Annotated in this window: 722 protein-coding genes, 17 tRNA genes, 3 rRNA genes, 1 other RNA gene, 20 pseudogenes and 1 riboswitch (1 of these 764 only partly in view); of the genes and pseudogenes, 358 read left to right on the forward strand and 405 right to left on the reverse strand. The window is 40.9% G+C overall.

Translation table 11 applies throughout. From position 1 onward, the window contains the following. Window positions 1–134: 134 nt before the first annotated feature. From GD631_RS14590 to GD631_RS14630, 9 genes are all read left to right on the forward strand, one after another. Entirely contained in the window at window positions 135–467 is a 333-nt protein-coding gene (locus GD631_RS14590) for a hypothetical protein (protein WP_223225922.1), read from the forward strand. 74 nt (window positions 468–541) lie between these two features. Continuing rightward, window positions 542–907, forward strand: coding sequence for a hypothetical protein (locus GD631_RS14595; protein WP_143260071.1), 366 nt, complete (start codon window positions 542–544; stop codon window positions 905–907). A 21-nt stretch (window positions 908–928) separates the two neighbouring features. Continuing rightward, a complete protein-coding gene (locus tag GD631_RS14600; RefSeq protein WP_143260072.1) occupies window positions 929–1,501 on the forward strand; it encodes a DUF3575 domain-containing protein in 573 nt (190 codons plus the stop codon). 8 nt (window positions 1,502–1,509) lie between these two features. Continuing rightward, the gene (locus GD631_RS14605) at window positions 1,510–3,021 is read left to right on the forward strand and encodes a DUF3868 domain-containing protein (protein WP_143260073.1); all 1,512 of its coding nucleotides are present in this window, start codon (window positions 1,510–1,512) and stop codon (window positions 3,019–3,021) included. 57 nt (window positions 3,022–3,078) lie between these two features. After that, window positions 3,079–4,791: an Mfa1 family fimbria major subunit gene (locus GD631_RS14610; RefSeq protein WP_143260074.1), complete on the forward strand. Its 1,713-nt coding sequence runs from the start codon at window positions 3,079–3,081 to the stop codon at window positions 4,789–4,791. 278 nt (window positions 4,792–5,069) lie between these two features. Then, entirely contained in the window at window positions 5,070–6,068 is a 999-nt protein-coding gene (locus tag GD631_RS14615; RefSeq protein WP_143260075.1) for a FimB/Mfa2 family fimbrial subunit, read from the forward strand. Between the two features lie 2 nt (window positions 6,069–6,070). Beyond that, on the forward strand, window positions 6,071–7,183 hold the full coding sequence (locus tag GD631_RS14620) for a fimbrial protein (RefSeq protein ID WP_143260076.1): 1,113 nt from the start codon (window positions 6,071–6,073) through the stop codon (window positions 7,181–7,183). A gap of 41 nt (window positions 7,184–7,224) precedes the next feature. Beyond that, complete coding sequence (locus GD631_RS14625; RefSeq protein ID WP_143260077.1) at window positions 7,225–8,832, forward strand: fimbrillin family protein; 1,608 nt, start codon at window positions 7,225–7,227, stop codon at window positions 8,830–8,832. A 44-nt stretch (window positions 8,833–8,876) separates the two neighbouring features. Further along, on the forward strand, window positions 8,877–12,101 hold the full coding sequence (locus tag GD631_RS14630) for a fimbrial protein (protein ID WP_143260078.1): 3,225 nt from the start codon (window positions 8,877–8,879) through the stop codon (window positions 12,099–12,101). A gap of 93 nt (window positions 12,102–12,194) precedes the next feature. Here the strand turns inward: GD631_RS14630 and GD631_RS14635 are convergent, their stop codons facing one another. Both GD631_RS14635 and GD631_RS14640 read right to left on the reverse strand, forming a co-directional pair. Then, the gene (locus GD631_RS14635) at window positions 12,195–13,154 is read right to left on the reverse strand and encodes a hypothetical protein (protein ID WP_143260079.1); all 960 of its coding nucleotides are present in this window, start codon (window positions 13,152–13,154) and stop codon (window positions 12,195–12,197) included. 236 nt (window positions 13,155–13,390) lie between these two features. Further along, window positions 13,391–14,350: a hypothetical protein gene (locus GD631_RS14640; protein WP_143260080.1), complete on the reverse strand. Its 960-nt coding sequence runs from the start codon at window positions 14,348–14,350 to the stop codon at window positions 13,391–13,393. Window positions 14,351–14,550: 200 nt separating this feature from the next. On the opposite strand from GD631_RS14640, the gene GD631_RS14645 reads away from it, so the two are divergent. Together GD631_RS14645 and GD631_RS14650 are read left to right on the forward strand one after the other, a co-directional pair. Beyond that, window positions 14,551–15,480 (forward strand): UDP-glucuronic acid decarboxylase family protein, encoded by a 930-nt coding sequence (locus GD631_RS14645; protein WP_143260081.1) that lies wholly within the window; start codon window positions 14,551–14,553, stop codon window positions 15,478–15,480. Window positions 15,481–15,498: 18 nt separating this feature from the next. Beyond that, window positions 15,499–16,632 carry a hybrid sensor histidine kinase/response regulator gene (locus GD631_RS14650; RefSeq protein ID WP_143260082.1) on the forward strand — a complete coding sequence of 378 codons (1,134 nt, stop codon included), beginning with the start codon at window positions 15,499–15,501 and terminating at the stop codon, window positions 16,630–16,632. 96 nt (window positions 16,633–16,728) lie between these two features. Here the strand turns inward: GD631_RS14650 and GD631_RS14655 are convergent, their stop codons facing one another. The 6 genes from GD631_RS14655 to GD631_RS14680 are packed head-to-tail and all read right to left on the reverse strand — an operon-like array spanning window position 16,729 to window position 25,669. Then, window positions 16,729–19,608: a PD-(D/E)XK nuclease family protein gene (locus GD631_RS14655; RefSeq protein WP_143260083.1), complete on the reverse strand. Its 2,880-nt coding sequence runs from the start codon at window positions 19,606–19,608 to the stop codon at window positions 16,729–16,731. Window positions 19,609–19,638: 30 nt separating this feature from the next. Continuing rightward, the gene (locus tag GD631_RS14660) at window positions 19,639–20,652 is read right to left on the reverse strand and encodes an energy transducer TonB (protein WP_143260084.1); all 1,014 of its coding nucleotides are present in this window, start codon (window positions 20,650–20,652) and stop codon (window positions 19,639–19,641) included. Further along, window positions 20,645–21,262: a radical SAM protein gene (locus GD631_RS14665; protein ID WP_143260085.1), complete on the reverse strand. Its 618-nt coding sequence runs from the start codon at window positions 21,260–21,262 to the stop codon at window positions 20,645–20,647. The genes GD631_RS14660 and GD631_RS14665 overlap by 8 nt, the downstream gene beginning before the upstream one ends. Further along, window positions 21,259–24,429, reverse strand: a complete 3,171-nt coding sequence (locus GD631_RS14670; RefSeq protein ID WP_143260086.1) for a UvrD-helicase domain-containing protein — start codon at window positions 24,427–24,429, stop codon at window positions 21,259–21,261. The genes GD631_RS14665 and GD631_RS14670 overlap by 4 nt, the downstream gene beginning before the upstream one ends. A gap of 8 nt (window positions 24,430–24,437) precedes the next feature. Then, the gene (locus GD631_RS14675; RefSeq protein ID WP_143260087.1) at window positions 24,438–25,064 is read right to left on the reverse strand and encodes a NanQ anomerase/TabA/YiaL family protein; all 627 of its coding nucleotides are present in this window, start codon (window positions 25,062–25,064) and stop codon (window positions 24,438–24,440) included. Beyond that, window positions 25,061–25,669, reverse strand: a complete 609-nt coding sequence (locus tag GD631_RS14680; protein ID WP_143260088.1) for an RNA polymerase sigma-70 factor — start codon at window positions 25,667–25,669, stop codon at window positions 25,061–25,063. Before GD631_RS14680 ends, GD631_RS14675 begins: the two co-directional genes overlap by 4 nt. Before the next feature lie 161 nt (window positions 25,670–25,830). On the opposite strand from GD631_RS14680, the gene GD631_RS14685 reads away from it, so the two are divergent. After that, window positions 25,831–26,823 carry a FecR family protein gene (locus GD631_RS14685; protein WP_143260089.1) on the forward strand — a complete coding sequence of 331 codons (993 nt, stop codon included), beginning with the start codon at window positions 25,831–25,833 and terminating at the stop codon, window positions 26,821–26,823. A 640-nt stretch (window positions 26,824–27,463) separates the two neighbouring features. Here GD631_RS14685 and GD631_RS14690 read toward each other — a convergent pair. The 5 genes from GD631_RS14690 to GD631_RS14710 are packed head-to-tail and all read right to left on the reverse strand — an operon-like array spanning window position 27,464 to window position 35,683. Beyond that, window positions 27,464–28,414 (reverse strand): DUF4999 domain-containing protein, encoded by a 951-nt coding sequence (locus GD631_RS14690; protein WP_143260090.1) that lies wholly within the window; start codon window positions 28,412–28,414, stop codon window positions 27,464–27,466. Window positions 28,415–28,437: 23 nt separating this feature from the next. Beyond that, entirely contained in the window at window positions 28,438–29,637 is a 1,200-nt protein-coding gene (locus GD631_RS14695; protein ID WP_143260091.1) for a DUF1735 and LamG domain-containing protein, read from the reverse strand. An 8-nt stretch (window positions 29,638–29,645) separates the two neighbouring features. Further along, window positions 29,646–30,785: a glycoside hydrolase family 18 gene (locus tag GD631_RS14700; RefSeq protein ID WP_143260092.1), complete on the reverse strand. Its 1,140-nt coding sequence runs from the start codon at window positions 30,783–30,785 to the stop codon at window positions 29,646–29,648. A 27-nt stretch (window positions 30,786–30,812) separates the two neighbouring features. Beyond that, window positions 30,813–32,363: a SusD/RagB family nutrient-binding outer membrane lipoprotein gene (locus tag GD631_RS14705; RefSeq protein ID WP_143260093.1), complete on the reverse strand. Its 1,551-nt coding sequence runs from the start codon at window positions 32,361–32,363 to the stop codon at window positions 30,813–30,815. Window positions 32,364–32,380: 17 nt separating this feature from the next. Further along, a complete protein-coding gene (locus GD631_RS14710) occupies window positions 32,381–35,683 on the reverse strand; it encodes a TonB-dependent receptor (protein WP_185911479.1) in 3,303 nt (1,100 codons plus the stop codon). A 378-nt stretch (window positions 35,684–36,061) separates the two neighbouring features. Between GD631_RS14710 and GD631_RS14715 the strand changes: the two genes are divergently transcribed. From GD631_RS14715 to GD631_RS14820, 22 genes are all read left to right on the forward strand, one after another. Then, window positions 36,062–37,297, forward strand: a complete 1,236-nt coding sequence (locus GD631_RS14715; RefSeq protein WP_143260095.1) for a site-specific integrase — start codon at window positions 36,062–36,064, stop codon at window positions 37,295–37,297. Window positions 37,298–37,922: 625 nt separating this feature from the next. Continuing rightward, on the forward strand, window positions 37,923–40,736 hold the full coding sequence (locus tag GD631_RS14720; protein WP_185911480.1) for a SusC/RagA family TonB-linked outer membrane protein: 2,814 nt from the start codon (window positions 37,923–37,925) through the stop codon (window positions 40,734–40,736). Window positions 40,737–40,747: 11 nt separating this feature from the next. Then, entirely contained in the window at window positions 40,748–42,322 is a 1,575-nt protein-coding gene (locus GD631_RS14725; RefSeq protein WP_223225923.1) for a SusD/RagB family nutrient-binding outer membrane lipoprotein, read from the forward strand. Window positions 42,323–42,347: 25 nt separating this feature from the next. Next, entirely contained in the window at window positions 42,348–43,484 is a 1,137-nt protein-coding gene (locus tag GD631_RS14730) for a glycoside hydrolase family 18 (protein WP_143260097.1), read from the forward strand. Between the two features lie 31 nt (window positions 43,485–43,515). Further along, complete coding sequence (locus tag GD631_RS14735) at window positions 43,516–44,649, forward strand: DUF1735 and LamG domain-containing protein (RefSeq protein ID WP_143260098.1); 1,134 nt, start codon at window positions 43,516–43,518, stop codon at window positions 44,647–44,649. A 153-nt stretch (window positions 44,650–44,802) separates the two neighbouring features. Continuing rightward, window positions 44,803–46,986, forward strand: coding sequence for a DUF4838 domain-containing protein (locus GD631_RS14740; protein ID WP_143260099.1), 2,184 nt, complete (start codon window positions 44,803–44,805; stop codon window positions 46,984–46,986). Window positions 46,987–47,084: 98 nt separating this feature from the next. After that, window positions 47,085–48,413: an MFS transporter gene (locus tag GD631_RS14745; RefSeq protein WP_143260100.1), complete on the forward strand. Its 1,329-nt coding sequence runs from the start codon at window positions 47,085–47,087 to the stop codon at window positions 48,411–48,413. A gap of 16 nt (window positions 48,414–48,429) precedes the next feature. Continuing rightward, entirely contained in the window at window positions 48,430–49,398 is a 969-nt protein-coding gene (locus GD631_RS14750) for a 1,4-beta-mannosyl-N-acetylglucosamine phosphorylase (RefSeq protein ID WP_143260101.1), read from the forward strand. A 7-nt stretch (window positions 49,399–49,405) separates the two neighbouring features. Then, entirely contained in the window at window positions 49,406–51,679 is a 2,274-nt protein-coding gene (locus GD631_RS14755; RefSeq protein ID WP_143260102.1) for a GH92 family glycosyl hydrolase, read from the forward strand. Window positions 51,680–51,981: 302 nt separating this feature from the next. Further along, window positions 51,982–52,872: a sugar phosphate isomerase/epimerase family protein gene (locus GD631_RS14760; protein ID WP_143260103.1), complete on the forward strand. Its 891-nt coding sequence runs from the start codon at window positions 51,982–51,984 to the stop codon at window positions 52,870–52,872. A 339-nt stretch (window positions 52,873–53,211) separates the two neighbouring features. Then, a complete protein-coding gene (locus GD631_RS14765; RefSeq protein ID WP_223225924.1) occupies window positions 53,212–54,498 on the forward strand; it encodes a DUF4992 family lipoprotein in 1,287 nt (428 codons plus the stop codon). Window positions 54,499–55,175: 677 nt separating this feature from the next. After that, window positions 55,176–56,633 carry a DUF4992 family lipoprotein gene (locus GD631_RS14770; protein WP_143260104.1) on the forward strand — a complete coding sequence of 486 codons (1,458 nt, stop codon included), beginning with the start codon at window positions 55,176–55,178 and terminating at the stop codon, window positions 56,631–56,633. 21 nt (window positions 56,634–56,654) lie between these two features. Then, window positions 56,655–59,957: a SusC/RagA family TonB-linked outer membrane protein gene (locus GD631_RS14775; protein WP_143260105.1), complete on the forward strand. Its 3,303-nt coding sequence runs from the start codon at window positions 56,655–56,657 to the stop codon at window positions 59,955–59,957. A 15-nt stretch (window positions 59,958–59,972) separates the two neighbouring features. Next, complete coding sequence (locus GD631_RS14780; protein ID WP_143260106.1) at window positions 59,973–62,174, forward strand: RagB/SusD family nutrient uptake outer membrane protein; 2,202 nt, start codon at window positions 59,973–59,975, stop codon at window positions 62,172–62,174. 402 nt (window positions 62,175–62,576) lie between these two features. After that, window positions 62,577–64,316 carry a thrombospondin type 3 repeat-containing protein gene (locus GD631_RS14785; RefSeq protein ID WP_143260107.1) on the forward strand — a complete coding sequence of 580 codons (1,740 nt, stop codon included), beginning with the start codon at window positions 62,577–62,579 and terminating at the stop codon, window positions 64,314–64,316. A 2-nt stretch (window positions 64,317–64,318) separates the two neighbouring features. Then, window positions 64,319–64,987, forward strand: a complete 669-nt coding sequence (locus GD631_RS14790; RefSeq protein ID WP_143260108.1) for a DUF3826 domain-containing protein — start codon at window positions 64,319–64,321, stop codon at window positions 64,985–64,987. A 205-nt stretch (window positions 64,988–65,192) separates the two neighbouring features. Continuing rightward, window positions 65,193–66,116, forward strand: a complete 924-nt coding sequence (locus GD631_RS14795) for a glycoside hydrolase family 43 protein (RefSeq protein WP_185911481.1) — start codon at window positions 65,193–65,195, stop codon at window positions 66,114–66,116. Between the two features lie 31 nt (window positions 66,117–66,147). Further along, window positions 66,148–69,468 (forward strand): MGH1-like glycoside hydrolase domain-containing protein, encoded by a 3,321-nt coding sequence (locus GD631_RS14800; RefSeq protein ID WP_143260109.1) that lies wholly within the window; start codon window positions 66,148–66,150, stop codon window positions 69,466–69,468. A 33-nt stretch (window positions 69,469–69,501) separates the two neighbouring features. After that, a complete protein-coding gene (locus GD631_RS14805) occupies window positions 69,502–72,306 on the forward strand; it encodes a glycoside hydrolase family 78 protein (RefSeq protein ID WP_185911482.1) in 2,805 nt (934 codons plus the stop codon). A 97-nt stretch (window positions 72,307–72,403) separates the two neighbouring features. Then, a complete protein-coding gene (locus GD631_RS14810) occupies window positions 72,404–73,744 on the forward strand; it encodes a glycoside hydrolase family 28 protein (protein WP_143260110.1) in 1,341 nt (446 codons plus the stop codon). 6 nt (window positions 73,745–73,750) lie between these two features. After that, a complete protein-coding gene (locus GD631_RS14815) occupies window positions 73,751–75,715 on the forward strand; it encodes a 6-O-methylesterase (RefSeq protein WP_143260111.1) in 1,965 nt (654 codons plus the stop codon). A 202-nt stretch (window positions 75,716–75,917) separates the two neighbouring features. Beyond that, window positions 75,918–76,724, forward strand: a complete 807-nt coding sequence (locus tag GD631_RS14820) for a patatin-like phospholipase family protein (RefSeq protein WP_143260112.1) — start codon at window positions 75,918–75,920, stop codon at window positions 76,722–76,724. Here the strand turns inward: GD631_RS14820 and GD631_RS14825 are convergent. Together GD631_RS14825 and GD631_RS14830 are read right to left on the reverse strand one after the other, a co-directional pair. Continuing rightward, a complete protein-coding gene (locus tag GD631_RS14825; protein ID WP_143260113.1) occupies window positions 76,684–77,787 on the reverse strand; it encodes a type II toxin-antitoxin system HipA family toxin in 1,104 nt (367 codons plus the stop codon). The two genes, GD631_RS14820 and GD631_RS14825, sit on opposite strands and share 41 nt — an antisense overlap. Next, on the reverse strand, window positions 77,771–78,097 hold the full coding sequence (locus GD631_RS14830; RefSeq protein ID WP_120143600.1) for a helix-turn-helix domain-containing protein: 327 nt from the start codon (window positions 78,095–78,097) through the stop codon (window positions 77,771–77,773). The genes GD631_RS14825 and GD631_RS14830 overlap by 17 nt, the downstream gene beginning before the upstream one ends. 26 nt (window positions 78,098–78,123) lie before the next feature. On the opposite strand from GD631_RS14830, the gene GD631_RS14835 reads away from it, so the two are divergent. Continuing rightward, a complete protein-coding gene (locus GD631_RS14835) occupies window positions 78,124–79,425 on the forward strand; it encodes a DUF7829 domain-containing protein (RefSeq protein WP_143260114.1) in 1,302 nt (433 codons plus the stop codon). 6 nt (window positions 79,426–79,431) lie between these two features. Here GD631_RS14835 and GD631_RS14840 read toward each other — a convergent pair whose 3' ends face one another. The 5 genes from GD631_RS14840 to GD631_RS14860 form a co-directional block, all read right to left on the reverse strand. After that, the gene (locus GD631_RS14840; protein WP_143260115.1) at window positions 79,432–80,331 is read right to left on the reverse strand and encodes an SDR family NAD(P)-dependent oxidoreductase; all 900 of its coding nucleotides are present in this window, start codon (window positions 80,329–80,331) and stop codon (window positions 79,432–79,434) included. Window positions 80,332–80,444: 113 nt separating this feature from the next. Next, window positions 80,445–84,305 carry a family 78 glycoside hydrolase catalytic domain gene (locus GD631_RS14845; RefSeq protein ID WP_143260116.1) on the reverse strand — a complete coding sequence of 1,287 codons (3,861 nt, stop codon included), beginning with the start codon at window positions 84,303–84,305 and terminating at the stop codon, window positions 80,445–80,447. Between the two features lie 126 nt (window positions 84,306–84,431). Next, complete coding sequence (locus GD631_RS14850; RefSeq protein WP_143260117.1) at window positions 84,432–85,898, reverse strand: glycoside hydrolase family 140 protein; 1,467 nt, start codon at window positions 85,896–85,898, stop codon at window positions 84,432–84,434. Between the two features lie 20 nt (window positions 85,899–85,918). Beyond that, window positions 85,919–87,121: a glycoside hydrolase family 88/105 protein gene (locus GD631_RS14855; protein ID WP_143260118.1), complete on the reverse strand. Its 1,203-nt coding sequence runs from the start codon at window positions 87,119–87,121 to the stop codon at window positions 85,919–85,921. Between the two features lie 13 nt (window positions 87,122–87,134). After that, complete coding sequence (locus tag GD631_RS14860; RefSeq protein ID WP_143260119.1) at window positions 87,135–89,603, reverse strand: glycoside hydrolase family 95 protein; 2,469 nt, start codon at window positions 89,601–89,603, stop codon at window positions 87,135–87,137. A gap of 175 nt (window positions 89,604–89,778) precedes the next feature. Between GD631_RS14860 and GD631_RS14865 the strand changes: the two genes are divergently transcribed. The 14 genes and pseudogenes from GD631_RS14865 to GD631_RS22450 all read left to right on the forward strand — a co-directional run bounded on the left by GD631_RS14865 (window position 89,779) and on the right by GD631_RS22450 (window position 101,515). Beyond that, window positions 89,779–90,570 carry a head GIN domain-containing protein gene (locus GD631_RS14865; RefSeq protein ID WP_143260120.1) on the forward strand — a complete coding sequence of 264 codons (792 nt, stop codon included), beginning with the start codon at window positions 89,779–89,781 and terminating at the stop codon, window positions 90,568–90,570. Between the two features lie 214 nt (window positions 90,571–90,784). Then, entirely contained in the window at window positions 90,785–91,516 is a 732-nt protein-coding gene (locus GD631_RS14870; RefSeq protein ID WP_143260121.1) for a nitroreductase family protein, read from the forward strand. A gap of 484 nt (window positions 91,517–92,000) precedes the next feature. Continuing rightward, the gene (locus GD631_RS14875) at window positions 92,001–93,764 is read left to right on the forward strand and encodes a helix-turn-helix domain-containing protein (RefSeq protein ID WP_143260122.1); all 1,764 of its coding nucleotides are present in this window, start codon (window positions 92,001–92,003) and stop codon (window positions 93,762–93,764) included. A 298-nt stretch (window positions 93,765–94,062) separates the two neighbouring features. Then, a complete protein-coding gene (locus GD631_RS14880) occupies window positions 94,063–95,079 on the forward strand; it encodes a sensor histidine kinase (RefSeq protein WP_143260123.1) in 1,017 nt (338 codons plus the stop codon). 11 nt (window positions 95,080–95,090) lie between these two features. Next, on the forward strand, window positions 95,091–95,843 hold the full coding sequence (locus GD631_RS14885) for a LytR/AlgR family response regulator transcription factor (RefSeq protein ID WP_143260124.1): 753 nt from the start codon (window positions 95,091–95,093) through the stop codon (window positions 95,841–95,843). A 152-nt stretch (window positions 95,844–95,995) separates the two neighbouring features. After that, on the forward strand, window positions 95,996–97,099 hold the full coding sequence (locus GD631_RS14890) for an efflux RND transporter periplasmic adaptor subunit (RefSeq protein WP_143260125.1): 1,104 nt from the start codon (window positions 95,996–95,998) through the stop codon (window positions 97,097–97,099). Next, window positions 97,099–100,218 carry an efflux RND transporter permease subunit gene (locus GD631_RS14895; protein ID WP_143260170.1) on the forward strand — a complete coding sequence of 1,040 codons (3,120 nt, stop codon included), beginning with the start codon at window positions 97,099–97,101 and terminating at the stop codon, window positions 100,216–100,218. Before GD631_RS14890 ends, GD631_RS14895 begins: the two co-directional genes overlap by 1 nt. Window positions 100,219–100,241: 23 nt before the next feature. Beyond that, window positions 100,242–100,508 carry a hypothetical protein gene (locus GD631_RS22045; RefSeq protein WP_153260296.1) on the forward strand — a complete coding sequence of 89 codons (267 nt, stop codon included), beginning with the start codon at window positions 100,242–100,244 and terminating at the stop codon, window positions 100,506–100,508. Then, a pseudogene (locus GD631_RS22200) lies at window positions 100,453–100,593 on the forward strand (TolC family protein); the annotation flags it as partial. The gene GD631_RS22045 and the pseudogene GD631_RS22200, both read left to right, overlap by 56 nt. Before the next feature lie 76 nt (window positions 100,594–100,669). Beyond that, window positions 100,670–100,798, forward strand: a pseudogene (locus tag GD631_RS22050) (AraC family transcriptional regulator); the annotation flags it as partial. 1 nt (window position 100,799) lies between these two features. Beyond that, window positions 100,800–100,988 (forward strand): annotated as a pseudogene (locus GD631_RS14905) (aldo/keto reductase); the annotation flags it as partial. 17 nt (window positions 100,989–101,005) lie between these two features. After that, window positions 101,006–101,170, forward strand: coding sequence for a hypothetical protein (locus GD631_RS14910; protein ID WP_153260295.1), 165 nt, complete (start codon window positions 101,006–101,008; stop codon window positions 101,168–101,170). Between the two features lie 87 nt (window positions 101,171–101,257). Next, a pseudogene (locus tag GD631_RS14915) lies at window positions 101,258–101,439 on the forward strand (sigma-54-dependent Fis family transcriptional regulator); the annotation flags it as partial. Next, window positions 101,414–101,515, forward strand: coding sequence for a helix-turn-helix domain-containing protein (locus tag GD631_RS22450; protein ID WP_370511922.1), 102 nt, complete (start codon window positions 101,414–101,416; stop codon window positions 101,513–101,515). The pseudogene GD631_RS14915 and the gene GD631_RS22450, both read left to right, overlap by 26 nt. A 550-nt stretch (window positions 101,516–102,065) precedes the next feature. Here GD631_RS22450 and GD631_RS14920 read toward each other — a convergent pair. Both GD631_RS14920 and GD631_RS14925 read right to left on the reverse strand, forming a co-directional pair. Further along, entirely contained in the window at window positions 102,066–103,223 is a 1,158-nt protein-coding gene (locus GD631_RS14920) for a PDDEXK-like family protein (RefSeq protein ID WP_143260126.1), read from the reverse strand. Between the two features lie 250 nt (window positions 103,224–103,473). After that, the gene (locus tag GD631_RS14925; protein ID WP_143260127.1) at window positions 103,474–103,962 is read right to left on the reverse strand and encodes a hypothetical protein; all 489 of its coding nucleotides are present in this window, start codon (window positions 103,960–103,962) and stop codon (window positions 103,474–103,476) included. Between the two features lie 936 nt (window positions 103,963–104,898). Here GD631_RS14925 and GD631_RS14930 point away from each other — a divergent pair. The 35 genes and pseudogenes from GD631_RS14930 to GD631_RS15100 all read left to right on the forward strand — a co-directional run bounded on the left by GD631_RS14930 (window position 104,899) and on the right by GD631_RS15100 (window position 154,460). Continuing rightward, complete coding sequence (locus GD631_RS14930; protein ID WP_143260128.1) at window positions 104,899–107,868, forward strand: SusC/RagA family TonB-linked outer membrane protein; 2,970 nt, start codon at window positions 104,899–104,901, stop codon at window positions 107,866–107,868. Between the two features lie 20 nt (window positions 107,869–107,888). Continuing rightward, window positions 107,889–109,472, forward strand: coding sequence for a RagB/SusD family nutrient uptake outer membrane protein (locus GD631_RS14935; protein WP_223225925.1), 1,584 nt, complete (start codon window positions 107,889–107,891; stop codon window positions 109,470–109,472). A 37-nt stretch (window positions 109,473–109,509) separates the two neighbouring features. Next, window positions 109,510–110,403, forward strand: coding sequence for a Calx-beta domain-containing protein (locus GD631_RS14940; RefSeq protein ID WP_143260130.1), 894 nt, complete (start codon window positions 109,510–109,512; stop codon window positions 110,401–110,403). Between the two features lie 36 nt (window positions 110,404–110,439). Next, window positions 110,440–110,928 (forward strand): TlpA family protein disulfide reductase, encoded by a 489-nt coding sequence (locus GD631_RS14945; protein WP_143260131.1) that lies wholly within the window; start codon window positions 110,440–110,442, stop codon window positions 110,926–110,928. A gap of 32 nt (window positions 110,929–110,960) precedes the next feature. Further along, a complete protein-coding gene (locus GD631_RS14950; RefSeq protein WP_143260132.1) occupies window positions 110,961–112,565 on the forward strand; it encodes a DUF6029 family protein in 1,605 nt (534 codons plus the stop codon). Between the two features lie 35 nt (window positions 112,566–112,600). Further along, window positions 112,601–113,698, forward strand: a complete 1,098-nt coding sequence (locus GD631_RS14955; protein ID WP_143260133.1) for an Ig-like domain-containing protein — start codon at window positions 112,601–112,603, stop codon at window positions 113,696–113,698. 5 nt (window positions 113,699–113,703) lie between these two features. Next, window positions 113,704–114,822, forward strand: coding sequence for an Omp28-related outer membrane protein (locus GD631_RS14960; RefSeq protein ID WP_143260134.1), 1,119 nt, complete (start codon window positions 113,704–113,706; stop codon window positions 114,820–114,822). A 9-nt stretch (window positions 114,823–114,831) separates the two neighbouring features. After that, window positions 114,832–115,896, forward strand: coding sequence for an Omp28-related outer membrane protein (locus tag GD631_RS14965; protein WP_143260135.1), 1,065 nt, complete (start codon window positions 114,832–114,834; stop codon window positions 115,894–115,896). 21 nt (window positions 115,897–115,917) lie between these two features. Further along, entirely contained in the window at window positions 115,918–118,134 is a 2,217-nt protein-coding gene (locus GD631_RS14970) for a hypothetical protein (RefSeq protein WP_143260136.1), read from the forward strand. Window positions 118,135–118,212: 78 nt separating this feature from the next. Further along, window positions 118,213–120,750, forward strand: a complete 2,538-nt coding sequence (locus GD631_RS14975; protein WP_143260137.1) for a PL29 family lyase N-terminal domain-containing protein — start codon at window positions 118,213–118,215, stop codon at window positions 120,748–120,750. A gap of 35 nt (window positions 120,751–120,785) precedes the next feature. Beyond that, a complete protein-coding gene (locus GD631_RS14980) occupies window positions 120,786–122,630 on the forward strand; it encodes a S41 family peptidase (RefSeq protein ID WP_143260138.1) in 1,845 nt (614 codons plus the stop codon). Between the two features lie 121 nt (window positions 122,631–122,751). Beyond that, window positions 122,752–123,288: a hypothetical protein gene (locus GD631_RS14985; protein WP_223225926.1), complete on the forward strand. Its 537-nt coding sequence runs from the start codon at window positions 122,752–122,754 to the stop codon at window positions 123,286–123,288. A 107-nt stretch (window positions 123,289–123,395) separates the two neighbouring features. Next, complete coding sequence (locus GD631_RS14990) at window positions 123,396–123,935, forward strand: hypothetical protein (RefSeq protein ID WP_143260139.1); 540 nt, start codon at window positions 123,396–123,398, stop codon at window positions 123,933–123,935. 158 nt (window positions 123,936–124,093) lie between these two features. Beyond that, window positions 124,094–126,043: a protein-disulfide reductase DsbD family protein gene (locus GD631_RS14995; protein ID WP_143260140.1), complete on the forward strand. Its 1,950-nt coding sequence runs from the start codon at window positions 124,094–124,096 to the stop codon at window positions 126,041–126,043. Between the two features lie 312 nt (window positions 126,044–126,355). After that, a complete protein-coding gene (locus GD631_RS15000) occupies window positions 126,356–126,874 on the forward strand; it encodes an HU family DNA-binding protein (protein ID WP_143260141.1) in 519 nt (172 codons plus the stop codon). Between the two features lie 85 nt (window positions 126,875–126,959). Beyond that, window positions 126,960–127,310 (forward strand): hypothetical protein, encoded by a 351-nt coding sequence (locus GD631_RS15005; protein ID WP_143260142.1) that lies wholly within the window; start codon window positions 126,960–126,962, stop codon window positions 127,308–127,310. Between the two features lie 28 nt (window positions 127,311–127,338). Beyond that, window positions 127,339–127,586, forward strand: a pseudogene (locus tag GD631_RS15010) (N-acetylmuramoyl-L-alanine amidase); the annotation flags it as partial. A gap of 167 nt (window positions 127,587–127,753) precedes the next feature. Next, window positions 127,754–128,257, forward strand: a pseudogene (locus GD631_RS15015) (AAA family ATPase); the annotation flags it as partial. 373 nt (window positions 128,258–128,630) lie between these two features. Then, the gene (locus GD631_RS15020) at window positions 128,631–129,380 is read left to right on the forward strand and encodes a DUF5131 family protein (RefSeq protein WP_143260143.1); all 750 of its coding nucleotides are present in this window, start codon (window positions 128,631–128,633) and stop codon (window positions 129,378–129,380) included. A 128-nt stretch (window positions 129,381–129,508) separates the two neighbouring features. Continuing rightward, on the forward strand, window positions 129,509–131,605 hold the full coding sequence (locus tag GD631_RS15025; protein WP_143260144.1) for an aceric acid hydrolase: 2,097 nt from the start codon (window positions 129,509–129,511) through the stop codon (window positions 131,603–131,605). A gap of 35 nt (window positions 131,606–131,640) precedes the next feature. Next, the gene (locus tag GD631_RS15030; RefSeq protein WP_143260145.1) at window positions 131,641–133,500 is read left to right on the forward strand and encodes a right-handed parallel beta-helix repeat-containing protein; all 1,860 of its coding nucleotides are present in this window, start codon (window positions 131,641–131,643) and stop codon (window positions 133,498–133,500) included. A 41-nt stretch (window positions 133,501–133,541) separates the two neighbouring features. After that, on the forward strand, window positions 133,542–135,746 hold the full coding sequence (locus GD631_RS15035) for an alpha-L-rhamnosidase-related protein (RefSeq protein ID WP_185911484.1): 2,205 nt from the start codon (window positions 133,542–133,544) through the stop codon (window positions 135,744–135,746). Window positions 135,747–135,929: 183 nt separating this feature from the next. Beyond that, window positions 135,930–136,550: an RNA polymerase sigma factor gene (locus GD631_RS15040; protein WP_143260146.1), complete on the forward strand. Its 621-nt coding sequence runs from the start codon at window positions 135,930–135,932 to the stop codon at window positions 136,548–136,550. A 5-nt stretch (window positions 136,551–136,555) separates the two neighbouring features. Next, a complete protein-coding gene (locus GD631_RS15045; RefSeq protein ID WP_143260147.1) occupies window positions 136,556–137,548 on the forward strand; it encodes a FecR family protein in 993 nt (330 codons plus the stop codon). 27 nt (window positions 137,549–137,575) lie between these two features. Next, window positions 137,576–138,331, forward strand: a complete 756-nt coding sequence (locus tag GD631_RS15050; RefSeq protein ID WP_143260148.1) for a creatininase family protein — start codon at window positions 137,576–137,578, stop codon at window positions 138,329–138,331. Between the two features lie 377 nt (window positions 138,332–138,708). Further along, on the forward strand, window positions 138,709–141,957 hold the full coding sequence (locus GD631_RS15055; RefSeq protein WP_143260149.1) for a TonB-dependent receptor: 3,249 nt from the start codon (window positions 138,709–138,711) through the stop codon (window positions 141,955–141,957). Between the two features lie 20 nt (window positions 141,958–141,977). After that, window positions 141,978–143,726 (forward strand): RagB/SusD family nutrient uptake outer membrane protein, encoded by a 1,749-nt coding sequence (locus tag GD631_RS15060; RefSeq protein WP_143260150.1) that lies wholly within the window; start codon window positions 141,978–141,980, stop codon window positions 143,724–143,726. Window positions 143,727–143,742: 16 nt separating this feature from the next. Beyond that, complete coding sequence (locus tag GD631_RS15065) at window positions 143,743–145,425, forward strand: hypothetical protein (protein ID WP_143260151.1); 1,683 nt, start codon at window positions 143,743–143,745, stop codon at window positions 145,423–145,425. Between the two features lie 13 nt (window positions 145,426–145,438). Beyond that, on the forward strand, window positions 145,439–147,151 hold the full coding sequence (locus GD631_RS15070; protein WP_143260152.1) for a glycoside hydrolase family protein: 1,713 nt from the start codon (window positions 145,439–145,441) through the stop codon (window positions 147,149–147,151). A gap of 11 nt (window positions 147,152–147,162) precedes the next feature. Continuing rightward, a complete protein-coding gene (locus tag GD631_RS15075; protein ID WP_143260153.1) occupies window positions 147,163–149,004 on the forward strand; it encodes a PKD domain-containing protein in 1,842 nt (613 codons plus the stop codon). A 30-nt stretch (window positions 149,005–149,034) separates the two neighbouring features. Next, on the forward strand, window positions 149,035–150,582 hold the full coding sequence (locus GD631_RS15080; protein WP_143260154.1) for a hypothetical protein: 1,548 nt from the start codon (window positions 149,035–149,037) through the stop codon (window positions 150,580–150,582). A gap of 30 nt (window positions 150,583–150,612) precedes the next feature. After that, the gene (locus GD631_RS15085; RefSeq protein WP_143260155.1) at window positions 150,613–151,530 is read left to right on the forward strand and encodes a dihydrodipicolinate synthase family protein; all 918 of its coding nucleotides are present in this window, start codon (window positions 150,613–150,615) and stop codon (window positions 151,528–151,530) included. A 12-nt stretch (window positions 151,531–151,542) separates the two neighbouring features. Then, entirely contained in the window at window positions 151,543–152,745 is a 1,203-nt protein-coding gene (locus GD631_RS15090) for an AGE family epimerase/isomerase (RefSeq protein ID WP_143260156.1), read from the forward strand. Next, window positions 152,742–153,188, forward strand: a complete 447-nt coding sequence (locus GD631_RS15095) for a NanQ anomerase/TabA/YiaL family protein (protein ID WP_004296059.1) — start codon at window positions 152,742–152,744, stop codon at window positions 153,186–153,188. The genes GD631_RS15090 and GD631_RS15095 overlap by 4 nt, the downstream gene beginning before the upstream one ends. A gap of 36 nt (window positions 153,189–153,224) precedes the next feature. Beyond that, entirely contained in the window at window positions 153,225–154,460 is a 1,236-nt protein-coding gene (locus tag GD631_RS15100; protein WP_143260157.1) for an MFS transporter, read from the forward strand. Between the two features lie 433 nt (window positions 154,461–154,893). Here the strand turns inward: GD631_RS15100 and GD631_RS15105 are convergent, their stop codons facing one another. Together GD631_RS15105 and GD631_RS15110 are read right to left on the reverse strand one after the other, a co-directional pair. Next, window positions 154,894–155,424: a GNAT family N-acetyltransferase gene (locus GD631_RS15105; RefSeq protein WP_143260158.1), complete on the reverse strand. Its 531-nt coding sequence runs from the start codon at window positions 155,422–155,424 to the stop codon at window positions 154,894–154,896. Between the two features lie 114 nt (window positions 155,425–155,538). Beyond that, on the reverse strand, window positions 155,539–157,971 hold the full coding sequence (locus GD631_RS15110; RefSeq protein WP_143260159.1) for a sensor histidine kinase: 2,433 nt from the start codon (window positions 157,969–157,971) through the stop codon (window positions 155,539–155,541). A 219-nt stretch (window positions 157,972–158,190) separates the two neighbouring features. On the opposite strand from GD631_RS15110, the gene GD631_RS15115 reads away from it, so the two are divergent. After that, window positions 158,191–160,890: an alpha-d-galacturonidase gene (locus tag GD631_RS15115; RefSeq protein WP_185911485.1), complete on the forward strand. Its 2,700-nt coding sequence runs from the start codon at window positions 158,191–158,193 to the stop codon at window positions 160,888–160,890. A 98-nt stretch (window positions 160,891–160,988) separates the two neighbouring features. After that, window positions 160,989–165,188, forward strand: coding sequence for a beta-d-glucuronidase/beta-L-arabinofuranosidase (locus tag GD631_RS15120; RefSeq protein WP_143260160.1), 4,200 nt, complete (start codon window positions 160,989–160,991; stop codon window positions 165,186–165,188). Between the two features lie 53 nt (window positions 165,189–165,241). On the opposite strand, the pseudogene GD631_RS15125 reads toward GD631_RS15120, so the two are convergent. Continuing rightward, window positions 165,242–165,944 (reverse strand): annotated as a pseudogene (locus GD631_RS15125) (TlpA family protein disulfide reductase); the annotation flags it as partial. Between the two features lie 217 nt (window positions 165,945–166,161). On the opposite strand from GD631_RS15125, the gene GD631_RS15130 reads away from it, so the two are divergent. The 7 genes from GD631_RS15130 to GD631_RS15165 all read left to right on the forward strand — a co-directional run bounded on the left by GD631_RS15130 (window position 166,162) and on the right by GD631_RS15165 (window position 180,578). After that, window positions 166,162–169,443: a glycoside hydrolase family 2 TIM barrel-domain containing protein gene (locus tag GD631_RS15130; RefSeq protein ID WP_455423525.1), complete on the forward strand. Its 3,282-nt coding sequence runs from the start codon at window positions 166,162–166,164 to the stop codon at window positions 169,441–169,443. A 36-nt stretch (window positions 169,444–169,479) separates the two neighbouring features. Continuing rightward, window positions 169,480–172,329 carry a glycoside hydrolase family 2 TIM barrel-domain containing protein gene (locus GD631_RS15135; protein WP_143260162.1) on the forward strand — a complete coding sequence of 950 codons (2,850 nt, stop codon included), beginning with the start codon at window positions 169,480–169,482 and terminating at the stop codon, window positions 172,327–172,329. Window positions 172,330–172,474: 145 nt separating this feature from the next. Beyond that, on the forward strand, window positions 172,475–173,161 hold the full coding sequence (locus GD631_RS15140; protein WP_120079976.1) for a response regulator transcription factor: 687 nt from the start codon (window positions 172,475–172,477) through the stop codon (window positions 173,159–173,161). Then, window positions 173,158–174,525 carry a sensor histidine kinase gene (locus tag GD631_RS15145; protein ID WP_143260163.1) on the forward strand — a complete coding sequence of 456 codons (1,368 nt, stop codon included), beginning with the start codon at window positions 173,158–173,160 and terminating at the stop codon, window positions 174,523–174,525. Before GD631_RS15140 ends, GD631_RS15145 begins: the two co-directional genes overlap by 4 nt. Before the next feature lie 119 nt (window positions 174,526–174,644). After that, window positions 174,645–177,296, forward strand: coding sequence for a magnesium-translocating P-type ATPase (gene mgtA, locus GD631_RS15150; RefSeq protein WP_143260164.1), 2,652 nt, complete (start codon window positions 174,645–174,647; stop codon window positions 177,294–177,296). Window positions 177,297–177,454: 158 nt separating this feature from the next. After that, window positions 177,455–178,978: a TlpA family protein disulfide reductase gene (locus GD631_RS15155; RefSeq protein WP_143260165.1), complete on the forward strand. Its 1,524-nt coding sequence runs from the start codon at window positions 177,455–177,457 to the stop codon at window positions 178,976–178,978. A gap of 379 nt (window positions 178,979–179,357) precedes the next feature. Continuing rightward, window positions 179,358–180,578, forward strand: a complete 1,221-nt coding sequence (locus tag GD631_RS15165) for an IS256 family transposase (protein ID WP_425321964.1) — start codon at window positions 179,358–179,360, stop codon at window positions 180,576–180,578. Window positions 180,579–180,615: 37 nt separating this feature from the next. Here the strand turns inward: GD631_RS15165 and GD631_RS15170 are convergent. From GD631_RS15170 to GD631_RS15195, 6 genes and pseudogenes are all read right to left on the reverse strand, one after another. Next, window positions 180,616–181,068, reverse strand: a pseudogene (locus GD631_RS15170) (RloB family protein); the annotation flags it as partial. A 3-nt stretch (window positions 181,069–181,071) separates the two neighbouring features. Further along, window positions 181,072–182,292 (reverse strand): AAA family ATPase, encoded by a 1,221-nt coding sequence (locus GD631_RS15175; protein ID WP_143260279.1) that lies wholly within the window; start codon window positions 182,290–182,292, stop codon window positions 181,072–181,074. Between the two features lie 194 nt (window positions 182,293–182,486). Further along, window positions 182,487–182,915 carry a hypothetical protein gene (locus GD631_RS15180; RefSeq protein ID WP_143260280.1) on the reverse strand — a complete coding sequence of 143 codons (429 nt, stop codon included), beginning with the start codon at window positions 182,913–182,915 and terminating at the stop codon, window positions 182,487–182,489. A gap of 216 nt (window positions 182,916–183,131) precedes the next feature. After that, entirely contained in the window at window positions 183,132–184,322 is a 1,191-nt protein-coding gene (locus tag GD631_RS15185; RefSeq protein ID WP_143260281.1) for a hypothetical protein, read from the reverse strand. Window positions 184,323–184,433: 111 nt separating this feature from the next. Next, window positions 184,434–185,714: a hypothetical protein gene (locus GD631_RS15190; RefSeq protein WP_223225934.1), complete on the reverse strand. Its 1,281-nt coding sequence runs from the start codon at window positions 185,712–185,714 to the stop codon at window positions 184,434–184,436. 707 nt (window positions 185,715–186,421) lie between these two features. After that, a complete protein-coding gene (locus tag GD631_RS15195) occupies window positions 186,422–186,892 on the reverse strand; it encodes an HU family DNA-binding protein (protein ID WP_143260282.1) in 471 nt (156 codons plus the stop codon). 463 nt (window positions 186,893–187,355) lie between these two features. Here GD631_RS15195 and GD631_RS15200 point away from each other — a divergent pair, with 463 nt between their 5' ends. From GD631_RS15200 to GD631_RS15240, 9 genes are all read left to right on the forward strand, one after another. Next, window positions 187,356–190,655: a glycosyl hydrolase gene (locus tag GD631_RS15200; RefSeq protein ID WP_143260283.1), complete on the forward strand. Its 3,300-nt coding sequence runs from the start codon at window positions 187,356–187,358 to the stop codon at window positions 190,653–190,655. 116 nt (window positions 190,656–190,771) lie between these two features. Further along, window positions 190,772–192,205 (forward strand): sialate O-acetylesterase, encoded by a 1,434-nt coding sequence (locus GD631_RS15205; RefSeq protein ID WP_074559017.1) that lies wholly within the window; start codon window positions 190,772–190,774, stop codon window positions 192,203–192,205. A gap of 33 nt (window positions 192,206–192,238) precedes the next feature. After that, window positions 192,239–194,521, forward strand: coding sequence for a DUF5703 domain-containing protein (locus tag GD631_RS15210; RefSeq protein WP_143260284.1), 2,283 nt, complete (start codon window positions 192,239–192,241; stop codon window positions 194,519–194,521). Between the two features lie 186 nt (window positions 194,522–194,707). Next, a complete protein-coding gene (locus tag GD631_RS15215; protein ID WP_143260285.1) occupies window positions 194,708–197,362 on the forward strand; it encodes a glycoside hydrolase family 2 protein in 2,655 nt (884 codons plus the stop codon). A gap of 74 nt (window positions 197,363–197,436) precedes the next feature. Continuing rightward, complete coding sequence (locus tag GD631_RS15220; RefSeq protein ID WP_143260286.1) at window positions 197,437–201,867, forward strand: hybrid sensor histidine kinase/response regulator transcription factor; 4,431 nt, start codon at window positions 197,437–197,439, stop codon at window positions 201,865–201,867. A gap of 58 nt (window positions 201,868–201,925) precedes the next feature. Then, window positions 201,926–203,608: a polysaccharide lyase gene (locus GD631_RS15225; protein ID WP_074559021.1), complete on the forward strand. Its 1,683-nt coding sequence runs from the start codon at window positions 201,926–201,928 to the stop codon at window positions 203,606–203,608. A 30-nt stretch (window positions 203,609–203,638) separates the two neighbouring features. Next, entirely contained in the window at window positions 203,639–206,749 is a 3,111-nt protein-coding gene (locus GD631_RS15230; protein ID WP_143260332.1) for a DUF6298 domain-containing protein, read from the forward strand. A gap of 176 nt (window positions 206,750–206,925) precedes the next feature. Beyond that, window positions 206,926–207,477 carry an RNA polymerase sigma factor gene (locus tag GD631_RS15235; RefSeq protein WP_074559022.1) on the forward strand — a complete coding sequence of 184 codons (552 nt, stop codon included), beginning with the start codon at window positions 206,926–206,928 and terminating at the stop codon, window positions 207,475–207,477. A gap of 82 nt (window positions 207,478–207,559) precedes the next feature. Next, the gene (locus tag GD631_RS15240) at window positions 207,560–207,811 is read left to right on the forward strand and encodes a hypothetical protein (RefSeq protein WP_143260287.1); all 252 of its coding nucleotides are present in this window, start codon (window positions 207,560–207,562) and stop codon (window positions 207,809–207,811) included. A 104-nt stretch (window positions 207,812–207,915) separates the two neighbouring features. On the opposite strand, the gene GD631_RS15245 is transcribed toward GD631_RS15240, so the two are convergent. Next, on the reverse strand, window positions 207,916–209,178 hold the full coding sequence (locus GD631_RS15245) for an MFS transporter (protein WP_074559024.1): 1,263 nt from the start codon (window positions 209,176–209,178) through the stop codon (window positions 207,916–207,918). Between the two features lie 77 nt (window positions 209,179–209,255). Here GD631_RS15245 and GD631_RS15250 point away from each other — a divergent pair, with 77 nt between their 5' ends. Genes GD631_RS15250 through GD631_RS15260 form a run of 3 tightly spaced genes read left to right on the forward strand, consistent with a single transcriptional unit; the run spans window position 209,256 to window position 211,250 of the window. Next, entirely contained in the window at window positions 209,256–210,023 is a 768-nt protein-coding gene (locus GD631_RS15250) for a threonine/serine exporter family protein (RefSeq protein WP_004296023.1), read from the forward strand. A 1-nt stretch (window position 210,024) separates the two neighbouring features. Continuing rightward, window positions 210,025–210,510, forward strand: a complete 486-nt coding sequence (locus tag GD631_RS15255; RefSeq protein ID WP_143260288.1) for a threonine/serine exporter family protein — start codon at window positions 210,025–210,027, stop codon at window positions 210,508–210,510. 11 nt (window positions 210,511–210,521) lie between these two features. Continuing rightward, complete coding sequence (locus tag GD631_RS15260; RefSeq protein ID WP_074559025.1) at window positions 210,522–211,250, forward strand: DUF6064 family protein; 729 nt, start codon at window positions 210,522–210,524, stop codon at window positions 211,248–211,250. 147 nt (window positions 211,251–211,397) lie between these two features. Here GD631_RS15260 and kdsR read toward each other — a convergent pair whose 3' ends face one another. Then, a complete protein-coding gene (gene kdsR / locus GD631_RS15265; protein WP_143260289.1) occupies window positions 211,398–212,207 on the reverse strand; it encodes a 3-ketodihydrosphingosine reductase in 810 nt (269 codons plus the stop codon). A 34-nt stretch (window positions 212,208–212,241) separates the two neighbouring features. Further along, window positions 212,242–212,865 carry an HAD family hydrolase gene (locus GD631_RS15270; RefSeq protein ID WP_008022280.1) on the reverse strand — a complete coding sequence of 208 codons (624 nt, stop codon included), beginning with the start codon at window positions 212,863–212,865 and terminating at the stop codon, window positions 212,242–212,244. 743 nt (window positions 212,866–213,608) lie between these two features. Between GD631_RS15270 and GD631_RS15275 the strand changes: the two genes are divergently transcribed. The 12 genes from GD631_RS15275 to GD631_RS15330 all read left to right on the forward strand — a co-directional run bounded on the left by GD631_RS15275 (window position 213,609) and on the right by GD631_RS15330 (window position 227,686). Beyond that, a complete protein-coding gene (locus GD631_RS15275; protein WP_143260290.1) occupies window positions 213,609–214,157 on the forward strand; it encodes an RNA polymerase sigma-70 factor in 549 nt (182 codons plus the stop codon). Window positions 214,158–214,255: 98 nt separating this feature from the next. Next, window positions 214,256–215,230, forward strand: coding sequence for a FecR family protein (locus GD631_RS15280; RefSeq protein WP_143260291.1), 975 nt, complete (start codon window positions 214,256–214,258; stop codon window positions 215,228–215,230). Between the two features lie 124 nt (window positions 215,231–215,354). After that, the gene (locus GD631_RS15285) at window positions 215,355–217,979 is read left to right on the forward strand and encodes a carboxypeptidase regulatory-like domain-containing protein (RefSeq protein ID WP_143260292.1); all 2,625 of its coding nucleotides are present in this window, start codon (window positions 215,355–215,357) and stop codon (window positions 217,977–217,979) included. Window positions 217,980–218,127: 148 nt separating this feature from the next. Continuing rightward, window positions 218,128–219,228: an MBL fold metallo-hydrolase gene (locus GD631_RS15290; RefSeq protein WP_143260293.1), complete on the forward strand. Its 1,101-nt coding sequence runs from the start codon at window positions 218,128–218,130 to the stop codon at window positions 219,226–219,228. Window positions 219,229–219,348: 120 nt separating this feature from the next. Continuing rightward, window positions 219,349–220,083: a hypothetical protein gene (locus tag GD631_RS15295; protein WP_143260294.1), complete on the forward strand. Its 735-nt coding sequence runs from the start codon at window positions 219,349–219,351 to the stop codon at window positions 220,081–220,083. Further along, entirely contained in the window at window positions 220,083–220,508 is a 426-nt protein-coding gene (locus GD631_RS15300) for a hypothetical protein (protein ID WP_143260295.1), read from the forward strand. The genes GD631_RS15295 and GD631_RS15300 overlap by 1 nt, the downstream gene beginning before the upstream one ends. A gap of 183 nt (window positions 220,509–220,691) precedes the next feature. Further along, window positions 220,692–221,843 (forward strand): aldo/keto reductase, encoded by a 1,152-nt coding sequence (locus GD631_RS15305; protein ID WP_143260296.1) that lies wholly within the window; start codon window positions 220,692–220,694, stop codon window positions 221,841–221,843. Between the two features lie 35 nt (window positions 221,844–221,878). After that, window positions 221,879–223,387, forward strand: coding sequence for a 4Fe-4S binding protein (locus tag GD631_RS15310; RefSeq protein ID WP_143260297.1), 1,509 nt, complete (start codon window positions 221,879–221,881; stop codon window positions 223,385–223,387). Window positions 223,388–223,406: 19 nt separating this feature from the next. After that, entirely contained in the window at window positions 223,407–224,810 is a 1,404-nt protein-coding gene (locus GD631_RS15315; RefSeq protein WP_143260298.1) for an aldo/keto reductase, read from the forward strand. A gap of 8 nt (window positions 224,811–224,818) precedes the next feature. Continuing rightward, window positions 224,819–225,238, forward strand: coding sequence for a DUF1893 domain-containing protein (locus GD631_RS15320; RefSeq protein ID WP_143260299.1), 420 nt, complete (start codon window positions 224,819–224,821; stop codon window positions 225,236–225,238). A gap of 31 nt (window positions 225,239–225,269) precedes the next feature. Beyond that, a complete protein-coding gene (locus tag GD631_RS15325) occupies window positions 225,270–227,159 on the forward strand; it encodes a TonB-dependent receptor (protein ID WP_185911488.1) in 1,890 nt (629 codons plus the stop codon). Between the two features lie 14 nt (window positions 227,160–227,173). Further along, complete coding sequence (locus GD631_RS15330; protein WP_143260300.1) at window positions 227,174–227,686, forward strand: ECF transporter S component; 513 nt, start codon at window positions 227,174–227,176, stop codon at window positions 227,684–227,686. Window positions 227,687–227,815: 129 nt separating this feature from the next. Here the strand turns inward: GD631_RS15330 and GD631_RS15335 are convergent, their stop codons facing one another. The 5 genes from GD631_RS15335 to GD631_RS15355 form a co-directional block, all read right to left on the reverse strand. After that, window positions 227,816–231,802, reverse strand: a complete 3,987-nt coding sequence (locus GD631_RS15335) for a hybrid sensor histidine kinase/response regulator transcription factor (RefSeq protein WP_143260301.1) — start codon at window positions 231,800–231,802, stop codon at window positions 227,816–227,818. A 228-nt stretch (window positions 231,803–232,030) separates the two neighbouring features. After that, entirely contained in the window at window positions 232,031–233,215 is a 1,185-nt protein-coding gene (locus GD631_RS15340) for an ABC transporter permease (protein ID WP_143260302.1), read from the reverse strand. Further along, the gene (locus GD631_RS15345) at window positions 233,199–234,383 is read right to left on the reverse strand and encodes an ABC transporter permease (RefSeq protein WP_143260303.1); all 1,185 of its coding nucleotides are present in this window, start codon (window positions 234,381–234,383) and stop codon (window positions 233,199–233,201) included. The genes GD631_RS15340 and GD631_RS15345 overlap by 17 nt, the downstream gene beginning before the upstream one ends. 22 nt (window positions 234,384–234,405) lie before the next feature. Continuing rightward, the gene (locus GD631_RS15350) at window positions 234,406–235,392 is read right to left on the reverse strand and encodes an HlyD family secretion protein (RefSeq protein WP_143260304.1); all 987 of its coding nucleotides are present in this window, start codon (window positions 235,390–235,392) and stop codon (window positions 234,406–234,408) included. A gap of 6 nt (window positions 235,393–235,398) precedes the next feature. Then, window positions 235,399–236,811, reverse strand: a complete 1,413-nt coding sequence (locus GD631_RS15355; protein ID WP_143260305.1) for a TolC family protein — start codon at window positions 236,809–236,811, stop codon at window positions 235,399–235,401. Between the two features lie 338 nt (window positions 236,812–237,149). On the opposite strand from GD631_RS15355, the gene GD631_RS15360 reads away from it, so the two are divergent. From GD631_RS15360 to GD631_RS15380, 5 genes are all read left to right on the forward strand, one after another. Then, window positions 237,150–237,222 (forward strand) — tRNA-Gly (locus GD631_RS15360). Window positions 237,223–237,348: 126 nt separating this feature from the next. Continuing rightward, window positions 237,349–237,777, forward strand: a complete 429-nt coding sequence (locus GD631_RS15365; protein WP_143260306.1) for a DUF2867 domain-containing protein — start codon at window positions 237,349–237,351, stop codon at window positions 237,775–237,777. Window positions 237,778–237,946: 169 nt separating this feature from the next. Further along, window positions 237,947–239,440, forward strand: a complete 1,494-nt coding sequence (gene proS / locus GD631_RS15370; protein WP_143260307.1) for a proline--tRNA ligase — start codon at window positions 237,947–237,949, stop codon at window positions 239,438–239,440. A 214-nt stretch (window positions 239,441–239,654) separates the two neighbouring features. After that, the gene (locus GD631_RS15375; RefSeq protein ID WP_143260308.1) at window positions 239,655–240,332 is read left to right on the forward strand and encodes a response regulator transcription factor; all 678 of its coding nucleotides are present in this window, start codon (window positions 239,655–239,657) and stop codon (window positions 240,330–240,332) included. Between the two features lie 21 nt (window positions 240,333–240,353). Further along, entirely contained in the window at window positions 240,354–241,628 is a 1,275-nt protein-coding gene (locus tag GD631_RS15380; RefSeq protein ID WP_143260309.1) for a sensor histidine kinase, read from the forward strand. A gap of 128 nt (window positions 241,629–241,756) precedes the next feature. On the opposite strand, the gene GD631_RS15385 is transcribed toward GD631_RS15380, so the two are convergent. From GD631_RS15385 to GD631_RS15395, 3 genes are read right to left on the reverse strand one after another with little or no spacing between them, the layout of a single operon-like run. Beyond that, window positions 241,757–242,713 carry an ABC transporter permease gene (locus GD631_RS15385; protein WP_007752792.1) on the reverse strand — a complete coding sequence of 319 codons (957 nt, stop codon included), beginning with the start codon at window positions 242,711–242,713 and terminating at the stop codon, window positions 241,757–241,759. Continuing rightward, window positions 242,706–243,449, reverse strand: a complete 744-nt coding sequence (locus tag GD631_RS15390) for an ABC transporter ATP-binding protein (protein ID WP_143260310.1) — start codon at window positions 243,447–243,449, stop codon at window positions 242,706–242,708. Before GD631_RS15390 ends, GD631_RS15385 begins: the two co-directional genes overlap by 8 nt. Window positions 243,450–243,452: 3 nt before the next feature. Next, window positions 243,453–244,604, reverse strand: a complete 1,152-nt coding sequence (locus GD631_RS15395; RefSeq protein ID WP_143260311.1) for a COG1470 family protein — start codon at window positions 244,602–244,604, stop codon at window positions 243,453–243,455. Window positions 244,605–244,925: 321 nt separating this feature from the next. Here GD631_RS15395 and GD631_RS15400 point away from each other — a divergent pair, with 321 nt between their 5' ends. After that, the gene (locus GD631_RS15400) at window positions 244,926–245,363 is read left to right on the forward strand and encodes a PepSY-like domain-containing protein (RefSeq protein WP_143260312.1); all 438 of its coding nucleotides are present in this window, start codon (window positions 244,926–244,928) and stop codon (window positions 245,361–245,363) included. A gap of 162 nt (window positions 245,364–245,525) precedes the next feature. Here the strand turns inward: GD631_RS15400 and GD631_RS15405 are convergent, their stop codons facing one another. Continuing rightward, entirely contained in the window at window positions 245,526–249,980 is a 4,455-nt protein-coding gene (locus GD631_RS15405; RefSeq protein ID WP_143260313.1) for a translocation/assembly module TamB domain-containing protein, read from the reverse strand. 200 nt (window positions 249,981–250,180) lie between these two features. On the opposite strand from GD631_RS15405, the gene tsaD reads away from it, so the two are divergent. The 19 genes from tsaD (at window position 250,181) to GD631_RS15500 (ending at window position 267,714) form a co-directional block, all read left to right on the forward strand. Then, a complete protein-coding gene (tsaD, locus tag GD631_RS15410) occupies window positions 250,181–251,200 on the forward strand; it encodes a tRNA (adenosine(37)-N6)-threonylcarbamoyltransferase complex transferase subunit TsaD (protein WP_143260314.1) in 1,020 nt (339 codons plus the stop codon). A gap of 39 nt (window positions 251,201–251,239) precedes the next feature. Then, window positions 251,240–252,472 (forward strand): competence/damage-inducible protein A, encoded by a 1,233-nt coding sequence (locus tag GD631_RS15415; RefSeq protein WP_143260315.1) that lies wholly within the window; start codon window positions 251,240–251,242, stop codon window positions 252,470–252,472. A gap of 122 nt (window positions 252,473–252,594) precedes the next feature. Next, on the forward strand, window positions 252,595–252,855 hold the full coding sequence (gene rpmB / locus GD631_RS15420) for a 50S ribosomal protein L28 (protein WP_004314359.1): 261 nt from the start codon (window positions 252,595–252,597) through the stop codon (window positions 252,853–252,855). Between the two features lie 21 nt (window positions 252,856–252,876). Further along, on the forward strand, window positions 252,877–253,065 hold the full coding sequence (rpmG, locus tag GD631_RS15425) for a 50S ribosomal protein L33 (protein ID WP_002560155.1): 189 nt from the start codon (window positions 252,877–252,879) through the stop codon (window positions 253,063–253,065). Window positions 253,066–253,082: 17 nt separating this feature from the next. Further along, on the forward strand, window positions 253,083–253,241 hold the full coding sequence (locus GD631_RS15430; RefSeq protein ID WP_004295982.1) for a DUF4295 domain-containing protein: 159 nt from the start codon (window positions 253,083–253,085) through the stop codon (window positions 253,239–253,241). 138 nt (window positions 253,242–253,379) lie between these two features. Then, window positions 253,380–254,339: a signal recognition particle-docking protein FtsY gene (gene ftsY / locus GD631_RS15435; protein WP_143260316.1), complete on the forward strand. Its 960-nt coding sequence runs from the start codon at window positions 253,380–253,382 to the stop codon at window positions 254,337–254,339. Then, a complete protein-coding gene (gene rimO, locus GD631_RS15440) occupies window positions 254,336–255,646 on the forward strand; it encodes a 30S ribosomal protein S12 methylthiotransferase RimO (RefSeq protein WP_143260317.1) in 1,311 nt (436 codons plus the stop codon). Before ftsY ends, rimO begins: the two co-directional genes overlap by 4 nt. Beyond that, window positions 255,639–255,911 carry an HU family DNA-binding protein gene (locus tag GD631_RS15445; protein ID WP_049703368.1) on the forward strand — a complete coding sequence of 91 codons (273 nt, stop codon included), beginning with the start codon at window positions 255,639–255,641 and terminating at the stop codon, window positions 255,909–255,911. The genes rimO and GD631_RS15445 overlap by 8 nt, the downstream gene beginning before the upstream one ends. Window positions 255,912–255,924: 13 nt before the next feature. Continuing rightward, window positions 255,925–257,274 (forward strand): HU family DNA-binding protein, encoded by a 1,350-nt coding sequence (locus GD631_RS15450; RefSeq protein ID WP_143260318.1) that lies wholly within the window; start codon window positions 255,925–255,927, stop codon window positions 257,272–257,274. A gap of 235 nt (window positions 257,275–257,509) precedes the next feature. Next, window positions 257,510–258,505, forward strand: a complete 996-nt coding sequence (locus GD631_RS15455) for an AAA family ATPase (protein WP_004314364.1) — start codon at window positions 257,510–257,512, stop codon at window positions 258,503–258,505. Between the two features lie 83 nt (window positions 258,506–258,588). Beyond that, window positions 258,589–259,458, forward strand: a complete 870-nt coding sequence (locus tag GD631_RS15460) for a DUF58 domain-containing protein (RefSeq protein ID WP_143260319.1) — start codon at window positions 258,589–258,591, stop codon at window positions 259,456–259,458. After that, window positions 259,458–260,546, forward strand: coding sequence for a BatD family protein (locus GD631_RS15465; protein ID WP_143260320.1), 1,089 nt, complete (start codon window positions 259,458–259,460; stop codon window positions 260,544–260,546). The genes GD631_RS15460 and GD631_RS15465 overlap by 1 nt, the downstream gene beginning before the upstream one ends. Window positions 260,547–260,595: 49 nt before the next feature. After that, complete coding sequence (locus GD631_RS15470; protein WP_143260321.1) at window positions 260,596–261,579, forward strand: vWA domain-containing protein; 984 nt, start codon at window positions 260,596–260,598, stop codon at window positions 261,577–261,579. 45 nt (window positions 261,580–261,624) lie between these two features. Next, window positions 261,625–262,653: a VWA domain-containing protein gene (locus GD631_RS15475; RefSeq protein ID WP_143260322.1), complete on the forward strand. Its 1,029-nt coding sequence runs from the start codon at window positions 261,625–261,627 to the stop codon at window positions 262,651–262,653. A gap of 8 nt (window positions 262,654–262,661) precedes the next feature. Further along, window positions 262,662–263,381 carry a tetratricopeptide repeat protein gene (locus GD631_RS15480; protein ID WP_185911643.1) on the forward strand — a complete coding sequence of 240 codons (720 nt, stop codon included), beginning with the start codon at window positions 262,662–262,664 and terminating at the stop codon, window positions 263,379–263,381. Between the two features lie 31 nt (window positions 263,382–263,412). Beyond that, on the forward strand, window positions 263,413–265,245 hold the full coding sequence (locus GD631_RS15485; RefSeq protein WP_143260324.1) for a BatD family protein: 1,833 nt from the start codon (window positions 263,413–263,415) through the stop codon (window positions 265,243–265,245). Window positions 265,246–265,263: 18 nt separating this feature from the next. Then, window positions 265,264–266,097 carry a tetratricopeptide repeat protein gene (locus tag GD631_RS15490; protein WP_143260325.1) on the forward strand — a complete coding sequence of 278 codons (834 nt, stop codon included), beginning with the start codon at window positions 265,264–265,266 and terminating at the stop codon, window positions 266,095–266,097. A gap of 127 nt (window positions 266,098–266,224) precedes the next feature. Continuing rightward, window positions 266,225–266,515, forward strand: coding sequence for a hypothetical protein (locus GD631_RS15495; protein ID WP_004295969.1), 291 nt, complete (start codon window positions 266,225–266,227; stop codon window positions 266,513–266,515). A gap of 77 nt (window positions 266,516–266,592) precedes the next feature. Beyond that, on the forward strand, window positions 266,593–267,714 hold the full coding sequence (locus GD631_RS15500) for a universal stress protein (protein WP_143260326.1): 1,122 nt from the start codon (window positions 266,593–266,595) through the stop codon (window positions 267,712–267,714). Window positions 267,715–267,962: 248 nt separating this feature from the next. Here GD631_RS15500 and GD631_RS15505 read toward each other — a convergent pair whose 3' ends face one another. After that, a complete protein-coding gene (locus GD631_RS15505; RefSeq protein WP_185911489.1) occupies window positions 267,963–269,177 on the reverse strand; it encodes a tetratricopeptide repeat protein in 1,215 nt (404 codons plus the stop codon). A gap of 32 nt (window positions 269,178–269,209) precedes the next feature. Continuing rightward, complete coding sequence (gene gyrA / locus GD631_RS15510; RefSeq protein WP_143260327.1) at window positions 269,210–271,786, reverse strand: DNA gyrase subunit A; 2,577 nt, start codon at window positions 271,784–271,786, stop codon at window positions 269,210–269,212. 354 nt (window positions 271,787–272,140) lie between these two features. On the opposite strand from gyrA, the gene GD631_RS15515 reads away from it, so the two are divergent. From GD631_RS15515 to GD631_RS15540, 6 genes are all read left to right on the forward strand, one after another. Next, the gene (locus tag GD631_RS15515) at window positions 272,141–274,669 is read left to right on the forward strand and encodes an ATP-dependent Clp protease ATP-binding subunit (RefSeq protein WP_143260328.1); all 2,529 of its coding nucleotides are present in this window, start codon (window positions 272,141–272,143) and stop codon (window positions 274,667–274,669) included. Window positions 274,670–274,802: 133 nt separating this feature from the next. After that, the gene (htpG, locus tag GD631_RS15520; RefSeq protein WP_008640245.1) at window positions 274,803–276,848 is read left to right on the forward strand and encodes a molecular chaperone HtpG; all 2,046 of its coding nucleotides are present in this window, start codon (window positions 274,803–274,805) and stop codon (window positions 276,846–276,848) included. 171 nt (window positions 276,849–277,019) lie between these two features. Continuing rightward, window positions 277,020–279,320 (forward strand): patatin-like phospholipase family protein, encoded by a 2,301-nt coding sequence (locus GD631_RS15525; RefSeq protein WP_143260329.1) that lies wholly within the window; start codon window positions 277,020–277,022, stop codon window positions 279,318–279,320. Window positions 279,321–279,399: 79 nt separating this feature from the next. Beyond that, window positions 279,400–279,473 (forward strand) — tRNA-Arg (locus GD631_RS15530). Window positions 279,474–279,493: 20 nt separating this feature from the next. Then, window positions 279,494–279,567, forward strand: a tRNA-Arg gene (locus GD631_RS15535). A gap of 22 nt (window positions 279,568–279,589) precedes the next feature. After that, window positions 279,590–279,663: transfer RNA gene (locus tag GD631_RS15540), tRNA-Arg, on the forward strand. 129 nt (window positions 279,664–279,792) lie between these two features. Here the strand turns inward: GD631_RS15540 and GD631_RS15545 are convergent. Then, window positions 279,793–279,966, reverse strand: a pseudogene (locus GD631_RS15545) (transposase); the annotation flags it as partial. Between the two features lie 84 nt (window positions 279,967–280,050). Here GD631_RS15545 and GD631_RS15550 point away from each other — a divergent pair. Together GD631_RS15550 and GD631_RS15555 are read left to right on the forward strand one after the other, a co-directional pair. Then, window positions 280,051–280,398 (forward strand): ISAon1 family transposase N-terminal region protein, encoded by a 348-nt coding sequence (locus tag GD631_RS15550; protein WP_143260734.1) that lies wholly within the window; start codon window positions 280,051–280,053, stop codon window positions 280,396–280,398. Beyond that, entirely contained in the window at window positions 280,394–281,377 is a 984-nt protein-coding gene (locus GD631_RS15555) for an ISAon1 family transposase (RefSeq protein WP_425321961.1), read from the forward strand. The genes GD631_RS15550 and GD631_RS15555 overlap by 5 nt, the downstream gene beginning before the upstream one ends. 46 nt (window positions 281,378–281,423) lie before the next feature. Here GD631_RS15555 and GD631_RS15560 read toward each other — a convergent pair whose 3' ends face one another. From GD631_RS15560 to ligA, 4 genes are all read right to left on the reverse strand, one after another. Continuing rightward, on the reverse strand, window positions 281,424–282,224 hold the full coding sequence (locus GD631_RS15560; protein WP_425321965.1) for an ISAon1 family transposase: 801 nt from the start codon (window positions 282,222–282,224) through the stop codon (window positions 281,424–281,426). Beyond that, a complete protein-coding gene (locus GD631_RS15565; RefSeq protein WP_143260734.1) occupies window positions 282,220–282,567 on the reverse strand; it encodes an ISAon1 family transposase N-terminal region protein in 348 nt (115 codons plus the stop codon). Before GD631_RS15565 ends, GD631_RS15560 begins: the two co-directional genes overlap by 5 nt. 361 nt (window positions 282,568–282,928) lie before the next feature. Next, entirely contained in the window at window positions 282,929–283,822 is an 894-nt protein-coding gene (gene dapA / locus GD631_RS15570; RefSeq protein ID WP_004312921.1) for a 4-hydroxy-tetrahydrodipicolinate synthase, read from the reverse strand. Window positions 283,823–283,881: 59 nt separating this feature from the next. Further along, complete coding sequence (gene ligA / locus GD631_RS15575; RefSeq protein ID WP_143258502.1) at window positions 283,882–285,882, reverse strand: NAD-dependent DNA ligase LigA; 2,001 nt, start codon at window positions 285,880–285,882, stop codon at window positions 283,882–283,884. Between the two features lie 75 nt (window positions 285,883–285,957). Between ligA and trmD the strand changes: the two genes are divergently transcribed. Next, window positions 285,958–286,635, forward strand: coding sequence for a tRNA (guanosine(37)-N1)-methyltransferase TrmD (trmD, locus tag GD631_RS15580; protein ID WP_143258503.1), 678 nt, complete (start codon window positions 285,958–285,960; stop codon window positions 286,633–286,635). A 216-nt stretch (window positions 286,636–286,851) separates the two neighbouring features. Here the strand turns inward: trmD and GD631_RS15585 are convergent, their stop codons facing one another. From GD631_RS15585 to GD631_RS15605, 5 genes are all read right to left on the reverse strand, one after another. After that, a complete protein-coding gene (locus tag GD631_RS15585) occupies window positions 286,852–287,763 on the reverse strand; it encodes a dihydroorotate dehydrogenase (RefSeq protein WP_143258504.1) in 912 nt (303 codons plus the stop codon). Continuing rightward, window positions 287,751–288,527 carry a dihydroorotate dehydrogenase electron transfer subunit gene (locus GD631_RS15590; RefSeq protein ID WP_143258505.1) on the reverse strand — a complete coding sequence of 259 codons (777 nt, stop codon included), beginning with the start codon at window positions 288,525–288,527 and terminating at the stop codon, window positions 287,751–287,753. The genes GD631_RS15585 and GD631_RS15590 overlap by 13 nt, the downstream gene beginning before the upstream one ends. Before the next feature lie 76 nt (window positions 288,528–288,603). After that, window positions 288,604–289,074, reverse strand: a complete 471-nt coding sequence (locus GD631_RS15595; protein WP_143258506.1) for a helix-turn-helix domain-containing protein — start codon at window positions 289,072–289,074, stop codon at window positions 288,604–288,606. A gap of 1,210 nt (window positions 289,075–290,284) precedes the next feature. Beyond that, window positions 290,285–291,304 (reverse strand): DNA polymerase III subunit delta, encoded by a 1,020-nt coding sequence (gene holA / locus GD631_RS15600; RefSeq protein ID WP_143258507.1) that lies wholly within the window; start codon window positions 291,302–291,304, stop codon window positions 290,285–290,287. Window positions 291,305–291,328: 24 nt separating this feature from the next. Further along, window positions 291,329–292,105 carry an AMP nucleosidase gene (locus GD631_RS15605; protein WP_004312914.1) on the reverse strand — a complete coding sequence of 259 codons (777 nt, stop codon included), beginning with the start codon at window positions 292,103–292,105 and terminating at the stop codon, window positions 291,329–291,331. Between the two features lie 63 nt (window positions 292,106–292,168). On the opposite strand from GD631_RS15605, the gene GD631_RS15610 reads away from it, so the two are divergent. Beyond that, the gene (locus GD631_RS15610; RefSeq protein ID WP_143258508.1) at window positions 292,169–292,618 is read left to right on the forward strand and encodes a type I restriction enzyme HsdR N-terminal domain-containing protein; all 450 of its coding nucleotides are present in this window, start codon (window positions 292,169–292,171) and stop codon (window positions 292,616–292,618) included. A 165-nt stretch (window positions 292,619–292,783) separates the two neighbouring features. Here GD631_RS15610 and GD631_RS15615 read toward each other — a convergent pair whose 3' ends face one another. The 8 genes from GD631_RS15615 to GD631_RS15650 form a co-directional block, all read right to left on the reverse strand. Then, window positions 292,784–295,939, reverse strand: a complete 3,156-nt coding sequence (locus GD631_RS15615) for an efflux RND transporter permease subunit (protein WP_143258509.1) — start codon at window positions 295,937–295,939, stop codon at window positions 292,784–292,786. Window positions 295,940–296,080: 141 nt separating this feature from the next. Then, window positions 296,081–297,214, reverse strand: coding sequence for an efflux RND transporter periplasmic adaptor subunit (locus tag GD631_RS15620; protein ID WP_185911490.1), 1,134 nt, complete (start codon window positions 297,212–297,214; stop codon window positions 296,081–296,083). Window positions 297,215–297,246: 32 nt separating this feature from the next. Then, complete coding sequence (locus GD631_RS15625) at window positions 297,247–298,644, reverse strand: efflux transporter outer membrane subunit (protein WP_143258510.1); 1,398 nt, start codon at window positions 298,642–298,644, stop codon at window positions 297,247–297,249. A gap of 168 nt (window positions 298,645–298,812) precedes the next feature. Next, the gene (locus tag GD631_RS15630; RefSeq protein WP_143258511.1) at window positions 298,813–299,643 is read right to left on the reverse strand and encodes a zinc ribbon domain-containing protein; all 831 of its coding nucleotides are present in this window, start codon (window positions 299,641–299,643) and stop codon (window positions 298,813–298,815) included. A gap of 5 nt (window positions 299,644–299,648) precedes the next feature. Beyond that, window positions 299,649–300,743: a Nif3-like dinuclear metal center hexameric protein gene (locus tag GD631_RS15635; RefSeq protein ID WP_143258512.1), complete on the reverse strand. Its 1,095-nt coding sequence runs from the start codon at window positions 300,741–300,743 to the stop codon at window positions 299,649–299,651. A 409-nt stretch (window positions 300,744–301,152) separates the two neighbouring features. Then, window positions 301,153–301,431, reverse strand: coding sequence for a hypothetical protein (locus GD631_RS15640; protein WP_143258513.1), 279 nt, complete (start codon window positions 301,429–301,431; stop codon window positions 301,153–301,155). Continuing rightward, window positions 301,428–302,222 carry an ABC transporter permease gene (locus GD631_RS15645; protein ID WP_143258514.1) on the reverse strand — a complete coding sequence of 265 codons (795 nt, stop codon included), beginning with the start codon at window positions 302,220–302,222 and terminating at the stop codon, window positions 301,428–301,430. The genes GD631_RS15640 and GD631_RS15645 overlap by 4 nt, the downstream gene beginning before the upstream one ends. Window positions 302,223–302,273: 51 nt before the next feature. Further along, on the reverse strand, window positions 302,274–302,894 hold the full coding sequence (locus GD631_RS15650; RefSeq protein WP_143258515.1) for an ABC transporter ATP-binding protein: 621 nt from the start codon (window positions 302,892–302,894) through the stop codon (window positions 302,274–302,276). Between the two features lie 155 nt (window positions 302,895–303,049). Between GD631_RS15650 and GD631_RS15655 the strand changes: the two genes are divergently transcribed. The 7 genes from GD631_RS15655 (at window position 303,050) to GD631_RS15690 (ending at window position 308,807) form a co-directional block, all read left to right on the forward strand. Next, the gene (locus tag GD631_RS15655) at window positions 303,050–303,961 is read left to right on the forward strand and encodes a helix-turn-helix transcriptional regulator (RefSeq protein WP_143258516.1); all 912 of its coding nucleotides are present in this window, start codon (window positions 303,050–303,052) and stop codon (window positions 303,959–303,961) included. 22 nt (window positions 303,962–303,983) lie between these two features. Next, window positions 303,984–304,223 (forward strand): hypothetical protein, encoded by a 240-nt coding sequence (locus GD631_RS15660; RefSeq protein WP_143258517.1) that lies wholly within the window; start codon window positions 303,984–303,986, stop codon window positions 304,221–304,223. Between the two features lie 574 nt (window positions 304,224–304,797). Beyond that, the gene (locus GD631_RS15670) at window positions 304,798–305,244 is read left to right on the forward strand and encodes a zinc-ribbon domain-containing protein (RefSeq protein WP_244983338.1); all 447 of its coding nucleotides are present in this window, start codon (window positions 304,798–304,800) and stop codon (window positions 305,242–305,244) included. A gap of 100 nt (window positions 305,245–305,344) precedes the next feature. Continuing rightward, window positions 305,345–305,890, forward strand: coding sequence for a GIY-YIG nuclease family protein (locus GD631_RS15675; RefSeq protein ID WP_143258519.1), 546 nt, complete (start codon window positions 305,345–305,347; stop codon window positions 305,888–305,890). Between the two features lie 257 nt (window positions 305,891–306,147). After that, window positions 306,148–306,690: a ferredoxin domain-containing protein gene (locus GD631_RS15680; protein WP_143258520.1), complete on the forward strand. Its 543-nt coding sequence runs from the start codon at window positions 306,148–306,150 to the stop codon at window positions 306,688–306,690. 87 nt (window positions 306,691–306,777) lie between these two features. Further along, the gene (locus tag GD631_RS15685) at window positions 306,778–307,893 is read left to right on the forward strand and encodes an agmatine deiminase family protein (RefSeq protein ID WP_143258521.1); all 1,116 of its coding nucleotides are present in this window, start codon (window positions 306,778–306,780) and stop codon (window positions 307,891–307,893) included. 29 nt (window positions 307,894–307,922) lie between these two features. After that, window positions 307,923–308,807 carry a carbon-nitrogen hydrolase gene (locus tag GD631_RS15690; RefSeq protein ID WP_143258522.1) on the forward strand — a complete coding sequence of 295 codons (885 nt, stop codon included), beginning with the start codon at window positions 307,923–307,925 and terminating at the stop codon, window positions 308,805–308,807. 173 nt (window positions 308,808–308,980) lie between these two features. Here the strand turns inward: GD631_RS15690 and GD631_RS15695 are convergent, their stop codons facing one another. The 3 genes from GD631_RS15695 to GD631_RS15705 all read right to left on the reverse strand — a co-directional run bounded on the left by GD631_RS15695 (window position 308,981) and on the right by GD631_RS15705 (window position 312,265). After that, window positions 308,981–309,370: a GtrA family protein gene (locus GD631_RS15695; protein ID WP_143258523.1), complete on the reverse strand. Its 390-nt coding sequence runs from the start codon at window positions 309,368–309,370 to the stop codon at window positions 308,981–308,983. Next, window positions 309,367–311,130 carry an aspartate--tRNA ligase gene (gene aspS, locus GD631_RS15700; protein WP_143258524.1) on the reverse strand — a complete coding sequence of 588 codons (1,764 nt, stop codon included), beginning with the start codon at window positions 311,128–311,130 and terminating at the stop codon, window positions 309,367–309,369. The genes GD631_RS15695 and aspS overlap by 4 nt, the downstream gene beginning before the upstream one ends. A gap of 109 nt (window positions 311,131–311,239) precedes the next feature. Continuing rightward, window positions 311,240–312,265, reverse strand: coding sequence for a diacylglycerol/lipid kinase family protein (locus GD631_RS15705; protein ID WP_185911491.1), 1,026 nt, complete (start codon window positions 312,263–312,265; stop codon window positions 311,240–311,242). Window positions 312,266–312,485: 220 nt separating this feature from the next. Here GD631_RS15705 and spt point away from each other — a divergent pair, with 220 nt between their 5' ends. Then, window positions 312,486–313,670 (forward strand): serine palmitoyltransferase, encoded by a 1,185-nt coding sequence (gene spt / locus GD631_RS15710; RefSeq protein WP_143258526.1) that lies wholly within the window; start codon window positions 312,486–312,488, stop codon window positions 313,668–313,670. A 258-nt stretch (window positions 313,671–313,928) separates the two neighbouring features. Here spt and GD631_RS15715 read toward each other — a convergent pair whose 3' ends face one another. Continuing rightward, window positions 313,929–314,123 carry a hypothetical protein gene (locus GD631_RS15715; protein WP_143258527.1) on the reverse strand — a complete coding sequence of 65 codons (195 nt, stop codon included), beginning with the start codon at window positions 314,121–314,123 and terminating at the stop codon, window positions 313,929–313,931. A gap of 502 nt (window positions 314,124–314,625) precedes the next feature. Between GD631_RS15715 and GD631_RS15720 the strand changes: the two genes are divergently transcribed. The 4 genes from GD631_RS15720 to GD631_RS15735 all read left to right on the forward strand — a co-directional run bounded on the left by GD631_RS15720 (window position 314,626) and on the right by GD631_RS15735 (window position 317,012). Further along, window positions 314,626–315,378: a class I SAM-dependent methyltransferase gene (locus GD631_RS15720; RefSeq protein ID WP_143258528.1), complete on the forward strand. Its 753-nt coding sequence runs from the start codon at window positions 314,626–314,628 to the stop codon at window positions 315,376–315,378. Between the two features lie 114 nt (window positions 315,379–315,492). Then, window positions 315,493–315,567 (forward strand) — tRNA-Pro (locus GD631_RS15725). A gap of 37 nt (window positions 315,568–315,604) precedes the next feature. Then, window positions 315,605–315,678: transfer RNA gene (locus GD631_RS15730), tRNA-Pro, on the forward strand. A gap of 122 nt (window positions 315,679–315,800) precedes the next feature. Next, window positions 315,801–317,012 (forward strand): tyrosine-type recombinase/integrase, encoded by a 1,212-nt coding sequence (locus GD631_RS15735; RefSeq protein ID WP_143258529.1) that lies wholly within the window; start codon window positions 315,801–315,803, stop codon window positions 317,010–317,012. 48 nt (window positions 317,013–317,060) lie between these two features. Here GD631_RS15735 and GD631_RS15740 read toward each other — a convergent pair whose 3' ends face one another. The 22 genes from GD631_RS15740 to GD631_RS15840 form a co-directional block, all read right to left on the reverse strand. Next, the gene (locus GD631_RS15740; protein ID WP_143258530.1) at window positions 317,061–317,564 is read right to left on the reverse strand and encodes a histidine kinase; all 504 of its coding nucleotides are present in this window, start codon (window positions 317,562–317,564) and stop codon (window positions 317,061–317,063) included. Beyond that, on the reverse strand, window positions 317,561–318,055 hold the full coding sequence (locus GD631_RS15745; RefSeq protein ID WP_143258531.1) for an N-acetylmuramoyl-L-alanine amidase: 495 nt from the start codon (window positions 318,053–318,055) through the stop codon (window positions 317,561–317,563). Before GD631_RS15745 ends, GD631_RS15740 begins: the two co-directional genes overlap by 4 nt. Then, window positions 318,052–318,432 (reverse strand): hypothetical protein, encoded by a 381-nt coding sequence (locus tag GD631_RS15750; RefSeq protein WP_143258532.1) that lies wholly within the window; start codon window positions 318,430–318,432, stop codon window positions 318,052–318,054. The genes GD631_RS15745 and GD631_RS15750 overlap by 4 nt, the downstream gene beginning before the upstream one ends. A gap of 9 nt (window positions 318,433–318,441) precedes the next feature. Next, the gene (locus GD631_RS15755) at window positions 318,442–321,087 is read right to left on the reverse strand and encodes a hypothetical protein (RefSeq protein WP_185911492.1); all 2,646 of its coding nucleotides are present in this window, start codon (window positions 321,085–321,087) and stop codon (window positions 318,442–318,444) included. A 10-nt stretch (window positions 321,088–321,097) separates the two neighbouring features. Continuing rightward, entirely contained in the window at window positions 321,098–324,244 is a 3,147-nt protein-coding gene (locus tag GD631_RS15760; RefSeq protein ID WP_143258533.1) for an Ig-like domain-containing protein, read from the reverse strand. A gap of 1 nt (window position 324,245) precedes the next feature. Then, window positions 324,246–324,887 carry a hypothetical protein gene (locus GD631_RS15765; RefSeq protein WP_143258534.1) on the reverse strand — a complete coding sequence of 214 codons (642 nt, stop codon included), beginning with the start codon at window positions 324,885–324,887 and terminating at the stop codon, window positions 324,246–324,248. A 6-nt stretch (window positions 324,888–324,893) separates the two neighbouring features. Beyond that, window positions 324,894–325,166 carry a hypothetical protein gene (locus GD631_RS15770; protein WP_008647594.1) on the reverse strand — a complete coding sequence of 91 codons (273 nt, stop codon included), beginning with the start codon at window positions 325,164–325,166 and terminating at the stop codon, window positions 324,894–324,896. Window positions 325,167–325,357: 191 nt separating this feature from the next. Further along, window positions 325,358–329,461 carry a phage tail tape measure protein gene (locus GD631_RS15775; RefSeq protein ID WP_143258535.1) on the reverse strand — a complete coding sequence of 1,368 codons (4,104 nt, stop codon included), beginning with the start codon at window positions 329,459–329,461 and terminating at the stop codon, window positions 325,358–325,360. A 100-nt stretch (window positions 329,462–329,561) separates the two neighbouring features. Then, complete coding sequence (locus GD631_RS15780; protein ID WP_143258536.1) at window positions 329,562–331,427, reverse strand: hypothetical protein; 1,866 nt, start codon at window positions 331,425–331,427, stop codon at window positions 329,562–329,564. Beyond that, a complete protein-coding gene (locus GD631_RS15785; protein WP_143258537.1) occupies window positions 331,420–331,869 on the reverse strand; it encodes a hypothetical protein in 450 nt (149 codons plus the stop codon). The genes GD631_RS15780 and GD631_RS15785 overlap by 8 nt, the downstream gene beginning before the upstream one ends. After that, a complete protein-coding gene (locus GD631_RS15790) occupies window positions 331,866–332,861 on the reverse strand; it encodes a hypothetical protein (protein WP_143258538.1) in 996 nt (331 codons plus the stop codon). Before GD631_RS15790 ends, GD631_RS15785 begins: the two co-directional genes overlap by 4 nt. Beyond that, window positions 332,858–333,778 (reverse strand): DUF6712 family protein, encoded by a 921-nt coding sequence (locus tag GD631_RS15795; RefSeq protein ID WP_143258539.1) that lies wholly within the window; start codon window positions 333,776–333,778, stop codon window positions 332,858–332,860. Before GD631_RS15795 ends, GD631_RS15790 begins: the two co-directional genes overlap by 4 nt. A gap of 10 nt (window positions 333,779–333,788) precedes the next feature. After that, window positions 333,789–334,097: a hypothetical protein gene (locus tag GD631_RS22205; RefSeq protein ID WP_244983339.1), complete on the reverse strand. Its 309-nt coding sequence runs from the start codon at window positions 334,095–334,097 to the stop codon at window positions 333,789–333,791. Window positions 334,098–334,124: 27 nt separating this feature from the next. Beyond that, the gene (locus tag GD631_RS22210) at window positions 334,125–334,634 is read right to left on the reverse strand and encodes a hypothetical protein (protein ID WP_244983340.1); all 510 of its coding nucleotides are present in this window, start codon (window positions 334,632–334,634) and stop codon (window positions 334,125–334,127) included. A gap of 2 nt (window positions 334,635–334,636) precedes the next feature. Next, complete coding sequence (locus tag GD631_RS15805) at window positions 334,637–335,995, reverse strand: hypothetical protein (protein ID WP_008647602.1); 1,359 nt, start codon at window positions 335,993–335,995, stop codon at window positions 334,637–334,639. Next, window positions 335,988–336,431 carry a hypothetical protein gene (locus GD631_RS15810; protein WP_143258540.1) on the reverse strand — a complete coding sequence of 148 codons (444 nt, stop codon included), beginning with the start codon at window positions 336,429–336,431 and terminating at the stop codon, window positions 335,988–335,990. The genes GD631_RS15805 and GD631_RS15810 overlap by 8 nt, the downstream gene beginning before the upstream one ends. Before the next feature lie 107 nt (window positions 336,432–336,538). Beyond that, window positions 336,539–336,886, reverse strand: a complete 348-nt coding sequence (locus tag GD631_RS15815; protein ID WP_143258541.1) for a hypothetical protein — start codon at window positions 336,884–336,886, stop codon at window positions 336,539–336,541. 30 nt (window positions 336,887–336,916) lie between these two features. After that, window positions 336,917–337,138, reverse strand: coding sequence for a hypothetical protein (locus GD631_RS15820; protein ID WP_008647604.1), 222 nt, complete (start codon window positions 337,136–337,138; stop codon window positions 336,917–336,919). Then, window positions 337,125–337,334, reverse strand: coding sequence for a hypothetical protein (locus GD631_RS15825; RefSeq protein ID WP_008647605.1), 210 nt, complete (start codon window positions 337,332–337,334; stop codon window positions 337,125–337,127). The genes GD631_RS15820 and GD631_RS15825 overlap by 14 nt, the downstream gene beginning before the upstream one ends. Beyond that, entirely contained in the window at window positions 337,331–337,540 is a 210-nt protein-coding gene (locus tag GD631_RS15830) for a hypothetical protein (RefSeq protein ID WP_015531146.1), read from the reverse strand. Before GD631_RS15830 ends, GD631_RS15825 begins: the two co-directional genes overlap by 4 nt. Beyond that, the gene (locus GD631_RS15835; RefSeq protein WP_143258542.1) at window positions 337,537–337,743 is read right to left on the reverse strand and encodes a hypothetical protein; all 207 of its coding nucleotides are present in this window, start codon (window positions 337,741–337,743) and stop codon (window positions 337,537–337,539) included. Before GD631_RS15835 ends, GD631_RS15830 begins: the two co-directional genes overlap by 4 nt. A 272-nt stretch (window positions 337,744–338,015) precedes the next feature. After that, window positions 338,016–338,429: a hypothetical protein gene (locus tag GD631_RS15840; RefSeq protein ID WP_143258543.1), complete on the reverse strand. Its 414-nt coding sequence runs from the start codon at window positions 338,427–338,429 to the stop codon at window positions 338,016–338,018. A gap of 301 nt (window positions 338,430–338,730) precedes the next feature. Here GD631_RS15840 and GD631_RS15845 point away from each other — a divergent pair, with 301 nt between their 5' ends. Beyond that, window positions 338,731–338,973, forward strand: coding sequence for a hypothetical protein (locus GD631_RS15845; protein WP_143258544.1), 243 nt, complete (start codon window positions 338,731–338,733; stop codon window positions 338,971–338,973). A 90-nt stretch (window positions 338,974–339,063) separates the two neighbouring features. On the opposite strand, the gene GD631_RS15850 is transcribed toward GD631_RS15845, so the two are convergent. The 26 genes from GD631_RS15850 to GD631_RS15975 all read right to left on the reverse strand — a co-directional run bounded on the left by GD631_RS15850 (window position 339,064) and on the right by GD631_RS15975 (window position 357,913). Beyond that, window positions 339,064–339,459 (reverse strand): hypothetical protein, encoded by a 396-nt coding sequence (locus tag GD631_RS15850; protein ID WP_032852477.1) that lies wholly within the window; start codon window positions 339,457–339,459, stop codon window positions 339,064–339,066. A 386-nt stretch (window positions 339,460–339,845) separates the two neighbouring features. After that, window positions 339,846–340,700, reverse strand: a complete 855-nt coding sequence (locus tag GD631_RS15855) for a DNA adenine methylase (protein WP_143258545.1) — start codon at window positions 340,698–340,700, stop codon at window positions 339,846–339,848. A gap of 52 nt (window positions 340,701–340,752) precedes the next feature. Next, the gene (locus tag GD631_RS15860) at window positions 340,753–341,673 is read right to left on the reverse strand and encodes a hypothetical protein (protein ID WP_143258546.1); all 921 of its coding nucleotides are present in this window, start codon (window positions 341,671–341,673) and stop codon (window positions 340,753–340,755) included. An 8-nt stretch (window positions 341,674–341,681) separates the two neighbouring features. After that, a complete protein-coding gene (locus GD631_RS15865; protein WP_143258547.1) occupies window positions 341,682–342,791 on the reverse strand; it encodes a ParB N-terminal domain-containing protein in 1,110 nt (369 codons plus the stop codon). Between the two features lie 585 nt (window positions 342,792–343,376). Continuing rightward, entirely contained in the window at window positions 343,377–345,131 is a 1,755-nt protein-coding gene (locus GD631_RS15870) for a hypothetical protein (RefSeq protein ID WP_143258548.1), read from the reverse strand. A 23-nt stretch (window positions 345,132–345,154) separates the two neighbouring features. Continuing rightward, window positions 345,155–345,703 carry a hypothetical protein gene (locus GD631_RS15875; RefSeq protein WP_244983341.1) on the reverse strand — a complete coding sequence of 183 codons (549 nt, stop codon included), beginning with the start codon at window positions 345,701–345,703 and terminating at the stop codon, window positions 345,155–345,157. Beyond that, entirely contained in the window at window positions 345,696–346,058 is a 363-nt protein-coding gene (locus tag GD631_RS15880; RefSeq protein ID WP_117611144.1) for a hypothetical protein, read from the reverse strand. Before GD631_RS15880 ends, GD631_RS15875 begins: the two co-directional genes overlap by 8 nt. Beyond that, a complete protein-coding gene (locus tag GD631_RS15885) occupies window positions 346,030–346,590 on the reverse strand; it encodes a phospholipase D-like domain-containing protein (protein ID WP_143258549.1) in 561 nt (186 codons plus the stop codon). The genes GD631_RS15880 and GD631_RS15885 overlap by 29 nt, the downstream gene beginning before the upstream one ends. After that, complete coding sequence (locus GD631_RS22215; RefSeq protein ID WP_244983342.1) at window positions 346,587–347,270, reverse strand: hypothetical protein; 684 nt, start codon at window positions 347,268–347,270, stop codon at window positions 346,587–346,589. Before GD631_RS22215 ends, GD631_RS15885 begins: the two co-directional genes overlap by 4 nt. Further along, window positions 347,267–348,133 (reverse strand): hypothetical protein, encoded by an 867-nt coding sequence (locus GD631_RS15895; protein ID WP_032846503.1) that lies wholly within the window; start codon window positions 348,131–348,133, stop codon window positions 347,267–347,269. The genes GD631_RS22215 and GD631_RS15895 overlap by 4 nt, the downstream gene beginning before the upstream one ends. Window positions 348,134–348,251: 118 nt before the next feature. Beyond that, entirely contained in the window at window positions 348,252–348,842 is a 591-nt protein-coding gene (locus GD631_RS15900) for a hypothetical protein (protein WP_143258550.1), read from the reverse strand. A gap of 21 nt (window positions 348,843–348,863) precedes the next feature. Further along, window positions 348,864–350,336, reverse strand: coding sequence for a hypothetical protein (locus GD631_RS15905; RefSeq protein ID WP_032846507.1), 1,473 nt, complete (start codon window positions 350,334–350,336; stop codon window positions 348,864–348,866). Window positions 350,337–350,338: 2 nt separating this feature from the next. Continuing rightward, complete coding sequence (locus GD631_RS15910) at window positions 350,339–351,253, reverse strand: S49 family peptidase (RefSeq protein ID WP_032846509.1); 915 nt, start codon at window positions 351,251–351,253, stop codon at window positions 350,339–350,341. 52 nt (window positions 351,254–351,305) lie between these two features. Then, a complete protein-coding gene (locus GD631_RS15915; protein WP_032846511.1) occupies window positions 351,306–351,722 on the reverse strand; it encodes a hypothetical protein in 417 nt (138 codons plus the stop codon). Between the two features lie 104 nt (window positions 351,723–351,826). Continuing rightward, the gene (locus GD631_RS15920) at window positions 351,827–352,321 is read right to left on the reverse strand and encodes a hypothetical protein (protein WP_032854354.1); all 495 of its coding nucleotides are present in this window, start codon (window positions 352,319–352,321) and stop codon (window positions 351,827–351,829) included. Between the two features lie 313 nt (window positions 352,322–352,634). Next, the gene (locus tag GD631_RS15925) at window positions 352,635–353,873 is read right to left on the reverse strand and encodes a VapE domain-containing protein (protein WP_008647642.1); all 1,239 of its coding nucleotides are present in this window, start codon (window positions 353,871–353,873) and stop codon (window positions 352,635–352,637) included. Beyond that, window positions 353,866–354,576, reverse strand: coding sequence for a hypothetical protein (locus tag GD631_RS15930; RefSeq protein ID WP_117611139.1), 711 nt, complete (start codon window positions 354,574–354,576; stop codon window positions 353,866–353,868). The genes GD631_RS15925 and GD631_RS15930 overlap by 8 nt, the downstream gene beginning before the upstream one ends. Then, on the reverse strand, window positions 354,560–355,018 hold the full coding sequence (locus GD631_RS15935; RefSeq protein WP_143258551.1) for a hypothetical protein: 459 nt from the start codon (window positions 355,016–355,018) through the stop codon (window positions 354,560–354,562). Before GD631_RS15935 ends, GD631_RS15930 begins: the two co-directional genes overlap by 17 nt. A 166-nt stretch (window positions 355,019–355,184) precedes the next feature. After that, entirely contained in the window at window positions 355,185–355,685 is a 501-nt protein-coding gene (locus GD631_RS15940) for a DNA N-6-adenine-methyltransferase (protein ID WP_143258552.1), read from the reverse strand. A 22-nt stretch (window positions 355,686–355,707) separates the two neighbouring features. Continuing rightward, window positions 355,708–355,929, reverse strand: coding sequence for a hypothetical protein (locus GD631_RS15945; protein WP_118299344.1), 222 nt, complete (start codon window positions 355,927–355,929; stop codon window positions 355,708–355,710). A 19-nt stretch (window positions 355,930–355,948) separates the two neighbouring features. Next, entirely contained in the window at window positions 355,949–356,191 is a 243-nt protein-coding gene (locus tag GD631_RS15950; RefSeq protein WP_143258553.1) for a hypothetical protein, read from the reverse strand. Window positions 356,192–356,205: 14 nt separating this feature from the next. Then, window positions 356,206–356,409, reverse strand: coding sequence for a hypothetical protein (locus GD631_RS15955; protein ID WP_118299342.1), 204 nt, complete (start codon window positions 356,407–356,409; stop codon window positions 356,206–356,208). Continuing rightward, window positions 356,381–356,743 (reverse strand): hypothetical protein, encoded by a 363-nt coding sequence (locus tag GD631_RS15960; RefSeq protein ID WP_143258554.1) that lies wholly within the window; start codon window positions 356,741–356,743, stop codon window positions 356,381–356,383. Before GD631_RS15960 ends, GD631_RS15955 begins: the two co-directional genes overlap by 29 nt. 1 nt (window position 356,744) lies before the next feature. Continuing rightward, window positions 356,745–357,077: a hypothetical protein gene (locus tag GD631_RS15965; RefSeq protein ID WP_143258555.1), complete on the reverse strand. Its 333-nt coding sequence runs from the start codon at window positions 357,075–357,077 to the stop codon at window positions 356,745–356,747. Window positions 357,078–357,140: 63 nt separating this feature from the next. After that, on the reverse strand, window positions 357,141–357,701 hold the full coding sequence (locus GD631_RS15970; RefSeq protein ID WP_143258556.1) for a response regulator transcription factor: 561 nt from the start codon (window positions 357,699–357,701) through the stop codon (window positions 357,141–357,143). Then, window positions 357,698–357,913: a hypothetical protein gene (locus GD631_RS15975; protein ID WP_143258557.1), complete on the reverse strand. Its 216-nt coding sequence runs from the start codon at window positions 357,911–357,913 to the stop codon at window positions 357,698–357,700. The genes GD631_RS15970 and GD631_RS15975 overlap by 4 nt, the downstream gene beginning before the upstream one ends. 137 nt (window positions 357,914–358,050) lie before the next feature. Between GD631_RS15975 and GD631_RS15980 the strand changes: the two genes are divergently transcribed. The 4 genes from GD631_RS15980 to GD631_RS15995 all read left to right on the forward strand — a co-directional run bounded on the left by GD631_RS15980 (window position 358,051) and on the right by GD631_RS15995 (window position 359,974). Further along, complete coding sequence (locus GD631_RS15980; RefSeq protein ID WP_244983343.1) at window positions 358,051–358,389, forward strand: helix-turn-helix transcriptional regulator; 339 nt, start codon at window positions 358,051–358,053, stop codon at window positions 358,387–358,389. An 18-nt stretch (window positions 358,390–358,407) separates the two neighbouring features. Continuing rightward, window positions 358,408–358,761 carry a hypothetical protein gene (locus GD631_RS15985; RefSeq protein ID WP_143258559.1) on the forward strand — a complete coding sequence of 118 codons (354 nt, stop codon included), beginning with the start codon at window positions 358,408–358,410 and terminating at the stop codon, window positions 358,759–358,761. A gap of 221 nt (window positions 358,762–358,982) precedes the next feature. After that, a complete protein-coding gene (locus GD631_RS15990; RefSeq protein WP_143258560.1) occupies window positions 358,983–359,345 on the forward strand; it encodes a membrane lipoprotein lipid attachment site-containing protein in 363 nt (120 codons plus the stop codon). 260 nt (window positions 359,346–359,605) lie between these two features. After that, window positions 359,606–359,974, forward strand: coding sequence for a hypothetical protein (locus GD631_RS15995; RefSeq protein WP_008022415.1), 369 nt, complete (start codon window positions 359,606–359,608; stop codon window positions 359,972–359,974). Window positions 359,975–360,037: 63 nt separating this feature from the next. Here the strand turns inward: GD631_RS15995 and GD631_RS16000 are convergent, their stop codons facing one another. After that, window positions 360,038–360,748, reverse strand: coding sequence for a tRNA1(Val) (adenine(37)-N6)-methyltransferase (locus GD631_RS16000; RefSeq protein WP_143258561.1), 711 nt, complete (start codon window positions 360,746–360,748; stop codon window positions 360,038–360,040). 215 nt (window positions 360,749–360,963) lie between these two features. Here GD631_RS16000 and lon point away from each other — a divergent pair, with 215 nt between their 5' ends. Genes lon through GD631_RS16015 form a run of 3 tightly spaced genes read left to right on the forward strand, consistent with a single transcriptional unit; the run spans window position 360,964 to window position 365,657 of the window. Next, entirely contained in the window at window positions 360,964–363,429 is a 2,466-nt protein-coding gene (lon, locus tag GD631_RS16005) for an endopeptidase La (RefSeq protein ID WP_143258562.1), read from the forward strand. After that, on the forward strand, window positions 363,426–364,556 hold the full coding sequence (gene tgt / locus GD631_RS16010; protein WP_143258563.1) for a tRNA guanosine(34) transglycosylase Tgt: 1,131 nt from the start codon (window positions 363,426–363,428) through the stop codon (window positions 364,554–364,556). Before lon ends, tgt begins: the two co-directional genes overlap by 4 nt. 3 nt (window positions 364,557–364,559) lie before the next feature. Further along, the gene (locus GD631_RS16015) at window positions 364,560–365,657 is read left to right on the forward strand and encodes an LptF/LptG family permease (RefSeq protein ID WP_049702750.1); all 1,098 of its coding nucleotides are present in this window, start codon (window positions 364,560–364,562) and stop codon (window positions 365,655–365,657) included. An 82-nt stretch (window positions 365,658–365,739) separates the two neighbouring features. On the opposite strand, the gene GD631_RS16020 is transcribed toward GD631_RS16015, so the two are convergent. Both GD631_RS16020 and GD631_RS16025 read right to left on the reverse strand, forming a co-directional pair. After that, a complete protein-coding gene (locus GD631_RS16020; protein WP_143258564.1) occupies window positions 365,740–366,342 on the reverse strand; it encodes a sugar O-acetyltransferase in 603 nt (200 codons plus the stop codon). Between the two features lie 418 nt (window positions 366,343–366,760). Continuing rightward, the gene (locus tag GD631_RS16025; RefSeq protein WP_143258565.1) at window positions 366,761–367,264 is read right to left on the reverse strand and encodes a thioredoxin family protein; all 504 of its coding nucleotides are present in this window, start codon (window positions 367,262–367,264) and stop codon (window positions 366,761–366,763) included. 266 nt (window positions 367,265–367,530) lie between these two features. Here GD631_RS16025 and serB point away from each other — a divergent pair, with 266 nt between their 5' ends. Next, window positions 367,531–368,760, forward strand: a complete 1,230-nt coding sequence (gene serB / locus GD631_RS16030) for a phosphoserine phosphatase SerB (RefSeq protein WP_143258566.1) — start codon at window positions 367,531–367,533, stop codon at window positions 368,758–368,760. Window positions 368,761–368,806: 46 nt separating this feature from the next. Then, window positions 368,807–370,069 (forward strand): DEAD/DEAH box helicase, encoded by a 1,263-nt coding sequence (locus GD631_RS16035; protein ID WP_143258567.1) that lies wholly within the window; start codon window positions 368,807–368,809, stop codon window positions 370,067–370,069. 82 nt (window positions 370,070–370,151) lie between these two features. On the opposite strand, the gene GD631_RS16040 is transcribed toward GD631_RS16035, so the two are convergent. The 3 genes from GD631_RS16040 to rfbC are packed head-to-tail and all read right to left on the reverse strand — an operon-like array spanning window position 370,152 to window position 372,873. Beyond that, window positions 370,152–370,949 carry a DUF4738 domain-containing protein gene (locus GD631_RS16040; protein WP_143258568.1) on the reverse strand — a complete coding sequence of 266 codons (798 nt, stop codon included), beginning with the start codon at window positions 370,947–370,949 and terminating at the stop codon, window positions 370,152–370,154. Between the two features lie 35 nt (window positions 370,950–370,984). Next, complete coding sequence (locus GD631_RS16045; RefSeq protein ID WP_143258569.1) at window positions 370,985–372,298, reverse strand: UDP-glucose dehydrogenase family protein; 1,314 nt, start codon at window positions 372,296–372,298, stop codon at window positions 370,985–370,987. Between the two features lie 26 nt (window positions 372,299–372,324). Further along, on the reverse strand, window positions 372,325–372,873 hold the full coding sequence (gene rfbC / locus GD631_RS16050; RefSeq protein WP_143258570.1) for a dTDP-4-dehydrorhamnose 3,5-epimerase: 549 nt from the start codon (window positions 372,871–372,873) through the stop codon (window positions 372,325–372,327). Window positions 372,874–372,963: 90 nt separating this feature from the next. Between rfbC and GD631_RS16055 the strand changes: the two genes are divergently transcribed. Together GD631_RS16055 and GD631_RS16060 are read left to right on the forward strand one after the other, a co-directional pair. Continuing rightward, complete coding sequence (locus tag GD631_RS16055; protein WP_143258571.1) at window positions 372,964–374,058, forward strand: HU domain-containing protein; 1,095 nt, start codon at window positions 372,964–372,966, stop codon at window positions 374,056–374,058. An 18-nt stretch (window positions 374,059–374,076) separates the two neighbouring features. Further along, a complete protein-coding gene (locus GD631_RS16060) occupies window positions 374,077–374,604 on the forward strand; it encodes an FHA domain-containing protein (RefSeq protein WP_118219892.1) in 528 nt (175 codons plus the stop codon). 262 nt (window positions 374,605–374,866) lie between these two features. Here the strand turns inward: GD631_RS16060 and GD631_RS16065 are convergent, their stop codons facing one another. The 3 genes from GD631_RS16065 to GD631_RS16075 form a co-directional block, all read right to left on the reverse strand. Continuing rightward, entirely contained in the window at window positions 374,867–375,094 is a 228-nt protein-coding gene (locus GD631_RS16065) for a DUF3791 domain-containing protein (protein ID WP_143258572.1), read from the reverse strand. Between the two features lie 242 nt (window positions 375,095–375,336). Then, window positions 375,337–376,776, reverse strand: coding sequence for a tagaturonate reductase (locus GD631_RS16070; RefSeq protein ID WP_143258573.1), 1,440 nt, complete (start codon window positions 376,774–376,776; stop codon window positions 375,337–375,339). A gap of 26 nt (window positions 376,777–376,802) precedes the next feature. Beyond that, window positions 376,803–377,870, reverse strand: coding sequence for a LacI family DNA-binding transcriptional regulator (locus GD631_RS16075; RefSeq protein ID WP_143258574.1), 1,068 nt, complete (start codon window positions 377,868–377,870; stop codon window positions 376,803–376,805). 198 nt (window positions 377,871–378,068) lie between these two features. Between GD631_RS16075 and uxaC the strand changes: the two genes are divergently transcribed. Beyond that, entirely contained in the window at window positions 378,069–379,475 is a 1,407-nt protein-coding gene (gene uxaC / locus GD631_RS16080; RefSeq protein WP_143258575.1) for a glucuronate isomerase, read from the forward strand. A gap of 65 nt (window positions 379,476–379,540) precedes the next feature. Here uxaC and GD631_RS16085 read toward each other — a convergent pair whose 3' ends face one another. The 5 genes from GD631_RS16085 to GD631_RS16105 all read right to left on the reverse strand — a co-directional run bounded on the left by GD631_RS16085 (window position 379,541) and on the right by GD631_RS16105 (window position 382,665). Then, on the reverse strand, window positions 379,541–380,050 hold the full coding sequence (locus GD631_RS16085; RefSeq protein WP_143258576.1) for an HXXEE domain-containing protein: 510 nt from the start codon (window positions 380,048–380,050) through the stop codon (window positions 379,541–379,543). Window positions 380,051–380,123: 73 nt separating this feature from the next. Beyond that, window positions 380,124–380,196, reverse strand: a tRNA-Lys gene (locus tag GD631_RS16090). Between the two features lie 32 nt (window positions 380,197–380,228). Beyond that, window positions 380,229–380,301, reverse strand: a tRNA-Lys gene (locus GD631_RS16095). A gap of 89 nt (window positions 380,302–380,390) precedes the next feature. Continuing rightward, window positions 380,391–381,194, reverse strand: a complete 804-nt coding sequence (locus GD631_RS16100) for an MBL fold metallo-hydrolase (protein ID WP_117685434.1) — start codon at window positions 381,192–381,194, stop codon at window positions 380,391–380,393. 82 nt (window positions 381,195–381,276) lie between these two features. Next, window positions 381,277–382,665, reverse strand: coding sequence for a peptide MFS transporter (locus GD631_RS16105; RefSeq protein ID WP_143258577.1), 1,389 nt, complete (start codon window positions 382,663–382,665; stop codon window positions 381,277–381,279). 96 nt (window positions 382,666–382,761) lie between these two features. On the opposite strand from GD631_RS16105, the gene GD631_RS16110 reads away from it, so the two are divergent. Further along, window positions 382,762–383,184 (forward strand): BT0820 family HAD-type phosphatase, encoded by a 423-nt coding sequence (locus tag GD631_RS16110; protein ID WP_143258578.1) that lies wholly within the window; start codon window positions 382,762–382,764, stop codon window positions 383,182–383,184. 125 nt (window positions 383,185–383,309) lie between these two features. Here the strand turns inward: GD631_RS16110 and GD631_RS16115 are convergent, their stop codons facing one another. Further along, on the reverse strand, window positions 383,310–383,558 hold the full coding sequence (locus GD631_RS16115) for a DUF6965 family protein (protein WP_143258759.1): 249 nt from the start codon (window positions 383,556–383,558) through the stop codon (window positions 383,310–383,312). Window positions 383,559–383,719: 161 nt separating this feature from the next. Here GD631_RS16115 and GD631_RS16120 point away from each other — a divergent pair, with 161 nt between their 5' ends. The 3 genes from GD631_RS16120 to GD631_RS16130 all read left to right on the forward strand — a co-directional run bounded on the left by GD631_RS16120 (window position 383,720) and on the right by GD631_RS16130 (window position 385,362). After that, on the forward strand, window positions 383,720–384,169 hold the full coding sequence (locus GD631_RS16120; RefSeq protein WP_143258579.1) for a DoxX family protein: 450 nt from the start codon (window positions 383,720–383,722) through the stop codon (window positions 384,167–384,169). A 97-nt stretch (window positions 384,170–384,266) separates the two neighbouring features. Next, window positions 384,267–384,818, forward strand: coding sequence for a DUF3332 domain-containing protein (locus GD631_RS16125; protein WP_004316429.1), 552 nt, complete (start codon window positions 384,267–384,269; stop codon window positions 384,816–384,818). A gap of 91 nt (window positions 384,819–384,909) precedes the next feature. Next, complete coding sequence (locus tag GD631_RS16130) at window positions 384,910–385,362, forward strand: nuclear transport factor 2 family protein (protein WP_143258580.1); 453 nt, start codon at window positions 384,910–384,912, stop codon at window positions 385,360–385,362. Here the strand turns inward: GD631_RS16130 and tamL are convergent. Beyond that, complete coding sequence (gene tamL / locus GD631_RS16135) at window positions 385,316–387,625, reverse strand: translocation and assembly module lipoprotein TamL (RefSeq protein ID WP_143258581.1); 2,310 nt, start codon at window positions 387,623–387,625, stop codon at window positions 385,316–385,318. The two genes, GD631_RS16130 and tamL, sit on opposite strands and share 47 nt — an antisense overlap. Before the next feature lie 142 nt (window positions 387,626–387,767). Between tamL and GD631_RS16140 the strand changes: the two genes are divergently transcribed. Next, window positions 387,768–388,532 (forward strand): TrmH family RNA methyltransferase, encoded by a 765-nt coding sequence (locus tag GD631_RS16140; protein ID WP_143258582.1) that lies wholly within the window; start codon window positions 387,768–387,770, stop codon window positions 388,530–388,532. On the opposite strand, the gene GD631_RS16145 is transcribed toward GD631_RS16140, so the two are convergent. The 5 genes from GD631_RS16145 to ileS form a co-directional block, all read right to left on the reverse strand. Continuing rightward, window positions 388,483–388,869 carry a hypothetical protein gene (locus tag GD631_RS16145; RefSeq protein WP_143258583.1) on the reverse strand — a complete coding sequence of 129 codons (387 nt, stop codon included), beginning with the start codon at window positions 388,867–388,869 and terminating at the stop codon, window positions 388,483–388,485. The genes GD631_RS16140 and GD631_RS16145 overlap by 50 nt on opposite strands. Before the next feature lie 5 nt (window positions 388,870–388,874). Further along, window positions 388,875–389,951: a DUF4296 domain-containing protein gene (locus GD631_RS16150; RefSeq protein ID WP_143258584.1), complete on the reverse strand. Its 1,077-nt coding sequence runs from the start codon at window positions 389,949–389,951 to the stop codon at window positions 388,875–388,877. Continuing rightward, window positions 389,941–390,597: a lipoprotein signal peptidase gene (locus GD631_RS16155; RefSeq protein ID WP_143258585.1), complete on the reverse strand. Its 657-nt coding sequence runs from the start codon at window positions 390,595–390,597 to the stop codon at window positions 389,941–389,943. The genes GD631_RS16150 and GD631_RS16155 overlap by 11 nt, the downstream gene beginning before the upstream one ends. Before the next feature lie 97 nt (window positions 390,598–390,694). Continuing rightward, window positions 390,695–391,075, reverse strand: coding sequence for a TraR/DksA family transcriptional regulator (locus GD631_RS16160; protein ID WP_004295883.1), 381 nt, complete (start codon window positions 391,073–391,075; stop codon window positions 390,695–390,697). A 34-nt stretch (window positions 391,076–391,109) separates the two neighbouring features. Continuing rightward, a complete protein-coding gene (ileS, locus tag GD631_RS16165; RefSeq protein ID WP_143258586.1) occupies window positions 391,110–394,598 on the reverse strand; it encodes an isoleucine--tRNA ligase in 3,489 nt (1,162 codons plus the stop codon). Window positions 394,599–394,807: 209 nt separating this feature from the next. Here ileS and GD631_RS16170 point away from each other — a divergent pair, with 209 nt between their 5' ends. Beyond that, window positions 394,808–395,857 carry a DUF2776 domain-containing protein gene (locus tag GD631_RS16170; RefSeq protein WP_143258587.1) on the forward strand — a complete coding sequence of 350 codons (1,050 nt, stop codon included), beginning with the start codon at window positions 394,808–394,810 and terminating at the stop codon, window positions 395,855–395,857. A 97-nt stretch (window positions 395,858–395,954) separates the two neighbouring features. On the opposite strand, the gene GD631_RS16175 is transcribed toward GD631_RS16170, so the two are convergent. After that, on the reverse strand, window positions 395,955–397,493 hold the full coding sequence (locus GD631_RS16175) for a carbon-nitrogen hydrolase family protein (protein WP_004295880.1): 1,539 nt from the start codon (window positions 397,491–397,493) through the stop codon (window positions 395,955–395,957). Between the two features lie 401 nt (window positions 397,494–397,894). Here GD631_RS16175 and GD631_RS16180 point away from each other — a divergent pair, with 401 nt between their 5' ends. Continuing rightward, window positions 397,895–398,371, forward strand: a complete 477-nt coding sequence (locus GD631_RS16180; protein ID WP_143258588.1) for a hypothetical protein — start codon at window positions 397,895–397,897, stop codon at window positions 398,369–398,371. A gap of 501 nt (window positions 398,372–398,872) precedes the next feature. Here GD631_RS16180 and xylE read toward each other — a convergent pair. The 4 genes from xylE to GD631_RS16200 all read right to left on the reverse strand — a co-directional run bounded on the left by xylE (window position 398,873) and on the right by GD631_RS16200 (window position 404,184). Further along, entirely contained in the window at window positions 398,873–400,327 is a 1,455-nt protein-coding gene (gene xylE, locus GD631_RS16185) for a D-xylose transporter XylE (protein ID WP_143258589.1), read from the reverse strand. A gap of 138 nt (window positions 400,328–400,465) precedes the next feature. Continuing rightward, window positions 400,466–401,782 carry a xylose isomerase gene (gene xylA, locus GD631_RS16190; protein ID WP_004295876.1) on the reverse strand — a complete coding sequence of 439 codons (1,317 nt, stop codon included), beginning with the start codon at window positions 401,780–401,782 and terminating at the stop codon, window positions 400,466–400,468. A gap of 41 nt (window positions 401,783–401,823) precedes the next feature. After that, window positions 401,824–403,347, reverse strand: a complete 1,524-nt coding sequence (locus GD631_RS16195; RefSeq protein WP_008640143.1) for a xylulokinase — start codon at window positions 403,345–403,347, stop codon at window positions 401,824–401,826. Between the two features lie 105 nt (window positions 403,348–403,452). Then, entirely contained in the window at window positions 403,453–404,184 is a 732-nt protein-coding gene (locus tag GD631_RS16200) for an NUDIX hydrolase (protein ID WP_143258590.1), read from the reverse strand. 340 nt (window positions 404,185–404,524) lie between these two features. Between GD631_RS16200 and thiD the strand changes: the two genes are divergently transcribed. The 4 genes from thiD to sucD all read left to right on the forward strand — a co-directional run bounded on the left by thiD (window position 404,525) and on the right by sucD (window position 408,541). Beyond that, on the forward strand, window positions 404,525–405,361 hold the full coding sequence (gene thiD / locus GD631_RS16205) for a bifunctional hydroxymethylpyrimidine kinase/phosphomethylpyrimidine kinase (protein ID WP_143258591.1): 837 nt from the start codon (window positions 404,525–404,527) through the stop codon (window positions 405,359–405,361). A gap of 50 nt (window positions 405,362–405,411) precedes the next feature. Further along, a complete protein-coding gene (fabD, locus tag GD631_RS16210; RefSeq protein WP_143258592.1) occupies window positions 405,412–406,299 on the forward strand; it encodes an ACP S-malonyltransferase in 888 nt (295 codons plus the stop codon). 200 nt (window positions 406,300–406,499) lie between these two features. After that, a complete protein-coding gene (sucC, locus tag GD631_RS16215; protein WP_143258593.1) occupies window positions 406,500–407,630 on the forward strand; it encodes an ADP-forming succinate--CoA ligase subunit beta in 1,131 nt (376 codons plus the stop codon). A gap of 32 nt (window positions 407,631–407,662) precedes the next feature. Continuing rightward, window positions 407,663–408,541 carry a succinate--CoA ligase subunit alpha gene (sucD, locus tag GD631_RS16220; protein ID WP_143258594.1) on the forward strand — a complete coding sequence of 293 codons (879 nt, stop codon included), beginning with the start codon at window positions 407,663–407,665 and terminating at the stop codon, window positions 408,539–408,541. Window positions 408,542–408,543: 2 nt separating this feature from the next. Here the strand turns inward: sucD and GD631_RS16225 are convergent. The 8 genes and pseudogenes from GD631_RS16225 to GD631_RS16260 form a co-directional block, all read right to left on the reverse strand. Continuing rightward, a pseudogene (locus GD631_RS16225) lies at window positions 408,544–408,681 on the reverse strand (DUF4396 domain-containing protein); the annotation flags it as partial. Between the two features lie 118 nt (window positions 408,682–408,799). Beyond that, complete coding sequence (locus GD631_RS16230) at window positions 408,800–409,045, reverse strand: RNA-binding regulator (RefSeq protein WP_143258595.1); 246 nt, start codon at window positions 409,043–409,045, stop codon at window positions 408,800–408,802. 253 nt (window positions 409,046–409,298) lie between these two features. After that, on the reverse strand, window positions 409,299–410,042 hold the full coding sequence (locus tag GD631_RS16235) for a LytR/AlgR family response regulator transcription factor (protein ID WP_143258596.1): 744 nt from the start codon (window positions 410,040–410,042) through the stop codon (window positions 409,299–409,301). Then, window positions 410,039–411,100 (reverse strand): sensor histidine kinase, encoded by a 1,062-nt coding sequence (locus GD631_RS16240; RefSeq protein ID WP_143258597.1) that lies wholly within the window; start codon window positions 411,098–411,100, stop codon window positions 410,039–410,041. The genes GD631_RS16235 and GD631_RS16240 overlap by 4 nt, the downstream gene beginning before the upstream one ends. After that, the gene (locus tag GD631_RS16245) at window positions 411,097–412,134 is read right to left on the reverse strand and encodes a sensor histidine kinase (RefSeq protein WP_143258598.1); all 1,038 of its coding nucleotides are present in this window, start codon (window positions 412,132–412,134) and stop codon (window positions 411,097–411,099) included. The genes GD631_RS16240 and GD631_RS16245 overlap by 4 nt, the downstream gene beginning before the upstream one ends. Before the next feature lie 23 nt (window positions 412,135–412,157). Then, a complete protein-coding gene (locus GD631_RS16250; RefSeq protein WP_143258599.1) occupies window positions 412,158–413,054 on the reverse strand; it encodes a DUF6268 family outer membrane beta-barrel protein in 897 nt (298 codons plus the stop codon). A gap of 225 nt (window positions 413,055–413,279) precedes the next feature. After that, a complete protein-coding gene (locus tag GD631_RS16255) occupies window positions 413,280–414,782 on the reverse strand; it encodes a glutamine synthetase family protein (RefSeq protein ID WP_143258600.1) in 1,503 nt (500 codons plus the stop codon). 67 nt (window positions 414,783–414,849) lie between these two features. Then, entirely contained in the window at window positions 414,850–415,656 is an 807-nt protein-coding gene (locus GD631_RS16260) for a DUF4846 domain-containing protein (protein ID WP_143258601.1), read from the reverse strand. A gap of 124 nt (window positions 415,657–415,780) precedes the next feature. On the opposite strand from GD631_RS16260, the gene GD631_RS16265 reads away from it, so the two are divergent. From GD631_RS16265 to GD631_RS16295, 7 genes are all read left to right on the forward strand, one after another. After that, entirely contained in the window at window positions 415,781–416,494 is a 714-nt protein-coding gene (locus GD631_RS16265) for a DUF169 domain-containing protein (protein ID WP_143258602.1), read from the forward strand. Between the two features lie 313 nt (window positions 416,495–416,807). Next, window positions 416,808–417,317: an ECF transporter S component gene (locus GD631_RS16270; RefSeq protein ID WP_143258603.1), complete on the forward strand. Its 510-nt coding sequence runs from the start codon at window positions 416,808–416,810 to the stop codon at window positions 417,315–417,317. Window positions 417,318–417,330: 13 nt separating this feature from the next. Next, window positions 417,331–418,266 carry a DUF362 domain-containing protein gene (locus GD631_RS16275; RefSeq protein WP_143258604.1) on the forward strand — a complete coding sequence of 312 codons (936 nt, stop codon included), beginning with the start codon at window positions 417,331–417,333 and terminating at the stop codon, window positions 418,264–418,266. Window positions 418,267–418,273: 7 nt separating this feature from the next. Continuing rightward, window positions 418,274–419,821: a 4Fe-4S binding protein gene (locus GD631_RS16280; RefSeq protein WP_143258605.1), complete on the forward strand. Its 1,548-nt coding sequence runs from the start codon at window positions 418,274–418,276 to the stop codon at window positions 419,819–419,821. A 240-nt stretch (window positions 419,822–420,061) separates the two neighbouring features. Continuing rightward, the gene (locus tag GD631_RS16285) at window positions 420,062–420,868 is read left to right on the forward strand and encodes a patatin-like phospholipase family protein (protein WP_143258606.1); all 807 of its coding nucleotides are present in this window, start codon (window positions 420,062–420,064) and stop codon (window positions 420,866–420,868) included. 53 nt (window positions 420,869–420,921) lie between these two features. Beyond that, window positions 420,922–422,619, forward strand: a complete 1,698-nt coding sequence (locus tag GD631_RS16290) for an alpha-amylase family glycosyl hydrolase (protein WP_143258760.1) — start codon at window positions 420,922–420,924, stop codon at window positions 422,617–422,619. 143 nt (window positions 422,620–422,762) lie between these two features. Next, window positions 422,763–423,251, forward strand: coding sequence for a PepSY-like domain-containing protein (locus GD631_RS16295; RefSeq protein ID WP_143258607.1), 489 nt, complete (start codon window positions 422,763–422,765; stop codon window positions 423,249–423,251). 90 nt (window positions 423,252–423,341) lie between these two features. Here the strand turns inward: GD631_RS16295 and GD631_RS16300 are convergent, their stop codons facing one another. The 6 genes from GD631_RS16300 to GD631_RS16325 form a co-directional block, all read right to left on the reverse strand. Continuing rightward, on the reverse strand, window positions 423,342–425,354 hold the full coding sequence (locus GD631_RS16300; RefSeq protein WP_143258608.1) for an alpha amylase C-terminal domain-containing protein: 2,013 nt from the start codon (window positions 425,352–425,354) through the stop codon (window positions 423,342–423,344). Window positions 425,355–425,372: 18 nt separating this feature from the next. Next, window positions 425,373–425,819, reverse strand: coding sequence for a NanQ anomerase/TabA/YiaL family protein (locus GD631_RS16305; protein ID WP_143258609.1), 447 nt, complete (start codon window positions 425,817–425,819; stop codon window positions 425,373–425,375). Window positions 425,820–425,856: 37 nt separating this feature from the next. Beyond that, on the reverse strand, window positions 425,857–426,531 hold the full coding sequence (locus GD631_RS16310) for a DUF2461 domain-containing protein (protein WP_185911493.1): 675 nt from the start codon (window positions 426,529–426,531) through the stop codon (window positions 425,857–425,859). Window positions 426,532–426,808: 277 nt separating this feature from the next. Then, on the reverse strand, window positions 426,809–427,405 hold the full coding sequence (locus GD631_RS16315) for an aminotransferase class IV family protein (protein WP_143258610.1): 597 nt from the start codon (window positions 427,403–427,405) through the stop codon (window positions 426,809–426,811). Next, window positions 427,389–428,396 (reverse strand): aminodeoxychorismate synthase component I, encoded by a 1,008-nt coding sequence (locus tag GD631_RS16320; protein WP_143258611.1) that lies wholly within the window; start codon window positions 428,394–428,396, stop codon window positions 427,389–427,391. Before GD631_RS16320 ends, GD631_RS16315 begins: the two co-directional genes overlap by 17 nt. Before the next feature lie 127 nt (window positions 428,397–428,523). After that, on the reverse strand, window positions 428,524–429,258 hold the full coding sequence (locus GD631_RS16325) for a tetratricopeptide repeat protein (protein WP_143258612.1): 735 nt from the start codon (window positions 429,256–429,258) through the stop codon (window positions 428,524–428,526). 287 nt (window positions 429,259–429,545) lie between these two features. Here GD631_RS16325 and GD631_RS16330 point away from each other — a divergent pair. Then, window positions 429,546–429,619 (forward strand) — tRNA-Arg (locus tag GD631_RS16330). A gap of 100 nt (window positions 429,620–429,719) precedes the next feature. On the opposite strand, the gene GD631_RS16335 is transcribed toward GD631_RS16330, so the two are convergent. Genes GD631_RS16335 through GD631_RS16345 form a run of 3 tightly spaced genes read right to left on the reverse strand, consistent with a single transcriptional unit; the run spans window position 429,720 to window position 436,266 of the window. Further along, window positions 429,720–431,174, reverse strand: a complete 1,455-nt coding sequence (locus GD631_RS16335) for an AbgT family transporter (protein ID WP_143258762.1) — start codon at window positions 431,172–431,174, stop codon at window positions 429,720–429,722. Between the two features lie 12 nt (window positions 431,175–431,186). Next, window positions 431,187–431,915, reverse strand: a complete 729-nt coding sequence (locus GD631_RS16340; RefSeq protein WP_004317459.1) for a DUF5932 domain-containing protein — start codon at window positions 431,913–431,915, stop codon at window positions 431,187–431,189. Window positions 431,916–431,949: 34 nt separating this feature from the next. Further along, entirely contained in the window at window positions 431,950–436,266 is a 4,317-nt protein-coding gene (locus tag GD631_RS16345) for a DUF5113 domain-containing protein (RefSeq protein WP_185911494.1), read from the reverse strand. A gap of 153 nt (window positions 436,267–436,419) precedes the next feature. On the opposite strand from GD631_RS16345, the gene GD631_RS16350 reads away from it, so the two are divergent. Further along, the gene (locus GD631_RS16350) at window positions 436,420–437,358 is read left to right on the forward strand and encodes a ribose-phosphate pyrophosphokinase (protein ID WP_185911495.1); all 939 of its coding nucleotides are present in this window, start codon (window positions 436,420–436,422) and stop codon (window positions 437,356–437,358) included. Window positions 437,359–437,499: 141 nt separating this feature from the next. On the opposite strand, the gene GD631_RS16355 is transcribed toward GD631_RS16350, so the two are convergent. The 5 genes from GD631_RS16355 to GD631_RS16375 form a co-directional block, all read right to left on the reverse strand. Then, a complete protein-coding gene (locus GD631_RS16355; protein WP_143258613.1) occupies window positions 437,500–438,669 on the reverse strand; it encodes an MORN repeat-containing protein in 1,170 nt (389 codons plus the stop codon). Between the two features lie 85 nt (window positions 438,670–438,754). Continuing rightward, window positions 438,755–440,038, reverse strand: a complete 1,284-nt coding sequence (locus GD631_RS16360) for a M16 family metallopeptidase (protein WP_143258614.1) — start codon at window positions 440,036–440,038, stop codon at window positions 438,755–438,757. 4 nt (window positions 440,039–440,042) lie between these two features. Continuing rightward, a complete protein-coding gene (gene kdsB, locus GD631_RS16365; RefSeq protein WP_004314934.1) occupies window positions 440,043–440,795 on the reverse strand; it encodes a 3-deoxy-manno-octulosonate cytidylyltransferase in 753 nt (250 codons plus the stop codon). After that, complete coding sequence (locus GD631_RS16370; protein ID WP_143258615.1) at window positions 440,796–441,182, reverse strand: 2-amino-4-hydroxy-6-hydroxymethyldihydropteridine diphosphokinase; 387 nt, start codon at window positions 441,180–441,182, stop codon at window positions 440,796–440,798. A 34-nt stretch (window positions 441,183–441,216) separates the two neighbouring features. Further along, the gene (locus GD631_RS16375) at window positions 441,217–443,544 is read right to left on the reverse strand and encodes a transglycosylase domain-containing protein (protein WP_143258616.1); all 2,328 of its coding nucleotides are present in this window, start codon (window positions 443,542–443,544) and stop codon (window positions 441,217–441,219) included. A 227-nt stretch (window positions 443,545–443,771) separates the two neighbouring features. On the opposite strand from GD631_RS16375, the gene GD631_RS16380 reads away from it, so the two are divergent. Beyond that, window positions 443,772–445,523 carry an AAA family ATPase gene (locus GD631_RS16380; protein ID WP_143258617.1) on the forward strand — a complete coding sequence of 584 codons (1,752 nt, stop codon included), beginning with the start codon at window positions 443,772–443,774 and terminating at the stop codon, window positions 445,521–445,523. 88 nt (window positions 445,524–445,611) lie between these two features. Here the strand turns inward: GD631_RS16380 and GD631_RS16385 are convergent, their stop codons facing one another. From GD631_RS16385 to GD631_RS16465, 18 genes and pseudogenes are all read right to left on the reverse strand, one after another. Further along, window positions 445,612–445,704, reverse strand: a complete 93-nt coding sequence (locus GD631_RS16385) for a smalltalk protein (protein WP_151433315.1) — start codon at window positions 445,702–445,704, stop codon at window positions 445,612–445,614. 68 nt (window positions 445,705–445,772) lie between these two features. Further along, a complete protein-coding gene (locus tag GD631_RS16390; protein WP_008022512.1) occupies window positions 445,773–446,303 on the reverse strand; it encodes an HU family DNA-binding protein in 531 nt (176 codons plus the stop codon). 203 nt (window positions 446,304–446,506) lie between these two features. Continuing rightward, window positions 446,507–446,665: pseudogene (locus tag GD631_RS22455) on the reverse strand (AAA family ATPase); the annotation flags it as partial. A gap of 323 nt (window positions 446,666–446,988) precedes the next feature. Further along, on the reverse strand, window positions 446,989–449,427 hold the full coding sequence (locus tag GD631_RS16395) for a GumC family protein (RefSeq protein WP_143258618.1): 2,439 nt from the start codon (window positions 449,425–449,427) through the stop codon (window positions 446,989–446,991). Between the two features lie 9 nt (window positions 449,428–449,436). Further along, a complete protein-coding gene (locus tag GD631_RS16400) occupies window positions 449,437–450,261 on the reverse strand; it encodes a polysaccharide biosynthesis/export family protein (protein ID WP_185911496.1) in 825 nt (274 codons plus the stop codon). A 34-nt stretch (window positions 450,262–450,295) separates the two neighbouring features. Further along, window positions 450,296–451,702 (reverse strand): undecaprenyl-phosphate glucose phosphotransferase, encoded by a 1,407-nt coding sequence (locus tag GD631_RS16405; RefSeq protein ID WP_143258619.1) that lies wholly within the window; start codon window positions 451,700–451,702, stop codon window positions 450,296–450,298. A gap of 19 nt (window positions 451,703–451,721) precedes the next feature. After that, on the reverse strand, window positions 451,722–452,462 hold the full coding sequence (locus tag GD631_RS16410; protein WP_143258620.1) for a WecB/TagA/CpsF family glycosyltransferase: 741 nt from the start codon (window positions 452,460–452,462) through the stop codon (window positions 451,722–451,724). A 107-nt stretch (window positions 452,463–452,569) separates the two neighbouring features. Next, window positions 452,570–453,664 carry a glycosyltransferase family 4 protein gene (locus GD631_RS16415; protein ID WP_143258621.1) on the reverse strand — a complete coding sequence of 365 codons (1,095 nt, stop codon included), beginning with the start codon at window positions 453,662–453,664 and terminating at the stop codon, window positions 452,570–452,572. A 165-nt stretch (window positions 453,665–453,829) separates the two neighbouring features. After that, window positions 453,830–454,981 carry a glycosyltransferase gene (locus GD631_RS16420; protein WP_143258622.1) on the reverse strand — a complete coding sequence of 384 codons (1,152 nt, stop codon included), beginning with the start codon at window positions 454,979–454,981 and terminating at the stop codon, window positions 453,830–453,832. A 93-nt stretch (window positions 454,982–455,074) separates the two neighbouring features. After that, on the reverse strand, window positions 455,075–456,343 hold the full coding sequence (locus GD631_RS16425; RefSeq protein ID WP_143258623.1) for a nucleotide sugar dehydrogenase: 1,269 nt from the start codon (window positions 456,341–456,343) through the stop codon (window positions 455,075–455,077). Window positions 456,344–456,403: 60 nt separating this feature from the next. Further along, entirely contained in the window at window positions 456,404–457,357 is a 954-nt protein-coding gene (locus GD631_RS16430; protein ID WP_143258624.1) for a glycosyltransferase, read from the reverse strand. Between the two features lie 55 nt (window positions 457,358–457,412). Next, window positions 457,413–458,405: a glycosyltransferase family 2 protein gene (locus GD631_RS16435; protein ID WP_143258625.1), complete on the reverse strand. Its 993-nt coding sequence runs from the start codon at window positions 458,403–458,405 to the stop codon at window positions 457,413–457,415. Then, entirely contained in the window at window positions 458,398–459,327 is a 930-nt protein-coding gene (locus tag GD631_RS16440) for a glycosyltransferase (RefSeq protein ID WP_143258626.1), read from the reverse strand. Before GD631_RS16440 ends, GD631_RS16435 begins: the two co-directional genes overlap by 8 nt. Before the next feature lie 8 nt (window positions 459,328–459,335). Then, window positions 459,336–460,463 carry a polysaccharide pyruvyl transferase family protein gene (locus tag GD631_RS16445; RefSeq protein WP_143258627.1) on the reverse strand — a complete coding sequence of 376 codons (1,128 nt, stop codon included), beginning with the start codon at window positions 460,461–460,463 and terminating at the stop codon, window positions 459,336–459,338. After that, the gene (locus tag GD631_RS16450; protein WP_143258628.1) at window positions 460,426–461,589 is read right to left on the reverse strand and encodes an O-antigen ligase family protein; all 1,164 of its coding nucleotides are present in this window, start codon (window positions 461,587–461,589) and stop codon (window positions 460,426–460,428) included. The genes GD631_RS16445 and GD631_RS16450 overlap by 38 nt, the downstream gene beginning before the upstream one ends. Before the next feature lie 152 nt (window positions 461,590–461,741). Continuing rightward, window positions 461,742–463,274: an MATE family efflux transporter gene (locus GD631_RS16455; RefSeq protein ID WP_143258629.1), complete on the reverse strand. Its 1,533-nt coding sequence runs from the start codon at window positions 463,272–463,274 to the stop codon at window positions 461,742–461,744. Window positions 463,275–463,484: 210 nt separating this feature from the next. Then, window positions 463,485–464,057 carry a UpxY family transcription antiterminator gene (locus GD631_RS16460; protein ID WP_143258630.1) on the reverse strand — a complete coding sequence of 191 codons (573 nt, stop codon included), beginning with the start codon at window positions 464,055–464,057 and terminating at the stop codon, window positions 463,485–463,487. A gap of 353 nt (window positions 464,058–464,410) precedes the next feature. Continuing rightward, window positions 464,411–465,364, reverse strand: a complete 954-nt coding sequence (locus GD631_RS16465; protein ID WP_143258631.1) for a tyrosine-type DNA invertase cluster 3b — start codon at window positions 465,362–465,364, stop codon at window positions 464,411–464,413. Between the two features lie 132 nt (window positions 465,365–465,496). On the opposite strand from GD631_RS16465, the gene GD631_RS16470 reads away from it, so the two are divergent. From GD631_RS16470 to glyA, 8 genes are all read left to right on the forward strand, one after another. Then, window positions 465,497–465,907, forward strand: a complete 411-nt coding sequence (locus GD631_RS16470) for a DUF4119 family protein (RefSeq protein WP_143258632.1) — start codon at window positions 465,497–465,499, stop codon at window positions 465,905–465,907. A gap of 229 nt (window positions 465,908–466,136) precedes the next feature. After that, a complete protein-coding gene (locus GD631_RS16475) occupies window positions 466,137–466,481 on the forward strand; it encodes an SH3 beta-barrel fold-containing protein (RefSeq protein WP_143258633.1) in 345 nt (114 codons plus the stop codon). A gap of 23 nt (window positions 466,482–466,504) precedes the next feature. Continuing rightward, entirely contained in the window at window positions 466,505–467,284 is a 780-nt protein-coding gene (locus GD631_RS16480; RefSeq protein ID WP_143258634.1) for a DUF4373 domain-containing protein, read from the forward strand. Window positions 467,285–467,396: 112 nt separating this feature from the next. Continuing rightward, window positions 467,397–468,338 carry an aspartate carbamoyltransferase gene (gene pyrB / locus GD631_RS16485; protein ID WP_143258635.1) on the forward strand — a complete coding sequence of 314 codons (942 nt, stop codon included), beginning with the start codon at window positions 467,397–467,399 and terminating at the stop codon, window positions 468,336–468,338. Continuing rightward, on the forward strand, window positions 468,335–468,796 hold the full coding sequence (gene pyrI, locus GD631_RS16490) for an aspartate carbamoyltransferase regulatory subunit (protein ID WP_143258636.1): 462 nt from the start codon (window positions 468,335–468,337) through the stop codon (window positions 468,794–468,796). Before pyrB ends, pyrI begins: the two co-directional genes overlap by 4 nt. 44 nt (window positions 468,797–468,840) lie before the next feature. Then, window positions 468,841–469,410, forward strand: a complete 570-nt coding sequence (locus tag GD631_RS16495) for a flavin reductase family protein (RefSeq protein WP_143258637.1) — start codon at window positions 468,841–468,843, stop codon at window positions 469,408–469,410. Between the two features lie 16 nt (window positions 469,411–469,426). Further along, the gene (locus tag GD631_RS16500) at window positions 469,427–470,167 is read left to right on the forward strand and encodes a porin family protein (protein ID WP_143258638.1); all 741 of its coding nucleotides are present in this window, start codon (window positions 469,427–469,429) and stop codon (window positions 470,165–470,167) included. Window positions 470,168–470,300: 133 nt separating this feature from the next. Next, window positions 470,301–471,581 carry a serine hydroxymethyltransferase gene (gene glyA / locus GD631_RS16505; protein ID WP_143258639.1) on the forward strand — a complete coding sequence of 427 codons (1,281 nt, stop codon included), beginning with the start codon at window positions 470,301–470,303 and terminating at the stop codon, window positions 471,579–471,581. A gap of 290 nt (window positions 471,582–471,871) precedes the next feature. Here the strand turns inward: glyA and GD631_RS16510 are convergent, their stop codons facing one another. Continuing rightward, window positions 471,872–473,539, reverse strand: a complete 1,668-nt coding sequence (locus GD631_RS16510; protein ID WP_143258640.1) for a formate--tetrahydrofolate ligase — start codon at window positions 473,537–473,539, stop codon at window positions 471,872–471,874. A 170-nt stretch (window positions 473,540–473,709) separates the two neighbouring features. Here GD631_RS16510 and aspT point away from each other — a divergent pair, with 170 nt between their 5' ends. From aspT to GD631_RS16525, 3 genes are all read left to right on the forward strand, one after another. Next, window positions 473,710–475,404: an aspartate-alanine antiporter gene (gene aspT, locus GD631_RS16515; RefSeq protein WP_143258641.1), complete on the forward strand. Its 1,695-nt coding sequence runs from the start codon at window positions 473,710–473,712 to the stop codon at window positions 475,402–475,404. 22 nt (window positions 475,405–475,426) lie between these two features. Next, window positions 475,427–477,064, forward strand: a complete 1,638-nt coding sequence (aspD, locus tag GD631_RS16520) for an aspartate 4-decarboxylase (protein WP_143258642.1) — start codon at window positions 475,427–475,429, stop codon at window positions 477,062–477,064. 174 nt (window positions 477,065–477,238) lie between these two features. Then, the gene (locus tag GD631_RS16525; protein WP_143258643.1) at window positions 477,239–477,781 is read left to right on the forward strand and encodes an occludin; all 543 of its coding nucleotides are present in this window, start codon (window positions 477,239–477,241) and stop codon (window positions 477,779–477,781) included. A 105-nt stretch (window positions 477,782–477,886) separates the two neighbouring features. On the opposite strand, the gene GD631_RS16530 is transcribed toward GD631_RS16525, so the two are convergent. Continuing rightward, window positions 477,887–478,903 carry an SDR family oxidoreductase gene (locus GD631_RS16530; RefSeq protein ID WP_143258644.1) on the reverse strand — a complete coding sequence of 339 codons (1,017 nt, stop codon included), beginning with the start codon at window positions 478,901–478,903 and terminating at the stop codon, window positions 477,887–477,889. Window positions 478,904–479,108: 205 nt separating this feature from the next. On the opposite strand from GD631_RS16530, the gene GD631_RS16535 reads away from it, so the two are divergent. The 3 genes from GD631_RS16535 (at window position 479,109) to GD631_RS16545 (ending at window position 482,636) form a co-directional block, all read left to right on the forward strand. Continuing rightward, entirely contained in the window at window positions 479,109–480,011 is a 903-nt protein-coding gene (locus tag GD631_RS16535; RefSeq protein ID WP_143258645.1) for a helix-turn-helix domain-containing protein, read from the forward strand. Between the two features lie 29 nt (window positions 480,012–480,040). Further along, window positions 480,041–480,940, forward strand: coding sequence for a helix-turn-helix domain-containing protein (locus GD631_RS16540; RefSeq protein ID WP_143258646.1), 900 nt, complete (start codon window positions 480,041–480,043; stop codon window positions 480,938–480,940). Window positions 480,941–481,361: 421 nt separating this feature from the next. Beyond that, window positions 481,362–482,636 carry a clostripain-related cysteine peptidase gene (locus GD631_RS16545; protein ID WP_143258647.1) on the forward strand — a complete coding sequence of 425 codons (1,275 nt, stop codon included), beginning with the start codon at window positions 481,362–481,364 and terminating at the stop codon, window positions 482,634–482,636. A 284-nt stretch (window positions 482,637–482,920) separates the two neighbouring features. Here GD631_RS16545 and GD631_RS16550 read toward each other — a convergent pair whose 3' ends face one another. Next, window positions 482,921–484,090: an RtcB family protein gene (locus GD631_RS16550; RefSeq protein ID WP_143258648.1), complete on the reverse strand. Its 1,170-nt coding sequence runs from the start codon at window positions 484,088–484,090 to the stop codon at window positions 482,921–482,923. 207 nt (window positions 484,091–484,297) lie between these two features. Here GD631_RS16550 and GD631_RS16555 point away from each other — a divergent pair. The 3 genes and pseudogenes from GD631_RS16555 to GD631_RS16565 all read left to right on the forward strand — a co-directional run. Beyond that, window positions 484,298–484,795: pseudogene (locus tag GD631_RS16555) on the forward strand (SDR family oxidoreductase); the annotation flags it as partial. Between the two features lie 445 nt (window positions 484,796–485,240). Continuing rightward, the gene (locus tag GD631_RS16560; RefSeq protein ID WP_004315294.1) at window positions 485,241–485,516 is read left to right on the forward strand and encodes a LysO family transporter; all 276 of its coding nucleotides are present in this window, start codon (window positions 485,241–485,243) and stop codon (window positions 485,514–485,516) included. Window positions 485,517–485,582: 66 nt separating this feature from the next. Further along, window positions 485,583–486,203, forward strand: a complete 621-nt coding sequence (locus GD631_RS16565) for a LysO family transporter (RefSeq protein WP_143258649.1) — start codon at window positions 485,583–485,585, stop codon at window positions 486,201–486,203. 45 nt (window positions 486,204–486,248) lie between these two features. Here GD631_RS16565 and GD631_RS16570 read toward each other — a convergent pair whose 3' ends face one another. From GD631_RS16570 to atpD, 10 genes are all read right to left on the reverse strand, one after another. Further along, window positions 486,249–488,834, reverse strand: a complete 2,586-nt coding sequence (locus tag GD631_RS16570) for a helix-turn-helix domain-containing protein (RefSeq protein WP_143258650.1) — start codon at window positions 488,832–488,834, stop codon at window positions 486,249–486,251. A 668-nt stretch (window positions 488,835–489,502) separates the two neighbouring features. Then, window positions 489,503–490,399, reverse strand: coding sequence for a F0F1 ATP synthase subunit gamma (locus tag GD631_RS16575; RefSeq protein ID WP_143258651.1), 897 nt, complete (start codon window positions 490,397–490,399; stop codon window positions 489,503–489,505). A gap of 59 nt (window positions 490,400–490,458) precedes the next feature. After that, window positions 490,459–492,042 (reverse strand): F0F1 ATP synthase subunit alpha, encoded by a 1,584-nt coding sequence (gene atpA, locus GD631_RS16580; protein ID WP_143258652.1) that lies wholly within the window; start codon window positions 492,040–492,042, stop codon window positions 490,459–490,461. Further along, window positions 492,042–492,602, reverse strand: a complete 561-nt coding sequence (locus GD631_RS16585; protein WP_143258653.1) for a F0F1 ATP synthase subunit delta — start codon at window positions 492,600–492,602, stop codon at window positions 492,042–492,044. The genes atpA and GD631_RS16585 overlap by 1 nt, the downstream gene beginning before the upstream one ends. A 5-nt stretch (window positions 492,603–492,607) precedes the next feature. Next, window positions 492,608–493,111, reverse strand: coding sequence for a F0F1 ATP synthase subunit B (atpF, locus tag GD631_RS16590; protein WP_143258654.1), 504 nt, complete (start codon window positions 493,109–493,111; stop codon window positions 492,608–492,610). 120 nt (window positions 493,112–493,231) lie between these two features. Further along, the gene (gene atpE, locus GD631_RS16595; RefSeq protein WP_004295758.1) at window positions 493,232–493,489 is read right to left on the reverse strand and encodes an ATP synthase F0 subunit C; all 258 of its coding nucleotides are present in this window, start codon (window positions 493,487–493,489) and stop codon (window positions 493,232–493,234) included. Window positions 493,490–493,599: 110 nt separating this feature from the next. Then, window positions 493,600–494,739: a F0F1 ATP synthase subunit A gene (gene atpB / locus GD631_RS16600; RefSeq protein ID WP_143258655.1), complete on the reverse strand. Its 1,140-nt coding sequence runs from the start codon at window positions 494,737–494,739 to the stop codon at window positions 493,600–493,602. Next, on the reverse strand, window positions 494,723–495,157 hold the full coding sequence (locus GD631_RS16605) for a hypothetical protein (protein WP_143258656.1): 435 nt from the start codon (window positions 495,155–495,157) through the stop codon (window positions 494,723–494,725). The genes atpB and GD631_RS16605 overlap by 17 nt, the downstream gene beginning before the upstream one ends. Window positions 495,158–495,237: 80 nt before the next feature. Next, on the reverse strand, window positions 495,238–495,483 hold the full coding sequence (gene atpC / locus GD631_RS16610) for an ATP synthase F1 subunit epsilon (RefSeq protein ID WP_004315304.1): 246 nt from the start codon (window positions 495,481–495,483) through the stop codon (window positions 495,238–495,240). A gap of 12 nt (window positions 495,484–495,495) precedes the next feature. Beyond that, on the reverse strand, window positions 495,496–497,013 hold the full coding sequence (gene atpD / locus GD631_RS16615; RefSeq protein ID WP_004315305.1) for a F0F1 ATP synthase subunit beta: 1,518 nt from the start codon (window positions 497,011–497,013) through the stop codon (window positions 495,496–495,498). A gap of 602 nt (window positions 497,014–497,615) precedes the next feature. On the opposite strand from atpD, the gene purT reads away from it, so the two are divergent. Both purT and GD631_RS16625 read left to right on the forward strand, forming a co-directional pair. Further along, the gene (gene purT, locus GD631_RS16620; protein WP_143258765.1) at window positions 497,616–498,782 is read left to right on the forward strand and encodes a formate-dependent phosphoribosylglycinamide formyltransferase; all 1,167 of its coding nucleotides are present in this window, start codon (window positions 497,616–497,618) and stop codon (window positions 498,780–498,782) included. A 21-nt stretch (window positions 498,783–498,803) separates the two neighbouring features. Further along, entirely contained in the window at window positions 498,804–499,280 is a 477-nt protein-coding gene (locus tag GD631_RS16625; protein ID WP_143258657.1) for a GNAT family N-acetyltransferase, read from the forward strand. Window positions 499,281–499,341: 61 nt separating this feature from the next. On the opposite strand, the pseudogene GD631_RS22460 reads toward GD631_RS16625, so the two are convergent. Continuing rightward, window positions 499,342–499,436 (reverse strand): annotated as a pseudogene (locus tag GD631_RS22460) (N-acetylmuramoyl-L-alanine amidase); the annotation flags it as partial. A 77-nt stretch (window positions 499,437–499,513) separates the two neighbouring features. Here GD631_RS22460 and GD631_RS16630 point away from each other — a divergent pair. After that, window positions 499,514–499,657: a hypothetical protein gene (locus GD631_RS16630; protein WP_153260290.1), complete on the forward strand. Its 144-nt coding sequence runs from the start codon at window positions 499,514–499,516 to the stop codon at window positions 499,655–499,657. Between the two features lie 55 nt (window positions 499,658–499,712). Here the strand turns inward: GD631_RS16630 and GD631_RS16635 are convergent, their stop codons facing one another. The 5 genes from GD631_RS16635 to GD631_RS16655 form a co-directional block, all read right to left on the reverse strand. Next, window positions 499,713–500,867: an acyltransferase family protein gene (locus GD631_RS16635; protein WP_143258658.1), complete on the reverse strand. Its 1,155-nt coding sequence runs from the start codon at window positions 500,865–500,867 to the stop codon at window positions 499,713–499,715. Between the two features lie 93 nt (window positions 500,868–500,960). Further along, on the reverse strand, window positions 500,961–501,524 hold the full coding sequence (locus GD631_RS16640) for a Crp/Fnr family transcriptional regulator (protein ID WP_143258659.1): 564 nt from the start codon (window positions 501,522–501,524) through the stop codon (window positions 500,961–500,963). Window positions 501,525–501,566: 42 nt separating this feature from the next. Further along, window positions 501,567–502,961 (reverse strand): acyloxyacyl hydrolase, encoded by a 1,395-nt coding sequence (locus GD631_RS16645; protein WP_143258660.1) that lies wholly within the window; start codon window positions 502,959–502,961, stop codon window positions 501,567–501,569. A 35-nt stretch (window positions 502,962–502,996) separates the two neighbouring features. Then, window positions 502,997–503,620: a chloramphenicol acetyltransferase gene (locus GD631_RS16650; protein ID WP_143258661.1), complete on the reverse strand. Its 624-nt coding sequence runs from the start codon at window positions 503,618–503,620 to the stop codon at window positions 502,997–502,999. A 167-nt stretch (window positions 503,621–503,787) separates the two neighbouring features. Further along, a complete protein-coding gene (locus GD631_RS16655; RefSeq protein ID WP_015531024.1) occupies window positions 503,788–505,305 on the reverse strand; it encodes a DUF4301 family protein in 1,518 nt (505 codons plus the stop codon). A 106-nt stretch (window positions 505,306–505,411) separates the two neighbouring features. Here GD631_RS16655 and GD631_RS16660 point away from each other — a divergent pair, with 106 nt between their 5' ends. Next, complete coding sequence (locus GD631_RS16660) at window positions 505,412–507,628, forward strand: RelA/SpoT family protein (protein ID WP_143258662.1); 2,217 nt, start codon at window positions 505,412–505,414, stop codon at window positions 507,626–507,628. 159 nt (window positions 507,629–507,787) lie between these two features. Here the strand turns inward: GD631_RS16660 and GD631_RS16665 are convergent, their stop codons facing one another. From GD631_RS16665 to GD631_RS16675, 3 genes are all read right to left on the reverse strand, one after another. Beyond that, on the reverse strand, window positions 507,788–508,945 hold the full coding sequence (locus GD631_RS16665) for an MFS transporter (protein WP_143258663.1): 1,158 nt from the start codon (window positions 508,943–508,945) through the stop codon (window positions 507,788–507,790). 8 nt (window positions 508,946–508,953) lie between these two features. Continuing rightward, complete coding sequence (panB, locus tag GD631_RS16670; protein ID WP_004316964.1) at window positions 508,954–509,775, reverse strand: 3-methyl-2-oxobutanoate hydroxymethyltransferase; 822 nt, start codon at window positions 509,773–509,775, stop codon at window positions 508,954–508,956. Window positions 509,776–509,941: 166 nt separating this feature from the next. After that, window positions 509,942–510,589 (reverse strand): HAD family hydrolase, encoded by a 648-nt coding sequence (locus GD631_RS16675; protein WP_143258664.1) that lies wholly within the window; start codon window positions 510,587–510,589, stop codon window positions 509,942–509,944. Window positions 510,590–510,739: 150 nt separating this feature from the next. Between GD631_RS16675 and GD631_RS16680 the strand changes: the two genes are divergently transcribed. Further along, window positions 510,740–512,101: an MATE family efflux transporter gene (locus tag GD631_RS16680; protein ID WP_143258665.1), complete on the forward strand. Its 1,362-nt coding sequence runs from the start codon at window positions 510,740–510,742 to the stop codon at window positions 512,099–512,101. Between the two features lie 30 nt (window positions 512,102–512,131). On the opposite strand, the gene GD631_RS16685 is transcribed toward GD631_RS16680, so the two are convergent. Then, entirely contained in the window at window positions 512,132–514,450 is a 2,319-nt protein-coding gene (locus GD631_RS16685; protein ID WP_143258666.1) for an ABC transporter permease, read from the reverse strand. Window positions 514,451–514,464: 14 nt separating this feature from the next. After that, complete coding sequence (locus GD631_RS16690) at window positions 514,465–515,139, reverse strand: ABC transporter ATP-binding protein (protein WP_004316968.1); 675 nt, start codon at window positions 515,137–515,139, stop codon at window positions 514,465–514,467. Between the two features lie 302 nt (window positions 515,140–515,441). Here GD631_RS16690 and GD631_RS16695 point away from each other — a divergent pair, with 302 nt between their 5' ends. The 6 genes from GD631_RS16695 (at window position 515,442) to hcp (ending at window position 522,246) form a co-directional block, all read left to right on the forward strand. Next, window positions 515,442–516,245 (forward strand): metallophosphoesterase, encoded by an 804-nt coding sequence (locus GD631_RS16695; protein WP_143258667.1) that lies wholly within the window; start codon window positions 515,442–515,444, stop codon window positions 516,243–516,245. Next, window positions 516,226–517,029 (forward strand): hypothetical protein, encoded by an 804-nt coding sequence (locus GD631_RS16700; protein WP_143258668.1) that lies wholly within the window; start codon window positions 516,226–516,228, stop codon window positions 517,027–517,029. Before GD631_RS16695 ends, GD631_RS16700 begins: the two co-directional genes overlap by 20 nt. Window positions 517,030–517,134: 105 nt before the next feature. Next, on the forward strand, window positions 517,135–518,475 hold the full coding sequence (locus GD631_RS16705) for a sigma-54-dependent transcriptional regulator (RefSeq protein WP_143258669.1): 1,341 nt from the start codon (window positions 517,135–517,137) through the stop codon (window positions 518,473–518,475). After that, window positions 518,472–519,785, forward strand: a complete 1,314-nt coding sequence (locus GD631_RS16710; RefSeq protein ID WP_143258670.1) for a sensor histidine kinase — start codon at window positions 518,472–518,474, stop codon at window positions 519,783–519,785. Before GD631_RS16705 ends, GD631_RS16710 begins: the two co-directional genes overlap by 4 nt. A 10-nt stretch (window positions 519,786–519,795) precedes the next feature. Further along, window positions 519,796–520,464: a Crp/Fnr family transcriptional regulator gene (locus tag GD631_RS16715; RefSeq protein ID WP_143258671.1), complete on the forward strand. Its 669-nt coding sequence runs from the start codon at window positions 519,796–519,798 to the stop codon at window positions 520,462–520,464. Between the two features lie 150 nt (window positions 520,465–520,614). After that, the gene (hcp, locus tag GD631_RS16720; RefSeq protein WP_185911497.1) at window positions 520,615–522,246 is read left to right on the forward strand and encodes a hydroxylamine reductase; all 1,632 of its coding nucleotides are present in this window, start codon (window positions 520,615–520,617) and stop codon (window positions 522,244–522,246) included. A 217-nt stretch (window positions 522,247–522,463) separates the two neighbouring features. Here hcp and GD631_RS16725 read toward each other — a convergent pair whose 3' ends face one another. Beyond that, window positions 522,464–523,648: a uracil-xanthine permease family protein gene (locus GD631_RS16725; protein ID WP_143258672.1), complete on the reverse strand. Its 1,185-nt coding sequence runs from the start codon at window positions 523,646–523,648 to the stop codon at window positions 522,464–522,466. Window positions 523,649–523,814: 166 nt separating this feature from the next. Between GD631_RS16725 and GD631_RS16730 the strand changes: the two genes are divergently transcribed. From GD631_RS16730 to GD631_RS16745, 4 genes are all read left to right on the forward strand, one after another. Further along, entirely contained in the window at window positions 523,815–525,281 is a 1,467-nt protein-coding gene (locus tag GD631_RS16730; RefSeq protein ID WP_143258673.1) for a potassium/proton antiporter, read from the forward strand. A gap of 282 nt (window positions 525,282–525,563) precedes the next feature. Further along, window positions 525,564–527,228 (forward strand): long-chain fatty acid--CoA ligase, encoded by a 1,665-nt coding sequence (locus GD631_RS16735; RefSeq protein WP_143258674.1) that lies wholly within the window; start codon window positions 525,564–525,566, stop codon window positions 527,226–527,228. Between the two features lie 141 nt (window positions 527,229–527,369). After that, window positions 527,370–528,044, forward strand: coding sequence for a response regulator transcription factor (locus tag GD631_RS16740; protein WP_143258675.1), 675 nt, complete (start codon window positions 527,370–527,372; stop codon window positions 528,042–528,044). A 20-nt stretch (window positions 528,045–528,064) separates the two neighbouring features. Further along, the gene (locus GD631_RS16745; protein WP_143258676.1) at window positions 528,065–529,396 is read left to right on the forward strand and encodes a sensor histidine kinase; all 1,332 of its coding nucleotides are present in this window, start codon (window positions 528,065–528,067) and stop codon (window positions 529,394–529,396) included. 87 nt (window positions 529,397–529,483) lie between these two features. On the opposite strand, the gene GD631_RS16750 is transcribed toward GD631_RS16745, so the two are convergent. Genes GD631_RS16750 through GD631_RS16760 form a run of 3 tightly spaced genes read right to left on the reverse strand, consistent with a single transcriptional unit; the run spans window position 529,484 to window position 535,006 of the window. Then, complete coding sequence (locus tag GD631_RS16750) at window positions 529,484–532,609, reverse strand: efflux RND transporter permease subunit (RefSeq protein WP_143258677.1); 3,126 nt, start codon at window positions 532,607–532,609, stop codon at window positions 529,484–529,486. 14 nt (window positions 532,610–532,623) lie between these two features. After that, window positions 532,624–533,718 (reverse strand): efflux RND transporter periplasmic adaptor subunit, encoded by a 1,095-nt coding sequence (locus GD631_RS16755; RefSeq protein ID WP_143258678.1) that lies wholly within the window; start codon window positions 533,716–533,718, stop codon window positions 532,624–532,626. Window positions 533,719–533,740: 22 nt separating this feature from the next. Beyond that, entirely contained in the window at window positions 533,741–535,006 is a 1,266-nt protein-coding gene (locus GD631_RS16760; protein WP_143258679.1) for a TolC family protein, read from the reverse strand. A 236-nt stretch (window positions 535,007–535,242) separates the two neighbouring features. Between GD631_RS16760 and GD631_RS16765 the strand changes: the two genes are divergently transcribed. After that, a complete protein-coding gene (locus GD631_RS16765) occupies window positions 535,243–535,605 on the forward strand; it encodes a thioredoxin family protein (RefSeq protein ID WP_143258680.1) in 363 nt (120 codons plus the stop codon). Window positions 535,606–535,687: 82 nt separating this feature from the next. On the opposite strand, the gene nagA (GD631_RS16770) is transcribed toward GD631_RS16765, so the two are convergent. The 9 genes from nagA (GD631_RS16770) to nspC all read right to left on the reverse strand — a co-directional run bounded on the left by nagA (GD631_RS16770) (window position 535,688) and on the right by nspC (window position 540,166). Beyond that, a complete protein-coding gene (nagA, locus tag GD631_RS16770) occupies window positions 535,688–536,860 on the reverse strand; it encodes an N-acetylglucosamine-6-phosphate deacetylase (protein ID WP_143258681.1) in 1,173 nt (390 codons plus the stop codon). A gap of 21 nt (window positions 536,861–536,881) precedes the next feature. Next, on the reverse strand, window positions 536,882–538,048 hold the full coding sequence (gene nagA, locus GD631_RS16775) for an N-acetylglucosamine-6-phosphate deacetylase (protein ID WP_143258682.1): 1,167 nt from the start codon (window positions 538,046–538,048) through the stop codon (window positions 536,882–536,884). Between the two features lie 245 nt (window positions 538,049–538,293). Next, a tRNA-Gly gene (locus GD631_RS16780) sits at window positions 538,294–538,369 on the reverse strand. A 34-nt stretch (window positions 538,370–538,403) separates the two neighbouring features. Beyond that, window positions 538,404–538,488 (reverse strand) — tRNA-Leu (locus tag GD631_RS16785). 32 nt (window positions 538,489–538,520) lie between these two features. Further along, window positions 538,521–538,593 (reverse strand) — tRNA-Gly (locus GD631_RS16790). 19 nt (window positions 538,594–538,612) lie between these two features. After that, window positions 538,613–538,696, reverse strand: a tRNA-Leu gene (locus tag GD631_RS16795). A gap of 23 nt (window positions 538,697–538,719) precedes the next feature. Next, window positions 538,720–538,801, reverse strand: a tRNA-Leu gene (locus GD631_RS16800). 34 nt (window positions 538,802–538,835) lie between these two features. Beyond that, window positions 538,836–538,908 (reverse strand) — tRNA-Gly (locus GD631_RS16805). A gap of 118 nt (window positions 538,909–539,026) precedes the next feature. Beyond that, complete coding sequence (gene nspC, locus GD631_RS16810) at window positions 539,027–540,166, reverse strand: carboxynorspermidine decarboxylase (protein WP_143258683.1); 1,140 nt, start codon at window positions 540,164–540,166, stop codon at window positions 539,027–539,029. 175 nt (window positions 540,167–540,341) lie between these two features. Between nspC and GD631_RS16815 the strand changes: the two genes are divergently transcribed. Continuing rightward, entirely contained in the window at window positions 540,342–540,899 is a 558-nt protein-coding gene (locus tag GD631_RS16815) for an NAD(P)H-dependent oxidoreductase (protein ID WP_143258684.1), read from the forward strand. A gap of 50 nt (window positions 540,900–540,949) precedes the next feature. Here GD631_RS16815 and GD631_RS16820 read toward each other — a convergent pair whose 3' ends face one another. From GD631_RS16820 to GD631_RS16910, 19 genes are all read right to left on the reverse strand, one after another. Continuing rightward, complete coding sequence (locus tag GD631_RS16820; protein ID WP_143258685.1) at window positions 540,950–544,186, reverse strand: efflux RND transporter permease subunit; 3,237 nt, start codon at window positions 544,184–544,186, stop codon at window positions 540,950–540,952. Window positions 544,187–544,216: 30 nt separating this feature from the next. Continuing rightward, window positions 544,217–545,677 (reverse strand): TolC family protein, encoded by a 1,461-nt coding sequence (locus GD631_RS16825; protein ID WP_143258767.1) that lies wholly within the window; start codon window positions 545,675–545,677, stop codon window positions 544,217–544,219. An 81-nt stretch (window positions 545,678–545,758) separates the two neighbouring features. Further along, entirely contained in the window at window positions 545,759–548,842 is a 3,084-nt protein-coding gene (locus tag GD631_RS16830) for an efflux RND transporter permease subunit (RefSeq protein WP_143258686.1), read from the reverse strand. 22 nt (window positions 548,843–548,864) lie between these two features. After that, window positions 548,865–549,956, reverse strand: coding sequence for an efflux RND transporter periplasmic adaptor subunit (locus tag GD631_RS16835; RefSeq protein ID WP_143258768.1), 1,092 nt, complete (start codon window positions 549,954–549,956; stop codon window positions 548,865–548,867). 8 nt (window positions 549,957–549,964) lie between these two features. Next, window positions 549,965–551,578 carry an O-antigen ligase family protein gene (locus GD631_RS16840; RefSeq protein WP_370511907.1) on the reverse strand — a complete coding sequence of 538 codons (1,614 nt, stop codon included), beginning with the start codon at window positions 551,576–551,578 and terminating at the stop codon, window positions 549,965–549,967. 45 nt (window positions 551,579–551,623) lie between these two features. Further along, entirely contained in the window at window positions 551,624–552,499 is an 876-nt protein-coding gene (lepB, locus tag GD631_RS16845; RefSeq protein ID WP_143258688.1) for a signal peptidase I, read from the reverse strand. Further along, window positions 552,492–554,378 (reverse strand): glutaminase domain-containing protein, encoded by a 1,887-nt coding sequence (locus GD631_RS16850; protein WP_143258689.1) that lies wholly within the window; start codon window positions 554,376–554,378, stop codon window positions 552,492–552,494. Before GD631_RS16850 ends, lepB begins: the two co-directional genes overlap by 8 nt. Next, complete coding sequence (locus tag GD631_RS16855) at window positions 554,369–556,378, reverse strand: transglutaminase domain-containing protein (protein WP_143258769.1); 2,010 nt, start codon at window positions 556,376–556,378, stop codon at window positions 554,369–554,371. The genes GD631_RS16850 and GD631_RS16855 overlap by 10 nt, the downstream gene beginning before the upstream one ends. Before the next feature lie 6 nt (window positions 556,379–556,384). Then, complete coding sequence (locus GD631_RS16860; RefSeq protein ID WP_223225858.1) at window positions 556,385–557,251, reverse strand: DUF1573 domain-containing protein; 867 nt, start codon at window positions 557,249–557,251, stop codon at window positions 556,385–556,387. A gap of 110 nt (window positions 557,252–557,361) precedes the next feature. Next, entirely contained in the window at window positions 557,362–558,507 is a 1,146-nt protein-coding gene (locus GD631_RS16865) for a DUF4221 family protein (protein WP_143258691.1), read from the reverse strand. Window positions 558,508–558,512: 5 nt separating this feature from the next. Next, window positions 558,513–558,761, reverse strand: coding sequence for an NVEALA domain-containing protein (locus GD631_RS16870; RefSeq protein WP_143258692.1), 249 nt, complete (start codon window positions 558,759–558,761; stop codon window positions 558,513–558,515). Window positions 558,762–558,899: 138 nt separating this feature from the next. Then, window positions 558,900–559,979, reverse strand: a complete 1,080-nt coding sequence (locus GD631_RS16875) for a BF3164 family lipoprotein (RefSeq protein ID WP_143258693.1) — start codon at window positions 559,977–559,979, stop codon at window positions 558,900–558,902. A 104-nt stretch (window positions 559,980–560,083) separates the two neighbouring features. Beyond that, window positions 560,084–560,314: an NVEALA domain-containing protein gene (locus GD631_RS16880; RefSeq protein ID WP_143258694.1), complete on the reverse strand. Its 231-nt coding sequence runs from the start codon at window positions 560,312–560,314 to the stop codon at window positions 560,084–560,086. Between the two features lie 254 nt (window positions 560,315–560,568). Beyond that, window positions 560,569–561,642, reverse strand: coding sequence for a BF3164 family lipoprotein (locus GD631_RS16885; protein WP_143258695.1), 1,074 nt, complete (start codon window positions 561,640–561,642; stop codon window positions 560,569–560,571). Window positions 561,643–561,664: 22 nt separating this feature from the next. Next, entirely contained in the window at window positions 561,665–562,756 is a 1,092-nt protein-coding gene (locus GD631_RS16890) for a BF3164 family lipoprotein (RefSeq protein ID WP_143258696.1), read from the reverse strand. Window positions 562,757–562,829: 73 nt separating this feature from the next. Next, the gene (locus tag GD631_RS16895) at window positions 562,830–563,909 is read right to left on the reverse strand and encodes a BF3164 family lipoprotein (RefSeq protein WP_143258770.1); all 1,080 of its coding nucleotides are present in this window, start codon (window positions 563,907–563,909) and stop codon (window positions 562,830–562,832) included. Further along, entirely contained in the window at window positions 563,878–564,108 is a 231-nt protein-coding gene (locus tag GD631_RS16900; protein ID WP_143258697.1) for an NVEALA domain-containing protein, read from the reverse strand. The genes GD631_RS16895 and GD631_RS16900 overlap by 32 nt, the downstream gene beginning before the upstream one ends. A gap of 151 nt (window positions 564,109–564,259) precedes the next feature. After that, window positions 564,260–565,309 (reverse strand): winged helix-turn-helix domain-containing protein, encoded by a 1,050-nt coding sequence (locus GD631_RS16905; RefSeq protein ID WP_143258698.1) that lies wholly within the window; start codon window positions 565,307–565,309, stop codon window positions 564,260–564,262. A gap of 748 nt (window positions 565,310–566,057) precedes the next feature. Then, complete coding sequence (locus GD631_RS16910; RefSeq protein ID WP_143258699.1) at window positions 566,058–567,017, reverse strand: Rpn family recombination-promoting nuclease/putative transposase; 960 nt, start codon at window positions 567,015–567,017, stop codon at window positions 566,058–566,060. 171 nt (window positions 567,018–567,188) lie between these two features. On the opposite strand from GD631_RS16910, the gene GD631_RS16915 reads away from it, so the two are divergent. Both GD631_RS16915 and GD631_RS16920 read left to right on the forward strand, forming a co-directional pair. Continuing rightward, entirely contained in the window at window positions 567,189–567,992 is an 804-nt protein-coding gene (locus GD631_RS16915) for a DUF6242 domain-containing protein (protein ID WP_143258700.1), read from the forward strand. A gap of 306 nt (window positions 567,993–568,298) precedes the next feature. After that, complete coding sequence (locus tag GD631_RS16920; protein ID WP_143258701.1) at window positions 568,299–569,912, forward strand: P-loop ATPase, Sll1717 family; 1,614 nt, start codon at window positions 568,299–568,301, stop codon at window positions 569,910–569,912. Between the two features lie 389 nt (window positions 569,913–570,301). On the opposite strand, the gene GD631_RS16925 is transcribed toward GD631_RS16920, so the two are convergent. Next, window positions 570,302–570,994, reverse strand: a complete 693-nt coding sequence (locus GD631_RS16925; RefSeq protein WP_143258702.1) for a YMGG-like glycine zipper-containing protein — start codon at window positions 570,992–570,994, stop codon at window positions 570,302–570,304. Window positions 570,995–571,019: 25 nt separating this feature from the next. Beyond that, complete coding sequence (locus GD631_RS16930) at window positions 571,020–573,332, reverse strand: ATP-dependent helicase (RefSeq protein ID WP_143258703.1); 2,313 nt, start codon at window positions 573,330–573,332, stop codon at window positions 571,020–571,022. Window positions 573,333–573,478: 146 nt separating this feature from the next. Here GD631_RS16930 and GD631_RS16935 point away from each other — a divergent pair, with 146 nt between their 5' ends. The 10 genes from GD631_RS16935 to GD631_RS16980 all read left to right on the forward strand — a co-directional run bounded on the left by GD631_RS16935 (window position 573,479) and on the right by GD631_RS16980 (window position 584,303). Then, entirely contained in the window at window positions 573,479–575,218 is a 1,740-nt protein-coding gene (locus GD631_RS16935) for an RHS repeat protein (RefSeq protein WP_143258704.1), read from the forward strand. Between the two features lie 75 nt (window positions 575,219–575,293). Next, window positions 575,294–575,911 (forward strand): superoxide dismutase, encoded by a 618-nt coding sequence (locus GD631_RS16940; protein WP_008022648.1) that lies wholly within the window; start codon window positions 575,294–575,296, stop codon window positions 575,909–575,911. 150 nt (window positions 575,912–576,061) lie between these two features. Beyond that, window positions 576,062–578,044: a sensor histidine kinase gene (locus GD631_RS16945; RefSeq protein ID WP_143258705.1), complete on the forward strand. Its 1,983-nt coding sequence runs from the start codon at window positions 576,062–576,064 to the stop codon at window positions 578,042–578,044. Between the two features lie 55 nt (window positions 578,045–578,099). Further along, window positions 578,100–578,193: riboswitch (TPP riboswitch) on the forward strand. A 60-nt stretch (window positions 578,194–578,253) separates the two neighbouring features. Continuing rightward, window positions 578,254–578,454, forward strand: coding sequence for a sulfur carrier protein ThiS (gene thiS / locus GD631_RS16950; protein ID WP_143258706.1), 201 nt, complete (start codon window positions 578,254–578,256; stop codon window positions 578,452–578,454). A gap of 4 nt (window positions 578,455–578,458) precedes the next feature. Then, window positions 578,459–579,079: a thiamine phosphate synthase gene (locus tag GD631_RS16955; protein WP_143258707.1), complete on the forward strand. Its 621-nt coding sequence runs from the start codon at window positions 578,459–578,461 to the stop codon at window positions 579,077–579,079. Between the two features lie 181 nt (window positions 579,080–579,260). Beyond that, window positions 579,261–580,034, forward strand: a complete 774-nt coding sequence (locus GD631_RS16960) for a thiazole synthase (RefSeq protein ID WP_143258708.1) — start codon at window positions 579,261–579,263, stop codon at window positions 580,032–580,034. Window positions 580,035–580,046: 12 nt separating this feature from the next. Further along, a complete protein-coding gene (gene thiC / locus GD631_RS16965; RefSeq protein ID WP_143258709.1) occupies window positions 580,047–581,744 on the forward strand; it encodes a phosphomethylpyrimidine synthase ThiC in 1,698 nt (565 codons plus the stop codon). A gap of 66 nt (window positions 581,745–581,810) precedes the next feature. Further along, a complete protein-coding gene (gene thiH, locus GD631_RS16970; protein ID WP_143258710.1) occupies window positions 581,811–582,935 on the forward strand; it encodes a 2-iminoacetate synthase ThiH in 1,125 nt (374 codons plus the stop codon). 4 nt (window positions 582,936–582,939) lie between these two features. Further along, the gene (locus GD631_RS16975) at window positions 582,940–583,632 is read left to right on the forward strand and encodes a HesA/MoeB/ThiF family protein (RefSeq protein WP_143258711.1); all 693 of its coding nucleotides are present in this window, start codon (window positions 582,940–582,942) and stop codon (window positions 583,630–583,632) included. Between the two features lie 62 nt (window positions 583,633–583,694). Continuing rightward, window positions 583,695–584,303, forward strand: a complete 609-nt coding sequence (locus tag GD631_RS16980; RefSeq protein ID WP_004313169.1) for a thiamine phosphate synthase — start codon at window positions 583,695–583,697, stop codon at window positions 584,301–584,303. A gap of 137 nt (window positions 584,304–584,440) precedes the next feature. Here GD631_RS16980 and GD631_RS16985 read toward each other — a convergent pair whose 3' ends face one another. Then, the gene (locus GD631_RS16985; RefSeq protein ID WP_143258712.1) at window positions 584,441–585,010 is read right to left on the reverse strand and encodes a porin family protein; all 570 of its coding nucleotides are present in this window, start codon (window positions 585,008–585,010) and stop codon (window positions 584,441–584,443) included. A gap of 196 nt (window positions 585,011–585,206) precedes the next feature. Next, window positions 585,207–585,740: an outer membrane beta-barrel protein gene (locus GD631_RS16990; protein ID WP_143258713.1), complete on the reverse strand. Its 534-nt coding sequence runs from the start codon at window positions 585,738–585,740 to the stop codon at window positions 585,207–585,209. 404 nt (window positions 585,741–586,144) lie between these two features. Between GD631_RS16990 and GD631_RS16995 the strand changes: the two genes are divergently transcribed. Beyond that, on the forward strand, window positions 586,145–586,708 hold the full coding sequence (locus GD631_RS16995) for a YdeI/OmpD-associated family protein (RefSeq protein WP_143258714.1): 564 nt from the start codon (window positions 586,145–586,147) through the stop codon (window positions 586,706–586,708). Between the two features lie 108 nt (window positions 586,709–586,816). Here the strand turns inward: GD631_RS16995 and ppdK are convergent, their stop codons facing one another. Next, window positions 586,817–589,537: a pyruvate, phosphate dikinase gene (gene ppdK / locus GD631_RS17000; protein WP_143258715.1), complete on the reverse strand. Its 2,721-nt coding sequence runs from the start codon at window positions 589,535–589,537 to the stop codon at window positions 586,817–586,819. A gap of 253 nt (window positions 589,538–589,790) precedes the next feature. Between ppdK and rlmD the strand changes: the two genes are divergently transcribed. Beyond that, a complete protein-coding gene (rlmD, locus tag GD631_RS17005) occupies window positions 589,791–591,155 on the forward strand; it encodes a 23S rRNA (uracil(1939)-C(5))-methyltransferase RlmD (RefSeq protein ID WP_143258771.1) in 1,365 nt (454 codons plus the stop codon). 36 nt (window positions 591,156–591,191) lie between these two features. After that, entirely contained in the window at window positions 591,192–592,112 is a 921-nt protein-coding gene (locus tag GD631_RS17010) for an RluA family pseudouridine synthase (RefSeq protein WP_143258716.1), read from the forward strand. 70 nt (window positions 592,113–592,182) lie between these two features. Here the strand turns inward: GD631_RS17010 and GD631_RS17015 are convergent, their stop codons facing one another. Next, a complete protein-coding gene (locus GD631_RS17015; protein ID WP_143258717.1) occupies window positions 592,183–592,596 on the reverse strand; it encodes a hypothetical protein in 414 nt (137 codons plus the stop codon). Between the two features lie 111 nt (window positions 592,597–592,707). On the opposite strand from GD631_RS17015, the gene GD631_RS17020 reads away from it, so the two are divergent. The 4 genes and pseudogenes from GD631_RS17020 (at window position 592,708) to GD631_RS17030 (ending at window position 596,652) form a co-directional block, all read left to right on the forward strand. Then, a complete protein-coding gene (locus GD631_RS17020; protein WP_143258718.1) occupies window positions 592,708–594,348 on the forward strand; it encodes a B12-binding domain-containing radical SAM protein in 1,641 nt (546 codons plus the stop codon). 33 nt (window positions 594,349–594,381) lie between these two features. Beyond that, window positions 594,382–594,456 (forward strand): annotated as a pseudogene (locus GD631_RS22220) (DUF4858 domain-containing protein); the annotation flags it as partial. 100 nt (window positions 594,457–594,556) lie between these two features. Further along, entirely contained in the window at window positions 594,557–595,411 is an 855-nt protein-coding gene (gene map / locus GD631_RS17025; protein ID WP_143258719.1) for a type I methionyl aminopeptidase, read from the forward strand. Beyond that, the gene (locus GD631_RS17030; RefSeq protein WP_143258720.1) at window positions 595,411–596,652 is read left to right on the forward strand and encodes a DNA recombination protein RmuC; all 1,242 of its coding nucleotides are present in this window, start codon (window positions 595,411–595,413) and stop codon (window positions 596,650–596,652) included. The genes map and GD631_RS17030 overlap by 1 nt, the downstream gene beginning before the upstream one ends. Before the next feature lie 154 nt (window positions 596,653–596,806). Here GD631_RS17030 and GD631_RS17035 read toward each other — a convergent pair whose 3' ends face one another. The 6 genes from GD631_RS17035 to GD631_RS17060 all read right to left on the reverse strand — a co-directional run bounded on the left by GD631_RS17035 (window position 596,807) and on the right by GD631_RS17060 (window position 602,973). Next, window positions 596,807–597,985, reverse strand: a complete 1,179-nt coding sequence (locus tag GD631_RS17035; RefSeq protein ID WP_143258721.1) for a cation:proton antiporter — start codon at window positions 597,983–597,985, stop codon at window positions 596,807–596,809. A 139-nt stretch (window positions 597,986–598,124) separates the two neighbouring features. Beyond that, complete coding sequence (gene lepA / locus GD631_RS17040; RefSeq protein WP_004312779.1) at window positions 598,125–599,906, reverse strand: translation elongation factor 4; 1,782 nt, start codon at window positions 599,904–599,906, stop codon at window positions 598,125–598,127. Window positions 599,907–600,034: 128 nt separating this feature from the next. After that, complete coding sequence (locus tag GD631_RS17045; RefSeq protein WP_004295603.1) at window positions 600,035–600,235, reverse strand: winged helix-turn-helix domain-containing protein; 201 nt, start codon at window positions 600,233–600,235, stop codon at window positions 600,035–600,037. A gap of 154 nt (window positions 600,236–600,389) precedes the next feature. After that, window positions 600,390–600,848 carry a C-GCAxxG-C-C family protein gene (locus GD631_RS17050; protein ID WP_143258722.1) on the reverse strand — a complete coding sequence of 153 codons (459 nt, stop codon included), beginning with the start codon at window positions 600,846–600,848 and terminating at the stop codon, window positions 600,390–600,392. 80 nt (window positions 600,849–600,928) lie between these two features. Beyond that, a complete protein-coding gene (locus tag GD631_RS17055) occupies window positions 600,929–601,690 on the reverse strand; it encodes an exodeoxyribonuclease III (RefSeq protein ID WP_143258772.1) in 762 nt (253 codons plus the stop codon). A gap of 29 nt (window positions 601,691–601,719) precedes the next feature. Next, on the reverse strand, window positions 601,720–602,973 hold the full coding sequence (locus GD631_RS17060) for an Nramp family divalent metal transporter (protein ID WP_143258723.1): 1,254 nt from the start codon (window positions 602,971–602,973) through the stop codon (window positions 601,720–601,722). Here GD631_RS17060 and GD631_RS22465 point away from each other — a divergent pair. Continuing rightward, window positions 602,955–603,026, forward strand: a pseudogene (locus GD631_RS22465) (hypothetical protein); the annotation flags it as partial. The gene GD631_RS17060 and the pseudogene GD631_RS22465 sit on opposite strands and share 19 nt — an antisense overlap. Window positions 603,027–603,232: 206 nt before the next feature. Here GD631_RS22465 and GD631_RS17065 read toward each other — a convergent pair. The 4 genes from GD631_RS17065 to dnaB all read right to left on the reverse strand — a co-directional run bounded on the left by GD631_RS17065 (window position 603,233) and on the right by dnaB (window position 608,393). Continuing rightward, window positions 603,233–603,478, reverse strand: a complete 246-nt coding sequence (locus GD631_RS17065; RefSeq protein ID WP_008022698.1) for a TIGR03905 family TSCPD domain-containing protein — start codon at window positions 603,476–603,478, stop codon at window positions 603,233–603,235. Between the two features lie 9 nt (window positions 603,479–603,487). Then, window positions 603,488–604,225, reverse strand: a complete 738-nt coding sequence (locus GD631_RS17070; protein ID WP_143258724.1) for a YebC/PmpR family DNA-binding transcriptional regulator — start codon at window positions 604,223–604,225, stop codon at window positions 603,488–603,490. A gap of 33 nt (window positions 604,226–604,258) precedes the next feature. Then, a complete protein-coding gene (gene pheT / locus GD631_RS17075) occupies window positions 604,259–606,721 on the reverse strand; it encodes a phenylalanine--tRNA ligase subunit beta (protein WP_143258725.1) in 2,463 nt (820 codons plus the stop codon). A gap of 112 nt (window positions 606,722–606,833) precedes the next feature. Then, complete coding sequence (gene dnaB, locus GD631_RS17080; RefSeq protein WP_143258726.1) at window positions 606,834–608,393, reverse strand: replicative DNA helicase; 1,560 nt, start codon at window positions 608,391–608,393, stop codon at window positions 606,834–606,836. A gap of 221 nt (window positions 608,394–608,614) precedes the next feature. Here dnaB and ispE point away from each other — a divergent pair, with 221 nt between their 5' ends. Continuing rightward, window positions 608,615–609,439, forward strand: a complete 825-nt coding sequence (gene ispE / locus GD631_RS17085; RefSeq protein ID WP_143258727.1) for a 4-(cytidine 5'-diphospho)-2-C-methyl-D-erythritol kinase — start codon at window positions 608,615–608,617, stop codon at window positions 609,437–609,439. Window positions 609,440–609,696: 257 nt separating this feature from the next. On the opposite strand, the gene galE is transcribed toward ispE, so the two are convergent. The 15 genes from galE to GD631_RS17160 all read right to left on the reverse strand — a co-directional run bounded on the left by galE (window position 609,697) and on the right by GD631_RS17160 (window position 626,659). After that, window positions 609,697–610,731, reverse strand: a complete 1,035-nt coding sequence (gene galE / locus GD631_RS17090; RefSeq protein ID WP_074705183.1) for a UDP-glucose 4-epimerase GalE — start codon at window positions 610,729–610,731, stop codon at window positions 609,697–609,699. Between the two features lie 222 nt (window positions 610,732–610,953). Continuing rightward, window positions 610,954–611,526, reverse strand: a complete 573-nt coding sequence (gene rsxA / locus GD631_RS17095) for an electron transport complex subunit RsxA (RefSeq protein WP_004303570.1) — start codon at window positions 611,524–611,526, stop codon at window positions 610,954–610,956. 22 nt (window positions 611,527–611,548) lie between these two features. Further along, window positions 611,549–612,133, reverse strand: a complete 585-nt coding sequence (rsxE, locus tag GD631_RS17100; RefSeq protein WP_004295586.1) for an electron transport complex subunit RsxE — start codon at window positions 612,131–612,133, stop codon at window positions 611,549–611,551. 15 nt (window positions 612,134–612,148) lie between these two features. Continuing rightward, a complete protein-coding gene (locus tag GD631_RS17105; RefSeq protein ID WP_120069932.1) occupies window positions 612,149–612,880 on the reverse strand; it encodes an RnfABCDGE type electron transport complex subunit G in 732 nt (243 codons plus the stop codon). Further along, window positions 612,877–613,869: an RnfABCDGE type electron transport complex subunit D gene (locus GD631_RS17110; protein WP_143258728.1), complete on the reverse strand. Its 993-nt coding sequence runs from the start codon at window positions 613,867–613,869 to the stop codon at window positions 612,877–612,879. Before GD631_RS17110 ends, GD631_RS17105 begins: the two co-directional genes overlap by 4 nt. Window positions 613,870–613,874: 5 nt before the next feature. Beyond that, window positions 613,875–615,212 carry an electron transport complex subunit RsxC gene (gene rsxC / locus GD631_RS17115; protein ID WP_138274645.1) on the reverse strand — a complete coding sequence of 446 codons (1,338 nt, stop codon included), beginning with the start codon at window positions 615,210–615,212 and terminating at the stop codon, window positions 613,875–613,877. Between the two features lie 24 nt (window positions 615,213–615,236). Continuing rightward, entirely contained in the window at window positions 615,237–616,118 is an 882-nt protein-coding gene (locus GD631_RS17120) for a Fe-S cluster domain-containing protein (protein ID WP_074909207.1), read from the reverse strand. A gap of 7 nt (window positions 616,119–616,125) precedes the next feature. Then, window positions 616,126–616,551 (reverse strand): SoxR reducing system RseC family protein, encoded by a 426-nt coding sequence (locus GD631_RS17125; protein WP_074909211.1) that lies wholly within the window; start codon window positions 616,549–616,551, stop codon window positions 616,126–616,128. Between the two features lie 211 nt (window positions 616,552–616,762). Beyond that, window positions 616,763–620,020 (reverse strand): DUF4906 domain-containing protein, encoded by a 3,258-nt coding sequence (locus GD631_RS17130; RefSeq protein ID WP_143258729.1) that lies wholly within the window; start codon window positions 620,018–620,020, stop codon window positions 616,763–616,765. Between the two features lie 45 nt (window positions 620,021–620,065). Beyond that, complete coding sequence (locus GD631_RS17135; protein ID WP_143258730.1) at window positions 620,066–621,166, reverse strand: hypothetical protein; 1,101 nt, start codon at window positions 621,164–621,166, stop codon at window positions 620,066–620,068. Further along, window positions 621,159–622,142 carry a FimB/Mfa2 family fimbrial subunit gene (locus GD631_RS17140; RefSeq protein ID WP_223225859.1) on the reverse strand — a complete coding sequence of 328 codons (984 nt, stop codon included), beginning with the start codon at window positions 622,140–622,142 and terminating at the stop codon, window positions 621,159–621,161. Before GD631_RS17140 ends, GD631_RS17135 begins: the two co-directional genes overlap by 8 nt. Before the next feature lie 44 nt (window positions 622,143–622,186). Beyond that, entirely contained in the window at window positions 622,187–623,899 is a 1,713-nt protein-coding gene (locus GD631_RS17145; RefSeq protein ID WP_143258732.1) for an Mfa1 family fimbria major subunit, read from the reverse strand. Window positions 623,900–623,926: 27 nt separating this feature from the next. Further along, window positions 623,927–625,357, reverse strand: coding sequence for a DUF3868 domain-containing protein (locus GD631_RS17150; RefSeq protein ID WP_143258733.1), 1,431 nt, complete (start codon window positions 625,355–625,357; stop codon window positions 623,927–623,929). 14 nt (window positions 625,358–625,371) lie between these two features. After that, on the reverse strand, window positions 625,372–625,905 hold the full coding sequence (locus GD631_RS17155; protein ID WP_425321966.1) for a DUF3575 domain-containing protein: 534 nt from the start codon (window positions 625,903–625,905) through the stop codon (window positions 625,372–625,374). A gap of 613 nt (window positions 625,906–626,518) precedes the next feature. Beyond that, window positions 626,519–626,659 carry a hypothetical protein gene (locus GD631_RS17160; protein WP_185911498.1) on the reverse strand — a complete coding sequence of 47 codons (141 nt, stop codon included), beginning with the start codon at window positions 626,657–626,659 and terminating at the stop codon, window positions 626,519–626,521. Window positions 626,660–626,824: 165 nt separating this feature from the next. On the opposite strand from GD631_RS17160, the gene GD631_RS17165 reads away from it, so the two are divergent. Beyond that, a complete protein-coding gene (locus GD631_RS17165) occupies window positions 626,825–627,448 on the forward strand; it encodes a BT4734/BF3469 family protein (RefSeq protein WP_143258735.1) in 624 nt (207 codons plus the stop codon). A 19-nt stretch (window positions 627,449–627,467) separates the two neighbouring features. Continuing rightward, window positions 627,468–629,330, forward strand: coding sequence for a DUF3987 domain-containing protein (locus GD631_RS17170; RefSeq protein WP_143258736.1), 1,863 nt, complete (start codon window positions 627,468–627,470; stop codon window positions 629,328–629,330). Window positions 629,331–629,457: 127 nt separating this feature from the next. On the opposite strand, the gene GD631_RS17175 is transcribed toward GD631_RS17170, so the two are convergent. Further along, the gene (locus tag GD631_RS17175; protein WP_143258737.1) at window positions 629,458–629,676 is read right to left on the reverse strand and encodes a DUF4248 domain-containing protein; all 219 of its coding nucleotides are present in this window, start codon (window positions 629,674–629,676) and stop codon (window positions 629,458–629,460) included. Between the two features lie 221 nt (window positions 629,677–629,897). Here GD631_RS17175 and GD631_RS17180 point away from each other — a divergent pair, with 221 nt between their 5' ends. The 3 genes from GD631_RS17180 to GD631_RS17190 all read left to right on the forward strand — a co-directional run bounded on the left by GD631_RS17180 (window position 629,898) and on the right by GD631_RS17190 (window position 631,085). Beyond that, a complete protein-coding gene (locus GD631_RS17180) occupies window positions 629,898–630,386 on the forward strand; it encodes an HU family DNA-binding protein (protein WP_143258738.1) in 489 nt (162 codons plus the stop codon). A gap of 173 nt (window positions 630,387–630,559) precedes the next feature. Next, window positions 630,560–630,667 carry a smalltalk protein gene (locus GD631_RS17185; protein WP_152288002.1) on the forward strand — a complete coding sequence of 36 codons (108 nt, stop codon included), beginning with the start codon at window positions 630,560–630,562 and terminating at the stop codon, window positions 630,665–630,667. A gap of 4 nt (window positions 630,668–630,671) precedes the next feature. Further along, a complete protein-coding gene (locus tag GD631_RS17190) occupies window positions 630,672–631,085 on the forward strand; it encodes an N-acetylmuramoyl-L-alanine amidase (protein ID WP_143258739.1) in 414 nt (137 codons plus the stop codon). A gap of 364 nt (window positions 631,086–631,449) precedes the next feature. Here the strand turns inward: GD631_RS17190 and GD631_RS17195 are convergent, their stop codons facing one another. The 24 genes from GD631_RS17195 to GD631_RS17310 all read right to left on the reverse strand — a co-directional run bounded on the left by GD631_RS17195 (window position 631,450) and on the right by GD631_RS17310 (window position 657,433). Then, on the reverse strand, window positions 631,450–632,007 hold the full coding sequence (locus GD631_RS17195) for a glycosyltransferase family 4 protein (protein WP_143258740.1): 558 nt from the start codon (window positions 632,005–632,007) through the stop codon (window positions 631,450–631,452). Then, window positions 632,004–632,546: a glycosyltransferase gene (locus GD631_RS17200; RefSeq protein WP_143258741.1), complete on the reverse strand. Its 543-nt coding sequence runs from the start codon at window positions 632,544–632,546 to the stop codon at window positions 632,004–632,006. Before GD631_RS17200 ends, GD631_RS17195 begins: the two co-directional genes overlap by 4 nt. A gap of 21 nt (window positions 632,547–632,567) precedes the next feature. After that, window positions 632,568–633,638 carry a glycosyltransferase family 4 protein gene (locus GD631_RS17205; RefSeq protein WP_223225862.1) on the reverse strand — a complete coding sequence of 357 codons (1,071 nt, stop codon included), beginning with the start codon at window positions 633,636–633,638 and terminating at the stop codon, window positions 632,568–632,570. A 24-nt stretch (window positions 633,639–633,662) separates the two neighbouring features. Further along, on the reverse strand, window positions 633,663–634,451 hold the full coding sequence (locus GD631_RS17210; protein WP_120069955.1) for a glycosyltransferase family 2 protein: 789 nt from the start codon (window positions 634,449–634,451) through the stop codon (window positions 633,663–633,665). An 18-nt stretch (window positions 634,452–634,469) separates the two neighbouring features. Further along, entirely contained in the window at window positions 634,470–635,438 is a 969-nt protein-coding gene (locus GD631_RS17215; protein ID WP_143258743.1) for an NAD-dependent epimerase/dehydratase family protein, read from the reverse strand. 7 nt (window positions 635,439–635,445) lie between these two features. After that, on the reverse strand, window positions 635,446–635,802 hold the full coding sequence (locus tag GD631_RS17220; protein WP_120069962.1) for an SMR family transporter: 357 nt from the start codon (window positions 635,800–635,802) through the stop codon (window positions 635,446–635,448). 97 nt (window positions 635,803–635,899) lie between these two features. Further along, a complete protein-coding gene (locus GD631_RS17225) occupies window positions 635,900–636,502 on the reverse strand; it encodes an HAD family hydrolase (protein ID WP_143258744.1) in 603 nt (200 codons plus the stop codon). 5 nt (window positions 636,503–636,507) lie between these two features. Continuing rightward, window positions 636,508–637,383 carry a decaprenyl-phosphate phosphoribosyltransferase gene (locus GD631_RS17230; protein ID WP_143258745.1) on the reverse strand — a complete coding sequence of 292 codons (876 nt, stop codon included), beginning with the start codon at window positions 637,381–637,383 and terminating at the stop codon, window positions 636,508–636,510. A gap of 26 nt (window positions 637,384–637,409) precedes the next feature. Then, entirely contained in the window at window positions 637,410–639,077 is a 1,668-nt protein-coding gene (locus tag GD631_RS17235) for a hypothetical protein (RefSeq protein WP_143258746.1), read from the reverse strand. After that, a complete protein-coding gene (locus GD631_RS17240; RefSeq protein ID WP_223225863.1) occupies window positions 639,064–640,281 on the reverse strand; it encodes an O-antigen ligase family protein in 1,218 nt (405 codons plus the stop codon). Before GD631_RS17240 ends, GD631_RS17235 begins: the two co-directional genes overlap by 14 nt. Window positions 640,282–640,403: 122 nt before the next feature. Continuing rightward, complete coding sequence (locus GD631_RS17245; protein ID WP_143258748.1) at window positions 640,404–640,961, reverse strand: acyltransferase; 558 nt, start codon at window positions 640,959–640,961, stop codon at window positions 640,404–640,406. A 122-nt stretch (window positions 640,962–641,083) separates the two neighbouring features. Continuing rightward, a complete protein-coding gene (locus GD631_RS17250; RefSeq protein ID WP_143258749.1) occupies window positions 641,084–641,431 on the reverse strand; it encodes a DapH/DapD/GlmU-related protein in 348 nt (115 codons plus the stop codon). Between the two features lie 356 nt (window positions 641,432–641,787). Then, window positions 641,788–642,507: an acyltransferase gene (locus tag GD631_RS17255; RefSeq protein ID WP_143258750.1), complete on the reverse strand. Its 720-nt coding sequence runs from the start codon at window positions 642,505–642,507 to the stop codon at window positions 641,788–641,790. Window positions 642,508–642,733: 226 nt separating this feature from the next. After that, on the reverse strand, window positions 642,734–643,603 hold the full coding sequence (locus GD631_RS17260; RefSeq protein WP_143258751.1) for a DUF5672 family protein: 870 nt from the start codon (window positions 643,601–643,603) through the stop codon (window positions 642,734–642,736). Further along, complete coding sequence (locus GD631_RS17265; RefSeq protein ID WP_143258752.1) at window positions 643,600–645,330, reverse strand: thiamine pyrophosphate-binding protein; 1,731 nt, start codon at window positions 645,328–645,330, stop codon at window positions 643,600–643,602. Before GD631_RS17265 ends, GD631_RS17260 begins: the two co-directional genes overlap by 4 nt. Window positions 645,331–645,368: 38 nt before the next feature. Next, the gene (locus GD631_RS17270) at window positions 645,369–646,445 is read right to left on the reverse strand and encodes an acyltransferase family protein (protein WP_143258753.1); all 1,077 of its coding nucleotides are present in this window, start codon (window positions 646,443–646,445) and stop codon (window positions 645,369–645,371) included. Between the two features lie 21 nt (window positions 646,446–646,466). Continuing rightward, on the reverse strand, window positions 646,467–647,348 hold the full coding sequence (locus GD631_RS17275; RefSeq protein ID WP_143258773.1) for an SDR family NAD(P)-dependent oxidoreductase: 882 nt from the start codon (window positions 647,346–647,348) through the stop codon (window positions 646,467–646,469). A 10-nt stretch (window positions 647,349–647,358) separates the two neighbouring features. Further along, window positions 647,359–648,468, reverse strand: coding sequence for a polysaccharide pyruvyl transferase family protein (locus GD631_RS17280; protein WP_143258754.1), 1,110 nt, complete (start codon window positions 648,466–648,468; stop codon window positions 647,359–647,361). Between the two features lie 3 nt (window positions 648,469–648,471). After that, window positions 648,472–650,007 (reverse strand): lipopolysaccharide biosynthesis protein, encoded by a 1,536-nt coding sequence (locus tag GD631_RS17285; RefSeq protein ID WP_143258755.1) that lies wholly within the window; start codon window positions 650,005–650,007, stop codon window positions 648,472–648,474. A 67-nt stretch (window positions 650,008–650,074) separates the two neighbouring features. Then, complete coding sequence (locus GD631_RS17290) at window positions 650,075–651,487, reverse strand: undecaprenyl-phosphate glucose phosphotransferase (protein ID WP_143258756.1); 1,413 nt, start codon at window positions 651,485–651,487, stop codon at window positions 650,075–650,077. Window positions 651,488–651,506: 19 nt separating this feature from the next. Continuing rightward, window positions 651,507–652,640 carry a chain-length determining protein gene (locus tag GD631_RS17295; protein ID WP_143258782.1) on the reverse strand — a complete coding sequence of 378 codons (1,134 nt, stop codon included), beginning with the start codon at window positions 652,638–652,640 and terminating at the stop codon, window positions 651,507–651,509. A 15-nt stretch (window positions 652,641–652,655) separates the two neighbouring features. Then, entirely contained in the window at window positions 652,656–655,067 is a 2,412-nt protein-coding gene (locus GD631_RS17300) for a polysaccharide biosynthesis/export family protein (RefSeq protein WP_185911499.1), read from the reverse strand. Window positions 655,068–655,101: 34 nt separating this feature from the next. Then, window positions 655,102–655,668, reverse strand: coding sequence for a UpxY family transcription antiterminator (locus GD631_RS17305; protein ID WP_143259734.1), 567 nt, complete (start codon window positions 655,666–655,668; stop codon window positions 655,102–655,104). A 256-nt stretch (window positions 655,669–655,924) separates the two neighbouring features. Continuing rightward, window positions 655,925–657,433, reverse strand: coding sequence for a DUF3078 domain-containing protein (locus GD631_RS17310; protein ID WP_143259736.1), 1,509 nt, complete (start codon window positions 657,431–657,433; stop codon window positions 655,925–655,927). A gap of 189 nt (window positions 657,434–657,622) precedes the next feature. Here GD631_RS17310 and GD631_RS17315 point away from each other — a divergent pair, with 189 nt between their 5' ends. The 9 genes from GD631_RS17315 (at window position 657,623) to GD631_RS17355 (ending at window position 673,003) form a co-directional block, all read left to right on the forward strand. Next, complete coding sequence (locus GD631_RS17315) at window positions 657,623–659,248, forward strand: CTP synthase (RefSeq protein ID WP_143259738.1); 1,626 nt, start codon at window positions 657,623–657,625, stop codon at window positions 659,246–659,248. A gap of 57 nt (window positions 659,249–659,305) precedes the next feature. Then, entirely contained in the window at window positions 659,306–661,159 is a 1,854-nt protein-coding gene (gene yidC, locus GD631_RS17320) for a membrane protein insertase YidC (protein WP_143259740.1), read from the forward strand. 85 nt (window positions 661,160–661,244) lie between these two features. Further along, window positions 661,245–662,576, forward strand: a complete 1,332-nt coding sequence (gene bexA / locus GD631_RS17325; protein ID WP_143259742.1) for a multidrug efflux MATE transporter BexA — start codon at window positions 661,245–661,247, stop codon at window positions 662,574–662,576. A gap of 88 nt (window positions 662,577–662,664) precedes the next feature. Then, entirely contained in the window at window positions 662,665–663,603 is a 939-nt protein-coding gene (locus GD631_RS17330) for a fimbrillin family protein (RefSeq protein ID WP_143259744.1), read from the forward strand. A 13-nt stretch (window positions 663,604–663,616) separates the two neighbouring features. Continuing rightward, on the forward strand, window positions 663,617–667,108 hold the full coding sequence (locus GD631_RS17335) for a leucine-rich repeat protein (RefSeq protein ID WP_143259746.1): 3,492 nt from the start codon (window positions 663,617–663,619) through the stop codon (window positions 667,106–667,108). After that, on the forward strand, window positions 667,105–668,040 hold the full coding sequence (locus GD631_RS17340; protein WP_143259748.1) for a fimbrillin family protein: 936 nt from the start codon (window positions 667,105–667,107) through the stop codon (window positions 668,038–668,040). Before GD631_RS17335 ends, GD631_RS17340 begins: the two co-directional genes overlap by 4 nt. Before the next feature lie 354 nt (window positions 668,041–668,394). Further along, complete coding sequence (locus GD631_RS17345) at window positions 668,395–670,302, forward strand: WG repeat-containing protein (protein WP_143259750.1); 1,908 nt, start codon at window positions 668,395–668,397, stop codon at window positions 670,300–670,302. Beyond that, on the forward strand, window positions 670,299–671,312 hold the full coding sequence (locus tag GD631_RS17350; RefSeq protein ID WP_143259752.1) for a hypothetical protein: 1,014 nt from the start codon (window positions 670,299–670,301) through the stop codon (window positions 671,310–671,312). Before GD631_RS17345 ends, GD631_RS17350 begins: the two co-directional genes overlap by 4 nt. Window positions 671,313–671,365: 53 nt before the next feature. After that, complete coding sequence (locus GD631_RS17355; RefSeq protein WP_143259754.1) at window positions 671,366–673,003, forward strand: leucine-rich repeat protein; 1,638 nt, start codon at window positions 671,366–671,368, stop codon at window positions 673,001–673,003. Window positions 673,004–673,106: 103 nt separating this feature from the next. Here GD631_RS17355 and GD631_RS17360 read toward each other — a convergent pair whose 3' ends face one another. Both GD631_RS17360 and GD631_RS17365 read right to left on the reverse strand, forming a co-directional pair. Next, the gene (locus GD631_RS17360; protein ID WP_143259756.1) at window positions 673,107–674,258 is read right to left on the reverse strand and encodes a serine/threonine protein kinase; all 1,152 of its coding nucleotides are present in this window, start codon (window positions 674,256–674,258) and stop codon (window positions 673,107–673,109) included. Then, window positions 674,251–674,829 carry a hypothetical protein gene (locus tag GD631_RS17365; protein WP_143259758.1) on the reverse strand — a complete coding sequence of 193 codons (579 nt, stop codon included), beginning with the start codon at window positions 674,827–674,829 and terminating at the stop codon, window positions 674,251–674,253. The genes GD631_RS17360 and GD631_RS17365 overlap by 8 nt, the downstream gene beginning before the upstream one ends. A 110-nt stretch (window positions 674,830–674,939) precedes the next feature. Between GD631_RS17365 and dpp5 the strand changes: the two genes are divergently transcribed. Then, window positions 674,940–677,036: a dipeptidyl-peptidase Dpp5 gene (gene dpp5, locus GD631_RS17370; RefSeq protein ID WP_143259760.1), complete on the forward strand. Its 2,097-nt coding sequence runs from the start codon at window positions 674,940–674,942 to the stop codon at window positions 677,034–677,036. A gap of 107 nt (window positions 677,037–677,143) precedes the next feature. On the opposite strand, the gene GD631_RS17375 is transcribed toward dpp5, so the two are convergent. The 4 genes from GD631_RS17375 to GD631_RS17390 form a co-directional block, all read right to left on the reverse strand. After that, a complete protein-coding gene (locus GD631_RS17375; protein ID WP_087321259.1) occupies window positions 677,144–677,650 on the reverse strand; it encodes a flavin reductase family protein in 507 nt (168 codons plus the stop codon). Between the two features lie 18 nt (window positions 677,651–677,668). Continuing rightward, window positions 677,669–678,667, reverse strand: coding sequence for an MBL fold metallo-hydrolase (locus GD631_RS17380; RefSeq protein WP_143259762.1), 999 nt, complete (start codon window positions 678,665–678,667; stop codon window positions 677,669–677,671). A 155-nt stretch (window positions 678,668–678,822) separates the two neighbouring features. After that, complete coding sequence (locus GD631_RS17385) at window positions 678,823–679,920, reverse strand: PspC domain-containing protein (RefSeq protein ID WP_143259764.1); 1,098 nt, start codon at window positions 679,918–679,920, stop codon at window positions 678,823–678,825. 21 nt (window positions 679,921–679,941) lie between these two features. Further along, window positions 679,942–680,268, reverse strand: coding sequence for a PadR family transcriptional regulator (locus GD631_RS17390; RefSeq protein WP_004299980.1), 327 nt, complete (start codon window positions 680,266–680,268; stop codon window positions 679,942–679,944). Window positions 680,269–680,433: 165 nt separating this feature from the next. On the opposite strand from GD631_RS17390, the gene GD631_RS17395 reads away from it, so the two are divergent. Continuing rightward, window positions 680,434–680,931, forward strand: a complete 498-nt coding sequence (locus tag GD631_RS17395; RefSeq protein ID WP_004312714.1) for a GNAT family N-acetyltransferase — start codon at window positions 680,434–680,436, stop codon at window positions 680,929–680,931. A 72-nt stretch (window positions 680,932–681,003) separates the two neighbouring features. On the opposite strand, the gene GD631_RS17400 is transcribed toward GD631_RS17395, so the two are convergent. The 3 genes from GD631_RS17400 to uvrA form a co-directional block, all read right to left on the reverse strand. Then, a complete protein-coding gene (locus GD631_RS17400) occupies window positions 681,004–682,563 on the reverse strand; it encodes a peptide MFS transporter (RefSeq protein WP_143259766.1) in 1,560 nt (519 codons plus the stop codon). A 97-nt stretch (window positions 682,564–682,660) separates the two neighbouring features. Next, complete coding sequence (ybaK, locus tag GD631_RS17405; protein ID WP_143259767.1) at window positions 682,661–683,140, reverse strand: Cys-tRNA(Pro) deacylase; 480 nt, start codon at window positions 683,138–683,140, stop codon at window positions 682,661–682,663. 189 nt (window positions 683,141–683,329) lie between these two features. After that, a complete protein-coding gene (gene uvrA, locus GD631_RS17410; protein WP_143259769.1) occupies window positions 683,330–686,155 on the reverse strand; it encodes an excinuclease ABC subunit UvrA in 2,826 nt (941 codons plus the stop codon). Between the two features lie 158 nt (window positions 686,156–686,313). Here uvrA and GD631_RS17415 point away from each other — a divergent pair, with 158 nt between their 5' ends. Further along, window positions 686,314–688,080 carry a LysM peptidoglycan-binding domain-containing protein gene (locus tag GD631_RS17415; protein WP_143259771.1) on the forward strand — a complete coding sequence of 589 codons (1,767 nt, stop codon included), beginning with the start codon at window positions 686,314–686,316 and terminating at the stop codon, window positions 688,078–688,080. Between the two features lie 7 nt (window positions 688,081–688,087). Continuing rightward, complete coding sequence (locus GD631_RS17420; RefSeq protein ID WP_143259773.1) at window positions 688,088–688,810, forward strand: porin family protein; 723 nt, start codon at window positions 688,088–688,090, stop codon at window positions 688,808–688,810. A gap of 174 nt (window positions 688,811–688,984) precedes the next feature. Here the strand turns inward: GD631_RS17420 and GD631_RS17425 are convergent, their stop codons facing one another. The 5 genes from GD631_RS17425 to GD631_RS17445 form a co-directional block, all read right to left on the reverse strand. After that, a complete protein-coding gene (locus GD631_RS17425) occupies window positions 688,985–689,428 on the reverse strand; it encodes a DUF4293 domain-containing protein (protein WP_143259775.1) in 444 nt (147 codons plus the stop codon). Between the two features lie 106 nt (window positions 689,429–689,534). Next, on the reverse strand, window positions 689,535–689,870 hold the full coding sequence (locus tag GD631_RS17430) for a DNA-directed RNA polymerase subunit omega (protein ID WP_004299989.1): 336 nt from the start codon (window positions 689,868–689,870) through the stop codon (window positions 689,535–689,537). A gap of 14 nt (window positions 689,871–689,884) precedes the next feature. Beyond that, a complete protein-coding gene (locus GD631_RS17435; protein WP_004312707.1) occupies window positions 689,885–690,688 on the reverse strand; it encodes an outer membrane protein assembly factor BamD in 804 nt (267 codons plus the stop codon). A gap of 400 nt (window positions 690,689–691,088) precedes the next feature. After that, complete coding sequence (locus GD631_RS17440) at window positions 691,089–691,514, reverse strand: ACT domain-containing protein (protein WP_008022809.1); 426 nt, start codon at window positions 691,512–691,514, stop codon at window positions 691,089–691,091. 68 nt (window positions 691,515–691,582) lie between these two features. Next, complete coding sequence (locus GD631_RS17445; RefSeq protein ID WP_143259777.1) at window positions 691,583–692,881, reverse strand: phenylacetate--CoA ligase family protein; 1,299 nt, start codon at window positions 692,879–692,881, stop codon at window positions 691,583–691,585. A 135-nt stretch (window positions 692,882–693,016) separates the two neighbouring features. Here GD631_RS17445 and uvrB point away from each other — a divergent pair, with 135 nt between their 5' ends. Next, window positions 693,017–695,047: an excinuclease ABC subunit UvrB gene (gene uvrB / locus GD631_RS17450; protein WP_143259779.1), complete on the forward strand. Its 2,031-nt coding sequence runs from the start codon at window positions 693,017–693,019 to the stop codon at window positions 695,045–695,047. Window positions 695,048–695,389: 342 nt separating this feature from the next. Here uvrB and GD631_RS17455 read toward each other — a convergent pair whose 3' ends face one another. Further along, complete coding sequence (locus GD631_RS17455) at window positions 695,390–696,091, reverse strand: SGNH/GDSL hydrolase family protein (RefSeq protein ID WP_185911500.1); 702 nt, start codon at window positions 696,089–696,091, stop codon at window positions 695,390–695,392. A 347-nt stretch (window positions 696,092–696,438) separates the two neighbouring features. Here GD631_RS17455 and GD631_RS17460 point away from each other — a divergent pair, with 347 nt between their 5' ends. From GD631_RS17460 to GD631_RS17470, 3 genes are all read left to right on the forward strand, one after another. Beyond that, a complete protein-coding gene (locus GD631_RS17460; RefSeq protein ID WP_143259781.1) occupies window positions 696,439–697,245 on the forward strand; it encodes a KilA-N domain-containing protein in 807 nt (268 codons plus the stop codon). Between the two features lie 3 nt (window positions 697,246–697,248). Continuing rightward, window positions 697,249–697,725: an alanyl-tRNA editing protein gene (locus GD631_RS17465; protein ID WP_143259783.1), complete on the forward strand. Its 477-nt coding sequence runs from the start codon at window positions 697,249–697,251 to the stop codon at window positions 697,723–697,725. Window positions 697,726–697,997: 272 nt separating this feature from the next. Further along, window positions 697,998–698,426 carry an Hsp20/alpha crystallin family protein gene (locus tag GD631_RS17470; RefSeq protein ID WP_004300008.1) on the forward strand — a complete coding sequence of 143 codons (429 nt, stop codon included), beginning with the start codon at window positions 697,998–698,000 and terminating at the stop codon, window positions 698,424–698,426. A 121-nt stretch (window positions 698,427–698,547) separates the two neighbouring features. Here GD631_RS17470 and GD631_RS17475 read toward each other — a convergent pair whose 3' ends face one another. From GD631_RS17475 to GD631_RS17495, 5 genes are all read right to left on the reverse strand, one after another. Beyond that, complete coding sequence (locus tag GD631_RS17475; RefSeq protein ID WP_143259784.1) at window positions 698,548–699,663, reverse strand: ABC transporter permease; 1,116 nt, start codon at window positions 699,661–699,663, stop codon at window positions 698,548–698,550. Window positions 699,664–699,739: 76 nt separating this feature from the next. Further along, entirely contained in the window at window positions 699,740–700,843 is a 1,104-nt protein-coding gene (locus GD631_RS17480; RefSeq protein WP_143259786.1) for an ABC transporter permease, read from the reverse strand. 2 nt (window positions 700,844–700,845) lie between these two features. Continuing rightward, entirely contained in the window at window positions 700,846–702,315 is a 1,470-nt protein-coding gene (locus GD631_RS17485) for an ATP-binding cassette domain-containing protein (protein WP_143259788.1), read from the reverse strand. A 17-nt stretch (window positions 702,316–702,332) separates the two neighbouring features. After that, window positions 702,333–703,244 (reverse strand): HlyD family secretion protein, encoded by a 912-nt coding sequence (locus GD631_RS17490; protein ID WP_143259790.1) that lies wholly within the window; start codon window positions 703,242–703,244, stop codon window positions 702,333–702,335. 16 nt (window positions 703,245–703,260) lie between these two features. Then, window positions 703,261–704,520, reverse strand: a complete 1,260-nt coding sequence (locus GD631_RS17495) for a TolC family protein (RefSeq protein ID WP_143259792.1) — start codon at window positions 704,518–704,520, stop codon at window positions 703,261–703,263. A 160-nt stretch (window positions 704,521–704,680) separates the two neighbouring features. Here GD631_RS17495 and GD631_RS17500 point away from each other — a divergent pair, with 160 nt between their 5' ends. Then, window positions 704,681–705,577 (forward strand): AraC family transcriptional regulator, encoded by an 897-nt coding sequence (locus tag GD631_RS17500; RefSeq protein WP_143259794.1) that lies wholly within the window; start codon window positions 704,681–704,683, stop codon window positions 705,575–705,577. Window positions 705,578–705,580: 3 nt separating this feature from the next. Here the strand turns inward: GD631_RS17500 and GD631_RS17505 are convergent, their stop codons facing one another. From GD631_RS17505 to glmS, 5 genes are all read right to left on the reverse strand, one after another. Further along, window positions 705,581–706,627: a mannose-1-phosphate guanylyltransferase gene (locus GD631_RS17505; RefSeq protein WP_143259796.1), complete on the reverse strand. Its 1,047-nt coding sequence runs from the start codon at window positions 706,625–706,627 to the stop codon at window positions 705,581–705,583. Window positions 706,628–706,831: 204 nt separating this feature from the next. Next, window positions 706,832–710,059, reverse strand: coding sequence for a carbamoyl-phosphate synthase (glutamine-hydrolyzing) large subunit (gene carB, locus GD631_RS17510; protein WP_143259798.1), 3,228 nt, complete (start codon window positions 710,057–710,059; stop codon window positions 706,832–706,834). A 74-nt stretch (window positions 710,060–710,133) separates the two neighbouring features. Beyond that, window positions 710,134–711,282: a glutamine-hydrolyzing carbamoyl-phosphate synthase small subunit gene (carA, locus tag GD631_RS17515; RefSeq protein ID WP_143259800.1), complete on the reverse strand. Its 1,149-nt coding sequence runs from the start codon at window positions 711,280–711,282 to the stop codon at window positions 710,134–710,136. Window positions 711,283–711,309: 27 nt separating this feature from the next. After that, a complete protein-coding gene (locus tag GD631_RS17520; protein WP_143259802.1) occupies window positions 711,310–713,193 on the reverse strand; it encodes an amidophosphoribosyltransferase in 1,884 nt (627 codons plus the stop codon). A gap of 19 nt (window positions 713,194–713,212) precedes the next feature. Continuing rightward, on the reverse strand, window positions 713,213–715,057 hold the full coding sequence (glmS, locus tag GD631_RS17525; protein ID WP_143259804.1) for a glutamine--fructose-6-phosphate transaminase (isomerizing): 1,845 nt from the start codon (window positions 715,055–715,057) through the stop codon (window positions 713,213–713,215). A gap of 362 nt (window positions 715,058–715,419) precedes the next feature. On the opposite strand from glmS, the gene gltB reads away from it, so the two are divergent. From gltB to GD631_RS17545, 4 genes are all read left to right on the forward strand, one after another. After that, a complete protein-coding gene (gene gltB / locus GD631_RS17530) occupies window positions 715,420–720,015 on the forward strand; it encodes a glutamate synthase large subunit (protein WP_143259805.1) in 4,596 nt (1,531 codons plus the stop codon). 69 nt (window positions 720,016–720,084) lie between these two features. Continuing rightward, window positions 720,085–721,425: a glutamate synthase subunit beta gene (locus tag GD631_RS17535; protein ID WP_143259807.1), complete on the forward strand. Its 1,341-nt coding sequence runs from the start codon at window positions 720,085–720,087 to the stop codon at window positions 721,423–721,425. 214 nt (window positions 721,426–721,639) lie between these two features. Further along, a complete protein-coding gene (gene asnB / locus GD631_RS17540; RefSeq protein ID WP_143259809.1) occupies window positions 721,640–723,307 on the forward strand; it encodes an asparagine synthase B in 1,668 nt (555 codons plus the stop codon). A gap of 172 nt (window positions 723,308–723,479) precedes the next feature. Beyond that, a complete protein-coding gene (locus GD631_RS17545; protein ID WP_185911501.1) occupies window positions 723,480–724,247 on the forward strand; it encodes a glycerophosphodiester phosphodiesterase family protein in 768 nt (255 codons plus the stop codon). 245 nt (window positions 724,248–724,492) lie between these two features. Here the strand turns inward: GD631_RS17545 and GD631_RS17550 are convergent, their stop codons facing one another. Next, window positions 724,493–724,789, reverse strand: coding sequence for a thioredoxin family protein (locus GD631_RS17550; protein WP_143259811.1), 297 nt, complete (start codon window positions 724,787–724,789; stop codon window positions 724,493–724,495). 414 nt (window positions 724,790–725,203) lie between these two features. On the opposite strand from GD631_RS17550, the gene dapF reads away from it, so the two are divergent. The 6 genes from dapF to GD631_RS17580 all read left to right on the forward strand — a co-directional run bounded on the left by dapF (window position 725,204) and on the right by GD631_RS17580 (window position 732,647). Beyond that, window positions 725,204–726,013 carry a diaminopimelate epimerase gene (gene dapF, locus GD631_RS17555; RefSeq protein WP_143259813.1) on the forward strand — a complete coding sequence of 270 codons (810 nt, stop codon included), beginning with the start codon at window positions 725,204–725,206 and terminating at the stop codon, window positions 726,011–726,013. A gap of 35 nt (window positions 726,014–726,048) precedes the next feature. After that, the gene (locus GD631_RS17560; RefSeq protein ID WP_143259815.1) at window positions 726,049–727,281 is read left to right on the forward strand and encodes an LL-diaminopimelate aminotransferase; all 1,233 of its coding nucleotides are present in this window, start codon (window positions 726,049–726,051) and stop codon (window positions 727,279–727,281) included. Window positions 727,282–727,466: 185 nt separating this feature from the next. After that, a complete protein-coding gene (locus GD631_RS17565; protein ID WP_143259817.1) occupies window positions 727,467–728,228 on the forward strand; it encodes a hypothetical protein in 762 nt (253 codons plus the stop codon). Between the two features lie 149 nt (window positions 728,229–728,377). After that, a complete protein-coding gene (locus tag GD631_RS17570) occupies window positions 728,378–728,734 on the forward strand; it encodes a P-II family nitrogen regulator (protein WP_004303701.1) in 357 nt (118 codons plus the stop codon). A 107-nt stretch (window positions 728,735–728,841) separates the two neighbouring features. Further along, window positions 728,842–730,281 carry an ammonium transporter gene (locus GD631_RS17575; RefSeq protein WP_143259819.1) on the forward strand — a complete coding sequence of 480 codons (1,440 nt, stop codon included), beginning with the start codon at window positions 728,842–728,844 and terminating at the stop codon, window positions 730,279–730,281. 176 nt (window positions 730,282–730,457) lie between these two features. After that, window positions 730,458–732,647 (forward strand): glutamine synthetase III family protein, encoded by a 2,190-nt coding sequence (locus GD631_RS17580; RefSeq protein WP_009040499.1) that lies wholly within the window; start codon window positions 730,458–730,460, stop codon window positions 732,645–732,647. Window positions 732,648–732,817: 170 nt separating this feature from the next. On the opposite strand, the gene GD631_RS17585 is transcribed toward GD631_RS17580, so the two are convergent. Continuing rightward, the gene (locus GD631_RS17585; protein ID WP_143259820.1) at window positions 732,818–733,393 is read right to left on the reverse strand and encodes an HdeD family acid-resistance protein; all 576 of its coding nucleotides are present in this window, start codon (window positions 733,391–733,393) and stop codon (window positions 732,818–732,820) included. Between the two features lie 198 nt (window positions 733,394–733,591). On the opposite strand from GD631_RS17585, the pseudogene GD631_RS17590 reads away from it, so the two are divergent. Continuing rightward, window positions 733,592–733,811 (forward strand): annotated as a pseudogene (locus GD631_RS17590) (Ppx/GppA phosphatase family protein); the annotation flags it as partial. A gap of 171 nt (window positions 733,812–733,982) precedes the next feature. After that, on the forward strand, window positions 733,983–734,630 hold the full coding sequence (locus tag GD631_RS17595) for a GNAT family N-acetyltransferase (protein ID WP_143259822.1): 648 nt from the start codon (window positions 733,983–733,985) through the stop codon (window positions 734,628–734,630). Window positions 734,631–734,632: 2 nt separating this feature from the next. Here the strand turns inward: GD631_RS17595 and bglX are convergent, their stop codons facing one another. From bglX to GD631_RS17645, 10 genes are all read right to left on the reverse strand, one after another. Then, a complete protein-coding gene (gene bglX / locus GD631_RS17600) occupies window positions 734,633–736,906 on the reverse strand; it encodes a beta-glucosidase BglX (protein ID WP_143259824.1) in 2,274 nt (757 codons plus the stop codon). 44 nt (window positions 736,907–736,950) lie between these two features. After that, complete coding sequence (locus GD631_RS17605; RefSeq protein WP_143259826.1) at window positions 736,951–738,477, reverse strand: cellulase family glycosylhydrolase; 1,527 nt, start codon at window positions 738,475–738,477, stop codon at window positions 736,951–736,953. Continuing rightward, complete coding sequence (locus GD631_RS17610; RefSeq protein WP_143259828.1) at window positions 738,474–740,321, reverse strand: sialate O-acetylesterase; 1,848 nt, start codon at window positions 740,319–740,321, stop codon at window positions 738,474–738,476. Before GD631_RS17610 ends, GD631_RS17605 begins: the two co-directional genes overlap by 4 nt. Window positions 740,322–740,329: 8 nt before the next feature. Then, window positions 740,330–742,153: a cellulase family glycosylhydrolase gene (locus tag GD631_RS17615; RefSeq protein ID WP_143259830.1), complete on the reverse strand. Its 1,824-nt coding sequence runs from the start codon at window positions 742,151–742,153 to the stop codon at window positions 740,330–740,332. A gap of 12 nt (window positions 742,154–742,165) precedes the next feature. Next, window positions 742,166–743,788 carry a SusD/RagB family nutrient-binding outer membrane lipoprotein gene (locus GD631_RS17620; RefSeq protein WP_143259832.1) on the reverse strand — a complete coding sequence of 541 codons (1,623 nt, stop codon included), beginning with the start codon at window positions 743,786–743,788 and terminating at the stop codon, window positions 742,166–742,168. Window positions 743,789–743,799: 11 nt separating this feature from the next. Beyond that, complete coding sequence (locus tag GD631_RS17625) at window positions 743,800–747,012, reverse strand: SusC/RagA family TonB-linked outer membrane protein (protein WP_143259834.1); 3,213 nt, start codon at window positions 747,010–747,012, stop codon at window positions 743,800–743,802. 32 nt (window positions 747,013–747,044) lie between these two features. Further along, window positions 747,045–748,862 carry a glycoside hydrolase family 2 protein gene (locus GD631_RS17630; protein WP_143259836.1) on the reverse strand — a complete coding sequence of 606 codons (1,818 nt, stop codon included), beginning with the start codon at window positions 748,860–748,862 and terminating at the stop codon, window positions 747,045–747,047. Between the two features lie 179 nt (window positions 748,863–749,041). Further along, complete coding sequence (locus GD631_RS17635) at window positions 749,042–753,001, reverse strand: hybrid sensor histidine kinase/response regulator transcription factor (protein ID WP_143259838.1); 3,960 nt, start codon at window positions 752,999–753,001, stop codon at window positions 749,042–749,044. Between the two features lie 749 nt (window positions 753,002–753,750). Then, window positions 753,751–756,090 (reverse strand): LruC domain-containing protein, encoded by a 2,340-nt coding sequence (locus GD631_RS17640; protein WP_143259840.1) that lies wholly within the window; start codon window positions 756,088–756,090, stop codon window positions 753,751–753,753. 296 nt (window positions 756,091–756,386) lie between these two features. Continuing rightward, window positions 756,387–758,246, reverse strand: a complete 1,860-nt coding sequence (locus GD631_RS17645) for an SLC13 family permease (RefSeq protein ID WP_143259842.1) — start codon at window positions 758,244–758,246, stop codon at window positions 756,387–756,389. A 338-nt stretch (window positions 758,247–758,584) separates the two neighbouring features. Here GD631_RS17645 and GD631_RS17650 point away from each other — a divergent pair, with 338 nt between their 5' ends. Beyond that, entirely contained in the window at window positions 758,585–760,210 is a 1,626-nt protein-coding gene (locus GD631_RS17650; protein ID WP_143259844.1) for a PAS domain-containing sensor histidine kinase, read from the forward strand. Window positions 760,211–760,400: 190 nt separating this feature from the next. On the opposite strand, the gene GD631_RS17655 is transcribed toward GD631_RS17650, so the two are convergent. Continuing rightward, window positions 760,401–761,546 (reverse strand): iron-containing alcohol dehydrogenase, encoded by a 1,146-nt coding sequence (locus GD631_RS17655; protein WP_143259846.1) that lies wholly within the window; start codon window positions 761,544–761,546, stop codon window positions 760,401–760,403. A gap of 79 nt (window positions 761,547–761,625) precedes the next feature. Beyond that, on the reverse strand, window positions 761,626–761,766 hold the full coding sequence (locus tag GD631_RS17660) for a hypothetical protein (RefSeq protein WP_004300101.1): 141 nt from the start codon (window positions 761,764–761,766) through the stop codon (window positions 761,626–761,628). 359 nt (window positions 761,767–762,125) lie between these two features. Between GD631_RS17660 and trpB the strand changes: the two genes are divergently transcribed. The 13 genes from trpB (at window position 762,126) to GD631_RS17725 (ending at window position 775,942) form a co-directional block, all read left to right on the forward strand. Beyond that, complete coding sequence (gene trpB, locus GD631_RS17665) at window positions 762,126–763,313, forward strand: tryptophan synthase subunit beta (protein ID WP_143259850.1); 1,188 nt, start codon at window positions 762,126–762,128, stop codon at window positions 763,311–763,313. Between the two features lie 48 nt (window positions 763,314–763,361). After that, a complete protein-coding gene (locus GD631_RS17670; RefSeq protein WP_143259852.1) occupies window positions 763,362–764,768 on the forward strand; it encodes an anthranilate synthase component I family protein in 1,407 nt (468 codons plus the stop codon). A 145-nt stretch (window positions 764,769–764,913) separates the two neighbouring features. Next, window positions 764,914–765,480 (forward strand): anthranilate synthase component II, encoded by a 567-nt coding sequence (locus GD631_RS17675; RefSeq protein ID WP_143259854.1) that lies wholly within the window; start codon window positions 764,914–764,916, stop codon window positions 765,478–765,480. 4 nt (window positions 765,481–765,484) lie between these two features. Next, entirely contained in the window at window positions 765,485–766,480 is a 996-nt protein-coding gene (trpD, locus tag GD631_RS17680) for an anthranilate phosphoribosyltransferase (RefSeq protein WP_143259856.1), read from the forward strand. 32 nt (window positions 766,481–766,512) lie between these two features. Further along, entirely contained in the window at window positions 766,513–767,295 is a 783-nt protein-coding gene (gene trpC, locus GD631_RS17685) for an indole-3-glycerol phosphate synthase TrpC (RefSeq protein WP_143259858.1), read from the forward strand. Between the two features lie 26 nt (window positions 767,296–767,321). After that, entirely contained in the window at window positions 767,322–767,951 is a 630-nt protein-coding gene (locus tag GD631_RS17690; RefSeq protein WP_143259860.1) for a phosphoribosylanthranilate isomerase, read from the forward strand. Window positions 767,952–767,963: 12 nt separating this feature from the next. Then, window positions 767,964–768,734: a tryptophan synthase subunit alpha gene (gene trpA / locus GD631_RS17695; RefSeq protein ID WP_143259861.1), complete on the forward strand. Its 771-nt coding sequence runs from the start codon at window positions 767,964–767,966 to the stop codon at window positions 768,732–768,734. Between the two features lie 208 nt (window positions 768,735–768,942). Then, window positions 768,943–769,983 (forward strand): asparaginase, encoded by a 1,041-nt coding sequence (locus tag GD631_RS17700; protein WP_143259863.1) that lies wholly within the window; start codon window positions 768,943–768,945, stop codon window positions 769,981–769,983. Between the two features lie 241 nt (window positions 769,984–770,224). Continuing rightward, window positions 770,225–772,609 carry an LruC domain-containing protein gene (locus tag GD631_RS17705; RefSeq protein WP_143259865.1) on the forward strand — a complete coding sequence of 795 codons (2,385 nt, stop codon included), beginning with the start codon at window positions 770,225–770,227 and terminating at the stop codon, window positions 772,607–772,609. A 234-nt stretch (window positions 772,610–772,843) separates the two neighbouring features. After that, window positions 772,844–773,209, forward strand: coding sequence for a response regulator (locus GD631_RS17710; protein ID WP_004300114.1), 366 nt, complete (start codon window positions 772,844–772,846; stop codon window positions 773,207–773,209). Between the two features lie 17 nt (window positions 773,210–773,226). Next, window positions 773,227–774,384, forward strand: a complete 1,158-nt coding sequence (locus GD631_RS17715) for a sugar transferase (protein ID WP_143259867.1) — start codon at window positions 773,227–773,229, stop codon at window positions 774,382–774,384. An 11-nt stretch (window positions 774,385–774,395) separates the two neighbouring features. After that, entirely contained in the window at window positions 774,396–775,343 is a 948-nt protein-coding gene (locus GD631_RS17720) for a glycosyltransferase family 2 protein (protein ID WP_143259869.1), read from the forward strand. Then, window positions 775,295–775,942, forward strand: a complete 648-nt coding sequence (locus tag GD631_RS17725) for an acyltransferase (RefSeq protein WP_143259871.1) — start codon at window positions 775,295–775,297, stop codon at window positions 775,940–775,942. Before GD631_RS17720 ends, GD631_RS17725 begins: the two co-directional genes overlap by 49 nt. Window positions 775,943–776,562: 620 nt before the next feature. Here the strand turns inward: GD631_RS17725 and GD631_RS17730 are convergent. Then, window positions 776,563–777,174 carry a helix-turn-helix transcriptional regulator gene (locus tag GD631_RS17730; RefSeq protein WP_143259873.1) on the reverse strand — a complete coding sequence of 204 codons (612 nt, stop codon included), beginning with the start codon at window positions 777,172–777,174 and terminating at the stop codon, window positions 776,563–776,565. Then, entirely contained in the window at window positions 777,164–777,868 is a 705-nt protein-coding gene (locus tag GD631_RS17735) for a hemerythrin domain-containing protein (protein WP_032841758.1), read from the reverse strand. The genes GD631_RS17730 and GD631_RS17735 overlap by 11 nt, the downstream gene beginning before the upstream one ends. 210 nt (window positions 777,869–778,078) lie before the next feature. On the opposite strand from GD631_RS17735, the gene GD631_RS17740 reads away from it, so the two are divergent. The 10 genes from GD631_RS17740 to GD631_RS17785 all read left to right on the forward strand — a co-directional run bounded on the left by GD631_RS17740 (window position 778,079) and on the right by GD631_RS17785 (window position 790,019). Beyond that, a complete protein-coding gene (locus GD631_RS17740) occupies window positions 778,079–779,254 on the forward strand; it encodes a phosphoribosylaminoimidazolecarboxamide formyltransferase (protein WP_008640643.1) in 1,176 nt (391 codons plus the stop codon). A 135-nt stretch (window positions 779,255–779,389) separates the two neighbouring features. Next, complete coding sequence (gene fldA / locus GD631_RS17745) at window positions 779,390–779,896, forward strand: flavodoxin FldA (RefSeq protein ID WP_143259875.1); 507 nt, start codon at window positions 779,390–779,392, stop codon at window positions 779,894–779,896. 33 nt (window positions 779,897–779,929) lie between these two features. Further along, a complete protein-coding gene (locus GD631_RS17750; protein ID WP_008640645.1) occupies window positions 779,930–780,292 on the forward strand; it encodes a DUF2023 family protein in 363 nt (120 codons plus the stop codon). 391 nt (window positions 780,293–780,683) lie between these two features. Then, the gene (locus GD631_RS17755) at window positions 780,684–782,024 is read left to right on the forward strand and encodes a putative porin (protein ID WP_015530947.1); all 1,341 of its coding nucleotides are present in this window, start codon (window positions 780,684–780,686) and stop codon (window positions 782,022–782,024) included. A 26-nt stretch (window positions 782,025–782,050) separates the two neighbouring features. Further along, window positions 782,051–783,205 (forward strand): imelysin family protein, encoded by a 1,155-nt coding sequence (locus GD631_RS17760; protein ID WP_143259877.1) that lies wholly within the window; start codon window positions 782,051–782,053, stop codon window positions 783,203–783,205. 110 nt (window positions 783,206–783,315) lie between these two features. Beyond that, window positions 783,316–784,746, forward strand: a complete 1,431-nt coding sequence (locus tag GD631_RS17765; protein WP_143259879.1) for a di-heme oxidoredictase family protein — start codon at window positions 783,316–783,318, stop codon at window positions 784,744–784,746. Between the two features lie 27 nt (window positions 784,747–784,773). Next, window positions 784,774–785,988: a porin gene (locus tag GD631_RS17770; RefSeq protein WP_117684299.1), complete on the forward strand. Its 1,215-nt coding sequence runs from the start codon at window positions 784,774–784,776 to the stop codon at window positions 785,986–785,988. Window positions 785,989–786,011: 23 nt separating this feature from the next. Continuing rightward, entirely contained in the window at window positions 786,012–786,725 is a 714-nt protein-coding gene (locus tag GD631_RS17775) for a hypothetical protein (protein ID WP_143259881.1), read from the forward strand. Between the two features lie 20 nt (window positions 786,726–786,745). Then, entirely contained in the window at window positions 786,746–787,900 is a 1,155-nt protein-coding gene (locus GD631_RS17780; protein ID WP_143259883.1) for a Rid family hydrolase, read from the forward strand. A gap of 19 nt (window positions 787,901–787,919) precedes the next feature. Then, window positions 787,920–790,019: a cytochrome c biogenesis protein CcsA gene (locus GD631_RS17785; protein WP_008640653.1), complete on the forward strand. Its 2,100-nt coding sequence runs from the start codon at window positions 787,920–787,922 to the stop codon at window positions 790,017–790,019. Window positions 790,020–790,190: 171 nt separating this feature from the next. On the opposite strand, the gene GD631_RS17790 is transcribed toward GD631_RS17785, so the two are convergent. Next, window positions 790,191–792,512, reverse strand: coding sequence for a family 20 glycosylhydrolase (locus GD631_RS17790; RefSeq protein WP_143259884.1), 2,322 nt, complete (start codon window positions 792,510–792,512; stop codon window positions 790,191–790,193). Window positions 792,513–792,701: 189 nt separating this feature from the next. On the opposite strand from GD631_RS17790, the gene GD631_RS17795 reads away from it, so the two are divergent. Further along, the gene (locus GD631_RS17795) at window positions 792,702–793,616 is read left to right on the forward strand and encodes a cation diffusion facilitator family transporter (protein WP_143259885.1); all 915 of its coding nucleotides are present in this window, start codon (window positions 792,702–792,704) and stop codon (window positions 793,614–793,616) included. Window positions 793,617–793,908: 292 nt separating this feature from the next. Here the strand turns inward: GD631_RS17795 and GD631_RS17800 are convergent, their stop codons facing one another. From GD631_RS17800 to GD631_RS17835, 9 genes and pseudogenes are all read right to left on the reverse strand, one after another. Beyond that, window positions 793,909–796,248 carry a TonB-dependent receptor gene (locus GD631_RS17800; RefSeq protein WP_143259886.1) on the reverse strand — a complete coding sequence of 780 codons (2,340 nt, stop codon included), beginning with the start codon at window positions 796,246–796,248 and terminating at the stop codon, window positions 793,909–793,911. 110 nt (window positions 796,249–796,358) lie between these two features. Continuing rightward, window positions 796,359–796,700 (reverse strand): DUF8478 family putative metalloprotein, encoded by a 342-nt coding sequence (locus GD631_RS17805; RefSeq protein ID WP_143259887.1) that lies wholly within the window; start codon window positions 796,698–796,700, stop codon window positions 796,359–796,361. Window positions 796,701–796,825: 125 nt separating this feature from the next. Continuing rightward, window positions 796,826–799,147: a TonB-dependent receptor gene (locus GD631_RS17810; protein ID WP_143259888.1), complete on the reverse strand. Its 2,322-nt coding sequence runs from the start codon at window positions 799,145–799,147 to the stop codon at window positions 796,826–796,828. An 84-nt stretch (window positions 799,148–799,231) separates the two neighbouring features. Beyond that, window positions 799,232–799,612 carry a DUF8478 family putative metalloprotein gene (locus GD631_RS17815; protein WP_143259889.1) on the reverse strand — a complete coding sequence of 127 codons (381 nt, stop codon included), beginning with the start codon at window positions 799,610–799,612 and terminating at the stop codon, window positions 799,232–799,234. Between the two features lie 46 nt (window positions 799,613–799,658). After that, window positions 799,659–801,257 (reverse strand): aspartate:alanine exchanger family transporter, encoded by a 1,599-nt coding sequence (locus tag GD631_RS17820; RefSeq protein WP_143259890.1) that lies wholly within the window; start codon window positions 801,255–801,257, stop codon window positions 799,659–799,661. A 48-nt stretch (window positions 801,258–801,305) separates the two neighbouring features. Further along, entirely contained in the window at window positions 801,306–801,449 is a 144-nt protein-coding gene (locus GD631_RS22055) for a hypothetical protein (RefSeq protein ID WP_153260294.1), read from the reverse strand. Next, a pseudogene (locus GD631_RS17825) lies at window positions 801,442–801,588 on the reverse strand (cation diffusion facilitator family transporter); the annotation flags it as partial. The gene GD631_RS22055 and the pseudogene GD631_RS17825, both read right to left, overlap by 8 nt. Before the next feature lie 275 nt (window positions 801,589–801,863). Further along, window positions 801,864–802,532: a bifunctional 4-hydroxy-2-oxoglutarate aldolase/2-dehydro-3-deoxy-phosphogluconate aldolase gene (locus GD631_RS17830; RefSeq protein ID WP_004300153.1), complete on the reverse strand. Its 669-nt coding sequence runs from the start codon at window positions 802,530–802,532 to the stop codon at window positions 801,864–801,866. 54 nt (window positions 802,533–802,586) lie between these two features. Further along, window positions 802,587–803,612 (reverse strand): sugar kinase, encoded by a 1,026-nt coding sequence (locus GD631_RS17835; protein WP_022275219.1) that lies wholly within the window; start codon window positions 803,610–803,612, stop codon window positions 802,587–802,589. 253 nt (window positions 803,613–803,865) lie between these two features. On the opposite strand from GD631_RS17835, the gene GD631_RS17840 reads away from it, so the two are divergent. Together GD631_RS17840 and GD631_RS17845 are read left to right on the forward strand one after the other, a co-directional pair. Further along, a complete protein-coding gene (locus tag GD631_RS17840) occupies window positions 803,866–804,930 on the forward strand; it encodes a LacI family DNA-binding transcriptional regulator (protein ID WP_143259891.1) in 1,065 nt (354 codons plus the stop codon). A 30-nt stretch (window positions 804,931–804,960) separates the two neighbouring features. After that, window positions 804,961–806,451: a UxaA family hydrolase gene (locus tag GD631_RS17845; RefSeq protein ID WP_143259892.1), complete on the forward strand. Its 1,491-nt coding sequence runs from the start codon at window positions 804,961–804,963 to the stop codon at window positions 806,449–806,451. Between the two features lie 117 nt (window positions 806,452–806,568). On the opposite strand, the gene GD631_RS17850 is transcribed toward GD631_RS17845, so the two are convergent. From GD631_RS17850 to GD631_RS17865, 4 genes are read right to left on the reverse strand one after another with little or no spacing between them, the layout of a single operon-like run. After that, window positions 806,569–808,173, reverse strand: coding sequence for an MFS transporter (locus tag GD631_RS17850; protein WP_185911502.1), 1,605 nt, complete (start codon window positions 808,171–808,173; stop codon window positions 806,569–806,571). Next, window positions 808,170–809,240, reverse strand: coding sequence for an HlyD family secretion protein (locus tag GD631_RS17855; protein WP_143259893.1), 1,071 nt, complete (start codon window positions 809,238–809,240; stop codon window positions 808,170–808,172). Before GD631_RS17855 ends, GD631_RS17850 begins: the two co-directional genes overlap by 4 nt. 32 nt (window positions 809,241–809,272) lie before the next feature. Beyond that, a complete protein-coding gene (locus GD631_RS17860) occupies window positions 809,273–810,592 on the reverse strand; it encodes a TolC family protein (RefSeq protein ID WP_143259894.1) in 1,320 nt (439 codons plus the stop codon). Continuing rightward, window positions 810,573–811,013 (reverse strand): MarR family winged helix-turn-helix transcriptional regulator, encoded by a 441-nt coding sequence (locus GD631_RS17865; protein ID WP_143259895.1) that lies wholly within the window; start codon window positions 811,011–811,013, stop codon window positions 810,573–810,575. The genes GD631_RS17860 and GD631_RS17865 overlap by 20 nt, the downstream gene beginning before the upstream one ends. 253 nt (window positions 811,014–811,266) lie before the next feature. Between GD631_RS17865 and GD631_RS17870 the strand changes: the two genes are divergently transcribed. Genes GD631_RS17870 through creD form a run of 3 tightly spaced genes read left to right on the forward strand, consistent with a single transcriptional unit; the run spans window position 811,267 to window position 813,542 of the window. Then, window positions 811,267–811,866, forward strand: coding sequence for a hypothetical protein (locus tag GD631_RS17870; RefSeq protein ID WP_165860858.1), 600 nt, complete (start codon window positions 811,267–811,269; stop codon window positions 811,864–811,866). Then, a complete protein-coding gene (locus GD631_RS17875) occupies window positions 811,867–812,163 on the forward strand; it encodes a winged helix-turn-helix domain-containing protein (RefSeq protein WP_128857749.1) in 297 nt (98 codons plus the stop codon). It begins immediately after the preceding gene. A 26-nt stretch (window positions 812,164–812,189) separates the two neighbouring features. Continuing rightward, window positions 812,190–813,542, forward strand: a complete 1,353-nt coding sequence (gene creD / locus GD631_RS17880; RefSeq protein WP_143259896.1) for a cell envelope integrity protein CreD — start codon at window positions 812,190–812,192, stop codon at window positions 813,540–813,542. A gap of 415 nt (window positions 813,543–813,957) precedes the next feature. On the opposite strand, the gene GD631_RS17885 is transcribed toward creD, so the two are convergent. From GD631_RS17885 to GD631_RS17900, 4 genes are all read right to left on the reverse strand, one after another. Beyond that, window positions 813,958–814,479 carry a DinB family protein gene (locus tag GD631_RS17885; RefSeq protein WP_128858502.1) on the reverse strand — a complete coding sequence of 174 codons (522 nt, stop codon included), beginning with the start codon at window positions 814,477–814,479 and terminating at the stop codon, window positions 813,958–813,960. Window positions 814,480–814,540: 61 nt separating this feature from the next. Continuing rightward, window positions 814,541–815,221, reverse strand: a complete 681-nt coding sequence (locus GD631_RS17890; protein ID WP_143259897.1) for an RNA polymerase sigma factor — start codon at window positions 815,219–815,221, stop codon at window positions 814,541–814,543. A gap of 9 nt (window positions 815,222–815,230) precedes the next feature. Beyond that, window positions 815,231–815,674: a GNAT family N-acetyltransferase gene (locus GD631_RS17895; RefSeq protein ID WP_143259898.1), complete on the reverse strand. Its 444-nt coding sequence runs from the start codon at window positions 815,672–815,674 to the stop codon at window positions 815,231–815,233. Window positions 815,675–815,703: 29 nt separating this feature from the next. Next, window positions 815,704–816,054, reverse strand: coding sequence for a winged helix-turn-helix transcriptional regulator (locus tag GD631_RS17900; protein WP_143259899.1), 351 nt, complete (start codon window positions 816,052–816,054; stop codon window positions 815,704–815,706). Between the two features lie 166 nt (window positions 816,055–816,220). On the opposite strand from GD631_RS17900, the gene GD631_RS17905 reads away from it, so the two are divergent. The 3 genes and pseudogenes from GD631_RS17905 (at window position 816,221) to GD631_RS17915 (ending at window position 820,391) form a co-directional block, all read left to right on the forward strand. Continuing rightward, window positions 816,221–816,748, forward strand: coding sequence for a DJ-1/PfpI family protein (locus GD631_RS17905; RefSeq protein ID WP_143259900.1), 528 nt, complete (start codon window positions 816,221–816,223; stop codon window positions 816,746–816,748). Window positions 816,749–816,888: 140 nt separating this feature from the next. After that, window positions 816,889–817,098, forward strand: a pseudogene (locus tag GD631_RS17910) (sensor histidine kinase); the annotation flags it as partial. 140 nt (window positions 817,099–817,238) lie between these two features. After that, window positions 817,239–820,391 (forward strand): ATP-binding protein, encoded by a 3,153-nt coding sequence (locus GD631_RS17915; protein WP_143259901.1) that lies wholly within the window; start codon window positions 817,239–817,241, stop codon window positions 820,389–820,391. Window positions 820,392–820,399: 8 nt separating this feature from the next. Here the strand turns inward: GD631_RS17915 and GD631_RS17920 are convergent, their stop codons facing one another. From GD631_RS17920 to GD631_RS17940, 5 genes are read right to left on the reverse strand one after another with little or no spacing between them, the layout of a single operon-like run. Continuing rightward, window positions 820,400–821,200 carry a LytR/AlgR family response regulator transcription factor gene (locus tag GD631_RS17920; RefSeq protein ID WP_143259902.1) on the reverse strand — a complete coding sequence of 267 codons (801 nt, stop codon included), beginning with the start codon at window positions 821,198–821,200 and terminating at the stop codon, window positions 820,400–820,402. After that, on the reverse strand, window positions 821,197–822,225 hold the full coding sequence (locus GD631_RS17925; protein WP_185911647.1) for a sensor histidine kinase: 1,029 nt from the start codon (window positions 822,223–822,225) through the stop codon (window positions 821,197–821,199). Before GD631_RS17925 ends, GD631_RS17920 begins: the two co-directional genes overlap by 4 nt. Window positions 822,226–822,261: 36 nt before the next feature. Next, window positions 822,262–823,566: a TolC family protein gene (locus GD631_RS17930; RefSeq protein WP_128858171.1), complete on the reverse strand. Its 1,305-nt coding sequence runs from the start codon at window positions 823,564–823,566 to the stop codon at window positions 822,262–822,264. 2 nt (window positions 823,567–823,568) lie between these two features. Beyond that, window positions 823,569–826,601 (reverse strand): efflux RND transporter permease subunit, encoded by a 3,033-nt coding sequence (locus tag GD631_RS17935; protein ID WP_143259904.1) that lies wholly within the window; start codon window positions 826,599–826,601, stop codon window positions 823,569–823,571. Between the two features lie 10 nt (window positions 826,602–826,611). Continuing rightward, the gene (locus GD631_RS17940; RefSeq protein ID WP_143259905.1) at window positions 826,612–827,682 is read right to left on the reverse strand and encodes an efflux RND transporter periplasmic adaptor subunit; all 1,071 of its coding nucleotides are present in this window, start codon (window positions 827,680–827,682) and stop codon (window positions 826,612–826,614) included. A gap of 196 nt (window positions 827,683–827,878) precedes the next feature. On the opposite strand from GD631_RS17940, the gene GD631_RS17945 reads away from it, so the two are divergent. The 20 genes and pseudogenes from GD631_RS17945 to GD631_RS18040 all read left to right on the forward strand — a co-directional run bounded on the left by GD631_RS17945 (window position 827,879) and on the right by GD631_RS18040 (window position 852,166). Next, complete coding sequence (locus GD631_RS17945; protein ID WP_128858173.1) at window positions 827,879–829,180, forward strand: Na+/H+ antiporter NhaC family protein; 1,302 nt, start codon at window positions 827,879–827,881, stop codon at window positions 829,178–829,180. Window positions 829,181–829,286: 106 nt separating this feature from the next. Beyond that, on the forward strand, window positions 829,287–829,841 hold the full coding sequence (locus GD631_RS17950; RefSeq protein WP_004300172.1) for a 30S ribosomal protein S16: 555 nt from the start codon (window positions 829,287–829,289) through the stop codon (window positions 829,839–829,841). Between the two features lie 178 nt (window positions 829,842–830,019). Then, complete coding sequence (locus tag GD631_RS17955) at window positions 830,020–831,015, forward strand: GntR family transcriptional regulator (RefSeq protein ID WP_143259906.1); 996 nt, start codon at window positions 830,020–830,022, stop codon at window positions 831,013–831,015. A 67-nt stretch (window positions 831,016–831,082) separates the two neighbouring features. Continuing rightward, on the forward strand, window positions 831,083–832,858 hold the full coding sequence (fucI, locus tag GD631_RS17960; RefSeq protein ID WP_143259907.1) for an L-fucose isomerase: 1,776 nt from the start codon (window positions 831,083–831,085) through the stop codon (window positions 832,856–832,858). 131 nt (window positions 832,859–832,989) lie between these two features. Further along, window positions 832,990–833,628, forward strand: coding sequence for a class II aldolase/adducin family protein (locus GD631_RS17965; protein ID WP_143259908.1), 639 nt, complete (start codon window positions 832,990–832,992; stop codon window positions 833,626–833,628). A 15-nt stretch (window positions 833,629–833,643) separates the two neighbouring features. After that, window positions 833,644–835,074: a rhamnulokinase gene (locus tag GD631_RS17970; RefSeq protein WP_143259909.1), complete on the forward strand. Its 1,431-nt coding sequence runs from the start codon at window positions 833,644–833,646 to the stop codon at window positions 835,072–835,074. Between the two features lie 6 nt (window positions 835,075–835,080). Further along, the gene (locus tag GD631_RS17975; RefSeq protein WP_143259910.1) at window positions 835,081–835,473 is read left to right on the forward strand and encodes an L-rhamnose mutarotase; all 393 of its coding nucleotides are present in this window, start codon (window positions 835,081–835,083) and stop codon (window positions 835,471–835,473) included. Between the two features lie 19 nt (window positions 835,474–835,492). After that, window positions 835,493–836,803 (forward strand): L-fucose:H+ symporter permease, encoded by a 1,311-nt coding sequence (fucP, locus tag GD631_RS17980; RefSeq protein WP_143259911.1) that lies wholly within the window; start codon window positions 835,493–835,495, stop codon window positions 836,801–836,803. 191 nt (window positions 836,804–836,994) lie between these two features. Then, on the forward strand, window positions 836,995–837,549 hold the full coding sequence (locus tag GD631_RS17985) for an RNA polymerase sigma-70 factor (protein ID WP_143259912.1): 555 nt from the start codon (window positions 836,995–836,997) through the stop codon (window positions 837,547–837,549). A 53-nt stretch (window positions 837,550–837,602) separates the two neighbouring features. Continuing rightward, complete coding sequence (locus tag GD631_RS17990) at window positions 837,603–838,589, forward strand: FecR family protein (RefSeq protein ID WP_143259913.1); 987 nt, start codon at window positions 837,603–837,605, stop codon at window positions 838,587–838,589. A 277-nt stretch (window positions 838,590–838,866) separates the two neighbouring features. Continuing rightward, window positions 838,867–841,743: a SusC/RagA family TonB-linked outer membrane protein gene (locus tag GD631_RS17995; RefSeq protein WP_143259914.1), complete on the forward strand. Its 2,877-nt coding sequence runs from the start codon at window positions 838,867–838,869 to the stop codon at window positions 841,741–841,743. A gap of 4 nt (window positions 841,744–841,747) precedes the next feature. Further along, window positions 841,748–843,352 (forward strand): RagB/SusD family nutrient uptake outer membrane protein, encoded by a 1,605-nt coding sequence (locus GD631_RS18000; protein WP_143259915.1) that lies wholly within the window; start codon window positions 841,748–841,750, stop codon window positions 843,350–843,352. A 27-nt stretch (window positions 843,353–843,379) separates the two neighbouring features. After that, a complete protein-coding gene (locus GD631_RS18005; protein ID WP_143259916.1) occupies window positions 843,380–844,336 on the forward strand; it encodes a glycoside hydrolase family 18 in 957 nt (318 codons plus the stop codon). 39 nt (window positions 844,337–844,375) lie between these two features. Continuing rightward, window positions 844,376–846,007: a BT_3987 domain-containing protein gene (locus GD631_RS18010; RefSeq protein ID WP_223225897.1), complete on the forward strand. Its 1,632-nt coding sequence runs from the start codon at window positions 844,376–844,378 to the stop codon at window positions 846,005–846,007. Window positions 846,008–846,034: 27 nt separating this feature from the next. Continuing rightward, on the forward strand, window positions 846,035–847,303 hold the full coding sequence (locus GD631_RS18015) for a DUF1735 and LamG domain-containing protein (protein WP_143259918.1): 1,269 nt from the start codon (window positions 846,035–846,037) through the stop codon (window positions 847,301–847,303). Between the two features lie 253 nt (window positions 847,304–847,556). Further along, window positions 847,557–847,770: pseudogene (locus GD631_RS18020) on the forward strand (AAA family ATPase); the annotation flags it as partial. A gap of 103 nt (window positions 847,771–847,873) precedes the next feature. Beyond that, entirely contained in the window at window positions 847,874–848,758 is an 885-nt protein-coding gene (locus tag GD631_RS18025) for an Rpn family recombination-promoting nuclease/putative transposase (protein ID WP_143259919.1), read from the forward strand. A gap of 881 nt (window positions 848,759–849,639) precedes the next feature. Continuing rightward, window positions 849,640–850,515 (forward strand): annotated as a pseudogene (locus GD631_RS18030) (helix-turn-helix transcriptional regulator); the annotation flags it as partial. A gap of 174 nt (window positions 850,516–850,689) precedes the next feature. After that, window positions 850,690–851,349, forward strand: a complete 660-nt coding sequence (locus GD631_RS18035; RefSeq protein ID WP_143259920.1) for a DUF4840 domain-containing protein — start codon at window positions 850,690–850,692, stop codon at window positions 851,347–851,349. A gap of 124 nt (window positions 851,350–851,473) precedes the next feature. Then, the gene (locus GD631_RS18040; RefSeq protein ID WP_185911648.1) at window positions 851,474–852,166 is read left to right on the forward strand and encodes a DNA alkylation repair protein; all 693 of its coding nucleotides are present in this window, start codon (window positions 851,474–851,476) and stop codon (window positions 852,164–852,166) included. 227 nt (window positions 852,167–852,393) lie between these two features. Here GD631_RS18040 and GD631_RS18045 read toward each other — a convergent pair whose 3' ends face one another. Genes GD631_RS18045 through GD631_RS18060 form a run of 4 tightly spaced genes read right to left on the reverse strand, consistent with a single transcriptional unit; the run spans window position 852,394 to window position 856,749 of the window. Beyond that, window positions 852,394–853,725: an ABC transporter substrate-binding protein gene (locus GD631_RS18045; protein WP_143259922.1), complete on the reverse strand. Its 1,332-nt coding sequence runs from the start codon at window positions 853,723–853,725 to the stop codon at window positions 852,394–852,396. 32 nt (window positions 853,726–853,757) lie between these two features. Beyond that, window positions 853,758–854,552, reverse strand: a complete 795-nt coding sequence (locus tag GD631_RS18050; protein WP_143259923.1) for an ABC transporter permease — start codon at window positions 854,550–854,552, stop codon at window positions 853,758–853,760. Next, window positions 854,546–855,346, reverse strand: coding sequence for an ABC transporter permease (locus GD631_RS18055; protein ID WP_185911503.1), 801 nt, complete (start codon window positions 855,344–855,346; stop codon window positions 854,546–854,548). The genes GD631_RS18050 and GD631_RS18055 overlap by 7 nt, the downstream gene beginning before the upstream one ends. 11 nt (window positions 855,347–855,357) lie before the next feature. Then, window positions 855,358–856,749 (reverse strand): polyamine ABC transporter ATP-binding protein, encoded by a 1,392-nt coding sequence (locus GD631_RS18060; RefSeq protein WP_143259924.1) that lies wholly within the window; start codon window positions 856,747–856,749, stop codon window positions 855,358–855,360. A 138-nt stretch (window positions 856,750–856,887) separates the two neighbouring features. Here GD631_RS18060 and GD631_RS18065 point away from each other — a divergent pair, with 138 nt between their 5' ends. Continuing rightward, on the forward strand, window positions 856,888–857,991 hold the full coding sequence (locus GD631_RS18065; protein ID WP_143259925.1) for a TlpA disulfide reductase family protein: 1,104 nt from the start codon (window positions 856,888–856,890) through the stop codon (window positions 857,989–857,991). A gap of 137 nt (window positions 857,992–858,128) precedes the next feature. Here the strand turns inward: GD631_RS18065 and GD631_RS18070 are convergent, their stop codons facing one another. The 22 genes from GD631_RS18070 to GD631_RS18175 all read right to left on the reverse strand — a co-directional run bounded on the left by GD631_RS18070 (window position 858,129) and on the right by GD631_RS18175 (window position 886,716). Beyond that, entirely contained in the window at window positions 858,129–860,693 is a 2,565-nt protein-coding gene (locus GD631_RS18070; protein WP_143259926.1) for a glycosyltransferase family 1 protein, read from the reverse strand. A 36-nt stretch (window positions 860,694–860,729) separates the two neighbouring features. Beyond that, window positions 860,730–862,391 (reverse strand): glycogen/starch synthase, encoded by a 1,662-nt coding sequence (locus tag GD631_RS18075; protein ID WP_143259927.1) that lies wholly within the window; start codon window positions 862,389–862,391, stop codon window positions 860,730–860,732. Between the two features lie 202 nt (window positions 862,392–862,593). Then, on the reverse strand, window positions 862,594–863,058 hold the full coding sequence (locus tag GD631_RS18080) for a V-type ATP synthase subunit K (RefSeq protein WP_004316776.1): 465 nt from the start codon (window positions 863,056–863,058) through the stop codon (window positions 862,594–862,596). A 74-nt stretch (window positions 863,059–863,132) separates the two neighbouring features. Beyond that, window positions 863,133–864,950, reverse strand: a complete 1,818-nt coding sequence (locus GD631_RS18085; RefSeq protein WP_143259928.1) for a V-type ATP synthase subunit I — start codon at window positions 864,948–864,950, stop codon at window positions 863,133–863,135. Continuing rightward, window positions 864,947–865,552, reverse strand: a complete 606-nt coding sequence (locus tag GD631_RS18090) for a V-type ATP synthase subunit D (RefSeq protein ID WP_004297640.1) — start codon at window positions 865,550–865,552, stop codon at window positions 864,947–864,949. The genes GD631_RS18085 and GD631_RS18090 overlap by 4 nt, the downstream gene beginning before the upstream one ends. Window positions 865,553–865,660: 108 nt before the next feature. Further along, entirely contained in the window at window positions 865,661–866,989 is a 1,329-nt protein-coding gene (locus GD631_RS18095; protein WP_004297639.1) for a V-type ATP synthase subunit B, read from the reverse strand. Window positions 866,990–867,020: 31 nt separating this feature from the next. Beyond that, window positions 867,021–868,781: a V-type ATP synthase subunit A gene (locus GD631_RS18100; RefSeq protein WP_143259929.1), complete on the reverse strand. Its 1,761-nt coding sequence runs from the start codon at window positions 868,779–868,781 to the stop codon at window positions 867,021–867,023. A 17-nt stretch (window positions 868,782–868,798) separates the two neighbouring features. Continuing rightward, complete coding sequence (locus GD631_RS18105; protein ID WP_143259930.1) at window positions 868,799–869,641, reverse strand: DUF2764 domain-containing protein; 843 nt, start codon at window positions 869,639–869,641, stop codon at window positions 868,799–868,801. Between the two features lie 11 nt (window positions 869,642–869,652). Continuing rightward, a complete protein-coding gene (locus GD631_RS18110; protein WP_004316780.1) occupies window positions 869,653–870,243 on the reverse strand; it encodes a V-type ATP synthase subunit E family protein in 591 nt (196 codons plus the stop codon). 381 nt (window positions 870,244–870,624) lie between these two features. Next, window positions 870,625–870,735: ribosomal RNA gene (rrf, locus tag GD631_RS18115) — 5S ribosomal RNA — on the reverse strand. A gap of 93 nt (window positions 870,736–870,828) precedes the next feature. After that, window positions 870,829–873,708, reverse strand: a 23S ribosomal RNA gene (locus GD631_RS18120). A gap of 161 nt (window positions 873,709–873,869) precedes the next feature. Further along, window positions 873,870–873,943: transfer RNA gene (locus GD631_RS18125), tRNA-Ala, on the reverse strand. Window positions 873,944–874,013: 70 nt separating this feature from the next. Continuing rightward, a tRNA-Ile gene (locus GD631_RS18130) sits at window positions 874,014–874,090 on the reverse strand. A gap of 207 nt (window positions 874,091–874,297) precedes the next feature. Beyond that, a 16S ribosomal RNA gene (locus tag GD631_RS18135) occupies window positions 874,298–875,826 on the reverse strand. The 16S, 23S and 5S rRNA genes sit together here with 2 tRNA genes alongside, the layout of an rRNA operon. A 1,852-nt stretch (window positions 875,827–877,678) precedes the next feature. Beyond that, complete coding sequence (locus GD631_RS18140; RefSeq protein ID WP_394367637.1) at window positions 877,679–878,899, reverse strand: IS256 family transposase; 1,221 nt, start codon at window positions 878,897–878,899, stop codon at window positions 877,679–877,681. Between the two features lie 318 nt (window positions 878,900–879,217). Further along, window positions 879,218–880,432, reverse strand: coding sequence for a clostripain-related cysteine peptidase (locus GD631_RS18145; protein WP_143260578.1), 1,215 nt, complete (start codon window positions 880,430–880,432; stop codon window positions 879,218–879,220). A 91-nt stretch (window positions 880,433–880,523) separates the two neighbouring features. Next, window positions 880,524–880,925: a hypothetical protein gene (locus tag GD631_RS18150; RefSeq protein WP_143260579.1), complete on the reverse strand. Its 402-nt coding sequence runs from the start codon at window positions 880,923–880,925 to the stop codon at window positions 880,524–880,526. Between the two features lie 77 nt (window positions 880,926–881,002). Then, window positions 881,003–881,626 (reverse strand): murein L,D-transpeptidase catalytic domain-containing protein, encoded by a 624-nt coding sequence (locus GD631_RS18155; protein ID WP_143260580.1) that lies wholly within the window; start codon window positions 881,624–881,626, stop codon window positions 881,003–881,005. Window positions 881,627–881,760: 134 nt separating this feature from the next. Further along, window positions 881,761–882,621 (reverse strand): sigma-70 family RNA polymerase sigma factor, encoded by an 861-nt coding sequence (locus GD631_RS18160; protein ID WP_002561589.1) that lies wholly within the window; start codon window positions 882,619–882,621, stop codon window positions 881,761–881,763. 183 nt (window positions 882,622–882,804) lie between these two features. Next, the gene (locus GD631_RS18165; protein WP_004317638.1) at window positions 882,805–884,340 is read right to left on the reverse strand and encodes a trypsin-like peptidase domain-containing protein; all 1,536 of its coding nucleotides are present in this window, start codon (window positions 884,338–884,340) and stop codon (window positions 882,805–882,807) included. A gap of 219 nt (window positions 884,341–884,559) precedes the next feature. Further along, window positions 884,560–885,711, reverse strand: a complete 1,152-nt coding sequence (locus tag GD631_RS18170; RefSeq protein ID WP_143260581.1) for a dipeptide epimerase — start codon at window positions 885,709–885,711, stop codon at window positions 884,560–884,562. Window positions 885,712–885,735: 24 nt separating this feature from the next. After that, window positions 885,736–886,716 (reverse strand): C40 family peptidase, encoded by a 981-nt coding sequence (locus GD631_RS18175; protein WP_143260582.1) that lies wholly within the window; start codon window positions 886,714–886,716, stop codon window positions 885,736–885,738. A 98-nt stretch (window positions 886,717–886,814) separates the two neighbouring features. Between GD631_RS18175 and rnpB the strand changes: the two genes are divergently transcribed. Together rnpB and GD631_RS18185 are read left to right on the forward strand one after the other, a co-directional pair. Continuing rightward, an RNA gene (gene rnpB, locus GD631_RS18180) (RNase P RNA component class A) lies at window positions 886,815–887,178 on the forward strand. A gap of 112 nt (window positions 887,179–887,290) precedes the next feature. Further along, window positions 887,291–888,610, forward strand: coding sequence for a YihY/virulence factor BrkB family protein (locus GD631_RS18185; RefSeq protein ID WP_143260583.1), 1,320 nt, complete (start codon window positions 887,291–887,293; stop codon window positions 888,608–888,610). A 226-nt stretch (window positions 888,611–888,836) separates the two neighbouring features. On the opposite strand, the gene GD631_RS18190 is transcribed toward GD631_RS18185, so the two are convergent. The 6 genes from GD631_RS18190 to pstC all read right to left on the reverse strand — a co-directional run bounded on the left by GD631_RS18190 (window position 888,837) and on the right by pstC (window position 894,065). Next, window positions 888,837–889,382, reverse strand: a complete 546-nt coding sequence (locus GD631_RS18190; protein ID WP_143260630.1) for a nitroreductase family protein — start codon at window positions 889,380–889,382, stop codon at window positions 888,837–888,839. 32 nt (window positions 889,383–889,414) lie between these two features. Continuing rightward, window positions 889,415–890,017, reverse strand: coding sequence for a riboflavin synthase (locus GD631_RS18195; RefSeq protein WP_004303876.1), 603 nt, complete (start codon window positions 890,015–890,017; stop codon window positions 889,415–889,417). Between the two features lie 383 nt (window positions 890,018–890,400). Continuing rightward, entirely contained in the window at window positions 890,401–891,090 is a 690-nt protein-coding gene (gene phoU, locus GD631_RS18200) for a phosphate signaling complex protein PhoU (protein ID WP_143260584.1), read from the reverse strand. 134 nt (window positions 891,091–891,224) lie between these two features. Further along, on the reverse strand, window positions 891,225–891,983 hold the full coding sequence (gene pstB / locus GD631_RS18205; protein ID WP_143260585.1) for a phosphate ABC transporter ATP-binding protein PstB: 759 nt from the start codon (window positions 891,981–891,983) through the stop codon (window positions 891,225–891,227). Window positions 891,984–891,991: 8 nt separating this feature from the next. Further along, a complete protein-coding gene (gene pstA / locus GD631_RS18210; RefSeq protein WP_143260586.1) occupies window positions 891,992–892,867 on the reverse strand; it encodes a phosphate ABC transporter permease PstA in 876 nt (291 codons plus the stop codon). 1 nt (window position 892,868) lies between these two features. Further along, window positions 892,869–894,065 (reverse strand): phosphate ABC transporter permease subunit PstC, encoded by a 1,197-nt coding sequence (pstC, locus tag GD631_RS18215; protein ID WP_143260587.1) that lies wholly within the window; start codon window positions 894,063–894,065, stop codon window positions 892,869–892,871. Between the two features lie 179 nt (window positions 894,066–894,244). On the opposite strand from pstC, the gene GD631_RS18220 reads away from it, so the two are divergent. From GD631_RS18220 to GD631_RS18235, 4 genes are all read left to right on the forward strand, one after another. Then, window positions 894,245–895,057: a phosphate ABC transporter substrate-binding protein gene (locus GD631_RS18220; RefSeq protein ID WP_143260588.1), complete on the forward strand. Its 813-nt coding sequence runs from the start codon at window positions 894,245–894,247 to the stop codon at window positions 895,055–895,057. Window positions 895,058–895,105: 48 nt separating this feature from the next. After that, a complete protein-coding gene (locus tag GD631_RS18225) occupies window positions 895,106–896,845 on the forward strand; it encodes a glutamine--tRNA ligase/YqeY domain fusion protein (RefSeq protein WP_143260589.1) in 1,740 nt (579 codons plus the stop codon). Between the two features lie 101 nt (window positions 896,846–896,946). Beyond that, the gene (locus GD631_RS18230; protein WP_143260590.1) at window positions 896,947–898,398 is read left to right on the forward strand and encodes a tetratricopeptide repeat protein; all 1,452 of its coding nucleotides are present in this window, start codon (window positions 896,947–896,949) and stop codon (window positions 898,396–898,398) included. Between the two features lie 31 nt (window positions 898,399–898,429). After that, complete coding sequence (locus GD631_RS18235) at window positions 898,430–899,074, forward strand: DedA family protein (protein ID WP_143260591.1); 645 nt, start codon at window positions 898,430–898,432, stop codon at window positions 899,072–899,074. Window positions 899,075–899,207: 133 nt separating this feature from the next. Here the strand turns inward: GD631_RS18235 and GD631_RS18240 are convergent, their stop codons facing one another. Together GD631_RS18240 and tpx are read right to left on the reverse strand one after the other, a co-directional pair. Then, on the reverse strand, window positions 899,208–900,092 hold the full coding sequence (locus GD631_RS18240) for a DUF3078 domain-containing protein (RefSeq protein ID WP_004317613.1): 885 nt from the start codon (window positions 900,090–900,092) through the stop codon (window positions 899,208–899,210). A gap of 183 nt (window positions 900,093–900,275) precedes the next feature. After that, the gene (gene tpx / locus GD631_RS18245; RefSeq protein ID WP_143260592.1) at window positions 900,276–900,776 is read right to left on the reverse strand and encodes a thiol peroxidase; all 501 of its coding nucleotides are present in this window, start codon (window positions 900,774–900,776) and stop codon (window positions 900,276–900,278) included. A 137-nt stretch (window positions 900,777–900,913) separates the two neighbouring features. Between tpx and GD631_RS18250 the strand changes: the two genes are divergently transcribed. The 4 genes from GD631_RS18250 (at window position 900,914) to GD631_RS18265 (ending at window position 903,717) form a co-directional block, all read left to right on the forward strand. Beyond that, a complete protein-coding gene (locus tag GD631_RS18250) occupies window positions 900,914–901,477 on the forward strand; it encodes an HdeD family acid-resistance protein (RefSeq protein ID WP_004317609.1) in 564 nt (187 codons plus the stop codon). 83 nt (window positions 901,478–901,560) lie between these two features. Then, the gene (locus GD631_RS18255; protein ID WP_004296648.1) at window positions 901,561–902,040 is read left to right on the forward strand and encodes a DUF4494 domain-containing protein; all 480 of its coding nucleotides are present in this window, start codon (window positions 901,561–901,563) and stop codon (window positions 902,038–902,040) included. A gap of 6 nt (window positions 902,041–902,046) precedes the next feature. Beyond that, on the forward strand, window positions 902,047–902,715 hold the full coding sequence (locus tag GD631_RS18260) for a YggS family pyridoxal phosphate-dependent enzyme (protein WP_143260593.1): 669 nt from the start codon (window positions 902,047–902,049) through the stop codon (window positions 902,713–902,715). Between the two features lie 24 nt (window positions 902,716–902,739). Then, window positions 902,740–903,717: a dihydroorotate dehydrogenase-like protein gene (locus tag GD631_RS18265; RefSeq protein WP_143260594.1), complete on the forward strand. Its 978-nt coding sequence runs from the start codon at window positions 902,740–902,742 to the stop codon at window positions 903,715–903,717. Between the two features lie 113 nt (window positions 903,718–903,830). On the opposite strand, the gene GD631_RS18270 is transcribed toward GD631_RS18265, so the two are convergent. Beyond that, window positions 903,831–905,156, reverse strand: coding sequence for a PhoH family protein (locus GD631_RS18270; protein WP_143260595.1), 1,326 nt, complete (start codon window positions 905,154–905,156; stop codon window positions 903,831–903,833). 132 nt (window positions 905,157–905,288) lie between these two features. Between GD631_RS18270 and GD631_RS18275 the strand changes: the two genes are divergently transcribed. Then, the gene (locus GD631_RS18275) at window positions 905,289–906,767 is read left to right on the forward strand and encodes a bifunctional folylpolyglutamate synthase/dihydrofolate synthase (RefSeq protein ID WP_143260597.1); all 1,479 of its coding nucleotides are present in this window, start codon (window positions 905,289–905,291) and stop codon (window positions 906,765–906,767) included. Here the strand turns inward: GD631_RS18275 and GD631_RS18280 are convergent. The 5 genes from GD631_RS18280 to GD631_RS18300 all read right to left on the reverse strand — a co-directional run bounded on the left by GD631_RS18280 (window position 906,735) and on the right by GD631_RS18300 (window position 908,985). Next, window positions 906,735–907,109: a RidA family protein gene (locus tag GD631_RS18280; RefSeq protein ID WP_143260599.1), complete on the reverse strand. Its 375-nt coding sequence runs from the start codon at window positions 907,107–907,109 to the stop codon at window positions 906,735–906,737. The genes GD631_RS18275 and GD631_RS18280 overlap by 33 nt on opposite strands. Window positions 907,110–907,184: 75 nt before the next feature. Beyond that, window positions 907,185–907,478, reverse strand: a complete 294-nt coding sequence (locus GD631_RS18285) for a RyR domain-containing protein (RefSeq protein ID WP_185911505.1) — start codon at window positions 907,476–907,478, stop codon at window positions 907,185–907,187. A gap of 11 nt (window positions 907,479–907,489) precedes the next feature. After that, on the reverse strand, window positions 907,490–907,720 hold the full coding sequence (locus tag GD631_RS18290) for a hypothetical protein (protein WP_223225954.1): 231 nt from the start codon (window positions 907,718–907,720) through the stop codon (window positions 907,490–907,492). A gap of 261 nt (window positions 907,721–907,981) precedes the next feature. Further along, window positions 907,982–908,488: a DUF805 domain-containing protein gene (locus GD631_RS18295; RefSeq protein WP_143260603.1), complete on the reverse strand. Its 507-nt coding sequence runs from the start codon at window positions 908,486–908,488 to the stop codon at window positions 907,982–907,984. Between the two features lie 137 nt (window positions 908,489–908,625). Beyond that, window positions 908,626–908,985, reverse strand: coding sequence for a hypothetical protein (locus GD631_RS18300; protein WP_143260605.1), 360 nt, complete (start codon window positions 908,983–908,985; stop codon window positions 908,626–908,628). Window positions 908,986–909,138: 153 nt separating this feature from the next. On the opposite strand from GD631_RS18300, the gene GD631_RS18305 reads away from it, so the two are divergent. The 4 genes from GD631_RS18305 (at window position 909,139) to GD631_RS18320 (ending at window position 912,832) form a co-directional block, all read left to right on the forward strand. Then, window positions 909,139–911,463 carry a DUF3987 domain-containing protein gene (locus GD631_RS18305; protein ID WP_143260608.1) on the forward strand — a complete coding sequence of 775 codons (2,325 nt, stop codon included), beginning with the start codon at window positions 909,139–909,141 and terminating at the stop codon, window positions 911,461–911,463. A gap of 250 nt (window positions 911,464–911,713) precedes the next feature. Continuing rightward, entirely contained in the window at window positions 911,714–912,199 is a 486-nt protein-coding gene (locus GD631_RS18310) for an HU family DNA-binding protein (RefSeq protein ID WP_143260611.1), read from the forward strand. Window positions 912,200–912,273: 74 nt separating this feature from the next. Further along, complete coding sequence (locus tag GD631_RS18315) at window positions 912,274–912,372, forward strand: smalltalk protein (protein WP_004303901.1); 99 nt, start codon at window positions 912,274–912,276, stop codon at window positions 912,370–912,372. A gap of 16 nt (window positions 912,373–912,388) precedes the next feature. After that, a complete protein-coding gene (locus GD631_RS18320; protein ID WP_143260612.1) occupies window positions 912,389–912,832 on the forward strand; it encodes an N-acetylmuramoyl-L-alanine amidase in 444 nt (147 codons plus the stop codon). A gap of 85 nt (window positions 912,833–912,917) precedes the next feature. Here GD631_RS18320 and GD631_RS18325 read toward each other — a convergent pair whose 3' ends face one another. The 8 genes from GD631_RS18325 to GD631_RS18360 all read right to left on the reverse strand — a co-directional run bounded on the left by GD631_RS18325 (window position 912,918) and on the right by GD631_RS18360 (window position 921,191). Next, entirely contained in the window at window positions 912,918–913,151 is a 234-nt protein-coding gene (locus GD631_RS18325; protein ID WP_004296628.1) for a DUF4248 domain-containing protein, read from the reverse strand. A 415-nt stretch (window positions 913,152–913,566) separates the two neighbouring features. Then, window positions 913,567–914,298, reverse strand: a complete 732-nt coding sequence (locus GD631_RS18330; RefSeq protein ID WP_143260614.1) for a WecB/TagA/CpsF family glycosyltransferase — start codon at window positions 914,296–914,298, stop codon at window positions 913,567–913,569. A gap of 32 nt (window positions 914,299–914,330) precedes the next feature. Further along, window positions 914,331–915,440: a glycosyltransferase family 4 protein gene (locus GD631_RS18335; RefSeq protein ID WP_143260616.1), complete on the reverse strand. Its 1,110-nt coding sequence runs from the start codon at window positions 915,438–915,440 to the stop codon at window positions 914,331–914,333. Continuing rightward, window positions 915,430–916,533, reverse strand: coding sequence for a glycosyltransferase family 4 protein (locus GD631_RS18340; protein WP_143260618.1), 1,104 nt, complete (start codon window positions 916,531–916,533; stop codon window positions 915,430–915,432). Before GD631_RS18340 ends, GD631_RS18335 begins: the two co-directional genes overlap by 11 nt. Before the next feature lie 4 nt (window positions 916,534–916,537). Beyond that, the gene (locus GD631_RS18345) at window positions 916,538–917,770 is read right to left on the reverse strand and encodes an O-antigen ligase family protein (RefSeq protein ID WP_143260619.1); all 1,233 of its coding nucleotides are present in this window, start codon (window positions 917,768–917,770) and stop codon (window positions 916,538–916,540) included. Window positions 917,771–917,773: 3 nt separating this feature from the next. After that, on the reverse strand, window positions 917,774–918,658 hold the full coding sequence (locus GD631_RS18350) for a hypothetical protein (RefSeq protein WP_143260621.1): 885 nt from the start codon (window positions 918,656–918,658) through the stop codon (window positions 917,774–917,776). 77 nt (window positions 918,659–918,735) lie between these two features. Beyond that, entirely contained in the window at window positions 918,736–920,082 is a 1,347-nt protein-coding gene (locus GD631_RS18355; RefSeq protein ID WP_143260623.1) for a lipopolysaccharide biosynthesis protein, read from the reverse strand. 104 nt (window positions 920,083–920,186) lie between these two features. Continuing rightward, window positions 920,187–921,191, reverse strand: coding sequence for a glycosyltransferase family 10 domain-containing protein (locus GD631_RS18360; protein ID WP_143260626.1), 1,005 nt, complete (start codon window positions 921,189–921,191; stop codon window positions 920,187–920,189). A 334-nt stretch (window positions 921,192–921,525) separates the two neighbouring features. On the opposite strand from GD631_RS18360, the gene GD631_RS18365 reads away from it, so the two are divergent. Continuing rightward, a protein-coding gene (locus tag GD631_RS18365; protein WP_004293706.1) for a site-specific integrase crosses the window boundary here: on the forward strand, window positions 921,526–922,746 show its 5' portion. 12 nt of this gene lie beyond the right edge of the window; 1,221 of the gene's 1,233 nt are visible here — the first part of the coding sequence; its start codon is at window positions 921,526–921,528; its stop codon lies off the right edge, out of view.

Genomic DNA, 922,746 nt, shown 5'->3' on the forward strand with positions numbered 1-922,746 from the left:
AATATGAGATTTGGACAAAAATATTGTCCTGAGAGAAAAGCAAAAAGAGAAGTAAGAGATATACGAAAAGTAGAAGAAAGTACATTAGAGAATTGATGAGAGAAATAACAAGACTTACAACCAGTTTTTTATATTTGATTTTTTTATTATCTGCGGTGGGGTGTGTGCAGGAGTTGAATGTGATTAGCATTCTCATCCAATTAACACCGGAGGTGACAACTTGTGCGGATATATATGCCAGGTTGTTGACTAAACCGTTGAGCAATTCTTTGCTTTGCCTTCTGTCTTATAGTGATACTCAAGAATCTATCCCCATGAATTATATTATGTATGAGTCCGGCATTCAGAACAACACCTGTCTGAACATTCAAGGGACTTACAAAAGTCAAGACTCTTATTACAAGATACCGATAGTCACTTCCATTGGTCTGGTGATAACACCGGTAACAGTTGGGAGCTCTGACTAGCTGATGTGGTATGAAGGAAGACAAAGAGAAACAGGTGGTAAGATGATATGTATATAACATTAAAAACAGGAAATTTGGAAAAAGAAGTTCATATTAGACAAAGGAAAGCTGTTCCTGCTGCGGGAAGTACGCTTCAGCTCATGCCTACTGGAAATTCAAATTCAGAGGTGTATGAAATCAACTATTTCTGCCTTACGGGCGAAGTGGATGAAAGTGCTAAAAATTGGATTCGCCTGTATTCTTCCGTAATGCCGGAAGAACATACAGGAGAAGAACGCATTATCGTTGAAGACGGTAAGATATACATTAAGGTATTGCCCAATATAGAGGCGGATTCCAGAAACGGAATCGTACATCTCACAACAATGGTATCTTCCGCTAGAACGGGTATCAGTAATGTGCAACGCATAAAAATAGATGTTACTCAATTAGGGCAATAAACAACAGTAAATGTGATATAAATGAAGAAAGTTGCTATACTCATATTATTCATGCTCGGATGTGCTATTTCCGAGGGGCATGCCCAGAAGGTTGCGCTGAAAAGCAATCTGTTGTATGATGCTACTACTACCATGAATTTGGGGCTGGAGATCGGACTGGCGCGTAAATGGACGCTGGATATTCCGATCAATTATAATCCGTGGAAACTTTCCGACGGCAAACGTCTCCGTCATTGGGGAATACAACCCGAGGTCCGTTACTGGTTTTGCGAGAGTTTTCGGCGTATGTTTGCCGGAATACACGGACATTATGCCGATTTCAATGTAGGAGGGTGGCCCGACTGGTCTTTTATCAGTAACAATATGCAGCATACGCGTTATCAGGGATATCTTTATGGCGGTGGCTTTTCCGTAGGATATTCGTGGATTCTGAAAAAGCGCTGGAGCATAGAAACGTCTGTTGGAGTGGGATATGCGCACATTGTATATGATAAGTATCCTTGCGCTACCTGTGGTACGAGATTGAAGGAAAGCAGCAAAAACTATTTCGGGCCTACTAAGGCAAGTGTGTCACTTATTTATGTAATTAAATAATGAGGAATATGATAATAAGAAAAATAGGTTTCCTTGTGTGTATGTTGGTGGTTTGCAGCCTGAATATAAACACAGCTATGGCTCAGTCTCGCTCTTACGAAGGTGGCATTACTGTGAATCCTGTGCGGTTGGAACAGAAAGGTGAATTTATTCATGTCGATATAGATTTTGTTTTGAATAATGTGAAAGTGAAATCTGCCCGGGGAATGGATTTTATTCCGCGGCTGGTGACTCTCGGACGCACTCAGAATCTTCCGAAAGTTTCTATTAAAGGTCGTGACGAGTATCTGGCGTATGAGCGTGAGCTTGCGTTGATGAGCGCCAAAGAGAAGAGAAACTACGAGAAGCCATATATAGTGGAAAAAGCTGGAAAACTAAGAAATGATACGATTCGGTATCAATATCTGGTTCCGTTCGAATCATGGATGAAGGATGCGCGTCTGGACGTGCAGCGTGACGAATGTGGTTGCGGCGAAACGACATTGATGAACATAGAGGAATTTGGCAAAGTGACGTTGGAACGTGTATGGACGCCTTACGTAGTAGCTCCTCAGTTTGCTTATCTGCAACCGAAAGCGGAAGAAATCAAGCAACGTGATATTCAAGCGGAATGTTTTCTGGATTTCGAGGTGAATAAAGTCAATATTCGTCCTGAATACATGAATAATCCTCAGGAACTGGCTAAAATCCGCAAGATGATCGATGAACTGAAGTCCGATCCGAATGTGAAAGTGAACCGTCTGGATATTATCGGTTATGCTTCTCCAGAAGGAACATTGGCAGCGAACAAGCGTCTGTCTGAAGGGCGGGCCATGGCGCTTCGGGATTATCTGGCATACAGATACGATTTTCCGAGAAACCAATACTACATTGTCTTTGGAGGTGAAAACTGGGACGGACTGGAGAAGGCGCTTGAAACAATCGAATTGGAATATAAAGACGAAGTGCTGGATATTATCAGGAACATACCTATTGAAAAAGGAAGAGAAACAAAACTGATGCAACTTCACGGCGGAACGCCTTACCGGTACTTGTTGAAGTATATTTTCCCAAGTCTGCGTGTGGCTATCTGCAAAGTGAATTACGAAGTGAGGGATTTCAGTGTGGAGGAAGCGAAAGAGATTATCAAGACGCGCCCGCAGAATCTGAGCTTGAATGAAATGTTCCTGGTAGCTAATACCTATCCGACAGGCTCACAAGAATTTATTGATGTGTTCGAAACGGCTGTCCGGATGTATCCGCAGAGTGAAATTGCAAATATAAATGCTGCTACTGCCGCTTTATCACGCAATGACTTGGTTTCGGCCGAACGTTATCTGGGTATGGTGAATTCGAATAAGAAATTGCCGGAATATAATAATGCTATGGGAATATTAATGTTAATGAAGGGAGATTATGAATTATCGAAGAAGTATTTGAAGGTTGCAGAGCAGTCAGGTCTGGATGCAGCTAGGGGCAATCTGGAAGAATTAGTCAGGAAGAAGGCTAATGCTGCCGAAATGAGAAAGAATAGTAAGTAAAACTTACTGATTAAGTGGGAAATTATATATGTATTAATTCTAATAATTTTTTGTATTATGCTAAAGATTAAATCAATTTTAGTTTCGTTGCTGGCTGTTGCGGCATTGGCAAGTTGTTCAAATGAGAATTTGGGGGAAAATCCCGGAGTTGATGGGGGGATAGGTTATGATGTAGCCTACGTATCAATTAGTATGACTAATCCAAAAGTACCGGGTTCACGTGCTTCTGGCGAACAACCGGCTTTGCCGGCGGAAAGCGCGATTAAAGAGCTTTATGTGATTACGTTCAATGCGAGTAAAGTGGTGACTAAGGATGCAGATGCAACTAAGTATGCCACGATATTAGGAGCCGGTTCTTTCGGGACAAATAGTGGAGTTACGACTCCGAATACTCCGATAAAGGTGGGTACGGATACTAAGTATCTGCTTGTTATTGCCAATCCGGGTTACCAATTAAAGAGTCGTTTGGATGCTATTGCAGTAGGTGCAACATATGCTACCATCAATACAATGATTACAGTTCCTACACAGAGTGGTAAGCCTAACAATGCTTATCTGGTAGAGGAGGTTGTGCACTCCAATGGTTGTGCAATGATTAATGTCGGATTCTTCGATGATTCCGATTCAAATCCAGACAATCATGCATGGAAAGAAGAATGTCTGCTCGATGTATCGGACAAGATTATTTTGGCCAGCAACTATAAAACGGAAGCGCAAGCTCTGAATGCGGCGAAAAGTAATCCGGCTACTCTTGAAATAGAACGCCTTGCCGCAAAATTGGAGGTTATGATTGGCAGTTCATTAGAAGTCGGGCCTTTTGCAGATGTAACAAATGCCAGTCTTGGACAGTTTGATTTTGGAAATTGGACTATAGACTACTACAACTCTCTGTTGTTTCCTTTTGCAAAGAAGACTACCACAGCATCGTCTCATACTACCGGATTCTATAAAAGTAACTTCTATACAGTCGACCCTAACTTTACGACTGCGGGTGGAACCGAATATCTTACAGGTATTGTCAAGAATACACTTGATGCTAACCGCGAACCTCTGGTAGAATGGGTTGCTGAAAGTGTGACTGCGGGTGATAATTACAAATACTGCATTGAGAATACGATGGCCGAAGGATATCAGAAGTTCGGTGCAGCTACGCGTCTGGTGCTTAAAGGCAAGTATGCCCCTTGGAAGGATGATAGTGATTTTTCTTTAGGAGATGACTGGTATCGTCTTCCTAACGGAACTAGCTCTGTAAACTTCAAGAATTTTGCCCTGTTACTAGCTGCTTATATAGAGGCTAAAACTAAAGAAACAAACACGCAACCTATGACTGCTCAGGAGAAACTCTTGGTTTCGGCATGCGAACTGTTTTATAACCAGATAAAATCTGAGCTTACCACCTCTGATCCGGGTAGTTTCGCTCTTCTTACGCAGACTATTATTGACGACAACAATATTCAGAATGGTGGTGAACTATGCAAAGAAGAAGGTTGCATCTATTGGTATCCAAAGAGTCTCAACTATTACTACTATGAGATTCGTCATGACAATACAGCTGACTCTTACATGGAGTACGGAAAATACGGTGTAGTGCGTAATAACTATTACACGCTTACGCTGACAAAGGTGAATGGTAACGGTACACCGTGGTATCCAGGTGGTGGTCCCGAAGATCCGGATGATAATGAAGATATCGATAAGTTGGGTGCTTATCTCCACTTTGAGATTAAAGTTGCTCCGTGGATATACTGGACTACAAATTTCGAAATCTAAATAAACTCTTTGCTTTCAAAGAAAACAGGGCAGTGCAGACTGCCTGCCCTGTACTTTTTTTTAATAGATATTCCGTGCGGAACAGACCGCCGAAAAAAGTAAAAAACAAGCCGGTGACAGGCTTCCCAAAAACAGCACTGAAATATACCGGCGCATTCGAGATGCAATGAAATACAAAGCGCGCCCCAAAAAGAGGAAATAACCGGAGGTCACTAAATGGAGATCTCTGACAATATAAAATGGCAAACCGATAGGGTTGCCCCCTAAAAGAAAAAGATATGTTCGGAAAAACTAAATCGCTGTTCCTTATCGTTGCTTCGATGCTATGTATGGCTTCGTGCGACAGTATACGCGAAGACCTGCCACGGTGCGAACTTTGGTTGGAATTTGTATTCGACTATAATATGGAATATGCGGATGCATTTAATCCGCAGGTTAAATCGGTGGATGTACTTGTGTTCGATAGCGATGATAAATTGCTTTTCACCAAAAGTGCCGAGGTTGCTGCGCTGGTTGGTGGAAACCGGATGTCGTTGACCGACGAGCTCGATTTCGGAAGTTATAAAGTACTGACCGTCGGAAGTCTGTCTGACAGATTCCGGCTTTCGGACCATGCAGGTAATAAACTGGCACCGGGAACAACCACCCTTCAACAGGTCATTGTATCCCTGAAGCGGGAGACGGATGTTGTTAATTTCGAGTTTCAGCATCTTTACTTCGGAGAGGTTGTGGAAGTGGACCACCTGCCATCCAGTACCGACCATAAAATTTATCCGGTGAACCTGATACGTGACACCAATCGGTTTAATCTCGCGTTAATGGGATTTGAGGAAAAAGCAGTGGATGGTACGCAATATACATTTGAAATTCAGGCGCCGGAAAATGCAGTTTATTCCTGGAAAAACGAACCCGCAGGACAAGGGCCGGTTACTTATGTACCTTATTATACAGGTCCGGGTGAAATATCCGACGTGGTTATGTCCGCACGCTTGAACACGATGCGTTTGCTCAACAGAAGCGGATGGAATTATAAATTTATTATAAGGAATGCGGATACCGAAGCCGAGGTCTGGAGCTACAATCTGATGACACTCCTGAGCATTGCCCGGCCGGTTTCCCGTTACGATGGAACGGAACTCCCCTTTCAGGAATATCTTGACAGGCAGAGTGAATGGAACCTGATATTTACAGTTGTTGAAAAACCCGGAGGAGGATTCCTTCAAATTGGTATTGTCGTGGGGACCTGGATTTATTGGCTCCACGGGATGGAAGTTTAAGAATGAGAAAAAAGCTATTACATATCATTTGTCTGGCATCCACCATCCTTTTGTTCTCATGTAGTAGAGAAGCTGATGTGGCTTATGAGTTGCCTGCCCATACTACCCGGGCGCAACTTAGCATCGACTTGGTGAACAATGGGGATGTGGAACAACAGGAGAAGATAAACTCCATGCGGTTTATCGTATTCGGCAGCACGCCCAGTGGCGTGAGGCTGGATGTGAATGAACACATCCTGTTGAGTACTCCGGAGACAGCTACTGATATAGATGCGCAACTTCTCAAAGTGACTTCCAGTAATGATATCCTGGTCGTAGTTATTGCCAACGAACCGCAGAGTCTCACAAGCAAACTTGACGGTATAGCCAATCTTTTGACGTTGCAAGAGATGATTTACGATATCTCCAGCATACTGAACAGTGACGGGCAGATCATTTCGACGACCGGAATGCCAATGACAGGAGTGATCCGGGATATATCCATAGCACCTGATGAAACCAAAACAGTGCAAATGGTGATCGAACGTGCCGTAGCCCGGGTAGATGTCTTTATCGAAGCCATAGACGGCGGAGCGGTGACCGGATATACTGCCGGAAGCACCAGTGTCACCTTGCACAATTTCTCCCACGATAGCTATTTCGTGATGGGAAACGTGGACAACGGCACGCGTGATAACGCCGACTCTTCAAAAAACTACGGAAAAGTGAAGGAAGATGTGTCGGAAAGCAATTTGTTAACGCATAGCTGGACGGCTACGACTACAGAAACCTGGGCATATTCATCGGCTTCCGGAGCTGAAAACCGGAAGTTGCTTTGCTCGTTCTACACAGCCGAACGCCTATTCAAGTCGGATTATTCCGACCGACTGTCTATCAGTATGGCTAATGTCCCGAAAGGACCTTCGGACGTCACTGGAATAACCGAGAAAGTAATTGAAAGCGTAACGAAGGTTGACGGCACAGGCAGTCCGACGGCGCAACCTTTTACGGAGATCCGTCGGAACAACGTGTATCAGGTAACGGCGCGCGTAGGAAAAATAGGTATTCAGATACTGACGATAAGCGTGGAAGATTGGGGTGAAAGACAAGACATTGATCTGGATATGGGTTTGTAATATCTTTCGTTGATTGTTTTTAATTTCGGAAAAGAAGTAAGATGATAAAGACTATTAATAATATTAGGATGATTATGGCAATGGCTGTCCTTTCGGCTGTCCTCTTTTCGTGTGTCAGAGAAGAGATGACGTGTGATAAGGAATTAATTGTTGTGCAACGTATCGGAGAAGGCGGCTATGTCTACACTCGTGGTGCGGCAATCTCTTCGAATACCGATCTGAAAGAAGAGACTTTCGGTCTTTACGGCTCACTGACTCCCAATGCTTCCGTTCCCCAACCATACTTCAATGCAAGTGCTACGGTTAACGCTGACCTGACAGCCACCATCTCGCCGTTGCAATATTGGCCCGGATTGCTGAATGCGAGCATGAAATTCTTCTCCTGGTATCCGTACAGCGATGCGAATGCACCTACTGCGAGTTTCACTGATCCTGAAGAAATGGTACTGAATTATACAGCGAACGTATCCGCCGCCAATCATGTTGATGTATTAGCGGCTATATCGGACCCTGTATGGGTTGAAGGTGTGAATATACACTTCTACCACACATTAACCAAGGTTACCTTTACATTCAAGAAAGTAGCTCCTGTACCGGATGAGGTGACTATCGAGAAAATAGAATTCCAGAATGTAGGAAAAAACGGTAACCTTGCGATGACTGAAATTCCGACCACCACGACGAAAAACGGCAAACCGAAGTTTGTCTGGAGCGATGTTGCCACCGGGAAGGTCGTTTCTACTCTCACCGACAACAAAACGGTGACCGAAGATGCCATCTTGATGGGGGATACATTCCTTATGCTACCGACCGACGCTTTCTCCGCAACCGCCAAAATCGTTGTTACCACCAACTTTGGCGACCGGGAATTCCTGTTCAGTGATATTATCGCCAGGAACCCGCACTCTTGGGAGTCGGGCGAGTACATCAACTACAATTTTACGATATCCAACGAAACCTATCAGCTTTCAGCCACCCCGCTTGAATGGACGGAAAGCCCGGTGAACGTGATTTTCGATAAACAGTATTATCTTAAATTATCGCAGACCAAGGTCCAGACGGCTGGTGATGGTGTCACTGTCAATATAGAAGCGAAAACGAATTATGATGCCAATCCGGATACGGGTTATCTGCCGGGTGCGTCATTAAACAAAAGTACTATGGATACGTGGCCAACGGTTAATATGACTCAGACATCCCTTTCGGGAGGTGTGTATACGTATAATATCCAGGTTGTGATGCCCGAATTTAATTCTGGAACCGTAACTAAACGGGAAACAGGCTTTTATATCAATGCCGGTAATCTGCGACACCATGTACTGTTGAGTCAGTGGGGAGAAGACGGAGAGTGGTTGACCTCGAATGTAGAATTGGATAGCAGTGATAATGGAACTGGAAATATGCGACGTCGCAAGCTTGTCTTTACTTCGGGCAATCCGGGAACGTGGGAGTGGAAGATAACCCAGATACAGGACCCGGATAGAATTCTGCTTAACAGTGAGACAATGCTCGAAACAAGTGGCGTGAGCGGTGACGCGGTTTACTTCTACTTCAAAGCCGATGCCGTTTCCGGTGATACGGCTATACTCACACTTACCAATACGAATGGTGATAATCTGCCAATAACGGTGACATTGATCGCACCATAATGGAGAATATGTAATATCAAAGTTTAAGGAAAGGAAATAGAAATATGCAATATGGGATTTCAATCATAAGAAAGTGCTATCTTTTGTCTGTTCTGTTGGTGACGGTAGGGCTTACCGGATGCGTACAGGAAGAATTAGGGTCGACACCTTCTCCGGCAGGAAACGGTATCCGGTTTACATTAACAGTTCCCGATGTAAATCTCCCGTCCGTATCTTCGCGTACGATGACCGGAACGGGAACAGCAAAGAAAGAAGACGAAATAGAAACGGTGGATATTCTTGTTTTTGATGCGTCAAAAACACCAGCGGTATTTCTGGAATGGGCCAGCGCTACAGGAGTCACGCAGGACTTAGCTGACAATTCCACTGTGAGTTTCTCTGCCAAACTTCCTTTCACCACCGCATCTACCTGTATTGTGGTGGTGGCAAATAAGGAACTTGACGGAATTGTGTCGGGTTTCACGAAAGGAGTGACTACCAAGGTTCAAGCAATAGAAGCGATGCTCCACACCCAGACCGGCAAATGGCTGGCAGACGGCTCGACGACTGGTGGGTATACGTGGATTCCGATGTACGGGGAGAAGGTAATAAGCAAAATTACTCCTTCGATGGGTCCGATAACCGGCATAAATATGAAACGTATGCTGGCGCGTATTGATATCCATAATAATAGTGTCACTTCGAATTTCACGGTCGAAGAAGTTTACTTGGCCAATTACAATACCACCGGATACATTGCTCCGCCGTGGAATACGAACGGACAGGTTGCTGAACCGGCTCCGGATATTCCGATTCTCCCTGCGGGAAGCGGTAAAATGACGGAGGAAGGGGACGCAATACTTTATTCCGTAAATGGTAATACACCCTACGATGGGGAGATTTATACCTTTGAATCCCCGGCGGCAGAGGATGCCGGTGGTGCGGGACAAGACGGAGAAGCGAGCCGTAAGGATGCTACTTGCCTGATTGTGAAAGGAAAGATCGGTACGGGTGAATCGACATTTTACCGGGTGGATTTTACCAAAATCGGAAATATAGGAGAGCAGGTGGAATATTTGCCTTTGAAACGAAACCATAAATACATCATTACCATTACCCAGGCGTTGGGAACCGGTTATGCAAGTTTTAGAGAGGCGTTGGCATCCTATACAGTCATGTCCAACCTGAAATTCCGGTTGATACACTATGACCGTGATAAGGTCAAAGATGTAGTCTACAATGGGCAATATATGCTCGGAGTGGGTGAATCGGAGGTCGCTGTAACTCAATACCAGAATAATAGTTATGCCATAGATGTTTTTACTGACAATCCCGGCGGTTGGAAGGCCACTGTTACTGCAGGGAGCGACTGGCTCAAATTTGAAGGTGGAGCCGATGCGGCATCGGGCGTTGCGAACGATGATACCCAACTCAAATTGAAGATTCCTTATTTTAATAATGAAACTATAGGTTTTGAGCGTAAGGCTACTGTTACGTTGACGGCAGGGCGCTTGACTCACAATATTGAAGTGACGCAGTATACGATAGATCCGGGAATTATCAAATTTGTCGATGCATACGGAAATGTGTTGGAGAAAGGTCTTTTTTTCCCGATTAGAAATCCCGATGGTGACGAACTTCCTATCGAACCACAGACGGTGTATGTCATGTTTTCCGTGGATAAGATAGAAGGTAAGCTTTATGGCACTGATGGTATCGATATCGTCCAATATAATGCCGGCGGTTTAATTCCGCAATTAAACAGGACGAACGCGATACCGTTCAGTGAAAGGGTGCAGGCATTTACCATACAGCCTAATCCGCGAAGAGTGGGCGATGGTTCTACTGAAGAGACAGGCTGGTGGTGGCGTTGGGACTTCATATTGTTCGACCTGTACGATAAGGAGGGATACCTCACTCAAATACAACTCCCCATCAATCAGGGGGAGCTGGAGTTTTCACTCCGATATATTCCCACTACGGTCAATAGTCGTACTTATAAAGTCAATCTGGGTGCGGAACAATATTTGCAATTGTTTGTCAATAACAATTGGGAAATTATGAATATTGAGGAATTGAATATAACGAATGATGATGGTACCGGACTGATTCGGACCGATCCGGATAATGATGTGATTTTAGGCAGAAAGAATGCGGACGAAAAGATGTATGTTGAGTCTATCGTAGGCTTTAATGATGGGAAGGGAGATGATGTGGTTGGTCACGGATACGATTTCAGACTGAAACTTCACCCCGGCAAGTGGAAAGAGGGAAAAAGCGGAACGATAAGAATCACGTTCAGAAATGTAATGCATACCGTAGAGGATGAAGAATTCCCGTTTTATCGTACGATTGACCTTCAGATGGTGTCCGAAACCAAATCTTACACAACTGCCGGAGAACCTCTTTTCCATCTTTATCCGCTTCGGTTTGATAACAGGATATATTATCAGGGAGTAGGCGATGCCAAGCAAAGTGTGGGACGGTTGGAAAATGTAGCCGATGCGGAGGAGGTCTGTAGGAATATAGGCGATGGTTGGCGGCTGCCTACTGCCAGTGAACTGTTGATGTCATTTGCCTATGAAAAAGCTTTGGGTGGCAATGCGGAGAATTATAATTATCATGACAGTCAGAATATATATGGATGGTATCAAAACTGGACCGGCAACTACTGGTCTTCATCATACTATGAGGCTAAAGGCTCTGGTACACGTTTTTGGATGGAAATGTCGGCAGGTTATTTGGATTCCGCGCCTGTTAGCAATAATAATTATTTCCGTTGCGTGAAGAATAATGTAAATAGCGGAAAGAAGTACCCTTATCTAACGGTAGAATCCTCGGGGGTTACTGTTGTCTCTCGCGATGCCAGTGGAGGAACGGATCCTTCGGTGTTATTTGCTTCCGGTGAAACTCCGGATTCAAGTGACGCGATGAATAAGGTTGCTCCTAAGTTTCAAATTGAAAATACCAGTAGTAATGGTAAAACTTGGTCGGAAGCAAAAGCGGCATGCGAAAGCAAAGGGAGTGGCTGGCGTCTGCCTACCCAGCGTGAGATGTTTTTGGTACTCAGTATGGGAGGAACCGTTACCAGCATCAAAAACCAAGGTTTCGGTGGTTCAACTACTTGGACAGGGAAGGGATTCGAGAAGATTAGTGCTGTGCACTGGACATTGACTTTACGCGAGGGCAACTATTGGCTGGCCGGACATAATAATGGTGAATTCGGCGCATGGACTACGGATGAATCCACAGATTGGGCTTGGTATCGTTGTGTGCGCACAATAGAATAAAAGCTAAAAGAGCTGTATCAGAATGTTGTTTGTCATCATTCTGATACAGCTTGTCTTTTCCCCCTTTTTTTATATCCTAAAATCTACAATTGTTTACAACGTATTGATAACTTCCAACTGCTTTTGCAAGAAAGCAATACGCTGTGCTTCTCCACTTTCTGATATCAGAATAGAGTGGCGCTTCAACGATTGAATCCAATTGCGTTGCATCTGGCAGATATACGAGCTTTGCGAATCCATCGAATTGATAGAATATACCCGCAGTAGGCTGACTTGGTAATCATGTTTCTCGATATAACTGTAAGTGGCTTCGAAACTGATATTGGACAGATAGAAAGATACCTTCTTGTTTTCGCTGAACTCTCCCTTTATGGACAGATGCTCTACCACGCCAAGTAACTGAAGAAGCTCTTTCTTCAAATGAATGACATCGTTCTTGCTTATCAGATTCAGACTGGCAAAGTACTTGATCTCTTTCACTAAAGAATAAAAGATATTTGTGTCCCAGATGAAAAACGTTTTTGGACACTGTCTTATACTTTCACTCAGTTTCTTATGTACATTGATGATCCGTTCGTCCACAGACATCTCCTCCAAAGAATGTGGCGTCTTTATATCTCCATTCTGATACATCCATCGGCAAAGGCGGAATTTAGACAAATTCTCATAGAAAGAATACAGTGTAAAGGGAAGTGAATTGGATGCAGTATACACCTCCGTCGTATTATCAGTTTTCACAAAGTCGAAAATTTTCAGATAACGATTGATTATTTCGTAGTAACTTTCCAGCGCACTGGAAGCATGAAGTAAGTTCAGATCGAAAGTTACTTTGTTGGATACATGGCTGCCGACAATCTGGTCGATAGAAATACCTAATTTCTGAGAAAGCAACGCTACTTCGTCTATTGTAAAAGACACCTCACCCCTCAATCTGCGATAGACAGCTTCCTTTCCCATGCATAAAATATCAGCCAAAGTATTGGCCAGATTCATATCTTGAGGAATTCGTTCCCTCATTGTAGATATTAATTCGTTTAGAATACCATTTTTCATTGTTTGTTCCTTTAATTTTAATGTTAATAATCTCAGTGATACATTCTATGCAAAATTACGTCTTGTGTTTGAAAGATTTGTGTGGTAAAACAGAGATGAATGTGCGGGTCTTTTTCTGATTGGGAATCAAGTGGGGATGATGGGAACAGGGAATGAAAAAAAGTAGATAAGATTCTTACCTACTTTCATTTATTGGAACTGAATTTTTTTTGAAGTTCTAATCTGCGAAAATAAAATTAAAGAGCGTCAATAATTTCTCGCTGTTGCTTAAAGAATTGAATACGCTGCATTTCGCCGCTTTCGGATATCAAAGTGGAGAACTTTTTCAGAGATTGAATCCATTCTTTCAAGGTACAGAAAATTTCGTTGTCCATCGTGGTAATGGAGTTGATGGAATAAATACGTATGAGGCTCAGTTGCAGATTATTGGTGTCTACATAGCTATATGTTGCCTCGAAGTTGATATTCGACACATAGATGCGTACACGATTGCCATCGGCTGTCTTGCCATTGATAGCCAGTTCTTCCAGTTCGTCCGCCAATAAGAATAATTCTTTTTTGATTTCTTCTTTCGTTTCGTCGGAGATGAGATGGATGCTGGCAAAGTATTGGATATCGTTGATGAGATGCTGGAAAATCATATTATCCCATATATAGTCTATGGAGTGAATATGTCGTGTCATGGCTACATAGTCTTTTTGGATATTGATCAGTTTCGTTGGAATTTCCAACTCTTCGAAACTCTTGCAATCAATATATTTATTCTGGTACATCCATTTGAATAAACGGAATTTTGCCAGAAGCTCATGCTTCAGATAGAGGGTCTGGGGAATAATATTGGCGGAAGTTCCCATTACAGAATTCGGGTCGTCCGGCATCATATTGATTAGCGAGACATATTTTTCAAGGATATTGTAGTAACTCTCGAACGGGTTGTCATAATCTACAATGTTTATATTGAACATGGCGTTCGATTTGAAGCTCAGTCCTATAACCTTGTCTAGTGATATACCCAGTTTTCTTGAAATAAGAGCCGACTCTTGCAAGGTGAAAGGTACTTCACCGCGCAATCTTCTATATACTGCCTCTTTTCCTATGTATAGTGTGTCCATTAACATATCTGCCAGTTGCCCTTTGAGCGGAAGCTTTTCCTTCATTGCTTCTATAAGGTTTGCATTTGGGTTATTTGTCATCATAATAGTTCTAATAAATAATACTTTTCTATTATAAACATTTGTCAGTGGCAAGTTGTTGCGGAAATTGAAACTATTTAAATCTTCTTTTTTTTAAAATATCCTCTCTGAAAATTGTTTATTTTAAGCAAATCGGTTACATTTGTGACCATAAACAAAACGAAGAGACAGCGTCTCTTTAGTAAACAATAGAAATAATTAGAATGAAAAGAATATTGGTAAGTGGCGGAGCCGGTTTTATAGGCTCTCATCTTTGTACACGGCTTATAAACGAAGGTCACGACGTGATATGCCTGGATAATTTTTTTACGGGTTCGAAAGATAACATCATTCATTTGATGGATAATCATCATTTTGAGGTGGTAAGGCATGATGTCACTTATCCTTATTCGGCGGAAGTAGATGAAATTTATAATTTAGCATGTCCAGCATCTCCCATTCATTATCAACATGACCCGATTCAAACAGCCAAAACATCTGTGATGGGAGCTATTAATATGCTGGGATTGGCAATGAGACTGGATGCCAAAATTCTGCAAGCTTCTACGAGCGAGGTATATGGAGATCCAATTGTTCATCCGCAATCGGAAAGCTACTGGGGAAATGTGAATCCGGTGGGGTACCGGTCTTGTTATGATGAGGGAAAGCGTTGTGCAGAAACATTATTTATGGATTATCACCGTCAGAACAATGTGCGTGTGAAGATTATCCGTATTTTTAATACGTATGGTCCGCGAATGTTGCCGAATGACGGACGGGTTGTTTCTAATTTTATTCTTCAAGCGTTGAATAATGAAGATATAACTATATATGGTGATGGGAAGCAGACACGCAGCTTCCAGTATATTGATGATTTGATTGAAGGAATGATAAGAATGATGAATACGGAGGACGAGTTTACAGGTCCTATGAATCTGGGGAATCCGAATGAATTTCCGGTATTGGAATTGGCGGAAAGGATCATTAGCCTGACCGGTTCATCTTCGAAGATTGTATTTAAGTCTTTACCGGATGATGATCCTAAACAACGCCAACCGGATATTACATTGGCTAAAGAGAAATTGGGTTGGCAGCCTACTGTTGAACTTGAAGAGGGGCTGAAGCATATGATTGAATATTTTAAAAATGTCTGAAGCATAAAAAAGAAAATTATGAATATGGAAATTAATCCTTCTGAATATAAAGTCCTTATTGTGGACGATGTGATTTCAAATGTCCTTTTACTAAAGGTACTTTTGACCAACGAGAAATTCAATATTGTGACTGCCGGTAATGGAACACAGGCGTTGGAACAAGTGAAGAAGGAAAATCCGGATCTTGTATTATTGGATGTAATGATGCCGGATATCAGTGGCTTTGAGGTAGCTCAACAAATGAAAGCGGACCCCGAAATGGCTGAAATTCCCATTATCTTCCTGACTGCTCTAAACAGTACGGCGGATATCGTAAAAGGATTTCAGGTGGGTGGTAATGATTTTATTTCAAAGCCATTTAATAAAGAAGAATTGATTATTCGTGTGACGCACCAGATTTCGTTGGTTGCAGCGAAAAGAATCATTGTTGCACAAACGGAAGAGTTGCGTAAGACTATCATGGGACGTGACAAACTTTATTCTGTGATTGCACATGACTTACGTTCACCAATGGGATCTATCAAGATGGTGCTGAATATGCTGATTCTGAATTTACCGAGTGATACAATTGGTGATGAGATGTATGAATTGCTGACGATGGCTAATCAGACAACAGAAGATGTATTCTCATTGCTTGATAATCTGCTGAAATGGACGAAGAGCCAGATTGGTAAGCTGAAGGTGGTTTATCAGGATATTAATATGGTGGAAGTCGTAGAGGGCGTAAGCGAAATCTTTACGATGGTGGCCAGTCTGAAAAATATTAAGATTGTACAAGATGTACCTGTCGAAAATGTGGCTGTTCGTGCTGATATTGATATGATCAAGACGGTGATCCGTAATTTAATCAGCAATGCGATCAAGTTTAGCAATGAAGGCTCGGACGTAGTGGTGTCACTGGCTGAGGAAGATGGTATGGCAATCGTAAGTGTGAAAGACACTGGATGCGGTATTGATGACGAAAATCAGAAGAAGTTGTTGCATACCGATACTCATTTCAGTACCTTCGGTACAAACAATGAGGAAGGTTCGGGACTCGGATTATTATTGTGTCAGGACTTTGTTGTCAAGAATGGTGGTAAGCTGTGGTTTACTTCAAAGAAAGGAGACGGATCTACATTTAGTTTTTCAATTCCATTATTGGAGAAGTAGGCGTCACTACAATTACATAGACTTAACAAATAAAACAGGGCACGATTTACATATTCATGTAAATCGTGCCCTGTTTTATTTGTTTCTACTTTCGCTCTATCGCTTACAGATAGCTTTAAAATCGCAATACGAACACTTTTTTGTGTCCTTTGTCTGCGTGAAAGGTTCCTTTTCATTAAATATCTCTTCTAATAATGCTTGCAGGCGTTCACGGAATTCATCTTCAAAGAAGGCGAAATTGTTTACTGGTATTTTCGGTTTGCGGGGTTCTCCCATTTCAATAACAGGCGAGTAACTTTCCGATGCTGCCCGATGAATGTAGAGCAGAGCAGGAGCTACCATTAATGATTGCTTCCGGCTCATGATAGCGGCATACAGGAAAGTCTGGAAGATATAGTTCGGGCGTGTTTCTGATGGCGTGAACAGTTGCTCGATGTTGGCTGGAATCTTAGGGCTTCCTCCTGTTTTGTAGTCAACGATCCGTAGGGTACTTTCTTTAGCATCCATACGGTCGATTGTCCCACCCAGACGGAGAGTGAACGGACCCTGTCCCGTTTGTATGGTTATCTCTTCTGAAACCTTCTTTTCCATGGCGACCATCTCAAAAGGAGTATATTGAAGGTCGTTGCGTAGTAATTGTTTCAGATAAGAAACAATTACTTTGGAGTTGATAAGTTGTATGCCGTTATATTCAGGCTTTTCTTCGGGAGCGACCCTGAATAATTCTTCTTTGAAGGCTTGATCAACGTAGTTTTGCAGCTTTATTTCATTACGTAATAAGCGTTCGATATCTTCTTTCTGTATCATTTTCCCATTGGCAGTTAAATCGGTGTATGCCAATTGGGCAGAGAGATGGAAAATGGTTCCAAACAAAGCTGAATCAATTTCTGCACTGACTTCATCTGGTGTCTTTAATCTCGCTACGTAACGGTAATAAAATCTCAATCGGCAATCAAGATACGCATTGAGGGCGGAAGGGGAGAGAATTACCGATGATGGATTAGTACTATCGTAAGCTTGGTAAATTCGTCTTAGCACTTCAGGCGTTTTCTCTATCTGTATCTCTTGGGTGCTTTGCGGGGATTGTCCGGCTTCCAGATATTCACGAGTGATATCATGCGGACCTTCCACGAGTAATTGTAGCATGAAGCGGGATTCTTCTCCACGGTTGAGACCGTCCGAGGAAGTATTGTAGAGCAGAGTGATATTTTCTGCCCGTTGTATCAGGCGATAGAAGTAGTAGGCATACACTGCATTCTTATGTTCGATAGTGGTCATGCCAAAAGCTTTCCGGAGGTTGTAAGGAATAAAAGAAGATTCTCCTCCGGATTTGGGGAGTTGTCCTTCGTTAAGAGATAATATGATGAGATTCCGGAAGTCCAGATTACGTGTTTCCAATACTCCCATGACTTGCATTCCGATAGCGGGCTCTCCATGGAAAGGAATATTGGAAGCTGTCAGCACTTTGGTTATCAGACGTTTCAGAGTGTCGGTACGTATACTTAGTTCTCCACTTTCAATTAAGCTGTAGAGGCGGTTGATTTTTGTATGGCTTTGGAAGAGGGATTCTCTATAAAGTTGATTGAAAATATCATTGTATTCCCCTTCTTTACGATAAATGGTTGAAATGTCCTTGATTAATTCAATCAGATAATCGCATAGCTCTTTAATGCCATTACGGGGAGTGAAGAGGGTGGTCAGGAAATCATCTTGCTTCAGTTCCGATGGAAGTGGATAGAAGCGGTTTGTTTTAGTTAGTTCGCGTTCCAGTGGACCGGCATGGGATGAGATTTGCTGAGTATAAGGATGTTTCAATATGGCTGATACTGCCTCGTAAGTGAATCGACCGGTATCGGAGCGATAACCATTGGTTTGTAGCTCCATAGCGGCATTAATAAAACTATAAACAGGAGTTTGAGCCAATGGGAATCCCATGGTGATATTGACATTCTTCACTTCCTGTGGAATGGAATGAAGTACGGGAAGCAGCAGGGCTTCATTGCAAAGTACTACGGCATTTTCTTTTTCCTTTTCTTCGGCAATTTGTGAATGATCGTCCGTAATCATTTTGATCCATTCGGGGAGGAAACGGGCTTGTGCATTTTCGGTGGAGGCGGAAATATAGCGTATTTTTTTCGGTTCTTTGAAGGTATCGAAAAAGCTTTCCGGGAGTTCGTTCGGAAATTCCCCCAGATTACGTTTCAGAAATTCTCCGGCTTCATGTTTTCTGATTTGTTGGGTGTAGAAAATATCGTAGTCCCAATAAAAGAGTGCTTTGCCTGCATCTTTCAGCTTTCTGAAAAATTCGTTTTCTACTTTGTTCAGTACATTGAAACCGACAAATATGTATTTATCGTATTTGAGTTGCTCGGTATCAAGTTGCTCAATCACATTCCGGTAGAGCATGCCTTCGTATGCAATACCTAGCTCTGTCAGGTTTTCCCGGTAACGATGGTAGATCGTGCCTAGCTTGTTCCAAAGGAAAATAAATTTCTCTTTGAGTTCGGTTCGTCTTTCAATAGAGAAATTCTGAAAAAACTGTTGAATGGCTTCTTCCTGTTCTTTATCAAGGAATTCATAGTCGTCCATCAGGTTCTTCAGATCTTGCAGATTACTGAATAGTTTATCGGCATCAACCATATTCTTATCCACATCATCAAAATCACTAATCAACAACTCTCCCCAGAAGTAGAAATCATCCAATGTTTCCTGACTCTGTGTTTCCTCTTTGAATACTTTATAAAGCTCACAAACTAATCGAATAGGGTCACCGCTTTTTTGTACTGATAGTTTCTGAAACAGGTCGCTGATACTCATGGCAGCTGGTGACCAGATCGGTTGATCGGATTCTCCTGCCAAATATTCATTGAAAAACAAGTTAGCACGTTTATTGGGGAAAATGAGTGCTGTACGTGACAGGTCATTTCCTATTTTGGCATATAAATCGTGAGCGACTAATTGGAGAAATGATTGCATATTGATTATTTTTTTTCTAAGTTCATATATTTATTGTAGTCGGAACATAACGGGAACGGTGAAATAAACGGCTACTTTAGTACCATCTTCCAGCTCTCCCGGTTTCCATTTGGGCATTTGATTGATGACACGCAATGCTTCTTTATCCAGGTAAGGATCTACGCTGCGTACAACTCTGGGTTTGATTATGTTGCCTTCCTTGTCAACGATGAATTGAATTATAACGCGTCCCGTACCCATATCTCCTTGTGCTATTGTAGGATATTGGATTTTTTTTGCAAGAAACTGCATGAGGGCTTGTTGGCCTTCAGGAAATTGAGGCATAACAGGTACTTCCTCGTAAACATCAGGATAGTTTATACGAATGTCAGTGATTCTCAGTTCCGGACCATACATTACATTGAATGAGAGCATCAGATTGTATTTTACTTGTACTGTTTCATTTGCCAATGTGCCGGGTTTCCAACGAGGAATGAGAGACATGACTCTTAATATTTCAGCTTCAACTTTGGGATGAATCTTGTGAGTAATCTTTGGATTGATAACTTGGCCGTCATAATCTATTGTGAATTGTACATAAGTGTATGTATTATTAGCAATGCTATCTATTTCTGAATAATGAAGATTCTCTTTTAGAAATTCTATGAATTTTTCCATTCCTCCGGGAAATTCCGGTAGTTTCTCAAGACCATAATAGGGAGCTTCTCCTTTCGTGTTTTTTTCTTGTATCAGGCTGTCAGCAGTAATGGTCCAATTTTTAGGGCATTGCAGTGTTTCCGCGTTCAATGAAGTAGAAGGTATTATTGTAAGTATACCAGTTGATAGTCCAAACAGAGTGATAACCTTACCTATACGGCGTTTTCGCTCAAGCTGCTGCTCCAAATAACGAACTTCCGCTTCGCATTTGGGACAAGTGCCCAAACAGTCTCCCTGATACTGACATTCAGAGGTGATGAATTCAATATCATTCGCTTCGGCTATCTGCCGACGAATCTCTTTTAAAATTTTACAGGTTTGTTTTCCTCTTGCCATGGCATTAATCATTAGGGGTTTTATAGGTGAATCGGTCGAATTGAGTGATTCCCATTTCTTTCAAAAGTTCTATGCTTTGGTCAATATCCTTCTCCGCATTATAGGAAGGGATGAGTGGTGTCCGAATAACGATTTGCTTGGCTCTGTCTTGCCCGATTAAATATCGTAAATTACCTAAGACGTTTTCATTATTCTTTCCGGTATATCGCTGATAGATGTCATTATTCATATCTTTGATGTCGACTATGTAATTGTCTATAATAGAAATCAGTTCTTCTACATTCTGTTGCGGAACATTGAGAGAGGTTTCGACAGTGATTCTCCATTCCGGGCCACAGAGTTGGCGGAATTGCCTGATAAATTCGCTTTGTAATAAAGGTTCTCCACCTCCAAATGTGACTCCGCCACAACTCGCCAAAAAGTAAAGTTCATCTTTGCGTACTTCCTCGTAGAGCTGGTTACAATCATAACTCTCCCAAACACCATCGGGCTGCAAAGATGTCGGATTGAGACAGTATTTGCAACGCAACGGGCAACCGTGAAAAGCAACTAATGTTGTAACTCCTTCACCGTCAATAGTTAGTCGATGGCGGGCGATGCCAATGAGGGGAACTGCTTTCATACTTTTTCTATTTTTTCTTCATCCACATACCACAAGTAACCGGTGATATTCTTATATCCCATCTTGGTAAGTAGTTGCATGTAGCCTTTTACCTGTTTATTATATTTAGGGTTTTCCTTACCAAATTTGAAATCAACCACAACAACCTGGTTGTCTTTCATCATTACGCGGTCCGGGCGACGGGTTTGCAGCACTCCTTTTTCTTTATAAATAATGGCACACTCATTAAACAATGTCCACTTTCCGGAATACCAATCTTGAATTTCAGGAGAAGAAAAAGCTTTCGTAGCAACTTCACGGGCCACTTTTTCTTTTTCGTCATTTCTGATAACTCCTTCAAAAATGAGCCGTTCGATAGCCGGATCTATATCTTCTGCTGTTTCGATAACAGAAAACAGGGTGTGTAACATACGCCCGCGGTTGATAAAGCGGTCGTCCGAATCTTCTTCCTCAATTCCCTGGATGAAGTCCGCTGAACGGTTGGACTGACGAAACTCAATATCATGGCGCATGGATTCCATCCGGATAGGGAGCTTTTCCGGTTTCTGGGTCAGCTTATTGGTAGATGTTTTTCTTCTTTCTTCTTCCGACGGACATAATTGACCTTGTTCGTAACAGTCTTCTTCCCAATCAATACCTTCTTCTTTTGCCACCATCGGGAGAGCGTTTGCCAATAGTTCGGACATGGTACCTTTTTGACTTTTTCTGCTCCAAATAATGAGGTTTTTCCCTGCACGGGTAAAGGCTACATATAATAGATTGAGGTTATCTACCCAAAGCTGGAGACGCTCTTGCAGGTAGTCGTTTCCATAAATAGATTCTGCCATTTGGGTGGAATAGTTGATCGGGAGAATATCCAATGTATTGAACGGTGCTGTTTGTGGCGTACACCATACGAGTTGGTTATTGGTCTCATTCTCCAGTTTCCAGTCGCAGAAAGGAAGGAGCACGGTATGGAATTCCAATCCTTTGGATTTGTGTATGGAGAAAATCCGGATACCTTCTACTTCTCCACTTGGAATTGTTTTACTGCATAATGTTTCGTCCCAATACCGGATAAATCCGTCAAGTTCGGAAGAGTTACTTTGCAGATAATCAGTCACAGCATCGAAGAATGCGAATAAGTAGGCATCCTGGTCTTTGATAAGATTCATCTCGAATATACTGAAAAGCTCTTCTAATAGCTCATAGAGAGGCATTAACCTTAATTCTTTTATCTTTTCAAGAAAAGCGGCGGGAAGATAATTCTCAGCGGGGAGGAGTAGGAGAGTATTCCAATCCAACCCTTTTTGTAAAACCTCATTTTGGTAGGCTATGACCAGCTGGGCACGTGCTATTTTATTGTTTTCGTCGGAAAGAAATCGCAGGGCATCCAGCATCATGCAAATGGCAAGAGAGGCGTCAAGGCGAAAGGCTTCGTCTGATACCACTTTATAGTGTAATTCCTTATCGAAGTAATCGGCGATACGGGGAATATTTTTATTTTTTCGTACTAAGATGGCAATGTCATTAAGCTGTATTCCCGAGGCGAGGAGGTTTTCCACTTCTGTTCCCAGACTAATAAGTGTCTGCTCGGTATAGTCATGTTCTTCGTCGGGTTCGAGAAAAGAGACTTTGACGTATCCTTTTTCTGTATTTCGGGGAGATTCCTGCATAACGTCGGCATAGGCTTTCTGCAAATCCTCACAATCTTTGCCTAATTGTTGTTTATACACTCCGTTCAGATAGTTGACAGCAGCCGTGAAGAGTTGGTTGTTAAACCGGATGACATTCGTTTCGCTTCTCCGGTTGGTAGCCAATGTCTTGACGCGGATCGGAAAATGTTCGATATGGTCATTCAGGCTGTTGAGAATTCCCCAGTCACCATTCCGCCAGCGATAAATGGACTGTTTGACGTCTCCTACAATCAAACTGTCTGCTCCTTGAGACAGCCCTTCAAGTAAGAGCAGTTTGAAGTTGCCCCATTGCATTCGGCTGGTATCCTGGAACTCGTCTATCATGACATTATGGATATTCGTCCCTATCTTTTCGAATACGAAAGAGGAGTCACCGTCTTTCACCAGTTGGTGAAGCAGGGCGTTCGTGTCTGACAATAGGAAACGATTGTTGTCGTGGTTCAACTGACGTACTTCTTCGTCGATATTGGCGAGAAGTTGCACTTTATTGAGATGTTGCAGGGATAACCGGCAACTATTCAGTAACAAATTATTTTTGGAACGCAACTTTTCAGCATCTTCCAGGATTTGTATAAGGCTGGAATTGGCTAGATTGATGATATCCGCATAACGGGGAGAAGTCTTGGTTGCCCAGTTCTTGGCATCTTCCAAGCATTTCTCTACTGTGGCATTACGGATATCATTGCTTAAAACGCCATTATTAAGTTTACGGAAATAACTACCGATTCCTCGTGAACCATTTTTCAGATCATCGGCAGTTAGTGCATGACCGTCCAGCTCTCCTTCAAATTGGTCATAGAATCCTTTCATTTGCTCCAGTATTTCCGTTTCCAGAGCTTTCAGTTGTTTGCGGTATTCTTTGATGGTGTCCGGATTACGTAGTCGTTGCCGGAGTCCTTCTCCTTTCTCAATATAACCTTCATCGAAAATATTGCGTCCGAAACTTTTTACTTCATCCGATACGTTCCACCGTTTATCATCGGCAATTCGTTCGTTGATATAGTCTAATAACCATGCGAGGACAGGGGAAGTGGGACCTAGTTTCTCGATCATGCTATCTACTGCGTCACTAAGAACTTCGGTGTTGTTTAACTCGATATTCAGGTTCGGGCTAAGTTCCAGTTCTCGTGCGAGGTTACGCATGACAGATTGGAAAAATGAGTCGATAGTCTCTACCCTGAACCGACTGTAATCATGCAGCATATAGCTAAGGGCAACGCCTGCCGCTTCCCGTATCTCCTGCTCTGTTTTTCCTGTTTCTTCTTTGATACGGTTGAGATAGGCTTCCGAATCTTTATCGCCTATCTGTATGCCGTAAAGCTGACTAAGAATACGTTCCTTCATTTCTGCAGTTGCCTTATTGGTAAAGGTTACAGCGAGAATTTGCCGGTAGGCACGGGGATTGAGAATTAACAGTTTGATGTATTCCACAGCTAGGGTAAATGTTTTACCAGAACCTGCGGAGGCTTTATAGACTAGAAGTTCACTCATGTTTTTGTTTAAGGGATATATTCGATTTTAGCAACGATTACTCGTATCTCTTCCGGTTCTTTCCCGGCTTTTACTAATGCCTGATGGAAGTTTTTGGGGAAGAACATGAAGAATGTGTCCGGGGTGGAATCTACATATTTTATTTTCTTGGCTTTGTAGAAAGTAACATCCGGTTTATATTCGGTGATAGGTTCCGCATATTCGGCTGAAGTAATTCCGAAACGTTCGGTGCCTTTTACTACATATTGCAGATCGATGCCGTGGCGGTGTGCTTCAATTTTGCGTTTACTGACATCTTGTGTTGTTGCGTCCTGTACATTGATGTAGCAATGCTCACCATCTACTTCGTATCGTCCGGCAGGCATATTTACGAGGTCGTGGGTAGCCAGCCATTGGAAAGTCTTGTCCCACACTTTTTTGTTCTTGTGATATTGTGAGGCAAATTCCTGATAATCGGTTGTCTTATGAGGCATTGCTTTCAGTCCGTTCGCCCATTCTTGCTTCTGTGTCCATTGACGGGCTTGTTTAAGAGTCCAGTTGTCAGCGGATTCTTGTGAACATACATTTTCTGTGAAGAAGAAAAGAAAAAGTTCGATAAACAGGCTTGAACTACTAAATACAAAGTTTGATTTCATGATTGTTCAAAAAAATTAGGTCCGAAAATAAGTATGAATAAAGGTAGATAGTCTTTTAAAGCTACTCGTAATAGTTTTAAAGCTTGTCCAATCCTGTAATTAATCGTTTGTGGAGATACATTCAGTTTCTCAGCAATTTCTTTATGCGTCAGATGGTGATTACGGTTCATTTCGTAGGCTTCGAGATATTCTTTCGGAAGTTTTTTTAATGCTTCTTCATATAGCCGGAAAAGCTCATCACTCAAATAGAAGTCCGGGTTATTGAGTTCACTATCATATTTATCAACGATTTCCTGATGTACTTTTCGTTTAATCTCAAAATGGGAAAGGCGGTTGAGGGCTTTGTTCTTGACAATCGTAAAAAGGAGTGTTTTGAGTGTCAAATCTTCCATCAGAGTACAACGGTTTTCCCACAGCCACATCATTGTTTCCTGCACAATCTCTTCTATTTCTTCCTGCTCACCTACGTACTGAGAACAAAAAGCACATAGCCTACGGAAATAATGTCTGTAGACGACGTCAAAAACTTTTTCTTCTCCTGCTTTTAGGGCAGTAATGACGGACTTATTATTATTAATATCCAAATATATCGGAGATTGTGGCATTCTCTTTTAATTTATGTAAGACAAAAATAATGAAAGAAGTAGATAAATGAAATAAAAATGCGAGAAAAAATATTTTTTTCTTTTTCGTTTAGTATATTTGTAATCACAACTGTATTACTACAAAGGTATTATAGTTTTTTATTGTAAAAGGTTAAATGAGCATGGATGAAACTATCTTGTTGAATTATCTGCGGGGTGAATGTAATGATGAAGAGGCTGCCCGGGTGGAAACTTGGTGCGAGGAAGAACCGGGAAACCGGAAAGCTTTGGAGCAACTTTATTATACTCTTTTTCTAGGTGAGCGTGTAGTGGTGATGAATACTGTAGATACAGAGGCGTCATTAGATAAATTTAAGTCGGCTATCAGAGAAAAGGAGAAAAAGATTAAACGGAAAAATATCTCAATCCGTTGGAGACGTTATGCTATTGTGGCTGCTGCTTTTCTTACCGGGCTTGTTTTTGCCGGTGGAATTGCTTGGGGATTACTTTCCAATAAACTTTCAGATTATGAGATGATAACTGCTGCCGGACAGAGGGCACAAACTGTATTGCCGGATGGTAGTAGGGTATGGCTGAATGCATCTTCTAAATTAGTTTATCATAATTCTTTCTGGAGTTCGGATCGCCAAATCGATTTGTCGGGTGAAGCTTATTTTGAGGTTTCCCATGATAAGCATGCTCCATTTATAGTAAACAGTAAACAAATCAAGACTTGTGTGCTTGGTACGAAATTTAATGTGCGTGCACGTGAAGAAGAGAATAGGGTAGTGACTACCTTGCTTCAAGGTCTGGTGCGGGTGGATTCTCCACGGACGGAAGATAATGGCTATTTGCTGAAACCGGGACAGACATTGAATGTGAATACGGATACTTATCAGGCAGAGTTGATTGAATATAACCAACCTACGGATGTACTCCTGTGGATGAAAGGTAAGTTGGAATTCAAACAACATTCTTTATTGGAAATAACCAATATTATGGAGAAATTGTATGATATTAAATTTATCTATAAGGATGATGCTTTGAAATCAGAACGGTTCACTGGTGAATTCTCTACTGATAGCACTGCTGATGAAATATTGAATGTTTTAATGCATACAAATCATTTTTCTTATAAGAAAGACGGACGGATTGTTCGGATGATGAAGAAATAAGAGATAAACATAAGTCTTTTTACAGGGGGATTCTTAATGAGTTAAGAATCCCCCTGTCCTTTATGGCTTTCTTAGAACATTAGAAAAACAAGTGTTTGATCGAAAATTTTATTTTGGTGCAGTTTTGAACAAACTTCACCGTGATGAGCCCATTTAAATAGAATTAGTTAAAAACCGCATTCAGCCTTCAGTCTACCTAAAAAGTTCCTTTTCATTGGTGCTTTTGGTTGAACGCGAACCTGAAAACAAAAAGGAGATGTAAATAGTCTCTTTTTTAGAGTCTCTATTTACCTTCAATAGAGCCGCTGTTTGAGTGAAACATAGCCTTCGTTTCATGCGAATAGAGACTCTGATTTACTAACCCGGCATGTCAACGACTTTAACCCGACATATCAATGTCGCTCCTAAGAGGCTGAAACCGGATGATAACGTAAAGATTCAGTAGGAGAAATTTAATTCAAAACCATACAGTCATAAGAAAGATGTACAAAGATGAACTAACAGATAGAGATCTGGAGTATTCTTTGGGGAGATAGATTGATGGTCTGGAAGTATGTTTGTGAAATATGTTTCTAAAATAGAGGGTAATCCAATGGATTACCCTCTATTTTATCATTTCTATGTTACCTATTCATTATGTTTATTCACTTTTGGGTTCGTAAACATTAAATTCTGTAACATCCGTACGACCGTTTGTAGAGATAGTGATAATCTGATATTTTAGATATCGCGTAGTAATAGGAGAGATGAACGTGATATTTTGTGTACCACCAGATATTGCTAATGAACTCAATGATTTCCATGTGATACCATTTTCAGATTGCAATATTTCCACTTCTCTAGGGGCATATGCACTTGCCCAATGGTTCGTTTTGATACCTGTTAAAACTTTAGATTCACCTAAATCAACAGTAAACCAAAATCCTTTATTATTAAGAGCAACGTCAGTTCCAGTTTTGCCATCAATTAAGTTATTAGATGCGCCCTCTACTCCTTCTTCCATATTAATAATCCATCCCGTACGATTACTAATAAGTTGACTATTACTAGGAGTGCCACTTTTAAGATTACAGTAGGCAGCTTTATTAATAATGACAGGCAATGTACTTAAACTACTACTAATAACAGTGTTTTTTTCATTGGTTGTAACATCACTGATTGATACACTGAAAGAAAAACTTGTTTTTTCCATGATACTGGCGAATATTGCCGGATCAACTGTTGCAGTGATCTCTTCAGAAGTCATCTGACCTTTTTTGAGAGTAACCTGTGAGGAACTTAAGATGATCTGACTTGCATCAAGTCCTTCTGTTTCGCTTTTGGTACTTAGTGCGATAGTCATATCTGTGGAGACAGCTTTCTGTGTTTTTACAGTAAAGACCATTTTAATCTCATCTCCTCCGATTCCATTCGCATCATGAGTCAGATTAAACTTTTTTACGTTACCTGATAAGTAGTCATTTCTCTGTAAAGACACATACGTAGCATCCCACTCGTTAAAAACTTCATCATCATCATTACAGGACGAAATGAAAGGAATAAACAAGCCGAGTAGAGCTGCTATTGATAGTGATTGAAATATATTTCTCATATGTACATACGATTAAATTATTACTATTTCCATTCGGTAGCTTTATCTGTAGATAAAATACCGTCAATCCAGGTAGGAGTAGCAGAAGTAGTCAAAGTATGCCCTTTGCCGGTTGCATCTTCGAATACATTACCTTGTCCTTCGTTGAATCGCCAATAAGCTTCCAATCCCACAGATTTTGGGCTAACCTGAGTCATGTTATTCTGAATTTGAGAAGCGGAACGAACTACTGACCAAATACGTGCTTCACTCATTAGAATTTTACAATTTCCCCATCTACTATAAGGATCATCACCTAAACAGAACCAATTTACATCTGAGAAGGTTGTGGCTCCTGTTGGGATACTCAATACGCCCGAATCAACTCCGTTTATGTAAAGCCGATAATTAGAACCATCACAAACTAATGCCAGATGTTGCCATTCATTTGGTTTGAAAGAATTACTTGGATTCAAATAAAGTCGGTTACGCCCTACAATCTGTACTAATGAATGTGCTTTATAATTTTCATTATCACTTTGAGGGTCTTCAAAACGTAAAAGAATAAAGTTTGTATCATCTCCTCCGTTTTTAAATACTGCACGGTCACGGTCTGCTGTATTAGCTACCTGGAAACGAACCTCTATCGTATATTGTGAATATGTTTCGGGGGATTCCGTATATTTATTAGCTTTTAAACTGGGAGCACCAACGAACATTGGAGCTGAAAATTCAATAATACTCTCTGCTAAAATAACAAAGGTTCCGGTATTCTCCATTGGTGAAATATTCCCATCCTGTAATACTAGTTTAACAGGTAATGCGTATGATTCTCCTGATTTCATCATCTCTTGGCTGAAAGCTTTTAGGACAATAGAGAGAGCATCGGTAGCATATTGCCCGGCTTTCACTGTAATAGTTTCCGGTAATGTATAATAGCCTTCCGGCAACATTATATATCCAGTTCCATTAATATGGTTATAAGCATCCAATACTGATTGGTCTGTGACCAATTTGTAATGATTGTCTGTAGAAGAAAGATTACTAAGGTGAACATTTAAGCTAGTAAAACTCTCTCCAGTAGCCTGTACGGTCACTTTTTGACTTGTGCCTGAGAGTGCTTCTTCAATATAAGCGTGTGTATCTAAGGTATCGTATTTCGCATCTCCACAACTTACGATACTTCCTAATCCTGCTATAACAGCGGAGAAGCATAAAGTTTTTATATAATTCATACGTTTCATAGTTTACATTAATTTTTAAGTAATGAATGTGATGAGGGATTCATTATTTGAATAGCACGGCGTATATTTTTATATTCTGGTGAGGTTCCATACTCTGCTTCCATATGATAGGTTCCTGCACCACCTTTACGAAAACCATTACTTGGTTGCCAACGTGCCATACCTTCGAGAGATTTCATTTTATTACCATAACGATCGGTGTAATCATATCCACCATTCATAGCAGCATCAGTAGCTTCGAAATTTTCAGTCATGATGGTCATCTTTGTGATTTGCTCTTCTGACATGACACTTCCATAAGTCTGCACAAGCCCTGCACCCGCTACGCCACCTGTGATAAGACGTTTGTCGAGTTTAGAATCACTACCGGGACTACTGTCATTGTAAGCTTGAATGATAAAATAGTCGAAATACAGTCCAACTTCGGGCCTGCCTTTTATGCTTTGTGGTTCACCATCAATAACTAATAATTTGCCTGTTCCTGATTTTGGACCGAAATATTTGCCTAGTTCATCAACGAATGCAAACATTCTATCGTCTTCGTCTACAATATTGCCGGGGTTGCCGAAATTAGGCTCATAATCGATATCAAAGCCGTCGTAACCATATTTGTTTACTGTATCGGCAATGGCACTTGCATATTTGCGAATGGATGCTTCTATTGCTTCCTTATTTGATTCATCGGAAGGCCATCCCCAAAAATCATTCACAGCTTCTTTTTCGGATGAAAATCCCATATTTTCCCAATTATCACGAATATTCTGTGGAGTAATTTGATCGCCTACACTTCTGATAATAAAACACATAGTAAAACGAGTACCTTTAACTTTTTGGCAAAATTGCAGATCTTTTTTTTGAGCTTCTGTAATGTTTGACCAATTTCCCCAAATAGAAACAATATCTACACTATCCGGAATGCCAGCTAAGGAACTTTTCATATAGCTACCTTCACCACTCCAACCACCAAACCAACCAAAGGCTACCTGATGATCTGTTTGCTTATAAGCACGCAAAGCTGCATAATATTCATCCGATACAATCGATTCGGGAAAAGTTTTTGCTTCCGACTCCGTCCAATCACTACAACCGATCAATGAAGTTGTAGCTAATGATATGAGTACAATGTATAATAAATAAATTTTCTTCATAAAAGTTCTTTTTATGCATTATATAAATTAGTTCTTCTTAGCCCACTTTAATTCAGTAGCTTCATTATCAGCACCGCCAAGTTCTAGCACTCCCAGGGTATAATTAGCTTTATTATTTTGTGCTTCTGTATAAGGGAAGCTTAAACGACGCATACCACGTTGGCTGCTTACATCACAATCAGATAGATTATCGATGCAAGGATAAAGTTCCGGATAACCTGTACGACGGTATTCAGCCCATGCTTCCAATCCCAGTGGATAATTGGCAATCCATTTTTGAGTGATAATACGTTGGAAATTTTTTCCATTTACGTTATCAGCCTCGCTGTCATCCCACATTACACTCACAGTATTGGTAATTGTTGCAGTAGCATTTTGTACAGCGTCACTTTCATGTGATACGACGGGCGCTTCATCTATCTTCAGGTATTCAGTAGCCGAAGCTTGATATTGTTCCATAGATAGATTAATGCCATCTTCATAGTAGGCTTTTGCTGTTTTTGACCCCATATTCCAACCGCGTAATTTTCCTTCTGCACGTAAAAAAGCTGTTTCTGCAGCGCAGAAAACCATTAATTTGGACGTTGCTGTATATGCGGGAGTAGAAAACCCAGCTGCATCTGCCTTTTTAAAATCAGCATCTCCGGTACGCATACCTACATATTGATCTGTCTTTCCGGCAAGGGTAGACTTGTTAAAGAACTTCGACATACGTGGATCATCATATGCATTCATATAATCTACAATATTTGCATTCACACGTAAATCACCCCAACTTACAGCTGCCAGTTGATATGGATTACTCTGTGTTCCACAAGAAAGCATGGCATTATCCGAATTACTTTCAATCAATCCTGCTTTATGTGTTACTGCAGCTTCAGCCGCTTCTTGAGCAATGCCAGGCCATGCTCCACTAATTCGCATTGCAACACGTAAACGCATTGAGTTTGCCAGTTTTGCCCAACCGGAATAATTTCCATCGAAAACGGGGTCATTGGCTCCCAATGGTGCGTTACCGTTTGTTTCTACATAATAATTGTATAAAACATCAGCTGCATTGGCCAAATCACTTAATATATTAGTATAAACTTGTTCTTGAGTATCATAAGATACATAGAAATTCCCTTTCTTTACTTGGCTGTAAGGCATCGGTCCATAGCAATCTGCAACACGAAGCATTGTTATGGCGCGTATCATACAGGCAAAGGCATAATAATGTCCGGTAGAATTAGTTGCTTCTTGTATCTGGAAAAAGTTTCCGTATATTTTTTCAAACGGAGTGTTCCAGGGCGTAGCGTTCCATGCATCACTCTGATTGAATGTGCTGAAGTTTGTACCACTCCATGTGTTAGAACAGCATAAATAGCCACCTAATTGTCCCACCATCTGGTCTTGCATTTGAGAGTCATTTTGCTGAATATTCACAATTGTTTCAATCATAGACTTCATCAGAGTAGCAGGGTCAGCATCATGAATTTGGTATTGATTCGTATTATACTCCTCAAATTTATCGGTACAACTTCCTGCCAGTAACAACAGAGCGGCACCGACTGTGATATTTCTTAAATATTTTCTCATAACATTAGCTTTTTCTTTTAGAATTGAACTTTCACATTAAAACCGAAGTTACGCAAGCTAGGTTGCATAAAGTAGTCTACATTCATATAATAGTTACTGGAGGTAGAGGCAGATAATTCCGGGTCAAACGGAGCTTTACAGTAAATCATCCATAAGTTACGTCCTACAATACCTAAAGTAATATTCGCCACATTTTTAAACCATCTTTTAGGAAGTGTATAGTTTAAGCTCAATTCCTGCAAACGTACATTGGTTGCGCTATATAGATAATAACGACCGTAACCACCTTCGCCCGTACCGATAGCCTGATAATACTTTTGGGCATTAACCTTACCATTATTAATAGGTATACCACCATTGTCACGAGCTGTTGCAGATGTTTCGGATACTCCATAATAATCTAAAATACCTTGAGTGGCCGAATAAGCTAATCCACCTACACGGGCTGACAATACAATTCCCAAGTCGATTCCTTTGTAAGTGAAGTGGTTGGTCCATCCGAGGTTGAAATCAGCATCCAGGTTGCCGACTTTTACCGGAGTGTTTGATGAGGTAATACCTAAATTACCATTCTGATCAACTTTAATGTTACCGTTATTATCTTTTGTCAGCTGATTGTATACATAGATATCAGTCATGGAACCACCTTCTGTCAGGATGACACGAGGAGCTACATTCTCTTTTCCTAACCAACCTACATTCATTTCATCCATTTGGATAGCTTCTCCGGTCACGGGATTCACGCTGCCACTTGCCAGTCGTTTTACCTTATTACGGTTTAAAGTGAAGGTAGCATTAGAAGACCATCCGAATCCTGCCCATTTATCGCTGAACCCTAAAGCTAATTCAAGACCTTGGTTTTGCACGTCACCGGCTTGCACAATCGCTTGTTTGTAACCAGAAGAAGAGGGAATGTCCACTTTAAATGTCTGGTTCAGTGTGTTGGATCGATAATATGTGGCGTCCAAACTGAAACGATTTTTCCAAAACTTCAAATTCAAACCGATTTCCCAAGATTTTGTTTTTTCAGGTTTCATGTTGTCCATCGGATAAACAGTCGGATTAGCCCAGTTATGTGTCTGGCTATTGTATTCGTAACCCGGATTGGTCAGGAAACGATCGAAAGAGGAGGCGACCACTGTGTATGAACCACGTATTTTGGCAAAAGTAATCACCTCTGGCAATTTAACCATTTCTGATAATAAAGCCGATAAACCGACTGACGGATAAAAGAAAGATTGCTGTTTAGAAAATGCAAGCTTTGAATCCCAGTCATTACGTCCGGTTACAGTTAAATACAGTTGATTTTTCCAACTTAATTCTGCACTGGCAAAAATACTTTGAATTTCATCTTCATATCCGGTAGGGTCCGGTTTATAGTTGGCAGAGAAATTAATATTGTTGATTTGGAAGAAGTTGGGGATAACTAAGTCACCTGCGATGTACAACTGATCCATTGAAGTATGATATATGGAAGCACCAATATTGGCTGTTAAATGAAAATCACCGAATGTTTTATCTATATTAGCCAAGAAGTCGGCGTATAGAGAACGTTCTTGACGCATGGCATCTTCAAAACCACCGCTAACACCACAGAATGTAGTTAATGTAGAAGCTGATTTCTCATTTTTATTCCGATAGTCGGAGTTGTCCAGATTTACACGACCGACAACATTGAGCCAATCTGTAGCTTCCCATTTCAAAGAAGCATTCATCATATAACGTTTCTTGTTGGATGTGCGATTAATGCGGTTTTGTATCCAATACGGATTTTGTAATGATAAACTTGCATCACCATAAGGCCAATATTGTTCCATATAACCGTAGTTGGTGTTATAACGTTCATACAAACGAATTTCGTCAAAGTTGTCTCCACGAGGGAATAAATACAATGATGGGAGAGGGTTATAATATTGTCCTTGAGAAACCATGTTCTTGTTGTTCTGAACAATATACTGTGCACCGATATCCAAAGTGAGTTTATCATTCAGGAAATGGGTGGTATTGCGTGCTGTAAAATTGTAACGGTTGTAGGAGTTATTCGGAAGAATTCCACCGGAATTAGTAGTAGAAGCAGAGAGGTAAGTCTGGTTCTTGGTATTTCCTGTAGATAATGCAACCGAATTGATAACATTGGATCCTGTTTCGAAGAAATCAGACGGATTATATCGACGGTTTGTCAATTCTCCCCAGCTGAATAATCCAGAACTTGTACCATAACGATTTTGCATATCCGGCATAATATATGCTTTAGAAAAAGTAGTACTGTTGGATACCGTTATGGTAGTTTTCTCCATCTGACCTTTTTTAGTGGTAATCAAAACGACACCATTTGCAGCTGCAGAACCATACAATGCAGCTGCAGAAGGACCAGTCATCATACTGATACTAGCGATATCATCCGGATTTAAGTCAGCAACGGCATCTGATCCTCCCATATCGCCAAATAATCCTTCACCACCACTTTTTCCAGTATTAAAAATAGGTACACCATCAATTACATACAATGCATTATTATCTTTCGTCAGGGATTTCATACCACGCATAACAACACGTGTTGCACCACCGGCACCAGTTGCGCCACTATTAATTTGAACACCTGCTACCTTTCCTGACAGTGAATTCATAAAGTTGGCATCCTTTACAGCTGTCAACTCATCACCTTTTACTTCTTGCACATTATAGCTTAATGCTTTAGTTGCTCGCTTGATACCTAATGCAGTAACAACTACTTCGTCCAATACTTGCGTATCTTCTCCTAAGGTAACTTTCAAGGATTGTGCGTTGGCAAGTGTGATTGCTTGGGAGGCATAACCGATATAAGATACTTCAAGTACATCACCTTTAGCTGCTTGTATTTTGAAATTTCCATCCATATCAGTGATAGTACCATTTGAAGTACCTTTTACCAAAATACTAACTCCAATCAACGGTTCTCCTTTTGAGTCAGTAACAGTACCACTTACAGTAATTGGTGTTTTTTTCTGCTGGTCTTCTTTATTATTCTTTGCAGAAAGTACAATATGATTATCCACTATTGAAAAACTGACATTAACTCCTCTGAATAACTGATTCATTACATTATTCAAAGACTCTTTTGTTACCTTGATAGATACGACACGATTTATGTCAACATCATTTGTATTATAGACTACTGACATTGAAGTTTGTTTCTCAATTTCTTTCAAAGCAGTGTTTAAGGGTACTTTCGATAGATTAAGAGTGATCGTTCGTTCTTGCCCATAAGCTGAAGCAAAACACGAAACTAACAAAAGGAAGAATAACAAGTGTGAGAACTTGTGTTTTATAATTTCTTTCATCTTATTCTTTTTAATTAGAAATAGTTTTTAGAGAGTTCATAATTAGAAACGATAAATGTGATTACCGTTTTCACACAAAGGTTTCATGTATCTCTGTTTCTCATAATTAATAAATTTAAAGGTTACACTTAAAATAAATCCCATAAGCGCTTATTCAATAGTAATACATTCTATGTTGTAACCTTACTAAACGAAGATAAGATTTTTTTTCAAAAAAAATAGAATAGGAAGATTTCTAATTGAAAAATAAATACTCAAATATTTGATAAATAGAATCTTATGTACCTTTTAAAATCAAGTTGATTTATTACATTTGCATACATTTTGCATGCAATATATGTATGTTTTACCTATTGTATAGATATAAATATTCATTTTATGTTCAAATATTCAAAAGATGGAATTTCGGTTTTAACCATATTAGATACCAGAAGAGCAAAAAAGAGTGGACAGTTTCCTGTTAAAGTTCAAGTGGTATATAGAAGAAAGCAAAAATATTACTCAACTGGGAAGGAAGTGTCAAAAGAAGATTGGGCAAGGTTATTAAAAGTAAAAAGCCGGTTATTGGCAGAAATTCGATCAGATATAGAAAGTAGTTTTTCAACTATTAAGCAACAAGTTAACGAACTGATACAAAGAGGAGAATTTAGTATTGAAACATTAAGCGTCAGGTTAGGAAGGCAGATGAATGATATGACTTTGCGTAGTGCTTTTCGATTAAAGATGAAAGAACTAGAAGCTAATGAACAAGCAAATACCTACCTAAACTATCAAAGTGCTTTGAAAAGTTTGGAAGATTTCGGAGGTTCTACTATACCTTTGGAAAACATTACAATTGATTGGCTTAAACGTTGTGAAAGATTTTGGATATCAGAGGGTAAAAGTTATTCAAGCATAAGCATTTATTTCCGGGCCTTAAAGTGTGTCTTAAATCGTGCTGTACATGATGGTATCATAAAAGAATCATCATTTCCTTTTGGAAAGAATAAATATGAAATTCCGGAAGGGTGTGGACGTAAATTAGCACTTACTCTTTCTGAAATAAAAAAAGTAATGTCTTATCAATGTGAAACAAAAGACATAGAAGAATTTAGGGATCTTTGGGTGTTTTCTTATTTATGTAATGGCATTAATTTTATGGATTTATTATTTCTTCAGTATTCAAATATTATAGATGGAGAAATATGCTTTGTACGCTCTAAGACATCTCGGGCTACCAAACATAACAAAGAGATACATGCAATTATTACTCCTGAAATGTGGAATATTATTCAAAAATGGGGTAATCCAAGATTAAGCTCGCAAACGTATATTTTTAAATATGCTAGAGGAACCGAAGATGCCTTTGAAAAAATTAGATTGGTACGACGTATTATAACCAAATGTAACAGGAGACTTAAAAAGATAGCTCAAGACATTGGAATTTTTCAATTGACGACTTATACCGCAAGGCATTCTTTTGCTACAGTATTAAAACGTGGAGGTGCTAAAACCTCATATATTTCTGAAAGCTTGGGACACTCTAATTTATCTGTAACCGAGCACTATTTAGCATACTTTGAAAAAGAGGAGAGAATAAAGAATGCTCAACTATTGACTAACTTTAATTTCTAGATAAATACATTTGCATGCAAATTGTATGTACAATGAAAAATGAACCAATAATTGATATAGAATAAAAGTGAGTATAATATTAAAAAACGCATATTTAGATTATCTATAATTTAGAATATGTATCCGCTATCAAGAGTGGTTTGGAAAAACGCAGAGATTTCCACTTTAGCCAAACGTAATTTAAATAAAAAAGTTTGATATTATTGCAATTCTTTCTTTTTATCACCTGTATAGTGATAGAATAATGTCTAATATCAATAATATTAATCAAATAGAAAGATTCCGTTCTTTGTGTTATCGACACTAATCAGAAGAAAACAACTACTAAAAAACAAGTTATTATTATTCTTTAAATGATTTATTAGGTCCCATTTAAAGAATCAAAATGTTCCACACCGAGAAACGAAGTGATTCTCGGTGTGGAACATTCCTGAACAAACGTCTTTTATCGGATATTCATACCACATACATGAATAAAAACAATTTAATTACTGCATATTCATACGCAATCTTGCAAACTTTTTCTCTTATTCATTGAATTTGCTCAGTTATATTTAGCCTGACATATTAAGAATAGAACATCTAATCTATTTATCTAACAAGAATAGAATTTAGGGGAAAGTATATGAAAATGATTTTCTCCCAAGCAATCACACTTGCCAACGCACAATCCTTGAAAGTTACCTTAGGAGAAGATACGCAAGTATTGGACGAAGTAGTTGTTACTGCATTAGGTATCAAGCGGTCAGAGAAAGCATTGACGTATAATGTACAACAGGTGAAAGGGGATGAACTTACAACTGTAAAGAGTACTAACTTTATGGGAGCACTGGCTGGTAAAGCAGCAGGGGTACAGATTAATTCTAGTGCGTCAGGTCCAGGCGGTGGTGTAAAGGTTGTAATGCGAGGTGCCAAATCTATTACGCAAAATAATAACGCTCTCTATGTGATTGATGGTATTCCAATGTATAATCGTGCTTCTTCCGGAGGTGATGGAGCTATGGCTACACAACCGAGCAGTGAATCAATAGCTGACATTAATCCGGATGATATTGAGAGCATGTCGTTGTTGACAGGACCTTCTGCAGCTGCATTGTATGGATATGAAGGGGCTAATGGAGTAGTATTAATTACTACTAAGAAGGGACGTGCTGATAAGACAACCGTGACTTATAGCAATAATACCACATTCAGTGATCCTATGATGATGCCTAAGTTTCAAAACACTTATGGTAATATGACAGGGGAAATGATGAGCTGGGGATTAGAAACTGATAAGAGATACGATCCTGCAAATTTCTTTAATACAGGAAGTAATGTATCCAATGCTCTTTCTCTCTCTACAGGTAATGATAAGAGTCAAAGCTATATCTCTGTAGCCACAACTAATGCAACAGGCATTATGCCCAATAATGACTATGATAGATATAATTTCTCATTCCGTAATACTACCAACTTCTTGAATAATAAGTTTATTTTGGATACAAGTGCTAACTATATTATTCAAAACGATAAGAATATGGTATCGCAAGGGCAGTATTTTAACCCGCTTACTTCTTTGTACTTGTTCCCACGTGGCGAAGATTTTTCTGATGTAGCTGTATACGAACGTTATGATGATTTGTCGGGTGTAAATACTCAGTATTGGCCATATGGTGATTTAGGCGGTGTTTCGTCTCAAAATCCTTATTGGATTATGAATCGTATGAATCGTGAGAACGATAGAAGACGTTATAAATTGGCTGCTAGTCTACAATATAACATCATTGAAGGGCTAAATGTACAAGGACGTGTGAGCATCGATAATACCGAAAGTAAATACACCGAAAAATTCTACGCAGGTACGGTCGGTAATTTTGCCGGTCCAAAAGGGCGATATAAAGAAGAAAACCGTCTAGACAGACAAGTGTATGCTGATGTATTGGTAAACTTCAATAAAACGTTCAATGAATTTAATGTAACGGCCAATTTGGGCGCTTCTATTAAGGATCTTCGTATGGAGTTGACTTCTTTGCATGGAGACTTGAACAATGTAACTAATCATTTTACCATCGAAAACCTTACACGCAGTGGCTATTATAAAGTAAATGCTGATGGTTTAAAGCGTCAGACACAATCAGTTTTTGCCAATGCGGAAATAGGCTGGAGAAGTTTTCTCTACTTAAGTCTCACCGGACGTGCTGACTGGGATTCTTCTCTGGCTCTTTCAGAAAGAGGAAATAAACCGTTTTTCTATCCTTCTATTGGTCTTTCAAGCATTTTGAGTGAAGTTATTGATTTGCCTGAATGGTTCTCATTCTTAAAAGCACGTTTTTCTTTCACTTCGGTGGGTAATGCCTATGATCCATATTTGACAAAGGTACGTTATGTTTATGATGATCAGCTTGACCAATATAAAGCAGAATCTTTGTATCCAAACTCTGATTTGAAACCGGAAATTACTAAATCTTATGAGGCGGGATTGAATATGCGTTTCTTCAAGAATACATTGAATTTTGATATTACTTATTACAACTCTGATACACGTAACCAAACATTCGCTGCGCCTCTTCCGGCAAGTTCTGGGTATACGGCTGTTAACATCCAAGCAGGTAGTGTACAGAACCAAGGTATAGAGATGGCCTTAGGATACAAAAATGAGTGGCGTGATTTCGGTTGGTCCAGTAATTTTACTTTTACTTATAATAAGAATAAAATTAAAAGATTGGCTGATGGTGTTACAAACAGAATTACGGGTGAACCGATTGAAATGCCTTATGTAGACAAAGCAAGATTGGGAGGCTCCACTTCACCGGTAGTACGCCTGACAGAAGGTGGCTCTATGGGAGACTTATATATCAACCGCGACTTTAAACGCGATAATAATGGTTATATCTATTTGGATGCCAAGACTGGTTTGCCAAGTATGGTGGAAACCGAATATAAGAAAATAGGTTCATTGCTTCCCAAGGTTAATTTAGGATGGAGAAACTCATTTACTTATAAAGGTTTACGTCTGAATGTATTGTTAAGCGGGCGTTTTGGTGGTTTGGTTGTATCTAATACACAAGCTTTCCTTGATCGTTGTGGTGTTTCCGAATATAGCGCACAACTTCGTCAGGCTGGAGGAGTAACTATCAATAACAGAAATGTATCCGCTAAGGATTATCTCGGCATAGTAGCGGCTGGTACTGGTGAAGGTGACCACTATGTATATGAAGCAACCAATATTCGTTTGCAGGAGGTTAGTCTTGAATATACACTCCCTAAAAAGTGGTTGTATAACATTGCTGATGTAACATTAGGTTTAATAGGAAATAATCTGGCCATGATATATTGCAAGGCACCGTTCGATCCTGAATTGGTTGCGTCATCTACCAGCACTTTCTATACTGGTGTGGATTATTTCATGCAACCTAGCTTGAGAAACATGGGATTTAGTATAAAAGTACAATTCTAATAAAGCAACGAATGATGAAAAGATTCAATATAATTAAGACTGTAAGTGTGGCAGCTTTCACTACTACTCTGCTATTCGCTTCATGTACGGGAAACTTTGACGAATTAAACACACATCCAACAGACGTGTATCCCGAAGATATGACTCCGACGGAACGGGTCGGTACGTTGTTTGTGGCTATGACTCGCTTATTGAATGCCTGTCAGGAAAATAACAGTCAACACACTGAACAAATGGTAGGGCAGTATGGCGGGTATTTTGCAACAACTGCCCCTTGGAATGGTACTAATTTTGGAACATTCAATCCTAGTGCTGACTGGGTAGATGTTCCTTATAAAGATATGTTTACGGAGTTTTATCCGAATTTCCAGACAATAAAAGAATCTACAGGAGGTACTGGATATATTTATGCGTGGGCGTCTATTCTGCGGGTCGGTGTTATGCTTCGTGTAGCTGATATTTATGGTCCTATCCCTTACTCTGAAATGGGAAAGGGAGAATTCCAAGTGGCATATGACGATGTGAAAACACTCTATCATAATATGTTTGATGATTTGACACGTAGTATCAACGTACTTTTGGCATTTGTTCAGGAAAATGAAGGAAAAGAAGTACCTGTTGCCGAATATGATATCATATATAATGGTGATTTTAGTAAATGGATCAAATACGCTAACTCTTTAAAACTTCGTATGGCTGTACGTATCGCTTCTAATACTGAAGATACAGAATATGCCAAACAAATGATGGCAGAAGCGATTGATGGTGGAGTAATAGAATCTAATAATGATAATGCCTTTTTTCCATCTATGCCATATAACCCATTTTGGATTGCTTCAGATTGGGGTGACTTAGCTATCAATGCAACACTTTCTGCATACATGAATGGATATAATGATCCACGTATCAGCAAATATATGAATACTTCGACTTCGTATAGGGAGTATCGTGGTGTGCGTATGGGAATTAAAGATACAAGTAAAAGCGTTGAAGGTAGTGCTGCAAGGTACTCTAAACCAGTTGTAACAGATGCTTCTCCTATGCCAGTTTTTTATGCGGCAGAGACTTATTTCTTAAAAGCTGAAGCGGCTTTACAAGGATGGATTGCAGGTGGAACAGCGGCAGCTAAGAGTTACTATGAACAAGGTATTCAAGTTTCAATGAATCAATATGGTGTAGAGATTGGTGACTATCTTTCAAGTACAGTTGCTCCTCAAGGGTATACAGATCGATGGAACTCTCAAAATAATATTTCATTTACTGATGTTCCTACTGTTGCATGGGAAAACGGAAGTAATAAACTTCAGAAGATTATTACTCAAAAATGGATTGCCAACTATCCATTGGGAATTGAGGCGTGGTGTGATTATCGCCGTACTGGTTATCCTGAATTGTTTACGGCGCGAGATAATCTAAGCTCTGTTGGCTATATCGGTGATATTGATAGTAAACGTATGGTACGTCGTTTACCATATCCTACAACGGAAAAATCTAGTAACTCAGCCAATGTAGAAGCAGCTATTGCAACTATGTTAGGTGGCCCGGACACCGGAGCTACAGATTTGTGGTGGGCGAAAAAGAATTAATTTTTAACCTGATAAAATATAGAATATGAATATAAAGCATATAAAAAATGCATTCGGATTTGCATTTGCCGCTATATTCTTCGTTGGATGTACGGATGTGGAATCTATTAATGATGTCGATTTGAATCAAACAATTAAAACTGATGAATATTATGCTGCTTTGCGCAAGTGGAAAGAAACACCGGGACTTCCACAAGTGTTCGTTTGGTTCGACAATTGGACAGGAACTTCTCCTACCGGTGAAAATAGCTTGAGAGGTCTGCCTGATTCTGTAACCATTGCTTCCAACTGGGGTGGGCATCCGAAATTTGAATTAACTTCGGAGCGAAAGGCTGATATGGAATATGTACAAAAAGTGAAAGGTACAAAGGTTGTTGTTACTTTATTTTCTCAAAATGTAGGCGACGACCTGCCGGATAAAGAAATTTATCACGAAGCTGGAACCAGTAGTGATCCGGAAAAGGTGAGACCTGCAATTAAAGCCTATGCAGAGGATATTTATAAAGCTTGTCTTGAATGTGGATATGATGGTTATGACTGGGATTATGAACCTGGTGGTGGAATGGGAGCTGGTCCACTTTGGTCAAATAAAGTACAGAGAACTATTTTCGTCGAGGAACTTTCCTATTGGTTTGGACATGGTGCTATGGATCCTAACCGCGATCGTGGAGACCGTCCTATGCCAGAGAAACGCCTTCTTTTCTTGATTGACGGTGAAGTTGGAGTTCGAACAGGTATGGATAAAGAATGGCTTTCATACTATGTAGACTATTTTGTATTGCAAGCTTATGGTGGAATGGCAGATTATAGAATGACAGGCGTATTGCGTGATATGGATGATTGGATACAACAGGGAGTTATTACTCCGGATGAAATTGTCCGCAGAACCATAGCTACCGAGAATTTTGAATCGTATGCTAATAGTGGAGGAGGATTCCTAGGGATGTCAAACTACGTATATAAAAATACTTATACTGTTAATGGAAAACCTTATGAAATAGACCAGTTAATTGGTGGATGTGGCCTTTATCGTGTAGGTTTTGACTATGCACAAGGTAAGGGCGATTATGATGGTTCACCGGAATATTATTTCTTGCGTCAGGGAATTACAAACATATATAGAAATTTCTATAATCGCATGAATGCTGTTAACGAAGAATAATGATTAAACGAACTTTATAAGAATGAAAATTATGAAATATATCTATTTATCAAGTCTTATGATTGTATTGTCAGCATTCTTTTTTATAGGATGTGAGAATGCAGAATATAAGGCACAGTTAAACAGCCTTTACATAACAGATGCGGCTGGTACAAACAATGCTACTACTGTTACTATGGATGACGGTGCAGACATTAATGTTGTTGTGCGTTTAGCTCAAAAAGTTATGGAAGATGTGGAAGTGGAAATCCAGTTCTCTCCTGAATTACTGGCTGAATACAATGCAACTAGCGGTACGGAATATGAAGTCTTGCCAGCCGATATGCTCCCCAATAATACTACAGTGACGATTCCGGCAGGTGAAATTAGTGCCAATTATCGACTTCATGTGGATGATTTTGTGACTAATGGTATTACTTATGCCATTCCTCTCACATTAGGAAATGTTGTAAAAGGTAATATTGTAAAATCAAAAGCTCAAAGTAAATTTATTTATGTATTAGCTAAGCCTTTGAATGTTTCTGTTCCTGTATTACGTGGTAGTGCCGGAAATGTAACAACACTTCCTGAAACGGATTGGGGAATTACAGTAGATGCATGGACATTGGAAGCATGGGTACGTATGGATGGTTATGGTATAAATAATCAGGCTATTTTCACTTCCGGAAGTAATGATCATGAAATCTATATCCGTTTTGGAGATGCCAATAGGCCTTACAATTATCTACAGATAAAGTCTTTGGGAGGGCAAAAACAAACAGCCAGTGATTTGGAGGCAAACACTTGGTATCATTGGGCTTTCGTTTATAATGGAACAACACTTACCATTTATAGAAATGGAAAACAAGACACCTTCTTTGATCCTCCTGCGCCGAAAGGTGGAAGTGTACGTTTTGATTTTATGAAAATAGTGGATAGTGGTAGCTATTTCCGTAATAATTGTGCTATGAGTCAGGTTCGTCTGTGGAAAGTAGCTCGTACAGAATCGGAGATCGCAAACAATATGTATTTCGAAGTCAATCCTAAAAATCCGAATTTGATAGCCCTTTGGCCAATGGATGAAGGAGATGGCACTTCCTTTAGAGATGCTACAGGAAACGGACACAATGCAACATCTAATGGTGCTCTCCAAAAGTGGGAACATAATATCAGATTTGATAAATAAAATGTTCTAAACTAATAATTTATTGAGAGAGGAGGATGTGTCTAATGGCATATCCTCTTTCTTATATGTTAAAGTATCCATAATTTATTAGAACTTTATTCTCCTGAATTGTACTTCTAGTAAATACTCATATAAACTTAAATTCTAACAAACATGAAACATTGGTTATTATCTGTTTTGCTGGTGGTATGTGGTACTGTTTCAGCACAAATAACACTCGTAAAAGATGGCAAAAGTAGTGCTCGCATCATTGTGCAGGACAAGATGCCAAATAGTAAGACGTCAGCGCAATTCTTACAACGTTTTCTTACTGAAATTTCGGGAGTTGTACTTCCTATTGAAAATGATAAAACACCTCGAAAAGGAGATATTATCATTGGTGGTCAATCTCCGGCGGAAGTAACAGAGGATGGATTCTCTATTTCTACTCAAGATGGTATTCTAAAAATATCAGGTAAAGAAAACGGTGTTGTATATGGGGTTGTTACTTTATTGGAGCAATATTGGGGTATCGATTATTGGGGAGAGAATGAATATTCTCTTACCCCTTCAAAAACGGTGAACTTACCCTTCATTAATAAAGTTGAGAATCCGGGCTTTCGTTACCGTCAGACACAATGTTATGCTATTCATACAGACTCTATTTATAAGTGGTGGAATCGTTTAGAGGAACCGAATGAAGTGTTTGCTGCCGGTTATTGGGTGCATACTTTTGATAAGCTTCTGCCTTCATCCATTTATGGGAAAGAACATCCGGAATATTATTCTTACTTCAAAGGAAAACGCCACCCGGGAAAGGCCAGTCAGTGGTGTTTGAGTAATCCGGAGGTTTTTGAGATTGTTGCTCAACGTGTTGATTCTATTTTCAAAGCAAATCCAGATAAACATATCATGTCTGTAAGTCAGAATGATGGTAATTATACAAATTGTACGTGTGATGCTTGTAAGGCAATTGATGATTATGAAGGAGCATTATCAGGAAGCATAATCACTTTTCTGAATAAATTGGCGGCCCGTTTCCCGGATAAAGAATTTTCCACATTGGCTTATCTATATACTATGAATCCTCCGAAGCATGTGAAACCTTTGCCGAATGTGAATATTATGTTGTGTGATATTGACTGTGACCGTGAAGTAACTTTGACGGAGAATGCTTCGGGAAAAGAGTTTGTGAAAGCCATGGAAGGATGGTCTAAGATTACCAATAATATTTTCGTGTGGGATTACGGTATTAACTTTGATAATTATCTGGCTCCATTTCCTAATTTCCATATTTTACAGGACAATATCCGTCTTTTCAAAAAGAATCATGCCACCATGCATTTCTCTCAAATAGCAGGGAGTAGGGGAGGAGATTTTGCAGAACTTCGCGCTTATTTAGTGTCAAAATTAATGTGGAATCCCGAAGTTAATGTAGACTCATTGATGCAACATTTTCTGCATGGATATTATGGTGAAGCAGCGCCATATCTTTATCAGTACATAAAGATAATGGAAGGCGCATTAATTGGTAGTGGACAGCGGTTGTGGATATATGATTCACCCGTATCACATAAGTATGGCATGCTAAAGCCTGCTTTGATGCGTCGTTATAATCATTTATTTGATTTGGCTGAAAAGGCTGTTGCGGCAGAACCAGATTTTTTAAAACGAGTTCAACGGGCACGTCTGCCAATTCAATATTCAGAACTGGAAATAGCACGAACAGAGACGGAAAAAGACTTGGTGGATATCAATAAAAAGTTAGACCTTTTTGAGGAACGCGTGAAAGAGTTTCAAGTTCCTACATTGAATGAGCGTTCCAATTCACCGGTAGACTATTGTAAATTGTATAAGGAACGTTACATGCCGCAGAAAGAAAAAAGTTTGGCTTTGGGTGCAAAAGTTACTTATCTGATTCCTCCTACCGGAAAATATGCAGCATTAGGAAAAAACGCATTGATTGACGGTTTGTTTGGTGGAGCAACCTTTGTTGACAGCTGGATTGGTTGGGAAGGAACCGATGGCGCATTTGTTATAGATTTGGGCGAAACAAGAGACATACAAAGTGTGGAAACAGATTTTCTTCATCAAATAGGAGCTTGGATTCTTTTTCCTCTAAAGGTGGTTTATTCATACGCCGAAGACGGTGAGCATTATACACATTGGAAAACGATTGATTTACCAGAAGAACGTACAGGTGAGGTAAAGTTCCGTGGAGTCAAGGCTGATTCAGCCGAACCGATAAAAACTCGTTATGTGAAAGTAGAAGTCACTGGAACGAAAGAATGTCCGACTTGGCATTATGGTGTAGGGCATCCTTCGTGGTTCTTTATAGACGAAGTGATAATAAAATAAAAAAAGTAGGGGGGAGACGTTAGTAGTTTCCCCCTTTTAGTTGTATTATATATAGATGGGTCAGAAAAATGAATTTTTTCATCTATATACTATGATTTATGCAACAGAATAAAACTGCTTCTCAACGAAAAACTATTAACCCGGCTTGCTGGGTACCTACCGCTTATTTTGCAATGGGGCTTCCCTTTATTGCTATTAATTTGGTTTCTGTTTTCATGTTTAAGGATCTTGGAATTTCGGATACGCAAATTGCATTCTGGACTTCTCTGATTATGATGCCTTGGACACTGAAATTTTTGTGGAGTCCTTTTCTTGAAATGTATCGAACTAAAAAATTCTTCGTATTGATCACAGAATTATTGAGTGGTGTATTGTTTGGAGTAGTAGCCTTTTCTTTGTTTTTCGATTACTTTTTCGCCATAAGTATCTCTACGATGGCAGTGATTGCCTTTAGTGGAGCAACGCATGATATTGCTTGTGATGGTGTATATATGGCTGAATTGAACAAAGAAGATCAGGCAAAATATATCGGAGTGCAGGGTGCCTTTTATAATGTAGCTAAATTGGTTGCTAATGGAGGATTAGTTGCTATGGCAGGAGCATTGGCAGAGTACTTCGGAGCAATAGAAGGCGCTTCAATAGATGCTAACAAAGGTGCGTATTCATCTGCATGGATGATTATTTTCGGCGTAATTGCAGCAATAATGGTACTGATCGGTATTTATCATATAAAAATGCTACCTTCTACACAGGTCCCGTTAACAACGAAGAAAACTGCATCAGAAGTTGGGCACGAATTGGTAGCAGTAATTGCTAATTTCTTTACTAAAAAGCATATTCTCTACTATATCTGTTTTATTATTTTATATCGTTTGGCAGAAGGCTTTATAATGAAAATAGCTCCGCTGTTTTTACGTGCGTCAAAGGATGTAGGCGGCTTAGGATTGTCGTTAACAGAGATTGGCACACTAAATGGTATCTTTGGTTCCGCTGCTTTTGTTTTAGGCTCATTGTTGGCTGGCATTTATGTCTCTAAGTTTGGATTGAAAAAGACACTTTTCACTCTCTGTTGTATTTTTAATCTTCCATTTGTGGCTTATACTTTTTTGGCAGTTACACAGCCTACTAATGTATATCTAATCGGAACTTGTATAACAATGGAATATTTTGGTTATGGCTTTGGTTTTGTCGGACTGACCTTGTTCATGATGCAACAGATTGCTCCAGGCAAACATCAAATGTCACATTACGCATTTGCTTCAGGAATCATGAATCTGGGAGTGATGCTTCCGGGAATGGTTAGTGGTTATCTTAGTGACTTATTAGGATATCGTAATTTCTTTATCTATGTGTTAATCGCAACTATTCCAGCTTTTCTGATTACTTATTTCATACCTTTCACGTATGATGACTCAAAAAATAAATAATATAAAATCAACGATTATGAATAAAATTCAAATTCCTTGGGAAGATCGTCCTGTCGGATGTACGGACGTTATGTGGCGTTACTCACAAAATCCAGTTATCGGACGCTATCATATTCCTTCATCTAATAGTATTTTCAATAGTGCTGTTGTTCCTTTTGAGGATGGTTTTGCAGGCGTATTCCGTTGTGATAACAAAGCTGTACAAATGAATATTTTTACAGGTTTTAGTAAGGACGGAATTCATTGGGATATCAATCATGAACCTATTCAGTTTAAGGCAGGCAACACGGAAATGATTGAGTCGGAATATAAATACGACCCTCGTGTTACATGGATTGAAGACCGTTATTGGGTGACTTGGTGTAATGGTTATCATGGCCCTACAATTGGTATTGCCTATACTTTTGACTTTAAGGAGTTTTTCCAGTGCGAGAATGCTTTCTTGCCTTTCAATCGTAATGGTGTACTTTTTCCGCAGAAGATCGATGGCAAGTATGCGATGTTGAGTCGTCCCAGTGATAATGGACATACTCCGTTTGGCGATATATACATCAGCTATAGCCCGGATATGAAATATTGGGGTGAACACCGTTGTGTAATGAAAGTGACTCCTTTCCCGGAAAGTGCTTGGCAGTGTACAAAGATTGGTGCAGGTTCAGTTCCTTTCCTTACTGATGAAGGCTGGTTACTGTTCTATCATGGTGTAATTACTACTTGTAATGGTTTCCGTTACGCTATGGGATCTGCCATATTAGATAAAGATCATCCGGAAAAAGTCCTCTATCGTACACGTGAATATCTGATTGGTCCGGCTGCTCCTTACGAACTTCAAGGTGACGTTCCTAATGTAGTATTCCCCTGTGCTGCTTTGCAAGATGGTGAACGTGTTGCTGTTTATTATGGTGCGGCAGATACTGTGGTAGGTATGGCCTTCGGATATATAAAAGAGATTATCGATTTTACGAAACGAACGAGTATCATTTAATAAAGATATGAAACGTATTATATTAACTTACACACTTGCTTTTTCCCTTCTTTCCGCTTATGCGGGGGAAGGGGGAAGCCCTCCCCTTAAAAATACGGATAAAAGTCTTTTGATAGATTATGTGGATCCTTTTATCGGAACTACAAATTTCGGAACGACCAATCCGGGAGCGATTTGCCCCAATGGTATGATGTCTGTGGTTCCTTTCAATGTGATGGGATCTTCCGAAAACACCTATGATAAAGATGCCCGATGGTGGTCTACGCCTTATGAATATACAAACTGTTTCTTTACTGGATATGCTCATGTGAATTTGAGTGGAGTCGGTTGTCCGGAATTAGGTTCTTTATTGTTGATGCCTACTACCGGAGAACTGAATGTGGATTATAAAGAATATGGTAGTAAATATAAGGATGAACAGGCCTCACCGGGCTATTATTCTAATTATCTGACTAAATATAATGTAAAAACAGAAGTCTCGGCTACTCCGCGTAGCGGTATTGCCCGTTTTACTTTTCCGAAAGGAAAAAGTCATATCTTGCTGAATCTGGGTGAGGGGTTAACGAATGAGAGTGGCGCTATGCTTCGTCGTGTAAGCGATTGTGAAGTGGAAGGAGTCAAACTACTTGGTACATTTTGTTATAATCCTCAAGCTGTATTCCCCATTTACTTTGTGTTGCGGGTTAAGAAGAATCCTTCTGCAACAGGGTATTGGAAGAAACAACGTCCGATGATGGGTGTTGAGGCTGAATGGGATAAGGATCAGGGAAAGTATAAACTTTATACTCGTTACGGAAAAGAAATAGCAGGAGATGACATTGGTACTTATTTCTCCTTCGATACAGAAGAAGGTGAACAGGTAGAAGTACAAATGGGAGTTTCTTTTGTAAGCATAGAAAATGCCCGCTTGAATCTGGATCGTGAACAGGCTGGAAAGGATTTTGAGAAGATCCATGCGGAAGCACGTTCCAAATGGAATGATGACTTGTCACGCATAACTGTGGAAGGTGGTACAGATGCCCAAAAGACTGTGTTTTATACAGCGCTTTATCATTTGCTGATTCATCCTAATATTTTGCAGGATGTGAACGGAGAATATCCGGCAATGGAAAGTGATAAGATCCTGACAACCAAAGGTGATCGCTATACCGTATTTTCTCTTTGGGATACCTACCGCAATGTTCATCAATTGCTGACCTTGGTTTATCCGGAACGTCAGATGGAAATGGTGCGCACAATGCTTGATATGTATCGTGAACATGGATGGTTGCCTAAGTGGGAATTATATGGCAGAGAAACATTGACAATGGAAGGTGATCCGAGTATTCCGGTAATTGTAGATACCTGGATGAAAGGTTTGCGTGACTTTGATGTTGATTTGGCTTATGAGGCAATGTACAAATCTGCTACGTTACCGGGGGCGGAAAACTTGATGCGTCCTGATAATGATGATTATATGTCTAAAGGATATGTACCCCTTCGTGAACAGTATGACAATTCCGTCTCTCATGCATTGGAATATTATATTGCCGATTTTGCATTGTCTCGTTTTGCAGCTGCTTTAGGTAAAAAGAAAGATGCAGAGATGTTCTATAAACGTTCTTTAGGATACAAACATTATTATAGTAAAGAATTTGGTACTTTCCGTCCGATTCTCCCCGATGGAACGTTTTATAGCCCGTTTAATCCGAGACAGGGAGAGAACTTTGAACCGAATCCCGGTTTTCATGAAGGTAATTCCTGGAATTATACGTTCTATGTACCACATGATGTATATGGCTTGGCGAAATTAATGGGTGGAAAGAAACCTTTTATCGATAAGCTACAAATGGTTTTTGACGAAGGACTTTACGACCCGGCAAATGAACCGGATATTGCTTATGCTCATTTATTCTCATACTTTAAAGGTGAAGAATGGCGTACACAGAAAGAGACGCAGCGTTTATTAGATAAGTACTTTACAACAAAACCTGATGGTATTCCAGGAAATGATGATACGGGAACGATGTCTTCCTGGGCTATTTTCAATATGATTGGCTTTTATCCGGATTGTCCCGGATTACCCGAATATACATTGACGACTCCGGTCTTTAATAAGGTAACGATCCGGTTAGATCCGAAATGGTATAAAGAGAACGAACTGGTGATTGAAACCAATCGTACTCAACCAGGAGCTTTATATATTGATAAGGTACTATTGAATGGCAAGAAGTTCAATAAATATCATATCACACATGATGAACTTGTTCACGGCAAATATTTAAAGTTTGATTTGAAATAACACACAGTGTTTCATAGGTATCGTTTTTGGGTTGACAGGGCTGTCGGACTTCTTATAGTTCGGCAGCCCATTTTTTTTACATTTATTTCTGTTATTACTTCATCGGAAATAGTGACGGTATATGCTTGGGATAGTGACGGTATCGGACCATGATAGCGTCACTATTTGTCTTGGATACCGTCACTATCTTACTTTTATTAAATTATATTCTGTTGTATTTTTAGTTATTCTCTCTTTTATAGGTGATTACAAAAATCTATTCCGTACGTCTACTATGTAAATCGTATGCAATAAAATAAAAAATGAGAAGAAATTTATTCAAACATATCCTTTGGATATTGATACTTGCAGAGTGTTTTCCTCTATTGGCAATTGCCGGATCGCAGCAAAAGGAACAACGTTATAAAATAGCCGTATGTGACTGGATGATTCTGAAGCGTCAGAAAATCGGTTCATTTCAATTGGTACATGAATTGAATGGTGACGGTGTAGAATTGGATATGGGTGGTCTTGGCAAGAGGGAAATGTTTGATAATAAATTGCGCGAACCTCATTTCCAGCAGTTATTTCGTGAAACAGCTCAAAAATATCAATTAGAAGTTTCTTCTATTGCCATGTCCGGTTTCTATGGACAGTCTTTTCTGGAGCGGGCTAACTATAAAGATTTAGTTCAAGATTGCCTTCATGCCATGAAAGTGATGAATGCCAAAGTAGCCTTTCTTCCTTTAGGAGGAGTCAAAGCCGGATGGGAAAAGATTCCGGCACTACGAACAGAAGTTGTAAAACGCTTGAAGGAGGTAGGAGATATGGCTGCTTCTGAGGGAGTGGTGATTGGTATTGAAACTCAACTGGACGCAAAAGGAGATGTGAAACTACTGAAAGAAATTAATTCTCCCGGAATCAAGATCTATTTTAAATTTCAAAATGCATTGGAGAATGGAAGGGATTTGTGCAAGGAGCTGAAGATTCTGGGGAAAAAGAGGATTTGCCAGATTCACTGTACGGATACCGATGGAGTGACTTTACCTTATAATAAACGATTGGATATGAATAAGGTGAAAAAGACACTGGATAAGATGGGATGGAGTGGATGGCTGGTGGTAGAACGTTCGCGTGACAAGGATGACGTGCGGAATGTGAAAAAGAATTATGGTACGAATATTAAGTATTTGAAAGAGGTATTTCAACAGTAATGTGATACTGTCTTTTTTATGGTAATAAAAGTCTGAACTTATAATGAGTTCAGACTTTTTTTTATTCTAACTCCCCCAAAATATCGCTTCTGGAACATTTGTTTCGACTCTTGTAACCATCTTATTGTCATTTTAATTCATTATTTCCGTTTTGGTATTAATCAGCTGAAATTAGTAGATTACAGTAATGTTATATGTGCGTCCTTTATATGAATCGGATAAAAATGGAATTAAAATAATGATAGGAGGACAATTATGACATAGTTAATATGGAAGAGACATTTGTGAGTGAACTTAGAAAGTATAATATATTATTTTGTTTAAATTAAAATTTAATCTATGAAGAGTAAACATTTATTTTTACGGGTAAAAAGAAATAGTCTGGCGTTTGGGGCGGCTATACTTCTTTTTAGCTCTTGTGTCGATGGATACAAAGATGACCGAACCTTCTCGCCGGGAGTTCAGGGAGTAACTTTGGAATCACCCTCAACTGAAGGTTGGACTTTTACAAGAAATGTAGATATTACGTCTCTGGAAGTTACATGGCCGGTAGTGTTTGGAGCCGGAGGATATCAGGTGACGTTCTATAATGTTGACGATCCTGATAATCCGGTTGTCATTGGCCCGGAAAATGAGATTGTGGACAAATGTAAGATTACCCGTGATATTACTCCGGATACGAGGTATAAGGTAGTAGTTAAAACGTTGGGGAATGAGAAGTATAATAATAGTGATGCCGTTGCCGCTACGGAGATGCCTTATAATACTTTGGTACCGCTGCGTGAAATAATCCCGTCCGGTACGAATCTGACGACTTATTTTACTGACAATCCTATTGCACCTCTTGAAGAAGGTGAAGAAGAGGTTGCTTACGAGTTGGTAGCAGGCGGTAACTATGAAATGGACGGTAACATTGATTTGGGCACGACAACGCTGACTATCCGCGGTGACAAAGTGAACCACGCCAAAATAACCATGAAAGGAAACGCTTCATTTATAAATCACGGAGCAGGACTTAAGGTTAAGTTCATTGATTTTGATTTTGATGAAAGTACTTATACCGCTTCTAACAGTAGAGGTCTGGTTATGTTCAACGCAGCAGAAGCAGGTGTAGTCCAACAACCTTATGTTTTCCAGTCTTGTAATTTAACCAATATGCCAGTACCGTTATATTATTGTAATAATGGTTATGGTTTGGCTGCTTTAACTGTGGATGATTACCTGGTGAGCATCAATGCTGCAAGTACTATCTTTATAGCATTTAACGGTCAGGGTTGGATTAAGGATTTGTATTTAACAAACAGTACCATCTATTATACGGTTCCCGGCAGTGCTTATTTAGTTCAAATGAGAGGACGTGTTCCTTCAAACTTCAGTGGTTCCGGCTGGAGTGCATCACTTCGGAAAATGAATAATTGTACTTTCTACAATGTTGGAAAGACTAACAATCGTTTCTTTAATAACGTAATAAATAGTAATAATGCTGTATTTTCCCTGGAGATGCAGAATACTATTTTTGCTGACTGCGTTGTAGGTTCGGCAACAGGAACCGAAGGTGTTTTCAGACGTATATGTAATGCCGGAAATTACGGAAATGTGCGAATTCTATACAAACTTCACACGTAAGGATATCAGCCTTGACGGTAATACGCTCGGTATCGATCCTCTGTTCCAACCTAGATATTATTTCTTCGGGTTGCGTCAAAGTGCACAGCAAACTAATTTACTCTAACAGACCTTCCGTTTTACACAAATTGAGGGGCTGAAAGCGGAATTGGATGATTTTAGGGTGAGCTTTCAGCCGGAATCCCTATGAATAAGGGTTTATAGAGAAAACTGAATGCTGAAAGCGGGGAAGTACTTTAAAAATTGGAAGCTAGCAGAGTCGTATATAGATACTATTTTACTGCTGTATTTATGTACTTCTTTAATTCAAAGTATGTATTTGAACCGCCTTACTCTTCTACATCTTCTTGATGAATGTAGTGCTTCTTGCTGTTCGGTCTCCTACATATATTCTAGTTTTGTTATACTTTAATATATAATTACAATACAGCTATAAAAGCAATTCATTGCATTCTGACAATTGATACAAACTCCCGACTAATTAAATTTCTTTCTTCCTATGTGATTACATATTTTCTACTCATTCGTCCTGTTTATATATGAATAAAGAGAAGTATGAGTTACATATTTTAAGTCAATTTAAGTGATTACATATTTTGTAGTTGTACGTCTTTATTTGAAAGTTTTATAAATAGAAGATATTATGTATTATTTTTGTTTAAATTAAAATTTAATCTATGAAGAGTAAGCAGTTATTCTTACGAGAAACAGGGGCGACATTGTTAGTCGCAATGACTTTAGTTTCTTTTAGTGCTTGTATCGATGGATACAAAGATGATTGGACGTTTTCTTCTGATGTAAGGGGAGTTACTTTGGAATCTCCCAAATCTGAGGAAATAGCTTTTAAACCAAGTCCTGATGGAGGAACGTTGAAAGTAGAATGGCCTGTTGTTCACGGAGCAGGTGGTTATCAGTTTTCTCTATATATTGTGGATGATCCGGATCATCCTAAAGCTGTAGGTGAAGAAAATGAGATAGTTGACGGGTGTTCTGTTGAACGTAAGTTAATTGATGATACCAATTATAAGGTTGTCATTAAAACAATGGGTAATAGCGAATACAATAATAAAGATGCGGCTTCATCTACGGAGGCTACTTTTACGACTTTAATTCCTACTTACGCTACTATTCCGGAAGGAGATATTGCAGAGTGGTTTGCCAATAATCCGATACCCAATGATAAAACGGATGAAGAATTAGCGTATGTATTGAAAGCAAATGGAAAATATACCTTATCAGCACCTATTGATTTCGGAAAACAGAAGGTAACTTTCCGTGGTGATAAATTGGGACATGCAAATATAACGTATGGAATTAATGGCCGAATTTGTACTACAGCAGGTTTAAAAATGAAGTTTATAAATTTTGATTGTAGTGCAGTGGATGGTGCTTCATCGACAGCTTCATTATTATTATTTAGTGATACTCCAGACGAAAGTATAAAAGGAGAAGGCGATTATTATATTATAAATGATCCTGTGGTTATACAGTCATGTGAAATTAAAGGAATCCAAAGACATCTTATTTATGATAATAAGAAGAAATATTGTCCAGCCACATTGCTGATAAATGATTGTCTTGTGAAGTTGGAAACGACACAGGAACAGGCAGTTATTTTTTTCAATCAGGGTTTTGCAAATGATATGACTGTACAGAACTCTACATTTTGGCATAATGGTACTAAAAATAACAATTATTTCCTTCAATATAATAATAGCGGTCGTCCTACTCGGGCAGGTTTCGTAAAGGGATCCGTCAATTATCTAAATAGCACATTCTATCATGTATGTTACAATAAACAATGGGGGAGCTATAATGGCTTTGCTGGTCAAACATGTGTCAACTGGAATATGAAGCAAAACATTTTCCTTGAATCAGGCAAAGGAGAAGTTGCCCGTCGTTTCCTTGGTGGACGTACAGGACAGGTGACAGCAAGTTTCGGACAAAATACATATTGGTATAATGGTGAAGTCCCTGCAGAGGAACTTAAATATGATATTAGTGGTACTCACTTTGAAACCGATCCTCAATTGAAGGATCCTGCTAATGGGGATTTCACTGTATTGGGTACAGAACAGCTTACAGCACGTACGGGTGATCCACGTTGGTTGCCAGAATTACCGGAGGAAGAATAAAAGTTAGAAAAAATAAAATATATGGAGAAAAAATATTTAACTCTCAGTCTTTGTCTGAGCTTTTTGATGATGTTATGTGTAATATCACCAATTCAGGCGCAGCAATCCAGAATAGTGAAAGGTACTGTTGTGGATGAGGTTGGTGAACCGATAATTGGAGCTTCTGTAAAAGTAGAAGGTACTAGTACAGGAACGATTACAGATCTGGATGGAAAATTTTCTGTTTCTGTCCCAAACAAAGGAAAATTGACTGTTTCCTTTATTGGATATATTACTCAAACAATATCAGACTTAAAAAATACACGTATTGTATTGAAGGAAGATGCAATGAAATTGGATGAAGTAGTAGTGGTAGGTTATGGTACCCAGAAAATGAGGAATGTTACAGGTGCTATATCTACAATTGAACCTAGTGAAGTGGCGGATCTTTCTGTAAGTAATTTGGGAAGCGCTTTAGTCGGTATGGTGAATGGTTTGAGTGTCACTGGTGGTAATGCCCGTCCCGGGGAAGGAACATCTTTAAGTATTCGTCAGGCAAAAACGGCAGTGGCTTATTCTCCCCAAGGAGGTTCTTCAAGTCCGCTGTATGTCATTGATGGCTTTATTACAACAGAGGATGCTTTCAATAACCTGGATGCTAGTGTAGTAGATCAAATCACAGTTTTGAAGGATGCAGCAGCAGCAGTTTATGGTGCACGTTCAGCACAAGGTGTTGTTTTGGTAACAACAAAGCGTGGTCATGTGGGTGCACCGAAAATTTCGTATAGTGGTCAGTTTGGATATACAGATGAAATTGCACGTCCTAAGATGTTGAGTGCCTATGATTATGGTGTTATTTGGAACGGAGTACGTGCTGCCGGAACTACATCGGAAAATTCAATGGACCTTCGTACAGATTTATTTCAGGCTGATGAACTGGAGGCGATGAAAGGCTTGAATTATGATTTGTTGGAGCGTGAATGGAGTGCAGCTTTTACTCAAAAGCACAGTATTAACATGAGCGGTGGCTCGGAAAGAGCTACCTATTTTGCAGGTATCTCTTATTACACTCAAGATGGTAATATGGGGCGTTTGGATTATAATCGTTGGAATTATCGTGCCGGAGTTGATGCGAAAATCAGTAAATGGTTGAAGGCTTCATTACAAGTATCAGGTGATAACGGTAAAACCAATACGGCTCTTAATAAGATAGGCGGCTCTTCGGCTGAAGCGGATTATAACTCATTATTAACCCATCCGCGCTATATTCCTGATTATATTGGTGAGATACCTTTGGCTACTTATGGTGTTTCTAATAATGAAATTCATACTTTGCAAAAGTACCATTTTAATGAGTTGCAGAATCTGGACAATTATAGTGAATCAATGAATTCTAATATGACGGTCAATGGTTCACTAGAATATGATTTTGGCTGGAATAAATGGCTAAAAGGCTTGAAAGTAAAGGCATCTTATTCTAAGAATATTAGTACTTCTAAAAATAATCAGTTAGGTACAAACCTAACAGTGTATAAGATGATAGATCGTGGTGGTAGCGGTGGACACCTTTATACAGGTGATGATATTGATACGTCTTTTAGTAACTTTGAGGCATTACCTACTTCAAATGGTAATTCAATCCGGCGTACAATGAACCGTTATGATAGCTATCAGTTGAACTTTAATGTATCGTATGCTCGTACGTTTGGTTTACATGACGTGAGTGGTTTATTCTCAATTGAAAAATCAGAGAACGAAATGGAAGACCTGGAAGGCGTAGTGCTTGATCCATTGCCAATCACTGATGGACAGTCGAAAACTGCTACTGGTGATCAATCAACCAGTTTCGGGCGCTCTGTTGGTGGAACATTGTCTTATATTGGTCGTATTAACTATTCGTATGCCGACAGGTATCTGTTAGAATTATTGGTACGCTCTGATGCTTCTACAAAATTTGCCCCTGAAAATTATTGGGGAGTATTTCCATCTGTTTCTGCAGGTTGGGTGATATCAGAAGAAAGCTGGTTTAAGGATAAAGTGAAATGGATTGATTTCTTAAAAGTTCGCGGTTCTTTTGGTATGTTGGGACGTGATAATATTAAGAGTTGGGGTTGGTTACAACTTTATAATATGGATGCTAATAAAGGTGCTGTATTTGGAACTAATGTAGGTAATAATATCGGTTCTGCCGCTCAGAGTGCCACTTCACCAAATCGTGATGCTCATTGGGATTCAAGTTATAAGTACAATTTCGGTGTTGATACACGTTTCCTTAACAGTCGTTTATCTGTAAATGTGGATGCTTATTACGAACAGAATCGAGATATGTTTATGACTCGTAAAGGGACTGCAGAATTTCCTTCTACTGTAGGTTCACAACCGACAGCAGAGAACTTTGGTTCACTCGATGCTTATGGAGTGGAGTTATCATTAGGATGGAGAGATAAAATAGGAAAAGACTTTAAATATCGTATCGGTGTGAATGCTGGTTACAGCGATAATAGAATGAAAAAGATGTATTGGCCGGAATTGATAAAGATATATGAACAACACCCTAATCAACGTACTGACTTGGGAGAATGGGGGTTGGAATGTATTGGTATGTTCCGTGATAAACAGCAGATTGAAGAATATTTCGATAAATATCAGATCACGAACTATATGGGATTGAAAAAAGACGATGTGCAACCAGGTATGTTGATTTATAAAGATATTCGTGGACAACAAAATGCGGATGGTACATATCAGGGGCCGGATGGAGTAGTTGATAAAGATGTCGACTTGGTCAAAATATCCAATCGCAGTAACCCTTGGGGCTTTACGGTTAACCTTGGCGGTGAGTGGAAGGGATTATCATTCAGTATGCAATTTAATGCGAGCTGGGGAGGATATAGCTTTTTACCGAAGTCTGCGCGTAGTATCGTGAACCCGATTAAGTCAGGAGGTAGTTACACAGATATGGAATATACGAATCTTCCATCATTCTGGGCAAATAATATGTATGTTTATAATGATGTTCTTGATGCCAACGGGAATGTAATTGCTCCGGCAAATCGGGATGCTATTTATCCGAACCTGCGTTATAGTATTAATAATGAGACTTCTACATTCTGGAAAATCAGTGGTACGCGTATAACTCTTCGCAATATAACAGTGGCTTATTCATTACCGAAAGCATGGGTGCAGAAAATCGGAGTAGAAAATTGTCGTTTCAATCTGACTGGACAGAATATGCTTAGTCTTTATAACCCATTCCCAGATCATTTTATGGATCCAATGGATGGAACATATGGAAATTATCCCAATTTGCGTAAAATTACTTTAGGTGTGAATGTGTCATTCTAAAAAAGAAAACGAAAGATGAAAAAGAGATATCGATTAAGTTCAATAGCCATAATGGCATTTGCTGTAGCTTCTTTCTCAGGATGCAGCGATGAGTTTCTACAGGAAAAGAAGAACTATGGAAACTTTGGTGAAGAAATTTATGATAGTTATATAGGTGCTCAGTCTCGTGTGAATACTTTGTATAATTATTTATTACCTTCATCTACAGGAAGTATTGGATGGAATAGTGTAAGTGCTGGAACAGCTGACATCAATGCGAAAAGCACGGAAGAATATGGCGGATTTTCCGATTATGTAAATCCAAATGTAGTTTTGGACAATACAAACGTGCCGGATTATATTTTTCAGGAATTTGGAAGTAATAATTCTAAAAGTCCTTATGGGCATATACGCGAGTGTAATATGGTGATAAAGGGTATTACTGATAGTAGCCTTGAGAAATCTGAAAAAGAGGAATTGTTGGGACAGGCTTTATTCTTCCGGGCATGGGCATATTTTCGTCTTGTGCGGGTATATGGTGGTGTGCCGTTGATTGATGAACCGCAAAATCCAATTATAGGTGACGATGGTGGAGTTAGTCTGGCAGTACCCCGGTCGACTACTAAGGCGGCAATTGATTTTATTTGTGAGGATTTGAGACTCGCATCTGAATATTTGCCAGCCCGTTGGTCAAAGCCGGCAGAGGATTTTGGGCGTATAACGTCCGGAGCAGCTTTAGCTTTGCAGGGAAGAGCACGTCTGCTCTATGCCAGTCCATTATTTAATCGAGCTGATGATGCAGATCGGTGGAACCAGGCTTATATATCCAATAAAGCGGCGATTGATAAATTGAAAGAAGGAGATTGGGGGTTGGAAAATCTTGGTACACCAGGTGTTAATGGCGCAGGATGGGCAAGTGTCTTTTCTACTTATGCCTCAAATGAAGCTGTTTTTGTAACTTTGTATAATAATGTAAAAACAGGTGTTGGCACAAATTATAATAAGAACAATGGCTGGGAGAACTCAATTCGTCCTATCAATACAGGTGGAGGCGGTGGTAAAGGTACGACTGCTCAAATGATAGACCTGTTTCCAATGGCGGACGGAAAAAGACCGGATGAACAAGGGAAATATCAATATGACGATCAATTGTTTTTCTTGAATCGTGATCCGCGATTTTATCGTACTTTTGCATTTCCTGGAGTGGAATGGAAATTTGACGGAACACCGGGAAATCAAGCAGAACATCCTGAACAGTATCCTTATGCTGGAAATAATTATGTGTTATGGAGTTATTCTTGGTACGAAAAGGCAGAAGATCAAGGGAAAGATAATCAATCTGGGTATGGTGCTGATGGATTAGGAGATAATAATAAAAGTATCTATATTCGTAAACGTTCTGATGATGCGGCTATTAATACTCCACTGTATATTTATGATGCGGCTAATTCCAGCAAGGCATTTCAGTATTCGGGTGCTCCTTATATGGAAATTCGTTATGCAGAGGTGTTGTTAAATTTTGCAGAGGCAGCATGTGGTGCTGGTCATTTGCAGGAAGCTTTGGATGCATTGAAACTGATACGTCAACGAGTAGGTTACACAGGTGACTGTGGTTTGGATGCTAATTTAGTTAGTAACCGTGCAAAACTGTTTGCAGCAATTTTATATGAACGTCAAATAGAACTTGCTTATGAAGGTAAGCGTTTTGACGATATGCGTCGTTGGTTGCTTTGGGATGGTGGAGCAGGACAAGAAGAGTTGAAATCCTCTTGGAAAGTAACAGGGTTTGATGGTAATACATGTACATACCTTGGCGTAAAACCTTTGAATGGACAACGTCGTACTGGAGCAGAAATATGTGTTGCAGATAAAGTTGGACAGGCCGAAGAAAAAGATGGAAAGGACCCGATTCTTGCTCAGAATATCAAACGTCCTACCGCTATCAATCTTATGCGTGATGGCGTACTTGCAAAAGAAGTAGGAGAGGATCAAGATCCTTCTGAAGTTCCTAATACGGCTATTGATAACTTGGCCGACTTTTATCGTGAATATTTACATCGGAAAACCACTCGAGTAGATGGTGATTTGGAATATACCATTTCTTTCCAACCTCATTATTATTTCATTGGTTTTAAAACCAATATGCAAGCTAATAATGTAACATTGGAACAGACTATTGGTTGGGCGGATTCACGTAATGGAGGTGCTAATGGAACTTATGATCCATTAATGGAATAAAACGAATCAGTCTGTTACAGATAGATAGGTTCAAATATAATAAGAGGGTGTCTACATACATTTAGACACCCTCTTATTTTTTTCTACAGAGTTTCAAACATTGAAAACTATTTATCCATACACAAAACTTTATTTCGAAAGAAGATGTACAGTAACGCATCGAAATTCTCAATCAAGAAGATGGGCCTTTCCCATTGGATACAACCCTGCACACACCGGAATTAGAAGAATGGAGACAGAAATATGTACAGATATAGAGATACGGAACAACAGTAGAAATCTGCCAACTTCTTTTTTGTATTTTATCGCTCATGTTTTTTTGTTATTACTGATTACAAATCTTTTCTTCTTTCGTCTTATTATTGTATTTTTGAATTAACAACTTCACAAAACCAAATAAAAATGAAGAAGAAACAGGTACTTTTAGCAGTTTTTGCTGCAACAATGTTGACTCCGACCGTTGCATGGGCGCAATACCCACAAATATCTGGCGAAGCCAAAGAAAACTATACAAAAATGATGACCGAAGAGCGGAAACGCTCTGATGAAGCATGGGCGAAGGCACTTCCAATAGTACAGAAAGAAGCGAAGGAAGGACGTCCATATATTCCTTGGGCTGGTCGTCCGTACGATTTGCCGCAGGCTGATATTCCTTCATTCCCAGGTGCTGAAGGTGGTGGTATGTACAGTTTTGGTGGTCGTGGAGGTAAAGTGATAACTGTCACAAATCTGAATGATCGTGGACCGGGTTCTTTCCGTGAAGCATGTGAAACTGGTGGTGCACGTATTATCGTATTTAATGTTGCTGGTATCATCCGTCTGGAATCTCCGATTATCGTCCGTGCTCCTTACGTAACTATTGCCGGACAAACAGCTCCAGGAGACGGTGTTTGTATTGCTGGAGAATCATTTTGGGTAGATACACATGATGTGGTGGTACGTCATATGCGTTTCCGTCGTGGAGAAACGAAAGTATGGCATCGTGATGACTCTTTTGGAGGTAACCCTGTTGGTAATATAATGATCGACCACTGCTCCTGTACATGGGGATTGGATGAAAACATTTCTTTCTATCGCCACATGTACGACCCGAGTGAAGGACAATATGAAAGCAAAGACTTGAAACTTCCTACTGTAAACGTAACTATTCAAAACACGATCTCGGCAAAAGCGTTGGATACATACAATCATGCATTTGGTAGTACGTTAGGTGGTGAGAACTGTGCGTTTGCCCGTAACCTTTGGGCTAGTAACTCCGGACGTAATCCTTCTATCGGTTGGAATGGCATATTCAATTTCGTTAATAATGTAGTATTCAATTGGGTGCACCGTTCTTCTGATGGTGGTGATTATACCGCTATGTTCAATATGATTAACAACTACTACAAACCGGGACCTGCTACTCCTAAGGATTCCAATGTAGGACATCGTATCTTGAAACCGGAAGCAGGACGTAGTAAGCTGGATCATAAAGAATATGGGCGAGTATATGCCGACGGAAATATAATGGAAGGCTATCCTGAAATAACTAAAGACAACTGGAATGGCGGTATTCAGATTGAAGACCAGCCGAATACTGACGGATATACTGAATACATGCGTAGCTATAAGCCATTCGAGATGCCGTATATCAATATCATGGGAGCCAATGATGCTTATGACTATGTATTGAAACATGTAGGTGCGAATATTCCTTGTCGTGATATTGTTGACGAACGTGTGATTGAAGAAGTTAGAACAGGTATTCCTTATTATGAAAAGAAACTTCCTAAAGATGCATACGGCGATCTTACCGGTTTGTCTCCTAAATCAATGGGTGAGGACGGGCAATTTAAATATCGTCGTTTACCGAAAGATTCTTATAAGCAGGGTATTATTACTGATATTCGCCAGATGGGTGGTTATCCTGAATATAAAGGTACTCCTTATGTAGATACAGACGGTGATGGTATGCCGGATGAATGGGAAATTGCTAATGGCTTGAATCCGAATGACCCGAGTGATGCCAATAAGGACTGTACTGGTGACGGATATACGAATATTGAAAAATACATCAACGGTATCAGCACAAAGCATAAAGTAGATTGGAGAGATATGAAGAACAACTACGATACATTGGCTGAAAAAGGAAAATTAATGTAATTATGAAAAAGATACTGATACTATCATTGCTTTTTATATCCGGTTGGATGTCTGTACAGGCAGTCGACTTAAATAAAGAGAATCGTGATCCTGAATATGTAAAGTCTATTGTCAGCCGATCACAAAAGATCGTCGATAAACTCGGACTTACAGATGCGAAAATAGCCGAAGACGTCCGCAATGTCATAGCCAATCGTTACTTCGAATTAAATGATATTTATGAGGTACGCGATGCGAAAGTCAAGAAAGTAAAAGAATCCGGGTTGACTGGTGAGGCTAAAAATGAAGCTTTGAAAGCTGCGGAAAATGAAAAAGATGCAGCACTATATCGTTCACATTTCGCTTTTCCTGCCGATTTATCTCTCTTTCTTGATGAAAAGCAAATAGAAGCTGTTAAGGATGGCATGACTTATGGAGTGGTAAAAGTGACTTATGACTCACATTTGGACATGATTCCTACTTTGAAAGAAGAAGAAAAAGCTCAAATCTATGCTTGGTTGATAGAGGCTCGTGAATTTGCGTTGGATGCAGAAAATTCGAATAAGAAACACGCAGCTTTCGGAAAATACAAAGGACGTATCAATAACTATCTGGCTAAACGTGGATATGACTTGAAGAAAGAACGTGAAGAATGGTACAAACGTGTAAAAGCCCGTGGAGGTTCTTTATAATTAAAAAATAAGATACTATAAAAAGAAGTGAAATTCTTTCCCATTGTAAATGGTTAGTTTGTTTGATGGTGGAAAGGGTGGCTCGGAGAGTCGCCCTTTTATCGTATATAAATTTTGAATCTAATGATTCTTCTAGTATATTTGAGTACAAATGGCGCTTTCCATCGTCTCCTTTGTATAAAAGATACAAATATAGAATATACAAATGAAAAAGTTAAGAAATACATTAGCCGCAATAAGTCTTCTGTTTCTGGCTTCTTGTGGGGGGAACAAAGACTACTATGTGTTCACTTCGTTTCATGAACCGGCTGATGAGGGTTTGAGATACTTATATAGTGAGGATGGAATGCATTGGGACAGTATTCCGGGAGTTTGGCTAAAACCGGAATTGGGACAGCATCAGCTTATGCGGGACCCCTCGATGGTACGTACTCCGGATGGAACCTACCATTTGGTTTGGACTACAAGTTGGAAAGGTGATTTAGGATTTGGTTACGCGCATTCCAAAGATTTGATCCATTGGTCGGAACAACAGATGATTCCTGTAATGGCAGACGAACCGACTACTGTAAATGTATGGGCTCCGGAAATTTTCTATGACGACGAGAACGATCAGTTTATGGTAGTATGGGCTTCCTGTGTCCCCGGACGTTTTGAAAAGGGGATAGAAGAAGAGAACAATAATCATCGTTTATACTATATCACGACAAAAGATTTTAAAACCGTTTCGAAAGCAAAACTTTTATACGATCCGGGATTCAGTTCCATTGATGCCGTTATCGTGAAACGGGCGAAGAATGACTATGTAATGGTACTCAAGGATAACACCCGTCCGGAACGTAATCTGAAAATCGCTTTTTCCGATTCTATGACCGGTCCTTATTCGCCCGCATCCCAGCCTTTCACTGAATCCTTTGTAGAAGGACCGTCTGTAGAGAAAGTGGGAGATGATTATCTAATCTACTTTGATGTATATAAGAGGAAAATATATGGCGCTATGCGTACGAAGGATTTCCGGAACTTTACAGATGTAACAGAAGAGGTAAGCATCCCTGTAGGGCATAAGCATGGAACCATATTTACGGCTCCGGAATCAGTCGTAAAAGCATTGCTGGAAGAAAAGAAATAAATCCGGAAACAATTTAAATCAGAAATAAATCATGAACAACTCTGCTAAAATTCTTTTTGTACTGGTTGCCGGTTGGTTGACTACTACAGCCTTTGCACAAGATAGAATTCATTATACAGGAAAAGAATTATCGAACCCGGCTTGTCACGACGGACAACTGTCTCCGGTAGTCGGAGTACATAACATTCAGTTGGTGCGTGCCAATCGTGAACATCCCGATGCTTCGAACGGTAATGGATGGACGTATAATCACCAGCCGATGCTGGCTTATTGGAATGGACAGTTTTTCTATCAGTACTTGGCAGATCCTTCTGACGAACACGTACCGCCTTCACAGACTTTTCTGATGACATCGAAGGATGGATATCGCTGGACAAATCCGGAAATTGTGTTTCCTCCTTATCAAGTTCCTGATGGATATACCAAAGAGTCTCGTCCGGGTGTGCAAGCCAAAGATCTGATTGCCATTATGCACCAGCGTGTCGGATTCTATGTTTCTAAATCCGGCAAGCTGATTACAATGGGAAATTACGGAGTTGCTTTGGATAAAAAAGATGATCCCAATGATGGAAACGGTATTGGCCGGGTGGTTCGTGAAATAAAGAAAGACGGTTCTTACGGACCGATCTATTTCATTTATTATAATCATGGATTTAATGAAAAGAATACTGATTATCCGTATTTTAAGAAAAGCAAGGATCGTGAGTTTGTGAAGGCTTGTCAGGAAATTCTCGACAATCCGTTGTATATGATGCAGTGGGTGGAAGAAGCCGACCGTGAAGATCCTATCCTCCCGCTGAAGAAAGGATACAAAGCATTCAATTGTTATACATTGTCGGACGGACGTATTGCCAGCCTTTGGAAACATGCGCTTACCTCTATCAGTGAGGATGGCGGACATACTTGGGCAGAACCTGTGCTTCGTGCAAAAGGTTTCGTCAATAGTAACGCGAAAATTTGGGGACAGCGTTTAAGTGATGGTACATACGCTACCGTATATAATCCGTCGGAATTCCGTTGGCCGTTGGCTATATCTTTGAGTAAAGATGGATTGGAATATACAACATTGAATCTGGTGCATGGTGAAATCACTCCCATGCGTTATGGAGGAAATTATAAATCATACGGTCCTCAATATCCACGTGGCATTCAGGAAGGCAATGGGGTACCTGCTGATGGTGATTTGTGGGTTTCTTACAGTGTGAACAAGGAAGATATGTGGATTTCCCGTATTCCTGTCCCGGTGGAAATAAATGCTTCAGCACATGCGGATGATGATTTCTCTAAAAATAAATCAATTGCGGAACTGACTGACTGGAATATTTATTCTCCGGTTTGGGCTCCTGTTTCTTTGGAAGGTCAATGGTTGAAGTTGCAGGATAAAGATCCGTTTGATTATGCCAAAGTAGAACGTAAAATTCCGGCTTCTAAAGAATTGAAGGTATCATTTGATTTGAAAGCCGGCCAAAATGATAAAGGTACACTCCAGATTGAATTTTTGGATGAGAATGGAATCGCCTGTTCTCGTATGGAACTTACTGATGATGGTATTTTCCGAATGAAAGGCGGCTCCCGGTTTGCAAATATGATGAAATATGAAGCAGGAAAGGTTTATCATGTAGAAGCAGTCCTTTCTACTGTTGATCGTAATATTCAAGTATATGTAGATGGCAAGAGAGTAGGGCTGCGTATGTTCTATGCGCCCGTGGCTGCTGTCGAACGAATCGTATTCCGTACTGGCGTACCTCGTACATTCCCGACTGTAGATACTCCTGCCGACCAGACTTATGATCTGCCGAATGCAGGTGCGCAAGATCCATTAGTTGAATATGGCATTGCCAATGTGAAAACTTCTTCTACAGATAAGGATTCGTCTTCTGTGTTTTTAAAGTATGCTGACTTCAGTCATTATGCAGACTATTTCAATAGTATGGAAGACGAAAATATTATTCAGGCAATTCCCAATGCAAAAGCTTCGGAATGGATGGAGGAAAATATTCCTTTGTTCGAGTGTCCGCAACATAACTTTGAAGAAATGTATTATTATCGTTGGTGGTCAATCCGTAAGCATATCAAAGAGACTCCTGTTGGATATGGCATGACCGAGTTTCTCGTTCAGCGTTCTTATTCTGATAAATATAATTTGATTGCTTGTGCAATTGGACATCACATTTATGAAAGCCGTTGGTTGCGTGATCCGAAATATTTAGATCAGATTATTCATACATGGTATCGTGGTAATGATGGCGGTCCGATGAAGAAAATGGATAAGTTCAGCTCATGGAATGCGGATGCTCTACTGGCTCGTTACATGGTAGATGGTGATAAGGACTATCTGTTGGATATGAAGAAAGATCTGGAAACCGAATATCAGCGTTGGGAACGTACGAACCGTTTGAAGAACGGATTGTATTGGCAGGGTGACGTACAGGATGGTATGGAAGAATCAATCAGTGGGGGACGGAAGAAGAAATATGCCCGGCCGACAATTAATAGTTATATGTATGGCAATGCCAAAGCACTTTCATACATGGGAATTCTTTCCGGTGATGAGGGGATGGCTATGAAATATGGCATGAGAGCAGATACTTTAAAAAATCTGGTAGAAAATGAATTGTGGAATACACGTCATCAGTTTTTTGAAACGATGCGTACGGACTCTTCTGCGAATGTGCGTGAAGCAATCGGATATATTCCCTGGTATTTCAACCTGCCGGATACTACCCAAAAGTATGAAATTGCCTGGAAAGAAATTATGGATGAAAAAGGCTTCTCTGCTCCTTATGGACTGACAACCGCAGAACGTCGTCATCCGGAATTCCGTACACGTGGAGTAGGCAAATGTGAGTGGGATGGTGCTATCTGGCCGTTTGCTTCCGCACAGACATTGACAGCAATGGCTAACTTTATGAATAATTATCCGCAGACTGTATTGTCTGACAGTGTATATTTCCATCAGATGGAATTATATGTGGAATCACAGTACCATCGTGGTCGCCCCTATATTGGTGAATATTTGGATGAGGTGACCGGCTATTGGCTGAAAGGAGATCAGGAACGTAGCCGTTATTATAACCATTCCACTTTCAACGACTTGATAATTACAGGGCTGATCGGACTTCGTCCGCGTTTGGATAATACTATTGAAGTGAATCCCTTAATACCTGCCGACAAGTGGGATTGGTTCTGCTTGGATAATGTATTATATCATGGTCATAATCTGACGATTCTTTGGGATAAGAATGGTGATCGTTATCATTGCGGAAAAGGATTACGCATTTTTGTAGATGGTAAGGAAGTAGGGCAGGCGGATACATTGACAAGAATCGTTTGTGAGGATGTTCTTGAATGATCATTTATTAAACAAATAAAGATATATGAAAAGATGAATTTTAGAAATTATTTTCTTTTAATATTGCTTTGTCTACCTTGTATTGTACAAGCGAAAAATATAACAATCACTCGTCTCACCTGTGAAATGCAGGAAGGGTTTGTTGTGGTTGAAGGTGCACCCCGTTTGGGATGGGTGATGGAGTCACCGGAAAATGGGACACGACAATCTGCCTATGAGATTGATATTCGGGAAGCTTTTACAGGGCGTTTAATTTGGAATAGCGGTAAAGTCAATTCTTCACAGAGTCAGTTGATTGCAACGGAAGGAGTGAATATAGCTTCTGATACTCCTTTCAATTATAGTTGGCGTGTTCGTGTTTGGGATGAAACGGATACACCTTCTGAATGGAGTCGTGAAGCAAAGTTCCGCGCTGTTTCCTCAAAGTATTCCGAAGGAAAATGGATTGGAGCTATTACCCGACAAAATGCTCATTTACCGGAAGGGCGTAAGTTCCACGGTGGAGAGTTGAAGAAACCGGAAGTGAAAGCGGCTTGGGAAGCAGTGGACACTTTGGCAAAGAAAAGTATTTGTTTGAGAAGAACATTCCGAGTAGGAGATGAGACAGAAGGGGGTACAAACCGTAAACCGGGCAAGAAAATTGTGGAGGCTACGGCATACGTTTGTGGCCTGGGATTCTATGAGTTTTCTTTGAATGGTAAAAAAATAGGTAACAGTGAGTTTGCTCCATTGTGGAGTGATTATGATAAAACTGTTTACTATAATACATACGATGTAACGGAACAATTGCGACGTGGTGAGAATGCCGTAGGAATCTTATTAGGAAATGGATTCTATAATGTGCAGGGGGGACGTTATCGCAAATTACAGATCAGCTTTGGGCCTCCCACACTTTTATTTGAGCTGGTCATTAACTACGAAGATGGAACATGTACAACGGTTTATTCTGATAATGACTGGAAATATGATTTTAGTCCGGTAACCTTCAATTGCATATATGGAGGGGAAGATTATGATGCGCGTCGTGAACAGCAAGGATGGAATCAGATTGGCTTTGATGACAGTCACTGGCGTCCGGTAGTCATACAGGAGGCTCCTAAAGGAGTACTTCGTCCACAGATGGCGGCTCCGGTGAAAATCATGGAACGGTATGATATTCAAAAAGTAACCAAACTAAATGCGGAACAAGTTGCATCAGCTTCTGTATCAACTAAGAGAACAGTCGACCCTTCTGCTTTTGTGTTGGATATGGGACAGAATCTGGCTGGCTTTCCGGAAATAACAATACGTGGTAGACGGGGGCAGAAAGTAACTTTGATTGTAGCTGAAGCATTGACAGAGGAAGGTGCTTGCAATCAGCGTCAGACAGGGCGTCAACACTATTACGAATACACTCTGAAAGGGGAAGGAGATGAAACCTGGCACCCTCGTTTCTCTTATTACGGTTTTAGATATGTTCAGGTAGAGGGTGCTGTCTTAAAAGGGCAGAAGAATCCGCATAAATTGCCTGTATTAAAGAATATTCAATCCTGTTTCGTATATAATTCGGCCAGGAAAGTTTCCACTTTCGAATCATCCAATCAGATATTTAATGCTGCCCATCGATTGATTGAGAAAGCGGTTCGCAGCAATATGCAGTCTGTGTTTACAGATTGTCCGCATCGTGAGAAACTTGGATGGCTGGAACAGGTACATCTGAATGGTCCGGGTTTGTTGTATAACTATGATTTGACAGCTTATGCTCCGCAGATTATGCAGAATATGGCAGATGCACAACATGCCAACGGAGCTATGCCGACAACTGCTCCGGAATATGTGATTTTTGAAGGTCCGGGGATGGATGCTTTTGCCGAATCTCCGGAGTGGGGTGGTTCTCTGGTTATTTTCCCTTTTATGTACTATGAGACTTATGGAGACGATTCATTGATTAAGAAGTATTATCCGAATATGCGTCGTTATGTGGATTATCTCAAGACTCGTGCAGATAAAGGTATTCTTTCTTTCGGATTGGGAGACTGGTATGATTACGGAGATTTTCGTGCGGGATTCTCACGGAATACACCGGTTCCATTGGTGGCTACTGCGCATTATTATATGACAGTCATGTATTTGGTACAAGCTGCGAAAATGCTAGGTAATGACTTTGACATTCGTTATTATACTTCGCTGGCACAGGATATAATGGCCGCATTTAATAAATGTTTTCTTCATAAGGATACGGCACAATATGGTACAGGAAGCCAATGCAGTAATGCACTTCCGCTATTCCTCCAAATGACGCAAGATGCAGAACTGAATGAGAAAGTATTTATGAATCTGATAAAAGATGTAGAAGCACATGGCAACCGTTTGACTACCGGTGATGTGGGAAACCGTTATCTGATTCAGACATTGGCGCGTAATGGAGAACATGAACTTATTTATAAGATGTTCAATCATGAAGAAGCTCCCGGATATGGTTTCCAGTTGAAATTCGGCGCTACAACTTTGACCGAGCAGTGGGACCCCCGTCAAGGTTCTTCCTGGAATCACTTTATGATGGGACAGATTGATGAATGGTTTTTTAATTCACTGGTCGGTATTCGTCCATCTACTACTCCCAAACAAGGTTATCAGAAGTTCATCATTGCTCCCCAACCTGTGGGAGATTTGAAATATGTCAAAGCGTCGTATGAAACTTTATACGGTACCATTACTGTGGACTGGACTTGTGAGAATGGGATTTTCACTTTAAACGTGTCTGTTCCAGTGAATACTACCGCTGTCGTTTACCTCCCGGGAGAAAAAGAACCGAAAGAGATACAGAGCGGAACATATCAATTGGTTTGTGCAAAATGAAAGAACCTTTTTGTATATATTTGTAGAATTAAAAAACAATGTATTAGCATGATTTTTTAGAAGGTAACAATGAAATTATACTTTAATAATATCGATTATGAATTTACGAACAACTCTTATCGTCTTTCTTTGCTTCTGTGCAACAACAGTTCTTCGTGCCGAGCGTGTAGATATGCTGAAGGCCGGTGCAAAAGCAAATGGTAAGGCTCTTAATACAAAGCTAATCAATTCAACGATTGACCGTCTGAACCGTGGTGGCGGAGGTACTCTTTTCTTTCCTGCCGGGACTTACCTGACGGGGAGTATCCATCTGAAAAGTAATATTACACTGGAGTTGGAAGCCGGAGCTACCTTGCTCTTTTCCGATAACTTTGATGACTATCTTCCTTTTGTCGAGGTTCGCCATGAAGGAGTGATGATGAAAAGTTTTCAGCCTTTGATCTATGCGGTAGATGCCGAGAATATTACGATCAAAGGAGAAGGAACTTTGGACGGACAAGGAAAGAAATGGTGGATGGAGTTCTTTCGTGTCATGATTGATTTGAAAGACAATGGCATGCGTGATGTGAATAAATATCAGCCGATGTGGGATGCAGCAAACGATACGACGGCGATTTATGCTGAAACGAACAAGGATTATGTAAGTACATTGCAACGTCGCTTTTTCCGTCCTCCGTTTATTCAGCCCGTTCGTTGTAAGAAAGTAAAGATTGAAGGAGTGAAAATCATAAATTCTCCCTTCTGGACGGTCAATCCGGAGTTTTGCGACAATGTAACCATAAAGGGGATCACCATAGATAATGCGCCCTCACCAAATACGGACGGAGTGAATCCGGAATCCTGCCGCAACGTACATATCAGCGACTGCCATATATCAGTAGGAGACGATTGCATCACAATCAAGTCGGGAAGAGATGCGCAGGCCCGTCGTTTGGGAGTACCTTGCGAGAATATCACTATCACCAACTGCACCATGCTTTCCGGTCATGGAGGCGTTGTTATCGGCAGCGAGATGAGTGGGAGTGTGCGTAAAGTTACTATTTCCAATTGCGTGTTTGACGGAACAGATCGTGGAATCCGTATTAAGTCGACCCGTGGAAGGGGAGGAGTCGTTGAAGATATTCGTGTCAGCAACGTCGTAATGAGCAACATTAAACAGGAAGCTGTTGTATTGAATTTGAAATACAGTAAAATGCCTGCCGAACCTAAGAGTGAACGCACTCCGATATTCCGTAACGTACATATCAGCGGAATGACTGTGACAAACGTAAAGACCCCGATCAAAATAGTGGGCTTGGAAGAAGCGTCGATATCTGACATCGTTTTGCGTGATATTCATATTCAAGGAGGGAAACAGAAATGTATCTTCGAAAATTGTGAACGTATCACGATGGATGACGTAATCATCAATGGTGAAAAAACAACTAGCATAAATTAAAAATAAATGAAACGAATCCTTTTTACTATGCTTCTTGCCGCATCTCTTTCGGCCGAAGCCCAGACGCAAACATACGAGACGGAATTTGCCCGTCCCTTGAATGAAGTACTGACGGATATACAGAACCGTTTCGGAGTCCGTTTGAAATATGACATTGATACGGTGGGAAAAGTGCTGCCTTATGCCGATTTCCGTATTCGTCCTTATTCCGTGGAAGAATCCTTGACGAATGTATTGGCACCTTTCGATTATAAATTTGTTAAGCAGAAAGGAAATATGTATAAGCTGAAAGCATACGAGTATCCACGTCGTACAGATGCAGACGGAGAGAAGATGCTGGCTTATCTGAATACACTTTATACAGACCGACAGTCTTTTCAACTTCGTGCCGATTCTCTGAAAAAAGAGGTACGTCAGCGTTTAGGTATCGATACTTTGTTGGCTCAATGTGTCAAAACCAAACCTATTCTTTCAAAGATACGTAAGTTTGATGGCTATACCGTGCAGAATTTCGCGCTTGAAACACTTCCCGGATTATACATTTGCGGTTCTATCTATACGCCCCAATCGAAAGGAAAACATGCGTTGATAATCTGCCCTAACGGACATTTTGGTGGCGGACGTTATCGGGAAGACCAACAACAACGTATGGGAACTTTGGCACGTATGGGAGCTGTTTGTGTAGACTATGATTTGTTCGGATGGGGAGAGTCGGCTTTGCAAGTAGGCAGTGCGGCACACCGTAGTAGTGCGGCACACACTATTCAGGCAATGAACGGCTTACTGATTCTTGACTACATGCTTGCTTCCCGTAAGGACATTGATACCAGCCGTATCGGTACGAATGGTGGTTCGGGTGGAGGTACCCATACTGTATTGTTGAGCGTATTGGATGATCGTTTCACCGCTTCAGCTCCGGTGGTGAGCCTGGCTTCTCACTTCGACGGTGGCTGTCCCTGTGAAAGCGGAATGCCTATTCAATTATCTGCAGGAGGAACCTGTAATGCGGAATTAGCCGCTACTTTTGCTCCTCGTCCGCAACTGATTGTATCGGATGGTGGCGACTGGACGGCCAGTGTTCCTACTCTTGAATTTCCTTATCTGCAACGAATCTATGGATTCTACCAGGCAAAAGATAAAGTAACGAATGTACATCTTCCCAAAGAGAAACATGACTTTGGTCCGAATAAGCGGAATGCTGTTTATGACTTCTTCGCAGAAGTATTCAAATTGGATAAAAAGATGTTGGATGAAAGCAAGGTCACCATTGAACCGGAATCCGTTATGTATAGTTTTGGCGAAAAAGGAGCTTTGCTTCCCGAAGGAGCCATCCGTTCATTTGACAAGGTAGCTGCTTATTTTGACAAGAAGGCTTTTGCTAATTTAAAATCAGATGCTTCTCTCGAAAAGAAAGCCATCGACTGGGTAGCTTCATTAAAGTTGGACGATGATAAAAAGGCAGGTTTTGCAGTAACTGCCATTTATAATCATCTTCGTAAAGTGCGTGACTGGCACAATGAACACCCTTATACAACAATCCCCGAAGGTATCAATCCTCTGACAGGCAAACCGCTTTCTAAACTCGACCGTGAAATGATTGCAGATTCCGCTATACCGAAAGAAGTGCATGAAAGGTTAATGAAAGATTTGCGCAGAGTATTGACGGAAGAACAGATTGAACAAATCCTGAATAAATACACGGTAGGTAAAGTTGCTTTTACCTTGAAAGGTTATCAGGCCATTGTGCCCAATATGACGGAAGAGGAAACGGCTTTCGTCTTGGAACAGTTGAAACTAGCTCGCGAACAGGCTATTGACTACAAGAATATGAAGCAGATATCTGCTATCTTCGAAATTTATAAAACCAAATGCGAACAGTATTTCAATGAGCATGGTCGAAACTGGCGTCAGATGTTCAAAGATTATGTGAATAAGCGAAACGCAGAAAAGAAAGCTCAAGAAAAGAAATAAAATGAGGGTAAACCCTTAACCTTCTACATAACCGGAAAATCTCCGGGATAATAAAAGAATATAATAGAGCTATGCTTTGCAACTGACAAAGCATAGCTTTATCATATCTAAAGCATAGCTTTAGCTCTCAAAAAACACTACTATAACTTATTTCTTCACGATTACTAAACATCTTTTTCGCAGGAAATGTGTTATTTTGTAGATGGCTAACAGAAATATATATGATATGGATAAGCAAAAAGTAGCATTAGTCCTTTCTATGGGGGGAGCACGTGGAATAGCACATATAGGAGTAATTGAAGAATTACTTCGTCACAACTTTGAGATTACTTCCATTGCAGGAAGTTCTATGGGAGCAATGGTAGGAGCAATGTATGCTTCAGGAAAAATGGAAGAATGTAAAGAATGGCTGTTTAGTTGGGACAAACGCAAGATGTGGGAATTGGCGGATCTTACCTTAAGCCGGGATGGATTAGTGAAAGGTGACCGTTTTATTAAAGAACTGAAACAAATTATTCCGGATATGAATATCGAAGACCTGCCTGTCCCTTATGTAGCGATGGCTACGGATATTGTCCGCGATCAGGAAGTCAGGTTTGACAGAGGGAGCTTACATGAAGCTATTCGTGCGTCTATTTCTATCCCTATGCTTTTCCGTCCATTAAGAAAAGACGGTATGGTATTGATTGATGGAGGTATTCTGAATCCTCTTCCATTGAGTCATGTGCAACGCACTGAAGGAGACATTCTGATAGCTGTCGATGTGAATGCACCCATTGAAACCGGAAAGAAAAAGAAAATATCTCCTTATAATCTGTTGACAGAATCTTCGAGAATGATGATGCAACAAATCACTCGTTACCAGATAGAACGTTGTCAGCCGGATATCTTAATTCAAATTTCCGGCGATACGTATGATATGTTGGAGTTCCATCACGCAGTTTCGATTGTGAAGACAGGAGCGGAAGTTACTCGAAACGTGTTGAAAGAATCTCTTGGCAATGATTAATCATGTGGTTGATGATCTCCATTCCTTTTCTTCGGGGTATACGGATACTTTCACCAACCGCCAACATATCTTCAATATCCGGATTTCCTTTGTTATTTGCTGAAGTAGCATGTTCACCGTGATACCCCTCTTTACAGAGAGTTAAATCATAAGCAGGTGCTAATGACCATTTTCCTTCGCGACAAATAAAACTGAAATTTTTGACATGGTCGTCTTTGTTATCTGTTAGTACATTAAATACCATGCGTTGGAACATTTCATCAACTTGTTGTGAATCTTGTGTCAAATATCCTGTTAAGTGTAGCAATACTTTGTAATCTAGTTTTGGATTTGATATTGATTCATTGAGTAACGCACCAGCAGTAGCAATGTGTAGTCGTTTTCCATTCTCTATATCAAAACGCTTGCTGGCAAAATATTTGCCATCTAATAACTTGTAGTCAGGAACATTTATTCCACATTTACGGGCTACTTCATTATATTTATATTCCATTCTCCCCATATCTTTCGGATCATATGTATGGCGGAATTTCACTAACCATGCACCTTCACAGTCATGCCACAAGCATTTAGGACGGCAGCCACCGGAATTACCACTATTGAAATATAAAATATCTTCGCCTTCTTCAGATTTTTCTGAAAGTACTTCCAGAGCCATATGTTGTAAGTTGTCCAAGTCAGGTAGAGATTTTTCTTCTCCAATATAAGATTCCGGCACGTAACTAAGTGCTCCCATTCCCGAAATTCCCACTATACTTAATCGCTGAATAGGTGTAAGCAAAGCATCATTTATACCTTGTTTTTTGAGTAAACGATTCAACAAATAACGACCATATCCATCAGGGAGACTATCCTCAAATATTCCAAAATTTCCCCAGAAAGGTTCTGGTTTGGCGATGAATAAACTAGATTCTAATGGTAAGTCTAATGGAGAGATAGAAAAGCCTGATATCAGCCATTTCTTATCATACTGGAAAGCGCAGCATCGGTTATCGTGTGTCATGGTAAGTTCTCCTATCTTTTGATCACGATAAAGTACTGATAACTTATTTACTAATTTCATTTCTTCCTCGTTTCCTGTTTTTATTTTTATTGATAACGTCCAATTCTTCCATTGTACTGTAAAGTGGTTCTGCAAGAAGTGCCTTTACGTCTTTGGAATATCCTAATGCTTTTGCTAATGCCACATAAGAGCTCAATGAAATAGAAAACTTCTGTTCAAACTTAGCTATAGTGGGAGAAGGAACGCCACTTAACTTGGATAAAGCATCTCTTGAAAGTCCTTTCTCCAATCGCCTCTTTTGTAAATTGCAGGCAAGTAACTGCAGAATATCTTCGGGCGTATCTATATCAAAGTTGTATAATAAAGACATATCATTGTATCTGATAAGTAACAAATATGATTATAATAGATATTATTATATCTGTTACAAAGATAGTGTTTCACCTTGATTTATTCAATAAAAATAGCAGAAAAAGTAGCCCAAATAGCTTTTTAGTTCTGTTCTTACAACACGGATATCAGATAACTCGTAAGGATAGAGAAACTATAAGAGACAAGTGTGAATATGTAGTATATAAAAAATTAGCCACTCTTTCAAGGCTATCTTTTACTTTATATGAACAAGGACGTCCTGATTTGATAGCGGAATTATTTAATTCTGTTGATTCTTTTATAAAGTCAATTTATACTATTGAGTCTTTGTTATCTTCGGTATATTTTGAATATAAAACCAATGTATGGCTTTGTATTGCTAATAACGCAATTACTAATTATAGAGATTATTGGATATTTTGTGAGGCTGCATTGAAAAAATGCGGAAAATGGGAGGAGTTACTATATCCACAGTTGGAAGTGCCTGATATTCGTATAAAAGGAAAAACAGTTAGTCTTTTAGAACAGGCTGATTCTATTTTTAAGAAATCGGAACTATCAGACACTTTTAGTTCTTTGGGTTATGCTATAAGAAAACAGCGTCCGGCATGGGGATGCAACGATATAGAAGGTAGAACAGCTGAAGAAAAGGTTTTGTCATTATGGAATACTCTTCCACATGATACTTTTTTGATGGCACTACTTTGTCTCAATTCTGGAGATTCACATATTATCCTTGAGCAATTAAAAGAATATGCAAGGACTGATGTTCTGGATATTTTATACAGCTCGGAGATACATCCCAAATTGCAAATAGGATTAGAAGCCGGAACAGTGGGTAATTTGGATTTTCTTTTTTCATTATGGGAATTAGGATATAGATATCATACCCACCAGGAGTGGCAGGTGCACGGAAATATAACAAGTACTAAACAAATGAAACTTTATTGTTTAGACAAGTTCTATGATATGAGTTTAGATATTGATTTGAAGGAGATAATGAATAGTATTGCTCTTAGAGCAATTTGTATGGTAGAAGCCATTAAAACCAATGATTTGTTCTGCACTGGTAATCCTAATTGGAAATCATATATAAATGGAGTACGTGGTGCAACTTTACAACATCCATTAAATCAATATTGGGGATATATTGATATGGCTTTCGATGCTTATCATTTTACAGATGGGCGGAGTATGAGGAGTTATCTTTCTCAAAAAGAACCCGGGATAAAATTAGAAAAGGGCTCTGAAAATATAGAAATAAATTCAGCTATTTACAAAGCTTTATCTGTTTTGTATCCAGAAGTATATAACATGAATTCGTAATGATATTTATGTTGCGTCCGAAGATATATAAATCATCTTTTTCGTCATTCCCCCATCAATAGTGATGTTTTCTCCATTGATGAAATTATTGTTTCCTTCGCAAAGAAATAAACACATGCGGGCAATATCTTCCGGTTTACCTACCCGGCGTGAAGGATGCTGTGAGTGGTCTTTCGGTTGGAGTTGATCATAATCATGAGTCTGTATCCATCCCGGAGCAATCGAGTTTACTGTGATATTCCATTCAGATAAAGACAAAGCCAATGCATGAGTCAAAGAATAGATACCACCTTTCGACGCTGCATAACCTTCACTTCCCGGTTCACTCATCAGATAACGTGTAGAGCAGATATTTATAATTCGGCCGTATGGGTTAGGAGAGGGCTGATTTTTACGATGGATGGCAAGCAGTCGGGAAGTGATGAATACAGGACGCAGGTTAATAGAAAGAATTTTGTCGAAATCCTCTACACTTGTTTCTGTGATAGAAGAAAATTTGCTGATACCGACGTTGTTGACAATAATATCAATATCGTTCCATTCGGCAAGAATGGTTTGCATACAACTTTCAAGCGCGTTTTTATCACTTACGTCGACTTTATGGAATATAGCCCCAGTTGCCTTCGCAGTCTCCTGTCCCGATGTTTCGTTTATATCACAAAAGGCAACTTGATTTCCAGCCAGGCAAAAAGCTTCTACTATTGCTTTGCCTATTCCTTCCGCTCCGCCTGTTATAAATACTCTTCTTTTTGAGTCCTTCAGTTTTGAAACCGTTGAAGTGTGAGACTTCGATTCAGCCGGACGTACTGTTGTTGGTTTCTTCTTACCATATTTTTGTGCTTGTTTCCAAGCAGCTTTTCGGGCTTCGTATTGTTCCTGTTGTCTTTCTATATAATTATCTGCCATCGTTATTTTTTATTTATTGGCAAATGTAAAGTATAAAATGGATAAATACAAGAATCGACCGCTCTTTTGCGGACAAAGGAGCGGTCGATTTCATTCAGATGATCGTTCAAAATTTAAAACTTCGTTGGATCTATCTCTGCATATTTAATTCGTTGACGGCGCCAAGTGTAAATGGCATGCAGCTTCCCGTCTTTCCCCTGAATAATGCTAGGGTAAGAGTACTGGCTGATCGGACTATCTTCTAATGTAAGAACAGGCTGCCAATTGATACCATCTTTTGAAACGGCCACACAGAGCGGAGTACGCGGACCTTTCGGAGTTCCGGGCAATGTAGAGAAATTATTGTAAATAAGGATATGTCTGCCGTCTTTCATAGTCACGGCATCCGTACCGGAATTATTATTCGGGACATCCAGCAGCGTAACTTTACTCCATGTATCGCCATTATCACTACTCCATGCGGTTGCTACCTGTGCATTACGTGTACGGCAGAGTATCTGTAATCTTCCGTCTTTATGCTTCAGAATACTGGGTTGTATTGCATAAACAGGTTTGGCTCCTTCTCCTTTGATCGCTTCTCCGCCTTCCTGATCATCTACATTCACACCTCCCTTTTTACGATTTTGGGTGGGGACAGATAACTCGGCATCCAGTGGTCCGACCATCTTCCAGGTCTTGCCTTTATCATCGGAAATCTCGAAATGGACACGCCATCCGTTACTTCCTTCCGTACTGGAAGGACAGATGATACGTCCATTGATATATTCCGGTTTATTCTTAATAGGTCCCAGAAAACCTTTCGGAAGCGCTTCGCGTTTGCTCCAAGTCTTTCCTCCGTCACGTGAACGGACAAGCCATCCTGTCCAGTCGCTTACTTTCAAACCTATTTTATAAAACAGAATCAGGTCACCTCCGGGAATCTGGAAAAGAACCGGGTTCCAGCAAGCTTTTCTGCGGGCAATAAGTGTTCCTTTTGCATCTTTCACCGGGGTACAGGTAGAATCGATTCCGGCCAATACTGCTTGTGAGTCTTTGAGTGAAAACACTCCGTCGGCAGCAAGTTTGGGGGCGGTCCATTCTTTTGAGCCTTTAGGCTTACGACATACCCAAATGCAACAATCTGGATTGCGTTCTTTGGTCCCTCCGAAGAAAGAAGCTACGAGGTCGCCATTTTTCAGTTCTACTATCGTAGCTCCATGACATTCGGGGAAAGAAGCGTTCTCGTACAGGAACTCATCAGTCAGAATAGCCGTATTCTGTGTGGGAATATCTACACTGAAATGATATTTTCCCGATCCGATTTTTTCTTTCCGTCCATCCGGAAGATGTACTTCCCCTGTCGTATTGGCGGGAAGTTCGATATCCCATTCCAAATGTGTGGGAGTCTTTGTCCATCGGCTGGTTATTTTTCCGTAGATACTCATGTACGATGCATCCACGTTACTCAACTCCTGAATTTCAAAAGCCGGTTGGAAGACGATATGTTTGTAACCGGACTTCCAGCGGTCGGCACGGATACCTGCCAGGTTATTGAAACACCACGGCAATAAATCACCTAAAAGCATCACGTGATTACCGCTATTCATTTCAGGATTTGCCGTATCACCGTTCCATAACTCCCAAATAGTGGTAGCACCTTTTTCAACCATATATCCCCAGGAAGGATATGTCTTATTGGTAGCCAATAAATAAGCTACATCAGCATGGCCGCGACGGCTCAATTCACGCAATAGCCATTGTACACCGATTACTCCGGTACTTATATGTCCCTTGTTGGTTGTAATAATGGAAGTTACGGCATTTTTAGCCACTTCATTGATGCAGTTCTTAGGCACCAGGCCAAAAGCAAGTGGCAAGATATTGGCAGTAACTGTGTTGTTACCATAGAAAATACTATCCGGATATAAGGTATGTCCCGGTACGGGAGAAGTGCCTTCCTTTACGTGAAGAAAACGGGCATTGAATGCATCTTTCATGCGATGTTCCAAATCTTCCCATTCTTCTGCATCAGCTTTCAGTCCTTGCAGGCTTGCAAAGCGGTGCATTAGTTGTAATACCTTTAGATAATAAGCGGTTGCGATCAAAGCTCCGTCAGTCTTGCGGGAAGGGTCCTTGCTATGAATTAACTCCAGTGATTCAGGTGGAACGCACCAGTCACCATATTTATCTTTGGTGATGATAAAATCTTCTGTCATGTAGTATTCACGGATATGTGATACCCACTTCTTGATAGCCGGATAATTCTCTTCGATCGGACGTTTATCTCCAAAGTTCGTGAAAAGCATGTCGCAGGCCATTGGTAAAGCGGCAGGCCAGGTCACATTGTCCGAGTAGTAGTTCCAGTATGCCGGGGCTACATCAGGAATACAGCCATCTTCCCGTTGTGCTTCGCGGATGTCACGCGCCCATTTGGTATACATGGCATAATTATTGAAAAGCATACTTTCTCCCCAACAACCCATGGTACGGTCACCCAACCATGGTTGGCGTTCATTCCGTTGCGGACAGTCAATCGGCATTCCTTTGTAGTTGCTTCGGATTCCCCAAAATGCGTTACGGACAATCTTATTCAGAGTTTCGTCGGAACAGTTGAAAGTACCGGTATGCTCCATTTCATCTTCTACTACTTCGGCAACGAAATCTTCTGCCTTCGCATTCGGATAACCGCTGACTTCTACATAACGGAACCCATGATAAATAAAACGAGGTGCCCAGGTAGCGTCTTTGGTTTCGCGTCCGCTGACAACGTATACATCTGTAGAACGGGCATCCCTGAAGTTTTTCGTATAAAGTTCGCCATTGTCTTGCAGACTTTCTGCAAAACGGAGACGGATACTGTCACCAGTCTGTCCTTTTATCCGGAAACGTACCCAGCCCGCCATATTCTGACCGATATCCAGGATGTATTTGTTACCGAGCTTTTTAATAGAAACGGGTTTCATGGTTTCTGTAACTTTCATGCCCGGCATCATTTGTGCACGCAATGTTCCCGAAGGAATACTGACACGTTGGGCAGGTATCCAGTTTTTGTCATCATATCCGAATTGAGTCCAGTCTCCTAACTCTTTACGGGCATCGTATTCTTCGCCATCATATTCATTATTGCTACGGATAGGGCCTTCAGTAGTCAATTTCCATGAAGTGTTTGTAGCAATTGTTTCTTTGCTGCCGTCTGCATATTCAACAATCAGATTCAACCGAAGTTTAGGATAACCGAAAGTCGGTATCTTATATGGTTTATAGTTCTGACGCATCGTATAGAAGCGACCATTTCCGAGAGTTACTCCAATAGCATTTTCTGTCTGAAGCAGTGAAGTAACATCGTATGTGTTGTACAGAATTGTTTTCCGGTAGTCGGTAGGAGCAGGTGCCAGTACTTGATTGCCGATGCGTTGCCCGTTGATAAACAACTCGTACAACCCCATTCCGGCGACATGTACTGTGGCACGTTTCACACCTTTCTTTACTGCAAACTCTTTACGAAGATAACGGGCTGCCAAACGGCTCCATTGTGTTTCGCTGTCTCCGGGAGCGGCCCTGTCCAAGCCGATCCATTGTCCTTGCCAGTCTGCTTCATTAAATAGTCCGGTGGTCCAAAAAGCCGGAGCACTCCAATTCGTTGCACCTTTGTTGGTGTCTATTTTCACTTTCCAATAGTAGGGGGCATTGAGCTTTAATGTTTTCCCCTGATAAGTGATCCATTGGGAAGCGTCAGATTCAATCTTTCCTGAATCCCAGATATCTCCTTTTCCTTGTTCCAATAGCTCTGGGGAAGATGCAACAAGAATGTGATACGCAGTTTGTATCACATTCTGTTCATCCGATTCGATGCGCCAACTCAATCGGGGGTGGCGCACGTCGATACCTGCCGGATTTTTCAACAGCTCCGTTCGCAGGTCAGTTATACCTATGGCTGCGTATAGTGAACCTGCAAAGAGCAGAAGAAAGAAAAATGATACTATTCTTTTATTCATAAGTATGTTTTCATCATTCGTATATATAATAAATTTAAGCACGGATTGCATGGATTAACGTTGTTGTACCTATCTGTCATTCAGAAAACTGTGAAATCCGTGTAATCCGTGCTTAATCATATAAGTTTATTTATTCCATTTTTGTTGTGCATTTGGTAATTCTGTCCAGTCTTTCTCCACATAGTTCTTACTGCTGTCCACTACAATCAGGATATGATCGTTTCCACTGCAATAACCACTGTCGTGCTGGAATTTGTGCACTCCGTTATCAAATTCTCCGATGTATTCCAGTTTACCATCTTTTGTGGTGTACCACCAGGCATTCTTTTTTGCGCCGCTAATCTTGCTGAAATCAACTTCCATCGGACGTCCGGTATAGTTGTATACCATCAGATAATCATTTCCACGTGTAGCGATAGCACGGTCATAACGTTCTCCATTTTGTCCTGCGATGATAGACTGATCGGGTATGCGTTCGAAGAACGGGAAAGTCAACATCAGGTTTTTCAGATACTTCATCTGATTGTAGCCCGGATCATTCAAAGCATCATACCAAGGCTTCTTTGCACCGTAAGCACCACCCACACCCGGTTTGATAAATTGCATGATTGAGTTATGACCGTAAGTATGTCCGAAAGCCCCGGCAAATACGGACCAGTAAGCATAACGACGTACGTCATAATCCTTCCACAACAGTTCGTTTTCATCGTGCAGTCCATGAGGTATTTCTTCATAGATCGGTTCACCGTCAATCACAGGCTTCATGGGTTTCATGGCCAGGCTGCGTTCTACAAAACGCCAGTTATCTTCTTCCGTATTTTCTTCGATAGGATAGTCACCATCTCCGAAACGTTGTCCGTAACGACGATGTCCGCTTTGGAACATGTTGAAATCCAACCAGGGAGCGTTATTGAACCAAGTCGCGGAAGTTGTTCTTCCACGTGGATGGAATGTCATCAGGTGATTTTTGTCGATAGCTTTGATAGAGGTTGCCAAAGCTTCCCATTCAGCAGTTTTTACGTCACCACGGATATCTCCACCGATAAACCAGATAATATTCGGTTCATCCTTATAACGCTCTGCCAAAAACTTGCCGTATGCTTTTGCCTGTTCTACAGTCATCTCGCCCCGGTTCACCGGGCTTCCCCAAATGCAGACCATGCCGATATATTGTCCCTTCTTTGCTGCTGTACGGATGATGTAATCCATGTGATCCCAATAACCGTATACGCCTTTCTGATTAATGTTTTTGAAGTTATATCCGTCGATCATCGAATATTGTCCGTAGATATTCATAGACGGAACATTATTCAACGTTTGAACCTGAATCACGTTATATCCGCGACGTTTGCATTGTTCCAGATAATATTCGGCTTCATCCCGGTTCAAGCGTTCGGGCAATAGCCAACCGGTTTCTCCTAACCAAAAGAAAGGAGCGCCGTTTTCGTGTTTCAGGTAACGTCCCTCTTCAGAAACTACGAGTTTGCCGTTGTCCCAGGGGATATACGTCTTTTGTGTTTTCTTCTGTGCTGCAGCCGGAGTTGCCATTGTCAATAGCAGCAACAAAAGAGGAAGAATCTTGAATTTTCTCATTGTATTTTATCGTTTTTAGTTTATTTCTTTGTCATTTTCTCGTATTCAATAGCAGCCAAGATGAATGAACCTACCGATTTCGGATCATTTTCTATGATCGGTTCGCTGATATAATATTCAAATGAGCCGTCACGATATCTTTTTGAATCTCCGCCCAATCCTGCAACAGCACAGCAATTGGTAATTGTATAGCTGCCATCCTCTTCCAAACGGGTAAATGTCTTTACCATTCCATCAAAGGCTTTTTGTGTCGGTTCAATATATTCGTTACCAATATATCCTTTATTGATAGCTTTGGCAAGCGTATAGATAAACAGGGCAGTGGCAGATGATTCCAAATAATTACCTTCACGTGCTCCCTGATCGGTTACCTGATACCAGGTTCCGGATGGAGGATCTTGATATTTCACAATCGCTTTTGCCAATCCCTGCAGAATCTGTATAATGCTGTCTCGTCCGGCAGTTTCCTGTGGCAGAAAGTCCAGTACATCTACAATAGCTGCTCCATACCATCCGATGCTGCGACTCCAAAAATTAGGAGAGCAACCCGTTTCAGGATTTGACCATTTCTGTTCGCGACTTTCATCCCATCCGTGATAATAAAGCCCTGTTGCAGGATCATAAGTCTTGCTATTTATCAAAAGAATCTGTTTTGTTGCTTCGTCAAATAAAGCGGGTTCATTAAAAGTAGCCCCATATTGAACCAGATAAGGAGAAGCCATAAAGATTCCGTCCAGCCACATTTGATGAGGATATCTTAGTTTATGCCAAAATCCCCCCTCACTGGTACGGGGTTGCTCTGCCATTTGCTTGCGTAAAGTATCCATGGCTATTTTGTAGCGTTCATCTCCGGTCTGTGCGTAAAGATCGAAAAGAATCTTCCCGCCGTTGACATTATCAATATTGAATGAAAGATATTTCATGGTTTTGATATGTCCGTCAGTATCGATCAGACTATCTGCATAAATCTTGGCATACTCATAATATGCGCTGTCCCCGGTATGTTTCCATTCTTCCAACATGGATTTCACTACTAGTCCGTGGGTATATCCCCAACGCGGTTTTTTAGCTTTTTCAATCATCCAGGGTTCGGGGAAACGTTTCATTTCGGAGCGTGCCATGCGTTCACTCCATTTTTCCGTTTCTGTTTTTTGAGGTGCTGCGCAAGCTAGGAAACAAGCAGTTCCACAGGCGACAATCAGTTTTAATAAGTTTTTGTTCATATCGGTCGAGTTATTATTTTCCAATCAATACATATTCTTTTCCAGCTTTGGTAGGCAGATCATAGAGGTAAGTCTCTGCAATTTCCACTTTGTTCAAATTTGCCTTTTCGTTAATCAATGGCTCCGGAATGGTGGGGACTGCATAAAGAGGATTCGGATTTTCGCCTTTGGCACGCTTCAAAGCCTTACCTGTCAATGGATTGAGTGAACGTAAACGACAATTTCCTCCCTTATGAGATTTGATAACCAGCCGGCTGACTTTCCCGTTTTTCCAACTCAAATCAAGTTCGAAACCTCCACGGGCAATAATTCCTTTGATAGAACCTTCTTTCCAAACGGTAGGCAGTGCGGGAAGTAAATAAATAAAACCATCGTAACTTTGCATCAACATCTCTGCAATGCCCGCGGCACAACCAAAGTTTCCATCAATTTGAAATGGTGGGTGCGCATCAAACAGGTTAGGGTAGGTACCTCCTTTTTTCTTTTCATTGCGTACGAGAGTCAGCTGGTCAGTTATCAGCTTGTAAGCGTGGTTGCCATCAAGCAGGCGTGCCCAAAGACAGACTTTCCATCCCATGCTCCATCCGGTCGACGGGTCGCCACGATGAATTAGAGAAGTACGTGCTGCGTCGAATAGTTCAGGAGTACGGTAAGGGGAAATCTGATTGCTGGGGAAGAGTCCGTACAAATGAGAAATGTGGCGGTGCACGTCCTTCGGATCATCCCAGTCGAACATCCACTCTTGTAATTGCCCCCAATGTCCTACCTGCATGGGAGCCATTTCTTTGAGACGTTGCGTCAGATGAGAGGCAAACTCCTGATCTGTATCCAGTATTTGAGAAGCAGATATAATTGCTGTCCAAAGATCGAAAATCAATTGGTTGTCCATGGTGCATCCGGCAGCTGTGGTGGCTTTTCCATTACTTCCCGAATGTACATTTTCCGGTGAATTACTGGGGCAGACCACCAGCCAGTTGTGTACGGGCTCTTTCACCATAATTTCATCAAAGAAACGTCCGGACTCTTTCAGTATCGGATAGACGGAACGCAGAAATTCCACATCCCCGGTGTATAGATAACGCTCCCAAAGATGCCGGCAAAGCCATGCGCCACCACTGGGCCACATACCCGAAGGAGCTTTGTCAACTGCTCCTGTGATACGCCATATATCCGTATTATGATGTAACACCCATCCGTTGGCTCCATACATAATCTTAGCAGTCTCTTTACCTGTGTCACTCACTTCTTTTATCAGACGGAATAACGGTTCATTCAGTTCACTTAGATTCGTTACTTCCGAAGGCCAGTAATTCATTTCCAAATTGATGTTACAAGTATATTTGCTATCCCAGGAAGGGAATAATTTGTCATTCCAAATTCCTTGTAAATTGGCGGGTTGTCCTCCCGGTTGGGAAGAACAGATCAACAGATAACGTCCGAATTGAAAATAGGTGGCAACCAGGTGTGCGTCATTGGTGTTTCTGAAATTCTCCACACGTTTATCGGTAGTTACATTCGCATATTGATCCTCTCCCAAATCAAGAGAAACACGTGTCAGGTATTGTCGGTAGAAGTTAACATGATTCTTCTTCGATTCAATGAACGGATGAACCATTGCTTTTTCCAAATAGTTCTTTGCCCGCTCTGTCTGATTACCTGTGATGTCTTGATAATTGTTGAAATTAGTTGCAATGGATACATAGATAATCGCTTCGTCGGCTTTCTCTACAGAAAGTATTCCATCGGTACAAGCTATTTTCCCACCTTTATTTTTAGCAGTCAATCTGCCTTGAAATTCTACTTTCCCTTTCAATCCTTCATGCAAGGAAGAGACTCCCGAGAGTGTCACACAATTTTCCTCCTCAGAAGCGATCATAACATCCTGGTGAGGGGAAGTAAGCTGTGCATTGAAAGTAATTTGTCCGGGACGATTGGCGGTCAGTCGTACCATTACTACCTGATCGGTAAATGAAGTGATCGTTTCGCGTTGATACTGCACTCCGTCTACTTCATAACGTACGATTGCACGTGCGGAATCCAGACTTAATTCCCGATAATAGTTGGAATAACGTGTATGGCCGGGAAAAGCAATTCGCAGGTCACCAAAACTCTGATATGGCATTCCTGAATTAGTCTTTGCCATAATCTTTTCTGTGGCCAGTGTCTGTGCTTCAAGGTATTTTCCGGCAAAGACCAGCTCACGCACTTTCGGAATATATTCCAGTGCATCCGGATTGGCGTTATTATTGGGACGTCCCGCCCAAATGCTTTCTTCGTTCAGTTGTATTTGTTCTGTGCCTGGTGTTCCATATACCATGGCCCCCAAACGACCATTCCCAAGGGGTAATGCTTCGGTCCATACCTGTGCGGGACAGTCATACCATAGCTTGTATTCGGGTACAGAAGACTTCTGTTCCTGTGCCTGAATACAACCAACAGACATCGTGACGAACAGATATCCGATTAATCTCTTTTTATTCATTTCCTTCCAATTGCTTTTATACTTTTATAAAAAGACGATTGAAAGGGAATTTTGTACCCACTATGCGCGTAGTAAGAAGCAGGAATAATCAGAAGTTATTTATTCAATCTTTAGTTGCCATATTTTGAAATATACTTCCTATATTTGTCATTAGAATATTTAATAAAAAGAAATTATGAAAAGTTTTAATGTTACATCCATGTTTGTGATGCTGATGTTCTTGTGTATTACAGGCATACAGGCGCAGAGCGTTACTCCCAGTAAGAAGTATATCACGAAAGATTTGAATAACGTAGGTAATTTCAGTTCAATCAGGGTTTTAGGTAGTCCCGACGTTGAATATCGTCAGAGCAGTGGTTCTAAAACAACAGTTTCTATATATGGTTCAGATAATCTGGTCGACCTGTTGGAAGTGTCTGCTGTAAACGGAGTGTTACAGGTGAATATAAAGAAAGGCGTTAAGATTCTTAGCGGAGAACGCCGTTTGAAAGTGATTGCATCATCTCCTTCATTGAAGGAAGTAGATATTAAAGGTTCGGCAGATGTATATCTGAAAGGTACGATTAAAGGTTCGGATTTAAATCTGAATATAACAGGTTCCGGCGATATTGAAGCCGAGAATTTGCAATATACAAACCTTTCTACTTTTGTAAAGGGTAGTGGGGATATTGATGTGAAGAATGTGAAAGCCACTACTGTAAGGACGATAATTAGCGGTTCCGGTGATGTGAATTTGAAAGGCTCGGCTCAATGGGCTACGCTGACAGTAAATGGGTCCGGTGATATCAGTGCCGACAAGCTGACGGCTACTAATGTCGTTGCTACTGTTTCAGGCTCCGGCGATATCTCTTGTTATGCTTCTAAACAGTTGGATGCAAAAGTTAGTGGTAGTGGAGATATTGAGTACAAAGGAAGTCCCTCTGTTGTAAATAAACAAGGCAAGAAAGACTCAATATCCGGAAAGTAAGAAATTGATTCCCATCATAGAAAGCGGGCAAATATGCAATATATTCATATTTGCCCGCTTTTGTCATAAACAGGTGTGAGGTATGAGAGAATATATTATGTTAAAATACTGTAGATTGAAATACAATTAACAGGCAAATCTGTTCTAATCAATATGGAACAAGACCTATTGTCATTGCACAAATAAAATATTATTCAATTAAATCAAGCAATATATGAATTTAGACGAAGTTTTAAATTATCGTCGCTCCGTACGAGTGTATGATAAAGAAAAGCAAATAGACGCAGAGAAAGTGAAACATTGTTTGGAGTTGGCAACACTGGCTCCCAATAGTTCTGACATGCAGCTGTGGGAATTTTATCATATCACGCAGCCCGAATTATTGGCAAAGGTTTCAAGAACCTGTCTCGATCAGAAAGCTACCTCTACCGCCTCGCAGATCGTGGTTTTCGTTACGCGTCGTGACTTGTATTGGAAACGTGCAAAATTCGTTCTTGATTTTGAAAGAGGAAATATCCAGCGGAATAGCCCCAAAGAACGACAGGAGAAACGTATCAAGGACAGAGAACTCTATTATGGAATATTAATGCCATTTGTCTATGCCCGTTTCTTGGGACTTTTAGGACTATTCAGATTGCTTTTAGCTAATATTATCAGTATTTTCCGTCCTATGATGCTTGAAGTTTCCGAGAGTGATGTACGTGTAGTCGTTCATAAATCCTGTGCGCTTGCTGCACAGACATTTATGATTGCTATGGCGAATGAAGGTTACGATACCTGTCCATTGGAAGGGTTGGATAGCCGGCGGCTTAAAAGACTGCTAAAATTACCCCATGGTGCTGAAATAAATATGGTCGTCTCGTGTGGAATACGGAACGGGAACAAAGGAATTTGGGGTGAACGATGCAGAGTACCTTTTAAAGAGGTATATCATAAGCTTTCTTGATGCTATTCTCCCGTTGAAGAAAAAAAACATCAAAATGGAAGAAAAGCAGGCGACTGAAGCCTCTATTATGAATCCAAAAGATACCGTCTTATGATGAGGTATTCCTGTAAATCATGATCTGACTGTATTTATCTGAAGTCTATTATTTTCAAATTATATACGCGGTTTTATAATTCTACTTAATTTCATTATTTTAATGATTCAGTGGAACTATATTATCGTATGATTGTATTATTGGTGATAAAATATTTTACAAATACCGTATTCTTCCAAATGAAATGATAACTTTATAAATCTCCCCTTAATATTTCGGTAACAAACGATATCGTTACCACTTTTGATAGAAAACACCCATTGTTTTTGTTAGAATCCACCTCATGTGTGGACATTGAAAAGTTTATACTTGTGCCGGATTTAGACACGTTAAAAGGTCATCAAACGTGTTTTGCTGAAAATGTAAGTATTAATCAAATCCTATATAAGTATGAATGATTGTTACCTGAGTTTATTATTAAACTTTCGCGCTTTACTTTCTATAGATAGTGGAGCCAATTTAGTAAACAGTAAACAAGCTATTGGCGTAATTTTGCCTGATTTATCATTGCTTGGTTATGCAGTTCCTGTAGAGAGTTTCGGCATTGGGCTATTTATTATTTTGTTTGTGTATCTTGCGGTAGAGTATAATGTTCAGTTGTTGTCACATGAAAAACTTAAGATAGCCATGAACATGCTCCATACTACGCATACCCCATTGATACTGTTACGAAATCAATTGGAAGAACTTAAAACCGGTAATCTTCCCGAAGCGCTTTCCCAACAAGTAGAAGAGGCATTGGGGTATACCGAATGCATCATATATTGCAATCAGAATATTGTAACCCTCAATAAGGTAAACAAAAAAATACTTCCTAAGACATCAACGGCAAATTTGGAACTCTCTTCTTATATTACTTCTATTGTCAATCAATGTCGACCTTATGCTGATTCGCGCCGGATACAACTGACTGTCAGTGAATGTTCGGATTGCGTCAGTTGCAGGATCAATGAGAACATAATGACGGCAGCGCTTCAACATCTTATAAGCAAACTAATTTTGGTTTCCGATTTAGGCTGTTGCATATCAATCAATATAACACATACAATAGATTCCTGGCAGTTGCAGATTACTAATTGTGAGATAGCAGACAAAAGAGTAGGGAAAATGTTTCCTTTTATTCCGGTCATATTTCCCATATATGGGTATAGTGATTTGTGGACTGTAAGAAAAATCATTCGCCTGCATGGTGGAAAAATAAACGGATATAGACATGGCAAATCATTTGCTTTCCAAATTGTCATTCCAACAGATTGTCATTGCCGGAATCAGGAATGTTCGGCTATCAAACATTCTTCAACAAATACGAAGAATAAGGCTAAAAAATCTTCTGAAAGTGATAAAGATGGTATCCCGAATACTAAAACAAAAGATACATCCCATATCTTATTGGTAATGGCGGACGGGGCATTCAGGAATTATTTAAGGAAAGCCTTATCGCGGTATTTTCAGATTTCAGTTTTGAAAGATCCTGATTTGCTGAAGGATACAGTAGTCCGCCAAAATCCTGATGCTATCATTATTGACGATAATGTAAACGGAACAAATGGAGATGCACTCTGTTTCCGGATCAAAACAGATAAAATGATAGGGTATATACCGGTTGTCCTTTTGATAAGGGCCTTTGATAATGAAAGTTATCTGTCTCATTTAGGAAGTGGGGCGGATCGTTTGGAATTACGAACAGAAAGCATTTGCAGGCTAAGGGCGAACATACGTATGCTTGTAGAAAACCGCATGGTCTTGCGTGAACGGGTCAAATTGTTTTTGTCGGATGCTGTTTTTCCGATGGTCCCTACCAAAGAAGAAATGGAAACAGAAAATACGGATCAGATATTTATGGATAAAGTCAATAAAATTCTGGAAAAGAACATTTCTACTGATAAATATACAATAGATAAATTAAGTATTGATATAGGAATGAGCCGTACTGCTTTTTATAGCAGGATACGAGAGATTACCGGGAATCCTCCGGAAAATTATATCTATTCGTTCAAAATGGACAAGGCGCTTAAACTGCTGGCCTCCCAGCAGTACAACGTTTCGGAAATAGCAGGAATGCTGGGATATTGTGATGCTAAATATTTTGGAAAGAAGTTCAAAGACTTCTATCATGTATGTCCTACGGATTACATTAAAAGTATTATAGGGTAAAAGAATATATAGTACATATTTTCAGTTTAAAGATATAAACTAAAATATGTACTATTGTATTACTTAAGCAATATATCCAACATACCTTTCAGTGGAGCCAAAATGTCCGACTTGTCTGCGACCAGTCCACACAAGCAGGAGGAACTGCATCAGCGGATGAACGCTCGATACGGAAGCTGGGGATAGTAATAAACTATGTGACATTTTATTTCCTGTTAGGTCTTGCCTTTTTCGTTTTAACACCTAAAAAAGATTTGCTAATGAATAAATGTAGTATTTTTGTGGAAAATATCAAACTATGAATGTATTGGATTCTTATATACCACGAAAACTGCCGATTGTCGCTTTAATCTGCACGTTGTTCGTCACATACCCTAACGTGGTGTGGATTCCGTGGAATCTGGCACGGTTGAATGTTGGCGAAGAACCCGGCTTTTGGGCGTTCTTCGCTTTCCGCATGATTTATTTCTACGGCTTGTTCTATTTCCAGTTAAGATATAATGTGTGCAGGATAGGCAATATGTCGTTCACGGCACGTTTCGGGCGGAACTTTCTTTATACACTAGTTGGATGTGCCGCATTCGTCGGGTTGTCATACGGCTTGCCGTTGCTGGGCGTTCAGACCGGATATGTGGGCAACATACTTTTGTTCCAATTTTTTGTGGTGTGTCTGCTTTGCACTTTTATCGGGTACATTTCGGTACTGTATGACAGCCAGAGAGAAAAAGAGCAGGAGATAGAGCGACTCCGTATCGAGAATCTGCAAAGCCGCTGCGATGCCCTTGCCAACCAGATCAATCCGCATTTCTTTTTCAATTCGCTCAACGGAATATCTTCGTTAATCAGAAGAGAAAATGATGATAATACATTGCTTTATGTAACGAGGTTATCAGACATTTTCCGTTATATTCTGCAAAGCGACAAAAAAGGGATTGTGTCATTAGGTGAAGAACTGACATTCATCCGCTCTTTCATGCACGTGATGGAAGTGAGGTTTGAAGGCAAACTGACCTGTTCGATCGAAGTATCCGAAAAAGACCACGGACTGATGCTGCCTGTACTCTCGCTGCTGCCTCTTTTGGAAAACGTGACCGTACATAATCAGATAGACAGCGACCACCGGATGAATATCACCATCCGGATGAACGGTGACGAACTGGAAATATCCAATCCGGTATATCCCAAACTCGCCCCGCCCGACACGAACGGTATCGGTTTGCAGAACCTGCGTAACCGTTTCGGAATGATGATGAAGAGAGAAATCCGAGTGGAAACCGACGGTGACACATTTAATGTATATCTCCCGTTAAGGTAATAAAAGAAACCATGAGAGTATTGATAGTAGAAGATGAAACGGCGGCTTACAAGAATATGGTAAACGCCTTGCAGACAATAGATCCTACGATTGAGATTGCCGGTAATACGGAGAGCGTGAGCCGGACGGTGGAATGGCTGCAAAACAATCCGCAACCGGATTTGATATTCATGGACATACAATTGTCCGACGGTTCGGCTTTCATGCTTTTCGACCGCATGAAGATCGAGACACCGATTGTCTTTACCACGGCATACGACCAGTATGCCATAGATGCTTTTCGGGTAAACAGTATCGATTACCTGCTGAAACCCATCAAACCCGACGAACTGCAAAGAGCGTTGGACAAGTTTCGCCGCTGGATGCCCGCCGATATGGGCAGCTATCTTTCCCGTCTGATGGTGTTGGCTCCCAAGCCGGTGTACAAAGATAAAATATTGATTCCCCTACGGGATAAACTTTTGCCGGTAGCATTGGACGATGTGGCCTGTTTCTACACGACCAACAAGCAGACGCTTGTCTGCCTGAAAAACGGTGTGCAGTATGCGTATGTCAAGACGCTGGAACAAATCATGACGATGCTCGACCCCTCCCGTTTTACCCGGGCGAACAAGCAGTATATCATCGCACGGGACAGCGTGAAGGAGATCACTGTATGGTTTGACAGCCGCCTATTGGTAAAACTGAATGTAGAAACTCCCGAACCCATCTATATCAGCAAGAATCGGGCGCCAGAGTTCAAAGCATGGGTTGTACAAGAGTAATAAGTTTCCTTATCCTAATTATGACAGCTTCTCTCGGGGAGCTGTTTTTCGTTTTCATACAGCACTTTTCCGCGTTAATGCCGCTTTCTATATAATGTATATCACACCGCTATAACTTTGCATTCAAATAATTGATTACAAAGTTTATAGCAATGAAGAATCATAACTATTTCAGATTTGTCGGAGCGGTCGTACTCCTCTTGATTCTCTCCTCATGCGAGGAGGGGAAAGAGGGAAATACGGCTCCCAAGTATTACCCGACGGAGGTTCTCGCTCTCGTCAGCAGGACGGGACAAGTGCAGTATCCGGCAATCCTCAAAGGTCGCCAGAGTGTGGAGATTCGCCCGCAATGCAGCGGACTTATCACACGGATTTGCATAGAAGAAGGGGCTTGTGTAAAGAAAGGACAAGTCTTGTTCGTCATTGACCAGACTCCCTATCTTGCTGCCTTGAAAACCGCTTCCGCCAATGTGTCGCAAGCCGAGGCACGGCTGGCGACCGCACGGCTGACGCTCGACAGCAAGGAAGCGTTGTTCAAAAAAAATATCATTTCCGAGTATGAATGGCAGACAGCCCGCAATGACCTGAAAGCAGCCAAGGCAACACTTGAACAGATGCAGGCACAGTGCGAAAACGCCCGGATAGAATTATCCTACACCGAGGTGAAAAGTCCGGTGGACGGCGTGGCAGGCATGATTCCCTACCGGGTGGGCGCATTGGTGGACAGGAACATCACCGAGCCGTTGGTGTGCGTATCGGACACGGAAGAGATGTTCGCCTATTTTTCCGTTTCGGAGAGCGATGAATTGGCGAGGAGCGCAAGGCTTGGGACGCAGGAAATCGCTTTCCGTTCTGTCAATAGAGCGACCCCCGTGGCGAACGGAGTCATCGATGCCGTCAGCGGTACGGTGGACGCTCGGACGGGAACCATCAATGTTCGGGCAAGAATCTCCAACCGCGATAAAATATTGTATGACGGCAGCACAGGTACGGTGCTCGTTTCATCGGAAAAAACAGACTGCATCGTCATTCCTCAGACAGCCGCTTACGAGATTCAAAACCGCACATTCGTCTATAAGGTCGTGGACGGGCGTGCCGTCTCTGCGTCCGTCGAAGTGGAGGACATCGGCAACGGCAGGGAATACATCGTCCTGTCCGGTCTGAAAGCCGGCGACAAAATCGTGACTGAAGGCGCGGGACTGTTGCGCGAAGGAACGGAAATAACTGAAAGTATAACCGCCAAAAACGCTTTATGATGAACTTGCAGGCCTTTATCAACCGTCCGATATTGTCCGGCGTATTGTCGGTGTTCGTCGTACTCCTTGGCGTCATCGGATTAGTGCAACTACCCGTCGAGCAATTTCCGGAAATAGCACCGCCCACGGTCAGGGTGAGCGCTACCTACACGGGCGCCAATGCCGAGACCTTGCAGAAAGCCGTCGTCGCCCCGTTGGAAGAAGCCATCAACGGCGTGGAGAACATCAACTACATGACCTCCTCAGCCACCAACAACGGCACGGCCACCATCAACGTCTATTTCCGTCAGGATACAGACCCCGACATGGCGGCGGTGAACGTGCAGAACCGTATCGCCTCGGCACAGGGCGTACTGCCTGCGGAGGTAATCCGTTCCGGCATCACCGTGCGCAAAAGCCAGAACAGCACGGCTAAGATTGTGGCATTGTACAGCCCGGACAACAGCTTTGACCAGAAATTCTTGTACAACTACTTCAAGATAAACATTGAACCGCGACTGGCGCGTATTCCCGGTGTGGGCGACATTACGGTGTTCGGCTCCGACTACTCGCTACGCATCTGGATGGATGCGGAAAAGATGACTTCTTACGGTCTTGTCCCTGCCGACATCACCGCCGTATTGGACGAGCAGAATGTGGAGGCTCCCACCGGGACATTAGGAGCGGATATGGACAACACCTTCCAATATGTACTGAAATACCGGGGACGCTATGAAGACGAGGAGGATTTCGGTAATCTCGTTATCAAGTCGTTGTCCGACGGAAGTGTCCTGCGTCTGAAAGACGTGGCGGAAGTGGAACTCGGTGCATTGAACTATGCCACGAAGAACGAGTTGATCGGACATCCGGGCACGAATTGCATGATAGCGCAGGCACCCGGCTCGAACGCTAATGAAATCGTCGAGGCGATAGACGAAGTGATACGGGATGCCGCCGCCGAACTGCCCAAAGGAATGGAACTGGTCGATCTGATGAGCATCAAGAGTTTTTTGGACGCTTCCGTACACAACGTGATAGAAACCTTAATGGAAGCCATCCTGCTGGTTATTTTCATCGTGTGGCTCTTCCTGCGCAACTTGCGTTCCACGGTGATTCCCGCCGTGGCTATCGTTGTATCATTGATTGGAACATTTGCTTTCCTCTATTTTGCAGGAATGTCCGTCAATATGCTGACGCTATTCGCATTGGTACTCGTTATCGGTACGGTGGTGGACGATGCGATTGTCGTGGTCGAGGCCGTGCAGTCCCGCTTCGACAGTGGTTGCCGTTCTCCACGTCAGGCAACGGTGGAAGCCATGCAGGGCATCAGTCGCCCGTTGGTTACCACTTCATTGGTGTTCATGGCCGTATTTATCCCGGTCTGCTTCATTGGCGGTGCGACGGGCAAGTTCTACACGCAATTCGGTCTGACAATGGCGGTTGCCGTCTTGATTTCCACATTCAACGCACTCACATTCAGTCCGGCACTATGCGTACTGCTGATGAAACCGACCTCCGTCATGAAAAAAACGTCTCGTTTCGTAGCCGCTTACGATGCAGCTTTTCAGGGAATGACGCGCAAATACAAAAGCTCCGTGGTGTTCCTGCTCCGCCGCAAATGGTTTTCCGCCACGCTGCTGGCTGCCACCTGCGGCTTCTTCTATCTGCTGAATGTGACAAAGACGGGACTTGTGCCCGATGAGGATACGGGAACGATTGTGGTCGATGTGCAGGCAGCTCCCGGAACAAGCCTTGCCCAGACGGAACGCATCCTCAAGAACATCGAAGACCGGATAAAGGATACCCCGCAATTCCAAATTTATTCCAAGTCAATAGGGATGGGAATGCTTGCCGGGCAGGGACCTTCCAATGGCACATTCATCATCCGCTTGAAGCCGTGGGACCAGCGGACAGGTCGTCATGACGACAACCGTTCCGTTATCGACAACCTGTATCGCCGTCTGGCTGACATCACCGATGCACGTATCATGATCTTCGCCCAGCCCATCATTGCCGGCTATGGTGTGACCAACGGTTTCGAGGTGCATGTGCAAGACAGACGCGGAAGTTCGGTAGAAGAACTGCAACGTCACGCACAGGCATTTATTGCGGCACTGAACGAACGACCAGAAATCGCACGGGCGCAGACCTCTTTCGACAGCCGCTATCCGCAATATCGGGTGGAGGTGGATGCTGCCGTGTGCAAGCGGGCGGGCGTGTCGCCTTCGGAGGTGCTCAACGCTCTGTCCGGCTATATCGGAGGCGTCTATTCCTCGAACATCAACCGCTTTTCTAAACTCTACCGGGTGATGATGCAGGCATCGCCGGAGTATCGGGCGGATGTCCGTTCGCTCGACGGGCTGTTCGTGCGCACCGCATCGGGCGAGATGTCGCCCATCAGCCGCTATGTCACCCTGACCCGTGTCTACGGTTCGGAATCCTTGTCGCGTTTCAACCTCTTTCCGTCCATCGCGGTCAATGGCGCACCCGCTGCCGGATACAGCTCCGGGCAGGCTCTGAATGCCATCCGTGAAGTCGCCGCGCAGACGCTTCCGGCGGGATACGGCTACGAGTTCGGGGCGATGTCACGCGAAGAGGCTTCGGCGGGCAACACATCGGTTTGGGTATTCGGCATCTGCATCGTATTCATATACCTGATTTTGTGCGCCCTCTATGAGAGCCTGCTCATACCGCTTGTCGTCATTCTCGCCATTCCTTTTGGACTGTTCGGCAGCTTCCTTTTCGCCAAACTGTTCGGCATCGAGAACAACATTTATATGCAGACCGGTATCATTATGCTCATCGGTCTGCTTGCCAAAACCGCCATACTCCAGACGGAATACGCTTCGGAATGCCGCAGCAGAGGCATGAGCATCACGGCATCGGCTGTCGCCGCAGCGGTTGCCCGGCTTCGTCCCATTCTGATGACCTCGCTGACCATGATATTCGGACTGCTTCCGATGATATTCTCCACCGGAGTAGGCTGCAACGGTTCGCGCTCGCTGGCAGTGGGTACGATAGGCGGTATGCTGGTGGGTACGGTGTCTTTGCTGCTCTTCGTGCCGCTTCTGTTCATCGTGTTCCGACACGTGGAGGAAAAAATGATACCGGGAAATAAAGTTCAAAAACACATACAATAATCATTATTAAAATTCTTACGAAGATGAAAAAGTTGATATTTATTTTGGCAGCCATATTCGGGCTGAGCCTTACTGTCAGTGCTTGCAGTACCCATGATAGCAGAATAGAGGAACCTGAAACGGAACGACCGGATGAACCGTCCGATTCAGATACGGATTCCGGAATTGTGGGGAAGACTCTTATCGTGTATTATAGCTTTACCAACAATTCCCACGTTATTGCCACAGAACTCCAAAAATTCTTCTACAACCTATCTGGAGGTGCTGACGGCACAACAAGCATTACTTGATGCCCAACAGAAACTGACACAATACCGCTTCGACAATATACAAGGCTTTGTCAACTTGTATTATGCGTTGGGAGGTGGAAAATAATTTTTCAATAAATGAGCCTATCAACAAAACGCGAGTACATGTAAATCCTTATCTTTGCAAAAAAATAGAGATTGATATGGAACGACTGAATGTATTTGACTGCTCGAACGTCCTGATAGCGAGTTTTTTCACTGATGACCGGAGCTGCGCTCACGAAAATCGGGAGCATACGCTTATCTATCATGCGGCGGGACAACCGGATGTGGTTGCAGAAAGCCTCGTGGATCGTGCCGATTCCCGGAACGACGAAACTGTCGCATTTGGATGAGAACCTACGCACGCTCGATTTTACCGTTTCACCCGAAGAGTGGCGCAAACTCGAAACGGCTGTCGCCGCCATTCCCGTCGTGGGCGATCGCTACAATGCCGAACAGCAGCGGCAGGTGGGACGCTAATGCAATGATATATGCATATGAAAAAGATATTCATTCTTCTGATGCAGCTTGTTCCTACGATGACTTTTGCGGGATGCAGTGACGTGAATGATACGATTGCCATCTTCTACGCGAAAGCCGATGATCCGAGCATGGGTATTTTGACGATGCGTATTATCCCTATTAGGACATTAACCACTTAAGAATGAAGAAATAATAATGATAATACCCTTATTTATCGGTGGTTTGGGCACATTGGACGAAGCCGTATGTCCGTGTTCTCGCGTGACGGCTCGGCGTTCTTAAACGAAGTGGGCAATCTCGCTATGGAACCCCAGCAGATATTACTCTACGCCATACAGGAGCGGAGATTACCACCCCGCCTCTGCGTGACTGTCAGGAGGACATCATGCCTTTGGCTGAGTTCTTCCGTGAAATAGCCAACAATGAACTGGAGTACAGTGTGGCAGGCGAACGGAAACCGAAAGGTCACTGCCGAACTGCTCGGAACAGGACGTACGACGCTGTATAGCAAATTGGAAGAGTAAGCAACCGCGAAGGAAAGACAGAGAACTGAACATGCAATAATCTCTTATTATATGAAACATAAAAAAGTACGGTTCTCTATAAGTAACAAACAGTACTTTTCTTTATGACTCTATATGTCCGTTTTCAATTAGTATTTTTCACCAAAAGTATCTTCGGTTAAATCATTAATAAGCATATCTTTCTCACGGTCGGTTTCTTTCCATTTCTGACGATCTTTCTCATGCTTGTCGCAAAGATCTTGGAAATTCTTCCTTCGTCATAATATCTTAATCTTTTTCATATATTCGTATCACAAAGGTACACATTCTATCGGGTAATTTTCCTAAAATATTTATAATGAAGGGATAAAGAAATCATTCTAAAATTATCTAAAATATCTGTTTCCCAGTGGTCGAATGTCTGGCGCGATATAGACGAGCTACCGCTCATTTCCGTGTCCATCCATTTCTCACTAAGTTCTCTTAATGAGATTTGACAGGCACGGTAAATGGTTTCTATGACCCAAATATATTTTTGTATGAGTGACATAAATTGTAGTATCTCGGATTGTTACATAGGCAAACCTTTATCTTCTATCTCTTCTATGATTTGTCTGATTTTGGAGATAATCCAATTTGAGACCTCTCCTGTGCGTATTGGTAAGTAGCTACTGGTGGAATGCCAATCAGTGTATAGAATCCATTCCCATCCATAAGGCCAGTACGTATTACTACATTCTGAAAAACATGATAATTGCCGTATTGGTAATTCTTTAGCCCCCAGCAGTGAACTTTGTGAAATACCGATATAAAGGTTCTTCCAATCCGAATCTCTTCCGTCATCTCTTGTAATGACTATGTAATGGGACCACTGGGGCATTCTGAATTTTAGAGCCGGACTTTCGTCTCCTTCTGTAATGGGCTTAAATTCCATCCCCATTTTAACTGCGAATTCGCTTAACGGTTTAAAAATGAATTCTGTTCTTAATTTGCTACTTATTTCAGCTCTGTTATCCATCAAAGCAACTACTGCTTCCATATTATTGATGGCTAAATCTACGATTTTATCACTACTATCTTTATTCATATCTTGTCCTGTGATTTGTTTAATAAGTGTAATATATTGGGAAATTGTCTCTCGTACCAGAGGTTTGTCGTATGCTAACATCACACACTTTGATAACCAATTTAGGATATGTCCTTTGTACGAGATACAGTGATAGTCAATCTCATTGTCTCCTAATGAATCTTTGCTTGCCTCATGACCATCAAGCGTAAGATAAATCAACTTAAAGCCTTTCGGAAAATGTTGTTTACCATAGTTATTGTATCGCAGTAATTGATGGTATTGATCAATAGCATATATTTTATTCTCAATGATAATAGCATATTCACCATCTTCCAAGATTATATCGATCCGTCCACCAGTAGTTTCTGTCCGTTTACCAATATATCGTTCGACCATATTGGTATTGCAATTAGATATATAATCTCGTTTTAAGCCAATGGCTGCAAGAAATTCTTTAAGCATAGCATCTTTTAGGCCATGATTCCCGTCAGGATTCAACAATTCTGCAAGAAATGCGGAATGCAATCTAACTTCGTTAGACCGTAATCCAAGAGTGTTGAAAACGTTAAAACAATCGCCTTTTCGCTGTTTGTGCTTCATTCGCTCTTGCTCAATAAGGCAAATCTTGCTTATTTCCATTAAAAGATCATTCAATTCCATATTTTTAATATTTTGTTAATACAAAAATACGAAAAGACAGCCTCATTTATTGTATCATAATTTTGATTTAATTGATATTTATATAACTTGATTATTGAAAAGTTCTTTCCAAACTACATCGTTAAGGACCTTAGCCATAAACTCATTTGATACTTTTTTATTGCCATACTACTTTTGTTTTGATTATTAATGAAGTATGACACAAAAATAAAAGCAGGATGTCTTATTTTATATGGTACCTATGAAAGAGTCACATATTTTTCTCCTCCTTCATCATCTTCCTCCATCTCTGAAACGCTCTCATCAAACTTTCTTCTTCCACTAACTCTACCATATTATAATGTTCGACAAAAGTTTCCATTGATCTTTTGAACATGATGCCGTGGCAGTATTTATTTTCCAGTAGAAATTCATAAAGTTCGGCCCTCATTTCTACTTCCATTACTTTTTCAATGATAAGTGCGCTGTCATGACCTATATAATTATATACATTTGGATTTTTTCCGTTTCTGGGATGGGGGAGGGTGAAGGTGATATTTCCGGTTTCGTGCCATGAGGTGTTGGAAGGGTGGGGAATGGAGAGCCGGTGGAGAAAGTGGTAGATGGGGTGGGCGTCAAGAAGATGGATGGCGGAAAGTGAGGAAGAAGAGCGGTCTGACGGTACGTCGAGGTGATTTTTATAGCGCATGTACATGTAAGCCGCTAGATAGGGCTTGATCTGAAAAGTAACTGTAACCATTGTTTTTAGATTTGATTTGTAAAATATTTATTAGTGGAGTACCGTGTTTGATATTGGTATCCGTTTTCTCTTGTTGGAAATTTTACTTAAAAAGAAAGGATGAGAGGACGCTTTTGTAATGCTTTGCTTTTCAGATGGTTATACAAGTGGTTTTTGGTTTAAAACCAACGGGTCGTTCCTTTTAAAGGAACGACCCGTTGCACACCGAGAAACACCTCGTTGGTTTTAATGCAACGAGGTGCTCCTTAAAATCAAGAGATAAAGCTAGAGTAAATCTCTCAAAATCTTGAAATCATGAAATAACCTGTTTGTTTTTGATGTAAACAAATAGTACTATTGTATATTTGCTTGTTTTTATCTGTATGAAGAAATATACAGAGTGTCATATATGAAGAAATTTTAGATGAAAGCTATTTAACATAGTTTAAATGAGCCTCTTTTATATTTCTGATTTTATTTTATGTTTGAGGGAGATTTAAAATATAATTATAAGGTAACTGAAAAGTAGAATAGGAAGTTAATCCAAGTAGAATGGCTATTAGTAGTTCTTTAAAACGAAAAAGCACTAAGTTCTATCAGAACTTAGTGCTTTTTTATATTCTATTCTTATTAAAATAAATATATAGTTCTTAAAATACAAATTATATCTCTTTTTCGGATTGTATTTATTAACAGTTCCTGTTTGGTATTATATAATGGAACAAAAGTATATATTCTTTTTGCAAAAAACAACGAAAAGACATATTTTTTTTATGAAATAGTCATCTAATTTGATTGAAAAAGTAAAATCAAGCAACATTTCTTTTCTGAATTACATATTTGATGTAAAAACACTACAAAAACAATGGATTATAATTAAGTTCTGATAGAACTTATCAAAGTGTAAAAAGTGAGTTTAAATGTTTTAGGGCTATTTAATAATTTAAAAAGAGATTTATGAAGAAAAAATTAGCGCTGCTATTTGGATACCTTTTTATAGGTATCGGGCTGATAACAGCTCAAACGCAGAAAGTCACGGGGACAGTTATTTCCGATGATGACAAACAACCTGTTGTAGGGGCTTCGATTGTTGTAAAAGGCACTAACTTAGGTACAATAACAAATGTGGATGGGCGTTTTACATTATTAAATGTGCCAAATTCAGCAAAAGTATTGCAAATCTCTTATATCGGTATGAAAACGGAGTCGGTTCCTGTTCAACCGACTGTTAGAGTCATCTTAAAATCTGATGCACAATTGATGGATGAAGTTGTTGTGGTAGGTTACGGATCAGCAAAGAAACTGGGGTCAGTAGTCGGTTCGGTAACAACGGTAAATAATAGCAAGATAGCCAACAGACCGGTAGCTAATGCCGGAGATGCATTGCAAGGACAAGTTGCCGGTTTACAAGTATTTACTCCCAGTGGGGAACCAAGTGGAAGTGTCGTAATGCGATTGCGTGGAGTCAGCTCGATCAATTCAAATACAGAACCTCTCTTTATTCTCGATGGTTCACCTATATCATCCGGAGCATTTACAGCATTAAACCCGAATGACATTGAAAGCATGACCGTATTGAAAGATGCTTCCTCAACAGCTATATATGGTTCCCGTGCTGCTAATGGTGTGGTGATAATGACTAGCAAGAAAGGAAAAATGGGACAGAAAGCCCGTGTTAGTATCAATGCGCAATATGGCTGGTCGAGAATGACTGGGGATAACATAGAGATGATGAATACCGATCAATGGCTTAACCTGCAGGAAATGCTGGACCCGGGAAAAGCATACGACACAACATTTCAAAAACGGAAGAAGTTCTATATAGATAATGGTATATCTACAGATTGGGCAGATGTCTTCTTCGGAGATGCAGCTCCTACCCAACAATACGATGTAAATGTGGTCGGTGGTTCCGAAGGTATCAACTACTATATTTCATTTGGACACTATGATACAGAGGGAATTATGGATGATTCCTCCCTGCGCCGTGAGACTTTGCGTAGTAATGTGGAAGTTAAGGTGACCGACTGGCTGAAAGCCGGGATTAATGTGAATCTTTCCTATCAGAAATATAATACGACCACTTTTGGTACAGAAGCCAATAGCGTTTATAATAAAGCATACGCCGCCCGTATTTATCGTCCCGACCAGACACTGAACGAGATATTGACCGATGAAGAAGGTAATTTCACTGGTTATGGTAAACAACTGGATTATTTTGATGATATGGGCTACTATAGTCCGTATTACCTGTCAGAACTTCAGCCTAATGACCGGAGTACAGTACGCATCAACGGTAATACCTTTTTTAATATAAACCCGATAAAAGGACTGAATATCCGTACTTCACAGGCAGTGGATGCTTTTGATTATCGCAACTCTCATAAAGCATATCCGGAAGGACCGTTTGAAGGTACAGGAGTGGCCTCCGAATCTTTTGAACGTTATTATTCGTTTACTTTCACCAATACGGCAGAATATAAATTCAGCTTGGCCGACAAGCACTATTTTACAGTTCTGGCAGGACAGGAATCCATCATTACAAAGAATGAAAATTTCTCGGCTACTTCTAAGAAAATGGTAGATTCACGTATGATGCTGATGGCAGCAGGAGCGGAATCTGAAGTGCCGATACATTCAATGTATGATAAAGTTTTCAATTCTTATTTTGGCACAATCAGCTACAGCCTTGCTGATCGTTATTATATTGATCTGGCAGCACGACGTGACGGCTCTTCTTTATTTGCTAAGAATAACCAATGGGCAAATTTCTATTCGTTGGGAGCCATGTGGGATATAAGAAAAGAAAATTTCCTGCAAAATGTTTCATGGTTGAACAATTTGCAGTTGAAAGTAAGCTATGGAACAACGGGTAATTCCGGCATCAGTGCCTATAATGCGTTGGCATTGGTCGGTTCCGGTTTGCTGTATAACGGGCAACCGGGTATTGCTCCATCTACCGTCGGTAATGATAATCTGACATGGGAAAGTATGAAAACACTGAATGTAGGAATTAGCACGAGGGTGTTTGACCGTTTTTCTATAGATCTGGAATTTTATAATCGACAGACAGAAGATATGCTGATGGGCTATCCGCTGTCATACACTACCGGACATGGTAGCAGTGTGGAAAATGTGGCAAGTATGCGTAACCGTGGTTTGGATATCACATTGGGGGTAGATATTCTGAAAACCAGAGATTTCTCATGGAGTGTTTCCGGAAATTTGAATTATAATAAAAATGAAATAACCAAACTGTTTAACGGATTGGATGAATATACCTTGCCTGATACCGGTTTGAAAATGAAAGTCGGAAAACCTTGGGGAGAATATTACTATGTAAAATGGGCAGGAGTTGATCCGCGTGACGGATATAATATGTGGTATGATAAGAATGGAAACCTGACGAAAAGTTACTCTGAAGAAGATGCCGTTTTTGTCGGCAAGCAACGTTATGCGCCTTGGTCAGGCGGTTTTGGTACTCAATTCGGTTGGAAAGGGATTTCCGTCAGTGCAGACTTTTCTTTTATGCTTGGGCAATATATGTTGAATAATGAACGCTTCTTTACTGAGAATCCGACTTTTGCAGGTAAGGACAATCAGACCACCGAAATGCTCACTATATGGCAAAAACCGGGAGACGTGACTAATATCTCTACTCTTGATTCTCCAATGCAGTTTGATACGCACTTGTTGGAAAATGCTTCATTCATGCGTATGAAAAATCTGACTGTCGGATATACTTTCCCTGCCAAGCTGATTCAGAAAACCGGAGTAATCAGCAATGCCAGAATCTACTTTGTGGGACGTAACTTGCTCACAGTGACTAAATACAAAGGATATGATCCGGAAGTGGACAGTAATATCCAGTTGGGTAACTATCCCAATACCAAGCAATATTCTTTCGGTGTCGAACTAACTTTCTAAAAACATAAAGAATGGTGAATATGAAGAAAATATCTATGATAGCATTGACTGTACTGACATTTGGAATGACTTCCTGTGATATGGATAAAATGCCATACGATGCTATTCCGACAGAGGAAGCATTGACAACCATAGTCGGTTTTGAAGAAGCGCGTGCCGGTATCTATTCCGTATATCTGGGACTGACTGGTGGTAGCTATGTGCTAATACCGGAAATTCAGGCGGATGCCTTTAACGCAGTGGCGGATTTCTCTAATAAATATGGTGATTTGCACCGCTGGACTTTCGAAAGTACCAACTCGGCTATAGAAACGATCTGGGCAAATTGTTATGCTGCTATCGGACGTGCCAATTTCTTTATCGACGGAGTAGGTAAGATAGATGAGAATCCGGAGATTGAATTGACGGAAGTCCAGAAGCAGCAGATAAATGTATATGAGGGAGAAGCCTATTTTACAAGAGCATATTGTTACTTTTATCTGGCAACATTATTTTGCCGTGATTATAATTCAGCTACCGCAAGCAGTACTCCAGGACTGCCGCTTCAGGTGAAATATGAACCCAAACTTTCTGCCACCCAGTACCCGGGACGTTCTTCACTGGAAGATACCTATAAACAGATTGTGAATGATTTGGAAGAAGCAGCAGTACGTATAGAGACAGCTAAAAACGGTATTGCTGATTATGACAGATATATCAATGGAGCATACGTAACTGTCAAAACCGCTCCCAAGAACTGCGGGAATTATATTACGGTAGACGTAGTGACAGCTTTGAAAGCACGTGTTGCCCTGCAAATGGACGATTATGAAAATGCAGCAAAATATGCAAATGATCTGATTAAGGCGAATAATTACCCGTTATCAACTACGGTAACAGACTTTGAAAGTATCTGGAAAAGCGACAAGGGAACGGAAACTATCTGGCAGATTGCTATGACTAGTGCTGATGACGCTGGGGTACCTTTGGGAACTCTTTTTATCGGTTATCCTACTACCAAGAAGGATTATATTCCTACACAAACGTTGATCAATCTGTACAATGAAAAAGATGTCCGACTGGCTACTTATTTCGGAAAATATCACTTGACCGTATCGTCCGGTAATGCGGCGGATATATATTTCTTTAATAAATATCCGGGAAATGAATATTTCAATGCATTAGGAAACGAAACACGCTATTTGAATCAGCCGAAACCATTTCGCATTGCTGAAATGTATCTGATTGCTACTGAAGCTAATGCCCGGATCGGGACCGCAGCTGCTGTGAAAAAAGGCAATGATGCCTTGAATGCGCTAAAACAAGCGCGAATCGAAGGACTGGCTGATGCGACCTATGATCAGGAGGCTTTGCTTAATGAAGTCATGAACGAACGGGAGCGGGAACTTGTGGGTGAAGGTTACCGACTGATGGACCTGAAACGTTGGGGAAAAGGTGTGAGACGTGGAAAGCCGCAAAGTAAAGGGTTAGTACTTTTCCCGGGACAAGCAAGCACTGACGGATTGGATAAGCCGGCTGACGACCAGCGGATGCTCTGGCCTATTCCTAAAACTGAAATGGATGCCAATCCTCAATTGGCAGGTCAGCAGAATCCGGGATATTAATAAATGAATAAAGTAAATCATCAAATACTTGAGTAAAATGAACTATCTGAAAATATATACCCTTCTTCTGTGTGCTGTTCTCATAACTGCCTGTTCAGACGATGAGGAGCAGTTAAATTCCGGGGCGGCTACGGTAAACCTACAAGAGGCAGCGATGACGGTGAAAGAGTCTGCCGGGTTGTGCACTGTACCTGTCGTAGTGACGGGTGAACATACTGGAACGATCCGCGTGTCATTCGAGTTAAAGGATCATAATGCAAAAGAAGATGAAAACTACATCGTCACAACCAAAACACTACTTATTCCTGCCGGACAGGAGATTGTTAATTTCGAGTTTAAGACCGTAGATGACAAATTAGTCAATGATGACCGTTCTTTTGATATTGAAATAGCCAGTGTGGAAGGAGCGTCTATTGGTGAAAAGAAGCGGTTGACCGTGACTATCAAAGATAATGATTCCAGTTTTTATGAAACACTTTCAGGAACTTGGATATTTACCGGAACAGCGTCTGCCACCAATGTTTCCAATGTATCAGTGGGCTTCTCCGTAAAAGTAAATACGGCGGAAGAAGGTACGGAGGCTTACGAACACTATCTGGTTTGTTCGAATAAAAACGGATTTGATCCGGATAATGATATTGAGTGGGAATTTAACTGGCGGTTACAGTATGAATATGATGCAGCTACGCGGAAAACATATTTGTCTGTTGTGTCGGATGAGGATGTTGCTTCCTATGGTTCGTATACCATCCGTTTCAGGAGGCTGGCTTTGGATGGAAGTACTTCCAATGTTTACCGGGGGGAATATGATGTCGATACAAAAACAGTCATCTTCGAAAATGCCAACCTGATAGGGGATATGTACAAAGACGGTTTGATACAGATACAGAAATTCAGGCTTTTCGACTGTAAAATGGAACACATAAGATAAAAAACTAAATTACTAACATCACTAATAAAAGAATTTATGAGAGCATTAATTGTTTGTATTACTCTGTTGTTTGCTTTTCTAACTTGTGCTATGGCACAAATACCTTCAGTCAAGGTTGAAGATTCCAAAGGAACGCAGGTGAACACCGCTTCCCTGGTTAATCACAAGACACCTATGATTATTTCTTTTTGGGCAACTACCTGTAAACCTTGTATTCGTGAATTGGATGCTATTAATGAACTGTTGCCCGACTGGCTGGAAGAGGCCAAGTTTCGTGTGGTAGCTGTTTCAACAGACGACAGCCGTTCTACAGCTAAAGCGCGTGCGCTGGCAGAGGGACATGGATGGGACGATTTTATCATGTTGTATGATAAGAACCAGGAATTTATGCGGGCTATGAATGTAAGCTTGACTCCGCAGGTATATGTGGTAAATGCGGAGGGAAAAATTGTCTATTCACATACCGGCTATGCTCCGGGAAGTGAATTGGAGCTACTGAAAGCGATTAAAAAACTACAGAAATAAATCTGTTATTATTCATAGATAAATGCAACGACATGACTAGAATAAGATTTCGGATGTTCGCTTTATTAGCGTTAGCATCGACCTTGGCCAATGCACAGGAAAATAACAAGAAAGGTTATTTGACAGGAAGTTTTGAAACAAATACGATTTATTACAAAGATGATAGTAAAACAGATGCAGAATCTCCGGAAGACCATTTCGGTTCGAACAATTATCTGAAACTGGATTATTATCAGGGCAAGTTTGCCGTAGGTGTACAGCTGGAAGCCTATGAGCCTGTACTGGTGGGATACCCGTCAGAACTGGAAAAGGCAAAACTGACCAACTATTACGTTTCTTGGGCCGACAAGGACTTTTCCGTAACAGCGGGTACATTTTATGAACAGTTCGGTAGCGGACTGCTGTTCCGTAGCTGGGAGGACCGTATGCTTGGATTGAATAATGCGGTGATGGGAGCACGCTTTACTTATAATTACAAGAATATTATAGGTTTGAAAGCCATTTGGGGTACTCCACGTTTTGGTATGGATTTTTCTGATACACAAGTACGTGGCGTAGATGTAAGTTTCTCCTTATCTGAAATGCTTCGTTGGCAAAAGACTTCCTTGAGTATTGAAGGAGGGGCATTGAACCGGTATGAGAAGATCAGCATCGATCTGGAAGAGGAAGGAGGGAAACCTTATTCGAATGGTTTCTCGGGACGGGTAAATTTTGAACGTTCCGGATTTATAATGAAAGGTGAATATGTAGATGGTGGCAATAAATATTACGGATTCATTCACGACGACAAGGCTTTTGTGAAGAAACGTGCCAATGCGCAGTTGTTGGAACTGGGATATAGTGGCAGCGGACTAGGTGTGAATCTGACCGGGCGCCGTCTGGAATGGATGAACAGCGAGATTATTGTCGGCAATGGTTCTACATCGAATCTGTTGAATTACGTTCCGGCCATGAGTACGCAATACACCTATATGCTGACCAATTTACATCCTCATACCCCGCAAGTGGGAGATGTGACGAATACAATCAGCGGTGAGATGGGGGGACAACTGGATGTCTTTTATCATTTCAAAAGAGGAACGGCTATTGGAGGTAAGCGTGGTCTGAAATTGCATGCTAACTTTTCTACCTATTATGCTTTAGAAAAAGAAGGTACAGCCCAGATTGGTAACTTGTCCTTCCGTGATTTTAGTTTTGATGTAGAAAAGCAGTGGACAAAGTCATTCAAAATGAATCTGCTTTATTCCATGCAAGAATATAGTCCTTCTTATGGAGCGAAAAAAGCGACCTGTCTGTCGAATATTTTTGTAGCGGATTTACAGTATAAGTTCACCCCTTCTTTTTCAACCCGCATGGAGTTGCAATACCTGACTACCCAAGAAAATGAGAAAGACTGGATGGCTGCTTTGCTGGAAATAAACTTTGCTCCTGCATGGAGTATTTATGGAAGTGATATGTATAATCACGGCAAGGAAAAAATCCATTATTACAATGTGGGGGCCAGTTATGCAAAATCACGTACGCGTATAGCTTTAAGTTATGGTCGTAACAGGGAAGGATATGTATGTTCCGGTGGAGTCTGCCGGACGATACCTAAATACACAGGGGCTAACCTGACTATTACCACTTCGTTCTGAGGCCAGTGAATCATTTATTAACTAGAATATAGAATATGAGAAAATTTGCAATGTTTTTTATGCCGGGTCTGATGTGCCTGTGCGGATGTTTTGTGTCATGTAGTGGTAATTCCGACGAAAATGGTGAGGAACCGGATAACGGCGAAGTGACAGGACCTATTACTTTGACTGTGGATAAAGCCAAGATTGAAGCGAACGGAACTGATATGGCAACTTTCACGGTAACCGATGCGAATGGGAAAGTGCTGACGACTCCTGAATATATGAAGAATGTATATTTTGAGGACCTTAATACCGGTGATTATCTGGAGAGACGAACTAATACGTTCTCGGCAGTAGAGAACGGAGCCCATCGGTTTAAAGCATATTATCTGGACTGGGAATCGGAAGAAGTTGCCGTAACCGTACAGAACCGGAAAAATTATGAACTTTTTTACCGTAAAGTGGCTGTTTTCAAAATGACCGGAACCTGGTGTACTTATTGTCCCGCTATGACTTCAGCATTGAAGAAAGTTGAAGACGTGATGCCGAACCGTATGGTGAAGATGGCTTTTCATTCTTCCAGCAGTTCTGCCACCGACCCGTTCCATTTGTCACAGACAAGTGCTATTATGAGCCGTTTCGGAGCATCCGGTTTTCCTACTAATATCTATGACTTGAAGGTGATGTCGATAGACAGAAATGTGAGCGTTATCAAACAAACCTTGAAAGACCAGATCAGAAAATACCCGGCCACTTGCGGTATCAAACTGAATACGTCCTACAACTCTTCTATTGGTGAGATTACGATAAATGCTGCATTGAAGTCGAGTAAGGGAGGAGAATATGATCTGGTTTATGCGTTGGTTACTGACGGTCTGACGGCATCAGGAGGTAACGAGAATTCTTATGATTATACAGTAAGAGTTATTTCCAACAACTACATGGCAATGTCAACTGACGGAAGATTTACTGTAAAAGCCAATGAAGAACACACTGGCGGTACTTTTACAGTTTCTAAAGCAATGAACCTAAGCCCTGAAACATCACGTATAGTGGTTTATGCATTACGTAAAGTGGATGATGCATATATGGTGGATAATATAACCGAATGTTCTATCGACGGAAGCGTAGATTATATTTATAATGACTAAGGCTTATGAAGAAATTATACTCGACAATTCTACCAATTGTAATGATCCTTTGTTTAGCAATGCTGTCATCCTGTTCCGGCAGTTCGGACGAAATAGAGAATGGAGGGACGGATGACGGCATTTTGCGTATCACAGCCGATAAAACTGCGATACAGGCAGACGGAGTGGAGAAAGTGACCTTTACAGTCAGACTAGGCACAAAAGATGTAAGTGATGAAAGCACGATGAACCTGATTCTGGTAAAGGAATCAGGGGAAGAAAACCTGGATTATGGCGTCCGTGCTTTCAGCACTTCGGTGCCGGGTACATATGTTTTTAAAGCCCGTTATTATGAGGGAAAGTCAATGGTCAGTGAAAATGAAGTGACTGTCCGGGCCAGTTCCATATCAGGAGGAGTCAGTTATTATCATAAGTTGCTGGGAATGCAGTTTACCTCCATCGGTTGTCAGGCTTGTCCGGCACTTAGCACTACATTGAAGGCCATTCAGACGGAACAACCGGGACGATTGGCTATTGCTTCTTTCCATATGGATTTCGGAGGAATGACAGACCCTATGACTACAGCGGCTACCAATAACTACCGGACCAATATTCTTGGCAATTTTTCAGGATTACCCCGTTTGTTTTACAATCTGCGTAAAGGAACAAAAGAAATGATCAGCATAAAAAGCCAGATTGAGGAGGAGCTTCAAAATGAACTGAACAACTATCCTGCTTCTTGTGGGGTTGCCATTGAATCTGTGTATAATGCTTCTGACCGTAAGGTGACAGTTACTGCCAAGTTAACCTCCAATGTAACGAACACTTACCGTTGTCTGATCTATCTGGTGGAAGACGGAATTAAATATTTCCAAACGAACGGCGGGAATGATTATACTCATAATAATGTAGTTCGCGCAGTGCTTTCCACATCATTAAACGGAGATCGTTTCAATGGTGAGGTCAATGCGGGAGTGGAATCTACCATGCAACGTTCTTATCAGTTGGAATCTGGGTGGAATGTAGACCATATGCGTGTCATTGTATCGATGCTTACAACATTGGACGGGGGAAAGACTTATACGTGTAATAACGTAAATGAATGTCAACTTGGAGAGTCGGCTGATTATTTGTATAACGAATAAACACAACTTATGTATATAAATATTTATAAAATAACATTGTTGGTCTGCATTTGCGGTATAGGGCTTTTCTGGATTTCCTGTTCGGGAAATTCCGATGAATCGGAACAGACGGAAGTGATTTTGAGCGTCAGTAAAAACACGTTGATTGCTGATGGGAAGGATGCTATAACCTTTACGGTAATGCAGGCAGGGGTTGATGTGACTGCTGATGCAACCATCCGCTCCATAATGGACAGCCAAACCCTGGATGGAAATACATTTTCTACTTCTAAAGCAGGAACATATGCTTTTGAGGCATCATATGGCAAGTATGTATCCAAACTGATAACGGTGGTTGCGAAAAGTACCTCGGTTGCACCGTCCCGATTTGTCAGGCGTATTTGTGCGATGGAGTTTACCGGCACGTGGTGTGCCATGTGTCCGGCAGGAATGACTCGTTTGAATTACCTGATTAGTTCGGATTATGAAGGGATTGTTTATCTGATGTCCTTTCATGTAAATGGAACGAGTGCTGATCCGATGGCAATCGAACAGTCCTCGATTCTTTCTAAAAAGTTTGCTATTTCCGGCTATCCTTCATGTGTTGTCGATATGCGTAAGGAAATGGGATTGTCTGAAAACTATACAGTCATGCGGACGATATTTAATGAGTCCTTGGAGAAATATGTTTCCCATTGTGGTGTAGCTATCAGTTCTCTTTATAATGAAGCCGGTTCCGAAGCTAAAGTTACGGTGAGAGTGACCTCAGAGAAAACGTCTGACTATCGCCTGATAGTATATGCTGTGGAAAATGGTTTGAAATATGAGCAGAATGACGGTGGTAACTATCGGGACTATACGCACAATCATGTAGTGAGGAAATTGCTTTCAGTTTCGGTTGACGGTGACAAGCTGGGGCAGATTCCGGAAGATAAAGAGGTCACGCAAGAGTACGCAGTGACGTTGGATAATACATGGAAAGCAGAAAACCTTTCTTTCTATGCATTAGTAACGGATGAAAACGGCTATGTGAATAACCTGGCTGTTTGCGAAGCTATAAACGGCAATGCCGATTATGAATATGTAAATGATTAATCACATTTATCCCTTTTAATTATGAAGAAGAAATTTGTTAGTTTATTACTTTTACTAGGGCTGTTTTTAGTTATAAGCCCTATGATGATCTCATGTTCGGATAAGGACGACAAGGAAATTAATCCCGATATTCCTGTAGAACCGGAACCTCCGCTTCCTCCTGTACCGACTCCTATCAGATGGGTAGAAAACGAAGTGGATGGTGGCGAACGTGGAGTGGGCATTAAGGTGACCGGCAGAACTACCAACAATTTTGTGTTTGAGTGTACTCCGGGGGATAAGGTGCAATCTTACCGTTTGGATGTCTATCCTTTATGCCGTATGTATAACTACTTATTTGAAAGTGGCGGTGTAGGTGCAAATGAAGAAGAGATTGAAGATTTGATTATGGAAGCTCTTTATAATTCGGAAGGTGCCGGTGCTTATACTTTTAGCAGGAGTACATTAGGAGACAGTTATCCGAATGCCGAATTTGACTGGGCAAATTCCAAATATTCCCAATCGGAGATTGTGCCGGGAGCAGAATATCTGATTATAACGGTGGGCTGTAATGATGAGGGCGGACAAAATCCGGCAGATATGAAAATCTGTTATCTTAAGACTCCTTCCGAAGATGTAGTAGGTCATCCTCGTGTGGATATTGATGTCAAGCCCAGCTATCAGGCAGCTGCTATACAATACCTTCCGAATGAAGACTGTAAATATTTCTATCAATTCTGTGGAGATGCCGAACCTATTGATGCGTTTATTAACGCTTATGGGAAGAATATGTATATTGATTTTATGAGACATTGGACGCAGACGGCAGGAGATGCACAAGTGCCTGAAGAAGAAATGTATTATGTCGTAGACTTTGGTTATACAGCTGATGCAACAAGAAATATTACGGCTACAACTATCGGGCTGGATGCAAACAAGAATAAAGGAGATTATGTGCGTAAGGATTTCCATTTATTAGAGGTTCCTGTCGATTCGGACACGGCAAGATGTGCTCTTACAATCGATAAAACGGGTGCTTCTATTGTTAATATGAATGTGACTTTGGAAAAGAACTGTTACGCTATGTTCTATCGTGTTTTCAGTGAGTCAGACTATGCTCCTTATGAAAATGCGGATGATGCCACGATGACCGCACTGGCACGAGCACTAGATCAGGAAGGATGGGGAATTAAGAATATGAATTTCGCTCAGGAAGGCTCTTATACAACTACAGAATATCAGTATGATATTGCTCCGAATGCTTCTTATGTTATTGCTTATATTGGTCGTAATAAATATGGAGAGTTGTCAAAGGTGAAAACAACACGTTTTTCAACAAAACCACGGGTGACGGATAATCCGGGAGCCTCCAAGGCTACAATAGATATTACGATTTCCGATCCGGGAAGAACTAGTCTGAAATTGAATTATAAATATAATCAGGAAGCGGCAGTATTTTATCATCAGTATATCATGACACCAGATTTATTGGAGGAGGGTAATAAAGCTGAATTGATTAACTATTTATTATCTACAGAATCAAATGTATGGCCTGCAAATGCGAACGGAGGGGTTGAAGATTATACGTTTACCGCTCTGGATCCTGCTACGGAATATATATTTGCTTATATGGCAGAAGACTGGAACGGTGTGTTGACGGATGTGAAAATAGTGAAGGCTACAACCGAAGCTATTATAGCGGGTCCTAATCCGACCATGGAGCTACATGCTTATATGAGTGAGTTGGATAACTTTACTGTTCAGTTCTCAATGGTGAAAGATGTAGCCAAAATTTTTCACATGATAGAGGAAGATAATTACTCGGCAAGTGGCGATTACAGCTATGAAGAGTGTATGAAAGTATGGAAAGAGAGATGTTTAGAGTATGGTTTGACAACAGTTAATTCTACAATCCAATCATATGGTAAGACAAAGGAAGCCAAACGTCTGGTTGCTTTATGTATACCTATTGGTGCTGACGCTGACAACAATGAAGTGATTGGTGACCTCTATACTATATTCTGGGATAAAGACAAGGGTATTATTACCGATCCTTCTGTTATATTCCCGGATGCTCCGAAATCAATGAAGGGAATGAGGGGAGTAGCTAAATCTCAAGTAGTGAAGAAAGATAGCCGGATACCTGCCAACCTGATTAATAATGAACAGGTGAAAAAGAATATTCCGGAAGCAATGAGAAGTGAAAGTACTATTTATCTTGATTTGAAAAGATTAGGAAAACATCCTCACGCCAAATAAATATCGGCAGAACTATTTATCCGCACGATAGTGTGTAATCTATCGTGCGGTTTTCTCTAATCATTAAATTTTTTAGATATGAGAAGAAATCAATTTTTATGTAGCATGGAAAAATGTACGTTTTTCCTGGTGGCAGTATGTGTTGTAATGTTTTCGTCATGTTATAATGACGATGATTTAAAGAACTCGATTTCCGGTCTGGAAGATCGTATGGCTAAATTGGAAGCTTCATTGCAAAGTATACAAAGTGATATTTCTACATTGAAGACACTCACTGATGCTCTGTCTCAAAAGAAATCAATTGCTTCTGTATTGGAGAACGAAGATGGTAGTTATACTATCAAGTTTTCAGACCAGACGGAGGTAACCATACATAATGGTGAAAATGGGGAGGATGCTCCGCAAATAACCGTAATCAAAGATGAGGAAGATGGTATTTATTATTGGGGAATGACCGGTACGGACGGCAAGAAGACATTCTTGAAAGATGGAGAAGGGAATAAGATGCCTGTGACGGCTGTCGCTCCTAAGGTTCGCATTAATACGAATACGAAAGAGTGGGAAATTTCTACTGATAATGGAAAAACTTGGGAACCGACCGGTGTTTATGCTTCCGGAGAGGGGACGGGGGACACTTCTCTTTTCAGCGGAGTAAGCCAGGATGATGATTACGCTTATTTTACTTTGAAAGATGGTACGATATTGAAGGTCGTAAAATCCAAAGAACTGAAATGCGAGATACTATCGGGAAAACAATATTTTGCGAATGGGGAGGAGAAACAGCTTCCGGTTGAAATGAGTGGTATTTCGAAATATACAGTTACAAAGCCTGACGGCTGGAAAGTTTCACTGACAGGAAAGGGACTGACTATTATTGCTCCTGTTGCTGAAAATCAGTATGCAGAGGCAGGTGGTAAGGTCGCCATAGTGGCGGTTGCTTCCAATGGACAAAGTCTTATTTCAGAGATTCCGGTAATATTAGGGGAAGCTCCTGTAGCTATATCCGTTGGAGGTCAGTCTGTTTCTACTACGTTGAAAAGTGGGATAGAAATGTATTATTTGGGAGTGATGGAAATAAATGAATACAGCACAGAAATGGTAGCTGAATTAGTGAATGGATATTCTGCCCGTATGTACATGAAAACTGCTGCTCTTGATAAAGTGCCACTGTCTGAGTTGTTGGGTAAGGACACCGAAGCTGGAAAGACATATATGATCTGGGCGGTACCTTCATCTGAGACTGGTGAAAAATATCAGTCGGATGATGTAATTGCTACTGCAATTAAGACTGCTGCGACTGTAGAATTGAAAGCTTCAGATATTACATTTGAAGGTGCAACGGTTTCTGCAACCAAAAAAGGTTGTGACAGTTATTATACAGGGATTGCGGATAAGGCTAATTATTCGCCGGAAAGAGTGATTGAGGATTTGGCTTATGGTGGTGGAACCAGACAATATTCGGATTATAACGGACCGCTGGAGGGGAAGACGCTGGATTTCCTTCCTACAATTATACCAGGAACAACGTATGTGCTTTGGGCTATTCCTTATAATGAAGAAGGAGAGTATCAGACAGAAGAACTGGTGACGGTTGAAATTCCTGTTCCTGCGCTGACATATGACGGAACTGCAACGGTAAATGTGGGTAATGTAGTTGCTACGGTTACAAGTGTAAGTGCGCCTATTACCCCCGGAACTGATTGTTACAAGTATTATTATTTTTATATGAAGGAACAGGCTTTGGCTAACTATGCTACCGACAGGGAGGTGATCTCCTATCTTATTAAAAACGGTAAATCTTCCAAAGAAGCTGTAATTTTTGAAAGGGCTTCTCTGGAACCGGGAACGAAAGGTGTTATTGTTGCAGTAGCTTTGGATAAAAAAGGACAGCTCGGTTCTCTAGTTAAAGTACAGGCTGATTCTAAAGATATATCCTATAATGCTTCTATTTCGGTAGATGTGTCGATCGATCCGGGAGCTTTATTTACAACGTTAACGTTGACTCCGACCGGAACTCCGGTAAAATACCGTTATGTTCATATGAAATTGAATGATTTCAGAAGTTATCCATATTGGGGAGATGAGGAAGCAGTAAAACAGGCTTTGATAATGAATAACGAGGTAACAGAGATTACTGTTGCTGATTTGAAAGAGAATCGACTGGTTATTGATGACATAGAGTTTAATGCAGATTATCTATTATTCATGATAGCTGTTGATGCAGACGGGAATCCTTCTGCAACAATGACAAAGAAGGAATATACCAGTGCGAAACCGACTTATGTCCGAATAGGAAGGGATGCGGATTTGTGGAAAGCCAGTGAACCGGAGGTAACGATTGACAAGATAGAAAAAGATAAGTTCTATACAGTTTGGTACACCGTGAAGCCTAAAGCTGACTGCAAGCAATTTTATGTATTTGCCGGACCAGAGGACTACCTGACAGGTATGTTTGATGAACAAATCAAGTATGTGATGAAAAATGGAGTCAAACAAACAACCACTTATTCAGGAAATATTTATGGAACGTTGCCAACTAATATCAATGTAACTTGGGTAGATGCGGAAGGACGAATTTATGAGCTTTCTAAAACTGTAGTAAACGTTCCTGAATAATAATCTTTTAATTTTCTAATTTAATAAAATGATAGATGAAAAATTTATTTAATAATTTTTATAGTGTAGTATTACTTGCTTTGTGTCTGGTTGCTTTCAGTAACTGTTCGGATAGTGATGACGGCGGAGAAGTCGGTGGTACGGATAATGGGATTACTGCGATTGCCAGTGAAACGGAAATGAATGTGTCTCTTTATGGGGAGACTGTCGAGATCTCATTTACTGCGGCAGGGAAATGGTCTCCTTCTTTACAATATTCTACGGGAGCGGATTGGGCTTCCATAACTAATACCAGTGGTAATTCTGCAGCTGGTAAAGGCGGACTAAAAGTAAAGGTTGATAAAAACGAATCCGGAAAAGAGCGGGCATTGACTGTGGCTGTGCAAGTGGAGGGATATAAGGCTCCTGTTACAGTATGTACTATCACACAAGGAGCTGGTTCCGGAACGGCAGTGGACTTGGCTCTCAATGAGTATATGGATAAATATTTGAAGGAACATTATTTGTTCAATGAGGAATATAATACGTTAGATATAGATTATGCATCAGTGTCTTATGAAAATTTTCTGCCAACTTATCTTTTATCGATGAGAACCAATGAGGAAGATGGCGGAACTTATCGTGCATTTTCAGTCAATGCAGGTAAGCGTTATATCTATTCTTATATTATGGAAACAGGTTCCAGTAGAACACGTGCAAACACTCGTGCAACAAGCGTTGTGGGATCGGGACTTGGCACGTTTTTCTCTTCTTATATGCCGGATAAGACAACTATTGGACTATCCATTGGTTATGTATATTTAGAATCTCCTGCCGCCAAAGCCGGATTGAGACGTGGCGACGTGATTGTTTCTGTTGATGGGGTTACTTTGAATAGGAATAATTATCAGCAATACATGAGCACTTTGTTTTATGCCGGTGGAGGTGAAACGTTTAGGATCGGCTATAGGCGTAAAGTCTTTGATGAAAAACAGGGTGGTTATGATTTAGTGGATGGAACTGCGACATTAACTACTGGTAGTTATAATAATAGTCCTATCTTGAATTCAATGTTTATCAAAGATAAAAAAGAGAATAAATTCAACATCGGTTATTTAGTTTATCTAGGTTTTGATTTGAATTTTGCGGAAGACTTGAAATATGTAATTCAACAATTCAAGGCAGAAGGTATCACAGATTTGATTTTGGATTTACGTTTTAACAATGGAGGCTCTGTTGAATTAGCTCGTTATTTAGCCGCTTCTATCGCTGGTACATCACATCGTTCGGATGTATTTATGAAAATGCAACGTAATTCCGGTGCAGATGAGTATATCCGTTTTGGAGATGGTGATGATCTAAATCTTAAATCTGTAAGAATCATCTGTTCAGAAGAAACGGCTTCCGCCAGTGAATTGATAATTAATGGACTAAGAGGAATAGATTTTCCTGTGAAATTATTTGGTAGCCGCACAGAAGGAAAGAACGTGGGAATGGAAGTGCAAGAATATAAATATGGAAATAAATATTATGAATTTGCTCCGATTACTTTCCGTTCTTTCAATGCAAAAGACTGGGGAGATTATGCTGACGGTATTGACCCGGATGTCATGTTGAATAATCAAAACTCAAGCTATGAAGATGATATTGATAATGTATTCCCTTATGCTTTCGGAGATTGGGACAATTTTGATTTCAATTATCCATTATATTGGGCGCTATGCGATGTTCAAGGGGTGGATCCGACTACAGGAGAACCTGTTAAACGTAGTGGAAGAGCTGGTTTGACACGTTCTTCAAAAGATGAAATCATCAGAGTACCATCTGTACCTTTGAAACGCCCTGCGGGAACTTTTGGCTCGCTCATTTACAACAAGCCGGAAGTAGAAAACTTATATTAGTAAGACTAAATCTCTTGTGAAATAAATTTTCTCTTAAGTTAAAGGGGATGCTTCTCGATAAGGTGTTAGTGAGAGCATCCCCATTTTGCTTTATAAATGAATAGAAACAAAATGGAATATTATGATGAATAAATCGTTATATAAATTAATCATATTCATTGGAATGTTAGGATTAATAAGCAGTTGTTCGGATGATGATTCTGAAAGTAAATTAGAATATGAAGTGGTGGATAATGTGGTAACTAGCTGGGATGCACTTTCTGAACATTGTGAAAACACAATTCCTTTCACTGAAATGTTATGCATTGGAGAGAGTGATGAATGTCCTTTGTCTAATACATATATATCAATAGTAAATTATGCTTCTGAATATACAGTAGTGATACCTAGAGGTACATTATCTGAAAATGAATATGGATTTTTGATTTATAAATCCGTACCATCTAATAATTATATGAAAGAGGTACTCAATGCTGATTATTACGCAAATGTTATAGTAATGTACGGTGGTGAGGGAATATATGATTTTGCTGTGAGAATTTATAATCCAACATTAAATAAATATTACATAACCAGACCATATCAATTGAAGGTGTGGAGAGAAGGAATAGAAGGAGAGTATAAGTGGTATCGAACTATCTCGTTGGTAAATAAATAATTAACTTTAAAGAATGGTTACACTTCTTATTCTTGAGGCTGATAAAGAGAAATGGAATATTGTTATTTCTTTAATAGAAGGATGAATTAACCCAAAGAATTAATAGTATGAATACAAATATTTTATATAAGTTAATAATATTCTTAGGAATATTTTGGTTGAGTAGTTGTTCGGATGATGATTCTGAAAGTAAATCAGAATATGAAGTGGTGGATAATGTGATAACTAGTTGGGATATTATACTTTCAAACCATTACGAAAAAACAGTACCTTTAAGTGAATTATTATGTATCGGGGAGAGTGATAAATGTCCTTTGTCTAATACATACATATCAATAGTAAATTATGATCCTGAATATCCGATAGTCATACCGAGAGGTGTCTATCAATGGAATGAATATGGACGTTGGATAGATAGACCTGTACCTGCGAGTGAATCTACAAAGGAAATATTTAATTCTGATTGGTATGCGACTGTTGTAGTACTATATGGTGGTGAAGGAACATATAATTTTGCTGTAAGAATTTACAATCCTACTTTAAACAAATATTTTGTAACCAAGCCATATCAATTGAAAGTATGGAGAGAAGGGGCAATGGAGGGAGAGTATAAGTGGTTTCGTTCTATTACGCAGGTAAATAATTAATTAATTAACTAAAAATAATAATACTATGAATGATAAAAACATGATGATTTTTTTATTCTATTGTTTATTGACTTCTTTTTGTTTTTCATGCAGTAGTAATCTGGAGGAGTTAGAACTTATTTTTAAGAAATCAAGATTATAATTTAGAACTTAGAAAAATGAGAGTTATTTTATTTTTATTATTGGGTTGGTACACAATCGGGAATATACAAGCACAAATCAAAGAGCCTGTAAAGTTCAAAAATGAGTTGAAAATGACATCTGAAACGGAAGCGGAAATCGTGTTTACTGCTTCGATAGAGAAAGGATGGCATGTGTATTCGACCGGGCTAGGGGATGATGGGCCTATTTCCGCTACTTTCAACATCAATGCGAGTAGTCATGTAGAAACAATGGGTAAATTGCAACCTGTTGGAAAAGAAATCAGCATCTATGATAAGATGTTCGAGATGAATGTGCGCTATTTTGAAGATACGGTACAGTTTATCCAAAAAGTGAAATTTACAGGAAATGATTACTTTATGGATGGGTTTCTGGAGTTTGGAGCTTGTAACGATGAGAGCTGTTTACCTCCGACTCAAATTCCTTTTAAATATGGAAAAAAAGCAGAAGCAGATTTAATAGTTGCAAAAGGGAAAGAAGAGGCTTCGGTTAATGTGGTAGAGAAGCAATCGGAAAGTGATCTTTGGAAACCGGTAATCAATGAATTGCAGGTGTTAGGTGAGGAACATTCTCAAGAGGATAAATCTTGGTTGTATGTCTTTGTCACTGGATTTCTTGGCGGATTATTGGCTTTGTTCACTCCCTGCGTATGGCCGATTATTCCTATGACTGTGAGTTTTTTCCTGAAAAGAAACAAGGATAAGAAGAAAGGGATTCGGGATGCATGGACTTATGGTGCTTCAATTGTGGTGATTTATGTAACACTGGGATTAGCAATTACTTTAATATTCGGTGCCAGTGCATTGAACGCTTTATCAACAAACGCCGTATTCAATATTCTTTTCTTCCTGATGTTGGTTGTTTTTGCAGCTTCTTTCTTTGGGGCATTTGAACTTACTTTACCTTCTAAATGGAGCAACGCAGTGGACAGCAAAGCGGAAGCGACGAGTGGCCTATTAAGTATTTTTTTGATGGCGTTTACGTTATCTCTAGTGTCTTTCTCTTGTACAGGGCCGATTATCGGCTTTCTGCTTGTACAGGTTTCTACGACAGGTAGCGTGATTGCTCCTGCTATTGGAATGTTAGGCTTTGCCATCGCTTTGGCTTTACCATTCACACTGTTTGCTCTTTTTCCTTCGTGGCTGAAATCAATGCCTAAGTCAGGAGGGTGGATGAATGTAATTAAAGTGACATTGGGCTTTCTGGAACTGGCTTTTGCTTTGAAATTTTTGTCGGTTGCGGACTTGGCTTACGGCTGGGGAATTCTGGACCGGGAAACTTTTCTTGCATTATGGATTGTGATTTTCGGACTAATGGGAATGTATCTGCTGGGGAAAATTAAGTTTCCGCATGACGGCGATGAAAACAAAGTGGGTGTTACTCGTTTCTTTCTTGCGCTTGTCTCTTTGGCATTTGCCGTATATATGATTCCCGGACTTTGGGGTGCACCTTTGAAAGCTGTCAGTGCATTTGCTCCACCTGTGACGACGCAGGATTTTAATTTATATTCGAACGAGGTCCATCCCAAATTCAAGGATTATGATATCGGCATGGAATATGCACGGCAACAAGGAATGCCTGTGATAGTCGATTTTACCGGATATGGTTGTGTGAATTGTCGTAAGATGGAGGCGGCTGTGTGGACAGATAGTAAAGTGGGCGGTATCATCAATGATAAATATGTGCTTATCTCTTTGTATGTAGATGATAAGACTCCATTGAATGAGCCGCTCAAAGTAACGGAAAATGAAACAGAACGTACCTTACGCACGGTAGGGGATAAATGGAGCTATCTGCAACGTGTGAAGTTTGGAGCAAATGCACAGCCTTTTTATGTATTGCTGGATAATGAAGGTTATCCGTTGAATAAGTCGTATGCATATAATGAAGATATTACTTCTTATATTGAGTTTTTACAGAAAGGATTGGAACATTACGTAAAATGAATTTAGTCATTGATTCTCTTTTTAACCTGGACTCGTGATCGATAGGATTAGAAAAGGAATTTGTTTTTAGGTAGTGGGGCCGGCATACAAAGCGTGACTTTGTTTGCCGGTCTTTTTTATGCTCCCTTGTCCCTCTGCTTGTCGCTTTTTTCCAGGTATTGGGTTGATTATTTGCTATAAATATTGTTTGTAGGCTCTGTAGTGCCGATAATCGCTTGTCGTTTCATGTCCGTTGAATATGTCGCATTTTTGCATTGTTAACGTTAGCGAAGTAATTATTAAACAGTATTCATTTAAAAAAAGAAAAGTATTATGGCAATTAGATTTAAAAGAATTCAACGTCTGTGTGACCCGACAAACAAAGAGGCAGGAAAGAAAGTGTATCCGGTGATTTCTTATCAATATGATACGAGTGCTACACTGGATGAGTTTGCAAAAGAAATCTCTTCTACTTCCGGTGTAAGTGAGGGTGAAACAATTAGTGTATTGAAAGATTTTCGTACACTTCTACGTAAGACATTACTTTCGGGCCGTTCAGTGAACATTAAGGGATTGGGTTACTTTTTCCTTTCAGCTCAAAGCAAAGGAACGGAAAAGGCAGAAGACTTTACTGTATCCGACATCAGTGGTCTGCGGGTTTGTTTTCGTGCGAATTCGGATATTCGTCTCTTTACAGGAACTTCGACACGTTCGGATGGATTGAAGTTTAAGGATTTGGATCATATCAATGATTCGAGTATCATTGATGGTGGCTCAGGTGAAGGAGGTGAAGCACCGGATCCTGACGGAGGTGCGGGAGGCAATGGTGAAGCACCCGATCCGGCAGCTTGATAAACGGGAAGTCGGGAATTAGCGACTTTGTATGGAATGGGGCTTCGGCCTCATTCTTTCTTTATAACTACATAAATAGATCAATATGCAAATAACTACAATCCTTGCTTTCATTACTGCTATGGGTGGTTTGGAAGCGGTGAAATGGATGGTGAGATATATCTCTTGCCGAAAAACGGATGCACGGAAAGAGGAGGCAGACGTAAGCAGTCTGGAAGAAGAAAATCGTCGTAAAAAGGTGGATTGGCTGGAAGATCGCCTGACACAGCGGGACGAGAAAATAGACGGGCTTTATATCGAGCTTCGCAAGGAGCAGGAAGAGAAGATCGACTGGATACATAAATGTCATGAGGTGGAGTTGGCACAGAAAGAGTCAGAGGTGAAAAAGTGTGAGATCAGAGGGTGTGTGAAGCGCATTCCTCCTTCGGAATATTAATAAGGTTAGTTGATAAAAATAAAATATCATGAGAAAGATAGATTCTATTATAGTGCATTGCTCGGCAACAAAAGCCGGACAGGACTTTACCGCCGCAGATATTGACCGTTGGCACCGGGAACGTGGGTTCAATGGTATTGGTTATCATTATGTTATCTTCAGGTATTGGGACACCGGGATACTTCGCCGGATTTGAATGGAGACGGGGTGATCGAACCTTATGAATACGTGAAAACGTGTCCTTGTTTTGATGTGAGGGAGTTTATGGGAAAGGGATGATGGTGAGAACGGTGGTTGATAGGAAAAATACTAATCAGAAACAGCTTCTCCAAAAGGTAAATTCACAATCGGTAAATTCGTTGGGTATAAGTTTTAAAATGAAGTCTCATGAGACAGATTTTGAAAAACACACTAGCAGAATAGGAGGTAAATATTTATATGGAATTATTTTGTTTAGTGACTTGAATCAGTTGAATGACATCAGCATGAAGCCTCAATATGCAACGATTTGTGGTATTACACGGCAGGAACTGGAAGATACTTTTATTCCAGAATTGAACCAGCTGGCGGAAATGAATGAACTGACTTATGAAGAAACAGTGAATAAAATGACAGCTTTGTATGACGGTTATCATTTTTGTGAGTTTGCTGAAGGAGTCTTTAATCCGTTCAGCGTGCTTAATGTTTTCGATGGGTATAAGTTTAGTAATTATTGGTTCCAAACCGTTACTCCTACTTTTTTGGTTGAATTACTTAAAGAGAGTGAGTATGATTTGCGTACATTAATTGATGGGATAGAGGCTAGCGCTTCTTCTTTTATGGAGTATCGAGTGGATGCCAATAATCCTATTCCACTGATTTATCAGAGTGGTTATCTGACTATAAAAGACTATGATAAGGAGTTTCAATTATATCGCCTGGCTTTTCCTAATGATGAAGTCCGTTATAAATCTGGGTTATATTTCCAAGGGTCATTCAAATGTTTTTTTGAATATTTGCATAGGAATATATAGAATAATACTATCTTTGTAGAGGTATATCGGGTTTAATGGAGTGATTGTTCAATAATATTCATATCTTAGACATGAATACAATTTGCCATATTCGTGATTATACGGACCTTTGCAGAGAGAATACTTTCTTGCCCTCGTCAAGATGGGCAGATTAAGATAAAGATCCCTCGTGGATCGGCTGCCTGTGAAGGTCGCTCTATTGTTTGTTTTGTTTGTGTTTTGGTGCACCTTTTTTCTGATAAAGAATAAGGTGCACTCTTTTTATAGTAATGTAACAGATTAAATATATATTTGAAGAAAAAAGAAGATGGGTGAAAAAGCTTCAATGTGGAATCTTTGGCACGGCTGTCACAAATTAAGTGAGGGCTGCCGACATTGTTATGTATACCGGACAGATGGTAAATATGGAAAAGACAGTTCGGTGGTGATAAAGACGGAAAAGTTTGATTTACCTTTGCAACAGAAAAAGAATGGTACATATAAGATACCTTCGGGGAATTTGGTATATACCTGTTTTACTTCCGATTTCCTTATTGAAGATGCTGATGAATGGCGTGCCGAAGCATGGGAAATGATGCGGATACGGCAGGATCTTCGTTTCCTCTTTATCACTAAGCGGATAGACAGGTTGCAACAGTGTCTGCCTCCGGATTGGGGCGATGGGTATGAGAACGTAACAATTTGCTGCACGATGGAGAATCAGGATAGAGTGGATTATCGTTTACCTATTTATAAAGAAATTCCTATTAAACATAAAATCATTATCTGCGAGCCGCTTCTTAGTCGGATTGATTTCAGAGGTGAATTAGGGGATTGGGTGGAACAGGTGGTTGCCGGAGGAGAGTCGGGAAAGGAAGCCCGGATATGTGATTACGAGTGGGTATTGGATATCCGGCAGCAATGTATCGATGCGAATGTCGGTTTTTGGTTTAAGCAGACTGGGAGTTATTTGCTGAAAGAGGGACATGAATACAAGATTGCCCGGCAGTTCCAACATTCGCAAGCGAGGAAGGCTGGGTTGAATTATACGCCTGATAAACAAGAAATAAAAGGTTAGTTCAGGTATTTTTTACTGAAAGCGGGGATTGTTTAACAATCTTCGCTTTTTTGTTTTATTGAGTACAAAATGCGGATAATCACGTCTTTTCTTAAAGATGTTGTGTAAACTTTAAATTATCCATATTAATGAAACAGATAAAGCTGTTATTTCTTTTAGCATCTGCATCCGTTACGGGCGTATTTGCGCAAAGCAACGGATTGACGGATATGAGCCAGAGTCGCTATGCAAAAATGACAAATACCGGAATCGACGCCGTACATTGGACGAACGGATTTTGGGGAGATCGTTTTAATGTGTTTAGCCGGACTTCCCTGCAAAGTATGTGGAACACTTGGAACACACCGGAAATATCCCATGGGTTCCGTAATTTTGAGATTGCTGCCGGTGTGTGCAAGGGTGAACATTGGGGACCTCCGTTTCACGACGGAGATATGTATAAATGGATGGAAGGAGTGGCTTCTGTCTATGCAGTCAACAAAGATCCGGAACTGGATAAATTAATGGACAACTTTATTACTTGTGTCGTAAAAGCCCAGCGTACAGACGGTTATATACATACTCCGGTAATTATTGAAGAACTAAACAAGGGCATTGATTCCCATACATTGGCTGACCCGAACAAGCAAACGGTCATAGGAACGAAAGTAGGTGACGAGAATGAAAAAGGAGCTTTTGCCAATCGGCTGAACTTTGAGACATATAACTTGGGACACCTGATGATGGCAGGTATTGTGCATCGTCGTGCCACCGGAAAGACCACTCTTTTTGATGCTGCTGTGAAAGCGACGGATTTCCTCTGCCATTTTTATGAAACGGCTTCTGCCGAATTGGCCCGCAATGCCATTTGCCCTTCACATTATATGGGAGTGGTCGAAATGTATCGTGCCACGGGAAATCCCCGTTATCTGGAACTTTCAAAGAACCTGATTGATATTCGCGGTATGGTGGAAAACGGAACGGATGATAATCAGGATCGTATTCCTTTCCGCGACCAGTATCGTGCAATGGGGCATGCCGTACGTGCAAATTATCTGTATGCAGGAGTAGCGGATGTATATGCCGAGACAGGCGAACAACAATTGATGAAAAATCTGACTAGTATCTGGAATGATATTGTCACCCGGAAGATGTACGTGACCGGAGCTTGCGGTGCTCTTTATGATGGAACATCACCGGACGGAACTTGCTATGAGCCGGATAGTATTCAGAAGGTACATCAGAGCTACGGACGTCCTTATCAGTTGCCGAATAATACAGCGCACAATGAAACATGTGCCAATATCGGAAATATGCTTTTCAACTGGCGTATGCTGGAAGTGACAGGAGATGCGAAGTATGCCGAACTGGTAGAAACCTGCCTTTATAATAGTGTATTGAGCGGTATCAGTCTGGACGGAAAGAAGTATTTCTATACCAATCCGCTTCGTATCAGTGCCGATCTTCCTTATACACTTCGTTGGCCGAAAGAACGGACGGAATATATCAGTTGTTTCTGCTGCCCGCCGAATACATTGCGTACATTGTGTCAGGCACAGAATTACGCCTACACATTGAGTCCGGAAGGCATTTACTGTAACTTGTATGGTGCAAATACGCTGACTACGATTTGGAAAGACAAAGGAGAACTGGCGTTAACACAAGAGACGGATTATCCTTGGGAGGGAAATGTACGTGTAACGTTGGATAAAGTTCCTCGTAAGGCGGGTACTTTCTCGCTCTTCTTACGTATTCCTGAATGGTGCGAAAAGGCTACGCTCACGGTGAATGGACAGCCGCTGCAAGCCAATGCAAAGGCAAATTCGTATGCGGAAGTAAATCGTACATGGAAGAAGGGGGATGTAGTGGAACTGGTGATGGATATGCCTGTCCGTTTGCTCGAAGCTCATCCGTTGGCAGAGGAGATTCGTAATCAGGTGGTCGTGAAGCGCGGCCCATTGGTTTACTGTTTAGAAAGTATGGATATTGCGAACGGGGAAAAGATTGATAATGTATTGATTCCCGCTGATATAAAACTAACTCCGAAGAAAATTACAATTGAAGGCAGTCCGATTGTTGCACTTGAAGGAGTGGCACGTCTGGCATCTGCAACTTCGTGGGAAGGAGTACTTTACCGACCGGTTGCTCAGGCTGAAAAGACAGTAAATATCCGTCTGATTCCTTATTATGCTTGGGGAAACAGAGGAAAAGGAGAAATGACTGTATGGATGCCTCTTGCCAGATAGGCCGGATTGTTTAGTATACAGAAATGAAAAAAGTCATGAAAAAGTTATTTGTAACGGCTATATGTATCTTGTGCAGTCACTGGCTATTGGCCGGTGAGATATGGATTTCTCCCAAGGGCAGTGACTTCAACGACGGAACTCGTCAATCTCCTAAAGCCACGCTGACTTCTGCCTTACGACAGGCACGAGAATGGCGCAGGACAAAGGATAACCGTATTCAAGGTGGAATCACGATCTATATGGAAGGTGGAACGTATGCCCTCTATGAACCGGTTTTTATCCGTCCGGAAGATAGCGGAACCAAGGAATCGCCCACAATCATTTGTTCGGTAGGCGATGAAAAGGTGATATTGAGTGGGGGAATCAGCATAAATGGTTGGAAGAAGCAAGGGAAAGTTTGGGTAGCAGATGTCCCGGCATTTAATGGACGTCCATTGGATTTCCGTCAGTTGTGGGTGAATGGGAAAAAGGCTGTTCGTGCCCGTGATATGGAAGATTTCGAAAAGATGAATCGCATTTGCAGTGTGGATGAGAAGAATGAAATTCTTTATGTACCTGCAGTTTCCATTCGCAGACTTATTGATAATAAAGGGAATTTGAAAGCTAAATATGCCGAGATGGTATTACATCAGATGTGGTGTGTTGCCAATCTTCGGATTCGTTCAGTCGAAGTGCAGGGAGATAGCGCGGCAATACGTTTTCATCAACCGGAAAGCCGGATTCAGTTTGAGCATCCCTGGCCGCGTCCGATGGTGACGACGGACGGACATAATTCTGCTTTCTATCTGACAAATGCCCGTGAATTGCAGGATGTACCCGGAGAATGGTATCATGATATGGATGCCCGTAAAGTATATTATTATCCACGGGAAGGAGAGAAGATGCAGGAGGCGGAAGTGATAGTGCCTGCTGTTGAGACATTAGTACAGGTGGAAGGAACTTTGGATCGTCCGGTGTGTCATATTCGTTTTGAGAAAATTACTTTTTCCTATACTACGTGGATGCGCCCATCAGAAAAAGGACATGTACCTCTTCAGGCAGGTATGTATCTGACAGATGGTTACCGGATTGATCCGAAAATGCAACGGAACTACTTGAATCATCCGTTGGATAACCAAGGATGGTTGGGACGTCCTGCAGCTGCAGTTCGTGTGGTTGCTGCAAGACAGATTGATTTCGAGCGTTGCCGGTTCGAGCATTTAGGTTCAACCGGATTGGATTATGAAGAAGCGGTGCAAGGCGGTGTTGTTCGTGGCTGTATCTTCCGCGATATTGCCGGAAATGGTCTGTTGGTCGGCAGTTTTTCTCCGGCTGCTCATGAAACGCATTTGCCATACGATCCTGCTGATCGTCGGGAGGTATGCACACAGCAACAAATCAATAATTGCTATTTCACGGAAATAGGCAATGAAGATTGGGGATGCCTTGCCATTGCTGCGGGATATGTGGGGGACGTCAATATCGAGCATAATGAAATCTGTGAAGTTCCTTATAGTGGCATCAGTCTTGGTTGGGGATGGACGCAAACTGTGAATTGTATGCGTAATAACAGAGTACATGCCAATCTGATTCATCATTATGCGAAACACATGTATGACGTGGCAGGTATTTACACACTCGGTTCACAGCCGAAAAGTTATGTAACGGAGAATTGCGTGCATAGTATTTATAAGCCGGGGTATGTACACGACCCTAACCACTGGTTCTATCTTTATACGGATGAAGGTTCTTCTTTTATTACTGTATGTGATAATTGGACAGAAGGAGAGAAGTATCTGCAAAATGCCAATGGTCCGGGAAATGTATGGGAGAACAATGGTCCGAAGGTGGATAGTGTTATTCGTGAACGTGCGGGACTGGAAGCAGGATATAAGGATTTACTAAATATTCAGTAGGTATTGACAAGTCATTTAGTTTGTTAGTAATAGAAAGAAAAATGAAAAAGAAATATATGATATTGCTTAGTGCCTTGTCTTTGGCAAGCAGCACATTTGCCCAAACTTGGATATGGTATCCGGGAGATTACGAAATCTGGCTGGGAAATCAGATGAATAACCGTCGTACGGAACGAGGTGCATTTTTTCCTCCTTTTTGGAAAACGGACAGTCATTATGTTGTCGTAGAATTCAGCAAGCAACTGAATCTTTCCGAGCCGGAAGAAATCTTTATTGCTGCCGAAGGAAAGTACAACGTCAAACTGGATGGAAAGCTCCAGTTCGGTATGCCGGAAACCATGTTGCTTCCGGCAGGAAAACATAGCCTGAACATTAAAGTCTGGAATCAGGCTACTCCTCCCACTATTTATGTGAAGGGAAAAACGGTGAATTCAGATTCTTCCTGGCGTGTGACTTACGAAGATAAAGAATGGATTGACGAGAGCGGAAAAGCCAGTGACACATCTGCCACTATCTATATGGATGCCGGATGCTGGAACTTTGACGGAGCTACCCAACGTCCTTCCCGATTCAGTCTGACGCGTAAACCGCAGCAACCCGTTACGAAGACAGAACAGTCTGAAGGAGGTTTCCTTTATGATTTTGGAAAAGAAACATTCGGATTCATCACATTGAAGAATCTTTCCGGAAAAGGAAAAATAGAAATTTATTATGGTGAAAGCCCGGAAGAAGCAAAAGATAAAGCATATTGTGAAACATTGGACAAACTTTTGCTCGAACCGGGACAAGTGACCGACCTTGCTATCCGCAGTACTTCTCCCTTGAGTAATTCTGAAAACGAATATACATTGGAGAACAGTAAAGCCTTCCGCTATGTTTATGTAACTCATGAGCCGGGAGTACAGATTGGAGAAGTCTCCATGCAATATGAATATCTTCCTGAAGAATACCGCGGAAGTTTCCGTTGTAATGATGAGGAATTGAATCGTATTTGGGAAGTTGGCGCATACACCATGCATCTCACTACCCGCGAATTCTTCATTGACGGTATCAAACGTGACCGTTGGGTATGGAGTGGCGATGCCATCCAAAGTTATTTGATGAACTACTATCTTTTCTTTGATAACGAATCCGTCAAACGTACAATCTGGTTGCTTCGTGGCAAGGACCCTGTGACCAGCCACAGTAATACAATCATGGACTATACTTTCTACTGGTTCCTTAGCGTATATGACTATTATATGTATAGTGGTGACCGCCATTTTGTCAACCAACTGTATCCGCGTATGCAAACAATGATGGATTACGTGTTGGGACGTACCAATAAGAATGGCATGGTAGAAGGTATGACCGGCGACTGGGTATTTGTGGACTGGGCAGACGGCTATCTGGATAAGAAAGGCGAACTCTCTTTTGAACAAATCTTATTTTGCAGAAGTCTGGAAACGATGGCTTTGTGTGCGGAACTGGTCGGAGATGCCAATGGCAAACAGAAATACGAGAAGCTGGCTGCTGCGTTGAAGGCAAAGTTAGAACCTGCCTTCTGGAATAATCAGAAACAGGCATTTGTACATAACTGCGTCAACGGTCAGCAAAGTGATGCAGTCACCCGTTATGCGAATATGTTTTCTGTCTTCTTTCAATATTTGAATGAAGATAAGCAACAAGCCATTAAACAGTCTGTTCTGCTGAATGACAGTATTCTGAAAATAACAACTCCCTATATGCGTTTTTACGAACTGGAAGCCCTTTGTGCTCTTGGCGAACAGGATGCTGTAATGAAAGAAATGAAAGCCTATTGGGGAGGAATGTTGAAGGAAGGTGCTACCTCCTTCTGGGAGAAATATAACCCGGAAGAAACCGGAACGCAACATCTTGCCATGTATGGCCGTCCTTATGGAAAGAGTTTGTGCCATGCTTGGGGAGCGAGTCCTATCTACCTGTTGGGCAAATATTATTTGGGGGTGAAACCTGTAAAAGAAGGATATAAAGAGTTTGCTATTGCTCCTGTGTTGGGAGGATTGAAATGGATGGAAGGCACTGTTCCTACTCCGAATGGCACTATCCATGTCTATATGAACAGCAAAACGATGAAAGTGAAAGCAACAGAGGGGAAAGGCTATCTAACCATCAAAAGCCGTCGTCCACCTAAAGCAAATATCGGAACACCGGAAAAAGTGTCGGTAGGAGTATGGCGCCTCTGGATCGATTCACCCGAAGAAAGAATTGTTACCTATCATTTATAATACATTGTTAATTAGTTAGTGGAGTTAGTCCTTGATTAACGGTTCCTCTTTTTAATGGGGGATTGTTAATCGGGGACTTTTTTCGTAAATTCCTCTAGGTTTTCTAGGGAATTTGCTACATTTGCTCTTCATAAAGAGAAAAACATTTAGTTCTTTTGGAAACAAGTAAACAAAATCCGAAGAATGAAAAACAAAATTGACCAATATACTGATACGGATGATGATAAACTCTTTGCCTTGATTGAACAAGGTGATGAAGGAGCTTTCACTCAAGCCTATGAAAGGTATCACAAACTATTATATGTATTAGCCTATCGTTATTTAATGAGTTCTGATATGGCAGAAGATGTAGTACAACATGTTTTTAGCCGTTTGTGGGAATTTCGTTCAGAACTACGTGTGGGAATCAGCCTAAAGAACTATCTCTTTACGATGACGAAAAATCACGTCTTGAACTTGATTCGCAATGAAAACAGCGCGATTGCAAAGAACTATGAGATGGCACAAGCCGCTTTGCCTTACGAAGATAATCTGATAGAAAAATTGGAGAAAAGAGAGTTGATGTCCAGCTTTTATAAAGCTGTGGATATGCTTCCTGTGCAAAAACGGGATATTTGCTTGATGAAAGTACAGGAGGAACTGACAAATCAGGAGATTGCGGAACGGATGAATTTATCCGTAAATACTATCAAGACGCATTATTCGGAAGCGTTGAAACTTCTCCGTATCCATCTAAGTAAGATGTTAATAATTGTTGCATTTACCACACTAATGACCTTTTTGAGTGTCCATTTAATAAAGTGATAAAAATGAATAGACCTACTGATAAACAAATAGAAGAAGTTCTGGCAGGAATTGCCAGCCCGGAAGATGCAAAATATGTGGCAGAGTGGTTTGCCACGGAAGAAGGTAGCGACTATCTCGAAGCCGCTATGACACGGGATTCCGGACTGATAAAAAATGAGTTTGCAGACTTGTATGTAGACCATGATATTCCTTCAAAGAAAATATTAGAACAGATACGTAAGAACATTCGTATTAAGAAGTTGAAGCGTATCTGTTTCCGAGTTGCAGCCGTATTGATACCTGTTGTCTTAATTGTCGGACTTTATATGCAACTGAACTCAAAAGTCGACCTGTTCGGTACTTCCGAATATGAGGAAGTGGTGGTAGATAAAGGAGAACGCATACAAATCATGTTTCAGGACGGAACAAAAGTATATATCAATTCTGATTCGAAACTAAGATACCCGAAGAAGTTTGCTTTGAACACCCGCGAAGTTTTTCTTGAAGGAGAAGCCTATTTCGTAGTAGCCAAAAATAAGAACCGTCCTTTTATAGTCAATTTAAGCGGACCGGCAATTCATGTATTGGGAACTTCTTTCAATGTACAGGATTACCCGGAGAATAAGGATATAGTAGTATGTCTGGATGAAGGAAATATTAATCTGACCCTTCCTACGGAAAAGAAATACCCGGTGAAACCTGGCGAAAGATTAGTGTACAACAAAGATAACCAGCAGTGCACTATTTCCAAAATGAACGATATGCGACGCCTGTCGATGTGGAAACAGAATGTGATAGTATTTAAAGATACCCCGCTGTCGGAAGTCATTAAAATATTGAACCGCTGGTATAATGTAGAGTTTAAAGTCGAAGATGAAAACGTTTTGAAGTATGTCTATACATTGACTTCGGACAATACATTATTAGAGAAAGTATTAATGGATTTAGAGAAAATCGCTCCGGTGAAGTTTGAGTATAATGAAGATAAAAAAGAAGTGATAGTAAAAATGAAATAATATAATCATTAGAAATAAATAGGGCATATGAATAAAGAAGTGGATTTATCCGTATCTTGTTATGGAAAAGTAAAAGACAGGAAATATGATATTGTGATATTGCCGTGGGGAGCTACCGAACCTCATAATCTGCATTTGCCATATATGACAGATTGTATTCTTTCCCATGATGTAGCAGTTGATGCTGCATTGATGGCTAAACAGAAATATGGCGTAAACTGCATGGTTATGCCGCCTATCGGCATGGGTTCACAAAATCCGGGACAACGGGAACTTCCCTTCTGTATCCATACGCGTTATGAAACACAGAAAGCAATACTGACTGATATTGTTTCTTCCCTTTATGCTCAAGGTATCCGAAAATTGATTATTATCAACGGGCATGGCGGCAATACTTTTAAAAGTATGATTCGTGATTTGTCGGTAGACTATCCTGACTTCCTGATAGCATCGAGTGAATGGTACACCGTGCTAAAGGTAAAGGACTATTTTGAAAATCCGGGTGACCATGCAGATGAAGTCGAGACATCCGTAATGATGCACTATCACCCCGAACTGGTCAATCTTGAAGAAGCAGGGAATGGAGAATATAAAACTTTTGCCGTACAATCTTTGAATGAAAAAGTAGCATGGATTCCCAGGAACTGGGGGAAAGTATCTAAAGATACCGGTGTTGGCGATCCACGTGGAGCTTCCGTAGAAAAAGGAAAGAAGTTTGCGGAAGCAGTCGCAGAGAAATATGCAAAGCTCTTTGACGAATTGGTGAATCAGGAACTTTACTAAATTACAAAAAATATAGTGACGCTATCCTTGCGTGATAGTGACGGTATCCGGTAAGTATGGCGTCACTATGTGGACAGGATAGTGACGGTATCCCAAAAGACTGTTTCTAGCGAATTGCCAAAAACACGAATCTATCTCTTGTTATAAGTCCTTCTGAAAATAAAATCCGGAAGGACTTTTCTTTTTATATCCCATTTTCCTACAAATAAAAACTAAAACATATCTCGCTGAAAACTAATATATTATCACACGAAACTTTATTGGAAATAAAAAAACTTCAGAAAAAAACGTTTTTTCCCTCACCCGCTTCTTAATCTCGTGTGTCCACTAAATACAAAGAGATTAAGAACCTATTTATAACTTTAAACAAACTAAGTATGAAGAACAGAGTATTGCTTGTATTGTTATTCAGCTTTGCTGTAAGTCTTGCGGCGTCGGCTCAGAAAATAACAATGAATCTTCAACAAGTCAAGTTGGAGAAAGTCTTTTCGCTCATTACTAAACAGACAGGACTTACGGTAGCATATAGCCGTACGATTGTCAATCCCGAACGGATTGTTTCTGTCCAGGCAAAAGACAAAGACCTTTCTAAAGTATTGGATGATTTATTCGCGGGTACAAATGTAGCTTATGAAATTGGAGAGAAGAAAATATATTTGAAAGCAAAAGAAGCTCCCGTTGCATCACAAGGGAACCAAAAAACAAAGAAAATAACGGGAACGGTGACGGATATCAAAGGCGAACCGATAATTGGTGCTAGTGTATTGGTGAAAGGAGCGGGAACAGGTACTGTGACAGATGTAGATGGTAACTTTACATTGGATGCTCCGGCAGACGCTCTTCTGGCTGTCAGTTATATCGGTTATAAAACACAGGAAGTAAAGGTGGGGAATAAGAACTCATATTCTATCCAATTGCAGGACGATACCGAAGTACTGGATGAAGTCGTAGTAGTTGGTTACGGCGTGCAGAAGAAATCAAGTTTGACAGGTGCCGTTGCTTCCATCTCTTCTCAGGAAATCAGCAAACAGGTATCATCTAATGTTGCTTCAAGTTTACAGGGGCGTACACCGGGGGTAGACATCGTGCAGCAAGCTGGTGTTGCTGGGGCAGATGTAAACATCGTGATTCGCGGTGCCGCTTCTTTTGGCGCTACCGAACCTCTGTATGTTATCGACGGAGCATTCAGTAATGCTGGATTAAGCTCATTGAATCCCAATGATATTGAATCTATCGAAGTACTGAAAGATGGTGCGGCAGCCGCTATCTACGGTTCACGTGCCGCTAATGGTGTCGTTTTGATTACTACCAAGAAAGGAAAGTCTGGTAAGCCTGTCATTCAGATAGACGGTTCGTTCGCTTTTCAGAAGACGACTAATATTCCGGAGTTTCTCAATGCGTCGGAATGGAGAGAATTTGCCAATATGGTGGCAGATAACAGTGGCTTGCCTCATGCACCGGAGAATGACAATCCCACCAATCCGAACCTGAATACCGACTGGTCAAAAGAATGGATACAGTTTGCCCCGGTATGGAACTTAAATGCCAGTATCGCAGGTGGTGGGGACAACTCTACTTTCAGCACAAGCCTTGGTTATCTTGACCAAACCGGTATGACGATTTATTCAGATTATAAACGCTATAACTTCCGCCTGAATACCTCCTATAAAAAAGGACGTTTCTCATTTTCCGAAACCCTCGGACTGACGCATAAGGATAAAACTCCTACAACAGCTTTCAACATAGCTTTACCAACGTTACCTATTTATGATGAACAAGGGCGGTTTACCTCCGGTGGTCCTGATTATTACATCAACCCCGAAGATGGCAAGGCGCAGAATAAGATAGCCCCGTTACATTATACAGACCAGTTTAATAAAGTGACAGATTTAATCGGCTCTTTGAATGCCCAACTGGATATTTGGGGCGGCTTAAAATACAAATTATCGTTAAGTGGAAATTATAGCAATAAGCATAATTACACCCATACCCCCGAGTACTATACAAAGTGGAACTCGGATGGAACTCCCGATAAAGATTACGGCAACACACGTAACAGTGTATCGGAAACAAGAGGTGAAGAGTTCACTTATACGATTGATAACTTGCTGACTTACAACAAGACATTTAACCGTCACTCAATAGACGCTTTATTAGGAACAAGCTGGATGAGAGAATACTATCGCTACATGACCAACTCTACCATTAACGATTTAGGAGGAACGGACATTACCGGATTCCAAAATGAGGATGGCAAAATTTCGGCAGGCGACAGTAATGCAGCATTGCTCTCTTTCTTCGCCCGTGTGAACTACGATTATGATAATAAATATCTGCTATCCTTAAGTATCCGCCGGGATGAATCTTCCAAATTCCATAAAGACAATAGAGTAGGTTACTTCCCTTCTGTCTCCGTCGGATGGAATGTGCACCAGGAAAAATGGTTCCAAAATCCTGTAATGAGCAAATTGAAGTTCAGAGCTAGCTACGGTGAGTTGGGTGCCAACTTCCTCAACCCTTATAATTTTGACGCGATAGCTTATGGACCTATTCCCTACACAGTAGGCGGTGAACGTTATGTGACAGGACGCGCAGCCTATCTGAAATCGAAAGATTTGAAATGGGAAACTGCCAAAACCACAGATATTGGTATCGAACTGGGTTTCTTTAATAACGATTTGACCTTATCACTAGACTATTTCGTGAAAAAGAACGTAGATTTGTTGGCACAGATTGACTTGAACTTGTCTTCCGGACAGATCTTTGAAATCAACAGCTCACGTGAAAAACCATACGTCAATACAGCCTCCGTAAAAAACACAGGATGGGAGTTTATGATGAATTACAGGAAACAATTGACGAAAGACTTCCATATAGATGCGACATTCAATATCGCAACGTTGAAGAATAAAGTATTATCACTGGGGGAAAACGTACAGCCGATTACTTCCGGCGCAATGTCCAGCTACTTTAACGATGCCCCCTCCATTACCATGCCGGGAGAAGCAATCGGTTCATTCTATGGTTATAAAATTGACGGTTTTGATGCGGAAGGAAATTTCATTTTCGCGGATACGGACAAGAATGGAGTAGTCAATGCAAATGATAAAGTCATTCTGGGCAACCCTATCCCTGATTTTACATACGGTTTGAACATCAACATGGAATACAAGGACTTTGATTTGACTGTCTTTTTCCAGGGAGTGCAGGGAAATGATATATTCAACCAGAAAAAGTACACCTATTATTTTGATTATTCCAACAACGTGGTCAAAGAGGCTATGAATGGATGGACGAAAACAAATAGAAATACAGGAATCCCTATTATGAAAACCCAAAACACAAGTGGCGGAAACTCCCTGCCGAGTGAATTTTATATTGAAGATGGTTCTTATTTACGTCTGAAAAACCTTCAGTTAGGCTATTCACTGCCTAAAAAGTGGTTGGAAGCAATCCGGTTTAATAAACTGCGTGTTTATGCAGGCGTACAAAATCTGTTTACGTTGACCAAATACTCCGGTTATGACCCGGAAGTTAGTTCAAATGTATTGTTCTCACGTGGCATTGACGTCAGTTCATATCCTAATGCCCGGACATTCACTTTTGGTTTTAACGCTTCATTCTGATAACTAAAAATATGATTAATATGAAAAACTATAAGAAAATATATGCCGCATTTATCTTGGTAGGCGGTTTGATATTACACGGATGCAACGGCATCTTTGATGATCTGGCTATTAATCCGAATCAACCGAGTATGGGAGCTTATTTCACCAGTCCGTCCGCTGTAAATGACGCAGTGATGACCATGTACGGATATATGTCTACGCAACGCTGCCTGGGAGCTTCCGGCTCTAAGACAACGATAATCCGCTCCGACGAGGCATCGTCCAATTCGGATTATGGAAAGCCGGGTATGTTTGGTGCCGACTTGAATGCCAGTTATTACACTATAGAGCAACCTTATACATTGATGTACACCACTGCTTCTCAAGCATCCTACATTATTGAAACCGCCCCGTCTGTTGATTTCAGCGGTAATGAGGAACTGCGGAACGCATACATGGGGGAAGCCTATTTTTGGAGGGCATTTGCGCATTATTACCTATTGATTAATTTCCGGAATATATCTCCCATCAGACAGATGCCACGCAATGGCGATGACTATGTCCGTCCCTTGGAAAAACCTGCTGCCGTATGGAATTTTATTCAAGAAGACCTAGCACACGCGAAAGAACTGTTGCCCGTGAAGGGATATTGGGACAGCAAGAATGCCGGTCGTGTGACAAAAGCTTCCGCAGCCGCCTTATTGGGAAAAGCTTACCTCTACCGTAGTGGAATCGAGCAATATTATGGTGAAGACAAGACCACATTTTACAGTGAAGCTGCCAAAGAATTTGCCGATATTATAGACGGAAAGTACGGAACTTATGACCTGACTAAAAATTATGCCGATAATTTTGATGTCGCTCATGAAAATAACGAAGAATCAATCCTTGAATTTCAATTCTTGGGCGATGTCGATAATGCAGGATTCAATCCGGGGCTTGCCACTTCCGGTTTGGCGTTCGATTCGCGTGGATTGATGTTGCCGGGAGCGGGAGTAGGCTATGAAGGCGTAGTACATAACTGGCTTTATAACGCGTTTGTGAATTCGATAGACAAGGACGGCTATACGGATATCCGGATGTTCTCCACAATGATATTCAATGATTTGGACGCGAGCATTCATTTGAGAAATGACGCAGGCGGCAATCCGATACGTTTGAAAGGTCCCGGCGGCTATAAATGGGAAGAACTTTATCCGGCAAAGAATGGAAAAGAGGGATTCGCCACCGTATCCAATCCTTTGGCACATCCATTCAAAGCAGGTATCAGGAAAGGGATTGATTGTTCCATGCCTACACAAACGGAAGCGGACGGAACTCCCAAACTGGTCGGTGTAGGTGCAGGCGTCAAGGAGTATGTGTATAATCAACCCCGTGCCCATGGAGTGAACTGGCGGTATATTCGTTATGCCGATGTGTTGATGATGTATGCGGAAGCCGTTGTCAGTGGTGGTACGCAAGCATCGGACATGACTCCCTTGCAGGCAGTAAACAAAGTACGCGGACGTGCCAACATGAGCGAACTCCCTTCCGTAACCATGGCTGATATTCAAAATGAAAGAATCCTGGAATTTGCCTTGGAAGGGCATCGTTTCTATGATTTGCTCCGTTGGGGCAAGCTAGCCAGCCGTTTTACGGAGTTGCAGGAATCCGACCCTAACTTCAAGAAGTTCATATCGGCAGATGACTTTAAAGGATTCGTCACCAATAAGCACGAATGGTTGCCGATTCCTATCAATGAAGTGAATTCTAACCCATATATCACAGAAAATAATCCGGGATATTAACTAAGAAAGAATTAATATGATAAAAATGAAAAATATTGCGGTACTACTGTTCTGTTTGGTAGTACCGGGCATAACTATTGCCCAAACAGAAGTGCTTTACAATGGCATACACCTGCCTGAACAATGGCCGCCCCGCTATGCGGAGCCACAAAAAGCACAAGATATGCCGATACCCTATCTTAAACAAAAGCCGGGAGTAATCCCGGTAAATGTAGGGCGGCAACTGTTTGTTGATTCCTTTCTGATTGCAGAAACCAATTTGGACAGAGTGATTCATACTCCCCGGTTTTACGAAGGAAATCCGGTACTCGAACCTGACAAGGAATGGGAAAAGACAACCGAAGGCGGACTCTACGCAGCACCTTTCAGTGACGGGATATGGTATGATGAAAAAGACCGGAAGTTCAAAATGTGGTACTTGGCAGGTGCAGGTGTCCTTCATAAAGGAGATAATCAGACCTTTTATACCGGATACGCAGAATCGGAAGACGGCAAGCACTGGACAAAACCTGTACTGGATATTTGGAACCAAACCAATATTGTAGATACCTGCAATCGTGACGCAGCTACTATTTGGCTGGACAAACAGGAGAAAGACCCGTCCAAACGCTACAAGATGTTCAATGTCGAACGCCGCCCCACCGACCGCAGATGGCAATTTATCTTGAAATACTCGTCAGACGGGATTCATTGGGGAGAGGGAGTAGCCCAGTCCGGTGATTTATACGACCGTTCATCGGCATTCTACAATCCGTTCCGTGATGTTTGGGCATTGAGTATGCGTTATGGGACAAAAGTCTCTTCCCGCTCACGCAGCTATTTGGAAAATAAAGACCCCGAAGTGGCAGTAAGTTTCGCGCATCGTATCCGAAAAGGAGTGCCCGACAAGAATATGGTCTACTGGTTTACCCCGAGCGATAAAGAGCCGCGTCATCCGGAATTTCCGGAAGTAGAACCGGGTATTTACAATTTTGATGCCATTGCTTATGAAAGCCTTATGTTAGGACTGTACAGTGTATGGCAGGGACCGGAAAATGGAGTTTGTGCCAAACTGGGTATTCAGAAAAAGAATGAAATTTTTCTAGGGTATAGCCGTGACGGCTTCCATTTCTACCGTCCTTCTTTCAAGCCTTTCATGGCAGTAAATGAGACGGAAGGAGCGTGGAACTGGGGCAATATGCAGTCTATCAACGGAGTGCCTTTAATAGTAGGGGATTCACTTTATTTCTATTCCAGTGGACGTCTAAAAAACAAGATTATGTGGGATAGCCACACATCTACCGGACTGGCTACTTTGCGCAGAGATGGTTTTGTCTCCATGCATGGAGATAAGGACGGGTATCTGTTGACGGAAAAGATCCGTTTTGACGGTAAGCATCTTTTTATCAATGCAGATGTAAAAGGTAGCCTGACTGTAGAAATTCTGGATGAAAATGGAAAGCCATTGGAAGGGTTTACCCGGAAAGACTGTGTGCCGGTGAAAAAAACGGATAAGACAAAATTGTTGGTTACATGGAAGAAACATCAGGATATAGCATCACTCATCGGAAAGGCTGTTCAACTGAAGTTCTATCTGAATAACGCTGATATATATGCATTTTGGATTTCTCCGTGGCAAACGGGTGAAAGCCGTGGATATACAAGCGGCGGCGGACCGGGACTGTCACCTGGCGGCATAGATGTTCCTGCAAACCCATAAAAGATAAATGAGTATGAAACGTTTATTCTATACATTACTATTCTGCCTGCCTTGCGTGTTGATAGCTTGCGGTGGCAGTGATGATACTCTGGGTGGAGATGACAATCCCCCGGTAGTGGTTCCGCCTGACGAAGAGACGGTAGATTCACGGCTACTATATAATGGGATTCGTTTGCCCGAACAGTGGCCGCCGGTACGTTCGTCTTCGTCTGAACTGGAAAAAGGAATGTCACCCTTTTATCTGTCGAACAAACCTTCTGTTATCAATATTTCGGTAGGACGCCAGTTGTTTGTAGACAATTTCCTGATAGAATCCACCAATCTGAAACGTACTTTCTATTATCCTGAATATTATTCGGGCAATCCGATATTGACACCGGAACAGGATTGGGAGAAAACCGGAACAAAAGGTGCGGCATTTGCCGCTCCTTTCAGCGATGGAGTATGGTACGACGAAAAGGAAGGAAAATACAAAATGTGGTATATGGCAGGCGGCGGTTCTTATGCAACCAATGGAGCGGGTGTAACTTGTTATGCGGAATCAACAGACGGCATTCGCTGGACAAAACCGACTCTTTCCATTGTAGCCGGAACAAATATCGTTGACTATAACTCAGAACGTGACGCGTCTGTTATTTGGATGGATAAACAGGAAAGTAATGCTTCGAAAAGATACAAGATGTTTCTGGTTGCCCGTGAATCCGGGAAATGGAGATACCATTACAAAACTTCCCCAGACGGCAAAGTCTGGCGTGCCGCAGCTCAATCGGAACCTATTGCCGACCGTTCTACGGTATATAAAAATCCATTCAGAAACGTTTGGGTTTATAGTATGCGGCATAACGTCCGGGTGAACGCGAATAAGCTGGTACGTGCGAGGGATTATAATGAAAATGCCGACCCGGAAGCCGGAACAAAGAAAGCGGAAGCATTATTGAGTGCATTCTGGTTCGGCCCATGGGCTAATGAGCAACGCCATACAGACTATCCGAATATAGCACCTGCGATATATAATCAGGATGCCACGCCTTATGAAAGCATTATGCTGGGATTCTTCTCCGTTTGGCAAGGGCCGGAAAACGATGTTTGTGCTTCGGACAACGTAATCAAGAGAAATCAAGTCATGGTAGGATATAGCCGCGACGGTTACAGTTGGTTCCGTGAGGATATGAATCCTTTCCATGCCGTAAATACAACTACCTCGGACGCGTGGAATCAAGGTAACCTGCAATCCGTAGCCGGAGCACCGTTAATTGTCGGCGATAAACTCTATTTCTATCTGAGCGGTCGTCGTTTGAGAGGTACGCAGGAGATTACCACTACCGGACTGGCTATGCTTCGTCGCGACGGGTTTGCTTCCATGAAAGGAACGGGCGAACTGCAAACGCCCTTATTGAAATTTGACGGTTCGTACTTCTTTGTCAATGCCAATGTCACAGGAGAAATGAAAGTGGAGCTTTTAGATTCCGATAATAAAGTAATCGAAGGATTCTCAAAAGATGAATGTAAAGTCTTGAAAGGGGATAATGTAAAAGCGAAGATAGAATGGGCTAGAAATGCTTCATTAGCCTCTCTGAAAGACAAACAACTGAAAGTAAAATTCTATATTGATAACGGTGAAATATTTGCTTTTTGGATTTCTCCTTCTGCGAATGGGGAGAGTATGGGATATACCGCTGGCGGAGGTCCCGGGCTGAATATTTCCGGAATAGATAAAACCAATTAAAAAATCATAGTATGAAAAATTTAGCCTATATTTTATTCTCTTTGTTACTGCTTTGTGTAACATCATGTAAAGAAGAAGATACTATTTATAAAACAGCCGCGAAAGCTGCTTTTTCGGTGGGTAATGAATATGAAGTGGGAGAAACAGTGACCTTTACGGATGCTACGATCCCGGATGAAGGTACTGTAATTGTAACCTATCTATGGGAGTTTGGAGATGAAGGTAAATCAACCTCTACAGAGCAGAGTCCGACATTTATTTTTAAAAAGGATGGGCTTTTCCAAGTTAAACTTACTGTTACCGATAATAATGGTTTGAGAGCTACCAGTCAGAAAGAAATAAAAGTAATTAATCCGACAACACCTGATTTTACGTTAGACAAAACTGAATATCAGATGGGGGATGTGGTAACTTTTATAGATGCTACAGTTACCAAACCTGGGGTAAATATTACTAGTTATTTGTGGGAATTTGGCGACAAAGACAAATCCACCTCTACGAAGCAAAATCCGACTTTTGCCTATAATGAAGCAGGGGCATATCCTGTGAAACTTACTGTTACGGATAGCTACGGATTAAAAGCAAGTGTAACAAAAAATGTGGCTGTATTCGATCCGAGCAAAGCGATTGCCGTACAATGGTTGGCAGTTATGGATGGTTCTGTAACCGGCGGTTCATCTCCCGCACTCTCTTTTGATGGAACGGCTGTATACATGCTGACTGGTGGAGACGCTACAAATGCCGGCCGTCTGAATGCTTACAATATTTCGGATGGTTCTTCGAAATGGATTCTTGATGTTGATAAAGCGATGCAAGACCATCACGACAATGGTAGTGTTGCTGCTGGTGCCAAAGATATTTACGGTAGTCCATCTGTAGGGCGTAATGGTGATATCTATTTTATAGTCAGGGATTTGAAGGATGCCGGTGCGGATCGCCGCTTATTTGTTTTTGCTGTGAAAGAAAGTGGAATCGTGAACTGGGCATATGCCGGCAAAGACGCTAATGTGTATGCCATTACGCCTGCGATTGATGCAAACAGCAATATATATGTTGCGCATAGAAGTAAAAAACTCTGGAAATTGACATCTACGGGAGACTGGTCTGAATATACTTCTAACAATCTTTTGGGGGCAACCGGTGGTTTATCTGTGTCTAAAGACGGAGTAGTCTATGGATTCGGAAACGGCTCAACAGGACTCTTTGCTTATAATACGGTGACAGATACCAATCAATGGATTTATGCGACAGATTTTGGTGGTGCAGGCGATGCTTTCACTGGTGCCTTGAGAAGTGCGACAGTTACTGTCGGTGCTGATGGTACTCTCTACTCTGTGAAAGATTTAGCGTCAGGAGGAGGGGCAGTCTTCGCTTTGACTCCTGAAAGTGTAGAAAAATGGGTGTATCCAGTGGCAGGTGCCATATCTGATGGGGGTGTTGTATTGGGTGCGGATGGTACAATTTACGCTAATGGTGGAAAGGCTTTGTCCACTCAGCCTTCAGCAGGTGTCGTCGCGTTGAATGCCGATGGTAGTTTGAAGTGGCATTATGGAACCACAGAAAATGCGCAGACTGCTCCGCTTGTGGACGACCGTGGTTATATACATTTCATAACAGCCGATGCCACTTACTATGTATTAAAACCAGATGGAACACTCTTCTCATCATTAAAAATAGGAGATAGCACTATCTCTTCTCCTGTGATGGATGATAAGGGCAATCTGTATGTAGCAGTAAAGAAAGGGGGAATTTGGCAAATGGTATGTGCTACCTCTAAAGCTACATCTTATGCAAAAGATTCCGCATGGCCGATGAGAGGACAAAATCCGCAACGAACTGGTTTACAGAAGTAGTTTTAGTATAATCAAATTGATCATAAAAATATGAAACGGATTTACTCTGCCATCGTCTTCTTCTTTTTCGTTTATTGTTTATTTGCCCAGAATGGACGCATATTGATTGCAAATCATTCTTGTGACAATGCCGGAAATGTGGAACGCGTATTTCATTTGCCCGTCTATTATTCAGGCAATCCTGTTTTGAAAGCTGATAAAAAATGGGAATTGAATATAAATGGCGACCCTTATGCCGCTCCTTTCAGTGGTGGTGTATGGTATGATGAAGAAGAGTATAAATTCAAGATGTGGTATTCTGCCGGTGGCGGGAAGTTATTAGGACTCGTCACTTGCTATGCAGAGTCGTCCGACGGGAAAGTCTGGATAAAACCGGAGTTAGACGTTGTTCCGGGTACTAATATTGTAGATACATTAGAACATGATTGCGTTTCCGTATTGCTTGATAAATTTGAGAAAGACCGGACGAAGCGTTATAAAATGTTTGTTGTAGAATTTAATAATCGCTTCACGGTCAGTATGAAACTCAAATATTCTTCTGACGGAATCCATTGGAGTGCGCCGAAGGCTCTTTCGGGAGAATTGTATGACCGTTGTGCGGCTTATTACGACCCGTTTCGCAAAAAATATGTCCTGTCATTGAAAACCATAAACGGAGTGTATAGGCGTTCACGCAATTATTTGGAACATGAAGACCCGGAAATGCTGGTTAGCCTGGCACATAGGATATATGACAACAAGAGCGATAAGTTTATCCGATATTGGTTTAATGCTGATGAGGATGACCCGCGTCATCCTCAATTTCCCGGACTGCGTCCGCAGATATACAATCATGAAGCAATGCCGTATGAAGGCTGTATGCTAGGCTACTTCACCGTTTGGCAGGGACCGGAGAACAATGTTTGCGACAGCCTGAATATTCAAAAAAGAAATGAAGTCCTGATAGGTTGGAGCAAAGACGGTTTTCATTGGAACCGGGAAAACAAGAAACCATTTCTACCTGTCAGTGAGGACTTTCATGCATGGAATGCAGGTAATGTACAGTCTACTGGGGGGAACCCTCTGATAGTCGGAGACTCTCTTTACTTTTATGTCAGCGGACGCTATAACAGCAAGCCGAAACATGATTCCAACTTTGCCACAGGGCTTGCGATGCTTCGTCGTGACGGCTTTGTCTCTATGCGGGCAGGAAAAAAGGAAGGATATGTAGAAATTAAAACCCAGATTCCGGCAAACGGGAACTATTTGTTTGTAAATGCTGATGTGAAAGGGACTTTGGCAGTAGAAGTGCTGAATGATAACGGGCAACCCATAGAAGGATTCACAAAAAGAGACTGCATATTAATGAAGAAGTCGGATAAAACGAAACAGATGATTTCATGGAAAAAACATCTGGACGTAACATCACTGATTGGGAAAACAGTCAGGTTCAAGTTTTATCTGAATCAGGCGGATATCTATGCATTTTGGATTTCGGCATGGCAAACGGGCGAAAGCGGTGGATATACAGGCGGTGGAGGACCGGGACTATCCGGTAAAGGTATAGATACCCTTATGGATAAATTGAAAAATAACTAAATATATTAAACTTAAAAAAGAAACAGTATTATGGAAAAGATTATAGGATTAATCAATGCTCCTTTTACTCCGTTTTATGAAAATGGAGAAGTAAATTATGAACCAATCGAAGCCTATGCGAAGCTACTTGTAAAAAATGGCTTGAAAGGTGTTTTCATCAACGGTTCTTCAGGGGAAGGGTATATGTTGACTGATGAAGAACGGATGAAGTTGGCGGAACGTTGGATGGAAGTTGCACCAGATGGTTTCAAAGTAATTGTTCACGTGGGAAGTTGCTGCGTAAAGTCGAGCCGGATGCTGGCGGAGCATGCGCAGAAAATCGGAGCTTGGGGAATTGGCGCAATGGCTCCGCCTTTCCCGAAAATCGGACGAATAGAAGAACTGGTAAAGTATTGTGAGGAGATTGCTGCCGGAGCACCGGAACTGCCTTTCTATTATTATCACATTCCTGCATTCAATGGTGCATTCTTACCAATGCTTGCTTTCCTGAAAGCTGTTGAGAACCGTATCCCCAATTTTGCGGGAATCAAATACACCTTCGAAAGCCTGTATGAATACAATCAATGCCGTTTGTATAAAGATGGCAAGTTCGATATGCTTCACGGACAGGATGAAACCATTCTTCCATGTTTGGCAATGGGAGGAGCACAAGGCGGAATCGGCGGAACAACCAATTATAATGGTATAAATTTGGTCGGTATCATTGATGCCTGGAAAGCCGGTAACTTGGAAAAAGCCCGTGAATTGCAAAACTTCTCTCAGGAAGTGATTAACGTAATCTGCCATTTCCGTGGAAATATTGTTGGCGGCAAACGTATCATGAAGCTTATCGGACTTGATTTGGGCGGTAACCGTACTCCTTTCCAGAACATGATCGATGACGAAGAAAAGCAGATGAAAGCGGAACTGGAAGAAATCCGGTTCTTTGAACGTTGCAATAAATTCTGACAGGAGGGAAATATGAAGAATATAACTGACTATATACAGAAATGGGCTAATACCTACAAGGATGATATGCTGAATAATATCATGCCCTTTTGGATAAGGTATGGACTGGATACAGTGAACGGTGGTATATATACTTGTGTAGACCGCGACGGCATATTAATGGATAGCACAAAATCCATTTGGTTTCAAGGACGTTTTGCATTTACCTGTTCCTATGCCTACAATCATATAGAAAAGAATCCGGCATGGCTGCAAGCCGCAAAAAGCACACTAGATTTTATAGAGAAGTATTGCTTTGATTCGGAGGGTCGTATGTACTTTGAAGTGACAGCAGACGGACGCCCTTTACGCAAGCGTCGTTACATTTTCTCCGAGTCATTTGCAGCCATAGCGATGTCCGAATATTCGATAGCGTCGGGGGATAAGATGTATGCGGTGAAGGCACTCGAACTATTCAAACGTATGCAGCATTTTCTGCAAATTCCCGGACTGCTTGCTCCCAAATATATGGATACGCTCCCCATGAAAGGACATTCCATCACCATGATATTGATAAATGTAGCTTCCCGAATCAGGGAAGCTATTCAAGACGAATGTCTGACACGGCAGATTGACGAATCTATTGCCTGTTTGGAAAAAGATTTCCTGCATCCGGAGTTCAAGGCATTATTGGAAACCGTAGGACCGAACGGAGAATTTATAGACTCCAATATGGGACGTACCATCAATCCGGGGCATTGTATCGAAACAGCTTGGTTTTTACTGGAAGAATCCAAGTTCCGGGGAGGGGATAAAAATATAAAAGAATTGGGGCTGAAGATTCTGGACTGGTCATGGGAGTGGGGCTGGGATAAAGAATTTGGCGGTATTATCAATTTCAAAGATTGCAGGAATCTTCCTTCGCAGGACTATGCGCAGGATATGAAATTCTGGTGGCCGCAAACAGAAGCAATTATCGCTACCCTGTATGCCTATCTGATGACGAAAGAAGAGAAATACCTGAAGATGCATCAACAAATCAGCGAGTGGACATATACACATTTCCCGGACAAAAAATACGGAGAGTGGTATGGCTATCTGCATCGGGATGGAACGGTTGCCCAGCCGGCAAAAGGAAATTTGTTTAAAGGACCTTTTCATATCCCTCGTATGATGACAAAAGGATATATGCTTTGTGAGGAAATAATGTCTGAAATAAAAAAAGAAAAAAGATGATTGTATCCAATTTACAAAATAGCCAACGGGTGGAGAAACTTCACCCGTTGTTCAAGCAGCTTTTCGATTATGTGAAGTCGCACGATCTGTTGCACGAGGAACTGGGAACTATTAGACTGGATGGTGATAATCTGATTGTCAATAATATCTATCCCGAATGTATTCCTGAAGGAAAACGTTTATTAGAACTGCATCACGATTATATTGATGTGCACATATTGCTTGAAGGCAAAGAAACCATTGGCTGGAAAGCCTTGGAAGAATTAAAAGTGGAAAGGCAAGCTTATGATAAAAAGAGTGATTGTGCCCTATATGGTGACGTTCCTACTACTTTCATCAATCTCTTGCCCGGACAATTCGTCATTGTATATCCGGAGGACCCCCATGCTCCGGCTATCGGTAAAGGCTGGATACGCAAACTGATAGCTAAAGTAAAAGTCTAAGTAAACAGTCTCAAAAATCTTTTAAATACAACTACCATGAAAAATAAAAAAATTTATCCATGGGTAGTGGTTGCGTTGCTTTGGGTAGTAGCGTTGCTCAACTACATGGATAGACAAATGCTTTCTACAATGCAGGAAGCAATGAAAATAGATATTGTAGAGTTGACGAAAGCAGAAGCTTTCGGTGCATTAATGGCAGTCTTTCTTTGGATTTACGGCTTTATGAGCCCGGTTGCCGGAATTATTGCAGACAGGCTTAGTCGTAAATGGTTAATCGTCGGAAGCTTGTTTGTTTGGTCGGCCGTAACATTCCTGATGGGATATGCCACGACGTTTGAGCAATTATATGGTTTGCGTGCAGTGATGGGGATTAGTGAAGCATTGTATATTCCTTCCGCTCTATCCTTGATAGCGGATTGGCATCAGGACAAATCACGCTCATTAGCAATTGGAGTTCACATGACCGGACTGTATGTCGGTCAGGCAATCGGTGGATTTGGAGCTACGGCAGCCGCTGCATTTTCCTGGCAGAGTACTTTTCACTGGTTTGGCATTGTTGGTATTGCTTATTCTGTGGTTCTTATCTTTTTCCTGCATGAGAATCCTGTCCGAATGAAAATAGAAAAGGTTGTTGCTAATGGCATTAGCAAGGGGAATTCAATAGGAAAAGGGCTATTACTGTTATTTTCAAATATTTCTTTTTGGGTGATATTATTTTATTTTGCGGCTCCGAGTTTACCGGGGTGGGCTACAAAAAACTGGTTGCCAACGCTATTTGCGGAGAATCTGGATATTCCGATGTCACAGGCAGGACCAATATCTACGATTACCATTGCTCTATCTTCATTTGTCGGAGTAATATTGGGAGGATTCTTGTCGGATAGATGGGTGCTGAAGAATATCCGCGGACGTGTCTATACAGGGGCAATCGGATTGGGGATGACCATCCCCGCACTGTTATTGCTAGGTTTCGGACATGGTTTCATTAGCGTAATAGGTGCAGGATTGTTATTCGGCATCGGTTTTGGTATTTTCGATGCCAACAATATGCCTATTCTATGCCAGTTCGTTTCTGCTAAATATAGAGGGACGGCATATGGTATTATGAATATGACAGGAGTTTTTGCAGGAGCTGCAGTAACTCAATTATTGGGAAAATGGACGGATGGTGGAAGTCTGGGCGAAGGATTTGCTATGCTCAGTATCGTTGTTGCGCTTGCATTAGGGCTACAATTATACTTTTTAAGACCTAAAACGGATAATATGGAGTAATACTATGATGATTATAGTTTGGGCTGAAGAAGAAAAGAATATTAGTGTAAAGCTCATTTATTATCTCAAATGTATAGATATATTCGTGAATATTGTATTCGTACTATTCTTACTCTTAAACTGTTTTCTTTTTATTATACAGGATGCTAATAAACTCATTTTGCATTTTTAATAAATAATGAAACAGTTTATTATAAACGGGTCTTACATTTATAATAAACAATATTCGGGATAATTCACTAAGTAGGTACGAATATATTAAACAAAACGAGGTGAAATCTGCATAGATTTCACCTCGTTTCTATTCTTTTAGAAACATATTTATGTTTCTAAAAAATCTCTTTATGTCTTTATTTTTGTATATATCATATCTGTTGTCAGCTAATTGGTTATTACAAATATACGAAATTAAAAGAGGAAAGTCAATAGCTTTTTAAAATTTGATGTGATACAATACATGTCTGCACAACGGATGCTCACTGGGGACAAGCGGATGATCGAATTCCTTCATCCGTTCCATTCCTATTTTCTGCATTACACGTTCTGACCGTTGGTTGAGAAGGGAAGTAAAAGAAAAGAGTTCTTTTATATCCGTTGTATTGCGCGTATACTCCAAGCATGCATTTGCAGCTTCAGGAGCATAACCCTGTCCCCAATATTCGTATGCTAACCGCCAGCCTATTTCTATGCCTGGAGCAAAGTCTACATCAAATGTAATCTGATGTAGTCCGGTATAGCCCATAAAAGCATGATCTTCTTTTCGTTCTACGGCATACAAACCAAAGCCACAGGTTTGGAATTCATTTTGAATACGCTGATAAAAGGCAAATGATTCTTCCAATGACAATGAATTAAGAAAAAACTCCATCACATTCGGATCGGCATTCATACGGGCAAAAAACGGGATGTCTTCTTCTTTCCAGTCTCGGAGAATCAGACGGGGTGTTTCTATATACTTTTGCATAACTATGATGATAATAGAATGCAAAGATACAATTCTTTTTCCTTATTGGAAGTTATTCGTTATTATAAGTATTAACCATCATTTATCGAATCCTCCCTTTCATATATAGTCAGTCTAATCAGCAGCGTGGTACGGATGTGTAAACCAGAAGCAGGAGCCTACTCCTTCGGTCGAATCCACGCCAATTTCTCCTCCCATTTGGGAAACAATGCTTTTGCAGATAGAAAGTCCGAGTCCTGTACCCTGAACAAAAGTATTCAGCTTCACAAAACGTTCAAATACGCTCTTTTGCTTTTCTTCCGGTATTCCCATTCCGGTGTCGCGCACATAGAATTTTATTTTCTGATGAGATACTTGTTCATATCCCAGGGTGATACTACCTTGTCGGGTGAACTTTAATGCGTTATTTATAAAGTTACTGATCACTTGAGTGAATCTGTTTTTATCCGTATAGATATAACATTCAGGGAATGGTTCCTCCAAAATCAGTTCAACACCTTTACCTACTTTCATGCCCATTGATTTGATAATTTCAGAACAAGTCTCATTAACATCTACATTGGTGTATACAAAATTGAATGTTCCCGCTTCGATTTTCGAAAGATCGAGAATGTCCGAGATCAGTTGCAAAAGAAGTTCATTATTCTCTTGCACAATCTTAATGTATTCCTGCCGTTCGCTTCTGCTATCCGTTTCTGCCAGAAGACTGGAAAAGCCGACAATAGCATTGAGAGGAGTACGGATCTCATGACTCATGTTAGCCAGGAAAGCCGACTTCAGACGATCCAGTTCTTCCGCTTTATCACGGGCAATAATCAATTTCTGTTCAGTCTCTTTCAATGGCGTGATGTCATAATTGATACACAACATCTCAATAATGCCGTCTTGCGGACGATAATCTCTGACCATAACATTAATGCTGGTCCATGTATATTTACCATTCTCCCTGCATACACGAACTTCTTTACGCAAACTGGTTGCTTTTCCCTCTTTCACTTCGCGTACAAAGTTTTTCAGAACAGCTTGATCTTCAGGAACCACATGTGCATATACTCCGATAACCTGTGGCATGGGAATACCTTCTTTCTCTCCCAAATTTCTGTACCATGTATCTTGGGCATACCCGTCTCTTGTCAATACATTGAAATGAGCAAATCCTACCTTGGCGTAATCACCGATTAGAAGAAACAGATTCTCAAACTCCTGTATCTTGGTATATGCATTGGCTGTTTCCGTCGTATCTATATTGATAAATAAATGGTTGATAAACTGATTTTGAGAATCATAGAGAGAGGTCACTTTTGTAGTAAGATTGATAATCCCTTTCTTATGAGTGTCTATATACCGGTTTATTTTTGAGAAATCATAATTGATGGAAAAATCTACATTTTCCTTTGCTTTCAACTTTTCTTTTATCTCTAAAGGAATATTCGGATTGTCGAACATGTTGATTCCCAAAGCTTTGCTTTTATCTGATAAACCGAATATTTCAAGTTCTTTATCATTAATGTCTACCAAATAACCATCTTCGTCATAAAGTTCGACACCTGCCGGAAGATTCTTGTAGATGTTTCTCATGATCTTTTCACTGTTGTCCAAAGCAAGACGATCTTCTTTGGCCTGTAACTCGGATTTTCGTAATTCAATGCAAATACTGATGATGTTAGCCAAAGAAGAAAACCACTGAAGATCGACATTACTCCAACTACGGCATACGCTGACCATGTCAACACCCATATATCCCCACACTTCATCTTTCGCTATGAGGGGAACAGCCATCAGTGATTTAATATTCTGGGCTTCTAAAAGATTACGGTATTCCTGCGCCTCTGAAGGCATTTCATCCAATGTATTCAAGATGATAGATTTTCTGTCCGCGATCTGGCGGTTCCACCAGAAAGAGTCATCCCAAAGTATATTTTGTAGATTATCCCGTTCTTCGGACACTCCTTCAGCCGTTGCTTCATACATACAATTCTGTACCTGTTTCTTTCTATCTATTTCGACGATATAAGTACGGTCTCCTTTGAATTGTTTGAGTATGTCTCCTAATATCCGGTTAATGACTTGTGGTATATCATCGCATTGTAAGAAAGCAAGCAATGAATAAGAAATGCTGTTTTGTTGATAGAGCAGACTGTTTACCTGAAGAAAATTAATGTTATCATTTGAACGCTCAATAGGCCTATCTATACATTGAAGGTAACCGATCATATTTTTATATCCCTCTTTATCGGGTTTCTGAATCTTAATTCTAGAATACACCCAGATTTCCCCGTCTTTTGCCCGGACTGGGAACATTTGTTCGTATGTCTCCAGATTAGAGAGAGACATGTATTCATTTTTAAGACGCGATCGGTGGTCTTCACGTATTCTTTGGTGGAATTCGGTGAAACTGATGCGGTTACTTTCAAGGCCGAGTAAGTCAACAATAAAGTCAGAGCAGATATATTCTTTATTCTTCAAATCTGACTCCCACCATCCCATTTTGGCCATTTGTGCTATCTGAACGTATTTTTCATAGTCATAATTTGTTTGTTCTTTCATATTGTTTGCTCTTGTTTTCTGTTTTATATTATAAGACGCTAGCCGACAAAGATAAGCATAACTTTTAAATAATGAGGCGTTTGCATATCACAGCAGGATGAAAGTGGAAATTTGGTGCTGAAAAGTGGAAAAAGAGACGAATGAGTACAAACAGGGGATTATTTCGTCTTTCTCTTAGTGAAGAAGTGAATTATATAATCTATAATATATATCAGAAGAATGAAAAATACCAGATTATTCATGTTTGCGGCATGCACACTTTTTTTAGCAGCGTGTGGCAGGCAAACCGTGAAGATTATGACTCCGCCGGATGCGTCAAATCGTGTTCTGTTTGGTGCGGAGCAGTTACAGACTACCTTGGATAAAGCCGGTTATCAGGTAATAATGCAACAGGGAGACACTACATTCTCCGATACTGAAATCAAAACGATTCTGTTGACGGAAGTAAATGACACGACACTCAAGAAAGAAGGTTTTCATATTTCGACGACGGGCAATCTGACCAGAGTGTCCGGCAAGGATGGAAGTGGTGTCATTTACGGATGCCGTGAACTGATCGACCGTGTGAATGATTCGGATGGTAAATTGAACTTCCCGGAGGAACTGAAAGACGGTCCTGAAATGGTATTGCGTGGTGCATGTGTAGGATTACAGAAGATGACCTACCTGCCGGGACATGGTGTGTACGAATATCCGTATACGCCGGAAAGTTTCCCTTGGTTTTATGATAAAGAACAGTGGATTAAATACTTGGATATGCTGGTTGCCAACCGCATGAATTCACTGTACCTTTGGAATGGCCATCCGTTTGCGTCATTGGTGAAACTGGAAGATTATCCGTTTGCACTGGAAGTAGATGAAGAAACATTCAAAATGAATGAAGAAATGTTCTCTTTCCTCACAGAAGAAGCAGACAAGCGCGGTATCTTTGTAATACAGATGTTTTATAATATCATTCTTTCCAAACCGTTTGCAGAACATTACGGTTTGAAAACTCAGGACCGTAACCGTCCTATAACTCCTCTGATTGCCGATTATACACGTAAGAGTATTGCCGCTTTCATTGAGAAGTATCCCAATGTAGGATTACTTGTTTGTCTGGGTGAAGCGATGTGTACAGTGGAGGACGATGTGGAATGGTTTACAAAAACAATTATTCCCGGAGTGAAAGACGGATTACAGGCATTGGGACGTACGGATGAACCGCCTCTTTTGTTGCGTGCGCACGACACGGACTGCAAACTGGTGATGGACGCTGCCTTGCCGCTCTATAAGAATCTTTATACGATGCATAAGTATAATGGTGAATCGTTGACTACATACGAACCTCGTGGTCCCTGGTCGAAAATTCATACGGATTTGAGTTCGTTGGGTTCCATTCATATCAGTAACGTACATATCCTGGCAAATTTGGAACCGTTCCGCTGGGGTTCTCCGGATTTCGTTCAGAAGGCGGTAACTGCCATGCACAATGTACACGGTGCCAATGCGTTGCACCTTTATCCGCAGGCTTCATATTGGGACTGGCCTTATACGGCTGACAAATTACCGAACAATGAACGTGAATTCCAGTTGGATCGTGATTGGATCTGGTATCAGACCTGGGGACGCTATGCGTGGAACTGCCATCGCGACCGTACAGATGAGATGGGCTACTGGAACCATCAGTTAGGCAAATTCTATGGAACCTCTGACGAAAATGCAAGCAATATCCGTGTAGCATACGAAGAAAGCGGAGAGATTGCTCCGAAGTTGTTACGTCGTTTCGGTATCACAGAAGGAAATCGCCAAACGTTATTACTGGGTATGTTTATGAGCCAGCTTGTCAATCCATACAAATATACGATCTATCCGGGATTCTATGAAAGCTGCGGACCGGAAGGGGAGAAGCTGATAGAGTATGTAGAGAAAGAATGGAAAAAGCAACCTCATGTAGGTGAAATGCCTTTGGATATTGTTGCTCAAGCAATAGAACATGGAGATAAAGCGGTAGCGGCTATTGATAAAGCAGCAGGTTCCGTCTCTTCAAATAAGGATGAATTTGCACGTTTGCAGAATGATATGCATTGCTATCGTGAGTTTGCGTATGCGTTCAACCTGAAAGTGAAAGCTGCCAAACTGGTATTGGATTATCAATGGGGAAAAGAGATTAAGAATCTTGAAGAAGCTATTCCTTTGATGGAACAAAGCCTGGAACACTATCGCAAATTGGTGGAACTGACGGACGAACATTACTTGTACGCCAACAGTATGCAGACTGCCCAACGTCGTATTCCTATCGGTGGAGATGATGGAAAAAATAAGACTTGGAAAGAATTGCTGGTACACTATGAAAAGGAATTGGAGAATTTCAAAGCCAACCTCGCTTTGTTGAAAGAAAAACAGAATGGAAATGCAGTGACTGAAACTGTCGAGATTACTGCTTGGACTCCTGCAAACGTGAAACTGATCTCTAATTATCCGACAGTGAAAGTGGATGAGGGGACTTCTTTATTTGTGGATGTTCCAAGCAAGATAGAAGCAGTAGCTCCGGAATTGAAAGGAATGAAGGCATTCCGCTTTAATGGAAATGAGCAGAGAGAGAAAGGCACAAGCATCACTTTCGAAACGGATGCCCCGGTGAAACTGTTAGTCGCTTATTTCAAAGACGACCAGAAAAAATATGCAAAAGCTCCGAAACTGGAAATCGATGCGTCAGCCAATGATTACGGTCAGGCGGAACCTGTGTTGACGAATGCTGTCCGTATCAATGGAATGCCTTTGGCAAATGTGCATGCATATAGTTTTCCGGCTGGAAAGCATACGTTGATGTTACCCAAAGGTTATCTGCAAGTGCTGGGATTCACGGCTGCGGAAACGAAAGTTCGTAATGCCGGGCTTGCCGGGGATGAAGAGACAATGGATTGGTTGTTTTACTAATCTCATTATAAATCCGGTGTGTAACTGTTTGTTTCATTTCTTAAGACAGACAGTGATACACCGGATCATTAATTTAATGATTATAGACGAAAAGTATCATGAAGAAGTTATTGTTGGCAGTTTTTAGTATAACCACCACTTTCTCTCTATATGCGCAACGGGAAGTTCCGCAGCAACGAATGGAGCAGATTTACGAGGAAGTAAAGACACCATACAAATACGGGCTTGCAGTTGCCCCGGCAGACAATTATCATAAGATTGATTGTCCTACCGTTTTTCGCCAAGGGAACAAGTGGCTGATGACTTATGTGGTTTACAACGGTAAAGGTGGAACCGATGGTCGTGGTTACGAAACGTGGATAGCAGAAAGTGACAATCTACTCGAATGGCGCACTTTGGGACGGGTTCTTTCTTATCGGGACGGAAAATGGGACTGCAATCAGCGTGGCGGATTTCCTGCATTACCGGATATGGAATGGGGTGGAAGCTATGAGCTTCAGACTTATAAAGGTCGCCATTGGATGACTTATATCGGTGGTGAAGGAACGGGCTACGAAGCTGTAAAAGCCCCGCTTTATGTCGGACTGGCATGGACGAAAGAAGATATTTCTACGGCACATGAATGGGAATCTCTGGACAAACCGATTTTGAGCATCCATGATAAAGATGCCCAATGGTGGGAAAAACTGACTCAATATAAGAGTACTGTTTATTGGGATAAAGATAAAACATTGGGAGCTCCGTTTGTGATGTATTACAACGCGGGCGGCCGTCATCCGGAAACGGATTTAAAAGGCGAACGTGTCGGCATTGCGCTTTCCAAAGATATGAAGACATGGAAACGCTACTCCGGAAATCCGGTCTTTGCGCATGAAGCTGATGGAACCATTACAGGAGATGCGCATATCCAAAAGATGGGAGATGTATATGTGATGTTCTATTTCTCTGCTTTTGAACCTTCGCGTAAATATAAAGCATTCAATACATTTGCTGCCAGTTATGATTTGGTGAACTGGACCGATTGGAAAGGAGCCGACTTGATTATCCCTTCCAAGAACTACGATGAACTGTTTGCTCATAAGAGCTATGTGGTAAAACATGATGGAGTGGTTTATCATTTCTATTGTGCGGTAAACAATGCAGAGCAACGTGGCATTGCCATAGCTACCAGTAAGCCGATGGGACGTTCGGCTGTCCGTTTCCCGACTCCGGAGAGTAAGAATCGCCGGCAGATCACGACATTAAATGAGGGTTGGAAAACCTGGATTACAGAGGCAACTCATTTGAAAGGTCATTTTATGATGCCTGCAAAAACGGTGAATATTCCTCATAATTGGGACGATTATTATGGATACCGCCAGTTGACACATGGAAACATGCATGGAACGGCTATGTATGTGAAAGATTTCACAGCGGATGTAAAATCCGGGAAACGGTATTTCCTTCGTTTTGATGGAGTGGGTACATACGCCACCATTACAGTGAATGGAAAGGACTTCGGTCGTCATCCCATAGGGCGCACTACGTTGACTTTGGATGTCACAGATGAATTAAAACAGGGAGTAAATCGCCTGGAAGTGAAAGCAGAGCATCCTGAAATGATTGCCGATATGCCTTGGGTATGTGGAGGATGTTCGTCGGAATGGGGATTCAGTGAGGGGTCCCAGCCGTTAGGTATCTTCCGTCCTGTGGTATTGGAAGTAACAGATGAGATTCGCATAGAACCTTTTGGTGTACATATTTGGAATGATGAAAAGGCCGCTAACGTATTTGTTGAAACAGAGGTTAAGAATTATAGTAAAACAACAGAAACGGTAGAGTTGGTCAATAAACTAAGCAATGCTGATGGAAAACAAGTTTTCCGTTTGGTTGAGAAAGTTACTTTAGCTCCGGGAGAAATGAAAGTTATCCGCCAACAGGCTCCTGTTGAGAATCCTGTCTTGTGGAATACGGAAAATCCATATCTCTATAAATTAGCCAGCATGATTAAGCGTGATACGAAGACGACAGATGAAATTTCGACACCCTTCGGTATTCGTACCATTAGCTGGCCGGTAAAACGAAACGATGGAGACGGACGTTTTTACCTGAATGGAAAGCCGGTGTTTATCAATGGAGTATGCGAGTATGAACATCAGTTCGGACAAAGTCATGCGTTCAGCAATGAACAGGTCGCTGCAAGGGTAAAACAGATACGCGCAGCCGGTTTCAATGCATTCCGGGATGCCCATCAGCCCCATCATCTCGATTATCAGAGGTATTGGGATGAAGAGGGAATCTTGTTTTGGACACAGTTTTCTGCCCACGTGTGGTATGACACTCCGGAGTTTCGTGAGAACTTTAAAAAATTGCTTCGTCAATGGGTGAAAGAACGTCGTAATTCTCCGTCAGTGGTGATGTGGGGATTGCAGAATGAAAGCACTTTGCCTCGTGAGTTCGCACAGGAGTGCAGTGATCTTATCCGGGAGATGGACCCGACTGCCAAGACAATGCGTGTCATAACAACCTGTAATGGCGGTGAAGGTACAGACTGGAATGTGATTCAAAATTGGAGTGGTACGTATGGAGGAGATGTGACAAAATATGGTCGTGAGCTCTCTCAAGCGAACCAATTATTGAATGGGGAATATGGAGCGTGGAGAAGTATCGACCTGCATACGGAACCGGGAGATTTCCAGGTGAACGGAGTGTGGAGTGAAGACCGTATGTGTCAGCTGATGGAAACTAAAATCCGTTTGGCAGAACAGGCTAAAGATAGTGTTTGCGGACAATTCCAGTGGATATACAGCAGTCATGATAATCCCGGACGTCGCCAGCCGGATGAAGCGTATCGCAAGATAGATAAAGTAGGTCCGTTCAATTATAAAGGATTGGTTACTCCGTGGGAAGAACCGTTGGACGTATATTATATGTATCGTGCCAACTATGTTCCGGCTGCGAAAGACCCGATGGTTTACCTGGTATCACATACATGGACCGACCGTTTTGAAAAAGGACGTCGCCGTGCCACCATCGAGGCTTACAGCAATTGTGATTCTGTATTGCTATACAACGATCTGACAAATGAAAAGACAACCTTCCTCGGACGTAAAAAGAACAACGGAACAGGCACTCATTTTATGTGGGAAAACCGGGATATTCGTTATAACATACTTCGTGCTGTAGGGTATTACAAAGGTAAGCCGGTGGCAGAAGACCTGATAGTATTCAATGGTTTGGAACAAGCCCCTAACTTCGAACTTCTTTATCAGGATGATAAAAAGATATTGAAAGGAGAGGCAGGATATAATTATCTGTATCGTCTCAACTGTGGAGGGGATGATTATACAGATAGTTTCGGACAGTTGTGGTTGCAGGACAATACGAATTATTCCCGCTCATGGGCGGAGAATTTTAAGGATCTGAATCCTTATCTTGCCAGTCAACGTACCACCAATGATCCGATTCGTGGCACCCGTGACTGGACGGTATTCCAACATTTCCGCTTCGGACGTCATCAGTTGGAATATCGTTTCCCTGTGGCAGACGGAACATATCGTATTGAACTGTATTTCACAGAACCTTGGCATGGTACGGGCGGAAGCGCTTCTACCGACTGTGAAGGGCTGCGTATATTCGATGTTGCTGTGAATGATTCTGTTGTATTAGACGACTTGGACATTTGGGCTGAAAGCGGTCATGACGGAGTTTGTAAGAAGATAGTATATGCCACAGTGAAGGGTGGAATGTTGAAAATTCATTTTCCGGAAGTGAAAGCAGGACAAGCCTTGATTTCGGGCATTGCTATTGCCAGCACAGATCAGAAACTGAAACCGACGATATTCCCTGCGTCCGGCTGGAGTTGGGAAAAGGCGGATAAAGAAGTGATGGAAAAGACTCCGAAAGAGTTGCTTCCGGAAGACAAGAATGCCCGTATCAGTATATCATACGAAGCGGAAACAGCTGTGCTGAGAGGCAAATTCCAAAAGAAAGAACATCGCAAACAGATGGGAGTGTTTTTTGGTAAAGGAAAAGGCAACAGCATTGAATGGAATGTTTCTACCGGATTGGCACAAGTGTACGCGCTTCGTTTTAAATATATGAACACTACCGGAAAACCAATACCTGTTTTGATGAAATTCATTGATTCAAAGGGAGTAATATTGAAAGAGGATGTATTGAACTTCCCGGAGACACCGGATAAATGGAAGATGATGAGCACCACTACCGGAACCTTTATCAATGCCGGACATTATAAAGTATTACTTTCTGCAGAAAATATGGACGGAATTGCTTTTGACGCGTTGGATATTCAATAAATAAAAACGGGACATTGAAGAGTTATACATACTTCCAAGTGTCCCGTTTTTATTTATTTAAAAAGTTTTATCCCATTTATTTGCCAGTCGTTTTTGGCTGTTCCTTCTGTGAAATTGAATAATTTTGTATTGAGAGGTAATGGCTTGAAAGTTAGGGAAAATTCGGCTTCTCCACTTTCAGGCAGAAAGAAATGCTCACCAGGGGTAATGCCGTCAGCTTTTTGTAATGTATATGATACACCTTGCTCGTCTACTAATTTGGCATTTGCACTTACTTGTATCCAGTAGTGGGGTATATGATATGCATAGAAGTGAACGATAGTGGCTGTATCAGTCAATTCAATCTGCTTCACTTCAAGAATATCAGTATTGGTCGATTCAAAACTTGGATAATTAACAACTTTTCTATTCGTGTTTTGGGTAATACTCATCTCGCGTTTGGGCACATCCAAATATCTACGCATCTTTATACAGCTCTTGAATCTCTTTCATTTCGGGCAAAGCCATGATACAGGGACCACAACCGCTACTCCAGAAATCAAGTAACATATATTTCCCTTTGAAATCAGCCAAATGATGAATTTTTCCATCTAAATCAAAAAGATCGGCATCTGCCATATCATCTCCTTCCTTCACCGTTTTAGGAGGAAAGAGATTAACCCTGATTTCTTGTCCTTCAATGGAAGCTTTCTGCTCTTCGTTTAGTCTGTCATACAAAGCCAGTATTTCTCCCTTATTGGTAAACCTTGAATTGTATACTCGTGTTGTGCTTGTGAAACAAGGCTACTTAATAAACAAGGCTACTAAATAGTAGTTTTTTCATCATAATAATATTAGAAGTAATTATATGCCACAAGGTAAAGCTTTTCTTCATAGAGTGTTATTCCTTCTATTGTTCTTTAATATTTATGTAAAAGAAAGGGGTACAAAATGCCCCTTCGTCCGTCTACTTAATATGAAGAAAAAAGAACGAATGAGAATATATACTTTACTGCTTGGCGTATTGTTTGTAAGTCCTATACAGGCACAAACAATGCATGATTGGGAGAATCATCATGTCCTTCAGATCAACCGTGAACCGGCAAGAGCCGCTTTTACCCCTTTCTCTGTACAGAAAGGAGACTGCTCAATCTCTTTAGACGGAACCTGGAAATTTCGTTGGACTCCCGTTCCCAATGAAAGAGTATTGAATTTTTATCAGATCAATTTTGATGATAAAGATTGGACGGATTTTCCTGTTCCCGCCAACTGGGAAGTGAACGGATATGGCACGCCTATCTATGTTTCAGCAGGTTATCCGTTCAAAATAGATCCCCCACGAGTGATGGGAGAACCGAAAACTGACTATACCACGTATAAAGAACGAAACCCGGTAGGGCAATATCGTCGTACCTTTGTTTTGCCAGCCGGATGGGAAGCAAACGGACAGACTTTTCTACGCTTTGAAGGTGTGATGAGTGCGTTTTATGTTTGGGTCAACGGTGAGCGGGTAGGGTATAGCCAAGGCAGTATGGAACCGAGTGAATTTAATGTCACGAAGTATCTGAAATCCGGAGAAAATCAGATTTCACTGGAAGTCTACCGGTATAGTGACGGTTCTTATCTGGAAGATCAGGACTTCTGGCGTTTTGGTGGTATTCATCGTAGTATTCATCTGATACATACACCGGATATTCATGTCCGTGATTATGCAGTACGCACTCTTCCTGCATCTGCTAGTGATTATAAAGACTTTATTTTGCAGATTGATCCACAATTCAGTGTATATAGAGGGATGACCGGAAAAGGGTATATCTTACAGGGAATACTGAAGAATGCTTCAGGCAAAGAAGTTGCCACATTGAAAGGCGATGTGGAAGATATTCTTGATTTGGAACATAAAGCAAGCCGGATGAATGAATGGTATCCGCAGCGTGGTCCGCGTAAAATGGGACGTTTGTCAGCCATTATAAAATCGCCGGAAAGATGGACGGCAGAAACACCCTATCTTTATAAATTACACTTAACTCTCCAAAATGAAGAAGGAAAAGTCGTAGAACAGATAGAACAGGCCGTAGGCTTCCGCTCTGTAGAAATCAAAAAAGGACAACTGTTAGTGAATGGTAATCCGGTTCGTTTTCGTGGAGTGAACCGCCACGAGCATGATCCACGGACGGCACGTGTCATGAGTGAAGAACGAATGCTTCAGGATATTCTTTTAATGAAGCAGGCAAATATAAATGCGGTACGCACCAGCCATTACCCCAATGTCAGCCGTTGGTACGAGCTATGTGACAGCTTGGGATTGTACGTGATGGACGAAGCGGATATAGAAGAACACGGATTACGTGGAACACTCGCAAGTACCCCCGACTGGCATGCGGCATTTATGGACCGTGCGGTCCGTATGGCGGAACGTGATAAGAATTATCCATGTATTGTAATGTGGAGTATGGGAAACGAAAGCGGTTATGGACCGAACTTCGCTGCTATTTCGGCATGGCTGCATGATTTCGATCCCACTCGCCCTGTACACTATGAGGGGGCGCAGGGAGTGGACGCAAATCCTGACCCGAAGACGGTCGATGTTATCAGCCGCTTTTATACCCGGGTGAAACAGGAATACTTAAATCCCGGCATTGCAGAGGGAGAAGACAAGGAACGTGCTGAAAATGCACGCTGGGAACGGTTGCTGGAGATTGCGGAGCGTACCAATGACGACCGGCCGGTAATGACGAGTGAATATGCGCATTCCATGGGGAATGCATTAGGAAATTTCAAGGAATATTGGGATGAAATATATAGCAATCCCCGTATGCTGGGTGGCTTTATATGGGATTGGGTAGATCAGGGAATCTACAAGACATTACCCGATGGCCGTACCATGGTGGCTTACGGCGGTGACTTTGGCGATAAGCCGAATTTAAAAGCTTTCTGCTTTAATGGATTACTGATGAGTGACCGTGAAACTACGCCTAAATATTGGGAGGTAAAAAAAGTATATGCACCGGTTGAGCTGAAAATGGAAAAAGGAAAGCTGAAAGTGACGAACCGGAATCATCACATCGACTTGTCTTCCTATCGTTGTCTATGGACTGTATCCATAGATGGAAAACAGAAGGAACAGGGAGAAATTACATTGCCGGAAATAGCTCCAGGAGAAAGTAAAACAATCGATTTGCCTACTTTCCGTTCATTGAAAAGTAGCAGTTCTTTGAGTGACAAGACAAAGAAAGACCGGATAAAAACTCTTTCCGATTGCCAACTGAAAGTAAGCATTGTTTTGAAATCGGATGCTCTTTGGGCAAAGGCAGGACATGAAGTGACCTGGGAACAATTCTGCTTGCAGAAGGGAGATTTAGCCTCTGCTGATCTGATTAATAAAGGAGCGCTTCAGGTGAAAGAGGATGATAAATCTTTATCGATTAGTGGGCGCGGTTTTTCTGTTCAGTGGGAAAAGAAAGTGAACGGAAGTATGACTTCCCTTATATATAAGGACAAAGAAATATTGGCTCACTCCGATGATTTTCCGGTTCAGCCCGTCACTCAGGTTTTCCGTGCTCCGACAGATAATGACAAGAGCTTCGGAAACTGGTTGGCTAAAGACTGGAAATTGCATGGAATGGATCATCCGCAGATAAATTTGGAATCTTTCCACCATGAAGAACGTGCAGACGGGGCGGTCATTGTCCGGATTCAAACAAGTAATTTATATAAAGAAGGAAAAGTGGTGACGACTTCTGTCTATACGGTCTTTTCAGATGGAACGATTGATCTGAAAACTACTTTCTTGCCACAAGGAGTTCTTCCTGAAATTCCCCGTTTAGGAATCGCATTCTGCCTGGCGCCTGCTTATAATACATTTACCTGGTATGGCAGAGGACCGCAGGATAACTATCCTGACCGCAAAACATCTGCTATGATGGGGCTTTGGAAAGGAAGCGTTGCAGAACAATACGTACATTATCCACGTCCGCAGGACAGTGGAAACAAAGAGGAAGTGCATTATCTTACCCTGACCGACAAACAGAATAAAGGTATTCGTGTTGACGCAGTAGAAAACGCATTTTCTGCATCTGCCCTGCATTACACTGTACAGGACATCTATGAAGAAACTCACGATTGTAATTTAAAACCACGTGCGGAAGTCATTCTTAATATGGATGCTGCTGTACTTGGATTAGGAAACAGTAGTTGCGGACCGGGTGTATTGAAGAAATATGCCATAGAGAAAAAAGAACAGACTCTGCATCTCCGCATCAGTAGTAAACAATGATAGCAATAAATAACTAACACAATTATAAAAGTAACAATGAAAAAAGTAACCACTTTATTATCGACCTTAGCGTTGGCAACTACCCTAGCTGCTCAAAACCTTCCACAAACGGAAAGGCAATACCTCTCCGGTCACGGATGCGACGATATGGTTGAATGGGACTTCTTTTGTACCGACGGACGCAATTCCGGCAAATGGATGAAAATCGGTGTACCTTCCTGTTGGGAATTGCAAGGCTTCGGCACTTATCAGTATGGGATCACTTTCTATGGAAAGCCATTTCCTGAAGGCGTTGCCGATGAAAAAGGTATGTATAAGTACGAATTTGAAGTTCCGGAAAAGTTTCGCGGCAAACAGGTCAATCTTGTATTCGAAGCTTCAATGACAGATACGGAAGTAAAAGTGAACGGACGCAAAGTTGGTTCCAAACATCAGGGAGCCTTCTATCGTTTTTCATACAACGTCACGGATTTCCTGAAATATGGCAAGAAAAATTTACTGGAAGTCACTGTTGCCAAAGAAAGTGAAAATGCCAGTGTGAACCTTGCCGAACGTCGTGCTGATTATTGGAATTTTGGCGGTATCTTCCGTCCGGTATTCCTGGAGGTGAAACCAGCCGTAAACCTGCGGCACATTGCCATTGACGCAAAGATGGATGGAACTTTCCGTGCCAACTGCTACACAAATATCTCTAATGACGGAATGAGCATCCGTACACAGATTTTAGATAAAAAAGGGAAAAAGATAACGGAAACCACCGTACCCGTAAAAGCAGGAGGCGACTGGACTTCCCTGCAACTGAATGTATCTAACCCCGCATTATGGACAGCGGAAACTCCGAATCTTTATAAAGCGCAATTCTCTCTATTGGATAAGACCGGTAAGGTTTTGCATAGTGAAACAGAAAATTTTGGTTTCCGTACGATTGAAGTACGCGAAAGCGACGGACTTTATATAAACGGAGTACGTATCAATGTACGTGGTGTCAATCGCCATAGTTTCCGTCCTGAAAGTGGACGTACGTTGAGTAAAAAGAAGAATATCGAAGACGTTCTTTTGATGAAAAGCATGAATATGAATTCTGTCCGTTTGAGCCACTATCCGGCTGACCCGGAATTTTTGGAAGCCTGTGATTCTCTTGGACTTTATGTGATGGATGAATTGGGAGGCTGGCATGGCAAGTATGATACTCCCACCGGAGTACGTCTGATTGAAGGTATGATAGAACGTGACGTGAATCACCCGTCTATTATTTGGTGGAGTAATGGTAATGAAAAAGGATGGAATACCGAACTGGATGGAGAGTTTCATAAATACGATCCGCAGAAACGTCCGGTTATTCACCCACAAGGTAATTTCTCCGGTTTTGAAACAATGCATTACCGCTCTTATGGAGAAAGCCAGAACTACATGCGCTTACCGGAAATCTTTATGCCTACAGAATTCTTACATGGTTTGTACGATGGCGGCCATGGTGCCGGATTATATGATTATTGGGAAATGATGCGCAAGCATCCCCGTTGTATCGGTGGCTTCCTTTGGGTATTGGCAGACGAAGGTGTGAAGCGTGTAGATATGGACGGATTCATTGATAACCAAGGAAATTTTGGAGCAGACGGTATTGTAGGACCACATCATGAAAAGGAGGGTAGCTACTACACTATCAAGCAGTTATGGAGTCCGGTACAGATAATGAATACTTCTATCGACAAGCAATTTGATGGCAAATTCTCTGTAGAAAACCGTTATGATTATCTGAATCTGAATACTTGCCGTTTCCTTTGGAAGCAAGTAAAATTCCCGCTGGCAACAGATGCTTCCAATGCTGCTGCTCAAGTGTTGAAAGAGGGTGAAGTGCAAGGCAGTGACGTAGTTGCTCACTCGGCAGGCATTTTGGATATAAAAACAAATATTCTCCCCAATGCAGACGCCCTTTTCCTGACAGCAATCGATCTATACGGTCATGAACTTTGGCGCTGGACTTTCCCGGTCAACAAACTGAATCAGCAGACTGAACAGCTTTCTCCCTTGTCCAGTCGTCCTACTTATACAGAGACAGAAAATGATCTTACTGTGAAAGCGAATAAGCGTACATTCATTTTCTCAAAGAAAGACGGACAACTGAAAGGGGTATCTGTAGATAACCGTAAGATTAACTTCGCCAATGGTCCCCGTTTCATTGGAGCCCGTCGTGCAGACCGCTCATTGGATCAGTTCTATAACCATGATGATGAGAAAGCAAAAGAAAAAGACCGTACATACAGTGAATTCCCTGATGCTGCCGTATTTACGAAACTGGATGTGAAAGAAGACGGAGGTGATCTGGTTGTTACCGCCAATTATAAACTGGGCAATCTGGATAAAGCCCAATGGACAATTAACCCGAGTGGGGAATTGGCTTTGGATTATACCTACAATTTCTCCGGTGTCGTAGACTTGATGGGTATTCGTTTCGACTATCCTGAAGATCAGGTAATCAGCAAACGCTGGCTGGGTGCCGGACCTTATCGTGTATGGCAAAACCGTATTCACGGTACACAATACGATGTATGGGAGAACGACTATAACGATCCTATTCCAGGCGAGACTTTCACATATCCCGAATTCAAAGGATACTTTGGTGATGTTTCCTGGATGAATATCCAAACGAAAGAAGGTACTATCAGTCTGACAAACGAAACTCCCGACGCGTATATCGGAGTATATCAGCCTCGTGATGGCCGCGACCGTTTGCTTTATACCCTTCCCGAAAGCGGAATCTCTGTCCTGAACGTAATTCCTCCGGTACGTAATAAAGTAAACTCCACCGATTTGTGTGGTCCCTCTTCACAACCGAAATGGGTAAATGGTCCACAAACCGGACGAGTCATTTTCCGATTTATGTAAATGAATCATATAAAGGTATCCACATTGCGTTGGATACCTTTTTTATTTAGCCTTCTCACCGATTTTTCAAGGAAAAAGGCTATAAGTGGGGAATAATCATTATTTTTGTTTCGTTTTATACATTCAGATTAATGAATTCTTTCCTATGTACACAATACTAATTATAGAAGATGAACCCCGGGTTGCAAGTTTGCTGATGAACGGACTGGAGGAAAATGGCTATCAGACAATGGTGGCTTATGACGGATTGATGGGGTTACGGCTTTTTCAAACGCATACATTCGATCTGGTTATATCTGACATCGTTCTGCCTAAGATGGACGGATTTGAACTGGCGAAAGAAATTCGCAAAACCAATCCCAATATTCCTATATTGATGTTGACGGCATTAGGATCGACGAACGATAAACTGGACGGCTTCGACGCCGGTGCAGACGATTACATGGTGAAACCTTTTGATTTCAGAGAGTTAAATGCTAGAATCAAAGTGCTGTTGAAACGTGTGGCAGGTAATGCACAGGAATTACCACAGGAACTTGTTTATGCAGATTTACGTATTGATCTTCAACGGAAAGACGTAGAACGGAATGGTATATCCATTAAACTTTCTCCTAAAGAATACAACCTGTTGTTATATATGGTAGAAAATGCTGAAAGAGTATTGAGCAGGGTTGAAATAGCGGAGAAAGTATGGAATACCCATTTTGATACAGGAACGAATTTTATAGATGTATATATCAACTATCTCCGCAAAAAGATAGACCGGGATTTTGAACCGAAACTTATTCATACCAAAGCCGGAATGGGTTTCATACTGACTGATAAATTATGAAGATCAGGACAACGTTGACTCTACAATATGCAGGGCTTACAGCTGCGGTATTTTTCGTGTTTGTAATGGCTGTCTACTATGTAAGTGAACATTCGCGTAGCAATGCTTTCTTTCGTAATCTTCAAAGTGAAGCTATAACCAAAGCACATTTATTCCTTAAAAATCAAGTAGATGCTCAAACCATGCAGTCTATTTACCTGAACAATCAGAAGTTTATTAATGAAGTAGAGGTTGCTGTCTATACAACAGATTTTAAAATATTATATCACGATGCTCTGCAAAATGATATTATCAAGGAAACACCGGAGATGATAAAGCGTATTTTGCAGCGGAAAAACATCAATTTCTACGTGGATGAATATCAGGCAATAGGACTGATATATCCGTTTGAAGGCAAAGACTATGTTGTTACTGCCGCGGCCTACGACGGTTATGGATACGCCAACCGGGATGCCTTAAGAAATATGCTTGTTCTATTATTTATCGGAGGATTGAGTGTATTGGTGGTTGTAGGTTATATCCTGTCGCGAAGCACTTTAAAACCGATACGTAACATAGTGAAAGAAGCGGAGAAAATCACAGCATCACATATTGATAAAAGATTACCCGTAAAAAACAAACAAGATGAACTGGGAGAATTGAGTACAACATTCAATGCTTTGCTGGAACGTCTGGAAAAGTCTTTCAACTCGCAAAAGATGTTTGTCAGTAATGTATCTCATGAATTGCGTACCCCCATGGCAGCCCTTATAGCCGAACTGGATTTAGCTTTATTGAAAGAACGAACCTCTGAGCAATATCAGACAGCTATCGGCAATGCACTGCAAGATTCCCATCGGATTGTTAATCTGATTGACGGATTATTGAACCTGGCAAAAGCCGACTATCAGTCGGAACAAATAACAATGGAAGAAGTCCGTCTGGACGAACTGTTGCTGGATGCCAGAAAACTAGTCTTAAAAGCCCATCCGGATTATCACATCGAATTAGTATTCGAGCAGGAAGCCGAAGAGGATAATGTACTGACAGTTATCGGAAACAGCTATTTGCTGACTACTGCCTTTGTAAATTTGGTGGAGAATAACTGCAAGTATTCTTCGAACCGGACTTCATCAGTCCTGATAGCCTATTGGGAGCAATGGGCCGTCATTCGCTTGTCTGATAACGGGGTAGGCATGTCTGATACGGATAAGGAACACCTGTTCAAACTGTTTTATCGTGGAGAAAACAAAAATATAGCTTCCGGGAATGGTATAGGCATGACCTTGACACAGAAGATTATTCACCTTCACAAAGGTGATCTCACCGTATCTTCCCATAAGAATGAAGGCACTACCTTTGTGGTGAGACTCCCGCATATCTAAGAAATTCTAATCGTTTTCTAATACCACTCTAATCATTCTCTAACAGCTTCTTCGTGAAGTCCTCCTTACTTTTGCATCGAATTAACAAATGCAGTTAGTAACTTAAAAAATTAGAGATTATGGTATGGAAGAAAAAACTGCGTTCATCACAGTACACATTCAATTCAGAAAAAGTATTTTTGGTTGCCACACAACCTGGTAAGTTAATCTATTCATACTTGCAGACAACAAAGCTGGGATTAACGCTGGGAGAAGTGCAGGAACGACAGTCCGTTTATGGAAGAAACGAAGTGGTACATGAACAGAAAAAGAATCCGTTTATACTATTTATCAAAACCTTTATCAATCCTTTCATTGGTGTTCTGACCGGACTTGCCATTATATCCTTGTTTCTGGATGTACTGATGGCTGAACCCGGAGAACAAGAATGGACGGGAGTCATCATCATCTCATCCATGGTACTGTTCAGTGCTATCCTGCGTTTTTGGCAGGAATGGAGAGCAAGTGAAGCTACGGATTCTTTAATGAAAATGGTAAAAAACACTTGTCTTGCCAAACGTGCCGGTGAACAGGAAGAAGAAATCGATATAACGGAACTCGTTCCGGGAGATATAGTGTATTTGGCAGCCGGAGACATGGTTCCCGCTGATATTCGGATCATCGACTCAAAAGACTTGTTCATCAGCCAGGCTTCATTGACAGGTGAATCCGAACCGATAGAAAAGTTTCCGGAGATACAGGGGCAACAGTATCGAAAAGGAAGCGTTACCGAGTTGGACAATATTTGTTATATGGGTTCCAATGTGATTAGTGGAGCAGCAAAAGGGATTGTCTTTGAAACAGGGAACAAAACATATTTGGGTACAATCGCAAGGAGTCTGGTGGGGCATCGTGCTACTACAGCTTTTGATAAAGGCATAAGTAAGGTTAGCTTTTTATTGATTCGCTTCATGCTGGTTATGGTTCCATTTGTATTTTTCGTGAATGGCTTTACGAAAGGGGATTGGTTTGAGGCCTTCATATTCGCCATATCCGTTGCGGTTGGTCTTACCCCGGAAATGTTACCGATGATTGTGACTGCCAACCTTTCCAAAGGAGCGATAGCCATGTCCAAAAAGAAAACAATCGTAAAGAATCTCAATGCCATTCAGAATTTTGGAGCGATGGACATACTCTGCACTGACAAAACCGGTACATTGACCTGCGATAAAATTGTATTGGAGAAATATATCAATGCGGATGGCAGTGATGATAACAGTAAACGTATTCTTCGTCATGCGTACTTTAACAGTTATTTCCAAACCGGTTTAAGGAACCTGATGGATAAAGCGATTCTTTCTCATGTAAGAGATTTGAGTCTGGAACATTTAAAGAATGACTACACCAAAGTGGATGAAATACCTTTCGACTTTACACGCAGAAGAATGTCTGTTGTAATAGAAGACAGGCAGGGGAAACGGCAAATCATCACTAAAGGAGCAGTAGAAGAGGTTCTCGATGTCTGTTCCTATGCCGAGTTCAACGGGCAGATTCATCCTTTGACTGATGCTTTGAAAATCAAGGCAAAGATGATTAGTGAAGAAATGAATCAGCAGGGGATGAGAGTGTTGGCAGTCTCCCAAAAAAGTTTTATCGAGAAAGATTGTAATTTCGCCATCGAAGATGAAAAAGAAATGGTACTGATCGGGTATCTTGCTTTTCTTGATCCTCCGAAACCTTCTGCTGCCGAAGCCATTGAACAGTTATATGCGCATGGAGTAGCAGTGAAAATTCTATCGGGAGATAATGATATCGTAGTGAAAGCTATTGCCCGGCAGGTAGGTATTGATACCAGTCATTTTCTTACCGGGATAGAAATAGAGAATATGGACGAAACAGCATTGAAAGAAGCGGTAAAACATACCACTTTATTTTCAAAACTGACACCGCTGCAGAAGACACAAATCATCTCTCTGTTGCAGGAACAAGGAAATACGGTAGGTTTTTTGGGAGATGGAATCAATGATGCAGGTGCATTGCGTCAGTCGGACATTGGTATATCAGTCGACTCTGCTGTGGATATAGCAAAAGAAAGCGCAGATATTATCTTGTTGGAAAAAGATTTGATGGTATTGGAAGATGGGGTACTCGAAGGAAGAAAGACATTCGGCAATATCAATAAGTACATAAAGATGACTGCCAGTTCCAATTTTGGTAATATGTTCAGTGTGATGTTTGCCAGTGCATTCCTGCCGTTTCTGCCCATGATGCCGATACATCTATTGATCCAGAACTTATTGTATGACATATCGCAGACCACCATTCCTTTTGACCGTATGGACCCGGAGTTCCTGAAGAAACCCCGTAAATGGGATGCGTCCGATCTAAGTCGTTTTATGATTTATGTAGGTCCCATCAGTTCTATCTTTGATATTATAACATATCTGGTCATGTGGTACGTATTTAGCTGCAACAGCCCCGAACATCAGACACTGTTTCAAACCGGATGGTTTGTGGAAGGTTTGTTATCACAGACATTGATTGTCCACATGATACGTACCCGCAAGATACCGTTCATACAAAGCCGTGCCACATGGCCTGTGATGGGACTGACCTTCTTAATCATGGCAATAGGTATTCTTATTCCTTTCACCGCTTTCGGGCGTTCCATCGGATTGACAGCTCTTCCTTTGAGCTATTTCCCCTGGCTGATTGGAATTTTGCTCTCTTATTGCATTTTGACGCAGTTCGTGAAGAACTGGTATATCAAGAAGTTTGTGCGTTGGTTATAGCTTTGCTTGTTTATCTCACAAATTAAATGTATATATTGTGAAATATTTAAAATTGAGATAGATAATCTGTCAGGAGTTTTTGCCCCTAAAATTAATTTCATATATTTAGGAGCAAGAACTCTTATTTAGATTTTCGAACTTTCTAATATTCAGGCACGATGAAACACTGTTATTTCTTTCTGATAATAACCTCTTTGTTATTAGCCGGATGCGGGCAAAAAGACCGGGCAAAATCTCAATTCGAATCATCTGTACAGACAGAAGAAAGTTATTCGTTAGCAAAAGAATATATTAAAGAAGCTGTTATCACAGGAAAAGTGTTGAACCGGGATTTTTATCCTCAAGAAAAGGAATTAACTCTCATCATTCCATTTTTTGGGAAAATGGAAAATCAATATCGTACCCCCATACAAGAAGATGGCTCATTTTCATTCCGCTTTCCGGTTTATGCGAAATTAAGAGAAGTTTCCATTCGCAATTATGCGGAACATTTGTATATCCACCCGGGAGATAGCATACATGTGGAAATAGACTTCAAAGATCTTTTTCATCCCAAAGTGACAGGCGATGCAGAAAAACTGAATCAAGAAATACTGACATTCACAGAAAGCGCTTACTATTACATAAAGAATTATAGTATAAACCCGAATTTGAATATTAAGGATTTTGAGGCTGAATTAAAGAAGGAATATGACTTTCGTTTGGAACGGAGAAACGAGTATCTGACGAAGTATAAGCCAATGAAAGATGTTACGTTATTTACTGAAGAGTTACTGAAACAGGATTATTATTACGCTTTGTTATCCTATGGTAACCAATGCCAGTTTAAAACAAGAAAAGAAATGGATCGGTATCATAAACTTCTGCCTGCAATCAATAAACTTTATAATAAAGGGATTCTTTCGGCACGTTTATATGATATTGCCGATGAGGTAGAACGTTATATAGCTTATGGGATAACATACAAAGATAAAAAAAATCCATCTGTAGAAGAGATTATGTCGGCAGTAGGAGAGAATGAACTGAACCAGTATATATATACCAAAATGGCAGTTGGCTCTTTGAATGCAAATGATACACTTGCTTTAACAACGAGGCACACGCAGTTTGATTCGATTGTAAAAATGCCGCATTTGCGTGCACAAGTGATGCAGATATATAATCAGACTAAATCTTACTTGGAAAATCCGCAACCAGTTTCCAATAATTTATTATATGGTGAGTTTCACGAAAACTCAAAGCTAAAAACATCTATGCCTTACATGGAACCCATCTATAATATACTTGAGAAGAATCACGGAAAAGTAATCTATTTCGATTTTTGGGCTAGGTGGTGTCCACCATGCCTAGCAGAAATGGAACCTTTAAAACAATTGCGGAGTAAGTATTCCACCAAAGACCTGGTCATATATTCCATATGTGTAAGTGAACCCAAGGAAGAATGGGAAGAATGTCTGAATGAGTATTCATTGAAAAACCGGGGAATTGAATGTATTTATGCATCTGATTATTTTGGAAAAGATAACTTACAGAAAATTCGCAAACAATGGAAAATAGATAGAATGCCCTATTATTTGTTGATTAATAGAAAAGGGCAAATTGTAGATTTTGGAACTACGGCACGCCCCAGCAATCCACAATTTGTATCTCGAATTGAAGAGGCTGTAAAAGACAGCAAATAATGTTGTGCGAGAAATAAGGCAAACAAGAAAAGGTTAAGCAACCCACACAAAAAATATCAAATGTTTCCGATTTATATTATAGGAACTTATTCAACTCTTTTACCAACAAATGAACAGTAGTAGAAGATTCTTGTTGTGCCGGATTATTCCCATTAAATTGTCTCATGATAGTTTTAGCGTGATTAATGGCTTGCTCTTGTTTAGAAAACAAAGTATTAAACATTTTAGAACTTACACCCGATTTCTTTGTATAAGCAAATCCGAGCAAAGCGCTCAACATTTTTTCGGCACTATAAAATATTTTGTGTAAATGGAAATACGGGATTCAAGTTTGAGTCTCGTATTTTTTATTTTATACATTTGCAAAATGAAGAAGATTATGAAAGAAAAGAATCAAGTAGTGCCTGATGAGGTATTAAGCAAGGAGTTCCTTAGCCAGTTCAAAACAGAAGCCGATGTGAGCAAGTTTCTTAAACAGTTGCATGCCCAAGTACTGGAGAAAATGCTTGAGGGTGAAATGGATGTCCATTTGGGCTATGAGAAGAATTCTGTGGCAGGAAATAACACCGGCAATTCCCGAAATGGCAGTTATCCGAAGAAAATCCAAACCGAACATGGAGAGTCTGTCATCTCTATTCCGCGTGACCGTAACGGCCAGTTTGAACCGATAGCAGTTCCAAAACATGAGAGCCGTGGACTTTCAATAGAAAAGCTTGTTATCTCCCTATATGCCAAAGGAATGAGCGTTTCTGATATAGAAGAAGAGATGCGTGAGATTTATGAAATAGAACTCTCAACATCAGCCATTTCCATCATTACAAATAAGGTAAATCAGGCTGCTCAGGAATGGCAGAACCGTCCTTTGGATCCGGTTTATCTGATAGCCTGGATGGACGGTATCGTCTTCAAGGTACGTGATAACGGCAAGATCATAAACAAGACCGTTTATCTTTGTGTCGGGCTGAAACAGAACGGCCTGAAAGAAGTCCTCGGCATGTGGGTCGGCAAATCGGAAAGTTCTTCTTTCTGGATGGGCGTCCTGACTGATTTAAAAGCACGTGGAGTGCAGAATATACTGATTACCTGTACCGACAATTTGAATGGATTTACGGACACCATTCGAACCGTATTCCCTCAATCATCCACTCAGATCTGTGTGGTACATCAGATCAGAAACTCGTGTAAATATGTCGTGTATAAGGACAAAAAAGAGTTTACGGCAGATATGAAGAATATCTATAATGCACCCAACAAAGAGGTGGCTGCAGCAGAGCTTGATAATCTGGAAAAGAAGTGGGGAGGAAAGTATCCTTATGCCATACTTTCATGGAGAAACAACTGGGATGATCTGACGGTTTTCTTCCAGTTTCCATTGGAAATCAGAAAAATAATCTATACCACAAATCTTATTGAAAATCTCAACGGAAAAATCAGAAAGTACACGAAATCAAAGCTTTCATTCCCTTCGGATGATGCCGTGAAGAAAACTGTATATCTGTCACTGATGGAGATTGAGAAGAAATGGACGCAGCCAATTCATAACTGGGGATTGATTATGAACCAATTTATGCTTATTTTTGAAAACAGAATACAGATATAAGAGGAAACTTACAACTGAATCCCGGTTTCCATTTACACAAAATTGTGGACAGTGTCATTTTTTCATATCTGGAACGATGCAACGCCCCTTGGTATAGATTAAAATGCAGTAAAAACCAAAATTCAAAAGCTTGGTTACTATAAGCCACTTCAAAACCATTTTGTTGCGCCAATAAGATTGCAGAGTTAAAATCATTTTCAGGAAAATCATCTTTATCAAAGACCACCCAATTCTGATTATATGTTCGTCCCTTTAGCTTTTCCTGCTCTTTTATATGGATAGCCTTGTGTACTAATGCCAATGTTCCCATACCTTGACCAAGTGCCTTCACATTGGCAGAAGTCAAACGAAAAGCATTGAAATAATCAGGTTCGGTATTAACTCCTTCGCAAATAATCAGAAATGTTTGTTTCACCTCACGTACACTACTGATACGGGTTATCTTTCTTTCGATACGCGGATTTATATTTTTCCTTTTTGTAGCCGTCATGGTTTAATTTTCTTGGGTATTAAACAAGCGGGTTAAATCTCCAACAATTGGAATTGCTCCATACTTTCCTGATAAATAATCTTTTTCAAACGAAGCATCATTACGTACTTTATACTCTGCCAATGAATAAAGTTCGGTTGCACCATAGCGGTCTTTTTGTGTAAACCAAACCTGATCCCGCCGGAATATATTAGCACTCAACAAATTTGTATCGTGAGTAGTGAAAATTAATTGAGCATTTTGGGGATTTGTTTCTTTTGAATTAAACAAGGCAATAATTCTACATGTAAGAAGAGGATGCATTTTAGAGTCAAATTCATCTATTATAAGACGCTTTCCATTATCCAAAGCATCAATGATAGGGTATGCCAGAGAAAAATACTTTATTGTACCTTCCGATTCATTTTTCCTGAATGGGAAAGTAATAGTTTTGACTTCATGACCTTCCTCGTCATATTGCGTATGTGTACTCACAATAGCATTATCAATTTTTTCAATATTTTCAATACCTAAATCAGCATAACGGGAAAACTCTACAATTCTCTGTTTCATTTTGATATCATCCAGTTGGATAGTTGCTGTATTCCATATTTTTTCATCGTTAGAACCTGAAATAATAGTGGTATCATTCAACCATTTCATTATCTCTACTGCTGTCGGATCATTGAATTGTGCCGCAACAGAAAGCAATAATGCATTTGCCCTTACCATTCGTTTACCTGCAAGTTCTTTACCAACGACAAACTTAGTATGAATATCAAAATTATCTTTTTCCCGATAGAATAATTCAATTTCCTTAGCTCTCTTTTTATTGGCTTTTTGATAAAGCCATTCCGAATGTACCAATGAATTATCAGCTTCAAATCCATAACGATATTGGTTATCTTCATCACAGAATATTGCTTCAAAATAACTTGGTTCGTTCGCAGTAAGTGAGTTTAACCGGAAACTTTCTATATTAACACGTTCGCCTGCTTGAATATCCTTTGATGAATTTATCACATACCACTTAAAGAACTCCAATGCCTTTATAAAATTGGATTTGCCTGATGCATTAGCACCATAGACTACCGCGCTCTTCATTAATGATAATCCGGCAGTCCCTACATTAAAGATTATATCTTCGGCCGGAACCTGTATTTCTTTCAAAGCTGATGCTACTAATGACAATGTAGATTGTTCTTTGAAAGATAGAAAATTTCCTATTGTAAATTGAATAATCATATTTTAATTGTTTTATTCGAGATTTTATCACAAAAATACTATTTATTTTATGATATAAGGATATGCATTAGGCGAATTATATTATTTTATGTCTAATAACATACATTCCCGCTTTTATCTTTAAAAATATGCCATCCAATCACCGCGACAGTAGGAAGTACAATTCCTATGAAGTAGAAAAGTCTCTTCTTTTTCTAATTATAGACTTTCTTGAAACTACCTTTTGCAAATCCTTCACCGACTAAAGAATCAGGTGTGACTATTTCTAACAATAAATCAGATTGATCTGTTCTGATACGAATCAGATTTCCATCTCTTTCATAACTTGAAGCAAAGTCAAATCCAAAGATATTATCTTTGATTACAACCGTCGAACTTCCTTTGAAGGTAAAAGACTTATAAAGTCCGTCATTAGAAACATAAGTTCCTTCAAGAACCTGTTCTTTTGGTTCTATCAAAATAGCGTTTTCTTTAGAAGGTTTAAAATCTTTGCACGACACAAACCCTACCAATAAAATTAATAATAAAGATTTAGTTTTCATGATTGTTTTTATTTGAGTATAATTTCCGACAGAGAATTCTCCATTCTTCTTCTTGAAAAATTCTTTCTTTACGTTTTTCATCAGTTTCCCCTAGGAAAAAAATGACAAAAGAAGTGTAAAATGGAGTTATAAGAATTGATAGAAAGAACCAACCTATTACACTTCTACCTCTTGTTTCTGCCATTTGTGCAGGTATAATACAAAATAAGAGATAAAGCACAAACAATAACATAATAAATCCCATATACATAGTATTATTTTCTTTATAAATAAAAATTACTTGAGTTTAGACCTGATTTAAATAGCATCTAAAGCTATTAGTCCGCCTATTAATACAATGTTGCTACCGATAATACCAAGAATCTTCCATGTCTTTTTAGCTTTTTGAGGATCCTTTCCTTGAAGCATCTTTTTTACGTCCTTAGTTACAGTAACAGGCTTGATGGTATATTTTCCATCATAATTGGTGTATTCAATTGCTTGAAAACCATTTTTGATAATATTACTTTGACACCACTCCTGTATTTCATTTGGAACGGCTTCATAATACTTAAATTTTCCTTTTCTCTTTTCCACTCCATATATACCTTTTTCTAATAATTTAGTTTTAACACTTATTTTCTTGCTATAAAATACAGAATTTTGATATTTACTATAATTTATCCCATTTATTGTACAATAATGATGCTGGGAGGATTTCCAATAAAGACTACTCAATCCCTTATTAATATCATCACCAGCTATACTAACTACATTTGTATTTAAAGAATCTACATGAATCAACACATTTACAATAGTATCAATTTTTTCTTTTTTCGGTTTTTCTAATACATCCCAATATTCCGAATTTTTTAAAAGCTTATTTGTATAATAATCATGAACTTTTTCTTCCACAATAGCATCTCTATTTAATGTTGACAATATATTTTCAACTTCTTTCTGTCGTTTAAGTTCTGCTTGTTTTTGACGTTCTTCTTGAATTTCCTTTTCTTTTATTATCGCATATTCCTTACTAAACCTTTTTTCGAAATAATTTATTACATCTTGTTTGTATTCTGAATTGAAAATATAAAAATCATATCTAGCATTTATCATTGCTGGATTATTAGATTCAACAACTAATTCCATGGTTATTTTGCCTTCTACAAATTCATGTTCTTTATTTACATTAGGATTAATCTGATATACTTTACACTTATCACTATTACAAAAATTATACAATATAACATCTGCAAATTTCTTATCTTTAGTAATATGACACTCTAAAAAGCAAATACCTTTATTATTAAATATGACAATATCTATGTCCTTCAAATAGGAAATATACAGATATGCATCATAACCGAAGCTTTTTGTAAACTCTCCATTACCTATTCTTTCTAAAAATTTTGCCTTTACTTCTGCCTTGTTTTTTCCCAAAAATTCTTGTGAATAGATTGTTTCAATCGATGCAATAAAAACGAAAAGTATCAATAATAGTTTCTTCATAACATACATAAAATTATGCATAATAGGGTTCAAATATAATTATAAGCAATACAAAGATGTGAGTCCACTTTAAAAAGTCATGAACGTTTCTTCATTAATTAAAAAGGAGCGTTAATTGTACAATTTATTCAATAATCCTCTTTTTAAATATTGCTTCAAATCTTTCTTTTGATTTTTGTCTAAATCTAAAATTCTACAGATTATTAGTTCTTCGTCTATAAGAATATAATGAATAAAATAGAATCCATTTTGTGTAATATTCTTAGAACACCAATTATGTATTGCGTCTAATTTTGGTAGGTTCTCATGTACATAATAATTTAAATTATCATTTTTTACCTTTACTCCAATTATATCTGTTTCAAATATGAATTTATGGGAAAACCCACAATCTTCTATAAATATATCATTGCCAATCTTGCAACAATTAAAATTATTTAGATAATACTTATTTCTACACTTATCTTTAAGTGAAAGTTTAATAGGATTCATATTTCTCTCTTTATAATCACCGAATGGTTTATTTATATCGTAACCATAGCAGGAAAATTCATAACGGCATTTATCTTTAAATATGTTTACATTCTTATTGCTATCTATGTGTAATTCAAAATTATAATTTAAAAAAGCATTTTTCTTCTTCTCTTTATTCTCTCTAATTAATTGTTCTATTGACGTATTTATTATTATATCCTTTGTTTTTTGTTTGTGATATTTTATCATATCATTTTTTATATTAGAGATTCTTTTCTCAATATCTACTTCATCTAAGATTGATTTAATTTCTTCAATTTCTCTTTTTTCATATTCTGGTTTTTGCTTTTCTTTTAAAGTCTTTTCCTTTTTTTCTTGTTCAGTTTTATTCCTTATAGGAAATATTCTTATAATTTTGTTTGGTACTTGTGGTATATATCCCTCTTTGTCTGTTCTCATATTATTAAAAGCCACACTAAAAGATAAGTCATTATTATAAGTTTCTTCATAATTATAACCTTGATTATTAAGGTATATATCCAACTTATTCTTAGATTTAACTAAGCATTTTCCTTTATAGATCAAGGCTTCTTTCTTACTTACAACTTCAATAGCATCACCAATATAAACATACTGTTGATTATATTCATCATAACCTTTTAAAGATATAAATAAACTAAATCCAGCAGGATCTTCACTGAAAGGAGATAAATCATTGATACCTATAACAAAATAATTTTTATGTTCATGTTTGGCAATCCTTAGAATATTATCAACTTCTAAAACCATATTATTGGTATATTGGTTGATAACACCATATTTATCATACGTATAACTAAGATCTTTTTCCTGCGCATTAACACTATTCAAGACTATAGTCATGAATAAAATAAAAAATGCTAAAAACATTTTTCCCATAATAGTATTGTCTGATAAATGCCCGCAGATCCCGAACCAGACGGTTCAATAATAAAAAAGACAATAGACTATAATAAAAAAAGCGCGGGAATCTGTACCTGTTACTCGTCCCGCTCTTTAAGGCCTTCGCATTGCCCAGTCAGTTGAACGAGCAACGCAGAAGCCCACGCCGATATGTATAATAAATCACATATACTTTTCTCAAAGCATATCCAAAGTATAGACACATCCCGTAGACACCTACTGTTGCTTTGTTCTTTGACTGACCATTTAAAAGTTGCGAAGTTTTAAAGAGCCAAAGACAAAACGTCAAGTAAACGTCTTTCTTTAATATAATCCATTTCCCACACCACCCTTAACCTCACGAATTGAGGTATCGGCGTGAGAAACGCAACAAATATATGCAAAAAAATGTAATTAGAATTATTTCTAAACTATATTTTTTCTTTTTCCAAGAAAAACAGTAAAAAAAGGTAGGGAAGAAGTAAAAGGGAATGTAAAGCATATCTCCGGTTGGATTTGTCGAAAAGTATTATCTAATCATCAATATAAATGTTGAATTCACCGTTGGGCAACCGTGAATTCATCATTGCCCAACGGTGAATTTGCCATCAGGCAACGACAATTTTGCTCATTATCGTCCAAAATGTCAAAAAAATAAGGAAAGCTTATCAAGCTTTCCTTATTCAAAAAGACTAAAGTAAAAATTAAGCAGCAGGGTCCGGAGCTTCCCCTCCTGAATCTCCTCCCGATGCCCCACCATTATTACCACTTTCGGTAATTGTAGTTCCATCTCCGAACAATTCAATACTTGCTCCACCAAGCATTGCCTTAAACTTACTTCCCGGAGTAAATACGATTTTTCTACGAATGATGGTATGTACATTCACATCATCCTCCTTATCCTGACTCTCTGCATTGATTGCTGGACGAAATGAACCAAATTCATCCAATTTAACCGAAAAGCCCTCTTCTAAAAAAGAGACCATAGTGTCTTGCAATCCTTTTAGCACCACATCTACCATAGAACGGTGAATACCGGTTCGCTGATTGACTTCATCACACAACTTCTTATAATTAAGACTTCCCGCAAGTACGTTAGCGGCTACATACTTTTCGACTTTGTTCTCTTTGTCGAAACACAATACAATTTTTTTCTTCTTATACCTAAGACTCATTTTAAAATTAATATTATATATAAATACTAAAAAAAGAAGCCACACATCTGACTTCCGTGCAAAGATAATATCTTATATTTGATTTAAAAACAGAAACAGTGCATTTATTTTAAAAGCTTGTTTTTCAATTATTTATATAAATATATATCAATAATTAGTAATAAATAAATTATTATATTATTATAAATAAAATCTTCTAATAAATTGCATCTTAGTTATTTTACGTTTTAAATATAACAATAAAAATATTATATATTAAAAAATGCTACTATGTTGAGTTAATTTACGGTATTTCAAAAACTATCTATCAACGCTTTGATTCTTTCTATATTGCATCTTCGTCAAATACTTGGTGTGCAATAGGGAAGTGTTTGGATTGTTTTCAATGAGTCACGAAATTATATTAATAGTGAGTACAAAACAGACCTTTTTTCGTCTTCTTTATTGTAAAATATAAATTGGAATGAAAAATCGACTGAAACAACAAATATTTGCACTTTCTTTATTGGCATGGACAGCCGTATACCCTGCCGATGCACAGCAAACACGCTCACTTCGCGATCAATTCTTAAACCCTTCTGACGAAGCAAAACCCTGGACCTTTTGGTATTGGATGTATGGTGCCGTGTCTAAAGAAGGGATTACAGCCGACTTGGAGGCAATGAAACATGCCGGATTAGGAGGTACTTATCTGATGCCGATTAAAGGTGTTCATGAAGGTGCCCAATACGATGGCAAAGCGCAGCAGCTAACTCCCGAATGGTGGGAGATGGTGCGTTTCAGCATGGAAGAAGCAGATCGTTTGGGGCTGAAATTGGGGATGCACATTTGTGATGGTTTTGCATTGGCGGGAGGTCCCTGGATTGCTCCCGAAGAATCCATGCAAAAAGTGGTTTGGAGTGATACGATTGTAAACGGAGGAAAGTTGATGGCTATTCGCTTGCCACAACCGGAAGCCTATGAAAATTATTATGAAGATATTGCATTATTCGCTTTGCCGGTAGAAGACGCAGCGGACGAAATGCAGGCAAAAATTACCTGTGTCAATCTAGCCACGACAGGAAACGTAAAAGCTGCTCAAACAGTGAATATGGATGCGGCAGGAGTGATCCGTTCTTCATATCCCTGCTATATCCAATATGAATACGGAGAACCTTTCACTTGCCGGAACATCGAAATCGTTTTAAATGGTAATAATTATCAGGCACACCGCTTGAAAGTAATGGTCAGTGACGACGGAGTGAATTATCGTTTGGTTAAGCAATTGGTCCCTGCCCGTCAGGGATGGCAGAATACGGATGAGAATTCAACTCATAGCATTCCTCCGACTACTGCCCGTTTCTTCCGTTTCTACTGGACTCCTGAAGGAAGCGAACCGGGAAGTGAAGATATGGATGCTGCCAAATGGAAGCCCAATCTGAAAATAAAAGAATTACGCCTGCACCGGGAAGCCCGTCTGAACCAATGGGAAGGAAAAGCCGGACTGGTATGGCGTGTCGCTCAAGCGACTAAAGAAGAGGAAGTTGGGAAACAGGATTGCTATTCACTTTCACAAGTCATCAATCTGACAGAGCAATATACCGGTCATTCGAATGGAAAAACATTGACCGCCACTCTCCCCAAAGGAAAATGGAAATTACTCCGCATGGGACATACGGCTACCGGACATACCAATGCGACAGCGGGAGGCGGAAAAGGATTGGAATGTGATAAGTTTAACCCGAAAACGGTACGGAAGCAATTCGATAACTGGTTTGCGCAGGCATTTGCAAAGACCAATCCCGAAGTAGCCCGTCGCGTACTGAAATATATGCATGTCGACAGTTGGGAATGTGGCAGCCAAAACTGGAATAAGCGTTTCGCTATTGAATTTCAGAAACGTCGTGGTTACGATTTGATGCCTTATCTACCTCTATTGGCAGGTATTCCGATGGAAAGTGTCGAACAAAGTGAAAAGATTCTGCGAGACGTACGTACTACCATATCAGAACTCGTCGTAGATGTGTTTTATCAGGTATTGGCGGACTGTGCGAGAGAATATGATTGCCAGTTTTCGGCAGAATGTGTGGCTCCGACGATGGTAAGCGATGGTCTACTACATTATCAAAAAGTAGATCTTCCGATGGGTGAATTTTGGTTGAACAGTCCTACACATGACAAGCCGAATGATATGCTCGACGCTATTAGCGGAGCACATATCTACGGAAAGAATATAATTCAGGCTGAAGGATTCACCGAAGTGCGTGGCACGTGGGATGAATACCCCGGAATGTTGAAAGCCTTGTTGGATCGTAATTACGCATTAGGAATCAACCGCCTTTTCTACCATGTATATGTACATAATCCCTGGCTGGACCGCAAGCCCGGCATGACATTGGATGGTATCGGACTATTTTTCCAACGGGATCAGACCTGGTGGAATAAAGGGGCAAAAGCCTTTTCCGAATATGCTACCCGTTGCCAGTCGTTGTTGCAATATGGGCATCCGGTAACAGACATCGCAGTCTTTACAGGTGAAGAAGTGCCGAGGCGTTCGATATTACCGGAACGATTGGTTCCCTCTCTGCCGGGAATCTTCGGTGCAGAACGAGTGGAAAGTGAACGCATCCGTCTGGCCAATGAGGGACAGCCTTTACGTGTACGCCCGGTAGGTGTTACTCATTCAGCTAACATGGCTGATCCGGAGAAATGGGTGAATCCGCTTCGTGGATATACATACGATAGTTTTAATAAAGATGCATTACTTCGTTTGGCGAAAGCAGAAAACGGACGAATAACGTTGCCGGGTGGAGCAAGTTATAAAGTGCTGGTACTGCCTCTTTCGCGTCCAATGAATCCCGAACCTGTATTGTCATCGGAAGTACAGAAGAAAATCAATGAACTAAAAGAAGCTGGCATTTTGGTACCTTCTTTACCTTATACAGAAGAAGATTTTTCCGTGTATGGCTTGGAACGTGACATGATCGTGCCGGAAGATATTGCCTGGACGCATCGTCGTGGCGAACTTGGCGAACTCTATTTCGTAGCCAACCAAAAGGACGAAACACGCACGTTTACTGCAAGTATGCGTATTAACGGTAAGAAACCGGAATGTTGGAATCCGGTGACGGGTGAGATGAATATTCATCCTTCTTATCGTATCAACGGAAACCGGACGGAAGTTACTCTCACATTGGCTCCTAATGAGTCCGTATTCATCGTATATCCTGCGGAGGGAGTACATGAAGGCTATGGAGCGAACTCTTCCAAACTGCAAAAGGAGAAAAAAGATACAGCCAAAGAGCCTTTAAACATAGCTTTGGAAGCAAAAGAATATACTATAACCTTTGCAGCTAACAAGAAAACGCTTACACGAAAAGAACTCTTCGACTGGAGCCAAGAATCGGATGAACAGATACGTTACTATTCGGGGACAGCGACCTATAAAACCACTTTCCGCTGGAAAAATAAACCGAATAAAGACCAACAGATTTATCTGAATCTGGGAACAGTTTATAATTTGGCAACTGTTCGTGTGAATGGTGTAGATTGTGGCACAATCTGGACAGCTCCTTATCGTGCAGATATTACAGGTGTCCTGAAAAAAGGAACTAATGAGCTTGAAATAGAGGTTACAAATACTTGGGCGAATGCACTGACAGGAGCTGATGAAGGAAAAGCGCCGTTTGATGGCATTTGGACTAATGCAAAATATCGCAGGGCAGAGAAAACGTTGCTTCCGGCAGGATTGCTCGGACCTTTGAGTTTTTCTACCACAGAATAAAATAGATTTTTAAGGCACGGATTACGCGGATTACACGGTTTATGAGAATCGTATTACATAAAGTAACAGCGCAATCCATGTAATCCGTGCCCAATTCATTATAATATAGCTAAAGTATGAAAAGTTCAATTATTAAAACAGGTACAATGTTGGCAGGTTTTCTGCTTGCTGCCTGCCTGTCAACACACGCAGAAGTAAAGCTACCGGCTATTTTTTCTGATGGCATGGTGATGCAGCAACAGACCAATGCAAACCTTTGGGGGACGGCGACTCCTCATAAAAAAGTAACAGTGACCACTAGTTGGAATGGAAAACAATATGCAGCAACAGCAGATAAAAATGGGGCATGGAAACTGACAGTAGCCACTCCCGAAGCTGGAGGCCCTTATACTGTGACCTTTGATGATGGAACCCAAAAGACACTGAATAATATTCTGATAGGCGAACTTTGGCTTTGTTCCGGACAAAGTAATATGGAAATGCCGATGAAAGGCTTCAAAAACCAACCGGTAGAAAATGCCAATATGGACATTCTTCACAGCAAGAATCCGCAAATCCGTCTGTTTACGGTGAAACGTACTTCTACATTCACTCCGCAGAATGACGTTATCGGTTCGTGGAAAGAAGCAACCCCGGCCAGCGTCCGTGATTTCAGCGCAACAGCCTATTATTTCGGGAGACTGGTAAATGAAATATTAGATGTTCCGGTTGGGTTGGTTGTAGCAGCCTGGGGTGGTTCCGCCTGTGAAGCATGGATGACGGCAGACTGGCTGAAAGCCTTCCCGGAAGCGAAGATTCCTCAAACGGAAGCCGACATAAAATCTAAAAACCGCACTCCGACCGTGCTTTATAACGGTATGTTACATCCGTTAATCGGTATGACCATGAAAGGAGTGATTTGGTATCAGGGCGAAGATAACTGGAATCGTGCCCATACGTATGCTGATATGTTTACCCGATTGATTAACGGTTGGCGTGCCGAATGGAAACAGGGTGATTTTCCCTTTTATTATTGCCAGATAGCTCCGTATGATTACGGGATTATTACCGAAAAAGGAAAGGATGTGATAAATTCGGCATATCTCCGGGAGGCACAGGCAAAAGTAGAACATCGTGTAGCTAACAGCGGTATGGCTGTATTACTGGATGCAGGAATGGAAAAAGGTATTCATCCCGCAAAGAAACAGGTTGCAGGTGAACGTCTGGCACTTCTGGCTTTAACTAAAACGTATGGAGTGGAAGGTGTAAATGGCGAAAGTCCTTATTATAAAAGCATTGAAATAAAGAACGACACCATAGTTGTCAGCTTCGAACGTGCCAATATGTGGATCAGCGGCAAGAACTGTTTCGAATCGAAAAACTTTCAGGTAGCCGGCGAAGATAAAGTTTTTTATCCGGCTAAAGCATGGATAGAACGTAGTAAGATGCTGGTGAAAAGCGATAAAGTGTCGCACCCGGTAGCTGTTCGATATTGTTTTGAAAACTATGTGGAAGGAGATGTATATTGCGACGGATTACCTTTAGGATCTTTTCGTTCGGATGATTGGTAATCGTAAATAGACAAGGTAAAAGATGAAAAATATATGAAGAGATTTTATCTGATTATAACCATACTGTTTGTTGGCGTGTCGGCTCTTTGGAGTCAGCATGCCAATGTCATTTGGAATACTCCCAGTCGTAATTCTTCTGAATCTATGCCCTGTGGTGGTGGAGATATTGGGATGAATATATGGGTAGAAGACGGTGATGTTATGTTCTATGTGAGCCGTAGCGGTACATTCGACGAAAACAACTGCCAGTTAAAACAAGGGCGTGTACGTCTCCGTCTGTCACCCAATCCTTTCAAAGACGCTAAAGATTTTCGTCAGGAGTTGAAGCTGAAAGACGGATATGTAGAAATCGCGGCAGGAAACACACAGATACAATTTTGGGTAGATGTTTTTCATCCAGTTATACATGTAGAGGTAACAAATGCACAACCGTTGCAGACTGAAGTCTTTTATGAAAATTGGCGCTATCAGGAACGACCTGTCAGAAAAGGAGAGGGGCAACAGTGTTCCTACAAATGGGCTCCCCCGAAAGGCTCTGTGACAGAGGCCGACTGTGTTTCCGTGAACACAAATCAACTTCTGTTCTATCATCGCAATCCCGAACAGACCGTTTTTGATGTAGTTGTGGCTCAACAAGGGATGAACGAAGTTAAATCTCAAATGATGAATCCTTTGAAAAACTTGACTTTCGGAGGAACTCTTTTTGGTGAAAACTTAGAATTTGCAGGTACTGCGGATGATGTATATGCCGGAACAGACTATCGTGCCTGGAAATTCCGTTCTTTCAAAGCAGCCAGGAAAGAACATTTCTGCATTGTGTTGCATACAGACCAGACAGAAACAATAGAAGAATGGGAGCAGGGAGTACAAACAGCTTTGCATAGAATAGCCCCCAAAGGTAAAGTTTCATCGAAGACTATCATACAGGATAAAAAACAGACCCGTTCGTGGTGGAATTCCTTTTGGCAACGTAGTTTTATCGAAGCAGAAGGAGAAGCAAAAGAAATAACTGTAAACTACACCCTTTTCCGCTATATGCTGGGATGTAATGCTTATGGCAGCGTACCGACTAAATTCAATGGCGGACTATTCACCTTTGATCCTTGCCATGTCGATGAAAAACAATCTTTTACTCCCGACTACCGGAAATGGGGAGGTGGCACGATGACTGCACAGAATCAACGTTTAGTATACTGGCCAATGCTGAAAAGCGGAGATTTTGATATGATGCCTTCCCAGTTTGATTTTTATAACCGCATGTTGAAGAATGCAGAACTCCGGAGCCGTGTATATTGGCAACATGATGGAGCTTGCTTTAGCGAGCAGACCGAAAATTTCGGTTTGCCGAACCCCGCAGAATATGGTTTCAAACGACCGGACTGGTTCGACAAAGGATTGGAATATAATGCCTGGCTGGAATATGAATGGGATACGGTTCTTGAATTCTGCCAAATGATATTGGAAACAAAGAACTATGCAAATGCTGATATTACCCCTTATTTACCTCTGATCGAGAGTTCGCTGACATTCTTCGACGAACATTATCGGCAACTGGCCTCCTGCCGGGGACGGAAAGCGTTGGATGGCAACGGACATCTGATTCTTTTCCCGGGCTCTGCCTGTGAAACATATAAGATGACCAATAACGCAAGCAGCACCATCGCCGCACTGAAAGTTGTATTAGAAACCTATGGAAAGAAAGAGGAGATGCTAAAAACAATACCTCCGATTCCATTGCGATACATAGAAGTAGGAGATTCATCGCTTTTAAAACAAATAATCGCCCCCGCTGTAAGTTGGGAGCGAATCAATAATGTAGAAACGCCACAACTATACCCTGTATTTCCGTGGAGGATTTACGGAGTAGGCAAAGAGAAGCTGGATATAGCACGTAATACCTACTTTTATGACCCGGATGCAATCAAGTTCCGTTCGCATACCGGATGGAAACAAGATAATATATGGGCTGCTTGTTTAGGCCTGACCGAAGAAGCAAAGAAATTATCTTTAGCCAAATTATCAAATGGACCGTATCGTTTCCCCGCATTTTGGGGACCGGGATATGACTGGACACCCGATCACAACTGGGGAGGTAGCGGCATGATAGGACTTCAGGAAATGCTATTGCAAACAAATGGAGAACAAATACTCCTTTTCCCAGCATGGCCGAAAGAATGGAACGTACATTTCAAACTTCATGCTCCGGGCGAAACAACAGTAGAAGCCACTCTCAAAAACGGAAAAGTGACGGACTTGAAAGTTTTACCGGAAAGTAGAAAAAAGGATATTATCATAATGATTGAAAATGAGAAATGATAGTTCACCACAGAGGACACAGAGTTCTTCTCTCTCTTTCCGCAAGTAAAGAAGAGCGACAAATACGATTATAAATATGTGAGACCCTGTGTTACTCTATAGTGAATAAAAAAGATTAAACCTCTGTATCCTCTGTGGTGGAAAATAAATTATCATTTAACGAATGAAATATATAAATAAAGAATTATGAATAAAAGACCATTTATCATCTTATCAGCTTTTCTGTTGCTATTCTTCTTGACAGAAAAAGGGCAGGCTACAGAAACTTACCGTCCCGAGACATCGGTTGCCGGATTCATCCAGCTTCCCGGTAGCGGGCGACAAGTCTATAATTTCAATCCGGGATGGCGCTTTTTCCGAGGTGATGTCCGGGGAGCAGAAGCGGTAAACTTTGATGACCGTTCCTGGAACGTCGTTTCCACTCCTCATACCGTAGAGTTGATGCCGGCCGAAGGCAGCGGATGCCGTAATTATCAGGGACCGGCTTGGTATCGTAAACACTTTGTCCTCCCCGCCGAAACAAAAGGGCAACGGGTGGTGCTTCATTTTGAAGCAGCTATGGGCAAACAGATTCTATATCTGAATGGTAAACGCATCCAGGAACATCTGGGAGGTTATCTACCTTTTACTTTAGACTTGACTGCCAATGGCGTACAAGCCGGAGACTCCTGTCTGCTCGCTGTTTTCACAGACAACAGTGATGACAAATCCTATCCTCCCGGAAAACGTCAATACACATTGGACTTTGCTTATCATGGTGGCATTTATCGTGATGTATGGATGATTGCCAAATCTCCGGTAGCTATTACTGATGCTATTGATTCACAAACCGTTGGCGGTGGAGGTGTATTCGTTCATTTTGATAAGATCAGTGAAAAGAGTGCGCAGGTATATGTAAACACCGAAGTTCAGAATGACGACACCCGTTCCGAGTCAGTCACTGTAGAAACGACATTGACAGATGCGGATGGAAAAGTAATCAAACGCAGTTCAGGAAAACTTTCTTTAAAGCCGGGAGAGAAAAAATCCATCCGTCAACAGATGGAAGTAAAGAATCCTACTCTTTGGTCACCGGATACACCTTATTTATATAGTGTACAATCACGTATTAAAAAAGGAAATAAATCCATTGACGGAGGCATTACCCGTGTCGGTATTCGTCTGGCAGAATTCCGTGGTAAAGACGGATTCTGGCTGAATGGCAAACCTTTCGGGCAACTGGTAGGAGCCAATCGCCATCAGGACTTTGCTTATGTAGGCAATGCTTTGCCGAACTCACAGCAATGGCGTGATGCCAAACGTCTGCGTGATGCCGGATGCACCATTATTAGGGTAGCCCACTATCCGCAAGATCCTGCCTTTATGGATGCCTGCGACGAGCTCGGTCTGTTCGTGATTGTCGCTACTCCGGGATGGCAGTACTGGAACAAAGACCCTAAGTTCGGGGAGTTGGTTCATCAGAATACCCGCGAAATGATTCGTCGTGACCGTAATCACCCTTCCGTATTGATGTGGGAACCCATCTTGAATGAAACCCGCTATCCGCTTGATTTTGCCTTGAAGGCTCTTGAGATTACCAAAGAAGAATATCCCTATCCGGGACGTCCGGTAGCAGCTGCCGATGTCCATTCTGCCGGAGTGAAAGAGCATTATGACGTTGTTTATGGCTGGCCGGGTGATGATGAAAAAGAAGACAAGCCGGAGCAATGTATCTTTACCCGTGAATTCGGGGAGAATGTAGATGACTGGTATGCTCACAACAATAATAACCGTGCCAGCCGCAGTTGGGGAGAACGTCCGTTACTGGTACAGGCTATGTCTTTGGCAAAGAGTTATGACGAGATGTACCGCACGACCGGTTTGTTTATCGGTGGCGCCCAATGGCATCCGTTCGACCATCAGCGTGGCTACCATCCGGATCCTTATTGGGGCGGTATTTATGATGCTTTCCGTCAGAAGAAATATGCGTATGAAGTATTTCGCAGCCAGTCGCCTGCCAATCTCCAACACCCATTGGCAGAATGTGGCCCAATGATATCCATTGCTCATGAAATGTCGCAGTTCTCCGATAAAGACGTAGTTGTATTCACAAACTGTGATTCGGTCCGTCTTTCTATTTATGATGGAACGAAAACCTGGACGAAACCGGTAGTTCATGCCAAAGGGCATATGCCGAATGCCCCCGTTGTATTTGAGAATGTCTGGGACTTTTGGGAAGCACGCAGATATAGCTATACACAAAAGAACTGGCAAAAAGTGAACATGGTTGCCGAAGGGATCATCGATGGAAAAGTGGTATGCACTCAAAAGAAAATGCCTTCCCGACGTTCCACCAAACTACGCCTTTATGTAGATACTCAAAAAGTGAACCTGGTAGCTGACGGTTCTGACTTTATCGTCGTAGTTGCTGAAGTAACCGATGATAGTGGAAATGTGCGCCGTCTGGCAAAAGAGAATATCGTTTTCACAGTAGAAGGTGAAGGAGAAATCATCGGAGATGCTACTATTGGCGCCAATCCCCGTGCGGTGGAGTTCGGCTCTGCTCCGGTGTTAATTCGTTCTACCCGGAAAGCCGGAAAAATAAAGGTGAAAGCCCGCGTACAGTTTGAGGGCACTCAAGCTCCGACAGCTACTGATATTGAACTGGAAAGCGTTCCTGCAGAACTCCCTTTCTGCTATGATGAACAAGCTTACGAAACACAAAGGACAACACCGTCCACTCTCAATACGAACCCTGGCAAAGAACCATCTGAAGGAAAAGTACAACTGACAGAGGAAGAACGCCAACGGGTGTTAGATGAAGTAGAACGCCAACAGACTGAATTTGGAACTGAAAAATAGTATGATAAAAGTAATTGCACTATTCAAAAAAAAAGACTATCTTTGAATACGTTTAATTCCAATTATAGCCATCAATGAGAAAACGGAATATTCTAATACTAATCCTATCCATGATAGGCATGTGTGCTTTTGCCTATCCAAATATGATTGTAGAACACTACACCGCTGAACGTGGTTTGCCCAATAATATCGTAAACTGCACATTAAAAGGACAAGACGGATTTATCTGGTTCGGAACCTGGTATGGATTATGTAGTTTTGACGGAAGTAAATTCCGTTCCTACGATAACCATGACGGTTTTTATTCCACAGATATTCCGCCGCGTAAGATTCAGCGTATCGTAGAAGATAAGAATGGTTTTCTGTGGATTAAGACTATCGACCGTAAACTCTATCTGTTCGACAAACGGCATGAGAGCTTTCATGCCGTCTATGATGATGTGAAAGAATATTCCGAGAACATTCAGATTATCAAGATTCAGACGACCGAAGACGGCGACGTGCTGTTGCTGACAAAAGATAAAAGTCTTTTGCGTGCGTACACCGATAAGGAAGGTAAAATAACGATGAAACAATTGCATGATTCGCATCCTAACGTGAACGTGTACGACATGCGTCTGAAACACAACATATTCTGCGAAACATCAGAGTTTATCAATTGGATCGGTATGGATTATCAAATTCTGTCCCTACGGAAAGGGGAAGCACTGAAAGACAAACCTGCTGACTTTATACAGAAAAAGGTATCTGCCAATCCGGATCAGTTTACTTGTGCCTCCTATAACTCCAAATTTTTATGGTTGGGAGATAAAAATGGTCGCATTTATAGTATTGATCCGCAAAACGGAGTTGTCAACCGTTACGAGATACCGGAAATCAAACAGCCGGTTTCTAATTTGTTGGTAACGGAATCCGGTCTGATGTACATTACCACCAATGAAGGAGCATACGAGTACAATATCGGCTACAAGCAGTTGACCAAGCTCCCCTTTACCATCCCCGAAAAGGACAATGGAATTATATTCTATGATAAATATGATAAGGTATGGTTTCAAGAGGGTAATCAGGCATTGACCTATTATGATCCCCTGAACAGGAGCCATCACCGCTTTACATTCCCCAATCAGAACGCAATCGGCAATTTTGAAATGCAGGATGCCGGCGAACAGGGCATGTTCTTTATGACTCCGGGAGGGGAAATTCTTCTATTCGACAGGGAGAAACTGGAAATGACCCGTATCAACCAATTGAAGCCTTTCTCCGACGATCTTCCCAATCAGCTTTTCTTCCATCTTCTGCTGGATAAAGATGGCATCCTTTGGCTGGCATCTACGAGCAGCGGAGTATACAGGCTTAATTTCCCCAAGAAGCAATTCCAACTGTTGACAGACGTTTCTCCATCTCCGGTAGTGCCCGAGAGAACGACTTCTTGGAATCAGGGAATACGTGCTCTCTTTCAGGCACAAAATGGGGATATTTGGGTAGGAACCCGCTGGCAAGCCCTGTATCGCCTGGATCGTAATGGACAAGTGAAACAAATCTTCTCGGATAAGAATTACTTGTTGGGAGCCGTATATCATATTATGGAAGACAAAGACGGTAATCTTTGGTTTTCCACCAAAGGAAACGGGCTTGTCAAAGCCGAACCGGACATGAATTCACCGCACGGGTTGCGTTTTACCCGTTATATCAATGACCCCAAAAATCCGAATTCTATCAGTAACAACGATGTGTACTTTACCTATCAAGACAGCCAGGGGCGCATTTGGGTAGGATTACTGGGAGGAGGTCTGAATCTAATTTCCGAAGAAAAAGGAGCAATTACCTTTATACATAAATACAATGGCTTGAAACAATATCCTGCATACGGTCTTTATATGGAGGTGCGTACCATGACGGAAGATGAAGACGGACGTATTTGGGTAGGAACAATGGATGGCTTGATGTCTTTCGACGGACATTTCACTGCCCCCGAACAGATCCAGTTTGAAACGTACCGCCAGGTCAGCGAAAATTCAAATGTAGCGGATAATGATATTTATGTACTCTACAAAGATACTGATTCGCAAATCTGGGTAAGTGTGTTCGGAGGCGGTTTGAATAGATTAGTCCGCTATGATAAAGAAAAACGTGAACCGATCTTCAAATCCTATGGCATACGCGAAGGAATGAATAACGATGTAGTCAAATCCATCGTAGAAGATAAAAACGGTAACTTATGGTTTACAACGGAAATTGGCTTGTCTTGTTTCAATAAAGCTACCGAACAATTTCGTAACTACGACAAATACGACGGTTTTCTGAACGTGGAATTGGAAGAAGGTAGCGCCCTTCGTACCTTGAATGGAGACTTGTGGATTGGTACCCGGCAGGGAATCCTGGCATTCTCTCCCGACAAACTGGAAACATTGCATACAAACTACGATACACGTATTGTTGACTTTAAAGTTTCCAACCATGATTTGCGTAGTTTTCGCGAATGTCCGATCCTGAAAGAATCCATTACATATGCCAAAGCAATCCAGCTGAACTACAATCAATCCATGTTCACGATTGAATTTGCCGCATTAAATTTCTACAATCAGAACCGGGTATCTTACCGGTATATACTTGAAGGATATGAAAAAGAATGGCACTATAATGGGAAAAACCGTATCGCCTCTTATACCAACGTACCTCCCGGAGACTATACATTCCGTGTAGAAACCGTAGATGAAGCCAATCCGGAGCTGGTTTCCAACTGCACATTGGCCATCACTATCCTTCCGCCATGGTGGTTAAGCTGGTGGGCAACTCTTATATATGTAATTTTAGGTTTGGCAGCTCTCTATTTCAGTCTGCGCCTGGCCTTCTTCATGCTCAAAATGAAGAATGATATTTATATCGAACAGAAGGTATCAGAAATGAAAATTAAGTTCTTTACCAATATTTCCCATGAATTGAGGACTCCTTTGACATTGATAAAAGGTCCGATACAAGAACTGAGAGAACGCGAAAAGCTCTCCCCGAAAGGATTACAATATGTGGAACTGATGGAAAAGAACACCAATCAGATGTTGCAATTAGTAAATCAGATACTTGATTTCCGGAAGATTCAGAACGGCAAGATGCGTTTGCATGTGTCATTAATTGATTTTAATGAGATGATAGCTTCTTTCCAAAAAGAATTCCGGGTACTTTCCGAAGAAAACGAAATCAGTTTTACTTTCCAGTTGCCGGATGAACCAATTATGGTATGGGCGGACAAGGAAAAAATGAGCATTGTTATCCGCAATATCATATCCAACGCATTCAAATTCACTCATTCCGGAGGAAGTATTTATATAACTACCGGATTGACAGACGACGGTAAACGTTGTTATGTACGGGTAGAAGATAATGGAGTAGGTATTCCACAAAATAAACTGACTGAGATTTTCGAACGCTTCTCGCAAGGAGAGAACGCGAAAAACTCCTATTATCAGGGCACTGGTATCGGATTGGCACTTTCAAAAGAGATCGTCAATCTGCATCACGGACAGATTCGTGCCGAAAGTCCCGAAGGACAAGGGGCGGTGTTTATAGTGGAACTCCTGATGGATAAGGAACATTACCGCCCGTCGGAAGTAGACTTTTATGTGGGAGATACGGAGACAGTTCCTGTTTCTGTGGAACAAAATCCTGTTGCAAATGCCACATCCGAAGACAGTACGGAAGAAGAACCAGAAATCGACGCTTCATTACCGACCCTTCTGTTGGTGGAAGATAATAAAGACCTTTGCCAGTTGATAAAGCTTCAGTTGGAAGACAAGTTCAATATCCATATTGCCAATAACGGAGTAGAAGGTTTGAAGAAAGTACATCTGTATCATCCGGATATTGTAGTAACTGATCAGATGATGCCTGAAATGGATGGACTTGAAATGTTGCAATCTATTCGCAAAGATTTCCAAATCAGTCATATCCCTGTCATTATTCTAACTGCGAAGAATGATGAAGGTGCCAAGACCAAAGCTATCACTTTAGGAGCGAACGCCTACATCACCAAACCTTTCAGTAAGGAATATCTGTTGGCACGTATCGACCAGTTACTTGCCGAACGGAAACTGTTCCGTGAACGAATCCGTCAGCAAATGGAAAACCAGACAACGACCGAAGAAGACAGCTACGAACAATTTTTAGTAAAGAAAGACGTACAGTTCCTCGAAAAGATACATCAGGTCATTGAAGAAAATATGGATGATAGTGACTTTAATATTGACACCATAGCATCCGGTATCGGATTGAGCCGTTCGGCATTCTTCAAGAAACTGAAGAGTCTTACCGGCCTGGCACCCGTCGACCTGGTAAAGGAGATCCGTTTGAATAAATCTATCGAGCTGATTAAAAATACGGATTTAAGTGTTTCCGAAATTGCTTTTGCTGTCGGATTCAAAGATTCGGGTTACTATAGCAAGTGTTTCCGGAAGAAATATAATCAGTCCCCTCGCGAATATATGAATGAATGGCGGAAAGGAGAGAGATAACCGATTACAAAATGCTTTCTTAATCGTCCTTTTAGAAACCTAATTAAGATTCGAAAGAATGAACAACATTAAGAAAGTATTATCAGCGTGGATGCTGGTTGCCTGTGTACTACCTGTGGCAGCCCAGTATCCTGTGATTCCGGACTCGGTAAAAGCAAGAGGAGCAAAACAAGAAGCGGAGTTTGAACGGAAATCAGATGCGGCATGGGAAAAAGCTTTGCCGACAGTGTTAGAAGAAGCAAAGAAAGGTCGTCCCTATAAGCCTTGGGCCTCCAAACCCGAAGATTTGATAAAAAGTAATATCCCGGCTTTCCCCGGAGCGGAAGGCGGAGGCATGTATACTCCCGGTGGTCGTGGAGGTAAAGTGATTGTAGTCACTTCGCTGGAAGATTCCGGTCCCGGAACATTACGTGAAGCCTGCGAAACAGGAGGTGCACGCATTATTGTATTCAATGTAGCGGGAGTGATTCGTTTGAAAAGCCCGATTAGTGTACGCGCCCCTTATGTAACGATTGCCGGACAAACGGCTCCCGGAGATGGTATCTGCGTCACCGGACAATCTTTCCTGATCGATACACACGATGTCGTGATTCGCCACATGCGCTTCCGTCGCGGTGCGCAGGACGTAGCTTTCCGTGATGATGCAGTAGGAGGGAATGCGGTTGGAAATATCATGATAGACCATTGCTCCGCCAGTTGGGGATTGGATGAAAATATGTCTATCTACCGTCATGTATACAACAGAGGGGCAGACGGACACGGATTGAAACTGCCGACGGTAAACATTACCATCCAGAATTCTATTTTCTCTGAAGCATTAGATACCTACAATCATGCTTTCGGTGCAACTATCGGTGGTCATAACAGTATGTTCTGCCGTAACCTCTTTGCTTCCAACATCAGCCGGAATAGTTCGGTAGGTATGGACGGCGACTTTAACTTCGTCAATAATGTTGTTTTCAACTGGTGGAACCGTTCCGTAGACGGAGGCGATCACAACAGTTTCTACAATATGATAAACAACTACTTCAAACCCGGTCCGATCACTCCGATAGGTAAACCGATCTCTTATCGTATTCTCAAACCGGAAGCGGGACGTGACAAAAACAGACCGCTTTCATTCGGAAAAGCATACGTAAACGGAAATATTATCCACGGCAATGCCAAAGTTACAAAAGATAACTGGGATGGAGGCGTACAACTTAAAGAAGAGGTAGACGCCACAAAGTTTTTGCCGCTAATTAAATCGGACGAGGCTTTCAAAATGCCACCGGTAACTGTAATGGATACCAAAAAAGCTTATAACTTTGTATTAGATAATGTAGGAGCTAATTTCCCGAAACGTGACGCAGTGGATGCACGTGTCATTAAAACCGTACAAACAGGAAAAGCCATTTATGCGAAAGATGCACCGGAGTTTGTCTCTCCTTACGTGAAGAGACGGTTACCGGCTGATTCTTATAAGCAAGGTATTATCACAGATATTCGTCAGGTAGGCGGACTGCCCGAATATAAAGGTGAAGCGGTAGTAGACTCGGACGGCGACGGTATGCCGGATGCTTGGGAAATTGCCAACGGATTGAATCCAAACGACCCGGCTGACGCAAACATGGACTGCAACGGTGACGGATATACCAATATTGAAAAATACATCAATGGTATAGACACCAGGAAGAAAGTGGACTGGACAGACTTGAAGAACAATTACGATACATTGTCTAAACGGAAAAGTCTGTTATAACCGGATGAAAAGATGATAAAGTTTATTGTGATGAATATACAACTAAGAACGATCCTTTTAGGATTATTGAGCGTTGGGTTTGTGCAAAGTTATGCGCAAACCTTTGCTTTACAAGTTAAGAATGATCAGATCACTTACCTGAATGATGATCGGGGAAACCGGATTCTCGACTTCTCTACATGCGGATATAAATCCTCCGAACAGGATATTCCTTCTGTCCGCAATGTGGTATTTGTACCCTGGAAAGCCGGAGATAATACTGCGCGTATTCAACGTGCCATTGATTATGTAGCTTCTCTGACTCCTGACGCTTCCGGTTTTCGGGGAGCCGTATTACTCGATCAGGGAGAGTTTTCCCTGTCCGGCAGTATCCGTATCTCCGCATCCGGAATTGTGTTGCGGGGAACGGATAAAGAAAAAACAATACTGCTGAAAAAGGGCGTAGACAGAGGTGCGCTTATCTATATGGAAGGAAGGAACGATCTGAATGTACAAGATACATTGAAGGTACTTTCCCACTATGTTCCGGTAAACGCGAGAACATTGGAAGTCGCTTTGGGTATTTCTCTGAAAAAAGGAGATCGTGTCATGGTTACCCGTCCTTCCGGCAAAGAATGGATTGCCTCTTTAGGTTGTGATATTTTTGGAGGAGGTATCAGCGCTTTGGGATGGAAAGAAGGTGACATGGATCTGACTTGGGACAGAACAGTCTGCGAAGTAAACGGCAACCAGGTAACATTGGATGCTCCGCTGACCGTAGCTTTGGATGCCAGCTATGGAACTTCTTCCCTGTTGACTTATCAATGGAACGGACGTATTTACAATTGTGGCGTAGAAAATATGACATTGATTTCTGAATACGACAAGCGTTATCCTAAAGACGAGGATCATTGCTGGACAGGTATCTCCATTGAAGATGCGGAAAACTGTTGGGTGAGACTGGTTAACTTCAAGCATTTTGCAGGAAGCGCTGTAATTGTTCAGCGTACAGGTTCCAAAATTACCGTTGAAGACTGTATATCGAAAGAACCCGTTTCAGAAATCGGAGGGATGCGTCGTTGCACTTTCCATACGCTGGGACAACAAACTTTATTTCAGCGCTGCTATTCGGAACAGGGTATTCATGACTTTGCTGCCGGATATTGCGCAGCCGGTCCCAATGCTTTTGTGCAATGTGATTCGTATGAATCTTTGGGATTCAGTGGCTCTATTGATGCCTGGGCGTGCGGACTATTGTTTGACATAGTAAATATCGACGGTCATAATCTGACTTTCAAGAATTTGGGACAAGATAAAAACGGAGCCGGTTGGAATACGGCAAACAGCTTGTTTTGGCAATGTACCGCAGCGGAAATCGAATGTTATGCCCCGGCAAAAGATGCGATGAACCGTGCATACGGTTGTTGGGCACAATTCTCCGGTGATGGTGAATGGGCACAATCCAACAATCATGTACAACCTCGCAGTATTTTTTATGCTCAATTGGAAGAACGGTTGAACAAAGAATGTGCGGAACGTGCACGTATTCTGCCCAGAAATACAAGTGCAACCAGTAGTCCTACAGTGGAAGTAGCTATGGAACTCGCTAAAGAGGCATATATACCACGGTTAACGTTGGAACATTGGATAGGTGATAACAAGTTTGCTCCTTCAGTGGCATCAACCGGAGTAAAATCAATCGATGACATTAAAGAGAAAAAGAGCGCTGCACATGCAAATTCTTCTTCTAAATTATTAACTCAACCGGAAGTAACAGTAACCAATGGACGTATTCAGATGGACGGTGCTCTATTGGTTGGAGGCAGTCATACCACCCCTTGGTGGAACGGAAAGCTCAAAACCAATTATCTAAAAAAGGCAAGTCCGGCCATTACCCGCTTTGTGCCGGGACGCGAAGGATTGGGATTAACCGACCGCATTGATTCTGTAGTCGATTTTATGAAACAGAAAAACATTCTTGTTTTCGATCAGAATTACGGCCTTTGGTATGACCGTCGCCGGGATGACCACGAACGGATTCGCCGTCGGGATGGCGATGTATGGGGACCTTTCTATGAACAGCCATTCGGTCGTAGCGGTCAGGGGACAGCATGGGAAGGATTGAGCAAATATGATTTAAAACGCCCTAATGCATGGTACTGGAGTCGCTTAAAAGAATTTGCGGAAAAAGGAAATAAGGACGGATTGTTATTATTCCATGAAAACTATTTCCAGCACAATATACTGGAAGCCGGTGCACATTGGGTGGATTCTCCATGGAGAAGCAGCAATAACATCAATCAGACCGGATTTCCTGAACCTGCTCCATTTGCCGGAGACAAACGAATTTTTGTAGCAGATATGTTCTATGATATCAGTCATCCTGTTCGCCGTGAACTGCACAGACAATATATCCGTCAGTGCCTGAATAACTTCGCGGACAATTCGAATGTTATTCAGTTGACAAGTGCCGAATTTACAGGTCCGTTGCACTTCGTACAATTTTGGTTAGACATGATAGCCGAATGGGAAACTGAAACCGGAAAGAAAGCGAAAGTAGCATTAAGTACAACGAAAGATGTACAAGATGCAATCCTTGCAGATCCCAAACGCGCTGCCGTAGTAGATATTATTGATATCCGGTATTGGCATTATAAGACGGATGGAATCTTTGCGCCGGAAGGTGGAAAAAATATGGCGCCACGTCAACACATGCGTAAGATGAAAGTAGGAAAGGTGACTTTCACAGAAGCATATAAAGCTGTCAATGAGTATCGTCAGAAATTTCCTCAAAAGGCAGTGACATTCTATGCACAGAATTATCCGGCTATGGGATGGGCTGTATTCATGGCAGGAGGTTCATGTCCTGTAATTCCGTGCACAGATAAAGCATTTTTGAAAGATGCAGCAGCAATGGAAGTGGAAGAAACAAATACGGATGAGTATAAGAAAATGGTAAAATCTGATATTGGAAGTATCATTTATTCCAAGTCCGGAACAGAAATTCCTGTTCAATTATCGTCCGGAAAGTATGCATTAAAGTACATTCATCCAGCTTCCGGAAAGATTGAAACAATAAATAAATCATTGAAAATAAACGATTTATACAATCTAAAGGTACCAGATAAGAAAGAAGGTATTTATTGGTTTCACAAGCTATAAAACAGAAAATCCCGTTGAAGACTATTCAACGGGATTTTTGCTTTTTATAGGTAATTTCTCGTAAAAGAGTGTTATAAAACATGATACTTGTTTTTTCAATCCACAAACCAGATTTTACCTAATGTTACGGTCGATACTGCTTAGTTTTGCAACATCAAATCAATCGAATTAATGCTATGATGGAACAGACTAATAATTCAACCGACACTTTACTCGCTTCTTTTCAAGCGGGAAACATGGCAGCTTTTTCACAGCTGTATAACTTGCACATCAACGTCCTTTTTAATTACGGATTGAAGTTGACCATTGATAAAGAGTTACTGAAAGATTGCATTCACGACATCTTCGTGAAACTCTATACAAAGAGAGATGAATTAGGAACAATCGATAATTTGAGATCTTATTTATTCATCTCCTTAAAGAATAAGTTGTGTGATGAACTTCGCAGACGTATGTATATGTCTGATACGGTAGTAGAAGAAGTCAGCTTATCCACTCCTACAGATGTAGAAGATGATTATATGGCAAAAGAGCAACGCAATAATGAATTTTCATTGGTTAAACGTCTGCTGGATCAATTATCTCCCCGTCAGCGTGAAGCGCTTACATTATATTATATAGAAGAAAAGAAATACGAGGATATCTGCGAGATTATGAATATGAATTATCAGTCTGTACGCAACCTGATGCATCGCGGATTGACAAAGTTGCGTAGTCTGGCGAGTTAATTTTAGTAAAAAGGTAAATTGGTTGAGTACATAGACAAGATAACGCCGTCCTACTTATGTAAACGCTTAAAAAGGATGCGATATGTGCTCAAAGGTAATGGATTTTTTGACGGATGATGATTTTATCAACTATGTGCTAGGTGTAACTCCGCAATCAGCTTCCCAATGGGAAACTTATTTCAGAGAGCACCCGGAAGAGATGGCAGATGCAGAAGAAGCTAAAGCGATATTATTGGCTCCGGCAAATGTAGACTGTGACTTCTCAATAGTTGAAAATAACGAATTGAAAGATAGGATCATTAGTAGTATAAAAGATTTTTCGAGTATTTTGTAGATAGGTTAGTTAAGATAAAGTAGTTAGGTTAGTTAAGGCATTAAAAGATTGACGCAGTCTTTCACAGGAGGTTTAGCTTTAAACACTGTGAAAGACTGCGTTTTTTATTTGTCCGGTTCAGGTTTCGCTGCGGACTCCCGAATATCGAAAGCGCTACTGAAACTGACTATTAATACGATACATCCACCCAATATGCCGATAAGCATATAAGCGATACGGATATCGAACGCCTGCGAAATGGCACCGATAAGTAGGGGAGCAATCAACGAACCTATAAAACTGATACTTGACAGAATGGTGAGTGCAATACTGACCGGTGTTTTTGATTTGGCTCCCACGAAGCTGTACAAAGTAGGCACAATGCAGGAAATACCCAAGCCAACCAGCATGAAACCCAAAGAATTGATGATTACTTTCATGGCCATAGCTTCGAAAACTCCTCCTAACAGGGCAGAAACAAAGAAGCCGATACAGATAAAGCTGCCCGCCAGTTGCAGGACTTTCTTCTTTCCCCAAAGTTGATAAGCGTAGTTAGTCAGGAAACGGCCCGTTGCCATCATAATCATAAATACAAGAAAACCGATTTGCAATGATTTAGGTACGTGAACCACTGATTCGAAATAAACGGCACTCCAGTCGAACATCGCGCTTTCTACAATCAACGCAAACAGTCCGACAAGTCCTAACTGCAAAAGCAACATTTCCGGTTTTTGAAATAACAGGCGAAAGCCATTGGGAGCTTTGGCTGTATTTCTTTCCTTCGTCTTTGTATCAGAAACTTCCGCTTCCTGCGGTGCGCTCTCCTGCAAATATTTTCGCCCGGAAAGTGCAATTATAAGGATGATTATAAATATCAGTGTATAATGCCAGATGGGGGAGACTCCTGCCAAAATCATCACGAAGCCGATAAGTGCTCCTGCGCATGCCCCCAGACTCCATCCTCCATGAAAAGTGGCCATAATGGTTTTACCATACAAACGTTCCACCTCAATACCTTGTGTATTGAATGATATATCGCACAAATTCCAGAACACTCCGAAGCAAAAGAGCAGAAAGCCTAAAAGATAGACCTCATGAGCCAGTCCGACACAAAGCAAGGATGAAGCGTATCCCAAGATGCTGACCTGTACCATGCTCCGGCTTCCTAACTTCGAAACAAGATAGCCAGCCAAGGGGATCGCGACAAATTTTCCGACAGGGATCATAAATAAAATCAATCCCCAGTAGAAAGCATAATTTGCAGCAAAAACGTCTTTAAAATCAGGGATTCGGCTAGCCCAACTTGCCATACAAAGTCCTTGGGCAAAGAAAAAAGTCAATATGGCAAAACGTATTCTCTCTTTTGGATGCGTAAATTGGTTATTCATGCATTTTTTATTTTTAATCACGGCAAAGGTATCTATTTTTTTTGTACTTTTGCGCCCGATTTAAAAATATCATATTCATGAAGACAGGCGAATCTTTATTATCCATAGGTAAATTTATTGCAGAATATTCAGCCCATTTAATGGGGGCCGGAGTACACACCTCGCGGGTAGTACGCAACACAAAGCGTATTGGAGAGGCTTTCGGACTAGATGTCAAATTAAGCGTATTTCATAGAAACATCATTCTGACTATTATAGATAAAGAAACAAACGAAGCTTGTAACGAGGTTATAGACATTCCTGCACACCCGATCAGTTTTGAACATAATTCAGAGTTAAGCGCATTGAGCTGGGAAGCAGTAGACAATCATTTGTCATTGGAAGAATTGAAAGACAAATACAAGAAGATTATTTCTGCTCCGCGGATACATCCGCTTTTCGTTTTACTACTGGTAGGATTTGCCAATGCGTCTTTCTGTAAATTGTTCGGCGGTGATTTAATTTCGATGGGAATTGTGTTCTCGGCTACCATTACAGGATTCTACCTGAAACAACAAATGCAAGCGAAAAAGATCAATCATTATGTTGTATTTATTGTTTCGGCTTTTGTTGCTTCCCTGTGTGCTTCCACCGCGCTGATTTTCGACACAACGTCGGAGATCGCAATGGCGACCAGCGTGCTTTATCTTGTGCCTGGGGTTCCCTTGATTAATGGCGTGATTGATGTAGTAGAAGGGTACGTTTTAACAGGATTTGCCCGTCTGACAGAGGCTTCTTTGTTGATTGTCAGCATCGCTATCGGACTTTCCTTCACATTATTAATGGTAAAAAACAGTTTAATTTGATATGATAGCACTTGACATTCTTACTGATGGATTTTTTGCAGCAGTAGCTGGTATAGGATTTGGTGCGATTTCCGATCCTCCTTTACGTGCATTCAAGATGATTGCCATACTGGCAGCATTGGGACACGCCTGTCGTTTTTGTTTAATGAACTATTTAGGCATGGATATTGCCACCGGTTCGTTGTTTGCCGGATTAGTCATCGGCTTCGGCAGTTTGTGGTTAGGGAAAAAAGTATATTGTCCGATGACGGTATTGTACATTCCGGCGTTACTTCCTATGATTCCGGGAAAATTTGCATACAACATGGTATTTTCACTTATCATGTGTCTGCAAAATGTGAATGATCCGGATAAACTGGATAAGTTTATGTCGATGTTCTTCTCTAATACTCTGATAGCAAGTACAGTGATTTTTATGTTGGCGGTAGGAGCTACGTTCCCGATGTTCCTGTTCCCACATAGAACCTTTTCATTAACAAGACACTAAAACGAACTTTTATGGAGATTTTTTGGAGAACAATTGCATATTATAATTCAGCTACCTGGCTTTTCCAGATAGTTATCATTCTGATTGGTATTGCATTGACCGGATTGCTTATCGGCAAACCACGTCCGTGGGTGAAAATGGCGATGAAGTTCTATATGATAGGTCTGTATACGTGGATTTCTCTAGTCTACTATTATATCTATTGTGAAGAACGTAGCTATAATGGCGTAATGGCTATGTTTTGGGGCGTTATGGCTATCATTTGGATTTGGGATGCGATTACGGGATATACTACCTTTGAACGTACTCACAAATATGATCTGCTGTCTTATGTCCTGTTGGCAATGCCTTTTATATATCCTTTGGTTTCATTGGCACGCGGTCTTTCATTCCCGGAAATGACTTCTCCGGTCATGCCTTGTTCGGTAGTTGTGTTTACTATCGGATTGTTATTGCTGTTTGCGCAAAAGGTCAATATGTTTTTGGTATTGTTCCTTTGCCACTGGTCACTGATCGGATTATCCAAAACTTATTTCTTTCAGATTCCGGAAGATTTCTTATTGGCAAGTGCCACAATCCCCGGCCTGTATCTTTTCTTCAGGGAGTATTTCCTGAATAATCTGCATGCCGACACCAAGCCGAAAGCAAAATATATCAATTGGCTATTGATAAGCGTTTGTGTCGGACTGGCCGTGTTGCTGACTACTACCATGTTTTTGGAATTAGTTCCGAAGAACTGATCCGGACACATAAAGATATTCAAACCGAAAAGAGGCCGTTCAAAAAAGCCTTGATCTTATAAAATCGTCCTTATTACGATAGACTGTAGTAAGGACGATTTTTCTTTTAGGAACTTGTGGAACAATTTCTTTTTTATATCGTATCGTTTACTTAATTGCGTAGAATATCCGTAAGGCATACTGCATCACTGCATCAGGCAACCATTTTTTACTCTTCGCAAACAATACCTGTATCCAGGGACCTACTTTCGTCCGAAAAGGAGGGTTGGTACGTTCCACTATCTTACAGATGGTAGCCCCCAACTTCCGCGGATGGCATCCATTACGTTCTTCTTTTTCTATAATCTCCAATGATTTCAGAAAACTCTCTCCGTAATCGGCATCCAGTCTTGTCTGTTCGGAGATATTCCGGTTATCAGTAAATCCGGTGTTGAAGTCTCCCGGTTCTACTACACAAACCTTTATATGGAACGGATGAACCTCTAAAGCCAATGCTTCGCTATATCCCTCGACTGCAAATTTCGAAGCAGAATAAAATCCCTGATAGGGGATTCCCATTACACCACCGATAGAACTGATATTGATAATCTTGCCCTTTCGCGCCTTTCGCATAGATGGCAAAACAGCTTTACACATATTCACTACGCCGAAGAAGTTTGTATTCATTTGTATATTCACTTCTTCTTCAGTGGCAAGTTCCAATGCGCCGCCAATACCTATTCCGGCATTATTAATCAATACGTCAATCCGTCCCTGCTCCGATAGAATCCGCTCTACGGCCTGACATACGGAAAGGGAATTGGTAACATCGACAACAAGCATTTTTACATGATTCATGTCTTCAGCAGGTTTCCGGCTTGTTCCATAAACGATGTGCCCTTGTTCCGATAACATTTGAGCGGTAATCTTGCCGAATCCGGAAGATGCTCCGGTGATAAGTATGACTTGTGGTTGCATATTTCTTATTTGCGGTATGATACTAACTGCTCAATTATCGTTTCTCCAAGATAGCAGTCATTTCTTCCCGCCAATCCGCACCATTCTTCGGTTGGAACGTTTCAAATCCAAGTTCCTTGCCTATATGGATATTCGAAGCACCGTCATCTACAAATAAAGTTTCGGAAGGGATGATATTACAATCATTCACCATAAATTCGAAAATTTCGGGTGCAGGTTTTGTATGACCGACCTGATAAGACAAATATAATTTGTCACAATAATCATTCAACGGCTTTTTCTTCGATGAGAAATCGGGGCTGCATGCCCACGACATAACAAAAGGATTGGTATTACTTAAAATATACACATGATATGACTTTCTCAATTCCAATATATAGTCGAGTTTATTTAGATTCACTTCGTTGAAAAAGCCCAGCCATGCCTGTTTGGTTTCCTCCATCGTCAATGGACGGCCACATAAATCCCCCAGTTGTTTCCGAAACTCATCCGCGCTTAGCTTTCCTTCTTCCAGTTCTTGAAAAATTCCAGTCTGGTGATATTTATCCAGCCGGGTATCAGCATCTGCCAGTCCCAGTTTGATAAATGCCTGAACCGCTTTGTCACGATCAATATCTACAATCACTCCTCCAAAATCAAATACAATGTTTTTAATCATGATATATAATTTTCTTGTTTGCTACAAAGATACGGCTTATCTTCTTAATTAATAGCCCGCAACGGCTTGATATTTGTCAAAAAAACATAGTGACGCTATCCGTGTCAAATAGCGTCACTATAACACCCGGATAGTGTCGCTATAAGGGCAGGATGGCGTCACTATACTTTTTGTATGCTTATGGAGGAATAAATTCCGATTATTATCTATCTTTTCACCTTTCCTTGAAGCGACTTGTTTGTTGATGTCTTGAGATGGTAAATGATTGCATTGTTTCATCACAATGTACGTTAGTACTATTATTCCCATATATTATGGGAAAGTATTCTCTCATATTAAGAAAATAAATTCCCATAATATGGGAGACTATTTTCCCACAATATATGGAACAAATGGAACAATACAGGTGAAAGAACAAAAGAAAGGAACTACCCCAAACGACTATACAGGAAACATGTTCTTTTGTTCTTCTGTCTAAGATGGATAAACCATACAGAAATAAGCTAAAATTGAAGAAACAATAGCACTACAGAATAAATAAATTCTCCTAGTTACTAATAGGAGCCATTTATCGGTTTAGGCAACATATAGTACATACCAGTTTGTGGTCAATGTCTTCTGTACTTTACCGGCCATTAAATAAAATAAATCCTTCTAATATCATTAATATTTCCAAAAAGAGCATTCATATAAGATAAATTATTGTTTCTTTTGTCCTAATGAAATGAAAGTTGGGAAATAGTATGAATAATAACATTGATATAAAAACGCTGGAGGCCTTTCAGGATGGGAATCACAAGGCCTTTGAGACTATTTTTATAGCATACTACAACAAAACCAAAACATTCATTGACGGATATATAAAATCGGAACCCGATGCGGAAGAGCTGACAGAGGATTTATTTGTCAATCTTTGGATCAATCGTCATTCCATTGATACGTCTAAATCATTCAATTCTTATTTGCACACCATTGCAAGAAATGCAGCCATCAACTTCCTGAAACATAAATATGTGAGCGATGCCTATCTGAACAACCTGGATACAGAATATAGCTCTACTTCCGAAGAAGACCTTATTGCCAAGGAACTGGAAATGCTAATTGACAAACTTGTTGGGGGAATGCCCGAACAACGGAGAATGATTTATACATTGAGCCGTAACGAAGGATTATCCAATGCCGAGATTGCCGAACGCCTGAATACTACCAAAAGAAATGTTGAAAGCCAGTTAAGCCTTGCTTTGAAAGAAATACGGAAGGCAATTTCCTGTTTTTTGGTATCATTATTATAGGAGCATTTTTGTCTTTATCCTGCTTTTTTCAAAAAAAGATTCATTTTCTTATTGAGCTTTTTGCCACCAAACTGTATATATAGTAAAGTGCAGCAAAAATGAAGAAGAGTAATATCAGTAAAATCATCAAAATGTTCCTCTCCGCCCGCTTTCCGTCTGAAACGGAAGAGAAAGTGCAGAAATGGATCATCAAAGATAAAAATCAGCAGGCGAAAATTAAAGCTTCATTGGATTATTGGAATGAATTGGACGTAGAAGCCGATTCGAATACTTATGCTTCATTGGAACGGGTAAATTTAAGAACGGGATATAATAAGGAACATCTGACCAACATAGCTTCTTATCAGAAGTTCGCTCGTATTGCTGCTGTTATTGTTCCTTTGTTTTTATTTGCAGGAGGAATGTTCTACTATCTTTCTCTCCAAAACGAAATGATAGAAGTATCCGTTGCCTACGGAGAACAGAAACGCCTGATATTGCCGGACAGTTCGGAAGTATGGTTGAACGCGGGAAGTACCATTTTATACCCGGAAACTTTTGCCAAAGATAAACGCTTGGTCATGCTTGACGGTGAAGCTTATTTCTCTGTCAAAAAAGATACTGCATGTCCTTTTATAGTAGAAGCCTCCCAACTTTCGGTGAAAGTTCTTGGAACCAGATTCAACGTGAAAGCCTATCCTAATGATGAGAAAATAACAACTACCCTGACTAGCGGCAAGGTGGAAGTGAGTGTTCAAGCGCAACCTCCCCATATACTAAAGCCTAATGAACAACTTACATACGACAAAAAATCATCAGACATCCATATATCAGTGATAAATACGAATGATACCAACTGCTGGATGGTAGGGAAACTGGTCTTTACCAATGCCAGTGCCGGAGAAATATTCCGAACCTTGGAAAGGCACTATAACACCACGATTGATAATACAGCAAATATCCCTACATCGAAACGATATACAGTCAAGTTTCTGAAAGATGAAAGCCTGGATGAAATTCTGAATATATTGAAAGATATAATCGGATTTGATTATCAGCAGTATGAAAAGAAAATAGTAGTAACCCAACCATAAAAAGAAACAGCCTATGAATAAAAAGAACCGGGAAGCTGCTTGAGACCCTCTTCCCAGTTCTGAAATGTCTACCCTCATTCAACAAGTGACGTAAAATGAAGTATCAACATACAAATATAGAATAATGAATCGAATAAATACGAAGAAACGGGCAGCTAAGCTCGCCATTTTTTTATTTTTTACTTTTCTCTCTCTTACAACTGTTGCACAGAATAAAGAAAAAAAGATTACCATACAAAATAAAAATATCTCATTAAAAGAGGCTTTTGCACAAATAGAGACACAAACCGGATATAGCATCGCTTATGAACAATCGAAGCTGGATATCGAAAAGAAGCAATCTTTATCTCTCAAAAATGTAGCTGTCGACAAAGCTATGATCCAACTATTGAAAGGAACGGGATATGCATATAAAATAAAAGGATATCATATTATTATCTCTTTGCAGGATAACAAGCAAAGGCCCGCCAACAATGATACACAAAAGCTGACTCAAACCATAAGAGGAATCGTTGTTGATTCCAAAACCAATACACCGATAGAATATGCCTCCGTATGTATAACAGAAGATCCCTCACGGGGAGGTTCGACTGACGAACGGGGAAATTTCCGAATTAATAATGTCCCGGTAGGACGTTATAATATTCAGGCAACTTTCATGGGGTATCGCTCAAGTATCATCACCGAAGTATCTGTCACTTCATCCAAAGAAGTATTTGTAGAGATTCCCATGGATGAAAATGTGCAGGATTTGGCTGAAGTGCTTGTCAAACCGGAAATAAAAAAAGACCGGACTGTCAACCCGATGACCATCACAGGAGGACGTATGATTAGTATCGAAGAAGCGTCACGATTTGCCAATGGCTTTGACGATCCTGCACGGTTGAGTTCTGCATTTGCAGGAGTAGCGGGAGATGTTGGTACCAATGCGGTTGCCATTCGGGGAAACGCTCCACAATTTACCCAATGGAGACTGGAGGGAATTGAAATACCTAATCCTACCCATTTTGCCGATTTATCAGGCTTGGGGGGAGGATTCCTGTCTGGTTTGAGTACGCAAGTCATCGGCAACTCCGATTTCTACAACGGAGCTTTCCCCGCGGAATACAGCAATGCCTTATCAGGAGTTTTTGATATGCATCTGCGAAATGGTAATAATCAGAAGTACGAACACGCTTTTCAGGTTGGACTTATGGGGATAGATTTGGCTTCGGAAGGTCCTATCAATAAAAAGCGGGGAAGTTCCTACCTGGTTAATTACCGTTTTTCCACTACTTCACTGGCATCGGGCAATGACATTAACCTGAAATATCAGGATTTAGCCTTTAAACTGAATTTCCCCACACGTAAAGCCGGAACCTTCTCGATCTGGGGATTAGGATTGATCGACAGGAACAAGGCAGAGGCTTTGGATCGTTCCGAATGGGAAACAATGGGAGACCGATCGTCGGGATCTAACAAATTGGATAAACTGGCAGGCGGGTTAACTCATAAATATGTAATTAATGAAAATACCTATATCCGTTCTTCTCTATCTGCAACCTATTCTAAAGATCATTCACTAGTCGACTTACAGACTGACGATGGAACCATTGTCCAAGTGGGAGATATTCAAAACAGCAGATGGAATTTTGTGTTCAATTCTTATCTGAACAAGAAATTCAGTTCGAGGCACACCAATAGAACAGGGATTACCATTACGGAACTTAAATATGATCTTGATTATAAGGTCAGTCCTTCTTTTGGATTAAACCAACCCATGGAGCAGCTTTCGAGAGGTAGTGGAAAAAGTACAGTTCTTTCGGCGTATAGCAGTTCGGTAATCAATTTGAGCAATAACCTGACAACCAGTTTGGGAGTTACCGGACAATACTTTACTTTAAACAAGAACTGGTCGATAGAGCCGAGAGTCGCGCTCAAATGGGAAATAAATCCTGCACACTCTTTAGCAGTAGCTTACGGTTTGCATAGCCATAGGGAAAGGCTCGATTATTACTTTGTTGAACAGGTAATCAATGGTAAAAAGGAGTCAAACCGATACTTGGATTTTTCTAAAGCACATCATTTCGGATTTACTTATGACTGGAATATCAATCAGAGTCTGCATCTGAAAATAGAACCCTATTATCAACACCTGTTCCATATACCGGTGGAAAAGAATTCTTCTTTTTCGATTATTAATTACGAAGAATTCTATTTAGACCGGATCCTGACAAGCACCGGAACAGCGAAAAACTATGGAATAGATATAACATTGGAGCAGTACATGAAAAATGGTTTCTACTATATGATTACAGGTTCATTATTCAAGTCGAAGTATAGGGGAGGAGACCGTATCTGGCGAAATACAAGACTGGACAAAAGTTATTTAGTGAACTTGCTCGCCGGAAAAGAATGGATGGTCGGCAGGCTCAAACAAAATGTATTAAGTATAAACGGACGCCTGTTTTTTCAAGGAGGAGGACGCTATACTCCTGTGGATGAAGAAAAAAGCCAGGAAGAACGCGACATCGTTTTTGACGAAAGCAAGGCATATACCAAACGATTCAATCCTTCCATCAACGGTGATGTCTCTATCAGCTTCCGAATCAATAAGAAAAGAGTGTCTCATGAGTTCTCTCTAAAGATACTGAATGTAGGTATGCGCACCGGAATGCATTTCTATGAATACAATGAAAGAACAAGTGTAGTAGAAGAAAAAGACGGATCGGGATTGATCCCGAACATCAGCTACAAAATTTATTTCTAAAGAACTGAATAAGAAAAAGGTTTGTTCACACAATAGACTGACACCCAACAGACAACTGCTTTCAGTAATTATGGTATAACAATCTGTAATCTATATACTAACGAGCTCCCTGAATACCTGTATATTTGCTGCGTGGAATAATTTAGTTATTAACTATATGCGTATTATATTCAAGAAATTCAAAACACGTATGATTGTAGGATGTATATTAGCTGTAATAGCGTTGCTGGCTGTGTCAGTCATTGTTTTTATCAATCAACCCAGCTTCGGCAGAACTCCTCGCGGGGAACGGCTGGAGAGAGTCATGAAATCTCCTAATTATAGAAACGGAGAATTTAAAAACCTGCGCGAGACCCTATTGATGACTTCCGATAAGGGACGTTTTAGGGGAATCTGGGAGTTCATTTTCAAAAAGATAGATGGTCTGCGTCCCGAACAGGCCGTCAAAACAATAAAGACGGATTTACGAAAGATTGACCGTAATGAAGAAATATTGGTATGGTTCGGACATTCATCTTACCTGATTCAAACGGGGGGAAAGCGAATATTGGTTGATCCGGTATTCTGTATCGCTTCTCCCGTATCTTTTGTCAACAAGCCCTTCAAAGGTACGGAACTTTATACACCGGATGATATGCCGGAGATTGATTATCTGGTGATTAGTCACGATCATTGGGATCATTTGGATTACAACACGGTCAAAAAACTACAAGACCGGATTGGAGCAGTAATTTGCCCGTTGGGTGTCGGTGAACATTTTGAATACTGGGGATTCGATAAAGAGCGTATAGTAGAACTTGACTGGAATGAAGATGCACGTCTTGCTCCCGGTTTTATGATACATTGTTTGCCAGCCCGTCATTTCTCCGGCCGCGGACTTACTGCCAACCAATCACTTTGGGCTTCTTTCCTGTTGGAAGCTCCTTCACAAAAGATATACATTGGCGGAGACGGAGGATATGATACGCATTATGCGGAAATAGGCAACCGTTTCCCCGATATCGACCTTGCAATCCTTGAAAACGGGCAATATAACGAAGAGTGGAGCTTAATTCATCTCATGCCCCAATATATGGCACAGACAGCCAGAGACTTAAAAGCGAAGAAAGTCCTGACCGTACATCATTCTAAATATGCGTTAGCCAAACATCGCTGGGACGAGCCTTTGAAGAATGCAGAAGAGATGAAGAATAAGGACTCTTTGAATGTATTGATGCCTGTGATTGGTGAAATAGTAACCTTACAATGAAAGGAAGTTAAATATAGACTCATTAAGCATTATTCACACTGTAAGCAGTTTATTTCCAGAGGGAAATGATAACTTTGTGAAGAAATATTTCTCAACACAAATTTACTAAATCCTTTTCTTATGAAACAAATCTATTCTTTATTGGTAGTGTTAATGGTTTTGAGTCTACAGAGTTGCCAAAACAATTTGAGTCTTCCATCACCAGCCAGCCGGAATTATCAGCAAGATGTTGCGGTTTTAAATGATTTTGTGGATATTAGCAAGACTACCCATGAGTATTATGTCAATCCAAACAAAAAAAGTACTGCACTTTCTTATTTAACTAATACGGATGCGGAAGAATTTAACGCTGTAAATCCTGTTAATCTGAACAGTTTCAAGCAGAGCATTAGTCAGATAAACAGTTTGTCCGGACAATTGGCATCTTCTCATGGAGTAGATTACATTGTTATGATTACTGAAAGTGAAATTTATATCAGTCAGACAAAAAGTAACTCACCTGTCCACTTAAAGAAAAAATTATCCGATGACCGTATAAGCCGTTCTATAATAGCAACATGCAATATAACGGATTATAAGGAACAATTATATGTTAATTCGATCGATTGCATAGAAACAACAATAGAATTATATCCCCAATCTTATAAAAATGCCGCATGGGCATTTCTTGTCACTTGCAGAGTTGGACATGATGGTAATAAAGAATTGGCCAGCGTATTATTTTGTGGTGTAGGTTTTCATATCAATCCCAGTTTTGAGTGGTCTGCCGATCAAGGAAACGCTGTAGACTGGAATTTTGAAGTGATAAACACGAATGGAGATGCTCATATCGCAAACCTTAATTTCCTACATTAATGAAGAAATCCATTTTTATTGTTTTTGCAACTCTGATTCTTGCATCCGGTTGCGTTGAGAAAACTGGGTATTATTCTGATGGAGAAGAAGATACTATATCCTTAATATGTGATAATCCATGGGCAAGTGAGAAAATAGTCGATGATGAAGGCAACACACACTATACCGTATATAAATTGGAGAAAAACGGCACGTATATAAGAACGTTTAAAAGTATTGACACCGATGGAAAAGTGAATGAGAACAGTATCACCGGACGATGGAGTTTCTATGATCCGAGTTCCAAAACGATATACTTCGGCGATGACCATTATTGGGATATAGAGGAACTTACTACAAAAAAGTTTGCAGTTTATGACCGATGGGGAGAATATGGTCAGATACATATGTCAAGAGAATATCTGGAACTTACTCCTTTAAAATAGTTCTACAATAAGATAATCATCATAAAGCTGTCTGCCAATATGAAATAATTGTATTGACAGGCAGCTTTATGATAAAAGATCACGAACCTGTAATTTTGGTATAACATTCAGTAATATATATACTTGATAACCGAATCTATCTGATTAAATTTGCAGCGATAAAAAGTACAAAAATCAATTCTGATGGAATATCGTATATTAGGACGGACGGGACTTTCGGTTAGTGCTATTGCATTGGGTTGCGAAGGGCTCATGAATAAAAGTGAGGAGCAAGTATGCAAAGAAATTGCATTTGCGATCAGTAAAGGAATTAACTTTATAGATATTTACTCTTCTAATCCGGATTTGCGTAGCAATATCGGAACAGCTTTAACAGGGTATCGTGAACAGTTTATCATTCAGGGACATTTATGTTCTACGTGGGAGGATGGACAATATCTGCGTACCCGTGACATAGACAAGACAACTGCCGCATTTGACGAACAACTTCTCCGGCTGAAAACGGATTATCTGGATATCGGTATGATTCATTATGTAGATAGCGAGAGTGATTTTTATGAAGTGTTCAACGGTCCGGTTTTGCAACAGGCTTTTCGATGGAAAGAGGAGGGAAGAATACGCCATATCGGGTTGAGCAGTCATAATCCTACCGTTGCAAGACTGGCTGTGGAAAGCGGAAAGATTGACGTATTGATGTTTTCCATCAACCCTTGTTATGATTTGCAGCCTGCAAGTGAAAACGTGGATGACCTTTGGGCGGATGAGAACTATGCGCATTCCCTACACAACATAGCCCCGGAAAGGGAGAGGCTTTATGAACTTTGCGAACAGAGGGGAGTAGGAATCGATGTAATGAAAGTATATGGCGGAGGTGATTTGTTGAGCGAAGCCAATTCTCCTTTTGAAAAGGCTTTCACGCCCGTACAATGTATAGAATATGCGTTGACACGTCCTGGAGTGGCGGCGGTCATGATAGGTTGCAAAACTTGTGAAGAGATGCTGGCTGCTATAGACTGGTGTAATGCAACAAAAGAAGAAAAAGATTACGCCAGTGTGATGACAGGCATGGAAAAGTTTACATGGAAAGGTCACTGTATGTATTGCGGACACTGTGCCCCCTGCTCAGTAGGCATAGATATAGCAAGCATTAATAAATACTATAATCTGACCGTTGCTCAACAAGGGTTTGTGCCGGAGACTGTTCGTGAACATTATAAAGTACTCTCTCACCATGCATCAGAGTGTATCCGCTGCGGTAAATGTGAGAAGAATTGCCCTTTTGACGTTGACATTATCGGACATATGCAAAAGGCGACGGAACGTTTCGGATATTGAGATATAACTACTATAAATTGAAAATTAAAAAGTTTATGCTACGTACTATTAGACTTTCAGCCGCTATTGTGTGCTTTACGCTTATTACCCTGCTTTTTCTCGACTTCACGGGTACATTGCACACATGGTTCGGATGGTTGGCGAAAATTCAATTTCTGCCGGCTTTATTAGCCTTGAATATAGGTGTCGTATTGTTTTTAGTTGTGCTTACATTCCTGTTCGGGCGTATCTATTGCTCCGTTATCTGTCCGCTGGGAGTGTTTCAGGACATCGTTTCGTGGATATCCGGTAAGCAAAAGAAAAATCGATTCCGCTATTCACCGGCAATGAAGTGGTTGAGGTATGGCGTTTTAGGAGTGTTCATTATAATGATGGTTGCAGGGCTGAATTCTTTGGCCATCTTGCTGGCTCCGTATAGTGCTTATGGACGGATAGCTTCCAGCCTTTTCGCGCCGGTTTGGCAATGGGGAAACAACCTGTTGGCATACTTTGCCGAACGAATGGATAGTTATGCTTTTTATGAGGTAGATGTATGGATGAAGAGCCTTCCAACGCTGATTATTGCCGTTGTTACTCTCATTGTCCTTTTCATTCTGGCGTGGCGTAATGGACGGACGTATTGCAATACCATCTGTCCGGTGGGTACTGTATTGGGATTTATATCCAAATATGCGATATTCAAACCGGTGATTGATACTTCCAAATGCAATAGTTGCGGTTTATGTGCCCGTAATTGCAAAGCATCGTGTATCAATTCAAAAGCTCATGAAATTGATTATAGTCGTTGTGTGACTTGTATGGATTGCATCGGAAAGTGTAAGCATGGAGCCATCAAATACTCTCGACGGATACCAAAAAACGAAACAGCTACAAGCGAAGATATGAAAGCAAAGCCTGTCACTACCGAACAGATTGATAATGCCCGCCGTAGTTTCCTTTCAGCATCAGCTATCTTAGCGACAACTTCTGTCCTGAAAGCGCAGGAAAAGAAAGTGGACGGCGGGTTAGCCACTATTGAGGATAAGAAGATCCCGAACAGAGAAAATCCGATTTATCCTCCTGGTGCATTAAGCGCACGTAATTTCACTCAACATTGCACGTCCTGCCAATTATGTGTATCTGTTTGCCCCAACCAGGTGTTGCGTCCTTCAGACAATCTGATGACGTTGATGCAACCAGAAATGTCGTATGAACGCGGGTATTGCCGTCCCGAATGTACCAAGTGTTCGGAGGTTTGTCCGGCTGGTGCCATTCATTTGACCAGTCTTGCCGAGAAATCGGCTATTCAGATCGGACATGCCGTATGGATTAAAGAGAACTGTGTGCCTTTGACGGATGGAATGGAGTGTGGCAACTGTGCCCGCCATTGCCCGACAGGTGCCATACAAATGGTGGCTTCCGATCCTGACAAAGCGGATTCTCTGAAGATTCCGGTAGTGAATGTAGAAAAATGCATTGGTTGTGGAGCGTGTGAAAACCTTTGTCCATCCCGTCCTTTTAGCGCCATTTATGTGAGCGGACATCAGATGCACAGAATTATTTGATCTAAATCAGTATAAGATTATGGAAGAAAAAAATAAAAAAGATATAAATAGAAGAGATTTTATTAAGATTGTAGGTATCAGTGCAGCCACATCGACAGGTCTGCTATACGGATGCTCTTCAAAGGGGACTACTTCTTCAAGTAGCGCGACAGGAGAAGGAGAGGTGCCCACCGATAAAATGACTTACCGCACATCTCCAACCACCGGTGACCGTGTTTCGCTTTTGGGATATGGTTGTATGCGTTGGCCGCTCAAACCTGCTCCCGACGGTAATGGTGAGGTTATCGACCAGGATGCCGTCAATGGATTGATAGATTATGCAATCGCTCATGGAGTAAACTATTTCGATACATCTCCGGCGTATGTACAAGGATTTTCCGAAAAGGCAACAGGTATTGCATTGAGTCGCCATCCCCGTGATAAATATTACATCGCTACCAAATTGTCTAATTTCTCTCCTGATACGTGGTCTCGCGAAGCCTCGCTCAAGATGTACCACAAATCGTTTACGGAGCTACAAGTCGACTACATTGATTATATGTTGCTCCACGGCATCGGCATGGGAGGAATGGAAGCCCTTAAAGGACGATACCTGGATAACGGAATACTTGATTTTCTGGTTAAAGAGCGTGAAGCCGGACGTATCCGGAATCTCGGATTTTCTTACCATGGTGATATTGAGGTATATGATTATCTGCTCTCACGACACGATGAATTTAAATGGGATTTTGTACAAATACAACTCAATTATGTAGACTGGAAACATGCCAAAGAGACCAATACTCGAAATACGGATGCGGAATATCTCTATGGCGAACTGACCAAACGGGGGATTCCTGCCATCATTATGGAACCACTTTTGGGAGGACGTTTATCCAAGCTGAATGATAATCTGGTGGCACGGCTCAAACAACGTCGTCCGGAAAACAGTGTCGCTTCCTGGGCTTTCCGTTTTGCCGGTTCATTCCCGGATATTTTGACTGTATTAAGTGGTATGACTTACATGGAGCATCTGCAGGATAATCTTCGCACTTATTCTCCTTTGGAACCGTTGACAGAGGAGGAAAAAGAATTCCTCGAAGAAACGGCACAATTAATGCTGAAGTATCCTACTATCCCTTGCAACGACTGCAAATATTGTATGCCATGTCCGTATGGGCTGGATATACCTGCTGTATTATTACATTACAACCGTTGTGTCAATGAAGGTAATGTCGCCAGAAGCGGACAGGATGAAAATTATGCGAAAGCCCGACGCGCTTTTCTTGTCGGATATGACCGTAGCGTGCCCAAACTTCGACAGGCAAGTCATTGCATCGGTTGTAATCAGTGTGTGGCTCATTGCCCTCAAAACATTGATATTCCGAAAGAACTGCACCGGATAGACCTGTTTGTAGAACAATTGAAACAAGGTACTTTATAAAAGAAACGATGGAAGAATTAATCAATCTATTACATACGGGAGGATATTCCTGTACCATTGCCAACGAAGGAAAAATCCGCACTTTCACTCAACGCGGCGTAGCCGATCTCTATGATTTGCTAACACAGGAACCGGAATTCCTTAAAGGAGCTTTGATTGCCGATAAAGTGGTTGGTAAGGGAGCTGCCGCCTTGATGATTCTGGGTGGTATAAAGGAATTATATACGGATATTATCAGTACTAAGGCTTTGGAGCTATTCCAGAAATCAAATGTGAAAGTTGATTTTGCGCAGGAAGTTGCTTTTATCCGGAACCGCGATCGTACGGGAGTATGTCCTGTAGAAACAATGTGTAGCGAAGTGGAATCAGCAGAAGAAATATTACCGCTGATCCGCGATTTCCTGGAAAAAATCAGAAGTAGGAAGTAAAAAAAGAGATAACTGAAACACGAAATAAAGTATGAGAAGAAATACAGCCTGTTTATTCCTGTTCGGTAGTTTGCTTTCCCTCTCGGGAATGGCACAAACTAAGAGAGACAGTACACAGGTCGGAAGAAATTATGTGATTGATGAAGTTGTAGTCACCGGGACACGTAATGAGACAGATGTACGTCATCTTCCGATGACGATTTCCGTAGTCAGTAGACAACAGATTGAGAAAAGATATGAACCTTCTCTGTTGCCGTTATTGACGGAGCAGGTGCCGGGATTATTCACTACCAGTCGTGGCGTCATGGGGTACGGTGTATCCGGCGGAGCTGCGGGAGGCATGAGTCTGCGAGGTATCGGTGGTAGTCCGACAGCGGGATTATTGGTATTGATTGATGGTCATCCACAGTATATGGGGTTGATGGGACATCCGATAGCGGATGCTTACCAATCTATGATGGCGGAGAAAGTAGAAGTGTTACGAGGCCCTGCATCCGTGCTTTATGGTTCGAATGCAATGGGTGGAGTGATTAATATTGTCACCCGCAAGCAACAGGAAGAAGGCGTAAAGACAAATATGCAAGTGGGATACGGCTCATACAACACATTACAGACTGAATTTTCCAACCGTGTCAAAAAGGGACGTTTCAGTAGTGTCGTAACCGGCTCCTATAATCGTACGGACGGACATCGCCCCGATATGAAGTTCGAGCAATATGGTGGATATGCAAAATTAGGCTATGATATCAGCTCTTTCTGGAAGTTATGGGGAGATGTAAACGTGACTCACTTTAATGCTTCTAATCCGGGGACTATTCAAGTACCATTAATCGACAACGATTCACGCATCACTCGTGGAATGACTTCGTTTGCTTTAGAGAATCATTATGAGAAGACTTCGGGGGCTTTGAGCTTTTTCTATAACTGGGGACGGCATAAAATCAATGATGGTTACCAGATAGGAAAAGAACCGCAAAAGTCACACTTCAACTCCAAAGATAAGATGCTGGGGGTATCGTGGTATCAAAGTGCCACTCTCTTTACCGGCAACCGTTTGACCATAGGAATGGATTATCAGCACTTTGGAGGTGAATCGTGGAACAAGGTTATAGCTACAGGTGAACATACTCCGGGAGTAGACAAACAAATGGATGAATTTGCCGGATACGTTGATTTCCGTCAGGATATCAGCAGTTGGTTCTCACTGGACGCAGGTATTCGTGTAGACCATCATTCGCATGTAGGTACTGAATGGATTCCACAAGGTGGATTGGCCTTTCATTTACCGAAGAATGGGGAACTTAAAGCAATGGTTAGCAAAGGATACCGTAATCCGACAATTCGTGAAATGTATATGTTTCCTCCTGCCAATCCGGAACTAAAACCGGAGAAACTGATAAGTTACGAACTTTCATACTCACAACGTCTGTTGGAAGGCGCGTTATCCTACGGAGTCAACCTTTATTATATCAATGGGGATAATATGATTATGTCAAACGGTTTGGTTCCTCCATTGAATATTAATTCCGGCGAAATAGAAAACTGGGGTATGGAAACCAACATTGGTTATCGCATAAATTCACATTGGAATGTCAATGCCAATTATAGCTGGCTTCACATGGAAAATCCTGTTCTTGCTGCTCCCGAACATAAATTGTATGCAGGTCTCGATTATACTTTCGGACGTTGGAGTGTATCAACGGGTATACAATATGTGAAGGGACTTTATACTTCTGTAATATTAAACAACGAACAACAAGATAGTTTTGTCTTATGGAACCTTCGGGGAAATTATCGTCTCTGTCGTTTCGCTAATCTTTTTGTGAAAGGAGAAAATCTGCTGGCGCAACGCTATGAAATAAATGCAGGTTATCCCATGCCTAAAGCCACGTTTATGGGTGGTATTAATTTGAACTTTTAAATAATAAAACGAATATGGAATCGACTACTGTAAAACTCTATTCGCTGAACTACAGCGATGTGAAAACTTATTTGGCAGCCTTGTTATTCATCATTGGCAACATTCTTTTTCCCCAATTTTTTCATCTCATACCTCAAGGAGGAATAACCTGGTTGCCTATTTATTTCTTCACGCTGATCGGAGCTGCCAAGTATGGTTGGAAGGTGGGGCTGTTGACCGCTGTTCTTTCACCTATTATCAACTCCTTGCTCTTTGGTATGCCAATGCCGGTCGTATTGCCTGCAATTTTATTAAAATCGGTATTACTCGCCATTGCCGCCGGTTGGGCTACACAACACTTCGGACGTGTTTCCATACCGGTATTGGTTGGCGTGGTACTTACTTATCAAGTTGTAGGAACATTGGGAGAGTGGATATATATAGGTAATTTCTACAATGCCATTCAGGATTTCCGTATTGGAATTCCCGGAATGTGTCTGCAAGTATTCGGAGGTTATTTATTCATTCGATATTTGATTCGCAAATAACATCCTGGTTAATAATCACTTTTCCAAGAAGAAAATATAATCCTTAAAGAAAAAAGTTCTCCTCTGTTATAGATATTATAATGGAGGAGAACTTTTTAAAATAGAACTTATCTATTCGCTTTTTATTGATCAATCTTCTTCGTCAGCTTCCAGATCAACAGTGGGATTTCCTCCTTCTTTTGCATATCTGCTCGGACTCATTTTATAGTATTTTTTGAATACTTCCCGGAAATATTTAGTATCAGAAAATCCAACCATGTCTGAAATTTCATTGATAGCATATCCGCCCTCTTTCAACAACTGTGTAGCACGTTTCAAACGCATCACCCGGATAAATTCAGTCGGAGACTGTCCTGTCAACGCTTTCAACTTACAATAAAAACTGGTACGGCTCATGCCGCTTGATTCGCAAAGTATATCAACAGAAAATTCCGGATTATTTATATTCTCGTCCACAATTTTCTTTGCATTTGATATAAACTTCCAATCAAGACTGCTGGTACCGTTTGCAGACGGAACCATTGATTTCACTTCTATATCCAGATTAGCATATCTCATACGCAACAGCTCCCGATTTGCCAATAAATTGGCGATATTCGCCCGTAATATTTTCACGCTGAAAGGTTTGATGAGATATTCGTCCGCGCCAATCGACAGTCCATCCAGAATATTGTTTTCCTCCCCTAAAGCTGTGAGCAACAACACAGGAATATGTGAAATCTCAATATCACTTTTGATAGCAACACACAATTCATCTCCCCGCATTTCCGGCATCATGATATCAGAAAGAACCAGTTCCGGCCAAAATTCTTTGATAATAATCAATGCTTCCTTTCCATTAGCGCAAGCTTGTACATTATATATAGAAGATAATGAGCTGACCAGATAAGAGCGTAACTCATCATTGTCTTCTACAACAAGAATCCGTCGCAAATTCGGATCATCTATCGTAACGGTTGTCTTTGCCGGAACATTCGGAGCGGGCAGTACAGGAGCCAACGCTTCAAACTTAGAGGGTGCTTCATCACTGATACTTTCAGAGTTCTTATTCTTTTTCGGAAAAACAATTTTGATTGTCGTACCTTGATGCTCAACACTCTCTACACTAATTTTACCTCCATGAAGGCTGACCAGTTTTCCTACCAACATCAATCCGATACCACTACCCGTCACTTTAGAGTTAATGGCATTGCTGGCACGGAAATGAAGTTTAAACAACTTACTTTGTTCACTGGCAGGAATACCTATACCGGTATCCTTGATTATCACTTTCCATGAATCGTTCGTATCGGATACGGAAATGCTGACCTTTCCATTTTCCGGAGTATATTTTAGCGAGTTCGATATTATATTCTTCAAAATAGAATCCATCTTCTCCTTATCAAACGATACATTCATATAGCTGAAAGTACTCTCATATGTATATTCAATACGCCTAATGGCCGCATAAGAAGAGAATGAATCATATATTTCATTCATATAGGTATTCAATTCATATTCGGAAACACTCATTTTAGAGGAATATACATCTGTTCGCTCAAAATTAATCAGATTGCTGACCAGTCGTAAAAGAACTTCCACATTCCTTAATGCAATGTTCGTACGGGTTATTCCATTGTCGGTAAGCGTCTCTTCTTCCAATAATTCCTCCAAAGGTGCTTTTATTAAAGTTAATGGAGTACGTATATCATGGGCCGTATTGATGAAGAACTGCGTTTTTTCATCAGATATATTCTTTTGCTTTCTTAGATTTATCACACGCAGAATGAAATAAAATCCCCCGATTACCAACAGGATATAACACAGGATAGCCCACCAACTCGACCAATAAGGTTGTGTGATGATAATTTTCATAGTACGTTCCTGAAAAACAATGTCATGTTCTTCTCCAGATACTGCACGCACATGAAGGGTATATTTACCCGGAGGCAAATTGGTGAAACGAATCAAATTATTTGCTCCCGGTTGGGTCCATTTCTCATAAAACCCTTCTAATTTCCATGAATATAATGCACTTCCGGGAGAATCATAATTGATTGTAGAAACTTCAAATGAAAACGTATTTTCATCATATGCCAGCTCTAATACATCTGTCCTATCAATACTCTTCTGTAAAGGGGAATCCTTGACACCCGGATAAACAGGTTGATAAGACAGATGAAAGTCGCTAAATACCAACCTGGAGAACTTATAATCCGGGAATTTCACATTCATCGGAAGTTCAATTGCTCCATCCGTACTACCGAATACAAAGTTTTTATTTTTACGCACCGTTCCTGCTGCTGCGTTAAAGTATGCAGGCAACAAGCCTTCTCCTCTGGTCCAATTACGAAATATCTTTTCTTTAGTATAAAAACAGGTTATTCCGTTCTCCGTACTCATCATTATACGTCCATCCACTTCCGGCAATATTGTAAATATTCTGTTTGAAACTAAAGCAGAATTATCAGAAAAATAATGTTCGAAAGTCATATTTTGAGGATTATAGATAAATACTCCCATACCATTTGTCCCGATATATAACAGCCCATTATCTGCCTGATAAAGCGTATTAATATAAGTAATGCCTATCTCCATTTCAATATACTGATATTCACCAGTATTTCGATTCAATAAATACACCCCAATAGCAGTTCCGATCCACATATTATCTTTGTCTTTTTCAACAATTGATGTAATGGAATTCAATCCCGGATATAAACGTGCATTGTTAGTCTCCAGATCAAAACATTTTAGATTATAATAGCCTCCCGACCAGATATACCCTCTCGAATCTTTAACTATATCACGAATATATTTATCCGGACGCATATTGACATGAGAAAGAAGGTAAGGAGAAAAATATTCAACTGATAGAGTTTTTTTGTTTATTTTATAAATACCGGAAGTATATCCTCCTGCCCATATAACACCAGGAGACACTTCACATAGAGTAATAAAAATATGATTCTTGTCCTTTAGTTGATGATTAAAAGAGCTTAGAAATGAATGCCACTGACCTGTTTTTGAATTATAAAGACTAATACCATTACTAGTTCCAAACCACAGATCACCTTCATGATCTTCGATAACCGCTTGTACCTGATCATTGATTAATGATTGTGCATTACCCATAGCATGTTTCATCCAATGATAATTTTCATAGCGATTATCAATCACCGTAATTCCTGTAGGATAGTTGGCAAGCCATATCCGCTTTTCTTCATCTACAAAAACATCATTGATATTATTTCCATTCATTTCATTATAACTCTGATAATTGGCAATAATGTAATCTTCCAGTTCACAGGTATTTACATTAATTTTATACACTCCCATTCCTTCCGTCGCAATCAATAACTCTGTTTCATTCAATGGGCTGATACGAGCTATGTTTACATCACTAAGATCAGCGTCCGGACGTATAATTTCCTGTGTATTCATATCGTACACAAAAACTCCTCTTTCAAATGAACCAATGAACAATCTTTTTGATTGCCGGTGGAAATACAGTTCGCTCACCTGTGCATGAAAATAGTCCAGTGTTTCAACAGGCATAGCCTCTAAAACACCATTTTCCAGTTTGACATATCGTACGCCCGTCTCCGTTGCTATAAAGAAATGGTGCTCATCTACTTGTTCTATTGCCGTAATGCTACTGTGTAACACATTGGGAAATTGAACTACATGAGCGTCTTTCATATTATACAGTAATACAGTGTCTTTACGACATAACCAGATATTATTATTGCGGTCCAGATAACCACAACTTATTGCTTCAGAGGTATCCGGTAATTTATATACCATTTTGAAATCGTCTCTGTCGGTTTCATATTGAAAGATTCGTCCTTGTTTGCCAACCACCCATATACCGATATGTGGTTCTGTATATAACCATCCCAAGCGTATGGGAGCATCCAAAGTAGTGCCTTCTTTATTTAATTTATAGTGTTTTATATCTTTACCGTTGTAACGGTCCATGCCTTCATTCGTAAGAAACCACATATAGCCTTGGGCATCTTTCTGAATATTGAATATCCGGCGGTTACTCAAACCATCTTCTATTCCTATGTATTTGTATGTCTGTGCTGTAACCCAAATCGGAAAAAAGAGGAGGATGTATATAATGTATCTCATATAAACAGTTGTTTTTAAACTACTTCTAACAATCATATAAATATAACAGTTAACGAAACTAGACAAAAGCAATGAAAAATGCAAAGAAATAGAAGAGATTCTCCGATAAAACATTCATTTAGAAACATTTTTATTTCCAAAATTGATTATTTACATCGAGAAGTTGATTTATTTGAAAGTATTCTTTGATCATGTGTCATAATTAGCACATGTTTTGTTTTTGTTAATTTAATGAATCGGATCAGAATCCAGTTTCTTCTTGTAAACCCATATACTTATTATAAAATAAATAAGTACTTGTATCCAAAGGGTTATATATTCCGGTCTGATATCCGCCATACTGGCTCCCATAGAATTCAATTTCACAAAGGCAAGTGTGCCCGGTGCAGCCGGAAGAATGTAATGTGCAACTTTCCAATACCAAGGCATTAGTTCCATCGGATAGGAAACTCCGGAAAGAAAGATTAATCCTACAGAGAAGAAGGCGATCATGAGTAGGGGAGCTTCTGAATCCGTAAAATACCTGGAAGCTGCCAATCCTAGAAAAGAGGTCGCCATCAGATATGGAATCAATAATAGTACAATGTATAATCCGTTTCCAATATTAGGAATGCTGAAAAAGTGGGGGAGCAGACCTAATAGAAAGAAAGCAAAAATAGCATAAAGAGCACAGTATACGGATGTTTTTCCCGCCACTATACGAATGGCAACTCCCCAGCCATATCCAAAAGGAGAGTAAACGCGGATTCCTCTGCTACTGTGCTCTTCTCCAGTCAGCATACCAATAACCATCAATAAAGTTTGGAAGATTATAATCATCATAACTGCGGGAATAAGATAAGAACCATAGCCTTCCGTGTAATTGTAAAGTGCAGTTCCTTCTACATTGATCGGTTTTGCCATAGCTACGGCAAGCAACCCTTGTGGTGGAAGAAATACCGCTTCATCCAGCCTGTATTTGTCATTAATAGCTAGCATGACACGTGATGAAGCCCCCTGCAAAGCTTCGAAATACAAGAAAGCATCAGTAGTCGCATAAAGGGAAAATACGGCTTCATCTCCCCGGAACACTCGCTTCTCAAAATCATGAGGCAAATAGAGAATTCCCTGTACTTTGCCTTCTTTCATCCATTCTTTTGCTTCGTGATAGTCCATCGCCTGGCTATAAATCTCTGCTTGGGGAGTAGCATCCAGCCAACGGATAAAATCACGACTCAATTCGCTATGCGAATTATCGACTACGGCAACAGGAACATCGGTTACAATATTCGGTGCATACATGTAATTGTAGAGTAATCCGTAGACAAAGATTCCTCCCATCAACACAAGCAGAACAGCATAACTGGTACTGATAGCTAGAAATTCACGACGAATGATGAATGATAACTGTTGTAACTTACTTAATGTTTTCATACTTATGACTTTCTATAGCTCGTTTTAAATGGGGAAGCAACAATAGGGCCAGCAACGGAAAGATACAAAGTATCACAGCCGATGGCCAAAGATGAATAAAACCACCGCCTCCATAAAGCATGGTTTGCATCATCTCCGTAAAATGGCGGACGGGAAACAAGTAGGAAGCATCCCTCACCAAAGGATACATATTGGGAACCGGAAAGGTCACCCCGGACAAGGTAGCTCCCAAAGAACCTACCATAGAGACTACGCTTATCACCAGTGAAATTGCCGGAAACAGCGAAAATAAAAACAGCCCTAAAGCCTGTGTCGCAATGATGAAAAGCACAGTCATAATATTCATTAACCACCAACTCCCCTGGAAAGGAATATGCAAGATACCGAACATAACATAATTAGCTAACCACCCTATCAGAATATATATAATGGTATAAGGCAATAACTTGCCCAAAACAGCAGTTACTATATTGCCTTTAGCAGTCGTCAACCAAGCATTTGCTGTACGGAATTTAATTTCAATGCCGACCGTATAAACAGTAATCAACAAGATCAAGACTTGAAACAAAACAAAGAAAAAGGGCTGACTCAAATATACCGAATAATCCAAACTTGGATTATATATCGGATGGTTATTAGCCTGCACTGGCAATAAAAAGGTGGTAATCTGATTCTGTTCTACTCCGAGAGCCACGGCTTGCATCACCACAGGGGAAAGAGCCACCGGAGCTAATGATGTTTCGAATGCCGCCATCAACTCACCGCCTACCGACAATAATGCATAGTGATAATAGTAGGAGAGTGTTGCATCCTTTCCGGTGATAGCATCTTGCTCAAATTGGGGAGGTATGGAAAGATAACCATAAATCTCTTTCTTTTGTACAGATTCACGGGCAGCCGCTTCATTTGCAAAATGCTTTGTCACTTTAAAAGTCGGTACAGCCGAGATATTCCTGGCAATAGCCCGGGAAGTAGCAGTGTTATCCTGATCGACAATACCGATAGGAATATTTTCCATCTGTCCGTTGCCAAAAATAGTAGCCATAAAGAAAAGGGTGAACAACGGCAAGACAATGCAGACGCCAAAATAAAGGCGCCGTGAAGTCATTCGCTGCCACTCTCTTAACAATACGGAACGAAAAGGGGAATATGTTTGCGATTCATCCATTCTCTGGTTTATTTGATGTCAATTAGTCTAAAGTCAATAACACGGACATACCGGGACGCAAGCCATCTACTTTTTGGGTCGGACGCGCATGAATCTCAAATGTACGTAGGTCATAACTTCCGGTCTGCTTGGTTGATTTCCAGGTAGCAAAACTACCTAACGGACTTATATAATAGATTTTGAACTCTATATTTTCTTTACCGATGGCAGGTACATCTGCTACGAATGTTCCGTCCATTTTAAACTGTGGCATCAGATCTTCCCGTACGTTAAGAACGACATGTATATCATCCATAACCACCAAGTTCATAATGGGAGTTCCCGGCGCAACCAATTCTCCGCGTTTAGGAAAGATCGTTGCTATTTGTCCGCTTTCCGGAGCTGTCAATCGGGAGTCGACCAGCAAGGCCGAAACTTCTTCCACCGTGCTTCGCGCAGCATCCACCATACTGGCAGCTGATGCTTTATCTTCTTTCTGTGCACCATCTACAGCCATCTGATACTGTTCATATGCGGCGCGTTCGGCTGCTACAGCCGCTTTATACATCGCTTCCACTTCATCCTTCCTTTGAGAAGTGACAACACTGTCCTTATATAAAGTGAGAATACGGTTATAAGTTGTTTGAGCGAGGGTAAGATCACTCTTCGTTTTATTCCATAACTGCAATGCGGTAGCCACAATCTGACGACGGGTTCCGGCATCTATTTTCTTGTTCTGCTGTACTGCTACTTGTTCCAATGCATTCACTTGTTGATACTTGGCATGTACTTCAGGGCTATTAATAACGACAAGAGTATCGCCCTGGTGTACCCAATCACCCTCCTGAACGAAAAAAGTATCGATACGACCGGGAAGTTTTCCACTGATACGGATTTCTGTTGCTTCAGCCTGCCCTTGCAGGACCAGCGACTGTTTATGCATTAATATAACTCCCAGGCCGGTGAAAATACCGACAGCCAGAAGAATGATGACAAAAGCCCATGATAGGGTTTTACTAGTTGGTTTCATTGTTTGTTACGGTTTAGGTTGATAGTTTGCAAATTGTTCTGGTGTGCCACAAAGCGAGAGCAGATTCATAAGTGCCACATCATATTCATAATACGCTGCCAAGCGAGCTACTTTTACACTGGCAAGCATGGTTTCAGCATCAATAACTTCAGTAGAAGTTGCCATTCCTTCTGTGAAAGATTTCTTTCGGATACGAACCAGTTCTTCGCTTAAAGCAATTGTGGCATTTAAAGCTTTTACATTATCCTGTGCCTTTTCCAATTGCGTATAAAGCTTATCTACACCAACAGCCAAATCATCACGAGCCTTCATCTGCCCTAAAGCCAGTGTTTGTTCCGTCAATTTCGATTGCCGTACTTTCTTCTCACGATCCAGTCCGTCAAAGAGATTCCATGTAAAGCCAATACCTACCATGGTACGTGGCAACAAATTACTCTGAATACCGTGCGAATACAAGGTCTGTTTTCCGAAAAGGGCTATATTCGGCAGATATCCGCTTTGAGCAATCCGTACTTCCTGTTTGGCAATATGTTGTTGTAACTGTAATTGGTTGAGTGTATAGTTACCGCTGTTTACAGAAAGATCAAAAAGCATTTTAGGCGGTAGTGAATCATTCATAAAAAGTGGAGAGGTAGGAATGATATTGCTATCTGTATCCTTTTTATTCAGCAAAACTTTTAAAGCACTTTGCACTACTGTTTCTTCTTTCCGCGCAGCTTCCAATGCACGTTTGGCTTCGTCCATATTTACTTGGGCAAAAAGCCTGCCTGCTTTGTCAATCATTCCTGCCGCTTCTAATTTCAAGGCATTTTCATAATGTTTCTTCAATCCATTATAAGTTTCTTCACGAACAGTCACTATTTGTTGTGCCAGCCGAAGCCCATAATAACTTTCAACCAACAGGGTTTGCTGGTTAGCCGATACCTGTGCCCGGCTTTCTCGTGCTAAATCGACCATCGTTCTTCCGATATTGGTAGCACGAAAACGCTTACCACCAGAAAAGAGTACCCACTCGGCTGATAAATCAACAGTTGTCAAATTTCTTGGAGTCAAAGGAAATATAAGGGTATTTGCCCCAATTTGATCTAGTATAGACGAAATGATCTGGTCATCCGGAATAATGGAATGTACAAAGTCTTTAGCTGGATCAGTAAACTGCGACAAAGGCTGTTTGACTTCGATCTTCTCCGACATGTGTACAAACGCACCTGTAGACTGAAGACTGGGATACCAGAAAGCATTCAACTTATCACGTTCAGCCTTCGCAATCTCAATACTCTTATCTGCTATTTTCAGACTTTGATTTCCTTGATTCAACAGATGCAGTGATTCTTCGAAACTTAATGCTGTCTGTGCATTTATCTGACCGATGGAAAAACACAAAGTCAATAGTATACAAAGTCGCTTATTTTTTTTCATACTGGTTAGGTTATATCTGAATTTGAGATATTCTAACAGATGAAAAGAGAGGTTTGTTCATTAGAAAAAATATATCAATACAACAAAAGAGGGTTTCAATACTCTTTTATAAGATATTCTATTTTTAAATGAAAAGCTCCGTTCCTTTAGAAGGAAGCTACCCAACAGTTCATAAAGCATCTATTTGTTTCTAAATCTTATTTATTTTGCTAGAGACTAAAACTATCACTTTTTTCTTGCATTAAAATTTCTACGATTTTATTTGAGATATAAAAATTATGTTTACCTTTGCATCACCATTTCACAAGATACTTTGAATCGAGCAATGTAGTAAATATGCGGTAATAGCTCAGTTGGTAGAGCGGCGGCTTCCCAAGCCGCAGGTCGCGAGTTCGAGCCTCGTTTACCGCTCTTTTGAAAATCAGGTGGTTATCATAAATAAACTGCCTGTTTTTTTATTTCCCCCTTTTTCTATGGTTTTATCTCGAAGTAAACCTAACTAAACATTTATAGAATAAACCTAATCAAATAACCAATATGGCTAAGAAAATAGAGAAATATCTCCCCGTAGATTACAGTGACAGTTTTTCCATAGAAGTTACAGAAAACTATCTGTCTCCTAAAGATATTATTTTAAAAGTCTTTGCTCATAACCCCGCTTGGCTCCAAATGTTGTATGCAATAAGGGCCTGTTTAGTTAAACCCTTCGGTATAGAAACTAAAGCTATTGAAAGTGAAGAACTTATTATAGAGGAAGACAAGCAAGAAGCCATTCTAAAAAAAGACGATAAACATTTACTGTTTTATGTTGATATTTTCATTACACCATTGGAAACAGGAAAACAAATAATTGAGGTTACCACACTAGTAAAATACCATAATCGGGTAGGAAAAGCTTATTTCTTTTGTATAAAACCTTTTCATCGGGTCATAGTGCCTTTAGTTCTCAAAAAGGCACTATACTGAACAAGCATGGTCGCGGATGCAATTATATAACGAATATGAAAAATGAGATATGTACTAAGAAGCACATGACTTTAGAAAATTAATGCATGAAGAATAGGGCAGTTCATGCATTTTTCGTATTTTTGCAACCTGTTTTAACACTCAAGAAAACTTTAAATAGAAAAATATAATGGCAAAAGAACTGAAAGACCTTACCAAACGTAGTGAAAACTACTCACAGTGGTATAACGATTTGGTGGTAAAAGCTGATTTGGCAGAACAATCTGCCGTGCGCGGATGTATGGTGATTAAGCCTTACGGATACGCTATCTGGGAGAAAATGCAACGTCAATTGGACGACATGTTCAAAGAAACAGGACACGTAAATGCATATTTCCCGCTATTAATCCCGAAATCATTCTTAAGCCGCGAAGCAGAACACGTAGAAGGGTTTGCGAAAGAGTGTGCCGTAGTAACACATTACCGCTTGAAGAATGCAGAAGACGGTTCAGGAGTTGTAGTAGATCCTGCAGCTAAATTGGAAGAGGAATTAATTATCCGTCCGACATCAGAAACAATCATCTGGAATACTTATAAGAACTGGATTCAGTCATACCGTGACCTGCCTATTCTCTGCAACCAATGGGCTAACGTTTTCCGTTGGGAAATGCGTACCCGTCTTTTCCTGCGTACTGCCGAATTCCTGTGGCAAGAGGGCCATACCGCTCATGCTACCCGCGAAGAAGCAGAGGAAGAAGCAATCAGAATGTTGAATGTATATGGTGAATTTGCAGAAAAATATATGGCCGTTCCTGTTGTAAAGGGAGTGAAATCAGCCAATGAACGTTTTGCAGGCGCACTTGACACTTACACAATAGAAGCCATGATGCAGGACGGAAAAGCATTGCAAAGTGGTACTTCCCACTTCTTGGGACAAAACTTTGCAAAGGCATTTGATGTTCAGTTCGTTAATAAAGAAAATAAGATGGAGTACGTTTGGGCTACTTCATGGGGTGTTTCTACTCGTTTGATGGGTGCATTGATTATGACTCACTCGGATGACAACGGCTTGGTATTACCTCCACATTTGGCTCCGATTCAGGTAGTGATCGTTCCTATCTATAAGAATGACGAACAACTGAAACAAATCAATGCTAAAGTAGAAGGCATTGTAGCTAAGTTGAAAGCATTGGGTATCTCTGTGAAATATGATAATGCAGATAACAAACGTCCGGGCTTCAAATTCGCTGATTATGAATTGAAAGGTGTACCTGTTCGTTTGGTTATGGGTGGTCGTGATCTTGAAAATAACACTATGGAAGTGATGCGCCGTGATACACTGGAAAAAGAAACGATTACTTGTGAAGGCATTGAAACGTATGTTCAGAACTTGCTTGAAGAAATGCAGGCTAATATCTACAAGAAAGCATTGGACTACCGCAACTCCAAGATTACAACAGTAGACACCTACGACGAATTTAAAGAAAAAATCGAAAAAGGTGGATTTATTCTGGCTCATTGGGATGGAACTACTGAAACAGAAGAAAAGATTAAGGAAGAAACCAAAGCAACCATTCGTTGTATTCCGTTCGAGTCATTTGTTCCGGGAGATAAAGAACCGGGTAAATGTATGGTAACAGGTAAACCATCTGCTTGCCGCGTGATATTTGCACGTTCTTATTAAATAGAATCCGCGCGTAATTATAAAAAGGATGGGAACGATTCAATCGCTTTCATCCTTTTCTTTTTTCCTTCCATATTATATAATTTGTTGCCTGTCCTAATAGTTCATTGGACATTCAATAGTTATTTTCAAACTCTTTTTTCAATCCATTTCAGTTTTATTTCAGAAATATCCCTTTTCTTTGTAGTATGCAAAAAAGAAAGGAGACAAAATTATGAAGATATTGATTGTAGAAGACGAACCCTCTTTGAGAGAACTGATTCAATGTTCACTTGAAAAAGAACGTTACGTTGTGGAAACAGCCGGTGACTTTAATTCTGCTATACGCAAAATTGAAGATTACGACTATGATTGTATCTTATTGGACATCATGCTACCAGACGGAAGCGGACTCGATCTTCTTGAACGACTGAAAGCTCTCCATAAGCGAGAGAACGTAATTATTATTTCCGCAAAGGACTCCTTGGAAGACAAAGTTTTAGGTTTAGAACTGGGGGCAGACGATTATTTACCGAAGCCATTTCATTTGGTTGAACTAAACGCACGAATTAAAAGCGTGATTCGTCGCCATCAGCATGACGGAGAGATTGATATCCGCCAAGGCAATGTACGGATAGAGCCGGATAAATATCGTGTATTTGTCAACGATCAAGAAGTGGAGCTAAATAGAAAAGAGTATGACATCCTGTTATATTTTATCAATCGTCCCGGAAGATTAATCAATAAAAACACTTTGGCCGAGTCAGTATGGGGAGACCATATCGATCAGGTCGATAATTTTGACTTCATATATGCGCAGATTAAAAATCTTCGCAAAAAGCTCAAGGATTCGGGTGCAAATATTGAAATCAAAGCAGTCTATGGATTTGGGTATAAAATGGTAGTAGAATAAAAAAGAAAGAGATTATTGTCCATGAAATTAATATATTACATCATTCTTCGTATTACACTTGCTTTGACCCTGATATTAACAGTCTGGGCTATCTTTTTTTATGTTACGATGATCGATGAAGTCAACGATGAAATGGATGACGCTCTGGAAGATTATTCGGAAACCATTATTGTCCGGGCATTAGCAGGAGAGGAGTTGCCTTCTAAAACCAATGGCTCCAACAATCAATATTACATGATGGAAGTAAGCAAAGAGTATGCGGAAAGCCGGGAGGATATTCAGTATAAAGACTCTATGGTATATATTGAAGAAAAAGGGGAAACCGAACCGGCACGTATTCTTACTACTATCTTTAAAGACGATGAAGGGCGATACCACGAACTGACAGTATCGACACCCAGCATTGAAAAAGATGATTTGAGAGATGCCATCCAAGTATGGATTATATTTTTGTATGTAGCTCTGTTATTCTGCATTATTGTCATTTCCGTATGGGTGTTCTATCGGAATATGCGACCACTCTATGTACTTCTTCATTGGCTGGATGGTTATCAAACAGGAAAAAAAAATAAGCCGTTGAGTAACGAAACCCAGATCACGGAGTTCCGAAAATTAAATGAGGCTGCAATTCGTTATGTAGAACGTACGGAGCAGATGTTCGAACAACAAAAACAATTTATCGGAAATGCTTCACATGAAATACAAACTCCACTTGCTATCTGCCGCAACCGATTGGAAATGTTGATGGAAGATGATTCGTTATCAGAAAAACAACTGGAAGAGCTGATGAAAACCCATCAGACTTTAGAATACATCACTAAATTAAATAAATCTCTACTATTGCTTACCAAAATTGACAATGGCCAGTTTACGGATACCAAGCAATTGGAACTAAATGGACTTCTCAAACAGTATCTGCAAGATTACGAAGAAGTTTACGATTATCGTAACATAGAAGCGACTATCGATGAACAAGACATTTTCAATGTGACAATGAACGAATCTTTGGCTGTTGCTTTACTCACGAATCTCCTAAAAAATGCATTTGTACATAACATAGACGGGGGACATATCCGAATCACTGTCACCAAAAACAGCATTACTTTCCGAAATTCGGGAGTAGAAAATCCGTTGGAAAGGGAACATATCTTCGAACGTTTCTATCAAGGAACTAAAAAGGAAGGATCTACAGGTTTGGGGTTAGCAATAGCCGATTCTATCTGTCGTCTGCAACACTTGAATATAAGATATTACTTCGAACAGAAAGAGCACTGCTTCGAAATCTCCAGACAATAATTTTTATTCAGAAAACACAAAGGACACGGAATAAAAGTGAATAACCTATCGGTAATCATCATCCGAGCCACCAGGTATATTCATTTAACTTATTTCTCCGTGTCCTCTGCGTCTTTTATGGTGAGTAATTATCGGGATCGTATTTCTCTCCTCATAAACATGATATAAGAGATAGCAAAGCAGATGACTGTTGCTGCAATCAGTCCCGTCAGTTGCGGCCATACGACTAAAAGACTTTGTCCCAACGGAAGCGGACTAGGAATAGCTCCCTGCACCTGTTCCATAGTCAATGGTCCCAAACTTCTAACAGAAGGCATCAATAATGTAGTAGTAGCTTCATTAAACAATTCACTCGGAGCCAAACGCATCAACCCTAAAATAAACTTCTGATAACTGATAATCTGATAAGGCGACGCCATCTGTGACGGACTCAAACCTTTTGCCACCAAATTAACAATCATGGTATAAAATACGCTAAAGAACAACCAAACAGCCACCGATGCCAATGCAGAAGTCGCCGCCTGACGAAAACGGAGTGAAAACAAAATAGCTAAATTCAGCCAAAATGCTACATAAAAGATACTGGTTATGATGAAGAAAACAATTCTCCAAAACTCTTCTGCTGTAGGAGGAATGCCAATGGCAATCAATCCACAGCCCATTACCAAAAAGCCCAATACAAACAGCATAATGCCTATTACAATTAGAGCTGCCACAAACTTCGCGTTGATAATGCAATCGCGATGAATAGGCTGGGATAGCATACGGCTCAATGTTCCTTTATTTTGTTCGGAGTTGACAGCATCAAATCCCAAAGCGATTCCCAATAAAGGTCCTAAGAAGTTAATAAACAGAACAAAAGAGGGAAGAGTCCCATCTGAAACTGTAAACAACTTCAGGAAAAGAAACGAACCGTCCGGGTCATTAGGCTTGATAGCTTCACCAATATTTGTGAGTGCCGTATATAACGACCCCATGCAGGTAAGCGCTATAATACCTATTAATATAATGAAACGCCAACTTTTGACATGGTCGGAAATTTCCTTGTTGACGATAACCCAAAAAGGATGATTGACTTTATTCATGTCTTTCTCCTCCTTCCTCAAAATAATGGTTATAAATATCAGACAATTCCTGTTTCTTATCTTTCAGTTCTGCCATATCGATCAACGCAAGTAATTGGCCATTACTAAACAAACCAACCCGGTCGCACACTTTCTGTACTTGATCCAAGTGATGGGAAGAGAAAAGTACAGTCAACCCCTCTTCTTTACTCAACCAGCGAATCAGTTCGATAAACTCCTGAACACCGGCCGGGTCAATTCCTGAAGTCGGTTCATCGAGGATAATAATCTCCGGATTTTTAATAAGCACGTCAGCCAATCCCAACCGCTGTCTCATACCACGAGAATATTTTCCGGTCTTTTTGGTTAACTGGTCTTCAAGGCCTACCCGCTTCATCAGTTCCATAGCTTTGGTTTTCGCCTCCTTATCAGGAATACCATTTAATCGCGCTGTATAAATCAAGTTCTCCGGTCCTGTCATATCATCATAAAATCCTACATCTTCAGGCAAATAACCTATCCTCCTTTTTACTTCAATAGGATGTGTGGTGGAATTTATTCCACAGATTTCAACAGTTCCCGAAGTAGGCTCCGTCAATCCTAGCATCATTAAAATAGTAGTTGATTTTCCGGCACCATTTGGTCCCAACAATCCGAAGATTTCCCCTTTTCGGATATTCAGGCGAATATGATCTACAGCAGTGAAATTACCATATTGTTTGGTCAAATCGGTAAGTACGATCACTTGTTCGCCCATAATTTACCTCCTTCCATATTTACGGAACAGATAGTAAACCACACCGATAGTAGCAATGATGATAAGTACACCTACCCATCCCCATATCATCGGAGTTTTTACCGCAATTCTGAACTGCGCGTCGGCATTTACTTCAGGAGTTTTAGCCATGATAGTAGTCACATAGTCCCCGGGCAGCGCTTTTTTAGAAGCTTTCAAAGTAGCCATTACTGTTGATGTCTCTCCAGCTTTTAATGCGTCAACCTTTGAAGGTTCAAAAGTAACTTCCCAGTCTGCAGGTTTATTGGCAGACAACTGAATATCTTTCAGTAATGAGGAACCAGTGTTTCTTACTTCCAACTCTATTTTCTTCACATCACCAGCTGTGACATCTGTGCTCAATAACCCGCGAGGAGTAGTCAGTTCCATTTGATAAGAACCGGTGACAACTACTTCCAGTTCCAATTCGGCAGAAGTTGAACCTGTAGCGGCACGTACCGGAATCTTATAGCTGCCGGCTTCGACATTGGCAGGAGGGGTAATATCTATACTTACATTCTGTGTACTGTTTGCTTCTACTTGTGCAGAAGTGGCTTGTTTGTAGTTCGGCTTAAAAACTACATTCCACCCTCTGGGGGCATTGGCCATCAAAGCATATAGCTGCTGATCGGCGGTCTGATTCTTTAAAGTAGCACTGAAAGTGAAGGTTGATTTCGAATTTCCCTGCATATTGGGCTGGTCAGTAGTAAATTCAGTTTGGTATGTTCCTTTTTGAGCAACCACCACATCCAAAGGAAGTTTAGCGTTTCCGGCATATACCACAAAATGATAGTTGCCTTTGTTCACCTTTAATGGGACTTCGACTTTTAAATTAAAAGTCTTTTTCTCTTTGGGAAGTACCGACAGCTGGCTAAGGCTCCAGCCACCGGATTTCATTTCGTGTTTCCAACTTGCTGATAATCCGCTGACAGAAAGATTAGCATTCGTCAACTGGTCTGTGTTGTTGATAAGATCAATACTATAATCAATTGACGCTCCGGGTGATACGGAAATTTTTGTGTAAGGTGTGTACAAAATCACGCTTTTAGGTATTGAATCATTAGCGTGTGTGTAACTCATGGGAATAACCCCCAATAGAATAGCTAACAATAAAAAATAATTTGTTCTCATAGTCATAAAAAAGTTCTTATGGTTATTTTATATGAATATTGTCAAATTCGTGTGTGCAAAAATAAACGATGTGTATATTAGTAGTTTTAAAAGAATCATAAAGAATCTAATTTCAGGAAGAAATTATAGTGACGCTATCCTTATAGGATGGTGACGGTATCCTTTATATATAGTGACGCTATGTTAACCGGATAGCGTCACTATATTTTTATGAGATTTTTTTTTCGATAATTCTCAAAATTCCCAAATCTTTTCAGATTCTCCTTTCATCTTTGCAATGTGAAATTAATAATAGTAGTAAAAACCAATATTTAAAAAACAACGATTATGAAAAAGTTAGTATTCTTATTAGTATGTCTTTTTACTTTGCAAACAGTAGCTCGTGCAGATGACGACAAACCTATTCAGGTAACTCAAATGCCACAACAGGCACAACAGTTTATCAAACAGCATTTTGCCGACAGCAAAGTGGCATTAGCCAAAATGGAAAGTGATTTCTTCTATAAAAGTTATGAAGTGATTTTCACTAATGGTGATAAAGTAGAATTTGATAACAAAGGTAACTGGAAAGAAGTGAATTGCAAATATAGTGCGGTACCTGCAGCTATTATCCCTGCAACAATTCAAAAATATGTAACGACCAATTACCCCGATGCTAAAATCCTGAAAATAGAGAGGGATAAAAAAGATTATGAAGTAAAACTGTCCAACCGTACGGAATTGAAGTTCGACTTGAAATTCAATTTGATTGATATTGACTTCTAAACCTTTTAAAATAGAACAAGATAGAAATGACTGGGATTTCGGATATACGGAAGTGGATATCATTCATAACGGAATATCAAAGATTCACATGATCCCGATCACATAATTCTCATTATAATAAACGATGACATATCCGCTTGGAATCATGTCATCGTTTATTGTTTATTGCTGTTGCGAATGATTTCTCTTTACTGCCGATTTAGCTGTTTTATCAGTGATACTGTCCGTCTGTTGCGGTTTCACCTTTTCTGCTTCTTCCCGTTTGCGCTTATTACGCAACCGCCATTTATTCCAAAAATATAGATCACTCCATTTATTGAAGTCCTTCTTATACATGATACCTACTCCTTGTGTAGTCAAATTCGTTTTAGTATAATAGCGGTCATTCGTCTCATTATAAGCCTTCAGGCGGATATCTCCCGAACGGGTAATCAACCATTCTGCTTCAAAGTCTCCTACAAAGTTAGTATTAGCCATCGGATTGTCCCGATAACCGAAGTTTCCGTTTATCAATAAACGGTTATTTAATAATTGTCCCGACAGAATACCTTCCACTTCCATATCCGTCCAACCTTTATCACCCGTACTCAAATTCGTACCTATATTCCAGTTATTCGTTTCAAAGACTTGTGAAAGTGCATTGTTCAACTGGCCGGAGAGGGTAGATGAGAGCACCGAAGACATCACATTAGAATTTTGATTATTATTCCGTGCATCTTCCGTATAAAACTTACCAATACCCAACAGGTAAAGGATCTGCATATTCATCTGCTCTTCTGTACTGATATAGTTACGTACCAATGTTTGTATTTCATCCCTTTCATTTGGAAGCTCTATACCCAGCTTGATAGTCGGACGTACCAGCATACCACTTAAATTCATGATACAATTTACACGTACATTGGGTTGTTGGATAATAGCCGAAGCATCTGGTATCAAGTCATTCAAAGAAGCCGAATTCACTGTATATGAAGCTTGTATATCCATGTTAGCATCCAGAGGTGCACCATTGAACGTTATTGTACTTCCATCCTTGATTATAAAGTCCTTACGGATTACTTCCTGTAAGCTAAATTTATATACTCCCTGATTAATCCGATAATTCCCAAACATCTTCACATCACCTTTATTATAAAATTCCGTTCGAATATTTCCCGTACCTTTTCCGCTGATATAGTCTCCGGCAATAGGGTCCATGATAATTCGCATAGTAGCATCGGGAGTTGCATCCACCAGAATATTCAAACGGATATCCGTTTTCTGTTCTTCTTCTGCCTGGCGTTTTTGCTGTATTTGTTCGTAATATGAGATTATCTGAATAGAATCCTGAATAGTACGACGGGGCGTTTTATCTACAAACTTAATAAACTGATTACTGGTAGCCGATGCTACACTACCATTAATATAAGTAAAGGTAGTATTTCGGTTTGTTGTCATAGCCACGTTTACATCCAGTCCTTGTGTGGCATTTCCGGCAAGTAATACGTTTCCGGTACCGTATACCGTACCATAGAAAGGCATATCTGTCGATTCCTTCGTATTCATCACAAGCATATTATTTGCCTGTATCTCAAAACGATAGTTTAAGTTTTTAAAATGCAGGAAATGCAAATATCCATTCATTCTCCCCGTATGTCCTTCCATGTCGGATATATGTATATTATTAAATGTCAATCCGGTAGGAGCCAGATGAATCGTATCTTTTACAGCAAAATGTGTGTTCAAGATATCAAACTTCATGGAAGCGTCTGTCATAACCGCACCATCCAAATTCAATCCTTTGAATTTTCCATAGAAATGTACTTTTCCTGTCCCCCGTCCTTTAATATCATTGGCAATAGACTTCATATAATGTTCGAGGAATTTTAAGTTCAATTCATTTGCTTCAATATTTAAATCAAGTCCGCTTTCGGGTTTCAATGGATAAATAATACCTGTGACGCGTGACGGAGAAGGGGATATGTCCTGAATGGATGCATCCAACCGGATACCTCTATTTTCGTTATCCCACTCACCATAAATATCCAAATCACCCAAGCGACCCTGATTAAGTGAAAAGTTCTTTATATATAAACGGGTATTCATAATAGGCTTCTTTAGCACTCCGCTTGCATAAGCTGTTCCCGTTGCATCACCTTCAAAATTCACATCATCGGATATGCTTGCAATATCAAATACATATCCCATATTTATATCTTTTAAATCAACCTTTACAGTATCTTTAGGATTCTCGGAGAGCCGGCCGTTAATACGTACATATCTATCCTGATGGCTAAAGTAGAAGTTATTCACATCCACCCTGCCTGAATCGACCACCACTTGTGAAGCATGTATCTTCCAAAGAGTATCATTTAAAATAACATCAGTAGGTTTTACATCTACCATCGCTTTCAACAATGGTTTTTCTCCGCTTGTACGTAGAAATTTGGCAACGGCAGCCAATTGCCCGCTATATGTCACTGCAGCATTATTCCCCCAATTCAATGTCGTACTGACATTATCATCTTTAGCCTGTGCATCCAAGGATAGATTGACTGCCCCTTTCTTTTTCAAAGAAGTCAAACGAACCCGTGCACGAATATGATCAGCAGGATTCTCGCACAGGATCATGCCCGACTCAATAAAGTTATTTTTATATTGCAGACGGGGAAAATATCCTTCTACACGCAAGCGTTGTAAGGCATCATTGAAATATCCCTTCAATGTGGAATGAGTATACACTGTCAACGGTATATCAAAAATTGTAGATAAAATGTCCGTATTATATATATGTACATCAAACTGAAAATTGTTATGTGTTTCAATCGGCTTCTTGGGAGGTAATATCAAAGATGGCACATACTTCCGCATAATATTCAGAATACTGGCAGGTAATGTGTGGTACTGGAATTTACCTTCTATACTTGCTTTCAAGAATTCAGAAGTCAATCTTAGTTGGTTCTCACCGTTCTGTTTGGTAGCCCGAATATTCATATTCTGCATAAAATATGCTTTATCCGGAGCTGTAAACTCCAAACTATCCACATTGATTTCTCCAATCATCTCATCCACTGATCCACCCGTGAAATTAGCTTTCAGCTTTAAAGAGAACTCCGCATCTGGGTATTTGGTCGTAAGATTCAAATCATGTGGGCGCACTTTATTGACTACTGCAAGAAAATTGAAAGTAGGCACTTTGGATGCAACATTTACATCTCCATTCAGATAAATCGATCCATTGGGGTCATCCAACGCTACTTTACCATTAAATCCACCTTGTTTGTATTCTCCATCCAATGTGATATTCTCATATCTATATCTGCTATAATCTACCGAAGCGATCAATCCTTTCAATTCCACGGCAGGCAACTGCTCGGCAATATGCCGGCCATGTACGTCCAAATTGAAAGTGATTTCTCCCAGCTCCTCATTATCCAATAACTTACCTAGCTGGAAATCTTCAGTTTTGATAGCACCGGAATATGCAAACAGTCCTTTAGCCTTGTCAGAACTCAATTTCAAGTCAGTTTTTACATATCCAAGACTCGTTTGTAATTGCCCATAAGTAACTAGGTCCGTGAAGTATCCTGAAATCTCTCCCTGAAAACTTACGTTTCCCAAACGTTCGAGAAGCGGAGGAACTCCATTATAATTGTAACTCAAATTACGCACTAAGAAGCCGACTCCACGAGTATTGGCCGAAAGCTCGGAAAGTGTTCCATATACATACGCATCTTGTGGACGCGACAAATCCTGAAGTGACACATCCCCTCGCAGGCGAAACTGACGGTCGTCGGCCGTAATTTCCAAATGCGAACAAGTCAACTGATCCACAGTTCCCTTCACCTCCATATCCAATGCCACCGGTTCCTTGAAATGCGATAGGATAGGGACAAAAGGAGAAATATCTTTTAGAGTAACTTGCGACGGCAAAGTACGGAAAGAGAAATGCACTTGTTCTGTAAAACGGTCAAAAGCTTTCAAACTATCATACTCTAAATGAATGGTATCCAACCTAAGAGATGTTTCGGGTAACTCTATAGTAAAATTATCAATGTTTGTCTGCTTATTATTGGCAACCAGTTTCAAACTCATTTTTTTCAAGGAAAAGCCGGAAGCTTTTTCATCAAGGCTCAATCGCTTGATTCCTAAATTCAAAGAGTCCTTACTTAAGGCCTTCAGCGATATATTGGCTATGATATTTTGAAGCTGAATATGTTTGGCGTTAAACTTTCCCGGTGTTTCCTGTTCCGATAACACATGATAGGACATCCTTCCACGACGAATCAGGATGGAGTTAATTCGTAAATCAAGTGAATTTTCTTTCTTTACCGTATCTTTGGAAGCAAAAGCATCCAAAACAAATTTAAAATTAGGAGGAGATTCCGGAGTCTCTTTCCGGAGATTGATATTAAATCCAAAGAGCTGAACACTGCTAACGGATATCTTTCCTTTAAAGAAAGGCATAATATCAAACTTGGCGGATAAACGGGTGACTTTGAGCATTTCCTGACCATTTTGATCGTCAAGCAATACATCATCAATAATAATACGGTTCAATAGACCGATATTAATTCTACCAATCACTACCTTTGTGTTTAAAACTTCGGAAAGTTCTTTAGCCACAAATACACTCATTGTTTGCTGAATGCTTGGTATATTCAGCAAAACAATAGTTCCGATATATACTCCCAGTACAATACCAACTACCCAGCGTACAGTCTTTTTCAGCGTTCTGATATGCGATAACTTTTATTTTGCGAACAAAAATATAAAATAGTTCGTTACGAATCGTAGTTTTATGATTACTTTTGCACCGTTTAATAGTTTAAATACTTATGAGTGCAATAATTTTAGGAATTGAATCCTCCTGTGACGATACGTCGGCAGCCGTAATCAAGGATGGTTATTTGCTGTCAAATGTGGTATCAAGTCAAGCCGTACATGAAGCATACGGCGGAGTAGTACCCGAATTGGCTTCACGGGCACACCAACAAAACATCGTACCGGTAGTACATGAAGCATTAAAACGTGCCGGTGTCACCAAAGAAGAGTTGAGTGCAGTAGCTTTCACTCGTGGTCCAGGATTGATGGGGTCTTTGCTTGTCGGAGTCTCCTTTGCAAAAGGGTTCGCTCGTTCTTTGAATATTCCAATGATTGACGTCAATCACTTGACCGGACATGTTTTAGCTCATTTTATTAAAGTGGAAGGAGAAGAAGAAAAAAAGCCTGCTTTCCCATTTCTTTGTTTGCTGGTATCTGGAGGAAATTCACAAATCATATTGGTAAAAGCCTATAATGATATGGAGATCCTCGGACAAACTATTGACGATGCGGCAGGTGAAGCAATTGATAAATGTTCTAAAGTGATGGGACTTGGCTATCCGGGTGGACCAATCATTGACAAGTTGGCACGCCAGGGAAATCCGAAAGCTTTTACATTCAGCAAACCGCATATTCCCGGTTTAGACTACAGTTTTAGCGGATTGAAAACTTCCTTTTTATATTCATTACGCAACTGGCTAAAAGATGATCCAGATTTTATAGAGCACCATAAAGTAGACCTTGCAGCATCATTGGAAGCTACTGTAGTGGACATTCTGATGGATAAATTACGGAAAGCTGCCAAAGAATATAAAATTAATGAAATAGCAGTAGCCGGAGGAGTTTCAGCAAATAACGGATTACGCAATGCTTTCCGAGAACACGCCGAGAAATATGGTTGGAATATTTTCATCCCTAAATTCAGTTATACTACCGATAATGCAGCAATGATTGCCATTACCGGATATTTCAAATACCTGGATAAGGACTTTTGTTCTATTGATCTTCCGGCTTATTCCCGTGTAACATTATAATAAGTATACCTTATATATAATAGGATAAAATTAAGAAGTATGTTTGCCGAAATAATAACCATTGGCGATGAACTGCTGATAGGGCAGGTTGTCGATACTAATTCTGCTTGGATGGGGCAGGAATTAAATAAAATAGGCATTGAAGTTCTTCGTATTGTTTCAATCCGTGACCGGGAAGAAGAAATCATGGAAGCGATTGATAATGCGATGAAAAGGGTGAATATTGTTTTAGTAACCGGAGGACTCGGCCCTACCAAAGACGATATTACCAAACAGACTTTATGCAAATACTTCCATACAGAACTGGTTTTCAACGAAGAAGTATTCGAAAACGTTAAACGGGTACTGGCAGGAAAAATACCAATGAATGCACTCAATAAAAGCCAGGCAATGGTTCCGAAAAATTGTACGGTAATAAATAATCCTGTGGGAAGTGCTTCTGTCAGTTGGTTCGAGAGGGATGGCAAGATACTTGTTTCCATGCCGGGCGTTCCACAAGAAATGATTGCTGTAATGACAGAAAGCGTGTTACCTAAGCTGCACGATAGATTTCAAACGGATGTTATTATGCATCAAACATTTCTTGTACAGCACTATCCGGAATCTGTATTAGCCGAAAAGTTAGAATCGTGGGAGAACGCTTTACCAGAATGCATTAAATTGGCATATCTACCCAAACTTGGCATTATCCGTCTTAGACTGACAGGACGAGGACAAAACAGAGAAGAAGTAAAAGTTCTTCTTGAACGTGAAAAGTTAAAATTAGAGGAAATACTTGGCGAAGATATTTTCAGTGAAGAAGATACACCATTGGAGGTTATAGTCGGTGAGCTTTTAAAAAAGAAGAAATTGACCGTTTCCACCGCAGAAAGTTGTACCGGGGGCAGTATTGCCGCACGGTTGACTTCCATCGCCGGCAGTTCTGAATATTTTAATGGAAGTGTAGTGGCCTACTCTAATGAAGTGAAAATGGGGCTTTTGCACGTTTCCTCCGAAACATTAAAACGGTATGGAGCTGTCAGTGAGGAAACTGTGATTGAAATGGTAAAAGGTGCGATGAAAGCATTAAAAACAGACTGTGCTATTGCTACTTCAGGGATAGCAGGCCCCGGAGGTGGTACTCCGGAGAAACCGGTGGGAACTGTTTGGATAGCTGCTGGTTATAAAAACGAAATTCATACTTACAAACAGGAAACAAACCGCGGAAGAAGCATGAATATTGAAAGAGCTGGCAATAATGCCCTATTAATGCTCCGTGATTTACTCAAATAAAGAAAAATAGGTGCCTAGAAGTGAATTATTTTAAGAAATTCTTGTTTTATACGGATAAAAGTGCTTACTTTGCGTCCTGTTTGAAATAAGTATAGATATAAAACTATAAAAATAAGATAGAAATGTCGAAGATTTGTCAAATTACCGGAAAGAAAGCCATGATTGGCAACAATGTTTCACACTCAAAGAGAAGAACTAAAAGAACCTTTGATTTGAACTTGTTTAACAAAAAGTTCTATTATGTAGAACAGGATTGTTGGATCAGCCTTAGCCTTTGCGCTAACGGGTTGCGTATTATCAACAAAAAAGGACTGGATGCTGCGCTGACTGAAGCAGTGGCTAAAGGTTATTGTGATTGGAAAAGCATTAAAGTAATCGGCTAAACGTAGAGGAGAAAACTTACAATGGCAAAGAAAGCAAAAGGTAACAGAGTACAAGTGATTCTGGAATGTACAGAACACAAAGACAGTGGAATGCCGGGAACATCTCGTTATATCACAACTAAGAACAGAAAGAATACTACAGAAAGACTTGAGTTGAAAAAATACAACCCAATTCTGAAGAGAGTAACAGTACACAAGGAAATTAAATAATAAAAGTAGTATAACCCATGGCAAAGAAAACAGTAGCAAGTTTGCACGAAGGTTCTAAAGAAGGTCGTGCTTATACCAAGGTTATCAAAATGGTAAAATCTCCGAAAACTGGAGCATACGTTTTTGATGAACAAATGGTTCCGAACGAAAAAGTACAAGACTTTTTCAAAAAATAATCGAAATAGCATATACGCTATAACTGCAAAATCCTCTCATTGGCAAACAATGAGGGGATTTTTTATTGCTTCTTTTTTTACTTTTCCAATCCTTTGTTATATCTTTGTAGCAAATGTATTATACAAACAAGTGTCAATATGGGATTTTTTAGTTTTTTTTCAAAAGAGAAGAAGGAAACTTTAGATAAAGGATTATCTAAAACCAAAGAGAGCGTATTTAGTAAAATTGCTCGTGCTGTGGCTGGTAAGTCAAAAGTAGACGATGAAGTGTTGGATAATCTGGAAGAAGTACTGATCACATCTGACGTAGGTGTAGAAACAACTTTAAATATTATCAAACGCATCGAGAAACGCGCTGCGGCCGATAAGTATGTGAATACTCAAGAACTGAATCTTATATTACGTGACGAAATAGCCGCTTTGCTTACCGAAAATAACTCGAATGATGTAGCTGATTTTGATGTACCCATTACAAGGAAACCTTATGTCATCATGGTTGTGGGAGTGAATGGAGTAGGGAAAACTACAACTATTGGTAAGCTGGCTTATCAATTCAAAAAAGCAGGTAAATCGGTTTATTTGGGAGCTGCCGACACTTTCCGTGCTGCAGCTGTAGAACAATTAATGATTTGGGGAGAACGGGTAGGAGTTCCTGTTGTCAAACAGAAAATGGGAGCGGATCCTGCATCTGTGGCTTATGACACTCTTAGTTCTGCCGTTGCCAATAACGCAGATGTGGTTATAATCGATACAGCTGGCCGTTTGCATAATAAGGTGGGCTTGATGAACGAGTTGACCAAAATCAAGAATGTGATGAAGAAGGTTGTACCCGATGCACCAGATGAAGTTTTATTGGTATTGGACGGTTCCACCGGACAAAATGCATTCGAACAGGCCAAACAATTCACTCTGGCAACCGAAGTTACTGCTATGGCTATCACTAAACTTGACGGAACCGCTAAAGGTGGTGTTGTGATTGGCATTTCCGATCAATTCAAGATTCCTGTTAAATATATCGGGTTAGGTGAAGGCATGGAAGACCTGCAAGTATTCCGTAAAAATGAATTCGTTGATTCCTTGTTTGGAGAGAACGCATGAAAAGAAAGAGAATAGATATTATCACTTTAGGATGCTCTAAAAATTTGGTTGACTCCGAGCAGTTAATGCGCCAACTGGAAGAAGTCGGATATAGCGTAACCCATGATACTGAAAATCCACAAGGAGAAATTGCAGTAATTAACACGTGCGGCTTTATTGGTGATGCCAAAGAGGAGTCCATAAATATGATTCTGGAATTTGCTGAAAGAAAAGAAGAAGGGGATTTAAAGAAACTTTTCGTGATGGGTTGTCTTTCCGAACGTTATCTTAAGGAATTGGCTGTTGAAATACCGCAAGTAGATAAATTTTATGGCAAGTTCAACTGGAAGGAGCTTTTGCAAGATTTAGGAAAGGTCTATCATGATGAGTTATATATCGAACGGACATTGACAACTCCCCAGCATTATGCTTACCTGAAAATTTCAGAAGGGTGTGACCGCAAATGTTCTTATTGTGCCATTCCCATTATTACAGGACACCATGTCTCCAAACCAATGGAAGAAATTTTGGATGAAGTACGATACCTGGTATCGCAAGGCGTGAAAGAATTTCAGGTGATCGCACAGGAATTGACTTATTATGGGATCGATCGGTATAAGAAGCAAATGCTTCCGGAACTGATTGAACGTATTTCCGATATTCCTGGCGTGGAATGGATTCGGTTGCATTATGCCTATCCGGCACATTTCCCAACGGATTTATTCCGGGTTATACGTGAACGCGATAATGTATGTAAATATATGGATATTGCTCTTCAGCATATCAGTGACAATATGTTGAAATTAATGCGCCGGCAAGTGAGCAAAGAGGATACTTACCGACTGATTGAACAGTTTCGTAAAGAAGTGCCGGGCATTCACCTGCGAACAACTTTAATGGTAGGACATCCGGGAGAAACCGAGGAAGACTTCGAAGAGCTTAAAGAGTTTGTGCGCAAAGTACGTTTTGATCGGATGGGAGCTTTTGCATATTCCGAAGAAGAAGGAACTTATGCTGCAGAAACATACGAAGATTCTATTCCACAAGAGGTCAAACAAGCCAGACTTGATGAATTGATGAACATCCAGCAAGGTATCTCGGCAGAATTAAGTACGGAAAAAATCGGCAAACAGATGAAAATTATCATCGACCGTCTGGAAGGAGATTATTATATTGGACGAACAGAATTTGATTCACCGGAAGTAGATCCAGAAGTGCTGGTCAATCGTTCAGAGAGAGAACTTAAGATCGGACAGTTTTATCAGGTAGAAGTGACGAATGCAGACGATTTTGATTTATATGCAAAGATTATAAATGACTATGAATAATAAGGAATTTACATCCGAACTAGCGGAAAGATTGGGATACACAATCAAGGATACTTCCGAATTGATGGGTTCTTTGTTGTCCAGCATGACACAAGAATTGGAAGAAGGTAATGTGATTGCAGTTCAAGGATTCGGCTCGTTTGAAGTAAAAAAGAAAGCGGAACGAATTTCAATTAACCCGGCAAGCAAACAACGCATGTTGGTTCCACCCAAATTAGTGCTATCTTATAGACCTAGCAATACATTGAAAGATAAGTTTAAATAAATAATTTCCCGTTATGAATGAAAGACTAACAATTCAAGACCTTACTGACTTATTGGCAGCCAAACATAGCATGACCAAGAAAGACGCCGAAGCGTTTGTTAAAGAGTTTTTTCTCTTGATAGAACAAGCTTTGGAGAACGAGAAGACTGTAAAAATCAAAGGATTGGGAACTTTCAAACTTATTGATGTAGATAGCCGGGAAAGTGTCAATGTCAACACAGGAGAACGTTTCCAGATAAAGGGACATACGAAAGTCTCATTTTCTCCGGATGCAAATCTAAGAGATACAATAAATAAGCCTTTCGCACACTTTGAAACTGTTGTATTGAATGAAAATACAATCTTGGAAGATACTCCAATAGAAAATGCAGAGGAAGAAGAAGCTGGAGAGGAAGCGTCAGTACAAACTGCCTTGAATGAGGTTGGTGAGAATACAGCTCCCCCTATAACAAAGGAATATGAAGGCACTGATGATGAGCTTTCAGAAGAAGAGTTGATTCAGGAAGAGCAAATAACTGTTCAACCATCTATTGAACAATCAGAGCCTAAAGAGACCATCACAAAAACTGATATCGAAAAAAAAGTCGAACAGCAGGAAGATGAAGAAGTCCCGGAGGAGGAAGTAGCAATTGTAGAACAACGACCAGCAGCACCTATAATAGAAAAAAAAGAGGAGATCACTGCCGAGAAAATTATAGAACAAGAGCTTATGAAAGCAAATCTGCAACCTGTGGCTCCTACAATACCTCCTGCTAAAAAAGAAACGATTAAACCGATCAAATCAGAACAAGTATCTCAGCAGACTTCTAAAAAAACAGCTCCAGTGAAGGAAAAATCTCCTGTACCTTATTTAATAGCTGTTATTGTAATCGTTTTGTTATTATGTGGAGGTGTTATCCTATTCATTTATTACCCGGATTTATTTTCCTCTTCATCTGACAAGAACGCCCTGGATATGCCACCTGTGACAACTCAACCCGTTCAACCGGAAGCACAACTTTCCGATACAATTGAACGGAAGGATACCATAAAGGAAATAACTCCTGATATACCTAAAGTTGTTACGACCACACAACCTGTTGCTCAAAAAGAAGAAACTGTTCCTGCCAAAGCAGAACCCCAGACAGCTCCACAGCAACCTGCTACATCTGTTTATTTAGATTCAGCATCTTATAAAATCACAGGAACCAAAACGAAATATACAATCAAAGAAGGAGAAACTTTGACTAGGGTATCCTTGCGTTTTTATGGTACAAAAGCAATGTGGCCATACATTGTAAAGCACAACCCAAAGGTTATTAAGAACCCCAATAACGTACCATATGGCACAACAATTGAAATACCGGAACTTATAAAAGAATAAATAGCAATATATTCACCCGATCATGCAAATCTTGTATTGATCGGGTGAAATGTTATGGATGTACAAAAGCGTATGAAAGTACCTTAATCTAAAGATTTCGCATTGTTTTTTAATAAAAATTAGTTGCAATCGTTAATTATATGGCGTACTTTTGAGGGCAAAATAGGAAGCCTTATGACACAGGCAAGGCTTACATAAAATAAAAGGGATTTAAATAATAAAATATTAAGTATTTATGGCTGAATCAATTGATATCCGCGAGCTAAATGAGCGGATTGAAAGACAAAGTGCTTTCGTTACCAATCTTACGACAGGGATGGACCAAATCATTGTTGGTCAGAAACATTTGGTTGAATCACTGCTTATCGGATTACTTTCCGATGGTCACGTTCTTTTGGAAGGTGTGCCTGGTTTGGCGAAAACCTTGGCTATTAAAACACTCGCTTCTTTGATTGATGCGAAGTATAGCCGTATCCAGTTTACGCCAGACTTATTGCCTGCCGACGTTATCGGTACAATGGTTTACAGTCAGAAAGATGAATCTTTTAAAGTGCAGCGAGGACCAATTTTCGCAAACTTTGTATTAGCTGATGAAATCAACCGTGCTCCTGCTAAAGTACAGAGTGCTTTGCTGGAAGCAATGCAGGAACGTCAGGTTACTATTGGTAAAGAAACATTCATATTACCGGAACCTTTCCTTGTACTGGCTACTCAGAACCCTATCGAACAAGAAGGAACTTACCCGCTTCCTGAGGCACAAGTTGACCGTTTCATGCTGAAAGTTGTCATTGATTATCCGAAGCTGGAAGAAGAAAAACTGATTATTCGCCAAAATATCAATGGTGAGAAGTTTAATGTGAAGCCTATTCTCAAAGCGGATGAAATTATTGAAGCACGTAAGGTTGTTCGTCAGGTGTATCTGGATGAGAAGATTGAACGTTATATTGTAGATATTGTATTTGCAACCCGTTTCCCTGAAAAGTATGATCTCAAGGAACTGAAAGATATGATCGGATTCGGAGGTTCACCTCGTGCATCTATCAATCTGGCCTTGGCTGCTCGCACATATGCATTTATCAAACGTCGCGGTTACGTAATTCCAGAAGATGTACGTGCTGTAGCACATGATGTTCTCCGTCATCGTATTGGATTGACATACGAAGCTGAAGCTAATAATATGACTTCGGACGAAATCATCAGTAAGATTTTGAATAAGGTTGAAGTGCCCTAATTTGTAGTTATAATACAGTCAATAAGTAGTCATTAATATCTATACATGGCTACTTAACTACTTACTACTTAACTACTGTATAAATGGAAACAAGTGAAATACTAAAAAAAGTTCGCCAAATTGAAATAAAGACACGAGGATTGTCTAACAATATCTTTGCAGGCCAATATCATTCGGCTTTCAAGGGTAGGGGTATGTCATTTTCGGAAGTCCGTGAATATCAATTCGGCGATGATATACGTGACATAGACTGGAATGTGACTGCGCGCTTCAATAAACCTTATGTGAAAGTATTTGAAGAAGAACGCGAACTGACAGTTATGTTAATGGTCGATGTTTCCGGAAGTTTGGAATTTGGTACGATCAAGCAGTTGAAGAAGGATATGGTGACGGAAATCGCTGCCACGCTTGCTTTCTCTGCTATCCAGAACAATGATAAAATAGGTGTGATTTTCTTTTCAGACCAGATAGAAAAGTTTATTCCTCCCAAGAAAGGCCGTAAACATATCTTATATATTATTCGCGAATTGATTGATTTTCAGCCGGAAAGCCGTCGTACAAATATTCGTCTTGCCTTAGAATATTTGACAAACGTGATGAAAAGACGTTGTACTGCATTTATCTTATCAGACTTTATTGATCAGGAAAGCTTTAAGAATGCACTGACCATTGCTAATAGAAAACATGATGTAGTAGCATTACAAGTATATGACAGGAGGGTTAGTGATCTCCCCCCAGTAGGACTGATGCGAATCAAAGATGCAGAAACTGGACATGAACAATGGATCGATACCTCTTCCAAAGCTGTACGCCGGGCACATCGTGACTGGTGGATACAAAAGCAGACTGAACTTAACGATACTTTTACTAAAAGTAACGTGGATGCTGTATCTGTCAGAACCGATCAGGATTACGTAAAGGCATTGTTGAACTTATTTGCCAAACGAAATTAATGGAATCAAAGATGAATAAAAATATTATTCTGATAGCATTATTAGGTCTATTGTCTGTCGGTAAAGCAGTAGCACAGTCTGTCACGGTAGAAGCAAAAATTGATTCATTGCAGATACTGATTGGCGAACAGGCAAAAGTGCAATTGCAAGTAGCTATGGATGCCAAACAACGTGCTATTTTTCCTGCTTACGCCGATACACTGGTAAAAGGTGTGGAAATTATAGAAACAGTCAAACCGGATACTCAATTCCTGAATGATCGTCAACGAATGTTGATTACTCAGGAATATATTATTACTTCTTTTGACTCTGCTCTATATTATCTACCACCAATGCCGGTTACCGTAGATGGTAAAGTATATAAATCCAAAGCTCTAGCATTGAAAGTATATTCGATGCCGGTTGACACATTACATCCAGACCAGTTCTTTGGGCAGAAACCTGTGATGAAAGCTCCTTTTGCATGGGAAGACTGGTATGGATTAATTGCCTGTTCATTCTTGGCTTTACCTTTGCTTGGTTTACTGATCTATCTCATTATTCGTATACGTGATAATAAACCTATTATCCGTAAAATAAAAGTTGAACCTAAATTACCTCCACATCAGGCTGCAATGAAAGAGATAGAACGTATCAAAGCTGAGAAAATTTGGCAGAAAGGACAGCCGAAGGAGTACTACACCGAACTAACTGATACGCTTCGTACCTATATTAAGGATCGTTTCGGATTTAACGCATTGGAAATGACTTCTTCTGAGATAATCGACCAGCTATTGGAGTTGAATGATAAAGAGGCTATATCAGACTTGAAACTTTTATTCCAAACCGCTGATTTAGTGAAGTTTGCCAAGCATGATCCTCAGATGAATGAAAACGATGCTAATTTGATTAATGCCATCGATTTTATCAATGAGACAAAACAACCGGAAGAGGAAAACCAGAAACCGCAACCAACGGAAATCACTATTATTGAGAAACGTTCTTTACGTGTTAAAGCTATGCTGATTTGCGGAATTGCACTATTATCAGCAGCACTGGTTGGTACCTTTATATATATAGGTCTGCAGTTATACAATCTTTTTGTATAAAGAATGTATAGCTTAATACTAAATAGTAAACTGTTAAATCATAAATAAAATGGTTTTTGCCAATATTGAATATCTGTTTTTGCTATTATTGCTTATACCGTATATTGTATGGTATATCCTGAAGCAAAAGAAAAGTGAAGCAACTCTTCAAATTTCAGATGCCCGGGTATATGCACATACGCCTAAGAGTTATAAGAACTATTTGTTGCATGTTCCATTTCTACTGCGCTGCCTTGCTTTAGTGTTGGTAATCTTGGTTCTTGCACGCCCGCAAACTACTAATAAGTGGCAGAACAGTGAGATAGAAGGAATTGATATTATGCTGGCTATCGACGTTTCTACCAGTATGTTGGCAGAAGATTTAAAGCCAAATAGACTTGAAGCCGCCAAAGATGTAGCTGCAGAATTTATCAACGGACGTCCTAATGATAATATCGGTATTACATTATTTGCAGGAGAAACCTTCACTCAATGTCCGCTGACTGTAGATCATGCCGTATTGTTGGATATGATACATAACATCAAATGCGGCCTTATCACTGACGGTACTGCGGTTGGTATGGGCATTGCTAATGCTGTGACTCGCTTAAAAGATAGCAAAGCGAAATCCAAAGTTATCATCTTATTGACGGATGGTACTAATAATAAGGGAGATATTTCGCCAATGACAGCGGCTGAAATAGCTAAAAGTTTTGGTATTCGTGTATATACTATCGGGGTAGGTACTAATGGAATGGCTCCTTATCCTTATCCAGTCGGGAATACTGTACAATATGTAAGTATGCCGGTAGAAATTGATGAAAAGACATTGACAGAGATTGCCGGAACAACGGATGGTAACTATTTCCGAGCTACGAGCAACTCGAAACTAAAAGAAGTATATGAAGAAATTGATAAACTGGAAAAGACTAAACTGAATGTAAAAGAGTATAGTAAACGAGATGAAGAGTATCAATGGTTTGCACTAGCTGCTTTCCTCTGTGTCTTGCTTGAAGTACTATTACGCAATTCGGTACTCAAAAAAATTCCATAAGAATGTTTGTCAATCGTTATTTGCCAATCATAAAATAGTAAGAAGATGTTTCGATTTGGAGAACCTACATATTTATATTTATTGCTGCTATTACCTTTTTTAGCAGCTTTCTACTTGTATTCCAATTACAAGAGGAGAAAGAATATCCGACGCTTCGGGGACCCGACTTTGTTGGCTCAATTAATGCCTGATGTATCCAAATATCGTCCGGATGTAAAATTCTGGATTATTTTTGTTGCTATTGGCTTGTTTTCTGTATTACTGGCACGCCCCCAATTCGGTTCTAAGCTGGAAACGGTTAAGCGTAAAGGAGTAGAGGTAATTATAGCCTTGGATATTTCAAACTCTATGTTAGCTCAGGATGTACAGCCTAGCCGTCTGGAAAAAGCAAAAAGACTAATATCCAGATTAGTGGATGAACTTGATAATGATAAAGTAGGTATGATTGTATTTGCAGGTGACGCTTTTACTCAGCTGCCAATTACAAGTGACTATATTTCCGCTAAGATGTTTTTAGAGTCCATTAATCCTTCGTTAATTTCTAAACAGGGTACAGCTATCGGGGAAGCAATCAATTTAGCAGCTCGTAGTTTCACTCCGCAAGAAGGGGTAGGACGTGCTATTATTGTTATTACTGACGGTGAAAATCATGAGGGTGGTGCAGTAGAAGCTGCCAAAGCTGCTGCAGAAAAAGGTATTCAAGTTAGTGTATTGGGAGTAGGTATGCCTGACGGTGCTCCCATTCCGGTAGAAGGTACAAATGATTATCGCCGCGACCGGGAAGGTAATGTAATCGTTACCCGTTTGAATGAAGCTATGTGCCAGGAAATTGCTAAGGAAGGAAAAGGTATATATGTACGAGTAGACAACTCTAATTCAGCCCAAAAAGCGATTAATCAAGAAGTGAACAAAATGGCGAAGTCTGATGTAGAGTCGAAAGTATATACAGAGTTTAACGAACAATTCCAGGCTATTGCATGGGTTATTCTACTATTGTTATTGGCAGAAATCTTAATTTTGGATCGCAAAAATCCTTTATTTAAGAACATTCACCTGTTTTCTAATAAGAAATAGTTATGCGTATGTTAAAAAATAAATATATTCTATTCGCTGTATTTCTGCTAGCAGCAGCCGGTGTCTCGGCTCAGAAAGCAGAACGCGACTATATCCGTAAGGGAAACCGCCTGTTTAATGATAGTGTATTTGTTGATGCAGAGGTAAACTACCGGAAGGCTTTGGAAGCAAATCCCAAGTCTACAGTATCTATGTATAATTTGGGAAATACCCTTTCGCAACAACAAAAGTTTCAGGATGCTATGGAACAATACGTATCAGCCAGCAAAATAGAAAAGGATAAAATGAAGCTCGCCCATATCTACCACAATATGGGAGTACTTTTCCAAGCTGGTAAAGATTATGCAAAGGCTGTGGATGCCTATAAAATGTCGCTGCGTAATAATCCTGCCGATCATGAAACCCGGTACAATTTGGCTCTTGCACAGAAAATGTTGAAAGATCAACAAAATCAGCAGAATCAAGACCAAAATCAGGATCAGAATAAAGATCAACAAAAGCAAGATCAAAAACAAGACCAGAATAAAGACAATCAGAATCAGAAACAAGATGAAAAGAAAGATCAGCAGCAACCACCAAAGTCAGAAAAGAAACAAGATAATCAGATGTCAAAGGAGAATGCTGAACAATTGCTGAATTCTGTAATGCAGGATGAAAAAGATGTGCAGGACAAAGTGAAAAAGCAACAAAAAGTTATGCAAGGTGGTCGCTTAGAAAAAGATTGGTAATATAAAGTTGATGATATAAATTTCATAAGCAATGAAAAAACTGATTATTATATTGATGGCATTGATAGCATATAGCACTCAGGTGCTTGCTGATAAAGTGTCTTTTACTGCTTCTGCTCCTGACGCAGTGGTAGTAGGCGACCAATTCAGGCTGTCGTATACTGTAACTACACAAAAAGTGAAAGATTTCCGGGCACCATCGATCAAAGGCTTTGATGTGTTGATGGGGCCAAGCCGTTCACAACAAAGTAATACTCAAATAGTGAATGGTAATGTTACATCTACTAGTAGTATTACATTCACATATATATTAATGGCAAATAATGCCGGAGAATACACAATACCCGGAGCTTCAATTGTAGCTGATGGCGATCAAATGGTATCCAATTCAGTAAGAATTAAAGTATTGCCACAAGATCAAGGTAGCAATAACGGGCAAAGCAATAGTAGCGGTAGCTCTTCTATACATTCCTCGTCAGGTACAGGTGTCTCTAACCAAGACTTGTTTATTACAGCAAGTGCCAGTAAAACGAATGTGTATGAACAAGAAGCATTTGTCCTGACCTATAAAATATACACCAGAGAATCCAATTTACAACTGAATAATGCAAAGTTACCCGATTTTAAAGGTTTCCATTCTCAAGAAATCGAAATGACTACAAACGCGAGATGGACTCCGGAACATTATCAAGGACGTAATTACTATACAACAGTTTATCGTCAGTTCGTTCTCTTCCCTCAACAATCAGGAAAACTATATATTGATCCTGCTCAATTCCAGATGACAGTCGGTAAACCTGTACAATCTGATGATCCTTTTGACGCCTTCTTCAACGGAGGAAGTAATGTCGTTGAAATAAAAAAATCCATTTCCACTCCTAAAATAGCAATAAATGTCAATCCGCTTCCTGCTGGTAAACCGACAGATTTCTCCGGTGGAGTGGGAGAGTTCAATATTTCTTCATCCATCAACAACAAGGAACTGAAAACCAATGATGCTATTACTATTAAATTAGTAATATCCGGTACAGGTAACCTGAAGTTAATTTCTAATCCGGAAATCAAATTCCCCAATGACTTTGAAGTATACGATCCCAAAGTAGACAATCAAGTCAGATTAACCCGGGAAGGACTTACAGGTAATAAGGTGATTGAATATTTAGCAATTCCTAGACATGCTGGAACATATAAGATTCCAGGAGTATCCTTCAGTTATTTTGATATTCGCTCCAAATCTTATAAAACACTGAAAACAGAAGACTATGTAGTAAACGTTGAAAAGGGTACTGGTAATGCAGATCAAGTAATTGCTAACTTCACTAATAAAGAGGATTTGAAAGTATTAGGTGAAGACATCCGTTATATTAAACAAAACGAAGTTACTCTCCAACCTAAAGGAAGTTTCTTCTATGGTTCAATGGCATATTGGCTATTCTATATCATTCCGGCTTTTGCCTTTATTATTTTCTTTATTATTTATCGTAAGCAAGCTGCTGAAAATGCGAACGTAGCTAAAATGCGTACGAAGAAAGCCAATAAAGTGGCAACAAAACGTATGAAGTTAGCTGGAAAATTACTTTCAGAAAACAAGAAAGATGCTTTCTATGATGAAGTTTTAAAGGCACTGTGGGGATATATAAGTGACAAACTGAATATTCCGGTATCTCGTTTATCTAAAGATAATATTGAAGAGAAGCTAAGAAATCATGGAGTAAATGAAGAACTGATCAAAGAATTCCTGAATGCATTGAATGATTGTGAATTTGCTCGGTTTGCTCCAGGTGATGAAAATCAAGCTATGGATAAAGTTTATTCTTCTTCAATAGAAGTAATAAGCAAAATGGAGAATTCAATAAAACATTAACCCAGAAGAGATTGTGTCATGAAAAAGATATTATTTTTTATATTATTATCAATGTCACTTACTTGTTTTGCACAAGATACGTTAAACATCGATTCTAAACAAACGAATAGAGTTGATTCTATCCACGCTTCACATACCACATTCTCCAGTAGCACACTGGAAGATGCCACAAAAGCTGAAGGCGATTCCGCATATATAAAAGAAGATTATGCAGCAGCTATTCAGATATATGAAGCATTACTAAAAAATGGAGAGGCTGCTGACATTTATTACAATCTGGGAAATAGTTATTATAAAATAGGAGAGATAGCGAAAGCTGTTTTAAATTATGAGCGTGCCCTGTTATTGCAACCAGGAAATGGCGATATACGTGCTAATCTTGAAGTGGCACGCACAAAGACAATAGACAAAGTTGAGCCTGTTCCTGAAGTGTTCTTTGTTTCATGGATCAAGTCTCTGACAAATAGCATGAGTGTAGATGCATGGGCCACATGGGGTATTGTTTCCTTTATTCTATTGATTATAGCTCTTTACTTTTTTATATTCTCAAAACAGATTGGGTTAAAAAAAGTAGGCTTCATATCAGGAATTGTTTTTCTGGTTGTCACCATCTGCTCTAATCTTTTCGCTTCACAACAAAAAGAACATTTAGTCAATCGAAATGAAGCTATAGTAATGAACCCAAGTGTAACAGTTCGAAGTACTCCAAGCGAGAGTGGTACCAGCTTGTTTATCCTCCATGAAGGGAGGAAGGTAAGCGTCAAAGACAACTCTATGAAAGAATGGAAAGAAATTCGGCTGGAAGATGGAAAAGTTGGATGGGTACCAGCTTCTGCTATTGAGGTAATATAAAGGTCATTAATAGATTTTATAAATTCAAGAAAAAAAGATAAGCAAATAATTTGTTTTATCTTTTTTTTTGCTTAAGTTTATAGCGTGATAAAAAATCACATAATATTAACCATTAAATTTATGAGACATGAGAACAATAACGTTTAATGAACTTCGTAAAATTAAAGATTCATTGCCTAGCGGTAGCATGCATAGAATAGCAGACGAACTTGGTTTACACGTAGATACAGTACGAAACTTCTTCGGAGGACACAATTTCAAAGAGGGAAAAAGTGTCGGAATACATCTTGAGCCCGGTCCAGATGGTGGGCTTGTAATGTTGGATGATACGACCGTTCTTGATCGGGCTTTAAAAATCCTAGATGAATTGAATATGAGTATGCAAAAAGAACAGGCTACCGAATCTGTGCAAGTTTAAAATATAACAAACTGAATCCCAATTGAATCAAACAATTGGGATTTCTTATTTGTTTTCACTTTATAAAATGTACATTTATGGAAGACAAATTAGTAACCCTAGCCATTCTGACATACACCAAAGCACAGATCTTAAAGAATGTCTTGGAAAATGAAGGTATAGAAACATACATTCATAACGTAAATCAAATACAACCGGTTGTTTCTTCGGGGGTACGTTTACGCATAAAGGAAAACGATCTGCCACGTGCTTTGAAAATAACAGAAAGTTCTACATGGCTGTCTGAAAGTATAGTGGGAGAGAAGGAGCCTAAAACAGAAAATAAGTCAAATAAGATTTTAATTCCCGTCGACTTCTCTAATTATTCGATGAAAGCGTGTGAATTTGCATTTAACCTAGCAAAAACGGAAAATGCGGAAGTCATTTTGTTGCACGTCTATTTTACGCCTATGTATGCTTCATCATTACCATATGGAGATGTTTTCAATTACCAGATTGGAGATGAAGAATCCGTAAAAACGATTATTCAAAAAGTTCATTCTGACCTCAATGCTTTATCAGAGAAGATAAAAGAACAAGTCACATCGGGGAATTTTCCCAACATTAAATATAGCTGTATCTTACGTGAAGGTATTCCAGAAGAAGAAATCTTAAGATATGCTAAGGAACAGCATCCCACGGTTATTATCATGGGCACTCGGGGAAAGAATCAGAAAGATATTGATTTGATTGGCAGTGTAACGGCTGAAGTTATTGATAGAAGCCGCACAGCTATACTGGCCATTCCCGAAAACACACCATTTAAACAGTTTAGTGAAGTAAAACGGATCGCCTTTATTACCAATTTTGATCAAAGAGATTTAATTGCTTTCGAAGCATTCTTTAATACTTGGAAATCATTCCATTTTTCTGTATCTTTAATACATCTTACTGATTCCAAAGATACTTGGAATGAAATAAAACTAGCCGGCATAAAAGAATATTTTCATAAGCAATATCCTGGGCTTGAAATTCATTATGATGTAGTAATGAACGATAATTTGTTAAAAGGACTTGATCAGTATATCAAAGATAATCAAATAGATATAATTACTTTGACTTCTTACAAAAGGAATATATTTGCTCGATTATTTAATCCAAGTATTGCTAGAAAAATGATTTTTCATTCTGATACACCATTACTTGTTATTAACAGCTGATCAAATCAAGCAAAAAATGGGCATTTACGATTAGGGAATAATTAATATTATGTTTAATATTAAAAAGGAGCAATGTTATTATATTGCTCCTTTTTAATTTTTATCAATTGAAGAAAGTTACCATAAATGTGTGTGTTGATTATCTCTCCCCCCCAACAATATGAATTATGCGAAAAAAAAGAAGGTTACTATTTCTAGCAACCTTCCCATATTTTTCAGACTTATAATTTTCCTGAAAACGATATTAATTACTTCATCAGTTTATCGATTTCTTCAAATTCAGGTCCCATATTTAAGTTATAATAAACTCTATAAAGCCCCTGCAACCATAAATCTTGTTGATCAGGTTTCAAAGCTCTAGCCTTTTCATAGAATGGTTTAGCTTCTTCGTAGAATTTCTTAACCACAGCCTGCGCTTCAGCATATTTAGGATCATTGATATCTGTTGTTGCTTTATCGGCATAATCCTGCGCTTTCATCAAATATACCAAACCTACATTAGAGTATGCTTCTGCATATTCCGGATCAGCCGCAATAGCTTTCTTGTAGTATTCGATTGCATTATCATATTCTTTCATATTATGATAAAGATATGCTTTTACATACAAATACAACTTATTGTTTGGATCATTAGATAACATTCTATCAGCAAACTCCATAGCTTTTGAAGCTTGGTTAGAGCTATTATAATAATCAACCAAATTAGCGAAGAAATAATCATTTCCAGGGAACTTAAGGATCCCCTCTTCCAATGCCTTAATCCATGCAGCAGTATCACCTTTAGCCTTATAAGCATCAGCCATCAACTGCATTGCAAATTTGCCACCATCCTTATCAGATAAAGCTGAAGGAGCATATTTAATAATCGCATCTTTATCGCCTACTCTATCAGCAGCTAATGTTGCGTAATATGCAATTTGCGGAAGAAGCGTATCGTTTTTAGCCAATTCTTTATCAGCTAGCATCGGATAAGAAGCTGATTCAACATATGTTGCAAAGAATTTCAAGGCTTCTTTATTCTTATCCAAGTTAAAATACTGAATACCACCATTGATCAAATTAGGACGTTCAGCCAACATACTTGAAGCATTTGCTTTCCGGTATTTGTTTTTAACTTTCCCCTTTTCATTAGGTATTTCCGCTAATTCATCACACTTAGTATAGTACTCATACATTTTCAGAATGCTATTATACACTTTCAATGTATCATACGGTTTTTTCAAAAAAGCATTTTTCATTTGCTCTTCGTTGATACGTTTCTGAATAAATCCAGCAACGTCCCATGTGTCAGCAAGATCCTTCGTTTCAGGATTCTTCATAGCTTCTTTAATAAGCTGCTCAGCCTGCTTAAAATTAGGTTTTACGTCATTAGCCATACTCTTTGCTTCTTTCACATTCTTCATCTGTGCAAATGAGAAGCTAACAGCCATCAATAAAACCATCGAAAATAATACTCTTTTCATGATTGTTGTTTGATTAATTATTAATATTATGTCTATTCCTCGATTTCGTTGTTGCTTTCGTTTTCATTTACGTCTGCTGCATCAGCAATATCAGGAGCATCAGCATTCGGATCACTCACGATTGTTCCTTCTGCTTCTTCTGCCGGAATTTCATCTTCAAGACTTTCTGTCATAACCTTACATACCGAACCAATCTGATCGTTACGTTTTTCTAGATTTATCAGACGAACGCCTTGAGTAGCACGGCCCATAATACGAACATCAGCTACTTTCAAGCGAATGGTGATACCAGACTTATTGATAATCATCAAGTCATTTTCATCGGTTACCGACTTGATTGTTACCAACTTACCTGTTTTTTCGGTAATATTCATGGTCTTCACACCCTTACCGCCACGGTTCGTCTTACGATAGTCTTCTATTTCAGAACGTTTGCCATATCCTTGTTCAGAAACTACCATCACAGATTCTGTCTCCAAATCTTTGATACAAATCATTCCTACTACTTCATCCTGACCGTCATTATCCAATGTAATACCGCGTACACCTGTTGCTGTACGTCCCATCACACGAACTGCGGCTTCATGGAAACGAATTGCACGTCCATTACGGTTGGCAATGATGATTTCATTGTTTCCATTCGTCATACGAACTTCAATAACGCTGTCATCTTCACGGATAGTTATGGCATTTACACCATTCTGACGAGGACGAGAATACTGTTCAAGTAATGTCTTCTTTATTACACCTTTCTTAGTACAGAACAATACATAATGGCTATTAATAAACTCAGAATCCTCCAAACTCTTCACACGTAAGTATGCAGTTACATTATCGTCTGAATCAATATTCAACAAGTTCTGAATAGCACGTCCCTTAGAATTCTTCGTTCCCTCAGGTATTTCATATACTTTCAGCCAATAGCACTTACCTTTTTGGGTAAAGAACATCATGGTATTGTGCATGGTAGCAGGATAGATATGTTCTACAAAGTCTTCATCACGGGTTTCCGTACCTTTCGAGCCTACTCCCCCACGATTTTGTGCACGGAATTCAGTCAACGGAGTACGTTTGATATAACCCATATGAGAAATTGTAATAATCATCTGATCATCTGCATAGAAGTCTTCTGGATTAAACTCTTCTGAAGAATAAACGATTTCAGAACGACGTTCATCTCCATATTTCGTTTTAACTTCCAACAATTCATTTTTCATTACCTGACGACATACTTCATCATCCGCCAAAATACTTTCCAAATAAGAGATCTGCTTCATTATTTCTTCGTATTCCGCATGAAGCTGATCCTGCATCAGACCTGTCAATTGACGCAAACGCATTTCTACAATTGCGCGAGCCTGAATTTCTGTCAGGTTGAATCGTTCAATCAAGCCTGTTATAGCGTCATTAGGAGTTTTTGCTGCACGAATGATACGAATTACTTCGTCGATATTATCCGAAGCAATTATCAAACCTTCAAGAATGTGCGCACGCTCTTTCGCTTTACGAAGATCGAACTGAGTACGACGAATAACAACTTCGTGCCTATGTTCGATGAAATATTTAATTAAATCTCTCAGATTCAACGTTTTTGGACGTCCATGAACCAAAGCAACATTGTTTACGCCAAAAGATGTCTGCAAAGCTGTCATTTTATAGAGTTTGTTCAACACTACACTTGCATTTGCATCACGTTTTATGTCAATAACAATACGCATACCGTCACGGTCAGACTCATCATTGGCATTTGAGATACCTTCTATTTTCTTATCATTTACAAGATCAGCTATATACTTAATCAACTCGGCCTTATTTACATTATAAGGAATCTCGGTTATTACGATCTTATCATGTGTCTGTCCGCTTTCGATTTCGGCTTTCGCACGCATAATTACACGTCCTCGCCCAGTCAAATATGCCTCGCGTACACCACTCACACCATATATAAACCCGCCAGTAGGGAAATCTGGTGCTTTGACAAATTCCATCAGTTCCTCTACCGTTATTTCCGGATTATCAATATATGCCTCACATGCTTCAATTACTTCCGAAAGATTATGAGGAGGCATATTGGTAGCCATACCTACAGCGATACCGGATGCTCCGTTCACCAGAAGATTCGGGATACGTGTTGGCATAACTTTAGGTTCTACCAGCGTATTATCAAAGTTAGGCTCAAAATCGACGGTTTCCTTATACAGGTCATCCATCATTGCTTCACCCAACTTATTAAGACGAGCTTCTGTATAACGCATAGCTGCAGGGCTATCACCGTCTACAGAACCAAAATTTCCCTGTCCATCTACCAAAGGATAACGCATTGCCCATTCCTGAGCCATACGCACCATTGCAAAATAAACAGAAAAATCTCCATGAGGATGGTACTTACCAAGTACCTCACCCACGATTCTGGCTGATTTCTTATAAGGTTTGTCTGAAGTATTGCCCAATTCCATCATTCCGTATAAAATTCTACGGTGAACAGGCTTAAATCCATCTCTAACATCCGGAAGGGCACGTGAAACGATGACCGACATGGAGTAGTCAATGTACGATGACTTCATTTCCTCCTCGATGTTAATCTTTATAATTCTGTCTTGTTCAAGCATTTAAAATGATTATTAATTATACATTCTACGGTTTGTAAAAAACCACGCTAAAGTACTACTTTTCCCCGATATACGAAAGTTTTTAGAAAGAAAGTTTTATCATGACCGGGACGACAATCCACTAAACTTTAAAATTCAAAAATAAAAAGATAAAAACGATAAATATAATATGGAAAGATAGATAACATCGGCAAAAAAGAGCTTGATATTTGTTATACCTTATATATATAATGCAAATACACCGTTTTTATGGCACGCCATTTGTAGATATAAGAAATAAAGCAAATATTGCAATACAAACTTGATTAATGCGTATATTTGCCAGTGAATAACCCTTAGAAGAAAAGGAAAAGTATGAATAATCAATTCTCACAAAGAGTTTCCGACATTATCGTCTATAGTAAGGAAGAAGCGAATCGGTTGAGAAGTAGGTATATAGGCCCTGAGCACCTGCTTCTGGGAATCCTCCGTGACGGTGAAGGAAAAGCTATCGAGATATTGTCTAAACTCAACACCAATCTAGCTGCTATAAAGCAACAGATTGAAGCTCAGCTGAAGGCAGAAGCTGATGATATGTTATTGCCCGATGCAGAGATACCGTTATCTAATGATGCGGCAAAGATATTAAAAATGTGTATTTTAGAAGCTCGTGGAATGAAAAGTAACATTGCTGATACAGAACATGTATTATTGGCTATTTTAAGAGAAAAAAACAATATGGCAGCTTCCGTACTTGAAGCAAACGATATAAATTATGTGAAAGTACTGGAGCAAGCTACATTGCAACCAGATATAAACTCTGGCATGGGTTTTACGGAAGACGATGATGATGACGAAGAAATGTCTTCTCCTCGTTCCGGCAGAGGTGGTTCGGACGAACGCCAACAGGCACAAACCGCTTCTAAGAAGCCGTCTAATGACACGCCGGTACTTGACAATTTCGGTACTGACATGACAAAAGCGGCAGAAGAAGGACGCTTGGATCCCGTTGTCGGCAGAGAGAGAGAAATCGAACGTTTAGCGCAGATCTTAAGCCGCCGCAAAAAGAATAATCCGATTTTGATTGGTGAGCCTGGTGTAGGAAAATCAGCGATTGTTGAAGGTCTTGCATTAAGAATCATTCAGAAAAAGGTTTCGCGGATTCTGTTTGATAAACGAGTTGTTGCTCTTGATATGACCGCTGTTGTAGCAGGAACCAAATATCGCGGACAATTTGAAGAACGTATTCGTTCCATTCTCAATGAATTACAAAAAAATCCGAATGTAATATTATTCATTGATGAAATCCACACGATTGTAGGCGCAGGCTCTGCGGCAGGCTCTATGGATGCTGCCAATATGCTAAAACCAGCATTGGCAAGAGGAGAAATACAATGTATTGGTGCTACCACTCTTGATGAATACCGTAAGAACATTGAGAAAGACGGTGCTTTGGAACGTCGTTTCCAAAAAGTAATAGTAGAACCGACTACTGCTGCGGAAACTTTGCAGATTTTGCGTAATATCAAAGATAAATATGAAGATCACCACAATGTTTATTATACGGATGAAGCATTGGAAGCATGTGTCAAGCTGACAGACCGCTATATCACAGATCGTAATTTCCCTGATAAAGCTATTGACGCTTTAGATGAAGCCGGTTCACGCGTGCATCTTACCAATGTCAATGTGCCTAAAGAGATAGAAGAACAAGAAAAACTGATCGAAGAGGCCAAAAGCAAAAAAAACGAAGCTGTGAAATCGCAGAATTTCGAACTTGCCGCTAGCTTCCGTGATAAGGAGAAAGAGCTTTCTATCCAATTGGATGAAATGAAAAAAGAATGGGAAGCCAACCTGAAAGAAAACAGGCAAACTGTTGACGCAGAAGAAATTGCCAATGTTATCTCAATGATGTCAGGCATTCCGGTACAACGGATGGCACAGGCTGAAGGTATCAAGCTCGCAGGTATGAAAGAAGATTTGCAAGCTAAAGTCATCGCACAAGATACAGCGATAGAAAAGCTGGTTAAAGCTATTCTGCGAAGCCGTGTAGGCCTAAAAGACCCTAATAAGCCAATTGGCACATTTATGTTCTTAGGCCCGACAGGAGTTGGTAAAACTCACTTAGCAAAAGAGTTAGCCAAATATATGTTTGGTTCTGCTGATGCACTGATTCGTATAGATATGAGTGAATATATGGAGAAGTTCACTGTTTCACGCTTGGTCGGAGCACCTCCGGGATATGTAGGATATGAAGAAGGTGGTCAGTTGACAGAAAAAGTACGCCGTAAACCATATTCAATTGTATTGCTTGATGAGATAGAAAAAGCACATCCGGATGTATTCAATATCTTGCTTCAGGTAATGGATGAGGGGCGTTTGACTGACAGTTATGGCAGAATGGTAGATTTCAAAAATACCGTTATTATCATGACTTCCAATATAGGAACCCGTCAGCTGAAAGACTTTGGACGCGGTGTTGGTTTTGCGACACAAAACCGCCTGGATGATAAAGAATTCTCGCGAAGTGTAATACAGAAAGCTCTAAATAAATCATTCGCGCCCGAATTCATCAATCGTGTAGATGAAATAATCACGTTTGATCAACTTTCTCTGGAAGCGATAACAAAGATTATAGACATAGAGCTGAAAGGATTGTATGATAGAATAGAATCTATTGGTTACAAGCTTGTTATTGAAGATAAAGCGAAAGAATTTATCGCAGGTAAGGGATATGACGTACAATATGGCGCCCGTCCTTTGAAGCGAGCAATTCAAACTTATCTGGAGGATGGTTTATCCGAACTCATCATTTCCTCCTCTTTAAAGGAGGGAGATACTATTCAGGTATCTCTTAATGAAGAAAAAGGTGAATTGGAGATGAAAGTTGTCACTCCGGAATAAGATTATTTCCTGAATAAGAAAATAAAATAATATGCCATAATGTCAGACCTTCGGGTCTGGCATTTTTTTTGTCTCTATCTGAACAAACATCAATTAAAATTAATCAATAGATAAACTAAAAAATATACGTATTATGCAAAAAGGTAATATTGGGGTTACAACAGAGAACATTTTCCCTATCATTAAAAAGTTCTTGTACAGTGACCATGAAATTTTTCTGCGCGAATTAGTATCCAATGCAGTAGACGCCACTCAGAAGCTGAATACGCTTGCTTCTATTGGCGAATTTAAGGGTGAACTGGGTGATTTAACCGTTCACGTTGAATTGGGCAAAGATACCATTACTATTTCCGACCGTGGTATCGGTTTAACTGCAGAGGAAATTGAAAAGTACATCAATCAAATAGCCTTTTCAGGAGCTAACGACTTCTTGGAGAAATATAAGAATGACGCAAATGCCATTATCGGACATTTCGGACTTGGCTTCTACTCTGCTTTTATGGTTGCAAAGAAAGTAGAAATTATTACTAAATCATACAGAGACGGTGCACAAGCCGTCAAATGGACCTGCGATGGTAGCCCTGAATTCACTATTGAAGAAATAGAAAAAGCTGATCGTGGATCAGACATCATCTTATACATTGATGATGACTGCAAAGAATTCCTCGAAGAAGCACGTATTTCCGAACTTCTGAAAAAATATTGCAGCTTCCTTCCTGTTCCTATTGCATTTGGGAAAAAGAAAGAGTGGAAAGACGGCAAGCAGGTAGAAACAGCCGAAGATAATATAATCAATGATACCACTCCTTTATGGACACGTAAACCTAGCGAACTTTCGGATGAAGATTACAAATCATTCTATAGCAAGCTATATCCGATGTCTGATGAACCACTATTCTGGATTCACCTGAATGTTGATTATCCATTCCATTTGACCGGTATCCTCTATTTCCCGAAGGTAAAAAGCAATATTGAATTAAATAAGAATAAGATTCAGTTATATTGCAACCAGGTATATGTTACAGATTCGGTTGAAGGTATTGTGCCGGACTTCCTGACTTTGTTACATGGCGTAATTGATTCTCCGGATATTCCGTTGAACGTTTCCCGTTCGTATTTGCAAAGCGACTCGAACGTTAAGAAGATTTCAACATATATCACAAAGAAAGTATCCGACCGTTTGCAGTCTATATTCAAAAATGATCGTAAGCAGTTTGAGGAAAAGTGGAACGATTTAAAAATATTTATCAATTATGGAATGCTAACGCAAGAGGATTTCTATGATAAAGCACAAAAATTTGCCCTTTTCACCGATACAAATGACAAGCATTATACATTTGAAGAGTATCAAACCCTTATTAAAGATAATCAGACAGATAAAGATGGAAACCTAATCTATCTGTATGCAAATAACAAAGATGAGCAATATAGTTATATTGAAGCTGCCACCAACAAAGGATACAATGTTCTGCTCATGGATGGCCAGTTGGATGTAGCTATGGTGAGCATGCTAGAACAAAAACTTGAAAAATCTCGTTTCACTCGTGTAGACAGTGATGTTGTTGACAATCTTATTGTAAAAGAAGATAAGAAAGGTGAAACGTTGGAAGCCAATAAACAGGATGCAATCACAACAGCCTTCAAGAGTCAATTGCCTAAAATGGATAAAGTTGAATTCAATGTCATGACACAGGCATTAGGAGAAAATTCAGCTCCAGTCATGATTACTCAAAGCGAATATATGCGTCGTATGAAAGAAATGGCGAATATTCAGGCTGGAATGAGTTTCTATGGCGAAATGCCTGATATGTTTAATCTCATTCTGAATTCAGACCATAAGTTGATAAAACAGGTATTGAATGAAGAAGAAAGCGCTTGCCAAGCAGAAGTAGCTCCGATACTTTCTGAAATGGATAATGTCAACAAACAACGTAATGAGTTGAAGGACAAACAAAAAGATAAGAAAGAAGAAGAAATCCCCACATCAGAAAAAGATGAATTAAACAATCTGGATAAGAAATGGGATGATCTGAAAAGCAAGAAAGAAGCTATCTTTATCGGCTACGCAAGCAATAATAAAGTTATCCGCCAGCTGATCGATTTGGCTTTATTGCAAAACAATATGCTAAGAGGTGAAGCTTTGAATAACTTCGTAAAACGTAGCATAGAATTGATTTAATATCGCCCCTTTAAACATTACACATACTTCAAGAAAGAGCATTCAACGTTAAATACACGTTGTAATGCTCTTTTTCAATTTAAAACGCTCGGTAAAATATCGATTAATTGAAAAGTATTGTATATATTTGAACACTTAATAGACAAAAAATTCAATTGTTTGATTTGGGTTATGAGAAAGATTTTTTTAGTGTTAATTACTTTATGGCTGATTATTCCGGCTATCCATGCCCAAAAAGTAGGACTTGTATTAAGCGGTGGTGGCGCCAAAGGGATGACGCACATCGGTATCATTCGCGCTTTAGAAGAAAACAACATTCCTATTGATTACATTGCAGGCACTTCCATGGGAGCCATTATCGGTTCTTTATATGCCATGGGATACTCTCCTGACGACATGGTAGAACTTCTCAAGTCGGAAGACTTTAAACGATGGTATTCCGGAGAAGTGGAAGAAAAATATGTATATCACTTCAAAAAGAATCTTCCCACTCCCGAATTTTTCAATATTCGTTTTTCATTCAAAGACTCACTGAAAAGTTTGAAACCTCAATTCCTGCCTACCAGTGTTGTCAATCCGATTCAGATGAATCTCGTTTTTGTAGACCTGTACGCACGTGCCACAGCTGCTTGTAAGGGAGATTTTGATAAACTTTTTGTGCCTTTCCGTTGCATTGCGTCCGATGTATATAACAAAAAACAATTAGTCATGAAGGAAGGAGATTTAGGAGATGCTGTAAGAGCTTCCATGAGTTTCCCATTCATGTTTAAACCTATTGAAATAGACAATGTATTAGCCTATGACGGAGGTATTTATAATAATTTTCCTACAGATGTCATGAGAGATGATTTTCATCCGGATGTCATCATAGGAAGCGTCGTGTCAACCAATCCCACTAAACCCAAAGAAAATGACCTCATGAGTCAAATTGAGAATATGGTGATGCAGAAAACCGACTATTCCATTCCGGATTCTATGGGGATTTTAATGACGTTTAAATATGACAATGTCAATCTAATGGATTTTCAACGCATTGACGAATTACATGATATAGGATATAATCGAACCATCAGTATGATGGATTCAATCAAAAGTCGTATCCATCGGCGTGTAAATCTGGACAATATACGTTTAAGAAGAATGGTATACCGGAGTAATTACCCGGAACTACGCTTTAAAAATATCATCATTGACGGAGCTAATCCACAACAACAAGTATATATTAAAAGAGAATTTCATAAATCAGATAACAAAGAATTCACTTATGAGGATTTAAAACAAGGTTATTTCCGATTGTTATCTGATAAAATGATTTCCGAAATTATACCACATGCAATTTATAATCCGGAAGACGACACCTACGATCTACATTTAAAGGTGAAATTAGAAAATAATTTTGCTGTGGGGTTGGGAGGAAATATATCCACTTCCAACTCCAATCAGATCTATCTGGGGCTTAGCTATCAGGATTTAAACTACTATGCCAAAGAGTTTATCCTCGACGGGCAACTCGGAAAAGTATATAATAACGTGCAGTTTATGGCAAAGATTGACTTCGCCACTGCTATTCCTACCTCATACCGCTTTATAGGCTCAATCAGTACTTTCGACTATTTCAAGAAAGACAAACTTTTCTCGCGAAATAATAAACCCGCCTTTAATCAGAAAGACGAACGTTTCTTAAAATTGCAGGTCGGATTACCTTTCCTTTCGAGTAAACGAGCAGAGTTTGGGGTCGGAATAGCCAAAATAGAAGATAAATATTTTCAAAAAAGTGTGATTGACTTTGGAAATGACAAATTTGACAAAAGTCGCTATGATTTATTCGGTGGATCAATCAGCTTTAATGGAAGTACCCTAAATTCTAAACAATACCCCACACGTGGATACAGAGAAGCTCTTGTTGCCCAGATATTCGTTGGAAAAGAACGATTCTACCCTGGCGAAGGTAGTACCACCACCAACAATAATAAAGACCATCACTCATGGCTGCAATTATCATACATGAAAGAAAAATATCATAATATGAGTGAACATTGGGTTTTAGGGTGGTATTTGAAGGCATTATATGCCTCTAAAAACTTTTCCGAGAACTATACGGCCACAATGATGCAGGCTGGAGAGTTTTCTCCCACACTACACAGTAAATTGACCTACAACGAAGCCTTTCGTGCCAATCAATTTGTAGGAGCTGGTATTCGGCCTATTTACCGTTTAAACCAAATGTTCCATCTTCGGGGAGAATTTTATGGTTTTATGCCCATTTATCCAATCGAAAGAAACTCGTTGAATAAAGCATATTATGGAAAAGCTTTCTCCAAGTTTGAATATTTAGGAGAAATTTCTGTTGTATGTCAATTACCTTTTGGAGACATCTCTGCATATGTAAATCATTATAGCTCACCGAAAAGGGAGTGGAATGTCGGACTGAGTATAGGTTGGCAATTATTCAATTATCGGTTCATAGAATAATTTTCTACAAAAAAAGTCGTTGAAAAGCTTGCTAGTTCGGGAAAAGTCCGTATCTTTGCACCCGTTAAAACAAAATAATGGCCGCGTAGCTCAACTGAATAGAGTAGCTGACTACGGATCAGCCGGTTACAGGTTTGAATCCTGTCGCGGTCACTTTTTTGAATTAACAGAATGGCCGCGTAGCTCAACTGAATAGAGTAGCTGACTACGGATCAGCCGGTTACAGGTTTGAATCCTGTCGCGGTCACTTTTTCTTGAATTAACAAAATGGTCGCGTAGCTCAACTGAATAGAGTAGCTGACTACGGATCAGCCGGTTACAGGTTTGAATCCTGTCGCGATCACTAAATCCTCTGCATTTTATGTGGAGGATTTTACTTTTCATCCCATTTCATCGAAGAAATCAACCATTATGGGGTCAATGTAAAAAACAGGTTGAAGTGTTAAAAAACTACCCGAGTGTGAGATTCTTTTTAGGCGCATAGCTTGGAGAGTCTGAACAGAAAGAATGGGATATCAGTAACGCCTCGGAATTGACTTCTGAATGCCTTGACTTTTGCGTTGAAAGATTCAGCGCCGGCATTGGTGGAACGGTTGACAAAGTAATTCAGGATTGTGTCATAGTGGTTGCGGAATGTTTCTGTAACAGTGCGGAATTGGCCTCCGGCCATTTTCTGGGTCAATGTAAAAAACAGGTTGTTAAAATGTGATAGTCTTGCTAACTTTGCGGTATGAAACAATGGCAGATATTAAAAACAATCTTTCCGGAGATTATCACGGCCAACTTTGAGTTTGTCAACTACGAGGAAACGTACGAACGGCTGGATTACTGGCTTGACGAGCGTGGTTATATGTCTCGCGAAGATTACAAGAAGGGTACTGTCCGCGAATATGGCTTTACCGAAGAACGTGTGATACAGGATTTTCCGATTCGCGGGAAGGCGGTATACTTGCATGTGCGACGGCGTAAGTGGCGCGACATGGAAGACGGGAGTATCTTTACCTATGACTACGATCTGACGGAAGAAGGCAGCCGCCTGACCCCTGAGTTCGTTGCTTTTTTAAAAGAGGAGGATTGAATCCACCCCTGAGAGCATACGCTCAATCGGTGCTCATTACGGTGTAAATGGCTCCAACCTATCGCGGCAGTATAAGGAGATTTTCAGTGGCTACAGGCAGTGGAAGCAGCTGTGTCACGCCGATGGGTACGTGCTATATCCGCAGAACATCGGTCCGAACCTGGCCATCGACGAGTCTTCGCTCAGCTGCGGCGAGCTCTATACCTTTGTCACCAACCGTGACGCTCACGGCGGGAAGGGCGCGCTTGTTGCGGCGATACGTGGTACCAGGGCTGAAACGGTCATTGCAGTTCTTGAGAAGATATCTTCTGCCAGACGAAAGACGGTAAGAGAGATAACGCTCGACCTTTCGTCATCCATGATGCTCATAGCCCGTCGGTCATTCCCCAAAGCCATCGTGACCAACGACCGTTTTCATGTCCATAAACTCTACTACGATGCCATAGACGAGCTGCGGATATCTCTGCGGTGGATGGCAAGGGATATTGAAAACGAAGAGATTGCACGCTGTCGCAGGGAGGGCATTCCGTATGTTCCTTACCGTTATGCCAACGGCGACACCCGGAAACAGCTCCTTGCACGTGCCAAATACATTCTGACAAAACATGCCTCCAAATGGACGAAGTCCCAGCAATGGAGAGCCGACATCATTTTTGAATTTTATCCCGAGCTGAAACACGCGTATGATCTTGCCATGGACCTCACCCGCATATTCAACCAAAAAGTTGATAAGGACACTGCCCGGCTGAATCTTGCCCGATGGTACGACAAAGTGGAGAAAATGGCCGGAGGCCAATTCCGCACTGTTACAGAAACATTCCGCAACCACTATGACACAATCCTGAATTACTTTGTCAACCGTTCCACCAATGCCGGCGCTGAATCTTTCAACGCAAAAGTCAAGGCATTCAGAAGTCAATTCCGAGGCGTTACTGATATCCCATTCTTTCTGTTCAGACTCTCCAAGCTATGCGCCTAAAAAGAATCTCACACTCGGGTAGTTTTTTAACACTTCAACCTGTTTTTTACATTGACCCCATTTTCTCCACTTTGTCGTACCATCGGGCAAGATTCAGCCGGGCAGTGTCCTTATCAACTTTTTGGTTGAATATGCGGGTGAGGTCCATGGCAAGATCATACGCGTGTTTCAGCTCGGGATAAAATTCAAAAATGATGTCGGCTCTCCATTGCTGGGACTTCGTCCATTTGGAGGCATGTTTTGTCAGAATGTATTTGGCACGTGCAAGGAGCTGTTTCCGGGTGTCGCCGTTGGCATAACGGTAAGGAACATACGGAATGCCCTCCCTGCGACAGCGTGCAATCTCTTCGTTTTCAATATCCCTTGCCATCCACCGCAGAGATATCCGCAGCTCGTCTATGGCATCGTAGTAGAGTTTATGGACATGAAAACGGTCGTTGGTCACGATGGCTTTGGGGAATGACCGACGGGCTATGAGCATCATGGATGACGAAAGGTCGAGCGTTATCTCTCTTACCGTCTTTCGTCTGGCAGAAGATATCTTCTCAAGAACTGCAATGACCGTTTCAGCCCTGGTACCACGTATCGCCGCAACAAGCGCGCCCTTCCCGCCGTGAGCGTCACGGTTGGTGACAAAGGTATAGAGCTCGCCGCAGCTGAGCGAAGACTCGTCGATGGCCAGGTTCGGACCGATGTTCTGCGGATATAGCACGTACCCATCGGCGTGACACAGCTGCTTCCACTGCCTGTAGCCACTGAAAATCTCCTTATACTGCCGCGATAGGTTGGAGCCATTTACACCGTAATGAGCACCGATTGAGCGTATGCTCTCAGGGGTGGATTCAATCCTCCTCTTTTAAAAAAGCAACGAACTCAGGGGTCAGGCGGCTGCCTTCTTCCGTCAGATCGTAGTCATAGGTAAAGATACTCCCGTCTTCCATGTCGCGCCACTTACGCCGTCGCACATGCAAGTATACCGCCTTCCCGCGAATCGGAAAATCCTGTATCACACGTTCTTCGGTAAAGCCATATTCGCGGACAGTACCCTTCTTGTAATCTTCGCGAGACATATAACCACGCTCGTCAAGCCAGTAATCCAGCCGTTCGTACGTTTCCTCGTAGTTGACAAACTCAAAGTTGGCCGTGATAATCTCCGGAAAGATTGTTTTTAATATCTGCCATTGTTTCATACCGCAAAGTTAGCAAGACTATCACATTTTAACAACCTGTTTTTTACATTGACCCCCATTATGGCTCAGCCTGAAAACATGCCATTAGTTGATGCCCTAAGTTTATTCGGGCCAATCCCGCCCCCTTAATAACAATTGAAAAAGCATAGCTTTAGCCTATCTAAAGCTATGCTTTTCTATGTCTAAAGCGCCGCTTTACAGAGCAAAAACACATGGTTAGAGCATTCAGAAGAAAGGTGAAGGGGAATAAAAAATCATAGGCTGATTTAAAATAAATATCCCAATGATTGAGTTCAATCATTGGGATATTTATTTTAAACACTTCGATTTTATTATGAACTAGCCAAGAGCCCATCTTTTTTCAGCATTTAATATTCAATTCATTCAAAACCTTGCGTATTGCCTCAAATGTAGTAATACGAGTAGGAACCAGTGGCAAACGAAGCTTATTCTCAATCATCCCCATAGCATTTAACATTGATTTTACGCCTGCCGGATTTCCATCGACAAATAACAGATTAAATAATTCCGTAAATCGATGGTGAATGGTCAACGCATTGGCAAAATCTCCTTGAAGCGCCAAACGTGTCATGCGACTAAATTCACGAGGAAAAGCATTACCAATTACCGAAATCACACCAACAGCTCCCAATGTTATGAGAGGAAAGGTAATACCATCATCTCCAGAGATTACATTAAAGTTTTCCGGTTTATTTTTAATAATATCATCCATTTGCGTGATATTGCCGGATGCTTCTTTAATAGCAACTACGTTATTGAAATCACGGGCAATCCGCAACGTAGTTTCAGCAGTCATATTTACACCCGTACGTCCCGGAACATTATATAATACAATGGGGAGCTCCGTAGCTTCCGCAATCGCTTTATAATGCTGATAAATACCTTCCTGAGAAGGTTTATTATAATACGGCACCACAGACAATATAGCATCAACCCCTGTAAAATCATCGTTTTTCAATGTTTCTACAATAGCGCGAGTATTATTACCACCTACACCTAACAGAATAGGAATTCTTCCGTTGACGCGGTCAATTACCATCTTTTTTATAGTTTTCTTTTCTTCCTCGGTCAGAGTCGGTGTTTCAGCTGTAGTTCCCAGCACACACAAGAAATCCGCATTATTCTGCAATAGATAGTCCACCATACGCATCAACGCGTCATAGTCAACGCTCTCATCCTCTTTGAAAGGAGTAATCAGTGCTACCCCCATTCCTTTCAATTTAGTCTGTATCATGAGTTTTAATTATAATCTCTAATTTATTTAGCCGCAAAAGTACGAATATTTTTCTTATCTTACGATATAAGTTTCAGAAATTCGTCTTCACTTAATATGGTTATTCCCAGTTTTTTTGCTTTTTCGAGCTTCGCAGGTCCCATATTATCCCCGGCCAGTATAAAACTTGTTTTTGCGGAAATACTCCCAACATTTTTCCCTCCGTTTTTCTCGATAAGCTCCTTATATTCGTCACGTGAGTGATGGATAAACACACCGCTAATAACAATAGACTGTCCTGCCAACTTATCAGTGTATCCACTCAAATCTTCCTCTGTGCGGTAAAGTTGCAGTCCAGCCTCCTTTAGTCTATTAACTAACTCACGATTAGACGCATTAGCAAAATAAGCAAGTATACTTTGAGCTATTTTTTCTCCGATTTCATCGATACTGACCAATTTCTCAAGATCTGCCTGCTGTAAATCATCGATATTCTCAAACGACTTCGCAATCTTTTTGGCCACAGTCTCACCAACAAAGCGGATTCCCAAAGCAAAGATTACACGCTCGAAAGGAACTGTTTTACTTTGCGCAATTCCCGTTACGATATTCTCTGCCGATTTTTCACCCATACGATCCAAACCTTTTATATCGTCAGCTGTAAGTTTATATAAGTCGGCCGTATTTTCAATTAACCCCAATCGATAGAACAGATCCACCGTTTCCGGCCCTAATCCATCAATATTCATAGCCTTTCGGCTAATAAAATGCTCTATTTTGCCTTTGATTTGAGGAGGACACGCTGTTTCATTCGGGCAATAATGAGCGGCTTCTCCTTCATATCTGACTAATTTACTGCCACATTCAGGACAATTAACAATAAACCGGACCTTCTCACCAAGCATAAAACTACGCGCATCTTTATCCACCCCTGTAATCTTAGGAATAATTTCACCGCCTTTTTCCACATAAACCATGTCTCCAATATGCAAATCAAGTCCCTCAATAATATCCGCATTATGCAAGGACGCACGTTTTACAACTGTTCCTGAAAGCTGCACAGGATCCAAATTAGCTACCGGCGTGACAGCTCCGGTTCTTCCTACCTGATAAGTCACCTTATTCAAACGGGTCAACGCACGTTCTGCCTGGAATTTATAAGCAATAGCCCATCGAGGAGACTTAGCCGTAAAGCCCAGATTCTTCTGCTGCCTCAAACTGTTCACCTTTAGAACGATCCCATCTGTGGCAACCGGTAGATTTTTACGCTCTACATCCCAATAATTGATAAATTCAAAAACCTCCTCTAACGTCTGACACTTACGCGTCAAATCAGAGATTTTAAAGCCCCATTTTGCCGCTTCCTGAAGATTTTCATAATGTCCGTCACAAGGCAGGTTATCACCCAGCAAATAATATAAATAGGCATCCAGTTTGCGGGAAGCCACAATAGAAGAATTCTGCAATTTCAGTGTGCCGGAAGCCGCATTTCTCGGATTGGCAAAAAGCGGCTCTTCACGTGCTTCTTTCTCTCGATTCAGCCCTTCAAACACTTCCCATGGCATAAGAATTTCTCCACGTATCTCAAAAGAGGCTGGATAATTATCACCATGCAATACAAGCGGAATAGAACGGATCGTTTTCACATTATCCGTCACATCATCCCCCTTTTCTCCATCACCACGGGTGACGGCACGAACCAACTTTCCATCTTCATAAGTCAGTGAAATAGAAGTACCGTCATATTTCATTTCACAACAAATCTCGAAATCCTCATTCAATGCCTTACGGACACGGTCGTAGAAGTCCGTCACTTCCGCTTCCGAGTATGTATTTGCCAGTGACAACATAGGATATTTATGAGCCACTTGCGTGAAATTCTTGTTTAAATCACTACCTACACGCATCGTAGGCGAATTTTCATCTTTATATTCTGGATGTGCCTGTTCCAAATCCTGAAGTTCACGCATCTTGTCGTCAAACTCTTTGTCCGAGATTTCAGGAGCATTCAACACATAATAATTATAATTATGCCGATGAAGTTCGGCACGCAATTCCTCTATTTTTTCCTTTATATCCATATTTCTTCGATTGTTTAAGGCAAAAATACATGTTTATCTTTGAATATTTGTACTTTTGCGAAAAATTAAAAGATTATGCGTATTGATATTATAACAGTTTTACCCGAAATGATTGAAGGTTTCTTCAATTGTTCTATCATGAAACGAGCTCAAGACAAAGGACTTGCAGAAATACATATTCACAATCTGCGTGATTATACCGAAGATAAATATCGCCGTGTCGATGATTATCCCTTTGGAGGGTTTGCCGGAATGGTTATGAAAATAGAGCCCATCGAACGTTGCATCAATACCTTAAAGGCAGAACGCAACTACGATGAGGTCATTTTCACGACCCCTGACGGAGAACAATTCAAACAGCCAATGGCAAACAGCCTCTCGTTGGCACAGAATCTCATTATTCTTTGCGGACATTTCAAAGGTATTGATTACCGCATCCGCGAACACCTGATTACTAAAGAAATCAGCATTGGAGATTACGTATTAACAGGAGGAGAACTGGCAGCAGCGGTAATAGCGGACGCTATCGTACGTATCATCCCTGGAGTCATTTCTGATGAACAGTCCGCACTTTCCGATTCTTTCCAGGACAATTTGCTGGCAGCACCCGTATATACGCGACCAGCGGATTATAAAGGATGGAAAGTTCCCGAGATTCTATTATCCGGTCATGAAGCAAAAATCAAAGAATGGGAACTACAACAATCCCTAGAACGTACCAGAAAACTTCGTCCCGACTTATTGGGAGAGTAAAATAGAGTGTAAATAAAAACGACGGTGAAGATTATGTAAATCCTCACCGTCGTTTTTATTTTGCCTTCAGTTTAAAAATCTTGCTTATTGCTAATATCTTCAAACACTAATTTATTTTTCATCTGCTATTTTCAACCCATTTATTCTTCCTTTATTCAAAAGGCAAATAGCATTTTTCTTGCAGATACAGTGCGAATGGTTATTGTATGTTTTCAATTATACCTCAAGCGCACCTATAATTTCCTTTACTGACTTACACCCGTGTCTTTCCAGGTAATTATTTATACCATCTTCCACCTTAATCGTGACAGCAGGATCTATAAAATTTGCCGTACCAATCTGGATAGCTGTCGCACCTGCAAGCATGAATTCGACAGCATCCCTCCAGTCCATAATACCTCCCAAACCAATGACAGGAATATTTACCGTTTTAGCAACTTGCCACACCATACGTAATGCGATAGGTTTTACGGCAGCTCCCGACATTCCTCCTGTTATCGTTGATAAAATAGGGCGTTTACGTTCCGCATCAATTGCCATACCCAGCAATGTATTGATTAATGACACGCTATCTGCACCACTTTCTTCTGCTGCGCGAGCTATTTCGGTGATATCCGTAACGTTTGGAGAGAGTTTTACGATAAGTGTCTTTTTGTAAGCAGAACGCACTGCTTTCACTACTTCTGATGCTCCCTTTGCTGACACACCAAAAGCCATACCTCCTTGCTTCACATTGGGACAAGAGATGTTTAGTTCTATAGCAGGAATTTTGTCAAGTTCATTAATGATTTCAGCTGTTTTTACATAATCTTCGATAGCAGACCCCGAAACGTTTACAATCATATTCGTTTGAATGTCTTTTATACGGGGATATATATGCTCTACAAAGTAGTCAACACCCTTATTTTGCAGTCCTACAGCGTTTAACATCCCCGAAGGAGTCTCTGCCATACGTGGATAAGGATTCCCTTCACGTTTGTGAAGAGTCGTCCCTTTTACAATAATACCACCTATTCGCGCTATATCAATAAAATCAGAGAACTCTTCACCATATCCAAATGTACCGGATGCTGTCATTACCGGGTTCTTCATTTGTAATTCACCAATATTTACACTCAAATCTGCCATAGTAATTTATTTATATTAAAAACAGGACCTTCCTTACATACACACAAGTGACCTTCTGTCGTATTTTCCACACAGCACAAGCATGCTCCGATACCACAAGCCATTGTATTTTCCAAAGAAACTTCACATTCTATTTGATTACTTTTGGCATATTTTGCCACAGCCACCATCATTGGTTTAGGACCACAAGTGTAAATCTGCTCAAATCGTACCTTATTTAATATAGAATGTTGAGTTACGTATCCCTTTTCGCCATGGCTACCATCTTCCGTAGTAGTATATACCTCTCCATATTTGACAAACTCTTCCAGCTGCAACAAATCTTTGTCGCTACGGGCACCTAACAGGAACGTAGGTTTGTGGCCTTTTTTAGCCAATTGCTCACCTAAATACAACATGGGAGCTGTTCCGACACCTCCACCAACTAATAAGAGCTTATCAGAAGCCTCCTGAGGCATTGTGTATGCATTTCCCAGCGGAAGCACCACGTTAATTGTATCACCGGAATTAGCCTCTGCCAGACATCTTGTTCCATCACCAACCAGCTGGATCAGAAACCAGACCTCATTTCGCTGTTTATCTACAAAATTAATAGAAATAGGACGACGCAAGAATGTAGTAGGCGAACCGTCCACCCGGATTTCCGCAAACTGCCCAGGTAACATTTCGGGCAGTAATGACTGAGACGTCAATTTTAGCAATACATAGTTTGCATTCAATCTGATATTCTCGGTCACTGTCAGATCTAAAATAAATTTCTTCATGTATGGATATAAAAGTATAAATTCGTATTCCGGGTACAAAGATACAGGAAATTGCTCAAACCACCGATTTTACTCTTTATTTTTCAGGCCTAAACGTCTCATAGGTATTATCATCGAAAAATATTCTTATTTCTGTGATTTTCCTAGCAGGCTTTTCTATATACCTAATCTCTTGTTTTACAATCTCTTTAGGGGCATTTTCAGCGTTTCTTAATGGCATTTCCTTGCGATTTTCCGGAATAGCCGGCTCTTTGGACGAATTTATGAGATTCTCATCGAATAAAGAAGGCAGATAATCGCTATTAGAAGAAGAAAAAGAAGTCTCTTCATGAGATACCATCATTTCGCCTTTTCCATAAAGCAACCATTCAAGATTTACATAGTCATACTTTTGATGAACCTTCATTACGACCTCTAAACTGGGCTTATTCCGATCATTTAAAATATGAGAGAGAGTAGATTGTTGTACTCCGATTGTTTCAGCAAAAACTCTAGGAGGAACTTTTTCTCTTTCCATTATCATTCTGATTCTGTCTTTTATTTCCATACTACCTTCTTTTTATTACAATTGTATGTGCTATGCAGCTAATTCACAAAAATACGTGTCACATCATTGATAATACAAAGGTAAATATTTATATTCACAAAAGCAAATTACAAATATAAAAATATAGATATTACAAAAGTATATCATGTAATACAAATCGAATATCACGTTTGTAACTCAAATAAAAAGAGTAAATATAGACATATATCTTTAATTGAGCAATTATACATAAAACACAGATATATAGAGATATAAGCATTATAGTTATAAATCAGACGCCATTATTCACAAATATACATGCCACTTAAAAAAGGCTTTTATAGTACAAATTGATACAACAACATATATAACACTGATTTACAATTAAATAAGTACTTAATCCTTATTTGTTAATAGCTATATAACTACATTTATATATGGAATATTAGTCTTGTAATCGTTTGAATATACTTTTGTAAACATTCAATACCTATCACACTTGTATATTATTCACATTAATACTTTATACATCAGTAACAGACATAATACACAAAAGTAAATATTGATAGTTGCAAAAGCAATAAAAGAAAGGAATCAACTTCATGCTTTACCAATGTATATTGCTATTTTTATCTAATCATCCTTTACAATTTTCTCTAAAAAGCAAATCCTTGCGATATTTCTGTACCAATCTCCAGTTATTTATTTTTTTTCGATTCTAGAAGGCCTATTTTTCATATAAATAAATGATATACAATAATTTAACCTCAATAAAGTGAATTTGCATTTCTATTAAACTAGAAAAAAATCATTCTGTAACAATCAAATGTAACCTGAACTATCAAAATGACATTAATGGCCAGCTTTAGAAAAAGAGAAAATCTCCATTCTCACTATAAAACGGTAGCATCAAAATCCAAAATGCTTTTTTGATAAAACTCAAGGATCAGTAAACTTTTCTCATTAGAAAACTCAAGCTTCAGTTTTAATGAAAATGCTTTTTTTGAAGATAGGATAATATAAAATAAAAAAAACTGTTTGTATGATTAGCCAAACAGTAACTCTATAAAACGATGAAAGAACTAAATCTATTTGTAAAATAATCACAGAAAATAGTGGGAGTCCTTTTGAAGAAAAGTATAATTATGGGAATGTAAAAAAGACATATACTCCCCATTTCTATCTATGGTAAAAGTATATGTCTGATATTATATGTAATTCTTAATTCGATTTAATGCAAAATTTTAAACACCAGCTCGCGAAGAATATCCCCATCTGTCATAGAACTGTTTTGAACTCCTTTAGATTTTGCATCAGCATATCGTATTTCTCCAACAATTTGCATCGTCTTTACTCCACTATATTTTCGCATTGCTACCATATAATCCCGAGCCTGCCACGGAGTTCTTAATCCTAGCATATTTGCAATTCCCTGCTCTGATTTATCCGGTGCATAATAAGCCAACATCAAGTTGGAGTAAAAGCCAAATAATAGAGAAAGCGTCATTTGGATCGGATTCGTTTTCGGATTTTCCTCAAAATATTTTATTATTTTGTTCGCTTTCAATATATCCTTTTCCACTAAAGCACTGCGCAATTCGAAGTTATTATAATCTTTGCTTATGCCGATATTCTTTTCTATTTGTTCAGGAGTAACACGTTTCTGTCCGGCAGGTAAAGTGATAATCAACTTTTCAAGTTCTCCGGTCAGACGACTTAAATCCGAGCCTACAAAATCAGCAAGCATAGAAGTAGCCTTTGGCTCCATATCAACCCCTTTTCGTTTCATATATGAAGCGATAAAACCGGGTAGTTGCGCATCTTTGATTTTTTTAGACTCAAACAATACACCTGTTTTTTCCACCTCGGCAGCTAACTTCTTTCTACGATCTAACGTTCCATGCTTATGGCATATCACTAAGATAGTGGAAAGCAAAGGTTTTTGAAGATAATATGACAACTCCTCCATATTGCGCACGGCTTGCGCTTCCTTAACTACTACTACTTGATGTTCCGACATCATGGGATAACGCTTTGCGGCATTTATAATCGTTGCCACATCCACGTCAGCACCATACACAACAGTCAGGTTGAATTCTTTTTCCGTTTCGCTCAACACATTATCCGTTATGTAATCTGCAATCAAGTCGATATAATACGACTCTTCTCCCATCAGGTAATAGACAGGGCGATACTGCTTTGCTTTCAATTCCTTGAGGATGTCATCACAGGTCAATTCTTGTTTTGCCATATATATTTTTTCAGAAAGACCGGATTACCAGTCGAATTTCAAGTGTTTAACAGTTTTCTTTTCATCAATAATCATACGCAGAGAAGCAATGCCAATTTCAACATGCTCTTCTACATAATTTCTGGTAACCAAATTATCGCTTTTATCCGTTTTCACTCCGTCTGGAGTCATTGGCTGATCGGATACCAATAATAATGCACCGGTAGGAATATGATTGGCAAAGCCACAACTAAACAGAGTTGCAGTTTCCATATCGACTGCCATAGCCCGTGTCTTTGTCAGATATTCTTTGAACGCATCATCATGTTCCCAAATACGACGGTTGGTGGTATATACAGTACCGGTCCAATAGTCGCGGCCTTTGTCACGGATGGAAGAAGAAACGGCACGCTGCAACATAAATGCAGGCAACGCAGGAACTTCAGGAGGAAAATAATCATTGGAAGTTCCCTCCCCACGGATAGCCGCAATAGGAAGAATCAAGTCACCAAGCTGATTTTTCTTGTCGATACCACCACATTTTCCGAGGAATAAACATGCTTTGGGACGAATAGCACCCAGCAAGTCCATGATGATAGCTGCGTTGGGACTTCCCATACCGAAGTTAATCATTGTGATGCCTTCGGCAGAAGCAGAAATCATATTTGCGTCCCTTCCTAAAATAGGAACATTAAATTGATTTGCGAAAATCTCGACGTACTTGTTGAAGTTAGTCAACAGAATATACTCTCCAAAATCCTCCAGGTTACGTTTTGTGTAACGCGGCAGCCAATTAGCTACGATTTCTTCTTTTGTTTTCATAATTATCTATTAAATTTGTGCTCCCAATAATGGGAACCATTATTTAACTTACAAAAATAATAAATGTTATCGTTAAACCTACCAGTATTCGACACTAAAATAAACGTACGAAACGGAAAAAATGTAATTTTCGATGTTATTCGTAAACGATATGTCGCCCTTACCCCTGAAGAATGGGTACGGCAACACTTTGTTCACTTTCTTATTGCACACAAAGGATATCCGACTGCGCTTCTTGCCAATGAAGTAATGGTTAAGTTGAACGGTACTACCAAACGATGTGATACAGTACTTTACCGGAGGGATTTATCAGCCCGGATGATTGTAGAATATAAAGCACCACATATTGAAATAACACAGGCCGTTTTCGACCAGATCACCCGGTATAATATGGTACTGAAAGTAGATTATCTGATTGTCAGCAATGGAATGCAACATTATTGCTGCCGTATGGATTATGAACATCAGAGTTATACGTTCCTACAGGATATTCCTGATTACCATTCTTTATAAAATAATCCGCTGCATTCGCCTTAAAAAAACAGACTTGCCAACAAGAATAAAATAGCGTCACTATCCCCTCAAGATAGTGACGCTATTTGCCTACTATGGTGACGCCATCCCGAACAGATAGCGTCACTATACCAACTACCCTTTCAGACAGTCTCAAACAGCTTTTTACTTCTGCGCTGCAGCATCTTTCCCCCCACCATCATCAGCTTTCTTTTTACTGAACCGCTCTTGCAATTTCTGCATCAATTCGTAAAAATTAGGAATATAAACGGTAGCCAATAAAGTATTCATAGCCATACCAAACACAACAGCGGCCCCCAATGCTATACGACTTTGCGCACCTGCACCGGTGGCGAACAACAATGGCATCACACCTAATACAAAAGCAAAAGATGTCATCAGGATCGGACGCAAGCGGACATGTCCCGCTTCAAAAGCAGCTTCTCGAATCGAATTACCTTCGGCACGGAAATCACGGGCAAATTCCACAATCAAAATTCCATTCTTTGCCGAAAGCGCAACAAGCAAAATGATACCGATTTGTGTATAAATACTGACCGGAGTTCCCATAATCAGACAGCCAATCATGGCCCCCAACAATGCTACCGGCAATCCGATAACAGCTGCCACCGGACTGGTCCAACTTTCATACTGCGCAGCAAGTACCAGGAAAGCAACAATTAAAGCCATCACCAGTACAATGGTAGTCGTATTTCCTGCCTGTGTTTCCTGATAAGCCACAGAAGTCCATTCATACCCAAACTCATCTTCCAGCTGTTCCTTAAATAATGCTTCCATTTCCTGTATGGCCTGCCCGGTACTACTTCCCGGAGCAACATTACAAGTCAGAGAAGCAGTCGAATACATATTATAACGGTTTATTTGATCCTGTCCTAACTGTTCCTCCACTTTGGTGAAAGAAGAAAAAGGTACCATCTCTCCTGCCGCATTCGGCACACTTAGTTTCAAGACATCATCAATCACACGCTGTGCCTGATCCCGTGCCTCAATCTTCACCTGATAGATACGACCGAATTCAACAAAATCATTTACATAAGCCGCTCCCATATAATAGCCCAATGTAGAGAAAACATCATTCAAGGCAATCCCCATAAACTGCACTTTATCACGGTCGATATTCAAGAAATACTGCGGAACATTTGCCTGGTACTGACTGGACACAGATGCTAAAGCCGGTTTAGAATGATAAGAAGCAAGCAACGCATTGATAGCCTGCTGCATTTCCGTTGGTCCCAGATTACGCCGGTCTTCCAACTGAAGTTGCAAGCCGCCGGAAGCACCCAGTCCCGGAATAGCCGGAGGAACCATCGCAAATACTTCCGCAGCCTGAATAGTCATATACGCTTCACCATTCAAACGGTTGACTACGGCAGCAGCCGTATGCTCCTTCCCTTTCCTTTCATCCCAGTTTTTCAGTACCACAAAATAAGTTGCCGAGTTACTCTGCTCGCCGCCACCCATTATCGAGAAACCGGAAATACCAATATAATTTTTCACTTCCGGATAAGAATCTAGAATTGCATTTACCTTTTCTCCCACTGCCTGCGTACGCTCAAGACTAGCTGCAGGTGGAAGCTGAACAACAGCAATAAAATACCCGTCATCCTCGTCCGGGATGAAAGTAGACGGCCAATGCATAAAGAGCAATACAGCAATAACAGTCAAGGCACCGTAGGAAACGAGAGCCATTCCGGGACGTTGAAGCAACCATTTGACAATCTTGTCATACACTCCTTGCGTCTTGTCATAAGCCTTATTGAAACCCTTGTATATAAAGAAGTTAGAAGGTTTACTCTTTTCAAGAAACAACGCACAGAGCGCAGGGGTCAATGTCAACGAATTAAAACCACTCAACACGGTAGAAGCAGCAATAGTCAATGCAAACTGCTTATACAACTGTCCCGAAATTCCACTAATCATCATCGTCGGAATAAACACAGCCAGCAGTACAAGCACTACCCCGACAATCGGACCTGTAATCTCTCCCATCGCTTTCGTCACTGCTTCGCGAGGTGAGTATTGCCCGGTTTCCAGTAACCTCGAAGCATTCTCCACCACCACTATCGCATCATCTACCACAATGGCAACTGCCAGAATCAGCCCAAACAACGTCAGTGTGTTGATAGAGAAACCAAATGCCGCCATCACGGCAAATGTACCAATCAACGATACCGGGATGGTAATACAAGGAATAATCACAGCCCTCCAATTCTGCAGGAACAGGAAAATAACGAGAATCACCAGCAAAGTCGTTTCAAAGAATGTGACCATCACTTCATCAATAGAAGCATGAATCACGTCGGTCGTATCCAAAGTGACATTATACGAAACTCCTTTCGGGAAACTTGCCGCCAATTCCTCCATTTTAGCCTTCACTCCTTTGGAGACATCCAGCGAATTGGAACCCGGTTGCTGGTAAATAGCAATAGCTGCCGTAGGTTTTCCATTCAATCGCGACACTACGCTATATGACGCAGAACCCAAATCGATGCGTGCAATATCCTTCAGGCGAAGCATCGCTCCGTTTTGTTCGCGACGAATAATAATATTGCCGAACTGTTCCGGAGATTTCAATCGCCCCTGGACATTCAATGTATACTGAAAAGCATTATTATTATCCTGCCCGATAGGTTGACCGATATATCCGGCAGATACTTCCACATTCTGCGACTGGATAGATTGATAAACCTGTTGCGGTGAAATATTCCGTATACGCATAGCCTCCGGATCGAGCCAGATGCGCATCGAATAGTCCCCCGCTCCCATAACATTCACAGCACCCACTCCAGGGACACGTGTCAGTTGGTCTACTAAATTCAGTTTGGCATAATTAGTCAGATACAGACTGTTATATACAGAATCCTGCGAAGTCATTGTCAGGAACATCACAATATTTGAAGACTGTTTCTGCACAGTGACTCCTTGCACTACTACCGGTTCCGGCAGTGATGATTGCGCGATACTTACCCTGTTTTGTACCTGCACAGTTGCCATATCGATGTCCGTACCGACAGCGAATGTAATGGTCAGAGAATATGCTCCCGAAGAAGAAGAATTGGAAGACATATAAAGCATACCGTCTACGCCATTCACCTGCTGTTCGATAGGAATACCCACTGTTTGAGCAACAGTTTCAGCATTTGCTCCGGGATAAACGGCAGAGACCTGCACCGTTGGCGGCGTGATCTCCGGAAATTGCGCCACAGGCAATATATTGAGTGTAATCAGACCGGCTACTACAATAAGCAGGGCAAGAACAGTAGCAAATATCGGTCGGTTGATAAAAAACTTAGAAAACATAATATATAGGTTTAAAAGCAGCCTCTCCACAACCTTCTCCCAAAGAGAGGGAACAAGAAAGTTACTTTTGTTAATTAATCGGTTTTAAGTACATCACCTTTATTGATTTCATTTGTTAGTCAATCAGTTACCAAAGAGACTCTACTTCTCTCTTTTGGGGAGAGAATCAGGGAGAGGCTTTATCTTCATTCCGTCTCTGACTTTCATCAAAGCCTCTGTGACATACTGTTCTTGTGGAGAAAGTCCCCCCACTACCTGCCGTAAAGTGCCGTCGACCAACTGCCCTATTTCAATATGCCGGTAATGAACTATATTCGAATCATTTACAACATATAAATATTTGCCTAACTGATCGGTCCCGATAGAACCATCTTTCACCAGCACTGCATTTTTAGCTTCTCCATAAGGTAAAGTAATGCTTACATACAACCCACTCTTCAATATCCCTTTCGGATTATTAAAATTGGCACGAACCGTCAGCGTACCTGTATTCAAATCTACATTGGGTGAAAGATAGTCGAGGGCAGCCGGATAAGTTTCAGTTCCCTCCTTTCCCAGTTGAACCATTATTTTCTGCGGAAGATTGACCGGTAATTGCTGGTTATCCATAGCCATCGTCAACCACTGATTATCAGCTACATTGAAGTAAGCATACATCTGATTATCCTTATAAATAGTGGCCAATGTGACCGGCTGCAACGAGCCGCCTACATAACTTCCTACGTCCACCGTCGCTTTACTGATAGTGCCATCAAACGGCGCACGAACATAGCAATATCCCAAGTTTGTACGGGCAGTGCTCAAAGCTGCTTCCGCATTACTGACAGCCGCAACCCCTTCCGCCACAGACGATTCCGCCTGAAGCACCTGTATCTGACTGACAGCATCACTCTTTACAGCCTCTTTCATACGGCTATAATTATTACGGGCATATTCCAGTTGCGCCTGGGCGGTTTTCAGTTCTGCTTCTGCCTGCTCCACCTTATCTTTATACAAGGTAGGTTCAATGACAAACAACAGTTGCCCCTGTTTCACCCGTCCTCCGGGGACATATGAGGTAGACTGCAAAGTTCCGTTCACTCGAGCCACAAGATTCACCGTTTTTTCAGTTGTCAGATAACCCGGGTAATCTTTCGTCAAAGTAATATCCTCCACTATGGGTTTGGTCACGCTAATTTCCGGAGTTGGCATACCTCCCATCGCTCCTGTACTTTTCTTCTCCTTGCAACCCGTCAATATAGGCAGTGCAAGAAAGATATACATCAGTTTTTTCATATCTGTTAGGTTATATATTTATTGATTGATTTTTATTCTCTCCAACCGCCTCCCAAAGCCTTGTAAAGGGCTATCAGTTGCAAAAGTGAACTCCCTTGTGCCTGCACCAGCTGATTCTCATAAGATAACAGAGAACGTTGCGCATCGAGTACGTTTTGGAAAGGCGAGAGCCCCTGCTTGTACAGTTCCAGTGAAAGTTTCAATGTCTCAATTCCTTGATTACGCACTTCCCGCAGGGCGACAATCTGTTTGATTGAATTCCGGTAAGCATTCATAGCGTTGTCAGTCTCCTGTACGGCAGTCAAAACCGTCTGGTTAAACTGATTGATCGCTTCATCCAGTTGCGTTTTTGCCAGTCGGGTTGCATTCACCAATTGTCCTCCGCTGAAAATAGTCCAGTTCAATGACGGAGCGATTTCATAAGTCATACTTTTACTTTTGGTGAGATCCTTCAAATCACGGGCGGCATATCCAAATGATCCTTTCAAGAAAACTTTCGGCAACCAATCCGCTTTCGAGGCTCCGAGCAATGCTGCCTGTGCATTCACGCTCAATTCCGCACCTCGTACATCAGGCCGTCTCAATAACAAATCAACAGGCAGCCCCACTCCAATCGGTTCCATGTAATCGGGCAGCGTTCCGCCGGATTCGAGAACCGGGCGAATATCCTGCGGATACATTCCCAACAAAACGGCCAATGTCGTTATATACTGATTGATACCCGCTTCCAGTTGAGGAATGGAGGCTTTCGTGCTATACAACACAGATTTAGCCTGTGCCACATCGAGCTTGGCAACAAGCCCGGTATTATAACGTACTTCCGTGATTTTCAAGACTTCTTCCTGCGAAGCACTATTTTTCTTCACTACTTCAAGCTCTTGTTGCAATTCCCTTAGATTGATATAGGCTGAGGCTACCTCCGCAGCCAACGAAACCATAACGCCCGTGTACTCTTCCTTACTGGCGGCAAAATTCTCTTTCTGTGCTTTTACCCGCTTACGGATACTGCCGAAGATATCCAGCTCCCAACTCATACTTAGCGAAGCATCATAATAATGATCCGTTGTTTGAGGCAGCGAACTGGTATTTCCACTTGTTTCCTGACGAGTCCACCCAGCATTCAGTCCGATGGAAGGAAAGAAATTACTGCGTTCTATCCAAAGATTGGCACGGGCGGCGGCTATACGGTTAATTGCCATCGCAACGGAATAATTACGATCTACTGCCAGAGCTATCAAAGAGTCCAGTTTGGCGTCTTGGAATGACTTCCACCAATGGTCATCCACCGGAAGTATCTGTTGAAACACTTCCCCGCTCTCTTCCCAATCGTTAGGGAGCGGAGCTTTCAAATAACGGTTTGCAGTCTGTCCAACCGCAGTTACAGTCGAAAGAAACATAAGGAGCGATGTGCCCCACATTCGTATACTCATATCAGTTCAGGTTTTTATGAAATGAAAAGATAACAACTAAAGGGTAAGTTTGTTTACCGGATTCGATTCCCCATATGGGCACTTGCTAAAACAAAAAAGCCCCGCATTGCTGCAGGGCTTACTTTATATATCAAAATAGTAACTTTACTTACTACTTAACCGCTTTCTTTATTCAGCAGTTTTTCTTCTGATAGCTCTTTTGGTAGTAGTTGCCGGAGCTTCTTCCACCTTGTGCTCGATTTGTACACCAGCCAATTCCGGGTCAATCATAATACGTCCACAATATTCGCAAACGATTACTTTCTTACGAGAACGGATATCCAGCTGTCTCTGGGGTGGAATCTTGTTAAAGCAACCACCACATGCGTCACGTTGTACATACACAATACCCAATCCATTACGAGAGTTCTTGCGGATACGTTTGAAAGACTGCAACAGACGTGGTTCAATCTTAGTTTCCAAGTCTTTAGCTTTGTCTCTCAATTTCTCTTCTTCCTGTTTGGTCTCAGAGATAATTTCATCCAGTTCGCTCTTTTTCTGCTCCAGGTCTTTCAGCCTTTCGTTTAGAATCTGATCGTTCTTTGTCACTTCAGCTTCTTTTTCTTCTTTATCAGCAGAATATTCTTTGATTCTCTTTTCGCAAAGTTCGATTTCCAGTGTCTGGAATTCGATTTCCTTCGTCAAGAAGTCATATTCACGGTTGTTGCGAACATTGTCTTGTTGTGACTTATATTTTTCTACTGAAGCCTTTGCTGTTTCGATTTCTACTCTCTTGCCGGCAATAGCAGATTTCAGTTCATCCACTTCAGCTTTGATCTTGTCGATACGGGTACTCAAACCAGCAATTTCATCTTCAAGGTCTTGCACTTCCAACGGAAGTTCACCTCTCAATGTCTTGATTTCATCAATCTTAGACAACATTGTTTGCAGTTGGAACAGTGTCTTCAGTTTCTGTTCTACCGTCAACTCATTCGGATCTTTTTTTGCTTCTCTAGCCATTTTACTTATAAATATTTTATGGGATTCGTATTTATTTTACTCAATTGGAGTGCAAAATTAGGAAATAAATCCCGGATTATGGAATAAAAAATTTCTTTTGTATATTGTTCGCTTTCGTAATGACCAATCTCTGCCATCAGAATATCTTCTTCATGGCCGAAATAATCATGATATTTAATTTCGCCGGTAATAAAAACATCTGCTCCCGACCGGATCGCCTGTGGAAGCAAAAATGCACCTGCACCACCACACAATGCTACTTTCTGTATCTCTCTTCCCATCAGCTTGTTATGACGCAGACACCCCACTTCGAATGTCTTCTTGATGCGTCTCAAAAATTCGAGCTCTGTCTCCGATTCATCCAATTCACCGACAATTCCCGCCCCCGCCTGCGACCAATCGTTCACCAACGGATAAATGTCGAATGCCGGTTCCTCATAAGGATGGGCAGCCAATAAAGCTTTGATGGTTTCCGCCTTTTTAAAGGAAGGAAGAATCGTTTCAATCCTCACCTCCTCTTCGTGGTGCAGTTCTCCGATTGTTCCACAGAAAGGATGCGTTCCCTCTTTTGCACGGAAAGTTCCCTCTCCTTTCAGATTGTAACTACATGAATCATAGTCACCTATATTTCCGCATCCGGCGGCAAACAATGCTTCACGTACCGCGTCTGCTTGTGCGTAAGGGACAAAAGTCACCAACTTGACCAAGTTATTCTCTTTCGGCTCAAGCACTTTCAAATTCTTCAATCCGATTTTTTCGGCTATCTTATAATTGACCCCACCTTGTGCATTATCCAGATTCGTATGTGCTGAATAGATTACAATATCATTCTTTATTGCTTTCAATATACAGCGTTCCACATAATCCTTGCCCGTAATGGATTTATATCCTTTAAAAATCAGCGGATGATGAGATATGACGAGATTGTATCCCAACGCAATCGCTTCATCCAACACAGCTTCAGTAACGTCAAGACACAACAAAGCCCCTGTTGCTTCCGCTTCTGTCAATCCGATTTGCAGGCCGGCATTATCAAAGCCGTCTTGCAATGGCAGAGGCGCGAATCGTTCAAGGGCGCTTACTATTTGCTTAATTTTCATTATTTGGTAGAAAATTTGGCTGCAAATATAATAAATAAAAAAGGAATAATCATACTAAACGGTCGTTTTTTAGAGAATTTATCGTTATCCATTTTTTGAGACCACCGTAAAAGATATAAAACACCACATATGAAAAGTTTAAGTTTCAGAAAAGACTTGGTAGGTGGTAAAGAGCCGTATTTTCTTCATGCGCCAGAAATTACAGGAAGAACTGAAAGACTTCCGCTAAACTCTAACTATATCCACATCGGTTTCAGATTAAACAATTGATTTCATTTTTCAGTTTTATCAATAGGTAATAGGCAAAGAGAGTGTATATTCTTTTTGCCTTTTGGCTGTTTTCATCGGGCAAATATGGATAATGTGCTCACAACCAGAGCTAAAAGCAAAGATAACCCGTTATTTGTGTCTAGCTTTTGCTTTTCATCTGCACTTTGTTTTTCAGCGCATACCGTTCATCTACTACCCTGTCGGTAGGAAAGAAAGTGAAAATAAGCCGCCACTCTCCTTCTTTATAGATAAATTTACGTCCGCTGGCTCCACGAAGAATTGCTTCGTGCTTTTCCCGCAGGAACGATTCGATATGTTCCGGCATTTCAGTGCCGGATGCCGAAAACTCCACTATTATAAAAAAATGTGGAATAGATATTTCAGCTACTTTACGGAATATCTGCTCGGCAACTGTCATTTTCGGGGTTCTTTGGTTACCTCTAATAATTTCCCGTATGCGTCAAAAGATCGGCGTGAAGCCAATGAAATAGTTATCATCAGCGACAGCATAGATGCCGTAAAAGTAATCACCATAATCATCATCTGATACTTGATGGCAACGTTCGGACTGCTTCCTCCCAGGATTTGTCCGATCATTGTGCCTGGAAAAGCTACCAATCCCATCACGGAAATGTTCGCAATCAGCGGACTGAAGGATTTAATAATGGCCTGTCGGATAAATGGAGCCTGCGCTTCCTGCCTTGTTGCTCCGTTTCCCAATAAATAACGGTACAACTGTTGCTCACGTTTCAATCCGCTATAATAAGTATTCAAAGCTATCACATTGCTCGAAAGCATATTACCCATCAGGATACCGAATATCGGAATAAAGTATTGGGCGCTAAATATATTGTCCAATTGAAGAACAATACCGATAAAGTACAAGCCTACCAATACAACACTACAAAGAAATCCTACCGTAATAGGGATTAATAAGATACGACGTTTCAACTGGGTACGCACCAGTGCTGTCTGTCCGGCTACGAATATCATAATTATCACCCAAAGGAAGTTGATCCAGGGATTGTTCCATAAAAAGAGATATTTCAGATACATGCCGATAAAGAACAGTTGGATAATCATCCGTACTGTACCAATCAGGGCAGGTTTCAGTAGTCCCGTTTTAAACTTCCAAAGATAAAAGAACGGAATGGCAAGCAGAAGCAAGCCTATAAAAAGATTATAATATGATATATCAATCGTTCCCACAGTGTATTCTTAACAATTCTATCCGATTCGTGTTAGAGTTCTCTCCAATCGTTACAATTCTATTAAATAATGACAACCCGAAGCAAAGTCCTTATCATGCGATACGGTCAGCACTGCTGTTCCCCTTTCTGCCTGTCGCCGGAAGAAAGACAAGACTCTACCGGTCGAATCGGCATCCAAAGCAGAGGTCGGTTCGTCTATAATAATCAAAGGTTTATTGAGCATAGCCGCTACAGCGAGCATGATGCGTTGACGCTGGCCGCCCGACACTTCATTCACTCTCTTGGTATATAATTCATGTTCCAGTCCCAATTCATCAAAACAAGCAAAAAGCCTTTCTTCCGAAAAAGGGGCAGAACGGTTCACTTTCAGTCCGAACGGGAGAGCTACCATCTCTTTCACCCATTCAAAAGGCAATGCCAATTCCTGGGGAATCCATGCAATCTGCCGCCTGACTGTATCAATAGTCGATTTATCCAGTACCATTCCTCCTATCCTGATTATCCCTTCTTTCAACGGAACAAAACCCATTATCGCATTCAACAAAGAAGTTTTTCCACAGCCGGATTGCCCTACAATGCAAGCGGTTTCTCCCCTTTCCAATTTCATATTAAAACCGGAAACAAGAACCTCTGTCCCAAAAGCAATACAAATGTTCTCAATATGTAGCATTTAATCGTACCTTTTGAAAATTTCACCAAAAGTATAAAAAAACAAGGGCATACGTATCAAAATCCCTTTGTTTTCTTAGAAATTTTCTTAGAACGACATGTTTTGTCGTCACGTGACATTATCTTTGCTCTTGATAATTAAAATTAATACCAAATATGGGCAAGAAACGGGAAGGAATGCAACGATTGCTGGTCATTATCAATAAATTAAAAGGACCGCAACAGTATGTGCCGCGTAAAGAATTGGAGAACTACGTGACACATCGCATGGAAGAACGAGATGGAACACCTGTAGACATAAGAACTTTGCAGCGAGACTTCAAAGATATAGAAGATCTATTTGGTATCCGCATCTGTTTTGATAAGAAACAAAACGGTTATTATATCAATGAGGAAGACGATTTGAAAAAGGAGCAGTACGAACGGCTTCTGCTAAACTTCGACCTATTGAATGCTTTGGACAAAACTTCCAACCTACACACCTATGTTCTTGCCGAACATCATCGACCAAACGACAGTGAATGTCTTCCGGCATTGATAAAAGCCATTAAATTCTTTCACCCGGTAGAATTCAGTTATATTTATGTACGTGAAGGAGACAAAGTACGCAAAAAGAAAGTCTTACCTTATTATCTGAAAGAAGACCAGCAAAGATGGTATCTCCTCGCCTATGACAACAACATATTAAAAACTTTCAATATAGACTGTATCCGCAATCTCAAAATCCTTTATGAGGAAACCTTCAAAAGGAATATGAATATTGATGCAAACAACTTATTTAAAGACAGCTACGGCATCTGGAATCAGACAGATATTCCAGTAGAAAATATTGAACTAAGCTATAGTGCATTAGATGGCAGTTTCTTGAAATCGATTCCTTTGCATCATTCACAAGAAATCATTACGGACAATGAGATGGAATTTCGAATCAGATTACGCCTTCGTATTACTAATGATTTTGTAATGGCATTGCTCTCACGTAGTAGTTCACTTACAGTAATTGAGCCGTTACATCTTCGGGAACGGATACGGAAAATTTATGAGGAAGCAATAAAAAGACATTTATAATATAACGTTTAACATTAAAACTATGAATCTATTTAAAGCATTATTTGGTAGCAGTTTTTTTCAGCAAGAAATGAAACGTAATCAACAATATCGCGACAACTACGCCTGTTGCGATGATATTGACGTAAATATTGATCTTGCAGAAGAAATTGAAAACGAAACACAGAATGAAAAACTGGTTTTGTCTGACTATATACCTGAATCTTATTTATATGACAATGAGCATGGAGAAATGGATGATGAGATAGATTTGATAGAGTAAGAGATTGATTGTTAACGAAGACTATACTTAAACCTAAAAAAAACAATACCCTAGAGTGTTATATTGCAAAATATATCTATATTTGCACTGTCATCATGAGCAATTATATGACATTACATTTTATTAGATGAAAGTGTTTTGCTTTTATCCTTATTCGGGAAATCTGGTAAATTTCAAAAGGAACAGGGATAACAATAACACTCATCACTTGTATTTTCGTATGTGTTACCTATGCGCATATCTATACAAGTGTGGGGTATTGTTTATTTGTTCCTTAGGTTTACCAGAACCTCCCGATAGATAAACAGACGACTCCACACTTTCTTTTTTATGTATAACCTCATTTTAGGGAGTCGAAATGATATTATAAATAGGATGTTTATGGAAAAAATTTCGGCAATTCCCAAACCTGAAATTGGAGTTAGAATTCTTCTTTCTCGAAAAATTGGTGTAAAAAAACATGATGAAGACTTTTTAATTCTAACAGTGCTATTCTGTTTATTCATGTTATGTTGGATATTTGCGTTTTTAAATTTTATAGGAATAGATGTCTAATAATATAAACTTTGATTATATGGAAAACAATAATGAAATAAAAAAGATTGATTCTTCAATGGTTGAATGCCCCTTTTGTAGGAATGCAATAGAAGCTCCTTCTAAACCGGATGTTATATTCAAATGTCCCAAATGCGATAAAGAATTGATTACATATAATATAACCCAAAGTAATAAGACACTAAATACCAAAGATAACATGTCACTTATTTATTGTAGAGAGTGTGGTAAACAAATTTCAAGTCATGCCCAAAGCTGTCCTTTTTGTGGATATCCTCAAAATGAACAAAGCTTAAATAGTAAAGGAATCAGTTTAGGCTATTTATTTATAAGTTTTATAATTCCACTAATTGGAATAATCTTATGCTGTATTTCATGGAATAATGATGACAGAAAAGCAAAATCTGCCTTAATAGGTACATTAGTGGGAGTACTATTTACTGCTGTGATTTACTCTATTCTTTAAGAATGTATGCTCTATTCTAAAGTAAATTCAGCAACATAAATAAGACTCTCAAACTAATGAAAGGAATAAAAAAATCAAATTTGAGATAACACGAAAGCATATGGAGAATAATAAATTTAAAGAGATTGAAAATACACTTTTAGATAAAGCAAAATTTAGAGATCCTGTAAAAAGCATAGAAGATGCACCACCTTGTTTTGGCATCTATTGTATTAGAATCAAAAATGTAGATCAACTTATCGAACCGTGTAGAATAGCACTTAAAGATAGGCAGCATGATATTATATATATTGGTATCGCCAATAATTTACAAAAACGTTTGAAGCAAGAACTTATAGCAAAAGGTCATGGTACATTCTTCAGAAGTATTGGAGCTATTTTAGGGTTTACACCACCTAAGGGATCTTTAAAGGATAAAAGAAACAAATATAATTATAAGTTTAAGAAGGCAGATGAAAACAAGATTATTCAATTTAATAGCGACAATTTACTAGTTAATTATATCATCACAAAAGAAAGAGATGAAGCCTGTGAAGAGTATTTAATAAAAAAATACCGTCCTATTATCAATATTGATAAAAATCCGGAAGTCCTGTCTATTGTTCGTGAAAAAAGAGAACTTTGTAGAGAAATCGCTAACAGATAATAAAATCAACTAAGAATAATTTTCAACTTAGTATTGAGAATATTAAGCGCATTAATAAGCTCAATCTGTTATATATCAGGTAACTGAATAAAACATTTACAATAGACATTTACACATAAGCTATCCCCTTCATCTACCTCATAGTATAATGGAGTGATTAGATAAACAGAATTACAGCCTCTATTTCTTTCATCATTTCGCTCCGTTTTACCAATTTTCATTTATCTTTGCCTCACTAATTAATTCAAGAAAAGGTTATGATACTGAATGAAAGAGATACCCGTCATGAGCATGTATTACAAGTAGCCCGCCAGATGATGACGGCTGCGCGTACTGCTCCGAAAGGAAAAGGAATCGATATTATCGAAGTGGCCCTAATCACGGATGAAGAGATTAAACAACTATCGGACACTATGATAGCTATGGTAGAAGAACACGGAATGAAATTTTTCCTTCGTGATGCCGACAACATCTTAAGTGCCGAATGTGTTGTATTGATAGGAACACGCGAGCAGACACAAGGCTTAAACTGCGGTCATTGCGGCTTCACCACCTGCGCCGGACGTACCGAAGGAGTTCCCTGCGCATTGAACAGCATAGACGTAGGTATCGCCATAGGTTCCGCCTGCGCTACTGCCGCCGATTTGCGTGTAGACACACGTGTGATGTTCTCCGCCGGGCTGGCAGCACAACGTCTGAACTGGCTGAAAGACTGCAAGATGGTAATGGCCATTCCTGTAAGTGCATCTTCTAAGAATCCGTTCTTTGACCGGAAGCCAAAGCAGGAAACGAATTCATAATAATACGTAATGATGCGTAACAGGCACACTGACGACTGACGCAGACAATAAACTGATTTTATAAATAACTAAATAGATAATAGTCTAATGGGAATCATGGTTGGACTTCCCAGCCCAAGTGGCTCGGAGAAAGATTTGCAGTTGAATTTCGGCAAAAACATGACCGTGCAGGTAGAAATGAGAGCACCTCATTTGCCCGCCGAATGGCATATGCAGAGTGGTATACAGTTGACATGGCCACACGCCGGTACAGACTGGGCATACATGCTGGCAGAAGTGCAAGAGTGTTTTATAAACATAGCCAGAGAAATAGCGAAGCGAGAGTTACTACTGATTGTCACTCCCGAACCGGAAGAAGTGAAAAAACAGATAGCCGCTACCGTCAACATGAGTAATGTCCGCTTTCTGGAATGTGCCACCAATGACACATGGGCACGCGACCACGGAGCTATCACCATGATAGACACCGGCACCCCTTCCCTGCTCGACTTTACATTCAACGGCTGGGGACTGAAATTTGCTTCCGAACTGGATAATCAAATCACCAAACAAGCGGTAGAAGCCGGAGCCTTGAAAGGCCAGTATGTAGACCACCTCGACTTCGTTCTCGAAGGAGGCTCCATCGAAAGCGACGGAATGGGCACACTGCTCACTACCTCCGAATGTCTGCTTTCTCCCCAGCGGAACGGGCGACTGAACCAGGTAGAGATAGAAGAATACCTGAAATCAACCTTCCACCTGCAAAAGGTTCTTTGGTTAGACCACGGCTATCTTGCCGGTGACGACACCGACAGCCACATCGACACCCTGGCACGTTTCTGTTCTACCGACACCATTGCTTACGTGAAATGCGACGACAAAGAAGACGAACACTACGAAGCATTACTTGCAATGGAGGAACAACTGAAAACATTCCGCACCTTAGCAGGAGAACCCTATCGCCTGTTAGCCTTACCGATGGCGGACAAGATCGAAGAAGACGGCGAACGCCTGCCCGCTACTTACGCCAACTTCCTGATTATGAACGAAGTTATTCTCTACCCGACATACCATCAGCCAGCGAATGACCAAAAAGCAAGAGAAGTGTTACAACAAGCATTTCCAGAACATCAGATAATCGGAATAGACTGCCGTGCCCTGATTAAGCAACACGGTTCTCTGCATTGTGTCACCATGCAATACCCATTGGGAGTTATAAAATAACAAATGAATTAATCAAGTAATTATTCATCATGAAAAAGATAAAAGTCGGAATCATCCAACAATCCAATACCGCAGATATTCGGGTCAACCTGATGAACCTCGCAAAGAGTATCGAGGCTTGCGCTGTTCACGGTGCGCAACTGATTGTGCTTCAAGAGCTACACAATTCACTTTATTTCTGCCAGACAGAAAACACCAACCTGTTTGATCTGGCTGAACCTATTCCCGGACCATCCACAGGCTTTTATTCCGAGTTGGCAGCCGCCAATAAAGTAGTCCTTGTCACCTCTCTTTTTGAGAAACGTGCCCCCGGACTATATCATAACACCGCTGTTGTGTTCGACCGCGACGGAAGCATTGCGGGAAAATACCGGAAAATGCATATTCCCGATGATCCGGCTTACTACGAGAAATTCTATTTCACTCCCGGAGACATCGGTTTTGAACCTATTCAAACCTCTTTAGGAAAGCTGGGCGTACTGGTATGCTGGGATCAATGGTATCCGGAAGCTGCCCGCCTGATGGCACTGAAAGGTGCGGAACTTTTAATTTATCCTACCGCCATCGGCTGGGAAAGCAGTGACACGGACGACGAAAAAGCCCGCCAACTCAACGCCTGGATTATTTCGCAGCGTGCCCACGCCGTTGCCAATGGTCTTCCTGTCATCTCCGTCAACCGTGTAGGACACGAGCCCGATCCTTCCGGACAGACAAACGGCATCCTATTTTGGGGAAACAGTTTCGTAGCAGGACCGCAAGGAGAATTCCTGGCACAAGCCGGAAACGATCATCCGGAAAACATTGTAGTGGAAATAGATATGGAACGCTCGGAAAACGTCCGCCGTTGGTGGCCTTTCCTCCGTGATCGCCGGATTGACGAATACGAAGGACTTACCAAACGCTTCCTCGACTAAAGTTCACTACTGAAAGTTATTGCAGAAGTTCTCTATATAAAGTTTATTACCTAAAGAAAATAAGAAAGGATATTCAGTAAATATCCCTACAATAAGAAAATAAGAAGGGCACAGAGTTAAAATCTAAATTAAAAACTCCGTGCCCTTCCTATATATTATATTTAATAACTATTTCATTGAAAAGTTATTTTCTTGTTGGCTAGGAAATTAGCTCCTCCATAAATAAACAATCCCAAGAATTGAGCCAGATATTCATTCACGTCCAGTCCTTCTACCAATAAGATAAGAAATAAAAACTGTGCGGTGTAAGCCACGGCAAAAGCAGAACAAAAGAGCAGTATCTGTTTCCAGATACTATTCTTTTTATTTTCTACGGGGAATATCCAGTATTTGCACCAGATAAAGTTATGGGTTTGAGCTATCAGATACGCTGTTATATTAGCCACCATATAGTCGCCGTCAAATGACATTTCTTTCATCATTAACCATACAACCAACGCCATAATCAAAGCGTTCATTGTACCGATGACTATAAAACGGAATATGCGTACAGATTCTTTCACTCGCCCTCTTTCAGATCAACGATCAAATTCAGTTCATCAAGCTGGCTCTGGTCGATTGCAGACGGTGCGTCCAACATTACATCACGTCCGGAATTATTTTTCGGGAACGCAATGCAGTCGCGTATAGAATCCAATCCTGCAAACAAAGACACCCAGCGGTCGAGACCGTATGCCAAACCACCGTGAGGAGGTGCACCATACTTAAAGGCATTCATCAGGAAGCCAAACTGTGCCTCTGCCTTCTCCGGAGTGAATCCAAGAATCTCGAACATCTTCGCCTGTAATTTCGCATCGTGGATACGGATAGATCCACCGCCAACTTCCACACCGTTGATTACCATATCATAAGCATCTGCACGTACAGCTGCCGGGTCAGTGTCCAACATCGGAATGTCTTCCTCTTTCGGATGAGTAAACGGATGATGCATAGCCATCAGACGGCCTTCCTCTTCGCTCCATTCGAACATCGGGAAGTCAATCACCCAAAGGCAAACAAACTTATTCTTATCACGCAATCCCAATTGAGTACCCATTTCCAGACGAAGCTCGCAAAGTTGTTTACGTGTTTTCATTGCATCGTCGCCAGACAGAATCAAAATCAAATCACCCGGTTTAGCGCCGAATGCCTCTTTCATTTGCTGGAGCACTTCCTGTGTATAGAATTTATCTACACTCGATTTCACCGTTCCGTCTGCTTCCACGCGGGCATAAACCATTCCTTTCGCGCCAATTTGCGGTCTCTTTACGAATTCGGTCAATGCATCCAGTTGCTTACGGGTATAAGTCGCAGCACCTTCGGCGCAGATACCACCCACATAAGCCGCATTATCGAATACAGAGAATCCGTGACCTTTCATGATATCCATCAGTTCCACGAATTTCATGCCGAAACGCAAATCCGGTTTGTCGCTACCATAATATTTCATGGCGTCTGCCCAAGACATACGTTGGAATGGTTCATTTAATTCCACGCCACGAAGAGTCTTAAACAAATGTTTAGCCATTCCTTCAAAAGTAGTGATAATATCTTCTTGCTCAACGAAGCTCATTTCACAGTCGATCTGCGTAAATTCCGGCTGACGGTCGGCACGCAAGTCTTCGTCGCGGAAACATTTCGCAATCTGGAAGTAACGGTCGAAACCGGAAACCATCAACAACTGCTTCAAAGTCTGTGGAGATTGCGGAAGTGCGTAGAACTGTCCCGGATTCATGCGTGACGGCACCACGAAGTCGCGTGCGCCTTCAGGAGTAGAACCGATCAAAACGGGCGTTTCCACTTCGATGAAACCCAGACTATCCAGATATTTGCGAACTTCAATTGTCATCTTATGACGCAGTTCCAGGTTGGAACGTACAGAGTTACGGCGTAAGTCCAAGTAACGGTATTTCATGCGGATATCATCACCCCCATCCGTGTTATCTTCGATAGTGAACGGAGGAGTCATGGCAGTATTTAGTACGTCCAGTTCGGAAACAATGATTTCAATATCTCCGGTAGGAATGTTTGCATTCTTGCTGAAACGTTCATTAACCGTTCCTGTCACTTGAATGACGAACTCACGTCCCAATTTATTAGCACGTTCACAGAGTTCAGCATTAATTTCTTCATTAAAAACCAATTGGGTAATTCCGTAACGGTCGCGAAGGTCAATGAAAGTCATCCCTCCCATTTTACGGCTGCGCTGTACCCATCCGGACAGCGTGACTTGTTTGTTTACATCAGAGATTCTAAGTTCTCCACATGTGTGCGTTCTAAACATATATTTTTTTATTTAAACGATTATCACTCGCGTTTTTATTTTGATCGAACCAAAACTGCGCAAAAGTACGCAATAATTTGTAATTCGCTGTCAGTAATCCGTTATTTTATCAGACTTTCTTTGTCAGTTTTTTCAATATTTTCTTGTTTCTATCCGTTATATTGTCGACGATGGCTTCATTCATCAATTTGATACCATTCATATATTCCTGCGCTCTTTGGAGCACATTGGCCGCGTCTTTTTCCGATGCTCGCGGCACTACCACGCGCAATCCCCTTTGAATCAGTTGAATATTTACATTGGCATCCGTTTCCATGGGGTCACCATCAAAATGCACGACGCCCGGAGTAGTCCGGCGGATGCACAACTGCTTGCAGCGGAAAGTCTTGATACGGCTATTCTGATCGATTGTTTTATTGAATAATTGAAAGGCTAATGAAGGAACATCCAAAACGGTGAACGGCTCAAGAATGGTCACATCCAGCAAACCATCCGTCAGGGTAGCTTGTGGTGCGATATAAGCGTTGTTTCCGTATTGCGACGCGTTTCCGCAGGCAATCAGGAAGGCTTTATACTTGGAGACTCCATTTTCCGTTTCCAGTTCGTACGTTTCCGGCTCATATTTAAGACTTTCCTGCAAGGTTTTCTCCAGATAAGTCAATACCCCCCGTTTACCGGCATGTGCAAACTTCAGACTGACAAACGCGTCGAATCCCACTCCGCAAGTGCAGAAAAAATCCGTACCGTTGATCTTACCATAATCTATCACGTCCATGCAACCTTCGTTCAGCACTTCCAATGCTCTCTTCGGTTCCATCGGTATATGCAGATGTCTCGCCAGTCCATTGCCCGATCCGCAGGGAATAATTCCCAATGCGGTATCAGTATGCACCAACGAACGAGCTATTTCATTGATCGTTCCGTCCCCACCGATAGCCACTACTATATCTGTTTTCTCTTCGGCAGCTTTAGCAGCTATTTCTACGGCATGACCGGCTCTTTCCGTATACACTACTTCCCAAGAGTATCTCGCCTTGTCTATTTTTTCGTCCAGCAAGTTAAGAATCAATTCTTTACTTTGTGTTCCCGAAATAGGATTGACGACGAATTTTATTTTTTTCATTCTTTCGTTCATGCTATTCTTGTCGATTGTAGACGACAAAAGTAATATAAATATCTTAAATTTTAAATCTATTAGAGGTTTCTAATCACATGTGAGCAACTTTTTTCTCTTAAAAAGAACAGATAAAAGCAAATTTTGTTATCTTTGCCCCCTGTTTTTAAACACTTGTTAAGATAAAAAGATGTAAGATCGTCAGCGAACGATCTGAGTATGAGTATAAAAATTATAATTCATGGGATTATTACAAGAGAAGTTAGCTAAGTACGACCTGCCACAAAAGTTTATGGCACAGGGCGTTTACCCATATTTCCGTGAGATAGAAGGAAAGCAGGGTACAGAGGTAGAAATGGGCGGACACGAAGTGTTGATGTTCGGTTCCAATGCATACACTGGCCTTACGGGAGATGAAAGAGTAATTGAAGCAGGTATCAACGCCATGCATAAATATGGTTCCGGTTGCGCAGGCTCGCGCTTCTTGAATGGTACGCTTGACTTGCACGTTCAGTTGGAAAAAGAACTGGCTGCCTTTGTAGGCAAAGATGAAGCGCTCTGCTTCTCAACCGGTTTTACTGTGAATTCCGGAGTTATTCCTGCTTTGACAGACCGCAATGACTATATCATTTGCGATGACCGCGACCACGCATCTATCGTAGACGGCCGTCGTCTCTCCTTCTCTCAACAATTAAAATATAAGCATAACGATATGGTGGATCTGGAAAAGCAACTTCAAAAGTGCAACCCGGATTCAGTGAAACTAATCATAGTGGACGGTGTGTTCTCTATGGAAGGCGATTTGGCAAACTTGCCCGAAATCGTACGCTTGAAACATAAATACAACGCTACTATCATGGTAGACGAGGCTCACGGCCTGGGCGTATTCGGAAAACAAGGACGTGGTGTCTGCGACCATTTCGGTCTGACTCACGAAGTTGATTTGATTATGGGTACTTTCAGCAAATCACTGGCTTCCATCGGCGGATTTATCGCTGCTGATTCTTCTATCATCAACTGGCTACGTCACAACGCACGTACTTATATTTTCAGCGCATCCAACACTCCGGCTGCCACTGCATCTGCTCTCGAAGCTCTCCACATCATCCAGAATGAACCGGAAAGACTTGAAGCATTGTGGGAAGCTACCAACTATGCATTGAAACGTTTCCGTGAAGCTGGCTTTGAAATCGGCGCAACAGAATCACCTATCATCCCTCTTTACGTACGTGACACGGAAAAGACTTTCATGGTTACTAAAATAGCTTTTGATGAGGGTGTATTCATCAATCCGGTTATTCCGCCGGCATGTGCGCCACAAGATACTTTGGTGCGTGTGGCATTGATGGCAACTCATACGAAAGACCAGATTGACCGTGCCGTAGAAAAGCTAACCAAGGCATTTAAAGCACTGGATATTTTATAATCTACAAAGAATAGCTCACTCTTATCGGGTGAATAAAATAAAGCCTGACACAAATCAATGTGCCGGGCTTTTATTTTATCTCCCTCTAACAGGAAATCGAACTATAAACGGAGGAGCCTCTGCTTACTTCCACCTCTTTCCCCCGATGCATCCTCTTCTTTACTAAAGAGCAGCTTCGCAAATTCTTTGGCAGAACAAACCACCGAAAGTCTCCCGAATCCTTTAACACGATGATTAATCTGGGTAGCAGAGGATGATTTATCCTCTGCTACCCAGACTATTTGTATCCGGATTTAACTCCTTAACAGCCTCTTTGACCGCTTTATGAGTCGGCTTGCGATATACCTCCGCCTGTTGAACAGGGACAATTTCATTCACCATTCTTTCATATCCTTTTTTCTCTAACAAGTGTACTTCTTTTTCACCTGTTTCTTTTTGTTTTCTTGTTTTCATAAGGCTTTTCATTTTAAAATTCTTATTTATAAAACAGAAAACACCGAAGGAAAGTTCATACCCACAGATGATATATGTACAGGGAAACCACGCCCAAATATACCACTATAACTTGTTCATTCCTGCACTGTTTTGAATCCATTGCCACTAATGATTTCATTCGTTACTTTTAGGTAATTGCTTCCCTATTAATATCTATTTCATAGCCTAATGAATTTTCGTTTGACAGTTGTCGAACGAACGCTTAACTTAAGTTGAACTATCGCTTGACAGTTGTCAAACGAAAACTCATTAGGCAATCAAAAAAATAATATAGGCAAGAAGAAAAAATAAAAGTAGCATAGTAGCGAGATATAATTAACTATAGCATAGTTTATTCATTCTCGCACGGAGATGAAACAAACTTTTAAGTCGGTTGCCCTGATTTATGTATACCCTTTCTATAATATATAAATTAAATCATATATTTGTGTTTTCATTCAACTTGTCCTTTTAATAAATTATGAAAGAAAACAAATATAATAACAGCCATTTTTTCAGTCAGTATTCTCAAATGTCCCGTTCGGTAGAAGGCCTGAAAGGAGCCGGAGAATGGCATATATTGCAGAAAATGCTCCCCGATTTTGCAGGGAAAAGAGTTTTGGACTTAGGCTGCGGATTCGGTTGGCATTGCGCCTATGCGATAGAACACGGAGCGACACACGTTACCAGAATTGATATTTCGGAGAAAATGCTCGAAGAAGCCCGGAAAAGAAATCCTTCTTCACTCATTGAATATCAATGCATGGCTATCGAAGACTTTGATTTCCAGCCGGATTCTTATGACATTGTCATCAGTTCGCTAACCTTCCATTATCTCGAGTCTTTTACAGATATATGCAAAAAAATCAATAACTGCCTGACTCCGGAAGGCGCCTTCGTCTTCTCCGTAGAACATCCGGTATTTACAGCCTATGGCAATCAGGAATGGCATTACGACCAGGACGGGAAGCCTATCCATTGGCCGGTAGATCGTTATTTTACGGAAGGCAGGCGCACGGCAGTCTTCTTGGGCGAAGAGGTTGTCAAATACCACAAGACGCTGACTACGTATATAAACGGACTCCTTCAAACCGGATTTGAGATATGCGAACTTATAGAGCCACAACCGGACGAAAGATTGCTGGATACCATCCCGGGAATGAAAGATGAATTACGGCGTCCAATGATGCTTCTGATCTCTGCCAAGAAAAAAAGTGAAGACGCAAAGCTATGAGATTCAAGGCATTGAAAAATAATAGATAAAAAACATTCGTTTAGCTATTGTTAATTAAAAAATACTCCCTATCTTTGCACCGCTTTTGAAAAGAACAACCCTTCAAAAAAGTAGCGGGGTGTAGCGCAGTCCGGTTAGCGCACCTGCTTTGGGAGCAGGGGGTCGTGGGTTCGAATCCCGCTACCCCGACTACAAAGAAAGAGGGAGTTCGATAAATAAAGCATTTCGGGATGTAGCGCAGTCCGGTAGCGCACCTGCTTTGGGAGCAGGGGGTCCCAGGTTCGAATCCTGGTATCCCGACAAAATTAAAAGAATATCAATAAGTTACAAACATAAATGTATTCTTTTTAACTCGATCTTCAAAGTGTCTATAATTGTCTTTTAGTTGGTAAATCGTCAATATACAATTAAAAGTTATTATTATGGCAAAACAAAAGTCTATTGTTATCTTACCACACCTAAAAGATTGTGGTGGCGATTTGAGTAAAACATGGTTCGTAGAGTATTCATGTCGCAATCCTCAAACAGAAGAAATGAAACGTTTCCGGGTCTATAATGGTTTTGCAAAATTAAAGACCAAAGAAGAACGTTACGCATTCGCAGAAAAAATCATAAATGAGATTAAGGAGAAGTTCACTAAGGGGGAAATTCCATTCTTAGGAAAAGAAGTCAGCTATAACGATGAACTATTATATCAGAACATAGCTAAACGATGGGGTAATGAAAGAAAAGGTTCTATCGGAATACGTACATATCTCTCTGATTTCTTAGCAATAAAAAAAGTAGAAGTAATTCCTCACTCTTTTCAGACTTATAAATCCAAACTCCGCATATTTTGTGAATGGGTGGAGCAAATTGGTTTGGATAAACAAAACATTTGTTTTTTCGAACAGAATTCAATATGCGAATTTCTATGCTATATTGTAGAAAAGCATGATGTAAGCCAGAGAACAGTGAAAAAGTACACTCAAATATTACATGGTTTCTTTGATTATTTACTAAAGGTAAAAAGGATTATAGATACTAATCCGGTACATGACATACCTAACATGGGGAGCATTAAAGATGAAGCAGCCAAACCAATTCCTGACCGGGAGCGTCAGTTACTATCAAAGCACATAAAGGAACATGATCCTCAATTATGGTTAGTGTGTCAAATGGAATATTATTGTGCCATCCGTCCAAATGAGTGCAGACAACTACAAATTGGAGACATAGACTTTGACAATCACATTATAACAGTCCCCAAAGATATCAGTAAGAATCGACAGACCGAATCGGTAAACATTCCACGCCAATTATATGACTATATATATAATATCTTGAACCTCGATACACATCCCAAGGATTTTTATATATTCTCTCATAATGGTGTACCTGGCAAAACAATGTTGGGAAAGAATAATTTTAGATTTAGGTTTGATAAAATTCGTGATCGACTCAATATTTCAAATCAATACAAATTATACAGTTTCAAACATACAGGAGGGGTAAAACTTGTAAATGAAGGTATTGATACTTGGGAACTACAACGGCACTTTCGTCATAAATCTATTGATACTACAGAACGATACATTAGAAGAAACTTCGCTGTAAAAAGCGATAAAATAAGAAATGATTTTCCCGATATCTAACGTACAACCTACAACCTAAAAGAGGCAACGAACGCTGCCTCTTTTAGATTATTTGTTTCGGCTATACACTCCTACTACTACAATTATCAGAGCTATAACGATATATACTTTATCTTTATGTAGTTCCCACCATGATAACTCTACAACAGTTTCTTTCTGATTCAACATAGCATCTACTTTATAACTCAATGAATCCAATCTATTAGAGAACTGTTGCAAAGTAATAGATAATGTTTCATCAACTTCTGTTCGTTCCTGATCCTGTTTATATGCAGTAGTAGTACTTTCTTTGACCGGATGTTGTTTCCCTGTTGAATCAGGAGCAGACAAGTAAACTGTTTTATTCTCAATCTTCAAATCACTCAATTTATCAGTAGTAACCTTCGTCTGCTTACTTACATCAACTCGTAGCGATTCAATTAAGTTTCGCAAAAACAAAAAATCCCCTGAATAGTCTATCTGCTTTTGAGTTTCCATATTGCGAGAAGCCTTGCAGGACGTGAACCATATTGTTGACGTCAGCAATATGGTTATATAAATCAGAGCTTTCATGGCCGGATCACTGTATTACGCAAAAAGTTGGAGAACTCGAAACGTACATCAAAACAGGGGCACGCCTTGATATATTCCGCTGGTTCCACTTCCCCGCTACCGTCCAGATCGGGCGAAGTATCACGGTGTCCGAGAACCTCGATAATAGGATACTCTTTACAGAGCTTCGCGACTAATTCACGTAATGCTGCCTTTTGAGCTGAAGTACGAGTATCAGCAGGTTTTCCGGACGCATCCAGTCCGCCAATATAACACACACCAACAGAATGTTTATTATACGAAGATTCCGAAAAACCTTTGGTGTTACAATGTGCGCCGTCAATGGAAAGCGGTCGTCCATTTTCTACCATTCCGTCCAAGTCAATGACGAAGTTATAACCAATCTGATTGAATCCCCGAACCCGGTGCATCCGATCAAGGTCTTTAGCTCGTAAATCCTGTCCGACTTTTGTAGCCGAACAATGAATAATAATAGCATCAATAGTTTTCATTTCTTTTCCTCCTTATCTTTAATTATTGTAACTCTACGCGGTGGAATACGACGGCTGCATTCACTATCAGGACGGTCACAACGGTTATGCTCTGCATCCTTCAATTGCAGCTCTAACTCATGACATTTATGTATCCAAGTTAATTTGTCATTCTGCTCATTACGTAATTCAACATAGAGAGCATCTATTTTTGTATCACGTTGAGCAATACGATCCTCCAGCCAATCCACCTGTTTACGTTCATTTTCATCTTCCATAGAGTCAGCAGAAGCATCCTCCTTTCGAGCATTTGTTTTACGATTTACCCAAAAGGTTACAAGCCATGTGATTGTTGAAGTACCACCTATTGCTCCCAGTATTGCTATCCAGTTTTCCATAATGTTTATTCACCAAGATTTTATTTCAAATAAAAAGTTTCCATCTACTATTTGAGAACAATCAGAAGTAACTATATATATTCCTGCAGAGTTTCCCATATTCCATCGCCATAACGTAGCCTTAATACCAACTGCCTGTTGTATCTCGCTGGCTTCATCTTCTATGTCAATTCCAGTAAGCATAACATAACAATTTGTCGGATTTACTCCCTCAAGAACCCATTTACTAGGAAGAGTAATAGAGTATCTCCCTGTGCCCATTTTATAAAAAGCAGGTGCAGCCCCATCATACGAAGAACACTTCAGTGAACCATTAGAGTTATAATAACGCCCAATACATATAATACTTGGTAAAATCCCCCATCTTCCTTGTCGCTTACTCATTAGATTAGTTTCATTAAACTTTATTCCATATAAAGGATTACATAGTATTGCTTCAATTTTACCATTTTTATTATTTTGAAATGAAAATAGATTTTCAGAAGAAGTACCAAGAGTTAAACCATTAGCATAATATTTAGAGACATAATTAGAATAAACTGTTCTAGCTGTAAAATTCACAAGTTGGAGCAATACATTAGTATCTTTTAGCCAAGGCGTTATATAAATTTCATAGCTAATAAAAAGTTGGTGATATCCATCTTCCAAAGGAACCATTACAGTGTCATCTTTAAAATCAATATATGTTCCATTTTGGGATGAACCTATCTCTAATAAATAACTGGTACTTATTAATTCGGTTTTAGCACTATCTCTATATGAATTGAGCCCTACCTTAATTCTACCAAATGAATAAACAGGATACCCAGACGTGGTATTAACAACAATATTCTGGAAAATCTGAACCTTACCCATATATAGCAAAGATACATTTCCCTGTGTTTCAAACAAGTCAGAAAGTAACACTTCTACAGTTTCTTCTGTATACCTATTATTGGAAGCAGAAATATATTGTTTGTAATTAGGGATAGTTGAAGTTAAGTTTATTGTTGGGGCTTTTACATTAAATAGGCTGTCCATCTGCATATATTCATTTCCATCAAAAACTCCTGCAATAGTTCCATCTGCCTTAAACATTTTTATATCTGAAGTTTCAGGAGCAATTTCAATACGTTTGCCATTTTCAGCACCCGTTATCACTTTCCCCCTAAAAATAGCTTCTCCTGTCTCTGCATCAATTCCAAAAGTTATTTTTCCATTTTTGATTCCGAATAATCCAGTTTTATAGCCCCCATTCATATTCACAACTCCACGACCTAAAGCTATACCTGTTAGCATTGGTTGATCTGATGTCCCAGTATTGGTACCTGCGAACATTTTAGGTGAAATGATATGTTCACTACCGATCTGTGTTTTATTATTGTCCCAATCTTCTATCCAGGGAAGAAGATTGGCATCTTGTCCGGGCTTTCCATCTGTCCCTTTTGCTCTTATAGGGCCGCCCCACTCTCCAGAATCTACGCTTTCTGCCACCTTTTGAGAAATCCAAGCAACGGATGAGGTTGAATTTGTATGCCATCCATTCTTAGTTCCATCACCTGTAGGGCGTTCAGGTTCCTTTTCACTATCATGATACGTTATATAAACACTATTCCCATCACTTCCTTTATCTCCATCGACTACCATTAATACCCACTCTGTACCACTATAAATATATACTATACCAGTATTAGTATCACGATAAGCCCAATTTTCTTCCGGATTAGCAGGTGGACTAACTAGTTCTCCTTTCCAGTTAATACTTAAACCATCATTACCAGGCTTACCTTTCAGATTTTCCTTAGATTCATCATCAAGGTTATTCCATCTTAAGGTTACACCTGAGCCAAGAGTTACTTTGTTTGTGGCAGGACTATACACAATGTTTCCCTTTCCAAGATTGACTGAACCATCAGGAGACAACTCATAAATAACAGCACCTTTATCATCCACCGCTTTTACCATACCGTTGACACTGTAGAACCCTTTCAATCCATTGCCACCCGGAATATTACCTCCCATACGGACCTTTACCTTACCATCCCAGTTCTTAGAATCAAGATCAAACATCACGTCAATGGCTGGTTGTCCTGTTTCGTCGGCATGCATATAAATTGCAGACTGGCGTGCTTTATTCTGTGAATTACCGAACTGTACCAGTTCATCACCTGCAGCGGGAACATTAAGAACATTACCGGATTCATCTTTATCAAATTCTGATAAAGACACGTGCAAGTTTTTTGTCTCTACATCAACCGATGATACTTCGACATGATAAAGTTTTGTCTTATCACCTACGAATGTCTGACAGCGTATGAAGTCATGTGCAACAATACTCACATCTTCATCTTCCAACTCGATAAGGTATTCTGTACCATCATCAGAGATTCGGACTGATTTTACTTTCCCGTGTCCCTGTGTGATGGCTTGCGCACCAATTATCGCTCTAACTTTGCTTATCAACATTTCAAAGACAAGCATAGTCTCACGAACTACGATTGTATCAATCTCAAATTTCCATTTACCTTTGACGTATTCCCATATCTTCCAACCGTGCCCGGCAAATCCGGACACGAAATCTTCTGCGTACTCTTTAACACCATTCGCCAGTTTCCGCCCAGTCTCATATACAGAACAGAGGAAGCCATAAAACTTACCGTTACTTAATATTGCCATATCCTTGTTTTTAAGAGATCTTTTCTATCTTTATTGCATTAAAGCCTATACGTTTACTTTTTTCAGCCCACATCATAATTGCTAGTTTCCCATCATCAACCACAATATTATCAAATTCCATCCAGGTCTTATTATTCGTAAGAGAAAGAGAAGGAAGAGTTTGCTCAACCTTATTGATTTTAATGTGACCAGTAGAGGTATGGTCAGACTGTGTTGTTGATGACAGAATACTTACCTTGTACGTCCCATTAGGGACTTTCCAACCAATTATAGGATATATAATACCATTATACTTATTGGAGTATTGATACGATAAAGGGATAGAAAACATAGATGAAAGGTCTGGATTGAAAGAGCTCGCTCCAAGCCACTTATCCAATGTAGCCACATCATAATACGATATCTTTTCACTGTCGTACATGCGACACCATCCAGATAATTCGTTTCCGGTAACTGCACTATAGATAGGTTCTCCACCAGCCGGAAAACCGTTAGTATTATTTGCATTTGCAATTGTTATGTATACATTGGCTGTCTCATCAAATAGAAATGCTTGTTTGTATTCTGCCCAAGCATATTCCGAAATAATAGCAACATCTTTTGATGATTCCGAACTGCTAATATTAACAGCTTGTATGGTAGTTATACTGCTATTATATATAGATGTTGCTGATATATTCGCTGTACCATTTCCAACAATGTGTAACATACCGAAACTGTCAATAGTAGCAACACTCTTATCATCACTATCCCATGTTATGCCAGTTTGAGTTGTGTTGGCAGGTGTATAGGAGACTGATAGTTGACAGGAGTCCCCTACTTTTAAGTTATTGGTAAGTCCCATTATATTAAGCCCTGTCAATGCTATTTCGGTTGATTGTTCCTCATAAGTAATCACACTACTACGCACAACACTTTCAGATTCTGCATTTTTCATTTTCAAATAAATAGTCTTTTCACCATAACCGGAAGACAATGTATATTGTATATTACCACCGGAATAGGAAACCAAAGACGCCCCACTTAAATCGCTACTTTCTCCAATCTTATAATGCGTGGGAGCACCTGTATAAGATGGAGTTATGGTTACATTCTGTGATATAGTTGTACTACTACCACTATTTATTGAGATTGAGTTCAAAGTTACTGCATCGGGACTAACATTCAGTCGGTCAAGATATGATTGTCTTAGTACTTCTTTCAGTTGTGCAACAATGTACAATGCGTCATTCTCCCATACTTTCTGACGGGTAGATTCATATTTAGAGGTAAATTCCTCCGCTAGTTCTAATAGTTTCGCATCTGCATTTACATTCAACATTAACTTCCCATCTTTTACGACATAAGAAAGCCCTGTTATCTTGTCATTAGCAACAACACCGCCGACCTGTGTTATTCCATCCAGTAACAGGGTGAAATCCGGATAGTAGAAATACTGACCTTTAGGCAAATAGATACTTAAGTGTAAAGTACTTCCGTTTAATGATTTCCGTACGATGGCGTTTTTCCTAATATTATCATATTCGTAGTATTCGTCAATCGTTGTGAACCAGATGTCATCACTGCCATCCTTCCCATAATTATCATTGAACCAAACAAGTAAATTTACCCAATCCAAAGTAGCAGTATGACAACAGAAATGGAACCATTTACGTTGTTCTTTCGCTTTTGCATATTCAGCTATGAAATCAGTCTTTACTACATCTTGCTCCGTAGTACTTCCACTCCCGGAAGGAAAGAAGCGTGAGCCGACAGCCTTGAACAATTTAGTCGCAGAGAACGGCAGGATATCAACTGCTGGTGAATTCTCTGCCACACTCATAAGAATGTGAGGACTTTGGATAGCGGCAGTTACAAAAACATTGTTTCCATCCGGACGGGCGAGAACCTTTATTCCACGCCCAACACGTTCGACAGCTCTTTCGCAATCAGCTTTCAAACCGGCTATTACATTATTCACATCTTTATCGTTACCAAATTTTTCTGTACCAATATTATGATAATATATACTACAACCATATTTCAGCATCATTTTCACATCCCGCCACTGTAAGTAAGGAGTCATAAAGCGATAAGTGTTTGTTGCGGACAGATCAACGGGATTGGTTGTATCCATCATGATACTTCCATTCGCCGAACAGTATGGCCAGACAGCTACACCATGAGTGAACCGGCGTTCATTGCCGCAGCCGTCCGTATATCCTAATGTCTTTTCTAAGGTTGTATCTATTATTGATTCAGGAATATCGCCTGCATCAAGATGATTTGCGTGATAGAATTTATTACTGATCGGACGACCGTTTACTCCCGCCCATACACGGCAAAAGGAAGAAGCATTTGCATCATCAGTCGTAAGACTGATAAGCATTTTTTTGTCATATTTGAGGGTTGGAAATTCTATATCTATGGAATCTACTGCTACTGGGTCAGATAAAGTAATATCCAGTTCTATCTTTTCCGAATAAGGTTTAATATAACGCACGTTCAAATAAGCGTTAAGATTCAGGGGCGTTGTTTCCTTACATTTTACTATAACTTTTGTAGCGTAATTATCGTCAACGTATACTTTGGTTATTTCATACATAGAAACAAATATCTCACTCTTTAAAGCCTCTCCTGTACTGGCGATGAACGAATCTATCGCAAAATAGAGATTACAACCTAAAGGATCATCGGATATTGTATACTCTTTTGTTGTTCCCAAGGAAGTAGGCAACTCTAATAGAACCGAGAATTGCGAGTAGATGGGATTGTCTATAACTCCTGCACTACCAGACATCTGAAATGATCCTACCTGAATTTCTGACTCGGAGAATACAAATCCCTGTGAACTCGATAAGATTTTATCATCGACTTCTTTTTTTGAATAGACTTGTCCTGGAATTCCAGATAATTTCTGCTGTTCAGTAGTTGTATAATCGTTTGTGGATAATCCTTTGCCATCTACTTTCAAGACCTTTTTATTTAACTCCTCTGTTATGACTTTATTTTGCACCGGATTGGTAGAAGTGGTACTAAGTGAGGAATCAACGGTTATAGTTGTACTGCTTCCAGTATTAACACCCTCTACAAGTTCATTAACCTTATCCTTTATGCTATTCAAGTCTTGTGCTTTTAGCACCTCGCCCGATTTAAATTCTTTTGTTAACTTATCCATATCACGCTAATTTATTTACATCTAATAAACCCGTATCTAATACCAGTTCTAAAGTCACAGGAGGAGTCACTCCGCCAGAGATTGACGACACAGAGATAAACACCCATTTACCTAATACTTTGTGAAATACAGGCATGAGCATATTATCATAATCTGTCAGAGAACTAAGTACGGGTGGAACGGCTTCCCAATTTTCCTCTTTTACAAATAAAGAACCTGGTGCAGCAGTGTCAACATCAATATTTACGTTTGTTAGTTCTCCTAATGTGTTGGCTTCCCCGCTTATATTCAATTCCTCGACTAGTGAATCTTCATCTTCTTCTATTAGAGATATTGAACTATCTTCAACTAATTCCGTCTTGCGGACAACCAAACCATTGTTAGCCTGTATTAGCTCCTCTGCGACTAACCCTTTCAAGAACGTTATGATTCCTGCAGCCCGATCATTCTCCGTTTTGCTTAGTTTCTTTTCCAGCTCCTGCGCTATCAAATCGAACAATTCATCGACTGTCGTGAACTTACCTTCCAACTCCTGAAAGTTTATTCCAATCTTTGAAAAATTTCTTTGCAATTTGAGCCGTACATCACGTCCGGTATCATTCGCTCCGTTCCACGGGACTATATTTTCATAATTATTATCCATCACGCACTATGTAAGTTCTAATTCATTTCCATCAAATTCTAACAATAGAATTTGCCAGCACATTCCATATTCAAGAGTATCTGTATCTATAAAATTCAGCATATAGTCAGCAAAGCGATTTGTTTCTAAAGTGCTTTGTTTACGAAGTCGGGCATGCTCAACCTTGACTATGCCCTGACTTTTATTACGTTCATAACTATAACTCATAAAAGCAAATGAGAAAACTTCTCCCCGTTCGCTTTTCTCTTTCATTCGACGAATTGCTTCATATATTTCCATACTACAAAAGTACCTTCCAGATAAGCCTTAAAAAAGGACAATAAAAAACCCCAAGTCCTCACGGATTTTGGGGCTAGTTTCATTTAGTTTTAACTTTAAACTTGTGACAGGAAAGCGTCTCCCGACGCAAATACTCCTCTATAACAAACACATTGCAAATATACTCTCCTTTCTTGCCTTAAAAAAGGACACTAACCACGACTCACATTCCTTTCCATTCTCTCTAATTTTTTAATCCCATCACGAACAGCTCGCGAATCAACAATTAAATCTTTCTCAAGAATAGATTGAAGCAAATCATTATTCGTATTCAAAAGAACGAATAGTTTACGCAACGTCTCTTCATCCATGATATGACCACTAACTGTATATCGGGAGGAAGAAGATACTGAATCATCAGAATAACCACCACTATATTTACCACTTTTAGTACGTACCTGCTCTAAAATTTGTGTAGTGTTCAACATTCGGATTGTTCCATTCTTTTGCGCAACATTAAAAACATCAAGAAATTGGCGTACATGAGGATTCTCTACTCCCTCATGATTGGTCACGAATTCATTTTTATGAACGGGAATAACTCCGGCAACATCATCCGGATTTCCTGTTTTAGTATATCCTTCAACATATTCATCAGAATAACCACCGGACTTCAAGCCCTTCGCTTCATCCCGTTGCTGTTTGGCTACAGCTATCTGTGCCGCACCACTAGCTACAGCTGCCGCAGCTGCAATGGCACCAAGAGCCGGACCAACAATAGGAATACCGGCCATTGCCTTATATGCTTCCATTGCAGCAACAGCAGTACTTGCAGTAATTTGTAAAACCGATACGGCAAATTGTTTGTCTGCATACTTCCTCTTTACCTGATTTAGTGCCTCTTCTTTCTCTTCTTCTAACTTAGTTGTATCCTTTCCCGCTTTTTTGGCGGCTTTTATTTCCTTGTCATATTTATGAGTTACTTTGTTCATTTCTGCATCTTGGAATCCCTGAACAGCAGAAGAAGCACTGCTCATTATACTACTTACAGCATTGAAATACTGTTCATTTCCTTCTATCTTTTTCTGAATATATTCATTATTGATTTTATTTTTTGCAATTTCGTATTCTTCCTCTGAAAGCAGCCCTTTTTTATGTTCCTCCTCAAGAGCTTTCAGTTTTAAATCTCTAATATCCTCGGCAGCGTCCAACTCATATTTTTGTATAACAGTAGCCCTATCCTTCGCTCCTTTTTCTTGAATTTTCCTCTTAGATTCTTCATATACAGACGTAAGAAGAGTAACATCCAACCCATTCTTTCGAGCTAGTTCTAATTGAGATTTATAAAAGGATTCCAGTGCTGCCAGTTGTTGGTCAGTGGAAGCCAAACCGTTCATCTTATTGAACTGGTTACTGAAATTCTGAATCTGACTAGCGCTATCCCGTACGATCTTGGCGCGCTTATCGCTAATTTGTTGTTCAAGGTTGAGAATATTATCCCCGGCCTCCTTTAAGGCTTTGGCTTTGACCTCTCCATTTTGGAACTCAAGTTCAGCAACATCGTTTTTATAATCTTTTGCAATTTCGAGTCTGGAATATAAAGAGGTAATCTCAATAGCTAAAAGGCGATTTTTATAATCTTTTTCTGTCAGCTCACCACTATCATTGAGGTTAGACTGTTCAAGCAGAAGATTTTTCTCTCCGACATTAACAGTATTCAGCCTCCTGTCCCGATATTCTTTAATTAAGTTGAGACGAGTTTCTTCTGACTTTTTTAGAGTATTGTAAATTGCGCTTTGTGCCTCACTTTCCAATTTACCCAATTCAGCCAGATGTTTCTTATCTTTTTCACTTGACTGATACTTTTTGATGATTGCCAACCTTTCAACCTGAAATTCCAGTTCTTTTTGAAGAGCATCCAACTGATATTCATTCTCCGTTCTGGCTAACGCATCAGAACTCTTTTGTAGCAATAATAATTCTTCTTTGTATGCGTTTTCTGCATTTTGCAAACGAGTAGTCCAAGGCTTCTTGTCTTCGTCATCCGGTGGAGGTGGAACTCCTTCTGTATTCTTTTCTACCTCTATTTTTATCAATTTCTTACGAGATTCTTCCATGTGCGCATTTAGTAGAGCCACCTCGTTATCAATAGCTCTCACTTGATTAACACCTTTATTTATATATCTATCCAAAACATTGTCAGCCCATGAATCTGTCATTAAACCTAGAGACTGCTTAAATCCATTCAACATATTAGCAGCACCAGCCTCAATATCCTCTAAAAAAACATTATCTGGACCATTCTTTAATATATCATTTTTTTGGTCATTCAATTCAGATACTTTCTGCTGAGTTTGTTTTATCTCCTCTAATATAAGTAAACTATCAATATAGGCATTTACAGCAGTAGTGGCTTGCTCTGTATTTATTTTCTCTAAAGTAAGACTACCCAAATATTCAGGAGATAGTTCATTTAATCTTTTTATAACAGCCTCTCTCTCCTCTTTGCTTCTTTTCTCGTCCCTAGCTATATTTAAGAAATCCTTGACTGATACAGCTTCTTGATTCACTATCGAAACAGATCGTCTACGAATATCTTGAAGATTCTTTTCCAAACGCTCACTCTCACTTAACTGTTTATTTGTATCAATAAGTAAACCTATAAGAGATGCACCTATCGTTAGGAGTAGTCCCCATGGATGTGCTTTTGCAACACTATATAAAGTTTTTAGCCCCATGACAATTTTACCAGTCCAAAGTACTTTAGCTTTATCTGCAATAACCGAAGCATTGACAGCAATTGTATATCCTGCAATGGTAGATGTTGCAAGTATAATTGCATTTTTATATTTACTAAATATGGATACTATTTTAACTAATCCTTTGACTGTAAGACTACCAGTACTCACCATATATTTCATAACAGGGAGCAACCGTTCTCCAAGTTCGATCCGAATTTCCTTAAAACGCTTCTTAGCTTTATCCAGCTCTGCCTGAACCGTCGTATTTTGTACATTATACTCATTCGTAATACTGGTACCATCAATGAAAGCCTGATTAGCAGTCTCCTGTTCTTTACGGACCTTCTCAACATTGCTAGCTAATGCGCTGATAACTCCGGCCGCTTCAGCACCACTCAACTTCATTTCCTTTAAAACAGGTGCCATTTTATCCATGCCACCTAATTTCCCCAAACTAGCAAGGAACTGAAGAACAGCTTCATTAGCATCCGTCTCCATCAGCGTTGTGAATTGCTTAACATCCATTCGAGCTATTTTCGCGTACTTTGCAGGCTCCTGATATAATTTTAAGATCAATCCTTGTAAAGCAGTACTGGCCATTTCGCTACGAAGCATATTTTGATCGAGTGCCGAAGCAAAGCCCATGACATCAGTAATTGAAAGTTTTGCCTGTTTTGCCACTCCCCCCATGCGCGCACTGAATTCCACCAAATAAGGTTCAGCAGCACTAGAATTTTGTGCGACTTCGTTCACCGCACTACCGATAGCTAACATATTTTCTTTCATTGAACGTTCGCTATCTCCAAACATATCTGCCAGCTTACCAATATTCTTGATAGCATCCTGCCCCAAATCTTCTCCAAGTGCAACATCAATCATATTGGCAGCTTCTACAAACTCCAGAACATCATTTTTCGCTGTAATACCAAGCCGCCCGGCATCTCCTGCAAGTTCATTTAAACGTTCACGTGCTGTACGAGTATCTATCTTCTTAAACTCCTCATTTAAACCAGCGACCTGTTCACTCGTCATGCCAGTATATTTACGTACCTGGCTTTCCGCTTCCTGCATCTGTGCAAACTCATCCACACATTTACGGGCGGTCAAGGTTATTCCGGTCAACGAGGCTATAAAACTTGCACCGATGGCTCCATATTTATTAAATCCATCAGTCAATTTTGATAAAGAGAACTTAGTAGATTCCGCTGTACCTTTTAGCTCTTTCATTCTTTGGTTAACTGCGTCCAGTTGTGCTTTATACTGAGTGTATAGTGGACTATCACCCGGCAAATTCCGTAGAATGGCATTCAGTTCTTTTTGCCTGTTTTGGAGTTCCTTCACACTCAAACTTCCGATACCTATCTTTTCAAAGAGTTTATCATACTCGGTCTGTAGTGCTTTAACGACTTCCTTTTGTGCTTTATACTCTGCACTATTCTCTCCAAATTTCTTTTTCAGAGAATTCAAAGTTTTATTGGCTGAACGCATTTGCTCTTCCAGCTCAATCATTTTTTGCCTCGCACTATCCTGTTGAATAACAATTTCCAGTTGTACTCTGTCTATCTTTAAACTCATAGTTTCCCAACTAATTAATTAATACACAAAAGTACCCTCCAAAGAAGCCTTAAAAAAGGACACCAAAAAGGCTCGCACTTGTATTTGCGAGCCTTATATTCTAGCCATCCAACCATCGTCCACTGTCCAGCCATGTACCGCCATCTCTCCATTTCCCATCTGTCAGAATCCACCGTTTTTCTGCTTCTACATCACTAATCCGGATCGGATAGAATGTGCCTTGCCATGCTCCAGACCTTCCATCAGCATTGATAACATCCTCTATCTCTTTACAGACATAACGTTTGTTCCGGATTTCAAATATATTCCGCGTATCATAAACGTTAACATCATAACTCTTTATCTTGATGCCGTGCTTATAATCAATATCGTACATACGTGAATAGAGCATTTTATCTAAATATGCTAAGCGCAAATTACCTGTATATGGGGTGTCCTCACAGTTAAAAGAATGAGGGTAATCAATCGTGAAAACTTTAGGGTTAAAATCCTTATCATCTTTGCGCTTTACATAAAGAGTCATCGGTGACATTCCTTTGTAGTATGATACATAAATCTTTTGTTGATTCTTATCTTTTTCCGTAGGGATGTTTTCTCCGCTTTGTATTAACTCATAAATGCCATTACTTTCATCACTGGTACCAATCTTGCTTCCGAATATTTTTGGAACTGTTACAAGTGATCGTTCAGAGTCGGGCATAAATACCGGCTCCATACCACTCTCATAAGTGATCCGTTCTATACCATAGTTCGTCATATCGGAAGGCATAATGTTTAATTTGATTTCATTTTCACTCTGCTCCCGAAGAACATCACCAAACATATTTACTTCATCTGTGTGCCATCCCCTATTCGAATCATCAGGTACCGTAATGTAGTACCGGCAACTATCATGCGTATAAAACAGATAGTTTTTAACAGCCTGGTATCCGGATGAGCTAATACTTTCTACAAATTGAGTGAATTCCAGTACTGTATCAAAATCCTTTCGGGTCGCAGAAGAAAGAATATTTTTATCTATATGCTGTGGCTTGTAATATTCACTGTCAGTCGGTTCTATCAACACATTACTTTGAGAAGGGTCTTTGTCGTTCTCCCCCTCTTCTGTTTCGTATTCATCTACAACTTGCTGAACATGGCAAACCTGTGCATTTTTAAAATATTCTGCCCTGAACAGTATAGAAACTTCCTTCTTTCTATTATTGACAAGAAAACACAGATTAAAAAAACTCTCAAATTCCGTGATGAGTTCATTTATAGTCCATCCGGGAAACATTTTTGCATATTGGTTGGGGTGCCCATTTTGTGGCAAATAGAGCAAATTCCACTCCGAATCTTCCAGCTGATTAGTCAAAACTGTATATCCAAGTGCTTTCATTAACTTTCTAATATAAGCGCAAAGATACGGTTGCAGATAAATATCCACTCCTGTTTCTCTCAAATAGTTGGGAGATATAGTTGGCTTTGAAGTAGTAACAACAGTTACAGCTACCCTCCATCCATTAATCACACCCTTGTCTGTCATTACAGGAGGTATGCAATAATCCACGTCCGGATATATGCGTTTTACCAAGTTATTGATAATGCCTGTTGGAATTTCATCTTCTCCCATATCCAATGATGATACAAGCAAATCGTTTCCAATGAAAGAATTCAATTCGGAGTTTCCCGAAGCTATTTGTATGGATACTGTTGAATCTGTCCATCCCGTTATGATTTCCGTACCATTGCAATACACTCGGTTATCAGCGACCAATACAGCTTGTCTCTTGGTCTTTAGTTCGGCAATAGAGTTCGATCTGTTCAGATGTTCATATAAGTCTGCATTAATTGAGTTACTAAGCTGAAGAGTAATATCATACGTATACTCCCCATTCTTTGTAAAGAATGGATTCTCACGTTTTACAGAAGTGCTAAAGTCGGCAGGAAGTACCACCGAAGTCCCATCAATATATAATTCAGTCATAGTCTGCTATCGTTAATCCCAAACTCAATCCATTGAATCCTCCAAACATAGAATATTCCCATTCTGTCCGCATTTTACTTCCTACAGAAAGATAATTGCAGTATTCATCCTGCCGAATTATTTCTTTCAATACACACATAATTCGCTGCAACTTGGCATAATGGAGCAATTCTTCCTCGTCAGTCTTACTACCGGAAGCAATCTTTTCACAAATAAAGAAGATTACCTGATTATCCTCCTGCCAGTTATCTTTGTTTTTAGAATCTCCTTCCGCATCCGGATAATTAGCACACAGAAACACGCCTGTTTTATCTTTGAGTTTCTTGACCATGTGTTCCTCTTTAACTGCTAGGAAACAACAATCAATCCTATCTTCGCTCTTCTGATTAACTTTAACCTGAAGCTCCACCATTAGTTCTCTGAACCGGATGATATCTATCATAATGCAATTAAGTTATTCTGTTCAACATCTGCCATTTTAAAGGTAAACTCTATAGCTTTCAGGAGACTACGGTTAAAACTACGTTCATAATTCTGTTTTGTCACAATAATAGGGAACCAACTATCTTCATACCAGATATCTACTTCTTGGGCATTCAACAGATTATGCCATAACTTATAATCACTCTGCAGGAAAATAACCCCACTACTAACTGTATATTCATCCTTTGGTTTTACTCCGAATTTACGATCTACACCAAACATCTTCGCCGTATCACTCTCATCATTGCCTTTCATAGTCATACCGCCTACGGTAGTCATTGTTTCCGGCATATCATATACGTTTTTATACCGGAAACGTTGAACCTCTTCATATCTCGTCTGATCTACCAAAAACTTAAAAACATCACTTCCTTTCACCAATTCATAACTACGGATCATTTCATTTATTTCAGGGAGAATATTTCCTATCCTTTCCATGCCGGCATACAACGTTACAGGCATTTTTTCTCCTTTATGCACATACAACTGTCCCGTGTAAACTGCTCCGGACAAAGTACGAACATTCAATATTACTTTATCACCATCCGTAAACACACTACTTACATACTCCATTGCACCATTGCGTGTCACTTTTTCCCGGACCTCACTTAACCACCCCGGAGCCGATGCTTCTTTTTTTGTTTGTAAACGACTAAACATCACATAACTTTGTGAGTCCTGTGCTCCATTGATGAAGAAAGTAAAGGTACCTGCAGCATTTGTTTGCCAACTTGATTCTCCTGCACACCATACCCCCCATAAGGCCAATTCGCAGAATTTACCAAGTCGCCGCACTCTTACCTGATAATTAGCGTCCGGAACATATTCCTCTTCCAATACCGTTTTTCCTCCATATTTTACGGAGAAAGCAATGGAGGAATCCGTATCTATGATATAATCCAGCATTGTGGCACAGAACTCTTCCGGCCTGGGTCTTTGAATTACATTCATAATCGCATATATTTGTTCTGTTTATCATTCTCCGGCAACAGGTTGTAGGTGACCGTCCCACCATCTCTTGCTTTCTTCATCTCATCAATCCAAACCATAGCATCATCATTCATCCATTCGGATAATAACTTGATATCCTCAATAGATGCAGGATCGCTCTCCATTGCACCACTTGCAGACACATATCCCCTGATTACTCCTGCTGGAATAATTTTCAGTTGCATACGTTTTAGGGCAATACTCATTCCCAATAACGCAACAGCTTTACAAGCTGCAAAATGCGCTTCATTATTTTCTTCCATAGTCAAAAGCGTATCCCATCCGTTTCCATACGCCTTCTTCACATGAAGTAATTGTGCCTCCTTGATGAATGGCAACAATAACATAAAAGTACGCTCGCTCTTGTCAATAGGAAAATAGGTGTCAAAATCCGCTCCACTGCGTATCAGTAATAGCTGAGACATTTTATAAGCCCTGCTCTCTTTCCATTCCTTAATTTCGGAAGTATTGAGATAACGTATCAAAGCGTCTACTGCTTTATAATAATCTTCCATATGCCGGGCATCATCCCTATCTAATTGCCATTCCCAAGGGAGCTTTTCACTGTTATCTGTAGCAATTTTGAATTTACGCCCATCATCTTCATGACTTAGATCATTTTTTTGGTACATACGTAATGTAGCCAATAAAGCGATAGGCCGTTGTACTTTCTTTATAAGGTCTTGATCTGCATCCTCTTTTGTCTCTTTATACCAGCCTTCCACTTTTTTGTACAGTTCAACACCAATCAATGCGGAAATTTCCTCTGTTGCCAACTCAATATCAGTTATGATTTTATTGAAATCATTATTTGCATAATAATTCCCAGTGAGTTCCCGTAGTTCCCTACTACCATTATCATCCTTATTGAATATCATACTATATCATTTATTTGTTACGCTTTAATAAAGCATCTGCTTTGTATTTATCATCCAGCAACTTCATCATTACCCGGAGTAATAATGTATCATCCGCTTTTTCTATATTTCCAAAAATTCCGGATTCTGCTACGGAAAACAGAATTCCACTCATTCCCAGACTTTGCTCCTTGGGCGTGTTCGCGTCCTGTGTTTCTTTCGTGAAGATGGATTCGAATGAAATCTCTATTCCATCAATAATAAATGTGCCTGTAAGCAAATAGTGACAGAAGAAAGCAAACCATGCATATACTCCCCACTGAACCTGCTTCGGCATCATCCTAATCCTGTTTGAGTAGAAATTTATTCATTCTTGCTTAAATTCTTCCCTGTATTTACCGTCAAAATCAGACTTTCCTATTTTTGCTCCCGGACAACGATAAAGAATACCACATAAGGCTTGCAATAAAGAAGGGTCCTGTGTATCATTGTATCCATTCATCATCATAACCGCATTACGGAATTCCCCAAATGTCAAATCACTGCCATGAGAAAGCGGACCTTTATATTGTTTCCATTCAGGTAACAGATTCTTTGTGCTTGAAAAGACAAGTTCAACCTCTTTCCCTTCCTTATCCTCACTCCACATCCATCCCAGCGTCAACGCTAATTCATCAATCAAAACATAATAATCAATGCTGCTCTTTCTCCGGATGCCACGATTGGAAAGAACAAAACGGCACCACTCTCGTTTCACGTCCATTAAAGTAATTTTAGGGCGTTCAATCAATTTCTGACGCAAGCGAAGCAAGTATAACCACTCTGCAGGAAGAACTTCCTCCCAACAATCCGGAAAATCTATCTGTTTGTTATTCATAATTACACCTGATTTGTTGCCCGTTTATCTGACGTTACATTATCCTCTTTATTGATAACCTTGCGATACATACCAACAAAAAGACCTTTCTTATGTGGAAAGTTTATTCGGATTGCATCATTCAGAGCCTCCAACGCTATTTCCTCCGGGATTTGCGTATCAGCTCCATAGAAGATCTTTAATGCATATAGCATTTGGCTGCCACTGTCACCTTTGCCGTCGATGATGATGTTGGATAACGCAGGATTCAATCCAAAGCCGCTTGTAGTAGAGCTATCAGCTATCCTTGATATTTCCGCCTGTGCTGCGATGTATTTATCTACGTTCATTTCGATTGGCTCGATTTTCCATGATTGCAGGTTTCCGTCCTGATCCACAAAGTCCACACAAGTGAAGAATTTACCTGCATTCTTTTTACCGGCCATGACATCTGCAATCCTCTTGGTAAGTTCATCTCGCAAACGGTCTATTTCTTCGTATATCTGTGCTTCTCTCCATTCTTCGTGCATGGCACGTATCATTTCTTCTTTCTGCCTCCAATACTCTTCCGGCTCATGAACAATGTATGCAGATGCAATCATATTCTCATTTAGATATTGGATTATTTCCGGAAGGGTATTAGCATCCAATAGCCAGGGAATCGAACCATGAAAACTGGAAATTGCATACATATTGCGCCCGAAACTACGCATACTATGATATTTCACAGCGGTTTCCGTAGCTGAAGGATTCCATTTATCGAAGATGCTATACAACATCATCCTCTTACTGGTATAACTGTCAAAGTCCCCAATAAGAAACTGTTTCACATCTTCCAATCTCCGGCTGTCATTCTCCGGCCATACCATCCGGCAATCTGTACTGTGAAGGGCTTCCAAACGGGTTATCCACGGTTTACCGATCCGGATTGATTTGGCTGCATAGTATTTCACAAATACTCCTTTCATGTGATTGTACTCTACAAAAGCATTACGAATATAACTCCGATAATCCCATGTATCAAGCCATTCCTGTATCTCATTATCTATCAACCACTCTTGCACACGTTCATTGTTGACTACATTCACCCGATAAAGCATCGGACCTTGACCATACATCAAACCTGTTTTGCGATCCAAAATGCCCGGTCCCAGATTATTCTTTTCAAGAATGTCACGTACTGTCTTCGGAAGATTATTATCAATTCCCCAGGGAACAACGCGAACTCCGGCTATTGTCACCGGATCACCATCCCAGTTGGAGGAAGAACCATTAAAAAAACTACTTAGTTCATTGTTACCTAAACTCATATTGATGGCATAGGTACCTACTCCAGCATCAACAAACCGGAAGCCTCCAATTTTCTCCTTTATTTCAGCCATTATAATTCAATTTTCTATTTTCCAATATCCCTTTTAAGCGGGCGATTTCCGCATCACTCAAGCCATACATAACTCTCGAAATCAATCGGTTCAGCCCTCCATACATATTTTTTGCATACCATCTCGTATTTTTCTTCACCGGATTCCGGTTTGCTTTCATTCCCCAAACCGTCCGGTTTGTATCAACTTGATGCCGATTCTTCTTATTTCCCGCAATTTCAAAAGCACGACCATAAGAAAAGAAACTAACCTTTAATCCCGGATTCTCTCCGTCATGGAAAGTTTTATAATCTATGCTATCATGCAAAGCATCCGTCTGCATGAGCTCTCTTGTCTCTATAGCTTCAGTAAGTATATCACAAAGCCATTCTCCGTGCTGTGACAGTTCCTCCTCAATAAAAAGGGTCTTTAATTCCTTGCTTTCGTCACTTTCCATTATTACACTAACTATATTGCAAAATTACATACGAGAAAGACCTTAAAAAAGGACACAAAAAAGCCCCGACTGCACTCACAATCGGGGCTTTTTTATTATTTCAAACCTTAGATTTGTTCAAATCCTTTCTGGGGATGAAATCTAACCGTTTCTACGAGTCCTAATTTTCCATATTCGTTCGGATCATTACCATAGTTTACAATAATCGTTATAAAATCGTCATTGGTAACCATTCCTTCATAAGCTCGTTTTGTCTTTAAGTAGAAAGCAAGAGAACTGCATAACTTTACAAGTCCTTTCGTACTAAAGGAATGCCATAACAAGAAATTCACCTCTATTCTCATTTGCTCCAAAGCAACGGTAATGATGCCATCTTTTTCCCATTTCTGAAAAGCAATGATCTTATCAATTCCTGCTTTTTTCTGTTTTTCAAACTTTTGCTTTTTTGTAGTCATAATGTTCTGTATATGAGACAAAAGTACAAATCATTTAGCAGGAATCAAATTTCTTTCTATATATACTTCCTCATTTAAATCTCCATTTTTCAGAGATTTACCATCTTTGCTACTATATTTCAGTTTTTTATCTCCGTATTTAATCACATCAGGTGTCATGCCTGTCTCTGATTTAATTTCATCAATGACTAAAAATAATTCGCGTAGGTCTTTTAAACCTGAAAGGAAATAATGTATCTCACTGTCTTTCATCTGAATCTCTTTTCTCGTTTACAACTATTCTTTGGTCATTCAAAGCTAAATCCAATTGATTACGAAGTTCTATTAGTTCTTCCCTAGCACAAGTGCATATATATTTAGAATATAAAGCAATAGTATATTCTTCCATGCACTTTATACCACCTGAATAACTACAGCTTTTTATAATTTTAAATATCGGATTACTCATAGTTTAACTCCTTTCTCTCCATTAGATTGGAGTGCATTTTGCAAACAAGCTATTAATTCAACAACTTCTTCAGCTGTCAATTCACACAATTCATAGTTACCTAGATAACTGATATTATAGTTATATTCTCCTGATTCAGTATCAGTATGTTTACGTTCACTTGTCACAAAGATGTTTTTATTAGTTATAGATTTATCCCGTTTCATAATGTACCTCCTTTCATCATTGAAGCATTGATACGTATATTCACACGGCTATTACCCACGATGAAATTCATTTCACCGTTTTCATCTTTACTCGTCCAGACTTTATCGTGTCCGGAAGTAATTAAATCACTAATTTCGTTGAAAAATTCTTTGACTTTCTTTGCCTCTACACATTTGGTGAGGACTTTCTTTTCTTTTTTCATAATTGATGAACTGTTTTAGCGTTTTAGGCAATTTTCTTAAAACAAGAACGGTTGCCATTTCCCGAGTTCGCTAAAACAGTTCATCAATTAACTCCAGAGAGCAAAAGAAGATTGGGAAAGGCAACCGCCTATATCATAAGTAAGGGCATAAAAAAAGCCCGCAATATTGTGAGCATTATCCGTTGCTCAATCCGGTATCATTAAGTGATAAACTGTTTTAGCACTGCAAAGATGAGGATAAAATTTGAAAATGCAAAAGAAAAGTGGCATTTTTAAATGTAATCAATATTTAGTTTATTCAATTCTTCTAGGAAGAAGCATATTGAAGCTTTATTGACTACAAATTGCCTTCTATTATCAAATAACAGAAATTTATCAGAACTACCCTCTAACGATGTTATTAGTAATGGCGTATGTCTTAATACATCTATATTCACATTTTTGCAGTCCATTTGCATGGAGTTTATCAATACTATCCTATCTTTGTGTTTTTCTATGGCTTCGTGGCAAATTACATATTCACCACCTTCCATATTGTTTATAACTCTATATCCATTTAAATATTCTTGAATCATATAAATATTACCTTCATCATGAGAACGACCAATAACCAATCCTCCTCGACGGGCATCAACAACTTTTCCTTCTTTACAAAGTTGTTCAAATTCTTTTTTCGAAATAAACATCGTAAATTCGACGAATTAAATACTGCACTAAAAAATGAAGAAAATGAAATCCCGTCTTTAATACATGGTGGATATACACACTCATCACCTGTGCAAAAAAAATAGAGCCTGCATTTCACAGCGGGCATGCTGCTACTCTACAAGCTCTATTAATCGCGATTATAAAAATATTCTAAATATAATGTAACCCGTATGCCCCCGTTTCACATCATATAATCATGCAGTTATACTGTACAAATATGCGGATAATATCTGAAAGTGCAAAAGAAAAATATTATTTTTGTGGAAAACATCAAGCTATATGTTCGAAATAGAGTTAGCTACTTATCACAAGAATTTAGAACGCCTTCGCGAAGAAAATCCTTTGGGTGGTTATGTCGTAATCAAAGAAAATGAGATTTTAGACGTATGGATAAACGATCTTGATGCTCTCAAAGAGGGCGTTAAAGCGTTTGGACGCATTCAATTTATGATTAAAGACATCAATGAGAAGCCTATAAACATTAGCGCATTTGGTAGTGCCAGTAGTAAAATGAATCTATGAAAAGCTAATATCTTTAATTTATGATAATATGATAAGTCCGGCTATTTACTAATAAAAAAATAAAGCGGAGAAAAACTCCGCTTTAACTTATCATTTCTTATGCTTTTTATCATACTCCTCTTTCGTAATGAGCCCTTCTTTCAATTGTTCATCAGAAGTGACCTTTTTCGATAATAACCAATGGTATGTATTTTGATTACTAGCTGTTACAACATAAGCTTGTTCAAACTCCCATCCGCGCTTTCCCATATAGTTCATAGCATCTACCATAGAGTTAAACTCTAATTTTTCACCCTCATCATCAACTAAATATTGCTTGGCATCACCAGACCAATATTTAGTTTTTTGCCCGAAATCGACAGTTACAATAACTTTAGTACTCATAAACTTACCCATACCGAGTAATTCACAAAACACTTTGTATGACTCTTGAGCCATTACATTGACGCTGACAAACATCAGCATTAGAAAAATAATCTTCTTCATTTTTTTTAATATTTAGTTAAAAATGTGTGTCTGTATACAAGAACATCTCCTTATATTGTGCATTAACTAGAACCATCTACAACCTAATACAGATTGCACGATCTGCAGAGATGAATCTTTTGTTTGTGCCTAGTGTACAAATATCAGCATAATATTTAACAGCACCAAAATATAACAACAAAATGTATATTTTAAAGAATAAAAAAGGGCTTCCACGGGTTGGAAGCCCTTTTACTTGTCAAAGTTTTGTCTCATGCCAATGAAGTAAAAGTACATCTATTCCCCAATATTAAATCTGAAAATAAAATAGGAAAAGACATAATATAATACTAAGGTAGGAATGGATCTAACTATACAATTATTATATAAAAGCTGTACAATCCAACCTATTCTTCTAACAATAATGAATGTTCTGGTATAATTACATTATTAGAAAATATCATATATTCCTTTCCTTTTCCTACAGTTGATGCACTATAATTTAAACTAAACTGCACCATCCGATAGTCTTTATATAATTCTGCTATAAAAGGTACACAATCATAAGTAACTATCCATTTTTGAGTATCAATTAGTGCAATTTCATCTCGAATATTACAATGATCATTGTCACAATAATAATTCATATAAAGTCCTTTACCCTTCACATAGTAAGGAGGATCAAAATAAAATAATGTATTAGGAGGAAGTATTCGTTTTTGTTCTTTTACTAGTTGCACAGCATCTAGATTGAATAAAACAATTTGATTAGTATATTGAGCTATTTTTTGTATTCTTTCTATTAAATTCCTTTTATTGTATCTTGCATCTATACCATAATTACCAGTTTGATTAACTCCACCAATAATCCCTCCCTTAATAATTCCTGAACGATTTGTGCGATTTAGATAAAATGTAGAAAAACCCAAAGTGAGTAAATCAACATTCTCTTTTGAATTTTGAATTTCCTTTTGAATCTTCCAGTTATCAACTGTTATAGGTGTCTCATCTATTAATTGACATAATTCTTTTGTATTATAAAGCACAGAATGCCAAAATGCATATAAGGATCGATCCTTATCATTTATAACAATCCTATTCACCAAACCTTCAAAAAGTAGGTGTAAAGCAACAGATCCTCCACCAACATAAGGTTCTACATAAGTCCCTCCCACCAAATTATTGCATCTAAATAGTTCTGCAAAAAAATCAGCAGTTTTTCCTTTACCTCCTGGATATCTTAATGGGGAATTAAACTTCATATTATATTTTTAGATTGACACAAAGATAGGTATTTTTGTATATCTAACAATATTAATTTCTATATTTAGTTATCATTGAATCAACCCAAGTTTTCACTTTTATCAACAACTCCTCCGGTAAATTCTCCGGCAAATAATCCATGAAACGACATCTATCAAATAAGATTCCAGCAATTCTTGCTGTTTCCTCCCACCTTTCCGTACACGACTCAGCTATAAAAAATAACCTTACAGGATCATGATAAGGACAACAAGTAGTATAAGATCCAAAAAAAGCAGATGGTTGTAACTGCCCCAATGCTCCATTCCAAGATGTACCAGTTTTACATTGTCCTAATCCAATAAGTTTACTTCCCCTATTATCCCTAAAAGGCTTCCAAACAACAATATCCAATTTTCCATCATTTTGTCTCCCTGTGCTTCCTATAGGTTCTTTAAAGCCACCACCTTCATTTAATAAGCTTAATAAATATAGTATCTTATCCTTAAAAGTACCAGCCTCACGTGCAGATGTCCCAAAAACAATTGAATTAGAGTTTTCTCCAAAATACGATTTAGCAACATAGCTAGAGAGTTCCTCAAATAACAATGTCCCATCTACCTCACCAGCCATTCTTTCAGTTCCCATATTAATACGCGTTGCCAATAAAAGATATAAATATACATAATCAAAAACTGAATCTAACCTATCCAATCTAATTTGATTGCGTTCTGTAGTAAAAGGATATCGATTATTACTTCTTCTAATGCGTTCTTCTATCTCTTGTAATGTATCTTCAAGTCTCCTCAAAATAGCATCATCTTCAGATTCAATACCTTCGTTCCTATATTCATCAGATTCAATAGACAACGCACTTCTTGCTGAACTTATAGAATAAAATTGTTCATCACTGAACAAGCACTTTATTTCTAGAAAATCAGCTAGTTCTGAAATGTTAGCAGAAATACCAGGAACTGATCCTAATTTATACATAATAAAATCTATTCAGTAATTCTATTTTTAGCAGTTTTGCCTTTTTTAGCTATATTAATATTCTCCAAATTTTGATACAATGTATCCGCTGTATTAGCAATAGTTCCTGACATTTTCAGAACCTCATCCTCACCTTGATAATAAGAAATCTTAGACAATGCTTTCTGCAACGCAACTTTTGCTTCTACTAAGGCCTTATATAAAACATCAGAACCATTTAGGCTCAAATCATAAGCAATATATAAATCTCCAGTAGAGCGAAGTGCCTCTATAGCCTCCCGATTTTGCAAAACATTATTTAAATTTTTTAGATCAGGGTTCTGACTAGCAATTATAGGTTTTATATCTTGTGTCTCACTGCCAAACAACCATAGCATAACTTCTTCTAAATTCTTTAACTTTTCTGTAGGAACCGGAGAAGTTTGAGCATCATTTAATTTTATACCTAAATAATCCTGATATCCTTCGTATCCTATTGCTGTATATAAATGAGAAAAATACACCCTATTGTGATACACATCATCTATTCTAAATGCAGTATCTTTATCCGCCTGTTCTAAAACCATCAATCCTTGATACAACTTAAAAACAGTCTTATTAGCATCACCTATTTGTTCTGCAATATCATCTAATGAAATACCATAATCATTATGAACAGAAGCTATATATTGAGCTTTTGCATATGATCCCCACTTAGCAGCTCCATTTACATGTTTAAATCCGATATATCTCCAAGCTTCTTGCCTATCCTTTAAGACGATTACTGGAAGATCATTAGAAAGTTGTCCAACCAATTCTGGGGTTATTTTATTTTTATACTTATTCATTCCCGAATTTTCAATAATATCGGGATCAAGTATAGATTTGACTGCAGCCAACCTTCTATTTCCTTCTACAACAACAAATTTTCCGTTTTCAAATACAGCATACATGGCCTCATTCTCAAAAAAACCATGTGCAAGAATCGACATAACTATCTCATTTACGGCCATCTCAGACCAAAGAATATTTATTATATCTTTTTCAGTACTATTTTTCCCTATAGGAAACTCAACCAAACGTGGATTATTCCTATCAAAATTTAAATCTACTGCTTTAAAACGTTCTATATTAGCCATATATTAAATTATATCTTTGCTAAACAACCTATGATGTGATTAGAATGTTCACAAAGATAGAAATAATTATTCAAATTAATTGAAACAATAAGTAATTATATGTTTTTATAGGGTATTATCTACTATCTATTAATTTCCAAATAATCAACTAAAAAAATATTATATATTCAATAAATTAATTCTTCATAACTATATATTAAGGGCGCATATAGCCATAAAAAAGAAAGATATTTATCAATCAGATTCTTTTATATTCAAACATACGGCTATTTTCTCTTCGATTTAGGGCGTTTTTTTTATATCTGGGAAGCACAAACTTATTATAAAACCCTGATTTTCAAAAATAAAACTATTTGCGGTTTCTAAAAACCGCAAATGAAACGGAGTTCTGCCCGACACGCGCCGATCCCTTTTTGCGGTCGCACCCCCCTTTTGGGGTGGGAAATATGACAAAATCCTTACAATCCCACACTATCAAATTTTCCCTAAGAAAATGCTACCTATCTGCCTGCCTCAGGCAGGTGTACATGAAAAAGCCCCGCTATCTTCACAGACTGCGAGGCTAACCACTCGAATAAAAACAAACTATACCCTAGATGCAACAGATATATTGCGCCCAGTCTTCCATATCCGTATCCATTCCTTACGTAACATAAGATATTTAAGTGCATCCGTAAGATTGGTTGACTCTTTAGGTAACCGGTTGGTAGGTAACTTATCTCCAGTCTTTAGTTTGACTATCTCTGAACTACCATCAGAACGGCTTACAGTCTTTGTTCCGGTTATTTCCATCTCACTCTTGAGGTTGGAACAATTATACTGGTCAAATTGAATGGTAAACAATCCCCGTTCTAAATTGCCACTTAACAAATCCATGAAGAAACGATATTCCAAATTACTACCAATATTGCCCTGCCCTATACTCATTAACTGTACCTGCCATCCTGTCCTTGTGCCATCAGCATAGTATTCTATATTCTTTTTTATTTGAGTAGCCATGTCCGCCTTGACTTTATGATAATTATTCATCGAACGATCATAATAGAGTTTCAATATCTTCCGTCTATGTGGTTTAAAATATTCCAAGAAATTATCAGCCAGTTCTCTGGCTGTATTAGGTGGCAACGTATAGAGTTCTTTCAATACTTTGTATTTCTTTTTGTCCTGTTGCCCAAATACCATAGATAGCATATTACCGGAGTCCATTCCGGCTTCAATGGGCCTATTCATGTCTAAATGCCTAAGTACTGTGCAATCCTCCTTCCATCCCAACGGCTTCTGCTCTATAATCTCATTAATGAATCCATCAGCATAAAAATGCCGGATAGCCAAATTACAGTAAAACATTTGCCCGGCTTCCAATTTGGGGATAATCGAAAGGATATTGCACAGAATTCCTTCAAGCCCCTCGGAGAATTCATCACTAAACCAATCCAGCCCTAAAACGTCTGCGTTGACATAAGAGGACGAAATGAAAAAAAACGATGTACGTGAACGTGTCTTGATCCATCGTTCTTCCCACCGCTTCATATTGCGTCCTGCGAGTTCCAGTGCCCGTTGCAGTTTATTAAGACTTGAAGCTAATGATTTATCAAAGCGATATTTCTTCAGCACTTCATTATATTCCTGCAAGGTAGCTACATACGTCTTTTTCGTCTCGTTATAGACAAATCCCGCCTGGAGCATTAACAGGATTTTATCTTTATCGTTCTGTTTAGCTAGTTTCAGAATCCAGTCATATTCGCCAATATGGTTAGGATTAGGCATATCGGTAGTAAGGGTACGACTACGGTACCAAACATTCATTCCATACTTCACCCTGAAACCCCGTACAGCTTTCAACAGATTCGTAAATTTCTCCTCCGGGAAATACTTGACTTCATCACCGAACACTCCAACATACGAACGTCCTGCACCGATAGACGGTCTGTCTAAAGAGATGAATGTGAAATTAAATCCGGTATAGAAAACCATAGTGTTACGCCAGTCCGTACATACATTGTACATTCTTTCCTGCCATTCTTTAGGCGGCTCCTGATTAATCACATAGTGAGTGCCGATTTCCCACCCTAATAGAGAGAGTCCATCTATAAGCGAAGGAATGACATTCTTATGCAAATCTGAATATGTATCAGCTACCCATGCGAACGGTGCGCCCTGACAATCCTGTGCAACTTCTTGCACTCGTTCTGATAATACTTGCACTGTTTTAGCACTGGCACGCCCGGCAATCCAATAAAGCGCCCATGGCATCATTATTGATATGAGCTGGGCCATCCAATTTGCGTATCGCTGTTCTACATCATCAGTCGATGTCTTTAGTTTTTGTTTCCTGGTCATCGAGCATTTCAATTATATCCACATCAATCACTTGCGCATCCCTCCCGCTCCGGAATATCAGGAATAGAATCAATCTGTTCAGCAAGCAATTGCCTGTTAACCTGTGGAATTCCTACAGCCTGCGTATCAAGCATATAAATTTTTATATGCTTTTCGTTGACTTCCTTCCGTTTCTGCGGATCAGGTTTATCCAATTGTTTGATCTTAGCTGCCTGTATCATCAAGTTTCCATACACTTCCATGTCCTTAGAAGAATGTGCATTTATTAATACAACCTGTGCCGCTTTCTGCAGATTATCATACATCATATTTCGGTGAGCGTTATTTTCTACCGAATCATTCGCAAAAAACAGGTTTATAGCCTCATTATACATTTCCCTGGCCCTAGCTCTTTTTACCTGAAAAGGATCATGCATAAGGAAAGATATTGCATTATCCTTACCATATTTCCGCTGTATGCCAATCAGGGCGTACAGCGCATTATAATAATCCATCTCATCATCCGTTAGTTCCATTGTACAACCGGATGCCAAGTAATCCTGTAACCTGTCAAAATAAGAAGTTTCAAACATTCTCTATATCTCCGAAAAAAACTTGGTTAATCGCATTCTTAAAACCGACTTCACGACGCAGTTTATCAAGCCGCTGTGCCTGAGTTACATTATCACCAACTTCAGCACTGGCCGTCATTGATAATCCTTCCTTTGCCTGTTGTATCAACTGTCCACGTTCATAATGGTATTTCAGTGGAGAACCTACCAAATTGAAGTACCACTCAAAATCATTCAAAGGAATATTGTAAAACATGGCTAATTGCTTAGGAGTATATCCTATAGCTGCCAGCTTTTCATATTCATCAAAGTTAATCCTGTCATACCATACCGGATTTTCTCTCCACTTAACCAATTCGTCCGCAACGAAACTCATAGACTTCCTTACTTTTTAAAAATACATATTGTTCTTCCATCGCATTCTCGCCATAGTTTCCACTCCCTTCTACAACAAAAAAGCCTTTAGGCGTATCCAAACAAGTTATCTTCTTATGGCTCCACGCAAAAGACAATTCAATAACCCCATCTTGATGGAGTGCCATCAACCTTTCAAAAATCTTAGGCATACGAAACTTTATTGTCTCGGAAATATGCAAATGAATACTCCCAATGGCCCCTTTCTCCTTCCATCGGAGCAATGCATTAATTATGCGTTCATTGGTTGAATAAGTTGCTATATACAGGTGTTCCAAATATCCAGTATGCTTGAGTAAGTAAACTATAAAAGTAAATGCCGTAAAACTTTTCCGTGTTTCTATGAAAAAGACTTCATTTTCTTTTGGAAGTCGGCCGCATAACTCTTTGAGATTATTCAATTTATATGTTTGAAGCATTTCAAACCGCTTCGAATACATTCGTGACTCACGCAGTTCTTCACGTAGCTCGTTTAAATCAAAATAATAACTCATTCAAGTAATCGGTTCACCTCTTCCAATTCAGCTTTGTAACCTGCCAGTCTTTCCCGTCGTTCGATATCCAAATGCGGCTTATCTCCTTTATTCAATTCGCTAGTTACCCGCCAAATATTGTTTTCTATCTGTTTTTGGCGTTTTACAAGTTCTTTTATCGGTAGTCCCAATAGTTCTTTTCTCCTTTTAAACTCATTAAAAATCGGATGCTTCCCTAATAAAGACTTATTCTGCTGATAATAATTCAGTTCATCCCATATCATCCGGTTTTCAATATAACTGTCTATTAATTGTCTGCTAACAGAAGTACATTGATTCAGATCAGTGCAATCGCGGAGTTGAGAATGTAATTCAACGTATGCATGATATCGTGAAAATTTTCGGGAAGCAAGTGCCTCCAACTCCACCGGACATGATTTCTCGTTTAAAAACGAAAATTCTTCCCGAAAAGACTTGGGTTTACGGCTGAATGTTATCTCTGTTTCTTTCCAGTTTGTCGTAAAATCCTGATTAATATTGTATTTCTTGCAAAGAAATGCAACCATCATTCTCTTATTGCCGGAAGGGTTGGAACGAACCAGACGCAACGTTAATGGAGATACGCCCGACTGTTCCATCAAGCGTATTCCTTCTTGAGCATTTGCTCCATTCTTCAGCCAAGCGATTACAATCTCTTTCACTCTTCAAATTCGGATTTATCCGGGAACATTTCAAGTAAATATTTCATTAGAAAGTCAGAATATCCACTTTCTGCGTTATTCAGGAATATTTTCTTTGATACCAGTTCCTGAAATTTCTTGTGATCCGGTTGCTTGGATACGATAGACAATGCAATGTTATCGCTTTGCCAGTTCAATTCGATAGAAGAAATAGGATCGAACTCTGGAAAGAGAGTATTAAAATAAACAGATGAGATCAAATAACCACCTGTATTCAATTCCGGGAACCTTTCAAACATATCTACAAGACTCTGTTTTTCGTAAACAACAGGAGTATGTGTTCCAAAATCTAATTTGGGAAAATCTGCCAGCAATGCAACTGTACGCTCCATATTATCCCTATAAATGCCTTTATATAGTTCTGGACGCAAGATTCCTTTATTTTTAGGTACCTCAATATGAGCCAGCATTACCGGAGCTACAAGGTAGATATCATCATTGGACCAAATAAATTTATCAGTAACTTCATCGGCAGCAATAGCCAATTTTAATTTTTCAAGTACATCAATCTGAGGATTATCTGACACACATTCATGTTCTATGACTGTAACAACATCACTCATCCATTCCTCCCGGTCGCCAATGATGACAACATTAACACCAAAACGCAGGAATTTATCAAAAGAGCGCAATGCCATTTTCAACTCATTCCCTTGTGCTTTGTTCTTAACATAAGGAATTACCACCGTTGTATGATCCAGTATGGCTAAATTCTCTTGAGATGCCAGTCCCCCGCTTGGAGCCTGATCTTGTTCCACACTAGAAGCCTGATTATTTACTGAATCAGCTTCCACTTTTTTTCCTTCTTCCTTTTTAGTTCTCATATTCTTATTTTTTGATACACAAAAGTACCATTATCCCAATACAGGCAAAAGGACACAAAAAGAGGTGCTATATCCAATATGGATATGCACCTCTTCTCAACACAACAAACAAACTTATTTATAGACCTCCTTTAGATGAGCCTGACGCACTACCAGCCAATCCTAAAATAGCATTGATTTCCTCACTGTCTGTAGCCGGAATAAGGCTCTTGGCAATATGTCCAATTGTAGCCCCACGCAGTGAACTTGCCAAGTTGATCGTATTTTTATCACCTTCTTTGTTATCCTGTGAATCTGCTTTTGTGAGTTTCAATGGAGTACAGGGAGTACCTGCTATCTTTGCATCATCACCTGAGCAGCCAAAAACAATAGCTCCTAAATCTTCATTGATATTGTTGTTTACAAATTCATCGTGTTCAACCTCTGTTCCCGGATGCTCATAATCTACATGATGAATGAAGCCACGCGCATCGTCTTCTCCTTCGCTTGTGTGATAAATGTTAATAGTAGAGTCGGTTGCATAGACTGCAATCGGCTTTTTCCCATCTGCCAAAGCGAATTCCTTAACACATACTCCTTTTTCATCACGGTTGTATGTCTTTACATCATTCCAGCGGAAATAGACAATATACGCCTTTTTACCTTTCGGGCGTCCTGCATTCGATGTCTTCTTAGGAACCGATACAAACTGATATACTGATTCTGCCATAATTTTACCTCCTTTTATTTTTTAAAGCCCACCAGCTTCGGAGACAGACGCTCCTGACTCTGTGGGTGGAATATATGCGAAAATAGCTTCAGCAATCCAAAATCCAGTTGCTTCCCACCATTCAGCAAAAATCTTCACCTTATAGTTTTCTCCTTGCATCCAAATTTTTGTAGCTTGTGGGTCCTTACTACGCAAATGTTTGAAGTTCTCTTTTGGAGTAATAAAGAAAACTCCGGTACCACGCATACCTTCAAGTGGAGCAAATGTGAATTTAGAGAAATCGACTTTCACTTTTTCTCCATCTTCATTCTTCAACCAAGGATATTTCTTGCGATATGCTTTTCCATAGCGCGTTACAATGTCCGGATCGGCATGAATAAACATCTGTTTCTTTTTGTATAACGGTTTAACCTCTTCAACCGCCTTGTCGATCTGATCTACCAGCTGTTCATCCGACAGCTTCTCGCCATTGAGCAACCAGGTAATAGCTTTATTATTCGCTTCTTTCAATGCTACAAGTTGAGTGACATACCCATCCATAACTTCATTGGCTTCTGTTGCATCATCACCGTCTTTCACAGCTTTAGACTCTACAAACTTACCTGTAGCCAAAGCAACCTCACGCTCTTCGTCCAACTTAGGGAACACAAGTTGATTTAAGATATACTTTACAACCGGCATATCTTCCGGCTTCAAGTTCTCATCATAAAGATATCCGATGATATCCTCCATCACATCAGATGGAACGATAGCAACGTTAATTTTACATTTGAAATTCTTAATGGTAAGCGGAGTAAATTTAGTTTTTCCTTTGGGCGTCCAATGGGGAGTAAACTGCTGTAATACCGAATCAATTGCTGCCTGTTGTGCACGAACCTCCACTTTATCGGTAGCGATGGTGGACATATACTGCGTAGATTCGGTCTTTCCCATCAAACTTTGCAGGATTTCAAGACGTTCACTATTTACATACTTACCAAATTCTTTTTGCAGTTCGGTAGTTTCAATAGTTGTATTGCCTGAATAAGAAGCACCGGGTCTTCCATAATAAATAGCATCAACATATTTATTATGCGACAGATTCATGTCCGGTTTAAAAGTCTTTCCCATATTATCCGCATTTGTTCCTGTTACAACCTTTCCTGCATCAGCAGTTTCTTCCTTTTCCAACTTAGCGATTATGGCATCGGCTTCCTCTTTCTCTTTTTCCAGTTTGGCAATACGTTCACGAGCCTCTTTCAACTCTTTCGCATTTTTCCCTTTCTCAACCTCCATTTCAGACAGAAGTTCTTCTGTTACCACACTCTCTGCAGTTTTCCCCTCCTTTTCGAAATCGGCAAGATCCTTTTTGAACTCCTCGACGAATTTTTTTCCATATTTATCTTCCAGTTTAGTCTCCTGCTCTTTACTCATTGAGGATTTTCCGTCCTTGTCTTTAGCTAAAGCTGAGATTCCCAAATATCCAAATACGGCAGCAACTACTTTTTCAAACATAATTATGCACTTTTTGAATTAATATATTCGTTTACATACGCATCTCTGCGCAATTCTCTCACTCTTCTCAATGCAAACTCTCTAGTACCAACCGAATCAATCAAGCCATTTTTTTTGGCGTCGTTCGCATAGAACATGCGCCCGGCAATGATCCCTTCCGTTTCGAGGTTAAGTTTACTACCTCTTCTACTTTTAACTGCTTCTTGGAATCCTCTTGCGAGCGGATCAAGTTCTTCTGTTTTGATTGCATCATATTTTCCCTCCTTCGCCGCTTCAAACGGCGCATTTTTATAAGATGATAAATTACTATAGATTGTATGAACCTTTATTCCATCTTTCTCATAATATTTGGCATAATCCGGAAAACTCATCATTACACCAATAGAGCCAAATTCCGAAGAGATTGTGTTAGAAGCAATAATTTCATCGCAATAACAAGCTACATAGTAGGCAGCAGATGCGCACAAATCACAATATGCAACCACACACTTCTTTTTCTTCTGTGCATATTGGATTGCATCAATGAGTGGGGCGATAGCATCAACGCTACCGCCACCGGAATCTATGTCAAGCAAAATACCAGAAATTTTCGGGGAATCTGCAGCCTGATTTACCATCTCTGCTACTTCAGTAGTTCCATAACTACAGTATGAACCGTATTTCAACATAGAACCTTGAAGCCCTATGACTGCCACACTATCTTGTGGTGCATCTGAAAAATCGTGTCCGGATTTCATTTCTGTTTCGGACATCGCACATACAACTATGGGAGACTTATCTGATAGTTTGGTTATATCTTCACTCTCAACCCCTCTTTCTAAAAGAAGATTAATCAGGATTTGGTTGGCTTCCACATCCCGAAGTGAGATAAACCATTTACCTCTCAAAACAGCACTATATAAAGAAGAAAATGCCATGTATTTTTATACTTTATTTGTTTGATACAAAATTACAATGACTTACCGCCTATTAAAAGGACTTTAGGAACTTTGAGAACTCGGCACTAGAACGTTTTATTGATAGAGTGATGGCTGCTGGGGAACCGCTTCTCTCAATAGAGAGCTGTACCGGGTTTTTATCTGTTCCAACCACTTTCCTCTCACCATTAGAGTAATCAATACGAAGTAGCCCATATCCACCACATTGTTCCCTAATAAATGATTCATTCGCCTCACTTGAATCTGTACAAGTAGCGCTCAATTCTTGTTGTACCAATTCTCCCGGAGCAGACCTAGTTTCTTTTAGCTCACATTTGGATATATTAAAATCGATCCAATTGCCGGAAACGGAGATGGAACTAACGCCCAAACAATCATCAATATCCGCATCGTCTATTGAAAGATAGAACATTGCGCTAATTTGTGCTCTTTTATCATCTAAACTCATAGCTTATATATCTAATAATGAATAAATTGCTTAAAAGTATAAGTATAAAAAAGATAAAAAATATCTTTTTACTTATAGATTAATCGTAAAAAAAACACAATCACTTAGAAAAGAGACAGTTGTATTTCCTTATTTACCTCTTTTATCATCTTTTTCCGATTTCGATAGTCATACTTCTTTATCGCATCATAGTTTATTGCGTTATTTTTAATGTTATATGCCATCAAAAACGCTTTTATAATCTTATCCTGCTTGAATCCCTTCTCATATCCCGCAACAAAATATTCGCGAATACGAAGACGGAAAGATGCTTCAATGTAATCCTGCAACATCCTTTGTTTCCATTCAGGAATATACAGAAAGTTTTCATTTAAAATGAAATGATTCCATTCCTGTGTTGGCAAATATAATGTAATTGGATTCTCTTTCAAAGGAAGACGTGGCGGGCGGTCTTTTATTGTCACCATTGCTTGAATCATTTTTCCGAGATCATTAGTGGTTGCTACCATTACCCCACCTTCTTTTCTACACCCAAACTCATGATATAAGTAATCATGTAAATAGGGTGCTAGTTCTATTGTTACACTTGGTTTTTCCATATTACTTGTTTTTTTAAATAATTTCCCATACTAGCTTACAACCTACAACTAACAATCAAAGCATTGTATATAAGCACATTACATCTAGTCTACCGGTTGTAACCACTTATATGGTTGTAAGTGGTTGTAAGTAGGTTGTAAGTGAATAACAAACTATGCACTTACAACCTTTTCATATCTGATTATCAACATATTAAAACACATATATTATAAAGGTTGTAAGGTTGTAACCACATTTTCAATTATTTTTCTCTTAAATAGTTTTTTATATATTAGACCTTATGATCTAATATACATATATACAAATATCTGATTAATAGAGTTGTACTACCTTATATCCATAACGTGTACCCATTCCCGGCAATTTCTTACCTATACGTTCATAGCCTAACTGGCGCAATGCCTGCCCGATAGTAATATCGTCAATGCGGGTCATTGAGCTAGTTATCTTTCGTGCAGCTTTCAGTTCCCGAACGATGTCCATCGGCATGCGGAACAAAGACTCTTCATCTTCTTCCGGCTTCCGGTACCATTCCTTCACCAATTTATATGCGGTGGATTCAATCACATACTTTGCGTTATATTCTTGGAAATCATCATAATCTTTTCGATTAAAGGTATAATCAAAAGTTCCATTATACAAGGTCATAGCTTCCGCCCAAAGCTGATCCACGTCCACGGCTTCTCTGTAATCCCCGATCTCGTCAATCTCAATAGCGGCTATTCTACGGAGAAGACCGGAATCTGAATTAAACAGAAACCCTCCCATCTCCTGTGTCTTATTACTTGTGAAAGCACAGGAAGCAATACGTTGCATCTTTGTGGTGAAACTTTCTCCTGGCAACTTGATATCCACCATGAGCCGGCTCATATTATTTTTAAAACTGTTCTCTGTTGACTTTGTTATTCCAACAAACTCATCAAAGTTGATAATAAAGCGGGAAACAAAACACTCTGTCATTCTGAATATACGTTCGTCTTTATCCGAAACAACGTAATACTCTTCCAAACATCGTGGTACCAAAAATTCAATCAGTGTCGTCTTGCCTATTCCGCCTTGAGCATTAACAAATCCAATTGCTACATCATTCTGCCTCTTACCATATACTTGTGCAACTACAGCTACCAACCACTTTTTTATTAGGTATTTCATCCGGTTTTGATAAAATTCCGTATCATCTTTATCTTTAAAGTCGTGTGCCCGGAGAAAGCTGCAATACAAATCTATTTGGCTGACACCGTTCCATTTGTTTTGTAAACCATCAAAATACTCTGTAACCGGATTATATGCTGTCATCTGATTAGGAGAAGTCAATATAGCCTTTAATAACGACTTGCTACAGGCCAAACCATCATCAATCATATGCATATAGATATCATTTTCTGTGATTGATGTAGTGTATTCACGTTCCTTACTCTCAATATACGATTTTGAGTGGTCGAATATATTAATCTTAATTTCATAGTTCATATCCAACCACTCCTTTACCGCTTGTACTTTTCCAGCAGCTTTGGCAGCCGAAGAAGTTTTTGCCAATTCTCTCTTAGCCATTATTTCCCCATCTCAATCGGCGGTTTTCTCCTGGAAGCTCCACCACGTTAAACATTTCGTCCATTCTCGTCCGGATGAAATTACCATATCTTTGCGCAGTAATCTTGCCCTTTACATCTCTTGCAGCTTCAAGTGTGTCAAGTGTAAAGTTAGAAGTAGCATAAGTCCTACCGCCATATTCATACCTGATAGCAAACAAGTCTATAACGGGCTTGACTACATTACCATAGTCCTTCATCTCTAAATTTTCACGTCCCAATTCATCAATAAACAACGGCCTTTCTCTTAATCCAGTGATTCCACCTTCCGATTGAAGTAATTCTATCAGTTGTTTCGCATGAATAGTTTCGGTTATCTTGCGAGTGAGATAATCCTGTACTGATAAATAAGAATACATCAATAAAGACTTACCACATCCAACTTTTCCCATCAAATATATTCCTTTATGCACATTCCATCTACAATTCCTCACATCTCCAGTCAGATAATAATATAACTGACGAATAGTGTCCTTATTGTATTGATCCACAATGAACGCTGATTTAATACCTCTTTGCATCATGATGGCTTCTGCTTTGGCTTTCAATAGCTTCCAAAACTCGATATCGGAAATATGGGAATAATGAAAAGCCCATAGTTCTTGGTCAAGTTCCTGCTGCCTTTGTTTACAGGTATTTATGAAGTCATTAAAAGTCGCTGTCATGAGTGATCTCTTTAGGTGGGTTAGTATAACTGTTATCAGTCACTTTAAAAAACTTTGGATAACTACCAGCCATAGCGAAGTTCAAATATCTAATTGCCGTATCCGGACTTCCTTCACTTATATCATCAAGATAATCCAAAACTTTCTGTTCTTCCCTGCTTTTATATGTCTTACCAAACGTCTCCAAACGGTATTCCTTCCAATATTGCCAAGTCTGCTGGAACTCCTCTTCTTCAAAAGGTAATTTGATATCAACAGGTTCTATCGGATTCTGCATTAGTTCATCAAACTTCATAGCCTGTTCTTTCAGCCTATCCCATTCTTTAATAAACTTCACTATTTTTTGTTGTGCGATAACAGGAATACCGCCATCAATATAAGTATTAAACTCATTAGTGGCACATTCGAACTGTTTCCATAATATATTCCAAACTTTCTGCATATCTTCAGCTATTTAAGTTATTCTAAAAAAGACCGGGAATTTCACCCGGTCCAATGAACAAACCCAGATGGGGCTGGTACCCAACAGCTCTCCTTAAAGCTGGCATATTAAATTAGTTATTCATCAGTAGCTCCTAGAGGGGCCTTTTTAATTTGTTTTACTCTAATTAATAATTTGATAATGAGATGTACTTACCAGGTAAATTACAGTTTTGAAGAAGTTTATCACATTCTTTACCGTAAGCAATCAAGACGGAACCGCATCCTGGACGATCCCCCCTTGTACCATCTAGACGAAGAAAGTAAATACGATCGCAAAGAAATTTGATAGAGGCTGCTCGATTGAAGACGTCTTCAAAGAACATCTTATTATCACATCGAGCATAAAGAAGAGCAATCCCATTATCATGATCGGCCAATCGATGAACAAAATACTTAATAATAGGATTGGTGTAAGGAGGGTTAAGGAATACCCGCCCTTCCCAATCTTTCGACAATCCATCAATATCTTTTGTGAAACATCTGTTAGCAGTATGCCAATCAGTTTTAGGCGCACATGGATCTAAATCAAATTTTCCACCTAAAGATTCGATTATATATTCCGGGGTATACCATTCGGTTGTAGCAGATTTGCCACCCTTTTCCGCTGTTTGAAAATTGACATTCATTTCTTTCTTTGTTTTACTCTAATTAAAATGCACCTCCATCACAGGAGTTAAGAATAGTTTCTACTATTCTATCACTTTTCATTCTTCCATTTTCGCCCACTCCATCATTATCATCCTTATCAAGTTTCAAGATGTTTAAATTTCCATCAGCAAAGAGAGTTAGATTCTTAGGTTTCTTTCGGATTAACTTCTTCAGCTCCTTAATCCACTCCTCTTCTTTCTTCGTTAGTTTGATTATTTTCATAATGTTCCTTTCTATTTTGTTATTTTGAATAATTTTTTCTGTCTCTACATATTCCAAGATTCTCAAACCCTAGAGGACAACCATCGCAATAAACATTGTCCCCTTTTTGATAACAGGGACGATTATGGAGAATTTCTTCTTTTAGTTTGGAAATAATATCATCATCCTGAGCTATTACTTCTTGCAAACTCTCAACGACCTTTTCATGGACTTCCTTTTTTATTAAGGAATTATATTCGTCCTCTGATAATATAAACATCATACTGTAGTTCCTTTCTATTCCGTTATCGTTTTATCTCCTATCTCAAATAAATTGTTTTGTAAGTCATAACCAAAACTTTTAATTCCACCTTCCCGCCTAATACTTCGTTTACCATCCTCTGGCAGAATGACAATCTTTACTTCATCATTAATTTGGTATCCATCTTTCCTTAGGCGATACCGAAGATTGTTAAGCTTTCTCCGTTTTTTCTTTTCCATCAAAATCTATTTTTTGTTCTCCTTCCCATTTTAATAAGATATAGTAGAAATCAGCCTGCAGAACATCAGGAACTTTATTCATATACATTCGCTTCACCATATTGACAAATGCCCCAGGTTCATATCCTGTATCAAGAAAACTTATAAATTCATTCACTCGATTAAGTTTCATGATGCGCATACCTTTAATTGTAGCTGTTCCAATATATTGCCCTTTCAATTCAATTCGATATGTCCTATTGATTTGATATTTGGAAGTGGCGAGGCGAAAAGTAGTGAAGCATTTACACTTTAACTTTCCATTCCAACCATCCGAGAACCTAATAACTTCCATATTATTCCCCTTTCCCCTGATAAATAGTCTCTGTTGGCATAGCTTGCTCAACATATTGAAATAAGAGCCGTGGAATATCCTCAATAATCCTAGTTAAGCTATTCTCCTCAATTAATTTGATAGCCACTGTACTCATGCACTCATCTATTGATGAAACATTTTTCACTTCCACATAAGATAGATTGTTTAGCGCATCAACAAATGTAAGATACCTCATTACATCAAAAGCGGCTACACAATTTAATACATCATTAAAGGTTGGTTTCGGAATCCAAAATACATCTTCATCATTCTGATTCTGAAGTGTCACAAACGGCTTGTTTTTTGCGTCCATAATAATAAGTTTATTAGTTAGTAAATCGTCGTTCGAATCCGGGAATCGAACCCGGAAATGCTTTTATTGTAAGTTGTTAGCATGCCAGTAGGAGATCATCTCTCCCACGTTCCTGGCTCCGATTTTAGCTTTAATATTTTCACGATGCCGATTAACAGTCAGAATAGAAATAGATAGTTCAGAAGCTATATCTTCTGCTGTCAGATGGTCAACTATTAATCGAAAAACTTCCATCTCTCTTTCGGATAATTTAGTAGAGAGCTTAGGTTTACAAATAACTCCCTCAAAAATACATTCCCCTCTTAACGGACATTTCACCTCTTCGAATTGAAGTCTACCTAAATAATCAATATCATATTTATTTTGATCGTATTCTCCGAAATTACAACGAACAAACCGATGTGCTACCTTATATTCATAAAATGATTTGTTTCTACTGCTTTTTGAATATAACTCCATTAAGGCCGCATGAGCATCAGGATATCTATCGCGAATAATTGTAAGTAGCCAAGCCACTATTTCATTATCAGTTTCCTCAAAAAGACGGGCGGCTTTCCCTTCCTCTTTCAACATAACATCCCCCTCGGGAGTGTTATAAAATTCAATATTAGTAAATTGTTTCATGCCTTATCGTTAATAGATTCGTTTAAAAGACGCTTGAGTAAACTTACTTCAAGAGGTCTAAATGAATTTCCTGACATTTTATTGTAGAAAGATGGTAGAGACACACCACTCTGACGAAGAAATTCATCTCGTAACTCTATTTTCTTCTCTCTCGATAAGAGATCATAATGGCTTTTAAATACCATTTTTGGTTGTTTTTCTCCTTTTCTCATTATTATTATAATTTTTATTCTCATTTTTATAGCGCAAATCTACCACTTATTTGCGATTACCGCAAATAAACAATGAGATATTCGCAATTTTAATTGCGAATATCTCAAATTACCAGTTAGGATTTTAGTTTAACTTTATGAATATGAATGTAATAGAGAATATTAAGCAATTAAGGGCCGAAAAGGGTATTCCGCAAAAGAATTTGGCGGATGCATTAAACGTTGACATTTCTGTCATTAGCAATATTGAAAATGGGAAACGTGAATTAAAGGTTAGTGAACTTGAGATTATCGCAAATTGCCTTGAAGTAAGAGTTATTGATTTATTCACATATCCACAAAAATATGTTATTAGTAACAAGAATTGCGAGGAGCCTATTGAAGCCGTATTGCAAATAAAATTGGGAAAAGATAAAAAAGATCAAGTACTACGTCTCGTTTTTGGAGATAATAATCTTGAGATATTAAGTAAATAACATACATAATAATAAAATATGAAAGAAATGCAAGCATTAAACAACCTCCTAACAAAAACTTTTCTTGATATTTCTAATGAGATTAGAAATATTGGTTATAATGTGGAATATACAAATAACTCTCAAAAAGAATATGATAGCTATTGTATTACTCGTGAGAATGAGATTTATTACATATTAAAAATGGGCATTACTTCACCTGGCACAATCAAAGTCCAATTAGAAGGGAATGAGCTAATTTTACAAAAAAATACAATAAAAATAGTAAAGAATGATACTCCCCAAAATATAATAGAAGAAATAAGAAAAGGGTTCGAGCCTATTATTTCAAAAATTGAGTCTATGCACACAGAAGCAGAAAATATACAATAATAGACAATTATCAACCAATTGACAATTATAGACTAAAATTATCGGTATAAGAAGGATATAGAGCGTATGGAGTGACTTTCCCGCTACCCCGACGAAAAAGAAAACGCTGATAATTAAGTTGCAAACTTGGCTATCAGCGTTTTCTTTTTATTCAAAAACTCCAAAAGCCATCGAAGAAACAACTAAACAAGCTAAAACAAAACAACTTATAAATTATTATTATGAAAAACATTTTATTTACACTTTTTGCTATTCTGATCTTAACTAGCTGTAGCAAAGATGATGATAACTGGATCGAGCTTAACGAAAACAATATCGTGGGTAATTGGTCGACAGGCATTAAAGGCTCGCATAAGTTTTTAAATTTCGGAAACGATGACAAAGGCTCTTTTGGAATTTATAGCAATGCAGATCCCATTTCTTTCCAAACGTTCAAATACAAAGTCGAAGATAGTAAGATTTACATCTATGATGTATTCCCAAAAGGTAAGTCACCATATTATTTGGACTGTAAAATATCAAATAATAAACTCAAAATTGAAAATGGTGAGGAATCTGGTACTTACGAAAAATTAGAATACTAACTACTTCCAAACTTAAAAATGCTTAGAATTAATAGTATAACACAAAAAATAATATTTATGAAAACAGCTTTTTTATTGGGCAGCATAGGATCAGGACTAATTCTATTATGCCACCTTTATTCGTTTGTCCAAATGATCATAATGAATCGCCCCGATTATTTGTATCCGACATATTACATCCAATCCATTATCATCTTCATAGCATGGACTTTGATTTTCATTTGCTTTATGATCGCTTACCAAAAACAAAACAATAAATCATGGAAGGATTAATACAATTCACAGGCATAGTGATCATTGCATTTGGAATACTGCAAATCATCCTTTTCTTTAAAGTTTGGGGAATGACTAATAACGTCAAACGTATTTGGAAGAAAATAGATAATAAAGACTTTCTTTCCGATGCTTGTGTTTCTTATATAAAAGGCAACTTGGAAGAAACAGAAAGATTGGCAAATGAAGCTTTTCTACAGGAAGTAGCTTTGCTTTCTAAATCATCTGAATCTTATGAAGATTGGATCGATAATTATATAAAAATAAAAGAAAAATATACCCGTATCTTCAAGAAAATAGATAAGCCAGCTCCTGACTTTAATAAATACGAAGAACCGAAGATGTATCTACTTTAAACAACAGAGAAAAAATAAGGCTGACATAACGAGTATCAGCCTTATTTTTTACATATATCCATATCACATATTCAAATAATACTCCCGCGTCAACGCTATATATTCCTCGCTATACTGATGACGTGCCAATTCCGTCAACAATTCTTCTACCACACACTCCTGAACGGAAAAAGAAAAGGTAATCAGCGTACGTTTTGAGACACCGCCGGGTTTAGTAATCACATGAAGTTGACGAACCGCATACAACTTCTTCGCAAACGCAATCTCCTTTACCCGATCGGCCACATCTGACGGAATGACCACCGTAAAAAGTCCGTCGTCCGCTAACAACTCACTAACTCCTTCCAACAAATCGCCATAAGTCAATGAATCATTGTGACGGGCCGTAGCCCTCTGCCGATCCGGACACTCCAGAGAATCGACAAAATAAGGAGGATTTGAAACAATCACGTCAAATTTATCCGAAGACCGGTATTTCTTAAAGTCAGCCTGCACCACCTCTACCCGCTCCCGCCAAGGAGAACGAACCACATTTTCCCTGGCCTGTCCGGCAGCCGCCTCGTCTATCTCCAATGCCACAATCTTTGCGTCCGGCAAACTGCGTTGAGCCAACATTAAAGCCACCAACCCCGTCCCCGTACCAATATCCAATATCCGGCGCGCACCCTCAACTGAAGCCCAAGCTCCCAAAAGCACCCCATCCGTACCGACTTTCATAGCACATTGATCGTGCCACACTGTAAATTGCTTAAATTGAAAATAAGGATTCGACATTTTATCCGTTTGTCTTAAAGCTGTTTTATTCTACTATTTTATTGCAAATCGCCAAAAATAAATAATAATTATGGAATACTCCCTCTACAAACCGATATTTTGGCATTGTTTTTGTGTTTTTATTCTGCGCAGTGCTTTATTATTAGAGAGAATCAATTAACTTTGCAAACGATTTATGCATATCAGTATGACATAAACTAAATTAAAACGAAAAGATGAAAGAAAGATATTTATTGGAAGATGGAAGCGAAAACGGCTTCTCGCTAATCACTGACTATGATGGGAACGATGAACAGGCATTTGATGTAAATGTGAAATCTGGTGAAATTCTTCCGGTACTCCCCCTACGCAACATGGTATTGTTTCCTGGAGTATTCCTACCAATCACAGTGGGCCGTAAGTCTTCTCTGAAACTCATACGCGACGCTGACAAGAAACATAAAGATATTGCCGTAGTATGCCAGAGATCGGCACATACAGAAGATCCGAAACTGGACGATTTACACAATATCGGTACCGTAGGACGAATTGTGAGGATATTGGAAATGCCCGATCAGACAACAACTGTCATCCTTCAGGGAATGAAACGTCTGAACCTGATAAGCATTATCGAAACCCATCCGTACCTGAAAGGTGAAATAGAGCTTCTGGAAGAAGACATTCCAAGCAAAGACGATAAAGAGTTTCAAGCCTTGGTAGAAACCTGCAAGGACTTGACTATGAGATATATCAAATCGTCAGACGTGATGCATCAGGATTCGTCATTTGCTATTAAGAATATCAATAGTCCGACGTTCCTGATCAATTTCATCTGCTCGAACCTGCCGTTCAAGAAAGACGAGAAGATGGACTTGTTGAGCATCCACTCATTGCGTGAACGCACATACCATTTACTGGAAATCCTGAACCGCGAAGTGCAGTTGGCAGAAATCAAGGCATCCATCCAAATGCGTGCCCGCGAAGATATCGACCAGCAGCAACGCGAATATTTCCTGCAACAGCAAATCAAGACTATCCAGGATGAACTGGGTGGCGGCGGCCAGGAGCAGGAAATGGAAGAAATGCGCCAAAAGGCAGAAAAAATGCGTTGGAACGCAGAAGTCAGGGAAACATTCATGAAAGAACTGGCTAAACTGGAACGCACCCATCCGCAATCTCCAGATTACAGCGTACAGCTTAATTATCTGCAAACCATGCTCAATCTTCCATGGGGTACGTATACAACTGATAATCTGAACCTTAAAAACGCAGAAAAGACGTTGAACAAAGACCATTACGGACTGGAGAAAGTGAAAGAACGCATTTTGGAACATTTGGCTGTATTAAAGCTGAAAGGTGATATGAAATCACCGATTATTTGCTTATATGGCCCTCCGGGAGTAGGTAAAACATCTCTCGGAAAATCCATTGCGTCTGCGCTCAAACGGAAATATGTACGTATGTCCTTGGGCGGCGTGCATGATGAAGCTGAAATCCGCGGCCATCGGAAAACTTATATCGGTGCCATGCCCGGACGAATCATCAAAAGCTTGATTAAAGCCGGTGCATCCAACCCTGTCTTCATCTTGGATGAAATAGACAAGGTCAGTGCCGACCGTCAGGGAGATCCCTCTTCCGCATTGCTGGAAGTGCTTGACCCGGAACAGAATACTTCTTTCCACGATAACTTTCTGGATGTAGATTACGACCTCTCAAAGGTATTGTTTATCGCAACAGCCAACAACCTGAATACAATCCCCGGCCCATTGCTCGACCGTATGGAATTAATTGAGGTTAGCGGATATATCACGGAAGAGAAAGTAGAGATAGCCCGCAAGCATCTGGTTCCCAAAGAGCTGGAAGCCAACGGACTTAAAAAGACAGATATCAAGCTTCCCAAAGATACGCTGGAAGCTATCATCGAGTCATATACCCGTGAGAGCGGCGTTCGTGAACTGGAAAAGAAAATTGGTAAAATCCTTCGTAAATCAGCCCGTCAATATGCCACGGACGGTCATTTCACCAAAACAGAAATCAAACCGTCGGATTTGTATGACTTCCTGGGAGCACCGGAATATACACGTGACAAGTATCAGGGAAATGATTACGCAGGCGTAGTCACCGGATTGGCATGGACAGCCGTCGGAGGCGAAATCTTATTTGTAGAAACGAGCTTGAGCCGTGGCAAGGGCGGACGTCTCACACTGACCGGTAACCTGGGAGATGTGATGAAAGAGTCTGCCATGCTGGCACTTGAATATATCAAGGCACACGCTTCTATCCTGAATCTGGACGAGGATATCTTCGACAACTGGAATATCCATATCCACGTTCCGGAAGGCGCAATTCCGAAAGACGGCCCGTCGGCAGGTATCACGATGGCTACCTCCCTAGCTTCTGCCCTAACTCAAAGAAAAGTGAAAGCCAACATTGCCATGACAGGCGAAATTACCCTTCGTGGCAAAGTGCTTCCCGTGGGTGGCATCAAAGAGAAGATATTGGCAGCCAAGCGCGCCGGAATCAAGGAAATCATCATGAGTGCCGAGAACAAAAAAAACATAGATGAGATTCAGGAGATTTATCTGAAAGGACTGACTTTCCACTATGTGAACGATATAAAAGAAGTATTTGCCATCGCGCTGACCAATGAGAAAGTGGCGGATGCTATTGATTTATCTGTTAAGAAACCCAGCCAGGAATGACATTTGAGTTACAATATACAGATACTAAAAGTAATGCCCGTGCAGGTCTGATTACCACAGACCACGGGCAGATACAAACACCAATTTTTATGCCGGTGGGCACACTGGGCACGGTTAAGGGAGTACATCTGACCGAATTGAAAGAGGATATTCAGGCACAGATTATTCTGGGCAATACCTATCACCTCTATTTGCGTCCGGGGCTGGACGTAATCGAGAAAGCAGGCGGACTGCACCGTTTTAATGGTTTCGACCGCCCGATGCTGACTGACAGCGGTGGTTTCCAAGTATTCTCTTTAGCCGGAATCAGAAAACTGCGTGAAGAAGGAGCCGAATTTCGTTCGCATATCGACGGAAGCAAGCACGTCTTCACTCCGGAAAAGGTGATGGACATAGAACGCACCATCGGCGCGGACATTATGATGGCTTTTGACGAATGTCCTCCCGGTGACTCGAATTATGAGTATGCCAAAAAGTCATTAGGTTTGACACACAGATGGCTCGACCGTTGTATACAACGTTTTAACGAGACGGAACCTAAATATGGTTACAACCAGGCTCTCTTCCCTATCGTGCAAGGTTGTGTCTATCCCGACCTGCGCAAGCAATCAGCAGAGTTTATCGCGTCCAAAGGCGCCGACGGAAACGCTATTGGCGGTTTGGCAGTAGGCGAACCGGTAGACAAGATGTATGAAATGATCGAGATTGTCAATGAAATACTTCCCAAAGACAAACCCCGCTACCTGATGGGCGTCGGAACTCCTGTCAATATTCTTGAAGGAATAGAGCGTGGCGTGGATATGTTCGACTGCGTTATGCCTACACGAAACGGACGAAATGGCATGTTGTTCACCAAGGATGGCATTATCAATATGCGAAACAAGAAATGGGAAACCGACTTCTCTCCCATCGAAGCCGACGGTGCTTCAAGCGTAGATACGTTGTACAGCAAGGCTTATTTGCGCCATCTTTTCCATGCGCAAGAGCTACTGGCCATGCAAATTGCCTCGATACACAACCTGGCATTCTATCTGTGGCTGGCAGGAGAAGCAAGAAAGCATATTATCGCCGGAGATTTCTCGACCTGGAAACCGATGATGGTCAAAAGAGTATCAACTAGATTATAAGAAATGAAAAGCAATCGATTTATAAAACGGCTGGACTGGTATATCATCAAGAAGTTCTTGGGGACATACGTATTTGCTATTGCATTGATCATTTCTATTGCAGTGGTATTCGACTTCAACGAAAAGATGGATAAATTGATGGAGCATGAAGCTCCCTGGGATAAGATCATCTTTGAATACTACATGAACTTTATCCCCTATTTCTCCAATCTGTTCAGTCCGCTGTTCGTATTCATTGCTGTTATTTTCTTTACCTCCAAGCTGGCAGAGAACTCTGAAATCATCGCTATGTTCTCCACCGGTATGAGCTTTAAGAGGATGATGCGTCCTTATATGATTTCGGCCGCTATCATTGCACTGACCACCTTCACGCTAAGTTCGTACGTGATTCCTAAAGGAAGCGTGACGCGTCTGAACTTTGAAGACCGGTATATCAAACCCAAGAAACAAAACTCGGTAAGCAATGTACAGCTAGAGGTAGATAGCGGGGTTATTGCCTATATCGACAACTATAACAACGCCATGAAAACCGGTAACCGTTTTTCATTGGATAAATTCGTCGACAAGAAGATGGTTTCGCATCTGACCGCACGGCGCATCACTTACGATACCACCACCGTTCATAAATGGACGATTCACGATTATATGATACGCGAGCTGGACGGTTTGAAAGAGAAAATCACCAAGGGTGACCGGATCGACTCTATCATCAACATGGAGCCTTCTGACTTTCTTATCATGAAAAATCAGCAGGAAATGTTGACCAGTCCCCAGTTGAGTGACTATATCGCGAAACAGAAGCGAAGAGGATTTGCCAATATCAAGGAGTTTGAGATTGAATATCACAAACGAATTGCCATGTCGTTCGCCTCTTTCATCCTTACCATTATCGGTGTATCGCTTTCATCCCGGAAAACAAAAGGCGGTATGGGGCTCCATCTGGGTATCGGACTAGGGTTAAGTTTCTCTTATATCCTGTTCCAGACGATTACTTCCACCTTTGCCGTGAACGGCAATGTGCCTCCTGCCATTGCTGTCTGGATTCCTAATATCCTGTATGCGGGCATCGCGTTCTTCTTGTACCAGAAGGCACCTAAATAAAAGGTAGGCAATCCTTCCTCAGTCTTCACGGATTCGTGCCTTTACTTTATCATCTAGTGCATTCAGTTTCTTCTTATGAACGTTATTTCACGAATCCAACCTTGTCCGCTTCGGTTATTTGCTTGATGATACGACAGGGATTGCCTGCAGCAAGGGTACGGGGAGGAATATCATGTGTGACGATGCTTCCACAACCGATGACGGCTCCTTCGCCTATAGTTACACCTGCCATGATTTTTACATTGCCGGCTATCCACGCCTTGTCACCAATGGTGATGCGACCGCCTATGAGTGCTCCCAGAGCACGCTCCTCGGGATCAAGGCTGTGGTTGGCACTGTACATACCTACATTAGGACCTATGAGAACATGGTTGCCGATGGTGATACGTGAGCAATCAAGTAACACAGCACCGAAGTTGATGTAAACGTCATCGCCGATGTAAATGTTCTTACCAAACTCGCAAATAAAGTTTGGCTCAATATACACATTTTCTCCAATGCTACCAAATAGCTCTTTCAACAGTTGCTTACGCTCTTCGGGTTGTTCATCGGTTGTTTGATTGAACTTCTTGAAGATGTTTTTTGCCTCTACACGGCGTTTGAACAAATCTTCATCGAAGTCATCGTAAATCATGTCAAGTTGCATCTTTTCCCATGCAGAGAGGGTGGAGTCATTAGATTTCATACCTTTTCGTATATAACGCCAGTTCGACGAATTATAATTATTTGATTATTTGGAGAGTAACAATAAAAGTAGCATATTTATAGTGTCTAATTATAAACATATATAAAACCTTTATCACTATATTTACAGAATGCAAAGTTAATGAAATATCTTGTTTGGCAAATTATCTCTGTAGTTTTTTTAATTCCTTGCTCACGGCTCTTTCATTTAAGAAATAGTATTTTAAGATACAAGATCTTAGTGTTTTGAATACACCGGATAAGCAAAGAGTATAAAAGAGAAGTTCCGCCTATTCCTGCTAATGCAAGTGTAGGCGGAACTTTTTTGTTGTATCCATTTCCTCTTTTGTCTATTCTCCATTGTTTTCACCTGACGGTGATCCGGAAAATCCCTCTTTCTCCTTACATTCTTAAAATCGTTAACCGATTTCTTTTACATAAGCAGAAAGATCTGCAGCAGAGATGTTTTTGGCTATAATTACACCATTTCCATCTAATAAATAGTTAGTGAATCCCCGATTTAAACGGTACTTCTTAAATAATCCGGAATCCTCGCCTTCTGTTTCCACGAAACAAGTGGGCGTAACTATTTGATCCTTACGAACGGTTTCCTTAAATATTGACTGATATTCGTCAAATGAAACAGAAACCATTTCCACATTATGAGAAGAACGAAGCGCATTGCTTAAACTTACGTTTTGCATCCGGGACTGCGCGTCATAACTTGCCCAAAAACTTAGCAACACATATTTACCTTTCAAATTTCTCAATTTAAAGGCGGGTTGCTCATTTGACGTAGATTCGATTTTAAAATCAGGGGCTACGTCGCCCTCACTCAAACCTCCGGTAGGTTTGTCTTTCTCTACGAAAGCGGTCAAGGAACAAATCAGTAATACAACAAAAATCCATTTTACATGCTTCATGTAATTCGGTTTTAGTTAATACTATCCGGGACTGTCCTTAAACAGTGGTTTCTTCCCGAAACGTTGTCTTTTCAGGCATCAGGCGAAGAGGAATCCGCTGATTATCAGAGCCTTTGTTTTTGAAACCGGGTGCAAAGGTAAGTAAATATTAAATTAACTTCCAAGCAAATAAGCAAAAATATCACTTTTCGGCTATAACTTTTTATGTTATTTAGCATAAAAACGAACTTTTTTCTCTACTTTTGCAGAGTTAAAGTCTATTTTTTATGCAACCATCAAATACTGAATTGATTCTGATTCGAGTTACCGGCGAAGATCGCCCGGGACTGACTGCTTCTGTGACTGAAATCCTTGCCAAATATGATGCTACGGTTCTTGATATCGGCCAGGCAGATATTCATAATACATTATCGTTGGGGATTCTGTTCAAGAGTGAAGAAAGACACTCCGGATTCATCATGAAGGAACTCCTGTTCAAAGCTTCTTCACTGGGAGTGACCATCCGGTTTGAACCTATCACTACCGAACAATATGACAACTGGGTAAGCATGCAAGGGAAAAACCGCTATATCCTGACGGTATTGGGACGCAAACTCTCCGCCCGCCAGATTTCTGCCGCTACAAGCATATTAGCCGAACAGGGCATGAATATCGATGCTATCAAGCGTCTGACAGGTCGTATCCCGTTGGACGAATGTCAGGCTGATACACGCACCCGGGCTTGCATCGAATTTTCAGTAAGAGGTACTCCGAAAGACCGCATTGCCATGCAGGAGAAGTTGATGAAGCTGGCCAGCGAACTGGAAATGGACTTTTCTTTCCAACAGGATAATATGTACCGCCGTATGCGCCGCCTGATTTGTTTTGATATGGACTCTACCTTGATCGAGACAGAGGTAATTGACGAATTGGCCATCCGTGCCGGTGTAGGCGACGAAGTGAAAGCCATCACGGAAAGCGCCATGCGTGGAGAAATAGACTTTACAGAGAGCTTTACCCGTCGTGTAGCCCTATTGAAGGGGTTGGACGAATCGGTAATGCAGGAAATAGCCGAGAGCTTGCCTATCACAGAGGGCGTAGAGCGACTAATGTATGTATTGAAGAAGTACGGTTACAAGATTGCCATCCTATCGGGAGGATTCACTTATTTCGGGCAGTACCTGCAAAAGAAATACGGTATAGATTATGTCTATGCCAACGAACTGGAAATCATCGACGGCAAACTGACCGGACGTTACCTCGGGGATGTAGTAGACGGAAAACGGAAAGCCGAATTGCTCCGCCTCATTGCACAAGTGGAAAAGGTGGATATTGCACAGACCATCGCCGTAGGAGACGGAGCCAACGACCTCCCCATGTTGGGGGTTGCCGGACTGGGGATCGCCTTCCACGCCAAGCCCAAAGTGGTGGCCAATGCCAAACAATCAATCAACACTATCGGACTGGATGGAGTGCTCTACTTCCTCGGATTCAAAGATTCTTACTTGAATATGTAATTAGACAAAAAAATAGATTATCTTTGCTGACAAATTAAATAAAAGAATGAAGTTTTCCGAACTACAATTAAATGCAAATGTGCTTGAGGCGCTTGATGCCATGCGATTTGACGAATGTACGCCTATACAAGAACAAGCAATTCCAATCATACTTGAGGGTAAAGATTTGATCGCAGTAGCACAGACGGGGACAGGTAAAACGGCAGCGTTCCTGCTTCCTGTATTGAACAAATTATCTGAAGGTAAACATCCGGAGGATGCGATTAATTGTGTCATCATGTCTCCTACCCGGGAACTGGCTCAACAGATTGACCAGCAAATGGAAGGGTTTTCCTATTTCATGCCGGTATCGAGCGTTGCCGTATATGGTGGAAATGACGGAATATTGTTCGAACAACAGAAAAAGGGACTCACATTGGGAGCTGATGTTGTCATTGCTACCCCTGGACGTCTGATCGCCCATTTAAGCCTTGGATATGTAGATCTTTCCAAGGTTTCTTATTTTATTCTGGATGAAGCAGACCGGATGCTTGACATGGGATTTTACGAAGATATCATGCAAATAGCCAAATATCTGCCGAAGGAGCGACAGACTATCATGTTTTCAGCAACAATGCCGGCAAAGATACAGCAATTGGCAAATACAATCTTAAACAATCCGTCGGAAATAAAGCTCGCTGTTTCCAAACCTGCGGAAAAGATTATTCAGGCGGCATACGTCTGCTATGAGAATCAAAAATTGGGCATCATACGCAGCCTTTTTATGGATGAGGTTCCGGAACGTGTGATTGTCTTTGCTTCTTCCAAAATCAAGGTTAAAGAAGTTGCCAAGGCGTTGAAATCAATGAAGCTGAACGTAGGTGAAATGCATTCGGACTTGGAACAGGCGCAACGGGAAACGGTTATGCACGAGTTTAAAGCGGGACGAATCAATATATTGGTAGCTACGGACATCGTTGCACGTGGTATCGACATCGATGATATTCGCCTGGTTATCAACTTCGACGTACCTCACGACAGCGAGGACTATGTGCACCGCATCGGACGTACGGCACGTGCCAACAATGACGGAGTGGCACTTACGTTTATCAACGAAAAGGAACAGAGTAACTTCAAAAGTATTGAGAATTTCCTGGAGAAAGAGATTTATAAGATTCCTATCCCTGAAGGATTGGGAGAGGCTCCGGAATACAAACCGCGTTCGTTCAACAAAAACAGGAACGGGAATTTCTCTAAAAGAAAAGATTTCCGGGGAAAAAGAAACAACGGAGGGAGGAAAAGCAGCTACCCTGCGCCCAGAGAAAAATAAAATCTGTAATTCTTTGTTTGGATAGAATCTGTATTTCTTATTGGGAGAAGCCTGATTTCTATTTAGATAGAATATAGAGTCCTTATTTGGATGAAGTAATCTCCAAATCGCCTTTAAAGCTCACTTCCATATTTACAATGCTATATATGGAAGTTTCCGGAATGGCTAATATAGCTTGATAATGAAAACCATTCCGGTTTACTTTCACAAACTTTGTATCTGACAGGATCGATTGCGCCAGGAAATCCGCAGGAAGCACTTTCTCAAACATCTGTTTGGTTATATCACTGGCAAACAGGCTCTTTTTACCTTCGTACACACAGATGTGCATCACATTATCATAGTACACATTATCCATACTAATCCCGTCTTCGGAATAAGTCGTCTTGATGACTTTCATTTTAGATGGGTTAATATATACGTATGCACGATAGCGAGTGCCGTTGTAGGTCACTACACTATCGCGTTTGGTTACTTCTGTATAAGTCGGAACCACAAGTTCCTGACGGACGAAATAGACAGAATCATTGAGGTCTTCAGATTTATGCAGCTTTATTACATTATCCGTAATGGAATGGAACCAGAATATATGCTCCCCTTGCTTATCAATCTTATAATAAGTGGTATCATTTCCATAAGTGTAAAGAGTGTTCCGCATTATTTTAAATGCAATGGGAGTACTTTGTGCATCTGCATAGTAGATGGTATCTCCTTCCACGCGCATCAACGGGCTCTCCGTTTCATCGTCCAGCCAAATTCCCTGCAGTAGCTCTTTTGCGCTAAGATCCTCTTTCTCCTGTTGAAGAGAATGGGGACCTTTATTGCCGCTACATGCCGCGAAAAGAATTGCCATTAACGATACAGCCACATTTTTCATCATCTATCTTAGTTTTGTATAAAGATACTCCTATTTTTTCATTTACCAATACAATGGTAAACAAATCCGAGCTCTTCCATCTCTTTTTTATCATATATATTACGCCCGTCCAACACTATTTGCTGGGACATCGTCTTCTTGATAACGGCCCATGAAGGCAGACGGAATTCTTTCCATTCGGTAACCAGCATCAATACATCAGCATCCAGCACCGCATCGTACATGTCACAAGCATAATAGATTGTCTCTCCAATTCTACGCTTGCACTCTTGCACGGCAGCCGGATCGTATGCACGCACCTTGCAACCTGCCTTCAACAATTTATCGATCAGGACTAATGCCGGAGCCTCACGCATATCATCCGTTTCCGGTTTAAATGCCAGTCCCCACAAAGCCACAGTCTTACCTTGCAAATCACCATTAAACTGTTTCTTTAGCTTTTCAAACAGGACACTTTTCTGTTGTTCGTTCACTTCTTCCACAGCGCTAAGCACCCGCATATTATAACCGTTCTGTTCCGCAGTCTTAATCAATGCTTTCACGTCTTTAGGGAAACAGGAACCACCATATCCGATGCCCGGATACAGGAACTTACGTCCGATACGGGTGTCCGAACCTATTCCGCTACGTACCATATTCACATCTGCGCCAACGACTTCGCACAAGTTTGCGATATCATTCATAAAGCTGATACGGGTTGCCAACATCGAGTTCGCCGCATATTTAGTCATTTCCGCAGATGGAATATCCATGAAAATCACACGGAAATTATTTAATAAGAATGGTTTATATAGTTTGGACATCAATTTCTCCGCACGTGCCGACTCCACTCCCACTACCACACGGTCCGGGCTCATAAAGTCACTGATCGCATTTCCTTCTTTCAGGAATTCCGGATTAGAAGCCACGTCAAAATCAACCTTCACGCCTCTCTTATCCAATTCTTCCTGAATAACCGCGCGAACCTTACTGGCAGTACCCACCGGAACGGTGCTTTTGGTAACTACCAATTTATATTGTTTCATATTGCGACCAATGGTACGGGCCACCTCCAACACATATTTCAAATCAGCGCTACCGTCTTCATCCGGAGGAGTGCCAACCGCACTGAATATAACCTCTACGTCATCCAGACAACTCTCTAATGAGGTTGTAAACTTCAATCGCTTTGCTTTCATATTACGGAGCACCATCTCTTCCAATCCACTCTCATAAATCGGAATATTCCCCTTTTGCAAAGATTCGATTTTCTCTTTATTCGTGTCTACGCACGTTACATTCACGCCGATTTCGGCAAAACATGTACCTGACACCAGCCCCACATACCCTGTTCCCACGATTGCAATTTTCATACTAAATCTATTGTTTGTTTAGAAATTCATTCAAAATAAGCGGCATCTTTAAAGGCAGTTCCCTCTCTGTCTTTCGCCGATAATACCATTTGCGACTCTGCCAACGGCCAGTCTATCCCCAATGTTTCATCATTATATAAAATAGAAGCTTCTGCCTGCGGAGCATACTTGTTATCTACCTTATATGTAAATACAGCTTCTTCGCTCAAAACAGCAAAACCATGAGCAAAACCACGGGGAATGAAAAATTGTCTCTTGTTTTCCTCACTAAGCAATACGCAGATATGCTTTCCAAACGTAGGCGATGATTTGCGCAAATCAACGGCAACGTCCAGCACTTTTCCTTTAAGAACACGAACCAATTTCGCCTGACTGTATTCTCCTTTCTGATAGTGCAATCCACGTAACACACCAAAAGATGATTTCGACTCGTTGTCCTGTATAAAATCTACGGGACCAATATTGGCATCAAACTCTTCTTTCTTATAGGCTTCCATAAAATAGCCCCGTTCATCGGAGAAAACTTTAGGCTCTATCAGCCATACTCCGTCTATTTCCGTCTGTATATAGTTCATTATTGATAGTGATAAATAAAACGATGCAAAAGTAGTGAATTTTTCGAAGTTTTCTGGGATATATTCAATTTATCTCGTAATTTTGCAGACATGATTGAATTGGCACAACATATAGAGACTTTATTACTGGAAAACGACTGCGTCATTGTTCCGGGGTTTGGCGGTTTTGTAGCGCATTACTCGCCTGCAACCCACGTAAAGGAAGAAAATATATTTTTACCTCCTACCCGCACAATCGGCTTTAATCCTCAATTAAAACTGAATGACGGTGTATTAGTGCAATCTTATATGTCAGCGTATGACACGAGTTTTGCTGACGCCAGCCGCATAGTAGAAAAGGAAGTAAACGAATTCATCGGTCTCCTTCATGAAGAAGGAAAAGCCCATTTGGATAATATAGGCGAGATTCATTATAACATTTATGGTAACTATGAGTTTGTTCCTTATGACTATAAGATAACGACTCCTTCATTATACGGTCTCGACTCTTTTGAAATGCATGAACTTTCCGTTCTGCAACAGAAAGCAAAAGTATGGGTACCGGCTCATCCGGAGAAGGAAAAGAAGACTTTTGAAATCAGTATCAACCGTGCATATCTTCGCAATGCTGCAGCAATGATTGCTGCCATCGTTTTGTTCTTTGCCTTTTCAACTCCGGTAGAGAATACCGATGTTCAAAAGAACAATTATGCACAATTATTGCCCAGTGAGCTTTTTGAGCAAATAGAAAAGCAATCGGTTGCAGTAACTCCTGTGTATGTTAAGAGTGATGCAATGCAACAGGCTAAGAAGCTTTCCGCTACTGCTTCAACTTCTTCTTCAACGAAGACTTCATCTGCTAAAAAGCATACAGCGAATAAGGCCAAGACTTCCAAACCAATCGCAGTTAGAGAAGTAAAAGTGGCCAAACAGGAAATGGCAGCTACTGCTCCTGCGGTTAAATCTCAAGAAAGCGCCAATCATCCTTTCCATATCATAGTGGCAGGAGGAATCAGCCTGAAAGATGCAGAAGCCATAGCAGCCCAATTAAAATCAAAAGGGTTTGCTAATGCAAAAGCGCTGAACATGGATGGAAAAGTACGTGTCAGCATCAGTTCATTCGACAACCGTAATGAAGCGACCAAGCAATTACTTGAGCTAAGAAAAAACGAAACTTATAAGAATGCCTGGTTACTGGCTAAATAAAAATCCCTTTTTAAAAGCATGAAACGAGTTCTTTGTCCTAAATGTGAGAATTACCTTTTTTTTGATGAAACCAAGTATAGCGAAGGCCAATCACTGGTATTCGAATGTGAGCATTGCGGCAAGCAATTCAGCATCCGGCTTGGAAAAAGCAAAGTAAAGGCTCTTAGAAAGGAAGAAAACCTGGAAGAAGAAGCTGAATCCCATAAAGAAGAATTCGGATATATCACTGTTATCGAAAATGTATTCGGTTATAAACAGATATTGCCCTTACAAGAGGGTGACAATGTCATAGGCCGCCGTTGTGTGGGAACTTCTATCAATACGCCCATTGAAAGTGGTGATATGAGTATGGATCGACGTCATTGCATCATCAATATCAAACGTAATAAGCAAGGAAAACTTGTTTATACATTACGAGATGCTCCTAGCCTGACAGGTACTTTCCTCATGAATGAAATCCTAGGGGATAAAGATCGTGTACGCATTGAGGACGGCGCTATTGTGACTATCGGAGCTACTACATTTATTTTACATGCAGCTGAATGATTTATAGCTTATTTTGATATTCTCGCATAAATTCATCAGCGATATAGAGATTGCCGTAGAGATAAAGCCCTGTCTCCTTGTCATGCAAGTCAGCACAAGTCTTGCTTTCATAAAACGTCACTTAGCCAATTCTGTTCCATCATAGGTAAGGTATTTATCCGTTACTCTTGGTTTAACAAACAAATCTGGTTGTTCGGTTGGTATTGAGCTAGATGCTGTAATGCTACAACTCGTTCCGTTCCTCCATGATATACAGTGATCTTCATTGTTTTGCCTCCCAAGTTGTCAGACATTCTATCATATTATCAGTCACATGCTCACGACTTTCAGTATGTAATACATCATAGCAAGGTAAAATGTAATTCTCAATCATGCCTACACGCTTCATGCGGGCAAATATTTCTTGATATGATTTACCTAACCGACGTGCCGTGCTTTCAATGCAAGACGCCACAAATGCTAATGTCACTTCTGTATGTGAATAATTCAATCAAATTCTCCATATTAATCCTGTATAAAGCCCAATTGAGCCAATTATAAAGTTAATGAATATATCCGGAAACAGATAAAGTTTAATATTCTTTTTATTGTTTTCGATTCATTTGCTTCTTAATCTTTAATAATTAACCACTTTCCGCCTCTTAATTATCTAACAGTTAAGGGCATTTTGATAGTTGTTTCCTCTATCAAAATGCCCTCTACTTATTAACCTTATGGTTATAATCTTATATCTTACAGAATACCTTTAACGGTCTCAAGCATTCCTTTTTCCTGGATAGAATCCAAGTTTGCTTTTACGGCTTCTGCCAATCCCGGGATCTTATTCAAATCTTCTCCCCAGATAAAGTCAGCAGCCAGAACACCTTCGGTTACTTTCTTTGTACAACCGGTTGCCCAAAGCTCTTTCAGCAGGTTCATGATTTCAGGAGCATCATTCGGAACAATTTCAGCACCATCAGCACGTACACCACCTTTATAGTAAGTAATGATAGCGGCCAAACCAAGTACCAGACCTTTAGGAAGTTCGCCCTTACGTTCGAGATAAGTCTTCAATCCCGGCAAATCACGAGTTTCATATTTTGGGAAAGAATTCAGCATGATGCTTGTCACTGCGTGATCTACGAATGGATTGTTGAAACGTTCCAATACATCATTGGCAAATTTTTCCAACTCATCTTTCGGTAAATTCAATGTTTCCATCAATTCATCGAACATTACTTTGTGAATGTATTTACCGATTACTTCGTGTTGACAGGCATCACGTACGATATTCACTCCGGACAGATAAGCCACCGGAGAAAGAACAGTGTGCGGCCCATTCAACAGAGTGACCTTACGTTCATGGTAAGGAGCTTCCGAAGGAACAAACAACACATTCAAACCTGCCTTGTCGGCCGGGAACTCTTTAGCAACTTCCTGCGGAGCTTCAATCACCCACAGATGGAAAATTTCAGCCTGAACAACCAAGTTATCATCGTATTGCAGTTTTTCTTTGATAGCAGCAATATCTTTGCGCGGGAATCCCGGAACGATACGGTCTACCAATGTCGCATATACGCCACAAGCTTCTTCAAACCAAGTTTTGAACTCATTACCCAGGTTCCATAATTCAATATACTGATAAATGGTTTCTTTCAACTTATGTCCATTCAGGAAAATAAGCTCGCAAGGGAAAATAATCAAGCCTTTTGTCTTATCACCATTGAATGTTTTGAAACGATGATACAACAATTGAGTCAGCTTACCCGGATAAGATGAAGCAGGAGCATCTTCAAGTTTGCAGGACGGATCAAAAGCAATACCAGCCTCTGTAGTGTTTGAAATAACAAAACGCATTTCAGGTTGCTCTGCCAATTTCATAAACTCGTCATTTTGAGAATATGGGTTCAGTGCGCGACTGATTACATCAATCATTGTCAAGCTGTTAACTACCTCTCCTTTATCCAACCCTTGAAGATTAACATGATAAAGGTCGTCTTGAGCATTCAGCATATCGACCATACCTTTATCAATGGGTTGAACCACTACCACACTGCTATTAAAGTCAGTTTTCTGGTTCATGTTGTAAATAATCCAATCAACAAATGCACGCAAGAAGTTACCTTCGCCAAATTGGATAATACGCTCCGGACGTTGTGTCTTAGGAGCAGTTTCTTTGTTTAATGCTTTCATGTTAGTTGTAATTTATAAAGTTGATATTATACAAATTCAAAATAAAAATCAATATTCTCTTTAATCAGGATGTCGATAGGCATATATTTTACAGGTTCAACAGACTTCTTAAACACGACATGGTCGCACAAAGCCTTCACCGCGCAATATCCTTGCAATCCCGGACGTTGCCCGATTAAATAATGCACATCACCTGATTTTAGCAGCTCTACATTTGCTTTCAAAAGGTCATATCCTATCAGCCCTTTCATGCTACGTCCCGCATGACGGAGATACTCTCCCAACTGATACACCCTGGAATTAAATACAACTCCCAGCACAGCCTTCGGATGCACCCGGAAAAACTCATCTAATGTCTGTTGATTGCTTTCCTGATCGGATTTATTGAGTACTACCTCATGGATTAGCAAGTTATTATATTCCTCAGCTATGTAACTCATAAAACCATTCAAACGACGTTGCATCTGTATTTCAGCCGGATTATCTTTATTATTACTTAAGAACAAGACTAGCTCCTGGCCTTCTCCCGCTGAATAGTTGCGCATCAATATTTTTGCTGCGATATATCCACTCTTATAGGAATCCTGCCCAATATACGTCAAGGCTCTCGCTTCTTCCATATTGAAATCAACAAAAGCATAAGCTATCTTATTTTCCTGCAGATAAGCTGTCAGCGCCAGCGTCTCTTCCCGGAAATTCGGAGAAATCAATACTGCGTCTACATTCTTTTCTTTTATAGAAAGGCAGGCTTCCCGATAACTTTTCTCATCTCCATGATGATAGCACAGATAATCTATACTCACATTAAAAGGACGCAACTCTTGCCGGGCACGCTCAATCCCCCCGACTACCGAATGCCAATAGTCGTGCTCTATATAATAAGGTATCAGGCAGAGGAAAGAATATTTCTTTTTAGCAGCCAAACCGATAGCAAATACATTGGGCTGATAATGAATCTCATCCAATACCTTTTGTACTTTAGCTTTGCTTTTGGGAGACACGTCGCCACGATTGTGCAACACCCTGTCCACCGTTCCGGCGGAAACACCGGCCATACGGGCTATGTCTTTAATGGTATAGTTCTGGTCCTCCATAGTGCTAAAACTTAAATATTATAAATAATCGCTGCAAATATACGAATTATTTTGTTACTCCAAGTAAATTTTCTATTTTTGTGTTCGATAACGGTTAATAAAACTAAAACGAGATTTACGCCTATTAGCTTTAAAATCAATACTATATAGGTATAAATACAGAAAGTAATAATTTTATATACTTAAAACACAGTAATAATGAAGAACTTCATGGACGAAAACTTCTTGCTGCAGACAGAAACCGCGCAAAAGTTGTATCACGAGCATGCGGCTAAAATGCCGATCATCGACTATCACTGTCATCTTATCCCCCAAATGGTAGCTGACGACTACAAGTTTAAATCACTGACTGAAATCTGGTTGGGCGGTGACCACTACAAATGGCGCGCAATGCGTACAAATGGCGTAGACGAACGTTTCTGCACAGGAAAAGATACCACCGACTGGGAAAAATTCGAAAAATGGGCGGAAACAGTTCCTTATACTTTCCGTAATCCACTGTATCACTGGACTCACCTCGAATTGAAAACAGCATTTGGTATCAATAAAATATTGAATCCGCAAACTGCACGCGAAATTTACGATGAATGTAACGAAAAGCTGTCTCAACCTGAATATTCAGCTCGTGGAATGATGCGTCGTTATCACGTAGAGACTGTTTGCACTACGGATGATCCTATCGATTCACTGGAATATCACATCAAAACACGTGAAAGCGGATTTGAAATCAAGATGTTGCCAACTTGGCGTCCTGATAAGGCTATGGCGGTAGAAGTCCCTGCTGATTTCCGTAGTTATGTAGAAAAGCTGGCAGAAGTTAGCGGCATCACTATCTCCAATTTTGATGATATGATCGCTGCTTTGCGCAAACGTCACGACTTCTTCGCAGAACAAGGTTGCCGTTTGTCTGACCATGGTATTGAAGAATTCTACGCAGAAGATTACACTGATGCTGAAATCAAGGCTATATTTAATAAGGTATATGGCGGTACAGAATTGACCAAAGAAGAAATTCTGAAATTCAAATCGGCCATGCTTGTTATCTTCGGTGAAATGGACTGGGAAAAAGGATGGACTCAACAGTTCCACTACGGTGCTATCCGTAATAACAACACTAAGATGTTCAAATTACTGGGCGCTGATACCGGTTTCGACTCTATCGGTGAATTTACCACAGCCAAAGCAATGGCTAAATTCCTTGACCGCCTGAACACCAATGGCAAATTGACCAAAACAATCCTTTATAACCTGAACCCATGCGCAAATGAAGTGATTGCAACTATGTTGGGCAACTTCCAGGATGGTTCTATCCCGGGAAAAATTCAGTTTGGTTCGGGATGGTGGTTCCTCGATCAAAAGGATGGTATGGAAAAACAAATGAACGCCTTGTCTGTGCTTGGTCTCCTAAGCCGCTTTGTAGGTATGTTGACAGACTCTCGTTCCTTCCTATCCTACCCGCGTCATGAATATTTCCGCCGTACATTATGTAACTTGGTAGGACGCGACGTAGAGAACGGAGAAATCCCTGCATCTGAAATGGAACGCGTAAACCAAATGATTGAAGATATCAGCTACAATAATGCTAAGAACTTCTTCAAGTTCTAACAGATAGTAGTTACACTATAAAAAAATACCGCTACCAAAGTCGAATATTTGAGTAGCGGTATTTTTTATGTTCTATTATTACCATTCATCCAATTCCACAACTTAGGGCTTATCTTATGCATTGACAGTAGATTCACAACACAAACCACAACGCTGACAAATCCCCAAAGCAATGTTTCATTCAGCGTATAACAGTCTTTAACCTGAATAAAGGCCCAAATACAATACGGTAAACATAATACCGACGTAACAATAACAGGTATGTACTTCCTTATCACCAAAAACTGAATGATATGCACTATCAGATGCAAACCGAAGGCAATCAAACAACAATACCAAGCCGTCAAATCATTCATGCAGATTGACATAACCGTACAAGCTGATATAATTATAAACTCTTCCAATACCGTCAAGACAAAAACCGGCGCATTACTCAAAGAATCTACTTTATCTTTCATAAAAGGGAAGCGCACGTACAACATAGCCTTGTTCTTATCCAACCATGTCGGAAGCATTATTATCTCTTCAAATTCATGAATCATGAATACTATGGGCAATAAATATAGGTATTCCATCGTTTTTATTCCTTATTATCATTCAAGTATTGATATACAAAAAAAGAGGCAACCTTTAGTTACCTCTTTTTAGTACACCCTCAGGGACTCGAACCCTGGACCCATTGATTAAGAGTCAATTGCTCTACCAGCTGAGCTAAGAGTGCAACATGTTATTTTCATTGCAACCGTGAATTTGTACACCCTCAGGGATTCGAACCCTGGACCCACTGATTAAGAGTCAGTTGCTCTACCAACTGAGCTAAGAGTGCTTAATTCCTCGTTTGCGGTTGCAAAAGTAGGTCTTTTATTTTATTTGACCAAACAATCATGCAGCTTTTTTACTATCTTTTTTTCGTCTTTATTCGAACACATAAAGCTCGGAAGGCGTATTTCGCTTTAAAGCAAGTAGTTGCACATCTTTACCTACAAGAATACCTTTGTTCTTTAATTTCCATTCCACCGTTTTATAAGCTAGCTCCGGATGATTATTGTCTTTACTTAAATGACACAACCAGATATATCGCAAATGTTCAGTGATATTTTCCGCTAAAAACTCCGCAGTATCAGAGTTACTCATATGTCCGGTCTTACTTGCAATCCGCTCTTTCAAATATTGAGGATAAGGCCCCATTTTGAGCATTTCCTCATCATAGTTAGCTTCAAGTATCAGATAATGGGCCTTACTGATATAATGGGCAGCTGTAGGAGTAATTTCTCCAAGGTCCGTTAAGAAAGAAAAGACTTTGCCGTCGATTTCAATGCAATACCCCACATTGTCCGTTCCATCATGCGGCACTTCAAAAGATTCGATATGGAAATCCTCCAAAGTCATCGGCTCTTGCTTTTCCAGATAACGAACTGACGAGCTGAGTTTCTCCGTCATACAATAGCTACGATTTATTCCAGCATGAATACGTGCGGTTGTATAAACAGGAATATTCATTTTTTCTCCCAGATTACCCACAGCTTTGATATGGTCAGCATGATCGTGCGTTATAAATACCGCACGAATACTATCCATCAAGATATTATAATCTTTCAGTGTTTTTTTGATAGTACGTATACCGATTCCGGCATCTATCAGTATTCCATAGGTTTCAGTGCCCAGATAATAACAGTTCCCACTACTGCCACTCGCCAGGCTTATAAATTTTACTTTCATGTTTTATCCTCTTTATTAAAATGCAAAATGCCGTCAACTTTTACAGCAAAGTGACGGCAAATATACATAAAAAAGAATAGAATTACCGAGAAGATTCCTTCTTTTTGTCGATGGATTCGGTGATTTTCGCAAATAATAGTAGCGCTACAGCGGCAATCAGGCCAATAGCAGCAAAGTAATACCATATATAATGGGCATTTGCGCTAGCTGCCTCCCACGCTGCCCGTGTCTCGAACAAAGCAGGATCCGGACAATATTTGGTGAGCAGAATTCCCGCCAGACCAAAACCAAAGATGGAAGAAAGAAAGGAATGTAAATGACTGAACCCTAAATACATTCCTTCTTCGCCTTTAGGAGCCTGCAAAGAGAAATATTCCAGATAACGTGGCGAAATAAAACATTCGGCAAGTGCCTGTACCACTATACCTGTAATCATCATCAGGGTAATATTGCTCATGCCTGTAATAAGATCATTGCCCAGCAAGTTTCCACATGCCATCAGCAACGCCGAAAAAGGAATCAAAAACATTCCCACATTCATCGAAGTAATCGCACTGCGCTTTGCCATCAAACGTGTGATAAAGCTAACGCAACAAACCACCACAAAAGGATTCACATTAGCAATCCAGCCCGGTTTCGCCGTCTCGCCGGCCAACCGGATCACATATTTAGGCATAGTGGCGTAAAGTTGCTGTTGCACCATCCAGAACCCTGTAACAATCAGAATAAGAATCAATAAACGCCAGTTGGTGATGATGCGCATAAATCCTTGCCCAATCTCACGGAGACTTTTTCCTTCACCAGCCGTGTGCGTTGATTTATAAAGGAGAATAACAGCAAGCAAAGCAATAATTGTCATCGCACCGGAGAAATAATTAATATAGATATACGCTTGTTCACCAATAACATTACGCAAAGGATCGATAATTGTTTTACCGGTAAAAGCACCTACATTTACCATCATATAAAAGATGGAATAACCACGCGCACGCGTTGCCTCTGTTGTTTCTTTAGCTACAGACGCAGAAATGATGGACTTAATGAAAGAACCTCCCACCATAAGCACAAACAAGACAGGCACAATGATCCACCGGGTATAGCTATCGGGCAAACCATTAAATTGAGTAGTGACGCCATAACTAACCAAGCCGGCAGCTTCCAGCAAAGTGGGCAATACTCCCAATCCTAAATATCCGACGGATAATAAGGAAAATGCTATAATCATTGACTTCCGGAAACCGATCTTATCAGCATAAGCACCGGAAAAAATAGGAAGCAGATACAACCCGCCGGAAAAAAGCCCGGAAATCATACTTGCTTCAAAATCATTAAAACCTAAAATGGAAGATAGATAAATAGTGAGAACGATGAAAACGGCATAATATGCCATACGCTCAAACAGTTCGACTGTGTTGCTGACCCAAAATGCTCTCGTAAAGCCTTTAGCAGCACGCTGAGGGGAATTGTTCATGTATTTATTAATTTATTAAAATGTTAATTTGAGACAAAGATACGTTTTTTTGGCTTACTGTCTGTATCTTTGTTCAAAATTAGGTAATTAAAAACTATGATTATAGCTGTTGATTTTGACGGAACGATTGTAGAACATCGTTATCCACGCATTGGTGAAGAAATTCCATTCGCTGTTGACACATTGAAGTTATTGCAACAAGAAAAGCATCGTTTAATACTATGGAGTGTGCGTGAAGGGGCACTTTTGGACGAAGCTGTCGAATGGTGTAAAGCCAGAGGTTTAGAATTTTATGCCGTTAATAAGGATTATCCTGAAGAACAAAAAGACCATCAGGGATTTTCACGAAAGTTGAAAGCCGATATGTTCATTGACGATCGGAACTTAGGCGGTTTGCCGGATTGGGGAGTTATTTATGCAATGATTAAAGAGAAAAAGACGTTTGCGGATATTTATGGCCAAAACGGAGAAGAGGAAAAAACATCATCAAAAAAGAAGAAAAGATGGCTGCCTTTCTAATAAATAGAAAAATAGCAAGCTGACAGATATACAAAAAAATAGATGATGCACTCTTATCCGACATGATTAAGAGTGCATTTCTATATGATGAAATAACTTATCTCCCAACATGGAATGGCCATTTACTACGATTCTCTGTTTTCCCACTTTTCCCTGAACTCCCATAGTTGCTCAATAGTAGGATAAAAAGTCGGATTTTCCCAGTTTCTGGAAATCATAGCAATCAACGATTCCAAATACGATTTACCATCAATAATTGTAGTACATTGATTGACCTGATATCTTTCAGTTGGATAATTCTTTGTTTCGATCATCTTTTTTGCCCAGTTCAGTAACTCCTGGACAGCTTCATTGTCATAAGTATGTTGCGCCATATTTTTAGAATTTTCCACAAAGATACAAAGTTTATTTATTCATAAACAAGGAATAACCGAAGAACTGGCAGAGATTCTACAAGTTGTGCTATCAGCAAAGAACAATTTCAAGATTTTTTATGTTTATATAAATAGAGATAAACTTAAAAATAGAACGACTTATGATTTATGATTTCTTATTCCCCACAAAATCGAATACAACAAAAGTGTCTTTGTTGCTATTGGCTGTCCGGATCATCTTCGGCATATTATTAATGAACCATGGTATCCAAAAATGGAGTAATTTCCAAGAGCTTTCTACGGCATTTCCTGATCCGCTTGGAATAGGAAGTCCCCTGTCTCTCGGATTAGCTATTTTTGGTGAACTTGTATGTTCAATGGCATTTATTGTAGGCTTCTTGTATCGCTTGGCAATGATCCCGATGATTTTCACGATGATAGTAGCTTTCTTTGTTGTTCACGCAAATGACGTATTTGCTGTTAAAGAGCTAGCTTTCATTTATTTAGTGGTATTCATATTGATGTATATTGCTGGTCCGGGTAAATTTTCAATAGACCATATCATAGGAAACGAATTGTCAAGACGAAAATCAAGAACATACAAAAATTAGAAATAATCCCCCTGATTAATTAAAAAATATTATATTTGCATACTTGTATGAGAGAAATTATCAATATTTTTTATTAATCAAAAAAAAATGTTTTAACATGAAAAGAGGGAAACTGACTTTAGTCGCAGTAGTGCTTAGCGGTAGCTTATTATTCAGTTCTTGTGTAGGATCATTCAGTTTATTCAACCGCCTGTCTTCCTGGAATCAATCAGTTGGAAACAAGTTTGTAAACGAACTCGTATTCCTTGCTTTCAACATTGTTCCGGTTTATGGTGTAGCTTACCTGGCTGATGCTTTAGTTATCAATTCTATCGAATTTTGGAGTGGTTCCAATCCGATGGCTAATGTAGGTGACGTAAAGAAAGTAAAAGGAGAGAACGGCAACTACATGGTGAAAACTCTTGAGAATGGATATTCTATTACTAAAGAAGGCGAAACTGCTTCAATGGATTTGATTTACAACAAAGAAGCTAACACATGGAACGTCGTTGCAAACGGTGAAAGCGCTGAATTAGTAAAAATGAACAATGACGGCACTGCTGATTTGTTCTTACCGAATGGCGAAAAGATGAATGTAACGTTGGATGCTCAAGGCATGCTGGCAGCACGCCAGGCTACAATGAGTAATCTTATGTTTGCCGCCCGCTAAAAATAAAAACAAATACGAAGGAGATGAAACTACTTATTGAAGTTTCATCTCCTTTTTCAATCTCATCTTCTATCCAGCATCTTTTTATACTATGAATAAACTATATACACTTATCTATTCTGCTCTCATATTCACTTGTCTATCCTGTCAACAACAAACTCCCCAAACTCAAATAGAACAAACAGCCATAGATTTCTGCGAAGCCTTCTACAATTTCAATTATCCGGTCGCCAAAGCATGGAGTACCCCTTCTTCCCTGTCCTATCTTAGCTTTTTAGCGTCCAATGTGCGGCAAACTCATCTGGATCAGCTCAAGACACGAGGTGCTGCGAAAGTTTCTGTTATTTTAAGCAAGATAGATGCTAATTCAGAGGAAGCGACGGTTGTTTGCCAAATAAAAAATGCATTCGTCATCAATCCTGTTGAAGGGAAAATGGAATATATGAACTCTCTGCAAGATACCCTCCAATTAGTAAGAGAAAATAATAAATGGCTGATTAGAAAGGATATCCCACAGCAAAATGAAAGGCAAAGTCACGACTAAATTTAGGATGAATAATCGGGAAATGTTCTTTCTTCGTTTCATAGGCGGGATTGACTGCTTTCATACCTCCATCAAAACGAAGGATGAAGAAATCTAAATCCAGGCGAAGCCCTAGTCCATAGGCCACGGCTATTTGCTTATAAAACTTGTCAAACTTGAAAACTCCTCCTGGTTGGTTGGCATAATTCCGGATAGTCCAGATATTACCTGCATCAATAAATGCCGCTCCCTGAAATTTCCAGAATAATTTGCTTCGGTATTCAATGCTGGCATCCAGCTTAATATCTCCCGATTGATCGAGCAAATTTCCATTTCCGGCAAAAGAACCCGGTCCCAAATCGCGAACTGCCCATCCGCGAACACTATTGGCTCCACCGGAGAAGTATTGTTTCTCAAACGGAATCGTTTTTGCATTTCCATAAGGCACAGCTATTCCCACACCGGCATGAAACGCAAAAGAGTTACGATGGTCGATTCTGATATTTTTAGCAAAATCAAACTCTCCTTTCAGATATTGAGCATAAGGAATTCCCAAAATAGCGTATTCACCATTACTATTCTTCCGAATATTGGTAGCTTTAGACAGGGCATACATTATATTTCCCGCCGACTCGAAATTAAAACGGATGGAGTATGAATTAGAAGCAATCGTATTGTTAATAATAGACCCTCCCACGCTATTATAATTATAGCTATATCCCATATTTACAATTAATCGATTCTGATAATTATACTGGAAAATATGGTTCTGTCCTTTATTAATATAGTCTTCTTTAAACCTGTCAGAGATACGAGGCAAATATAGAAAAGCAATATTAATCAAATCAATACGGTGTTGTATCTTTTGACGTTGTGTCCACTTGTAGCTCCAGTTGGCAGAAGCCATCGTACGCAGGAATTCCGGGCGCAACTGATAATTATACTGCAAACCAAACTCTGTTGTCGCCCTGATTTTCCGTTTAAAATCAGAGGAAATGAAAGGGAACAGAAAATTAGGGAAGTTGATACTCGTTTCCACCCCGTACTCTGTATAGTTATTATTCGAATAACCTGCCTGAAGTCCGGAAATAACTTCATACGCTCCGCGGAATTTTATCATAAAAGTTTCCGATCCGCGAAAAAGATTCCTGTTCTGGAAAGAGACGGAAGCTGCCGCTCCCAAGTCACCGGCAGAATTAGTTCCCTCTACCTCGAAAGCTACTGATTTATGTTTGCTCTTGGTCAGCATCACATAACAATCGAGCATCGTTGAATCTCCTATTTGAGTCTCAATAAAACGAATATTTGTATATTTCAATGCCGATAAACGTCCAAAACTGGAATAGGTCTGCTGCACATCGCGCTCATTATACAGGTCGCCGGAAGCAAACCGAAGGTTATCCATAAGAACTTTAGGACGCAAATAGAGTTTATCCTTATAGTAAATCGGATATCCCTTATAATGAACCGAATCATTGATGTCCACACTGCTCATTGCCGAGGACTGTAAAACATCATAATCCGTAATAAAATTAATCTTATTGATCCAATATTGCCGATGTTCTCTTGCCGAATCACTTGCGTGAGCTTTATACATCTGCAAATGTTGAGTCAGATCTACATTATAAGTATTACGAACGGTATCGGCAGTATATCCGATATAGTCCTTATTAAATTTATAGTAACCATTCCGAAGTAACTTATTCGTGATACGTTGCCTGTCCGCGTCCAATACATTCACATCAAAATACATTCCTTCCTTCAGCAAACTTCTGGCAGAATCCTGTTTGAGAAGCGCAGCTATTTTAGGATCATAAATATCATATTTGATAGATTGGACAACGTATGGCTTGCCTGCCGTTACATCATAATAGACTTTGATCTTTTTCTTTTTTACTTTAGTCGAACGTTTCACTGTTGCTGCCATATATCCCATATTATGCACAGCCTTAGTGATCTCTTCTTCAGAGCGTTGCGCTTCGTCCTCGCTATATATTACGGGAGCATCCCCTATTCTTCTCAAGAACTTATTCCCCCATTTGGTCGAATCACGCCCCGACAAATTGTACACATAAAGTTGGGTCTTTATCAGACTGAACCACTTGGCATTAGGATTTTGGCGAACATACATACGCAAGGAAGAAGGCCGTATATTTTTTTGGTCCGTACGAATTTTAACTTCATCCAGCAGGTAAGATCCATCCGGCACAAACTTAGTGGTAGTACACGAAGCAAGTGACAAGACAGCAGCAGAAGCAAGCAAATAAAGAAAATTTCTCCTCATACGGTTTTACATCGATAGCATGAAAAATGCGCTTACAAAGATAAATTATATTTTCTGACGGGGAAAATAATTTAAGAAAAAGAGAGGAAAGTAAGGATAGATTGGAAATATCTTTATAGCTTTGCAAAAGAATATCAAATCTATGGCATCATTAAGTAAAAACAAAATAAAGTATATCCACTCGCTGGAACTGAAAAAAATACGTAAAGAAGAGCGGGTATTTCTGGCTGAAGGGCCTAAATTGGTAGGTGATTTACTCGGACATTTCCCCTGTCGTTTTTTAGCTGCCACTCCCTCCTGGCTTCAGGAACATCCGGGTATTGACACAAGTGAACTGGCAGAAGTTTCACAGGAAGATCTTTCACGGGCCAGTTTATTGAAAACTCCCCAACAGGTACTTGCCATTTTCGAACAACCACAATACGCACTGGATACGGAAGCAGTCCGCCAATCGCTTTGCCTTGCATTGGATGATGTGCAAGATCCCGGAAATCTGGGTACTATTATCCGTTTGGCCGACTGGTTTGGCATCGAACATATCATCTGCTCGCAGAATACGGTAGATGTATATAACCCTAAGACCATACAGGCCACTATGGGCGGAATTGCCCGGGTGAAAGTACATTATACTTCTCTTCCCGATTTTATCCGGTCGCTCGGAGATACTCCTGTGTTCGGTACGTTCCTGGATGGGGAAAATATATATGAACAACCATTGTCGGCCAATGGCTTGATAGTAATGGGAAATGAAGGGAATGGCATAGGGAAAGAGGTAGCCACATTAATCAACCGAAAATTATATATCCCCAATTACCCGGCAGGCCAAGAGACATCCGAGTCTCTGAATGTAGCCATTGCTACCGCAGTAATCTGTGCCGAGTTCCGTCGACAGGCTGCATGGAAGTAAAATCAAAAGGATAAAACAAATAAGGAAATAAAGCTTCCCCCTTCTTTTCTGCTTCCTGCAGATACTCATTAAAACATTGGGAAGATTGATTCGAAACACTGGGAAGATTGATTTGAAACACTGGGATGTTTTTTAAAATCATCCCAGTGTTTTTTATTTCCTTCATCTGACTTTCAGAAAGCAGCACAATCACTCCCGGCATCCATTCAACCGATTCAATCTCTCCGGTCAATGGGAATACACCTCGGGCAACTCCTTTGTCGGTGATCTCTACCACCTGCTGCTTCATATATCCGACAGCAGGTATCAGCAAATAATGAGAAGCAAAGCGTTTCATTACAATTAGTTGTTTGAGCGTCTTTGCTGTTGCTGCCTGCGTTGATTCATCTGGCGTTCCTTTCTTTGCTCAATCCGTTCCTTTTGGATATGCTGTTCCACCTGAATCTGCTCCGGCTTCTTCTCACGATGAGTTCCCGTACGACGACGGTTCATCTCTTCCGGTGTCAGACGCTGCATGTCATCTTTATTCTTGTCTATGACTTTATGTAAAGAGTCAACATTTTCTTTAGTAGCTATCTTCTTCAAAGAATCCGCTTTCAATGCTTTTATCTTATTCAAAGAATCACGTACGGCAAATGCGAGCGTATCCGTACAATGATAACGAGTCATCACGAAGCGGTCAGCCAATACTGCTCCGCCTTTTTCCTGGCTATCCATCGGATAATAAATGAAACCTTTTATTTCTTTCATCGAACCTAATGTATCTGCAAACAAACGAATTTGTTGCACACCCGATTCAGTCACCGTTTTCCAATGATTGATCGTATCTTTTTCATAAATCACCTGCATGGCCATAGTGACACCTCTTAAAGAGTCGGCAAGCATCGGTTCCAGGAAACGATACCGCACCTCCCATACCAATGTATCCCGGTCTTTGTAGTTAGAGTCGGTCGGCAAAGTAAATACATATTGATTATCCATCATTTCACCGGTCAAACGTATCATACGCTGCCACGGCCAGACATCGATACTATCACCCTGCTTGGTCATTTTCGGTTTCTTATCACGCTTGGCTATCAGGTCACCAACAAGTTCCTGTTCGTCTTTCAAGCGTTTTTTCACCTTATCATAAATTTTCGATAAAATTTCTGTGTTACGGGTATACCAAACCATGGATGAGTCAAATGCAGCTTGTGTAGTCCCATATTTCTTGAAAACGGCGTCGATATATAATGCTTTCTTATAGTTCTCACTATAAGGCAAATTATCTCCCATAGACTTTGCCACATGATAATCATACAGCAAATTCTCCATCTTCGATTCCGAGATTACATCACTGGGTCTTTTCACTTTACACCCGGCTACCGCAAAAACGAACATGCAGATGAGACACAGATGAAACCGAAATTTATTTTTCATGATCCGTAGTTTCCTTTTTATCTTTATCCAGCGAATGATAAGACTCATTCAAATATTTACTATAAAAGAGTAATAAGGCAATGATACCGCAACTGATAGCGGCATCTGCAAAATTAAAGATCGGACTAAAGAATATAAAATGCTCTCCACCCACAAACGGCATCCATGTAGGCCAGTTTGTATCTATAATCGGAAAGTAAAACATATCCACCACTTTTCCGTAAAACCAGGTAGAATATCCACCACCTTCGGGCATGAAACTGGCAATCTGCGAATGAGTGCTTTCATTGAAAATAACTCCATAGAACACGCTATCTATGATATTCCCCAAAGCACCGGTCAGAATAAGAGCCACACAGACGATATAACCTGTTTTAAACCCTTTCTTTATGATTTTATAGAGATACCACCCTATCAATGCTACCGCAACAATGCGGAATGTTGTCAGGAATAACTTGCCGAAGATTTCCATGCCGAAAGCCATCCCGTTGTTTTCGGTGAAATAGATATAAAACCAATCTGTCACACGTATGCTTTCATGCCAGTACATGTGAGTTTTAATCCAGACCTTGATGATCTGGTCAATAATCAATACGGAAAAGATAACGAGAAGGGCAATTCTCCCCTTCGTGAATAGTTTCTTCATGTGTTTATTATAAGTTAAACATAACGAGCTACAAGTGCCGTGCGTAAACTTTGCGCAGCTACTTGTAGCTCGTTACCTGTAGCCTACTTGCTATCTGTTATTTTTTACCACTGTTCTTTGCTTCAATGCTTAATGTAGCATGAGGAACAGCACGCAGGCGCTCTGCCGGAATCAACTTTCCGGTTTCACGGCAAATGCCGTACGTTTTATTCTCAATACGTACCAAAGCTGCTTGTAATCCTTGAATAAACTTCAGCTGACGTTGTGCCAGTCGGGTTGTCTCTTCCTTGGAGAGCGTATTAGCTCCTTCTTCCAATACTTTATACGTAGGAGATGTATCATCGGTATCATTACCGTCCAGTCCCATCAAACTTTTCTTCAACTGTTCATAGTCACGTTGTGCCAATTCCAGTTTCTCCATAATAATGGCACGGAATTCCTCGAGTTCCGCATCCGAATATCTAGTCTTTTCTGCCATAACTTTACAATTTTAAAGGTTAATCAATATAGTATTAGTCTTTTATCACATTCACAAACAATGAGAAGTCGTCAAACTCCAGCATTGTTCCGTCTTTCACTTCATCTACAAGTTCAAGAGATGTGCCTAAAACCTGGTTACAAATATAAGTATTATATTCATTTACCGCATCATCTGTTTGCGTATTTTTCGAGATTGTTATTTTTATTTTGTCTGTAATCTCAAAGCCGCTTGACTTACGTATATTCTGAATACGGTTCACCAATTCACGGGCAATGCCCTCGCGACGCAATTCTTCGGTAATGGTAACTTCAAGCGCTACTGTCAGTTTGCCTTCATTGGCAACCAACCATCCCGGAATATCTTCACTAAAGATCTCGACATCTGATACCTCAATAACAGCTTCCGCACCATCCAAGTTTAATGTATACTTTCCGTTTTTCTCCAATTCACCGATAGCTTCCTGTGACATTTCCGCAACAGCTGCAGCTACTGCTTTCATTTGCTTGCCAAATTTCGGGCCTAACTTTTTAAAGTCACATTTCACTTTTTTCACCAATACACCGGCTGCACCATCAACGAATCTGACTTCTTTTACATTCACTTCATTCATAATCAGGTTCTTCACAGCTTCGATATGAGCTTTCTGCTCTTCATCTACCACCGGAACCATGATACACTGCAGCGGTTGGCGTACCTTGATATTCACCTTGCGGCGCAATGCTAACACCATAGATGTAACATCCTGTGCCATTTGCATGCGGGCTTCCAATTCCTTGTCTATCATTTCTTCCTGATATTTCGGGAATTCGGCAAGATGGACAGAAACTACATTGTCACGTCCTGTTGCTGTAATCAAGTCTGTATACAACCGGTCTGCATAGAACGGAGATATAGGAGCCATCAGTTTGGCCACTGTTTCGAGACAAGTGTACAATGTCTGATAAGCAGACAATTTATCCTGTGTAAATTCACCACCCCAGAAACGTTTACGATTCAGGCGAACATACCAGTTGGACAAATTATCATTCACAAAATCAGAGATCAAACGTCCTGCCTTTGTCGGTTCATATTCATTATAGCATGTATCTACCTCCTTTATTAATGTATTCAATACAGACAAGATCCAACGGTCGATCTCCGGACGTTCTGCCATCGGTACATCGGCTTCTTTATATTCAAATCCGTCTACATTCGCATAAAGCGCAAAGAATGAATACGTATTATATAAAGTGCCGAAGAACTTACGACGCACTTCTTCCACTCCCTCAACGTCAAATTTCAGGTTATCCCACGGAGAAGAATTGGTAATCATGTACCAACGCAATGGGTCAGAGCCATACTTTTCAATCGTAGTAAACGGATCGACAGCGTTATTCAAACGCTTAGACATCTTGTTACCGTTCTTATCGAGTACCAAACCGTTAGAAATAACAGCTTTGTAGGACACGCTGTCAAATACCATGGTAGCGATAGCATGCAAGGTAAAGAACCAGCCACGAGTCTGGTCTACTCCTTCGGCGATAAAGTCAGCCGGATATACCTGACGGTTATCCAACAGTTCTTTATTTTCGAACGGATAATGGATCTGCGCGTATGGCATAGCACCCGAATCGAACCATACATCAATCAAGTCTGATTCACGCTTCATCGGTTTGCCATCTTTCGATACCAATATGACATCGTCTACATAAGGACGGTGAAGATCAATCTTATCATAATTTTCTTCCGAATATTGCCCCGGAACGAAACCTTTATCCTTGTATGGATTAGATTTCATAAATCCGGCAGCTACCGATTTCTCGATTTCATTATAAAGTTCTTCTACAGATTCGATGCATATCTCATCCGTATTATCTTCTGTACGCCAGATAGGTAATGGAGTACCCCAATAACGAGAACGGCTAAGGTTCCAGTCATTCAGATTTTCCAGCCACTTGCCGAAACGGCCGGTTCCGGTAGATTCCGGTTTCCAGTTGATGGTTTTATTCAATTCCATCATTCGCTCCTTGCAAGCGGTAGAACGGATAAACCAGCTATCCAATGGATAATAAAGCACCGGTTTGTCTGTACGCCAACAGTGCGGATAGTTGTGGACATGCTTTTCTATCTTGAAAGCCTGATTATTGGCTTTCATCATCATAGCAAGAGCGATATCCAACGATTCGGCTGCTTGCGCAGCTTTCTCATCAAACTTACCGTCTACCATAAATTGAGGATCATAGGCGTTTTTCACCCATGCACCCTGATATTCTTTGTATTTATCTACATCAACACATTCTTTCACAAAGGTTTCGTCCAGTTCATCCAACAGATAGAATTTACCGGTCAGATCCACCATCGGACGAGTTTCGCCTTTCTTATTAATCATGAACAATGCCGGGATTCCTGCAGCACGTGCCACATTCGCATCATCCGCACCAAATGTAGGTGCAATGTGAACGATACCTGTACCGTCTTCTGTCGTTACATAATCACCCGGTATTACACGGAAAGCCTTATCACTAGGCTTCCAGTTGCCATTTTCGGATACCTCAACCGGTTTCACCCAAGGAATCAACTGCTCATATTCCATACCGACAAGATCAGTGCCTTTGTATTCGGCAATCACTTTAAACGGTACAAGTTTATCTCCGGCTTTGTAGTCCTCCAATTTCAAATCAGCAGCTTTTGCATTGAAGTGTACATTCAATAAAGCTTTTGCCAGAACAACCGTGATAGGTTCTCCGGTATAAGCGTTGTAAGACTGTACAGCCACATAGTCAATTTTGGGTCCCACACAAAGAGCCGTATTTGAGGGCAATGTCCATGGAGTAGTTGTCCAAGCGATAAAATAAGGAGTTCCCCATTCCGTCATTTCCGGTTTAGGATTCTTCATTTTAAATTGGGCAACGGCCGTTGTATCTTTTACATCCCGATAACAGCCCGGTTGATTCAACTCATGTGAGCTCAATCCTGTTCCGGCAGCCGGTGAATACGGTTGGATAGTATATCCTTTATACAACAATCCTTTTTTATGCAGTTGTTTCAATAGCCACCATAATGTTTCAATATAGCGATTATCATACGTGATATAAGGATGCTTCATATCCACCCAATATCCCATCCGATGAGTCAGGTCTTCCCATTCCTTGGTATATTTCATCACGTCTTTCCGACAAGCCGCATTGTAGTCGGCAACAGAGATTTTCTTACCAATATCTTCTTTTGTGATACCTAATGCCTTTTCTACACTTAGTTCCACAGGCAGTCCGTGCGTATCCCATCCGGCTTTACGCTTCACCTGATAACCTTTCATCGTTTTGTAGCGACAGAAAATGTCCTTAATGGTACGAGCCATTACATGGTGAATACCCGGCATACCATTAGCCGAGGGAGGTCCTTCGAAAAACACGAACGAAGGACAGCCATCACGTTCTGTCATACTCTTGGCGAAAACCTGGTTCTCGTCCCATTTCTTCAGCACATCTTTGTTCACCTGCGAAAGGTCAAACTGCGAATATTCAGTAAATCTCTTACCCATAGCTGTCTACGATTTTACTATTTACAATTTACAATTTGAGGGGTATCCCCATTTTTAAGGGTGCAAATTTACAAAAACATTTGTTTAGTTGAGCAAAAAGCTAAGACTTTTAATCGGATTCGTGTGAAGTTAACGATTATAAACCGCCTACAGCCTAAACAAAACAGGTATCTCCTTGTTTTAGTGGGAAACCTAAAAGCACTTAACTTATGAATTACGGTATTAGCATTTTATTCAGGGCAATCCCTTTGGCGATGGCTGTTTTTTGCTTCGGATACGGAGCGTTCATTTATAATTATGGAGATGACGGGAGTCGTGTTGTAGCCGGTCCTGTTGTGTTTTCACTTGGTATGATATGCATTGCGCTGTTTTGTACGGCTGCCACTATCATCCGGCAAATCATACATACTTATAATAAATCGGCCAAATACGTTTTGCCGGTTATAGGCTATTTGGCAGCCATCATTACAATCATTGGAGGTATCTGCATTTTCAGTAATGCCACTTCTACCTCTGCATTTGTTGCTGGACACGTTATCACCGGCGTTGGATTTATAACCACTTGTGTAGCTACCGCCGCCACCTCTTCTACCCGATTCTCTTTAATTCCGGGAAATTCAAAAGCGACAAGTAATGAGGTTCCAGAAGGAGCTTTTTCCCTTAATCAGAGACGGGCATTGGTCATTGTTGCCATCACCGTTTCTCTCATCGCATGGATATGGGCATTTGTATTATTAGGGAACAGTCATTCTCATCCGGCTTATTTTGTCGCGGGGCACGTAATGGTCGGTCTGGCATGTATTTGTACCAGTTTGATTGCGTTGGTAGCTACCATAGCACGTCAGATACGTAATGATTATTCAGAAAAAGAACGGGATAAATGGCCAAAACTAGTTTTATTAATGGGATCTATCTCTTTTGTATGGGGATTATTCGTGATTTTGGCAGATTCCGGAAGCGCAAACGGTACCACCGGATATATTATGCTCGGGTTGGGGCTGGTATGTTACAGCATTTCCAGCAAAGTAATCTTGCTGGCCAAAATATGGAGACAAGAATTCAAATTAGCCAACCGTATTCCTATGATTCCGGTATTAACGGCATTGGCTTGTCTGTTCCTGGCGGCTTTTGTATTCGAGATTGCTACTATACATGCTGATTATTTCATTCCGGCACGTGTTTTGGTAGGTCTAGGAGCTATTTGCTTTACGCTGTTTTCTATCGTTAGTATATTGGAGAGTGGCACGTCTTCCAAATAAAAAAGTATTCTATAAAAAGGGCGTCACTATATGCCCCGGATAGTGACGCTATCCAAGGCATATAGTGACGCTATCCGGACAGCATAGCGTCACTCTTTTATTTCTTGTATCTCACCTCATACAGGTCATTCCTGCGGTCTTTCAGGTTGCGTACACTACCATAAGTATGCAGCTCGTTCAGCAAATCCAGGTCAACATCCGATACCAAAATCATTTCGGTGTTAGGAGTTGCCTCTGCCCTCTTTCCGTCCGTTGGAAAAGCAAAGTCGCATGGGGTAAACACACCCGATTGAGCATATTGAATATCCATATTGTGCACACGGGGAAGATTTCCGACACTTCCGGCAATGACTACAAAACATTCATTCTCGATAGCACGTGCCTGCGCACAGACACGAACACGAGAGTAGGCATTCTGTGTATCTGTCAGGAAAGGAACAAATAATATCTGCATTCCCTGATCTGCCATCAGGCGGGAAAGTTCGGGGAACTCGACATCATAGCAGATCAAAACTCCAATCTTTGCACAATCCGTATCAAAAGTGTTCAGAAGTTTGCCACCATTAAGTCCCCAGCTTTTTATTTCATCGGGGGTAACGTGCAATTTCTCGTACATTTCATAGGTTCCATCCCGTCGACAAAGGAAACCTACATTATAAAGCAATCCGTCCTCTTTTACGTATGGCATACTTCCGGTTATAATGTTGATATTATAGCTAATAGCCAGATTCATAAACCGTTCCCGAATTTCATCCGTATACTTTGCCAATCCGCGAATAGCTTGTGATTCTCCTTTATCATTATACTTCGACATCAAAGGAGCATTGAAATATTCCGGGAAAAGAACAAAATCACTTTTATAATCGGATACTGCGTCCACAAAGAATTCTACTTGTTCGAACAGGTCATCCAATGTTTTATAACTACGCATCTGCCATTGCACTAGTCCTACACGAACCGTAGTTTTGGGACTGATATATTCCTGTGTAGGTGGCTGGTAATAGATATTATCCCATTGCAGCAAACAGGCATAATGTTTTGATTCCTCATCATTTGGCAGATAATTGGTCATTACCTTACGAACGTGGAAGTCATTCGACAATTGGAAAGTAAGTACCGGATCGTAAATCTCGCGTTGACGCACCCGTTCGATATATTCTTTCGGACGCATTTTGTCAGCATATTTATGATAATTCGGGATACGTCCGCCAAACATGATTGCTTTCAGATTCAATGTTTCGCAAAGCTCCTTACGATATTCATACATACGACGTGCGAGACGCAAACCACGATAGCCCGGGTGAATGAATACTTCAATGCCATACAGGATATTTCCTTTGGGATTATGTGTATTGAATGTTTCCTTACCCGTAACCTGTGCATACGTATGGTCGTTCTTTACTTTATCATAATCAACAATAATAGAAAGAGCACAACCAACTATTTTATCGTCAACGACTGTGACGATCTGACCTTCCGGAAAGATCTTAATCAACTTCTGAATCTGCTCACGAGTCCAAAACACATCGCTACCGTCAGAATAAACACGGGTAAACGATTGGGATAACTGTACATAATCTTCTATTTGCAGATTACGTATCTGCACTTTATTAATTTTTATCGGATGCTGTTCCATAACAATACGTGTTTTTATATAAAAACTATGCAAAGGTACTGTTTATCTTTATACATTATCATTGCAAAATAAAAAATGCATTATACTTAATTTTAATACATGCTTCAGAAATGGCTACAGTGCTTTACCATCACATAATTTTCATACAGACTCTTGCGCCATTTAATTTGCGACTTCCGAAAATTATCGTACATTTGCAGCGACTAACATTTTATACCCACAGAAGCAGTGAACCTGCTTCAACTCCAGTAGCAGGCATTTTTATGCCTGTTGCTGCCGTAGATACGCGGTTTCGTACCCCCGTGGGGAACGTTAATGCGTCCCCAGCTTCTGTGGAGTGTTAGTCAACGGGAAAGGCGGAACCGTTTTTTTATTCCCGCCTATCTTAAAACCGTTGTATCATGCATGAAGAACAAAACAATGCACCTGTAAAAACCGTTCGAAGCAATCGGCAGGAAGCTAATTTTCCTAATCTGGAAGAAAAAGAAAACCTAAAACAGTTTTATTTAACCCAATCACGACGACTATGCCCTACTGTATCAGTCGATCGTTCGGAATTACAACGTTTGGGAGCGTTACACCACAAAATCAAACATTTTATTAAAGCGTTGACCAACCTCGACCGTTCATGGGAAAATAGGATGCCGGAGATGCAAAAGGCTTGCCTGCATTTCTTTACTTTACAAAATTCACCTCGGACAGAGTGCCAAAAGATTTTTGAAGAATGGGCACAATGGTCGAACTTCCTGATATCAGCCTCTTGCTATCGTGGTTTTGTCAGTCAGATGTTGCAGGATTATCAACGTCAATTACGTGACTTGGAAAAGCTCTTGGGCGGCAAACCTTCCGAAACTTTGGAGAATGTATCAGACCGTTAAGTCATACAGATAGATATTGCATCGAACTGACGTTAAAAGTAGTTCGTTTTTGCACAGTTTTGAATCCATTACCACTAATGATTTCATTCGTTACTTTTAGGTAATTGCTTCCCTATTAATATCTATTTCATAGCCTAATGAATTTTCGTTTGACAGTTGTCGAACGAACGCTTAACTTAAGTTGAACTATCGCTTGACAGTTGTCAAACGAAAACTCATTAGGCAATCAAAAAAATAATATAGGCAAGAAGAAAAAATAAAAGTAGCATAGTAGCGAGATATAATTAATATAGCATAGTTTATTCATTCTCGCACCGTTACGAATCTATTCTTAGGAGATAGAGTCCCCCTAAACCACATCCCCTGAATTTACAACTGTTCCCCAAAGCTTCAAATAAAAACAATTATGACACCATACCATTGGTACGATGTCATAATCTTAATAGAACCATGCCAAGAGACCAAAGTCATAATGACATGATGAATTTACACTAACCTAATTTATTTATTTTTCTTCCAAAGCTTGCTCATATCTTCCAATGTCTTGCCTTTCGTTTCAGGTACCCAACGCCAAACAAAGATAGCAGCAGCCACGCAGATAATACCATATAAACTATATGCAAACATCGGACTGAAGTCGTACAGTGCAGGGAAAGTAGAAGATACAATGTAATTGAATATCCATTGGAATGCTACAGCGATTGCCACCGCTTTACCACGGATCGTGTTCGGGAATATTTCCGAGATCAACACCCAGCAAATCGGCCCCCAAGACATCATAAAGAATGCTGCATACACAATTACTGAAAGTACCGGAAGAATACCCTTTATTGCCATGCTATCACACATTGCTACCGCAAATGCACCTACAGCCATACCAATAGAACCGATTATCAATAGTGGCTTACGTCCGAAGCGGTCTACAGTGAAGATTGCAACTAATGTAAAGACAATGTTTACAATACCCATAATAACTGTTTGCATCATGCCACCTCCTTCTGCACCTGCATTTTCGAAAATACGAGGAGCATAATAAAGTACCGCATTAATACCGATAGCCTGTTGGAATACAGAAAGCAAAATACCGATCACAATTACTGCCACTCCATAAGTAAAGATTTTCTCTGTCTTTTCATGAGCAGTAGCTTTAATATCATTAAGAATTTCCTGCGCTTTTGTCTTACCATTGATCTTTTCAAGGATCGAATAAGCCTTTTCATCCTGCTGTATCAATACAAGATAACGAGGAGTCTTCGGAACAAAGAACAACAACAGGCCAAAGAAAGCGGCAGGGAAAGCTTCCGAACCGAACATGTAACGCCATCCTTCATAAACAGTCCACATATCAGATTCAGCACTAACAGACAGTATACCGGCCGCATCTTTCAGAATAATAGGATTTTGATGTCCGCCCATAATCAAGAAATTCACAAAGTATACTACCAACATACCGAAGATGATAGCAAACTGGTTACATGATACAAGCGTTCCACGAATATTGGAAGGGGCTATTTCAGCAATATACATCGGACAGACTGCAGAAGCCAGTCCAACACCGATACCGCCCAAAACACGATACAAATTAAAAGCAATCAGCAAATCCATATTCGGCTTTCCATATTCGAAAAATAGGACTTCAGGATAATAGGAACCTAATGCTGAAAGGAAAAAGAGTACGGCAGCAAGCCTTAGAGAATTACGACGTCCCAAACGGGAAGCAAATATACCGGAGATCGCACCACCCAGTACACAGCCAATCAATGCACTGGAAGAAGTGATTCCATGCATTACTTTATTGTATTGAAAATCAGAGGCCGAAAGGAAAAAAGCCTCCAAACCTTTCTCTGCACCGGAAATAACTGCTGTATCGTATCCGAAAAGCAGTCCTCCCAGAATGGCGACAGAGGTTATCGAATATAGGTAGAGTTTACTACCTTCGTTCGTTGTATTAATCATGGTTATAAGTAGATAAAGTAGTGTTGTAGTAGTTGGATATATATCACCACAGACTTCACGGATTGACATAGATAAAATTCAAAATAAAAGAGAAGAAAATCAATCTGTGAGAATCCGTGTAATCTGTGGTGGATTTAATTAGCAATACATATTCAGAATTGCTTCATAAAGCTCTTGTTTACCGCTAGTCTGCTTCGGTTCACCGTTTGCTTTAGCATAAGCAACTACATCTTCCAAAGTCAACTTGCCATCTTCAAACTCCTTACCTTTACCGCCATCAAATGAAGCGTAACGGTCAGCCAGCATTTTCTTATACGGAGATTCGTTCAGCAGAGCAGCTGCACTTTCCAATGCACGAGCCATAGCATCCATACCTGCGATGTGAGCGATGAAGATATCTTCCAGGTCAGTAGAGTTACGACGAGTCTTAGCGTCGAAGTTTGTTCCACCGTTACCCAAGCCACCGTTGCGGATAATTTGCATCATAGCTTGTGTCAGTTCGTAGTTATCAATCGGGAATTGGTCTGTATCCCAACCATTCTGATAATCACCACGGTTAGCGTCGATAGAACCCAACATGCCGTTGTCTACTGCTACTGCCAATTCGTGTTCGAAAGTGTGACCAGCCAAAGTTGCGTGGTTTACTTCAATGTTCACTTTGAAATCTTTATCCAATCCATGAGCTTTCAAGAAGCCTATTACAGTTTCTGTATCGACATCATACTGGTGTTTAGTCGGTTCCATCGGTTTCGGTTCGATCAGGAAAGTGCCTTTGAAACCACGGGCACGAGCATAATCACGAGCGATGGTCAGCATTTTTGCCAAGTGTTCTTTTTCACGTTTCTGATCTGTATTCAGAAGAGACATATAACCTTCACGTCCACCCCAGAATACATAGTTTTGACCACCTAATTCGATAGTTGCGTCGATTGCATTCTTGATCTGAACAGCAGCGCGAGCTACTACATCAAAATCAGGGTTAGTAGCTGCACCGTTCATGTAACGTGCATGACCAAATACGTTGGCAGTACCCCACAACAGCTTAATGCCAGTTTCAGCTTGTTTCTGTTTTGCATAAGCTACGATTGCTTTCAGGTTAGCTTCGTATTCTTCGATGCTTGCACCTTCAGAAACCAAGTCCACATCGTGGAAACAGTAGTATTCGATACCCATTTTCTGCATGAATTCAAAACCTGCGTCCATTTTATCTTTTGCAGCTTGTATAGCGTCAGCATTACTATTCCAAGGGAATTGTTTTGTTCCGCCACCAAATTGGTCACCGCCTTCAGCACACAAAGTATGCCACCATGCCATAGCAAATCTCAACCAATCTTTCATTTTCTTACCGTTGATAACCTTTTCAGCATCGTAGTAACGGAATGCCATCGGATTCTTACTATCTTTACCTTCGAACTTAATCTTTTCAATTCCCGGGAAAAATTCTTTTGTTGCCATAATTCTTTTATTTTTTAAATGGTTATTATTTAAATTGTTAATTATTTATCTGAAGAAAGAACCGGAGCCGGTATATTACCGGTCATCGACTTTTCAAGACGGTATTTCCATTTTGCATACGCGTCAGCATATTCCTGTCGTTTTGCCACATTAGGCTCAATCACATCCAGTTTGTCAAGCGTAGCAAATGCCTCATTATTATCCTTGTAGATACCTGCGCCAATGCCCGCACCTTTCGCGGCACCTACGGAACCATCCGTATCGTAAAGCTCGATAGTAGCTCCTGTGACTCCCGCCAAAGTATCACGGAAGATAGAACTCAAAAACATATTAGCGTGTCCGGCATGGATCATCTTCACAGGAATTCCCATTTGCTCCATGATATCAATGCCATATTTAAAAGAGAATACAATACCTTCTTGAGCGGCACGAATAATATGATGTTTGCCATGCGTATTAAAGTCCAGTCCACGAATACTGCAACCGATTTCTTTATTGTTCAGCATACGTTCGGCACCGTTACCAAACGGCAGGATACTGATTCCTGCACTGCCGATAGGAGCTTTGGAAGCTAATACATTCATTTCATTATAAGATATTCCTTCGGGAGCAATGTTGCGTTTTACCCATGAATTGAGAATACCTGTTCCATTGATGCAAAGCAATACTCCCAAACGTGTCTGATCTATGGTATGATTGACATGCGCAAAGGTATTGACACGTGACTGCGGATCATAGTTCACTTCACCGTTCACGCCATAAACCACTCCCGATGTTCCTGCCGTAGAAGCAATCTCTCCCGGATTAAACACATTCAAAGAAAGGGCATTGTTAGGCTGGTCGCCTGCACGATAGGTAATCGGTGTCCCTTCTTTCAGTCCAAGCTCTTTGGCAGCTATTGCATTTACACGTCCCTGTTCAGCAAAAGTCGGCTTAATATCTGCAATCAAAGAAGAATCAAACCCGTAATAATCCATTAAGAAATCAGCCACCCGATTGTTCTTGAAATCCCAGAACATACCTTCCGAAAGTCCGGAAACAGTAGTGCAGATTTCTCCACTCAACTTCATGGCAATATAATCGCCCGGCAGCATTATCTTATCAATCTGCTCATAGATGGCCGGTTCGTTTTCTTTAATCCACGCCAACTTGGAAGCGGTAAAATTTCCCGGTGAGTTCAACAAATGAGAAAGACATCTCTCCTCCCCGATTGTCTCAAACGCTTTCTGACCGTATGGCACCGCACGAGAGTCACACCAGATGATAGCAGGACGCAATACATGCTGATTCTTATCAACACAAACCAATCCGTGCATCTGATAAGAGATACCGATGGCTTTAATTTCAGCGGCACTAACTCCGGATTCGGTCATAATAGCCTGCGTGGACAACTTTAAGTTTTCCCACCAACTTTCAGGATCTTGTTCCGCCCATCCGGGATTCACTGCAATAATATTCGCTTCTGTTTTCGGAAAAAATGCCGATGACACACATTTACCAGTTTCAGCATTTACCAAACTCGCTTTTACAGACGAGCTACCGATGTCATAACCTAATAGAAACATAATTTTATTTACGATTAAACGATTTACTATTTACGATTTAACGCTCAATGCCCGACAATTAATACTATAACATTCAACGCCTAATACTTAATACTTGAATAAAGTCTACCTTCTCACCTTATTATATATCTTCTTATCAAATTTATAATAACGGGCAGCACGGTGAGCCACTCCTTGTTGCTTTTCTTCCAAAGGAACTACATATTCCATCATTGCTATTTTCTTATGGAAGTTGCGCACATCCACGGCTTTGTCATATACTAATTCAAAAAGGGTCCTCAATTGTGCGGCTGTAAATTTACGCGGAAGCAGTTCGAACAATATGGAAGGATTAAATTCTACAAACTGCCGAATGTAAGTCATTGCCTCCTTTATAATCAGATTATGGTCAAAAGCCAATGTTTTCACGTCTTTCAAAGCGATCCAGCAAGCCTGGTGATCGTCCAGATTCTTATCCAATGTACGGTCTATCTTTACCATTGACATATAGGCAATAGTAACAATGCGCTCCACTTTTGACTGCATGGCTCTTTCCAACCAACGTACATCTTTCGGATTACTCGTTCTGTTTTTAGAACCAAATGCTTTAAACTGCATCAGATTCACATTTTTAAGTCCTGTCAATTCATACAAAACTCGTTGTGCAGCTTCATCCAAGGCTTCGTCCATATAGATAAGACTTCCGGGAAGTTTCATATCATGATATACTTCTCCATTATCCTCACCTGCACGTTTTACAAGCAACACTTTCAGTTGTTCTCCGTCAAAACCAATCACTACACAGTCTACTGATATATGATTGTTTGCTAAAGGTGTATTTTTCTGTAAATTTTGCATATCCATTTCTTTAAAACGATGCAAATATAGATGCTAAACCCCATCAAAACAAAATAAGAAATATGCTATAAAACATTGTTTTTCATATAAATACATATCATATATTCTACAATATGAATAGTTAGTGTTATCTTACGAATTACAATATGTATTTTAGTGTTTCCACGGACGAGTAATTGTATAAAGTACAAAAACTAGATTGACGCTTTATTATCAGTACTTTTCATATCTTTTCCAACAGACATCAGCAAAGATACTTATTGTATTTTAAACGATATGTCATTTTGTACCTTATCGTTTTTTATTCTATCTTTGTCGGGTAAATATTAAAAAAACTAAAATGGAACGTCATCCAGTCATTTTATCTATTGCCGGCTCCGATTGTTCGGGAGGCGCAGGTATTCAGGCAGACATAAAAACAATCTCGGCTTTAGGAGGATATGCAGCATCGGCCATTACTGCCATCACCGTACAAAATACACTGGGAGTACGTGCCGTACAGTCCATTTCTCCAGATATTGTTCGCGGACAAATAGAAGCAGTGATGGACGATCTGCAACCGGTTGCCATCAAAATAGGAATGATAAATGATATTCAAATTGTTCGTGTAATTTCCGACTGTTTACAAAAATATTCGCCTGCATACATCGTTTACGATCCGGTAATGGTATCTACCAGCGGAAGGAAACTTATGACAGATGAAGCGATAGAAGAAATCAAAAAAGAACTTTTACCGCTCGTCACATTAATCACTCCCAATATTGACGAAGCAAAAGTACTTACAGGTAAAAATATTCACAACATTCAGGATATGCAGGCTGCTGCCAAAATGCTGACGGATGATTATCAGACTAATATCTTACTAAAAGGCGGACATCTGGAAGGAGACAATATGTGCGACCTTTTGCATACGTCCGAATTTATCTACCATATATATGAAGAGAAAAAAATAGAAAGCCATAATCTGCATGGAACGGGATGTACCCTCTCTTCCGCCATTGCCACCTATCTTGCCAAAGGCTATCCCATGCGAGAATCTATCCAGCATGCGAAAGCATATATCACTCAAGCCATTATCGCAGGAAAAGAATTGAATATCGGGCATGGCAACGGCCCTTTATGGCATTTTCCGGACTCCGTTGCACAAATGTGTACATTTTGTGCGGTTGTATCATAAAAATACGTAACTTTGCACCCGCAATTAAAAATCAATTAAATAATAAAAATATGAAAGCATTTGTATTTCCCGGTCAAGGCGCCCAATTTGTAGGAATGGGTAAAGACCTGTATGAAAACTCAGCTTTAGCAAAAGAATTGTTTGAAAAAGCAAATGATATCCTCGGATATCGCATTACAGATATCATGTTCGATGGCACAGACGAAGATCTTCGTCAGACAAAGGTTACTCAACCTGCCGTATTCCTTCACTCTGTTATTTCTGCTCTTTGCATGGGCGACGACTTCAAGCCGGAAATGACTGCCGGTCACTCACTTGGTGAATTCTCTGCATTGGTAGCTGCCGGCGCATTGAGTTTTGAAGATGGATTGAAACTCGTGTATGCACGTGCAATGGCTATGCAGAAAGCTTGTGAAGCTACTCCTTCCACCATGGCCGCCATTATCGCATTGCCGGATGAGAAAGTAGAAGAAATCTGTGCAGCAGTAAATGCAGAAGGCGAAGTTTGCGTACCGGCCAACTACAACTGTCCGGGACAAATCGTTATCTCTGGTTCTGTACCGGGTATCGAAAAGGCTTGCGAACTGATGAAAGCTGCCGGAGCAAAACGTGCTCTTCCGCTGAAAGTGGGTGGTGCTTTCCATTCTCCATTGATGGATCCTGCTAAAGTAGAATTGGAAGCTGCTATCAAAGCTACCGAAGTACATACTCCTAAATGTCCGGTATATCAGAATGTGGATGCACTTCCTCACACTGACCCTGCAGAAATCAAAAAGAACCTGGTTGCTCAATTGACTGCTTCCGTACGTTGGACACAATCAGTAAAGAATATGGTTGCTGACGGTGCTACTGATTTTACAGAATGTGGCCCGGGCGCTGTACTTCAAGGATTGATTAAAAAGATTGACGGTACTGTCAATGCTCACGGTATTGCATAAATATCCGTAAGACAGACTTCATCTTCATATAAAAAAGCGTGTTGGCAACTATTGCCAACACGCTTTTTTATATATGAGAACCATTGGTAGAAAACCAATGAACATGTTGTAAAACACCCTGGTACTTTTCTTTTCCGGCAAACTTTCCGAATCTTTCTTTTGTTTTTATTATAGGAATCATTTACCCCAATTTATGAGCCATGAAAATACATGAATATCAAGCGAAAGAGATTTTCTCCAAGTACGGAATACCTGTCGAGAGGCACACTTTATGCCGTACTGCCGCAGGCGTTCTAGCTGCATACCGGAGGATGGGAACAGACAGAGTCGTTATAAAGGCACAAGTATTAACCGGAGGCCGAGGAAAAGCCGGAGGAGTGAAACTGGTAAACAATACGGAAGATGCGTACCAGGAAGCTAAGAATATTCTCGGAATGAGTATTAAAGGGCTTCCGGTCAATCAAGTCCTAGTCAGCGAGGCAGTCGATATTGCTGCAGAATATTACGTCAGCTATACCATCGACCGGAATACACGTTCTGTCATTCTGATGATGAGTGCATCCGGCGGTATGGATATTGAAGAGGTAGCCTGTCAGACACCGGAGAAAATCATCCGATATTCAATTAATCCATTCATTGGCCTTCCCGACTACCTGGCAAGGCGTTTCGCTTTCGCTCTCTTCCCCCAAATGGAACAGGCAGGTAAAATGGCCGTCATCCTTCAGGAACTTTATAAAATCTTTGTGGAGAATGACGCGTCGCTAGTGGAAGTAAATCCGCTGGCACTTACAAAGAAAGGTACGTTAATAGCTATTGACGCAAAGATTGCTTTTGATGACAATGCGCTCTATCGTCATCCGGAGATTCATGCTTTGTTTGATCCGGCGGAAGAAGAAAAAGTGGAAGCAGACGCCAAAGATAAAGGATTCAGTTATGTCCACATGGACGGCAATATCGGTTGTATGGTAAATGGCGCCGGACTTGCCATGGCTACTATGGACATGATTAAACTTTACGGCGGTCAGCCTGCTAATTTTCTCGACATCGGTGGCAGCTCCAATCCTGTCAAGGTCATTGAAGCAATGAAACTCTTATTGCAGGATGAGAAAGTAAAAGTGGTCCTGATTAATATTTTCGGAGGGATCACTCGTTGCGATGATGTGGCAATGGGACTTCTCCAGGCATTCGAACAAATAAACAGCAATGTCCCTGTCATCGTCCGGCTTACAGGCACCAATGAACATATCGGACGGGAACTGTTACGGAATTACAGCCGTTTCCAAATAGCCACAACGATGAAAGAGGCTGCTCTTATGGCTCTAAAAGCATAATACGTACCAAATCACTAAAAAATAAAGCAATTATGAGCATACTAATAGATAAATCCACCCGTTTGATTGTACAGGGAATCACCGGCAGAGACGGGCTTTTCCATGCCAAGAAGATGAAAGAATACGGAACTAATGTGGTCGGGGGTACTTCTCCGGGCAAAGGAGGAACAGATGTGGACGGAATCCCCGTATTCAATACCATGTATGATGCTGTCGAACAGACAAAAGCTAATACCTCCATCATTTTCGTTCCGGCACGTTTTGCGGCAGATGCTATCATGGAGGCAGCAGACGCAGGCATCCGGATCATAGTCTGCATTGCAGAAGGAATCCCCACACTGGACGTGATTAAGGCGCATCGGTTTGCCGAACAAAAAGGTGCCATGTTGATCGGGCCTAACTGTCCGGGACTTATCTCTCCGGGAAAAAGCATGGTTGGCATCTTACCGGGACAAGTCTTTTTAGAAGGGAAAGTAGGTGTCATCAGCCGTAGCGGAACACTTACTTACGAGATTGTATATCACTTAACAGCTAATGGAATGGGGCAATCCACTGCTATCGGCATCGGAGGCGATCCTGTTGTAGGACTTCACTTCCGCCAACTGTTGGAAATGTTTCAGAATGATCCGGAAACAGAAGCAATCGTCCTGATTGGAGAGATTGGAGGAAATGCGGAAGAGCAAGCGGCCGAATATATCCGCAATAATGTAACCAAACCTGTGGTTGCATTTATTGCCGGACAATCAGCTCCTCCGGGAAAACAAATGGGGCATGCAGGTGCTATCATTTCGGGAAGCTCCGGTTCGGCAAAAGAGAAAATTGAATCTTTGGAAGCAGCTGGTATCCAGGTAGCACAAGAGCCTTCGGATATACCCAAACTATTGAAAAAACAAACTCCAAAAGAGAAATAAAAAATAGAAGCAGTTATAAGAAGAGCATTCATCGGATAAGCGCAGAAGAAACCGAAAAGCATAGCCAACTGCATCATAAACCAGAATATCCATGTATCTTTGGGCAATGACTCATTGATGAATAGCACAAAATAAACAATTAAATTGGAACTTAATAATATGGTGGATGACGAGGAAGATAATAATGAGGATTAAAAGGAAGAAGGGCGCGCTAGTTACCTAGTGCGCCCTTCTCTATTACTGTCTATTTATTCAGTATTAGTTCTTTGGCAATGCTTCTTTCACTACCATTGAACGACCTACATATTCTGCACCGTTCAATTGTTTGATAGCGTTGTTAGCTTCTGTATCATCCGGCATTTCGATAAACGCAAAACCTTTTGATCTTCTAGTTTCACGATCTGTGATTAACTTTACTGAAGCAACTGTTCCATACTCTTCCATTACATGTCTCAAATCCGATTCCTTAACATTATAGCTAAGATTTCCAATGTACAAATTCATAAAATACAAATATAAAAAATTAATAATTCAATAAGAAAGTTTTAGGAAGATCTTAATTAGAGATGGATATGCTCAAATAAATGAGAAGATTCATGTAAAAAAATCAAATCGTAATAAACCTCTTTATTGTTGTTGGTACAAAGGAAAGCATTATTTGGAGATATTGCACTATATTCCCTCCTTTTTCTTTTCTCAAAACATCTTTTTTATGAAAATAGGTCAATACTTAACGTTCGTATCCTTTTATATCGGGCTATTTCATACCAATCACCGGATTAGTCTTCTGCAGATTCTTTGTTACAAACTCCTCGAAAAACAATTTCTTATAGCTACCACTACCTATCGCTATCTCATAAGTTCTGATAAAAACATCATTGGTATCAAAAGAGTCAATCTGTGAGGTATTGACAATATAGGATTTATTTACCCGGAGGAATTGCCTGCCGGGCAGTTGCTCATGAATATTTTTCAAATTCATTTTAGTAACTACCCTCTGATCTTCTAATTGGAGAATTGAATAATCTTTTAGCCCTTCAATAAATAGAATGTCGTTAAAGTTTATTTTAAAATATCGTCGTTCCGACCTGATGAAGATGTACTCTTCCTGTATTTCTTCCACTTTCTCGGGCGTCTCCAACAACAACAGTTTATGGTAGGCAACAGCTTTATTGACCGCTTTCAGAAAACGATTCATCTCTATCGGTTTCACCAAATAATCGATGGCACTCACTTCATAACTATCAAGTGCATATTCTGCATAGGCTGTCGTAAAAATAATCAATGTATTCCTGGGGATACTTTGCGCAAATTCCATTCCCGTAATTCCCGGCATTTGGATATCGAGGAAAACCAAATCAACTGTATGTTCATTCATAAAGGCGGATGCCACGATAGCATTATTAAAACTACCCGTCAGTACTAATTGAGGTATTTGTTCCACCAATAATTTCATTCCTTTACGAGCCACCGGCTCATCATCAACAATAATACAATTCATAAATTTAGATGTAAGTTGACACTATAAGTTGTTTCTTTATCTTCTATCTGTAACGTATACTGTGATTCATAAAGTAAATCCAGTCTACGCCTCACGTTGGCTAATCCTATTCCCCCTTCCCGCTTTACAGGAATACGAGGCTTAGAATTCTCACAACGAAACATTAACTGCTTATTATGCACGGAAAAGTATAGGTGAACATAAGATAAATGATCGCTGTCCGAATTATGTTTCACCGCATTCTCTACAAAGGGGATAAACAATAACGGAGGAATACAGATATTCTCCATATTTCCCTCCTGAAAAATCGTATATTCAAAATGATCCCTTCTCACCTTCTCCAGTTCAAGAAAGCTGGTGAGAAATTGTATATCTGCACTAAGAAAGACTTCCCGTCTTGTACTGTCATTCAATTGGTAGCGAAGTAAGTCATCCAGTTTACCCAATATTTGTGAAGCCTCATCCGGAGCATCTTTTAGCAATATATTGGCATTATTCAGCATATTAAAAAGAAAATGCGGATTGATCTGTTTCTTTAATTGTTGAAGCTCCGTCTGCATAGTCGCTTTCTCCAATTCCAGAATTTTTCTATCGGAGACAACCCAGCGGCGGAAAAGTTCAAAACTAGTACAGCCACCTGCGCTCAATAGTAGCACTAATATTCCATAAGAAATACTCCCAAAAGAAACGGAATGATTATCCTGCACACAGAACTCATGAATGCCATATCGTTGATATAACGGAGACAGAAAAATAAATCCCAATAGCACACTCACTAAGTTAACTCCGAGAAACGAAATCCAATAATACAATAACTGACGCTTAGCCCTATACAAGAAACGAGGCACCAACCAATAAATATTCAGATAGATAGGAAATGCAAAAACCAATACACTAACCGGACATGCATATAGGAAACCTTCTCTATTAAAATCTCCATATATATTCTGAAATCCCAAGAAAAATATAATAAATAGCAATAATAGATTACTGATAAACCTAAAACGGTCATTTACCATACTCTTCGCCCAATCGTATACATTCCAAGTATCTTTCATAATTTCAACATTAAATCAATGGCACACAACGCCTCATCGGTATAGCAATTTTTCAATTGATAACTTCCCGGATATAACAAATCCAATCGCCGTTGTAGCTTGTCAAAGACAGGTACTACCTGCTGAATTCCATTTCTTTGCAGATGATAGTATGTACAAGTGAACCGGAGCTGATTCTCTTCCATTTGAAAATCAACCCTGATATTTTCTCCCCTTTCATTTTTCCCACAAGTAGTTATCTGAATCACATATTCTATAACAGGCATAAACAATAAAGGAGGTATTTGTATATAACGTACTTCATTTAGGATTCTGATTTCAAAATTAAGCTCCGGATTACATATTTTCTCCAACTTCATATAATCTGTCATAAAGCAAATGTCATCTCCCAATAATACCTTTTGCCGTTCACTTTCATAAAGTTGGTATCTTAGTAACCGGCTTAATTTAAAGATGAGCAACGACGCCTTTTCTCCATCTTCTTTCAACAAGGTCCGCACCTTATTCAACATTCTCGAAAAGAATTCCGGTTGGAGTTGATCTTTCAAACGATTCAGTTCAGTCTGTATATTCATATTCTCCAATTCGTTTAACCGTTGTTGATAGGCCACCCAATGATGCAGAAAAATAGTAAAAGAAAAAGCAAAGAAATAGAGTATAAGTGCCAATGCATTTAGAAATAGGAAGAAAGGAAGATCATCATTTAGTTTTTGTAATTGTTCGGGCATAACATAATATTGCCCTAAAAGACAAATACCAGTCACCATGGCCGCCAGCATAAATCCAACAAGGCTACTTAAATAAATGATATACTTTTTATATCTACGCTGAAACAGATAACCGGGAATCAACCAGCAAGTGTGCAGATTAATAATTCCCCAAAGTATGATAGAAAGTAAAAGGCTAACCCCTGTAGAAAGATTAAGTCCTAAACTGTTGCTTTCGACAAAAGTTCCTCTGAACACCAAAAAGGAGACTACAAGAAAAATCCCTATTTGTTTCAGTAATGTATATAGTGGTATCTTAACTGACATCGGGCGATAAAGTTACCATTTTTTTAGAATTTATACTTCATTCCCATCGAAACATACATTGCCGGTTTAAAATACGGATCGGAATCTTTGGACATATCCTCGAAAAAAGCCTTTAACGTGCGGGTAGTGTAATAAGCGATTCTGCTGCACGAAACACCGGCAGTAGCAGTGACTGAAAAAGAGTCCCCCACATTTAATTCCGGTTGTAAACCAACAATAATGAATTGCTGGGAAAACATGGTATCTTTCCCTTCCCTTTCCAACAAAGCCAATGACCCGTTCATTTCTGCCACGATCCTTAGATTCAGGAATTTATTCATTCTCATCCCTGCCGAAACCTCCATTGCATTCAACATAGATACTTTAATTTGATAACGTCCTTCAGTGCTCCAATCAAAATAAATAGCGGGAAATACCATCGGATAGCCAAATGTGTTGTTAACTGCCAAGCCGGCTCCAAGAGATAAATTAGGCTTGAACTGCCGGATAAAAATAGCTCCTCCCTGCCCCAAAACATTCTTCAACTTTACATCCGAAGCGGTATAGACTCCTGCACCGACTGTCGTCAACAAGAACCATTTTTTGCTGATAGGACGAATATTAGTTATGCTCAACTGCATATTTATGATTTGATCTATGTCTATATATGAGTGAAGATTCTTATTATTCATTGCCGTATAGCTTCCTCCTGCCGAAATCATCCAGATTGTGGGTTGATTTCTTTCATTCATTTTCTGCGATATAGGAATATTGACGTTTCCTTCCACAAACCGCAAGTCTCCCCTCCCATCTGTTTCCTGACCATCTTCATTCTTATAACACGAAGAAGAGATATAACCCGTTTTGATAGTTACTTGCGCACACGTATCTTCCGACAACAATAAAATCAAAACAACTGTACTCAATAAAATATACTTCATTATTTATCTACCTTTAGATTTGAACGTTACAAAAATAGAGCTTTACCTATCTTCGTTGAGGAATTGTAGACCAAACCTCATATTCAGTATACAAAATGAAGAAATACAGCGTCATTTATCGATAAATAATTCTGTGAGTTATATTAAAAATGATACGTCAGAAAACAAAAAGACTACCTTCTTTGAAACAGAAGGTAGCCTTTTATTTACATATCAGTTTGCAGATTATCCACAATGGAAATACTTATGTACGAGATCTAACATCTCCATCGGCTTTCCTTCCAAATCCGCACGCAACGTTTTATCTTCGTAACTGCGAAGTCTGCGGATGATACCATCAATCATTGCCGGACTAAAGACATTATATTGTTCAAAGATTGCCCGTTGTTGTTGCAGGCAATCAGCAGAAGCCTCACAGCTATCCGGCAGTTGTGCCAGTGAATTCAGTTTATCTTCATTCTCTTTCTGATGGATATTCACATTCACATACGTCTTTTGAGCGATATCCAACGCATTCTCAATTTCAAACCCATGACGGCAGGCAACAGCCAAACCAGCCAACAGTTGATACAAATCTGCCGAACCATCCGGAGAACGCATTTCTACAGTCTGCTTCTGGCTGGTGTCAAAATGGCTTTCGGTTTCCAACGGATTGGCCAATGTACACATATCTGTTTTTGCGGCCCATCCTAATGGTACACGTACTAATACGGAACGGTTACGATCTCCCCAGCAAACATTGGTAGGTGCCTCCTGATGAGGAACAAGACGGAAATAAGAAGTAGGATTGGTATTTCCAAAGGCAGTGATTGAAGGAGCAAGCACCATCATTCCGGCAATTGCTTTACGCGCTGTTTCCGACAAAACGCCGTCTTTCAACATTTGGTTCTTTCCGTCTTTCATGATACGCATGTGTACGTGCAAGCCCGATCCTGCCTTACCGGCTGTTATTTTAGGAGCAAAGGTCACATTATATCCATATCTGTATCCCAGATTACGAATCACCCATTTGGCAATCATCAACTGATCTGCCGCCTGCGATACAGGAACCGGCAGGAACTCAATCTCATTCTGCTCATAAATATAGCCATCCAGCGTAAAATTACCCACTTCGGAGTGTCCATACTTTATTTGCCCGCCTGTCTGTGCGATATAAGACATACATTGAGTACGGAACTCATTGAATTTAGCGTATGGACCCGATTCGTGATAACCACGTTGGTCGGTTGCTTGAAACATACCTGTATCCGGGGCTATTACATAATATTCCAATTCGCCCATTGCCTGAAATTCCATTCCGGTAACTTCTGTAAAAGTTTTGCTTGCTTTGTAAAGGGTGTGTTCTGGTGCACTTTCGAGGGGTTCGCCGTCTTTATTGAAGAAAGAGCAAAGCATAGACAGCGTCGGAATCTCGGCAAACGGATCAACGAATGCAGTACAGAAACGGGGAATCACATAAAGGTCACTACTGCCCGCTTCTATGAAAGAAAAAAGACTGGAACCGTCTACCCGTTCTCCACAAGTAAGAATAGCTTCCAGATAGGCTTGATTGTTGATAACAAAGTTCAGGGTTTTCAGACGACCGTCTCCCGCCGGATACATGAAATTGACCATGCGGATATCTTTTTGCTGGATAAATGAGATAATGTCGGCTTTTGTAAACTCTGAAGTTGGCTTTTGAAGGAATGCTACCAACTGGTTAGCATTCATTGACAAATCTTGATTCATAATCGGTTGTTTTTCGTTGTTGTATGATTAAAACGGTTTGTTAAATGCCAAAGATAACGAAAAGATTCTACTCCTTAAAGCGTTTTAAATCTTTCCGGCTAAAAATCCATTCCGGAGTATATAGTTTCCCCGCATCCGTTTCCGCCAATTCATACCAGGGGGAAAGGCTGCGACTGACAGGATTTACAAGAATATGAATCTGCTGTGCAGGCATATAGCTCTGAGCCAACAGGAACACTTTCTTTTTGGTAGCCGGATGAACAGCAACATCTACAACAATGACTGCATGTCCGGGTGAGCCTCCTTTAATAAATACATCACCGGGTTGCAAAGAAGTATAAGACACAGCCTGAAGCTCGCGGGATAAAGAAGCCGTTCCGGCATACATAAAGACCATATCGAGATAGTTACGGAAAGTTTTATAGGAATAATCCACTCCTTTGCCCGCAGCATACCATTGCACTTGATTGCCGCTGACTTTTATCCGATTTCCTTCCGCCCATTTCTTATACCCGGCAGGGAAACCATTGGTGAAGTTGAATTTTATTTCTCCATATCGTTTATGTTTCCACAGATATTCCGCCCACAAACGCATTACCGCATCGGCACACTGTTGCAAATCACGGTTGCCTATCTCCATATCGATTACAGCGTAAGCTGCGGACTGATTCGATTTTTCTTTTCCATTATAAAGCATCACTTTACTACCTTTCGGCATCAAAGGCAAATTACGTAAATAACCTGTAAACGAATGATCGGCACAAGCCTCGCTGATATATCCCGTCGGAGGAGCAATTCTTGTAGCAACCGTTTCTTGTCCCCACAATTGCAGGGATGTACAAAGTAACCCTATATATATTAGTAAATACTTCATAACGCTTCTCTTTATATTCTGTTCCGGACAAATATAAGTAATTATTGTTTAAAAAGAGGATGAATGTCTATTTTTATTTTAACTTTGTACAAAGACCTACATACATAACTAAAATTGATAAGCTATGGACATCCAAACATTTATTCAGAACTTCAAGGAGGCATTCGGAGAGAATGCCGAATTACCTCTTGTATTTTGGTATTCGGATATACTGGAAGGAACAGCAGAGAAAATTAACGGTTGCTTCTTTAAGGGTATGAAGACTGTCAGAGAAGGTGGCACTATCAGCTTGAATGCAGAAAATATCGGTTGCGGTGGCGGCAAATTCTACACAGGTTTTACAGAAATGCCTGAACGCGTACCGACTTTTGTCTCACTAAAAGAACGATATAAACAGACTCCGGAAATGGTCATTGAGTTTATCCGGCAACTCGGGGTTCCGAGGGCAGAAAAGAAATACCTTCATTTTGCCCGTATAGACAAAATAGCAAGTCTGGAACAAATGGAAGGCGTCATGTTTATCGCCAATCCTGATATGCTTTCCGGACTGACTACATGGGCTTACTATGATAACAATGCCGAAGATGGTGTCGTCTCTTTATTCGGTTCCGGTTGCAGTTCCATAGTGACACAAGCCACTCTTGAAAACCGCAAAGGAGGCAAGCGGACATTTATCGGTTTCTTCGACCCGTCGGTGCGTCCATACTTTGAAGCGGATAAGTTGAGTTATACGATACCTATGTCCAGATTCAGGGAAATGTGTGGGACTATGCGCCAAAGTTGCCTGTTTGATACGCATGCATGGGGAAAGATTCGGGAAAGAATGGGCACCGAATAAGGCAAAAGTACAAACCAAATAGTTTCAAAATATGTTTCAAGCGGTAAAACAAACAGTTTCTAAGTTAGAAACAAAGTGTTTCAAATAGGCTTGAAACTTTTCTGTCCCATTTTTAATATCATAAAGTAAATGCTTAAATTAGTTCGTATTATAAGTTGTTATTCAAAACGCAACGAAGCCTCCTTTTTCTATTAACTAATTTTAGACAGTTACTTAAGCAAATAGTTCTTTGTCCGGATTAAACCTTTTCTGCGGAAAGAAGTCTAATTTTTTAATATTATCGTTCTATTAAACATTAAAGTTATCAACGAAAATGGAAACATCTGCTAAACTCTATTCACTGAATTACAGCAATGTAAGAACTTACCTCTTTGCCCTGCTATTTGTGGCAGGAAACATTGCACTTCCACAAATCTGTCATCTTGTACCATACGGTGGTCCTACTTTATTGCCGATCTATTTTTTCACGTTGATCGCAGCTTATAAATATGGCTTTCGTGTGGGATTACTGACAGCAATTCTTTCTCCTGTCATCAATCACCTGTTATTTGCAATGCCTTCGGGAGCTGCACTCCCCATTATATTGATAAAATCCGCTTTACTTGCCGGTGCTTCCGCCTTGGCTGCACGAACACTGAAATTCATTTCTTTATGGGCTATTCTCGGTGTCGTTCTCTCCTATCAGATTATAGGAACTGCTTTTGAATGGGCATTCATCGGAAATTTCCATGCAGCAGTGCAAGATTTCCGCATTGGTATTCCCGGTATGTTAATTCAATGGTTTGGCGGCTACGCCCTACTGAAAGCGATTGCAAAACTCTAAAGTAAAAACAAAAATGGACAGAAGGGACTTTTTAAAAACAGTAGCCATAACCGGTGCCGCATTGAGTATTCAGCATTCGGAGGCAATGGAGATATTAACCCAGACTATTAATAATACGAACGGAGGCAATCCGGACTTGGTAGCCGTTATGGGTGGAGAACCGGAAGCTATGTTCCGCCGTGCTATCAGCGAACTGGGCGGTATGAAGCAATTCGTCAAACCGGGACAGAAGGTGGTCGTAAAACCTAATATCGGTTGGGATAAAGTGCCGGAACTGGCAGGAAACACCAACCCGCAACTGATTGCTGAAATCGTGAAACAATGCTTTGCTGCCGGAGCTAAAGAAGTGACCGTATTCGATCATACTTGTGACGATTGGCAGAAGTGCTACAAAAACAGCGGCATCGAAGCGGCGGCAAAAGCTGCCGGAGCAAAAGTAATGCCTGCTCATTTGGAGTCTTATTACAAGCCGGTAAACTTACCCAACGGTCAGAAGATGAAGAAAGCAAAGATACATGAAGCCATCCTGAATTGCGATGTATGGATCAATGTTCCCATCCTGAAAAACCACGGGGGCGCCAATCTGACTATCTCGATGAAAAATCACATGGGAATTGTTTGGGACCGTGGATTTTTCCACCAGAATGACTTGCAACAATGTATTGCCGATATCTGCACACTGCAAAAGAAAGCTGTACTGAACGTAGTAGACGCCTATCGTATCATGAAAACCAATGGTCCGCGAGGACGTTCTGCCTCGGACGTCGTGTTAGCGAAAGGACTGTTCATTTCACCGGATATTGTAGCAGTGGACACGGCTGCCGCCAAATTTTTCAATCAAATACGTGAGATGCCACTAGATACTGTGGGACACCTCGCTAAAGGAGAAGCACTGAAAATAGGAACCATGAACATTGACAAGCTGAATGTCAAGCGAATTAAGATGTAAAATAACAATGTTAAGAAAGCTACGTATTGGAATATCAGCACTATTATTTGTGCTGATTTCTTTCTTTTTTCTCGATTTCGCAGAAATATTACCGAACAGTTTTCATCGGCTGGCACATTTGCAATTTGTTCCAGCCATCCTTTCACTAAGTATAGGTATCTTATTATTTCTCATTGCGTTAACGCTCTTGTTTGGACGCGTTTATTGTTCCACAATTTGCCCTATGGGTATTTTGCAGGATGTCATTGCACGCATTTCAAAAGCAACAGGGAAAAAGAAAAAAAGATATAGTTACAGTCCCGCAAAAAACAAATTGCGTTGGGGCATACTCGGACTGACAGTAATCGGGTTTCTATGCGGATTTACATTTGTTGTAGGCCTGCTCGATCCATACAGCGCGTATGGACGTGTGGTAGTGCATATATTCAAACCTATCTACATGTTGGGGAATAATCTGTTGGAATCCGTCTTTTCCAAGTTCGACAATTATACGTTTTATCAGGTAGATACCTCTGTTTTAAGCATTTCTTCTCTTTTCATTGCTGTTATCACTCTTGCAGTTATTTTTGTAATGGCATGGAAACACGGACGGACATGGTGCAATACGGTTTGTCCCGTAGGAACAGTATTGGGATTATTGAGCCGCTTTTCATTATTTAAGGTCCGCATTGATACTGCGAAATGTAATGGATGCGGGCTTTGTGCTACCAAATGCAAAGCCTCCTGCATCAATAGTAAGGAACATGCCATTGATTATAGCCGTTGTGTAGATTGTTTCGACTGTCTGGAAGCATGCAAGCAAAAGGCATTGGTCTACAACCCTTCTTTAAAGAAACAACAAACAAACGTAGAAGCCCCTACGCCATCATCACCGGACACGGATTCATCCAAACGCCGCTTTTTGGTTGCCGGTCTTGTTACTGCCGGGGCTACTCCCAAACTCCTGTCCCAAGCCAAAGAATCCGTTGCAAGATTAGAAGGCAAGAAGGCATACAAAAAAGAGAATCCAATCACTCCTCCGGGCTCTATCAGTCGGGAACACTTTCAACAGCAATGTACATCCTGTCATCTTTGTGTCAGCAAATGCCCCTCTCATGTTCTGCAACCTGCTTTTATGGAGTATGGTTTGGCAGGCATAATGCAGCCGACCGTTAGTTTTGAGAAAGGATTTTGTAATTTTGACTGTACTGTTTGCGGAGACGTTTGTCCCAATGGAGCAATTCTTCCCATAAGTGTAGAGCAAAAACATCTTACACAAATGGGATATGTTGTTTTTATCGAGGAAAATTGCATCGTTTATACTGATGGAACCAGTTGCGGAGCGTGCTCCGAGCACTGTCCTACACAGGCTGTGGCAATGGTACCATATAAAGACGGATTAACGATCCCTCATGTAAACAAAGAAATATGCGTAGGTTGTGGAGGATGTGAATATGTTTGTCCTGCCCGTCCATTCCGCGCTATCTATATTGAAGGAAATCCAGTGCAAAAAGAAGCAAAACCTTTTAAAGAAAGCGAAGAACATAAAGTGGAGATAGACGATTTCGGATTCTAATCAGTACACAGTACTGGTGTAAAAGATTCCATCCGTATATTTGCGCTCTATTGTGGTATATTTAAATGCGGATAACAAAACTTTATACTTACGCAATTAAAGTTCCATGTTATCCGCATTTATTGTGTTCTATGGATAACAAAAAACTGCTTATGACGTTCTCTTAAAAAAACTATTCATTATATTCCTCCTACTTTCAATAAATTCACTAAATTCGTGGCGAACTAAAGAAAGCAACTCATGGAGGTATTCACAAATAACAGGAATAGCCGGAAATATCAGATTGGCTATGCACTAAGCGGAGGATTTATTAAAGGATTTGCCCATTTGGGAGTTATGCAAGCTCTTTTAGAGCATGATATTAAACCGGAAATCATCTCCGGAGTAAGCGCAGGAGCACTTGCCGGTGTCTTTTATGCAGATGGCAACGAACCCCACAAAGTACTTGATTATTTCTCCGGACATAAATTCCAGGATTTAACCAAACTGGTAATTCCTAAAAAAGGATTATTTGACCTTTGTGAATTTATAGACTTTCTCCGAACCAACGTTAAAGCAAAAAACTTGGAAGATTTACAACTTCCTCTGATTATCACAGCAACCGACCTCGATCATGGACGCATGGTTCACTTTCACCGGGGTAGCATAGCTGAACGGGTTGCTGCTTCTTGTTGTATGCCTGTTATGTTCGCACCAGTCAATATAGATGGCACTAACTATGTTGATGGAGGATTGATGATGAATCTTCCCGTATCTACCCTGCGTAGAGTGTGCAATAAGGTGGTGGCTGTCAACGTAAGCCCCATCATGGCACAGGACTACAAAATGAATATTGTAAGCATTGCTATGCGTTCATTCCATTTTATGTTCCGCGCCAATACTTTTCCAGAAAGAGAAAAGTGTGATTTATTAATCGAGCCATACAATCTATACGGATATAGCAATACCGAACTGGAGAAAGCAGAAGAAATCTTCGGACAGGGATATAATACAGCAAATGAAGTACTTAATCAACTGTTGGAAGAAAAAGGGAAAATATGGAAATAACCTCCTATCCATCGGAAAAAAGAATGAATACGAATATTAATAATCTACTCTATATGAATGACGAAAATAAAATAATTATCTATCAAGTGTTCACCCGCCTGTTTGGAAATAACAACAACCACTGCGTCTACAATGGAGACATTGCCACCAACGGCTGTGGGAAAATGGCTGATTTCACGCTCAAGGCACTTGGTGAAATCAAAAAGCTAGGTACTACGCATATATGGTATACAGGCATCATCGAACATGCCACTCAAACGGATTATCGCCGTTATAACATCAGTCCGGATCATCCTGCCATTGTGAAAGGAAAAGCTGGCTCTCCCTATGCCATCAAGGATTATTATGATGTAGATCCTGACTTGGCCAACGACGTACAAGGACGTATGAAAGAATTTGAGAACCTGGTACACCGTACACATCGCGCAGGTCTGAAAGTGATTATAGATTTTGTACCTAATCACGTAGCACGCCAATACCATTCGGACGCACAGCCCGACGGTACGACGGAATTGGGGGCTAACGATGACCCCAGTCAATCTTTCAGTCCATACAATAATTTCTATTATATTCCGCAAGCGGAACTTCGTGCCCAGTTCGATATGAAAAACGGCGCAGCAGAGCCTTACCGGGAATTTCCGGCTAAAGCTACCGGTAACAATCGTTTTGACGCTACGCCCAATATCACCGACTGGTATGAAACGGTGAAATTAAATTATGGAGTGGATTATCAGAATGGCGGTACCTGCCACTTCTCCCCGACTCCGGACACTTGGATAAAGATGCTGGACATTCTTCTTTTCTGGGCATCAAAGAACATTGACGGTTTCCGTTGTGACATGGCAGAAATGGTTCCCGTTGAATTTTGGGAATGGGTTATTCCTCAAGTAAAAGAGGTTTATCCTGAAATACTTTTCATCGCAGAAGTCTATAATCCCAGTGAATATCGTAATTATCTGTTCCGTGGCAAGTTTGACTATCTATATGATAAGGTAGGACTGTATGATACGCTGCGGAACGTAGCCTGCGGATATGAATCTGCCGCCGCAATCACTCATTGCTGGCAAAGCCTGAATGGAATAGAGAAAAAAATGCTCAACTTCCTGGAGAACCACGATGAGCAACGTATCGCGTCTGATTTCTTTGCCGGTAACCCGCGTAAAGGGATTCCCGCACTAATCGTTTCTGCTTGCATGAACACCAATCCTATGATGATCTATTTCGGTCAGGAGTTCGGAGAGCTGGGCATGGATAGCGAAGGATTCAGCGGAAGAGACGGACGGACTACTATATTTGATTATTGGAGTGTAGATACTATACGTCGTTGGCGAAACGGAGGTAAATTTGACGGGAAAATGCTTACTGAAGAGCATAAGCACCTCTACTCTATCTATCAAAAAGTACTGACGCTTTGCAACGAAGAGCAGGCAATCAAAAAGGGGGTATTCTTTGACTTAATGTATGCCAATATAAACGGATGGCGTTTCAATGAGCAGAAGCAATATACTTTTATGCGGAAATATAAAAACGAGATTCTGTTTTTCGTTATCAATTTCGACAGTCAACTGGTAGATGTTGCCATCAACGTGCCTTCACATGCCTTCGACTTTTTACAGATTCCTCAAATGGAATCTTATCAGGCTATCGATTTGATGACTGGCGCTAAAGAAGAAATCTGCTTATTACCTTATAAACCGACAGATGTTTCGGTCGGAGGTTATAACGGAAAAATTTTAAAAATTACTTTTTAAGTAAAAAGACTAAGAACCGCATACCCCTTACCCTTCGGGCACTTCATCTAGAAATGCCCGGAGGATTATTTTATGTATGTTGCCCAAACAAATATTCTCAAAGGCTGTTTAGTTAGATAACTAATCCTCTAAACTCAAAGCTTATGAAGAAATTTATGATTTGTGCAATCACGCTGTTTTTGCTATTATCTACATCTGTCTTTGGAGATACCCCTCCCGGCAATGTACAGGCAACCTTCAAAAAAATGTATCCCAAAGCAAATAGCATCGCCTGGTCACAAGATGACGGGTATTATTGTGCCAATTTTGTAATGAACGGATTTACTAAAAATGTGTGGTTTAACGTCCGAGGACAATGGGTGATGACGCAGACTGATCTTGTTAGCCTTGATCGTCTGTCACCGGCAGTCTATAATGCTTTTGTATCCGGGGCATATGCAAATTGGGTGGTAGATAATGTGACAATGGTAGAGTTTCCCAAATGGCAGGCTATTATTGTAATTAAAGTAGGACAAGATAACGTTGACATTAAATATCAGTTATTCTATACTCCACAAGGAGTATTACTGAAAACACGCAACGTGAGTGATATGTATGATATTCTCGGACCAAGTACCTTTTTGGTAAACTAGAATTAAATCATTTAATGCGCAATATAAATAAGAAAGCCCCCGCAGATATACAATGATATTTGCGGGGACTTTCTTATTTTAAAAATAAAATTATTTCTTCTTTCTAAGCACTACAGCGGTACGGGCAGGAATGTAGAGTTTCAGCCACTCTTTCTTCTCCTTACTGTACAGCGGGTCGGCAATAGTGAAATGCACTACAGAATCATCTGCCAAACCGTTTCCTCCAAATGCAACGTCATCCGTATTCAATATTACTTCATAGGCTCCCGGAGTTACCAGGAATCCATAATCGGTAAATGACTGTTTCGGATTAAAGTTAAAGACAAATATAAGGTCTTTACGTCCGTATGCCAATACCTGATCGCCATCATTATGCCATATTTCCTGAACAGGTGTTGCCTGGAAGTCTTTCACGCTCTTGAGAACTTTCAGCATATCCTTATCAAAATCACCCATATAATGATAGGTCAGATTCTTGTTGTCTACCAAATTCCATTGGCGACGGGCATATTTACATGACCATCCGTTACCTTCACGTGGGAAGTCAATCCATTCGGGATGCCCGAATTCATTTCCCATAAAGTTCAGATACCCCCCGTTGATGGTTGAAGAGGTCAATAAACGAATCATCTTGTGCAAAGCGATACCACGATTGACAACATAATTTTCATCTCCCTTTTGCATATGCCAGTACATATCAGCATCAATCAAACGGAAGATAATTGTCTTGTCTCCCACTAATGCCTGGTCATGGCTTTCTGCATACGAAATGGTCTTTTCATCCTGACGACGGTTGGTTACTTCCCAGAACATGCTGGAAGGTTTCCAGTCTTCATCAATCTTTTCTTTGATTGTCTTGATCCAATAGTCCGGAATGTTCATCGCCATACGATAATCGAAACCGTAACCGCCATCTTCTACTTTTGCAGCCAGCCCCGGCATACCGGAAACTTCTTCCGCAATGGTTATCGCTTTCGGATTTACCTGATGAATCACTTCATTAGCCAATGTCAGATAACAAATCGCATTATCATCCTGATAACCGTTGAAATAATCTCCGTAGTTACAGAAGGCTTCACCCAAACCGTGACTATAATATAGCATAGAAGTTACTCCGTCAAAACGGAAACCGTCAAATTTATATTCTTCCAGCCAGTACTTGCAGTTAGACAACAGGAAGTGAATCACTTCGTTCTTGCCATAATCGAAGCATAGAGAATCCCAAGCCGGATGTTCGCGACGAACGCCCGGATAGAAATACTGATTCGGATCACCGGCAAAGTTTCCTAATCCTTCTACTTCATTCTTCACTGCATGCGAATGAACGATGTCCATAATCACAGCAATTCCCATCTCATGAGCGGCATCGATTAATGCTTTCAATTCATCGGGAGTACCAAAACGGGAAGAAGCAGCAAAAAAGCTGGATACATGATAGCCGAAACTTCCATAATAAGGATGTTCCTGAATGGCCATTATCTGGATACAGTTATACCCTTCTTCAGCAACACGGGGAAGTATTTTCTCGCGGAATTCATTATAAGTACCCACTTTTTCCTCCTGCTGCGCCATTCCAATATGACATTCATAAATCAACAGTGGATTCGTGTCGGGCTTGAATGTTTTCTTTTTAAATTTATAGGGTTTCTCCGGGGCCCAGACTTGCGCACTGAATATCTTGGTCTGTTCATCCTGCACCACACGTGTAGCCCATGCAGGAATACGCTCGCCTTGCCCACCTTCCCAGTATACATTCAGCTTGTAGAGATCGCCATGACGGATAGCATCCGCCGGCAGGTTAATTTCCCAATTGCCATTCTTTTGTTTTTTCAGCTTGTAGGCTGCTTTTTCCTCCCAGTTATTAAATGTACCCACCATATAAATATGAGTAGCATTGGGTGCCCATTCACGGAAAGTCCACCCCTTATCGGTGCGATGCAATCCAAAATAAAGATACCCCGATGCAAAATCTGAAAGGGTTTGTTTTCCTTTATTCGTCAATTCAGCTTCCTTGTCTAATACACGCTGATGACGCCCGGTAATAGCACCGGCAAAAGGTTCCAGCCAAGGATCGTTTTTTATGAGATTAAGTGTCTTTTCCATATCAGAATTGAATTAGGATTATGCTTTTACTTTTACGATTACTTTTTTCACACCATCCGGAGTGATGCCGGGAGCATGACCGTCTTGCGGGAAGAAGATAGCAAACATTCCCGGTTTTACGGTAACGTATGTCTCTGCCAATCCTTCAAAGAAAGTAATGTCCTTTTCTGCGTTATAAGGCGCATCTGCCGGAACACAATCTTTAGCAGCAGTATACCCCATAATTTCTGTTCCCGACAACGGGATTTGAATATCAATAAATTCGTTATGAGTTTCCAGTTTGGCTTCCTCTTTTGTTTTAGGTTTGGTTTGTGCGATATTCACAAACAGATCTTTCCCCTTCAGTTCTGTCTTACCAATTTCCATGGCTTGGAGGTCATGAGACTTCAAGAAGTCAATGGCTTGTGCAAACAAAGAATTTAAAGACGCATATTTCTCCAGATTTTCTAAAGTATCTACTACCATATGAGTTAAATTTTAAAGTTTATATTCTAGGCATTATTTATTCAAAATCATCAATCGTATAATTCATAAAATCGGCAAACCGTTTGAACTGGCGGAACGCTTTGTCTATCTGTTCCAACATATCCGGCTGGGTAAAGAAGTCATCAGGAACATTATAAGAACAAACATACTCTTTACATTTCAAATAATCGACGTATTTGAAGTCTTTTGGGAAGCCTTTCGGAGCTGTTTTCAGAAAATCCTCCCCTATTACCGGGAAGTATTTCTTAAATTCCGGATCTTCTACGATCGCAACAAATTCTTCGATATTGTCATAAATAGATTGTCTCACTGCTTTCAGGATATTGGAAGGCAGACACAAGCTTCCTCCGGCAAGCATCGAACCATCCGGCTGCAAGTGTACATAATATCCACAATGGTCAGATTTCTTTCCTTTGGCATTGATATAACCGCCGAAATGTATTTTATAAGGTGTTTTATCCGCAGAGAAGCGGGTATCCCGGTAAATACGATAAGTACAGTCTTTGGGTTGAATTCCCCGGATAGTCTCATCAAACAGGGAAATGCGGGCAATCACTGTTGCCAAAAAGTTGTCGAACTCAGCACGGGCTGTTTCATATTCTGCCTTGTGCTCATTAAACCACTCACGATTATTATTCGCGGAAAGATCTTTTAAAAACTGAAAGATAACGGGTATGTTCATCTTTATCATTTTCTATTATTACTCTACAAACGTACAAATTTTATTTCATATAAACTACAAAAGGGGGTAAAAGGACATAAAAAAAGCATCGGCCTGGTAAAACCGATGCTTTAACACATTTATCAAAAAAACAGACTCTTCTGTCTCTGACGTACTTTAGCTTTCACAAGTGGAGTACAATCTCTTTAATTAATCTTATATCTAATACTATGAAAAACACATAAATATAACAGTACAAAAGTGACATTTGTTCAGCAATACTCTGTATATTTCAGTTAATTATCGTTTATAGAATGAAATGTTCCTCATTTACAGGCAATACAATACGCTCCCAGTCAATCATGGCGTTGAATAACATGATATGTGAATAGTCATTTAAATGTACTTGCGCAATGTCTTTCTCAACAATCAATTGCTTATTCAGAAGTTCCGCCCGCTTCGTTCCCCGGAGTAACGGATGAGCCGGAGTAAACCATGTACGACCGTCATAGAGGGCGATATTGGCTATAGAAGTATCTGTCAGATAGCCGTCTTTCACGATTAAAATATCATCTGCCATTCCTCTTTGGGCATATAAAGCGTTCAATTCTCCGCGATGTGTGCTTTTGTAAGTGTAATTAATGGTATCGGATTCTATCAGATGCAAAGAGGACACTTGCCGCATCTGATAAGGAGCATACGTGACTTCTTCTACTTCTTTTCCATACACAATCCGGCATTTATGAATCCCGTTTAAAACCGGTGGCGATATATACTCACTCAAATCAAGCGGAACACTATCTTTCCAAAAGACCGCACGGGTTCTATTGAAACGCTCTGTGTGATAATCAAGATTATAAATCTGTCCATCCTCTATCCGGATAGTCTCAATAAATGGGTACATATACTTTTTGTTTCATTTCGTTATACTCACTTTCCGCATCGCTCTGACAGGTTATTCCACCTCCACTTTTAAAATACATTTTTTCTCCTTCCTGTTCTACAAAACGTATCATAACGGCACTATCCAAATTAATTCCATCCGAATAGCCCATAATTCCTGTATAAAATCCTCTGTCGTAGGTTTCAGCTTTCCGAATAATCTGCATCGTTTTTTTCTTGGGGGCACCGGTAATGGAACCGGCTGGCAAAAGTCGGAAAATAAGTTCTCCCAAATGTTCCGAATAGTTTTCCGGCAATACACCTTGAATTTCAGAGCTTGTCTGAAGAATCGCTCCCTGATTAGTCTGCAATGTATCGATATACCGATACCGGGAAACAGACACTTGATTGGCAATCATGCTTAAATCATTACGAATCAAATCTACGATAGTAGCGTGTTCTGCCGCCTCCTTAGGATCGTTCATCAATAATTGGGCAGCAGAAGGAATGGAAGCGTCAATAGTCCCTTTCATCGGGTATGAGCTGATTTTTCCTTGATGAATTCTCACAAATATTTCTGGAGAAAAAACAGTAAAAGAGTCTTTAACCCATAGCTTATAAATCGCTTTAGAGTGATAATAAATATCTTTCAGAGTGAGATTGGTATCTACCGGAGTGCGACAAGTCAAATTTGTGAGAAAACTATTTCCAGCCAGGATATTCTGTCGGACAATATTAAACGAGCGTTGATAAGAATAGAAAGATTCTGCAGAAGGCTGCCAATGGATAGAGTTCGCTAGTTTAGCTGAAAAAGAGGGTGTATACTTTTCAGTTGACGTAGCTTGATTGGTAAATCCATTCAAATTATACAAAAGTTCAGTAGAATCAACAGCAGCAACCTCTTCTATATAAGATGCATCCTGCAGATAATTGATAATAAAAATAAAAGGACGATGGTGTTGTCCAAACTGATTCATCCGTTTGATGGCCTGTTCCTTATTATATAAGTGCATAAAATACTTCAGCGTTTAGGAATGGCAAATGTACACAAAAAGTATAGATTAGAAAAAGATAGTAATAAAAAAGGGTTACCCGACGTATCATACCGGCAACCCTTTGTCATTTATAAGATTGGTCAAATTACTTCATAACAGCTTTCACTTGAGGAAGCATCTTTTTCACATTTTCATTTTCCGGAGAGATCTTAGCAGCCTCTTCCAAATAGTCTAATGCTTCTTTAAATCTTCCATCCGCTTTTTCTTTTTCTACAGCATATTTGTCTGCGTCTGAATTTGCCAAAGGAGCAGCTTTCTTCAGAATATTAGCTCCGTCATTATAACACAAAACTCCTAAACTATACAATGCATTTGTTTTATACTGCTTGTGATCCAATGGAATTACTTTCTTGAAACAATCTTCTGCTTCTTCAGCTTTTCCTGCTTTCTGCGCTGCAAGTCCTGCTTTTAGATAATGAAGACCATAATTCTTCACCATTGTCTTATTATTAGGATCAACTTTCAATCCCTCTTCCAAAGTAGCTACATATTCAGCAGTTTTCTTTTGTGCATCTAAAGCCAAAGCTTTACGAGCATACGCATTTCCTATATTGAATTTCTTTTGAATTGCTATATCAAAAAAAGTCACAGCTTCCGGATATTTTTTCACAGCATCAGCAGCTATACCACAATAATAAGCGGTAGCAGAGTCTTGATTATTCGTCTGTTTCAAATATTCACTGAATTTCGCATACGCTACTGGATAATCTTTAGCATTAAATGCATCATTTCCTTCTTTTTTCAATTGCTCAGGGTCGGTTTGTGCAAAAACATTAGCCACTACAATACAAAATGCAAATAAAAAAATCAATTTCTTCATAACTTTATGTGTTTTTTAGTTGTTTATCGTTCAAAAGTAAAAGTTATAATAGAAAAACACAACCGTATTTTATTTTTTTGAGCTTTTTGAAACCTATATAACGTTCGTTATTCTTCGTAAAAATGACGTTTTTCTATTTCTTCATCCCAAACCATATAAATAAACAAAACTTTTCTCTTTTATAAATTACTGATTCATAGCCACAAAGAAATATATGAATAAAAAAAGTGCCGGAAAGTTTTTGAGTTTTCATAAAAAGCACTACCTTTGCATCCGAAAATAAGGCTGGTTCCGTAGCTCAGCTGGATAGAGCAACGCCCTTCTAAGGCGTGGGTCAAGCGTTCGAATCGCTTCGGAATCACTTAGAAAAATCGCAAACAGCTATTAAAATAGCGTTTGCGATTTTTTCATTTAATAGATTCGTCCACATGTTGTCTACTTGATATTTTTTCACGTACTGGTCACAATCCTATCGGTATTTTCAACAAATACCAAGCTATAAACAGCAATGTCCAGGAAACCAGAATACCTAATGAATATCTCCAGGTATATTTAAGCAATGAGCCATACGTAATCTGCTTATCATACTGCCGCATATAAGTCAGTACCAAAGGCATATAGAATAAAAAAGGAGTAATGGCATTCGTCGAACTATCTCCGATACGGAAAGCGCATTGTGCTACATCCGGAGCAATTCCCATCTGCGCAAACATCGGAATAAAGATAAAAGACATAAAAGCCCATTTGGAGGTAGCAGATACCATAATCAGGTTTATCAATGCTGTAAACAGAATAAAAAGGACGAGAGCAGACAAAGGAGCCGGCTCAAACGAAGAGAGCAGATCAGCTCCCATGATGGCTAAACATTTATCCAGATGGGAATATTCAAAACAAGCAAACATCTGTGCAGCAAAGAAAGCAATAACGAAATACACTCCAAGAAGTTTCATTGGCTGCGTAAGTCCTTCAATCACATCATTGTCAGTGCGATACCGTCCGGAACTGAATCCATAAGCCATCCCCGTAATACCTGCTCCCAAAGAAAGCAAGAATAAAATACCGGCAATAAAAGGCGAATGCATCAAACCTCCGTTCACCCCTCGCAAAATTCCATAAGAAGAAAAAGTAAGCCACAAGATAAGAGCGACATAAACAGCTGCTACAACAATGGAAATCATAATGGCACGCCGCTCTTTGCGAGACAGAGGATGATATGCCACCACTTTCACACTGCCTTCATACTTTCCTAACGTGGGAAGAAGCCATTTTTGAGTAATCCAATACACAATAGCCGTAATGACTACCGTTGAAGCACTCATAAAGAAGTAATTACAAAGAGGTTCCGTGTTCCCCTGATAACCCGTTTGTGCCAATGCCGCCTCTTGTGTAGTATGCGCCAATAACGGGTCCATCGTACTCAATACAATATTAGCACTATACCCGCACGCAACAGAGACATAAGCCGTAATAATTCCTGCAATCGGATGAAGCCCCACCCACTGAAACAGCATAGCAGCAATAGGCAATAAAATAATATATCCACCATCCCCAATAGCATTCGACAACAAACCGAGCACAATCACCCACAAGATGATTTTCCTCTTTTCCTGCCGGTTCCCTACTCCCATGCGGATACACGCATCAATAAAACCAGAATGTTGTGCCACTCCCAGTCCGAACATAGCGATTATCACCATCCCCAACGGAGCAAAGCCCGTGAAATTCTTAATAGCGTTCCGCAACCACCAACGAATTCCTTCCGGACTCAACAGGCTTTGTACACGGATGTCCTCACCTGTCTGCGGCAATGTCACTTTCAGCCCATAGATATCACATATCCATGAAAGAAAGACCACTGCCATTGTCAGCAGAAGGAACATCGTAGCGGGATGAGGCATACGCCATTTATTCTTCATCATTTTCCGAGTTTACTCTTCGTCAGGCTCCAGATTATCCAAATCGATAATACGCAATTCCAGTGCACGTACTGCCAATCTGGTAGCATTTACTCCCACCCGTTCTCCATTCGGGAAAAGGCGTCCGATAAGATCATTCTGTCGTTTCTCCAATGATTTTACGCCGAAAGGCATCCCTTTCAGATTGGCAATCATCTCCTTCGTATATCCTAATGCCAAATGGCGGAGAAAGCGTTCGTCATATTCATCAATATCATAACTGATGACTGCTTCCTGACGCTTGGCATCATTGGCTACAGATTTCTTGAAACGATCTACAATCTTTTCCAAAATCGGATAGTTAAATACCAGCTTCTTTCCGTCCATCACAGCCTGCACATCTGTTTTCGTCAGTAGTTCTCCTGTTTTGAGGATAATTCCGTCGGCACCGGCATTCAATACATCCACCCACAACTTTTCATTCAGAATCTCACCCGTGAAGATCAGTACCCGAACTCCTTTGTAGCGTTTGAATATATTCCGGCAAATATCAACACCAATGGTCGTAGAACCTCCCAGTCCTAAGTCCAACAATACCAAATCGGGGAGCTGCGCCTCCATCAACGGCCAAAACTCACTTTCCGTCATTGCCGTACCGATCACTTCCGCATTCGGTATTTCATGACGGAATATTTCTTCTGTCCCTTTCAACTCCAGTTTTACATCCTCTACGATAATAACTTTAAACTTCTGTTCTTCCATGTTTCTTATCTAATAACTTTTATGTGTTCTCCTTTTATCGGTGCGGAATGGTGAAATAAACCGTAAATCCGCCACCTTCAGCCGGTTCGGCATTGATACGACATCCTCTGCGTCCCGCAAATTCGTCATGGTCGCGGATAATCTGCTTGCATACCAGATATTCCGTTCCTCTCAACTCCCCTTTCTCACCGGAAGTCATACGTGCCAGATTCGGATAAAATAATTGATTCAATTCTTCCACACTCTTTTCACGTCTCGTATCCGTAAAAAGGAAACGGATATATTCATTATCCTTACGTGCTTGCAGACATATCACCCCATCTTCACGCACAGTCAATGCTTCATCAATCAGATTTTCCAATAGAAAACGCAACTGATTCACATCTCCTATCACCTTCGCTTCCATCGGTTCTATCTCCAGTTTTATCCTCTCCGAACGGTTCTTCATTGATTTCTTGAAGTATTTTCCGGCAGTGTCCAAAAGTTCCTGCACCGGAATCACAGTACGCCGGAAAGTGACTTCCTCCAATTGACGGGAAGCACACGAACTTAAAATCGTAAAGATTCCCTTATAATATTCAATCAATTCCGTCATAGTCTCCACCGCTTCACGCTCCTCCATTTCCGAAAGCTTCTGCGTATTTAACCGTCCTACAATCTGTTTGATTTTATTCGGATAATAAATCGTCTCATGTTTGATCGTCGACAAACAGTTGTCAAGTACCATATTCTGTACATGCAACATACTGTCTTCCCAAGAAGCTCTGCGTGTTTCTTCATGCGCCGACTCAATATCCCGATATTTAGTAGCCAGTTTCACCACTGCGTTAAATACAACAATAGCCACATAACGTGCTACCAGTTCAAAAAGCAGCCGGTCCGTTTCTTGCTCCGTTCCCTCTCTACGCTCCAGATAAAGCACACCGACACATTGATGTTCACCTCCTACTTCCACCATCAGCGGAATTGCCTGAAGATGCTGTTCAGAAAGATATTCTCCGGAACTAAAACACTGTTCTACCATCTCCGGCATTTCCTGTCCGGGACGAGAAGCGTATTCCAGCCGATGTGTCGTTTCGTTATAAACGGCAATCCCCATCCGGTCAATTGTCAGTAGTTCATTCACCGAACCGAATGCTTCATCCACAATACGTTGCGGGATTTCTTTAAGCATACTTTCCTCCCGTTGGAGTGCCTCTACATTTTCTTGTTCCTGTGGTCTGACCAAAGATGCCGCAAATACCTTTTGATTAATCTCAAGTACCTGTTCGAGATTCAAACGATTCTGCAAACGTTTTCTCATATACAGGAAATAGTATCCGACCAAAGAAACAATCAGTAGAACAAAACATAAAATAATTCCTACTGTCTTATTCGTGTTCGACCGTTCCAACTGCCGGCAATACGCTTCAAGAGTCTGATCTTCTCCCTGCAACTTATACAAATCCGTAAATGCCGAATTATTATAACTGTATGCATCCAACTGTTTCAAAGCCAAAAAAGCAACTGACGCCTCATTCCTGATATCCAGAATCACATGATAATCCGAGTCAAACAATTCGTTCCACCAGCTGATTTCGGCAGGCATTCCTTCACCCACCAATTTCATATACCGATGCGGACGATCCGGACGTGCATATTTTTCATAATGCTCATTCAGCAAGAGTATGGCAGAATCTATATATTGCAAAGCAAATTCATAATTTTCATCCACATTAGCAAAATAGGCGGCATTCGCATAATCCGACGCTGCATCCAGTAAATCCTCATATGCAGAATCCGTAACCACCACTATCGAATCGCCCTCCTGCAACATGGGAGGAATCGGGTCATGCAGACAAGAGCTCACCCCAAACGGAAATAGCAGGCAAAGCAACAAGACTCCCATCGCTTTACGCACTCCCGAAGGCAAACGGAAATAGAAACGACTCCCCTTCCCCAATTCACTCTCTACATCAAAGACACATCCCCGGAACAAATCATTCGTTTTCTTATATTTTTCAATGATTCCCTTACAATTCATCAGTCCGAAACCACTACCCTTATTTTCTTTCAAAACTTCCGGATCAGTTGCATTCTTCATTCCGATGACACGAGAGTCATATACTTTCTCACCAATGATATGAGCCACATCTTCTTCGGAAATACCCCTTCCGTTATCTTCCACGGAAATTTCGACATACGCATCCGTAGTACGGGCATACACTTTGATTGTTCCTCCTTCCGGAGTATATTTTCGGGCGTTTTCCGCCAGCGTGTTAATCATAAACAAAGTCAATGCCCGGTCAGCCTTCACCATAACCGTAGTCGGTTCTATTTCCAACTTCTGATTTTTCATTTCAAAAGCACGTCTCCCTTTGCCTAAGAGTTCAAAGAGTTCGTTGAGATCGAACGTTTCAATATTCAGGCTAAGCGTCCCCTGCTTCATCTTAATCCAAAGAGCCAAAATATCATTGTATTCATTAATCGTAGTTACCAGCTCATCAATGTATTGATACTTCTCTTTCTTTATCTTTGCATGATCGATATATCCTCGTTCCGTCAACTTATGCACCTCATTCAAGATACGGTCAATATAAGGATTTATTCCATTCACAATGGCCAGACAAGCCTTCTTAATCAGATTTTGGCGTTTATTTCCCGCGATATGTTGTTCGTAAACATATCGTTGTTTTTCCAACTGCATCCGCTCATCACTCAATGCTTCTACCATCTGCTCATTGTCCACAGCCCAAACGATATACGGTTCAAGTACGTGCACCAAAGCTTTTTCATCACGGTTCAACCGATACAAAGGAACCAGTGCCGCTTTTCCTTCCTCCGAAATTTCCAGTTGAAGACGCCCTTTTCCGAACAGTTGGTCGATGCCTTGTTGAATTAACGGAACATTCATTGGAATAGAGGAAGTGATGTCCCGGCAAAGAGTCAGGATTCGTTGCAGACGTTCCACATCTACTTGATTCCTTATTTTAGATCGCTTATTGAAAAACCACCAAAGAATAACCACCAGTACAAGTCCGGCAATAACCAAAGATAGTACAAGCGTCATTTGTCGTGAATCGGATTCCAATGAAAGATAGCGACTCTCCAACTCTTTATCCTGACGGGTATAATTCAGAATATCCAGGTATATGTTCCGGTTATAATCAGAAGCATACTTCATCCCGAGCCCCGCATACGATACACTCAATTGCTCCCGAATCCTCGAGATCCATTCGGGTACCGTCTTTACGTCTTCCTCCATAATCCATGGAACCCCAGTATATGTCGTATCTCCTTCCGCATAAATACGTAGCTTATCCAACGTATCCACCGCATGATGATAATAAAGCATATGGTGTTGGTTCACACAATCTAACGCTTTTGCAAGCGTATCCAATGCTTCCGAATAACGTCCGTGCTCATTCATATACTTACCGATAGACACATACGCACCGGCAATCTGATACAAATCATTATACTCCCGGAATTTTTCAAGCGCAAGCTGCGCCATTCGCAAAGGCAAAAGCGAATCTACAGGAAAACCAAACTGATCCAGCGCATATCCCCTCCTTGTTCGAAAGAGTTCGAAGTTGTTGGGAGAAACCATCAGATTAGCCAGCCCTTGCAGACCATTTCCTTCGAAATAAGGATGATCAGTCTGAACGGCAGTCCGCCAGGTAATATATAGTTGGTCGAACTCACGCATTTTCCTGTCCTCCGGCTTGGTGGCTTCCACCAATGAAGCCGAGCCTTTGATATAATGATAATAAAGCAACTGATTAGTATCTGTCAATGCTTCATCTTCCGGGATCTGATTGAGAGATGCGATGGCTTCCTGCCGTTGCTGAAGATAATAGTAATAAATAGAAGAAACGATGAAAAATTCGGTGAACGCATAATCCAGTCGAAGTGCCTCGTGACGGTCGGCAAACAAATCACTCTCTTCCCGAATACGTTTCATACGCCGGAGCGCACTGTTACGATAATCATAAAATTCTTTGTTCATAGCTGTCCGCTGACAAATCTTCATCAGTCCGATATCAGCAATCAACAGTTCAAGTTCATTTTTAGTCAGTTTATATACTTCCTTATGCAACGCTTCCGCCCGGTCGAAATCCATAGCCATAAAAGCACAGAATCCGAGATTATTGGATGCCTCCGCTTTCCCCGACTTATAAAAATTTACCTGTCGATAGGCTTCATTGGCATACTTATAAGAAGAATCCAGGCTTCGATAACGATAAGTATACGCTTTCCCGTTTAATGAATCAATCAGGCGCACCTCTTTGGTCGGCACCATATCAGTGCACGAAAAGAAAGAGGCAAACAACACTATACCTATTATATATAAAGGAAAGCGTGAACTCATTTTTGACTATTAACTGTTTTCAGAAAGCAAATCTACAAATATTTCCGATAAGTTGGAGAGAAAATTATTTTTTATACAATAAGTCCTTCTAAATAATAAGAGAAATTCCTACCTTTGCAGGCAAATTAACAAATAGGTAACATCTATTACAAAATGAGCGAAAAAGCACCCTTTATGGTATTCTCGGGAACGAACTCGAGATATCTTGCAGAAAAAATCTGCGCGAGCCTGGATTGTCCTCTGGGAAATATGAACATTACCCATTTTGCCGATGGTGAATTTGCGGTTTCATATGAGGAGTCAATTCGTGGCGCACATGTATTCCTGGTTCAATCCACTTTCCCTAACTCAGACAACTTAATGGAACTTCTCCTGATGATTGATGCTGCTAAACGTGCATCTGCAAAGAGCGTCGTAGCCGTAGTTCCCTATTTCGGATGGGCACGTCAGGATAGAAAAGACAAACCTCGTGTATCTATCGGCGCTAAGTTGGTGGCCGACCTGCTGTCTGTTGCAGGTATCGACCGACTGATTACGATGGACTTGCATGCAGATCAGATTCAGGGATTCTTCAATATCCCGGTAGATCACCTGTACGCATCAGCAGTATTCCTCCCTTACATCCAGTCATTGCAACTGGAAAATCTGGTTATTGCTACACCGGACGTAGGAGGTTCAAAACGCGCCAGCACTTTCTCCAAATACCTTGGTGTACCATTAGTACTCTGCAACAAATCACGTGAAAAAGCCAATGAAGTAGCATCCATGCAGATCATCGGTGACGTGAAAGGTAAAAACGTAGTCTTGATTGATGATATCGTAGACACTGCAGGAACAATAACCAAAGCAGCCAACATCATGTTGGAAGCCGGTGCCCAATCTGTACGAGCTATCGCCAGTCATTGCGTGATGTCTGATCCGGCTTCTTTCCGTGTACAAGAGTCTGCGCTGACTGAAATGGTATTTACCGACAGCATTCCTTATGCTAAGAAATGCCCGAAAGTGAAACAGTTGAGTATTGCCGACATGTTTGCTGAAACAATCAAACGAGTAATGAATAACGAATCTATCAGTTCACAATACATCATTTAATCGTTGATAGTTGAAGTTACAATTCAACAAGAAATAGTAAAATGGATAATGACCGCTTTTGGTTGTTATCCATTTTTTATATACATATTATAAAAAATGGACCACGCAGTGCGCAGTCCATTATCATTTATCACCTATTATTTATTGAAGTCTTCCAAATTTATAGGTTCCTTTTTTGATCACCTTTCCATCTTTATCTGTTTCTACAAAAGGACCATTCTTCTTTCCCTGTTTGAAAAAACCGTCGAAACGATTACCATCTTTGTCGATTTGTACGCCCTGACCGTCTTCCAATCCATCAACGAACCCACCTTTATATTGCATTCCAGCAACGGTTTTCAGAGTGCCTTGTCCATTGGGACGATTATCTTTCCAGTCACCGTCATAAACATCGCCATTACTCCATTTATAAACTCCCTTGCCGTCACGCTTATTGTTTTTCCAGCTTCCTTCGTACACAGCACCATTCGCCCAGGTAAAAGTACCTTTTCCGTCTTGCATGCCGTTCTTAAAATTACCTACATATTTATCGCCGTTAGCATGGTAATAAACTCCTGGACCGGTACGCTCACCTAAGAGATACGAACCTTCATAACGGTCGCCCGTGTGGAAGTAATAAGTACCTTTTCCATGTTGAATATCATCCGCCCAGTCACCGTCATATTTATCCCCATTGGTATATTCAAATACCCCTTTTCCGTGACGGACATCATCTTTCCAGTCTCCTTCATATTTACAGCCATCATCCCAGTTCATGGTACCTTTGCCATTCTTTTTATCATTTTTCCAATGACCGGTATATTTGGCACCGTTTGCCCAAGTATATGTACCTTCGCCTTCGCGCTTATCATTCACCCAATGCCCCACATACAAATCACCATTATGATAATACATGGTACCTTCACCATGTTGATAATCCTGATACCACATACCGTCATAACGGTTATTATTCATAAAATAATAGATACCTTTTCCGTGCTGCTGATCCTGGAACCACTGTCCTTCGTACTTTTCTCCATCGGGGAACATATAAATTCCATATCCTTCACGTTTCCCCTTCACATATTCACCTTCAAAGACATCACCGTTTTTAAAAACCGTTTTTCCTTTTCCGTTCGGTTTTCGTCCTTTCATTTCTCCCGTATAGACACTACCATCTTTAAAAGTATAGTTGCCAATCTTTATTTCAGTGGAGAATGTATCTTTAATTTTTCCGAAAAATCCGCCTTTTTTTCCTTCATTTTCTTGTGCCATCACTCCCTCTTGTGCAAGAAGAGCCAATAAAAGTGTAGTATATAGATATTTCCTCATTGGTTTTAGTCGTTACTCATTTTAGAATTACAATTTGGACAAAGATACAATTTCTATCCCAAACAGCCCACTTTCGGAAAGCAATTTATGACAACTTTTTACCTGCAATGACCTCTTTTAATGTCTCTTTGCACAAATAGCGTTGTGCCAAATCCTGTATTTCCGCAGGAGTAACCTCGTTTACAGCTAGCAGAGAACGTGAAAAATAGTCATCATCCAGACCGGAAGTAGCAATAAAGATCCATGCATCCGCAAGCGAGAAAGGAGATTCATAACTACGGCACATCTCTCCCAACATATAGTTACGTACGATAGTCAGTTCTTCCATTGACACCGGCTCCTGATGCAGACGGTCTATTTCATGATATACTTCCTGTATCAACGGTTCCACATATTCATTATCCGTTTCTGTCGAGATAGCCAGCAATCCGCTATCCGGATAAAACATGATTCCCGCTGAAATGCCATAAGTATACCCCTTTTCTTCACGGATATTAGACATCAGCCGGCTGCCGAAATAGCCTCCGAATAAAGTCATCAATACCCGGAGTTTCAGATAATCAGGATGGTTACGAGTGATGGTTGTATATCCCATCTTTACAGCACTCTGCATAGCATCCTCACGTTCTGTAAAAATCCTCTTTTCGGGAACGGCGGTAAAAGGAAAACTTAATTTCGATACCGGCTGTTGATGTTTACCAAAAGAAGTGCCGAATGTATCCGTCACCCGGCTGATAATATCCTCCGTCACCTTGCCGGACAAGAATATAGAGCAATTGCCCGAATGGTAATACCGTTCATAAAATTCACGAAGCACTTCCGGGGTGATGGCATGATAATCTTCCTCCACTACCATTTTACCACATGGATGCTGTTCGCCATAAAGCGACTTCAACAAGCTGCGATGTGCCAGGAAATCAACTTTGGAAGTATTGACCAGATATTGTTGGATATTGGTATCGAGGATAGTATGCAATTCTTTCTCCGGGAATAGCGGTTCTTTAATCATGGATTCTACTACCTCCAATGTTTTCGCCAAATATTTATTCAACGAATAGACAGTGATGTATGCATACTCCGAAGAGCTGGACAGTTCGAGCCACGAACCGTAGTAATCCAGTTTCTCGGCAATGGTGGCAGCCGTATATTTTGCCGTGCCTTCACGCAGCATCCGGTTCGTAAACAAGGCTTGCAGCTTCTGAGACTGCTGCCAACGGGCACCAGCGAAAAGCACATCTATGCGTACAACTTCCTGTTCACCCGCATTAATAACAGTCAACGGAATACCGTTTGGCAATGTCATTCGGACGGGAGGAAGTATACGGAAATTTTTCAGGGGTTGTATTTCAGGTTGTATTTTACGATCCATAAGATTAGATTCTATTCTTCAAAAACTCTTCTGCCCGTTCCAAGTCTTGCGGGGTATCGATTCCGATGGTTTCCACTTCACTAATGCCAACCTTTATTTTATATCCGTTCTCCAGCCAACGGAGCTGTTCCAAAGATTCAGCCAATTCCAGAGAAGACTGCGGAAGCATGGTTATCTCTTTCAGCACATCTGTACGATAGGCATACAGTCCGATATGTTTGTAGTAGGTATGTCCCTTCAGCCAGTCCTGTTTCTCGGCATTACGCTGATAAGGAATAATGGATCGGCTAAAATAAAGCGCGTTCCAGTTCTTATTGACTACCACTTTCGGTGAATTTACGTTTTCCAATACAGCAAATGGTTCATCTGCGGTAAAAGGTTTCACCAGCGTGGCAATCTGCGTGGTTACATCTTCGAAACAAGCCTTTACCGCATCCAATTGTGAAGGCTGAATAAAAGGTTCATCTCCTTGTATATTAACCACGACATCAAAATCACCCCCAATCTTTGTACAGGCTTCATAACAGCGGTCCGTACCACTTTTATGATGAATGGAAGTCATCACTACCTTTCCCCCGAACGCCTTGACAGCAGCTTCAATACGCTCATCGTCCGTGGCTACATAAGCGTCATCCAAAACGCCAGCCACTTGCTCGTACACACGTTGTATGACTGTTTTTCCACCCAACATAGCCAACGGTTTTGCAGGAAAACGGGTGGACGCATAACGGGCAGGTATAATTCCAAGAAATTTCATCTACTTAATGGATAATGAAGAATGGAAAACAGATAATGACTGTTGTATATATCCCCTTTGCCAATCTTCCGGTTTTAATATTTTGTTATCATATAAAAGCATGTCAATGTCCAGACAAACTTTCTCCTCTTTTTTATCTTCCGGACGACGCCCGGACCTCTGTTCTATATCTTTCAGCGTTTTCCTCACTACTTCTTCATCCTTATCGGAAAAGAACATGACCACTTGGTTGGAAAACAAGGCCGGATTTTTAAAAAACAAAGGTTCAGTTTCCAATTCAGGCGCAAAACATATAGAAGAGAACGATTCAGTCAGTTTCTGTCTGGCAAAAGTCAAATTCTCTTTCCTGTTGTAATTACTCCCTATGCAAACAATATACCTATGCATTAAAAATAAGTATTTAATACTTTATACTTAATACTTAGTTAAAAAGATCGTCCAATCCCCCCTCTTCTATCACCTCTCCGTCCGGAGTTTCCGAACCGGCACATGGATCAAATCCTTCAGGAAGTTTGAATTTCTCCTGCTGGTCATATCCCAAAGTCGGGTCATCATACACTTTCTTCATATACAGTGCCCAAATAGGCAAAGCAGCAGCAGCTCCCTGTCCATAGGTCATTTTACCGAAGTGGATGTCGCGTTCGTCACCTCCTACCCAACAACCGGATACTAGTGAAGGAGTGAATCCCATAAACCAAGCATCAGAATTATCATTGGTCGTACCTGTTTTTCCACCCATATCGGCGGTAATTCCATAACGGCGAACACGTCCTCCCGTTCCTTCATTAATAACGGCACGCAGCATAACCAACATTTTATATGCACTTGAAATACTTATCACTTCCTCCATTTGCGGTGCAAAGGTAGAAAGCACATTACCGTCACTATCTTCAATGCGTGTAACAAACAATGGAGCCACACGAATTCCTTTATTGGCAAAAGCCGTATATGCACTTACCATTTCACCGACAGAGATTTCACAAGGTCCCAGACAAAGCGAAACGACCGGGTCGATTGCTTTATTACGAACTCCGAAACTATGAATCAAACGTACGAGATTATACGGATTCAGTTTGCCCATCAGATAAGCGGAAATCCAGTTGTCGGAATTAGCCAGTCCCCACTTTAGAGTCACCATTTCCCCATAACGTTTATTGTTTGCATTACGAGGCGTCCAAGGAGTTCCATTCTCATCAATCAACGTTTGCTCTACGTGGCGTGTCTGATCGCAAGGAGAAAATCCATTTTCCATTGCCAATGTGTATAAATACGGTTTGATAGTAGAACCAACCTGACGGCGTCCCACCATTGCCATATCATACTGGAAATATACATAATTCGGTCCACCTACATAAGCTTTGACGTGTCCGCTTACCGGATCCATCGACATAAATCCCGTCCGTAGGAAAGATTTGTAGTAACGGATTGAATCCATCGGTGTCATAATTGTATCCTTATCTCCCTTCCAGGAAAAAACAGTCATTTCTTCCGGAGTATCAAACGCCTTACGGATCTGCTGTTCTGAAGCTCCCGCCTCTTTCATGAGACGATAACGCTCCGTCTGCTTCATGGCTTTCGTCAACAACTCTTCCACTCGTTTTTCCGGTAATGACCTTGCATATGGAGCATTTTTACTTCCCTCTTTTTCTTTAAAGAATACAGGTTGCAAATAATCACCTAAATGCTCTTTTACAGCATCTTCGGCATACTGCTGCATACGTGAATTGATCGTTGTATAAATTTTCAATCCATCTGTATAGATGTTATAATTCGTACCGTCCTTCTTTTTATTTTTCGCACACCAGCCATATAACGGATTAGTTTCCCAAGCAATGGAATCCTCGTAGAATTTCTGCATTTGCCAACCACGATAATCACTTTTCACAGGTTTCGGTGCTGTCATGACGCCACGGAGATATTCGCGGAAATAAGTAGCCAGTCCTTCTTTGTGGTCAACACGGTTATACCTCAGTTTCAACGGAAGAGCCTGCAAAGAGTCGCATTCTGCATCTGTGATATAACCGGCCTTACGCATCTGGTCAAGCACCACATTACGACGGCCACGGGAACGTTCATTGAACCGAACCGGATTGTAGAGTGACGGATTCTTGCACATCCCCACCAACGTAGCAGCCTCTTCGATCTTCAAATCCTTCGGTTCGCAGCCGAAGTATGTATGCGCAGCAGTTTTAATACCAACAGCATTATTCAGAAAATCAAATTTATTGAGATACATACTCAAGATTTCCTCTTTGGTATAGTAACGTTCAAGTTTCACAGCAATCACCCATTCAATCGGCTTTTGGAAAAGACGTTGAAGTGTATTTCTCGCCACATTTTCAGTAAACAGCTGTTTGGCAAGCTGTTGTGACAAAGTACTACCTCCGCCAGCATTTTTCTGAAACATCAAGCCACGTTTTACAAACGCACGAAACAGTGCTTTGGCATCAATTCCGGAATGTTCGACAAAACGAACGTCTTCCGTTGCAATAAGAGCATTGATAATACTGGGCGACAAATCCTTGTAAGCTGTATACACCCGGTTTTCCTTGCTGTAAGACCATGTGCCAAGCACTTTTTCATCTTCAGAGAAAATCTCCGTTGCAAATTTATAACTCGGATTTTCCAGCTCCTCAACAGGAGGCATATAGCCAATCCAGCCCTTTGAGATAGAGACAAAGATGACAACAATAGCCAACACAACGACTGCCAAAAATATCCAAAGAGCTTTTATTATTTTTCGAATCATGTTTTTTCTTGCTTAAAATGATGCATTAATTAAGGTGCAAAGGTAGATAAAATCCGCTATTCAGCCAACGAGTTTGATTAGATTTTCTATTTTGTTAAAATATAGAGTGACACTCATAACAAATAGCACGAAACCAAAAAGAAAGAACGTTTGTTTGGGAAAGTAGCGGAAAGGAAGTATCTTTGTCTACACTTATTCAAAGTATATTCATATAAAAGGCATAAATTATGGAATATGTATTATCAGACAGGAAGTTGTTACCTTATGGTATGATGAACTTCGAGGACATCCGTTTGGACAATTATTATTATGTGGATAAAACCTCTTTCATCCCCTTGATAGAACAGTCGGATCGTTTCTTCTTTTTTATCCGTCCGCGTCGATTCGGAAAAAGTCTGACTTTGAATATGCTTCAACATTATTATGATGTACGAGCCAAAGATAAGTTTGACGCTTTGTTTGGCGATCTTTATATCGGGAAGCACCCCACGAAAGACCGTAATAGCTATCTGGTAATAAAATTAAATTTTTCGGGAATCAGTGGAGACTTACACAGCTACCGCAAAGGTTTGGACGAACATTGCAGAATCGTATTTGACTATTTCTGCGATGTTTATGCCGACTATTTACCCGAAGGAATCAAAGAAAAAATGGACGAAAAAGACGGGGCGGTCAGCCAATTCGAATATCTGTTTACGGAATGCGCCCGTGTAAATCAAAAGATTTATCTCTTCATTGATGAATACGACCATTTCACCAATACAATACTCTCTGATGTCGACAGCCTGAACCGTTACACTGATGAGACACACAAAGAAGGTTATTTACGTGCCTTCTTCAATAAAATAAAATCCGGTACCGACTCCAGCATCAAACGTTGTTTCATCACAGGTGTCAGTCCCGTAACAATGGATGACTTGACCAGCGGCTTCAATATCGGCACTAATTACTCACTTTCACCAAGATTCAACGAAATGATGGGATTCACCGAAAGTGAGGTTCGCGAAATGCTGACATATTATTCTACGACATGCCATTTTAATCACACCGTTGATGAGTTGATAGAGCTTATGAAACCATGGTATGACAATTACTGTTTTGCGCAGGAATGCTATGGTAAAACTACGATGTACAATTCCAATATGGTGCTTTATTTCGTCAAGAATTATATCGAATACAGCGGTGAAGTACCGAAGGACATGGTAGAAGACAACATCCGTATTGACTACGAGAAATTGCGTATGCTCATCCGCAAAGATAAGGAGTTTGCCCACGATGCTTCCATCATACAAACCTTAATAAGCCAAGGATACATCACTGGAGAAGTGAAGAAAGGATTTCCAGCCGCCAGTATTATCGATCCAGACAACTTCATAAGCCTACTCTATTATTTTGGTATGCTTACTATTAGTGGTACACATGAAGGGAAGTGCAAACTCACCATTCCCAATCAGGTAGTCCGCGAACAACTTTACACCTATCTATTGAACACTTACAATGAAGCCAACTTAAGCTTCAGTAATTATGAAAAAAATGAATTATCCAGTTCACTCGCTTATCGAGGTACATGGAAAGCATATTTTGATTATATTGCCGATTGCCTGAAGAGTTATGCCTCCCAGCGTGACAAACAAAAGGGAGAATTTTTCGTGCATGGTTTCACATTAGCCATGACTGCACAAAACCGATTCTACCGTCCCATTTCGGAGGCAGACACACAAGAGGGATATGCCGACATCTTCCTATCTCCATTATTGGATATTTATCCCGACATGAAACACAGCTACATAATCGAGTTGAAATATGCCAAATACAAAGATTCAGAGAATCGTGTGGAAGAATTACGATTGGAAGGTATCGCTCAGACAAACCGTTATGCTGATACTGATACAGTGAAAAATGCAATTGGCACCACACAGTTGCATAAGATTGTAGTAGTGTATAAAGGAATGGAAATGAGAGTATGTGAAGAAGTATAATTCTCTAATTATATCCCAAACAAAAAACAGGCGGGATTTTTCCCGCCTGTTATTCATTCATAAATATACCTATTTATAAGATAATCAATTACAAGTTTGCTGCCTGCACACCGACCACTCCGGCAATTGCACCGGCAACAGCAATAATCACTTTCAAAATAATACTCCACGTTTTTTTCATAGACATTTTTCTTTTTTTATTAAACACTAAACAAACATCCTAACCATCAATCGTTAATTGACAATTCATTATGCGGCAGGATCCGGTGCTTCTCCGCTACCGCCACCTTCATTTCCTCCGCCTTCTTCTCCGCCATCATCCGGTTTTTCAGGATCATTAGGAGAAATAGTCATATTAAGCTTCTTCAGATATTCATCCAAGCTAATCAAATCCAACTTCTCATCTGCACGGGTGGCAGTCTTTGTAACGCGCAGCTCTTTATTCGCCTGAAAAAAGATACGAACGCTCTCTACACTTTTTGCATTGATATCCTTCGCCAGTTCGGCACCTTTCGAACGGGCAGTCAACATAAAGACGCCCAAACCTTCAATATTCACAGACTTACCTTCCAGCAGCTGTTCCTTCATCTTTTCCACAAAATTCTGGATCACACTCTTGATATCACCGACAGACAGCGAAGAACGATCCTGCATTTTCTGTGCAATATATTTCAGGTTGACAGACTGACCTAAAGTGATCAGATGCGGATAATATCTCTTGGGAGAATTGGGAACACGCGGATCTGTTGGGCGCGTAATGACTTTGTAAATTACACTCATACTACGTTTTTTTAAAGATTTAAATTCAAGTTATTTATTCACGTTTTGTTGATCAACAATGCAAAGGTGCCGCTTTTATTTCAGATAGAAAAGGAAAAAGCTCCTTAAGGAGCTCTTTATATTCATTCAAATTATTAACAACTTATTAATCAACAACATATTTTCGTTCCATCACATACAATGTAGTCTTTATGCGGAGCATCATATCTATTCGTCCACATTTTAATCAAGCTTATTCTTACCTCCTTATTGGGAATATCCAATGTATATAAGCCTAATTCCTTATCATAGCTTTTTATTGTGATATAGCCATTTTGATATAATAACGGAAGAATAGCTTCTCTTTTTCCTATCTCGGAAGGTGATCTTCATAAATTTTCCATTTCAATTCGATTTTTCACAACGCTACAAAAAAATATTCATCGCACCATTCACTGTTTTACAAAAAAAAATATCAACGATCTTCACAGACAGTTGATATTATAGAAATCACATCGGATTTACACCGACATGAGGGCGTTAATCAGGAATACACCGCTGTATATTTCCTGACCACAAAATGTAGGGTTCTTCATGTGTGTAGCATAAAGTTAGGGACCTACATATTCCATCTCACTTTTGTGTAAAGTATTATAAACCACTCTATAACATTATTAATTTTAAAATATCTTGTTTATCAATAGATTTATTCTTCCTTACCAGATTGTTCTCCATATCCATAACCATAGCCGTATCGTTTACCATAACCATAATACTTGCCATATTTACCATAACCGTAATAATAACCGTACTTTCTTTTCTTCAAATCCAAACCATTTATTACTGTACACAAGTTAGGTAACTTATTTCCATCAATAAGTTCATTAATCAAAGTATACTCATTCTTACGAGTATAATCCGCACGACATACATAAACAGATAAATCAGCCACACGTCCTATTAATAAGGTATCAGTTACCATACCGACAGGAGCGGTATCGAGAATCACATATTCAAAATTCTTTTTAAGAGTCTCAATCGCTTTATCCAATCCATCACGTGCTAACAATTCTGTCGGGTTAGGAGGAACTGTTCCACCAGGAAGAATATAGAGATTCTTACTGACATCAGAGAGCTGTACCAAATCCATCAAATTCTTTTCCGGATTAGCCAAATATTGAGTTATACCTTGTTCTCTTTTTGATATATTGAATACCTTATTCAAACCTGGCTTGCGGATATCAAGACCAACTATTACTACCTTCTTCCCTAATAAAGAAAGACTGATAGCAAGATTACCAGAGATAAAGGATTTACCTTCACCACTGACTGTGGAAGTAACTAAAATCACCTTCTTGTCATTTCCAAGCATAAACTGAAGATTCGTTCGGACATTGCGGAAAGTTTCACTCATCAGGTTGTTTTGATTCTCAAATACAGCAATAGCTCCCTGCTTTTCATCTGTCAACGGGATATCACCGACAATAGGTGCACTAGTAAGTTTTTCTACATCTGCACGACCTTCAATCTTGAATTTGGTTAATTCAAGCAAATATATAACCCCTACCGGAATTCCGACTCCTAGTATCAAAGCGATTAAATAAGTAATTTTACTTCTAGGAGACACAGGAGCATCATCTGCTATAGCTTCATCTATAATCTTCGCATTATTGGCTGTGGCAGCCAGAGTTATAGCATTCTCTTCACGTTTCTGAAGCAACATCAGATAAAGTCCAGCCTTTATCTCTTGCTGACGTGCAATACTTACAAACTCACGTTCTTGCCCAGGTGCCTCACTAATGCGACGGGAATAACGGCTCGCTTCACGATCCAGATCCGCCTTTGTGATAAACAATCCACGCAACACTCTATCTAAAGATACTTGTACATTCTCTTTCATTGCACTAATGCTGGTATCCAAGTTTATGATGGTAGGATTATTCTCTGTTGATGTACGCAGCAAACGTTTTCTCTCAACAAGCACATCATTATAACGGTTAATAGCAGCTGCAAGATTCACATCTTGCAATCCTATATTACTAGGCAGTACTTCATAACCTTCATTTTGCATATATTTCTGCAAATCCTGCAGCAAATTAATCTGGGTTTGATTCTCCACACGTTTCTTTTCATATTCAGCACTACCGGTCAAAGCAATCTGTGCATCACTGGTTAAATCCGTAATACCCGCCCCACGTTTAAAGCTTTCCAGATCTTTTTCTGTACTGCCCAGTTCTTTGGAGATAATACTAATACGTTCATTGATAAATTCTGCTGTTTTCTGTGCAACTTCATTCTTATCATTATTCGTATTGATATTATACATCTCCAATAGCTTATTAATAAAATCCTTGCCGCGCTGTACATTTGAGTTTTTCAATGATATGACAGCTACAGAAGTGGTTTTGGAAGTAGGTTCTATAGTCATATTCTTGCAACACCATTTCGCTACAGTCAAAGGCTTATTAATTGTAGCTGTAATATTACGTGTAGTCTTTTCCAAATCTGTAGTTTCTTCCAATGTTCTTTTAGAAGATAATACCGAGTCCGGCGTCAGGAAAAAAGCCAATGTCCCTTTGTCGGTAGGAAAAACCGCCGGCAATTTTTCAAAATGTTTCTGATATTCATCATCGTCAATCTTCACAGTCACATCCATACTTCCCTGTGGTTGCAATGCCATCTTCACTATCATCGGCTCCTCCAACAAATCAGCCTCCTGCGGAGTCAGACTCACTTGTACAGGTGAAGTCTTATACATGTTCCTGGAAGGGAATTCATCCTCATCTGTATAAGAAATATAAAGACCCAAATCTTCAACCACCTCTTTGACAATAGTCTTTGAACGGAGAACTTCAATCTCGTTATCAATATTCTGCGAAGAAGAGATCATACCATCCAATCCCAGACTCTCCAACCCGGAAAGCATTCCTGCACTCCCCCCTTTCTTATCATCTTTTATTAAAACCGTAGCGGAAATATTATATACGGGAGTGGATATATGCAAATAGACCCATGCCGCAATCAAACACGCCACAACCGCCCCCACAAACCAAGGCCAGTGGATCAAATATTTAAACAATAGTTCCTTGACGTCTATATTTTCTTCCTTAGATTCTTGTGCTTCATTAAAATCTGTTTCTTTCATTGCAAATCATTATTTTAAAATATTTACTAATAAGCTGACAATGGATACCAGGATAGAGGTTGCAGAGAACCAGAGACTGGTACTGTTACCTACATCTGAATTTCGAGCTTTTGCTTTATTAGGAGTTACGTAGATAATATCATTCTGTTGTAACCAATAGTAAGGCGAAAGAATGGTTTCGGCCTTGTTCAAATCCAAGGTCACAATTTGCTGTTTGCCGTTTGCGTCCTCACGGATCAACTTCACATTATCACGAAGACCGTATACCGTCATATCACCAGCCATAGCCAATGCCTCCAACAAATTTACCTTCTCATTGGAAATAGTAAAAGTTCCGGGACGGGTAACTTCGCCGATAACCGATATTTTATAATTTACCATACGCACCGTTACAATGGGAGTCTCCTTCATGTAAGGTTTTAGTTTATCTATGATCAACTGTTCCGCTTCCCTTTTCGTTAAACCTCCTAACTTCAATTCTCCTAACACCGGAAAATTTATGTTTCCTTCATTATCTACCAAATAAGGTTGTAATACAGGTTGGGTAGTCACATAAGACGAAGTACTCACCGCTATTCCGGCATTGCTGGCAACTGTCAGATTAAAAGGTATCGCAAGTTCAGGATTAGTACACGATACCACAATAGTCAACAAATCCTTGGGCATGATCTTGGCATCATACAATTTTTCCTGTTGTTCTACTTCGTTCACAACTTCCACATTCTGGAAATAGGGAACCTTTTTATAAGACTGACAGGCAGCCAATAGGAATGGCAACAATAATAGCCACAAATTTCTCTTGTTTAGTCTTCTCATCATAATTCTTAAATTCATAATTAAACGCCCTTTAATTCCTAAGTTTTATTTTTTAATATGCTTCTTTTTCTCCGTGTATGGCATTATACACCGTCTTATACATAATATATAAGTCCAATAAAAAAGTCCAATGCTCTATATACCAGATATCACGTTGCACACGTCCCTCCATCTGCCAGAGCTCTTTCGTCTCACCACGAAAGCCCGTCACCTGAGCCCAACCAGTTATTCCAGGTTTAACAAAGTGACGAACCATAAACTTGTTTATCAGATTAGAATATTCCTCCGTATGCTTTAACATGTGAGGACGGGGACCTACAATCGACATATCACCCTTCAGTACATTTATAAATTGAGGTAATTCGTCCACACTCGTCTTTCTCATAATCTCTCCGATACGTGTTTTACGAGGATCGTTTTCCGTAGCCTGAAGGGTATCACACTGCGCATTAACCTTCATCGAACGAAACTTGTAACACCAAAATTCACGACCATCCTCACCACTGCGTTTCTGTTTGAAAAAGACAGGACCGGGAGAACTTAATTTAATTGCAATTCCGAAGAATATATAGACGAACGGAAAGACAGTAATAAGAAATAACCCCGAACAGACAATATCAAAAGCACGCTTAATAATACGGTTTTCTAACGACTCCAATGGTTCACAACGAATGGAAAGCACAGGAACATTACCCAATAACTCAAAATGCATCCTACGCTTCAAATAGTTACGAACATTAGGAACACTAAAAAAACGGACCAAATGGTTTTCACAGTAATTAATGATAGGGACAATCTCTGCACTTCGCGCAGAAGGAAGGCTACAATAAAGCTGATTGATCTCTCCCGCATGTTTTTCTAAAAAAACACTTACTTCATTTGGTTGTCCCAAATATGGAACATCCTGCGGATACCGGTCTGAAGGAAAATCCTCGAAATACCCCAGTACACGATAACCGGACGTAGGATCATCCGTCATCGCATGATAAAGTTCCTGCATATTCTCATGGCTCCCAACTAATACTACCTTGCGAACATTTCCTCCCTTTTTTCGATAAAGCTCCAGAAAGTGACGGGAAATTAGACGATAGCTGACGATAACAATTATTAAAGCGACATAAAACAGTCCGAAATATCGGGAATGAGAAAAATGGAAATGAAAAACAAGCAGCGTACAAACCGAAAAAAAAACAAAAGGAACCATGTTACGTAAAACACGAATCATGATCTGTTCGGGACGCACCACAGAACGATGAAGAATAACACCTGAATGCATGTTACAAAGTAAATAGCACAGAGTGATAAGAATCATTCCTTGAAAGATAGAACCGCAATGAATACACCAAAAGCGGGTACCCAGTAACAAATTAAATCCCCATAAAAGCAGATTCAGCAAAATAAGGTCTCCTAAGAGAACCAAAGATTTTAGGACTTTGTTGAAACGTTGGACTTCTTGCATAAATGTTTCCTATGATTGATTAATGATGATCCACAAGCGTTCCATTTTTCTCTTTCAAGATATTCCATAAGAACAACATATTTCCTATGATATACCTACGCCACATCCTTTTCGGTTCTTTCAATAAACGATATGCCCATTCCAAGGAATGATCTTGCCAGCACTGTGGAGCACGCTTCACTGTTCCTGCAAAAAAATCAAACACAGCACCAATTGTACCTATATGACAATGAACATTTAATTCATTCAAATGTACATATGCCCATTTTTCTTGTTTAGGCGCAGTCATACCAATCCAAAGCAAATCGGGGCTCACTGCATTAATAGCCTCTATAATCTTTCGATTATCCTCGTCTGAAAATTCAGGCTTATAGGGTGGTGAATATGTTTCCACGACAATATTAGGATAATCCATAGCTGTGCGCTGCCTCACAAGTTCCAATGTAGATTCGCTGCTTCCCATAAAAAAGCATTTACCACCCTTCTCATTCAGTTTACGCATCTCAATTTCAAAGAAATCCCATCCTGCAATACGTTCCATAGGCTGACTTCTCGCCTTAATCCATTGACAAGCCTTCACTATGCTTGCCCCATCAGGGATCAAAACATCGCCATTCGTCAATGCTTCTGCAAATAAAACATCTTTCTTTGCTGTGTTGAAAGAATGTGCATTAATGGTGTTTATAAGCAATTTGCCATCAGGTAGTGAAGCCAATTCAGCTTTACTACCTATAATTGATAATGTTTTTAATTCAAACATAATCTTATTGAATAGTTAGATATTATCTATCAGAGCATATTTATTTCTTCCCCCTATCCAAGCAGACATTGGATAAATGGTGTTAGTAAAAGAACTGTTAGAAGCTATTAGATTAGTTTTTTTAAAATATCTCTCATTCTAATTTCAAATCGGTATAGCGTAAATTCTTCGTCAAATTTTTTATTTCCTTTCTTTCCCATAGCCGCCGTTTCCTTTGGATGGTTAATCATCCACTCCAAACATTCTGCTAAATCTTTTGATGATTGTCTATTTACCAACCAACCAGTTTTTCCATTCTCTATAATATCAGAAATTCCACCCTCTTTTGTTGAAACACAAGGTAGCCCATACTGCATAGCTTCAAGTAGCACCAAAGGGAAACATTCATTGAATGTGGGAAAGACAAAGATGTCTGCACTTCGAAAAAAAACATCTTTATCAACACCATACTTTTTTCCATTGTACATAACCAACCGATTTAGCCCACGCTTTTCAATTTCGGCATTCAAACGAGCAATATCTATTTCAGCCGTTTCACCGCCTATTAAATCACAAGCAAACAAATATCCTTTCTCTTTTAGAATCTGTAAAGCATTAAGTAACACCAAAACCCCTTTACTCACCAACAAATTAGAAAGAAACAATAAGTGTGGAACTTCATTATGTCGTTCTGCAATAGGTTCTCCTGTCAATATCTCAGGAATGCCATTCGGACAAATATACACATCCTCACGTTTGACATATTTTTGTACATCCTGATATAAAGTTTCTGCTAACAGAATGACTTTCAACCCACAAAAGAATTTCCTATAAAGCCAATTATCTAGTTTTCTGTCTTGTTGTGTTACTACACCTTTATTATGATAATGTGCCACAACTTTGCAACCCATTATTTTTAACAATTGTACCACAACAAAGTCTTTATAAAAAGCCTTTCCACAAGCATTCGGCGTGACGTATATCAACTCTGGTTTTATTTTTGTTACCTCCTTGATAATTCCACTAAGTAACTTTATAAACTTCCACAGTTTCTTTATCCCACCTTTACCAATATCTTGCAGATTCTTTGCCGTAGTAAGATTAATGTAACGGCAATCAAACTCCTCATTTATAAGTTCACTGTCATAAATATACTTCCCCACCATTGCTGCACCGTGAACTGGTGGTGGAAGATGGAGAATGAAAAGAATTTTAGTTGTCATATATTCCTATTCATTATGATAGGTACTCACCACGTGGCTATAATACCTCTACCGGTATCATAGCCCATTTTGAGTCATATTTCTGATTAATAATTTAAGTTATTTTGTAATATTCATCAGCAGAAGTTCTATACAGCAAGTCCCTACATGAAATATACAATTTTATTACCGAATTGATTTACAGTCTATTTCAAACTGGGATACTAATGCTTTATAACTATATTTATTTCGCATTCTTACCGTATCTTTCTTATAAGCGTCATAATTCACAATAATCTTTTGAATAGCATTAAATATTTCATCCTTTCCCCCAGATTCTACATATTCACCATTTTGCTCAATAATATGAGAAGTATTGGATGTGTGCCTAACAACTAAAGGAATCGCCGCACCAACTGCATCTTCTATTAATGTAGTATGATGAATAGGCCAACAAGCAATATCTGACAACTTTAACAATTCTAACGTTTGTATTCTGTCACACCAACCATATATGTAAACACCAGAAGTACATTTGGCTAATTCCTCCGTTTCACGATCTGTAAATCGACCAAATAATACCAAAATCACATTTGATTTTAATTCTTTTAGTGATTTATACGACTCAATTAATGAAATAGTACCTTTATCAATACCCATTTTTCCTCCACTTACAAGAATAAAAGCATCAATAGGAATATTATATTTTTCTCTTAATTTCTCCTTGTCTGAATCTATAATATCTATGGAATTAGTATCACAACCAATTGGCATAAGATCAATCTTTGATGGACATGCCCCATATACTTCTTTAAAATAGTCACATCTTCCTGGAGTTACACCATAGAATTTTGTCACCTTTGATTGTACTAGTTTTGTACACAGCCTCATAAGACCTCCAATAACAAAAAAATTCCATAGTTTTTTGGGAGATTCATTTATCTTATCAGAATGATTGTCTATAAAAAAGTTTGTTGATGGATGCAATAATACATAATACCAGCATAGTAACATTGACGAACTATTTACACCGTGATGAAAAATTGCATCTGGTTTTTCTTTTTTTAGAATATCATTTAAGCCACTACAGAAGAATGTATAATTAGCTGTAGTTATGTTAGTTAGTATACGATAAACATGAACATTACCATAATAATAATCATAACCTTTTTCTTGAATTTTTCGTATTTCAGTTTCTTTAAGAAAGTTCGGAAAATGATTTTTAGAAGTAACAACCACAACATCATGCCCCGCTTGAGTCATATAATCAGGAAGTAAATTGTCTTGATATCCCCAACCATCTATATAAGCAACCATACATATATGAACTACTTTCATTTTATTTATTATTGATTATTAGTGAACCGCAGATAACAGTATCAGACTACAATGCATTTGCATTCACTTACCTATCTACTTCCATTTTTATATTTACAGACGTCCGTCTACAATTTCACGAGGCAACACCCCCTTAACATCATAAACAACACCACCATCTTTAACAAGCCCCTTTATATCCAACTTAAGGAACTGCTTGTGTGCAACACCAAGTATAACAGCATCAAACTTCTCTGTAGGTAACTCGCTAACAATATCAATACCATACTCATTCTTTACAGCTGTAGCATGTGCCCATGGATCATAAATAGTTATATTATTTGAATACTCTTCAAAAGTGTTATAGATGTCCACAATCTTAGTGTTGCGGATGTCAGGACAATTCTCTTTAAAGGTAATACCGAGAATCAGAATTTTAGCATCCTTAACCATTACTCCCTTCTTGTTCATGTACTTAATGGTCTGGTTAGCTACATATGCCCCCATTCCATCATTCAAACGACGAGAAGCTGACATTATGCGAGGAAGTACGCCATACACTTGTGCCTTCTGGATAAGATAGTAGGGGTCAACAGAGATACAATGCCCCCCCACAAGACCTGGCTTCAGCTTAATGAAATTCCATTTAGTAGCGGCAGCATCAATAACGTCCTGTGTGTCAATACCCATAGCATTGAAAATCTTTGCCAACTCGTTCATGAAAGCAATATTCACATCACGCTGACTATTCTCGATGATTTTTGACGCCTCTGCTATTTTAATAGAAGGAGCTTTGTGAGTACCATTTACGAGAACAGAATTATAAACGCCATCCACTATGTTAGCAATCTCTGGAGTAGAACCAGAAGTAACTTTTTTAATTTTCTCTACTGTATGCTCTTTATCACCGGGATTAATACGTTCAGGAGAATAACCTGCAAAGAAATCAACATTAAACTTTAGCCCACTGACCTGTTCTACAACTGGCAAACATTCTTCTTCTGTTACACCCGGATAAACAGTTGATTCATAAACAACAATATCCCCCTTAGAAATAACCTTACCAATTGTTTCAGATGCCCTCCAAAGAGGCTTTAAATCCGGATGATTGTCAGCATCAACAGGAGTAGGAACAGCCACTACATAGAAATTACATTCACGGATGTCCTCAATGTTGGCAGTACACTTAAAACTATGATTATTGATTGCGTCTTGAAGAAGTTCATCTGATACCTCAAAAGTTGCATCATGACCAGCCATAAGAGCCTCACAACGCTTTGCGTTCATATCGAAACCAACAGTTTTGTATTTGGTAGAAAACAAACGGGCAAGTGGAAGACCTACATAGCCCAAGCCGATGACGGCAATTTTTATTTCGCTCATTGCTTTAATAAATTAAACAGTTTTTTATATATATAGAATGCGTGCAGTATAAAAAGGACTTTATTTTTTTCGGTATTGTAAGCAATAAAGTATACGATAAGCTCTAAAAACATTACCTAACATAATATAAGATAAACAAGCAAAGCACTTATCTTTCAAATTCTTGGAATAAAAAAAGTATCTTATCAATTTCCAATTACAATTTACATAGCATTTAAGTTTGTATTCTACATCTCTATCATCGCACATCTTTTGAATAAAAAACATTCCATATGCGGTAGTTGTAATACAACGCGTCCATTTGTATTTATATCTACCTAGAGAATCTCCATAATCCAACAGTTTGCGCACAACAAAAATCAAGTCTGTAATTCTCTTGGGGCTAACCACATGAGTAATGGAGCCATCGCGCATAAGATGATGATAAACTGGGTTACAATAATATCCAACTCTTTCACAATGAAATAATGCAATAGGAGTGAACAAAGAATCCTCATGTGTGATGCCTTCCGTGAAATAGAGATTATTGTCTGTAATTACTGAACGTTTATAGATAAAATATGGTGCGCATGGTTCATATTGAGACCCAATCACATCTTTACCCGTTGTACCTTTTATCATATCATTAATCGTTTCCTGCCTTCCGTTATCTTCATAATTACAAAAATGCGACTTAAAACAAAATACATCAGTCTTACCGTCAAGAAGATCCAAAATCTCAGATATACAATTAGTCTCGGCCCAATCATCAGAATCGAAAACCCAAAAATAAAGCCCCTTGGCTGCTCGGATACCACGATTACGAGCTGCAGAAAGACCTGCATTTTTTTGATGAATAATCCTGATTCTTGAGTCTGAAAAACTTTGTTCAACAATCTCAATACTTCTGTCCTTGGTTCCGTCGTTTATGATAATTAGTTCATAATCATTTCTATTTGGAATCAGCAAAGAAGATACGCATTTCTTAACATATTTCTCAACCTGGTAAACAGGTATAATTATTGACAGTTTCATCTTACTAATCTTAGTTTATCACTTTCCACATTCAAACAAATTCACAGATACTGACCTATATTTGTCCTTTGTAATATTTGTGCCCATGAAATTTTGCTATTATATTAATAATCGTATCTTTTAGGTAAAGAGGTAATGGCATTCGGCATATTTTAAAAATCAGTTGATCCGTTGTTCCTAAGCCTTGAATATCCAAAACCATATGTGTTATTTCCTTCAATAAACAATAGCGTATAGTTCGAGACAAATAATATTTTCGATAAAACGCATAACGTACAATCGTTGCTTTGTATTTAAAGAATTCATTTTTTGCCCATATAGCATATTCATTATATGGATGTAACCTTACCACCTCACAACGTAAATTATAAAGAATATCGTTGCAAATAGCCAATTCTTCATACGGTCTTAATTTAGTCATTAATGACCCTACTGTTTCCACATAATGATAATAAGCCACATTACGCCATGTAATGGAATTGGCATGACACAAAACTTGAAGAGTAAAAACTGCATCTTCACGAAGAGATATATTTTCAGGATAGCAAATATTATTTTCTTTGATAATACTCGACCTAAACATTTTATTCCAGCACCATCCCAATAAATCTTTTTTTTCCAAATAGTATAAGTTTTCGACAAACACATGCGTAGGATTATGATCAAACAGTATGGGTTTCGATCCTTGCAGTGAGTCTTTCATAAGCCCTTGAAAAACTATATCCGCCATACTTCCATCAAAAAAAGCCGAAATAAATTGAGAAGACACCCAATCATCACTGTCAACGAATAAAATCCAATCTCCCAACGCTACTTTAAGTCCCGCGTTTCTCGCTGCACTTACACCATGATTCTTTTGATGAAGAACCTTAAATCTTCTATCTGAATGAGCATATTCATCACATATATTTCCAGAAATATCAGAACTACCATCATCAACAAGAATACATTCAAAATCGCTATAATCCTGATGTTTAATGCTATCCAAACAACGACGAAGCTTAGACTCTACATTATATACAGGTACTATGATTGATACTTTAGGCATTTATTAAAAGCATATTTTTTATTCTAACAATAAGCATTTCTATTTTCCATCTACACCTCAGATATTTCAAATCTGAAAGTTTCATTTTCTGCAACAAATCAGATAGAATACGATATTCGCCCTTTGAAAGATTTGAACGATGCTCCCAAAGAGAATAAACCAAAAAACCATAAATAAGTCCTTTACAAACCCCATACATTCTTTCATTCTTTTCGAAGGAAGCCACAATTTGTATATGTTCAAAAGTGATACGAATTCTTTCATGAGGATTCGTATAAAAAACGCTCATTGCTGAACTTTTTCGAATAAAATAATTATAATGACCAATATTACACATTGCATAGGTATGAATATTGTGCAAAATAGACGTAAAGAAAAGAAAGTCCTCTGATATTGATATCCCTGGAATAAAACGATGATTGCCTATAACCTTTTTTGCTATAATCTTATCCCAAAGGGCCCTATTGGGCTTATTGACCCATAAAAATGCTATTTTATCCCATTTATCATACAAATGATTATGCACAGATACTTTAACCTCTCTTCCAGCAAATCCAATGCATTTATAAGACTTCTGAATGACATCAACACTATTGAGTTTAGATGGAATTGTTAGAAAATCGCTAGAAATACTATCATCAGAATCAATGAAGGCAACAAATTGACCTTGTGCCATCTCCAAAGCAATGTTCCTTGCAATACTTACTCCTTCATTTTTTTTGTGTATTATACGAAATCTTGAATCATTTTGGGCATAAATATCGCATATTTCGGGTGAGTTATCTGTACTTCCATCATCTACAACTATGACCTCAAAATCTTGATTTTCCTGATTAAGAATGCTATCAAAACAATCTCGTAGAAATTTTCCCGCATTATACACAGGTATAATAACAGAAATGAATGGATATTTTTTATCCATATGTCTCATTATTTAAAGCAATCAGCCAAATAATCCATTGCGCAAGCTCGCATATCTTCTATTCTCTTGTTTACAGGAGCGAAATCGATAGGCCTTAATATTTCATCATTAGCTTTCAAGTCATCAATCATCTGATATCTGTCAGGCAATCCCATTTGCTCCAAAATGGCTGTAGCTCTATCATCGTCAGGATTATGCATACCAATCCAATTATAAGACCAAAATGGTCTATTAAAAAGAGATGAAAACAGAGTGCCATGGAATGACTGCGTTAATACGAGAGAAGCATTTTTCATTAGTCCTAAGAATGCCAAAGGACCGGTGTATTTGTACCTCTTGATCCCATATTTATCCAGATGATGGATAGCATGTGATTTCAAATCAATGGTATAAACGGGCATACCTGTTTCTTCTGATATTTTATGAATGATACGATTCGTTTCAAACCTATCGTAATAGAAAGCATAGTTGAAGATAAACTTTCCACCAATTTCTGGAATGGGCAAAGCTTTACACCATTCTTCTGGTGACAAAAGAAGAGTCGGATCTGCAATGATTTTCACTTCACGACCAGACAATTCCTCTAACCACATTTTCCCATGCGGCTCACGAACTGACAAATGTTCAAATTCACTCAAGAGTTGCTTATAAACATTGAGGTCATCAGCTTTCTTTAAAATGTTTGTGCCACCAAGACTTGGAGAATAAGCCACCTTACGTACATCATGGGTGAAATTCAAATAAAACTCTTTACCAGCATCTGCACAGCACACGTTCCACACTTGGTCTCCACCAGCAATAATCATATCATACTTTGATGCTATCTCTGACAATTCTTTTCCTGTCCGATAGTCACCTTGTGACAAGACCAAATGCTTATTTGAAAAATCCTCATATTCTCGGAAAGACTCCTTGAATGTTCTTAGATGAAACAATGTATTGAAATTTCGTTTAATGGAAGCTCGATTGATACGATGGTCAAAAAAGCCATACATATTCCGAGAAACATTATTTGCATAGTTAATGAGTTCACATTCATGATGGAACTTGTTTGCGATTACGTATTGCAACGCAAATGCCTGAAGCATTGACCCACAATTATGGGAAGCTTGAAAAGTTAATATTCCTATTTTCATTTGTAATATATTTTCTGTTTGTAAATAAAGCAGAATAAGTCAAATAAATCATAACCCAAGGTGCGATGCCAATAAAACTTTCAGAACTAAGACCTATAATAATGATATCAAGAATGAGCACAAAACGATTCATTTTGCTAATACATGAAAATGATTTATACATATCACTGTATTGAAACAATATCAATGGCAAAGCTATTACCAGCCCTCGACTTAACATCAATGATACAGGAGTGCTTTCCACATATAAAAAATCATTTACTTTAAAAATACTTTCAAAATTTCCCACACCAAACAACCATTCTTTAACATCCATATTAAATACATAGTTATAAAGATAAAATCTGGTCATAGCACTTCCATCGTTAAAATTGCGTGTATCTTGACTAAAAAGCTTTCCTCCTAAATCGCTAGTGGAAATATATCCAAATAAATAAACCGCAGCTATACAAATGCCCAATATGAAAACAATATTTTGATGTTTCAAAAAAGTAAAGACTTTCTTAGTGTTTAAGACAACCATCAATAATAAACATATCAATGTAGAAATTATAGCCGCTCGACCATTAAAAGTAAATAACACGACAAATCCAATGACTATAGACAGAATTTTATATAGACTACGAATAGGACTAACAAGCAACAATAACATAATTACACTAACTATTGAGGCATTATGAAGTGGATGCCCCCATATACCAGATGAACGAAATCTACCATACTCCTCAAAACGGTAAAATAAATTATTCTGCATAATATACTCATAAATACACAAAACAGCTTCAAAAGCCAATACTAAAAAAACAAGTACAGAAACTATTTTATATCTAGGGAGAACCTTATTGCAAAATTGTGGGATTAACATATAACACAATAATGTCAAGCTTGAACTTCCTGAATCTCTTTGCCAGACAACTGTCATCAACAAAAAAGAAACTGCCGTGAGTATTACCCATTTTCTATCAAAAGAGTAAGAATATTGCTTTCCATAAACAATAAAGAATAGGGCAATTGGCAATATATTTAAATAGTGATTATAATACACAGGAGGAACTTCGCTGCTAAATAAATAGCAGTTTCCATATATCATTACAATCAAACATAAATAAATTAATACTATTTTCATAAAATATGTAGAGCACTAATAATTATCTTACTCCAATTACTCAACATTGGGAAATGCCGTCTTAAACAATGCCCAATAATATATATACTAATTGTTTATACATGGATATGGTGACCCATTCGCATTGTTCATCTCTGATGATAGTTCTTTATTCATAAATGAATCTTATGAGCAAGTGAAATAAGTTTGGAAATAATAAGTGCCCTTTCTGATTTCTCTAAACCTAATAAATAAATTACGATTGACGTAGAGAACAAACATAAAATCCCAGTAACAACTAAGGATTTCACATTATGTTCCATATGTATATATAGGAAATATGGTAATATTGGCGATATAATAGCAACTAATATTACTGGAGCTAGAACCTTCCTAACATATAATCCCAATGAAAGCTGCGTTCGTCGTTTCGCAAATAAAAGTTTAAAAAATAGGGCACAAGCTGTCATTGTCAATTGACAAATAAACACAAGACTCGGATTCAAATCTACTTTAAGAGCTAAATAGCTAACCGGTAAAACCATAAGCATGAGCAAACCATTTGTCATTTGATATGATCGTATCTTCCCTGAAGCATTCACTGCATTATTTAACGGATTTGACAAACTATCAATCATAGAAACAATCAATATGATTTTCAAAAAATTCGCAGCATAAGCAGGCGGCGTCTTTAGCCACAATACTAAAGTTTGGTCTGTCATAACCAAAAAAGGTAATGATAGCAGAAAAACCATAAAAAAAGAGAACTTTGCACCTTTACAGATCAACGAATGCATATATGCCAAATCATTAGAAGCATAACTCTTTGTAATTTGTGGATTAATAGCAGTTTGGAAATTGTTGGCAAACTGTTGAACGGCTCCCTGTACTTGTATTGCTATTCCACGAGCTGCATTTACAGCAGGACCAAAAAACACGTTCAACAGCATATTCAATCCTTGAGTAACACCCATCAATGCTAAATTACCTATTAAACTCCAACTAGCAAACATTCCCATTTCTTTTATTTTGTTAGTATTCCAAACCCAATGAAAATGTGTCTCTTCAAAATGTCTATTACTATATGACGAATATACAAAACGAATAATCAGACTGACTACCAAAAGAAGAATTGCATAAATTTTTAATTTGTCAAAAGGAGATATGTAAAGAAAATATACAATAATCAATTTTAAAGCCGCTTCCAGCAAACTTATATATGCAAAAACTCCCATTTTTTCGTGAGCAATAATAGCTGCATTATATGGAACGCTAATAATATTCACGAACATAACCAAAATGGAACATTGAAACACCCACATGGCAGCATCTCTGCGTTCTATTGGAATCACCATCTTTTCATATAAAAACCATAAGCCTATAGTTTCGGAAAGAATAACAATAATAAAAGCGATTATCAAATGTATTATCAACGATGTAGAAAATGTTATATTCAAAACTTTTTCGTCATCACTCGACATATCAAAACTAAAAAAACGTTGTGTTGCTCCAGCCATTGCATTATTCAAAAATGCGAACATAGCTACCACACCACCAACGACATTATAAATACCATAATCTTCTATTCCTAAACTCTGTAATATTATTCTACTCGTAAAAAGACTTATTGCCAATAAGAAGATCATACGGAAGTAAAGCAATATTGTATTCTTTGCTATTCGCTTATTATCAAAAGCTTGAGACATATAATAATAGTTCAATAGTAAGAATCAATAGTGGTCAATGCCCAATTTAGAACATCCCCTTCTGTAAGATATCTTACGAAAAATTGTTATTAAATTCACTTTTTTACTATTGACATACTGCAAGAACTACATTTTATGTTTCCATAGTCTCAAGTTCCTAGCGTCGTGTGCCCTACTTATCATCAAAATCCCATCTTGTTATAATTGCTCTCAAAATGGAAGAACTGGCTCCACATACCCAACCGGCATATCCGCACAAGCACACCCCAGCATATTCAACCGGACAGCAATCTTGCTTCTGCCATCTACTGTAACAAGTTCTCCTACAAGTCCTGTCAAAGGCCCTTTGACAACACGTACTCTTTCACCACGTGCCAAAGGAGCACTATTCATACAGATTGCCTCTTCGGAATAGTCGAGCATAAAACGGAAACGGGCCATTTGTTCATCAGGAATGATAGTCGGACTGCTCTCACCGCGCATTACCATATACCGACTAACTGTAGAAAAGGAAAGAACCTCTTTACGTTCTTTGGGGTCAGCGTGTACAAAAACCATCATAGGAAGCAATACGGATTCAACCACTTTTCGGCGGTCGCTCCATTGATGTACTTCTTGCTGGACTGGTACAAAATTTTCAATCCCCATTTTATCTAAACGCTCGGCTACTTTCTTTTCATGATGCATACGGACCAGAGCGACATACCAGCGTTTAGAGTGTGCTACGCCTTCCCCTGTCCCAATTTTAGGCCCAGCACTTAAAGTTTCTTTCGTTAGAATCATACTTTTTTACCCCTTACTTTTCCGTTACTTCTTAGGTAACGGATAAGGTACTCATTCACAGAAAAACAGATGAAAGCAGAAAAACATGGACAGGAACTGCCTACAAAGATGTTTTTCTAACCTACGCGAAGGGAAAAGCATCTCTAAAACAGAGTACAGGAATTTCAGGCATGATCAAACAGAATCATCATGTCCTGATATATTTTTGTTGCATATTTCAACAATTCAGAAAAAAAAGAAGATTTTACTTGTTTACTATTTGTATTTTTGCATATCTTTGCACCGAATAATAATCCGTTACCTAAGAAGTAACAGACACATTTCGCCCTTGATTTCTAATACTTTATCGTTTTTTATCTACCTAAACGAAAGTTCCTAATGTAAGATAAATTCCCTTTATTTACCTCTGTACGTTCTCTTAGCTCAAACCCCTTCAAATAGATTTGCGTGGTTTTTATAGATTTATGTCCCAATGATTCACTAATCATTTCAATTGGAACTCCACGATACTTGGCTGTCGTTGCCCAAGAATGGCGGAGCGTGTAAGAAGAGACGGGAGAATTCAACCGCAGAGCTCTCGCCAAATCTTTCAAACGATTATTAAATCTCCGAAGAGCAGACTGATATTCACGGTATGCCCTTTCATCCCTCCGTTTCTTGTTACTGCAAAGTATATCAAACAGATAGTCAGGACAATCGGGAATGGGTTCCTTATTACTCCGGAGCTGATTAATCATTCCCTTGGCGGTGTCCAATATTTCGACGCTCATAGGAGTTTTCGTTTTGATTCGATTATAACGTAATACACTCTGATCTAAAGCTGATTTTTCCAAATGCGCTAAATCAGCGAATGACATTCCACAAAACTGGAACATTAAGGCGGCAATTGTTTGGGTACGACGTAAACGCTCCGATTTAGGATCTTCATACAAAAGTTTGTGCAATTCACCGGCAGGCAAAGCTTTCTTCTGCCGGACATCCACGCCTGTATAGACATCATGAAATAATCGGGGAACATAAGGAGCACTCCCCGCTTCTACTCCCCGATTGTAAATACTACGAAGCATACGCATATACGTAGAAATCGTATTAGGCTTCAAACCACACTCATAAAGATACTGGCCATAACGTCGTAAACGTTCTTTGGTGACCTGTCTGAACGACATATTCAACGTACCACAAAACTTACTGAAGGAATAAAGGGCATTCTTATAGACATGAGCCGTAGAATAGCGCCCCTCCTTTCGTAAACGATTGATGTAGTTCTCCCCACATCGACTAAATCCATTTTTATTCATCATTTGCATCACTAGTTATTTTTTTTATATATATACTATTTGGCGAGCGACAAAAGAACAAATCTTTTTGCAGGTTCAATTTCACTTTCCAGATATTATTCCCTAATTAACATTCATTAATATTGCAAAAATTAACTAATTATGAGCAGTAAAAAATCTAAAAAAGGCAGTAAAAGCGACAAAGCAAAAAGAAATGTTCAAACAATGGAAAAAGCCCCTGAAAGGCATTCAAAGGAAGAAATCATCAGTGAAGAAGAGCTGGAAAACAGAATAGCAATCAGTGGAGATATCCGCCTTTATCTCACCATGCATTTGAGAATCTTTATCGATGGATATTTCCACCATCCTAAGAAAAAAAAGCTGATAAATCTAGCCCAATATATCTATGACCAAAAAGTATTATACATTCACAAGCATGGCGGATATAAGTTGATGGAACTTAGCAGTATACATGCTGAATTGGCAGCGTTGAAAAAGTCTGTTGAAGAAGAATATATGAAAGAGAAAAAGGAAAAAAGAGAACAGGCTGAAAAGCTTAAAAGCAAGTACTAAGAAAAAAATAATGGGACAGTTGAAATATATGGCTTACCTTCGCCGCCGTTTTCAACCGGTTGGAAAACAACAAGAATTTCTCTCAAAAAATAGTGACGGTATGCTGTTGTCATAGCGTCACTATAATGAAAGGATAGTAACGCTATGACAACAGCATACCGTCACTATCCGACAGGGGATATTTACGTTTAAATAAAAACTTAATTTTTCAATCAAAAAACAAAAGAAAATGAGACAAAAAATCAAGAAAGGCAAGTTGGAAGCTTGCAAATTGGTATGGAAAAAACGTATTACTGCCGAAAAGGGGATTTCGGATAAATGTGCGGAGAGAATTGTACAAGAGTGCATTAAACTAATAGAACGCATGTTGTATGGAAATGCAATGATAGCTTTTCACAAACAGGATGGTACGTTCTGCCTGGAAAGGGGAACACTGGTAGGATATGAAAAATTCTTTCATAGAGAATTCAATATCACAGCAAAACAAGAGTCTATTGTCTATTGGAGTGAAGAACAAAAAGGATGGAGAAGATTCATGATCGGAAACCTGATGGAGTGGAAAGCGATTGTATAATTTATAATGAAAAATATTGAACTATGAATATGATTAATAAAGGGATACCTTACTTCCCGACACCGGCAAACTTTTTTGACGAAGAGGTTATGGAGTTATTAGAAGCTAAATTTGGAGTGTTAGCTTCTTATATGGTCATGAGATTGCTTTGCAAAATCTATAAAGAGGGATATTACATTTCTTGGGGAAAAGAGCAAAACCTGATTTTCGTCCGCAAAGTAGGCGGCGGGATTAAAGAGGATATGATGGAAAAAATTGTCGATCTGTTATTGGAAAAAGGATTTTTCCATAAGGAAACATACGAGAAACACGGTATACTCACTTCGGAACAGATTCAAAGAGTGTGGTTCGAAGCTACGACACGAAGAAAAATAGATTTCTCACAACTACCTTATTTATTAGAGGCCAAACAGAGAAAAAGGATACACAAGGATGAGTTGAACAAGGAAAATGCTAACATTTTTCCAACTCAAGAGGAGGTGAGTTCAGAAAATGCAGACATTTCTCGACAAACTAAACTAAAGGAAACTAAACTAAATACTGAAGAAGAAGAAATAAGCGATGCTTCGTTTGAAATTCCGGGGTATGCATACAATCAGGCCACACACAACATGAACGGACTGATAGAAAGTCTGGAACACCACAAAGTGACTAATTCGGAAGAGAAGCAGGCAATTCTCCGGCTATCGGATTATGGCAAGAAAGGCACCCTGGTGTGGAGACTACTCTCCAATACGACCTGGAGCAAAATAGGAGCACCGGGAAAATACATCATTGCGGCGTTAGCTAGCGGACGGAAATAAACCGACTGATAAAAAGCTGATAAAAAAGGTACGAAAAATCTGTGCTTTTCACAAATTCTTCGTACCTTTACGCTCCGGTAAAACAAGTTCTATCCACATAAAAGATAACAAAATGGAAAACAGAAGTTTAGTAACCATTGCCGAACATTCTAAAGAAAAAATCCTCTACATGCTCGAAATGGCGAAGCAGTTTGAAATGAACCCTAATCGCCGGTTATTACAAGGAAAGGTAGTAGCAACCCTGTTCTTCGAACCTTCCACCCGTACCCGCTTGAGTTTTGAAACAGCTGCCAACCGTCTGGGTGCACGAGTAATCGGATTTTCGGACCCCAAGGCTACCAGCTCTTCCAAAGGGGAAACACTTAAAGACACGATCATGATGGTGAGCAACTATGCAGATATTATCGTCATGCGACACTATCTCGAAGGAGCTGCACGGTATGCAAGCGAAGTGGCACCGGTGCCTATTGTCAACGCTGGTGACGGAGCCAACCAACACCCGTCACAGACGATGCTCGATCTTTACTCTATCTACAAGACGCAAGGAACGCTGGAAAATCTGAATATTTTCCTGGTGGGTGACTTGAAATACGGCCGCACCGTACATTCATTGCTGATGGCTATGCGCCACTTCAATCCGACTTTCCACTTCATCGCTCCCGAGGAATTGAAAATGCCGGAAGAATACAAACTTTACTGTAAAACGCACCAAATAAAATACGTTGAACATACGGACTTTTCCGAAGAGGTTATCGCTGACGCCGATATTCTGTATATGACCCGTGTACAACGCGAACGTTTCACTGATCTGATGGAATATGAACGGGTGAAGAATGTATATATTCTACGTAACAAAATGTTGGAGAATACACGTCCGAACCTGCGTATCCTGCACCCGCTTCCCCGTGTCAACGAAATTGCTTACGATGTAGATGACAACCCGAAAGCATATTATTTCCAACAGGCGCAAAACGGTCTGTATGCCCGCGAAGCAATTCTTTGCGATGTATTAGGTATCACATTAGATGACGTTAAAAACGATATTTTATTATGAGCGAAAATAAACAAGCATTGCAAGTAGCTGCCCTGAAAAACGGGACAGTGATTGACCATATCCCATCTGAAAAGCTCTTCACCGTAGTGCAACTGCTCGGTGTGGAACAAATGACAAGCAATATCACAATCGGATTCAACCTCGACAGCAAAAAGCTGGGCAAAAAAGGAATCATCAAAATCGCAGATAAATTCTTTTGTGACGAAGAGATCAACCGTATTTCGGTAGTGGCACCGCACGTCAAACTGAACATTATCCGCGATTACGAGGTAGTGGAAAAGAAAGAGGTAAAAATGCCGGATACACTTCATGGCATCGTGAAATGTGCCAATCCGAAATGTATCACCAACAATGAACCGATGAACACCATCTTTCATGTGATAGATAAGGATAATTGCATCGTGAAATGCCATTATTGCGAGAAAGAGCAGAAACGTGAAGAGATTACGATCATTTAAATTAGACAATCATTTAAATGATTGTCTAATCGTAAATTAAAAATATGAAACAGGACTGGAAACCAGGAACGATGATTTATCCGCTGCCGGCTGTACTGGTCAGTTGCGGAAAGGAAGAAAGCGAATATAATATTATCACTGTAGCATGGACGGGTACGATTTGCACGAACCCGCCTATGTGTTATATATCCGTACGTCCGGAACGCCATTCTTATGATATTATCAAAAAGAACATGGAGTTTGTCATCAACCTGACAACCAAAGACATGGCTTTTGCCACCGACTGGTGCGGAGTTCGTTCGGGACGTGATTATCATAAATTCGAAGAGATGAAACTGACACCCGGACAGTGTACGGTGGTCAGCGCACCGCTGATTGAGGAATCACCTCTTTGCATTGAATGTCGTGTAAAAGAAATCATCTCTCTTGGTTCACACGATATGTTTATTGCCAATGTGGTAAATGTGCGTGCCGACGACCGGAACCTGAACCCCGAAACCGGAAAGCTGGAACTGGCAGAAGCCAATCCGCTGGTATATGTGCACGGAGGATATTACAATTTAGGAGAGAAAATAGGTAAGTTCGGCTGGAGTGTAGAAAAGAAAAAATCATAAAAGGAACGACACTGTCATGGATATGCTGCGTAAATACATTCTTCTCGGTTTAATAGTTGTAGCCGGCAGCCCGGTTGCCGGCCAGAATTATAACGCAGACAGAGTAGACCGTCCCAACACAAAAAAAATAAATGTCGGTATCAAGGCGGGGTTCAACTCTTCCATGTTTATGGTATCTGAACTAAAAATTAAAGATGTAACCATTGATGAGGTGCAAAATAACTACAAGATAGGTTATTTCGGTGCCCTCTTCATGCGCATCAACATGAAAAAGCATTTCATTCAGCCCGAAGTGTCGTATAATGTAAGCAAATGTGAGATTACTTTTGACAAACTCGGTTCCCAGCATCCTGCCATCGAGCCTGATTACGCTTCGGTGCAATCAGTGTTGCACAGTGTCGATTTTCCCGTTCTATATGGATATAATGTGGTGAAAAAAGGGCCTTACGGAATGTCAATCTTCGCAGGTCCAAAGCTTCGCTACCTATGGGGAAAGCACAATGAAATCACTTTTAAGAACTTCGATCAGAAAGGTATCCACGAAAAGTTGTATCCGTTCAATGTCAGCGCAGTGATTGGCGTAGGTGTCAACATCTCGCGTATCTTCTTCGATTTCCGCTACGAACAAGGCATAGGAAACATCTCCAAGTCTATTATTTATGACAATATCAACTCTGATGGCAGTACGGGTGTGAGCCATATTATTTTCCGCCGCCGTGACAGCGCGTTAAGTTTTTCATTGGGATTCATTCTTTAAAATAAAATATCATTAAATCCCGCTTTTTACTAACATTTTTCTTGTAGTTCCTTCATTCTTTATTTATTTTCATTAACTTTGTGCGCTTAAAATAGGTATCTCGAATTAGAAATTTAATCTTACTTATAAAAGAATGAAAAGAGACGACTTAATTTTCGACATCATCGAAAAAGAGCATCAACGTCAGTTGAAAGGAATCGAGCTGATTGCATCAGAAAACTTTGTGAGTGACCAGGTAATGCAGGCAATGGGTTCTTGCCTGACTAACAAGTACGCAGAAGGTTATCCCGGCAAACGTTACTATGGAGGTTGCGAAGTAGTAGACCAAAGCGAACAAATCGCCATCGACCGCCTGAAAGAAATTTTCGGTGCCGAATGGGCAAATGTACAGCCACACTCGGGAGCACAAGCTAATGCTGCTGTTTTCCTCGCTGTTCTGAATCCGGGCGACAAATTCATGGGATTAAATCTGGCACACGGCGGACATCTGTCTCATGGTTCATTAGTGAACACTTCCGGTATCATCTATACTCCTTGCGAATATAACCTGAATAAAGAAACAGGACGCGTTGATTACGACCAGATGGAAGAAGTCGCTCTGCGTGAGAAACCAAAAATGATTATCGGTGGTGGTTCTGCATACTCTCGTGAATGGGATTACAAACGTATGCGTGAGATCGCTGACAAAGTAGGCGCTATCCTGATGATTGATATGGCTCACCCTGCCGGTCTGATCGCTGCCGGAGTGCTCGAAAATCCGGTTAAATACGCACATATCGTCACTTCTACTACACATAAAACACTTCGCGGACCTCGTGGTGGTGTCATCATGATGGGCAAGGATTTCCCCAATCCATGGGGTAAGACAACTCCGAAGGGTGAGATCAAGATGATGTCTCAATTACTGGATTCTGCCGTTTTCCCGGGTATCCAAGGCGGACCGCTGGAACATGTAATTGCTGCTAAAGCAGTTGCTTTCGGTGAAATCCTGCAACCTGAATTTAAGGAATATGCTAAACAAGTACAAAAGAATGCTGCCGTACTTGCACAGGCTTTGATTGACCGTGGCTTTACAATCGTTTCCGGTGGTACAGACAACCACTCTATGTTGGTCGACCTGCGTAGCAAATATCCTGATCTGACAGGTAAAGTGGCAGAAAAAGCATTGGTTTCTGCTGATATTACCGTTAACAAGAACATGGTTCCGTTCGACAGCCGTTCGGCTTTCCAGACTTCCGGTATCCGCTTGGGTACTCCTGCCATCACTACTCGTGGTGCGAAAGAAGACTTGATGATTGAAATTGCTGAAATGATCGAGACAGTATTGTCTAACGTAGAAAATGAGGAAGTTATTGCACAAGTACGTGCACGTGTCAATGAGACAATGAAAAAATACCCTCTTTTCGCTTACTAAAACACAATTGTAAAGCTAGTAATTGTAAACTGTTAGTAGCTTATTTCCCATTTAAGGTCTGCTCTTCACGAAAGAAGCAGACCTTTTTTTATTTATTAACGGTCCCCGTTCGAACCATCTATCCGGGATTTTGTTAACGAATAAAACCGTACAGTGTGTAAGAAGAGAAAACAGAAGCACACTGGACTCTATATACAGTCATCCCCGTCTCTCCACATTCATTTTATAGGGAAAGACGGGGATTTATTTCTACCGGCGTAGCGCCAGTACAAGTATTCTTTAAGGGTATATCAGCTCAATCCTTCAATTTCTCCATCTACAACATCAATATACAATGCTTGCGGTTCTTTAGGCAATCCCGGCATACGAAGAATTTCTCCGGCAATGGCTACAATCATTTCAGCTCCATTATTGATTACAATATCTTTAATATGGAACTCGAAGTTGTTCACCGCACCATAAATCTTAGGATCGGCAGAGAATGAATACTGTGTTTTAGCAATACAAACCGGATAATGAGTGATTCCCATTTTCTCGATCAGTTTGATACGGTTGCGTGCAATACTGCTATAAGTAATAACGCTGGCTCCGTAAATATTAGTAGCCACCTTTTCAATCTTCTGCTGTATATTATCTTCTTCCTTATATGTATAACGTAGAGGTTCGGACGGATTATTTTCGATTGTATCTACCACCAGACGAGCCATGTCTACTGCCCCCTCTCCTCCTTCACTGAACGCATTGTTGATGGCGAAACCGACTCCCAACTGTTCGCAATGCTCGCGCAACAATTCCATTTCTTCATCGGTGTCGGACGCAAACTTATTGAAAGCTACGATAATCGTCTGACCGAATGAACGAAGATTACGAACGTGTTTGTCCAGATTACGCAATCCTTCTTTCAGTCCTTCCATATTCGGTTCTTTGATACGGTCGAGACTGACACCACCGTGCATCTTCAGTCCTTGCGCCGTAGCGACAATCACCGTGAGACGTGGTTGGAGTCCGCTCTTACGACATTTGATATTATAGAACTTCTCTGCACCGAGATCGGCACCGAATCCGGCTTCTGTAATCACATAATCACCGAAAGACATAGCCAGTTTAGTAGCCAGAATAGAGTTACAACCATGCGCAATATTAGCGAACGGACCGCCGTGTACAAAAGCTGCGGTTCCTTCGGTAGTCTGCACCAAATTAGGATGGATGGCATCTTTCAGCAACACAGTGATAGCTCCTGCCACTCCCAAATCTTTTACAGTAAAGGGTTGGTCTTCATAAGTGAAACCCAACAGGATATTTTCGATACGACGACGCAAATCACTCACATCTTTGGAAAGGCAAAGAATCGCCATAATCTCCGAAGCAGGAGTAATATCGAAACCGGACTCTTGGGTAATCCCGTTTGATTTGGGTCCGAGACCGACAACAATGCTGCGCAACGAACGGTCGTTTACGTCGAGCACTCTCCGCCAAAGAATTTCTTTCAATCCGAAACCTTTTGCCTGATTCTGATAGAGATAATTATCGAGCAAAGCGGAAATCATGTTATGGGCAGAAGTGATGGCATGAAAATCCCCTGTGAAATGGAGGTTAATCTTATCCATAGGAAGTACTTGTGCATATCCTCCGCCGGCCGCTCCTCCCTTCATACCGAAACAAGGACCGAGAGACGGCTCACGAAGAGCGACAATCGCATTCTTTCCAATCTTATTCAGCCCCAGAGCAAGACCGATAGATACTGTAGTTTTACCAATGCCCGCTTTGGTTGCCGTAATAGCAGTGACCAGGATGAGATTGCTTTTCTTCACCTTCTCTTCATCGATCAGTTGTTCGGGAATCTTTGCGATATAGCGACCATAATTCTCCACTTCCTCGCGAGGGATCCCGATACATTCGGCAACTTGCTTTATCTTCTTCAGCTCAATGCTGCGAGCAATTTCTATGTCTGATTTCATACAGAATATGATTAGTTTTTATTTTTGAAAGAACAAAAGTATAACAAAAAAGCGAAATAGAGAAATTTAAAGTTCACCAGATATTTATATATCTATTTATTATAAACACTATAAACTCTTTTCACGCAATAACTGTTGTAAATGACATAACCTAAAACAACAACTTAATTATGGAATGGATTATTAATCAACTAAGGGTACACCCTGAACTTGCTATTTTCCTAACGCTCTTTGCCGGATTCTGGCTGGGCAGACTCAAAATAGGGAAATTCTCATTGGGGACAGTCACCAGTGTTCTGCTGGTCGGAGTGTTGGTCGGACAACTGAATATCACTGTGGATGGCCCGATGAAAGCTGTGTTCTTTCTGCTTTTCTTGTTTGCCGTCGGCTACAAAGTAGGTCCGCAATTTTTTCGCGGATTGAAAAAGGATGGGCTGCCACAGGTGGGATTCGCTGTACTGATGTGTATTGTCAGCTTGGTAGCACCGTGGATACTCGCCAAAATCATGGGGTACCATGTAGGGGAAGCTGCCGGACTTTTGGCAGGTTCACAGACCATATCCGCCGTTATCGGTGTGGCAAGCGATACAATCAATCAATTGGGAATCAGCGACGCACAAAAAACAACATTCATCAATGCGATTCCGGTAGCTTACGCTGTAACTTATATCTTCGGTACAGCCGGTTCTGCATGGATTCTGGCTTCTCTCGGCCCCAAAATGTTGGGCGGACTGGATAAGGTGAAAGCTGACTGCAAAGAACTGGAGGCTCAAATGGGAACATCGGAAGCTGATGAACCCGGATTTTCCCCGGCTCTGCGTCCGGTTGTATTCCGTGCTTATAAAATCACCAATGAATGGTTCGGCAAAGGAAAGAAAGTCAGTGAACTCGAAACATATTTATGCAAGAATGATAAACGGCTGTTTGTAGAACGAATTCGTCAAAGAGGAGTAGTGAAAGATGTCGACCCGAACCTGATTCTTCGCAAAAACGATGAAGTGGTACTAAGCGGACGCCGTGAGTTTGTAATCGGAGAAGAAGACTGGATCGGTCCGGAAGTGATCGACGCACAATTATTGGATTTTCCGGCGGAAACTCTTCCCGTAATGGTGACTCACCGGACGTTTGCCGGGGAAAAGGTTGCCAAAATCCGGGCACAGAAGTTCATGCATGGAGTCAGCATCCGTAACATCAAGCGTGCCGGAATCAATGTTCCGGTATTATCCCAAACGATAGTAGATTCGGGAGATATTCTTGAGCTCACCGGCCTTAAACATGAGGTGGAAGGTGCTGCCAAACAAATGGGTTACATTGACCGTCCGACCAATCAGACGGATATGATTTTCGTCGGGCTGGGCATCTTGCTCGGTGGTCTTTTCGGTGCACTGGCTATCCACTTGGGAGGTGTTCCTATCAGCCTTTCTACCAGTGGCGGCGCATTGATAGCCGGACTTCTATTCGGTTGGTTGCGCAGCAAGCATCCTACTTTCGGAGGTATCCCCGAACCCTCTTTATGGGTATTGAATAATGTAGGGCTGAATATGTTTATCGCAGTGGTCGGCATTGCTGCAGGCCCCAGTTTTATAGCCGGATTCAAGGAAGTCGGAGTCAGTCTGTTTATTGTCGGTGCACTGGCAACAGCCATCCCTCTTCTCGCAGGATTGCTGATGGCGAGATACCTGTTCAAGTTCCACCCTGCCCTTTCATTAGGATGCACGGCAGGAGCACGTACCACAACAGCCGCACTGGGAGCTATTCAGGATGCAGTGGAAAGTGACACACCTGCATTAGGATATACAGTGACGTATGCAGTCGGCAATACGCTACTGATTATCTGGGGAGTCATCATCGTGTTACTTATGTAAAACTATATAAATAAATATCATTATGGAAAAGAAAACAAATCCTGCCATCACGAAAAGTTATGCCAAGAAAATGGAAACAATCAGCCCGTTCGAGCTGAAAAACAAACTGATTGATATGGCAGATGAAAGCATCAAGAAAATAGCACATACCATGCTGAATGCGGGAAGAGGTAATCCGAACTGGATTGCTACAGAACCACGCGAAGCATTTTTTCTGTTGGGACAATTCGGACTTTGCGAATGTCGCCATGCGTTTTCACTGGAAGAAGGAATAGCAGGTATTCCGCAAAAGGCTGGAATAGCCGCACGTTTCGAGGCTTTCCTGAAGGAGAATGAAAAAGCTCCGGGAGCTAGTCTGCTGAAAGAGGGTTACAATTATATGTTGATGGAGCATGCTGCCGATCCGGATACGCTGATTCATGAATGGGCGGAATCGGTGATTGGCGACCAATATCCTGTGCCCGACCGTATTTTACATTTTACAGAGTTAATCGTACAGGATTATCTGGCACAAGAGATGTGTGACCGCCGTCCGCCGAAAGGAACTTTTGACCTTTTCGCCACCGAGGGAGGTACGGCAGCCATGTGTTATCTGTTCGATTCTTTGCAAGAGAATTTCCTGTTGAATCAGGGAGATGCCATTGCTTTGATGATTCCCGTGTTCACTCCTTATATAGAAATTCCGGAACTGCGACGCTATCAGTTCGACGTCACCGAAATTTCCGCCGACCAGATGACTCCTGACGGATTACATACCTGGCAGTATAAGGATGAAGATATAGACAAACTGAAAGATCCGCGAATCAAAGCGTTATTTATCACTAACCCGAGTAATCCGCCCAGTTACGCACTTAGCAAGGAGACTACCGAACGTATCATCAACATTGTGAAGAATGACAATCCGAACCTGATGATTATTACGGATGATGTGTATGGGACGTTTATTCCTCATTTCCGTTCATTGATGGCAGAATTGCCTCACAATACGCTTTGCGTTTATTCGTTCTCCAAATATTTCGGAGCTACAGGATGGAGAACCGCAGTGATTGCTTTACACGAAGACAACATCTACGACAAAATGATTACCCGTCTGTCGGAGGAGCAGAAATCAATATTGAACAAACGTTATTCCAGCCTTAGCCTGCAACCGGAAAGAATGAAATTTATCGACCGCATGGTGGCTGACAGCCGACAGATTGCACTGAATCATACCGCAGGACTTTCTCTGCCCCAACAAATACAGATGAGTTTGTTTGCCATCTTCTCGCTTCTGGATAAAGAAGACAGTTATAAAACCAAGATGCAGGAAATTATTCATCGCCGCCTGCATGCGTTGTGGGATAACACAGGGTTCACATTGGTGGAAGACCCGCTGCGCGCCGGATATTATTCGGAGATTGATATGCTGGTATGGGCGAAGAAATTCTACGGAGATGATTTCGTTGCTTATCTGCAAAAGACATACAATCCGTTGGATGTGGTTTTCCGCCTGGCAAACGAAACGTCACTCGTTCTGTTGAATGGCGGTGGCTTTGCCGGACCGAAATGGAGTGTGCGTGTGTCACTGGCTAATCTGAATGAAGCCGATTACGTAAAGATCGGACAAAGCATCAAGCGTGTTTTGGAAGAATATGCCCAAACATGGAAAGCATCAAAATAATTAACTGATTAGACGATTTACGATCGTATGATTGAGGATAGTAACCTCAATCGTACATTGTAAATCGTCTAATCGTAAATAAAAGAAAAGATAAGTTTTTTCTAAGAAAACATAACGGAAGCGAATAGTCAGGTTGAAAATCTCTATCTTTGTGGTAAATCAACCTTTACGAAGATGAAAAAACTGATTCTATTTCTTTCGCTGATATTATCAGTCGGTTTTGCATCCGCACAGTCGGAAATTCCTTCCGATAGTATTCGTCGTGCTCCATCCACCAATATTAAAGAGTTTGGTGGATTTCTGCTGGATATGGGATTAATGAATGTAGCGACTCCCGAACTTCCCAAGTTTAATTTAGAGATGCCTAATATGACGAAAGATTATAATCAGCTCTTTCGTTTAAATACAGATGTTACTTATTCGCAAGGATTCACTGATTCTTTTTCTTCGTCTTCTTTCTCCGGCTTTTCCGGCTTTGGATATGGTTGGGGATTGTCCTCTTCTCCACAGTTTATGCAGATGGGGTCTTTCAAACTGAAAAATGGAATGAGAATCAATACCTACGGAGATTATGACAAGGATGGCTGGCGGGTGCCTAACCGCAGTGCTATGCCTTGGGAAAAAAATAATTTCCGGGGAGCATTCGAACTGAAATCGGCAAATGGCAATTTCGGAATACGAATCGAAGTGCAACAAGGACGAAATGCACCTTATTAAATCAGGTACTTCAATATAAAACCCCGGAAGTCTGAAATAAAATCAAATAGTCCTATAGATTAGATCAGACAGTCCGGAATTAAATTAAGTAAGTTCGGCACAGAATTAGGAAAGCTCGAAGGCTTTATCTGCCGCACTTATTGCGTTGGCAATACGATCACACCATGAATCAAATTCCGGATCAGGTATTTGTGATTCCGGATGGGAAAGCATATAGTGTACAGCTTGTCGTAATCCGTCTGCCATGGAAGTATTGCATATAAAATCAGGAACCAACCGCTTTATCTTCGAGTTATCAAAGACTACCGTAGCTGCTTTATCTCCTAACAGTTCACCTCTGAAATCATAATGATCGTTATGCTTGGCAAGGAAATCGGATGCTACGTGTAATGCGTTCAGAGGTTTGCCCAACGCATCGGCAATGGTTTGGTAAATCTGATTCCAGGTCATGCTTTCATCGGTAGTGATATGAAAAGCGTTCCCAATAGCATGGGGGGTCGCCATCAGTCCTACATAACCTTTGGCAAAATCTTTAGAGTGAGTCAATGTCCACAAAGAAGAACCATCGCCGGGGATAATAACAGGTTTGCCGTCAAGGATTCGTTTTAGGATCTGCCAGTTTCCCTTATCTCCATGTACAGATACGGGAGGTTTTGTTCCGTTGTAGGTATGGCTGGGACGGACGATTGTAACGGGAAAACCGTTTGTGCGATAGGCTGCCATCAGCACTTCTTCCGCTTCTATCTTATTACGGGAGTACTGCCAATAGGGATTGGCCAAAGGGGTGCTTTCAGTAATACGGTAATCGGCCAATGGCTTTTGGTAGGCAGAGGCACTGCTAATAAAGATATATTGTCGCGTTTTATTCTGGAACAGGCGGATGTCACGCTTCACGTCTTCTGCCGTATAGCCGATGAACTGTGCAACCACATCGTAATGTTCGGACGCGATGGCTTTTGCCACAGCTTCTTCCTCATTAATATCCGCAATGATACTGTGAATTCCCGCCGGTATCTTTTTCGAACCACGATTAAGGAGAGTAATCTCCCACCCTCTTTGTTGCGCCAATGCCACTACATCTGTACTGATCGTACCTGTTCCTCCAATAAATAATGCTTTCATAAAACCTGTTTTTTTATATTCTCCGGAACAAATATATCAATTTCATCACTTACTTCCAGCAATCATTGCCATTTATTTTTCTGCCCGAAAATTCATGTAGTATACAGATTACTGATTCTTATACCCATATTACTGATTTGCAGAATGAAATTAAAAAGATACCTTCAAATGTTTTATCTTTGTATCAGATTAATAATAGAAACATATGGATGAAATAACAAAAATTGAAACCGTCGATCAGTATGACCAATTGTTTGGACTGGAAACATTGCACCCTTTGGTGAATGTAATCGACTTCTCAAAAGCCACCAGGTCAGTTGAATATATCCGTATGAATATCGGATTCTACTGCTTGTTCCTGAAGGATGCAAAATGTGGTGACCTCACTTATGGACGTAAGAATTACGATTATCAGGAAGGAACGGTTGTTTGTATGGCACCGGGACAAGTGAGCGGAATAGATAACCGCAACAGGCCTGCTCCCCGCACCAAGTCAATCGGCGTTTTGTTCCATCCCGATTTAATCCGCGGAACTTCATTAGGACAGAATATCAAGAACTATACTTTTTTCTCTTACGAGGTAAATGAAGCATTGCATCTTTCAGACCAGGAAAGAGAAATCGTAACTGATTGCATACATAAAATCAGGATCGAGCTGGAGCATCCTATCGACAAGCACAGCAAGCAACTCATCGTGCGTAACATCGAACTGCTGTTGGATTACTGTATGCGTTTCTACGAACGGCAGTTTATCACACGTAATCAGGCGAACAAAGATATTATCGTAAAATTCGAGCAATTGCTGGACGAATACTTCCAGAATCAGGTGGCAATAACAGAAGGACTGCCATCCGTGAAATATTTTGCAGACAAGGCATGTCTCTCTCCTAATTATTTCGGAGACCTGATAAAGAAGGAAACAGGAAAAACTGCACAGGAATATATCCAATGCCGGATTATCGAACTGGCAAAAGAAAGAATACTGGAAGGCGTTCAAACTGTCAGCCAGGTGGCTTATGAACTGGGATTTCAATATCCACAGCACTTCAGCCGATTGTTTAAAAAGCATGTAGGTTGCACCCCGAACGAATATAAACAAAGAAACTAAGCATTTTTAGATACAGGAGTCTCAACATCATGGGAGATAAAGTACTCAAAATAGGAACCGTGCATCAATGCAATTGTTGCCTGGGGAGCAAAACACTACATCCGCTGGTGAGTGTCATTGATCTCTCAAAGGCTGACTTGTCGCCTCATACGGACATCAAGTTCGACTTTTATACGATTCTATTGAGTGAGTGTAAATGTGAGGCCTATGTGTATGGTCACCAGTATTATGATTTTTCAGACGGCACTTTGATCTGCCTGAGTCCCGGAGAATCTATCAGCATAAAAGAAAAGAATAAAAGATTTCCTTCCAAAGGATGGATATTGGCTTTTCATCCTGATCTGATCTGTGGCACTCCGCTCGGACTTAATATACATAACTATACTTTTTTCTCTTATCAGCCTGAGGAGGCACTGCATATATCATTGCGCGAGAAACAGATCATTCTGGAGTTTATGGACAGAATCAACCAGGAACTCGAACGTTGTATTGATCGCCACAGCAAAAAAATAGTTTCAAAGTATATAGAACTATTGCTGGATTACTGTGTACGTTTCTACGAACGCCAATTTATTACACGTAACGAAGTGAATAAAACGATTATCAAACAATTTGATAAAATCATAAATAACCATTTCGAAACGAAGCTGGTGCCGGCTGTCGATGTGCTTTCAAATGAATATTGTGCTAACGTGCTTCATTTATCTCCTGAATATTTCAACGACTTGCTGAAGCACGAAACGGGTAAATCGTTCAAAGAATACATTGAGTTCAAACGCTTCGAGATTGCTAAAAATTGGTTGCTGAATACTGATAAAACAGTTAATCAGATAACACAAGAACTGGGTTTTCAGAATCCGCAATATTTCAGCCGGCTATTCAAGAAAGTTACCGGTTGCTCTCCGAATGATTTCAGAGTACCTAACTAGAAATGAAATCCAAAAGGATTGGAGGACGATAAAGCAACAAAAAAGTCTTAATAAAATTTGAATTGAAATATCCAATTCTTAATCTATGTTATGAAACATACTTTTTTGCTTGGATAATTTGCTAATTTCCCAATAGTCCGTATCTTTGCAATGTGTTTTTCATAGTATTAGATTTAAGGTTAACAAAGGTTGGAGCAAGGCGTTGCTCCTTTTTTTATGTCTATACGTAAGCTCTCCTCTTTAACTTCCTAAGATGCCATTTCCCAAACAGTTGTTCTTTCTTATGAATGACGGTATTGGAATTACGCTATTTTTCAGTAACTTTGCAAAGAGAGACGTATCAATTATGTCCCGGTAAAGCAAATCAAAAAGTTCTCTTTTTACGTTATGTATAAAAAGAAAATTTAATCCTTGTAGAATAATGGAAGCAATGCAACAATATTATCGTCTGATGAAATCAATCCTCTTCGTATTATTTCTTTCTTTCGGCATGATTTCGTGCGAGAAAGAAGATCCGGTTTCTACATCTCCCAACACAAGGCAGACGGACAACACTGATCCGACAAATCCTGATCCTACCGACCCGGTGGTTCGTTCGGATAATGAACAAACTGTATTTATGTATCTGCCCTGGTCGACTGACCTGACTTCCTTTTTCTATCAAAATATTGCTGATCTGAAAAGTATTATCGGACAGAATATATTAAAAAACGAGCGGGTTCTCGTATTTATGTGTACAACAACCACTAAAGCCACTCTCTATGAGCTTTCCTACGAAAAAGGCGCAGCCGTACAGAAGGCTTTAAAAAACTACAATTATCCGGATCCCAGCTATACAACGGCCGAAGGTATCACTTCTATCCTGAATGATGTACAGACCTACTCTCCCGCCAAACGATATGCAATGATTATCGGATGCCACGGGATGGGATGGATCCCCGTATCAAAAACGCAATCACGCAGTAGTCTGCAAACAGTCAAAAAACATTGGGAATATGGGAATACACCTATGACACGTCTCTTCGGAGGCAGAGAATCCAAGTATCAGACGGATATTACTACACTTGCCGAAGGAATATCGAGCGCAGGATTGAAGATGGAGTATATCCTTTTCGACGACTGCTATATGTCGACAGTAGAGGTTGCTTATGACCTTAAAAACGTAACAAGTCACCTAATAGCATCCACTAGTGAAATTATGGCTTATGGTATGCCATACGACAAGATTGGCCAGTACTTAATCGGAAACATAGATTATGAAAAGATTTGTGATGGTTTCTATTCTTTTTATTCAAATTATGTCACTCCCTGCGGAACAATCAGTGTCACAGATTGCTCGGAAATAGATCATCTGGCGGCCATTATGAAAGAAATAAATCAGCGTTATACGTTTAACGAAGAATTAATTTCTTCTTTGCAAAGTTTAGACGGATATAAACCTTCCATATTCTTTGATTGTGGTGATTATGTTGCAAAGCTATGCTCCGATCCTGATTTATTGGAGCAATTCAACGAACAACTGAAACGCACAGTTCCATATAAAAGGAATACGGAGTATTATTTTACAGCAATATCCTCCTATTATGGAGAACGAAAAAAAATCAATACTTTCTCCGGTATCACTATTTCTGATCCAAGCACTAGTGCAGCTGCTTCGAAAAAGAACGAAACAGCGTGGTATGTTGCCACTCATTAAGGCTACCAAAGGAAATAATATGATAATGGAGGCTTTACTCTTGTCTGTGATCGGTCAAATCTCTTAATAAAAATAGATTCGAGAATACAAATTCTTAATCAATGTTATAAAACATACTTTTTTTCTTGGATAATTTGCTAATTTCGCAATAGTCCGTATCTTTGCAATGTGTTTTTCATAGTATTAGATTTAAGGTTAACAAAGGTTGGAGCAAGGCGTTGCTCCTTTTTTTATGCCTATACTCCAAATCGCCTTTGTTTTTTTCTTTCTGGTACATCTGTCAATCACCCTTTAATAACTGCCATTGGAGCAAGTTCCACCAATGGTTTCACCAAATCCCGCTCATTCGCTATCACTTGCGCAATATCTTTATAAGCTCCCGGTGCTTCATCCAGTTCGTCCTGCGAACGGAGTCCGTGAATGATTCCTTGCTGGTTCATTCGCTCTTTCTCTTCATCCAGTGACAAACGGCGACAAGCATCCTTTCTTCCCATCAATCGGCCGGCGCCATGCGAACAGCTTTTGAAGCTCTCCGGATTACCCAGTCCTTCAACGATATAGGATTTAGTACCCATAGATCCGGGGATAATACCAATCTCACCTTCATAGGCACGCGTAGCTCCTTTTCGGTGCACAATCACATCGTGATCGAAATGATTCTCCCAGGCTGCATAGTTGTGGGCAATATTAATCATAGGCTCAAAGTCCGTTTCAGGTTTCACTGCCTGGATGGCTTCACAGATACGGGTCATCATCAACTGACGGTTGGCAAAGGCAAAGGCCACACAGTAGTTCATTTCACGGAAATAATCCTTTGCCATCTGCGTCTCCATTGGCAAGTAAGCCAGTCCCGATACCATTTCAGAATACCATTTCTCATTCCAATATTGCGCAATCTTATTATAGTGATTGGCAACCTTTAAACCAATGTTACGGCTTCCGGAGTGAATCATCACCCACACATCAGACGTTTTGGTATCTTTCTGAATCTCAATAAAGTGGTTTCCTCCTCCCAAGGTTCCTATCTGCTTCAAACAAGCCTCGTACTGATTCTTCAATATAGGCATCTCCTCAAGGTCGAATCCTTGTGGAAGTAACTCCTGATCTTGCTTTTTAGTATGATGATCGAATCCCAAGGGAATGGCCGCACGAATCTTCGACATGATGGAAGTCAAATCCGTATAACTAAAATCTTCCGCTTTTCGATTGGTCTTAATCGCACACATTCCACAACCGATATCTACTCCCACAGCATTGGGAACAATCACACCCTTCGTAGCCAACACACCGCCAATTGGCATTCCTTTTCCCGCATGGGCATCAGGCATGATGGCGATATGTTTAAACGCAAAAGGAAGTGAAGTCAAATCCATAATCTGCGACATACAAGAGTCTTCTACTTCATTCAACCAAAGCTTAGCGGGCAAACGTGTTCCCATAATTACTTTTTCCATACTTCTTTTCTTTTATCCATTCATATAAATCTCGTTATCGAGAGCAAAGTAAGATGGGAAGTACGAAATCTATTTGCGCAATGGATATTATTGTCTATTTTTGTAGAAATATATGCAAAAAAGTCGTGTCTCCGCAATGATTGTATAATCAAAAAGTCCGGATATGGTGCCTTGATATCTATAACACTATAATAAATGGAACCTAATGAAGAAGATATCCCCGCTCCCGTCAACTATTACGGATATACCAAGTGGAAAGGAGAAGAGAAAGTGGCAGAAACTTGCAGCAGTTTTGCTATTGTCCGTGTAGCAATCGTTTATGGCAGAGCGCTGCCGAGACAACATGGTAATATTGTCCAGTTGGTAATGAACCGTTTAAAAGCCGGGCAAGAAATCCGTGTCGTATCCGATCAATGGAGGACACCGACTTATATTGGAGACGTATCGGATGGTGTACAGCGTTTGATAGCACATCCAACGAACGGTATCTTTCACATTTGTGGCGATGAGTGTATGAGCATTGCGGAGATTGCTTATCAAGTAGCAGATTATATGGGACTGGATCGTTCTCTTATCCATCTTGTCACGACAGAGGAAATGAATGAAACCACTCCCCGTCCCCGTTTTAGCGGAATGAGTATCGATAAAGCACGGACAATGCTTGGATACGAACCACAGAAGCTAAAAGAGGTTCTTGCGAACTGAGAACATTTATAAGGAAAAGAACAAATTACCAATTGAAAACAGTGGCAGAATTGGAGACAATACTACTTTTTACAACAATCTATTTCATTCCAAATAATTCTTTCTCTTTATTTATTGCATATTTATTTTGAAAATATGCAATAAGTTGCTATCTTTGCACCAAAATTAAAAAAGACCAATGATGAATCAAACATTACAACTACATAACGCTAATCTTTTTCTTGCAGGAATACCGACTTTCTGTAAGTCTTGCTGCGTGCATGTACATTGGTTCAGTGGATTCATCTAAATTACCCTATTATTTCTTTACAGGAACTATCTGCTGACTTGTTTCACTATTCACAGCAGTATTCCTTTCCAATTTTCAAGCAGATGTATCATCTTCTTTGAAAATCCTCTTGTGTGTGTCAATAATCAGTTTAACCTAACCAAAAATATATACATTATGTTCTCTATTATATCTACTATGTTTTTAGGAATCGGCATCGGTTATGTATTGCGTAACTGGAGTATCTTGCAAAAGACAGAAAAGACAATTTCTCTTACAATATTCTTGTTGCTCTTCATTCTCGGTGTGTCTATCGGTTCTAATAGCCTGATTGTAAACAATCTCGGTAAATTCGGATGGCAGGCAATTGTTCTTGCCGTATCCGGTGTATTGGGAAGCCTGATTGCTGCCCGTCTGGTACTGCAATTGTTTTTTAGAAAAGGAGGCGAATAATAAAAAAAGAAGGCTGATTTCTTTTGAGAGGAAAAAAGATACGTTTATTCAAGAAGGAGGTGAACAATGAAAGGAAGTTTGATCGTTATATTATTCTTTTGTGTAGGTTGTGTCATGGGAACTTTCAACAAGTTCCAGTTTGATACACACACAGTTTCGATGTATATACTTTATGCGTTAATGCTGCAAGTGGGAATCAGTATCGGTTCTAATAAGAACCTGAAGGCGATTGTGTCGCATTTGCACCCTAAAATGCTATTGATTCCGTTGGGAACGATTATCGGTACGTTGCTGTTTTCTGCTTTAGCAAGCCTGCTATTGCGCCAATGGAGCGTGTTCGACTGTATGGCAGTGGGAAGCGGATTCGCATACTATTCGCTCTCTTCTATCCTTATCACCCAGTTCAAAGAGCCTTCTATCGGGCTGCAACTGGCTACGGAATTAGGAACTATTGCACTACTGACTAATATTTTCCGTGAGATGATGGCACTCCTCGGTACTCCAATCATCAAGAAGTATTTCGGGAAACTGGCTCCTATTTCAGCGGCAGGAGTCAATTCGATGGATGTACTCCTGCCCTCCATCAGCAGATATTCGGGAAAAGAAATGATCCCCATCGCTATCTTACACGGTATTCTGATTGATATCAGTGTTCCTGTTTTCGTTTCTTTTTTCTGTAATCTATGATATTGCTTGCGATGGGGCTAGCCTATTCATTACCGAAACAGTCTGTTAATGCCCGGAAACAGCCAATACAAACTTTATATCAGCATAGGAGACATCGTCTCCTAATGCTGCCTTAATGGCAAATATTCCCATGTATTCATGTTCTTCCAAATGCTTACGAATCTTCGCCAGATTTTCAGCTTTCACTACTTTCTCCACTTTAATCTTTCCTAAACGGACATAATATTCCAAATGCCCGGCAATGGTTCCCGATACCAATTCACGAGCTTTGGCTATTTCATCTATGCTCATTCCCTGGCAGAACATTTCATAGCTGATTAATTTTGTATCTTTTTTCTTCTCCTTCTCCGCTTCTTTCTTCCGTTTTTCCTCCTCTTTCCGTTGCTTCAACTCTTCCCGCCGGCTTGCGGATTCCCTATTATCAGAGATGAGCATATCCATTATTTCCGGTCTTTCCAATTGATTCTCCACCATATACTTACGGACAATACCCAAGATTTCAAGTCCATACTTTTCCACCCCTTTTGCTCCAAAATAGGGTATCGCTTCCAAAGCCCTTGGATTATCCGGTAACAGATTCACAATTCCCATCAATGCTTTCTGTTGCATAATGACATAAGCAGGAAGATTCACCTCACGTGTTTTGGCTGTCCTCCATTCAGACAGGGCACGATAAAGCTCCGGATGCAAAATATCCGTAGGCACTTCCACTTTCACCTTTTCAGCACCGCTACGTGTACGCTCTTTCCGTTCCTTCCGCTCTTTCTTTTCTCTCAATGCTTTCGAAGCACCGGAAGATGAAGAATCATCCTCAAGACTCAACATTACTTTAGCCTTCAACTTCAAATAATCCGTAATAGCGAACGCCCCTCTCTCAGACACAGCCTCCAACAAAGACTCTTTAATCCACAATGCATCATCCAACGCCTGCATACGTTCTGCCAACAGTTTTCTCAACTCTTTATTGTCAAGAGGCATATTAGTCTTATTATACAAAGCCCGAACCGGCGCCAACTCTTTATGAAAATATCCGGCCCCTGAACGAATCCGCTCCTGTAACTCCTGATTCGTCGCATAGTCTTCACTCTCATGTATCAACCGGGTATACTGGTTACGAAAACGCTGGGACACTTCCACTATCTTCTCTCTGACATGAAGTTCCAGTGCCTTATATTCTGCCAACTGCTTCGGAAAGAGCTTATACAATTCTTCATCTATCAAACGAAGCAATCGTTTATAAGCCTGATCGATCGAATAGAAATTAAACAAATCACTCAACAAATCAAAGAAATACGCCTTTTGCATATCGTTCAACTGTTGATTGCCCGGTTTATTCTGCTCTACCGCTTTGGTAAAATTATCCACCGTAGCATCACTAATAATGGCTTCCCTCCGCAAAGGAGACTCCAACACCATCCCTTCCAAAGTCTTGCAACGGCTCAATGCCACATAAGTCTGCCCGTGCGCAAAAGAGTTACGTGCATCAATAATGGCACGCTCAAACGTCAAACCCTGACTTTTATGTATCGTAATGGCCCATGCCAGACGGATAGGATATTGACGGAACGTTCCCTCTATCACTTCCGTGATTTCCTTTGTTTCCTCATTCAACACGTACTTATAATTTCCCCACTCTTCCGGCAACAACTGAAATTCTGATTTGTTTCCCTTCCCCCGCACGATAATACCTGCATCATCAACAGTGACCACCTCACCAATCATACCGTTATAATATCGTTTCTCGGACGATGGATCATTCTTCAGGAACATAATTTGTGCTCCTTCCTTTATTGTCAGGAGTTCATCCGCAGGATACGAATATTCGGGAAAATTACCTTCTATCTCGGCACGAAAATGATACGCCTTGCCGGGCAAAGATGCCAGTTCACGGTCATTTACTTTCTGTGCCTGATAATTATGTGTCGTCAGCCGAATATATCCTTCTTCTTTTTGTGGCTGGAAACCGGGCTGATAACGACGGTTCAGCTCATTCAGCACTTCATCATCAGCCTTATTTTCCCGGATTTTATTTAATAAAGACAGGAAGAACGTGTCACTCTGCCGATAGACTTTTTTAAGTTCAATAGTCATATATGCCGTCTCTTTCAACGCATGACTCGCAAAGAAATAAGGGGTCTCGTAATGCTTCCTCAACAGTTCCCATTCATTATCTTTCACAACGGGAGCCAATTGTTGCAAATCTCCAATCATCAACAGTTGCACTCCGCCAAACGGTTTCTCTCTATCACGATACCGCCGCAGAGTTGCATCCACCGCATCCAACAAATCGGCGCGCACCATACTAATCTCATCAATAACGAGTAAATCCATGCTACGAATTATGTTCCGTTTTTCTTTACTGTAACGGTAATGCGTTTGGGAAGAATTAAAGGTAGTTTCCGGCACAAAAGGAGCAAAAGACAACTGAAAGAAAGAATGAATCGTTACTCCTCCCGCATTGATGGCTGCGATCCCTGTCGGTGCCAATACAACCATGCGCTTAGGGGTGTGTTCTTTCAATCGTCTAAGAAATGTCGTTTTTCCAGTTCCGGCTTTTCCGGTAAGAAATAAATGTGTGCCTGTATTTTCAATGAACTGCCAAGCTAGCTGCAGTTCCGGGTTATTTTCCATGCTTTCTCTAATTTTGGGTAAAGGTACTGAATATTCTTTTTCTTTCGTCTTGATACGAAAGAAAAAGAACCAAAAAGAAAGAATCAAGGCTGCGTTTTTCCGGCTACTCCGGTGCTTCCTCCGGCTAAAGGGCAGAAACTCGCTACGCTCAAACAGTCTGCCCTTCTTAACGCCGAAGGAAACACCTGCGCTTGACGCCGGAAAAACGAGGCCGGGGAACCCGTGCGGCGTAGCGACCTTTGGTATACGGAATATTGCATTGTTTTAAAAGACGTATAACATGGAAAACTTTGCTATATAAAAGCCGCAGACGTTATACGACTAAATATAGCAAAGCAGAACAATATATAATAGAAATATAGAATACGATATAATAGAGATAGTAGAGATAGAAAGATACAGAGAGTTCCTTCCTAATACCCCTCACGAACATCATACAGCAAACCAGCCGCCGGACTCCCCCCGGCCTACTTTTTTCTCCGTCAGGCGAGCGCCCGTAACGTAGCGTTAAGAAGGGCAGACTGTTTGAGCGTAGCGAGTTTCTGCCCTTTAGCGAAGTGAAGGAAGCGAGTAGGAGAAAAAAGTCAGCCTTGAATTTTTCTTTGCTTCTTTCTTTTGTTTCAAGACAAAAGAAAGATGATTACGAGACAAAAGAAAGACGATTAGAATTACTTCATAGATCCCCCCACAATATCCAGCAACTCATTTGTAATCGCCTGCTGACGACTCTTATTATACTGCTTCGTCAAATCCTGAATCAGTTCATTCGCATTATCCGTAGCCACTTGCATAGCCAGGGTACGTGCAGCATGTTCCGATGCATTAGAGTCGACGGCAGCAGTAAAAATCTTCTGGCTCAATACTGTTGGTATTAGGCTGGCGATCAATTCTTCCGCGTTCGGTTCGATGATATAATCATTGGCAATTTCATGCTCCTCTACCTCCTCTTTGTTCTTTCTCTCCTCTTCACTTACCACATTCGTCAGATTAATGGGGAGATACGTCTCCCGGAGAAGAATCTGTACCCCCATTGATTTGAAGTGATGATAGATTATCTCCACACGGTCCACTTCTCCTGCCACATACATATCCATCAATCGGTGAGCCAATTCGGCAGCCTCCTGATACGTCGGTTTGTCGGAGAGCGTCGGAGAAGCCTCCTGCGGTTTGAATCCCATTCGTTTGACCGCTTCATCCACCTTCTTGCCAATTGGGAATATCAAGATATTATCCTGTCCCAGAGTGCGGAACTCCCCGATCGTTTGCATCATCATTTTGATGACGTTGGCATTGAAAGCACCACAAAGAGAAGTGTTTGAAGAAAAGACGACGATTGCTACACGTTTCACTTCACGCTCCTGCACATAAGGAGATTTGACAGACAGGTCCGCGCTTAGGAAATTAGTCAGAATCTTGTTCAACTTCTTCTGATAAGGCAGCATATTCTCAATGGCTCCTTGTGCCTTGTGTAATTTGGCAGAAGCCACCATCTTCATTGCTGAAGTGATTTTTCGGGTACTTTTTACCGAATTTATTCTGGTTTTTACTTCTTTCAGTGAAGCCATAGCGATAATTAAAAATTAATAATTAAAAATTAAAGAGCCGATTAGAGATAAAGAGTCAATCAGAGATACTGTTTCGCCACCATAGCGGCAGTCTCTTCAATAGCCTTAATCACGTTATCGTCGATCACACCCGTTCTCAAAATGTCCAATACGTCCTCCTGGTGATTCAGTTGCAGAGATTCGATAAAACTGCGTTCAAAGTCCTGCACCTTATCCAATGGGACATCATGTAGAAGTCCGTGTGTACCACAATAGAGGATAGCAATCTGCTGCTCTACGGGCATCGGGCTGTATTGCGGTTGAATCAACAACTGACCGTTCTTACGTCCCTTATCAATAGTCAGGGCAGTAATCGGGTCCATGTCGCTGCTGAACTTGGAGAAGGCTTCCAACTCGCGATATTGCGCCTGGTCAATCTTCAATGTTCCGGCCACCTTCTTCATAGCCTTAATCTGTGCGTTACCACCTACACGGGACACGGAGATACCGACATTGATAGCCGGACGCGTACCCTGGTTGAACAAGTCAGTCTCAAGGAATATCTGTCCGTCGGTGATAGAAATCACGTTCGTCGGGATATAAGCCGATACGTCACCAGCCTGCGTTTCGATGATAGGCAATGCAGTGAGCGAGCCGCCACCTTTCACAATCCCCTTCAGACTTTCCGGGAGATCGTTCATTTCGCGTGCCACTTCCTCCTGACTGATAATCTTGGCAGCACGTTCCAACAGACGGGAGTGCAGATAGAAGATATCACCCGGATAAGCCTCACGACCGGACGGACGGCGAAGAATCAGCGAAACCTCACGATAAGCCACCGCCTGTTTGGAAAGGTCATCATAAACCACCAACGCATGACGGCCGGTATCACGGAAATACTCGCCAATAGCAGCACCCGCAAATGGAGCATAATACTGCAACGCAGCCGGATCACCCGCCGTGGCAGCTACAACCACCGTGTAGTCCAGTGCTCCGTACTCACGAAGTGTATTAACGATAGAAGCAACGGTAGAACCCTTCTGACCGATAGCTACATAGATACAATATACAGGGTCGCCTGCCAGGAAGTTAGTGCGCTGGTTGATAATCGTATCAATCGCAATAGCAGTCTTTCCCGTCTGACGGTCGCCGATAATCAACTCACGCTGTCCGCGACCGATAGGAATCATAGCGTCCACAGCCTTCAATCCGGTCTGCAACGGCTGGTTCACAGGCTGACGATAGATTACTCCCGGAGCTTTCCGTTCCAAAGGCATATCATACAGTTCGCCACCAATCAACCCTTTGCCGTCGAGCGGTTCGCCCAGCGGATCAATCACACGTCCCAGCATGCTCTCTCCTACACGGATGGAGGCGATACGTTTGGTACGCTTCACGACGAAGCCTTCTTTGATTTTGTCCGTCGGACCCAACAGTACAGCACCCACGTTGTCCTCTTCGAGGTTCATCACGATTGCTTTGATACCATTGTCAAACTCCAGCAATTCATTGGCCTCGGCGTTCCGCAGTCCATAGATACGCACTACGCCGTCACTCACCTGGAGCACCGTACCGATTTCGTCAAGTTGCACATTGGCATTGATTCCTTCGAGCTGCTTGCGCAATATATCGGATACTTCGCTTACTCTTATATTTTCAGACATTATACAATTCTCCTATTCTTATCAATAAATTGTTGTTTCACTCGCTTCAACTGCGTGGCAACGCTTGCATCCAGCCGGTAGCCGTTGACGTCGAAGATAAAGCCACCCCCGATAGAGGGATCTATCACTGTTTCCAGTTCCATCTGGGCGTGCAAGACATGCTCTGCTGCAGACCGAATCCGGTCTTCCGTCTCTTTATTGACGGGAACGGCCGTAATCAATTTGCCGGTTCCCATATGCTTCAGCTTCCGGTAGAGATCCAGATACATCAGACTGATAAATTGCAGATAGCCTTCACGCCTGTTTCGCAGTACCAAAGTGATAAAACGGACAAACTCTCTGGTCGATTTACTGTCACCATCGGCAGCTGTACAGACTAACGCCAACTTTTCCTTGGTCATGATGACGGGATTATCAAGCGCTTCGCGCAGACCGGGCTGTTCACTAAAGCTGTGTGACAGGGTCAGAAACTCCTGATACAACCTGTCTTCCAGACCTCTTTCCTGTGCGTATTCAATGATAGCTTTTGCATAACGCATTGAGAGTATTCCGACTTCCATCTTCCTTAGTTCTTATTCGGGGTTAGTATTTCATCCAGCATGCGGTCGATCATGCCCATCTGTGCTTCCTTGTCCTCAAGACTCTTACGGAGCACTTTCTCGGCGATGTCAACAGAAAGCACGGCCACTTGGCGACGGATGTCGCGGATTGCTTCGTCTTTCTCCACCTGGATTTGTTGTTTCACCGCATCAAGTTCTTTTTGTGCGGCAATTTCGGCTTGTTTACGGGCCTCGTGAACAATCTTGTCACGTTCTTCCATTGCTTCCCTCAAGATGCGTCCTTGCTCTTTGTTGGCGGCTGCCACCAATGCGTCACCTTCTTGTTTCAGTTTAGACAACTGGGCATTAGCTTCCCTCGCCACCTCCAAAGACTGGTCGATATAGGTCTTACGGCCTTCCACCATCTTGATGATGACAGGGAAGCCGTATTTCGCCAATATCACGAACACAATCCCGAATGAGAGAAACATCCAGAACAGCAGGCCACTATCAGGTAATAGTAATGACATAATCTTTATTTACGATTTTACGATTTATAATTTACAATTTCGCAGCTGACCATTGTATCAGGGTCTCCCCCATTTAGAAACATGGTTTACGCCTGCGAAATTCGCTTGTTATATACCTGATTAAAGGAAGAACACCAACAGACAAACTACTACCGCCAACAAAGCCACACCTTCAATCAAGGCGGCGGCGATAATCATGTTCATACGAATGTCTCCTGATGCTTCCGGCTGGCGTGCGATAGCTTCCATTGCCGAACCACCAATCTTACCAATACCCAAACCAGCTCCGATTACTGCAAGACCTGCACCGATAGCTGCACCTAATTTACTAACTCCTACTGCTGCTGCAGTGGCTTGTAACAATACTGATAGTAACATAATTTTCAGTTTTAAAATGGTTTATATTTTCTCTTGTTTTATTATTTAATCACTCATTCCGCGCGTTTATTCCGTATTCATTCAATCACGTTTTCACCGCGTTTCATTGATTATTCTTCTGTTTTCACTTTGGCTCCTTCCTGTGCCAGTCCGATAAACACTGCCGACAACATCGTAAATACATAAGCCTGGATGAAAGCCACCAATAGCTCAAGCGCATTCATAAAGATGTTGAACAATACGGAAGCCACCGTGAGTGTACCGTTCAGCGCAGGCCCCATGCTTGCCGAGATAAATATCAGGCAAGTGAGCACCAGCATCGCCATGTGTCCGGCCAGCATATTGGCAAAAAGACGGATCATCAAAGCAAACGGTTTCGTGAAGATTCCGAAGAACTCGATGAACGGCATCATCGGCACAGGCACTTTCAGCCACCAGGGTACATCGGGCCAGAAAATATCTTTCCAGTAATGTTTCGTACCGAAGATATTAACCGCAAGGAACGTGCAGACTGCCAGCACCATCGTGATAGCGATATTTCCCGTCACATTCGCACCTCCGGGGAAAAACGGAATCAATCCCATCATGTTATTGATAAAGATGAAAAAGAACGCTGTCAGCAGATACGGTGCAAACTTCCGGTAATTGGGGCCTACACAACTCTTGATGATGTCGTCGTTCACCATCATGATGAACATCTCCATGAATCCGATAAATCCTCCCGGCGCTTTGGCTCCTTGCGGACGCTTCCTGTACCAGTGTGCCACGCACAACACGATAACGAGCAGCAATACGCTGTTGAACAGCAAAGCAAACGTCACCTTCGTAATAGAAATATCCCAGGGACGAACCTGTTCGCCTGACGCGTCATACTCTACCAATTTGCCTTCGTACTTGCTTCCTGCGGGAGCGATGGAAAGTCCTTCATACGTACCTCCATTCTCTTCGAGACGGGAAGAAAGGAACGTGTGCCAACCTGAAGTGCTACTATAAACAATAATAGGTAACGGTATAGTAATATGCGTGTTACCCCATGTTGTAATATGCCATTCGTAGGAGTCACCGATATGTCCGAACACAATTTCTTTCACATCAACCGTGTTCTCCTGTTCCTCCTTCGGAGTAATCTCGTCCTGCGTCTGCTGCGCCACCACTTCCCCCTCTTGCTCTTGCGCAAGAACCGGCAAACTGACCGCTGCCATCAGGCAGAACAGAATCAACGGAGCTACTATGTTATGCAACTGTTTCATGTTTCTTCTTATTTTTCTTTTTCCGTTTCTGATTCATCTCAAAAGAGAAGAAAAACCAAGTTTCGAATATGAGATATATCAAATAGAACGAGATAAATGTCAGTAAAAAAGCTCTGGCTTCTTCGCGTACAGCAAGACAATAAATCAAGACGAGAATCAGCGAAAGAATCATCTTTATCATTTTCATTGCCAAATACAACAGTAACATTCTCTGCGGAGCGTGCCGCCGGCAAGCGTCGAACATATAGATGCTGGCCAAACCGAAGAAATAAAAATAAACCGGTATAAACGGATACCCTCCGAAATAATGCCCCGGCAGAGCGAAGTGTAGGATAACAGCTCCAAGCAGCGCGCTAGTCACTGCAAATAAGGTATGCCAACAAATAAAGCTCCGTTTAGTTTTACTAATATTCATCATGTTACTGTGTTTTTCTGTAAGGTTATAATCTCGTTCTTTTCAATCTTTAGATGCTTAATCTTTGTGCCGGAAGGCTTCCGTCAGGAAACACAAGCAGAAACCGTACCGTCACTCATTTCGACAAAACCGCCCTGAATATCCATCGTATGCTCTTCTCCCTCCATCGTCGTATAACTCAATGTTCCTGCTTTCAGCGACGATACAATGGGCGCATGTCCCGGAAGAATAGAAAACGAACCGATCATGCCCGGCAATGTGACAATCTTCACATCTCCGTCGAATATGCTCTTTTCGGGCGATACTATACTCAAATGCAGTTCTTTCATCATTTTATATTTTTATTTTTTCGCTTGTTCCAGCAATTTCTTACCTTTCTCTATTGCTTCCTCAATCGTGCCGACATTCAGGAAAGCCTGTTCGGGAAGATAATCCACTTCTCCGTCCAGAATCATCTTGAATCCCTTGATGGTATCTTCAATACCCACCATCACGCCCGGAACGCCTGTAAACTGTTCGGCTACGGCAAACGGTTGCGAAAGGAAACGCTGCACACGGCGGGCGCGGTTCACTACCATCTTGTCTTCTTCCGAGAGTTCTTCCATACCGAGGATGGAGATAATATCCTGTAACTCCTTGTTACGCTGCAATATTTGTTTCACTCGCTGCGCAATGTCGTAATGTTCCTGGCCTACAATGTGCGGGTCGAGGATACGTGATGTAGATGCCAACGGATCGACAGCCGGATAGATACCCAACTCGGTGATCTTACGATCGAGCACGGTAGTCGCGTCCAAGTGGCTGAAAGTCGTTGCAGGAGCGGGATCGGTCAAGTCATCGGCAGGCACATACACCGCTTGTACGGAGGTGATAGAACCTTTGCGGGTAGACGTGATACGTTCCTGCATCGCACCCATTTCCGTGGCCAGCGTAGGCTGGTAACCAACGGCGGAGGGCATACGTCCCAAAAGGGCCGACACTTCCGAACCTGCTTGCGTGAAACGGAAGATATTATCGATAAAGAACAGGATATCGCGTTTCTCACCTTCTTTACCGGCGTCGCGGAAAGATTCCGCTACTGTCAGTCCGGACAGTGCCACAGAGGCACGTGCGCCCGGAGGTTCGTTCATCTGACCAAAAATCAGCGACACTTGCGATTTCTCCAGTTCGTTATAATCTACTTTCGAAAGATCCCAGTGACCTTTTTCCATGCTTTCCTTGAATGCTTCGCCATAACGGATAACGCCGGATTCGATCATTTCACGCAGCAAGTCATTACCTTCACGGGTACGTTCACCTACTCCGGCAAATACGGAGAATCCGTTATGTTTCTTGGCGATATTATTGATAAGCTCTTGGATCAATACGGTTTTTCCCACACCGGCACCACCGAACAAACCGATTTTACCACCTTTGGCATACGGCTCGAGCAGGTCGATTACTTTGATACCCGTGAAGAGGACCTCTTGCACAGTTGTCAAATCCTCAAATTTAGGGGGGTCGCGGTGAATAGAATACGCACCATCGCGGTTGAGTCCTTTCATACCGTCGATCGAATCACCGACTACGTTCATCAGTCGTCCTTTAATCTGTTCGCCTATCGGCATAGTGATTGGGCCTCCGGTGGGATACACTTTCATGCCTCTCTGAAGTCCGTCGGTACTATCCATCGCTACAGTACGCACCGTATTTTCGCCGATATGTTGCTGAACTTCTACAACCAGTATTTTGCCGTTTGGCCTCTTTATCTCCAGTGCGTCGTGGATGCTTGGCAGCACCAGTTCCGCATCCGTACCTTCAAAGTACACATCGACCACAGGGCCGATGACCTGCGAGATATGTCCGATAATCTGTGACATAAGCAATCTCTTTTATTTATATTATTCTTTTTCTCTCTTTTTTGACCTTAATAATATGCTAAGGAATGAACATTTTCCGCGTTTTACCTATTCAATATTATAATAAACAGTTGAGTTCTATTTTTGTTCAACTATTTTCTATATCCGATAAACTTCTGCCCTTAGATATAGTTAAAGAAACAACTGCACAAATGTAGAAACAATTCCGTGTCGTTGTTACTCCTTTTTCATAATTTGTCGTTCGCTAACACTTATTAGACCAACAATGACTACAGATTGACCAATTCGGGCAAATTTCTGTTACAAATCAACAGCAAAATAAGTTTTGTGATAATAATCTATCAATAAACTAAATTTTCGCCTCCAGTTTCCTTTCTCATTGTTTAAAATCAATGATTTAGCCACAACATAAAATAGTAGCACAAACAACTAGTTTTGTGCTCGAACACAGCAAACGCCGTTTTTTCACGCTTTCCTTAAGAAAGTTAAAGATACGTCCAACGAAAGAAAACATAAAAAGAGAAATATAATCAACGCCTATACAATTATTATCTCATTTTTTTGCTGTAATTTTGCACTACTAACATAAAACACTCAAAATGATGAAGAAAATACTGTTACTAGGTTCTGGAGAACTAGGAAAAGAATTTGTAATTTCAGCTCAACGTAAAGGTCAGCACATCATTGCCTGCGACTCATACGCGGGAGCACCTGCTATGCAAGTGGCTGATGAATTTGAAGTATTCGATATGCTGAACGGTGAAGAACTGGAGCGAGCCGTAAAAAAACACCAGCCGGACATTATCGTTCCGGAGATTGAAGCAATCCGCACGGAACGTTTGTATGACTTCGAAAAAGAAGGCATCCAGGTAGTTCCCAGCGCCCGCGCCGTGAACTTCACAATGAATCGTAAAGCTATCCGCGACCTTGCCGCTAAAGAGCTCGGACTAAAAACTGCCAAATACTTCTATGCCAAAACATTGGACGAGCTGAAAGAAGCTGCCGCTAAAATCGGCTTCCCTTGTGTCGTTAAACCGCTAATGTCATCCTCCGGCAAAGGACAGTCGCTGGTGAAAAGCGCCGACGAACTCGAACATGCATGGGAATACGGATGCAGCGGAAGCCGTGGTGATATCCGCGAGCTTATCATTGAAGAATTTATCAAATTCGACAGCGAAATCACCCTGCTCACCGTTACTCAGAAGAACGGGCCTACCCTGTTCTGCCCTCCTATCGGACACGTGCAGAAAGGTGGCGATTATCGCGAAAGTTTCCAGCCTGCACACATCGATCCCGCACATTTGAAAGAAGCGGAAGAGATGGCAGAAAAAGTAACCCGTGCGCTGACAGGCGCAGGACTTTGGGGAGTTGAGTTCTTCCTAAGCCACGAAAACGGAGTCTATTTCTCCGAACTTTCTCCACGCCCCCACGATACCGGCATGGTGACTTTGGCAGGAACACAAAATCTGAATGAATTTGAATTGCATCTGCGTGCCGTGCTCGGTCTGCCTATTCCGTGCATCAAGCAAGAACGGATAGGCGCAAGTGCCGTCATTCTCTCTCCGATTGCCAGTCAGGAGCGCCCTCAATATCGTGGACTGGAAGAAGTGACCAAAGAAGAAGATACCTATCTCCGCATTTTCGGCAAACCGTTTACACGTGTCAACCGTCGTATGGGTGTGGTGCTTTGCTACGCTCCGCTCGATGCTGATTTGGATGCGTTGCGCGACAAGGCTAAGAGAATTGCAGAGAAAGTAGAAGTTTATTAATACAAGAAATTCAAAGATAAGATGAATAGAATCCGCCAGGTAAACCTGTCTGATATTCCAGCATTGCAAGAGCTATATCAGCATACAATTCTGACTGTGAACCGAAAAGATTATACAGACGAAGAAGTAGCAGATTGGGCTTCGTGCGGAGACGATACATCACATTGGGGTGAGCTTTTCGAAGAGCAACATTATGTGGTTGCAGAAAACGAAGAAGGCGTGATTATAGGCTTTGGCTCTGTCAACGATGACGGATATATGCACACACTGTTTGTTCATAAGGATTTTCAGCATCAAGGCGTTGCGACATCTTTGTATAAATATCTCGAAGCATACGCACGAGAAAGAGGTGCGAAAAAATTAACATCGGAGGTTAGCATCACGGCAAAACCATTTTTCGAGAAACAAGGTTTTCAAGTCGATAAAGAACAAAAGCGGAAAGCTAATCAAATGCGTCTGACCAATTATAAGATGAGTAAAAAGCTCTCCTTTTATTAATAAGAAAACTCCAACCAATGCGACTTTATCCGTCACTTGGTTGGAGTTTTTTCTTTCAGCCTTACGCCCATTCGGTTTCAGCATCAAAAAAAGACAAGCCTTCACCCACTCTTCCCGTTCTATCCCACCATTCCCGTTCAGGTCGGGACTTAAATCCTATGCCCATGACTATAGCATCTGAATGCTATCATGATTCAAAATGATGTGCCCGACGTAGCTGAACTGGAAGGACGATGGAAGGATGGGCAGAAAGAAAAGCGGAAGGCGAAAAGAACAGTCAAATCGAGATAGCTTGTAAAATGAAAGAAATGAGACTTACTACCGAAATGATTATGCAAGGCACCGGATTATCGGCAGAAGAGATCAACGCCTTATAATATATCCATAAAATAAATCCCTACGAAGAATCGGTATCGGATGATTACAACAAAACTACCGTTTCTTACTCAAGAAACGTTTAGCCAAATATTTACGGACCGGTTCATCATACAGTTTCAGACACAGATAAGCAAGCACGATACTTAAGACAAAGACGCACACGGCTACATGCCAAGTCTCTCCCAACGTATAGAGCTTATTCTCAATCAGCCATGCATAAAACAGGTACATCAACGGATAATGGATCACATAAACCGGATAGGATATATCTCCCAGAAATTTGCATATCTTTGTCGATTGCACGTCCGTAGTAGTGCCCGACGCTCCTATCCACAGAATGATAGGGAAAGCCACAATCACACAAAACGCTTCATAAACACCATTCATGCAAAGCGGCTCCATTCCTTCGAGATAAGGAACAGAGAACAGGGAAATCAATGTAATGGTACATATCCAAAATGCACCTTTCACCTTCATAGGCTTGAAGTTACGCGACATCAACATACCCAACGAGAAAGGGAAAAGCATACGTAGGGAGCCGCCCAGGAAGTTAACCCCGTCCAGCGTCCAGCCCACTCCTATATTTCCATAAGTGGAGACATTGAAGACAGCGAACGACGCCAACGCTGCGCCCAGCAACACCACAAACACCGTCAGCGCCTTATTGGACAAGCGGCGGATGAACAGCGCATACAGGATATTACCGATATACTCGAAAAACAACGACCAGCAAGGACCGTTCAACGGAAACATCTCACCGTTACCACGAACCTCGTATCCTACACCCGGCATGGCAGGAATGAAGAATATCGTGCAAAGAAGAGACAGCATTATCATGGAGATGGCTACGTGTGTTCCGTCCCATTGTACACTGCCCTGAAGGCAAAACGCAACGACACCCAACACGGCACCCATAACGACCATCGGATGAAGACGAATCAAACGGCGTTTAAAGAAATCTTTCATGGTGAGACTCTTGCCCCAACGGTCGTCATAAGCGTAACCGATTACAAAACCCGAAAGGATAAAGAAGAAATCCACGGCAAGATAACCGTGATTGAGAGTCTCAATATTGCCACCACTGGCAAAAGCGTAGCCCTCGAATACATGATACCATATCACCATAAGAGCCGCTACACCGCGAAGTCCGTCAAGAAGATCATAATGTGCTTTGGTGTCTGCAAAGGCTGAAGAAGAAATATTCGACATCTGTTTTTCTATTAGTTATTATTTTCAGATGGCAAAGATACAGTTTGCAAAACGAAGTTCTTTTGCTTAAAAGCAAAAAAGCCCCGCCAAAAACTATTTTTTAGCACGTACCCGGCTAAGCGTGTAGATAGAAATACCCAAAAAGGCAGCCACATACTTCAGCTTCACCCGGTTTATCAGTCCGGGATAACGACGGTTGAACTGCTCGTACCGTTCTTTGGGCGAAAGCTGAAGCCGTTCCACAAACATGTGGCTAAGCTCTTTATTGACATTCTGGTGTAAGATGCGCCCCCAGTTGGCTATGTCGATATAGGTTTCGTAGAGCATATTCAGCTTGTCGATATGGATGACGTAGATTTTGCAATCAGAAAGCGTTTCAATGCTCTCCACCGACGGTTGCTGATAGTAGAGCGAATCCATGCCGAACGTAACGTCGCCTTCTAGCGTGAACCACGTAGTAGTATCCTGCCCATTGTGGTGGAATACGGAACGGGCAATGCCCTCTTCAATGAAATAGACCAGGCGGTCTGTCACCCCCGACTGGACGATATAGGTATCTTTAGGATAATATCGCAGTTCCATATTTGCTTGAAGCGCCTGAAGCGCTTCATCGGATACCGGATAGATTTCTCTGATTTTATGAATGATGTTTTCCATCTTGAGATTCCTTACTTGATTCGACAGATTACCAGACGGACCTCAATGACGCACTTTAGGATACTTATTATTGAAACGGAACCCTAAGCCGAGCATCAAATAATTAGGTGTCTGAAAGTTTTGGAGATTGTAACCGATGTGAAGGAAAGAGTTGCGCGTCACGTCTATCTTCAACGCAAAGACCTGATACAACCCCCGCAAATCGCCACGTCCCAGCACATTCGTTCCCAAACCGACACCGATGGTAAAAAACGGCATTACGTACTCCGCCCGTCCCGAAAGTCCGAGAGCAAGCTGATGCTGAATGCCCGGCACAAAAAACCTGCGTCTGGAAGTCCCGCTGCCTCCATCGTAATCGTACTCCACAATTCGGTCTTCGGTGTACACATTGGCACTACCGTCATAGACACCGTCTAGCGAGAGGCCGAATCGCAGCTTATAATTGAGGTTGTACATCGGAGCAAAGTTGAATCCCGCCACGGGGTAACTGCCCGGCGAGGCTATCTGCTTCCCGCTTTCTACGTACACGCCTTTCCGTCTCCACGAGCCGAACAACACAAGGTCGTAACTAATATGACGGGGAAAACGGGAAATATACGGCTTGACCAAAGACTTGGTCAGGTCGGATTCTTCACGGTTGAAGTTGTACACCAGACCGATTTTCGCTCCGGTAGTGTTCACTCCTGCGTTGGGGAATTTGGTGTTACCGTTGGAGAAATGCGTAAAATCTCCGCCGATGATAAAATCGAAATAACGGGAAAGCGACCAATTGAGGTAGATACCTGCATTGAGAAATGCGTTCACCCGTGAACCTACCGCTCCATTGTAGGAGTTGTAATCGTTATCGTATGGTTTCCATCCGGCGGAAAGACCGAAATTCCACTCGTAATTGAGCGAAAGACGGGGATTGAAACGGGCTATGCGTGCACCTTGAAAGACGTAGAACGTCACCGGGTCACCGAGTTGCTTACGGTCGCCAAAGGTGGTGACGGCCAAGCCGAAGCCTTGGTAGGCTCCACCGTAGATACGGTCGGCACAGGTGTTGGGGCGAAACTTAAAGGAATATTTCAGATGAGCGGCAAAGGAACTTTGAATGGGCTTCCACCGTTCGTTCTCTCCTTGCAGGAAAGGATTGGTGGGGAACACGTATTGCGGCCGGGCTTCTATCCCCAACCGATGAATGAACCGATGGGGAACATAGGGAACTACCGTGTCCATGCCACATTGCGGGAAACTGTTGCGCCGGAATCCATGAAGTTCTTCCTGCAATCTACGCACTTCTTCACGAAGTTCGCGGACGTCTTGCCGGAGCTGCTCCACGTCTTGCCTGACCTCTTTCATCTCCTGCCCCACTTCTTGCGCGCACAACGAAGCAGCAGGGAAAAGCAAGGCGGAACAGAATAGGACGATTTCCCGTCTGGGTATCTTTACTCTCATATAATAGCTTGGTTAGTCTTTTTTCAGAACGAAGTTTATAAATGGAGCTTCTCAATAAACTGCGCTACATGATAGCCATCCATCAATCCATGATGGCAAGTGACGGAAACGGGCATCAGCAACCTTTCTCCTTCGCGGAAGTATTTACCGGTGGAGATTTTGGGAACGCTGTCGCCCGAACGCATATTGGCGGGATGCTTCATATCGGTGAAAGAAAGCCACGGCACAGCCGAATAATGAATGGCATTGGGATGAAACGTACCTCCTTTGTTGAGTCCCGTAGTGGCTTGCAGACGTTCCATCTCGGCTTTTGCTTGACGAATAAAGACGAGTTCGTCCGGATCGTATTCAAAGGCGGCAAAAGAAAAGGTGTGGTCGGCACGGGCCACAGTGGCTTCGGGCAGAAGACTATCATAGCACACCACTCGATCGCCTTCGATACGGTAGCGGAACTCTTCCACGGCAGCTGCGGCAGTCACAATGCGGTGAAGGACGAGCAGGGAAAAGGAAACACCTTTGTCTTTGGCTTCCTGATACGCGCACGTACAATCTACATTGACCGTCACTCCAAAAAACGGATCGTCAAAAGCACTGAAATGTTCGTAATGTTCTCTTCTGTTCCAAGTAGCAATATCAATGATCTTCTCTATCTGATTCATTCTAAACACTCTTTTTTAAGTTTCACCACAGAGGGCACAGGGGACACAGAGATTTTATAGAGTTTTTATAGAACTTTTTCACCGGATTAATGCTATTGATTCCATTGCTTCCGGTCTTACCTTACCGAAAAAACTCTGTGTCCTTTGTGTCCTCTGTGGTGAATAAATTACTGATGTTGCTCACGCAACAAGTCATTCACTGTCTTCACCGGGTTAAAGGTAGAAAGAGGAACTTCTACAAAGACGGTATTCCAGTCGCTCATCGCACCATTCCACAAGCCGGGAAGTTCGAGGGCTTTCAGGTCTTTACCGTTCTTCGATTTGTAGGAGATGAAGCCGGTGGCTTTATCTACATATTTCACCAGGTCGAATTTATGTCCTTTATAATCACGCACAGCGCATACAAGATCTACCGGATTGAAGTGCGTACCCTTCTCGAACATTTCTTTCTTCTCCGGATCGTCCATGTCGATCTGCGAGCTTTCGAGAATTTGCAGGGAGATGGTTCCGTCGCTGTTGTAGGCAAGGAACGGACCACCGCCGGGTTCGCCTACGTTCTTCACCATTCCGCAGACACGCATCGGACGGTTGAACTTGTTTTTGAGGTAGATGGCCAGTACGGAGTCTTCGAGGTCTTTTGTTTCCGGGTTCTTGCAGAAGAGCTTCTTTTGCAGGAATTGAAGCATTTCCATCATCTGGTCGTGCGTATACTTACCGCTGTCGAGCAGCGTGAGGTATTCGAATACTTGTTTTTGCAGGGTCACGAGCACTCCGGCAATCAGTTTCTTATATGTAACGGTGTCGGCTTTCAAACGGTCGGGCACTACGTTGTCGATGTTCTTGATGAAGATGATGTCTGCGTCCAAGTCGTTCAGGTTCTCAATCAGCGCGCCATGACCACCGGGACGGAACAGCAGTTTGCCGTTGTCGCGGAACGGTTGGTTGTCCATATCGGCAGCAATGGTGTCAGTACTTGGCTTCTGCTCGGAGAAGGTGATGTAATAGTCTACGCCGTAACGTTTGGCGAAGTCATCCACTTTTTCCGTCACGAGCTTCTTGAAAAGTTCGCGGTGTTCGGTAGACACGGTGAAGTGCACGTTCACTTTACCGCTCTTGCCGGCTGCATACAGAGCGCCTTCGGCAAGATGTTCCTCCATCGGAGTGCGGGAGCCTTCGGGATATTTATGGAATTTGAGCAGACCTTTCGGCAGTGCGCCATAGTTCAGTCCGGCAGTCTCCAGCAGGGCGGACACCACTGCTTTATAGTTGCCTTCTTCCATCAGTCCGGGAATGTCTTTTCCGGAGATACGCTGGCAGGCCACATTCAGGTCGTCATAGAAAGCAAAATTCTTGATTCCGTCAAAGAAGGCCTGCTCGAACTTGGTAGTCGGCTGGTCATAATCGGCGGACAGAAACTCGAATAGGTTCTTAAACATACGACTTGCAGCACCGGAGGCAGGCACAAACTTCACAACAGTCTTATCTGTGTTTGTATATGCGTCCCAGGCGGCCAGATAAGCCTTCTGTTCTTCTGCGTCGGGAGCTAATATGCCCTTTTCGATGGAAGCTGCCGCATCCAGTTTTAAAAAGGGAAATCCCGTCTGGAAGCATGCTAATTGTTCCGCAATTTGCTCTTCCGTGATGCCTTTCTTGGCAAGCAACTCTTTGTCCTGTGTCGTTATCATAATATCTAATTTTATTAATTGATGCCCAAAAATACAAAATGTTATTTACTTCTTGCCGAATAACCGGAAAAAAAACTACTTTTACATCGAATTAACAAGATTGAATATGGACGACTTTTTTACATTGGAGGAAAAAAAGGAGCTTTTTTCACTCTATCGACATTTATTGCAGTCTGCCGGAGACAGTATTTCCTGGAGAGATTGCCAAAAGTTAAAGAAACATCTTATCAAGGCGGCCCAATGTAACGGTCTGCAACGCAATAACTTCGGGATGAATCCCGTCATCAGAGATTTACAAACAGCAGTGATCGTTGCCGAGGAAATCGGTATGAAAGGTTCATGCCTGATCGGGATCATGTTGCACGAAATCGTGAAAGGTCATGTATTGTCTATCGACGAGGTGAACGCTGAATATGGTGAAGACGTGGCAAGCATCATCAAGGGATTGGTGAAAACGAACGAGCTGTATGCCAAAAGTCCTGCCATCGAGTCGGAGAATTTCCGTAATCTGCTACTGTCGTTCGCGGAGGATATGCGCGTAATCCTGATTATGATTGCCGACCGCGTGAACGTGATGCGCAAAATTAAGGATACGGGCAATGAGGAGGACCGGCTCAAGGTGGCAAACGAAGCGGCGTATCTGTATGCTCCGCTGGCACACAAGCTGGGATTGTATAAGCTGAAATCGGAACTGGAGGATTTGTCTCTCAAATATACGCAGAAAGAGACGTATTATTTCATCAAGGATAAGCTGAACGAAACGAAGGCTTCCCGCGACAAGTATATCGCCGCTTTTATCGAACCGATCCAAAGGAAGGTAGCGGAAGCTGGACTGAAGTTCGACATCAAGGGACGCACGAAGTCAATTCACTCGATATGGAACAAGATTCAAAAGCAAAAGACTCCTTTTGAGGGGATTTATGACTTGTTCGCCATCCGTATCATACTGGATTCGGAACCGGATCCGGCGAAAGAGAAGCAGGAGTGCTGGCAGGTGTATTCGATTGTGACGGATATGTACCAGCCGAACCCGAAGCGTCTGCGCGACTGGCTTTCGATACCGAAAAGTAACGGTTATGAATCGTTGCACATCACCGTGATGGGTCCGGAAGGGAAATGGGTGGAAGTACAGATACGTACCCGACGGATGGACGAGATCGCGGAACGCGGACTGGCTGCGCACTGGAGATATAAAGGTATCAAAGGCGAAACAGGCTTGGACGAATGGCTGACTTCCGTACGGGAGGCATTGGAGAACGCGGAAAATGACTCGATGAAGGTGATGGATCAGTTTAAGATGGATCTCTACGAGGATGAAGTGTTTGTCTTTACGCCCAAGGGGGATTTGTTCAAGTTGGCCAAAGGAGCTACGGTGCTCGATTTTGCTTTCCATATACATAGTAAGTTGGGATGCAAGTGTATCGGCGCGAAAGTGAATGGTAAGAACGTGCAGTTGAAGCAGAAGTTGAACAGCGGCGACCAGGTGGAAATCATGACTTCAAACACCCAGACTCCGAAACAGGACTGGCTGAGCATCGTGACGACTTCCAAAGCGCGCACCAAGATACGGCAGGCGCTCAAAGAGATGGTGGCACGCCAGCATGCGTTCGCCAAGGAGACGCTGGAACGGAAATTCAAGAACCGCAAACTGGAGTATGATGAAGCGACCATGATGCGCCTCATCAAGCGTTTGGGATTCAAGAACGTGACAGAGTTTTATCAACGGATTGCTGATGGCGGACTGGATGTGAACGAGATTCTGGATAAATATATCGAACAGCAGAAACGGGACAATGATACGCATGATGAAATTGTTTATCGCAGTGCCGAAGGGTATAATTTGCAGACCGCACAGGAGGAAACGACGGCTAAAGAGGATGTACTGGTGATTGACCAGAATCTGAAAGGACTGGAGTTTAAACTGGCTAAATGTTGTAACCCCATTTATGGCGATGATGTGTTCGGGTTCGTAACGGTGAGCGGTGGAATCAAGATACACCGGTCGGATTGTCCGAACGCGAATCAGATGCGCGAACGTTTCGGCTACCGGATTGTGAAGGCCCGTTGGGCGGGCAAGTCGGAAGGTACGCAATATCCAATCACGCTGCGCGTTGTAGGACATGATGATATTGGTATTGTGACAAATATTACTTCTATTATTTCGAAAGAGAATGGTATCACACTGCGTTCCATCGGCATTGATTCGCACGATGGTTTGTTCTCGGGTACACTGACGGTAATGGTGGGTGATACAGGGCGTTTGGAAGCTCTTATCAAGAAGTTACGGACAGTGAAGGGAGTCAAACAGGTGAGCAGGAATTAATAAGAGTTACGGCAAACACGCAAAAACAGTGAACGGTGAACATTTGCAGCAAGATGCGCAATTTGTTCACCGTTCGTCGTTTTATGGTTTGCAGAAGGTGATCTGCTATTTGTCTCTCTTCTTTCTGATAGGGTATTTATCTTGTATCTCCGTTGATGATTATCTTACTTTCTTCTTTTTATAATAAGGATAAGTGGCCAATACAAAGAACAACAAAGCGATGGAAGCTACCATCTGTCCGATATGGAGCATCTTGTCTGTATTCAATTCTAAGTAGCACGCAGTAGCAATACCCAAGGAGATGCCGACTTCGCTTGCCAGCAAATGGGTAGTGTTGGCTGTCCCGCGTTGGCAATGATGGGATAGTTTCACGAACATCACCAGAAATTCCGGCATGGTTAAACCTAAACCCAATCCCAAGAGTACGGAAGAGATGCCTATCGAAAGGTCTGTATTCAATAAGGACATGGCTACCATTTCCACCCCGATTCCTATAATGACCAGGCGCAGCGTTTTCTCTTTGAAGAAAAACAGGCGCGCGAAAAACAGGGAGACAATGTATCCGAGGGTTGTGCCTACAAAGAACGGTACGGGGATTCCCACGTTTCCGAGTACGAAATCGTTTAGAAAAGGGTGTACCAATGGAATCAGTAAGCCCGGAACGAATGTTATCAGAATCAGGTTGATGGCGGGAACCCATCCACGAAGCAGCAAGAAGCGGTCGAAGGAATAGAGTTTAGTGACAATCGGCGCACGGAAAGGTACATATACCCCTGATAATACGAGGATTCCCACAAGTCCGGTTATGACAGATACGGTAAGCAGGTTTTGGAATGTGTAGCTTTGGTAGAGCCATACTCCGAGGATGACACCCAAGAGCATTCCCAGGCGTGCCGTCCACGAGAAGCTGACATTTCCCGCGCTCCGCAATGTGGAGTTGGTGATGTCGATAGCCAAGGTGATACCGGCAGTAGTGCCTATGCCAAAGGCTAGTCCTTGCACGGTGCTCAACAGGATTAGTTCTGTGAGGTTCGTCACAAAGGCGTATCCAATCGTCGCCAGTACCATCAAGGCAGCGGCAAACATACATACGTATTTACGTTTGTAGGCATCTACCAGGTAGGCATGGAAAGGACCGATGAGGAACATCCCCAAGGTGAAAAAAAGAAAGATTGCTCCTGTCTGTGCGACCGACACTCCGAGACGGTCGGCCATCTCTACGGAAAGCACCGGAAATAACACATACAAGGATATAAACAACAGCAAATTAGCTACACATATCCGCATAAAATGAACTGTCCACAATTTAACTGCCATATACTATCTTAATATTGTTCCTTCTCGTTGGGGAAGTAGCAATTCTTCACATCGGAAACGTAACGGCTGATGGCGTCGGTCATCACCGTGTACAAGTCAGCATAACGACGCAAAAAACGCGGACGGAATCCGTTGTTCATCCCAAGCATATCCTGAATAACCAATACCTGACCGTCTACATGGCCACCGGCACCGATTCCGATGATAGGAATAGTAAGCTCGGAAGCTACACGCTCTGCAAGGGTAGCAGGGATTTTTTCGAGTACAATGGCAAAACAGCCTGCTTCTTCCAATAAATGAGCGTCGCGAATCAGTTTGTCGGCTTCGGCTTCATCTTTGGCGCGTACGGTATAGGTTCCGTATTTGTTAATGGATTGAGGCATGAGTCCCAAATGTCCCATCACAGGAATACCGGCGCATACGATACGTTTCACCGTGTCGATGATTTCTTCACCGCCTTCGAGCTTCAATGCGTCAGCGTGGCTTTCTTTCATGATGCGGATAGCGGAAGCAAGCCCCTCCATCTCATTGCCTTGGTAAGATCCGAAAGGCATATCAACTACCACCATCGCACGCTTTACACCACGTACTACGGATTTGGCATGATAAATCATTTGGTCGAGTGTGATAGGTAATGTAGTCACGTTACCTGCCATTACGTTAGAAGCGGAGTCGCCTACGAGGATTACGTCCATTCCCGCACCGTCTACAATCTGTGCCATTGTGTAATCATACGCAGTCAGCATAGATATTTTTTCGCCTCTCTGTTTCATTTCGACCAAGCGATGAGTAGTCACCTTTCTTGTGTCATCTGATATATAACCAGCCATGTCTTTTTTAATTAAAAATTAATGATTAAAAATTAATATGGCGCTGAACGCCTTTCAAAAATCGCGGCAAAGTTATAACATTTAATTCATAACAGAGAAGGAAAAGCAAAAAATCCTTTCAAACGCCTCGCTTAGATAGCTGGGAGGCTATCTAAAAATAAAATCGTTATTTATGAAGAGAAATCATTTTTTCGTAAGTCATGCCGGTAAAGTCATCTATAATAGAATGGGCTTTTCCGGTGATAGCTTCGCGTGAGTTGGTGGTGGCAAGTCCGATCACGGTTGCCCCGGAAGTCATGCCGGCTTGCAGGCCGTGGAAAGAATCTTCAAAGACGTAGGAGTTTTCGGGAGTGGCTTCAAAGATTTCCATTCCCAGCAGGAAGCAGTCGGGAGCGGGCTTTGAACGGGCAAACATTTCTCCTGTCAGAATACGGTCTACCATTCCTTTAAATTCGGGATGAGCATTGTAGACGTTTGCCATCTTCTCTTCGTTGGAGCTGGTGACTACGGCAATCTTTGCACCGTTCCGGCGAAGATCAGCTATGAAGGCTTCTACTCCGGGGATGTATTCGTAAGACATCTTTTTCTCGTAAATATTGAGTTCAGCGGTTATTTCGAGCTGCGCTTCGGGTTTGTCCGCAAAATGCTTTTCATAGATTTGCGATAGTGTCTGTCCCTTGATACAGCGTCCGAAATCTTCTTCATTCAGATATTTCCGTCCTTGCTCGTTCCAAAAAACAGTGTACTGCGTTTCTGTATCCATGATAACACCGTCAAAGTCGAAGAGTGCTGCAATTGTTTTCGTTGTATTCATATTAAACTGTCTTTTTACCTAAAACGTTAAACCTTGTGTATCTATCACCGCAAAGTTCCGAATAATCATCGAATCAGGCAAATAATTCGTACCTTTGCAAAACTAAAAAAAACGTAACATACGTTTTTATCCAACAAAATCGACTGGCGCATGAGCAAGAACGACCCACATATTTTAGGCAAAGAACGTATTGGCAAGTTGCTGTTACAATATTCCATTCCTGCGATTATAGGAATGACGATTACTTCTATCTACAACATCATTGATAGTATCTTTATCGGACATGGCGTAGGACCGATGGCCATTGCCGGACTGGCTATCAGCTTCCCACTGATGAATCTTGTTGTCGCTTTCTGTACATTGGTTTCGGCAGGAGGTTCCACCCTCGCTTCTATTCGACTGGGACAGAAGGACATGAAAGGGGCTACGGAAATTTTGTCACATACGTTGATGCTTTGTATCACAAATTCTCTTTTCTTCGGTATTCTGTCTTTTATCTTCCTGGATGATATACTGACTTTCTTCGGAGCCAGCCAGGAAACGCTTCCGTATGCACGTAGCTTTATGCAGGTGATTTTACTGGGAACTCCCATCACTTACACTATGATCGGGCTGAACAACGTGATGCGCGCTACCGGATATCCGAAAAAGGCTATGCTTACTTCGATGGTGACAGTGGTGGCTAACATCATCCTCGCTCCTATTTTTATCTTCCACTTCGAATGGGGAATGAGGGGGGCGGCTACGGCGACAGTTATCTCGCAGTTGATCGGTATGGTGTGGGTGGTGAGCCACTTCACCAAGAAAGACAGTACGGTGCATTTTGAGGGGAATATCTGGAAGATGAAACGAAGAATTATAAAAAGTATCTTCGCCATCGGTATGTCTCCATTCCTGATGAATGTGTGTGCGTGTGCCATCGTTATTATCATCAATAACAGTCTGCAAAACTACGGGGGCGATATGGCTATCGGCGCGTATGGTATCATCAACCGGTTGCTGACACTTTATGTAATGATTGTGTTGGGGCTGACTATGGGTATGCAACCAATCGTGGGCTACAACTTCGGAGCACAAAAAATAGACCGGGTGAAACAAACATTGCGACTGGGAATTATCTCCGGAGTAGTGATTACGAGCAGCGGGTTCGTGATTTGTGAGTTCTTCCCTCATGCAGTATCGGCACTCTTCACCGATAGCGATGAATTGATTGATTTGGCGGTAGGCGGTATCCGGCTGACTGTGTTGATGTTCCCGTTTGTAGGGGCACAGATTGTAATCGGTAACTTCTTCCAGAGTATCGGCAAAGCTAAAATCAGTATTTTCCTTTCGCTGACGCGTCAGCTGCTTTATCTTTTGCCTTGCTTATTACTTTTCCCTAACTGGTGGGGATTGAAAGGTATCTGGATCAGTATGCCGGTATCGGATGCGCTGGCATTTATTACGGCTGTTGTCAGCCTGATGATTTACATCAAGAAGGTTTCCAAACAGCATCCGGCAATAGCAGAATAAGGCGACGTCTGCCCTATTCTGCCATTTAGTTTATTCTGCCTTAATGCTATTGACCGGATTCTCGTTCGCAATGTGCCATGCTTTCAGAACGACACAGATAACAACCAGTAATTGGACGAACAAGGCAGCAGCTGCAAAAAGCAATGGATTCAAATCAATCTGCTCGGCAAACTGGTCGAGCCATGCCTGCCCTGCAAAATAAGAAACAGTAGTGCCTACTAGGATAGAAATCACTGAAACGTATAAAATGTCACGTGTCAGTAATCCGAGGATATGAGATGCTTCGGCTCCATTCACTTTCCGGATAGCTATCTCTTTGCTCCGGCGCTGGGTTTCATCGTTCACATAGCCAATCAATCCCATGATAACGATCAGCAGGATAAAGGCGGAAGTGATCCAGACGGAATTGCGGAAGCGGTATACGTCTTTATAGATATTTTTCACCATTTGATCTACTAGGATAAAACGCAAGGATATATTCGGATAGGTGTTTTCTACAAACTCGTTCAGACGTTTCAGATTCTCGTTATATGGTTCTTTCAAACGGACATCAAAGGCGTGGTTGGCATTTTCATCTCCAATTAGGACAATAGGAGATTGCGACCCATAAAAGCTGTTATTGCGAATGTCACGAAATACACCTACAATCGTTCCTTGAATGTCATTCACTGTTTTACCTACTGCTCCGTCGGTCCATTTCATCAGACGCACCAGTTCTTCGTTTACCAATAAGTCGTTCTGCTTTTTCAGCGTAGTGCCTTCTATAATCTTAATACCCATTACTTCAGGATAGTTGTAATGGCAGGAGTTGAAATTAAGGGTGGCAATCCGCTTACCGTCATTTCCCATCAGTCCGCGTGTCCAGTACTCTCCCAACACCCCATTTACGGCAACGGTCACTCCTTCTACCATCGGCTGGCGGTTCAAATCGTCTTTGATATGCTCTACCGATTCTTTAGGCAACCATGTCTGCGCTTGAGCTAATCCGGGCACGACGATACCCATATCACGGCTCATCAGATGACTGTACTGCAACAGAGTGACCAGCAACAATCCCAAGACGAAAGAAACTCCCGTAAACTGCACAAACAACAACGAACGTTTCCATCCTTTCTTCCCATCTGTATACCGGCGGAATACTTGCGTGACAGGGATACGGGAGAATAATCGTCCCGGTATGCCACCTGCCAGTATGAAGAGAACAAGGATAGTGAGCAACGGTACCCACAACGTTTCCCAAGTGAAAAGTGAGGAAAGACGGACGGAAAGTAAATCTTCAATCAGACCACGCGCATTGATTATCAGTAAGAAACTAAGCAATACGGAAAGAATGACAAGGATTCCCGTCTCTGCCATAAACATTCTGAAAATATGGGTGGAACTGGCTCCATTGCACTTATGCACTCCCACTCCTTTTGCACGACGGCTTAAAGTAGCAATGGATATCAGCATATAGTTCATGATAGCCACAAAGAAGATAGCAAAGCCCAAAAATCCGTAAATGACCAAACGCTTTTGTACATCGGGAGAAGCCAGATGACGTTTCACCAATGGAATGGCGCTAAATTCAATTTTCCAGCCATCAAACTCTAATGCGGTATATTTACCGATCACCCGCTGAATGTCAGCATTCACTTTGTCAATGTCCGAAGCATGGCGCAAACGAAGGAAAGCATAAAAGACATCATTTCCTCCCCAACCGGCTCCTGCATGATACCCTCCATTTTGATGAACAGATATCACGAAATCATGAGTGAGCATCGTATTTTCCGGTACATCTTTGTAGATTCCACGTATGGTCAGTGTGTTTTGTTTTTCAACAGAAAGCACTTTCCCGACAGGATTTTCATCCCCGAACGTCTCACGGGCAAAATGCTCCGAAACAAAAACGCTTCCGGGCATAATCATATCTTTGGGATTACCTTGCAACACCGGTATGCCGAAGGTTTGAAAAAAACAAGTATCTGCAAAGATGTAATCTGCATCGGGCAACAGTTTATCTTCATAATAGATATTAGCGCCACCCATCGAAAGGACACAACTGGCTACTTCTATTTCCTTCGGCATCTCTTCTGCCAAAGTAGGTGCCACCACATCGAAAACAGTATAGTCATAACCGATCTCTCCATCATCACCTGCGGTTTTGCCTGTGCTAAGATTAGTCATCTGACAACGTACGAGTGCCAGGCGTTCCGCCTCCGGATAGCATTGCTCATAGTTTAGTTCAAAGGCTATCTGCGAGAAAAGCAGAATACCGATAGTAAGCCCTAAGGAAAGGGAAATGATTCGTATGATATTCGATCCGCGTTCACGCAATAAGGTACGTATAGTATAATAGATTTGTCTCATGGTTGGTTCTCTGTTTATGCCTTTACACTTGCTACAATACTTCCATCGAATAAATGTACGGTACGATGTGCGAAACTGGCATCGTGCTGTGAGTGGGTCACCATGATAATGGTTGTCCCCTCTCTATTCAGTTCCGTCAACAGGTTCATCACTTCCGCTCCGTTCTTTGAGTCAAGGTTACCCGTAGGCTCATCGGCAAGGATTAGCTGAGGATTGGTAACAACCGCGCGGGCTATCGCCACCCGTTGTTGCTGTCCGCCGGAAAGCTGTTGAGGAAAATGTTTTGCACGGTGGTTGATATTCATTCTTTTTAGAATGTCTTCTACCATTCGACGGCGTTCGGAAGATTTAAGGCCTAAGTAAGTGAGCGGAAGTTCCACGTTCTCATAAACGTTCAATTCATCTATCAGATTAAAACTCTGGAATACAAAGCCCAGTTTACCTTTACGGACACGGGTACGTTCCTTTTCTTTCAGGCCGGCTACTTCTTCCCCCATCAGCAGGTAAGAGCCTTCAGTGGGGTTATCTAACAGGCCGAGGATGTTTAATAAGGTGGATTTTCCACAGCCAGACGGTCCCATGATAGCAACAAATTCTCCTTCTTTTACTTCAAGGTTCACATGATTTAACGCAACCGTCTCCACTTCGGTAGTGCGGAATACTTTACTAATATTTTCAATCTGTATCATCTTCTTTATTTATGATGTTGTTCTACATAGATTTATTTCCGGTTTTACTATTGACGTTTTTAGTCATGCAGAAAGTATGCCAAACAAGAATAGCTATTCATTTTCAACCATTTACCTTTTCTTAGCTTCCCAAACATCGTCTAATTATTAGACAGGACCGTCTAATTATTAGACAAATCGGATACTGTTCCATATCTCCCATTTATTGTTCAAAGAGTCCTATTTGCCTGTTAGGCGATTGTTCATCCAAATAGAAAACTTTATCTTTGCGTTTAGTTTTCTAGACTATAAACAAAATAATTATGATAAGAAAGAATGTATATGTATTCATGTCGTGCTTTTTACTTTCCGGATGCGGCATGATAGATTACCACCCATACGATGTCCGTATCAGCGGCGAAACAGAGGTCAATGCACATAATATCGAAAGAATAGAGGCAAACTGCCAAGGCAAAACCACCATACGCTTTGTGACTATGGGCGACTCGCAACGATGGTATGACGAAACGGAAGATTTCGTGAAAGAAATTAATAAACGGAATGATATCGACTTCGTTATTCACGGAGGGGATATGAGCGACTTCGGACTAACCAAAGAGTTTCTCTGGCAAAGGGATATCATGAACGGACTTAACGTGCCTTATGTAGCCCTTATCGGCAACCATGATTGTTTGGGAACGGGAGAAGAAACATACAAGGCAGTATTCGGGCCCACTAACTTCTCTTTCATCGCAGGCAACGTGAAATTTGTCTGCCTGAACACCAATGCGCTGGAGTATGACTACTCTGAGCCTGTGCCCAACTTCACCTTTATGGAACAAGAGATAACGAGCAGGCCGGACGAGTTTGAAAAAACTGTCATTTGTATGCACGCACGCCCTTACACGGATGTATTCAACGATAATGTAGCTAAATTATTTCAACATTATATCAAACAATACCCGGGAATACAAGTTTGCACAGCTGCCCACACCCACCATTATCAGGACGATGTGATCTTTGATGATGGAATACATTATGTTACCAGTGATTGTATGGATTACCGTACTTATCTGGTTTTTACAATAACCCCGGAAAAATATGAATATGAACTGGTTAAATACTAACAATATCTTGCGAGCAGGAGTATTATCCGTACTTCTGTTACTTCCCGGTCTGACTTCAGCTACTTGCAAAACAGATACAATCATAAACTCATACAAGGCTGATTCACTCCGTTTCATTATCAAAGATGATTCAATTATCACTTTTCGCACAGGAGATTCCATATTTACGATTATTAAAGCGGACTCTGTATTACCGGTTGCACCGAAGCAGGTGAAACGCAGTCGCTACGATAACCGGATTCACCGTTTCCGCAGCCACTGGGAACGGATTATCCCGACGCACTCCAAAATACAGTATGCCGGAAACATGGGATTGATTTCTTTTGGTACGGGATGGGATTACGGGAAACATAATCAGTGGGAAACGGATATATTGCTCGGATTTATCCCGAAATATTCGTCAAAGAAGGCTAAAGTAACCATGACGCTCAAGCAGAACTATATGCCCTGGAGTATCAACATCGGAAAGGGTTTCTCTACGGAACCTCTTACCTGCGGGCTTTATATGAACACTGTGTTTGGCAACCAGTTTTGGGTGAATGAACCGGAACGTTATCCGAGAGGTTACTATGGTTTCTCCAGCAAAGTACGTTTTCATGTTTTCATGGGACAACGGTTGACATACGATATTGATCCGCAACGTAGATTTTTGGCCAAGTCGGTGACTTTTTTCTATGAAATAAGTACGTGCGACCTGTATGTCATCAGTGCGGTAAACAATAGCTATCTCCGTCCCCGTGATTACCTTAGTTTATCATTCGGATTGAAGTTCCAGTGGTTATAGATTGAGAAACCAATGGTCATAAAATCAATTTTGAATTTTGAATTACGAATCTTGAATTATAACATCCTTTTTTCGTAAGTTTGCGCTTTACAAACTTGAACGAAAATGAGTAAATCAGGAACAATCATCATTGTAGACGATAATAAAGGAGTGCTGACCGCCATACAACTCCTTTTGAAAAATTATTTTTCCAAGGTCGTCACACTCTCCTCTCCTGTCACCCTGTCCAGTGTCATAAGGGAGGAAACACCGGAAGTAATTCTCCTGGATATGAATTTCACATCAGGCATCAACACCGGTAATGAGGGTTTATTCTGGTTGCATGAAATAAAAAAAGTACGTCCGGAACTTCCGGTCGTACTTTTTACGGCTTATGCCGACATCGAACTGGCTATCCGGGGGATTAAAGAAGGAGCAACCGACTTTATTGTCAAGCCTTGGGATAACCAAAAACTGGTGGAAACCCTGCAAGCCGCAGCAGCTTCTACGCACAACGACAAGAAAACGGACAGCAAGGAAGAAACGACTCACTCACCTATGTATTGGGGAAAAAGCAAAGTGATGCAGCAACTCCGCGCACTGATTGAAAAGGTAGCCATCACCGATGCCAATATCCTGATAACAGGCGAAAACGGAACGGGGAAAGAAATGCTGGCACGAGAGATTCATGTCCTGTCCAACCGCAAATACAAAGAAATGATTGCAGTGGATATGGGGACTATCACAGAGTCTTTATTTGAAAGTGAGCTTTTCGGACACGTAAAGGGTTCTTTCACCGACGCACACACCGACCGGACCGGCAAATTTGAAGCTGCCGATAACAGTACGCTGTTTCTTGATGAAATAGGCAACCTGCCTTATCACCTGCAAGCAAAGCTACTGACTGCCATCCAACGGCGAAGCATTGTGAAAGTGGGAAGCAACACTCCGATTCCCATTCATATCCGACTGATATGCGCAACCAACCGGAATCTGCAAGAGATGGTAGTGAAAGGTGAATTCCGGGAAGATTTGCTCTATCGTATCAATACCATTCATGTAGAAATCCCTCCTTTGCGGGAGCGGAAAGAAGATATTATTCCACTTGCCGAAAGGTTCATGGTACGCTTTTGCAAGCAATATGACAAGGTATTGATGAAGTTCACTCCCGACGCTAAAGATAAATTGAAAGCACACCTTTGGTATGGTAATATCCGTGAATTGGAACACGTGATTGAAAAAGCTGTTATCATCAATGATAGTCCGCTCGTTCCCGCCGAATTGTTCCAATTATCAATTCCACGGACGGAGAGTCAGGAGAAAAGCATTTCTACGCTCGAAGAAATGGAAATGCAGATGATACGGAAAGCACTCGACGCTTGCGCAGGAAACTTATCCGCAGTAGCCGTCCAACTGGGAATAACCAGGCAAACTCTTTATAACAAGATGAAAAAATTCGGATTATGACAGTGCAGCTTCAACAAGCAGGCGTTCAGTATTGGTTCAGAGTCTTGCTGACTGTACTCTTCTGTGCGTCGTCTGTGTGGTTCGGTATACATCAATCATACGGTTGGTTAGGAGTCAGTCTTTGTTTATTGGTTCTTAGCGTACTTTGGCAAATCCGCCTTTATCGCCTCCACACCAAACAAGTGCTCTTTATGATTGATGCGCTTGAGAATAATGATAATACGTTTCATTTTACCGAAGAAAACGGTACTCCCGAAAGCAAAGAAATAAACCGGGCGCTCAACCGCGTGGGACATATCTTACATAGCGTGAAAGCAGAAACAGCCCAGCAAGAGAAATACTACGAACTGATTCTCGACTTTGTCGGTACAGGATTAGTAGTGCTCAATGATAATGGAGCCGTCTATCAAAAGAACAAAGAAGCACTCCGTCTTCTGGGACTGAATGTGTTTACACATATCCACCAGTTGAGTCAGGTGGATGCGCAGCTTATGGAGAAAATAGAAAACTGTCGTCCGGGAGACAAACTACAAGTCATATTTCACAATGAACGGGGAACGATTAACTTATCCATCCGTGTGTCGGAAATCAATGTACGTAATGAGCACCTGCGCATCCTTGCTTTGAATGATATCAATACGGAACTGGATGAAAAGGAAATAGATTCATGGATTCGGCTGACACGGGTGCTGACACACGAGATTATGAACTCTGTGACTCCCATCACTTCCCTCTGCGATACGCTTCTTTCGATATCAGCGAATAAAGACGAAGAGGTAAATCACGGATTGCAGACAATCAGTACGACAGGAAAAGGGCTGCTTGCCTTTGTAGAATCGTACCGGCAATTCACACGTATACCGACACCAGAGCCCTCCTTGTTCTATGTGAAAGCATTCATAGAAAGAATGGTTGAGCTTGCCTGTCATCAGCATCCATGCGAGCATATCCGATTCCACACAGAGATTACCCCTGCAGACTTAATCGTATATGCGGACGAGAATCTTATTTCACAAGTAGTTATCAATCTTTTGAAAAACGCAATTCAGGCAATCGGCAATCAGCCGGATGGGAGAATTGAGCTGAAGGCGTCCTGCAATGACATGGAAGAAATATGGATTGAGATAAAAAATAATGGTCCCGAAATCCCGTCGGAAATAGCAGAACATATCTTCATTCCTTTCTTTACTACCAAAGAAGGCGGTAGCGGGATCGGACTTAGCATCTCCCGCCAAATCATGCGCCTCTCGGGAGGAAGCCTTACATTACTACGGGAGAAAGAGACAACGTTTATTTTAAAATTCAAATAACTATTGATATATGATACCTACACTAGTCAACAATCCGCTATTCCGGGGAATCACTCCGGAAAGACTTCTTGCCGATCTGGAAGAGATCAGTTTTCATACACGTTCTTATAAGAAAGGAGAAATCCTGGCACGACAGGGAGATGTGTGCAACCGTCTTGTCATCCTGACCAAAGGGAGTGTGCGTGGGGAAATGATTGACTATTCGGGACGTCTTATCAAGGTGGAGGATATAACTGCTCCCAGAGCGATTGCCCCTCTGTTCCTGTTTGGTGAACAGAACCGCTATCCGGTGGAAGTGACTGCCAATGAACCGACAGAAGTTATTGAGCTTCCTAAACCAAGTGTTTTGAGTTTGTTCCGCAAGAATGAGCAGTTCTTGGAAAACTATATGAACCTCTCCGCCAATTATGCACGGACTTTATCGGATAAACTTTTCTTCATGTCATTCAAGACCATTCGTCAGAAACTTGCCTCCTACCTGCTCCGCCTATACAAACAGCAGCAACAGGCACATATCACCCTCGACCGTTCGCAACAGGAGTTGAGTGATTACTTCGGAGTGTCCCGCCCCTCCCTCGCCCGCGAACTGGCACACATGCAAGAAGACGGACTATTGATAGCGGACCGTAAACATATCACTATTTTACAGAAAGAAAAACTGGTCCGACTCATCCAATAATACCCCGGTTTAAGAATCATTTATCAGATTGTGAGTATTTGAGATAAAAATATTCATTGTTGTAACATTGGTTACAGAATCACCTGAAACCTTTCTTCTACTTTTGCGTTCAATAAACAAACTGTTAGACTAATTAAAAACGTAAAAGTTATGAGTATGTTCTGTTATCAATGTCAAGAAACCGCTATGGGTACGGGTTGTATCTTAAAAGGTGTATGCGGTAAAACTTCTGAAGTGGCTAACCTGCAAGACCTGCTACTCTTTGTAGTACGTGGAATTGCTGTCTACAACAAACATCTGCGCAAAGAGGGACAGTCTTCTGAACAAGCAGACAAATTTATCTACGATGCTTTGTTCATCACCATCACCAATGCCAATTTTGATAAAGTGGCGATCACCGAAAAAATCAAAGAAGGACTGAAACTGAAAAAGGAACTTGCCGGTAAGGTAAAAATAGAAAATGCTCCTGACGAATGTCTTTGGGATGGAAACGAAGATGAGTTTGAAGAAAAATCAAAAACGGTCGGTGTGCTTCGCACGCCTAACGAGGATATACGCTCACTGAAAGAACTCGTACACTATGGCCTGAAAGGAATGGCTGCCTACGTAGAGCACGCCCATAACCTGGGTTATCAGTCACCGGAGATATTTGCTTTCATGCAGCACGCATTGTCCGAATTGACCCGCAATGATATTACAGTGGAAGAATTGGTTCAATTAACACTGGAAACAGGAAAGCATGGAGTATCGGCAATGGCACAGCTGGACAAGGCAAATACGAGCAGTTATGGTAATCCGGAAATCTCACAAGTGAATCTCGGTGTCCGCAATCGTCCGGGTATATTGATAAGCGGACATGATTTAAAGGATCTCGAAGAGTTGCTGGAACAAACGGAAGGTACAGGGGTGGATGTATATACGCACAGTGAAATGCTGCCTGCGCACTATTATCCTCAACTAAAGAAGTATAAGCATCTGGCAGGAAACTACGGAAATGCCTGGTGGAAACAGAAAGAGGAATTTGAAAGTTTCAACGGTCCGATCCTGTTCACAAGTAACTGTATTGTTCCGCCACGTGCGAATGCCAGCTACAAGGACCGCATTTACATCACAGGAGCTTGCGGTCTGGAAGGCGCACATTATATCCCCGAACGCAAAGACGGGAAACCGAAAGATTTTTCGGCCCTGATTGCTCATGCCAAACAATGCCAGCCACCCGTAGCCATCGAAAACGGAACACTCATCGGTGGATTCGCTCATGCACAGGTGACAGCTTTAGCGGATAAAGTGGTGGATGCCGTGAAAAGTGGAGCCATCCGTAAGTTCTTTGTAATGGCAGGATGCGACGGACGTATGAAAAGTCGTGAATATTACACGGAATTTGCTCAAAAGCTACCTGGCGACACAGTGATTCTTACGGCAGGTTGCGCCAAGTACAGATATAATAAATTAGCTTTAGGTGATATCAACGGGATTCCAAGAGTGTTGGATGCGGGACAATGTAACGACAGTTACTCACTGGCCGTAATTGCTCTAAAACTGAAAGAAATCTTCGGGCTGGACGATGTGAACCAACTACCTATCGTATACAACATAGCATGGTATGAACAAAAGGCGGTCATTGTTTTATTGGCATTGCTGGCTTTAGGAGTGAAACATATTCATTTAGGACCTACTCTTCCCGCTTTCCTTTCACCGAATATAAAGAACGTATTGATCGAGCAATTCGGAATCGGAGGTATCAGTACAGTGGATGAAGATATTGTGAAGTTTCTATCATAAATGATAAGGAAACAGAAGGGTATTTTACAGGCAGATTTCCTTCTATAAAATAGTGACGGTATTTGATAAGGATAGTGACGGTATACGGCAATGATACCGTCACTATTTCCATCATATACCGTCACTATCTTTTTTGTACATAATCGGGAATCCTGCGTTTATTCTTTATTCTCGAATACCGGCTTCCTTTTATAGTGGTTTCCTTTTTAGTAGAGCATCAATCTTCTCTGGGCAATATCAAATTGAGAAGTACTCCTACCAAAGCTGCCAGTCCGATGCCGGACAATGAAAAACCGCCCCAGCTAAAAGCTGCGCCACCAATCCCGACAGTCAGTGTCAAAGACACAATAACGATATTTCTTGTACGGCTCAAATCAATACAGTTATTCACAAGATTAGCAATACCTGCACAGGCAATCGTTCCGAAAAGCAGCAGCATGATACCACCTAACACCGCACTGGGTATGGATCTTAGCAATGCGCTGATTTTACCGATAACGGAGAATAAGATAGCGGAAATGGCAGCTATTCGGATCACTTGCGGATTAGTAATCTTTGTCAATGACATGGCTCCTGTCACTTCCGAATAGGTAGTCACAGGAGGACCACCCAGCAATCCGGCACAGAAACAGGCCAGACCATCACCCAATAAGGTACGGTGCAATCCCGGGTCTTTCACGAAATCTTTTCCTGTAACCGTATTCACCACATAAATATCACCAATATGTTCGATCACCGGAGCAATAGCTACCGGAATCATAAACAACACCGGTTCCCATGAGAATTTTGGAAAGACGAACTGCGGCAATCCAATCCAGGCGGCATCTCTGACGCCGGACAAATCCAAACCATAGAAGATCCATGCAGCCAGATACCCCACTGCAATCCCACAAAAAATAGGAATCAGCTTCAAAAGTCCTTTAGCTTTCATCGAAACAACAACCGCAGTCACCAGTGAAAGGAGCGCCAGCACCCAGTTCTCTTTTGCCATATTCACTCCTGTTCCCGCCAATGACAAACCTATCAGAATAATGACAGGTCCTATGACAACAGGAGGAAACAGCTGTTCAATCACCCGCACTCCCTGCCATTTGACAAGCGCACTCATCAAAAAGTAAACTAATGCAACTCCAACCATGCCAGATAAGGTACCGGGCAACCCATAAAGTTCTGTCGCTTTAATGATAGGCGCAATAAACGCGAAACTACTCCCCAAAAAGATAGGAACCTTTCCACGCGTAACAGCATGAAAAATGAGCGTTCCAATACCTGCTGTAAACAGAGCTGTCGAAGGATCGAGCCCTACCAATAACGGCACGAGTACCGTAGCTCCGAAAGCCACAAACAAGAATTGTACCCCCACCACCCCTTTCCTTAAAGGTGTAAGATTATTTGAATCCATAAGTATAATGTAGATTAATCTCTGCAAAATTAGTCTTTTTAGACAATTTAACTCCCTTTTTTCACAAAAATACATCTAAAAAGAGGTTTTATTTGTTGTTAATAATGTGTAACTTCGCACAGTGAGAATTAAAACGACAATTTTATAACTTTATAATATATTGCCTATGATATTTACAGCAGAAAACACCCTACTTATCGGTTCTATCTTACTTTTCGTCAGCATTGTTGTTGGAAAAACCGGATATCGCTTTGGAGTACCTACTTTATTATTGTTCCTCGTAGTAGGAATGTTGTTTGGAAGTGACGGGCTCGGCCTGCAATTCCACGACGCGAAAGACGCGCAGTTTATCGGTATGGTCGCCCTTAGCATTATCCTTTTCTCGGGAGGTATGGATACGAAATTCAGAGAAATCAAACCTATTTTAGGTCCCGGTATCGTGCTTTCCACTGTCGGAGTACTGCTCACAGCTCTTTTCACCGGGCTCTTTATCTGGTGGATATCAGGTATGAGCTGGTCTAACATTTATTTACCTATCACTACTTCCCTGCTTCTAGCCTCTACCATGTCGTCTACGGACTCAGCTTCGGTGTTCGCCATTCTCCGTTCACAGAAGATGAATTTAAAACACAACCTTCGTCCCATGCTGGAACTGGAGAGCGGAAGTAATGACCCGATGGCCTATATGCTTACCATTGTACTGATACAGTTCATTCAGTCGTCGGGTATGGGAATCGGAGCTATCGTGGGGTCTTTCGTCATCCAGTTTATCGTCGGTGCGGCTGCCGGATATGTACTCGGAAAGCTCGCTATCCGAATGTTGAATAAGCTCAATATTGACAATCAGGCCTTGTATCCTATCTTATTACTGGCATTTGTGTTTTTCACGTTCTCCATCACCGACTTACTGAAAGGTAACGGATACCTTGCCGTATATATTGCCGGTATCATGGTAGGAAACAATAAAATCATGCATCGTAAGGATATCTACACCTTTATGAACGGACTAACCTGGTTGTTTCAAATCATCATGTTCCTTTGCCTGGGACTGCTTGTTAATCCACACGAGATGTTGGAAGTAGCTGCCGTGGCATTGTTGATTGGTGTCTTTATGATTATTATCGGCCGGCCGTTAAGCGTATTCCTCTGTCTGCTTCCATTCCGGAAAATTACGATGAAATCACGTATTTTCGTGTCCTGGGTAGGATTGCGCGGCGCAGTTCCTATTATCTTCGCCACCTATCCGGTAGTGGCAGGCGTAGAGGGTTCAAACCTCATCTTCAACATTGTATTCTTTATTACCATCGTGTCATTGGTGGTACAGGGAACAACGATTTCTTTCATAGCCCGGATCTTGAATCTTTCCAAACCGCTGGAAAAAACAGGAAATGATTTCGGAGTCGAACTCCCGGAAGAAATAGACTCTGATCTTAGTGATATGACCATCACCAAAAACATGCTGGAAAAAGCGGATACATTGAAAGATATGAATCTCCCGAAAGGCACACTGGTAATGATTGTGAAGCGTGGAGATGAATTCCTGATTCCCAACGGAACGCTGAAACTGCATGAAGGAGATAAACTGCTGCTTATCTCCGAAAAATCAAAAGAAGAAGAAACAGATTCTGACTAACATCCGAAAAGATTTATTCTATACACTATAACTGATTCGTCTCCACGCATGAAACCTCTTGTCTTTACAAGACATTCGTTTCTTCTTCATGCGTGGAGACGAAATGTTTTAAATAGGCCCAATAGGCTAGCTTTAAGGAAGAAACACAGAAGCGCCTTAGCAAGCCGTAAAAATTGTTCATTTCCCCTCCGTTAATTAACCGTAAAACTTGAATTTAAAATTCGGTTTACATCAGCGAAGTATTAATTTTGCGCAGTTTTAAACTAAATGTGCAAAAATCGAATGGAACAAGAACATCAGTTCATTGATTATATTGAGCAAAGCATCATCAAAAACTGGGACAAGGATGCCTTAACTGACTATAAAGGAATTACCCTTCAATATAAGGATGTAGCGCGTAAAATCGCTAAATTTCACATTGTTTTGGAAAGTGCCGGCATCCAGCCGGGAGATAAAATTGCTGTTTGCGGACGTAACAGTGCTCATTGGGCAGTTACTTTCCTGGCAACGATTACTTACGGAGCCGTTATTGTTCCTATTTTGCATGAATTCAAGGCAGATAATATTCATAATATCGTCAACCATTCCGAAGCCAAATTACTTTTCGTCGGCGACCAGGCTTGGGAGAATCTGAATGAGGATGCCATGCCTTTATTAGAGGGGATTGCTTCGCTGGCAGATTTCTCGGCATTAGTTTCCCGCAATGAAAAACTCACTTATGCTTTTGAACACCGGAATGCGATTTACGGTCAACAGTATCCCAAGAACTTCCGCCCGGAACATATTTGCTACCGGAAGGATCGTCCGGAAGAACTGGCTATTATCAATTATACTTCCGGCACCACAGGTTACTCTAAAGGAGTGATGCTCCCCTATCGCAGTCTTTGGTCGAATGTGGCTTACTGCTTCGAGATGCTTCCTGTTAAGCCGGGCGATCATATCGTTTCTATGTTACCTATGGGGCATGTGTTCGGAATGGTCTATGATTTCCTATACGGATTTTCTGCAGGTGCGCACATCTATTTCCTGACGCGTATGCCGTCTCCGAAAATCATTTCTCAATCTTTCTCTGAAATCAAACCAAGAGTGATTTCCTGCGTGCCATTGATTGTGGAAAAGATTATTAAGAAAGATATTCTTCCTAAAGTAGACAGCAAAATCGGCAAATTATTGCTTAAAGTGCCTATTGTGAACGATAAAATCAAATCACTGGCACGGCAGGCCGCCATGGAAATCTTCGGCGGAAACTTTGATGAGATTATTATCGGAGGTGCCCCTTTCAATGCTGAAGTTGAGGCCTTCCTTAAAAAGATAGGGTTCCCCTACACAATCGCTTACGGTATGACCGAATGTGGTCCGATTATATGCTCCAGCCGTTGGGAAACACTAAAAATTGCTTCTTGCGGAAAGGCAACCAGTCGGATGGAGGTCCGCATTGACTCGCCGGATCCGAACACGCATGCCGGAGAAATCGTATGTAGAGGAATGAACATGATGCTGGGATATTACAAAAATCCGGAAGCTACCGCGCAAATTATTGATGCTAACGGCTGGCTGCATACCGGTGACCTCGGCACGTTGGATGAAGAAGGTTATGTAACAGTTCGCGGACGTAGCAAAAACCTGCTTCTCACCTCTAGCGGGCAGAACATCTATCCGGAAGAAATTGAAAGCAAGCTGAACAATATGCCATATGTTGCGGAATCATTGATTGTCTTACAGCATGAGAAGTTGGTAGCACTGATTTATCCGGATTTTGATGACGCTTTCGCTCATGGATTGCAGCAGACGGATATTCAGAAAGTGATGGAACAAAACCGTATCGAGTTGAATCAGCTGCTTCCCAACTATTCTCAAATAAGCAAAATAAAGATCCATTTCGAGGAATTTGAAAAGACTGCGAAAAAGTCAATCAAACGCTTTATGTATCAGGAAGCAAAGGGATAATTATTCCGGATAACACAATAAGTATCCTTGCAATTTCAGAAAAACAGTACAACTCAAAAAGGAGAAACACTTAAATGCAAGGCAAATTTCTTTCTTCAGATGCCAGGAAAAAAGTATCTTTGCGCATAAACAATCTGAATTATGGCAAAGATATTATTAGTTGAAGATGAAATAAACATCGCCTCTTTCATCGAACGGGGTTTAAAAGAGTTCGGACATACGGTAACTGTCTGTCATGACGGAAACGCCGGTTGGAAACTCCTTCAGGACGAACCTTTCGACCTTTTGATACTGGACATTATCATGCCGAAAATAAACGGTTTGGAGCTTTGCCGGCTTTATCGTCAGATGTTTGGATACCAGTCTCCTGTTATCATGCTGACAGCCTTGGGTACAACGGAAGATATCGTCAAAGGACTGGATGCAGGAGCAGATGATTATCTCGTCAAGCCTTTCAGTTTCCAAGAACTGGAAGCACGCATCAAGGCTCTGTTAAGACGCAATAAAGAAGTAACCTCCAATCTGCTGACTTGTGATAATCTGATATTGGATTGTAATACCCGAAGAGCTAAAAGAGGCAATATAGATATTGATCTCACCGTCAAAGAATATCGTCTGCTCGAATATTTCATGACTCATCAAGGGGTTGCGCTCTCACGTATCACCCTGCTCAAAGATGTATGGGACAAAAATTTTGATACCAACACCAATATCGTAGATGTTTATGTAAACTATCTCCGGGTAAAGATAGACCGTGACTTTGATAAAAAGCTGATTCACACAGTCGTAGGATTAGGATATATTATGAATACTTAAACTCACCAACTATCCCGGCTATGAAAATAGGTTCCAAAATAGCTCTTTTCTATACGTTAATCAGTGTGTTGACCACTGTCATTATCATTGCGGTATTTTATATTTTCAGCACACAGTATATCAATAAACTCTATGCTTCCTACCTGCGTGAAAAAGCCTACCTGACTGCACAGAAGCACTGGGAAAAGGATGAAGTGGACGAACAAAGTTACCAGATTATCCAACGCAAATATGATGAACTTCTGCCCGAAGCTCATGAGATCCTTCTAAACATGGATAGTCTTTCTGAAGTGCATGATACGTTGAATAAGTATCTCACGCAACACCAGCAAACACTTCTATTGGCAGGGAAAGACAGTATTCCTTTCTCTTTTAAATATAAGGATCAGTTGGGAGCCGCCCTTTATTATCCGGATAATGAAGGGAATTTCATCGTACTTGTCATGTCCCGGAATGCCTACGGAACAGAAATCAAGGAACATCTGTTGTTACTTTCTATTTTCCTCGTTTTAGCCAGTTCCATCCTGATCTTTTTCATCGGGAAAGTATATTCCGGTCGTATTTTGGTTCCGCTGCAACACATACTAAAGGAGTTGAAAAGAATACGGGCCAACAGTCTGAATCGCCGGCTAAAGACCACTGGAAATAATGACGAGCTGGAGGACATGATAAAAACATTAAATAGTATGCTCGATCGCCTGGATAGTGCTTTCAAGGCAGAGAAATCCTTTGTAAGCCATGCTTCGCACGAGTTGAACAATCCGATTACTGCTATTCAGGGAGAATGTGAAATCAGTCTGCTCAAAGAAAGAAGTACCGGAGAATACATTGAATCCTTGCAACGAATTTCTTCGGAAAGCAAACGGTTGTCCAGTCTGATCCGCCACCTCCTTTTTCTTTCGCGGCAGGAAGAAGAACTCCTGAAAAATAATGTGGAAGAGATCATTCTATCTAATATGCTGAAAGAGTTGACCGGTTCTAATGAAAGAATCCGTCTCCACTTGGAAACAACAGAACAGCAAGCTGTTGTTAAGGCTAATCCTTATCTGTTAAAGATAGCATTAAAGAATATCATTGATAACGCATGTAAATACTCCGATAAAGAAGTAAATGTGGCTCTCTATCGGGAACAGCAGCAAGTCATTCTTGAGGTGGAAGATCAGGGAATCGGTATTCCGCAAGAAGAAATAGAGCATATTTTCCAGTCTTTCTATCGGGGTAGTAACACCCGGGATTATGCCGGACAAGGTATCGGACTTAGTCTGACTTTGAAAATCATTTCTGCTTATCATGCAAAGCTGGATATATCTTCAGAAATAGAAAAAGGAACAAAAGTACGGGTAATTTTTTAATCACCCTTCTTTTATCCCTTTCTCATTCTACCTACTGAAAACTACAAATTTAATCTATGAACGTTTTTTCCACAGAATAGAAATGAACTAAATACGTCTTTGCAATAACTTTCCGTTTTTATCATATAACATTCGTTCATATACCACTTCTACGATGAGAGGAAAGACAAACAGGGCAAAGAAAGTCGCTCCTATCAGTCCGCCGATAATAACAATCGCCAGCGGACGCTGTGATTCCGAACCAATTCCATGACTCATGGCAGCAGGCAACAAACCGATAGCCGCCATTGCCGCTGTCATAATCACAGGACGGATGCGTGAGCGTACTCCTTTTTTTGTAGCTTCCTCCAAAGGAGAACCTAGTTTCAGATTCGCCTTGATGTCGGAAATCATAATCACACCGTTCTGAATACAAATACCGAATAAGGCAATAAAACCGATACCCGCAGAAATGGAGAAGTTGAATCGGGTGATCAGAAGGGCTACAATACCACCCACGGCGGCAAATGGTACATTCAGCAATACCAGTCCCGCATCCCGCGCATTAGAGAACAGAATAAACAGGATGATAAAGATGATAGCAATACTGATAGGAACAACCTGTGCCAAACGTTTCGTTGCACGTTGCTGGTTCTCGAAATCACCTGTCCATTTCAGTGAATACCCTGCCGGCAGATGTACGGATGCATTTACCTTTTTCTGTGCTTCGGCAACTGCCGTACCCATGTCACGGCCTCTCACCGAGAACTTCACTGCACAGAAGCGTGCATGATTATCACGGAAAATAAGTAATGGTCCCGTAATGGTCGTTATATCTGCCAGTTCCTTGACAGGCACCATTGTGCCATCCATTGCCGGCACCAGTATCTTACCTATTTCTTCCTCATTCTGGCGGAATTGTTCGCTATACCTTACCATGATATTGAATTTCCGTTCGTCCTCATACAACAGTGAAGCCGATTTTCCGCCAATCGCCATCTCGATAATCGATTGAACATCTTCCTTAGCAACGCCATAACGCGCCAACTGACCTTCATTCAACTCTATACGAAGTTCCGGCTGACCGATATTCCGAATCACACCCAGGTCTTCAATCCCTTGAACCGTATCCAGGATTTTCTCAATCTGCACCGCATATTTCTCCGACTCATACAAGTCTTTACCAAACACCTTCACCGCAATAGATCCTTTCACACCGGAAGCGGCTTCCTCCACATTATCCGTAATCGGCTGTGAGAAATTGAAGTCAATGCCGGGGTAAATGGATAAATCCTCCTGCATCTTATCAATCAATTCCATTTTTGTCAATTTGCTATCCCATTCCTTTTCAGGGTATATATCAACGTGGAACTCGATATTATAGAATCCGGTAGCATCTGTACCGTCATTCGGTCGCCCGGTCTGCGACAGTACTTGCCGTACTTCCGGAAACATCAATAGCTTCCTTCTCATTTTATTGGCAAGCGTCACCGATTCATCCAGCGAAATGCTTTGTGGCAAGGTGGCACGAATATAGATAGAACCCTCATTCAACTGTGGAAGAAACTCCGTACCCAAAAAAGAGAAAAGCCATAATCCGATACCTGCTATGACCGTTGCCAGTCCGATAGTCAGTTTCCTGTGCGCATAGAATAAATCAAAAAGAACTGTACACTTTGTGTTGACAAAACGAACAAAACGATTATTCTTCTCACGGACATTCTTCTTCAACAGCATGGAAGACATTACCGGCACCAGGGTCAGCGTAAAGATCAAAGCTCCCAACAGTGCAAAACCCAGCGTATAGGCTAAAGGAGAGAACATCTTTCCTTCTACCTTCTGGAAAGAGAAGATAGGAATCAATGCGGTTATGATAATCAATTTGGAGAAGAAAACTGCTTTCGCCTTGTCTTTTGCGGTGTTACGGATCAATCCCATCTTGGACATGACATTAAATGCCGGCATTCCTACTTGCCTTGCCTTCTTATCCAAAGCCACAAATACTCCTTCCACCATTACCACTGCCCCATCAATAATGATACCGAAGTCAATGGCCCCCATAGAAAGCAGATTGGCGGACATTCCCATCACCCGTAAACAGATAAAAGCGAATAGAAGGGCTAATGGGATAACGACAGCAACAATCACGGTAGTCCGCCAATCTGCCATAAAGATCAATACAATAAACGTAACCAATAAAATTCCTTCGATCAGATTATGCGTCACCGTCTTTACCGCCAGATTCACTAAATCCTCCCGGTCATAGAATGACACGATTTTCACATCTTTCGGAAGTATATTCTGATTCAGGTCTTCTATTTTATCTTTCAGGTTTGCAATCACCTCGCCCGGATTCTCCCCTTTCCGCATGACTACAATGCCTTGTACGACATCATCTTCATCCATTCGTCCTACCTGCCCGAGACGGGGCAAACAGGATTCGTGTACATCGGCAAGATTCTTCACCAAAATCGGAGTGCCGTTGATGTTTTTCACGACGATGTTTCTCAATTCTTCCAAGTCGTTAATCAGCCCAATTCCACGAACAACATAAGCTTGCGAACTCTTGGTGATGACATCTCCTCCCACATTGATGTTACTCTTAGCGATCGCGTCATAAAGCTCCAAAGAAGTAATTCCATAGTTAATCAACTGGTGAGGATTCACGCTTACCTCAAATGTTTTCACCTCTCCGCCGAAGCTCACAATATCCGCTACACCGGACACCGAACGGAGATTACGCTCAATCACCCAATCCTGAATTGTTTTCAGCTCCCGCACACTACGTTTATCACTACGGAGTGTATAACGGAATATTTCTCCCGTCGGGCCATATAACGGTTGCACTTCCGGAGTTACCCCGTCAGGAAGATCGGCGTCATTCAATAAATTATATACCTGTTGGCGGGCGGTGAAATCATCCACACGATCTTCGAACATCACATTGATTACAGAAAGTCCGAAAAGAGTGGTAGAACGAATATCTGTTTTCTTCTGAACAGGATTCATGGCAATTTCCACAGGGATGGTGATAAACTTCTCTACCTCTTCCGCACTACGTCCCGGCCATTGCGTGATAATCGTCACTTTCGTATTCGTCACATCCGGGAAAGCATCTATCGGAGTATGTTTAAAAGAAACAGCTCCGGCTATAACGGCAATCGCTGTACAAAAGAAAATAAAAAATTTATTCTTCAGCGAGAAAGCCACTATATTATCTATGAATTTGTGCATACTATTTTCTGTTTTTAATCTGCATTCAACGCATTATATACCAACAATACATTATTATTCAGCACTCTGTCCCCCTCGGAAAGCCCGGAACGGATATAGCACTCCTTGCTCAACTGTTTGTATACATCTACTTCTTTCACCTGCAAACGCTGATTCGACTCTACTACAACAACATAATTTTTCCCTCCTTCAAACACCAGCGCATGAGAATCGATACGAGGCATGGAAGTTCCATCTGCTTTGCACTTCACACTTACATTCGTAAACATCCCCGGCTTCAACAGATACTCTTCATTCTTTAATTTGATACGGATATTCATTGTTTTACTTTCACTATTCAGCAAATGATATACCTTATCAATAGTGCCGGCAAACATCTTATCCGGATAGGCCAAAGTAGAAATGCGTACAGAAGCACCTTCAGAAACCTTACTGATATCGCTTTCATACACATCTGCCATCACCCATACGTCCGACAACCCCGAAATCGTGAACAACTCTTCACTCTGATCAGGACGCAACTGCATATCCCTGCTGATTTGTTTCTCCACAATAAAGCCCGAAACAGGAGATTTCAACTGATAATAAGCATTTCCGGAGAAATTATAAATAGAAAAGACTTCCTTTATCCTTTTTTCTTCGGCTTCGGCACTCGTCAACTCCTGTTTTGCCTGAAGCACATCTTTATCCGAAGCCATGCCGGAATTATACATATCCAGCGTAGCGTCCATGTTTCTGCGGGCGAGCAATAATTGTTGTTCCGCTTCTTTCAATTGTTTCTCATAGTCCGCCACTTCTCCACTGCGAATGACTGCCAGTACATCTCCCTTACGAACATAATCTCCTATTTCTGCTTTCAGTTCCGTCACCGTACCTCCAAACATCGGATATACATGTGCTACCTGATTTTCATTAAAAGTGACCCGTCCGTTCAATGTCAGTTCATCAATCACTTCTTGAACGTGAACCGTATCGACAGATACAATTCTCAACAAGCTATCTGTCAGGCATAAGGCAGCCGGTTCAACATTCGGTTGTTCTCCTTGACCGGAGCATGCTCCCAATACGGTAGTAAGCAATATGCAAGGAAGGAATTTATTCCAGTTCATAGTCTTTGATAATTTATGAATATTAGTAGTTCAATATATTTTGTCCGATAGTAGTATTCAGGTTTTCCATCGCGAGGAAAACATCTTTCTTTATTTCATGCAACTGAATACAGGTTTCCTTATAACTGTTATAGTAATCGATAAACTCCAGCAAGCTGATATTTCGCTTGGTAAAGTTTTCATTCACTCCTGTTATCAATTTCTCAAAATTATGTTCCAAATCCATATTGGTGGATTGGTAAAGCTGAACTGCTTTTTCCAGTGAAGCATAAGCGGTATAAAGTTCCATGTCCGCACGATTAGCAGCATTTTCTTGTTCCGCTCCCGCCTGTTGAATACTGAAACGGGCTGCCTTTATATTTCCCTGATTGCGATTGAAAATAGGCACTGACAAGCTCACTCCTACCGCAAAATAGTTATTGATAAAGTTTCCGGCACGATCATAATTCCCTTTCACCGAGAACTCCGGAAATGCCATTGATTTCTGCAATTTCAGATTGGCACGGGAAGCACTTACCGTACTTCTGGCAATCTTCAGATCCGGACGTTCATTCACCATCGCTTTCAAATCAGCAAACGATAATTGAGACAAATCCAATTGCTTCAACACCTCTTCGTCCAATGATAACTTAACCGCAGCATCTCCCGGAAGATTTAACAAGACATTCAGTTCTCCTCTAAGAGTCAGCAACTCGTTTTCTCGTTCGTTCTTCTCTTTCTTCAGCGAAAATAGCATAGATTCCAAACGAGACATTTCCATCAATGAGACATTTCCTTTCTCTTGTTGCAGTTTCATCCCGACAAGCAACGCTTGCAGAGAGTTTACTTCTTTCTCGTAGATGGATATGGATTTGGAAAGAAAATAGACTTGCACAAACTTCTCATTCAACTCCTGGCGGAGTGTCCTCATCACCTCTTCAAACTGATATTCCGCTATTTCCTTATTGATTTTTTCCAGCTTTATCTGCTTGTTTCGCTGTCCGGCAAGACGAATGACCTGCTCAACCTCCACAACCGTTTCCCCCTCCTTACCAAAATCAAAATACTTTCCGTTCAGGCGGTTATAGACATTCTGTTCCAGCGAGATGACCGGATTCTCAAATAATTTGGCTTGCAGCACTTGTGCCTGTGCCATATCAATGTTATACCGTTCGGCTATCAGCGATAAGTTACGTTCCAAGAAACGTTGTTCCGCCTCTTTCAGCGTTAATGATCCTGTGGTAGCCTGTTGTGCACATATTCCTCCTGTCAGCAGAAGAAAAAAAGAAATTAAAAATACTCTGTTCATTACTATATTTATCTTTATTACCTTATCGTAGTTGTCGCGACAAAAGTACAATTCTACAACCGGAGAGACGGGAAAAAACGATTATAAGCCTCTCATATCAGATTAGAATTTGATTAGAAAAGAGTTATAAAGGAAGAATTGTAAACACAACAGGAAAAATGGCTAGCCTTCTTTCATTCCAACTCCCTTATCTTTGCAGGAAAGAAAATAAAGCGAATCATTTAAAAATAGGATATATGAAAATAATAGATTTAACCAAAGATAGTTTTGTAGAGAAAGTAGCAGATTATCAATCTTATCCTGACAGCTGGAACTTCAAAGGGAATAAACCTTGCCTGGTCGATTTTCATGCACCCTGGTGTGTATATTGCAAAGCACTATCGCCTATATTAGACCAATTGGCAAAAGAATACGAAGGGAAATTAGATATTTATAAAGTGGACGTCGATCAGGAACCGGAACTGGAAAGCGCATTTAAGATTCGTACCATTCCCAATCTGTTACTTTGCCCGTTGAACGGCAAACCGACAATGAAATTAGGCACTATGAATAAAGCCCAATTGAAAGAATTAATAGAAACCAGTTTACTTTCAAAATAGAAATACATCGAAAGTCCGGGTTCAGGAAGTAGTATATTCTACTTCTGAACCCGGACTTCCCTTTCAAAGGTTATTCCAATGGTTATTTATGCAACAGAATATCAGTTCCCGGAACGATCTTTCCCATTGACCATACACAACGTACATTCAGTTCTTTGTCAAGAATCACAATATCGGCATCCTTACCCTTTGCCAACGCTCCCTTCCGGTCACTCACTCCAATTAAACGGGCAGGAGTTTCAGAAGCCATACGCACAGCATCTTCCAAAGGAATATTCGCTTTCTTTACCATGGTGCGAACCAACACATCCATCGTAGCCAAACTACCGGCCAACGCAGAATGATCCGCCATCTTGCATACGCCATCCTCTATGATATAGCGAGGATCAATCGGTTCATTCCCTTCATAAGCGGCATACGCCAAAGCATCGGTAACAAGGCAGGTATTCTCCACGCCTTTCAACTTATAAACCAGTTTCAGGATAGTGGCAGGCAAGTGAATACCGTCCGCAATCACTTCCACAGTCATTCCATCCGTCAGATACACACTTTCCACTGTACCCTCATATTTATATTCACGACGTTTATGGAAACCCGGCATCGCATTATAGAAATGAGCAGCATGAGAAAATCCTATTGCAAATGCAGCTTTAATTTCATCATATTCGGCTTCGGTATGTGTAACAGCAGTCATAATTCCTTTCGAACGGGTATACTTTGCAAAATCATGTGCACCGGGCAGTTCGGGACTAATATCCCAACGTCTGATACAAGACGTACGCTCCAACAAAGGAATATATTCATTTTCATCCGGAGTTTTCAGAAAACCGTCATACTGTGTTCCCGCCATCTTCGGATTCAAATATGGGCCTTCGATATGCAAACCGAGAATCGGAGAATCCTTCTCTTTCATCAAGTGCTCACATACATCGACTGCCTGGTAGATTCTTTCGAATGAAGTAGAGGACAAAGTAGGAAATATACCGGTAGCACCATGTTTCAGATGTGCATTGGTTGCGGTACGGAAAGCCTCTTCCGTTGCTTCCGTATAATCATGCCCACCACCTCCATGTGCATGCATACTTACGAATCCGGGCACTATCGTCATCCCTCTGGCATCAATAACCGTTGCACCGATAACCGCTAAATCACTATTAGTTACCTCTAATATTTTTCCATCACAAATCAATACGGAACCATCTTTCAACCAGCCTTGCGGGGTAAGTATTCTTCCGTTTATTATTTGAGTCAACATAGTCTTTGTTCTTTATTAGATTTAAAACAGTTTGTTGGTGCCTTCCACCAGTTCTCCCATCGCCCATACGGCTCTCACGTTCAAGTCTCTGTCCAAAGCGATCATATCGGCATCCTTGCCACGCTCCAGCGTTCCTTTACGGTCGAGCACTCCCATAATCCGGGCAGGAGTTTCGGAAGCCATTCTTACGGCATCTTCCAAAGGAATTTCCGCCTTTTGCACCATGGTACGAATCAAGCGATCCATCGTTGCAATACTTCCGGCCAAGGCTGAATGGTCTGCCAACTTACAGACTCCATCCTCAATAATCACACGCGGGTCAAAGGCAACCTGGCTATCACTGGCGGCACAAGCCAACGCATCCGTTATCAGGCAAGTGCGTTCCACTCCTTTTATCTTATAGACAAGACGCAAGATCGTCGGAGGTACATGAATACCATCAGCCACCACTTCCACTGTCATATCATCAATCAGATAAATACTTTCTACCGTACCTTCATACTTGTACTCTTTCCGTTTATGAAACCCGGGCATCGCATTATAAAAATGAGTGGCATGCGTATATCCTGCCTCATAGGCCGTCTGTATATCCTCAAATTCTGCCTGGGTATGTCCTACCGAAGCCAATACACCTTTTGCTGTGATATATTTACCGAATTGCATAGCTCCGGGAAGTTCCGGCGCGGCATCCCAACGTTTGATACAGTGTGTTTCTTCCAATAACGGAATATATTCTTCGGGATCGGGATCTTTGATATTTTCCGGAATCTGTCCGCCTGCCATATCCATATTGAAATAATGTCCTTCCAGATGAAGTCCGAGTACAGGGCTATTGGGCTCCGCCATCATTTTTTCAGTCGTTGCCGCAGCTGCGCGGATCATTGGAATGGTAGAAGAAGAAAGGGTAGGAAAAATACTGGTGGTACCATGCTGCATGTGAGCCTTGACTGCTGTACGGAAAGCCTCTTCGGTGCCTTCCATAAAATCTCTTCCACCGCCACCGTGAACATGGATTTCTACACCGCCCGGAACAATATACATTCCTTTGGCATCAATCAGTTTGGCTCCGATAATGGCAAGGTCACAATTGGTTACTTCCAGAATTTTGTTATCGCGAATAAGAACTGACCCATCCTTCAGCCAACCTTGAGGCGTCAGGATGCGTGCATTAATGATCTGTGTTAACATATCACAAATAGTTAAATTAATTAAAGGTCTGTGTGAATCAATGACGCTCTTTTTTGGGGGGAGTACATTGATTTTTTCGTTTGCAAAATTACGTTTTTCTATTCAATCTATCGATAAAATCGTCCGGTAAACTTCCGATAAAGTCCAATTTTAAACGATTATCCAACCATATATAAATCAGAATTCATCAATCATAAATAAAAAAAAGGTTGCCAATCTCGTCGACTGACAACCTTATGTCTATATGGAGCGGAAAACGAGACTCGAACTCGCGACCCTAACCTTGGCAAGGTTATGCTCTACCAACTGAGCTATTTCCGCAAACTAAATTTCGTCATTCAGAATTCTGAAAGATTGGTGCCCAGAACAGGACTCGAACCTGCATGCCTCTCGACACACGCACCTGAAACGTGCGCGTCTACCAATTCCGCCACCTGGGCAAAACTTAGTTCCATTATTTCAAAGAAACAAGAGCGGAAAACGAGACTCGAACTCGCGACCCTAACCTTGGCAAGGTTATGCTCTACCAACTGAGCTATTTCCGCATTTCACTTTCATAAACTGTGAAGAGAAGGAGACTCGAACTCCCACGACATAACTGTCACTACCCCCTCAAAGTAGCGCGTCTACCAATTCCGCCACCTCTCCATAATTTTAAAGTTTAACCTTTGTGCCCAGAACAGGACTCGAACCTGCATGCCTCTCGACACACGCACCTGAAACGTGCGCGTCTACCAATTCCGCCACCTGGGCAAAGATTATTGTTCCAACATTTCAAAGAAACATGAGCGGAAAACGAGACTCGAACTCGCGACCCTAACCTTGGCAAGGTTATGCTCTACCAACTGAGCTATTTCCGCATTTTTTCGTTTGCGGTTGCAAAGGTAGGGATTTTCCGTAAACCTGCAAACATTCTGCATATTTTTTTCACAGAAATCTGTTCACTTTGCATCGACCGCAAAACAATCATTTTGATTATCAACTCATTCGGTCACGATAATCTTCATAAGAAAATTGCTTGTATATTTCGGCTTTCCCCTCTTTGGTCCATAAAGCAATGGCAGGATGATGAATTCCGTTAAACATATTTGTCTTGACCATCGTATAATGAATCATATCTTCGAACACAATACGTTCTCCGATCTGCAAAGGATGATCGAAACTCCACAATCCCATATAGTCACCGCTCAAACAGGAATTGCCTCCGAGACGATAAATATATTTTCCTTCGTTTCCCATTTCCGCACCACGCACGGCAGGCTGATAGGGCATCTCCAGACAATCGGGCATGTGACAAGTGAAACTGACATTCAAAATAGCCGTCTTGATTCCACGGCTTTCCACAATATCCACTACTTCGGAAGTCAGCACTCCCGTCTGCCAGGTAAAGGCGGAGCCGGGTTCCAGGATAATTCGCAGATGAGGATAGCGTGCTTTTAATCCTTGCAACAGTGTTATCAAATGTTCGGTATCATAGTCTTTGCGAGTCATCAGATGTCCTCCCCCCAGATTCAACCACTTTATTTGTGAAAACCAACGGGAAAATTTAGCTTCGAGATGTTCCAATGTACGTTCCAATTCATAGGAAGAAGATTCGCAGTGACAATGACAATGGAAGCCTTCAATTCCCTGCGGCAATGCATCGGGCAACAGATCGGCTGTTACCCCAAAACGTGTACCGGGCGCACATGGATTATAAAGTTCTGTTTCCACCTCCGAGTATTCAGGATTTACACGGATACCACAAGAAATGCCACTTCCTTCTGCCACCACCATCGGATAGAAACGTTCGAACTGCCGCATTGAGTTGAAAGTGATATGACTGCTACAACGCATTATTTCCGGGAAATCCTGTTCCGTATAAGCTGGAGAATATGTATGTGCCTTACTGCCGAATTCTTCCAGTGCCAGACGGGCTTCATACACCGAACTTGCCGTAGAATGATCTATATATTCACGAAATATAGGAAAAGAGCGCCACATGGCAAATGACTTAAAAGCAAGAATAATCTCCACTCCCGCCCTGTCGGCTACGCTTTTTATCAAACACAGGTTCTTTCTTAAAAGTTCTTCTTCCATGATATAACAAGGAGAAGGAAACTGATTAAAATCTATCATATATAAAATTATTATCTGAACTGACGCCTTACGAACGTGGATGCAAAAATACAAATTCAAAAGCAAAGAGGGATTGTTTTATTTTTAATTAAGATATTGGTTTTCGCGAACTTTTTCTTATTTTTACACCTTTATAATCATAAGTAGTTGTATCATCCTAAATACCTGATTGAATATGAATAAAGATTTAAGAAAAGTAGTGATTCTGCTGGCACACCCTAATATCAAGGATTCCCAAGCAAACAAAGCATTAATTGATGCAGTGGGTGACATTGAAGGAGTAGCGGTATTCAACCTTTATGAATTATCGCCGGACATTGCTTTCAACGTAGACGAATGGAGCAAAATCATTTCCGACGCTTCGGCTGTCATCTATCAGTTTCCTTTTCACTGGATGGCTGCACCGTCATTACTTAAAAAATGGCAGGATGAAGTCTTTACTTACCTATCCAAGACTCCGGCTGTCGCCGGCAAACCGCTGACAGTGGTTACAACTACCGGATCTGAAATCGATGCTTATCGTAGCGGAGGAAGAAACTGTTTCACAACGGACGAATTATTACGTCCTTATCAGGTAAGTGCCATTCATTCGGGAATGTCATGGCAAACCCCTATTGTGGTTTACGGAATGGGAACAGCAGACGCCGGCAAGAATATCGCTGAAGGAGCAAATTTGTATAAACAACGTGTGGAAATGCTTATCGGTAGCAGTAATGCAGGGAACAATTGGTAAGACTGTAAAAAGCGTAGCTTTAGATAGGATAAAGCTACGCTTTACAGATGCTAAAGCATAGCTTTAGGTTTCACCAAACACTTCTTCTTCAAAGTCAATATCGGCAGGAAAATAAACACCCCGATTACAGACATTATTAATCCTCCGATAGTACCTGCCGCCAATGGAAACCAAAAGCCTTCTTTCTCCATACCTACCATAAAAGGAACGAATCCCAGGATAGTAGAAGTCACCGTTAGGAAAATAGGAATCACTTTAGTGTTCCAAGCTTTCACATAAGCTCTGAACGGTGAAAGACGCGGGAAACGTTTACGAACGAAGTTATATTCATTCAAAATATAAATGCTTGCATTGACCGTAATACCACAAAGCAAAACAAAAGAAGCAAATCCTCCCTGATCAAAGTTCAGTTTGAACCAATAGAATGTCAGAAACACTCCGATATAAGATACCGGAATCACAAAAATTATAGCCAATGGCTGTTTTAAAGAATTGAACAAAATACTCGTAATAAAAAAAATAATAGCAATGACAACCAAAAGCAGACGATACTGCTTATTATCCTTTCCCCCCCACGACCAGTTATAATCCTCCGACTTGGCTGTATATCCCATCGGTAAAATCTCGTTAAACTCTTCCAGATCTTTTTTCAATAGTTTATTTCCCTGTTCCGAAGAACCGATATACTCATATTGCAAACACAACCGATACTGTTGATTCTCCTTGGCCACTTCCTGTGGCATTTGTCCTTTTTCCACAGTTGCCAATTCTGAAAGTTTATATTCCCTCTCTCCTATGTGAAAAGGATAAAATTGCATCGCCCACACGTCCCTATCTTCCGACTGACGCGAAGAAAGTTTAATTTTTTCCGTACCCTCTTCTGCCATCACCGAACCTATTTCCATATTTCGCCCATATATCGGGTGGATAGCAGAAAATAACCTTCCAGCTCCAATCCCCTCCTCTGCCATCCGCTGTTTATTCAGATTAAAGTAGAATTCCATATAATCATCTTTCCACCAAGAGAAATCAGAGCTGACCGTCACTTCCCGAATCCGGCGGTGAGACAATAATTTTGCTTTTAATTTTTCTACCCAATCATACAGTTCATCATAATTATATCCATACATTTTTACCCGGAAAGAACCCGCATTCTCACGTACATCATTACTGAACCCCTGATCCTGCAAACCATATATACTCCAATTTCCACCTCCCAGTTGAAGTGCCTTACTAATCATATTAGCTTTCAACGTATAAGGAAAACCGCTTTTTTGGTGTTCTTTCGTAAAATAGATATGAATAGAGGCTCTTCGGGCACTTTCTACAGATGTCTGGAACTGTTTAATCTCTTTAAATTCGCTCAAATAAGTTTCCATCCTCTTAATCAGTGCATTCATTTGCTCAAGTGTACTCCCATTCGGCAAATTAGCATTGGCATGAAGTACTACTTCTTCATTACGTGAAAAGTAACTCCCCTCATATACCTTTTGCACAAATAACCTTAGAGTACCTCCCAACGCTTTATCCACTATTGGTTTCACCTTTTCCTTATAAATGGTGGTACCCAACGTCTGATTATAAGTTTTCGCCCATCTATCATCACCTTTCATTTTTTCCGGCAATAGAAATACCGGTAGTCCGAATGCCAACAATAGCAAAATACATACCGCCACCCTCCAACGACAAAGTATTTGTATCAGCCACCTGTAACAACGACTGAAATAAACCGGAAGCCGACGCATTCTTGAACGTATCCACACAAAGAAACGCACCTCCCCAATCTTCCATTTGACTATTGAAAGAGAAGATTTCTTTCTTCGTTTCAATCCTATTTTATCAATTAGAGAAGGAACAAAAAATAAAGCAACCAGCAGTGATACTCCCAGATTTATAATCACTACCGCAGCAAAATCCTGCAAATTAAGACGTATCTTCTCATCCAGAAAAAAGATGATAACCAAAGCTCCCATCGTGGTCAACGTGGCTGCAAGAATAGACATAAATGCTTTCCGGTCTCTACGCCGCAAATAATGATCACTCATTACAATTGTATTATCTATCACCAAATTTAATGAAACCGTAATACCCGCCAAAGAATACAATTGCATTTCCAATCCGGACGCATAATAAAGAATGACAGCTATTGCCATATTAACAGCCAGACTGATTACAATCAAAAAAAGATATTTGGGACTAAAGGTGATCAACAATACAAACAGGAGCAAAATTGCTACAGTCATTCCCGTACGCAGATAAATTTTCCCCAGTTCTTCCTGAATAAATTCCGTTGCATCGTAACTGGTGTGAATCTCATATCCTGCCGGAAGTAATAGCTGGTTATCATCCATAAACGCTTTTATCTTTTCACTCAATGCCAATTGATTTGCTGTTTCTTCTGCAACAATCGACAGATAAATTGAATTCAGCCCATTAATCCGATAATAATTTTGTGGCTGCTCCTCCATACGGGAAACCTTCACCAGCTCATTCAAACCTATGATTTTACCATCTTTCATTTTTACCTTTACCCGCTCCGCATTAAACTCTCTGCCCTCCTGTTCGGGAACCAATGCCAAACGTATCCACTGCCTGCCCGAAGCACCCTGCTCCACATCATAAGTACCCAAAAATTCTTTTTGATAATGCAACCGGACAGCTTGGCGAATATCATCCATACTTATTCCAAGCGCATGCAATTGTTCTGAATCATACTCCAATCGCCATTCCATCGGAGTAGCTCCACTAAGATTTATTTTATAAATTCCCGGAATCTGTGCAAGACGCGTTTTTATATGTTCCTCCGCATACTGCTGAATTAAGAAAGGAGTAGCGGGTGCATTGATCGTAAATGCCATAAAAGGCCCCTGATTACTTTGCCCCGGACTGTGCATCTGAATATACGGATAGCTCACCCCATCCGGTAATTCCGGCCACGTCTGCCGAATAATAGTAGAAGCTTCAAAGCGGGCAACCGCTGCGTCCACATGTTTATCCAAATTTACACTGACACTTCCCCATCCGTTTCCTGAAATGGAAGAAATCCCTCGAATTCCCTTCACACGGGCAAGCATTGCTTCTAACTTACTGGTAGCCGTCATTTCCACTACACGTGCTGAAGTACCGGGCATACTGAATCTCACCGTAAAACCGGGTAAGGTCCGCGATGGATTCAGTTTGACAGGCAGCAATGGAATGAGTGCCAACCCCACTAATGCCACACAGACAAAAGTCACAATCAACGTGAAAGCAGAAGCCTTATGAGATTTCACTATTTCAGAATCCATATTTTACATTCTCAATATTTATATAAATTATCATTTTATCAATTTTCCTCCATTAAAATCAAACCTGTCCGAAAGTGAAAGTTTCGCAGCAAAATCAAATAAAGTAAGCCGGCGTATCTTATAATAATTCAGCCAGTAGTTCTGCAAGGCAGAGATAAAATTACGTTGTGCCTGTTGCTGCCTGTTGAGAGAAAGAGTCAAGCTATTAATATCCGCCTTGCCGATAATGAAGCGCTGTTTTGTCTCATTATAAGCAAGTATAGACAGATCCAACGCTTCTTCCGCACTGGCTATCAATTGCTGCTGGATATTAAAATCACTTACCGTCATAATCACTTCCTCCTCGATGCTTATCTCGTCCTGACGTGCCGAGATCTTCACTACATTCAGATTATTTTTTGCCATATTATACTTACCCTTACGAACACCCCAGTCCAATAACGGAATAGAAACACTGACTGCCACCAAATCCTGCTGCATCGGTTTATGATACACATCTCCAAAGTTATCCGCTACCTGATTAAAACCGATACTGGCATTTACACTTGCGTTAAAGCGAGATTCTTTCTTCGTCTTATCCACATTCCGTTCCGCTTCAAGTACATTCTGTTTCAGTTCCAACAATTGCGGGTTATTATTCCTGCCCCACCTCAAAGCCTCATCTACCGGAATATCCACCATCTCCGGACGAGAAGGAAGTTCCAGTTTGATTTGCGTATTCTTATCCAGATTGAGAAAAGAAGCCAGTGAAAACATAGCCCGTTTCAGGTCACTTGCTTTATTCTGCAATGTATTCTGCGCATTCACACGATCCAGTTTCAATGTCAACAAATCAGCCTGTGAGATAGCTGCAATTCGGTGGCGCTGTTGCCCGATACGATACAATGTGTCCGTAGAAGCCAAGTTTTCTTTAGCAAGATTATATTCTGCCTGCGCCATAGCCAAAGAGAAGAAATAATTCGTAGCCGTTTCCGACACCTTTTCCACATTATAGAGAAATTCCTTTTTCACACGCTCATACTTCAACGGCTCTATCTTCCGTTCCCATTTGAAGGAGTTATATCCTACCAGACTTTGCGAATATCCGATTCGTATGGGAACACTCGTAAGCTGCGTAGCACTGTTACTTCCGAAGTTACGCATATAGGCAAGATTCGATTCCAGATAAAAAGTACCTCCGGTTAAATCAAAGTTCTGTTTTACACTCAATCCTCCATAAGCATAGTAAGACTGTTGCGTACGGTATACATCCAAATCCTGTCCCGAATCGTATCGTTTCGTTATATCCCGGTTATATTGTGCCGGAGTAACATCCAGTGTCAGACTAGGCAACCGATTTGCCCGAAAAGTCCTATACTCCCAATAACCGGATAAATACATATTCTGCGTACGGAATGATTCCAGCGAACTGTCGTTAGCAAGAGAAATTGTCCTGTTCAAATCCAATACCAGGTGTTTCTGTGCCCAAAGTGAAGATTCACTACCAAACATACAGAAGACACAGAGGAAGACAGGAATTCTTTTCTTTAATCTATTCATAACTTTCATTTTTGAACTATTAGTTATTACTTTCTAGCTGTTACTGATTTTCTCGTTACGATAAATAAACCAGTAAAGTAACGGTATGATAAATAAGCTCACCGCCGTACCAATCGACATTGTCCCTATCATAGCAATAGACAACGGTTTTTGTAACTCCGAGCCCATATCTGAAGAAAAAAGCAGTGGCACCATTGCGAAGATGGTAGTCAGCGAAGTCATGATAATCGGTCGCAAACGCCTGCGGCCAGCTTCATGTATCGCTTCTAATAACGGAACACCCGCCTTACGCAATTCATTGATAGCATCCAGCTTCAGAATAGAGTCATTGATTACAATACCACAGGTAACAATCAACCCGATAGCAGACATCAAATTCAGCGTATGTCCGCAAATCCAGAGTAAAAGCAATGCAAATGCAAGGTCAATCGGTATCTCCGCCAAAACAAGCAAAGGCTGCAAAAAGCTTTCAAACTGTGCGGCAAGAATAAAATACATCAGTAACAGTGAAATAAATAAGATGATCACCAATTCATCCAACATCTCACTGTTAGAAAAGAAACTGCCGGAGAATCCAGTATCCCAGTCTTTCATATCTTCTGCCGTTTGTTTCACCTCCTCTATCAGTTTGTTTCCGTCCTGTACGCCATAAAAATCAAAAGGAACATATTCCCCGTTACGTCCGGCAGTAATACTCTTCAAATCCTCGGCAGGAGTAACCGTCACCAGTTCCCGGAGTGGAATGTACTCTCTGTTTCCTCTATTGTCCGGTTCAGTCTGTATCAGTGTTTCCTGCAATATTTCATTCACCGTCTTTTCACTACCCGCAACGTTGATCGGAAGATATTGCTGGTAAGAATGCAACATAGTCACACTATTTTCCCGGAAAGCAGTTTTCAAAACTCTATAAAGTTCATTGTAAGCAACGCGGTAAAGCAATAGTTTCTCCTTATTGATACCTAGGTTCAGTTGGTTCTCAAAGGCAATGCCTGTAGGAGCAATCCCCGTTCTACGGGCTAACTCCAGCTCCACATTCCGGATCGTTTCCGCTTCCGGTGCTTTTGCCTTATTACGGGTGTAAAATTCGGCTATGATATCCGGTTCTCCCGTGACAAAGAGTTTCTCAAATACAGTCTCCGGTGGAGAAAAGGAAATAACGGAAAGTGGATAACGTTCTTTCAGTTTATGGTATATCTCCTGCTGCAAAGAAATGATTGTTTCTGATGTTTCCGTTCGGAAATAGAGTTCTGCTTCGGAAGAAGAAAGTTCCCTTTCACGATTCAGAAGAAAATCCTGTCTGCCAACCGATGCCGTGTGCTCCAATACCTGTTCTTTTAAATCCTTAAAAAGCTCATCCACACGCCGCCTGTTTTCATCCACATGAATATTTTCATTCCACTCGATTCGGGCGATCAATTCATTCTCTTCTATATCAGGCATCCGCTGCTTGTCTATAAAGAAAAAGAAGAATACACAAAGCGGGATGGAGACAACACAAAACAATACACTAAACGTTTTGTGACAGAACACCCAATCTACCCCGGCATCATAAAAACGATCCAATGTGTGATCCTTTATCGGGTTATTGAATTTAAAAGAAAGCCATTTCCATTTCCGGGTATGAATACCTGTCCGATAAACCAACAGATAAAGCACCGGAAGAAGCATAATACCGGTAAAATACGAAACCATCAATCCCACTGTAACCGAAAAAGCCTGATCATAAAAGATAGCTCCGGCGATACCACTCATAAAAATCAAGGGAGCAAATACGGCAATGGTGGTTAGGGAAGAACTCAACATGGGTGTCACCACTTCACTAGTTCCTGTTATACAGGCACGGCGCAATGAATAGCCTCGCTCCCGATATTGGGATATATTTTCGGTCACAATAATCGAACTGTCAATCATCATACCCAATGCCAGAATTAATCCGGCAAGCGAAATGATATTCAGGGACATATTACACAGATAGAAGAAAACAAAACTAATCACGATAGAAACCACCATACTAAGTCCGATCACCAACGGAGATTTCACATCTCCCAAAAACAGGACAGCTACCAGGCAGATAAAAAGAAAACCTAAAGTTAGATTCTGTTGTAGATTTGAAATTGTATAATCCAACAATTCTGTCTGGTTGCGACTGATACTAAAATCGATTTCCGGATATACCCGCCTAAAATGCTCCATCGTCCTCACCAAAGACTGCTTCATCTCATCCATATTCTCGTCTGCCTGCTTGATAACAGCCAGAGTCACCGCCCTTTTCCCGTTCGATACAGATACACCTTTTTCTTTTACGGGCACGATAGTAACTTTGCAGAAGTCCCTTAGTTGGACAATGCGGTCCCCCTTACGCAAGTATATATTTTCCACATCTTCTGCGGTACGCAACAGAGTGGAGAATTTTATATTATATTCATAGTATCCGTCACGTACTGTCATACTGCCCGGCTCCACGTTATTGGCAGTCAAAGCCGATTCAATATCTTCAATAGAAAGTCCCATCATAGCCAGTTTATCCTCATCAGGTACAATCTGTACCTGACGCTCCACTAATCCGGTCACGTCTACCATAGCCACTTCTTCAAGCTGTTCTATCCTGCGCTTAATCACCGATTCGGCAAATTCACACAAATCAAGAAAAGATTGCTGTCCTACCGTACCATAAGCACTATCATTCTTTAAGGTCAGATTCAGGTAAAACACGGGTATATCCGTTGCGCTTGCCTTAATAACTTTCGGGCGTTCAGTATCCTTGGGAAGATAATTCATTGCAGCGTCTATTTTTTCATTAACCTCTATAAAGGCAAGATCCGTATTAGTACCGAAATCAAAAGACAGACGGATCATACCTCCTCCGTCTCTCGATTCACTATGAATATCTTTCAATGTAGACACCTGAATCAGTTGTCCCCGTAAAGGTTTCACAATCGTGTTTTCCAGTTCACGGGCAGAGGTATTGGCGGCAGCCACCTGTATCGTTATCTCCGGAATGGCAATATCCGGAAGCAATGATATAGGCAAAGTATTATATGTCACTAGCCCGATTATAAAACAGGCAGTAAAAGCCATCAATACAGCGATAGGGCGTTGAATTAAAAATTTTATCATAATTACTTGATTTTGGCACGGATTATCTTACATTTACTGCCGCTTCATGTGCCAGATTCAGATTTCCGGTCACAATAATCGTATCTCCTTCCAATAACCCCTCTTCAATCCCTTTCTGTGATTTATCCGAAACAACATATTCCGTTGCATTTTCCAATCCCGTATGCACATAATTCCACATAGCCTTACCTTCTTGTAAAGTAAATACCACTTGCTTACCGGAGCGTAACACAACAGCCGTTTTAGGAATGACCAATTGTTGCCCTAAACTTCTTCTGACACTTACTCTTATGTTCATACCACTGAACAGTTTTCCTTGTCCGTTTACTACAGCCTTCACCTTTACCATTCCGTTCGAATCTACCAATGGATTGATTTCAGATACGCTGCCCTCAAACGAATCTCCTCCGGCATAAGGAGTAATCATTACCTTATCACCTGTTTTAATAAAAGCCAACTCATTCTCCAACACTGTAAAATCAGCTTCCATCCCACGGGTATCAATAACCGTACAAAACACCTCGGAAGTATTAGCTAAATTAAAGGGTTTAGAAAACAGATTAGCCACTATCCCATCGAAAGGAGCAACCAGTGTAGCATGTTCTGTTTCCCTTTTTACCAATTCATATTGAGATCTCGACTGCTCATATCCGCTCTTCACTTTCGCGAGTTTCATTGTTTCCACAGGAACTTTGCTGAAATCTTCGGAGGTATATCCCTGTCCGATCAATACATCTTTCAGTTCCAATTCGGCTTTCAACAAAGCATCTTCCGCTTGAGATAGCTTCTGCTCCAAGCGAAACTTATCCAGTTCAGCTAATTTCTGTCCTTTATGTACGTGGTCGCCATTCTTCACATAAATATGGGCAATAACTTCACTTGTCTCAAAACGGAGACCAGCCTGTCCGAGAGCACTTACTTTACCGTTACTGACTAATTCGTGATGAAAATCACGTCTCTTTAGGGTTTGAATAGTGACTTCATTCTTAGCATCAGGAAGAACAGTGGAAACACCTTGTTCCTGTTTATCCACATCGCCCTTCTTGTTAGAACAAGATATTATCAGCATTCCTAATGCCAGACATGACAATAACCATGTACCATTGTGTTTCATCATATTTATCAGTTTATTTGTTTCAATAATTTCTTTACTTCCACTCTCATCTCTTTTATCGCTGTCGATTGAACCTTCGGTTCTTTTGTCAGTACAACCTCAACCATACGCTTTAATTTTTCAGGTTGTTGGTATTCCGGCTCCGCATATAGCTTTGCCAGAAGATAATATGGATAAATTCGTCCCGGAAGTCGATGCGTAGATCGAATCAGACTCCCTTCCGCTTTCTCATACTTTCCTACTGCCTGATAGTTCTTACCTATAATATTTAAGAGCATTGGGTCGCAACTATGCTTCATAGCCTCTTCCAGAACTATAGTCGAATTATCATATTGTTTCAATTTATGCAAACAATACCCGTATTCAAAAAGAAAGGCTCCCCGATTCTTCAATTCGGAATACAACTTTTCATACTCTTCTTTAGCTGATTGGTATGCTCCGATATTATAGAGCATTTTACTACGATGCCAGTTCTTACATGCATCATATTGATTGTATTTCCAATAATATGTCCCTAATAAAGTTATTATCGAAATAAAAAATAATAGCATTATCTTCGAGCGTCCAATAACACAAGCAGCCAGCAGAAAATAGAACGTCACAGCAAATCCGGGAATCTGCATCGGATAAGAAGAAAAGGCAAATACCAACACAGCAATTATACCTCCACAAAGACCTATTCGTCCTTCCCCACTCCCCTTCCAGAGACAAAATGCAATTACTAGTAACACGACAAATAAAAAAGGAATCCCATATTCTATTGCTACTTGAAGATATTCATTAAAAGCATATTCCGGACTACCCGCCACTAATTCTTCCGTTTCCGAATACTCTTCGTTTGCAAAATAATTCTCCTGTGCCCTGCCATAGACTGAAATAAAATTCCCTATTCCATGTCCTACAACAGGACTTTCAGCGATAGCAAGAGTACTGATTTTCCACATGAACAAGCGTCCGTTGGCAGAAGTTGCTTTTAACTGAAAAAGTAAGTAAACAATCATTATGAATATAATGCCTCCTGCAATACAGGTCAACACTACTTTTTTCTTATATCTCTTTCTAATCGCCTTCAGTCTACTTCCCCATGAAACGTGCATTCCATACACCCATGCGCCCGATACTGCGGCAGCCATCCAAGCCGAACGACTCATTCCGGCAGGTAGTACACAAAGAATCAACAGCATCACTCCTAATGCCATGTAATACTTTCCCTGTTCTATCCATGTACGTTCCGTCTTTTCTTTCAAATTTAGCCATTCATGTAGGCAAAGCGGAAATATCATTGCCAAATATCCCGAGTAAGGTCCCGGATTGTAGAAAGATCCCGTGAGTGCGTATAAGGAATGATTGGAAACAGCAAAACCATATATTTGCCTCAATCCCCATATCGCCTCAATTCCTCCCAATGCAATCAATACCCACGTCACTATTGACGAAAAAGGCAGATATTGTTTCCTATTCAAGCAGAGAGAAAACAGACTACAAAAGGCAAAAACAACGGTCATACGTCCCAACCATAGTTTTTGATATGCCATTTCGCCGACAGGGATGTTATTTGGAGTAGAAAAAGCTACTACGCACAAAATTGCCGCAACTCCTGTAATAGTCATCACAGCCGCCATATTCTCTTTTGTTATTTGCTTCAATTCCAACTTGACTTTCATTCCTTATTTAATTTTCTTCATCATCCTATTCCAACGAGGTTTCTCCGTAAATTTATCTTCCGAATACCATATACGGGTTGCCTTGCCCACAATATATTCTTCCGGCAGCATCCCCCAATACCTTGAATCCTGCGAATTAGCCATATTATCACCAGACACAAAATAATAATTCTTTTTAAAGCGATATCGGGAAATCAGACTATCTCCCAATAACACCTGCCCATCATTCAAACGTAGTTTCTTCTTCTGTTCCCAACCTATTAATTGCCTGTACAATAAATAGTTCGTACGATTCATCATTACTATCTGACCTTTCTGGGGAATTGGCAGTGGTCCGAATTCACGGATAGTCCACCCCAATTGTCCATCATACGGAAAGGTACCTACCACAATACTATGCTGTTCCGGATACTCCAAACCCGCAAGATAGTGCTGGGCATTATAATTTCCCAATCGTTCATTACTTCCGCGTATTCTATAAAATCCTCCCCGAATCTCTAACGTGTCTCCCGGTAGAGCAATACATCGTTTTACATAATACTGCATCACGTCCATCCGGATACTATCCCAACGGTTCATCTGATAAGGGAAATTGAAAACCAATATATCATTTCTTTTAAAATTCCCCCATCCGGGCATCCGATGAATCTCAACGTCCTCATTATCCAAAGCGGCAAACACATTGAACAACCGTGCCCCCTTCATCACTTTATTCACTAATATCCGGTCACCATCTTTCAATGTCGGTTCCATTGAATCCGAAGGTATCCTAAAGGAAGTAAAGCAAAACAGTTGGATCAAGAATAAAATTACCACCATGCAAAATGTGAAGAACGCTAGATTCTCCAGTATTGTCAGAATCTTCTTCGCTTTATTCATACGCTTTCCTCCATTGCACTAATTTATGATAAGCCTTCAATCCTAATACACATTTTACACGCTCATCTTTTTCATCCAATAACTCCGAGACAGGAAAAGTTTCTTTCTTCATTCGCTCTTGCAAATAATTTGCCCACAAGCACAACTGTTCCCAGTGTACATCAGCATAACCGAAATCTTGTTCCGCTTCTACAACAGCAGTAGTCATCATCAGCATATTGGCAGCAGCTTCTACAGCACAGTCCTCCAATTTTATCTGTTTTGCGGCAATAGGATACAGACCAATATCGTATGGAGGATATTTTTTATTCCAATGAAAATCCTCGCAATATTTAAATAGGGGATCTAATAAACCTTTCATCCAGTCAATGCGACCAAAAAAAGACAAAACCGGAAAAGTCTTATAAGTCTCCCTAACGTTACTCAAAGTGTCACCAAAACAAAACATTATTTTATCCGGAGACAACACAAACCGATGGGAAGAAACAAAAGCACGATAAGAAGAAAGTATCCGTTCGACAAAAGCTTGATCCTCCGTCCGCAATGCCTTCACTCTCCATCGATAATCTGATTGATTACATTCCTCTTGAAACTCTTGATACCTGTCTCCAATAGATTTTATTAATTCTTTTATCTCCCCTCTTCCATCTTTATTCCAAAGAGAGCATAAACTCTCACCCTCATATTGTAAAGTCTGTCCTTCTTCATATCCTAGTAATAATACACCCTTATTTTCATTTCCTGCACACAGATTTTGAGAGAAGATAGCATGACCGCCTTCCCACAAAAAAGTTGTCTCATCTGAAGAGACAGCTAAATACAAACTATCAGACTTGACAAAACGCCAGTCTTGTTCAACCCAATTATCAACCTTGCCTTTACCAAACAACCATTTCATATCTACATCAAACATAATTTCTACATTATGTTGTTTTTTATCTTCCGAGTGAATATGATAAGTAAAAAATCCGACAGGCCATCCTGTCAAATTCCACTTTTCCGACAGGGCAGGAGAAACAAAATCAATCCGAAGTTCCACATCCCCACATTGAAAAGCATAATGAGTCTGTGTAGTTTGCACATCCATTTGTTTCAATATAGCGAGCTCCGCATCAGCATAAGTTTTATTTTCGACATACAAACCAAAATCCAATAAGGCAAGTCCTCCTGTATTACGGCCGTATGCAGCTAAAACATTATCCCCTTCAACTATTTGGGAGACAGTCTCATTTGTCAATAGCCGACACTCTGTTTGATCAATACAATAATCTTTTCCAAACAGATATTTCCCATTGCAATAAAGCTTCATTTGATCATCACATATATAACGTATATAAACTTTTCGCTCTTTCAAATCTTTTTTATCATCAATCCTGATATGTCTGCGGATATATATATTTTCCGATCCCCATGCGGTGTGAACCGGATATTTTCCTTTCAATAATCCAAAAGCTCCATTGCCCTCATTCCACAAAGAATCATCATATTCACTCTTCTCCCAGTCTTCACCGGGAAATAAATAAGAATATTTTCCCTGCCATCCGAGACTATCATCTGAAAGAGGAACTAAAGGAGAGATGCGCATAGAATCTCCTCCCATAAAACGGTAAGCTTTGCCGTCTACCCGCAAGATACCCGTTATCGGAAATATTTTCCCGGATCTCAAACGTGGATAACACTTATTAATTGTATCTCCTGTGACGCTGATAGAAAAATCCGGAGCAAGTGCCAGCAATGTATGTTCGGAAGGAACTGTGCTGGAAAAAAGCGAAAAGTTTCCGTCCTGATGACAGGAACAGGCACATATAAGAACCATAATACCTGAAAGCATGATGCCTCTCCTTGGTCCGATAATCCTGATATGTGTCTTTATTTCCATTGTTGAGTTTCGTTTTCATAAATAAAGATTCTCTCGTCCACTCCACGTGTGTAGTTACGCAGAAACAAGAGTGCGTTTTCCGGAACATCCCGAAAAACCAAAGAATCAGCAGTTGCCTTGATTTTACCAGCAGATTTCCAGTCCCGATCACAATAAAACAATTCATAGGAATCACCCGGACGAACATAGTTATCTCCATTGCGAGGAGTATAGATTATACGGTCTATCTGCATCTTTCTACCCAAGTCAAGTCCCGTCCATCCTCCGGTAGGTTCGGAATAATCAAAGGAAGTCCACGTTTTCCCATCAAAGGCATTGGTATACTCATGCTTTCCGTCATGTCCCCAACATCCGGGAGTTCCCATTACCTTTCCTGACAAAGCCATAGTATCACTCTTCCCGTAAAAAGAGATTTCCGCCACATCACAATGCCCATTGGGAGGACCGACATACCTGATATAACGGTACTCCTTATCCGACCAACTACAGACAGCCGTATTTAAGCGGCTAGGTTTATTTTGTATAATAAACAAAGTATCCTTTTCCGAAAAATCCGACCGGTTGCTTCCTTCGAAAACACCTCCTATCATCCGCTCTCTTACCAAATCTTCGACTTCTATATTACTTTTAGCATATAATACTACATCTTGCTTCTTTTCTCCAATTGAATAATAGTAGGGAACGTTAGTTTCTCTATCCATATAGAAAGGATCGGTCAAAAAACATAGTGCACCATCCTCATAAGTAGCAACTCTCATGACTGCACCATTACGAACATATCGGAAAGCCAAATGACCGGCATCATAAACTGTCCAATCAACCGGAACCCAATGATCCCTATTACTAGCACATAAATAAGCAATTCTCCCACTCCTTTCATTTTTATATTGCTTTTCTAAAGGGATAATCAATTCTTTTTGATATGAATACGCATAATCAAAAGTAACATCTTTAAACTTAGGAATACGCCAAAATGAATACACTTCTTCTCCATATTGTGCCATCTGCTTGTGTAACTCCCTATTCACACTAAAAGTATTTCTGTATATTTTGGCGGCTCCCTCCCATTGATACAGGAAACATTTGCGAACATGTATCAAATTTGTCATAAAGTCAGATATATATCCTTCTCCATTTTTATCCCAAAGCATTACCCAAAAGTGACCAGCATTGTCATTACCACGTGCAGGCAAGTAATCTATCGCGCAAGGAATGCCTAAAGCACGGAATAAGTAGATGGCAAAATCCGTCAACTCTCTGCAACTGCCAGACTGATATTGTACAAATTCAGGTCCTATATGTCCGAAAGAGAAAGGAGCGATAGAAGTAAAATAAGTATTTTTATCCGGTAACCTAGCCATCAGATATCTGGCTGCCACTAATGGATCTTCTTTATCTAAAGTGTCAGACATTCGCAATGAATCCAGCAACGAATTATATTTTTCATAATACATCTCCCGCCAATATACCAATGGCTCATCATCAATTCGATAAGGTAAAAGATACTCACAGAAAGATTCAAATGAAATATTCTTTCCCCATGGTTGCTCCTGCCAGACTTTAAATGCCCAATCAATATTATGACACAGATAAGCAGAATCTATTTCCATTATATCACGTTTATTCTTAAAGGTCTGCATGGGGCCAAATACTTTTTTTACCGAGTCTGCAACTTGTTCCGGTGTTTTTCCAAAACTTGGCTTTAGCCAAGCATAATAAGATTTATAATTTTCTAATTGTTCTCCGTCAGAATAAAAATAAAAAGGCATATTTTCAATTAAAAAACAAGCCGCTTTGTATTTCAGGCTATCAGTAGGGTTCATTTGGTAGCAACATAGAACTTTCTCCAATTCATTCCTATTCTTTCCAGCAAATTGTAAAGCCAACTCAAGAGAAGGCTCTGTTTTTTCTCCTGAGAAATAGTGTTCTATCCCCCACCATCCTAACAAGAGAAGTAGCAAAACAAGAATAAATTGAATATGTACTTTGCATTTCTCCATCATAATTTAATCTGATTCTGCATTACCCGATATCTTCAACTGAATAGGAGAATCTTTTCCATTAAAATACACAGTAATTGTCTTACTAAAATATTCAGGATGTTCCGCTACATACTTTACTTTTAAGATTAAATTTCCCCTCGGTTGTACTGGCGCTTTAGGATATTCTACAGTTGTACATCCACAAGAAGTAATTACATTATCCACCACCAATAGGTCTTGTCCAATATTCGTCAACCTGAATTCACAAAATTTTTGTTTCTTCCAATTAAACGCTCCCCAATCCATAGACCTTTTATCTACCATAATTTTTGTTTGTTTTCTTTTCTCCAACACCAAATTCTGCTCTGCGCCAAGAATTATATTCATATATAATTCTTTTATTCTAGAGTTATGCATCGGATTACCTATAGCCAAAACTTTATTATCCTCATCTAACAAAAATGTTTGCAACAATGCATTAGAAGGAAAATGATTCAACTTATTAAGAGAATTATTCCTGTCTATGCAAACCGGAACATCAAATTTTTGTCCACATAGGAGCAGCAATAAATCTTTTATATCTTTAGGGTGTATAAAAAATAAAAAAGAAACTTTGTTTTCTGATATCGAATCTACCTCTGTCATCCATTCCATCCATTGCGATAATCTCAAGTTACACCCCATGCATCCTATAGAATCGGCATAAATCAGAATTTTATATTTATTTTCAGGTACTGAACTATACACAGAATCCTTACCCAAACGAGTAAAAATATAACCATCATCAAATTTTATTTCTCTATTAATCCATTCCTCAACCATATTAGTGATTTCAACATTTGTTTTCTTTTGACATGAATGAAGCCCCATTAATACAGCAAACAAATTCATATATAATATAACTTTAAGCATACTCTTAATTAATAATGATTATTGATAGAACAACAATAAAAGAGAACAAAGTCTCAATCCTATTTAAAGCCAATCTGTACCAATTCACTTTATTCTGGAAAAATCATATCTATGGTTAAATCATCAGTATTATTCTTATTATCTAAAATATTATCAACAAAAAAAGCTATACCACCATAGGCTGCACTCCAACCAGTAAAAGGGCTATATCTACAATTCGATAATTTCACTTCACCGATTTTTTCCATATATTCATCAAATAGCATCAAATATAAATCACGTTCATTGATAAGTTTTTCCATTCCTTTCTTCTCATCGAAATCAACTTTGTCAGCATGTAGACGAACGTACATTTTATATTTAGGCAAATACATGACGTCATAAAAATGAGGGTTTTCGAGCCAATGTTTTTCCAAAGTGGCATAGTCTCCGGTAGTCGTACATTTCTCAATTATATTGGAAGTATAACGGCTGTCTGCCAGTATGTATTTCCGTTCGTTTGTTTTTATGTTCAATGTATAAATAGAAGATTCGACAGGATAATTATATACTATATTTTCACCGACAAAATTAACATTGGGGAAATTAATATATGCATATCCTTTACTCATATCAGGAACGATCTTAGATGACGATAATTGATAAGTTGTTATTGCCTTGTCTTTATCTGTAAAAATTTCTTTTACAACAAAAGTGTCAGAAGCTGTGTTTTTTGCCAAAAACATTAGTGAATGCCGAGAGGTATTATAAAACAAATGGGAAGTGAACATTGCATAATTGGTATTTATCAACAACTGTTCTTGTTCCTCCAAATATTTCTTCAAATCAATGGTTCTTTTTATCATTCCCACACTATCAATCAAGAAAGCACGTTCTGACTCATCAGATATCCATATAGAATCTAACGATTGTACATATATTCCTGACAGACGAACAATAGCATCAGGACCATCTCCTGGCAATATAATCTGAGTTACTGATTTAGATTGCAAATTCATGCAGTCTAAAGAATGTGATCGATAATTATAACCAATCAAGTAGTCCGTTGAATCAACGTGAACAGACGAAGACAGATAATATGATTTTAATTGCAAAATATCTTGTGGAGGAAATTTAATTTCCTCCACTTCTATTGTAACTTTATCATTATTATCATCCTTTTTCTCTGTTCTTTGTCCTGTGCATGATACAAAAGTCATACACAACATCAGAAAAAGAATTTTTAAATATGACATAATAATTAACAATAAGTTAAATGTGCACATCTACTATCACTATCATATACCGTAGAACCACACTCTGCACCTGCATGAGTAGGACATGGACGCAAATAATATGGCCCCCCAGTTTCTCCTCCCCATGCAAAAGCTTCTACATTAGCCAAAGCCAAATCTGACAATTTTGATTCATTCTGTGATATATAAACATTGTATCCCGCCACTATTGTAACTACAGCTACAACTACCATACTTAATAATTTCCTTTTCATATTTAATTCTTTATATTAGTAAATAAACTTTCATCTTTTCCGTATCTATCCTTTCAACAGAGTAGCAATAGTTTGTTACATTAACTTTTTATTCTTATGTTTACATCCGAATAACTTGCCCCTTCGACATTTATTTAGTTATTGCCATTGTGGCAATGGAAACTGCACAAGAACCGGATCTAAATCGTAAGCAATAGCATACATTGTTTTTCCGTCTTCTGCCAAACATATTTTCCCTAATATTTTATCACTCTTGAGCATCGCTATTTTATTACCACTCCACGTGTACACATATATCATATTTCCCGAAAATGAAGCCAAAGCATCTTGACGAAAGTTTTTTCCAGAATACAGTACATATACATAGTTTTCCGAACAAGTAGCACATAAATAATTTATTGGTGAATCCTTCGAAACCCCTGAATAAACTGTCGGACTATTTCTATACTCATAGTCTGGATAAGTGAGAATAGTCTCTTTTAGCAAATGCACCGAATCGTTTTCTAATTGATAGAAAGACAATATATCCGCTGACAAAAGAGAAGCGATAAATTTCGTTTTAGAAGGAGAAGCCGCTATACCAAACATATAAGCCTGTGAACGAACAATACCAGACACTTTCTTTTCATCCTCATCCCTGTAAGGCCATTCTCCAAATGTATTATGTACCTGTCCACCTGAATCCAGCACACAATACCTATATTTTTCATAAATACCAGGAGCTATAAACTTTCCGTTAGCCATAGGATGAACCTCAAGTGGTAATCCACTATCAACACGAAAAGTGGGGATAAATCGTACACCATCACCCGTTATTGAATTAGTATAATAAAACGTTTTTTTATTTATATCGTAAAATGAAAAAGAACTTCCACTGTGTGATTCTAAAGAAGAAAGTACAGTAAATTCAGAAGGTCCCTGCCCACGTATACCGGCCTTTCCCAAATATTTTCTGGATTTTACATTAAAAAAGAGCAACATGGAGTCGGACTTAGCATCCATAACCGCCAAAATTGAATCTGATAATGCCATCTCTCTAGGACCTCCTATTATATAATTATCTTCATAAATAATAGGCTGGCAGATGATATTTTCCACCCGAATAGTTTCTTGGTTACTTGAACGACAAGATAATAGAAGAAGTATCAATATCCCGCCTAATAGTGGCATTTTATTCTTTGTATCTATCATATCTATATCAATTTTTAAAAGAATCATAGTCGCATCATTTTTGAGAAAACGATCCAACTATGACTCTAATAACTGTTAGTTATTCATTACAGCTTTCAGTATTAATGAATACTTATCCATATTATGGAATTCTACCTCCATCTATATCCCTCAAATACTTCATGATAATAGGAATCGTAGCAAGCCTTCGTTTCACCTACACAAATATATGGAATATCAACTTCTGGACTGGCAGCCAATGCTTCCATGTTGGCCAAAGTTAAGTCCGATAACTTCATATTATTTTGTGAAGTACATACATTATATCCCGCAACAGTGGCAATAGTAACAATAGCTACAATACCCATTAGTTTCTTTTTCATTCTGTCATTTTTTTAGTTTGTACTTTTTCGTTTTTCTTCTGTATTTATCCTTTCAACAGAATAGTAATAGTTTGCTACATTATTTTTTTATTCTTATGTTTGCATCGGAATCTTTTTTAAAGGTTTAGGAGCAGGTGATATGTAAGCAAATCCTGCAAGATGAACAAACTCATCATTCTGCTCCTTTTAATCAAGTTAATTATCTCATTCAGCCAAAGTAAAAGCATTACAAATATATTTTTTACCGTTTTCTATTATTTATATAAAAATTCCATCACATGAAATTCTGGCGAACTACTAATGCCATATATCCTTTTGTGTACCGTATCAACAGCAAAATTTATTATTCCCTGATCCAAAGAATATATCCTTTGGGGAATCCCATTCCAATCATAAACTAATATACGATTTGGCAGTTCTATTTCTGTAGCACCAGGATTCCAAACCTTCCCATTGAATAACACCCAGAATTCATCTCCGACATTGTATGGAAAAAAATATGCATCTTTATTATCCTTATCAGGAGCAGCTATAATGGAATTACCATTATGAAATTCTTTGAAACGTGCATATGAATGTTCAGGTCCATGAATACGTTTTTTCAATTGCTCATTTTGATCATATATTTCAATCAAATCTGTCCACTTATAACAAACCGCAATTCTATCTTTCATATTAGTCACAAAAGATGATTTAAAAGCTTCCATTTTTTCATCATCTGTATATGATAGATCTGTTCCAGCTGGATAGCGTCCGAATTCATCTATCTTATTTCCATCTTTATCAAATTTTATTAATTGATTTTCAACATTATAAGTCGATCCTATAAAGAAATCGGCAAGTATACCTATTTCACCATATATCTGTAGTTCCAATCTTTTCATTTCTAGAGGAACTGTATTTTCATTTTCAAGGAAATCTCTTGTACTATACGTAAACAATGTAAAAGTAGCAACATCAAATATTAGAATATATTCCGAATCAAACTTTATAATGGAAGGACGAATCATCTCATTTGGTCCTTGTCCTAATGAAATCCGTTCACCTATTTTTCTTTTATCCTTCAAACTAAAAAGATGAAATATTTTTTTCTCCTTTGGATTCATTGTTATCAGGAGAGTATCACAAACATATATACGCATAGGTTTCAGAACTTCCTTGTCAGATAGAAATACTGTTCCAGACAATTTCTGATTAAATGCGAAATCCTCATAATTAATAGAAGTTGCATCCTGATATTTACTCACATTCTTTTCACTGTAAGAACATGAAGCAGATACTAATAATACTGTTAATAAAAGTACTATATAAGACTTTGAGATATTCATAAATCAACAAACTTAACGATTATTATTTCAACATATATTTTAAAATAACAGGAGGCTCCATTACAGATTTACGTGAAGCACAATAAAGAAATTTCTCTGATTTATCTATAGATATAGAATATACATATCTATCCAATTTATAATTACAGATAAAGTTACCGTCAAAATCTAATTTAAGAATCTCAACAGGATTAAGATTCTTAAGATCACTATGTTTATTGCCCTCATATACCAAATAAATATGTTTATCTGTTATAAAATAGTCACTATAAGTTCTATAATCAAGGTCATTGGCAAATGCTATAAAATTAATTGGAGCATTTGATTGTTTTTGAGTATATTGTGGTTTCAAATTATCAGGACCTTCTAATGAACGAATTTGAATCAAAGAATCATCATAAATACGAATAACATCACTATGCATATCGGCAGCCCATATGTCATTAGTTAACGGATTTTTAAAGAAATGAGCACCATTGATAGAAGCTACAAAATATTCAAAATCATTTATTCCTTTCTTGGATTCTTCATTTTTCATATAAATATGTAGAGGAGATGAAATATGATTATCATATTCTTTACTATCTAAATACCACATATTATAGCCTATATAATGATTGCTATCAAGCAAACATAAATCCGCAGTACTCAAAATTTCCGAAGAATATTTAAATTTAGATAGTATCTGTAATCTATTATTTTTTAGAATAGAATCTAAATTTACCGTATAATATAGTTGTGTATTTATATCTTGAAGATAAAATTCTGTACTAGTATTTGAATGGATATTAACAGCACAAGTAGACATTTCATTCGGTCCACTTCCTTTAGCAACAAAACGTGCTAAAAATTGTCGGGTATTTAATGAATAGATTTCCAGCAAATATTCACAATTATCTTGATTTCCAACCACCAAAACGCTATCATTCATCACTATAAAGTTAGCAGGATTTAAGAGACTATCAATAACTATCTCATATGGATTATTTAAATAAATATGACTTCCGAAAGTTTCACGAGAAAAAACAACTCTATCAACCGACTCTTCTTGTTGCGTACAACTACCGATGGCAATAAAGACTACCAATAATAACACTATTAATACATTTTTCATAATATAATAGTTTTAATTCAATTACACCAATTCATCAGTCTACTCCTTTTTTATTATGTCATTTATTAATCTATTAGCCAAAATCAAATTTCAGTATTGGCTGATCATTATTTACATCTGTCGCTATTATCGTTTTCGTAGCTTCATCCACCCAAATACCATATATATAATGGTCGAGCACATATCTACATAACGGTTCTCCTTTCAAACTGAATACATAAATATACTTTCCTCCATCAGGAAGCCTTCCACTTTGTCTTGCTATCTCCTTAAAAGACGTTCCATGAAATACTGCATAAATGGCACTATCTGTTACTTGTACATCACTAAATCCCATAACACCTGTTGGTATACCATATCCATCTGATATTTTGAATTCAGGTTCACCATGCTCACCTATACGAACAACATGAGTACTATCTTTCAAACTATAAACCTCAAGGACCTCTCCCAATTGAGTGACTGCCGCCAATATTCCGTTATTAGGATTGTAGTCTAGGAAACTCCTCCACGCTTGAGCCAATGCCGGACGAGCATTTTTCAATGCTTTTTCATCAATAGTCGGAATAATCCCTATCTTATCTATAAGCCTCCCATTACGACCAACTCGACATAAACGATTTTCACCGGAATAATCAGGAATAATAAACATTGAATCATTATATATAGCAAAATCAAGTGGTCGAAGTATATCTTCATCCAATGTTACCGCTTCGTCACGAAGCAGTGAATCACCGGATGAAGAAAAGTCTAACCTAGTTAATTCACTTTTATTGGCATCCAATGCCCAAACTCCACGATCCTGCAAACGAAAATTCTCCATTGATAACATTTCTGTAGGTGAATCACCACGCTTGCCAAAAGAAGATAAATACTGAAAACTCGGATATTGGAATAAATGTCCATAATGATCAAGACCATGTAAATCCATTACAATGGCTTTATCTCCTTTGATTCGTATCCTAAACGGATAGCGTAATAAAGCCGTATCAAGCTCTATTACTTCTCCTTTTAGTTCTTTTTTTTGTGGAAACTCTGAATAAAAAGATACATTTCCTCCATATTCCTTATACTTTGTACTGCAAGACAGAAAAACAAAGAAAAGAAACAAGAAGATTACATTATTCCTCAAGACTGTATCCCCCAAAAACATATTCAACTTTAATATGAGATACAGGGCAATCTACAGAACCTACGCCTATACATTTCCCACTACCCACACTTTCACCAGCAGCTAAAGCTTCTACATTATATAAAAGCAATGAACTTACTTGCTTATCATGAATACCTAAATTTTTAACAGCAACGATCGCTACAATACATACAAAGAAAATAGTTACTAATTTTTTCATATTACTTTCACTTACAAGATTAATTATGTAGCCAAAAGTAGCGGACAAGGATTAGATAGCAAAAAAAAATAGCGGACCATATCGGACCAACTATTTTTTTACGGAAAAACACCGATGAAATCGGCATTTTTGAGAAGACAATTTGTTTGCATCAAAGAAGCAATTGATAAGTTTCTACACCTCTTTTTATTTCTATCGAAGTATCAAAATCATAAATAATGGAACGTAAACGAGTTATAGCTTTATGAATTCTATAAATATCACCGCTTCCATCTGGCCACAATCTTTTCATTATATCATCATCACTTAAAATATATCCTTCTTCCTTCCTTTGCAAAAAAAGCTCTAACAAATGGCTAGATTGAGCCGAAACTTTTTTGGTATATCCATTTTTCTCTATCTTTTGTTGTTCAGCATAAAATATTATATTATCATGCAAAACGTAAGAGCGTATAGGAGTCCCATTGATTTCCTTTACCAGCTTTACAATTGGTATTTCTACAATTTCTTTTTGTCGCATTGCTGAAACTTTCTTTAAAGTCACTATGCAAATCTTATAGGTCATATAAACACTTATAATACATAACAACAAAAATAGTGTAATCTCCATATGGATCAGACTCCATACTGTATAATAGAGATATCCCTTCACTTCTATTTCACAAGCATAACCTAGATAAATCGTAAACATTAAGGTTGAAGGATTAGCCCATTCACTCTGAACTGTATTCAAAGAATTAGTATTACCTTGTTCATCAGTGGTTGATATACATAAAGCAGACTTATTAAAGATATGTGATTTCGACAAATATTCTTTCCAGATCACGTTTAATGAATCAGGCAAAAGAGGCTTCTTTCCAAACGTAAAACTATGCATGGCACGTACGTTGGTATTATCAGTTATATTCATATAATGTTTTTGAAGATCCAAACGATAATAATGTTTACCGAACTCATCTTCCAAAAAGACAGAATCTGGCACATCTGCGACATTCAAAAACTTAGAGTCTGAATAAAAAGAAAAAGGAACTTGTAAATCTCTACTTTTCACTTCCTGATCAACTACCTCAATAAAAGCTTTTTTCGCCTTCTCTTTAAGGGCAGATAACTTAAATTCATAAATATACTTGCAGGCAAAAAAGAATGCAACTCCACCAATACAAGCAATAGCAACTAACAGAATAATATTTTTAGTTCTCATCGTGTTTCATTTTATGTCCTTTTCAAGCACAAAGATAACATTTTTTACATAAATCGACGAGTTAGATAGATAATACCATATTACCAAAAACATATTCCTGCAATTTTCTAGCAGGAGCGTTAGAGAATAAGTTATCAGCCTTTTCATCCATAGTAAAAGCATCTGTCCTATTTTTAAGATTTACCTGTTTAATTTTAAAGTAAAAATGAAGCAAAGAGAGAAATAAATGCATAAATCAATGCAAGAATATACCGTTTTCAGACTAAATATTACATAAATAAGGGATAAGAAACGAATTATTTACCTCTAACTAAGCTTTGTTCCTCACCGAGGAACGACTCGTTGCCCGGTGTGCGTCACTTCCTTCCTCACCGAGGAACAATACATTCATCGGTGAGACCCGAGTTTATCGGTATATTTTAAGCTATTTCAAACTTTATTCCATCCAAATCAAATGTAGCAAAAAGAAAGTACTTATCAAATAATCAAACGAATATATACAAATAATTTCTCTATAGCAAACAATAAGCATCCAAATAACACAAAAATAAAGCACTACAGGTTTCCATAATCCCTAATTACTCACATATTTATTTGCATACAAGACTCTGTCTTAAATTCAAGCAGGAGAAACGCATAAAATATCCTATTTTTATGTATGTTCTCATTTCAAGACTTCCATATATAAAAAAATCCTATATCATGTCTAAGATGATATAGGATACTAACAATTATATAGAAACGTTTATTACAACGCCTTTATTTCTTCTATGGACAAGCCTGTGACTTGCGAAATAACATCAAGAGGAATATTCAGAGACTTCATATTGCTTGCAGCTTCCCTTTTCTCTTTCAGACGACCTTCATTAATACCTTCCACACGACCCTCTACACGACCCTCTACACGTCCTTCTACACGCCCTTCTGCACGCCCTTCTGCACGTCCTTCTGCACGTTCAGTGAATATATTATCTTTTAATATTACAATATTATCCAAATGGCGATAGTAAGCATCAAGCTCTGCTTTAGTCATCTTGTCAAGTTTTAGTCGTTCACGGGCTTCTGTTAAACCTGGAGCAGTCGCACTATCAGGAATATCACCTGTATTCAAATAATAGATCCATTCTTCCAACGGACTTTTAGCTACCTGATTAAAATCATTGACCTTCAAAATATAGTATTCAGGATAAAGTTGACTTACTGTATCCACTTTAAAAGTTTGTTTTTGAAAAGGAGTCAACTCAAGCATATCTCCTTGATGAATTCCCCGGAATTCTGTTTTACCGTGATATACGGTATCTTTACCACTACCCAAAGAAAAATAGACAATATTGACACTATATACTTTACGTACCTTATCATAACCTTCTCCACGATTAATATACTCGGTTACTAATTTTGAAGTACCAAACAGCATACGTTGAAAATAAGCATACTCATTGTTATTCTGAACTTCAATCAGAATAAGTTCACCTTTCGAGTTCTCCGCAAGCATATCAACACGATTATACTTATCAAACTCATCTTCTTGATTGCTTTCACTCTCCAAAAGCTTCCGAATGATTATCTTTTCATTGAGAAGAGTAGTCAGGAAGCCTTCAAGAACTGCAAAATTGGCTTTATTACGCAATAAACGCTTCATAGCCCAATCGAAACGAATATAATTACTCGGCATAAGTTCGTCTCCTTTCTCGTTTTCTTTTTTCATGCTAACAAAGGTAAGCAGAATATGTTTGATTTCAAGTATATATGCTTCAATTTCTTTCTACTAAGAATATTCTATCTTCCACTCTCCCAAAGTCCTTGTTAAACTATCAAAATTTACTCCAACTTTAACGACCTTGCGAGACATAGATATGATAGTAGGAAGTGGTTATGCATGGAGTGCTATAACGTATGGCAATGGAAAATATATAGCTCTTGCGGGCATATATACTATACTGCTCATTCAAATGATGGTGCTAATTGGACAGTTAATACAAAAACATTCATTGGTTATTCAAGTGGTAGAGCATTAGTATACGGTAATGGAAAATTTGTTGTTGTTGGAACAGATAATCAAACAGCAGTATATGGTGGTGCACATATGTCCACCAACGGTGAAGTTTGGACTGGTCCTATTACAACTTTGGGTGGCAGGTTATTAGGGATAACTTATGGTAATGGGAAATTTGTCGCTGTCGGAGAATACGGTACTAGTGTAAGTTCTGTAGATGGCATTACTTGGACATATAGCTCTATTCCTGATACGGATGGTGTTGGTAATTCACAACAGTACTTTTATGGTATAGCTTACGGTAATGGAAAGTTTATAGCAGTAGGAGGTGGCAAAAGATATAGTACATCATCAGATGGAAAGGCATGGTCAACAAAAATAATGTTATCTGACGGTAAATGGCCAATTTTACGTGCTATTACATATGCCAATGGAAGGTTCGTCGTTGTAGGTGATGAAGGTTTTATTGCATACTCTACTGACGGTGAATCTTGGGTAAAGGTTACTGTTCCAAATTCAAAATGGTTAGCTATATCTTACAATAATGGAAAATTTGTAGCTGTAGGTAATAATGGTTATGTTACAACCTCAATAGATGGTGAGAATTGGACTACTCCAGAACAAATTAAAGACGAATCGGGTAAAGTCGTTACAGTGCAACTCAATGGTGTTTGCGTTATGCCATAGGTAATCGAATTACATATCAAAATATTAGTAGGGCATGCTGGGAAACTGGCATGCCCTATTTTGTTTATAAGGAATGCTACATATTTAAATATTGAATAAGCTTTTCGTAATGATGAATAATAGTGTAAATAAGTAAATAGAACTGTTGTCAATAAAAGCGTAGGACTTAATGTAAATTCATATTTTGATTTACTTTTTTGTGAAATTAAAATAAATTTGCTACCTTGCCAACCTGTTTTATTGCAGGTGCTTCTTGCTCCAATAAAAAAGTAAATCATCTTTAGATATCATCAGTAATAATATGTTATGAAAAAAGTAAAAGAATTATTTTTCGGTTTTAATGATGCTGAAAATTTTAAGAGAAAAGAATATAAAGGTTTATTTTCCAAGTTTTTTACTAGAACAACAAATTTAACAGAAATGTTGTTGCCTCATAAATATTTCTTAATTGGAGATAAAGGAACAGGTAAAACCGCACTTGCTGTATTTTTATCAAACACCCATTACAAATCTCATAAAAGTAATTTAGTATATATAAGAGAAACTGAGTACCAGAAATTTGTTAGTATGAAAAAAGAAAGACACTTAACTCTTTCAGATTATCAAAATATATGGAATGTAATATTACTATTGCTAATAGCAAAGCAAATAGATAACGGAGAAAATAACTCAGTATTATTCTCTAAATTTTCCAAATTTAAGCCACTAAAAGATACTATAGAGGAATTTTATCAAAAAGCGTTTAGTCCTGAAATAATTTATGCATTAAATTTTGTGGAGGATTCAAAAAGAGCCGCAGAATTATTGAACGAATATTTTACTTTGAGTGGAGAGAGTTATAAATCTGAATCTTTTTCAGAATCAAGATTTCAAATAAATCTTCTTTACATACAGAAAAAATTTGAGTCTGCAATTAGCTCATTAAAGCTGGAAAATGATCATATAATTTTTATAGATGGAATTGATATTAGACCTAGAAATATTGAATATGAAGAATATTTAGAATGTATTAAAGGATTAGCCAATGCCATGTGGACTATTAATAATGATTTTTTATCAAATATAAAAGACTCAAAAGGGCGAATTAAAATTGCAATTTTAATAAGACCAGATATTTTCGCATCTTTAGGTTTGCAAAATCAAAATAATAAAATAAAAGACAATGGGGTGCTTTTGGATTGGAAAACAACTTACCCTAAATATCGGGATTCTGAAATATTTAAAATGATAGAAAATATTTTAAATTCACAGCAGGATGAGGAAAAAGAGTTAGGAGAATGCTGGGATTATTATTTCCCTTACCGTACTACATCAAGAAAAAAAGAAGAAGATTCTTTTGTCTCTTTTTTGAGATTCTCAATGTTTAAACCACGTGACATTATTTCAATGTTAAATATTCTCCAAGAAAATTTCATACGAGAAGATAAACGAAAATGGCCAATTTTCTGTGAATCAGATTTTACCCATTCTGATTTTCGCCGTAAATACGGTGACTATTTACTTGGAGAAGTAAAGGATTATTTGTCTTTTTATCATTCAGATCAAGATTATGAACTGTTTTTAAAATTCTTTGAATATCTTGATGGAAAATTGATTTTTGACTATAATGAATATATTCAAGCTTATGAGAATTTTGCCGACTATGTAGAGCGAAATAATATAGAAGTCCCTATATTTTTTGAATCAAGCGACAAATTCCTTCAATTTATATTTCAGTTAAATATAATTTGCTATATAGATAAAACTATTGAAAATGAAGATATGTATCATTGGTGTTTTCGAGAACGTTCTTATGCGAATTTAAATCCAAAGATAAAATATGGTGTCACTTATAAATTACATTATGGATTCAATAAAGTTTTTAACGTTGGTAAACCTGTGCAAAGAAGGGCTATTACAATAAGAAAAACAAAAGATTGATTTATATATGGGGAATTATTATAGTTAAGTAAGTGGGCATAATTAGTTTATATTGAGAATTTCTCTGGATCTAATTCTGAAACCGTACAGAGTCAAACTTTCATGCATTTATAGTATAAAATAATTCTGCCCACCTACTTAAAACAATAAATAATAGTACTTAATTAGGGGTATTTTAGTAAATGCTCATAATATAAGAATAGTTTGTTATAAAGTCCAACCAGTCATTATACACAATCGTTGGTACAATAAAGTATATAGTTGCGATTGAAAATGTTAAGATAGTGACGCTATCCCACCAACATAGTGACGGTATATGCACAGGATAGCGTCACTATCCAAGGCATATACCGTCACTATATTTAAACCGACATTTCGGGCTTTTAGCTCTAGTTTCTGCGCTGTGTAGGCAGGGTAAATTCCTGCGAATCACAAATCACTCCATTCTCGTCCGCCACTGCGACACGGAATGTCACTTCACCGTCTTTCAACCTTTCGCCGGCATGGATCGAAGCCGTATAACGGATACCCTCACCCGGAAGAATTTCCTCTATCATCACCGAAGGAGAGATGCCGAGATGCTTCACCTTTTCTACCGTTTCCACCACAGGAACCACATTATAGACAGGCTTTCTTCCTTCATTCATAATCTCAAAAATGATCTTGCTATTTTCTCCCGCATCAATCACATGGCTACGATTATCATCAATGAAACGGATCTTGCGCAACTTCAGTTGAGAAATAGGCGGCTGCACTTGCGGCTGCTTCTTATACTTTTGCACACGTACTTCCCGTACTTCAGGAACATACGCATCCTCTTCTATCTGTTCTTGTCTCGGTGCCGTCAACGCATTTCCAATAGCCGCACCGGCAATGGTTCCTACAATATTTCCAATAGCAGAGCCACGATAACCGCCCCTCCAGCCATGATTATTATCTCCGATAAGTCCGCCTATCGAACCTCCCAGACTACCTCCGATAGAAGCACCTGCCATGATAGCTCCCGGATTTCCCATACGCCCCGACGCACATCCACTCAAAAGCAAAGCGGAAAGCAAAATTACTGTTAGTTGTTTCTTCATGAGCCTCTCTATTTAGTGTTATTATTTATTCTACCACTTTAAAACGAGCGAAACGCAACAATAGTTGTTTATCTCCCGCATTTTTAAAATGAATAGTAGCTTTCGCATTGTCTCCCGTTCCTTCCACTTTCAGCACTTCGCCCAATCCGAAACGTTCGTGCTCTATCATCTGTCCGACTTGTACTCCCGCTACCGATGCCGAACCGGAAGACGCCATCTGCGCACCGCTATTTCCACCAACAGCACTTACCTTCTTCAAATTTCTCGGTACACTGGGAGCAATAATCTGCGCTTTCGGACGTTGCTGTAAGGAAGCGCGGAAACGTCCCGCACCTTCATCAACAGCACGGCTCACTCCTGCTTCATGAGGCAACCGCAAATAATCAACATCAATATCACGCAGAAAACGGCTGGGACTTCCAAACTCCATCTTTCCGTAACGGAAACGGGTTTTGGCAAAAGACAGATAACAATGTTCTTCCGCACGGGTAATAGCTACATAGAACAAGCGACGTTCTTCTTCCAGCGCCCGGGGAGAATCTCCTACCATCCCGCTGGGAAACAGATTTTCTTCCAGACCGACCACAAATACATTCTTAAACTCCAATCCTTTAGCCGAATGAACGGTCATCAACGTTATCTTTTCTCCGTCATCCGCCTTATCGGAGTCCTGATCGGTGAGCAATGCAATCTCCGAAAGGAAATCAGTAAGAGACACATTCGGATTGCCCTCCTCCTGCCGCAAAGCGCAGAAGTCGTTCATTCCATTCACCAACTCTTCTATATTCTCTTTACGACTCAGATTCTCGGGTGATGTGTCCTGACAAACATCATTGATAATACCGGACTGACGGATAATATCCGTTCCTATTGCATAAGCGTTCTTATCCGCCTGATCAGCAATAAAACCTTCTATCAGTTCACGAAAGCCCTGTAGTTTTGCATGAGTTCCCTTATTTATATCCAGTCCGTAACTCAAGGGTTCGCAAACTGCCGCCCAAAGACTTACGCCATGATTGGTAGCCGCCGATATAATCTTCCCAACCGTAGTATCTCCAATGCCACGAGCCGGATAATTAATGATTCGTTTGAATGCTTCTTCATCATTCGGATTCACTACCAAACGGAAATAAGCAATCACGTCTTTTATTTCTTTCCGTTGATAAAACGAGAGTCCCCCATATATCTTATAAGGCATACTCCGTTTCCGAAGAGCCTCTTCGAAAATACGGCTTTGCGCATTCGTACGATACAAAATGGCAAATTCAGCATATCCGTAATGAAACTCCCGCCGCAGCTCCGCAATCTTATTAGCCACAATATCACCCTCTTCCACATCACTATACGCCTGGAATACACCGATAGGTTCGCCCTTTTCTTTCTCCGAGAACACGGCTTTCCGTATCTGACGTTCGTTCTTTTCAATCAGGCTATTGGCTGCACAAACAATGGTTTGTGTAGAACGGTAATTCTGTTCCAGTTTAAAGACTTTCGTATTGGGGTAGATTTTCGTGAAATAGAGAATATTATCAATATCCGCCCCACGGAAAGAATAGATACTTTGCGCATCGTCTCCCACGACACAGACACGTTGATTCTCCTTTGTCAGTTGCAGAACAATGCTATGCTGCGCATAATTCGTATCCTGATACTCATCCACCAGCACATAACGGAACTGATCCCGATAGCGTGCCAGCACTTCCGGAAAGTCACGAAACAGAATATAGGTATATACCAATAAATCATCAAAATCCATCGCTCCCGCCTGACGGCATCTGTCCCAATAACGGGTATAGATATCACGGATAGCAGGCATCTTGGCAGCCATATCTCCTTCGTAAGCCTCTTTATTAGCTGCATACCCCGTAGGAGTGACCAAATGGTTTTTTGCATTGGAGATGCGTGCCTGCACTACTCCCGGCTTATAAGTTTTCTCGTCCAACCCCATCTCTTTGATGATGGAACGAAGCAGGCTCTTACTATCAGCCGTATCATAGATGGTGAACTGGGAAGTAAATCCAATATATTGTGCTTCAGCACGAAGAATACGTGAGAAAATGGAATGAAAAGTACCCATCCACAAATAACGTGCCCGTTCCATACCTACCTGCCGGGCAATACGCTCTTTCATCTCGCGCGCAGCCTTATTCGTAAAGGTCAGCGCAAGGATATTCCACGGATTGTATCCGTTCTCCTGTTCCAGCAAGTAAGCGATTTTATAAGTCAACACGCGCGTCTTCCCCGAACCTGCACCGGCTATCACCAGCGAAGGACCGTCATTATAAGTCACTGCAGCACACTGACTCTCATTCAATTCATCTATATAATTGGTATTCATAACAGCATTATAAAAACAATGTGGATTTTTAACAAACCCTTGGCATTCAAATTTGTTCTCAATACAAAAGTATAATATTCATTCGAGAATGAAGGTATTTTTATGAATTTTCATCACTAACTATTTTAACCTAACCCCAAAAAGCAATGAAAAGGAGTATATTTTTATCAATTATTTTGAGTTTGTTTCTGGTTGCCTGCATTCCACAGGCAATGGCACAAAAGCAGAGCCGTCTGGAAAAGCTGCTAAGGTATCTGAACGATAATGACGCCGACAAATGGCAGAAAAACCGTGATAAGATAGATGACGAGACGCAAACCTATTACGCTGAGGAACTGGCATTGTTGGATGTTCTCAACGGATTGTGGAACGGACAAAATGAGCAAGCTGCCACCAACTATTTCGGCTGCTACGAAAAGGCCGCGAAAGCTTATTTTCCGAATATCTGCGAAGAAGAGAAAATACAGCTTTCCAACATACAAGGCAAAGCGGAACAGGCTGTTATCTCCATCCTGGAAGCATCGAAAGAGCAGATTCCCTTTAGCAAAACATTGATGGACAGCATCCAGTCAAGCGGCTATACGGCAGACTCCGCCCTCTTGCAGAAGGTGCGGGACATCCGCGAACTGGCCTTACTGGAAGGGATGCTGAAAACACCTGCGCCGAACATCTATCAAACGTATACCTCGGAATATCCGAACGGCAAGTTTATCTCTCAAATCAACACTGCGGAGAACAAACGGCTTTATCAGATCGTAAAGAGTAATCCGACCTCTGCGAATTTTAAGGCATTCTTTGATAATGCCGCCATGCAGAAATTCTTCACTGATAAAGATACACGCCCCTTCCTTTCGGAAGTCCGCACGTTATACGACGATTTTCTATTTCAAGGGATTGACAGCCTCCGGGAGAAAGGAAACGCAACAGCTATCCGGCAGACCATTGACGAGTATAAGCAATCACCTTATCTGACTTCCACAGCACGTACGCACCTGGATGACCTTGAATATCTTAGCGAAAAAGCTGATTTTGAACTTTTAAAACCTGCCATTGTCAGTTCCGAATCGTTAAGTATGTTGCAGGATTTTCTTTGTACACACAGATACAAGGAATTTCGCGACCAGGCCAACGCACTGCGGGCACCATTTATTCTGCAAACAATCATATCCACCCCTACTTCCGTGAAATATTATAATGGAGGGCGGCTGATAAAGTCTGCGGAAAACGACAGCACAGGGACCACTTCGACCACTTATTCGTATGACGATAAAGGACAGCTCGTCTCCACCCTGGCACTTACCATGAAGAACGGGCAGCCAGACAATGAAATACAGACGAATAGATTATACGACCCGCAAGGTCACTGCATCTTTGAGGTACAAACGAATCCGAAAACCAGAACGGATCTCTACCGGCGGACACGCCGCATCGGTACCGATGGAAGTATCGAGAGTGATTCGCTCAAATATGCAGATGGAAGAGTCGTCATAAGCTCCTACAACAAACAGGGATTATTGACCGAAACCAAAGAATATAATAAGAACGGAGAACTTCAGGCATACACCGCCAACAAATATGATGATAAAGGAAGATTGATTTCATCCCAACATCAGAACTTGCTTTTTGCCAATTCTCCGGATCAGATTATTTCACAAAAAGATGCTTATGAATACGATAAATATGGTTATCTGTCACAGATTGTCTACCAACGGATTTGGGGTAATAACCAAAAAACGTCCGGATGCCTGACTTGCCTGTATGATAAATACGGGAACCGGATTGACGGCAATTCTTATTATGAATATGACAATACGGGCCAATGGATCTGCCGGACCAACCGTGATCACCCGAAAGAGGTGGAACGTATACAGTACATTTACAAATAAAGCAAGATGCTGTGAACATTTTGCAGAAGGCTTCTGTTATTATAGTATAACAAGCCAATTAAAACTTGTAACATTATGAATACAATATTAATGTCTTTAATTATGATGACCATGACTTACGAAATGCCTAAACTTCCTTACGCAAACAACGCGTTGGAACCTGTAATCAGTCAGCAAACAATAGATTTCCATTACGGAAAACATCTACAAACGTATGTAAATAATCTGAATAGCCTCGTGCCCGGAACAGAATATGAAGGTAAAACGGTAGAAGAAATCGTTGCAACCGCACCGGATGGAGCTATATTCAATAACGCCGGACAAGTATTGAATCACAATCTGTACTTCCTGCAATTTGCCCCGAAACCATCAAAGAAGGAGCCGGCAGGCAAACTGGGAGAAGCCATCAAACGTGATTTCGGTAGCTTTGAAAACTTCAAGAAAGAATTCAACGCTGCAGCAGTCGGATTGTTCGGCTCAGGATGGGCCTGGCTATCCGTTGGTAAAGACGGTAAACTGAAAATCACAAAAGAAGCCAACGGCAGCAATCCGGTACGTGCCGGTTTGAAACCGCTTCTCGGATTTGACGTTTGGGAACACTCCTATTATCTGGATTATCAGAACCGCCGCGCCGACCACGTAAATGCCCTGTGGGATATCATCGACTGGGATGTGGTTGAAAAAAGAATGTAACCGGATTTACTAGCAAAACTAGACTTATGAAAAAGGTCGTTGTGTTTTTCACAGCGACCTTTTTTACAGATTAAAAAAAACAAACTTTTATTGTATATCAGACGCATTAGTTGTATTTTTGCAACTCATAAACTAGCATAACAAACAATTATGGTACTATATAAAAGAGAAGAGATACGATTTATTGTCTCCATTGCCGTTCTCCTTTTCTTCCCCCTTTTCTGCAACGCTGCCGCTACAGAAGAACCAGAGGAAGAGATCCTGTTCATTACCTCATACAATTCTGACACTAAATATACCTACGATAATATCAGCACATTTATAGAAACCTACACCCAGTTGGGAGGAAGATACTCGACTATTGTAGAAAACATGAATGCGACAGATTTGACGCAGGCGCACCAATGGAAAAAAACATTAACCGATATTTTGGACAAACATCCGAAAGCTAAATTAGTGATCCTTTTGGGTGGTGAGGCATGGAGCAGTTTCCTTCATCTTGAAGATGAGAAATATAAGCAGCTTCCTGTTTTCTGCGCAATGGCATCACGCAACGGCATCCGTATTCCGGAAGATTCAATCGATATCCGGAACTATAATCCTGTAAGTATCGACTTAACGGAACGAATGAAGGAGTACAACGTAAAATACTGTGATACATACGAATATAATATCAGCAAAGATATCGAAATGATACAGGATTTCTACCCGGACACAGAGCACCTGGTATTTGTATCGGATAATACCTACAACGGACTTGCCGAATTGGCATGGTTCAAGAAAAACCTGCAACATTTCCCGCACTTATCCATCACCTACATTGACGGCCGCATCCACACACTCGATATGGCTACCAATCAATTGCGCAATCTTCCCAGAAACACAGCAATGCTTCTGGGTATCTGGAGAATTGACAGCCGGGGTATCACTTACATGAACAACTCCGTTTATGCTTTTTCCAAAGCCAATCCGCTCCTGCCTATGTTCAGTATGACTTCCACTGCAATAGGTTATTGGGCCATCGGGGGATATGTCCCGCAATATGAAGGAGTGGGAAAAAGCATGGGAGAATATGCTTACCGCTTTTTAGACCAGAAGGAAACGGGTATCAGCAGCATCAATGTCTTACCCAACAGATATAAATTTGACGCGAAGAAACTAAAAGAATGGGGATTTGAAAACAAGAAGTTGCCTGTCAACTCAATGGTTATCAATCAACCCATCCCCTTCTTTGTAGCTTATAAGACAGAAGTGCAGTTTATCCTGATTATATTCCTCGTATTAGTAGGAAGTCTGATGATTTCCCTGTACTATTATTACCGGACTAAAATACTGAAAAATCACCTTGAAAGAACCACGCAACAATTAAGGGAAGATAAAGAGAAACTGGAAAAGTCTGAAATTGAATTACGTGACGCCAAAGAGCGCGCCGAAGAAGCCAATCAATTAAAAAGTGCCTTTGTCTCGAATATGAGCCACGAGATTCGGACACCGTTAAACGCGATTGTAGGTTTCTCCAGCTTGATTATCGGTTCGGTAGAGCAGAATAATGAACTGAAAGAATACGCGGATATCGTCCAGACTAATTCCAGTTTATTGCTCCAACTGATTAGCGATGTACTGGATATATCACGCCTGGAATCAGGAAAGCTGCAATTCAACTATGGATGGTGTGAGCTAGTGAAGCATTGCCAGAATATGATTACCCTCACCAACCGGAACAAGACAGTGGATGTAGACATCAAACTCCAAATGCCTAAAGAGCCTTACATGCTCTACACGGACCCTTTGCGTCTGCAACAGATTATCATCAACCTGCTGAATAATGCCTTGAAATTCACTCCTGCCGGAGGAAGTATCACGCTGGATTATAAAGTGGACGAAGAAAAGCAATGTATGCTGTTCTCGGTGACAGATACCGGCACGGGAATCCCCGAAGATAAACAGGAACTCGTATTCCAACGTTTCGAAAAGCTGAATGAATTCGTGCAGGGCACAGGGTTGGGACTGGCTATCTGTAAACTGACCATCCAATATATGGGAGGTGATATATGGATTGACAAGAGCTACAAAAATGGCGCCCGATTTATCTTTTCTCATCCCATCAAAAAACAGGAATCAACAGAAAAATGAAAAAAAAACGACTGATTTAGTGTTTTTCTGTTTCTTTTTCGCTTACTTTGCCCCCGTAAAGACAAAGGGGTGCCCCACGAGGGGCTGAGATTATACCCTAGGAACCTGAGGCAGTTAGCACTGACGTAGGGATTGTGTTTCTTCTTATCGCCTTTCTATTTAAGCACGCTCTTTGTATTTACTTTCAACTTATTTATTCTGATAGGACAATGAAAGTACAAGTGAACAACAAAGAGGTGGAAATGACTCCTGACTCTACCCTTACGCAACTGACAGCACAGCTCGAACTTCCGGTTCAAGGCATTGCTATCGCCGTAAACAACAAAATGATTCCCCGTACCGAATGGGAACGTTTCATTCTGCACGAGAACGATAACCTGGTGATTATCAAAGCCGCTTGCGGAGGGTAAGGAGATGATTAGTCTACAATTTATCACGCATCAGACCGAACGGTATTCATACCTCGAATCGGCACGTATGGCACTCGAAGGCGGGTGCAAATGGATCCAGCTACGTATGAAAGACGCTCCTCTCGAAGAAGTGGAGGCAGTAGCCCTGCAACTGAAGCCGCTTTGCAAAGAGCACGAAGCAATCCTGATTCTGGATGACCACGTCGAACTGGCCCAAAAGCTGGAAGTGGACGGTGTACATCTGGGTAAAAAGGACATGCCTATCGACCAGGCCCGCCAAATACTTGGTGAAGCCTTTATTATCGGTGGCACTGCAAACACTTTCGAAGATGTCGTACAACACTATCGTGCCGGAGCCGATTATCTCGGCATCGGTCCTTTCCGGTTTACTACCACTAAAAAGAATCTAAGCCCCGTACTGGGTTTGGAGGGATATTCTTCTATTCTTTCACAGATGAAGGAAGCGAATATCGAAATCCCCGTTGTAGCTATCGGAGGAATCACTTTTGAGGATATTCCTGCCATACTTCATACAGGAGTAAATGGAATAGCCCTGTCAGGAACTATTCTCGGAGCAGATAATCCGGTAGAAGAAACACGTAGAATCATTGAAAGTGATTTATAATTTGTCAAATAATAAATGGGATTTTTTAGGCACGGATTACGCTGTTGCTTTATGCAATCATATTTCTAAAACCGTGAAATCCGTGTAATCCGTGCCTAAAATGACAATATCCCGCAGGGAAACCTTGCCGGGGCGCTACGCCCCTAAATTAGCATTTAAATAATCAACTAAAATATATAGAATGGAAAAGTTAGTAATTGCGGGACGCGAATTTAGCTCCCGTCTTTTCCTGGGAACAGGAAAATTCAATTCCAATGAAGTAATGGAACAAGCTATCCTGGCTTCGGGTACGGAAATGGTAACTGTTGCCATGAAACGAATCGACATGGATAACAAAGAGGACGACATGCTGAAACATATCATTCATCCGAATATTCAGTTATTGCCCAACACCTCCGGTGTACGTAACGCGGAAGAAGCAGTTTTTGCCGCACAACTGGCTCGCGAAGCTTTTGGAACAAACTGGCTGAAACTGGAAATTCATCCGGACCCGCGCTATCTGCTCCCCGACTCTATCGAAACACTGAAAGCTACGGAAGAACTGGTAAAATTAGGCTTTATCGTGTTACCTTATTGCCAGGCTGACCCTGTACTCTGCAAACGTCTGGAAGAAGCAGGCGCAGCTACCGTTATGCCGCTCGGTGCACCCATCGGTACAAACAAAGGATTGCAGACAAAAGAATTCCTGCAAATCATTATCGAACAGGCGGGTATCCCGGTGGTAGTGGATGCCGGTATCGGTGCGCCCAGCCATGCTGCCGAAGCAATGGAACTGGGAGCTTCCGCTGTATTAGTGAATACCGCAATAGCCGTTGCCGGAAATCCGGTAGAAATGGCTAAAGCATTCAAAACGGCTACAGAAGCCGGAAGACAGGCTTACGAAGCAGGATTAGGATTACAAGCCATCGACTTCGTAGCAGAAGCAAGTTCACCTCTAACGGCTTTTCTTGATTAAAACAAATAAACTATGGAACAAAAAATAAAATTCCCCCGCTCGCAGAAAGTCTATTTACCCGGTAAACTTTATCCGAATATCCGCGTTGCCATGCGGAAAGTGGAGCAAGTGCCCAGTGTCAGCTTTGAAGGCGAAGAAAAGATAGCAACACCGAATCCGGAAATATATGTATATGACACCAGCGGACCGTTCAGTGATGCGGAAATGAACATTGACCTCAAAAAGGGACTGCCCCGCATGCGCGAAGAATGGATCGTGGGTCGTGGTGATGTGGAACAACTTCCCGAAATTACTTCGGAATACGGACAAATGAGAAGGGATGATAAAAGCCTCGATCACTTACGTTTCGAACACATCGCCCTGCCCTACCGTGCTAAAAAAGGAGAAGCAATCACCCAAATGGCGTATGCCAAAAAAGGAATTATCACTCCTGAAATGGAATATGTAGCGATCCGCGAAAATATGAATTGTGAGGAACTGGGAATTAAAACTCACATTACCCCCGAATTTGTCCGTCAGGAGATTGCGGAGGGACGTGCTGTACTACCGGCCAACATCAACCACCCGGAAGCTGAACCGATGATTATCGGACGTAACTTCCTTGTAAAAATCAATACGAACATCGGAAATTCGGCTACTACCTCCAGCATCGACGAAGAAGTGGAGAAAGCACTATGGAGCTGTAAATGGGGTGGAGACACGTTGATGGATCTTTCCACAGGAGAAAACATCCATGAAACACGTGAATGGATTATCCGTAATTGTCCCGTACCGGTCGGCACTGTTCCTATTTATCAGGCACTTGAAAAAGTGAATGGCATAGTGGAAGACCTCACCTGGGAAATCTACCGGGACACATTGATTGAACAATGTGAACAAGGGGTAGATTACTTTACCATCCATGCAGGGATTCGCCGTCATAATGTCCATCTTGCCGATAATCGCTTGTGCGGCATTGTCAGCCGTGGAGGAAGTATTATGAGTAAATGGTGCCTCGTACACGATCAGGAAAGTTTCTTATATGATCATTTTGACGATATCTGTGATATTCTGGCACAATATGACGTAGCTGTGTCATTAGGTGACGGACTTCGCCCGGGTTCTATCTACGACGCAAACGATGAAGCGCAGTTTGCCGAACTCGATACCATGGGAGAACTGGTACTCCGTGCCTGGGATAAGAATGTTCAGGCATTTATTGAAGGCCCCGGACACGTTCCGATGCATAAAATTAAAGAGAACATGGAACGTCAGATTGAAAAATGCCATGACGCCCCCTTCTACACGCTCGGTCCGTTGGTGACGGATATTGCTCCCGGATATGACCATATCACGTCCGCTATCGGTGCCGCACAAATCGGATGGCTGGGTACGGCTATGCTTTGCTATGTCACTCCCAAAGAACATCTTGCCTTACCTGATAAAGAAGACGTACGCGTAGGAGTAATCACTTACAAGATAGCTGCTCATGCTGCCGATTTGGCAAAAGGGCACCCTGGTGCACAGGTACGGGACAACGCATTAAGTAAAGCTCGTTATGAGTTCCGATGGAAAGACCAATTCGACCTGTCTCTCGATCCGGAACGGGCACAGACCTATTTCCGTGCAGGACACCATATCGACGGAGAATATTGTACGATGTGCGGACCTAATTTCTGTGCGATGAAATTGTCACGCGATCTAAAGAAAAGTGCCAAAGGCAATAAATAATGAGTGTTGGAAAACAGAAGGTCAACCTGCACCTCATTTCTAATTTTTAATTTATAATTGAATAAAATGTTCTCAGACGAATTAGAAAAAATATCCTGGGAAGAGACGACAAAAGCCATCTATTCCAAGACAGATGCTGACGTACGCCGTGCGTTAGGCAAAAAAGAACATCTGGATGTCAATGACTTTATGGCGCTGATTTCACCTGCCGCCACTCCCTATCTGGAAGTGATGGCACGCCTTAGTCAGAAATATACAATGGAACGGTTCGGTAAGACAATCTCTATGTTTGTACCGCTCTACCTGACTAATTCATGTACTAATTCCTGTGTCTATTGTGGTTTTCACATCAGCAATCCGATGAAGAGAACGATACTGACAGAGGAAGAGATTGTCAATGAATACAAAGCTATCAAACGGTTGGCTCCTTTTGAGAATCTACTGCTTGTGACCGGTGAAAACCCGGCTGCAGCAGGTGTTCCATACATTGCCCGGGCGTTGGATTTGGCAAAACCTTACTTTAGCAACCTGCAGATTGAAGTAATGCCTCTTAAAGCGGAAGAATATAAAGAACTGACCAATCATGGTCTGAACGGAGTGATCTGTTTTCAGGAGACTTACCATAAAGCAAATTACAAGACGTATCATCCGAGAGGCATGAAGTCGAAATTCGAATGGCGGGTAAATGGCTTCGACCGCATGGGCCAGGCAGGTGTACACAAGATTGGCATGGGGGTCCTGATCGGCCTGGAGGAATGGAGAACCGATGTAACGATGATGGCTTATCATCTGCGTTATTTACAGAAGCATTACTGGAAAACAAAATACAGCGTAAACTTCCCACGTATGCGTCCGTCTGAAAACGGCGGATTCCAGCCGAATGTGGTCATGAACGACCGGGAACTCGCCCAACTCACATTCGCCATGCGAATCTTCGACCACGATGTAGATATCTCCTATTCCACCCGTGAGAGCGCAGAAATCCGAAACCACATGGCAACACTTGGCGTAACCACAATGAGTGCGGAAAGTAAAACTGAACCGGGAGGATATTTCAGTTATCCTCAAACCCTGGAACAATTTCATGTAAGTGATGAGCGAAAGGCGGTTGAAGTGGAACGTGATTTGAAAAAACTAGGTCGTGAACCGATCTGGAAAGATTGGGACCAGTCTTTTGATTTTAAAAGATAAACAGATGCGATACGACAGACAAATCATACTTCCCGAAATCGGAGAAGAAGGTCAGAAGAAACTGCAGGAAGCCAAAGTGCTTATTGTAGGCGTGGGAGGGTTAGGCTCTCCCATCGCTCTCTACCTGACAGGTGCAGGCGTGGGATACCTGGGGTTGGTAGATGACGACTTGGTAAGCATCAGTAACCTGCAACGACAAGTGCTCTATTCCGAAAAGGAATTAGGTAGACCGAAAGCAGTCTGTGCAGCGGAACGACTCTCCGCTCTTAACAGTGAAATCGAAATACACCCCTACTCTGCCCGGCTGACGAAAAACAATGCGCATGATATCATTCAGGAATATGATATAGTGGTGGATGGCTGCGACAACTTTGCCACCCGTTACCTGATTAACGACATTTGCATTGAACAGAAAAAGCCCTACGTATATGGTGCTATCTGCGGTTTTGAAGGACAGGTTTCTGTGTTCAACTACGGAAATCAGAAGAAAAACTACCGGGACCTTTATCCCGATGAAGAAGAAATGCAACGGATACCTCCTCCGCCCAAAGGAGTGATGGGGGTTACTCCTGCCATTGTAGGGAGCATTGAAGCTACGGAAGTACTGAAAATAATCTGTGGGTTTGGTGATGTTTTAGCCGGCGAACTATGGACAATTGACCTGCGGACATTGCAATCTAACAAATTTTCACTATAAAGGTTGGTTTCTAACACAGTTAATTAGTAACTTTGCTAGACAATCCAATTTTAACAAAAGAAATGAAACTAATTGTAGTTACCACCCCTACTTTCTTCGTCGAAGAAGATAAGATTATTACCGCTCTTTTCGAAGAGGGGCTGGATGTCCTACATCTTAGGAAGCCGGAGACTCCGGCCATGTATTCGGAACGACTATTGACACTTATTCCGGATAAATATCACCGTCGCATCGTTACACATGAGCATTTTTATCTGAAAGAAGAATTCAATCTGATGGGAATTCACCTGAATGCACGTAACCCCAAAGAGCCGCATGATTATTATGGTCATATCAGTTGCTCCTGCCATTCAGTGGAAGAGGTAAAGAATAGAAAGCACTTTTACGACTATGTTTTCATGAGTCCTATCTATGACAGTATCTCTAAAGTGAATTACTATTCAACATACACTGCCGAAGAGTTACGCGAAGCACAAAGAGCCAAGATTATCGACTCGAAAGTGATGGCATTGGGAGGTATCAATGAAGACAATTTACTGGAAATTAAGGATTTCGGTTTTGGAGGAGCTGTCGTTTTAGGAGATCTCTGGAATAGATTCGATGCCTGTCAGGATCAAAACTATTTAGCCGTAATCGAACATTTCAAAAAGCTGAAGAAGCTATCAGATTAATAAATAGCCGATAATAAAACTGGCTATGCTTTTCATTTTACCCAATAAGAAAGGCACTTTTCCCAATCATGAAATATTAAAAAAGCCGTTGCGAATTATCTTCTGCAACGGCTTTCTATATTTTCAGTGTTTTCTTATCAGAACTTATATCCTACAACAATAGAGAAGTTCATATTTTTAGGATTACCAACTTTTTGTACGTCAACCAAACCGAATTGGCCTTCCAAACCTGCAATGATTTTACCGAATTCCAATGCAACTCCAACACCAAGACCTACATCAAAACGTTTCAAAGCATCGTCACCAAACGTATCTTCCTTATACTCTACATCACCCATATCCATTTTCGATTTTCCTGCAATTCCACATGCCAAATAAGGACCTGCATTAACCACAAGATTAGTATTGTCTGCAACATTAAAACGAGCTGCAGCCATTACCGGTAATTCCAAATAATAAGCGTTGATAGTCAATTCATCTTTTTTGGCACCTTTGCTAGTCAGGTATAATGAAGGCTGCAATGACCATGTATCATTAAAAGCATATTCAAAACCTCCACCAAGTTTGAAACCAATCTTAGCATTCATATCAGCATCTCCTGTGTAATTACTGATGTTCATACCTACTTTGGCATTCCAACCTGTAATTTGAGAAAAACCTGCTACTGAAATCAGCGCAAATAAAACAAACAAAACACTCTTCTTCATAATTTTAAAGTTTTAAATTAATACTAAAGGTTTTTATTGACCTCATTGTTTAACAATGCAAATGTATAATTGTAATTTGTATTAAACAACTTTTTCGTTAACGAGTGCGTAATTTATAGAGTTTATACATAAAAAAAGGGAATTCCCTATTTTTGAGAACTCCCTTTCCTATTTTGTTGAATTACTTTTCTTCTTATCAAAATGCGTAGTGGAAACCAATTGAAAGGTCTTCGCTAGTAAGATTAAGTCCGAATGAATGCTTAATAGGAGCATAATCCCCATCATAATCCATATTTCTCCGGTAACCCAAGAAACCATACTTAGCTATAAAAGAGAAATGGTCATTCAGTTTAACTGCGATTCCCGGTCTCAAACCAACTTGACCTCTTTTAAAAGTATCTCCATCCTTCACTTTATCAAAACCGATTGAAGCGGTTCCATCTAAGAATAAACGAACAATACCACTTTCATAATAAGAGAAACGGATATACGGAGCAAAATCAAATGAATTCATAGAAACTTTGTTTGCATACTCATGTCCATACGCTAATTCAGCACCCAGCGCCCATGTTTCATTAAAGTTGTATCCGATTTCCGGAGCAATTTTAAAAGAAGTTGTGTTGCCTGTGCTGTTACGCCAAACGTTCAAAGATCCGCCTACGTAAATGTCTTGTGCTTTTACAGCGATAGTTGCTAACATCACAACTACCAATAATAAACCCTTTTTCATTTTTTTTGTTTTTTAAATTAAACGTTAGACCCCAATTCGGTCGATTGATTTCTGAGGTACAAATGTAAATCAGTTTTTATGAATGAACAAATATTTAGTTAGTTTTCTACAATAAACACCAAATAAATGTTTAACAGAGGCTCTGTACCTCTTATATAGCAGCACAAAATTCTAGCTATACGATTCTTATTCAAATGGATTGCATGTAGTGAGTGTCGCCCTGCCATAATAAGCCGAAGGATTTAAGAAGTAATGAGGACTGTTTCTTTAAGATTTAGTATCTTTGACGAGTAGTAAGCCTTTCAGCTATCAGACACAGACGCGTTTGACTAACCTTGTATAGTGTAAATGCTTCGTTATTATGAAAATAAAGGCAATAAAACAGTTAGTTTAAACGATTTGTTATGTCAATAGAAATAAAGTATTTCGAGAACAGAAAAGATTGGCGAAAGTGGTTGAATGACAACTTTGAGACTGCCAATGAAGTTTGGTTTGTATTTCCCAGTAAGTCTTCAGGCGAAAAAAGTATCACATACAACGACGCTGTTGAAGAAGCTCTTTGTTTTGAGTGGATTGACAGTACGATAAAATCGCTCGACAAAGAACATAAAATTCAGCATTTCACACCTAGAAACCCTAAAAGTACCTATTCGCAAGCCAACAAAGAAAGACTTAAGTGGTTATTGGAAAATAGGATGATACACCCTAAATTTGAGGATAAAATACGAAATGTATTGTCTGCTCCTTTCATTTTTCCCCATGATATAATTGACAGATTGAAAGAAGATAAGACAATATGGGAAAACTATCTACATTTTTCCGACGCATATAAACGTATCCGAATTGCATACATTGAAGCAGCCAGGAAACGCCCGGAAGAATTTGAAAAGCGATTAAACAACTTTATCAATAAAACGAAAGAAAATAAAAAGATCACAGGATTTGGTGGAATTGAGAAATACTATTAATCTCAACTAAAAATCAATGATAATCTAAAATAAAATAGACTGCAAATACTTTCACAAGTATTTACAGTCTATTTATCAGATAGTTAAGTACCTAACCAGTGTATTCAACTACCCTTCTATAGCTGCTTGCGCCGCCGCCAGTCTGGCAATCGGTACTCTAAATGGAGAACAACTAACGTAGTTCAAACCTACCCGGTGACAGAACTTCACTGAAGAAGGCTCACCACCATGTTCACCACAGATACCACATTTCAAGTCCGGACGGATAGCACGGCCTTTTTCTGTAGCCATACGTACCAGCTGTCCCACACCATTCTGGTCGAGAACCTGGAACGGATCTACTTTCAAAATCTTCTTTTCCAAATAAACAGGAAGGAAAGAAGCTATATCATCACGAGAATAACCGAAGGTCATCTGCGTCAAGTCATTTGTACCGAATGAGAAGAACTCGGCAGAAGAAGCAATACGGTCGGCAGTCAAAGCAGCACGCGGGATTTCGATCATTGTACCTACTTTGAAGTCAATATTATCTCCCACTTCCTCAAACAATTTCTTAGCTTCCGAACGAATCACATTTTCCTGTTCCTTGAATTCATACAAGATACCAGTCAACGGAACCATGATTTCCGGATGAGTTTCCACTCCTTCTTTCTTTAGTTCCAATGCAGCACCCAAAATAGCACGCGTCTGCATTTGAGTAATTTCAGGATAAGTATTTCCTAAACGGCAACCACGGTGACCTAACATCGGATTATGTTCACACAGTGATTCTACACGTTGCTGGATATATTGCAGGCTTACACCCATCGTATCCGCCATTTCCTGCTGTCCCTTCAAATCATGAGGAACGAACTCATGCAAAGGAGGATCGAGCAAACGAACGGTTACCGGGCAACCAGCCATTGCTTTAAAGATACCCTTGAAGTCTTCTTGTTGATATGGAAGAATCTTAGCCAATGCTTTCCGACGTCCTTCTGCATTTTCCGCCAGGATCATTTCACGCATTGCTTTGATCTTTTCGCCTTCGAAGAACATATGTTCTGTACGGCAGAGGCCGATACCTACCGCACCGAAGTTACGTGCAACTTCCGCATCATGAGGAGTGTCCGCATTGGTACGTACCTGCAAACGAGTATATTTATCAGCCAGTGTCATCAATTCGGCAAAATCACCGGAAAGCTCCGCAGCTTTCGTTTCTACCTTACCATTATATACTACACCGGTACTTCCGTTCAGAGAGATATAGTCACCTTCTTTCAGCAACACACCGTCAATCTCCACCGTACGGTTTTTATAATCAATGTTCAATGCACCCGCACCCGACACACAGCATTTACCCATACCACGAGCCACAACAGCCGCGTGAGAAGTCATACCGCCACGAGCCGTAAGAATACCTTCGGCAACTGCCATACCGGCCAAGTCTTCCGGAGAAGTTTCGATACGAACCATCACCACACGTTTACCGGCAGCATGCCATTCGGCAGCGTCATCAGCGAAGAATACAATCTGACCGGTTGCAGCACCCGGAGAAGCCGGAAGACCACGGGTCAACACTTTAGCTTTCTTCAAAGCATCCTTATCGAATACAGGGTGAAGCAGTTCATCGAGTTTATTCGGTTCTACGCGCATCAAAGCAGTCTTTTCGTCAATCATGCCCTGACGGAGCAAATCCATAGCAATCTTCACCATGGCAGCACCTGTACGCTTACCGTTACGTGTCTGGAGGAACCAGAGTTTACCTTCCTGTACGGTGAACTCCATGTCCTGCATATCCTTATAGTGATTTTCCAGTTTAGTCTGGAGAGCATCCAGTTCTTTATAGATTTCCGGCATTGCTTCTTCCATTGAAGGGAATTTCGCTGCACGAACATCTTCGGTAACGCCAGCCAATACAGCCCAACGTTGAGAACCGATCTTAGTGATCTGTTGCGGAGTACGGATACCGGCCACTACGTCTTCACCTTGTGCGTTAATCAAGTATTCACCGTTGAAAAGGTCTTCACCTGTACCGGCATCCCGTGAGAAACAAACACCTGTAGCCGAGGTTTCTCCCATATTACCGAACACCATAGCCTGTACATTGACAGCTGTACCCCATTCATCAGGTATACTTTCCATCTTACGGTAAAGGATAGCGCGTTCATTCATCCATGAATCAAATACAGCACAGATAGCTCCCCAAAGTTGTTCGTATGCACCAGTCGGGAAATCTTTTCCGGTCTGTTCCTTTACGGCAGCTTTAAATTTCTTTACGAGTTCCTGCAAGTCTTCCACTTTCAACTCGTTATCCAGTTCTACCCCTTTCGCTTTCTTCACCTCTTCGATAATTGCTTCGAACGGGTCGATATCATCTTTATTGGTAGGTTTCATGCCCAACACAACATCACCGTACATCTGTACGAAACGACGGTAAGAGTCCCATGCAAAACGTGCATTCCCCGTCTTGCGGATAATACCTTCCACCACTTCATCATTCAATCCGAGATTCAGGATCGTATCCATCATACCCGGCATAGATGCGCGTGCACCGGAACGTACAGACACCAACAAAGGATTTTCAACGTCACCGAATTTAGATTTCATCAACGCTTCCACATGAGTGATCGCTTTTACAACTTCATCTTTCAGCAACTCAACCACTTTATCACGTCCTAACGTATTGTATTCCGTACAAACATCTGTAGTTATTGTGAATCCGGGAGGGACAGGAATTCCGATTAAATTCATTTCAGCAAGGTTGGCTCCCTTACCACCGAGCAAATTCTTCATGTCAGCCTTTCCTTCTGCCTGACCATTACCAAAGGTATAAACTCTTTTTTTATCCATAATATTGTGTTTAAAGTTACATTATGACTTTTTTCTGTTCGCAAATCTAAGGATATTTCGCAAACTTGAAAACTTTTTGCGAGAAAACTTTCTATCAAAATGCAATTTCGACATTACAATCCGGAATATTTCTGTATACCCGAATTTTTTCCAAAAAAAATACCTACTTTTGCAAAGTAATTATTAGACTGGTGTAAAAGTGGCAAGAAAGAAAAAAGAGCTTCCCTTATTGGAGAAGATAACAATCATGGATGTGGCTGCCGAAGGAAAAGCCATCGCAAAAGTAAACGACCTGGTGATTTTTGTTCCCTATGTAGTGCCGGGTGATGTCGTAGACCTGCAAATCAAGCGTAAAAAGAATAAATATGCCGAAGCTGAAGCGGTGAAGTTTCACGAGCTGTCGCCCAATCGTGCTGTTCCTTTCTGCCAACATTATGGCGTATGCGGTGGCTGCAAGTGGCAAGTGCTCCCCTATTCAGAGCAGATCAGATATAAGCAAAAACAAGTGGAAGATAATTTGAGACGTATCGGAAAGATCGAACTTCCCGAGATTTCTCCGATTCTCGGTTCTGCCAAAACGGAGTTCTACAGAAACAAACTGGAGTTCACCTTCTCAAACAAACGCTGGTTGACAAACGAAGAAGTTCGTCAGGACGTGAAATATGACCAGATGAATGCGGTAGGTTTCCACATTCCGGGAGCGTTCGACAAAGTGCTGGCTATTGAGAAATGTTGGTTGCAGGATGATATATCCAACCGAATCCGGAACGCAATACGTGACTACGCTTACGAACACGATTACTCTTTTATCAATCTGCGTACACAGGAAGGCATGCTGCGGAATATGATTGTACGCACCTCCTCCACAGGAGAGCTGATGGTGATTGTTATTTGTAAGATTACGGAGGATCACGAAATGGAACTGTTCAAGCAGTTACTCCAATTCATAGCGGACTCTTTCCCCGAAATCACTTCTCTTCTATACATTATTAATAATAAGTGCAACGATACCATCAACGATTTGGATGTGTACGTCTTTAAAGGGAAAGATCACATCTTTGAAGAAATGGAAGGACTACGTTTCAAGGTCGGCCCGAAATCATTCTATCAGACTAACTCGGAACAGGCTTATAATTTATATAAAATAGCCCGTGAATTTGCCGGATTAACAGGGAACGAACTGGTATATGACCTCTATACAGGAACAGGAACAATTGCCAACTTCGTTTCACGCCAAGCCCGTCAGGTGATTGGTATCGAATACGTACCGGAAGCTATTGAAGACGCAAAGGTGAATGCAGAAATCAATAATATCAAGAATGCAATTTTTTATGCCGGTGACATGAAAGATATCCTGACACAGGATTTCATCAATCAGCATGGACGCCCCGACGTAATCATCACAGACCCTCCCCGTGCCGGTATGCACCAGGATGTGGTGGACGTCATTTTGTTTGCTGAACCGAAACGGATTGTATATGTAAGCTGTAATCCTGCTACTCAAGCGCGGGATCTGCAATTACTTGATGAGAAGTATAAGGTGAAGGCTGTTCAACCGGTAGATATGTTCCCTCACACTCACCACGTAGAAAATGTGGTATTGCTGGAACTTCGATAATCTGTGGTGAAAATAGAATCTCAAAAGAAAAAAGAAATGAAAAAAAGACCGAGAAAAACTCCTGCTGAAAAAGCACGTGCTCAATATACCAATTATGCAGTCAAAGAACCCATGGAATTAATGGAGTTCCTGGCTGCCAAGATGCCGGATGCAAGCCGTACGAAATTAAAAACATTATTAAGTAAGCGAGTGGTATTTGTTGATAATGTGATAACCACACAATTCAACTTTCCCCTTGAACCGGGCATGAAAGTGCAAATCAGCAAGCAAAAGGGAAAGAAAGAATTTAATAACAGATTACTGAAAATTGTATATGAAGACGCCTATATCATTGTTGTCGAAAAGATGCAAGGACTTCTATCCGTCAACACGGAGCGTCAGAAAGAGCGCACTGCCTACACGATACTGAATGAATATGTGCAACGCTCCGGACGTCAATTCCGTGTGTTTATCGTTCACCGCTTAGATAGAGATACTTCCGGTCTGATGATGTTTGCCAAAGATGCAAAAACGCAGCAGGTTCTACGTGACAACTGGCACGATATAGTGACCGACCGTCGGTATGTGGCTGTGGTGGAAGGAAGTATGGAAAAAGATTATGATACAGTCGTTTCCTGGTTGACTGATAAAACGCTTTACGTAAGTTCCAGTGAATATGATGACGGTGGATCAAAATCTATTACCCACTATAAGACAATCAAACGCGCTAACGGATATTCTCTGTTGGAACTCGATTTGGAAACTGGCCGAAAGAATCAGATTCGTGTACATATGCAGGATTTAGGCCATCCTATTATCGGCGACGGAAGATATGGAAGAGAGGATTCTCCCAATCCTATCGGACGCTTGGCACTCCATGCTTTCAAACTTTGTTTTTATCATCCGGTAACGGGAGATTTGATGGAGTTCGAGACGCCTTACCCGGCGGAATTTAAGAAGTTGTTTTTGAAAAGATAAATTCCTACATTCAAAAATAAAGCCAGAATCAACCATGACTCTGGCTTTATTTTTAATCTTTATCACTATTTTATTGACGACGCATATAGAATGGCTGTCCATTTATTCTATCCCTAAAATCCCGCCAATTATTATACCATGTTCCACTAAAGGTTCTATCGGTAGCTTCCGCACCCCAAATATAGGCATAAGTGTCATCACCATAAAAATACAATTCCATTGAATTATATCCTTCATCAATCCATCTCCACTCAAAAACCAAGTAATTCGGATCACCGGCAGAACCAATTGTGCCTTGATTTCTTGCGTTAAATGTCATAAGCGTACCTCTTCCCCAAGTATATGCCCCGAAATCAATTTCTTCATTCGTATACCACTCACCAGGCAGATTAAATTCTGTCTCGTCTTCACTTTCGCACGAAGTAAAGCCAACCAATAAAGTCAGCATCATCAAGATACCCGCATATCTCTTTATCATTTCCATAATTCTCTAGTTTATTGCGTTTATTAATACAAAATTAGCGTTTTTTATTTACTATACATCACAAGCCGCAAGTTTTTTGTACCTTTGCGAAGATAATATTAAAATTTCCGCATGAAACTTCTTTGGCTCGATTTAAATAGTTCGTACGCTCATTCTTCATTGGCATTACCTGCCTTACATGCCCAAATAGCAAATAATACAGACATTGAATGGTGTACGGTTTCCGCCACGATCAATGAAAACACCGGCAGTGTCGTCAATCAAATCTACCGCCATCAACCGAATATCATTGCAGCTACCAATTGGCTATTCAATCATGAACAACTCCTGCACATTGTTTCACGTGCAAAAGCATTATTACCTCACTGCTGTGTTATACTCGGAGGTCCCGAATTTTTAGGAGATAATGAAGCTTTCTTATATAAGAACAAATTTGTAAGCGGAGTGTTTCGCGGAGAAGGCGAAGAAGTATTTCCATTATGGTTAAAAGTGTGGAATCAGCCAAGAAAGGGATGGAAATCAATCACAGGACTCTGTTATCTGAATGAATCGGGAGAATATCAGGACAACGGGCTCGCCCGCGTCATGAACTTTTCAGAATTGGTTCCTCCTGAAAAAAGCCGTTTCTTCAATTGGAGCAAACCATTTGTGCAGTTAGAAACTACCCGGGGATGTTTTAACACCTGTGCTTTTTGTGTCAGTGGAGGTGAAAAGCCGGTTCGTACCCTATCTCTCGAAGCAATCAAAGAACGTCTCGACGTGATACACGAACACGGAATCAAAAACGTGCGAGTACTGGACCGTACTTTCAATTACAATAATAAACGGGCAAAAGACCTACTAAATTTATTCTGCGAATACCCGGATATTTGTTTCCATCTGGAAATTCATCCGGCACTACTTTCTGACGAATTAAAACAGGAATTAGCCACTCTGCCTAAAGGTCTGCTACATCTGGAAGCCGGTATTCAAAGTCTTCGGGAAAACGTGCTTGAACAAAGCCGGAGAATAGGAAAACTATCCGATGCCCTGGCCGGACTCCACTATCTATGTTCACTTGAAAACATGGAAACTCATGCCGACTTGATAGCTGGACTTCCACTCTACCATCTTTCAGAAATATTCGACGATGTCCGTACTTTAGCAGAGTATGGCGCAGGAGAAATCCAACTGGAATCCCTGAAATTACTTCCGGGCACCGAAATGCGAAGAAGAGCGGACGAGTTAGGTATACAGTATTCTCCACTTCCTCCATACGAAGTACTCCAGACTCGTGAAATCACGGTAGATGAGTTACAAACAGCACATTATCTGTCCCGCCTGTTAGACGGTTTCTATAACACTCCCACTTGGCGAAACATCACACGTATACTAATTTTGGAGAACCCACATTTCATACATGACCTACTCAACCATTTGGTCCGGACAGATGTCATCGACACTCCTCTTAGCCTGGAAAGGAGAGGATTAATCCTCTATGATTTCTGCAAGAATCATTATCCCGACTACCTGACACAAGTCAGTATTGCATGGATAGAAGCAGGTATGTCATTAAAAAAAGCTCCGGCAGAAAAAGTAAGAACCAAAAGACAATTACCTCCTGCAAGTTGGGAAGTAGTATACGGTGCATACCGCGAAAATCTACGACTATGTTTCCTCCCTGTCGATGAAGAAGGGCATGGCTACTGGTTTGGCTTTGAATCGGAAATTCAGAAGATACAACCGGTTTTCAAAGCTAAAAAATTATCATAAACAAAAGAGAAGTATTCCCATATTATGTGAAATATGCAATACCAATATAACGCTATACGAAAAAGATGGGAATGGATACCTCAAGTCAGCGTTTCATACGAATGGTAAATCCTATTGATAATTGAGGATCGAAAAGTTTTAGAAAGCAAGAAAGCATATTTTCCATTTATTCTCGTACCTTTGTCATACGATTAAATATGCTATCATAATGAAGAACTTTATCAAGGGATTCCGGTTTACCCCCTCTAATTATCCGGCAGAAGTAGAAGCAAAAATACAGAAATACAGAAAACAAGGTTATAAACTTCCTCCCCGTAAAGTACTCCGTACTCCCGAACAACTGGAAGGTATTCGGGAAAGTGCAAAAATCAATACGGCACTGCTGGATTACATTTCAGAAAATATCCGGGAAGGGATGTCCACTGAAGAGATTGATGTATTGGTATATGATTTCACCACCAGCCACGGCGCTATCCCTGCCCCACTCAACTACGAAGGATTTCCCAAAAGCGTTTGCACAAGCATCAACGAAGTTGTGTGCCATGGAATACCTAATAAAAATGAGATTCTAAAAAGCGGAGACATTATCAATGTGGACGTTTCTACCATTTATAAAGGATATTTCTCCGATGCATCCCGTATGTTTATGATTGGCGATGTCAATCCTGACATGCAAAGATTAGTACAAGTCACCAAAGAGTGTATGGAAATAGGTATTGCCGCCGCACAACCCTGGAAACAACTGGGTGATATAGGTGCGGCCATCCAGGAACATGCAGAAAAGAACGGGTTCAGCGTAGTTCGTGATCTCTGCGGACATGGTGTAGGCATGCAATTCCATGAAGAACCGGACGTAGAGCATTTCGGCCGACGGGGTACGGGCATGATGATCGTACCGGGAATGACCTTTACCATCGAACCCATGATTAACATGGGAACCTACGAAGTCTTTGTAGATGATGCCGACGGATGGACTGTCTGCACCGACGACGGACTGCCTTCCGCCCAATGGGAAAACATGATTCTGATTACTGAAACCGGAAACGAAATTCTGACGTATTAATGGAACTGATTCTACTTATTGTCATTGCCATATCAGTGATAGTCCTACTTGTATTATCACTAACCAAAGGCAACAATCAAGCCCAAGCAGAACAACTACAAATAGCCTTGCGTCAACAAATGCAGGAGAACCGGGAAGAACTGAACCGCAGCATCCGGGAACTCCGCATGGAAATGACGCAAACGCTGAACCAGAATATGCAGCAGCTCCAAGACGTTCTGCACAAGAATATGATGACCAGCGGCGAATTGCAACGACAAAAATTTGACACAATGGCCCGCCAACAGGAAACATTACTGAAATCCACCGAGAAACGACTGGATGACATGCGCCTGATGGTGGAAGAAAAGCTGCAAAAGACACTGAATGAACGCATCGGACAATCATTCGAAATCGTTCGTTCGCAACTTGAAAACGTACAGAAAGGACTGGGAGAAATGAAATCCCTGGCCCAAGATGTCGGCGGACTCAAAAAGGTATTGAGCAATGTGAAAATGAGGGGAACATTCGGTGAAGTTCAACTGGGTGCACTCTTAGAACAGATGATGAGCCCTGAACAGTATGACGCCAACGTAAAAACGAAAAAGAGCGGAACTGAGTTTGTAGAATTTGCCATTAAACTTCCGGGAAAAGACGATGCCAACAGCACTGTCTACCTCCCTATCGACGCCAAATTTCCCAAAGACGTATACGAGCAGTATTACGATGCGTTCGAAGCAGGAGACACAGCATTGATGGAATCGTCCGGCAAACAACTGGAGAATACGATCAAGAAGATGGCAAAAGATATCCATGAAAAATATGTAGATCCGCCTTTTACCACAGATTTTGCCATCATGTTCTTACCGTTTGAAAGTATTTATGCAGAAGTAATTCGTCGTACAAGTCTTGTTGAAACGCTACAGAAAGAATATAAAATTGTAGTTACGGGACCGACAACATTAGGAGCTATTCTCAATAGCCTTCAAATGGGATTCCGTACATTGGCTATCCAAAAACGTACCGGAGAAGTCTGGACCGTATTAGGAGCTGTTAAAACGGAATTCAGCAAATTCGGAGGATTACTCGAGAAAGTACAAAAAAACCTGCAAAGTGCCGGCGACCAACTCGAAGAAGTGATGGGAAAACGAACACGTGCCATCGAACGCAAACTGCGGCAAGTGGAACAGTTGCCACACGAAGAAAGCCAGAAAATTCTACCGATCGACGGAATAGAAGACGAATTTGTAGACGAACCATAAATCAGTATCCCCCCTTCATCACACTCTTCCCCTATAAAGGAACCAAGTAAAATGAAGGGGGATTTTGTATACCTTATAATCTAAATATATCGTCATTATTAGTTTATATAATAATGTAAGACTATTTTGCAGGGGTACACTTACACCCATTATCTTAATCAGTATAACTTCGCAAAGCCAAGTTCTTCACCCACAATACAAAGATACCGGTCAGAATCAGATTCAACACCAGAGTAAGCACAGAAATCACCAATGCCGGTCCACCCAAGTTATAACCCAATGCTATGAAAATAATTCCGGCTCCTACCTCACCACGGGTAAACATACCGATAGAAAGAGCCAGTCGCTCACTTAATTTCCGGTCACGGTAAAAGAACATCGGACAAAGCTTTCCTATATTCGACAATAAAGAGACAATCACCACATGAAACAGAATCATTCCCCACGACATCATCTCCTGCGAACCGGTGACGGAATAAGCACCTGCGTGAGTCTCCGCAAAGTTCACTCCAATAAAATGCGGCATACTCATCCCTACCAGGAACATAAAGAAAAATGAAATTCCGGTAGAAACCTTTCGTTCCACGGGCGTGTCATGTTCCTTATGTTTCATAATCATACCCAACACAAATGCAGGCAACAGGACTTCAATATGAATGCTTCCCTCCTCCCCATACAATTCCTTACTACCGAGATAAAGAATTTGAGTAGCCAAAAATACGATTATCGAATAGAAAAGGATAGCCTTCCAGTCCTGACGCCAATCGTATTTATTCAGCCTTTGCCAGCCGATTGATAATAACAGGAACACAATCACTACCACAATAATCAACTGCCAGCGCAGCCCGATCATCATAATCTGAAGAGGAATCATCAAAAGAATCGTATCCAAATCATCGAAAATAGCCAATACCTGTATCTTCTTATAAATCCAACTGGACTTTAGCCCGATAGCCGCCAACATCGTAAACAAAATACCGGCTGATGTCGGTGCGGCAAAACGGCTTAACAGCAAATTCTCCTTCCATGCTTCCCAACTATTCCAAAAATCGGGCGGAAGCAATATAAACACATAATAAATGGCAATCATAAACCACGGCAAAGCAGCCGTAGCCATTGCAATAAAATAATCCTGGGCGTAACTTTTCCACCGTGTCTTATCAAGAACAAATTCACGGCCTACATTAATCATTATAAAACTAAGGCATACATAGAGTAGTACATTCGAAATGGATTTAACGGCTCCATAGCCATCGCCTGCCATCATCGGCAGGAATTGCGAAATGACGAGCCCCAACATCAGGAAGCCCGAAAAAGACAGAACTTTTCTCATATTTATAGTTGTTTGTTTCTAAAAAGTGATTGCCAAGGAAAGCTCTGCAGACAGAAGGCAATCACCTGGTGTATTAAAAACTAACCGCAAGTCAATTTGTTCAGAACATATCTCTGAAAAATTGCTTGCGGCAATATTTCTAATCCAGCTTCAATACGGCGAGGAAGGCTTTCTGCGGCACTTCCACGTTACCGATTTGTTTCATTCGTTTTTTACCTCTTTTCTGTTTTTCAAGCAGTTTACGTTTACGGCTCACGTCGCCACCATAACACTTCGCGGTCACATCCTTACGAACCGCCTTAATGGTTTCACGAGAAATAATCTTCGCTCCGATAGCTGCCTGAATGGCAATATCAAACTGTTGACGCGGAATAAGTTCCTTCAACTTCTCACACATCCGGCGTCCCATATCGTAAGCATTGTCAATATGTGTCAAAGTGGAAAGCGCATCCACAGGCTCACCGTTCAAGAGTATATCCAACTTCACCAATTTAGAAGTACGGAAACCATTCGGATGATAATCAAACGAGGCATACCCTTTGGAAATACTCTTCAACTTATCATAAAAGTCAATCACAATTTCTCCCAAAGGCATATTATAGTAGATTTCCACCCGGTTACCGGAGATATATTCCTGTTTGATCAATTCACCACGTTTACCCAGACAAAGCGTCATAATAGGACCAATATAATCGGTAGTAGTAATAATAGACGCTTTGATATACGGCTCTTCGATATGATCAATCATGGTCGGGTCGGGCATACCACCAGGGTTGTGCACTTCCTTCATATTACCTTGTTTATCATATATATGGTAAGAAACGTTCGGCACCGTAGTAATCACATTCATATCAAACTCACGGTCCAGGCGTTCCTGCACAATCTCCATGTGGAGCAATCCGAGGAAACCACAACGGAAACCAAACCCCAGAGCCAACGAAGATTCCGGCTGGAAAGTCAAAGACGCGTCATTCAACTGCAACTTCTCCAAAGACGCACGAAGATCTTCAAAATCCTCCGCCTCAATCGGATAAACTCCGGCAAACACCATCGGCTTCACTTCCTCAAAACCGGCAATAGCCTTTTCACACGGACGGGCAATATGCGTAATGGTATCTCCCACTTTCACCTCCTTAGAAGTTTTGATACCGGAAATAATATATCCTACATCGCCCGTACGAAGTTCGTTACGAGGCACCATATCCATTTTCAACACCCCTACTTCATCAGCATCATACTCTTTTCCCGTATTGAAGAACTTCACCTTGTCTCCCTTGCGAATCATACCGTTTTCAATCTTGAAATAAGCAATAATTCCGCGGAAAGAATTGAATACAGAGTCGAAAATCAAAGCCTGCAACGGCGCCTCTTCATCTCCTTCGGGATGAGGAATCCGCTCAATCACAGCCGCCAGTATCTCTTCCACTCCCATCCCCGTTTTGCCGGACGCACGGATTACTTCCTCCCGTTTACAGCCCAACAATTCAACAATCTCGTCTTCCACTTCTTCGGGATTGGCGCTTGCCATGTCACATTTATTAATCACCGGAATAATCTCAAGGTCATGCTCAATGGCCATATACAGATTCGAAATCGTCTGCGCCTGCACTCCCTGTGAAGCATCGACAATCAGCAACGCACCTTCACATGCAGCAATAGAACGCGATACCTCATACGAAAAGTCCACATGTCCCGGGGTGTCAATCAAGTTAAGGATATACTTCTCACCCTGATAAGTATATTCCATCTGGATAGCATGGCTCTTGATAGTGATCCCTCTTTCCTTCTCCAGATCCATATTATCAAGCATCTGCCCGGAAGTCACCTGAATGGTATGTGTAAACTCCAACAAACGGTCAGCCAAAGTCGACTTACCGTGATCAATATGAGCAATAATGCAAAAGTTGCGTATATTCTTCATTCTGAATTCTTATTATTTTATCTTTTTGGTGTGCAAAGATACGTAAATGGCGGAATAAAAAAAAATGCGTTGATAACATTATGATCATGTACCAACGCATTTTTTTATTGCTTAAGTGAGTTACTCGCTTAGATCAATTTGATGAAGAGTTCACCTTCAACTTCTTCCACAGAGACTTTGTCTTCTCTCAATAACCAGCCAAGGCCGAGAAACAGATCTTTGTCAACCAATTTAGTTGCTTTTTTAAGCTGCTTGGCAGTCATTCCTTCTGTTTCGTTCAGTGCATTCCAGATAGTACCTGCAATTACACCAGCTTTTTCTTTCAACATTTGCTTTGCAATTTTAGTTAGACATGCATAAAATCTTTCCAGCCAAAAGACTTTCAGATTTTATTTCGGAGGCAAAGATAGTTATTTTTATGTTATATAACATTTTATTGAGCACTTTTTTACCGTTTTTGTAATAAAAAAGCATTTTAGGACCTTATTTGGGATGCTTTTCGAGATATTCAGACCAAATTCTTGCCGCTTCTTCGACCATTTTTGCACAGGGACGCTTGCTATAATATTGAGTAGTACGCTCTTCCGGAATAGTGGAAACCGGCTCTTTTTTCTTTAATCCCAACAATTCGCCACAAATCAACGAGCCGTTACGCTTCTTAAATTCAGCCGCCAATTCTTGCACTACCGCATAATTGGCAGCTTTTCCTTCCCGGTCAGTTGCTTCCGTAGCACCGGTTTCCAAGCCTGCCACCAGAAACATGCCGCAGGCAGCCCCACACGTTTCACGCATCCGTCCGATGCCCCCGCCAAAAGAAGCACTCATACGCAATGCCTGTTCCTGTGTAAATCCATACATGTCCGCAAAAGCCGCTACTACCGACTGCGAGCAGTTATATCCACTCTTAAAAAGCTCCACCGCTTTCTGTATTCTATCTTCCATAAACTATTTTGCATTTTTAAGGTGTCTGCCTCTGCGAGTTTCGCGACGGAAGAGACACCCGTAAATTGAGTATTACCATTCTATAATATTTCCAAAGCCATTGGACAATGGTCGGAATGTACGGCCTCATTCAAGATATACGCCCGTTTCAACAGCGGGCGTACCGGCTCACTGACCATACAATAATCGATTCTCCAGCCTTTATTCTTGGCACGCGAATTAAAGCGATAGCTCCACCAGGTATATTCCTGTCTCTCCGGACAAAGCGTACGGAAAGAGTCCACATATCCCGCAGACAGGAAACGCGTCATCCATTCCCGTTCTTCAGGAAGGAAACCGCTGTTGGTCGCGTTCCGGACAGGGTCATGAATATCAATCGGCTCATGGCAGATATTATAATCACCACAAAGAATCAAGTTGGGACGAGACTTCTGCAACTCCATCACATATTTCTGGAAATCTTCCAACCACACCATTTTAAAGGCCTGGCGTTCATCCCCGCTTGTTCCCGAAGGATGGTAAACGCTGACCACCGACAAGTCACCGAAGTCCGCACGGATGAAACGTCCTTCATTGTCATATACTTCCATTCCCATACCGTATTCCACATGGTCCGGTTCCCGCTTGGTAAGTATGGCCACCCCACTGTATCCTTTTTTCTGTGCGGAATACAAATAAGACTTGTAGCCCAACGCTTCAAACACTTCTCCCGGATATTGGTCCGGTTGCAGTTTCGTCTCTTGCAGACAAAGAATATCAGGATTCTCCTGCGCCAGCCATTCCGGTAATCCTTTAGATACGGCAGCGCGTAGTCCGTTCACGTTATAAGTAATAATCTTCATCATTCTATATTTATAAATTCGTGTTCATTTTATGAAAACAAAAGCATAATGTTCAGTACCGAAACAATAATAGCAATCGAATATAATACAAACGTACTCCAACGGCTATTGACATAATCCCCCATCACCTTTCGGGAAGACGTCAGTCCCACCTGTAAAAACACGGTGAAAGGCAATTGAATACTTAGTACCATCTGCGAAATAATCAATCCTTTAAAAGGATCTCCAATAAAGAAAATCAGCAATAAGGCAATTCCCAAAGACAAGAGGACTCCCACCTGCGAGTGACTGTCCCTGATATGATAAGACTCGCCGAAAATACCTGCAAAGATAGAGCCTGCCGCCATTCCGCTCGTTATGGTTGAGGAGATACCCGCCATCAGCAGTGCCAATGCAAATACAATTGCCGCATTACTTCCCAATAAAGGTTCGAGCAAGGACTTAGCCTGTTGCAACTCTTCTACCTGAATACCACTTTTAAAGAAAGTGGCGGCCGCCAGCAGAATCATGGCACTGTTAATCGCCCAACCGACAATCATTGAGAAAAGAGTGTCAAACAACTCATATTTCAATACCTTCTTAATAGAAGCATCATCTTTCTTATTGTACTCGTGACTCTGTATCACCTCCGAATGAAGGAACAGATTATGAGGCATCACTACCGCTCCCAGCACGCTCATGATAATCAGCATACTTCCTTTCGGGAAAGAGGGAGTCACCCACCCCGCCGCAGCAGCCGGCCAATCTATTTCCACCAAAAACAATTCATAAATAAACGAAAGCCCGATTACGGAAACGAACGCAATGATGGAACGTTCTATTTTTTTATATGAATTAGTGAAAAGCATAATGGAGACAAAAAGCGTAGTCAACACAGCTCCCCATATAATAGGAATATCCAATAACATTTCCAACGCGATGGCACCTCCCAGAATTTCCGCCAGGGAAGTAGAGATCGACGCCAGTACTGCCGTGCCAAGAATAGGGCGTGACACCCATTTAGGAGTGTACTTAGTGGCCGCCTCCGAAAGGCAAAGCCCGGTAACAATACCCAAGTGGGCAACGTTGTGCTGAAGAATAATCAGCATGATGGTAGACAAAGTAACCACCCAAAGCAAGGAATAGCCGAATTCGGAACCGGCTGCGAAATTAGAAGCCCAGTTTCCCGGATCAATAAATCCTACAGTAACCAACAGCCCCGGACCAATATATTTAAAAACATCCAGTCCACCCAGATAGCGTTTATGATCTTTCCGTCTTAAGTCTTGAAAAATATTCTTCATTTTTGCATAATAGTTTTTTTAACTTCACAAATATACTTATAAATAACGAGTGAAGATCAATTTTAGTTCAAAATACCGACAAGTAAGTAAACGATAAAAACGGATAAAATTCCGATAAAAAGGAAGCGGATAGCATATAACTATTTTGCAGGGGATTTTAAGGAAAAGGAAATAAAGATTTAACAAAAAAAACAGCCCCCGACAAACCAATTGCCAGAGGCTGAAAATTAAAAATAAAAAAAAACAAAAAAATCGTCAATTAATATCCCATTTCATGCAATGCACGACACAATTGATCGGGACATGAAGTCGGTCTGCCACCACAACGCACTCCTTCGAGTTTTGTGATAACATCCGCCACCTTCATCCCTCTCACAAGGCGGGAAAGACCTTGAAGATTACCATTACATCCTCCCCAGAAAGCAACTTCTTTCACCACTCCATCTTCCACATTCAGTTCGATATTCGTGCTGCAAGTCCCCTGGGTCTTATAAACATATTCCATAACCTTGCTTTACTCTTCTCCCCCTTCCGGTTGCATGTTGGTATAGACAGTCTGCACGTCATCAAATTCTTCCAGACGCTCGATCATCTTATCCAATGTTTCGCGTTGTTCCGGAGTAACCTCTTTCAGGTCGTTCGGAATATAAGTGAAGTCTCCGCCGACATCTTCAAAGCCACATTCTTCCAAATGTTTCTGAATAGCGGCATAGCTCTTGGGATTACCATAGATAGTGATTGTTCCCTCTTCATCATCTTCTTCATATTCATCTTCCACATCATAGTCGATCAGATCCAGAATCAGTTCTTCCATATCCAATCCGTCTTTCTTCTTGAAAGTGAATACACATTTGTGGTCGAAAAGAAATGCAAGAGAACCCATTGTACCCAAATTACCACCGAACTTATTGAATACCGAACGGACATCAGCCACCGTACGAGTCGTGTTGTCTGTCAATGTGTCTACAAACACAGCAATACCGTGAGGACCATATCCTTCATAAGTCATACTCTTGTAGTCACTCTGGTCTTTACCCATCGCGTTTTTGATAGCACGCTCAATGTTATCCTTCGGCATGTTTTCACGCTTACAAGTAGCGATCACCGAACGCAGTGTCGGGTTGTTTTCAGGTTCCGGACCGCCTGCCTTTACAGCGATAGCGATTTGTTTACCCAGTCTTGTAAAAGTTTTAGCCATGTGGCCCCATCTTTTCAGTTTAGCGGCCTTTCTATATTCAAATGCTCTTCCCATTGGTTTATATTTTTAATAATGACAATTTTAAGTTTATCTAAGTTTGGCACCCAGTTTATCTTCCAGGTTCTTCACCAGTTTCGACATGATCTTATCAATCATCTTATCATTCAAAGTCTGGTTTTCATCCTGAAGCAGGAAGCTCACTGCATACGACTTCTTACCCGCTTCGAGATTCTTACCTTCATATACATCGAAGAGTTCCACTTCTTTCAACAGTTTCTTCTCTGTTTCGTATGCAATCTTTTCGATTTCGGCAAATTGTATATTCTTGTCAAGCAACAATGCCAGGTCGCGTTTCACAGCAGGGAATTTAGAGATTTCCTTGTAGCTGATCTTCACAGAACGGATGGCTTTCATCAATTCCTTCCAGTTCAGATCGGCATAATACACTTCATTGTCGATATCAAACGCTTTCAACAGCTTCTTAGTCACAACACCGAAAGAAGCAAGACGTTTTCCGCCCTTCGTGTTGACAGAGAGTGCGGCAGCAAAAATATCGTCTGTCAGATTACCGACAACCAGATTGTGCAAATCCAGTCCCAGACGTTTCAATATATTTTCTACGTACGCTTTCAATTCATACACCGAACTATTTTCATCCGCATGCGCCCATGAATTGGAAACCTTCTTACCGGTTACCCACAAGCCCAGGTGATAATCTTCCGAGTAAGGAGCCAGTACCTTCTCTTCGTTCTTCTTGTCAGCATTGAAATAATAACAGTTACCGAATTCGAAGAACTTCAAATCAGCGTTCTTACGATTGGCGTTATGAGCAATACTTTCCAGTCCGCCGAACAGCAAAGTCTGACGCATAGCGTTCAGATCAGCACTCAACGGATTGAGCAACATCACCAGGTGACTGGACGGATAAGCCTCCAGACCATCATAATAAGCCGCACGGGTCAGTGAGTTGTTCAGAATTTCATTGAATCCACAGCCCACCAGTTGTTCTGCAATCAGGTTCTGCAATTTATTCGACTTATCGTGCTCACCCTTTGTAGTCAGGCTGGAGTTCAGCGTAGTCGGAATTTCGACATTATTATATCCGTAGATACGAAGAATATCTTCAATCACGTCGCAATCACGCTGCACATCTACACGATAAGGAGGCACAGCCAATGTCAGTCCTTCTGCCGTTTCATTGGTAATCTTCATTTCCAGGCTGGTCACAATGCTCTTGATTGTCTCTACCGGAATCACTTTACCTACCAAAGAATGTACTTTTTCGTAAGCAAGATCGACGATAAAATCCTGTGCTGGAGTCGTAAATACATCTTTTATTTCAGAAGAAATCGTACCGCCAGCCAGTTCTTTCACCATCAAAGCAGCCAATTTCAGGCAATAAATCACACTATTCGGATCGATACCACGTTCGAAACGGAAAGAAGCATCCGTATTCAACCCATGACGACGGGCTGTCTTACGCACCCATGTAGGATGGAAATAAGCACTTTCAATGAATACGTCTGTCGTAGCTTCCGTAGAACCGGAGTCCAGTCCGCCGAATACGCCGGCAATGCACATGGCCTCTTCCTTGTTGCAAATCATCAAGTCGCGTTCATTCAGTTTACGCTCTACTTCATCCAGCGTAACGAACGGAGTACCTTCAGGCATTGTCTTTACAATCACTTCGTTGCCTTTAATCTTTCCGGCATCGAAGCAGTGCAACGGCTGACCGAAAGCATGAACGATATAATTCGTAATATCCACTACATTATTAATAGGGCGCACACCGATCAGACGCAATTTGTTTTGCAGCCATTCCGGACTCTCCTTCACCGTTACGCCTTTCACGGTAACACCGGCATAATGCGGACAAGCTTCGCTGTTTTCAACCTTCACTTCGATATTCAAGTCATGGTTTTCCACCTTAAAGCCATCCACCGACGGACGTTGTAAAGTTGCCTGACGACCGTTCTGAATCAGATAAGCGTACAGGTCGCGAGCTACCCCATAGTGAGAGCAGGCATCCGCACGGTTAGGCGTGATATCCACTTCCAATACATAGTCACTCTTGATATTATAATAATCCTTGGCAAGCGTACCCGGAACAGCATTTTCCGGCAATACGATGATACCTGCATGATCCGTACCGATCCCAATTTCGTCTTCAGCACAAATCATACCTGTAGATTCTACTCCACGGATTTTTGATTTCTTGATGGTAAAGCATTCGTCACCGTCATAAAGTTTCGTACCTAAAGTAGCTACCACCACTTTCTGTCCGGCAGCCACGTTCGGGGCACCACAAACAATCTGTACCGGTTCACCGTCTCCCAGATTGACAGTAGTAATATGCAAATGGTCAGAATTAGGATGTTCCGTGCAGGTCAGCACTTCCCCGATCACAAGTCCTTCCAAACCACCTTTAATGGTTTGCACTTCTTCCACACCGCCAGTTTCCAAGCCGATAGAAGTCAACGCAGCAGCCGTTTCATCAGGCGTCAGGTCGAAGTTGACATACTCTTTCAGCCAGTTATAAGAGATATTCATATACTTAATTTTTTATTGTTTCTCAAAAAGATTCGCAAAGTTAATAAGATTTTTCGGTTGACCGAGAAGGTTTGATAAAAAATTGCGCGTTATTTCACCACAGAGGACGCAACTAGAACGGCAAAGGCCCATCCCCCGGTGTTCCGAACGGATTGCCCGTCTGTGGCATAAAATCAGGCGCGGGAGGAGGCGCGGAACCGACATTACCAGTATTCATCTTCGATCCCAGCATAGCCCCGGCGGGCTCACCCGGCATCGGGATAACCATATCGTCCTCCGGATTGGAGAAACGGGTAAATTCTCCCTTGAACCGGAGCAACACCTCGCCTACCGCACCGTTACGATGCTTGGCGATGACAATCTCCGCCATACCGCGCAGGTCATTACCACGATCATCCTGATAAATCTTATAGTATTCGGGACGGTGGATAAAGCATACCATATCGGCATCCTGCTCGATGGCTCCCGATTCACGAAGGTCACTCAACTGCGGACGTTTACCATCGATACCTTCACGACTTTCCACACCACGATTCAACTGCGACAGTGCGATGATCGGAATATTCAACTCTTTTGCCAGTCCTTTCAACGAACGGGAAATGGTACTAACCTCTTCCTGGCGGCTACCAAACGCCATACCGCTTGCATTCATCAACTGAAGGTAGTCAATAATAATGATTCTCACCCCATGCTCACGTACCAAACGACGTGCTTTCGTTCGAAGTTCAAATACAGACAGAGACGGAGTATCATCCACGTAAAGCGGCGCATCCATCAGATTCTTCAGTTTATAGTCCAACTGTTGCCACTCATAACCTGCCAACTGTCCGCTCTTGATCTTTCCACTTTCAATCTCGCAGACATTCGCAATCAAACGGTTCACCAACTGAACGTTACTCATTTCAAGAGAGAACAACGCCACCGGATTCCGATAATCGACAGCAATATTCTTAGCCATGGAAAGTACGAAGGCTGTCTTACCCATCGCAGGACGTGCAGCGATAATGATAAGGTCGGAATTCTGCCAACCGGAAGTCATTTTGTCGAGCTTTGTGAAACCACTCTCAAGACCGCTCAAACCGTCGGTTCGCGCCGCAGCCTTCTGAATCAACTTATAGGCCTCGTCAATCACCGGATTGATCTGCGTATAATCCTTTTTCATATTCTGCTGCGAGATCTCGAAGAGCTTACCCTCCGCTTCCTGCATCAGGTCGTCCACATCCAGCGTTTCATCGAACGCTTTACTCTGGATATTGCTTGTAAACGTAATCAGATCACGTGCCAGAGATTTCTGCGCAATAATACGGGCGTGATACTCAATATGTGCCGATGAAGCCACCTTACTACTCAATTGAGTAATATAGAACGGGCCTCCCACCTCTTCCAGTTCTCCGCGTTTGCTAAGTTGTTCCTTTACAGTCAGAATATCCACCGGTTTCTGATTCACCGCAAGATCGGTGATAGCAGAATAAATCAACTGATGCCGGTGTTCGTAAAAAGATTCAGGACGAAGAATCTCACTCACCAATGAGTAAGCATCCTTTTCAATCATCAAAGCTCCCAGAACTGCTTCTTCCAGTTCAGGTGCCTGCGGCTGAATACGACCATAATCATTTACCGGTTGTACTTTAGTAGACTTTGCATTGCGGGTATTTCTTTTCTGTTCGGCCATGAAGATATTAACTATTTTACAATTTGCTATTTACTATTCGCGACCGGACATACTCCATAAATAACAGAGTTCTTCCGGTCGGGACGACAAAGATAGAATATAATCATGAAGAATGGATAAGGAAAAATGAAGATTTTACTAACTTTGTCCCCGAATTACATTCAACACATGATTAATTGTCATGTGCAGCACCGCAAATAGTAAATTGTAAAATAGTAAATATGCTCGCCTTTCCCAATATTAAAATAAACCTGGGGCTTTCCATCACCGAGAAACGCCCGGACGGATATCACAATCTGGAAACTGTTTTCTATCCGGTAGCACTTGAGGATGCCCTCGAAATCCGGACTTCTTCTGAAGCTGAAAAGAAGATTACCCTCCACCAGTATGGTATGGAAATAGCCGGCAATCCGGAAGACAACCTGGTGGCAAAGGCTTATTCACTGCTGGATAAGGAGTTTCACCTTCCCCCTGTCGAAATTCATTTGTACAAGCATATTCCTTCGGGAGCCGGACTGGGGGGCGGTTCATCCGATGCCGCTTTTATGCTGAAGTTGCTCAACGATCATTTTCAGTTGGAATTATCCGAAGAACAGCTGGAGGTATATGCCGCCACTTTGGGAGCGGACTGCGCTTTCTTTATTAAAAATAAGCCGACTTATGCCGAAGGTATCGGAAACATCTTCTCACCGATCGAGCTTTCATTAAACGGCTATCAAATCATGATTGTCAAACCGAACGTTTTCGTTTCCACCCGGGAAGCCTTTTCAAATATCCATCCGCACCATCCGAAATATCCGGTCAAAGAGGCAATCCTGCGTCCGGTTGCAGAATGGAGGAATATCCTAATCAATGATTTCGAGGCAAGTGTGTTCCCTCAACATCCCGTTATCGGAGAAATCAAAAGGGAACTCTATAATCAAGGAGCAATCTATGCCTCCATGAGCGGCTCCGGCTCTTCAGTGTTCGGACTGTTCGCCCCCGGAACGTCCCTACCGGAAACAATTGAAGGAAGAGACGTTTTCTGTTTCAAAGGAAAGCTATAAACATAGTATTGTTCGCCCGTACCGGGCGAATAAAAAAACGGTACCACGACTCACGTCGTAGTACCGTCACAACACAAACACAAAATAAAACACGACAAAACTACTATGCAATCTTTCCTGTCTATGCCGGGGAGGCATAAGTACTATTTACGTATATTCGCATACTCATAAACAGCTTCAGGTCGATTGGCATCAAATAAACAAATCGCATGCACGATTTGTTTAATCTTTTATGTTAATTTAAAAACAGAACTCTTTTATTGAATCCCTCTTTCACGGAGTTTCAGCTGCCAGTTCCATGCAGAACGTAAAGTATCTTCCAAAGTTTCTACAGCCTTCCAACCCAGTTCTTTGTTTGCGAAATCCGGATTCGCCCAAACTTTTTCAATGTCGCCTGCACGACGTCCGACAATCTGATAATTCAGTTTTACGCCGGTGGCTTTTTCAAAGCCATTTATTAATTCCAATACAGAAACGCCACGTCCTGTACCGATATTGAACACTTCCACTTTCTCTTTTTGCGTCTTTTCCAAGATACGACGGATAGCAATCACATGGGCTTTAGCCAAGTCAACGACATTGATAAAGTCACGGATACAAGAACCGTCCGGTGTATCATAATCGTCACCAAACACACTTAGTTTCTCACGGATACCAATAGCGGTCTGGGTCAGATATGGAATCAGGTTTTGAGGAACTCCATTGGGAAGTTCACCCAGCAATGCCGTAGGATGCGCACCAATCGGGTTGAAATAGCGCAACATGATCGCATTGATCGGAGCACCTGAAGCTACCGTATCACGAATAATTTCTTCATTGATCTGTTTCGTATTTCCATAGGGTGATTCCGCTTTCTTAATCGGAGCCTTTTCCGTTACCGGCAGTTCATCCGGCTGGCCGTATACTGTACAGGAAGAAGAGAACACAATACCTTCTACTCCATGTTTTGGCATCAGTTCGAGCAGGTTAATCAAAGAAACCAAGTTATTACGGTAGTAAAGCAATGGTTTCTGTACCGATTCTCCTACTGCTTTGCTTGCTGCAAAGTGAATGATCGCCTTAATTCCTTTATATTTTGTAAATACTGCATCAAGACCTGCAAAGTCCAGACAGTCCAGCTTTTCAAAAACTGGGCGAATACCGGAAACTTTCTCTATATTGTCAACGACGTCAGCACTTGAATTTGATAAATTATCGATGATGATTACTTCATATCCGCTGTTTTGTAGTTCTACAACAGTATGAGACCCTATGTATCCTGTCCCGCCTGTTACTAAAATTCTTTCTTTCATATACTTTATAAAATGGTTAGTTTCTCGGCTTATTATTGTTTGAGTTACAAATGTATGGAAATAAAATGGAATAGCAATAATCTGCCACCATTTTATTTATCAAAAAGTGATTAAGGTACGATTTGGTAGCAATTAGGTATAAAAAAGAATTGGAAACTCAAATCTGTATGTCGCCACACAGCAGAGCTTCCAATCCCCTATTTAATTATCAACTGTAAATCCTTACACCACGCCGGAGAATCCCATGAATGCCATAGCAAGCAAACCGGCGGTAATCAAGGCAATCGGAGTGCCTTGCATTCCTTTCGGAACTTTCACGAGGCTCATCTGTTCGCGCAATCCGGCAAAAAGCACCAGTGCCAGACCGAAGCCGATAGCCGTAGAGAACGCGTACACAACACCTGTCAGCAGGTCGTAGTCTTTCTGAATCACCAGGATAGCCACACCAAGAATACAACAGTTGGTGGTAATCAAGGGCAAGAACACGCCCAAAGCCTGATACAGAGCAGGCGATACTTTTTTCAGAATGATTTCCACCATCTGTACCAATCCGGCAATGACCAGAATGAACGTAATGGTCTGCAAATATCCCAGTCCGAAAACATCCAATACAAACTTCTGAATCAGGAAGGTAACGATGGTAGCGATGGTCAACACGAAAGCAACCGCAGCGCTCATACCCATCGCAGTTTCCACCTTCTTGGATACGCCCAGGAACGGACAGATACCCAGGAACTGCGACAACACGATGTTGTTTACAAAGATTGCCGATATAAATATCAATATATATTCCATATTCTTTTCTTATTTAATTGAATTAGGCTTTCTTGAAACTATTAATCAGCGCGATGAGATAGCCCAAAGCGATGAAAGCACCCGGAGCCAACACAAACACCAACATTCCATATTCTTCCGGCATGATGGTCAGATCGAAAATCTTACCGGTTCCGAGGAATTCACGAACAGCACCCAGCAATGTCAGGGCAATGGTGAAACCAAGTCCCATGCCGATACCGTCGAACATAGAAGCAACTGCGTTATTCTTGGCGGCGAAGGCTTCGGCACGCCCCAACACAATACAGTTCACCACAATCAACGGGATGAAAAGACCGAGCGTAGCATACAGTCCCGGCACGTATGCCTGCATCACCATTTGAAGCAAGGTTACGAAAGACGCGATCACCACGATAAACGACGGGATACGCACCATATCCGGAATCAGGTTCTTGATTAAAGAGATCACCACATTCGAGCAGATCAATACGAACATGGTAGCCAGTCCCATACCCATACCATTGATGGCCGACGAAGTCGTACCCAATGTAGGACACATACCGAGCAGGAGTACAAACGTAGGATTCTCTTTGATAATCCCGTTCATCATTACTTTAAAGTTATTCATTATCTGTCTCCTTTCTTATTTAGCACTGACCGAATCAGTAAGTTCAACTTTTATTGTGGCTCCCGTAGCTGCGTCTGCGTCTGTAGCCTTTTGAGATGCACCGCTGACACCGTTCACTTCACCACCTTTGGCTTTATAGGCTTGATAGGCAGCATTCACCGCATTCAGGAAAGCACGTGAAGTAATGGTAGAAGCTGTAATGGCATCCACCGTTCCCCCATCTTTGCTGACGGTCAGCGGAGTTTCACCCGGATTCATCCCCAAAATAGATTTCGTACTCGCTTCGTGAGATACAGCCTGTTCTCCCTTGGCCGGGTCGTATGCTCCGAACCATTTGTCGGCTTTAGAGCCCAGTCCCGGAGTTTCCGCGTGAGCGAGCAACGAGTAATTATAGATTTTACCTTCGGCGTTAAAACCTACCAGCACTTTCAGTTCGCCGCCAAATCCCATTGATTTAGCTTCGACAGCCGTTCCTACAAGTTCTTCGCCGTTCTTGGCGGGATAAACGATGAAGTCAACGTTCTTCTTTCCGTCTTTCTCGCTGAAGATCGTATCGCTTTCCGCTACCGGATTATTGGTAAATTCGGGAAGAACCTTTTTCAAGGCCTCGTTCAGCGTCTTCGCGTTCGCTTCGGCAATGGGGCCTTTTGTCAGTTCGTTTACATAAGCCAGCAACGCTACGGAGACAGCCGTCACGCCCGTAAGCACCAGCAACATATTCTTTAAAGATGATTGTAACTTTTTCATTTCTTCTTCGCTACCTCCCCAAAGCGTTTAGGTTTACAATAGGTGTTAATCAGCGGAGTGAACGCATTCATAATCAGGATGGCGAACGACATACCTTCGGGATAGGCACCGAACAGACGGATGACAACCGTCAGCAGACCGATACATACACCATAAATCAACATTCCTTTTTTGCTCATCGGAGAAGTCACATAGTCGGTTGCCATAAAGACAGCACCCAGCATCAGACCGCCGGAGAGCAATTGCAATACCGGAGAAACGTATTTTTCAGGATCTGCCAGGTGCATGATACCTGCAAAGATAAACACGGTAGCCAGGATAGACACAGGAATATGCCAGGTGATGATTTTCTTCCAGAGCATATAAACGAGTCCGATCAGCAGAGCCAGTGCACTCACTTCACCCAAGCATCCGCCATTCTGTCCGATCAGCAAGGTCAATGCGTCCGGAATCTGGCTTAAAGCGGCAGTGTCACCGTAGATGGCTTGCTTCATCAATGCCAGCGGAGTGGCACCGGTGGTAGCATCCGTATAAGCGGTCAACTGTCCGACTACCGGCCAACTGGTCATCTGCACCGGGAAAGAAAGCAACAGGAACACGCGTCCTGCCAATGCCGGATTGAAAGGATTGCAGCCTAATCCGCCGAAAGACATTTTGCCTACACCGATAGCAAACAGTGCACCCAGAATGATAATCCAGACAGGAAGATTAGACGGTAAGTTGAATGCCAGCAACACACCTGTGATGATGGCAGAGCCGTCGCAGATGGTAGTGGTAGGTTTCTTCATTAAATATTTCCCGATCGCCCATTCGAAGAACAAACAAGCTGCAACGGAAGTAGCCGTGACAATCAGGGCACCCAGTCCGAAGAAATAGAGAGACACCAGAAAAGCCGGAATCAGTGCGATCAGCACGCCATACATATTTTTCTGTACGCTGTCTCCGCCATGAACGTGGGGCGATAGTGATACGATTAATTTATTTTCCATATTCGTTATTTTTTAGCTTGACGTGCACGAATCATAGCGCCTACTTTGCCTTTGCCCAGACGACAGTAGTCGAGCAGCGGACGGTTGGCAGGACAAGTGAACTGGCAAGAGCCGCACTCGATACAATCCATGATTCTTTCTTTTTCCATTGTTTCAAAATCCCCGTTTTCGGACAAAGCTCCGAGCAAGTACGGTTCCAGTCCCATCGGACAGGCACTCACGCACTTCGCGCAACGGATACAAGTCTGCGCCTCACCACGTTTGGCTTCCTTCCGATTCATAATCAGGATACCGGAACTGCCCTTCGCAGTAGGAACCTCAATATTTACAAGTGCCTTACCCATCATCGGACCGCCACCGATCACCTTACCCGTATCTTCGGGCAGACCACCGCAAGCGTCAATCAACTGTTTCATCGGTGTACCGATACGAGCCAGGAAGTTGGAAGGTTTCGCAACCGACTTTCCAGTCACGGTAATCACACGTTCAAACAACGGCTTATTCTTCTGCACTGCCTCATAAACAGCAAACGCTGTTCCCACGTTCTGCACGACGGCTCCCGTAGAGATAGGCAATGCGCCGCTCGCCACCTGACGTTTGGTAATCGCGTCGATCAGCTGCTTTTCACCTCCTTGCGGATATTTCACCTTCAAGGGCACTACTTCGATGCCTGCATAGCTGGAGGCCACTTTGGTCATCAGTTCGATAGCATCCGGCTTATTATTTTCGATTCCGATAAATGCCTTGTTCACTTTCACCGCTTTCATCAGGATAGAAACACCTACCATGATTTCTTCCGCGTGTTCCAGCATCAGCTGATGGTCGGCAGTCAGGTAAGGTTCACATTCTACGGCATTGATAATCACACATTCAGCCTTAAAAGAAGGAGGAGGACAAAGTTTCACCTGTGTAGGGAAACAAGCACCGCCCAAACCTACGATTCCGGCATCGGCAATTTTCTTTACGATCTCTTCTGCGGAAAGCTCACACTCTTTCACCAGTGTGGTGCTACGGTCGATTGTTTCTTCCCATTCGTCGCCTTCCACATCAATGAAGATAGCAGGTTTCGCATAACCACTGGCATCGACTATGGTATCAATCTTCGCCACTTTACCACTGACCGAAGAGTGAATGGCTGCCGAAACAAAGCCGGCAGGTTCGGCAATCCGTGTACCTACCTTTACCACATCCCCTTTCGCTACAACCGGTTTTGCAGGTGCACCGATGTGCTGCCCCAGCAAAATAACAGCCTTTGCAGGAACTTCCGCTGTGATAATAGGTTGATGTGCCGACAATTTATTTTCGTGTGGATGAACTCCACCAATTGAAAATGTCTTTAACATACAGTTCTGTATTTTTTTCTGTTATTATTCTGTTACTTTCGGAGCTTCTGTAGCCTTCGGAGCAGCCGGAGCTTCTTCTTTCGGTTTCCGCGGCGGGAAATTCAACTCGATAATGGTATTCTGCGGACAAACTTCCACACATTTCCGACAAGATTTACACTTGTGCGGATCGATGTAAGCCAAGTTGTTTTCCAGCGTAATAGCTTCGAACGGACAAGTCTTCACACACTTGCCACAGCCGATACAGCTCACTGTACAAGCCTTACGTGCCACAGCTCCCTTGTCTTTATTCACACAAGAGATATACACGCGGCGTGACTTCTTTCCTTGCGGACGGATTTCAATGATCGCCTTCGGGCAAGCCTTCACACAGGCACCACAAGCGGTACATTTCGCTTCATCCACTTCCGGAAGCCCTGTTTCAGGATTCATGTGAATGGCATCGAACTGACAAGCAGCCACACAATCGCCACACCCCAGACATCCGTAACTACATCCTGTTTCCCCACCATACAATGAAGCGGCAATAGCACAACTCTTCGCACCATCATATTGGTTGGTACGCGGACGATTTGCACACGTTCCGTTACATCTCACCACTGCTACCATCGGTTCAGCTTCACCGGCTGCAAGTCCGAGGATATCAGCAATTTGTGCCATGACAGGTTGTCCACCTACGGGGCAGAATTTACCATCCAGCGAACCGGCTTTGACGCAAGCGTCGGCAAATCCGCTACAACCGGGATAGCCACATCCACCACAATTAGCCTGGGGAAGCACTTCTCCCACCTGGGCAATCCGCGGGTCTTCATACACGGCAAATTTCTTGGAAGCCACATAAAGAATAGCGGCCAGCACGAGCGCTATAGCTCCCAATGAAATCACTGCAATCAGAATCAAATTCATAATGTTTTTAGTTATTTATTGGTTTTATAGTAAATGAAAATTGTTGTTTGAGTCGCGTTTTGTTAAGCCATAAAACGAAATAATAAGGTACAAGAACAGCTAGAGAAAGAAGTGCTGCATACAACTCATTCTCTATCCATGCCATCAAAAGAAACAATGAAAATATAAGAAGTACGAAAGGAAGTACGAAAGCCAATACTACCGCCATCATGCCCATCGACGTTTCGCCGACTACCATCACCCTCTCTCCCACCTGATAGGAAGAAGCCGCGGTATCTATAATATCTATGATTTTGTCCTTACTATCCGCCGAGGAACAATGCCCCTTTGCGCTACAAGCCGCGCAAGCCGATGTCTGGACAATCCTCACCGACAGATGAGAACCTTGTATGTTTTCCACAATACCTAGATGCTTTATAGTATTATTCGTCATTTTGCAAACTCCGCATTACAAATCGCGGCAAATTTAATCATTATTTGCGAACTACGAAGCATTCCCCCAACTTTTTCTACATAATAAATTGTTATTTTTTGTGTTTACGTTATCGCACACGGAAAAAAGATTCCTATCATTTAGTACTCTAATAAACAAACGTGAGTTCGATATGTCGAACTCACGTTTATTCTACATTATGCAACTTATTCTACTTATCTTCTACGCATCGTACGAAACAAGCATCTTGTGCACCGCCGGTTGAACTACGGGTGATGGGATAGAAATCAAAAGTAAAGTAATTGAAATCCCATCCGGTTGCATTCCCATCTCCGGGCTTTTCAGCCTTTACATAATGGCTCAACCAGTAGATTGCTCCGGGACGCATATATACGTCATAAAAGAGAGGAGCGCCCGCGACGCCCACGGGGTAGCTCTCGCTAAGCCATCCACTGGGGAATCGTTCGGCTCGAGTTGCTGCATATCTTAATGTGCCCGCGCCTTTGGCATCTTTTTCTTTTCTATGTCCATATCCGGAAGCTCCAATAGGAAAGAACAGACTTTTTCCGGTTTGCTGATTGTAGACAAAACAACCACGCATTCCGCGCTTTGTATGATTGTACTCATAACCGTATGCGTCGTTTATATCATCTTCAGTACTTGTCGATCCATCTCCATACAATATACCATATCCTTGTTTGATGTCTATATGGTCATATAATGCTTTAAAATCATCATAAGAAGCAATTCTTGTATTTGAAGGAAGCTGCGATGAATCGACAAACGCAGCACCGAAACCACTCTTGTCGTCCGACGGCGCGTTTACAGGTTTTATCTCTCCCCATGCCTTTTCTTCACTTGTGCCGGCAATGGTTAATTTTTGGGTTCCTGGCCCTTGGAAAGATTCCGGTGTAACGTTTATCCAATATGGACCCGGGGTCTTATTATTGATCGCGTCGATTGGCTCGGTCAGGTTACCCCATTTGAACAACGAACCTTCTTCTAGCGGAGAAGCGGCTTCTGCGGTTTTAGTTTTCATGTTGCACGCATGCCATTCGGCCCCTCCATCAATCAATGCATCGGGAGCATCTCCTTGACGTACAAATATCAAGTGGTAGCAAGTATAGTTGTGATACTCTACCCGTATGATGGCATATCGGTTTTCATTTTCTCCGCAATTGCCTTTAAAGTCAATTTTAAAATCTATATTCGAACCGGTTTTTCCATAAACGGTGTCGTTGCTTACTTTGCTATGTTCCTTGCCAACACCTAAATTGATAAAGTTTTTATCCCCACAAACCACATAGGCTTTCCACGGACCTTCGGAAGCGAATGCCTCAAATTTTGTTCCATTTTCTTTGGGCAATCGTTTCAACAGAACGTCGAATCCTTCGTTATTGCTATGGCTGCGCCAAATACCTTTGGGGTTGACAACGCGGCGTACTTGATAAATAACAGGGTTTTCATTCCCTTTGGCGGAGTTTGTAGCGGAAGAATTGGTGGAAATCGTTCCCCATACCGTACCGTCCGGCCTCAATAACGTCGCTTTTATCTCCACTTCCGACCTGCGTTGATAGGCTACATAGGGATTATTCCCAGTGTGGCCGGTGGGTTTAATCATCTGTTTGGCGCGGGTGTACATAGGAAGTTGCACATGATATATGCTATCACCTTCTTTTCTTACCTTATATTCACCGTCATCTTTCTCTCCTTCTTCACCATAGAAACTATGTTCCTCTTCGTCCGTGATCGCATTCTTTTCTTCGATAGGATACGTTCGTTCTCCTCTTTTATGCTCTTCATAATAAGACTGGTTGGAGGTGGGAGTATATGGAGACGTTCCGGTTATAACCAAATCCTTGGTCGCACGCAGGGACAAAAAACCGTTCCACTGGTTGGCATTGGCTATATCCATCGGATGGTAATAATCGAAAGTACTTAATGCATTGTGGGGCCCCCATCGGTTGTCTTTAATACTTGCTTCTATTTTACCCAGTTTAAGTCCTCCTGTTCTGATTTTCAGTGGCAACATCATCGAATGATTATACAGATAAGAGATATAATAAGGATTCGGCACCTCAATACCCGGTTCCGGTTCCTGATATTCTATGTGCCAGTCGGCATCATTCGCGAAGTTTTTGAATTTCAGTGTGAGTTTATAATGATGGTTACGCTCGGCGTTGTAGTCGTCCTCCACATTTTTTCCAAGCATAAAACGATATTTGATATTTCCGCTTCCCACTTTTTCAGAGTTGACGGAAACGTAATAGGCATCTACTTCGATGTAAGTACCATAAGGCACGTCATCTTTCGGCAGATAATCGGGATATTTAAAATCATCTCCCGGCAATCCGGGATGATCCAATTCTCCATTCCCATCGGCATCTTGCAATTTACTGGGGCCTTTTCCTTGCATATTTTCGAAGAAAAACAAGGCATCGGCAGTTTCTTCGTGCCCTTTCTTTTGTAACACTCCGTTTTCTTCAACAGGCCACGGATAATAAGATTTACCGGTGGACAGACGTACTGGATATGATGCATCAAACACTGTCGGTTCCGTATCTCCTTCGTAGTATTTGATCACCTCTCCGTCAGGCATATCCTCTCCCTTTGCAGGAAAGGGCAAGTCATATCCTTCTTTCCCCACCATATTGTCTTTTCCCAAATAGCAATGAGTCGGAATATCTTTAATCTGCACTGACTTCAGGTAAATGAAAACCCCTTCTTTCAAGCTGCTTGCATCGTATGCAACAGTTACTTTGGAGGCTGCGCGGCGTATCCATGCATGCAGCGTCATATCTTTCTTGTTGATAGCTACCAGCGCATCTTCCGTATTGCGGTTGGCTCCTGTGGGGGCATCCGGCAGCGTGGTGAAATGACCGAACATCTGGTTGTTGGCGATGGCTTTGCTTTTTGCACCGTCACCGGTTTCTTCCGTCAACACCCAGTTCTCTGCTTGCCATGTCAAGTCGATAGATTTCAGTCCTTCTCTGGTCTTGATGGTAGAGTTAGATGTATTCACCAGATTTCCCATATTGGCCACTGCATATATATAATGATTGCCATAAGGCACTCCGGACAATCGGAATGAGGCTTGCTGAGTCCGGCTTTCCGCGCTTGTCTCCCCTTCTGCGTCGGCGTTTGTACGGTCTTCATCTTTTACCTTGAAAGAACCGTCGTTGCTTTCTGTAGAAGCAGAACCTTCGGGAAGGAGGTAATATGCTTTCGTCAGGTTTCCTTCTTTATCATACAGCAGCACACACAGGTTGTTGATGTCTTTGATGGCATCCCCTGCCGTGCGTGTCTTTACGTCCAAGGCCGGACGAAGAGGAAGAAACTCTACCGTTGCATTTACGTCGGTTTCCCCTTCGGGCATTTGCTCGTATCTGTTGTTGAACCAATCGTCCGTGCAGGCAGCCAAAACAAATATCAGCATACCCGTAAGACTATAAAGAATATTTCGTTTCATATTTTCCTGCATAAAATTATTTTAAGGAAATCCTCCCTTCGTTGGTTATAGCCCGAAACCGGGATCTAATGTGATTTCAGTATATGGACGCACATCTACCTTCCAGTCCATGCTTGTATCTTTAATGGTAATGTATACTTTTACGTGTGTATTGCGCGGCAGTTGGGGCACGTTCTCCAAAAAGCCTTTCAGCTCCGCGCCGTCTACCCCAAGGCTTACCGAATAATTCTTCTTCTCGTCCGCTCCTCCTTCACCTTCATACACGTGTTTGCCCTCCAAAAAATAGCAGGAAGGCGACAAGGTGACCTCTTTACCTCTTGGCAAAGAATAGTTAGCTGTAAAGCGATAGGTATAATATTCCGTTTCGGGAACCTCAAATGCTTCAATTTCTTTATAAATTGTCCCATCGCTTCCCTCTGCATTCCGATACCTCACACCTCGTGGCAGGAGATATGCCTGTCTAGCCATATCATGAACGGCATATCCCGTGACAGTCTTGTCTCGAGAACTTTCGTTCTTGACATAGAATGAGTATTTGACAGCAGCTCTTATGATGAACAAATCAGCTTTCTGGTCGGTCTCTCCCACCTCCACCGTATGACATTCGTTCATGGGCAGATAGTGAGGATTCACCGCCAGTTGTTTACCTTCATCCAGCTTTATCATTAGCTTGCCGAATTTATCCGCCGGAAACGTACCTCCCTTTTTAATCTGCTCCAATTCCTCTTTTAAATTGAGCCAGGCACCGTCTTCCGACTGAACGTCTATCGATGAGTTTTCATTTGCAAACAGATAAACTCGCTTGGTTTCCCTGCCACGCACTTTGAAGCGTTCATCCCCATAATGTTGCAGAACATCCCGGAAAGAGATAAACCGGTTTTCTTCTACAGTGTTATCAGGACGCACTACGATGATACGCAGTGTGCTCATCAATTCGTAACCGTTGACGGCATTTTCGTATCCGTCGCCTTCGGCGCGGGTAACGCCCGAATACATCACATCTGTAAGCGAAACATTGATATCGAGATTTACCCACACCGCATCATCATCACCACTGAATCGGCTCATCTCCTCTTTGTCACTGCCGCAAGCAGACAACAGACAGACAATGGAACTGAATAGAATAATATATACGAATTTATTCATATTTTATATTATTGACTCTGACTACCCAATCGTTTACTTTTATAGTCACCTTAAACCACTCGTGGCTTGAATCAAGGAAAAATATCATCGACCAGTAATATCCCCGGTCCAAAAACTCCTGTGGGGGCATCGTGGCAAAATGATCACTTTTGAGTATTAACAGATAATTAATCAAAGGAATGTTGACCACTTCCTTTCCATCTACTTTACGCCGGATAATCATCTTCGGACTGTTCTTCGTCATCAACCGCGACGTGGAAAACTCTGCATAAGCCACCACTTCCTCTTTGTTTCCTTCAATGACTCCCGTCGAGGCTTGTCCTTGCGACCACGGGGTATAGGTGACCGGACCATTCGAAAGCAAGTCGTTGTTGTACGAAAACAAAGTATTGTCGTCGGTGATTTCAAACTCATAGTCTTTGTCATCCACCGGTTCACCGTTCATCTGTTGCAATACGATACGGATGTTGTTGGTGTTCTTCATCATCTTCACCACCCCGTTCTGATAAAGGTCGGACGTAGCAAGAGTAAGCTCACCCCAAAACATATCATGCAATTTACGCTTTTCAGGAAGAACGGACTCGATGCGGCGCCAGTCGGCTTCTACCCGCAGATCGGTATAATTGCTTCCGATGGCAGGCTCTTGAAGCAGCGAGAAGGTTTTCTCCTTGCATGCCAATCCACCATAGGCCACAAAGCGATATGTGCCTTTCTTCAAGTCGAGCTGCATCCGGTAGTCCTCATTCTGTAATTCGGTGCCTGTGACGATACGGCGATCTACGTAGTTGCCTTCTTCGTCGTAAATAAACAAAGTAAGGCAGTCTACCTGATTCGGGAATGCGTTGGCAAACTCCAGGTTATAATCGTAGATAAAGCGTAACGATACACCATGCGGACAAGGATCAAGATCCTCGTAGATGCGTTCGCACGAAGAAAAAACAAGCCCCATAGCTGCAGCGCAAAACACTGCAGCCATAAGTCTTGAAATTATATTTTGTTTTCTACTTTGCATTGTTTTAATCAATCAAATGTGATGTTATTGACGCGAACTACCCATGGCAACACTTGTACAGACACTTTGAAGTATACATCACTGCTTTCGTCCGGATCGCCCGGATCTACCGGATCAGGATCTTTGCCCGGATCTGTGGGATGTCCCAGTAGGGAAATCTTGTCTACGCACAATTTATAAACATTGTTGCGTACTACAGCAAATTCCATTATGCCCATTTCTGCAGGCATGCCGTTGTTGTTGTGACGGTTCCAATAATAGTAAAGTACTTCATACTCATTGTTGGCACGGTTGAGTGTGTAGATAGTAAAACCGTGGTCCGTCCACACCTTATCCGTTGGGGTGCCGCCGGCAGCTGCAGCCATCACTGCATTATAAGCATTCTTAACGGCAGTGTTTTCCGATAAACCTGCAAACATACTCCGGGTATACAATGAATTGTGGTACATATAAAGAGGTTCTCCTTGTGCCATAGCAGCTTTCACATCAGGATTATCATCTGTGGCGATAATATGTCCTTTAAATACAATACCGGTCGAAATACCGCTCATTTGTCTGCCCGGAGAAGGTATTGTGTTCTCTGTCACATAACGCCAGATACGATAACCGGTCTTCTCTATATCGCTGGGGGCATTCTGCCAGTTGTCACCGTCATTTTCGACTTTGCTTGTAATTTCGGTCAATTTCACCCATTTCCATTCGGAGTTGTTGCCAAACTGTCCGGAAATCCATCCATTATCAGTGAATTTTCCTAAGTTATAGAAGAAGTTTCCCGTTAAATCTTCGCTTCCCGTATAAGAGATTTTGTCATCAAAGTCGTAATCCACTACATAATTATTAGTCGTCTCAAGCCCGCAAAGGTCGAATTTAGTATAATCTGCATTGCCACTGCCATCTTGTTTGCAAGTGCGGCGCAAATAATAAAACTCATTACTCATATTGAGCAGAGCCGCCTCAGTCAGCTGTACTTGAACCATGGTTTTACCTTCCGAATTTTTGAGAACATTATAAGTAGCAGTAGCTCTATCTCCATTCTCACTATCGGACGGTCCCTGTTTGTAGTCGAAACGAGCCACTGCGCGTTCCACTTTCACTGTCCCCAAAGGATAGGCAGATTCTTTCGTCTTATATAGAGCAAAAGATTCTGGCAGCGTGTTGGTTAATAAAACAGCATTTGACATTAAGAATCTCCCACCTGTACATATCTCCATGTTTTCTCCATTTGACAATTTATAGGTTGCATTTCCCACTGTCAGCAATTCTCCGGAATTAAATTTATTAGCCTTTTCTATCAAATCATCTGTCGGGTTGCAAAAGGCATAAATCAATACATCTTTTCCGGCTTGGCCACGCAATGCCGTTTCAGAAAGTCCCATGGTGTAAGTGTTTGCATCAACCCCTTCTGTTCCGTCGCTACCAGATATATAGCTAGACGCAATAAATTTGCGATCGGGCGTGGTTAAAACAACCAAAACACCTTTTGTCACTTTGTTTTCATTATCTGTTCCAATTTCTATACCACCGTTAGAAGTGCCATAATCATCCTTCCCTTCCTCAGTGTCTGTTACACTGCGGGTTGTTTGGGGCAGTTCCAATCTAAAGCGCATATAAACTCCGTTTTCTACATCACCATCATTCACAGTAGCAATGTCGTCATTGTTACAAGCTGCCAATGCAAAACATAAAGCGCCTGCTAAAATTTTACTCCAGCTTTTTCTCATCTTTTCTTATTTTTAAATTAGTATTCCTTATTTGATTTCCTCAATTTGCCTTAACATCTTTTCTGCCTCCGGCATTCCTTTACGCGCAGCTTCTTCAAACATTTTTTCGGCAGTGTCGAAATCTTTGTTCAAAGCAGCAAGAGTGGCGCGTGCATAGATAGCCTGCGGTGAATCACCGGCTTTCTGCAGGTAACGTTCGGCACTTTTAAGACCGCCACGACTCATAGCGATATTGGCAGCATTGAGGTTAGCCACTTCATCGTCGGGGAACATACGCACAGCGATGTCAAATGTTTCGTTATACTCCTCACTGCCTATTTCCATTTCTTGTGCGGCGAGATACATTTCATTGAGGCTTAGCTTCTGCGGCTGTGTCTTGATGAGACGTTTAATCTCTTCCACGTCAGTATAAGCACGCACTTCATACTTCACGGCATAGTCCGAATGGCGCAGCCCCGGATACACCTCTTTCAGCAAGAAAGCATACTCCTTCGGAAAAGCAGTCTTGATACTCCGTTCTTTGGCGTCCGGATCCATATTGCTACGTATCAAGGCAAGGATGCCTGCCTTGTTGTCCAAAGATGAACTTTCAACGTAACGTTCCAGCCCGGCCCAATCCTCGGGTTCGTAGTCGGTAATGAATTGTGAGTCGGCAAAATTATATTGTTTGCGTACGTACTCTTTAAGTGTCTTCGTACGCCCCATGGCAAGGCGCTCGTTATTAGAATATGGACTTTCGGGCGATGCATATCCCTTGATGCTGACAGAGATAATGCGCGTATCGGCATCGTTGCGTACAGCATCAATGGTGGAAAGAATCTTTTGCAATTCCACCGGATTACGGCGGTAGTTCTCATGTATTTCCGTACGGTTTACAGGAAAATCGATATAAGCTGAGCCTTCCAATACATTAATTTTTGGTTCGGCTTTCGGGCGTATATATATGTAAGAAGGCACAAACGCCTTCGGTTCGAGACGGAGCGCCAGCAACGGTTCGTTTTCGCCGGCAAGCGTCTCGTCACAACATCCGCACACTTCATTCAGGGTAACAAGTTTGGATGTATTCATCCATTTTTCATAAGGCACCACCGTACGATATTCCACTACCGACACGTCGCTCCGACGGTAAATTTGCGTAGTCGCCGGTCTCAAGTTATCATTGCGCAAATGATGATAATACCGATTGCGCCCTGCAATCAACACAGCAGGCAAGCTCAACGTGTTGTCATCACTTGCCAATGCCGGCGTAAATATTACTTCGCGATTGCTCTTAACCTCTAAATCGGATACGTCTATATCCATCGAAATGAAGAGTTTGTCATCCGAACGGGAAACGAAAAGGTTTCGCACTGTCACTTGCCCATTCATAAGCGGCTGCCCTTTTACTCCAGCCACACCAAGTAGTGACAACAAAACACTACCTATTATTTTAGCTATTTTATTGTTTATTGTAATCATGACTACAGACCGAATTAAAATGTATAAACCAGATTGACAGCCGCTTTTGTGGGACCAAAATAGTTGTGCGATTTTCCTTTGGCAAGTTTGGTGCCGCAAGTTGCACATGGATAAACATCGTAGCGTGTATAAACCCAACCCACCCCGAGTTCGGCTTCCAAATTCCAATGCTTATTCAATATCCATGCATAACCGTATGCAACGCCGGCACCGGCAAACCATCCTTGATAACGACGGTCGGAAACAACAGAGAAATCTGTACCTAGAAAAGAAAGGCTGTTCTTCAGACCGCCAACGTTATATTGGCCGCCTAAAGCGTGGACACCCATAAAATGACCGGCAAAACGGTCGCAGAACCAATAACGCGCTTCCGGTTGCAAAAGCCAGTGTTTCCACTTCCGCTCATGAGAAAGTGTCCATCCATTGTAATCGGCAGATAAATCGAATGTCCAACGAGGAGCCAAACCTACCTCCACGCCTGCATTCACATTCAAAAACGCATCATACAGAACATTTGTCTTAATTGCTACTTTCTGTGCTCTCGCCATCGGACATAACGCCCCAGACAAGACTAACAACAGAAAAAAAGTCGTTCGTTTCATCTCAAGTGTGTATTATTCAGTTTAACTTTAAGTCTTTACTTATTTAACCCTCTGAATTCCCCACAAGTACATATAAAATGTACTAATAAAACTACATCGGACAATATCCCGGATGATAATATAATATACACAATATTTATGCTTCTCTCTATATAAGATTAAGAAAAACACCAAGCAATATAAAAAAATCAGCACCTCTTCATAAGAGGTATATTAATTTACGGGCAAAGTTACATAAATTCCTTAAAGAAACAATATAATATGACTTTTTTTTAATCATCTCCAAAAAAATCAAATAAGATAACTGCCATACACTCCTCCCCTTCTTTTTTTATAAGACCGCAAAAATTGCTTCATAAAAAGATGGCAGGCGAGAAAATTTTCTCGCCTGCCATCTTTTATTTCACCTGCTTTTCATTGCATTCTTCTCTCTCCTCTTTTTCCTTACGATACCTCATATATAGCCGTTTCCACCTGTCCAAAACCCTCTCTATTTCCTCCTCGTCAAGATAATCAAAACAGAGTTCCACAACTTTTAAGTAATTACCCAATGAGCAATCTAGCCCTTTTTTAACTCATTCAAAGGATCATGGCCGATCCCCAATGCCTTGTACACATTCTCATTTGTCAAATACGCGTGTTTAAGCAACTCACTAACGCCAGCTCCTAATGCAGCGTAATAGTTTTTTTCTTTTTTCATACTTATTTATTATTAAAATTGCACCTTAACGGTTAATTATTTTAACTTTCATCCTAACATATCAGGATAATACTTATTTTGTTTCTACTACATTTACACCATGTTTCAAACATGTACATGTATATGTTGCAAAGTAAATAATTTAATTTATAATAACAAATAATTATGCCAAACAATTACAAAATGTCCTATTTCATGCCTCCTATCGCCCCTATCAAAGACAAACAGGGACAAATACTCACTCCCCCCACACTTTTCCCCATCTGCGAAGCCTGCATTGAACAGGTTTTCCGAATGATTACCAGCAACGAGAACCTCAGACTCCTGACCGAGCAAGTACGCAACGCACCGGACATACGCATAGCAAAAACAAAACTTTTGCCCTATGTAACTCCCTGCGGCACCTTCTCCCGCCGCAGCAGCAAATGCCTCCTGTCCCCATCAGGGCTGGTGATAGTGGACCTGGACCATTTCCGTTCTTACCGGGAAACAGAAGAAATGCGCCGTGTGTTACATGACGACCCGCTCCTCCGTCCCGTACTCACGTTTATCAGTCCCAGCGGACTGGGTGTAAAGGCCTTTGTACCCACCCACCGTTTATCCACGGCAACTGGCTACAAACAAATCACAGAATGCATGAGTTGGGCAATGTGGTACGTAGAGACAGCATATAATACAGAAACATCTGTTTTTCCCGAAACAAAGACCAAAGTAGATTTCTCCGGCAAAGACCTCGTGAGATCCTGCTTTCTTAGCCACGACCCCGAAGCTTTATTCAGAAACATCTAACATAAGACAATAAGAAAAAATGAACAACATCGAATCACTACGCCGTCTCACCGAGACAGTTGAAACGGCAGGAGCAGACATCGCCCCTACTTACATCGAATACATACAACTGGCATTTGCCATCGCCACAGACTGCGGCGAAGCCGGGCGCAACTATTTCCACCGTCTCTGCTGCCTGTCTGCCAAGTACCAACGCGAACATACCGAACGGGTGTTCTCCAACGCACTCGCCACAAAACATGGTGACGTACATCTGGGCACGGCTTTCCACCTTGCCGGAATCGCAGGAGTCAAGCTCCATCAAGACGACATTATAAACAACCCGAAGGGTACAAAGGGTACAGAAGATTCAAGGGCAAATTTCTCCACACACACGTGCGCGCGTTATAAGGTAGACAATGACGGAAATACCGGAAAGGAGGAAAATACCCAAGAAGAGGAAAGAGAAGAAGAGGAACTTCTCTCGGGCAGTGAACCAAAGCAACAACTGCCCACCTTCCCCAAAGCCAATTGGCCCACACTCCTGCAACGTATCATTACCTATGGCAAAAGCGACGCCCTAAAAGATGTTATGCTTTTAGGAGCATTGACAGCCCTTGGCGCGACCATCGCCCCACACTTGCGCTGTTCCTATAGCGGCAAATTCCTGCATCCCTGCCTTCAGTATTTTGCCATCGCTCCTTCGGCTTCCGGCAAGAGCATCCTCTCTTACATCCGGCTGCTTGCCACTCCCATTCACGACGAAATCCGTGCGGAAGTGGCAGCAAAGATGAAAATCTACAAGAAAGAGAAAGCCGCCTACGAGGCATTGGGCAAAGAACGAGCGAAAGTGGACGCACCGCAAATGCCCGCCAACAAGATGTTCATCATTTCGGGTAACAACACCGGCACAGGCATCCTGCAAAATATTATGGACTCTGACGGAATAGGATTTATCTGCGAATCTGAAGCGGATACCCTCTCTACCGCCATCAACGCAGACCATGGACATTGGAGCGATACCCTCCGCAAAGCCTTCGACCACGACTGCCTGTCTTACAACCGCCGCACCGACCAGGAATACCGTGAAGTGAAGAAAAGCTACATCTCCCTCAACATTTCCGGCACACCGTCGCAAGTGAAATCCTTCATCCCCACCACGGAAGACGGAGCCTTCTCCCGGCAATTGTTCTACTACCTCTACGGCATCGACCAATGGATCAACCAATTTTTGGAAGACGACCTGGATCTCGAAGAGGTATTTACCAACCTCGGATTGGAATGGAAAAAAGAAGTGGAACAGATAAGAGCACATGGGATACACACGCTCTGCCTTACCGAGGAACAGAAAAAAGAGTTCAACGCCCAATTCTCCCACCTCTTCCAACGCTCGAGCATAGCCAACGGCAGGGAGATGTACAGCTCCATCGCCCGCCTGGCTGTCAATCTATGCCGCATCATGTCGATAGTAGCCCTGCTGCGTGCCCTCGAAAGCCCGCATCCCTACCAAGTGAAGAACGCTCCCGCCTCGGGACTGACTCCGGATAAGAACATTCCCGAAGATAACATCAAAGACAATATCATCACCCGTTGGAAGGTTGCCATCACCCCTGACGATTTCCACGCAGTGCTCCGTCTTGCGGAACCGCTCTACCGCCATGCCACACACATACTCTCTTTCCTTCCTTCCACGGAAATCAGCCGACGTTCCAATGCCGACCGCGACTTCCTCTTCTCGCAGTTGGGCGACCGTTTCACTCGTGCACAAATGATAGAGATAGCAGAAGCCATCGGAATTAAGAAAAATACCGCCATCACTTGGTTGAAACGACTGACGCAGCGAGGCATATTAGTCAAGGGAGATGCCAACGGAGTATATGAACGCGCATGTGCGCGTGTGTGAGTGAGCCCGGAAAAAGTGTACCCGCTGTACCCCCGCCGCAAATAAATAACGGTACAGCATTTTACGGATACTAAAGCGGCGCTTTAGAGAGCATAAAGCTAAGCTTTAGCCCCCTTAAAGCGCCGCTTTAAGGTTCTCCCAATGCATCCACAATCACCCTCACCTCCAAAGGCGTATATGAACGGCGCTCCGGTTGATAGCCCAGGTCGTACAACCGTTGCAGCAGTCCGGGACACCGCTCTATCCACTTTTTCATTTTTCGGTAAGCGGCAATATCAGTAAGTTCGGGAGAATAGAGTTGCGCCAGTTCCATGCGCCCGTAGGCACGTATTCTGAATTCGATCATAATGGATAAGAGTTTGATTTAATGTTACAAATATAGCAAAATAGTTGTACATACGCAAGGCTTTCCGGTTGAATAACCGACCCTAACTGCACATAACTGACAAGTAACGGGCATAAATGCATATAAGCGATTTTTCGGACTTCCGACATCCTATCTTTGTATCGTCGGAAGGGAAAAGAATCCCGGAGACACGATGTTTTAACCCTTTAATTTATTGTTTTATGATTCGTTACAAAATTTATCAGAACCAGCAGAAAAAAGGCTTGAATGCGGGTAAGTGGTTCGCCCGTGCAGTAAGCGACGAGACGTTTGATTTGGCAAAGCTTGCCGAACACATGTCGAAGCACAATTCACCGTATTCCGGTGGTGTCATCAAAGGTGTGCTTTCGGATATGGTAGATTGTATCAAGGAGTTGTTGCTGGACGGAAAGTGTGTGAAAATTGATGATCTTGCCATTTTTGGGGTAGGTATTCGCAGTAAGGCGGCTGATACGCTGGAAGAGTTCTCGTTGGAGAAGAATATTAGCGGCATGCGTCTGAAAGCTCGTGCCACCGGTAACTTATCAACTACCAACTTGAAACTCGACAGTCAGTTGAAACAGCAGGCTGAGTATCAGAAACCGGGCACTTCCGGAGGTGGTTCTGATCCGGATGATAACCCTGATCCGAAACCGGATGGAGGCGGCGAAGCACCTGACCCGGCTGCTTAAAAGGCTCACCACTGATTACACAGATTTCCACAGATTATAATTTAATTGGTAGTCATTAAAGTAGTCGATTATTTATTTCTGTGTGAATCTGTGTAGTAGTGTGCATAGTTGCGTAGTTTGCAGCTCTGTGACAAAAGAAAACTGTTATCCATTTATTTAAAACCTGTTATTGTATGAACAAATCATCCTCTTCCCGCTCCGTATGGAGCTTCATTATCAAAGTAATCATCACCGTTGCCACCGCTATCGGGGGCTTGATCGGAGTACAAAGTTGCATATAGATCTATGCGAACTATTACACTGATTATCATTCATTGCAGTGCCACGCCGGAAGGAAAATCCCTTTCGGCGGAGGCTTGCCGACAAGATCATATCCTGCACCGTGGTTTCCGTGATATTGGCTATCATTTTTACATTACTCGCGACGGGGAGATCCACCGGGGACGTGCGTTAGAAAAGGTCGGAGCACACTGCCGTAATCATAATAGCCATTCAATAGGTGTCTGTTATGAAGGTGGCTTGGATGCGGATGGCAAAACCAAGGATACTCGCACAATGGAACAACGGGGCTCGCTGCTTGCTTTATTGCGTGAATTACGACGGCAGTTTCCGAAAGCGTTGATTGTTGGACATCGTGACTTGAACCCAATGAAAGGGTGTCCATGCTTTGAGTGTGTGAAGGAATATCGGGATTTATAATTGACGTAGTAAAAAAAATATCAACGATCTTCACAGACCGTTGATATAGTGGGAAATTCACATCGGCTTTAACCTCCGATGTCAGGGCGTAGATCAGAAAGGCACCGTCGTGCTATTTCTGATCCACAATGTAGGGAATCATGCTTTTATAGCATGAAACTAGGGACCTACATTTTTCTTCATCTCAACATACGAAACACTCACGTGTTTATTACATCTCAACATTTTCAACATTTATTATATACCGTATTTTGTCTAACACTCATATACTAATTCATTTCATTTTACACCCATTTTTAATGATAGTCTCAATATATTTAATAGGACAGAAATGCACATCTTACACTTCGGTAGTAAAACAATTTTATAAGCAAAATGATTGATAAATAGCTTCTAATTCTTTAATTCTATTAGTTATCAGAAACTTATTTTCAAAAAGAGCTCGTGAATTTTCTCCGTACCATTCTCTTTTCTGCTCATCCTCTAGCAATTCACATATAGCTTTCAAAAATACTTCTTTCTCAAAAGGAAGTAATCTTCCATTATACCCATCCTCCACACAATCTCTATTCCCAACCACATCAGATGCAACTATTGCTTTCCCTAAAGACATAGCTTCAATTACTGCCAAAGGTAACCCTTCATATCGAGCTACAGTCAAATAAAACATTGAGTTCTTTACGTATTCCAATGTTTCCTTATGGCTAAGCCATGGAAACAATTCTATAACTTTATCCAAACCATATTCAGCAATCTTTGCTTTCATCCTATCAAGATCAGGTGAATAATAACCTACTCCCAATAAACAGAACCCCACCTCTGGATGTAAGGTATGAACCTCTTTCACTACTTCTACTAAAAAAATAGGATTCTTCTGATACGACGGTCTTCCTATATAACAAATATATTTATCCTGTCTCATTTTTTCTTCAATTCATTTATAGCATCAGGTACAGCATTATTCCATACAAAAGCCTTGTTTTTTTTATAATGCACCATATTCACTCCCATTATTTTTTCAGACTCTGAGCAAGCCAGAAGACAAGCATTAAATTTCGTGATACATTCAATAAACAAAAAGAAATTTCTTTTTACCACGGATTGTGCACTTAAAAAAGAAAAAGCATGAGGTGTATAAAAAGTTCTCGTATGAGTCAAGAATCCAGCTGCCCGCCCTACAATTCCACCTTTAGCGCTATGGCAATGAACCAAATCTGGACATTCTTTCTTTATTATCCTCACAGTCTGCACAATAGCTTTCAAATCATTCCATAAATTTAAATCTCGATAAAGTTTTATTCTATACTCCTTGATTTCTTTCCCATCTTTCTCTATCGGTTTGTTATTGTCCTTATCTCCATGAACAAGAACATATTCATAACCACTTTCTGCATATACAATAGAGTTTCGGATATAAATATCAAGTCCACCGATCATTTGACCAACATGTAAAATTTTCATAATTCTATTTCGAACTGTTTCTTATTTACAAATCGAGCCAAATATCGAAATGTATTTCTTGTAAATTTCATCATTAGAGAATTTCACTGCAAGCTTTTTGAACCCATTTTTCCCCATAGTTTTTCTTAGCTCATCATTTCCTAAAAGTTTCTCCAAAGCTTGTCGTAAAGCCACAACATCTAAAGCTGGTACAATAATACCATCTACTCCATCTTCTATATATTCAGGGAAACAACCTGTATTTGTTGCTATCACTGGCTTTTCATAATAGAACACACTCTGTACCGTTTGCGTACCTGTGGCATCTCTATAAGGTAATACTATTATTTTACTTCGTTGAATCAATCCTGCCAACTCATTATCAGGCACATATTTATTAACATGTTCAAAATTTGACGGCAGCGAATCTATTCCGAAAATTTGACTTATATCCCCTTTTCCAGCAATCATGAATTTCACATTCTTCATCTGTTTTCCCGCTTCTACTAATATATCAAGACCTTTATAATATTCTATTCTACCGAAGAATAACACATCTATGTCTAAAATCTTATTTTCATTTTTAGGATATACTAAATTCTCTATTAAACCCAAATAATTCACTGCTATTTTTTCTTCATCCTTTATCAGCCCAAGTCGCAGTATATCATTTTTCATAAAATGACATGATACAATTATTTTTGCGCTATATTTAAAATAATCTTTGTATTGAGCCTTCAAAAGATAAGCATCCAATTGTCTAACCCCCGAATGAAGAATATGATCATGAACAAAAGAAATAATCTTTTCATGGTCTACTATTCTATAGATAAATCTGTTCACTGGATGCGGACTATGAATGAAACACACATCAAAATCGAGAGAATGAACATACTTATAAATACAATAGTATGACAATGGATTAACGAAATCTAAAGGTTTTTTTCTATCAAAAGGGATGTTGCATATATTCTTCGTTCCTAATAGTTCATACCCAATATTTTTATTAGTCACAACAAATACTTCATGCTCTTTTGAAAAGAATCTTGTTAGCAAGAAGAAATTATCCCCCATTGCACCATTAACAGAAAAAGAAACAACAAGTATTCTCATCACTACTACAAATCTTTTTATTATTTATTCAATCTTGAGTAACAATTTTATCAATCCTTTTGGGATTATGCTCTTTAGCATATTGCTTAACCTAAAGCGTAATACCGCCTTCCAATAATAACAATAAGCCTCCCACCTTCCATATCCATTTGTCTTATGAATCTGCAGTACTTCCTTCTTCGATTCTATAAAATGTGAGAAACTGGCACCTGCATCAATCCTCACTCTCGAAACATAATATTTCAAATAACAAAACTGCTCCCCTGCAAGATAATTTGAAAGTAGGAAATCATAATCAGACGCAAGTTTATATTTAAGAGAATACTTTTTCTCCTTCATCAAATCAGTTCGAATGAACACACTTTGATGTGAAAAAGCCATCATATAACGCATACTTTTCAATCCCAAAGCTCTCATTGGTCTTTCTCCTATACCATAACGGAGAATCGTATCACCATAATAAGCAGCATATTTTTTATGAGTTTTTGCAACAAAAGCGAAACGCTCTACTACCTTATTATCAACAAACTCATCATCTGCATTCATAAAAAGAACCCACTCGCCAGTGGCTTTATCAATAGCTTTATTCATAGCATCATATATGCCATTATCTGGCTCTGATAACCAAAAAGCTATCCTACTTTCATATTTCTTTATAATAGCCAAAGTACCATCTGTACTTTTTCCATCTATAATTATATATTCTATATTTTCATAAGTCTGACTAAGTACAGACAATATAGTTCTTTGTATGGCAGAAACAGCATTATAGCAAACTGTTATAACTGAGACACGAGGAAGGTTATTGTTCATATCTGAGAATGCGAAATCTTACTTTTTCTTTTTATACATCTTATATGCCTCTTTCAGCATATCCTCATCACTATACTGTGGATGCCAATCTAGATCTTTTTCAGTTTCCTGAATATCCAAAATATACTCTTCATCCGCAATCATGAACTGTTCGGGATACATTAATGTAAAACCATATTTATCCAATAATCCTAATACTAACTTTACGAGTTTGCCAGACGTTGGAATTACTACAGAATGTTTATTTGCCGACGTAATAACCCTCTGTAATAGTGTACGAATATCAGGCGGATTCTTAGAGCCTAAGTTATATTCTTTGTTAGGTAGTCCTTTGTTTATAGCACAAAGAATAGCGCTAACGCAATCAAAGACTGAAATCATTTGGTAATGATTCTTGCCATTACCAATTGTAGGTACTGGTAAATTCATATCAATTAGCTTAAATAACTTCACCAAAATACCTAAGCGACCTGGCCCATTAATCATACGAGGACGAAAAATAGTAATATCCATACCTTTTTGTCGATACTCCCGACATATTTCTTCACATACCTTTTTACTTTGTCCATAAGGGCCAAAAGGATTTTGCGGATGTTTTATATCCACTGGAAGATATTGCGGCTTACCATACGTCATATCAGTAGTAAACATCAAATAGCGCATACAATTCTTTTCTTCCATTACTTCTAGAATATTTTTAGTTCCAACATAATTAGTATTATAAAAATATTCTTCACGATTTTTGGGAACTCTAGTGTGATACTGATTCGCAGCTAAATTAATTACCAAATCATCAGGCATTATATCAATCTTGCTTATAGCAGACTTATTACGAATGTCTACATTTATAAACTCAGCCTTCTTATTAATACATTCATCAAGTACAGAAAGGATATCACAAACTACCACATTCTCTCCACGCTCAATCAATGCATTACTTAAGTAACGTCCAACGAAACCATTTCCTCCAAAAATATAATACTTCATTACTATTTTAGCTTCTTGAAATTAAATACACACCAATACAAATAATTACAATGCCAACAATTCGAATAACAGAAAGTGATTCACCAAAAAAGTAATACCCCACCACTGCCGCTACAACATATCCTATGCTTAAGAATGGATAAGCAAAGCTAACTTCTACTTTTGAGAGAACTGCCATCCAAAGAAGAATACTAAGTGCATAACAAATCATAGCTCCCCAAAGCCAAATATTTGTTACCATAACACCTAAATTTGTAATCATATTACTCATTCCTGTTTCCCCCACAAGCAACATACCTTTACGAATGCATAGCTGCGCAGTACAATTCAGTAAAACACTGACTAAAATCAGTATGATATTCATATTGTTACAATATATAAATTATATAAATTTGTTTTAGTAAATTTCAACAATAGACATTATTAGACATAAACCTCAATTAATAAGACAATATTATTATTCATTGTATCATTATACCTCTATCCGCAAACTCCAACATTTCCTTGTCTCCACGACTGTCCCCATAGGCATATAAAAAATAATTTTTTCTATCAGGTTCTATTTCCAATAAACGATTTACTTTCTCGGGACCATAACAATTTTTCGTTAAGAAACGCCCAGTCAATTTTCCATCAAGATCAACTTCAACTTTAGTTCCTATAGTAGCAGTTACTCCTAAATGCGAACAACAAAATGGTCGAACCCAATCATCTATGCTAGCACTTATCACATACACTTTATCACCATTTTTCAAATGATCCTTTAATTTATCAACAGTCGATTCACACTCTATTTTTTTCACTTCATCAGCAAAAATTTCCCCCCACCGTTGGAATTCCTTATAATTCATACCACCAAAAAAGTATGAGAAAAGAGCTTGCTTGACCTTCCAATTAGGATACAACCTTAACTTAAATGCTATTAATAAAGGGGAATACAACAAGAATCCCATCATAAAAGCCCAATACCCTCTTGTAAAAAGAATGAAATACAGTAAAGTGTCTTTAGTTGTAATTGTACCATCAAAATCAAATACGGCAATAGTTTTTTTTCCTTTTGGCATACTCATCACAAATAGATTAGAACAAAAAAAGTTAAAAGCCAGCCAAGGATAGACAATTGAATAAACCGATCATACATTAGAATTTTGGTAGGACTACCACTTTTCACATCCACAATTGTTAGTTGCATATAACGTAATAATCCAATTAATACAAATATTGATGTTACATACAAATAAGAGGTATGCATTCGTTCCTGTACTTCGGGTGATACCGTATACATAATATAACATACCATTGTAACAGCCGACACTATTGTAATTGCCTGATTCATAAACTGCAAGTTATATCGATTAATATTGCAACGAACCTTTACCCCACTTTCCTCATACATAACAACGTCATCTCTACGTTTAGCAAAAGCAAGAAATAAAGCGAGAAGAAATGTCATCAACACAATCCATTGAGAAATCCAAATGCTAGTAGCAATCCCACCTACCCATATACGCAATACAAAACCTACTGCTATAATGAACACATCTATCAACGCAACTCGTTTCAATTTAATACAATAAGCAATATTCATTATAAAATAAAACATGATAATACTTATCACTTTCCAAGCAATCTCATCAGTAAGCAAAAGACATATTACTATAGAAAGAGTAAACATCACCATCATTAGTATATATCCAACAAACACTGATACTCTTCCACTTGCTATAGGGCGTAGCCTTTTCTTGGGATGTAATCGATCTGACTCACGATCATAAATATCATTAAAACAATAAATACTACTAGCTATAAAGCAATAGGCAAAAAAAACTTTTAGAGATGTAAACATATAAGACAAGTCCATAATATGTCCTCCAAAAAATAACGGCAAGAATATAAATAAATTCTTTAGCCATTGCTGTGGTCTAATTAGCCTCAATAAATTCATAAATAGAACATACATATAGTATAAAATTATTTAATCAAAAACTTGGTAACCCATCCCTTCCTTGTTTTATCCAACTCTTCTCTATTAACATATATTGGAATACTTTTTTGAAAAGGAATTTCTTTATAATCTATCGTATCTTCTCCAATTTCCGTTGGATCATACTTTATGATTTCATCTTTAAAAACTTTATAATTGAAACTCCAATTTTTACTTCTAAAGTATTGCGGACTCGTTTGCTGTATAGCTTTTACATAGTATTCTGTCACACATTTATTAATAATTGAATATCCTAGAGAAATCGTCATAGCCATACTTACATTTAGTACAAGTAATATATACACTAATCGTCTCAACCACTTCCCAATATTATATTTAAATCCTGCATATTCAGTATATAATAGAATCACAATAGGGAGGATATAGAAAAAAGGCACATACCTATATGAACTTCCCATTGGAAGTATCAGCAAAGATGATAATAACACACCTATAAAAATACAAGTATTCTTATACATTGAACTCCTTTTAGATATAGCATACAATATAAAAGAAAGTAATAAAATATCTACAAATACAATTCCACCTCCCCCTATTCTAGCACCAGGAGAACCGGCACTCATTATATTATTCTCTGTTACAATATATGGTGGAATGTATTTTCCATCAAGGATATTACTAGGACGAGAAGTATAGCTATATAATATTTGTATAACACGGTTCTTCTTTTGCAAAAATAGCGGTTGAGCACCATCATTAAGATATTCAGTATCCTTGTCTCCAATTCCAAGAGGATAAATAGGATTACAATGATCAATGGTATTAGTAATATATGGATTAAAACCTGAAGTTAGAATAGTAAGGACTACCGCCCCAACGGCTACAGCTATAACCCTATTCATTAATCTATATTTTTTTTGTACAAAAAGAAATATCAAAAAAATCAAAGTAAAAAATCCAACCCAAAATAACATATTAAATTTGGTACTTCCAGCTAAAATGATTGCGGCACTCATTAATAAATAATCTAAAATAGCTTTTCTACTGTAAATTCCATATAAAGCGACAATAAGCCAAACAACAGTAAAGTACCCACATAAATCTATATAATATGAAAACACTTGTGTTGCAAAAATGGGAGGTAAAGCTAAACAAAGAGTATAAAATATTTTTTTTCTGAAATTTAATGTCTTCTCCCCAACACTCCTACCAAGAAAATCACAAATAAGAAAAAGAGAAGACAGTCCTAGTAACCAAGAGACAGCCTTTCCTGATTCTAAATTTCCTGTCATAGCCACAATTGTTGCCGAAACAGTCTCCATTCCTTTACAATAATGATCTATCCATATATTCATTTCCCAGTTATCTGATATTATTGTATTGTGACTATCATAAACAGGATTCCATCCATGAGACAAAGCGTAAATCATAGGTTGATGATAAGCTTGTCCGTCATAACTGCCGTCAGGAATGATAGCTGATAGTAAGATTACGAACAACATCAAAAGTAAGCTAATACTCACATCTTTGATTATATTCTTCCTAAAACAATGCAGGATAACAACACTTAATATAAACGCAACAGGAAAATGAATAGCACTGATATGCCAACCTATCAGCCAAGCTATCCCAGACAAAAGCAAAGTATTAAGTATTGTAAAGATTTGAATATATCCAATATTACACACTTTCATTATTTTTTATTTTTGTATCTACATTAATACGTTGATAGTTCAAAAAATTTAAGATAAATAGATAAGTAATAGGTAAATCCACAAAGTTCTCATTGCACTCTATTAAAATAAATATAAATAAAACAAGAATTGTTGGAACGCCTAACTGCATCCGTTTAATACCTCTATAAGCAAAACAAAGAAATATCAGTAACCATAGCAACCCTAATGACGCAGAGTTATTTACTAAGCCAATACATCCTCCTGTATTTCCGTAATTTCGATTCGCAAAATTTTTTGTAGCAATGCCATACCCCCAAATTGGTTGTTCTAATGTCATTTCACTCTGAGTTATTAAATCACGAGCACGAGTTACTTTAGATATATGTTCTTCTCCCACATCATTTTCTCCTATTTTTTGGGCAATTATTGGCGAATTTATCGCTATAACAAATAATCCCAATAATAACAACACAACAATTGGTCCCAAACTCCTATGTACCCTTACATATTTTGAGAAAAAAATAATCAATGAAATTATGCCTAAAAAAGCAATATAGGCCATTGTAGACAGAGTTGTAAGAAGTGTGATTACAATAACCAACATTTGCCATTTTTCTTTCCTTTTCAATATTCCTTCTTTTATCTCCGGAATGAAAAAAATAAGAGCAAAATTCAAGAAATATTGATATGCACCCGGTTCATGAAATAATCCAGCATTCCGATGAAATAAAAAGTTCCATCCTACACAGTGAAAAAAGAATTCCATATATTGCCCTTCAGCTCCGGGTCTATTGACTATTTGAGGAGTAAACAATTCCAATTCAATTCCCCCAAAAACAATCAAACTAATTATAGATAAAACCGTTAAAACATTTAAATATATTTTTTTAAAGACATAAAATGGATAACGACAAATTATAACAAAAGAAAATATCAAATTAAACAGCCAAGACACCCAGCTATGATTCAATACATCTGTATGTATAATAAACCTATTTACAAAAATTATTCCTCCATATATCAAACAATATACGAACCCTAAAGTATGCAGACGATGTTTATTGACAGCATGCTTATCATAATAAAGGTAAAATAGTGAAGTTAACAACATTACAATAAATGCTGGAACATATGACTTATGAGCAAATGAATATGATCCGGACCCTAATATTATGACTAAAACTCCCCAATAATCGACTATTTTTTTACGGTTAATTCGCATCACTCATATAAATATATTACCCCCATTTATCATCCCCAATATTAATAAACACTTTCTAATTAGAATATAATAAACTAATTATTAGTAAACATGAAGAAATCATCTATCAAAAAAAGAAAATACTAGACTTTATTTTTACTAAAAAAATATTGTTGTCTCATTTTTATAAGATCCCTATTATTGCATCTTTTACTCATCCACGGATAATTATGACAATTCTTAATTACTTTTTTTGCGTATTCATCCGTAGTCATTATAAATTTAGCTGGAACTCCTCCCCATACTTCCCCGGCTGGAATATCCCTAGTAACTATACTACCTGCAGCAACTATAGAGTTTGCACCAACAGAGGTATTAGGTAAAAGTATTGAATATGCCCCTACAAAACAGTTCTCAAAAAGTTCAATACTACCGACCTTATCCACTTCAGATAATGAAATCCCCAAATATTGTGCTATATTAAAACAACTTACATCATGAGTTATAAACCTTACATTTGCAGCACAAATTACATTATCATGAATACTAACTAAATATGGTTCTGGTATACTACACGAATATAACTGTACATTTCTACCAAGATAATAAAACTTACTCCTCATAAGTTCAGCAGCCCTATGTGGACCTACCATTTTAAACAAAATCTTAAAATAAAAATTCTGTATTTTTTGCCAAAACATATATTCGTTTATTTATAATAAGTATCTTTTGATCGTTGACTCATAAGACCAAAATCTTATATTGTTAATTATTATATTTCAGGCAGATGTAACTTCTAACCTTTCTATTTCCACAATATCTCCTAGTATTCCCATCTCACATCCTTTTTCAAGACACCGTTATCTTTCACTACTACAAACTCCTTATCTATATTACGGCTGATAACTGAGTTAGCAGCTACAACCACATTATCCGAGATACTTACTCCTTTAAGAATAACACTTCTACACCCTATCCATACGTGGTTTCCTACATTAATTGGTTTGGAAGGATTTAATATTCTGCTATCAGCCGTCGAAATCACTGAATGCCAATCCGTATCCATGATAAGTAAATCCCATGAGAGGAGACATTCATCTCCAAATGTAATGCGATTAGTACAAAGTATAACAGAACGACCTGTAACAATAAAATCTCGTCCAAGAATCATCACAGCCTTTTCCCCTACCTCTAAGCACCCCCCTGACCAATTGAAGCTCTACCATACACATATAATGTACCTGATATATTCCATTTCGTAAGACAGTTCTTTTTATCAAGAAATCCCAAACCAGACTTCCCTATTTGAAGAGTACCTGTTTTTAGTGGACAATTAAAAACCATTTTTCCCTTTCGAGCATTCTTTATACTTATCTTTCCAAATATAAGAATAGGAAAACGTACTGCCTTTTTAAATGGAAAAGTGATGAAATTAAGATATATAGTAGAAAATAAATTCAACTCCCTTATTCCTGTTATAATACATTTAATAGATCTCATTATAAATTAGAAATTCATATTAAAACACTAGTAAAACGGTACATATTCCCCAGTCATTTCATATTTCAAATCCTTATTCCGTTCACCTATTTTCTTGGCTGGAATACCTGCGACAATACTATAAGGCTCTACAGACTTCGTGACCACAGCACCCGCTGCCACTACTGCTCCTTCCCCAATCTCCACACTATGAAGAATCAAAGCATTAGGACCTATCCAAACGCGATTACCTATTTTAACAGGAGTCTTTTTCTGTGTATCACAACGAAAAAATGAATCCCGATGATCGTGCTGTTCAGTCCAAATAGACACATTAGAAGATAAATTTACGTTTTCACCTATTTCAATACCATTTCGCCCGTCTAATACAGCTTTATCACCAATAATACTTCCACCACCTATTCTTATTTTATATGGCTCACGCATTTCAGCTCCATAATACACTACAACTTTCGGTGCCATATCTACACAATATACATGACGATAAATAAAATAACGTAAATGATGTGATGGAACTCGTGATACTCGATAATCATAGTAACGCATAAATCCACCCATGTAACGTTTCAACCAATAAAGAAAAGAATATTTTTTCTTTATCACATCATTTTGACTATCCCCTCCTCCTAACTTATATTGTCTTTTTACCTTATACAACAGAAATGTAAACAATGATGTCAATATAACAAAAGTAGTATTACATGTCAACAAGACAACCAACAACTGAAATAACAATAAATAAATCATATGTTCACTATTTTAACGATTCATCTAAGAATACAAATCTCTAATCTCATATTAAAGTTAATATATTATTGATTTTTTCAGGAACTGTCCGAGTACTATATTTTCAACAAAACAATAGTATAAAAAATCTCAAATATCTATCGAGTTTTATTAAACATCATATATTGCGTCCTATCTATTTCAGGCCTTATAATCCCTCCAATATCCCCCGAAGCATACAGAAGCGCTAAATGCTTATTTGTATATATTTACTCCAAAAAGTATCAAATTCCCACTTTTCAAAAGCATGACATCCGAATGGCAATTTTCCATTCAAAGCATATAAATAAGATGGATTCACTTCTAAAGAAAATAAAGAAGCTTCTGTACATGATGGCAAATTTACTTTTACTCCCCACGCATGTAATGCCCATTCACTAAAATAGATATCTTCATTTACTATACCCGATTTAATAAAATAATTCAATGTATTCCTGACTCCTAGTGTCTTTAAAAATATTATATAAGCAACAAAAGGAAACAAATAAAATTTCTTCCAGCCCCCTCTTAACTTTTCTGCTGAATATATTTTCCATAAATAACCCGGAGTTAAATAAGGGAGCCATTTCCATCTCTCAAGCAACTTTATACAATATTGTATTCTACGTAAAGAAAAACCTCCATTACCTACACCTAACATTTCCTTACTATACATGGGAAATTCTCCTTGAAGAGATATATTCATAAATAAAGGACTACCAATATAATCATATCCTTTTTCGCACCACATTTGCAATTCATCCCGGAAAACCCATGCGTCTAACTGATATATAAGCATATAGTCATAGTTATGGAATGCTAAATAAAAATTAATATTGCAACACAACTCATTATAGCCTGCTATAGAAGTAAAAAAACAGCGATCAAAATATTCAACATGAATTTTTTTAGAATATTCTTTTGCTATTTTCATATAAGCAGCTAAGTCTAATTCTTCATAAGTTAATAGACACAAGTCGTATTTTTTGAGAATTTTTACACACTGTTTAAAAGAAGCCAACTCTACTACTTTCGGATCAGCTTTATATACAGGAATAACAACAATGCAACTTTTCATTTCTTTATCAGGCCTCTAATAAACTTAATCCCCTTTTCACCTATTGTACTTTTTATCCCCTCTTTAATTTGATGTTTCATAGAAGCTACATTCGCCATTATCTTCAAAGCTTCATTCTCATCAATATCCCGAGTAAAAACTTCAAAAACACAAGAATTATTAATAACCGGATTGACAAAAGCTTCCATATTTGCTAAAAAAGTCTCCTTAGTATTTGCTGTAAGATAATCCATGCCTAAATTACGAGCATAATCACGAACAAGTGTAGATGACTGATTACCATAATGTCCAGCTGCTGCAATATATTGATTTACATCCTCTTCAAATATATGACCAGGATTCAGATGATGAGTAAATTCACACCCCTTACCGTTATTCACTAAAAGAATACGCAAATTATTCCCTAAATGTCTATTGCCCAGCGCATTCATATCATAAAAGAAGGCTAAATCACCTATAACACAAAAATGAAGCTTGTTCGGATTAACCAGCGATGCTCCTAACAAAGAAGATAATATACCATCAGTACCAAATCCACCGACATTACTTGCTGACTGGATTGAGTTTGATACCTCAAAAAAATTCCATGAACGAAGTGAAGTCAGAATACCAAAATGAATAATTGAAGATTCCGGTAGTTTAGGTGCCAAAGTTTTTGCCATCCATACATTGGAAAGAGGAAGTTCTGATAATTCATCATACATTTTGTTATAATCCGCCCGGCATTCTTGTATAAAAGAAATACCCGGGCAACAATCTTTGTTTGCGTAGGATTCAAAAAAATGCTTATCACTCATTTCAAAAAGATAAGTAAGCTTACCATAACGATCACGCAATTGTCCATCCTCATTTACACGCCAGACTTCTTTTGCACAAGTTCCCATATTGAAATGATCACCTGAAATTTCACCTAAATGGATCAGTAAATGAATATTATCTAAACATTTAGCTCCTTTCAAGGAAAGTAATGCATCCAACTGTCGAAAATGCCCTTTATAACCACTTGTATGATCACAAAAAACGACTGCATTGTGATTTTCGCAGAAACGATCAATACTCATTGTTACATCTTCAGTAAACGCTCGATGGGAACCTATAAATATAGCTATCCGACCCTGCGGCAATGTAGGTAATTCATCATCATATGAGATACGTTTTACCACCTTAACAGGAGGTAAACAAGTCACTGAAAGATCACGACTATACACCGTTTCCAAATTTATATGCGCAGGCCCTCCACCGTGAAGTGTCAAAGCCGAAATAGCTTGGTTGATTTTCAGCGCAGCACTATCAGCATCTTTATCATCACGAACTGTAGGTATATAAGTACTAAACGTTAAAATATCATTCGGATGTACACTACGATCGGTTACTTGATCATATAGATTGCCCAAACGACGTAAATCCTGAGTTCCTGTTACTACCAGAATAGGCAATTTACGATAGTATGCTTCTGTTAATCCAGGCATATAATTACGAGCTGCTGTTGCTCCTGTACAAGTAATCATAACGGTTTCACCCGATTCTTCTGCCATACCGCAAGCCATATAGGCCGCAGAACGTTCATCTACCGATGAATACATTTCAAAACTTCCATCATACATTAATGAAGCATTCAACATCATATTTGTGCCACCTGGCGAAGTAATAACCCGCTTTATATGATGTTCTTTAAGTAGCTTAACAAGAATCTGTATCCCTTTTTCACTTGAATAATGAGTATTCATCTTTGTACTTTATGTTATTTATAAAACTTTCAAAAATATCATTCGAATGAAGAGTCAACTCTTCTTCCTTTCTTCAATTTTCCTATCTTTTCTACAAATAGTGATTTAAAATTTTCTACAAACAAAGCTATAAAAGAACCTATAACAAATATCAATAATGCTATAACCAACAAAGCAACATAGCCATGCTCTTCATATAAAGTCCTGATATAAGTAACCCTATAATAGATAAAAATAGATGTCGTATGCAAAAGAAATACACCAAATACCCCTTTAGCCAATTTATTAATCAATAAACTTTGAACCTGTATAATAGAAAAAGAAAGAAATAATCCAACAGCAGATAAGAGTACAAATGGATTATTATAACCAAAATACTTCTGAGACAAACTTTCTCGCCAAGGAACAAAATGAGTCAATAATAAAAAGCCTATAACTAAAGGAATCACACACAACAGCCACAGTATATAGCCATGTGATGCCCATTTTTTGTAAAAAGGATACGAACTGCAATATCTCAAATAACGTCCTATTACATATAAATAAACAAAATTTATAGCATTATATCCATTAGTATTCAATACCCCCACACAATATCCAAACAGAACATTAAAAACAGTCAATAAAATAATGAATTTGCCCAATGTCCTTATATCTACATTTTCAAGTGCACGTTCTACTAATGGAATCATAAGCAAAAACATAATAAAAGCCGTGACAAACCAATTATTAAGAAAATTACAGCTAAAAAACAATTCATGCCAACTGAACGGATACCCGAATACAAAAATGCACAACAAATTTGCTATTAGACAATATATCACGCAATCAACAATAAGCCGAACTATTTGTAACCATATTCTTTTTACACCAAACCAACCACTGATCAACAAAAACAAATTCACGCCGCATACAGCTAAACTGTTGATTACCAAATCAATACCACCACCTAAGACGTCTTCATTTATATTAAAAGGATGGGTATATCCACAAGTTTGTGCACTTCTAATAACTAAATGGTGACAGATAATCAAAAACATAGCTACCAGTCTCAATAATTCAAAATTCGACTTTCTTAAATCATTGTGCCTAAGTATTCTCTCCTTATTCTTCATAAAATCAACATAAACAAAGTATCAATCAAACGAATAACGCTTATCATAATCATCAACAGTTAAGTTCCCTAATCCTCCAGTCATAAATATTGTGTCCCCCACAATTGTACGTCCCATATCACTCACTAAAAGCACTGCCATTTGAGCAATTTCTTCAGGCATTACATAACGTTTTATGGGACTAGATTCTAAAGATATATCAGATTTCTCTTTTAGTTTCAGCATTGGAGTCATAGTAGGCCCAGGAGCTATACTATTCACTGTAATGTCATATGTAGACAAAGATTTGGCAAGTCCCATAGTAAGCGCCCTTATCCCCCATTTGCTTAAAATATAAGGAGAATTAGCAGGACGGAGACACGAAGATGAAGATATATTAAGAATATTCCCCTGAATCTTATTATCAATCATATATTTACCAACAAATTGAGATAAAAAAAACGTCCCCTTCAAATTTGTATCTATTACCTTATCAAAATCTTCTTCAGTGACATATGGCATAGATGTACTTTCTATTCCAGCATTATTTACTAATATATCTATCTTTTTCCCTTGCAAAGAATGTACAATATTTTCCCAACATGATTCAAAAGTATTTATTTCTATATTATTCATTTTACATGCATAAACCCTACCTGCAAACTTTCCATCTTCAAGCAATTCCTCTAGTTTTTCTTGCAGCGTTAATTGAGTTCTTCCTGTTATTATTACAGATGCTCCTGCTTGTAAAAAAGCTCTAGCAATAGCAAATCCAATACCACTAGTTCCACCGGTAATCAACGCGCATCTTCCTTCAAGCAAATGATTAGCTGTTAAAGTTATAATATTTGCAGTAACATGATTAACTGGAATTCCATTGAATATGAAAGTAAATAAACGCTTACAGTATGTTTTTAATCCCATAAAATTATAACTAATTTTCAATCGCACTTTTTAAAAAACTAACGCATTGTTCTTGGTCACTAAGAATCTTCTCATTTATCTCAGAAAAGGAAATTGGACGATATAATTTTAAATCTTGATTATCATATATACGCCACATCAACCCATAATGCTCAAGAACATCATAAATACGCGAGTTTTGAGATTTCTCGTCTGCATCTTGAAAACGTTTCAAAGCGATAAAGTCTTTCTGCAAATTGATAGAAAGTGCTATCGCATGAAAAGAATCAGTACAAATGAAAGAAGCATAAGACAGCAAACGAACAAATTCCTTAGGTCCGGCAGCATTGTATATTTGTGCATGAGGTAATTGCATATGTTTATTTTCCAAAGACGGAATAAGAATCACTTTTTCTATACCTAAGTGCTGTTTTATATCCTCCACTTGCTGCTGATACGAAAGATTATTCCCCACAAAATAGCACAAAATAAAACGAGACGGTATTTCAATCTCAATATCAGCCGTCATTGCAAAATCCAGCCATTGAGTAGATGAAAGCAAAAAAGTCGGGTCAGACACTTGAACAATATCAGTTCTTTCCAATAATTCACTGATAATGGGAACAGCAGTAGTTTCACGCACACCAATATGGCTAAATTTTGCAAGCAACTCCTTTACAATTGATTTATACGCTTGAGGAAAATCACTCGTACCCATACTTGAAGCATAAGCAATCCTTTTGACATCTCCTGCAAAATCTAAAAAATAGAAAGGAGCAAAACCATTATAACAATTCCAAATTTGATCGCTACCAGTAACAAATGCCTGCGTTTCTTGAAGCAAACATTTATACTGTCCATAAGTCTTAATTTTTTGATGACAATAATTCTTTTTATTAAACTGACGTATTTTTTTCTGCTTCTTTGAGAAATATTCCCCTTTGATTATCTGTGAAAATAAAATTCGATTAAGCTTTAGCCATTTATAGATTCGTCCCCCAAAAGTAAAATCATCAGGTGTAAAACAATGAAGTATTGATACATTATACCCCATTTCACTAAGCTTCATATGTAATGCATAAGACTGCAAACTTGTACCAAAATTGCCAGTACCAAGCCAAGTAACGATACAAACTTTCATCTATTATTCCTTACTATAAATATGATATAACTTATTCCTTATAAAGCCTATCACCTGTACACGTTCAGACTTCTGCATACCTATATAAAACATAGATACTACTAGTGATAAAGTACTCACAACTCCCACAGATATCAAACGTAAAAATCCTTCATCCATAATATTAATTAGTATTATCGGCAATATAAATGATAATACTGTAACGAAAACGATGCGCCCTATCACCTGCTTCAAGAAAATCTTAATAGGAAAACCGATTTGTTTATTCATAAGAATAAGACGTACATAAACAAGACAAGTGTAAATTACGATATATGTTACATAAGCCGAATATGCAGGCCATCCCAAATAAAATAAAAAATATGAAATTGGAAATACAAGTGCTCCTATTAAACTCATATATATATAGTATCTCCGAATATGACCTATGGCTTGGGCAAGAATTGTTAAAGGAGCCCCCGGAAGATCCACTAATATTCCCAACATCGTTAGCTGCCAAAACACAACTGTTTGATCCGGAAATTCTTTCAACCACAAATGAAGTATATAATTTGCCTCTAATACAAATGGTATGAAAAAAAAAAGCATTAAACAATATGAGTACTTAGCTCCTTGACGTACCGTAGAAAAACAAATATCAAGATTATTATCTGCATAAGTTTTAATAATCTGGGGATTAAGCGCAGTAGTAAAATTATTAACAAATTGTCGAACTGCATTACCAGCCTGATTAGCGATTCCACGAGCTGTATTAATAGTTATTCCAAAAAAAAGATTAGATAGAATATCCACCCCATTCGTATTAAACAAATAAGCTCCTGTCCCTAAGAAATTCCACCCTGCAAAACCTAACATATTCTTCAACAATGATTTGTTCAACACAAATACATATCTACACTCTGTGAATTTATGTGTGCAATACCAACCATAGATCAGACGTATCAATAATGAAACCAAGGCAAGAAGAAATGCATAAAAAATCAATTTATCAATAGGTGATATAAACAATAAATAAACAACACCTAATTTCAATGATGCTTCTAATAAAGATATATATGCAAACACATCCATCTTTTCATAGGCTACAATTAAAGCATTATATGGTAAACTAATTAGATTGACAACAAATGTTAATAACGAAAACTGCATAACCCAATTTGCAGCATACAGTCTATCCGACGGAATATTCAATCGATAATTTAGAAACCATACACCTACTAATTCTACCAACAGAACTATTATAAGGGAAATTATTATTTGTATATTAAGGCTCATAGAAAAGACTGTACGTAACCTTTCCATATTATGGCATCCTAATTCAAATGTGATATAACGTGTAATAGAATTTGATAATGATGCAGAAAAAACAGAAAACATTACAACAAATCCTCCAACCACATTATAAATACCATAATCTTCTATTCCCAATACATCTAAAATTACTCTTGATGTATATAAACCGACACACATAACTATAATTGTGCGCACATATAATAATAGCGTATTTTTAACTAATCGTTTACTGTTATGATTTTCCATAAATTGATCATAAACATATATTATATTATCCTAAATACCTCTAGTCTGATATAACCAATATTCCATCTTAATATGCATTCTTCTCCCCCACAATCACATTCGCCACAGTCTTATAAATGATATATATATCAAGCAACATTGTCCAATGTTCCATATACCAGATATCAGCCTTAACGCGTTCCTCCATCTGTGATAGTTCCCTCGTTTCACCACGGAAACCATGCGTTTGAGCCCAACCGGTTACTCCAGGTTTTATAAAGTGCCGCACCATATATTTATCAATCAACCGGGCATAAGTCTCCGTATGAGCCAACATGTGAGGACGGGGACCTACTATCGACATATCACCCTTAAACACATTGATAAACTGGGGAAGTTCGTCTATATTAGAACGACGAAGAAAGTTCCCAAATCTTGTTTTACGAGGGTCATCAGCTGTAGCCTGTTTACTGTCAGCTTCATCGTTCACTTTCATGGAGCGGAATTTGTAACACACAAAATCCCCACCATTCAAACCAGTACGCATTTGCTTAAAGAATACAGGACCGGGAGAGGTCAACTTTATGATACTTCCCACAATGAGATAAACAAAAGGAAAAACAGTAACCAGGAAAAGACCGGAAAAAGCAATATCGAATAGCCGTTTCAACATACGATTCTCCATCTTACTCAAAGGCTCATAACGCAGATTCAAAATAGGCATATTGCCAACCATACTGTGCCAGATACGACGAGGAAAACCTTTACATACATTAGGAACACCATGAAAATAAAGAAGATGGTTCTCACAATAATTCATGATAGAGAAATTATAACGCCCCTCCTCCATCGACAGAGAACAAAAAACATGCTTGATTCCCGGGTGTACGGACATAAAATCTGAAAAACCGTCAGGATCACCCAAATAAGAACATTGCGAAGAAAGGGTATCATTCGGTTTTATATCAAAATAACCTACGACCTCATACAGCGAAGACGCTAGAGAATTCTCCATCTCCTCATACAAAACCTGCATATTATTACCTCCTCCTATAAAAACAGCATAACGCCTATGTTTGCCCTTAGCACAATAAGCTATTAAAAACTCACGGATTATGATACGATAAATGCTTAAAACGACAAAGAGGAAAGAAAAATAAGCGACAAAGAAAAGAGGAGAATAAATAGAGATTCCACTAAAAGTCATGATACATGCCCAAAAGATGAAGAACGCTATAATATTCTTCAACACGCGTAACACAAGCTGATCGGGACGAATTCCCCGACTATCCCAAACCCTCCCACGGGAACCCGAACAGGCCAGATAACAGAGACTTAACGAAGTCATCATCCATGAGACCCTGCAAGAGAAAGGTAAAGAAGCAAAAGCTTCTTCCCAAAAGAAAAGAAGAAAGAACAATACCAGATTCAGAATGATCAGATCTCCCAGAACTGCTACAAATTCTATAAATTTATTGATTTGACTGGTGGTTGATACCATATCACATTAAAGATTGATTTTAGGCACATACTTCTTTGAACTTATTCAGAAAATCTTTCCCGAATAAATTCCAGAATATAACAATACAAACTGATAGGAAAATAAAAGCTAAAACATATATTTTCCTACTGGTTCCCGAAGGAAATAATGGCACAACCGCAGGCTCTAAAACGGCAAATACAGGCTTTTCCTCCTGGACTTTAGCTCTGGCAATCTGAAGCTGACTGGCAACTTGGCTGTATACCTGATAAGCAAGGCTCATATCATTCTGCAAACGTTCCTGTTCGGCACGAACACTCTGCAAAATTAAGTTATCATGAGAATCCAGATAGTTTGCGTATTTCTTCTGAGCAGCATAATACTCTTGCTGACGTTCCTTGAAGAGTTTCTCCAAATAAATACAATCTTCTTTCGCCTTGAAAGTGCGGTAGTCTATAATGTATTCCTGCAATTTCTTCACTACAGAATCGGCAACAACTGCAGCAACCTTAGGATCCTGAAAAGTTGCAGTAACGGAAGTCATTGAGGTTTTCTTATCCACAGAGGCGGTTATCATTTTCTTCAGAGTCGCAATTTTCTTCGATTCCTTCTTTGAAAGTTCAATTGCGCCCTGACTTGTTTTATCAAAAGATGTAATTTCATCTTCCTCAGTAAACAAGGACTTTAATCCACCAATTACCATTCCAGGAAACCCGATTACATAACTCCACCAGGGAGATGACTCTTCATCTAAATAAGTGTTCAATGTCATTGCTTCATTTTTTGTTACCGGTATCTCCATTGCAGAAAGCTCCAATAAAAAGGGAGTAGAAGAGACAATATCAGCAGACAAGGAAGCATTTAAAGCATCAGTACCGTCACCCATAGTAACCCCACTTCCTAAAAAAGATGCAGCTAGACCAGATAAACCACCACCTTTATCATTACCCATTTCCGGAGAAAGGGTAACTTCAACCGTGTACTGCTTAGGAATACTTATTGCAACAATAATACCAATCACCAAACCAATACCGGCAGCTTTATAGATTTTCTTACGAATACCTATAACTTTACGAAGAAGATCCATCAAATCAATTTCAAGCTCCTCATCATTGTGATTACTATGCAACTGTTTTGTTTCCTTTTCAGATGTTTGTTCCATCAAAGTAGCCATAAATAAAGGTATTCGTTATTTCTTGATTAAATTAGCAATAGAGGCGATCATCATACCCAATGAACTGAAAGAAGTGGCATATCCCAAGATTTCACCCACATTAGTACGCTTCTTAGCCTTACTAGGCACAATTATTTCACAACCAGGCTCGATTTGTTTCTTACCACTACCTTTAACCTTAGTTACCTGACCATTCATATAGACAATGAACTTCTTGCTCTTCTTCGCATTTTCAGAATAACCACCAGCCTGATTCAAGTAATAATCGATATTCTCACCTTTCATATAAGAAACGGTATTAGGAACCATCACAGCACCGTTAATTGTTACCGTATTAGTATTCTTCGGAATAAAAATCACATCACCTTCACGCAAAACCAGATCTGATGCACTGCCCGGATTAGCTATAGCTTTTTCCAAGTCAATGCCGACTGTAAAATGATCTTCTACACGGACGCCCAAAGAATCCATCATAGCCTCACCCAACTGTCGACTCATCAAACGGATCACATCTCCCATACGTTTCTTCTCACCTGCAGTAGCTACACGAGTAAGTTTGGCACCGCGTAGGTAGGCGTTTTTGGTAGAACCGCCGGCTTTGCAAATCAAATCTGAAAGACGTTCTTCACGACTGGTCATGGCATAAGAACCTCCGAACAGGATTTCACCTTCAACAGCTACATTCTGTTGGGCCTGATAACCCGGACTACGACGTACATAAACCTCATCATAAGGTTGAAGAACAAAACCCGGTGTGCCGTCGATGACAAAACCTTCTTTCAGGGAAAATGTATACGTCCGACCGATAGTATCATTATCCGCTGTACTATGGGGATTCTTAATCCTGCGCGACACATCCACACGAACAACAGAAGCGGCTTCACGCAAGCCTCCGGCCTGAATGATCAAATCTTCAAGAGTCATATTATCCGCATAAGGATAGGAATCAGGTTTTGCCACTTCGCCATGGATTACAACATCTCCCCTATCTTCCAAATCATGGATACTCGGAATATAAAGAATGTCGTTTTTCGTCAGGATGATATTTTGGGAAGTACCATCCATGATGGATTTAATGTCAACAGGAATAACCTCAGTAGTAAGGTCCTCACGTTGACGATAAAGGACAGCACGGTTAAGGAAAGCATCACCTGTCAAGCCTTGGGCTTCGTTCACCAATTCGCGGACGGTATTCAGTTTACCGTTTAGCTGGTAGATACCGGGACGGTAAACGGCACCACGGATTTCAAGCTTATTAGTGAAGCGGTTAAGGATAGCCTCGACGGTCACAACATCACCATTCCGCATTTTATAGACACTATAATCAAGGTCTTTGACTGTGTTTACTTCATACTCCTGCCCGTTTTGGCGTACGACACGCAAGGAACGGGTGTAGGCGTCGGCGTCAAATCCACCGGCATAACTGATTAGAGTAGATAAGTTTTCGTCCTTCTTCATTTCGAAGCGCATCGGACGTTTCACTTTTCCATCGATCTTAACCAATACGTCATAGGCGGGAACAATCACAACATCGCCTTCTTGCAGACGAACATCATCCTGAATGTTTCCTTTCATGATAAATTGGTAGACGTCGATTGTGGCGATATTTTTACCGTTACGTACCAGCTGCACATTACGAAGGCTTCCTATGTCACTGACTCCACCGGCACGGTAAAGCGCATGGAACACAGTAGAAAAGGATGACAGAGAGTAAGTACCCGGCTGGACTACTTCACCCATTACATTAATCTGAATAGTACGGATGCTGCCCAAAGTCAGACGGATGTCAGAAGTAGGGTCATTCGTATTATTAAGACCATTATATATCTTGTTTAATGTTTTTTTGAGATAGTCATTGGCTTCAGAAATGGTTAGTCCGTTCAGATTGACGGGACCTATTTTCTGAATATTGATAGTGCCATCAGGAGAAATCTGTTGGCGGATAGTATTCTGACTGGCTCCCCAGATGTCGATAATAACTTCGTCACCCGGACCGAGACGGTAATTTAAAGGGGTGGCGATGTTGACACTGGGTTCAAAAGTCAGGTTACGAGTATTGAAGATGTTACGTCCGAAAACCTGATTGCCACGTGCAAGATCTTGGGTAGTCGGATGGTCTTCCAGCATATCGGAGGTGTTCTCCTTCATTTCCTCACGAAGACGAGATTCATTGACATCCGTACCGGTAGCGTTGGAAGCATTGACATTGTTCTGCTGCTCATAAAGCTGCTTCACACGCATAGCCTGTTCCTTAGTCACACCTTTGCGTGCCAGTTCAGAGGCTAACTGCTTTTGTTCTTTCCCTTGTCTAATCCCCTCTTTGACATATTCCAATACTTGAGAATCGCTCATATTTTGAGCTGCCACAGGTGCGGCGCCCAACATCAATAAGAGGATGAGCGCCCCCATTAATTTTTGCATTTTCATTGAGTAATTTGAATTTTTAATTCAATTGATAGTGCTAAACCGGCTCCACACATCCTACCGGTATATCTACACATGCACATCCTAACATTGTCAATCGGACTGCAACTTTTGATTTCCCATTTATATCTACCAATTCTCCTTCCAGCCCTGCTAATGGCCCTTTTATGACCCTTATTTTTTCTCCCGGCGCTAATGGCGATGTGCTCATACAGATCGTTTCATCCGAATAGTCGAGCATAAATTTGAATCGTAACATTTGTTGGTCGGGAATTACAGCCGGAGTACTCTCCCCACGAAGTACCATGTAACGACTGATAGCGGATAAGGTCAGAACTTCTTTTTGTTCTTGTGGATCAACGTGGACAAAGATCATCATTGGAAGTATGACACGGTCGACAACTTTGCGACGGTCACTCCATTTATGAACTTCTTGTTGAATAGGAAGGAAATTTTCAACGCCCATTTTAGTGAGGCGTTCACTTGTTTTTTTCTCATGATAAATGCGCACAATGGCGACTAACCAGCGTTTAGAGTGCGCTACGCTTCTGCCAATCACATCTGTTGGCAGAACTTCTCGATCGTCATTTTTGCTAATGATCATATATTTTTACCCCACTTTTTCCATTGCTACTTAGGCAATGAAATAATTCCTGCCGCAAAGATAGATAAAATAATAAATAAGAAACAAGAAAAAAATGCTTTCTTTTCTTTTTACCAATCAAAATATGCAGTTAAAGCACGTAGCAAGAATGATAACATCATATAACACAGATATGAACATAAAAAAAAGACTGAATAACTTTTATTGTTAAACAGCCTTTTCTTGTTTTTTTTAATAAGTTTTCCCGGAATACGAATTACCACTTATAATTAATACCGAAACTAAGCAATTCTTTCAACTGGAAGAAACTATCTCCTTCAGTCGGCTTGGAGCTGTCATCAAAACGGGTATGTATATAGAGCTTGGTAGAAAGATAACGGTTTAATACGAAATTGAACGTATTCTCCCACTCTACACGTGCCCAATGATAGTTGGTCAGGTAATTGAGACGAGACTCTAAAGTCACCGCAGAAATGATAGTCCAATTGAGTGTTGATTGTAACTGGGAACCAAAGTCATTTTTGGAGCATTTTCCTTTGTCTAAGCCAAACTTAGTTTCATCCACTTCAGAATTACCAATATAACGCAAGTTGTAAGTCAACGGCGCCATAAACACGGAAAGATTAAATTTCTTCTTACTCAACTTATAATCCATACCGACACTGACCGCCAAATCTGCCGGAGACAAGAAAGACGAAACCAATTCTTCACTGTTAGCTTTATATCCGTTGAAGAACTGTGTTTTAAACTCGGAAGAAATGGTATAATACCAATTCTTGAAAGCTCTCAAACCTAATTTATTATATATGCGGAATTGGTCGGTGTTAAAAAGGTATTTATGATATTCATCTGACGGAGTGGAGGTCATACCCACTTTAGCTTCCAACTGGTTCTCAAACAGGACCTTTTCATTGTCATTATAATTGGCAAAAATCTGGAAAGTGGCCAATCCGGAGAAGTTACTTTCACCTCCTTTATACCAGTTATCCGAAAGGTGGTTCTGACTGATCTGCAACGATCCGTTACCTCCGGTCACCCACCAGTTTGGTCGACTAATCTTCATATTGGCCTTTCCAACATTATCATCCATATTTTCCGGTTGGAACAGATGAATAACGTTTGCTCTGGGAGATATTTTCGGTTTCACATCATGGCGGAACACATCACGACTCATGATACGGTCTTCTGTAGTGACAACCAAATTTGGACATGCTAAATAAAGATCCATCAATGCACTATTCACTATTTTCCCGGCACGTTGGGTCTTGGTAAATGCCAGGGTATCATAAGGCAGAAGTTCTTGCGTCAGCCGAGGAGTGGTATCCAACTGCATAGGTTTCCATTCCAACTTCGAATATTGTGCCATCGGGGCATAATAATACGCCAATGGTGTGAACAGACGGAAATAATCGGGATCAGACGGAATATAACGTGGCGGCACAGACAGGTCGTTCAAATAATCTAATTGCGCGACATACTTATTATATAAATAAGAAACGGTATCCAGTTTCGGAGTCGGCCCCGACATATTAAGTTTAAGCATCAAATATTTCTGAAGCTCCGCCGAAAGCGTATCTGCTCTCACGACTCTGGCTTTTGCCACAACTGTTGAGGATTTGACCGTTTTAGTAGGTTTGCTCACTTCAGGAACAGACTGCAAAGAGTCAGTCGGAAGTGAAGAGGGTTCGACAGATTCCTGCGCAAAAAGCGATAACGATAAGATTGACAGGATAAACGCTGAACATAAAATAGTAATTCTCATCATATTTGTCTATGGTTTAGGCTGCAAAGCTACATTATTTTGTTTAGAAATCATAGGATTCTTTTAAAATTGCATTTTTTAATAAAATTGTGGAGACGAAAGACTGTAATCTTCCTCTTTTTTTTATAATTTTGCGGTTTTTAAGTTCGTAAGAATACTACTAAGTAAACAATTATTAAAACAGTTATAGCTGTGGGAGAAACAAAGTATATTTTCGTCACCGGTGGTGTTGCCTCTTCTTTAGGAAAAGGGATCATTTCATCATCCATCGGTAAGTTGCTGCAAGCAAGAGGTTATAATGTAACCATCCAGAAGTTTGACCCGTATATCAACATCGACCCGGGAACATTGAATCCTTATGAGCACGGAGAGTGCTATGTAACCGTAGACGGACACGAAGCCGACCTCGACTTGGGACACTATGAGCGATTCCTAGGTATACAAACGACAAAGGCGAACAACATTACTACGGGACGTATCTACAAAAGCGTCATTGACAAAGAACGTCGTGGAGATTATCTGGGTAAAACGATCCAAGTGATTCCTCACATCACAGACGAGATCAAACGGAATGTAAAACTGCTTGGTAATAAATACAAGTTTGATTTTGTGATTACTGAAATCGGTGGTACGGTAGGTGACATCGAGTCACTCCCCTACCTCGAAAGTATCCGTCAGTTGAAATGGGAACTCGGCAAGAACGCTCTTTGCGTACACTTGACTTATGTTCCTTACCTTGCTGCTGCCGGAGAATTGAAAACAAAACCTACGCAACATTCTGTAAAGGAACTCCAAAGTGTGGGTATTCAGCCGGATGTGCTGGTTCTGCGTGCCGAGCATCCGCTAAGTGACGGACTGCGTAAGAAAGTGGCACAATTTTGTAATGTAGACGATAAAGCCGTTGTGCAGTCTATTGACGCGGAAACAATTTACGAAGTACCTATCCTGATGCAGGCGCAAGGACTGGACAGCACTATCCTCGAAAAGATGGGACTGCCGGTAGGAGAAACTCCGGGACTCGGCCCATGGCGTAAATTCCTGGAACGCCGTCACGCTGCAGAAACCAAAGAGCCTATCAATATTGCGCTGGTTGGAAAATATGACTTACAGGATGCTTATAAGTCTATCCGTGAAGCTTTATCGCAGGCAGGTACTTACAATGACCGCAAAGTGGAAGTTCATTTCGTAAACAGTGAGAAACTGACTGATGAAAATGTATGTGAAGCTCTGAAGGGTATGTCGGGCGTAATGATCGGTCCGGGATTTGGCCAACGGGGTATTGACGGCAAGTTTGTTGCTATCAAATATACACGTACACATGACATCCCGACTTTCGGTATTTGCCTGGGTATGCAATGTATCGCCATCGAATTTGCACGTAACGTACTGGGATACGCTGATGCCAACTCACGTGAAATGGATGAAAAGACCCCGCACAACGTGATTGATATCATGGAAGAACAGAAAGCAATCACCAACATGGGTGGTACGATGCGTCTGGGTGCCTACGAATGTGTATTGCAGAAAGGTTCGAAAGCATATCAGGCTTACGGACAAGAACATATTCAGGAACGTCACCGTCATCGCTATGAGTTCAACAATGATTATAAAGACCGATATGAAGCTGCCGGCATGAAATGCGTAGGTATCAACCCGGAATCGGATCTGGTAGAAATCGTTGAAATCCCGGCATTGAAATGGTTTGTCGGTACACAGTTCCATCCGGAATATGGCAGTACGGTACTGAACCCTCATCCGTTGTTCGTGGCATTCGTGAAAGCTGCCATCGAAAACGAAAAAACAATGGTGAAAGACTAACGATACGCGGTAAACAACCGGTAGTTTGTAATTTTATAATTTGTAATTAAAATAAGAATGGATAAAAACACCATCACAGGTCTCGTTCTAATAGGCATATTATTGGTAGGATTCAGTTTTTTGAGCCGTCCAAGCGAGGAACAGATAGCTGCACAAAAAAGATACTATGACTCTATTGCCGTAGTACAGCAGCAGGAAGAAGCGCTGAAGGCAAAAACGGAAGCTGCGCTAGCTAACAGCCAAAAAGAGGTTGCATCGGCTGCCGATTCTTCTGCTTTGTTTTTCAATGCCTTGCATGGGACCGATTCTAAAATCAGCATCCAGAATAATGTAGCGGAAATTACTTTCGCAACAAAAGGCGGACGTGTCTATTCAGCCATGCTGAAGGATTATATGGCACAGGACAAAAAAACGCCGATTATGTTGTTCGACGGTGACGATGCTTCGATGAACTTCAACTTCTACAACAAAGCAGGAGCCATCCAGACCAAAGATTATTTCTTTGAAGCTGTAAACAAGACGGACAGTAGTGTTACCATGCGTCTGGCTGCGGATAGCGCAAGCTATATCGATTTCATCTATACGCTGAAACCGGATAGCTATCTGATGAACTTTGAAATCAAAGCGACAGGTATGGAAGACAAGTTGGCAAGTACTAAGTATGTGGACATCGATTGGTCACAGCGCGCCCGCCAACTGGAAAAAGGATTCACCTATGAGAACCGTCTGTCGGAACTGACTTATAAAGTAACAGGTGACAATGTAGACAACTTATCTGCTGCCAAAGACGACAGCCAGGATTTGCCGGGACGCATCGACTGGATAGCTTTCAAGAATCAGTTCTTCTCTTCTGTATTTATTGCTGAACAGGATTTTGAAAAGGTTTCTGTAAAGTCAAGAATGGAACAACAAGGAAGCGGATATATCAAGGATTATTCTGCTGAAATGAATACTTTCTTTGACCCGTCAGGCAAGGAACCGACAGAAATGTATTTCTATTTCGGTCCGAATCACTTTAAGACACTGAAAGCGTTGGATAAAGGCCGCGACGAGAAATGGGAACTTCACAGACTGGTTTACTTGGGTTGGCCGTTGATTCGCTGGATTAACCAGTTTATCACAATCAACGTATTCGACTGGTTATCCGGTTGGGGATTGAGCATGGGTATCGTACTGTTGATTCTGACCATCATGGTGAAAGTGCTGGTTTATCCGGCTACCTGGAAAACATATATGTCTTCTGCCAAGATGCGTGTATTGAAACCGAAAATTGACGAAATCAACAAGAAATATCCGAAGCAGGAAGATGCAATGAAGAAACAACAGGAGGTAATGGGTCTTTACAGCCAGTATGGGGTAAGCCCGATGGGTGGCTGTCTGCCGATGTTATTGCAGTTCCCTATCCTGATGGCTTTGTTTATGTTCGTGCCGAGTGCTATCGAGCTGCGTCAACAGAGTTTCTTGTGGGCGGACGATCTTTCTACTTATGACGCGTTCATCACATTCCCGTTCCATATTCCGTTCTTGGGCAACCACCTTAGCTTGTTCTGCTTGCTGATGACGGCAACCAACATCTTGAACACGAAGTACACGATGTCTATGCAGGATACCGGAGCACAACCACAAATGGCGGCTATGAAATGGATGATGTATCTGATGCCAATTATGTTCTTGTTTGTCTTGAACGACTATCCGTCAGGTTTGAACTATTACTATTTCGTGTCAACACTGATTAGCGTGGGTACTATGATTCTGCTTCGTAAAACGACTGACGAAACTAAATTGTTGGCTATTCTTGAAGCGAAAAAGAAGGACCCGAAACAAATGAAAAAGACCGGCTTTGCTGCTCGCTTGGAAGCGATGCAAAAGCAACAAGAGCTACTGCAACAGCAAAGACAGAATAAAAAATAAGGAATTATTCCTGAATCATATTCTAAGAAAGCCGGACACCCTATTTTGGTTGCCCGGCTTTCTTTCTCTAAAAAAATAAAATAGGATGAAAACTAAATATTCTTATAAACAAATCTGGACGATTACCTACCCTATCCTGATCAGTCTGATTATGGAACAAATGATCGGCATGACAGACACGGCCTTTCTGGGACGTGTGGGAGAAATCGAACTGGGAGCTTCTGCTATCGCAGGAGTATACTATCTTGCCATCTTTATGATGGCATTCGGCTTCAGCATTGGTGCGCAGATATTAATTGCCCGCCGCAACGGAGAAGGAAATTACAAGGAAATCGGACCGATTTTCTATCAGGGCATTTATTTCCTGCTTGCCATGGCAGTGATTTTATTCACGTTCTCCATCGTATTTTCACCACATATCTTAAAGAATATCATATCGTCTCCTCACATTTACGATGCAGCCGAAAGTTATATTCACTGGCGTGTGTACGGTTTCTTCTTCTCTTTTATCATGGTCATGTTCCGCGCCTTCTTTGTAGGTACGACACAAACCAAAACACTGACACTGAACTCTATTGTGATGGTGCTTTCAAACGTAGTATTCAACTATATCCTGATCTTCGGTAAATTCGGTTTCCCGCAACTGGGAATTGCCGGCGCTGCCATCGGTTCGTCACTGGCCGAAATGGTATCGGTGATTTTCTTTACCATCTATACCTGGAAACGGATTGACTGCAAGAAATATGCGTTGAACATATTGCCCAAATTCCATGGAAAAACACTGAAACGCATACTGAATGTTTCTGTGTGGACAATGATTCAGAATTTCGTTTCTTTATCCACTTGGTTCATGTTCTTCCTGTTTGTGGAACATTTGGGAGAGCGGTCATTAGCGATTGCCAATATCATCCGCAACGTGTCGGGGATACCGTTTATGATTGCAATGGCATTTGCTTCCACCTGCGGTTCACTGGTAAGTAACCTGATCGGTGCAGGCGAACAGGATTGTGTACGGGGAACTATCAAGCAACATATCCGTATCGGATATATCTTTGTATTGCCGATCCTAGCGTTTTTCTGCTTATTCCCGGATCTGATTCTGCGCATTTATACAGACATCCCGGATCTAAGAGCGGCATCCGTACCTTCACTGTGGGTACTGTGTTCTGCCTATCTGGTGCTGGTGCCTGCCAATGTTTATTTCCAATCGGTATCAGGTACGGGAAATACGCGGACTGCATTGGCTATGGAACTTTGTGTACTGGCTATCTATGTCACATACTCTGCATATTTCATCATGTATCTGCGAATGGATGTCGCATTTGCCTGGACAACGGAATGTGTGTACGGTACTTTTATACTGTTGTTCTGCTACTGGTATATGAAGAAAGGAAACTGGCAGAAAAAAAAGATTTAAGAATTTATTCCTTTATGAACCATTATGAACTTGATTTAAATAGGACAACCTCCTACCTTTGTATCAAACATTAAAAAAACTAATCATTATGAAATTGCATCTATTAGGGGGAAGTTGTCTTTTGGCACTATTAAGTGCTTGTTCGGCAGGGGAAGAGGAGCAAACAAAGATACCTGAAGTACCTGTAAAACAGATTCCCATCACATTGAATTGTGTAGCAAGTAATGTAAGTGTCAACGCAAAAGAAAGCGTTCATACTCGCGTCACTGACTGGGGCTATGAGAGCCAGGACAAAATCGGATTGTATGTCGTGAACTACAACGGCACAACACCGGGAACATTGCAAAACAACGGCAATCATGTGAATAACATGAGATTCACGTATGGCAGCGACGGTACATGGACACCGGACAAAGAAATCTTTTGGAAAGATGAAAACACCAAGGCGGATTTCTACTGTTATTTTCCGTATGCTACACTTTCGGACATTTCCGCACATTCTTTCTCTGTGAAAGAAGATCAGTCTACTGAACAGGCTTACAAGGCAAGTGAATTCCTGTACGGCAAGACTTCGGGAGTGGCACCTACGGAAGATGCTGTCAGCATTACGACCAAGCATATTTTCAGTTGTGCAGTTATCAACGTGAAGGCAGGCAACGGATTCACAGACGAAATTCTGGCACAATCGACCATAAGCGTAAAGATGAACGGAATAAAGACCGGAGCAACTGTCAACCTCACCAACGGCACAGCTACGGCAACGGGAACAGCCAAAACAATTCTTCCGCTCGAAAATGGAAATAACCGTTCGTACAAAGCGCTGGTTGTACCTCAAACAGCTTCGGGAGATAATTTCATCACCGTCAATATTGATGGCAGAGACTTCAATCTCAACAAGGAATTTACTTTCGTCGGAGGAAAAAGGCATACTTTCTCCGTAACCGTGAGCAAGACTAGCAATGGTATTAATGTCGGCATTGGGGCTTGGGAAGATGACGATATAGATAATGGTGGCGTAGCCGAATAAAACAGACAGACGTATGAGAAGAGAATGGCATAAATATATAGTATTCAGTGCTGTATCGGCATTGGTGCTTATGTCGTGCAACGACAATGAAATAACGGAAGGTGTCTCACGGAGACAGGACTCGAATGTCATATCCCTGTCGGGAGAAATAGATCAGGTGGCAGTGACCCGTGTCAATGACAATGGTTTCTGCGATGGCGACATCATGGGCGTATATATCGTTGACTATAACGGGAACACACCGGGAACATTGGCAAACAACGGTAACCGGGGAACGAATGTTCCGCACACTTTTGATGAAGCGGCCTATAAGTGGAACTCTGCCTACGACGTCTACTGGAAGGACGACCGGACACATGTTGATATCTATGGATATTACCCATACGGCACGCCAACGGATGTAAATGCATATACATTTGAAGTACAAAAAGATCAAACGAAAAATAATGGGGATGAAATGGGAAGTTACGAAGCAAGTGACTTCCTTTGGGGAAAGGCAGCGGACGTAGCACCTACGGAAAAAGTAATCCGACTGCCATTGCGGCACAAGATGAGTAATGCCCGCATTACCTTGAAAGAGGGCGAGGGATTCGCCGAAGGAGCATGGATAGAACTGGAGAAACAAGTACTGGTTCTGAACACCAAGCGTAGTTCGGTGATTGACCTCGCCACGGGTAATGTGACTGCTACAGGCGAAGTTGCCAAGACAGGGACTATCCCATTCTGTAAAGACAATGAATTCCGCGCCATTGTGGTTCCACAGACTGTGGAAGCTGGAAAAGTGCTTTTCAGTATTACGGTAGATGGAATGCCTTACACATTTAAGAAGGAAGAAGCATTCACGTACATAGCCGGGAAGATGCACAATTTCACTATTCAGGTGAATAAGAAGGAAGCAAGCGGACAGTATGAGTTTAAACTCATTGATGAGTCTATTACTGCCTGGGAAAATGATATGGCTTCGCATGAAGCTACCGCCAAGGAGTATATTGTGATTAATGTGGAAAAGGCGGGGACGTTGAAGGAGTGTATCACGGCGGCGAATAAGGATTATACGCAATTGCAGAATTTGAAGATTACGGGGGAGATTAATGCGGAAGATTTCTATTTCATGAGGGATGAGATGAGTAAGTTGCAGTCACTGAATTTGAAGGAGGTGAAGATTGAAGGCTGTACTAATGGATATCCAGAATATAAAGAGGATGAAATTCCTGTTGATGCAATGACTGGAAAAAAAACTCTCATGCATTTGGTACTACCTGAAAAAATAACTAAAATAGGAAACGGTGCATTTGAAGGTAGTTCTTTGACAGGATCCTTATACATTCCAGAAGGAGTAAAAGAAATCGGTAGTGCTGCATTTTATCTTTGTAAATCTCTAACCGGCTCTCTACATTTGCCTTCCACATTAGAATCAATAGGTGGTCAAACTTTTTGGGGATGTTCTTTTACATGCGAACTCATACTTCCTTCTAATTTAAAATCTATAGGGGAGACTGCCTTTTATGCTTGCTCCAATTTATATGGAGAACTTCATTTACCTGACAAACTGTCTTATTTGGGGCCACGTGCTTTTACAAATTGTCGGTCTTTTTCTGGTTCTTTAACCATACCTCAAACTATTACTGTAATTAAAGAAGAAACCTTTGCTAGTTGTCAAGGACTTAACGGTACACTAAACCTACATGATGGAATTACCTCAATAGAAGAAGGTGCTTTCACTTCCACTTCCTTTAAAGGTGAACTGATTTTACCCAGAAATTTAGCCATTTTAGGTCAACGCGCATTTATGGGATGTAACTTTTCCGGTGAGCTTAGAATTCCCTCAAAGTTGGAAGTTATCAATGAAGCTGCATTCGCAAATAATTCACGCATCTTAGGAATTTTAGAAATACCAGATAATATTATATCTATCAGTTCAGCTGCATTCAGTTATTGTGTTTCATTAGAAGGCCTCATTCTTCCCAAAAGTATAGAAAATATTGGAAGCAGTGCATTTGAAAACTGTTTTGGTATTGGTTCCATCGTATGCCAAAGCACTATCCCTCCATACATGTTTACTAGTGCTTTCAACGGAGTTGCTAAAGATAACTTCACCGTTGAAGTGCCCGAATCCGCTGTTGCAGACTATCAGACAGCAGTAGGTTGGAATGAATTTAAGCGTATAGGTGCTCATCATGAATTAATCTGTCGTCCCGCTCTTGCCAATGCCCTTAATACCCGATGCACACGCTACTTGATATTGAACGCAGAAGGTGATTGGGAGGTAGAAAGTATACCAGACTGGTGTAGTCTATCCTCAACGAGTGGATCTAAAAAAACAGAATTGACCTTGACCATTGACGAAATGCCTAAAGGTACTACCGAAAGACGTAGTGGAGAAATCATATTCAGGCTGAAAGACAAGGATTATACTACAAAATGTTCCGTCTCTCAATATGACTACCAATACAGTGAAGACGAAATCATCACTTTGCAAAAGGCTACCAAAGGAAACAACGGTGGCATCAACCTTGTATTCTTGGGTGACGGATACAATGCCAAAGACATCGCTGAAGGCAATTACATGGAGGCCATACAGAAGCAGGTAGAACATTTCTTCGCCATCGAACCTTACACTACTTATCGTGATTATTTCAATGTACATACAGCCATTCCCGTCTCACTCGAAAGCGGCATAGGCACCGTCAATACCATTCGTTATACTAAATTTGAAACCACTTTTACAAGTGGCGTAGGTTTAAAATGTAATCACGAAGCTGTTTTTAACTATGCACTAAAGATTCCAGCTGTGACTAAAGAGAATCTGAATCAGACGTTACTTATCATGATTCCTAACTCTACCGACTACGGTGGCATCTGTGAAATGTGGAGTGACGGTTCCGCCCTTGCCTTCTGTCCCATGAGTACCGACGACTATCCATATGATGCACGAGGACTCATTCAGCACGAAGCCGGTGGACACGGATTCGGTAAACTGGGCGATGAATATATCTACCACAATGCGTTTATCGATTTCTGTGACTGTATGTGCTGCGCACACACAAGCGAATTTAACAACGCCAAATCCAATGGCTGGTATGACAACCTCTCGCTAACAGGCAAAATGCACGAAGTTCCTTGGAGCCACCTGATATTCGACGAACGCTACAGCGACCGAGTAGATATCTACGAAGGAGGATTCATGCACAACCGCGGCGTATTCCGTTCAGAACAAACCAGTTGTATGAATAACAACATTCCGTATTACAGCGCCATCAGCCGCGAGTCTATTGTGAAACGCATCAAGAAGTATGCAGGCGAAGAGTATTCGTTCGAAGATTTTGTGAAGAATGATAAGGGAGATGCGGGATCCATCACGCGCGCCATGAATGTTCCGTATGCAGGAAGCCGCATACATACGTTCCAATATCCCCCCAAGATTCATAAAGGCAGCCCGCTGAATGACAAGACAGGTAAAAACGCTGAAACAGAAAAAGGAATTAAAAAGGAAAAAAGAATATGAAACCAACGATTCATACCATCTATACGGCTTGCATCTGCCTGCTCTCCAGTATGGCGATGGTAAGCTGCGGACAGGAAGAAACGGCAGGCAGTAAGGAGACGGAACGGAACGACGTGATGCAGTTCCGAATTGCGCATCCTTCACAGCAACAAGCTGCTCCTGCCAGCCGCGCCACGGAAACAGACTTCGAAACAAATGACCGCATCGGTCTGTTTGTCTGCGGAGAAAATGAACCTTTGCAAGTGGGAGGCAACTACGTGAACAATGCTTCACTGACCTACAACGGAACGACATGGACTCCCGCCCGCCCTATCTACTGGAACGACGGTAGTTATGACGTATACGCCTACTATCCCTTCTCCTCTCCCATCTTGTCGACAGACGAAATGGAATTCCGCGTGGCAGCCGACCAAAGCGCAACAGGCACAACCGACGCATTGGGAGGCTACGAAGCCAGCGATTTCCTATGGGCATCAGCAAAGAAACAGACTGCCGGCAATGATGCCGTGGCACTGAAATTCAAGCATTGCATGAGCAAACTTACCGTGCGCCTTATCAAAGGCGAAGACTACGAAGGCGATGAACTACCGCAGGATGCCGAAGTGTTCATTCACAACACCGTACCCAATGCTACCATCGACCTTGCTGCAGGGATAGCCACCAAAACACTCTACGGTACGGAAGCCACACTGAAAGCAAAGGCAGCAGGAGACAACAGATACACCGCTATCGTCGTTCCGCAACGAATCACTAACCGCCGTCCGCTGGTGGAGGTAGTGATGAAAGGCGTGTCGTACCTGATGGAAAGTGCTTTCGTATTTAAGCCGGGAATGCATCATATTGTATCACTGACTATCACGAAAAACCCTGAACAAGTGAAGATTGAAATTGGCGGTGAAATTGAAAATTGGGAAACAACAGAAGAATCATAATTTAGGTTTCACCACGAATTACACGGATTTTCACAGATTAAATAGTTTTCTATAGGTTGGATATAGTACATTCATCCGCATAGATTCCCCTTCTTCCAAAAAGAAGGGGGCTGGAGGGCAGAGTGATAAACACGGCAATTAACTGGTTCACAATTGTATATAAATTTATGTATTCACTTACCACCTCCCTCTACAAATACTCCTCCTTCTTGAAGGAGGAGTATTTAGTTACTATCGGCTTTTCCCTCCAATCATGTGGAATATAGATTAATCTGTGGAAATCTGTGCAATCTGTGGTGAATTTTCTTGTAATATGTTTATATTTGCAACAGGGGTTTTAAAAGTTAACTATCAATGAACGACAAACTGAAGTATATTGTCACTTCTATCCTTCTTTCAAGCCTGTTTGCAGTGTTATATACCGGATGCAAATCGGACAGTATAGAAATCAACGCACTGCCTTTTCAGGAAAACGAAGGAGACAACTGGGGACTTATCTCCACCAGCGGAAAGATTGAAATCCCTTCCGGAAGCTTCACTCGCCAACCGTCAGCTGTGGTCAATGGAATGTTCAGTCTGCCGGACGAAAAAGGATATTATCAACTCTACGAATTAAAACATCCGACACACCCCACCAGTGCAAGGCGATTTGCGCAAATCGGACATTTCTTTGAAGACGTCACACTGGCACAGGAGTTTCCAGACTCCCCTATCCTCATCATCGACCGGAAAGGACAAAGCATCAACAATATCGGAATAAGCCTGCATTACGACATCGTATTGGCACATAACTTTGCCGAAGGCAGAGCTTTGTTCTGCACCCGAAAAGGGAAGTACGGCTATATGGATACTCGAGGGAACATCCTCATCCCACCTATATATGATCAAGCGTATGACTTCCACGAAGGCTTGGCACTGACAGGCAACACGAATGATAAGGGTGAGACCAGCTACCAACTTATCGACCTGTCCGGAAACGTACGCATTCAAATTCAAGATACGCCTGCCCTACTTGACCCACAACCGGCATGCGGACTGATAAAATACAATAACTGTCAAAGCGGGCAATGTTGCTATCTAAGCACCACAGGAAAGGAAGGAATCTTCCTGCCGGACAGCATCCGCGAAGCCTTTCGCTTCCGTCACAATGCCGCCATTATCCATACCGACCACGGCGCAGGGCTCATCGACCGCGAAGGGAAATTGCTAATTGCTCCCACATACGAAGAAGGATTCATCGTTGGCAACGACCGCGTGTGTCTACGCATCGGCAACGAATGGCAGCTCACCGACTTCGAAGGGAACAGTTTAGGAGAAGCAAAAAAGAGCTACGAACGAATATCAACTTTCTACCCTTCGGAACTTGCCATCGTCCGTTCCGGAACTCAATGCCGATGGATGAACCGACAAGGAAAGCCTGCCGACAACCGGACATACCACTGTATCGCTGAAGATCCTTCCGCATTACAACTTGTTCCACAAGTCTTCGTCCGAAGAAATACAAAGACAAAAAACGAAGAAAACAGTTCTGTGAATAGATCGGAAAAAACGGAAACTGTTTCCGCTCCATCATCAGCAATGATTTCCTCTTCACCATCAACTATGACTTCGTCATCGGAAAAGAACTCCCAAAGCAACGAGCCATCCGCAGGAAACCCACACACCACCTGCATCATCAGCAGTGATGAATGGAAGAACATCGGAAAACAAAATCCGTTCTATGCCGAAGCAAGGAAAATACTATCCGGAAAACTAGCCGAAACGGATGCGGAAAACAGACAAGTGATACTCAACTATGTGGAACATCTGCGCACATCGTACACCACCAAGGATATCGACTTCCTGACGCAACTGTTCAGCGAAGAAGCACTGATTATCGTCGGCAAAGTCATCCGCAGTACTCCCCGGACAGACGGGAAATACCTGCCACAACACCAAGTGGAATATAACATCAAAAGCAAACATACCTATCTGGAACGCCTGAAAGTATTGTTCAAACAGAACAAAGAAATCAATCTGCAGTTCAGTGACTTCAAAATAATGCGGCACCCCACACAAGAGGGGTTATACGGAGTCACGCTACGCCAAAAATACAGCTCCGATCTCTATTCGGACGACGGTTACCTGTTCTTGCTGTGGGACTTCAGAGATGAAGCCACCCCGTTAATCCATGTACGCACGTGGCAACCCCGTATGCTAGACAACCGGACGCCACTGCCGGAAGAAGAGATTTTCAACATACGTAATTTCAATCTGCAATGAACGTTTCTATATTGACTCCCGACACAGGAAAAAAACTGTCGAATGCGAAAAGGTACGTGTTAACAGCCGTCGTGCTTCTTATCTTTTCAGCTATGCACGCACAACAGTTTTCCGTACAAAGTTTCCGGCAACTGCCCAATGATATCAGTGCTTATATTCAGCCTGTGAAGGACCTGAACGATGAAGCCTGTGCACTCATCAAAATAGTGGGTAGCCGCGATTTCGCGTTCTCCACTCCCCTGGGAGTGGTGAAAAGGAAAAATGATGTCGGAGAGACGTGGATATACGTCCCACACGGCACTACACAAATTACTATCAAGCACCCGCAATGGGGAGTGCTCCGTGATTATCGCTTCCCTTCTCCTTTAGAGTCGCGCCTGACCTACGAACTGGTGCTGAATGCTCCTGTCACCATGCCCCGGAGAAGAATTCCCCCGATGGAGAACACCGCCGTCAGTTATCCGCGCACGTACAAACTGACTGTGCAACAGCTTCCCGTACCTGAATGGCGACGTCCCCGACGACCGAAAGAGAAAGCCATATGGTTGATTATGCCGAGCATCGGACTTCATCGTCAGGAAGCGACAAGTGGTATACGCCTTGCCTGGATGCGGCGGCATGGAATATACCTGCACGCATTGAGCGACTTCCGTACCACCTCCGATACCAACGGCCAGGAATGTGACAAGAACGGACTACTACCCGGCAGCGCACTTCCACCCTACTACACCGGAAAGAGCGAAAGGTCATACTACGCACTCACCGCAGGAGGGATACATCGCATCGTCGGTAACTTCTGCCTTTATGAAGGTATCGGCTACGGAGCACGCACTGTTGTCTGGCAAACGGACGAAGGAACTCACCTGCGCAACAGCGATTATTCATCCCAAGGACTCACCGCTGAAGCAGGTGTCATGCTCCGACTACAAAGGCTTGCCTTTTCCGCCGGCGCCATCACCACAGACGGGAGATACTGGATGGTGAACCTCGGACTGGGTATTCGTTTATGACCGCCTTCTTTAGTAAGAATGTAGAATTGCACAAAAGACATACCGATTGAAATATGCATACAAGAATCATTTGTTTCCTGACTCTCTTCGCTTGTTGCCTGCTCTCAACAGGATGCAGTGACGAGAACCGCCCTAATAATCCGGCACCGGAAATCATCCTGCACGAAGCACAGGACATCACCCGCACAAGCGCCCGTCTCACCGGTACAGTGAATGTCCCGCCCCATAGCCATACCGACCGTTACCGTTTCCGCTACGGCACTTCACCGGATATGGCAAAAAGTGAAGAATATTTCCAGCCAAATGGTCTTGTCACTACCGAACTACAAAACCTGACACCGGGAACCACCTATTATTACTGTCTGGAAGCAGGAAACGAAATGTATATGCGGCAAAGTCCCACCTATCATTTCACCACTTTTCCCAACGAACGTCCCCGGATAGAACCCATCACCTTTCTGGGACAAGGCCCCATCAGTATCATTCTGTTATGTGCTGTCACAGATGACGGCGGCGACCCTGTGACATCCTGCGGCTTCCGTTATGTTTCCGCCGATGGACAAGAGCTGGAAACAAACGCATTCCTGACAACCGACAATCAATGGCGACTTCACATCAACCACTTGAAAAAGTACACCCAATATACAGTGAAGGCTTTTGCCGAAAATAGAAATGGAAGAACTTACAGCAAACCGTACCATTTTTGCACCAGTGATGCAGTAAACCTCATCAATGCAGGCATGCTGCCCGAAATTATCGGAGAGGACGGCAAAGACGACTACACACAACTGAGTATCACAGGTCCGCTGAACGGGACAGACCTCCGATTCATCCGAGAAATGTGTGGAAAAGACATACATGGCAACCAGACACAGGGACAGTTGCAGAAGTTGGATTTGACGGATGCACTCATCATCGCAGGCGGATTGTCTTACGATGAATCGCGGTATACAACAGAACATACGATCGGCAACGGAATGTTCGGTGAACTGGATATACTGACGGAAATCAAACTTCCGGAAAATACGTTGGTGATTGAACAGAATGCCTTCCGCAACTGCACGTCACTGACAGCACTTTCCATTCCGGGAAGTACAAAGAAACTGACTCCTTCCAGCGGATGCCGCCATCTCGAACACCTGTCCGTGATTACAGGAAATTCTGAATATAGCAGCATAGACGGGGTGGTGTACAGCAAAAACGGTGAAGCACTTGTGTGGTTTCCCGAAGGAATGGAGAAAGATGAGCTACGTCTCTCTCCCACTCTGAAGAGTATCGGAGAATACGCATTACAAAAATGCAAAATCCGGTCTATCATATTGCCCGGTTCAGTTACAAGTATCGGAAAGCTGGCTTTCTATGCTTCCGAAATTGAATCGATCGTACTGCCGGACGGATTGCGAAGTGTGTCGCTCGGGATATTCCAGCAATGCCAAAATCTCACGACTGTCACACTGGGTAGTGCCTGTGAAACTCTCTCGGATTATTGTTTCGACGGATGCCCGCTCCAGCATTTATACGTAAATGCTGTCATTCCTCCCGTCTGCCAATCGAACACGTTCAGCGGAACAGGAAACATCTTTGCCGACTGTATCCTACATGTCCCTGCGGAGAGCTTGCCGATATACAGAAACCACTCTACATGGAAACTGTTTCAACACATTGAAATTATCAAAGCTACAAGTAAATGAATGTCACCCTTGCACACCACATCAGTTTCCCCTGATGGCACTGCTGTTCCCTACTGATGAAACACCAGTTCCCCGCACATGAAACATTCTTTTGTATGGGATCTTAACGTTGTCGGACCAGCGACTTAATCTGCTTTAACTGGCGTTCCGCCTCTTGTTGCAGCCCTTCCCACCGGCACTTATAAGCTGCAGACTCTCGCAACTCGGGCAATGGATATTCAGCATCCAGCGCAGCTTTCAATTGCTGCATCAATTGCAGGCTATCTGCCTTCCAATTACGTTCGTCCGCTAATGAATCGACAGCATGTATCATTCGCATCCGTTCAGATGCAAGCAGGCGAAAGCAATTCTCGCTACAAACCTGATTTCCGTAAACAGGATAAAAAGAGGAAGAAGAAGAGAAAGAGCCCGGTAACAGGTCACCTGCAACAACATAAACACCTACACAGACTGCCCCTGCCAACACTGCAGCAACCATCCCCGCATAAAATCTTTTCCTGCGAGGCACAATAACGGCGTCGGCCACCTCCACAACAGACGCATAACGCTTCTCCCGCTTCCGGCGGGTACACTTGCGCGAAACAGCTGCCAGATGTTTGTCTTTCAATGCAGTAGCCATCTCACCTATAATTACCCCAAGAGAATAAATATCAGCACGCAAATCCAACGGCACATCCGGTTGCAACACCTCGGGAGCAAGATAATAACGTGTGCCGGCAGGAAGCTTCAACACATCGTAATCATCACAATCGGAAAGGCTGAAATCAATCAGTTTCACATTGTTACCATTGTGTGTAATCAGAATATTGTCCGGCTTTAAATCACGGTGGACAATCTGCTTGCTATGGATATATTGCAAGGCACTGCACAGTTCGTTGATAATCTTAATCGCCACCGAGCGAGTCAGCTTGCCTTGCTGCATAAACTCTTTCAAAGTGACTCCATCAACATATTCCAACAGGATGCAGCATCCTATAGACGGTACACTCTCCCATCCCAATGTACGACAGATATGAGGATGTTCTAATTGATAGCCAATATTGAATTCTTTTTTAAGAGCCTGTTCGTAAAAAGCCGTTCCTTTATACATCGGCTGTAAAGCTTTCAACACATGCAACTTACCATGCCGATGACAACGGAACAAGCGATTCCATCCCGAACGGGAGACATATATTTCCTGAATATCAGTAAAAGCCACATCAACAGGAGGCGTTGTTTCCCCTATAAAACCGGAAGTAAAAGAATCGTCATTCATTGCTAATGCAGTTCAGTAAAGTAAGACCACCGTTCCGTCCCGCAATAAATGGCGAAGTACGAATTCCATCACGTAAAATGTATGGCAAAAACAAAGGTTGCCCTTTCAAGAAAAAGGAAGTCTCGAAACAATCTCCTTTTTGCAACTTAGACTGACGCGCCTCACACACTTCGAACAAAGCCTTTCCTTTATAAAGCAGACGCAGATAACGATTAGGCGACCATCCGATTTCAACTTCCGCCCCAGGAGCAAGCTCGCTTGCCATCACCTGACAGGCAGAGAAAAATGAAGAATTGTATGCACTGCTACTCTTCAAGTAACTACAAAAAGTACTGAATAAATCAAAACCAATGAAGCGGGATAATAAATCAAGTGTATGTATACGTGGTGTATGCATATCATTTACATACCCCCACAAACGTTTCAGTGTAGAAGTCGAAATTCTCCCCCATGAGTGATTCTGCAAATAAAAAGAAAACTCCTCAAAATCGGTAGTCGTCCGCAAAGATTTTCCATATTTCTTTTCGACCAGCAATAAAAGTTCCGCTATTTCCGGTTTATATACATTCATGATTCAATATTGGATATTTTATAATGAACAAAGATAAGTAAAATCGTTTTATTATCGTATATTTGTCAGGCTATTCTAACAAAAAAGTTACTAAACAATCATTTTAAAATATGAGACAAGCTAATTTATTTATGATGTCAGCAGCAGTGTTGTTAGCTGCCTGCGGAGGAACCAAAGACGCAGGCAAGACAGATCAGGTGCTTATCGAGAAATCGGATATTAAGATCGAAGGGAAGCGCATGACTCCCGAAGCACTTTGGGCTATGGGACGTATCGGCGGATTCGCCGTATCGCCCGACGGAAAGAAAATTGCGTATACGGTAGCGTATTACAGCGTACCGGAAAACAAGAGTAACCGCGAAGTTTTCGTGATGAACGCGGATGGAAGCGAAAACCAGCAAATCACTCATACCCCGTATCAGGAAAATGAAGTGACATGGATTAAAGGAGGCACCAAACTTGCATTCTTAAGTAATGACAACGGAAGTAGCCAACTCTATGAAATGAATCCGGACGGTAGTGGACGCAAGCAATTGACCCACTACGACGGGGACATCGAAGGTTATTCCATTTCACCGGATGGCAAAAAGCTGCTGTTTATTTCACAAGTAAAGACGAAAGAAAGCACTGCTGAGAAATATCCGGACCTGCCGAAAGCTACAGGTATCATCGTGACCGACCTGATGTACAAACATTGGGATGAATGGGTGACGACAGCTCCACATCCTTTTGTTGCTGACTTCGACGGTAACGGTATCTCCAATATCGTAGATATCCTGAACGGAGAACCGTATGAAAGTCCGATGAAACCCTGGGGTGGCATTGAGCAACTTGCCTGGAATACGACTTCGGACAAAGTGGCTTACACTTGCCGTAAAAAGACAGGACTGGAATACGCGATTTCTACCAACTCCGATATTTACGTTTATGACCTGAACACCCAAAAAACGGAAAATATTACGGAAGAAAACAAAGGATACGATACCAATCCTCAATATTCACCGGACGGCAAATATATTGCCTGGCAGAGCATGGAACGTGACGGATATGAAGCTGATCTAAACCGTCTGTTCATTATGAACCTGGAAACCGGAGAGAAACGTTTCGTAAGCAAAGCATTCGAATCGAATGTGGACGCTTTTGTTTGGGGAGCAGATGCAAAGATGATTTATTTCACCGGTGTATGGCACGGAGAATCGCAGATTTATGCGCTGGATTTGGCCAATGATTCGGTAAAGGCAATCACTTCAGGAATGTACGACTACGAAGGTGTAGCTCTTTTCGGGGATAAACTGATCGCCAAACGTCATTCTATGAGCATGGGTGATGAAATCTACACTGTGGCACTGGATGGCTCTACTACTCAACTGACGCAGGAAAACAAGCAAATCTATGACCAGCTGGAAATGGGTAAAGTGGAAGGTCGCTGGATGAAAACAACAGATGGCAAACAGATGTTGACATGGGTGATTTATCCTCCTCAGTTTGATCCGAACAAGAAATATCCGACTTTGCTGTTCTGTGAAGGAGGTCCGCAAAGTCCGGTAAGCCAGTTTTGGTCTTATCGCTGGAACTTCCAGATTATGGCTGCCAATGATTATATCATTGTTGCTCCGAACCGTCGTGGCTTACCGGGATTTGGTGTGGAATGGAACGAACAGATCAGTGGTGACTACGGCGGCCAGTGTATGAAGGATTATTTCACTGCTATTGATGAAATGGCAAAAGAACCGTATGTAGACAAAGATCGCTTGGGATGTGTAGGTGCCAGCTTCGGAGGATTCTCCGTATACTGGTTGGCGGGACATCATGAACAACGATTCAAAGCATTCATTGCCCATGATGGAATCTTCAATATGGAAATGCAATATCTGGAAACTGAAGAGAAATGGTTTGCCAACTGGGATATGGGAGGCGCATACTGGGAAAAACAAAACCCGGTGGCACAACGTACGTTTGCCAACTCTCCTCACCTATTCGTAGAGAAATGGGATACTCCTATTCTCTGCATTCATGGAGAGAAAGACTATCGTATTCTGGCTAATCAGGCAATGGCTGCTTTCGATGCTGCCGTGATGCGTGGTGTTCCTGCAGAGTTGCTGATTTATCCGGATGAAAACCACTGGGTATTGAAGCCACAGAATGGGGTTCTATGGCAACGCACATTCTTCGAATGGTTGGACAAATGGGTGAAAGGAAAGAAGTAATCTGTGCTTAATTACTTATCAATAAAGTAAAATAAAGGAAGGCTCTGAACTCAAGTAGATTGAGAACAGAGCCTTCTCCATTACATTCATCATAAATCGGCTAAATCTTACTCCGAATAAATATTTTCAATTTCTACAATATACATCTTGTGGAAACCTCCATGAGCACCACCGTACCACTTCTCCAATGATTCCTTATCCAGGAAACATTCCGGTTTGATACCGTCAGCATAAAGCTTCTTACATTCCAGGCTTAAGCGTGCCTGCTCGAACAACACATTGCCATTTTCTGTAAACACCGGTTTCAGTCCGGTCTCTTTTACTTTATCGATATTGCGTCCCGACTTGGAACCACAAACAGCGTGAATCTTCTTATTTTCTTCCCCTAAGAAGGAAAGAGTCAGGTGATCGTTCTTCTCTACAAATTCATACGTATACCGTTCGGGACGGATAAAAACGAAAGCAACAGGCTTGTTCCAAAGCCAGCCGATACCACCCCAACTTGCTGTCATCGTATTAAACTTCTCTTTTGTTCCGGCCGTAACCAGCATCCACTCTTTTCCAATCGCTTCGAAAAAGTTTTCTTTCAAGTCTTTTACTTCTAATTTCTTCATCTCTTTATTCGTTTCTAATTATTTCTGTTTATTCAATTTCACAATCTCACCCAAATAGGGGATCTCCACAGGAATCTTCCGTTTCTTTGACTCTTCCGCAAAAACCTTCGGAGGATCGTGCAAAGGCTCGTCAGACAAGTCGAATGTGCCATAATGCATGGGAATGGTAAGGCCTGCATGCATTTCTTCGGCGGCAATCAATGATTCGTAAGGCGATATATGATTGGGGCGCATAAACCAGCGAGGTTTGTATGCCCCGATACCTAACAAAGCGTAATCCGGTGCTCCGAACAGATCGGGAATCTCACGAAAGTGACTGGAATACCCCGTATCACCACTATAATAAAGAGAAATCCCATTTCCTTGCAGCATAAAAGCTCCCCACAGTCGCTGACCGCCATCACGTACGGAACGTTTGCTCCAGTGTTGTGCCGGCAGAAACGTGATCTTCAATCCCTCATCTTCCATCTGTTGATACCATCCGGCTTCAATCACTTTCATTTCGGGGAACCATCCCTGAATCAGTTCACCGGTTCCCAAGCCGCAGAAAAGCTTCATTTGCGGGTTATTCTTCAATAAGCGGGCTATACTCTGTTTATCCAAATGGTCAAAATGGTCATGGCTGACAAGTAGATAATCAATCTCCGTAAATATGTCAGGATTAGCTGGAAATTCGCTCTGTCTCTTCACAAAAGGAATACTGCCGAACACCGGATCGAACATGATTCGCTTACCTGCCAATTGAAGAAAGAACGAATTATGCCCGAGCCATATCAGGGAATCTCCTACCACCGCATCCAATGAGCGGAGATAACAAACTTTCGGATCCCATTTCACCGTTTTCTTCTCTTTGCGTTGAGGATTGGGCGAAAGACGCCATTTCAGCACGCTGCCCATCCCTGGACGGAAGCGATGCTGCCTGTTAAAAAAACGTCCGCGCACCATCGGATTTCCTCTCCAATAAGGATTGACTGTCGCTAAACGTTCGTTTCTCCTAAAACATATATGTTCACCCATCTTTATTTCCTGAATACGCATTTACAAACTTACATAAAAATTCTCGATTTACGATGAATAAGAGGAAACAAAAAATGTACCCCGGACACACTATCGGGGTACATTTATTTATAAAAGAATAAATATTATCCTTTTTTTAATAGAATGAGGCTTAGTTAACAGCAGTGCAGCCCATACAAAGGCAGTTGCCAGCCAAGAGCAGAAAGATTAATGACCATAATGACCGCACCCAATATCCATAAAATCAGTAACGACCATTTCAAACCTGTTCCCATTGGCGACCAATGGAATAGCTGGCGCAAGATAGTATACAAGAAAGCTCCTAATGGAATACCAATGAGGGCAACTCCGGCAATCGTACCCAATAATGTCATCATAGGAGAGACGGAAACAACCGGCATCCAGTCGATGGCAGGCAACAACTCACAAAGTAAAGCTCCTCCACTGACTGCCACGGCAATTGCCGCAAATACCAACGCTACCAATACGACAGCCAATACGAACAAGACAGGGCAACAGAGAATGACAAGAGCTACCAGAAATATCTTAAAAAGAACGGCTGCAATAGAAACAAATACATCGCCTATCTTTTGAATAAAGGTACGAGGTTTGCCTGAGTTCACATAATTATTAACCCCATCTGCTACCCGTTCGAAACCGTCTGTCACTGTTTTGCCAATATTCTCAATAGTTACCGCTTCTCCACGCATACTCAACTTTTCTGCGGCCGTACGGGCTTCCGGAATAACGAGCCATCCGATAATATAAAGGATAATCATCGGACAATAAGGCACAAACACCAGGATAATCATCAGGATACGCACCAATGTGATGTCCCAACCGAAGTAGGCAGCCAGTCCTGCTGCCACACCACCCAACAATTTATTATCCGGATCACGGAACCAGCGACGTTGAGCAGAGGTTTGCGCATTACTTTGATTAGCGGACGATGCTTGTTCCGTTCTTTTCTGTGAATCTGTATCCTCGTCAGCAATACCAAAATCTTCCGGTTTGCCTACGCGGGCGATGATTTCTTCTACATCCGAAACTGTGATGACCTGTTTTCCTTCAGTTACTTTCTCGGCAAACAGTTCGGCAATACGCATCTCAATATCGTTTACGATCTCTTCCGCACCCTCCTGTTTACGAAAGTAATGTTTCAAATTAGACAGATAATTGTCTAACAGTCGGTAGGCATCGTCATCTATATGATAAACTATTCCTCCTAAATTTATGGTCAATGTCTTTTTCATTTTTATTTCTTCTTTTTCGGATTATCTATTGGCTATATGATTCACTGTGTCGTTAAGTTCTTTCCAGGAAATTTCCAGTTCTCCCAAAAAGACTTCTCCTTGTTCAGTGAGTTTATAGTATTTGCGGGGAGGCCCCTGGGTAGATTCCACCCACTCATAACTTAACAGGTCGTCATTTTTCAGACGGGTCAGCAACGGATACAAGGTGCCTTCCACTACGATCAGCTGGGCTTCTTTCAATTTCTGAATAATATCAGAAGCATAAGCAGGCTCCTTGTGCAGTAAAAGCATGATGCAATATTCAAGCATGCCTTTCCTCATCTGTGATTTTACATTGTCTACTTTCATTATTCACTTCTTTTAGATGGCACAAATATATGCATTACTCAAGTACCTTGCATTACAAAGTACTATAAATTAATAATAATTAAAACATTAGAGAGGGCCCACCTTATTATAAAAAGAAATAATGGCTATATTTGTGCCCGTTAAACCATAAAATAGAAAATACGTATGTTTACAATTCGAAAAGCAACGGTAGCCGATTGCGAGCTTATTCATATGATGGCAAAGGAGGTATTCCCCGCCACCTACAAGGATATTTTATCTCCTGAACAACTGGATTATATGATGGACTGGATGTATGCTCCTTCCAATGTGCGCAAGCAAATGGAGGAAGAAGGACATGTGTATTCCATCGCCTACAAAGAGGATGAGCCATGCGGATACGTCTCTGTACAGCAACAGGGAAAAGATGTATTCCATCTTCAGAAAATCTATGTTCTCCCCCGCTTTCAGGGTGCGCATTGTGGCAGTTTCTTATTTAAGGAAGCAATCAAGTGTATCAAAGGGATGCATCCGGAACCTTGTCTGATGGAACTTAACGTGAATCGTAATAATAAAGCCTTGCAATTTTACGAATACATGGGAATGAGAAAGTTACGGGAAGGTGATTTCCCGATTGGCAATGGGTATTATATGAATGATTATATTATGGGATTGGATATTTAATAAATAAAAATGCCCCGAAACATTTACGATGCTTGTTCCGGGGCATTTTGTTATTTAGTCAATGACGGGATTCTACTTCGCTACGCGTTCCAACCATTTTACCATTGAAAGCATTACAATCATAGAAGCACCTGTTGCACCTACAAATACTAACCAGCAAGCCCAGATAGGAACAGTTGTATACAGAATACCACCGATAAACAGCAGTGAATTACCCACAGCTGTTGCAGCCAACCAACAACCTTGCATTAATCCCTGCAAATGCGGAGGAGCCACCTTAGATACAAACGATAATCCTAGAGGAGAAATGAACAATTCGGCAACTGTAAGGATGAAATACAAACCGATCATAATCCACGGAGTCACACGAATAGCATTTATTTCAGCAGCGCTCATAGTGCCCAACACCTCTTTCGAAGGCAATGTAAAAGAGAATACCATCAAGAATACATATGCCAATGCAGCAATACCCATACCAATGGCAATCTTCATCGGGGTAGAAGGTTCTTTACCATTCTTTTTCATTGAGCCAAACATCCACATGATAAATGGAGTCAGGAATACAACGAAGAACGGATTAACACTCTGGAATATTTCAGCTCCCTTGATCTGCGTAAAACCTAAGTCGATATTAATAACACTCAAATCCACATAGTCACGGGCAAAATAAGTCAAAGAATAACCATTCTGATGGAAGGACAACCAGAAGAAAATAACAATACCAAATACTGCAAACAAAGCATAGATACGTTGTTTGATTTCAGTAGCGCTCATTTGGATTTCTTCCTTATTCACAGTCGCAGTGCCTTTACTAGTTTCCAATTTAGTCGCAGGATCCGGGAAACGTTTCTTATTTGCCATATAAATAATGAGCGAAACAAGCATAGCACCAATAGCAGCCATAAAAGCATACTGAAAACCACGGTTAAACACATCAAGGTAGTTATTAACAAACACACCCATATCTGCTACAGGAGTTCCGTCAAGAACAGCACTCTTAGCCAAAGTTGTCAGATTCTCCATTGCCTGTGGAGCCATATCATTTCCTTTTTCTAAATATTGATGGCACAATTCAGGTAAAGTAGCATCATAATCAAAGTTGTTCACCTTCAACCACCAGTTGCGCACACCAATAGCAATAAACGGCGCAAAAACAGCTCCAATATTGATAAACATATAAAATATCTGGAAACCGGCATCACGAAGATTGGAATATTTAGGATCATCGTACATCTGACCTACCAAAGCCTGCAGATTTCCTTTAAATAAACCATTACCAAAAGCAATCACCAAAAGTCCGAAACAGGTTAATCCCAGATAAAGAGCCATACTAGGAACAGGAGTCGGAGTAGGAATGGCAATAATTAAATAACCGATAGCCATTAATATCAGCCCTACTAAAATAGTGCCTTTGAAATTTTTCGTCTTATCAGCAATAACACCTCCCGCCAAAGCTAAAATATAAATGGAAGCATAAAACGCGGAATAAATGTATCCGGTAGTTGTCTCGGACAATCCAAATTTCGCTGAAATAAACAATGTCAAAATCGCCATCATAATATAGAAGCCAAAACGCTCTCCCATATTAGCTAAAGCAGCAGCAATCAGACCTTTAGGGTGTTTACTGAACATAGATATAAGTTTTTAGAATTAATAAATGATTGATTTAAATAAATATTTCTTGCAAATATATACTTTTTCTTGAGTTTTTGCACAATGATTTGTTAAACTACTCCTCAAATAAACGACAAATTTCTGCCCTGGATTCACGAATCAAATCTTCCGGAGCTATTTTTATCTGAAGCCCCCTCACTCCGGCACTTACATAAATATACGGAAACTGCCGACTGGTTTCATGGATATAAGTAGGAAAATGTTTCTTCATGCCGATAGGCGAACAACCTCCCCGGATATATCCGGTAAGTGGCAGAAGTTCTTTTACGGGAATCAAATCGCACTTCTTATTACCTGAAGCTTTAGCTGCCAGTTTCAAGTCAACTTCATGTTCTCCTGGAATGACACAGACAAAATATCCGCTTTTATCGCCGTGCAGAACAAGAGTCTTAAACACTTGCTCAATGTTTTCTCCTAAATCTGCTGCTACATGAACAGCACTCAAGTCGTTTTCATCCACTTCGTAGGGAATCAATTCATAGGCTATCTTAGCCTTATCTAACAGCCGCGCGGCATTTGTTTTATTGATTTTCATTTTCGTTGTAATTATACTTTCTATATCTGATAAATAAAGAATTAGTGGGAGACAAAGTCCTCTATGACTTTTATTAAGGCACGGATTACACGGCTCTAATTAAATAAAAACTGTGTAATCCGTGCCTTAATTAATATAGCTAGGGATAGTTGACTTTATTAGGGGAACGCCCTCACTCTCTGCTTCAAATTAGAGTCCCAGTTCTTCGCGAAGAAATTTAGGTGTATATCCCTTATGGCTCTTCGCAACTTCTTCCGGGGTTCCGTAACTAAGGAGTTCTCCCCCGCCCTTACCACCTTCAGGGCCCATATCGATAATATAATCCGCCATTTTAATCACATCCAGATTGTGTTCGATGACAATAACCGTATTACCTTTATCCACAAGCTTATTCAGTACTCCCATCAGTACGCGGATATCTTCAAAATGAAGTCCGGTAGTCGGTTCATCAAGGATATAAAGGGTCTTGCCTGTGTCTCTTTTCGATAGTTCCGTTGCCAGCTTCACACGCTGGCTTTCTCCACCGGAAAGAGTGGTAGAAGATTGTCCTAACTTTATATATCCGAGTCCGACATCCTGCAATACTTTTATCTTATTCAAGATTTGCGGAACGTTTTCAAAGAATTCTACGGCACGGTTGATTGTCATGTCCAGCACATCGGCAATTGATTTTCCCTTGAAACGTACTTCCAGTGTTTCCCGATTATAACGTTTGCCGTGACATACTTCACAAGGCACATATACATCAGGAAGAAAATTCATTTCAATTGTCTTATAACCATTTCCCGTACAGGCTTCACAACGTCCACCCGAAACATTAAAGGAGAAACGTCCCGGTTTGTAACCGCGAATCTTAGCTTCCGGAAGCCCTACAAACAAATTACGAATATCAGAAAACACACCGGTATAGGTAGCTGGATTGGAACGTGGCGTACGCCCCAAAGGTGATTGATCGACATTCACTACCTTATCGATGTTTTCCAATCCTTCAATCGAATCGTATTCCAAAGGATCCTGCAAAGAACGGTAGAACTTCTGCGACAGAATAGGTTGCAGAGTTTCATTAATCAAAGTAGATTTTCCGCTTCCTGATACACCCGTCACACAAATTAGTTTACCTAACGGAAACTCTACATCGACATTCTTCAGGTTATTCCCTTTCGCTCCTTTCAGCCAGATAGATTTTCCGTTTCCTTTTCTACGCTTGGCGGGGATTTCTATCTTCATCTTTCCATTCAGGTATTGCGAAGTCATCGTATCGGTTTTCAGCATCTCCTGGGGAGTTCCTGCAAAAACAACTTCTCCACCGAGACGTCCGGCTTTTGGTCCCATATCGATGACATAGTCGGCAGCCAGCATCATATCCTTATCATGTTCCACCACAATCACAGAGTTTCCCATGTCACGAAGTTCTTTCAAAGAGTTGATAAGGCGCAAATTATCACGCTGATGCAAACCGATACTCGGCTCGTCGAGAATATAAAGCACATTCACCAATTGAGAACCAATCTGCGTAGCCAAACGGATACGCTGGCTCTCACCACCGGAAAGGCTGACAGAACTACGGTTCAGTGCCAGATAATCCAAACCGACATCCAACAGGAACTTCAAACGCGTACGAATCTCTTTCAGAATCTCCACTGATATTTTCTTCTGCTTATCGGAAAGGAACTCATCTACCTTCATCAACCAGTCATACAACTCGTTGATGTCCATGTTTGCCAATTCATTAATATTCTTATCATGGATGCGGAAATGCAGCGCTTCCTTATTTAAGCGGGCCCCTTTACATTCAGGACAAACCGTTGTTTTGGCAAACTGTTCCGCCCATTTCTGCGCTGTCGCAGAAGCATCTTTTTCCTGCAACATCTGAATATACTTCACCACTCCTTCATAGGTAACAAAGTAATCGGATGAAGTGCCGATCAGTGAACTCTTGATTTTAATCCGTTCGTCAGATCCGTACAATACTTCATCAATCGCATCGTCCGGCAACTCCTTAATCGGTGTTTTCAGCGTTGCATCATATTTTTCAAGCAAAGCACCTATTTGCCAGAAAATCATCGCATTCTTATATTTTCCCAAAGGAGCTATCGCACCTTCATAAATGGAAAGTTCACGGTCAGGAATCACTTTGTCCACGTCAATCTGATTGACTACTCCCAACCCTTTACACTTCGGACACGCTCCTTGCGGTGAATTGAACGAGAAGTTGTGCGGGGCCGGTTCACGATAAGACAACCCGGTGACAGGACACATGAGCCGCTTACTATAATGCCGGATACTTTCGGACTGGGCATCCAGAATCATCATCAGCCCGTCTCCCTGACGCATGGCAGTTGCCACACTCTGTTTCAGACGCCGGTCATCTTTCTCTGCAACCACTAATTTATCGATAACCACTTCCACATCGTGGTTCTTATAACGGTCGAGCTTCATACCATGCGTAATTTCACGCACTTCACCGTCCACCCGTACATATAAATATCCTTTTTTGCGTATCTGTTCAAAAAGTTCTCTATAATGTCCTTTACGTGAACGTACCAATGGCGCCAGCAGGTATATTTTCTTTCCTTTATAATCTTTCAGAATCAAATCCAGAATCTGCTCTTCGGTGTACTTCACCATTTCTTCCCCCGACAGATACGAATAGGCGATTCCCGCACGGGCATACAACAAACGGAGATAATCGTAGATCTCGGTAGTTGTTCCTACGGTAGAACGGGGATTTTTATTCGTTGTTTTCTGTTCAATGGAGATAACCGGACTCAAGCCTGTTATTTTATCGACATCCGGACGTTCCAGATTGCCCAGGAAATTGCGGGCATACGCTGAAAAAGTTTCGATATAGCGGCGCTGTCCTTCGGCAAAAATTGTATCGAAGGCTAAAGAAGATTTTCCACTACCGCTCAATCCGGTGATAACAGTCAAGCTGTTACGGGGAATCTCGGCATCAATGTCCTTCAAATTGTGCACGCGCGCACCGTACACATTAATATATTCTGTTTCCTGCATATTCATATCCTTCCATAAATGTTGCAAAATTAATGTTTCCGCCCGAAATATGCTCCTAAAAAAGCACAATATTATTTTCTTAACTCAAATCTTATGAAGATATAGGGCATTATTTGTACCTTTGTTCCTTGATTTCAAGAACCAATAGTTATAATTTGATGAAACCGATAAACCGAATATTCTTATTTCTGCTTTTTATAAGCGTTTCATACGCTATCAGTTATGCACAGGAAAACCAATCTTATTTCTTGCATACCATCGAAAAAGGACAAAGTTTATACTCCATTTCCAAGATGTATAATGTCACTACGTCAGACATCATACGTCTGAATTCAGGTTGTGACGAAAAGATCTACGCCGGACAGACCATCAAAATCCCTACAGGAAAAGAGAGTCAGAAGGGAGAAACATTCCATACGATTCAAGCCGGAGAAACATTGTACAAACTGACAACGATGTATAATGTGTCCGCCAAAGATATTTGTGAAGCAAACCCAGGTTTGAGTGCCGAGAATTTCCGTATCGGACAAGTTATTCTGATTCCGCAGAAAAAAGAAGTACAAGCTGATGCTGTAGTTCAAACACCTACTGAACAATCGACCATCCAAGGTCCGGTTGTTCCAAGATGTAAGGATATGCACAAGGTAAAACGCAAAGAGACTATATTCAGCGTGAGCCGTGAATACGGAATCAGCGAGCAGGAGTTGATTGCCGCTAACCCGGAACTGAAAAAGGGCATGAAAAAGGGACAATTCCTTTGCATCCCCTACCCGGCAGCAACCACCGTACAACCTACACAGAAGGAAGATCCATACGCTGTTCCTCCCAGCAATAGCGAGCTTTTCCGCAAAAGCAAGGAGACTCCCCAAAAACTGTCTACCATTAAGGCTGCCTTGTTGTTGCCTTTCCAGGAGGACAAACGCATGGTGGAATATTACGAAGGTTTCCTGATGGCAGTAGACAGTCTGAAACGTACGGGCATTTCTCTTGATTTATATGTATATGATTGTGGAAAAGAGATTTCTACATTAAATACGATTCTTGCCAAAAACGAGATGAAGAGTATGAATATCATCTTCGGTCCGATGCATCAGAATCAAATAAAACCATTGTCAGACTTCGCGGAGAAGAACGACATACGTCTGGTGATTCCTTTCTCTCAAAAGGGAGAAGAAGTATTCAACAATCCTGCCGTTTATCAGATTAATACACCTCAATCTTATTTGTATTCAGAGGTTTATGAGCATTTCACCCGTCAATTCCCTAATGCGAACGTTATTTTCATCGAACCGTCAAGTGCTGACAAGGAGAAAGCTGAATTTATCAGCGGCTTGAAACAAGAGTTGAAAAGCAAAGGAATTCCAATGAGAACCGTCAGCGAAAGCGCAACTAAAGAAACATTGAAAGCAGCACTTCGCAGTGATAAAGAAAACATCTTTATCCCGACATCGGGCAATAATGTCTTACTGATTAAGGTACTTCCTCAACTAACGCTATTAGTCAGAGAGAATCCTGCAGAAAAAATTCACTTGTTCGGCTATCCGGAATGGCAGACTTACACCAGAGATCACCTGGAAAATTTCTTTGAGTTGGATGTATATTTCTACTCTTCATTCTATACAAATACATTGTTCCCGGCAGCTGTGCAATTCACCAACGCTTATCATAAATGGTATAGCAAAGATTTGGCGAGCAAATACCCTAATTACGCAATGCTTGGCTTCGACACCGGTTTCTTCTTCCTGAAGGGATTATCGCTCTATGGCTCGGAATTGGAAAACAATCTGCCTAAGATGAATCTGACTCCGATTCAGACAGGATTCAAATTCCAGCGCGTGAACAACTGGGGAGGATTTATTAATAAGAAAGTGTTCTTCATACGTTTCACTAAGAATTTTGAATTAGTAAAACTTGACTTCGAATAATACGAAAATGATAAAGATAAAACCATTTTTGATTGCAACACTCCTACTTACAGGATTTGCCCTTCCTGCCACTGCCCAAATTGGAGAAGCACGAAGTAATTTATCAGTAGGTGTCAATGGAGGCGTCAACCTAAACAGTGTTTCTTTCACTCCCAGCATCAAGCAAAATAGCTTGATGGGAATTACCGGAGGATTGACGGCACGCTATATATCCGAGAAGTATTTTGCCATGATTTGTGGCGCACAAGTCGAATTAAATTTCTCGCAAAGGGGCTGGGACCAATTGTTTGAGATACCAGGGGAAAACGGAGAAATGGTGAAAGACCCTACTCAAACTTACACCCGTAAAATGACTTATATCGATATTCCTTTCCTTGCCCACCTTGCTTTCGGACGAGACAGAGGATTACAATTCTTTGTTCATGCAGGTCCGCAAATTAGCTTTCTCATCGGAGAGTCAGAGACTATTTCAGGTGTAAACATGGACCAACTTTCCAATACACAGAAAGCCGTGTATGGAGTTAAGATTCAAAATAAATTCGACTATGGTATTGCCGGCGGCGGCGGTGTAGAACTCCGAACAAAAAAAGCCGGTAGTTTCATCGTTGAAGGCCGTTACTATTTTGCGCTGTCTGACTTTTACAGCACCACAAAGAAAGACTATTTCGCCCGTGCAGCGCATGGAACAATCACCATAAAGCTCACATACTTATTTGACCTGAAGAAATAAAACCTTCTCCTTTCGAGAGAAGGAATTTGAGCATTACAAAATATCGTTTTAGGGCTACTCTTTAGAAGATGCTAAAGCATAGCTTTAGAGAGCAAAAAGCATCGCTTTAACCCTTATAAAGCGATGCTTTTCATTAATCATATTAACGAATAACCCAAAGTATAGGGAGGAAATTTATCTCAATCTATCCGCAGCCTTTACCATCACCTCGTCACGTCCAATAGCACGAATAGCCAATATATTCAGAATGATGGAAATAAGTGGTAAACACAATGCCCAGCCTACCCGAAACATATTTGCATCATTCTTCAACGCAAAATAAAAAGCGAGGGCGGCAATGTAATAACCTACCAACAATAAGCTATTGAAAATCGTCATACGAATCTGCAACATACGGTTCTTATATAAAAAAATGGTAGCCACGGCAACGATAGTGCTAAGCATTAGAATCCCGAATAAGCCCCATGTAGACTGAAAAGCATCGTTCACTTCCAATCCTAATACCTTAAAAGGATGTTCACCCATTGTATCAATAAAGTAACCCATCGGCATACACATCGCTGTAATCAGCAATCCTGCAACAATCAATAAATAAACTGTTTGAATTCGTTGAATCATAAGTATTCTAAATAGTAGTTGAGTTAAACAATAATAGCCAAGCAATAAGGAGCAGGGATGATGATCCCACTTACTACTTGACTATCAATTTTTGTCAGAAAATAAATTACTGAAGTTTTTCTTTCTCCTTAGCCGGATTTCTATAATATATTTTCCCTTCGATGTATTCTTGCGTAGCAATCAAGTCCGGTTTCGGCAATTTCTCATAATAACGAGAAATTTCGATTTGCTCTCTATTTTCAAATACTTCTTCCAAATTGTCATTGTAAGAGGCAAACTCTGCCAATTTCTTTGAAAGATCGTTTTTGATTTCTACACTGATCTGATTAGCACGCTTGCCAATAATGGCAACAGTTTCATAAACATTACCTGTATCAGCACAGAGTTCCATCATGTCACGGGTTACTGTTGTAGCAGGAGCATTCGTTTTTTTGTAGTCCATAAATCTATTTAAATTTAGTCTTTAATTACTTTTTGTGATTCATTGAATATTTTCTCGGCTTCTTTCAGATATTTACTTTCGGGAAATTCATTCTTGAAAGCATAATATTCGTCCACTGTTTCGCGGTAACGATCCATCTTCTTGTCTTCTACACTATAGATAGCCATTTCGTGTCTCGCACGCAGAATCAAGATAGAAAGTTCTTCACGATAATCAGTATAAGGATAATCCTTCAGTGCATTTTGAGCTGTGATTACACAAGACTCATAGTTATTGCCTAAATAATTACCCAGATTATAATATAATCTTGCAGAATAAAGTTCTTTCAAAACCAGCTTATCCTGCAAAGCAAAAATCATATCCTGTGCTTCCTGCTTCTTTGTGCTGTTCGGGAAATACTCCATGAACATCTGCAACTGCTGGATAGCCTGATAAGTGCTTGATTGATCCAAACGTGGTTCCGGGGTATCCAGAAATAAAGCTTTACCTGCATGGAAACGTGCCAGTTCGGTAAAAGTACCACGGGGATATGTATTAAAATAGGTGATAAATGTCTGGGCAGCTGTCTGATAATCTTTCTGATTATAATAACTCATTCCCAACATATACAAAGACTCTTCCGCTTTATCGGTTCCTTTAAGAATGGTTATCAACTCATTCAGCAAAGTAGCTGAACGATTATACTGTCCCTTCGCAAAATAGTTTTTGGCGGCTTCGTACTTGTATTCGTAATCGGTGCTTTTCAGCAATTTATTGTACTCTCCACATGATGTTAGAGTAGCCGCCGCAAGCAAAGTTATAATGATATTTTTCTTCATCCTATTTAAAAATAATGCGCAAAGTTACTTATTCGCTGGGAATTTAGCAATTAATCTGTGTTTTTTAATACATAAAAGGCGTTAAACATCGACAAAAGGAGAGAAAATGACGTCGAATCGCAAACGCCAAACTATAAATGGCAGGTAATAAACGAATCACACAGAAATCATGACTGACATAAACCTGACGAACAAACATCAGATACCTTGTTATAAGGCAGAAAAAAAATAGTGACGGTATATGCTCGGGATAGTGACGGTATCAGTGGCATATACCGTCACTATCCGCATCGGATAGCGTCACTATTTTTTATAGCAAAAAAACGGCAAACAAATGTGTTATCCCATTCAAAGACAACACAGCTATTTACCGTTCCCAGTTTATCGTTTACTGCTATATTTACAGCTTGTACAAATCACTTGCAGCCAACAGATCGACTTTCTTTTCTTTCAGCACCTCGATACATTTATCCAGATTGCTGGGGCGAATTACCACATTTGCAATATTGTTATTGGCAAACGAATACATATATTCAATAAATACACCCTCATCTGATAAATATCCCAGCACTTTTGCCAAAGCACCCGGTATATTGGGACAGCTTATACCTACTACATCAGTCACATTCACTGCAAAATGATTATCTTTTAAAGCTTTGTATGCTTTATCCGGATCAGATACTATTCCACGCAAAATACCAAAATCAGCATTTTCGGCAATGCACAAGGCAGAAAGATTGATATTTTCTTTCGCCAGCACTTCAGTCACTTCCGTCAAACGGCCTGACTTATTTTCCAAAAAGATAGAAAGTTGTTTTGCTACCATATTTATTAAAGTATTAAGTAATAAGTATTAAGTATTAGGTAACAGGTATTAGGTTACCTAATACTTATTTACATTTTTCTGTTATCAATCACACGTTTTGCTTTACCTACGCTACGCTCAATGCTGCGAGGCTCTACCAGTTTCACGTTGACTCCCAATCCAAGTACGCTTTGCAAACGTCCACCCAACTTTTTCTTCAAAGCCAGCATTTTGTTGATTTCATCAGAATAGAATTCCGGACGTACTTCAACCTGAAGCTCCATCGTATCGGTATTGTTTTCACGCCCCACTATCAACAGATAATGCGGTTCAAATTCTGCCATTTCAAGGATGACAGATTCAATCTGTGTCGGGAATACGTTCACACCACGGATAATCATCATATCATCACTGCGTCCCAAAATACGATCCATACGTACTAATGTACGACCGCAAGAACATTTATCATGATGCAAGGCAGTCAAATCACGCGTACGGTAACGGAGCAACGGCATCCCCTCTTTGGTCAGGTGGGTAAACACCAGCTCGCCCGTTTGTCCCGGCTCAACCGGTTGCAATGTATTCGGATCGATAATTTCCGGGAAATAATGGTCTTCATTCAAGTGAGTACCATTCTGACATTCGCACTCGTAACCGACACCCGGTCCGGCAATCTCACTCAACCCATAAATATCGTATGCTTTGATTCCCAATTTCTCTTCAATTTCATGACGCATATTTTCCGTCCAAGGTTCCGCACCGAACGCACCGGCTTTCAGTTGAAATTCTTCACGCGGCAAACCGGAATCTTTGATTGCATCTGCCAGATAAAGCGCATAAGAAGGAGTGCAACAAAGCACTGTCGACCCGAAATCATGCATCAAGGTGATCTGTTTTTCTGTATTGCCACTGGACATCGGAATAACAGAAGCGCCGATATTCTCGGCTCCGGCATGTGCCCCCAGTCCGCCCGTAAACAGTCCGTATCCGTATGATACCTGAAAAATATCAGAACGGCCCGCTCCGTAAGCGGTAAAAGCACGTGATATACATTCCGCCCAAGAAGCCAAGTCCTTGCGGGTATATCCGACAACCGTCGGCTTTCCGGTCGTTCCGGAAGAGGCATGAATACGTACAATCTGGCTCATCGGCACGGCACAAAGTCCGAACGGATAATTATCTCTTAAATCATGTTTCGTGGTAAACGGCAGTTTTACAATATCATCAATACTATTGATATCATCGGGAGTTATTCCCATTTCCTGCATCTTCTTTCGATAGAAAGGAGTGTTGTGATAGACGTAATCTACAATTTTCTTGAGTCGTATGCTTTGAATCTTGCGAAGACTTTCGCGGTCCATACACTCAATGCTCTCATTCCAAATCATGTGTTTCTGGTATTACTAGTTGTATGAATCTGTTTTTTGATATTAATATGTTGCAAAGTAAAGGATTTATTTGGAAAAATGATTTGTTATCTCGATTATTTTACCGAATATTGCTCCACTTTTTAGGATTTAACTATGAATTATGAACTAACATCAGCTTATAAACCTACCGGGGATCAGCCGGAAGCGATAGCACAACTGACTGAAGGGGTACTTCAGGGGGTTCCCGCACAGACTTTACTGGGAGTGACCGGGTCGGGAAAAACATTTACCATTGCCAATGTGATCGCCAATATCAACAAACCCACGTTGATTTTGAGCCATAACAAGACATTGGCTGCCCAACTCTATAGCGAGTTTAAAGGATTCTTCCCCAATAACGCGGTAGAATATTACGTTTCTTACTATGACTATTATCAGCCGGAGGCCTATCTCCCGAGCAGTGATACTTATATAGAGAAAGATCTTGCCATCAATGACGAAATCGACAAGCTTCGACTCGCAGCCACTTCTGCCCTACTCTCCGGCCGAAAAGACGTGGTAGTGGTTTCTTCCGTATCTTGCATCTACGGTATGGGAAATCCTTCGGACTTCTACAAAAATGTCATTGAAATAGAACGGGGACGGATGATGGACCGTAATGTGTTTTTACGTCGTCTGGTAGACAGTTTGTATGTCCGCAATGATATCGACTTGAACCGTGGCAATTTCCGCGTTAAAGGTGATACCGTGGATATCTATCTGGCTTATACCGACAATCTGCTCCGTGTCACCTTTTGGGGGGATGAGATTGATGGCATAGAAGAGGTAGACCCGATCACAGGAGTCACCATTGCTCCATTCGACGCCTATAAGATTTATCCGGCCAATTTGTTTATGACGACCAAAGAGGCAACTCTCCGTGCTATCCACGAAATAGAAGATGATCTAACCAAACAAGTGGCATTCTTCGAGTCTATCGGTAAAGAATATGAAGCCAAACGACTATATGAACGGGTGACTTACGATATGGAAATGATCCGGGAGTTAGGGCATTGCTCCGGAATTGAGAATTATTCCCGTTATTTCGACGGTCGTGCTGCCGGCACTCGTCCTTATTGTCTGCTCGATTTCTTTCCGGATGATTTTCTGATTGTCATTGACGAAAGCCACGTAAGTGTACCCCAAATCCGTGCGATGTACGGAGGAGACCGTGCACGTAAAATCAATCTGGTGGAGTATGGTTTCCGATTGCCTGCGGCTATGGACAACCGTCCGTTGAAATTCGAAGAGTTTCAGGAAATGGCGAAACAGGTAATTTATGTCAGTGCCACACCGGCAGATTATGAATTGATTCAGTCTGAAGGTATCGTCGTAGAGCAGGTGATTCGTCCTACGGGACTGCTTGATCCTGTCATCGAAGTGCGCCCGAGTCTTAATCAGATTGACGACTTAATGGAAGAAATCCAGCTCCGCATTGAAAAGGAAGAACGCGTACTCGTCACCACACTAACCAAACGAATGGCAGAAGAACTGGCAGAGTATCTTCTTAATAATAATGTAAGATGTAACTATATCCATAGTGATGTTGATACATTGGAACGTGTGAAGATTATGGATGATCTCCGGCAAGGAATCTATGATGTGCTTATCGGAGTCAACCTGCTCCGTGAGGGACTCGATCTTCCGGAAGTGTCGCTCGTTGCTATTCTTGACGCTGACAAAGAAGGATTCCTCCGCTCCCACCGTTCGCTGACGCAAACCGCAGGACGTGCTGCCCGTAATGTAAACGGCAAGGTAATCATGTATGCGGACAGAATGACGGATAGCATGAAACTGACGATTGACGAAACCAATCGCCGCCGCGAAAAACAGTTGGCATACAATGAAGCAAACGGAATTACTCCGCAACAGATTAAAAAGGCCAGAAACTTGTCGGTATTCGGTAATGCAAAAGAGGCGGATGAACTGCTAAAAGAAAAACATGCTTATGTAGAACCTTCTACTCCGAACATTGCAGCAGATCCGGTAGTGCAGTATATGAGTAAAGCGCAAATGGAAAAGAGTATCGAACGTACTCGCAAACTGATGCAAGAAGCAGCCAAGAAACTCGAATTTATTGAAGCTGCACAATACCGTGACGAGTTGTTGAAACTGGAAGATTTGATGAAAGAGAAATGGGGGTAAAAACTCCCACTCTTCATATCTTACACAATGATTGTCAAAGGTTGAAACTCTTAACAAAACTGTAACACAGGATTCAATCTATTAATTAGTGTTATAAAAACACCAATTAGTAGCTGATAATTTGCAAAGTTGCCGGAACTCCGTATCTTTGCATTGTGTTTTTCATAGTATTAGATTTAAGGTTAACAAAGGTTGGAGCAAGGCGTTGCTCCTTTTTTTATGTCTATACGTCATCTAAAACCTTTTCAACAACTATATCCATAGAAGTGCACATTCACAATAAATGCTGCCCAACTTTATTATCAGACAGCATTTATATTTCAAAATTTACATCAATAAACCTTAGAGCGATTTCTCTATCGCACTCTTAATCAACGGCTCCATAATATCATACCCCTCGCCTGTCGGATGAACTCCATCTTTAGTATATTGGGGATTCAAGGCCTGATTTTCATCCACCATTGCCTTATAATAATTAACAAACGGAATTTTATTAGCTTTTGCATAAGCCTCAATCCGATCATTTAAAGATTTAATTTTCTGTGGAACATCTTTTATTTCCATTCTCCATTTAAATGCAGCGGCAGGCAATACAGAAGTCAGAATCACTTTTATCTTATTTGCTTTTGCCAATTCTGTCATAGAAACGATGTTTCCAAATGTATAATCTTCATTATAAGTTTGTGTATTTTCGGCGACATCATTGGTTCCGGCATTAATCACCACTAAAGCAGGAGAAAGATTAATCACATCTTCCCGAAAACGCAACAAGAATTGATAGGAAGTCTGCCCACTGATTCCACGACCGATGTAACCGTTTGATTTGAAAAAGTCCGGATGAGTACGTACCCACCCTTCCGTAATGGAATTTCCCAGAAAAATAACCCGTTTGTCTTTCTTTGTCGCCTGTGGAAGTGCGGCATTTTGTTTTGAATAACGAGCTAAATTTCCAAAATCATTTTTCTGTGCATAGCTTTCTCCTATTGAGAAACTCAAGCAAACAATAGCCAATAACATCCATTGGCTCAATCTTCTTTTATCCATGTTTATATTAAGTATTAGTAATATGATATTTTGCACAAAGATAAAAAAAACTCCATACATAGACGCCCAAAATATCGAATAACCGTTAAGACGAAAGATATTTTTCTTAATCTATGTTATATAACATGCTATTTTACTTGGATTATTTGCTAATTTCCCAATAGTCCGTATCTTTGCAATGTGTTTTTCATAGTATTAGATTTAAGGTTAACAAAGGTTGGAGCAAGGCGTTGCTCCTTTTTTTATGCCTATATATTAGAAGTGAGTTTAACATACCTTGAATAAAAAGTGATATATACGTTTCTTTATTCCCAAATATAACTTTACCTTTACTGAAAAATCAGAATATGGCAAAGATTACAGTTCAGACCACAGACGTTACTATCTTAAAGATCAACGATACAGATTATATTTCTTTAACCGACATAGCTAAATACAAGACAACAGATACTAATACTGTTATTGCCAACTGGCTACGTAATAGAATGACTATTGAATATCTAGGATTATGGGAAATATTATATAACCCCCATTTTAAACCCCTCGAATTCGAGGGGTTTAGAAAAGAAGCAGGTTTAAATGCATTCACTCTTTCTCCTCAAAAATGGATAGAAACGACCTGTGCTATTGGACTCATATCCAAATCCGGAAGATATGGCGGCACTTTTGCTCACAAAGATATTGCATTCAAATTTGCAAGTTGGATTTCTGTTGAATTTGAGTTATATATAGTAAAAGAATTCCAACGTCTCAAAGAGCAAGAGCAAGCTCAAATTGGTTGGTCAGCAAAGCGAGAACTATCTAAAATTAATTATCATATTCATACTGATGCAATCAAGCAGCATCTTATCCCTCAAGAAATCACTCCACAGCAAGCATCCATGATTTATGCCAGCGAAGCTGATATCCTTAATGTAGCCATGTTTGGAATGACAGCCTTAGAATGGCGTGATACACACCCTAATTTAAAAGGTAATATTCGTGATTATGCCTCAATCAATGAACTTATCTGCTTATCAAACATGGAAAATTTAAATGCCGTTTTCATAAATGAAGGTTTGACACCCAAAGACAGACTTATCAAATTAAATCAAATAGCAATTCAACAAATGAGCATACTAGAAGATATCAAAAATAAAAAGTTATTGAAATAATTTATGGAACAACAAATTCAACTCAACGACCACAACAAGCAGGAGTATCCTCCTATGCATACAGCAGAGCATCTACTCAACGCAACCATGGTGAAAGCCTTCGGTTGCCCGCGTTCCCGCAATGCCCACATCGAAAGAAAAAAGAGCAAATGTGACTATATACTTTCCTCATGTCCGACAGCAGAACAAATCCAGTCAATTGAAGAGATGGTAAATGAAGCAATTGATCAAAACCTACCTGTGACTGTTGAGTATATGACACACGAACAGGCCAAAGACATCGTAGATTTAAGCAAACTACCTGCTAACGCAAGTCCTACCCTTCGCATTGTCCGCATTGGAGATTATGACGCCTGTGCCTGTATCGGATTGCATGTATCAAATACTTCTGAAATGGGAACTTTCAAAATCATTAGCTATGACTATGACAAAGAAAGGCAAACATTAAGAATGAGATTCAAACTAATCGAGAAGAAATAGACATATTATCAAATTAATATCTATCTTATATAAAATAAATAAAAACAGGATACATTTTGTCATCATCATTGCAAAATTGGCATTATTATAATGACAAATAGACAATTTTAGTCTCAAAAATCACTTGGCATAAGGTTTGCACTTATAGAAGCGAACAACGGTTCGAGAGCGGATGACGGAAACCGGGAAAACCGGTAACCACCAGAAGTGAAAATACCGAAGTTCAAGAATAATTAACTGAATGTTTAACTTAAAGATAGGAGACTAAAATTATGATGCCTGTTAGAAGAACTCAAAGTTGGTTACCAAGTATCTTTAATGATTTCTTTGATAACGATTGGATGGTAAAAGCAAATGCTACTGCACCTGCAATTAATGTTTTGGAAACAGAAAAAGAATACAAAGTGGAATTGGCTGCTCCGGGTATGACGAAGGATGATTTCAATGTTCGCATTGATGAAGATAATAACCTCGTTATCAGCATGGAGAAGAAGACTGAAAACAAGGAGGAAAAGAAAGACGGTCGCTATCTGCGTCGCGAATTCTCATACTCTAAGTTTCAACAAACAATGATTCTACCGGATAATGTAGACAAAGAGAAAATTGCTGCATCTGTAGAACATGGCGTTCTAAATATCGAACTTCCGAAACTCTCTGAAGAAGAAGTAAAGAAGCCAAATAGACAAATCGAAATAAAGTAATACAGTAACCACTTACTATTCACCGGAGACGGTGATGAAAAGGATCAAAAACAGCTCTCTCCCTTAAAGGGAAACGAGCTGTTTTTTTATTGTCTTTGCAGGCAATGCCGCCTTATTATCTTCAGTTGTTCTTCCGATAACTAATTACCGCCCAACTATTAAACACGACTGCAAAAAGCAACAATATTCCGAACTGCGGCAGCAAATCAAAGAAACCACTCCCCTTCAGATATATCATTCGCATCACCTCCATAAAATACCTCAAAGGATTGAATATCGTTATTATTTGTGCCCATTCCGGCATGCTGCTAATGGGGGTAAACAAACCGCTCATCAAAATCACCACCAACAAACAGAACCACATAACAAACATTGCTTGCTGCATCGTTGCTGAATAGTTGGAAACGACAAGTCCGAAACCGGACATCACCAGAACAAAAAGAACCGCGAAAAAGTAAATCAACAGAAAATGTCCGACAGGTGCTATGCCATAAATTAACCAAGCTAATATGAAACACACCGTCAGCACTAAAAAACCAATCAGCCAATAAGGCAAGAGTTTTGCCAGAATAAAAACAAACTTCGGAACCGGAGTCACATTGATTTGCTCTATTGTCCCCACTTCCTTCTCGCTAACCACATTCAATGCAGGCAAGAAACCACAAATCAAAGTCAACAACATGACCATCAATGCCGGAATCATATAGAGCTTATAGTTCAGATTCGGATTAAACAATCCCTGCGTATCAACCTGTATGGAAGGGAAAGCGCCGGAAACGGTAGCTGTTTCGGGATGTTCCGAACGTAGTTCGACTGCATAATCATTAATGATAGAAGATAAATAAGAACTGCCCAGACCGCCTTTTGTTCCATTCACGGCATTGGCTGCTATCAATACATGAGCATCCTCTCCATTCATCCAGTCCCGTTCCAAGTGCCTCGGAATTTCCATCACAATATCCGCCGTTCCAATTTCAATGTTTCGAAGACCTTCTTCATACGAGGCCGGTATTTCTACCAAGCGAAAGTAAGTGGAGGCAGCAATCTTATTCACTAAACGTTGCGAAATAGCGGAATGGTCATTATCCACAATATTCAGCTGTATATTCTTGATTTCCAGATTTACCGCCCAAGGCATCAATAGCATAATCATGCACGGAAATACAAGAATCAATTTCGGAAGAAACGAATTGCGAAGCAATTGTTTAAACTCTTTTTCTATCAGGAACTTTATCATAAATAATTCTTCAGTTGGCCAATGTACCAATTGACATGCAGGATAGCACAGTCAATTGACATATCAACATATTATATTATTCCAATCTATACTTGAATTTCTTGATACTGATCGTAATAAGTACCGTCACCATTAATAATAAGATGCCAATCTCCTTATATACCAATACAACAGGCACTCCTTCAATCATCAATTTTCGCACAGCCTGAATATACCAACGCGCCGGAAGTATATCCGAGATCCATTGAAGTATCAACGGCATACTCTCAATAGGGAAAATCATCCCCGATAAGAGCATTGTGGGCATCATCAGCATCAAACCGGAAACCAGCATGGCCGCAACCTGTGTACGCGTGATTGATGAAATCAATAAGCCCAATGCCAAGGATACGAAGATAAACAACAAAGAGACTGTTATCAACCAGAACAAACTTCCTACTACCGGAACATCCAGTACAAAGACCGAAAGTAAAAGGATGGTAATCAGATTGACAAACGACAACACAAAATAAGGTACAGCCTTTGCCAAAATAATAAATAGTGGCCTCACAGGCGAAACCAGTAATACTTCCATGGTACCCGTCTCTTTTTCACGAACGATGGAAATCGAGGTCATCATAGCACAAATCAGCATCAGGATCAAACCCATTACCCCCGGAACAAAATTATAAGCACTCTTCATTTGCGGGTTATACAACAGTTTTATATCAGGCGTTAAACGGGCAGCCGACATATTGGGCGGCATCATTTCCTGACCTACCATAGAAACAATTCCCGTCGCATAATTAACCTGCGAAGTCGACATATTCGGATCTGTCGCATCTACTACCAGCTGTACACGAGCATCACCCGTATAGAGATCATCAACAAAACGTTCGCTAAAAACAATCGCCATATCAACTTTATTCTTCAGAAAAGCAGCTTCCATTTCCTGGGGCGAATGGAAACTCGCAGTAACGGTGAAATACTCACTAGCGTCCAAACGATCAATTATTTTTCGTGTCACCACATCATTAGAAGGATCGAGTACCGCTAACCGGACATTTTTCACCTCTGTAGTGATGGCAAAACCGAATAGTATAATTTGCACAATCGGCATCCCCAACAAAATCAGCATGGTTCGCCGGTCACGGAAAATATGATAAAACTCTTTCTTTACAAAAGCTATAAACTGTCTCATAATCAATCTGCTTTACGCACCGCACTGCGGGCTAATTTCTGAAAAACATCATCCATCGTTTCCGCGCCAAATTGTTGCTTCAGACGGGCAGGTGTATCAAGAGCTTTAATCTGACCGTCCACCATGATAGATATCCGGTTACAATATTCCGCTTCATCCATATAATGGGTAGTGACAAACACGGTGATTCCCTGATCGGCTGCCTGATAAATCAATTCCCAAAACTGCCTTCTCGTAGCAGGATCTACTCCACCCGTCGGCTCATCCAGAAAAACAATTCTCGGTTCGTGGAAGATTGAAACTGAAAAAGCTAATTTCTGCTTCCATCCCACCGGAAGACTCTTCACCAGAGTATCCCGCTCGGAAGCAAGCCCCAGGCGATCCAACAATTCTTCCGTCTTCCGTTCTATCTCTTGCTCTTTCATCCCATAAATCCCGGCAAACAGACGGATATTCTCCCACACTTTCAAATCTTCATACAGCGAAAACTTCTGACTCATATATCCGATATGCTTCTTTACTTGTTCAGCCTCCCGGAAAATATCATATCCTGCCACCTTTCCTATGCCCGATGTCGGTTTGCTCAATCCGCAAAGCATGCGCATAGCTGTAGTCTTTCCGGCTCCATTGGCACCCAGGAAGCCAAATATCTCTCCCCGATTCACCTGAAAGGAGATATGATCTACCGCTGTAAAATTGCCAAAACACTTTGTCAGTTGCTCCACTTCAATGACCGGAGCGGTTCCATGTCTCACCTCCTCCCGTTCTAAAGAAGGAGGACAAAGGATGGACGCAAATTGCTGAAGAATACGCTCGGGGGTATCAATGCCATGAATCTTTCCATGATTGATAAAAGCAATCCGGTCACATTGCCGGGCTTCATCCATGATGGGAGTAGAAACAACAATAGTAATACCCTGTTCCCGCAAGTTCCGAAGCATTTGCCAAAATTCCTTGCGCGACACAGGATCCACCCCGGTAGTGGGTTCATCCAGAAATAAAATATCCGGTTTATGGATCAAAGCACAACTCAACGCCAGTTTCTGCTTCATACCACCCGACAAAGCCCCTGCCCTTCTTTTCCTGAACGGTTCTATCTGCTGATAGATATCTTTAATTAAATCATAGTTCTCCTGAACAGTCGTATGGAATACGGTTGCGAAAAACTCCAGATTCTCCTCTACTGAAAGATCCTGATAAAGTGAAAAACGACCGGGCATATATCCCACCTTCGTACGAATCTGTTTATAATCTGTTGCCACATCCAGTCCACCGATCGTGGCCGTTCCCTTATCTGCCAGCAGCAAAGTAGTCAGAATACGGAATAGGGTACTCTTACCGGCACCGTCAGGACCTATCAGCCCAAAGATTTCTCCCCGTTCTACAACAAAAGAGACCTCTTTCAGCGCTTCCACCGTTCCATAGCTCTTGCCGACTTCTTTCACAACCACTATGGGTGCATCCTTCTCCATCTCCTTGACTTTAATTTTTAATCTTCACTCTTTAATTTTACTCCGCCATACATACCAATCTTCAATGCTCCGTCATTCTGCACCGCAATCTTCACCGCATAGACCAGATTAGCACGTTCATTCTTCGTCAGAATTGTTTTGGGAGTGAATTCCGAACGATCGGAAATCCATGTCACTTCCCCCGGATAAGCTTTCTGCTCCGAGTTGCCATAGTCAGCATACACAGTCACTTGATCTCCCAGTTTCACTTTTGACAACTGTTCAGAAGTAATGTAAGCCCTCAAATACATACGATCCACTTCGCCCACCTTAAATAAAGGCTTGCCAATAGCCGCCAATTCACCGGCTTCCGCATATTTAGCCAACACCGTCCCTTCGATAGGTGACTGGATATGACATTTATCCAATTGATCCTCCACTTGCGCTACCTGTATAGCAACCGAATTACCTTGTTCTGTAAGGCTATTCGTACTATTACGCAATGATGATTCCTGTGCGACGAGTTGCCGTTCGAGTAATTTGACTTGCGCATCCCAATCATCCAGTTGTTTCTGATTGGCCGCACCTGCAGCAAGCAAGTTTTCCACCCGTTTCCTCTCACGCTCTGCCGTGACAATTTGCTGCTTGGTAGCGGCAATCTGTTTGGCAAGATCAGGACGCTGGTTTTCTACTGATTTCATACTGGCTTCCAATTGCAGTTTCTTTAAATACAATTGTACCGTATCTACCAAACCGATCTCCTCACCCGCTTTCAGCTTTGTTCCCTCTTCTACTTCCAGTCGTAGCAATTTTCCGGCAGCCTCGGCGGACACTATTACTTCCGTAGCTTCAAATGTACCGGTTGCGTCATAATCAGGTGTTCCATTTCCGCAGGCAGATAACATCATCAACGTTATCCCCCACATTCCTATTTTTGTTATTCTTTTCATATCCGGAGAAGTTATATTAATAATTCGTTGTATATTTCAATTGATAAATTCCCATCAACCGTTGAATCTCATGCATGGCTTTCGACTGACGCGCCAAGCTCTCATTGGTCAGTTCACGTAACATTTCAGTCACGGTCAACGTTCCATTTGCCACCTTTGCTTCGGCAGCTTTACGGATATTCGTACGCAACCGGATAATTTCATCATCATCCCGCATTTGCTTCTCCAAAGAACGGATAGCCTGATCCTGCTGTGTCATTTCCAGTCTTGTATTGAAAAGGAATACATCCCGGTTATTATCCAGTTGCTGCCTTTTCTTCTCGATCACCCGACGGTCATTTTTCAAAGTATACAGACTACCGAAATTCCATGAAAGCCGGACACCTGCCATATAATAAGGAGAGAATTCATTCTTCAGCATATTCAATCCGGGATTTCCATAAGCCCCCTGTACAAACAGTCCGAACTGTGGAAGATGACGCACACTCAAAGCCTTCTCCTGCACTTGCAGTCCGGCTCCCTGTGCATCAAACAAAGCCAACTCCGGGCGACGAATCTCACTGACAGCCGAAACCATACTTTGAGGTACAGGTTTCTCCAGCACCGTCTCCGGAGACAGCGCTTCTCCTACCAACAGTGAAAGCATTTTCAAATAAGCTGCACGTGATGATACTAAATCCACTCTTTTCTGTTTTGTATTCAACTGCTCCACTTTCACTGCATCCAAATCAGCCTGATTGGCTATTCCATTTTCCACATAAGCAGTAATCTGACGATAATTTCTCTCTAGTTCATCTTGCAACAATGTATTTTGTTTGATTTGTTCGTCCAGCAGGAGAATTCCAAAATAAAGATCGTTCACGCGGTTGTTCAGCGCATACATATCTACATTCAGTTTTTCTTTCTCCACTTCAGCCTCTGCAATCGTCTGCTTCTTCTGCATACGGATTCCTCCTCCGTCCCATATCTTCTGTTGCAACTCCAACATTACCTGATATTGGTCTTTGGACAATCCTTTTAAATCTACTCCGGGAAGTTTTACCGGAATTTCTGTTACATCACTCTGATAAGAGGCCTTAGCCGAAAGAGCCAATTGAGGTAAATATCCCTTGGCTGCATTTTCCAGGTTATATTCCTTTGTCTTCTCCACTAAGCCATACTGATGTACCAGCGGGTAATTATCCTGCGTCTTCCGCTGACATTCTTCCAATGTAATCTGCGCATACGCTCCTGCTACATACAGTAAAAAGGAGAGACTGAAAATCATTCTTTTCATATCCATCATTTCTTTGGTTTCTTCGAAAGACAAAGATAAGTATTTCAAAGACACTGGTCGTTTCCAAAAGTTGGTAAATATGTTCTATTAGTTCGAAAAATAGAAAAAAGCAAATAAATATGCTGCATTTTATTACCTTTGCCGGAAAAGAGAGAAGAAAATGGAACAAAAAGAACCGATAGAGTTAGCACTTAAATTATTAGACAATCTCAATATTGTCCGGCATAACGAGTATCGCTATATATCTTCTGATTTCGGGTTCGTCAATAGCTTTGTGAAAATGGAAACGGCTCTTTTCTCACTCGGTCAGCCGTATCGTATTAAAGAAGGGCGCATTGCATTCGTCAAACAAGGTTCTGCCCGAGTTCTCATTAATCTGATTGAGCATATCATCCAACCGGGATACATTTCAGTAATCGCCCCCAATTCTATCATTCAAATTATAGAAATATCTCCTGATTTTGATATGCAAATGATGGCAGCCGATCATGATTTCCTTCCTATACCCGGAAAAGATGATTTTTTCTCTTACCTTCTCCATCATCAGAAAAATATCTTATTGTTACTACTTCCACAAGAGCAGCAACAAGTGAAAAACTATTTCACTTTGATATGGGGAGTATTGCAGGAACCGACATTCCGCAAAGAAGCTATACAACATCTTTTGGTCAGCCTTCTCTATTATTTAGCATATATCGCTCAAAATAACATTGAGCTGAATCCTGTCCAGTTGACAAGGCAGGAAGAGATTTTCCAACGTTTCATCTCTCTTGTCAATACGCACAGTAAAAAAGAGCGTAACGTGAATTTCTATGCGGACAAGCTATGTCTCACTCCGCGTTATCTGAACACTGTCATCCGACAGGCCAGTCAGCAAACAGTAATGGACTGGATAAACCAGTCCATTATACTAGAAACAAAAGTATTGCTAAGACATAGCAATTTGCTCGTTTATCAAGTTTCTGATGAATTAAATTTCCCTAATCCTTCTTTTTTCTCGAAGTTCTTTAAACGAATGACAGGAATGACACCACACGAATATCAGCAAACGAAATAATCTTTATTTCGAGAACTCTTTAATCCGTTGCTCCTCTTCCAGTTTACAAATTAGTAATGTATTATCTTTCTCTGCGATGATATATCCATCTAACCCTTGAACAACAACTCGTTTTTCTTCGCTGGCATGCACAATACAATTCTTACTGTCATACAAACGTATATCGGTTCCTACCGTAGCATTTCCCGATTTATCCTGTGGTAAAAGACCGCGAAGTGCTCCCCATGTGCCTAAATCCGACCAGCCGAAAGAAGCTGGCAAGACGTAAATCGCCTCCGCTTTTTCCATCACCGCATAGTCGATAGAAATACTTTCGCAAGTTGGGAATAACTTTTTGATTGTTTCATTTTCTTTTTCCGTATAGAAATCCGGGAAAATACGATCAAAAATTTGTGCGATACCCGGAGCATATACACGCATCACGGAAGTGATAGTACGCACGTTCCACACAAAGATTCCCGCATTCCAAAAGAAACTGCCTTCCGACAAATACTTTTCTGCTGTCTCTTTATCGGGTTTTTCCTTAAATGCGTCCACCGTATAAATTTCTTTATCAGTCTGAAGCTGGTTGGCAGCAGCAATATATCCGTAGCCGGTCTCCGGACGAGTCGGCCGAATACCTATTGTGACAATAGCACTGCTATCATCTGTGAAGCGAAGCGCTTTCTCCATCACTCTACGGAACTCGCGTGTATCAATGACTAGTGCATCCGAAGGAGTTACTACAATGTTAGCACCGGGATGCTTCTTTTTGATTTTCCAACAAGCAAACGCGATACAAGGCGCAGTATTTCGTGCACAGGGTTCCGCTAAAATATTACTTTCCGGAATTTCCGGCAACTGCTCCCGAACAATATCAATATATTTTTCAGAAGTTACCACCCACATATTTTCTCTGGGGCAAACACCATCAAACCGATCTGCCGTCAATTGAATCAGTGACCGGCCACATCCCATTACATCAATAAATTGTTTAGGACATTCCGGAGTGCTCATCGGCCAGAAACGGCTCCCTATGCCACCAGCCATTATTACAACATGATTATCCATACCTATCATTCTCCTGTTAAAAAAATGTTATTTAAATAAGTGCGCAAGTTACATTAAAATGTCCAAAACAACAAATAAAGCCCAAGAGTATTTAATTTTCCAACTGAATAATCGGAAAATTGTATTTCTACAATAACAGACAAAGGCCGCTCCCCAATAATAGGAACGACCTTTGTCTTTTCATCTCAATAAGATATAATCATCTTATTTATATTCTGCCCAGCTCTTGATAGCAATATCATCAACACTCATCGTACAGAAGGCATTGATAAACGCACTGGCCAGACGAGCGTTCGTAATCAACGGGATATTCAAGTCGATGGCAGCACGACGGATTTTATACCCATTATTTAATTCTCCGGCTGTCAGATTCTTTGGTATATTGACTACCATATCTATTTCCTTGGTATGAAGCATCTCCAACGCCTGCGGATGTCCCTCTTCACTCGGCCAATATACATGAGTACTTTCAATGCCATTCTCTGCAAGCGTTTTATGTGTACCACCCGTCGCAAAGAGTTTGTATCCCTTATTCACCAGCATACGGGCCGCATCCATCATATCCGCTTTTTGCTTCATCGTGCCCGTGGAAAGCAGGATATTCTTTTTCGGAATGCGATAGCCTACAGAAAGCATTGCTTTCAATACAGCACAAGAAGTATCCATACCGATACAACCTACTTCACCGGTGGAAGCCATATCTACTCCCAACACCGGATCCGCTTTCTGCAAACGGTTGAAAGAGAACTGTGAAGCCTTGATTCCGACATAATCCAGTTCGAAGAGATTCTTTTCCGGTTTTTCGACAGGCAGACCGAGCATAACCTTAGTTGCCAATTCGATAAAATTGATCTTCAACACTTTGCTGACAAACGGGAAAGAACGACTGGCACGCAAGTTACATTCAATCACCTTGATATCATTGTCTTTCGCCAAATACTGAATATTAAACGGACCGGAGATATTTAAAGCCTTGGCAATCTCACGGCTGATACGCTTAATACGACGAACAGTTTCTACATATAGCTTCTGTGGCGGGAACTGAATAGTCGCGTCACCGGAGTGTACTCCCGCAAATTCGATATGCTCACTTATAGCGTATGCCACGATTTCGCCATTCTGCGCCACGGCATCCATTTCTACCTCTTTGGCATGTTCGATAAACTGACTTACTACCACCGGATGTTTCTTCGATACATTGGCTGCCAATTTCAAGAAACGCTCCAGTTCTTCCTGATTGGAACAAACATTCATCGCAGCTCCCGAAAGCACATAAGACGGGCGAACGAGTACGGGGAACCCTACTTCTTCGACAAACTCATGGATATCTTCCATAGAGGTCAACTCACGCCAACGGGGTTGATCCACCCCGATACGATCGAGCATGGCAGAGAATTTCTCACGGTCTTCAGCATTGTCGATACTCTTAGCACTTGTACCGAGAATATTAACCTTCTGTGCGTCCAGACGCAAAGCAAGGTTATTCGGAATTTGTCCGCCAGTAGACACAATTACCCCATGCGGATTCTCAAGCTCCAGAATATCCATCACGCGTTCGAAAGTCAATTCGTCAAAATACAAGCGATCGCACATATCATAGTCCGTAGATACAGTTTCAGGATTATAATTAATCATCACGCTGCGCCATCCTTCTTTACGAATAGTATTCAAAGCCTGCACTCCACACCAGTCGAATTCTACGGAAGAACCGATACGATAAGCACCGGACCCCAGTACGACGATGGATTTATGGTCGCCCAAGTAATGCACATCATTCGCCACACCGCTATAAGTAAGATACAGATAATTGGTTTGTGCCGGATATTCGGCTGCCAAAGTATCAATCTGCTTCACAACTGGAAGAATACCCGCCTCTTTACGGTGTTTGCGGACATAAAGAATACCATCCTCCATATCACCTTCGTAGCCGATGGCACGGGCAACCTGAAAATCAGAGAAACCTTGAACCTTAGCTTTACGAAGCAATTCGTTCGGCAGATCGACAATCTGTTTGTGGTTGTTTCCCCAGCTATGCAGTTCCTCGGAAGTCTGCATGATATTCATCAATTTCTGAAGGAACCATTTATCAATCTTAGTCAGTTCATGCACCTGGTCGATGGTGTAGCCGGCACGAAAAGCCTTCGAGATAACAAAAATACGTTTATCAGTCGGTTCGCGCAAAGCCTTGTCGATGTCGGAAATAACTAACTCCTTGTTTTCTACAAATCCGTGCATTCCCTGTCCGATCATGCGGAGACCTTTCTGGATAGCTTCTTCAAAAGTGCGCCCGATGGCCATCACTTCACCGACAGATTTCATGGAAGATCCCAATTCTTTATCTACGCCGTGGAATTTACCCAAATCCCAACGTGGAATCTTACATACTACATAGTCCAGTGCCGGTTCGAAGAAAGCAGAAGTAGTCTTTGTTACAGAGTTCTTCAGGTCGAAGAGTCCGTAACCCAGTCCCAATTTGGCCGCAACAAAAGCCAGCGGATAACCGGTTGCCTTAGATGCCAAAGCCGATGAACGGGAAAGACGGGCATTTACTTCAATCACCCGATAATCTTCGGATTCGGGGTCGAAGGCATATTGCACATTACATTCGCCCACAATACCGATGTGGCGGATGATACGTATTGCCAGCTCCCGGAGTTTATGATATTCCTTATTGGTAAGTGTCTGTGATGGAGCAATAACGATAGACTCACCGGTATGAATACCCAGCGGGTCGAAGTTTTCCATATTACAAACAGTGATACAATTATCGAAGCGGTCACGTACTACTTCATATTCCACTTCTTTCCAACCACGAAGAGATTTTTCCACCAATACCTGCGGAGAGAAAGAAAATGCCTTTTCTACCAAAACATCCAATTGCTGTTCATTATCACAGAAACCGGAGCCCAAGCCTCCCAAAGCGTAAGCAGCACGAACAATCACGGGATACCCCAGTTCTTTTGCTGCGCGACGCGCATCTTCCGCGTTTTCTACAGCTTCACTCTTAATGGTCTTTACATTGATCTCATTCAATTTCTGAACGAAAAGTTCACGATCCTCGGTATCCATAATGGCCTGTACCGGAGTGCCGAGCACCTTCACATTATATTTTTCAAGAATACCTTCTTTGTACAATGCCACTCCACAGTTCAAGGCTGTCTGACCACCAAACGCCAGCATAATACCTTCCGGTTTTTCTTTCTGAATCACTTTCTCTACAAAATACGGAGTCACCGGGAGGAAATAGATTTGATCCGCCACTCCTTCGGACGTCTGTACCGTAGCAATATTAGGGTTGATAAGAATTGTTTCAATGCCTTCTTCTTTCAAGGCTTTGAGTGCCTGCGAACCGGAATAGTCAAACTCACCGGCCTCACCGATTTTCAGGGCACCGGAACCCAACAGCAATACTTTCTTTATATTTTCTTTCATTGATTCTACTTTCTGGTTCACCACAGATTACGCAGATTGACACAGTCTTTTTAATAACCGATGGTGAATATGAATTACAATAGTTTTACAAATTCATCGAACAGGAATTCCGTATCCGTAGGTCCACTCGCTGCTTCCGGATGGAATTGTGCAGAAAACCAGGGGTTTCTTTTATGCTTGATTCCTTCGTTAGAGCCATCATTCATATTGATAAATAAGGGTTCCCAATCTGCGCTCAACGTATTATTGTCTACAGCATAACCGTGATTTTGTGAAGTGATGAAGCAACGTTCCGTACCTACCATACGCACCGGTTGGTTGTGGCTACGGTGACCGTATTTCAATTTATAAATCTTGGCTCCTCCCGCTTTCGAAAGCAGTTGGTTACCCATGCAGATTCCGAAGATAGGCAGTTTCTCGTTTGCCATTGCCTTGCGGATATTCTGCACCGCAGCATCACAGGTATCCGGATCCCCCGGTCCGTTGGAAATAAACAGTCCGTCATACTTAAATCCGTTATAATCATAATCCCAAGGTACACGAATCACCTCAACATTCCGTTTCAGCAGACAACGAATGATATTAGTCTTCACACCGCAATCTACCAACACCACCTTTTTAAGTTGTGAGTTAAAACCTGAAAGTTGAGAGTTGAGCTGCTCAACAGGAGTCGTTAATGAGAAAGAATGAGAGGTTCCGTCAGGAAGATAAGAGATTATTTCTTTGCAACTTACTCTGTCTACATAATTAATACTTTCATAATCTTCCATTTTCAATTCATCGTTCTCCACTTCATCGAAAACGATTTTCCCCATCATTACTCCATGTTCACGAAGCACTTTAGTCAGCTCGCGCGTATCAATGCCTGTAATGCCGGGAACTTGCTCCCGTTTCAACCAGTCGCCGAGACTTTCCACTGCGTTCCAATGGCTGTATTCATAAGAATAATCACTTACGATAATCGCTTCCGCATGAATCTTTTCACTTTCCATGAAAGTGGCAAGTCCATTCGGCTCGATAGTGAAAGGAGGAACACCGTAGTTACCTACCAAAGGATAGGTAAGCGTCATCAACTGTCCGGCGTATGAAGGGTCAGTGAGGCTCTCCGGATATCCGGTCATGGCAGTATTAAACACTACTTCGCCCGCCACCGGCTTCTCGTAGCCAAACGACTTACCGGAAAACCGGCTCCCGTCGTCAAGGATTAATGTCACATTTCTCATTCTTATTATTGAATCGTTGTATGGTTGTTAGAATTGATACATTTGTTCTATATAGTCGATGAACGCCCGGTTCACCATTTTCACACCCCCCGGTGTAGGGTAGTTGCCGCTAAAATACCAGTCGCCTTTATGATGCGGACAAGCTTCGTGCAATCCCTCCAACGGTTGATAAACAATTTCCACTTTCGCCTTGGTTCCCTTGGGTGTCAGCAGTTCCACCATTTTGGCTGAGATTTCCTCATCAGTGAACGGAGCATAAATATCTTTCACATAGTTTACCATCTGCTCTTTCGGCAGTCCTACCTGCTCTTTCGACTTACGATATGCAGCCGCAATCACATCTTTCATATCCCGTTCCTTTAAAAGTTCGACAGCAGCCCTGAAGGCGATAAACTCGCTCATCTTTGCCATATCAATACCGTAATAGTCAGGATAACGCACTTGCGGAGAAGAAGATACAATGACAATCTTCTTCGGACCGAGGCGGTCGAGAATACCGATGATACTTTGTTTCAGCGTAGTACCACGCACAATGCTGTCATCGATAATCACCAGATTATCGACACCGGGTACAAGACTTCCGTATGTAATATCATACACATGGGCAGCCAAATCATTACGGCTGTTTCCTTCGGCGATGAACGTACGGAGCTTAATATCCTTGATTGCCACCTTTTCGCTGCGAATGCGACGGGAAAGAATAACTTCCAGTTCTTCCATATTCGGGTTATGCCCCAATGCAGCGATCTGCTGCACTTTCTCTTCATTCAAGTAATCATCCAGTCCCTGCAACATTCCGTAGAAAGCAACCTCCGCAGTGTTGGGAATAAAAGAGAAAACCGTATGATCGATGTCATTATTGATTGCTTTCAGTATTCTCGGAACCAACTTTTCGCCCAACCGTTTCCTTTCTTTATAAATATCGACGTCACTGCCACGGGAGAAATAGATACGTTCGAAAGAACAGGCCTGATTTTCGCGCGGCTTATTGATTTGCGAAGTACGTATCTTACCCTCTTTGCTAATCAGCAACGCCTGCCCCGGTTGCAGTTCCTTGATTTCCTCAAACGGAACATTCAAAGCTGTCTGGATAACCGGACGTTCGGAAGCAAGAACAGCTATCTCGTCATCCTGATACCAAAATGCAGGCCGGATGCCCCACGGGTCGCGAATAGCGAAAGACTCACCGCTTCCGGTCAATCCGCAGATAACATACCCCCCATCCCATTCGCGACTGGAAGTACGCAGTACGTTTGCCAAATCAATATGTTCTTCTATATAATGCGTGATGCTCATACCCGTAAGCCCTTCGGCTTCGGCAAGATTGAATACACGCTCCACTTCACGGTCAAGACGGTGTCCCACCTGTTCCAACATGATATATGTATCGGCATATTTACGCGGATGCTGGCCAATGGCAGTGATACGGGCAAATATTTCGTCCACATTCGTCATATTGAAGTTTCCGCAAAGAGCGAGATTCTTGGCACGCCAGTTATTTCTTCTTAAGAATGGATGCACATAAGAGATGCCGGATTTTCCTGTAGTGGAGTAACGAAGATGCCCCATATATACTTCCCCGGCAAAAGGCAGGGTCCGTTTGGCATACGCAGCATCATGTAACTGTTCGGGAGTGAGATCCTTAAAATTGTTTTGAACATTTTCAAAAATCTCCGTAATAGCCCCGGAACCTAAAGCACGTTCACGAAACATATATTCTTCACCCGGATTCGCTTCCAGTTTCACACATGCCAGTCCCGCACCTTCCTGTCCACGGTTATGTTGTTTCTCCATCAACAGGTAGAGTTTATTAAGACCGTACATCCATGTTCCGTACTTTTTCTCGTAGTACTCCAACGGTTTAAGCAAGCGTATCATGGCAACGCCACATTCATGTTTCAATTGTTCCATCTATATACTATTTTAACTTTCACTCTACCGTTACCGACTTCGCCAGATTTCTTGGCTGGTCTACATCCATCCCTTTACATACCGCAATGTGATAAGCAAGAAGCTGGAGAGGTACCGTCGTAATTAACGGATCGAGACACTCTATTGTTTCAGGAAGTTCGATACTGCAATCGGCGATCTTGCTGATAACCGTATCTCCCTTCGTAACGAACGCAATCACTTTTCCTTTCCTCGCCTTGATCTCCTGAATATTACTTAGCACTTTTTCGTACAGTCCATTCTGCGTAGCAATCACCACTACCGGCATTTCCGCGTCAATCAGGGCAATCGGTCCGTGTTTCATCTCGGCAGCCGGATAACCTTCGGCGTGAATATACGATATTTCTTTCAATTTCAACGCACCTTCCAATGCAACAGGATAACTATATCCGCGTCCCAGGTAAATAAAATTATGCGCATACGTGAAAGTTTTCGATAACTCCGCCAGGGTATCATTCAGTTTCAGCACTTCTTTCATCTTCTCCGGAATATGATTTAATTCCCGTACAATTGAAAGATAATGCTGTTCGTCAATTGTTCCTTTCGTTTTGGCAAGCGTCAATGCCAGCATTGCCAACACAGTGACCTGTCCGGTAAACGCTTTGGTGGAAGCGACCCCGATTTCCGGACCTACGTGGATATACGAACCGGTGTGAGTGGCACGGGGAATAGAAGACCCGATAGCATTGCAAATACCATATATAAATGCTCCGCGGCTTTTTGCCAATTCCACAGCAGCCAATGTATCCGCAGTCTCACCACTTTGGGAGATTGCTATCACTACATCCTGTCCGTCAATCACCGGATCACGGTAACGGAATTCGGAAGCATACTCCACTTCCACCGGTATGCGGCAGAAACTTTCAATCAGATGCTTTCCAATCAGTCCGGCATGCCAGGAAGTTCCGCAGGCAACGATAATAAACCGCTTGGCATTCAACAGCTTTTCCCGATGGTCGATCACAGCGGAAAGTACCACATTGTCGGCTTCCACATTGATACGTCCGCGCATACAATCATGAATACAATCGGGCTGTTCGAAAATCTCTTTCAACATAAAATGTGGATATCCCCCTTTTTCCAGCTGGCCGAGATTAAGCTCCACTTTTTTAATTTCAGGTGTCATTTCAACATTACTCAAATTGACCACCTTCAGTTCTTTCCCCAGATGGAGAACAGCAATTTCTCCGTCTTCCAGATAAACCACCTTATCTGTATATTCTACAATCGGAGTGGCATCCGAAGCAAGGAAGAACTCGTCCGCTCCAATCCCCACTACCAGCGGGCTACTCTTACGGGCAGCAATAATCTCATCAGGATGCTCTTTATCAAGAATCGCAATCGCATAGGCACCAATCACTTCTCCCAACGCCAATTGAACGGCTGTCAGCAAACTGACTTGATTAGTGACTTTCATGTATTCTATTAATTGAACAAGGACTTCGGTATCTGTACTACTTTTAAAAATATAGCCTCTGGCTTGAAGTTTTTCTTTGAGAACGGCGTAGTTTTCAATAATACCGTTATGAATGAGAGCGAGCTTTTCGGAAGAAGAGTAATGAGGGTGGGCGTTAGCGGAACAAGGTTCCCCGTGAGTAGCCCAACGAGTATGGGCAATTCCGATTGTACCGGAAATATCTTTTTGCGTGACGAAATTTTCAAGATCGGAGACTTTTCCTTTCGTCTTATACACATTTAACTGTTGGTCATCACTAATAATTGCTACCCCCGCGCTATCATATCCACGATACTCCAGTCGCTTCAGCCCTTTTATAAGGATAGGGTAGGCTTTTCGTTTACCAATATAGCCTACTATTCCACACATATTATAATATTTTTATTTCGACTGCAAATATACACATTCCAAATAACATAAAGACAACAAAAAGCATATTTATTTGACAGAAATGCATAAAAAAGTTACAAACACATCAAAACGTTAAATAATATATTATTTTTAGCTCAAAAAGAAACAAATTACAATTGGTTTCCCATTAACACAAAAGAGCTAACAAATTAAAAGTAAATCTCCTTCTTTCAATTACAAATTAAAAGAAGACAGACTCTTGTTTTCATTTCGTGTTACAGAAAAGTTATATTTTACTATCATTTTGAAATTAAACCATTAATTTTGCCGAACAAATTGACACTCCAATTAGGTATTATCATACAATAAAGCTAGTAAGAATGAAGAAACAAGAACTTTTTAACAACGTAACAGAAGGATTCCCTTACCAACGACAGCCCAAACAGATGGGCTTGTACAATGCGGCATACGAACACGATGCCTGCGGTGTTGGTATGCTGGTAAACATTCATGGAGAAAAGTCACACGACATTGTTGAGTCGGCTTTAAAGGTATTAGAGAACATGCGCCACCGCGGCGCCGAAGGTGCGGATAACAAAACCGGCGACGGTGCAGGTATCATGCTGCAAATTCCGCATGAGTTTATTTTATTGCAAGGTATTCCTGTACCCGAAAAAGGACGGTACGGCACAGGATTGTTATTTTTGCCGAAAAATGAGAAAGACCAGGCAGCTATTTTAAGTATCATTATTGAAGAAATCGAAAAAGAAGGACTCACATTGATGCATTTGCGCAATGTGCCCACCTGCCCTGAAATTTTGGGAGAATCTGCCCTGGCAAACGAACCTGACATCAAACAGGTGTTTATCACCGGATTTACAGAAACGGAAACGGCCGACCGGAAGTTATATCTGATCCGGAAAAGAATCGAGAATAAGGTCAGATTGTCATCCATTCCGACAAAGGACGATTTTTATGTTGTTTCGCTTTCTACAAAAAGCATTATATATAAAGGTATGCTTTCGTCGTTACAACTGCGCAACTACTATCCGGACCTGACGAATAGCTATTTTACCAGCGGACTGGCACTGGTGCACTCTCGTTTCAGCACCAACACATTCCCTACATGGGGATTGGCACAACCATTCCGCCTTCTGGCACACAACGGTGAAATCAACACGATCCGTGGTAACCGCGGATGGATGGAAGCCCGCGAAAGCGTACTCTCCACTCCTACTTTAGGTGATATCAAAGAACTTCGCCCGATTATACAACCGGGCATGAGCGACAGTGCTTCTCTGGACAATGTACTGGAGTTCCTGGTGATGTCGGGGTTGAGTCTGCCACACGCTATGGCTATGCTCGTGCCGGAATCTTTCAACGAAAAGAATCCCATCAGTGAGGATCTGAAATCATTCTACGAATACCACTCTATCCTGATGGAACCGTGGGACGGACCGGCTGCACTTCTCTTCAGTGACGGACGATTTGCAGGAGGTATGCTCGACCGCAACGGTCTGCGCCCTGCCCGTTATCTGATTACTAAAAACGATATGATGGTAGTGGCTTCGGAAGTCGGTGTGATGGATTTCGAACCGGGAGACATCAAAGAAAAAGGTCGCTTACAGCCCGGTAAGATCTTGTTGGTGGATACGGAAAAAGGGGAAATTTATTATGATGGAGAACTGAAAAAACAGTTGGCTGAAGCCAAACCTTACCGCACCTGGCTGGCTACGAACCGAATCGAACTGGATGAACTGAAGAGCGGACGCAAAGTAGCTCATCAGGTAGAAAACTACGACTGCATGCTTCGCACTTTCGGCTACTCCAAAGAGGATATCGAAAAACTGATTATGCCGATGGCAAGCAGCGGAGCAGAACCGATCCATTCAATGGGTAATGATACTCCGTTAGCTGTACTTTCGGATAAGCCGCAATTGCTTTACAACTATTTCCGGCAGCAATTTGCACAAGTGACCAATCCGCCCATCGACCCGCTCCGCGAAGAACTGGTGATGTCATTGACTGAATACATCGGGGCAGTCGGCATGAATATTCTGACCCCCAGCGAAAGCCATTGCAAAATGGTCCGCCTGAATCATCCGATTTTGAGCAACACACAACTGGATATTCTTTGTAATATCCGTTATAAAGGTTTCAAAACAGTCAAACTGCCCATGTTATTTGAAGTAGCGAAAGGGAAAGCCGGATTGCAGGAGGCACTGAACAGCCTCTGTAAAATGGCGGAAGAATCTGTGACGGAAGGCGTAAACTACATTGTCCTGACCGACCGTGACGTGGATATTACCCATGCAGCTATTCCTTCATTGCTGGCAGTAAGTGCCGTTCATCACCACCTGATTTCAGTCGGCAAACGTGTACAAACAGCATTGATTGTAGAAAGCGGTGAAATACGTGAGGTAATGCACGCTGCGTTATTACTGGGTTTCGGAGCAAGTGCCCTGAATCCTTACATGGCATTCGCCGTTCTCGACCGCTTGGTTAAAGACAGGGATATTCAGTTGGATTATGCCACTGCTGAAAAAAATTATATCAAATCCATCTGCAAAGGCTTGTTTAAAATCATGAGTAAAATGGGGATCTCTACCATCCGCTCTTATCGTGGCGCAAAGATCTTCGAAGCCGTCGGTTTGAGCGAAGAATTGAGTAAGGCTTATTTCGGTGGACTCGGTTCGCCAATCGGAGGTATTCGCCTGGAAGAAATAGCCAGAGATGCCATTGCTTTCCATGAGGAAGGATTTGAAAAGATCAGAAATGGAAATGAAGGAACACAAAGTAATTCTCAATCTTCTACTTTCAACTTTCCATTATTAAAAAACAACGGTTTGTATGCCTTCCGCAAAGACGGAGAAAAGCACGCATGGAATCCGGAAACAATCAGTACACTGCAATTGGCTACACGGCTGGGAAGTTACAAGAAATTTAAAGAATACACTCATCTGGTAGACGAAAAAGAGAAGCCTATTTTCCTTCGTGACTTCCTGGGATTCCACCGTAATCCGATTTCTATCGATCAGGTAGAACCGGTGGAAAACATTCTGCATCGTTTCGTCACGGGGGCCATGTCTTTTGGTTCTATCAGCAAAGAGGCTCATGAGGCAATGGCTATTGCCATGAATAAAATCCATGGACGCAGCAATACCGGTGAAGGTGGCGAAGACGCTGCCCGTTTCCAACCGCTGCCCGATGGCAGTTCCTTACGAAGTGCAATCAAGCAGGTAGCTTCCGGTCGTTTCGGTGTAACGGCAGAATATCTGGTTAATGCGGACGAGATTCAGATTAAGATAGCACAAGGGGCAAAGCCGGGTGAAGGTGGACAACTTCCGGGATTTAAAGTGAATGATGTGATTGCGAAAACACGCCATTCCATTCCGGGAATTTCACTGATTTCTCCCCCGCCTCATCATGATATTTATTCGATTGAGGATTTGGCACAATTAATCTTCGATCTGAAAAATGTAAATCCACAGGCCAAAATCAGTGTGAAACTGGTAGCAGAAAGTGGCATCGGTACGATTGCCGCCGGCGTGGCAAAAGCAAAGGCGGACCTGATTGTCATCTCCGGTGCTGAAGGGGGAACAGGTGCTTCTCCGGCTTCTTCTATCCGTTATGCGGGCATCTCACCGGAATTGGGATTGAGCGAGACACAGCAGACATTAGTTTTGAACGGACTTCGTGGTCAAGTAGTTCTGCAAGCCGACGGACAACTGAAAACCGGGCGTGACATCATCTTAATGGCGCTAATGGGTGCCGAAGAATATGGCTTCGCCACCTCGGCATTGATTGTATTAGGGTGTGTAATGATGCGTAAATGCCATCAGAATACTTGTCCGGTGGGAGTTGCCACACAGAATGAAGAATTGCGTAAACGCTTTCATGGGCGTAGTGAATATTTGGTAAATTTCTTCACATTCCTGGCACAGGAGGTCCGCGAGTATTTGGCTGAAATGGGATTCACCAGAATGGATGATATTATCGGGCGCACAGACTTGATCGAACGTAAGCCCGTTGCCAACGACCCGAATCCGAAACATGCGTTAATCGACTTCACCAAATTGTTGGCACGCATTGATAACAACGCGGCTATCCGCCATGTCATCGATCAGGATCACGGTGTTTCTACTGTAAAGGATGTAACCCTTATTGATGCGGCACAGGAAGCTATTGAACATGAGAAAGAGATTTCTTTAGAATATACGATTGCCAATACAGACCGTGCAATAGGTGCCATGCTCTCCGGAGTGATTGCCAAGAAATACGGTGCCAAAGGATTGCCGGAACATACGCTGAATGTGAAGTTCAAAGGCTCGGCAGGTCAGTCTTTCGGGGCTTTCCTCGTACCGGGAGTTAACTTTAAACTGGAAGGTGAAGCGAACGATTATCTGGGTAAAGGATTGAGCGGCGGACGCATCTCCGTATTGCCTCCTATCCGCAGCAACTTCGAAGCCGAAAAGAATACAATTGCCGGTAATACCTTGCTTTATGGAGCAACAAGCGGTGAAGTATATATCAACGGTCGTGTAGGAGAACGTTTCGCAGTTCGTAACTCCGGTGCAGTTGCCGTAGTGGAAGGTGTGGGCGACCATTGTTGCGAATACATGACAGGAGGTCGTGTCGTAGTCCTCGGGCAAACCGGACGTAACTTCGCAGCCGGAATGAGTGGCGGTGTGGCTTATGTATGGAACAAGGATGGCAACTTCGATTATTTCTGCAACATGGAAATGGTGGAACTGTCACTCATCGAAGAAGCCAGCTACCGGAAGGAGCTACACGAACTAATCCGCCAACATTATCTGTACACAGGCTCAAAACTAGCCCGTACCATGCTTGACAACTGGAATCATTATGCAGACCAGTTCATCCAAGTAGTACCCATCGAATACAAAAAAGTATTGCAGGAAGAACAGATGAGAAAATTGCAACAAAAAATTGCAGACATGCAAAGAGACTATTAATCGGCACCGGCAAAGTGCCGGAGCCAGGTTTCCATGCGGAATTATTTGAACTTAAAACTGAAAAACAATATGGGAGATCCTAAAGCATTTCTAAATATACCTCGACAAGAGGCGGGATACCGCCCTGTAAACGAGCGAATCGCTGACTATAGTCAGGTAGAACAGACTTTGAATACAAACAGCCGTAAATTGCAGGCGTCACGCTGCATGGATTGCGGTGTACCTTTCTGTCATTGGGCATGCCCGATAGGAAATAAACAACCGGAATGGCAGGATGCATTATACAGGGGAAAATGGAAGGAGGCATACGAAGTATTGTCGTCTACTTGCGATTTTCCGGAATTTACGGGACGTATTTGTCCTGCTCTTTGCGAGAAATCGTGTGTGTTGAAACTTTCCTGCGATCAGCCGGTGACTATTCGCGAGAATGAAGCAGCTATCGTGGAAGCGGCTTTTCGTGAAGGATATATACAGATAAAGACTCCGGAAAGAAACGGAAAGAAAGTGGCGGTGATTGGTGCGGGTCCTGCCGGATTGGTAGTGGCTAATCAGCTGAATTTAAAAGGATATAGCGTTACTTTATTCGATAAGGATGAAGCACCCGGAGGGTTATTACGGTTCGGTATTCCTAATTTCAAACTGGATAAGAATGTGATTGACCGACGGATGAAGATATTGGCTGCAGAAGGAATACAGTTTGAAATGGGAGTAGAAATAGACGTCAATCATTTGCCGGAAGGATTCGACGCTTACTGCATCTGTACCGGAACGCCGACTGCACGTGATTTGAGTATTCCGGGACGTGAACTGAAAGGCATCCATTTCGCACTTGAAATGCTGGCACAGCAGAACAGGATTCTGGCAGGACAGACTTTCCCGAAAGATAAATTGGTGAATGCCAAAGGCAAAAAAGTACTTGTGATAGGTGGCGGAGATACCGGTTCCGACTGCATCGGAACCAGTGTGAGACAGGGAGCCGTCAGTGTCACTCAAATCGAAATCATGCCGAAACCTCCTGTCGGCTACAATCCGGCTACTCCTTGGCCACAATGGCCGGCAGTCTTCAAAACGACTTCCAGCCATGAAGAAGGTTGTACACGCCGCTGGTGCCTGGCTTCCAATCAGTTCCTCGGAAAGAATGGAAAAGTGACAGGTGTAGAAGTGGAAGAAGTAGAATGGATTCCGGCAGCAGATGGCGGACGTCCCACAATGAAACCAACAGGGAAGAAGGAAGTCATCGAAGCTGATATGGTATTGCTGGCAATGGGATTCTTAAAACCGGAGCAACCGAAATTTGCAAAGAATGTATTCCTTGCCGGTGATGCCGAGACTGGTGCCAGCCTGGTGGTACGCGCCATGGCGGGCGGACGAAAGGCCGCTGTGGAAATAGATGCTTATCTGAAACAATAAGTTCTGCAACAGTATACAACAGGAAGCTCGATCGCTATTACCGGTTCGTTCCATATCTGTGGAACTAAAAGATAACAGATATGGAACTAAAGGGAAACAGTTGTGGAACTAAACGATAACAATTATGGAACGAATTAAGAATAGCTAGTCAGCTTCTTAGAAATAGCGAATAAACAATCAACAGATTACATTACCCCCTCTAAAAATTAAATTTATGTGTGGAATAGCAGGTATACTCAACATCAAAGTTCAAACGAAAGAACTAAGAGATAAAGCACTGAAAATGGCCCAGAAGATCCGTCATCGCGGACCGGACTGGAGCGGAATCTATGTAGGCGGAAGTGCCATCCTGGCACACGAACGTCTTTCCATTGTCGACCCGCAGAGTGGCGGACAACCGTTATACTCTCCCGATCGTAAACAGGTGCTCGCCGTCAACGGTGAGATTTACAATCACCGTGATATTCGCGCTAAATATGCGGGAAAATATAACTTTCAAACCGGAAGTGACTGTGAGGTAATTCTTGCCCTTTACAAAGATAAAGGCATCCATTTTTTGGAAGATATCAGCGGTATCTTCGCTTTCGTTCTTTATGATGAGGAAAAGGATGAATTTCTGATTGCCCGTGATCCGATAGGGGTTATTCCTTTATATATAGGAAAAGATAAAGAGGGAAAAATCTACTTCGGCAGCGAGTTGAAAGCTCTCGAAGGATTTTGTGACGAATATGAAGTATTCCTTCCCGGACATTATTTCTATAGTAAAGAGGGCAAAATGAAACGTTGGTATTCGCGCGACTGGACAGAATATGAAGCTGTAAAAGAGAATGATGCACAAACCGATGATGTGAAAGTGGCATTAGAAAATGCCGTACATCGTCAGTTAATGAGTGACGTACCGTATGGAGTACTTCTTTCGGGTGGGTTGGATAGTTCCGTCATCTCCGCCATTGCCAAAAAATATGCGGCAAAGCGTATAGAAACAGACGGTGCAAGCGATGCATGGTGGCCCCAACTCCACTCTTTCGCCATCGGTCTAAAGGGCGCCCCCGATTTGATTAAAGCGCGTGAGGTGGCCGAATATATCGGTACCGTCCATCACGAGATCAACTACACTATTCAGGAAGGTCTGGATGCTGTTCGCGATGTTATTTATTTCATCGAGACGTATGATGTAACTACCGTACGCGCTTCCACTCCCATGTATTTATTGGCGCGTGTCATCAAATCAATGGGTATCAAAATGGTGTTGAGCGGTGAAGGCGCCGATGAAGTTTTCGGAGGTTATCTGTACTTCCACAAGGCCCCTACTCCACAGGCATTCCACGAAGAAACAGTACGTAAACTTTCAAAGTTGCACATGTACGATTGCCTCCGTGCCAATAAAAGTCTGTCAGCATGGGGAGTAGAAGGGCGCGTCCCTTTCCTTGATAAAGAATTTCTCGATGTAGCAATGAACCTGACCCCGAAAGCTAAAATGTGCCCCGGAAAAAACATCGAGAAACGAATTGTCCGCGAAGCCTTTGCCGATATGTTACCAGAAAGTGTGGCTTGGAGACAGAAGGAGCAGTTCAGTGACGGTGTAGGATATTCATGGATTGACACATTGAGAGAAATCACAGCAGCTGCCGTGAGCGATGAGCAAATGGAACATGCTGCCGAACGTTTCCCGATCAATACGCCACAAAACAAAGAAGAGTACTACTATCGTAGCATTTTCGAGGAGCATTTCCCCAGTGAAAGCGCAGCACGCACCGTCCCCAGCGTTCCTAGCGTAGCCTGCTCCACAGCAGAAGCACTGGCATGGGACATCGCTTTCAGAAATCTGAACGAACCTAGCGGACGTGCAGTGAAAGGAATACATGAAGAGGCCTATACTTAACTGATAAAAAATAACGGAAATAGCAAATTCTGTTATTCTTTTGTAGCATTTCTATTCTAAAATCCCAAGGATTAACGCAGATTAGCATATTATCGGCTGATTTGCGTTATCTTTTTTATAATTTTGAGGCCAAACCCAATTAAATCTATCAAACTTTTAAAAGACCAAACTAATGAATTTAAAAAAAATGATGATGGCTTCTGCCCTTCTAATGGCTGCTTGCTGTATGCAGGCACAGACAAAAGTGATAGCTCACCGCGGTTTCTGGAAAACTCCGGGATCATCGCAGAACAGTATTTCATCACTTCTAAAAGCAGATTCCATCGGTTGTTACGGTTCAGAATTTGACGTATGGATCGCGAAGGATAACAAGTTAGTGGTTAACCATGATCCCGTATACAAGATGAGGCCGATGGAATATTCCAAAGGTGATGCGCTGACCGGACTTAAATTATCCAACGGAGAAAACTTACCCAGCCTGGAACAGTATCTGGAAGCCGGAAAAAACTGTAAAACCCAACTGATTCTCGAACTGAAAGCACATAGTAACAAGAAACGCGAGACTAAAGCGGTGCAGGGAATCGTTGCCATGGTAAAGAAAATGGGATTGGAAAACCGTATGGAGTACATCACATTCTCTCTGCATGCCATGAAAGAGTTTATCCGTCTGGCTCCTGCCGGTACTCCGGTATTTTACCTTAACGGAGACCTGTCTCCCAAAGAACTGAAAGAACTCGGTGCTGCCGGTCTTGACTATCACATGGGAGTGATTAAGAAACACCCCGAATGGATCAAAGAAGCCCACGACCTCGGCTTGAAAGTAAACGTATGGACAGTGGACGAAGTAGAAGACATGAAATCGCTGATTGAACAAAAGGTAGATTTCATCACCACTAATGAGCCGGTCATCTTACAAGAAGAGCTTAAAAAGCTTCAATAAGAAAAAATATTCACATATTAAACAATTCAACAGCTGGGCTTTAAGGAAACGAAATCTTCCTTTAAAAGAAACAGGTTGTTTCTCGGTGTCAAACGGGTGTTTCCTTTTAAAGGAATCACCCGTTTCTTTAAATGGAAAATCATCTTCTATAACGCTCTAAATACCAACACTTTAAAAGTGTCATTTTTTTTAATTAAAAAGAAAAGGGATCTTCCTATGAATAACAATAAAAGATTACAGACAATTCATTGGAAATCATCCAATACTTCTTTTAATTCTTCTACTGTAAGCTCTCCTACCTGTCTCCATAGTTCATGACTATTATGCAATAGAAGGAAAGCCGGTACTGTTTCTACATTATGTGCATCGGCAATTGCTCTATTCTCTTCTGCATTCACTCTAATCAATTCTACAGTTCTCTTTTCGTAAGTTCGAAGCACAGGTCCTATCCACTCATAATGAGGGGACCAATCGGCATAGAATACCACCAACACCAGATGGTTGGTTTTAATTGCTGTTTCTAGTTGTTTCTCTATATTCATATCGCTATGTTTTTATATTAATGATAGTGCTAAAACAATGAATACAGAAAAAGGTTCTTCAAAATATCCCGCGAGCAATATGATAGAGAAATAAGGTTTTTCACTTTCATATCGTCAAAAGAAAAAGAATGTATTTCCTGTTTTTATAACTGGTTTCATCGATTATCAGGGCTAAATATTCTTCATATATTATGAAAGGATATGCAAAACAATTCACCCAAATAACAATTTATTAATATAGATATATATATAATTTCAAATTATAACTAAACATAGTCGTATAAAAGGCGATTATAAGTTTAAAGAAAATAAATAGAGATTAGACATACTTTTCAGCAAAATATAAAGCAAAAAGTCATACCTTTGTGTCGTAATAAAACAAAAGGATACAGCAACCTATAAATATCAATCAAAATGATATCAAAGATTAAGTTCACTAAAATGCATGGAGCTGGAAATGACTACATATATGTAGACACGACCAGATATCCGATAGCAGACCCTGAAAAGAAAGCGATCGAATGGAGCAAGTTTCATACAGGAATCGGAAGCGATGGACTTATATTGATTGGTGTCTCTGATAAAGCAGATTTCAGTATGCGTATTTTCAATGCCGACGGTTCGGAAGCAATGATGTGTGGCAATGGTAGCCGCTGTGTAGGCAAATATGTATATGAATACGGATTGACTGATAAAACAGAAATAACTTTGGAAACACTATCGGGAATTAAGATTCTGAAATTGCAGGTAGAGGAAAAAACAGTCAGTGCAGTCACCGTAGATATGGGCAGTCCGCAAGAAACAGGAGAGATTGATTGGGGAAAGAAATATCCTTTCCGATCTACTAAAGTATCAATGGGTAATCCTCATCTCGTCACATTTGTTGATGACATTACCCAAATTAATCTTCCGGAAATTGGTCCTGAACTGGAGAATCATCTTCTCTTTCCCGACAGAACGAATGTAGAGTTTGCACAGTTCGTCGGTAAAGACACCATACGGATGAGAGTGTGGGAAAGAGGATCGGGAATTACTCAGGCTTGCGGGACAGGTGCTTGCGCCACAGCAGTAGCCGCCTTCATCAACGGACTTGCAGGAAGAAAAAGCGATGTGATAATGGATGGAGGAACAGTTACCATCGAATGGGATGAAACCTCCGGACATATATTAATGACCGGACCGGCAACCAAGGTTTTCGATGGAGAGATTGATGATAAGTATTAAGTATTAGATTTTGCAGAACTTAAAACAATAACAAGATGGCATTAGTAAACGAGCATTTTTTAAAATTACCGGGAAGTTATTTATTCTCGGATATAGCGAAAAAGGTAAATACTTTCAGGATAACGCATCCCAAACAGGACATCATCCGGCTAGGTATCGGCGACGTTACGCAGCCACTTCCTCCAGCCTGTATAGAAGCAATGCACAAAGCAGTAGAAGAACTGGCCAGCAAAGATACATTCCGCGGATATGGTCCTGAACAGGGATATGATTTTCTGATTGAAGCAATCATAAAAAACGATTTCGCTCCACGCGGGATTCATTTCTCAGCATCCGAAATTTTCGTCAACGACGGGGCTAAAAGCGATACCGGAAATATAGGTGATATTCTTCGCCACGACAATAGCGTAGGTGTTACAGATCCCATCTATCCGGTTTACATAGACAGTAACGTTATGTGTGGACGCGCCGGGGTACTGGAAGAAGAAACGGGTAAATGGAGCAATGTTACTTATATGCCTTGCACAAGTGAGAACAACTTTATCCCGGAAATTCCGGTCAAACAGATAGACATCGTTTATCTCTGTTATCCGAACAACCCGACAGGGACCACCTTAACCAAACCGGAACTGAAAAAGTGGGTGGATTATGCCCTGGCAAACGATACACTGATTCTGTTCGATGCTGCTTACGAGGCATATATCCAGGACGAGAATGTCCCCCACTCTATCTATGAGATTAAGGGAGCTAAAAAGTGCGCGATTGAATTCCGTAGTTTTTCAAAAACAGCAGGATTTACAGGAGTACGCTGCGGATATACCGTGGTTCCGAAAGAGCTCACTGCCGCCACTCTGGAAGGCGATCGCATACCACTCAACAGATTATGGAACCGACGCCAGTGTACTAAGTTCAACGGCACTTCTTATATTACTCAACGGGCAGCAGAAGCCGTTTACAGTGCAGAAGGCAAGGCTCAGATTAAAAAAACAATCGACTATTATATGACCAACGCAAAAATCATGAAGGAAGGACTGGAAGCGACGGGATTGAAAGTATACGGCGGAGTCAACGCTCCTTACTTGTGGGTGAAAACTCCGAACGGACTTTCTTCATGGCGATTCTTTGAACAGATGTTGTATGAAGCCAATGTGGTCGGGACTCCCGGTGTAGGCTTCGGACCAAGCGGTGAAGGGTATATCCGGCTGACTGCATTCGGCGAACGCAACGACTGTATCGAAGCGATGAGAAGAATAAAAAACTGGCTCTGATTGAACGAATAATGGATAGCGGGAAATGGAAAGTTCAACATCCCCCATTAAACGAACATCATCATTCCCGCATGATCAGTTATCCATGATCGGTTATCTATAAAAAACGATAGTATTTTGCGCGCTACTATATAACAAATGGACCGTACATCCACATTTTTCTAACTTTTAAAGGTAAAAAGACGATGAAAACGACGATTAACAACAAATTGGGGGTAATAACAGTAGCATTATTACTGTCAGGACTTGTCCCGTCTACAATGATGGCACAAGATAAGGTAGAAGCTTCCGTTGGAGCAGATTTGGTAAGTGGCTACATCTGGCGCGGCCAGAATTTAGGCGGGGTTAGCGTCCAGCCTTCACTGGGAATCTCTTACAAAGGTTTATCACTCGGAGCATGGGGATCGGTGGGAATTGAATCCAAAGATGCAAAAGAGTTTGATTTAACTCTCGGTTATTCAATGGGTGGATTTAGTGTTTCAATAACGGATTATTGGTTTGATAAAACATATACAGGGGATGTAGATGAATACGGAAAGGAGATTTATACAACCAATAAATATTTCCAATATGGAGCCTATTCTACGGCTCACGTATTTGAAGCACAAGTGGGATATGATTTCGGTCCGCTAGCCGTCAACTGGTACACAAATTTTGCAGGTGCCGACGGTGTGAAAGAAAACGGCAAAAGAGCTTACTCTTCTTACCTCGCACTTAGCGCACCATTCAAATTGGGAGGTCTCGACTGGACAGTAGATTTAGGTATGGTTCCCTGGGAAACGACTTTTTATAATGGCTATACCAGTGGATTCTGCGTAACAGACATCAGTCTCGGAGCATCCAAGGAGATTAAAATCACAGATTCCTTCTCCATACCGACATTTGCCAAAGTGACAGTGAATCCACGCACTGAAGGAGCCTACTTTGCTTTCGGACTAAGTTTTTAAGAGAGAGAATTTACAATACAAAGAGTGTATAGGGATTAGAAAAGGTAGTTAGAGTTTAGATTTTATCGGTTTGTTGTATGGTAACCTGCTATGGCTGCCGCTACCCTATACCTCTTTCTTTTACAAGACATACTAATATTTTAAGGTATATGAAAAAGATTGAAGCTATTATCCGTAAGACCAAATTCGAGGACGTAAAAGACGCTCTTCTCGAAGCGGACATCGAATGGTTCTCTTATTACGATGTAAGAGGCATTGGAAAAGCACGGCAAGGACGTATCTACCGTGGCGTAGTATATGACACCAGCACCATTGAACGAATTTTGATCTCTATTGTCGTACGCGACAAGAATACCGAGAAAACAGTGCAGGCTATCATTAAAGCTGCACAGACCGGAGAAATCGGTGACGGACGTATTTTCGTCATTCCTATCGAAGACGCTATCCGCATCCGCACTGCCGAACGTGGTGACATAGCCCTCTACAATGCAGAACAAGAACGTTAATCGGCAGCGGCAAGGTGCCGCTCCCTGGTTTCCTTGCGGATTATAACGTTTATAAAGAGGTTTACAACATCACTAATAAATAATAGGTATAAAATAAGATAATTATTATGGATACAAAATATAAAAGCCATAGCTTCGTAAAGCTGTGGATAGCCACTACTATATTCATTTTGTGCTGTTTTACTACTGATATGTCGGCACAAAACACAGCCGCTGCCGATACAGTTACAGCAGTTACAGAAACAATTACCGAAGTCGTTGCCGCTCCTGCCGAAGAAGCATCAGCAGCTCCCGATACGGTTGGAGAATTAGCTCTTGGATTGAATACTGTATGGATGTTGCTTGCAGCAATGCTCGTATTCTTCATGCAGCCGGGATTTGCATTAGTAGAAGCTGGTTTTACCAGAGTGAAAAATACTGCCAACATTCTGATGAAGAACTTTGTAGATTTCATGTTCGGCTCTTTACTATACTGGTTTGTCGGTTTCGGATTGATGTTCGGCGCAGGTGGATTCATCGGAATGCCCCACTTCTTCGACCTTTCTTTCATTGATAATGGTTTGCCAACCGAAGGATTCCTCATATTCCAAACCGTATTCTGTGCGACAGCATCTACAATTGTATCAGGAGCCATGGCAGAACGTACAAAATTCTCCATGTATATCGTCTACACCATCTTTATCAGTGTACTGATTTATCCGATATCCGGTCACTGGACATGGGGCGGAGGCTGGTTGATGAACGGTGAAGAAGGTTCTTTCATGATGAATCTCTTCGGAACCACATTCCATGACTTTGCCGGTTCCACAGTCGTTCACTCTGTAGGCGGATGGATTGCTTTGGTAGGTGCTGCCATTCTTGGTCCCCGTATCGGTAAATATAGTAAAGAAGGCAAATCAAAAGCTATCCCAGGCCATAGCCTGACTATTGCTGCACTGGGTGTATTCATTCTTTGGTTCGGATGGTTCGGATTCAATCCCGGTTCTCAATTGGCAGCAGCAACCGAAGCTGACGCTATCGCCATCTCCCACGTATTCCTGACTACGAATCTGGCAGCTTGTGCCGGTGGTTTCTTTGCTCTGTTGGTGAGCTGGATGAAATATGGAAAACCTTCTCTGTCATTGACACTGAATGGTATCTTGGCAGGACTGGTAGGTATCACAGCAGGATGTGACGCAGTATCTCCTGCAGGAGCAGCCTTAATAGGTGCAATATGTGGTGTCGTAATGATATTCTCCGTTGACTTCATTGACAAGGTTTTAAAGATTGACGATCCGGTAGGTGCATCTTCTGTACATGGTGTTTGTGGCTTTTTAGGAACTATTCTTACAGGTTTGTTCTCCACCAGTGAAGGTTTATTCTATGGTTACGGTTTCGGATTCCTCGGTGCACAAATATTCGGAGCATTGATAGTAGGTGCATGGGCAGCCGGCATGGGATTCATCATTTTCAAAACGCTTGATAAGATTCACGGACTTCGCGTTCCGGCACGTGTCGAAGAAGAAGGCCTTGACATTTACGAACACGGAGAATCTGCTTACAACTAATTTAGTGATGAACGGTTTAGTGATTAGTGAAAGACAGCTACGCACCACTTACTACTAATCACTCCCCCGCTAATCACAGAAAAAACTTCCGGACAGGTTTGATCGCCTTTCCGGGAACTACATAACAAAGTAATTATTTACTCTAACATATTTAACAACAAATCAAATCAGGTATTATGTCAAAACTTAGATTCAGAGTAGTAGAGACAGCTTTCAAGAAAAAGGCTGTTGAGGTAGCAACACCTGCCGAACGTCCTTCGGAGTATTTCGCCAAGTATGTATTCAACAAGGAAAAAATGTTCAAATACCTTCCCAGCAAGGTATACAATGCACTGATTGACGCCATTGACAACGGTGCTCCGCTAGATCGCAGTATTGCCGATGAGGTAGCTGCCGGCATGAAGAAATGGGCCATCGAAATGGGTGTTACTCATTACACGCACTGGTTCGCACCGCTGACCGAGGGTACAGCTGAAAAGCATGACGCTTTCGTTGAACATGACGGCAAAGGCGGTATGATGGAAGAATTCACAGGTAAACTGCTTGTACAACAGGAACCGGATGCTTCTTCTTTCCCGAATGGCGGTATCCGCAATACATTCGAAGCCCGCGGATACAGCGCATGGGACCCCTCATCACCTGCTTTCATTGTAGATGATACACTTTGCATCCCAACTGTGTTTATTGCATATACCGGCGAAGCTCTCGACTATAAAGCTCCCTTGCTGAAAGCATTGCGTGCCGTAGATAAGGCTGCCGTAGACGTATGTCGTTACTTCAACCCGGAAGTGAAAAAAGTAGTTGCTTACTTAGGCTGGGAACAGGAATACTTCCTCGTAGACGAAGGATTGTATGCTGCACGTCCGGACTTGCTAATGACCGGTCGTACTTTGATGGGACATGACAGTGCCAAAAACCAGCAGTTGGAGGACCACTACTTCGGTGCTATCCCCACCCGCGTAGCCGCTTTCATGAAGGACCTCGAAATTGAAGCGTTAAAGCTGGGTATTCCTGTTAAGACTCGTCACAACGAAGTTGCCCCGAACCAGTTCGAATTGGCCCCTATCTTTGAAGAATGTAACCTTGCTAATGACCATAACTTGCTGATTATGTCATTGATGCGTAAGGTAAGCCGCCGTCATGGTTTCCGCGTACTACTTCATGAAAAACCTTTTAAGGGCGTCAACGGATCGGGTAAACACAACAACTGGTCGTTGGGAACTGACACGGGCATATTATTAATGGGACCGGGTAAGACTCCGGAAGATAACCTGCGTTTTGTTACATTTGTTGTTAACACACTGATGGCAGTTTATCATCATAACGGATTGCTGAAAGCTTCTATCTCCAGTGCTACCAACGCTCACCGTCTGGGAGCTAATGAAGCACCTCCTGCCATCATCTCCTCTTTCCTCGGAAAACAATTGTCACAGGTATTGGATCACATTGAAAACAGTACGAAAGATGACTTAATCAGTCTTAGCGGTAAACAGGGAATGAAGTTGGATATTCCGCAGATTCCCGAATTGCTGATTGACAACACTGACCGTAACCGCACCTCTCCTTTTGCTTTCACCGGAAACCGTTTTGAGTTCCGTGCCGTAGGTTCCGAAGCAAACTGTGCGTCTGCCATGATTGCATTGAACTCTGCCGTAGCAGACCAATTGGTGAAGTTTAAGAAAGACGTGGATGCTTTGATTGAAAAGGGGGAACCTAAAGTGTCTGCCATTCTTGAAATTATCCGTGGATATATCAAGGAATGTAAAGCGATTCATTTTGACGGCAATGGTTACAGCGACGAATGGAAGAAAGAAGCAGCCCGCCGTGGATTGGATTGCGAAACCAGTGTTCCTGTTATCTTCGATAATTACCTGAAGCCGGAAACAATTGCCATGTTCGAAGCTACCGGCGTAATGACAAAGAAAGAACTGGAAGCCCGCAACGAAGTAAAATGGGAAACGTACACGAAGAAGATTCAGATCGAAGCACGTGTATTGGGTGACTTGGCTATGAATCATATCATTCCGGTAGCCACTCAATATCAAACGGATTTAATTAATAATGTCTATAAGATGCAATCTCTTTTCCCGGCAGAAAAGGCAGCGAAATTGTCTGCTAAAAACCTGGAACTTATTGAAGAGATTGCCGACCGCACAGCCTTCATCAAGGAACATGTAGATGCAATGATTGAAGCTCGTAAGGTTGCGAACAAGATAGAAAGCGAACGGGAAAAAGCCATTGCCTACCACGACACGATCGTTCCGGCACTGGAAGAAATCCGCTACCACATCGACAAATTGGAACTCATTGTTGACAACCAGATGTGGACGCTTCCGAAATACAGGGAACTGTTATTTGTGAGATAGAAAAAAAGAACGGTGAACGATAAACAGTAGACGGTAAACCAACTGTATTTTTAGACTACAATGTATTTACCGTTAACCATTCACAGTTCACCGTTATGAAATTATCTATTTCTTTTGTTGGTTGTTTTAAGTTTGCGGGGAGGGGTGCTGTGAAGCAGTCCTCTTCTTTTTTATTCGATTATCTTTGCATCCTCAATATCATCATCATGTACTACCGGAGTCTTTGGACGACGACGGTCAAACTTGAACCAGTTGATTAATTCGGTAAGCGAATAAACCAAACTACTCACACCAATAATTATAAATGCAGTATTACGTGCTCCTGTCGGATTAAACAAAGCGATGATACCCGCAATGAGAATCAATGAAGGAACCAGATAAAACGCTCCCGGAACAGGCATCCACCGACGTGCCATCGATAAAGAAGCAATCTGTTGCACTCCTCCCATTATCAGGATAAATCCCAATAGAAACATCAGAACATCTGCAAAGAATTCAGGCATCACAATCAGCCAAAGTCCAAATAATAAACTACCGATTCCTTCTATCGGGAAACGGGGAGCCGCCTCACCTTCCTGTCTTTTCCGACCGAAATAGCCCAAAAGGCTGATAACACCGGGAATCAAAAAGGCAACACCAACTGTTATGACAATATAACTGGCAGCCGCATTGGGCCAAATCACGAGCACCAATCCTATCACAAGTGCAAAGAGAATGCGAATAAGGGAATAATTCATTGTTTTCATAAATTCTATATTTTTTTAACCGATTCTGTTCCAATACTTTTGCGAATATAAGTGTTTCTACTGATATATAAAAATAACAAATAAACATTGTAATAAGTTCGTAATAATATCGTTATGACGATTACATCTCACATTGATATTTTTGCAGAAAATTTAGACAGTTCCCTTTCAGTATGAAACAAAGTGAAATAAAAAAGATCACTGCAAGATATATATGAAACATTGAAAGCTCTCTACCGAACAGCGTATCAAGCAATATAAATTGAAACCGGACCGGGCCGATGTTATTGTTCCTGCTGCTGAAATATTTCTCGAGATAGCTACTCATATAAAAGCCACCGGAATTATTGTACCTACCATCGGACTGTCCGACGGTATCATCGATAGTCTGTACACGCAAAATATGAACAAGGTTTAATTCTCTACAATCTTGATGCATCAATACACAAAGCTCCTGATACTAGTGTATATTCAAACTTTGTATCGGGAGTTTTTGTCTCATCTTGCTATAATGTACAGATTCGTCCTTAAAGAGGTAAATATTCGAATTTTGTTCTCTATATTTGTGCAACTATATATTTGAAATAAGATGGATATAAAACTTAGAATTGAGCAACCTTCGGATCATAATGAAACCGAAAATGTCACACGGGAAGCCTTCTGGAATCATTTTTCTCCGGGGTGTGACGAACATTATCTCCTTCATATCATGCGTAACCATCCCAAGTTTGTACCGGAACTCGATATTGTTGCAGAACTTAATGGCAAGATTGTCGGCAATGTGGTCTGCCTTAAATCATTTATCATGGCGGATGACGGTAACCAATATGAAGTATTGAGTCTGGGGCCCATTTCTGTTCTTCCCGAATATCAACAGAAAGGTATTGGAGGAAAAATGATTGCGCTGACCCAAAAACGAGCTTTCGATATGGGATTTCGTGCCATTTTACTTTGCGGTGATCCGGATTATTACCTCCGGCAAGGATTCATTCCTGCTGAAACATTAGGGATTCGCACCGAAGATAATATGTATGCCACAGCTCTTCATGTTTGTGAACTGTATGATGATGCTTTAGCCAACGCTAAAGGACGCTATATAGAAGATGAAATATATCAGGTCGATAAATCAGCGGCTAATGAGTTCGACAAACAATTTCCTCCAAAAGAAATTGAGGTTGGCACTCCGTCACAAAAAAGATTTGATTTGCTGGTAGTAATGAGAAGAAAAGCGATTTAAGGTCATTCAACCTTAAATCGCTTGGTTTGTACATCACAGGAGTTCGGTCCTACCATGACATCAAATTCTCCTGGCTCGTAGATATATTCCAAACCGGAATTATAGAATCTCAGATCATTTTCCGTGATAACAAACTTAATGTCACGACTTTCGCCACTCTTCAGGAAAATACGTTCAAAACCTTTCAGCTCCTTCACCGGACGGGCAATCTCTGCATAAATATCACGAAGATATAACTGCACAATCTCGTAACTGTCATAGTCTCCTTTATTGGTGACAGTCACAGAAACCGTTAACTCACCGTTTTTAGGTAAAGTTTCCGAACTAATCTGAAAATCACTATAAACAAAGTCTGTATAACTCAAACCATATCCGAATGGATACAGAGGCCCATTACTCTCATCCAGATAATTACTGGCATAACGATTGAATATACGATTGTCAGGATCAGGACGACCAGTATTCAGATGATTGTAAAATAATGGCAACTGTCCTACCGAACGCGGGAAGGTAGTTGTCAGTTTACCACTTGGAGATACTCTACCGAACAATACGTCAGCAACTGCATCTCCCGTTTCACTACCACCAAACCAGACATTCAAGATAGAATGTACATTTGTAGCCTCCCAGTTCAAAACCAAAGGACGACCCGTGAACAAAAGAAGTATGACAGGTTTGCCCGTCTTTACCAAAGCTTTTAATAAGTCTTGTTGAGCATCAGGTATCTCCAGACTGGTACGTGAAACCGATTCACCACTCATTTCCGCACACTCACCCAAAGCAGCTACAATCACATCAGCACGGGCAGCTATACGTAAAGCCTCATCCAATAACTGCCGGTTGTCTCCACGTTCAAGCGGCCGAATACCCATAGCCGCCTTTTCCGTTTCTGCATCATAATATATGTTACTGCCTTTCGCGTACAGTATTTCAGCCTTATCACCCACTGCCGAACGGATTCCTTCCAATAATGTTCCGTGCCGGGAAGGAGTACATGTCATACTCCACATTCCACACATATTATTACGCGCATCTGCCATCGGACCAATCAGGGCAATCTTTCCTTTTATGTCCAAAGGAAGTAAACGATGATCGTTCTTCAACAAAACAAAAGTTTCAGTTGCAATCGTACGGGCGGAAGAACGATGTTCGGCCGTATAAAGTTTTTCCCGGGTACGCAGAGTATCACAATATTTATACGGATCAGAGAATAATCCCAATTTATATTTGGCTTCCAGAACACGACGGCAGGCCGCATTTATCTGTTCTTCTGTTACTTTTCCTTCTTTCAGAGATTCCTCCAGTGTGTTCAGAAAACCACAGGAAACCATATCCATATCTGTCCCTGCCTGCAAAGCACGTATGGAAGCTTCTTTCAGAGGGGCGACACCGTGAGAAGACATTTCGGCTATCGAATTATAATCTGTTACCAATAGTCCCCCGAAGCCCCATTCATCCCGAAGCAGATCAGTCAGTAACCATTTATTGGCGGTAGCAGGAATACCATCGACGATATTAAAAGAACTCATGACACTGCCTACACCGGCATTAACGGCAGCTTTATAAGGAGCCAGAAATTCGTTATACATACGCAGGCGGCTCATATCCACCACATTATAATCACGTCCTGATTCAGACGCTCCATAAAGTGCAAAATGTTTCACACAGGCAAGTATTTCATCGTTGCCCTGCATATTGTTTCCCTGATAACCACGCACATACGCTTTAGCCATTAAAGAACCCAGATAAGGATCTTCTCCGCTCCCTTCTGCGATACGTCCCCAACGGGCGTCACGACAAATATCGACCATCGGGCTGAATGTCCAGTTAATACCGTCTGCGCTGGCTTCAATGGCAGAAATGCGTGCCATACGTTCGACGACCAGAGTGTCCCAACTGCAAGAAAGTGCCAATGGGATCGGAAAAATAGTTTCGTAACCGTGGATAACGTCTGCACCTACAAGTAGAGGTATTTTCAACCGGCTTTCTTCTACCGCAAGGTGTTGCAGGGCATTAATTTTCTGAATACCCTTGACATTGAAGAAGCCGCCGATTTCCTGTTTACGAATCATATCGCTAAGTTCACCATTCATCACCGAACCTGTCACAAGATCACCACCCGAAGGCAGGTTTAATTGCCCGAGTTTCTCACGGAGAGTCATCCGGTCCATTAAGTCAGTAATGAAACAGTCCATTTCATTCTCGTGATGATTTTGGGATAACAGAGTCGGTATTAATAATATATTATATATAACTAAAAGACAATATCTTTTCATTCTTCTCATCATTAACATGAACACTTAAATTAATTACCTTACTTCTAATCAGTGACTTCTTTAAACAGTTCAAATTTATCCAAAATAGGTCCTCCATTCGTTCCCGGAGTAACACACAAGACACTCTGTCCTTTGGGTAAATTGATATAGATTTCTGTTTCTTCAAATTTATCATACCAACCACCTGTATTCGGACAACGGATTACCTGACGTGAATTCCCTATTTGCAAATTAAGACCCACATCTTCTCCACTTGTATAGCGTATCTTAAATAAGCACTCACCAGCATTTTCAGTAACGACATTAAAGGTCAAACTACAATTACCAAAGAAATCCTTCACCACCTCACCGTTTGAAGCATAAGGGTTGGCTATAATAGAAAGAGAGCTTCCAGTCATTTCGCATTTCTCTGCCTCAATCAAACTTTTTTGTTCCCAATCCCTAATATCCTTACCTTGCAGAATAGCGAGAAGAACACCATCTTTTATGGCTTTATCCGTGTTACAGAAACCAAAAATAGATTTGTAATCCCAGCATGCATAAGCAACTTTCTTTTTCTGAAATATTGAGATTAAATCTCTGTACCAGTTATAACGTGAAGCATGGTTTCCAAACGGTAGACAGCCGAATTCTCCACAATATAATCTTACCCCATTCTCTTTAGCCACTTTTAATGCCTGTTCTATTTCATGGGCAATGGTCCTTTTACTATACATTCTTTTATAAGGAGCAACAATCTTTTTCTCTTCATCAGACAATTTCTCAAAATCCTTTTCATTAATTAAATCACCCGGATATGTCAATGTCACATCAAGTTTGGCAAAGTCTGTCCACGACGCACGATAATGGGTCAATAGATAAGGTTCATAACAATGGAATGTTAACATGATATTACGATCACCTTTAGGTATCTGCAAATCTTTTATCGTATTAACACTATTATAAGAATTAGATCCTAATATAAGCATACGCTTGGGTGCTACTTCCCGTAGCTCCTTTATCAGGCGCTTTGCCAATTCATTCCAAACCCCATTTTCCGGAGCTACCGGCTCATTCAATAGTTCATATGCCAGTAAATTCTCCGGATACTTTTCCAATTCCCTATTTATAAGCTTCCACAAATGAATAAACTTGTCCTGTTCAATGGGGTCTGCCCATAGAGGTCTCTCATTGTTACCAAAATGATGAGAACGAAGAATATGAAAATCAACAATTATCCGCATTTGAAACTCACGGCACCAACTAATTGCCTGATGCATCAATCCCATCGTTTCTGCATCTACATCCCCTGAAGGAGTGAATAACTGTTCTTCATCAACCGGCAAACGTAAATGGTCAAATCCCATCTTTTTAAGAAAAGCGACTTCGTCCTTGCCAAACTTACTTTTCCGCAACTCACCCCTATCTTTACTTTGAGAAAGCCAGTGGCTAATATTCACTCCCCTCGTAATTTCGAAATTTGACTGTAGACTTTCCATCCGGACATTTCCCCATATTGTATGGTTAGTCCACATCACCGCAACTATAATCAATAATACTGTAACTCTCATTCGAACAATCTGATTCATCATTTTCTTTCCATCTTTACAACATTAACTTTATCCAAGTTGGGACCTCCATTGATTCCCGGAGTTATCACGATAGTATTTTCCCCTTTTAATAGTGTTACTGCCATTCCTGCAAATTGTAACTTATTCCACCAACTACCGGATGCAGGACAATTCAGATTCTGTTGTACTCCTCCATTTACTTGAATCCGGACGGCAGCATCCACCTCATTCATATAATATACACTCAATTCATATAAGCCTTCCTCTTCTACTGCTAAACTCAAGTTCAAACGTGCATCTCCGTAAAAATTAGTAAGAAGGCGCTCGCCTGAAGCATATGGATTATCGCTCAAAGCCACTGATGTGCCACTTGAAGTTCCACTTTCAGCCTCAACCATATAAGTCCCTCCAATATTGCTCTCACCCCTAAAAGGAATCAAAGGTAACCCCGCCTTGTTTCGCATATATCCCAACATAAAATTATGGAAACAATAACGGATATGCTTAGGAACAGCAACCTTATCTGAAGAAACAGTGACTACATCACCATCCCCAAATGATATATCCGATGCCGGATAAAAAACATAACATCCATCGACCAGTGTTTTTCCATCTGACAGCTCGAAATTTTGAAGCACACTATTCTTATCAATGTCCATCCAGCCACCACCCACATTTTTAAAAGTTAGTAAAACTCTACCATCCTCCATACACATTCCCTCAAAAGAAGGACTGGTAGAGATTATTTCACCATGCTCGTAAGTTTGGCTCAAAGCCAAATGTGCCAGACGCATACCTACTCCTTTTTTATTTGCCGGATGTATCTGATTCTTCTCTGATAATGCAACCAAATCATTTGTGCAAACCATACCAGCCGGCATAATCTCTTTCTGAACTTCACATTGGACCTCACGCAAAAGAGCAGAAACAATTCCTGTGGCTCCATTATCTTCTGGCAAAGCATACGGTGCAATCTCGGCATAATAAAAAGGCATATTTTCACCCGTCCCCAAAGAGCCTTCCCACAATGAACGCCACGATTTTACCAACTCTTTCATATTCTTCCGATATTCATACCATTTCCAGACATTCGATTCTCCCTGATACCACAGAAATCCTTTAGCTGCATACTTATGGCATGGATAAAGCATACCATTATATTTATCTCCACCGGGTAGCCATGATTCTATATCAGAACCACCCCAAGCAGCAACTACCAGTCCAACAGGAACATTCAACTTCTCCTGTAGCTCCAACGCAAAATAATAAGCAACAGCACTAAATCTTTTTACTTGTCCAGAAGAAGCAACCAGCCAGTCTCCTTCCAATTCATTTTGGGACACAGTTGCACTGTTGCGTTCAACCGTCAACATACGAATATCCGAATGTTTATCAGCATTTGTCACAGCCTCTTCCATATTATCTACAGGACATCCCTCCCAGCCTCCTAAAGGCATCTCCATATTCGACTGTCCGGAACATATCCAAACTTCCCCGATCAATATATTCCGTACGATTAATGGGGCGGAAGCGCCATCATCAAACGAAAGCGTCTGCGTTTCAGGACCACCGGCAGGCGTCATAATAGACGCCTGCCATTGTCCTGTACCATCAACATTCACTACTATATCCTGCTTTATCCAAGAAGCTGATATTGTAACTGTACATTTAGGTGTAGCTTCTCCCCACAAAATTACTTTTGAGTTTTGCTGCAATACCATGTTATCACTAATCAAATGAGGCAACTTTATTGAAGTAGGAGCCTTACTCACAGGAATATCATCATTAACAGATGTCTCCGAATCTCCACACCCATAAGCGAAGCCAGCCATCCATAGAAAAAACAGAAATATATATTTTGCCATATACCTACTTACTTCTTTATTTTACAAACCTCAAATTTATCAAGGATAGGACTTCCCATTGGTTCCGGAGTGAAAGATATTGTGTTTTTACCAGCCGAAAGATTTACAACAGTCTTTGTATCTGTAAATTCACTCCACCAACCTCCGGAGTTCGGACAAGGTATCATTTGCTTCACTCCGTCATTCACTTGAGAGTAAATCCACACGTCAGTACCACAAACGTAACGAATCTTCAAATAATAAACTCCCTCCTCTTCAACAGTCACATCAAATTTCAAATTAGAATCTCCCCAAAAATGATTCACATGTTTTCCTCCTGAAGCCGCAGCATTGTCTTCTATAATCATAGTGCCTCCGCCTTTTTCACAATCCTCTGCCTCAACAGCATAAATGGTAGTCAGTTCCGCTCCTTCTCTCCCTAACAATATATCGACTAAAGTGGCATCCTTCAATCCTCCGTCAGGAGTACAGAAACCAAAGAGCGCATTGTATTCCCATGCACCATAAGAAATCTCGGTCTCATTAAAAATAGAAACTAAATCACGATACCACGCATAACGTGAAGTCAGATTAGAATAAGGCAGGCAACCAAATTCACCACAATACAATTTCACTCCTTTTGACCGAGCTGCCGTAACAGCCACATTGATGTTATTCAAAATAGATTCACGGGTATATTCCTGTTTATAGGGACGCACAATCTCCTGTTGATCCGCAGGAAGATTATTGAAATCTTCATCTCTGACCAAAAGTCCCGGATAATTCAATGGTAAATTAAGATTGGCAAAATCTGTCCAACTAGCATGATAGTGAGTCAACAAGTAAGGCTCATAATAATGGAAAGTCAACATTATATTTTTATCTTCACTTGGTATCTGCAAATCACTTATTGTAGACACGCTATTCCATAAGTTAGAACCAATTATCAACATTCTTGCCGGGGCAACTTCACGCAATTCTGTTATCAGGCGATTCACTAACGTATTCCAAATATCACTGCTGGGAGCTACAGGTTCATTCAGTAACTCATACGCTAACATATCATCAGGATATTGTTGAAGCTTGTCATGAATTGTTTTCCACATCCGTACAAACTTATCCTGCTCTTCTTTACTAGTCCATAGAGGTTTATTATCCGCTTCATAATTATGGGACCGCAGTATATGAAAATCAAAAATCAATCTCATATCATACAATTGGCACCAATCTGCAGTTTTATATATCAGATTCAAAGTTTCTTCATCGACTTCACCTGATTCCGTAAACAACTGCTCTTCATCCACCGGTAACCGCAAATGGTCAAATCCCTGCTGACTTAAAAAGATAGCATCAGTTTCCTTAAACTTATTCTTCCTTTCTTCTCCTCTTGCACTACTTTGTGAGAGCCAATTACCGATATTCACTCCTTTGTGAATTTCAAAACCAGAAAACTCTCCGCCAATACCCGTTGAGTACACATTAAGGTTCACTTCCCGAGTGGTTTCATAGCTGGCAGTACTTACAACCAACTTCAAACGATAAATTCCCGGAGTCTCATTGCTGTATTTAAATTCATCTCCAGTTCCCTCTTGTACTCCATCCACATACCATACAGCTTCTGCATATTCAAAAGGAGTATAAATAGCCTTTATCGTAATTGTCTCCCCCTGCTTTACATTGAGTTTTCCCAATTCCCCATTTTCACCTTTCATTGGTAATGTAGGACTTGTTGCAATGATGCGAGGATAATTATCTGCCGAAATAGATTCTTCTGCCGCATCATCATTGCACGCGGCTATTAGTACATAAAAACTAATAAAAAAAATTGATTTTATAATATTCCATGTTTTCATAATCATAGTATTTTATTCTTTGTCCCACCAAATTCTACAATTCCAGTTATCTTCTCCTCCCATTCTTCCGACTGCTTCATAATATCCGGTCGGATTATAAGTCTGCTCAAATAACGGGTACTTCAATCTTCTGGGAATAGTACGGGAGTCTTTGACTGCCGCGCCATATTCTGTTGAAGGTTTCAATACAGGATATCCCGAACGTCTCCAGTTAGAATAAGCTTCTGACGGATTAATCAAATGTAAAATCCATAATTGCTCATTGATAAATTGTAATTGTCCATCTTTATCTGATGGTAGCGGATTCCGGGACAGATAACTGGCCATTTCCGTATTGGAGACTTCTTCTCCCAGATCAAATTTTTTCAGTAATCCCATGGCTGCCTTTACTCCATTTGAATAATGCACCTCTACTGTTTTACTGTCATTTATGGCCGGCCAGCGAAGTTTTGCTTCTGCCAGTAAAAGTTCTGTCTCTGCATAGCTCATAAAGATGGCAGGAGAATCTCCCTTTATAAATCCCTTGTTCAGTTGTGGACGACATTCCTTTCCGTAATACGTATCTCCATCCATAAACCCAGCAGGCCAATTATCCCACCAATAGAATCCTGGTTTTACTGCTTCTATTGATTCCAGTTGCTTCGGGGCCTTCTCTATAATAAAATCCGTCAAATCTGTTCTTAAAAATGGATCTGTTGAATCTTCCGCATAACATCTTCCTAAAATCAACAGACGGGGATCATTGGTCGTTTTTAACTTATCCCACATCGTAGTACAGAAATAACACATAGGAGCATTCTCCCGGCTACGCCACAACTGCGCCAAGCCATTACGTCTGAACTCCGTTTCGTCCCAATCCAATAAATCCATATAATGAATTAATGCATCATCTCCAGCCCCCAAAAGCCCCGATTCAATATTACAAATAGCAGTCACCCATTCTTCCGCGAGCTCCGGAGCTACTTTAACCAATCTCATTGCAATACGAAGGTTTAAAGTATTGGCAAACTTTCTCCACTTCTTTAGATCACCACTATAAATTATATCACCGGTCAGTTTATCAGCATTTTCATCCAGTTGCTCCTCCGCTTCCAGAAGTTCTTTATGCATGTCTTTATAAATCAATTCCTGCTCATCAAACTTTGGGGTAACATTTCCTGTTATATACCCCTGCTCTGCCTCAAAATATGGAATATCACCATACATATCAGTCAGGATAAGAAAAAAGTAGCATTTCAGAATCCGGGCCACCGCATTTATATTTTTCTGTTCAACATCCGCCTCCGTTCTCCAAAGAATATCCGCCAGATTTTTCAGATGACAAGTATAAATACGCTCCCATGGTTGTTGAAACTGTGCATCATCAATCAGGTATTCGCCACCAAAATGCGTTGCCGACCAGTCACCTTGCAGTTGTTGAACAAAACCTGAATAATAATAGGCAAACGGTTGTTCCATCAGCCAATCACCACCCATACATAATTGTATGTAGGATAACTGTGAGTTCGGATCGATAATCGTAGCCACTACTGGATTTTTATTAAAATCCTCATAGTCTATGCAACTACTAAATCCCATCAAAAGGACACTTAATAGCAAAGAGTGCATCCACTTTATATTCAATATTCTTTTCATAATCGGACAATTTAAAATTTAATATTCACATTCAATCCAAAACTTCTTCTGGAAGGTAACGAACCATATTCCAACCCTATAGCAGAAGTATTATAATTTGAGTCCGGATCAATATTCGGTACATTTTTATAGATAATAAAAGGATTTCGCGCAACAAATGAAACACTTAACGATTCAACATAACGCTCTATCAACTTTTTGGGAAAGGTATATCCGAATGTTAACTCACGCATCTTGACGTAACTATTATCATAGATAAAAGGTGAAGCTGTCTTATCACAGATATATCCCCAATAATCGTATGGAGCAATCGCTTTGGTATTTTTCACCCAAGATACATTGCCTGCGGCATCCACTTGCTTAACAACTCCTTCTGCAACATACCCACCGGTAGATTGCCAATTTCCTTCAACAACTCCAGCTTCCAAACGCTGTTCTTCCGATTTATGCCATTCGTCACGTCCCCTTACAGTATATGCTGCCTTACCTGATTTGGCCAAGCCACGTGCCGTCATGGAATAAATATCTGCTCCTACTTTAATATCAAAAATTGCCGATAAAGTAAATTGCTTATATCTGAAAGTAGTCGTTAGTCCCCCTGTCCAATCCCAGGTTGCTTTCCCTAACTTTTTCATATCACTGGTTATTTCAGGCAAACCGGAATCAGCATTGATAATCACGTCTCCCTGTTCATTTCTCAAGAAATCCTGCCCCATAATCACTCCGTATTCTTCTCCCGGAACAGCCAGTACCTTTACTCCCAGCCAACGGGCAGCTGCCAATTCCAGACTCTCGATTCCTGTTGACAAGGACTTCACTTTATTACTATTCTTCGAGAAGTTAAAATTAAAATCCCAAGAAAAATCTTTCGTTTGAACCGGTGTCGTATTCAATGCAATCTCTACTCCCGAGTTTTCTATTTCCCCTGCATTTATCAGTTTGGTACCATAACCTGATGTTACTGATGTGGCAACATTCATAATCTGATTATTACTGTTTTGTTTATAGTAAGTAAAATCCAATCCGATCCGGTTATTCAGAAACTTTAAATCCACTCCAATCTCAAAAGAATTGGTTTTGGATGGTTTCAGGTCTTTATTAGGAATAGTACCCGTACTAATATATCCCGTAGAATAATTACCAAAGGTTTTGTCCGTCATAATGTAGTTCAAATCCAACATGAAAGGGTCTGCATCACTACCGACTTGTGCCCAGGAAGCTCTTAATTTACCAAATGAGAAAATCGGATTCGGCTTAATCAATTCTGAAAACAAGAAGCTTCCACCAACTGAAGGATAAAAATAAACGTTATTGTTTACCGGCAGTGTGGACGACTGGTCCCGTCTTAACGTCACATCTGCATACAGTAAATCTTTCCAAGAAAGGTTTACCATTCCAAATAACGAATTAATCTCTTTACGCCAACTACCTTCCGTAATCTCTTTTTGCAGGAAACTTTGCAGAGCCACTGTCTCATGCATTGACATATTTTTAGCTGTTATGGTATGGGACTTATTATCTACGTGATACACATTCCCTCCTAATGTAATTCCATAATTGAAGCGTTTGAAGCTATTTTGATAATTAGCAATAAACTCTACATTATAAGACTTATTTTCAAAAGTTCTTTTTTGTAATTGTCCCAATAAAGTACTAGGGGTAGAATATGGAATATAATCCATAAATGAGAAGTTCACGTTTTCACCACCACCGGTCAATTTGAAATACAGATTCTTATTTACACTATATTTAAATGAAGCGACCGCAAAATACTGGTCTTTCTGTGTCGTATTCTTCATTGCATATTGCACCCAATAGGGGTTGATATTCCAGACATCTCCTCGATTCCAGTCGTAGTAGGTTCCATCCGAATGTATATAATTATCCTTCAACCATACCTGATCAAAGTTTCCTGCCAGATTCATCAGATTGTTAGCTACATTCGTTCTCGAGTCTGCCAATGCCGGACGGTTCTTTACATATTCATTTACGTAATTGACTTTGAAATCAACTTCCAGTTTCTCTGCAAGCTTAAAGAATGTTCTTAAATCAATCGTATTCCTGCTTATCTTGGCATTAGGCATAATATCCTTATTAGTCAGATTCGTATATGACAATCTTATACTGTTGTTCTCTTTGGCAGAACTTAGAATCAAAGAATTTGTGGCTGTAACACCTGTGTTAAAGAATCCCTTTATATTGTCTTTCCTGTATATAAAAGGACGAGTCACTCCATCAAAATACTTAAAAGCAATTCCTTCATCGTATCTGGGTCCCCAACTGGCACAAGCCGATTTTGCATCATCATCATTCAGATTTATTCTTCCATCCCATCCCTGACCGAATTCTGTCTGAACATCATCATATTCTGTAAGTTGCTTTTCAAAAGTAACGGTTGAGTTTACCTCCACTCCTATCGTCCTGCGATTCTGATTCTTTTGTGCTTTCTTGGTCGTTATAAGAATAACTCCATGCGCAGCACGACTACCGTATAAAGCAGAAGCAGCAGGACCTTTCAACACAGACATGGATTCAATATCATCGGGATTGATGGACGAGATTCCATCTCCCAAATCATATCCTCCATAAGCACCGGCCGAACCGAAATTAGAATTATCCAACGGTACGCCATCTACTACATAAAGAGGTTGGTTGCTACCAGTTAAAGAAGTATTACCTCTAATAATTACTCTCGTACTTCCGGCTGGGCCACCAGCTGTTTGAGAAATGACCAGTCCCGGAATCTTACCAGCCAATGCATTTATAACATTGGTCTCTTTCGCTTTTTCAAGTTCTTTTCCTTTCACGTCACTGACAGCATATCCCAAAGCTTTCCTGTCACGTTTAATACCCAAAGCAGTCACTACCACTTCATCAAGTCCGGCAGTTTCCTCTTTCAATACAATATCATAGGTACGCTGTGAATTGATTTTCAGTTCTTGTTCTCTATAGCCGATATAACTTATAATGAGAACACCACCGGGAGGCAGCACTATCTCAAAATTACCATTAACATCGGTTACCGTACCATGTGTCGCGTTCTTAATTTTCACAGTCGCCCCTATCAGTGCCTCTCCTTTCTCATCAGAGACTTTTCCTTTAATCTTCCAATATTGCTGTTGCTGGGAACTCCCCGTGTTTTCCAGCGTAGTATTTGCATAACTTCCTTCAGACCAAAGAAAAGCCAGCAAGACACAAGCCATTAAAAATCTTAATTTTTTCATATTGTATTAAATTTATAAGAGTTATTCTATTACTAACGCAATGCATTACATATCTTCTCATTTATTTTTCGTAAGCGTTCTTCATCAAGCTTTATAACCTTACGGTCATAAGTCAGTAAACCATTTATTTCAATCTCAACATCAGAGGTTTGTGTATAAACAGCAGCGGAAAAACCTCTCGGAATAAGTTTATACAGCATATCCGCATATTTCTGATATTCGTCAGTAGCCTCTTGAGAAGAATTGAATTGTACGTATCCCCAATTCTTATCCGGTTCCCACAGATGTTCTTTACAGATCATACCAATTCCACCGAACTCTCCTAAAACATTTGCTCTTTGAGCATCATAAAGATACATTTCAGGAGCCGGATAATTATGTAAGTCAAGCATATCCCCACATGTATAATGATTGCCGCCACTTGCCGGATTCACTAAACGAGACGGATCATATTGTTTGGTCCAAGCTGCAATCTCCGGTGTTTTAAATTGTCCCCAAGCCTCATTAAATGGAATCCAGACACCAATACAAGGATAAGAATATAAGTAATCAATGACTTCTTTCCATTCCTTACGATAAATCGCTTCCGATTCTGGAGAACGTTTAAAATCAATACCATCAAAATAACTCCGGTTTTGCCATTCATAATTACGATCACCACTTGGCATATCCTGCCACACAATAATCCCTAGCTGGTCGCAATGTGTATACCATCGGGCCGGTTCCACTTTGATGTGTTTACGAATCATGTTAAAGCCAAAGTCTTTTGTCTTTTGAACATCATAACGCAAAGCCGCGTCACTGGGAGCTGTATAGAGGCCGTCAGGCCACCATCCCTGATCCAAAGGGCCAAATTGAAACAAGTCCTGATTATTTAGTTGCAACCGCACTATGCCATCCTTATCCCGTCGGGTTGAATATTTCCGCATGGCGACATAACCATTCACCTTGTCCATCGTTTTACCATTGCTTTCCAAAGTCACCTCTGTCTTATAAAGAAAAGGAGATTGAGGAGACCATAGTTTGACATTTTCAGGCATTGCCAGTTCAATAACCTGTTTATTTACAGCTACTCCTTCAGCAACCAGCTGTTCACTATCAAATACTTTCACTCTTACCCGGCCGGTAAAGTACTCACTGGTAGTAACCGCCACATTGATTCGACGTAAATCAATATCAGGCGTCGTACGCACGTTTGTGATATGGCAAATAGGTACAGGCTCCAGCCAAACAGTCTGCCAAATACCTGTAACAGGAGTATACCAAACACCTTCGGGACGTTCCACTTGCTTTCCTCGTGGTTGTACTCCTTTATCTGTCGGATCCCAAACACGAACAGTCAGCTTATTTCCTCCTTTTTTTAAGGCGGAAGATATATTAAATGAAAAAGGTGTATACCCACCTGTATGTTCTCCTACTTTAATATCATTCACCCATACATCGGTTTTCCAGTCCACAGCTCCGAAATGAAGAAGAACATTCATTCCATTCCACTTCTCGGGTACATTAAATATACGGTTATACCATACTTCCTTTTCACCTCCCACTCTTTTTCCCACTCCGGACAGTGAAGATTCAACAGCAAAAGGGACTAATATCTTACCATCATACACAACGGGGGCTTCCATACCTTTAGGAACAATGGCATAATCCCAACAACCGTTCAGGTTCATCCATTGGGGACGCTCCATTATGGGCCGCGGATACTCCGGTAATACATTATTCGGGTCTATCTGCTCCCCCCATCGAGTCTTTATTTTGTCACCTGCCGGCGACCATTGCGCAAATGCTGCAACATTAAAAATCAATATAAATAAGAATAAAAAAATAGGCCGGATGAAGTTCTTCATAAATTGCTTCGTTTAAAGTTAATAATAGATTTGATACTTTGTTTTCACGTATCCAAAAGTAGCCACTACCCTCTAAATTCAGTAGAATTATTGAAGCTATTCATATAACAATCGAATCAAAATCTTCATTTGATTCGATAATTGCCTATGTAGAAAGGATAATTGCAGAGAAAGGTTGTCTACATCTCCACAAAGTCCTTTGGAAGTACCCCAAATTGTTTTTGGAAGCACTTTGCAAAATAAGAAGGAGTACTAAAACCAACCGCATAACAGACTTCATTTATTTTATAAGATTTATCTTTGAGAAGTACAGCTGCTTTCTTGAGACGCTCTACCCGAATATAATCATTGGGAGTCATATCAAGTATGCCTCTAATTTTCCGGTTCAAGCTGGAACGACTCATGTTCAGTAACTGTGCCATATTATCCAGATTAAAATCCGGGTCCTGCAAATTATCATATACTATTTTATTCAATTCTTCCAGAAAAACCCTATCGGCATTCGTTTGTGCCATCGTTGCTGTAAACACAAAAGGAGAATGGCAGAATGCCTGTCTTAGTTTCTCACGATTACAAAGCAGGCTCTCAATTGTAGCTATCAAATATTCTACAGAGAAAGGCTTTTCAATATATGCATCTGCTGCCAGCCTCAATCCCTCTATTTTCGATTCAAGATTTGTTTTGGCAGTCAACAGTAGTACAGGGATATGACTATACGTAAGATCTGTCTTCAATTGATGACACAATTCCATCCCGTCCATCCGTGGCATCATAACATCGCTAATCAATAAATCAATATTTGCATTCTCCAATACTTCAAGAGCTTCAACTCCGTCTTTTGCTTTCAGAACAACATAGGCCGAAGATAATTGTTTAGCTATAAATGCCAGCATATCCTGATTGTCCTCCACTATCAGAATTACAGGAAGATGAGTTCCCTTTTCCAGTTCTTCTGCCATCAGATTTTCAAGATCTGATGTTTTTTCTTCCTCCTCTAATACATTCTTCTGTAATTCCTGTGCTTCCTCTACATGGCTGACTGGAATTTCTAATGCAAAACAATTGGCTCCTTCCATATTTTCAAGACATAAGGTTCCATGATGTAACTCTGCCAAAGAACGTGCCAAAGCAAGACCGAGACCGGTACCGGAAGCATATTTTTCGTTGTTCTGAACCTGAACAAAAGGTTGAAAAATCTCTTCCCGCATATGAATGGGAATAACAGACCCGTCATTGCATACTTTTATTATAAAGCTGCTTGCATTACACTTTACTGTTATAGTTATATAAGTAGTTGCAAATTTCACAGCATTACTCAACAAATTGCTTATAATTTTAATCAACGCTTCGCGATCGACAGCAGCGGAAATCTTTTCCGAAGGCAAATCGATAGAAAGTTTTATATCTTTTTGTCGTGCCAAAGATGTAAAACGGATATAAACTCCATACACTATTTCCTGAATATCACATTCAGATAAAATGAGTGTGAAACTATTATTGGCTGTTTTGCGAAAATCCAACAACTGATTTATAAGATTCAATAAGCGGTCAGAATTTTGCTTCATGATAACCAAATCCTCCCGCACATCATCTGCTAAAGGTTTATCTTTCAAGATACACTCCAAAGGACCTTTGATTAACGTCAACGGAGTCCGTATTTCATGTGCTACATTCGTAAAAAAGTTAATTTTGGCAGAATAAAGTTCGCGTTCTTTCCTTTGCTCAAACTTTTCCATTTGCTGCATATGCTTGCGAGCCATCCGACGCCTGGAATATCGTATAATAGCATAAAAAGCACACAATAATAAAAGAAGATAAACAGCATAAGCCCATCCCGTCAGATAAAACGGCGGACGAATATAAATATGTAATTTTAATGGCACATCATTCCAGACTCCGTCACTGTTCACTCCTTTTGCATAAAGGATATACGGTCCATATGGCAAATTAGAATAACTGACTAATGATCCCCTTGCTTCATACCATTCTTTATCAAATCCTTCCAACTTATATAATAGTTTATTCTGATCTAAAGTAGAATACCCCAGTGTCGCAAAGCGAAATGAGAAGGAATTTTGAGATGCGGTCAGTTCAATGGAGTCTGACACCGTTATACTCTGTTTCAAAGGTGATCCTTTTGTATTTGGTATTACTTCTTTATTGAAAATCATAAAGTCCGTTATCACCAAAGGAGATACATAATCATTATCGATAAAAGTAGACGGATCAAAAGATATAAGCCCTGTAATACAACCAAAATAGATTCTTCCATCCGCCGTTTGATGACTTGAACGGTAATTAAATTGATTGCTCAATAGTCCATCGGCAATGGTAAAGTTTTTAATAACTTTGGTGTCCGGTTGGAAACGAACTAGTCCTTTGTTTGTGGTCAGCCAAAAAACACCACGCTTATCTTCTATAATCTGATGAACAACATCACTTGGTAGTCCGATAGAATTCGAATCATAACATTCGAAAGTTCCGGAATCTGAAACCAATCGACAGAATCCTCCACCTTCAGTAGTAAACCATAATTGATGACGGCTATCTTCAAAGATACTTAGAATTTTATCAGAAGATAAGCTTAGTGAATCATTTTCCTTATGGTAGAAATGAATACACTTTTGCTTCTCTGTTTCTAACTTATACACTCCATTAAAGGTTGCCAACCAAAGGTGTCCTTTTAGGTCTTCATGCAAATCATAAATCAAAGTAGGTGGGACAGATTCAATTCGTGAAAAGCAATCATTCTCATTATGATATTCAAATAGTCCGTCAGCAGTACCCAGATATATTTTACCGGACACTGTGCGTCGAATCACAAAAATATCACTGGAACTCAACCCACAGGAATCTTTTTTCCGGTAAGTTTTCACAGCATTCGTCTGTAGATTGATTCGATTAAGTCCTCCTGAAAATGTACCAATCCACAAAAATCCATTCTCCAGACATAATCCATGAATATTATGATAAATAGAATGATGATGGAACGGTTTCAGCTCCTTTGTCGTAGGATTATAATAAAACAAACCTTTATCCTCTGTACCAATCCACAAATTTCCTTTTTCGTCTTCTACGATTTCCCGAACACGTTCACCCAGTTCTTCCATTCCTTTATGAGGATATATTTTCTCAAAGAATGTATATTGTTTAGGGTAATAGTTTATTCCTCCAAAATAAGATCCAATCCACATTCCTCCTTCTTTATCTTTATATAAAGAATAGACAACATTATCTGATAATGCATAGGAAGTTCCCACCAAACTTTGAATATGGGTTATAGAACCTTTCTTGATGTTATAAGTATAAATACCGGATTCCGTACCGATCCACAACTCATTTTCAGAATAGAGCGCAATTTCCCGCACGTAAACATCATCGCCTTTATCATCTACAGATAGCAACGTACGGACTTGCCGGGTCGCCAAATTGATTTCTTTCAAGCCTTTAGTCAAGCCAACATATAACAGATTCTCTTCTCCTTTAATTATTTTATTGACTACTTCATTCTTAAAGGGTTGGGTACCATCCTGTGCGATAAAAGGATATACAGTGTTGAAATTATCAAGAGTAAAATACAGATTATCGGCATAAAAAGCTCCCCAACAAGTTCCCTGATCGAACAAAAAGTTTTTCATACCGGCCCAGGGTATTTTTAATTGTACCAAATCTTTTTGTTGTGGGTGAAAACAAAAAAATCCATCAGCAGAAGAGATATAAATGCCATCTTTATTCTCATCAATCATATATACAGAACGGGTAATACCTAAACCATCAGCAGTCTTTACATCAAAAAAATATGTATTCTCACATGAAATAGAATAAATATAGACTCCGGCATCGGTACCGATCCAGATCTGTCCGTCCTTATCTTCATAAAGTGCAGTAACACAATTATTACCCAGCATACCATTAGCTTTGCAATATACTTGAAAAGAAGTTCCATCAAAGCGATTCAATCCATCTTTAGTGCCAAACCACATAAAACCAAGATGATCTTGCAGAATAGCATATATACTATTCTGTGATAAACCATCATTAATGTTCCATGAACGGAAATAATATTGATTACTAGTCATTAAATTAGCGAATAGCAATGCAGGACAACTAATTAACACTAATAACAAAAATCTTTTCATAATATTAGATATTTAAAAATAAGCCTCAATCACATAGTGAAATCACTCTGCATATTTAGTCTCTCACCTTGACAAATATACAAAATATTAGTAATTGACAACTATTTCACTATTATTTCCTATTAAATAAATTAGGAGAACTTCTTTCTATTTTACAAAAAGTCACTACTGACACTTTGTAATTCTTAATCTATCAGAAATCGCTTCTTTCCTCCCTTTACGCTGGAGTAAAGTATTTCTGCCAACGTAGAGGCATTTAACAAAGTCACTATTATATAATCAAGCATGATATATACACATTTTGATAGATCAAGAAAACTTTTAAAATCTAAAAAGCATCATCTATACCAATAAAGTTCCCTTTTATTCTTTTCTATTTATCATTATCAAAGACCGAAATAGAAAAATCAATGGAAGGAAAGTAGAAAATACTAACAATATTTACGACATAGCGACACTATCCCAATGGTTTGCTTACTCTATCCATAGCTTTTGGTGACATTATCCGTATCTTTTGCTTACTTTATCCTTATGTTTTTCACAAATATAACGATGCTTTTCCGATAAAAACACGGTGTTTTTGTACAAAACAAGCAAAATTTTCAGCATTTTAAAGGTTTTTGCTTGCTAACAGAGAGAAATAACAAAACATGTGAGATAGCAAAATCCCTGATTACACAAACAATCGTCAGTATAATCAGGGATTCTAAAACTTTATGTAAAAAGTGTAGAGATGACGAAAAGTTTATTTAGTACAGAATCACCTTATCACTGCTAACAGTCTTATACCAATCTGTAGTTGAGCTCTGATCGTGTGCCCAATCTGCAAATTTAGAATATGCGTTCGTTATCACTGTTGTTTCTATTGGATAAGCAAATTTATCAGGAACACACAGAGCCCATGTATTATTAACAGCCTTGATTACCTCGAGCACTTCATTATCTGCCAATTGGCCATTCGCCGTAGCCGAATTAAAATGAGTCAAATGGATTTCCGTTCTCTTTTGACCTATCCCCTGATAAGCAATGAAGAAGTCTAAACCATCTGTCACACTAGGGACAGATATTGCATTCTTAAGTTTGACGTTCACTTCAAGAGTGTATATATCGGTCAGAGGAGTACTAGTATTCCCTGTATTCAACATGGGACGTTGTGCTCCTGTATATCCATATATATAATGTGCATCTCCAAATAAAGGAATCACAAGTTCATTACCATTCGTTTCATAAGATGCATTTTCAAATATCCCGGAACTTAATGAGGCGGTACGTTGAGCAGCGCCTGCACCAAAACTTACCTCTTCTACATTATTTTTATCTATTCCTCGTATTCTCAAACCAGCACCTAATTGTTTCACGGCACCAACCGCCCGAAGGTCGATTTTATATTTCAGTTCTTTCACGTCATTACCGGCTGCAGGCAAAGTTACATTCAACACAATATCATTGAAATCATAATCTCCTGCTTTCGGATAGTTATCTTCGAAAGCATAAGAATAAACCGCATATCGGATCTCTACATTATCCGGTTCTTCATCAGAGTTATATCCTTCTTTAATACAGTCACCGTCAGCAGGAAGTATAAATTCTGCTTTACCCGGGTTACAATAGGTAGCACCTTGCTGCAATCCTTTATTTGTCAGCCAATCAAAAGAACTCCATTCCCATTGATTTTTACCATTAGATGTTTGATCCGTTATTTCACAAATAATATTATTCGTTACTTTTGAATTAGAATAAGCCAAACCGGAAGTATTGTCTATTGTATGAATTCTTAATAAGGCAGTTCCTTGTGTCGGACCGGTAACTGTTCTGAATAAATTAGCTTTGCCCGTACAAGTCAACATGGATTGTGCTTCCATCACGATATTATTATTATTTCCATTACCCGTCAATTCTTTGCAAACAGCTTCGGAAGTATTTCCCATAACAAGCGTACCAAATTGTAATTTTCCTGCTTTCAGATAACAACCGTTTTTAATATTTGTATTGTTGTTACCATCTATATTTTCAACTTCAATCGTTCCATGATTTATCAATGTGGTACCATTGGTAGAAGCATTATAAGAATTCAGTTTAAGTGTTCCATAATTCACAAAATCAACTCCACTTCCACCTCCATCAATTTTCAAAAAGTCACAATCAATCGTACCGGCATTATAGTTCGTACGCCCGGCCGAACTATTTGTTATCTGAATACCTCTGTCGCCTACAATACTTCCTTCCTGCATCACAGTTATATAAGAAGCTTGAGTTAATACCAGGCTCCCATTTTTAGCGACCTCTATCTTTCCACCATTCTCAACTATAATTTCTGTGATATTAGAAAATTGATTACTATTTTCTATAACCCATGTGCTTCCTTGAGGAACAATTACTTTCACAGCTTGGGCTCCGCCACTGCTTCCAGTGGTAGTTAAGCCTCCACTAAAAGTACCATTCGGAATCTTAAACCAACGTTCTTGTTCCTTGAATACAGGCAAATTAGCATACTCAAACCATCCGAAACCTGCCCCCAAATCCCAACCGTTTTTAACTTCAGTAGCCGTCATTTTTTTATCACTAATAAACTCTGCTGTATATGGAGCTTCCACAACTGGTATACTAGTCGCCACAGCTCGTGATATAGAACGTGTTGGCGTACTTTTGTCTCCAAAATGCACTGTCACTGTACCATTTTCAATCGCTGCCGGTTGAACCAGATAACGTTTGTGCTCATCAATACGTGCAACAAACACCTTATCAAGCGCTGTTGCACAATCCATCCCCACATTCAAAGTCGTACTTTGATTGACAGTTCCTTCCGCTAAGAGTTTTGCTGTACTTCCCGGACTTAATGGATTGGCATCAAATATTTGTATCTTATAATCTATTCCCTGATCTCTATTGACTGATACATGCGCCGTCACGCTTCGTGACATTGTCCAATCACCATCAGGGTCGATGTTTTTTACAGGAAAAGTTTCTTCGTAAATTTGTCTCAGTTGATCTGCATTAAACAGATTTTTCTCATTATCAACACAACTGATAAAACCGATGAAAGACGCTAATAACGAGAAAGTGAATACTTTTGCAATGTTCTGTTTCATAATCTTTTAATGCTTTAGTTTGTTTTATTTGTGAAAAACACAAATCACTACCAATCAACAATCAGTAATGAATATACAAAGATAATTGTATTTATAAACATTATACAGATTACGTCGCATTTTCCGATTTGCAGTTAACATCTTTTAAACCGCCTCACTCTAATTATTTATATTGAAAGACTGTTAGTTATATCGTTGAATATAAAAGTTTAATACTACTTATTCAATAGCATATAGCAAAAAAAGAGTTGCATATTTCTTTCATCTCTCCCCATTGACAAGATAAAAATCAAAGACTAAAAGGGAAAAATCAATGGCAATACAAAAATCATCACGATTCCCATAATAATCTGCAACGGCAATCCTACTTTTACATAATCCATAAAGGTATATTGTCCGGCAGGCATCACCAAGGCATTAGGCGGTGTAGAGAATGGAGAAGCAAAACACATACTTGCACCTACCGTCACGGCAAACAAGAAAGGAACCGGACTGACTCCAATCTGTATGGCACTTTGCAAAGCAATCGGAGCAAGCAAAACAGCGGTAGCCGTATTACTAATAAACATCGTCATCAACGAAGTTGTAAAATAAATACCTGCCATCAATGCAATCGGTCCGTATGATCCCAATCCGTTCACCAATGTATTGGAAATATATTCTGAAGCTCCCGTTTTCTCCAATGCCAGAGACATAGGGAGCATGGCAGCAATCAATACAATACTTTCCCAGTTGATCGTTTTATAAGCCGCTTCCACATTGCGGAAACATCCCGTGAGCACCATCAATATACCCGCTATCATAACAGCTGTAACCGGAGCAACCGGAATGAAGTCAAAAACCATCATTGCCACCATTAATACCATAATAGCAGCTGCTACCGGAGCTTTATAATCTAACGTAACTTTAGCCGCTTCCGCCAAAGGTTGCCCCAAAACAACCCAATCAGAATCTTCCTTACTAAGACGGGCTATATTATTCCAGGTTCCTTGTACCAAAAGCACGTCACCACTATGAATACGCTCATTCCCCAAATCTTGTAATAAGTATTCCTTTTTACGACGAATCCCCAATACGTTCACATTATACTTATCACGGAAACCAGCTTCTTTAATTGTCTGGTTTATCAAATTAGAGGATGGCATCAATACTATTTCAGCAATACCAATATCATAAAAATCCAGAGAGCTAGCCGTGTTTTTTGTTTCTTCCGTTGCATGGTCGCCCAAGATCTCCAACAGGTAATCTTCCGCAAAGAGTTGCACCTTATCAAAGTCTCCAGTCACATACAAAATATCCTCTACTTCTAACATCGTGTCCGGTGCAGCAAACTTTTGAGTAATCGTTTTCAGAAAACGATGTTGCGATGCATCACCACGACGAACTTCCATAATATTCAGCCCGTATTTACGGCGAACATCCAAGTCAATAATTGTCTTCCCCAAAAGCCGTGAATCTTTTATCACCTGTAAACGAAACAAATTACTGGAGAGTCCATATTCATTAACCAACTGTTTCAATGACTTGCCCGAACGTTTATTATCATCTTTCTGGCCTTTTTTAGAAAGAAACCATTTACTAAGCGGCATCAGAACCAGTGTACCGACAATTACACAGACAATGCCGACAGGCAGGAAAGAGAAGAAAGAAAGCGGCTCAAGTCCGGCGGAAGTCAACGTATTCTGTATCACAAGGTTCGGCGGAGTACCAATCAAAGTCATCATACCTCCCATACTACTTGCAAAAGCCAACGGCATCAACAGCCTGCTGGGATTCATGCCGGCACTCATCGCCAGACTAACAACAATAGGAAGCATCAATGCCACCGTACCTGTATTACTGACAAACGCACCAATGACAGAAGTCACCAACATCACCAATAGAAACAACCGAATCTCACTGGTTCCCGCAAGTTTAAGAATTCGGGAACTAATCATTTTTGCCAGTCCCGTCTGAAAAATAGCCCCTCCTACTACAAACAATCCGATCATCATAATGACTACCGAATTGGAAAAACCGGAGAGTGCCTCGTCAGGAGTTAATATCTGAAAAACAAGTAAGGCTATCAGCGCACATAGTGCCACAATATCCGAACGAATCTTACCGTTCACGAAAAAGACAGCCGAAAGAACGAGAATAATAATAGTTATTATCATACGTAATTAAATGATTGTTTTATTTTGACTCTATCAAAACTAATTTAGGTGAACAAAAATAGAAAATACTCCAGCGTTATTAAAACAAATTAGAAATGATTTTAGTTCATGAGACATCATTTAATATTTTAATACATTTCCCGGCTAAAAAAAAGATTCAAAACCAATCAAAACATCATACCATACAGGAAATAAAAGATACCATATAGCTATATCCATTCCATCATATATGATTACAGCCTTACAATATAATGTTGAAAAGCAATATATTTATGTATTATCTTTTGATAGTTAGAGAACAATTCATATCTTTACACCCTATTTATATCAAACATTTTATGGCAAACAATATTTTGTTAATTTCATGGATTGGCGAAGCACATTGGGGTTATAATTATTTACTGGTAATTATTTTACTCCTTATCATCAGCATCTTATTATATAGAATCCGCAAATTACAAAAAACAATTAAAAAGACCAATCATTCCTATCGTTTCTCTTTTGATATTCTCGACAACCTCCCTTTTCCTATCTTCGTAAAAGACATTACAAATGATTTCCGATACTATTACTGGAATAAAGAATCGGCCGCTCAATCCGGCATTAGCAGTGAAGAAGCCATCGGACATACAGACTATGAAATATACGGAGAAGAAAGAGGAGAAAAATACCGGAATATAGACAAAGAACTCGTACAAGAAAACAAAGTATATCGCAAGGAAGAAAAATATACCACCCCCGATGGAATCACACATGATACGATTGCCGTAAAATCAATTATTTCATGGGAAGGAGAAAAAAGATGGCTGTTGGCAACCCGATGGGATATCACTCAACTCAAGAATTATGAAAGAGAATTAGTTGCAGCCAAAGAAGAACTGGAAAAAGCATTGAAGAAGCAGAAACTAGCTCTAAAAAGTATTGATTTCGGACTTATCTATATTGATAAAAACTATCGGGTACAATGGGAAGAAACAAGACAAATCGCCAGTCTGGTAAAAGGAAGACAATACATACCGGGAAAAATTTGCTATCAGACCAGTGCGCTCCGTAATGAACCGTGTAGACAATGTGCTTTCAAAAAAGCAATCGAACAAGGCAAAATTATCCGACATACAATCAGAATAGACGATGTAGATTTTGAAGTGACCGCAACCCCCGTTTTCGGTGACGAAAAAGAAACTGAAATTATTGGCGGATTACTTCGTTTTGAAAACATCACTGAAAAATTAAAAATGAACAGGATGTTGCAGGAGGCAAAGGAAAAAGCCGAAGAATCCAATCGACTGAAATCTGCCTTTCTCGCTAATATGAGCCACGAAATACGAACCCCACTAAACGCAATTGTAGGATTCTCCGAAATGGTTTGTCAAACAGAGGAGGAGGAAGAAAGACAGGAATTCGTAAAAATTATCTCCAACAACAATATCTTATTATTGCAACTGATAGACGATATTCTGGATCTTTCCAAAATCGAAGCCGGTACCATGGAATTCACATTTGCGCAAACTGACATTAATGAACTGATGGAAGGCATTTGCAGACAAATGCAAGAAAAAAACTCTTCACCAGAGGTACAAATCGCATTCAGAGAGAGAGCAGATCAATGTATTATAAATACGGACCGCATACGTTTATCACAGGTTATCATCAACTTTACAAATAATGCCTTAAAATTCACTTCCAAAGGTTCTATCGAAATGGGATACCGGATTGATGAAGCAAGTGATGAAATATACTTTTATGTAAAAGATACAGGTATCGGAATTCCTGCTGACAAAATAGATAAGGTGTTCGAACGTTTCGTCAAACTGAATTCGTTTATTAAAGGAACAGGACTCGGACTAGCCATTTGCCGTGTCATAGTAGAACGACTGGGCGGAGTGATCGGAGCAGAATCTAAAGAAGGAGAAGGTTCTTGTTTCTGGTTCAAAATTCCAAGAACAGAGAATATTGAGAAATAACAAACAGAATGTCTGAAAAGCTTTTAGTTAAAAAACAACCCTTACTACTACAAAAAAAAGAAGAGCACCCTAAAAGTTTTGTGACTAACTTTCCGAATGCTCTTCATATCTTGCAGCAAAGAGATCTTTTCGCTTTAGAATCTTTCAGTTATCTTCCTAATTCTACTATTTCTCTTATGTTAGGAATATGCTACAGTGCAGTCTCTAATATTCTACGAGCGACAGCACCTGTTACATTTCCATTCTCGCCATATTTAGCACCACGCTCATTGAAGCGGCGTTCGATTTCCAGAATAGTTTCCTGTCCGATGTTCTCTTCATGCAAACGTGTAGTCAGTCCCAGTGAACGGAAAAATTCTTCGGTACGGCAAATCGCTTCATCAATCCGCTCTTCTCTCGTACCGGAAGTAATTCCCCAAACTCTTTCACCATACTGCAAAAGCTTATCTCCTTTTTCTTCATGAAGCACTTGCAGAGTAGCAGGAAGAACAATAGCTAACGTATGGCCATGTGTCAATCCGTGCAACGCAGTAATTTCATGCCCGATCATGTGAGTAGCCCAGTCTTGAGACACTCCCATAGCAATAAACCCATTCAATGCCATTGTAGCCGAAAGCATAAAATCAGCCATCAGTTGATAATCATGCTGGTTTTCACGAATTTTCGGAGCGATCTCCACCAAAGTTTGCAGAATACCTTCCGCCCAACGGTCCATAACGCGACTCTGTCCGGGAGTAGTCATATATTGCTCCATCACATGAACAAAGGTATCGGCCAATCCACAAGCCACCTGATGAGGAGGCAAGGTAAAGGTTACTTCCGGATCGAGAATAGAGAAGATTGGATAGTTGGCATAAAAAGGATATTTCTCTTTCGTTTCGCGGCGGGAAATAACTGCTCCGTTATTCATCTCCGAACCGGTAGCCGGCAAAGTCAATACAGTGGAAAGAGGTACAGTATGAGTTACCGGTCGGCCGGCAAGTACTAAATCCCAGGCATCACCATCATACAGGATTCCTGCGGAAATCAATTTCGTACCATCAATAACAGAACCGCCGCCAACAGCCAGCAAATAGTCCACTTTCTCTTCTTTTCCCAAAGCAATAGCTTTACGGAGAGTTTCGATGGCAGGATTGGGCTCGATTCCCCAGAATTCTACCGTAAAATGGTCCTTTAATGCTTCCTTTACTTGATCGTACACTCCGTTTTTCTTTACGCTTCCGCCACCAAAAGTAATCATAATACGTTTGTCGGATGGTATTTCTTTAGCCAGCCGGGCAATCATCCCTTTTCCCATGATCAGTTTCACGGGATTTTGAAAAATAAAATTTTCCATATCTTAGTCTATTGTTATTATTGGGGTTATTAGTCACTATCCTTGCAAAGATACATGATTTATCCGAACCCTGTCAGACTCAAGCAAAGAATTGTTGTGCCACGGAAGGAACCATAGCCGACAACCAGGGTTTCATATCCTCCGCTACCAATAACCAATACAATAATAATATAATGAAAATGGCAATAGCGATACCTACTAAAACTTTTCTCTGTTTCATAATTGTTTTTGTTTAAATATTCAATATTTATAAGAACAGTTCAAGTTGAAAATTGTTCTATATCAGAAAAATGAAGGCAAAAGAGAAAAAAAGTCATATTTTGTTTGCTGTTTCAAACAAAGTGTCTATATTTGCCCCCATAAAATTACAAAAGACAATGAGAACAATGTTAGTAAATACATATTGGTGGTGGCACCCGTTACAACTCCGACAGTCGTAAGGGAGCAGTGCTCGTATGTATATACCTCATTAAAGATATAACAAAATTGAAAGAGCCCTGTCGCAACCTGCGACAGGGCTCTTTTTATTTACCCGTTTCAAAACAGATTCAATAATAACATAAAAACAGATATAGGATTATGAAAAGTTTTTTAGTTGACCAGGATGGCTATTACGGAGAATTCGGTGGTGCTTATGTACCGGAAATCCTCCACAAATGTGTTGAGGAACTAACGAATAAGTACCTCGAAGTGATTGAAAGCGAAGATTTTAAAAAGGAATTCGACCAGTTACTGCGTGACTACGTAGGACGTCCTTCTCCACTCTATCTGGCCAAACGTCTTTCTGAAAAGTACGGTTGCAAATTGTATCTGAAGCGGGAAGACCTGAATCATACAGGTGCTCACAAAATCAACAACACCATCGGACAAATCTTACTGGCACGCCGCATGGGAAAGAAGCGTATCATCGCCGAAACCGGAGCCGGACAACATGGAGTAGCAACAGCTACCGTCTGTGCATTGATGGATATGGAATGTATCGTTTATATGGGAAAGACGGATGTAGAACGCCAGCACATTAATGTAGAGAAAATGAAAATGTTGGGAGCCACCGTTATCCCTGTCACTTCCGGAAACATGACGCTGAAAGACGCAACCAACGAAGCGATCCGCGACTGGTGCTGTCATCCTGCCGACACTTATTATATCATCGGATCTACCGTAGGTCCTCATCCCTACCCTGACATGGTGGCACGCCTGCAATCTGTTATCAGCGAAGAAATCAAAAAGCAACTACAAGAAAAAGAAGGACGTGATTATCCGGATTATTTGATAGCCTGCGTCGGAGGAGGAAGTAATGCTGCCGGAACGATTTATCATTATATCAACGACGAACGGGTAGGCATTATCCTGGCGGAAGCGGGAGGTAAAGGAATAGAAACCGGAATGACCGCCGCTACCATCCAACTCGGCAAAATGGGAATTATCCACGGAGCACGTACCTACGTCATCCAAAACGAGGACGGACAGATCGAGGAGCCATACTCCATTTCCGCCGGACTGGATTATCCGGGCATTGGTCCGATACACGCTAACCTTGCCGCCCAAAGCCGCGCCAATGTATTGGCAATCAACGACGACGAAGCGATAGAGGCTGCCTACGAACTGACCCAACTCGAAGGTATTATCCCTGCGTTGGAATCTGCCCATGCATTAGGAGCTTTGAAAAAATTGAAGTTCAAGCCGGAAGATATTGTTGTATTGACTGTTTCAGGACGAGGAGACAAAGATATTGAAACCTATTTGTCGTTTAACGAACAGCTATAAATAATTAGTCAACCATTATTTGTAATCAATAATCAAGCAATTATAGAAATGAAAACATTTAATTATACTACCCATAGCAAACAAGTGCTCGGAGATATGCATACTCCCGTCAGCATTTATCTGAAAGTGCGCGACATGTATCCGCAATCCGCATTAATGGAAAGTTCCGATTATCATGCAGGAGAAAATTCCCTGTCATTTATAGCCCTTTGCCCTTTGGCAAGTATCGGTGTAAACGGTGGTATTGTTACTGCCAACTATCCCGATAATAGCCGTACGGAAGAACCGTTGACAAAAACATTCAATGTAGAAAAGGCCATGAACCGATTTATCAATCAGTTCCAGGTGACCGGAGATGATAAGAATGTATGCGGACTTTACGGATACACGACGTTTAATGCTGTGAAATACTTCGAGCATATCCCGGTGAAAGAAAGTCACGATGAACAGAATGATGCTCCGGATTTATTATACATATTATATAAGTATATCGTTGTTTTCAATCATTTCAAAAATGAACTGACATTAGTTGAAATGTTGTCCGAAGGAGAAGAAAGCGGTTTGCCGGAATTGGAAGCAGCCATCGAAAACCGGAATTATGCTTCCTATAATTTCTCTGTAACAGGCCCCGTAACCAGCCCCATCACTGACGAAGAGCACAAAGCAAATGTCCGCAAAGGAATCGCACACTGTATGCGCGGAGATGTTTTTCAAATCGTGCTTTCCAGAAGATTTATCCAACCTTATGCCGGAGATGATTTCAAAGTTTATCGCGCACTTCGCAGCATCAATCCTTCTCCTTATCTTTTCTACTTCGACTTCGGAGGATATCGCATCTTTGGTTCTTCGCCGGAAACACATTGCAAAATTGAAAACGACCGTGCCTACATTGATCCGATTGCCGGAACCACCCGTCGCACAGGAGACACGGTAAAAGACCGCGAATTGACGGAAGCTTTATTGGCCGACCCTAAAGAAAATGCAGAGCATGTCATGTTGGTTGATCTTGCAAGAAACGACCTTTCACGTAATTGCCATGATGTACGCGTGGTATTCTATAAAGAGCCACAATATTATAGTCATGTTATTCACTTGGTAAGCCGTGTCAGCGGTATGTTGAATGAAGGCGCAGACAAAATAAAAACGTTTATTGACACGTTTCCGGCCGGTACGTTAAGCGGTGCTCCAAAGGTACGCGCTATGCAGTTAATCAGTGAAATCGAGCCACATAATCGTGGCGCCTATGGTGGCTGTATCGGATTTATCGGATTGAACGGCGAATTAAACCAAGCGATCACCATCCGCACTTTTGTAAGCCGCAACAACGAGCTATGGTTCCAGGCCGGAGGAGGTATTGTAGCACGCAGTCAGGATGAATATGAGCTACAAGAGGTAAACAACAAACTGGGAGCACTGAAAAAGGCGATTGATTTAGCAGTCAAATTAAAAAATTAGCCGAACATAGTGACTCACTCCCCTATTATGCACGATAATTGCATAGAGTTATACATGATGACTGCATAGAGTTATGCATGATGATTGCATAGAGTCATGCACGATGACTGCATAAAATTGAAAAACAAGCTAATTAAAATCAAAAATGAAAATATTACTTTTAGATAACTACGACTCTTTCACTTATAACCTGCTACATGTAGTGAAAGAATTAGGGGCCACAGATGTAGAAGTAGTCCGCAACGACCAGATAGAACTTGATGAAGTAAATCGTTTTAATAAAATCATTCTGTCTCCCGGACCGGGCATACCCGAAGAAGCCGGATTGTTACTACCTATTATTAAAAGATACGCTCCGACCAAAAGTATTCTGGGTGTCTGCCTGGGTCATCAGGCTATCGGCGAAGCCTTTGGAGCACATCTGAAAAACCTCAAAGAAGTATATCATGGCGTACAAACTCCGGTGAATATCATTGGTCAGGATCTGCTTTTTGAAGGGTTAGGAAAGGAAATCCCTGTCGGAAGATATCATTCCTGGGTAATCAGCCGGGAAGGATTTCCCGACTGTCTGGAAATAACGGCAGAAAGTCAGGAGGGACAAATCATGGCAATCCGCCATAAAACGTATAATGTACATGGTATTCAGTTCCATCCCGAATCAGTATTAACTCCGCAAGGAAAAGAAATTATCAAAAACTTCTTAAACGATTAAACTTATGAAACAGATTCTATACAAGCTTTTCGAACATCAATATTTGGGACGCGATGAGGCGCGCACCATTTTACAGAACATCGCGCAAGGAAAATATAATGATGTACAAGTAGCCTCGCTCATCACCGTCTTTCTGATGCGTAATATTTCCGTAGAGGAATTATGCGGTTTCCGTGACGCACTGTTGGAAATGCGTATTCCGGTTGATTTGAATGATTTCGCTCCGATAGATATCGTAGGAACCGGAGGTGACGGAAAAAATACATTTAATATTTCCACAGCTTCCTGCTTTACAGTTGCCGGAGCCGGCTTCCCGGTTGTGAAACATGGTAACTATGGAGCAACGTCGGTCAGTGGTGCCAGTAATGTAATGGAGCAACACGGTGTAAAATTCACCAGTGATGTAGACCAACTGCGTCGTAGCATGGAAAAATGCAATCTTGCTTATCTGCATGCCCCTTTATTCAATCCGGCATTAAAAGCAGTAGCTCCGGTTCGTAAAGGATTGGCAGTGCGCACTTTCTTCAATATGCTAGGTCCATTGGTAAATCCGGTATTACCTGCTTATCAACTGTTAGGAGTTTACAATCTACCGTTACTTCGCCTTTACACCTATACTTATCAGGAAAGCAAAACGAAATTTGCCGTTGTTCATAGCCTTGACGGATATGATGAGATTTCTCTGACCAATGAGTTTAAAGTGGCAACCAGCGATCATGAAAAGATTTACACTCCCGAAAGTCTCGGCTTCTCCCGTTATAAGGATATTGACCTGGATGGTGGACAAACACCGGAAGATGCAGCTAAGATTTTCGATCATATCATGAATAATACAGCTACGGAAGCTCAAAAAAATGTAGTGATAGTCAACTCCGCTTTCGCTATCCATGTGATTTGCCCGGAAAAGTCAATTGAAGAATGTATCGCTCTCGCCAAAGAGTCATTGGAAAGCGGACGCGCATTGGCAACTTTGAAGAAATTCATTGAGTTAAATAGTTAAATGTAAAATCAGGCATGAATATCAATTAAAATATGAAAGATATATTATCCGAGATTATAGCAAACAAACGATTTGAAGTTGACCTGCAAAAGCAGGCTATTTCTATCGAACAATTACAAGAAGGTATCAGCGAATCTCCGGCTCCCCGCTCTATGAAGCAGGCATTATCCTCTTCCGCATCGGGAATTATCGCCGAGTTCAAACGGCGCTCTCCTTCCAAAGGATGGATAAAGGAAGAAGCGTGTCCGGAAGAGATCGTTCCCTCCTATGCAACGGCAGGGGCCTCCGCCCTTTCCATCCTTACTGATGAGAAGTTTTTCGGAGGAAGCCTGAAAGATATCCGTACCGCACGTCCTTTGGTGGAAATTCCCATTCTTAGAAAGGATTTCATCATTGACGAATATCAGCTTTATCAAGCTAAAATTGTCGGTGCAGATGCCGTACTTCTTATCGCAGCAGCACTAGAACTGGGAAAATGCAATGAACTTGCAGAGAAAGCTCATGGATTAGGTCTGGAGGTCTTATTAGAGATTCATAGTTCCGAGGAACTGGCGTACATCAACAAAGGAATAGATATGGTAGGTATCAACAACCGTAATCTGGGTACTTTCTTCACCGATGTAGAAAACTCTTTCCGCCTGGCCGGACAACTTCCTCAAGATGCTGTATTGGTATCTGAAAGCGGTATTTCCGATCCGGAAATAGTTAAACGCCTCCGGACAGCCGGATTCCGGGGATTCCTGATTGGCGAAACTTTTATGAAAACACAGCGACCGGGAGAAACCTTACAGAATTTCCTGCAAGCCATTCAATAAACTAATTATTCAAAACGGACAGCCCTATGATTAACGGAAAAATTATCAAAGTATGTGGTATGCGAGAAGCTGAAAACATACAGGACGTAGAGTCTATCGAAGGCATAGATATGCTGGGATTCATCTTTTATCCTAAATCTCCCCGATGTATCTACGAGCTTCCGGCTTACTTGCCCATTCATGCCCGGCGTGTCGGAGTCTTTGTAAATGAAGACAAGCAAGTGGTCAGCATGTATGCTGATCGTTTCGGACTGAATTATGTACAACTCCACGGAAATGAATCGCCGGAATACTGCCGGTCTTTACATTCTACTGGATTGAAAATCATCAAGACCTTTTCAGTAGACCGCCCCAAAGACTTGAAAAAGGTATATGACTACGAAAAAGTCTGTGATCTTTTTCTGTTCGATACAAAATGCGAACAATACGGTGGTTCAGGAAATCAATTTGATTGGAGTATATTGCATACATACAACGGACATATACCTTTCCTTTTGAGCGGAGGTATCAACTCATACAGCACCAATGCCCTGAAAGAATTCAAGCATCCCCGACTTGCCGGATATGATCTCAACAGCCGTTTTGAAATCAAACCGGGAGAAAAAGATCCGGAGCGTATCCGGACATTTTTAAACGAATTAAAATCATCACTTTAAAAACCCAACGTCATGAATAGAATTAATCAACTTTTCAATAGCAACAAGAAAGACATACTTTCTATTTATTTTTGTGCCGGCACCCCCACTTTAGATGGTACTGCCGATGTTATCCGCACACTCGAAAAACATGGAGTGAGCATGATTGAAATCGGTATTCCTTTCAGTGATCCGATGGCAGACGGCATTGTTATCCAAAATGCCGCTACCCAAGCATTGCGCAACGGCATGTCTTTAAAACTTCTTTTTGAACAATTGCGGGATATTCGCAAGGATGTAAAAATACCACTTGTATTCATGGGGTACTTAAATCCAATCATGCAATTCGGATTTGAAAACTTCTGCCGCAAATGCGTGGAATGTGGTATTGATGGCGTCATCATCCCCGATCTCCCTTTCCGTGATTATCAAGAACATTACCGTATCATTGCCGAACGCTACAACATCAAAGTGATTATGCTCATCACACCGGAGACCAGCGAAGAACGGGTACGCGAAATAGATACACATACCGACGGATTCATTTACATGGTTTCATCAGCAGCAACTACCGGAGCACAACAGAATTTCAACGAACAAAAACAGGCATACTTCAAGAAAATAAAAGATATGCATCTGAACAATCCGTTGATGATAGGATTTGGCATCTCCAATAAAGCGACGTTCCAGGCAGCTTGCGAACATGCTTCCGGAGCTATCATCGGCAGTAAGTTCGTTACTCTGCTCGAAGAAGAAAAAGACTCGGAAAAGGCCATTCTTAAATTAAAAGAAGCGGTGAAATGATTTATAATTTATGAATTATGATTTATGCGAATCAACAGTTGAATCTGAGTCATTAGTAATGCTAATAAATCAGATTCAACTACTGAATCACGTAAATGGTAAATGATTCACATGAATGATGAATCTACAAAATTATTCGAAAACTCATAAATCATAAATCACAATTATTTCCTATCTTTGCCAACGTTTTAACAGTAATTCAACAATTATGAAAGTAGAAACCCCTTCCGTTTTGTTAATTTACACGGGTGGAACTATCGGAATGATAGAGAATCCGGAAACAGGTGCCTTAGAAAACTTCAACTTCGATCATTTGCTTAAGCATGTACCCGAACTAAAAAGATTCAACTACCGCATCTCTTCCTACCAATTCGATCCCCCTCTCGACTCTTCGGATATGGAACCTGCTTACTGGGCAAAGCTAGTAAAAATTATCAATTACAATTATGATTATTTTGATGGTTTTGTCATCCTTCACGGAACAGACACAATGGCTTACACAGCCTCTGCATTAAGCTTCATGCTCGAAAACCTAAGCAAGCCCGTCATCCTCACAGGTTCCCAGCTACCGATCGGAACTTTGCGCACAGACGGAAAAGAAAATCTCATCACGGCCATTGAAATCGCAGCTGCTAAAAATCCGGATGGTACGGCCATCGTTCCTGAAGTATGTATTTTCTTTGAGAATCATTTGATGCGTGGCAACCGTACCACTAAAATTAACGCGGAGAATTTTAACGCTTTCCGCTCTTTCAATTATCCTCCCTTGGCACGGGTAGGCATCCACATCAAATATGAACCTAATCTCATCCGGAAACCGGACCCGACAAAGCCATTAAAGCCGCATTATCTATTTGATACCAATGTAGTTATTCTGACCCTCTTCCCTGGCATTCAGGAGAGTATCGTGACTTCTCTGCTTCATGTCCCCGGATTGAAGGCAGTTGTCATGAAAACTTTCGGTTCAGGAAATGCCCCGCAAAAGGAATGGTTCATCCGCCATCTAAAGGAAGCTACCGATCGCGGAATTATCATTGTCAATATCACACAGTGTGCCTCCGGAGCAGTAGAGATGGGACGTTATGAAACAGGAATGCACCTTTTGGAAGCGGGCGTAATCAGCGGATATGACAGTACTCCCGAATGTGCCATAACAAAACTCATGTTTTTATTGGGACATGGATTACCCAACAAGGATATCCGATATAAAATGAACTCCTGCTTAATAGGAGAAATTACTAAGTCTTAAGTTAAATCCACCTAATATAATCTCTTGATTTTCATTTTGAGCAGTCTTATAAAAGTGAAAATCAAGGGATTTCTCTTCATCATCACCAGGGATTTATCAACCCCAAACGAGCCAAAGAAGAACCAAAACGGAAGTATAGTTATTTTCACTCTATAAAATAACAGAAAAAACAGTTCCAATAAAAGATATGCAGTTATTTTTGTGATGGATTTGGTTACAAACAATCAAGCAATAATACATTATGATGAAGAAAACAGTTCGATTTGTGCCCATCATTGCAATAGCAATAGCAGGTACTATGTTTAGTTGTGTGGACTCAGGAAAGGATCTCTATGATCCGTCTTATGAAACACCTAACCCGATGGGAGACGGCTTTGCTGCTCCCGATGATATCGATTGGGACATGATAACCACTAAAAATGTTTCAGTCGAAGTAAAAGATGAAGAAGGAGGACAATTTGCTTATTTAATTGAAATATATGCAGAAGATCCCTTGACTAACGAAAACGCTTCCGTACTCGCTACAAGGACAGCTAATAAAGATAATAACTTTAAATTTACAGCTGCTGTCAGCCTGCTCCCCACTCAAAAGGGGATTTACGTGAAACAAACCGACCCAAGAGGACGTGAACAGGTATATCAGTTCGATGTGCCGGAAAACAGCGATAATATTACCTGTAAGCTCTATTATGCAGAATCTGCAGCACAGAATAGAGCATTAATGAGTCGTGGTGTCACTACAAGAAGCCTTGCATTTGAGAAACCGGATTATTCGTCCATACCAGCTGATGCTAAAGAAATTACAGAAATGGCAGGAACGACTTTACTGCGTAGTGCTAATTACAAAATCACCTCTGACTATAACGGCACATTCAAATTTGACGGATATGACGGTGAGATTGCAACCAGAGTTTATGTAGATGCCCAATGGACTATTCCTGCAACATTCCAATTCCAGAACGGAATTGAAATCATTGTTATGAACAATGCAAAGATTAATGCATCAGGAACCATGACGTTCATCAGAAACTCCATGCTGACCATTATGGAAAAAGGAGAGGTAAACGCAGACGATGTATCATTCACCAATGGAGCGCCTGCTGCATTAAGAAACTGGGGTACACTGGCGGTGACAAACACCATGACTCTACATTCCGGTGCAACACTATACAACAAAGGAACCATAACAAGCAAAAATATCTCGATCAACTCTAGCACAAAAATTGTGAATGACAATAAGATCGAGCTGGAAGGTGAATTAAATCTGCCATCTAATTTTTCATTGGAAAATAACGGAGAGATTTATGGAGAGAAATTAATTGCAAATTCTGATGCTGTTGCTACCAATAACAACATCATGAAATTTACAACCATCAGCCTCACCAATACAACATTCAACAATGCTTGCAGCCTGGAAGCCACAACCTCTTTCTATGCAAACGGAGCAACATTCAACTTTACCCAAGGATACCTAAAAGCTCCTACGATGGAGTTTGTTAATGGAATAGTCAACTTAAGCAATGGCTCTATGCTGGATGCAACTGCAAGTATTTACATGAATACAGCTCATGTTAAATTTTACGGAAAAGGCGAAAATACTTCTATGATAAAATCTCCGGTTATAACTGGACAAGGTTTCACGTATGACGGAAATTTAGTTATTGAATGTGATAATCATGTTGAAAAGAGTCCATATTGGAACAACTTCTACGTACAGAATGGCGCATACTTCACTAAAATGGGAGAATCCAAAGTCATGATAGATGTCTGCACGGGTACTAAGAATAATGGAAATGAAGGAGAAGAACCAGAAGATCCTAAATTCCCGATCATCATGGATGACACTCGTAATTACGCCTATCTATTTGAAGACCAGTGGCCATTATATGGAGACTACGATATGAACGATCTTGTTCTGATTATCAAAGAAAGAAAGATTTCCATCAACAAGAATAATAAGGCAGAAGAATTCACGCTAAGTATTGATTTATCGGCTGCCGGAGCTACGAAGAGCATCGGAGCTGCTATCATGCTGGACGGTGTTCCTGCCAGTGCTATCACACAGCCGGTAGTGTTCAGTGATAACTCTCTTGCTAAAAACTTTAATGTGAATGGCAATAAGATTGAGAACGGACAGGACTATGCTGTTATCCCATTATTTGACGATGCCCACAACGCATTGGGAAGAGACCGTTACGAACAGATTAATACCATTAAAAATCATTCTGCCAATACGAATCCTAAAAATATCAGTTTCACTATCAAATTCAGCAACCCTATTTCTGTAGATGAACTTAATATCAACAAACTGAATGTCTTCATCTTTGTAGAAGGAAACAGAAACCAGCGTAAAGAGATCCATATCGTCGGTTACCAACCCACTAAGTTAGCAAATACCGACTTGTTCGGAGGCAACAACGACGATAGCTCTACTTCCCGCAAAAGATATTACATCAGTAAAGATAACCTGGCATGGGGAATCATGGTTCCGACAGACTTCAAATGGCCTTTGGAATATGTGAATATGAAATCTGCTTACTCGTTGTTCGAAAGCTGGGTAACAAGTGGCGGTACTAAGAATGAAGAATGGTGGAAAACTTCTGATTCATCAAGAGTCTACCAATAAGCCAAACAATTAATAATCAACACGGATTTCAACTTTCATGAAATTCGTGTTTTTTCATTAAGATACTGTTAGTTGCAATTAATAGAAAAAAAACATATATCACGAATTTTACTCTCCAGATAGAGAATTATTCTAAAATAATATCTATATTTGCAGTGTATCACAAATATAATGTGACAACAATCTTAATACATAAATCAAGTAACAAAGCAAGCGATAGAAAGGTCTATTCGTATGAAGAAAAAAATATTACTAGTCGACGATAAATCGACAATCGGAAAAGTGGCCGGTGTATATCTAGGAAAAGAGTATGATTTTACCTATTTGGAAGATCCCATCAAAGCAATAGAATGGCTTAATGAAGGCAATGTACCTGACCTCATTATTTCAGATATTCGTATGCCTCTAATGATGGGTGATGAATTTTTAAGATACATGAAGAACAATGAATTATTCAAGTCCATTCCTATCGTAATGTTATCCAGCGAGGAAAGTACAACGGAAAGAATCAGACTACTGGAAGAGGGAGCAGAAGACTATATTCTGAAACCATTCAACCCATTGGAACTCAAAATCCGAATCAAAAAGATTATTGACTAATACCGGGTCTCCTACACATGCAATATTTTGTTTATATAGGCAGAGATAGCAAAACAATAGAACTACTCTCTCGATTAAGTATTGGAGTATTCTATGCTGCACCCAATTGTAGCAAAGCTGTCAAAGTATTGGAGAAAATACGCGAAAAATATGACGCTGCCCTATTTTTTGAACAGGTGAACTTATCCATAGATATTGCAGATATCCAATACATGCGTAAAAAATATCCGGGGCTTTATATGATACTCGTCATCGATTCTTTGTCTAAGGAAGAAGCATCCGAATATCTTAAAGCCGGCATTAACAATACAATCAAATATGAAACAAGCCAAAAGGCTTTGAAGGATTTATCGACTTTCCTTAAACGAAGAAAAGATCAGAAAATAAAGGCGCTTCAACTTAAAGCACAAAATATTAATGCTTTCCGGTTGCCTTTATGGAAACGAACTTTTGATATATTCTTTTCGGGAATGGCGATATTATGCCTTTCTCCTCTCTTAATATTTACTGCATTAGCTATCCGGACAGAAAGCAAGGGTCCCATTATCTACAAATCCAAGCGAGTAGGAAGTAACTATCAGATATTCGACTTCCTTAAATTCCGTTCGATGTACACTGATGCCGACAAGCATTTAAAGGATTTCAATGCTCTTAACCAGTATCAACAGGAAGATGAAGATATTTGGGGAGAAGAACCGGAAGCTGAAATTAATGAAGAAGCCGATGAAGAAGAAATTCTCCTGATATCAGACGATTTCGTAATCTCTGAAGAAGACTACATCAACAAGAAGTCCAAGGAAAAAAGCAATGCTTTCGTTAAATTGGAAAATGACCCGCGAATAACAAAGATAGGACGCATTATCCGTAAATATAGTATTGACGAATTACCCCAACTTATTAATATTTTAAAGGGTGATATGTCAATAGTAGGGAACCGTCCTCTCCCACTCTATGAAGCCGAACTGCTGACAAGCGATGAGCACATCGACCGTTTCATGGGTCCGGCCGGATTGACCGGTTTATGGCAGGTAGAGAAAAGAGGTGAAGCCGGTAAACTCTCTGCGGAAGAACGCAAGCAATTGGATATCACCTATGCAAAGACATTCTCTTTCTGGTTGGATATAAAGATTATTCTGAAAACAGTTACTGCATTCATTCAAAAAGAGAACGTATAATCTCCTTTCTGATGATAGACTCTTATATCTACATAATAGATGATCTGGTATTCTTCTGTACAGGGATTTTGCTGCTATACCTCTTTGTGATGGCCGTAGCTTCACATTTCAAACATATCACTTATCCTAAAGCTCAAAAAACATATCGTTGCGCTATTCTCGTTTCGGAAGGATGCCTTCTTCCGGATATTTATAAAGAAGAATCATACGAGTTTATCACATACAACGATCTGCATCAGACAATCAACAGTTTAGACCAGGAGCATTACGACCTGGTTCTCTTTCTGTCTCATACAGCCTCCGCTTTATCTCCTCAATTTCTGGACAAGATATACAATGCCTATGATGCCGGTATACAAGCCATCCAGCTACATACGGTGATAGAAAACCGCAAAGGTTTCCGTAATCGCTTCCGTGCCATACGTGAAGAAATAAAAAACAGCCTTTGCAGAGCCGGTAATACACAATTCGGCCTATCATCCCATCTGCTTGGGACCAATATGGCACTCGACCTGAAATGGCTGCAAAAGAATATGAAAAGCTCTAAAACTAATATTGAGCGAAAGTTATTCCGGCAGAATATATACATTGATTATCTGCCGGACGTAATTGTGTACTGCCAATCCGCTCCGGTCTGCCCTTATCGAAAACGTATCCGGAAAACGACTTCCTACTTACTCCCTTCCATATTTGAAGGAAACTGGAGTTTCTGCAACCGGATCGTGCAACAATTGACACCTTCTCCACTTAAATTATGTATCTTCGTAAGCATTTGGGCTTCGTTGATAACCGTATATAATTGGACCTTATCATTCGGATGGTGGATTGCACTCTTCAGCCTATTTATTACTTACAGCTTGGCAATCCCTGATTACCTGGTAGAGGACAAAAAGAAGAAAAAACATTCAATATGGAGAAAAAAACACTTAAACAGCGAATTAAAGAAAACCCCGGCTTGAAACAGACTGTGCATCGTTTCATCATGCATCCCGTTAAAACTCGCCCCCACTGGTGGATACGGCTCTTCGATTTCATATACCTGAAACGTGGAAAGGGCTCTGTTATCTACCGGAGTGTCCGCAAAGACCTCCCTCCTTTCAATCGGTTCTTCTTGGGAAAATATTCTGTTGTCGAAGATTTCTCCTGCTTGAACAATGCAGTTGGTGATTTAACAATCGGAGATTATACACGCATCGGATTAAGAAATACAATCATAGGTCCGGTTAATATCGGCAACCACGTCAACCTGGCACAGAATGTAACAGTCACAGGACTCAACCACAATTACCAGGATGCGGAAAAGATGATTGATGAACAAGGAGTCAGCACACTGCCTGTTATCATTGAAGATGATGTATGGGTAGGCGCCAACTCAGTCATTCTACCAGGAGTAACCTTAGGGAAACATTGCGTAGTGGCTGCCGGGAGCGTAGTCAGTCATTCTGTTCCACCTTATTCTATATGCGCCGGATGCCCTGCAAGAATCATAAAAGCATATGATTTCGAGACTAAAGAGTGGAAAAAAGTAGAGAAAACACCTGCTACTAACTATAAATAGTGAGAACCACTACATAATATACCTCATAAAGGTGATTGTGACACATACTGAAACGCACTATCTTTGCAGTATCAGAATTGAATTAATTAGTCATAATTTTATTACGTAGCCACATTTAAGTAAAAAATGAAATAGAATCCTGCCGAAGCGATTTCGTCGGGATTTTGTTTTTATTCTCCTCCCTAACTACAAGACCCAATGAAAATATTCGTCGATAGCCCTTATTATATAGCTAAATAATACTTTCCATTCAACCCACTTATGTTGCAACATACTTAAAGCTGTATACATAAAAAAAACGAGCTAATTCTTTTTATAGAACCACTCGCCACTACATCAGAAAAGCCAAAAGGCTTTTCCATAGTACCTCAAATTTCCTGAAAACTAATCTTCTTTTTACCTAAAAACCTCTTACCTATTGTTATCCTTTTACCTTCTATTAAAAACTTATCCTATTGAATAAACTAAAAAACTTTTAATACCTTAAATGTCTAATCTAATACCTTTTTAATATTTTCTTTTACCTTTATAAACTAACAGCAATTTCTCAACTGCTTTGCAAAGGTACGAACATTTTTCGTGTGCGCAAACGGTTTTGTATTTTATAACACTTTCGCAGGCTATAAACCTTTCACATCATTCAACGTAACCAGCTTATTTACAATAGCATAAATAGTCAAACCGGCAGCACTATGTATTTGCAATTTTTTGCTAATATTCCTCCGGTGCGTGATAACGGTATGAATCGACAAGAACAGCTTTTCCGCTATTTCCTTATTCGTCATCCCCTTCACCACACAGATGACGATTTCTTTTTCCCGCTGACTGAGTGTATCCTGATTATCCATCTCTTCTTCTTCAGAAACAACATTCAATAAACCGGCTATTTTCTTGGAAAGAGTTTCCAAATCATCGAATATTGAAATAGACTCATCATACTTACCCAACAATGAAGCATCTACAAAAGAAGTAACCAGGGCTATTAAACGTATCCTTTTACCGGATATTTCCTCCCGGAATTTAGCGACATCAAAATAATCACCAAAAGCAGGATTGACAATCAACATCTCAGGACATTGCGTCCGGACACAATCGTGTAAAGCTTCAACAGACAGCAATTCTATCGGTTGCACTTTTACGTTGGAAAGACGCTTCAATGCAGCAGTCAATCCACCACGAATAATCACAGAAGTTTCTGCAATAGCAATTCGAACGACTTCGTTATTTTTCATTTTCCCTCATCCTCCTTTCCAAGTTCAGAATAGCAGGAACAAAAATATAATCCTCCACCTTGCAATGAGATTCCAGTCCGGCTTCGCAAGCATATATATCAAAAAGAGCCGCATTCAGAAGATTCTCATTTGCCTTGGCAGGACAATATTTTATAATGATATTTTTTAGTTCTGTCAACTTCTCCCCTACCTGATCGTGATGCTTGGAAAAGGTACTGATCTGGTAGTTTTTGGGAGCATTTCCCTTAATCAATGAATCGACATACTTAAAGACGGTTTTCTCTTCATAATCCATGTGCTTACGCACTTCCCGCGTATATTCATCAAAAAACTTGAGAATAAGAAAAGCGACATCGTCCTGCGAACAGTCGATTGCCTCGATCAGTTTACGACGAATAGCCGGAAGAGAAAAATCAAGAAAATAAATATGCGCCTGCCGCAGATAATCAATCAATGCAGGTATGGAAATATCATCTTTATCCCCATCAAGCCGGGAAAAGCCTTCGGCCATAAAGTTGACTACAATCAGAAAGGTCCGACAGTCCACTCCATTTAGTTCACAAACTTCTTTGACTGTTTTGTCACCAAATCCCAACGAAAGTCCAAAACGACTCATCACTTGCAACAAAGAATAATTATCGCTGATGAGATCGATCATCTTATCAGTTGGCTTGTATTTCTGTAAATTATCCATCATACCTATTATATATTAGAGATTGCAAAGAAACGGAATATTTTGCTGAAATACAATCATCATTTATAGGTATTTTATGCCCTCATTCGTTAGCAAATACTAATTATATGCTACTATTTTGTGGCACAACTTTAGGCAAGCTAGTCTTTTTTTAGTAATTTTGTCGCTATCTATTTGTAATTAGTAACTCGTAATTTTATATTTAATAAAATGGCAAACGAACTCGAACTGAAATACGGCTGCAACCCTAATCAAAAGCCTGCCCGTATCTTCATGAAAGAAGGAGAACTCCCCATCGAAGTATTGAATGGACGTCCCGGTTATATCAATCTGCTGGATGCGTTCAACAGTTGGCAATTAGTGAAAGAACTAAAAGAAGCTACCGGACTGCCGGCTGCCGCGTCTTTTAAACATGTCAGCCCTGCGGGTGCTGCCGTTGCGGTAGAAATGAGCGACACGCTGAAAAAGATTTATTTCGTAGATGACATGAAGCTGTCTCCATTGGCCACAGCATACGCACGTGCACGTGGCGCAGACCGTATGTCATCTTACGGAGATTTCATCGCATTGTCCGACACTTGCGACGAAGAAACAGCACGTATTATCAACCGTGAAGTGTCCGACGGCGTAATTGCCCCCGACTACACAACCGAAGCGCTGGAAATTCTGAAGAATAAAAGAAAAGGGACTTACAATGTAATAAAGATAGATCCTGCATACCGTCCGGCCCCTATCGAACACAAAGATGTATTCGGAGTAACTTTCGAACAAGGAAGAAATGAATTAAAAATTGATGAGAGTCTTTTGAAAGAGATGCCTACGCAAAACAAAGAAATCCCTGCTGATGCAAAACGTGACTTAATCATTGCCTTAATCACTTTAAAATATACGCAATCCAATTCGGTATGTTATGCCAAAGACGGACAGGCGATCGGTATTGGTGCAGGTCAACAGTCACGTATCCACTGCACGCGTCTGGCAGGAAACAAAGCGGATATCTGGTATTTACGCCAACATCCGAAAGTGATGAACTTGCCATGGATTGAGAAAATCCGTCGTGCAGATCGTGACAACACAATTGACGTTTACATCTCGGAGGATTATGACGATGTATTGGCAGACGGTGTTTGGCAACAGTTCTTCACAGAAAAGCCGGAAGTGCTGACACGTGAAGAAAAACGGGCATGGCTGGATACAATGACAGGCGTAGCTTTAGGATCAGACGCATTCTTCCCATTCGGAGATAATATAGAACGCGCACATAAGAGTGGCGTCAGCTACATTGCACAACCGGGTGGCTCCGTACGTGATGACCATGTGATTGAAACTTGCGACAAATACAATATGGCAATGGCATTTACAGGCATCCGCTTGTTCCACCATTAAAAAATATCGACTATTTTTTATTCCATACATCCCCATTTATAATGAGAAGGAGACAAATCTTCCATTATAAATGGGGATTTCCTATTTCTTCAAGACCCTCTATCTTTGCAGCGTTACATTAAAAACGAATCAAAGATGAATAAAATTGGTGTATTTTATGGTTCCACAACCGGAACAACAGAAGACCTTGCCCGCCGAATTGCAGAAAAATTAGATGTACCCTCGGCACATGTATTTGATGTTTCCAAACTAACAGAGGCATTAGTCAATGAATATGACGTATTGGTGCTCGGCTCTTCTACCTGGGGAGCAGGCGAACTTCAGGACGACTGGTATGATGGAGTAAAAGTTTTAAAAAAATGCGATTTATCTCATAAGTCTGTAGCCCTGTTCGGTTGCGGCGACTCTGACTCGTATAGCGACACTTTCTGTGACGCAATAGGTATTCTTTATGAAGACTTGAAAGATACCCATTGTAAATTCCGTGGAGCAACAGACACCGCAGGCTACACATTCGACTCTTCTATCGCTGTTGTAAACGGCAAGTTTGTAGGGCTTCCGCTTGACGAAGTCAATGAAGACAATAAGACAGACGAACGTATCAGCGCATGGGTTGAACAAGTGAAACAAGAAATCAGCTAATTTTACCTTAACATAAAAAGAATACTTTGCATCATGGCAACTGAAAGAATCATCCCCGGCGAAATCCGGATTTTTCTTAATCACATTTATGAGTTTAAGAAAGGCGTACGCAACATGGTACTTTATACAATGAGTAAAGAGCACGAAGAATTTGCCATCCGCCGATTGAAAAATCAAAAGATCAGTTATATGATACAGGAAGTAGGCACCAATAAAATCAACCTGTTCTTTGGAAAGCCTGAATGTATGGAAGCCATGCGGCATATCATCATCCGCCCCTTAAATCAACTGACAGCCGAAGAAGACTTTATTTTGGGGGCCATGCTGGGATATGACCTCTGCCAGCAGTGCAAACGGTATTGCAGCAAAAAAGAAGGTATAAAGATGGCAGTTTAAGCAATAACCTTAGCATAAGTTTAGCTTTGTTTGTATGTAGTTTGTCTTGAGTCGGATCGTTTCTGAAAAGAGCAATTTCCTGATGGTAGATATATCCCAAAAGACTGGTTGTGAAGGAAACGATTCACTCAAATACAAACAAAAGCGATGATGAAATAAACAAGAAGGACAACTCTACACATTAACAACAGGCAAAGGTATATATCAGTAAAAATTACCACACTAATATAGACCTTTGTCTTTTTTATTCTCTCAATACTTATCTTTCTTTTACTCTTTAGTCTCAAATTACCTACATATACTGAATTTAAGAAATAACTATGCCTAGTATTAGGTATTGCCACATTTTTTAACCTCATCTAACTTTGCAACCGATAAAATTATTAAAAAGATGAGAAAAATAACCGCAATCGTTATTCTATGTCTCCTGCCTTCTCTTTCAAATTCAGCACAGGAGACAAAAGAAATTTCCAAAAATAGTAATTCTTCTTCTACAGAAGATTATACTAAATTCCGTTTTGGTGGATATGGTGAAATGGTCGCTAATTTTAAAGATTATGGCATCAACCGTTTCTATGGAGGAAACGATGGTAATCCAAAGAAAAACAGGAATACCATTTCAATCCCCCGTTTCGTTTTAGCTTTTGATTATAAGTTTAATTCCAAATGGATACTCGGTGCAGAGATTGAGTTTGAATCCGGTGGAACAGGTACAGCTTTCGAATTAGAAAACACCGAAAACGGTGAATACGAAACCGAAGTTGAAAAAGGAGGAGAAGTGGCTATTGAGCAATTTCACATCACACGTTTGATTCATCGCTCCCTCAACGTGCGTGCCGGACATATTATTGTTCCGGTAGGACTGACCAACGCACACCATGAACCGATCAATTTCTTCGGAACTTCACGTCCGGAGGGTGAAACCACCCTTCTGCCCTCTACCTGGCATGAAAATGGTTTGGAAATCTTTGGTTCCTTTGGAAAAGGTTATGCCAGTTTTGACTACCAAGCTATGGTTGTAGCAGGTCTGAACCCTAACGGATTCGATCGCAATACATGGGTAGGCAGTGGTAAACAGGGAATTTTTGAAGAAGATAATTTCACTTCTCCCGCATATGTATTCCGCTTGGACTATAAAGGAGTTCCCGGCTTACGTGTAGGTGCCTCATTCTATTATTGCGCAGATGCAGGAGCCAATTCCGACAAGGAACAGACTTATTCAAGCTATGGAAAAATTCCGGTAAGAATCTTCACCGCAGATGCACAATATCGCAATAAATATGTAACGGCACGTGGTAATATTTTATATGGAAATTTAGGAAACTCTTTGGGAGTGAGCCAAGCAAATGTCAAGTTATCCAATAAATCACCGTACAGTCGTCTGGCACCGGTAGCTAAGAATGCTGTAAGCTATGCAGCAGAAGCCGGTATCAATATCCGCTCAGTCTTCGGAGGCAATAAAAAGATTCCGGTTATCTATCCATTTGCCCGCTATGAATACTACAATCCACAAGAAAAAGGAGAAAAAGGGCAAACGATGGAAAAACGCTGCCAAGTAAGTATGTGGACAGCGGGATTAAATTGGTATGCGTTGCCAAACTTAGTGATAAAAGCTGACTATGCCACCCGTCAGATTGGTACCAACAAAGTTTTTGGCGTTTCAAAAGCATATAACAGTGAAAACGAATTTTCCATTGGAATAGCCTATATAGGATGGTTTATCAAGAAATAACAAATAATCAATTATTTAATTTTTATATGATGAAAACAAAATTCTTTTATGTTGCAGCCCTCATATGGGGATTAGCATTTACAACTACTTCTTGTAGCAGTGACGATGACAACCCGACAGTAGATCCTGCTAACATCGATTACACTTCTGAAAACGCATCAAGCTGGCATAACTACATGAGAAATGTAGCAGCACTTTTAAAAACAGATGCAACCAATCTTTATAACGCATGGAACTCAAGTTATAAAGGAGGCGACAGTTATGCTTCTCTCTTTAAGGCTCATAACGGTTCTCCTTATGCAAGTGCATTGAGCTGTGTAGAAGAAATCGTAGATAAATGCGCGGAAATTGCCAACGAAGTCGGTACCGCCAAGATTGGTGATCCGTACAACTTATACAAAGCGGGAAATACAGAAGAAGCATTGTACGCTGTGGAATCCTGGTACAGCTGGCATTCACGTGATGATTATACAAACAACATTTACTCCATCCGGAATGCGTATTACGGTTCTTTAGACGGCAGTATAAATGCTAACTCTTTATCAACTGTAGTCGCCGGTGTTAATCCATCCTTAGATACTAATGTAAAGAATGCCATTCAAAAAGCGGCAAAAGCCATTCAGGATATTCCGCAACCTTTCCGTAATCATATACCCAGTAATGAAACAGTAGCAGCAATGGACGCTTGTGCCGAACTGGAAAGTATATTGAAGAATGACTTAAAATCTTATATTGCCAATAATGCCAACAACATCAATACCGACGCCGTACTGAATCCTGTGGTAATGCAATATGTAGATGCAGTAGTAGTACCTACCTATAAAAGCTTGAAAGAAAAGAACGATGCTCTCTACAATGCAGTAATAGCTCTTGCAGACAACCCGTCAAATAGTGCTTTCGATAAAGCCTGTGATGCTTGGATCACCGCACGTGAGCCATGGGAAAAGAGCGAAGCCTTCTTGTTCGGTCCGGTAGACGAGATGGGACTTGATCCTAACATGGACAGCTGGCCTTTAGACCAGAATGCCATCGTGCAAATTCTGAATTCTCAAAGCTGGAGTGATCTTGAATGGAATGAAAATGATGATGAAGCTGCTGTTGAGTCAGCACAGAATGTACGCGGTTTCCACACATTAGAATTCCTTCTCTACAAAAACGGTGAACCACGTAAAGTACAATAAAGACTTATCTTAGCTAAGATATTATTGAGAAGTAAAGGTTGGAAGTCAATCATCCACCTTTACTTCTTTGGTATGTTTAAAACATATTATTGAAATAAAGTCAATAAACAATGAATCACTTTCTAAAATATTCATTCTCTATTTTTTGCCTGTTGGCATGCTCTGCCTGTGATGACGACGGAATTGACGTATTGGATATCGAAATCCCGGAAGGCTATGCCCTGTCAGCCGGAACATCAACCATTTTCTTGAGTTCATCCGTTGCTTATGATACGCCTGCAGATTGGATAACAGGAGCATATGACGTACGCTTCACCCGAGGCGACAGGCTATATGACGATGTACGTACAAGCAACAACGGGCATGGTGGCGGTCTCGGACCTGTTTATGCCGGTTACTCGTGCGGCAGCTGCCACCGGAATGCAGGGCGCACTAAACCCTCTTTATGGACAGAGGGCGGATCGGGCAGCTATGGTTTCTCCTCCATGCTGGTTTACATATCCCGTAAGAACGGAGCTTTCTTTCAGGATTATGGCCGTGTGCTTCATGACCAGGCAATCTACGGAGTACAACCGGAAGGCAAACTATCCGTAGAATACACTTACGAAACATTTTCTTTCCCTGATGGAGAAGCCTACACGCTTTGCAAACCGCAGTATAGCATATCCGAATGGTATGCCGAAGAGATCAAACCGGAAGATTTGTTTTGCACCGTACGTATTCCATTACGCCACGTAGGTATGGGACAGATGATGGCATTAGATCCCATTGAAATTGAAGCACTCGCAGCAAAAAGCAATTATCCCGAATATGGAATCAGCGGACGATGTAATTACATCACCGAACGGGGAGTAAGATGTCTGGGATTGTCCGGCAACAAAGCCCAACATGCCGATTTAACGGTAGAGTTAGGATTCTCCAGTGATATGGGTGTTACCAACAGCCGCTATCCGGAAGAAATCTGCGAAGGACAAACGCAAGTCAACCAAGGCAGCATGATGGGACTTTCTTATGACCAGTTGGATGTCAGTACAGAAGAGATGGAAAATGTAGATCTCTATATGCAGAGTCTCGGCGTACCCGCCCGGCGTAATATAAACGATCCGCAAGTAATCAAAGGGGAACAAAACTTTTATAAAGCCAAATGTCATCTTTGTCATGTGACGACCCTGCATACCAAACCACGCGGTACTGTGTTATTAAACAATACCCAACTCCCGTGGCTGGGCGGTCAGACCATTCACCCTTATTCCGATTATCTGTTACACGACATGGGTTCGGAAATTATGGGAGTCGGCCTAAATGACAACTACGTAAGCGGCCTGGCACGTGGAAACGAATGGCGCACTACCCCTCTTTGGGGAATTGGCCTGCAAGAAAAGGTCAACGGGCATACTTATTTCCTACATGACGGCCGTGCCCGCAATCTGACAGAAGCTATCATGTGGCATGGCGGAGAAGGAGAAGCATCGAAGAACTTATTTAAAAACATGAGTAAAGAAGACCGCGATGCGCTGATCGCATTTTTAAATTCACTTTAAACTAAAAGTAGTATATACAAAGCAATTATGAAGAAATTTATAATCATTGCCATGCTGACTGCCATCATGCCTTTGGCTGCAATGGCGCAACATGAAGAAGATACAGAAAATGGTGTAGTATCATTGGCTGGAAGAGAAGGATTCACGATCGAAACCAAGAAGGGAGATTTCGTATTCAAACCCTATCTGCTCGTACAAACCAGTGCAAACTTCAATTGGTACGACGATGAAGGACTAGATAAGGCATATAATCAGGATAACATAGCCAACTCCGGTTTTTCCGTTCCTTACGCTGTACTCGGGTTCACCGGAAAGGCTTTCGATAAAGTGTCTTTCAACCTTTCCATCAATGCGGCAGCCAGCGGAGGCGCATTACTTCAACAGGCATGGTTTGATGTTCAGCTGAAAAAGCAATTTGCCATCCGGGTCGGTAAATTCAAGACTCCGTTCTCACATGCCTATCTGACAACACTGGGAGAAACATTGTTACCCAATTTACCAGTATCACTCACTGCTCCCGTTATCCTCCCCTACTCCTTGAATGCGGTAACACCTAACATTGGCACCGGATTCGATTTAGGGGTAGAGATTCACGGTTTAGTGGCTGACAAATTCGGGTATGAAATCGGTCTATTCAATGGTACGGGCGCTTCTGTCAACACCGCGACAAAGACATTCAGCGATGACTGGCACATTCCGTCTTTACTGTATGCCGGACGTTTCACTTATATGCCGAAGGGAGTGATGCCTGCCACACAGGGAAATCCGAACAGGCTGAATGAAGACAAAATTATGTTTGGTATTTCTACTTCTATTAATGTAGAAAGTGAAAATGAAAGTACCAATGATTATCGTGCGGGATTAGAGTTTGCAATGCTAAAAAACAAACTTTATCTGGGTGCTGAAGTTTATTATATGAATGTAGGTTTTACAAAAAGACAAAAGATTTCCGAGTCATATAATTACCTGGGCGGTTATGTACAAGGTGGTTATTTTATAGCTCCCCGCCTGCAGGCAGCCGCACGTTATGATTTCTTCAATCGTAATGGAATGGACACCAATGGTTTCCTGAATATGCCAGCCGTAGGCATGAACTATTTCTTCAAAAACTGCAACTTGAAGTTACAAGCTATGTACCAGTATATTGCCCGCAAAGGTCATGACACCCAACTCGATCGGGATAACGATGATTTAGGTTTGGCAGTACATTCGGCCAGTATTCTACTTCAATATACATTCTAAATAGCACAAGAAAGGATTTGTTTATGAAAAAATACATTCTTTTCGGTGGCTGTCTACTGTTATTGGCATATATCACGTCATGTGATGACGGACGTATTTATGAAAAAACAGAGACCCTGTCAGAAGAAGGACGCACATTGAAAATGAGCGGAAGAATCAGTGGTATCAATAAATGGCCCGATGGTTATAGTGTTGTAGTGGCAGGCTTCAGTGATGAGAGCGAGTATGCCGTTGTCACAAAAACAATTCCGGCGGTCGAAAATGATGAGATTCAGGTAACCATGACAGGAGTCAGTGACAAAGTAACCACTATTGAGTTATGCGTTATTAATAGATTAAGAAAACGAGTAATCAGCTTTCGGTCAATGGACGATCTTACGGCAGTTGACGACACTATTCTTATGGATGTGGGAACTGTGGATGCAGGTATGTATCATGGCATTCAGGAAAAAGTATTTAATACTACATGTGCCCACTGTCATGGTGGAGGTAGTTCGGCAGCAGGCAACCTGTATCTGACAGAGGGCAAAAGCTATGAGGCACTCGTCAACCGTCCGTCAAAGAAAGTAGACGGTATGTTACTTGTCAAACCGGGCAGTGCACAAGAAAGTGTATTGCATACATTATTGAATACCACTATTAGTTCAACTTGGGGATACGATCACTCTAAAGAAATACTGTCATCCCCTATTTTGACCCTTATTGACGATTGGATCAATAACGGCGCACAAGAATAAATAGTTATTATACAATTGATATGAACAACAAAAAACAACAGAATATTCAGTCTGAAAAGACACTAACAGAGATTTTTAAATACGATGCAGAAGGAGAAGCTTCAGAGTATCACATCATCATTCATTCTACTAAACCGGAAGATACATACGAAGAACAACTGAATGCAGTATTAAACACTTACGACTATTTACTTACCCAAGAACTGAAAGGAGCAGTCGCCATCCTCAAACGCTATTTCTTAAGTGACGCCGCCAATCAGGCAGATACACTATTGGCATTGACAACTGAAGGTTCGGACTGCACGCTTTCCATTGTGGAACAGCCCCCGCTGGACGGAACCAAGATTGCCTTATGGGTCTATCTGTTGACTGACGTACAGACGCAAGTCCTGCATAACGGGCTTTTCGAGGTGAAGCACAGTGCCTACCGCCACTTTTGGGGTGGTAGCGCATTCAATCGTGCCGCCAATTCGGAATACCAGACCCGCCTGTTATTGAACGACTATGTGATGCAACTCATGGAGCAAGGTTGCAGACTGGCGGACAATTGTATCCGCACATGGTTCTTTGTACAAAATGTAGACGTGAATTATGCCGGAGTAGTGAAAGCGCGTAATGAAGTTTTCGTTACCCAAAACCTGACAGAAAAAACACATTACATTTCCAGCACCGGTATCGGCGGTCGCCATGCCGATCCGAAAGTACTGGTACAAATGGATACTTATGCCGTAGCAGGATTACAACCGGAACAGATTCATTTTCTCTATGCACCTACCCACCTGAATCCGACTTATGAATATGGAGTAAGTTTTGAACGTGGCACGTATGTAGATTATGGCGACCGCCGCCAGATATTTATTTCGGGTACGGCAAGCATCAACAACAAAGGCGAAGTGGTATATCCCGGCAACATTCGCAAACAGACAGAACGGATGTGGGAAAATGTGGAAGCCCTGCTAAAAGAAGCAGAATGCACTTTTGAAAATTTGGGACAAATGATTATATATTTGCGTGATATAGCCGACTATGCAGTCGTTAAAGCAATGTATGACCAACGTTTCCCACACACTCCCAAAGTATTTGTTCATGCTCCGGTATGTCGCCCCGGATGGTTGATTGAGATGGAATGTATGGGAGTGAAAGAATGTAAGAACAAGGGGTACGCTCCATTTTAAATCATAAAAGATTATACCGTTGAAAAGGTTACTTATTATCTTATATATCTGTCTGGTGGGACTACTCGCTGCAGCTACTTTTGTAGAGCAAGCGTATGGGACAGATTTTGTAGAGAGAAATATATATCATACATGCTGGTTTTGTTGTTTGTGGGGAGTTATTGCCGCAATTGCACTTGTTGCTCTCATCCGACGTGCTTTATGGCGACGGTTCCCCATATTGTTGTTTCATGGCTCCCTCCTCGTTATCCTGGTGGGGGCCATGATTACGTTTACCGGCAGTAAAAAAGGATACGTACATTTACTGCCGGGAGTGACGGCAGGTAGTTTTCAGGAGTCGGAAAGCGGAAGAGAAGCAGACCTGCCATTCACAATACAGCTGGATAGTTTTCGTATAGCATACTATCCCGGAACTGAAGCTCCGGCAGACTACATCAGTTATATCACCTACTCTCTTCCCGGACAAAAAGATGTTCTGTCACACGAACAGATTTCAATGAACCGTATATTTACATTACAAGGTTTCCGTTTCTATCAGTCATCTTTCGATGATGATGGAAAAGGGAGTTGGCTGACTGTCAATTATGACCCGTGGGGTACGGGAGTTACGTATGCAGGATATGTTCTGCTCGGTATCTCCATGATCTGGTTATTATTTTCCCGCTATGGCGATTTCCGACGCCTGCTAAGTCACCCGCTACTGAAAAAAGGAGGTGTATTTCTATTGTTCCTCTTCTGTCTTGCAGGTAGTATGCAAGCACAAAAAAAACTTCTCCCGGCCCTGAAACGGGTACAAGCAGACAGTTTGGCACAAGAACAGGTCATTTATCACGACCGAGTAGTACCATTCAATACATTGGCGCGCGATTTCATTCAGAAATTGACAGGCAAAGCTTCATATAAAGGTTTGACGCCTGAACAGGTAATTGGTGGCTGGCTACTCTATCCGGAAGTATGGAGAAATGAACCATTGATATACATCAAAAATACAGAGTTGCAGCATTTGCTAAACTTACAGACACCTTACGCCCGATTAACCGATTTATTTGACGGTCCGGTCTACCGTCTTCAGAAAACCTGGCAACAAGAACAGGGAAAAGGTAGCAAACTCGCCAAAGCCATCCAAGAAACGGACGAAAAAGTGGGATTGATCCTGATGCTGGAAAAAGGAACATTCATTCAGCCATTACCCACTGATGGCAGCGTGCAACCACTCTCCGAACTGGAAATAAAAGCCGAACTACTCTACAACCGGATTCCGTTCAGCAAGATTCTTTTTATGATTAATCTATCATTGGGAGTATTGTCTTTCCTGCTTCTGCTTCAGTACAGCCTGCGAAGAAGGGTACTCTCACCGAAAGCCAAAGCGATTACCCGCACAGCAGGAGCGTTCTTTTCTGTTGCGCTCTATCTTGCTTTCATATTCCATTTAGCAGGATATTGCCTACGTTGGTATATTGGCGGACGCATTCCACTTAGCAACGGTTACGAAACCATGCAGTTTATGGCACTCTGCATCCTCTTGGTAGCCTGCCTGCTCCATCGAAGATTCTCATTCGTACTTCCATTCGGATTCTTGCTCTCCGGCTTTGCGTTGTTAGTCTCTTACCTGGGACAAATGAATCCGCAGATAACGCCATTAATGCCGGTGCTCGTCTCTCCGTGGTTAAGCATTCATGTTTCATTGATTATGATGTCTTATGCCCTATTGGCATTTATCATGCTAAACGGAATACTGGCATTATGTCTCCGAAAAAAAGAGCCGGAAAACAATGTCTCTGAAAATGACGACAGACAAGATAACCGGATAGAACAGTTGACGCTAGTCAGCCGTTTGCTACTCTATCCTGCGACGTTCTTTTTAGGGGCAGGCATCTTTTTGGGAGCAGTCTGGGCAAACGTTTCCTGGGGAAGATACTGGGCGTGGGACCCGAAAGAAGTATGGGCGCTGATTACCTTCCTTGTATATGGAGCAGCCTTCCATTCACAAAGCCTGCGCATTTTCCGCAAGCCTTTATTTTTCCATATTTATATGATTCTTGCTTTCCTTACAGTCTTAATGACTTATTTCGGAGTGAATTATGTTCTTGGCGGGATGCATAGTTATGCAAACTCCTGAACCACCATACATAAGAATCGGCCGAAGTGATTCACCCGCATTTCTTTTATTTGGTTGTTAAGTTGAAAAAACATTAATGTATTCATTTTGGAATATGAATAGATGATGTATTCTAAAAGAGGTAAAGAGGGTGCACTTCACAAAAGGGTACCCTCTTTTACCCATCCAGTTTCACACACGTGCGTGCACCTCATGTTTCAACCACGCACCCGGCAGCATTTCTTTTTCACCTTTTTCATTCACCAGTTCCATCTGCAATACACCTCCGTTACAATCGAAGTAACGAACCTCTATCGGATGCAATCCGGCTTTCAATGCCTTCTGCACAATAATCTCTACCGATGAGTGTGCACCGTCATTATCTCCCAGCAATTCACCGTCAAGCGTCAATGTACTACCGTCATCCGATAGAAGGGCAAAGGTGTAAATACCATCAGCGGGAACTTCCAGATAACCGGTCATCACCAAGCCGATATTTCCTTTCACCTCTTCGGGGATAGATACCGATTCTACCACATATTCCCCTTTTACCGGAGCCGCGTCAATATCTGCACAAAGATTACCGCGGAAGTCATGCCATACAGCTTTCAAGCCGGGCTGCAAGGCAGCCGGAGCAGTCACCGCCTCCGCATAAGGAGCCTTTACATATTTAGTATGTGCCACATCCGAAGGAGAACCGTCCGGACGGAACGTGCGGAAAGCGAAATCGGTAGTCTCCGTCACGTCCAGAGCACCATTATAAAGAGTAGATTCTTTGGTAGGCATACTGCCGTCTGTCGTATAGCGTATTTCAGTACCGGGCAACGGGCAAGTCAAATCAACCGTTGTTTCATCAATAAATGCATTCACTTTATAGAATCCCTGCAAATCGGGCACACGATAATTTACCCTCATCACATCCATCCGTTTAAACTGCGGAACAAGCTGACGATAGAACTCTTCGAGGCTTGGTTTAGCAGCCGGCTCTGCCCAGGCTATTTCACTCAATGCAATCATACGGGGAACGATCAGGTATTCAATGCGCTTCATTGTCGGAATCCATTCAGACCAGAGATTAGCCTGTACACCCCAGATATATTTCTTCTGTTCGGGTGATAATCTATCATCCGAACACGGATCGTATGCCAGTATTTTCTTCACTGAATTCTGATCCTGCGCATAATCGAAATAGAAATATTCATTCGGACAAGCAATCACTTTCTGCTTTTGCGCGGTCGCCGTAGGCAACGCGTCTTTCGCCCAACTTCTCCACCATGTAATAGCGGCATCGGAAGATAATCCGTCGGCTACCACTTCATCCCAGCCGATGAGTCTCTTTCCGTTGGCGAGGAAGAATTTCTCCATGTCACGTACAAACCATGCCTGAAGTTCTTCTACCGAACCCAGCTTCTCCGTACGGATACGTTTCTGACAGAGAGGGCATTTCTTCCAGTTGGCTTTTTCCACTTCATCACCACCCATGTGCACATATTCATAAGGGAAAAGCTCGAAAACTTCTTTGAATACATTCTGGCAGAATTCCAGCGTCGCGTCTTTACCCGGGCAGACAGGAGAAGAGAAGGTTTCTCCCCATCCGATTAGTCCGTCGCATGCCAACTCCGGATATTGGCTGATAGCCGCGAGAAAATGTCCCGGCATATCAATCTCGGGAATGACATCGATTCCTCTTTGCGTAGCATAGGCTACTATTTCTTTGATATCATCATGAGTATAATAACCTCCATACAGCGTATCTCCTTCCACAATGCGTATCTTATCTTCCGGAATCAGGAAATCGGTATTATCTTCCTCTTTCGCACGTGCCATGCAGATCCGATCCTGCTCATTAAACTTACGCCAGGCTCCTTTTTCGGTAAGTAGCGGGTATTTCTCAATTTCTATACGCCAGCCCTGATCGTCAGACAAATGCCAGTGGAATTTATTGAGTTTATACAAAGACATCAGATCCAATACATGCTTTACCTCATCTTTACTCCAAAAATGACGGGAAGCATCCAGCATAAATCCACGCCATTCAAAACGGGGTACGTCTTCTATTTGCACGACAGGGATTGAATAAGTTTGTTTCTCTCCCTGCACTTCTATCGCTGCAGGAAGGAGCTGGCGAATAGTAGTAATCGCAGAAATGATGCCCGAATAATCATTAGCCTCTACCTGGATATATTCCGGCGTAGACTGAAGTTTATAAGAACCGGGCTTGCCACCGGTATCTTTCAACTGAAAATACATATCTACCTGATTCTTATCAGTAGTGACCTCCACAGAAGACGATATGACATTGCGGAGAATCTCCTGCAAATACCCGACTGCCGGAAACAACGACTGATCGGAAACTCCAATCTTCATTCCATCTTTTAAAACAAACGAGCCCGACTGCTCGGTCAGACTAACAGGGGTAGGTAGGATTGCAATTTCTTGCTTAACGGTGGGCGTACAAGAAGAAAAAACACAAGCTGATACAATGAGTAAAGAGCTACTTAATTTTTTGAACATGCGGTTAACTATTTAATAAATGATTTGTCCTGTCTTTTATTGACCATCTATATATAATACAACTAAAACATAGAAACTACTAAAAGCCCGGGAAAAGTTTTTTTGCGACTTGACGTCACAGACTCCTATAAATGTTTATCTTTGCTAGCCAATCTCAATCAAACAATTAATTATAAAGAGTCACTTCCAATGTCAAGAGAGAATATCTTAATCAAAACCTCATGGATTAGCACAATTGGCAATGCAATCCTATCCGCATCAAAAATCATCATCGGTTTATGGGCCGGTAGTCTGGCCGTAGTGGGCGACGGTATCGACTCGGCAACCGATGTCGTTATCTCTATCGTTATGATTTTTACGGCACGCCTCATCAACCGTCCTCCTTCAAAGAAATATGTATTCGGTTACGAGAAAGCGGAAGGCATCGCGACTAAGATTCTGTCACTGGTGATATTTTATGCCGGTGTACAAATGTTGATATCGTCCATTCAAAGCATTTTTTCAGATGAAGTGAAAGAGATACCATCGTCTATCGCTATCTATGTCACCGTGTTTTCTATTATCGGTAAGCTCTTGCTGGCTTTATACCAATACAAACAGGGAAAGAAGATCAACAGCTCCATGCTCACGGCAAACGCTATCAATATGCGCAATGATGTCGTCATCTCAACCGGTGTTTTGCTGGGATTGATATTCACTTTCATCTTCAAATCACCCATACTCGATTCGGTTACGGGATTGATAATCAGTCTCTTTATCATCAAATCTTCCATCAGCATTTTTATTGATTCCAATGTGGAGCTAATGGACGGGGTGAAAGATGTCAATGTATATAATAAGATATTCGAGGCGGTAGAGAAAGTGCCCGGTGCCAGCAATCCACATCGCGTCCGGTCACGAATGATAGGAAATCTCTATATGATTACCCTTGATATAGAAGTGAATCCGCAAATTACCATCACACAGGCACATGAGATTGCAGGTGCGGTGGAGAAGAGCATCATTAATTCGGTGGATAACGTATATGACATTCTGGTACACGTGGAACCTGCCGGTGAGTGTCAGACAGGAGAAAAATTCGGGGTCGATAAAGATATGGTTTGATTTATCTCTACACAGATTTTTTTCACTTTCCTCTATCACCTATCACCCTGCCTGATAAATCAATTATCAATAAGGAAAAAGAATGAATCTCTATACGATACATTCGTTTCAACTGCTTGAAACTTTAGTTTCATTAGTGTGAAACCATAGTTTCCCCATAAGGAAACTTTAGTTTCACCTACGGTGGAACTATGGTTTCTCTACGGAGAAACTAAAGTTTCCCGGCACGGCACTTTCAGTTTCAAGGCTTGAAACTGAAAGTGCCGTGCCGGGAAACTATTTTTTTGACCGGTTAATAGCTGATCTTTACCCCTGCAAAGAAACTTCTCGGCAGAGAAGGCCCGTAAATATAGCCGGAATCCCGGTTAGCTCCTCTGTCAAAATCCTTTTGATAAGACTCAAAGAGGTTCTGAACTCCACCGTTTAGTTGTAAATCGACTGTTTTGTATAGCTTGAAGTCGTAAGCCAGTTTCACTCCCAAATCGAAGAAACGGGGTGTTCTGATTGCTTCCGCTTTTCTTTCGGGCATTTCTCCCAGTTTGGCATTTTCGGCAGTGATATCCATACGTTGCACTAACATTGGGCCGGTATAAGTTCCTGATAAAGCGATGGATAAGGGTTTTACAGGAGTGTAAGTAGCTGTGAAATATCCGTAAGTATCGGGAGTACGGAAAATCTTCTTTTCTGCCGGTACGTCATCGTGCCATTTATGAGGTTCATCGTATCGGCTGCGTTGTAAAGTGAGTCCCGCTTGTATTTGCAGGATGGAAAGATAAGCTACTTTGCCCTCCAGCGTTAGCCCCATCACTTTCGCGCCGGGACCGTTACTGCGTGTTTTTACCAATATCCCATCGCCACGGTCATAAGGTTCGCCCAACACAAAGACATCTGTCAATCTTGTATAAAAGCCCTCAATCAAGAAATTCGTCTGGAATACTCCGAAACGGTGATACATATCTGCGGACACACTGAAACTTTGGGATTTCTCCTCTTTCAAATTCTTCGCACGCTCAATCATTGCCACTGTTCCACCCACATTTTCAATATGCATATCTTCATCAAAAGCCTGCGGAGCACGGAATCCGGACGAATAGCTCAAACGCAGGTTTATATCCTGTGTCGGGTTGAAACGCAAGTTGGCACGGGGGCTAAAGATGACATTATCTACCATATTATGCTTATCCAGACGACCACCGATCAGAATACCCCAACGGTCGTTCTTCCATTCGTTCTGCAGAAAAGCACTGTAAATATTCACCGTCTGATCCGTATGACGGTCATATCCCCACATATTATCTTTCAGACGGTCACGATTATATTCAAGTCCTGCCGTGAGGTCAGAAGGCATAAATAAACACTTATCAAACGTATGTACATACTGCGCGCCGCCCATAGCGGTTAAATCCGTTGTTTTCCCATAGGCTTTCAGAGGATCGTTACCCGGTCCGTAATAACTGTCCCGATCTGTATTGGCGGCTGACGCAAAAATACTTAGACGGTTCTTTTCATCCGGCGAGAAATAATCGAATTTCAAACTCCCACCATCAATCGAATGTTGCAACTGCTCTGCAATATGGGCTTCGTGAGGAGGACGGTCCAACATATCCCCTCCCCGACGGAATTCTTGCATGTGGTGATATTCGAAGGTTAGTTTGGAGTAAGTGCTTGTTTTCAGATAAGAGCGGAAGCCCACTGTCTGATTCTTCAATTTAGGCAGTTCGGTGAATCCGTCTCCGTCATAATCATATCCGGACCGGTGACGGTTCTGACCAAAGATATACAGTCCGGCACGATGATCGTCCGTCACTAATGAAGCATTCAGGGAGGTATTGTTATCGAATGAGGAGCCACCCCCTAAAGCAGTAAGGGTGTGCGACAGCTGACCAGAATTGCGTAAAGGTTCTTTAGTGATTATATTGATGGTTCCTGCAATAGCCGAAGAGCCGAACAAAGCGGAACCTCCTCCACGCATCACTTCTACGCGTTCAATCATGCTGGCGGGAATCTGTTCCAGGCCATACACTCCGGAAAGGGCACTGAATACGGGACGGGAATCTATCAAAATCTGCGTATACGGTCCGTCCAGTCCATTGATGCGGACTTGCTGGAAGCCACAATTCTGGCAGTTTGTCTCTACACGTACACCGGGTTGAAAGTTCAACCCTTGCGATAAAGTGGAAGAGTTAGTCGTTTCAAATAGCTTCAGATCGACGACATTAACCAAAGTAGGAGCCAAACGACGCGTCGTTTCACTGCGGTTGGCGGAGACCACTACCCCATCCAAAGCAATCGCGTCCTCTTCTATTTCAAAATCTTCTTCCAGTGTCTTTCCTTTTTTCAGAGTCACGTTGCGGGTCACGGTCTTGTAGCCGACCGAGCTAACCTCTAGTATAAAGCTACCTTCTGGCAAATTCTTCAAAAAATAATGTCCGGTAGCGTCGGTCACGGTTCCTATCGTTGTTCCTTTCAGTGCAATGGTAATGTAAGGAAGGTGCTCTTTCGTTTTCTTATCCAGTACATGACCTATGATGTTCGCATCGGATTTTTTCAGTTCAGGGTAGTCCGGATGTTCAGCCAATGCGTACGAAAGGACACAATACAGGCCGACCAGGACTAAAAGATATTTCTTCATTGTCGTTAGTCTTTTAATGTTTAAAATCAAAAATAATAATAAGGGGAAAGGGAAGCAGCGATCATTAATAGTTGTTCTTCACTGATGAATACTGTTCCCGAAAAGATAGACTAAGCGACAGGAGGTGCCCTTAAAGATATGACACCCGGACAAGAACAGTGATACGGCTCAATTTGCGGGCAGATAAACAGGATACATAATAAAGATAAAGCAGCGACTGCGAATGTGGGTATTAATCCGCTATCTGTCACCAATACATGATTCAACAGGTGAATGAGTTGGAATTCAACCGTCGCATGGCTATGTTCACTGCCTTTTTTAAATGGATGCGAATGGACAATCGTTACCCCGTTTACTACATGGGAGTGAGTAAATAAAGTGATTCCTGCCATGTACGAGATAAACAGTACAGGCAAAAACCACTTCATTATATGTAGGTACAATTGTTTCATCCAGTAATCCTGCACATCTATTCTGTGCAGTAAAGTCAGAGTTTAGTTTGTTTTTTTGCAAAGATAAGGATTGTCTCCATGCAAAACAATCCCTATTTATAACGATTTTAAATCTTAACCGAATCTTAATAACTGATCTTTACCCCTGCAAAGAAACTTCTCGGCAGTGACGGACCATAGATATAGCCGGAGTCACGGTCAGCTCCTTTATCGAAGTCGTTCTGGTAAGCATTGAAAATATTCTGTATGCCGGCATTCACCTGGAGGTTCATCGACTTGTAAAGTTTGAAGTCATAAGCAGCTTTCAAACCGATGTCGAAAAAGTCTCTGGTATTCACCGTTATCGGATTTTCAAGGAATCCCGGAACCGGTTCGTGGGGAACCAGCATCGAACCGGTATAGGTACCGGAAAGAGCGATAGATAACGGTTTTATCGGGGTGTAGGTTGCTGTAAAATAGCCGTAAGTATTTGGCGTACGCATCATTTTCTTCACCGCTGGAGCTTCTTTGTTCCAGATGTGCGGTTTGCTGTAATGGCTCTGTTGCAGAGTGACTCCTGCCTGAACCTGGATTTTATTCAGGTAAGCCATCTTTCCTTCCAGTGTCAATCCCATAACTTGCGCTCCTGATGCATTGTGACGGGTACGTGTCAGGACTCCATCCACTATCTCTCCGTCGGTAAGAGCAAAAACATCCGACAACTTTGTATAGAATCCTTCTATCAGGAAGTTAACCTGAAACGCACCAAAGCGATGATAAATATCTGCCGAAGCACTCAGGCTCTGTGATCTTTCTTCTTTCAGATTATCCGCCAGTTCAACCATTGCTACATTACCGCCTACATTCTCCACATGCAAATCTTCATCGAAAGCCTGCGGAGCACGGAAGCCGGACGAATAACTGAAACGAAGATTGATGTTTTCTGTCGGATTATAACGCAGATTGGCACGCGGACTGAATATCAGATGGTCAATCAGATTATGCTTATCCAAACGGCCGCCAATCAGAAATCCCCAATGCTCATTTTTCCATTCATTCTGAAGGAAAGCACTACCGATATTCACTTTCTGATCTACCGTACGGTGGTAGCCCCACATGTTGTCTTCCAGTTTATCCTGATTGAATTCTATGCCGGCAGTCAGGTCGGAAGGCATGAAGATACATTTTCCGAAGCTATAAACATATTGCGATCCTGCCATCCAGTTCAAATCGGTGGTATTTCCGTAAGCATTCGGATCCTGTCCGCCACCATAATAGCTGTCACGGTTGATGTGTTGCGCGGATGCAAACACATTGAAACGATGTCTCTCGTTAGGAGAGAAATAATCGAACTTCAGTCCTCCGCCATTGATGGAGTGTTCGGTCTGCTCCGCCACATTCGCTTCGTGAGGCGGGCGGTTCAACAAGTCTCCTCCTCTGCGGAATTCTTCCATGTGGTGATATTCAAAAGTAAGTTTTGAATAGGTCGTTGTTTTCAGGAACGAACGGAAACCAATTGTCTGACCGTGCAATTTGGGTATTTCGGAATATCCGTCGCCATCATGGTCATACGCAGAACGATGGCGGTTCTGACCGAAGATATACAGACCTGCACGCTGGTCGTCCGTCACTAATGAAGCATTCAATGCCGTACTGTTGTCGAAAGCGTCGCCATCGCCAATTCCCGTAATCGTATGGGATAACATACCGGAGTTATGCATCGGTTCCTTGGTGATGATATTGATTGTACCGGCAATGGCAGATGAGCCGAACAATGCCGATCCGCCTCCACGCATCACTTCCACACGTTCTATCATGCTGGCAGGAATCTGCTCGATACCATACACACCGGAAAGCGCGCTAAAAATGGGACGGGAATCGAGCAGAATTTGTGTATAAGGACCATCCAGTCCATTGATACGTACTTGCTGGAAACCGCAATTCTGACAGTTGGACTCTACACGGACACCCGGCTGAAAGCTTAATCCTTGCGCTAAAGTCGTAGAATTGGTATTCTCAAAAATTTTCAAATCTACTACATTCACCAGTGTCGGAGCCAAACGGCGGGTAGTTTCATTACGATTGGCAGATACAACTACGCCATCCAAAGCAACCGCGTCTTCTTCTATTTCAAATTCTTCTTCCAATGTACGCCCTTTCTTCAGCGTCACATTCCGTCTGACGGTTTTATATCCCACCGAACTAACCTCTAGCACAAAATTGCCTTCGGGAAGATTCTTCAAGAAATAATGTCCGGTAGCATCGGTCACTGTTCCGATGGTCGTACCTTTCAAGGCGACTGTAATATAGGGTAAATGCTCTTTTGTATTTTTATCAAGAATATGGCCAACAATATTGGCATCTGACTTGCGTAATTCTGGATGATCAGGATATTCATGAGCTTGTCCTTCAAGGGCAGGCAGCAATGTGCAGCACAGGCAGACAAGCGAAAAGATGTATTTCTTCATTTTTCGTTTGTTATTCGTTTTCGATAAGTATTCACATGGATAGACAGATAATGCCCTACCTCATGCAAGGTACGGTATCATCATTTAAAGAATAGAGAAACGAATAACCGGGGGTGCCCTAAGTCCCACTACCCCATGATACGGACAGTAATAGTGAGCGTGTTGCGAACGTCCGAGCAACAAGCACAATAAGAAAGGAATAAAAAGGGAAAGAGCAAAAACAGCCGCCGCACCGTCTGCCATTAAGTGAGACAGAAAATGAATCAACTGTAGTTCGACTGTAGAATGTTTATGTGCCGCCCCTTTCTTAAACGGGTGTGAATGGACGATTGTCACGCCATTGACCACATGCACGTGGGCAAAGAACGTAAAGCTTACCAGATACGATATAAACAGTATCGGTAAGAAGTAGCGCGTAATATTCAATAACAATCGTTTCACCTCATTTTTTCTTTGAGGCGGCAAAGATACGAACTATTTATTTAACAATCAATTATTATATAAAATTCTGTTAATATACAGCCGAGGCTATTACTTGAATAAACAGAATCAAGAATACCATGGCAATCGGATAAACAGTTGCGTAAGCTACGCTCGGAATATTGCTATCCACCATAGAGTCGGCGGCAGCAAGTCCCGGAGTACTTGTCATACCTCCCGTAATAGTTCCCAGCAAATCGAGCAGACTGATTTTAAATACGAAATGTCCGACAATGGCTGCAACAAGCATCGGCACCAATGTGATGGCGGCTCCTACTCCGAACATCAATAATCCGCTTTCCTGGAAGGTAGCTACCAGGTTCTTACCGGCAGAAGTTCCTACTTCGGCAAGGAAAAGAAGCAGACCTAACTGGCGCAACAACTGGTTGGCAGGCCCGGACATAGACCAGATAATGGGTCCTGTCTTACCTATCGCACTCAACACAAGAGCTACCATCAAAACTCCCCCGGTCAGTCCCGGTGAGAATGACAGGCTATCAGAGAAAGAGATATTTATCTTACCAAACAACACTCCCAATACAATCCCCATTGCAATAGGGAAGAAGTCCGTATCGGATAGTTTCTTCGCATTGTTTCCCAATAGGCGGGCTACTCCTTTAAGTCCCTCTTTCTCACCGACTACCATCAGTTTATCACCAAACTTCAAGGCTAAATCGGGAGACGGAGATAGGTCAATACCGCTTCGACGAACACGAGTCACTGTACAACCAAAGTTTTTCTGTAAGTTCAAATCCCCCAGCTGTTTGTTTATCATGTCTTTCTTGGTCAACAACAAAGATTCTATTTCCTGCGTTTTATCCAAAGGCAGTTCACCTTCTTCTCTCTTACCTACCAACACTGCCAGTTGATCCAGTGATTCTTCGCTACCTACGGCTTGTATGTAATCTCCTTCATGCAACACCGTATGGGCGGTGGGAATGGATATTTCATCATTGTGTTTCAGACGTGAAATGACAGCACCCGTCATACCGCGCGCATTAATTTGCACCAGGCTGCGATCGAACACATTCGCATTAGTGACGCGATAAATGCAAGTGGTCAATTCCGGGAATTGTCCGCGACGTTCTATCTCCAGGCGACGGGCTTCTTTATCTAAATCCACCCGCATGATTTTAGGCAACAGCTTGACAAACAGAATCACGCCGATCACTCCAAACGGATATGCGATACCGTAAGCAATAGATGCCAAAGGAGAATTGGTACTGTCGATGGCAACGGCCAAACCCGGCGTACTGGTCAGCGCTCCGGCAATCAGACCGACAATACTCGGTGTATCGATATCAAATGCATATTTCAGCCCGACTGCGGTAAGGCAGGCGGAACAAATAATAAGCATAGTGATGAGGATAAGTGTCTTTCCTTTACTGCGGAAAGAGTCGAAGAATCCGGGCCCTGCCTGAATACCGATGGTAAAAATGAAGAGCACCAGACCGAAGTTTCCTAATTCTTTAGGAATGACAACACCAAAATGCCCGAAAAGAAGGGCAATGAATATAACTGCCGACACATCGAGAGATAATCCTCTGATTTTGATTCTTCCCAGCATAAACCCTAATGCGACAATCAGGAAAAGGGAAAAATAAGAGGAATGCAATAAGTCAGTAAACATAAAAAATAAAGGTTAGTTAGTTTAAGGGCGCGAAGGTACGGATTTTATTTAATCCTCACAACATTCCTCGCAGCAAGTAGACCTTTCATCTTCAAACTCCAAAGTAGCATGATGGATGCCTGCCTCTTCGAGCGCTTCTTTTATATGCTGTTTCACTTCTTCCAACGACAACCGGAGGCTATCGTGAAGCAATCTCCAAGGAATTATAATAAAACCCTACTCCGAACTCTACGATAACAAAAGCAATATTCAGAGTGATGCCTATGATAAAAGCCTTATTGAGCGATGCCAACAGATGATTAAGTTCGTAGTGGTGGTGAGGAGGTTCCATTATATATATTATTATTATTACATCTACTATCTAAGAAACATCTTACCGGGAGATTAGTTCATTCCACTTTCAGCAATAGTAATGGCTCCCCCTCCCCCAAAAAACAAGCCACCGAAATGAATGACTCATCCCGATGGCTTATCCCCTTTAAACACCTTTAAACAAAATGAAAATATGCCTTATATACTAACTAAACTAACTAACCCTCAAGGCATATTTTAAAGAGGCTGTCGCATCAACCTCTTTTTATTATAGACAGCTTTCGCTCTCTAATCTTATTTACGGGCTTCGGCAATATAACCGAGAGCTTCTTCACATTTTGCAGTTACATAAGCCCAGTCTTCTGCTGCCACTTTATCTTTCGGGAACAACTTAGATCCCATACCTACGCAGAATACACCGGCTTTAATCCATGCGGTCAGGTTTTCTTTAGTAGGTTCTACCCCACCTGTTACCATCAGCTTAGACCATGGCATCGGAGCCATTAAGCCTTTCACGAAGTTAGTTCCGTAAACATCACCCGGGAATACTTTGCAAAGATCGCAACCTACTTCCTGCGCAAAACCTACTTCTGATACAGAACCGCATCCCGGAGTATAAGCTACCGAACGACGATTACATACCTTAGCTATTTCAGGATTAAACAACGGACCTACCACAAAGTTAGCACCCAGCTGCAAATACATAGCAGCAGTAGCCGGATCAACGATAGAACCGATACCGATTGCCATTTCAGGGCATTCTTTTGCTGCGAACTTAACGATTTCAGCAAATACTTCCTGTGCGAAGTCACCACGATTTGTGAATTCGAAAGCACGAACACCACCGTCATAACAAGCCTTTACTACTTTCTTTGCAACTTCTGCATCTTTGTGATAGAATACAGGAACCATTCCTGTAGAACCGATCTTATTCAATACGGCTATTTTATCGAATTTTGCCATCTTATTATTTACTATTTAAATGAATTGATTTTCTAAACTTTTCAACTCTCCGGATTATCTCTGAACGCGACCGCTTGCATCACCACCAGCCAATGCTTCTACTTCTTCTACAGAAACAAGATTGAAGTCACCATTGATTGTATGTTTCAATGCAGATGCAGCAACAGCGAATTCAAGAGCAGCACCCTGATTAGGTTTAGTCATCAAACCGTGGATGATACCACCGGAGAAAGAGTCGCCACCACCTACACGGTCGATAATCGGATCGATATCATAACGTTTTGAAGTATAGAATTCTTCTCCGTTGTAGATCATAGCTTTCCAACCGTTGTGAGTAGCCGAGAAAGATTCGCGCAAAGTAGAAACTACATATTTGAATCCGAATTCTTTCATCATCTGTTGGAAAATACCCTTGTAGCCTTCAGCATCAGTGTGACCAGCCTCAACATCAGCATCCGGTTTGAAGCCCAAGCAAAGTTCTGCATCTTCTTCATTACCGATACATACATCTACATACTTCATCAACGGTTTCATGATAGACTGTGCTTTTTCTTTAGTCCACAATTTCTTACGGAAGTTCAAGTCAACAGAAACTGTTACACCGTGACGTTTTGCAGCCTCACAAGCCAGACGAGTCAACTCGGCAGCCTTATCAGAAATAGCCGGAGTGATACCAGACCAGTGGAACCAGTCAGCACCTTCCATGATAGCATCAAAGTCGAAATCAGCAGCGTCAGCTTCAGCAATAGCAGAGTGAGCACGGTCATAAATAACTTTGCTAGGACGCATAGAAGCACCTGTTTCCAAATAGTAGATACCTACGCGGTCGCCACCACGGGCAATAAAGTCTGTCTTTACGCCATATTTACGTAATGCGTTAACAGCAGACTGTCCAATTTCGTGTTTCGGTAATTTAGTTACGAAATAGGCGTCATGTCCGTAGTTGGCACAGCTCACTGCAACGTTAGCTTCTCCACCACCATACACTACATCAAAAGAGTCAGATTGAACAAAACGAGTATTACCCGGAGTTGATAATCTAAGCATGATTTCGCCTAATGTAACGACTTTCTTTCCCATAATCTTATGTTTTAAATTCTAAGTTATTAATATTATGAACTTTCAATTTATCATTTCATCCCTATTTTAGGGGTTAACACATTGACTATATGAGTATTAATTCACAAAACGACTAATACCACATACCTTTCGTGTGCGGGCACAAAGATACAACAATTTTCGTAATTACAAAAATTGTTATATATTTGTATCGAAAATATTAAGATTATTAGTGTGTGCGAGCACAAAAACCTATATAAATAAAGGTTATCGTATGAATAAATTGCCCGAAAGAATCAGAATCAAAGACATCGCCCGTCTGGCAGATGTATCAGTGGGAACAGTAGACCGCGTTATTCATGGACGTAGCGGAGTGTCGGAAGCCAGCAAGAAACGCGTAGAAGAAATTCTGAAGCAGCTTGACTACCAGCCCAACATGTATGCCAGCGCTTTGGCTTCTAATAAGAAGTATACGTTTATCTGTCTGCTGCCGGAGCATCTGGAAGGCGAATACTGGACAGCGGTAGAAACCGGCATCCACGAAGCTATTGCCACTTATTCGGATTTCAACACTTCGGTGAGAATCAACTATTACGATCCGTACGACTATCATTCATTCGAAAATGCCAGCGAAGCCATTTTGGCTTTACAGCCGGACGGAGTGATGGTAGCTCCTACCGCTCCGCAATATACGAAAGGTTTCACCGATCAGTTGCAGGCATTGGATATACCTTATATATATATAGACTCCAACATCAAAGACGTTCCTCCCCTCGCCTTCTTCGGTCAGAACTCACGCCAAAGCGGATACTTCGCCGCCAGAATGATGATGTTACTGGCGCGGGATGAAAAGGAAATCGTTATTTTCCGCAAGATACATGAAGGAATTGTGGGTTCTAACCAGCAAGAAAACAGAGAAATCGGTTTCAGGCAGTACATGAAAGAACATCATCCGTCTTGTACTATACTGGAGCTCGACTTACATGCCGAACGCAACGACGAAGACAATGAGATGCTGGATGAATTCTTCCGTACCTATCCGACAGTGAAGAATGGAATCACATTCAACTCTAAAGCCTATATCGTTGGCGAATACCTGCAAAGTCGCGGAAAGAAAGATTTCAATCTGATAGGCTATGACCTTTTGGAACGGAATGTCACCTGCCTGAAAGAAGGAAGCATCTCTTTCCTCATTGCCCAGCAACCGGAACTGCAAGGCGCCAATGGCATCAAAGCTCTTTGCGATCACCTTATTTTCAAAAAAGAAGTGACCTGCATCAACTATATGCCCATCGACTTGTTAACGGTAGAAACAATAGACTATTACCATAACAAATAACAACAAAGTACAACTTTACAAGTACATTACATGGAAACAAAGTATTTAAGAATTAATCCTGCCGACAACGTTGCCGTTGCCATTGTTAACCTCCCGGCAGGAGAGCATCTTTCTGTAGATGGCATTGAAGTTACATTGAACGAAGACATTCCTGCCGGACATAAATTCGCATTGAAGAATTTTGCTGAAGGCGAAAATGTAATCAAGTACGGTTATCCTATCGGACATGCACGGATGGCAAAGAAACAGGGTGACTGGATGAACGAAACGAATATCAAAACCAACCTCGCCGGATTGCTGGATTACACTTACAACCCGATTCAGGTTTCTTTGGATATTCCTCATAAAGATCTTACATTCAAAGGTTATCGTCGCAAAAACGGTGATGTAGGGGTAAGAAACGAAATATGGATTATCCCGACAGTAGGTTGCGTAAACGGTATCATCGGTCAACTGGCTGAAGGACTGCGCCGCGAAACCGAAGGTAAGGGAGTGGATGCCATTGTCGCTTTCCCACACAACTACGGTTGCTCACAACTTGGTGACGATCACGAAAATACGAAAAAGATTCTTCGTGACATGGTGCTTCACCCCAATGCGGGCGCCGTATTGGTGGTAGGCTTGGGATGCGAAAATAACCAACCGGACGTATTCCGTGAGTTCCTGGGCGAGTTTGATGAAGACCGCGTGAAGTTCATGGTTACCCAAAAAGTAGGTGACGAATATGAAGAAGGAATGGAAATTCTGCGTGATTTGTATGCAAAGGCTTCTAAAGATGTACGTACCGATGTTCCTTTGTCCGAACTGCGTGTGGGATTGAAATGCGGTGGTTCCGATGGTTTCTCCGGCATTACGGCAAACCCGCTATTAGGTATGTTCTCCGATTTCCTGATTGCACAGGGAGGCACAAGCGTATTGACAGAAGTTCCGGAAATGTTCGGCGCAGAAACCATCCTGATGAACCGTTGCAAAAACGAGGAACTGTTTGAACAGACCGTCCATCTGATTAATGACTTCAAAGAATACTTCCTGTCACACGGAGAACCTGTAGGCGAAAATCCTTCTCCGGGAAACAAAGCCGGCGGTATCTCTACTCTGGAAGAAAAAGCACTGGGATGTACCCAAAAGTGCGGAAAGAGCTATGTATCCGGCGTGATGCCTTACGGCGAACGTTTACAGAAAAAAGGTCTTAATCTGCTTTCTGCTCCGGGCAATGACCTGGTTGCAGCCACTACTCTTGCTGCGAGCGGGTGTCACATGGTGCTTTTCACCACCGGACGTGGTACTCCTTTCGGTACTTTTGTTCCAACCATGAAGATTTCCACCAATTCAACGCTGGCTAAAAACAAACCGGGATGGATTGACTTCAACGCTGGTGTGATTGTAGAAAACGAACCGATGGAAAAGACCTGCGAACGTTTCATTGATTATATTATCAAAGTGGCAAGCGGTGAATTCGTAAACAACGAAAAGAAAGGTTATCGCGAAATTGCTATCTTTAAAACAGGCGTAACCTTGTAAACAGCTATTTATCTGATAAACAAATATACTGAAGATAAAAAGATACATTGTTAGAATGACAGAGTTGCTATCCTCCACTCAACGATAAGTTGAACAGGATAGCAACTCTTTTTTATATTATACCATATCGTCACCTGTTCTCTTGAAGGTAACACGGATTGTTTTATGAAAGGGAATAAAACGGGAAACCACAGCTATAATAACGGATATAACTAACAAATAACCCAGAATTTCTTTCAATGCAAGCAGCATGCTTTGCTGTTGCAAGGTATTATATAAAGAGTTAGTTGCCAGCTGCGCAGCTTCATTATATGGATGTCCTTGTGCAATTGCATTGTTTAAGGACTGGCTATAGCGTGTTGCCGACAACGGATCGGCAGTGGTAATAGTCTCCGATAGAGAATACATATATTTCTGCTGTAACCGGTACAATACATTACTATAAAAAGAGGTCGCTAGAATAGGTGCCAATACGGAACGGAAAATAATCAGAAAGAAAGCATTCGACAACAAGTATTTCGGATTCAAGTCTTCCACGGCAAACAGAGCGAAAGCTATAATCAAAGTCAACATACCCAACCCACGAAAGAATATAGGCAAGTAGAGCATTTCATACGTACTATCCGGAGAGATGCCAAAATACAGGATCGCAAAGAAAATCACAAAACAACTCATCCCTCCCGCTATCAGAAAACGGAACCGCCAACGTTGCCATCGGAACCACCAGAAACAGATAAAAGCACCGACTATATATCCCGGAAGCAAATAAATATAAAGGGAATAGGTATGCGTAGTATCTACTTTCAGAATGACAGTCAGATAGTTAGTCAACAAAGTGGTCGATGTACTGAAAAACATCACAAGCATCATATAGAAATAGCCTATAATCGCTTTGGGCTGGAATAAAGGAGCCAAACTTACATAAGGATTTTCCGAACGGCTCTGATACCAGATGAACAACGCAATCAACATAGGCGCTATGATGATATAGGCACAAATCTTACCGGAAGCCATCCAATCGAGCACTTTTCCATAATTGATAACGTACATCAACATCAGCAACCCGGCTGAAATAATAAACATCTCACGAATGTGCAGATCAGACCATGCGACGGCTTTAATGGGACGGTTATGACGGAAACAGATGATGACAAATAATATGGAAATCAAAATCAGTACCATCATAAAGTAATACATATACTTCCAGTTATAATGATACGCCAGTAAAACCGTTACCAGCATCGAAACCTGTCCCCCACCATAAACCAACGGATAAAAATAAGAATAGAACTCGCTACGTACATTCTTCGGACTGAAAATCTTTTGGGCATAACGAATAAACCACAACATTAGAAATCCTTTCAGAAAACCGACAGCAAAACTACAAACAATCAGAATATCCGCGTTTTGCGTACGTGCGCAAACCCAACTCAAGAAGAATTGCAGTACCAAATCAATCAACAACAGAGACTTCACAGAAAAGGCTGCCAGCACTTTAGGAATAATCGGATAAGCGATAGCCATGCCCGCTGAAGCGGCATAATACCCCATCGTTATATCTTCTGAATTAGTGCCCAGCGTGTTCGATACTTCCAGCATACTGCCTGTATATGAGCCATTGAGCATGGTGACCGGGAGAATCACGATGAAGATACTGATAAGTCCAAGCCAATCGGGTACCCATTGACGAACAGGTGCCTCCAATTCTTTCATGGTAATCATTCGCGTAGAGCTTCTGTTTCCACCATCATCCCGGCTCTCAACTGCGCCATTTCTTCCGGAGAAACATCTTCCAAGTCAATCCGCACGGGTATTCGCTGTTGCACCTTTACAAAATTACCGGCAGAATTATCCGTAGGAACCAGGGAATATTTAGACCCGGTTGCTTCGGAAATCGCGGTGACCTCTCCATGAAAAGTCTTTCCGGGCACTGCATCTACTTTTACACGTACTTGCTGACCAATATAGATATTAGCAATCTGAGTTTCTTTATAATTAGCGGTAATCCATTTATCCTTCTTACGTACCAGATAAGAAATAGTCTGTCCGGCCGGCACATACTGGCCGGGTTCAAGCGTGCGCCTGCCCATATATCCATCATAAGGAGCAGTAAGAACCGTATAAGAGAGATTCAACTTTGCCAAATCCAAGTCAGCTTCCTTACGTAAAATAGCAGCCTCTGCGCCGGTTGTCTTCTTGCTTGTTTCCGCATATTGTGATAATGCCGCTTGTTTCTGCGCAACTAATGCCTGATAACGTGCCTTTGCCGCTTCATAAGCAGCTTTTGTTTGTTCATACTGCTGCTCCGGGACTGATTCTTCTTTCAACAAACGTTCAAAACGATGATAATCCTGTTCCAATTGCCAGAGTTTCGCTTTCGCTTCGGCAATATTGGCATCCTGTACGGCAATATTCGTATGGGAAGTTTCAATTCCCGAATGAAGTACATCCTGCGAACCATGTGCATCCAATAATGCAGCTTCCGCTTCTTTCACCTTAATCTGATATTCACGATTGTCAAGCACAAGCAGCGTATCTCCTTGACGGATATATTGATGCTCCTTAAAACGAACCTCCTTTATATAACCCGAGACCCGGACATTCAAAGGAGCCACATATTGATCTACAAAAGCATCATTCGTCACTTCGTAATTAACGTAACGCCAAAAGTAAGTAGCAGTCCACCAAAGTCCGGAGACTGCCAAACAGATACATACCAAATTTAAAACGATATTACGAACTCTTACTTTTTTCAGTTTCCGCTGTTTTTCTTTCAATTCATTTGCCATAACAGTTCATCCATAAAATCATAAATCTAAAATCATAAATCTCCACAAGCCTTCTGAAGTTGATAATAAGTATAAATCACACGAGTACGCGCAGTGACCAACTGCAATTCCACATTCAAACGAACGGAGTTTGCATCGAGCAAATCAGTCAGGATAGCCAACTGATTCAGGTAACGATTCTGCATGATACGATAATTCTCTTCCGCTTGTCGGACAGACAGCTTTAGAGCTTCCACCCTCTGCAACGCTTCCTGGTGGCGTAAAAAAGCCGAACGTACATCAACGCGAATCCCCTGCATCTTCTGCTCCTCTTCATTTTTTCGCAAGGATACCATCAGTTTGCTCTCTTTTATTTTATGGTTGTTCTTGTACAGTGACGATAAAGGATAGGAAACCGACACACCTACATTCCAGTTATTATTATACATATCCGCTAATGTACGTGAGATGGGGCGCGCCAAAGTGTTCGATGCATAGAGCGACACACTGGGAAGAGAAAAAGATTTGACTGAACGGATTTCATTCCTCGCCAATTCTGTTTGTACACGAAGCAGCTTCATCGCCGGATCATTCGCATAAGCCTGAACAATATAATCATCATACGGCTGCAAGGCAACTGCCTGATAAAGAACAGTGGTATCGGGTTTTAATAATAAATTCTCGTCCTGTCCCAATAAGATATCGAGTTGCTGCGATACAAGCACAATACTGTTTTCCGTTTCCTGTAGAGACAGGCGATCATTAGTCAACTGCATTTCGCTCCGCAACACATCATTGTTCGTTATCAAACCCTCCTTTTTCATCCGCCATATATCGTGTAGCCGGAGTTCCGACTCCTCAATATTCCGCGCCAGTACTTCATGCTGCTTAAACAGACTAAACAGATTCATATACTGATTCAATAACCTTAACTTTATTTCCGCCTGATCGGTCAATGTCTGTAATTCGGCAACTTGCTTTTCTATATCCGCCTTATGAATAGCACTTCGGGTTCTACCACCCTGATAGAGAGGCTGCGCCAAATCAATTACATAGTTTTGTGACCAGTCCGGTGCTTCCGGATAGGCAGGATCGGATAATCCCCGTTCCCAAACGACGGGTTGTCCTACAAATCCCCCTTTCAGTCCAATCTGCAGTTCCGGCAACTGCGCAGAACGTGCGGTTCGTGTCCGCTCCTGCGCCATGGATTCCTTCATTGCATCTGCCTGAAGTTGCAGACTATGCTGCACTCCCCGCTCAAAAAGCTGATCGACGGTAAGAAACAAAGAATCTGTTTGTGCGTTGATGGAGGAAGCGCCCAAAAGCAGACAGTACAAAGCTGCCCCATATTTTTTATACATTTTCAAGTACATCGTATACACCTTTTAATTCAGATAACATCGTTTCAATGCTTTCTATACCAATAATCTTTTCTGCGTATACATAAACCTGATCGAGAATCGGACGAATCTGGTCTTTAAACTCCTCCCCTTCGGGAGTCAGGAATACCAGTTTATTACGACGGTCGGCGGGATCTTCTTTACGGTATACATACCCTTTCTTTTCCAGATTATTCATCAAATTGGTCAGACAGGCTTTATCTTTTGCAATGCGTTCTGCCAATATCTGCTGACTGATTCCCTGCTCGTACCATAAACTACTCAATACCTGAAGCATCTCAAATGTAATACCCGCATTATTTTTTCTCAATGTCCGTTGCATAGACCTGCGGAAAGCCATACGGGTACGAACAATCTGCAACATGAGTTCTCTAAACTCTGCTCCTTCTCTCATTTTCTATAACCTTTTTATCTGTTTCGTTTCGGTGGCAAAGTTACATATTTCCGTCGAATTAGTCAAACGTTTGACTAATTTCATTTCCATACCATGTATATATAATTCCTGACCATTCGCTTACTTGTTCTTTAAATCACTATATATTAACTCATTATCATAGCATCCCGATCTTTATTATCAAAATATTCAAGCAAAAAGTTTGTTCATCTAAAATCTTTTATTTTACTTTGCATCACAAAGTACTTTTTATATGAATAAAGATAAAGCATTAGAATCGGTGAATGAGATAAAAGAGTTGATGGAAAAGTCCTCAAAGTTTATCTCTCTAAGTGGTCTCGCTGCAATCATGGCGGGCATTTACGCATTAGTTGGGGCATATATCGCCACACAAGTTATTACACCGGGCACTCATTTAATTGTCGCCCTTGAACTAATGGCCATAATAGCCTCACTCGTATTGGTAGCTGCTGCGGTCACTGCCTGCATCCTGTCCTATTACAAATCCAAGAAGACAGGACAAAAATTTTTCAGCCGCCTCACTTACCGGGCATTGTGGAATTTCTCTCTTCCAATGCTAACCGGAGGTGTTTTATGTATTTCCATCCTTATGCACGAGTATTATGACATCCTGGCTTCTGTCATGCTTTTATTTTACGGGCTGGCACTGGTCAACGTTTCCAAGTTTACTTATTCCAGCATCGTATGGTTAGGCTATGCTTTCATTTGTCTGGGTGTCGTAGACTGTTTTTGGGAAGGTCATTCACTACTGTTCTGGACCATCGGTTTTGGCGTTTTCCATATCCTCTATGGCATATTGTTCTATTTACACTACGAAAGAAAGAGATCATAAATGATAGAAGCATTCCAATATATTAATAAGGCATTCGAAAGCAAGGTCCGACTAGGCATCATGGCTATTCTGATGGTAAATGAGGAAGCTGATTTCAATTTTCTGAAAGAACAGCTCTCTCTGACCGACGGCAATCTTGCCAGCCATACCCGTGCCCTGGAAGAACTGGGATATATCGTATGCAACAAAACTTTTGTCGGACGAAAGCCGCGGACTGTTTTTCAGGCAACCCCGCAAGGCAGAGAAGCTTTCAAATCGCATATTGAAGCCTTAGAGAAATTTCTAAAATCAAAATAAATAATTCATCAAAACACTACTGGTTTATGGACACTTTCAATGAAAATTCAAATGAACAACAGGCGCAGCAACCTATGGGATGCCTCCACCGTTTCTCCAAAACAATCAAGGTTGTCATCATCGGATTATTAATCCTTCTCCTGATGATACCCATGTTCATGATTGAGAATCTTATTTCCGAACGGGGACGAACCCAGGAAGAAGCTATCGACGAGGTAAGTGAAAAATGGAGTCTGGCACAGACCATCACTGGCCCTTACCTGAATCTCCAGTATCCGGTTGTCACTGAAAACAACGGCGAGAAGAAGGTTTCCATCAAAGACCTGATACTTTTTCCTGACGAGCTTATGATCAACGGACAACTGAAGACTGAAATCCTGAAAAGAAGTATCTATGAGGTCAATGTATATCAATCGGAACTAACATTGACAGGGTCATTCAGTTCGGAAGAATTGAAAAAGAGCAGAATAGATATGGAGCAATTGCAGTTTGACAGGGCAGCTATTTGCCTGAATCTGACCGACATGCGGGGTATCAGCGAACAAATCAGTATCACTCTGGGAGATTCTGTTTATATATTCGAGCCGGGTATGGACAACAGAGGAATAGATAACACCGGAGTTCATGCGATCGCTAATTTGTCAGAGTTGAAGCAGAATAAAAAACTGCCTTATGAAATAAAAATCAAACTGAAAGGTTCACAGTCACTCAACTTTATTCCACTAGGTAAAACAACCCGTGTAGATCTGAAAGCTAACTGGAATACACCGAGTTTTACCGGAAACTATCTGCCTAACAACCGAAATATTACGGAGAAGGAATTTTCGGCACAATGGCAAGTTTTAAACTTGAACCGGAATTACTCACAGGTGATGGCTGACTACAACACCTCGAACATCAAGGATATTGAAAACTCAAGTTTTGGTGTAAACTTCAAAATTCCGGTGGAACAGTACCAACAGTCTATGCGCTCCGCAAAGTATGCCATTCTGATTATCCTACTGACTTTCGGAGTTATCTTCTTCACTGAAATCATGAACAAGACCCGCATTCATGCCTTGCAGTATTTATTGGTAGGACTGGCTCTCTGTCTATTCTACAGCCTGCTCCTCTCCTTCTCCGAACACGTTGGTTTCAATCCTGCCTATCTGTTATCTTCTACACTAACTATTATACTGGTAGGCGGATATATGTTCGGAATCACCAAGAAAAAGAAACCGTCATTAATCATGTCCGGTTTGTTGGCTATACTCTATATTTATATCTTTGTTCTTATCCAACTGGAGACTTTCGCATTATTGGCAGGCAGCTTAGGACTGTTTATCATTCTGGCAATAGTGATGTATTTTTCAAAGAAAATAGACTGGTTTAATGAATAATCGGCTTTTCTGTTGAAACACTTGACAAATGGCTTTTTATTTTGTATCTTTGAAAAAACAAAAGCAATAAGAGGAATGAAAAATATAAAAAAAATAGAGACATAAGAAATCTTTAAACTGATATATTTTAGTATTAGTACAGATATATAATAGGGCAATGATCTAACGATCATTGCCCTATTTTGTTTATATTTTTACTTAATCCATTCTATCGAATCTCTAAAAACGCTCAAAATAGTTTTTAATAAACTCTGATACCGTTTATAATAAACTATCAAAAAGTTTATTATAAACAGAAAGTACGTTTATTAAGAGCGTAGTCTTCAATTGTAAAAATTGAGAAACACGTTTTCATACAATGGCAGACCATTAATAAGCCTGCTTATTTACACAGTAATAGAAAATGACATAATCATTATTTCATCCAAACGATTGGATAACCTAAATCTCTTTTGATAGCTTCCATTTCTGCACTATGCCACATTTCATGTTTAAAGCTCCACGACAATGCTTCATATTTAGTTTCCGCAACAGGATGTTTAAACGGAAGAGGCTGCAAGCACTCTGCCAAAACATCATCATTCAGAGTTTCCAGATTCTCGATACAGATTTGATGAACTATTTCCGTTTGTTCTCTCAATTCAGCAACTGGAATCAAGTCCTTTTCTATGGAACGATGCAATGTTCCCATACCATTGAATATTCTATTATATTTTTGGATAGGCACTAACCGCCCCACCTTTTCGTTCACCCCGGTAACAGCTGTCAGTGTATGAAAATTCTGTGAAACAAGCAGATGTCCCACTTGCCAAATAAAGTTAGAATCTGTTCTTTCAGGAATAACATACCACAAATCTTCCGGCAATTCAGACATCAAACGATTCACGAATGTGCGAGCTTCTATAATCTGCTCCTTTAAAAAGTCAATTTTACTCATAACTATATGTTTTTTAATTATACATATAGTTAGTGGAAAAGCAAATGAACTTTGTGACAACTTACTGCAAGAATTTCTCCCAATAATTTCTCCTCGGTAGTTCTTTTTCAAACTTCCTATATAAATCGGCAAGCCTCATCATCCGTTGCACCATTGTATATTCTTTATCCATATCAATAGAATATACCGGTTTGCAAATACGACATTTACAAGCCCCATCGGGATTATACAACGGGCAAGTATCATTCATAAAAGCTGTGATTTTCTGAATGGAACGATTATAGATTTGCCGCACATTACTTTCTTTCAGTTCCATGATTTCGCCAATCTGCCGATAAGGCAACCCGACATTTTCTCTAAAGATAAAAATCAGACGAGCATCATTATTCAGACAATGATTTAAAGCGGTGATACACCAGTCGCACCTTTCTTTTATCCATTCCCGCTTCACTTCTTCCCCATCGGAATATTCAATTTCCGGCAACGAACGGAAATATTCGATTTCTGACATTTTCACCTGCTTTTCACATACTGCATATCTGCTGATGGTGCGACGAGCAATAGTGTATATCCATGTAGAAATCTCCGAACCACCTTTAAAACTACTGATACTTTTGCAAAGTTCATACCACACTTCCTGTGCTGCTTCTCGGGCGATTTCTTTATTCTGAATCATCCGGTGAGCAATCGTGGAAATCATATTTCCATATTCTTTCACCAAATGATTGATATCTATTTCCATCGTTACACACTAAAATGTTTTCTTCAAATATATCATATCCACCAACTGCACACCATCCTCATAGATCGGATGATCGTAGTTGTCAGTAAAGAAATTCGTTATCCGGTGAGAAATCACAAAACCACAATGCTCATAGAAAGACCTGGAAGAAGGTACATCTCCTGTGCCCACCAACATTTCAGAGCACTTCCCCTGATAATATTCAAATAAAAACTCTATTAAACGTTTTCCGTACCCCTGTCGTTGGAAAAAAGGAACAGTAGCAATATTCTTGATTTCATAAACACCTTGCCCTTCACATGTCACCACACAAAGAGCTTTCAGCCCGTCATCATAAAGAACAAACATATCACCGCGTTCCAAATATCGGTCAATCATACTTTCTTGTTCATCAGCCAAGAGTAATAAATCAAGGAATTCTTTTTTATCTGAAGTTACTAGTTTTATCTCCATATTTTCTATTTTGTCATAAAATAAAAATGTTACCGACTCATCTGTCTATGGTCCAAAATGGTATCCATATTCTCCAAAGCCCATCCCACCAGTCCTTCAATATGAGGAATCAATGTACCACCTGTATCTGTCAGGCAATACTCTACACGGGGAGGTACTTCAGCATATACTTTCCGTTCAACCAATCCATCTGATTCCAAAGTACGCAATGTAACAGTCAACATTCTTTGAGAGACATCTTCTATCGTTTTATGAATATCACTAAAACGCATAGTTCCATTTGCGTTCAGCGTAATAAGCACCAGCATCGACCACTTGTCTCCCAAACGGCTAAGCACATCTCTTATCGGACAATTTCCTGTCGGATGAAAGTTTTTCATTCTTTAACGTTTTGTATTTTATTGAGTTTCAGTAATAGTTACCTCTATGTAACTTCCTTATTTTCAAGTGCGTTCTTGCATTTATCAAACAAGAAAGATACATTTGCATCACAAAAGTAATAAACTTACTAATAATAACTATTGTTTCATTTAAATAATTATGATTATGGCAAAGAAAGTTGCAGTTTTAGCAGTGAATCCGGTAAATGGTTGTGGATTATTCCAATATTTGGAAGCGTTTTTCGAGAATGGCATTTCATATAAAGTATTTGCTGTATCGGATACGAAAGAGATTAAAACAAATTCAGGAATCAGCTTGACAGTAGATGATGTAATTGCTAATTTGAAGGGGCATGAAGATGAATTTGACGCACTCGTTTTCTCTTGTGGCGATGCAGTGCCTGTATTTCAGCAGAATGCCGATAAGCCTTATAATGTAGATTTGATGCAAGTTATTAAAACATTTGGGGATAAAAAGAAAATTATGATCGGACATTGTGCCGGTGCAATGATGTTTGACTTTACCGGTATAACCAAAGGAAAAAAAGTAGCAGTTCACCCATTAGCCAAGCCAACTATTCAGAACGGAACAGCTACCGATGAGAAATCAGAAATAGATGGTAACTTATTCACCGCTCAAGATGAAAATACCATTTGGACAATGTTACCACACATAATTGAAGCATTAAAATAATGCCTACAGTGTAGATACAAAATAATAAATATAAATACTATAACACAAATCTACACATCCCAATATGGAAAGGCATGTTCCTTTAAAAGAAACGATGCGTTTCTCGGTGTACAACAAGTCGTTTCTTTTAAAGGAACGACTTGACGGATACAGGTATGAGGATCGCTCCGGATAAAGCCGGCCGAGTATCCGAACGTTTTGTAAAACTTAATTCTTATTCAAAAGGCACAGGATTAGGTTTATCTCTTTGCAGAAGCATTATTGAACACCTCGGGGGTAGTATTGGTGTTGAATCCGACTCAGGGGTTGGTTCCCGTTTCTGGTTCACGCATCCTTATAAAGTTAAATAAGAAACCCGTCTAATCTAGAGAAAAGTGTATAAACTTCTCTCTCTATTTACTTTTTATGGTCAAAATTAAGTTTAATTCATTTATTATTAATACATTTGCAGCCACATAAACTTAATAAACCATCAGAAAATTTAATTTTAATGACAATACACAATCAAACAAAAGCAAAAACCTTTCATCTAATAGAACTTTTTTTATCGTTCTATTTATTATTTACTTTCACTACTCCTATTTTAGCCCAAAAAGATTCAGTGAACCCATCTAATTATCTTCTAATTATCAACTCATATACAGAAGCTTCTCCCTGGAGTTTTAGAATGATTTCCGCAATAACCGAATACACACAAAATATTCCTCAACTAGCACTCTATACCGAACATATGAATATGCTAATGATGGACACAGACTCTACCTTAAAAGAGTTCAGACAAATGTTGTATAAAAAATACGAACATCATTCCCCACAAATACTAATATTAATAGGGAATTCCAGTATGATATTACGGAACGACTTCAGGAAGATGTGGGGAAATGTCCCGATTATATTATGCGCCGAAGAAGACTATATCGGACCGAAAAAGTTTTATCTCCAAAAGAAACCAATTGACGTATCTGCAAGAATCCCAATTGCAGAGATAGCCAAGAACTACAATCTCACTTTCTTACATTCTAATTTTTATATTAAAGAAAATATAGAACTAATTTTCCGAATGACCCCAAACATAAAGAATTTCATATTTATCGGTGACGAACGGCAAAACAACCAAACTTACAACATTATTATCGAGCAAGAATTAAAGAAGAATCATCCGGGTATCAATTATCAATTCATATCTCCTCAAAAGATGCGGATCAATCACTTATTGGACACCCTTTATTCTATTGACCCCAAAATAACAGGAATACTCTTTTCTTCCTGGTTCTATAAACATACATTTGCCGGAAACACTTCGCTGGTTACAAATTCTCACCAGCTAATCTCAGCGACTTCCGCCCCTTTGTTCAGTCTTGGCATGTCAACAATCAAGGACAATACAGGAGGAACGATAGGCGGATATGTCTACGACCAAGACAAATACAACAAAAAAATAATACAAGTAATCCAATCAATACTAAATGGGAAACAGGCAGCCAATATTCCTTTTTACGAACCTACGGACGCTGCCCCTACGATCAATTACAGTATATTGCTCCGCAAAGGATTATCGCCACGATTATGCCCTTCCAACACGATTTTCTTTAATAAGCCACCCACATTTTGGGAACAATACGGATATTTCCTTTTAGGAGCAATAGTTTGTTTCATACTGCTTGCTCTATTCTTTCAATACCGTTTCAATCATCTAAATAAATTGAATATACAACAGAAAGAAATCGATGCGATGACTTCCTACAAGAACCTAATCAACAATATGCCTATACTTTATATGCAAGAAGAGTTAATCATGAATGAAAAAGGCACACCAATAGAGTTAATATACCGGAATGTAAACTCCCAATTTGAAAAAAAATTCTTCCACAAAGAAGAAGTTATAGGCAAAAAGGCTAGTGAGTTATTCCCGGAATCTATGAAGGAATTCCTGCATTTCACAAAAATGTCACTTACTGAAAACAGAGCTATCACCTTTCCATATTATTTCAAACAGATAGATGCATTTTATGATATAGTCCTGAAAGGTACTCACCACAATAACATTGTTGATATTTTCTGTCTGGACAGTACTGAACTATACAAAGCCCAACAAAAATTGAGTGCTACCAACAAAAAGCTCGCAATGGCACTGGACGTAGCCAATATTGTGCCCTGGAAATGGGATTTATTAAGCAAAACAATACTTTGCGACATCAACAAACCCATTGAACTTAGCACAAATGAAGATAATATAAATGAAGAACAGTTGGCAGTGCCCGACTCTCAATACTTCTCTAAGATATTCAAAGAAGACCGCAAGCGTGTAGAAAAGGCCTACGAAGATCTGCTAGAAGGACGCTTGGATAAGGTAAGGGAAGAATATCGTATAGTCAACATACAAAATAACATCCACAGAATAGAATGGGTGGAAGCACAGGCTGCCGTAGAGACTCGTGATGAAAACGGAAAGCCACTAACGCTGGTAGGCTCCTCGCTAGTTATCACCAAACGGAAAAAGATGGAAATGGAGTTAACTACAGCCCGAGACCGGGCAGAAGAATCCAATCGCCTCAAATCTGCTTTCCTTGCAAATATGAGCCATGAAATCCGTACTCCTCTCAACGCCATTGTCGGTTTTTCCGGTATATTGGCATCAACAGAGGAAGAAGAAGAAAAACAGGAGTACGTGAGCATCATTGAAAACAATAATACTCTGTTACTACAATTAATCAGCGATATTCTGGATTTATCAAAGATTGAAGCCGGGACATTGGAATTTCAGTATTCCAACATAGACTTGAATAAAGTGATGAATGAGTTAACAAGCTCATTACAGCTAAAAATCAAATCGGACAAAGTACAGCTAAGTTGCCATCCGACAATGGAAACCTGCTTTATACATACTGAAAAGAACCGTCTATCGCAGTTACTCATCAATCTGATAAGCAATGCTATCAAATTTACGGCCGAAGGGTATATTCGTTTTGGCTATGAACTTCGCGACAAAGAAATCTATTTTTATGTCAGTGATACCGGTTGCGGCATACCTAAAGACAAACAGAAAAGCATTTTCGGACGCTTCGTCAAACTAAACAGCTTTCAACAAGGTACAGGATTAGGACTTTCTATCTGCCACACATTGGTCGAACGTATGGGAGGTTCTATCGGAGTAGACTCGGAAGAAGGAAAAGGTTCGACATTCTGGTTCACACTACCATACAAGCCCGCAATGGCTGTAGATGAAAATACCCAAAAGATGGAAATTCAACCAATAACCATAGAAAAAAACAAGTTCAGCATTCTAATAGCAGAAGATAATGACAGCAACTATAAACTGTTTGCATCCATATTAAAGGGAGAGTATCAATTGATTCATGCCTGGAATGGACAAGAGGCAGTAGAAATATTCAAAAAGTATAATCCGCAAATTATATTAATGGACATCAATATGCCTGTCATGGATGGCTACGAAGCAACCAAAGAAATCCGGAAATACTCGGCTAAAGTCCCTATCATTGCCATTACCGCCTTTGCCTATGCTTCAGATGAGCAGAAAGTGATAGAGAGTGGATTCGACGGTTATATGCCTAAGCCTATTAATGCACGCCAACTGAAAGCCCAATTGATGGACATCATGCAAAAACGCATCATCCTGCTATAAAACGAAAATCAATAATTTAGCCACACTTTGAAAGCGGCTATTTTATCTTTACTGACTATGATTTTATCTTTGAAGGGAGGTAAGACGTGCACAACGACCTTACCCAGAAAATAAGGTTCGATACGCTGAATAGCATCCACGGAAACGAGTGTCTGGCGATTGGTCCGAAAGAACACATCCGGATCCAATTGTTCGCAAAGTTTATCCAATGAAAAATCCAAAACATATTCTTTATTATTCCTGGTAACTACAAAAGTGAGTTTGTTCTCTGAATAGAAATAAGAGACATCACTCACTGCCAACGTAAAAAGTTTATTACCGGAAGAAATAAGAAAACGAGTACGATATCTTTTATTTTCTATTCCCGGAAGCCTTTGAATATCAGACAAACTCTCCAACACTTCCAATAAACGGTTCTCCCGATTAAAATCATGAATATATTTTTCCGTCAGATTCTCGAAACGCTCAATAGTCTGCAATAAGCGTTCCTGATGAATCGGTTTCAACAAATAATCAATGCTATTCACGGTAAAAGCACGAACAGCATATTCGTCGTAAGCGGTGGTAAAAACAATCATACTATCCGGGCGAGCCTGTTCAATCAACATAAATGAGTTGCCATCTGTCAACTGAATGTCCAGAAACAGGAGTTCCGGATGAGAATTTGTGCGAAACCATTCAACGGATTCTTCAATAGTACCGGGTAGAATCATCACCTCCCAATCCGGACGAAGTGACTGTATCATCTCATGTAACAAACGTGCTGCCGGCACTTCATCTTCTATAATAGCAACTTTTATTTTATTCATGGAAATAAGGGAGTTTTTACGATAAATTTATCCGTTTTATTTTCTATCACAATATCCCGATTGCAAAGGAGTTTGTAACGGGCAGAAAGGTTCTTCAAACCCATCCCCGAAACTACTCCGCATTTTTTAGTTCGGATCGGATTACTAATTATCAAGGCCGGAGGTTCTTCTACACTACACAATTCAATAACCATCGGTTTTCTCGAATGAATAACATTGTGTTTGATAACATTCTCTACCAATAATTGAAGTGTCAAAGGTGGCATCTTCATCTCCTCACATTTATCTGAAATATAGTTGTGAACATGAATGCAATTGCCTAATCGAACTTGATGAAGGAAGATATATGAATCAAGAAAACCTAGTTCATCTTTCAGCGTCACCAAGCGCTGCTTCTGACATTGAAGAATATAACGATACACATCAGAAAGATGTTGTGTGAACAATTCCGCATTTTTAGGATTATATCGGATTTCAGAAATCAATGTATTCAGACTATTGAACAAGAAATGCGGATTCAACTGATTTTGAAGAGCTGTATAGCGTGCTATATTATTTTCTTCTTGCAAAGTGGCCGCCTGCTTCTGTAATTTAAGCGAGTGTTGCATAGATCGGTTAGCAAGCAGTAAGCCTAAAATCACTAACTCCACTAGCCAGACTACTATCAATATACGCCACCCTCCATTGGGAAAGACAAAAGGATGTGATGCACCAACCAAAAGTTTGGCAGTCACTAGCAGTCCATAATTAAGCAAAAAAAACATCACCATCACCATTGTATAAATAAGAATCAACTTCCTGCGACGATAAATATTCACTGAATACTGATTGTCAACCCAGGTAGTCAGATGAACAGTAGAATATCCCAGTAAATTGAATGCGATAATGAAGAACAGAAACATCCCTAAAGAATATAATGCATCTGACACATTATCAGAAAGTTCTACATAGTTGGCCAGTAAAAAGAAAGAAAAGACGCCTAATCCTGAAAACAGCGTACTATATAGTATATGGTTTAGTTTTATATCCATAAGATTCTTTTTACACAAAGTTACTGCTTTTTACCGATAATCATAACTATGAAGCGCTTTTATTAATTCCGAATAATAGCCTTGTGCGGATGCTTTCGCTTCTACATAGTTCACTTGCGAAGTTTGCCGGTAAGTTTGCGCGTCAATCACTTCCACTACAGAAACTTTGCCCTCATTATAGCGTTCCACCGCTTTTGCTTCATTTTCTTCTGCTTTGGCAAGCGAACTTCCACTCAAGCGCACCCGTTCGATAGCCCGTAACAAGGCTTTACGTGCCACGCTAATTTCCAATTCCACTTGGTCCACTATCTTGTTCAGGTTATCTTCCGCCATCCCTACTCGAAAGGAAGCAGCCCGCTTTTCGCTTTTTCGTTTTCCCCACTCAAAAATGGGTACGGACACTTTTGCATAAACTGCATAATTCGGATCTAAATCTTTCCGGAAGTTGTATCCGGGAGACGAATAACTCCCATCTATTCCTACATAAAATTGAGGTTTAAATCGCGAATCATTCAGCCTTTTTGTACTTTCAGCAATACGAATCCTGTCATAAGCTATTTGAATTTCAGGACGATCCGTACCGGTAGATACCCAAATAGAATCATCGACCACCACCAGCGGTATCTGTTCATCCAACTCCGTCGAGAACTCCAAATCAACACCAATTATAGAATTTAATGCCATCCGTCCCGTTTCTAAATTACTCTGTGCCTGAAGCAACTGATATTCTGCTTCATTCAGTTTCACTTCCGCCATCAATAAGTCTTGCGGATCAGCAAAACCGACCTCTACCCTCTCTTTAATTGTCTTGACCAAAGAGGCGATCGAATTGCGAAAATCTTCAGCTACATCGACTATTTCCCGACGAGCTACGGCGCTCCAATATTGAACATCCGTTTGATAACAAACAGCATCATTCAGCACTTTCACCTGATTACCCGCCAAAGATTGTTGATGTTGCGCCATACGGATAGACTCCAGCACATACCCTCCCGTATATACCGGCTGAAGAATGGAAAGAGAAGCTCCATACTTTAACTGCTGTCCTTCCACAGTCTTCGATAATCCTAAGGAAGGCACATCCAAAGACAATTCCAATGGGTTTCCGGTATACTGGAAGTTGGCTGCACCGGAAAGTTTTGGTTTCAAATCCGCACGTGCTGATTTTTCGACTTCCACACTGGCAGCAATATTCTTTTCGGCTGCCTTCAAATCATGATTATAATCTAATGCCATCGTCCGATATTTCTCCAACAATACGCTTTGTTGCCCTAAAACCGGCAAAGCCCCAAAAGCGAAACAACTGAACAACAGGCTGAATATATTTTTTTTCATCTTTATTTTCCTTTTACTTTATAGAACATAGAATATAAGGCAGGCGTAACGAACAACGTCAGCCCCGTAGCAAAAGTCAGTCCGAAAATAATGGTGGCGGCCATACCTCCAAAAGCAACATCAAACAATAGAGGTACCATACCGAAAATAGTAGTGGTGGCCGCCATCAAGACCGGTCGGGTTCTGGAGACGGTAGCTTCAATGATAGAAGTATATAAATCAACACCGCTTCGGTGCTGGACATTAATCTCATCAATCAATACAATTACATTCTTTATAATCATTCCGAGTAATCCCAGCCAACCAGCTATAGGAAAAAATCCAAAATCAAATCCCGTCAACAACATTCCGACTGCAATTCCTATCAGCGACAAAGGCAAAATGCAAATAATAATCACCGGCTCACGGAAATTGCCAAACAGTGCTACCAAAATAACCACTAGCGCAAGAAATGCCAGCGGAAAATATTTCGCGATAGCCTGCATCGCTTCACCCTGATCCTTATATTGAGCATCCCAAAAGAAAGTATACCCTTCCGGAAGCTGAATTTCTTCAATCTCTTTCCGTATCTCACCATGCACTTCCGCCATAGTATACCCCGGTTTCACACCACACATAGCTGCCATAGACAGTTGACGATTGTAGGTTCTTATTTGCGGAAATTCCCATGTCGTTTCTATTTTTTCGGTCACTTGCGAAAGCGGAGCCGACTTCTCGCCGTTCCAACTCGAAAAATCTCCTAACGCATTAGCATCCGTAATATCTACACATCCCGATTTCAACAGTACAGGAACTTTCTTTTCATCGTCCCGATAAATGCCGACAGGCAATCCGTCATTAATAGATTTGACAGACTCCATCATGGAAGCTTTCGTAATTCCCAATGCTCCGGCCTTCACCGGATCATACACCGGACGAATCACCATCGACATATTCCCCCACTCATTGCGGGCATCTGCGACTTTAGGATTTCGTCGCATAACCTCAATGGCCTGACCAACCAACGAATCGAGTACAGCTGGGTCCGGTCCCAAGAAACGGGCTTCAATAACAGCTTCCGTCAGCGGACTCAACTCAAACTTATTCACTTTTATCAAAGGATCAGGATATTTCAACGAAATGGAATCCTGTAAACGGGCATGTAACTGGCGAGATAGCTTTGATGTCTTACACTTCACCAATATTTGTGCATAATTGGATTGAGGCCCAAAAGAAACATTCGACAGATAATAGCGTGGCGGAGTTCTTCCAACATAAGTTGATACCATCTCCGTCTCCGATTGCTCCCGGATATATGTTGCCATGTCCATTGCCTGCCGGTCGGTCTCGTCAATCTGTGTTCCTTCGGGCAGCCACATATCCAAAGTGAAATATTGCTTGTCCAATGCAGGAACAAATACTTTCGGAATAAACTTAAAACTCCAGGCCGACAACACTAGCATCACAACCATACAACCGATTGTTGCATACCGATAACGAATCACCCATCTCAATGCACCGCGAAACTTGTCGTAATATTTACCTGCAAAAAGAGCTGCCTTTAGTTCGTTGGGTCTAGGCCGACGGACAAACTCCTGAATGAAAAAAGGAGTCTGCGTCAACGCAAAAACCCAACTGAACATCAGCGAAACGCCGATAACTACAACTAAGGATGACAGTAATTCGCCGGTGATATGTGGCGAATAATATATAGGTAAAAAAGTTAGAATCGCAATGATAGTTGCCGCTAACAGTGGCAACGCAGTTGAAGAGCAGGCCCGCATAATAGCCACTCGTTTACGCATGCCCCGCTGCATATTGACTAATGCTGAATCGGACACAACAATCGCGTTATCCACCAACATTCCCATTGCAATAATAATGGCAGCCAACGACATACGCTGCAAAGCTATTCCTTGCGTCAGCATCACAATCAACGTTGCAAAAATAGAGAATACCAAGCCACTGCCTATCAGAATTCCATTTTTGAATCCGATAAAAAATAACAGAATAGCGACGACCGTCACCACAGAGATAATCAGATTCAGGATAAACCCTTGATTTGCCACTGCCGATTCATAACCTTGATCATAAATCGTCTGCAACTCAAATCCGTCAGGCATTGTTTCTGCAAACTGTTCAATCTTATCCTTCACAGCTTCTGCCATATCTACCACATTTCCTGTTGGCACAGTAGATATGGCAATGCCTACCGCAGGATTTCCATCAATACGCATTTTATTACTGGAAGGCGACTGATAACTTTCTTTGATCTCCGCAATATCTGCCAACCGGAAATGTTCTCCTGTACGCGATACGATTGTCATATTCCTTATATCATCCAAAGAATAGAAATTTCCGGTTGATTCAATCCGTATCCTGTTCACACCGGCATCGATTCCTCCGGCATCTACAACTCTGTTTTGCGCATCAAAAGCCCGGGAAATATCCATTGTAGTAATCCCGCTTTGTGCCATAACGGAAGGAGTGAGTATCACATCAATCGTCGGGGGTTGTACTCCATAAATCTCGACCTTTGCTACATCCTTTACTTTAAGCAACTCATTTTTAATAAGTTTGGCCTGTTCCTCCAACTCACGATAAGAATATCCTTCCCCTGTCAGTCCATAGAAAACACCCAGCACATCACCAAAATCATCATTCACAACAGACGGCCCCGCTCCTGCCGGCAGTTTCGACTGTACATCATTCACCTTTCGCCGAAGTTTATCCCACAGTTGCTGCATTTCGTCCGCACGAATTTCCTTTTTCACATAAACCGTTATCTTGGAAAGCCCTGCTCTGTTTTCTGTTTTCAGATAATATAATTCACCCAAAGACTGTATCGATTCTTCCAATACATCAGTCACCTGCGACTGCACTTCAGAAGGAGAAGCACCCGAATAAGGAGTCAACACCAATGCTTGTTTTATAGTAAATGGAGCATCTTCCAGTTTACCCATCTTGACATAAGCAAGCAGTCCTCCTCCCAACACCAATATCAACAGCAGAATAGTCACCGACCGCTTCTGCAAGAAATATTTTATAAATTTCATACGTCCAAACTTACTTTTGAGCAGTGATGGAGGTCTCTTGTTGCTGCGATATGACATCTACCGACATACCTTCCGAAAGGAAACGCAGTTTGCTGACAGCAATCATTTCTCCCACCTGCAATCCACTTTTCACTTCGACCTTCCCATTCGGAAGCAATGCTCCCATAACAATTTTCCGTTTCGATACTTTCCCGGTGCTCTTGTCCACAGTCCACACATAATCGCCATCAACAGGACGATGGTTAAGAGCAGTCTGCGGTATAACAATCATGGACGCCACAGATGAAGACGGAGAGCCGAACTGTACTTTTCCGGACATTCCTGCCGGCCACTTGCTCTCTTTATTCGGCAATAAAGCTGTCATCAGAAAAGAAAGGTTATTTCGGGTCGTACTTTTGGATATTTCTACGACTTTTGCCGGATATATGGTATCCGGACAAGCATCAAACCGAATCCCAACTTCTTTGATTCTATGGGCTTGAAGCGCAATATTCTGTGTGACATATGCTTCTATCTTCAATTGAGTGATATCAATAAAGGAAATAACAGGTTGGGTTGCTTTCACATCCTGATATTTTTCAATATATACTTCTCCGACATATCCGGCAAAAGGTGCAATTAACTTTGTATCATATAATTCATTCGTTGCTGTTTCAAAAGCTGTTTTGGCAGAAGTATAATCCGCACATGCCTTTTCATAAGCACTGGCTGATAAATTACTTTTCTCATACAACACTTTTATTCGTTCAAATTCCGCTTTCGCCTGATTATAAATTGCCTCTGCCTGCTCTTTGCGAATACGAAAATCACGAGAGTCTATTTCAGCAATAATATCTCCACGATGATAAAAATTTCCGGCATATACTTCAAAACGGTCAATGGGTCCACCTACCCGAAAAGAAAGTTCCGTTTCTTTGAATGGTTTCGAGATAAACGAAAACTCACGCTCCGCAGAAGGAAGCGATATTTCCACCTCCGCCACTTTGATTCGTACCGGCTCATCCATTTTCTTTTCTCCTGCGTCACATGACGCAAGCAGACAGCTAAAGAACATGTACATTAAAAATTTAGTCGTTGTCATTCTATTCTTAAATTAGTTATATTATCAACGGTACGAAAATAATGGAAAAGGTAGAAAACACTCATCTTTAAGTTTCCAAAGCGGAAAAAGAAGGGACTCAAACGGAAAAATAAAAGATGAAAATTTGAGCCTTTCATACTACTTATGTGTTTCCTTACTATCTTTGCAGTTCGAACAAATAGTACTACTTTCATTTATGACTGAAGAAAAAATACATAAAGACCGTCCCGGAAACTGGTGGGCATTGAGCCCGTTACTCGTATTCCTCTGCCTCTATCTGGTGACTTCCATCCTCGTCAACGACTTTTATAAAGTGCCTATCACAGTGGCTTTTCTCATCTCTTCCTGTTATGCCATCGCCATTACACGCGGCTTGAAACTGGACCAGCGTATCTATCAATTCTCGGTAGGAGCTGCCAATAAGAATATCCTCCTGATGATATGGATATTCATTCTTGCCGGAGCTTTTGCTCAAAGTGCAAAGCAAATGGGGGCAATCGATGCCACCGTCAATCTGACACTGCATATTCTTCCGGATAACCTGTTGCTGGCAGGTATCTTTATTGCCGCCTGTTTCATCTCTTTATCCATCGGAACCAGCGTAGGAACTATTGTCGCTCTTACTCCCGTTGCCGTAGGACTGGCAGAAAAGACAGAAATAGCTCTCCCTTTTATGGTAGCTATTGTAATAGGCGGCTCCTTTTTCGGAGACAACCTATCTTTTATCTCCGATACCACCATTGCTTCAACAAAAACCCAGGAATGTGTAATGCGTGATAAATTCCGGGTAAATTCTATGATTGTCATTCCGGCAGCCATCATTGTATTGGGAATTTACATATTTCAGGGACTGTCCATTACTGCTCCCGTCCAAACACAAAACATCGAATGGATAAAAGTTATACCTTATATAATAGTATTAGGAACAGCCATTGCCGGAATGAACGTGATGCTCGTACTCATAATAGGTATATTGACAAGTGGCATCATTGGCATCGCTACCGGCAGCTTCGGAATCTTCGACTGGTTTGGTGCCATGGGAACAGGAATTACAGGAATGGGAGAATTGATTATTATCACTCTACTGGCCGGAGGGATGCTCGAAACAATCCGTTATAACGGTGGTATCGATTTCATTATCCGGAAACTCACCCGCCACGTCAATGGCAAAAGAGGAGCCGAGCTAAGCATCGCTGCTCTCGTTAGTATCGCCAACTTATGTACTGCCAACAACACGATTGCCATTATCACAACAGGACCGATTGCCAAAGATATTGCCGTGAAATTCCATCTCGACCGAAGAAAAACAGCCAGTATCCTCGATACTTTCTCCTGCCTGATACAAGGAATTATCCCCTATGGAGCGCAGATGCTAATTGCAGCGGGACTTGCCAGCATCTCCCCTATCAGTATCATCGGAAATCTCTACTATCCATTTACAATGGGAGCATGCGCCCTGCTCGCGATTTTGTTCCGCTATCCGAAACGGTATTCGTAAAAAAGATGCGAAATGTTTGTCAATCAAAAGAAAAGCCGTATCTTTGTGCCCGCTATTACGAGATAATAGCATAATTCAAATCAATCATTAAAAACAATTATTTAAAATGGCAACTAGAATCAGATTGCAGAGACACGGACGTAAAAGTTACGCGTTCTATTCAATTGTAATTGCAGACAGCAGAGCACCACGTGATGGTAAATTTATTGAGAAGATTGGTACTTACAACCCTAACACCAATCCTGCTACAGTAGATTTGAATTTCGACGCTGCATTGGCATGGGTACTGAAAGGTGCACAACCAAGTGACACTGTACGTAACATCCTTTCTCGTGAAGGAGTTTACATGAAGAAACATCTTCTGGGCGGTGTGGCAAAAGGCGCATTCGGAGAAGCAGAAGCAGAAGCAAAATTCGAAGCTTGGAAAAACAACAAACAGTCAGGTTTGGCTACTTTGAAAGCTAAACAAGACGAGGCTAAGAAAGCTGAAGCTAAAGCACGTCTGGAAGCAGAAAAGAAAATCAACGAAGTGAAAGCAAAAGCACTCGCTGAAAAGAAAGCTGCTGAAGCTGCTGAAAAAGCTGCTGCTGAAGCACCTGCAGAAGAAGCTGCCGCAGCTCCGGCTGAAGAAGCTCCTGCAACAGAAGCTGCTGCTGAATAAATTTCAGCAGATTCCGAACAAGAAATTAGGAAAAAACAATAAATCCTCTCCGGTCTGCCGGAGGGGATTTTTTTATTACTTTCTGCTATAAAACATATCAAATTATTTATTCCATTCAAAATAAAATACCTTTCTTTGCATCAGCATAGTTCAGCATAGTATTATTTATTTTCCGAGCATGAAACGAATTGATAAAAAGGCAACATTCGGACAACAGGCAAGCAAGGTTACGCAACTAGCGGACGCACTTAGCCAAGCGATTTCCAGGAAAGAATTTCTTGAAGGAGATTCTTTGCCTTCCATCAATCAGTTAAGCGCTCAATACGGAGTATCACGTGATACGGTTTTCAAGGCTTTCCTTGATTTACGCGAACGAGGACTGATCGACTCCACTCCCGGCAAAGGATATTATGTGACGAGCCTGGTGACAAATGTCTTATTGCTGCTCGACCAATATACTCCATTCAAAGAAGCTTTATACAATAGTTTCGTCAGACATCTGCCTATCAACTATAAGGTAGACTTATTGTTTCATCAATACAACGAACGGTTGTTCAATACAATCCTCCGGGAATCCATCGGAAAATACAACAAATACATTGTGATGAATTTCGATAACGAGAAATTCAGCACTGTTCTCAATAAAATTAATCCTTCAAGATTATTACTTCTCGATTTCGGCAAATTTGAAAAAGAAAAGTATTCATATATCTGCCAGGATTTTGATGAATCTTTCTATCAGGCATTAAATCAGCTGAAGGAAAGGTTGAAGAACTATCACCAACTCGTTTTTCTGTTTCCCAAAAGCCTGAAACACCCCCAAAGCAGTAAGGTGTATTTTACCCGTTTCTGTCAGGAACAAGGATTCCTCTGTGAAATACAGGAGGATATTGAGAATCTAATCGTACGTAAGGGAGTTGCCTATATCGCCATCAAACAACAAGACGTAGTAAAGGTAGTGAAACAAGGAAGATTGGAAGGGCTGAAATGCGGAAAAGATTTTGGCCTGTTGGCGTACAATGATATTCCTTCCTATGAAGTGATTGATGAAGGAATAACCTCGTTGAGTATTGATTGGGAAATGATGGGAAACGAAGCTGCCAATTTCGTTCTCAATAATGTACCGGTGCAGAAGTTCTTGCCGACGGAAGTAAGACTTCGAAAGTCGCTTTAATTTTTTTTGCGAATATATCAGCACAGTTCAGCACAGATATTAATTAATCCTTTAATATAAAGAAACCATGAAAAAGTATCCTAAAATCGGGATTCGTCCCACAATCGATGGTCGCCAGGGTGGTGTTCGCGAAAGCCTTGAAGAAAAAACAATGAATTTGGCAAAAGCAGTAGCCGAGTTAATAAGCAGCAACCTGAAAAACGGTGATGGCAGTCCGGTGGAATGTGTCATTGCCGATAGCACGATCGGACGCGTAGCCGAAAGTGCAGCTTGCGCAGAGAAGTTTGAAAGAGAAGGGGTCGGCTCTACCATTACCGTCACTTCCTGCTGGTGTTATGGCGCTGAAACGATGGATATGAACCCACATTATCCGAAAGCTGTTTGGGGATTCAATGGCACAGAACGTCCGGGAGCTGTATACCTTGCTGCCGTACTTGCCGGACACGCACAAAAAGGCCTTCCCGCATTCGGTATCTACGGACGCGACGTTCAAGATTTAGACGACAACACAATCCCTGAAGATGTATCAGAAAAGATTCTTCGCTTTGCACGTGCCGCACAGGCAGTAGCTACGATGAGAGGCAAATCTTACCTGTCAATGGGTAGTGTATCTATGGGTATCGCCGGTTCTATTGTTAATCCTGATTTCTTCCAGGAGTATTTGGGAATGCGTAATGAGTCAATAGACCTCACAGAAATCATCCGCCGAATGGACGAAGGCATCTATGACCACGAAGAATACGCCAAAGCCATGGCCTGGACTGAAAAAAATTGCAAGATAAACGAAGGTGAAGACTTCAAGAACCGTCCTGAAAAGCGTAAAACCCGTGAACAGAAAGACGCTGATTGGGAATTCATTGTAAAGATGACGATTATCATGCGCGACTTGATGACCGGAAATCCCAAATTGAAAGAAATGGGATTCAAGGAAGAAGCCTTGGGACACAATGCCATTGCAGCCGGTTTCCAGGGACAACGCCAATGGACAGACTTTTATCCTAATGGTGACTATCCGGAAGCTTTACTCAATACTTCTTTTGACTGGAACGGTATCCGTGAAGCATTTGTTGTAGCTACCGAGAACGATGCCTGCAACGGCGTAGCTATGCTGTTTGGACATTTATTGACTAACCGCGCCCAAATATTCTCCGATGTACGTACTTACTGGAGCCCTGAAGCCGTGAAACGTGTAACCGGCAAAGAATTGAGCGGATTGGCAGCAAATGGTATCATCCATCTTATCAATTCCGGCGCAACGACTCTCGACGGTTCCGGCCAATCATTAGACGCAGCAGGCAATCCGGTTATGAAAGAGCCATGGAACCTGACTGACACAGACGTAGAAAACTGCCTGAAAGCAACTACCTGGTATCCGGCAGACCGTGACTACTTCCGTGGTGGCGGCTTCTCTTCAAACTTCCTGTCAAAAGGCGGAATGCCCGTAACCATGATGCGCCTCAACCTGATTAAAGGCCTAGGCCCTGTCCTGCAAATCGCAGAAGGATGGACAGTGGAAATTGATCCGGAAATCCATCAGAAACTCAATATGCGTACAGATCCTACATGGCCTACCACCTGGTTTGTACCCCGCCTGTGTGAAAAACCGGCCTTCAAAGATGTATATTCTGTAATGAATAACTGGGGAGCCAACCATGGAGCCATCAGCTATGGACATATCGGTCAGGACTTAATCACTCTTGCTTCCATGCTCCGCATCCCGGTATGCATGCACAACGTAGAAGACAACGAGATATTCCGTCCGGCAGCCTGGAACGCCTTCGGCATGGACAAAGAAGGGTCAGATTACAGAGCTTGTGCAACTTATGGCCCTATCTACAAATAATTTTAATTCAGGCACGGATTATGCGGATTACACTGTTACTTTATGCAATCATACTTCTAAAAACCGTGTAATCCGTGCCTAAAATGATTTTTTAAATACGACTTATCAATTAATAATTTATCTTTGTAATTATGATTACCAACGAACATATAGAACAGTTCATCGAACAAGCACACCGTTATGGGGATGCAAAGTTAATGCTTTGCAGCAGCGGTAACCTTTCCTGGAGAATCGGCGAAGAAGCATTGATTTCCGGTACGGGTTCCTGGGTTCCCACACTTGGCAAAGAAAAAGTCTCTATTTGCCATATTGCCAGCGGTACTCCTACCAACGGTGTAAAGCCTTCTATGGAAAGTACATTCCATTTAGGGATTCTCCGCGAACGTCCGGACGTCAATGTCGTTCTCCACTTCCAATCGGAATATGCCACAGCTGTCTCCTGCATGAAGAACAAACCGACAAACTTCAACGTAACAGCAGAAATTCCCTGCCATGTAGGTTCGGAAATACCTGTGATTCCGTATTATCGTCCCGGCTCACCGGAACTGGCAAAAGCCGTGGTAGAAGCCATGCTAAAGCATAACTCGGTTTTACTGACCAACCACGGGCAAGTGGTATGCGGAAAAGACTTCGATCAAGTATATGAACGGGCTACCTTTTTTGAAATGGCTTGCCGCATCATCGTTCAATCCGGTGGTGATTATTCAGTACTCACACCGACAGAAATTGAAGACCTGGAAATCTACGTATTAGGAAAGAAAAACAACTAGTATCCGGGCAATACCATGAAAGATTCCATTAAACACACTTATTTAGCAGCAGACTTCGGAGGCGGAAGTGGACGGATCATCGCCGGCTTCCTTTGCCATGGCAAACTGGAGTTGGAAGAGGTATACCGCTTTTCCAACCGGCAGGTCAAACTAGGAAATCATATCTACTGGGATTTCCTAGCTCTGTTTGAAGATATGAAAACCGGACTGAAACTGGCTGCACAAAAAGGATATGCCGTAAAGGGTATTGGTATTGACACCTGGGGAGTGGATTTCGGACTGATTGACAAGCATGGAAACCTGTTAGGAAATCCAGTCTGTTATCGGGACGCAAGAACAGAGGGAATACCGGCAGAAGTATTCAAGTTATTGGATGAACGCCAACACTATGCTGACACCGGTATTCAGGCGATGCCCATCAATACGCTGTTTCAACTTTACAGCATGAAACAGCATCAAGATGCGCAGTTGGAAGTTGCCCGGCAACTTTTATTCATGCCCGACCTTTTCAGTTATTTCCTGACAGGAGTAGCCAATAATGAATATTGCATCGCCTCCACCTCCGAATTACTCGATGGCAAATCGCGGAATTGGTCATTGGATACCATACGTGCCTTAGGTCTTCCCGAACATCTGTTCGGGAAGGTTATTCTCCCCGGAACAATCAGAGGAACTCTGAAAGAGGATATTGCCCGTGAAACGGGACTGGGTATCATAGACGTTATTGCCGTCGGTTCACACGACACAGCCAGTGCTGTCGCTGCTGTTCCTGCCGTAGAAAGTCCTATCGCTTTCCTTAGTTCCGGCACTTGGTCGCTACTGGGAGTGGAAGTGGATGCCCCCATATTGACGGAAGAAGCAAGAAAAGCTCAATTCACCAATGAAGGAGGTGTAGGCGGCAAAATCCGTTTCCTACAGAATATAACAGGATTATGGATTTTACAACGCTTGATGAGTGAATGGAAAGCATGTGGCGAAGAACAAAATTATGATATAATCCTCCCGCAAGCTGCCGAAGCAAAGATTGTAACCATTATCCCTGTAGATGACGCAACATTCATGAATCCGGAAAATATGGAAAACGCTCTTATTCATTATTGTCGGCATCATGATTTACAAGTGCCTAAAAACAAAGCAGAAACCGTGAGATGTGTACTCCAATCATTAGCTTTCAAATATCGACAGGCGGTGGAACAGCTCAACCGTTGTCTCCCCTCTCCGATCCGTCAGCTAAACATCATTGGCGGAGGATCACAAAACCAATTACTCAACCAACTGACAGCTAACGAACTCGGTATTCCCGTTTATGCAGGTCCGGTAGAAGCCACTGCAATGGGGAACATTCTGACACAGGCTATGGCTAAAGGAGAAATAGCCAACCTTCGTGAATTGAGAGAGATTGTAACTCACAGCGTTACACCACAAGTATATTACCCTAAAAAATAAAAGCATATGGAAACACCCCAAACCGGTTATCAGGTTCAATCTTACGACGTTCCCGTCAAACGATATTGCCAAACCCTCGATTTACGCGATTCTCCGGAACTGATCGCAGAATATCGAAAAAGACATAGTCAGGCGGAAGCATGGCCAGAAATCCTTGCCGGTATCCGGAAAGTCGGTATTCTGGAAATGGAAATTTATATCTTGGGAACACGACTGTTTATGATTGTCGAAACTCCCCTTGATTTTGACTGGGACACAGCAATGGAGCACCTGAATACGCTTCCCCGCCAACAGGAGTGGGAAGAATATATGGCCATCTTCCAGCAAGCCGTTCCCGGAATGAGTTCCGCGGAGAAATGGAAACCGATGGAGAGAATGTTCCATTTGTATAACACTTAAAAAAATACCAGAAACAACCATGAAACACCCCAAACAGTCCATCCTCTCGAAAGATGGCATCAGTTATCTTATACCTTTTGTTCTCATTACCTCATGTTTTGCATTATGGGGATTTGCCAATGATATTACCAACCCGATGGTAAAGGCATTCTCCAAGATTTTCCGAATGAGTGCCACCGACGGGGCATTGGTACAGGTTGCCTTCTACGGAGGGTACTTTGCAATGGCTTTCCCGGCTGCCATATTCATCCGTAAATACTCCTACAAAGCTGGTGTTTTGTTAGGACTGGGAATGTATGCTTTCGGAGCATTTTTATTCTTTCCCGCTAAAATGATGGGAGAATATTATCCGTTTTTGATTGCCTATTTCATCCTGACCTGCGGATTGTCCTTCCTCGAGACAAGTTGTAACCCGTATATTCTTTCTATGGGAACAGAAGAAACAGCTACCCGGCGTTTAAACCTTGCACAGTCTTTCAATCCGATGGGATCACTTCTCGGAATGTATGTAGCCATGCAATTTATCCAAGCGAAGTTACATCCGATGTGTACTGAAGACCGCGCATTGCTTAGCGACAACGAATTTCAAGCGATCAAAGAAAGCGATCTTAGCGTCCTGATTGCTCCTTATCTCATTATCGGACTTATCATTGTAGCTATGTTACTCCTGATACGATTCGTAAAAATGCCGAAAAATGGAGATCAGAATCATAGAATAGACTTCTTCCCCACACTGAAACGTATCTTTACCCAAATGCGTTATCGTGAAGGGGTAATTGCACAATTCTTCTACGTAGGTGCGCAAATTATGTGCTGGACTTTCATCATTCAATATGGAACACGCCTGTTCATGTCACAAGGCATGGACGAGAAAAGTGCGGAAGTATTATCACAGCAATATAATATCGTAGCAATGGTGATATTTTGTATCAGCCGTTTCATTTGTACATTCATTCTGCGCTATCTCAACGCAGGTAAATTACTAATGATTCTCGCTATCTTCGGAGGTATTTTCACATTAGGTACCATTTTCTTGCAAAACATTTATGGAATGTATTGCTTAGTAGCTGTATCAGCCTGTATGTCATTGATGTTTCCCACCATTTATGGTATTGCACTGAAAGGTATGGGAGATGATGCTAAGTTTGGAGCTGCGGGATTGATTATGGCCATTCTCGGAGGATCAGTTCTTCCCCCATTACAGGCAAGTATCATCGATATGGAAAAGATAGCCTGGTTACCGGCTGTCAATGTTTCATTCATTCTACCCTTCATCTGCTTCCTTGTAATCACCGGTTATGGTTACCGTACAGTGAAAAGAAACTGGTAGAATACATATCTAAAAATAGTGACGCCATCCCAACGTGATACCGTCACCATCCCACTCATATAGTGACGCCATCCGGCAGGGATAGCGTCACTATTTTTATTTACCTTTTTTCATAAACAATTTGCTTTTTCTTCGTATCTTAAATTTATTTGCCTACATTTGCTTTGGATTCCCAATAATTTATAAATTCAATGCCCACAAAACAAGACAACATATTACTAGCAAAACAATTCGGAATAATATTCGCTGAGTATTATTCAGTAGTAAAATATTTCGCCTTTATGTTGCTTAAATCCGAAGAAGATGCAGAAGATATTGCCCAAGATGTTTTCACAAAATTATGGACTCAACCCGAGATATGGACAAAAGTTCCCAATTTGAAACCTTATGTCTATACTCTTGCCAAAAGCACTACTCTCAATTTTATCAAACATAAAAAAATAGAATTAGCTTATCAGGAAAAAGTAATAGAGAAAAGCCTAGTAGAAGAACTTTCCCAAACAGAAGATCCTCTTAATGACATATACTACAAAGAAATTCAACTAATCATCAAACTAACCCTCAGTCGTCTTCCCGAACAACGCAGAAAGATTTTTGAGATGAGTAGATTCGAAAATATGAGCAATAATGAAATTGCCGAGAAACTAAACATTTCAGTCCGGACAGTAGAACACCATATCTATTTAACCCTGCTTGAAATGAAAAAAATATCTTTTTTGCTTTTTTTTGCACTTTTCCTTAAGTAGTCCGCCTTAGTTAATTGAGATATTAATGTAACAGCTCTAATTATTATCTCAAAATGAAGAACTATTTTCAAAAAATACTAGCTTTATTTACCGGGAATGACTATCCGGAAGTTACCCGACAGGAGTTCTACCAATGGTTGGTAGATGAAGAACATGTTTCCGAGAAAGACGAAGCATTGCAATATCTGTGGGAAGAAGGATACAAGCAAGGGAAAGCTCCCAATATATATCAATCATATGAACAATTAAGAAAGAATGCGGGTATTCCTTCCGTACGGGAAGAACGGAGAATCCGTCCGATCCATATCTGGCAGGCAGCCGCTGCCGTACTCTTTATAGTAGCTGCTTCTTCCGTCTATCTTTCTACCATAGGAAAAGAGGCGGAGCCTAATTTATTGCAGCAATACATCCCGACAGCGGAAGTACAGACTCTCACCTTGTCCGACGGAACCAAAGTACAACTGAACTCACAAAGCACCCTTTTATATCCGCAGGAATTCACAGGCAAAAACCGCAGCGTATTTCTGATCGGTGAAGCCAATTTCAAAGTGAAACCGGACAAGAAGCATCCGTTTATCGTCAAGTCGAACGATTTTCAGGTAACAGCACTCGGAACGGAATTTAACGTAGCTGCATACCCCGAGAATCCGATCATAGCGGCAACCTTGATTTCAGGAAGTGTGCTCGTTGAATATAATGATTTGAATTCTCAAATGATTCTGAAACCAAACGAGCAATTGGCCTATCATAAACACACCCGACAATACCATCTGAGCACTCCCGATATGAATGACGTCACAGCCTGGCAACGTGGAGAATTGGTATTCAGGGAGATGAGTGTAAAAGAGATTATAACTATATTAGAACGTAAATATCCATATACTTTTGAGTATCGCCTGAAGAATCTGAAAGAAGATAAATACAGTTTCCGCTTTAAAGATAAAGCAACATTATCAGAAGTGATGGATGTGATAGTTAATGTAGTAGGTCAAATGGATTATAAAATAAAAGAAGGTCACTGTTACCTGATTCCCAAATAACAATAAAGCAGGTATCAAAAATACAGTAAAAAATAGCCAACAACAGTACGAATCCTTTTTAACCTTTTACAAACATGCAAAAAAGTATCCGGAACAGAGCCCGAACTCTATCCCGGATATGAAATCAAAATTCTCAATATTAGAGTTTTACTCTTAAATTACCGTGAAATAAATTAGTTAATAACCTAATACTAAGAAAATGCTATAAATTTATGAATTTATAGTAAACCAGACAGCAAAGGGAAGAAGTTTTTTACTTTTTTTCTGTTTGTTATTAATGCAAACACCTACCTTTGCACAAAACAGTGCCAAAATTACGATTCAAAAGAAAAACATATCTGTTATTGAGGCACTTAAAGAAGTAGAAAAACAATCCGATTTCTCTGTCGGCTTCAACGATTCCCAATTAAAAAACAAGCCTGTTTTAAATCTTGACCTAAGAGCTGCAACAATAGAAAACGCCCTTGCACAAATACTCAAAGGCAGCGGTTTCACCTATCAGTTCAAAGGAAAATACATTATGATTATTCCGAACAACAAGCCTAAAGAAACTCCTGCCAAGAAAGTGACAGGAAAGGCAATTGACGAAAGCAATGAACCTTTGATCGGAGTTAACATCAAGGTAGAAGGAAGTTCTGAAGGAGCTATTACCGATATAGACGGTAATTTCACTATTGTAGCTCCTCAAGGCAGTACGTTAAGTTTTACTTATGTGGGATACACACCCCAAACTATAAGAATGACAGAAAGGAACACCTATGAAGTAAAATTGCAAAATGACACCAAGCAATTGAATGAAGTAGTAGTAACCGCCCTCGGCATCAAACGTGAACAAAAGGCATTAAGTTATAATGTACAGCAAGTAAAATCGGACGAACTGACTCAAATTAAGGACGCTAACTTCGTTAATAGTCTGAATGGTAAAGTAGCGGGGGTCACGATTAATTCAAGTTCATCTGGTGTGGGTGGTGCCAGTAAAGTAGTGATGCGTGGTACGAAGTCCATTGAGCAGAGCAGTAATGCGCTGTATGTTATCGACGGCATACCGATGTTCAATTTTGGCGGTGGAGGTTCTACTGAATTCGGTTCTAAAGGCGCTACGGAAAGTATTGCCGACATCAATCCTGAAGACATCGAAAGCATTTCCGTACTGACGGGTGCGGCAGCGGCTGCCCTCTATGGTAGCAACGCGGCTAATGGAGCTATTGTTGTCACTACCAAAAAGGGAAAAGTAGGAAAACTGCAAGCAAGCGTATCTACAGGTATCGACTGGATGAATCCATTCGTAATGCCCAAATTCCAAAATCGCTACGGAACAGGAAGCTATGGCAAAGCAAACGGTTCTACAATTCTCAGTTGGGGACCGAAACTGAACGGTGCGAGCCGTACAGGGTACGAACCCAATGATTTTTTCGAGACAGGGGCAGTGTACTCCAACTCCATCAGCTTATCTGCCGGACTGACATACGACGTACTCGACTGGCTAAGTTTATCCGGGCGCATCCGCATAGATAATTCAAACAACACTTACGAACAAAAGCTCTATGCCGGTACTATCTCCACACTGACTGAGGGTAGCACACAAGGACATTACACTATTGAAAAAGCCGAAACGACGCAAACATACGCAGACTTTCTGGCAAATGTCAACAAACGCATCGGTGATTTCACACTTGTAGTTAATCTCGGTACCAGTTTAAGCCGCAACACCAGTTATACATTAGGTTACGGCGGACCTATTCAAGACAATGGAATTCCTAATTTATTCAATGTTTACGACCTCGACAATGTGAAGAAGCGCGCCACTCAGGTAGCTTGGGAAGAAATGACGCAATCCATTTTCGCCAACGTGGAAGTAGGTTGGAAAAGTATGCTCTACCTCACCTTGACGGGACGTAATGACTGGGCTTCGCAAATACATGGCACCACAGATCCTTCCTTCTTTTATCCATCGGTAGGTCTGTCGGCAGTGATTACGGAAATGGTGAAATTGCCCCAATGGGTAGATTACCTGAAAGTGCGCGGTTCATACAGTTCTGTGGGTTCTCCCTACCCCCGCTACCTGACTATACCGACTTTCCCATACGATGCTACCTTGCAACAGTGGAAAGAGAAATCCCTCTACCCTATCGGCACGCTCTATCCTGAACGCACCAACTCTTGGGAAGTGGGCATAGACGCAACGCTGTTCCGCGACTTCAAAGTAAGCGCTTCCTTCTATTACGCCAACACTCATAACCAGACGTTCGACCCGCAAATTTCAGTCTCCTCCGGTTACGACAAGTTGTATGTACAGACAGGCTCCGTACGTAACGTGGGCGTGGAAGGTATGTTAGGCTATGGGCATACCTGGAGTGATTTCAGATGGGACAGCAGCTTTACTTTCTCATCGAACAGAAACACGCTCACCGAACTGATAAAAAACTATGTGCATCCCGAAACCGGAGAAATCATCAACAAAGACCGACTTCCATTGAAACCGTCTGACGGACGTGGATTGGCACAAGCAGAGTTCATCTTGAAAGAAGGTGGTTCACTGGGCGACCTTTACACGCGCTCCGATGTGGTACGAGATGGCAAGGGAAGAGTGCAGATAGACGCCACCGGCAATATCGCTAAAGTGGGCAATCTGAACGACATCAAGCTAGGAAGCATATTCCCGAAAGCCAACCTGGCATGGAATAACTCCTTTTCCTACAAAGGCATCAACGTAGGATTCCTGATTTCTGCCCGACTTGGAGGTATTGTATATTCAGCTACACAGGCAGCTATGGACGAACATGGAGTTTCCGAAAGAACTGCCGCTGCCCGCGATGCAGGAGGAGTTCTCGTCAACGGACGCACCATGGTCGACGCACAGAAGTGGTTTGAGATCATCGCCGGTTCTAGCGGACTGCCCCAATACTATACGTATAGCGCGACGAATGTCCGCCTTCAGGAAGCACGTATCGGTTACACCATCCCCCGCCGCTGGCTGGGTAATGTATGCGACATCAATGTGGCACTTGTAGGCCGCAATCTATGGATGATCTACAATAAAGCGCCATTCGATCCCGAAAGCGTGGCCACCACCGGCAACTTCTATCAGGGTATCGACTACTTCATGATGCCCAGCAGCCGTAATATTGGGTTCAACATTAAGCTTAATTTCTAAAACGATGAATAGCATGAAATACATAAAACAGTTCAATCTGATAGTGATATCATTCGCCACGCTGCTTATCTCAGGTAGTTGCATGGACTATGATATCAATCGAAACCCTTTTGAGACCAATCAGGAAGAGATGGGACGGGACAATTACAATGTAGGTTCCAAACTCAAGACTCTTCAAGGACAAGTCATTCCCACTGAGGAACATTTGTATCAATTTATGGAAGCTATGTGTGGTGGTTCCTATGGTGGATATTTCAGCGAAACAAAACCCGACTGGACCGAAAAATTTTCAACATACAATCCCAAGTCGGATTGGCTGCAAGGTGCCTTTTCTACCGTCTTCACAAATACATATCCCAGCTACCGCACGCTCATGAAACTGAGTGATGTTGCCGTCCCGCAAGCCATCGCCAAAGTACTCCGTGTGGCTATCATGCAACGTACTACCGACATGTTCGGTCCCATCCCTTACAGCAAGATAGTGGTAGAGGGAGAAGCAGCAGCATTGAGCGCTCCTTACGACTCGCAAAGGGATGTCTACACACAGATGTTCAAGGAATTGGAAGAGGCCGATAAGACATTTGTGGAGAATAGCGCACTTGACCCCGCCGGTCTAAAAAAACTTGACGACGTATATTACGGAAGCGTGGAAAAATGGCGCAAATACCTTCATTCGCTGCAACTACGCATGGCTATACGTCTTTCCTACGTGCCGGAGATGAAAGACGAAGCCCGTCGGATTGCCGAAGCGGCAGTAGCGGCCGGCGTAATCACGGACAATGCCGACAACGCCCTATTCCACGTGGCCGATAACCGCTCCGCCCTCTGTTTCAACGGTTGGAATGACTACCGGGTGGGTGCCGACATCCTATGCTACATGAATGGTTATCAGGATCCTCGCCGCGAGAAATACTTCACCTTGGGAAAAGGCAAAGACAAAGACAACAAGCCCATAGAAGATTACTACGGTATGCGAATTGGTACCCAGCCCACAGGCGTGACTAAGGACGAAATCATCATTGCCTACTCCAACCGCCACATGAGCAACACTGATCCTTACATCTGGATGACGGCTACTGAAGTGGCATTTCTCCGTTCCGAAGGCGCACTGAGAGGATGGGTAATGGGCGGAAAACCCAAAGATTTATATGAGCAAGGCATCGCCCTCTCATTCACGCAACACGGAGTGTCGGGAGCCGAGGCCTACGCTTCCGACGCCAAATCTGTCCCCACAGCCTATGTCGACCCGCTAGGCCTATTCAACACCAGTGCACCGTCCACCATTACCATTGCATGGAATACAGACACACAGGCCGATCATTTCGAAGAGAACTTAGAGCGCATCATCACACAGAAGTGGATTGCCATCTTCCCGCTGGGCATCGAGGCATGGAGCGAACACCGCCGCACGGGTTATCCCAAAATGCTGCCTATTGTTCAGAACAAGAGCGAATTTACCGAACTGACTGACATCGGAATACGCCGTCTACAATATCCTGCCAGCGAATACAGCCTCAACGGAGGACACGTGGAAGAAGCCGTGCAGATGCTGGGAGGAGACAAAATAAACATTCGTCTCTGGTGGGATTGCAAGCCGAATAATCAATAAAAGTAAAACCTTGAAAAACAAAAAGATATGAAACACCGATATTTAAAATCCAATTTGATAGCCTGTCTCCTGACAGCCGCAATAGCCGGAGGATCCCTGTTGGCGTCTTGTGAAGACTGGACAGATCCGGAAGAGGTGGATTACGCGATTAAAGACCCAAGCGAACAGAATCCCGAACTTTGGGCACGCTACATAGAATCGCTGCGCGTCTACAAGCTCGAACGTCCGCACTACATTACCTACGCCAGTTTCAACAACGGCGTTGAACCTTCAAAGAATGAAGGCAACTACCTTCGCTCTCTGCCCGATTCGTTGGACTTTGTCACATTGGCAAATTCCGAGAATATCACCGCCGCCGACTGTGGGGACATCCCCGGACTACAAGAAAAAAGCATCCGCGTACTCTATCACGTAGATTACGCCAAGAAGATGGCGGAACTCCCTGACGACGCTGCTTTGGGTGCATGGTTGGACAAAGCAATAGTCACCGCCACAGAACTGAGCATGGATGGTTTCGCCTTCAGCGGATTACCCCTCTACGGTGGCACGGATGCCGAACAGGCAGCACGCAAGGCGTCTGCACGACTGATTGTTTCCAAATTATCCGCCACCGGTAAAGCGCTCGTATTTGAAGGAGACCCCACCTTTGTGGATGACTCCGACATGGAAAAACTGGATTACATAGTGCTCAATACCATTGACATAGAGAGAGCCGTGGCATTGAAACTGCTTGTAGCAAATACGCTGGAAATGCATGTAACGCTATCGAAAGCGCAACTGATACTCGCCACCAAGATGAACGGTAAGTTAGCAGACGAAAACGGAAAATGGTATAACGCCGTACTCGAAATGCCTAATCGTGTAGTTGGTCTGGGACCTTTGGGGGGAATGGCGATATACTCCATAGGAGAAGATTACTATCAACCTGAGAAGAATTACAATACTTGCCGAACGGCTATACAGACGATGAATCCGTCTATGTAAGACGTAAGTAAAATGTATAAATACTATAAAATCAATCTTATGAATAACTCATTCAAATACTTCGCCCTCCTCATGTTACTGGTAGCAATGACGGGATGTACCGCGGACGATATTACACAAGCCGGAGGTACGCTGCCGGACGAAACGCCCATGAGCAATATAGGAGGAATATTACGCAGTGAAAGAACCTTGTCGAATCTAATAGATATCGACTTGTACGAAGAAGATGCAGAAAGCACCGAATATATCAACTACACGTTGACTAAGCCCGCTACAAATGCCGTCACCCTAAAGGCGACTGCCAACGAAACACTAGCAGACGCTTACAACGAGAGAAACAACCTCGAATTGAAAACGCTCCCCACCGCTAACGTGCGCTTTGAAAGTAGCGGCACACTCACCATAGCCGCCGGAAAGCAAACATCCGCTCCTATTAAAGCAACAATTTCTACCGAAGGATTGGAAGTCGGAACGCTTTACCTATTAGCACTCACCGTAGAAAAAGCCGCTGTAGACGTAAAAGCGCAAGCAGAAAAACAAGCGCTATATTATAGAATATACATTGAGAAGAAAGCGACAACCATCGAGCCTAATGAAGGAGAACCAGAAGATATACCGGAGTTATTGCCCAACCTGACTTCTGTATTTTATGTGAATACGGAAACCTACCAACCATACATCGCCAACGCATTTGGCATCACGGCTATGCCCCCCAGACCTCAACCCAGAAAGTTGTATAGCATGGGGAATATTATAAATCTGAAAAGAGCAACAATAAACTATGACGCTTCCAGCCAGCGTGTCATGTTTGCTCTAGGAACCGACTTAAGCTATGTATTAGAACATAGCAATAAATATCTCCGTCCGATTCAAGTACACGATCGTAAAATATGCATTTGCATTGAAAATGGCGATCAAGGCATTGGCTTCTGCAACATGAACGCTACGCAAATAACCGACTTCGTCCGCCAAGTAAAAGCGGTGGTAGAGCGTTACAATCTTGATGGCATAAACCTATGGGACGAAGACAGCAAATATGACAAAGCCGGAATGCCGGAAATGAATACCACTTCATACCCCATGCTAATCAAGAAATTGAGAGAAGCCCTACCCGACAAGCTATTAACGCTGGTAGATAAAGGAAACGCAACGGAATATTTCTACGACGCTGACAAATGCGGAGGCATCAAAGTAGGCAGTTACATTGACTACGCATGGCACGGATACGTTTCACCAACGGAAATCCTGCAAGTCATCAATCCAAATGCCGAAGGTAGCACCCAGACTTATAGCAAATATGTACGTAAGCCCATTGCCGGATTGGACGAATCATGTTACGGAAGTGTAAATGTTCCTTGCTATAATGACAATGATAGAGAAATTAGAGATCCTTCTTCAGAGATTATAGCCAAATGGAAAACTACGGGAAATAAAAAGAGTAATATTCTAGTTTATGGAAATGACCTGATTGGTCAAGAGTATGCTGGTTATGAACTCGCGACTAAAAACATGATAAGCGGATATAGTGTTCCGTTTTTTATGGATGACGGCTATACATGGAATTTTGATAGCGACACTCAAAAGCCCGGAGCCATACGCTATACACTAGGTAAACTGTATGCGATAGCAGATAATGGTCCTGACATGAACCCTTTTAGAAAAGATTGGTAAATACTAAAAAACAAAATTTCAATTGCCATGAAAACAATAAAATCCCACCGAGGCATCCTAACCAACGCCTCCATAGTAAGCCTTGCCGCAGCCATGCTACTATCAATAGCCGCCTGCGACAACAAAGACTACAGCAACGCCACTCCTTTCGACAACGTCGTCTACCTCGACGCCGCCCAACAGAAGGACGTGACAAACTTCACCTTCAACCGTCTCATCGAAACCGGTCAGCAAACAATCGCCGCCCAACTCTCACAGCCAACGGGTAGCGACGTCAATGTCAGCATCAAAGTTGACCCTACCCTGGTGGGCACCTACAACGCCCGCTTGGAAACAGACTACACCCTGCTCGACTCCAAATACTACTCTCTCTCCACCGAGCAAACCGTCATCCCGCAAGGTAAAACCATCTCTGCACCCGTCAACATCGACTTCGCTGATCTCACCGAACTCACCATCGATGCCGGCTACCTGCTACCCGTCACCATCAGTCAGGCGACAGGAGGAATCGGTATCCTCGACGGCTCGAAAACCATCTGCTACATCATCCGACGTTCCAGTGCTATCACCACCGCCGTCAGCCTGAAGGATAACTACTTCGAAGTGCCCGGATTCGACAAAAACAGCCCCACCGCCGGAATTGTGAACGGTCTGAAACAACTCACTTACGAAGCCATCATTCGTGTGGACGACTTCAAATACGGTGCCGAAACGAAAAACATCTGTACTATCATGGGTATCGAGCAATACTGCCTGCTGCGCCTCGGTGATGCCGGATTCCCCTTGCAACAACTGCAATTCGCCGCCAATGAAAACAAAATACCCAACGCTGACAACAGCAAACTGCTGCTCCCCAATGAATGGTATCACGTAGCTGTAGTCTATGACACAGAAGCGCGCACCGCCTCGATCTACCTCGACGGACGTGAACAGAGCCGTGCCGAAGACTACGGAACAGGCAAAGCCATCGACCTCGGCCTGCAGGAACGCGGCAAACAGTTCATGTTCAAAATAGGTCACTCCTACGGCGAGCCCGACGACATGAGCCGCCAGCTCGATGGTGAGATCTGCGAAGTACGCATATGGAACACAGCCCGCACGCAACAGGAAATCTACAAGAATATGTACAACATAGAAGATCCCGAGAACACCCCGGGGCTCTGCGCCTACTGGAAGTTTAACGAAGGCGAAGGCGACATTGCCAAAGATTACTCCGGTCACGGAAACGATGCGAAAGCCTACAACAAAGCAGTACTATGGCCTGCAGGCATCGAAGTGACACAGAAAAATAAATAATAGTAGCAACTGAAGATTTTTTTTACCTTTAAACACTGCCACATTTTTGTTCTTATCTTAAATATTATACGGAAAAACAAAAATGTGGCAGTGTTAATAATCAACATCTTAAGCCATAAGAAACCCTCTATTTTCTATAAGTTTACAAAAATCATCTATAGTCTTTTCACTTTTTATCAGATAAAAACTGCACTTTTTATAGCACAACTTATCAGATAATAAAACAACAATAGAGTTACACTTGTACATCCTGAAAACGGAACGTCACTACTCAGTGGTATTCTATCTAGTCTTCAAACTGATGGGACAATTCACACAGGCCGAAGTGTGCACCGTCAAAGGCTTTGAAGCCGATCGACGACAAGGGCTATCTCCTGCCTTATACCGTTGACGGCAGACAGCTGGTGAAAGTCGGAGTCGCTTTCGATGCCGAAAAACATAATTTGAGAAAATGGCTGATTGTATGATGCAGATCGGGGTCAACCTTTTTTTTAATTTTCAAATATAAAGTCAAAGAGTAGCCATTATCTAAAAAAAATCGTAGCTTTGCAATAGTCTAAATAAAATGATATGGAACAACAAGACAAATATATACGCTTTGACTGGGCTGTAAAAAGACTTCTCCGTCAGAAAGCTAATTTTGGCGTACTGGAGGGGTTTCTGACCGTCCTCTTAGGAGAAGACGTGAAAATCATAGAGATATTGGAAAGTGAAAGCAACCAACAAACAATCGATGATAAATTCAACCGGGTAGACATTAAAGCCAAAAACAGTAAGGATGAAATTATCATTGTAGAGATCCAAAACACACGGGAGCTCTATTATCTGGAACGTATCTTGTATGGAGTGGCAAAAGCGATCACAGAACATATCTCTTTAGGTGAACGCTACTACGCAGTGAAAAAAATATACTCCATCAGTATTCTGTACTTTGACATCGGCAAGGGAGAAGATTATTTGTATCATGGACAAAACAACTTCATCGGAGTGCACACAGGAGATAGGCTGGAAGTGACTACCAAAGAAAAAGATGCTATCGTCCATAAGATTCCAGCAGAAATCTTTCCGGAATATTTTCTAATTCGTGTGAATGAATTCGATAAAGTGGCTGTCACCCCATTGGAAGAATGGATTGAGTACCTGAAAACCGGTTGTATTCGCCCCGACACAAAAGCTCCCGGTTTGGAAGAAGCACGCAGGAAACTTATTTATTACAATATGTCTAAAGAAGAACAGCATGCCTACGACGAGCACCTTAGTGCCATCATGATACAAAATGATGTATTAGATGGAGCAAAACTGGAAGGACGCATGGAGGGGCGCATGGAAGGACGTATGGAAGGACGTATGGAAGAACGGCTCGAAATTGCCAGCAATCTGAAATCACAGGGAGTAGACATAACAGCTATCCAAAAGGCTACCGGACTTTCATCGGAAGAAATTCAAAAGTTATAAATAACCAGATATTACACAATAATGCATATAATCTAGAGTCGCATAAGAAAATCATGCGACTCTTTTTTTATCCCCATTGAAGATATTACAATCCGATATTGATAATTCTTCAATCAGAAATAGAAATATCAAATAAAAAAAACGGTACACTGCTTTCAGTCTTTTGTTAACTCACAGCAGCGCAATCCTAACAAATCGTAATTATACTTCACCATTTATCGCTATAAGCACACCAAACAACAACAAACCATCATAGAACATTCACAACATCATCCACTTGTTACAACTTATCATTATTTTTACTTCGCAGGAATAAATCGTACTTCCTTTCTAACTATATATGAGAAAATATAAAATGGTACTCATCGAGATATTTATCGATAGTACCGAATATGCCACACGCTCTCCCCCACCTGTATTTTCATACAATATATAAAACATTCAATAAACAAGAAATAGATCTATTATTGTTACTTGGAGGAAATTCACCATTTCCGAAAGAATGATTCAAACTGTTAGAATTCAGACTCTCTATATAGACTTCACCTTCAACTATTCCCCCTCAAGATATAAATAATTACGAGTTTATATTTTGAGTCTATGAATGTACAACTATGAGATCATAGTTACAGTGAATATCCTCTTTTATCCCCAACAAAGGAAATTGGTGTATCTCATCTAAGTGGCGCTATTAAAAACAAATTCATATGAAATATTCAATAACAACGTCGCCCCTCGTTCCTGTCATCATGGCTATAACTCTTATTTATCAATTAAACTTTATCCCACTGTTCATTGTAGAAGGATTTTCTATTTATTGTATTTACTTCTATATCATTCTTATACAAAAAGAAAAAAATCTTTCAAAAGAATACACACATAAAAGTATATCCAAATACACTCCCATACAAATCATAGCCAATCATGAAGAAAAAAAAATAGACTCTTTATTCTGTAAAAAGTCTCATAAAAGAAAGTCTGTTAAACCCACTGTACTACTTGCTGATAGCAATATCGATTTCAGATCTTACCTGGAAACGCATTTATCTGATCATTTTATTGTAAAAAGCTTCGGAAACGGTCTGGAAGCCCTGACATACATAAAGGAAGAATATCCAGACATTGTGGTCTGTGACACCATGCTGCATGGTATGTACGGCAATGAGCTTTCATCAAGATTGAAAACTTCCTGTGAAACTTCAATCATTCCCATTATCCTCTACGGCTCATATCTGAATGGAAGACAACGCAATACCAGAGAAACTTCTTTGGCCGATGTTTTTATAAATACGCCTTTTCATATAGAAGACTTAAAAATAGAGATGAACGTCCTGATTAAAAACAGCCGTTTTCTCCGAAAATCATTCCTACAAAAAGTATTCGGAGAACAATTTCTTAAAATAGAAGAGGAGGATGATACTTTGAGTGAAAAAAATTACACCTTTATCAACCTTGTAAAGGATTTCATTCTAAAAAATATAGATCAGGAAAATTTGACAATAGATGAGGTCGCATCCGAATTGTGCATGAGCAGGACCACATTTTTCAATAAATGGAAATCGCTGACAGGAGAAGCACCTAAATATTTTATATACCGGATTCGTATGGAAAAAGCCCGTGAACTGTTGGAAAGTGGAAAATACTCTGTTTATGTAGTTCCGGAAATGATCGGATTGAAGAATCTGAAAAACTTCCGCAACAAATACAAAGAATATTTTGGAATAACGCCCAGTGAATCTATTACGAAAAAACAATAATATACAAAGCCTTCTATTTGCTTAAAGGTCCCATCCATCGGGACCTCTGCAACAGTGTTCTTGCAAAAAAATATTCTGTTTTTTATTTCCTTGTGCAGTATTTTACAATTACCGGCATTTACCCTATGTACGTACACCTTAATTTTGAAAATTAATAATCTAATTTTAAACAGTATGAAAACTTTAACTGAAATAAAAAAAGTTCGTTGTTTTAATCGCTTAGTTTTATTTGTAGCCGCGTTAGGCCTGATAACCACTTTTACAGCATGTAGTAATGATGATGATTCAGACATTCCCGTATATTCTCTTAAAGATGTGGATGGAAATTATTCCGGTACCATGTTGACAAAGTCTGATCCGCCCGTTAACCCACAGACTAATTCCCCCAAAGAAGAACAACCGGAAGGAGCCACCGTTACCGCTGAAGTAAAAGACAATCAGGTTATGATTAAAAAGCTGCCGGTAGACGATCTGATCAAAAGTATCGTTGGTGAAGAAGCTGCCGGAATTATCATTGAGAATCTGGGCGATATCAATTACAACATTCCTTATACCGCTGCCTTTAATGATGACAGTAAAGGATCCATTCTACTTCAACTAAAACCTGAACCTTTGGAAATAAAATATACTCTCCCGACTCAAGTACAGGAAGACGGAGAAGAGGCTCCTCAAATTACGATAAAAGTAACCATAGAAGCGGAAGAAAAGGGCCAATATACATATAAAGACCAAAAACTTACATTTGTAATCAAAGCAACCAAAGTGGAAGTAGAAGGACAGCCGTTTGAAAAATTCTCGGCTACTACATTCAGTTTCGACATGGTCAAGAAGTGACTAATCGTATAAACTTTCCCAAAGTATTTTCATTATGATGGGAATTATCTCCAAAAAGAGTATGCCGTCACATGATGCGCATACTCTTTTTTTATACCTTTGTGAAATAACCAACTATATGAAAATGACTACAACAGAAAACATCCGGAAAGAATTACAAGCATTAGCAGATGCCAAATATCAGGAATTTCACTCTTCCCTCCTCCCGGGAGCTAACAACATTCTCGGTGTACGTATCCCCCAACTGCGAATCATGGCCAAAGAAATTATAAAAAAAGAGGACTGGCGTACATTTGTTGAGTCAACCGATACGAACTATTATGAAGAAACAATGCTTCAGGGAATGATTATCGGACTGGCAAAAATGGAACTTGAAGAACGAATGAAATATGTAGCGATGTTCATTCCCCGTATAGATAATTGGGCTGTATGCGACATTTTCTGCAGCGAACTGAAAACTGCGGTAAAAAAAGGGAAAGAAAACGTATGGCAATTTATCCAACCTTATCTGAAATCCTCTAAAGAATTTGAAATACGCTTCGGGATTGTGATGCTTTTCCACTATGTGGATGACGAACATATTGATTCATTACTGGAATATGCCGATTTATTCAATCATGATGCTTATTATGCACGTATGGGTATGGCATGGATGCTGTCATTGTGTTTCATCAAATTTCCTCAAAAGACAATGGAATATCTGAAACATAGTACATTGGATAACTGGACTTACAACAAAGCACTGCAAAAAACAATCGAGTCTTTCCGGGTAGACAAGGATACCAAAGATATACTTCGGAATATGAAAAGACGATAAAACAAAACACGGTGAACATCCTGCCATTAGCATTCCGTTCACCGTGCTTCTTATTCTTTCAAGTTTATATTCCTCTTACTTTTCAGGAGTAACCAATTTTTTAATTGATTTTATATTCAGATACAGTGTGCATAGCCAGTCAATGCAAAGCATGACAAGGTCACAAATGCAACCAGTATTTTTTTCATTTCCGTGTTTTTTTATTTTATCTTTATAATCCGGAAGAATTAACTCCTCTTTATCTTTTTCCTTCTGCTTCTGCGCCTCTGTTGTTTCTGGCGGCTGTAACGCTGCCATCTTTTATAAATCATCCAGCCACTCATCAATGCAACAACGACAAAGATAAGAATAGTTATACCAACCCCCAAATTATCACCCTTAATACGCGACCAAATATCAAGAACTTCTTTTGTCTGATCGCCAAAGTCACGAATCATGGCACATCGTTCCACCACTTTGCGATCCGGGTATTGTATCTTATCAATTTGTATGCTGTCTGCACCCGGTCCGAAAAAGTAACTTAAATCGGCATAATAATGGAGGGTCGTATCTATTTTCTCTTCCAGTATGTCGGGCGTAGCTATGGAACTTACATATCCGCAGAAATCCATATTCCGCAAAGCAATGTCCGGACGGCACATAAAGTTGATAAAATAACTGGCTGCTTCCGGATTTCTGGCATATTTCGGAATCACCCAACCGTCATACCAGATATTGCTCCCTTCCTCGGGAACTTCATAATCCAAGTCCACTCCTACCGCATTTGCCTCTTCAATCGCCCAGATTGCGTCACCGCTCCAAGTCATATTCAGCCAAGCTTTATTCTTCGTCATCATCTCCTTACCGAAATCCGCTTCCCAACCGGCAATATTCGGTTTCAAGGCTTTCAGGTATTTTTCGGCCAGTTCCATCGCACGTGGAGAGTAGTCGTTCATCAGCTCTTCTACTGTCACCGTTCCGTCTTTCAACTCCTTCGCATGTGCATAGATGACGGCTGTTCCGTAAGCATCACGATAACTATCCTTCATCAGGATTTTTCCGGCGTACTTTTTATTCCAAAGACAATCCCAGGACAACGCTACCGAATCGGGTACATAGGCTCGGTTATACAGAATTCCAGCCGTTCCCCACATATAACAGACAGCATAGCGGCTCGCTTTCTCACCCGGTTGGCTCAATTTATTGATTTGTTCGCGGATAAACGGAGCTACATTATTTATGTAGTTAGGAGAATGTGCAAAATTCGTATCGATGGGCAGTAGCAAATGTTTCTTCAACATACGCTCGATGATATATTCCGAAGGACAGACCACATCAAAATCCTCATGCCCCTTTTCAATCTTCGTCAGCATGATCTCGTTGATGTCGAATGTCTGGTAAACGATACGTATATTCTCACCGGTCTGTTCTTTATAATATGCCTGGAAATCCTCGAGTACACCTTCGCCGATGTAGTCTGCCCAGTTGTAGATTTTAAGAACCCGCTCACGAGGTTCACCGGAGTTGTAGCATCCGGTCAAGGTCAGTAAGAGCAGGATTACGGGAATTATTCTTTTCATTTTATTTACGTAGTAGCACATTTGATGGTCTATTAATCTTTTTTCTTCGTTTTTCCTGCCCGGTAATTGATGGCAATCAACAACGCCAATACCACGACAAAAATGATAGCCGAAAGCGGACGAAGTTCCGGGGTCAGTCCTCCCTTACGGGCATCGGCGTAGATGTAAGTAGAGAGTGTCTCCAAACCTTGATTACCAATGGTAAAGACAGTTACGGCAAAATCGTCAATGGACAGGGTCAATGCAAGCATAAAACCACTAATCATTCCCGGACGAATCTCGGGAACAATGACTTTCCACAAAGCCTGCATGGGAGTCGCTCCCAAGTCAAGAGCAGCCTCATAAATATTCGGATTCATCTGCTTCAAACGAGGCAGAACGCTCAAAACAACATATGGCGTACAAAAGGTAATATGAGCAAGCACTACGGTTGTGTATCCTTGCGTGATTCCCAGAGACACAAACAAAAGAAACAGTGATATACCGGTGATAATATCACCATTCAGAATTGGAATACTGTTCACAAATCCAATCGCTTTGCGTGAACGGGCTTTCAGGTTGAATATACCGATAGCGGCAATGCTTCCCAATAATGTAGATGCGGTTGCAGCCAGCAGGGCGATAGTAATTGTATTAATCAGTGCATTCATCAACGAATGATGAGCACCGGTAGTGAATAGCGAAGAATAAAGTTTGGTAGAGAACCCTGTCCAGTTACCCAATACTTTCGCCTCGGTAAATGAATAGATCACAATGATTACAATGGGAGAATAAAGCATGAGCAGCAATATCCATAAATAGGTCTGTGCAAATATCTTCTTTACCATAGCCCGCCTCCTTCGTTTGAATTTTCCTTATCATCGGTACTGAACAGAGAAGTAGCAGCAATCAGCAGCAACATAATAAGCGAAAGTGCCGCTCCATAGTTCCACATGCTGTTATTGATATTTTCCTGAATCGTCGTACCAAAGAGTTTGATGTTATTCATCGTCAGCAACTCGGCAATGGCAAATGTTGATATAGTCGGCATGAACACCATCATAATCCCGCTCATCACACCCGGCATGGAAAGCGGAAGAACTGCTTTCAGAAAGACTTGCACCGGATTGGCTCCCAAGTCTTGTGCAGCTTCAATATAACTATGATCCATCTTCTGCAACGTGTTGTAGATGGGATAGATCATAAAGGGAATAAAATTGTATACCATACCGAATATCAATGCTCCCTCTCCCAACGGTACACTGAAAAAGTCGAACAAGGCAACAGTGGCAAGGGTACGCACAAGAATATTTACCCACATCGGCAGGATAAACAGTACGACCATCGTCTTGGAACGGTTCAGTTTACTGTTACTCAATATCCATGCGGCAGGATAACCCAGTAAAATACAAACAAGGGTGGTAATGATAGCAATACCGATAGAATATACAAAGGTATTGATTGCTTCGGGATGTTCGAAGAACTTCTGAAAATTGGCGAGTGTCAAATGACCGCTATCATCGGTAAAGGCGTATACGACAATTAAGAACAACGGTATGATCACAAAGATCGCCGAAAAAATAATGTAAGGGAGAGTCCAACTCTTACGTGATGACAAAAAGACTATAAACTTCTTATTCACTTCCTTTCCTGTTAATCGGTTATTTTAATTATACGAATAGCATCTGGAGGAATGGTGATACCTACACGGTCTCCGTCATCCCATACATCGTTCGTATCTACAAATACATTCTCGTCCCAGTCTGACAATACAGTCAGATGATAATGGTCACCCTTGTAAAGGATGAATTTCACCTCACCTGTCAGCGTCCCGTCTTCTTCATTATCCTGAAGAATCACTTTTTCAAAGTCTACTTCCACTTTGACATTCGTATCGGCAGCTATATCTTCCACCGGAGTACATTCAAAGTTACAACCCAGAAATTCCACATGAGTGGCATCCCGCAATTTTCCTTCAAATGTATTGCAGATACGCTCTTTCTTCATGATATGAATATCAAACGGCTTCACCAGCAGTCCGACTTCCGCTCCTACTTCAAAATGATGGTAATCCTGTACCAGGAATTCATATCCGCCACACATCACCGTCATTTCATAATGCACACCTTTGAAAATAGAAGTTTCTACCACGCCTACCAACTGCGCCATATCCGAAACAGGGAAAATATAAAGATCTTCCGGACGGATGACTACGTCTACCGGAACATTTTCACCAAATCCTTCATCCACACATTCAAACTCCGTACCGCAAAAGCGTACCAGCTTATCATGAATCATGGTACCATTGAGAATATTACTTTCTCCGATAAAGTCGGCGACAAAAGCGTTGATGGGTTCATTGTATATATCAATCGGTGTACCGATCTGCTGAATCTTTCCTTCACTCATCACGACAATCGTATCACTCAACGTAAGTGCCTCTTCTTGATCATGAGTGACATAAACAAATGTTATACCCAAAGATTTATGCATTTCTTTGAGCTCCATTTGCATATCCTTACGCATTTTCAGGTCGAGCGCTGCCAACGGCTCATCCAATAGCAACACCTCCGGCTCATTCACAATGGCACGGGCAATGGCTACACGTTGTTGCTGACCGCCGGACAGAGAATCCACATCACGATATTCATAATCTGTCATCCCTACCATTTTCAAAGCAGCCTTCACCTTCTTTTCAATGGTCTGTTTCGGCGTCTTTTTCAACTTCAAGCCGAAAGCAATGTTATCATATACATTCAAGTGCGGGAATAAAGCGTATTTCTGGAATACCGTATTCACCGGACGCTTGTGGGGAGGGGTTTGTGTTATTTCCATCCCCGAAATTCGGATCTCGCCTTCCGAAGCTGTCTGAAAACCGGCAATGAGACGCAACAACGTGGTTTTACCGCAACCGGAAGGACCAAGTATAGTGACAAACTCGCCCTTTTTCACGTTCAGAGTCACATCATCCAATGCTGTTTTATCGCCAAAATACTTCGATACATGGCTCACCTCAATAATGGATTTATCTTCTTGCATATTCATACTAAAGTTTGGGCTGCAAAGGTACACATTTCTGCGGTTTCCACCTACGTGTTAATCTAATATAACAGTGTTTTTCGATGCCCAACAGAAAAAAAATCTATCTTTGCATAAATATTTATTCACTAATTTTACAAAAGCATGAAAAAGTTAACTTATTTAGTTATTGCAACGGCAGCGTTAGGCATGGTAGCTTGTACGGGCGGAAACAAAGCCGGATACGTTGTCACAGGTACGGTAGAAGGTGCAAGCGATGGTGACACCGTTTATCTTCAGGAAGCTACTGGTAGAAATCTGACCAAACTAGATACAGCTGTTATCACCAAAGGTACTTTTACCTTTGAAGGTACACAAGATTCTGTGGTTAGCCGCTATGTCACTTGCGAAGTGAACGGAGAACCATTGATGATTGATTTCTTCCTCGAAAACGGAAAAATCAACGTTGCCCTGACCAAGGATAACGATGCTGTGACCGGTACTCCGAACAATGATGCGTACCAGGAAATCAGAGCTCAAATCAATGACATCAGCAAGAAAATGAATGCTGTTTATGAGGCAATGGGCGATACTTCTTTAAGTGATGAGCAGAAAGAAGCCAAACAAAAAGAGGGTGCCCAGCTGGAAGAACAGTATGACAAAGCAATCAAAGAAGGTGTTAAGAAGAACATCACCAATCCGGTTGGAGTATTCTTGTTTAAACAAACGTTCTACAATAACTCTACTGACGAAAATGAAGCTTTGTTGCAACAAATTCCTGCTAATTTCCAGAATGACGAAACAATCGTAAGGATCAAAGAGATGACTGACAAGCAGAAAAAGACTGCCGTAGGTACTCAATTTGTAGATTTCGAAATGCAGACTCCGGAAGGAAAGACTGTGAAGCTGTCTGACTATGTGGGAAAAGGCAAAGTGGTATTGGTTGATTTCTGGGCTAGCTGGTGTGGTCCTTGCCGTCGCGAAATGCCTAATCTGGTAGAAACTTACGCTAAGTACAAAGGTAAGAACTTCGAAATCGTAGGCGTATCTCTCGACCAGGATGAAGCTGCATGGAAAGAAGCAATCAAGAAGATGAACATGACTTGGCCGCAAATGTCCGACCTGAAATTCTGGCAAAGTGAAGGTGCACAGCTTTATGCTGTAAACAGTATTCCTCACACTGTATTGATTGATGGCAATGGCAAAATTATCGCTCGCGGTTTGCATGGAGAAGAACTTCAGGCAAAAATTGCAGAAGCTATAAAGTAAGCCCAAAGGTTAAAGAGAAGGTAATTTCATCCTGTACATCATGAAATAGCCCCTGCAATTCGATCGATTGTAGGGGCTATTTTTATTATACAGAGAAGTAAGGAAGTAACACTTCCCTACTCCACCATTTCAAGCTATTAGATAAACCAACGTACGTAGCAGAAATCTTGACGGTGTGGAAGTTCCGGATTCTTCGGGAACATACGGTAAGACACCTTGAAGCTACCTGCATTTGACAAGCTGTGTTTAACTTGGAATGTATACAAGTTACCTTCTTTCTTGATTACACTAAACGGTTCTACAGAGTAAATATGTTGTTTTCCGTCTGCAGTTGCGTAAGTAGTAACCAATTCAAGTCCCACTGCATCATTCAAGCCTTTTTCATCGATCACGTAAGTAATAGTATATTCTTTTCCGCTTTCGATATCACCGTTCTTCAAGTCTTCTACCTTGTCGCAAGATACGATTTCAATAGCATCCCATTTAGCGACCACATCTTCTTTCCAAGCTGCAATTTCTTTTGCTTTCGCATTATCATTAGCAGCCAAAGTTTGGAAACGTTTCGCCAGTTTGCAATAGAATTTGCTATAGTAATCATCCAACTGACGCTTCATTGTATAATGAGGAGCGATCTGTGCGATAGAATTCTTCACCACTTTGATCCAGCCTTCAGAATATCCTTTCTTATTACGTGCGTAATACAACGGCAAGATTTCAGTTTCAAGAATACTGTAAATAGTAGCAGCATCCAATTGATCCTGATGTTCCTGATTCTGATAAGTACGTTTTTCTGTCAACGCCCAACCTGCACCCTCACGGTAACCTTCCAGCCACCATCCGTCTAATACAGAGAAGTTAACAACACCGTTCATCAAAGCTTTTTCACCCGATGTACCGGATGCTTCCAACGGACGAGTCGGAGTATTCAACCAGATATCAACGCCGGAAACCAGACGACGAGCCAATTGCATATCGTAATTTTCGAGGAAGATTATCTTACCCAGGAATTCCGGACGGCGAGAGATCTCGATAATACGCTTAATCAAACCCTGACCTGCACCATCGTGCGGATGAGCTTTACCTGTAAACAGGAATTGTACCGGATAATCAGGATTATTCACAATCTTAGAAAGACGCTCCAAGTCGGTGAACAACAGGTGTGCACGTTTGTAAGTAGCAAAACGACGACCGAAACCAATCAGCAATGCATTCGGATTGATCTTATCCATCAATGAAACAATACGGGAAGGATCTCCCTGGTTCTTCAACCATGTATCGCGGAATGACTTACGGATATAGTCAACCAACTTATTCTTCATAGTTATGCGAGTCTTCCAAATCTCTTCATCGGGCACATTGTAGATAGCTTCCCAAATCTTAGGATTAGATTGATCGAACCAGAAGTTTTCGTTGAAATATTTAAAGTACAGTTCTTTCCATTCAGTTGCACTCCAAGTCGGGAAGTGAACACCATTCGTTACGTATCCTACGTGGCTTTCTTCCGGGAAATAACCTTTCCAAATAGAAGAGAACATTTCTTGAGAAACTTTTCCGTGCAGCCAGCTCACACCGTTCACTTCCTGTGAAGTGTTACAAGCAAAAACAGACATACAGAAACGTTCGCCCTTATCACCCGGATTGTTACGTCCAAGATCCATCAAGTCATCCCATGAAATACCCATTTTGGAAGGATAACCACCCATATATTTGCCGAACAGACCTTCATCAAAATAGTCGTGGCCTGCAGGAACCGGAGTATGAACAGTGTAAAGAGAAGAAGCACGAACCAACTCGATAGCTTGATCGAAAGTCAATCCTGTAGCTACATAGTCGCAGATACGCTGAACATTGATTAATGCAGCATGTCCTTCATTACAGTGATAAACATCTTTCTTGATGCCCAGTGCTTTCAAAGTCAGGATACCACCGATACCCAACAAGATTTCTTGTTTCAAACGGTTTTCCCAGTCGCCGCCATAAAGCTGGTGAGTGATAGGACGGTCGAATTCACTGTTCATTTCATTATCCGTATCAAGCAGATACAAAGAAATACGTCCAACGTTTACACGCCATACGTTTGCATGAACAAAATAATCAAGATAAGGAACGTCAACTATCAACGGCTGACCATTGGCATCCATTACACGTTCAATAGGAAGTTGACCGAAGTTTTGTGCTTCGTAGTTGGCAATCTGCTGTCCATCCATAGACAACGTTTGAGTAAAGTAGCCGTAACGATACAAGAAACCTACCGCACACAAATCAACATTGCTGTCAGAAGCCTCTTTCAGATAGTCACCAGCCAATACACCCAGACCACCGGAATATATTTTCAGGACGCTGCTCAAGCCATATTCCATACTGAAATAAGCGATAGATGGGCGTTGCTCATCCGGCTTCACATCCATGTAATCTCTGAATTTCGTATAAACTTCATTCATTCTTCTTAGAATCACTTTGTCCTTTGCCAGCGCTTCCAGCTTTTCATAGCTCATACGTTCCAACAACAGTACTGGATTCTGTCCACATTCTTTCCAAAGTTCCGGATCTAGATCTCTAAACAGTTCAGTCGCTTCAAAATTCCATGCCCACCAAATGTTGCGTGCGATTTCAGACAACTTCTCCAACTCTTCCGGTATACGTGATTTTACAGTAACCTCTTTCCAGTTGGGAGTATTCACATTACTAACTTTGATTTTCATAATGTTTACGTTTACTTATTGATAAATAATTCTTTCTTAACTCAACTGACGCTTCATAGCATTGCGCAAGGCAATGTCATAAGCCTCATAGTAATATTGTATAAAATGCTTCCATAAAGCCTGTTCTGCCACTTCGGCAGCACGCTTACGGATTTCCTTCACTTCTTTCTCTGTCTTATCCGCAAATAACGTGATCGTATCTTTGATACCATCCGCCACTTCCGAATAATTATAGTCCGAACGATGCAGCACCTCTACCCCATCATTAATGCCATGCTGGTTCTTCAGGCTGTTTACCCAAAGTCCGAATCCTGCCAGATCAGTAGTGATTGTCGGCACATGGAATGCTACACTTTCCAGCGGAGTATATCCCCACGGTTCGTAATAAGAAGCATAGACACTCAAATCCTGTCCCAACAATATATCATAATATTCTTTATTCATGATGCCATCACGACCATCCAGATAACAAGGTACAAAAATCACTTTAACCTTATCTTCCGAACGATTGCCCATTCCCAGATATTTCAACATGTCCAACACCTGGTCATGAGTCATATTATGCAGCCAATGAGTGATAAACGGAACTTCGAGCGGAGTATCAAACTTCTCCTTGCTCTTCAAACGTCCCTGCAAATCCTCACGGGGTTCTCCTACCCAACCGGGTACATTGATGAATGCCAAAACATTCTTATGCAGGTTCTTATCCCTGTTCAAGCGGTTTAATGATTCCAAAAAGACATCAATACCTTTATTCTTAAACTCATATCTTCCACTGGTTCCGACAATTAACGTATCATCACCCAGATTTGTTCCCAATAATTTATTCGCTACATTGAGCATCAAAGCACGCGCACGTTTACGTTTTCCAGTAAATGTGCTTCCTTTCGGTACGAAATCATCTTCAAAACCGTTCATCAGAACAACATCTGCCGGTTTATCCAGTAATTCCTTACACTCATTATTGGTTATTTCGCTCACCGTCGTAAAACAGTCTACGTAATGTGCAGTCTGTTTTTCAATCGAGTGTTTCGATTGCATATTCAGTTCCTGCGCCATCTGATCGCCATTATAAGCAAACAAATAGTCGTACAACGGTTTATGATTACCGGCAATAGAACGACCGATAGAAGTAGCATGGGTCGTAAAAATAGTAGCCACCTCCGGCACAGCTTCCTGTACATAAAGTGCTCCCATTCCAGTCATCCATTCATGTGCCTGATATACCACCTTATCTGTTTCTGTCAGGTTGTAGCGATAGAAACTCTCTACCACTCTTCCCGCAGCGTATGAAAACATAGAAGCTTCGTCGTAATCGCCATAAGCGTGCAACGAATCTACTTGATAACGATTCCACATTTCTGTGTATATATCGTCTTTCTTTTCAAAAAAAGGTTGGAAATCAACAAGAATGACTATGGGTTCACCGGGGATATTCCATCGTCCTATACGGACAGAAAGTTCGTCTTTCTCAAATGCATGCTTTTTCCAAGCAGCACATAGGTTATCCGACTCGATGAATAGAGGATTTTCTTTTCCTTGCCATACATCAGGACCTATGAAGAAAATTCTGTCGCGGAACTTTTCCTGCAATGTATTTGCCCGTGTCGACAAGACGGTATATATCCCTCCCACTTTATTACATACTTCCCAGCTGGACTCGAAGATATAATCGGGGGTTAATAAATCTTTTACCATATAATATATTAAAACTCTTTTTAGTATGCGAGTGCAAAAGTACACATTATTCTTTGAAAAATAATACTTTATGCGAAAAATATGAGTTAAGAAGAGGAAAGAAACGTTGCCCTATAATGAAAAAAGAATATCCCCTTGTACATGCAAAGCTGCATGTACAAGGGGATTGAAACTCCTTTATAAGAAATATTCTTGCTAAAAATTATGCTACGAGTGCACTACCGATCAAGAAGGTTGCAGCCAAAGCAACGATTGCATAAAGCTCGGGGAATACAGCAAGAATCAACGTATTACTAAATACATTGTGTCCCTGTCCGATAGCTGCGATACCATTTGCACAAACTTGTCCCTGACGGATAGCGGAGAATAAGGCAACCAATCCTAAAGCAATACCCGCACCAAGAACTGCTGATGCCTGAATAGCTGTAATTTCAGGAGTCAAAATACCGAAGATAGTCTGAAACATGAAATAACCGGCAAAACCATAAAGACCCTGTGTACCCGGAAGGGCTGTCAATACCAGGAAGTTACCGAATGCACTATCATTCTTCTTCAATGCTCCGATGGCAGCATTACCTGCAATAGTTACTCCGTAAGCACTACCGATGCCAGACAAACCAACCATAATCGCGATGCCAATGTAGGCGATAAACAAATTCATTTCCATAATCTTATTCTATTTTTTATTGTTTAATTCTTAAAATATTAATTCTCTATTTCTAATTTTTAATCTTCAGTTTTTTAATTTCTGAACGGTTTGTACTCTTTACCGCCTCCTTCATATCCGGAGTTCTTGAAGAACTCAACGAACGTCAGACGCATCGGGTGAACCATTGCACCCAGCACATTCATGAAAATATTGATTGCATGACCAATCACGAAAATCAGCACCATTACAATCGGGCCTGCTATTACATTATCCGGACTCATACCCACTGCCAGACTGTTGAACACTCCCGCCAGAATACCTCCGGAAAGTCCGAGGGCAAACAAACGAACGTAGGACAAAACATCTCCTAGCAAACCGGTAACCATGTTGTATGAATCCCATAATCCCAGTCCGATATTCAGGAATATGTTCTTTCCCGGACTGTTATAAAGGAAGATCATAGCAGCCGAAACACCCAGGATTATCAAGTGCACCGTGCTTCCCATCGGCATTATGTCCGGTAACAAAGCTGAAACTGCCATTGAAACCAGCAGGATGATCCATCCGATAGTTGCCACTGCATATTTGAAACCAAACTGAATCGTCTGATTCACAGCCTTCAGCACCATACCGAATAGAATCTGGATAGCTCCCAATATCAACGATAATTGGAACATATCATTATTATCCATCATGACAGCATGTTTCAGGCGTTGAATAATCGGCCAATCCAAATTGTAGATGTTCGCTCCGAAGAACGTACCAGTCAGCAAACCGCAGAAGAACGTTGATACCGCCAATACCTGTATCAATGAGATGATTGACTTCATTGACGGAGTTACTTTCTTCGCCATCAACCGATAGGCCGTAGCTCCCAGGAACAGGAACAAACCATATCCGGAATCTCCCAGACAAAGTCCGAAAAAGACCATAAAGAATGGGGCAAAGAACGGCGTCAAGTCCAACTCATTATACTTCGGAAGCATATACAGCTTACAGATCGGTTCAAACCAAGCAAAGAATCCTTTATTATTCAATCGAATAGGAACATTATCGCCCGGCATCGGATCGGTAATCTCATAATATACATGTGCGTCATTCAGATAAGCCTCTATCTCCACTTGACTGAATGCAGGCGCCCATCCTTCAATCAACATCAGTTTGTCACCGGCAGTCTGCTCGGAACTTAACACAACTTTAGAGAATTCAATCTGGCTTTGCAACTCTTTCAGAGCAACCTTCAATGAAGGAATATCCGTTTCGGAAAGCGCAACCAGTTTCTTTTCATTCTCTTCAACGGCCTGTTCTGTTGTATTGTAAAGCGTTTCAAGATGTGCCAAAGAGTATGCAGGTAATTTGGCCTGCTCTACATCCAAGTCCACTTCCTCTCCACCTTTCGTTACAGTCACGAAAAATACTTTAGAAGAAATGCGGTTCACAATCATTGCATTGTATTCCGTTTCCCACTCTTCTTTGTAATTTCCTTCCGAACAGCTATAGAAACCGATTACATAACCGGCATCTTTCAGCTTCTGAACATCTGCCGGTTCAAAGTTACCCCAAGCTTCCAGAGCTTCTTTTTCTTTGGCATAGCTTTGCAACTGCTGTGACAGCTTTCCATGCTCTGTTTGTAAAGCATCCACTTCGTCCAGCACTTGCATTCCACGGGCAGCCGTTCCTCCTTCCGTAGCAATCACGGCATTCTTTTCATGCTTCTGATTCTGAAGCAACTTCAAAGTAGCCGCCAAGCGGTTGGAAAGACGAATGTTCTCTTGCAGTTCTGTATTATCGGCAGCCCCCTGTTGTTTCTCCACAACATGGACTACACCAAGTTCCCGCAGGCTGTTCAAGAATTCTTCATACTCTTTGTGATACACCAGGAAAGTGAGTTTCTTCATTTTTGTAATCATGCCTCTACCTCCTTCCTTTTTTCTTGATGGGACTTCATGATCTTTTGCGAAGATTTCGACAGGTTTTCTTCATCTTCCATAAATCGCTTGATCTTTCGCAATGCATCCTGATAGCCCGGTATCTGCACCTTCTCAAAAAGGTTCACCTTTTGAGTGGTCTTTTTCCTTGCATGTTCTAACAAGTTCAGCTTGGCAAGCATAAATTCACGTTCAATTGCCGTATGAGCCAGCTCTTCCAACAGGTGGATACCGTCGGCATACCACTTGGGAGCATTAAACATACTGTACGGACGTATCTCGAATTCTACATTCTCGAGCAACGGTACGCGCACACCCGCAATCTTTTTCACGCCAAGATGAACATCATTCACCTTTATTAATGAAGCGTCAAACTCATTCCAAAGGGCGAACATGGCTTCATAGGCTTGAATTTGTTGTTCGAGCCTATCCTCCAGATCGGCAGCTTCCGTTTTACAGCGTTTCACTTCCATGCGGAGGGCACTTTCCTTATTCTTAATGATAGGAAGCGTACGCACCCGCACTTTCAGTTGCTTTTCGAGCTGCTGAAGAGAGGTTTTGTTATATTGAAACTTTATAGCCATCTCGTTGATTTACTAATTTAACGATTTACAATCAGACGATTGAAATTACTTCTTATAAACATAGATAATCCACAAACTTCAACCGTAAACGGCAAATCGCCTAATTGTCTAATTATTTTGTTTTGGCCAGTATTGATCCACCAAGTCTTTCTTGATATTCACTTCTTCCGGACGGAAATATTTACCGAACAAGCCCCAGGCAACGTCCAGCATTTCAGTTGTATCAAGGTTAACATCAATAGCCAATAACTGATTGGAATAGTCCTTCGCAAAAGCCAACGTACGTTCGTCGTAGTTTGTCAGGTCGAAACCATTTTCCATCTTCGTCTTAGCGTTAGCAGCATCGGCATAAAGACGTACGGCAGCATTCATCACCTGCGGATGGTCCTTACGCGTCTTCTTACCGGTAACCAGCTGTTTCAAACGAGACAATGAACGGAACGGGTCAACAATAACCTTACCAATATCACTATCACGGCGCAGGAACAACTGACCTTCTGTGATGTAACCCGTATTATCAGGCACAGCATGAGTAATATCTCCACCGGACAAAGTAGTCACCGCAATAATTGTGATTGAACCGCCGGAAGGGAATTGCACCGCTTTTTCGTAAATCTTTGCCAAGTCCGAGTAAAGTGATCCCGGCATAGAGTCTTTAGACGGAATCTGGTCCATACGGTTGGATACGATTGCCAACGCATCGGCGTAGCTCGTCATATCTGTCAACAGTACCAACACTTTCTCATTATTATTTACAGCAAAATATTCAGCTGCAGTCAGTGCCATATCCGGAATCAGCAAACGTTCTACTGGCGGGTTTTCGGTCGTATTCATGAAACTCACGATACGGTCGAGCGCACCGGCGTTAGAGAACACATTCTTAAAGTACAAGTAGTCGTCATTCGTCATACCCATACCGCCGAGGATAATCTTATCCGTTTCAGCACGTAAGGCCACGTTTGCCATTACCTGGTTGAACGGTTGGTCCGGATCGGCAAAGAACGGAATCTTCTGACCGGATACCAGTGTATTGTTCAAATCGATACCGGCAATGCCTGTTGCAATCAGTTCCGACGGTTGTTTACGTCGAACCGGATTCACAGACGGACCACCAATTTCTACTTCTTGTCCTTCAATGTCCGGACCTCCATCAATCGGGTCACCGAAAGCATTGAAGAAACGTCCGGCCAGCTGCTCACTCACTTTCAATGTAGGCGATTTGCCGAGAAATACTACTTCGGCATTAGTCGGAATACCTTCCGTACCTTCAAATACCTGCAAAGTGACATCGTCACCGGCAATCTTAACCACCTGCGCCAGCTTACCGTCCACGGTGGCAAGCTCATCATACCCTACCCCTGTCGCTTTCAACGAACAAGTAGCTTTGGTAATCTGAGTAATCTTGGTATATATCTTTTGAAAAGCTTTTGTTGCCATCTTACTTATTTACGATTTAACAATTTACGATTTACGATTGAAGTTTCCTCTCTTCAATCAATTCCTTCAGTTGTTTCTGGAATCCTTCATACTGTTCTGATTTGAACTTCGAGTAGTTCATCTGCTTACAGATATTAATCATCTTCTTGAAGTAGTCCATTACTTCGTTGAAGTTATCAAATTCAAATTCCGTATGACAGATGTCGATTATCATATTCAGAATGTCTTCCTGACGTTCCATCGGAGTTACCGCGTCAATTTCATCGAAAGCATCCTGTTGCAGGATTACAAAGTCAATCAATTCAGATTTCCAGAAGATCACGTGATATTCTACCGGCACACCATCGTCACCAAGAATATTGATCTGTTCGGCAATTTCCTTACCACGTTGTAAACGGGTCTTAAGTTCATTGACTTTTCCGATCCATTCATCGTTGATATGATCTTTGATATACTCTTCAAATTCCGGGTATTCGATATATTTTGAATAAGAATCAATCGGATTCACTGCCGGATAACGTTTTTTATCAGCACGGTCCTGTTCCAAAGCATAGAAACAACGGGCTACCTTCTTCGTATTTTCAGTCACCGGCTCTTTCAAGTTACCACCGGCAGGAGATACCGTACCGATAAATGTAATAGAACCCGTTTCGTCATTGTTCAGTTTTACATATCCCGCACGACCGTAGAAGTTAGAGATAATAGCCGAAATATCCATCGGGAAAGCATCTGGACCAGGCAACTCTTCCATACGGTTGGACATCTCACGCAAAGCCTGTGCCCAGCGGGAAGTAGAGTCAGCCATCAACAAGACTTTCAATCCCATTGAACGGTAATATTCTGCCAATGTCATCGCTGTATATACAGATGCTTCACGGGCAGCTACCGGCATGTTAGAAGTATTGGCAATAATAATAGTACGCTCCATCAACTTACGTCCTGTGTGCGGGTCTACCAGTTCGGGAAACTCGGTAAAGATTTCCACAACTTCATTAGCACGTTCACCACAAGCTGCAATGATAACGATATCCGCTTCCGCCTGCTTAGAGATAGCATGCTGAAGCACCGTTTTACCTGTACCGAACGGACCGGGGATAAATCCCGTACCACCTTCCACAATCGGATTCAGCGTATCAATCACACGTACACCAGTCTCCAACAATTTGAAAGGACGCGGTTTTTCCTTATAATTCGTCATCGCACGTTTTACGGGCCATCTCTGAATCATAGTTACAGGAATATCATTACCTTCTTCGTCTGTCAGAATTGCGATGGTGTCTTCTATCTTATAATCACCTTCCGGCATGATTGTTTTTACGGTAGCCGTTCCCTTCATAGTGAACGGGGCCATTATTTTCAACGGCTGAAAGTTCTCATCCACCTGTCCCAACCATGCAGAAGCCTGCACTTTGTCACCTACATTCACCAATGGTACGAAATGCCATATACGCTCTTTATCCAGCGGATACGTATATTGTCCTCTCTTCAGGAAAACTCCGTCCATCTTGTCGAGGTCATTTTGCAGACCATCATAGTTTTTCGATAACATGCCCGGACCTAATGTCACCTCAAGCATGTGTCCTGTAAATTCGGCTTCGGCGCCCACTTTCAGTCCACGGGTACTTTCGAACACCTGGACATATACATGTGAACCTACAACCTTAATCACCTCCGCCATCAACTTATCGCCACCGGTCGAGATATAACAAATCTCATTTTGAGCTACCGGTCCGTCAACGACGAGGGTCACCATGTTGGCAATAACGCCACTAACAGTTCCTTTTGTTGCCATATATTTCTTTAATTTTATTATCTGAATTCTGCAGGAATCTGCACTTCGTTCTTCAGCGACTCAATAATGTTTCTGAACAACTGATTACCTCTTTCCTTATCCAGTGAAATCCACCTTTCAATCATTTCCAGCTTCAGCAGGAAAGCGAAAATACGCTCAATAGTGAAATAGTCGAAGAAAATAGCATCCTCCATCCAGTTCCACCGCAGGGCATCCAACTTCTTCTCACGCTCCACCAATTCTGTAATCTCACTGATTTTCACTAACGATTCAAAAACATCCACTTCACCGGAGAGTCCGAAATCGCGGGCACTCGATGTACGCAATGCTTCACATACTTCCGTATTTCCCACAACATTAGAAGCAATATCCCATTTGAATTTACGGCTGGTAAATGCAACTAGAATGTTATTGATGTTCAGATTGAATTCAAACCAGGCAGAAACAAACTTATTCCCACACTGCATAGCATACTCATAATACAAAGCAGCCAGATGATCTTCGTGCAAAGTCGTACTTTCAGCCGGAGTATTCAAATAATCAGTTATAAAAGTGGAAAGATAGACCGGAAATTCTTTAGGACTGATTTCTCCGCCTTCTCTCAGAATAGAAATATATTCTGTGAGCTCTTCAGCAGAGTAGTTTCCCCGTTTGTCGATTTCCGCTTCTTTATCTTTGAGAAGTTTCAGCACATTTGCATTATCAAACTTCAGATAAAACAAGTCGATCAACTTCCGGTCTGAAGCAGACAATCCATTGTAGATTTCAGTTTTAAAATCGGCTACTGTATAGCTCAGCTTGCTGTCTTCCAGCGAAAGTTCCGGCAAACCTGCTACCAAGTAATAGTACTTACTACTCATAGTCGCTTCTTTTAAAATAGCATTTCTACTAATTGAGGACGCAAGAACGCTTTGAAGTAATTCATGAATTCTTCTTCTCCGAAGTTCACCTTATACGAACCGTCCGCCGGAGAAACGGTAAACAGAGTTTTGATACCATTTACTTGCTGGATAGTCACTCCCTTGTCTAACAAAGCTTTTGCATGAGCTGCAAAATACTTTTTCAGTGATTCCGCATCGGCTGTTGAGATGACGATAGGTTCATCTATGCTCCATTTGGATGCCAATGCTACGATAAACGCGTTCAGGTAATCTTTATCCTGAGCGAAATCTTTCACAGAAGCGGTTATCAACTTGTCAGTTACCATTGTAGCGACTTCAGATTTGAGCGCATTCACAGCCTGACCGGCAAATAGTTTTAACTCTGATTTTGTATTCTCTGCTAACTCATCAGCAGATTTACGAGAGGAGTTAACAATTGATTCTGCCTCTTTTCGGGCATCCTCAATGATTTTCTTAGCTTCTTCCTGAGCATTCGCGATAAGTCTCTGCGCTTCCTCGTTTCCTTTTTCCACGCCTTCACGATAAATCTTATCGGTCAACTCTTGAATTTTGTTTTCCATATTAACAGGAGAATTTAGTATTATTACTATATTAACTTTACTGTGTGTCCTTTACCAGATTCTCGCCAAATTTACAAAAATCAATTTGATAAAAAAGAGAAAGAAGAAAAGAAAAAGATTTGTTTGCAAAAAAATCACAGTCCTACACCTATTTTGCTCCGCTTTTGCCCCTTTTCTATTACTAAATGACACATTTACCGGATCATTCAAGCCGGTAAACAAATATAAGGAATCCAAAAGACATTTGGAAATATCTATATACTTAAAACGACAAACAGGATATTAATACAAGATTAAATAACAAAAGCTATCGGTATTTCACCTAATTCATATAAAAACAGAAAGCCCCTTGATTCTTAGTTGAATCAAGGGGCTTCTTAAAAACGGCGGCTACCTACTCTCCCACTGTTACGCAGTACCATCGGCGTGACGAGGCTTAACTTCTCTGTTCGGAATGGGAAGAGGTGGAACCCTCGTGCTATAACCACCTGAATAAGGTTATGACATGATGAAAAGTAAAATTGAAAGCTCATCGCTCATTGAAGAGCAATCCGCTAAACGTATATACCCAACCGGTACATATTTGAAAGAAAGTGAACGGGCAATTAGTAATGCTCGGCTTTGATGTTACCACCTTTACACCTGCATCCTATCAACGTCATCGTCTTTGACGACCCTAAGAAATCTAATCTTGTGGCTGGCTTCGTACTTAGATGCTTTCAGCACTTATCCAATCCCGACTTAGATACCCAGCAATGCACCTGGCGGCACAACTGGTAAACCAGCGGTCAGTCCAACACGGTCCTCTCGTACTAGTGTCAGAGCCACGCAAATTTCATACGCCCACGATAGATAGAGACCGAACTGTCTCACGACGTTCTGAACCCAGCTCGCGTGCCACTTTAATGGGCGAACAGCCCAACCCTTGGGACCTTCTCCAGCCCCAGGATGTGACGAGCCGACATCGAGGTGCCAAACCCCTCCGTCGATATGAGCTCTTGGGAGGGATCAGCCTGTTATCCCCGGAGTACCTTTTATCCTTTGAGCGATGTCCCTTCCATACGGAAACACCGGATCACTATGCTCTAGTTTCCTACCTGATCGACTTGTCTGTCTCCCAGTCAAGCGCCCTTATGCCATTACACTCTACGGACGGTTACCAATCGTCCTGAGGGCACCTTTAGAAGCCTCCGTTACACTTTTGGAGGCGACCACCCCAGTCAAACTACCCACCAAACAGTGTCCCCGCAACCACGGGTTAGAACTCAAATAATCAAAGGGCCGTATTTCAACAGCGACTCCACAAATACTGGCGTACCTGCTTCGAAGTCTCCGGCCTATCCTACACATCAATTACCCAAATTCAATGTTAAGCTATAGTAAAGGTTCACGGGGTCTTTTCGTCCCATCGCGGGTAATCGGCATCTTCACCGATACTACAATTTCACTGAGCTCACGGTTGAGACAGTGTCCAGATCATTACACCATTCGTGCAGGTCGGAACTTACCCGACAAGGAATTTCGCTACCTTAGGACCGTTATAGTTACGGCCGCCGTTTACTGGGGCTTCAATTCAATGCTTCTCTTGCGATGACATCTCCTCTTAACCTTCCAGCACCGGGCAGGTGTCAGGCTGTATACGTAATCTTTCAATTTAGCACAGCCCTGTGTTTTTGTTAAACAGTTGCCTGGACCTATTCTCTGCGCCCAACTCTCGTTGGGACCCTTTATCCCGAAGTTACAGGGTCAATTTGCCTAGTTCCTTAACCGTGAATCACTCAAGCGCCTTAGTATATTCAACCCGACTACGTGTGTCCGTTTGCGGTACGGGTACCTTAAAGATTAAGTTTAGCGGATTTTCTTGGGAGTATGCTTACACGCACTATTACCGTTTCCCGAAGGAATTGGTATACTATCAGGTTCGACTCTCTTTGTGGATTTGCCTGCAAAGATCAACATCTACACCCTTCAACGGACTATTCCGTCAGTCCGCGGCGTTGTCACGACTCCGTCTCCACGTCACTCCTTAAGGTAGTACAGGAATATTAACCTGTTCTGCCATCGGCCTCACCGTTCGGCTGAGCCTTAGGACCCGACTAACCCTGATCCGATTAGCGTTGATCAGGAAACCTTAGTCTTTCGGCGAGGGGGTTTCTCACCCCCTTTATCGTTACTTATACCTACATTTGCTTTTCCACACGCTCCAGCAAAGCTCACGCTTCACCTTCGACGCAGAGTGGAATGCTCCCCTACCGATCATTACTGATCCCATAGCTTCGGTAAATTGCTTGATGCCCGATTATTATCCACGCCAAACTCCTCGACTAGTGAGCTGTTACGCACTCTTTAAATGAATGGCTGCTTCCAAGCCAACATCCTAGCTGTCTTAGCAATCTGACTTCGTTAGTTCAACTTAGCAATTATTTCGGGACCTTAGCTGATGGTCTGGATTCTTCTCCTTTAGGACATGGACCTTAGCACCCATGCCCTCACTCCTGGGATCGAACTACTGCGCATTCGGAGTTTATCAAGACTTGATAGGCGGTGAAGCCCTCGCATCTTATCAGTCGCTCTACCTCACAGTAGTAATTCCCAAGGCTGCACCTAAATGCATTTCGGGGAGTACGAGCTATCTCCAAGTTTGATTAGCCTTTCACCCCCACCCTCAGTTCATCCGGAAGCTTTTCAACGCTTATCGGTTCGGTCCTCCAGTTAGTGTTACCTAACCTTCAACCTGACCAAGGGTAGATCACTTGGTTTCGCGTCTACTCCTTCCGACTAGTCGCCCTGTTCAGACTCGCTTTCGCTTCGGCTACACATTTTGAAATGCTTAACCTTGCCGGAAAAAGTAACTCGTAGGTTCATTATGCAAAAGGCACGCCGTCACTTCTTACGAAGCTCCGACCGCTTGTAGGCGCACGGTTTCAGGGACTATTTCACTCTTCTATTCGAAGTGCTTTTCACCTTTCCTTCACAGTACTGGTTCGCTATCGGTCTCTCGGGAGTATTTAGCCTTACCGGATGGTCCCGGCAGATTCACGCAAGATTCCTCGTGTCCCGCGCTACTCAGGATACCACTACGCTTCGTTTAGCTTCGAATACCGGACTATCACCGTCTATGGTTTCATTTTCCAAAGAATTCTTCTCACTAAATGTCTTGCGATATCGTGGTCCTACAACCCCAATATTGCCGTAACAACATTGGTTTGGGCTAATCCCCGTTCGCTCGCCACTACTAGGGGAATCATTATTATTTTCTTTTCCTGCAGGTACTAAGATGTTTCAGTTCCCTGCGTTAGCCTCTTGCTATGCAAGATGTCATTCCTTCAGAATGACGGGTTGTCCCATTCGGAAATCTTCGGATCAAAGGTTATTTGCACCTACCCGAAGCTTATCGCAGCTTATCACGTCCTTCATCGCCTCCGAGAGCCAAGGCATCCGCCATGCGCCCTTGCTTACTTTCTTTCAAACGTTTTATTCTTGTATTGGTACTGACGTTGGAATTGCTCCCAGCTATCAATATTGCATACTCGAACACGTACGGTTTGATATATACTTTTAGCTCTTACTTTTAATTTTACTTTTTGTACATCATGTCAAAGATCGTTTTCTCTTTTCAGAGAGAGTGGAGAATAACGGATTCGAACCGTTGACCCTCTGCGTGCAAGGCAGATGCTCTAGCCAGCTGAGCTAATCCCCCAAGAGGTTGTTCAAGAATATCGTTTTTTAGCTTTCAGCTTTCAGCTTTCGCTGTTCCTCATTCTTGAGCTTGGTAGTCCCAGGCAGAGTTGAACTGCCGACCTCTACATTATCAGTGTAGCGCTCTAACCAACTGAGCTATAGGACTAGTTCAACCTTGTCTACCTGTGCGTTAGACTCGGCTTCTTTTTTCTCTGTTTATCTCTATCTATACTTCTATAGATGGTTGATCTATATATTATAAATAAACAAGTACCAGTAGTACAAAAAACAGAACCTTTAAAGTCATTATTTTTAACGATGGCCGTTTTACATTATTCATGTAGAGTTGCATCGTCTTACGACATCACTCCAGAAAGGAGGTGTTCCAGCCGCACCTTCCGGTACGGCTACCTTGTTACGACTTAGCCCCAATTACCAGTTTTACCCTAGGACGCTCCTCGCGGTTACGTACTTCAGGTACCCCCGGCTTTCATGGCTTGACGGGCGGTGTGTACAAGGCCCGGGAACGTATTCACCGCGCCATGGCTGATGCGCGATTACTAGCGAATCCAGCTTCACGAAGTCGGGTTGCAGACTTCGATCCGAACTGAGAGAGGTTTTTGGGATTAGCATCCTGTCACCAGGTAGCTGCCTTCTGTACCCCCCATTGTAACACGTGTGTAGCCCCGGACGTAAGGGCCGTGCTGATTTGACGTCATCCCCACCTTCCTCACATCTTACGACGGCAGTCTCTCTAGAGTCCTCAGCATAACCTGTTAGTAACTAAAGATAAGGGTTGCGCTCGTTATGGCACTTAAGCCGACACCTCACGGCACGAGCTGACGACAACCATGCAGCACCTTCACACCTGCCTTGCGGCTATACTGTTTCCAATATATTCAGGTGCAATTTAAGCCCGGGTAAGGTTCCTCGCGTATCATCGAATTAAACCACATGTTCCTCCGCTTGTGCGGGCCCCCGTCAATTCCTTTGAGTTTCACCGTTGCCGGCGTACTCCCCAGGTGGAATACTTAATGCTTTCGCTTGGCCGCTTGCTGTATATCGCAAACAGCGAGTATTCATCGTTTACTGTGTGGACTACCAGGGTATCTAATCCTGTTTGATACCCACACTTTCGAGCCTCAGTGTCAGTTGCAGTCTAGTGAGCTGCCTTCGCAATCGGAGTTCTTCGTGATATCTAAGCATTTCACCGCTACACCACGAATTCCGCCCACCTCTACTGTACTCAAGACTGCCAGTTTCAACTGCAATTTTACGGTTGAGCCGCAAACTTTCACAACTGACTTAACAATCCACCTACGCTCCCTTTAAACCCAATAAATCCGGATAACGCTCGGATCCTCCGTATTACCGCGGCTGCTGGCACGGAGTTAGCCGATCCTTATTCATATGGTACATACAAAATTCCACACGTGGAATACTTTATTCCCATATAAAAGAAGTTTACAACCCATAGGGCAGTCATCCTTCACGCTACTTGGCTGGTTCAGACTCTCGTCCATTGACCAATATTCCTCACTGCTGCCTCCCGTAGGAGTTTGGACCGTGTCTCAGTTCCAATGTGGGGGACCTTCCTCTCAGAACCCCTATCCATCGTAGTCTTGGTGGGCCGTTACCCCGCCAACAAACTAATGGAACGCATCCCCATCGATAACCGAAATTCTTTAATATCAATCTCATGCGGGACTGATATGCCATCGGATATTAATCTTTCTTTCGAAAGGCTATCCCCGAGTTATCGGCAGGTTGGATACGTGTTACTCACCCGTGCGCCGGTCGCCATCTTTAGTTTGCAAGCAAACTAAAATGCTGCCCCTCGACTTGCATGTGTTAAGCCTGTAGCTAGCGTTCATCCTGAGCCAGGATCAAACTCTTCATTGTAAAAGTATCTTGTCATCCGTTAAGATGATTTTTTGCTCTGTTCAGGACGCCGTAATTTTATTGACCTTATTTCAAATACCTGACATCCTAAATCGTATCGCTACAATCTCGGACAAGTATTGACGGTTCTATTTTTTACTTGTACTACTTGTATTGTTTATCAATATTTCAAAGAACTTGCTGCTTTCGTTTCAAAAGCGGTGCAAAGGTAAAGACTTTATTTTTAACCACCAAACTTTTTCGGAAGTTTTTTTTCAACCTTTCTCTTTACTCATTTCTCAGGCTCTCTATGCGAAAGGGAAAGAATGTATAAAAGAAAGGCTCCGGCCTTTTTCTTTGCGAATCGGAATGCAAAGATAAGAACTTTATTTATTATCCTCCAAAACTTTTCGGAAGTTTTTTTGTTCTTTTCTTCAGGACCAATCACGCCTTTTCAACAAGTCAATTCCGCAAGGCTTTCTTCTCTTGGAAAGCGGGTGCAAAAGTACGCCCTTTTCGTATACCGTCCAAATATATTAAACTCTTTTTTCGAACTTTTTTGAAGGAATTCCCTAAAGTGCTGATCCATAACGATGTTGTAGAACATATTTTTTAAGAACGAGTGGCTCGTGGTCGGAAACGATAAGGGAAATACACATTATTATATCACACGCGGGCGCATACGGGCGCACAACGGGAAAGTTATCCGCATGAAGAGCTGTCCGATGAAAAAAAAGAGGAAAGAGGGCAATGACTGGTTCCGCTTATTGCAAAAGGGAGACTAAAAGGATGAATTCACGGGGAAGGCCAAAAGGAAAATGAAAAGCGATTGTAGCAAAAAAATGCGCGGCCTGAAAACGATTTTATATTTTCATTTCTCATATTCTCATAGATTGTAGGGTAATTGGTTGTAAATCACTGGAATAGTACTATGAGAAATAAAACATAAAATGGTATTTCTCATAGCATTACCGGAGTTTTATGCTAGAAATGGCGCATTTCTCATTCCTTTTAAAGGTATTTCTCATAGTATTTTGGCTATTTATCCTATAAATTCTCGAGCCAGATCCTAAACTAAAGACCAAGCTGAATACCAGACTAGACACTGCTTTACAAGATATTATCAGTGCTTATTGAAAGTATACAGAGTAGACATCCGCATATTTTCCTACCTGCATCTGTATCGTTCCACTACAGTGAACAGATCATTGCACTAGAGTAGAAAGAACCGTCTACTCGAGTGAAAAGATCTGTTCACTCGAGTGCAATGATACAGATAGTAGCAGGAAAAAATAGCAATGATTAAGGAAAAGCATAAAGATATAAGGTACATGATACACAGGAAAGCAATAAACAATAGGAAGTTGCTTAATAAACGACATAAAGAAAGGAATAATCGTAAAGTCCGAAGAGAGTCCGGGAAAAGATACAGACATAATGCATGAGAAAGGAGCAAAATAGATAAAAGGAGTATGAGAATAAGATAAGAAACGATTTAAAACCTATGAGAAATGCATCATTTTTAAGGATAAATGATAGAAATAGTATGAGAAATACCATTTTATACTTTATTTATCATAGTGTTATATTGTTGTTTTACAGGAGATTATTGTATCATTTATGAGAATATGAGAAATGAAAATGAAAAATAAGCCGCAGAGGGAAGTGCGTAAGTAACCTGAATTCGTCTTTTGGAAAGAGCAAAAAAAGAAAAAGATAAATCCAGAAATCCGGTCGAATCCATATATCGTATGCCCACCGAGCAAAATTCCTTTTCAGTTGTTATTCATGCATAAACATATTCTATACAATAAAAATAGACACTGTCCACAATTTTGTGTAAATGGAAACAGGATTCAGTTGTAAGTTCTTCTTATATCTGTATTCTGTTTTCAAAAATAAGCATAAATTGGTTCATAATCAATCCCCAGTTATGAATTGGCTGTGTCCATTTCTTCTCAATCTCCATCAGTGACAGATATACAGTTTTCTTCACGGCATCATCTGAAGGGAATGAAAGCTTTGATTTCGTGTACTTTCTGATTTTTCCGTTGAGATTTTCAATAAAATTTGTGGTATAGATTATTTTTCTGATTTCCAATGGAAACTGGAAGAAAACCGTCAGATCATCCCAGTTGTTTCTCCATGAAAGTATGGCATAAGGATACTTTCCTCCCCACTTCTTTTCCAGATTATCAAGCTCTGCTGCAGCCACCTCTTTGTTGGGTGCATTATAGATATTCTTCATATCTGCCGTAAACTCTTTTTTGTCCTTATACACGACATATTTACACGAGTTTCTGATCTGATGTACCACACAGATCTGAGTGGATGATTGAGGGAATACGGTCCGAATGGTGTCCGTAAATCCATTCAAATTGTCGGTACAGGTAATCAGTATATCCTGCACTCCACGTGCTTTTAAATCAGTCAGGACGCCCATCCAGAAAGAAGAACTTTCCGATTTGCCGACCCACATGCCGAGGACTTCTTTCAGGCCGTTCTGTTTCAGCCCGACACAAAGATAAACGGTCTTGTTTATGATCTTGCCGTTATCACGTACCTTGAAGACGATACCGTCCATCCAGGCTATCAGATAAACCGGATCCAAAGGACGGTTCTGCCATTCCTGAGCAGCCTGATTTACCTTATTTGTAATGATGGAAATGGCTGATGTTGAGAGTTCTATTTCATAAATCTCACGCATCTCTTCCTCTATATCAGAAACGCTCATTCCTTTGGCATATAGGGAGATAACAAGCTTTTCTATTGAAAGTCCACGGCTCTCATGTTTTGGAACTGCTATCGGTTCAAACTGGCCGTTACGGTCACGCGGAATGGAGATGACAGACTCTCCATGTTCGGTTTGGATTTTCTTCGGATAACTGCCATTTCGGGAATTGCCGGTGTTATTTCCTGCCACAGAATTCTTCTCATAGCCCAAATGGACATCCATTTCACCCTCAAGCATTTTCTCCAGTACTTGGGCATGCAACTGTTTAAGAAACTTGCTCACATCGGCTTCTGTTTTGAACTGGCTAAGGAACTCCTTGCTTAATACCTCATCAGGCACTACGTGATTCTTTTTTTTCATAATCTTCTTCATTTTGCAAATGTATAAAATAAAAAATACGAGACTCAAACTTGAATCCCGTATTTCCATTTACACAAAATATTTTATAGTGCCTAAAAATAATATCATGGAGAAAAATATTTTTCAGTTAGATAATGAGCAGCTCAAAGAGATTGCTCGCTTGTAGAGGGGGACGCCTGCAACTTCGGCGAGACAGAAGTACTATTGCCCCTTTCACCGCCTTAAAATCAAGAGTTGTTATAGTATTGGCAGCCCATACATGATCATTGTTTGGCTCATCTATACCCTGCTTTATGCAAGTAGATTATAGACTTTTAATTACCAACCAGTCTCATCCCATCCGGCAGCAGAATACCATTGTAATGTTCGATAAAAATTATTCATTTTTGAGTCTAAGCTTCCACGAGGTATATAAGTGGACAGACCTTCCGCCTTTTCCATGGAAAACATAGTATAAGTAATTCCCGAATAATTTTTCGGTGTAGTTTTCCTATAAATTACAGCCTCATCAAAAGCTTGACGCCATGATTGATAATCAGTATTATCTTTTCCTCCCGTTAAATTTTGAATCAGATTATCAAAATCATAATTTGCTTTATCACTGCTAAAATCATAAAGCTGTATATCATTACATTGTACCCCTCCCGCATCTTTAATATATTTAGGAATAATAGTTTTAACAACCATAGCTAAGTTATCCAAAGCAGCACTATTAATTACAGATGTTGCAACTCCTCCCGTCCAATTTGTATTAACCGATGGTGCTTTGCCAGTATAAAACTTTTCATAATAATTGAAATAAGCACTAGCTATATTTATAGCCAAATTATTCTCTGTAAACATCTCCGGCACAACTACACTATAAGGGGCCCCAGGACCAGGAATTTCAGTTGGTGAACCAATAAAATATTCAGCACAATCACGTAGTTCATAAGCTACCTCCACAGCCTGCATCGAACATGAATCAAACAGAATAAATTTCAAAGGTCTAGGAAAAGAAGATAACAATACATCATGAAAATCCGGAATATTCATTTGAGTTCTACGATAGTACCCGATTGAACGAGAATTCGCATCATTGGTAGCCGGCACCCATGAAGAACTATGAGATAAAAACACAAAGCCATAGCTATCCGCCGGGAAATAACTTACCGTTTGAGAAATAACAGACGACATAACCTCTTTTGCCAAAGGATTCTGTTCCGAATAGGTAAAAAGAGTGTCTGCTACCACTTTTCCGTTCTGTTTTTTTAATGAAACAAGACGAGGAACATCATTAACCATTTCACTATAAACAACTAAATTACATTTTGAATAATCTACCTCTTTCATACCCTCTTTCATATCTTCAAAATTGATCTTAAAGAGATCAGATAATTCATTAACGCCATTATCACCTACAATATATACCAATACAGTACGTCCAACTTGTTCACGTGGTTGAGGTATAATAGGACCTTCTTCATCATCGTGACAAGCTGCCGCCAATATTGCAACACAGAACAAAAGTGATAATATTTTAATCTTTTTCATAATATTCCTCATTAATAACAGGGACAAAGATAAAAAAATAAGAGATGCAAGCCTGCATCTCTTATTATATTAACAATTTAACTATTGCTTATTACTCTTCCGGTTTCGTAAAGCGGAATTTATCCGAATCAATCCGCGATACTATCATTCTATTATTCTTCTTGTATTTATTCAGAATCTTCGTTGCTTCTTTTTCCAACTTTTTTCTGTTTTCCGAGAAGTAAATCATACACGTACTATTCTGCTGCAATTGGTTATCCTCCAGATAATTCTTCAACTGATAACTATATAATTCACGATGAGCCAAGAACCCTTCCTTGCTAACCTTCGCACTATCTAATATCTGAATGTCCGTGAAATAGACTACTGTATCCGTAAATGAAGCAGATATTCCAAAAGCATAAACCGGTTTAGAATGGTCTTTTTTCAGAGAAAAAGCGGAGCACATGGTAAACACAAGTGCAATTGCAAATAGTATTTTTACGTATTTCATATCATATAATTTTTAACTTCGCAAAGGTAACAAAAAAGAAGAGATTACCTCGATTTATCACAAATAAATAGCATTTCTTAATCATAGACCCATAACAATACAGGTTTCTTTTCTGCCTTGAGCAACCCGTCAACCTTCCTCATCACCTCATCGGAAATCACAGGACACCCTTGACTGATTCCTAACGGAAGGTGCAAAGGATACACCTCCGTTTCCGGCATCGGAGTATAAGAATGTAACACGATATACCGTTTGAAAGCATTGTTATTCGTCGCTTCCAATCCGTGCAATTTATAATGAACATTAATCCCCCACTTACTATATGATCGTATCCCTATCTTATATTTTCCTAAAGAAGAGCAATAACTACCTTCCACATTACTGAATACAGGCTTGGATAGCGTACTATTTTTTCCGTATCCATGCGCACAGAGACTTGCATATTTTATAGAATCTCCCTTGAAATCCCATACAAAGAAACGCTTTTTACCGGAATGAATACTGAAATCTACCAGAAAGCAATAATTTGTGTTATACCCGTTCTTATCACAATAAGCCTTTCCCGCCTGCGCTTTCTCCCGCAAACGTTGCTCTATTTTAGCTGGTGTCGTATCAGAAGATAATGTCGCATATCTTGCGTACGCCATCACCCCTACTCCCAAAGCAATCAGAACAAATGATATTAAAACAGATTTCTTCATAAAATTCACATAGTATAAGATTAAATTATAGAATGGGGCTTATATAAAAAGTCGCATAAGTACATTCTTCTACATGAAAAGTGCGACTTATGCGACTCAAATTCTTTTTTCTTTCAGAAACTGATATTTCTCACTTATCCCAAGTAAGATTTGAGCAATTTACTACGATTACTTTGTCTAAGTCTTCTAATTGCTTTTTCTTTAATCTGACGAACGCGCTCACGTGTGAGGCCAAATTTATCGCCGATTTCTTCTAATGTCATTTCTTGTTGTCCGATACCGAAAAACATCTGAATGATTTCTTTTTCTCTATCGGTTAACGTAGAAAGAGCTCTATCAATTTCCCTCGCAAGAGACTCATTAACCAGAGAGCGGTCCGCCATTGGCGAATCATCGTTAACCAACACATCCAACAGGCTGTTATCCTCTCCTTCCACAAAAGGCGCATCCACCGAAATATGACGGCCGGATACCTTCAGCGTATCAGAGATTTTATCAACCGGAATTTCCAGTTCGTCTGCCAACTCCTCGGGAGACGGACGCCGCTCGTTTTCCTGTTCAAACTTCGAGAAGGCTTTGCTGATCTTATTCAGCGAACCTACCTGATTCAACGGGAGACGAACAATACGCGACTGCTCTGCCAATGCTTGCAGAATAGACTGGCGAATCCACCATACAGCGTAGCTAATGAACTTAAATCCACGTGTCTCATCAAATTTCTCGGCAGCCTTAATCAGTCCTAAATTGCCTTCATTAATCAAGTCAGGCAAACTCAAACCCTGGTTCTGGTACTGTTTAGCCACAGATACGACGAAACGAAGATTGGCACGCGTCAATTTTTCCAATGCTACACGGTCACCCTTACGAATGCGTTGAGCGAGTTCCACTTCTTCCTCGACAGTAATCAGGTCTTCACGTCCGATTTCCTGCAAATACTTATCAAGAGAAGCGCTCTCTCTGTTAGTGATACTTTTGGTAATCTTTAGTTGTCTCATTCTTTAAAAACAGATTTGGAGTGCAAAGTTACGACAAATAATTTGTTAACATACAAAATTAAGTAACTTTTACACTATATTTTTCAACTAATAAAACAAAAAGAGATGCCGACAAGTTGATTGTCGGCATCCTTTTTCTATTTCATTAGCTTATCCTGTGATCTTCTTACCTTATTTTATATATTACTCTTGAGTCAGATCGACAGCGAAGTATCCGCGTTTACCTGATGGGAACACACCGGTCAGGAACAATACCTGATTCGGAGACTTAACAGCTGCTTTCATCACTTCTTCCAGATCGCTGACTTTACGCATCGGCTGGTCATTAGCTTTCAGGATAATGAAGCCTTTACGTACTCCTGCATCCGACATCTTACCGGAGGAAACTCCTGTCACTTGCAGACCGTAGCCCAGATTCAATTGCTTCTTCAAGTCATCCGGCAACTCTTTGAAAGCAGCTCCCAGGATTTCCATACCTGCATCCTTCACAATCTTGGTAGTACCTTGCTCGTTCTTCAACGTTACTTCAACGGTCTTTTCCTTCTTATCGCGCATCAGTTTCACTTTCACCTTATCACCCGGACGATGTTTAGCAAGTGCTTCCTGCAAGTCAGCCATATTAGATACTTTCTTATTATCCACACCGATAATTACGTCATCCACTTTGATATCAGCTCCTGCAGCAGAACCATTCTCTACGATTTCAGAAACCCATACTCCTTCTACAACACCCAGTTCTTTAGCTTTATCTGCCAGTGTCTTACCGGATTTATCAATCGGTTGACGGTCGTCCATCAAACTGCTACCGATAGAGCCACCACGAATACCGAGCAATGCACGTTGTACTGTTCCGTATTGTTTCAGGTCGGCAATTACCTTCGTCATAATGCTGGTCGGGATAGCGAAACCGTATCCTGCATAAGCACCTGTTGGAGAAGAAAGCACTGAATTGATACCTACCAGTTCACCTTTGGCATTTACCAGCGCGCCACCACTATTCCCCTGATTGATAGCAGCATCCGTTTGGATGAATGATTCTATACCACCATTATATACACCCAGAGAACGGGCTTTCGCACTTACGATACCGGCAGTTACAGTAGAGTTCAGATTGAACGGATTACCTACCGCCAATACCCACTCTCCTACTTTCAACGCTTCGGAGTCTCCTACCGGAATAGTCGGGAAATCATCCCCCTCAATTTTCACCAGCGCAAGGTCGGTGCTGGGGTCGGTACCAATCACGCGTCCTTTAAACTCACGGTTATCATTCAGTTTCACACTGATTTCATCCGCCCCTTCAATCACGTGATTATTCGTTACGATATATCCATCCTTCGAGATGATCACTCCCGAACCAAACCCTACACGAGGTTGAGACTGTACCTGACGTTGCTGTCCGCGTCCATCACCAAAAAAGAAATCAAAAATGTCCGGCGCTTGCTGAACAGTTCTTGTTTTAGCTTCTTGAGTAGACCTTATATGTACGACAGCATGAAGCGAATTCTCCGCAGCCTGAGTCAAGTCAACAGGCTGAGCGTTCACAGCGTCAAAAGCAGCCAATTTGACATTGGGATTCTGCTTGAACATCTCATTAAAAGATGTCTCTTTGGCAGCTTCGTTAGATTGCAACAATTTGTAAGTTGTCAATCCTGCAACTCCTGAGCTAAGAAGAATGATTGCTCCTACTCCCAGAATGTTCTTTGTTGTCTGTTTCATGATTTATAATTCTTTAAATTGTTAATATTCGACATTGTTTTAACTTTTACGACGTTAAAATAATAACAAATATCGTTCACTTATCCTACTTGTCACTCTTTTTTGTCCACTTTTAACAGAGAATATTTGGAGCTTAACAGCGGTTAACGACAACACCTGACAAATTTACATTCGTTGTATGTCAGATGGCTTTAACACTCTGACATTCATTCAGTAAAGTCAGATTTTCATGACACCGATTCCGGGCAAATCATTTAGGGTGATCTTTCCTTTCACCACTTCAACCCCTTTAAAGCGATCATTAGAAATAAGCAAGTTGCCATCCAAGTCGGCAAAATCAACTAACGGTGAGAACTGTGAAGCTGCTGAAATAGCACACGAGGTCTCTGTCATACAACCCACCATCACACGCATACCGAGCGCATGCGCCAATGTCACCATCTTCCATGCTTCACGCATACCGGTACACTTCATCAACTTAATATTAATTCCCGTGAAAGCGTCTTTCAAGGCAGCTACATCTTCCAAACGCTGCAACGATTCATCTGCGAATATCGGCAATGGACTTTGTTGCGTTATCCAGGCAATGTCGTCGAGCTTCTCCTTCGGCATAGGCTGTTCTATCATCACAATGCCTTTTTCTTTCAGCCAATGAATCATATCAAGCGCGTATTGACGGTCTGTCCAGCCTTGGTTGGCATCTATCGCTATCGGCAGATTCGTTACCGAGCGAATGGTTTCAATCATCTCTTTATCATTGTCCCTTCCCAGCTTTACCTTTAATATATTAAACTGATCGGCACACTCTTTTGTTTTCTCCCGTACTACATCCGGTGTATCAATACCTATCGTAAAGGTGGTAGAAGGCGCCTTTTCTTTGTTCAATCCCCATATTTTATACCAGGGAGCGCCCAACAGTTTCCCTACCAAATCATGAAGAGCAATATCTACCGCAGCTTTCGCCGCCGTGTCTTTTGGTGAGAGACTGTCAACGTATGACAAAATGTCATCTAGCTGAAAAGGATCACTAAACTGTTCCAGATTCACTTTCCCCAGAAAACTCATTACCGATTCTACCGTCTCTCCCAAATAAGGAGGCATAGAAGCCTCTCCGTACCCCGTTATCCCTTCATATTCTATTTCCACTTGTACATCAGGAGTCGTCGTACGTGAATATGTGGCAACCGTAAATACATGCTTCAACTTCAATTCATAAGGGAAAAAGGTCATTTTCATCTTTCCTCCCAAACCGAGCTTATTTATATAAACGTTAGAAGGTGATGATTCTCCGGCTAATGTCTGACGGACAACCAGCCCTGAACCTAAAGCAGCCAAAGTCGCTGTTTTCAAAAAATCTCTTCTGTTCTGCATTCTTTAATAGATGAGTAGGTGAAATCACTTATAATAAGGATTATTGTCCGTAGTATTCATCCCTTTCTCCTTATTTATATAAGGTAGGAAACGAACGGCAAAAAGTAGACGTTTCGTGTTGAACTCGTCATAATTCTTATCCGCAGGGTTCATACTGCTAATGTGTACATCGCCCAAAGCGTGGATAAACTGCTTATTACCAAGGTAAATACCAACGTGAGAGATTCCTTCTTTATGCTCCGCAGTCGCTTTACGGCCAAAAAACACTAAATCCCCCCGTTGTACATTGGCAAAATCAGGAGCAATCTCAATATGTTCGCCCACATAAGCCTGTTGAGACGCATCTCTCGGAATAATAATATCATGCATAAAAAGCACGGTACGTACCAAGCCGCTACAATCTACTCCTTTGGATGAGGTTCCTGCCCACAGATAAGGAACCCCCATCATCGAATAAGCAGTCTCAATGATACTTTCAACATCTTGTTTCAATGAAGCTCGCCATTTTGTTTCCGGTTGAGAAATCAATTTAGAAATGTATGCTTTCCGACCGTCGGGATAAGATACTTTATAAAAATGCCCTTTGCTTCCCTCCCACTTCAAACGATTGCCTGCAACCACGTCGGACACAGGTTGAGAGCTTTCATCCGGTTTTTCATACGCAAATCCATAGTGCGAAGTAACCACTATCTTTTCCGCCCGGTTCCACTCATCATAACGTTCCTTCGACATAGGGGTAATCACCATCCGATGTACCCATCCGGTATAATCATCCGGCGTTTGTATCTCGTACCAACCGGTATATTGAAGTACTTTGACCGGCATTCCTAACAATGCCTGTGTACTCATGCCGGAAGTAAATTTGCCTTCTTCACGCAAATTGCAAACAGAGATATGGACTACCCCATAAGCTGAATCGGCAGGCATGGGACGTATTTCCTGTGCTTTCAGGCTGACTGCCGCAATCACCAGAAAACAATAGAAAAGGAGGATATTCTTCTTCATTAAAAATCATTTTAATAATAGCAAAGGTAGAAATTATTTCTATTTGTGGTACTTTCTTTGGCTAAAACAAAATAAATGACGTATTTTTGCAGTCTAAAGCAGTTGGCCGGTCTGTCGCGTGCACGTTTCGTGCAGGAGGAAAGTCCGGGCAACATAGAGCATCCTACTTCCTAACAGAAAGCTGTCCGTGAGGGTAGAGTAACGTAGAAGAAAATAACCGCCGCTCCTTTCGGGGAGAGGTAAGGGTGAGAAGGTGGGGTAAGAGCCCACCAGCCGCATGGTGACATGTCGGGCTGTACGTCTTAGGAGTTGTAAGGTCATGTAAACCGGCGTTATGAGAGTTGCTCGCTCCATGTCGGAGGGTAGACCGCTAAAGTGTCGTGGTGACACGCCACTCAGATAAATGACAGGCACCTTGTTTTATATAAGGTACAGAACTCGGCTTATAGGCTGACTGCTTTTTCTTTTAATTACCCATTTAATTACAAACGCCTAATGAATGATTATCGACTATTCGAGAAGGTCTGTTGTAATCAGCAATTAGCAGCTTGCAATTAGTAATTAGCGAAGAACTATGAAGAAGAAAATCACCGATATATGGAAGTTTCTTACGTATGACATCTGGCGCATTACGGAAGATGAAGTGACCCGGACCAAGTTCTCACTCTACAATATTATAAAGACCATCTACCTTTGTATCAATCGGTTTACCAAAGACCGAATGGCCAATAAAGCTTCCGCGCTGACGTATAGCACACTGCTTGCCATTGTACCGATACTTGCCATTCTGTTTGCCGTGGCACGCGGTTTTGGATTCGACAATTTGATGGAACATCAGTTCCGCAATGGTTTCGGAGGAAATATAGAAACCACAGAGGCCATTCTCTCATTTGTCAACTCCTATCTTTCACAAACCAAAGGAGGTATTTTCATTGGAGTTGGTTTGGTAATGCTGTTATGGACAGTTATCAATCTGGTCAGCAATATTGAAATCACCTTCAACCGTATTTGGGAAGTGAAAAAAGCACGGTCCATGTATCGCAAGATTACGGATTACTTCTCTATGTTCTTGTTGATGCCGATTCTGATCGTAGTATCCGGAGGACTTTCCCTGTTTATGAGTACCATTCTCAAACAGATGGATGATTTCGTCCTGCTTGCTCCTGTTATGAAGTTCATGATACGGCTTATCCCTTTCGTCCTGACATGGCTGATGTTCACAGGGCTGTATATCTTCATGCCGAATACGAAAGTAAAATTCAAACACGCGCTCATTGCAGGTGTTCTGGCGGGGTCGGCTTATCAGGCTTTTCAGTTCCTGTATATCAACAGCCAGTTGTGGGTATCAAAGTACAACGCCATTTACGGTAGTTTTGCCGCACTTCCTTTATTTCTGCTTTGGTTGCAAATATCCTGGACAATCTGTTTGTTCGGAGCCGAATTGACGTATGCCGGGCAGAACATCCGCAGTTTTAGTTTTGACCAGGACACCCGAAATATCAGCAGACGATACCGGGACTTTATATCCATCCTGATTATGTCACTCATAGCCAAACGATTCGAGAAGAACGAGCCACCCTATACGGCTGCAAAAATCTCGGAAGAACATCAGATCCCTATCCGGCTAACCAACCAGGTACTTTATCAGTTGCAGGAAATAGAATTGATTCACGAGGTAGTCACCGACGAAAAAAGCGAAGAAATCGGCTACCAGCCGTCAATGGACATCAATCAATTGAATGTAGCTATCTTACTGGATCGTTTGGATACATACGGTTCCGAGAATTTCAAAATTGACAAAGACGAAGAATTCAACGATGAATGGAAAGTGCTGACCGAGTCCAGAGAGGAATACTATAAAAAAGCAAGTAAAGTATTACTGAAGGATTTATAAGGAAAAGAAGTAAACACTGCACTATTCATGCCGCTTTTCCGGCGGCATCAACAACAAGCTAACTATCAACACCTTAGTAAAGCCATTCATTGGTTTTAAAGAAACAGGTCGTTCCTTTAAAAGGAAAGCATCGTTGGTTTTAAAGGAAGAGTACGTTCCTTTTAAACCAACGATGCTTTCTGTTATATGCTTATCCTAAAGGCCTAAGAATATAATTATTTTTCAATCAATAACGATTGTATGAAACCACTTTTTCTTTCGGCTTCCTCATCTTTTTACGTTTTTCTTTTGCCGGATAGCCAATGACAATATCCAGCAATAAACGTTTCGAGGCAGGAATACCGGCAAGCTGTTTCATCTCTTTTTCATCGAACCAACCCAAAATACAAGAGCCCAAACCTTCAGCTTCAGCCGCCAATGAAATATGGGCAGCAGTTATTCCAATGTCGATCAACGGGAAATGCTTGCCTTTTACCTTTCCACCAAGCAGAGAGGTAATATTAGCTGATTCTTCTACAACCAAAATATGCACGGGAGCATCTTTGGCAAACTTATTCATTCCCAAACCAGCAGCAGCTTTCCCCGCTTTTTGAGCCAGTTCTGTGTCCGTGATGACTACGAACTTCCAAGGTTGTGCATTGCAGGCCGAAGGCGCCAAACGAGCAGCTTCAAGTATCCGTTCCAACTTTTCCGGCTCCACCGGACGTTCCTTATCATACGAACGGTCACTTTGACGAGCCTGCACCAATTGAAGAAAATCAGTATATGCCATTTCCAATCCTCCGGTCACTTATTTATATTTCCTTATTTATACTGAATCATCCGGCTGATATACTTACCGATAATATCGAATTCGATATTTACCACACTGCCAATCTCAAACGTATGGAAGTTCGTATGCTCGTATGTATAAGGAATGATAGCTACCTGAAAAGTATCATCCGTCGGATTACATACCGTCAGGCTAACACCGTTCACAGTCACCGAACCTTTATCCACAGTGATATATCCACGTTTCGCCATCTCCTTGTCAAACGCATATCGGAATGTAAAATACCAGCTGCCTTCCGCGTCCTTAATATCGATACAAGTGGCGGTTTGGTCTACATGTCCCTGAACGATATGTCCGTCCAGCCGGCCATTCATCATCATACTACGTTCAACATTCACCTTATCCCCCACTTTCAGCAGACCGAGATTAGAACGTTCCAATGTTTCTTTCATGGCAGTCACCGTATACGTATCATCCGTCAGAGTCACCACTGTCAGGCATACGCCATTGTGAGAAATACTCTGGTCGATTTTCAACTCATTCACAAACGAACACTTAAATGTAAAGTGTATATTCTCCTGGTCTTTCACCAGCGCTACCAAAGTAGCATATTCTTCTACGATTCCAGAAAACATAATTCTATTTACGATTTTACGATTTACAAATTACGATTGAAAATACTCTTTTAATGCAAGGGTCAAAGATACGAATTAGAAAGGAGCTTAAAAAATAAGAGCAAAAAAAAATGGGGCTTTTCACAAAGCTCCATTTTTCAGTTTTCAATAGGTATTAGTTTTTTTTTAAGGTAAAAAGATTGTTTTCAGGATAACGGTGCAAATATAGGCGGTTTTACCGATACTATCCAAATTATAAAACATGTCATATAACATCTTTTTGAAAATTCTTTGGATTTATTATCATTTGAAGCAAAATCTCCTGTAACTTGTCCGTTACAGGAGACAAATATAAGATAATTTTTTAAGGAGCCCTAATTTCTGTTTAAAAATCCGCAAAAAAATCACCTTTCCGGATAGTTTTCGTCCGTTTTGCCACGATGTTTTAACACTTTGGCGTCAATGAAGAAAACAATCTCTTCGGCAATGTTAGTAATATGATCTCCCGAACGTTCCAGTTTACGGAACACACTGACCAAATCTACGCAGGTATGTACAGCTTCCGGATGTTCGATAATATAGTCAGAAAGAATACCTGTCGCATCCGCATTAATTTCATCCAGCAAATTATCCTTGGCAAACACTCCCGCTGCCAGGTCATTACTCTCTTCATTCAAGGCACGCTTCGCCAGTTCCAGCATCGACAACACTTCTGCCTGCATCTCTGCCAAACGAAGACGGTTCAATAACTCCGCATCCAACACCGGCTCTTTGCAACGAAGTACAAAGCGGGCAATACCTTCCGCAAAGTCGCCCAAGCGTTCCAGATTCGTATTGATCTTCAGCATAGCCAATACAAAGCGGAGGTCAATCGCCACCGGATTATATAATGCGATAATATCTTCCACATCGCTATCTATCTTCAATTCAAAAGCATTCACCCGACGCTCGCGAACCATCACTTGTTGAGCCAACTCCTTGTCGAGGGTCAACACAGCCTCTCCGGCACGGTCAAGCTGGTTGTACACCAAGGTCCACATTTCATCAATTTCCTTCTTCAATAAGATAAGTTCCGATTCTATAAACTTTACCATAGTCTATTATATATAAATGATTAATATTCTTCCAATTAGATTTCAGAGATAAATTTTAGGCACGGATTATACGGATTCCACGTTTTTTAGAAATATGCTTGTATAAAACAACAGCGTAATCCGTGCCAAATTCATTACCCGAAACGTCCCGTTATGTAATTCTGGGTAGCCTCTTTTTCCGGATTGGTGAATATCTTTTTCGTTTGATCGAATTCCACCATTTCTCCCAGATAGAAAAACGCCGTCTTATCACTGACACGGGCTGCCTGCTGCATATTATGCGTAACGATTACAATCGTATAATCCTTCTTCAATTCATGGATCAACTCCTCCACTTTAGCCGTAGAAATAGGATCGAGTGCAGACGCAGGCTCATCCATCAGCAATACCGAAGGCGAGACAGCCATCGCACGGGCGATACAAAGCCGCTGTTGCTGTCCGCCGGACAGCGCATAGGCCGACTCCTTCAGCTTATCTTTCACCTCATCCCAAAGAGCCGCTCCTTTCAACGTTTCCTCCACACGATGACGGATGAAAGCATTGTCTTTTATTCCATTGACACGAAGTCCGTAAGCCACATTCTCGAATATGCTTTTCGGAAAAGGATTCGGACGCTGGAACACCATTCCTACATTCTTGCGGAGTTCGTCCACTTCCACCCCTTTTGCATATATATTATGTCCGTCGATACGGATTTCTCCCTCCAGACGAGTAGCTGGAATCAAATCATTCATCCGGTTGAAAAGCCGGAGAAAAGTGGACTTACCGCAACCGGACGGTCCGATAAAAGCGACAACCGACTTTTCCTCAATCTGCATACTGATGCCCTTCAATGCATGAAAATCTCCATACCAGAAGTTCACATCACGCGCATCTATTTTCACTGTATCCATATACTAATCTAGTTTGTTTTTACTCTTTTCTCAAAATACTTTCTCAATGCATTGGCCAGCAGATTCACGAACAGGATAATCATAATCAATACCAATGCCGTACCATAAGCCAGCGGCAATTGTGCCTCCATGTCCGTTCCACTCGTAGAAATCACATACAAATGGTAAGGCAATGCCATACACTGATCGAAAATGCCTGTCGGCAGTTGCGGCAGGAAGTATGCGGCACAAGTAAACAGAATCGGTGCCGTCTCTCCCGAAACACGTCCCAAGGCAAGAATCAAGCCTGTGATAATGTTCGGCATCCCCATCGGCAGAATGACGTGCCAGATCGTCTGCAACTTTGTTGCCCCCAAGGCCCGGCTGCCTTCACGCATACTGTCGGGAATTGCTTTCAAAGCTTCCTCCGTTGTCCGAATGACCAAAGGCACGCAAAGCAAACCTAACGTCAAAGAACCGGCCAGAATACTATCACCAAATCCCATATAATTGACAAACAACGCCATACCGAACAATCCGAATACAATGGAAGGAATACCACTCAAGTTATTGGTCATCACCCGGATAAAGCGTACCAACTTACCCTTCGGCGCATACTCATTCATATAAATCCCACTCATCACCCCTATCGGAAAGGCGAACAGCGCACTCCCCACCATCAGATAGAAAGTACCGACAATAGCCGGCCATATACCGCCACCTGTCATTCCGTCTGTAGGAGTCGAAGTGATAAAATCCCAACTGATAGCGCCGATTCCTTTATAGACGATAAATCCCAGAATCGCAAACAATATCAATACAATACAAAGACTCAACAGCCGGAAAATCCCGAAAGCAAGTTTCTGCGAACGGTGCTTAGTTTTATTATTACTCCGTATTTCCATCTTATTTACTACGTTTTAATCCTTTAGAAGAAATATATTCCACACTAAAGTTGATAATCAATGTTATGAAGAACAGTACGACACCCAACAGGAACAACGCCTGATAATGCGGACCACCCGCAGGAGCTTCTCCCAATTCGGCCGCAATCGTAGCCGGAATGGTACGCAAAGGTTCAAGGATTGTTGTCGGAATCACAGCCGCATTACCCGTCACCATCAATACCGCCATCGTCTCCCCGATAGCACGTCCGATACCGAGTACCACACCGGATGTAATACCCGAAATAGAATAAGGAATCACTACCTTATATATTGTCTGCCACTGCGAAGCACCCAATGCCAGACTCGCCTCACGCATCGCACGCGGACAGTTGCGCATCGCGTCTTCCGTCACCGTTATGATAGTAGGCAATGCCATAATGGCCAGTACGATACTTCCCGCCAAGCCACTTTCTCCTACCGGGAGATCAAACAAATTCTGAATCAACGGAACAATGACAATCAGTCCGAAAAAGCCATAAACAACGGAAGGAATACCGCTCAACAGTTCGATAATCGGTTTCAGCCAGTTCCGCACTTTCGGGTTAGCCACTTCAGACATATAGATAGAAACCGAAAGCCCGAACGGCAAAGCAAAAAGAATGGCAAACAGGCTCACCCACAACGTACCGGTAATCAACGGCAGAAAGCCGAATTGAGCAGCCGGAGTGGCCGTAGGAAACCATTCGGCACCCGCAAATACATCCTTTACGGAAATAGTGTTATCCTCTATGAAATGTACCGCGTCCGGATGAACAATAAATTTCTGCGGAACAAAAGCTACGATGCCGGGTGTTTTCTCCACCAGCTCCGTAATCTTATCGCCTGCATATTCATAAGCCGGTCCCAACTCCTCTTCTGTATAATACTGTGTTATATCCTCCAAACGAAAAACCCGGATAGGGAGATTTTCCCCACCGAGTTCCTTCCAATTTGTGATCTCTTCGTCAAAAACATTTTTTATCTGTGCGGGGCTCAACACGCTAACCTTGTTGCCCTTATTCAACGCCAACACATATCCCTCTTCAATCACTTTGCTCTTGAACAGCCCGAAAGCTTCAGTGAAAAGGAAGAGTACAATCAGCAGAATAGTAATACTTGTCACAAAGCCGCTACAAGTCAACATTCCTTCTATAATCTTTTCAAATACCTTTTTCATATACCTACTATGATTTCTGATGCAAAGAAAGCGTCTCTTTATTAAGGAGGTGTGACTAACGTTTGAAGGAAATGTTTCAATCATGTTACGTTTGTGTTACAAGTATCATTTCCACTCCGGATGAAACGGAAATGTAATATCCGATTGCTTAATTTGCAACGTTAATAAAAAGAAGAAATATGAAAGTGAGAAGAAACTTATTAATCGCCCTTTCCTTACTCTCGCTCGGTGCCAACGCACAACGTATTAAAGGTAGCGATACGGTACTGCCTGTCGCGCAACAGACAGCAGAGCGGTTTATGAACCAGCATCCGGAGGCCCGTGTCACTGTAACCGGTGGCGGAACCGGTGTAGGCATCTCCGCTTTAATGGATCATACAACGGACATCGCAATGGCTTCCCGCCCGATCAAGTTCAGCGAAAAGATGAAAATAAAAGGGGCCGGAGAAGAAGTAGACGAAGTGATTGTTGCCTACGATGCTCTTGCCGTGGTGGTACATCCCTCCAATCCGGTGAAGCAGCTGACCCGCCAACAACTGGAAGATATTTTCCGGGGAAAGATAAGCAATTGGAAACAGGTAGGTGGAGATGATCGCAAAATAGTGGTTTACTCGCGCGAAACATCGTCCGGTACTTACGAATTTTTCAAAGAGAGCGTACTGAAAAATAAAAACTACATGGCAAGCAGCCTTTCCATGCCGGCAACAGGTGCCATCATCCAGTCTGTCAGCCAGACCAAAGGAGCCATCGGATATGTCGGACTGGCATACGTATCTCCCCGTGTCAAAACGCTTTCCGTATCCTACGACGGAACCCACTATGCCACGCCTACGGTAGAGAACGCCACCAACAAGACCTACCCCATCGTCCGCCCGCTTTATTACTACTACAATGTAAAAAATAAGGAACAAGTTTCACCCCTGATTCAGTTTATTCTCTCGTCCGACGGACAGGACATTATAAAAAAGAGCGGTTATATTCCGGTTAAATAAAAAAAATGTCCTACTTTTGTAGCCTAAATACAGATAACATTAACCGTTATGACAGATATTAAAAACGAAGAAGCAGGCGAAAAGAAAAGCTTGAACTTTATTGAACAGGCAGTAGAGAAAGACTTGAAAGAAGGTAAAAATGGTGGAAAAGTGCAGACACGCTTCCCGCCCGAACCTAACGGTTACCTTCACATCGGCCATGCCAAAGCTATTTGCCTTGATTTCGGCATCGCTGAAAAACACGGCGGTGTATGTAACCTTCGTTTCGACGACACAAACCCGACCAAGGAAGATGTGGAATATGTAGAAGCTATCAAAGAAGACATTCAATGGTTGGGATACCAGTGGGGAAACGAATATTACGCTTCCGACTACTTCCAACAATTATGGGACTTCGCTATCCGCCTGATTCAGGAGGGAAAAGCATATATTGACGAACAAAGCTCCGAACTGATCGCACAGCAAAAAGGTACTCCTACCCAACCAGGTGTGGAAAGCCCTTACCGCAACCGTCCTATCGAAGAAAGCCTCGAACTTTTTAAGAAAATGAATAGCGGCGAGATTGAAGAAGGCGCTATGGTGCTCCGTGCCAAGATTGACATGGCCAACCCGAATATGCACTTCCGCGATCCGATTATTTATCGTGTAGTGAAACACCCGCACCACCGTACAGGCACTACCTGGAAGGCTTATCCGATGTATGACTTCGCTCACGGACAGAGTGACTTCTTCGAAGGAGTGACTCACTCTCTGTGTACACTCGAATTTGTGGTACACCGTCCTCTTTACGACCTCTTCATCGACTGGCTGAAAGAAGGAAAAGACCTGAACGACAACCGTCCCCGTCAGACTGAATTCAACAAACTGAACCTAAGCTACACCCTGATGAGCAAGCGTAACCTCCTCACGCTGGTGAAAGAAGGATTGGTGAACGGATGGGACGACCCTCGTATGCCGACTATCTGCGGTTTCCGCCGTCGCGGTTATTCACCGGAGTCTATTCATAAATTTATTGATAAAATCGGATATACCACATACGATGCCCTGAATGACATCGCCCTGTTGGAAAGCTCCGTTCGGGATGACCTGAACAGCCGTGCCATCCGTGTATCGGCAGTGATCAACCCGGTTAAACTGATCATCACCAACTATCCGGAAGGACAGGTTGAAGAATTGGAAGCAATCAACAACCCGGAAGATCCGGAAGCAGGAAGTCACCTGATCGAATTCAGCCGCGAACTGTGGATGGAACGCGAAGACTTCATGGAAGACGCTCCCAAGAAATACTTCCGCATGACACCGGGACAGGAAGTACGCCTCAAAAATGCCTATATCGTAAAATGCACCGGTTGCAAGAAAGACGAAAACGGCGTAATAACAGAAGTATATTGCGAATATGACGCTAATACCCGTAGCGGTATGCCGGATGCAAACCGTAAGGTGAAAGGCACGCTCCATTGGGTAAGCTGCAATCACTGCCTGCAAGCAGAAGTACGTTTGTACGACCGCCTGTGGAAGGTGGAAAACCCACGCGACGAACTGGCTGCCATCCGCGAAGCAAAAAATTGCGAAGCATTGGAAGCCATGAAAGAAATTATCAATCCGAACTCATTGAAAGTTCTGCCCAACTGCTACATAGAGAAGTTCGCAGCTACCCTGCCTACCCTCTCCTACCTGCAGTTCCAACGGATCGGTTACTTTAATATCGACAAAGAATCAACCCCGGAAAAACTGATTTTCAACCGTACAGTAGGACTGAAAGACACATGGGGGAAGATCAATAAATAACTAAGCTTTCAAGCTTAACTTTATAATGGGGCTGTGTCAAAAGGATGATTATAAAACTTTTGCAACAGCCCCATCTTAGCAATTAAAAAATTAAAATAAAAATGGGTAGAAAAAATTCACCATCAGCCAAAAAGGAACTAGCCACACTAATCACAAACTACGAAGAAGCAAAAGCAGAAAACCGACAACTTTATCTGGATGCTGACCAACTGGCCGACATCGCTGACTGGTATGCCTCCGAACGAAAATTTGAAGAAGCACAAGAAGTGATCACTTACGGACTTAAAATACATCCGGGAAATACAGATTTGCTCATCGAACAAGCTTATCTTTACCTGGACACCCAAAAACTGCAAAAAGCAAAGAAAGTAGCAGATTCAATCAACGAAGATTTTGACTCGGAAGTGAAACTGCTGAAAGCCGAACTATTGCTGAATGGAGGAAAACTGGAAGAAGCCCAATGGTTACTAAGTACGATAGCGGATGCCGACGAACTGGAAACAATCATTGATGTCGTATTTCTCTATCTGGACATGGGATACCCGGACGCAGCCAAAGAATGGCTCGACCGAGGTAAATCGCGTTATGCCGAAGATGAAGAATATATGGCCCTCACAGCCGATTATCTGGCATCGACCCACCAAGTAGAATCAGCCATCATCTATTACAACAAACTCATCGACAAATCCCCTTTCAACCCTTCCTACTGGATGGGACTGGTGAAATGTTACTTTGTACAGGAACAGATAGACAAAGCCATCGAAGCCTGTGATTTTGCATTGGCAGCCGACGATCAGTATGGAGAAGCCTACGCTTATAAAGCGCATTGTTTTTTCTATCTGAACAATTCGGATGATGCCATCGAGAATTACCAAAAAGCGATCGAACTTAAATCCATCCCCCCCGAACTGGGTTATATGTTTATGGGAATATCCTACGGCAATAAAGAAGAATGGCAGAAAGCCGATGACTATTACGACAAAGTAATCGCACGTTTTGAAGAAGACGGAGACAGACAGTCTGTTCTATTAATAGACACATATACCAGCAAAGCCTTCGCCCTGTCTCATCTGGAAAGATATGAAGAAGCACATCAGCTCTGCGAGAAAGCCAAAGAGATAAACCCGACTGAAGGATTGATTTATCTGACAGAGGGAAAACTATACCTGGCAGAAGAACTGGAAGATGAAGCAGCCTTGTCTTTCGAAAAAGCGATAGAGATTAACTCTAACATAGAAATGTGGTATATGATCGCCTCTGCTTATTCGGAAAGTGACTATCTGATAGAAGCCAAAGAATACTTTGAAAAAGTACACCAGATGAATCCGAAATACGAAGATGTGACGGAGAAATTGAGTGTACTTTGCCTCATGCACGGTGAAATCGACAACTTCTTTAAATACAACAAAGAATGTGAGCATCCACTGGAAGAAGATATGATTCTGGATCTGTTAAATAGTCCCGAACATAGGGAGGAAGATGAAAGAACTCTCAAAGAAGTGTGGGAACGCATGAAAAAAGAGAATAAGAAAAAGAAGAAAGGAAAAAAATAAATCAAAATAATAAATTCTATCCTCAAAAAACATGGAATCAGTAGCAGAACTTCTTAAATGGGTATTAGAAAACTTGAACTATTGGGTAGTCACCATTTTTATGGCTATCGAAAGTTCTTTTATTCCCTTCCCCTCGGAAGCCGTAGTGCCACCTGCCGCATGGAAAGCTATGGCAGACGACAGTATGAATATCTTTCTCGTGGTCCTATTTGCCACCATAGGAGCCGATATCGGTGCATTAGTAAATTATTACCTGGCACGTTGGCTGGGTCGTCCTATTGTCTATAAATTCGCCAACAGCCGTTTAGGGCACATGTGCCTTATTGACGAGGAAAAAGTACACCATGCAGAAGAATATTTCAGAAAGCACGGCGCAGCCTCCACTTTCTTTGGCCGTCTCATTCCGGCTGTACGCCAACTTATCAGTATTCCCGCAGGATTAGCCGGCATGAAATTAGGACCTTTCCTACTTTACACCACTCTAGGCGCTGCGATATGGAACAGTGTATTGGCTCTACTCGGATACCTGATCTACCGGTTTACAGACCTCAAAACCACTAATGACGTCTATGTAATGGCAACCACATACAGCCACGAAATCGGCTATGTCATTATAGCAGTGGTGGTGTTAGTCATCGGGTTCCTAGCTTATAAGGGACTGAAGAAGAAAAAATAAGTATTAGGTATTAAGTACCTGCCACCAATTAATTCTTATTTTTTAGGCACGGATTACACGGATGAACGCGTTTGCTTTACAGCAATGACAACATTAAAGACCATGTAATCCGTGCCTAAATCATTATATAAACTTAAAAATTGAACTGAACACCCACTCCCAAGATCTCTTTAAATTGCACACGAGATCCTTTGGTGCCATCCTTTTGTACAATCTTCACATCATCGTCATACATCAGGTTAGTAGTGAGCGTGGTTGAAAACCATTTATTGATAATCATATTTATTTGCACTTCCCAGTTCACATCTATGTTCAATGGCTTGTGCAGATAATCGGAATATAGATCCAAACGCGAATATACCGTCATATTCTTCAAAAATTCATACTTAGCTTCTCCTTTCAAGTTAGCGCCGAAACTGGATAACAGGTGTTTGCCCGGATCCACTCCATAAGCTCCTTCGTCCGAGAGACGGTCATTAAGAACAAATGTTCCGCGCCACGCAGCAGGAGACAGTACAACGGTAAATATCTTACCCGGATCATAGGTAAATCCCAAACCGGTAGTCAAATAAGCGGGAGCCATAAATTCGGAGATAGCAACATCCTTATTGACAGAATAGTCATATCCGGGAGAGAACTGCGTCTGGAAAGTGGCGAATGCGCTGGCATACCAACTTTTGGCAATAGCATAGCCATAATTCGTATTCAAATAAATTTTATCATTAGCCTTCCTGGTTCCGTCGTCACCGGTCTTATTCAATCCATAAGCCAGTTCGATACGATTATTCCACAGATGTTTTCCTTTTTTATAATTAATCTGATAAGTGCCCTGCAAGTCAAAAGCGACAGAGTTATCACCTCCGGCAGCCCAGTTGGTCAGGCTCACCTGTGTCAGTTTCAGTCCGGCAAATCCTTCTTTTGTCCAGGGAGAAGTTTGTGTACTATCGGCAGTTTGAGCCGACAAGGTTCCAGCACCCATACATAGCAGGGTGATGAATAGAGTTTTCATCTTGTTCATGACAGTTGAGGTTTAGTGTAGAAAAAACACAACCTAACAAGAACGGAGCCTTGGCAGTTTACCAAGTCTTTTTACCAGTTCCCATTAGGTCAAAATCTTTAAATAAATATTAGGTTATACGTATTAAGTATTAACCGTAGTCGTTTATTAGCTGCCATTAATACTTAATACTCTATGCTTAAATTACTTTACAGCTGCCAAAGCCTTATCATAGTCAGGCTCCTGGGTGATTTCAGGAACAAGTTCCGTATAAGCAATCTTGCCATCCTTACCAATCACAATTACCGCACGAGCCAAAAGTCCTGCCAACGGACCGTCTGCCATACGCACTCCATAGCTTTCGTCGAAATCAGAGAAGCGGAAATCAGACAATGGAATTACATTTTCAATACCTTCTGTAGTACAGAAACGACCGTGCGCAAAAGGAAGATCCTTAGAGATAGCCAATACTACCGTATCTTTCAGTCCGGCAGCCATCTTATTAAACTTACGTACAGAAGTTGCACATACGCTGGTATCCAGGCTGGGGAAAATATTTAAAATCACATTTTTACCATTCAAATCTTTCAGAGAGAAAGAAGATAAATCTGTTTTTACCAGCTCGAAATCAGGAGCTACCTTACCAACTTGTATAAATTCACCGATTAGTTTCACCGGTTGTCCTTTGAAATTTGTTGTTGCCATAATGCATCTATATTTAAATTTTACTTTATATAGGAAACAACTATTCCCCCAAATATGTTCACGGAAAACCTTTTCTAAATTCAATTTGTTATTCCACAACGAAATCATCTTAGTATTCAATTTAAAATATAAAATGTATGGAAACAGTATTCAATGAGATTCAACATTCAGTAAAAAATTGGTGGACTTCTCTTCTTTTGGGAATTGTGTATATCATTGTAGCTCTTTGGCTCATGTTCTCACCCGTGAGCACCTATGTAGCTTTAAGTATCATTTTCAGCGTATCGATGTTGATAAGCGGTATTTTGGAAATCATCTTCGCTTTTAGCAACCGGAAAGGTGTCCCGAGTTGGGGATGGTATATCGTAGGCGGACTGATCGACCTTGTTCTGGGTATCTACCTGATTGCCTACCCAATGGTCAGCATGGAAGTCATTCCCTTTATCATAGCCTTCTGGCTTATGTTCCGCGGCTTCTCCTCCACCGGCTATTCCATCGACTTGAAACGTTACGGAACCCGCGATTGGGGCTGGTACATGGCTTTCGGTATCCTTGCCATTCTGTGTTCTCTTTTAATATTATGGCAACCTGCCATAGGAGCACTCTACGCAGTCTACATGATTTCTTTTACTTTCCTCATCATCGGGCTTTTCCGTGTCATGCTTTCATTTGAACTAAAAAATCTGCATAAAAGAAAATAAAAATCTTTCGGCACTTACTTTGGTATTTTGTTTATCTTTGTAGGCAATTTACATGAATCAATTAATTAAAAAGGAAGAAAATTATGGCAATGCATACATGGTTTGAGTGCAAAATCCGTTATGAGAAAGTAATGGAAAACGGAATGCAGAAGAAAGTAACTGAACCTTATCTTGTTGATGCACTCAGCTTTACAGAAGCAGAAGCACGGATTATCGAAGAAATGACTCCGTTTATCTCCGGAGAATTTACCGTTTCGGACATCAAACGTGCCAACTATAGCGAACTATTCCCCAGTGACGAAGAAAGTGCCGACCGCTGGTTCAAATGCAAACTTATTTTTATCACGCTCGATGAAAAAAGCGGTGCGGAAAAAAAGACTTCCACTCAAGTATTGGTACAAGCTGCCGACTTGCGTGATGCAGTGAAAAAGCTGGATGAAGGAATGAAAGGAACCATGGCAGATTATCAGATCGGTATGGTATCCGAAACTCCGCTCATGGATGTATATCCTTACAGCGCCGAACCGAATGACAAACCGGAGTTTGATCCGTCAAAAGCATAAGTAACAATGAGTATTGCTGACAATTTAAAGCAAGTACTGGCCGAACTCCCTCAAGGGGTCCGGCTGGTTGCTGTCTCAAAATTCCATCCCAATGAAGCAATAGAAGAAGCATATCAGGCGGGACAGCGTATTTTTGGAGAAAGCAAAGTGCAGGAAATGACAGCTAAATACGAAAGTTTGCCAAAAGATATCGAATGGCATTTTATCGGGCACCTGCAAACGAATAAAATCAAATACATGATACCATACGTAGCGATGATTCATGGAATTGATAGTTATAAACTGCTGGCCGAAGTCAACAAACAAGCTGTCAAGGCCGGACGTACTGTGAACTGCCTGTTGCAGATTCACGTTGCGCAGGAAGAAACCAAATTTGGTTTCAGTCCCGAAGAATGTAAAGAGATGCTGAATGCCGGAGAATGGAAAGAGTTGGCTCATGTGCGCATCTGCGGATTAATGGGTATGGCCAGCAACACCGATCGAATCGAACAAATCAACCGGGAGTTTTGTTCACTAAACAGACTCTTTAACGAGATAAAAACAACTTGGTTCACACACTCTGATACTTTCTGCGAACTATCAATGGGAATGTCACATGACTATCACGAAGCCATTGCCGCAGGAAGTACGCTGGTACGAGTAGGAAGCAAGATTTTCGGAGAAAGAAATTACTGATTAAGTATTAAAAAACATATTGCTATGACCGATTTAAAAACTACTTTCGCAGGGCTTTCTCTTAGAAACCCTATCATCATCAGTAGCTCAGGGCTGACCAATAGTGCCGGAAAAAACAAAAAATTGGCCGAAGATGGCGCCGGTGCTATCGTTCTGAAATCACTGTTTGAGGAACAGATCATGCTGGAAGCAGATCAACTGAAAGACCCGGCTTTCTATCCGGAAGCCAGTGACTATCTGGAAGAATATATCCGTGAGCATAAGTTGTCCGAATACCTGACTTTGATAAAAGAAAGCAAAAAGGTATGCCCCATTCCCATCATTGCCAGCATCAACTGCTACACTGACTCCGAATGGATCGACTTTGCAAAGCAAATTGAAGAAGCCGGCGCCGATGCATTGGAAGTCAATATCCTCGCCTTACAATCAGAAGTGCAATATACATACGGTTCATTCGAACAACGCCACATCGACATTCTCCGCCACATCAAGCAGACGGTTAACATTCCCGTTATCATGAAGCTGGGCGATAACCTGACCAATCCTGTGGTATTAATCGATCAGTTGTATGCCAACGGTGCAGCCGCAGTTGTTCTCTTCAACCGGTTCTATCAGCCGGATATCAACATCGAAAAGATGGAGCATATTTCAGGAGAAATATTCAGTAATGCTTCCGACCTCGCCACTCCGCTCCGCTGGATCGGAATTGCGTCCGCAGTAGTAGACAAGATCGACTATGCGGCTTCCGGTGGTATTGCCAACGCAGAATCAGTAGTAAAAGCAATCCTTGCCGGTGCTTCAGCCGTAGAAGTATGTAGTGCAGTCTATCTGAATACAAACGCATTCATCGGAGAAGCCAATCGCTTCCTCTCTGCATGGATGGAACGCAAAGGATTCGAAAATATAGCTCAATTCAAAGGCAAACTGAATATCAAAGACATTAAAGGCGTCAATACATTCGAACGTACACAATTCCTTAAATATTTCGGAAAAAAAGAATAATAAGGAAAAGCAAGAAGTAAAAATCAGGCACGGATTACACGGATTACGCGGTTTAAGATAATTGGAGAAACCGTAAAATCCGTGTAATCCGTGCCAAATTTATTTTTTCATCATTACAGCAGGTTACTTGCCAACTCACTCAATTCACTTCGTTCACCTTTCAGCAGATTAACGTGTGCAAAGATATTCTGATCTTTCATACGATCAATCATATATACCAGACCATTGGACTGACTGTCCAGATAAGGTTGGTCAATCTGTTGGATATCTCCCGTAAACACCATTTTCGTACCTTCGCCCGCACGGGTGATGATTGTCTTTATTTCATTCGGCGTCAGGTTCTGCGCTTCATCAATGATGCAATACATCTCGCTCAAACTACGTCCCCTGATAAAGGCCAAAGCTTCAATCACCAGCTGTTCGCTTTTCTGCATATCTTCTATCCGCTTCACTTCAGTAGAGTTTGCTGCAAACTGACGCTTTATCACGTTCAGGTTATCAAATAATGGCTGCATATAAGGAGCTACTTTCTCTTGTGCATCTCCCGGAAGGAAACCGATGTCTTTGTTAGAAAGCGCTACAACAGGACGTGCCAGCAAAATCTGTTTGTAGTCGGTCAGTTTACCCAACGCGGCAGCCAAAGCCAGCAATGTCTTACCAGTTCCCGCTTTTCCTGTCAGAGCCACCAGTTTGATATTCGGATCATTCAAAATTTCAAAAGCAAAACTCTGTTCCGCATTCCGGGGTTCGATTCCATAGTTCTTCCCTTTCATCACACGGATAATAGAATGGGTAAAAGGATTGTAGCGTGCCAATACACTGTTCCTATCACTCTTCAACACAAAACATTCATTGGGATGAATCAAATCCTTAAAGTCGAATTCACTCAAGTCAATACCTTCTTTAGAAGAATAAATGCGGTCGATCAATGCAGGATCTACATTTTCAAAAATCTCATTGGATTTCTCGAACACATCTACATTCACCACCTTATCCGTAATATAATCTTCGCAAAGCAGACCGATTGAACGAGCTTTCATACGTAGATTCACATCCTTGGTCACTAAGATAGACTTCATTTTCGGATATTTGTCGGTCAGATATTCGGTTGCCGCCAGAATCAGATGGTCAGGTTTCTTTATTGGAAACGATTCCCAAACTTTGGTAGCCGGCACATTGCTTGTCACGACAAACAGGCGTCCTAATCCTTCGCCAAGTTTCACCCCGTCGGAGAAAAGCTCGTCGCTAGTCAATACATCCAATTCGCGTACGAACTCACGAGCATTGAAGTTAATCTGTTCGTTTCCTTTTTTGAACTTATCCAGTTCTTCGAGTACAACAAGAGGGAGGTAAATATCATTTTCCTGAAAATTCTTCAAGCAATTGTAGTCGTGAAGAATAACATTTGTGTCTAACACAAAATTTTTCTTAGTTCCCATGATTTCTTAGATTTAAATGTTGATATTTGCAATCTCATTCGGCAATCCCCGCATTTACGGTTAGATTGACGGTTCTAAAGATAAACAAATTAACGGGCAATAAAGATTGCCCGAAGTTAAATATTATAAAACATGGACTATCAGAACACTTTAAAGTACTTATATGAGAGTGCGCCAATGTTTCAACAAATAGGAAGCAAAGCATATAAGCCAGGTTTAGAGACCACTCATAAATTAGACGAACATTTCGGGCATCCTCATCAACAATTCAAAACGATACATATCGCCGGAACCAATGGAAAAGGGTCCTGCTCACATACTATCGCAGCCGTATTACAGTCCGCCGGGTACCGGGTAGGCTTATTCACTTCCCCCCATTTGGTCGACTTCCGCGAACGTATCCGCATCAATGGAGAAATGATGCCGGAAGAATATGTAGTCAACTTCGTAGAAGAGCACCGCTCATTCTTCGAACCGCTCCATCCTTCGTTTTTTGAACTGACCACTGCCATGGCGTTCCGCTATTTTGCGGACCAAAAAGTAGACGTAGCCGTTATCGAAGTAGGAATGGGCGGACGCTTGGATTGCACCAACATCATTCACCCCGATTTATGTGTCATCACTAATATCAGTTTTGACCACATGCAATATCTAGGAAATACCCTGACAAAAATAGCCAAAGAAAAGGCAGGCATTATAAAAGAAGGGGTTCCGGTAGTCATTGGCAGAGCTAAAGGCAGCGTGAAACGTGTGTTCACCATGAAAGCCAAAGAAATGAATGCGCCTATCAACTATGCAGAATCCATTCTCCCGTACAATCCTACCGACTGGCTTCCCTATCCGGAAATGCAGGCATTAAGAAAACGTCTGGATAATGTCCTGCAAGACTTGATAAAAGAGACTCACCAATCATCTGAAAGTGCACAGGAATCCAAAGAAATATTGCTTTTCCTGCATCCGGCAGACAGCATTAAAGCATTAGACAAAATACTCGACAAGAGAAAAGATGCTATCCGAATTGTCAATGAAATGTTTCCTGCAGGTCTTTTTATGGAATTAAGCGGTCTCTGTCAACATGAAAATATTCTCACCATCCTGTCTGCTCTTGATGAGCTGACAAAAATAGGTTATCGTATCTGTCCTCAGGATTATCTCAATGGTTTTGCCGATGTATGCAAACTCACCGGGCTGATGGGACGCTGGCAGAAAGTGCACAGCTATCCGGATATCATCTGCGACACGGGACATAATGTGGATGGAATCAAATATGTCTGCGGGCATCTTGATTTCCTTCATCAGAAATTCAACCAGAAGCTGCACATCGTATTCGGCATGGTGAACGATAAAGATATCAGCAGTGTCTTGCAAGAGTTACCGAAAGATGCCACCTATTATTTTACCAAAGCAAGCGTGAAACGCGCACTCCCGGAAAATGAGCTATTGGCACTAGCCCAAAAAGCAGGCTTGAAAGGTACCACCTACCCCACTGTCGTAGAGGCCGTGCAGGCAGCAAAAAAGAACTGCCCCCAAAAAGATCTGATCTTTGTAGGAGGCAGCAGTTTTATTGTCGCAGATTTGTTAGCGAACCGCGATACACTCAATCTCCACTAACGCATCCTTGGGCAGAGCTTTTACGGCAACCGCCGAACGTGCCGGAAAGGCTCCGTCAAAATACGTGGCATATACGCCATTCATCCCTGCAAACAGGGACATATCCTGAAGAAATACAGTAGTTTTGACAATGTTTCCCATTGTCAATCCTGCTTCTTCCAGAATGTGTTTGATATTCTCCAACGACTGGCGAGCCTGTCCTTCTATCCCTTCAGCCATCTGTCCCGTAGCGGCATCAATAGGCAACTGACCGGACACAAATACCATACCATTGGCTTCTATCGCCTGACTATAAGGGCCGATAGCCCCCGGAGCTTTCTCACTGCTAATTACTTTTTTCATATCTATTTCTTTTTTTGTTTTACTAGATTTCAAAGATAAAAATAAATTCCGAATAAGATTGACAGAACAGGTCATCTATTCCTTATCCTTCGAAATTTTGAACCCAAGTTTCATAATCAATTTCAAGGTTTCCACTGAAGAATTTCTGTCATACACCTTTTCTTCTTCAGGCAATTCTTCATACGGAACCAAACACGGATGCTGTTTCAATGCATCATCCCGCTTTTTTCCATACGTCCAACCTTGTTCTATTCTGGTCCTCGACCAGACTTCATGAACATTCTTAGCCATCTCTTCTACCAAGTATTCCAACTCCTTCGGGAGTTGGATATCTCCTGTATCCACCGGATTGGGAATATACTTTTTCATCTTACAAATCATTATTTATATGTTAACGGAACAATTTCCAATCTATCTTTTTGCCACAATGACTGCAATATATTTGATCCATTCTTCATCAGATGATAGTAGAGTTCACCAATACATTCATCGTAATCAAATATCAGCCTGATTACATTGATAAACAACGGACGATATTTTATGTTGAAAAAACAATCGGTATTTTTTTCATCCCGATGGATCAATCCGTTGATTATTTCCCGATCTGTCATATAGTTAATCTATTTTTAGTCTAAAACTTAACTCTACGACACACTGGTCGTAAGGAACTGTTTCCGGATATTTGCTTCTTACGTAGATGTTCACATTTACTTAAGTTATTAAATAACGTCTCTGAAGCAAGGTCACAAACATGAGGATTATTAAGTCTACAAATTTATATAAAATATTGAATACCAGACAGGTTAATAACAAAAAAAACTCCTGCAAAACGAAATTCGCAGGAGGCTCTATCATTTCAGCTTTTAATCAGATTATTCAGCTTTTTCTTTATCTTCTTCCACAGGCGCTTCCGCAGGTGCAGGAGCAGCTTCTACCGGCTTTTCAACCTTTACATCTTCTCTTGAAACATTCACAGTCACGTTTACAGAAGCAGGCTGTGCCTGATACGGCATACGGTTTTTCGGATCTGCCCCGTAAGGATTAGGACCTACCGTGCCATCTGCAAACAGCATGTACAATGCGAAAATCCAACCAACGATAGGAACACAGCACAACAAAATCAGCCAACCGGATTTGTTTAAGTCGTGCAGACGTTTCACACCCTGTGCCAAAGAGAACCAGATAGATGCAATCATAGCAGCAAGACCAATCAATAAACCAAATACTGATCCCCCGGCCGATCCGCTGGCAGCACCCAAAATAAATGTACCTACCCCAAGTGCCCATGCAATACTAGAAACTACACCACCGATAATGCCTGACAAAAAATACTCGATTCTACGAATACGACCGTCAAATGAAAAAGGAGCTTTGAACATAATTTATTAAGTTTTTATGAATAAATAAGTGAGTTTTTATCCGTGCTTCTCAATATGAAAGCAAAGATATAAAAAAAATTAAATAAAGAAAGAAATCGGGCAAAAAAAATGAAAAAATGCCCTATTTCCTGTATAAATCACAATTTCACCCCATCCCATTGCATCACTACCACCCACTCTTTCGGTTGGCAAATCCCATGAAAACGGTGCGGAACCGTAGCAACCACCAAATCGCAATTGGAAGCTAATACGGTTCTTAACTCCTTCAGCAACATATCCATCTGGATGATTAAATGAAGATACTCCGTCATACACCGGATCACGCGCACATACTGATAAATACACATATCCTCTCCCCGTCTTATCTCCCCCAGTGTTTTGGGAGAGATAGCAAGTTCGCTGATAAAAAAGCTATTACTAAAAATACGATCCGTTCCCATTAAAGCCAATACCAAATTGCTCAAAAACTCATATGGTTCCTGTTTTTCTTTTGCCATGTCATTCTACTATTAATAATTTATAATATTTCAGTTTTTATTTGCTTTATCAAGTACTATCCACATAGGGAAGCAACCCTATTTTTAATATCCCGACCTTTGTTCCCGTTATCTGATAGTCAGGTAACTCAATCTTACAAAAAACAATTTTATATGAAAGCCTTAGAAGAAATCAAAGTCTCGGTTTACGAGAACGTGTATTCAAAAAAGCCCAAAGTCATGTCTTTCCTTGAAGTCATCATTATGTGTATTCACCCGGTCTATGCCTCTATCGTAAACGCTATCCGCCGATACTATGCAGAAGGAGACCATGCCGCGGCACAGAAGTTGAAGAGCCAACTCCCCTGTTTCACTCCGGCAGGAACTTTTGACGGAGCACATGCCATCAAAAACTTCCTCCTCCCCAGTCATATTATCGGGCTCGACTACGATCATGTAAAAGATCGTCTTCAAGTCATCCAACGTTGTGCGGCAGATCCCCATACGGTAGCGGCCATAGAAAGTCCTACCGACGGAGTGAAAGTTTTCGCCTATGTGGAAGGTATCGAAAACCGCCATCGTGAAGGGCAGCAATTAGTGAGCCGTTACTACAATCAATTGTTGGGATTGGAGAGTGATCCGGCCTGCAAGGACGAAAGTCGCCTATGTTATTTCAGTTATTCGCCCAATGGATATGTTGCCGGTCTTTATCAGGCATTTGTGTTGGAACCACATCTAAAAGAGGAAGCAAACGCTTTCTCTGAAAATGAAGTACGTCCTCCCTTTCCCCTCCAGGATAATACCCCGAAAAACGTGTCTGAAGCAGAAATCGCCCAATTTATTTCGTCCTATATTTTCCTCCATCCCCTGACAGCCGGACAACGTCATTCCAACGTCTTCAAACTGGCCTGCGAAGCCTGCCGCCGACACTATCCGCAAGAAAGCATATTACGTGAACTTACTGCATTTTTCGAGCATACAGATTTTCGTCCCGAAGAATTGACAAGTGTTTTATCATCTGGATACAAGCAAGTTAACGAGCACGCACCTGCTTCCTCTACAGCCACCTCTTCTTCCTTTCAAAAGGACATAAGGACAAAAATCCCCTATGGTACTTTAGAAAACTCCGATAGCACCGAAGAAGCCTATTGGCTGGGAGAAGAATTCAGGAAAGGAACACCTTTATTCCCTCGCGATTTGTACAATAATCTTCCCGATCTACTGAATGACTGTATCATTGAAGACGCAAGCGACCGAGAACAAGACATCTCCCTCCTTTCCGATCTTACCGCACTAAGTGCGGCACTTCCACAAACTTTCGGAATTTATAACCACAAAAAATATTCCCCCCATTTGTTCTGTGTCATATTTTCTTCTGCCGGCAGCGGTAAAAGCATTGCCCAAACCGGACGCTATCTATTGGAAGAAATACAGACTGAAATACTGTCTACCAGTGAATCCATGTTAAAAAACTACCATACAGCGCACAATACCTGGCAAGCAGAATGTCAGCGGAAAAGGAAAAAAGGAGAAACGTGTTCCGAAGAGCCTCAAAGACCTCCTTTTAAAATGTTATTCATTCCCGCCACTACCAGTTACACCCGTATGCAAATTCAAATGCAGGACAACGGTTCGCAGGGAAGTATCATTTTCGATACGGAAGCCCAAACGCTCTCCACGGCCAATCATCTGGATTGTGGTAACTTCGATGATATGCTCCGCAAAGCTTTTGAGCACGAAAACATTGATTCTTCCTATAAAGCCAACGGTATCATCCCAATCTATATCCGTTATCCCAAATTAGCTTTGCTTCTAACGGGCACTCCCGGACAGATAGACTGTTTGTTAAACAGTTACGGGAACGGACTTCCCAGCCGTATTCTGGCTTACACTTTCCGTGAAGCTCCCCACTGGAAAGAGATGGGTGATGATTGTATTTCATTGGAAGACTCTTTCAAGCCGATTGCCCATCGTGTCTACGAACTATATAACTTCTGCCTGGCGCATCCTGTTTTATTTCATTTCACCCGTCCGCAATGGAACCGTCTGAATGAGATTTTCTCACGTATGCTGTCCGAGGTAGCGATGGAGGGCAATGATGACCTTCAAGCCGTAGTGAAGCGCTATGCTTTTCTGGTGATGCGTATCAGCATGATTCAGACCCGCATCCGGCAATTTGAGGCAACCGATCTCTCCTCCGAAATTTATTGTATAGATGCCGATTTCGAGCGATCTCTTCAAATCGTTCTATGTTGTTACGAACACAGCCGTCTGTTACACTCATCCATGCCGGCTCCTGCAGTCCGTCCTCTGAAGAATCCGGACATTATTCGCAATTTCGTCAATGAGTTGCCTGACAGCTTCACTACAGATGAAGCAATTCAGATTGGCGCAAAATACGATTTCAACCTTCGTAAGGTTACACGTCTTCTAAAATCACTTAACGGAATAAAAATCAGCAAGGTATCTCATGGTTCTTATACTAAGATGAATAAATAACAGTCATAGGTGTCTTTTTGTCCTTTTGTCCTTTTGGAGAATCGGAAAAACATCGGGAGATTTGAAAAAAACATCTCAATAATTGAAATCAAACATTGGGAAGTTTCGATACAAATCTCCCAATGTTTTTTCTTTTTATCTATGCGCCCGTGTACGTCACTATGCGTCATGTCACTTTTCCAATGTATTACTTTTGTCATGTAATCGATTACAAGACAATTAAAAATTAGAAATTAAAAATTAAAAGTTTATGGCACAGAATTACACTCTCATGGCTCGCAAGAACCTGTTGAAACCTGATGAAACTCCGAAGTACTATGCAGTGGCGCGTAGCGGTCGCAAAGTAACGGTCAAGGAAGTCTGCAAACGAATTACCGAACGTTCTTCTTACTCCAAAGGAGAATTGGAAGGTTGTATCGGTGAGTTCCTGCTCGAAATCGTCAATGTACTGGAGGAAGGAAACATCGTACAGATGGGTGATCTGGGAAATTTCCGTATGAGTATCAAGACGGGTACTCCTACTGATACGGTAAAAGAATTCAAGGCATCGTGTATCGATAAGGGCAAAGTGCTTTTTTATCCGGGAAGTGATCTTCGCAAACTGTGTAAGACGCTGGATTATACATTGTACAAGAGTGATTCTTCCGCAGATTCGGATAAAGATCCACTTCCTGATGATGGTGAGGACAATCAAGGAGGATCCGGTAGCGGAGAAGCTCCGGACCCGGCAGCATAATCACCCGGTTGTTGATTGGTTCTTGAGTTTATAGTTTATAATGCATGAGTATCTATTCTTTAATTTAAATTCGTATGAAAAAGCAACTTTGGAAAAACATTCTCCAGTTTATCGTGACTATCGCGACTTCTATCATCTCGGCTATCGGTGTAACGTCCTGTGTGGGACATTAATCTCCTGCTGACCGATATGGAAAATTCAGAAGAAAGCTATCTCCCACGTGAGATTAAGTTGTTGGTGATTCATTGCAGCGCAACGCGCTGCAATGTTCCCTTCACCGTAGAGCAGCTTCGCCAATGTCATCTGCAACGAGGTTTCAAGGATATAGGTTATCATTTTTACATCACTCGTAATGGGGAAGTTCACCATTGCCGGCCGGTAGCGGAACCGGGTGCGCATGTAAGAGGATTCAACCGGCACAGTATTGGAATCTGCTATGAAGGTGGACTGGATGAAGAAGGCCGTCCGGCAGATACGAGAACACAGGCACAGCGTTTTGCGTTGCTTGACTTGTTAACGATTCTCAAACATCAATATCCGGAAGCGCAAATCATGGGACATTATCAACTTAGTGCTTCGATTCATAAAGCTTGTCCCTGTTTTGACAGTCGCAAGGAGTATATGGATATATAAAAAGAACTACGGGAGCTGGCGAAAGTGCAGTCTCCCGTAGTTCTTTTTATGTTTATATCATTTAGAGATTCAATTATTACAGCATTTATAGTTCTCCCGGCTTTCCTAAATAATAGGTAATAAGCCGTACCTCTCTCACAGAAAATGCCTTTGTCTTCGGATGAAAGTCGGTAGATAGTATCTCATTCATCAATGGCTTGCATCTCCTCATCCACCTTCGGAGTTTATTGACCGAAGCACGAATCGTCAAATCAGGAAAATACATCTGCGCCAACTCTTGTTTATTATAACATTTCACTACAAAGTCTGAATGTTCCATCGTTTCTTTATTACTGTTTTATATGCTATAAAGTTACAAAAATTAGAACATATAAACAAAGAAAGAAGAGGCTATTATCCGGTATAATGGAAATAAAAAGAAATATCAACGATCTTCACAGACAGTTGATATAGTGGGAAATTCACATCGGCTTTAACCTCCGATGTCAGGGCGTAGATTAGAAATGCGCCGTCGCGCTATTTCTAATCCACAATGTAGGAGAATCATGCTGTAAACAGCATGAAGCTAGGGACCTACATTTTTTTCATCTCACATACGAAACACTCACGTGTTTATTACATCTCAACATTTTATTTTATATACAAACATCTAATTATTAACACAACTAGCTCAGTAAAAACTTCTAAAGAATTCCATCAACATACTGATACAATAACCATTAGATTTATCAATATTACAATGAATGTTTACACTCTTTACACATATTCCATATAAACAACAAGTTGCCAATAATATATCTTTTCCACATTCTACGTGGTTCTTTCAATAGCCGATAACACCACTCTAGCGAGTTCTGCTGCCACCACATAGGAGCACGTTTTACCGTTCCTGCATAAAAATCAAAAACTGCACCAATCGTACCACAATGGCAATGAATCTGTAATTCATTCCAATGAATATATATCCATTTCTCTTGTTTTGGAGCAGTCATACCTATCCATAACAAATCAGGGTTAGCTTTATTAATAGCAGTTATAATTGCATTATTCTCTTCTTCATTGAATTCTGATTTATAAGGAGGAGAATAAGTCTCTACTTCAATATTAGGAAAATCCTTTTTACTCCGTTGCTTTATCATTGACAATACCTTCTCACTGCTGCCCATAAAAAAACACTTTCCACCACTTTGATTTAGTTTTTCCATCTCAAACATGAATAAATCCCAACCAGCAATGCGTTCTTTTGGCTTAGATTTCGCATTTAGCCAACGACAAGCTTTGACAATACTTGCACCATCTGGAATTAATACATCACCTTGCCGCAAGGCTTCGGCAAAGAGCAAATCTTGCTGTGCGGTGTTATAAGAATGAGCATTAATAGTATTAATCAGCAGTTTTCCAGATGGCAAGAAAGTTAACCCTTGGCGTTTTTCCACCAAAGGTAAGTTTTTCAAATTCAATAACATTGTATATTGTAGTTTTACCTCTATAATATTGATTATATCAGAGAAAGATTCTGAGACAAAATTTCGGTTATTCGATGCTCAAAGTGCTGTTGTGTAAACTCACTATAAAATTTTTTATAACCCGCATCCCCCAATGTAGCTCTTAATTCCACATCATCTAATAATTTAGCTATGCAATCAGCTAATGAAACTGGATTTTTCTTTTCACAAATCAGACCCTCTACCCCATCTCTCACAATATCTAGTATTCCTCCTTCATCTGTTGAGATAATAGGTAGCTTATGTGCCATTGCCTCTAAAATAACCAAGGGAAAACACTCATTATAATAATAGGTGGGGAAAACAAAAATATCTGCCTGACAAAAGAAATCTTCTTTTTCTTCTCCTATTTTTCGACCGGCATAAATAACTATATTATTTAATCCTCTTTTTTCTACCTCATCAGCAAATTGTACAGCATCTATTTCTACTGTTTCTCCACCTACAAAATGGCAAACGAAAGTATATCCTTTTTCCTTCAAAATATAACAAGCATCAAGCAACGTCCACACACCTTTACTTATTAATAAATTAGAAAGAAAAAGCAAATGAGGTATTTTGTTATTCTTTCTTATTCTCCACTCTTCTTTAAGTAGTTCCGGAATGCCATTCGGACAAACATACACATCTTCCCTCTTTACATATTTTGCTATATCCCTGTACAGAGCTTCCGCTAATAGTATTACTTTCAAGTTTTTAAAGAAATGTATATATAGCAAATTATCCAACCACTTTTTTTGGCAATTTGAAACACCTTTATTATGATAATGAGCCAATACTTTACAACCCAGTCCTTTGAGTATTTGCGCCACAATAAAATCTTTATAAAATGCTTTCCCCCTAGCATTAGGAGTTATATACACTAAATCAGGATGAACACTTTTTACGAGATGAACAATCTGTTTCAATAAAAATGCATATTTCAAAATCTTTTTCAAACTAAACTGTCCTATATCAGACAAATCACCAGCTGTTGCAAGATTTATATAATAACAATCGAAAGAAGAATTTATAAGTTTACTTTCTTGAATATACTTCCCTACCATAGAAGCACCATGTATAGGAGGAGGAAGATGGAGGATGAAAAGAATACTATTTTTCATTACACATCATTTGATTTATAACCTTCAAATATTCTTTAGTTATGATGGACCATCTAAACTTATCTCGCATTTGAAAGTTCCTTTCGCCATTCTTTTCTATTAGCATAGGCTTTTTTGATAATTCAAGCAATATTGACGTTAGATCTTTTTGAGTTTTAAAATAGAAACCACCCTCTTTATTATAAATAATATCTGAAGCAACACCTACTTTCGTTGTTATAATATTAAGTCCTAAAACAAATGGTTCTGCAATACATTGCCCAAATGTTTCATTATTACTTGCTACAACAGCTGTATTACTCTTTTTATAATACGAAAGTATCTCCTTTTTTGAACAATATCCTGGAAACAAGACTTGCTGATCACATTCCAGTTCTTTACATAAATCTTTCATCTTTTGCAACAATCCCCCTCCCCCAGGCAATATCAATATAGAATCCATATCATGAGTTATACTTCGGTATTCTGCAAATGCTCTTATTATTAGATCCTGATTTTTTCCTATTCGAAATTGGGCTGGATAAATCAATCTCAACTTATCTAAAGACAATGGATGATAAAATTCTTCAAAAAAAGACTCATCAATTCCTAAAGGAAGTATCGCTGTTTTATAAGATAACCAACGAAATTTTTTTTTCAATGATGTACACATGCATATCACTTTATCCACAAAACATGTAAGAACAAACGTCAATATTAATCGAGTTAAATATGCTTTAAATCTCTCATTATTCCTATACGCATGAATGGTGTATATCATTTTAAATTTTCTAGAAGTATATAGAACATACTTCACATATATAATAAGTGCTAGTTCCCAATTTGTTTGAATGTGTATAACATCTATAGATTGTTCTTCAATAATCTGCTTTAATTGAATTGCATTCTTCTTAAAAGACTGATGTTCTGCTAAACCTGGTAATATATAATTAGGAATCAATAAAGAATTAATTTTCTCAATTAAACCAGGTTCTTGTTCCTTTGTACTCAATATGGCACATACATTCTTATGTTGTTTATACAATGCAATCAATTGATCTACTAGTAGAGCCGAATTACCGACTCCACTTTCTACAAAAAAAAGAATATTCATAAGATCAAATATATTTATTTACATCTCTATTATCTAATACATAAATAAAAACAGCTAAATACGAAAGTACTAGAGGACTCGTATACGCATGTCCACCATAGAAAGCATGACCAATAAAACAAAAAAAAGCTATTATACACCAATAATCTAGTACATTATGCCATTTAATAAAACTTCGTATACTAGCTATCAATCTTTTTATAGGAAATAATAAAATTGGAATAGAAAAAAAGAGTCCAAATTGTCCTATTAAATCTAGAGGATCAACTTCTGCTGATTTCGGATCTCCCAAATATAAATGATGTTGATTTTCTATTAAATAAAGATTTCCTTTACCAAAACACCAATCAAAAATATTAAAATTGGTAATTGTTTTAATTGATGCATCTATCAAATATCCCCTTCCTGAAGCCTCTAAAAAGATTGCACCAATATTTTCGTATTTTTTCGAGAGATAAGAATCTTCTTGAATAACGGATATAACTTTAACTAGTGCATAATTAAATATAACTAAAACTAAAAGCAAAGTTATTAACTTTACCTTATAGGAACTTTTATAATCCTCAAATTTAACAAACAAGATACTTAAAGCAAAAAAAAGTAATATAAAGGCTGTCCCCAAATAGCAAGCTATACTACCAACAAAACAAGAACCAATAGACATTATTATTAATGCGATAAAGTAAAATACATCTCCCGTTTTTTGGAATGAATAGCATGCTAAAATATTCAGTAAAAGTATAGTTAATCCAACATCATTCATTGCTACAAAAAAACCTTTTGTGCCAAAAGTGTTTTCTGTATAAGCAGCATAGCCCGCACCTGTTATAAAACAATAAATTAGAACAATCGCTGCCAGTACTCCATATAAAACAGCAGCTTTAACAACTGTCTCACGATCTGAAAAATAACGACTCTTTAGTATAATACTTAAAACAAAATAGAAGTTCATTATTTTAATTAATGTCATGAAAACACCATTGGAATAAGCACCTATAAGAATATGATATATTAATAAAGCAATACTTGATAAAATTAATATTTTAATATAATTTGAATATTTAGTACGAAATAGATAGATGGCTGAAAATAAAATAATCATTCCACGATAAAGAATACCTATAAGGCTCTCACCTGTACCATCCGTACCTCTCAGATAGCCATTAATTATATCAATAACTACAGGGAAAGATAACAATAGAAAGGGAAAAACTTTTTTTAATTTAAGAACCAACATATGCTATAAAAAGAACTCAGAGGTATCTTTTTTCAACTTTTCGACAGAAGATAGTAGTTCTATTTCATTATTTACATTTAATGAAATATCTGCAAAAATAGATTTACCTAATCTCATATTATTTTTTATGACATCAATATCAATTTCACCTTGATCATTAAAAATTTCTTTTGAATGACAATTTAAAGTATGTGCATAAGATTTCAATTTATTCACAACAAACTTTTCATCTCCTAACCATGAATGATGATAACCTTTTATCCCTTCCAAACATTTCACCTCATTTAATAAATTAGATTGTTCTCCCATTTTTCTTAAATAATCGGAATCATTATAAAAGCGCTTTCTCAAATATTTCCCTTTTACTATAAAAATTCGATAGGAATAATAAGCTGGACCACTCCAATTAGAGCAAAACAAATTAAAATAAAACATCGTGAAATGAATTTTAATAGTGATTATACCATACTGATTAACTGCATCAATTATCTCATTGGCATATTTACTATCTATAATCTCATCTATATCAGATAAAATTAATATATCATCATCTTTATAGTTACTATTCCAAAGAGAAAAATTACGAGATACACCATCATTATACCAAGCTGTATCTCTTACCATCTTATTCATCCACCGACTAATTGGATGAATAAAAAAATGAGGAATAAATTTACGTGGTTTTTCATATAACCTTGAAGCATCCATTTGATGATAATGCACTTTCTCACAATCATTTTGAAACATATAGTCATGACTTGTATATTTGAATGATTTATCAAATTCAGTAATATGAATTTCATCAACCCACTTACTTGCTTCTGCGATATTTATATCTGCCACCAAGTTTTCATTATAGAATGGACAGCATAAAATAATTTTATTCATGAAAACGAATACTTTAGTTTAATATTTTCCTATAAACACATAAACATTACTTCACTACAATAGAAGTAATTTAAACATTACAGTTCTTCCTTATTTAGTGAACACGAATTTTCTATATTCTTCCTATTATTGATTATTTTCCTTAAATCCCAATACGCCAAAACAATAAACAATCCCCACATAAATATTAGATTTAAAATCATTAGTTCAATCCCATACTGCTGAACTAGCCACGGTATTACTATAAGAACGTAAACAAACATAATAGAATATCCATAAATGATTGTATTCAACTTATTTGTTGCATTTTGTAATAATGAAACATTATCAAAAACAATTCTTATTGAAAACAAGATTCCGACTAATATAAACATAGAAACATTCGACTTAAACTCATTCCCAGCAATAAATTTCATAAAAAAATCCCCTAAAACAGAAACAATAATTACGACAAAAGAAAAAAAAGTAATTGTAATACATACAGACTTTTTTAGCAAACTCCAACACCAATCATAATTACGTTTTTGAAAAGCAGAAGCAAGTTCACTCCATAGTGGATTAAATGCACTCTGATATATACCACCAAAAAATGAAAAGATTTTCTGCACTACATTTATATTAGCGGCTACCCCCAACCCTACCATAGAGCCTGCATAAATAGTTAACACATTCTGTAGAAAGCTACTAAAAAGCTGTATACTTAAAAATTTAACACCTATAGTTAACATTTCTCTTATCTTATGATAACAATCCCACCAATTAAAAGAATAAGTAAACCATTTCCGCTTATAAATAAAGTAGAGTGTACCCAATAATGAAATCAATAAATTAGATGTAAAATAAGCAACAGCAACAGATGTAATATGAATTTTGTTAATAGACAAACATAAAACAATCATAAATGCAACAATTGATCTCACCGAATTTACTATAGAATATAGTTTTGATTCCCCAAATGAAAAAAATAAAGGAATCCCCATACCAAATGGTATATTGAAAAGAAAGATAAACTGTATTATCAGAAATATAGCTCTTCCTTGTTGCCTCAAAGATTCATTATCCGTTTTAAATAAATGTTCAAATGGAATATAACTTGATATGAATAATAAAATAATAGACAATAAGATGGCCAAACACATAAAAAAAATCAAAGCTGAATAGAAGTACTGTTTAGAAACAGCAAGACCTTTAGAACCATTCAAGACTTCTCGACTTATTATATTTCGCAAAACATTAACAATACCAAAATCACCTGTTACAATTACAGCAGCAATAGATGTAATACTTGCCCAAAGTCCAAATTCTTCTTGTTTATAAAAATTCAACAAAACAAATATAAGCAGAAACTGTAAAACACTACCAATAATGGAAGATGCCACTACCCAAGAAACACCTTTAAATAAATTATTATATCTACTATACATGAAAAATGTAAATATCTTATTCGAACGCATTTTTTAAGTTCTCCTTTCTACTTTTTTGCCTAATAGTAGGACTTCAAGCTATAAACCCTCTCCTATTCACTAATTTATAACACAATATTCAATCGCCAAGCTATTTTCTGAATGACTTTATCTTTTATTGAATACTGCATAGGAGAAACTATTTCATTACAACGTTCTTTTTTATAAGAAGAAAATTGTTCCATATTCTCTATAATATTCGATATAATACAAAACATATTATAGTTATTCAGAACTAAATTTCTTGATTCAATAATTGAATTTACAGAATTCTCATATTTTGAAGATAAAAGAATCGCTTTCAATTGATGAACAGCTACTTTAAAATTATTTATATCAATAGTATCCATTGAATCATTTGAAAAATATTCATTTATATTCGTACATCCATAATAAATAGGATAACATCCTGCTAAGAAACAGTCTGCTAATTTCTCCGTCCAATAATTAGGATATGAACAATTTTCTATTACGATAGAATATTTATAACGTGAGAGAATATCCCATTTATCGGATATTGATTTATAGCCATTCCCATATACATCTACTAAATTTGGATACTCTTTCAAAATACGTTCCACAAAACGCACCCTATCTCGGTGTCCTTTTGTAAATGTTTTATTGGAAGTTATTAAACAAATCTTATTTAAACGAGAATGTAGATTTCCATTTTTCTGAAAATCAACATAAGTTAAGTATTTATTGCTATTACATTGGTGTGTATTTTTACCCAAATGACATCCAACCATCCAAGGTAATAATGGAATAGATAATTTCACCGAATCATTACCTACTTTCTTTTGATGACAACCATATACCCGCCCAAACTGTTTTAGAAATTTGCCATTATAAGTTTTCACATAAGGGGGCTCTCCTAAAAAAATGATTCTTTTGGTCTTAGAAAGAGTGGTTTGGATTTTCTCCTTTAAACTATCAATTACAACAATATAGTCATAATCATCCACTTCCGAAAAAACAAATTCACAATTTCCCCACACCGTTTTAGCAGGATTCGGAAATTGTCTTTGCACTGGAATATAAAAAAGACTAGGAATATAAACTTTTATCATTTTGTATACAACTTCAACAAACGTAAAATATATTTAGGAAAAAAATTAAAAAGAGAGTATTTATAAAATAAACACATAGCGAAAAAGTAAATTTGGGTAAAACGTAGCGAATTAGCTGATACAGCGTTCGTTACGCTTTGTTTTTCTATGGGACAGAGCCAACGAAATACCACCTCGAAGCCAAACAGCGCAGAAGTTCAGTTACCACCTCATTACCCCCGTAACGGGTGTGAATTTCTTGCTAAATGGTTCTGTTTCTGCGATTTGCGTAATTTTGCATAGCAGTCGGTAACTCACTAATAACTAATTTTGTAACCAAAAAAAGGAGTGAGTTATGCGTAGTACATTCAAGGTATTATTTTACGTGAAGAAAGGCAGCGAGAAGCCGAACGGCAACCTGCCTTTAATGTGCCGTATCACGGTGGACGGCGAGATTAAACAGTTCAGTTGCAAGATGGACGTTCCCCCACGGCTGTGGGACGTGAAGAACAACCGTGCTTCGGGCAAGAGCGTCGAAGCGCAGAGAATCAACCTTGCGGTAGATAAAATCCGTGTGGAAGTAAACCGCCGCTATCAAGAGTTAATGCAGACGGACGGTTATGTTACCGCCGCCAAACTCAAAGACGCCTATCTCGGTATCGGCGTCAAGCAGGAAACTTTGCTGAAGCTGTTCGAGCAGCACAACGCCGAGTTCGAGAAGAAAGTCGGGCACAGCAGGGCGCAGGGTACATTTACCCGTTATCGGACGGTCTGCAACCATATTCGGGAGTTCCTGCCCCATACCTACAAGCGTGAGGATATTCCATTAAAGGAACTCAACCTCACGTTCATCAACGACTTCGAGTATTTTCTGCGCACGGAGAAGAAATGCCGCACCAATACCGTGTGGGGCTACATGATTGTGTTGAAACACATCGTTTCCATAGCGAGGAACGACGGGCGTTTGCCCTTTAATCCCTTTGCGGGATATATCAACTCTCCCGAAAGCGTGGACAGGGGCTACCTCACCCAAACGGAGATACAGACGCTCATGAACGCACCGATGAAGAACGCCACCCACGAGCTTGTACGGGACTTGTTCGTCTTTTCTGTTTTCACGGGTTTGGCGTATTCGGACGTGAAGAACCTCACCGCCGACCGCCTGCAAACATTCTTCGACGGCAACCTGTGGATAATCACCCGAAGAAAGAAGACCAACACCGAATCGAACATCCGCCTTTTGGACGTTCCCAAGCGTATCATCGAGAAGTACAAGGGGCTGGCAAGGGACGGTCATGTTTTCCCCGTTCCGAACAACGGCAGTTGTAACAAGATACTCAAAGATATAGGCAGACAATGCGGCTTCAAGGTACGCTTGACCTACCATGTCGCACGCCACACGAACGCCACGACCGTACTTCTGTCGCACGGCGTACCCATCGAAACGGTGAGCCGCCTTTTGGGGCACACGAACATAAAGACCACCCAAATTTACGCCAAAATCACCGCCCAGAAGATAAGCCAAGACATGGAAACCTTGTCGCACAAGTTGGAAGATATGGAGAAGAATATCTGC

It is taken from the genome of Bacteroides luhongzhouii, assembly GCF_009193295.2.
In the GTDB taxonomy this organism is placed as follows: domain Bacteria; phylum Bacteroidota; class Bacteroidia; order Bacteroidales; family Bacteroidaceae; genus Bacteroides; species Bacteroides luhongzhouii.

Coding starts and splice junctions, on each gene's coding strand:
- GD631_RS15825 (WP_008647605.1), bottom strand. CDS start 337,334: ATGAGTAATCCGATATTTAAAATTATAAAAAGCTGTAGTTATTCAGGT.
- GD631_RS17845 (WP_143259892.1), top strand. CDS start 804,961: ATGGAAACAAAGTATTTAAGAATTAATCCTGCCGACAACGTTGCCGTT.
- GD631_RS16570 (WP_143258650.1), bottom strand. CDS start 488,834: ATGGAAAATAACCCGGAACTGCAGCTAGCTTGGCAGTTCATTGAAAAT.
- GD631_RS15315 (WP_143260298.1), top strand. CDS start 223,407: ATGGAAGAAAAAAATAAAAAAGATATAAATAGAAGAGATTTTATTAAG.
- GD631_RS15980 (WP_244983343.1), top strand. CDS start 358,051: ATGAATATGAATGTAATAGAGAATATTAAGCAATTAAGGGCCGAAAAG.
- GD631_RS15135 (WP_143260162.1), top strand. CDS start 169,480: ATGAAAAAAGTAACCACTTTATTATCGACCTTAGCGTTGGCAACTACC.
- GD631_RS17830 (WP_004300153.1), bottom strand. CDS start 802,532: ATGGCAAAATTCGATAAAATAGCCGTATTGAATAAGATCGGTTCTACA.
- GD631_RS16695 (WP_143258667.1), top strand. CDS start 515,442: ATGATAAGAAAGAATGTATATGTATTCATGTCGTGCTTTTTACTTTCC.
- GD631_RS15165 (WP_425321964.1), top strand. CDS start 179,358: ATGAAAGAAAAGAATCAAGTAGTGCCTGATGAGGTATTAAGCAAGGAG.
- GD631_RS18090 (WP_004297640.1), bottom strand. CDS start 865,552: ATGGCTATAAAGTTTCAATATAACAAAACCTCTCTTCAGCAGCTCGAA.
- nspC (WP_143258683.1), bottom strand. CDS start 540,166: ATGATAGATTTTAATCAGTTTCCTTCTCCTTGTTATATCATGGAAGAA.
- GD631_RS17240 (WP_223225863.1), bottom strand. CDS start 640,281: ATGCGAATTAACCGTAAAAAAATAGTCGATTATTGGGGAGTTTTAGTC.
- GD631_RS17485 (WP_143259788.1), bottom strand. CDS start 702,315: ATGGAGAAGGATGCACCCATAGTGGTTGTGAAAGAAGTCGGCAAGAGC.
- GD631_RS17855 (WP_143259893.1), bottom strand. CDS start 809,240: ATGGCAAATGAATTGAAAGAAAAACAGCGGAAACTGAAAAAAGTAAGA.
- GD631_RS15130 (WP_455423525.1), top strand. CDS start 166,162: ATGAGAATATATACTTTACTGCTTGGCGTATTGTTTGTAAGTCCTATA.
- GD631_RS17070 (WP_143258724.1), bottom strand. CDS start 604,225: ATGGGAAGAGCATTTGAATATAGAAAGGCCGCTAAACTGAAAAGATGG.
- GD631_RS15080 (WP_143260154.1), top strand. CDS start 149,035: ATGAAACGGATTTACTCTGCCATCGTCTTCTTCTTTTTCGTTTATTGT.
- GD631_RS18310 (WP_143260611.1), top strand. CDS start 911,714: ATGGCACAGAATTACACTCTCATGGCTCGCAAGAACCTGTTGAAACCT.
- holA (WP_143258507.1), bottom strand. CDS start 291,304: ATGGCAAAACAAGAATTGACCTGTGATGACATCCTCAAGGAATTGAAA.
- GD631_RS15780 (WP_143258536.1), bottom strand. CDS start 331,427: ATGACTGAATTATATATTGATGGGACTTCGGTGGTACTTCCTGCCGAC.
- GD631_RS17800 (WP_143259886.1), bottom strand. CDS start 796,248: ATGAAGAAATATCTTTTAGTCCTGGTCGGCCTGTATTGTGTCCTTTCG.
- GD631_RS15880 (WP_117611144.1), bottom strand. CDS start 346,058: ATGAGTTTCGTTGCGGACGAATTGGTTAAGTGGAGAGAAAATCCGGTA.
- GD631_RS17615 (WP_143259830.1), bottom strand. CDS start 742,153: ATGAAAACATGGAATATTATAAAATCAATTTTTTTTATTAGTTTTTAT.
- GD631_RS14630 (WP_143260078.1), top strand. CDS start 8,877: ATGCAATATGGGATTTCAATCATAAGAAAGTGCTATCTTTTGTCTGTT.
- GD631_RS14805 (WP_185911482.1), top strand. CDS start 69,502: ATGAATTTTAGAAATTATTTTCTTTTAATATTGCTTTGTCTACCTTGT.
- atpD (WP_004315305.1), bottom strand. CDS start 497,013: ATGTCACAGATTATCGGACATATCTCGCAGGTCATCGGCCCTGTGGTC.
- ybaK (WP_143259767.1), bottom strand. CDS start 683,140: ATGAAAATCAATAAAACAAATGCCGCGCGGCTGTTAGATAAGGCTAAG.
- GD631_RS14715 (WP_143260095.1), top strand. CDS start 36,062: ATGTTCAAATATTCAAAAGATGGAATTTCGGTTTTAACCATATTAGAT.
- GD631_RS16475 (WP_143258633.1), top strand. CDS start 466,137: ATGAGACAAAAAATCAAGAAAGGCAAGTTGGAAGCTTGCAAATTGGTA.
- thiS (WP_143258706.1), top strand. CDS start 578,254: ATGAAAGTACAAGTGAACAACAAAGAGGTGGAAATGACTCCTGACTCT.
- GD631_RS15675 (WP_143258519.1), top strand. CDS start 305,345: ATGGAGAATAATAAATTTAAAGAGATTGAAAATACACTTTTAGATAAA.
- GD631_RS17220 (WP_120069962.1), bottom strand. CDS start 635,802: ATGAATATCATACTGATTTTAGTCAGTGTTTTACTGAATTGTACTGCG.
- GD631_RS15585 (WP_143258504.1), bottom strand. CDS start 287,763: ATGGCAGATTTGAGTGTAAATATTGGTGAATTACAAATGAAGAACCCG.
- GD631_RS14990 (WP_143260139.1), top strand. CDS start 123,396: ATGAATACAAATATTTTATATAAGTTAATAATATTCTTAGGAATATTT.
- GD631_RS17770 (WP_117684299.1), top strand. CDS start 784,774: ATGAAGAAATTTATAATCATTGCCATGCTGACTGCCATCATGCCTTTG.
- GD631_RS15445 (WP_049703368.1), top strand. CDS start 255,639: ATGAATAATAAGGAATTTACATCCGAACTAGCGGAAAGATTGGGATAC.
- GD631_RS16085 (WP_143258576.1), bottom strand. CDS start 380,050: ATGGAATACCTATATTTATTGCCCATAGTATTCATGATTCATGAATTT.
- GD631_RS14800 (WP_143260109.1), top strand. CDS start 66,148: ATGAACAACTCTGCTAAAATTCTTTTTGTACTGGTTGCCGGTTGGTTG.
- GD631_RS16460 (WP_143258630.1), bottom strand. CDS start 464,057: ATGATTCTAACGAAAGAAACTTTAAGTGCTGGGCCTAAAATTGGGACA.
- GD631_RS14615 (WP_143260075.1), top strand. CDS start 5,070: ATGTTCGGAAAAACTAAATCGCTGTTCCTTATCGTTGCTTCGATGCTA.
- GD631_RS15565 (WP_143260734.1), bottom strand. CDS start 282,567: ATGAAACAATGGCAGATATTAAAAACAATCTTTCCGGAGATTATCACG.
- atpC (WP_004315304.1), bottom strand. CDS start 495,483: ATGAAAGAACTGCATTTGAGTATAGTATCGCCCGAAAAGAGCATATTC.
- GD631_RS18190 (WP_143260630.1), bottom strand. CDS start 889,382: ATGGCATATACTGATTTTCTTCAATTGGTGCAGGCTCGTCAAAGTGAC.
- GD631_RS15770 (WP_008647594.1), bottom strand. CDS start 325,166: ATGGAAATATATGAAGCAATTCGTCGAATGAAAGAGAAAAGCGAACGG.
- dpp5 (WP_143259760.1), top strand. CDS start 674,940: ATGAGACAAGCTAATTTATTTATGATGTCAGCAGCAGTGTTGTTAGCT.
- GD631_RS15680 (WP_143258520.1), top strand. CDS start 306,148: ATGATACTGAATGAAAGAGATACCCGTCATGAGCATGTATTACAAGTA.
- GD631_RS16710 (WP_143258670.1), top strand. CDS start 518,472: ATGACAGTGCAGCTTCAACAAGCAGGCGTTCAGTATTGGTTCAGAGTC.
- tgt (WP_143258563.1), top strand. CDS start 363,426: ATGACATTTGAGTTACAATATACAGATACTAAAAGTAATGCCCGTGCA.
- GD631_RS17465 (WP_143259783.1), top strand. CDS start 697,249: ATGGAACAACAAATTCAACTCAACGACCACAACAAGCAGGAGTATCCT.
- GD631_RS17185 (WP_152288002.1), top strand. CDS start 630,560: ATGAACAAATCATCCTCTTCCCGCTCCGTATGGAGCTTCATTATCAAA.
- GD631_RS16815 (WP_143258684.1), top strand. CDS start 540,342: ATGAATAAAGATTTAAGAAAAGTAGTGATTCTGCTGGCACACCCTAAT.
- GD631_RS14775 (WP_143260105.1), top strand. CDS start 56,655: ATGGAGAAAAAATATTTAACTCTCAGTCTTTGTCTGAGCTTTTTGATG.
- GD631_RS17630 (WP_143259836.1), bottom strand. CDS start 748,862: ATGAAGAACTTCATCCGGCCTATTTTTTTATTCTTATTTATATTGATT.
- GD631_RS15055 (WP_143260149.1), top strand. CDS start 138,709: ATGAAGAACAGAGTATTGCTTGTATTGTTATTCAGCTTTGCTGTAAGT.
- GD631_RS15005 (WP_143260142.1), top strand. CDS start 126,960: ATGCAAATAACTACAATCCTTGCTTTCATTACTGCTATGGGTGGTTTG.
- GD631_RS15070 (WP_143260152.1), top strand. CDS start 145,439: ATGAAACGTTTATTCTATACATTACTATTCTGCCTGCCTTGCGTGTTG.
- GD631_RS15685 (WP_143258521.1), top strand. CDS start 306,778: ATGGGAATCATGGTTGGACTTCCCAGCCCAAGTGGCTCGGAGAAAGAT.
- GD631_RS14640 (WP_143260080.1), bottom strand. CDS start 14,350: ATGATGACAAATAACCCAAATGCAAACCTTATAGAAGCAATGAAGGAA.
- GD631_RS16735 (WP_143258674.1), top strand. CDS start 525,564: ATGGAACAAGAACATCAGTTCATTGATTATATTGAGCAAAGCATCATC.
- GD631_RS16000 (WP_143258561.1), bottom strand. CDS start 360,748: ATGTCGAATCCTTATTTTCAATTTAAGCAATTTACAGTGTGGCACGAT.
- GD631_RS15340 (WP_143260302.1), bottom strand. CDS start 233,215: ATGAAAACATTAAGTAAGTTACAACAGTTATCATTCATCATTCGTCGT.
- GD631_RS15690 (WP_143258522.1), top strand. CDS start 307,923: ATGAAAAAGATAAAAGTCGGAATCATCCAACAATCCAATACCGCAGAT.
- GD631_RS16430 (WP_143258624.1), bottom strand. CDS start 457,357: ATGAAACTGTCAATAATTATACCTGTTTACCAGGTTGAGAAATATGTT.
- pstB (WP_143260585.1), bottom strand. CDS start 891,983: ATGGATACAGTGAAAATAGATGCGCGTGATGTGAACTTCTGGTATGGA.
- GD631_RS16055 (WP_143258571.1), top strand. CDS start 372,964: ATGATTGAATTGGCACAACATATAGAGACTTTATTACTGGAAAACGAC.
- GD631_RS18195 (WP_004303876.1), bottom strand. CDS start 890,017: ATGTTTTCTGGAATCGTAGAAGAATATGCTACTTTGGTAGCGCTGGTG.
- GD631_RS15100 (WP_143260157.1), top strand. CDS start 153,225: ATGAAAAATAAAAAAATTTATCCATGGGTAGTGGTTGCGTTGCTTTGG.
- GD631_RS15490 (WP_143260325.1), top strand. CDS start 265,264: ATGAAAAAGATATTATTTTTTATATTATTATCAATGTCACTTACTTGT.
- GD631_RS16525 (WP_143258643.1), top strand. CDS start 477,239: ATGAAAAAACTGATTCTATTTCTTTCGCTGATATTATCAGTCGGTTTT.
- GD631_RS18285 (WP_185911505.1), bottom strand. CDS start 907,478: ATGAAAAAGTATATTCCCAATCCGGTGGATACAGGAGATATCCAACTC.
- GD631_RS14635 (WP_143260079.1), bottom strand. CDS start 13,154: ATGAAAAATGGTATTCTAAACGAATTAATATCTACAATGAGGGAACGA.
- GD631_RS15180 (WP_143260280.1), bottom strand. CDS start 182,915: ATGAAAAACGTAAAGAAAGAATTTTTCAAGAAGAAGAATGGAGAATTC.
- GD631_RS18270 (WP_143260595.1), bottom strand. CDS start 905,156: ATGGGAACTAAGAAAAATTTTGTGTTAGACACAAATGTTATTCTTCAC.
- GD631_RS18160 (WP_002561589.1), bottom strand. CDS start 882,621: ATGAGACAACTAAAGATTACCAAAAGTATCACTAACAGAGAGAGCGCT.
- GD631_RS18185 (WP_143260583.1), top strand. CDS start 887,291: ATGAAGAAGAAAATCACCGATATATGGAAGTTTCTTACGTATGACATC.
- GD631_RS17495 (WP_143259792.1), bottom strand. CDS start 704,520: ATGAAAAGAATGATTTTCAGTCTCTCCTTTTTACTGTATGTAGCAGGA.
- GD631_RS15785 (WP_143258537.1), bottom strand. CDS start 331,869: ATGATAGATATCATCCGGTTCAGAGAACTAATGGTGGAGCTTCAGGTT.
- GD631_RS16195 (WP_008640143.1), bottom strand. CDS start 403,347: ATGTTTCTATTAGGTTATGACATCGGTAGCTCGTCTGTAAAAGCGAGT.
- GD631_RS18005 (WP_143259916.1), top strand. CDS start 843,380: ATGAAACACCGATATTTAAAATCCAATTTGATAGCCTGTCTCCTGACA.
- GD631_RS16385 (WP_151433315.1), bottom strand. CDS start 445,704: ATGAAAAAAACGTGGAGTATTATTTTGAAAGTGATTATTGCTGTTGCC.
- GD631_RS14955 (WP_143260133.1), top strand. CDS start 112,601: ATGAGAAAATTTGCAATGTTTTTTATGCCGGGTCTGATGTGCCTGTGC.
- GD631_RS15450 (WP_143260318.1), top strand. CDS start 255,925: ATGAATGAAAGACTAACAATTCAAGACCTTACTGACTTATTGGCAGCC.
- tsaD (WP_143260314.1), top strand. CDS start 250,181: ATGAGTGCAATAATTTTAGGAATTGAATCCTCCTGTGACGATACGTCG.
- GD631_RS15515 (WP_143260328.1), top strand. CDS start 272,141: ATGAATAATCAATTCTCACAAAGAGTTTCCGACATTATCGTCTATAGT.
- GD631_RS14650 (WP_143260082.1), top strand. CDS start 15,499: ATGAATATGGAAATTAATCCTTCTGAATATAAAGTCCTTATTGTGGAC.
- GD631_RS17895 (WP_143259898.1), bottom strand. CDS start 815,674: ATGGAGATAAAACTAGTAACTTCAGATAAAAAAGAATTCCTTGATTTA.
- GD631_RS14680 (WP_143260088.1), bottom strand. CDS start 25,669: ATGCCACAATCTCCGATATATTTGGATATTAATAATAATAAGTCCGTC.
- GD631_RS15850 (WP_032852477.1), bottom strand. CDS start 339,459: ATGAAGAAGATTATTTTTCTAATGCTGATGTTTGTCAGCGTCAATGTA.
- GD631_RS16270 (WP_143258603.1), top strand. CDS start 416,808: ATGGAAACATCTGCTAAACTCTATTCACTGAATTACAGCAATGTAAGA.
- GD631_RS15405 (WP_143260313.1), bottom strand. CDS start 249,980: ATGAGTGTATTTGTGGCTAAAGAACTTTCCGAAGTTTTAAACACAAAG.
- GD631_RS17110 (WP_143258728.1), bottom strand. CDS start 613,869: ATGGAAAATAAATTAATCGTATCACTATCGCCCCACGTTCATGGCGGA.
- GD631_RS16125 (WP_004316429.1), top strand. CDS start 384,267: ATGAAAAGAGGGAAACTGACTTTAGTCGCAGTAGTGCTTAGCGGTAGC.
- GD631_RS15110 (WP_143260159.1), bottom strand. CDS start 157,971: ATGAAAGAACAAACAAATTATGACTATGAAAAATACGTTCAGATAGCA.
- GD631_RS14655 (WP_143260083.1), bottom strand. CDS start 19,608: ATGCAATCATTTCTCCAATTAGTCGCTCACGATTTATATGCCAAAATA.
- GD631_RS14860 (WP_143260119.1), bottom strand. CDS start 89,603: ATGAATAAAAAGAGATTAATCGGATATCTGTTCGTCACGATGTCTGTT.
- GD631_RS15210 (WP_143260284.1), top strand. CDS start 192,239: ATGAAGAGATTTTATCTGATTATAACCATACTGTTTGTTGGCGTGTCG.
- pyrI (WP_143258636.1), top strand. CDS start 468,335: ATGAGCGAAAATAAACAAGCATTGCAAGTAGCTGCCCTGAAAAACGGG.
- GD631_RS16745 (WP_143258676.1), top strand. CDS start 528,065: ATGAAAATAGGTTCCAAAATAGCTCTTTTCTATACGTTAATCAGTGTG.
- GD631_RS15855 (WP_143258545.1), bottom strand. CDS start 340,700: ATGAAGTTTAATTCCCCATTAAGATATCCAGGAGGTAAAGGAAAAACT.
- GD631_RS16765 (WP_143258680.1), top strand. CDS start 535,243: ATGAAAATAATAGATTTAACCAAAGATAGTTTTGTAGAGAAAGTAGCA.
- GD631_RS17715 (WP_143259867.1), top strand. CDS start 773,227: ATGCAATATTTTGTTTATATAGGCAGAGATAGCAAAACAATAGAACTA.
- GD631_RS18100 (WP_143259929.1), bottom strand. CDS start 868,781: ATGGCAACAAAAGGAACTGTTAGTGGCGTTATTGCCAACATGGTGACC.
- GD631_RS16945 (WP_143258705.1), top strand. CDS start 576,062: ATGGTACTATATAAAAGAGAAGAGATACGATTTATTGTCTCCATTGCC.
- GD631_RS14815 (WP_143260111.1), top strand. CDS start 73,751: ATGAAACGAATCCTTTTTACTATGCTTCTTGCCGCATCTCTTTCGGCC.
- GD631_RS17490 (WP_143259790.1), bottom strand. CDS start 703,244: ATGAAAAGAATAACAAAAATAGGAATGTGGGGGATAACGTTGATGATG.
- GD631_RS17755 (WP_015530947.1), top strand. CDS start 780,684: ATGAGAAAAATAACCGCAATCGTTATTCTATGTCTCCTGCCTTCTCTT.
- GD631_RS15335 (WP_143260301.1), bottom strand. CDS start 231,802: ATGAGATACATTATATACATCCTCCTCTTTTTTCCGATTTGGGTTACA.
- dapF (WP_143259813.1), top strand. CDS start 725,204: ATGATATCAAAGATTAAGTTCACTAAAATGCATGGAGCTGGAAATGAC.
- GD631_RS15430 (WP_004295982.1), top strand. CDS start 253,083: ATGGCAAAGAAAACAGTAGCAAGTTTGCACGAAGGTTCTAAAGAAGGT.
- GD631_RS15940 (WP_143258552.1), bottom strand. CDS start 355,685: ATGAATGTCAATTTTCAAACAGCGGAAAAGGGTGGCAAATCTGCTACA.
- GD631_RS17385 (WP_143259764.1), bottom strand. CDS start 679,920: ATGAAAAAGACATTGACCATAAATTTAGGAGGAATAGTTTATCATATA.
- GD631_RS17565 (WP_143259817.1), top strand. CDS start 727,467: ATGAAAACGACGATTAACAACAAATTGGGGGTAATAACAGTAGCATTA.
- aspS (WP_143258524.1), bottom strand. CDS start 311,130: ATGTTTAGAACGCACACATGTGGAGAACTTAGAATCTCTGATGTAAAC.
- GD631_RS15195 (WP_143260282.1), bottom strand. CDS start 186,892: ATGAGTCTTAGGTATAAGAAGAAAAAAATTGTATTGTGTTTCGACAAA.
- GD631_RS18315 (WP_004303901.1), top strand. CDS start 912,274: ATGAAAAAGCAACTTTGGAAAAACATTCTCCAGTTTATCGTGACTATC.
- tamL (WP_143258581.1), bottom strand. CDS start 387,625: ATGAGGAGAAATTTTCTTTATTTGCTTGCTTCTGCTGCTGTCTTGTCA.
- GD631_RS16625 (WP_143258657.1), top strand. CDS start 498,804: ATGAATAGAATCCGCCAGGTAAACCTGTCTGATATTCCAGCATTGCAA.
- GD631_RS15865 (WP_143258547.1), bottom strand. CDS start 342,791: ATGGCTAATATAGAACGTTTTAAAGCAGTAGATTTAAATTTTGATAGG.
- GD631_RS16545 (WP_143258647.1), top strand. CDS start 481,362: ATGGAAGCAATGCAACAATATTATCGTCTGATGAAATCAATCCTCTTC.
- GD631_RS15230 (WP_143260332.1), top strand. CDS start 203,639: ATGAATATACAACTAAGAACGATCCTTTTAGGATTATTGAGCGTTGGG.
- spt (WP_143258526.1), top strand. CDS start 312,486: ATGGGATTATTACAAGAGAAGTTAGCTAAGTACGACCTGCCACAAAAG.
- GD631_RS18045 (WP_143259922.1), bottom strand. CDS start 853,725: ATGAAAAGAATAATTCCCGTAATCCTGCTCTTACTGACCTTGACCGGA.
- ileS (WP_143258586.1), bottom strand. CDS start 394,598: ATGGGTAAGAGATTTACTGAATATTCGCAGTTTGACCTTTCGCAGGTG.
- GD631_RS15400 (WP_143260312.1), top strand. CDS start 244,926: ATGAAAAAGTTAGTATTCTTATTAGTATGTCTTTTTACTTTGCAAACA.
- GD631_RS16840 (WP_370511907.1), bottom strand. CDS start 551,578: ATGGCGGCTGTGATGACTATTACAGGAGTTGCGGCAATTTTGTGCGTA.
- GD631_RS17200 (WP_143258741.1), bottom strand. CDS start 632,546: ATGAAAATTTTACATGTTGGTCAAATGATCGGTGGACTTGATATTTAT.
- GD631_RS17625 (WP_143259834.1), bottom strand. CDS start 747,012: ATGAAAAAATTAAGATTTTTAATGGCTTGTGTCTTGCTGGCTTTTCTT.
- GD631_RS17675 (WP_143259854.1), top strand. CDS start 764,914: ATGAAAATATTACTTTTAGATAACTACGACTCTTTCACTTATAACCTG.
- GD631_RS17245 (WP_143258748.1), bottom strand. CDS start 640,961: ATGTTTTGGCAAAAAATACAGAATTTTTATTTTAAGATTTTGTTTAAA.
- GD631_RS16345 (WP_185911494.1), bottom strand. CDS start 436,266: ATGAGTTCACGCTTTCCTTTATATATAATAGGTATAGTGTTGTTTGCC.
- GD631_RS15090 (WP_143260156.1), top strand. CDS start 151,543: ATGAAGAATATAACTGACTATATACAGAAATGGGCTAATACCTACAAG.
- pheT (WP_143258725.1), bottom strand. CDS start 606,721: ATGAATATCTCTTATAACTGGCTGAAAGAGTATGTCAACTTCGACCTG.
- GD631_RS16470 (WP_143258632.1), top strand. CDS start 465,497: ATGAGCAGTAAAAAATCTAAAAAAGGCAGTAAAAGCGACAAAGCAAAA.
- GD631_RS15205 (WP_074559017.1), top strand. CDS start 190,772: ATGAAAAGTTCAATTATTAAAACAGGTACAATGTTGGCAGGTTTTCTG.
- GD631_RS14875 (WP_143260122.1), top strand. CDS start 92,001: ATGAATGATTGTTACCTGAGTTTATTATTAAACTTTCGCGCTTTACTT.
- GD631_RS16955 (WP_143258707.1), top strand. CDS start 578,459: ATGATTAGTCTACAATTTATCACGCATCAGACCGAACGGTATTCATAC.
- GD631_RS17700 (WP_143259863.1), top strand. CDS start 768,943: ATGAAAGTAGAAACCCCTTCCGTTTTGTTAATTTACACGGGTGGAACT.
- GD631_RS17140 (WP_223225859.1), bottom strand. CDS start 622,142: ATGGCTGCAGTGTTTTGCGCTGCAGCTATGGGGCTTGTTTTTTCTTCG.
- GD631_RS15900 (WP_143258550.1), bottom strand. CDS start 348,842: ATGGCAGAATCAGTATATCAGTTTGTATCGGTTCCTAAGAAGACATCG.
- GD631_RS15965 (WP_143258555.1), bottom strand. CDS start 357,077: ATGGACGCAAAAAACAAGCCGTTTGTGACACTTCAGAATCAGAATGAT.
- GD631_RS16045 (WP_143258569.1), bottom strand. CDS start 372,298: ATGAAAATTGCAATCGTGGGAACAGGGTATGTGGGGCTGGTGTCAGGT.
- GD631_RS18110 (WP_004316780.1), bottom strand. CDS start 870,243: ATGGAAAACAAAATTCAAGAGTTGACCGATAAGATTTATCGTGAAGGC.
- GD631_RS16320 (WP_143258611.1), bottom strand. CDS start 428,396: ATGCACTTATATAATAAGGAACAGGCCATCAAACGGATGAATCAGTTT.
- GD631_RS16550 (WP_143258648.1), bottom strand. CDS start 484,090: ATGGAAAAAGTAATTATGGGAACACGTTTGCCCGCTAAGCTTTGGTTG.
- GD631_RS16285 (WP_143258606.1), top strand. CDS start 420,062: ATGGAGGTATTCACAAATAACAGGAATAGCCGGAAATATCAGATTGGC.
- GD631_RS17995 (WP_143259914.1), top strand. CDS start 838,867: ATGCAAACACCTACCTTTGCACAAAACAGTGCCAAAATTACGATTCAA.
- GD631_RS16280 (WP_143258605.1), top strand. CDS start 418,274: ATGTTAAGAAAGCTACGTATTGGAATATCAGCACTATTATTTGTGCTG.
- GD631_RS18105 (WP_143259930.1), bottom strand. CDS start 869,641: ATGAGTAGTAAGTACTATTACTTGGTAGCAGGTTTGCCGGAACTTTCG.
- GD631_RS14830 (WP_120143600.1), bottom strand. CDS start 78,097: ATGTCTTTATTATACAACTTTGATATAGATACGCCCGAAGATATTCTG.
- GD631_RS18065 (WP_143259925.1), top strand. CDS start 856,888: ATGAAAAAGTTAACTTATTTAGTTATTGCAACGGCAGCGTTAGGCATG.
- GD631_RS18085 (WP_143259928.1), bottom strand. CDS start 864,950: ATGATTACAAAAATGAAGAAACTCACTTTCCTGGTGTATCACAAAGAG.
- GD631_RS14755 (WP_143260102.1), top strand. CDS start 49,406: ATGAAACGTATTATATTAACTTACACACTTGCTTTTTCCCTTCTTTCC.
- GD631_RS16755 (WP_143258678.1), bottom strand. CDS start 533,718: ATGAACTGGAATAAATTCCTTCCTTGCATATTGCTTACTACCGTATTG.
- GD631_RS15660 (WP_143258517.1), top strand. CDS start 303,984: ATGAATCTATTTAAAGCATTATTTGGTAGCAGTTTTTTTCAGCAAGAA.
- GD631_RS16070 (WP_143258573.1), bottom strand. CDS start 376,776: ATGAAAGCATTAAACAAAGAAACTGCTCCTAAGACACAACGTCCGGAG.
- GD631_RS16640 (WP_143258659.1), bottom strand. CDS start 501,524: ATGGAAAACATCATTCATAAAATCAGAGAAATCTATCCGGTATCCGAT.
- GD631_RS22450 (WP_370511922.1), top strand. CDS start 101,414: ATGAACTGGAGTACAGTGTGGCAGGCGAACGGAAACCGAAAGGTCACT.
- GD631_RS18050 (WP_143259923.1), bottom strand. CDS start 854,552: ATGGTAAAGAAGATATTTGCACAGACCTATTTATGGATATTGCTGCTC.
- GD631_RS17645 (WP_143259842.1), bottom strand. CDS start 758,246: ATGATAATAACTATTATTATTCTCGTTCTTTCGGCTGTCTTTTTCGTG.
- sucC (WP_143258593.1), top strand. CDS start 406,500: ATGAAAATACATGAATATCAAGCGAAAGAGATTTTCTCCAAGTACGGA.
- GD631_RS16150 (WP_143258584.1), bottom strand. CDS start 389,951: ATGAAAAATAAATTTCGGTTTCATCTGTGTCTCATCTGCATGTTCGTT.
- GD631_RS17175 (WP_143258737.1), bottom strand. CDS start 629,676: ATGATCGAATTCAGAATACGTGCCTACGGGCGCATGGAACTGGCGCAA.
- GD631_RS15030 (WP_143260145.1), top strand. CDS start 131,641: ATGAAAAAGTTATTTGTAACGGCTATATGTATCTTGTGCAGTCACTGG.
- GD631_RS15495 (WP_004295969.1), top strand. CDS start 266,225: ATGAGAACAATAACGTTTAATGAACTTCGTAAAATTAAAGATTCATTG.
- GD631_RS16435 (WP_143258625.1), bottom strand. CDS start 458,405: ATGCCTAAAGTATCAATCATAGTACCTGTATATAATGTAGAGTCTAAG.
- GD631_RS16675 (WP_143258664.1), bottom strand. CDS start 510,589: ATGAATACAACGAAAACAATTGCAGCACTCTTCGACTTTGACGGTGTT.
- xylE (WP_143258589.1), bottom strand. CDS start 400,327: ATGATTAATACAACGAACGAAGGTAGTAAACTCTACCTATATTCGATA.
- GD631_RS16420 (WP_143258622.1), bottom strand. CDS start 454,981: ATGAAAGTAGTTCATATATGTATGGTTGCTTATATAGATGGTTGGGGA.
- sucD (WP_143258594.1), top strand. CDS start 407,663: ATGAGCATACTAATAGATAAATCCACCCGTTTGATTGTACAGGGAATC.
- GD631_RS17475 (WP_143259784.1), bottom strand. CDS start 699,663: ATGATAAAGTTCCTGATAGAAAAAGAGTTTAAACAATTGCTTCGCAAT.
- kdsB (WP_004314934.1), bottom strand. CDS start 440,795: ATGAAATTTCTTGGAATTATACCTGCCCGTTATGCGTCCACCCGTTTT.
- GD631_RS15375 (WP_143260308.1), top strand. CDS start 239,655: ATGAAGATATTGATTGTAGAAGACGAACCCTCTTTGAGAGAACTGATT.
- GD631_RS14710 (WP_185911479.1), bottom strand. CDS start 35,683: ATGAAAGAAATTATAAAACACAAGTTCTCACACTTGTTATTCTTCCTT.
- GD631_RS17950 (WP_004300172.1), top strand. CDS start 829,287: ATGGCAACTAGAATCAGATTGCAGAGACACGGACGTAAAAGTTACGCG.
- GD631_RS16360 (WP_143258614.1), bottom strand. CDS start 440,038: ATGGATCGTAAAATACAACCTGAAATACAACCCCTGAAAAATTTCCGT.
- GD631_RS16850 (WP_143258689.1), bottom strand. CDS start 554,378: ATGGAAATAAAGACACATATCAGGATTATCGGACCAAGGAGAGGCATC.
- GD631_RS16235 (WP_143258596.1), bottom strand. CDS start 410,042: ATGAATTGTATTATTGTTGATGATGAGCCGGTGGCTCGTAAAGGAATG.
- GD631_RS16880 (WP_143258694.1), bottom strand. CDS start 560,314: ATGAAAAAGAAACTAATGGGTATTGTAGCTATTGTTACTATTGCCACT.
- pstC (WP_143260587.1), bottom strand. CDS start 894,065: ATGAAAAAGGTATTTGAAAAGATTATAGAAGGAATGTTGACTTGTAGC.
- GD631_RS17235 (WP_143258746.1), bottom strand. CDS start 639,077: ATGAAAGTGTGTAATATTGGATATATTCAAATCTTTACAATACTTAAT.
- GD631_RS15605 (WP_004312914.1), bottom strand. CDS start 292,105: ATGAAAACAAAAGAAGAAATCGTAGCTAATTGGCTGCCGCGTTACACA.
- GD631_RS15475 (WP_143260322.1), top strand. CDS start 261,625: ATGTTTCGATTTGGAGAACCTACATATTTATATTTATTGCTGCTATTA.
- GD631_RS16990 (WP_143258713.1), bottom strand. CDS start 585,740: ATGAAAAAGGGTTTATTATTGGTAGTTGTGATGTTAGCAACTATCGCT.
- GD631_RS14920 (WP_143260126.1), bottom strand. CDS start 103,223: ATGGAATTGAATGATCTTTTAATGGAAATAAGCAAGATTTGCCTTATT.
- GD631_RS15280 (WP_143260291.1), top strand. CDS start 214,256: ATGAAGAAGAGTAATATCAGTAAAATCATCAAAATGTTCCTCTCCGCC.
- proS (WP_143260307.1), top strand. CDS start 237,947: ATGGCAAAAGAACTGAAAGACCTTACCAAACGTAGTGAAAACTACTCA.
- GD631_RS15380 (WP_143260309.1), top strand. CDS start 240,354: ATGAAATTAATATATTACATCATTCTTCGTATTACACTTGCTTTGACC.
- GD631_RS15285 (WP_143260292.1), top strand. CDS start 215,355: ATGAATCGAATAAATACGAAGAAACGGGCAGCTAAGCTCGCCATTTTT.
- GD631_RS18220 (WP_143260588.1), top strand. CDS start 894,245: ATGAAAGTGAGAAGAAACTTATTAATCGCCCTTTCCTTACTCTCGCTC.
- carB (WP_143259798.1), bottom strand. CDS start 710,059: ATGAAAGAAAATATAAAGAAAGTATTGCTGTTGGGTTCCGGTGCCCTG.
- GD631_RS14740 (WP_143260099.1), top strand. CDS start 44,803: ATGAAACATTGGTTATTATCTGTTTTGCTGGTGGTATGTGGTACTGTT.
- GD631_RS15745 (WP_143258531.1), bottom strand. CDS start 318,055: ATGAAAACTATTGATGCTATTATTATTCATTGTTCGGCTACAAAAGTC.
- GD631_RS18275 (WP_143260597.1), top strand. CDS start 905,289: ATGGACTATCAGAACACTTTAAAGTACTTATATGAGAGTGCGCCAATG.
- GD631_RS14670 (WP_143260086.1), bottom strand. CDS start 24,429: ATGAGTGAACTTCTAGTCTATAAAGCCTCCGCAGGTTCTGGTAAAACA.
- GD631_RS16290 (WP_143258760.1), top strand. CDS start 420,922: ATGAATGACGAAAATAAAATAATTATCTATCAAGTGTTCACCCGCCTG.
- GD631_RS14910 (WP_153260295.1), top strand. CDS start 101,006: ATGAAAAAGATATTCATTCTTCTGATGCAGCTTGTTCCTACGATGACT.
- gltB (WP_143259805.1), top strand. CDS start 715,420: ATGAAGAAACAAGAACTTTTTAACAACGTAACAGAAGGATTCCCTTAC.
- GD631_RS15620 (WP_185911490.1), bottom strand. CDS start 297,214: ATGAAAAAACTGATGTATATCTTTCTTGCACTGCCTATATTGACGGGT.
- GD631_RS14865 (WP_143260120.1), top strand. CDS start 89,779: ATGAAAAGTTTTAATGTTACATCCATGTTTGTGATGCTGATGTTCTTG.
- GD631_RS17875 (WP_128857749.1), top strand. CDS start 811,867: ATGATAGAAGCATTCCAATATATTAATAAGGCATTCGAAAGCAAGGTC.
- GD631_RS16450 (WP_143258628.1), bottom strand. CDS start 461,589: ATGAAAATAGTATTAATTTATTTATGTTTGATTGTAATGATATATGGA.
- GD631_RS17705 (WP_143259865.1), top strand. CDS start 770,225: ATGATGAAGAAAACAGTTCGATTTGTGCCCATCATTGCAATAGCAATA.
- GD631_RS17935 (WP_143259904.1), bottom strand. CDS start 826,601: ATGAAATTTATAAAATATTTCTTGCAGAAGCGGTCGGTGACTATTCTG.
- GD631_RS17455 (WP_185911500.1), bottom strand. CDS start 696,091: ATGGATAAAAGAAGATTGAGCCAATGGATGTTATTGGCTATTGTTTGC.
- ftsY (WP_143260316.1), top strand. CDS start 253,380: ATGGGATTTTTTAGTTTTTTTTCAAAAGAGAAGAAGGAAACTTTAGAT.
- rsxC (WP_138274645.1), bottom strand. CDS start 615,212: ATGTTAAAGACATTTTCAATTGGTGGAGTTCATCCACACGAAAATAAA.
- GD631_RS16390 (WP_008022512.1), bottom strand. CDS start 446,303: ATGAGTGTAATTTACAAAGTCATTACGCGCCCAACAGATCCGCGTGTT.
- GD631_RS17820 (WP_143259890.1), bottom strand. CDS start 801,257: ATGTTTACTGACTTATTGCATTCCTCTTATTTTTCCCTTTTCCTGATT.
- GD631_RS17545 (WP_185911501.1), top strand. CDS start 723,480: ATGAATTTAAAAAAAATGATGATGGCTTCTGCCCTTCTAATGGCTGCT.
- GD631_RS15990 (WP_143258560.1), top strand. CDS start 358,983: ATGAAAAACATTTTATTTACACTTTTTGCTATTCTGATCTTAACTAGC.
- GD631_RS17735 (WP_032841758.1), bottom strand. CDS start 777,868: ATGGATAATTTACAGAAATACAAGCCAACTGATAAGATGATCGATCTC.
- GD631_RS17280 (WP_143258754.1), bottom strand. CDS start 648,468: ATGAAAGTTTGTATCGTTACTTGGCTTGGTACTGGCAATTTTGGTACA.
- GD631_RS16865 (WP_143258691.1), bottom strand. CDS start 558,507: ATGTCATATTTAAAAATTCTTTTTCTGATGTTGTGTATGACTTTTGTA.
- GD631_RS17255 (WP_143258750.1), bottom strand. CDS start 642,507: ATGATTTATTTATTGTTATTTCAGTTGTTGGTTGTCTTGTTGACATGT.
- GD631_RS15670 (WP_244983338.1), top strand. CDS start 304,798: ATGGAAAACAATAATGAAATAAAAAAGATTGATTCTTCAATGGTTGAA.
- GD631_RS16630 (WP_153260290.1), top strand. CDS start 499,514: ATGGAAGGATGGGCAGAAAGAAAAGCGGAAGGCGAAAAGAACAGTCAA.
- GD631_RS14735 (WP_143260098.1), top strand. CDS start 43,516: ATGAAATATATCTATTTATCAAGTCTTATGATTGTATTGTCAGCATTC.
- rsxE (WP_004295586.1), bottom strand. CDS start 612,133: ATGAATAACTTTAAAGTAATGATGAACGGGATTATCAAAGAGAATCCT.
- GD631_RS18225 (WP_143260589.1), top strand. CDS start 895,106: ATGACAGATATTAAAAACGAAGAAGCAGGCGAAAAGAAAAGCTTGAAC.
- ppdK (WP_143258715.1), bottom strand. CDS start 589,537: ATGGATAAAAAAAGAGTTTATACCTTTGGTAATGGTCAGGCAGAAGGA.
- GD631_RS14620 (WP_143260076.1), top strand. CDS start 6,071: ATGAGAAAAAAGCTATTACATATCATTTGTCTGGCATCCACCATCCTT.
- GD631_RS17805 (WP_143259887.1), bottom strand. CDS start 796,700: ATGAAACAATTGTACCTACATATAATGAAGTGGTTTTTGCCTGTACTG.
- GD631_RS16645 (WP_143258660.1), bottom strand. CDS start 502,961: ATGAGAGTAAAGATACCCAGACGGGAAATCGTCCTATTCTGTTCCGCC.
- rpmG (WP_002560155.1), top strand. CDS start 252,877: ATGGCAAAGAAAGCAAAAGGTAACAGAGTACAAGTGATTCTGGAATGT.
- GD631_RS16410 (WP_143258620.1), bottom strand. CDS start 452,462: ATGTTTGAATTAAAAACATTATCAATTATAGGTAGTAAAGCTGAATTG.
- GD631_RS18070 (WP_143259926.1), bottom strand. CDS start 860,693: ATGAAAATCAAAGTTAGTAATGTGAATACTCCCAACTGGAAAGAGGTT.
- GD631_RS17890 (WP_143259897.1), bottom strand. CDS start 815,221: ATGGAAATAGATATCAATCATTTGGTGAAAGAATATGGAAATATGATT.
- GD631_RS15310 (WP_143260297.1), top strand. CDS start 221,879: ATGCTACGTACTATTAGACTTTCAGCCGCTATTGTGTGCTTTACGCTT.
- GD631_RS17010 (WP_143258716.1), top strand. CDS start 591,192: ATGAAAAAAAGACCGAGAAAAACTCCTGCTGAAAAAGCACGTGCTCAA.
- GD631_RS17190 (WP_143258739.1), top strand. CDS start 630,672: ATGCGAACTATTACACTGATTATCATTCATTGCAGTGCCACGCCGGAA.
- GD631_RS16315 (WP_143258610.1), bottom strand. CDS start 427,405: ATGTACCCATTTATTGAGACTATCCGGATAGAGGATGGACAGATTTAT.
- GD631_RS17275 (WP_143258773.1), bottom strand. CDS start 647,348: ATGGGATTAAAAACATACTGTAAGCGTTTATTTACTTTCATATTCAAT.
- GD631_RS17690 (WP_143259860.1), top strand. CDS start 767,322: ATGATTAACGGAAAAATTATCAAAGTATGTGGTATGCGAGAAGCTGAA.
- GD631_RS15595 (WP_143258506.1), bottom strand. CDS start 289,074: ATGGAAATAAAAGACAGAATCAGAATGATAATGGAAAGAGAAAAAGTT.
- GD631_RS15790 (WP_143258538.1), bottom strand. CDS start 332,861: ATGAATGTAATTCAAAGACCCAGGCCGGAAGAGTTCTGTGCCACAATG.
- GD631_RS18290 (WP_223225954.1), bottom strand. CDS start 907,720: ATGACAGATCGGGAAATAATCAACGGATTGATCCATCGGGATGAAAAA.
- GD631_RS14940 (WP_143260130.1), top strand. CDS start 109,510: ATGAACTATCTGAAAATATATACCCTTCTTCTGTGTGCTGTTCTCATA.
- rimO (WP_143260317.1), top strand. CDS start 254,336: ATGAAAAGAAAGAGAATAGATATTATCACTTTAGGATGCTCTAAAAAT.
- GD631_RS16565 (WP_143258649.1), top strand. CDS start 485,583: ATGAAAGGAAGTTTGATCGTTATATTATTCTTTTGTGTAGGTTGTGTC.
- GD631_RS16400 (WP_185911496.1), bottom strand. CDS start 450,261: ATGAATTTAAGAATTATGATGAGAAGACTAAACAAGAGAAATTTGTGG.
- GD631_RS15295 (WP_143260294.1), top strand. CDS start 219,349: ATGAAACAAATCTATTCTTTATTGGTAGTGTTAATGGTTTTGAGTCTA.
- GD631_RS18345 (WP_143260619.1), bottom strand. CDS start 917,770: ATGTTGGTTCTTAAATTAAAAAAAGTTTTTCCCTTTCTATTGTTATCT.
- GD631_RS17305 (WP_143259734.1), bottom strand. CDS start 655,668: ATGATCATTAGCAAAAATGACGATCGAGAAGTTCTGCCAACAGATGTG.
- GD631_RS18350 (WP_143260621.1), bottom strand. CDS start 918,658: ATGAATAAAATTATTTTATGCTGTCCATTCTATAATGAAAACTTGGTG.
- GD631_RS15480 (WP_185911643.1), top strand. CDS start 262,662: ATGTTAAAAAATAAATATATTCTATTCGCTGTATTTCTGCTAGCAGCA.
- GD631_RS17740 (WP_008640643.1), top strand. CDS start 778,079: ATGGCAAACGAACTCGAACTGAAATACGGCTGCAACCCTAATCAAAAG.
- yidC (WP_143259740.1), top strand. CDS start 659,306: ATGGATAAAAACACCATCACAGGTCTCGTTCTAATAGGCATATTATTG.
- GD631_RS16690 (WP_004316968.1), bottom strand. CDS start 515,139: ATGATACAGATTGAAAATATTAGTAAAGTATTCCGCACTACCGAAGTG.
- trpB (WP_143259850.1), top strand. CDS start 762,126: ATGAAAAGTTTTTTAGTTGACCAGGATGGCTATTACGGAGAATTCGGT.
- GD631_RS17225 (WP_143258744.1), bottom strand. CDS start 636,502: ATGCCAAAAGGAAAAAAAACTATTGCCGTATTTGATTTTGATGGTACA.
- GD631_RS15705 (WP_185911491.1), bottom strand. CDS start 312,265: ATGAACGAAAGAATGAAAAAAATAAAATTCGTCGTCAATCCTATTTCG.
- GD631_RS14745 (WP_143260100.1), top strand. CDS start 47,085: ATGCAACAGAATAAAACTGCTTCTCAACGAAAAACTATTAACCCGGCT.
- GD631_RS15085 (WP_143260155.1), top strand. CDS start 150,613: ATGGAAAAGATTATAGGATTAATCAATGCTCCTTTTACTCCGTTTTAT.
- GD631_RS18155 (WP_143260580.1), bottom strand. CDS start 881,626: ATGAAGAAATCTGTTTTAATATCATTTGTTCTGATTGCTTTGGGAGTA.
- GD631_RS16725 (WP_143258672.1), bottom strand. CDS start 523,648: ATGGATTCAAATAATCTTACACCTTTAAGGAAAGGGGTGGTGGGGGTA.
- GD631_RS14980 (WP_143260138.1), top strand. CDS start 120,786: ATGAAAAATTTATTTAATAATTTTTATAGTGTAGTATTACTTGCTTTG.
- GD631_RS15365 (WP_143260306.1), top strand. CDS start 237,349: ATGGCTAAGAAAATAGAGAAATATCTCCCCGTAGATTACAGTGACAGT.
- GD631_RS17420 (WP_143259773.1), top strand. CDS start 688,088: ATGATAAAGATAAAACCATTTTTGATTGCAACACTCCTACTTACAGGA.
- GD631_RS16510 (WP_143258640.1), bottom strand. CDS start 473,539: ATGAAATCAGACATAGAAATTGCTCGCAGCATTGAGCTGAAGAAGATA.
- GD631_RS15245 (WP_074559024.1), bottom strand. CDS start 209,178: ATGAATAACCAATTTACGCATCCAAAAGAGAGAATACGTTTTGCCATA.
- GD631_RS16265 (WP_143258602.1), top strand. CDS start 415,781: ATGGACATCCAAACATTTATTCAGAACTTCAAGGAGGCATTCGGAGAG.
- GD631_RS14700 (WP_143260092.1), bottom strand. CDS start 30,785: ATGAAGAAAATTTATTTATTATACATTGTACTCATATCATTAGCTACA.
- GD631_RS18165 (WP_004317638.1), bottom strand. CDS start 884,340: ATGAAACAGACAACAAAGAACATTCTGGGAGTAGGAGCAATCATTCTT.
- pstA (WP_143260586.1), bottom strand. CDS start 892,867: ATGGAAATACGGAGTAATAATAAAACTAAGCACCGTTCGCAGAAACTT.
- GD631_RS17660 (WP_004300101.1), bottom strand. CDS start 761,766: ATGAAACAGAGAAAAGTTTTAGTAGGTATCGCTATTGCCATTTTCATT.
- GD631_RS15305 (WP_143260296.1), top strand. CDS start 220,692: ATGGAATATCGTATATTAGGACGGACGGGACTTTCGGTTAGTGCTATT.
- GD631_RS15775 (WP_143258535.1), bottom strand. CDS start 329,461: ATGAGTTTAAAGATAGACAGAGTACAACTGGAAATTGTTATTCAACAG.
- GD631_RS16310 (WP_185911493.1), bottom strand. CDS start 426,531: ATGATAAAGATGAACATACCCGTTATCTTTCAGTTTTTAAAAGATCTT.
- GD631_RS16355 (WP_143258613.1), bottom strand. CDS start 438,669: ATGAGGAAATATCTATATACTACACTTTTATTGGCTCTTCTTGCACAA.
- GD631_RS14750 (WP_143260101.1), top strand. CDS start 48,430: ATGAATAAAATTCAAATTCCTTGGGAAGATCGTCCTGTCGGATGTACG.
- GD631_RS17400 (WP_143259766.1), bottom strand. CDS start 682,563: ATGTTCAGTAAACACCCTAAAGGTCTGATTGCTGCTGCTTTAGCTAAT.
- GD631_RS14625 (WP_143260077.1), top strand. CDS start 7,225: ATGATAAAGACTATTAATAATATTAGGATGATTATGGCAATGGCTGTC.
- GD631_RS16035 (WP_143258567.1), top strand. CDS start 368,807: ATGAAGTTTTCCGAACTACAATTAAATGCAAATGTGCTTGAGGCGCTT.
- GD631_RS15650 (WP_143258515.1), bottom strand. CDS start 302,894: ATGCTACATATTGAGAACATTTGTATTGCTTTTGGGACAGAGGTTCTT.
- GD631_RS16700 (WP_143258668.1), top strand. CDS start 516,226: ATGAACTGGTTAAATACTAACAATATCTTGCGAGCAGGAGTATTATCC.
- GD631_RS15075 (WP_143260153.1), top strand. CDS start 147,163: ATGAAAAATTTAGCCTATATTTTATTCTCTTTGTTACTGCTTTGTGTA.
- GD631_RS15320 (WP_143260299.1), top strand. CDS start 224,819: ATGGAAGAATTAATCAATCTATTACATACGGGAGGATATTCCTGTACC.
- GD631_RS15035 (WP_185911484.1), top strand. CDS start 133,542: ATGAAAAAGAAATATATGATATTGCTTAGTGCCTTGTCTTTGGCAAGC.
- GD631_RS17215 (WP_143258743.1), bottom strand. CDS start 635,438: ATGAAGTATTATATTTTTGGAGGAAATGGTTTCGTTGGACGTTACTTA.
- GD631_RS16650 (WP_143258661.1), bottom strand. CDS start 503,620: ATGAATCAGATAGAGAAGATCATTGATATTGCTACTTGGAACAGAAGA.
- GD631_RS16740 (WP_143258675.1), top strand. CDS start 527,370: ATGGCAAAGATATTATTAGTTGAAGATGAAATAAACATCGCCTCTTTC.
- tpx (WP_143260592.1), bottom strand. CDS start 900,776: ATGGCAACAACAAATTTCAAAGGACAACCGGTGAAACTAATCGGTGAA.
- GD631_RS22205 (WP_244983339.1), bottom strand. CDS start 334,097: ATGATGCCGAAGCAGGTTCAGTGGGGAGTATATGCATGGTTTGCTTTC.
- GD631_RS18355 (WP_143260623.1), bottom strand. CDS start 920,082: ATGTATAGTAGATATAATAATTTATTTAAAGGTGTTTCTTGGGTAGTG.
- GD631_RS17210 (WP_120069955.1), bottom strand. CDS start 634,451: ATGAACAATAACCTTCCTCGTGTCTCAGTTATAACAGTTTGCTATAAT.
- GD631_RS17810 (WP_143259888.1), bottom strand. CDS start 799,147: ATGAAGAAATACATCTTTTCGCTTGTCTGCCTGTGCTGCACATTGCTG.
- GD631_RS14780 (WP_143260106.1), top strand. CDS start 59,973: ATGAAAAAGAGATATCGATTAAGTTCAATAGCCATAATGGCATTTGCT.
- GD631_RS16575 (WP_143258651.1), bottom strand. CDS start 490,399: ATGGCTTCACTGAAAGAAGTAAAAACCAGAATAAATTCGGTAAAAAGT.
- GD631_RS16855 (WP_143258769.1), bottom strand. CDS start 556,378: ATGGAGAAATGCAAAGTACATATTCAATTTATTCTTGTTTTGCTACTT.
- GD631_RS17020 (WP_143258718.1), top strand. CDS start 592,708: ATGAAACTTCTTTGGCTCGATTTAAATAGTTCGTACGCTCATTCTTCA.
- GD631_RS16535 (WP_143258645.1), top strand. CDS start 479,109: ATGGATGAAATAACAAAAATTGAAACCGTCGATCAGTATGACCAATTG.
- GD631_RS16660 (WP_143258662.1), top strand. CDS start 505,412: ATGGACGACTTTTTTACATTGGAGGAAAAAAAGGAGCTTTTTTCACTC.
- GD631_RS16680 (WP_143258665.1), top strand. CDS start 510,740: ATGAGCAAGAACGACCCACATATTTTAGGCAAAGAACGTATTGGCAAG.
- trpD (WP_143259856.1), top strand. CDS start 765,485: ATGAAACAGATTCTATACAAGCTTTTCGAACATCAATATTTGGGACGC.
- GD631_RS16335 (WP_143258762.1), bottom strand. CDS start 431,174: ATGAAGAATAAATGGCGTATGCCTCATCCCGCTACGATGTTCCTTCTG.
- GD631_RS16230 (WP_143258595.1), bottom strand. CDS start 409,045: ATGAATTTGTACATTGGAAATCTTAGCTATAATGTTAAGGAATCGGAT.
- GD631_RS14890 (WP_143260125.1), top strand. CDS start 95,996: ATGAAGAATCATAACTATTTCAGATTTGTCGGAGCGGTCGTACTCCTC.
- GD631_RS14995 (WP_143260140.1), top strand. CDS start 124,094: ATGAGAGTTATTTTATTTTTATTATTGGGTTGGTACACAATCGGGAAT.
- GD631_RS15815 (WP_143258541.1), bottom strand. CDS start 336,886: ATGACTACAAAAAAGCAAAAGTTTGAAAAACAGAAAAAAGCAGGAATT.
- GD631_RS15385 (WP_007752792.1), bottom strand. CDS start 242,713: ATGAATAAAGTCAATCATCCTTTTTGGGTTATCGTCAACAAGGAAATT.
- GD631_RS17535 (WP_143259807.1), top strand. CDS start 720,085: ATGGGAGATCCTAAAGCATTTCTAAATATACCTCGACAAGAGGCGGGA.
- GD631_RS16995 (WP_143258714.1), top strand. CDS start 586,145: ATGTCAATAGAAATAAAGTATTTCGAGAACAGAAAAGATTGGCGAAAG.
- trpA (WP_143259861.1), top strand. CDS start 767,964: ATGAATAGAATTAATCAACTTTTCAATAGCAACAAGAAAGACATACTT.
- GD631_RS17105 (WP_120069932.1), bottom strand. CDS start 612,880: ATGAAAAAGTTACAATCATCTTTAAAGAATATGTTGCTGGTGCTTACG.
- GD631_RS17250 (WP_143258749.1), bottom strand. CDS start 641,431: ATGATTCTTGGACGAGATTTTATTGTTACAGGTCGTTCTGTTATACTT.
- GD631_RS15625 (WP_143258510.1), bottom strand. CDS start 298,644: ATGAGTATACGAATGTGGGGCACATCGCTCCTTATGTTTCTTTCGACT.
- nagA (WP_143258682.1), bottom strand. CDS start 538,048: ATGTTAACACAGATCATTAATGCACGCATCCTGACGCCTCAAGGTTGG.
- GD631_RS17160 (WP_185911498.1), bottom strand. CDS start 626,659: ATGAAAAAAGAAAAAAACTATTACGCTGCATTAGGAGCTGGCGTTAGT.
- GD631_RS17710 (WP_004300114.1), top strand. CDS start 772,844: ATGAAGAAAAAAATATTACTAGTCGACGATAAATCGACAATCGGAAAA.
- GD631_RS17150 (WP_143258733.1), bottom strand. CDS start 625,357: ATGATTACAATAAACAATAAAATAGCTAAAATAATAGGTAGTGTTTTG.
- GD631_RS14645 (WP_143260081.1), top strand. CDS start 14,551: ATGAAAAGAATATTGGTAAGTGGCGGAGCCGGTTTTATAGGCTCTCAT.
- gyrA (WP_143260327.1), bottom strand. CDS start 271,786: ATGCTTGAACAAGACAGAATTATAAAGATTAACATCGAGGAGGAAATG.
- GD631_RS15050 (WP_143260148.1), top strand. CDS start 137,576: ATGAATAAAGAAGTGGATTTATCCGTATCTTGTTATGGAAAAGTAAAA.
- GD631_RS16395 (WP_143258618.1), bottom strand. CDS start 449,427: ATGAAAGAAACAGATTTTAATGAAGCACAAGAATCTAAGGAAGAAAAT.
- GD631_RS14605 (WP_143260073.1), top strand. CDS start 1,510: ATGATAATAAGAAAAATAGGTTTCCTTGTGTGTATGTTGGTGGTTTGC.
- GD631_RS15715 (WP_143258527.1), bottom strand. CDS start 314,123: ATGAAAACAAGAAAACAAAAAGAAACAGGTGAAAAAGAAGTACACTTG.
- GD631_RS16130 (WP_143258580.1), top strand. CDS start 384,910: ATGAATAAACTATATACACTTATCTATTCTGCTCTCATATTCACTTGT.
- GD631_RS16105 (WP_143258577.1), bottom strand. CDS start 382,665: ATGAACAATTCCCCTCAGCGTGCTGCTAAAGGCTTTACGAGAGCATTT.
- lepA (WP_004312779.1), bottom strand. CDS start 599,906: ATGAAGAATATACGCAACTTTTGCATTATTGCTCATATTGATCACGGT.
- GD631_RS14705 (WP_143260093.1), bottom strand. CDS start 32,363: ATGAGAAAATATTTAAGAAATATCACAGTCGGTGCCGCTCTGTTGTTA.
- lepB (WP_143258688.1), bottom strand. CDS start 552,499: ATGAATAAAGCGAAGAAGATTCTGACAATACTGGAGAATCTAGCGTTC.
- GD631_RS15270 (WP_008022280.1), bottom strand. CDS start 212,865: ATGATTAAAAACATTGTATTTGATTTTGGAGGAGTGATTGTAGATATT.
- GD631_RS17570 (WP_004303701.1), top strand. CDS start 728,378: ATGAAAAAGATTGAAGCTATTATCCGTAAGACCAAATTCGAGGACGTA.
- GD631_RS16160 (WP_004295883.1), bottom strand. CDS start 391,075: ATGGCAGAAAAGACTAGATATTCGGATGCGGAACTCGAGGAATTCCGT.
- GD631_RS16260 (WP_143258601.1), bottom strand. CDS start 415,656: ATGAAGTATTTACTAATATATATAGGGTTACTTTGTACATCCCTGCAA.
- GD631_RS18340 (WP_143260618.1), bottom strand. CDS start 916,533: ATGAATATTCTTTTTTTTGTAGAAAGTGGAGTCGGTAATTCGGCTCTA.
- GD631_RS15020 (WP_143260143.1), top strand. CDS start 128,631: ATGGGTGAAAAAGCTTCAATGTGGAATCTTTGGCACGGCTGTCACAAA.
- GD631_RS17915 (WP_143259901.1), top strand. CDS start 817,239: ATGACAATACACAATCAAACAAAAGCAAAAACCTTTCATCTAATAGAA.
- GD631_RS17760 (WP_143259877.1), top strand. CDS start 782,051: ATGATGAAAACAAAATTCTTTTATGTTGCAGCCCTCATATGGGGATTA.
- GD631_RS15750 (WP_143258532.1), bottom strand. CDS start 318,432: ATGGAAAACTGGATAGCAATACTGGGAGCAATAGGTGGTACTTCAACA.
- GD631_RS17125 (WP_074909211.1), bottom strand. CDS start 616,551: ATGACGAATAATACTATAAAGCATCTAGGTATTGTGGAAAACATACAA.
- GD631_RS15860 (WP_143258546.1), bottom strand. CDS start 341,673: ATGTATAAATTAGGATCAGTTCCTGGTATTTCTGCTAACATTTCAGAA.
- GD631_RS15355 (WP_143260305.1), bottom strand. CDS start 236,811: ATGAAAAAAAATAAGCGACTTTGTATACTATTGACTTTGTGTTTTTCC.
- GD631_RS16900 (WP_143258697.1), bottom strand. CDS start 564,108: ATGAAAAAATTAGTAACTATTTTCTTTGTATGTATTGTAGCGATCGTT.
- GD631_RS15985 (WP_143258559.1), top strand. CDS start 358,408: ATGAAAGAAATGCAAGCATTAAACAACCTCCTAACAAAAACTTTTCTT.
- GD631_RS16300 (WP_143258608.1), bottom strand. CDS start 425,354: ATGGAAAAGACACTTAATCTCATAAAAAACGATCCTTGGCTGGAACCT.
- GD631_RS16825 (WP_143258767.1), bottom strand. CDS start 545,677: ATGTTTGGTAGTGAATCTTCACTTTGGGCACAGAAACACCTGGTATTG.
- GD631_RS15220 (WP_143260286.1), top strand. CDS start 197,437: ATGAGAAAACGGAATATTCTAATACTAATCCTATCCATGATAGGCATG.
- GD631_RS17265 (WP_143258752.1), bottom strand. CDS start 645,330: ATGAATACTCATTATTCAAGTGAAAAAGGGATACAGATTCTTGTTAAG.
- GD631_RS17445 (WP_143259777.1), bottom strand. CDS start 692,881: ATGATTTGGAATGAGAGCATTGAGTGTATGGACCGCGAAAGTCTTCGC.
- GD631_RS15185 (WP_143260281.1), bottom strand. CDS start 184,322: ATGAAGAAACTATTATTGATACTTTTCGTTTTTATTGCATCGATTGAA.
- GD631_RS17350 (WP_143259752.1), top strand. CDS start 670,299: ATGAACGTTTCTATATTGACTCCCGACACAGGAAAAAAACTGTCGAAT.
- GD631_RS17290 (WP_143258756.1), bottom strand. CDS start 651,487: ATGGTATCAACCACCAGTCAAATCAATAAATTTATAGAATTTGTAGCA.
- GD631_RS15870 (WP_143258548.1), bottom strand. CDS start 345,131: ATGACCAGGAAACAAAAACTAAAGACATCGACTGATGATGTAGAACAG.
- trmD (WP_143258503.1), top strand. CDS start 285,958: ATGCGTATTGATATTATAACAGTTTTACCCGAAATGATTGAAGGTTTC.
- GD631_RS15300 (WP_143260295.1), top strand. CDS start 220,083: ATGAAGAAATCCATTTTTATTGTTTTTGCAACTCTGATTCTTGCATCC.
- GD631_RS16605 (WP_143258656.1), bottom strand. CDS start 495,157: ATGATGAATATTAGTAAAACTAAACGGAGCTTTATTTGTTGGCATACC.
- fldA (WP_143259875.1), top strand. CDS start 779,390: ATGAATAAAATTGGTGTATTTTATGGTTCCACAACCGGAACAACAGAA.
- GD631_RS17500 (WP_143259794.1), top strand. CDS start 704,681: ATGGAACAAAAAGAACCGATAGAGTTAGCACTTAAATTATTAGACAAT.
- GD631_RS17985 (WP_143259912.1), top strand. CDS start 836,995: ATGCCCACAAAACAAGACAACATATTACTAGCAAAACAATTCGGAATA.
- GD631_RS18010 (WP_223225897.1), top strand. CDS start 844,376: ATGAATAACTCATTCAAATACTTCGCCCTCCTCATGTTACTGGTAGCA.
- GD631_RS16685 (WP_143258666.1), bottom strand. CDS start 514,450: ATGAGACAAATCTATTATACTATACGTACCTTATTGCGTGAACGCGGA.
- GD631_RS14790 (WP_143260108.1), top strand. CDS start 64,319: ATGAAAAAGATACTGATACTATCATTGCTTTTTATATCCGGTTGGATG.
- GD631_RS15390 (WP_143260310.1), bottom strand. CDS start 243,449: ATGGGCGAACAAGTGATCGTACTTACCGATTTGACCAAACAATATGGT.
- atpA (WP_143258652.1), bottom strand. CDS start 492,042: ATGTCTGAAAATATAAGAGTAAGCGAAGTATCCGATATATTGCGCAAG.
- glyA (WP_143258639.1), top strand. CDS start 470,301: ATGAAAAGAGACGACTTAATTTTCGACATCATCGAAAAAGAGCATCAA.
- GD631_RS15950 (WP_143258553.1), bottom strand. CDS start 356,191: ATGATGTTTATATTATCAGAGGACGAATATAATTCCTTAATAAAAAAG.
- map (WP_143258719.1), top strand. CDS start 594,557: ATGAAGAACTTTATCAAGGGATTCCGGTTTACCCCCTCTAATTATCCG.
- GD631_RS16155 (WP_143258585.1), bottom strand. CDS start 390,597: ATGAAGAAACTATTCACGAAGGGGAGAATTGCCCTTCTCGTTATCTTT.
- GD631_RS17765 (WP_143259879.1), top strand. CDS start 783,316: ATGAATCACTTTCTAAAATATTCATTCTCTATTTTTTGCCTGTTGGCA.
- GD631_RS17170 (WP_143258736.1), top strand. CDS start 627,468: ATGAACAACATCGAATCACTACGCCGTCTCACCGAGACAGTTGAAACG.
- GD631_RS17480 (WP_143259786.1), bottom strand. CDS start 700,843: ATGAGACAGTTTATAGCTTTTGTAAAGAAAGAGTTTTATCATATTTTC.
- GD631_RS15095 (WP_004296059.1), top strand. CDS start 152,742: ATGATTGTATCCAATTTACAAAATAGCCAACGGGTGGAGAAACTTCAC.
- lon (WP_143258562.1), top strand. CDS start 360,964: ATGAAAGAAAGATATTTATTGGAAGATGGAAGCGAAAACGGCTTCTCG.
- GD631_RS16180 (WP_143258588.1), top strand. CDS start 397,895: ATGCATGAAGAACAAAACAATGCACCTGTAAAAACCGTTCGAAGCAAT.
- GD631_RS18000 (WP_143259915.1), top strand. CDS start 841,748: ATGAATAGCATGAAATACATAAAACAGTTCAATCTGATAGTGATATCA.
- GD631_RS14835 (WP_143260114.1), top strand. CDS start 78,124: ATGATTATAATAGATATTATTATATCTGTTACAAAGATAGTGTTTCAC.
- GD631_RS15995 (WP_008022415.1), top strand. CDS start 359,606: ATGGAAGGATTAATACAATTCACAGGCATAGTGATCATTGCATTTGGA.
- purT (WP_143258765.1), top strand. CDS start 497,616: ATGAAGAAAATACTGTTACTAGGTTCTGGAGAACTAGGAAAAGAATTT.
- GD631_RS16445 (WP_143258627.1), bottom strand. CDS start 460,463: ATGAAAATAGGAATATTAACTTTTCAAGCTTCCCATAATTGTGGGTCA.
- GD631_RS16440 (WP_143258626.1), bottom strand. CDS start 459,327: ATGGATAAAAAATATCCATTCATTTCTGTTATTATACCTGTGTATAAT.
- GD631_RS15840 (WP_143258543.1), bottom strand. CDS start 338,429: ATGTTTATTTCGAAAAAAGAATTTGAACAACTTTGTAAAGAAGGAAAA.
- GD631_RS16240 (WP_143258597.1), bottom strand. CDS start 411,100: ATGAAAGATACTTGGAATGTATACGATTGGGCGAAGAGTATGGTAAAT.
- GD631_RS17295 (WP_143258782.1), bottom strand. CDS start 652,640: ATGGCTACTTTGATGGAACAAACATCTGAAAAGGAAACAAAACAGTTG.
- GD631_RS16915 (WP_143258700.1), top strand. CDS start 567,189: ATGGAGTGCTATAACGTATGGCAATGGAAAATATATAGCTCTTGCGGG.
- GD631_RS16100 (WP_117685434.1), bottom strand. CDS start 381,194: ATGAAAGTAAAATTTATAAGCCTGGCGAGTGGCAGTAGTGGGAACTGT.
- GD631_RS15145 (WP_143260163.1), top strand. CDS start 173,158: ATGAAGATCAGGACAACGTTGACTCTACAATATGCAGGGCTTACAGCT.
- GD631_RS15215 (WP_143260285.1), top strand. CDS start 194,708: ATGAATAAAAGACCATTTATCATCTTATCAGCTTTTCTGTTGCTATTC.
- GD631_RS14770 (WP_143260104.1), top strand. CDS start 55,176: ATGAAGAGTAAGCAGTTATTCTTACGAGAAACAGGGGCGACATTGTTA.
- GD631_RS16635 (WP_143258658.1), bottom strand. CDS start 500,867: ATGTCGAATATTTCTTCTTCAGCCTTTGCAGACACCAAAGCACATTAT.
- GD631_RS15805 (WP_008647602.1), bottom strand. CDS start 335,995: ATGGCTGAAATAAAGGAGAAAATTGGAGGCTTCCGGTTTGTTGATGCT.
- GD631_RS17135 (WP_143258730.1), bottom strand. CDS start 621,166: ATGAATAAATTCGTATATATTATTCTATTCAGTTCCATTGTCTGTCTG.
- GD631_RS18230 (WP_143260590.1), top strand. CDS start 896,947: ATGGGTAGAAAAAATTCACCATCAGCCAAAAAGGAACTAGCCACACTA.
- GD631_RS17940 (WP_143259905.1), bottom strand. CDS start 827,682: ATGACAACGACTAAATTTTTAATGTACATGTTCTTTAGCTGTCTGCTT.
- GD631_RS16465 (WP_143258631.1), bottom strand. CDS start 465,364: ATGCAAATGATGAATAAAAATGGATTTAGTCGATGTGGGGAGAACTAC.
- GD631_RS16985 (WP_143258712.1), bottom strand. CDS start 585,010: ATGAAGAAGAGTGTTTTGTTTGTTTTATTTGCGCTGATTTCAGTAGCA.
- GD631_RS16530 (WP_143258644.1), bottom strand. CDS start 478,903: ATGAAAGCATTATTTATTGGAGGAACAGGTACGATCAGTACAGATGTA.
- GD631_RS16295 (WP_143258607.1), top strand. CDS start 422,763: ATGAAGAAATTTATGATTTGTGCAATCACGCTGTTTTTGCTATTATCT.
- GD631_RS17165 (WP_143258735.1), top strand. CDS start 626,825: ATGCCAAACAATTACAAAATGTCCTATTTCATGCCTCCTATCGCCCCT.
- GD631_RS17750 (WP_008640645.1), top strand. CDS start 779,930: ATGGCAACTGAAAGAATCATCCCCGGCGAAATCCGGATTTTTCTTAAT.
- GD631_RS17375 (WP_087321259.1), bottom strand. CDS start 677,650: ATGAAGAAATTAGAAGTAAAAGACTTGAAAGAAAACTTTTTCGAAGCG.
- GD631_RS16920 (WP_143258701.1), top strand. CDS start 568,299: ATGAAAAAAGTAAAAGAATTATTTTTCGGTTTTAATGATGCTGAAAAT.
- GD631_RS15500 (WP_143260326.1), top strand. CDS start 266,593: ATGGAAGACAAATTAGTAACCCTAGCCATTCTGACATACACCAAAGCA.
- GD631_RS14965 (WP_143260135.1), top strand. CDS start 114,832: ATGTATATAAATATTTATAAAATAACATTGTTGGTCTGCATTTGCGGT.
- GD631_RS17575 (WP_143259819.1), top strand. CDS start 728,842: ATGGATACAAAATATAAAAGCCATAGCTTCGTAAAGCTGTGGATAGCC.
- GD631_RS18150 (WP_143260579.1), bottom strand. CDS start 880,925: ATGAAATACGTAAAAATACTATTTGCAATTGCACTTGTGTTTACCATG.
- GD631_RS16425 (WP_143258623.1), bottom strand. CDS start 456,343: ATGAGCGAAATAAAAATTGCCGTCATCGGCTTGGGCTATGTAGGTCTT.
- GD631_RS14730 (WP_143260097.1), top strand. CDS start 42,348: ATGAATATAAAGCATATAAAAAATGCATTCGGATTTGCATTTGCCGCT.
- GD631_RS16730 (WP_143258673.1), top strand. CDS start 523,815: ATGATATTTACAGCAGAAAACACCCTACTTATCGGTTCTATCTTACTT.
- GD631_RS14935 (WP_223225925.1), top strand. CDS start 107,889: ATGAAGAAAATATCTATGATAGCATTGACTGTACTGACATTTGGAATG.
- GD631_RS18295 (WP_143260603.1), bottom strand. CDS start 908,488: ATGTTCAAAGCTCCTTTTTCATTTGACGGTCGTATTCGTAGAATCGAG.
- GD631_RS16540 (WP_143258646.1), top strand. CDS start 480,041: ATGGGAGATAAAGTACTCAAAATAGGAACCGTGCATCAATGCAATTGT.
- GD631_RS17955 (WP_143259906.1), top strand. CDS start 830,020: ATGAAACGAATTGATAAAAAGGCAACATTCGGACAACAGGCAAGCAAG.
- GD631_RS15930 (WP_117611139.1), bottom strand. CDS start 354,576: ATGACAGCGACTTTTAATGACTTCATAAATACCTGTAAACAAAGGCAG.
- GD631_RS17905 (WP_143259900.1), top strand. CDS start 816,221: ATGGCAAAGAAAGTTGCAGTTTTAGCAGTGAATCCGGTAAATGGTTGT.
- GD631_RS15795 (WP_143258539.1), bottom strand. CDS start 333,778: ATGATATTCAATAAGGATGATAATGGTAGTAGGGAACTACGGGAACTC.
- GD631_RS18235 (WP_143260591.1), top strand. CDS start 898,430: ATGGAATCAGTAGCAGAACTTCTTAAATGGGTATTAGAAAACTTGAAC.
- GD631_RS14925 (WP_143260127.1), bottom strand. CDS start 103,962: ATGGTTACAGTTACTTTTCAGATCAAGCCCTATCTAGCGGCTTACATG.
- uvrA (WP_143259769.1), bottom strand. CDS start 686,155: ATGCAGGAAACAGAATATATTAATGTGTACGGTGCGCGCGTGCACAAT.
- galE (WP_074705183.1), bottom strand. CDS start 610,731: ATGAAAGAAAGAATTTTAGTAACAGGCGGGACAGGATACATAGGGTCT.
- GD631_RS15720 (WP_143258528.1), top strand. CDS start 314,626: ATGAAAGAAAACAAATATAATAACAGCCATTTTTTCAGTCAGTATTCT.
- GD631_RS17920 (WP_143259902.1), bottom strand. CDS start 821,200: ATGAATAAAATAAAAGTTGCTATTATAGAAGATGAAGTGCCGGCAGCA.
- GD631_RS15065 (WP_143260151.1), top strand. CDS start 143,743: ATGATAAAAATGAAAAATATTGCGGTACTACTGTTCTGTTTGGTAGTA.
- GD631_RS16480 (WP_143258634.1), top strand. CDS start 466,505: ATGAATATGATTAATAAAGGGATACCTTACTTCCCGACACCGGCAAAC.
- GD631_RS16930 (WP_143258703.1), bottom strand. CDS start 573,332: ATGAATACCAATTATATAGATGAATTGAATGAGAGTCAGTGTGCTGCA.
- GD631_RS17860 (WP_143259894.1), bottom strand. CDS start 810,592: ATGTACTTGAAAATGTATAAAAAATATGGGGCAGCTTTGTACTGTCTG.
- GD631_RS14825 (WP_143260113.1), bottom strand. CDS start 77,787: ATGAAATTAGTAAATAAGTTATCAGTACTTTATCGTGATCAAAAGATA.
- GD631_RS16975 (WP_143258711.1), top strand. CDS start 582,940: ATGCGATACGACAGACAAATCATACTTCCCGAAATCGGAGAAGAAGGT.
- GD631_RS18075 (WP_143259927.1), bottom strand. CDS start 862,391: ATGGTAAAAGATTTATTAACCCCCGATTATATCTTCGAGTCCAGCTGG.
- GD631_RS15395 (WP_143260311.1), bottom strand. CDS start 244,604: ATGACTATGAGAACAAATTATTTTTTATTGTTAGCTATTCTATTGGGG.
- GD631_RS16705 (WP_143258669.1), top strand. CDS start 517,135: ATGAGTAAATCAGGAACAATCATCATTGTAGACGATAATAAAGGAGTG.
- GD631_RS16905 (WP_143258698.1), bottom strand. CDS start 565,309: ATGAGAACTAAAAATATTATTCTGTTAGTTGCTATTGCTTGTATTGGT.
- GD631_RS17945 (WP_128858173.1), top strand. CDS start 827,879: ATGACTGAAGAAAAAATACATAAAGACCGTCCCGGAAACTGGTGGGCA.
- GD631_RS18170 (WP_143260581.1), bottom strand. CDS start 885,711: ATGCAGAACAGAAGAGATTTTTTGAAAACAGCGACTTTGGCTGCTTTA.
- GD631_RS17850 (WP_185911502.1), bottom strand. CDS start 808,173: ATGATTACCATGAAAGAATTGGAGGCACCTGTTCGTCAATGGGTACCC.
- uvrB (WP_143259779.1), top strand. CDS start 693,017: ATGAATTATGAACTAACATCAGCTTATAAACCTACCGGGGATCAGCCG.
- aspT (WP_143258641.1), top strand. CDS start 473,710: ATGGAATGGATTATTAATCAACTAAGGGTACACCCTGAACTTGCTATT.
- GD631_RS14885 (WP_143260124.1), top strand. CDS start 95,091: ATGAGAGTATTGATAGTAGAAGATGAAACGGCGGCTTACAAGAATATG.
- GD631_RS16145 (WP_143258583.1), bottom strand. CDS start 388,869: ATGAAACGCTTTGCTTCTCATTATTTGCTGATACCTGCTGTCGGATAT.
- GD631_RS16885 (WP_143258695.1), bottom strand. CDS start 561,642: ATGAATATCTCAAAGTCTTATATAGTACTTTTATTAACAGTATTATTA.
- serB (WP_143258566.1), top strand. CDS start 367,531: ATGCAACCATCAAATACTGAATTGATTCTGATTCGAGTTACCGGCGAA.
- GD631_RS14960 (WP_143260134.1), top strand. CDS start 113,704: ATGAAGAAATTATACTCGACAATTCTACCAATTGTAATGATCCTTTGT.
- GD631_RS15060 (WP_143260150.1), top strand. CDS start 141,978: ATGAAAAACTATAAGAAAATATATGCCGCATTTATCTTGGTAGGCGGT.
- GD631_RS17155 (WP_425321966.1), bottom strand. CDS start 625,905: ATGGCGAGAGCACAGAAAGTAGCAATTAAGACAAATGTTCTGTATGAT.
- GD631_RS14895 (WP_143260170.1), top strand. CDS start 97,099: ATGAACTTGCAGGCCTTTATCAACCGTCCGATATTGTCCGGCGTATTG.
- GD631_RS16370 (WP_143258615.1), bottom strand. CDS start 441,182: ATGCATAGGTATATTGTTTGCATAGGGAGTAATTACAACAGGAAAGAG.
- rsxA (WP_004303570.1), bottom strand. CDS start 611,526: ATGGAATATATATTGATATTTATATCGGCAATCTTTGTAAACAACATC.
- mgtA (WP_143260164.1), top strand. CDS start 174,645: ATGGTATGGAAGAAAAAACTGCGTTCATCACAGTACACATTCAATTCA.
- GD631_RS15200 (WP_143260283.1), top strand. CDS start 187,356: ATGAAAAATCGACTGAAACAACAAATATTTGCACTTTCTTTATTGGCA.
- GD631_RS16040 (WP_143258568.1), bottom strand. CDS start 370,949: ATGATGAAAAATGTGGCTGTATCGTTAATGGCAATTCTTTTCGCGGCA.
- GD631_RS16655 (WP_015531024.1), bottom strand. CDS start 505,305: ATGATAACGACACAGGACAAAGAGTTGCTTGCCAAGAAAGGCATCACG.
- GD631_RS17835 (WP_022275219.1), bottom strand. CDS start 803,612: ATGGGAAAGAAAGTCGTTACATTAGGCGAAATCATGCTTAGATTATCA.
- GD631_RS14695 (WP_143260091.1), bottom strand. CDS start 29,637: ATGAAACGTATGAATTATATAAAAACTTTATGCTTCTCCGCTGTTATA.
- glmS (WP_143259804.1), bottom strand. CDS start 715,057: ATGTGTGGAATAGTAGGCTATATTGGTAAACGAAAAGCCTACCCTATC.
- GD631_RS17145 (WP_143258732.1), bottom strand. CDS start 623,899: ATGAGAAAAAGCTGGAGTAAAATTTTAGCAGGCGCTTTATGTTTTGCA.
- GD631_RS15915 (WP_032846511.1), bottom strand. CDS start 351,722: ATGAGTTTAGATGATAAAAGAGCACAAATTAGCGCAATGTTCTATCTT.
- GD631_RS17335 (WP_143259746.1), top strand. CDS start 663,617: ATGAGAAGAGAATGGCATAAATATATAGTATTCAGTGCTGTATCGGCA.
- panB (WP_004316964.1), bottom strand. CDS start 509,775: ATGGCTGGTTATATATCAGATGACACAAGAAAGGTGACTACTCATCGC.
- GD631_RS18035 (WP_143259920.1), top strand. CDS start 850,690: ATGAAAACTTTAACTGAAATAAAAAAAGTTCGTTGTTTTAATCGCTTA.
- atpE (WP_004295758.1), bottom strand. CDS start 493,489: ATGTTACTATCAGTATTGTTACAAGCCACTGCAGCAGCAGTAGGAGTT.
- GD631_RS17560 (WP_143259815.1), top strand. CDS start 726,049: ATGGCATTAGTAAACGAGCATTTTTTAAAATTACCGGGAAGTTATTTA.
- GD631_RS16110 (WP_143258578.1), top strand. CDS start 382,762: ATGATTATAGCTGTTGATTTTGACGGAACGATTGTAGAACATCGTTAT.
- GD631_RS17780 (WP_143259883.1), top strand. CDS start 786,746: ATGAACAACAAAAAACAACAGAATATTCAGTCTGAAAAGACACTAACA.
- GD631_RS17365 (WP_143259758.1), bottom strand. CDS start 674,829: ATGAATGTATATAAACCGGAAATAGCGGAACTTTTATTGCTGGTCGAA.
- GD631_RS17795 (WP_143259885.1), top strand. CDS start 792,702: ATGTCAAGAGAGAATATCTTAATCAAAACCTCATGGATTAGCACAATT.
- GD631_RS16940 (WP_008022648.1), top strand. CDS start 575,294: ATGAATACAATATTAATGTCTTTAATTATGATGACCATGACTTACGAA.
- GD631_RS15905 (WP_032846507.1), bottom strand. CDS start 350,336: ATGTTTGAAAAAGTAGTTGCTGCCGTATTTGGATATTTGGGAATCTCA.
- GD631_RS18260 (WP_143260593.1), top strand. CDS start 902,047: ATGAGTATTGCTGACAATTTAAAGCAAGTACTGGCCGAACTCCCTCAA.
- GD631_RS15955 (WP_118299342.1), bottom strand. CDS start 356,409: ATGGAAAAGAAAAAACGGAGAAAGCTTAACAATCTTCGGTATCGCCTA.
- GD631_RS16415 (WP_143258621.1), bottom strand. CDS start 453,664: ATGACAACTAAAATTCTTTTCATTCTCCATCTTCCACCACCAGTTCAC.
- GD631_RS17390 (WP_004299980.1), bottom strand. CDS start 680,268: ATGAAAGTAGACAATGTAAAATCACAGATGAGGAAAGGCATGCTTGAA.
- GD631_RS16015 (WP_049702750.1), top strand. CDS start 364,560: ATGAAAAGCAATCGATTTATAAAACGGCTGGACTGGTATATCATCAAG.
- GD631_RS16750 (WP_143258677.1), bottom strand. CDS start 532,609: ATGCACAAATTCATAGATAATATAGTGGCTTTCTCGCTGAAGAATAAA.
- GD631_RS15115 (WP_185911485.1), top strand. CDS start 158,191: ATGAAAAATACCAGATTATTCATGTTTGCGGCATGCACACTTTTTTTA.
- GD631_RS18240 (WP_004317613.1), bottom strand. CDS start 900,092: ATGAACAAGATGAAAACTCTATTCATCACCCTGCTATGTATGGGTGCT.
- GD631_RS14950 (WP_143260132.1), top strand. CDS start 110,961: ATGACTAGAATAAGATTTCGGATGTTCGCTTTATTAGCGTTAGCATCG.
- GD631_RS15235 (WP_074559022.1), top strand. CDS start 206,926: ATGATGGAACAGACTAATAATTCAACCGACACTTTACTCGCTTCTTTT.
- GD631_RS17885 (WP_128858502.1), bottom strand. CDS start 814,479: ATGAGTAAAATTGACTTTTTAAAGGAGCAGATTATAGAAGCTCGCACA.
- GD631_RS16275 (WP_143258604.1), top strand. CDS start 417,331: ATGGACAGAAGGGACTTTTTAAAAACAGTAGCCATAACCGGTGCCGCA.
- GD631_RS17790 (WP_143259884.1), bottom strand. CDS start 792,512: ATGTTCAAAAAATTAAGTAGCTCTTTACTCATTGTATCAGCTTGTGTT.
- GD631_RS16820 (WP_143258685.1), bottom strand. CDS start 544,186: ATGGATTCTGAAATAGTGAAATCTCATAAGGCTTCTGCTTTCACGTTG.
- GD631_RS16140 (WP_143258582.1), top strand. CDS start 387,768: ATGGCATCATTAAGTAAAAACAAAATAAAGTATATCCACTCGCTGGAA.
- GD631_RS17130 (WP_143258729.1), bottom strand. CDS start 620,020: ATGAAACGAAATATTCTTTATAGTCTTACGGGTATGCTGATATTTGTT.
- fabD (WP_143258592.1), top strand. CDS start 405,412: ATGAAAGCATTTGTATTTCCCGGTCAAGGCGCCCAATTTGTAGGAATG.
- GD631_RS15045 (WP_143260147.1), top strand. CDS start 136,556: ATGAATAGACCTACTGATAAACAAATAGAAGAAGTTCTGGCAGGAATT.
- GD631_RS14880 (WP_143260123.1), top strand. CDS start 94,063: ATGAATGTATTGGATTCTTATATACCACGAAAACTGCCGATTGTCGCT.
- GD631_RS18330 (WP_143260614.1), bottom strand. CDS start 914,298: ATGTTATTGAATTTGAAAAACTTACCTTTGGTGGAAAAACGCCAAGGG.
- bglX (WP_143259824.1), bottom strand. CDS start 736,906: ATGAAAAGATATTGTCTTTTAGTTATATATAATATATTATTAATACCG.
- GD631_RS16935 (WP_143258704.1), top strand. CDS start 573,479: ATGAAAAGGAGTATATTTTTATCAATTATTTTGAGTTTGTTTCTGGTT.
- GD631_RS16910 (WP_143258699.1), bottom strand. CDS start 567,017: ATGAAAAAAGAAAACGAGAAAGGAGACGAACTTATGCCGAGTAATTAT.
- GD631_RS17840 (WP_143259891.1), top strand. CDS start 803,866: ATGAATAAATTGCCCGAAAGAATCAGAATCAAAGACATCGCCCGTCTG.
- GD631_RS15810 (WP_143258540.1), bottom strand. CDS start 336,431: ATGGAAAGTGACGAAAGCAAGGAATTAAAGACCCTTTTTATTGAGGAG.
- GD631_RS15140 (WP_120079976.1), top strand. CDS start 172,475: ATGTACACAATACTAATTATAGAAGATGAACCCCGGGTTGCAAGTTTG.
- GD631_RS18140 (WP_394367637.1), bottom strand. CDS start 878,899: ATGAAAAAAAAGAATCACGTAGTGCCTGATGAGGTATTAAGCAAGGAG.
- GD631_RS14850 (WP_143260117.1), bottom strand. CDS start 85,898: ATGAGAAAATTCAAGATTCTTCCTCTTTTGTTGCTGCTATTGACAATG.
- GD631_RS15415 (WP_143260315.1), top strand. CDS start 251,240: ATGTTTGCCGAAATAATAACCATTGGCGATGAACTGCTGATAGGGCAG.
- bexA (WP_143259742.1), top strand. CDS start 661,245: ATGAAAACTAAATATTCTTATAAACAAATCTGGACGATTACCTACCCT.
- GD631_RS16455 (WP_143258629.1), bottom strand. CDS start 463,274: ATGTCTCAAGCTTTTGATAATAAGCGAATAGCAAAGAATACAATATTG.
- GD631_RS16060 (WP_118219892.1), top strand. CDS start 374,077: ATGAAACGAGTTCTTTGTCCTAAATGTGAGAATTACCTTTTTTTTGAT.
- GD631_RS15505 (WP_185911489.1), bottom strand. CDS start 269,177: ATGAAAAGAGTATTATTTTCGATGGTTTTATTGATGGCTGTTAGCTTC.
- GD631_RS14675 (WP_143260087.1), bottom strand. CDS start 25,064: ATGAAATCAAACTTTGTATTTAGTAGTTCAAGCCTGTTTATCGAACTT.
- GD631_RS16960 (WP_143258708.1), top strand. CDS start 579,261: ATGGAAAAGTTAGTAATTGCGGGACGCGAATTTAGCTCCCGTCTTTTC.
- GD631_RS14820 (WP_143260112.1), top strand. CDS start 75,918: ATGGCTAACAGAAATATATATGATATGGATAAGCAAAAAGTAGCATTA.
- GD631_RS14765 (WP_223225924.1), top strand. CDS start 53,212: ATGAAGAGTAAACATTTATTTTTACGGGTAAAAAGAAATAGTCTGGCG.
- GD631_RS17300 (WP_185911499.1), bottom strand. CDS start 655,067: ATGAAAATGCAAAAATTAATGGGGGCGCTCATCCTCTTATTGATGTTG.
- GD631_RS15175 (WP_143260279.1), bottom strand. CDS start 182,292: ATGATTATTCAATTTACAATAGGAAATTTTCTATCTTTCAAAGAACAA.
- GD631_RS16870 (WP_143258692.1), bottom strand. CDS start 558,761: ATGAAAAGGAAATTATTAAGTATGGTAGTTGTAGCTGTAGTTACAATA.
- GD631_RS14725 (WP_223225923.1), top strand. CDS start 40,748: ATGATGAAAAGATTCAATATAATTAAGACTGTAAGTGTGGCAGCTTTC.
- GD631_RS15025 (WP_143260144.1), top strand. CDS start 129,509: ATGAAACAGATAAAGCTGTTATTTCTTTTAGCATCTGCATCCGTTACG.
- GD631_RS17965 (WP_143259908.1), top strand. CDS start 832,990: ATGATTACCAACGAACATATAGAACAGTTCATCGAACAAGCACACCGT.
- kdsR (WP_143260289.1), bottom strand. CDS start 212,207: ATGCAACCACAAGTCATACTTATCACCGGAGCATCTTCCGGATTCGGC.
- GD631_RS17460 (WP_143259781.1), top strand. CDS start 696,439: ATGGCAAAGATTACAGTTCAGACCACAGACGTTACTATCTTAAAGATC.
- GD631_RS17930 (WP_128858171.1), bottom strand. CDS start 823,566: ATGAAAAAAAATATATTCAGCCTGTTGTTCAGTTGTTTCGCTTTTGGG.
- GD631_RS14685 (WP_143260089.1), top strand. CDS start 25,831: ATGGATGAAACTATCTTGTTGAATTATCTGCGGGGTGAATGTAATGAT.
- GD631_RS16585 (WP_143258653.1), bottom strand. CDS start 492,602: ATGGAAGTCGGAATACTCTCAATGCGTTATGCAAAAGCTATCATTGAA.
- GD631_RS17045 (WP_004295603.1), bottom strand. CDS start 600,235: ATGTTGAAAGAAAAAGCTGGTGTAATTGCAGGTACTATCTGGAATGCA.
- hcp (WP_185911497.1), top strand. CDS start 520,615: ATGAGTATGTTCTGTTATCAATGTCAAGAAACCGCTATGGGTACGGGT.
- GD631_RS15345 (WP_143260303.1), bottom strand. CDS start 234,383: ATGGATGAATCGCAAACATATTCCCCTTTTCGTTCCGTATTGTTAAGA.
- GD631_RS15350 (WP_143260304.1), bottom strand. CDS start 235,392: ATGAAACCAACTAGTAAAACCCTATCATGGGCTTTTGTCATCATTCTT.
- GD631_RS17585 (WP_143259820.1), bottom strand. CDS start 733,393: ATGAAAACAATGAATTATTCCCTTATTCGCATTCTCTTTGCACTTGTG.
- rpmB (WP_004314359.1), top strand. CDS start 252,595: ATGTCGAAGATTTGTCAAATTACCGGAAAGAAAGCCATGATTGGCAAC.
- GD631_RS18060 (WP_143259924.1), bottom strand. CDS start 856,749: ATGAATATGCAAGAAGATAAATCCATTATTGAGGTGAGCCATGTATCG.
- GD631_RS16895 (WP_143258770.1), bottom strand. CDS start 563,909: ATGTTTTTGGGGGATACAGTCTTGAGGAATAATGTAATCTTCTTGTTT.
- GD631_RS17470 (WP_004300008.1), top strand. CDS start 697,998: ATGATGCCTGTTAGAAGAACTCAAAGTTGGTTACCAAGTATCTTTAAT.
- GD631_RS14690 (WP_143260090.1), bottom strand. CDS start 28,414: ATGAGAAATATATTTCAATCACTATCAATAGCAGCTCTACTCGGCTTG.
- GD631_RS16020 (WP_143258564.1), bottom strand. CDS start 366,342: ATGAAATCTAATGACTCCACCCTCTCTGCATGGGAAAAGATGCAACTT.
- uxaC (WP_143258575.1), top strand. CDS start 378,069: ATGAAGAACTTCATGGACGAAAACTTCTTGCTGCAGACAGAAACCGCG.
- rfbC (WP_143258570.1), bottom strand. CDS start 372,873: ATGAACTATATACAGACGGAAATAGACGGAGTATGGCTGATAGAGCCT.
- GD631_RS17345 (WP_143259750.1), top strand. CDS start 668,395: ATGAACGACAAACTGAAGTATATTGTCACTTCTATCCTTCTTTCAAGC.
- GD631_RS14795 (WP_185911481.1), top strand. CDS start 65,193: ATGAAAAAGTTAAGAAATACATTAGCCGCAATAAGTCTTCTGTTTCTG.
- GD631_RS16350 (WP_185911495.1), top strand. CDS start 436,420: ATGAGCGAAAAAGCACCCTTTATGGTATTCTCGGGAACGAACTCGAGA.
- aspD (WP_143258642.1), top strand. CDS start 475,427: ATGGAAAAGAAAACAAATCCTGCCATCACGAAAAGTTATGCCAAGAAA.
- GD631_RS14975 (WP_143260137.1), top strand. CDS start 118,213: ATGAGAAGAAATCAATTTTTATGTAGCATGGAAAAATGTACGTTTTTC.
- GD631_RS17415 (WP_143259771.1), top strand. CDS start 686,314: ATGAAACCGATAAACCGAATATTCTTATTTCTGCTTTTTATAAGCGTT.
- GD631_RS14760 (WP_143260103.1), top strand. CDS start 51,982: ATGAGAAGAAATTTATTCAAACATATCCTTTGGATATTGATACTTGCA.
- GD631_RS15920 (WP_032854354.1), bottom strand. CDS start 352,321: ATGGAAAAACCAAGTGTAACAATAGAACTAGCACCCTATTTACATGAT.
- GD631_RS17330 (WP_143259744.1), top strand. CDS start 662,665: ATGAAATTGCATCTATTAGGGGGAAGTTGTCTTTTGGCACTATTAAGT.
- GD631_RS15755 (WP_185911492.1), bottom strand. CDS start 321,087: ATGGCAATATTAAGTAACGGTAAGTTTTATGGCTTCCTCTGTTCTGTA.
- GD631_RS18175 (WP_143260582.1), bottom strand. CDS start 886,716: ATGAAGAAGAATATCCTCCTTTTCTATTGTTTTCTGGTGATTGCGGCA.
- GD631_RS16980 (WP_004313169.1), top strand. CDS start 583,695: ATGAAACTAATTGTAGTTACCACCCCTACTTTCTTCGTCGAAGAAGAT.
- GD631_RS16500 (WP_143258638.1), top strand. CDS start 469,427: ATGGATATGCTGCGTAAATACATTCTTCTCGGTTTAATAGTTGTAGCC.
- atpF (WP_143258654.1), bottom strand. CDS start 493,111: ATGTCATTACTATTACCTGATAGTGGCCTGCTGTTCTGGATGTTTCTC.
- GD631_RS17865 (WP_143259895.1), bottom strand. CDS start 811,013: ATGAGAGAAGGAGCAGAGTTTAGAGAACTCATGTTGCAGATTGTTCGT.
- GD631_RS17640 (WP_143259840.1), bottom strand. CDS start 756,090: ATGAAACAGAACATTGCAAAAGTATTCACTTTCTCGTTATTAGCGTCT.
- GD631_RS17360 (WP_143259756.1), bottom strand. CDS start 674,258: ATGAATGACGATTCTTTTACTTCCGGTTTTATAGGGGAAACAACGCCT.
- GD631_RS18325 (WP_004296628.1), bottom strand. CDS start 913,151: ATGGAACATTCAGACTTTGTAGTGAAATGTTATAATAAACAAGAGTTG.
- GD631_RS17055 (WP_143258772.1), bottom strand. CDS start 601,690: ATGAAGATTATTACTTATAACGTGAACGGACTACGCGCTGCCGTATCT.
- carA (WP_143259800.1), bottom strand. CDS start 711,282: ATGAGAAATGTGACATTAATCCTTGACGACGGGAGCCGGTTTTCCGGT.
- GD631_RS17395 (WP_004312714.1), top strand. CDS start 680,434: ATGTTTACAATTCGAAAAGCAACGGTAGCCGATTGCGAGCTTATTCAT.
- GD631_RS17520 (WP_143259802.1), bottom strand. CDS start 713,193: ATGGAACAATTGAAACATGAATGTGGCGTTGCCATGATACGCTTGCTT.
- GD631_RS17030 (WP_143258720.1), top strand. CDS start 595,411: ATGGAACTGATTCTACTTATTGTCATTGCCATATCAGTGATAGTCCTA.
- GD631_RS15250 (WP_004296023.1), top strand. CDS start 209,256: ATGAAGACAGGCGAATCTTTATTATCCATAGGTAAATTTATTGCAGAA.
- ligA (WP_143258502.1), bottom strand. CDS start 285,882: ATGGATATAAAGGAAAAAATAGAGGAATTGCGTGCCGAACTTCATCGG.
- GD631_RS17580 (WP_009040499.1), top strand. CDS start 730,458: ATGTCAAAACTTAGATTCAGAGTAGTAGAGACAGCTTTCAAGAAAAAG.
- GD631_RS18280 (WP_143260599.1), bottom strand. CDS start 907,109: ATGAAAAAAGTAATTAGCAGTGAGAAAGCTCCGGGGGCTATCGGCCCT.
- GD631_RS17970 (WP_143259909.1), top strand. CDS start 833,644: ATGAAAGATTCCATTAAACACACTTATTTAGCAGCAGACTTCGGAGGC.
- GD631_RS15885 (WP_143258549.1), bottom strand. CDS start 346,590: ATGAGTTATTATTTTGATTTAAACGAGCTACGTGAAGAACTGCGTGAG.
- asnB (WP_143259809.1), top strand. CDS start 721,640: ATGTGTGGAATAGCAGGTATACTCAACATCAAAGTTCAAACGAAAGAA.
- GD631_RS15275 (WP_143260290.1), top strand. CDS start 213,609: ATGAATAATAACATTGATATAAAAACGCTGGAGGCCTTTCAGGATGGG.
- GD631_RS17550 (WP_143259811.1), bottom strand. CDS start 724,789: ATGAATATAGAGAAACAACTAGAAACAGCAATTAAAACCAACCATCTG.
- GD631_RS17620 (WP_143259832.1), bottom strand. CDS start 743,788: ATGAAAAGAATATTGAATATAAAGTGGATGCACTCTTTGCTATTAAGT.
- GD631_RS15240 (WP_143260287.1), top strand. CDS start 207,560: ATGTGCTCAAAGGTAATGGATTTTTTGACGGATGATGATTTTATCAAC.
- GD631_RS17430 (WP_004299989.1), bottom strand. CDS start 689,870: ATGGACTACAAAAAAACGAATGCTCCTGCTACAACAGTAACCCGTGAC.
- GD631_RS16375 (WP_143258616.1), bottom strand. CDS start 443,544: ATGATTCGAAAAATAATAAAAGCTCTTTGGATATTTTTGGCAGTCGTT.
- GD631_RS16075 (WP_143258574.1), bottom strand. CDS start 377,870: ATGGAGGACCAGAACTATACCATTAAAGACATAGCCCGTATGGCCGGT.
- GD631_RS14665 (WP_143260085.1), bottom strand. CDS start 21,262: ATGAAAGCAGTTCCCCTCATTGGCATCGCCCGCCATCGACTAACTATT.
- GD631_RS17310 (WP_143259736.1), bottom strand. CDS start 657,433: ATGATGAGAATTACTATTTTATGTTCAGCGTTTATCCTGTCAATCTTA.
- GD631_RS16380 (WP_143258617.1), top strand. CDS start 443,772: ATGGAATATGTATTATCAGACAGGAAGTTGTTACCTTATGGTATGATG.
- GD631_RS15525 (WP_143260329.1), top strand. CDS start 277,020: ATGAGAAAGATTTTTTTAGTGTTAATTACTTTATGGCTGATTATTCCG.
- GD631_RS17610 (WP_143259828.1), bottom strand. CDS start 740,321: ATGGCAAAATATATATTTCTGTTTTTTCTATGGATGGCTGGCTTCGCT.
- GD631_RS15460 (WP_143260319.1), top strand. CDS start 258,589: ATGGAAACAAGTGAAATACTAAAAAAAGTTCGCCAAATTGAAATAAAG.
- GD631_RS16560 (WP_004315294.1), top strand. CDS start 485,241: ATGTTCTCTATTATATCTACTATGTTTTTAGGAATCGGCATCGGTTAT.
- GD631_RS18265 (WP_143260594.1), top strand. CDS start 902,740: ATGACCGATTTAAAAACTACTTTCGCAGGGCTTTCTCTTAGAAACCCT.
- dapA (WP_004312921.1), bottom strand. CDS start 283,822: ATGATACAGACTAAATTGAAAGGAATGGGGGTAGCACTGATTACTCCT.
- GD631_RS14845 (WP_143260116.1), bottom strand. CDS start 84,305: ATGAATAAAAGAATAGTATCATTTTTCTTTCTTCTGCTCTTTGCAGGT.
- nagA (WP_143258681.1), bottom strand. CDS start 536,860: ATGTTGACTCAAATAATAAACGGAAGAATACTTACCCCGCAAGGCTGG.
- GD631_RS17270 (WP_143258753.1), bottom strand. CDS start 646,445: ATGAAGAATAAGGAGAGAATACTTAGGCACAATGATTTAAGAAAGTCG.
- phoU (WP_143260584.1), bottom strand. CDS start 891,090: ATGGTAAAGTTTATAGAATCGGAACTTATCTTATTGAAGAAGGAAATT.
- GD631_RS17060 (WP_143258723.1), bottom strand. CDS start 602,973: ATGAAGAATATTTTTCAAGACTTAAGACGGAAAGATCATAAACGCTAT.
- GD631_RS17180 (WP_143258738.1), top strand. CDS start 629,898: ATGATTCGTTACAAAATTTATCAGAACCAGCAGAAAAAAGGCTTGAAT.
- GD631_RS16325 (WP_143258612.1), bottom strand. CDS start 429,258: ATGAAGAAATTGATTTTTTTATTTGCATTTTGTATTGTAGTGGCTAAT.
- GD631_RS17720 (WP_143259869.1), top strand. CDS start 774,396: ATGATAGACTCTTATATCTACATAATAGATGATCTGGTATTCTTCTGT.
- GD631_RS15105 (WP_143260158.1), bottom strand. CDS start 155,424: ATGCAAAAGTATATAGAAACACCCCGTCTGATTCTCCGAGACTGGAAA.
- GD631_RS16175 (WP_004295880.1), bottom strand. CDS start 397,493: ATGGAACAGCATCCGATAAAAATTAATAAAGTGCAGATACGTAATCTG.
- htpG (WP_008640245.1), top strand. CDS start 274,803: ATGCAAAAAGGTAATATTGGGGTTACAACAGAGAACATTTTCCCTATC.
- GD631_RS17775 (WP_143259881.1), top strand. CDS start 786,012: ATGAAAAAATACATTCTTTTCGGTGGCTGTCTACTGTTATTGGCATAT.
- GD631_RS15630 (WP_143258511.1), bottom strand. CDS start 299,643: ATGGCTAGAGAAGCAAAAAAAGATCCGAATGAGTTGACGGTAGAACAG.
- GD631_RS17670 (WP_143259852.1), top strand. CDS start 763,362: ATGAAAACATTTAATTATACTACCCATAGCAAACAAGTGCTCGGAGAT.
- GD631_RS15845 (WP_143258544.1), top strand. CDS start 338,731: ATGTTCGAAATAGAGTTAGCTACTTATCACAAGAATTTAGAACGCCTT.
- GD631_RS15830 (WP_015531146.1), bottom strand. CDS start 337,540: ATGAAACGGGATAAATCTATAACTAATAAAAACATCTTTGTGACAAGT.
- GD631_RS16200 (WP_143258590.1), bottom strand. CDS start 404,184: ATGCAAAATTTACAGAAAAATACACCTTTAGCAAACAATCATATATCA.
- GD631_RS14660 (WP_143260084.1), bottom strand. CDS start 20,652: ATGATTAATGCCATGGCAAGAGGAAAACAAACCTGTAAAATTTTAAAA.
- GD631_RS18250 (WP_004317609.1), top strand. CDS start 900,914: ATGGAAACAGTATTCAATGAGATTCAACATTCAGTAAAAAATTGGTGG.
- creD (WP_143259896.1), top strand. CDS start 812,190: ATGGACACTTTCAATGAAAATTCAAATGAACAACAGGCGCAGCAACCT.
- GD631_RS14610 (WP_143260074.1), top strand. CDS start 3,079: ATGCTAAAGATTAAATCAATTTTAGTTTCGTTGCTGGCTGTTGCGGCA.
- GD631_RS15655 (WP_143258516.1), top strand. CDS start 303,050: ATGGGCAAGAAACGGGAAGGAATGCAACGATTGCTGGTCATTATCAAT.
- GD631_RS17065 (WP_008022698.1), bottom strand. CDS start 603,478: ATGGAATATGTTTATAAGACCCAGGGGACTTGCAGCACGAATATCGAA.
- GD631_RS15740 (WP_143258530.1), bottom strand. CDS start 317,564: ATGAAAGCTCTGATTTATATAACCATATTGCTGACGTCAACAATATGG.
- GD631_RS15550 (WP_143260734.1), top strand. CDS start 280,051: ATGAAACAATGGCAGATATTAAAAACAATCTTTCCGGAGATTATCACG.
- GD631_RS15640 (WP_143258513.1), bottom strand. CDS start 301,431: ATGACAGTTGCCGAGCAGATATTCCGTAAAGTAGCTGAAATATCTATT.
- GD631_RS15820 (WP_008647604.1), bottom strand. CDS start 337,138: ATGAAAGACAGTGAGATACATTATTTCCTTTCAGGTTTAAAAGACCTA.
- GD631_RS16830 (WP_143258686.1), bottom strand. CDS start 548,842: ATGATAAAATTTTTAATTCAACGCCCTATCGCTGTATTGATGGCTTTT.
- GD631_RS15835 (WP_143258542.1), bottom strand. CDS start 337,743: ATGAAAAAAGAAAAGAAAGTCCTCACCAAATGTGTAGAGGCAAAGAAA.
- dnaB (WP_143258726.1), bottom strand. CDS start 608,393: ATGGCCGAACAGAAAAGAAATACCCGCAATGCAAAGTCTACTAAAGTA.
- GD631_RS17195 (WP_143258740.1), bottom strand. CDS start 632,007: ATGAGACAGGATAAATATATTTGTTATATAGGAAGACCGTCGTATCAG.
- GD631_RS17380 (WP_143259762.1), bottom strand. CDS start 678,667: ATGGGTGAACATATATGTTTTAGGAGAAACGAACGTTTAGCGACAGTC.
- GD631_RS14930 (WP_143260128.1), top strand. CDS start 104,899: ATGAAGAAAAAATTAGCGCTGCTATTTGGATACCTTTTTATAGGTATC.
- GD631_RS15615 (WP_143258509.1), bottom strand. CDS start 295,939: ATGTTTTCTAAGTTTTTTATCAACCGACCGATATTTGCTACTGTTCTT.
- GD631_RS17975 (WP_143259910.1), top strand. CDS start 835,081: ATGGAAACACCCCAAACCGGTTATCAGGTTCAATCTTACGACGTTCCC.
- xylA (WP_004295876.1), bottom strand. CDS start 401,782: ATGGCAACAAAAGAATTTTTCCCGGGAATTGAAAAGATTAAGTTCGAA.
- GD631_RS15975 (WP_143258557.1), bottom strand. CDS start 357,913: ATGAGAAAAGGAGAAAAACAACCAAAAATGGTATTTAAAAGCCATTAT.
- GD631_RS18320 (WP_143260612.1), top strand. CDS start 912,389: ATGGAAAATTCAGAAGAAAGCTATCTCCCACGTGAGATTAAGTTGTTG.
- GD631_RS15910 (WP_032846509.1), bottom strand. CDS start 351,253: ATGGCATTTTCTTCTTTATATAGTGCTGTTTTGAGAGGTAAATGGTTT.
- thiD (WP_143258591.1), top strand. CDS start 404,525: ATGGAACGTCATCCAGTCATTTTATCTATTGCCGGCTCCGATTGTTCG.
- GD631_RS18255 (WP_004296648.1), top strand. CDS start 901,561: ATGGCAATGCATACATGGTTTGAGTGCAAAATCCGTTATGAGAAAGTA.
- GD631_RS14720 (WP_185911480.1), top strand. CDS start 37,923: ATGAAAATGATTTTCTCCCAAGCAATCACACTTGCCAACGCACAATCC.
- GD631_RS17205 (WP_223225862.1), bottom strand. CDS start 633,638: ATGAGAATACTTGTTGTTTCTTTTTCTGTTAATGGTGCAATGGGGGAT.
- GD631_RS16760 (WP_143258679.1), bottom strand. CDS start 535,006: ATGAACAGAGTATTTTTAATTTCTTTTTTTCTTCTGCTGACAGGAGGA.
- GD631_RS16120 (WP_143258579.1), top strand. CDS start 383,720: ATGATTTATGATTTCTTATTCCCCACAAAATCGAATACAACAAAAGTG.
- GD631_RS15000 (WP_143260141.1), top strand. CDS start 126,356: ATGGCAATTAGATTTAAAAGAATTCAACGTCTGTGTGACCCGACAAAC.
- GD631_RS16245 (WP_143258598.1), bottom strand. CDS start 412,134: ATGTCAGTTAAGATACCACTATATACATTACTGAAACAAATAGGGATT.
- GD631_RS15330 (WP_143260300.1), top strand. CDS start 227,174: ATGGAATCGACTACTGTAAAACTCTATTCGCTGAACTACAGCGATGTG.
- GD631_RS14855 (WP_143260118.1), bottom strand. CDS start 87,121: ATGAACAAAAACTTATTAAAACTGATTGTCGCCTGTGGAACTGCTTGT.
- GD631_RS17595 (WP_143259822.1), top strand. CDS start 733,983: ATGGATATAAAACTTAGAATTGAGCAACCTTCGGATCATAATGAAACC.
- atpB (WP_143258655.1), bottom strand. CDS start 494,739: ATGAAACAGTTGCATAACATAGTAGCTCCGTTGATTCTGTTCTGCCTG.
- GD631_RS16665 (WP_143258663.1), bottom strand. CDS start 508,945: ATGGCAGTTAAATTGTGGACAGTTCATTTTATGCGGATATGTGTAGCT.
- GD631_RS17440 (WP_008022809.1), bottom strand. CDS start 691,514: ATGGTAGCAAAACAACTTTCTATCTTTTTGGAAAATAAGTCAGGCCGT.
- GD631_RS16340 (WP_004317459.1), bottom strand. CDS start 431,915: ATGGAAGAACAGAAGTTTAAAGTTATTATCGTAGAGGATGTAAAACTG.
- GD631_RS15465 (WP_143260320.1), top strand. CDS start 259,458: ATGGAATCAAAGATGAATAAAAATATTATTCTGATAGCATTATTAGGT.
- GD631_RS18305 (WP_143260608.1), top strand. CDS start 909,139: ATGAAAGCCTTAGAAGAAATCAAAGTCTCGGTTTACGAGAACGTGTAT.
- GD631_RS15760 (WP_143258533.1), bottom strand. CDS start 324,244: ATGGATAAGTTAACAAAAGAATTTAAATCGGGCGAGGTGCTAAAAGCA.
- GD631_RS16715 (WP_143258671.1), top strand. CDS start 519,796: ATGATACCTACACTAGTCAACAATCCGCTATTCCGGGGAATCACTCCG.
- GD631_RS16835 (WP_143258768.1), bottom strand. CDS start 549,956: ATGAAACACAATGGTACATGGTTATTGTCATGTCTGGCATTAGGAATG.
- GD631_RS14870 (WP_143260121.1), top strand. CDS start 90,785: ATGAATTTAGACGAAGTTTTAAATTATCGTCGCTCCGTACGAGTGTAT.
- GD631_RS15765 (WP_143258534.1), bottom strand. CDS start 324,887: ATGGATAATAATTATGAAAATATAGTCCCGTGGAACGGAGCGAATGAT.
- GD631_RS15875 (WP_244983341.1), bottom strand. CDS start 345,703: ATGTTTGAAACTTCTTATTTTGACAGGTTACAGGATTACTTGGCATCC.
- GD631_RS17655 (WP_143259846.1), bottom strand. CDS start 761,546: ATGGAAAATTTTATTTTTCAAAATCCCGTGAAACTGATCATGGGAAAA.
- fucI (WP_143259907.1), top strand. CDS start 831,083: ATGAAAAAGTATCCTAAAATCGGGATTCGTCCCACAATCGATGGTCGC.
- GD631_RS18080 (WP_004316776.1), bottom strand. CDS start 863,058: ATGGAAATGAATTTGTTTATCGCCTACATTGGCATCGCGATTATGGTT.
- GD631_RS14970 (WP_143260136.1), top strand. CDS start 115,918: ATGAAGAAGAAATTTGTTAGTTTATTACTTTTACTAGGGCTGTTTTTA.
- GD631_RS18095 (WP_004297639.1), bottom strand. CDS start 866,989: ATGGCAACAAAAGCTTTTCAAAAGATATATACCAAGATTACTCAGATT.
- GD631_RS17355 (WP_143259754.1), top strand. CDS start 671,366: ATGCATACAAGAATCATTTGTTTCCTGACTCTCTTCGCTTGTTGCCTG.
- GD631_RS16305 (WP_143258609.1), bottom strand. CDS start 425,819: ATGGTAGTAGATACTTTAGAAAATCTGGAGAAATATGCGTCTTTAAAT.
- GD631_RS17035 (WP_143258721.1), bottom strand. CDS start 597,985: ATGAGAAAAGTTCTGTCTTTTTCGGGCTTCCTGATGTTGGGGCTCGTC.
- GD631_RS15925 (WP_008647642.1), bottom strand. CDS start 353,873: ATGGCTAAGAGAGAATTGGCAAAAACTTCTTCGGCTGCCAAAGCTGCT.
- GD631_RS17285 (WP_143258755.1), bottom strand. CDS start 650,007: ATGGAAAATCATAACAGTAAACGATTAGTTAAAAATACGCTATTATTA.
- GD631_RS22210 (WP_244983340.1), bottom strand. CDS start 334,634: ATGAATAACAAACAGATAGATTTTCCGGATTGTTGGGAGGAAGTTCTT.
- GD631_RS15260 (WP_074559025.1), top strand. CDS start 210,522: ATGGAGATTTTTTGGAGAACAATTGCATATTATAATTCAGCTACCTGG.
- GD631_RS15610 (WP_143258508.1), top strand. CDS start 292,169: ATGTTATCGTTAAACCTACCAGTATTCGACACTAAAATAAACGTACGA.
- trpC (WP_143259858.1), top strand. CDS start 766,513: ATGAAAGATATATTATCCGAGATTATAGCAAACAAACGATTTGAAGTT.
- GD631_RS15895 (WP_032846503.1), bottom strand. CDS start 348,133: ATGAGAACTAAAAAGGAAGAAGGAAAAAAAGTGGAAGCTGATTCAGTA.
- GD631_RS15040 (WP_143260146.1), top strand. CDS start 135,930: ATGAAAAACAAAATTGACCAATATACTGATACGGATGATGATAAACTC.
- thiH (WP_143258710.1), top strand. CDS start 581,811: ATGTTCTCAGACGAATTAGAAAAAATATCCTGGGAAGAGACGACAAAA.
- GD631_RS15255 (WP_143260288.1), top strand. CDS start 210,025: ATGATAGCACTTGACATTCTTACTGATGGATTTTTTGCAGCAGTAGCT.
- GD631_RS17900 (WP_143259899.1), bottom strand. CDS start 816,054: ATGAAAAACTTTCATCCGACAGGAAATTGTCCGATAAGAGATGTGCTT.
- GD631_RS15120 (WP_143260160.1), top strand. CDS start 160,989: ATGAAGAAGTTATTGTTGGCAGTTTTTAGTATAACCACCACTTTCTCT.
- GD631_RS17990 (WP_143259913.1), top strand. CDS start 837,603: ATGAAGAACTATTTTCAAAAAATACTAGCTTTATTTACCGGGAATGAC.
- GD631_RS15945 (WP_118299344.1), bottom strand. CDS start 355,929: ATGAAAATAATCAAACTAACGAAGAAAGAAGAGGAGTGGATTAAGGAG.
- GD631_RS16405 (WP_143258619.1), bottom strand. CDS start 451,702: ATGCAAGAAGTCCAACGTTTCAACAAAGTCCTAAAATCTTTGGTTCTC.
- thiC (WP_143258709.1), top strand. CDS start 580,047: ATGGAACAAAAAATAAAATTCCCCCGCTCGCAGAAAGTCTATTTACCC.
- GD631_RS14785 (WP_143260107.1), top strand. CDS start 62,577: ATGAAGAAGAAACAGGTACTTTTAGCAGTTTTTGCTGCAACAATGTTG.
- GD631_RS17425 (WP_143259775.1), bottom strand. CDS start 689,428: ATGATTCAACGAATTCAAACAGTTTATTTATTGATTGTTGCAGGATTG.
- GD631_RS15960 (WP_143258554.1), bottom strand. CDS start 356,743: ATGGAAGTTATTAGGTTCTCGGATGGTTGGAATGGAAAGTTAAAGTGT.
- GD631_RS15970 (WP_143258556.1), bottom strand. CDS start 357,701: ATGAAACAATTTACTAATATTGAATTTTATAACACTCCCGAGGGGGAT.
- GD631_RS15155 (WP_143260165.1), top strand. CDS start 177,455: ATGAAACACTGTTATTTCTTTCTGATAATAACCTCTTTGTTATTAGCC.
- GD631_RS14840 (WP_143260115.1), bottom strand. CDS start 80,331: ATGGCAGATAATTATATAGAAAGACAACAGGAACAATACGAAGCCCGA.
- GD631_RS17230 (WP_143258745.1), bottom strand. CDS start 637,383: ATGAATTTATTGAGGCTAATTAGACCACAGCAATGGCTAAAGAATTTA.
- GD631_RS18040 (WP_185911648.1), top strand. CDS start 851,474: ATGACTACAACAGAAAACATCCGGAAAGAATTACAAGCATTAGCAGAT.
- GD631_RS17635 (WP_143259838.1), bottom strand. CDS start 753,001: ATGAAAAGATTTTTGTTATTAGTGTTAATTAGTTGTCCTGCATTGCTA.
- GD631_RS14810 (WP_143260110.1), top strand. CDS start 72,404: ATGAATTTACGAACAACTCTTATCGTCTTTCTTTGCTTCTGTGCAACA.
- GD631_RS17725 (WP_143259871.1), top strand. CDS start 775,295: ATGGAGAAAAAAACACTTAAACAGCGAATTAAAGAAAACCCCGGCTTG.
- GD631_RS17015 (WP_143258717.1), bottom strand. CDS start 592,596: ATGGAAATGATAAAGAGATATGCGGGTATCTTGATGATGCTGACTTTA.
- ispE (WP_143258727.1), top strand. CDS start 608,615: ATGCTCGCCTTTCCCAATATTAAAATAAACCTGGGGCTTTCCATCACC.
- GD631_RS16255 (WP_143258600.1), bottom strand. CDS start 414,782: ATGAATCAAGATTTGTCAATGAATGCTAACCAGTTGGTAGCATTCCTT.
- GD631_RS14985 (WP_223225926.1), top strand. CDS start 122,752: ATGATGAATAAATCGTTATATAAATTAATCATATTCATTGGAATGTTA.
- GD631_RS16250 (WP_143258599.1), bottom strand. CDS start 413,054: ATGAAGTATATTTTATTGAGTACAGTTGTTTTGATTTTATTGTTGTCG.
- GD631_RS14945 (WP_143260131.1), top strand. CDS start 110,440: ATGAGAGCATTAATTGTTTGTATTACTCTGTTGTTTGCTTTTCTAACT.
- GD631_RS18145 (WP_143260578.1), bottom strand. CDS start 880,432: ATGAAAAAGATTAAAATATTATCACTTTTGTTCTGTGTTGCAATATTG.
- GD631_RS16025 (WP_143258565.1), bottom strand. CDS start 367,264: ATGAAGCATGTAAAATGGATTTTTGTTGTATTACTGATTTGTTCCTTG.
- GD631_RS17870 (WP_165860858.1), top strand. CDS start 811,267: ATGAATAAAGATAAAGCATTAGAATCGGTGAATGAGATAAAAGAGTTG.
- GD631_RS17605 (WP_143259826.1), bottom strand. CDS start 738,477: ATGATGAATCAGATTGTTCGAATGAGAGTTACAGTATTATTGATTATA.
- GD631_RS15225 (WP_074559021.1), top strand. CDS start 201,926: ATGAACAACATTAAGAAAGTATTATCAGCGTGGATGCTGGTTGCCTGT.
- GD631_RS15190 (WP_223225934.1), bottom strand. CDS start 185,714: ATGGGAAAAATGTTTTTAGCATTTTTTATTTTATTCATGACTATAGTC.
- GD631_RS15735 (WP_143258529.1), top strand. CDS start 315,801: ATGGCAAAACAAAAGTCTATTGTTATCTTACCACACCTAAAAGATTGT.
- GD631_RS17730 (WP_143259873.1), bottom strand. CDS start 777,174: ATGAAAAATAACGAAGTCGTTCGAATTGCTATTGCAGAAACTTCTGTG.
- GD631_RS18300 (WP_143260605.1), bottom strand. CDS start 908,985: ATGGCAAAAGAAAAACAGGAACCATATGAGTTTTTGAGCAATTTGGTA.
- GD631_RS22045 (WP_153260296.1), top strand. CDS start 100,242: ATGAAAAAGTTGATATTTATTTTGGCAGCCATATTCGGGCTGAGCCTT.
- GD631_RS18335 (WP_143260616.1), bottom strand. CDS start 915,440: ATGAAAAATAGTATTCTTTTCATCCTCCATCTTCCTCCTCCTATACAT.
- GD631_RS15935 (WP_143258551.1), bottom strand. CDS start 355,018: ATGCAGAAAGTTTGGAATATATTATGGAAACAGTTCGAATGTGCCACT.
- GD631_RS15590 (WP_143258505.1), bottom strand. CDS start 288,527: ATGAAGAAATTTATTTTAGATCTGACAGTGACCGAGAATATCAGATTG.
- GD631_RS15470 (WP_143260321.1), top strand. CDS start 260,596: ATGGTTTTTGCCAATATTGAATATCTGTTTTTGCTATTATTGCTTATA.
- GD631_RS18025 (WP_143259919.1), top strand. CDS start 847,874: ATGGAACAACAAGACAAATATATACGCTTTGACTGGGCTGTAAAAAGA.
- GD631_RS17435 (WP_004312707.1), bottom strand. CDS start 690,688: ATGAAGAAAAATATCATTATAACTTTGCTTGCGGCGGCTACTCTAACA.
- GD631_RS16495 (WP_143258637.1), top strand. CDS start 468,841: ATGAAACAGGACTGGAAACCAGGAACGATGATTTATCCGCTGCCGGCT.
- GD631_RS16925 (WP_143258702.1), bottom strand. CDS start 570,994: ATGAAGAAACAACTAACAGTAATTTTGCTTTCCGCTTTGCTTTTGAGT.
- GD631_RS14600 (WP_143260072.1), top strand. CDS start 929: ATGAAGAAAGTTGCTATACTCATATTATTCATGCTCGGATGTGCTATT.
- GD631_RS17120 (WP_074909207.1), bottom strand. CDS start 616,118: ATGAATTTGATTCTGATTGCAGTGATTTCATTGGGAGCTATAGCGCTC.
- GD631_RS16875 (WP_143258693.1), bottom strand. CDS start 559,979: ATGATTCTTTTAAAAATTGATATAGATATGATAGATACAAAGAATAAA.
- GD631_RS15635 (WP_143258512.1), bottom strand. CDS start 300,743: ATGAAAATTAAGCAAATAGTAAGCGCCCTTGAACGATTCGCGCCTCTG.
- GD631_RS18360 (WP_143260626.1), bottom strand. CDS start 921,191: ATGATAAAAGTTTATATTCCTAGTCTTTTTTATATTCCAGTGCAAAGA.
- GD631_RS17340 (WP_143259748.1), top strand. CDS start 667,105: ATGAAACCAACGATTCATACCATCTATACGGCTTGCATCTGCCTGCTC.
- GD631_RS17050 (WP_143258722.1), bottom strand. CDS start 600,848: ATGGAAGATAGAATACAGAAAGCGGTGGAGCTTTTTAAGAGTGGATAT.
- GD631_RS18015 (WP_143259918.1), top strand. CDS start 846,035: ATGAAAACAATAAAATCCCACCGAGGCATCCTAACCAACGCCTCCATA.
- GD631_RS17650 (WP_143259844.1), top strand. CDS start 758,585: ATGGCAAACAATATTTTGTTAATTTCATGGATTGGCGAAGCACATTGG.
- GD631_RS15325 (WP_185911488.1), top strand. CDS start 225,270: ATGAGAAGAAATACAGCCTGTTTATTCCTGTTCGGTAGTTTGCTTTCC.
- GD631_RS16115 (WP_143258759.1), bottom strand. CDS start 383,558: ATGGCGCAACATACTTATGACAATGAAGCTGTCCAGGAGTTACTGAAC.
- GD631_RS16170 (WP_143258587.1), top strand. CDS start 394,808: ATGAATTACGGTATTAGCATTTTATTCAGGGCAATCCCTTTGGCGATG.
- GD631_RS17260 (WP_143258751.1), bottom strand. CDS start 643,603: ATGAAAAGTTGCATTGTTGTTATTCCTGTATATAAAGCTGATCCGAAA.
- GD631_RS15485 (WP_143260324.1), top strand. CDS start 263,413: ATGAAAAAACTGATTATTATATTGATGGCATTGATAGCATATAGCACT.
- fucP (WP_143259911.1), top strand. CDS start 835,493: ATGAAACACCCCAAACAGTCCATCCTCTCGAAAGATGGCATCAGTTAT.
- GD631_RS16860 (WP_223225858.1), bottom strand. CDS start 557,251: ATGAATTTGTTTGCTGTATTAATGGGGCTTCATTCATGTCAAAAGAAA.
- GD631_RS15455 (WP_004314364.1), top strand. CDS start 257,510: ATGGCTGAATCAATTGATATCCGCGAGCTAAATGAGCGGATTGAAAGA.
- pyrB (WP_143258635.1), top strand. CDS start 467,397: ATGGAAAACAGAAGTTTAGTAACCATTGCCGAACATTCTAAAGAAAAA.
- GD631_RS16890 (WP_143258696.1), bottom strand. CDS start 562,756: ATGAAAAATGTATTAATAGTGTTATTATTGGTAGTCTTTATTGCCATC.
- GD631_RS17505 (WP_143259796.1), bottom strand. CDS start 706,627: ATGGATAATCATGTTGTAATAATGGCTGGTGGCATAGGGAGCCGTTTC.